The organism is Arthrobacter sp. FB24 (assembly GCF_000196235.1).
In the GTDB taxonomy this organism is placed as follows: Bacteria; Actinomycetota; Actinomycetes; order Actinomycetales; family Micrococcaceae; genus Arthrobacter.
In genome coordinates, this window is the sequence record NC_008541.1 from 455826 (window position 1) to 1378571 (window position 922746).

The 922746-nt window shown below is 65.3% G+C and carries 826 protein-coding genes, 10 tRNA genes, 6 rRNA genes, 1 other RNA gene, 9 pseudogenes and 4 riboswitches (1 of these 856 cut by a window edge); of the genes and pseudogenes, 453 read left to right on the top strand and 399 right to left on the bottom strand.

The window, feature by feature from the left end; translation table 11 throughout:
* Positions 1-93: 93 nt before the first annotated feature.
* The 8 genes from ARTH_RS02190 to ARTH_RS02225 form a co-directional block, all read right to left on the bottom strand.
* The gene (locus ARTH_RS02190) at positions 94-1704 is read right to left on the bottom strand and encodes an ABC transporter substrate-binding protein (RefSeq protein WP_011690297.1); all 1611 of its coding nucleotides are present in this window, start codon (positions 1702-1704) and stop codon (positions 94-96) included.
* A gap of 82 nt (positions 1705-1786) precedes the next feature.
* Entirely contained in the window at positions 1787-2749 is a 963-nt protein-coding gene (locus ARTH_RS02195; RefSeq protein WP_011690298.1) for a carbohydrate ABC transporter permease, read from the bottom strand.
* Between the two features lie 7 nt (positions 2750-2756).
* The gene (locus ARTH_RS02200) at positions 2757-3737 is read right to left on the bottom strand and encodes an ABC transporter permease (RefSeq protein ID WP_011690299.1); all 981 of its coding nucleotides are present in this window, start codon (positions 3735-3737) and stop codon (positions 2757-2759) included.
* On the bottom strand, positions 3734-4777 hold the full coding sequence (locus ARTH_RS02205; RefSeq protein WP_232223572.1) for a LacI family DNA-binding transcriptional regulator: 1044 nt from the start codon (positions 4775-4777) through the stop codon (positions 3734-3736). The genes ARTH_RS02200 and ARTH_RS02205 overlap by 4 nt, the downstream gene beginning before the upstream one ends.
* A gap of 130 nt (positions 4778-4907) precedes the next feature.
* Positions 4908-5540, bottom strand: coding sequence for a class I SAM-dependent methyltransferase (locus ARTH_RS02210; RefSeq protein ID WP_011690301.1), 633 nt, complete (start codon positions 5538-5540; stop codon positions 4908-4910).
* A 143-nt stretch (positions 5541-5683) separates the two neighbouring features.
* Positions 5684-6112, bottom strand: a complete 429-nt coding sequence (locus tag ARTH_RS02215; RefSeq protein ID WP_011690302.1) for a DUF1761 domain-containing protein — start codon at positions 6110-6112, stop codon at positions 5684-5686.
* 10 nt (positions 6113-6122) lie between these two features.
* Positions 6123-6629: a MarR family winged helix-turn-helix transcriptional regulator gene (locus ARTH_RS02220; RefSeq protein WP_043429282.1), complete on the bottom strand. Its 507-nt coding sequence runs from the start codon at positions 6627-6629 to the stop codon at positions 6123-6125.
* Between the two features lie 30 nt (positions 6630-6659).
* Positions 6660-8402: an AMP-binding protein gene (locus tag ARTH_RS02225; protein ID WP_011690304.1), complete on the bottom strand. Its 1743-nt coding sequence runs from the start codon at positions 8400-8402 to the stop codon at positions 6660-6662.
* 160 nt (positions 8403-8562) lie between these two features.
* On the opposite strand from ARTH_RS02225, the gene ARTH_RS02230 reads away from it, so the two are divergent.
* Positions 8563-9696 (top strand): acyl-CoA dehydrogenase family protein, encoded by a 1134-nt coding sequence (locus ARTH_RS02230; protein ID WP_232223631.1) that lies wholly within the window; start codon positions 8563-8565, stop codon positions 9694-9696.
* A 25-nt stretch (positions 9697-9721) separates the two neighbouring features.
* On the opposite strand, the gene ARTH_RS02235 is transcribed toward ARTH_RS02230, so the two are convergent.
* A complete protein-coding gene (locus tag ARTH_RS02235; RefSeq protein ID WP_011690306.1) occupies positions 9722-10294 on the bottom strand; it encodes a dihydrofolate reductase family protein in 573 nt (190 codons plus the stop codon).
* Positions 10295-10568: 274 nt separating this feature from the next.
* On the opposite strand from ARTH_RS02235, the gene ARTH_RS02240 reads away from it, so the two are divergent.
* From ARTH_RS02240 to ARTH_RS02255, 4 genes are all read left to right on the top strand, one after another.
* Complete coding sequence (locus tag ARTH_RS02240; RefSeq protein WP_011690307.1) at positions 10569-10970, top strand: cytochrome c oxidase subunit 4; 402 nt, start codon at positions 10569-10571, stop codon at positions 10968-10970.
* A 76-nt stretch (positions 10971-11046) separates the two neighbouring features.
* The gene (locus ARTH_RS02245) at positions 11047-11766 is read left to right on the top strand and encodes a TetR/AcrR family transcriptional regulator (RefSeq protein WP_011690308.1); all 720 of its coding nucleotides are present in this window, start codon (positions 11047-11049) and stop codon (positions 11764-11766) included.
* A gap of 24 nt (positions 11767-11790) precedes the next feature.
* Positions 11791-12726, top strand: a complete 936-nt coding sequence (locus tag ARTH_RS02250; protein WP_043429284.1) for a hypothetical protein — start codon at positions 11791-11793, stop codon at positions 12724-12726.
* A 229-nt stretch (positions 12727-12955) separates the two neighbouring features.
* Entirely contained in the window at positions 12956-13222 is a 267-nt protein-coding gene (locus tag ARTH_RS02255; protein WP_011690310.1) for a hypothetical protein, read from the top strand.
* Between the two features lie 27 nt (positions 13223-13249).
* Here ARTH_RS02255 and ARTH_RS02260 read toward each other — a convergent pair whose 3' ends face one another.
* Positions 13250-14287 (bottom strand): helix-turn-helix transcriptional regulator, encoded by a 1038-nt coding sequence (locus ARTH_RS02260; protein WP_043429285.1) that lies wholly within the window; start codon positions 14285-14287, stop codon positions 13250-13252.
* Between the two features lie 121 nt (positions 14288-14408).
* On the opposite strand from ARTH_RS02260, the gene ARTH_RS02265 reads away from it, so the two are divergent.
* Entirely contained in the window at positions 14409-14807 is a 399-nt protein-coding gene (locus tag ARTH_RS02265) for a DUF1304 domain-containing protein (protein WP_011690312.1), read from the top strand.
* 205 nt (positions 14808-15012) lie between these two features.
* Positions 15013-16782 (top strand): alpha/beta fold hydrolase, encoded by a 1770-nt coding sequence (locus tag ARTH_RS02270; protein ID WP_011690313.1) that lies wholly within the window; start codon positions 15013-15015, stop codon positions 16780-16782.
* Between the two features lie 35 nt (positions 16783-16817).
* Here the strand turns inward: ARTH_RS02270 and ARTH_RS02275 are convergent, their stop codons facing one another.
* On the bottom strand, positions 16818-17177 hold the full coding sequence (locus ARTH_RS02275) for a hypothetical protein (RefSeq protein ID WP_011690314.1): 360 nt from the start codon (positions 17175-17177) through the stop codon (positions 16818-16820).
* Between the two features lie 189 nt (positions 17178-17366).
* Between ARTH_RS02275 and ARTH_RS02280 the strand changes: the two genes are divergently transcribed.
* A complete protein-coding gene (locus tag ARTH_RS02280) occupies positions 17367-17951 on the top strand; it encodes a hypothetical protein (protein WP_011690315.1) in 585 nt (194 codons plus the stop codon).
* Positions 17952-18030: 79 nt separating this feature from the next.
* Here ARTH_RS02280 and ARTH_RS24370 read toward each other — a convergent pair whose 3' ends face one another.
* Both ARTH_RS24370 and ARTH_RS02285 read right to left on the bottom strand, forming a co-directional pair.
* Positions 18031-18156 (bottom strand): hypothetical protein, encoded by a 126-nt coding sequence (locus ARTH_RS24370; protein ID WP_269534741.1) that lies wholly within the window; start codon positions 18154-18156, stop codon positions 18031-18033.
* Positions 18153-19034: a helix-turn-helix transcriptional regulator gene (locus ARTH_RS02285; RefSeq protein ID WP_043429286.1), complete on the bottom strand. Its 882-nt coding sequence runs from the start codon at positions 19032-19034 to the stop codon at positions 18153-18155. Before ARTH_RS02285 ends, ARTH_RS24370 begins: the two co-directional genes overlap by 4 nt.
* Before the next feature lie 286 nt (positions 19035-19320).
* On the opposite strand from ARTH_RS02285, the gene ARTH_RS24040 reads away from it, so the two are divergent.
* Positions 19321-19680 carry a hypothetical protein gene (locus tag ARTH_RS24040; protein WP_011693995.1) on the top strand — a complete coding sequence of 120 codons (360 nt, stop codon included), beginning with the start codon at positions 19321-19323 and terminating at the stop codon, positions 19678-19680.
* A gap of 87 nt (positions 19681-19767) precedes the next feature.
* On the opposite strand, the gene ARTH_RS02295 is transcribed toward ARTH_RS24040, so the two are convergent.
* From ARTH_RS02295 to ARTH_RS02305, 3 genes are all read right to left on the bottom strand, one after another.
* On the bottom strand, positions 19768-20763 hold the full coding sequence (locus ARTH_RS02295; protein WP_011690318.1) for a patatin-like phospholipase family protein: 996 nt from the start codon (positions 20761-20763) through the stop codon (positions 19768-19770).
* 202 nt (positions 20764-20965) lie between these two features.
* On the bottom strand, positions 20966-21304 hold the full coding sequence (locus ARTH_RS02300) for a YciI family protein (RefSeq protein ID WP_011690319.1): 339 nt from the start codon (positions 21302-21304) through the stop codon (positions 20966-20968).
* Between the two features lie 215 nt (positions 21305-21519).
* Positions 21520-21957, bottom strand: coding sequence for a VOC family protein (locus ARTH_RS02305; RefSeq protein WP_011690320.1), 438 nt, complete (start codon positions 21955-21957; stop codon positions 21520-21522).
* A 426-nt stretch (positions 21958-22383) separates the two neighbouring features.
* Here ARTH_RS02305 and ARTH_RS02310 point away from each other — a divergent pair, with 426 nt between their 5' ends.
* Positions 22384-22920, top strand: coding sequence for a hypothetical protein (locus ARTH_RS02310; RefSeq protein ID WP_011690321.1), 537 nt, complete (start codon positions 22384-22386; stop codon positions 22918-22920).
* A 106-nt stretch (positions 22921-23026) separates the two neighbouring features.
* On the opposite strand, the gene ARTH_RS23360 is transcribed toward ARTH_RS02310, so the two are convergent.
* From ARTH_RS23360 to ARTH_RS02325, 3 genes are read right to left on the bottom strand one after another with little or no spacing between them, the layout of a single operon-like run.
* On the bottom strand, positions 23027-23500 hold the full coding sequence (locus tag ARTH_RS23360; RefSeq protein WP_011690322.1) for a DUF1990 family protein: 474 nt from the start codon (positions 23498-23500) through the stop codon (positions 23027-23029).
* Positions 23481-23969 carry a hypothetical protein gene (locus ARTH_RS02320; RefSeq protein WP_011690323.1) on the bottom strand — a complete coding sequence of 163 codons (489 nt, stop codon included), beginning with the start codon at positions 23967-23969 and terminating at the stop codon, positions 23481-23483. Before ARTH_RS02320 ends, ARTH_RS23360 begins: the two co-directional genes overlap by 20 nt.
* Before the next feature lie 30 nt (positions 23970-23999).
* Positions 24000-24323: a hypothetical protein gene (locus ARTH_RS02325; protein WP_043429290.1), complete on the bottom strand. Its 324-nt coding sequence runs from the start codon at positions 24321-24323 to the stop codon at positions 24000-24002.
* A 931-nt stretch (positions 24324-25254) separates the two neighbouring features.
* Here ARTH_RS02325 and ARTH_RS23365 point away from each other — a divergent pair.
* Positions 25255-25503 (top strand): hypothetical protein, encoded by a 249-nt coding sequence (locus ARTH_RS23365; protein WP_307800703.1) that lies wholly within the window; start codon positions 25255-25257, stop codon positions 25501-25503.
* A gap of 195 nt (positions 25504-25698) precedes the next feature.
* Here ARTH_RS23365 and ARTH_RS02330 read toward each other — a convergent pair whose 3' ends face one another.
* Both ARTH_RS02330 and ARTH_RS02335 read right to left on the bottom strand, forming a co-directional pair.
* The gene (locus ARTH_RS02330) at positions 25699-25947 is read right to left on the bottom strand and encodes a hypothetical protein (protein WP_011690325.1); all 249 of its coding nucleotides are present in this window, start codon (positions 25945-25947) and stop codon (positions 25699-25701) included.
* Between the two features lie 78 nt (positions 25948-26025).
* Entirely contained in the window at positions 26026-26262 is a 237-nt protein-coding gene (locus tag ARTH_RS02335) for a hypothetical protein (protein ID WP_043429294.1), read from the bottom strand.
* Between the two features lie 369 nt (positions 26263-26631).
* On the opposite strand from ARTH_RS02335, the gene ARTH_RS02340 reads away from it, so the two are divergent.
* The 4 genes from ARTH_RS02340 (at position 26632) to istB (ARTH_RS02355) (ending at position 30909) form a co-directional block, all read left to right on the top strand.
* Positions 26632-27291: a hypothetical protein gene (locus ARTH_RS02340; protein WP_011690326.1), complete on the top strand. Its 660-nt coding sequence runs from the start codon at positions 26632-26634 to the stop codon at positions 27289-27291.
* 129 nt (positions 27292-27420) lie between these two features.
* Positions 27421-27969, top strand: a complete 549-nt coding sequence (locus ARTH_RS02345) for a hypothetical protein (protein ID WP_011690327.1) — start codon at positions 27421-27423, stop codon at positions 27967-27969.
* Between the two features lie 451 nt (positions 27970-28420).
* Positions 28421-30115, top strand: a complete 1695-nt coding sequence (gene istA, locus ARTH_RS02350) for an IS21 family transposase (RefSeq protein WP_043429296.1) — start codon at positions 28421-28423, stop codon at positions 30113-30115.
* A complete protein-coding gene (istB, locus tag ARTH_RS02355; protein WP_011690329.1) occupies positions 30091-30909 on the top strand; it encodes an IS21-like element helper ATPase IstB in 819 nt (272 codons plus the stop codon). The genes istA and istB (ARTH_RS02355) overlap by 25 nt, the downstream gene beginning before the upstream one ends.
* A 136-nt stretch (positions 30910-31045) precedes the next feature.
* On the opposite strand, the gene ARTH_RS02360 is transcribed toward istB (ARTH_RS02355), so the two are convergent.
* The 6 genes and pseudogenes from ARTH_RS02360 to ARTH_RS02385 form a co-directional block, all read right to left on the bottom strand.
* Entirely contained in the window at positions 31046-31354 is a 309-nt protein-coding gene (locus tag ARTH_RS02360) for a hypothetical protein (protein WP_011690330.1), read from the bottom strand.
* Between the two features lie 16 nt (positions 31355-31370).
* Positions 31371-31736 (bottom strand): annotated as a pseudogene (locus tag ARTH_RS24505) (RHS repeat-associated core domain-containing protein); the annotation flags it as partial.
* Between the two features lie 1150 nt (positions 31737-32886).
* Entirely contained in the window at positions 32887-33312 is a 426-nt protein-coding gene (locus ARTH_RS02370) for a hypothetical protein (RefSeq protein ID WP_011690332.1), read from the bottom strand.
* Positions 33313-33587: 275 nt separating this feature from the next.
* A complete protein-coding gene (locus ARTH_RS02375) occupies positions 33588-34052 on the bottom strand; it encodes a hypothetical protein (RefSeq protein WP_011690333.1) in 465 nt (154 codons plus the stop codon).
* Positions 34053-34131: 79 nt separating this feature from the next.
* Positions 34132-34404, bottom strand: coding sequence for a DNA gyrase subunit A (locus ARTH_RS02380; RefSeq protein WP_011690334.1), 273 nt, complete (start codon positions 34402-34404; stop codon positions 34132-34134).
* Between the two features lie 861 nt (positions 34405-35265).
* Entirely contained in the window at positions 35266-35847 is a 582-nt protein-coding gene (locus tag ARTH_RS02385) for a recombinase family protein (protein ID WP_011690336.1), read from the bottom strand.
* Positions 35848-36953: 1106 nt separating this feature from the next.
* On the opposite strand from ARTH_RS02385, the gene ARTH_RS02390 reads away from it, so the two are divergent.
* A complete protein-coding gene (locus ARTH_RS02390; RefSeq protein ID WP_043429301.1) occupies positions 36954-40013 on the top strand; it encodes an RHS repeat-associated core domain-containing protein in 3060 nt (1019 codons plus the stop codon).
* Between the two features lie 740 nt (positions 40014-40753).
* Positions 40754-43780, top strand: a complete 3027-nt coding sequence (locus ARTH_RS24375; RefSeq protein WP_043429303.1) for an RHS repeat-associated core domain-containing protein — start codon at positions 40754-40756, stop codon at positions 43778-43780.
* A 308-nt stretch (positions 43781-44088) separates the two neighbouring features.
* On the opposite strand, the gene istB (ARTH_RS02400) is transcribed toward ARTH_RS24375, so the two are convergent.
* Entirely contained in the window at positions 44089-44907 is an 819-nt protein-coding gene (istB, locus tag ARTH_RS02400; RefSeq protein WP_011690339.1) for an IS21-like element helper ATPase IstB, read from the bottom strand.
* Positions 44908-45174: 267 nt separating this feature from the next.
* On the opposite strand from istB (ARTH_RS02400), the gene ARTH_RS02405 reads away from it, so the two are divergent.
* Entirely contained in the window at positions 45175-45768 is a 594-nt protein-coding gene (locus tag ARTH_RS02405) for a recombinase family protein (protein ID WP_011690340.1), read from the top strand.
* Between the two features lie 112 nt (positions 45769-45880).
* Here ARTH_RS02405 and ARTH_RS02410 read toward each other — a convergent pair whose 3' ends face one another.
* From ARTH_RS02410 to ARTH_RS02460, 11 genes are all read right to left on the bottom strand, one after another.
* Positions 45881-46084: a cold-shock protein gene (locus ARTH_RS02410; protein WP_009357211.1), complete on the bottom strand. Its 204-nt coding sequence runs from the start codon at positions 46082-46084 to the stop codon at positions 45881-45883.
* 144 nt (positions 46085-46228) lie between these two features.
* Entirely contained in the window at positions 46229-47152 is a 924-nt protein-coding gene (locus ARTH_RS02415) for an alpha/beta fold hydrolase (RefSeq protein ID WP_011690341.1), read from the bottom strand.
* Positions 47153-47242: 90 nt separating this feature from the next.
* Entirely contained in the window at positions 47243-49963 is a 2721-nt protein-coding gene (locus tag ARTH_RS02420; protein WP_011690342.1) for a PEP/pyruvate-binding domain-containing protein, read from the bottom strand.
* Between the two features lie 9 nt (positions 49964-49972).
* The gene (locus ARTH_RS02425) at positions 49973-50290 is read right to left on the bottom strand and encodes a hypothetical protein (protein WP_011690343.1); all 318 of its coding nucleotides are present in this window, start codon (positions 50288-50290) and stop codon (positions 49973-49975) included.
* A 108-nt stretch (positions 50291-50398) separates the two neighbouring features.
* Positions 50399-51550, bottom strand: coding sequence for a GGDEF domain-containing protein (locus ARTH_RS02430; RefSeq protein WP_011690344.1), 1152 nt, complete (start codon positions 51548-51550; stop codon positions 50399-50401).
* 96 nt (positions 51551-51646) lie between these two features.
* Entirely contained in the window at positions 51647-52702 is a 1056-nt protein-coding gene (locus tag ARTH_RS02435; RefSeq protein ID WP_011690345.1) for a zinc-dependent alcohol dehydrogenase family protein, read from the bottom strand.
* A gap of 62 nt (positions 52703-52764) precedes the next feature.
* A complete protein-coding gene (locus tag ARTH_RS02440; protein ID WP_011690346.1) occupies positions 52765-53991 on the bottom strand; it encodes a hypothetical protein in 1227 nt (408 codons plus the stop codon).
* Entirely contained in the window at positions 53988-55277 is a 1290-nt protein-coding gene (locus tag ARTH_RS02445) for a glucarate dehydratase family protein (RefSeq protein ID WP_011690347.1), read from the bottom strand. Before ARTH_RS02445 ends, ARTH_RS02440 begins: the two co-directional genes overlap by 4 nt.
* A 50-nt stretch (positions 55278-55327) precedes the next feature.
* Entirely contained in the window at positions 55328-56236 is a 909-nt protein-coding gene (locus tag ARTH_RS02450; protein ID WP_011690348.1) for a carbohydrate ABC transporter permease, read from the bottom strand.
* A complete protein-coding gene (locus ARTH_RS02455) occupies positions 56233-57183 on the bottom strand; it encodes a carbohydrate ABC transporter permease (protein WP_011690349.1) in 951 nt (316 codons plus the stop codon). Before ARTH_RS02455 ends, ARTH_RS02450 begins: the two co-directional genes overlap by 4 nt.
* Entirely contained in the window at positions 57180-58511 is a 1332-nt protein-coding gene (locus tag ARTH_RS02460) for a sugar ABC transporter substrate-binding protein (RefSeq protein ID WP_011690350.1), read from the bottom strand. The genes ARTH_RS02455 and ARTH_RS02460 overlap by 4 nt, the downstream gene beginning before the upstream one ends.
* A gap of 104 nt (positions 58512-58615) precedes the next feature.
* Between ARTH_RS02460 and ARTH_RS02465 the strand changes: the two genes are divergently transcribed.
* Complete coding sequence (locus tag ARTH_RS02465) at positions 58616-59452, top strand: NAD-dependent epimerase/dehydratase family protein (protein ID WP_011690351.1); 837 nt, start codon at positions 58616-58618, stop codon at positions 59450-59452.
* A 27-nt stretch (positions 59453-59479) separates the two neighbouring features.
* On the top strand, positions 59480-60301 hold the full coding sequence (locus ARTH_RS02470; RefSeq protein WP_011690352.1) for an IclR family transcriptional regulator: 822 nt from the start codon (positions 59480-59482) through the stop codon (positions 60299-60301).
* Here ARTH_RS02470 and ARTH_RS02475 read toward each other — a convergent pair.
* Positions 60298-60924: a response regulator gene (locus ARTH_RS02475; RefSeq protein ID WP_011690353.1), complete on the bottom strand. Its 627-nt coding sequence runs from the start codon at positions 60922-60924 to the stop codon at positions 60298-60300. The two genes, ARTH_RS02470 and ARTH_RS02475, sit on opposite strands and share 4 nt — an antisense overlap.
* A complete protein-coding gene (locus tag ARTH_RS02480; protein WP_011690354.1) occupies positions 60921-62141 on the bottom strand; it encodes a sensor histidine kinase in 1221 nt (406 codons plus the stop codon). The genes ARTH_RS02475 and ARTH_RS02480 overlap by 4 nt, the downstream gene beginning before the upstream one ends.
* A 213-nt stretch (positions 62142-62354) precedes the next feature.
* Here ARTH_RS02480 and ARTH_RS02485 point away from each other — a divergent pair, with 213 nt between their 5' ends.
* Positions 62355-62954 carry a GlcG/HbpS family heme-binding protein gene (locus ARTH_RS02485; RefSeq protein ID WP_083812652.1) on the top strand — a complete coding sequence of 200 codons (600 nt, stop codon included), beginning with the start codon at positions 62355-62357 and terminating at the stop codon, positions 62952-62954.
* 218 nt (positions 62955-63172) lie between these two features.
* A complete protein-coding gene (locus tag ARTH_RS02490; RefSeq protein ID WP_011690356.1) occupies positions 63173-63703 on the top strand; it encodes an ankyrin repeat domain-containing protein in 531 nt (176 codons plus the stop codon).
* 21 nt (positions 63704-63724) lie between these two features.
* Here the strand turns inward: ARTH_RS02490 and ARTH_RS02495 are convergent, their stop codons facing one another.
* Genes ARTH_RS02495 through ARTH_RS02505 form a run of 3 tightly spaced genes read right to left on the bottom strand, consistent with a single transcriptional unit; the run spans position 63725 to position 66383 of the window.
* Complete coding sequence (locus tag ARTH_RS02495) at positions 63725-64909, bottom strand: acetyl-CoA acetyltransferase (protein ID WP_011690357.1); 1185 nt, start codon at positions 64907-64909, stop codon at positions 63725-63727.
* Positions 64906-65610 (bottom strand): CoA transferase subunit B, encoded by a 705-nt coding sequence (locus ARTH_RS02500; protein WP_011690358.1) that lies wholly within the window; start codon positions 65608-65610, stop codon positions 64906-64908. The genes ARTH_RS02495 and ARTH_RS02500 overlap by 4 nt, the downstream gene beginning before the upstream one ends.
* Before the next feature lie 32 nt (positions 65611-65642).
* Positions 65643-66383, bottom strand: a complete 741-nt coding sequence (locus ARTH_RS02505) for a CoA transferase subunit A (RefSeq protein ID WP_011690359.1) — start codon at positions 66381-66383, stop codon at positions 65643-65645.
* A gap of 199 nt (positions 66384-66582) precedes the next feature.
* On the opposite strand from ARTH_RS02505, the gene ARTH_RS02510 reads away from it, so the two are divergent.
* The gene (locus tag ARTH_RS02510; RefSeq protein ID WP_043429310.1) at positions 66583-67368 is read left to right on the top strand and encodes an IclR family transcriptional regulator; all 786 of its coding nucleotides are present in this window, start codon (positions 66583-66585) and stop codon (positions 67366-67368) included.
* A gap of 445 nt (positions 67369-67813) precedes the next feature.
* Positions 67814-68770, top strand: coding sequence for a plastocyanin/azurin family copper-binding protein (locus tag ARTH_RS02515; RefSeq protein ID WP_011690361.1), 957 nt, complete (start codon positions 67814-67816; stop codon positions 68768-68770).
* Between the two features lie 173 nt (positions 68771-68943).
* Here ARTH_RS02515 and nadE read toward each other — a convergent pair whose 3' ends face one another.
* Both nadE and ARTH_RS02525 read right to left on the bottom strand, forming a co-directional pair.
* Positions 68944-69765 carry an ammonia-dependent NAD(+) synthetase gene (gene nadE, locus ARTH_RS02520; protein ID WP_011690362.1) on the bottom strand — a complete coding sequence of 274 codons (822 nt, stop codon included), beginning with the start codon at positions 69763-69765 and terminating at the stop codon, positions 68944-68946.
* A gap of 64 nt (positions 69766-69829) precedes the next feature.
* Complete coding sequence (locus ARTH_RS02525) at positions 69830-70894, bottom strand: LacI family DNA-binding transcriptional regulator (protein ID WP_011690363.1); 1065 nt, start codon at positions 70892-70894, stop codon at positions 69830-69832.
* 213 nt (positions 70895-71107) lie between these two features.
* Between ARTH_RS02525 and ARTH_RS02530 the strand changes: the two genes are divergently transcribed.
* From ARTH_RS02530 to ARTH_RS02580, 11 genes are all read left to right on the top strand, one after another.
* The gene (locus ARTH_RS02530; protein ID WP_011690364.1) at positions 71108-72469 is read left to right on the top strand and encodes an ABC transporter substrate-binding protein; all 1362 of its coding nucleotides are present in this window, start codon (positions 71108-71110) and stop codon (positions 72467-72469) included.
* Between the two features lie 6 nt (positions 72470-72475).
* The gene (locus ARTH_RS02535) at positions 72476-73489 is read left to right on the top strand and encodes a carbohydrate ABC transporter permease (RefSeq protein WP_011690365.1); all 1014 of its coding nucleotides are present in this window, start codon (positions 72476-72478) and stop codon (positions 73487-73489) included.
* Positions 73486-74409 carry a carbohydrate ABC transporter permease gene (locus tag ARTH_RS02540; protein ID WP_011690366.1) on the top strand — a complete coding sequence of 308 codons (924 nt, stop codon included), beginning with the start codon at positions 73486-73488 and terminating at the stop codon, positions 74407-74409. Before ARTH_RS02535 ends, ARTH_RS02540 begins: the two co-directional genes overlap by 4 nt.
* Before the next feature lie 2 nt (positions 74410-74411).
* Positions 74412-75260 (top strand): sugar phosphate isomerase/epimerase family protein, encoded by an 849-nt coding sequence (locus ARTH_RS02545; protein WP_011690367.1) that lies wholly within the window; start codon positions 74412-74414, stop codon positions 75258-75260.
* Positions 75257-76423 (top strand): Gfo/Idh/MocA family protein, encoded by a 1167-nt coding sequence (locus ARTH_RS02550; protein WP_011690368.1) that lies wholly within the window; start codon positions 75257-75259, stop codon positions 76421-76423. Before ARTH_RS02545 ends, ARTH_RS02550 begins: the two co-directional genes overlap by 4 nt.
* A 4-nt stretch (positions 76424-76427) precedes the next feature.
* On the top strand, positions 76428-77333 hold the full coding sequence (locus tag ARTH_RS02555; RefSeq protein WP_011690369.1) for a sugar phosphate isomerase/epimerase family protein: 906 nt from the start codon (positions 76428-76430) through the stop codon (positions 77331-77333).
* 4 nt (positions 77334-77337) lie between these two features.
* Positions 77338-78741: a glucuronate isomerase gene (uxaC, locus tag ARTH_RS02560; protein WP_011690370.1), complete on the top strand. Its 1404-nt coding sequence runs from the start codon at positions 77338-77340 to the stop codon at positions 78739-78741.
* Complete coding sequence (locus ARTH_RS02565; RefSeq protein WP_011690371.1) at positions 78738-80186, top strand: mannitol dehydrogenase family protein; 1449 nt, start codon at positions 78738-78740, stop codon at positions 80184-80186. The genes uxaC and ARTH_RS02565 overlap by 4 nt, the downstream gene beginning before the upstream one ends.
* Before the next feature lie 5 nt (positions 80187-80191).
* A complete protein-coding gene (gene manD / locus ARTH_RS02570; protein ID WP_011690372.1) occupies positions 80192-81421 on the top strand; it encodes a D-mannonate dehydratase ManD in 1230 nt (409 codons plus the stop codon).
* Positions 81411-83771, top strand: coding sequence for a gluconokinase, GntK/IdnK-type (locus tag ARTH_RS02575; protein WP_052309631.1), 2361 nt, complete (start codon positions 81411-81413; stop codon positions 83769-83771). The genes manD and ARTH_RS02575 overlap by 11 nt, the downstream gene beginning before the upstream one ends.
* An 80-nt stretch (positions 83772-83851) precedes the next feature.
* The gene (locus ARTH_RS02580; protein WP_011690374.1) at positions 83852-85114 is read left to right on the top strand and encodes an FAD-dependent oxidoreductase; all 1263 of its coding nucleotides are present in this window, start codon (positions 83852-83854) and stop codon (positions 85112-85114) included.
* Here the strand turns inward: ARTH_RS02580 and ARTH_RS02585 are convergent.
* From ARTH_RS02585 to acsA, 5 genes are read right to left on the bottom strand one after another with little or no spacing between them, the layout of a single operon-like run.
* Positions 85093-85335, bottom strand: coding sequence for an acyl carrier protein (locus tag ARTH_RS02585; RefSeq protein WP_011690375.1), 243 nt, complete (start codon positions 85333-85335; stop codon positions 85093-85095). The two genes, ARTH_RS02580 and ARTH_RS02585, sit on opposite strands and share 22 nt — an antisense overlap.
* Positions 85332-86780 carry a 2-oxo acid dehydrogenase subunit E2 gene (locus tag ARTH_RS02590; protein WP_043429314.1) on the bottom strand — a complete coding sequence of 483 codons (1449 nt, stop codon included), beginning with the start codon at positions 86778-86780 and terminating at the stop codon, positions 85332-85334. Before ARTH_RS02590 ends, ARTH_RS02585 begins: the two co-directional genes overlap by 4 nt.
* Positions 86773-87753: an alpha-ketoacid dehydrogenase subunit beta gene (locus ARTH_RS02595; RefSeq protein WP_011690377.1), complete on the bottom strand. Its 981-nt coding sequence runs from the start codon at positions 87751-87753 to the stop codon at positions 86773-86775. Before ARTH_RS02595 ends, ARTH_RS02590 begins: the two co-directional genes overlap by 8 nt.
* On the bottom strand, positions 87750-88751 hold the full coding sequence (gene pdhA / locus ARTH_RS02600; protein ID WP_011690378.1) for a pyruvate dehydrogenase (acetyl-transferring) E1 component subunit alpha: 1002 nt from the start codon (positions 88749-88751) through the stop codon (positions 87750-87752). The genes ARTH_RS02595 and pdhA overlap by 4 nt, the downstream gene beginning before the upstream one ends.
* Entirely contained in the window at positions 88748-90571 is a 1824-nt protein-coding gene (acsA, locus tag ARTH_RS02605; protein WP_011690379.1) for an acetate--CoA ligase, read from the bottom strand. The genes pdhA and acsA overlap by 4 nt, the downstream gene beginning before the upstream one ends.
* Positions 90572-90719: 148 nt before the next feature.
* Between acsA and pyrE the strand changes: the two genes are divergently transcribed.
* From pyrE to ARTH_RS02625, 4 genes are all read left to right on the top strand, one after another.
* Entirely contained in the window at positions 90720-91304 is a 585-nt protein-coding gene (gene pyrE / locus ARTH_RS02610) for an orotate phosphoribosyltransferase (protein ID WP_011690380.1), read from the top strand.
* Positions 91305-91427: 123 nt separating this feature from the next.
* Positions 91428-92210, top strand: coding sequence for a GAF and ANTAR domain-containing protein (locus ARTH_RS02615; RefSeq protein ID WP_011690381.1), 783 nt, complete (start codon positions 91428-91430; stop codon positions 92208-92210).
* A gap of 152 nt (positions 92211-92362) precedes the next feature.
* Positions 92363-92956 carry a hypothetical protein gene (locus ARTH_RS23725; RefSeq protein WP_043429315.1) on the top strand — a complete coding sequence of 198 codons (594 nt, stop codon included), beginning with the start codon at positions 92363-92365 and terminating at the stop codon, positions 92954-92956.
* A 50-nt stretch (positions 92957-93006) separates the two neighbouring features.
* Positions 93007-94050 carry a thioesterase domain-containing protein gene (locus ARTH_RS02625; RefSeq protein WP_043429318.1) on the top strand — a complete coding sequence of 348 codons (1044 nt, stop codon included), beginning with the start codon at positions 93007-93009 and terminating at the stop codon, positions 94048-94050.
* A 21-nt stretch (positions 94051-94071) separates the two neighbouring features.
* Here ARTH_RS02625 and ARTH_RS02630 read toward each other — a convergent pair whose 3' ends face one another.
* Positions 94072-94902 (bottom strand): HAD-IIA family hydrolase, encoded by an 831-nt coding sequence (locus tag ARTH_RS02630; RefSeq protein ID WP_011690383.1) that lies wholly within the window; start codon positions 94900-94902, stop codon positions 94072-94074.
* Between the two features lie 194 nt (positions 94903-95096).
* On the opposite strand from ARTH_RS02630, the gene ARTH_RS02635 reads away from it, so the two are divergent.
* From ARTH_RS02635 to ARTH_RS02650, 4 genes are all read left to right on the top strand, one after another.
* Complete coding sequence (locus ARTH_RS02635) at positions 95097-96212, top strand: hypothetical protein (RefSeq protein ID WP_011690384.1); 1116 nt, start codon at positions 95097-95099, stop codon at positions 96210-96212.
* Between the two features lie 70 nt (positions 96213-96282).
* Positions 96283-96957, top strand: a complete 675-nt coding sequence (locus ARTH_RS02640) for a TrmH family RNA methyltransferase (RefSeq protein WP_011690385.1) — start codon at positions 96283-96285, stop codon at positions 96955-96957.
* Between the two features lie 208 nt (positions 96958-97165).
* Positions 97166-98185, top strand: a complete 1020-nt coding sequence (fbaA, locus tag ARTH_RS02645; RefSeq protein WP_011690386.1) for a class II fructose-bisphosphate aldolase — start codon at positions 97166-97168, stop codon at positions 98183-98185.
* Between the two features lie 2 nt (positions 98186-98187).
* Positions 98188-98610, top strand: coding sequence for a DUF3151 domain-containing protein (locus tag ARTH_RS02650; RefSeq protein WP_011690387.1), 423 nt, complete (start codon positions 98188-98190; stop codon positions 98608-98610).
* 68 nt (positions 98611-98678) lie between these two features.
* Here ARTH_RS02650 and ARTH_RS02655 read toward each other — a convergent pair whose 3' ends face one another.
* Entirely contained in the window at positions 98679-99311 is a 633-nt protein-coding gene (locus ARTH_RS02655; protein WP_011690388.1) for a uracil-DNA glycosylase, read from the bottom strand.
* Positions 99312-99530: 219 nt separating this feature from the next.
* Positions 99531-100615 (bottom strand): annotated as a pseudogene (locus ARTH_RS02660) (cobalamin-independent methionine synthase II family protein); the annotation flags it as partial.
* Positions 100616-100941: 326 nt separating this feature from the next.
* Between ARTH_RS02660 and ARTH_RS02665 the strand changes: the two are divergent.
* A complete protein-coding gene (locus ARTH_RS02665) occupies positions 100942-102231 on the top strand; it encodes an adenylosuccinate synthase (RefSeq protein WP_011690390.1) in 1290 nt (429 codons plus the stop codon).
* An 80-nt stretch (positions 102232-102311) separates the two neighbouring features.
* On the opposite strand, the gene ARTH_RS02670 is transcribed toward ARTH_RS02665, so the two are convergent.
* Positions 102312-102524: a hypothetical protein gene (locus tag ARTH_RS02670; RefSeq protein ID WP_011690391.1), complete on the bottom strand. Its 213-nt coding sequence runs from the start codon at positions 102522-102524 to the stop codon at positions 102312-102314.
* 253 nt (positions 102525-102777) lie between these two features.
* Here ARTH_RS02670 and ARTH_RS02675 point away from each other — a divergent pair, with 253 nt between their 5' ends.
* Positions 102778-103239, top strand: coding sequence for an Hpt domain-containing protein (locus ARTH_RS02675; protein ID WP_011690392.1), 462 nt, complete (start codon positions 102778-102780; stop codon positions 103237-103239).
* Positions 103240-103299: 60 nt separating this feature from the next.
* Here the strand turns inward: ARTH_RS02675 and ARTH_RS02680 are convergent, their stop codons facing one another.
* Genes ARTH_RS02680 through ARTH_RS02690 form a run of 3 tightly spaced genes read right to left on the bottom strand, consistent with a single transcriptional unit; the run spans position 103300 to position 106765 of the window.
* The gene (locus tag ARTH_RS02680) at positions 103300-105531 is read right to left on the bottom strand and encodes an ABC transporter permease (RefSeq protein ID WP_011690393.1); all 2232 of its coding nucleotides are present in this window, start codon (positions 105529-105531) and stop codon (positions 103300-103302) included.
* The gene (locus ARTH_RS02685; protein WP_011690394.1) at positions 105528-106241 is read right to left on the bottom strand and encodes an ABC transporter ATP-binding protein; all 714 of its coding nucleotides are present in this window, start codon (positions 106239-106241) and stop codon (positions 105528-105530) included. Before ARTH_RS02685 ends, ARTH_RS02680 begins: the two co-directional genes overlap by 4 nt.
* On the bottom strand, positions 106238-106765 hold the full coding sequence (locus ARTH_RS02690) for a PadR family transcriptional regulator (protein WP_011690395.1): 528 nt from the start codon (positions 106763-106765) through the stop codon (positions 106238-106240). Before ARTH_RS02690 ends, ARTH_RS02685 begins: the two co-directional genes overlap by 4 nt.
* 463 nt (positions 106766-107228) lie before the next feature.
* On the opposite strand from ARTH_RS02690, the gene ARTH_RS02695 reads away from it, so the two are divergent.
* Entirely contained in the window at positions 107229-107783 is a 555-nt protein-coding gene (locus ARTH_RS02695; protein WP_011690396.1) for an RNA polymerase sigma factor, read from the top strand.
* Positions 107780-108622 carry a hypothetical protein gene (locus ARTH_RS23020; RefSeq protein WP_011690397.1) on the top strand — a complete coding sequence of 281 codons (843 nt, stop codon included), beginning with the start codon at positions 107780-107782 and terminating at the stop codon, positions 108620-108622. Before ARTH_RS02695 ends, ARTH_RS23020 begins: the two co-directional genes overlap by 4 nt.
* Positions 108623-108663: 41 nt before the next feature.
* Here the strand turns inward: ARTH_RS23020 and ARTH_RS02705 are convergent, their stop codons facing one another.
* From ARTH_RS02705 to acs, 4 genes are read right to left on the bottom strand one after another with little or no spacing between them, the layout of a single operon-like run.
* A complete protein-coding gene (locus tag ARTH_RS02705; RefSeq protein ID WP_011690398.1) occupies positions 108664-109158 on the bottom strand; it encodes a CoA-binding protein in 495 nt (164 codons plus the stop codon).
* The gene (locus ARTH_RS02710; protein WP_011690399.1) at positions 109158-110492 is read right to left on the bottom strand and encodes an O-acetylhomoserine aminocarboxypropyltransferase/cysteine synthase family protein; all 1335 of its coding nucleotides are present in this window, start codon (positions 110490-110492) and stop codon (positions 109158-109160) included. Before ARTH_RS02710 ends, ARTH_RS02705 begins: the two co-directional genes overlap by 1 nt.
* On the bottom strand, positions 110492-111703 hold the full coding sequence (gene sfnG, locus ARTH_RS02715) for a dimethylsulfone monooxygenase SfnG (protein ID WP_011690400.1): 1212 nt from the start codon (positions 111701-111703) through the stop codon (positions 110492-110494). Before sfnG ends, ARTH_RS02710 begins: the two co-directional genes overlap by 1 nt.
* A gap of 10 nt (positions 111704-111713) precedes the next feature.
* Entirely contained in the window at positions 111714-113894 is a 2181-nt protein-coding gene (acs, locus tag ARTH_RS02720) for an acetate--CoA ligase (protein ID WP_232223575.1), read from the bottom strand.
* A 293-nt stretch (positions 113895-114187) separates the two neighbouring features.
* Here acs and ARTH_RS02725 point away from each other — a divergent pair, with 293 nt between their 5' ends.
* From ARTH_RS02725 to ARTH_RS02750, 6 genes are read left to right on the top strand one after another with little or no spacing between them, the layout of a single operon-like run.
* On the top strand, positions 114188-114613 hold the full coding sequence (locus ARTH_RS02725; RefSeq protein ID WP_011690402.1) for a CoA-binding protein: 426 nt from the start codon (positions 114188-114190) through the stop codon (positions 114611-114613).
* 38 nt (positions 114614-114651) lie between these two features.
* Positions 114652-115062: an MmcQ/YjbR family DNA-binding protein gene (locus tag ARTH_RS02730; protein WP_011690403.1), complete on the top strand. Its 411-nt coding sequence runs from the start codon at positions 114652-114654 to the stop codon at positions 115060-115062.
* Positions 115059-115604: a DUF1990 family protein gene (locus tag ARTH_RS02735; protein ID WP_011690404.1), complete on the top strand. Its 546-nt coding sequence runs from the start codon at positions 115059-115061 to the stop codon at positions 115602-115604. The genes ARTH_RS02730 and ARTH_RS02735 overlap by 4 nt, the downstream gene beginning before the upstream one ends.
* 14 nt (positions 115605-115618) lie before the next feature.
* Positions 115619-116248 carry a hypothetical protein gene (locus ARTH_RS02740; RefSeq protein WP_011690405.1) on the top strand — a complete coding sequence of 210 codons (630 nt, stop codon included), beginning with the start codon at positions 115619-115621 and terminating at the stop codon, positions 116246-116248.
* Positions 116249-116290: 42 nt separating this feature from the next.
* Entirely contained in the window at positions 116291-116611 is a 321-nt protein-coding gene (locus tag ARTH_RS02745; protein ID WP_011690406.1) for a putative quinol monooxygenase, read from the top strand.
* An 18-nt stretch (positions 116612-116629) separates the two neighbouring features.
* The gene (locus ARTH_RS02750) at positions 116630-116923 is read left to right on the top strand and encodes a DUF503 domain-containing protein (protein ID WP_011690407.1); all 294 of its coding nucleotides are present in this window, start codon (positions 116630-116632) and stop codon (positions 116921-116923) included.
* Positions 116924-117001: 78 nt separating this feature from the next.
* On the opposite strand, the gene purL is transcribed toward ARTH_RS02750, so the two are convergent.
* Genes purL through purS form a run of 3 tightly spaced genes read right to left on the bottom strand, consistent with a single transcriptional unit; the run spans position 117002 to position 120355 of the window.
* The gene (purL, locus tag ARTH_RS02755) at positions 117002-119320 is read right to left on the bottom strand and encodes a phosphoribosylformylglycinamidine synthase subunit PurL (protein WP_011690408.1); all 2319 of its coding nucleotides are present in this window, start codon (positions 119318-119320) and stop codon (positions 117002-117004) included.
* Complete coding sequence (gene purQ, locus ARTH_RS02760) at positions 119317-120102, bottom strand: phosphoribosylformylglycinamidine synthase subunit PurQ (RefSeq protein ID WP_011690409.1); 786 nt, start codon at positions 120100-120102, stop codon at positions 119317-119319. The genes purL and purQ overlap by 4 nt, the downstream gene beginning before the upstream one ends.
* A gap of 1 nt (position 120103) precedes the next feature.
* Complete coding sequence (gene purS / locus ARTH_RS02765; protein ID WP_011690410.1) at positions 120104-120355, bottom strand: phosphoribosylformylglycinamidine synthase subunit PurS; 252 nt, start codon at positions 120353-120355, stop codon at positions 120104-120106.
* A 264-nt stretch (positions 120356-120619) separates the two neighbouring features.
* On the opposite strand from purS, the gene ARTH_RS02770 reads away from it, so the two are divergent.
* The 3 genes from ARTH_RS02770 (at position 120620) to ARTH_RS02780 (ending at position 127383) form a co-directional block, all read left to right on the top strand.
* Complete coding sequence (locus ARTH_RS02770; RefSeq protein ID WP_011694004.1) at positions 120620-120805, top strand: hypothetical protein; 186 nt, start codon at positions 120620-120622, stop codon at positions 120803-120805.
* A 99-nt stretch (positions 120806-120904) separates the two neighbouring features.
* Positions 120905-123952 (top strand): DUF7507 domain-containing protein, encoded by a 3048-nt coding sequence (locus ARTH_RS02775; RefSeq protein ID WP_011690411.1) that lies wholly within the window; start codon positions 120905-120907, stop codon positions 123950-123952.
* Positions 123953-124245: 293 nt separating this feature from the next.
* Complete coding sequence (locus ARTH_RS02780) at positions 124246-127383, top strand: S8 family serine peptidase (protein ID WP_011690412.1); 3138 nt, start codon at positions 124246-124248, stop codon at positions 127381-127383.
* Between the two features lie 134 nt (positions 127384-127517).
* On the opposite strand, the gene ARTH_RS02785 is transcribed toward ARTH_RS02780, so the two are convergent.
* The 3 genes from ARTH_RS02785 to ARTH_RS02795 are packed head-to-tail and all read right to left on the bottom strand — an operon-like array spanning position 127518 to position 129392.
* A complete protein-coding gene (locus ARTH_RS02785) occupies positions 127518-127889 on the bottom strand; it encodes a hypothetical protein (RefSeq protein WP_011690413.1) in 372 nt (123 codons plus the stop codon).
* A complete protein-coding gene (locus tag ARTH_RS02790) occupies positions 127889-128830 on the bottom strand; it encodes a hypothetical protein (protein ID WP_043429322.1) in 942 nt (313 codons plus the stop codon). The genes ARTH_RS02785 and ARTH_RS02790 overlap by 1 nt, the downstream gene beginning before the upstream one ends.
* 4 nt (positions 128831-128834) lie before the next feature.
* Complete coding sequence (locus ARTH_RS02795; protein WP_011690415.1) at positions 128835-129392, bottom strand: SSI family serine proteinase inhibitor; 558 nt, start codon at positions 129390-129392, stop codon at positions 128835-128837.
* Positions 129393-129685: 293 nt separating this feature from the next.
* Between ARTH_RS02795 and ARTH_RS02800 the strand changes: the two genes are divergently transcribed.
* A complete protein-coding gene (locus ARTH_RS02800) occupies positions 129686-132706 on the top strand; it encodes a S8 family serine peptidase (protein ID WP_011690416.1) in 3021 nt (1006 codons plus the stop codon).
* A gap of 31 nt (positions 132707-132737) precedes the next feature.
* Here ARTH_RS02800 and ARTH_RS02805 read toward each other — a convergent pair whose 3' ends face one another.
* Entirely contained in the window at positions 132738-133241 is a 504-nt protein-coding gene (locus tag ARTH_RS02805) for a MarR family winged helix-turn-helix transcriptional regulator (protein ID WP_011690417.1), read from the bottom strand.
* Between the two features lie 78 nt (positions 133242-133319).
* Here ARTH_RS02805 and ARTH_RS02810 point away from each other — a divergent pair, with 78 nt between their 5' ends.
* Positions 133320-133547, top strand: coding sequence for a hypothetical protein (locus ARTH_RS02810; RefSeq protein WP_011690418.1), 228 nt, complete (start codon positions 133320-133322; stop codon positions 133545-133547).
* 144 nt (positions 133548-133691) lie between these two features.
* Positions 133692-133874, top strand: a complete 183-nt coding sequence (locus ARTH_RS02815) for a hypothetical protein (RefSeq protein ID WP_156810605.1) — start codon at positions 133692-133694, stop codon at positions 133872-133874.
* A gap of 127 nt (positions 133875-134001) precedes the next feature.
* Here ARTH_RS02815 and ARTH_RS02820 read toward each other — a convergent pair whose 3' ends face one another.
* The 6 genes from ARTH_RS02820 to ARTH_RS02840 form a co-directional block, all read right to left on the bottom strand.
* Entirely contained in the window at positions 134002-135360 is a 1359-nt protein-coding gene (locus ARTH_RS02820; protein WP_011690420.1) for an aspartate kinase, read from the bottom strand.
* 147 nt (positions 135361-135507) lie between these two features.
* Entirely contained in the window at positions 135508-136095 is a 588-nt protein-coding gene (locus ARTH_RS23025) for a GNAT family N-acetyltransferase (RefSeq protein ID WP_011690421.1), read from the bottom strand.
* A gap of 20 nt (positions 136096-136115) precedes the next feature.
* Positions 136116-136715 (bottom strand): recombination mediator RecR, encoded by a 600-nt coding sequence (gene recR / locus ARTH_RS02830; RefSeq protein WP_011690422.1) that lies wholly within the window; start codon positions 136713-136715, stop codon positions 136116-136118.
* A 159-nt stretch (positions 136716-136874) separates the two neighbouring features.
* Entirely contained in the window at positions 136875-140111 is a 3237-nt protein-coding gene (locus tag ARTH_RS02835) for a DNA polymerase III subunit gamma and tau (RefSeq protein WP_011690423.1), read from the bottom strand.
* 51 nt (positions 140112-140162) lie between these two features.
* An RNA gene (ffs, locus tag ARTH_RS23255) (signal recognition particle sRNA small type) lies at positions 140163-140259 on the bottom strand.
* A gap of 68 nt (positions 140260-140327) precedes the next feature.
* Complete coding sequence (locus tag ARTH_RS02840; RefSeq protein ID WP_011690424.1) at positions 140328-140681, bottom strand: hypothetical protein; 354 nt, start codon at positions 140679-140681, stop codon at positions 140328-140330.
* A 404-nt stretch (positions 140682-141085) separates the two neighbouring features.
* On the opposite strand from ARTH_RS02840, the gene ARTH_RS02845 reads away from it, so the two are divergent.
* Positions 141086-141170: transfer RNA gene (locus ARTH_RS02845), tRNA-Ser, on the top strand.
* Between the two features lie 47 nt (positions 141171-141217).
* Here the strand turns inward: ARTH_RS02845 and ARTH_RS02850 are convergent.
* Complete coding sequence (locus tag ARTH_RS02850) at positions 141218-142147, bottom strand: oxygenase MpaB family protein (protein ID WP_043429328.1); 930 nt, start codon at positions 142145-142147, stop codon at positions 141218-141220.
* A gap of 397 nt (positions 142148-142544) precedes the next feature.
* Here ARTH_RS02850 and ARTH_RS23030 point away from each other — a divergent pair, with 397 nt between their 5' ends.
* From ARTH_RS23030 to ARTH_RS02870, 4 genes are all read left to right on the top strand, one after another.
* Complete coding sequence (locus ARTH_RS23030; RefSeq protein ID WP_052309633.1) at positions 142545-143669, top strand: M23 family metallopeptidase; 1125 nt, start codon at positions 142545-142547, stop codon at positions 143667-143669.
* 97 nt (positions 143670-143766) lie between these two features.
* A complete protein-coding gene (locus tag ARTH_RS02860; RefSeq protein ID WP_011690427.1) occupies positions 143767-144252 on the top strand; it encodes a glutathione peroxidase in 486 nt (161 codons plus the stop codon).
* A 245-nt stretch (positions 144253-144497) separates the two neighbouring features.
* Positions 144498-145709 carry a formaldehyde dehydrogenase, glutathione-independent gene (gene fdhA, locus ARTH_RS02865; protein ID WP_011690428.1) on the top strand — a complete coding sequence of 404 codons (1212 nt, stop codon included), beginning with the start codon at positions 144498-144500 and terminating at the stop codon, positions 145707-145709.
* A gap of 195 nt (positions 145710-145904) precedes the next feature.
* Positions 145905-146846, top strand: coding sequence for a phosphodiesterase (locus ARTH_RS02870; RefSeq protein ID WP_011690429.1), 942 nt, complete (start codon positions 145905-145907; stop codon positions 146844-146846).
* 62 nt (positions 146847-146908) lie between these two features.
* On the opposite strand, the gene ARTH_RS02875 is transcribed toward ARTH_RS02870, so the two are convergent.
* Together ARTH_RS02875 and ARTH_RS02880 are read right to left on the bottom strand one after the other, a co-directional pair.
* Positions 146909-148384 carry a stealth family protein gene (locus ARTH_RS02875; RefSeq protein WP_011690430.1) on the bottom strand — a complete coding sequence of 492 codons (1476 nt, stop codon included), beginning with the start codon at positions 148382-148384 and terminating at the stop codon, positions 146909-146911.
* A gap of 197 nt (positions 148385-148581) precedes the next feature.
* Positions 148582-149496 carry a hypothetical protein gene (locus tag ARTH_RS02880; protein ID WP_011690431.1) on the bottom strand — a complete coding sequence of 305 codons (915 nt, stop codon included), beginning with the start codon at positions 149494-149496 and terminating at the stop codon, positions 148582-148584.
* Positions 149497-149642: 146 nt separating this feature from the next.
* On the opposite strand from ARTH_RS02880, the gene ARTH_RS02885 reads away from it, so the two are divergent.
* Together ARTH_RS02885 and ARTH_RS02890 are read left to right on the top strand one after the other, a co-directional pair.
* On the top strand, positions 149643-149942 hold the full coding sequence (locus ARTH_RS02885; protein ID WP_043429330.1) for a type II toxin-antitoxin system VapB family antitoxin: 300 nt from the start codon (positions 149643-149645) through the stop codon (positions 149940-149942).
* Positions 149935-150600 carry a LytR C-terminal domain-containing protein gene (locus ARTH_RS02890; RefSeq protein WP_011690433.1) on the top strand — a complete coding sequence of 222 codons (666 nt, stop codon included), beginning with the start codon at positions 149935-149937 and terminating at the stop codon, positions 150598-150600. Before ARTH_RS02885 ends, ARTH_RS02890 begins: the two co-directional genes overlap by 8 nt.
* A gap of 39 nt (positions 150601-150639) precedes the next feature.
* On the opposite strand, the gene ARTH_RS02895 is transcribed toward ARTH_RS02890, so the two are convergent.
* The 14 genes from ARTH_RS02895 to ARTH_RS02960 all read right to left on the bottom strand — a co-directional run bounded on the left by ARTH_RS02895 (position 150640) and on the right by ARTH_RS02960 (position 164111).
* Positions 150640-151263: a TetR/AcrR family transcriptional regulator gene (locus ARTH_RS02895; RefSeq protein WP_011690434.1), complete on the bottom strand. Its 624-nt coding sequence runs from the start codon at positions 151261-151263 to the stop codon at positions 150640-150642.
* Between the two features lie 51 nt (positions 151264-151314).
* Positions 151315-152049, bottom strand: coding sequence for a DsbA family oxidoreductase (locus tag ARTH_RS02900; RefSeq protein WP_011690435.1), 735 nt, complete (start codon positions 152047-152049; stop codon positions 151315-151317).
* A gap of 113 nt (positions 152050-152162) precedes the next feature.
* The gene (locus tag ARTH_RS02905) at positions 152163-152705 is read right to left on the bottom strand and encodes a GNAT family N-acetyltransferase (RefSeq protein WP_011690436.1); all 543 of its coding nucleotides are present in this window, start codon (positions 152703-152705) and stop codon (positions 152163-152165) included.
* A gap of 33 nt (positions 152706-152738) precedes the next feature.
* On the bottom strand, positions 152739-153767 hold the full coding sequence (locus ARTH_RS02910; RefSeq protein WP_011690437.1) for a Gfo/Idh/MocA family protein: 1029 nt from the start codon (positions 153765-153767) through the stop codon (positions 152739-152741).
* Positions 153760-154662 (bottom strand): TolB family protein, encoded by a 903-nt coding sequence (locus ARTH_RS02915; protein ID WP_043430278.1) that lies wholly within the window; start codon positions 154660-154662, stop codon positions 153760-153762. Before ARTH_RS02915 ends, ARTH_RS02910 begins: the two co-directional genes overlap by 8 nt.
* 94 nt (positions 154663-154756) lie before the next feature.
* Positions 154757-155758: a sugar phosphate isomerase/epimerase family protein gene (locus ARTH_RS02920; RefSeq protein ID WP_011690439.1), complete on the bottom strand. Its 1002-nt coding sequence runs from the start codon at positions 155756-155758 to the stop codon at positions 154757-154759.
* 1 nt (position 155759) lies between these two features.
* Positions 155760-156956 (bottom strand): Gfo/Idh/MocA family protein, encoded by a 1197-nt coding sequence (locus ARTH_RS02925; protein ID WP_011690440.1) that lies wholly within the window; start codon positions 156954-156956, stop codon positions 155760-155762.
* A gap of 10 nt (positions 156957-156966) precedes the next feature.
* Complete coding sequence (locus ARTH_RS02930) at positions 156967-158085, bottom strand: Gfo/Idh/MocA family protein (RefSeq protein WP_011690441.1); 1119 nt, start codon at positions 158083-158085, stop codon at positions 156967-156969.
* Positions 158082-158846: a sugar phosphate isomerase/epimerase family protein gene (locus tag ARTH_RS02935; protein ID WP_011690442.1), complete on the bottom strand. Its 765-nt coding sequence runs from the start codon at positions 158844-158846 to the stop codon at positions 158082-158084. The genes ARTH_RS02930 and ARTH_RS02935 overlap by 4 nt, the downstream gene beginning before the upstream one ends.
* Positions 158847-158901: 55 nt before the next feature.
* Complete coding sequence (locus ARTH_RS02940) at positions 158902-159795, bottom strand: carbohydrate ABC transporter permease (RefSeq protein ID WP_011690443.1); 894 nt, start codon at positions 159793-159795, stop codon at positions 158902-158904.
* A complete protein-coding gene (locus ARTH_RS02945) occupies positions 159795-160754 on the bottom strand; it encodes a carbohydrate ABC transporter permease (RefSeq protein ID WP_011690444.1) in 960 nt (319 codons plus the stop codon). The genes ARTH_RS02940 and ARTH_RS02945 overlap by 1 nt, the downstream gene beginning before the upstream one ends.
* An 11-nt stretch (positions 160755-160765) precedes the next feature.
* Positions 160766-162088, bottom strand: a complete 1323-nt coding sequence (locus ARTH_RS02950; RefSeq protein ID WP_011690445.1) for an ABC transporter substrate-binding protein — start codon at positions 162086-162088, stop codon at positions 160766-160768.
* Positions 162089-162195: 107 nt separating this feature from the next.
* A complete protein-coding gene (locus ARTH_RS02955; protein ID WP_011690446.1) occupies positions 162196-163005 on the bottom strand; it encodes a hypothetical protein in 810 nt (269 codons plus the stop codon).
* A complete protein-coding gene (locus tag ARTH_RS02960; RefSeq protein ID WP_011690447.1) occupies positions 163002-164111 on the bottom strand; it encodes a Gfo/Idh/MocA family protein in 1110 nt (369 codons plus the stop codon). The genes ARTH_RS02955 and ARTH_RS02960 overlap by 4 nt, the downstream gene beginning before the upstream one ends.
* Positions 164112-164295: 184 nt before the next feature.
* Here ARTH_RS02960 and ARTH_RS02965 point away from each other — a divergent pair, with 184 nt between their 5' ends.
* Together ARTH_RS02965 and ARTH_RS02970 are read left to right on the top strand one after the other, a co-directional pair.
* Positions 164296-165528, top strand: a complete 1233-nt coding sequence (locus tag ARTH_RS02965; protein ID WP_011690448.1) for an ROK family transcriptional regulator — start codon at positions 164296-164298, stop codon at positions 165526-165528.
* Between the two features lie 83 nt (positions 165529-165611).
* Entirely contained in the window at positions 165612-166805 is a 1194-nt protein-coding gene (locus ARTH_RS02970; protein WP_011690449.1) for an MFS transporter, read from the top strand.
* Between the two features lie 205 nt (positions 166806-167010).
* Here ARTH_RS02970 and aceB read toward each other — a convergent pair whose 3' ends face one another.
* Positions 167011-168675, bottom strand: coding sequence for a malate synthase A (gene aceB / locus ARTH_RS02975; protein ID WP_011690450.1), 1665 nt, complete (start codon positions 168673-168675; stop codon positions 167011-167013).
* 93 nt (positions 168676-168768) lie between these two features.
* Entirely contained in the window at positions 168769-170100 is a 1332-nt protein-coding gene (gene aceA / locus ARTH_RS02980; protein WP_011690451.1) for an isocitrate lyase, read from the bottom strand.
* A gap of 181 nt (positions 170101-170281) precedes the next feature.
* Between aceA and ARTH_RS02985 the strand changes: the two genes are divergently transcribed.
* Entirely contained in the window at positions 170282-171769 is a 1488-nt protein-coding gene (locus ARTH_RS02985; RefSeq protein WP_011690452.1) for a helix-turn-helix transcriptional regulator, read from the top strand.
* A gap of 111 nt (positions 171770-171880) precedes the next feature.
* Here ARTH_RS02985 and ARTH_RS02990 read toward each other — a convergent pair whose 3' ends face one another.
* From ARTH_RS02990 to ARTH_RS03000, 3 genes are read right to left on the bottom strand one after another with little or no spacing between them, the layout of a single operon-like run.
* Entirely contained in the window at positions 171881-172906 is a 1026-nt protein-coding gene (locus tag ARTH_RS02990; protein ID WP_011690453.1) for a TAXI family TRAP transporter solute-binding subunit, read from the bottom strand.
* Positions 172907-172934: 28 nt separating this feature from the next.
* Entirely contained in the window at positions 172935-174368 is a 1434-nt protein-coding gene (locus tag ARTH_RS02995; RefSeq protein WP_011690454.1) for a sensor histidine kinase, read from the bottom strand.
* Positions 174365-175033 (bottom strand): response regulator transcription factor, encoded by a 669-nt coding sequence (locus tag ARTH_RS03000; RefSeq protein ID WP_011690455.1) that lies wholly within the window; start codon positions 175031-175033, stop codon positions 174365-174367. The genes ARTH_RS02995 and ARTH_RS03000 overlap by 4 nt, the downstream gene beginning before the upstream one ends.
* Positions 175034-175290: 257 nt before the next feature.
* Here ARTH_RS03000 and ARTH_RS03005 point away from each other — a divergent pair, with 257 nt between their 5' ends.
* The 3 genes from ARTH_RS03005 to ARTH_RS03015 all read left to right on the top strand — a co-directional run bounded on the left by ARTH_RS03005 (position 175291) and on the right by ARTH_RS03015 (position 180344).
* The gene (locus ARTH_RS03005) at positions 175291-176685 is read left to right on the top strand and encodes an MFS transporter (RefSeq protein ID WP_011690456.1); all 1395 of its coding nucleotides are present in this window, start codon (positions 175291-175293) and stop codon (positions 176683-176685) included.
* Positions 176686-177151: 466 nt separating this feature from the next.
* A complete protein-coding gene (locus ARTH_RS03010) occupies positions 177152-178396 on the top strand; it encodes an IS110-like element ISArsp3 family transposase (RefSeq protein WP_011689782.1) in 1245 nt (414 codons plus the stop codon).
* A gap of 199 nt (positions 178397-178595) precedes the next feature.
* On the top strand, positions 178596-180344 hold the full coding sequence (locus tag ARTH_RS03015) for a pyruvate dehydrogenase (RefSeq protein ID WP_011690457.1): 1749 nt from the start codon (positions 178596-178598) through the stop codon (positions 180342-180344).
* A 52-nt stretch (positions 180345-180396) separates the two neighbouring features.
* On the opposite strand, the gene ARTH_RS03020 is transcribed toward ARTH_RS03015, so the two are convergent.
* On the bottom strand, positions 180397-180786 hold the full coding sequence (locus tag ARTH_RS03020; protein WP_011690458.1) for an iron chaperone: 390 nt from the start codon (positions 180784-180786) through the stop codon (positions 180397-180399).
* Positions 180787-181055: 269 nt separating this feature from the next.
* On the opposite strand from ARTH_RS03020, the gene ARTH_RS03025 reads away from it, so the two are divergent.
* Positions 181056-182351 carry a serpin family protein gene (locus ARTH_RS03025; RefSeq protein ID WP_011690459.1) on the top strand — a complete coding sequence of 432 codons (1296 nt, stop codon included), beginning with the start codon at positions 181056-181058 and terminating at the stop codon, positions 182349-182351.
* 124 nt (positions 182352-182475) lie between these two features.
* Here ARTH_RS03025 and ARTH_RS03030 read toward each other — a convergent pair whose 3' ends face one another.
* From ARTH_RS03030 to ARTH_RS03045, 4 genes are all read right to left on the bottom strand, one after another.
* Positions 182476-183318 carry a hydroxymethylpyrimidine/phosphomethylpyrimidine kinase gene (locus ARTH_RS03030; protein WP_011690460.1) on the bottom strand — a complete coding sequence of 281 codons (843 nt, stop codon included), beginning with the start codon at positions 183316-183318 and terminating at the stop codon, positions 182476-182478.
* Between the two features lie 78 nt (positions 183319-183396).
* Entirely contained in the window at positions 183397-183816 is a 420-nt protein-coding gene (locus ARTH_RS03035) for a hypothetical protein (RefSeq protein ID WP_043429332.1), read from the bottom strand.
* Complete coding sequence (locus ARTH_RS03040) at positions 183813-184718, bottom strand: TIGR01777 family oxidoreductase (RefSeq protein WP_011690461.1); 906 nt, start codon at positions 184716-184718, stop codon at positions 183813-183815. The genes ARTH_RS03035 and ARTH_RS03040 overlap by 4 nt, the downstream gene beginning before the upstream one ends.
* Positions 184719-184770: 52 nt before the next feature.
* On the bottom strand, positions 184771-185427 hold the full coding sequence (locus tag ARTH_RS03045; RefSeq protein WP_011690462.1) for a TetR/AcrR family transcriptional regulator: 657 nt from the start codon (positions 185425-185427) through the stop codon (positions 184771-184773).
* Positions 185428-185670: 243 nt separating this feature from the next.
* On the opposite strand from ARTH_RS03045, the gene ARTH_RS03050 reads away from it, so the two are divergent.
* Entirely contained in the window at positions 185671-186366 is a 696-nt protein-coding gene (locus tag ARTH_RS03050) for a queuosine precursor transporter (protein ID WP_043429335.1), read from the top strand.
* Between the two features lie 79 nt (positions 186367-186445).
* On the opposite strand, the gene ARTH_RS24440 is transcribed toward ARTH_RS03050, so the two are convergent.
* The 8 genes and pseudogenes from ARTH_RS24440 to ARTH_RS03085 form a co-directional block, all read right to left on the bottom strand.
* A complete protein-coding gene (locus tag ARTH_RS24440) occupies positions 186446-187060 on the bottom strand; it encodes an endonuclease domain-containing protein (RefSeq protein ID WP_332248824.1) in 615 nt (204 codons plus the stop codon).
* Positions 187061-187282: 222 nt separating this feature from the next.
* Positions 187283-187549 (bottom strand): annotated as a pseudogene (locus ARTH_RS24445) (type IV toxin-antitoxin system AbiEi family antitoxin domain-containing protein); the annotation flags it as partial.
* A 26-nt stretch (positions 187550-187575) separates the two neighbouring features.
* A complete protein-coding gene (locus tag ARTH_RS03060) occupies positions 187576-188325 on the bottom strand; it encodes a dienelactone hydrolase family protein (RefSeq protein WP_011690465.1) in 750 nt (249 codons plus the stop codon).
* A gap of 107 nt (positions 188326-188432) precedes the next feature.
* Positions 188433-189740: a tRNA guanosine(34) transglycosylase Tgt gene (gene tgt / locus ARTH_RS03065; protein WP_011690466.1), complete on the bottom strand. Its 1308-nt coding sequence runs from the start codon at positions 189738-189740 to the stop codon at positions 188433-188435.
* Positions 189741-189783: 43 nt separating this feature from the next.
* Positions 189784-190509, bottom strand: a complete 726-nt coding sequence (locus ARTH_RS03070; RefSeq protein ID WP_011690467.1) for a hypothetical protein — start codon at positions 190507-190509, stop codon at positions 189784-189786.
* A gap of 77 nt (positions 190510-190586) precedes the next feature.
* Complete coding sequence (locus ARTH_RS03075) at positions 190587-191657, bottom strand: DUF6707 family protein (RefSeq protein WP_011690468.1); 1071 nt, start codon at positions 191655-191657, stop codon at positions 190587-190589.
* A 108-nt stretch (positions 191658-191765) separates the two neighbouring features.
* Entirely contained in the window at positions 191766-192305 is a 540-nt protein-coding gene (locus tag ARTH_RS03080) for an NUDIX hydrolase family protein (RefSeq protein ID WP_011690469.1), read from the bottom strand.
* Positions 192306-192353: 48 nt separating this feature from the next.
* Positions 192354-193070, bottom strand: a complete 717-nt coding sequence (locus ARTH_RS03085) for a hypothetical protein (RefSeq protein ID WP_011690470.1) — start codon at positions 193068-193070, stop codon at positions 192354-192356.
* 83 nt (positions 193071-193153) lie between these two features.
* Here ARTH_RS03085 and ARTH_RS03090 point away from each other — a divergent pair, with 83 nt between their 5' ends.
* On the top strand, positions 193154-193750 hold the full coding sequence (locus tag ARTH_RS03090; RefSeq protein ID WP_011690471.1) for a YdeI/OmpD-associated family protein: 597 nt from the start codon (positions 193154-193156) through the stop codon (positions 193748-193750).
* A gap of 56 nt (positions 193751-193806) precedes the next feature.
* Here the strand turns inward: ARTH_RS03090 and ARTH_RS03095 are convergent, their stop codons facing one another.
* The 4 genes from ARTH_RS03095 to ARTH_RS03110 all read right to left on the bottom strand — a co-directional run bounded on the left by ARTH_RS03095 (position 193807) and on the right by ARTH_RS03110 (position 199068).
* Entirely contained in the window at positions 193807-194997 is a 1191-nt protein-coding gene (locus ARTH_RS03095) for an ABC transporter ATP-binding protein (protein ID WP_011690472.1), read from the bottom strand.
* Positions 194994-196586, bottom strand: coding sequence for an ABC transporter permease (locus tag ARTH_RS03100; protein ID WP_043429336.1), 1593 nt, complete (start codon positions 196584-196586; stop codon positions 194994-194996). Before ARTH_RS03100 ends, ARTH_RS03095 begins: the two co-directional genes overlap by 4 nt.
* Before the next feature lie 22 nt (positions 196587-196608).
* Complete coding sequence (locus tag ARTH_RS03105; protein WP_011690474.1) at positions 196609-197664, bottom strand: iron ABC transporter substrate-binding protein; 1056 nt, start codon at positions 197662-197664, stop codon at positions 196609-196611.
* 201 nt (positions 197665-197865) lie between these two features.
* On the bottom strand, positions 197866-199068 hold the full coding sequence (locus ARTH_RS03110; protein WP_011690475.1) for a glycoside hydrolase family 76 protein: 1203 nt from the start codon (positions 199066-199068) through the stop codon (positions 197866-197868).
* 131 nt (positions 199069-199199) lie between these two features.
* On the opposite strand from ARTH_RS03110, the gene ARTH_RS03115 reads away from it, so the two are divergent.
* Together ARTH_RS03115 and ARTH_RS03120 are read left to right on the top strand one after the other, a co-directional pair.
* Positions 199200-199991, top strand: a complete 792-nt coding sequence (locus tag ARTH_RS03115) for an SDR family NAD(P)-dependent oxidoreductase (protein ID WP_011690476.1) — start codon at positions 199200-199202, stop codon at positions 199989-199991.
* Positions 199988-201220: an acyl-CoA dehydrogenase family protein gene (locus ARTH_RS03120; RefSeq protein ID WP_011690477.1), complete on the top strand. Its 1233-nt coding sequence runs from the start codon at positions 199988-199990 to the stop codon at positions 201218-201220. The genes ARTH_RS03115 and ARTH_RS03120 overlap by 4 nt, the downstream gene beginning before the upstream one ends.
* 12 nt (positions 201221-201232) lie before the next feature.
* Here the strand turns inward: ARTH_RS03120 and ARTH_RS03125 are convergent, their stop codons facing one another.
* Both ARTH_RS03125 and ARTH_RS03130 read right to left on the bottom strand, forming a co-directional pair.
* Positions 201233-202057, bottom strand: a complete 825-nt coding sequence (locus tag ARTH_RS03125; protein WP_011690478.1) for a DUF1684 domain-containing protein — start codon at positions 202055-202057, stop codon at positions 201233-201235.
* Between the two features lie 33 nt (positions 202058-202090).
* Positions 202091-202699 carry a TetR/AcrR family transcriptional regulator gene (locus tag ARTH_RS03130; protein WP_011690479.1) on the bottom strand — a complete coding sequence of 203 codons (609 nt, stop codon included), beginning with the start codon at positions 202697-202699 and terminating at the stop codon, positions 202091-202093.
* Positions 202700-202886: 187 nt separating this feature from the next.
* Here ARTH_RS03130 and ARTH_RS03135 point away from each other — a divergent pair, with 187 nt between their 5' ends.
* The 3 genes from ARTH_RS03135 to ARTH_RS03145 all read left to right on the top strand — a co-directional run bounded on the left by ARTH_RS03135 (position 202887) and on the right by ARTH_RS03145 (position 207085).
* The gene (locus ARTH_RS03135) at positions 202887-203567 is read left to right on the top strand and encodes an NADPH-dependent F420 reductase (protein ID WP_011690480.1); all 681 of its coding nucleotides are present in this window, start codon (positions 202887-202889) and stop codon (positions 203565-203567) included.
* A 201-nt stretch (positions 203568-203768) separates the two neighbouring features.
* Positions 203769-206633: a phosphoenolpyruvate carboxylase gene (gene ppc, locus ARTH_RS03140; RefSeq protein WP_011690481.1), complete on the top strand. Its 2865-nt coding sequence runs from the start codon at positions 203769-203771 to the stop codon at positions 206631-206633.
* 146 nt (positions 206634-206779) lie between these two features.
* Positions 206780-207085, top strand: coding sequence for a hypothetical protein (locus ARTH_RS03145; RefSeq protein ID WP_011690482.1), 306 nt, complete (start codon positions 206780-206782; stop codon positions 207083-207085).
* Here the strand turns inward: ARTH_RS03145 and ARTH_RS03150 are convergent.
* Entirely contained in the window at positions 207082-207699 is a 618-nt protein-coding gene (locus ARTH_RS03150) for a DedA family protein (RefSeq protein ID WP_011690483.1), read from the bottom strand. The two genes, ARTH_RS03145 and ARTH_RS03150, sit on opposite strands and share 4 nt — an antisense overlap.
* Positions 207700-207764: 65 nt before the next feature.
* Positions 207765-208709, bottom strand: a complete 945-nt coding sequence (locus ARTH_RS03155; RefSeq protein ID WP_011690484.1) for an RluA family pseudouridine synthase — start codon at positions 208707-208709, stop codon at positions 207765-207767.
* A gap of 157 nt (positions 208710-208866) precedes the next feature.
* Between ARTH_RS03155 and ARTH_RS03160 the strand changes: the two genes are divergently transcribed.
* Both ARTH_RS03160 and ARTH_RS03165 read left to right on the top strand, forming a co-directional pair.
* Positions 208867-209499: a winged helix-turn-helix domain-containing protein gene (locus tag ARTH_RS03160; protein ID WP_011690485.1), complete on the top strand. Its 633-nt coding sequence runs from the start codon at positions 208867-208869 to the stop codon at positions 209497-209499.
* Positions 209492-210184 carry an SRPBCC family protein gene (locus ARTH_RS03165; RefSeq protein WP_011690486.1) on the top strand — a complete coding sequence of 231 codons (693 nt, stop codon included), beginning with the start codon at positions 209492-209494 and terminating at the stop codon, positions 210182-210184. The genes ARTH_RS03160 and ARTH_RS03165 overlap by 8 nt, the downstream gene beginning before the upstream one ends.
* A 35-nt stretch (positions 210185-210219) precedes the next feature.
* On the opposite strand, the gene yczR is transcribed toward ARTH_RS03165, so the two are convergent.
* Positions 210220-211710 carry a MocR-like transcription factor YczR gene (gene yczR, locus ARTH_RS03170; RefSeq protein ID WP_011690487.1) on the bottom strand — a complete coding sequence of 497 codons (1491 nt, stop codon included), beginning with the start codon at positions 211708-211710 and terminating at the stop codon, positions 210220-210222.
* A 61-nt stretch (positions 211711-211771) separates the two neighbouring features.
* On the opposite strand from yczR, the gene yczE reads away from it, so the two are divergent.
* Positions 211772-212434 (top strand): membrane protein YczE, encoded by a 663-nt coding sequence (yczE, locus tag ARTH_RS03175; protein WP_011690488.1) that lies wholly within the window; start codon positions 211772-211774, stop codon positions 212432-212434.
* Here the strand turns inward: yczE and ARTH_RS03180 are convergent.
* From ARTH_RS03180 to ARTH_RS03190, 3 genes are all read right to left on the bottom strand, one after another.
* Positions 212389-213228 (bottom strand): Fpg/Nei family DNA glycosylase, encoded by an 840-nt coding sequence (locus ARTH_RS03180; RefSeq protein WP_011690489.1) that lies wholly within the window; start codon positions 213226-213228, stop codon positions 212389-212391. The genes yczE and ARTH_RS03180 overlap by 46 nt on opposite strands.
* Positions 213221-218218, bottom strand: a complete 4998-nt coding sequence (locus tag ARTH_RS03185) for an ATP-dependent helicase (RefSeq protein WP_043429341.1) — start codon at positions 218216-218218, stop codon at positions 213221-213223. Before ARTH_RS03185 ends, ARTH_RS03180 begins: the two co-directional genes overlap by 8 nt.
* 205 nt (positions 218219-218423) lie before the next feature.
* Entirely contained in the window at positions 218424-219935 is a 1512-nt protein-coding gene (locus ARTH_RS03190; RefSeq protein ID WP_011690491.1) for an FAD-dependent oxidoreductase, read from the bottom strand.
* 126 nt (positions 219936-220061) lie between these two features.
* Here ARTH_RS03190 and ARTH_RS03195 point away from each other — a divergent pair, with 126 nt between their 5' ends.
* Positions 220062-220532, top strand: a complete 471-nt coding sequence (locus tag ARTH_RS03195; RefSeq protein ID WP_011690492.1) for a DUF4383 domain-containing protein — start codon at positions 220062-220064, stop codon at positions 220530-220532.
* A gap of 36 nt (positions 220533-220568) precedes the next feature.
* Here ARTH_RS03195 and ARTH_RS23380 read toward each other — a convergent pair whose 3' ends face one another.
* The 4 genes from ARTH_RS23380 to ARTH_RS03215 form a co-directional block, all read right to left on the bottom strand.
* Entirely contained in the window at positions 220569-221210 is a 642-nt protein-coding gene (locus ARTH_RS23380) for a DUF4232 domain-containing protein (protein WP_011690493.1), read from the bottom strand.
* 100 nt (positions 221211-221310) lie between these two features.
* Positions 221311-222105: a YcnI family copper-binding membrane protein gene (locus ARTH_RS03205; RefSeq protein WP_011690494.1), complete on the bottom strand. Its 795-nt coding sequence runs from the start codon at positions 222103-222105 to the stop codon at positions 221311-221313.
* Positions 222106-222229: 124 nt separating this feature from the next.
* Positions 222230-222868: a hypothetical protein gene (locus ARTH_RS03210; protein ID WP_011690495.1), complete on the bottom strand. Its 639-nt coding sequence runs from the start codon at positions 222866-222868 to the stop codon at positions 222230-222232.
* 213 nt (positions 222869-223081) lie between these two features.
* Positions 223082-223300 (bottom strand): hypothetical protein, encoded by a 219-nt coding sequence (locus ARTH_RS03215; RefSeq protein ID WP_011690496.1) that lies wholly within the window; start codon positions 223298-223300, stop codon positions 223082-223084.
* Between the two features lie 226 nt (positions 223301-223526).
* On the opposite strand from ARTH_RS03215, the gene ARTH_RS03220 reads away from it, so the two are divergent.
* On the top strand, positions 223527-223871 hold the full coding sequence (locus ARTH_RS03220) for a hypothetical protein (protein WP_011690497.1): 345 nt from the start codon (positions 223527-223529) through the stop codon (positions 223869-223871).
* A 45-nt stretch (positions 223872-223916) separates the two neighbouring features.
* Here the strand turns inward: ARTH_RS03220 and ARTH_RS03225 are convergent, their stop codons facing one another.
* The 3 genes from ARTH_RS03225 to ARTH_RS03235 all read right to left on the bottom strand — a co-directional run bounded on the left by ARTH_RS03225 (position 223917) and on the right by ARTH_RS03235 (position 225579).
* Complete coding sequence (locus ARTH_RS03225) at positions 223917-224510, bottom strand: adenylate kinase (protein ID WP_011690498.1); 594 nt, start codon at positions 224508-224510, stop codon at positions 223917-223919.
* A 99-nt stretch (positions 224511-224609) separates the two neighbouring features.
* Positions 224610-225056: a hypothetical protein gene (locus ARTH_RS03230; RefSeq protein ID WP_011690499.1), complete on the bottom strand. Its 447-nt coding sequence runs from the start codon at positions 225054-225056 to the stop codon at positions 224610-224612.
* Complete coding sequence (locus ARTH_RS03235) at positions 225040-225579, bottom strand: hypothetical protein (RefSeq protein WP_043429346.1); 540 nt, start codon at positions 225577-225579, stop codon at positions 225040-225042. Before ARTH_RS03235 ends, ARTH_RS03230 begins: the two co-directional genes overlap by 17 nt.
* A 209-nt stretch (positions 225580-225788) precedes the next feature.
* Here ARTH_RS03235 and ARTH_RS03240 point away from each other — a divergent pair, with 209 nt between their 5' ends.
* Positions 225789-226565, top strand: a complete 777-nt coding sequence (locus ARTH_RS03240) for a type 1 glutamine amidotransferase domain-containing protein (protein WP_011690501.1) — start codon at positions 225789-225791, stop codon at positions 226563-226565.
* Positions 226566-226596: 31 nt separating this feature from the next.
* Positions 226597-227145 carry a hypothetical protein gene (locus tag ARTH_RS03245; protein ID WP_011690502.1) on the top strand — a complete coding sequence of 183 codons (549 nt, stop codon included), beginning with the start codon at positions 226597-226599 and terminating at the stop codon, positions 227143-227145.
* 42 nt (positions 227146-227187) lie between these two features.
* Here ARTH_RS03245 and ARTH_RS03250 read toward each other — a convergent pair whose 3' ends face one another.
* A complete protein-coding gene (locus ARTH_RS03250; protein WP_198011530.1) occupies positions 227188-227772 on the bottom strand; it encodes a dihydrofolate reductase family protein in 585 nt (194 codons plus the stop codon).
* Positions 227773-227996: 224 nt separating this feature from the next.
* Here ARTH_RS03250 and ARTH_RS03255 point away from each other — a divergent pair, with 224 nt between their 5' ends.
* From ARTH_RS03255 to ARTH_RS03260, 3 genes are all read left to right on the top strand, one after another.
* A complete protein-coding gene (locus ARTH_RS03255; protein ID WP_043429348.1) occupies positions 227997-228215 on the top strand; it encodes a hypothetical protein in 219 nt (72 codons plus the stop codon).
* Positions 228205-228336 (top strand): hypothetical protein, encoded by a 132-nt coding sequence (locus ARTH_RS24380; RefSeq protein ID WP_269534747.1) that lies wholly within the window; start codon positions 228205-228207, stop codon positions 228334-228336. The genes ARTH_RS03255 and ARTH_RS24380 overlap by 11 nt, the downstream gene beginning before the upstream one ends.
* A gap of 113 nt (positions 228337-228449) precedes the next feature.
* Complete coding sequence (locus ARTH_RS03260; RefSeq protein WP_043429350.1) at positions 228450-229235, top strand: alpha/beta fold hydrolase; 786 nt, start codon at positions 228450-228452, stop codon at positions 229233-229235.
* 134 nt (positions 229236-229369) lie between these two features.
* On the opposite strand, the gene ARTH_RS03265 is transcribed toward ARTH_RS03260, so the two are convergent.
* Positions 229370-229825: a GNAT family N-acetyltransferase gene (locus ARTH_RS03265; protein ID WP_011690506.1), complete on the bottom strand. Its 456-nt coding sequence runs from the start codon at positions 229823-229825 to the stop codon at positions 229370-229372.
* Positions 229826-229967: 142 nt separating this feature from the next.
* Between ARTH_RS03265 and ARTH_RS03270 the strand changes: the two genes are divergently transcribed.
* Both ARTH_RS03270 and ARTH_RS03275 read left to right on the top strand, forming a co-directional pair.
* Positions 229968-230561, top strand: a complete 594-nt coding sequence (locus tag ARTH_RS03270) for a class I SAM-dependent methyltransferase (protein WP_011690507.1) — start codon at positions 229968-229970, stop codon at positions 230559-230561.
* A gap of 94 nt (positions 230562-230655) precedes the next feature.
* Positions 230656-231075 carry an SMI1/KNR4 family protein gene (locus tag ARTH_RS03275; RefSeq protein WP_043429352.1) on the top strand — a complete coding sequence of 140 codons (420 nt, stop codon included), beginning with the start codon at positions 230656-230658 and terminating at the stop codon, positions 231073-231075.
* Here the strand turns inward: ARTH_RS03275 and ARTH_RS23730 are convergent.
* Both ARTH_RS23730 and ARTH_RS03280 read right to left on the bottom strand, forming a co-directional pair.
* Positions 231065-231232: a hypothetical protein gene (locus ARTH_RS23730; RefSeq protein WP_156810606.1), complete on the bottom strand. Its 168-nt coding sequence runs from the start codon at positions 231230-231232 to the stop codon at positions 231065-231067. The genes ARTH_RS03275 and ARTH_RS23730 overlap by 11 nt on opposite strands.
* Positions 231233-231424: 192 nt before the next feature.
* Positions 231425-231511: transfer RNA gene (locus ARTH_RS03280), tRNA-Ser, on the bottom strand.
* 105 nt (positions 231512-231616) lie between these two features.
* On the opposite strand from ARTH_RS03280, the gene ARTH_RS03285 reads away from it, so the two are divergent.
* From ARTH_RS03285 to ARTH_RS03295, 3 genes are read left to right on the top strand one after another with little or no spacing between them, the layout of a single operon-like run.
* Positions 231617-232645 carry a dehydrogenase gene (locus tag ARTH_RS03285; RefSeq protein WP_011690509.1) on the top strand — a complete coding sequence of 343 codons (1029 nt, stop codon included), beginning with the start codon at positions 231617-231619 and terminating at the stop codon, positions 232643-232645.
* Between the two features lie 3 nt (positions 232646-232648).
* Positions 232649-233047, top strand: coding sequence for a 6-pyruvoyl trahydropterin synthase family protein (locus ARTH_RS03290; RefSeq protein ID WP_011690510.1), 399 nt, complete (start codon positions 232649-232651; stop codon positions 233045-233047).
* Between the two features lie 9 nt (positions 233048-233056).
* Positions 233057-234199, top strand: a complete 1143-nt coding sequence (locus ARTH_RS03295) for a glycosyltransferase family 4 protein (RefSeq protein ID WP_011690511.1) — start codon at positions 233057-233059, stop codon at positions 234197-234199.
* Here ARTH_RS03295 and tadA read toward each other — a convergent pair.
* Complete coding sequence (gene tadA, locus ARTH_RS03300; protein WP_011690512.1) at positions 234180-234683, bottom strand: tRNA adenosine(34) deaminase TadA; 504 nt, start codon at positions 234681-234683, stop codon at positions 234180-234182. The genes ARTH_RS03295 and tadA overlap by 20 nt on opposite strands.
* Positions 234684-234819: 136 nt before the next feature.
* On the opposite strand from tadA, the gene ARTH_RS03305 reads away from it, so the two are divergent.
* The 5 genes from ARTH_RS03305 (at position 234820) to ARTH_RS24510 (ending at position 237952) form a co-directional block, all read left to right on the top strand.
* Positions 234820-235605, top strand: a complete 786-nt coding sequence (locus ARTH_RS03305) for a phosphatase PAP2 family protein (RefSeq protein WP_232223636.1) — start codon at positions 234820-234822, stop codon at positions 235603-235605.
* A 12-nt stretch (positions 235606-235617) separates the two neighbouring features.
* Entirely contained in the window at positions 235618-236253 is a 636-nt protein-coding gene (upp, locus tag ARTH_RS03310) for a uracil phosphoribosyltransferase (protein ID WP_011690514.1), read from the top strand.
* Between the two features lie 136 nt (positions 236254-236389).
* Entirely contained in the window at positions 236390-236767 is a 378-nt protein-coding gene (locus tag ARTH_RS03315; RefSeq protein ID WP_011690515.1) for a glyoxalase superfamily protein, read from the top strand.
* Between the two features lie 44 nt (positions 236768-236811).
* Positions 236812-237516 carry an HAD-IA family hydrolase gene (locus ARTH_RS03320; RefSeq protein ID WP_011690516.1) on the top strand — a complete coding sequence of 235 codons (705 nt, stop codon included), beginning with the start codon at positions 236812-236814 and terminating at the stop codon, positions 237514-237516.
* A 181-nt stretch (positions 237517-237697) separates the two neighbouring features.
* Positions 237698-237952, top strand: a complete 255-nt coding sequence (locus ARTH_RS24510; protein ID WP_442852998.1) for a DUF7793 family protein — start codon at positions 237698-237700, stop codon at positions 237950-237952.
* Here the strand turns inward: ARTH_RS24510 and ARTH_RS03330 are convergent.
* The 5 genes from ARTH_RS03330 to ARTH_RS03350 all read right to left on the bottom strand — a co-directional run bounded on the left by ARTH_RS03330 (position 237880) and on the right by ARTH_RS03350 (position 243112).
* Complete coding sequence (locus tag ARTH_RS03330; RefSeq protein ID WP_011690518.1) at positions 237880-238881, bottom strand: dolichyl-phosphate beta-glucosyltransferase; 1002 nt, start codon at positions 238879-238881, stop codon at positions 237880-237882. The two genes, ARTH_RS24510 and ARTH_RS03330, sit on opposite strands and share 73 nt — an antisense overlap.
* Positions 238882-239030: 149 nt before the next feature.
* Complete coding sequence (locus ARTH_RS03335) at positions 239031-239495, bottom strand: hypothetical protein (protein ID WP_011690519.1); 465 nt, start codon at positions 239493-239495, stop codon at positions 239031-239033.
* 241 nt (positions 239496-239736) lie between these two features.
* Positions 239737-240513, bottom strand: coding sequence for a hypothetical protein (locus ARTH_RS03340; protein ID WP_011690520.1), 777 nt, complete (start codon positions 240511-240513; stop codon positions 239737-239739).
* Positions 240513-240687, bottom strand: a riboswitch (cyclic di-AMP (ydaO/yuaA leader). It overlaps the preceding gene by 1 nt.
* Positions 240688-240835: 148 nt before the next feature.
* Positions 240836-242368: a sensor histidine kinase gene (locus tag ARTH_RS03345; RefSeq protein ID WP_011690521.1), complete on the bottom strand. Its 1533-nt coding sequence runs from the start codon at positions 242366-242368 to the stop codon at positions 240836-240838.
* Positions 242369-242371: 3 nt separating this feature from the next.
* Positions 242372-243112, bottom strand: coding sequence for a response regulator transcription factor (locus ARTH_RS03350; protein ID WP_011690522.1), 741 nt, complete (start codon positions 243110-243112; stop codon positions 242372-242374).
* 254 nt (positions 243113-243366) lie between these two features.
* Between ARTH_RS03350 and ARTH_RS03355 the strand changes: the two genes are divergently transcribed.
* The 6 genes from ARTH_RS03355 to ARTH_RS03380 all read left to right on the top strand — a co-directional run bounded on the left by ARTH_RS03355 (position 243367) and on the right by ARTH_RS03380 (position 248395).
* Positions 243367-243948 (top strand): hypothetical protein, encoded by a 582-nt coding sequence (locus ARTH_RS03355; protein ID WP_156810607.1) that lies wholly within the window; start codon positions 243367-243369, stop codon positions 243946-243948.
* A 543-nt stretch (positions 243949-244491) separates the two neighbouring features.
* Positions 244492-245364 carry a winged helix-turn-helix domain-containing protein gene (locus ARTH_RS03360; protein ID WP_011690524.1) on the top strand — a complete coding sequence of 291 codons (873 nt, stop codon included), beginning with the start codon at positions 244492-244494 and terminating at the stop codon, positions 245362-245364.
* 276 nt (positions 245365-245640) lie between these two features.
* Positions 245641-245844, top strand: coding sequence for a dodecin family protein (locus ARTH_RS03365; RefSeq protein WP_011690525.1), 204 nt, complete (start codon positions 245641-245643; stop codon positions 245842-245844).
* Positions 245845-245901: 57 nt separating this feature from the next.
* On the top strand, positions 245902-246429 hold the full coding sequence (locus ARTH_RS03370) for a SixA phosphatase family protein (RefSeq protein ID WP_011690526.1): 528 nt from the start codon (positions 245902-245904) through the stop codon (positions 246427-246429).
* Positions 246430-246565: 136 nt separating this feature from the next.
* Positions 246566-247252 carry a hypothetical protein gene (locus ARTH_RS03375; protein ID WP_011690527.1) on the top strand — a complete coding sequence of 229 codons (687 nt, stop codon included), beginning with the start codon at positions 246566-246568 and terminating at the stop codon, positions 247250-247252.
* 45 nt (positions 247253-247297) lie between these two features.
* On the top strand, positions 247298-248395 hold the full coding sequence (locus ARTH_RS03380; RefSeq protein ID WP_011690528.1) for an EamA family transporter: 1098 nt from the start codon (positions 247298-247300) through the stop codon (positions 248393-248395).
* Between the two features lie 527 nt (positions 248396-248922).
* On the opposite strand, the gene ARTH_RS03385 is transcribed toward ARTH_RS03380, so the two are convergent.
* From ARTH_RS03385 to ARTH_RS03400, 4 genes are all read right to left on the bottom strand, one after another.
* Complete coding sequence (locus tag ARTH_RS03385; protein WP_011690529.1) at positions 248923-249540, bottom strand: TetR/AcrR family transcriptional regulator; 618 nt, start codon at positions 249538-249540, stop codon at positions 248923-248925.
* On the bottom strand, positions 249537-251573 hold the full coding sequence (locus ARTH_RS03390) for a YhgE/Pip domain-containing protein (RefSeq protein WP_011690530.1): 2037 nt from the start codon (positions 251571-251573) through the stop codon (positions 249537-249539). The genes ARTH_RS03385 and ARTH_RS03390 overlap by 4 nt, the downstream gene beginning before the upstream one ends.
* Positions 251570-252244 carry an ABC transporter ATP-binding protein gene (locus tag ARTH_RS03395; RefSeq protein ID WP_011690531.1) on the bottom strand — a complete coding sequence of 225 codons (675 nt, stop codon included), beginning with the start codon at positions 252242-252244 and terminating at the stop codon, positions 251570-251572. The genes ARTH_RS03390 and ARTH_RS03395 overlap by 4 nt, the downstream gene beginning before the upstream one ends.
* Positions 252245-252331: 87 nt before the next feature.
* Positions 252332-253798, bottom strand: coding sequence for a dihydrolipoyl dehydrogenase family protein (locus ARTH_RS03400; protein ID WP_011690532.1), 1467 nt, complete (start codon positions 253796-253798; stop codon positions 252332-252334).
* A gap of 192 nt (positions 253799-253990) precedes the next feature.
* Here ARTH_RS03400 and ARTH_RS03405 point away from each other — a divergent pair, with 192 nt between their 5' ends.
* The gene (locus ARTH_RS03405) at positions 253991-254719 is read left to right on the top strand and encodes a FadR/GntR family transcriptional regulator (protein WP_011690533.1); all 729 of its coding nucleotides are present in this window, start codon (positions 253991-253993) and stop codon (positions 254717-254719) included.
* Between the two features lie 126 nt (positions 254720-254845).
* Here ARTH_RS03405 and ARTH_RS03410 read toward each other — a convergent pair.
* A tRNA-Arg gene (locus tag ARTH_RS03410) sits at positions 254846-254919 on the bottom strand.
* Between the two features lie 278 nt (positions 254920-255197).
* Here ARTH_RS03410 and ARTH_RS03415 point away from each other — a divergent pair.
* Positions 255198-257033: a phosphoenolpyruvate carboxykinase (GTP) gene (locus ARTH_RS03415; RefSeq protein WP_011690534.1), complete on the top strand. Its 1836-nt coding sequence runs from the start codon at positions 255198-255200 to the stop codon at positions 257031-257033.
* Between the two features lie 151 nt (positions 257034-257184).
* On the opposite strand, the gene ARTH_RS03420 is transcribed toward ARTH_RS03415, so the two are convergent.
* The 4 genes from ARTH_RS03420 to ARTH_RS03435 form a co-directional block, all read right to left on the bottom strand.
* Positions 257185-258345 carry a globin domain-containing protein gene (locus ARTH_RS03420; RefSeq protein WP_011690535.1) on the bottom strand — a complete coding sequence of 387 codons (1161 nt, stop codon included), beginning with the start codon at positions 258343-258345 and terminating at the stop codon, positions 257185-257187.
* A gap of 126 nt (positions 258346-258471) precedes the next feature.
* Complete coding sequence (locus ARTH_RS03425) at positions 258472-258921, bottom strand: RrF2 family transcriptional regulator (RefSeq protein ID WP_011690536.1); 450 nt, start codon at positions 258919-258921, stop codon at positions 258472-258474.
* Between the two features lie 20 nt (positions 258922-258941).
* The gene (locus ARTH_RS03430; RefSeq protein ID WP_011690537.1) at positions 258942-259412 is read right to left on the bottom strand and encodes a hypothetical protein; all 471 of its coding nucleotides are present in this window, start codon (positions 259410-259412) and stop codon (positions 258942-258944) included.
* A gap of 9 nt (positions 259413-259421) precedes the next feature.
* Positions 259422-260840 (bottom strand): phosphomannomutase/phosphoglucomutase, encoded by a 1419-nt coding sequence (locus tag ARTH_RS03435; protein ID WP_043429355.1) that lies wholly within the window; start codon positions 260838-260840, stop codon positions 259422-259424.
* Between the two features lie 181 nt (positions 260841-261021).
* Here ARTH_RS03435 and ARTH_RS03440 point away from each other — a divergent pair, with 181 nt between their 5' ends.
* Both ARTH_RS03440 and ARTH_RS03445 read left to right on the top strand, forming a co-directional pair.
* Complete coding sequence (locus tag ARTH_RS03440) at positions 261022-263211, top strand: RecQ family ATP-dependent DNA helicase (protein WP_011690539.1); 2190 nt, start codon at positions 261022-261024, stop codon at positions 263209-263211.
* 92 nt (positions 263212-263303) lie between these two features.
* Entirely contained in the window at positions 263304-264749 is a 1446-nt protein-coding gene (locus ARTH_RS03445; RefSeq protein WP_011690540.1) for an MFS transporter, read from the top strand.
* Between the two features lie 91 nt (positions 264750-264840).
* Here the strand turns inward: ARTH_RS03445 and ARTH_RS03450 are convergent, their stop codons facing one another.
* From ARTH_RS03450 to ARTH_RS03460, 3 genes are all read right to left on the bottom strand, one after another.
* Positions 264841-266430, bottom strand: a complete 1590-nt coding sequence (locus ARTH_RS03450) for a phytoene desaturase family protein (RefSeq protein WP_011690541.1) — start codon at positions 266428-266430, stop codon at positions 264841-264843.
* Positions 266431-266501: 71 nt separating this feature from the next.
* Positions 266502-266589 (bottom strand) — tRNA-Ser (locus ARTH_RS03455).
* A gap of 126 nt (positions 266590-266715) precedes the next feature.
* Positions 266716-269028 (bottom strand): prolyl oligopeptidase family serine peptidase, encoded by a 2313-nt coding sequence (locus tag ARTH_RS03460; RefSeq protein WP_011690542.1) that lies wholly within the window; start codon positions 269026-269028, stop codon positions 266716-266718.
* Positions 269029-269089: 61 nt separating this feature from the next.
* Here ARTH_RS03460 and ARTH_RS03465 point away from each other — a divergent pair, with 61 nt between their 5' ends.
* On the top strand, positions 269090-271069 hold the full coding sequence (locus tag ARTH_RS03465) for an FAD/NAD(P)-binding protein (protein WP_011690543.1): 1980 nt from the start codon (positions 269090-269092) through the stop codon (positions 271067-271069).
* Positions 271070-271348: 279 nt separating this feature from the next.
* Here ARTH_RS03465 and ARTH_RS03470 read toward each other — a convergent pair whose 3' ends face one another.
* The 3 genes from ARTH_RS03470 to ARTH_RS03480 all read right to left on the bottom strand — a co-directional run bounded on the left by ARTH_RS03470 (position 271349) and on the right by ARTH_RS03480 (position 277371).
* Positions 271349-275926, bottom strand: coding sequence for an ExeM/NucH family extracellular endonuclease (locus tag ARTH_RS03470; protein WP_011690544.1), 4578 nt, complete (start codon positions 275924-275926; stop codon positions 271349-271351).
* Between the two features lie 363 nt (positions 275927-276289).
* The gene (locus ARTH_RS03475) at positions 276290-277111 is read right to left on the bottom strand and encodes a VOC family protein (RefSeq protein WP_011690545.1); all 822 of its coding nucleotides are present in this window, start codon (positions 277109-277111) and stop codon (positions 276290-276292) included.
* Between the two features lie 172 nt (positions 277112-277283).
* A tRNA-Ser gene (locus ARTH_RS03480) sits at positions 277284-277371 on the bottom strand.
* 124 nt (positions 277372-277495) lie between these two features.
* Here ARTH_RS03480 and ARTH_RS03485 point away from each other — a divergent pair.
* The 7 genes from ARTH_RS03485 to ARTH_RS03515 all read left to right on the top strand — a co-directional run bounded on the left by ARTH_RS03485 (position 277496) and on the right by ARTH_RS03515 (position 284012).
* On the top strand, positions 277496-278479 hold the full coding sequence (locus ARTH_RS03485; protein WP_011690546.1) for an NAD(P)H-quinone oxidoreductase: 984 nt from the start codon (positions 277496-277498) through the stop codon (positions 278477-278479).
* Between the two features lie 135 nt (positions 278480-278614).
* Complete coding sequence (locus ARTH_RS03490; protein ID WP_011690547.1) at positions 278615-279154, top strand: PadR family transcriptional regulator; 540 nt, start codon at positions 278615-278617, stop codon at positions 279152-279154.
* A 151-nt stretch (positions 279155-279305) separates the two neighbouring features.
* The gene (locus ARTH_RS03495) at positions 279306-281606 is read left to right on the top strand and encodes a carbon starvation CstA family protein (protein WP_011690548.1); all 2301 of its coding nucleotides are present in this window, start codon (positions 279306-279308) and stop codon (positions 281604-281606) included.
* Between the two features lie 13 nt (positions 281607-281619).
* Positions 281620-281811, top strand: coding sequence for a YbdD/YjiX family protein (locus tag ARTH_RS03500; RefSeq protein ID WP_011690549.1), 192 nt, complete (start codon positions 281620-281622; stop codon positions 281809-281811).
* Between the two features lie 151 nt (positions 281812-281962).
* Positions 281963-282586 carry a bacterial proteasome activator family protein gene (locus ARTH_RS03505; RefSeq protein WP_011690550.1) on the top strand — a complete coding sequence of 208 codons (624 nt, stop codon included), beginning with the start codon at positions 281963-281965 and terminating at the stop codon, positions 282584-282586.
* A 7-nt stretch (positions 282587-282593) separates the two neighbouring features.
* On the top strand, positions 282594-283049 hold the full coding sequence (locus tag ARTH_RS03510; protein WP_011690551.1) for a hypothetical protein: 456 nt from the start codon (positions 282594-282596) through the stop codon (positions 283047-283049).
* Positions 283050-283166: 117 nt separating this feature from the next.
* The gene (locus tag ARTH_RS03515) at positions 283167-284012 is read left to right on the top strand and encodes an aldo/keto reductase (RefSeq protein WP_011690552.1); all 846 of its coding nucleotides are present in this window, start codon (positions 283167-283169) and stop codon (positions 284010-284012) included.
* A gap of 116 nt (positions 284013-284128) precedes the next feature.
* On the opposite strand, the gene ARTH_RS03520 is transcribed toward ARTH_RS03515, so the two are convergent.
* On the bottom strand, positions 284129-284365 hold the full coding sequence (locus ARTH_RS03520; protein WP_043429357.1) for a hypothetical protein: 237 nt from the start codon (positions 284363-284365) through the stop codon (positions 284129-284131).
* Between the two features lie 40 nt (positions 284366-284405).
* Positions 284406-285368 carry a hypothetical protein gene (locus ARTH_RS03525; protein ID WP_043429360.1) on the bottom strand — a complete coding sequence of 321 codons (963 nt, stop codon included), beginning with the start codon at positions 285366-285368 and terminating at the stop codon, positions 284406-284408.
* 85 nt (positions 285369-285453) lie between these two features.
* Here ARTH_RS03525 and ARTH_RS03530 point away from each other — a divergent pair, with 85 nt between their 5' ends.
* Both ARTH_RS03530 and ARTH_RS03535 read left to right on the top strand, forming a co-directional pair.
* Positions 285454-285948 carry a hypothetical protein gene (locus ARTH_RS03530; RefSeq protein ID WP_011690555.1) on the top strand — a complete coding sequence of 165 codons (495 nt, stop codon included), beginning with the start codon at positions 285454-285456 and terminating at the stop codon, positions 285946-285948.
* An 81-nt stretch (positions 285949-286029) separates the two neighbouring features.
* Complete coding sequence (locus ARTH_RS03535) at positions 286030-288885, top strand: cation-translocating P-type ATPase (protein ID WP_011690556.1); 2856 nt, start codon at positions 286030-286032, stop codon at positions 288883-288885.
* Here ARTH_RS03535 and ARTH_RS03540 read toward each other — a convergent pair.
* Complete coding sequence (locus ARTH_RS03540) at positions 288823-290070, bottom strand: MFS transporter (RefSeq protein WP_011690557.1); 1248 nt, start codon at positions 290068-290070, stop codon at positions 288823-288825. The two genes, ARTH_RS03535 and ARTH_RS03540, sit on opposite strands and share 63 nt — an antisense overlap.
* Positions 290071-290224: 154 nt before the next feature.
* Here ARTH_RS03540 and ARTH_RS03545 point away from each other — a divergent pair, with 154 nt between their 5' ends.
* The 10 genes from ARTH_RS03545 (at position 290225) to ARTH_RS23035 (ending at position 296790) form a co-directional block, all read left to right on the top strand.
* On the top strand, positions 290225-290632 hold the full coding sequence (locus ARTH_RS03545) for a hypothetical protein (protein ID WP_156810608.1): 408 nt from the start codon (positions 290225-290227) through the stop codon (positions 290630-290632).
* 104 nt (positions 290633-290736) lie between these two features.
* Positions 290737-291228, top strand: a complete 492-nt coding sequence (locus ARTH_RS03550) for a hypothetical protein (RefSeq protein WP_011690559.1) — start codon at positions 290737-290739, stop codon at positions 291226-291228.
* 69 nt (positions 291229-291297) lie between these two features.
* The gene (pnuC, locus tag ARTH_RS03555; protein ID WP_011690560.1) at positions 291298-291966 is read left to right on the top strand and encodes a nicotinamide riboside transporter PnuC; all 669 of its coding nucleotides are present in this window, start codon (positions 291298-291300) and stop codon (positions 291964-291966) included.
* A 1-nt stretch (position 291967) separates the two neighbouring features.
* Positions 291968-293077, top strand: coding sequence for an AAA family ATPase (locus ARTH_RS03560; protein WP_011690561.1), 1110 nt, complete (start codon positions 291968-291970; stop codon positions 293075-293077).
* A complete protein-coding gene (locus ARTH_RS03565; protein ID WP_011690562.1) occupies positions 293074-293820 on the top strand; it encodes an NUDIX hydrolase in 747 nt (248 codons plus the stop codon). The genes ARTH_RS03560 and ARTH_RS03565 overlap by 4 nt, the downstream gene beginning before the upstream one ends.
* Positions 293821-294081: 261 nt before the next feature.
* Positions 294082-294381: a hypothetical protein gene (locus ARTH_RS03570; protein ID WP_011690563.1), complete on the top strand. Its 300-nt coding sequence runs from the start codon at positions 294082-294084 to the stop codon at positions 294379-294381.
* Positions 294382-294425: 44 nt separating this feature from the next.
* On the top strand, positions 294426-294668 hold the full coding sequence (locus ARTH_RS03575) for a hypothetical protein (RefSeq protein ID WP_011690564.1): 243 nt from the start codon (positions 294426-294428) through the stop codon (positions 294666-294668).
* Positions 294668-295303, top strand: coding sequence for a hypothetical protein (locus tag ARTH_RS03580; RefSeq protein WP_011690565.1), 636 nt, complete (start codon positions 294668-294670; stop codon positions 295301-295303). Before ARTH_RS03575 ends, ARTH_RS03580 begins: the two co-directional genes overlap by 1 nt.
* Before the next feature lie 104 nt (positions 295304-295407).
* Positions 295408-296136, top strand: coding sequence for a PspA/IM30 family protein (locus ARTH_RS03585; protein WP_011690566.1), 729 nt, complete (start codon positions 295408-295410; stop codon positions 296134-296136).
* Positions 296137-296301: 165 nt separating this feature from the next.
* Positions 296302-296790, top strand: a complete 489-nt coding sequence (locus ARTH_RS23035) for a hypothetical protein (RefSeq protein WP_011690567.1) — start codon at positions 296302-296304, stop codon at positions 296788-296790.
* Between the two features lie 43 nt (positions 296791-296833).
* Here the strand turns inward: ARTH_RS23035 and ARTH_RS23040 are convergent, their stop codons facing one another.
* A complete protein-coding gene (locus tag ARTH_RS23040; protein ID WP_011690568.1) occupies positions 296834-297325 on the bottom strand; it encodes a hypothetical protein in 492 nt (163 codons plus the stop codon).
* Between the two features lie 113 nt (positions 297326-297438).
* Between ARTH_RS23040 and ARTH_RS03600 the strand changes: the two are divergent.
* Together ARTH_RS03600 and ARTH_RS03605 are read left to right on the top strand one after the other, a co-directional pair.
* Positions 297439-297615: pseudogene (locus ARTH_RS03600) on the top strand (NAD(+)--rifampin ADP-ribosyltransferase); the annotation flags it as partial.
* 129 nt (positions 297616-297744) lie between these two features.
* The gene (locus tag ARTH_RS03605) at positions 297745-298293 is read left to right on the top strand and encodes a hypothetical protein (RefSeq protein WP_043429361.1); all 549 of its coding nucleotides are present in this window, start codon (positions 297745-297747) and stop codon (positions 298291-298293) included.
* Positions 298294-298393: 100 nt separating this feature from the next.
* Here the strand turns inward: ARTH_RS03605 and ARTH_RS03610 are convergent, their stop codons facing one another.
* Positions 298394-298753 carry a hypothetical protein gene (locus ARTH_RS03610; RefSeq protein ID WP_052309636.1) on the bottom strand — a complete coding sequence of 120 codons (360 nt, stop codon included), beginning with the start codon at positions 298751-298753 and terminating at the stop codon, positions 298394-298396.
* A 540-nt stretch (positions 298754-299293) separates the two neighbouring features.
* Between ARTH_RS03610 and ARTH_RS03615 the strand changes: the two genes are divergently transcribed.
* From ARTH_RS03615 to ARTH_RS23390, 8 genes and pseudogenes are all read left to right on the top strand, one after another.
* Entirely contained in the window at positions 299294-299503 is a 210-nt protein-coding gene (locus ARTH_RS03615) for a hypothetical protein (RefSeq protein ID WP_043429364.1), read from the top strand.
* A gap of 544 nt (positions 299504-300047) precedes the next feature.
* A pseudogene (locus ARTH_RS24450) lies at positions 300048-300119 on the top strand (hypothetical protein); the annotation flags it as partial.
* A gap of 116 nt (positions 300120-300235) precedes the next feature.
* Positions 300236-300655, top strand: coding sequence for a recombinase family protein (locus tag ARTH_RS03620; protein WP_071067489.1), 420 nt, complete (start codon positions 300236-300238; stop codon positions 300653-300655).
* A gap of 355 nt (positions 300656-301010) precedes the next feature.
* On the top strand, positions 301011-301934 hold the full coding sequence (locus ARTH_RS03625) for a DUF695 domain-containing protein (protein ID WP_052309637.1): 924 nt from the start codon (positions 301011-301013) through the stop codon (positions 301932-301934).
* A gap of 353 nt (positions 301935-302287) precedes the next feature.
* Positions 302288-302515 (top strand): hypothetical protein, encoded by a 228-nt coding sequence (locus ARTH_RS03630; protein ID WP_011690575.1) that lies wholly within the window; start codon positions 302288-302290, stop codon positions 302513-302515.
* A gap of 99 nt (positions 302516-302614) precedes the next feature.
* Positions 302615-303136, top strand: a complete 522-nt coding sequence (locus tag ARTH_RS03635; protein WP_011690576.1) for a hypothetical protein — start codon at positions 302615-302617, stop codon at positions 303134-303136.
* Positions 303137-303691, top strand: coding sequence for an RES domain-containing protein (locus ARTH_RS03640; RefSeq protein ID WP_011690577.1), 555 nt, complete (start codon positions 303137-303139; stop codon positions 303689-303691).
* 67 nt (positions 303692-303758) lie between these two features.
* A complete protein-coding gene (locus ARTH_RS23390) occupies positions 303759-304058 on the top strand; it encodes a nuclease-related domain-containing protein (RefSeq protein ID WP_083812656.1) in 300 nt (99 codons plus the stop codon).
* Between the two features lie 864 nt (positions 304059-304922).
* On the opposite strand, the gene ARTH_RS03650 is transcribed toward ARTH_RS23390, so the two are convergent.
* A tRNA-Thr gene (locus tag ARTH_RS03650) sits at positions 304923-304995 on the bottom strand.
* Between the two features lie 237 nt (positions 304996-305232).
* On the opposite strand from ARTH_RS03650, the gene ARTH_RS03655 reads away from it, so the two are divergent.
* On the top strand, positions 305233-306000 hold the full coding sequence (locus tag ARTH_RS03655; RefSeq protein WP_011690580.1) for an HAD family hydrolase: 768 nt from the start codon (positions 305233-305235) through the stop codon (positions 305998-306000).
* A 30-nt stretch (positions 306001-306030) separates the two neighbouring features.
* Here ARTH_RS03655 and ARTH_RS03660 read toward each other — a convergent pair whose 3' ends face one another.
* The 3 genes from ARTH_RS03660 to tmk are packed head-to-tail and all read right to left on the bottom strand — an operon-like array spanning position 306031 to position 309475.
* On the bottom strand, positions 306031-307605 hold the full coding sequence (locus ARTH_RS03660) for an alpha/beta hydrolase (RefSeq protein ID WP_011690581.1): 1575 nt from the start codon (positions 307603-307605) through the stop codon (positions 306031-306033).
* Positions 307606-307655: 50 nt separating this feature from the next.
* Positions 307656-308798: a DNA polymerase III subunit delta' gene (locus ARTH_RS03665; protein WP_011690582.1), complete on the bottom strand. Its 1143-nt coding sequence runs from the start codon at positions 308796-308798 to the stop codon at positions 307656-307658.
* Positions 308795-309475, bottom strand: a complete 681-nt coding sequence (tmk, locus tag ARTH_RS03670) for a dTMP kinase (protein WP_011690583.1) — start codon at positions 309473-309475, stop codon at positions 308795-308797. The genes ARTH_RS03665 and tmk overlap by 4 nt, the downstream gene beginning before the upstream one ends.
* An 89-nt stretch (positions 309476-309564) precedes the next feature.
* On the opposite strand from tmk, the gene ARTH_RS03675 reads away from it, so the two are divergent.
* Entirely contained in the window at positions 309565-310749 is a 1185-nt protein-coding gene (locus tag ARTH_RS03675; protein WP_011690584.1) for a trans-sulfuration enzyme family protein, read from the top strand.
* Between the two features lie 9 nt (positions 310750-310758).
* Entirely contained in the window at positions 310759-311112 is a 354-nt protein-coding gene (locus tag ARTH_RS03680; RefSeq protein WP_011690585.1) for a DUF2516 family protein, read from the top strand.
* A gap of 12 nt (positions 311113-311124) precedes the next feature.
* Here the strand turns inward: ARTH_RS03680 and ARTH_RS03685 are convergent, their stop codons facing one another.
* Positions 311125-311958 carry a class I SAM-dependent methyltransferase gene (locus ARTH_RS03685; RefSeq protein ID WP_198011531.1) on the bottom strand — a complete coding sequence of 278 codons (834 nt, stop codon included), beginning with the start codon at positions 311956-311958 and terminating at the stop codon, positions 311125-311127.
* Positions 311959-312060: 102 nt separating this feature from the next.
* On the opposite strand from ARTH_RS03685, the gene ARTH_RS03690 reads away from it, so the two are divergent.
* Entirely contained in the window at positions 312061-312807 is a 747-nt protein-coding gene (locus ARTH_RS03690; protein WP_011690587.1) for a phosphoglyceromutase, read from the top strand.
* A 120-nt stretch (positions 312808-312927) separates the two neighbouring features.
* Here ARTH_RS03690 and phoU read toward each other — a convergent pair whose 3' ends face one another.
* Complete coding sequence (phoU, locus tag ARTH_RS03695) at positions 312928-313590, bottom strand: phosphate signaling complex protein PhoU (RefSeq protein ID WP_011690588.1); 663 nt, start codon at positions 313588-313590, stop codon at positions 312928-312930.
* A gap of 206 nt (positions 313591-313796) precedes the next feature.
* Here phoU and ARTH_RS03700 point away from each other — a divergent pair, with 206 nt between their 5' ends.
* Positions 313797-315017 (top strand): sensor histidine kinase, encoded by a 1221-nt coding sequence (locus ARTH_RS03700; RefSeq protein ID WP_011690589.1) that lies wholly within the window; start codon positions 313797-313799, stop codon positions 315015-315017.
* Positions 315014-315694 carry a response regulator transcription factor gene (locus ARTH_RS03705; protein ID WP_011690590.1) on the top strand — a complete coding sequence of 227 codons (681 nt, stop codon included), beginning with the start codon at positions 315014-315016 and terminating at the stop codon, positions 315692-315694. The genes ARTH_RS03700 and ARTH_RS03705 overlap by 4 nt, the downstream gene beginning before the upstream one ends.
* 123 nt (positions 315695-315817) lie before the next feature.
* Here the strand turns inward: ARTH_RS03705 and ARTH_RS03710 are convergent, their stop codons facing one another.
* Entirely contained in the window at positions 315818-316354 is a 537-nt protein-coding gene (locus tag ARTH_RS03710; protein WP_043429368.1) for a hypothetical protein, read from the bottom strand.
* Positions 316355-316706: 352 nt separating this feature from the next.
* Here ARTH_RS03710 and ARTH_RS03715 point away from each other — a divergent pair, with 352 nt between their 5' ends.
* The 6 genes from ARTH_RS03715 (at position 316707) to rlmB (ending at position 321639) form a co-directional block, all read left to right on the top strand.
* Complete coding sequence (locus ARTH_RS03715) at positions 316707-317189, top strand: CarD family transcriptional regulator (protein ID WP_011690592.1); 483 nt, start codon at positions 316707-316709, stop codon at positions 317187-317189.
* Between the two features lie 112 nt (positions 317190-317301).
* On the top strand, positions 317302-318123 hold the full coding sequence (gene ispD, locus ARTH_RS03720; RefSeq protein ID WP_011690593.1) for a 2-C-methyl-D-erythritol 4-phosphate cytidylyltransferase: 822 nt from the start codon (positions 317302-317304) through the stop codon (positions 318121-318123).
* On the top strand, positions 318108-318623 hold the full coding sequence (gene ispF / locus ARTH_RS03725) for a 2-C-methyl-D-erythritol 2,4-cyclodiphosphate synthase (protein ID WP_043429372.1): 516 nt from the start codon (positions 318108-318110) through the stop codon (positions 318621-318623). Before ispD ends, ispF begins: the two co-directional genes overlap by 16 nt.
* A gap of 68 nt (positions 318624-318691) precedes the next feature.
* Positions 318692-319018 (top strand): hypothetical protein, encoded by a 327-nt coding sequence (locus ARTH_RS03730; protein WP_011690595.1) that lies wholly within the window; start codon positions 318692-318694, stop codon positions 319016-319018.
* Positions 319019-319081: 63 nt separating this feature from the next.
* Positions 319082-320551, top strand: coding sequence for a cysteine--tRNA ligase (gene cysS / locus ARTH_RS03735; RefSeq protein WP_043429374.1), 1470 nt, complete (start codon positions 319082-319084; stop codon positions 320549-320551).
* Between the two features lie 101 nt (positions 320552-320652).
* Entirely contained in the window at positions 320653-321639 is a 987-nt protein-coding gene (gene rlmB / locus ARTH_RS03740) for a 23S rRNA (guanosine(2251)-2'-O)-methyltransferase RlmB (protein WP_011690597.1), read from the top strand.
* A gap of 89 nt (positions 321640-321728) precedes the next feature.
* On the opposite strand, the gene ARTH_RS03745 is transcribed toward rlmB, so the two are convergent.
* Complete coding sequence (locus ARTH_RS03745) at positions 321729-322523, bottom strand: carbon-nitrogen hydrolase family protein (protein WP_043430315.1); 795 nt, start codon at positions 322521-322523, stop codon at positions 321729-321731.
* Between the two features lie 117 nt (positions 322524-322640).
* Here ARTH_RS03745 and glgX point away from each other — a divergent pair, with 117 nt between their 5' ends.
* Genes glgX through ARTH_RS03760 form a run of 3 tightly spaced genes read left to right on the top strand, consistent with a single transcriptional unit; the run spans position 322641 to position 325611 of the window.
* Positions 322641-324755 (top strand): glycogen debranching protein GlgX, encoded by a 2115-nt coding sequence (glgX, locus tag ARTH_RS03750; RefSeq protein ID WP_011690599.1) that lies wholly within the window; start codon positions 322641-322643, stop codon positions 324753-324755.
* A gap of 20 nt (positions 324756-324775) precedes the next feature.
* Positions 324776-325246, top strand: coding sequence for a ribonuclease domain-containing protein (locus ARTH_RS03755; RefSeq protein WP_011690600.1), 471 nt, complete (start codon positions 324776-324778; stop codon positions 325244-325246).
* A gap of 8 nt (positions 325247-325254) precedes the next feature.
* Positions 325255-325611 (top strand): barstar family protein, encoded by a 357-nt coding sequence (locus tag ARTH_RS03760; protein ID WP_011690601.1) that lies wholly within the window; start codon positions 325255-325257, stop codon positions 325609-325611.
* 107 nt (positions 325612-325718) lie between these two features.
* On the opposite strand, the gene glgP is transcribed toward ARTH_RS03760, so the two are convergent.
* Positions 325719-328337 carry an alpha-glucan family phosphorylase gene (glgP, locus tag ARTH_RS03765; protein WP_011690602.1) on the bottom strand — a complete coding sequence of 873 codons (2619 nt, stop codon included), beginning with the start codon at positions 328335-328337 and terminating at the stop codon, positions 325719-325721.
* A gap of 131 nt (positions 328338-328468) precedes the next feature.
* On the opposite strand from glgP, the gene ARTH_RS03770 reads away from it, so the two are divergent.
* From ARTH_RS03770 to ARTH_RS03805, 8 genes are all read left to right on the top strand, one after another.
* Complete coding sequence (locus ARTH_RS03770; protein WP_011690603.1) at positions 328469-330541, top strand: alpha-1,4-glucan--maltose-1-phosphate maltosyltransferase; 2073 nt, start codon at positions 328469-328471, stop codon at positions 330539-330541.
* Between the two features lie 5 nt (positions 330542-330546).
* On the top strand, positions 330547-332343 hold the full coding sequence (gene treS / locus ARTH_RS03775; protein ID WP_011690604.1) for a maltose alpha-D-glucosyltransferase: 1797 nt from the start codon (positions 330547-330549) through the stop codon (positions 332341-332343).
* 1 nt (position 332344) lies between these two features.
* A complete protein-coding gene (locus ARTH_RS03780) occupies positions 332345-336019 on the top strand; it encodes a 1,4-alpha-glucan branching enzyme (protein ID WP_011690605.1) in 3675 nt (1224 codons plus the stop codon).
* Between the two features lie 492 nt (positions 336020-336511).
* Positions 336512-338035, top strand: a 16S ribosomal RNA gene (locus tag ARTH_RS03785).
* 518 nt (positions 338036-338553) lie between these two features.
* Positions 338554-341691: ribosomal RNA gene (locus tag ARTH_RS03790) — 23S ribosomal RNA — on the top strand.
* Between the two features lie 219 nt (positions 341692-341910).
* A 5S ribosomal RNA gene (gene rrf, locus ARTH_RS03795) occupies positions 341911-342027 on the top strand.
* Together the 16S, 23S and 5S rRNA genes form the textbook arrangement of a ribosomal RNA operon.
* A 142-nt stretch (positions 342028-342169) precedes the next feature.
* Positions 342170-342661: an SRPBCC domain-containing protein gene (locus tag ARTH_RS03800; RefSeq protein ID WP_011690606.1), complete on the top strand. Its 492-nt coding sequence runs from the start codon at positions 342170-342172 to the stop codon at positions 342659-342661.
* A gap of 10 nt (positions 342662-342671) precedes the next feature.
* Entirely contained in the window at positions 342672-343193 is a 522-nt protein-coding gene (locus tag ARTH_RS03805; RefSeq protein WP_011690607.1) for a GNAT family N-acetyltransferase, read from the top strand.
* 21 nt (positions 343194-343214) lie between these two features.
* Here the strand turns inward: ARTH_RS03805 and ARTH_RS03810 are convergent, their stop codons facing one another.
* Together ARTH_RS03810 and ARTH_RS03815 are read right to left on the bottom strand one after the other, a co-directional pair.
* Entirely contained in the window at positions 343215-344243 is a 1029-nt protein-coding gene (locus ARTH_RS03810; protein WP_011690608.1) for a LacI family DNA-binding transcriptional regulator, read from the bottom strand.
* A gap of 47 nt (positions 344244-344290) precedes the next feature.
* Positions 344291-346027 carry a glycoside hydrolase family 13 protein gene (locus ARTH_RS03815; RefSeq protein WP_156810609.1) on the bottom strand — a complete coding sequence of 579 codons (1737 nt, stop codon included), beginning with the start codon at positions 346025-346027 and terminating at the stop codon, positions 344291-344293.
* 304 nt (positions 346028-346331) lie between these two features.
* Between ARTH_RS03815 and ARTH_RS03820 the strand changes: the two genes are divergently transcribed.
* The 5 genes from ARTH_RS03820 to ARTH_RS03840 all read left to right on the top strand — a co-directional run bounded on the left by ARTH_RS03820 (position 346332) and on the right by ARTH_RS03840 (position 353855).
* Positions 346332-347630: a sugar ABC transporter substrate-binding protein gene (locus ARTH_RS03820; RefSeq protein ID WP_011690610.1), complete on the top strand. Its 1299-nt coding sequence runs from the start codon at positions 346332-346334 to the stop codon at positions 347628-347630.
* 151 nt (positions 347631-347781) lie between these two features.
* Entirely contained in the window at positions 347782-349455 is a 1674-nt protein-coding gene (locus tag ARTH_RS03825; RefSeq protein ID WP_011690611.1) for an ABC transporter permease subunit, read from the top strand.
* Positions 349452-350429, top strand: a complete 978-nt coding sequence (locus tag ARTH_RS03830) for a sugar ABC transporter permease (RefSeq protein ID WP_011690612.1) — start codon at positions 349452-349454, stop codon at positions 350427-350429. The genes ARTH_RS03825 and ARTH_RS03830 overlap by 4 nt, the downstream gene beginning before the upstream one ends.
* A 2-nt stretch (positions 350430-350431) precedes the next feature.
* On the top strand, positions 350432-352399 hold the full coding sequence (locus ARTH_RS03835) for a glycoside hydrolase family 13 protein (RefSeq protein WP_011690613.1): 1968 nt from the start codon (positions 350432-350434) through the stop codon (positions 352397-352399).
* Positions 352400-352484: 85 nt separating this feature from the next.
* On the top strand, positions 352485-353855 hold the full coding sequence (locus ARTH_RS03840; protein WP_011690614.1) for an FAD-binding oxidoreductase: 1371 nt from the start codon (positions 352485-352487) through the stop codon (positions 353853-353855).
* Here ARTH_RS03840 and ARTH_RS03845 read toward each other — a convergent pair whose 3' ends face one another.
* From ARTH_RS03845 to ARTH_RS03860, 4 genes are all read right to left on the bottom strand, one after another.
* On the bottom strand, positions 353856-355271 hold the full coding sequence (locus ARTH_RS03845) for a DUF4032 domain-containing protein (RefSeq protein WP_011690615.1): 1416 nt from the start codon (positions 355269-355271) through the stop codon (positions 353856-353858).
* Between the two features lie 174 nt (positions 355272-355445).
* Positions 355446-356528 (bottom strand): ABC transporter ATP-binding protein, encoded by a 1083-nt coding sequence (locus ARTH_RS03850; RefSeq protein WP_043429380.1) that lies wholly within the window; start codon positions 356526-356528, stop codon positions 355446-355448.
* Positions 356529-356784: 256 nt separating this feature from the next.
* Complete coding sequence (otsB, locus tag ARTH_RS03855) at positions 356785-357603, bottom strand: trehalose-phosphatase (protein WP_011690617.1); 819 nt, start codon at positions 357601-357603, stop codon at positions 356785-356787.
* Entirely contained in the window at positions 357593-359095 is a 1503-nt protein-coding gene (locus ARTH_RS03860) for an alpha,alpha-trehalose-phosphate synthase (UDP-forming) (protein WP_011690618.1), read from the bottom strand. The genes otsB and ARTH_RS03860 overlap by 11 nt, the downstream gene beginning before the upstream one ends.
* A gap of 180 nt (positions 359096-359275) precedes the next feature.
* Here ARTH_RS03860 and ARTH_RS03865 point away from each other — a divergent pair, with 180 nt between their 5' ends.
* The 3 genes from ARTH_RS03865 (at position 359276) to ARTH_RS03875 (ending at position 360964) form a co-directional block, all read left to right on the top strand.
* Positions 359276-360166 (top strand): DsbA family protein, encoded by an 891-nt coding sequence (locus ARTH_RS03865; protein WP_011690619.1) that lies wholly within the window; start codon positions 359276-359278, stop codon positions 360164-360166.
* Positions 360167-360322: 156 nt separating this feature from the next.
* Positions 360323-360399: transfer RNA gene (locus ARTH_RS03870), tRNA-Thr, on the top strand.
* Between the two features lie 94 nt (positions 360400-360493).
* Complete coding sequence (locus ARTH_RS03875) at positions 360494-360964, top strand: GyrI-like domain-containing protein (RefSeq protein WP_011690620.1); 471 nt, start codon at positions 360494-360496, stop codon at positions 360962-360964.
* 30 nt (positions 360965-360994) lie between these two features.
* On the opposite strand, the gene ARTH_RS03880 is transcribed toward ARTH_RS03875, so the two are convergent.
* Positions 360995-361345, bottom strand: a complete 351-nt coding sequence (locus tag ARTH_RS03880) for a hypothetical protein (RefSeq protein ID WP_011690621.1) — start codon at positions 361343-361345, stop codon at positions 360995-360997.
* 147 nt (positions 361346-361492) lie between these two features.
* Here ARTH_RS03880 and ARTH_RS03885 point away from each other — a divergent pair, with 147 nt between their 5' ends.
* The 3 genes from ARTH_RS03885 (at position 361493) to ARTH_RS03895 (ending at position 363024) form a co-directional block, all read left to right on the top strand.
* Complete coding sequence (locus ARTH_RS03885; RefSeq protein ID WP_043429383.1) at positions 361493-361711, top strand: hypothetical protein; 219 nt, start codon at positions 361493-361495, stop codon at positions 361709-361711.
* A gap of 156 nt (positions 361712-361867) precedes the next feature.
* Entirely contained in the window at positions 361868-362170 is a 303-nt protein-coding gene (locus ARTH_RS03890) for a DUF4193 domain-containing protein (RefSeq protein WP_011690622.1), read from the top strand.
* 311 nt (positions 362171-362481) lie between these two features.
* Positions 362482-363024: an AMIN-like domain-containing (lipo)protein gene (locus tag ARTH_RS03895; RefSeq protein ID WP_011690623.1), complete on the top strand. Its 543-nt coding sequence runs from the start codon at positions 362482-362484 to the stop codon at positions 363022-363024.
* Positions 363025-363048: 24 nt separating this feature from the next.
* Here ARTH_RS03895 and ARTH_RS03900 read toward each other — a convergent pair whose 3' ends face one another.
* From ARTH_RS03900 to ARTH_RS03910, 3 genes are read right to left on the bottom strand one after another with little or no spacing between them, the layout of a single operon-like run.
* Positions 363049-364623, bottom strand: a complete 1575-nt coding sequence (locus tag ARTH_RS03900; RefSeq protein WP_011690624.1) for an APC family permease — start codon at positions 364621-364623, stop codon at positions 363049-363051.
* A 30-nt stretch (positions 364624-364653) separates the two neighbouring features.
* Positions 364654-365679: an agmatine deiminase family protein gene (locus tag ARTH_RS03905; protein ID WP_043429384.1), complete on the bottom strand. Its 1026-nt coding sequence runs from the start codon at positions 365677-365679 to the stop codon at positions 364654-364656.
* Positions 365676-366710: a nitrilase-related carbon-nitrogen hydrolase gene (locus ARTH_RS03910; RefSeq protein WP_011690626.1), complete on the bottom strand. Its 1035-nt coding sequence runs from the start codon at positions 366708-366710 to the stop codon at positions 365676-365678. Before ARTH_RS03910 ends, ARTH_RS03905 begins: the two co-directional genes overlap by 4 nt.
* Positions 366711-366902: 192 nt before the next feature.
* Here ARTH_RS03910 and ARTH_RS03915 point away from each other — a divergent pair, with 192 nt between their 5' ends.
* Positions 366903-367382: a Dps family protein gene (locus tag ARTH_RS03915; RefSeq protein ID WP_011690627.1), complete on the top strand. Its 480-nt coding sequence runs from the start codon at positions 366903-366905 to the stop codon at positions 367380-367382.
* An 89-nt stretch (positions 367383-367471) separates the two neighbouring features.
* On the opposite strand, the gene ARTH_RS03920 is transcribed toward ARTH_RS03915, so the two are convergent.
* On the bottom strand, positions 367472-369070 hold the full coding sequence (locus tag ARTH_RS03920; RefSeq protein WP_011690628.1) for an MFS transporter: 1599 nt from the start codon (positions 369068-369070) through the stop codon (positions 367472-367474).
* A 69-nt stretch (positions 369071-369139) separates the two neighbouring features.
* Between ARTH_RS03920 and ARTH_RS03925 the strand changes: the two genes are divergently transcribed.
* The 6 genes from ARTH_RS03925 to ARTH_RS03950 all read left to right on the top strand — a co-directional run bounded on the left by ARTH_RS03925 (position 369140) and on the right by ARTH_RS03950 (position 377630).
* Complete coding sequence (locus ARTH_RS03925; protein WP_043429386.1) at positions 369140-369679, top strand: TetR/AcrR family transcriptional regulator; 540 nt, start codon at positions 369140-369142, stop codon at positions 369677-369679.
* 149 nt (positions 369680-369828) lie between these two features.
* A riboswitch (glycine riboswitch) is annotated at positions 369829-369927 on the top strand.
* Between the two features lie 201 nt (positions 369928-370128).
* Complete coding sequence (gene gcvP / locus ARTH_RS03930; RefSeq protein ID WP_011690630.1) at positions 370129-372981, top strand: aminomethyl-transferring glycine dehydrogenase; 2853 nt, start codon at positions 370129-370131, stop codon at positions 372979-372981.
* 11 nt (positions 372982-372992) lie between these two features.
* Entirely contained in the window at positions 372993-374150 is a 1158-nt protein-coding gene (gene gcvT / locus ARTH_RS03935; RefSeq protein WP_011690631.1) for a glycine cleavage system aminomethyltransferase GcvT, read from the top strand.
* A 177-nt stretch (positions 374151-374327) separates the two neighbouring features.
* Positions 374328-374711, top strand: coding sequence for a glycine cleavage system protein GcvH (gene gcvH, locus ARTH_RS03940; RefSeq protein WP_011690632.1), 384 nt, complete (start codon positions 374328-374330; stop codon positions 374709-374711).
* Positions 374708-376045 (top strand): serine hydroxymethyltransferase, encoded by a 1338-nt coding sequence (gene glyA / locus ARTH_RS03945; protein WP_011690633.1) that lies wholly within the window; start codon positions 374708-374710, stop codon positions 376043-376045. Before gcvH ends, glyA (ARTH_RS03945) begins: the two co-directional genes overlap by 4 nt.
* A gap of 157 nt (positions 376046-376202) precedes the next feature.
* Positions 376203-377630, top strand: a complete 1428-nt coding sequence (locus tag ARTH_RS03950) for an L-serine ammonia-lyase (RefSeq protein WP_011689932.1) — start codon at positions 376203-376205, stop codon at positions 377628-377630.
* A gap of 32 nt (positions 377631-377662) precedes the next feature.
* Here the strand turns inward: ARTH_RS03950 and ARTH_RS03955 are convergent, their stop codons facing one another.
* Positions 377663-378214, bottom strand: a complete 552-nt coding sequence (locus ARTH_RS03955; protein WP_011690634.1) for a TspO/MBR family protein — start codon at positions 378212-378214, stop codon at positions 377663-377665.
* Positions 378215-378367: 153 nt separating this feature from the next.
* Between ARTH_RS03955 and ARTH_RS03960 the strand changes: the two genes are divergently transcribed.
* The 3 genes from ARTH_RS03960 (at position 378368) to ARTH_RS03970 (ending at position 381928) form a co-directional block, all read left to right on the top strand.
* Positions 378368-379189 (top strand): DNA/RNA non-specific endonuclease, encoded by an 822-nt coding sequence (locus tag ARTH_RS03960; protein ID WP_011690635.1) that lies wholly within the window; start codon positions 378368-378370, stop codon positions 379187-379189.
* Between the two features lie 137 nt (positions 379190-379326).
* Positions 379327-380400 (top strand): lipid II:glycine glycyltransferase FemX, encoded by a 1074-nt coding sequence (locus ARTH_RS03965; protein WP_043429389.1) that lies wholly within the window; start codon positions 379327-379329, stop codon positions 380398-380400.
* Positions 380401-380431: 31 nt separating this feature from the next.
* Positions 380432-381928 carry a threonine/serine ThrE exporter family protein gene (locus ARTH_RS03970; protein WP_011690637.1) on the top strand — a complete coding sequence of 499 codons (1497 nt, stop codon included), beginning with the start codon at positions 380432-380434 and terminating at the stop codon, positions 381926-381928.
* A 44-nt stretch (positions 381929-381972) separates the two neighbouring features.
* Here the strand turns inward: ARTH_RS03970 and ARTH_RS03975 are convergent, their stop codons facing one another.
* Both ARTH_RS03975 and ARTH_RS03980 read right to left on the bottom strand, forming a co-directional pair.
* A complete protein-coding gene (locus tag ARTH_RS03975) occupies positions 381973-382812 on the bottom strand; it encodes a siderophore-interacting protein (RefSeq protein ID WP_011690638.1) in 840 nt (279 codons plus the stop codon).
* A gap of 15 nt (positions 382813-382827) precedes the next feature.
* A complete protein-coding gene (locus ARTH_RS03980) occupies positions 382828-383595 on the bottom strand; it encodes a uracil-DNA glycosylase (protein WP_043429391.1) in 768 nt (255 codons plus the stop codon).
* A 274-nt stretch (positions 383596-383869) separates the two neighbouring features.
* On the opposite strand from ARTH_RS03980, the gene ARTH_RS03985 reads away from it, so the two are divergent.
* The 5 genes from ARTH_RS03985 to groL all read left to right on the top strand — a co-directional run bounded on the left by ARTH_RS03985 (position 383870) and on the right by groL (position 388461).
* Complete coding sequence (locus ARTH_RS03985) at positions 383870-384142, top strand: DUF3263 domain-containing protein (protein ID WP_011690640.1); 273 nt, start codon at positions 383870-383872, stop codon at positions 384140-384142.
* 49 nt (positions 384143-384191) lie between these two features.
* Positions 384192-384842 (top strand): LytR C-terminal domain-containing protein, encoded by a 651-nt coding sequence (locus tag ARTH_RS03990; RefSeq protein ID WP_011690641.1) that lies wholly within the window; start codon positions 384192-384194, stop codon positions 384840-384842.
* A gap of 169 nt (positions 384843-385011) precedes the next feature.
* Entirely contained in the window at positions 385012-385215 is a 204-nt protein-coding gene (locus ARTH_RS03995) for a cold-shock protein (protein ID WP_011690642.1), read from the top strand.
* Complete coding sequence (locus tag ARTH_RS04000; protein ID WP_011690643.1) at positions 385215-386528, top strand: ABC transporter substrate-binding protein; 1314 nt, start codon at positions 385215-385217, stop codon at positions 386526-386528. Before ARTH_RS03995 ends, ARTH_RS04000 begins: the two co-directional genes overlap by 1 nt.
* Before the next feature lie 295 nt (positions 386529-386823).
* Positions 386824-388461, top strand: coding sequence for a chaperonin GroEL (gene groL / locus ARTH_RS04005; protein WP_011690644.1), 1638 nt, complete (start codon positions 386824-386826; stop codon positions 388459-388461).
* An 87-nt stretch (positions 388462-388548) separates the two neighbouring features.
* Here groL and ARTH_RS04010 read toward each other — a convergent pair whose 3' ends face one another.
* Positions 388549-389859, bottom strand: a complete 1311-nt coding sequence (locus ARTH_RS04010; protein ID WP_011690645.1) for an ABC transporter substrate-binding protein — start codon at positions 389857-389859, stop codon at positions 388549-388551.
* A gap of 226 nt (positions 389860-390085) precedes the next feature.
* Here ARTH_RS04010 and ARTH_RS04015 point away from each other — a divergent pair, with 226 nt between their 5' ends.
* Complete coding sequence (locus ARTH_RS04015; RefSeq protein ID WP_011690646.1) at positions 390086-391045, top strand: ribonuclease HI family protein; 960 nt, start codon at positions 390086-390088, stop codon at positions 391043-391045.
* Positions 391046-391051: 6 nt separating this feature from the next.
* Here the strand turns inward: ARTH_RS04015 and ARTH_RS04020 are convergent, their stop codons facing one another.
* The 3 genes from ARTH_RS04020 to ARTH_RS04030 all read right to left on the bottom strand — a co-directional run bounded on the left by ARTH_RS04020 (position 391052) and on the right by ARTH_RS04030 (position 393658).
* Positions 391052-391339 carry a WXG100 family type VII secretion target gene (locus tag ARTH_RS04020; RefSeq protein ID WP_011690647.1) on the bottom strand — a complete coding sequence of 96 codons (288 nt, stop codon included), beginning with the start codon at positions 391337-391339 and terminating at the stop codon, positions 391052-391054.
* Between the two features lie 115 nt (positions 391340-391454).
* Positions 391455-392945 (bottom strand): sensor histidine kinase, encoded by a 1491-nt coding sequence (locus ARTH_RS04025; protein ID WP_043429396.1) that lies wholly within the window; start codon positions 392943-392945, stop codon positions 391455-391457.
* A gap of 2 nt (positions 392946-392947) precedes the next feature.
* Positions 392948-393658: a response regulator transcription factor gene (locus tag ARTH_RS04030; RefSeq protein WP_043429399.1), complete on the bottom strand. Its 711-nt coding sequence runs from the start codon at positions 393656-393658 to the stop codon at positions 392948-392950.
* Between the two features lie 302 nt (positions 393659-393960).
* Here ARTH_RS04030 and ARTH_RS04035 point away from each other — a divergent pair, with 302 nt between their 5' ends.
* Entirely contained in the window at positions 393961-394218 is a 258-nt protein-coding gene (locus ARTH_RS04035; protein ID WP_011690650.1) for a hypothetical protein, read from the top strand.
* Between the two features lie 7 nt (positions 394219-394225).
* The gene (locus ARTH_RS04040; RefSeq protein ID WP_011690651.1) at positions 394226-395095 is read left to right on the top strand and encodes an FHA domain-containing protein; all 870 of its coding nucleotides are present in this window, start codon (positions 394226-394228) and stop codon (positions 395093-395095) included.
* Positions 395096-395121: 26 nt separating this feature from the next.
* On the opposite strand, the gene ARTH_RS04045 is transcribed toward ARTH_RS04040, so the two are convergent.
* Genes ARTH_RS04045 through ARTH_RS04055 form a run of 3 tightly spaced genes read right to left on the bottom strand, consistent with a single transcriptional unit; the run spans position 395122 to position 399566 of the window.
* Complete coding sequence (locus tag ARTH_RS04045; RefSeq protein ID WP_011690652.1) at positions 395122-396777, bottom strand: DNA repair helicase XPB; 1656 nt, start codon at positions 396775-396777, stop codon at positions 395122-395124.
* A 40-nt stretch (positions 396778-396817) separates the two neighbouring features.
* Complete coding sequence (locus ARTH_RS04050) at positions 396818-399322, bottom strand: helicase-associated domain-containing protein (protein WP_011690653.1); 2505 nt, start codon at positions 399320-399322, stop codon at positions 396818-396820.
* 10 nt (positions 399323-399332) lie between these two features.
* Positions 399333-399566 (bottom strand): hypothetical protein, encoded by a 234-nt coding sequence (locus ARTH_RS04055; RefSeq protein ID WP_011690654.1) that lies wholly within the window; start codon positions 399564-399566, stop codon positions 399333-399335.
* A gap of 184 nt (positions 399567-399750) precedes the next feature.
* Here ARTH_RS04055 and ARTH_RS04060 point away from each other — a divergent pair, with 184 nt between their 5' ends.
* The 3 genes from ARTH_RS04060 to ARTH_RS04070 are packed head-to-tail and all read left to right on the top strand — an operon-like array spanning position 399751 to position 402074.
* On the top strand, positions 399751-400134 hold the full coding sequence (locus tag ARTH_RS04060) for a cold-shock protein (protein ID WP_011690655.1): 384 nt from the start codon (positions 399751-399753) through the stop codon (positions 400132-400134).
* A gap of 8 nt (positions 400135-400142) precedes the next feature.
* Entirely contained in the window at positions 400143-400679 is a 537-nt protein-coding gene (locus ARTH_RS04065) for a DUF3027 domain-containing protein (RefSeq protein WP_011690656.1), read from the top strand.
* Between the two features lie 45 nt (positions 400680-400724).
* Positions 400725-402074 (top strand): MFS transporter, encoded by a 1350-nt coding sequence (locus tag ARTH_RS04070; protein WP_083812735.1) that lies wholly within the window; start codon positions 400725-400727, stop codon positions 402072-402074.
* Positions 402075-402096: 22 nt separating this feature from the next.
* Here ARTH_RS04070 and serC read toward each other — a convergent pair whose 3' ends face one another.
* Positions 402097-403227, bottom strand: coding sequence for a phosphoserine transaminase (serC, locus tag ARTH_RS04075; protein ID WP_011690658.1), 1131 nt, complete (start codon positions 403225-403227; stop codon positions 402097-402099).
* 380 nt (positions 403228-403607) lie between these two features.
* Between serC and ARTH_RS04080 the strand changes: the two genes are divergently transcribed.
* The 10 genes from ARTH_RS04080 (at position 403608) to ARTH_RS04125 (ending at position 414923) form a co-directional block, all read left to right on the top strand.
* Positions 403608-404303, top strand: a complete 696-nt coding sequence (locus ARTH_RS04080) for a metal-dependent transcriptional regulator (protein WP_011690659.1) — start codon at positions 403608-403610, stop codon at positions 404301-404303.
* 119 nt (positions 404304-404422) lie between these two features.
* A riboswitch (cyclic di-AMP (ydaO/yuaA leader) is annotated at positions 404423-404657 on the top strand.
* 3 nt (positions 404658-404660) lie between these two features.
* Positions 404661-405482 (top strand): M23 family metallopeptidase, encoded by an 822-nt coding sequence (locus ARTH_RS04085; protein ID WP_043429401.1) that lies wholly within the window; start codon positions 404661-404663, stop codon positions 405480-405482.
* A gap of 129 nt (positions 405483-405611) precedes the next feature.
* Positions 405612-405789: riboswitch (cyclic di-AMP (ydaO/yuaA leader) on the top strand.
* 160 nt (positions 405790-405949) lie between these two features.
* The gene (locus ARTH_RS04090; RefSeq protein ID WP_232223576.1) at positions 405950-406534 is read left to right on the top strand and encodes a C40 family peptidase; all 585 of its coding nucleotides are present in this window, start codon (positions 405950-405952) and stop codon (positions 406532-406534) included.
* Positions 406535-406673: 139 nt separating this feature from the next.
* Entirely contained in the window at positions 406674-407438 is a 765-nt protein-coding gene (locus ARTH_RS04095) for an NlpC/P60 family protein (RefSeq protein ID WP_011690662.1), read from the top strand.
* 223 nt (positions 407439-407661) lie between these two features.
* Positions 407662-408162 carry an HNH endonuclease gene (locus tag ARTH_RS04100; RefSeq protein ID WP_011690663.1) on the top strand — a complete coding sequence of 167 codons (501 nt, stop codon included), beginning with the start codon at positions 407662-407664 and terminating at the stop codon, positions 408160-408162.
* 45 nt (positions 408163-408207) lie between these two features.
* Positions 408208-408825: a molybdenum cofactor guanylyltransferase gene (gene mobA / locus ARTH_RS04105; protein ID WP_011690664.1), complete on the top strand. Its 618-nt coding sequence runs from the start codon at positions 408208-408210 to the stop codon at positions 408823-408825.
* Between the two features lie 60 nt (positions 408826-408885).
* The gene (locus ARTH_RS04110) at positions 408886-409257 is read left to right on the top strand and encodes a DUF6457 domain-containing protein (protein ID WP_083812658.1); all 372 of its coding nucleotides are present in this window, start codon (positions 408886-408888) and stop codon (positions 409255-409257) included.
* The gene (locus ARTH_RS04115; RefSeq protein WP_011690666.1) at positions 409254-410777 is read left to right on the top strand and encodes a molybdopterin molybdotransferase MoeA; all 1524 of its coding nucleotides are present in this window, start codon (positions 409254-409256) and stop codon (positions 410775-410777) included. The genes ARTH_RS04110 and ARTH_RS04115 overlap by 4 nt, the downstream gene beginning before the upstream one ends.
* A 71-nt stretch (positions 410778-410848) precedes the next feature.
* Positions 410849-411721, top strand: a complete 873-nt coding sequence (fdhD, locus tag ARTH_RS04120; RefSeq protein WP_043429406.1) for a formate dehydrogenase accessory sulfurtransferase FdhD — start codon at positions 410849-410851, stop codon at positions 411719-411721.
* A gap of 175 nt (positions 411722-411896) precedes the next feature.
* Positions 411897-414923 (top strand): alpha-mannosidase, encoded by a 3027-nt coding sequence (locus tag ARTH_RS04125; protein ID WP_011690668.1) that lies wholly within the window; start codon positions 411897-411899, stop codon positions 414921-414923.
* Between the two features lie 199 nt (positions 414924-415122).
* Here ARTH_RS04125 and ARTH_RS04130 read toward each other — a convergent pair whose 3' ends face one another.
* Together ARTH_RS04130 and ARTH_RS04135 are read right to left on the bottom strand one after the other, a co-directional pair.
* Positions 415123-415857 carry a hypothetical protein gene (locus ARTH_RS04130; protein ID WP_011690669.1) on the bottom strand — a complete coding sequence of 245 codons (735 nt, stop codon included), beginning with the start codon at positions 415855-415857 and terminating at the stop codon, positions 415123-415125.
* Positions 415854-416597: a hypothetical protein gene (locus ARTH_RS04135; protein ID WP_011690670.1), complete on the bottom strand. Its 744-nt coding sequence runs from the start codon at positions 416595-416597 to the stop codon at positions 415854-415856. The genes ARTH_RS04130 and ARTH_RS04135 overlap by 4 nt, the downstream gene beginning before the upstream one ends.
* A 182-nt stretch (positions 416598-416779) precedes the next feature.
* On the opposite strand from ARTH_RS04135, the gene ARTH_RS04140 reads away from it, so the two are divergent.
* Both ARTH_RS04140 and ARTH_RS04145 read left to right on the top strand, forming a co-directional pair.
* The gene (locus ARTH_RS04140; RefSeq protein WP_011690671.1) at positions 416780-418489 is read left to right on the top strand and encodes an ABC-F family ATP-binding cassette domain-containing protein; all 1710 of its coding nucleotides are present in this window, start codon (positions 416780-416782) and stop codon (positions 418487-418489) included.
* Complete coding sequence (locus ARTH_RS04145; RefSeq protein ID WP_011690672.1) at positions 418486-420399, top strand: ABC transporter ATP-binding protein; 1914 nt, start codon at positions 418486-418488, stop codon at positions 420397-420399. Before ARTH_RS04140 ends, ARTH_RS04145 begins: the two co-directional genes overlap by 4 nt.
* On the opposite strand, the gene ARTH_RS04150 is transcribed toward ARTH_RS04145, so the two are convergent.
* From ARTH_RS04150 to ARTH_RS04160, 3 genes are all read right to left on the bottom strand, one after another.
* Positions 420396-420806, bottom strand: a complete 411-nt coding sequence (locus tag ARTH_RS04150) for an NUDIX hydrolase (protein ID WP_011690673.1) — start codon at positions 420804-420806, stop codon at positions 420396-420398. The two genes, ARTH_RS04145 and ARTH_RS04150, sit on opposite strands and share 4 nt — an antisense overlap.
* Entirely contained in the window at positions 420803-421321 is a 519-nt protein-coding gene (locus tag ARTH_RS04155) for a DUF6314 family protein (RefSeq protein ID WP_011690674.1), read from the bottom strand. The genes ARTH_RS04150 and ARTH_RS04155 overlap by 4 nt, the downstream gene beginning before the upstream one ends.
* Position 421322: 1 nt before the next feature.
* A tRNA-Arg gene (locus ARTH_RS04160) sits at positions 421323-421395 on the bottom strand.
* Positions 421396-421480: 85 nt separating this feature from the next.
* On the opposite strand from ARTH_RS04160, the gene ARTH_RS04165 reads away from it, so the two are divergent.
* Positions 421481-422281: a DUF998 domain-containing protein gene (locus ARTH_RS04165; RefSeq protein WP_011690675.1), complete on the top strand. Its 801-nt coding sequence runs from the start codon at positions 421481-421483 to the stop codon at positions 422279-422281.
* Here ARTH_RS04165 and ARTH_RS04170 read toward each other — a convergent pair.
* Positions 422253-422876 carry a hypothetical protein gene (locus ARTH_RS04170; protein ID WP_011690676.1) on the bottom strand — a complete coding sequence of 208 codons (624 nt, stop codon included), beginning with the start codon at positions 422874-422876 and terminating at the stop codon, positions 422253-422255. The genes ARTH_RS04165 and ARTH_RS04170 overlap by 29 nt on opposite strands.
* 68 nt (positions 422877-422944) lie before the next feature.
* Between ARTH_RS04170 and ARTH_RS04175 the strand changes: the two genes are divergently transcribed.
* From ARTH_RS04175 to sucD, 5 genes are all read left to right on the top strand, one after another.
* Complete coding sequence (locus ARTH_RS04175) at positions 422945-423793, top strand: inositol monophosphatase family protein (protein WP_011690677.1); 849 nt, start codon at positions 422945-422947, stop codon at positions 423791-423793.
* Between the two features lie 44 nt (positions 423794-423837).
* Positions 423838-426330: a DNA helicase PcrA gene (gene pcrA / locus ARTH_RS04180; protein ID WP_011690678.1), complete on the top strand. Its 2493-nt coding sequence runs from the start codon at positions 423838-423840 to the stop codon at positions 426328-426330.
* A 14-nt stretch (positions 426331-426344) separates the two neighbouring features.
* Entirely contained in the window at positions 426345-427052 is a 708-nt protein-coding gene (locus ARTH_RS04185) for a hypothetical protein (protein WP_011690679.1), read from the top strand.
* A 224-nt stretch (positions 427053-427276) separates the two neighbouring features.
* Positions 427277-428446 carry an ADP-forming succinate--CoA ligase subunit beta gene (gene sucC / locus ARTH_RS04190; RefSeq protein ID WP_011690680.1) on the top strand — a complete coding sequence of 390 codons (1170 nt, stop codon included), beginning with the start codon at positions 427277-427279 and terminating at the stop codon, positions 428444-428446.
* 10 nt (positions 428447-428456) lie between these two features.
* Positions 428457-429359: a succinate--CoA ligase subunit alpha gene (gene sucD, locus ARTH_RS04195; RefSeq protein ID WP_011690681.1), complete on the top strand. Its 903-nt coding sequence runs from the start codon at positions 428457-428459 to the stop codon at positions 429357-429359.
* 141 nt (positions 429360-429500) lie between these two features.
* Here sucD and ARTH_RS04200 read toward each other — a convergent pair whose 3' ends face one another.
* Positions 429501-429983: an SRPBCC family protein gene (locus ARTH_RS04200; protein WP_011690682.1), complete on the bottom strand. Its 483-nt coding sequence runs from the start codon at positions 429981-429983 to the stop codon at positions 429501-429503.
* Positions 429980-430342 (bottom strand): ArsR/SmtB family transcription factor, encoded by a 363-nt coding sequence (locus ARTH_RS04205; protein ID WP_043429409.1) that lies wholly within the window; start codon positions 430340-430342, stop codon positions 429980-429982. The genes ARTH_RS04200 and ARTH_RS04205 overlap by 4 nt, the downstream gene beginning before the upstream one ends.
* Positions 430343-430521: 179 nt before the next feature.
* On the opposite strand from ARTH_RS04205, the gene ARTH_RS04210 reads away from it, so the two are divergent.
* From ARTH_RS04210 to ARTH_RS04250, 9 genes are all read left to right on the top strand, one after another.
* Entirely contained in the window at positions 430522-430749 is a 228-nt protein-coding gene (locus ARTH_RS04210) for a tautomerase family protein (protein WP_011690684.1), read from the top strand.
* Positions 430750-431010: 261 nt separating this feature from the next.
* Complete coding sequence (gene iolC / locus ARTH_RS04215; RefSeq protein WP_043430332.1) at positions 431011-432012, top strand: 5-dehydro-2-deoxygluconokinase; 1002 nt, start codon at positions 431011-431013, stop codon at positions 432010-432012.
* Positions 432009-432995 carry a Cgl0159 family (beta/alpha)8-fold protein gene (locus ARTH_RS04220; RefSeq protein ID WP_011690686.1) on the top strand — a complete coding sequence of 329 codons (987 nt, stop codon included), beginning with the start codon at positions 432009-432011 and terminating at the stop codon, positions 432993-432995. Before iolC ends, ARTH_RS04220 begins: the two co-directional genes overlap by 4 nt.
* A 42-nt stretch (positions 432996-433037) precedes the next feature.
* Positions 433038-434966, top strand: a complete 1929-nt coding sequence (gene iolD / locus ARTH_RS04225) for a 3D-(3,5/4)-trihydroxycyclohexane-1,2-dione acylhydrolase (decyclizing) (RefSeq protein ID WP_043429412.1) — start codon at positions 433038-433040, stop codon at positions 434964-434966.
* Positions 434967-434988: 22 nt separating this feature from the next.
* Complete coding sequence (locus tag ARTH_RS04230) at positions 434989-436500, top strand: CoA-acylating methylmalonate-semialdehyde dehydrogenase (protein WP_011690688.1); 1512 nt, start codon at positions 434989-434991, stop codon at positions 436498-436500.
* A gap of 78 nt (positions 436501-436578) precedes the next feature.
* A complete protein-coding gene (locus ARTH_RS04235) occupies positions 436579-437490 on the top strand; it encodes a sugar phosphate isomerase/epimerase family protein (protein WP_011690689.1) in 912 nt (303 codons plus the stop codon).
* Positions 437491-437526: 36 nt separating this feature from the next.
* The gene (locus ARTH_RS04240) at positions 437527-438540 is read left to right on the top strand and encodes a Gfo/Idh/MocA family protein (RefSeq protein WP_011690690.1); all 1014 of its coding nucleotides are present in this window, start codon (positions 437527-437529) and stop codon (positions 438538-438540) included.
* Positions 438541-438582: 42 nt separating this feature from the next.
* On the top strand, positions 438583-439455 hold the full coding sequence (locus tag ARTH_RS04245; protein WP_011690691.1) for a sugar phosphate isomerase/epimerase family protein: 873 nt from the start codon (positions 438583-438585) through the stop codon (positions 439453-439455).
* Between the two features lie 10 nt (positions 439456-439465).
* Positions 439466-440923, top strand: a complete 1458-nt coding sequence (locus ARTH_RS04250) for a sugar porter family MFS transporter (protein ID WP_011690692.1) — start codon at positions 439466-439468, stop codon at positions 440921-440923.
* 67 nt (positions 440924-440990) lie between these two features.
* Here ARTH_RS04250 and ARTH_RS04255 read toward each other — a convergent pair whose 3' ends face one another.
* Complete coding sequence (locus ARTH_RS04255) at positions 440991-441440, bottom strand: MarR family winged helix-turn-helix transcriptional regulator (protein WP_011690693.1); 450 nt, start codon at positions 441438-441440, stop codon at positions 440991-440993.
* Positions 441441-441604: 164 nt separating this feature from the next.
* Between ARTH_RS04255 and ARTH_RS04260 the strand changes: the two genes are divergently transcribed.
* The 6 genes from ARTH_RS04260 to ARTH_RS04285 all read left to right on the top strand — a co-directional run bounded on the left by ARTH_RS04260 (position 441605) and on the right by ARTH_RS04285 (position 448276).
* Positions 441605-442828 carry an MFS transporter gene (locus ARTH_RS04260; RefSeq protein WP_011690694.1) on the top strand — a complete coding sequence of 408 codons (1224 nt, stop codon included), beginning with the start codon at positions 441605-441607 and terminating at the stop codon, positions 442826-442828.
* A 249-nt stretch (positions 442829-443077) separates the two neighbouring features.
* Positions 443078-444073 carry a substrate-binding domain-containing protein gene (locus ARTH_RS04265; RefSeq protein WP_198011532.1) on the top strand — a complete coding sequence of 332 codons (996 nt, stop codon included), beginning with the start codon at positions 443078-443080 and terminating at the stop codon, positions 444071-444073.
* Positions 444074-444127: 54 nt separating this feature from the next.
* Positions 444128-445177, top strand: a complete 1050-nt coding sequence (locus ARTH_RS04270) for an ABC transporter permease (protein ID WP_011690696.1) — start codon at positions 444128-444130, stop codon at positions 445175-445177.
* 13 nt (positions 445178-445190) lie between these two features.
* A complete protein-coding gene (locus ARTH_RS04275) occupies positions 445191-446108 on the top strand; it encodes an ATP-binding cassette domain-containing protein (RefSeq protein WP_011690697.1) in 918 nt (305 codons plus the stop codon).
* Between the two features lie 30 nt (positions 446109-446138).
* Entirely contained in the window at positions 446139-447245 is a 1107-nt protein-coding gene (locus ARTH_RS04280) for a Gfo/Idh/MocA family oxidoreductase (protein ID WP_011690698.1), read from the top strand.
* A complete protein-coding gene (locus ARTH_RS04285) occupies positions 447242-448276 on the top strand; it encodes a Gfo/Idh/MocA family oxidoreductase (protein ID WP_011690699.1) in 1035 nt (344 codons plus the stop codon). Before ARTH_RS04280 ends, ARTH_RS04285 begins: the two co-directional genes overlap by 4 nt.
* Before the next feature lie 91 nt (positions 448277-448367).
* Here ARTH_RS04285 and iolB read toward each other — a convergent pair whose 3' ends face one another.
* The 3 genes from iolB to ARTH_RS04300 all read right to left on the bottom strand — a co-directional run bounded on the left by iolB (position 448368) and on the right by ARTH_RS04300 (position 451091).
* Positions 448368-449270: a 5-deoxy-glucuronate isomerase gene (iolB, locus tag ARTH_RS04290; RefSeq protein ID WP_011690700.1), complete on the bottom strand. Its 903-nt coding sequence runs from the start codon at positions 449268-449270 to the stop codon at positions 448368-448370.
* Positions 449271-449359: 89 nt separating this feature from the next.
* On the bottom strand, positions 449360-450100 hold the full coding sequence (locus ARTH_RS04295) for a GntR family transcriptional regulator (RefSeq protein ID WP_011690701.1): 741 nt from the start codon (positions 450098-450100) through the stop codon (positions 449360-449362).
* A gap of 157 nt (positions 450101-450257) precedes the next feature.
* Positions 450258-451091 (bottom strand): gamma-glutamyl-gamma-aminobutyrate hydrolase, encoded by an 834-nt coding sequence (locus tag ARTH_RS04300; RefSeq protein WP_011690702.1) that lies wholly within the window; start codon positions 451089-451091, stop codon positions 450258-450260.
* Positions 451092-451131: 40 nt separating this feature from the next.
* On the opposite strand from ARTH_RS04300, the gene ARTH_RS04305 reads away from it, so the two are divergent.
* The 5 genes from ARTH_RS04305 to ARTH_RS04325 all read left to right on the top strand — a co-directional run bounded on the left by ARTH_RS04305 (position 451132) and on the right by ARTH_RS04325 (position 455946).
* Complete coding sequence (locus ARTH_RS04305; RefSeq protein WP_011690703.1) at positions 451132-451620, top strand: hypothetical protein; 489 nt, start codon at positions 451132-451134, stop codon at positions 451618-451620.
* A 48-nt stretch (positions 451621-451668) separates the two neighbouring features.
* Complete coding sequence (locus ARTH_RS04310; RefSeq protein ID WP_011690704.1) at positions 451669-452376, top strand: FadR/GntR family transcriptional regulator; 708 nt, start codon at positions 451669-451671, stop codon at positions 452374-452376.
* A 225-nt stretch (positions 452377-452601) separates the two neighbouring features.
* Positions 452602-453984: an MFS transporter gene (locus tag ARTH_RS04315; RefSeq protein ID WP_156810610.1), complete on the top strand. Its 1383-nt coding sequence runs from the start codon at positions 452602-452604 to the stop codon at positions 453982-453984.
* Positions 453985-454022: 38 nt separating this feature from the next.
* Complete coding sequence (locus ARTH_RS04320) at positions 454023-454796, top strand: SDR family NAD(P)-dependent oxidoreductase (protein WP_011690706.1); 774 nt, start codon at positions 454023-454025, stop codon at positions 454794-454796.
* A gap of 16 nt (positions 454797-454812) precedes the next feature.
* On the top strand, positions 454813-455946 hold the full coding sequence (locus ARTH_RS04325) for an LOG family protein (RefSeq protein WP_011690707.1): 1134 nt from the start codon (positions 454813-454815) through the stop codon (positions 455944-455946).
* Between the two features lie 10 nt (positions 455947-455956).
* Here the strand turns inward: ARTH_RS04325 and ARTH_RS04330 are convergent, their stop codons facing one another.
* Positions 455957-456865, bottom strand: a complete 909-nt coding sequence (locus ARTH_RS04330) for a matrixin family metalloprotease (protein ID WP_011690708.1) — start codon at positions 456863-456865, stop codon at positions 455957-455959.
* A complete protein-coding gene (locus ARTH_RS04335) occupies positions 456865-458028 on the bottom strand; it encodes a VIT1/CCC1 transporter family protein (RefSeq protein ID WP_011690709.1) in 1164 nt (387 codons plus the stop codon). The genes ARTH_RS04330 and ARTH_RS04335 overlap by 1 nt, the downstream gene beginning before the upstream one ends.
* A gap of 259 nt (positions 458029-458287) precedes the next feature.
* Between ARTH_RS04335 and ARTH_RS04340 the strand changes: the two genes are divergently transcribed.
* Positions 458288-458524 carry a hypothetical protein gene (locus ARTH_RS04340; protein ID WP_011690710.1) on the top strand — a complete coding sequence of 79 codons (237 nt, stop codon included), beginning with the start codon at positions 458288-458290 and terminating at the stop codon, positions 458522-458524.
* Positions 458525-458648: 124 nt separating this feature from the next.
* On the opposite strand, the gene ARTH_RS04345 is transcribed toward ARTH_RS04340, so the two are convergent.
* Positions 458649-460172 (bottom strand): sodium:solute symporter, encoded by a 1524-nt coding sequence (locus ARTH_RS04345; RefSeq protein ID WP_011690711.1) that lies wholly within the window; start codon positions 460170-460172, stop codon positions 458649-458651.
* A 296-nt stretch (positions 460173-460468) separates the two neighbouring features.
* On the opposite strand from ARTH_RS04345, the gene ARTH_RS04350 reads away from it, so the two are divergent.
* On the top strand, positions 460469-461044 hold the full coding sequence (locus ARTH_RS04350) for a helix-turn-helix domain-containing protein (protein WP_011690712.1): 576 nt from the start codon (positions 460469-460471) through the stop codon (positions 461042-461044).
* A gap of 29 nt (positions 461045-461073) precedes the next feature.
* Here the strand turns inward: ARTH_RS04350 and ARTH_RS04355 are convergent, their stop codons facing one another.
* Positions 461074-463050, bottom strand: coding sequence for an amino acid transporter (locus ARTH_RS04355; RefSeq protein ID WP_011690713.1), 1977 nt, complete (start codon positions 463048-463050; stop codon positions 461074-461076).
* A gap of 354 nt (positions 463051-463404) precedes the next feature.
* Here ARTH_RS04355 and ARTH_RS04360 point away from each other — a divergent pair, with 354 nt between their 5' ends.
* The 6 genes from ARTH_RS04360 to ARTH_RS04385 all read left to right on the top strand — a co-directional run bounded on the left by ARTH_RS04360 (position 463405) and on the right by ARTH_RS04385 (position 470863).
* Positions 463405-464829 carry an ammonium transporter gene (locus tag ARTH_RS04360; protein WP_011690714.1) on the top strand — a complete coding sequence of 475 codons (1425 nt, stop codon included), beginning with the start codon at positions 463405-463407 and terminating at the stop codon, positions 464827-464829.
* Positions 464826-465167, top strand: coding sequence for a P-II family nitrogen regulator (locus ARTH_RS04365; RefSeq protein ID WP_011690715.1), 342 nt, complete (start codon positions 464826-464828; stop codon positions 465165-465167). The genes ARTH_RS04360 and ARTH_RS04365 overlap by 4 nt, the downstream gene beginning before the upstream one ends.
* Positions 465168-465294: 127 nt before the next feature.
* On the top strand, positions 465295-466383 hold the full coding sequence (speB, locus tag ARTH_RS04370; RefSeq protein WP_043429419.1) for an agmatinase: 1089 nt from the start codon (positions 465295-465297) through the stop codon (positions 466381-466383).
* Entirely contained in the window at positions 466380-468038 is a 1659-nt protein-coding gene (locus tag ARTH_RS04375; protein ID WP_011690717.1) for a thiamine pyrophosphate-binding protein, read from the top strand. Before speB ends, ARTH_RS04375 begins: the two co-directional genes overlap by 4 nt.
* Before the next feature lie 200 nt (positions 468039-468238).
* Positions 468239-468718 carry a MarR family winged helix-turn-helix transcriptional regulator gene (locus ARTH_RS04380; RefSeq protein ID WP_011690718.1) on the top strand — a complete coding sequence of 160 codons (480 nt, stop codon included), beginning with the start codon at positions 468239-468241 and terminating at the stop codon, positions 468716-468718.
* 9 nt (positions 468719-468727) lie between these two features.
* The gene (locus ARTH_RS04385) at positions 468728-470863 is read left to right on the top strand and encodes an MFS transporter (protein ID WP_011690719.1); all 2136 of its coding nucleotides are present in this window, start codon (positions 468728-468730) and stop codon (positions 470861-470863) included.
* 66 nt (positions 470864-470929) lie between these two features.
* On the opposite strand, the gene ARTH_RS04390 is transcribed toward ARTH_RS04385, so the two are convergent.
* Complete coding sequence (locus tag ARTH_RS04390) at positions 470930-471829, bottom strand: class F sortase (protein WP_011690720.1); 900 nt, start codon at positions 471827-471829, stop codon at positions 470930-470932.
* 80 nt (positions 471830-471909) lie between these two features.
* Positions 471910-472686, bottom strand: a complete 777-nt coding sequence (locus ARTH_RS24045; RefSeq protein ID WP_011690721.1) for a hypothetical protein — start codon at positions 472684-472686, stop codon at positions 471910-471912.
* 425 nt (positions 472687-473111) lie between these two features.
* Here ARTH_RS24045 and ARTH_RS04400 point away from each other — a divergent pair, with 425 nt between their 5' ends.
* The 4 genes from ARTH_RS04400 to ARTH_RS04415 all read left to right on the top strand — a co-directional run bounded on the left by ARTH_RS04400 (position 473112) and on the right by ARTH_RS04415 (position 477731).
* On the top strand, positions 473112-474845 hold the full coding sequence (locus tag ARTH_RS04400) for an ABC transporter ATP-binding protein (RefSeq protein WP_011690722.1): 1734 nt from the start codon (positions 473112-473114) through the stop codon (positions 474843-474845).
* Positions 474842-476884, top strand: a complete 2043-nt coding sequence (locus ARTH_RS04405; protein ID WP_011690723.1) for an ABC transporter ATP-binding protein — start codon at positions 474842-474844, stop codon at positions 476882-476884. Before ARTH_RS04400 ends, ARTH_RS04405 begins: the two co-directional genes overlap by 4 nt.
* Before the next feature lie 53 nt (positions 476885-476937).
* Positions 476938-477354, top strand: coding sequence for an acyl-CoA thioesterase (locus tag ARTH_RS04410; protein WP_043430347.1), 417 nt, complete (start codon positions 476938-476940; stop codon positions 477352-477354).
* A 134-nt stretch (positions 477355-477488) separates the two neighbouring features.
* On the top strand, positions 477489-477731 hold the full coding sequence (locus tag ARTH_RS04415) for a membrane protein (protein WP_011690725.1): 243 nt from the start codon (positions 477489-477491) through the stop codon (positions 477729-477731).
* Between the two features lie 80 nt (positions 477732-477811).
* Here ARTH_RS04415 and ARTH_RS04420 read toward each other — a convergent pair whose 3' ends face one another.
* Positions 477812-478072 carry a PspC domain-containing protein gene (locus ARTH_RS04420; protein WP_011690726.1) on the bottom strand — a complete coding sequence of 87 codons (261 nt, stop codon included), beginning with the start codon at positions 478070-478072 and terminating at the stop codon, positions 477812-477814.
* Between the two features lie 146 nt (positions 478073-478218).
* Between ARTH_RS04420 and ARTH_RS04425 the strand changes: the two genes are divergently transcribed.
* The 3 genes from ARTH_RS04425 (at position 478219) to ARTH_RS04435 (ending at position 482787) form a co-directional block, all read left to right on the top strand.
* Positions 478219-480450: an McrB family protein gene (locus ARTH_RS04425; RefSeq protein ID WP_011690727.1), complete on the top strand. Its 2232-nt coding sequence runs from the start codon at positions 478219-478221 to the stop codon at positions 480448-480450.
* Between the two features lie 40 nt (positions 480451-480490).
* Positions 480491-481747 carry an McrC family protein gene (locus ARTH_RS04430; protein WP_011690728.1) on the top strand — a complete coding sequence of 419 codons (1257 nt, stop codon included), beginning with the start codon at positions 480491-480493 and terminating at the stop codon, positions 481745-481747.
* 404 nt (positions 481748-482151) lie between these two features.
* Entirely contained in the window at positions 482152-482787 is a 636-nt protein-coding gene (locus tag ARTH_RS04435) for a TetR/AcrR family transcriptional regulator (protein ID WP_011690730.1), read from the top strand.
* A 12-nt stretch (positions 482788-482799) separates the two neighbouring features.
* Here ARTH_RS04435 and ARTH_RS04440 read toward each other — a convergent pair whose 3' ends face one another.
* Positions 482800-484467 (bottom strand): sensor histidine kinase, encoded by a 1668-nt coding sequence (locus ARTH_RS04440; RefSeq protein WP_011690731.1) that lies wholly within the window; start codon positions 484465-484467, stop codon positions 482800-482802.
* 101 nt (positions 484468-484568) lie between these two features.
* Between ARTH_RS04440 and ARTH_RS04445 the strand changes: the two genes are divergently transcribed.
* Entirely contained in the window at positions 484569-485321 is a 753-nt protein-coding gene (locus ARTH_RS04445; protein ID WP_011690732.1) for a response regulator transcription factor, read from the top strand.
* Positions 485322-485347: 26 nt separating this feature from the next.
* On the opposite strand, the gene map is transcribed toward ARTH_RS04445, so the two are convergent.
* Entirely contained in the window at positions 485348-486130 is a 783-nt protein-coding gene (gene map, locus ARTH_RS04450; protein ID WP_011690733.1) for a type I methionyl aminopeptidase, read from the bottom strand.
* A 66-nt stretch (positions 486131-486196) separates the two neighbouring features.
* Between map and ARTH_RS04455 the strand changes: the two genes are divergently transcribed.
* Positions 486197-486499, top strand: coding sequence for a helix-turn-helix domain-containing protein (locus ARTH_RS04455; RefSeq protein ID WP_043429424.1), 303 nt, complete (start codon positions 486197-486199; stop codon positions 486497-486499).
* A gap of 51 nt (positions 486500-486550) precedes the next feature.
* Here ARTH_RS04455 and ARTH_RS04460 read toward each other — a convergent pair whose 3' ends face one another.
* Positions 486551-486952 carry an Hpt domain-containing protein gene (locus ARTH_RS04460; RefSeq protein WP_011690735.1) on the bottom strand — a complete coding sequence of 134 codons (402 nt, stop codon included), beginning with the start codon at positions 486950-486952 and terminating at the stop codon, positions 486551-486553.
* 125 nt (positions 486953-487077) lie between these two features.
* Between ARTH_RS04460 and ARTH_RS04465 the strand changes: the two genes are divergently transcribed.
* The gene (locus ARTH_RS04465; protein ID WP_011690736.1) at positions 487078-488406 is read left to right on the top strand and encodes a glycosyl hydrolase; all 1329 of its coding nucleotides are present in this window, start codon (positions 487078-487080) and stop codon (positions 488404-488406) included.
* A gap of 12 nt (positions 488407-488418) precedes the next feature.
* Here ARTH_RS04465 and ARTH_RS04470 read toward each other — a convergent pair whose 3' ends face one another.
* From ARTH_RS04470 to bioB, 4 genes are all read right to left on the bottom strand, one after another.
* On the bottom strand, positions 488419-488838 hold the full coding sequence (locus ARTH_RS04470) for a very short patch repair endonuclease (RefSeq protein WP_011690737.1): 420 nt from the start codon (positions 488836-488838) through the stop codon (positions 488419-488421).
* Positions 488839-488899: 61 nt separating this feature from the next.
* Complete coding sequence (locus ARTH_RS04475) at positions 488900-489334, bottom strand: pyridoxamine 5'-phosphate oxidase family protein (protein ID WP_043430355.1); 435 nt, start codon at positions 489332-489334, stop codon at positions 488900-488902.
* Between the two features lie 40 nt (positions 489335-489374).
* Positions 489375-489614 carry a biotin synthase auxiliary protein BsaP gene (gene bsaP / locus ARTH_RS24515; RefSeq protein ID WP_011690739.1) on the bottom strand — a complete coding sequence of 80 codons (240 nt, stop codon included), beginning with the start codon at positions 489612-489614 and terminating at the stop codon, positions 489375-489377.
* Entirely contained in the window at positions 489611-490681 is a 1071-nt protein-coding gene (bioB, locus tag ARTH_RS04480; RefSeq protein WP_011690740.1) for a biotin synthase BioB, read from the bottom strand. Before bioB ends, bsaP begins: the two co-directional genes overlap by 4 nt.
* Positions 490682-491159: 478 nt before the next feature.
* Here bioB and ARTH_RS23735 point away from each other — a divergent pair, with 478 nt between their 5' ends.
* The gene (locus tag ARTH_RS23735) at positions 491160-491630 is read left to right on the top strand and encodes a DUF6318 family protein (RefSeq protein ID WP_156810611.1); all 471 of its coding nucleotides are present in this window, start codon (positions 491160-491162) and stop codon (positions 491628-491630) included.
* Between the two features lie 329 nt (positions 491631-491959).
* Positions 491960-492574, top strand: a complete 615-nt coding sequence (locus ARTH_RS23740) for a PKD domain-containing protein (protein WP_232223578.1) — start codon at positions 491960-491962, stop codon at positions 492572-492574.
* A 37-nt stretch (positions 492575-492611) separates the two neighbouring features.
* On the opposite strand, the gene ARTH_RS04490 is transcribed toward ARTH_RS23740, so the two are convergent.
* On the bottom strand, positions 492612-493898 hold the full coding sequence (locus ARTH_RS04490) for a helix-turn-helix domain-containing protein (protein WP_011690743.1): 1287 nt from the start codon (positions 493896-493898) through the stop codon (positions 492612-492614).
* Between the two features lie 193 nt (positions 493899-494091).
* Between ARTH_RS04490 and ARTH_RS04495 the strand changes: the two genes are divergently transcribed.
* The 12 genes from ARTH_RS04495 (at position 494092) to ARTH_RS04545 (ending at position 506950) form a co-directional block, all read left to right on the top strand.
* Positions 494092-495882 (top strand): flavin-containing monooxygenase, encoded by a 1791-nt coding sequence (locus ARTH_RS04495; protein ID WP_011690744.1) that lies wholly within the window; start codon positions 494092-494094, stop codon positions 495880-495882.
* 133 nt (positions 495883-496015) lie between these two features.
* Positions 496016-497071, top strand: a complete 1056-nt coding sequence (locus ARTH_RS04500) for a 2,3-butanediol dehydrogenase (RefSeq protein ID WP_011690745.1) — start codon at positions 496016-496018, stop codon at positions 497069-497071.
* Between the two features lie 82 nt (positions 497072-497153).
* The gene (locus ARTH_RS04505; protein ID WP_011690746.1) at positions 497154-498233 is read left to right on the top strand and encodes an alkene reductase; all 1080 of its coding nucleotides are present in this window, start codon (positions 497154-497156) and stop codon (positions 498231-498233) included.
* A gap of 176 nt (positions 498234-498409) precedes the next feature.
* On the top strand, positions 498410-499117 hold the full coding sequence (locus tag ARTH_RS04510) for a GntR family transcriptional regulator (protein ID WP_011690747.1): 708 nt from the start codon (positions 498410-498412) through the stop codon (positions 499115-499117).
* Between the two features lie 163 nt (positions 499118-499280).
* The gene (locus ARTH_RS04515) at positions 499281-500285 is read left to right on the top strand and encodes a sugar phosphate isomerase/epimerase family protein (RefSeq protein WP_011690748.1); all 1005 of its coding nucleotides are present in this window, start codon (positions 499281-499283) and stop codon (positions 500283-500285) included.
* Between the two features lie 96 nt (positions 500286-500381).
* On the top strand, positions 500382-502160 hold the full coding sequence (gene dhaL, locus ARTH_RS04520; RefSeq protein ID WP_043429427.1) for a dihydroxyacetone kinase subunit DhaL: 1779 nt from the start codon (positions 500382-500384) through the stop codon (positions 502158-502160).
* Entirely contained in the window at positions 502157-502648 is a 492-nt protein-coding gene (locus ARTH_RS04525; RefSeq protein WP_011690750.1) for a ribose-5-phosphate isomerase, read from the top strand. The genes dhaL and ARTH_RS04525 overlap by 4 nt, the downstream gene beginning before the upstream one ends.
* Positions 502649-502650: 2 nt before the next feature.
* Positions 502651-503652, top strand: a complete 1002-nt coding sequence (locus ARTH_RS04530) for a 3-hydroxyacyl-CoA dehydrogenase family protein (RefSeq protein ID WP_011690751.1) — start codon at positions 502651-502653, stop codon at positions 503650-503652.
* 93 nt (positions 503653-503745) lie between these two features.
* On the top strand, positions 503746-504513 hold the full coding sequence (locus ARTH_RS04535) for an SDR family NAD(P)-dependent oxidoreductase (protein ID WP_011690752.1): 768 nt from the start codon (positions 503746-503748) through the stop codon (positions 504511-504513).
* A gap of 12 nt (positions 504514-504525) precedes the next feature.
* Complete coding sequence (locus tag ARTH_RS24385; protein WP_269534762.1) at positions 504526-504657, top strand: hypothetical protein; 132 nt, start codon at positions 504526-504528, stop codon at positions 504655-504657.
* A 53-nt stretch (positions 504658-504710) separates the two neighbouring features.
* Complete coding sequence (locus ARTH_RS04540) at positions 504711-506060, top strand: MFS transporter (protein ID WP_011690753.1); 1350 nt, start codon at positions 504711-504713, stop codon at positions 506058-506060.
* A gap of 50 nt (positions 506061-506110) precedes the next feature.
* Complete coding sequence (locus ARTH_RS04545; protein WP_011690754.1) at positions 506111-506950, top strand: triose-phosphate isomerase family protein; 840 nt, start codon at positions 506111-506113, stop codon at positions 506948-506950.
* A 33-nt stretch (positions 506951-506983) separates the two neighbouring features.
* Here the strand turns inward: ARTH_RS04545 and ARTH_RS04550 are convergent, their stop codons facing one another.
* Positions 506984-510631 carry a TM0106 family RecB-like putative nuclease gene (locus tag ARTH_RS04550; RefSeq protein WP_011690755.1) on the bottom strand — a complete coding sequence of 1216 codons (3648 nt, stop codon included), beginning with the start codon at positions 510629-510631 and terminating at the stop codon, positions 506984-506986.
* Between the two features lie 196 nt (positions 510632-510827).
* On the opposite strand from ARTH_RS04550, the gene ARTH_RS04555 reads away from it, so the two are divergent.
* Genes ARTH_RS04555 through ARTH_RS04565 form a run of 3 tightly spaced genes read left to right on the top strand, consistent with a single transcriptional unit; the run spans position 510828 to position 512375 of the window.
* Positions 510828-511433, top strand: coding sequence for an SOUL family heme-binding protein (locus tag ARTH_RS04555; RefSeq protein ID WP_011690756.1), 606 nt, complete (start codon positions 510828-510830; stop codon positions 511431-511433).
* Positions 511423-511953: a nucleoside deaminase gene (locus ARTH_RS04560; protein WP_011690757.1), complete on the top strand. Its 531-nt coding sequence runs from the start codon at positions 511423-511425 to the stop codon at positions 511951-511953. The genes ARTH_RS04555 and ARTH_RS04560 overlap by 11 nt, the downstream gene beginning before the upstream one ends.
* 32 nt (positions 511954-511985) lie before the next feature.
* Positions 511986-512375 (top strand): hypothetical protein, encoded by a 390-nt coding sequence (locus ARTH_RS04565; protein WP_011690758.1) that lies wholly within the window; start codon positions 511986-511988, stop codon positions 512373-512375.
* Positions 512376-512420: 45 nt separating this feature from the next.
* On the opposite strand, the gene ARTH_RS04570 is transcribed toward ARTH_RS04565, so the two are convergent.
* Entirely contained in the window at positions 512421-512717 is a 297-nt protein-coding gene (locus tag ARTH_RS04570; protein WP_011690759.1) for a hypothetical protein, read from the bottom strand.
* 205 nt (positions 512718-512922) lie between these two features.
* On the opposite strand from ARTH_RS04570, the gene ARTH_RS04575 reads away from it, so the two are divergent.
* Complete coding sequence (locus ARTH_RS04575) at positions 512923-515445, top strand: Tex-like N-terminal domain-containing protein (protein ID WP_156810612.1); 2523 nt, start codon at positions 512923-512925, stop codon at positions 515443-515445.
* Positions 515446-515508: 63 nt separating this feature from the next.
* Complete coding sequence (locus ARTH_RS04580; RefSeq protein WP_043429431.1) at positions 515509-517338, top strand: gamma-glutamyltransferase family protein; 1830 nt, start codon at positions 515509-515511, stop codon at positions 517336-517338.
* A 38-nt stretch (positions 517339-517376) separates the two neighbouring features.
* Here the strand turns inward: ARTH_RS04580 and ARTH_RS04585 are convergent, their stop codons facing one another.
* The 7 genes and pseudogenes from ARTH_RS04585 to ARTH_RS04615 all read right to left on the bottom strand — a co-directional run bounded on the left by ARTH_RS04585 (position 517377) and on the right by ARTH_RS04615 (position 523588).
* Positions 517377-517721: a cupin domain-containing protein gene (locus ARTH_RS04585; RefSeq protein WP_043429434.1), complete on the bottom strand. Its 345-nt coding sequence runs from the start codon at positions 517719-517721 to the stop codon at positions 517377-517379.
* Positions 517722-517949: 228 nt separating this feature from the next.
* Positions 517950-519582: pseudogene (locus ARTH_RS04590) on the bottom strand (DUF222 domain-containing protein).
* Positions 519583-519698: 116 nt separating this feature from the next.
* Positions 519699-520373, bottom strand: coding sequence for a DUF2071 domain-containing protein (locus ARTH_RS04595; RefSeq protein WP_043430364.1), 675 nt, complete (start codon positions 520371-520373; stop codon positions 519699-519701).
* Positions 520374-520450: 77 nt separating this feature from the next.
* On the bottom strand, positions 520451-521230 hold the full coding sequence (locus tag ARTH_RS04600) for an isocitrate lyase/PEP mutase family protein (protein ID WP_011690764.1): 780 nt from the start codon (positions 521228-521230) through the stop codon (positions 520451-520453).
* Positions 521231-521271: 41 nt separating this feature from the next.
* Positions 521272-521679 (bottom strand): DUF1622 domain-containing protein, encoded by a 408-nt coding sequence (locus ARTH_RS04605; RefSeq protein WP_011690765.1) that lies wholly within the window; start codon positions 521677-521679, stop codon positions 521272-521274.
* 43 nt (positions 521680-521722) lie between these two features.
* Positions 521723-522628, bottom strand: a complete 906-nt coding sequence (locus ARTH_RS04610) for an SDR family oxidoreductase (RefSeq protein WP_011690766.1) — start codon at positions 522626-522628, stop codon at positions 521723-521725.
* A 54-nt stretch (positions 522629-522682) separates the two neighbouring features.
* Positions 522683-523588, bottom strand: a complete 906-nt coding sequence (locus ARTH_RS04615; RefSeq protein WP_011690767.1) for an MSMEG_6728 family protein — start codon at positions 523586-523588, stop codon at positions 522683-522685.
* Between the two features lie 228 nt (positions 523589-523816).
* On the opposite strand from ARTH_RS04615, the gene ARTH_RS04620 reads away from it, so the two are divergent.
* A complete protein-coding gene (locus ARTH_RS04620) occupies positions 523817-524389 on the top strand; it encodes a hypothetical protein (protein ID WP_011690768.1) in 573 nt (190 codons plus the stop codon).
* A 96-nt stretch (positions 524390-524485) separates the two neighbouring features.
* Here ARTH_RS04620 and ARTH_RS04625 read toward each other — a convergent pair whose 3' ends face one another.
* Together ARTH_RS04625 and ARTH_RS04630 are read right to left on the bottom strand one after the other, a co-directional pair.
* Positions 524486-525181 carry a LysM peptidoglycan-binding domain-containing protein gene (locus ARTH_RS04625; RefSeq protein ID WP_011690769.1) on the bottom strand — a complete coding sequence of 232 codons (696 nt, stop codon included), beginning with the start codon at positions 525179-525181 and terminating at the stop codon, positions 524486-524488.
* A gap of 256 nt (positions 525182-525437) precedes the next feature.
* Entirely contained in the window at positions 525438-528020 is a 2583-nt protein-coding gene (locus tag ARTH_RS04630) for an excinuclease ABC subunit UvrA (protein WP_011690770.1), read from the bottom strand.
* Between the two features lie 48 nt (positions 528021-528068).
* Between ARTH_RS04630 and ARTH_RS04635 the strand changes: the two genes are divergently transcribed.
* The gene (locus ARTH_RS04635) at positions 528069-529205 is read left to right on the top strand and encodes an adenosine deaminase (protein ID WP_011690771.1); all 1137 of its coding nucleotides are present in this window, start codon (positions 528069-528071) and stop codon (positions 529203-529205) included.
* Positions 529206-529333: 128 nt separating this feature from the next.
* Positions 529334-531631, top strand: a complete 2298-nt coding sequence (locus tag ARTH_RS04640) for an FdhF/YdeP family oxidoreductase (protein WP_011690772.1) — start codon at positions 529334-529336, stop codon at positions 531629-531631.
* 14 nt (positions 531632-531645) lie between these two features.
* On the opposite strand, the gene ARTH_RS04645 is transcribed toward ARTH_RS04640, so the two are convergent.
* The gene (locus ARTH_RS04645) at positions 531646-531963 is read right to left on the bottom strand and encodes a DUF6457 domain-containing protein (RefSeq protein WP_011690773.1); all 318 of its coding nucleotides are present in this window, start codon (positions 531961-531963) and stop codon (positions 531646-531648) included.
* Positions 531964-532020: 57 nt separating this feature from the next.
* Entirely contained in the window at positions 532021-532995 is a 975-nt protein-coding gene (locus tag ARTH_RS04650; RefSeq protein WP_011690774.1) for an aldo/keto reductase, read from the bottom strand.
* A gap of 312 nt (positions 532996-533307) precedes the next feature.
* Here ARTH_RS04650 and ARTH_RS04655 point away from each other — a divergent pair, with 312 nt between their 5' ends.
* On the top strand, positions 533308-534198 hold the full coding sequence (locus ARTH_RS04655) for a pullulanase X25 domain-containing protein (RefSeq protein WP_011690775.1): 891 nt from the start codon (positions 533308-533310) through the stop codon (positions 534196-534198).
* A 118-nt stretch (positions 534199-534316) separates the two neighbouring features.
* Positions 534317-535111, top strand: coding sequence for an alpha/beta fold hydrolase (locus ARTH_RS04660; protein ID WP_011690776.1), 795 nt, complete (start codon positions 534317-534319; stop codon positions 535109-535111).
* A gap of 301 nt (positions 535112-535412) precedes the next feature.
* On the opposite strand, the gene ARTH_RS04665 is transcribed toward ARTH_RS04660, so the two are convergent.
* Positions 535413-537281 carry an alpha-glucosidase gene (locus ARTH_RS04665; RefSeq protein WP_011690777.1) on the bottom strand — a complete coding sequence of 623 codons (1869 nt, stop codon included), beginning with the start codon at positions 537279-537281 and terminating at the stop codon, positions 535413-535415.
* A 144-nt stretch (positions 537282-537425) separates the two neighbouring features.
* Complete coding sequence (locus ARTH_RS04670; protein WP_011690778.1) at positions 537426-538661, bottom strand: mechanosensitive ion channel family protein; 1236 nt, start codon at positions 538659-538661, stop codon at positions 537426-537428.
* Between the two features lie 160 nt (positions 538662-538821).
* Here ARTH_RS04670 and ARTH_RS04675 point away from each other — a divergent pair, with 160 nt between their 5' ends.
* Positions 538822-539556, top strand: a complete 735-nt coding sequence (locus ARTH_RS04675) for a hypothetical protein (RefSeq protein ID WP_011690779.1) — start codon at positions 538822-538824, stop codon at positions 539554-539556.
* Between the two features lie 165 nt (positions 539557-539721).
* Here ARTH_RS04675 and ARTH_RS24185 read toward each other — a convergent pair whose 3' ends face one another.
* Positions 539722-540018, bottom strand: coding sequence for a hypothetical protein (locus ARTH_RS24185; protein ID WP_232223579.1), 297 nt, complete (start codon positions 540016-540018; stop codon positions 539722-539724).
* Here ARTH_RS24185 and ARTH_RS04680 point away from each other — a divergent pair.
* The 3 genes from ARTH_RS04680 to ARTH_RS04690 all read left to right on the top strand — a co-directional run bounded on the left by ARTH_RS04680 (position 540005) and on the right by ARTH_RS04690 (position 541937).
* On the top strand, positions 540005-540583 hold the full coding sequence (locus ARTH_RS04680; protein WP_232223580.1) for a hypothetical protein: 579 nt from the start codon (positions 540005-540007) through the stop codon (positions 540581-540583). The genes ARTH_RS24185 and ARTH_RS04680 overlap by 14 nt on opposite strands.
* A 137-nt stretch (positions 540584-540720) precedes the next feature.
* Positions 540721-541581 carry a hypothetical protein gene (locus ARTH_RS04685; protein ID WP_156810613.1) on the top strand — a complete coding sequence of 287 codons (861 nt, stop codon included), beginning with the start codon at positions 540721-540723 and terminating at the stop codon, positions 541579-541581.
* 50 nt (positions 541582-541631) lie between these two features.
* The gene (locus ARTH_RS04690; protein WP_043429436.1) at positions 541632-541937 is read left to right on the top strand and encodes an acylphosphatase; all 306 of its coding nucleotides are present in this window, start codon (positions 541632-541634) and stop codon (positions 541935-541937) included.
* Between the two features lie 33 nt (positions 541938-541970).
* Here ARTH_RS04690 and ARTH_RS04695 read toward each other — a convergent pair whose 3' ends face one another.
* Positions 541971-543167, bottom strand: a complete 1197-nt coding sequence (locus ARTH_RS04695) for a TerC family protein (protein WP_011690783.1) — start codon at positions 543165-543167, stop codon at positions 541971-541973.
* 83 nt (positions 543168-543250) lie between these two features.
* A complete protein-coding gene (locus ARTH_RS04700) occupies positions 543251-543610 on the bottom strand; it encodes a DUF6457 domain-containing protein (RefSeq protein ID WP_011690784.1) in 360 nt (119 codons plus the stop codon).
* Positions 543611-543687: 77 nt separating this feature from the next.
* On the opposite strand from ARTH_RS04700, the gene ARTH_RS04705 reads away from it, so the two are divergent.
* The 3 genes from ARTH_RS04705 (at position 543688) to ARTH_RS04715 (ending at position 545139) form a co-directional block, all read left to right on the top strand.
* Positions 543688-544041, top strand: a complete 354-nt coding sequence (locus ARTH_RS04705; RefSeq protein WP_011690785.1) for a GNAT family N-acetyltransferase — start codon at positions 543688-543690, stop codon at positions 544039-544041.
* Positions 544042-544111: 70 nt separating this feature from the next.
* Entirely contained in the window at positions 544112-544630 is a 519-nt protein-coding gene (locus ARTH_RS04710) for a DUF3592 domain-containing protein (protein WP_011690786.1), read from the top strand.
* Between the two features lie 5 nt (positions 544631-544635).
* Positions 544636-545139 (top strand): GNAT family N-acetyltransferase, encoded by a 504-nt coding sequence (locus ARTH_RS04715; RefSeq protein WP_011690787.1) that lies wholly within the window; start codon positions 544636-544638, stop codon positions 545137-545139.
* Position 545140: 1 nt separating this feature from the next.
* On the opposite strand, the gene ARTH_RS04720 is transcribed toward ARTH_RS04715, so the two are convergent.
* Positions 545141-545374 carry a helix-turn-helix domain-containing protein gene (locus ARTH_RS04720; RefSeq protein ID WP_011690788.1) on the bottom strand — a complete coding sequence of 78 codons (234 nt, stop codon included), beginning with the start codon at positions 545372-545374 and terminating at the stop codon, positions 545141-545143.
* On the bottom strand, positions 545374-545874 hold the full coding sequence (locus tag ARTH_RS04725) for a DUF2975 domain-containing protein (protein WP_011690789.1): 501 nt from the start codon (positions 545872-545874) through the stop codon (positions 545374-545376). Before ARTH_RS04725 ends, ARTH_RS04720 begins: the two co-directional genes overlap by 1 nt.
* A gap of 133 nt (positions 545875-546007) precedes the next feature.
* Here ARTH_RS04725 and ARTH_RS04730 point away from each other — a divergent pair, with 133 nt between their 5' ends.
* The 6 genes from ARTH_RS04730 (at position 546008) to ARTH_RS04755 (ending at position 551066) form a co-directional block, all read left to right on the top strand.
* Complete coding sequence (locus ARTH_RS04730; protein WP_011690790.1) at positions 546008-547006, top strand: hypothetical protein; 999 nt, start codon at positions 546008-546010, stop codon at positions 547004-547006.
* 119 nt (positions 547007-547125) lie between these two features.
* Positions 547126-547467 carry a cupin domain-containing protein gene (locus ARTH_RS04735; RefSeq protein ID WP_011690791.1) on the top strand — a complete coding sequence of 114 codons (342 nt, stop codon included), beginning with the start codon at positions 547126-547128 and terminating at the stop codon, positions 547465-547467.
* Between the two features lie 82 nt (positions 547468-547549).
* A complete protein-coding gene (locus ARTH_RS04740; protein WP_011690792.1) occupies positions 547550-548908 on the top strand; it encodes an MFS transporter in 1359 nt (452 codons plus the stop codon).
* 197 nt (positions 548909-549105) lie between these two features.
* Positions 549106-549723 carry a DUF1326 domain-containing protein gene (locus ARTH_RS04745; RefSeq protein WP_011690793.1) on the top strand — a complete coding sequence of 206 codons (618 nt, stop codon included), beginning with the start codon at positions 549106-549108 and terminating at the stop codon, positions 549721-549723.
* A gap of 43 nt (positions 549724-549766) precedes the next feature.
* Positions 549767-550564, top strand: a complete 798-nt coding sequence (locus tag ARTH_RS04750) for a DUF2182 domain-containing protein (RefSeq protein WP_071067490.1) — start codon at positions 549767-549769, stop codon at positions 550562-550564.
* Between the two features lie 79 nt (positions 550565-550643).
* Positions 550644-551066: an ester cyclase gene (locus ARTH_RS04755; RefSeq protein ID WP_011690795.1), complete on the top strand. Its 423-nt coding sequence runs from the start codon at positions 550644-550646 to the stop codon at positions 551064-551066.
* A gap of 110 nt (positions 551067-551176) precedes the next feature.
* Here the strand turns inward: ARTH_RS04755 and ARTH_RS04760 are convergent, their stop codons facing one another.
* Together ARTH_RS04760 and ARTH_RS04765 are read right to left on the bottom strand one after the other, a co-directional pair.
* Positions 551177-552457 (bottom strand): MFS transporter, encoded by a 1281-nt coding sequence (locus tag ARTH_RS04760; protein WP_011690796.1) that lies wholly within the window; start codon positions 552455-552457, stop codon positions 551177-551179.
* A gap of 138 nt (positions 552458-552595) precedes the next feature.
* Entirely contained in the window at positions 552596-553510 is a 915-nt protein-coding gene (locus ARTH_RS04765; protein WP_011690797.1) for an SAM-dependent methyltransferase, read from the bottom strand.
* A gap of 176 nt (positions 553511-553686) precedes the next feature.
* Between ARTH_RS04765 and ARTH_RS04770 the strand changes: the two genes are divergently transcribed.
* Positions 553687-554007, top strand: a complete 321-nt coding sequence (locus ARTH_RS04770) for a GYD domain-containing protein (RefSeq protein WP_011690798.1) — start codon at positions 553687-553689, stop codon at positions 554005-554007.
* A 108-nt stretch (positions 554008-554115) separates the two neighbouring features.
* Here ARTH_RS04770 and ARTH_RS04775 read toward each other — a convergent pair whose 3' ends face one another.
* The 3 genes from ARTH_RS04775 to ARTH_RS04785 form a co-directional block, all read right to left on the bottom strand.
* Complete coding sequence (locus ARTH_RS04775; RefSeq protein WP_011690799.1) at positions 554116-554511, bottom strand: DUF1801 domain-containing protein; 396 nt, start codon at positions 554509-554511, stop codon at positions 554116-554118.
* Between the two features lie 16 nt (positions 554512-554527).
* The gene (locus ARTH_RS04780; protein WP_011690800.1) at positions 554528-555025 is read right to left on the bottom strand and encodes a DinB family protein; all 498 of its coding nucleotides are present in this window, start codon (positions 555023-555025) and stop codon (positions 554528-554530) included.
* Between the two features lie 77 nt (positions 555026-555102).
* Complete coding sequence (locus ARTH_RS04785) at positions 555103-555426, bottom strand: hypothetical protein (RefSeq protein WP_043429440.1); 324 nt, start codon at positions 555424-555426, stop codon at positions 555103-555105.
* Between the two features lie 91 nt (positions 555427-555517).
* On the opposite strand from ARTH_RS04785, the gene ARTH_RS04790 reads away from it, so the two are divergent.
* On the top strand, positions 555518-556018 hold the full coding sequence (locus tag ARTH_RS04790; RefSeq protein ID WP_011690802.1) for a mycothiol transferase: 501 nt from the start codon (positions 555518-555520) through the stop codon (positions 556016-556018).
* 18 nt (positions 556019-556036) lie between these two features.
* On the opposite strand, the gene ARTH_RS04795 is transcribed toward ARTH_RS04790, so the two are convergent.
* The 7 genes from ARTH_RS04795 to ARTH_RS04820 all read right to left on the bottom strand — a co-directional run bounded on the left by ARTH_RS04795 (position 556037) and on the right by ARTH_RS04820 (position 560794).
* Entirely contained in the window at positions 556037-556441 is a 405-nt protein-coding gene (locus ARTH_RS04795; RefSeq protein WP_043429442.1) for a hypothetical protein, read from the bottom strand.
* Positions 556442-556703: 262 nt separating this feature from the next.
* Entirely contained in the window at positions 556704-557156 is a 453-nt protein-coding gene (locus ARTH_RS04800) for an SRPBCC family protein (RefSeq protein WP_011690804.1), read from the bottom strand.
* A gap of 57 nt (positions 557157-557213) precedes the next feature.
* Complete coding sequence (locus ARTH_RS24190; RefSeq protein WP_011690805.1) at positions 557214-557330, bottom strand: helix-turn-helix domain-containing protein; 117 nt, start codon at positions 557328-557330, stop codon at positions 557214-557216.
* A complete protein-coding gene (locus tag ARTH_RS24195) occupies positions 557327-558085 on the bottom strand; it encodes a hypothetical protein (protein ID WP_011690806.1) in 759 nt (252 codons plus the stop codon). Before ARTH_RS24195 ends, ARTH_RS24190 begins: the two co-directional genes overlap by 4 nt.
* The gene (locus tag ARTH_RS04810; RefSeq protein ID WP_011690807.1) at positions 558016-558447 is read right to left on the bottom strand and encodes a DUF2177 family protein; all 432 of its coding nucleotides are present in this window, start codon (positions 558445-558447) and stop codon (positions 558016-558018) included. The genes ARTH_RS24195 and ARTH_RS04810 overlap by 70 nt, the downstream gene beginning before the upstream one ends.
* The gene (locus ARTH_RS04815; protein ID WP_011690808.1) at positions 558444-560312 is read right to left on the bottom strand and encodes an AMP-dependent synthetase/ligase; all 1869 of its coding nucleotides are present in this window, start codon (positions 560310-560312) and stop codon (positions 558444-558446) included. The genes ARTH_RS04810 and ARTH_RS04815 overlap by 4 nt, the downstream gene beginning before the upstream one ends.
* A complete protein-coding gene (locus ARTH_RS04820; protein ID WP_011690809.1) occupies positions 560309-560794 on the bottom strand; it encodes a MarR family winged helix-turn-helix transcriptional regulator in 486 nt (161 codons plus the stop codon). The genes ARTH_RS04815 and ARTH_RS04820 overlap by 4 nt, the downstream gene beginning before the upstream one ends.
* A gap of 112 nt (positions 560795-560906) precedes the next feature.
* On the opposite strand from ARTH_RS04820, the gene ARTH_RS04825 reads away from it, so the two are divergent.
* Positions 560907-561773 (top strand): DUF1295 domain-containing protein, encoded by an 867-nt coding sequence (locus ARTH_RS04825; RefSeq protein WP_011690810.1) that lies wholly within the window; start codon positions 560907-560909, stop codon positions 561771-561773.
* Here the strand turns inward: ARTH_RS04825 and ARTH_RS04830 are convergent.
* The 4 genes from ARTH_RS04830 to ARTH_RS04845 all read right to left on the bottom strand — a co-directional run bounded on the left by ARTH_RS04830 (position 561770) and on the right by ARTH_RS04845 (position 567051).
* On the bottom strand, positions 561770-563068 hold the full coding sequence (locus ARTH_RS04830) for a hemolysin family protein (protein ID WP_011690811.1): 1299 nt from the start codon (positions 563066-563068) through the stop codon (positions 561770-561772). The two genes, ARTH_RS04825 and ARTH_RS04830, sit on opposite strands and share 4 nt — an antisense overlap.
* A 33-nt stretch (positions 563069-563101) precedes the next feature.
* Positions 563102-564790 (bottom strand): RecQ family ATP-dependent DNA helicase, encoded by a 1689-nt coding sequence (locus ARTH_RS04835; protein ID WP_011690812.1) that lies wholly within the window; start codon positions 564788-564790, stop codon positions 563102-563104.
* Positions 564791-564926: 136 nt separating this feature from the next.
* On the bottom strand, positions 564927-565925 hold the full coding sequence (locus ARTH_RS04840; RefSeq protein WP_011690813.1) for a DUF6454 family protein: 999 nt from the start codon (positions 565923-565925) through the stop codon (positions 564927-564929).
* 52 nt (positions 565926-565977) lie between these two features.
* Positions 565978-567051 (bottom strand): glycerophosphodiester phosphodiesterase, encoded by a 1074-nt coding sequence (locus ARTH_RS04845; RefSeq protein WP_011690814.1) that lies wholly within the window; start codon positions 567049-567051, stop codon positions 565978-565980.
* A 310-nt stretch (positions 567052-567361) separates the two neighbouring features.
* On the opposite strand from ARTH_RS04845, the gene ARTH_RS04850 reads away from it, so the two are divergent.
* Both ARTH_RS04850 and ARTH_RS04855 read left to right on the top strand, forming a co-directional pair.
* The gene (locus ARTH_RS04850) at positions 567362-568735 is read left to right on the top strand and encodes a GmrSD restriction endonuclease domain-containing protein (RefSeq protein WP_232223582.1); all 1374 of its coding nucleotides are present in this window, start codon (positions 567362-567364) and stop codon (positions 568733-568735) included.
* A 44-nt stretch (positions 568736-568779) separates the two neighbouring features.
* Positions 568780-569478, top strand: coding sequence for an excalibur calcium-binding domain-containing protein (locus ARTH_RS04855; protein ID WP_011690816.1), 699 nt, complete (start codon positions 568780-568782; stop codon positions 569476-569478).
* Positions 569479-569583: 105 nt separating this feature from the next.
* On the opposite strand, the gene ARTH_RS04860 is transcribed toward ARTH_RS04855, so the two are convergent.
* The 3 genes from ARTH_RS04860 to ARTH_RS04875 all read right to left on the bottom strand — a co-directional run bounded on the left by ARTH_RS04860 (position 569584) and on the right by ARTH_RS04875 (position 573126).
* Entirely contained in the window at positions 569584-570807 is a 1224-nt protein-coding gene (locus ARTH_RS04860; protein WP_011690817.1) for an MFS transporter, read from the bottom strand.
* A 1-nt stretch (position 570808) separates the two neighbouring features.
* Positions 570809-571537, bottom strand: a complete 729-nt coding sequence (locus ARTH_RS04865; protein ID WP_232223583.1) for a hypothetical protein — start codon at positions 571535-571537, stop codon at positions 570809-570811.
* 551 nt (positions 571538-572088) lie between these two features.
* Entirely contained in the window at positions 572089-573126 is a 1038-nt protein-coding gene (locus tag ARTH_RS04875; protein ID WP_156810615.1) for a TOMM precursor leader peptide-binding protein, read from the bottom strand.
* A 269-nt stretch (positions 573127-573395) separates the two neighbouring features.
* Here ARTH_RS04875 and ARTH_RS04880 point away from each other — a divergent pair, with 269 nt between their 5' ends.
* Positions 573396-573926 (top strand): GNAT family N-acetyltransferase, encoded by a 531-nt coding sequence (locus ARTH_RS04880; protein ID WP_043429453.1) that lies wholly within the window; start codon positions 573396-573398, stop codon positions 573924-573926.
* A gap of 27 nt (positions 573927-573953) precedes the next feature.
* On the opposite strand, the gene ARTH_RS04885 is transcribed toward ARTH_RS04880, so the two are convergent.
* The 4 genes from ARTH_RS04885 to ARTH_RS04900 form a co-directional block, all read right to left on the bottom strand.
* Positions 573954-575630, bottom strand: coding sequence for an FAD-binding dehydrogenase (locus tag ARTH_RS04885; RefSeq protein ID WP_011690821.1), 1677 nt, complete (start codon positions 575628-575630; stop codon positions 573954-573956).
* A 113-nt stretch (positions 575631-575743) separates the two neighbouring features.
* Positions 575744-576058: a hypothetical protein gene (locus ARTH_RS04890; protein WP_011690822.1), complete on the bottom strand. Its 315-nt coding sequence runs from the start codon at positions 576056-576058 to the stop codon at positions 575744-575746.
* Positions 576059-576067: 9 nt separating this feature from the next.
* On the bottom strand, positions 576068-576724 hold the full coding sequence (locus ARTH_RS04895; RefSeq protein WP_011690823.1) for a hypothetical protein: 657 nt from the start codon (positions 576722-576724) through the stop codon (positions 576068-576070).
* A 255-nt stretch (positions 576725-576979) separates the two neighbouring features.
* A complete protein-coding gene (locus tag ARTH_RS04900) occupies positions 576980-577873 on the bottom strand; it encodes a potassium channel family protein (protein WP_011690824.1) in 894 nt (297 codons plus the stop codon).
* A 276-nt stretch (positions 577874-578149) separates the two neighbouring features.
* Here ARTH_RS04900 and ARTH_RS04905 point away from each other — a divergent pair, with 276 nt between their 5' ends.
* Genes ARTH_RS04905 through ARTH_RS04910 form a run of 3 tightly spaced genes read left to right on the top strand, consistent with a single transcriptional unit; the run spans position 578150 to position 580420 of the window.
* On the top strand, positions 578150-579541 hold the full coding sequence (locus ARTH_RS04905) for an OFA family MFS transporter (protein ID WP_011690825.1): 1392 nt from the start codon (positions 578150-578152) through the stop codon (positions 579539-579541).
* A 1-nt stretch (position 579542) separates the two neighbouring features.
* Positions 579543-579686, top strand: a complete 144-nt coding sequence (locus tag ARTH_RS24050) for an MFS transporter small subunit (RefSeq protein WP_198011534.1) — start codon at positions 579543-579545, stop codon at positions 579684-579686.
* Between the two features lie 35 nt (positions 579687-579721).
* Entirely contained in the window at positions 579722-580420 is a 699-nt protein-coding gene (locus tag ARTH_RS04910; RefSeq protein WP_011690826.1) for a hypothetical protein, read from the top strand.
* Positions 580421-580459: 39 nt separating this feature from the next.
* Here the strand turns inward: ARTH_RS04910 and ARTH_RS04915 are convergent, their stop codons facing one another.
* A complete protein-coding gene (locus ARTH_RS04915; protein ID WP_011690827.1) occupies positions 580460-581545 on the bottom strand; it encodes a hypothetical protein in 1086 nt (361 codons plus the stop codon).
* 41 nt (positions 581546-581586) lie between these two features.
* Positions 581587-582267 (bottom strand): DUF998 domain-containing protein, encoded by a 681-nt coding sequence (locus tag ARTH_RS04920; protein WP_011690828.1) that lies wholly within the window; start codon positions 582265-582267, stop codon positions 581587-581589.
* A gap of 237 nt (positions 582268-582504) precedes the next feature.
* On the opposite strand from ARTH_RS04920, the gene ARTH_RS04925 reads away from it, so the two are divergent.
* Positions 582505-583065, top strand: a complete 561-nt coding sequence (locus ARTH_RS04925) for a hypothetical protein (protein ID WP_011690829.1) — start codon at positions 582505-582507, stop codon at positions 583063-583065.
* Between the two features lie 269 nt (positions 583066-583334).
* Positions 583335-584411, top strand: a complete 1077-nt coding sequence (locus tag ARTH_RS04930; protein ID WP_011690830.1) for a N5-glutamine methyltransferase family protein — start codon at positions 583335-583337, stop codon at positions 584409-584411.
* A 23-nt stretch (positions 584412-584434) separates the two neighbouring features.
* On the opposite strand, the gene ARTH_RS04935 is transcribed toward ARTH_RS04930, so the two are convergent.
* Positions 584435-585391 (bottom strand): lipid kinase, encoded by a 957-nt coding sequence (locus ARTH_RS04935; protein WP_043430382.1) that lies wholly within the window; start codon positions 585389-585391, stop codon positions 584435-584437.
* 276 nt (positions 585392-585667) lie between these two features.
* Between ARTH_RS04935 and ARTH_RS04940 the strand changes: the two genes are divergently transcribed.
* Entirely contained in the window at positions 585668-586123 is a 456-nt protein-coding gene (locus ARTH_RS04940) for a universal stress protein (RefSeq protein ID WP_011690832.1), read from the top strand.
* 373 nt (positions 586124-586496) lie between these two features.
* Here the strand turns inward: ARTH_RS04940 and ARTH_RS04945 are convergent, their stop codons facing one another.
* Positions 586497-588155: a thiamine pyrophosphate-binding protein gene (locus ARTH_RS04945; protein ID WP_011690833.1), complete on the bottom strand. Its 1659-nt coding sequence runs from the start codon at positions 588153-588155 to the stop codon at positions 586497-586499.
* A 119-nt stretch (positions 588156-588274) separates the two neighbouring features.
* A complete protein-coding gene (locus ARTH_RS04950; protein WP_011690834.1) occupies positions 588275-588778 on the bottom strand; it encodes an Lrp/AsnC family transcriptional regulator in 504 nt (167 codons plus the stop codon).
* 92 nt (positions 588779-588870) lie between these two features.
* On the opposite strand from ARTH_RS04950, the gene hisC reads away from it, so the two are divergent.
* From hisC to ARTH_RS04975, 5 genes are all read left to right on the top strand, one after another.
* Positions 588871-589980 (top strand): histidinol-phosphate transaminase, encoded by a 1110-nt coding sequence (gene hisC, locus ARTH_RS04955; RefSeq protein WP_011690835.1) that lies wholly within the window; start codon positions 588871-588873, stop codon positions 589978-589980.
* Positions 589981-590023: 43 nt separating this feature from the next.
* The gene (locus ARTH_RS04960; protein WP_011690836.1) at positions 590024-591436 is read left to right on the top strand and encodes an amino acid permease; all 1413 of its coding nucleotides are present in this window, start codon (positions 590024-590026) and stop codon (positions 591434-591436) included.
* 232 nt (positions 591437-591668) lie between these two features.
* The gene (locus ARTH_RS04965) at positions 591669-592208 is read left to right on the top strand and encodes a DUF4365 domain-containing protein (protein WP_083812663.1); all 540 of its coding nucleotides are present in this window, start codon (positions 591669-591671) and stop codon (positions 592206-592208) included.
* Positions 592205-593374 (top strand): hypothetical protein, encoded by a 1170-nt coding sequence (locus ARTH_RS04970; protein ID WP_011690838.1) that lies wholly within the window; start codon positions 592205-592207, stop codon positions 593372-593374. Before ARTH_RS04965 ends, ARTH_RS04970 begins: the two co-directional genes overlap by 4 nt.
* Before the next feature lie 329 nt (positions 593375-593703).
* The gene (locus tag ARTH_RS04975; protein WP_156810616.1) at positions 593704-594261 is read left to right on the top strand and encodes a hypothetical protein; all 558 of its coding nucleotides are present in this window, start codon (positions 593704-593706) and stop codon (positions 594259-594261) included.
* Between the two features lie 258 nt (positions 594262-594519).
* Here the strand turns inward: ARTH_RS04975 and ARTH_RS23745 are convergent, their stop codons facing one another.
* Complete coding sequence (locus tag ARTH_RS23745) at positions 594520-595230, bottom strand: 8-oxoguanine DNA glycosylase OGG fold protein (RefSeq protein WP_011690840.1); 711 nt, start codon at positions 595228-595230, stop codon at positions 594520-594522.
* A 173-nt stretch (positions 595231-595403) separates the two neighbouring features.
* Between ARTH_RS23745 and ARTH_RS04980 the strand changes: the two genes are divergently transcribed.
* On the top strand, positions 595404-598559 hold the full coding sequence (locus tag ARTH_RS04980; protein WP_083812738.1) for a DEAD/DEAH box helicase: 3156 nt from the start codon (positions 595404-595406) through the stop codon (positions 598557-598559).
* Positions 598560-599103: 544 nt separating this feature from the next.
* On the opposite strand, the gene ARTH_RS24520 is transcribed toward ARTH_RS04980, so the two are convergent.
* A complete protein-coding gene (locus tag ARTH_RS24520) occupies positions 599104-599355 on the bottom strand; it encodes a hypothetical protein (RefSeq protein ID WP_083812664.1) in 252 nt (83 codons plus the stop codon).
* A 498-nt stretch (positions 599356-599853) separates the two neighbouring features.
* Between ARTH_RS24520 and ARTH_RS04985 the strand changes: the two genes are divergently transcribed.
* The 4 genes from ARTH_RS04985 to ARTH_RS23750 all read left to right on the top strand — a co-directional run bounded on the left by ARTH_RS04985 (position 599854) and on the right by ARTH_RS23750 (position 605919).
* A complete protein-coding gene (locus ARTH_RS04985; RefSeq protein ID WP_232223585.1) occupies positions 599854-601038 on the top strand; it encodes a hypothetical protein in 1185 nt (394 codons plus the stop codon).
* Positions 601007-602308 carry a hypothetical protein gene (locus tag ARTH_RS04990; RefSeq protein ID WP_011690843.1) on the top strand — a complete coding sequence of 434 codons (1302 nt, stop codon included), beginning with the start codon at positions 601007-601009 and terminating at the stop codon, positions 602306-602308. Before ARTH_RS04985 ends, ARTH_RS04990 begins: the two co-directional genes overlap by 32 nt.
* 287 nt (positions 602309-602595) lie before the next feature.
* Positions 602596-603969 carry a hypothetical protein gene (locus ARTH_RS04995; RefSeq protein ID WP_156810617.1) on the top strand — a complete coding sequence of 458 codons (1374 nt, stop codon included), beginning with the start codon at positions 602596-602598 and terminating at the stop codon, positions 603967-603969.
* Positions 603970-605379: 1410 nt separating this feature from the next.
* Entirely contained in the window at positions 605380-605919 is a 540-nt protein-coding gene (locus tag ARTH_RS23750; protein ID WP_156810618.1) for a hypothetical protein, read from the top strand.
* Between the two features lie 157 nt (positions 605920-606076).
* On the opposite strand, the gene ARTH_RS05005 is transcribed toward ARTH_RS23750, so the two are convergent.
* The 11 genes from ARTH_RS05005 to ARTH_RS05050 all read right to left on the bottom strand — a co-directional run bounded on the left by ARTH_RS05005 (position 606077) and on the right by ARTH_RS05050 (position 620324).
* Entirely contained in the window at positions 606077-607024 is a 948-nt protein-coding gene (locus ARTH_RS05005; protein WP_011690847.1) for an HAD family hydrolase, read from the bottom strand.
* Between the two features lie 1022 nt (positions 607025-608046).
* Positions 608047-611169, bottom strand: coding sequence for a type I restriction endonuclease subunit R (locus ARTH_RS05010; RefSeq protein WP_011690850.1), 3123 nt, complete (start codon positions 611167-611169; stop codon positions 608047-608049).
* Positions 611166-612425: a restriction endonuclease subunit S gene (locus ARTH_RS23045; protein ID WP_052309640.1), complete on the bottom strand. Its 1260-nt coding sequence runs from the start codon at positions 612423-612425 to the stop codon at positions 611166-611168. Before ARTH_RS23045 ends, ARTH_RS05010 begins: the two co-directional genes overlap by 4 nt.
* The gene (locus ARTH_RS05020; protein ID WP_011690852.1) at positions 612394-613977 is read right to left on the bottom strand and encodes a type I restriction-modification system subunit M; all 1584 of its coding nucleotides are present in this window, start codon (positions 613975-613977) and stop codon (positions 612394-612396) included. The genes ARTH_RS23045 and ARTH_RS05020 overlap by 32 nt, the downstream gene beginning before the upstream one ends.
* Before the next feature lie 655 nt (positions 613978-614632).
* On the bottom strand, positions 614633-614809 hold the full coding sequence (locus ARTH_RS23755; RefSeq protein WP_011690853.1) for a hypothetical protein: 177 nt from the start codon (positions 614807-614809) through the stop codon (positions 614633-614635).
* A gap of 139 nt (positions 614810-614948) precedes the next feature.
* A complete protein-coding gene (locus tag ARTH_RS24055) occupies positions 614949-615092 on the bottom strand; it encodes a hypothetical protein (protein WP_198011535.1) in 144 nt (47 codons plus the stop codon).
* A gap of 400 nt (positions 615093-615492) precedes the next feature.
* Complete coding sequence (locus tag ARTH_RS05030; RefSeq protein WP_011690855.1) at positions 615493-615849, bottom strand: DUF6984 family protein; 357 nt, start codon at positions 615847-615849, stop codon at positions 615493-615495.
* Positions 615846-618266 (bottom strand): tyrosine-type recombinase/integrase, encoded by a 2421-nt coding sequence (locus ARTH_RS05035; protein WP_011690856.1) that lies wholly within the window; start codon positions 618264-618266, stop codon positions 615846-615848. The genes ARTH_RS05030 and ARTH_RS05035 overlap by 4 nt, the downstream gene beginning before the upstream one ends.
* Positions 618263-619696 (bottom strand): tyrosine-type recombinase/integrase, encoded by a 1434-nt coding sequence (locus ARTH_RS05040; RefSeq protein WP_052309642.1) that lies wholly within the window; start codon positions 619694-619696, stop codon positions 618263-618265. The genes ARTH_RS05035 and ARTH_RS05040 overlap by 4 nt, the downstream gene beginning before the upstream one ends.
* Positions 619697-620011, bottom strand: coding sequence for a hypothetical protein (locus ARTH_RS05045; protein ID WP_232223586.1), 315 nt, complete (start codon positions 620009-620011; stop codon positions 619697-619699).
* Positions 619992-620324 carry a hypothetical protein gene (locus ARTH_RS05050; protein WP_011690859.1) on the bottom strand — a complete coding sequence of 111 codons (333 nt, stop codon included), beginning with the start codon at positions 620322-620324 and terminating at the stop codon, positions 619992-619994. The genes ARTH_RS05045 and ARTH_RS05050 overlap by 20 nt, the downstream gene beginning before the upstream one ends.
* 501 nt (positions 620325-620825) lie before the next feature.
* Between ARTH_RS05050 and ARTH_RS05055 the strand changes: the two genes are divergently transcribed.
* Entirely contained in the window at positions 620826-621518 is a 693-nt protein-coding gene (locus ARTH_RS05055; protein ID WP_156810619.1) for an FIMAH domain-containing protein, read from the top strand.
* A 106-nt stretch (positions 621519-621624) separates the two neighbouring features.
* Here ARTH_RS05055 and ARTH_RS23050 read toward each other — a convergent pair whose 3' ends face one another.
* The 3 genes from ARTH_RS23050 to ARTH_RS05070 form a co-directional block, all read right to left on the bottom strand.
* A complete protein-coding gene (locus tag ARTH_RS23050) occupies positions 621625-622077 on the bottom strand; it encodes an N-acetyltransferase (RefSeq protein WP_052309643.1) in 453 nt (150 codons plus the stop codon).
* Positions 622074-622775 carry a helicase associated domain-containing protein gene (locus ARTH_RS05065; protein WP_232223587.1) on the bottom strand — a complete coding sequence of 234 codons (702 nt, stop codon included), beginning with the start codon at positions 622773-622775 and terminating at the stop codon, positions 622074-622076. Before ARTH_RS05065 ends, ARTH_RS23050 begins: the two co-directional genes overlap by 4 nt.
* Before the next feature lie 376 nt (positions 622776-623151).
* On the bottom strand, positions 623152-624318 hold the full coding sequence (locus ARTH_RS05070; RefSeq protein WP_011690864.1) for a TRAFAC clade GTPase domain-containing protein: 1167 nt from the start codon (positions 624316-624318) through the stop codon (positions 623152-623154).
* Between the two features lie 68 nt (positions 624319-624386).
* On the opposite strand from ARTH_RS05070, the gene ARTH_RS05075 reads away from it, so the two are divergent.
* Together ARTH_RS05075 and ARTH_RS23055 are read left to right on the top strand one after the other, a co-directional pair.
* A complete protein-coding gene (locus ARTH_RS05075; protein ID WP_011690865.1) occupies positions 624387-625316 on the top strand; it encodes a hypothetical protein in 930 nt (309 codons plus the stop codon).
* Positions 625317-625466: 150 nt separating this feature from the next.
* On the top strand, positions 625467-626945 hold the full coding sequence (locus ARTH_RS23055) for a serine/threonine-protein kinase (protein ID WP_011690866.1): 1479 nt from the start codon (positions 625467-625469) through the stop codon (positions 626943-626945).
* Between the two features lie 247 nt (positions 626946-627192).
* Here ARTH_RS23055 and ARTH_RS05085 read toward each other — a convergent pair whose 3' ends face one another.
* Positions 627193-627360 (bottom strand): hypothetical protein, encoded by a 168-nt coding sequence (locus tag ARTH_RS05085; RefSeq protein WP_156810620.1) that lies wholly within the window; start codon positions 627358-627360, stop codon positions 627193-627195.
* 548 nt (positions 627361-627908) lie between these two features.
* Positions 627909-628208, bottom strand: a complete 300-nt coding sequence (locus ARTH_RS24200) for a hypothetical protein (protein WP_232223588.1) — start codon at positions 628206-628208, stop codon at positions 627909-627911.
* A 501-nt stretch (positions 628209-628709) separates the two neighbouring features.
* Between ARTH_RS24200 and ARTH_RS05090 the strand changes: the two genes are divergently transcribed.
* Both ARTH_RS05090 and ARTH_RS05095 read left to right on the top strand, forming a co-directional pair.
* On the top strand, positions 628710-629048 hold the full coding sequence (locus tag ARTH_RS05090) for a hypothetical protein (protein WP_011690869.1): 339 nt from the start codon (positions 628710-628712) through the stop codon (positions 629046-629048).
* 554 nt (positions 629049-629602) lie between these two features.
* Positions 629603-630796: an ATP-dependent DNA helicase gene (locus ARTH_RS05095; protein WP_011690870.1), complete on the top strand. Its 1194-nt coding sequence runs from the start codon at positions 629603-629605 to the stop codon at positions 630794-630796.
* Between the two features lie 181 nt (positions 630797-630977).
* Here ARTH_RS05095 and ARTH_RS24455 read toward each other — a convergent pair whose 3' ends face one another.
* The 4 genes from ARTH_RS24455 to ARTH_RS05110 form a co-directional block, all read right to left on the bottom strand.
* Positions 630978-631154, bottom strand: a complete 177-nt coding sequence (locus tag ARTH_RS24455) for a hypothetical protein (RefSeq protein WP_332248810.1) — start codon at positions 631152-631154, stop codon at positions 630978-630980.
* A 104-nt stretch (positions 631155-631258) separates the two neighbouring features.
* Positions 631259-631471: a hypothetical protein gene (locus ARTH_RS24460; protein ID WP_332248811.1), complete on the bottom strand. Its 213-nt coding sequence runs from the start codon at positions 631469-631471 to the stop codon at positions 631259-631261.
* 97 nt (positions 631472-631568) lie between these two features.
* On the bottom strand, positions 631569-632063 hold the full coding sequence (locus tag ARTH_RS05105) for a GNAT family N-acetyltransferase (protein WP_011690871.1): 495 nt from the start codon (positions 632061-632063) through the stop codon (positions 631569-631571).
* Positions 632060-632932 carry a ribokinase gene (locus ARTH_RS05110; protein WP_011690872.1) on the bottom strand — a complete coding sequence of 291 codons (873 nt, stop codon included), beginning with the start codon at positions 632930-632932 and terminating at the stop codon, positions 632060-632062. The genes ARTH_RS05105 and ARTH_RS05110 overlap by 4 nt, the downstream gene beginning before the upstream one ends.
* Positions 632933-633075: 143 nt before the next feature.
* Between ARTH_RS05110 and ARTH_RS05115 the strand changes: the two genes are divergently transcribed.
* The 3 genes from ARTH_RS05115 to ARTH_RS05125 all read left to right on the top strand — a co-directional run bounded on the left by ARTH_RS05115 (position 633076) and on the right by ARTH_RS05125 (position 636486).
* Positions 633076-634497: an MFS transporter gene (locus tag ARTH_RS05115; protein WP_011690873.1), complete on the top strand. Its 1422-nt coding sequence runs from the start codon at positions 633076-633078 to the stop codon at positions 634495-634497.
* A 53-nt stretch (positions 634498-634550) separates the two neighbouring features.
* The gene (locus ARTH_RS05120; RefSeq protein WP_011690874.1) at positions 634551-635549 is read left to right on the top strand and encodes a nucleoside hydrolase; all 999 of its coding nucleotides are present in this window, start codon (positions 634551-634553) and stop codon (positions 635547-635549) included.
* Between the two features lie 163 nt (positions 635550-635712).
* Complete coding sequence (locus tag ARTH_RS05125) at positions 635713-636486, top strand: hypothetical protein (protein ID WP_156810622.1); 774 nt, start codon at positions 635713-635715, stop codon at positions 636484-636486.
* A gap of 140 nt (positions 636487-636626) precedes the next feature.
* Here ARTH_RS05125 and ARTH_RS05130 read toward each other — a convergent pair whose 3' ends face one another.
* The 12 genes and pseudogenes from ARTH_RS05130 to ARTH_RS24390 form a co-directional block, all read right to left on the bottom strand.
* Positions 636627-637415: a GntR family transcriptional regulator gene (locus ARTH_RS05130; protein ID WP_011690876.1), complete on the bottom strand. Its 789-nt coding sequence runs from the start codon at positions 637413-637415 to the stop codon at positions 636627-636629.
* A 93-nt stretch (positions 637416-637508) separates the two neighbouring features.
* On the bottom strand, positions 637509-638084 hold the full coding sequence (locus ARTH_RS05135; protein WP_011690877.1) for an HNH endonuclease: 576 nt from the start codon (positions 638082-638084) through the stop codon (positions 637509-637511).
* A 174-nt stretch (positions 638085-638258) separates the two neighbouring features.
* Positions 638259-638690, bottom strand: a complete 432-nt coding sequence (locus ARTH_RS24205) for a hypothetical protein (protein WP_232223589.1) — start codon at positions 638688-638690, stop codon at positions 638259-638261.
* 1567 nt (positions 638691-640257) lie between these two features.
* Positions 640258-640632, bottom strand: coding sequence for a PH domain-containing protein (locus ARTH_RS05145; protein ID WP_269534767.1), 375 nt, complete (start codon positions 640630-640632; stop codon positions 640258-640260).
* Positions 640633-640683: 51 nt separating this feature from the next.
* Entirely contained in the window at positions 640684-641307 is a 624-nt protein-coding gene (locus ARTH_RS05150) for a 4Fe-4S single cluster domain-containing protein (RefSeq protein WP_011690881.1), read from the bottom strand.
* Entirely contained in the window at positions 641304-642065 is a 762-nt protein-coding gene (locus tag ARTH_RS05155; protein ID WP_011690882.1) for a ComEA family DNA-binding protein, read from the bottom strand. Before ARTH_RS05155 ends, ARTH_RS05150 begins: the two co-directional genes overlap by 4 nt.
* Entirely contained in the window at positions 642062-642286 is a 225-nt protein-coding gene (locus tag ARTH_RS05160; RefSeq protein ID WP_156810623.1) for a DUF2997 domain-containing protein, read from the bottom strand. Before ARTH_RS05160 ends, ARTH_RS05155 begins: the two co-directional genes overlap by 4 nt.
* Positions 642283-642711 carry a hypothetical protein gene (locus tag ARTH_RS05165; protein WP_011690883.1) on the bottom strand — a complete coding sequence of 143 codons (429 nt, stop codon included), beginning with the start codon at positions 642709-642711 and terminating at the stop codon, positions 642283-642285. Before ARTH_RS05165 ends, ARTH_RS05160 begins: the two co-directional genes overlap by 4 nt.
* A gap of 4 nt (positions 642712-642715) precedes the next feature.
* Complete coding sequence (locus tag ARTH_RS05170; protein WP_011690884.1) at positions 642716-644353, bottom strand: AAA family ATPase; 1638 nt, start codon at positions 644351-644353, stop codon at positions 642716-642718.
* A 319-nt stretch (positions 644354-644672) separates the two neighbouring features.
* A pseudogene (locus ARTH_RS05175) lies at positions 644673-645287 on the bottom strand (DeoR/GlpR family DNA-binding transcription regulator); the annotation flags it as partial.
* The gene (locus ARTH_RS23450) at positions 645185-645415 is read right to left on the bottom strand and encodes a 4-hydroxythreonine-4-phosphate dehydrogenase PdxA (RefSeq protein WP_332248813.1); all 231 of its coding nucleotides are present in this window, start codon (positions 645413-645415) and stop codon (positions 645185-645187) included. The gene ARTH_RS23450 and the pseudogene ARTH_RS05175, both read right to left, overlap by 103 nt.
* Positions 645354-645488, bottom strand: coding sequence for a hypothetical protein (locus tag ARTH_RS24390; protein ID WP_269534768.1), 135 nt, complete (start codon positions 645486-645488; stop codon positions 645354-645356). The genes ARTH_RS23450 and ARTH_RS24390 overlap by 62 nt, the downstream gene beginning before the upstream one ends.
* 11 nt (positions 645489-645499) lie before the next feature.
* Here ARTH_RS24390 and ARTH_RS05180 point away from each other — a divergent pair.
* A pseudogene (locus ARTH_RS05180) lies at positions 645500-645952 on the top strand (zinc-binding dehydrogenase); the annotation flags it as partial.
* 9 nt (positions 645953-645961) lie between these two features.
* Positions 645962-646795, top strand: coding sequence for a class I SAM-dependent methyltransferase (locus tag ARTH_RS05185; protein ID WP_011690887.1), 834 nt, complete (start codon positions 645962-645964; stop codon positions 646793-646795).
* Positions 646796-646881: 86 nt separating this feature from the next.
* Here ARTH_RS05185 and ARTH_RS05190 read toward each other — a convergent pair whose 3' ends face one another.
* The 4 genes from ARTH_RS05190 to ARTH_RS05205 form a co-directional block, all read right to left on the bottom strand.
* A complete protein-coding gene (locus ARTH_RS05190) occupies positions 646882-648045 on the bottom strand; it encodes an MFS transporter (protein ID WP_011690888.1) in 1164 nt (387 codons plus the stop codon).
* A 108-nt stretch (positions 648046-648153) separates the two neighbouring features.
* Complete coding sequence (locus ARTH_RS05195) at positions 648154-649851, bottom strand: amidohydrolase (RefSeq protein ID WP_011690889.1); 1698 nt, start codon at positions 649849-649851, stop codon at positions 648154-648156.
* Between the two features lie 119 nt (positions 649852-649970).
* A complete protein-coding gene (locus ARTH_RS05200) occupies positions 649971-650273 on the bottom strand; it encodes a YciI-like protein (protein ID WP_011690890.1) in 303 nt (100 codons plus the stop codon).
* A 159-nt stretch (positions 650274-650432) separates the two neighbouring features.
* Complete coding sequence (locus ARTH_RS05205; RefSeq protein ID WP_011690891.1) at positions 650433-651095, bottom strand: TetR/AcrR family transcriptional regulator; 663 nt, start codon at positions 651093-651095, stop codon at positions 650433-650435.
* Between the two features lie 98 nt (positions 651096-651193).
* Here ARTH_RS05205 and ARTH_RS05210 point away from each other — a divergent pair, with 98 nt between their 5' ends.
* The 4 genes and pseudogenes from ARTH_RS05210 to ARTH_RS05220 all read left to right on the top strand — a co-directional run bounded on the left by ARTH_RS05210 (position 651194) and on the right by ARTH_RS05220 (position 653696).
* A complete protein-coding gene (locus ARTH_RS05210) occupies positions 651194-651643 on the top strand; it encodes a nuclear transport factor 2 family protein (RefSeq protein WP_011690892.1) in 450 nt (149 codons plus the stop codon).
* On the top strand, positions 651640-652530 hold the full coding sequence (locus ARTH_RS05215) for an NAD(P)H-binding protein (protein WP_011690893.1): 891 nt from the start codon (positions 651640-651642) through the stop codon (positions 652528-652530). The genes ARTH_RS05210 and ARTH_RS05215 overlap by 4 nt, the downstream gene beginning before the upstream one ends.
* A 75-nt stretch (positions 652531-652605) precedes the next feature.
* A pseudogene (locus tag ARTH_RS23765) lies at positions 652606-652692 on the top strand (nucleoside deaminase); the annotation flags it as partial.
* Positions 652693-652868: 176 nt separating this feature from the next.
* Positions 652869-653696, top strand: a complete 828-nt coding sequence (locus tag ARTH_RS05220) for an alpha/beta fold hydrolase (protein ID WP_011690894.1) — start codon at positions 652869-652871, stop codon at positions 653694-653696.
* Between the two features lie 18 nt (positions 653697-653714).
* On the opposite strand, the gene ARTH_RS05225 is transcribed toward ARTH_RS05220, so the two are convergent.
* Positions 653715-654488 (bottom strand): DeoR/GlpR family DNA-binding transcription regulator, encoded by a 774-nt coding sequence (locus ARTH_RS05225; protein ID WP_043429471.1) that lies wholly within the window; start codon positions 654486-654488, stop codon positions 653715-653717.
* A 64-nt stretch (positions 654489-654552) separates the two neighbouring features.
* Entirely contained in the window at positions 654553-656931 is a 2379-nt protein-coding gene (gene pdxA / locus ARTH_RS05230) for a 4-hydroxythreonine-4-phosphate dehydrogenase PdxA (RefSeq protein WP_011690896.1), read from the bottom strand.
* A 184-nt stretch (positions 656932-657115) separates the two neighbouring features.
* On the opposite strand from pdxA, the gene ARTH_RS05235 reads away from it, so the two are divergent.
* From ARTH_RS05235 to ARTH_RS05275, 9 genes are all read left to right on the top strand, one after another.
* Positions 657116-658690: an ABC transporter substrate-binding protein gene (locus ARTH_RS05235; protein ID WP_011690897.1), complete on the top strand. Its 1575-nt coding sequence runs from the start codon at positions 657116-657118 to the stop codon at positions 658688-658690.
* Between the two features lie 3 nt (positions 658691-658693).
* Positions 658694-659629, top strand: a complete 936-nt coding sequence (locus tag ARTH_RS05240; protein WP_011690898.1) for an ABC transporter permease — start codon at positions 658694-658696, stop codon at positions 659627-659629.
* On the top strand, positions 659626-660552 hold the full coding sequence (locus ARTH_RS05245; RefSeq protein ID WP_011690899.1) for an ABC transporter permease: 927 nt from the start codon (positions 659626-659628) through the stop codon (positions 660550-660552). Before ARTH_RS05240 ends, ARTH_RS05245 begins: the two co-directional genes overlap by 4 nt.
* 1 nt (position 660553) lies before the next feature.
* Positions 660554-661468: an ABC transporter ATP-binding protein gene (locus tag ARTH_RS05250; RefSeq protein ID WP_011690900.1), complete on the top strand. Its 915-nt coding sequence runs from the start codon at positions 660554-660556 to the stop codon at positions 661466-661468.
* Positions 661461-662291: an ATP-binding cassette domain-containing protein gene (locus tag ARTH_RS05255; protein ID WP_011690901.1), complete on the top strand. Its 831-nt coding sequence runs from the start codon at positions 661461-661463 to the stop codon at positions 662289-662291. The genes ARTH_RS05250 and ARTH_RS05255 overlap by 8 nt, the downstream gene beginning before the upstream one ends.
* Before the next feature lie 41 nt (positions 662292-662332).
* Positions 662333-663322: an aldo/keto reductase gene (locus tag ARTH_RS05260; RefSeq protein WP_011690902.1), complete on the top strand. Its 990-nt coding sequence runs from the start codon at positions 662333-662335 to the stop codon at positions 663320-663322.
* 77 nt (positions 663323-663399) lie between these two features.
* Entirely contained in the window at positions 663400-664191 is a 792-nt protein-coding gene (locus tag ARTH_RS05265; RefSeq protein WP_011690903.1) for an HpcH/HpaI aldolase family protein, read from the top strand.
* 4 nt (positions 664192-664195) lie between these two features.
* Positions 664196-665440: a sialidase family protein gene (locus ARTH_RS05270; RefSeq protein ID WP_011690904.1), complete on the top strand. Its 1245-nt coding sequence runs from the start codon at positions 664196-664198 to the stop codon at positions 665438-665440.
* Positions 665437-666117 carry an SDR family NAD(P)-dependent oxidoreductase gene (locus ARTH_RS05275; protein ID WP_011690905.1) on the top strand — a complete coding sequence of 227 codons (681 nt, stop codon included), beginning with the start codon at positions 665437-665439 and terminating at the stop codon, positions 666115-666117. Before ARTH_RS05270 ends, ARTH_RS05275 begins: the two co-directional genes overlap by 4 nt.
* A gap of 177 nt (positions 666118-666294) precedes the next feature.
* Here ARTH_RS05275 and ARTH_RS05280 read toward each other — a convergent pair whose 3' ends face one another.
* Positions 666295-667881: an alkaline phosphatase D family protein gene (locus tag ARTH_RS05280; protein ID WP_011690906.1), complete on the bottom strand. Its 1587-nt coding sequence runs from the start codon at positions 667879-667881 to the stop codon at positions 666295-666297.
* A 289-nt stretch (positions 667882-668170) separates the two neighbouring features.
* Between ARTH_RS05280 and ARTH_RS23060 the strand changes: the two genes are divergently transcribed.
* Entirely contained in the window at positions 668171-668908 is a 738-nt protein-coding gene (locus tag ARTH_RS23060) for a hypothetical protein (RefSeq protein WP_011690907.1), read from the top strand.
* A gap of 62 nt (positions 668909-668970) precedes the next feature.
* On the top strand, positions 668971-669873 hold the full coding sequence (locus ARTH_RS05290) for an alpha/beta fold hydrolase (RefSeq protein WP_011690908.1): 903 nt from the start codon (positions 668971-668973) through the stop codon (positions 669871-669873).
* Between the two features lie 51 nt (positions 669874-669924).
* Here ARTH_RS05290 and ARTH_RS05295 read toward each other — a convergent pair whose 3' ends face one another.
* Positions 669925-670650, bottom strand: a complete 726-nt coding sequence (locus ARTH_RS05295; RefSeq protein ID WP_011690909.1) for a hemerythrin domain-containing protein — start codon at positions 670648-670650, stop codon at positions 669925-669927.
* A gap of 91 nt (positions 670651-670741) precedes the next feature.
* Complete coding sequence (locus ARTH_RS05300; RefSeq protein WP_043429475.1) at positions 670742-671215, bottom strand: hypothetical protein; 474 nt, start codon at positions 671213-671215, stop codon at positions 670742-670744.
* Here ARTH_RS05300 and ARTH_RS05305 point away from each other — a divergent pair.
* From ARTH_RS05305 to ARTH_RS05320, 4 genes are all read left to right on the top strand, one after another.
* Positions 671199-671603 carry a hypothetical protein gene (locus tag ARTH_RS05305; protein ID WP_043429477.1) on the top strand — a complete coding sequence of 135 codons (405 nt, stop codon included), beginning with the start codon at positions 671199-671201 and terminating at the stop codon, positions 671601-671603. The two genes, ARTH_RS05300 and ARTH_RS05305, sit on opposite strands and share 17 nt — an antisense overlap.
* 51 nt (positions 671604-671654) lie before the next feature.
* Positions 671655-672896 carry a S8 family serine peptidase gene (locus ARTH_RS05310; RefSeq protein WP_011690911.1) on the top strand — a complete coding sequence of 414 codons (1242 nt, stop codon included), beginning with the start codon at positions 671655-671657 and terminating at the stop codon, positions 672894-672896.
* A gap of 298 nt (positions 672897-673194) precedes the next feature.
* Positions 673195-674043, top strand: coding sequence for an esterase/lipase family protein (locus tag ARTH_RS05315; protein ID WP_011690912.1), 849 nt, complete (start codon positions 673195-673197; stop codon positions 674041-674043).
* A 230-nt stretch (positions 674044-674273) separates the two neighbouring features.
* Positions 674274-675506, top strand: a complete 1233-nt coding sequence (locus tag ARTH_RS05320) for a S8 family serine peptidase (protein ID WP_442852999.1) — start codon at positions 674274-674276, stop codon at positions 675504-675506.
* Here the strand turns inward: ARTH_RS05320 and ARTH_RS05325 are convergent.
* Positions 675503-676207 carry a hypothetical protein gene (locus ARTH_RS05325; protein ID WP_011690914.1) on the bottom strand — a complete coding sequence of 235 codons (705 nt, stop codon included), beginning with the start codon at positions 676205-676207 and terminating at the stop codon, positions 675503-675505. The genes ARTH_RS05320 and ARTH_RS05325 overlap by 4 nt on opposite strands.
* Positions 676208-676420: 213 nt before the next feature.
* Here ARTH_RS05325 and ARTH_RS23065 point away from each other — a divergent pair, with 213 nt between their 5' ends.
* A complete protein-coding gene (locus ARTH_RS23065) occupies positions 676421-677638 on the top strand; it encodes an FHA domain-containing protein (RefSeq protein ID WP_011690915.1) in 1218 nt (405 codons plus the stop codon).
* 163 nt (positions 677639-677801) lie between these two features.
* A complete protein-coding gene (locus ARTH_RS05335) occupies positions 677802-678005 on the top strand; it encodes a cold-shock protein (protein WP_011690916.1) in 204 nt (67 codons plus the stop codon).
* A gap of 108 nt (positions 678006-678113) precedes the next feature.
* Here the strand turns inward: ARTH_RS05335 and ARTH_RS05340 are convergent, their stop codons facing one another.
* Positions 678114-679919, bottom strand: a complete 1806-nt coding sequence (locus tag ARTH_RS05340) for an SARP family transcriptional regulator (RefSeq protein ID WP_156810625.1) — start codon at positions 679917-679919, stop codon at positions 678114-678116.
* 117 nt (positions 679920-680036) lie between these two features.
* On the opposite strand from ARTH_RS05340, the gene ARTH_RS24060 reads away from it, so the two are divergent.
* Both ARTH_RS24060 and ARTH_RS05345 read left to right on the top strand, forming a co-directional pair.
* Positions 680037-680198 carry a hypothetical protein gene (locus ARTH_RS24060; RefSeq protein ID WP_198011536.1) on the top strand — a complete coding sequence of 54 codons (162 nt, stop codon included), beginning with the start codon at positions 680037-680039 and terminating at the stop codon, positions 680196-680198.
* A gap of 147 nt (positions 680199-680345) precedes the next feature.
* Complete coding sequence (locus ARTH_RS05345) at positions 680346-681986, top strand: alkaline phosphatase D family protein (protein ID WP_011690918.1); 1641 nt, start codon at positions 680346-680348, stop codon at positions 681984-681986.
* A 19-nt stretch (positions 681987-682005) separates the two neighbouring features.
* Here ARTH_RS05345 and ARTH_RS05350 read toward each other — a convergent pair whose 3' ends face one another.
* The gene (locus ARTH_RS05350) at positions 682006-683034 is read right to left on the bottom strand and encodes a Gfo/Idh/MocA family oxidoreductase (protein WP_011690919.1); all 1029 of its coding nucleotides are present in this window, start codon (positions 683032-683034) and stop codon (positions 682006-682008) included.
* A 130-nt stretch (positions 683035-683164) separates the two neighbouring features.
* Entirely contained in the window at positions 683165-684016 is an 852-nt protein-coding gene (locus tag ARTH_RS05355) for a class I SAM-dependent methyltransferase (protein WP_011690920.1), read from the bottom strand.
* A gap of 305 nt (positions 684017-684321) precedes the next feature.
* Between ARTH_RS05355 and ARTH_RS05360 the strand changes: the two genes are divergently transcribed.
* The gene (locus tag ARTH_RS05360) at positions 684322-684816 is read left to right on the top strand and encodes a hypothetical protein (protein ID WP_011690921.1); all 495 of its coding nucleotides are present in this window, start codon (positions 684322-684324) and stop codon (positions 684814-684816) included.
* Positions 684817-684969: 153 nt separating this feature from the next.
* Here the strand turns inward: ARTH_RS05360 and ARTH_RS05365 are convergent, their stop codons facing one another.
* Entirely contained in the window at positions 684970-685371 is a 402-nt protein-coding gene (locus ARTH_RS05365) for an HNH endonuclease (protein WP_232223590.1), read from the bottom strand.
* A 179-nt stretch (positions 685372-685550) separates the two neighbouring features.
* On the opposite strand from ARTH_RS05365, the gene ARTH_RS05370 reads away from it, so the two are divergent.
* Positions 685551-685817, top strand: a complete 267-nt coding sequence (locus ARTH_RS05370) for a hypothetical protein (protein ID WP_043429483.1) — start codon at positions 685551-685553, stop codon at positions 685815-685817.
* A 109-nt stretch (positions 685818-685926) separates the two neighbouring features.
* Here ARTH_RS05370 and ARTH_RS05375 read toward each other — a convergent pair whose 3' ends face one another.
* Positions 685927-687174 (bottom strand): flavin-containing monooxygenase, encoded by a 1248-nt coding sequence (locus ARTH_RS05375; protein WP_043429486.1) that lies wholly within the window; start codon positions 687172-687174, stop codon positions 685927-685929.
* 232 nt (positions 687175-687406) lie between these two features.
* On the opposite strand from ARTH_RS05375, the gene ARTH_RS05385 reads away from it, so the two are divergent.
* Positions 687407-688162: a ZIP family metal transporter gene (locus ARTH_RS05385; protein ID WP_011690925.1), complete on the top strand. Its 756-nt coding sequence runs from the start codon at positions 687407-687409 to the stop codon at positions 688160-688162.
* 143 nt (positions 688163-688305) lie between these two features.
* Here ARTH_RS05385 and ARTH_RS05390 read toward each other — a convergent pair whose 3' ends face one another.
* Entirely contained in the window at positions 688306-689199 is an 894-nt protein-coding gene (locus ARTH_RS05390) for an SDR family oxidoreductase (RefSeq protein ID WP_011690926.1), read from the bottom strand.
* A gap of 762 nt (positions 689200-689961) precedes the next feature.
* On the opposite strand from ARTH_RS05390, the gene ARTH_RS05395 reads away from it, so the two are divergent.
* From ARTH_RS05395 to ARTH_RS05410, 4 genes are all read left to right on the top strand, one after another.
* Positions 689962-691485: ribosomal RNA gene (locus tag ARTH_RS05395) — 16S ribosomal RNA — on the top strand.
* A 517-nt stretch (positions 691486-692002) separates the two neighbouring features.
* Positions 692003-695140 (top strand): 23S ribosomal RNA (locus ARTH_RS05400).
* Between the two features lie 221 nt (positions 695141-695361).
* A 5S ribosomal RNA gene (gene rrf, locus ARTH_RS05405) occupies positions 695362-695478 on the top strand.
* A gap of 217 nt (positions 695479-695695) precedes the next feature.
* Positions 695696-696535 carry an SDR family NAD(P)-dependent oxidoreductase gene (locus ARTH_RS05410; protein ID WP_011690928.1) on the top strand — a complete coding sequence of 280 codons (840 nt, stop codon included), beginning with the start codon at positions 695696-695698 and terminating at the stop codon, positions 696533-696535.
* A gap of 118 nt (positions 696536-696653) precedes the next feature.
* Here the strand turns inward: ARTH_RS05410 and ARTH_RS05415 are convergent, their stop codons facing one another.
* From ARTH_RS05415 to ARTH_RS05440, 7 genes are all read right to left on the bottom strand, one after another.
* Entirely contained in the window at positions 696654-698798 is a 2145-nt protein-coding gene (locus tag ARTH_RS05415) for a putative bifunctional diguanylate cyclase/phosphodiesterase (protein ID WP_011690929.1), read from the bottom strand.
* Between the two features lie 92 nt (positions 698799-698890).
* Complete coding sequence (locus ARTH_RS05420) at positions 698891-700255, bottom strand: UDP-glucose dehydrogenase family protein (RefSeq protein WP_011690930.1); 1365 nt, start codon at positions 700253-700255, stop codon at positions 698891-698893.
* Positions 700252-701463, bottom strand: coding sequence for a glycosyltransferase family 4 protein (locus ARTH_RS05425; RefSeq protein WP_232223591.1), 1212 nt, complete (start codon positions 701461-701463; stop codon positions 700252-700254). The genes ARTH_RS05420 and ARTH_RS05425 overlap by 4 nt, the downstream gene beginning before the upstream one ends.
* A gap of 203 nt (positions 701464-701666) precedes the next feature.
* A complete protein-coding gene (locus ARTH_RS23770) occupies positions 701667-701819 on the bottom strand; it encodes a hypothetical protein (protein WP_156810626.1) in 153 nt (50 codons plus the stop codon).
* Between the two features lie 86 nt (positions 701820-701905).
* Complete coding sequence (locus ARTH_RS05430; protein ID WP_156810627.1) at positions 701906-702730, bottom strand: hypothetical protein; 825 nt, start codon at positions 702728-702730, stop codon at positions 701906-701908.
* Between the two features lie 278 nt (positions 702731-703008).
* On the bottom strand, positions 703009-703257 hold the full coding sequence (locus ARTH_RS05435) for a hypothetical protein (RefSeq protein WP_011690933.1): 249 nt from the start codon (positions 703255-703257) through the stop codon (positions 703009-703011).
* On the bottom strand, positions 703250-704683 hold the full coding sequence (locus ARTH_RS05440; RefSeq protein ID WP_011690934.1) for a flotillin family protein: 1434 nt from the start codon (positions 704681-704683) through the stop codon (positions 703250-703252). The genes ARTH_RS05435 and ARTH_RS05440 overlap by 8 nt, the downstream gene beginning before the upstream one ends.
* 249 nt (positions 704684-704932) lie before the next feature.
* On the opposite strand from ARTH_RS05440, the gene ARTH_RS05445 reads away from it, so the two are divergent.
* The gene (locus ARTH_RS05445; protein WP_011690935.1) at positions 704933-706318 is read left to right on the top strand and encodes a phenylacetate--CoA ligase family protein; all 1386 of its coding nucleotides are present in this window, start codon (positions 704933-704935) and stop codon (positions 706316-706318) included.
* Positions 706319-706373: 55 nt separating this feature from the next.
* On the opposite strand, the gene fdxA is transcribed toward ARTH_RS05445, so the two are convergent.
* The 10 genes from fdxA to ARTH_RS05495 form a co-directional block, all read right to left on the bottom strand.
* A complete protein-coding gene (fdxA, locus tag ARTH_RS05450; protein WP_011690936.1) occupies positions 706374-706694 on the bottom strand; it encodes a ferredoxin in 321 nt (106 codons plus the stop codon).
* A 6-nt stretch (positions 706695-706700) separates the two neighbouring features.
* Positions 706701-708218 (bottom strand): aldehyde dehydrogenase family protein, encoded by a 1518-nt coding sequence (locus ARTH_RS05455; protein ID WP_011690937.1) that lies wholly within the window; start codon positions 708216-708218, stop codon positions 706701-706703.
* 32 nt (positions 708219-708250) lie between these two features.
* A complete protein-coding gene (locus ARTH_RS05460) occupies positions 708251-709039 on the bottom strand; it encodes an SDR family oxidoreductase (protein WP_011690938.1) in 789 nt (262 codons plus the stop codon).
* The gene (locus ARTH_RS05465) at positions 709039-710034 is read right to left on the bottom strand and encodes a dihydrodipicolinate synthase family protein (protein ID WP_232223592.1); all 996 of its coding nucleotides are present in this window, start codon (positions 710032-710034) and stop codon (positions 709039-709041) included. The genes ARTH_RS05460 and ARTH_RS05465 overlap by 1 nt, the downstream gene beginning before the upstream one ends.
* Before the next feature lie 38 nt (positions 710035-710072).
* A complete protein-coding gene (locus ARTH_RS05470) occupies positions 710073-710903 on the bottom strand; it encodes an enoyl-CoA hydratase-related protein (protein ID WP_052309645.1) in 831 nt (276 codons plus the stop codon).
* Positions 710900-712159 (bottom strand): CaiB/BaiF CoA transferase family protein, encoded by a 1260-nt coding sequence (locus ARTH_RS05475; protein ID WP_011690941.1) that lies wholly within the window; start codon positions 712157-712159, stop codon positions 710900-710902. The genes ARTH_RS05470 and ARTH_RS05475 overlap by 4 nt, the downstream gene beginning before the upstream one ends.
* Positions 712156-713538 (bottom strand): FAD-dependent oxidoreductase, encoded by a 1383-nt coding sequence (locus tag ARTH_RS05480; protein ID WP_011690942.1) that lies wholly within the window; start codon positions 713536-713538, stop codon positions 712156-712158. Before ARTH_RS05480 ends, ARTH_RS05475 begins: the two co-directional genes overlap by 4 nt.
* A 10-nt stretch (positions 713539-713548) precedes the next feature.
* The gene (locus ARTH_RS05485; RefSeq protein WP_011690943.1) at positions 713549-714898 is read right to left on the bottom strand and encodes an MFS transporter; all 1350 of its coding nucleotides are present in this window, start codon (positions 714896-714898) and stop codon (positions 713549-713551) included.
* A gap of 163 nt (positions 714899-715061) precedes the next feature.
* Positions 715062-715661: a helix-turn-helix domain-containing protein gene (locus ARTH_RS05490; protein ID WP_011690944.1), complete on the bottom strand. Its 600-nt coding sequence runs from the start codon at positions 715659-715661 to the stop codon at positions 715062-715064.
* A 271-nt stretch (positions 715662-715932) separates the two neighbouring features.
* Positions 715933-716394, bottom strand: coding sequence for a DUF4383 domain-containing protein (locus tag ARTH_RS05495; RefSeq protein ID WP_011690945.1), 462 nt, complete (start codon positions 716392-716394; stop codon positions 715933-715935).
* 124 nt (positions 716395-716518) lie between these two features.
* On the opposite strand from ARTH_RS05495, the gene ARTH_RS05500 reads away from it, so the two are divergent.
* Both ARTH_RS05500 and ARTH_RS05505 read left to right on the top strand, forming a co-directional pair.
* A complete protein-coding gene (locus ARTH_RS05500; RefSeq protein ID WP_011690946.1) occupies positions 716519-717151 on the top strand; it encodes a hypothetical protein in 633 nt (210 codons plus the stop codon).
* Between the two features lie 63 nt (positions 717152-717214).
* On the top strand, positions 717215-718531 hold the full coding sequence (locus tag ARTH_RS05505) for a cell division protein PerM (protein ID WP_011690947.1): 1317 nt from the start codon (positions 717215-717217) through the stop codon (positions 718529-718531).
* A gap of 51 nt (positions 718532-718582) precedes the next feature.
* Here the strand turns inward: ARTH_RS05505 and ARTH_RS05510 are convergent, their stop codons facing one another.
* Positions 718583-719014: a hypothetical protein gene (locus ARTH_RS05510; RefSeq protein ID WP_011690948.1), complete on the bottom strand. Its 432-nt coding sequence runs from the start codon at positions 719012-719014 to the stop codon at positions 718583-718585.
* Positions 719015-719053: 39 nt separating this feature from the next.
* Between ARTH_RS05510 and purN the strand changes: the two genes are divergently transcribed.
* Positions 719054-719617 carry a phosphoribosylglycinamide formyltransferase gene (gene purN / locus ARTH_RS05515; protein ID WP_011690949.1) on the top strand — a complete coding sequence of 188 codons (564 nt, stop codon included), beginning with the start codon at positions 719054-719056 and terminating at the stop codon, positions 719615-719617.
* Positions 719618-719662: 45 nt separating this feature from the next.
* On the opposite strand, the gene ARTH_RS05520 is transcribed toward purN, so the two are convergent.
* A complete protein-coding gene (locus ARTH_RS05520) occupies positions 719663-721015 on the bottom strand; it encodes an MFS transporter (protein ID WP_011690950.1) in 1353 nt (450 codons plus the stop codon).
* Positions 721016-721167: 152 nt separating this feature from the next.
* Between ARTH_RS05520 and purH the strand changes: the two genes are divergently transcribed.
* Complete coding sequence (gene purH, locus ARTH_RS05525; RefSeq protein ID WP_011690951.1) at positions 721168-722847, top strand: bifunctional phosphoribosylaminoimidazolecarboxamide formyltransferase/IMP cyclohydrolase; 1680 nt, start codon at positions 721168-721170, stop codon at positions 722845-722847.
* A 68-nt stretch (positions 722848-722915) separates the two neighbouring features.
* On the opposite strand, the gene ARTH_RS05530 is transcribed toward purH, so the two are convergent.
* Together ARTH_RS05530 and ARTH_RS05535 are read right to left on the bottom strand one after the other, a co-directional pair.
* Complete coding sequence (locus tag ARTH_RS05530) at positions 722916-723056, bottom strand: hypothetical protein (protein ID WP_232223594.1); 141 nt, start codon at positions 723054-723056, stop codon at positions 722916-722918.
* A gap of 28 nt (positions 723057-723084) precedes the next feature.
* Positions 723085-724071: a trypsin-like serine peptidase gene (locus ARTH_RS05535; protein ID WP_011690952.1), complete on the bottom strand. Its 987-nt coding sequence runs from the start codon at positions 724069-724071 to the stop codon at positions 723085-723087.
* A 291-nt stretch (positions 724072-724362) separates the two neighbouring features.
* On the opposite strand from ARTH_RS05535, the gene ARTH_RS05540 reads away from it, so the two are divergent.
* The gene (locus ARTH_RS05540) at positions 724363-726585 is read left to right on the top strand and encodes an NADP-dependent isocitrate dehydrogenase (protein ID WP_011690953.1); all 2223 of its coding nucleotides are present in this window, start codon (positions 724363-724365) and stop codon (positions 726583-726585) included.
* Positions 726586-726732: 147 nt separating this feature from the next.
* Here ARTH_RS05540 and ARTH_RS05545 read toward each other — a convergent pair whose 3' ends face one another.
* Complete coding sequence (locus ARTH_RS05545) at positions 726733-727371, bottom strand: SRPBCC family protein (RefSeq protein ID WP_011690954.1); 639 nt, start codon at positions 727369-727371, stop codon at positions 726733-726735.
* Positions 727372-727605: 234 nt separating this feature from the next.
* Between ARTH_RS05545 and ARTH_RS05550 the strand changes: the two genes are divergently transcribed.
* Positions 727606-729831, top strand: a complete 2226-nt coding sequence (locus tag ARTH_RS05550; RefSeq protein WP_011690955.1) for a catalase — start codon at positions 727606-727608, stop codon at positions 729829-729831.
* Between the two features lie 73 nt (positions 729832-729904).
* Here the strand turns inward: ARTH_RS05550 and ARTH_RS05555 are convergent, their stop codons facing one another.
* The 11 genes from ARTH_RS05555 to ARTH_RS05605 all read right to left on the bottom strand — a co-directional run bounded on the left by ARTH_RS05555 (position 729905) and on the right by ARTH_RS05605 (position 743663).
* The gene (locus ARTH_RS05555) at positions 729905-730432 is read right to left on the bottom strand and encodes a hypothetical protein (protein ID WP_011690956.1); all 528 of its coding nucleotides are present in this window, start codon (positions 730430-730432) and stop codon (positions 729905-729907) included.
* A complete protein-coding gene (locus tag ARTH_RS05560) occupies positions 730429-731670 on the bottom strand; it encodes a serine/threonine-protein kinase (protein ID WP_011690957.1) in 1242 nt (413 codons plus the stop codon). The genes ARTH_RS05555 and ARTH_RS05560 overlap by 4 nt, the downstream gene beginning before the upstream one ends.
* Positions 731671-731917: 247 nt before the next feature.
* Positions 731918-733456 (bottom strand): hypothetical protein, encoded by a 1539-nt coding sequence (locus ARTH_RS05565; protein ID WP_011690958.1) that lies wholly within the window; start codon positions 733454-733456, stop codon positions 731918-731920.
* Positions 733457-733539: 83 nt separating this feature from the next.
* Positions 733540-734535 (bottom strand): hypothetical protein, encoded by a 996-nt coding sequence (locus ARTH_RS23070; protein ID WP_011690959.1) that lies wholly within the window; start codon positions 734533-734535, stop codon positions 733540-733542.
* 132 nt (positions 734536-734667) lie between these two features.
* Positions 734668-735738 (bottom strand): Gfo/Idh/MocA family protein, encoded by a 1071-nt coding sequence (locus tag ARTH_RS05575; RefSeq protein WP_011690960.1) that lies wholly within the window; start codon positions 735736-735738, stop codon positions 734668-734670.
* A 167-nt stretch (positions 735739-735905) separates the two neighbouring features.
* Positions 735906-736613 carry an ABC transporter ATP-binding protein gene (locus ARTH_RS05580; RefSeq protein ID WP_011690961.1) on the bottom strand — a complete coding sequence of 236 codons (708 nt, stop codon included), beginning with the start codon at positions 736611-736613 and terminating at the stop codon, positions 735906-735908.
* Between the two features lie 2 nt (positions 736614-736615).
* Positions 736616-738070 carry an ABC transporter permease gene (locus tag ARTH_RS05585; RefSeq protein WP_011690962.1) on the bottom strand — a complete coding sequence of 485 codons (1455 nt, stop codon included), beginning with the start codon at positions 738068-738070 and terminating at the stop codon, positions 736616-736618.
* A gap of 246 nt (positions 738071-738316) precedes the next feature.
* Positions 738317-739414 carry a substrate-binding domain-containing protein gene (locus ARTH_RS05590; protein ID WP_011690963.1) on the bottom strand — a complete coding sequence of 366 codons (1098 nt, stop codon included), beginning with the start codon at positions 739412-739414 and terminating at the stop codon, positions 738317-738319.
* A gap of 50 nt (positions 739415-739464) precedes the next feature.
* Positions 739465-740736: a multiple monosaccharide ABC transporter permease gene (gene mmsB, locus ARTH_RS05595; RefSeq protein ID WP_011690964.1), complete on the bottom strand. Its 1272-nt coding sequence runs from the start codon at positions 740734-740736 to the stop codon at positions 739465-739467.
* A gap of 45 nt (positions 740737-740781) precedes the next feature.
* Positions 740782-742341, bottom strand: coding sequence for a multiple monosaccharide ABC transporter ATP-binding protein (gene mmsA, locus ARTH_RS05600; protein ID WP_011690965.1), 1560 nt, complete (start codon positions 742339-742341; stop codon positions 740782-740784).
* A gap of 131 nt (positions 742342-742472) precedes the next feature.
* Entirely contained in the window at positions 742473-743663 is a 1191-nt protein-coding gene (locus tag ARTH_RS05605) for an ROK family transcriptional regulator (protein ID WP_011690966.1), read from the bottom strand.
* 226 nt (positions 743664-743889) lie between these two features.
* Between ARTH_RS05605 and ARTH_RS05610 the strand changes: the two genes are divergently transcribed.
* Positions 743890-744768 carry a nitrilase-related carbon-nitrogen hydrolase gene (locus ARTH_RS05610; protein WP_011690967.1) on the top strand — a complete coding sequence of 293 codons (879 nt, stop codon included), beginning with the start codon at positions 743890-743892 and terminating at the stop codon, positions 744766-744768.
* Here ARTH_RS05610 and ARTH_RS05615 read toward each other — a convergent pair.
* Positions 744666-746363: a PucR family transcriptional regulator gene (locus ARTH_RS05615; RefSeq protein WP_011690968.1), complete on the bottom strand. Its 1698-nt coding sequence runs from the start codon at positions 746361-746363 to the stop codon at positions 744666-744668. The two genes, ARTH_RS05610 and ARTH_RS05615, sit on opposite strands and share 103 nt — an antisense overlap.
* Entirely contained in the window at positions 746344-747552 is a 1209-nt protein-coding gene (alr, locus tag ARTH_RS05620; RefSeq protein WP_011690969.1) for an alanine racemase, read from the bottom strand. The genes ARTH_RS05615 and alr overlap by 20 nt, the downstream gene beginning before the upstream one ends.
* A 102-nt stretch (positions 747553-747654) precedes the next feature.
* Between alr and ARTH_RS05625 the strand changes: the two genes are divergently transcribed.
* Both ARTH_RS05625 and ARTH_RS05630 read left to right on the top strand, forming a co-directional pair.
* Entirely contained in the window at positions 747655-749190 is a 1536-nt protein-coding gene (locus tag ARTH_RS05625; protein WP_043430421.1) for an amino acid permease, read from the top strand.
* Positions 749187-750917, top strand: coding sequence for a flavin monoamine oxidase family protein (locus tag ARTH_RS05630; protein ID WP_011690971.1), 1731 nt, complete (start codon positions 749187-749189; stop codon positions 750915-750917). The genes ARTH_RS05625 and ARTH_RS05630 overlap by 4 nt, the downstream gene beginning before the upstream one ends.
* Positions 750918-750970: 53 nt before the next feature.
* Here ARTH_RS05630 and ARTH_RS05635 read toward each other — a convergent pair whose 3' ends face one another.
* On the bottom strand, positions 750971-751492 hold the full coding sequence (locus tag ARTH_RS05635) for a gamma carbonic anhydrase family protein (protein WP_011690972.1): 522 nt from the start codon (positions 751490-751492) through the stop codon (positions 750971-750973).
* A 140-nt stretch (positions 751493-751632) separates the two neighbouring features.
* Between ARTH_RS05635 and ARTH_RS05640 the strand changes: the two genes are divergently transcribed.
* Complete coding sequence (locus ARTH_RS05640; RefSeq protein ID WP_232223595.1) at positions 751633-752184, top strand: DUF2231 domain-containing protein; 552 nt, start codon at positions 751633-751635, stop codon at positions 752182-752184.
* Positions 752185-752298: 114 nt separating this feature from the next.
* Here ARTH_RS05640 and ARTH_RS05645 read toward each other — a convergent pair whose 3' ends face one another.
* Entirely contained in the window at positions 752299-752979 is a 681-nt protein-coding gene (locus tag ARTH_RS05645; RefSeq protein ID WP_011690974.1) for a class I SAM-dependent methyltransferase, read from the bottom strand.
* Between the two features lie 12 nt (positions 752980-752991).
* Positions 752992-753852, bottom strand: coding sequence for a formyltetrahydrofolate deformylase (gene purU / locus ARTH_RS05650; protein ID WP_011690975.1), 861 nt, complete (start codon positions 753850-753852; stop codon positions 752992-752994).
* 280 nt (positions 753853-754132) lie between these two features.
* On the opposite strand from purU, the gene glyA (ARTH_RS05655) reads away from it, so the two are divergent.
* The 10 genes from glyA (ARTH_RS05655) (at position 754133) to ARTH_RS05700 (ending at position 763516) form a co-directional block, all read left to right on the top strand.
* A complete protein-coding gene (glyA, locus tag ARTH_RS05655) occupies positions 754133-755440 on the top strand; it encodes a serine hydroxymethyltransferase (protein WP_011690976.1) in 1308 nt (435 codons plus the stop codon).
* An 8-nt stretch (positions 755441-755448) separates the two neighbouring features.
* A complete protein-coding gene (locus tag ARTH_RS05660; RefSeq protein ID WP_011690977.1) occupies positions 755449-756357 on the top strand; it encodes a bifunctional methylenetetrahydrofolate dehydrogenase/methenyltetrahydrofolate cyclohydrolase in 909 nt (302 codons plus the stop codon).
* A 247-nt stretch (positions 756358-756604) separates the two neighbouring features.
* Entirely contained in the window at positions 756605-757528 is a 924-nt protein-coding gene (locus tag ARTH_RS05665) for an ABC transporter ATP-binding protein (protein ID WP_043430427.1), read from the top strand.
* The gene (locus tag ARTH_RS05670) at positions 757521-758405 is read left to right on the top strand and encodes an ABC transporter permease (RefSeq protein ID WP_011690979.1); all 885 of its coding nucleotides are present in this window, start codon (positions 757521-757523) and stop codon (positions 758403-758405) included. The genes ARTH_RS05665 and ARTH_RS05670 overlap by 8 nt, the downstream gene beginning before the upstream one ends.
* On the top strand, positions 758402-759250 hold the full coding sequence (locus tag ARTH_RS05675; RefSeq protein WP_011690980.1) for an ABC transporter permease: 849 nt from the start codon (positions 758402-758404) through the stop codon (positions 759248-759250). Before ARTH_RS05670 ends, ARTH_RS05675 begins: the two co-directional genes overlap by 4 nt.
* A 58-nt stretch (positions 759251-759308) precedes the next feature.
* Entirely contained in the window at positions 759309-759872 is a 564-nt protein-coding gene (locus tag ARTH_RS05680) for a hypothetical protein (protein WP_011690981.1), read from the top strand.
* Positions 759873-759882: 10 nt separating this feature from the next.
* On the top strand, positions 759883-760716 hold the full coding sequence (locus tag ARTH_RS05685) for an exodeoxyribonuclease III (RefSeq protein ID WP_043430432.1): 834 nt from the start codon (positions 759883-759885) through the stop codon (positions 760714-760716).
* Between the two features lie 20 nt (positions 760717-760736).
* Positions 760737-761780, top strand: a complete 1044-nt coding sequence (gene trpS / locus ARTH_RS05690; protein WP_011690983.1) for a tryptophan--tRNA ligase — start codon at positions 760737-760739, stop codon at positions 761778-761780.
* A 94-nt stretch (positions 761781-761874) separates the two neighbouring features.
* Positions 761875-762486: a 2'-5' RNA ligase family protein gene (locus tag ARTH_RS05695; RefSeq protein WP_156810772.1), complete on the top strand. Its 612-nt coding sequence runs from the start codon at positions 761875-761877 to the stop codon at positions 762484-762486.
* On the top strand, positions 762416-763516 hold the full coding sequence (locus tag ARTH_RS05700) for a YihY/virulence factor BrkB family protein (RefSeq protein WP_011690985.1): 1101 nt from the start codon (positions 762416-762418) through the stop codon (positions 763514-763516). The genes ARTH_RS05695 and ARTH_RS05700 overlap by 71 nt, the downstream gene beginning before the upstream one ends.
* 13 nt (positions 763517-763529) lie before the next feature.
* Here the strand turns inward: ARTH_RS05700 and ARTH_RS05705 are convergent, their stop codons facing one another.
* Positions 763530-765782 (bottom strand): hypothetical protein, encoded by a 2253-nt coding sequence (locus ARTH_RS05705; RefSeq protein WP_011690986.1) that lies wholly within the window; start codon positions 765780-765782, stop codon positions 763530-763532.
* 203 nt (positions 765783-765985) lie between these two features.
* Between ARTH_RS05705 and ARTH_RS05710 the strand changes: the two genes are divergently transcribed.
* Complete coding sequence (locus ARTH_RS05710) at positions 765986-767284, top strand: ABC transporter substrate-binding protein (protein ID WP_011690987.1); 1299 nt, start codon at positions 765986-765988, stop codon at positions 767282-767284.
* 7 nt (positions 767285-767291) lie between these two features.
* Here ARTH_RS05710 and ARTH_RS05715 read toward each other — a convergent pair whose 3' ends face one another.
* The 5 genes from ARTH_RS05715 to sdhC form a co-directional block, all read right to left on the bottom strand.
* Positions 767292-768062 (bottom strand): alpha/beta hydrolase family protein, encoded by a 771-nt coding sequence (locus ARTH_RS05715; protein ID WP_011690988.1) that lies wholly within the window; start codon positions 768060-768062, stop codon positions 767292-767294.
* A 105-nt stretch (positions 768063-768167) separates the two neighbouring features.
* Positions 768168-768950, bottom strand: coding sequence for a succinate dehydrogenase iron-sulfur subunit (locus ARTH_RS05720; RefSeq protein WP_011690989.1), 783 nt, complete (start codon positions 768948-768950; stop codon positions 768168-768170).
* A 1-nt stretch (position 768951) separates the two neighbouring features.
* On the bottom strand, positions 768952-770751 hold the full coding sequence (gene sdhA, locus ARTH_RS05725) for a succinate dehydrogenase flavoprotein subunit (RefSeq protein ID WP_011690990.1): 1800 nt from the start codon (positions 770749-770751) through the stop codon (positions 768952-768954).
* Between the two features lie 118 nt (positions 770752-770869).
* On the bottom strand, positions 770870-771364 hold the full coding sequence (locus ARTH_RS05730) for a succinate dehydrogenase hydrophobic membrane anchor subunit (RefSeq protein WP_011690991.1): 495 nt from the start codon (positions 771362-771364) through the stop codon (positions 770870-770872).
* Between the two features lie 3 nt (positions 771365-771367).
* Positions 771368-771748, bottom strand: a complete 381-nt coding sequence (gene sdhC / locus ARTH_RS05735; protein WP_011690992.1) for a succinate dehydrogenase, cytochrome b556 subunit — start codon at positions 771746-771748, stop codon at positions 771368-771370.
* A 257-nt stretch (positions 771749-772005) separates the two neighbouring features.
* Between sdhC and ARTH_RS05740 the strand changes: the two genes are divergently transcribed.
* The 24 genes from ARTH_RS05740 to ARTH_RS05855 all read left to right on the top strand — a co-directional run bounded on the left by ARTH_RS05740 (position 772006) and on the right by ARTH_RS05855 (position 797468).
* Entirely contained in the window at positions 772006-773139 is a 1134-nt protein-coding gene (locus ARTH_RS05740) for a mannose-1-phosphate guanylyltransferase (RefSeq protein ID WP_011690993.1), read from the top strand.
* A gap of 149 nt (positions 773140-773288) precedes the next feature.
* Entirely contained in the window at positions 773289-774488 is a 1200-nt protein-coding gene (locus ARTH_RS05745) for an amidohydrolase (RefSeq protein WP_011690994.1), read from the top strand.
* Between the two features lie 133 nt (positions 774489-774621).
* Positions 774622-775056 carry a MarR family winged helix-turn-helix transcriptional regulator gene (locus tag ARTH_RS05750; protein WP_011690995.1) on the top strand — a complete coding sequence of 145 codons (435 nt, stop codon included), beginning with the start codon at positions 774622-774624 and terminating at the stop codon, positions 775054-775056.
* A gap of 46 nt (positions 775057-775102) precedes the next feature.
* Positions 775103-775534, top strand: a complete 432-nt coding sequence (locus ARTH_RS05755) for an organic hydroperoxide resistance protein (protein ID WP_011690996.1) — start codon at positions 775103-775105, stop codon at positions 775532-775534.
* Positions 775531-776556: an NADP-dependent oxidoreductase gene (locus tag ARTH_RS05760; protein WP_011690997.1), complete on the top strand. Its 1026-nt coding sequence runs from the start codon at positions 775531-775533 to the stop codon at positions 776554-776556. The genes ARTH_RS05755 and ARTH_RS05760 overlap by 4 nt, the downstream gene beginning before the upstream one ends.
* A gap of 241 nt (positions 776557-776797) precedes the next feature.
* Positions 776798-777907 (top strand): BMP family lipoprotein, encoded by a 1110-nt coding sequence (locus ARTH_RS05765; RefSeq protein WP_043429508.1) that lies wholly within the window; start codon positions 776798-776800, stop codon positions 777905-777907.
* Between the two features lie 186 nt (positions 777908-778093).
* Positions 778094-779725, top strand: coding sequence for an ABC transporter ATP-binding protein (locus ARTH_RS05770; protein ID WP_043429509.1), 1632 nt, complete (start codon positions 778094-778096; stop codon positions 779723-779725).
* A complete protein-coding gene (locus tag ARTH_RS05775; protein WP_043429514.1) occupies positions 779718-781151 on the top strand; it encodes an ABC transporter permease in 1434 nt (477 codons plus the stop codon). The genes ARTH_RS05770 and ARTH_RS05775 overlap by 8 nt, the downstream gene beginning before the upstream one ends.
* Positions 781148-782491 carry an ABC transporter permease gene (locus ARTH_RS05780; RefSeq protein WP_011691001.1) on the top strand — a complete coding sequence of 448 codons (1344 nt, stop codon included), beginning with the start codon at positions 781148-781150 and terminating at the stop codon, positions 782489-782491. Before ARTH_RS05775 ends, ARTH_RS05780 begins: the two co-directional genes overlap by 4 nt.
* A gap of 38 nt (positions 782492-782529) precedes the next feature.
* Positions 782530-782934 carry a cytidine deaminase gene (locus ARTH_RS05785; protein WP_043430441.1) on the top strand — a complete coding sequence of 135 codons (405 nt, stop codon included), beginning with the start codon at positions 782530-782532 and terminating at the stop codon, positions 782932-782934.
* Positions 782931-784253, top strand: a complete 1323-nt coding sequence (locus tag ARTH_RS05790) for a thymidine phosphorylase (protein ID WP_011691003.1) — start codon at positions 782931-782933, stop codon at positions 784251-784253. The genes ARTH_RS05785 and ARTH_RS05790 overlap by 4 nt, the downstream gene beginning before the upstream one ends.
* A 100-nt stretch (positions 784254-784353) precedes the next feature.
* Complete coding sequence (locus tag ARTH_RS05795) at positions 784354-784986, top strand: DedA family protein (RefSeq protein ID WP_011691004.1); 633 nt, start codon at positions 784354-784356, stop codon at positions 784984-784986.
* Between the two features lie 143 nt (positions 784987-785129).
* On the top strand, positions 785130-785885 hold the full coding sequence (locus ARTH_RS05800; protein WP_011691005.1) for a DedA family protein: 756 nt from the start codon (positions 785130-785132) through the stop codon (positions 785883-785885).
* A 69-nt stretch (positions 785886-785954) separates the two neighbouring features.
* Positions 785955-787100: an adenosine deaminase gene (locus tag ARTH_RS05805; protein ID WP_011691006.1), complete on the top strand. Its 1146-nt coding sequence runs from the start codon at positions 785955-785957 to the stop codon at positions 787098-787100.
* Positions 787101-787167: 67 nt separating this feature from the next.
* Positions 787168-787803, top strand: a complete 636-nt coding sequence (locus ARTH_RS05810) for a MazG nucleotide pyrophosphohydrolase domain-containing protein (RefSeq protein WP_043429517.1) — start codon at positions 787168-787170, stop codon at positions 787801-787803.
* 122 nt (positions 787804-787925) lie between these two features.
* A complete protein-coding gene (gene eno / locus ARTH_RS05815) occupies positions 787926-789206 on the top strand; it encodes a phosphopyruvate hydratase (protein WP_011691008.1) in 1281 nt (426 codons plus the stop codon).
* A gap of 85 nt (positions 789207-789291) precedes the next feature.
* Entirely contained in the window at positions 789292-789981 is a 690-nt protein-coding gene (locus ARTH_RS05820; protein WP_011691009.1) for an FtsB family cell division protein, read from the top strand.
* A 130-nt stretch (positions 789982-790111) separates the two neighbouring features.
* Positions 790112-790813: a DUF501 domain-containing protein gene (locus tag ARTH_RS05825; protein ID WP_011691010.1), complete on the top strand. Its 702-nt coding sequence runs from the start codon at positions 790112-790114 to the stop codon at positions 790811-790813.
* Entirely contained in the window at positions 790810-791757 is a 948-nt protein-coding gene (locus tag ARTH_RS05830) for a Ppx/GppA phosphatase family protein (protein ID WP_011691011.1), read from the top strand. Before ARTH_RS05825 ends, ARTH_RS05830 begins: the two co-directional genes overlap by 4 nt.
* Before the next feature lie 130 nt (positions 791758-791887).
* The gene (locus ARTH_RS05835; protein WP_156810628.1) at positions 791888-793267 is read left to right on the top strand and encodes a S8 family serine peptidase; all 1380 of its coding nucleotides are present in this window, start codon (positions 791888-791890) and stop codon (positions 793265-793267) included.
* A 52-nt stretch (positions 793268-793319) separates the two neighbouring features.
* Positions 793320-794789, top strand: coding sequence for an NAD(P)/FAD-dependent oxidoreductase (locus ARTH_RS05840; RefSeq protein ID WP_011691013.1), 1470 nt, complete (start codon positions 793320-793322; stop codon positions 794787-794789).
* Between the two features lie 64 nt (positions 794790-794853).
* Positions 794854-795798 (top strand): N-acetyltransferase, encoded by a 945-nt coding sequence (locus tag ARTH_RS05845; protein ID WP_043429519.1) that lies wholly within the window; start codon positions 794854-794856, stop codon positions 795796-795798.
* Between the two features lie 20 nt (positions 795799-795818).
* A tRNA-Leu gene (locus ARTH_RS05850) sits at positions 795819-795892 on the top strand.
* A gap of 226 nt (positions 795893-796118) precedes the next feature.
* On the top strand, positions 796119-797468 hold the full coding sequence (locus ARTH_RS05855) for an ABC transporter substrate-binding protein (protein ID WP_011691015.1): 1350 nt from the start codon (positions 796119-796121) through the stop codon (positions 797466-797468).
* A 182-nt stretch (positions 797469-797650) separates the two neighbouring features.
* On the opposite strand, the gene ARTH_RS05860 is transcribed toward ARTH_RS05855, so the two are convergent.
* From ARTH_RS05860 to ARTH_RS05875, 4 genes are read right to left on the bottom strand one after another with little or no spacing between them, the layout of a single operon-like run.
* Positions 797651-798421 (bottom strand): ABC transporter ATP-binding protein, encoded by a 771-nt coding sequence (locus tag ARTH_RS05860; protein ID WP_011691016.1) that lies wholly within the window; start codon positions 798419-798421, stop codon positions 797651-797653.
* Complete coding sequence (locus ARTH_RS05865; RefSeq protein ID WP_011691017.1) at positions 798418-799467, bottom strand: ABC transporter ATP-binding protein; 1050 nt, start codon at positions 799465-799467, stop codon at positions 798418-798420. Before ARTH_RS05865 ends, ARTH_RS05860 begins: the two co-directional genes overlap by 4 nt.
* Positions 799464-800432, bottom strand: coding sequence for a branched-chain amino acid ABC transporter permease (locus ARTH_RS05870; RefSeq protein WP_011691018.1), 969 nt, complete (start codon positions 800430-800432; stop codon positions 799464-799466). The genes ARTH_RS05865 and ARTH_RS05870 overlap by 4 nt, the downstream gene beginning before the upstream one ends.
* Positions 800433-800443: 11 nt before the next feature.
* Positions 800444-801739, bottom strand: coding sequence for a branched-chain amino acid ABC transporter permease (locus ARTH_RS05875; protein ID WP_232223596.1), 1296 nt, complete (start codon positions 801737-801739; stop codon positions 800444-800446).
* A 494-nt stretch (positions 801740-802233) separates the two neighbouring features.
* On the opposite strand from ARTH_RS05875, the gene ARTH_RS05880 reads away from it, so the two are divergent.
* Positions 802234-803160, top strand: coding sequence for a Bax inhibitor-1/YccA family protein (locus tag ARTH_RS05880; protein WP_011691020.1), 927 nt, complete (start codon positions 802234-802236; stop codon positions 803158-803160).
* A gap of 86 nt (positions 803161-803246) precedes the next feature.
* Here ARTH_RS05880 and ARTH_RS05885 read toward each other — a convergent pair whose 3' ends face one another.
* Genes ARTH_RS05885 through galT form a run of 3 tightly spaced genes read right to left on the bottom strand, consistent with a single transcriptional unit; the run spans position 803247 to position 806865 of the window.
* Positions 803247-804485 carry an acetyl-CoA C-acetyltransferase gene (locus ARTH_RS05885; RefSeq protein WP_011691021.1) on the bottom strand — a complete coding sequence of 413 codons (1239 nt, stop codon included), beginning with the start codon at positions 804483-804485 and terminating at the stop codon, positions 803247-803249.
* A 20-nt stretch (positions 804486-804505) separates the two neighbouring features.
* Positions 804506-805711 carry a galactokinase gene (gene galK / locus ARTH_RS05890; RefSeq protein ID WP_011691022.1) on the bottom strand — a complete coding sequence of 402 codons (1206 nt, stop codon included), beginning with the start codon at positions 805709-805711 and terminating at the stop codon, positions 804506-804508.
* The gene (galT, locus tag ARTH_RS05895; RefSeq protein WP_011691023.1) at positions 805708-806865 is read right to left on the bottom strand and encodes a galactose-1-phosphate uridylyltransferase; all 1158 of its coding nucleotides are present in this window, start codon (positions 806863-806865) and stop codon (positions 805708-805710) included. The genes galK and galT overlap by 4 nt, the downstream gene beginning before the upstream one ends.
* Positions 806866-807046: 181 nt before the next feature.
* On the opposite strand from galT, the gene ARTH_RS05900 reads away from it, so the two are divergent.
* From ARTH_RS05900 to ARTH_RS05915, 4 genes are all read left to right on the top strand, one after another.
* Positions 807047-808018 (top strand): aldose 1-epimerase family protein, encoded by a 972-nt coding sequence (locus ARTH_RS05900; protein ID WP_011691024.1) that lies wholly within the window; start codon positions 807047-807049, stop codon positions 808016-808018.
* Between the two features lie 120 nt (positions 808019-808138).
* Positions 808139-809512 carry an AI-2E family transporter gene (locus ARTH_RS05905; protein ID WP_011691025.1) on the top strand — a complete coding sequence of 458 codons (1374 nt, stop codon included), beginning with the start codon at positions 808139-808141 and terminating at the stop codon, positions 809510-809512.
* Positions 809513-809515: 3 nt separating this feature from the next.
* On the top strand, positions 809516-810754 hold the full coding sequence (gene ilvA / locus ARTH_RS05910; protein WP_011691026.1) for a threonine ammonia-lyase: 1239 nt from the start codon (positions 809516-809518) through the stop codon (positions 810752-810754).
* A 5-nt stretch (positions 810755-810759) separates the two neighbouring features.
* Positions 810760-811404, top strand: coding sequence for a rhomboid family intramembrane serine protease (locus ARTH_RS05915; RefSeq protein ID WP_043429523.1), 645 nt, complete (start codon positions 810760-810762; stop codon positions 811402-811404).
* Positions 811405-811492: 88 nt separating this feature from the next.
* Here ARTH_RS05915 and greA read toward each other — a convergent pair whose 3' ends face one another.
* Both greA and ARTH_RS05925 read right to left on the bottom strand, forming a co-directional pair.
* Positions 811493-811987 (bottom strand): transcription elongation factor GreA, encoded by a 495-nt coding sequence (gene greA / locus ARTH_RS05920; protein ID WP_011691028.1) that lies wholly within the window; start codon positions 811985-811987, stop codon positions 811493-811495.
* A 202-nt stretch (positions 811988-812189) separates the two neighbouring features.
* Positions 812190-812648 carry a DUF4307 domain-containing protein gene (locus ARTH_RS05925; protein WP_011691029.1) on the bottom strand — a complete coding sequence of 153 codons (459 nt, stop codon included), beginning with the start codon at positions 812646-812648 and terminating at the stop codon, positions 812190-812192.
* Positions 812649-812743: 95 nt separating this feature from the next.
* On the opposite strand from ARTH_RS05925, the gene mca reads away from it, so the two are divergent.
* The 3 genes from mca to ARTH_RS05940 all read left to right on the top strand — a co-directional run bounded on the left by mca (position 812744) and on the right by ARTH_RS05940 (position 816347).
* A complete protein-coding gene (gene mca / locus ARTH_RS05930; protein WP_011691030.1) occupies positions 812744-813649 on the top strand; it encodes a mycothiol conjugate amidase Mca in 906 nt (301 codons plus the stop codon).
* Between the two features lie 66 nt (positions 813650-813715).
* Positions 813716-814099 (top strand): hypothetical protein, encoded by a 384-nt coding sequence (locus tag ARTH_RS05935; RefSeq protein WP_011691031.1) that lies wholly within the window; start codon positions 813716-813718, stop codon positions 814097-814099.
* Complete coding sequence (locus tag ARTH_RS05940) at positions 814077-816347, top strand: thioredoxin domain-containing protein (protein ID WP_011691032.1); 2271 nt, start codon at positions 814077-814079, stop codon at positions 816345-816347. Before ARTH_RS05935 ends, ARTH_RS05940 begins: the two co-directional genes overlap by 23 nt.
* 318 nt (positions 816348-816665) lie before the next feature.
* On the opposite strand, the gene trhA is transcribed toward ARTH_RS05940, so the two are convergent.
* A complete protein-coding gene (trhA, locus tag ARTH_RS05945) occupies positions 816666-817337 on the bottom strand; it encodes a PAQR family membrane homeostasis protein TrhA (RefSeq protein ID WP_198011573.1) in 672 nt (223 codons plus the stop codon).
* A 212-nt stretch (positions 817338-817549) separates the two neighbouring features.
* On the opposite strand from trhA, the gene ARTH_RS05950 reads away from it, so the two are divergent.
* On the top strand, positions 817550-818311 hold the full coding sequence (locus ARTH_RS05950) for an isoprenyl transferase (RefSeq protein ID WP_011691034.1): 762 nt from the start codon (positions 817550-817552) through the stop codon (positions 818309-818311).
* A 299-nt stretch (positions 818312-818610) separates the two neighbouring features.
* Entirely contained in the window at positions 818611-820053 is a 1443-nt protein-coding gene (locus ARTH_RS05955; RefSeq protein WP_011691035.1) for a PhoH family protein, read from the top strand.
* A gap of 60 nt (positions 820054-820113) precedes the next feature.
* On the opposite strand, the gene ARTH_RS05960 is transcribed toward ARTH_RS05955, so the two are convergent.
* Positions 820114-820758 carry a GNAT family N-acetyltransferase gene (locus tag ARTH_RS05960; RefSeq protein WP_011691036.1) on the bottom strand — a complete coding sequence of 215 codons (645 nt, stop codon included), beginning with the start codon at positions 820756-820758 and terminating at the stop codon, positions 820114-820116.
* Between the two features lie 36 nt (positions 820759-820794).
* Entirely contained in the window at positions 820795-821628 is an 834-nt protein-coding gene (locus ARTH_RS05965) for a hypothetical protein (RefSeq protein ID WP_011691037.1), read from the bottom strand.
* A 58-nt stretch (positions 821629-821686) separates the two neighbouring features.
* Here ARTH_RS05965 and ARTH_RS05970 point away from each other — a divergent pair, with 58 nt between their 5' ends.
* Both ARTH_RS05970 and ARTH_RS05975 read left to right on the top strand, forming a co-directional pair.
* Positions 821687-822247, top strand: coding sequence for a prepilin peptidase (locus ARTH_RS05970; RefSeq protein ID WP_011691038.1), 561 nt, complete (start codon positions 821687-821689; stop codon positions 822245-822247).
* Positions 822248-822310: 63 nt separating this feature from the next.
* On the top strand, positions 822311-822781 hold the full coding sequence (locus ARTH_RS05975) for an NUDIX hydrolase (protein WP_011691039.1): 471 nt from the start codon (positions 822311-822313) through the stop codon (positions 822779-822781).
* Between the two features lie 7 nt (positions 822782-822788).
* On the opposite strand, the gene ARTH_RS05980 is transcribed toward ARTH_RS05975, so the two are convergent.
* From ARTH_RS05980 to ARTH_RS06000, 5 genes are all read right to left on the bottom strand, one after another.
* The gene (locus tag ARTH_RS05980; RefSeq protein ID WP_011691040.1) at positions 822789-824405 is read right to left on the bottom strand and encodes an MDR family MFS transporter; all 1617 of its coding nucleotides are present in this window, start codon (positions 824403-824405) and stop codon (positions 822789-822791) included.
* A complete protein-coding gene (locus ARTH_RS05985) occupies positions 824402-825067 on the bottom strand; it encodes a TetR/AcrR family transcriptional regulator (protein WP_011691041.1) in 666 nt (221 codons plus the stop codon). Before ARTH_RS05985 ends, ARTH_RS05980 begins: the two co-directional genes overlap by 4 nt.
* A gap of 146 nt (positions 825068-825213) precedes the next feature.
* A complete protein-coding gene (locus ARTH_RS05990; RefSeq protein ID WP_011691042.1) occupies positions 825214-826635 on the bottom strand; it encodes a class II fumarate hydratase in 1422 nt (473 codons plus the stop codon).
* Positions 826636-826723: 88 nt separating this feature from the next.
* Positions 826724-827338, bottom strand: coding sequence for a carbonic anhydrase (locus ARTH_RS05995; protein ID WP_011691043.1), 615 nt, complete (start codon positions 827336-827338; stop codon positions 826724-826726).
* 9 nt (positions 827339-827347) lie between these two features.
* Positions 827348-828055, bottom strand: coding sequence for a DUF4245 domain-containing protein (locus ARTH_RS06000; protein ID WP_043429529.1), 708 nt, complete (start codon positions 828053-828055; stop codon positions 827348-827350).
* Positions 828056-828249: 194 nt separating this feature from the next.
* Between ARTH_RS06000 and glpX the strand changes: the two genes are divergently transcribed.
* Positions 828250-829272: a class II fructose-bisphosphatase gene (gene glpX / locus ARTH_RS06005; RefSeq protein ID WP_175417425.1), complete on the top strand. Its 1023-nt coding sequence runs from the start codon at positions 828250-828252 to the stop codon at positions 829270-829272.
* 110 nt (positions 829273-829382) lie between these two features.
* On the opposite strand, the gene ARTH_RS06010 is transcribed toward glpX, so the two are convergent.
* From ARTH_RS06010 to ARTH_RS06030, 5 genes are read right to left on the bottom strand one after another with little or no spacing between them, the layout of a single operon-like run.
* Positions 829383-830330, bottom strand: a complete 948-nt coding sequence (locus ARTH_RS06010; RefSeq protein ID WP_011691046.1) for a lipid II:glycine glycyltransferase FemX — start codon at positions 830328-830330, stop codon at positions 829383-829385.
* A gap of 4 nt (positions 830331-830334) precedes the next feature.
* Positions 830335-831585: a mannose-6-phosphate isomerase, class I gene (gene manA / locus ARTH_RS06015; protein WP_011691047.1), complete on the bottom strand. Its 1251-nt coding sequence runs from the start codon at positions 831583-831585 to the stop codon at positions 830335-830337.
* Between the two features lie 60 nt (positions 831586-831645).
* Entirely contained in the window at positions 831646-833286 is a 1641-nt protein-coding gene (locus ARTH_RS06020; RefSeq protein ID WP_011691048.1) for an LCP family protein, read from the bottom strand.
* A 10-nt stretch (positions 833287-833296) separates the two neighbouring features.
* A complete protein-coding gene (gene purE, locus ARTH_RS06025) occupies positions 833297-833887 on the bottom strand; it encodes a 5-(carboxyamino)imidazole ribonucleotide mutase (RefSeq protein WP_011691049.1) in 591 nt (196 codons plus the stop codon).
* Positions 833884-835032: a 5-(carboxyamino)imidazole ribonucleotide synthase gene (locus ARTH_RS06030; RefSeq protein ID WP_043429531.1), complete on the bottom strand. Its 1149-nt coding sequence runs from the start codon at positions 835030-835032 to the stop codon at positions 833884-833886. The genes purE and ARTH_RS06030 overlap by 4 nt, the downstream gene beginning before the upstream one ends.
* A gap of 231 nt (positions 835033-835263) precedes the next feature.
* On the opposite strand from ARTH_RS06030, the gene ARTH_RS06035 reads away from it, so the two are divergent.
* Positions 835264-835848 carry a GtrA family protein gene (locus ARTH_RS06035; protein ID WP_011691051.1) on the top strand — a complete coding sequence of 195 codons (585 nt, stop codon included), beginning with the start codon at positions 835264-835266 and terminating at the stop codon, positions 835846-835848.
* Positions 835849-835867: 19 nt separating this feature from the next.
* Here the strand turns inward: ARTH_RS06035 and ARTH_RS06040 are convergent, their stop codons facing one another.
* Entirely contained in the window at positions 835868-836572 is a 705-nt protein-coding gene (locus ARTH_RS06040) for a TIGR03089 family protein (protein ID WP_043430458.1), read from the bottom strand.
* A 405-nt stretch (positions 836573-836977) separates the two neighbouring features.
* Between ARTH_RS06040 and ARTH_RS24210 the strand changes: the two genes are divergently transcribed.
* Genes ARTH_RS24210 through ARTH_RS06055 form a run of 3 tightly spaced genes read left to right on the top strand, consistent with a single transcriptional unit; the run spans position 836978 to position 842620 of the window.
* Positions 836978-837523, top strand: coding sequence for a WhiB family transcriptional regulator (locus ARTH_RS24210; RefSeq protein WP_011691053.1), 546 nt, complete (start codon positions 836978-836980; stop codon positions 837521-837523).
* A gap of 29 nt (positions 837524-837552) precedes the next feature.
* Positions 837553-840894, top strand: coding sequence for a glycosyltransferase (locus ARTH_RS06050; RefSeq protein ID WP_043429532.1), 3342 nt, complete (start codon positions 837553-837555; stop codon positions 840892-840894).
* Entirely contained in the window at positions 840887-842620 is a 1734-nt protein-coding gene (locus ARTH_RS06055) for a DUF5719 family protein (protein WP_011691055.1), read from the top strand. The genes ARTH_RS06050 and ARTH_RS06055 overlap by 8 nt, the downstream gene beginning before the upstream one ends.
* Before the next feature lie 7 nt (positions 842621-842627).
* Here ARTH_RS06055 and ARTH_RS06060 read toward each other — a convergent pair whose 3' ends face one another.
* Positions 842628-843155: a metallopeptidase family protein gene (locus ARTH_RS06060; RefSeq protein ID WP_011691056.1), complete on the bottom strand. Its 528-nt coding sequence runs from the start codon at positions 843153-843155 to the stop codon at positions 842628-842630.
* 142 nt (positions 843156-843297) lie between these two features.
* On the opposite strand from ARTH_RS06060, the gene ARTH_RS06065 reads away from it, so the two are divergent.
* From ARTH_RS06065 to ARTH_RS06085, 5 genes are all read left to right on the top strand, one after another.
* On the top strand, positions 843298-843687 hold the full coding sequence (locus tag ARTH_RS06065; RefSeq protein ID WP_011691057.1) for a DUF3499 domain-containing protein: 390 nt from the start codon (positions 843298-843300) through the stop codon (positions 843685-843687).
* Positions 843688-843778: 91 nt separating this feature from the next.
* Positions 843779-844045 (top strand): Trm112 family protein, encoded by a 267-nt coding sequence (locus ARTH_RS06070; protein ID WP_011691058.1) that lies wholly within the window; start codon positions 843779-843781, stop codon positions 844043-844045.
* A gap of 112 nt (positions 844046-844157) precedes the next feature.
* On the top strand, positions 844158-845636 hold the full coding sequence (ahcY, locus tag ARTH_RS06075; protein ID WP_011691059.1) for an adenosylhomocysteinase: 1479 nt from the start codon (positions 844158-844160) through the stop codon (positions 845634-845636).
* Between the two features lie 156 nt (positions 845637-845792).
* Entirely contained in the window at positions 845793-847022 is a 1230-nt protein-coding gene (locus tag ARTH_RS06080; RefSeq protein WP_043429533.1) for a L,D-transpeptidase, read from the top strand.
* A gap of 120 nt (positions 847023-847142) precedes the next feature.
* Positions 847143-848375 (top strand): L,D-transpeptidase, encoded by a 1233-nt coding sequence (locus tag ARTH_RS06085; RefSeq protein WP_232223597.1) that lies wholly within the window; start codon positions 847143-847145, stop codon positions 848373-848375.
* Between the two features lie 10 nt (positions 848376-848385).
* Here the strand turns inward: ARTH_RS06085 and ARTH_RS06090 are convergent, their stop codons facing one another.
* Entirely contained in the window at positions 848386-849195 is an 810-nt protein-coding gene (locus ARTH_RS06090; RefSeq protein WP_011691062.1) for an RDD family protein, read from the bottom strand.
* A 71-nt stretch (positions 849196-849266) separates the two neighbouring features.
* Between ARTH_RS06090 and ARTH_RS06095 the strand changes: the two genes are divergently transcribed.
* Positions 849267-850259: a stage II sporulation protein M gene (locus ARTH_RS06095; RefSeq protein WP_198011539.1), complete on the top strand. Its 993-nt coding sequence runs from the start codon at positions 849267-849269 to the stop codon at positions 850257-850259.
* 122 nt (positions 850260-850381) lie between these two features.
* Positions 850382-851575, top strand: a complete 1194-nt coding sequence (locus ARTH_RS06100; RefSeq protein WP_011691064.1) for a TIGR01906 family membrane protein — start codon at positions 850382-850384, stop codon at positions 851573-851575.
* Between the two features lie 83 nt (positions 851576-851658).
* Here ARTH_RS06100 and ARTH_RS06105 read toward each other — a convergent pair whose 3' ends face one another.
* Both ARTH_RS06105 and ARTH_RS06110 read right to left on the bottom strand, forming a co-directional pair.
* Positions 851659-853488 carry an AMP-dependent synthetase/ligase gene (locus ARTH_RS06105; protein ID WP_011691065.1) on the bottom strand — a complete coding sequence of 610 codons (1830 nt, stop codon included), beginning with the start codon at positions 853486-853488 and terminating at the stop codon, positions 851659-851661.
* 92 nt (positions 853489-853580) lie between these two features.
* A complete protein-coding gene (locus ARTH_RS06110; protein WP_011691066.1) occupies positions 853581-855284 on the bottom strand; it encodes a dolichyl-phosphate-mannose--protein mannosyltransferase in 1704 nt (567 codons plus the stop codon).
* Positions 855285-855530: 246 nt separating this feature from the next.
* On the opposite strand from ARTH_RS06110, the gene rsmI reads away from it, so the two are divergent.
* Positions 855531-856352, top strand: a complete 822-nt coding sequence (gene rsmI / locus ARTH_RS06115) for a 16S rRNA (cytidine(1402)-2'-O)-methyltransferase (protein WP_052309760.1) — start codon at positions 855531-855533, stop codon at positions 856350-856352.
* A gap of 155 nt (positions 856353-856507) precedes the next feature.
* The gene (locus ARTH_RS06120) at positions 856508-858007 is read left to right on the top strand and encodes an NAD-dependent succinate-semialdehyde dehydrogenase (RefSeq protein ID WP_043429536.1); all 1500 of its coding nucleotides are present in this window, start codon (positions 856508-856510) and stop codon (positions 858005-858007) included.
* 21 nt (positions 858008-858028) lie between these two features.
* Here the strand turns inward: ARTH_RS06120 and ARTH_RS06125 are convergent, their stop codons facing one another.
* From ARTH_RS06125 to ARTH_RS06135, 3 genes are read right to left on the bottom strand one after another with little or no spacing between them, the layout of a single operon-like run.
* The gene (locus ARTH_RS06125) at positions 858029-860524 is read right to left on the bottom strand and encodes a DUF3488 and transglutaminase-like domain-containing protein (RefSeq protein ID WP_011691069.1); all 2496 of its coding nucleotides are present in this window, start codon (positions 860522-860524) and stop codon (positions 858029-858031) included.
* Positions 860521-861912 (bottom strand): DUF58 domain-containing protein, encoded by a 1392-nt coding sequence (locus ARTH_RS06130; protein WP_011691070.1) that lies wholly within the window; start codon positions 861910-861912, stop codon positions 860521-860523. The genes ARTH_RS06125 and ARTH_RS06130 overlap by 4 nt, the downstream gene beginning before the upstream one ends.
* Before the next feature lie 14 nt (positions 861913-861926).
* Positions 861927-863045, bottom strand: a complete 1119-nt coding sequence (locus ARTH_RS06135; protein WP_011691071.1) for an AAA family ATPase — start codon at positions 863043-863045, stop codon at positions 861927-861929.
* Positions 863046-863219: 174 nt separating this feature from the next.
* On the opposite strand from ARTH_RS06135, the gene ARTH_RS06140 reads away from it, so the two are divergent.
* From ARTH_RS06140 to ARTH_RS06160, 5 genes are all read left to right on the top strand, one after another.
* On the top strand, positions 863220-864107 hold the full coding sequence (locus ARTH_RS06140) for a TatD family hydrolase (protein WP_011691072.1): 888 nt from the start codon (positions 863220-863222) through the stop codon (positions 864105-864107).
* Positions 864108-864377: 270 nt separating this feature from the next.
* Positions 864378-865556, top strand: a complete 1179-nt coding sequence (locus tag ARTH_RS06145; protein ID WP_232223598.1) for a resuscitation-promoting factor — start codon at positions 864378-864380, stop codon at positions 865554-865556.
* Between the two features lie 177 nt (positions 865557-865733).
* The gene (rsmA, locus tag ARTH_RS06150) at positions 865734-866621 is read left to right on the top strand and encodes a 16S rRNA (adenine(1518)-N(6)/adenine(1519)-N(6))-dimethyltransferase RsmA (protein WP_011691074.1); all 888 of its coding nucleotides are present in this window, start codon (positions 865734-865736) and stop codon (positions 866619-866621) included.
* Between the two features lie 81 nt (positions 866622-866702).
* The gene (locus ARTH_RS06155) at positions 866703-867665 is read left to right on the top strand and encodes a 4-(cytidine 5'-diphospho)-2-C-methyl-D-erythritol kinase (RefSeq protein ID WP_011691075.1); all 963 of its coding nucleotides are present in this window, start codon (positions 866703-866705) and stop codon (positions 867663-867665) included.
* A gap of 38 nt (positions 867666-867703) precedes the next feature.
* Entirely contained in the window at positions 867704-869530 is a 1827-nt protein-coding gene (locus ARTH_RS06160) for an ABC-F family ATP-binding cassette domain-containing protein (RefSeq protein ID WP_011691076.1), read from the top strand.
* A 16-nt stretch (positions 869531-869546) separates the two neighbouring features.
* Here ARTH_RS06160 and ARTH_RS06165 read toward each other — a convergent pair whose 3' ends face one another.
* Complete coding sequence (locus ARTH_RS06165) at positions 869547-870146, bottom strand: TetR/AcrR family transcriptional regulator (RefSeq protein WP_043429539.1); 600 nt, start codon at positions 870144-870146, stop codon at positions 869547-869549.
* Between the two features lie 192 nt (positions 870147-870338).
* On the opposite strand from ARTH_RS06165, the gene ARTH_RS06170 reads away from it, so the two are divergent.
* The 13 genes from ARTH_RS06170 (at position 870339) to ARTH_RS06235 (ending at position 891893) form a co-directional block, all read left to right on the top strand.
* Positions 870339-870410 (top strand) — tRNA-Gln (locus ARTH_RS06170).
* A gap of 93 nt (positions 870411-870503) precedes the next feature.
* The gene (glmU, locus tag ARTH_RS06175) at positions 870504-872030 is read left to right on the top strand and encodes a bifunctional UDP-N-acetylglucosamine diphosphorylase/glucosamine-1-phosphate N-acetyltransferase GlmU (RefSeq protein ID WP_011691078.1); all 1527 of its coding nucleotides are present in this window, start codon (positions 870504-870506) and stop codon (positions 872028-872030) included.
* On the top strand, positions 872027-873007 hold the full coding sequence (locus ARTH_RS06180) for a ribose-phosphate diphosphokinase (RefSeq protein ID WP_011691079.1): 981 nt from the start codon (positions 872027-872029) through the stop codon (positions 873005-873007). Before glmU ends, ARTH_RS06180 begins: the two co-directional genes overlap by 4 nt.
* A 257-nt stretch (positions 873008-873264) precedes the next feature.
* Positions 873265-873864, top strand: a complete 600-nt coding sequence (locus tag ARTH_RS06185; protein ID WP_011691080.1) for a 50S ribosomal protein L25/general stress protein Ctc — start codon at positions 873265-873267, stop codon at positions 873862-873864.
* 90 nt (positions 873865-873954) lie between these two features.
* Entirely contained in the window at positions 873955-874539 is a 585-nt protein-coding gene (gene pth / locus ARTH_RS06190; RefSeq protein ID WP_011691081.1) for an aminoacyl-tRNA hydrolase, read from the top strand.
* A gap of 235 nt (positions 874540-874774) precedes the next feature.
* Positions 874775-877507, top strand: a complete 2733-nt coding sequence (locus ARTH_RS06195; protein WP_011691082.1) for a helix-turn-helix transcriptional regulator — start codon at positions 874775-874777, stop codon at positions 877505-877507.
* On the top strand, positions 877485-880265 hold the full coding sequence (locus tag ARTH_RS06200; protein WP_011691083.1) for a LuxR C-terminal-related transcriptional regulator: 2781 nt from the start codon (positions 877485-877487) through the stop codon (positions 880263-880265). The genes ARTH_RS06195 and ARTH_RS06200 overlap by 23 nt, the downstream gene beginning before the upstream one ends.
* A 334-nt stretch (positions 880266-880599) precedes the next feature.
* On the top strand, positions 880600-883272 hold the full coding sequence (locus ARTH_RS06205; protein WP_198011540.1) for a helix-turn-helix transcriptional regulator: 2673 nt from the start codon (positions 880600-880602) through the stop codon (positions 883270-883272).
* Between the two features lie 2 nt (positions 883273-883274).
* Positions 883275-885959, top strand: coding sequence for a helix-turn-helix transcriptional regulator (locus tag ARTH_RS06210; protein WP_011691085.1), 2685 nt, complete (start codon positions 883275-883277; stop codon positions 885957-885959).
* A 498-nt stretch (positions 885960-886457) separates the two neighbouring features.
* Positions 886458-887891 carry a nucleotide sugar dehydrogenase gene (locus tag ARTH_RS06215; RefSeq protein ID WP_011691086.1) on the top strand — a complete coding sequence of 478 codons (1434 nt, stop codon included), beginning with the start codon at positions 886458-886460 and terminating at the stop codon, positions 887889-887891.
* Between the two features lie 53 nt (positions 887892-887944).
* Entirely contained in the window at positions 887945-888952 is a 1008-nt protein-coding gene (locus ARTH_RS06220) for a dTDP-glucose 4,6-dehydratase (protein ID WP_043429540.1), read from the top strand.
* A gap of 80 nt (positions 888953-889032) precedes the next feature.
* Positions 889033-891006 carry an S-layer homology domain-containing protein gene (locus ARTH_RS24465; protein WP_011691088.1) on the top strand — a complete coding sequence of 658 codons (1974 nt, stop codon included), beginning with the start codon at positions 889033-889035 and terminating at the stop codon, positions 891004-891006.
* A 263-nt stretch (positions 891007-891269) separates the two neighbouring features.
* Positions 891270-891893: a hypothetical protein gene (locus ARTH_RS06235; RefSeq protein ID WP_198011541.1), complete on the top strand. Its 624-nt coding sequence runs from the start codon at positions 891270-891272 to the stop codon at positions 891891-891893.
* Positions 891894-891895: 2 nt separating this feature from the next.
* Here the strand turns inward: ARTH_RS06235 and ARTH_RS06240 are convergent, their stop codons facing one another.
* Complete coding sequence (locus ARTH_RS06240) at positions 891896-893077, bottom strand: chitinase (protein WP_011691090.1); 1182 nt, start codon at positions 893075-893077, stop codon at positions 891896-891898.
* A gap of 593 nt (positions 893078-893670) precedes the next feature.
* Here ARTH_RS06240 and ARTH_RS06245 point away from each other — a divergent pair.
* From ARTH_RS06245 to ARTH_RS06255, 3 genes are all read left to right on the top strand, one after another.
* Positions 893671-895119, top strand: coding sequence for a polysaccharide deacetylase family protein (locus ARTH_RS06245; RefSeq protein WP_011691091.1), 1449 nt, complete (start codon positions 893671-893673; stop codon positions 895117-895119).
* 62 nt (positions 895120-895181) lie between these two features.
* Positions 895182-897074 carry a polysaccharide deacetylase family protein gene (locus ARTH_RS06250; RefSeq protein ID WP_011691092.1) on the top strand — a complete coding sequence of 631 codons (1893 nt, stop codon included), beginning with the start codon at positions 895182-895184 and terminating at the stop codon, positions 897072-897074.
* Complete coding sequence (locus ARTH_RS06255; protein ID WP_011691093.1) at positions 897071-898516, top strand: glycosyltransferase family 2 protein; 1446 nt, start codon at positions 897071-897073, stop codon at positions 898514-898516. The genes ARTH_RS06250 and ARTH_RS06255 overlap by 4 nt, the downstream gene beginning before the upstream one ends.
* A gap of 95 nt (positions 898517-898611) precedes the next feature.
* On the opposite strand, the gene ARTH_RS06260 is transcribed toward ARTH_RS06255, so the two are convergent.
* Positions 898612-899661 (bottom strand): hypothetical protein, encoded by a 1050-nt coding sequence (locus ARTH_RS06260; RefSeq protein WP_156810629.1) that lies wholly within the window; start codon positions 899659-899661, stop codon positions 898612-898614.
* A gap of 401 nt (positions 899662-900062) precedes the next feature.
* Here ARTH_RS06260 and ARTH_RS06265 point away from each other — a divergent pair, with 401 nt between their 5' ends.
* The 3 genes from ARTH_RS06265 to sufU all read left to right on the top strand — a co-directional run bounded on the left by ARTH_RS06265 (position 900063) and on the right by sufU (position 904573).
* Entirely contained in the window at positions 900063-902633 is a 2571-nt protein-coding gene (locus ARTH_RS06265) for a helix-turn-helix transcriptional regulator (RefSeq protein ID WP_011691095.1), read from the top strand.
* A gap of 126 nt (positions 902634-902759) precedes the next feature.
* Positions 902760-904091, top strand: a complete 1332-nt coding sequence (locus ARTH_RS06270; RefSeq protein ID WP_011691096.1) for a SufS family cysteine desulfurase — start codon at positions 902760-902762, stop codon at positions 904089-904091.
* Complete coding sequence (gene sufU, locus ARTH_RS06275) at positions 904088-904573, top strand: Fe-S cluster assembly sulfur transfer protein SufU (RefSeq protein WP_011691097.1); 486 nt, start codon at positions 904088-904090, stop codon at positions 904571-904573. Before ARTH_RS06270 ends, sufU begins: the two co-directional genes overlap by 4 nt.
* Here sufU and ARTH_RS06280 read toward each other — a convergent pair.
* Entirely contained in the window at positions 904570-904794 is a 225-nt protein-coding gene (locus tag ARTH_RS06280; protein WP_011691098.1) for a helix-turn-helix domain-containing protein, read from the bottom strand. The two genes, sufU and ARTH_RS06280, sit on opposite strands and share 4 nt — an antisense overlap.
* A gap of 197 nt (positions 904795-904991) precedes the next feature.
* On the opposite strand from ARTH_RS06280, the gene ARTH_RS23775 reads away from it, so the two are divergent.
* The 3 genes from ARTH_RS23775 (at position 904992) to ARTH_RS06290 (ending at position 908114) form a co-directional block, all read left to right on the top strand.
* Positions 904992-905129 carry a hypothetical protein gene (locus tag ARTH_RS23775; RefSeq protein WP_156810630.1) on the top strand — a complete coding sequence of 46 codons (138 nt, stop codon included), beginning with the start codon at positions 904992-904994 and terminating at the stop codon, positions 905127-905129.
* A gap of 472 nt (positions 905130-905601) precedes the next feature.
* Positions 905602-907131, top strand: a complete 1530-nt coding sequence (locus ARTH_RS06285) for a polysaccharide pyruvyl transferase family protein (protein ID WP_011691099.1) — start codon at positions 905602-905604, stop codon at positions 907129-907131.
* On the top strand, positions 907131-908114 hold the full coding sequence (locus ARTH_RS06290) for a glycosyltransferase family 2 protein (RefSeq protein WP_011691100.1): 984 nt from the start codon (positions 907131-907133) through the stop codon (positions 908112-908114). Before ARTH_RS06285 ends, ARTH_RS06290 begins: the two co-directional genes overlap by 1 nt.
* A 54-nt stretch (positions 908115-908168) precedes the next feature.
* Here the strand turns inward: ARTH_RS06290 and ARTH_RS06295 are convergent, their stop codons facing one another.
* Genes ARTH_RS06295 through ARTH_RS06305 form a run of 3 tightly spaced genes read right to left on the bottom strand, consistent with a single transcriptional unit; the run spans position 908169 to position 910441 of the window.
* Positions 908169-908390: an SCO4848 family membrane protein gene (locus ARTH_RS06295; RefSeq protein WP_011691101.1), complete on the bottom strand. Its 222-nt coding sequence runs from the start codon at positions 908388-908390 to the stop codon at positions 908169-908171.
* 3 nt (positions 908391-908393) lie between these two features.
* Complete coding sequence (locus ARTH_RS06300) at positions 908394-908891, bottom strand: DUF2505 domain-containing protein (RefSeq protein WP_043429542.1); 498 nt, start codon at positions 908889-908891, stop codon at positions 908394-908396.
* Positions 908892-908944: 53 nt separating this feature from the next.
* Positions 908945-910441: an SDR family oxidoreductase gene (locus ARTH_RS06305; protein WP_011691103.1), complete on the bottom strand. Its 1497-nt coding sequence runs from the start codon at positions 910439-910441 to the stop codon at positions 908945-908947.
* 157 nt (positions 910442-910598) lie between these two features.
* Here ARTH_RS06305 and ARTH_RS06310 point away from each other — a divergent pair, with 157 nt between their 5' ends.
* The 4 genes from ARTH_RS06310 to ARTH_RS06325 all read left to right on the top strand — a co-directional run bounded on the left by ARTH_RS06310 (position 910599) and on the right by ARTH_RS06325 (position 921387).
* Positions 910599-915476 (top strand): peroxidase family protein, encoded by a 4878-nt coding sequence (locus tag ARTH_RS06310; RefSeq protein WP_011691104.1) that lies wholly within the window; start codon positions 910599-910601, stop codon positions 915474-915476.
* A 398-nt stretch (positions 915477-915874) separates the two neighbouring features.
* A complete protein-coding gene (locus ARTH_RS06315; RefSeq protein WP_071067491.1) occupies positions 915875-916762 on the top strand; it encodes an AfsR/SARP family transcriptional regulator in 888 nt (295 codons plus the stop codon).
* A gap of 127 nt (positions 916763-916889) precedes the next feature.
* Positions 916890-920558 (top strand): transcription-repair coupling factor, encoded by a 3669-nt coding sequence (gene mfd / locus ARTH_RS06320; protein WP_011691106.1) that lies wholly within the window; start codon positions 916890-916892, stop codon positions 920556-920558.
* Positions 920559-920562: 4 nt separating this feature from the next.
* On the top strand, positions 920563-921387 hold the full coding sequence (locus ARTH_RS06325; RefSeq protein WP_011691107.1) for a metal-dependent hydrolase: 825 nt from the start codon (positions 920563-920565) through the stop codon (positions 921385-921387).
* 71 nt (positions 921388-921458) lie between these two features.
* Here ARTH_RS06325 and ARTH_RS06330 read toward each other — a convergent pair whose 3' ends face one another.
* The 3 genes from ARTH_RS06330 to ARTH_RS06340 all read right to left on the bottom strand — a co-directional run.
* Positions 921459-921689, bottom strand: a complete 231-nt coding sequence (locus tag ARTH_RS06330) for a hypothetical protein (protein WP_011691108.1) — start codon at positions 921687-921689, stop codon at positions 921459-921461.
* A 72-nt stretch (positions 921690-921761) separates the two neighbouring features.
* Positions 921762-922505, bottom strand: a complete 744-nt coding sequence (gene deoC / locus ARTH_RS06335; RefSeq protein WP_011691109.1) for a deoxyribose-phosphate aldolase — start codon at positions 922503-922505, stop codon at positions 921762-921764.
* 92 nt (positions 922506-922597) lie between these two features.
* Positions 922598-922746, bottom strand: partial view of an FAD-dependent oxidoreductase gene (locus ARTH_RS06340; protein ID WP_011691110.1) — the 3' end only. It continues 730 nt past the right edge of the window; the window shows 149 of its 879 coding nt (coding positions 731-879); its start codon lies off the right edge, out of view; the stop codon is at positions 922598-922600.

Consider the following 922746-nt stretch of genomic DNA (forward strand, 5'->3'; position numbering starts at 1 on the left):
TCGTGGGGTTGCCGCGGGAAGTGTGGGGCCCGGGCAGGCTGATGGAGCCGCCGGGCACGGAAGTCCGTGCCCGGCGGCTGGGATGCGGGAAGGTCAGGAGTTCTTCTGGTACCTGTCGTAGGCCTGCTGGTAGACGTCCACCATCTTGTCCAGGCCGATGTTCTTCAGCTGCGAGACGTAGCCGTCCCACTCCGCCTCGATGCCGCCGGAGACGATCCATTTCGCCGTGGTCTGCTTGACGATGGCGGCCACGTCCGTCTCGATGGTGCTGATCTGCTGCACTTCCTCGTTGGACAGTGCCACCGGGGGGTAGCCGTCGTTGGCTGCGAAAGGCTTGTAGTTCTCCTCGACGGTCTTCTGCCGCTCGGCCGCGCGCGGCTCGGGTGCCACGACCTTCTCGAAGTTCTCCGCGGTGTTGGCCTTCGGGCCGCCCGGGGCAACCTTCTGGCGGCGTTCGCCTTCACTGGTTCCCGCGGCCGCGGGTATCTGGGTCAGCAGCCCGGTGGCGGGGTCCTTCTGCAGGGTTTCACCGATGGGGCCCCAGTTGGCCTGGGCGGACTGGATGGGATCGTACAGGTTGTCTGCCCAGCGGATGGTGGCGGCAGGGTATTTGTTGGTTCGGGTCACAGCGAAGGCGCCGCGGGCGATTTCCTGGTTGTTGGACTGGCTGGCGAGCCGCTTGCCGTCCACGCCCTCAAGTACGGGGAGCAGTTTGTAGTCGCCGGCGCGGTCGGCGCCGACCATTTCCTTGACTTCCCACCAGACGAAGGAGCCCAGGTTTTCGGTGCTGGCCTTGCCCTTGGCCAGGTAGGCCTTGTCATCCTGGGAGAACGATTCTGGATCGATCAGGCCTTCCTGATACCAGGTATGCAGGGTCTGGAGGGCCTTTTTGTAGCCGTCCTGGGTGGCGGTGTAGATGACCTTGCCGTCCTGGACGATCCTGTGGTCCATGTTGTCCGGGACTCCGCCCAAGGCGGCGATGAGGTCAACGATGTCACCGCACCAGGAGCCGGGCATGAAGCTCAGCGGGATGGTTTTACCGGTGCCTGAGGCGTCCTTGGTCTTGAAGGCGAGCAGGGCATCATGCAGTTCGTCCACGGTCTTGGGCATCGGGAGGCCCAGCTTGTTCAGCCACGCGGTGTTGATCGCCATCTCGTTGGGGAACTGGACGAGTCCCAGTTCTTCGATGGAGGGGAGGGAGTAGATGTGCCCGTCGGAGGAGGTGATGGCCGCTTTGATGTCCGGCCGGTCGGCGAGCAGCTTGGACAGGTTGGGGGCATTTTTCTGAATGAGGTCTTCGAGGGGGATCAGTGTTCCGCTGGCCGAGTAGGTGGCGATTTCCGCGTCGGTGAGCCCGCTGTTGAAGAAGGCGTCGGGCAGGTCGCCGCTGGCCAGGATGAGGTTTTTCTTTTCCTTGAACACCGTCTCCGGGAGGTTCTCCCAGTCGATGTGGATGTTGGTGTCCTTTTCCCACTGCTGCACCAGGGACATGGTGTTGTAATCGGGGGCGAGCGCCGACTTGGTTCCGGAGAACTTGAGCGTCAGCGTGTCCTTGACGATCGGGAAGCCGGTCTCCTGGAAGCCGAACTCCGCGGACGAGTCTTTGATGGCGGCGGAACCGTTGGAGCTGCCCGAGCAGGCGGTGAACAGCATCGTTCCTGCCATCAGGGCGCCAAGGACGGCGAGCTTGCGGCTGGTAGCCATGGGTCGTTCCTTTTCTGGGTGGGGGGTGTGGCGACGGCGAAAGGGGGTTCCGGCGTCGGGTAATGCTTTTCGTCTTCGGGGATCAGCTCTTCACGGCGCCGATCATGGTGCCCTTGGTGAAGTGCTTCTGCATGAACGGAAGCGCGATCATCAGGGGCAGGCTGGAGACGACGATCATGGCGTACTTGGTCAGTTCGCCGATTCTCTGCGCCGCGGCGTAGGACTCGATGTCTCCACCGGTGGTGCCGGCGGAGGAGACGTCCGACTGGATCAGGATGTTCCGGAGCACCAGCTGCAGCGGGTATTTCGTGTCATCGTTCAGGAAGATGAGGGCGTCGAAGAACGAGTTCCAGTGCGCCACCACGTGGACCATGATCATGAGCATGATCAGCGGTTTGGACAGGGGGAGGACCATCTTGAAGAAGAACGTGAAGTCGTTGGCGCCGTCCATCTGGGCGGCTTCCCGGAGCTCTCCCGGGATGGTGTTTTCGAAGAAGGACCGGGCGATGATCAGGTTCCACACGCCCACGGCGCCGGGCAGGACAACCGCCCAGACCGTGTCCAGCATGCCGAGGTCCCGGACCACCAGGTACTTGGTGATGAGGCCGCCGTCGAAAAACATGGTCACCACGAACAGGAGCATCAGGATCTTCCGCCCCGGCATGTCCTTGCGGGACAGGGCGTAGGCGCCGAACAGGATGGTGGTCACGCTGATCGCCGAGCCCAGCAGGGTGTAGATCACGGTGTTGGCCAGGCCGTTCCAGATCCGGCTGTCCGCGAAGATCCGCTGGTATCCCTCCAGTGTCACACCGGACGGGAACAGCCAGACTTTGCCTTCGTAGACGGCGTTCGGATCGCTGATGGATGCGATGACGATGAAGTAGAGCGGGTAGACCACCGCGATGATGGACAGCGACAGGATGGTGACGGCGGCGATGTTGAAGGCGGAGTCTGCCCACCTGTCGCGGAACGTTTGCATGCGCTTAGCGGGTTGGGGCCTGGTTGCAGGGGCCGGAACGGCCACGGGTTTGGTGTTCAGGGTCATAGCGGCATCACCACAGGGTTGCTTGGTTGGCCCGGCGCGCTACCCAGTTGAAGGTCAGCAGCAGCACGAGGTTGAGGATGGAATTGAACAGGCCGATGGCGGCCGAATAGCTGAACTGGGCCTGCTGCAGGCCTGCGTGGTAGACGTACGTCTGGATGATTTCCGACGTCGGCAGGTTCAGGTTTGTCTGCATGAGCAGCGCCTTTTCGAAGCCGACGTTGAGCAGGTTGCCGATGGCCAGGATGAACAGGACAGTGATCACGGGCATGATGCCCGGTAGATCGATGTGCCGGATACGCTGCAGTTTGGAGGCGCCGTCCACCTTGGCGGCGTCGTGCAATGCAGGGTCGATGCCGGACAGGGCCGCCAGGTAGACAATCATGGCGAAGCCGGCGTTTTGCCAGACATCGGAGATCACGTAGATGGGCCGGAACCACTCGGCGGAGCCCATGAAGAAAACGGGTTCACCTCCCGCCAACTGGATCGCATTGTTCACCAGCCCGGAACGCGGGGAAAGCAGGACGAACATGATGCCCACCACCACCACCGTGGAGATGAACGCCGGCGAGTACAGCACCGTCTGGGTGAACTTCTTGAACCGCTCGCTCTGAAGCTGGTTGACCAGGAGGGCCAGGATGATCGGGATCGGGAAGGCTACAAGCAGGCCCAGGACGGCGATCCAGAGCGTGTTTCCCACGACCTGGCTGAACTGGTAGGAGTTGATGAACCGTATGAAGTGCTGCAGCCCGACCCACGGGCTCCCGGTAAAACCGTCCACGGGGTTGTAGTTGCGGAATGCGATCTGCACCCCGTACATGGGCCAGTACTTGAAGACGGCGATGTAAATCAGCGCCGGAACTAGTAATACGTATAACTGCCAGGCCCTGCCGACCCTTTTCAGGCGCAGCGGAAGAGGCTTCCTGCTTGTGGGCCGGGGTGTTGGAGCCAGCGGCGGTGCCGGCGTGGATCGGGCCAAGGTGCGGCTCATGGCTTCTCCTTTGGATGTGTCACTGAGTTCCGTTCAATCAGGGGGCAGGTCATGAACTCGACCCGTCCGTCCGGCTCGGCGCCCTGCAGGATGAGGTCGACCGCGCGGCGCCCCATTTCCACGAAGGGCAACTCAAGGGTGGTGAGACCCGGCCGCAGATGCGGGGCCAGGGTTTCCTGGTTGTCGAAGCCGATGATGGATACATCGCGGGGAATCGACAGGTGCAGCTCGGTGGCGGCCTGGTAGGCGCCCCACGCGGTGCGGTCATTCGCGCAGAAGATGGCCGACGGCGGGTTATCGTCCGTCATCAGGTCCATGGTGTGGGTAAATCCGTCCAGCTCATTGCCGCTGCCGAAGCGCACCAGTTCCGGGCGGATGGACAGTCCGGCTTCGGCCATGGCCTTCGTATAGCCGTTATAGCGTCCGACGGCGGCGGGAAGTTCGCTCTCGAGCGTTTCGATGTTGATCATCGCCACCCGCTCATGCCCCGCGTCGAGAAGGCGTCGGGTGGCGGTGTAGCCGCCCAGTTCCTCATTCGGCGCAACGCTGGGAAGTCTCAGCTTGCGATCCTGCGAGTTCAGCACAACCGAAGGGACTGTCGAGAGGGCCTCGGGTACGTCGAGTCGCCGGTGGTACATGCCAGCGTAGACAACGCCAGCCACCTTGTAAGACAGCATGGAGTCCAGCGAGGCTGCCTCCAGGGCTTTGTCGCCACCTGTGTTCATGGTGAGCAGGAGGAGGCCGTCCTCCCAGGCGCGCTCTTGTGCCCCCTCGATGATCTTTCCTGCGAAAGGGGCGGTGGCAACGGCGTCGCCCAGGAAGCCGATGATGCCCGAAATGCCGTCCCGGAGAGTCTTGGCGTGGGCGTTGGTGCGGTAGCCAAGCTGCTGCACGGCATCCATCACGCGCTTCCGGGTTTCGTCCGAGAAGCGGGAACCGGAAGCGGAGTTCAGTACCAAGGAAACTGTTGCCTGGGAAACGCCGGCGGCTGCCGCTACGTCGTGCATGGTGGGACCTGATGATGGTCGGGACTTAGTCACGGGCACCTCCTTGGGCCTTGGTTATACGAATCAGTTATTCGTATAACTGACGAGACAAACTGTAACCTGCGTCATAGGACGCCGTCAAGTATTGGTTGTTGAGATGCGTAGGCCGGCGAGCCGGGCCGCCCTAGGGACGGGGTGCCCGCCGGTGGGCGCGGAGCACTGAATCGGTGACGGCGACCGAGTTGCCGTCCGCGTCCTCCACGAACCGCCGGCGGGCTTCGCAGACGTCGATTTCCCACTCGTCCGGATCCAGCCCGGCCGCGATTTCCTCCGGGGTGAACAGCAGGCCTGGCTCGCTGGGGCGGCGGATTCCCACTTCCAGGTCGGAGGGGTGGTGGCCCACAACCAGGAGCGTCCCGCCAGGTGCCACGGACGCTGCCAGCCGGTGGTACAACTCGGTCCGCTCGGCCAGGGGCAGGTGCATGAACTGCGCGGAAACAAGGTCGAAGGTGCCGGAGGGCGGCGGGGAACTGGTCAGGTCGTGATGGACCCAGGTGATCCGCGCGGCGGCTTCAGCATCCTGGGCTGCCCTCTCGGCTGCCCTGGCCAGGGCCACGGATGATATGTCCACCGCCGTGACGCGCCAACCCTGGCGTGCCAGCCACAGTGAATCGGCTCCCTCGCCGCTGCCTACGTCCAGCACGGAGCCGGGGCGCAGTCCGGCCGCCTCGGCCAGCAGGTGCGGGTTCGGATTGGGGCTCCAGACAGAGCCGTGCTGGCGGTAGCGTTCATCCCAGAACGACTCGTCAAACTTCATCCGTGGTCTCCTTGCTGGCCGGCACTCACGTCCCGGCAGCGTGCCCTCAGGGACGGCCCGCGCTACGCCGTGACACTGCCACGATACGCCGTCGCGGCGTCCTCCAGTTCCTTGGGCTTCACAACGCGGGCCGGGCGGCCTGGCTAGGCTGCGCTGATGCCGAAGAGTCCGATGATGAGGCCCATAACCACCAGCGTGACCAGTTCGTGCGCGCAGTTCAGGACGGTCAGGGCGGCGGGCCGGCCGTCGAATGCATCGTGGGTGATGAAGCGTGATGCGGTGAAGCCGGCCCACAGGATGACGGCCGTGATCAGGGTGTTGGCCAGGAAGTTGCCGCCGTAGAAGTGCTGGGAAATGGCGGCCGATCCGGCAAGGACCAGGGCGCTGACGAAGCTGACCACCAGCGTGATCAGGATGGGCTTGACGGCGTCCTTGGCGTCCCCGCTCGGGGTGACTTTCGCGAGCTTCATCCAGTAGTTGCCGAAGACCTTGGGGGTGTACCAGACCGAGCCCACCACCATGCTGGACAGGGTGGCCAGTACTACGGCCCAGATGTTGATTTCCGGAATCAATGCGTTCTCCTCAATCGGCGAAGTCGCCGGCGTTCCGGCGGAAATTTCCCAGGATCCTGATCAGCTGCTCCACGTCCTGGCCGGCGAAACCGGACTGGCCGAACACCTCGGAGTTGAGCGCCGCCGTCGCACTTTTGGCCAGGGTGCGTCCCTCGGCGGTGAGCTCGATCAGGGTGGTACGGCCGTCCGTCGGATGCGGGGAGCGGACCACCAGGCCTGCGTCCTGGAGGCGGTCGACGGCGTTTGTCACCGAGGTGGGGTGGACCTGCAGGAGCGCGCTTGCCTTATTCATGGGCAGCGCGCCGCTGCGGGCGAAACTCAGCAGTGCCAGGAGTTCGTAGCGGGCGAACGTCAGGCCGAAGGGCTTGAGCACTCCCTCGATCCGGGCCAGCAGGATCTGCTGGGTGCGCATGATGGCCGTGATGGCAGCCATGGGCGCGGCAACGTCGCCCCAGCCGTGCCGTTCCCAGTTGCGCTGGGCATCGGCGATGGGATCGCGCGGGAGCGGGTTTCCCATGGCACCTCCTGACAAGTGGGTTGCTCCAGCCTAACTTTTCAAACCCGGGAAATCCGACTCCGAGTACTCGACGCCCAGGCCCTCCGGGAGCGGGCCGCCGCCGTGCCGCAGCTCCTCGCTGTGCCGGAGCTCCACGCGCCGGATCTTGCCCGAGATGGTCTTGGGCAGTTCCGCGAATTCCAGCCTCCGGATGCGCTTGAACGGAGCCAGATGGTCGCGGCAGTAGCGCAGGATGTCCTCGGCAAGTTCGGGGCCGGGCTGGTGCCCGGCGGCAAGGACCACAAACGCTTTCGGAACCGACAGTTTCAGCGCATCGGGGGAGGGAACGACGGCGGCCTCGGCCACCGCCGGGTGCTCGATCAGGACGCTTTCCAGCTCGAACGGGGACAACCGGTAATCGGAGGACTTGAAGACGTCGTCGCCGCGGCCCACGTAGGTGATGATGCCGCGCTCGTCCCGGCTGGCCATGTCGCCCGTGTGGTAGTAGCCGTCGCGGAAGGCGTCCGCAGTCTTCTCCGGGTCGCCGTAGTAGGCCTTCATCAGGCCCACAGGGCGCGGGTCCAGTCGCAGGCACAGCTCGCCGTCGTCGGCCTCTTCTCCCGTTGCCGGGTCCACAAGGACCACGTCATAACCGGGCAGGGGTTTGCCCATGGCGCCGATCTTGATCGGCTGGCCGGGCGTGTTGGCGATCTGCACGGTGGATTCGGTCTGGCCGAAGCCGTCCCGGATGGTCTGGCCCCAGGCGCGGTGCACCTGGTCGATCACCTCGGCGTTGAGCGGCTCGCCGGCGGACACCACCTTGGTGGGCGGGTTCTTCAACAGGGTGAGGTCGGCCTGGATCAGCATCCGCCACACCGTGGGCGGGGCGCAAAAGCTGGTGACCTTCTCGCGGTCCATCTGCTCCATGAGGGCCTTGGCATCGAACCGGCTGTAGTTGTAGATGAACACGCAGGCCTCGGCGATCCAGGGCGTGAAGACGTTGGACCACGCGTGCTTGGCCCAGCCGGGCGAAGCGACGTTGAGATGCACATCGCCGGGTCCCATGCCGATCCAGAACATGGTGGACAGGTGGCCCACGGGGTAGGACGTGTGCGTGTGCTCCACGAGCTTGGCTTTGGACGTGGTCCCGGACGTGAAGTAGAGGAGCAGGGTTTCGTCCGCTTTGGTAGGTGCGTCCGGCGTGAAGTCTGTCGGGGCACCGTCAGCGTCCGCGTACCGGGCAACACCTGCCGTCGTTTCGGCGGCAGCTTCGGCGGCGTTGCCGCCGTCGGCGATTTCGATCAGTTTGTAGTTGCCCGGGACGCCGGAAAACTTGCCGATGTTGGAACTTCCGACGGCGGCCCAGCCCGCCTCGCCGCGTTCAACCCGGTCCGCCAGGTCCGCCGGCCCCATCAGGGTGGTGGTGGGAATCAGCACGATGCCCAGCTTGATGCCGGCCAGCATGAGTTCCCACAGTTCCACCTGGTTGCCCAGCATGATGATCATCCGGTCGCCGCGGCGAACGCCCTGGCTCCTTAGCCAGTTGGCAACCTGGTTGGAGCGCGCGGCCAGCTCCGCGAAGCTCCGCCGGGTAGCGCTGCCGTCCTGCTCCACGATCACCAGGGCGGGCTTGGCGCCCGTGGCGGGGTCGGCCGCGATCTGGTCGAACCAGTCGAGGGCGAAGTTGAATTCTTCAAAGCGTGGCCACTGGAACTCATCCCGCGCCTGGTCGTAGTCCTCGTGGAGGGCCAGAAGCCTGTCCCTCGCGGCCCGGAAGTCGTCGGTGACTGTCATGGGGGCCCTTTCGCCTAGTGATCCATGTCACTGTGCAATATACTAGGACATCCAAGGGTTTGGAAGAGTGAAGGGATGCGTGCCGGTGCAGCCACAACGACGTGACGACGGAGAAACCACCACAGTTCCGGAGCAGCCGCCGTTCCCGGAGGCGGACCTGATGTACATCGTGGATTTGCTGCCGGCGGGGGAGCGCTCGCGGTACCTGGAAGTGCGGGAATTCCTCCAGTCCCGCATCCGCGCGGCCTCGATCGAATACTGGAACCGCGAGGAATTTCCGTTTGGCCTGCTGGCAGAGATGGGAAAGTTCGGGCTCGGCGGGCTGCAGACAGACGGAACGTCGGCACTCTTCAAGGGCCTGATGTATGTGGAAGTTGCCCGTGCCGATGTGTCCTTGTCCGCCCTGGTAGGGATCCACAACGAGCTGATCGTAGGAATGATCGACGAGCTCGGTTCGGAAGCGCAGAAGCAGCGCTGGCTTCCCGGGCTGAAAGCCTTTACGCAGCTGGGGGCCTTCGCGCTGACGGAGCCGGATCACGGTTCGGACATTGCCGGCGGCCTCGAAACGTCAGCCCGGCTGGAGCGCGGTGAATGGGTGATCAACGGCGCCAAACGCTGGATCGGCGCCGGGACTATTGCTGACTTTGCGCTGGTGTGGGCACGGGACGAGGCGGACCGGCAGATCAAGGGCTTCATTGTGGAGACGGACCGTCCCGGCTACTCCGCCACGAAGATTTCCAACAAGATCGGCCTGCGGATCATGCAGAACGCGGACATCGTTCTGGACGAAGTCCGGATCCCGGAATCCAACCTCCTGCCGGGCGCCACGGATTTTTCGAAGGCCAACGACCTGTTGCGGGATTCGCGGGCCTGGGTGGGCTGGCAATGTGCCGGGATCCAGCTGGCCGCGTTCGACGTCGCCCGGGCGTATGCCCTGGAAAGAAAGCAGTTCGGCAAGGAACTGGCGCGCTTCCAGCTGATACAGCAGCAACTGGCCGAAATCCTGGGCAACGCCAGTGCCTCCCTGGCGCTGATGGCGCAGCTGGCCCGGATCCAGCAGGACGGCAAGCTGGAAATGGTGCAGGCGGCCATGGCCAAGTCCACTACCACCCGGCTGGCGCGGGCTTCCGTGGCGATGGGCAGGTCGCTGATGGGCGGAAACGGCATCAGCAGCGACTACGAGATGGGCAAGCTCTTTGGCGACGCGGAAATTCTCTACACCTACGAGGGCAGCTACGAGATCAACTCGCTGATCGTGGCGCGTGCCGTGACGGGGAAGTCCGCGTTCGTCTGAGGGCTGGCGTTATTCCGCAGCCGCGCTAGTCCTGGCCACGCTCATAGTGGAGGAGAGCTACTCCGTTGCCGAACGTGTGCGTGCCTAACAGCTTCAGGTTCAGCCGGACGTCCGGTGACTCGAACAGCGGCCGGCCGTTGCCTTGGCCGAGGACCACGGGGTGCACGTAGATCCGGTATTCGTCGATCAGGCCGAGCCGCATGAACGTTGCGGCCAGATTGGCGCCGCTGACTGCAAGGTCGCCGCCGGGCTGCGCCTTCAGTTCCGCGATTTCTTCAGGCACGACGTCGTGCATCACCGTGGTGTTCCAGTCGGCGTCGGTGAGGGTCCGGGAGAAGACGAACTTTGGCATGTCGCGCCAGATCCTTGCGAACTCGACCTCGACCGCCGGGCTGTTTGGATCCTGGTCCGCCGTGGGCCAGTAGTCGGCCATCAACTCGTAGGTGAGCCTTCCGTCCAGGAACCCTCCCAGCCCCTTGCACTCATCGTTGAAGTGTTGGTGCAGTTCCTCGTCCACCAGGTGCCAGCTGATGTCACGGTCCAGCCCTTCGAAGTACCCGTCCACCGACACTGACGCCATCAGAATGATCTTCCGCATGTGGGTCCCTCCCTGGTAGGGCGGGCACCCGAGCGGGACCGCCGTCGTATCTTCCAGTGAATCACTCAAGGATGCGTTGGAACAGGACAGGCATGCATGGCGAGTTTCGATTCGATGAAGGCGTGCTGGCCGGCGGGCGTGAAGAACTCGCCGTTGCATTGACGGAGAGGGGGTCCTTCGTCCCTTACGCCGGACCGTACTGAAGGCCACAGTTGGTGCTAGGGGAACCGCGTGTGGGCAGCCCCGACTTGGATGCGCCATAGAAGGAGGAACCATGAAGATCGAATCATGGATTTTCGGAGGCCTGGCCATGTTCTTCGTACCCGTGGGCGTGGTTTATGGCTTTGTCACAGGCTGGACCGAGCCAGTGGGCTTCCTGGCCTTGTGGCTGGTCGGAGGCCTGGCCGGACTGATCGGGGGCTACCTCGGCTACACCGGCCGGCGGGTAGGGATGCGTCCAGAGGACCGCCATGACGCGGAGATCCACGAAGGCGCAGGCGAGCAGGGTCAGTTCAGCCCCTGGAGCTGGTGGCCGATTGCCGTGGGCATCTCCGCGGCAACCGGGTTCCTGGGCCTGGCTATTGGATTTTGGATCGTCTACATCGGTGCAGGATTTGCGCTGGTGGCGTTGATTGGCTGGGTTTTCGAGTACAGCCGCGGGGATCACGCCCACTAGCAGCGGGGCGCCCTCCAGCAGTCACGGGTGTACGTAGTACACTCGTTGACAAGAATCGGCTAGCTAAGGTGCCCACATGACTCAGCAGGCGGAAGCCACGCGCCGGATCCCGCTGAACCGGGACCGCGTCCTGACTGCCGCCGTCGTACTGGCCGATGCAGCGGGTATCGAGTCACTCAGCATGAGAAGGCTGGCGCAGGAGCTTGGCGTGGTGCCGATGGCGCTGTACAAGCACGTCGCCAACAAGGAGGAACTCCTTGACGGCATGGTGGACGTGCTTGTTGCCGAAATCGATCCTCCCGCCAGCGACGCCGGCTGGAAGAACGCGGTGCGGCTGAGGGTCCTGTCGGCGAGAAAGTCCTTGCTGCGGCATCCATGGGCCCGCCAGGTGCTTGAATCCCGCACCACCAGGACGCCGGCGGTCCTTGGCTACATGGATTCGTTCATCGGCATGTTCCTGGCCGGCGGTTTTTCCGTCGACCTCACCCATCACGTGATGCATGCACTCGGCAGCCGCATGTGGGGGTTTACCCAGGAGTTGTTCGACGATTCAGCCAACGCGGTGCCGGCCGATCTGGCCCCTGAAACGCAGGCGGCCATGCTCCACGAGATGGCGCAGCGGTATCCGAACATCTTGCAGGTGGCCCTGGCCGCGAATCACGACGACGGGTCGGTGGTTTCGCAGGGCTGCGACGACCAGTTCGAGTTCGAGTTCGCGCTTGACCTCCTCCTGGACGGGTTCGAGCGCTTCCACCGGCAGGGCTGGACGTCGGGGCAGGCGAAGCTGGAGCGATAGCCCGCCAGGTGTTAGCTTGTGGGGATGGAGGCGCTCGACTGGCTGCTTGACTCCGACCCCGCGATCCGCTGGCAGGTCCTGCGTGACCTCACGGGCGCACCGCCCGAGGACGTGGAGGCCGAACGAACCCGCGTGGCCACCCAAGGCTGGGGTGCGCGCCTGCTGGAGCTGCAGGATGAAAACGGCCAGTGGGACGGCGGCACGTACTTCCCGGCGCAGTTCGATGAGTCCGAGAAAGGCCAGCCCTGGACGGCGACCACGTACAGCCTGTTGCTGCTGCGGGATTTCGGGCTGGACCCGCGTAGCGGCCAGGCCCGCCGTGCCGTGGACCTCGTCCGCGAAAACAGCCGTTGGGAGGAAGGCGGCCAGCCGTTCTTCGATGGAGAAGTGGAGCCGTGTATCAACGGTATGGCCGTCGCACTCGGCGCGTACTTCGGCGAAAACGTCGACGTCGTGGTGGGGCGTCTGCTGCGTGAGCAGCTCGCCGACGGCGGATGGAACTGTGAGGCGGAAAGAGGCTCGGTGCGTTCGTCGTTCGGGACGACGATCAACGTTCTGGAAGGCCTGCTGGAGTACGAGCGCGCTACCGGCGGTTCGCCGGTCTCGGTTGCGGCCAGGCAGCGCGGCGAGGAATACCTGCTGGAGCGTGGACTCCTTCGGCGCAAGAGCACCGGCGAACTGATCGACCGTGACTGGCTGGAGTTCTCCTACCCGACCCGCTGGTTCTACGACGCCCTGCGCGGCCTCGACTACTTCCGCGCCGCCGGCAACCGCCCGGACGAACGCGTCTCCGAAGCTGTGGAGGTGCTCCGCCCAAAACGGCAACCCGATGGTACATGGCTGCTGGAAAACACCCACCCCGGCCGGATCCACTTCGCCATGGAGGACGGTGACGGACGCCCGAGCCGCTGGAACACCCTCAGGGCGCTGCGGGTACTCGACTGGTACGACGGGCAGTAGCTGTTCGGGCCCGCGCCCTCCGGTGCCCGGTCACAATCCGGTTCCTCGGCCGGAGTTGTTCCGGATACCAAGGGCACGGCTACGCTGGCAACCACTACGTGCGCGTCACGTGACCTGAGAGCAGCAGGCAGGGTCGTAATGGGCTGGCATCAGTTGATGCGGGCCCATCTTTTATTGGGTCGGCGCAGGCCGCCGGGGGACTCCCGGTTTCGATCCCAGGAGAGTAACGATGAGCAATGACCAGGACATCCCGGATACCGGGGGAGAACACGGGACGGGAAGCCTCCCGTCTGTCCGGACGTCCCGGAAGCGAACCAAGCATCCGCGGTTCCGGACCGGCGAACACGTCCGCTTCGCCGACGGGCACGTGACCGGCACCGGCGTGGTGGATGACTCCACCCGCGACGGCTCGGTCCTCTGGGTCTGGGCCGACGGCGGCAACGGCCGGAGGATGCTCCTGCAAGGCCGGGGTACGTCGGTTGAATCCCTGACGTAAAGGCCACCGGACAGCACTGGTTGAGCCTCAGGTGAGCAGCCTGGCCACCAGTTCGCCGCGGCTCCCCACTCCCACCTTTTCAAAGAGGGATTTCAGGTGGTCGTGCACCGTGTGCGGCGAGATGTACAGGTGCTCGGCGATTTCCGTCGTCGCCGAGCCGGCGACCACCTCAAGGCAGACGTCCCGTTCCCGGGGCGTGGCGCCGTATGCGGCGAGCAGGAAGGTGACCATTTCGTGCGTGGTGGCCGGTTCCACCGTGACCACCATCTGGCCGGGGTCGTCTCCGGTGATGAGCCGGCTGGCCTGCAGCACCACCCAGTGGTCCCCTACGTCGCGCATCCTCATGCGGGCCGTCCCGGAGGCAGCGGCCTTTGCGGCGCCCACCACGGAATACAGGGTCATGCCGAAACGGCCGGGTGCCTGGTCCTCCAGCGCCGCCAGCCAGGTGGCGGCGGCCGGCGTGGCGGCACGCACCTCGCCGCGCGGTCCCACCAGGACGATCACGGGACCGTCCGGCCCGCGCAACGCGGGCCGTTCCACGCGCACCGCGACCCGGGTGGCGGCGGCCAAGGCCGCTGCGATGGAACTCAGGAAATCCACTTCCCGGTCAGTGAAGTCCGGACCCGACTCACGGAACAGCCCGCCCACGGCCCAGCACACGTCATCGGTCCGGAATACCGCACGCAGTTCGTGCTCCAGCCCCTGCGGGCGGAGCAGGTCGTTGAGCCGCACGCTCCTGACCACGTCGCGGTGCGCTACATCGGACAGCCGGGCGGCCGGCATCGGCCGACGGGTCAGCTGCGCGAAGGGGTTCGGCTCCGTGCCGGCGTATTCAGTCTCGGCGAAGCGCACGCCGTATTCGTCGGGCGTCGGCCAGGGCGGCCAGTTGGTGATCGAGGTCATGATCAGGGTTGCGGGGTCGACGCCGGCCCAGCAGGCCTGCTGAAAAGGTACGGTTTCATGCACGACGGCGAGCGCTGCGGCGTGCAGCTCAGCCACGCCCATGCCGGTGGCCGCCATAGCGGCGATCTCCTGCCGGGCCCGCTCTGCGCGATCTGCCCACATGCTTCCAGTATCCGCCGCAGAAGGCGGACTGCAATCCCCTCATTGGGGGATCTTCCGGACCCTGGCGGAACCCCCTCGGCCGGGGATGGGAAGACCTCCACCCGAGACGTACGCTTCGAGCATGAACGCAGTTGCCCAGCTGTTCGCCCTGCTCGAGGCCCTGATCTATATCGCGGTGTTTCCCCTTGAGGCCTTCTTCCTGCGCCGCCCCGCAGTGCAGAAGTTCCTGAGCACCCCGGCCGAAAACGTCCCGGCGGTCATGATGTGGGCTATTCCCGTGGGCTTCCGGAACCTCCTCATTGCCCTGGGGGTCATTGCGGGACTAGTGGCCCTCAATACCGGGAGCGAGGTGGTTGGCCGGACGCTGGTCACCTACTGCTGCGCCTACATGGTCCTGGGCGGGGCCACCATGGCACTGGCCGATGCCTTGGGGCACTACCCGACGAAGGGGGACAGCATTCCCGGAACGCTCGCGGCTACCGTGCCCGCCCTGATTGCGCTGGTCGCCTCGGCGTTCTGAACGGGGCCTGCCCAGCGGGTTTCACGGACAACGAAGGCCCGCCTATGGGGGACAGACGGACCTTCGCAAGTAAAACGCTACAACCCATCTAAATAGCTATCGAGTGGACGAGCCCGGGGTCCCCGGCGGCTGCGCGTCATCCCTTGCGACGGGCGGAAGCAGCGGCGTAGTCTCCCTGCTATCAGGCCATCCGGCGGGAGGATGCATGGACGGCTATGCCGAGCTACGGGCCTTCCGGGCCACGCACACGTACCGCTCGCTGACTGTCGGCGGCGTCGAATGGAACTACGTCCCGGGGCAGGCACCCCCGGGCGCGAGGGGCGCCGGGCCGGCACTCCTTGTCCTGGGCGGCGGGTTCTCGTTCGGCGAGTCCGCGTTCCGCACGATCACCGCCTTCGAACCCCGCTTCCGGGTCCTCGCCCCCTCGTACCCCGCGGTGCGGACAATGGCAGAACTCCTGACCGGGCTCGCAGCCATTCTCGACGCCGAGGGTATCCCGTCCGCGAACGTTTTCGGTCACTCCCTTGGTGCCGGCGTCGCCCACGCCTTTGCCCGCCGTTATCCGCAGCGGGTGGACAGGCTCGTCCTTTCCGGGTTCGGCCTCTACACCCGCGGTCACACACGTCTGGTGAGCGCCTTTGTCCGTCTGTTCTCAGTGTTGCCCAAGGCCGCCCTCGCCGCTTTTTACCGTCCCAGGATTGCTCGGCTTCTCGAAGGGGCCGAAGAGGACGAGCGTGCTTTCCTCAGCGCCTACACGGAAGACCTCTTCGCAGCACACACCAAGGAATCGGCCCTGGCACGGCTGGCAGTGCTCCTTGACCTGGCGGCGCATCCGGACCTTTATTCCGCAGCATCGGCCTTCGAGCGACCGGCGGACGTGCTGCTGATTGCTGCGTCTGACGACCGCGGGTTCACACCGCGCGAACGCGAAGCCTTGCTGGCCACCTATCCCGGCGCCAGGGCCCACGTTTTCGGGCGAGGCGGCCACTGGGCGGCGGTCACCCACCCGACAGAGTACGATGCCGTCGTCGGCCGCTTCCTCGAAGGCCGTCCGCCGCCCCCGGGGAGGAGCGAACGCGCTCCCGCGCAGCCGCCCCGCCGCGCGCCCCGCCGCGGCGGGGAAGAACGGCTTAACGCTTCGGCCCTGGACGCCAAACTAGCCGCTTTCCGTGCCGGTCACCGGTACCGTACCGTCGACGTCGGCGGCGTGCGCTGGCGCTACCTCGCCGGCGGTTCGGGCGAGCAGGTGTTGCTCCTCCCCTCCGGCGGGACCCGGGTGCCGGACATGTATCTGCTGCTGATCGAAGCGCTGGAACGGGACTTCCGTGTCCTTGCGCCGGCTTATCCCGCCGGCGCCGGAATCGCCGGGCTTGCGGACGGACTGGCCGCGATCCTCGACGCCGAGGGGGTCAAAGAGGCGGATGTGCTGGGTTCGTCGTTCGGCGGGTTCGTGGCGCAGGTCTTTGCCCGCCGGCATCCCGAACGCGTGCGCCGACTCGTGCTGGCGAACACCGGGGGCCCGGCCGCGGCCCCGCTCCCGGGGCTGCCGCTCCTTATCCGCTGCCTCGCCGTCCTTCCGGAAGACGCTGTGCGTTTCTTGACCGGCTGGAATTGGCGCCGCTGGTTTGTAACGGGCGCGAACGGCGACTCGAAGTTCTGGGACGCACTGCTGGGGGACATTCTCAGCCGGCTGGGCAAGGCGGATCTGCTGTCCGCATTGCGCGAAATGAACGACTTCGCGCATCTGCCGGCCGAAGCGGTGCAGGGGGTGCCCGCCGCCGCCACACCGCCGGCACCGGTGCTGCTGATCGAATCCGAGCGGGACGAAGCATTCTCACCCCGGGCGCGGGCGGCTCTCCGCGCGCTCTATCCAGCGGCTGAGGTCCGGCTTTTCGCGGGTGCGGGCCACGGGGTAATGGCAACGCGGACGGCGGAGTATGTCGAGACAGTACGGGAATTCCTCCGCATGCCCTGACCTTCGCGGTCCGCTACCGCTCAGCTACCGCCGGCTCAGCGAATCTCCTCCACGACGCTGGTCCCCGTTTCCGGCCGGGACTCCCAGGCCCACGATTCGTGGAAGCGCACCCGCCCGTCGTCGAGCACTTCAATACGCGACTCGCACACGCCGTTGGCCGTCAGCCTGTCCGTACTGACATGTGAGTAGCGGAAATTCAGCGTGTCTGCCGTGCGCGTTCCCACCAGATAGCCGCGGAGTATTGCGCCGCCGGAGTATTCAGCCCAGACAATGTCATCGTCCTGGTGGTAGTGAAACCGGGTTGCTGCACCAACCTCGCCGGTGCCGGAGTTGGTAACACCCGCGAAGATCTTTCCGTCGATGGGAACGGTCTCGGGTGCGGTAAGTGCGCTCATCCCTCAAGCCAACACACTCTCCTCCATGCTTTCAATCTATGTCACACCGGGGGTCTTGCCGTAAGGCCCGGGGGCGCCTCGATCGAGGTGCTCCGGACGGCCCCGCACCCGCTGAGGGTTGGCCCTTGTCATGGGCAGCTCCATGCCCCATTCTTGGCCTAAAAGGGGGTGCAGCGGAAGGGGAATCGAATGTCCAGCGTGGACTTGGAAGGAGCCAGGCGGCCGGCGGCTGCGGCCATTGCCTCGGCTGGCGTCTGGCTGATCGGCATCAGCCCGGTGCCTGGCGTGTACCTCGAGCAGGACCCCGGTCTACGGCTCGAGATGCTCCGCAGAGGGAAGCGCTCATGGGTCGTCGGGCAGCACATCGCCGCGGCAGGCACCGCGGCCGTGCCTGTTGCCTTCGTGCGGGTGGCCCTTGCCCTTCCGCCCGGAAGGACAAGGGCCTTTGCGGCCGCCGCTGCCGTCGCGCTCGCCGCAGGGGCGCCGTTGTTCGTGTCCCAGCTTGCCTTGCGCGCCTCGGATCTTGAGCGCTTCGCCGCGCGCGGCCTTGCCGGATGGCCGTTCCTTGCCTACTCGTGGCTGCACGTGATCGCACTGGGTTCACTTTCCGGTGCCCTGGCTTCCCTGCCCAACAGGGGGAGGGAAGCCGCCGCCGTCGGCCTCGCCGCACTCGGCTCCGGCGCCGTCCTGGCGAGGACCGGTGACATCCCGCCCTTCGTGTTCTACGTTTCGGAACAGCTCGCTGCCGCGAGCCTCCTGCGCCGGGTTGATTAGAGCATCCCGGTCATCCGGCCGGGAGGAGCCCTGTGCTTTGAAGCCAGGCGCCCTCACGTTCCAGATGCGCTGGCCGGGATCACGACGACGCTGCGCCGTTCGCTGGAGGTCCGTGGGTGAACACGATCGCGTCGACTCCGTCGACGGCCGGGCCGATGCTTCCGGTTGCGCCGACGATCAGCACGGTGGAGGGACGGTCGTTCATTTATTCTCCTTCACGGCGGCCTTTGCGGTGTTCCGCTGGGTGGCGGCCCAGCTGGCGAGGACTTTGAGCGCGTCCTCGGAGGGTGTCCCTGGGTCTGCTGTGTAGACGTTGATGCGCAGTCCCGGGTCTGCGGGCAGTTCAAATGCTTCGAAACTCAAGTCAAGATCCCCCACGACCGGGTGGTGGAGCCGCTTCCGGCCGGCGCGGTGGTACTTCACGTCGTGCCGTGCCCAGCGGGTGCGGAACTCCTCGCTTCGGGTTGAGAGTTCACCGATCAGGTCCGTGAGGTCCTTGTCGTAAGGGTTTTTCCCGGCGGTGGACCGCAGGACAGCGACGATGTCATCTGCCGCGCGTTCCCAATCGGCGAAGAAGTCCCGCGCCTTCGGGTTCAGGAAGGTGAACCGTGCGCTGTTCGGCGGGGCGGTCTTTTCGGCCATCAGGTCCAGATAGAGCGCAGAGCCCAGCTCGTTGGCGGCGAGGACATCCCCGCGGTCGTTGCGGACCCAAGCCGGTGCGGCCGTGATTGCATCAATGACGCGTTGCACGCTCGGCCGTACTGTCTGCGGGCTACGCTTGCGCCGTACACGGGGAGCGGCCGTGGCGGCGCGGGCAAGGTCAAACAGGTGGGCCGTTTCGGCATCGTCGAGCTTAAGAGCGCGCGCGAGCGCTTCGAGGACGCTGTCTGAGGCGCCGGAAAGGTTGCCTCGCTCAAGGCGGATGTAGTAATCGATGCTCATCCCGGCGAGCATGGCGACTTCCTCGCGGCGCAGGCCACTAACGCGCCGGTTGCCACCGTAGACGGGCAGCCCGGCCTCATCTGGCGTAATCCTTGCGCGGCGGGAGGTCAGGAACTTCCGCACGTCGTCACTGTGTGTCATGGTTTTCACGCTACGCCCTCGCCCCGGGACGAGGGAGGGACTGGCGTTACCCGGACCGGCCGTGAATCCCCGCCATATGGAAATGACGGTGGCGTTGAAAAGATGAAGCGTGAACCCGCAACGCTCCCCACCCGGCCTGATAGCCGGTCTGGCACGGCCGTAGTTGACGCGTGCAAGACAGTGACTCTCGCGGAGACGGTGAAAGAGCTGTCAACCGATTGACCGGAGGCGTACTCTGGACGGAATTCACCTCAAGACAAACCGGAACGGAAGGGCACACACCGGTATGAGCCTTAAAGACGAGTGGGACCGTCTCGATTCCGAGACCCGGACCTGGCTTCTGGAAAATCCCGGATGCCTGGTGGTGCCCCGTACTGTGTCGGCCAAAATCAGCCAAGGCGCCCATGAGGCCATCGAGCAGGATCAACACGGGCAGATTGTACTTTCGCGAGACGACCACGATTTCATCCGAGGGAAGGCAGAAGCCGCCGGTACAATCCGCGTCCCGGCGACGGAATATCAGTTTTTCGACACAGCAGCTGTGCCCGTTGTCAGGAGAGCACCGTCCGGAAGGCATGCCGCAATTTCACCGAATGAAGTTCAGAAGGACCAGCCAGGTGCGGGCATGGAAGAACGCGGTGACTAACCGGGGCCGGGCCGAACTGTCCTGCCCTTCGGCCATCCGAGGCAGCCAGGTGTCGTCACGGCCACGGAACGGGCGGGTTTCAGGGCTTCAGCGCCAGAACTCGGTGAGCTGCTTGGCGAGGGCTTTGCCTTGGTCGTAACCAGCTCGAGCAGCGGGCGGACGCAGCGATAGGTCCATCGCGTTGGCGCCGAACATGTGTGCGGAGCGGCTATCCGGGAAGATAGTTTCGACTTTGCTGCCGCGGGCGCGTAACTCGTCCACCTGCGCTGCCAGATGCAGGCCCCACTTCAGCGGTGCCCGTGATCTGCCGCTAAATGGCGACAGCACCAGCACTCGACGGTATCCGGTTGCCAGATCGGCATTCTCGCTGGATCGGCGGTAGCCGCCGTCGATGTATCGGTTGTCTCCGATCCTGTAGGCGAAGCCACTGGCGCAGCTGGCGGCCACGGCGTCCGCCAGGTCCACCCCGCTGTGGCGGTCGAACACGACCGGTTCACCGGTATGGGCGTCGACCGCAGTGATGAGCATCGTTCGTTGAGGCCAGTGCTGGCTGGGCAGCCGCGCGGCGACGGTAGCGCGCCACTGTGTTCGCCGGGAATCGTCCGACGCCGCATCCATGCCGAGTGCGGCTGCGCCCAGTCTTCGGCGCATATCGGCCGCATCCTCCGCCGCGGCGATGATCTCGCCCGTCCTCCGCATCTGGTCGGCCACCGGCCCAATGGGAACGCGTCCACCGTCGGACCTGGCCGGATCAGTCCGTTGCTGGGGCGCAGCAGCAAGAACGGCGGCGAGTAGCTCGGCAGGGGTCGCACCAGCTATCTGGGCCGCCGCCGTCGAGCCTGCTGACGTCCCAATGGTGAGGTCGGCTGTGGTGACGTCCAGCCCCGCGCTGAACAGGCCAGCGACGACGCCGATCAGCCACGCGTTGCCTGTCGATCCGCCGCCACCCAGGACCAGCGCTCGCTCACCCGCGGCGCCCATCCGTATTGCGGCGTCAACCTGCGGCTGATCCTGGCCGGATAACGGCCGTTCGGAGGCCGTCGTCGAGGTGAAGTGGGGAGTTGAAACAGGTGTTGTGTTCATGGGAGTCGCCTTTCGCGAATTGCCTGTCTGGCGCCCCCGGCGACGACTGCCTCAGTCGCGCGGTCGTGGACTGAAGGGGAGCGCCCACTTGGGTACTGCGTTCATGGGTCTCACCTCCTGCCGATTGATCACGATTACCGGAAAGCTATCAGCCTGTCCCGCGGTGCGCAACGGGACCATCTGGGCCGAACGCGAGTGGCGGCTAGCTCGCCGGGTCATACCCGAACTCGCGGAGCTCCTGCGAGCAACGGCAGGCCACCGCGATCTTCCTCGCCCACTCGACCGCGTCCTCGCGCGTCGGCAGCTCCAGCACGGTGAACCCGCCCTTGAGCTCAGAGCCCGGATAGATCTCGGGGCTCACCGACCCGTCAGCGGAGACCAGCACGGGATCGACTTCCTCATCGATTCCACCGCCGAATACGTAGACGCCTGCGGCCTTCGCCTCCTCGATCACGGCGTGGGATTCGGCGGAGACGATCGGGAACTCTTCGGCGGTGAGCACCATGGCTTCGCTCGGGAAGGAGATAAGGTATTTAGTCATGTCTCGATGGTGCCCCGCAGGAGGGCCGGACAGCAACGGTTATGGATAGTTAACGGCAACCATCTGCATTCCGAACGCTCCCCGAGCATTCTGCGTAGGAGGCAACCGTGGCGAGCTGATGATCCAGGAGGTACGAGCCGGATGGGCGTCCACCTCTATGCGTCGGCTGGCGCCGCCCGCCATGGCCAACACAGGCTAATTGGGCCGCTCGGGTGTCAGTCTTTCTTCAGTTTCTCGGCAAGCATCACGAGGATTCCGCTGGGACCGCGGAGGTACGTGAGTTTATATTCGTCGCGGTAGGTCGCCACGCCGCGTAGAGGATGGCAACCGTGCTTCGCAGCTATCTCAAGGGCTTTGTCTATGTCGTCGACCGAGAAGGCCACGCGGTGCATGCCTATGTCGTTGGGACGAGTTGGGTTCGACTCGATCGCTTTGGGATGGATGTATTCGAAGAGCTCAAGGTGACCATGACCGTCGGGGGTCCGCAGCATCGCAATCTTGGCGTGGTTGCCATCCAGCCCGACGGCAGTATCGGTCCACTCGCCGCTGACCGTGTCGCGCCCGATGACCGTGAGCCCAAGGTCGGTGAAAAAGGCGATTGTTGCTTCGAGGTCGCGAACGGCGATACCGACGTTCTCAAGTTTGATGGCCATGCGTTGAAGCTACCAAAGCGGATTGAATTGCTCCAGAGGCGAGCCTGGACTCGACTTAACATCCTCCCGCCCTGTGGCCGTAGCACTGCGGCTAGTCGAATCCGGCTAAAAATACGTCAGTTGGGGCTCCCAGTGCGCCCAGTGCCGCTGTTTCCGTGTTCAACCATGTCACCAACCTCAGGAATCTTCCCTTCAACGCGCTGCCGGAAACCCGCGAATGAGCCGGCCCACGGTACCAGGCGTTCGCGATAGCCATTGGAATCGCCACCGTCCTCTGGGCGGGTATTACAACGCTGATTTTGGGGAAATCGGCAGTTCACGGTCTTTTGATGCCACCCATTCCGCGCGCTCTGGCCGCTTTGGGCTCACAACGCTATCGAAACGCATGTGTCTTGCCTTTCGGCGAACGGACCGTAGACTCGGCCCATGTCAGGTCGTGGGGGAACGAGACTAGTCCGTAGTGCTGCGGCGACAGTCCTGAGCATGCTGCTGGCGGGTGTCCTGGCAGCCTGCACCTATGAGGATTTCGGTGATCCGACGGCCACCGCGGTGCGTAGCACGCGCCCCGCTCCTTCCGTCCCAACGAAGGGTCCGGAGATACTGGATACCGAAACGCGCAACTACGCCGAACTGGAGAAGAGCCTCGCAGTGGCCCAAGGCTCCGTGCTCCTTGAAGACTCCGGCCCTGCCGACGGACCAGGGGTTGGTTTCAGCAAAACCGTAAAGGTGCAGACCGCCGGCCGGTACACCGTCACGGCAGCCTGCGTGGGTATTCCGGATGCGCAAGTGTTCCTCTCCCGCCCCGGGTCAAAGGAGCTACTGTCGCTCGATCTTGATTGTTCAGGCGTCTTGTCGCAGGTTGTTGAGTTGCAGGAGGGATACGTCGCCGCAATGCTGATGCGACACGACCCGACGGGTCCTTGGACAGGGGCCGTCGCCGGAGTAAGAATTACCGACGGATAAAAAAGCGCTGATTTCCGCGTACCGGGGTCAGAGAGGAGCGACCAGCCCAGGGGATTTCTTCCCGGATCTCGAGGCCGCTTGTAGCGGGTTGCAGCCGTTCCGTCCGTCACCGCAGCGCGCGTAGGTAACGCCTCTGAAAAATCCACTGTGCAATCAGGAGGAGCGGGAAGAGTCGCCGCCATGGCTGTCGTGATGCCGCTCGCGTGAGCGACCGAACGGTGAGGTGCACTTCCTCGCCACGACGGTGCACGAAAAACGCTTCCTCTCCATCGACGGGGTGCCCAGGCATGGTGCGGTACGAAAACCCGGATCTCCCGGGTTCTTGGACCACGTCGATGACTTGGACTGGTTCGGCGACGGTGAGGCCACCCAGGCGCGCAGTTACGACGACCCGGTCGCCCGGCGATACAGGGCCCGGGGGGTCTACGAGAAACCCACTCGCGGTTTTTATCTTCCAGAGGAGCACTTCCTGGGCGACACGCTGCCAAACCACGTCGCCGCTCCCGACGAAAGCCGTCACTTCTGAACGGCGGTAATTGTGGTCGCTGAGAGTCCACTGGTCAAGATGCGGGCTCGTCATGCGTCACCTCTTGGCCATCCTGAGTAGCATCAGCCTTCCAGCTTTGCCGGGCAGCAATGATTCCGTCGCGCGTCGCCGCACGGATAACCCCATAGAGGACATAAAAGAAAATGGCCATAAATACGGCAGCTACGACAATATCCATAGTTCTTCCCCCAAAGATTCGCTTGTCCGAGGACATCGCAAGCCTACTGCAGGTGCAAATGCTCACCTTCAGCGAGTCATGGAACGAGAACCCTGACCGACCGAAAAATGCGCCCTTCAGCACATATCGCCCATAGCGGCCAAGAATGGGCGGTCGGAGGATTGAAATGCCAATGGGGAAGCCACGACCACCGGGAAGATAGTGATTCACGCCTGGGCGGTCTGGTTTCAATTCCAACTCTGAGCTGTATCTGTAGATGGTTACGCTTCCTGTCCTCGGCAGAGACGGCCACTCGGCCGTCAGATCGTAGTACTGGGTGCCCATTCGGGTCTTCAGGGGTGCCGCGACAAATGTCTACGGGGTATTTAGTCCGAGTTCTCCGATGGCCGAAGGCTCCAGCGTGCCAGGGTTGAGATGCACGTACAGATCCTCGGCGTCTCCGGTCGAGAACTCAGCCAGTTCCAGTTCCACCTTCGAGGGAGTTACCGTCAGGGTGACAGTGCCGCGCGTCACGGCTGCCTGTGACACGAATTTTCCCTCAAATACCTGCGGCTGGCCGCTCTCCGGTGCGGGAGTGGAGGTTGAGGTGGGGTCGACAGGACTGTCGGTTGCCGAGTCCTCCGGTGCACCGGTGTAGGAACATCCGGTGAGGCCTGCGACAAGGGTGGCAGTCAGCATTGGTTTGATCATTTTCATGTTCCCCCAAGGAACGAGTATGGATGCGACACCCAGCCAGGCGAGCATGGAGTTGTAGGTGCGGACCTCTTGTGAGTACCCACAAATCGAGGCTTAGGCCTCTTTCGCCTCCATCAGCGAAGTAGCAGTGGCGCCAGCGACGACGAGAAATCCAGCAGACAGAATTCCAACAAACTTTCGTGTTTTAATGCAAACTCCCCCATTATTTACAAGCTTGTCAATTTTGCTAACAGTCAACCGGATAGAATAAGTCCATGACTACTTCTCAAGTCATTGCTGACTCGCCAGCGCGGCATCCAGAGAGCACTAGGTCTGATATTTTGCATCTCGATCGTGGGCTTACTGGCTTCAATCTTCCTTACCGGCCGCAACCCGCTCTTCCCAGGGATGTCCGGTCCGTTGCTGGTGCTGCTCTTCTTCCTGGCCGCAGCAGGAAGCGCTACCGGACTAGCAGTCACCAGGTCTCGACGGGCTGCCATGGAAAACGCAGACAAGAGATAAGTCCGAAAGGCTTGCTGCAGCGAGCTGGGGCCCACCGGAACCGAGCCGGTCAGTCGTGCCCCACACCTAATGAAACGGGCGCTTGAATATCCTTTTGAATTCATTGATGCTATGGACATCCCTGCCCAGTCAAGCCCCTTGTCCGCGCTGATGCTGATAGTTTGGTCATTTTAGTTCCAGCCTCTTTCCAGAGAATCCCCGAAGTGTCGCAAGACTATTGACCGTACTAGAGCGGTGATCGCTGTCGCCGCCGGAAGCCTCGCGATTGCGGTGCCCGCGACGGCATCGCAAAACCCTGGGGATACGCGGCACTGAGGTTGTGAGACCCCGGGATGGAGCTGTCCCGTAAGGGAATCGTGAGCCGAAACCCTGGCTGGACACGACCAGCGCGCACGGGAAGCTGATCTTCGACATGTTCCCGTCTCTGGCAGAGTACGAACGCTCCCGATTGTCCGAACGCACGAGGGCAGGGTTAGCGGCCGCGAAAGCCATGGGACGACTCGGCGGACGTCCGCCGGCGATGACCGGCGACGAAACTTGCGGCAGCCAGGGACCTGCGGCGTCAGGGAAAGAAACTGCAGGAGATCGCGGAGACTCTCAGCGTGAGCATGTCCACCCTCACCAGGGCGCTCGGGCCGCGAACAGGCAAGCCGGCGCCTGAGTCCCAATCTCTGGTTCAGAACGTTGCGTAAGTCGGTTCCGCCAGCGGCCAGTGCGACGTCGGTCTTGGAACCCTGACCGGGCCGAAAACTGGCCATCTGGGCGGAGGGAAACCCAGAGTCATCTCCCTAGCGTTCCAGCGTGATTGCAACCCCTAACGGGCAGATTTTCCGACAGTTGGGTCCCTGGCGCGCGGCTATTCGTCGTTTTTCCGGGTGAGGTCGTCAGTCGGAGCATGCCTAAGCTCTCTCCTTTCCTGCGCAGCGGCAAGCCCCAAAGGAATGAATAATAGAGCCGCGACTGCAGCCACGATAAGGGTAACGATCCAAAGATCCAGGAAACTGCGAAGAATTAACGCGCCGATCACCACGGGCGTGGCGGCAATGCTTGTCACCTTGAGAAGCCGCTTCATTTTCGGCGGGATTCCTGCATACCTGTCTTCCACCAGATCCCTCTTTCAAACGAGGACAGCCAACATCCGCGACGAAGCGTTGAGTCATGCTTCCAGGCCCCTCAGCGGCGTCTACCCTTCAGGGGGAGGCTCTCTACTTGGGGCATCGAAGCGATCAGGCTGGTTTCGGAATTGTGCAATTTGCTCGTCCTGCTTCACCTTCCGATTGATGAGGATTGTTGAGACGCCTCCAATTGCTCCGGCCGCTGAGAGGAAGAGAACGCCAAGCCATCCAAGCAGCTGGTAAGTTACCCAGCACATGACCAGGAACCAGACCACCCACATAGCGCGCTTCGTCGTCTTGCTCATGCCTCATCCTATTGACCACAGCGTTCCTCGGATAGGCGAAATGACCTTCGCTCCCCGGCGTCTCGTTGAGATCTATTCGTCTAGCAAGCCCAACCCTGACCGGGCCGAAAACTGGTCATTCGACTCGTGGGATTAGTTGTTGCCGAGAACTGGTCGCTCAGAGCGATAGCAACAATGAGCGGGCATCTAACTGGTCGTGCGGGTGCCGATGAGGCCGCCATCAACCTTGGTTTGTTAAACCCTGTCGCGAATCTAGTCGCTATGGAGACGTGTCCCTTAGTCCTCCGGGCGCTAGGATCTGCACAGGACGCATCAGCAGGTTTTCAGTGGCGCCTTATCAGCGTTTGTGCTTCGGGGAAGAAGAAGACGATGAGCGGTATTGACGATCTCATGGCGGAGGCCAATGACCGCTGGGCAGACGCGAAGAGAAGAGCGCAGGGCGTCGAGGACAACGGCCTGGGCGAGGCCGTGAAAACCTATTACACCCGCTATTTCCCTGCCGGATTCTTCATCCTGGTCGCGGCCGGGACCATCGGCGCAACCCTGGCTTTCCCGGGCACACCGGAGAGGTTGCCAACCTTCCTAACCTTCGGGTTTCTGCTTGGATTTCTCGGCGCCCTGATTGGGGGCTTGGTCTACAACGCGAAGAAAGTGGCACCCGCAGCAAAGTTCGGGAGGATCGATGTGCTTCTTTGCCTGGAAAACGAGGAAAAGAAGCAGGTCCGTCGTCAGATCGCAGGGAAGGGACCCATCGATCCTGAACATCTTTCGGTCACCCGGGCCGCCGCGGTGCAATTACGAAAGGGCCTCGCCACGCAGCTGCTTCTGGCACCGTTGTATCCGCTCATCTTTATTCCCCAAGTCATGAACTTAGCTCTCCGCGGTGACAGTCTGTTCGCTTGGCTGATGGCAATTGGTGTGGGAGTAATAGCGGCCGGGGTAGGGTTTCTCGTCCGTGACTTCCGGCGGGCGGGCCGGTTCCTGGCTCACACAGCGGAGCAGGCAGCCCCAGGCAACGCGCCGCCTTAATGTTCCAAAGCCGAACGCCCTACGGGCCCAGCGGCTCTTGCCGTTTGTCGACCACCAGCACCTCGGCCCGCAAGGAAGGTAATTCTTCCAGCCGGGGAGCAGGTTAACGTTGCGCCTAGTATTGCCCTCATGATGACGTGGTGGAATAAGCACCCCATTCTGCTGACCATGCTGGTATTGGCCTTGGGGTGGGGCTTTGTCTTGGCGGTTCAGCTCGTCTTTGGGGACTCCTTTGACGAAGCGGCCGTGAGCGCGACGTTTTGGGTGATCTGCGTGGCGGCGGTTTGGTACGTCTTCCTAAGACGACGGAAGAAGACCGAGCAGAGACTCGCAGATGCAGGGCAGGTACTGATGTACCTCCGGTACCCTGACTCCCGCCCCGGGTCTTTGAGCGGGATTTGGAACATGGGCGTTGCAACGCTTGCGCCGAGAACACTTCATTTCCAGCCGTCGGTCTATGACAACCTCGAACCCTCCGGCCGCGCCGTAGTCCTCACTGGACTTGAGGTCGCGTCTCCGCCAAGGAGCCTCAACCGCCAGGACAAGAAACATGTGCCGCAATTCTTGTTCCAAGCCATGACGTTGAGCTCTGACGCCGGCACCATCGAAGTCGCGGCAAGTCCTGCCACGCTTGAAAAAGTCCGACAATCGGTGATTGCTCCGCCCGCCGAGAACTAGAAGAGAAACGGCGGGTTAAGTGTCATGACAGCAGACTCGCCGGGTAGCTCAATCAGTTGCCATATGGCGCATCCAAGCGGACGTAGTGGAGAAGTGCAAAGCCGCACCCTAACGCCCCTAGATCAACGATCACTCGACGGACGAGGCGGGGGTTCTTGGCCATAGTTATCGGACGCGGCGAATCCTGTTCAGCCATCTCACGACCTCCTATTCTGGAACGTGCCGTTCGCTGATTGTCTCCATATGCGAATCACAAAAATAGGGGTTCCGTCGGAACCTCTATTTCGATCTGATCACCTTTTGGCTGACTATGACAGGTTTGGATGGCCCCGGTAGGACGGTTATTTCTGGCCCCACTTCGTGACTCGCCGGGCCCTTGTGACGGTTATATATGGCCCCGCCTTCAATGTTGGATCCATCAGTGGATGGATGCGGCGGAAGGCTGGTCTGGATGGAGTCGAGAGTGGAGTTGTTCGCACTGATCCGAAGGGACGCCCGGGTCGAGGGCCTCTCGGTCCGTGCGCTGGCAGCCAAGCATAAAGTTCATCGAAGGACGGTGCGGCAGGCCCTGGAATCGGCCTCCCCTCCGGAGCGCAAGCCCAGGCAAGGGGTTGCCTGGCGGCTGGAGCCGTTCAAGCCGGCAATCGATGCCATGCTGACCGAGGACACGACGGCGCCGCGCAAGCAGCGCCATACCGCGCGCAGGATTCTGGCCAGACTCGTTGAAGAGCACGGCGCGGAGGAGTTGTCGTATTCGACGGTGCGTGACTATGTGCGGGTCCGGAGGGCGCAGATCGATGTCGAGGCCGGCCGCCGGGTTGAGGTGTTTATCCCGCAGGAGCAGGCCCCGGGCGCTGAGGTCGAGGTGGATTTCGGTGAAGTGTGGGTCGTGCTGAACGGGGTGAAAACGAAGTGCCATATGTTCGTTTTCCGGCTGTCAAACTCGGGCCGGGCCATCCACCGGATCTATCTGACGCAGGCGCAGGAAGCTTTCCTCGAAGGCCACATCGAAGCCTTCAATGTTTTGGGCGGCATTCCGACCAAGCACATCCGATATGACAATCTCACCAGCGCCGTTACCGCGGTGGTGTTCGGGCAGGGCCGGCAGCGGCAGGAGAACGACCGTTGGGTACTGTTCCGTTCTCACTACGGCTTCGACCCCTTCTACTGCCAGCCCGGCATCGCCGGGGCGCATGAGAAAGGCGGGGTCGAAGGGGAGGTGGGCTGGTTCCGCCGCAACAGGCTCTCCCCAATGCCTGTTGCTGGGTCTTTGGATGAGCTCAACGACCGGATCCGGGCCTGGGAAGTCCTGGACGATCGCCGACGGATTAATGACAGGATCCGCACCATTGGCCAGGACTTCGCCCTCGAACAGCCATTCCTAGCGCCGTTGCCGGCTGAGCTCTTCGACCCGGGGCTGGTCCTGACACCGCGGGTGGACCGGTCCTCGATGGTCACGGCGCGGATGGTGAAGTATTCCGTCCCGGCCCGGTTCATCGGCCGTCGACTCCGGGTGTCTTTGCGGGCGTCCGAGGTCGTGGTGTTCGACGGCCGCACGGTGGTCGCCAGGCATCAGCGGATCGTTGCCAAACATGGGCAGTCCGTCCAGCTGGACCACTATCTGGAGGTCCTCAAAACCAAACCCGGCGCGCTGCCCGGTTCCACCGCCCTGGCCCGGTCGCGGGAGTCCGGCGCGTTCACCACCGCGCACGACGCGTTCTGGGCTGCCTCCCGGCGGGTCAATGGCGATGCGGACGGGACCCGTGAACTGATCGATGTCCTGTTGCTCCACCGGTCAATGGACGCAGGTGATGTCCAAGCCGGGATCACCGCGGCGTTGGGGGTGGGTGCTGTCAGTGCCGACGTCGTCGCGGTCGAAGCCCGCAGACACAGCTCAAGCGTCTCCGACGGTGGGGCCGGCCCGGACCGTCATCCCGTTGCTCGAGAAGACGCGGATGTGCAACGGGTTGTCAGTCTTACCCAGCGTCGGCTCATGGATCCGGCGGCGGTCATCGCCGGGCTCCCATCCGACACGCGGCCGTTGCCATCGGTCGGTGTCTATGACGAGTTGCTGGCCAAACGCAGCCACCCCGCCGGAATCGTGTCAAAGGAGAGCATCTCATGGGCCCTGCAGCACCCTCTATGACCATCACTCCGACCCTGCGCCGGCGGCGCGGCCTGACTGAACAAGCCGCCGTGGCGGCTGTGGACCAGGCCTGCCGGCGGCTCCGCCTGCCCACGATCCGGGCCGTGCTCGATGAAGCGCTCACCGTTGCGGGAAAGGAGCAACTGTCTTACCAGGGGTTTCTGGCGGAACTGTTGTTGGCCGAGTGTGATGACCGGGATCGACGGTCCTCTCTCCGCCGGGTGAAAGCGGCAGGTTTCCCGCGGGATAAATGGCTGGGCGACTTCGACTTCGACGCGAACCTGAACATTAACGCCGCCACCATCCACACCCTCGCCACCGGGGATTGGATACGCAAAGGATCGCCCCTATGCCTGATCGGTGACTCCGGCACCGGGAAATCCCACCTGCTCATCGGCTTGGGCACCGCCGCTGCGGAGAAGGGATACCGGGTTAAGTACACCCTGGCCACGAGGCTCGTGAACGAACTCGTCAAAGCGGCTGACGAGAAAGTCCTCGCCAAGACCATCGCCCGCTACGGCCGCGTCGACCTGCTCTGTATCGACGAGCTTGGCTATATGGAATTGGACCGGCGCGGCGCGGAGCTTCTCTTCCAGGTCCTCACTGAAAGGGAAGAGAAGAACTCCATCGCCATCGCAAGCAATGAGTCCTTTTCGGGCTGGACCAAGACCTTCACAGACCCAAGGCTGTGCGCCGCGATCGTGGATAGGCTCACGTTCAATGGCGCCATAATCGAAACCGGCACCGACTCCTACCGCCTTGCACACAGCCTCAACCGGGTAAATCCAGGCTAGTCATGAGCAGTACCGAGGAGCTTTGGCGGGGCCGATGCGGGTCGCCAACAACTTGGTTCATTGAGTCTTGGCGGGTGTTAGACGCCTCTTCAGGTCCGTCTGGTAGTCAGATCTGCAATCGCATATCCTCGTGCGCTCATTTGCTTTCCGGGACTCGCCGGTTATGCACAAATCGAATCAGCACCACTGGAACAACTCCCACGATCAGGAAGACTACGAAATCAAGGATCTGGTTGCCGTCTGACCGCTGGGAGTACACGAAGGAGCCGACGGCGATCAGGACGATGGCTCCTAAGAACAGCCATTTCCGGCCGCCGCCGTCGCTCATGGGTCTGTTGTCGATGTATGGGAGCCGCTGTGTGGGGCTGCTGAGCACCTGAAGCAGCGCGTAGGCTGTGGACATTGCACTAGCCAGCATCAGTAAGGCAACGGCTAAGGTGTTCATTGTGGCTCCTGTGGTGTTAGCGAGTCTCGACTACAGCTTTTGTGCATCCTACGAGCGCTCCAAATATGATTCCGTAGAAACCTCCGAGTGCGGCAGCAATAGCTCCCCACGCCCCTTGGCTATAGCAAGCGGCTTCCCGAGCGCTCATCGCGAGTCCACTCTCGCTGCATGCGTAGGGCCCCCCCTTGGCCCATGCGGTTTCACATCCACCAAGTAGCCCGGTGGGATCTGTCATGTTGACGGGGTTACCGCTTGCGTAGAGGTAGGTGTTGGTTTCCTGCCCGGAGGGGTCCAGTTGCGTGAAGCGTCCACGGAAGGCGTTGTAGTAGCGGGCACCGAATTTGATGCGGTTGCTGGCGGTGTCGTTGTAGCCGCCGGCGTAGGTCCATGGGTTGGTCGCAGCCTGGGTTCCCCGTGGGGTCGTGTTGCCCCAGGCGTCGTAGGTGTAGACGGCCGAGCGGTCTTGGCCGACGAGGCCCGGTTGGGCAGATCACTGTAGGGGTCATCTTCATTGCGGAGGACGTACACGGCGCCGCTCTTGATGTATTGGTTGGAGTTGCCGGTGTCGTTGAACCGGATGGTGACAGTGAAGGGGTCGAAGCTCCTGATGGATGCGTTCAGGCCCGGAGGTGCTGTCCACCCGCCACTGCCGTTCGGCACGAAGGTGTACTCCCCGCCGTCTGCGGCCGTGTAGGTGATGTTATTGGAGGCATCGGCCCGGACTCCCGCTTCCTGCGTGCCGACCGAGAGGGTGGGGCGGACGTCGTTGAGGCTGTTGTAACGCCACTTGACCTCCATGTCGCGGCTGACACCCTTCAGGCGCAGCAGGTCCCCAGTGAGCACGATGTTCCCATTGGTTGGGTTCCAGCCCAGTACGGCGGCGTCTGAGAGGGAGTGGCTGACCATGGACGCGGCTCCGCGGTTGCCCGACGCGGCCCCGTTCGCTCCGGTTGCCGGGACAAGGGCGGCGACAGTCAGTGCTGCCGGTGCTCCCTCAGGGATGATCGGTGTCCCCGCCGCGTCTGCGGCCGCGACCTCATCGCCGGGAGCCGGCGCGAAAGGTACCGGCTCAGGGACGGGTTCGAGTGCCGCGTCTGTCACGGGAGGCGCGGGAGGGGCCGGTGCAGCGGGAGCCTTCAGGGGTGATGTGTCCGGGGCAGCCACAGCTGGCGCACCCATCCCTGTCAACGCCACGGAAGTCACCACAACAAAAGACAAAAGCCCATGACGAAGACGCACCAAAACCCCCAGATTCGGCCCACCAGCCGACGTCATCGAAGGCCTGAGATGCATCCTCACCTAAAGCCCGACAAAGCACAAGAGGTTAGAAAAATAACTTGAATAAATCCATTTTTGGGAGTCCGAGCCAGCAAAACCTCGCCCGGACGTCAACAGGTCAAGTGGGGCCAGCTACAACCGTCCTAGAGGGGCCAAAATTACTTGACATACTCATTTTGGCTTTGCTCTAGGGGGAAAGGTGGGGCTGATCCATCCGTGCTGATCCTTGAGCCGCCTAGACCGGACGTTCCCGGTCACCATGGCGCGTAAGGAAGGTAGATGTCCGGCTCACCCGTTGCTCTCTCGTGAGCTCTGTAGAACCGCGGGCCGGATCGGCAGCCGAAAACAGTCGTCTCCACTCGCCCGCGCCCTTCTGTTTCGCTGAAAGTAACGAGCCGACCCAAAGAGATGGCTTCGGCGTACTCGAGGATGTCTTCGAGCCGACCATCTGGTGCGCCCTTCTTCGGGGGGAACAGATCGAAGTACCGACTGCCGAAGCCGATCTGGATGTCGCCGCCATTGGCTTCCCAACCAACATCAAGGATGCTGGCCCCCATGGCTTTCGGTCTCCACTCTAGAAGGACGTCCTGCGGATACCCCGGATCGGGCCACTTCGTCATCGGAACATGAGACGGAAGAACGTTCGAGAGTGCCGCGATGAGGGCAGGCAGCTCAATCACGCTTGTACCTGCTCAGAACAAACATCAGTAGGCGCTTCCATGCGGTTACTCTATCTTCGCGCCAACGCTGGTACGCGGAGGCGTCGTGAGACGAACCCTGACCGGGCCGAAAAGTGCCCGTCTCATGCGCCGGGCCCAGTAACGGCGAAAAATGCCCGGCCCGAGGGATAGCGACCCCTTGCGGGGATTCCCACGGGAAGGAAGTGGAACGCAGCGGCCAAGGCACGGATTATCCTGCAGCCTTGCAGGTAAAGACCGGCGGCGAGGGGTATGCGCTATGAGAACGCCAAGTTCAAAGTCAGCAACAAAATTCCTGTGATGGAGAGCAAGACGCTGAATGCGATTCCGACGGACTCCATCGTCCTTACCTGATGTTGCTCTTGTTCCTGCTCAGGTCGGAGCTTGCCGAACATCGTCATGGCGATTTGGTATTGATAGCGCGCAATGTCCCTGCGGAAGACGACCCAAATAATTGAGATGAGAATGAGGATCAGCCCGAGTTCGCCAGTCCGCCCGGCTCCCGGGGGCAACCCGAGCCCGTAGGTAACAGTGACGAAGGTGACGATGGCCGCTGCAATGCATGCGGCCAACTGAATTTGGCGCCTTTTGCCAAAGGTCTCACCCTTCTCTGACCAACCCAGCCGGTTCTTCCTGCGCTCGAAGGTGCGAGTCCAAAGAAGCGTGGACACGGTTCCGATCACGAAGACGGCGCCGAAGACGAATAGCCAGGGTTCGCGCATAACGCTGACAATATCCCGCCTGCCTGCTGAAGTGGCCAATTAACTGCCGAATCAGTAATCGACGGAGAACACGAAGTCCTCAGCGGCCATCACGCAACCTTGATCGAAGTTCTTCTGCATAGGAAGAGATGGCCTGACGCTGGTCCCGGGTGAACCTTCTGGCCTGCAGGTCGAGGACAAACCGGCTGCCCAGCTCTCCCACGCCCAACAGCTGACCCACGCGACGGATTGCTTCGTCCATGTCCTCTGAATCCTCAATCTCCTGGAACACCTCTTCGCGCCGATCCATCGCTTGCACCAGGGCATCGTGGATCATCAATTGTTCCCTCGCCTGCCGCTCATCCTCATCCATGCCGCGATTCTTGCACGACGGAAGTTATTGGGGCATCGTGCCCAGGTGGGGATCGTGAGCCCAACCCAAACCGGGCCGAAAACTGGTATCTGCCGACGGGAACCGCTCAGGGCTAAGCTCGCACCATGAAGCCTCGCGGGTTACTTCTAGTCGGCCTTGGCGTCGTTGCCGCGGTTGTGGCCTTGGCACTCCTGCTGTTTAGCCGGCCATGGAGCAGGGTGTGCCCGGCCATGGGATACGCGTACGTCGGCCCAGTGGAGCTCCAGTTTTCCCATGAACCCACGTCGGCCGCAGCCTGCTTCGAGGAAGACTGCACTCCAGCGCCGGTGGCCAAAAGCCCTGATGGCAAATGGATGGTGCCCCAGTCAACGCCTTACCTCGTCCCACCCGCCAGCGTTAGAACTGTCTACGTTGAAGCCGCGCTCTCTTCGGGTTCCCGCATTGCCCGCACATTTCCTATCGAAACGGAGCCCACCGGGGAGTATCCCTATGGCCGCGAGTGCGGAGGTCCGTACACGTTCCTGCCAGTTAAGGTACCGATCGGCTGACGAATCGATGGCCTCGGTTCCGGGCACCCGTGCACTACCCCGACGGCCGAGGTACCTTTCCGGGCACCCGCGCGGACCAACCACCCCACGAAACACAGCGAAACATTTCTCGCATACCCGCCCGTACAAGCAGGCCCGTAAGCCGGTCGATCACCGTGCCGCGGAAGCCCACTCCCATTGTCAGTTTCAGAAGTCGTCTGCACTGGATCCCGCGGAAGTAAGAGGCGAGTGCAGAGGACTGCTGACATCGGGATGTCAGAAGTCCCGTGCACCGTCATGCAATTTTCAGCAGTCGTCTGCACCAAAGGCCGAGCTACGGGACTGCCAGTGCTTCAGGGTTCGTCGCCGGGACCCAGCGGTACAGCGTGGGCACCGAGACCCCGAGGCTGGCGGCAACTTCCTTTGGCGGCGTTCCCTGGTTGAGGAGCTTCCGAGCTGAGCGGATCTTGGCCTCAGTCATTACACGCTTGCGTCCGCCGACCCGGCCCTGTTCGCGTGCTGCCTGTAGGCCTGCCTGGGTGCGTTCGACCATGAGCTCGCGTTCCATCTGCGCCAGGGAGGCCATCACGTTGAAGAAGAAGCGTCCGGAGGCGGTGGTGGTGTCGATCGAGTCGGTGAGGCTGACAAAACCAATGCCGCGCTCGTTCAGGCCTCCGGCGAAATCCAGGAGGTCCTTCACGCTGCGGCCAAGACGGTCCAGCTTCCACACGATGAGAGTGTCTCCCTCACGGAGTGTTTCCAGCGCTTTGGCAAGACCTGGGCGGCCGGCCTTGGTGCCGCTCATTGTGTCTTCAAAGATGCGATCGCATCCTGCACCTTTTAAAGCAGTCAACTGCAGATCCAGGTTCTGGTCGCGCGTGGACACTCTGGCATAGCCGATACGGTGTGCAGCCATAGGGGTTTCTCTTCTCAAAACTCGATTCGGGCTCCTAGCTCGACTCTACAGTTTTGAGAACTATTTATGAGAACCACGGCCTGTGGCCGGCGCTTGTCGTCACGACGGCGGTTTTCCGCGGAGGGACACCGCTTTGCGGCACCTCGTTGCACGACGACAGATTCTCAAATGCACCTGTTCTCGAAATCCTTCGTTTGCGAGAGCCGTCGGGCAGGTCGGCTAACCCTCTACCGCCACGTCTCCCCGGCCGGGGAGCTGCGGCCCGACGGTGCGAAGCTCCTCAAGTCGCAGTAGACCCGCCCGTACCAGCACCACCGCCCTGGCCAGCGCATCCGGCCTCGTCAGCGTTCCCTTTCACGCCCCGTCACCGGTCGCTTCACCGGACGGGGTTTACGGGACGCTGATGGACTCCAGCTCGCAATCATGCAGTTCAGCGGTGTGTGCGACCGGTGGGGGACGGTCAACCGGACACAAGCGACGTAAACGCAGAGGAGTAGTTTCAATGTTCGGATTGGTGACCCCACTCGCGCGGTAACTGGTTCACAAAAATGTCGAGTGTATGACGAAACTGTAAGCATGCTGTCGAATTGTGTTCCTTGGGATGGGCAAGCGTGTCCTCGCAGAGGCGAGCACTGCCTGCCGCCCTGGGACAAAGATGTGCCTTTGATCCGGTTCATTCGCTCGCAAGGTCGCCTCCGGCGGCCTTCGAAGTCGGGTCGTGGCGCGGTCTTGTCAGGGCCTGGGCCGGTTGTCATATGGGGCGATGATGCTTCGACTGCAGGATCCAGGTTTCTCAATTCTTTGGAAAAATCTCGCATCTTATGTATTGCAATTTGAGAGTCCGGTCGCTGATGATCGTCCTGTGCTCACTGGGGAGCGCAAGCGGCTCACTGGGGAGCACATCATATTGGGGGCGCAGCATGGCTGCATATCGGTCTCTTTTGTCAGGTCTTGTTCTATCTGCCGTCGTTTTCACCGGCCTGACCGCGCCGGCCGGCGCGGCGACCGCATCGGCCGCGGTGAAACCCCCGGCCAGGGCGGGGGCACCGCATCGGGCCGGGTTGGGCGTGGAGGCATCGGCAGCCCCGGCCATTGGAATGGCCCCAATGGTGCTTCCGCCGGCGTCAGGGGCGGACGGGATCAAGTCCGGGAACCGGTCAGCGGCGGCGATGATCACCCGCCAGCTCACGGACCTATCAGCTCTCTCGTACAACCCGACCAACGGCAATGTGGTGCTGACCGGGCAGCTGCTGCACGTCAAAGGGGCCAACCGCGACCTGAGCATCGGGTGGCGGTACAACTCGATCAATGACGTCCGACCGACGCTGTCGGTCGGCGCGGTCGAGGCGGGCGTGACGGTGGGGACCGGGAATTCGGTGACGTACACGGCCCCGGACGGGGGCACATACACGTTCGTCTCCGCGGGTGCCGGGGTGTGGACGATGCCTCCTGGCCTGAACGCGACGATCACCGTATTCACCTCGACGGCGATCACGATCCGGTTCAACGACACCGGCTTCACCAACGAGTACGAACTTGTCGGGTCGGTTTTCCGGCTCAAGTACATGAACGACCAGAACGCGTCCTCCCCAAACCGGATCACCTACACCTACAACGGGTCCGGGCAGCTGAGCACGATCAATGACACGATCGGCGGCCGGCCGGTCACGTTCTCCTACAGTGACCCGAACAACGCCGAACAGCCGTCCTCGATCCACGACGATGCGCTATCGAGGACGATTTCGCTCGAGTACAGCGGGCCGAACGGTGCGATGTCCAGGATCACGGATGCAACCGGGGCGGTCATGGACTTCGGCTACGGTGCCCCAAGCGACCGGATCACCACCGTCACCGACGACGCCGGAACCGTCACGACCCTGGCCTATGACACTCCCCAGAAGCGGCTCGGTCAGGCGACCTACGCGACCGGCACGGCGGTGCAAAGCGTCTGGCAGTACTCCTACCTCATCGATCCGGTCAACGGGTTCTTCGCCTACGTCAAGGACCCCAACCTCAACACCACCCAGTTCCGGTCATCCGCCGCGAATCAGAACGCCCAAACCCAGGATCCACTGGGGCACCAGAGCCAGTTCCTTGTTGACGCACACGACAACGTCACAAACACTGCCACGAGCCTTGGCTACAGCACCACCTACACCTACAACACCAACAACTCCCTGACGAAGATCACCTCACCCGCAGCAGCGGGCGGCGGGACCGGCGGGGAAATCAGCTTCACCTACCCGACCAACACCGGCAACCCGCTCTCGAACTACCAACCCAACACCTCGATCAGCAGCGAGAACCAAACCACCAGCTACAGCTACGACGCCAACACCAACAACCGCTACCAAACCACCACGCCCGGCACAGGCGGCGGGGCCGGCGGAACCCCGAAGCTGAACTACCAGGGAGACGCGGCAGGGACCACGTGCGGAGCCAAAAAGGGCCAGGTGTGCAAGTCCACCGACGGCAACGGCAACATCACCACCTACACCTACGGGGCATTGGGGATGCCCACCACGATCACCCGCCCGTCCCCGCTGGGGACGATCACCAACGTCTACGATGACGCGTCCCGACTGATCACCTCCACCGACGGCAAAGGCCAGACCGCGCACTACGACTACGACGATAATGACCGGCTGGTCCAGATCGACCGCGGCGTCAACTGCGCCACCCTCTGCGTGTCCTACGTTTACGACGGGCGCGGGAACCTGATCGAACGCGAGGACGATACCGGGATCACGACCTACGCCTGGGACCTGCAAAACCGGCCACAATCCAAGACCATCGGCGGAGTCACGACCTCGGTTACCTATGACGGGGCCTCGAACATCCTGACCTCCGTCGATCCGCTCGGGACCGTGACCTATAAGTACGACGCGGCGAGCCGATTGATCTCCCTGGCCGAACCCGGCGGCTCCTGCCCCGGGACCCCGGCGTTCCCGAACGCCACCAAATGCACCGGATTCGACTACGACAACGACAACCGCCGCACCGCGGTCAAGTACCCCACCGGGGTCAAGAACACGACCGTGTACGACAACAACTCCAGAATCACCTCCATCACCGCGACCAACACCAGCGCCGGGATTCTGGCCAAACGCGCCTACACCTACACCATGAACGGCACCAAGGACGGCGCGCTCCGGAAGACCATGACCGACCAGGCCGGCACCGTCACCACCTACAGCTACGACCCGATGAACCGGCTCAGCCAGGCAGTGACCGGAACCGTCACCGAAACGTGGACCTACGACAAGAACGCCAACCGCACCAAAGACACCAAAACCGGCACTGCCGATGTGTACAACGCCTACAACGCCGCGGACCAGCTCTGCTGGGCCGGTTCCAGCGCCGGGACCTGCGCCTCACCCCCCGGCGGCGCGACCACCTACAGCTATGACGCCAACGGCAACACCACCGTCGCCGGAGCCACCACCCAGGGGTACAACGTCTTTGACCAGTTCACCTCCAACAGCAACGGCGGCACCACGAACTACACCTACACCGGTTCCCGCAACGACGAACGCCTCACCGCGGGTTCAACCGCGTTCCTCAACGGATCCCTCGGCATCACCCGACAGACCACGGGCGGGGCGAGCACCTCGTTTATCCGGGACCCGCAAGGTACCCTCATCAGCATGCGCACCAGCACAGGGGCCAGCTTCTACTACACCACCGACGCGCTGGGCTCGATTATCCTGCTCACCGACAGCGCGCAGGCAGCCGCTGCGACATACGCCTACGACTCCTGGGGCCTCACAACGGCCAGCAGCGGCGCGCAGGCAGCAACGAATCCATGGACCTACGCCGGCGGCTACAACGACACCACCAGCAACCGCATCAAATTCGGTGCCCGCTACTACAACCCCTACCGCGGCCGCTTCACCCAACCCGACCCCTCGAACCAGGAAGCCAACCGCTACGCCTATGCCGGGTGCAACCCGATCAATTCAACAGATCCCAGCGGTCTTGCTTCCCAGGAATGCATCGGGCAGGCCGGCCAGAGTGGCGCAGCTCTCTTCGTTGCGATGTTCGCGGCAATGGCTGTTATCACTTTGACCGGCGGCGCTGCGTTAGCGGCCGCGGGGGTTGCGATATCGACATTCGGCGGTGGCATTTTCTCCGGAATCAGCGCGGCCGCTACCTGCCGGAGATGAAGGATTCCCCTAAGATCTGAAAGGATAAAAATGAAGAGTCGCGAATCCTCGGGACAACGGGCCTTAGGAATGTGTCTGATCATCGCCGGCTTTGTTGCAGCCGTTTCAACTTTCCTTGGGGGAGTGAATGGCTGGGGAGCTGTTCATTGGGTCGGTGCCAGCTCTGCTGTCCTTAGCTTGGGGTTGGGCATATGGCTCCTCCGGCCACATCGAGGGGGCAAGAACATACACTCTTAACTGGACTGATGGGGGCTTGAGTGTGTCAAGTATTCGTGGCCCCGGCAGGGCGGCTTAAGTTGGCCCCACTTCGGTCTGTTTTGCGGGGGGCGTGTCTCATTCTGGTGAATGTCTGTGTCCTGTCGGCCGACGACTTATTCAAGTTATTTTCCTAATCGCTTGTGCTTTTGATGGCTGTGCGTGAAGATTCCTTTCAAGCCCTAGATGACGACGGCTTGTGGGGCCGAAATTTGGGGGTTTTGGTGCGTCTTTGTCGTATGGCTTTGTCCTTTGTTGTTGTGACATCAGTGGCTTTGACAGGGATGGGCGCACCTGCTGTGGCCGCCCTTGACGCGTCAGTACTGACCGCCCCGGCGGCTCCATCACCTCCGTCCAGTCCAGTAACGGAGGCGAAACTGGAACCGGCGCCTGAGCCTGTCCAGGTCGAGCCAGAACCGGGGGATGAAGTACCTTCCTCTGATGCTGAAGGTACGCCCATCATCCCGGAGGAAGCGCCGGCGGCTTTGGCTGTCGCCGCCTTGGCCCCGGCAACCGGAGCGAATGGCGTCGCGTCAGGCAACCGTGCCGCTGCGTCCATGGTCACCCGCCAGCTTTCGGATGCCGCCGCACTTTCCTGGAATCCGACGAACGGGAACATCGTGCTGACCGGGGATCTGCTGCATCTGAAAGGCGTCACCCGGGACATGGACGTGAAATGGCGCTACAACAGCCTCAATGACGTCCGCCCAACGCTTTCGGTCGGTACCCGTGAAGCTGGCGTCAGGGTCGATGCGTCCAACAACATCACGTACACCGCAGCGGACGGCGGGGAGTACACCTTCGTTCCCGACGGAGCCGGAGGATGGACCCGGCCCGCAGGCCTGAATGCCTCTATCCGGTCGCTTTCCGCAACCAACCTCAACATCAATTTCGATGACACCGGATATGGCAATGGATACGTCAAGAGCGGGGACGTGTACGTCCTCCGAAGCGAGGACGACCACTACGGAGACCTTCCCAACCGGGCCTCGTACTACGACACCGACGGCCGACTCAGTGCCAGCTCGGATAACCGGAACCAGATCATCAACTACGTCTACCAGGACGCGAATAACGAGGAACAGCCCTCCCAGATCATCGACACCACGATCAACCGGGCGATCAACATCGAGTACAACGGCGGATCCGGACGGATGTCCAAGATCACCAACGCCTCCGGCGCGGCCCTGTCCTTCACCTACAACTCCGCCGGCAAGATTGCCACCGTCAAAGACGGCCGCGGCACCACCACCACCCTGGAGTACGACACCAATGGCAGGGCAAAGAAAATAACCTACGGCACCGGCACCACCGCCCAAAGCATCTTCACCCCGGCTTACCCCACCGCGACATCCTCGACGCTGACGGACCCGAACAATAAAACAGCGACCTACGCTTTCACAGGAGCCCGGCAGGTCACCCAGGTCACCGATCCGAACGGGAACACCACCCAAGCCACCTGGGACGCCCACGACAACCGCCTGACCTCAGTGGACGGGCTGGCCAAGACAACCACCGCCACGTACAACCTCAATAACTCCCTGACCAAGATCACCAAGCCCGCAGCCGGGACCGGGACAGGAAGCGAAACGATCTACACCTATGCCGGCCCGAACGGCCGCCTACCGATCGCGTCCACAAACAGCGAAGGACACGTCACCACCTATGGCTACGACGTGAACACTGCCAACATCGACAAGGCACAGACACCAGGGCCCAACGGCGGCGCAGGCGGCGCCCGAACCTGGAACTTTGAGCGCGATGACGAACTAACCACCTGCGGAGCTCAGCGCGGTCAGCTGTGCAAAACCACGGACGGCAACGGCAACGTCACCAGCTACGCCTACGACGCAAACCGCAACCCCGTCACGATCACCCGCCCAGCACCCCTTGGTGTCATCACCAACACCTTCGACGCCGCAGACCGGCTGATCACGTCCAAAGATGGCAAGAACCAGACCCAGACCCACACCTACGACAACAATGACCGGATCACCCAGACCCGCCAGGGCGCCACCTGCATCCCCGCGACCTGCGTCACCTACACCTACGACGCGAACGGCAACCTCACCCAGCGCGTCGACGCAGGGGGCACCACCACCATCACTTACGACGCCCAGAATAGGCCAACGACTAAGACCATCGGCGGCACCACCACGACGCTCACCTACGACGGGGCCTCCAACATCCTGACCAGTGTGGACCCGCTCGGGACCGTGACCTATAAATACGACGCCGGGAACCGGCTGATCTCCCTCGCCGAGCCCGGCGGATCCTGCCCCGCAACCCCGGTATTTCCGAACAGCACCAAATGCACGGGCTTCGAATACGACGCCAACAACAACCGCACCGCCACGAAATACCCCAACGGGATGAAGAACACCACGGTCATCGACGCGGCCGGGCGGACCACCTCCATCACCGCGACCAACACCACCGCGGGCGTCCTGGCCAGACGCGCCTACACCTACACCGTCAACGGCACCAAAGACGGTGCCCTGCGCAAAACCGTCACCGACCATGCAGGCACCGTCACCACCTACAACTACGACGAGGTCAACCGGCTCACCCAGGCCGTGACCGGGACCAACACCGAAACCTGGGCCTACGACAAGAACAGCAACCGGACCGTCGATACCAAGACCGGGACCGCGAACGTGTACAACGCCTACAACGGAGCCGACCAGCTCTGCTGGGTAGGGGCCAGCGCCGGGACCTGCGCCTCACCCCCGGCAGGGGCCGTCACCTACGCCTACGACGCCAACGGCAACACCACCACCGCCGGGGCAACCACCCAGACCTACAACGTCTTTGACCAGTTCACCTCCAACACCAACGGCGGCACCACCAACTACGCCTACGCAGGCACCCGCAACGACGAACGCACCACCGCCGACGGAACCGCGTTCCTCAACGGTGCACTGGGCATCACCCGCCAAACCACCGGCGGGGCAGCCACGTCCTTCATCCGTGACCCGGACGGTAACCTCGTCAGCATGCGCACCAGCACCGGAGCCAGCTACTACTACACCACCGACGCCCTCGGCTCGGTCATCCTCCTCACTGACAGCGCCCAGACGAAAGCCGCCGAATACGCCTACGACTCCTGGGGACTGACCACCACCAACAGCGGCGCCCAGGCAGCTGTGAACCCGTGGACCTACGCCGGCGGGTACAACGACACCACCAGCAACCGCATCAAATTCGGCGCCCGCTACTACAACCCCTGGCGCGGACGCTTCACCCAACCCGACCCATCAGGCCAAGACCAAAACCGTTACGCCTACGTAAGCTGCAACCCAATCAACGCCACAGACCCAACGGGCCTCGGCCCTGCCGAATGCTTTTTCAACGCTTCGGCCGCTGTATTTTCCGCTTTCGTTGTTGCGGGGGCAGGCGCCGCCGCTGTCGCAACTGGCGGTTTGGCAGTCGTTGGCTTGATCGGGGCGATTGGACTTGAGGCTACTACTGCCACTGCCGCTGGCTACTACTGTGGAGAGCTGATCAAATGAGACCGTTCGAACGTTCGTTGACCATCATCGGAATCTGCGGCGGAGCCGCCTTAGCAGTTTACGGCGCAACGATAGGATCCCCTTGGTGGATACTAGGGCTCCTAATCGTTCTATTCGGCGCGATCGTGTTGTGGACCGCCAAGAGTAAGAATTGAGGTCTACCTCCAGTGGATTCCGCCAATCAGTGTATGGACCGAAGGCAGGCCCGGAACACTACCAGATTGCACTCACCGCTAAGTGGGCAAGTGAAATCGCTCCAGCTAATTCCAAAACCACTACCTTAAGCCGTAGACAAACCCCTGTGCTGTTTACCTAGCGGCCTGCTGGGCGATGCTGTGGGCGAGGCGATATGAATCGGTTCCGGTTTCGATGATGGTGCCGTTGAAGGTCAGCCTGTCCACGATCGCGGCGCAGAGGCGTGGGTCGGTAAAGGTCTTGGTCCAGCCGGAGAAGGATTCGTTGGAGGCTATGGCGATGGAATTCTTCTCCTCCCGTTCGGTAAGGACCTGGAAGAGGAGTTCTGCGCCACGGCGGTCCAGTTCCATGTAGCCAAGTTCATCAATGCAGAGCAGATCCACCCGGCCATAGCGGGCGATGGTCTTGGCCAGGACTCTCTCATCCGCGGCTTCGACGAGTTCGTTCACCAGCCGGGTCGCCAGGATGAATTTCACCCGGTAGCCCTTCTCCGCCGCGGCGGTGCCGAGACCGATCAGCAAGTGGGATTTTCCCGTCCCGGAATCCCCGATCAGGCACAGCGGCGATCCTTTGCGGATCCATTCCCCGGTAGCAAGGGTGTGGATAGTGGCGGGGTTGATGTTCGGGTTCGCGTCGAAATCGAAATCCCCGAGCCATTTGTCCCGGGGAAAGTTCGCTGCTTTGACCCGGCGGATCGAGGAGCGCCGGTCCCGGTCATCACATTCCGCCAGCAGCAGTTCGGCTAGAAAGCCCTGATAGGTCAGTTGTTCCTTGCCTGCGACGGTGAGGGCTTCGTCCAAGACAGCACGGATGGTTGGCAGGCGTAGCCGGCGGCAGGCTTGGTCCACGGCCGCGACGGCGGCCTGCTCGGTGAGACCGCGCCGCCGGCGCAGGGTCGGTGTGATGGTGGTGGCCGGTGCGGTGGGCCTCATGACATGTCCTCCTTGGACGCGGTTCCTGCGGGGTGTTCGGTTCGTTTGGCCAGAAGCTCGTCATAGGCACTGATCGAGGGCACGGGCCGGGTGTCGGGAGGGAGCCCGGCGATGACCGCGGCCGGGTCCTCCTCCGGACGACCCCGCCCCTCACCAGCACAAACGCAGGCTCGACCGGGCACCCCCACCGTAAGACCCGTCCGCTGAAGTGCCCGGTGACGGTGGCATATCTGGTCCACCAAAAGTACGCGTGGCACACTGTTGCGCATGACCGCTTTGCTGGTCGGCTACGCGCGGGTGTCCACGGAGCAGCAGGACCTAACGGCGCAGCGCGACGCATTGTCAGCTATGGGGATCACCGCGGACCGGATCTACGTAGATCACGGGCTGACGGGCACTGACCGGAACCGTCCGGGCCTCAGGGAAGCGATGGCGGCCTGCCGGGACGGTGACACGTTCGTGGTCACCAAGCTGGACCGCCTCGCCAGGTCCGTTCGGGATGCCCACGAAATCGTCGACGAGCTCGCCCAGCGGAATGTGAAACTCAGCATCGGCGGATCGGTGCACGACCCCACGGACCCCATCGGAAAGCTGCTATTCAACGTCCTGGCCATGGTGGCCGAATTCGAGAGCGACCTGATCCGGGCCCGTACCCGCGAGGGCATGAAAATCGCCAAGGCCAAAGGCCGCCTGAAGGGCAAAAAACCCAAGCTGTCTCCGGCCCAGGAAGCCCACCTCGTCAAATTGCACGATGCCGGCGAGCACACCACCGGGGAACTCGCAGAACTCTTTTCAGTGGCCAGGTCCACGGTGTACCGGGCGGTGCAACGCGCCCGCCACAAGTCAGGACCTGCCCGCTAACCGGAAGCTTGGCGAAGCCAACGCAACAGCCCCTCCGGACCGGAAAGGTTCGGAGGGGCTGGTGTTGGTGCAGGGTGGCCCGGCTAAGCGCCGTGACCGTTACCCTAAGCCTTTAGAGAGGGCGGATGTTCTCTGCCTGAGGGCCCTTCGGACCCTGGGTCACATCGAATTCGACCTTCTGGTTCTCGTCCAGTGAACGGTAACCGCTGGTAGCGATCGCCGAGTAGTGGGCGAAAACGTCAGCTGATCCGTCATCGGGGGCAATGAAGCCAAAACCCTTTTCGGCGTTGAACCATTTAACTGTGCCTGTTGCCATGGCTGCATTCCTTTATGTGACTCTGATTCTCTCTGCAGACACGGCGGCCCGCAGAGCGGAGAACGTCCCCCGCTGTCCCCAACGTACGGGGCGGACGCCTCGCTTGCAAGGGTATAAGTGCTCTTGCGACACTATATGTCCGCTTCAGCCGCCCTCGGCGTACATGGCAAGCAGGTCCCGGCCGAACTGATGCGGTGACGTTTCGGACGGGCTGTGCCCCCCGCGGTACACCGAAATCCGGGCTCCGATGGACTGCGCGAACTGGCGGTGCAAGTGCAACGGCCACAAATCGTGCTCGCCCACCGCCACGAATTTCGGCACGGTTGCGGCGGCGAGGTGCTCCCGCAGGTCCGGGACATTCTTCATCAGCCCGTAGATGTCCCGCACGGACTGGCGCCGCGTAAACCGGAACCGGTTCCGGACAAACCGCAGCCGGTTGGGGGAGACCTTGTTGACGTTCCGGCGGATGCCCCAGATCATCAGCGCAGCGCCCACCCGGCCATTGGCCAAGCCGGTGAACCGCCCGAACCGGCTGATCCCCCGGAAGCACTGCCCCGTCAGGGGCGGGCAGCTTAGAAGGGTGAAGCTGCGAAACAGCTCCGGGCGCTTTGAATAGGCAATCTGCGCCACGATCGCGGCAAAGGAGTACCCCACCACATGGGCAGGGACACCGCCCGACTCGAGGACGGCGACGAAGTCGTTCACGAAGAGCTCGTAGTCATAATGCCTGCGGGGCGGGACGAGGTTCTCCGGCCCCGCGCCTGCCGATTCGTACTGGCCGGCAAGGTCGTAACTCAGCACATAGAACCCGGCTTCGGCAAGCTCCGGCATCATCACGGCGAAGTCCTCTTTGGAGCCCGTGGCACCGGGAACCAGCACCACCCGCGGGTTCTGCGGCTTGCCCATGGCCACCATCGCAAGACTCCCGCTCGGCGCCGCAAAACGAGTGCTCACCGAGCCTTTGGGAAGGACGGCCCAGTTCCAGTCGCGGATCTCCGCATCCTTCAGCGTCGCATCATCCATCACCCCGTCCGCGGAAGGGTATTCCTCGTACTCGGGGGACGCCATGGCTCAACGATAGCCCCGGCGGAACCCGTTCCCTCGAAAAACGACCGCATCCCGCCCCGAGCAAGCCCCGGTACCAAGGTCAGCCGGACCTCACCATGTCACGGTTCCGGCCGCGCCATCCACGGTGACGGTCTGCCCGTCACGCAGCCGCACGGTGGCATCAGCCACACCCACGACGGCGGGGATGCCGTACTCCCGGGCCACCACTGCGCCATGGGAAATGACGCCGCCCATCTCCATCACCAGGGCACCCGCGGTCAGGAAGAGCGGCGTCCAGCCGGGATCAGTGGAGGGGGCCACCAGGATTTCCCCTGGTTCCACATGGGCACCCACCGGATCCATGATCACCCTGACCTTCCCGGTGGCGGTGCCGGCCGAGGCCGGAGTCCCGGTGAGGCGGTCCGCGGCAGCCGCCTGGGGCAGCGCGGCCGCCGCCGCCATCATGGCGGCCTCCACGTCGGTGCCGTCCGAGAGCAAAAGGCGCGGAACGCGCCGCCGCCGCAGTTCGACGTCGTACATCCGACGGCGGACGGCGACCACTTCCTTCAGGTCCGCACCGCGGAGGGCAACACGCAGTTCTTCAAAGTCCAGGAAGAAGACGTCGGTGGCAGCCGAGATGTTGCCGGTCCGCGTCAGTTCCTCGCCGACGGCGGTGAGCTGCCGGTGCATCTCCGCCAGCACCATCACGATGTAGAACTTGGGCAGCTCACGCAGTCCGGACAGCTGCCGTGCCCTGCGCAGGCACAGTGCCACCAGACGCCCCCGCAGCCGGCTCCTGGCTGCCGCCCGTTCCACGAGTTCGCTGACCCGGGCTTCCGCGTGATCGGCGGCACGGGCAAACTGGCGGTCCGGAGCCTGCTCAGGATCCTCAACCCGGAGGTAGTTCGAGATTATCCCCAGAAGGTGGTCCGGTTCCTCGGCCCATCGCGGCATCCCCAGGTCTATCTCCGCCACGGCCCGGTGGCCGTACTTGGACAGGAACGTTCGCAACCCCGCCTGCGCAACGCTCGGCAGCCCGCCCGCCGTGTACAGCGCCGCCAGCCCATCCGGCCGCAGCTCCGTGAACACCCTTCGCGACTCCGGGTCCCGGCCAAGCGACACCGCCAGCTGCCACAGTTCCAGGTCCATGATGGTGGTCACGTTGTGGGGAAGCCCCCGAAGGACCGCCTCAAGTTCGCGCGGTTTGGCAATCCCGCGCAGCAGCCTTCGGGCCGCCGCCAGCATGAGGTATCCCACGGACGGACCCGGCAACGTCGCCTGGATGATCCCGTTGACAGTGCTTCCCAGGACGTCCTCCGCGTGCTGCAGCCGTCTCGCCGGATTCGCAGGGAGGGGGAGCGCAAGCCGGGCTTCGAGGCGGTCCTGGTAGCGCCGCGCCCGGCGAAGCTCCCCGTCCGGCCACAGCAGTGCCCTGATCATGGCCGGAATGAGACCGGCCATCAGCACCAGGCTCTGGGATTCCTCAGTGCCCTTTGCTTCTGTCCCGGCATGGCCCTTCGTGCGCTTCCTGCCCGGCAACCTGCGTGCCGGACGCACAATACTGAACCGCGGGTCCTCCAGCAGCGCGGGGAAGACCGCGGCCGATCTCCCGTCAGCCAGCGGCAGCAACCTCAACAGTGCCTTGCGGCCGGATTTGTTGCGGACCACCGCCGTCAGGTCCACGTACATCCGCAATCCCGGGTTGACGTATTTCCATGGCCCCTTGCTGTTCCTCATGAGGCCCAGCACGGAGAGGCCCATGGGCGTTAGAGGTCGGGTAAGTCCCTGGAGCAGCGTGCCGCACAGGTAGACGCGTGTGTCCCCGCCCGCTGTGCGGTCCGCGCCGCCGGTCCCGCCGGGTGATTCGTCCTCCGGCAGCGGATACAGCGTGGTGATGGGCCGCGATTGGGTCAACCAGGCCTTGCCGCCTGCGTCGATCACCCACTCCACGTCCTGGGGTGCACCAAACAGCCGCTGGGCGGCGTCACCGAGGGATGTCAGTTCGCGAACCTGGGCCGGGTCCAAGCTGGTCCCGGCGCCCTGCGGCCCCTGCAGGATCCGGCTAGTGGCCGTGTCCACAACGAAGTGGTCCGGATTAACGGCCCCGGACACCACCGCCTGTCCCGGTCCGGGGCTGGAATCGATGACGCTCTCGGTCCGCGTGCCCGTCACCGGGTTGGCGGTGAACAGCACGCCCGCCGTGCCGGCGTCGACCATTTGTTGAACGACGACGGCGAGTCCCGCCTCGCGGTTGCTGATCCCGTTCGCTGTGCGGTAAGCCACCGCACGGTCCGTCCACAGCGACGCCCAGCAGCGCCGGACGGCCTGGACGACGGCGTCGGCGCCGATGACATCCATGAAGGAGTCCTGCTGCCCGGCGAAGCTGGCAAAGGGCAGGTCCTCAGCGGTGGCGGACGAACGGACCGCCACCGGAGCGTCGCCCATCGCGGCATAGGCCCCGCGGACAGCGGCCTCGACGTCGGCCGGAACCTGTGCTGCGGCCATCGCCTCGCGGGCTTGCCGCGCGAGGCCGTCCCGCTGGTCGTCCGGCAGCCCGGGAGCGCCGTCGTACTTTTTCGCCCCGTCCAGGCCGTTCGCCCCGTCCAGGCGGGCGGCGATGTAGTCCAGTTCCGCCGGCGCGGCCATCCGGTAGCCCGTTGTGGTCAGGCAGAATCCCGCCGGAACCGGAAAGCCTGCGGCGGCGAGTTTGCCGAGGTTCAGGGCCTTGCCGCCCACGAGCGCCAGCGATCCTGATGCCAGCTCGGCAAGATCGACCACCAGGCTGTTCCCGGCGCCGCTGGCCGGCGCCGGAGCGGGGCTGACGTGAGCCATGTCCGGCTCCTAGCCGTTTTCCGCGGCCTCTCCGTTGTCCTCCCACATGACATCCAGGTTGCGGAAGATCAGCGGTCCGTCGCACAGCGCCGCCATCTTCGCGGCGAACTCCGACGTCTCCGGCCGGTTGGAATTCTCCATCGCCGATTCATAGGAATCGAAGTCGACGATGGTGAAGTAGGTCCCGGGGCGGTCCCTGTCGGCCGTGGCCACGATGCGGCGGAACGTGGGCGGAGTGCCTCCCTCGGTCCGTGACGGCCGGCCCAGCTGCTCTATCTCCTCGATGCGGGAGGTCTGGAATTCGATGATCTGCACAAACCCGGCCATGACGGCTCCTCGACGGCGGTGGATGCTGATGCGGATCAGGCTAGACCCGGCGGCGGGGGAGCGCAAAGGGGAGAAATGCCCTACTTTGCGGTCCGGTTCCTGCGCCGACTACGGAGTATGGATCCCGCGGACCGTGCGGTTGCGGCCGAGCGATTTGGCCCGGTACAAGGCCGCGTCCGCCGTTGCGATCAGCTCATCAAGGCCGGACGTTCCTTTGCCGATAGGGGCGATGCCGTAACTGACCGTGGGCATCCGGGAACCGTCCGGGCCCCGGACCGCTTCGAGCTGCTTGTTGATCTCCGCGGTGATGGCCTCTGCCCGGTCCGGGCTCACACCGGGCAGCAGGAAGATGAATTCCTCGCCGCCGTAGCGTCCCACGAGGTCGGTTGAGCGGACCGTCTCGTTGCAGGCGGAGGCGAACGACTGAAGCGCGGCGTCGCCGGCCGCGTGGCCGTAGGTGTCGTTGACGGCCTTGAAGTGGTCCAGGTCGGCCAGCACCAGGGTGCCGAGCGCACGGGTGTGCCGCAGCCGCAGCAGCTCCTCGGAGGCGAGGTCCAGGAACGCCGCCCGGTTGAGCAGCCCCGTGAGGCCGTCCTGGGTGGCCACCGCCCGGAGCGCGCGTGTCTGCTGTTCGCTGCTGAGCGCCGCCATGCTGAAGGACACCACCACCAGCAGCACCATGGTCACCAGGGTGGTCACCGCGGAGCCGAAATAGGTGACGAAGATCCGGCCGTCCGGGCCTTCAGCCAGATATACGACCAGCCGGCAGAAGTAGTAGGCGGCGAAGAAAGCCGCCGCGATGGCCAGCGGAATCCGGACCCGGGAGTAACCGGGCTCCAACCGCCAGAGTTCGCGGGACGCCAGGCCCAGCATCAGCCCCATCAGGGCAAGGAAGACCGCGCCTCCGGCCCAGATGTTAACCCCCGGGTTTTCCAGGGCTGATGACACCGTCACCACGGCGGGACCCGCCGCCAGTTGCCAGGAACGCGGCCGTGCTGCCCGCAGGGACCGGGCACCGGCCCAGACGCATGCTCCGCCGGCAACCAGCAGGCAGTTCCCCAGCGGATTGGCCCACACCTGCTGCGGTGTTCCGTTGAAGAGGTAGGCCGCTGAACCGGCGAGGAATAGCGTCAGCGCCACGCACCACCAGGCGCTGTAAGGGGACCGCGTGCTCCGGTACGCAGCGAAGTAGAACAGGAGCGCCAACGTGAACGCAACAATGGCGAAGGCAACCCGGAGGGTCAAGGTGTCAAGTTGCATTCAGTTCCCCCAGTTCGCAACCAATGCGAAGACCCGGACCGTTCCCGGACCGAGTCCCTACGCAGACTTAGTATCGCATTCCGAGCCCCTGGCGGGTCAGGGCGTGAGCAGCACCTTGATGGCGCGGCGTTCGTCCATGGCCTTGTAGGCTTGCGGCGCCTCCTCCAGCGGCATGACGGAGTCAAACACGCGCCCGGGGTTGATGCTGCCGGCCAGCACATCCGCCAGCAGTTCGGGGATGTAGGTTCGGGCGGGTGCCATGCCGCCGGCGATGGAAACGTTGGAGTCGAACAGGTAGCGCAGCGGGACCTCGCCCCCGCCGGTGGGGACGCCCACGAAGCCAAGCGCCCCGCCCGGACGGACGCAATGCAGGGCCTGCTCCATGGATTCCTTGGTGCCCACGCATTCCAGCACCGAATCGGCCAGCACGCCTCCCAGCAACGCACGGACCTTGGCCACGCCGTCGTCGCCCCGTTCCTCCACGATGTCCGTGGCGCCGAACTCCCGGGCCAGCGCCTGCCGGTCCGCGTGGCGGGACATGGCAATGATGCGCTCGGCCCCGAGCCGCTTGGCCGCAAGGACACCGCAAAGCCCGACGGCGCCGTCGCCCACCACTACGACGGTCCGGCCCGGCGCCACCTTCGCGGACAGCGCCGCGTGGTGGCCGGTGGCCATGACGTCGGACAGCGTCAGCAGGTTGGCCGTCAGTTCAGCATCCGGTTCGGTGACGCCCGGCACCTTGACCAGGGTGCTCTCGGCAAGAGGAACACGGACGGCCTGCCCCTGGCCGCCGTCGATCTTGTGGCCGGTGTCGTCCCGGCCTCCCCAGCCGGCCAGGTGGTCGCAGGCAACGGTGACGCCGTTGAGGCATTGCGGGCACTCGCCGCAGCTGACCACGAAGGGTGCGATGACGAAATCACCCACCGCCAGCTCAGTCACCCCTTCGCCGGTACTCTCCACCACGCCGACGAATTCGTGGCCGATGGCTGTGGGCCTGCGGGTCGGCCTGACGCCGCGGTACGGCCACAGGTCCGAGCCGCAGACGCAGGACGCAGTCACCTTGACCACCACGTCCGTGGGCAGCTGGATGGTGGGGTAGTCCCGGTCTTCAACCCGGATGTCTCCAGGGCCGTGGATGATGGTGGCGCGCATGGGGGCTCCTTTGAACGAGTGCTGGGCTAGGACTGAGTCTAAACCCGGCTCCGGGCGGCCGGTCATTCCTTCGGCTCGGTCCCCTCCCGGCCGCCGAGCAGCCCCAGGGCACCTGCGACTGCCTCCCTCCGCCTGGTCGAGGCGAGCCCCAGGTGATAAAGGTGAAGCTCGGTGCAGCCCTCGTCCAGTAGTGCCTTCCATTCCTGCGAGAGGGCACGGCTGTCTGCGGACTTCGGCGGCAGCGCGAGCACGTAGGCGCCGGTTGCAGCCGCTGGCGCATCGCTCCGGAAGGACCTCAGCGCCGCGGCGCTGTCCGTTGCGGCACCCCAGCAGGGCAGCACCGCCGTCGCGCCCGGAAAGCTCTCCCACAGTTTGCTGCGCTCCAGCGCGCGCAGGGACGCGAACGGCCCGGAGGACCAAGGGTCCGGGGAGGCATGGATCGAAAGCCGGACGTCCGGCCATGCTGCAGCCTCCGTCAGGACACCGTCCAGGAGCGTGGCAGTGGCATCCCACCGGCACTCCAGGAGCGGGACGAACCCGTCTGCATCACAGCCCGCTCCCAACTGCAGGCGGTGATTCCCACCGGCTTCCATGGAATCGGACAGCACCGCGGATCTGACTTTCGCTGCCAGGACGCCGGCATCCATGCCCCGGCGTCCATAACCGCTACGGCATGCGTCGCAGAAGCAAAGGGAAAGCAGGGCCTGGACCCACGGCGAGTAGTCCGCCCCCTCTGTCTTTTCATGCTGGTTCTGGTGGCTGAAGCCGAGGGGCCCGGCGGCCTCAAGCACCAGGCCGTCCGGATTGCCGTGCCGGAGCACCTGGCCCACAATCGTTCGTGCGTACTTGCGGACCGCCTCGTTCGAGGGACACAGGGCATGGAGGTAGGTTTCCCCAAAAGCGTTGCGGACGCACAACTGCGGATGCCTTGCGCCCAGGGAGCTGGAGTGGGTGAGGACCGTCCAGGCATCCACCGGAACACCTGCGGACCGCAGCTGCCGGGCAGCTTCGCCAAAGGCATCACTGGTTCCGGTCCAGCCCGTGCCCTCCGCGGGAATCAGGTCCTGGCCCGCCCAGGCGTCGGTCACCGGGACGTACAGGGCCGCGGTGCGGGCGTCAACAACGCGCCGTCGGGGGTGGCGGGGGGTTGCCGCCCGCACCGAATGATAGGAAGCAGCTAGGGCAACCCGGTCCACGCCCACTGCCGCGACATCCGCTGCGGCGCCGGAATCACCCAAAACGTCCCAGGGGTAGAGGTAGCCGGTGACGCTGGCTCTCGTGTCATTCACCAGCGCGGAAGGTCCGCTGTGTAGTCCGGGACGAACTTCTGCATGTAGCCGGTGTCGTCCCTCGCCGTCATGCCGGCGTCAAGGTATTGCTGGTGCAGTTCGGCCAGCTTCTCCCGGTCCAGCTGAACGCCCAGTCCGGGACCGGCCGGAACCTTGACGCTGCCGTCAACAAACCGCAGGGCGCCCGGTTTCACGACGTCGTTGTGGCCGTTCCACGGATAGTGGGTATCGCAGGCGTAGGTAAGCGCCGGGGTCGAGGCGGCGACGTGCACCATCGCTGCCAGACTGATTCCCAGGTGCGAGTTGGAATGCATCGACAGGCCGATCCCGAACGTCTGGCAGATCGCTCCGAGTTCACGGGTGTGCCGCAGTCCTCCCCAATAATGGTGGTCACCGAGGATGACCTGCACCGCGCCGAGTTCAACGCCGCGCTTGATGTGGTCAAAAGCCACCACGCACATGTTGGTGGCCAGCGGCATGGCGGCAGTCGTGGCCACCGCCGCCATGCCCTCAAGGCCCGGAGTGGGGTCCTCGAGGTATTCAAGCAGCCCCGACGTTTCCTGGGCTACCCAGCGAGAGGTTTCCACGGTCCACGCCGTGTTGGGGTCGAGCCGCAGCGGCAGCCCGGGGAAGGCCTGGCGAAGCGCCTTGATTGCTTCGATTTCCTGGGCGGGCGGAAATACGCCGCCCTTGAGCTTGATCGATTTGAAGCCGTACTCGGAGATCATCTTGCGGGCCTGCCGGACTATGCCCTCCGGGTCCAGGGCTTCACCCCATTCATCGGAAATGGCGGGCTTTCCGTCCAAGGCCGGATGTTCCGCCCACTTGTAGAAAAGGTAGGCGCTGAACGGAACCTCGTCCCGGACCGTGCCGCCCAGAAGTTCGCTGACACTCCTGCCCGTCGCATGGCCCTGGATGTCCAGCGCTGCCACTTCGAAGGCTGAGAACACGGCGGCCCGTTCAAATACGGAGGGCTCGCCGGCGAGCGCTTCATTGATGAGCAGCTCCATCAGGGTGGTATCGAAGACGCTCACGCCCCTGATGGCCCGGGCCCCGACGGCCAGGTTTGCCAGCCGGCTTTGCCCGCCGGCGCACTCGCCCAGCCCGAGCAGGCCGTTGGCGGTGCGAATCTCAATCACCACCCGGTGGACCAGCGGTTCATGGACCCCGACGGCGTTGAGCAGCGGTGGATCGGAGAAGGCGATGGGGGTGATGGTGACGTCGGTGATCTTGAGGTCGGCGGCTGTGGGAGTGGTGATGGCCTGGAAAGTGGTACTGGTGTTCATTGAGCTTCTTTCGGGGAAGATAGGGGACTGGGCTGCCGTGCCGGCAGAACCTATCCCTTTGTGGCGCCGGAGGTGATGCCGCGGATCATGGAACGTTGCAGGAAGAGATACACCAGCAAGCTGGGGATCATGGCCATCACTGCGCCGGCAACCAGGACTCCGGGGCCAACCGTGGTGTCATTGCGGAGCACGGAGAGTGCCACAGTGAGCGTGTAGTCGCTGGGATCGTTGGCCGCGATCAGGGGGAGCAGGTACTGGTCCCACACCATCATGAAGCCGAAGATTCCAATCACGCCCAGTGCGGGTTTGCAGAGGGGCAGGATGATGGTGAAAAGCATTCGGAATTCGCCCACCCCGTCCAGCCTGGCGGCCTCCTCGATTTCACCGGGAATCTCCTTCATGAACTCGCTCATGATGAAGATGGAGAATCCCCAGATGCCCACCGGCAGGATGACGGCCAGGACGCTGCCCTTAAGGCTGATGCCGAGCAGCGGCAGGTCGCCAAGGACGAGGGACAGCGGAATGCCGATCACTTCTTCCGGCAGCATCATGGTCATGAGAACCAACAGCAGGACCAGGGCCTGGCCGCGGAATTTCTTCCGGCTCAGGCTGTAGGCCGCGAACACCGAGACCGTCATCTGAAGCAGCAGTCCGCCGCCCGCGATGACCAGCGAGTTCAGCAGGTAGCCCCAGAGGCCCTGCTGCTGTGCCACCTCGAAGTTCTGCAGAGTGAACGTCTTCGGCAGCAGTGAAATTTCCGTGGGGCTGGAGTTCCGGTCGAACGCCGCCGAGATGATCGCCACGAACGGCAGGGCGAAGATGCAGAACACCAGGACGCAGAGGGTGATCCGCAGGGCCATGTTGGCGCCGAACTGCGGCGACCAGCCAAGTGCCGTATCAAACCGGGCTGACGGGGAGGGACGGCGCCGGGGAGCAGCCGTTGTGCGGGCCAGGGTCATCGATCGGCCTTCCGTTTGGCAAGGTACTGGGTTCCGACTGTCAGCAGCAAAGTGACAACCAGCAGAAGCACGGCGGCGGCTGATGCGACGCCGATGTCGTTTCGCTGGAATCCGAGCGAGTACATCCGGGTCATCCAGACTTCGGTGGAGCCGGCAGGGCCGCCGCCGGTGAGCACATACACTTCGGTGAAGCTGCGCAGGCTCCGGATCGCGGCCAGGGTAAGGACGATGACCAGCGAGGGGCGCAGAGCAGGCAGGGTGATGTAACGCAGCCTCTGCCAGACAGTGGCTCCGTCAACGCCTGCTGATTCGTAGAGTGATCGGTCCACCCCGGTCAGCCCTGCCAGGATGATCACCATGTTGTACGGCGCGCCGCTCCAGATTCCCACCACCGCGATGGACCACAGTGCCGTGTCCGTGCCGTTGAGGAACTGCAGCGGGCCCAGGCCCAGCCAGCCGAGGATGGAGTTCAGCGGGCCGTCGGCCGTGGGAAAGTACAAGATCCGCCAGATTTCGCCCACCACGGCCAGGGCGGTGACGACGGGAAGGAAGATGGCCGTCCGGAGGAACCAGAGCGAACGCGCCTGGCCCTCCAGAAGCAGTGCCAGGACGAACCCCACCAGCAATGCGCCCAGGGTCTGGGTGACGCCGAGGAATATGGTGTGGCCCAGGGCCTCCATGAAACGCTGGTCGCCAAGTACCTTGGCATAGTTCTCGAAGCCCACGAAGATGTCCCCGAGGAACGGCTGAACCTTGAAGAGGCTCAGCCGGACGCCCTCGAACATCGGGATGAACTTGAAATACAGGCCAAGCAGTGCCGCCGGGAGCAGGAATAGCCAGACTGCGAGCGACTGTTTGCTGCCCCTGCGTTTCCGTGTGCCTCCCGCCGCCTTGTGGGCTGGAGGCGCCGGCCGCGAAACCGGGGTTTTCGTTGGAGTTGCTGTCATGACTTGGCGTTCTGGCTGTTCAGTTCGTCATTGATCGCGGTGTCCAGGGCCTGCAAACCGGAGGCCACGTTGTCTGCAGGGCAATCGGCCACGATCTTGTTCAGCGCTTCAGCCGCGGCCTGGCGGAACGGGACGAAGTTGATGGCGGACGGGAAGGCCTTGGACGACGACTTCAGTGCCTCCTGGACCACTGACCAGCGCGGATCATTGTAGACGGCGGCAGCATCGACGTCGGAATTCACCGGTACGCGGACGATCGGCTGCTTGCCGGCCGTCATGCCGGCCTTCTGGCCGTCCTGGGAAACCAGGTAGTCGATGACCTGCTTGGTCTGGTCCTTCTTGGCGTTGCTTGCCGTGACATAGATGTTCTCGCCCTCGGCCAGCACGGTGTTGTCCTTGGAGCCCTTGGGCGCTTCGATGACCTCGTAGACGTCCTTGCCGGGAGTCTTGTCGAACGATGAGAAGTTGTAGGGGCCGGTGAGGATGATGCCGGCCTTGCCGGTCTGGAAGAACGGGGAGGCCACGCTGGTGGCTGCGGTCAGGGCACCGGGCTGCGTGTTTCCCGGAGTGCAGAACTGCTGCTTGACCCAGCTGACACCTGCCTGGGTTTCCGGGGAGGAGGCGTTGGACGAGTACTTTCCGTTGCCCTCATCCTTCAGGTAGCTGCCGCCGTCCTGCCAGATGTACGAGGAAGCCCACCAGCCCAGGTATCCGCGTTCGGTGGAGCCGGGAACGACCATGCCGTATGTGTCTGCCTGGCCGTTGCCGTCCGGATCCTGGGTGGCGAAGGCCGTGGCGAGCTTCGCCAGGTCCTCAAGCGTCTTGGGGACGGGAAGTCCCAGCTTTTCGCGCCAGTCCTTGCGGATCATGGTGACCATGGTCTGGCGGGAGAACGGAACTCCGTAGCTTGCTCCGTCCAGGCCTTCAGTCTCCTTCCACAGGGAATCGGCAATCCGGTCGCTACCGGTCACTGAGGACCTGTCGATCTTTTGGAGGTAGCCCTGCGCCGTGTAGTTGCCCAGCGCGGCGGAGTCGTTGATGACGATGTCCGGGAGCTTCTTGGATGCCGCGCGGGTCTGCAGTTGCTGGTCCAGGTCCGGAACCCCCTGGAAATTGACCTTCACACCCGTCTTCGCCGTGAATTCCTTGAACATGGCGGCGTAGGTGGTGGCGGCGTCGGTGCCAGCGCGTGCCCACACTTCAATGGGCTGGCCGTCGTCCGTGGCGGCCGGGGCGGACGGCCCGCTCCCGCAGCCGGTCAATGCAGCCGCTGAAGCGATGGACAGGGCCACGGCAACCCGTGCTCGGAACCTGATCTTGGAATCCACTTTGATTCTCTCCCTTTTTACATATGTAAATGACTGTTACTATGTGAAACGTACTTCATGAGAGTATGATCGGGATCACAGGGTGTCAATATCGGGAGGAAGAAATGTCAGCAGAGTCGGAGCCGATCACCGTTGCCGTGACCGGTGGCGCCGGAATGATGGCCACCCTGCTGCGCCCGCACCTGAGGGAAGCCGGATACGCGGTGCGGCTGATCGACATTGCCGAGCCCGCCAGCCCGGCCCCCAGCGAATCCGTGCTGGTCGGTTCCGTGGATGACATTGCGTTCATGACAGAGGCACTGGCGGACGTGGACGCCGTAATCCATCTGGGCGGAATCCACCGGGAAAAGCCTTGGGACGATATTGTCCGGACGAACATCACCGGGACCCAGGTGACACTGGAAGCTGCGCGAAGCAACGGCGTCAGCAGGGTCCTGCTCGCAAGTTCGACCCACGCCGTCGGGTTCACTCCGACGGCGGAGGCCGCACGGGACCATGCGCTGCCGCCGCGGCCGGACACGTATTACGGCGTTAGCAAGGCGGCCATGGAAGCGTTGGGGGGCCTCTATGCGGACAAGTTCGGCATGAAAGTGGTCAGCGCGCGGATCGGAACCGGGGGTGAGCGGCCGGGCAACACCAGGAGCCTGTCCTCGTGGCTTTCGCCCGGCGACTCCTTCCGCCTCGTGGAGGCCACCCTCAGTGAAAAAGGGGCGCCGGGGCACCATGTGGTCTGGGCGGTTTCAAACAACACGAGGGGCTGGGCGGACCTGTCTGCGGGAAAGCGCATAGGCTTCGAGCCTTTGGACGATGCGGAAGACTACGCTGACCAGGTCCCTGCGGATCCAGTTCCAGCAGACTGGGACGGCTTGCTGGGCGGCTTCTGGGCCAGTTCAAGCCACCGTCTCGGTGTGGACAATTATCCTGAGCTTGAGCTGAAGTGAACGGTCCAGGTTAGCGGAGTGGGGGAGATGAACGCAGTGATGAATCCGGCACATGCCGCGCCAGCCATGCCAGCCGGGGCGGCAGGGGACGTGAAGCTGGTCAAATCGGCCGAAAGAACCATCGCCATTTTGGAGATGCTCGCGGCGGCACCGAAGCCGCTGACAACAGCCGAGATCTACAAGCAGACCGGCTATCCGAGGTCGAGCCTGCACTGGCTCCTGCTGACCTTGCTTGAGCTGAACTGGATCGAGCAGAGTCCCGAAGGCGGGTACCGGATCGGCACGCACGCCCTGCTGTGCGGCACGGCGTACCTGGACAGGGACCCGGTCATGGAACACGTCTCCGGCGTACTCGAAAAGGTTCGGAACGCCACCACGTTCACAACGCACTATGCGCGGCTGGACCGTTCGGACGTCATATACCTGGCCACACGGCAAGCCGTGGACCGCCGGCGCCTTTCGTCCCGTGTGGGACGCAAGCTGCCCGCACACGTGACGGCCCTGGGCAAGGCCATCCTGGCCGAATTGACTGACGCTGAAGTGCGGGACAGGCTCGGTGAGGGACCCTACCCTCTGCTCACCCCGAACTCGGTGCCTGATTTCGCGGCGCTCCAAACGGAGCTCGCAGGCTTCCGCAAGGCGGGCTATTCACTCGAACGCGAGCAAAATACGGTGGGACTCTGCTGTGTTGGAATCGTGGTTCCGTACCGGATCCCCGGAACGGATGCGATTAGCTGCTCGATTCCCACGGAGCTGGCAACCGGGCAGGTGCTCAGCGACGTCGTCGACACTCTGAGGGGTGCCGCGGCCGAACTGGCGGCGACGCTCCGGGCGGCCGGAATCCGCTAGCGCATCCCCTCGCGCCGGATCGCCGTGGCGATCGCGGCGGCCCTGGTTTCTACTCCGAGTTTGGCGTAGATGTGCGCCAGGTGGGTCTTGACGGTGGCCTCGGAGATGAACAGCCGCTGGCCGAGCTCCCGGTTGCTGAGGCCTTCGGTCAGGAGGCTGAGCAGCTCCGCTTCCCGTGGCGTCAGGATCTCGTCCGGGTTCCGCAGCTGCTGGAAGAGCCGCGAGGCCACTGGTGCACTCATCACGCTCCTGCCCTGCACGGCGCCGCGGACCGCGGCGAAAATCTCGTCCGGCGCCGCGTCCTTGAGCAGGTAGCCCATGGCTCCCGCGTCGACGGCCCGGACAATGTCCGCGTCCGAATCGTAGGTGGTGAAAACCAGAACGGCCTGCCGGGCGTTGCGGCGGCGCAGCTGTTTGATGGCCTCGATGCCGTCCATCCCCGGCCCCATGGCGAGGTCCATCATCACCACCGCGGGGCTGAGCTGTTCCGTCAGGGCCAGTGCCTCCTCCCCGGATGCCGCCTCCGCCACCACCTCAATGTCCGGCTGCGTTCCCAGCAGCGCCTTGAGCCCGCTGCGGACCACCAGATGGTCGTCCACCAGCAGCACGGTAATCGGGTTCACTTTTCCTCCCCGGTGGGCAGTTGCGCGGCCACGATCGTCCCTTCGCCGGGGGTGCTTTCCACCGAGAATACGCCGCCCAGCTGTTCCACCCGCTGGCGCATGGCCCGGAGCCCGTAGCCTCCGGCGTCCGACGGCGGTGCCAGCGAATGCGGGTCGAAACCGGCGCCGTCGTCGTACACATCCAGGGTGACGGCGCCCGGAAGGAAGCCCAGCGTCACTGTGGCGTTCGCCGCCCCCGCATGCAGCTTGGTGTTCGCGGCGGCGCTCTGGACGACGCGCAGCAGCGCATGCCGGACATCGGCCGGGACGGGGCGCGGCTCGCCGGTGACCAGCAGGCGCACGCCCGGAACATACTGGGACGCTGCCTGCAGCAGGGCCTCCGGCAAGGGCGCCGTGTCCAGCCCGGGGGAGGCGAGTTCGTGGACCAGGCTGCGGGTGTCCGCAAGGTTGCGGCGCAGCATCCCGCTGGCGGTGAGCACGTCCTCCCGCGCGGCCTCGGCGGGCCAGGACCGGTTCGCGGCTTCCAGCAGGAGGAGGCTGCTGGCCAGGCCCTGGGTTACGGTGTCGTGGATTTCCCGGGACACCCGCTCGCGCTCCTCAATGGTGCCGGCGCGGCGCTCGCTGGCCGCCAGCCGCCCCTGCGCGAGCGACACTTCGGCGTGCAGGTGGCGCTGCTCCGCAGCATCCTGCTCAATCCGGTCGTAAATCAGCGTCAACATAACGCCCACCGCCAAGGGTCCCAGAAGCATGGCAATATCGCTGCCGCCGCTCAGCCGGAACAGCCCGACGGCGGTGGCCGCCGCCGTCGCGCCGCCCGCCAAATATGCCACCCAGCCGCTGAAGGCGGTCCGGCACAGGAAGAACAGCGCGAACGAGCACCATGCAAAGCTGGGCGCCGCGATCACCAGTACAGCCCAGAGCGCCACAAGGACGAACATCCACACCGCCCACGGCCGCCTGCGCTGCGAGAGCACGGCGATCACGGCGTAGAGCGAACACACGGCCACGGCCAGGGCCAGCACCCACAGGTTGTCCGCGGGGCTGTGCCGCATCACGTACCGGACAGCCGACGCCACCAGCAACACGGCAAACCCAAGATGGACGACGGCGTCAATGCGGCCCAGCGGACCCCTTCCGGGGGCGCCGTGGCGGGGGAGCGGCCCGGGGGCCGGCGAGGGGACCGGCGCAGCCGGGAGGGGTGGTGGTGAGGAGGGCATGGGGGTCCGGTTCCGGTGGAGGAGTGCTACCCACAATGCTAGGGCGCGCGCCGTTGCCGGTCTCTCAGCCTTTTGGCTGATAAGGCGAGCCTGATGGGGTAGGCCGGAGCAGACTAACGCCCGATGCCTTTCCGCGTCCGGGCGGAAAGGATGGATTCCAGGCCCGCGGCATGAACCCGGGCAAGCGCAAGAATCCCATTCCAAGGAGAACCCGTGAAGATGTCCAAGAAGATCGCCGCCACCGCTGCCGCCGGAGCGCTGCTCCTGACCGGCGGGCTCACCGCCGCAGCCAACGCCGGGACCTCAGCTCCCGCGTCTGCGCCGGCAGCGGCTCCCGCAGCTGCTCCTGCCGCTGTTCCCGCAGCCGACGTCCAGCCGGCACCGGAAACCGTGGTGGCCCAGAACCGGATCAGCGTCGGTGCCTCCGCGGACGCGGTCAAGGCTGCCCTCGCCAAGTGCCAGGCGGACAAGTTGCCGTTCGTCACCATCGCCCTGGTGGACAGGTTCGGAACCATGCAGGCACTCCTCCGCGGCGACAACGCCGCCGAGCACACCATTGAAGCGGCGCAGCAGAAGGCCTACACCGCCGCGGCCTTCGGCACGCCCACCAGCGAGCTCGCCAAGCGCATCAACGGCAACGGGCCCAGCATCGCGGACCTCCCCGGCACGCTCTTCCTGGCCGGCGGAGTCCCGCTCAAGGTCAACGGTGTTTCCGTGGCGGGCATCGGCGTGGGCGGCGCCCCGGACGGCGCCCTGGACGAGGCCTGCGCAGCAGCCGGCGCCGAGGCCATTGCTGCCGGAACTGCAAAGTAGGCTTTGGGCTGATGAGGCGGTTCAGGACTTGGCGTAGGGCGCGGCAGGTATCGGCGGTTGTCATCGCCTCCGCCGGCGTTGCTGCCTGCCTTGCGTCCTGCCAGGCGGGCCCCGGAGATCCGGGACGGCAGGAGACACCGCCGTCGTCCGCTCCTGTGACCTCCTCCGCCCCCGAGGCGCCGTCAGACGCGCCATCGGCAACTTCGGGGCCGCCTGCCGTGCCGGCAGCGACACGTCCTGCGTTGTCAGCTGAGGCGCAGGCGGAGCTCGACCAGCGGCTGATTCGGGCCGCTAAGGCCAACGATGCTGCGACGGTGGCGGAGCTGATCCGGGCCGGGGGCAACGTCAACGCCAAGGACGCCATCCAGGACTCGGCGTTCCTATATGCCGGGGCCGAGGGGTTCAACGAGATCCTGCAGCTGACCCTGGTTGCGGGTGCGGATGTCCGGAGCACCAACCGCTTTGGCGGAACTGCGCTGATCCCCGCCAGCGAACACGGGCATGTGGACACCGTGCGGATCCTCATCGCAGCCGGCGTGCCCGTGAACCACGTCAACAGCCTGGGATGGACCGCCATGCAGGAGGCCATCCTGCTCAACAGCGGCGGGCCAAGGCAGCAGGAGGTGGTGCGGCAGCTCCTCGACGCCGGCGCCGACCCCGGGATCCGGGATCCCCTAGGCCGCTCCGCCCTGGACAACGCGGAGCGGCTGGGATTTGCCGAAATCGCGGCCCTGATCCGGGCGCGCTAGCCCCTGCCTGCTTGGGTGGGGCTAGACCGCCTCGAGGACGCTCACGTAGTTGGCGATGCCCACCCCGCCCATGTTCTGCACGGCGGCGCGGCGGGGGTTGGCGAGCTGCATGCCGCCCGCGGTGCCGGTGAGCTGCATGGCTGCGATGACGTGCTGCGAGACGCCGGTGGCACCCACGGGGTGGCCCTTGGCCTTGAGCCCGCCGGACACGTTGATGGGCAGCTTGCCGTCCTTGAAGACCCAGCCTTCCTCGACGGCGCGGGCACCTTGGCCGGGTTCGGTCAGTCCCATGGCCTCATACATGAGCAGTTCGGCGATGGTGAAGCAGTCATGCACTTCGGCGAAGTCCAGGTCCTCCAGCCCGACGCCGGCCATCCCCAGCGCGCGCTGCCAGGAGACGCGGGTTGCGGCGAAGGCGGTGGGGTCCCGCCTTTCGGCCGGGAAGAAATCGTTCGCGTGGCCGATGCCGGCGAGCCGTACCGGGGCGGTGGCCCCGCCGGTAGGCGAGACAGACAGCACGACCGCGGCGGCGCCGTCGGACACGGGGGAGCAGTCGGTGCGGCGCAGCGGGTCCGCCACCATCGGGTTCTTGTCCGAAACGGTGCGGCAGAACTCCTCGCCGAGGTCCTTGCGGAGCTGGGCGTAGGGGTTGTCGACGCCGTTGCGGTGGTTCTTTGCCGCGATGGTGCCCAGGACATCGGACACCGGTCCGTAGCGCTTCTCGTAGTGCTTGGCGACCTCGGCGAACAGGCCGGTGAAGCCTGTGGTGGAGGCCTTGCCGGCCATGTCGTAGTCGGCACCCAGCAGGGCCGCCCCGACGACGTCCGCACCTGCGTGGGTCATCTTTTCGGCGCCGATCACGAGGACCGTCTTCGCGGTACCGGCCAGCAGCGACTTGGTGCCCTGCTGGAACGCAGCCGAGCCGGATGCGCAGGCGTTTTCCACCCGGGTGGAGGGGACGTTGGCCAGCTGCTCCGAGACCTGCAGGGCCAGCGAGGACGGGAACGCCAGCGGCATCATGCCGGAGTTGAACTGGCCCAGGTAGATCTCATCGATCTGGCCCGGGTCGATCCCGGCGTTGCCGATCGCCTCCGTGGCGACCTGGACGATCAGGGACTCCAGGGTGTCGTCCGTGAGTTTGCCGAAGCGGCTGTGGCCCCAGCCGGTGAGCAGGACATCTTTACCGAACTGTTCGCGCAGGCTCATGCTGTGGCTCCTTCAAGGGTGCTGGCTTCAATGGTCGTGGTTGCGTCGAGGGAGGGGGCGACATCGAAGTCGGCTTCGGTCTTCCCGCGGATCTCCTCGGCGGTGACGCCGGGGGCGAGACGGGTCAGCGTGAGCCGCCGGCCGCCGTCGTCCGTCTTTTCAAGATCAAAAACGGCGAGATCGCTGATGATCCGGTCCACGCAGCTCAGCCCGGTGAGCGGCAGGGTGCATTCCTTCACGATCTTGGCCGTGCCGTCTTTGGCGTTGTGCTCGGTCAGCACCACAACGCGCGGGGTGCCGGCGACGAGGTCCATGGCGCCGCCCATGCCCTTGACCATCTTGCCGGGGATGGTCCAGTTGGCGAGGTCGCCGCTGCCGGAGACCTGCATGGCGCCCAGGATGGCGACCTTGACGTGCCCGCCGCGGATCATGCCGAACGAAGCGGCGGAGTCGAAGATGCTGCCGCCGGGGAGGACCGTGACGGTCTGCTTGCCGGCGTTGATGAGGTCGGCGTCTTCCTCTCCCTCGTAGGGGAAGGGGCCCATGCCGAGCAGGCCGTTCTCGCTCTGCAGGACCACGCGGACGCCATCGGGCAGGTTGTTGGCCACCAGCGTGGGGATGCCAATGCCGAGGTTGACGTAGTCGCCGTCGTTCAGTTCTTCGGCCGCGATCGCAGCCATTTCATTCCGGGTCCAAGCCATGATGATTCTCCTGAAGAAAGTAGGGGCGGCGCTCAGGCCGGAACGGATACGGCATCGGAGGTTACGGCGGCTTCGGTGCGGGGGCGGACCGTGCGCTGCTCGATGTCCTTGACCCTGCCGCTGGCCCGCACCAGGCGCTGGACGAACACGCCCGGGGTGACGATGTGGTTCGGATCCAGCTGGCCGGGCTCCACGATCACTTCGGCTTCGGCCACCGTGATGACCCCGGCCGTGGCCACCACCGGGTTGAAGTTCCGGGCGGTGTAACGGTAGATCAGGTTGCCGTCCGTATCGGCGGTGTGCGCGTGCACCAGGGCGACGTCGGCCTTGATGGCGCGCTCCTGGACGTACGTCTCCCCGTCGAACTCGGCCAGCGGCTTACCTTCGGCAACAAGGGTCCCGACACCCGTCTTGGTGTAGAACGCCGGAATGCCGGCGCCGCCGGCACGGAGGCGCTCGGCGAGGGTGCCCTGCGGAGTGAACTCCACCTCCAGATTGCCGGCAAGGTACTGCTCGGCAAAGAGCTTGTTCTCGCCTACGTAGGAGGCGATGACTTTGCGGACCTGTCCGGCTTCGATCAGGATGCCCAGGCCCTTGCCGTCCACGCCCATGTTGTTGGACACCACGGTGAGGTCCTTGACGCCGGAGTCGCGGACCGCCTCGATCAGGTCAGCCGGGATGCCGCTGAGGCCAAAGCCTCCGACGGCGAGCGTCATGCCGTCCCGCAGTACGTCCTGCAGCGCGGCGGCCGCTCCGGATTTCAGCTTTGACATCGCATCTCCTCATTGAGCTCTTGACGCAATCCACTTTGTGGACTGCTCCTCTGGTGTTGGAGCCTACGGTGCCGAAATGGGCACTGTCAACGGACGATTTTGGCGCGAAAAGCGGCGTTTTTACAGTGTGGACGATAGGATGGCGAGTGTCCATAATATGGATGAGTTGGAGGATCTAACGCAAAGTCCGAGGAAAAAGATGGCTTCATTACCGGTCCAGGGCGCACAAGTCGTCAGCCGCGTCGCGTCCCTGCTGCGCATTGTCGGACGGAAACCGGAAGGGTCCCCGCTCGTGGAACTCGTCAGGGAATCCGGGCTCACCCGCCCCACCGTGCACCGGCTGCTTTCCTCACTGGCCTCGGAGGGGCTGCTGGACCAGGATCCGCAAAGCGGGAACTGGGTCCTGGGTCCGGAGATCCTGCTGATGGGCTCCGTGGCCTCAGCCCGCTTCCCGCTCGAGGACATCGCCCGTCCCAGCCTCCGCCGGCTCGCCGAGGAGACCGGCGAAAGCGCGTTCTTCTCCATCCGCCGCGGCGCCGAAACGGTGTGCCTGCTCCGGGAGGAAGGCAGCTTCCCGGTGCGGTCCTTCGTCCTGCACGAGGGGGTCCGCTTCCCGCTGGGGGTTGCCTCTGCCGGAACCGCGATCATGGCGTTCCTGCCCGAGACGGAGCAGGAGGAGCTGCTGGCGGACTGGCCCGATCATGCGGGCAGTTTTGCGGCAGGCCACACCGAGGCACTGGTCCGGGAGAGCCTGGCCGCGACGCGGCAGGCCGGATACTCGGTGAATCCGGGGCTCGTGCTGGAGGGCAGCTGGGGGATGGGCGCAGCGGTATTCGACCAGCGCGGGCGCCCCGCCTGGGCGTTGTCGCTGACCGGGATTGAGCCGCGTTTCAAGGGGGAGCGGCAGGAGACGCTTGGCCGCCTCCTGATGGAAGAGGCGCACCGGATCTCGACGCTGCTCACACGGTCGCCGGGCGGCGCCTGACGTTGAGCAGTGAGTATCGACAAATCCGTTGTCCCAGAGCACGATTGGACTGTATCGGCAGTGTCCAACCGATCGGCCCCGGCCGCACAACGTCGGTTGCATCATCCGGGCGCTCACCGTCCAACGGATCCGTAATCGTTATCCCTCCGATGAACGGAGGACAGTGCATGGACCATTTGTCGTGGCACCGCACCGTGCGAGGGGGCAGCGCGGTAGCTGCGAGCTGGTAATACATTTCACGTTCACCGTAGGCGCGCCACGCCTCATAACGGGCGCGTCGGATCATGCTGACTTCTTTCCCGCCTAAGCCTGGGTAGCCCCGGGGAGGAGAAACGTGGCTGGCGTCTGCCGGGCCGACGTCGTGATTCGCGATGCCGGAACCGTCAGACCGGCCTCCCGGCCGTCAACAACAACACAGGGAAAACACACAGAAGGAATGAGTCTTATGGCTCTCCAGAAAGAAAGCCGCCGACTGGTGCGCGCGCTCCTGGCGGCGTTAATCTCGCTGCTGATGCCGGTGGCACTTAGTGGCACCGCCGCCGCGGACGGCGGGAAGTCACCCAGGACCTGGACTGTCCAGGTCGGTTCCGAGTCATCGGACCAGGCGATCCAGGGGATGTCCTTCCTCCCGGAAAATATCTACATCAATGCCGGCGACAAGATCACCTGGAAAGCGAACGCGGCAGAAATCCATACCGTGACGTTCCTTGCCGAAGGCCAGTCGCTGGAGTCCACGCAGCCGTTCAACCCGGGCAATCCGCAGTACGTTGAAGCGCAGGGCGGCAAGTCCTACGACGGAAAGTCGTACTACAACTCAGGTGTCATGACGAACGTGTCAGACAGCGGCTTCAATGAAGTGGGACGCTACACGCTGAAATTCCCGGACACGGGCGAGTTCACGTACTACTGCCTGGTTCATGGCATGGCCATGAAGGGGACCGTTCACGTGCGGGATGCCGGCACTGAGTACCCCTACACCCAGTCGCAGTACGACCGTCAGTCGAACAAACAGGAGCGGAAGATCCTGCGGGACGGCTACGAGCAATGGGACGCGGCTCGGGCCAAAGCCGATAACCATACCGTCATCGCAGGGACCGACAACGAAACGGCCATGCTGATGCGGTTCGTCCGCTCGCACATCGTGGTCCATGTTGGCGACGAAGTGACCTTCGTGAATGACGGCATGGGAGCCCCGCACACCGTCACCTTCGGCGAGGAGCCGGCGGACGAGTTGGCAGCCGTGGGCGATCCTGCCGACTTCACCGGCGGTGACCTCAGTTCCGGCCTGATGCTGCCGAAGAGCACCTTCACCGTGAAGTTCAACAAGGCCGGGGAGTTCGATTACATCTGTGCCCTCCACGACTTCATGGGGATGAAGGGCACCGTGGAAGTCCGGGACTGACCGGAACCTGCGGACTCCAGTGAATGAATCCGGCGGCCGGGAGGTAGTCAGGACCGGCCGCCGCGGGGCACTTTGACACGGACACGCCGTTATTTCGGGCCGCAACGGTCCAACCGGCGACCAAAGTGCCCCGTTTTGGATCAGAGCCTGACCCGGTGGATCCCAGGGTCAGGCTACCTCCACCACGTGTCGAAGATGGTCACCGGGACGGTGCGCTTGTGGCGGGTGCGAAGGTATTTCTGCTCAATCGATTCGGCGACGGCGTCCGGGACGTCGCGGCCTTCGAGGTAGTCGTCGATCTGGTCGTAGCTCAGGCCCAGTTCTTCCTCGTCCGTGCGGCCGGGCTTGCCGTCAAGGAGGTCGGCAGTGGGGACCTTCTCCCAGATCCGTGCCGGGGCGCCGAGTTCCGCGAGGAGTGCCCTGTTCTGGCGTTTGTTCAGCCCGAACAGCGGCAGGATGTCCGCGCCGCCGTCGCCGTATTTCGTGAAGAAGCCGGTGACGGATTCAGCGCCGTGGTCCGTGCCGATGACCAAGTAGTTGTGCTCGCCCGCGAGGGCGTACTGCGCGATCATGCGGGTGCGGGCCTTGGTGTTGCCCTTGTGGAAATCGGAGATGCCGTTGCCCACGGTCTTCTCGAATTCTTCCTCGAAACCGTCAACCGCGGCGGAGATGTTGAACGTCCACTCGGTCTTGGCCTGGATGAAGTCCAGCGCTGCCTGGGCGTCGTCCTCATCGTGCTGCACGCCGTAGGGCAGGCGGACCGCCACAAAATTGGCTTCCGTGCCTTCCGCCGCAAGCTCTTCGACGGCAAGCTGGGCGAGCCGGCCCGCGAGCGAGGAATCAAGGCCTCCGGAGATGCCCAGGACGAATCCCTTGGTGTGCGTCGCCTTGAGGTATTCCTTCAGGAACGTGACGCGTTTGCGCACCTCCCCGGCGGGGTCGATCCGGGGCTGGACGCCCATTTCTTCAATGATCCTGGCCTGGAGTTCGCGCATGTGATCCAGACTAGTCAGCAGTGTCAACCATGCTCAACTGTGTCCGTCCCGAGCCGGCCGGAAATTAGCGGACGCCAGGCTCGGGCGCAGGCCCCGTGGAGCCGCGCACCGTGAGGTGGGTGGGCATCACTGCTAGGCGCCTGGTCGTTCCGCCGTGGAGCGGATTCAACTGGGAAAGGAGCATCGAAACGGCAACGCGACCAGCCTGTTCGATCGGGGAGGAAATGGTTGTTAGCGGAGGGTTGCAGAAATCAGCGCCGAAAATATCGTCGCATCCCACAATGCTCATGTCCTCGGGCACGCGGATGCCCCTCTCGCGCAATCGCTGCAGCATGCCTATGGCCAGCAGGTCATTGAAGACGATGCACGCCGTTGCCCCGGTGCGCACGGCAGCGTCGGCGGCTGCCGCTCCGGATGTGGTCTTCGGGGTGAAGGGGCCGATCCTGTGCGTTTCGAGTCCTCTATGGGCGGAGTCCTCCTCGAAGATTTTCCAGCGTCGCAAATTGGACCACGACGTCGGCGGGCCGCTCACGTAGCAGATCCGGTGATGGCCGAGGGAGGCGAGGTGCTCCAATGCCTGGATCATGGCGGACGGCGTATCGATCACCACGGTAGGTGCGTTCGCTGAGGCGCGATTGATTGTAACCAGCGGCTGCGAACCGGAAACGTCGGCAAGCTGCGCGTCCGTCAGGCGCGATGCCGCCAGGATAAACCCGTCCGCTGACCGCCGCATTTTGTGAAGTGCCTCAAGCTCCATCTCGCTGGACTCCTCAGTGTCCACCAGGAGCTGGGTGAGCCCGGCGGCCTTGAGCTGGTGCTGCGTCCCCCTGATGATGTCGAAATAGAAGGGGTTGGTAATGTCCGGCACCAGGACAGCTACAGTGTCCGTGCGACCCGAACTGAGTCCCCGAGCCTGCGAGCTGGGCACGTAATTGAGCCGGGCTGCGGCCTCTTCGATCCGTTCCCGGGTGTGCCGGTTTACCCGGTCCGGCTTGGACAGTGCGCGCGAAACCGTTGAAGTGGCCACTCCCGCCAGCTCGGCTACGTCCTTGATTGTTGGCATTTTTTCGGCGGGCGGCCTGCGGACCTCGGCCCCGTTGTCCCCTGCATCCACCACCGCAGAGCTCATGGATAAGTCCTTTCATGGCTGACGCATCGCCCCGGGCAGTGTGCGCTACGGGCTTGGGTGCAGTGCCTAATAGGTAACATCTCAACACCTTTGGCAACTTTTGGCAATCGCTTGCCGCAACATTGCCTTATCCCTAGACTGAGTTTCGAATCGCCTGCAGTGATGTGCGCCACATGACGTTGTGGCCATGTGGGTGTCCTAGAGGAGAAAACAATGAGGTTTAGATCGTCTTCCGGGCTTGCGGCAATCGTTACGGCTGCGGCTTTGGCATTGACCGGCTGCGGCGCGGGCGCAGGGACTACTGGCAGTTCAACAAACGCCGACGGAAAGGTGGACGGCACGGGCAAGACGCTCAACGTCCTGGTCGGCGTCCTCAGCCAGTACCCGGAGCAGCAGAAGAAGTGGCAGAGCGACATCGCGGCCAAGTTCAAGGCAGAAACCGGGGCCGACGTGAAGTTTGAAACCTTCGCCTCAGCCAACGACGAGCTGACGCGCATCCAGACCTCCGTGGTTTCAGGGCAGGGCCCGGACATCTATGGGCTCGGCACCACGTTCACTCCGACCGCCTTCGCCACCAAAGCCTTCGTGACCCTGTCCGACGACGATTGGAAGAAGGTCGGCGGCAAGGACCGCTTCAACCCTGCAGCATTGGGCATCTCCGGCCCCGACGAGGGGCACCAGGCCGGCATCCCGTTCGTAAGCCGCCCCTTCGTGATGGCTTACAACAAGGAGCTGTTGGCGGCTGCAGGCATTGAGAAGCCTGCCACCAGCTGGGACGAGCTTGCCGAACAGGCGAAGAAAATGACCAAGGACGGCACGTTCGGCATCGCCACCGGGTACAAAGACTCCTACGATCCGTGGAAGTTCATCTGGGCCATGTCCGTCCAAGCCGGCAATCCGCTGGTGGACGGAAACAGCCTCAAGATGGATGATCCCACCGTCAAGAAGGCTTACGAGACTTATTTCGGCTGGTTGACCGATGACAAAGTTGTGGACCCTGCCTCCGTCGGGTGGAGCAACAGCAACGCGGTTGCTGCCTTCGCCAGCGGAAAAGCCGGTTATCTGATGATGACGACGTCGAGCTCCATCCCAACGCTGGACAAGTCGGCCGTGGCAGGCAAGTACGAATACGCACTGATGCCCACTACCGCTCCGGGTGAATCCAGCCCCAAGAGTGACGGCGCGGAAGCCGCGAGCATCCTCTCCGGGGATAACCTCGTGGTGGCGGACTACTCGAAGGAGAAGGATCTCGCCTTCGCCTACATCAAGCTGATCACCTCGAAAGAGGAACAGCTGAACTACCAAAAGACCTTCGGCGACCTGCCCGCAAACGCCGAGGCGTTGGCCAGCCTCACTGATCCCAAGCTCAAGCCAATCGCGGATGCCGCCGCCAAGTCCAAAGCCACCCCGTTTACAGGTGCTTGGGGCGACATCCAGCTCGGCTTGCTCAACGTCACTGTTCAGTCGATTCCGGACCTTTCCAGCGGCAGGCTCGACGAGTCGGCCCTCGAGGCTCGAATCAAGGACGCCCAGACCAAGGGGCAGGCGTCCCTTGACCGGGCCGCCAAGGGATAAGTTCTGATGTCTACAGACGCTTCCAATGAAGTCCGGGTTGCGGCGGACTCCGCCGCAACCCGGGCCTCCCGGGCCGCCTCTTCCGTGGCTGGTCCGCCGCCTGCCGGCGAGAGCAAGGGCCGCCGCAAGGGCCTGAGTGAACGCAACCGCCCGCTGTGGATGCTCATCCCGGGCGGGGCACTGATGTTCATCATCATCGTGGTGCCGCTTGTGCTGGGCATCTACATGTCCACCCTCAACCTGGACCAGTACACGCTGCGCCGCTGGATCAGCTCACCGTTCATCGGGGTGGAGAACTTCGTCGAAGCGCTCACTTCGTCGCCGCTCCTCCACGCAACCTGGCTGAGCGTCAGCTACTCCCTGCTGGCCATGGTGGTCACACTTCCGCTCGGAATCGCGGCTGCCGTGGCAACTCAGAATGCCTTCAGGGGACGCGCCGTGGTCCGGTCCATCTTCCTGATCCCGTACGTACTCCCGTCCTTTGTGGTTGCGACGATCTGGCGCACCATGTTCCAGCCGGACGGCATCGTGGACAAGGCCCTGGGAACTGTGGGCATCGAAACCGGGCTCTGGCTCAACGGGCCGCAGACCTTCTGGACGCTGGTTCTGGTCCAGATCTGGGCCTCTTGGCCATTCATCTACTTGCTTGCGCTGTCCGGACTGCAATCCGTGGACCACGAGGTCCATGAGGCGTCAGCCTTGGACGGAGCCCTGTGGTGGAACAAGCTTCGATACGTCATCTTCCCTTACCTCAAGGGACCGCTTGCCCTCGCCTTCCTGATCGGCATGCTGCACCACATCAACAACTTCACCCTTCCCTTCGTGCTGTTCGGCGTCCCTGCGCCAGCCGACGTCGAAGTGCTCCCCATCCTTACCTACGTCACCAGCTTCCAAAGCTTCCGCTTCGGACTGAGTGCTGCCATGGCTTTCGTCTCCCTGGTTCTGATCGCCATCCCGCTGTTCGTTTACCTTCGCGCCGTCAAGCTCGACGACGCCGAGTCACCTGGAGCCAAGAAATGAGCACCTCCACCGCCAGCAGGGCCCGCACCTCCAGCACCGCTGTTCTCCGCCCCGGGTCCTCCCGGCAGCATGAAGTGACACGGCTGCTGCCCCGTCCGCTCCTTGCTTTTATCCTGGTGTTCCTTGGTGCCCTTGTCCTGATCCCCGTGCTTTACATCTTCCTTGCCTCGGTGAACTCGGACATCGGTGTGGCCAACGGCGAGTTCTGGCCGTCAAGCTTCACGCTGGAGAACTACTCGAAGATCTGGACCAGCGTGGGCCTGGCGACGGGGCTGGCGAACAGTGTCCTCGTGGCCGGCGCTACGGCGGTTGTCTCGGCCGCCATGTCTGTGTCAACGGCATTCGTCCTGGTCCGCTACACCTTCAGGGGCCGTCTCACGATTCTCCGTGGGCTCCTTGCCCTGCAATCGGTGCCCGGAACGCTGATGGTTCTCCCCGTGTTTGTGCTGTTCTCTTCGGCTGCAACGTACCTCGGCATCCAAGTGATCGGGACGCAGTGGGGGTTGTTCGTCACGTACCTGACGTTCGCCATGCCGTTCTCCACCTGGGTCATGGTCACCTACCTTCGCGGGCTGCCCCGTGAACTCGAGGAAGCGGCCCGGATCGACGGCGCCAGCAACCTCGGCGTCCTGTTCAGGATCATCCTGCCCCTGAGCTGGCCAGGCATCGTGGTATCGGGAATCTTCGCGTTCCTGCTCGGGTGGAACGACGTCCTGTTTGCATCCGTGATGACCCGGCCGGAAAGCCAGACCGCAGCCGTTGCACTGCAGATTTTCGGGGCTTCCCAAGAAGGGGGCGCTATCCCGTACTACGGCCAGATGATGGCCGCAGCACTTGTCTGCGCGGCACCCGTGGTCATTCTGTACCTGATTTTCCAGCGTTATCTAGTTGGCGGGCTGACCGCCGGAGGAGTTAAGTAACCATGGTTTCAACCACTCAGGCCTCATGGGCTCTGTCGGGCTTCGGGGATGAGATCGACGACGACCCCGCCATCCAGATCGCCGTGCTGCAGGCGCTGGGCGCCAACCACATCGAGGTGCGCAGCGCTTGGGGCACGAACATCGTGGACCTGTCCGATGACCAGCTCCACGGACTTGCCGACATGCTGACGGCAAAGGGAATGAAGGTGTCTGCGATTGCCTCGCCGATTGGCAAGGTCGATGTCAGCGTTCCGGTGGAGCACGAAGTGGAGCGCCTGCGCCGGGCTGCCAACGCAGCCAAGGTCCTCGATGCGAAGTACATCCGCATCTTCTCCTTCTACTACGGCGAATCCGTGCCGGTGGACAGCATCCGCGATGCTGTCCTGGAGCGGATGCGTGCGCTGGCCGACGTGGCCGAGGAAGAAGGGGTGATCCTCCTGCACGAGAACGAGAAGGACATCTTCGGGGATGTTCCGGACCGTGTGCTCGACATCATCGAATCCGTGAATTCGCCGGCGTTGAAGGTGGCCTGGGATGCGGCCAACTTCGTGCAGGTAGGTGTGAAGCCCTTTGACGAGGCCTACAAGAAGTTGCGCCCGCATCTGGAATACCTGCAGGTCAAGGACGCGCTCTTTTCAAACGGGCATGTTGTTCCCGCAGGTGAGGGCGACGGCGACGTGCTGCGTACCGTGGAAGCGCTCAAGGCTGACGGCTTCAACGGCTTCGCTTCCCTTGAACCGCATCTTGCCGGCGCGCACGGCCTGGGCGGATTTTCCGGCCCTACGGCGTTCGGCATTGCCGCCCGCGCGTTTGCCAAAGTCACAGCAGAAGCAGGAGTCCAGACGGTATGAGTAAGACATTGAAGGTGGCCATTACCGGGTGTGGCGTCATCGGCCGCACCCACGCGGTTGCCCTGCAGGAATTCCCCGGGACCAGCATTGTGGCGCTGGTTGACGCCATCCCAGATGCGGCCGAGTCGCTGGCGGACTTCATCGAGTCGAGCGGAAGGCCAAGGCCCTCGGTGCACACCTCCCTTGAGAGCGCCTTCGCAGCGGCCGACATTGACCTGGTGGCCCTTGCCACTCCAAGCGGACTGCACATCCAGCAGGGCCTCGAAGTCCTTGCGGCCGGCAAGCATGTGGTCATCGAAAAGCCGCTGGATGTCGATCTGAGCCGGGCCCAGGAGATCGAGGCGGCGGCCAACGAAGCAGCACGGCAGGGCATCGTTGCGTCGGTGATCAGCCAACACCGCTTTGACCAGGCCAGCGTGGCTGTTGCGGACGCAGTGGCAAAGGGCCGGTTTGGCCGGCTGACCTCGGCCATCGCATCCGTTGCGTGGTGGCGCGGGCAGGGCTACTACGATTCCGGCGACTGGCGCGGTACATGGTCAATGGACGGCGGGGGAGCCCTCATGAACCAGGGTGTCCACACGGTGGACCTGTTGCTGTGGTTCATGGGCCGGCCGGTAGAGATCCACGCCCACACGGCCCGCCTGGCACACGAGCGGATCGAGGTGGAGGACACGGCCGTTGCCACTGTCACGTTCGAGAACGGCGGCCTGGCAGTCCTGCATGCCACCACGGCCGCGTACCCGGGACTGACAGTACGGGTCCAACTGATGGGCTCGGAAGGCTCCGCAGTGGTGGACAACGACCAGTTGCAGTATTTCCACGCCAGGGACGCCGGCGGCGCTTCGGCCGACATGGGGCTGCAGGGCGGAGGGAACCAGGCCCAAGAGGAACTGTCCAAATACCCGGCCGAGGACTATGAGGCCAAGGATCCCACGGTGTATCCGGCCGGGCACGTCCGCCAGTACCGCGACATCCTGGGAGCCATCGCCGAGGGCCGCCAGCCTGGCGTGACCGTGAGCGATGCAGTCAATGCCCTGGCCACCGTGCGTGCCGTTTACGTGTCGGCCACCCTAAACCAGGCGGTCCTCTTCGAGGACGTCCTGGCGGGCAAGTACAACGACCTTGAAGTCCGCACAGGGTCCACTTCGACAGAAAGCGCCTGACGCGATGAAATTCTCAGTATTCACGGCCTCCACGCCTGACTGGACTCCGGAGGAAGCCGTCACCAACCTGGCCGCGCAGGGTTGGGACGGGATCGAATGGCGGATTACGGACCAGGCAGAGGCGCCCGAGCCCGGTTTCTGGGCCGGCAACAAAGCCACGATCCCCCTGACCGGACTTGAAGGCAACCTGCAGCGGATCGCCTCCATCACCCGCGACGCAGGCCTGGAGTTCTCCGGTATCGGTGGCTATGCGCGGTGTGACAACCACGACGACGTCGAACGGATGCTGGCGGCCACCGCCGCGTTGGGTGCGGGCCAGGTCCGCGTGACAACCCTGCCGCTGGGGTCTGCAGGTTGGGGGAACGAAGAGCCGAGCGGCATCCCCTACCCTGTCCTGTTTGAGGCGGCCCGCCGGGATTTCGAATGGGTAGCGGAACGTGCTGCCCACCACGGCGTGAAGGCGCTGGTTGAACTGCACCACCGCACCATTACGGCGTCAGCTTCATCGGCCCGGCGTCTGCTGGAGGGCCTGGATCCCCGGCACGTGGGAGTCATCCATGACCTGGGCAACCTGCTGATCGAGGGGCAGGAAGACTACCTGCCTGCCTTCGAACTGCTGGGGGACTACCTGGCGCATATCCACGTCAAGAACGCCGTGTGGGTCCGCAGGGATGAAAGGGATGCCTCCGGTGCCGCAGTGTTCCAGAACGAATGGGCACCGCTGCAGTCCGGACAGGGCAGCGTCCTTGAATACTTCAAGGCGTTGGCAGCCCATGGCTACGACGGCTGGGTCACGGTGGAAGACTTCTCCACGGAGCTTCCCCTGGCCGAACGTACTGCCGGGAACCTTGACTACCTGCGGCGCACGGCGGCTCTCGCCGGGCTTACCGCAGGGGCAGGGGCACGCTGAGACCATGGTGCACTCTATGGCAGCCCACCCGGACCGGCTCCTTCCTGCGGAGCCCGGCGTCCGGGACATAGCCCGCTCGCTGTACAACCTGGTGGAGGGTCTTCCGATCATCTCCCCGCATGGCCACGTGGATGCTGCGGTGATTGAACAGAACCTGCCCTTCCCCGATCCCGCCGCCCTGCTGGTCACACCGGACCACTACGTGACCAGGTTGATCCACGCAGGGGGCGTCCCGATGGACCAGCTGGGCCTCGGCGAAACCGCCGCGGACTCGCGCCAGGTCTGGCGCAACTTCTGTGCCGCGTGGCCTGACTTTGAGGGCACGGCCTCCGGTTATTGGATCCGGCAGGAATTCGAGCACGTCTTCGGTTTGCACGAGGAACCGACCGTGGAGAATGCCGACAGGATTTTCGACGCTGTTTCGGCCAAGCTTTCCGAACCGGGATTCCGGCCACGGCAGCTGTTCAAAGAGTTCAACATTGAGGTGCTGGCCACCACGGACGATCCGCTGGACTCCCTGGACAGCCATGCGGCCCTGGCCGCGGACCCTGCGTTCGCCGGCCGCGTCCTGCCAACCTTTCGCCCGGACCCTTACCTGAACATCGCCCATCCGGAATGGCGGGACAACGTGGAACGCCTCATCGGCGTCGGCGGTTCAGGTGCGTCCGGATATGCGGGCTACATCGGTGCACTGGAATCAAGACGGCGCCACTTCGTGGAAAACGGTGCGGTGTCCGCTGACCACGGCGTCCGCACGCCCGCAACCCTGAAACTGGACGCCGCCGACGCGGAGCGGCTGTTTGAGCGCGCCCGGGCGGGCAAAGCCAGCCCGGAGGACCGCGAGGCATTCGAGGCCCACATGATGTACCAGATGGCCAGAATGTCCGTGGAAGACGGGCTGGTCATGACGATCCACCCCGGCTCTTACCGCAACCATCACGGTCCCACGTTCGAGGCTTTCGGCGCGGATACGGGTCATGACATCCCGTTCGCCGTGAACTACACCGAGGCTATCCGGCCCCTGCTGCAGGACTTCGGCACGGCCAAGGACTTCCATCTGGTGCTGTTCACCCTGGACGAGACCGTGTTCTCACGGGAACTGGCGCCCTTGGCGGGTTTTTATCCGTCCGTGTATATAGGCGCCCCGTGGTGGTTCCTGGACGCGCCGGATGCGATGCTGCGCTTCCGGGCGGCGATCACGGAAACGGCCGGCTTCTCCCGGTCCTCCGGGTTTATCGACGACACCCGCGCATTCTGCTCCATCCCGGCCCGCCACGACACCTCGCGCAGGATCGAGTCCTCATTTTTGGCACGGCTGGTAGCCGAGCACCGGATCAGCGAAGAACGCGCCCGCGAGCTGATCGTGGACATCGTGGACTCCTCCCCGCGAAGGGTGTTCAAACTATGAGCGCCAACCAAGCGCCCGTGCTGAACCGGGCACTGATGCCGCTGCCCAAGGCCCCGGTGCGGATCGTGCATCTGGGCCTCGGAGCATTCCACCGTTCGCACGAGGCCTGGTACACGCAACATGCCGGCGACGGTGCCGAATGGGGGATCGCGGCGTTTACCGGCCGGCGGCCCGACGCAGCACGGGCGCTGGCCGCGCAGGATGGCCTGTTCACGCTAATCGAGCGTTCCGGCGACGGGGACAGTTTCGAAGTCATCGGAAGCATCACCGAAGCTGTGGACGGAGCCGACCTCGGGCGCCTTCGCGAGCTCGTCTCCGCCCCGGCCACCGCCATGGTCACGCTGACCATCACCGAGGCCGCATACGGCCTGGCGCCGGACGGCAGCTTCCACGCAGGCGCGCCCGAAATTGCCGAAGATCTCGCCATGCTGGCGCACGTTGCCGGTACCGGCGGGAAGCCCCGGACGCCGCTGGGCCGGCTGGTCTCCGCCCTCGCCGGCCGCAGGGACGCCGGGTCAGGGCCGATCGCCGTCGTCAGCTGCGATAACCTATCCGGCAACGGAGACGTGGCCCGCCGCGCAGTCACGGGAATGGCAGAAGCTTGGGACAGCGAGCTTGCACTCTGGATCGGCGAGAATGTCAGTTTTGTCAGCACATCCGTGGACCGGATCACGCCGCGGACCACCGACGCGGACATCGCAGAGGTGGAGCAAGCGTGCGGCTACCGGGACAGCACGCCTGTGGTCGCCGAGCCGTTCCGGGACTGGGTCATCAGCGGTGATTTCCCGAAAGGCAGGCCCCGCTGGGAGGATGCCGGCGCCGTCGTGGTGGACGACATTGAACCCTACGAGAACCGCAAGCTGTGGCTCCTGAACGGCGCCCACTCACTCCTGGCATATTCCGGTCAGCTCCGGGGGCACACCACGGTGGCCCAAGCACTCGAAGATCCGGCGTGCCGGGACGCCGTGGAAGCTTTTTGGGACGAGGCAGCGGCTCATCTTCGCGGCGACGATCTCCACATCCCCGAGTACCGGGATGCACTCCGCGGCAGGTTCGGCAACGGCCGCATCGCGCATCATTTGTCGCAGATTGCCGCCGACGGCACCACGAAACTCCGGATGCGGGCCCTCCCGGTCCTCGCCGCCGAGAGATCCGAGGGCCGCTCCGGTGCCGGCAGCGCCCTTATGCTGGCCGCCTGGATCGACTTCGTGGCCGTACACAAGGAGCTTCAGGACCCAATGTCCGATGCCATCGGCACGGCGAACGGGGCCCGCGGCCCTGAGCGGGTGGCCTCCCTCCTCAACCTCATCAGCCCGCAGCTGGGCGGGGACCCGCAGATCGTTGCCCTGGTGGCAGGTCTGAGCGGCACTTTCAGCACGGACACCGGCCAAACGTCTTCCGAGACCGCCACACTTGCCCACCTGATTCCCGGAAGGAACAGCTGAAGTTCATGAAAATCATTGCAGCAGAAGTATTCGTCACCAGCCCGTCCCGTAACTTCGTGACCTTGCGGATCACCACCGAGGACGGTGTGACCGGCATCGGTGACGCGACCCTGAACGGCCGCGAGCTCGCGGTGGCGGCGTACTTGAAGGAACACGTCGCGCAGCTGCTGATCGGCAAGGACCCGCACAGGATCGAGGACACCTGGCAGTTCCTGTACCGCTCCTCCTACTGGCGCCGGGGCCCGGTCACCATGGCCGCAATCGCCGCAGTGGACATGGCGCTCTGGGACATCAAGGGTAAGGTGGCCGGGCTGCCGGTCTACCAGCTCCTGGGCGGGGCGTCCCGGAACGGCCTGCGTGCCTACGGCCACGCCTCTGGTTCGGATATCCCCTCGCTGTTTGATTCGGTCCGCGAACACCTGGAGCTGGGCTACAAGTCGATCCGGATCCAGACCGCGGTCCCCGGCATCAAGGCGGTCTACGGCGTGGCCGCGCAGGCCCAGGCCTCGGGGGAGCGTTACGACTATGAACCCGCCGGGCGAGGCACCTTCCCGTTGGAGGAGGACTGGGACACCCGGGCGTACCTGCGCCACCTGCCCACCGTGTTCGAGGCCGTCCGCAACGAATTCGGGCCGGAAATCCCGCTGCTGCACGACGGCCACCACCGCATGACCCCGATCCAGGCGGCCAAGCTGGGCAAGGCACTGGAACCGTATGACCTGTTCTGGCTTGAGGACTGCACGCCGGCCGAAAACCAGGAAGGGCTGCGCCTGGTGCGCCAGCACACCACCACTCCGCTGGCGATCGGTGAAGTATTCAACACCGTGTACGACTTCCAGACCCTGATCAAGGAACAGCTGATCGACTACGTCCGGGCAGCCTCCACGCACTTTGGTGGCATTTCCCCGCTGAAGAAGGTCATGGACTTCGCCGCGCAGTACCAGATCAAGTCCGGCTTCCACGGCCCCACCGACATCTCCCCGGTGGGCTTCGCCGCGCAGCTCCACGTGGGCCTGGCCATCCACAACTACGGCATCCAGGAATACATGCAGCACTCGGACAAGACCAACGAGGTCTTCGAACAGTCCATGACCTTCGTAGACGGTTACCTGCACCCGGGAGACAAGCCCGGCATCGGCGTCGAATTCAACGCCGAAGCCGCAGCCGCCTACCCGTACCAGCAGGCCTACCTCCCGTACAACCGCCTCGTGGACGGCACCGTCCATGACTGGTGACGCGCGGGCTGTGACAGCGCACCGCACGGCCAAGCACCGGATCATCGTCATGGGCGTTTCCGGCTGCGGCAAGACCACCATCGGCGACCTCGTGGCCCGCGAACTGGGCGTACCGTTCCTCGACGGCGATTCCCTCCACCCGGTGGAGAACGTGGCCAAGATGGCGGCCGGTATGCCGCTGACCGATGAGGACCGCTGGCCCTGGCTGGCCACCGTGGGCGCCGAGCTCGCCGAAGCCGGCGACGGCGGACTGGTGCTCGCCTGCTCTGCCCTGCGGCGCAGCTACCGCGACGCCATCCGGGAACAGGCGCCGGACACCGTGTTCCTGCACCTGCACGGCAGCAAAGAAGTGCTGCGGGCACGCACTGAAGGGCGCACCGGCCACTTCATGCCGCCCGCCCTCCTTGATTCGCAGCTCGCCACGCTGGAACCGCTCGACGCCGATGAAGCGGGCATCGTGGTGGACATCGCCGCCCCGGTAGACCAGGTGGTAGCCGAAGCGCTGGCCGGCATTGCCGCCGGGAACGCTGGCGCCGTCGGAACCACCGCCGTCGCCCGTTCCACGACAGCAGGCACCCGCGAAGGTGCCGCCCGCACCCAACCGCGGCAGTTCGACGTCGACCTCCAGGCTGCGCCGTTCAACCTCGACGACGACGCCGTTGCCTGGGTGGATTCCACGATCGCCGGGATGAGCCTCGAGGAAAAGATCGGGCAGCTGTTCATCAACCACAACAACGACTACTCCCCGGAGTACCTCGACAGCGTGCTGGAGAACTACCACGTGGGCGGCATGCGGTACCGGCCCGGCCCCTCCGCCGCGGTGCAGGAGCACATCCGGTACGCCCAGTCCAGGACCCGGATCCCGCTGCTGGTGGCCTCCAACCCGGAAATGGGAGGAGCCGGCAGCTGCGACGACGGCACGTTCGTGTCCACGCACCTGCAGGCCGGCTCGCACCCGGACAAGGCCATCGCCCGGCAGATGGGCCAGGTTGCCGGCGTCGAAACCGCGGCGCTGGGCTGCAACTGGGCCTTCGCGCCGATCGTGGACATCCACTACAACTGGCGGAACACGGTCATCTCCACCCGGTCCTTCGGCAACACCCCGGAGATCGTGGTGGAGCGCGCCCAGGAGTATTTCGACGGCATCAGCGAGTCACCCACCGCCTGCGCCATGAAGCACTTCCCCGGCGACGGCATCGACGAACGTGACCAGCACGTGGTCACGTCCTACAACACCCTTGGCTACGAGGACTGGAACCGGAGCTACGGGCACGTGTACCGCGAAATGATCGGCCACGGCGTGCAGTCCATCATGATCGGGCACATCGGGGCACCCGAATTGTCCCGGCACTTCCGCCCCGGCATGGCGGACGCGGACATCCTGCCGGCCACACTGTCTCCGGAGTTGCTCCAGGACCTGCTGCGCGGGGAGCTCGGCTTCAACGGGCTGATCCTCACGGACGCCTCGCAGATGATCGGACTCACCCAGGCCATGAAGCGCAAGGACCTGGTGCCGGCCACCATTGCCGCCGGCTGCGACATGTTCCTGTTCTTCCGCAATCCCGCGGAAGACTTCGGCTACATGATGGACGGCTACAAGTCCGGTGTGATCACCGAGCAGCGGCTGCATGACGCGCTGCGCCGGATACTGGCACTCAAGGCTTCACTGGGCCTCCACCGGAAGGCACGGCACGAGCTTGTCCCGCCGGCGGAAGCACTCGCGGTGATCGGTAGCGACGCACACCGCGCCATTGCGGCGGAAATTGCGGACAAGACCGTCACCCTGGTCAAGGACACTGCCCACAACCTGCCCATCACTCCGGTGACACACAAACGGATCCGCCTATACGGCATCTCCGGCAGCGCCGACTTCACACGCGCGGACCCGCTCGCCTACCTGGACACCGTCAAGGAAGAACTGGAAACGGCCGGCTTCGAGGTGCACCTTTTCAAGACGGCGGACCAGCGGGAGGCCGCAGGGGAGACCGGCGTGAACTTCATGTCGGTCATCTCGGAGGAAGCCACCGGCGATTATGCGGACAAGTACGATGCCGCCTTCGTGTTCGCCAATGTGAAGGGCTTTGCCCAGGAGGCAGCCATCCGCATCAAGTGGTCCACCCCGATGGCCGCGGAGATCCCGTGGTACGTCACCGAGGTCCCCACCGTATTCGTCTCGCTCAACCAGCCCAACCACCTCATTGACGTGCCGATGGTGAAGACCGCCATCCACGCCCACACAGGAACCCGGGAAGCCATCCGGGCAACCATCGAGAAGATCATGGGGAGCTCGGAATTCCAGGGAACGTTCAACGAGAACGTGTTCTGCGATTCCTTCGACACCCGGCTTTGACCCGGCTTCGGCAACAAGCGAAAGCCGTACGCGCAGCATTTTCGCGTGCGGCTTTCGTGCGTCCGGCGTAGCGTGGGTGCATGGAGCGAACGGGGTGCGCTGTTGTCGGGGGAGGGCCCGCGGGCATGATGCTGGGACTGCTGCTGGCCCGGGCCGGGGTGGAAGTCACGGTCCTCGAAAAACACGGGGACTTCCTCCGGGACTTCCGGGGCGACACCGTGCACGCCTCCACCATCAGGCTGATCGACGAGCTCGGGCTGGGCGACGGATTCCGCAGGCTCCCGCAGAGCAAACTGAACAACGTCGCCTTTCCCATCCCGGGCGTCGGACTGGTCACGCTGGGCGATTTCGCGACCCTGAAGCCCCCGTACAACTACATTGCGATGATGCCGCAGTGGGACTTCCTGAACTTCCTGGCCACCGAGGCCGCGAGCGAACCCACCTTCACGCTCCTGATGGAGCATGAAGCGACTTCGTTAATGTTCGACGGCGGCCGCGTCACCGGCGTCCGTTACCGGACGCGCGGAGGTTCCAAGGGCCAGGGTACTGAAGGGGCGCTGCACGCGGACCTTGTGGTGGCCACCGACGGACGCCATTCGGTCCTGCGCCGGGCCGCCGGCCTGCAGCCGAAGGACTATCCGGTTCCCTTCGACACCTGGTGGTTCAAGCTCCCGCGCCATGCTTCGGAGAAAGGCGCAGTGGCAGGCATCGTCCCGGCGTTCCGGGACCGCGAAGCCATGATCGCGCTGTTCCGCGACGACTACTACCAGATGGGCTACCTCGGCCCCAAGGGAGCGGATGCGCGGATCCGCTCCGAGGGCGTGGAGCGGTTCAGGGAGCGGGTTGCCTCATTGCGCCCGGACCTGGCCGACCGGGTGGACTCCATCCGTTCGCTCGATGACCTTCACTGGCTGGACGTCCGGCTGGATCGGCTGCGGCGCTGGTATGTGGACGGGATGCTGTGCATCGGCGACGCCGCCCATGCCATGTCCCCTGCGGGCGGGGTGGGCATCAACCTGGCCATCCAGGACGCCGTGGCGGCAGCTGCACTGCTGGCACCGGCCCTGATCAGGGGCAACGTGTCGGTCAAGGACCTCGCCGGGGTGGAACGGCGGCGCCGGATGCCCACCGTCATTATCCAGACCGTCCAGCGTGTCATGCACCGGGCGGTGTTCGTTCCCCTGTTCGCCGGACGAAGGACGGGTGCTCCGCCGGTCCTGCTGTTTTTTGTCCGGCACGCCCCGGTGGTGCGTCGGCTTTTGCCGCGCCTCATCGCCTTCGGACCCAGGCCGGAGCATGCGCCCGCTTTTGCCCGCCGCGCTCAGCCGCGGGCGGCGAGGTAATCGATCATGCCTTTGACGGTGGCCACTGCCGTGTAGTCACGTTCGGGAATGTCCACGCCGGTAGCCTCGTTGATGGATTCCACCAGCCTGAGGAAATCCAGCGAATCAAGTTCAAGGTCCTGCCGCAGCCGGGAGCCCTCGTCGAGGCCGTCAAAATCAACGTCCGGCGCAACCTGGCTGATGGCCGTCTGCACCGCCTGCCGTGCGTCCTGCTCGTTCATAGCTCCTCCGGTTTTTGCAGCAGTTCGTCGATGCGGGCCAGGAAGCGGCCGCCCCGGAGCCCGTCGCTGACCCGGTGGTCGGCGGACAGGGTGGCGGTCACAGCGGGCCGCACACCGAGCATCCCGTCGTGCGCCCAGGGCTGCTCCACCAGCTTGCCCAGGCCCACCATGGCCACCTGCGGCGGATAGATGACGCCGTAAACGGCCTCCACGCCGAGGTCGCCCAGATTCGTCACCGTGAGGGTGGGATCGGCCATTTCCGCGCGCTGCAGCCGCCCGGCCCGAGCCCGGCTGACCAAGTCCCGCAGCTGCTGCATCAGCACATCCACGGCCAGGGTGTCGGCGTCGTGGATGGCGGGCGCCACCAGTCCGCCGTGCCGCAGGGCCACCGCAACGCCGAGGTGCACGGAGCTGCTCGGCCGGAACACCCCGTCGGTGAAGAAGCCGTTGACTTCCGGAACCTCCTTGGCAGCCAGGGCCGTTGCCTTCAACAGCAGCGCCGAGGGAACAAGCCGCGAGGCCACCGGCCGCTGTTCGTTGACCTGCTGCATCCACGCGATGGCGGCGCGCAGGTCCAGCGTGGTGCTGACGTAGTAGTGCGGGATGGACTTCTTGGACCGGGTCATGAGCGAGCCGATGGCGCGCCGCAGGCTGGACAAGCGGTCCTGCGCTTCCGACGGCGGCGCCTCCTTCGGGGGCAGCGCCTCCGCCCCGGGAACGGTGGCTTCTTCCGGTAGGGCCTCTTCTGCCGGAGCCGCCGCAGTGTGCCCGCTTACGGCACGCTGGACATCAGCTTCGGTGACGGCGCCGTCGGGCCCCGTGCCTGGCACACCCCCGATGTCGACGCCAAGCTGGTCCGCGAGCCGCCGGGCCCGCGGCGAGGACCGCACCCGGGCTCCGTGGGGCATCGGCGCAGGGGTGGCTGCCGGAGCTGCCGGGGCCGCCGGACCGGGCCGGGCCGCTGCGGCGTGCTCCACATCGGCGCGGGTGACGGCGCCGTGCCTTCCCGTTCCGCGTATCCCTGCCGTATCCACCCCAAGCTGGTGCGCGAGGTGCCGGACCGGGGGAGGAACTTGCACCGCGGCAGCGGCAGCGGCAGCGCCTGCCGGCTCCGCGGCAGCTGCCGCGACTGCTGTCTCTGCCGCTCCTGAAGCCGGCTTCGCGTGCGGACCCGCAGGCCGCCCTCCTGCCTGGCCAGCGCCGTCGTCGGGTGTCCGGGTGATCCGGGCCAGCGGAGTGCCGATGGGAACGGTGGTGCCCACATCCACCAGCAGTTCTGCCACCACGCCCTCTTCGAAGGACTCCACGTCCATCACCGTCTTGTCCGTGTCCACAACGGCCACCACATCGCCGCGGTGCACGTAGTCGCCCGGCTTGATGAGCCACTCCACCATCTTGCCGTGCTCCATGTCCGCACCAAGGGAGGGCATCTTGAAATCACCCACGCGCCCCTACCGCCTCCCGGGCAGCAGCGACGATGCGTTCCGTCGTAGGCAGCGCCGCCAGTTCCAAATGTTTGGCATAGGGCAGCGGCACTTCCGCGCTGCAGACGCGGCCCACGGGCGCGTCCAGGTCGAAGAAGGCATTTTCGGTGATCCGCGCACTCAGTTCGGCCGAGATGCTGCCGCTCCGCCAGCCTTCATCCACCACCACGGCGCGGTGGGTCTTGGCCACGCTCCCCAGGACGGCGGCGTCGTCGAGCGGGCGCAGTACCCGCAAATCCAGCACCTCGGCGTCGATGCCTTCACCTGCCAGTTGGGTGGCGGCGTCAAGCACCGCCGGCAATGTGCCGCCATAAGTGATGAGTGAAATGTCCGCACCGGGCCGGCGGACGGCAGCTGTGCTGATATCCACAGGGCCGGCGTCGTCGGCGAGGTCCCCGGCCACGTTGTACAGGGTGCCGTGCTCGAAGATCAACACCGGATCCGGGTCCTGGAGTGCGGTCCACAGCATCCCGCGGGCGTCCTCCAGGGTTGCGGGGGTCAGGATACGTAGGCCCGGAATGTGCGCCAGCCACCCTTCCAGGCTGTGCGAGTGCTGGGCACCCAGTTGCCGGCCGGCGCCGGTGGTCATCCGGATGACCAGCGGCACGTTGAACTGCCCGCCGGACATGTGCAGCAGCGTGGCGGCATTGTTCACCAGCTGGTCCAGCGCCAGCAGGCTGAAATTGACGGTCATGATCTCCACAATGGGACGCATCCCGCCCAGTGCCGCCCCGATGCCTGCGCCCACGAAGCCGGCTTCGGACAATGGGGTGTCCCGGATCCGTTCAGGACCGAATTCCTCGAACAAGCCAAGGCTCACGGCGAAACACCCGCCGTACGCACCAACATCCTCACCCATGAGGAATACCCGTTCATCGCGCTGGATGGCATCCCGGATGGCTGCGCGCATGGCCTCGCGGTAGGTGGTCTTCATTCCGGGCTCCGCTCGCTGTAGACGAACCGGGTCAGGTCTTCCAGCGGCTCCGGGGTGCCGGCCTCGGCGAACTCCACCGCGGCATCCACTTCGGTGTCAACGTCCTGCTGAATGGATTTCCAGTCCTTTGCCGACAACTGTCCGGCAGCTTCCAAAGCGGTCCGCAGCGTGTCGATGGGATCGCGCTCCATCCAGCGGGAGACCTCCGCCTTGTCGCGGTACCGTTCGGGATCGAACATGGAGTGCGCCCTGAAACGGTAGGTTCGCAGCTCAAGGAAGTGCGGTCCGCCGCCCGCCCGGACAGCGTCCACGGCGCGCCGGGCCGCCTCCTCGACGGCGATCACATCCATCCCGTCCGCGGACCATGAGGCGATCTCGTAGCCGGCGGCTTTGAGGGCAATATCGGTCTGCGATTCGGAACGGGCAAGCGCGGTGCCCATGGCGTACAGGTTGTTTTCGCAGCAGAACAGTACGGGCAGCTGCCAGAGCGCGGCGAGGTTCAGGCTCTCGTGGAATGCGCCCTCGGCCACGGCGCCTTCGCCGAAGAAGCAGACGGTCACCCGGGAGCGTCCGGACATTTTGTCGGCGAGGGCCAGACCCACGGCCAGCGGCAGTCCGCCCGCCACGATGGCGTTGCCGCCGTAGAAGCGGGTGCCGGCGTCGAACAGGTGCATCGAGCCGCCGCGGCCGCGGCAGCAGCCTTCCACGTGGCCGTACATTTCGGCCAGGATGGCTCCTGCGGGCACGCCGCGCAGCAACGCGTGGCCGTGTTCCCGGTACGTTGCCACCACGGCGTCGTCCGGCGCCAGGGTGCTCATCACACCTGCGGCCACCGCTTCCTCGCCGATATAAACGTGCAGGAATCCGCGGATCTTGGCGGCGCTGTATAGCTCCACGCACTGCTCCTCGAGCCGCCGCACCCGCAGCATCTGGCGGAGCAGGTGGCGGGCATGGTCGGAGTCCGCGTTTCCCGTGCCGCGCGCTGAGGTGCCGGTCATACGGGCGCTCCGGGGTAGCGACCGGGAGGTGACTCGATGGTTGAGGTGTCACCCTCCGGGAGGCCGAGTTCGCGGGCCTTCAGGAGCCGCCGGAGGATCTTGCCGCTCCGGGTCTTCGGCAGGGCGTCGGTGAAGTCCAGCAGCCGGGGAGCCACCGCGGGACCCAGCCGTTTGCGGGCGAAGCCGATGATGTCCAGCTTGAGTGACTCCGAGGGCTGCCACCCGGTGCGGAGTTCCACGAAGGCCTTGACCACTTCGCCGGCAACGGGATCCGGCACGCCGATCACCCCTGCCTCGGCCACCGCTTCGTGCTCCATCAGCGAGCTCTCCACCTCGAACGGGCCGATCAGGTGGCCCGAGGACTTGATGACGTCGTCGCCCCGGCCGACGAACCAGAAGTACCCGTCGGCGTCCATCCTGGCGAGGTCTCCGGTGAGGTACCAGCCGCCGGCAAAGCATCGCAGGTACCGCTCGTCTTCGTGGAGGTAGCCGCGGAACATCGAAGGCCAGCCCGGACGGAGGGCCAGTTCGCCAACCCCCTCCGGTTCGGTCACGAGGACGGCCTCGCCGTTCAGGATCACCGCTTTGCCGTCCGGGTCCCGGGCCACAATCGCGGCCTCAACGCCGGGAAGGGGCCGCCCCATGGAACCGGGCCGGATCTCCATGGCGGGGTAGTTCGAAATCATGATGCCGCCGGTTTCGGTCTGCCACCAGTTGTCATGGACAGGCTGGCCGAAGGCTTCCTGGCCCCACACCACCACTTCGGGGTTGAGCGGCTCGCCCACGCTGGCCACAAAACGCAGGGCGGACAGATCGTGCCCTGCTGCGTGCCCGGCACCGGCCTTCATCAGCATGCGCAGTGCGGTGGGTGCGGTGTACCAGACGGTGACGTGCTGCTCCGCGAGGATCCGGTACCACCTTTCCGCGTCCATCTCCTCTTCGTCCACAATGGTGGTCACGCCGTGGGTGAGGGGAGCGATCACGCCGTAGGAGGTGCCGGTGACCCAGCCGGGATCGGCCGTGCACCAGTAGACGTCGTCCGCGTGCAGGTCCAGCGCGAAGAAGCCAGTGGCGTGGTGCGCCGTGACGGCGTCGTGCACATGAATGGCGCCTTTGGGGGTGCCGGTGGTGCCGCTGGTGAAGTGCAGCAGGGCCATTTCTTCGGCGCGGGTCGGGACGGTTTCGCGCGGCTGCGCGTCCCGCATCAGTTCGGCCAGATCCAGGGTTCCGGGGTCCGGCCGGCCCTCGGCGTCAATGAGCAGCACGAATTCCAGCTCCGGCAGTTCGTCACGTATCTGGGCAACCTTCCGCCGGTACAGCGCCCGTGTGGTGACCAGGGCGCGGCCGGATCCCAGATGGAGCCGCTGACGGACGGGCTCCGGGCCGAAGGCGGAAAACAGGGGGCAGAACACGCTGGCATTCTTGAGCGTTCCCAACACGGCGACATACAGCTCCGGGCTGCGGCCCATAAGCGAAAAGACCCGTTCGCCGCGGCCGATACCCAGCCGGTGCAGGACGCCGGCAAACCGTCCAGTCTGTTCCGCCAGCTCTGCGTAGCTCAGGGACCGGGCGGTACCGTCGGAGCGGATGAAACGCAGCGCTTCGTGGCCTGCCCGTTCTCCCGCGGCGTGGCGGTCCACCGCCTCGTACGCAATGTTGACGCCGCCGTCGGGCAGTCCGGCCAGCGCGTGCCGCGCCTCATCCCAGGAGAATGCGGCGCGGCTGGCATCGTAGTCCACCATATTCGGGCGGACGGCGAGGCCGCTGATGTCCTTGGGGATTGCGGGCCAGCGGGTCGATGGAGCGGTTCCGGCCGTCATGATTCAATCGGACTCCTCGCCGGGAAAGCTGCATAGAGTAGAAAGTCCCGTGGGCTTTACCCTGCGGTCCTAGCCCCGTTCCGGAGCCCGCCCCCCGGCACCGCGGGTACGGGCCGTCACAAACCGCGGAGCCACTAAACTGGACCCCATGACTGCCTCCAGCGCCCCTGCAGCAGATGCTGCCGCCGCCCGTGCCCGCCTGCTTGAACTCATCAAAGAACTCGCCGTGGTCCGCGGCAAGGTGATCCTGTCCAGCGGAGCCGAGGCCGACTACTACATTGATCTCCGCCGCATCACGCTGCACCACGAGGCGTCCAAGCTGGTAGGCCAGGTCATGCTCTCGCTAATCGACGAGGCCGGCATCGACTTTGAGTGCGCCGGCGGGCTCACCATGGGAGCCGATCCCGTGGGCACCGCCGTGATGCACGCCGCCGGGGACGCCGGGCGCAGCGTCGACGCGTTCGTTGTCCGCAAGGCGCAGAAATCCTACGGCATGGGCCGACAAGTGGAAGGGCCCTCGGTGGAGGGCCGCAAAGTCCTGGTGCTTGAGGACACGTCCACCACCGGCGGCTCCGCGCTGACCGCCGTCGAGGGTGTCCGCAAGGCCGGCGGCAACGTTGTGGCTGTCGCCGTGATCGTGGACCGCGACACCGGTGCGAAGGAAAAGATCGAGGCCGAGACCGGTGTTCCCTACCTGTTCGCCTTCGGTAAGGATGAACTCGGCCTGAGCTAGGAGTATGGCGGCAGCGTATCGGCACGATTCAGCCGGAAGCTAATTCGGCTTGGATGGCCGCAAGGCGTGACCCTACAATTTGTGTAGCTCAATTACAAGTCACGCACCTGGAGAGAACGCGCCATGCTCCCGTCCAACCCAGTACCCACCACCGTGGACCAGATCCAGAACCTCATTCTGGAGAGTGCCGATTTCGAGGACTTCCTCAACGAATTGGCGCGCTTTTCCGCGCACCAGATGGCGGGCGACGGCGATGACGCACTCTGCGGCATCACATTGCTCCGGGACCGCAAGGCTGCCACCATCGGCTGGAGCAGCGATTCGGCGCGCGAGGTGGACGAGATCCAGTACAGGCTTTCGCAGGGACCCTGCCTGACTGCAGCGCAGGAGGAACGCGAGGTTCACGTCCCGGATCTCTTCGAAGAGGACCGGTGGGGTCCCGACTACGCCAACGCCGTCGCCTCCCACGGGCTGCGGTCGGTGCTGTCGCTGCCCTTCACCCTGCAGGGCGATGCGAAGGCTGCCCTGAACCTCTACTCGGATGTTCCGCGGAAGTTTGATGAAAGGGCGGCGGCGCGAGCCCGGGAGTACACCCGGGAAATCTCGCAGGCCCTCCGGCTGGCCGTCAGGTTCTCGCTGCACACGGACAGTGCCACGAACCTCCGTGCCACGCTGGAATCAAGGACCACCATCGACATCGCCATAGGCATTGTCATGGCGCAGAACCGCTGCAGCCAGGAGGCGGCGGTGCAGATCCTGACTGATGCGTCCAGCAACAGCAACGTCAAGCTGCGGGACATCGCCAAGTCGCTGGTGGATTCCGTAGGCGGGGCGGGCACGCGGACCCACTTCGAGGAGCCCGGCCAGGGCCAGGACCGCGGACAGGGCCGAAGCCAGGCCGGGTAGAAGGGCACTGCCAAGCAGGGCCTGGAAACAGGGCCGAACAGTCGCACGGGCAGCGTCCCTGCCCTGAAGTTCGGGCTTGTGGTGCCGCCCGGCGGAGGATACGCTGTCCAGGGTTGAGCCGTCGGCCATAGACACCCTTTTTTGGAGTACCTATGGACCGCAAACTTCACGCCCTCGTTAAACTGGACGTCGTCGCCGACGTTGTTCGGATCGAAGTCCGGGGCAGCCTCAACCAGGAATCCCGACCCGCCCTGGTGCATGTTATCCGGCGCATCCGCCGCATGGGCATCACTGCCCACATCCGGGTGGATCTCTCCCAGGCCGCATTCGTTGAATCGCCCGCGTTGGTGGGGCTCCGCAACGACCTCAACGCGATCGACGGCGTGGCCCCCGACGGCGACGGCTCCGGCGCCTCAGGCGTTTCGCTCGAATTCATGCCGCGGCCGGACTCCTTGGCCCTTGACGCCGGACCCGGTTCGAAAACCTTGGAAATCACCGGCGAATTCGCGGCCTCCATCGATCCTTCGGGATGCGGACCCCTGGCCCAGTATTCCGACGACGAGCTCCTGGCAGCCAGCGACTCCGTCTTCGGTCTCCTGGACGATCCCGCCGCGATTTCCGGTACGGAGCTGCTGGCGCAGTACGACGCGATCGGGATGGAGCTTTCACGGCGGGAAAGCGCCGTAGCTGGCCGGAACAACTCAACGGACGAACTGGCGGCGCGTCCGGCCGAGCCCGTGATCTAGCTGGTTTCGCGGGTTTCATTTACGGGTTCCGCTGTGGCTACGGTAGAGGTGTGCCGCGTGTCCAGGACCCATCACAGTCTGAGGGCGGCCCCGGATCAGCCGAGGGCCGCCTCCTCAAGCATGCCGCCGAACTCAAGCGCTTTTCCCGGCGCAATTTCCTGATGGGGACGGGCGCGGCGTCGCTGCTGGCCGCGGATATGTTCTTCACCAGGTACGTCCAGGCGGAACGCCGTACCAACAAAATCTTGACTGTTGGCGATGATTTTGCCGAGAGCTACTACCCGCACTCAAGCTGGATCCTGTTTCCAGGTTATAAAACCAGCTGGGAGGAAGCACAGTGGATCCTCAACTCCCTGCGCGGAGCCCTGCGCCAGCGCGGCCAGCTTGCCGCCGTCGGCTATTCCAACGAGGGGCTGGACATTGACCAGATTGTGATCGCGGTCATTGGATACGTCCGCGCCAAAAAGCTGACCAGCCTGTACTTCTACGGCCACAGCTTCGGCGGCATGGTGGCCACCCAGGTCGCTGCCCGCCTGCGCGAACTGCACGGCGTGGAGGTTGAATTCATCCTCTTGGACTCCAGCCCGTACAGCAAGTTCGATGTCCTGGACCAAAGCTGGTTCGAAGGCGTAGTGGTTCTCTACGAGGGCGGCTTCCGGGTTCCCACTGTGCTCCGCGGCGGGTATGAGCTGGGCGAGCGCATCGTGCACAAGGACGAACGGTCCTGGCGGCAGGTGCTGGACCAAAGCCTGGAGCAGTTGTCGCCGATCGCCCCGTCCAGCGTGCTGATCCAGTCCGAATCCGCCTACATCTACCACTTTGACGCCACCCGGTTCGCCGGCATGCTGGGCGGGACCAGGATGGCCTTCATCGGTAACCCCCGTGATGGCACCGTGAACTACGAGACGGCCCGCCAGTCGTGGGCACAGACGTTTGCCGCCAACATGGTGTCCAATGACCGCCGCACCGAGGACGCCCTGCCCGCGCATGCCAGCCCGCAGTGGAACCCGTTCGTCTACCGGCCCATCATCGAGGAACTGCAGGATGAGATCTTCCCGCTGCCTTCCGGCGGGCACAGGATGACCGCGTTCTGAGCCGGCCCGCCAGGTCCGGGCCTAGATCTGGCTCTTGAGGTCTGCCACCGAGTTCAGGATCTGGTTGGGCCGGAACGGATAGGCGGCAATGTCGTCCTTGTGGGTGATTCCGCTGAGGACCAGCACCGTGTGCAGCCCGGCCTCCATGCCGGCGATGATGTCGGTGTCCATCCGGTCGCCGATCATGGCGGTGGTCTCGGAATGGGCGTCGATCTGGTTCATGGCCGAACGGAACATCATGGGGTTCGGCTTGCCCACAATGTAGGGCTCACGGCCGGTGGCTTTGGTAATCAGCGCCGCGATGGCTCCGGTGGCGGGCATGGGGCCGTCTTTGGACGGGCCCGTGGCATCCGGGTTGGTGGCGATGAAGCGGGCGCCTGCCAGGATTAGCCGGATGGCCATCGTGATGGCCTCGAAGGAGTAGGTGCGTGTCTCGCCAAGCACCACAAAGTCCGGGTTCTGGTCGGTGAGGATGAAGCCGGCCTCGTGCAGCGCCGTCGTAAGCCCTGCCTCGCCGATAGTGTAGGCGCGGTTCCCGGAATCCGAGCCGCGCACCTGGTCCTTGAGGAACTGGGCGGTGGCCAGGGCCGAAGTCCAGATGTTCTCCTCGGGGATCTCCAGGCCGGAGGAACGCAGGCGCGCGGCCAGGTCGCGGGGCGTGAAGATGGAGTTGTTGGTGAGCACCAGGAAACGCTTGGAGGTGTCCACCCAGCGCTGGATCAGTTCAGCGGCGCCCGGGATCGGCTGGTTTTCGTGGACCAGGACGCCGTCCATGTCAGTCAGCCAGCATTCGATTTCCTGGCCGCTTCGGTAAACCGCTGCTGATGAACGTACTTCGTCTGACTCTGCCATGCTGATCCTCCAACGCTGATGTGCCGGTTCCGGCTCCCAGTCTGTCATTTTTCGGACGGCGGAACATCCGGTGGCCGGGAATGACGGACAAGCCGCGGCGTTCCGGGACGGTGCCGTTCCGTTAGGCTCGTAGCTGGCACCAGGTGCCAGCGGCCACGGATTGGGGGATATCCGCGGCGGTTTGTTGTGCCGGCATGCGCCGGCAGATCCCCGCCGCCGGACATCAGCAGGCATCCAGGGAACCGCAGGATGCCCGCAAGCACCTGAAAGGGCCCACCATGAGCAACAACTACAGTGCACCGCCGCCCGGAGAAAACCGGGCCGGAGATACTGAGAGCTACCCTGAGGTGCCCCGCCCGCCGCAGGGCCGGCAGGCTCCTCCTTACCCGCCGCAGCAGTTCCAGCAGCACCCATACGCGGCCCAGCCCCACACGGCCCAGCCCCAGCGCAACAACAAGAACCTGATCATTGTGCTGGCCGCCGTTGCCGCCGCCGTCATCGTTGCGCTGGTCGCCGTTTTCGTCTGGGTCATTCCGGCGTTCAGCAAGCCGCAGGCGGAAGGGAATCCTGCGCCTGCGGCAACGTCATCCGAAGCCGCGTCATCGGAGGCGGCCGGGGAGAGCCCTGCCCCCGAGGAATCCGCGGCGCCGTCGGCTGATCCCGGCTCGGACGGGATGCCCGCCGGGGCCTTCCCGCTTCCGGCAGGGTGGGCTGAACTGCAGGGTCCCGCCAAGATTCCGGCCGACGACGACCCGCTGTACAACCGGTTTGTCACCGGGGAATCCTCGTTCTCCTACCTGTCCGCCTGGAGCAGCGACGACACGTTCGGGATCACCAAGGATCCGTCCACCGGCGCCCCCATGCAGCAGGTCGCCAAGGGCACCGAAGAGCGTGACGGTGACGGCATTTCCACGGCCTTCGCCTTCTTCGCAGAGGCGGAGGAAGGCAAGTACGGCAAGGAACCCGCGAAGGTCCAGGCAGCGATCAAGGACATCGAGGCAAAGCTCAAGGCCATCCCCGCCGCTGAACTGCCGCAGCATCTCGTCGGCCACAAGTGCGCCGGCGGCTTTGAGGCGTCGACGCCGGAAATCCGGGAGTTCCGCCGTGCGGCCGCTGTCGTGGTCGGCTTCACGTGCACCAATGCCGGGGGCGACGCCATCCGGGCCGTCAACCTGTTTACCGTGACACCGTGGGGCACGCCGCAGATGGTTGGCGTCAGCGGACACGAAAGCTACTGGAGCGCCAACCCGGAGGCCCTGGAAAAGATCGGCAACTCGTACCGGGCGAACCGCTGGAAGCTGGACGGCTAGCCGGTCCGGTGTCCGTCCCGGCCGGGGCACTGCGGCCACCGGCCGGGTTGGACGCCGCTAAAGTTGAGGGGTGACTGACCACCCCCAGACCCCAGCCCTGCCCGTTCCTCCACCCGGGGAGGAACCGGAACCCAAGGCGGAGGTCGGCGTCGGGCCCTGGGAAGGCGAGTTTCCCGAGGGTGAGCACTGGGACCCGGACCTCCTGGCCGACGGGGACCGCCGGAACGTGGTGGACAAGTACCGCTACTGGAAGCACGAGGCCATCGTGGCGGACCTCGACTCGAAGCGCCACGACTTCCACATCGCCATCGAAAACTGGCAGCACGACCTCAACATCGGCACCGTCGTGCGCACCGCCAACGCCTTCCTCGCCAAGGAAGTGCACATCATTGGGCGACGCCGGTGGAATCGCCGCGGAGCCATGGTCACCGACCGCTACCAGCACGTCCGCCACCACCCCACGGTTGAGGACTTTGTGGCGTGGGCGCAGGGGGAGGGGCTGGCCATCATCGGCATCGACATCTTCCCCGATTCCGTGCCCCTGGAAACCTACGACCTCCCGAAAAACTGCGTCCTGGTGTTCGGCCAGGAAGGCCCGGGCCTGACTCCGGAAGTCCACGAGGCGGCCGTGGACACCTTGTCGATCGAACAGTTCGGCTCCACCCGGTCCATCAACGCGGCGTCCGCTGCGGCCATCGCCATGCACGCCTGGATCCGCCGGCACGTGTTCAGCCAGCACGTCTAAAACCCCGCCGAGTTGGCACTTCGCGGCAATGCCGGCGAGGCAAGGACTGCCGCGTACTGCCACTTCGGGCGCGCGCAGCGCAAAGTGTTACCCGGCCAGTGACCCGAAACACTGCCCCCGCGCAGAAATGGCTAGGATGGGTGCTAGCCGACGAGGTTCACTCCAGGGTCAACACAACCCGTAGACGAAATTCACTTTAGGAGTCAGCATGCCCATTGCAACCCCAGAGATCTACTCCGAGATGATCGACCGCGCAAAGGCGGGCGGCTTTGCTTTCCCGGCAGTCAACGTCACGTCCTCGCAGACGCTGAACGCGGCCCTGCGCGGCTTCGCCGAGGCAGAGTCCGACGGCATCGTCCAGGTTTCCACCGGCGGCGCAGCCTACTGGTCAGGCGCCTCGACCAAGGACATGGTTGCCGGCTCCCTGGGCTTCGCGGCATTCGCCCGCGAAGTAGCCAAGAACTACGGCGTCAACATCGCGCTGCACACGGACCACTGCCCCAAGGACAAGCTGGACGGCTTTGTCCTGCCGCTGCTGGCCGCTTCGGAGGCCGAGGTTAAGGCCGGACGCAACCCGATCTTCAACTCGCACATGTGGGACGGCTCCGCCGAGACCCTGCAGGAAAACCTGCGCATCGCCCGTGAACTCCTGGAGCGCACCGCCGCTGCCAAGATGATCCTCGAGGTCGAGATCGGCACGGTCGGCGGCGAAGAAGACGGCGTCGAAAACGAGATCAACGAGAAGCTCTACACCACGGTGGAAGACGCCCTGGTCACCATCGAGGCCCTCGGCGCCGGCGAGAACGGCCGCTACATCACCGCCCTGACCTTCGGCAACGTGCACGGCGTGTACAAGCCCGGCGGCGTGAAGCTGCGCCCGGAGATCCTCAAGGACATCCAGGCCCAGGTCGGCGCAAAGATCGGCAAGGAAAGCCCGTTCGACCTGGTCTTCCACGGCGGCTCCGGCTCTTCGGACCAGGAAATCGCGGACGCCGTTTCCTACGGCACCATCAAGATGAACATCGACACCGACACCCAGTACGCCTACACGCGTCCCGTGGCGGACCACATGTTCAAGAACTACGACGGCGTGCTGAAGGTTGACGGCGAGGTAGGCAACAAGAAGACCTACGACCCGCGCGTCTGGGGCGCCTCCGCTGAAGCCGGACTGGCTGCCCGCGTGGTTGAGGCCACCAAGCAGCTCGGCTCGGCCGGAAAGACGTTCTAATCATGTCCGACGAGTTCCGCAGGAACCTGATGGGCCCGGAGCCCACGCTCCTGCCCGCGGAGTCCGAGATCTACCAGCACCTGGCTCTCGGCCAGGAGGCACTGGATCTTGTGGCGAAGCACCCCACGTCCTCGCTTCTGTGGGCCATCCTGGCCGAGGAAGCCTGGAATGAGGGCCGGATTGTCGATTCCTATGCCTACGCCCGCGTTGGCTACCACCGGGGCCTGGATTCGCTGCGGCGCAACGGCTGGCGCGGCGTGGGACCCATCCCGTGGGAACACGAGCCCAACCGCGGCTTCCTGCGCGCCCTGTACGCGCTGGGCCGTGCATCGTCGGCCATCGGCGAGGCAGAGGAACCGGAGCGCATTGAGAAGTTCCTCAATGACTCCGATCCCACCGCCAAGGCGGCCATCGAAGGCACGTAACTGGGTTAACGACGGCGGCTCCCCACCTTTCCGGGTGGGGAGCCGCCGTCGTATGTGCTTCAGTGCGGTTAGTTAGCCTTGGTGAGGCCGGTGCGGGCCATGGCGTCTGCGTACACAACGTGCATTTCGTCGAGGTACTGCTGCTGGCGCGCCTCGGTTCCGGCGAAGGCGCGGCCGCTGAGTGAGCGGACCTTGTAGGTCTTCAGGCCCCGGCGCCACAGCAGCGGCACTTCGGTCTTCAGGAGCAGCTGGGCCAGGCGGTTGGCTTCGGTACCGTGGGCCACGATCACGGAGGCACGGGGAACCAGCGCGAGGAACTTCAGCAGCGGCTTGAGGCCGGCCGAAATCTGGTCCGGCGTGAACTTGCCGTTGGGTTCGCCGGGGATGTGCCACGGGTGGACGTTCCAGGGCATGACGAACTCGGGGCGCAGGCCCAGCTTCCACTGCACGCCGAGCATGCGGGTGGCAGCTTCGCTGTCGCCGGCGGTGATGAAACCGGATTCATCGGCGGTGCCGATGTTGGAGTACAGGCTGATGATGCGGCACTCGTCGACGTCGTGCATCGGGTCCACGTAGGGGACCACAGTGTCCGGCTTGAGGCTCTGGAAGGTATCGCACAGCTCATTGACAACTGCGACGTTGGGTTCGTAACGGCGGCTCAGAAGCTGCTCGCGGAAAGATTCAGTAGCCAGGGCTGTCATGTATTGCTGTGTCTCCTGCGGGATCGGTGACGCTGCCACATCGGATGCGGGCAGGCCAATTAGCGGCACGCCAGATACGGTGTGGTGTGAAAATGTGGTGAGTGGACCGATTCCTGATCGATCCTTATCAGTCTATCAAGCCCGGCGAAATGCCGGGCCGGCCGTCATCGGCAGACCCGGCATTCAGGTGCACGAGGTGAGGGAGATTACCCTAGGCCGTCACCACAGCCGCTTGGTGGCGCGGCGTGCACCTTCGCCCAGGGACTCCAGTTTGGCCACGGCAATCTGCGGGTGGACGCGGCGCCCAGCCCGCAGTCGGTGGACGCTATGACGTTCTCGCGCCCCACCAGCTCCGCGAACTTGACGATCCTGTCCGCCACCAGGTCCGGGTGCTCCACCACGTTGGTGGCGTGCGAGACGACGCCCGGGATGATGACCTTGCCTTCGGGGAGCCTGGTGTCCTCCCAGACCCGCCACTCATGTTCGTGCCGGACGTTGGCAGCTTCGAAGGAGTAGGCTCCGGCGTTGACCTGAAGCACCGAGCCGATGATGTCCGCGAAGGGGATGTCGGTGGTGTGCGGGCCGTGCCAGGAGCCCCAGCACACGTGCAGGCGGATCTGGTCCTGGGGGAGGTCCCGGAGTGCCCAGTTCGTGGCCTCGACGCGAAGCTGGATGAACTTCAGGTAGTCCGCCAGGCTCGGCTCGGGATTGATCTGGTCCCAGCTTTCAGCAAGCGAGGGATCATCCAGCTGCACGGTGAGGCCGGCGTCGATGATTGCCTTGTATTCCTCACGCATGGCGTCGGCGCAGGCATAGACGAGCTCTTCGTCGGAAGCGTAGTACTCGTTGGCCACCCGGGCGCAGGAGCCGGGGGAGAGGGACGCCACGAAACCCTCGGCCAGCCCGGCAGCGGCCAGGCCAGTCTTCAGGTTGGTGATGTCCGGCGCCACCAGGTCGTGCCCTGTGTAGGTCAGGGGACCGGCGATCTTGGGCTGGGCGACGCTTTTGCGGTGCGCCAGGATCCCGGACGAGGGGTCGTTATAGGCGTCGTTGAACTTCTGCCTGTCCCGACGGTCCGGGAAGGACGTGAGCACGATATTGCCGGGCGAGGAACGGTGCACTTCGGCGTCGGCCCAGCGGTCAACGTTCGTGGGCTCCAGCCCGCCGAGCCGGGAGAAGGAATAGTTCCACCAGGCGCCGTAGTCCACGGAGCTGGCCATGGCGTGGCCGTACTCCCCGTCATTGGGGATGTCGATGCCCACGTCCTTCTGCCGCTGGACTACGTCCACCACCGAGGTTTCCAGGGTTGCTGCGGCGTCAACGATCCAGGTCTCTCGGCCGCTCGGGATGGGTCACTCTTAATTCCATTCAAGGAAGATTCCGCAACTCCCTGACCTGGGGTGAAGCTGGTGTGAAGCCGCCCCGGTGAGGGGCTAAAGCGGTGCTTGCCACTCATATCGGCTAAACTTGGGTGGTAAGAGCCCCGGAACTCTTGCGTTGTGCGTGACGGCCAGTTGGCCGGACAGGTACGGCAGTGGAATTCGGGGCATTCTCATGAACGGCGTTGTACCTGGCTGGCCACTTCGGTGAACCGGCTGCGGTCCGGCCCGAACGAATGGGGGAGGATCCCATGCCAGCAATCGTGATCGTCGGAGCCCAGTGGGGCGACGAAGGCAAAGGTAAAGCCACTGACCTGCTTGGCGGCCGCGTCGACTACGTGGTCAAGCCGAACGGCGGCAACAACGCCGGGCACACCGTCGTCGTGGGCGGTGAGAAGTATGAGCTCAAGCTCCTTCCTGCCGGCATCCTGAGCCCGAACGCGGTTCCGATCATCGGCAACGGCTGCGTGGTGAACCTCGAAGCACTGTTCCAGGAAATTGACGGCCTGGAGGCCCGCGGTGCGGACACCTCCAAGCTTCGCGTCTCCGCCAACGCCCACCTTGTGGCGCCCTACCACCAGGTGCTGGACAAGGTCACCGAGCGCTTCCTCGGCAGCCGTGCCATCGGCACCACCGGCCGCGGCATCGGCCCGGCCTATATGGACAAGGTGGCCCGCCTGGGCATCCGCGTGCAGGACGTTTTCGACGCTTCGATCCTGCGCCAGAAGGTCGAAGGATCGCTGCGCCAGAAAAACGAACTCCTCGTCAAGGTCTACAACCGCCGCGACATCGAGGTGGACGAGATCGTGGACTACTTCCTGTCCTTCGCCGAGCGTCTCCGCCCGCTGGTCATCGACAGCACCTATGTCCTGAACACGGCACTGGACGAGGGCAAGGTGGTCCTTATGGAGGGCGGCCAGGCCACCTTCCTGGACGTGGACCACGGCACGTACCCGTTCGTGACCTCCTCCAACCCGACTGCCGGCGGCGCGTCGGTGGGCTCCGGCATCGGCCCCACCCGCATCTCGCGCTCCATAGGCATCATCAAGGCCTACACCACGCGAGTGGGCGCCGGACCGTTCCCCACGGAACTCTTCGATGAGATGGGCATGTACCTGCAGAAGACCGGCGGCGAGTTCGGCGTCAACACAGGCCGCCCCCGCCGCTGCGGCTGGTACGACGCCGTGCTGGCGCGCCACGCCTCACGCGTCAACGGCTTCACGGACTACTTCGTCACCAAGCTGGACGTGCTGACCGGCATCGAGCAGATCCCGGTCTGCGTGGCCTACGACGTGGACGGCGTGCGGCACGACGAAATGCCCATGACCCAGACCGAGTTCCACCACGCCAAGCCGATCTTCGAGTACTTCGAGGGCTGGACCGAGGACATCACCGGCGCGCGCACCCTGGAGGACCTCCCGGAGAACGCCAAGAACTACGTGCTGGCCCTCGAGAAGCTGTCCGGCACGCGGTTCTCGGCGATCGGCGTCGGCCCGGACCGTGACCAGACCATCGTGGTCAACGATTTGATCAACGACTAACGGTTCAGGACTGACGGGCACGTACTGACGTTCGACGACGGCGGCGGCTCACCTTGAAAGGTGGGCCGCCGCCGTCGCGGTTAATGCTGAATGGATACCGTCTGGTCGGGGGACTGCCTGCTGCGGGTCTGCAGCAGGTGCTGCTGCAGTTTCGCCTCGGCATCGCGGCGGCGGCGGGCCTGCTCGCGCATGGCCCGCGTTGCGGCGGAACCCTGGGAATTGATCAGCCCGGTCACATGTTTGGGGGTCGCTGCCGGACCGGCGGCAGGGACGGCCATCACTTCCTCGCTCATGCCCGTATCCTCACATTCCTGCCTGCCGCACGTAACCCCCGCGGGCGGAGCGTTACAGGATCGGGATCTGCACGGCGGCCCTGGCGCCGGTACGTAGTGGTGCGCATGAGACAGGTGATAGCGGGTGTGATTCGGGTACCGGCCACTCGTGACCGGTCGGTCAGCCCTCCCTATGTTGGATCCACCGGCACTGCGCTGGGAGTAGGGCTCCCACAGGCAAGTCGTCGGCCGCTAACGGGAGGGGATGGGCGTCATGGGTCTCAGCTTGAAGTCAGGTAAGAACAAAACCGGTCCGGAGCCAGGGCTGCCGGAGCGGACCGCAGCACTCGAACAGGGGCCGCGTCGGTACCGTGCCCGGATCAACCGGGCCCCGGTCCTCGACCCCACGCGGGTGCAGGAGCTCGCCGGGAACATCCACGCCCAAAGCCGGCTTCTTGAATTCCTTAACCTTTTCCTGGTCCTGCTGCCCTCCAGGGTCAACAATGTGGCAGGTGCCTTGGCCAGCGGAGACCCTCAGGCCGCGAGCGCGGCCGCCCAGAGCCTTGCATCGTCCGCCGCGATGGCCGGAGCAGCCCGGCTGGAACTCGTTGCCCTGCTCGTCGACAGCGATCTCCGCATTGGTCGGATGGACCGGGCCCGCGAGACCGGCCGGCGCCTCGGACCGGACGCCGCCGAGCTGGCATCAGCCCTGTCCCGGCTGCTGACAGGCCGCTGACGGGCCGCTGGCAGCAATCCGGAGATGCCCGGAATGCTGGTGCTGCCCACGCAGCGGACCCTATTCGAAGCGTGTGGCCGTCACCGCTGTGTTGCCGCGGATGAGGCTGAATGTCGCGATGACCGCTCCGAGGGCCAGGACCAGGCTGAGGCCCAAGGCCAGGAAATACTCGGGCGCAGGCCACGTCACCCGGTACGTGTCGTCAATGAAGGCCACCATGAGCCAGGCCACGAGGAACCCCAGGCCGACCGAGAGAAGCACCACGGTCAGGAGCGGGACGGCCGCCTCACGCGTGATGATCCGGCGAAGGACCGAGACGGGCATCCCCATCAGCCGCATCAGGCCGAGGACTCTCTTCCGGTCCAGGATGGCGGAGGCGGTGGCGACGGCCAGGGACAGCCCGGCTATGGCGATTGCGACAAACATGCCGAGGTAGGCGAGCGCCGCCAGGCCCTGGATCAGGCGCGTGGAGGACTGCGGCTGGAGGTCCAGCCGGGCAGTGGCCGGGATGGCCGTGACGGCTGAACCGTTCAATGCCGTGCGGGCGCGGTCCATGGCTTCGGGGGTCCCGTCGGTGCCGAGCACAATCACCACCGGGATTAGTCCATCCAGGTTGGCGGCCGGCGCTGGGGTCAGTGCCACTGGCTGCGTCGTCCAGTACTGGAGGAACGACGTATCGACGGCGACTGTTTCTGTTGCCGGGATGTCCTCGAACCCAAGGCCGGGAGCGTCCGCGGCGCGAAGGTAGATTTCCGGGCCGGCATCCCGTTCGGAGAGGGCTGCCGGACCGTAGCCGATGGTGGCGTTCCGGATTCCCGGCAGTTCCCCGGCTGCGCGGACGGCGTCCGCGACCTGGTCAGGGGTGTGTCCGGCGGCCACGGTCGCGTGGAGGCTGGTGGGCTGGAGGAGGCCGGGCCGGGCAGGAGGCGCCTGCGTTGATTCGACGATGCTGGATCCTCCGGCGAACACGGACACGACGAACACGGCGATCACCAGCCCGGATACGGAACGGAAAGTCGCCACCGGAGTCTTTTGGATCCGGCTGGCGGCAATGACTCCCGCAGCGCTCCGTGCCCGGCGCAGCCCCAGCCGGCTCACCAGCCGGGTAAGCCACGGGCCGATGACCACGATGCCGACGAGGACCAGCACGAAGCCGCCGATAAGGAGCGGGGACTCCAACCACGGCAGCCGGACCGCCATGACCCGGATCATCAGTACAGCCGTGATCATGGCGGCCAGGCCGGCCAGCAAGGGAACGCTCCGCCATATGGTGGGGGTCTTTTCGTGCACAGCCCTCGTCACGCCCAAGGGGCCGATGCCTGCATGGGCAGTGCGGTGCGCGGCGACGAGCGCCGAGGCGGTGACCACCACGGCGACGACGGCGGCGGTCGCCGCCCAGCCGGTGGTCAGGTCCGCGGCGAACATCCTGCTGCCGTTGACCGGTATCTGTGCGGCAGCCGGCCGCAGGACGGCGGCCAGCACGACGCCGAGGACTGCCCCGATGAGGCTGGGGACAGCGGTTTCGACGGCGGCGATCCCTGAGATTGCCTGCGGGGAAGCGCCAATGAGTCGCAGGGTCGCGAACCGTTCCCGGCGCTGGGCAGCACCCAGGCCGGTGACAATGCTGATCAGGAGCAGAACAGGGAAGAACACCGCGATGGCCCCGATGGATAGCACGGTGTTGTAAGCGGCCGCGCTGCCACCGTAGGGGTTGGTCGTGAAGTCTGACACCAGGAAAGCCCTGCCGTTCTGGCGGAGGTCGGCTTCCGCTGCTCCCGTGACGATGACCAGGGAATCAGGTCCCGGCAAGGCAGCATCGTCGATCGTGCCGGCGAACGTCCCGAAACGGTCGCCAAGCTCGTCCCGGGGAGTTGACTCGATCAGACGCTGCAGTGCCGGGGATGCAAAGTAGCTCCCCGGTTCCGGAGGGCTGCCGATGCCGGGGATCTTGACGGTGGTCGCCTCGAGGGCCGCGACGTCGCGGCGGTTGATCAGCCGGTCGCGGAAGACCTCCGCCGCGTTCGCCTCCATAAGCACCGTGTCCGCGGTCAGCGGCACCGGCGTCGCGGGCGCCGAAGCGGTCGGATCGTCCGTCAGGGGAGCGGCCACGGAAGGCAGGCCGGTTTCGCGCAGCCAGGCGCCGCGGTCATCACGTGCGCTCAGCCCGTTGGCGCCGCCCCAGAGCAACAGCAGCAGGCAGACTCCGACGGCGACCCCTCCGGCGATTCCGGCGACCCTGCCGTAGGCGGACCGGCTGCCGACGACTGCCAGTTTGAGCAATCCGGGATTCACGCCGTCACCCGGTATCCCGCACCGATACCGCCGTCCCGCACGATGACCTCCCGGTCCGCATAAGCGGCGGTACGGGCATCGTGGGTGATCATCACCACGGTGGTGCCCGCTTCACGGACAAGCTCGAGCATAAGAGTCAGCACGTTTTCGGAAGCGAGGGAATCCAGCGAACCCGTGGGCTCATCGGCGAACAACACGGCAGGGGATGTCACCATGGCGCGGGCAACGGCGACGCGCTGGGCCTGGCCTCCGGACAGCTCGCCGGGCAGCCTGGCGGCCATCCCGTCCAGGCCGAGGCGCTCCAGCAGTTCCGTGGACCGGCGCAGCGCCTCCGGCCGCCGGGTCCCGGCCAGCAGGAGCGGGAGGCTGACGTTGTCCGCCGCAGTGAGCTCCGGCAGCAGCTGGCCGAACTGAAACACGAACCCGAAATCGGTCAGCCGCAGCCGGGTCCGTTTCGGCTCCCCGAGGGCGCTGGTCTCCATCGGTGACCGACCGGAGGGACGGTAGGTCACCGAACCGCCGTCGGGGACAAGGACACCGGCCAGGCAGTGCAGCAGCGTGGATTTGCCGGACCCTGAGGGGCCCATGACGGCGAGCACTTCGCCGCGCTGGACGTCGAGGTCGATTCCGCGTAGGGCCTTGGTCTGCCCGAAGGAGTGGTGCAGGCCGCGGGCACTGAGAATAGGTGACGCGGTGCCAGTCGTGCTCATGTGCTCTGGAGCTCCTTCTTGAGTTGGGCCAGGCGGGCGCCCGTGAGGTCGATCCAGCGCAGATCGGCTTCGATGTGGAACAGGCCGTGGTCGCACATCAGGACCTGAAGCAGGTCCGCGTCCTTTTTCAGGCGGGTCAGCTCACGCATGCGGGCCATGTGTTCGCTGCGCTGCACATCGAGCAGCCGGTCGGCGTCGTCTTCGAGCAGTAAGGCGATCACGGTCTTGGCAAACAGGTTGCTTTGGAGGGACTCCGAGGGAACGTCGGGCGTGAACAGCCACTCGTGCACCTTGACCTGGCCGGCGGCAGTGATTTCGTACTTCTTCCGGTCCGGTCCGGCGCCAGTCTCCCCGCCCAGGGCGTTGATCAGTTCGTCGCGAACCATGCGGGCGAGGGTGGAATACACCTGCCCAAAGGCCAGGGCCTTCCCGGTTCCGAAGTAGCGGTCGTAGGAATGCTTGAGATCGTAGCCGTAGCTGGGCTGGCGGCTGAGGAGGCCCAGCAGCGTGAGGGATTTGTTCACACGTCCATCTATACACTGAGTGCATACCTGAATGCCGGCATCCGATGAGGCAGTTCCGGCCGTGTCGCAGGCGGGCTAGTCCGCGCCTGATCCGGCGCCCGAACGGGGCCGGAACAGGGGCTGAAAACTCTTTTGAAAGTTTTTTGGATTCCGCGTAACCCTGGCGGCCCTCGTGACGATTACCACTATGAAAGCGCCGGGTTCGAAGTTGTCCCCCATCAGGTTCGTACCCGGCGCTTGACTGCAAATAGAGAGCCGGGCTGGAACTGCCCCCCATCATGTTCCAGCCCGGCCCTTTTTTGTCCGAAGCCGGTTCAGCAGCAAGCCGGCCCAGGAGTGCGCGGTTTCCGGCGGTTTTCCTTGGGTTACCCGGGGTAAAGTTACGGAGCGGGACACAGCCCGGCCGCCACATCATGGCCATACAATGATGTAGCCATCTCCCTTGAACGAAAGCCATCCGTCCGTGACCGAAGCACTGACCGACGCCTCATTGATGGCCCTCAAGGGGCGCGATGGCGAGTTGTTCAACCTGGTCTATCGGAGTTATGCGTCGCAGGTACTGGGATACCTGACCGCCCGGGGCGTCGAGGACCCGGAGGCCACCATGCAGGACGTCTTCCTGGCGGTCCTGCCCCGGATAGCCACAATCAGCGGCGGTGCCAGCGGGCTTAGGACGTTCCTGTTCTCGGTGGCCCATGCGCGGATGGTTGACGATCACCGAAGGCAAAGCCGGACGCCCCCGAAGCAGCCTTTCGAACCCGATCTTGACCGGCGGGAAGCCGCCTCGGCTGAAGCCGGGGCAATGCTGCTGGTGGCGCCGGGGGAGGTGCTGGAACTGCTTGACGTGCTGGGAGAGGACCAGAAGGAGGTCCTGACCCTCCGGATCATCGCAGATCTCACCGTTGAGCAAGTGGCCGAAATCATGGGGAAAAGCGCCGGAGCCGTAAAACAGCTTCAGCGACGTGCTTTGGACAGACTCCGTGAACATTCGGCCGTAAAGGACTACGTGGCGCCATGACAAACCGGGATGAGGTTTCTGCCGGGACCGTTGACAGGCTTCTGCTCGACAGTGGCCACACGGACCTGCCCGATCTGAGGGCCGCTCTCTTGTCCATAGCCTCGCTGGCGCAGATGCAGGTTCCCGCTCCGGGCCCGGAGCTCGCCGCCATGCTGGCCGGACCCCGGGATGAACTGATCCGGAAGCGGTGGCTGCGCCGGCACCGCCCCACGGTGGTGGGCCTTGCAGTCCTGACCGGCATGGGCCTCGGCGTCAGCGGTGTTGCCGCAACCAGCCAGGGAGCAGCCGAGGGCTCAGGGCGCTGGTCCATCCAAGAGCTGACGACGGACTGGGCCCCGGACTGGAAGCTTCCCGTCGGACCGGGTGCGTCGAACAAGGGCGGGCCCATGGCGTGGAAGTCGCCGCTCTTCCTGCAGCTTGACCAGGCGGCTCCGCCAGGTGCAGTCGAGCCCGTAGACCCGGTGACACCGTCCGAAGGCCGAGAGCCCTCGGACAACGAGGTGCCGGCGACAGCCCCCGGTTCGCCGGCATCTCCGGCCGCCAAAGCTCCCGGCAGGGCTCCCGGGGCCGATGCCGCCAACGGCCAGGCCGGGAAGCCGGGCGGCGGGACGCCCGGCGGCAACGGGGGCGATGCCGCCTCGGAGGAACATTCCAGGCCGGTCGCCCCGCAAAAGACCGGCGCGCCCGCCGAAAAGGCCGCTAGCGAGCCGGAAGCAGACAGCATGGGGCATCACAGCGGCAAACCTCAGAAGGACGAATCCAGGGCGGTCTCAGTGGACTCGGCGCTGGGTTCCGCCGTCGAACCTGTCAACCGCTGGCTGAAGAAGTTCCGGCCGTAGCCCTGGCCGCCGCACCCTGCGTTCGGGCTCAGCAGGCTTGGCTAAGCCAGGACCTGCCGCTTGGAGGAGATGACACCGGTGTCGAAGCCGGCAAGGTGGAGTCCGCCGTGGAAGCGGGCGTGCTCGATCTTGACGCACCGGTCCATCACGACGTCGAGACCGGCGGCTTCCGCTTCCTTGGCGACGTCCTCATGCCACGAGCCCAGCTGCAGCCACAGCGTCTTGGCGCCGGCCGCGATGGCCTCATCCAGGACACCGGGCAGGTCATCGTGCTTGCGGAACACGTCCACGATGTCGGGGCTCTCCGGGAGGTCCGCCAGCGACGCATAGGTGGGCTGCCCCAGGATTTCCTTGACTACCGGGTTGACGAAGTACACCTTGTAGCGGGTGGAGGACTGCAGGTAGGTCGCCACGAAGTAACTGGCCCGCGAGGGCTTGTCCGAGGCGCCCACAATCGCGAGGGACTTCGCCTGCCGGAGCAGGTTCAGGCGATCAGGCGCTGAGGGGCTTTCCCAAGTGCGGTCTTCGACAGACATCAGTTCGCTCCGATCGTGCAGGTGTCGGCCTCGACAAGCTCGACCACCGGTGTAGACGCAGCGTCCAGCGCCTGGTCGAGGTCCCAGAGGATGTCCTCGAGGTCCTCGAGCCCGATCGAAATCCGCACCAGGTCTTCCGGTACTCCCGCAGACTCAAGCTGGGCCGGGCTCAGCTGCTGGTGGGTGGTGGAGCCGGGGTGGATCACGAGAGTACGGGAGTCGCCGACGTTGGCCAGGTGCGAGGCCAGCTGGAGTGCCTCGATGAATTTCTGCCCGGCTGCGCGGCCGCCCTTGACACCGAAGGAGAATACCGAGCCTGGACCCAGGGGCAGGTACTTCTGCGCCCGCTCGAAGTGCGGGTGCGACGGCAATCCGGAGAAGTTGACGTACGCCACGCGCTCGTCCGCTTCGAGCCATTCGGCCACGGCCTGGGCGTTCTTCAGGTGCTCGTCGAGGCGCTGCGGAAGGGTTTCCACGCCCTGCAGCAGCTGGAACGCGGACTGCGGAGAGAGTGCGGGGCCGATATCCCGCAGCTGCTCGCAGCGGAGCTTGGTCAGGAAGCCATACTCACCGAAGTTGCCCCACCAGGAGACGTTGCCGTAGGAGGCCACGGGCTCGGTCATGGTGGGGAACTTGCCGTTGCCCCAGTTGAACCGGCCGCTCTCGACGATCACGCCGCCGAGGGTGGTGCCGTGTCCGCCGAGGAACTTGGTGGCGGAGTGGATGACGATGTCCGCCCCGTGCTCGATCGGCCGCACCAGGTACGGCGTGCTCAAGGTGGCGTCGACGACCAACGGAATGCCGGCGTCGCGCGCCACCTTTGCCAGCCCCTCAAGGTCCTGGACTTCCGACGACGGGTTGGCCACCACCTCGACGAAGATCGCCTTGGTGTTCTCCCGGACCGCGGCGGCGTAGTCCGCCGGGTCGGTGCCGGGGACGAACGTGGTGTCCACCCCGAAGCGGCGCAACGTGACGTCGAGCTGGGTGACCGTGCCGCCGTACAGCTGGGAGGCCGCCACGATGTGGTCGCCTGCCTGGGTGAGCGCGGCAAAGGTGATGAACTCCGCGGCCATGCCCGACGACGTCGCAACGGCTCCGATGCCGCCCTCCAGGGAGGCAATGCGCTCTTCGAACGCCGCCACCGTGGGGTTGCCGATGCGCGAGTAGATGTTGCCGTACTTCTGCAGGGCGAAGAGGTTGGCGGCGTCCTGGGTGTCCTTGAAGACGAAGGACGTGGTCTGGTAGATCGGGACGGCCCGCGCGCCGTGCTCGGCGTCGGGTGTGCCGCCGGCGTGAAGGGCCCGGGTGCGGAAGCCGAACTTGCGGTCCGCCATTACGCGTTCACCAGCCCGGTGGTTTTTGACGCGTCGGCGGCCACGGGCGTGCCGGACAGGTCCAGTTCGGTGCCGTTCCTGCGGGCGAGGTCAGCCTCGAGTTCGCGGACGATCGGCAGGATGTCCTGGCCGAACGCGGCGACTTCCTCCTGGAAGTGCAGGTAGCCGGTAAGGAAAAGGTTTACGCCGATCTTCTTGTACTCCACGATCCGCTCGGCGATCTGTTCCGGGGTGCCGATCAGCTGGGTCTTGAAGCCGTCGTTGTACTGGACCAGGTCCTCGAAGCTTGAGTCGGCCCACATGCCCTTGCCGTCCTTGGTGGATGCTCCGGCTTCCTGGACGGCGGCGCGGAAACCTTCGACGGCGGGCTTGTGCGCCTTCTCCACGATTTCGCGGAGGGTGTCGCGGGCTTCCTTTTCGGAGTCGCGGGCAATGACGAAGCCGTTGAGGCCAAACCGCGGGGCCGGGAGCGAGCCGTCCGTGCCGCGGCCGCTTTCTCCTGCGGCGGCCACCACTCCCGCGATGTTCTCCTTGAAGCCTTCCAGGTCCTTGCCGTTGGAAAAGTACCAGTCGGCCACTCGGCCGGCGGTGGCCTGGGCCGCGGTGGAGTTGCCGCCGAAGAAGATCTCCGGGTGCGCGCGGCCCGGTACGTCCACCGGGGCCGGGTTCAGGGTGAAGTCGGTGATGTTGTAGTACTTGCCGGACTGGCTGTACTCCTGCTCGGTCCACAGGCCACGCAGGACCCTGATGAATTCCTCGGTGCGCACGTAGCGTTCGTCGTGTTCCAGCCACTCCAGGCCGAAGTTGGTGAACTCGTTCTTGAGCCAGCCGGAGACGATGTTGACGGCGGCACGGCCGTTGGAGATGTGGTCCGTGGTGATGATGTACTTGGCCAGCACGCCGGGGTGCCACATGCCGGGGTGGACGGCCGAAATGACCTTCAGCCGCTCCGTGGCCGCCAGCAGGGCCAGGCTGAAGGAGGTCGCCTCGTGCTGCTTGTCAGCGCCGTAGGAGGCGGCGTACCGGGTCTGGGTCAGGGCGTACTCGAAGCCGGAGTCCTCTGCGATCCGGGCCAGCTTCTTGTTGTAGTCGAAGTCCCAGCTGGTCCGCTGCTCGATGGTGGAGACCACCAGGCCGCCGGAAACGTTCGGCACCCAGTAGGCGAACTTGAGTGGTTCGGAAAGACGGGCAACGCTGCTGATGTCGTTCATGATTGTTCCTTTACTTCTGTCCGTTGAGGGGAGACTGCTTCTGCCCAATGAGGGAGGCGGCGTAGCCGGCCAGGGCTTCCTGGATGCCGGCTATCGCCGGCTCGTTCTGGAGTGAGGTGGTGTCGCCGAGGGTGGTTCCCTCGAAAAGCTGGGTGAGCAGGCGGCGCATGATCTTGCCACTGCGGGTCTTGGGTACGTCAGGAACGACGACGACGTCGCGCGGCTTGGCGATCGGCCCGATCGCCCTCGCGACGTGGTCTCGGAGTTCGGTGGCAACCTCCGCCGAAACCCCGCCCTTCAGCACAACGAACGCGACGATCGCGTGGCCGGTCTTCGGATCAGTCACCGGACAGACGCCGGCTTCCACCACGTCCGGGTGGGAGACGAGGGCTGATTCGATTTCGATGGTGGACAGCAGGTGGCCGGAGACGTTGAGGGTGTCATCCACCCGCCCCAGGATCCAGATGTCGCCGTCGTCGTCGTATTTGGCGCCGTCGCCGGCAAGGAACCAGCCCTGCTCCGCATACTTGCGCCAGTACGAATCGAAGTACCGCTGCGGGTTGCCCCAGACGGTGCGGGCAATCGCGGGTCCGGGGGAGTCAACCACGATGAATCCCTGGACGCCCGGCGGGACGGTGTTGCCGGCGTCGTCGACGATCCGGGTGCTGACGCCCGGCAGCGGGCGCGCCGCGCAGCCCGGCTTGAACTCGGTATCCGTCGGGGCGGGGGAGAGGATGGTGGCGCCGGTCTCGGACTGCCACCAGGTGTCCACCACCGGTGCGGTGCCTGCGCCGATGTTCTGCCGAAGCCAGCGCCAGGCTTCCGGGTTGACGGCTTCGCCCACGGTGCCGAGCATCCGGATGGAGGAGAGATCGTAGCTGTCCGGGACGCCGTCCGGGAACCAGCCCATGAACGAGCGGACCAGGGTGGGCGCGGTGTAGTACTGCGTCACGCCGTACCGTTCGATGATCTCGAAGTGCCGGCCCGGATGCGGCGTGTTCGGCGTGCCTTCGAAGATCACCTGGGTGGCGCCGTTGGAGAGCGGCCCGTAGATCTCGTAGGTGTGGGCGGTGACCCAGGCCAGGTCCGCGGTGCACCAGTGGACGTCCTGGTCCCGGAGTGCCGGGTCCGGGTTGCTGAAGAGGTACTCGAAGCTCCACGATGCCTGCGTCAGGTAGCCGCCGGAAGTGTGCACCAGGCCCTTGGGCTTACCGGTGGTCCCGGAGGTGTACATGATGAAGAGGGGAGTCTCGGCGTCGAACGCTTCCGGTTCGTGCACCTCGGAGGCCTGCCCGACGGCGTCGTGCCACCAGACGTCGCGGCCTTCAGTCATGGGGACCGTCGCCAGCTGGTCCGCAGGAGTGGTGCGGTTGACCACCAGCACGTGTTCGATGGCGTTGTCCCCGGCAACAGCGGCATCCGCGTTGTCCTTGACCGGCACTGCCACGCCGCGGCGGAACTGGCCGTCCGTGGTGACCAGGAGCTTGGCACGGGTGTCCTCCACGCGGAACTTAAGAGCCTCGGCGGAGAACCCGCCGAACACGAGGGAATGGATGGCGCCGATGCGCGCCACAGCGAGGGTGATGATGACGGTTTCGGGGATGACCGGGAGGTAGATGACCACACGGTCGCCCTTGGTGATGCCGAGCGCGAGGAGCGCATTGGCGGCCTTGGACACTTCCCGCTGAAGCTCGGCATAGGTGATGGCGCGGCGGTCGCCGGGTTCGCCTTCGAAGTGGAGTGCCACCTTGTCACCGCGGCCGGCGGCAACATGGCGGTCCACGCAGTTGTAGGCGACGTTGAGCCTGCCGCCCTCGAACCAGGTGATTTCCGGTCCGGTGCCGGTTTCCACGTCTGCCGGAACGCGCCGGTGCGCGGTATGCCAGGGCTTGCCGCCGTTGTTTCCAGTGGGTGCTCCGCCGGACGGTTCCGCCCAGTCGAGGCGGAGGGCCTGTTCCTCCCAGAAAGCAACGTTGGTGATACTGCGGTGACGCGCCGGTCCGTCAGTGGGGACGCCGTGCACTGCGTCGTCCGTGGGCTCGGTCAGGGACCATCCCGAAGAGCCGCGAGAGGAGCCGGGCGCGTCACGCAGCCCTGCTTCGTTCGCCGTCGCGTCCGAAGTGGTTTGTGGGGTTGCCTCGGACGGAATCCGGGCAAGGGTGGGCAGGGCAGAAGAACTTTCAGGGGTCATTACAGCACTCCATCGGTCCTGGCAGTAGCACCCCTTGTTCCAAATGGTTCCTCGAAAGAGGGGGAACAGCTCCGTGGGAATGGTCGTCTCACGTCACCGGGGGTTGCTGCGGCTTCATCGATCCAGGTCTCTCGGCCGCTCGGGATGGTCACTACCAACTAGAACCGAAATGCACGATTTCACAAAATCCGGGCATTGAGCGCTGTCATATTCGGTCATCACCAGGGTATGCGCGGATCTTCATTCACTTATTCGGGAATCGACCTGAAAGTCCGCAGGAGTAAGGTTGATGCATGTCCCACGTTAACGATCCGGCAGTCATTGACCGACTCATGCGAACCAAAGGCACGTGGGCAATCGTCGGCCTGACCACCAATGAATGGCGCTCGGCGTACGACGTCTCCCTGTACATCCGGGACCGGATGGGCATGGAAATCATTCCGGTCAACCTCCCCGGCGATGACGTTCACGGCGAGAAGGGATACCGCTCCCTGGCGGACATACCCGCGGAAAAGCACCCGATCGACGTCGTGGACTGTTTTGTGAACTCCCACAGGGTGGGGGCCGTCATAGACCAGGCCATCGCGGTGGGCGCTAAGGCGGTGTGGCTGCAGCTCGGCGTATTCGACGACGCCGCGGTGGAGCGTGCCAAGGCCGCCGGATTGGACGTGGTGGTCAACTCGTGCCCCGCCCGCGAAGGCTGGCGCGTGGGCATCTAGCCGCTGCGGGAAGCCGTGCAGCCGGATAGGCTCGTGCCATGGACGTTGACACCCTCCGGGAGATCTGCCTGAGCTTTCCCGGCGCCTTCGAAGACTTTCCATTCGGTCCGGAAACCTCCGTCTTCAAGGTGCGGGCAGCCGTGGCGGGCGGTTCGCGGCCGGATGCCAAGATGTTCGCCGCGTCCGCGATGGATCCGGCTGACTGGTCCGTGAGCCTCAAGTGCGAGCCCGCCCTGGCCGAACAGCTCCGGGCCATTCATCCGGAAATCACCGGCGCCTGGCATATGAACAAGACGCACTGGAACGGGGTCCGGCTGGACGGATCGCTGCCGGATGACATGATCCGGGACATGGTGGAGGACTCCTACGACCTGGTGGTGGCCACAATGAGCCGGAAGCAGCGCGAACAGCTGGAATGGGCCGGGCTCGCCCGGGGTGAAGGCGCATGAAGAGCCGCGTCGCCCGGGGCAGCCTCAATTACCCGGGGATTGGTTCCACCGAACACGGCCGGACGCCGGATGGGACCCCCTGCGTGGTGACCCAGGCCTACCTCGGCGAGGGTGCGGCACTCTACCGGCGGGTGGCCCACGGGATCCTGGCCTGGCAGCTGCAGAAACGGTCCGGGCTGCGGGTCCGCGCCGACTCCGACTTCGTGGTGCCCGGCGCCCGCGTGGTGAGCGGATTCGGCGTCGGACCTTTCCGGATCAGCGCGCCCTGCGAGGTGGTATGGGTACGCAGGCCGGTGCCCGGCGACGGGCCGCAAAGCGCGGGTTTCGGTTACGGGACCCTGCCCGGCCATCCGGTGCGGGGCGAGGAAGCCTTTGAAGTGGAGCTGGACAGCCAGGGGCGCGTGTTCCTCAAGATCACTGCCTTCAGCCGGCCCGCCAACTGGTTTTACGCGGCCGGAAGCGCCGTCGCAGCACGTGCACAAAGGCACGTCACTTCCCGATACATTGGGAGTGCGCACGAACTGGCCGCAGGTGAAAGCTGATCAGGAGCAGGTGGATGCTGGAACAGAAAACCCTTGACGAATTGTGGAACTTCGACGACCCCGCCGGATCGGAAGCCCGTTTCCGGACGGCGGCCGCAGACGATAACTACGACGCCGACGAACAGGCCGAGTTTGCCACCCAGGTGGGCCGGGCCATCGGGCTGCAGGGCCGCTACGAGGAAGCCGACGCACTCCTGGACGCGATCGATGCTGACGAGCCCACTGTCGCCGTCCGTGTGCTCCTGGAGCGGGGACGCCTGCTGAACTCCAGCGGGCACGCCGCGATGGCCGTGCCGCTGTTTGAACAAGCCGCCGAACTGGCGGACCACCTCAGTGAGGAATTCCTGGCCGTCGACGCGCTGCACATGCTGGCGATCGCGGATCCTGAGCATGCCGAGTCCTGGACCCGCAGCGCCCTGGAGTATGCTTCCACGGTGCACGATCCGCGGACCAGGCGCTGGATGGTCTCGCTGCACAACAACCTGGGTTGGACGCTGCACCAGGGCGGGCGCTTTACCGAGGCCCTGGTTGAGTTTCAGCTTGCCGAACAGTGGGCGGAGCGCGTCGGCACACCCCAGCAGCAGGAATGGGCCCGTGAGGCGATCGAGGAGTGCCAGCATTCCCTCGCCGCCGGCCGGCCGTAGAAAGACAACGAGCCCTAGAAAAACAACGAAAGGCATAACCCCGTGATCTTCATTGTCGTCAAGTTCAAGGTCAAGCCGGACTGGTCGGATAAGTGGCTGGGCCTGGTGGAGGACTTCACCCAGGCGACGCGTCAGGAGCCCGGCAACCTGTGGTTCGACTGGTCCCGCAGCGTGGAGGACCCCAACGAGTTTGTCCTCGTGGAAGCCTTCAAGGACGATGCCGCCGGCGACCACGTCAATAGCGCACACTTCCAGAAGGCGATGGCGGACATGCCCCAGGCCCTCGCTGAGACGCCCCGCATCATCAGCCGCCAGCTCGACGGCGACGGCTGGGACCGCATGGGCGAACTCACCATCGCCTAGCCCGGGAAGGACCGCCCCATGTGGATCGGATGGATTGAGTTCGACATTCTCCTGGGCGACGTTCACAGCCTCAAGGAGAAGCGATCCGTGGTGCGGCCGCTGCTGGCGGAGCTGAAACGGCGCTTTGAGGTCTCGGTGGCGGAAGTGGGTGACCACGAACAGTACCGGCGCACGCAGCTGGGCGCCGGACTGGTTGCCGCCGACCGGGCGCACCTCGTGGAGGTGCTCACCGCCGTCGAACGCTTCGTCGCCAACCGCCCCGAGCTGGAACTCCTTAGCGCCCGGCAACGGGAGCTTCGCAGCGACGACTGACCCCGCCGTTAACCGCGAACGGACACTTGAGGCCTCCCGGAAGGGAGCTCAAGTGTCCGTTCGCGCTTGGAACCGGGGCTAGCCGAAGTATTTCGGCAGGGTGGCCTCGTGGGCTTCGCGGAGGGCTTCGAGGGACAGGGCGTCCACGCCGTTGATCTCCAGCTGGCCGCTGGCTGCGTCCACCACGCCGATGCGGGTGTGGGCGAAGCCGCGGGCCGTGCACATGTCCGTGAAGCGGACTTCCTCGGAGCGCGGCACGCCAACAATGGCGCGGCCCTGCGTCTCGGAGAACAGCGCCGTGAACAGGTCCACGCCGTCGCGGTCCATGACATCCTGGAGGGCAATCCGTGCGCCCACGCCGTAGCGCAGGGCGGACTCCACGAGCGCTGCCGCGAGGCCGCCCTCGGAGAGGTCGTGCGCGGAGTCCACCATGCCGTCGCGGGAGGCGTTGATCAGGATTTCACCCAGCGCGCGTTCGGCGGCGAGGTCAACCTTCGGCGGCTGCCCGCCAAGGTGGCCGCGCATGTTGGCCCACTCGGAACCGTCCAGTTCGGCCGCCGTGGTGCCCAGCAGGTAGATGGCCTGGCCGTCTTCCTTCCAGCCCGACGGCGTGCGGCGTGCGACGTCGTCGAGCTTGCCCAGCACTGCTACCACGGGGGAGGGGTGGATCGGCGTGGTGCCCGTCTGGTTGTACAGCGAGACGTTGCCGCCGGTGACCGGGATGCCCAGCACCATGCAGGCGTCGGACAGGCCGCGGATGGCCTCGGCGAGCTGCCACATGACGTCCGGGTCCTCGGGGGAACCGAAGTTCAGGCAGTCGCTGACGGCCATCGGCACCGCGCCGGAGGTGGCGACGTTGCGGTACGCCTCGGCCAGCGCGAGCTGTGCGCCGTGGTACGGGTCGAGGTAGGTGTAGCGGCCGTTGGCGTCAGTGGCCAGGGCCACGCCCAGGCCGGTTTCCTCGTCAACGCGGACCACGCCGGCGTCGTCCGGGAACGCCATGGCGGTGTTGCCGCCGACGTAGCGGTCGTACTGGTTGGTGATCCAGGATTTGTCGCACATGTTCGGCGAAGAAATGAGCTCGGTGACGGCGGCGGCCAGTTCCTTGGGAGCGGAAGGGCGGCCGGCATCCTGCACGGACCCGGTGAAAGCGTCGGCCTGAACGGCGTCCTGCCATTCCGGGCGGGCAAACGGGCGGTCATAGACCGGACCGTCGTGGGCCACGGTGCGCGGGTCGACGTCGACAATGACCTCGCCTTCCCACGTGATGATCAGGCGGCCGGTGTCGGTCACCTCGCCCAGCCAGGAGTACTCCACGGCCCACTTGTCCATGACGGCTTCGAAGGCGGCGACGTTCTCGGGGGTCACCACCGCCATCATGCGTTCCTGCGACTCGGACATCAGGATCTCGCCCGGGGTCAGCGTGGGATCGCGCAGCAGCACGGAGGTCAGCTCGACTTCCATGCCGCCGTCGCCGTTGGAGGCGAGCTCGGAGGTGGCGCAGGAAATGCCCGCGGCGCCGAGGTCCTGGATGCCCTCAACGAGGGAACCCTTGAACAGCTCGAGGCAGCACTCGATCAGGACCTTCTCGGCGAACGGGTCGCCCACCTGGACGGCGGGACGCTTGGACGGCTTGGTGTCGTCGAAGGACTCGGAGGCCAGCACGGAGGCGCCGCCGATGCCGTCGCCGCCGGTGCGGGCGCCGAACAGCACCACCTTGTTGCCCTTGCCGGAGGCGTTGGCGAGGCGGATGTCCTCGTGGCGCATGACGCCGACGGCCAGTGCGTTGACCAGCGGGTTGCCCTGGTACACGGAGTCGAAGACCATCTCGCCGCCGATGTTGGGCAGGCCGAGGGAGTTGCCGTAGCCGCCGATGCCGGCCACTGCCCCGTGCATGACGCGTGCGGTGTCCGGGTGGTCGATGGCGCCGAAGCGCAGCGGATCCATCACGGCCACCGGGCGGGCACCCATGGAGATGATGTCGCGGACGATGCCGCCGATGCCCGTTGCCGCGCCCTGGTAGGGCTCAACGAACGACGGCGAGTTGTGGGACTCGATCTTGAACGTCACGGCCCAGCCGTCGCCCAGGTTCGTGACACCGGCGTTTTCGCCGATGCCCACCAGCATGTCCTTCTTCATCTCGTCCGTCACCTTGTCGCCGAACTGGCGCAGGTGGTTCTTGGAGGACTTGTAGGAGCAGTGCTCGCTCCACATCACGGAGTACATGGCGAGCTCGGCGCCGGTCGGGCGGCGGCCAAGGACTTTGACAACCTCGTCGAACTCATTCTGCTTCAGGCCCAGCTCGGCCCAGGGGAGCTCGACGTCCGGGGTCTTGGCCGCGTTCTCCACGGTGTCGATGTTGAACTTCTTGCTGACGGTTTCAGCTGAGGTACTCACTTTGCGCCTCCCACAATCTTGTTCAATACGGAGGTGAAGAACCCGAGGCCGTCGGTGTCGGAACCGCCGACTCCGGCGGAGCCGGACAACCCCGTCTCCGGGCCGAAGCCGGGCTCCACGGCGTGCTCGGGGTGGGGCATGAGGCCCACCACGTTGCCGGCGGCGTTGGAGATGCCGGCGATGTCGCGGCGGGAGCCGTTCGGGTTGAAGCCCACGTAGCGGAACACCACGCGGCCTTCGGCCTCGAGGGCGTCCAGGACCTTCTCATCGGCGATGTACTGGCCGTCCTGGTTCTTCAGCGGAATGGTGATTTCCTGGCCGGCGGCGTAGTCGCTGGTCCAGGCGGTGGTGTTGTTTTCGACGCGCAGGACCTGGTCGCGGCACATGAACTTCAGGTGGTCGTTCTTGATCATCGAACCGGGCAGCAGGTGCGACTCGGTGAGGATCTGGAAGCCGTTGCAGATGCCCAGGACAGGCAGCCTGGCGTCCGAGTTTGCGGCGTCGATAATTTTCGCCATCAGCGGCGCGAAGCGTGCGATTGCGCCGGCGCGGAGGTAGTCGCCGTAGGAGAAACCGCCGGGAATCACGACGGCGTCAACGTCGCCAAGGGTGGTGTCTGCGTGCCAGAGTTCCACCGGAGTAGCGCCTGCCAGCCGGACCGCACGGGCGGCATCGCGGTCATCCAGGGTTCCGGGGAAGGTGACGACGCCGATGCGGGCGCCGGCGAGCCGCGGGTTGGCCGCAACGGCTACCGCCTCGCCAATCAGGGGGAGTTCAGTCATGTCAGGCCTCGACGACCTCGACGTTGACGACATCCTCGATGACGGGGTTGGACAGCAGGGTTTCGGCGGCGTTTCGGGCCTGGGCCAGGATCTCCTCGGTCACCTCGCCGTCGACAGTGAGTTCAAAGCGCTTGCCCTGGCGGACAGAGCTAAAGGCAGTGAAGCCCAGCCGGGGGAGTGCACCCACGATGGCCTTCCCCTGCGGGTCCAGAATCTCGGGCTTGGGCATGACGTCGACAACGATCCGGGGCATCCGGCAACTCCTGTGCGTGAGCGTTGGGTAAGGGCGCAGCGGAGTGGTGCCGTCTCACGCTGGTCTGCTGCTGTATTTACAGCCACTGCGGACTCCAAACATAAGACAGCGGGAACGAGCGCTCCGCGAGCTTGCTAGCCCATTCTACCGGGCGGAATGCGCCAGGCCGCATTCGCGGGCGGACTGTGAAATGGGGCACTCGCCGGGGGGTGAAGCGCGACGCCTGCTCTGGTGGGACGTTGGCGCGCTCAGTAGGATGGCGGCATGGCTCAGAAACCCAAATCCGTCCTTCTCCCGGTCGTGGCCGCCGCAGTGTTTGCCGGGCTGGGCCGAATGGTGATGCAGAAGATCAAAGCCGATCGCGCCGCCAGGGAAACAAAAGTGGCCGGCCCCATTGACGAGAAAACGCGCGCCTGGATCAGCGAAGTGGTCCGCACGCCGCGACAGTAGCCAATACGCCTGGCGGCACGAGGGCCGCAAAATAGTCGCCTGACACCTCTGGTCAATGTGATTCACTGCACTCTAAGGTTGTAGGACGTTGTATGTGGCATGTGGGACAAGTCGCTATGCCCGACACGTTTTCGCACTGCTGCCCTAGGGCGGCTACCTGAAAGGACAGTGGATTTGAAACTCAAAAAGAGGGAGCCGGCCGGCAGGGCCGGCTCCGTGGGCCGGGTGGCCGCCGCAGGGCTCCTTGGGATGGCGCTGATCGCGGGACCCGGGTTGCCGGCCAGGGCCGAGCCGGCTCCGCCCTCCAATCCGGCAGCCGCCCCGGGCACCTTCGCGGAAGCGAACATTGCCGCGGACCGGACGGCCGCCAATTTCTTTTACCGTATTCCCGCGCTCACCTACCTCGGGAACGACGTTGTACTTGCAGCGTGGGACGGCAGGCCCGGGAGCTCGGCCGACGCGCCGAACCCGAACTCGATCGTGCAGCGCCGCAGTATCGACGGCGGCGCAACGTGGGGTCCTTTGACCGTCATCGCTGCCGGCCATGTGGCTGATGCCAGCGGCCCCAAATACGGGTTCAGTGATCCGTCGTACATCTACGACGCTGAGGCGAACAAAGTGTTCGCCCTGTTCGTTTACTCAAAGGATGCCGGCTTCTCTGCCAGCACCTACGGCAACGACGACGCCGACAGGAATGTCATTTCCTCGGCCGTGGTGGAGTCCGCCGACGAAGGCCGCACCTGGAGCCAGCCCCGGTTCATCACAAGCGTCACGAAACCCGGAAGCAGTAAGACCAACCCGCAGCCGGGTGACGTACGCACCAACTTCGCGGCATCCGGTGAGGGGATCCAGCTCAAGTACGGCGCTCACAAAGGCCGGTTGATTCAGCAGTACTCGGGTTACGTGCGTCAAGCCAACGGTTCGGAACTCTTCCAGGCCTACAGCGTCTATTCAGATGACCATGGCGCAACGTGGCACAAAGGGGCCCCGATCGGCGACCGCATGGACGAGAACAAGACCGTGGAACTCTCCGACGGCAGGGTGCTGCTGAATTCGAGGGACAGCGGGAACGGCGGCTATCGCAAAGTGGCCGTGTCCACCGACGGCGGCGCCAGCTACGGGCCGGTTACGCAGGACACCGAACTGCCGGACCCTGCCAACAACGGGTCAATCTCCCGGATGTACCCGGCCGCACCGGAGGGCTCAGCCGAGGCAAGGAAGCTGATCTTCACCAATTCCAACTCCAAGGCCGCCAGGGAAAACGTCTCGGCGCGGGTGTCCTGTGACGACGGAGCAACGTGGCCCGGTGTCCGCACCATCCGTCCCGGCTTCTCCGCGTATTCAACCATTACCCGCCTGGCCGAGGGCAAGTTCGGCGTCCTGTACGAGGCGAACTACACGGACAACATACAGTTCGCCAGTTTCGACGACGCCTGGCTGAACTATGTCTGCGCTCCCGTGAACGTGCCCGCACAAACCATTGCGCCCGGTGTTGCGCAGCAGGTTCCGGTGACAGTTACCAACCAGGAAGCCCACGTCCTGTCGGGCGCCCGGGCCAGTATCTATACGCCAGCGGGATGGTCCGCCGCCACTGTGGACGTTCCTGACCTTGCAACGGGTAGCTCGGCCACGGTGAACGTCCAGCTCACACCGCCGGCCGGAGCTTCGGGTCCAACTTCCCTCAATGCGGCTTTCACCACTGCCGACGGAAGAGTGTCCCAGTACACGTTCGTTGCCAACAGTCCGGTAGCTCCCCAGGTTGGCCTGACCATCGCAGGCTCAGCGCCGGCACGGGACGTGGCGGCGAACCCGTACAAGGAAGGCGAGGTGCTGTCTTACACCTTCGCGGTCAAGAGCACGTCGAACGTCACGTCCAATGCCGTCCCCCTTTCCGGGACCTTCGAGACCGGGTTCCTGCCGCCGTCGGCCCCTAACTGCCGGTACAACAACCTTGCCGCCGGTGCCAGCTACAACTGCACGACGCCTAAGCACACGCTTACTCCTGAAGACATAGCGCGCGGCTACCTCGTCCCTGTGGCTGAGTTCACCGTCACGGCCTCCGGCAATACGGCACTGACGAAGGCAGTGTCCTTCAAAGGAGCAGCCGTACCGTTGCGGGATGGCCTGCTGGCCGGATCGATCAGCGGTGCCCGGAATGATGCCGGACGTGACCTCGCCGTGCAGCCGTATGCAGCCGGCGAGCAGGTGCCCTACACGTTTACCGTCAGCAACACCGGCCCCCTGGCCGCGGACGTTGTGCCGATTGCCGGCAATTTCTCACCCCTCGTACCCCCGGGCGCGGGAAACTGCCGGTGGCTCAACCTTGCCGCGGGAGGATCCTACGCATGCTCCACACCGCGGCACACCGTGACCCAAAAAGAGGCGGAGGAGGGATTCTTCCGTGCCGACTCCACTTGGACAGTTGCTGCGTCCGGGCAGAGCAGCCGGGAATACCGTGTGGACGGCGGCGAAGTGGACCTCGCGATCCGGAACCCGAAGCTGGACGGCACGATCTCGGCTGAATGGGCCGATGCCGACGGCGACCGCTACGCGAGTGCCGGGGATTCCGTCACCTACACCTACGGCGTGGGAAATGCCGGCAATGTCGCGCTGACCGGCGTCACGGCTACGGATGCCGGCATTTCAGTGGACAGGCTGGGCATCGGGGAGACAGCAACGGCAACCAGGGTGCACATCCTGACTCCCGCAGATATCGCGGCCGGCCAGTTGCCGGCCTCTCCGTTTGCCGCCTCTGCATCCAACGGGTCGCGGAACGTGCGCGTTGACGTGCAGGCCGGAGCGGTGGCCCTGCGGCTTCAGCCAGCCAAACCGGCGGCCGTTCCGGTGTTGACGGTCCAGGATTTCGACGGGCAGGTTCCGCCCGTCGACCTGGACACCAATGAAAAATACCGTAACGGCGAGAAGGTGACGCTCCGCGGCCTTCCCCACGGCCAGTGGTATTACGTCTACCTGAACAAGCACGGCTTCCGCCTCGGCTGGATCTTTCCCACCACGGCGGACACGGTGGAGTTCCTCCTGCCCTCCACTGTGCAGAACGGGCGGGACGACGTGGTGGTCCTGGATTCCGAAGGGAAGCAGGTTTCCTTTGACCGACTTCAGGTCACACCGAAAGGGTCCATCGGCTGACGTGGAGCAAGCAGAGTGACCGCGTCGTGAACCGTGGCGCCGGGCGGGCGGGAAACCGCCCGCCCGGCGTCGCGGTTTTCCCTTCCGGGCTTCTCGCTGTGCCCGGTCGGAGCCTCGAATGACAAAAGTACAACGACTGTTGTGTCCTATGTCATATTTGGCTCTCACTCTGTACTGTTTGACTCGGCTGGTCTCGCCGGATGACAGGAACTGTCGATTCGGCTGCCTCTTTCCCAGCTGACCGAGACCGGCCGCACGCCGGACCCGTACCTCATGAAAGGTTTCAGTCGCTCGTGAAATCAAAAGGAACAAGCCTTGTCCGGGTCGGGGGACTCCGGAAGGCGGCAGCACTGGCTGTTGGCCTCCCGCTGCTTCTCTCCTCCGTCGCAGTGGGTCCCGCTACCGCGGCGCCTGCCGAACCCAGCGGAGTCGAACAGGCCAAAAACGTCAACCCGACAGACTACAAGGACGGCCGTTACATCGTGGTCCTCGCCGAGAAAGCCGCGGCAGCGTACGACGGCGGAACGGCCGGCATAGCGGCAACCAAGCCGCAACAGGGCCGCAAACTTGATTCCGGCAGCCAGAACTACAAGGCCTACGACGCGCACCTCCGCAAGACCCAGCGGGAGGTCGCGTCCAAGCAGGGCGTCACCCCGTCCAAGCAGTTCACAGGCGCGCTCAACGGCTTCGTGGCTGAGCTCACGGCGGTGCAGGCAGCCGAGCTTGCCAAGGACAGCAACGTGCTTGTGGTGGCACCGGACGTGGAGAACGCCCCGGATTACACCACCACCGACTTCCTGAAGCTCACAGGCAGCGACGGCGCCTGGGCAAAGCAGTTCGGCGGCGAATCCGGAGCCGGCAAGGGCGTGGTGGTCGGTGTGATCGACTCCGGCTACGCCCCGGACAATCCCTTCCTGCAGGGGGATGCAGTGCAGCCGCTCAAGGGCAAGGCACAGGTGGGCGTCCCGTATCTCACCGCGGACGGCAAGATCGCCATGCTCAAGTCGGACGGCACGACTTTCCAGGGCGAATGCCAGAAGGGCATCGAATCAGGGGCATCCTTCGACGGAACCCTCTGCAACTCCAAGGTGGTCAGCGCCCGCTACTTCGCCGACTCCTTCCGTCAGTACGTGACACCCGAACACCGAGCCCCGGAGGAACTGATCTCCCCGGTGGACGTGGGCAGCCATGGCACACACACGGCCACCACCGCCGCCGGCAACGCCAACGTGGAACAGGTGATCGACGGCGCCAGCTTCGGCAAAAGCTCCGGCGTCGCCCCGGCAGCGAAAGTCTCCGTCTACAAGGTCTGCTGGGAAGACGACAATCCCAACACCGGCGGCTGCTATTCGTCCGCCTCGGTCGAAGCCGTTGACGCAGCCATTAAGGACGGCGTGGACGTCCTTAACTACTCCATTTCCGGCAACACCAACAGCACGACTGATCCCGTGGCCCTGGCGTTCCTGAATGCGGCTGCCGCAGGCGTGTTCGTCTCGGCATCGGCAGGCAACTCCGGCCCCGCCGTCTCCACGGTGAACCACGCCTCGCCGTGGCTGACCACCGTCGCGGCCTCGACATTCCCCAGCGACCTGCTCGGCACGGTGAAGGTGTCCGACGGCAGCATGTTCCGGGGCGCGTCCATCATGAAATCGGAAGTCAAGGACGCCGCCGTGGTGGTGGCCGCCGACGCAGCTGCACCGGATGCGCCTACTGCCGCGAACCTTTGCGGCCCGGGAACGCTGGACGCCGCCAAGGTCACCGGCAAGGTGGTGGTCTGTGACCGCGGTGTCGTGGACCGGACGGCGAAGAGCCTTGAGGTCCAGGCGAAGGGCGGCGTTGGCATGATCCTGGTCAACCTGACCTCCAGCTCCGAGGACGCGGACAACCATGTCGTGCCCACCGTCCACGTCAATGCCCCCAAGAGCCTGGAACTGAAGTCCAAGCTTTCTGCCAAGCCGGCGCTCACGGTGAGCCTCGTCAAGGGCGATCTCACCGGCGAGCCATTGCCGCCGGCACCCCAAGTGGCCGGCTTCTCCTCTCGGGGCCCGAGCCTGGCCTCCGGCGGGGACCTCCTGAAGCCGGACATCTCCGCTCCCGGCGTGAATGTCCTCGCGGGCGTTTCCACCATCGGCAACAACGGCGCACAGTTCGGCTTCATGTCCGGAACCTCCATGGCTGCCCCGCATATTGCGGGATTCGGAGCCCTGGTGCTCAGCAAGCAGCCCACCTGGTCGCCTGCCATGGTCAAGTCCGCCATGATGACCACCGCCTACCCGCTGGTCAACGCGGACGGCACTCCCAACCGGAACCCGTTTGAAGGCGGCGCAGGGCACATTGACGCCACCCGCGTGCTGGATCCGGGCCTCGTGTACAACTCGGACATCAAGCAGTGGCTGGCCTTCCTGAACGGCCAGGGCGTGGAGACCGGTGCACCACAGGCCGGCAGCATTGCCGCACGCAACCTCAACCTGCCGTCCATTGCCCTGGGCAGCCTCGTGGGCGAGATCCAGGTCAAGCGCCAGCTCACTGCGCTGGTCCCGGGGAGCTACCGGCCCGCTGTGGACATGCCCGGTGTCGGTGTCCATGTGGAGCCGCAGGTGCTGAACTTCGCCAAGGCGGGGCAGACCCGTGAGGTCACCATCACCATCAAGAACGTCAGCGCACCGGTGGGCAAGTTCACTACGGGCACACTGACGTGGAAGGGGCCGCGCACGGTCAGCTCGCCCATTGCGGTCCGTCCGGTGGACGCCCAGATTGCGCCGTCGTTCTCCTTCAGCTCCGCGACCGGCACGGGCAGCGGCACCCTGGACCTGGTCTCCGGCTCGGATTCGCCCATCGCGGTGGGTGTTGAAGGGCTTGCACCGCTGTCCGAGACGGCCATCACCAAAACGCCCGGCGCTTACGCTGCAAAAAATGACGAACACAACGCACTCGTCAAGGTGGAGGTGCCCGCCGGTGCGACTTTCGCGCGGCTGGGCGTCCAGGCCGAATCGGACGACGTTGACTGGGACATGGTGGTTTACGCGCCCAACGGAAGCGGAGGCCTCGTGGCCACCCAGGTGGCAACGGCGTCGACCAGCGAGTTCCTGGACCTGGAATCGCCCCGTGCGGGCACCTACTACATCGTGGCGAACCTCTACTCCACCCCGGACAACGGGCCCGCGTCCGCGGTCGTCCAGACGGTCTCGTTCCCCGGAAAGCCGGAGACGAAGCTCGCCGTCAACCCGAATCCGATCATTGCCCCCAACGGTACGGCCACCACGGCGACAGCCAGCTGGACCGGCCTGGCACCGGGGTCCTACCTGGGCCGGCTGAGCCTGGGCGGAAACGGGATCAGGACGTGGATCAGCGTCAAGGTGGGCACCGGCACGGCGGCTGCCCCGGCCGGTGCCCCGGCGGTCACCCCCGTCGATGCCGTACCGGGGACCTAGCCCGGAACACCCTCAGCAAGTAAGAGAGCGTCATCAGGAACGTCCCGGTAGCCGCAAGGCTCCCGGGACGTTCCTGCGTTTGTGCCGGTCCTCTGTGGCTGGCTGCCAGTGGACCGCCGCGGAGCTCTGGCCGGTCAGGTCTGGCCGGTGGATCCGGGCGTGCCCCCGAACAAGGGGGCGAGGGAGCGCCACCGCGCAATCTCGCAGCCGTCGGTCAGGCTGAAGCGGCTGTGGACAGGGCGGCCGTGGAACGTCCCCGTAACGATGGCCACCTGCGGGCCGCCGTACTGCTGGGTGCACATCATGTCCCGCCGCCGGGGCACGAAGAACACTTCGTCGCCGAAACGTTCGACGGCGGCTAGCGCCGCGGCGGGGTCCGGCAGCGTTGACCCGTTCATGGCGGCGGCCTGCGGCGTTACCCCGTGGCGCACCACGAGGCGGAACTCGTGCTCCGGAGCGCCCGGCACCTCGGTCAACCGGACAGTCAGATCCACGTCGGCGGTCATCAGCTGCCCCGGACCTCGTCGATCAGTGGTGCCAGGGCCCCGAGCAACCGCCCCCGCAGCACCTGCGCCTCCGCGGAGAACGCCCGCTGGTGTTCAACGTACTCCGCCTTGCCGGCGGCTGTTTCGATCGGGATGGGCGGGTAACCCCACTCTTCGAGGTCGTACGGGGAGGCCTGCATGTCCATGGCCCGGACCCGCCAGGACAGTTCGAAGCAGTCCATGACGAGTTCACTGGGCAGGGCGGGCGCCAGCTTGTATGCCCATTTGTAGAGGTCCATGTTGGCGTGCAGGCATCCCGGCTGCTCCATGGCGCGCTGGTTTTCCCGGCTCGGAGCGAGTTCGTTCAGGGGCGTGGCATCCGGCGTGTAGAAGCGGAAAGCGTCAAAGTGCGAGCACCGGATCCGGTTGTCCTCCACCACACGGTCAGTGCCCTGTGACCCGAGGCGCAGCTGCAGGTATTCGTGGCGCAGTTCAAACTTGTCCTGGTGGTACACCATCGCCCACTCGTGCAGCCCGAAGCAGCCAAACTGGGCAGGCCGCGTTGCCGTGCCGCGCAGGATGATTTCGGCGAACTGCAGCGCCTCCTTGCGCTCGGCCAGAAAAGCTGCGAGGTCAACGGTTGCGGCGGTGGTCCCCGCCGAAAGGCCGGCGGCGGCGAGGTCGCCGTCGTCGAGCTTCCGGTAGTACTTCCAATCGGCGCGGGCGGCTGCCTCAGCCCCCGTAAGGACCACTCCGGCACCCGGGTGCCAGCGCAGCAGCTGGCCCGGCTTTTGCGTGTAATACGTGAAGAGGAAATCCTCAACGGGGTGTTTCCTGCCGGCGGAGCGGCGGGCAAGGTAGGGGTCGGCGTAACGCCTGACCCGGGCCTGGTGGTCTGCTTCGTGCTGTTTCCAGCTGTCCGCCGGCAGCACCGTTTGCCGGCCGTGCTTCAGAATCTGCATCAGCCTAGGAAGCTCCGCCCGCGGACCCCAAGATGTCCTTGGCCGAATTCCACAGGCCGATCTCGCAGCCGTCTTTGCGGCCAAAGGACGAATCCACCGGTGTGTCATCCACGATCCCGGTGACCGTGGCCTCCTGCGGGCCGCCGTACTGCTGGGTGCAGGCCTGGTCCGTGGCTCGGGGCGCAGGGCTGAGCACGGCAGGGTTCTCCTTGAGCGTGGTGCAGGCCGCCGCGGCTGAGGGGTGGCTGCTTTCAGCTGTCGGAACGCCGTCCTTGCATACCAAGGTGTAGTTGAGGGCCGCTTCCGATTCCGACGGCTTGACCATGATGGCGAGCTCGGCGTTCCCCTTGCCCGGGCCTGACGTAGATGGCGCCGCGGTCGGTGGAGGCGAGGGGGCCGGGACAGTCGTTTCGGTGTCAGGCGACTGCGTGGCCGTGGGACCGGCGGTACTCGAAGTGGCCGAGGGCGAAGGAGTCGGACCGCCCCCGCCGCCGCCCGGCGAACAGGCGGCGAGACCGGCAACGGATACCAGAACGAGTGCGTGAATCCATGCCTTACGCATTGCCGGTCCTCCTCATTTTGGTCCATTCTATCGCCGGAGCCGCACGGTGAACCCTGCCGTTCGGCCCGGGGTCCCGGGCTGCGGCCCACTGCGGCACCGGCGAACCGGCCGGCGCGGAGATCAAGGGAGATTAAAACTGTCCGGAAGATCTCGATTCCGCAGCCCCACTCCGGTATGTTTCTCCCATCACTGGATGTATGGCCTCACGCCCACGTTGCGCCGATGTGGACGGATACATCCGGGAGGTGGGACCGGCTACGCCACCGGTCCGGCAACCTAGGAGGCAGTTTGTCATGACTTACCCGCCTGTCGGCTCCCGCGATCACCGCAGAAATTCAGCCACCCGCCTCGCCGCCGTCGTCGCTTTGGGAATTTCCCTGATGATCGGCCAGGGGCTGGCGGCTCCGGCCTGGGCGGCCGCCGATCCCGCAGCGGAAGAAACGCCGTCTTTGGACGCCGGCCGCTACATTGTCATGCTGAAGGACAGGCCCCTTGCGGCCTACACCGGTGGCGTCGAGGGCATTCCGGGCACCGCCGCGTCCAACGGCAGGAAGCTCGACGCCGACAGCGCTGAGTCCCGGCGCTACTCGGCACACCTGGAGGCAGAGCAGAGCAGGCTGGCCGCGGCGGAAGGCGTGGCCATCGACGACAGTTACACGCTGGCAGTGAACGGCTTCAGTGCGGAGCTGACCGCGGAGCAGGCAAACGCATTAACGAAGGACGGAAACGTCCTTGCTGTCGTTAAGGACAGCCAGTACAAGATCGACTACTCGAGCACCGAGTTCCTGGGCCTGCCGGGTCCCGGGGGAGTCTGGGCCGAACAGTTTGGTGGCGACGCCAACGCGGGCAAAGGCACGGTGGTGGGCGTACTCGATACGGGCTACACGCCCGGTAACCCGTTCTTTGCCGGGGAACAGGTGAAGCCGCTGTCGGGAGCTCCCCATGTGGGCGAACCGTACCTGTCGGCCGGAAACCAGATCACCATGCTGAAAGCGGACGGAAGCACGTTCGCAGGCGTCTGTCAGGCGGGTGACCAATTCGCCGGAACTGAATGCAACAGCAAGGTCATTGGGGCCCGGTACTACGACGCGGCCTTCAAGTCCGCCGTCCCTCCGGGCCTGCGCTCGCCGAAGGAAACGTACTCGCCCGTGGACATCAACAACCACGGTTCCCATACCGCCAGCACCGCCGCGGGCAACAGCGACGTCAGCCAGGCTGTCGGCGGCAGGGACTTCGGCAAGGGATCGGGTGTTGCCCCCGCGGCGAAGCTCGCCATCTACAAGGTCTGCTGGGAGGGTGTCAGCCCTGCAACCACCGGCTGCTTCGCTTCCAGCGGCGTGGAAGCCATCGAGGATGCCATCAGGGACGGCGTCGACGTCCTGAGCTATTCCATCTCCGGAACCAACAATTCGACGGTCGACCCGGTGTCCATCGCCTTCCTGAATGCCGCGGCGGCAGGAATCTTCGTGGCTGCGTCGGCCGGCAACTCAGGCCCGGCCGCCAGTACCGTGAACCATGCTGCTCCCTGGATGACCAGCGTGGCGGCCTCCACCCACAGCAGCAGCCTCCGCGGCACGGTGGAGTTGTCCAGCGGCGACAAGTTCGCCGGTGCCAGCATCATGTCCACTGAAGTCGCGAATGCGCCCATCGCGCTCGCCGCGGCTGTCAAGACGGCCGACGCCGTCGATGCCAACGCCGCCCTGTGCGCGCCAGGCACTTTGGACCCGGCCAAAACCGCCGGCAAGATCGTGGTCTGCGACCGGGGCGTGGTGGACCGGACGGCCAAGAGCATGACCGTGGCCCAGGCAGGCGGCGTAGGCATGGTCCTGGTCAACCTGACGCCCAACTCGCTGGACGTGGACCTGCACAGCGTTCCCACGGTCCACCTCGACGACCCCGCCATCAAGGAGGCGGTCGGGACTGATGCGGCGTTGACTGCGAGCCTGGTGGCCACTGACACCACGGGACTGGACCCGCCGCCGGTCCCGCAGATCGCGGGTTTCTCCTCCCGCGGGCCCACCCTTGCGGCCAACGGTGATCTCCTGAAACCGGACATTGCAGCTCCGGGGGTAGGCGTGCTGGCGGCTGTCTCGCCTGCCGGGTCCAACGGCCAGAACTTCGGGTTCCTGTCCGGAACGTCCATGGCAGCGCCGCATATTGCGGGATTCGGGGCATTGTTGCTGGGCAAGAACCCGTTGTGGTCCGCGGCGACGGTGAAGTCAGCGATGATGACCACGGCCTACGATCTCGTGGACGCGGAAGGATCCCCGGTCCATGACGTCTTCGCCCAGGGCGCTGGACAGATCGATCCGGCCCGGATCGCAACGCCCGGACTGGTGTATGACGCCGGCCCCAGCGACTGGCTCGGCTTCCTGCAGGGCCTGGGCTATCAGCTGGGAGTTGCCCCGCTGGCTGCCAAGGACGTCAACCTGCCGTCCATCGCGCTCGGTGGCCTCACCGGCACCCAAACCGTCACCCGGACGGTGACGGCGTTGACGGCCGGCAGCTACCGTGCAGAGGTCGATGTTTCCGGGATCACGGCTGAGGTGACGCCGGACGTGCTGACCCTGGCAGAAGGCGAGAAAGCCACGTTCACGGTGCAGTTCACGAACTCCGGTGCAGCCCTCGACGCCTTTGTTGGCGGGTCACTTACCTGGAGCTCGGACGAGGCCGTGGTCCGTTCGCCGGTTGCCATCCGTTCGGTGACCGCTGTTGCGCCGGCTGTCGTCAATGCCTCGTCCGCCGGCGGAAGCGGCAGCATCGTCATCCCGGTAACGTCCGGCAGTCCCGAGCCCATCGATGTGACCGTGAAGGGTCTTGCCAAGGCCAGCTCGACGGCGATCAGCCTGGTTCCCGGGCCCTACACCGGTGTCAAGGACGCATCGAACGACGTTCAGATCGTGAATGTGCCGGCAGGTTCTTCCCTTGCGAGGTTTGCGGTCAACTCCGCCAATCCGGCAGCGGACTTCGATCTTTACGTGGTCTCGCCGGCCGGCCTGCTTTATCCAGGGGCCACGCCTGCAGCCAACGAGGCAGTCTCCATTCCCGACCCGGTGGCGGGCGACTGGAAGGTGACCACCAACCTGTTCGCCAGCCCCGGCGGCGCGGCGACGGCAGCTTCGGTTGAAGCGATGGTTCTCGCCGGCGACGCCGGAAACCTCACGGTCAGTCCGAACCCGCTCGCCATTGAAAACGGCGCCACCGGTGAGCTCACTGCCACCTGGACCGGACTTGAGGCCGGCAACTGGGTGGGCTTGATCAAGTACGGTACGGGACCGTCAACCCAACTGAACGTGGCCGTGACAGCGCCTTGAGTTGCGGACGCGGGATAACCGCGGGGCCGGGCTAGGCCCCGGCGGTGTCCCGTCCAGTCGCATCGCGTTCGGCCGCGGCCCTGGTGGCAGCGATCAGGTCGGTCATTGCCTGGTGGAGTGCCCCCACCTGGCCGCGCGTCAGGCCAAGGCGCTCCATCATGGTTCCCGGAACCGCCGTCGCCCGCTGCCGGAGGGCCGCGCCGCTCGGGGTGAGCCCGACGGCAAGGGCCCGCTCGTTTCCGGCAGCGCGGCCGCGGGTGATGTAGCCGGCCGCTTCGAGGCGGCGCAACAGCGGCGAGATGGTGGCTGGCTCCTGGGCCAGTGCATCGCTGATGTCCCGGACCGAGCGCGGGCTGGACTCCCAGAGGCAGAGCATCACAAGGTACTGCGGGTGGGTCAGCCCGAGGGTGTCCAGCACCGGTTTGTAGGCGCCCACGACGCTGCGGGACGCAACTGTCAAAGCGAAGCAGAGCTGGTGTTCCAACAGGAGGTCTTCATCAGACGCTTCGATGGGCGCGGCCGAGCGCTGATTCATCTTCTTCTCCTCAATCGTTAGTGGGCTAATGATTAGCGTACACTGGATTGGACGAGACCGTTCTGAAGGGAATCCACAATGGCCAACAAGGAAAACGCCGCCCAAAGGTTCATGCGTGCAACAGGCAAGCTCCGGGCCATCTTCGGGCCGGCCAACCGCAGTTCCTTGGGCCATGAGATGACCGACGAGAACAAGGCCCTCCTTGCCCGGCGCGAAGCGGAGACCCAGCAATGGGAAACCATGCGCAGGCCGGATGGCAGCACTTACGTGGTGCCCAGGAACCCGGAGGACAAGTCCCTTCGCTAGGCCGCCGACAGCCCTGACGCCCGGGGCCTTTTTCGCTTCCCGGGCGTAAAATATGGGCACAGGTACCAACCGGCCAATGCATCACTGCTTGACCCGAAAAAGGGAAAGGGGGTGGGAATTGTGGCAAAGGCGATACAGCGCTTCATGAGCAAGACCGACAAGTTGCGGTTCTTTTTCGGGCCCGCCACGCGGGGTGATCCGACCGCGCCCGTTGTTCACAGGCACGACGACTTTGAGGCTGCTTCCGAAGAGGACCTGGCCCACTTCGAGGTGGAGACGGATTCCGAGGGACACCACTACGCGGTCCGCAAGGAAGACATCAAATAGCCCGTTGCAGTGCAAGGAACGGCAAAACAGAAAAGGCACAGCGGCTTAGGCCGCTGTGCCCTTCTTGTGCTGTGACTTTTCTCTGAAGCTGTGCCGCTCCTGCGACGACGTCCCGGGCGGGCCGGTCTTAGCGGCCGGTGCCGCCGTAAACAGTTGCTTCGTCTTCGCTGTCCAGGTCGAAGGCCTTGTGGATGGCCCGGACTGCATCATCGAGCAGGTCGGCGTGCGTTACGACCGAAATGCGAATTTCGGATGTCGAGATCATGTTGATGTTGATGCCGGCGTCGGACAGCGCCTTGAAGAAGGTGGCCGAGACGCCAGGGTGGGAGCGCATGCCCGCCCCGATCAGCGAGAGCTTGCCGATCTGCTCGTTGTACTCGATGTTTTCGAAGCCGATTTCCGGCTGTGCCGCACGGAGGGCAGCAAGGGCATCCGCACCTTCCACGATGGGGAGCGTGAAGGAGATGTCCGTCCGGCCCGTGCCGTGGGTGGAAACGTTCTGCACGATCATGTCGATGTTGGAGTGTGCGTCGGCGATGACCTGGAAGATCGCTGCTGCCTTGCCCGGGATGTCGGGCACACCCACAACCGTGACCTTGGCTTCGGAACGGTCGTGCGCAACGCCGGAGATGATTGGCTGCTCCAAGGCAACTCCCTCTTGAGTCGTGATCTTGTCGTCGGCTCCGGGCATGACCCAGGTGCCTTCGTTCTGGCTGAATGAAGAACGCACGTGCAACGGCACGCCGAAGCGCCGCGCGTATTCCACGCAGCGCAGGTGCAGGATCTTGGCGCCGGATGCGGCCAGTTCCAGCATTTCTTCGCTGGAGATGCGGTCGATCTTCTGGGCGGAAGGCACCACTCGGGGATCCGCAGTGTAAATACCATCCACATCCGTGTAGATCTCGCAGACGTCGGCGTCCAGGGCGGCGGCCAGGGCCACGGCAGTGGTATCGGATCCGCCACGTCCAAGGGTGGTGATCTCGTTGGTGGTGCGGCTCATCCCCTGGAAGCCGGCAACGATGGCGATGTGTCCCTTGTCCAGGGCGGTGCGGATCCGGTGGGGGTCGACGTCGATGATCCGCGCCTTGCCGTGGATGCCGTCGGTGATCATGCCGGCCTGCGAGCCTGTGAAGGACTGGGCTGAAGCGCCCAGCTTGTTGATCGCCATGGCCACCAGGGCCATGGAGATGCGCTCACCCGAGGACAGGAGCATGTCCATCTCACGCGCGGGAGCAGAGTCGGTGACCTGGGCGGCGAGGTCCAGTAGTTCGTCGGTGGTGTCGCCCATTGCGGAGACCACCACAACCACTTCGTTGCCTGCCCTTTGGGCGTCGACGACGCGCTTGGCAACCCGCTTGATGCCGTCCGCGTCGGAAACCGAGGAGCCGCCGAACTTCTGCACGATGAGCTGCTTAGTGCGGGCAGTAGCGACGGGCAGCACGTAGGGCTGGTTCTCTGTCTTCACTTCGGTAGTGGGCATACTCATGCGCGCACCCTCACTGCATCAAATCGGGGTTCCGGGGCCAAGCAACCAAAACGGCGCGACGGCGTAACTGATGTGCCCAGTTTATCGCCGGGAACCGCGCGGCGCTGAATTGTGACCGCATGGTGGCCTCCCGTGAGTCATCTCCGGCTAGTCGTTGCCGGCGAGGGTCCATGCCGTCCTGTCCAGGCGGTAGCGCCAAGATGCGAGCGCTTTGCCATGTGTGTCCTGGCTGGCGGTGAAGTAGTGATCCGGGGCGAAGCCCAGACCTTCGAGGAGGCGCCGTGAGGCGGTGTTGGGTTCGTACACGCCAGCATAGATGGTGTGGGTTCCGCATTCAGTGAAGAGCCAACGGACAAGAGCCCCGGCGGCCTCGCGGCCGTATCCGTTGCCGTGATAGTCGGGGTGGAGAACGTAGCCGAGACTGGCGCAGCGGCCCGGCAGGCCGCCCGGCAGCGGCGGTTCGGTTGTGTTCCACGTGCGGCCGTCACCGATCACGGCTCCCGTTGAGCGGAGAACCACTGCCCAGCCCAGGTGGAACCACTCGGCTGTTGAGCGTTCTGCGCGGCTCAGAAGATCATTGAGGAGCCGGTCCGTTTGTCCTGCGGCCAGTGGCTGGTGCGAGAGATAGCGGACGGCATCGGCGTGTCCCCGAAATCCCCGCAGTGCGGCGGCGTCGACCTGCGTCAGGAGGCGCAGTTCCAAGCGCTGCGTGACGATGGAGGCGAGCGGTTCCATGGATTGCCGTCAGTGCCCGGTCAGCTCAGGGCGTTGCGGCGGCCCTCGAATGCGCGCCCCAGGGTGACCTCGTCCGCGTATTCCAGGTCGCCGCCCACCGGCAGGCCCGAGGCAAGCCTGGTGACCGTGATGCCGATGGATTTCAGCATCCTGGCCAGATAAGTGGCCGTGGCCTCACCTTCGAGGTTGGGGTCCGTGGCGATGATGATTTCCTGGATGGCACCGTCGTTCAACCGGGTAAGGAGTTCCCTGATCCGCAGCTGCTCCGGGCCCACGCCGGCTATGGGGTTAATCGCGCCGCCCAGGACGTGGTAGCGGCCACGGAATGAACGGGTGCGCTCCACGGCCAGGACGTCCTTGGATTCCTCCACAACGCAAATGATCGAGGGATCACGGCGCGGATCGCGGCAGATATTGCACAGTTCCTGCTCCGTGACGTTGCCGCACACCGTGCAGAACTTCACGCGTTCCTTCACGGTGGTGATGGCCTCGACAAGCCGCTTCATGTCCTGCGGGTCCGCCTCGAGGATGTGGAATGCCAGCCGCTGGGCGGACTTGGGTCCCACGCCGGGAAGGCGGCCAAGCTCGTCGATCAGCTCTTGAACTGCACCTTCGTACACAATGTCCTCGTTCGTTTGAATCGTTTGTTGGGGTCGTAGGTCGGCTGGCCGGCGGACGCAGGCGTGCCGTTCCCTGTCGACAGCCCGGAGGGTCAGCCCGCTGAGTGGGAGTCCCGTTAGTGACTGTCCTGGTAAGAGCGGCTTTTCCGGCGGGGCAGGCTAGAAGCGGGGTGCGATCGGGCTCCCGTCCAAGGACCGTTCCTCCACCAGCTTTCCGCCCAGAATACGCTCGACGGCGGCGCGTCCAAAGACGCCCGATTCCTCAATCGTTTCGTCGTCCGGGCTGGGTGTGTCCTGGACGTAGGTCTTGACGGCCTCCGCCTGCCGCGCGGGGGCCTTGGCCCGGCCGGCTTCGGCCTCGGGGCTGTTGGACAGCCGCTGGTACAGGCTCTGCTTCACTGTCCCGCCGGGAGCGGCCTCCGAGGCAGCGACAGGCGGGGTCTGCGGTGATGCGTAAGCCGCCGGTGCAGGTGACGCGATGCTCCTCACGTCCGGGCCGGACATTGCCGGCGACGGGTCCGTTGCCGTGGCGGGACCATACTGCGCGGACGTTGCCCAGCCTGCGCCAGCGGAACTGCCGGCACCGGACAGCGCACCCACCGGCTGCCGGACTTCGGCCGGATGCGGGGTTTCACCGTTGTGGAGGGTGGAGGCTTCGTCCCGCATCTCCGCGGACCGGGGGAGCTGTGCCGCTGCCGGCTCGTAGTGCGGCGTCCGGGGCTCGGGAACCACAGGCAGGCTTGCCCGGTCCGGATCTTCTACGGACTTGCCGACGTTCGACTCTGCACCCACGGTCCAGACACCGGGCGCAGCCTCCGTGGCGCGGGACCATGGATCGTCGTTGGAGGTATCGTCCGCGGTGCGCGAAGAGCTGACGGAAGCGGGGATTCCGGCCGGCTGGATTGGCCGTGACTGCTCAGGAACGGACGGGGTCCAGTCCATCGGAGGCTCCTCATCCAGCGGGGGAGCATCTTCGTCCAGCGGCGGACCCCAGTCGTCGTCCGGGTAGCTGTAGGAACCGGACGCGTCTTCCTGCTGCCGCTGTGCAGTCGGTGCTTGCGCGGGCTCAGCTTGCGCGGGCGCGGCCTGCGCGGACTCCGCCTGCGCGGGCGCGGCTTGCGCGGGCGCGGCCTGCGCGGGGGCGGCCTGCGCGGGCCTGGGCTCGGCGGCAGCGGTGGCCGCGTTGGCAGAGCCGGCGGCGTGGACAGGCGTGGCGTCCGCACTTGGATGCCCGCCCGCGGCGCCCGCAGTGGAAGCGGCCGGGTGGGTGCGCGCAGGGCTCATCTCGGGATCTGGGACGGCTGCAGCGGACGCAGGGGCAAGACCCCAGGCAACGTCAGCGGGCGTCGCCGGCGTTTCCGGGCTGGCGGCCTTCGATTGCGCTTTCGGGCCAGCGGGCGTCTCCGGCGACGCCGGGCTAGCCGGTGCTTTTGGGTTTGGCTCAGAGCTCGCTGAGCTGCTGGCGCCGCCGGACACTGCATTGATCTGGCAGTCAATACCCACGGTCTTGTGGATGGCCTGGCGAAGATTTTCCGAGTGGTCGGCCCGGCCGAAAGCACCCGCCAGCCCGGAGGTGGTGAACGCCAGGGTGAGCACCTGGCCATCGAACTGGCCCACCTGGGCATTGGGTTCCACAAGCGCCCACGTGCTGCGCTTGATCTTGCTCAGCGTTTGCAGGACTTCAGGCCAGGCACGGCGGAGCACTTCCACGTCGCTGCTGGCATTCGGGGCCGGAACGTTGCGCTCCGCCACTGGCTGGCCTGCTTCGGGCCGCAGGGGTGTCCGCGCTGCCGCGACGGGTTCGACTGGAGCCGGCGCTGAAGGTCCGGATGCGGCAGCAGGAGCCGCCGGAGCCTGCGGGAAGGCAGCCTCCGGGACGGCAGGCTGCGGACCGGCCGGACGCGACGGGGCCGGACCGGACGCACTCCGATTCGCCGCCTGTGACTCGTCGACCGGCCAATCGGTGGTGGAGACACGAGGCGGAGTGAGGGATTCGCGGGCGGGTGCCTCGGGAGCCGCAGGCTGCTCTGGCGCGGATGCTGCAGGAGCCGGTGCCGGAGTCTCGGATGTTGCCCTCGGGACCGCCGCGGGAGCCAGGGACGCCGCCGGAGCCGCTGCCGGAACTGGGGACGCCGCGGGGGCCGGAACCGCCGCCGGCACAGGTGCCGAAGGTGCCGGTGCGGAAGATGCCGTTGCAGCAGCGGCGGGAGTTCCGACGTCGTTCCCGCCGTAATTCAGCCGGCGCTCCACGCGGTCGATGCGGGCGGCGATGCCACGTTCGGTCTGCTCGGAAGTGGGGAGGAGGATGCGGGCGCACAGCAGCTCGAGGTGGAGCCGCGGCGACGTTGCACCCGTCATCTCGGTGAGGGCAGTGTTGGTAACGTCCGCCGCCCGGCTCAGCTCGGCTGCGCCAAGGTTGTGGGCCTGGTTCTGCAGGCGGGCGATCTGGTCGGCGGGCATCCCGCGCAGGATGGACTGGGCGCTCTCCGGCATCGCCTGGACGATGATGAGGTCGCGGAAGCGCTCCAGGAGATCCTCCACGAAGCGGCGCGGATCGTGGCCGGTCTGGATCACCCGGTCCACCGCCCGGAAAACGGTGGCGGCATCCGAGGCCGCTACGGCTTCAACGACGTCGTCCAGCAGGGACGCGTGGGTGTAGCCCAGCAGTGCAACGGCCAGCTCGTAGTCCAGTCCGGTGGGACCGGCGCCCGCCATAAGCTGGTCCAGGACTGAGAGTGAGTCCCGGACGGAGCCGCCGCCGGCCCGGATGACCAGGGACAGCACTCCAGGTGCCACGGGAACGTTTTCCTGGTTGCAGAGCAGCTCAAGGTAGGCCATGAGGGGCTCGGGCGGAACCAGCCGGAACGGGTAGTGGTGGGTCCGGGAACGGATGGTGCCGATCACCTTGTCCGGCTCCGTGGTGGCGAAGATGAACTTGATGTGTTCCGGCGGCTCTTCCACGATCTTGAGCAGGGCGTTGAAGCCTGCCGAGGTGACCATGTGGGCTTCGTCGATGATGAAGATCTTGTACCGGTCGCGGACAGGAGCGTAGGTGGCGCGTTCGCGGAGGTCCCGGGCGTCATCCACGCCTCCGTGGCTCGCGGCGTCGATCTCGATCACGTCGAGGGAGCCGGAGCCGCCGCGCGCAAGCTCTATGCAGCTGGGGCACTTGCCGCAGGGGGTGTCAGTGGGGCCCTCGGCACAGTTGAGGCAGCGGGCCAGGATGCGGGCCGAAGTGGTCTTTCCGCAACCGCGCGGCCCGGAAAACAGGTAGGCGTGGTTGACGCGGTTTTTTCGCAGCGCCGTCATCAGCGGCTCCGTGACGTGTTCCTGCCCGATAACGTCAGCAAAGGAATCTGGACGGTATCTGCGATAAAGGGCGGTTGTAACACTCACAGAGAAAACCCTACCAATCCGGGCTGACAGTTTGCCGCCCTGTGGGGGAATAGTAAAGACCCCCCATGCACCCGCCAGAGCCCATTTACCCTTGCTACCTTCCGGTCCTGGGGGAGTTCAACAGGATGACGCCACATGAGGGGCCGTCAATGAGTTTACCCGATGATTTCGTGTGCCCCGAATCGGCAGCCGGCGGCCCCTTTCGGGCACGCTCGACTACGCTTCACCGCCGTCCGGCCGCCGGGCCGGGCGGTGTCCGTTGACCGCCCAGCTCATCAGCGCCGGCTCCTCGTAAGGGTGGGCTGCGCGAAGTGCGGCCACCACGGCTTCGAGGACCTCTTCCTCAACGACGCACTCGATCCTCACTTCCGCCACCTGTTCGCTGCGGCCTTCCGAGCCGATGAACGGCCGCGCTCCGGCGAGGGGCGTGAACCGGCCGGTGCCGGGGGCTGTGAAGGCGCAGTGGGAATAGTTGCCGATCCGTCCGGCGCCCGCGTCGCCTGCGGCGGCCAGTACAGCCTCGGCATGGTCCGCGGGAACGTAGGTGACCAGGGCGTGAAGTTGCGTCATAGCCCCATTTTGGCAGCACTTCAGCAAGCGGGTCCGGTAAGCGATCAGCGGCACAAGTCGATAACGGTCCGCCCATATCGGGGAAGAACCCTTGCTTATCACCGGTACAAAGCGGACCATGGATATGTACACCGATTGGGGCAATCTCAAGTTGAACTCAAGGTTGTGAGCTGCAGGGCCTGGCGCGAAGGCCGGACCCGGCAGCTCAACGGTGTGCCGGAAGAGTGGGCGCATTGGGGGCGTCCATTTTGACGTTAAGGGCACTTTCGGCCGGCAGGATCGGCGGAAAATGCGCAGGCTGGCGACGCCGCCCGGGTGTGCTGCCGTAACGCTCGGTTTGGCCCAATTGGGTGATGCCGAAAAGTTCAGGTATTCTAGTATCTGCTTTTGATTCAGAAGCTACTGGAGAATTCGCCTAGCGGCCTATGGCGCACGCCTGGAACGCGTGTTGGGTTAACGCCCTCGGGGGTTCAAATCCCCCATTCTCCGCGTTTGGCCCCGGTCCTCGGACCGGGGCCTTTTTGCGTCTTTGGGACCTAGGCCGCAAATCCCAGGCGGCGCAGGCGTCGCCGTGCGGCCTGCTCACTCGGGCCAACCCTGCGGCCGCGGCCGCCCCCGCCCAGCGCCAATTGGACGACGGCGAGAGTCACTTTGGTGCCAAACCGCACCGGCAGCGGCAGGGGCCCCAGCCGCGGAGGCCGGAGCCCTAGCATGTCCCGGTATTTCGGTTCGAGGCTGGAAACGGCGGCGGCAAACAGCATCCGGTAGCCGGGGCGCAGTGAAGGATGAAGCGGCGGGTTGCGGATGAAGGCCACAATTTCGGCCACCCGTTCGTCGGTGCGGAGGTCGCCGTCGTCGTACCACCTGTCCAGCTGTTGCCGCATTTCCGCCTCGCTCAGCGGCGGAGAGTCCACGCCCATCAGCAGTCCTGCTTGCGCCCATTCCCGGACGTAGGCGTCCGGCCCGCCCGGGATGGGGCGGCCCCAGATCTTGTGGGCGGACAGGAACGCGTCCGTAAACGCGATATGCACCCACCGGAGCAGCTCGGGGTCGTTGGCCGCATAACTTCTTTTGACGCCGTGGGCATCCACGTACTCTCCCCGCACGGATTCATGCAGCCGCAGGACCCAGCCGGATGCTGCGCGCGCCGCGGACGTGGAGCCATAGGACACGGTGAAGATCCAGCGGATGGTTCCGGCAAGCCGTCCCAGCGGATCATCCCGGAACCGTGAATGGTCGTGCACGCCGGCTAGTGCACCGGGATGGAGGGCCTGCATCAGGAGTGCCCGGATTCCCGCCACAATGGTGGTCATTGAACCGTGTACCGCCCAGACTGCGGACCCCGGGAGGTGATAACCGGCGTCGTCACCCTCCTCGAGCAGGGGAACCCAGCCCGGCACGGCCCCCCGTGATCCGGTGAATGTTTGCCTGAGCTCGGCCCGCCACTCCCTGAGGACATTGCGCATGGTCCATTGTTGCGCACCCTGGCTGTGAGCCAGCTGGGAATTCCGGCGCGAAAGGGCGGAATTCCGCGGGAGCGCCTCAAAGAGCTCGATGTTGGGGGTTCACACGGGCGGTGGGCTGTGGTCCCATAGGAATCGTAAGTCCGTCGAGATTGGGGTCTGGCGGGCCTATCGCAGGAGTCAGCACGTGGGAAATCACTGGGGATATGGACACGACGATCATCCAGGCAGGCCTTGCCTAGTCGCTGCGCGGATTCTTGGCGTATGCGCCATTTCAACGCTGGGGGTGGTGGCGCTTAGCCTCCAGGGACCCGCCACGCCGCCAGCGGCCGTGGTTACGCCAACCTCGCAACAATCCGGGGTAGGCGGTCCGGGAATCGCGCCGTGGCCGGATACCTTCATGAAACCGCTGGGCGCTGCACCCGGGACCATTGCCGCCAATGCAAACGCCCTCATTTCCTACAGCCGCAGCGATATCCGCACAATCTCCAAAAGCGGCAAGCGGGAACTGAACGTTGCCTCGGAGGAACTGCGGCGGCCGCCTGCCGGATCACTCATGGCGCCCCTCGAAGTGCTGACCGAAACATCCGGCTTCGGGCTCAGGGTCAGCCCCTTGACCGGTACTGCCGGAGAGTTCCACTGGGGCCAGGACTTCGCAGCCGCGTGCGGTACCCGGGTCTACGCAGCCGACGCCGGGGTGGTCAGGGCCGTCGGCTGGCACCCCTGGGGCGGCGGCAACCGGGTGGAGATCGATCACGGCAACGGGCTGATCACCACGTACAACCACCTGGAAGGGATCGCCGTCAAGAAGGGGGACTCCGTCCAGGTGGGCGAGGTCATCGCGAAAGTTGGCACCACGGGTTCGTCCACGGGATGCCACCTGCATTTTGAAACCATCCTCGACGGGGTCCATGTCAACCCACTGCAATGGAAGCTCCTGCCCACCAAGCAGGTAGACGAGCTCGGGACCATAGACATGGTCAGCTACGTCCCCGGCGTGGACGCCCCCAAGGGCGATCCCACCTGGGCAATCCCCGTTTCCTCTGACAACTCGCACATGGTTGCGGGAGGGGAGACGGAGGGGCCCGTGCAGGGAGCGCCGTCCGCCACCGAGACCGGCACACCGTCGGCCCCTGCGACGGCCGCCACTGCGGCTTCGACGGCGAGTACGTCCGCTCCTGCCACAGCGTCGGCGAGTTCGACGGCGACCGCACCGCCGCCCGCCGGCACGTCAACTGCCACCCCGGCGCCCTCACCATCGCAGACTGAGACGCCAACGCCGACGCCGACCTTGACTGAACAGTCCACCGCGACAGTGTCGCCGACGGAAGCCGTCACCGCCACGCCCACGACAGAGCCTGCGGCTGAGCCCACGTTCTCTGAGACGCCGGAACCCACGTTCACGGCCACCGGGGATCCTTCGACGGAACCTACGGCCCCGGCGGAACCGACGGCCGATCCCGAGCCGACAATGACGACGGAGCCGGCTCCGACCGGAACGGCCACACCCACGCCCACGCCCTGACAGGATCCCGCCATCTCAATTCACCCGGGCACCAACCCATACACTTGGCCGTTGTCAACGAATAGCAGCCATGACCAGTTTCTTAAGGAAGCCCACCGTGAATTCGCTCCACTCCATTCCGCTCACCCTCAACGACGGCACGACAACCGATTTTGGCCGCTTCAAGGGACGCGTGGTGCTGGTGGTCAACGTGGCCTCCCAGTGCGGCTTCACCCCGCAGTACGCAGGCCTTGAGTTGCTCTACGGGAAGTTCAAGGACCAGGGATTCGAAATCCTGGGGGTGCCCTGCAACCAGTTCGCCGGGCAGGAGCCGGGAAGCGACGACGAAATCGCCGAATTCTGCGAGCGCAATTTCGGCGTGACATTCCCGCTGACAGCGAAGGCTGATGTTCGCGGCAAGAACCAGCACCCGCTGTACGCGGAGCTCACCCGCTTCAAGAACGGTCTCCTCCCGGGCCTGGTGAAGTGGAACTTTGAAAAGTTCCTGGTAAACCGCGACGGCGTTGTGGTGGCCCGCTTCGCCCCCACTGTGGAACCGGACTCGCCGGAGGTCATCGCCGCCATTGAAGAAGCCCTCGCCTGACGGCCGCCTGGGGCGCGGCAAGGAACCTCGACGTCGGTCGCTAGGGCCCAACGGCCCCTACCCGTAAGTATGCTTACAGCCTAGACTGGCCGAACCCTCCAAGTATGTCCTGCACAGCTGCGGCTTTCCGGCTGTAGCACTGCGGGACGGCGCGGCTGGTCCGTACCGGCCTCGGAGGGCGCATCAGAACTTCGTGAATCACACTGGGCGCCCGTGCCGGTGCCCGTGAAGCCAGGAGGAAAGAGATGACAGGGAACAAAGCCGTTGCCTACAAGGGGCCGGGAAAAGTCGAACTGATAGACATCGACTATCCCAGCTTCGAACTCAAGGACGGACCGGGCGTCAACCCCGCCAACGTGGGCCGCCCGGTCCGTCATGGAGTGATCCTCAAGACCGTCGCCACCAACATCTGCGGTTCCGACCAGCACATGGTTCGCGGCCGCACCACAGCGCCCACCGACCTGGTACTGGGCCACGAGATCACCGGCGAGGTCGTGGAAGTCGGCCCCGACGTCGAATTCATTAAGGTGGGGGACATCTGTTCCGTTCCCTTCAACATTGCCTGTGGACGCTGCCGTAACTGCAAGGAGCGCAAGACGGGCATCTGCCTGAACGTCAACCCCGCTCGCCCCGGCGCAGCTTACGGATACGTGGACATGGGCGGCTGGGTGGGAGGCCAAGCGAACTACGTCCTGGTCCCGTATGCGGACTGGAACCTGCTGAAGTTCCCGGACAGGGACCAGGCCCTCGAGAAGATGATGGACTTGGCGATGCTGTCAGACATCTTCCCGACGGGCTTCCATGGCGCCGTCAGCGCCGGCGTGGGCGTGGGCTCCACGGTCTACATCGCGGGCGCCGGTCCGGTCGGACTGGCCGCGGCCACCAGCGCGCATCTGCTGGGTGCCGCCGTCGTGATTGTCGGGGACCTGAACGCCGACCGTCTGGCCAGGGCCCGCAGCTTCGGCTGCGAAACCGTTGACCTGACCGAAGGCGGGCCCGCGGAGCAGATCGAGCAGATCCTGGGCGTCCCTGAGGTCGACTGCGGCGTCGACGCCGTCGGCTTCGAGGCCAAGGGGCACGGCCATGACGCCAAGGAGGCTCCGGCGACGGTGCTGAATTCGCTGATGGAGCTCACGGCGGCGGGCGGGGCGCTCGGCATTCCCGGGCTCTACGTCACCGGTGATCCGGGCGGTATCGACGAGGCTGCCAAGAAGGGCGCTCTCTCGCTCAGCCTTGGCACGGGCTGGGCCAAGTCGCTGAGCTTCACCACGGGCCAGTGTCCGGTCATGAAGTACAACCGCCAGCTGATGATGGCGATCCTGCACGACAAGGTCCACATCGCCAAGAACGTCAACGCCAAGGCGATCTCCCTGGAGGACGCACCGAAGGGTTACGCCGAGTTCGACGCCGGTGCCGCCACGAAGTACGTCCTCAACCCCAACGGCTACTTGAGTTAGCTGCAAAGTACTTGAGTAGCCAGGTTCGGCGGTCACATCCCCAGTCGGGTATGTGGCCGCCGAATTACTTGTTCTTGCCGTTTTTCCAAACATGAATACTGGAGTTTGCACACTATTTGCCGAATGTCTGGTTGGATAGACATTACTGAGAGGGAAGTTGGGGGCTACAGTCTCCACCCAACCAGGAAGGCAGTAATGGAGCTCATCGAGGCCGAACATCCGCGGCCACGTCATTTTCTACTCCACCTGAGCGACCCCCACCTGTTGGGAGGTCCGGATCATCTCTATGGCGCGGTGGACAGCGAAGCCCGCCTGAAACAATTGTTTGAGGAAGTCAAGGCCTCAGGGGCCCGTCCGGAAGCCGTGATTTTCACCGGCGACCTGGCCGACCGCGGCGAAACGGAGGCCTACGCAAAGCTCCGGGCCATCGTCGAACCCGCCTGCAAATCGATGAACGCGCAGGTCATCTGGGCCATGGGAAACCATGACGACCGTCACAACTTCCGTTCCGGCCTGCTCGACCAGCCCGGAAACGACTCGCCGGTGGACCAAAGCTATTTCATCAACGGCCTAAGGGTGATCACCCTGGATACTTCGGTGCCGGGTTTCCATCATGGTGAACTGAGCGAGTCACAGCTTGAATGGCTCGCCGCCGAACTCGCCACACCTGCACCGGACGGCACCATCCTGGCGCTGCACCATCCGCCGGTACCTTCCATCCTGGACCTGGCGGTCCTCGTGGAGTTGCGCGGCCAGCCGGCGCTGGCTGCGGTGCTCCGTAACTCGGACGTCCGCACCATCCTTGCCGGGCACCTGCATTACTCCACCACCGCCAGCTTCGCCGGCATCCCGGTATCGGTGGCCTCCGCCACCTGTTACACCCAGGACCTGAACGTACCGGTCGGCGGTACCCGCCCCATCGACGGCGGCCAGGCATTCAACCTCGTGCACGTTTATGAACACACAATCGTGCATTCCGTGGTGCCTATCGGCAGCGCAGCCGCGGTGGGCGAGGTCGTGAGCGCGGCCGAAACACAGCGGCGATTGGCGGCCGCAGGCATCCGTATTCCGCGCCAGGCAAAGACGCAGGGACACCCGCCCACCCAGAGCATTCCGCTGATAAGCGCCTCCCGATGATCAGCCCGGGCTCCGGACGCTGACACCGCTGGCGGGGGAGCCCCGCCCTTGGCCGGGGAGCCCTACTTTTCCCAGGGTGCCTTGATCGGGTAGTACTTCTCCAGGAAGTCAGTGACCAGCTGGGCGCGTTCCTCGGCTTCCACTTCCGGGAAGCTGCCGTCATTCAGGCAGAAGAAGTCCATGTTGCGCTTGGACAGCAGCTTGGGCAGGTAATTGAGGCCGGACCGCATCGTGGTGTCGATGTACCTTACCTTTGCTGCCGTCTGGGTGACCGCGCGCCCGGTCAGCAGCGCGTAGTAGTGGTAAAAGGAATTTGTCACGGAGATGTTGTCCGCCGCCCGGAAACGGCTGGCCGCGGTCTTGGCAAACTCCTGCGGGAATTCCTGCTCCATGGTGGCTGCAACGCTCCGCCGCAACGGGGCGGCGGTGTGCTCCAGGTGGCGGGTGGTGATCCGGCCGAAACGGTCCCACAGGAGTTTCCGGTTCACCCTCGCAGCGTTCTCGAAACCGCTGCGTTCCGCGTCGTTGTCGCCCAGCCCGATGCGGGTTTCCGCCTCAATGAACTTGGTGACCCCGCCGGGTGTGAAAAACATGTCCGGTCCCACCGCACGGCCGAAGAACATGTCGTCGTTGGAATACAGGAAGTGCTCAGAGAGCCCTTCGATGTGGTGCAACTGGCACTCGACGGCCTGGGAGTTGTGCGTGGGCAGCACGGAGGGATCCGCGAAGAATTCCTCACTGCGCACGATGGTCACCGAGGGGTGATCGGCCAGCCAGGCGGGCGCCGGCGAGTCTGTGGCAATGAAGATCCGCCGCACCCAGGGAGCGAACATGTACACCGAGCGCAGGGCGTACTTCAGTTCGTCGATCTGGCGGTAGCGGGCCTCGTGGTCATCGCCTTCGCCTACGACGACGCCGGTCATCCGGGCACGCCGCGCGGCGATGTACTCCGGGGAACTGCCGTCCACCCAGGAAAACACCATGTCGATGTCAAAGCTGATGTCGCTGGCGTGGTCCGCGAACATGTTCTCGATGGTGGGCCAGGTGTGGCCGTAACGGTCCACGGTGCCGCGCACCGCGTCGGTGGTGAGCATGGTCCGACGGGTAAGGGAGTTCTCAATCGGCAGGATCAGCTGGTTGCCTTCGAAGCTCCACAGCTCGATCTGCACGCCGGCGGAGGAACCGAATTCGAAACCGCCGTTGGGCTCAACCCGCGGCCGGTAGAGCCGGAAGATCCGGGCCTGGCGGTTCGGCGAGAGTTCACCGTCGGCCACCAGGACAGAGGACTTCTTCTTGGCGTCCACGGTCATGGAATACACGGGCTCGTCACGGCATGCTTCCACCAGCGCGGCACGGAGCTTCTTCCGGTTCTCCCAGTCCAGGGCAATGACCGGCCGGTGGTTGTTGCCGCGCACCAGGAGGTAGTCCAGGCCCGCGTTGGCGAGGACGTTGCGGATGAACAGCAGGTCCTCCACCATGGCCTGGTAGGGCGTGCGGGTGTCATTGATCAGCGCATAGCGCCCTCGGTGGCGGACCACATCGGGGCGGTTTTTCAGCCGTGCGACAGCCGCCGGCGACGTTACTTCGGCGTGGCTCCTGCCGTCGTCGGAAGCCTGACCGCCGTAGTAGATCTCATCCTGAACGAGTGCGTCTGTAATGGTGTTTCTCCGAGCTGTTGTCTATAGAGGTCCTACCTGCATGATAACCCGCGCGAAAAAACTCGACTAATCCGGAGTTAGCCGGCCAGAGCCTCCCGCCAGCTGCGCAGGAACGCCCCGCCGGCGTCGTCGTGGATCACGTCTTCAGCGAGCCCCAGGTCCGCGGCCGTCAGGACCGCGTACGGCTTGGCGGGAACCCCGTCCGCGGGGCGGACATCCACGTGCTTCACCTCGTGGTCGTTGTGGTGCAGCCAGTCGGCCATGGCGTAGTCGGTGCGTGAATCACCCACCGTACGCCAGGCCAGGGGGCGGACACCCTGCGCAGCGAGCAGCTCCACGGCCCGGCTGGCACCCAGGTCCTTGCCGAGGCGCACTGACTCGATGTCCGTGGAAATGATGGTGGGATCCACCCGGTAGTCGATCTGGTCGTCCGAATCGGGAGCATGGTGGTCCAGCCGGACCACGCCCAGGCCGTGACGGGCCATGAGCACCATGGCGTCGGCGTCGAACAGTTTTTGTTCGTCGAGGTAGTCCTCGCTGGGCACGTCGATATGCTGCTCCACGGACACCATCGCACGCTTGGTTTCGTCGTAGAACATGTGTTTGGCGTAGTCCTCGGACACCAGCCGGCGGACGTCGTCGCCGTAGGCGCGGGGGACGGCGAGATCGTGGTCCACGTGCACCGGTCCGGGCCCGGCAGCCGTGTAGCTGAACCAGACGGCCCCCTTCTCGCAGATGGCGTGGATGATGGTCCCAGCGGGCATGCCGGCGGCGATCATGGGCTCCATCACCTGTTCCCGGATGAACGCGTCCGAGCGGCCCGTGTTGAAGATGACGGGAATCCCCGCGGTGGCGAGGGCCACCATGTCGGCGATGATCTCCGGCTTGACGTTCCGGCTGACGGGGCTCGCCACCGGGCCGTCAACGTCGAGCAGGAGGGCAAGGGGAGGAGCCGACGGCGACACGGCGGCCTGGTTCTCGGATGCAGTCATGGCTCCATTCTCTCAGTCCGGGCAGGCCCGGCGCAGAATGTTGCCTTGCGTCCTTCCGGCAGCCAATGGTCACTGTTTGGCCACAACCTTGGAACTGTGTGAGGTCATTCGTTCCCTTGGGCGGGCAACATCCATAGGCTTGCAGGGTGATATTCAAAGCTGTGGGCGAGGGACGCCCTTACCCCGACCATGGTTTCAACACCCCGAAGGAATGGGCTGCCCTTCCTCCGCGGCCGGTCCGGCTCGACGAGCTTGTGACCACCAAGCGCACCCTCGACCTCGAGGCCCTGCTGGCGGAGGACTCCACGTTCTTCGGCGACCTCTTTCCCCACGTGGTGCAGTACCGCGGAACCCTGTACCTCGAGGACGGGCTGCACCGCGCCGTCCGGACCGCACTGCACCAGCGCACCGCCATCCACGCCCGTGTGCTGGTGATAGATGGCTAGGAAACCCAAGGACATCACGGTCCTGCACGGGCACCGCGTCGTCTCGGGATCGGAGCTCAGGGCCACGTTCGTTGAGCCGGATGACACCGCCGAAGACCCCGTCCGGCTGCGCCGGCGAATCCTGCACGGCGTGGTGCTGGTTCTGCTGGTGGGGCTGATCATCTCCGCGATCATCGTTGCGTTGGCCATCATGAACGGACAGATTCAGATCCCGACGGCGGAGCGGAGCCGGTCTGCCGCTTCAGCGTGTCCCACAGCCACATTTGACTACACCCCGAACGAGAAGGTCAGCCTCAACGTCTACAACGCCACCAACCGGCCGGGCCTGGCGCGTTCCGTGGCCGACGAGTTCCTGGCCAGGAAATTCGCGGTGGCCGCAGTGGACAACACCCAGTCCGGTTACAGGGGTGTGGCCGCGGTGGTGTCCGGGGCTGCCGGCCAGTCGGCCGCTTTCAGTGTCCAGCGGAACCTTCCCAAGTCGGACTACTTCCAGGACGGCCGTTCCGACGGCAGCGTGGATGTCATCCTGACCAGTGAATTCAAGGAATTAGTCGCGCCGGGCCTCGTGGACCAGACACCGGGTCCGCTCAGCTGCCCTCGCGAGAGCCGCCGGATAGTGGACGGCGCCAAGTGGCCGGTGATCCCCAAAGCCGGCTGAGCCTGGCGGTTCCCGGCGGCCAGATGCGGCTGGGTCCGCCTACGGCTGGCTGAGCCTGACGGGTCGGCCGGCGTCGTCGAACCGGGCCCCCGCGCCGAGCTGGATGAACCGGACGGTGCGGAGTACCGCTTCGGGCGTGCCGTCGCCGCGGGCGGCACTGGAGGACAGTGTTCCGTGGATGAGCTGGGCCAATTGTGCGATGTCAGCCGGGGGAAGGTAGCCCTCTCCCATCGCATCGCGCAGGATGTCCTGCAGGAGGAGGCTCAGTTCGCCCACATGGTCTGCGAGCTTGGAAAAGGACGACGGCGAGAGGACTGCGGCCATGGCCGGGCCCGGCGGCAGGTGGCGGCGGCTGAGGTCCTCCACCTGCGCGCGGATGTAGAGCGCCAGGCGTTCCACCGGGTTCTCCAATGACTGGAGGGACTCCCGGAGGCCATCGAGGAAGCGCTCGGTTTCATCCAGTGCGTAGGCGATGAGCAGCTCCTCAATGTCCGCGTAGTAGTTGTACACGGCGGTGCGTCCGATGCCGGCATGACGGGCGACATCCGTCATGGTCAGCCCGGGCAGGCCGTGGGTGAAGAGGAGTTCGCCGAAGCCGGTCAGGATGCGGCGTTGGGTCTCGGCTCGTTGGGCAGCATTCGTGGCGGCCGAAATCCTAGGCATACAGACACTTTACAGTGATCTGTCAGCAAACCTATTGGCGACAGCGGCGCGTCAGACGGCGCAGCCGTCCGGGCCGCACACTTCGGCGCCGCCGTCGTTACGTTTGCTTCCTTCGCTGCCCGGGGCGCCGGTGCCGGCCATGACGAGGGGCTGTTTCTCCTGCCACGCCTGGTTGAGTGCCTGGCTGAACATCGCCGACGGCTGGGCGCCGGAGAGCCCGAACTTCCGGTCGATCACGAAGAACGGCACACCGCTGATGCCCAGGGCACGTCCCTCCTCGAAGTCGAACCGGACGTCCTCGGCGTACTTGTCCGTGGTGAACAGCTCATCCAGCTCCCCGGCGTCAATCCCCAGGTCCCGTCCCAGGGAGGTGAGGTACTCGCGGCTGCCGATGTCCTTCCCGTGTTCAAAGTGGTCGCTCAGCAGGCGCTCCTTGGCGGCGTCCTGCTTGCCATGCGCGGCGGCCAGGTGGATGAGCCGGTGTGCGGTGAAGCTGTTGGCGACCACCACGGTGTCAAACCGGTAATTGAGGCCCTCGCCCCTGGCCTGCTCCGCCACGTGTTGGAACATTTGTGAGACCTGCGCCGGGGCCATGCCCTTGCGGGTGCTCAGGTAGTCCAGTTCGGTGCCGTCATAGTGCTCGGGCAGGCCGGGATCGAGCTGGTAGCTGCGCCACTGCACCTCCACGGAATCGCGGTGCGGGAATTCGGCCAGGGCCGCTTCGAAACGGCGCTTGCCGATGTAGCACCAGGGGCAGGCGACGTCGGACCAGATCTCAATCTTCATGCTGGCAACAACCCCGCACCAGCGGCATCCATTCCCCGGCGGGCATGTAGCTTTGATCACTGGCGGGGGCGCGAACTGCCGGCTAATGACCTCAAAACGTGGATTTAAGGGGCTCAGCCGGGGCGGGGGACTGCCCGCTCCATGACGAAGTCGTGTTCCACCGTGGTTCCCAGGTTGAACGACTTGGTGCCGACTTTCCGGAACCCTGACTTCTCGTAGAAGCGGATGGCCTTGGCGTTCTGGCTGTTGACGCCCAGCCACATCCCGCGGGCACCGGAAGCTGCAGCCGCGTCCAGGCTGGCGTGCATCAGCTCGGCCGCGGCACCCAGCCCATGGTGGTCCGGGTGGACGTAGCATTTGCTGAGCTCGGCCGACGGCAGGATGGTCAGTGCGGCCGCAACGTCCCGGTCGCCGGCCGGACGGTCCACGAGCATGCTGTAGCCGCGGAGGTCGCCGTCGGAATCGATCACCAGGACCGTGATGTCCGGGTCCGCCAGGTAGCCGTGGAACTTTGTCACGCTCAGGGTGTTCGCCAAGTGCGCGGCGATATCGTCCGCGGAGGATTCCGGCGGGCAGGCCAGCGGGAAGGTGACGGCGGCGAGCTCTGCCAGCCGGCCGGCGTCGTCCGCTGTTGCTTGGCGGATGGTGTGCGTCATGCCCAAAATCCTATGCCGCTAATTCCTTGACATTCATCGCTGCGCGTCCGGTGTGGCGTCGGCCGCGTAGCTGAGTCCGATCTGGCGGCGTATCTCGTCCATCGCTGTCATGACGGCAACGGTTTCGCTTGGAGGGAGGATGGTGCCGGCGGTATCGCCCGCGCGGACGAGGCGTTCCAGTTCTGCAGCCTGGTACTGCATACCGCGGCTGCTGACGGGCTGCTCAAAGCGTTCAATGACGCTGCCATCCGCGGCATGCACGGTGAACGGCACGGGGTTGTACCAGGTCGATTCGACGTCGATCCACCCTTCGGTCCCGATGACCATGGCCCGGTTGGCGCTGGCGGCGTCCAGTTCGCAGTCCACAATGGCCTGCTGGCCGCCGGCATGGTCAAAGATGGCTGCCGTCTGCCGGTCCACCCCCGTCGCGGTCATGGAGGCACTGGCGCGAATAGTCTCTGGCGTGCCCAGGATGTCGAACGCAAAGGAGACCGGGTAGATGCCAAGGTCCAGCAGCGCTCCGCCGCCCAGTGCAGGATCGTTCAGCCGGTGGGCAGGGTCCTGGGGCAGGCTCTGGTTGTGGCTGGCGACCACTTTCCGGACCTCGCCGATGGTGCCTTCCTGGATGATGGCGCGGAGGCGGATCATGTGCGGCAGGAACCGCGTCCACATGGCTTCCAGCGCCACGAGCCCCTTGGATTCCGCGAGCTCAGCAATGTCCTGTGCTTCGCGGGCGTTCATGGTGAACGGCTTCTCCACCAGCACGTGCTTGCCGGCATTCAACGCGAGTAGTGCGTTCGCGTGGTGGAAAGGGTGCGGCGTGGCGATGTAGACCACGTCAACCAGCGGGTCTGCCACCAAGTCCTCATAGCTGCCGCGTGCGCCCGCCACGCCGTACTGCTCAGCAAACGCCCTGCTCGAATCCAGGGCCCGGGAGCCGACGGCCAGGACGGTGAAGCCGTTGTCCAGCAGGTCCTGAGTTTGCAGGCCAGCGATGAATCCGGTGCCGAGGATTCCCCAGCGGAGATGTCCGTCGGAAGTGCCGGCGGGTTGATTAGTCACGTACTTGGTCCTTTGGTGTGTCAGTGTTGCCGAGCGGATAGGCGACGTACGCGAAGCGTGCGGAATCGGGCGACCAGCTGTTGACGTTGAGGGTTCCCTGCCCGCCGAACAGCGGCCACGTGTGCAGCGGTGCGGTCCAGTCGCCGGTGGAGACAAGCACGACGTCGACCGGCAGATCCGCTGGGTGGCCCTCCGTGCCGGTGAGGAAGCGGATGTAACAGGCCAGCTCTCCGTCAGGGGAGAGATGGGGGAACCAGTCGACGGTGACGCTTTCAAGGAGGCGTTCGAAACCGCTGCCGTCAACCTGCACGCGGGCAAGCTGGGCATGGCCGGGGAGGGAGCTGAAGGACTCCGTGTTGAAGTAGAGCCACTGTCCGTCCGGCGAATATTCCGGCCCGTCGCAGTGGCCGGGGCCGACATCAACCGCGGCGGTTGTGCCGCCATCGGACGGTATTGTCATGAGCCTGCCGGGCCGGGTGAAGTCCCCGGCCTGGATCCCCACGTAGGCGAGCTCACCGCCGTCCGGACTCACGCCGTGCAGGAAGTGGAAGGAGCCGTCGTCGTCGGTGATACGCTGCCCCTCGCCGCCGTCAAGCGGGGCACGGTAGATGTGCCCGTCGTTGGCCGAGAGGAAGATGCCGGTGCCGCCGGGTGCCAGGACGTGGTCGTTGTTGAGGTCCGGGACGCCCGTCAGCGGGACTTCCGTGAGCCGTCCCCCGGAAACATCCAGCGTCCACAGTTTTCCGTCCCCGTTGAGGACCAGTGAACGGCCGTCGAGGGTCCAGTTGGGCGCTTCCAGGAGAACTTCGTCGGTGCTGAAAACCATTTCGGATTCGCCAGTGACGGACGCAATCCAGACCTCGCAGCGCTGACCGGGCTCAAGGGTTCGCAGCATGGCTAGAGCCTCGAGGGCGATGTGCCCGCGCACGCCGAGCACCAGTCGTTCCTACGCCACACCTTGAGGAAATCCCCGACGTCGCCCACCCGGGTTAGTCCTTGCTGCTGAAGGCGGCGTCGAAGGACGTCTGGGAGGCGGGGAAGTCGAATTTTTTGAGGGCGGCGAGGGCTTCGGGGGCGCCGTGGAGGCGGTCCATGCCGGCGTCTTCCCATTCGACGGAGATGGGACCGTCATAGCCGATCGCGGTGAGGGCGCGGAAGGATGATTCCCAGGGGACGTCTCCGCGGCCTGCGGAGACGAAGTCCCAGCCGCGGCGGGGGTCGCCCCAGGGCAGGTGGGAGCCGAGGACGGTGTTCCGGCCGGTGGGGCGGAGCTTGGTGTCCTTGCAGTCCACGTGGTAGATCCGGTCCTTGAAGTCCCAGATGAAGGAGACGGGGTCGATGCCCTGCCACATGAAGTGGGACGGGTCCCAGTTCAGGCCGAACGCTTCGCGGTGGCCGATCGCTTCGAGGGTGCGCACGGTGGTCCAGTAGTCGTAGGCGATTTCGGAGGGGTGGACTTCGTGGGCGAAGCGGACGCCGCATTCGTCGAAGACGTCCAGGATGGGGTTCCAGCGGTCCGCGAAGTCCTGGTACCCGGCCTCGATGACCTTTTCCGGGACGGGCGGGAACATGGCGACGTATTGCCAGATGGAGGAGCCGGTGAAGCCGACGACGGTGTCCACGCCGAGGGCTTTGGCGAGCCGGGCGGTGTGTTTCATTTCTTCGGCGGCGCGGGTGCGTACGCCTTCGGGGTCGCCGTCGCCCCAGACCTTGGATCCGACGATCGCTTCGTGGCGGAAGTCGATGGGGTCATCGCAGACGGCCTGGCCCTTGAGGTGGTTGGAGATGGCCCAGACCTTCAGGTTGTACTTTTCCAGGACGGCGAGCTTGGACTGGACGTAGCCGGGTTCGTCCCAGCGCCAGGCGTCCAGGTGGTCCCCGGACACGGCGATTTCGAGGCCGTCGTAGCCCCAGCCGGAGGCCAGGCGGGCGACTTCCTCGAAGGGGAGGTCGGCCCACTGGCCGGTGAACAGGGTGTACGGGCGGGGCATGTCAGGCTCCTTCGGTTACGGGGACAGGGGAAGCGGCGAGCTGGATGATGGAGGATTTGGCGTTGGCGGATTCTTCGATGGCGGCCAGCACCCGCTGCACGGCCAGTCCGTCCTCGAACGACGGCGAGGGCGGAGTGCCGCCGTCGATTGCGGCCAGGAAGTCCCGGATCTCGTGCGTGAAGGTGTGTTCCCAGCCGATCACGTGGCCCTGCGGCCACCAGGCAGCCATGTAGGGGTGTTCGGGTTCGTTGACCAGGATCCGGCGGAACCCCTGTTCGCGGGCCGGCAGGGTGGCGTCGAGGAAGCCGAGTTCGTTGATGGCTTCGAGGTCGAACAGCAGGGAGCCCTTGTCCCCGTAGATCTCCAGCTTCAGGGAGTTCTTCTGTCCCGTGGCCATGCGGGAGACTTCCACCGAGGCGATGGTCCCGGAGTCCAGGGTGAGCGTGGCCCAGGCGGCGTCGTCGACCGTTACCTCTTCGGGGCCGTCCGCCCCGGGGCGGCTGGACACGAAGGTGTGCAGCCGGCCGGAGACCTCGGTGACATGGCCGCCGAGCAGGAACATGACCTGGTCGATCGCGTGGGAGGCGATGTCGCCCAGCGCCCCGGACCCGGCGGTTTCCTTACGCAAACGCCAGGTCATCGGTGATTCGGCGTCCGTGAGCCAGTCCTGCAGGTAGGCGGCGCGGACGTGCCGGACCGTCCCGAGCCGGCCTTCGGAGATGAGTTCCTTCGCGAGGGCCAGTGCCGGGACACGGCGGTAGTTGAAACCGATCATGGACTGCACGCCGCGTTCCCGGGCGGACCGGGCAGCGTCCGCCATGGCTTCGGCCTCGGCCAGGGTGTTGGCCAGGGGCTTCTCGACCAGGACATGTTTGCCTGCCTCGAGCGCCGCGATGGCAATCTCGGCATGCATCCAGCCCGGCGCGCAGATATCCACGACGTGGATGTCGTCCCGGTCAAGGACCGAGCGCCAGTCCGTCGCCGACTCGGCCCAGCCGTATCTCGCGGCGGCCGCCGCGACCTGCCCCGCGTCCCGGCCCACGAGCACTTTTTGCTCGAAGGCCGGGACATCGAAGTACGAGGCCACGTTGCGCCAGGCGTTCGAATGGGCCTTGCCCATAAACGCGTAGCCGATCATCGCCACACCCAGCGGCGGGTTGTCCGGGTTGGTGCCGTCCGTGCTTTCGGGGGAGTTCATTGCGTGAGTCCTAGAGAGTGGAAGCGGTGGGGTTCCAGTCCTCGGGGAGGGCCGGGGACGCGGGCGCGGAGCTTTCGACGTTGACAAACGTTCCGGATTCAACGGACTCGGAAATCGAGACCATGGTGTCCAGCACGTGGTAGGCGAGGTTGCCCGTGGCACGATGCGGTACCCCGGCCCGGATGGACCTGGCCATGTCCAGAACGCCCATGCCGCGGCCGTTGGACGGGCCGGTGGCGGGAATGACGGTCCACTCTTCGTCGCCCGCGCGCCAGAGCCGCACGTCTCCGTCGAAGTAGTTTGGATCCGGTAGGGAAATGGTGGCTTCCGTGCCGGTGATTTCCATGAAGCCCATCCGCTGCCGCGGCGACTCGAATGAGAAGACGCTGTGCGAGGACTGGCCGCCCTCGAACTGGGCCATCGCGGACACGTGGGTGGGCACCTCTACCGTGAATTCCTCGCCCAGCTTGGGGCCGGAGCCGATGACCCGGACTTCCTTGGACTTGGAGCCGATCGCAGCCACCTTGCGCACGGAACCGAACGTCTGGACCAGCGCGGTGAGGTAGTACGGGCCCATGTCGAACAGGGGACCGGCGCCGTACTGGAAAAGGAACGCCGGATTCGGGTGCCAGGATTCCGGTCCCGGCGTCTGGAACGTGGTCATGGCGGTCAGCGGGGTGCCGATGTCGCCGCGTTCGATCAGCCGCCGGGCCGTCTGCAGACCGGCGCCGAGGAAGGTGTCCGGGGCGCAGCCGAGCCGCAGCCCTGCGGCATCAGCGGCCTTCAGCAGCCCCAGCCCGGATTCGCGGTCCAGCGAGAACGGCTTTTCGGTCCAGACGTGTTTGCCGGCGTTGACGGCGGCGGTCGCCACCTCCACGTGCGCGGCCGGGATGGTCAGGTTGACGATGATTTCGACGTCGGGATGGTTCAGGGCGGCGTCCACCCCGCCGTACTCGGCGATCCCGTATTCCTTCGCCCGTGCGGCTGCAGCGTCCTCGAAGAGGTCGGCGATGACATGGACCTTCAGGTCCGGGAAGTCGGTCAGGTTGTCCAAGTACTGCTTGCTGATGTTTCCGGCGCCGATGACGGCGACGCCCACCGGGCCTTTCCTCATGGAAGAAGTGCTCATGCCCGTGCTCCTTCGGACTGGGCGCCTTCGCTGGCTCCGGCGTTCAGGAACTCCAGGCTCTGGGCGATGCCGTCGAAGATGTCGCCGGAGTAGTCGTCGAACTCCACCACGCCCACTTCCAGGGACTTGGCCGCGCCGATGACGTCCCACACGGCGATTTTGCCCTGGCCGGCGGGCTGCTGCGCCTTGGTGTCCGTGTTGATGGGGCCGTCCTTGATGTGGATGAACTTCACCCGGTCGCCGAGTTTGGTCAGGATGGCCACGGGGTCCTGGCCTCCGACGGCAACCCAGTAGGTGTCCACTTCCAAGACCAATTCGGGGTCCAGGAGGTCGGCGAAATATTCCAGTGCCGTGCGGCCGTCGATGGTGGACTCCAGTTCCCAGGCGTGGTTGTGGTAGCCGACGCGGATGCCGTATTCGGCGCCCTTCTTCGCTGCAGCGTTGAGTTTCGCAGCCGTGGCCTGGATGTCCTCGGCCTTCTGCCAGTGCTCGGCCGGCAGGAACGGGTCGATGACGGTGCTGATGCCGAGTTCCTTGGCGGCGGCGAAGATCTCGTCCTGATCCTGGCTGAGCAGGGGAGCGTGGCCTGACGGTGCAGTGAGGCCGTTCTCTTTCAGGGCGGCGCCGAGCTCCTTGGCCGTGGCCAGGAAGTTATAGGGCTCAACCTGGGTGAAGCCGATCTCAGCGACCTTTCGGATGGTGCCTGGCAGGTCTTCCTGGATGGCATTGCGCAGGGTGTAGAGCTGGAGTGAATAAGACATGTCGTTCCTTTGCGGTTGTACTAAAAGTTCTTCTAAAAGAGGCGTGCGGCGCTGGTTAGCGGCCGGCGAGGGATCCGCCGATGCCGCCGACGCTGAAGTACTTGTTCAGGGTGGCGAAGACGATGACGGGCGGGAGCATCATGACTACGGCCAGGGCCATGACGGAGGTCCAGTCGGTGGCGTTCTGCTGGAAGAAGGACTGGACGCCCATGGGGAGGGTGAAGATCTCGTTGGAGCGCAGGAAGACGATGGCTACGAGGTAGTCGTTCCAGGCCAGCAGGAAGGCGAAGATCGCGGTGGAGAGGATTCCGGGGAGTGAGTTGCGGAGTACCACTTTGGTGAAGGAGCCGAAGACGGAGCAGCCGTCGATCCAGGACGCTTCCTCGAGGCTGATGGGGATGGAGTCGAAGTAGGCGGCCATCATCCAGGTGGCTACGGTCATGGTGGAGCCGACGTAGATGATGGTAATGCCCAGAAGGTTGTCCACCAGACCCATGCCGGCGAAGAGGATGAACAGCGGGACCACCGAGGTGATGATGGGCAAGGACTGCATGACGAACAGCAGCAGGGAGTATCCGGAGACGGCTTTGGACCGGCCGCGGGAGAGGACGTAGCCGGCGGGTGCGGCGACGGCCACGGAGACTGTCACGGTGGCGAGTGTGGTGATGAGGCTGTTCTGCAGCCAGGTGGCGGCGAGGGTTCCGGAGAAGACGTTGGCGAGGTTTTCGAAGGTCAGGCCTTTGGCGGTGCTGGTCGGTCCGGGGGTGAAGGCGAGCACGACGGTGACCATGATGGGGACGAGGACTATTGCGGTGATGGCCAGGATCGCGACGAACCGCCACCATTGGCCGCGGTGGCCGGCTTCGGAGAGGACGCGTAGGTTTTTGGCCGGGCCCGCGACGCCGAGGACTGGGCCGGACTCGGGATGGGCGTGGACTGCTGCGCTCATTATTCGACGCTCGACTTTCGGATCTGGCGGTACAGGAGGACGGAGATGACTACCAGGGTCATGGTCATGAGGAAGGCGATGGCGACGCCGGGGCCGGTGGCGAAGTCCTGGAAGACCGTGCGGTAGGCCAGGACCACCAGGGAGGTGGTGGCGCTGACCGGGCCGCCGCCGGTGAGCAGGTAGATGGTGGGGAAGTCGTTGACGCAGAAGATGGTCATCAGGATCCAGCTGATGTAGGTGGAGCGGGCGATCAGCGGGAGGGTGATCTGGCTGAACTGCTGCCAGCGGGTGGCGCCGTCCATGCTGGCAGCCTCGTAGACGGTGGTGTCCACGGAGGCCAGGGCGGCCGAAATCATCATCATCATGAACGGGAAGCTGACCCAGACCTTGAACACCATGACCGTGATGGCAGCGAGGTTGGGATCGGCCAGGAACAGGGGCGTTCCCAGGCCGAGGTTCCGGAACAGGGACGGGATCAGGCTGTCCGGGGTGGCGACCAGCCAGTTCCATGCTGTGGAGGACACTACGATCGGCACGACCCAGGGCAGGAGCAGCAGGACCTTGAAGGTTCCGCCGGCGGGGATTTTGGTGCGGAGCAGGAGCGCGAGTCCCAGGCCGACGAGCCACGAGCCGAACACGCCCACGATGGTGAACATCAGGGTGAACTGGGCCGCTTTCCAGAATGCGGGTGAAGACAGGACGGTGGCGAAGTTCTCCCCGCCAACGAAGTTGCCGGTCTGAATCAGTGAACCGTCGTGCGTGGCCTGCACGCCGGCGTGAATAAGGGGATAGCCGTGGATCAGGACGAGCAGGATGACCGAGGGCAAGAGGAGCCAGAAGAAGGTCCGGCTGGTCTGCGCGCTGAGCTTGCTCTTGCGGTTGGCGGGGCCGCCGGGCCCGCCGGGGGCAACTCCCCGGCGGGCCCGGCTGAGGCCGGATTGGGCTGTAGTCAGTGCCATGGAAGGTCCGTTTACTTCTTCAGGACCGATTCGAGGCCGGACTGGAACGTCTGCAGGGCAGTCTTGGCGTCAGCCTTGCCGGTGAGGATCGTCTGGCTGAACTGGTTCAGGGCCTGTCCGCCGTCCAGCGCCGCGAGGTTAGCGTTCAAGGTCTTGCCCTGGGCGGCAAAGGTCTTGGCGATCGGCTGCCAGTCCTTGACGATCTTTACGTTATTGGGATCATTGGCGAATTCGGGCAATTCCGTAATCGACTTGAAGACCGGGAGGGCAGACATCAGCTTCTGGCGCCACAGTTCCTTGAGCTGGCCCAGGTAGTACACCAGGAAGGCCTCGGATGCTTCCTGAGACGGAGTGTTCGTGTACATCATGATGTTGTTCGGGAAGACGATGGTGGCCTTGTCGCCGTGCGGTCCGGTGATGGGGTCCGCAACGAGCAGATCTCCGGAAGTGTCGCCGACGCGCTGCGGCACGTTGACCTGGAACAGGCCGAACCCGGCCTTGCCGTCCTTCCACTGCGCGGACATGTTGTCCGTGGTGTAGCTGACGGCGGCCGGATCGACGATTCCGTTGGACACCAGCTCAAGGACGAATTCCATGGCTTCCACGTTGCGGTCGTTCATCAGGTCCAGTTCGCCGTCCTTGTTCCAGACGCCGCCGCCATTGTTGACCATCATCATGATCATGGAGTGGTTGCCGTAGTTGTTGCCGGCGCCTGCACCGGTGGTGAAGCCGAAGGCTCCGACCTTCTTGAGCGCCTTGCCGGCTTCCAGGAGGGACGGCCAGTCGGTGGGGAGTCCTACGCCCGCCTTCTCGAACAGCGACTTGCGGTACCAGAACACGCGCATGTCCAGCTGCCAGGGGACAGCGACGTAGCCCTTGTCGGACTTGAAGGGGTCGAGGACGCCGGGAAGGAAGTCATCGAACTGGCCGTTCTCCTTCAGCTTGTCAATGACCTTGTCCGCGTACGCGATCTGGCCCTGCTGCTCAAACTGGAAGGCCTGGAAGCCGCCGCCGGTGGACACCGCGGGACCGGTCTTCGACGCGATGGCCGAGGAGAACGTCTGGTAGAAGTTGTTCCACTGGATGATCTGGTAGCTGGCTTTGCTGCCGGATCCGGAGAACCCTTCTGCGAGCTTCTTGGCGGCGTCGTTGTAAGCGGGGGTGGCCCACGGCATGTCCCAGAACTTGATCGTCCCGCCCGCGCCGCCTCCGCCCTGCGAAGCGGAACCGCCGCCGCAGGCGGCCAGGAGGGGAGCAGAGGCCGCGGCGGCTGCGAAGCCCAGGAACCCCCGCCGGGAGAAGGCGGAAGAGGCGATGGACGGTTTGGTAGACACGGTTGTTTCCTTTCAGGGCCCGGAGTGACTGAATGCCCGGGCCCTTCTCGACAATGAGTGGATACTGACTTGAGGAACTGGAACTGCTGGTGGTTCAGTAGGGCTGTCTAGCTGGTGAGTTGGCTGAGGAGTGACATGACGGCGCTGAACCGCGCCAGGTCGTGGGCGGGAGTCCCGGAAGAGATGTGCGAGTGGACCCGCGACCAGCTGGTCCGGTGGGACGATTCGTACAGTGTGGGGAGCGTCATCGCTCCTTCTGTGGTTACCGAACGGACTTCGGCCGGCCAGGCTGCTGCGGGGTCAGGCAGTACGACGTCGGTACGCCCGGTTGACGTCAGAACCGTGAGGCTGGCGGTGGCCGGCAGCGCGGAGGTGAGGATACCCTGCAGGGCGACGGGAATGCCGTCCGCGATGACACCTGAAACCGTGTAGCCGTTGCCGTTGCGCTGGACCATCCGCACATTGCGGACCTCGATGCCGCACTGCACCAGGACGGCCAACTGATCCGTCAGCAGGTGAAGCGGATCCGTGCCCGGGACGGCGATGGCAACCGAGTCCAGCAGGAGGGCGTCCTCAAGGGCCGCGGCGATGGCACCATGCACGTTTTCACTCGTGGAATCCAGCGCCAAGTTTCCGGCCCACTGCAGGTCAAGCACCACCACTGAGCCGGCGGCGTCTGCGACGGCGGTGAGCCCGGCAGGGTCTTCGGCCACCGGCGCGGACACCACAACGCCTTTGGCTCCGCTGCGGATCGCAGCGGACGCCCGGTCGGTCCAGCCGGCATGGCCGGCGACGGCGGTGACATCCGCTGCGGACGCACCGGGACCAAAAGAGAGGGGAAGGGAGGCAACGACGGCGGACACTGCACCTGCAGCTTCAGCCTGCGGATCCGCGTACACGGACAGCTGCGTGGTCATGCGTTGACCTCCTGGTCTGCGGTGGAGCCGGCGGCACTGCCAGCATCAACCCGACCTGTATCTACTCGGCCTGCGGCCGCGTCGGCGATGGCCAGTGCGAACTCGAGGTCATGGATCAGCGTCTCGGCCGACGGGGGCTGGCCTGCGCCGCGGGCCAGTTCGGCCAGCTTGCGCCACTCGCCCTCGTAGCCGTTGTGGCCGAAGGGGCCCAGGACAGTGGTACGCCCGACCGTCCGGATCCGGGCGGTTGCCGAGCCGGCGTGGACGTAGGACGGCGTGAAGTCGATTTCCAGGGCGGCGTCGTCGCCGATGGCCTCAAATGTCCAGGACGGCTCCCAGGTTCCGTTCATTGCTGCCCGGAGTTCAATGGTGACGTTTCCGGCCCGCAGGGAGATGACATAGCCGAAGGGACTGAGGGTTTCGGCGTGGAGGACCTCCACCGCCGCAAAATCGGGGGTGAAACGGCGGACCAGGGGAAGGTCGTGGATTGCAAGGCCCATCACGCCCCCGGTGAGCATGGCTTTGATGGCCTCCGGACCGGTTGAGTCATTGCCTGGCGCGGGAATGCGGCCCACGATCTCCGTGGCGAAGTCCTCGAATCGAGGGTTCGGCGGAAGGACGATGGAGGACCGGACGGTGTGGACCTGCTCCGGCAGTTCGCCCCAGGCGTCTTCCGCTGCCAGCCAACCCGGATCGAAGGTGTGCATGGCGCCCACGATGATGGGGACGCCGGTTTCGGCTGAAACGGCGGCGATGCGGGCCGCCTCTTCTCCGGTCATGGCGAACGGCTTCTCGCACAGCACGGCCTTCTTGCCGGCCCGGCAGCTGGCGATCACTTGCGTTGCGTGGAACTGGTGCGGACTGCAGATGGCCACAATGTCCACTGCGGGGTCCGCGAGGAGCTCTTCCATGCTGGTGCTGAACTTCGCACCAACCCTTCCGGCCACGGCTTCCGCCACAGCGGGGTCGACGTCCATGATGTGGCGGACATCAAGGATGTCCCCCAGCCGTGCGAGCGAAGGAAGGTGGATCGCCTGGGTCACAGGTCCGGCGCCCAGAATGCCGACGCCGAGGAGGGCCGGTGATGCCTGTGCTTGGCTCGACAAGTTGCTTACCTCTTTGTACTAGCTGGAGCGTTATGACCCGGAGTTCGGCGATGCCTCGTCTCAGTGACACCGCTCACACATCAAGCTAGAACGACTTTTGCCGATGGTCAAGCAAAAGTTGAAAAGTAATCGGCGATCTTTCGGTGGCGTGACATGCATAAGGCCTTCGTGCTATCTATGATTCATGAGTCCAACGTCCGGAAAAGAGACCGGCATCGACGCCGGAACCGATGCCGCGCCTGATGGTGCGGGGAGCCTTTCCCGGGCCGGCGACCTCTTCCAGCTGCTCCGCGACGGCAAGGCCCGCACCAGGGCCGAACTGGCCCTGACGACTGGCCTGGCACGGTCCACGGTGGCCGCCCGCATCGACGCGCTCATCTCCTCCGGACTGGTGGGCCCGGCCGGTGAGGCCAGTTCCAGCGGCGGCAGGCCGCCGTCGCGCTTTGCCTTCAACCCCGCCGCCCGCTCTGTCCTGGCAGTCGACGTCGGCGCCACGCACGTGATCGTTGCCGTCACCGACCTTGGCGGCAACGTCCTTGCCGAACGGCGCCTGGCCCAGGACGTTGCCGACGGTCCGGAAGCGGTACTGGGCCGTGTGGTCGAGGAAGGAAAAACACTCCTCAGTGAGGCAGGCCGGACAGCCGCGGACCTCGCCGGCATCGGGATCGGGCTGCCCGGCCCGGTGGAGCATGCCACCGGCATGCCGGTTAAGCCGCCCATCATGCCCGGCTGGGACGGGTTCGACGTGGTGCGTTACGTTCGGCGCTCGCTGCCGGTCCCCGTGCTGGTGGACAACGACGTCAACATCATGGCGCTCGGCGAACGCACGGCGTACTGGCCCGAACACGACAACTTCCTTTTCATCAAGGTGGCCACCGGCATCGGTGCAGGAATCATCAGCAGCGGCGAACTCCAGCGCGGCGCCAACGGAACGGCCGGGGACCTGGGCCATGTAAGGGTCCCGCGCGGGGACGAAGTCCTTTGCCGCTGCGGCAACTACGGCTGCCTCGAGGCACTGGCTTCGGGCCCCGCCGTCGCCCGCGAACTGGCCCGCCATGGGCTTCCGGCCGAGAAGGGAAGCGATGTGCTGCGACTCGTTGCCGAGGGAAACCTGCAGGCCATCCAGGCGCTCCGCCAGGCCGGCCGGGACGTCGGGGACGTACTGGCTACGGTGGTCAACCTGCTGAATCCGTCGGTGATCGTGATCGGCGGCAGCCTCGGCCAGGCGGGCGAGCACCTGATGGCGGGAGTGCGCGAAGTGGTTTACCGGCGGTCGCTGCCGCTGGCCACGTCACATCTTCGGATAGCCCTTTCGATGGCCGGGGACCAGGCCGCGATCCTTGGCGCCAGCCAGATGGTCACGCAACACGTGTTATCTCCTGCCGTGATAGAAGCCACCCTGCAGGCAACGGGATAACGTCCGTCATGTTGCCGCGGGCATGATAGCAATGATCTGATGACACGGATTCCCAGCTCCCTCACCAAACCGCAGCCCGCCTCATGACGGCGAACATCCTCGCCAGGGTCCCGCGCGGCTGGATCCTGCTGGCCAGCATCGGACTCATCGCGCTGAACATGCGCGGCCCGTTCGTGGCTGTGGCCCCGGTGGTTGGCCCGATGCAGCAGGACCTTGGGTTCTCACCCGTGGAACTGGGGCTGCTGACCGGCATTCCGGTGCTGTGCTTCTCGCTGGCGGCGCCGCTCGCGTCGTTTGCGGGCCGAAAATTCGGGGCGGAATTTGCCATCATGCTCACGCTGCTGGGCGTGCTGGCCGGCGTCATTGTCCGCTCGGCCGGAAACGGCGGCCTGGTGCTGTTCGGAACCGCGATCATCGGCGTGGCCATCACCATCGGCAACATCGCCGTTCCGCTGATCATCAGGCGGGATTTTTCGCCCCACCGGCAGGGGACCGCCATGGGCATTTACACCGCGGCCCTGAACATCGGGTCCTTCCTCACGTCGGTGGTCACCGCGCCCCTGGCCGAGGTGGCCGGCTGGCGGCTCGCGCTGGCAGCCAGCGGGCTCTTCGCCGTGGCCGCCACAGTCTTCTGGGTGATGGCGGTGGGCCGGCAAGCCTTCGTTCCGTCCCCCGTCGAAGAGTCCGATCCCCGTCCCGCCGGCGGTCGGCCGGCGTCCCGCTGGATTACGGCCGGGCTGACGGCGGGCTTTGCCGGGCAGGCTTTCTCCTACTACGGCGTCACTGCCTGGCTGCCCACCTTCCTGATCGACGAACTGGGCATGGCGCCCTCCGCCGCCGGCGCCGGGTCCTCGCTCTTCCAGATCCTCGCCATTGTGGGCGGCCTCGGGGTGCCGATGGTGGCCAGGTTTGCCAGTACGACGGCGGTGGCGGTCACCCTGGGCCTGATGTGGCTGACCGTTCCACTTGGCCTGCTGCTGGCCCCGGAATTGTGGTGGCTCTGGTCCTCCGTGGGCGGCGCAGCGCAGGGCGGCGGCATCACTGTGATTTTTATTGCCATCATCAAGCTGGCCCGCGACCAGGCATCGGCAGGCCGGATGTCGGCCGTCGTCCAGGGCGTTGGCTACTCGGTAGGCGCTGTCGCCCCGACGCTCCTGGGCTACGTCCACGGGCTGTCCGGATCCTGGACCAACCCGCTGCTGCTGATCCTTGCATCGGTGGCGGCGTTCTTCCTGGGCACGACCCTCTCCGTCCGGAAGGTGCCGAAGACCCGCTGACGGGTCCCGCCGTCGTCGTACTTCACGCCCTGCAACAGAAGCGCGAACTGGCAGCTAATGCCCTCAAAACGAAGTTTCGGGTCATTAGCTGCCAGTTCGCGCTTAGTGGTTCTTCCGTTGCCGGGCCGCCGCCCCGGATTTCGGGGTGCCTGTTGCGGAGGGCATGGCAGCCCGGCGAACGGAAATCTTCTCGATTACCGCCGGATCAGGCGGCGACGAGCTCCGCGTCCTCCACGGGCTCCTCGGAACGGTCCCGGGCCTCGTGCAGGAAGCGGGCGTAGGCAGGCAGCGTCAGGAACGTGGGGAACGCATCGGCCAGGGTGACTTCCTCGAAGATGTCCCGCGCGTCGGCGAAACGGTCCCCTTCGAAGCGCTCCAGCCGGGAGAATTCCTCGTCCAGCAGCTCCTCCACCCAGTGGCGGGTGATGATTTCGCCTTCGTCGGTGATGGCGCGGGAGAAGATCCACTGCCACAGCTGCGAGCGGGAGATCTCCGCGGTGGCGGCATCTTCCATCAGGTTGTGGATGGCCACGGCACCGTTGCCGCGCAGCCAGGACTCGATGTAGCGGATGCCCACCTCGATGTTGTTCCGGATGCCCTGCTCGGTGATGGTGCCCTTCGTGGCGGCGATGTCCAGCAGCGCGCGATCGTCCGGGGTGACGTCCTCGCGGAGGCGGTCCAGCTGGTTCGGCTTTTCGCCGAGGACTGCGTCGAACACTTCGCGGCACACGGGAACCAGGTCCGGGTGTGCCACCCAGGAGCCGTCAAAGCCGTCGTTGGCCTCGCGGGTCTTGTCCGCGCGGACCTTTTCGAAGGCGATCGCGTTAGCTTCCTCGTCCTTGCGGTTGGGGACGGCTGCGGCCATGCCGCCGATGGCCATCGCGCCGCGCTTGTGGCAGGCGCGGACCAGCTGCTCCGTGTAGGCGCGCATGAACGGGGCCGTCATGGTCACCTGCACGCGGTCCGGTAGGACAAAGCGGGGGCCGCGGGTGCGGAAGTTCTTGATCATGGAGAAGATGTAGTCCCAGCGGCCGGCATTCAGCCCCGCTGCGTGGTCGCGGAGCTCGTAGAGGATCTCTTCCATTTCGAAGGAGGCTGTGATGGTCTCGATCAGCACGGTGGCGCGGATGGTGCCCTGCGGGATGCCCAGCAGCTCCTGGGCGAGGATGAAGATGTCGTTCCACAGGCGTGCTTCGAGGTGGTTCTCGATCTTGGGCAGGTAGAAGTACGGGCCCTTGCCCTGGGCCAGCAGGCGGCGGGCGTTGTGGAAGAAGTACAGGCCGAAGTCCACGATGCCGCCGGCGATGGGTTCGCCGTCGATGAGCATGTGCTTCTCGGGCAGGTGCCAGCCGCGGGGGCGGACCACGATGGTGGGTAGTTCGCCGGCCGGGCGCAGCTTGTAGTCCTTGCCCTCGGGGGAGGTGAAGTCGATACGGCGTTCCAGCGCGTCCGTCAGGTTGAGCTGGCCCTGGATCACGTTGCGCCACGACGGCGTGGAGGAGTCTTCCATATCAGCCAGCCACACCTTGGCGCCGGAGTTCAGCGCGTTGATGGTCATCTTCTTGTCCACCGGCCCGGTGATTTCGACACGGCGGTCCTCCAGGCCCGGAGCAGGCGGAGCAACGCGCCAGTTCGGGTCGTTCCGGACGGACTCGGTTTCGCGGAGGAAGCGCGGATCCTGCCCCTTGGCGATCTCGGCCCGACGGTTGCGGCGGCCCTGGAGCAGCTCCTGCCGACGTTCCGTGGTGGCCCGGTGCAGCTTGGCAACAAACGCCAAAGCATCCGGAGTGAGAACTTCGCCCTGCCGGCAAATAGGCTGCGCGGTCAGCGTGATCCCGTTGATAGTGAAGTTGTCAGTGAAGCTGTTCATGAGAGTTCTCCTGGTGCAAGGCCCAACTGAGGCGCAGTAGGTGTCGTTTTGAGCCTCCAAAACGACACCTACTGCTATCTAGTTGGGGAAGAGTTAGTGGAACTGGCCCTCTTCGGTCGATCCGACCAATGCGAGGGTGGATGCGTTCGGGTTGAGCGCAGTTGCGATGTCGTCGAAGTAGCCGGTGCCGACTTCGCGCTGGTGCTTGGTCGCGGTGTAGCCGCGGGACTCGGAGGCGAATTCCTTTTCCTGGAGCTCGACGTAGGCGCTCATGCCTTCACGGGCGTAACCGTGGGCGAGATCGAACATTGAGTAGTTCAGGGCGTGGAATCCGGCCAGGGTGATGAACTGGAACGTGAAGCCCATGGCGCCGAGTTCACGCTGGAACTTGGCGATGGTGGCGTCGTCCAGGTGCTTGCGCCAGTTGAACGACGGCGAGCAGTTGTAGGAAAGCATCTGGTCCGGGAACTCGGCCTTGACGGCTTCGGCGAACTTACGGGCAAGTTCGAGGTCCGGAGTGCCCGTCTCCATCCAGATGAGGTCGGAGTACGGGGCGTAGGCCTTGGCGCGGGCGATGCAGGGTTCGATGCCGTTGCGGACCTTGTAGAAGCCTTCCGGGGTGCGGACCGGCTGTCCGCCTTCGCGGAGGATGAATTCCTGGTCGCGCTCGTCGACGTCGGAGGTGATCAGGGTTGCCGCCTCGGCGTCGGTGCGGGCGATGACCACGGACGGGGTGCCGGCGACGTCGGCGGCCAGGCGGGCCGCGTTCAGGGTGCGGACGTGCTGCTGGGTGGGGATGAGCACCTTGCCGCCGAGGTGGCCGCACTTCTTCTCGGAAGCGAGCTGGTCCTCCCAGTGAACGCCTGAGGCGCCGGCCTGGATCATGGACTTCATCAGTTCGTAGGCGTTGAGCGGGCCGCCGAAGCCGGCCTCGGCGTCAGCGACGATCGGCACCATCCAGTCCTCGACGGTCTGGATGCCTTCGGAGAACTCGATCTGATCGGCGCGGAGGAGGGCATTGTTGATCCGGCGGACAACCGTGGGAACGGAATTGGCCGGGTACAGCGACTGGTCCGGGTAAGTGTGGCCGGAGTTGTTGGCATCCGCGGCAACCTGCCAGCCGGAGAGGTAGATGGCGCGGAGGCCGGCCTTGACCTGCTGCACCGCCTGGTTGCCGGTGAGGGCGCCGAGGGCGTTGGTGTAGCCGCCGGTCTTGTGCTCTTCGGTCAGCTGCTTCCACAGCTTCTCGGAGCCGCGGCGGGCCAGGGTGTGCTCTTCGGAGACGCGGCCGCGGAGGCGGACGACGTCGGAAGCCTTGTAGTCCCGGGTCACACCTTCCCAGCGCGGGTTGGCGGCCCACTCGAGCTCCAGTGCGGCGGCCTGCTGCTCGGGCGTCTGCTGGGTGGGCTCAAATGCTGCAGTCATCTTTGTCTCCTTGTTTGTGCTCCGGGGTGTCCTGGCCGGTCCCGCCCTGCGCCTTTGCAGAGGGGGACCGGCTGGACCGGTGCGGTGTTTCTTTCCGTGAGATCTACTTTTCTGCACTTTCAAGCGGGTTACTAGAGGAAAACCGTGGAAAGAAATGCGTTTCTTCGCGTATGCTCAATAAATGTCGCCTACGAGCTGGAACCGCAAAGCCGCCACCCCGCCGTCGTCCCCTGCAACCGCGGAACTGGACGTCATCAGCCTGGGCCGCCGCGTACGCCACCTGCGCAAAGCGGCGGCGATGACCCTCGATGACCTGAGTGCCGCCGTCGGGACCGCGCCGAGCCAGCTGAGCCTGATCGAGAACGGGAAGCGGGAGCCCAAACTTGGCCTGCTGCAGCAGCTGGCCGCCGCGCTGAATGTCAGCATCGACCAGCTGCTCGGGGCGGAGCCGCCCAACCGGCGGGCGGCCCTGGAGATCGAGCTGGAACGTTACCAGCGCAGCCCCCTCTACGAGTCCCTGAACCTGCCCAAAATCCGCATCAGCTCGCGGCTTCCGATGGATGTGCTGGAATCTATGGTGGGCCTGCAGCATGAGCTGGAGCGCAGGCTCAACGAACAGGTGGCGACGCCGGAGGAGGCCCGCCGCGCCAACGCAGAGCTGCGGGCCATGATGCGCGAACGCAACAACTACTTCCCTGAGTACGAGGCGGAGGCGCAGAAGGTCCTGGCGTCCGTGGGGCACAAGAACGGCCCGCTGTCCCATCACGTCATTGCCGACATTGCCGGGCACCTCGGTTTCAGCCTCCACCACGTGGGCGATCTGCCGCATTCCACCCGCTCCGTGACGGATCTTAAGAACCGCCGAATTTACCTCACGCAAAACCAGCGCTCGGATCATGACCCCCGTTCGGTGCTGCTGCAGGCACTGGGCCACTACGTTCTGGGCCACCAGACGCCGTCGAACTACGGGGACTTCCTGATGCAGCGCGTGGCCACGAACTACTTCGCAGCCGCGCTGATGCTGCCTGAGCAGGCCACCGTGGAGTTCCTGCAGAAAGCCAAGCAGGCCAAGGAGATCGCCGTGGAGGACATCCGCGACGCCTTCGCCGTGTCCTACGAAACCGCTGCACACCGGTTCACAAACCTGGCCACCCAGCACCTGGACATCCGCACGCACTTCCAGAAAACGCACAAGAGCGGCATCATCTACAAGGCCTACGAGAACGACGGCGTGACGTTCCCGCAGGATCACACCGGCGCCATTGAGGGCCAGCCATCGTGCAAGAACTGGACGTCGCGGGTGGTGTTCGATGTGCCGGACAAGTTCAGCGCGTACAACCAGTACACGGATACACCGGCGGGAACCTACTGGTGCACGGCACGGACCGAGCGCTCGGCCAACGGTGAATTTTCACTCTCCGTCGGCGTCCCGTACGCGCAGGTGAAGTGGTTCCGCGGCCGGGATACGACCGAACGGTCCAAGTCCACCTGCCCGGACGAGAGTTGCTGCCGCCGTCCGCCGGCGTCGCTGACGTCTGAGTGGGCGGGCAACGCCTGGCCGTCGGCGCGGGCGCACTCGCACCTGCTCGCCGCGATGCCGCCGGGCGCCTTCCCCGGCGTGGACGAGACCGAGGTCTACTCGTTCCTGCAGGCGCACTCGGGGAGCTGAACAAACCCTCTATCACTTCTGGCGGTGTTCCCGCAGACGCTCTCTCACTTTCTTGGGGAAAGTGAGGGAGCGTTGCCGCATTTGCTGCCGGAGGTGAGGGAGCGTCTTGCTTTACCCGTGCAGTTCCCGGTAGGCGGCAGCGGCTGCGGGGTGCAACGGCAGGCCGGCCGTGTTGATCAGCGATTCCGGGCTCAGGAACTGGACTCCCATGCTGGAGCGGGGGATCAGTTCCTCGGCGTGGTCCACCAGCAGTTCGACGGTTCTCTTCACTGTCCGCTCATCCAGGTCACTGCGGCACAGGAGCAGATTGGCCACACCCACTGCCCAGACAGCCGGAATGCCCTCGTAGGCGCCTTCCGGGATCAGGACCCGGTCGTAGAACGCGCCGTACTTGGTCCGCAGTTTGGGCAGCAGCGGGGAGAGGTCCAGGAATCCGAGCCCGACCTCATGGTGGGTGGCGGCAATGGCGGCCGTAGGCACCCCGCCGGACCAGAACAGCGCGTCCACCGACCCGTCCTGCAGCGCCGCAAGCCCCGCGTTGAGTCCGAGGTTCAGGACGGTGACCGTCTTGCCGCCATTGGCGGCGGGCGCGGCGCCCACAGCCACGGAAGCCAGCCCGGCGGCCTCCAGCAGGCGCGGGGTGGTAAGCGACGTCCCTGAACCGGGCTCGCCGACAGCCACGGTCCGGCCAGCCAGTTCCGTGAGGGTCCGGATGCCGCCAGCCCTCCGGACGACGCAGTGGACGTAGTTTTCGTACACCCTTCCAAGGGCCGCGATTCCCGCGTCCGACGGGCCGCCCGCCGGCATCTTCTGTGCCGCGGCATCCGCGAGTGCGACGGCGAACGTCGCTTGCCCCGTCAGGAGCTGCCGCAGGTTGTCGAGGCTGCCACCGGTGGTCAGGGCTGAAGCGCTGCCGGCCACGCCATGGCGCTGGATGGACTCCGCCAGCAGCGTTGCAAATTCAAGGTAGAAGCCTCCCGGCTCACCCCCTGCCACGGTGACGGTGCCTGGCTTGTCCTCGGCAGTGCATGCGGTGAGGGCCGGGATGAGCAGTCCGGCCAGGCCAGCGGCCAGCCCGGCCTTGAGGGCGGCCCTCCGTGGCGGCAGGCTTCCAGCCAGGTCAGTCATGCCGGTCATGAAAGGGCCTCCGGCCCTGTCATGCCGGTCATGAAAGGGCCTCCGGCCCCTGGGAAGCCATGGCGCGCGGAAACTCGATGCGCGCGGTCAGGCCGTGGGGCGAGGTTTCCGTCAGAAGCAGCCGGCCCCCGTTGGCTCCCGCAAGTTTGTCCACAATGGTCATGCCCAGGCCGTTGCCACGGATCTCACGGTGCTGCGGGGAGCGCCAAAAGCGGCTGGTAGCAGCAGCCCGTTCCTCAGCGGAAAGCCCGGGGCCGGTATCGGAGACCTCTACGGCAACCGCATCCTGGCGTACGCGGACTGCCACGGCTATTCGGGCGCCGGCGGCGTATTTGATGGCGTTATTGATCAGTTCCCCCACCATCTGGGCCAGTTCTGCGGCGTTGCAGGCGATGTGCGCCGCCGGGTCCGGCGGATCCTCCAGCAGGATCGACGAGCCGCCGCGCCGTGCCGCAGGTCCTGCCCGTTCGGTCTCTTCCTGCAGGACAGGGTACGGATCAATAACGGCACGGAACCCGCGCGAAGGGGCCCCCGGCGGGCCTCCGGCGGAGTCTTCGAAGGCCCTGTGCTCGGCCGTCGCCAGCTTCAATACCCCGTCAAGGATCTCTTCCACACGTTCGAGTTCCGCCAGGACTCCGGCCGCCGCATTGTGCTCCCGGGCTGTCTGCAGTTCAAGCTGCAGCAGGTCGATCCTCAAGCGCAGGGCGCCGACGGGGTTGCGCAGCTGGTGGGAGGTGTCGGCAATCAGCTGGCGCTGGGAGTCGATGCTGTCGCTGACCGTCCGGGCCATCCTGGTAAAGGACCGGCTCAGCTCCCGAAGCTCCGGCGGCCCGTCTTCCGGAAGCCGGCTGCTCCTGCCTGTTGACTCAAGCTCGGTCACCGCCGAATTCAGGCGGTGTACCGGACGCAGTACCCAGCGCGTCACCCGGGCCGCACCGAGGAGGAGCACTGCAGCGAGGGCGGCCGCCGCCACTCCGACGAGAAGCCACCGTTCCCGGAGTTTCTGCCGGGCCGCATCCAGGTTGACCTCCAAAACCGCCTCGCCAAGAACCTGGCTTGCGCTGCCGAAGGAGCGTGAGATCACCTCAGAACCGGTTCCGAACGGCTGAATCTGACTGAGCGTGGTGTCGCTAAGGTTCAGCTTTGCCCGGGCAACAGCGTCGCGGACGTCTGCCCTGTCCTCGCTCAGGCCGCCTGAGCGCAGGGTGCCCTGCTGGAGGCGGATCAGCACCCCCTCACCGTACAGTTCCGAGTACCTGTCCATCTCTGCCTGCAGCTGGATGGATTCACCGTCGTTCGCGGCGTCGAACGCCACCTGCGCGAGCCTGTTGAGCGCAGCCGCCCGGTTGATCTGGAGTTCCTGGGTGAGCTCCCGGCTGGCCGAGGTCAGGAGGGCGGTGGAGGCGAAGATGACGATGAGGACAGACAGCACACTCAGGACTCCGAGGACACGCAGCTTCACGCAGGATCCGCCTCGACCCGATAGCCCACACCGCGCACATTGATGATGAAGCCGGGGAGCTGGAGCTTTGCCCGGAGACCCGTCAGATGCACGTCAAGGGACCGCGACGACGCCAGGAAGGCGTCCCCCCACAGCGCATCCAGGATCTGCTCCCGGGTGACCACTGAACCGGCATGGCCGGCCAGGAGTGCGAGCAGGTCGAATTCGGTGGCGGTCAGAGGCAGGACCCTGGGACCGACCGCGGCCACGCGCCGTTCGAGGTCCACTTCGAGTTCGCCCAGCACGATGCTCCGCTGCCTGCTGTCCTTGCTGCGGCCTGCTCGCCTCGTCACGGCTTCGATGCGGGCAAGCAGTTCAACCAGTTTCACCGGCTTGACGAGGTAGTCATCGGCTCCCGACCGCAGGCCAAGGACCACGCTGCGCTCGTCGTCGCGGGCGGTGAGGATGAGGATCGGGACCGGTGTGACCTGGCGGAGCTTCCGCAGCACGTCGAGGCCGTCCATGTCCGGCAGCCCCAGGTCCAGCAGGATGACCTCGAACCGGCGGTGCTCAAGGAGCGCGTCAGCCCCGCGGGCAACCCGGGACGCCGTGTGTCCGGCGGAAACCACCGCCGCATCGAGGGCGGACGCCATCGCGTCGTCGTCCTCGACGATGAGCACATCCATTGCCTGGTCCTGTTCGTTGACGGGGCATCTTCGATCTGCCCGCTGTGGAGATTATCCCTTGTCCCGGCGAAACCTAAGGAAGTGTTAGGAATTCCCCCTTCACGTAGCTAGTGGGGTGGATCACCCATAGCGTGGATGGGTCCTCGGCTTTCGGAGGACCGTCAACGTCGAGGAGGAACCATGAGCAATGTTGCCATGGACAGCACAGGATTTTGCCCGGAACGGTTGCCGGGAGCACAGCCAAGCGAGGTTCAGCGATGAGCACCCAGCAAGCCGAAGTCCAGAGTGAGTCAGCCCAGACCCGCCGCGCCGTGAGCAATATCCTCAAAGGCTCGGCCGGCAACCTGGTGGAATGGTACGACCTCTACGTCTACACAGTCTTTGCCGCATATTTCCAGTCCCACTTCTTCAATTCCAAGGACGAGCTGCAGGCCGGCCTGGAGGCGATGGCCGTCTTCTCAACGTCGTTCCTGATGCGCCCCATCGGCGCCTGGTTCTTCGGCCGCTACGCGGACCGCAAGGGCCGGAAGGCGGCGCTGACGCTCAGCGTGACGCTGATGTCGGCAGGTTCCTTCGCCATCGCGCTCCTGCCCACAACGCAGCAGGTCGGCGTCTGGGCACTGGTGCTGCTGATCCTCATCCGCCTGATCCAGGGGTTCTCCGTGGGCGGGGAGTACGGCACCAGCGCCACCTACATGTCCGAGGCCGCCACGTCCAAGCGCCGCGGCTTCTTCTCCAGCTTCCAGTACGTGACCCTGATCGGCGGCCAGATGATGGCCTTGCTGGTCCTCGTCATCCTGCAGAACGTCATGCCGAAGGGCGACCTGACTGAGTGGGGCTGGCGTATTCCGTTTGCCATCGGCGGCGTAGCTGCGCTGGTGGTTCTGTGGCTGCGGCGCTCAATGGAGGAGACCGTATCGGCTGAGCAGGTCGAAGCCGCCAAGATCCCGGCCGTTGCGGGCGTCGCGCAGCCCGGCACCATGAGGCTGCTGTTCACGCAGTACTGGAAGCCGCTGCTGATCTGCATCGGCGTCACCCTCGGCGGCACCGTGGCGTTCTACACGTACACCAACTTCATCCTGAAGTTCATGAACGACACCTCCGGCATCGCCAAGACCGACACCTCGGTGATCAACTTCTGGGCCCTCTTCATCTTCATGCTGCTCCAGCCCGTTTACGGCCTGATCTCGGACAAGGTGGGCCGCAAGCCGCTGCTGCTGTGGTTCGGCATCACCGGCGTCCTCTTCACCTGGCCGCTGCTCTCCACGCTCTCCGACACCAAGGACCCGTTCACGGCGTTCCTGCTGATGATGGGCGGCCTGCTGATCGTTGGCGGCTATACCTCCATCAATGCCCTGGTGAAGGCGGAGCTGTTCCCCGCGTCCATCCGCGCACTCGGCGTCGGCCTGGGCTACGCGATCGCCAACTCGCTCTTCGGCGGAACCGTCCCGCTGATCGGCGCCGCGTTCCAGAAGGCCGAGCGGGTGGACCTGTTCTTCACCTACGTCACCGTGGCCATCGCCATCTCGCTGGTCGTCTACATCTTCGCACTCAGGAACAAGAAGGCCACCCACCTCGATCACGAACAGGGCCACGCCTGGTCCCAGACCCGCAAGGATGACGACAAGGACAAGGACCTCCTCAAGGTCTGACCGGTTACAGTACGGCGGCCGTAAGGTGCGGGGGAGCAAAAGTACGACGGCGGGCGGCAGCCCAGCAGCCCCCGCCCGCCCCGGACGCTCTCTCAGATCCTGCGGTAAATCCCGGGACGCTCTCTCACTTTCTTAGGGAAAGTGAGAGAGCGTCCCGGGTTTTCTTGCCTTAAGTGAGTTTCTCAGGGGCGCTTTCGCTCCGCCGTGGGGGCCGAAAATGTACTGCTGTGGGGAACCTTTGCGGTGTCGGGGCTGCCGGAGCAGACTGAAGAGTGTGTTCCGGTCGACCCCGGTCTCTCTTTAGTGCCGGTGAGCCTGTAAGTGAGTTTGGTGGTGGAGGGCGCAGCTTTTGTCCGCGGGACCGTGGAATGTTGCCGTTGAGCACGAATGTCAGATTTGTTGTTTATCCGCCTTCCCCGGGACACAGACGCCATCTGTTGGACTGTTCGAGGAAGGGTGAGCTCTCATGGAGGTCATTCACCCGCGCTGCGCGGGTGTCGATATTTCAAAGAAGGACGCGAAGGTCTGTGTCCGCATCCAGGGCCGCGGCGGCCGGTCCACCACATCCACCATCACGACCTGGGGTTCGATGACGGGGCAGATCCTGGGGCTAAAGGAACACCTCCTGGACGAGCACGTGGATCTGGTGGTCATGGAGGCCACCGGTGATTACTGGCGCCCCTTCTACTACCTGCTTGAAGACGACGGACTGAACATCATCCTGGTCAATGCCCATGACGCCAGGAACGTCCCGGGCCGCAAAACCGACGTTTCCGACGCTGCCTGGCTTGCCGACCTGGGCGCCCACGGGCTGGTCCGGGCCTCCTTCGTGCCCCCGCCTCCGATCCGTGAACTGCGGGACCTGACCCGGGCCCGGACCATCATCACTCAGGAACGGACCCGGGAAATCCAGCGCCTGGAGAAACTCCTCGAGGACGCCTGCATCAAACTATCCTCGGTAGCTTCGAACATCACCGGGGTCTCCGGACGACTGATCCTCCAAGCACTCATCGACGGGCAGACCGACCCCGCGGCCCTGGCAGAGATGGCCCAACGCCGGCTGCGGTCCAAAATCCCTGAACTCACCCAAGCCCTCAACGGCCGGTTCACCGAACACCACCGCTACATGACCGGACTCTATCTGCACCGGATTGATGCCCACACCGCCGATATCAACGACCTCAGCGCCAGGATCGAGGCGGCGATGGAGCCCTTTCGTTTCGCCCGGGAGCTCCTCGTGAGCATCCCGGGGTTCAGCACCACCATCGCGGAAATCTTCATCGCCGAAACCGGCGCCGACATGAGCGCATTCGCCACCGCAGGGCAGCTGGCATCCTGGGCCGGTACTTCCCCGGGATCCAACGAATCCGCCGGACGGGTCAAATCCACCAAAACACGGCCCGGCAACCGGTACCTCAAAGGTGCCCTGGGCATCGCTGCTCTGTCCTGCGCGAAATCGAAGAACACCTACCTCGGTGCCAGATACCGGCGCATTGCCTCCCGGCGCGGACCCGCCAAAGCCCTCGTCGCCGTCGAACACTCCATCCTCACCGCAGCGTGGCACATGCTCACCACCGGCGAACTCTACAACGACCCCGGCGCCGACTACTTCACCCGGCAGACACCCGTTAAAACCATGGCCCGGGCCGTCAGACAACTAGAATCCCTCGGCTATCAAGTCATTCTCGAACCCCTGCAACAGACCGGATAACACCGCTCACCCCACGCACCCCACCGCACTCACCTAATTTTCATGTCAGAGAGCGTTCAGCCGGTAGAGGGTCCCCGGCGGCGGCCGACGTCGTCGGCTGCTGAGAACCTGGCGGCTGACAGCCTGGGAAGCGCCCCAAGGCGGGCGGACTATATTGGCCCTGTCAGCTCATCAAACCTGATCGCGGGAGTGTGCACTCATGGCCAAGGAACTCGCCAGCCAGCTCATTGAACAACTCCAGGCTGCCGGTGTGCAGCGAATCTACGGGATCGTGGGCGACAGCCTCAACCCGATTGTCGACGCCGTCCGCAAGACGGGCGGCTCCCAGCAAGGCGGCATCGACTGGATCCACGTGCGGCACGAGGAGGCAGCTGCGTTCGCCGCCGCGGCCGAAGCCCAGCTGACCGGCCGGCTGGCCGTCTGCGCCGGCTCGTGCGGCCCCGGCAACCTGCACCTGATCAACGGCCTGTACGACGCCAACCGCTCGGGCGCGCCGGTGCTGGCCATCGCCTCGCACATTCCGAGTAAGCAGATCGGCAGCGGCTACTTCCAGGAAACCCACCCGGACCGGCTCTTCAACGAATGCTCGGTATACTCGGAACTCGTCAGCACGGCAGAGCAGGCGCCGCGGGTGATGCACAGCGCCATCCAGCACGCCGTCGGACTCGGGGGAGTCGCCGTCGTTACCCTCCCCGGCGATATCGCCGGGCTGGAAGCCACCGGCCGAACGCCGCTGCCCGCAACCTTCCGGCGCGCCACACTGACTCCCGACGCCGCGAGTGTCCGGGAGCTCGCCGATGCCATCAACGCGGCGGAGAAGATCGCCATCTTTGCCGGCGCGGGAACGCAGGGTGCCCACGATGAAGTGGTGGCCCTCGCGGAACTCATCGGCGCCCCGATCGGTCACTCGCTGCGGGGCAAGGACTTCATGCAGTACGACAACCCTTACGACATCGGCATGACCGGGCTGCTCGGCTACGGCGCCGCGGCGGAGGGCATCGAGGATGCAGACCTGCTGATCCTGCTCGGCACCGACTTTCCGTACGACCAGTTCCTTCCCGGCACGCGCACGGCCCAGGTGGACCGCGCCGCGCACAAGCTGGGGCGAAGGACCGACGTCGACATCGCCGTCCATGGCGACGTGCTGCCCACGCTCGGCGCGTTGAAGCCGTTGCTCGCCCGGAAAAAGAACCGCCGCTTCCTCAACCAGATGCTCAAGAAGCATGACCGGCTCATGAACAAGGCCGTGGGCGCCTACACCCGCAAGGTGGAGAAGAAACAGCCCATCCACCCGGAGTACGCGGCCTCGATCCTGGACCAGGTGGCGGCGGAGAACGCCATATTCACCGCGGACACCGGCATGTGCAATGTCTGGACGGCCCGCTACATCAACCCGTTGGGCACGCGCAGGCTGATCGGATCGTACCTGCACGGCTCCATGGCCAACGCGCTGCCGCATGCGATCGGCGCGCAACTGGCCTATCCCGGCCGACAGGTGATTTCGGTGTCCGGTGACGGCGGCCTGTCCATGCTGCTGGGAGAGCTCATCACCGTTGCGGCACACCGGCTGCCGGTGAACGTGGTGGTCTTCAACAACTCCACGCTGGGCATGGTCAAACTCGAGATGCTCGTGGACGGGCTTCCCGATTTCGGCGTTGACGTTCCCGACGCCGATTACGCCGCCGTCGCCCGCGCGCTCGGCTTCCACGCTGTCCGCGTGACCGATCCGGCCCGGATCGAGGACGCCTACCGGGAGGCCTTCGCCCACCCCGGACCGTCGCTGGTGGAGCTCATCACGGATCCGAAGGCGCTGTCGATCCCACCGAAAATCACCGGCTCGCAGGTCCTTGGCTTCGCAACAGCCATGTCGAAGGTGGTCCTGAACCGGGGCGCCGGCGAGGCCGTCAGCATGGCCCGCAGCAACCTGCGCAATATCCCGCGGCGGTAGGTGCCCGACGGCGGTTCGCGGGTCGCGCGGTTACGGTCGCCTCCAGCGCCGGCTACCGGCCGCCGTCTTGCGTGTCCGACGGCGGCTGGGGGCCGCGGCGCCCGGCGGCAAGCCGTGCCGCCGTCTTTTCGATGAGCTCGTACGGGACCGGCTTGCCCAGGGGGAATTTCAGTGTTCCCTTGGCTGCCCGGTACGGCGCGATCGCAGCTTCGAATGCCTCGTCTCCGGCCGGGACGGGGTACACGGAAATATGGTGTGCCCAGCCCGCGAAATAGACCACGTACTTACCGTTCAAAGTGATGGTGGGGATGCCGTAGCTGATCACCTCGCCGGACTCCGGGACGGCCTCATGGCACCTGCGCCGGATTTCCTGAAGTGTGCCCTGTACCTCGGCCGGAAACGACGCAATGTACTCGTCAACGTTGTCGAAATGCTGTGCCATTTACCGCTCCTTCGTTATCTCCCGAGAGTACGCCGGTGCCCGCAGCGAGAGAGCGTTGCTCAAAACGTTGCGAAAAGTGGGAGAGCGTCGGAAGGCGAGACCAAAACGACGGCAAACCGTGACCCTGCGGGCATCGTTCGGCGGCGGTCAGGCTGGTTGACTGAAGGAGGCAGGCCGAGTCCTGCCAAATGCCGGCATGGCAGGAGCCCGCGCCGCCGGTCCAACGGGCAGTCCAACGGCCGGTCCGACGGCCGGTCCAAGGGGGAAACATGAAAACGCACCGTGTGGCCAGGATCGCGACGGCCGGTGCCCTTGCGGCGCTCACCGCATGTTCGGCGTCGTCCCCGGAGCTCCTGAAGGCCGACGGCGTGGAACGGATTTCGGTGGACGGCGCGGCGTATGCCGCTGAACTGCGCTCCTTCCGGGCCTCTGCTCTCGGGCTCGGCGAGGCCCTGCTGGCCGACGGCGGCGACGGCTCCAAAGGGAACGTGGTCTCCTCGCCGGGGAGTCTGCTGATTGCCCTCGCCATGCTCCGAGCCGGGGCATCCGGCGAGACGGCGGCCGAGATGGACAGCGTCCTGAAGCTCCCCGCGGAACATCGCGACGAAGCCATGAACGCGCTGCTCAGCTCGCTCGGGAAGTTCGACGGCGACCCCGGCTCGGTGGATGAGGACAACCCGCCGCGGAAGCCCGTGATGCACGCCGCCAACGGATTGTTCGTGGACAAGGACGTGCCCACGGGCGACGCCTTCCTGGAAACACTGGCCCGGCACTACGGAACCGGCGTCTATCCCGTGGACTTCAGCAACGAAGCGGCAACCAAGCCGGCCATCGATGCCTGGGTGAACCGGAACACGGGCGGCCGGATCAAGGAGGCCCCCGCAAAGTACGATCGCGACAACACCTTCAGCCTGCTCAACTCTCTCTACTTCGCGTCCGCCTGGCGCGCGCCCTTTGATCCGAATGACACCTCGGACCTGCCCTTCACGACGGCTGCCGGCGAGAAGATCGACGCCCCGGCAATGCACAACGAGCTGGAGATGAAATACGCGGAGGGGGCTGGCTGGCAGGGCGTGGACCTGCCCTACGCCGACGGTTTCGTCATGCGGCTGGTCCTCCCGGGCACAGGCGTCCCAGGTGCGGGCACAGGCGCCGGTTCGCCGGTCTTTGGTGCGGAACGGCTCACGGACATTGCGGATGCTTTTGACCGCGCACCGCTGGAGACCGTGCAGATCCAGCTGCCCCGCTGGGACCATAAGTGCAGCTTCGACCTGAGGAAAGTCTTTGAATCCCTGGGGCTCCGGAAGACCCTCACCACCACGGAGGACTTCAACAACATCCAGCCCGGGATGATGATCACCCAGGCCGCCCAGGCAGCCAACATCACGGTCGCGGAAAAGGGCACGGTTGCCGCGGCTGTCACCCAGATCAACGGAGCTGTCACCAGCGCGCCGCCCCAGCCCGAACGAACCATCACGTTCGACCGGCCGTTCCACTACCAGATTGTGCACGTCGAAACCGGGCTGCCGCTCTTCATGGGAACGGTGGCCGACCCCCGTTCCTAGCCGGACGCTCTCTCAGATCGTGCCGCTTACAACACGACGCTCTCTCACTTTCTTGAGGAAAGTAAGAGAGCGTCGTGGTTTTTCGCGCTAAAAGTGAGAGAGCGTCCCGAAACGCGGGGACGGGTTAGCGCGGGCCGCCCTGCCAGAGGGCGTCGAACGGGGCGCCCGAGGCCACGCGGTTGCGGATCCCGGCGGTCACGAAAGCCTTCGCCGTGCGGGCAGCCTCAAGCGGGGTCGCACCCTTGGCAAGCTCGGCGGTCACTGCGGCGGCGAGGGAGCAGCCGGCACCGGACACGGCTACTTCGCCCACCTTGGGGGCGGAGAGGATTTCCAGGGTGTCGCCGTCGTAGTAGACGTCGACGGCGTCGGGCCCGGCCAGACGCACGCCGCCCTTGGCCAGCACCGCGGCTCCGCTCAGCTCATGGATGCGGATTGCGGCGGCTTTAAGGGATTCGACGTCCGTGATTTCCAGGCCGGAGAGGGACTCTGCTTCGAAATGGTTGGGCGTGACGAACGTGGCCAGCGGCAGGATCTGTGCCTTCAGTGCCTGGTCCGTGTCCAGTGCGTGGCCCGGTTCCTGGCCCTTGCAGATCAGCACAGGGTCCAGCACCACGTTGGAGAACGCGCCGGCAGCGAGCGCGGACGCCACGGTCGAAATCGTGGCCGGGCTGCCCAGCATGCCGATCTTCACGGTGTCCAGCACGGAAGGCGCGCCGGACGCGGCGCCGTACGCCGCCGTCGTCGCCTCCAGCTGGTCGGCGATGACCTGCTGGTCCACTGGTACAAAACGGTGGTTCCAGTTGTCGTTCGGGTTGAAGGAAACGATGCAGGTCAGGTTTGCGATGCCAAAGACACCCAGTTCCTGGAACGTCTTCAGGTCCGCCTGCGCACCAGCACCGCCCGTCGCCTCGGAACCGGCAATGGTCAGGGCGACGGCGGGATACGTGTCAACAGCAGCAGAAGTCATCCACCTATATTGCCACCGCGCCTAAATTGGCCGCATTGTGCGGATGACCAATCTGACGAAACCGGCCGGTTACGGGACTTACGGTGCGGCCGCCGGCGGGCCGCCGTCGTACTGCCGGGCGAGCTTCCACACGGCAAGGCGTCCCACCGCCGCCGACGTGCCCATCGCCGTCGCCGTGAACAAGTCCGGCGGGGAGTCGAACCCTCCAAACGGCGCACCCAGGGCAAGGCCCAGGACGCCGAAGGCAGCGACATGCAGCCACTGGCTGCCGACCGGCCGCATCAGCAGGCCCGTCGGCAGGGCCACGCCCCAGCCGACGACTACCGCGGGGATGGCGCCGACCATCAGGGCCATCACCGCGAACCAGACGCCGGACACGGCTCCGGAATTGAGCAGCTGCACACGGGCGCCGAGCACCAGGCAGAACGTCAGATGCGTCACGAGGATGCCGAGCCACACCGCGCCGGCGCCAAGCACCACGCGCTGCGGCCGGCTCATGCCTGCCGCCCGGTAACGTCCTGGAGCGCGTTGCCCAGCTCGGCATGCCGGAAGATGAAGCCGGCGTCCAGCAGCTTCTGCGGCTGGATCCAGCGGCTTTTGAGGACCAGTTCGGTCTCGGTGCGGATCATCGCGGCCCCCAGCTCCAACAGCCAGCCGGGTGTGGGCAGGCCGAACGGAACCCGGTAGGCCCGGCGTACCAGGCGCATCAGCTCCCGGTTGTCCACGACCTCGGGCGAAGCCACATTCACCGGCCCCGTGAGGTCCGTCCGCCGGTGCACAAACAGCGCGCTGCGGTAGAGGTCCTCCACGTGGACCCAGCTGAACTTCTGGCTGCCGCCACCCATGTGCCCGCCAAGGCCAAGCCTCGCGAGAGCGGCGAAGGGCCGCATCACGCCGCCTCCCGGGCCGAGCACGATGGAGATCCGGAGCGGGACCTTGCGGGTGGACGGGGTTTCGGCGGCGGCCAGGGCGGACTCCCAAGCGCGGGCGACGTCCACCGAGAACCCGTCGCCCAGCTCGCCGTCGTGTTCCGACTGGGGCGAGTCTTCGGCGTGGCGGTAGATGGTGCCGGTGCTGGCGTTGAGCCATGTCGCCGGGGGAGCGGAACAGCGGCGCGCTGCCCGGCCAAGTTCCGCCGTCGTGGACACCCGGGACTCCAGGATCTGCGCCTTGTTCCGCTGGCTGTAGCGGCAGTCCACTGACCGTCCGGCGAGATTCACCAGGAGCTCGGCGCCGTCCAGTGCCCGGGTGAGTCCGTCGTGGTCACCCCAGCGGACTGTGTCAGCGCCGCTGCGGCCGACGGCGAGCACCTGCCAGCCGTCCTGCTCGAAGCGCGTCCGGAAATAGCCGCCGATGAAGCCGGATGCGCCGGCTAGGACCACGGTCTTAGGGTTGTTCATGGTTCCCCCGAATGATTGTCGATGACTCGTCTCCGCCGGTGTTGATGCCCGGCTAGTCCCGGACGCCGCGGCTCAGGCTGAGGACGTCGCCCAGGACCTTGTTGACGCCGGGGATCCTTGCCAGGGAAAGCCCTCGCGCAATGAGCGGCGCCATCCCGTCGACCAGCTTCCGGGTGCGGCGCCGGTCCTCCGAAGTGTCGTAGACCCAGAAGAGAGCCGCACCCATGTAGCTGAGCCACAGCAGTTCCGGAAGTTCCGCGCGGAATTTCCTGGGAACTGACGGGCTGGCGCCCTCCACGACGTTCCGGAAGATAGCCAGCGAGGCGTCGCGGGCAGCCATGGACTCGCCGGAGAACGGGTTGACGGGCGACGTCGGCCGGATTGCGGTGGCGATGAATTCGGCGCCGAAGCGGTGGTAGGGCTCCATAACGTCCAGCCCGGTGTGCAGCGTTGCCTTGAGCCTGCCGCTGAGGTCCTTGACGCCCTCGAGGGCTTTGGCGGCCTTGGCCGCGTGCTCCGCCTGGACCTGGACGTAGAGCTCCTGGACCAGTTCGTCCTTTGACGCGAAGTAGTAGTAGGCGTTGCCCACCGACACTCCGGCCTCGGTGGCGATGGCGCGCATGGTGGTTTTTTCAAAGCCGATCTCGCGGAACATGCGCAGCGCCACATCCGCAACCAACTGCCGGGTCTGCTCGCTCTTGCGCGCCATGGTTACCGTCTCCCCCTTTTTTGAACGTGTTCAAGAAGTGTGGCACGAAAACTGAACGTGTTCAAATACTCTCGCCGTCCGCAACAGTGGCACCTCCCTCAGCCGGTGATGCGACAATGGAACACGGTTCCGGCGGCAGGACGCTGCGGGACCCCTCCCAGTGCTAATACAGCCGGCTGCTGCAGCGATCTCCTCCGCGATCGTTCCCGGGCAGCCGCGCGAACCACTCCGAATGGATCACCCATGACTTCCGCCAAGACTTTCCCCGCCTCCGCGGCGCCGAAATTCGCCTCGATCGGTTCCCCTTATTTCGGCATCATGCTGGCCTTCATGGCGGTGGTGCTGATCCTGTCCAACATCGGGGCATCCAAGGGCGTGGCGATCGGTCCCATCATCACGGACGGCGGCTTCTTCCTGTTCCCGCTGGCCTACATCCTGGGCGACGTCATCAGCGAGGTCTACGGATTCGCCGTGGCTCGCAAGGCGATCATCACCACCTTTGCCCTGTCTGTGTTCGCATCCGCCTGCTACTGGGTCATCATTGCGCTGCCCGGCTTCGACGACGAGTTCGGTACGTCCAAGCAGGCCGCGCTCGAGGGTGCGCTGGGGCCGGTTCCGCAGATCGTCCTGGCTTCGCTGCTGGCGTTCCTGGCCGGCCAGACCATCAACTCGTGGATCCTGGTGAAGATGAAGGCCCGCACGGGCGAGAAATCCCTGTGGGCGCGGATCATGGGCTCGTCAGTGGCCGGTGAGTTTGTGGACACACTCATCTTCTGCAGCATTGCGGCGTCCGTCATCGGCATCACCGACGCCGGCAGCTTCGTGAACTATGTGCTGGTCGGCTTCCTCTACAAGACCCTGGTGGAGTTCCTCTTTGTGCCCGTGACTGCGTCCGCCATCGGCTGGATCAAGAAGCGCGAACCGAGCTACGGCGCGTAGGCCCCGGCTCTCCGCGGAGCCTTCGAACCTCAGCACCGCCGGTTCGACGGTTCCCTGCCCGCTCGACGCCGGGAAGCGTCTATCCTGCACGGAACCGTCGTAACGGCGAGGCGCCTGCGCCTGCTCCGAGGTTCAGCGCCGCCAGGACCCGGTATTTGAACTCCACCTCGTTGAACAGGTCTTTCCATTCGATACGCAGGAACGTCCAGCCCTGTTCCATCAGTGCCTTCTCGCGCCGCCGCTCCGCAAACAGAACATCTCCGGTGGGCCGGTAGTCGAAGTACTTGGTCTTCCCGTCGAATTCGAGGGCGACCCTGCGCTCCGGCCACGCGAAGTCCAGCCGATGTTCCCCAAACGGACTCCGGACTTGGTACTGCAGCTCCGGCGGTGTGATTCTGAGCCGGTGCAGCAGTTCCCTTGTGAGGCTTTCCCCGGCCGACTCCGAGCGCGGGTCAGCAAGTTCGAGGGCCCGGCGGAGGGCGACTACTCCGTTGCGGCCGATGAGGTCGGAACACTGAGAGCGGAGCAGGCCAAGGTCCGCTCCCATGCGGGCGGCGTGATCAACCAGGATCACGGCCTGTTGCACGGTGAACATCAGGGAGCAGTCGACTACCGTGCGTTCCAGTGACGTACAGGGGAGCCCGTCCACGAAGCAGAGCTCACGGCTACCCAACGGACGGGTGTGGGCAATCACGTCTCTCCCATGTGTGACTGCGGAGGGGGAGCCTTCTCGGGTGAGGTGCACTCGGTCATCGACCTTCCACAACTGGAGGCCATGGAGGCTGGCTCCGGACACATGGCTATAAGCGAACCTTCCCGCTGACGTCGTGAGCGTTCCGAGCGAATGCGCAAAGATCAGCTGCCGACGTCGGGCGGTGGCGTTCAAGGAGCGCCACCAATCCCCGCGGGCGTAGCAACCGCGGCGCAGCCGGACCAGTTTCCCCTCTTGCACCAGCCTGGCTATGGCACGGGAATTGGATCCGGAAGCAAGGAGCTGGTCCGTGCGCCACAGGTTCGCGCCTGGTGGGCTTTCGTGAATCATGAGACCAAGCTTCCACCGCGCACACGGCACCGCCCAGACATCATCGCGGGTATGTGGACAACAAGCCGTTTCGACGGTTCCCTGCCCGCTCGACGCCGGGAAGCGTCTATCCTGCACGGAACCGTCGTAACGGCGAGGCATCGGCAGGTCAGGAGAGCAGCCCGGCGTCAGCCCTTGAGCGTTGAGTCGAGGAGGGCCCGGAGTTCCCGGAAGTGCCGTTCCGTGGCCTCGGCGTGGAATGCAGAGGTGTCTGCCATCGAGTAGCCGTGGGATGCGCCGGGGTAGATCTCGTTCGTAGCTTCGAGGCCCGCGGCGTCGAGCGCCCTGCCCAGGCGCGCGACGGCGTCGGCATCCATGCTCTGATCATGGTCGGCGTGGCCGAACACGAATCGGGCCGAGGCGTTGCCGAGTCCCAGATGCGGGCTGTCAGGGGCGTCGGTGGCAAGCCCGCCGCCGTGGAAGCCCGCGCATGCTGCCACCACCCCAGGATGGGTGGTGGCCGTGCGCACCGCGAGCCGGGCACCCATGCAGTAGCCAAAGGTGCCGATCGGGCCTGGTGCGACGCCGTCGAGCGTTCGCAGCGCAGCAACCCACGCGTCAATGTCAGGCTGCGCCTTGTCCGTTGTGAGGCGTCCGACCCGCGGGAACGCTTCCTTGCCGGCAGCGGCCCGGCCCTCCGGGGTGGTCATGTCCGTGTGCGGTTCGATTTCTGCGGCCGTTCCTTCGCGGTAGAAGGTGTTCGGCGCCAGGACCACGTAGCCCCAGTCGGCGATGCGCTGCGCCATCTCCTGGATGCGGGGACGCAGACCGAATGCGTCCATGTACAGGATGACACCCGGCCAAGGGCCCGGGCCCTGGGAGGGGCGGGCGACAAGGGCCTCGGCAGTTCCGTCTGCGGCCGGGATCTCGATGAGCATCCGGTCAGAATATCGGAGGACGACGGCGGGAGGCGCCTTTCGGGCGCCCCGCCCCCGCGTCCGGCACCCCGCGTCCGGCCCCCCGCGTCCGGCATCCCTCGTCCGGACTACGAGTAGTAGCGGCCCAGGGTCTCGGCCTTGAAGTCGAAGAAGTTGCCGGCCTCGATGGCGAGCCGGGCGTCGTCCACCATCTTCACCACGAAGCGCTCATTGTGGATCGAGATCAGCGTGGCGGAGACCATTTCCTTGGCCTTGAACAGGTGGTGGATGTAAGCGCGGGAATAGTTCAGGCAGGCGTAGCAGTCGCAGCCTTCCTGCAGCGGGCCGAAGTCGCGCTTGTACTTGGCGCCGGAGAGGTTGAACCGTCCCTCCGGGTGGTAGAACGCCGAATTGCGGGCCACCCGGGTGGGGGAGACGCAGTCGAAGGTGTCCGCGCCGTTCTCGATCGCAGTGAAGATGTCATCAGGCTCGGAGATGCCCAGCAGGTGCCGCGGTTTGTTCTCCGGAAGTTCCTCGTTGCACCAACGCACGATCGTGCCCAGGTTCTCTTTCTCCAGCGCCCCGCCGATGCCGAAGCCGTCGAAGTTCATGGCGCCGAGGTCCCGGCAGGCCTTGCGGCGCAGGTCCTCGTACTGGGCGCCCTGGATCACGCCGAACAGCGCCTGGTACGGTTTCCCCAACCGGGACTCGGTCAGCCGGAAGTGCTCGGTGATGCAGCGTTCGGCCCAGCGGCGGGTGCGTTCCAGCGACTCCTCCTGGTACCCGCGGGAATTCTGCAGCGTGGTCAGCTCATCGAAGGCGAACATGATGTCGGCGCCGATCTGGTGCTGGACATTCATGGAGATTTCGGGGCTGAAGCGGTGCCTGTCGCCGTTAAGGTGGCTCTTGAACCACACGCCTTCCTCATCCACGTGCGCCAGGCGTTCCTTGCCGGGTGCCACTGCGTCGTCCGGCCCGGAGGTGTCCACCGATTTCATGTCGATGACTTTTTTGAACCCGGAGCCCAGGCTCATCACCTGGAAGCCGCCGGAGTCCGTGAATGTGGGCCCGCGCCAGTTCATGAAGGCTCCCAGACCGCCGGCTTCGTCCAGGATGTCCGCCCCCGGCTGGAGGTAGAGGTGGTAGGCGTTGGCCAGCACCGCCTGGGCGCCGAGTTCGGCGACGGACTCGGGCAACACTGATTTCACCGTGGCCTTGGTGCCCACGGCGATGAACGCCGGCGTCTGGATCTCGCCGTGCGGGGTGCTGATGGTGCCGGTGCGGCCCAGCAACTCTCCGCCGTTGGCGGCCACCTGCTCCGGAGTGGGTGAGCACGTCTCGCTAAGCCGTTTGCCCACGGTGAAGGAAAACTCGGACTGCAGGGCTGCGGCACCCGGCTCGAGAGGCGGGAGTGAGGGTTCAGTATTGGCTGGCACGGTTCAAGTGTGCCAGCTTGGCACCGGGAAACTTAGCTGGCGGTCAGTGCACGGGGTCCGATGTGGGATAGTTCTCAGCCCGCCAGCTGTCCCAGCTGTTGCGGATTTCCTCGAGTCGGTGGGCGCCGAGGTCGTAGGTGGAGACGATCACCATGGACCCGCCGTCGGGCCTTATTTCGGCAATGGGCGGCTGGTCGGCCACGATCAGCAGGCCGTCGCCGTGCTCGGCGTAACTGTGCACGGTGAGTCCCACCTGGTGGTTGGTCCGGTACCAGACCTTGCCGGAGATTTCCTCGCCGGTCGCAAGGGTCAGCGAGTACGGCTCACCTGGCTTGGGAACGTCCCCCAGGCCCAGCTTGTCGATGGCCGAACCGTCTCCGCCCGGAACGGAGAAGAAAGCTGTGCGGCGTTTGCCGTGCGGGTGGTGCTCCAGTGCGAAGCGGAGCTGCTGGAGGAACGTCAGCCAGCTTTGGGTGATGTCCTCGTCCCACGCGGCCCACTCGGAATTGTGGTCAAGGGCTGCCCGGGTCACGCTGACTTCGGTGCCGGCGGGGACGGGTCTCAGGGTGAACTCGTCCCCGCCGTCCACGGTCAGGCTGGTGTGGTCCGGGCCTTCGACCACGGTGTCCTTGAAGTAGATCTCGTTGATTTCGGCGGCAAGGTCGTCGGCCTCCCAGCCGTGCCACTGGGCTACCTTGGCGGGTTCACGCAGCATTGTCCAAACCTGCTGCGCATCGGAGTTGATCACAACGCTCAGATTGTTCGTCATGGGGCGAATCTACAACTCCGGGCGCCGCCCGGGTAGGGCCTAACGGGAACGGGCTCCAGGACCGGCGCTGATGGGCCTCAGGCCCGCACGGACTCCAGCTCGTTGCCGATCCGGCGTTCCAGTTCCTTTAGCCCGATGGTTTCCGATCCCCCGTGCGCCCGCAGGAACATCAGGGCCTCAAGCCGCAGCAGCCGCCATTCGCGTTCGGCGTCCGGGTTCGAGTTGTCGATGGCCCGGAAAATTTCCTTGTCGTACAGATTGGGTTCGTTCAGCGAGCGCTGGCGGACCTTGGCATTCATCCGGGCCTTGAACGGGTCCGTTTCCATCGCGTCGGGGGCGCGGAGGAGCTTCTCATACACCTCAGCGCGTTCCTCCTGCCCGGTCTGCCGGCAGATGTAGCTGGAGAGGGCCAGTGCCGCCTCGACGGACGTCCAGCGGCCCGGGTTGCCGTCAAAGGGCAGCACGTTGAGCAGGTCTGCGACGGCGAGGGCGCCCTCGGCATCCTTGAGCGCGACGAAAAGTTCGTGGGCGAGGTCGTTGAGGTCCTTGAGGCAGCTTCCGGACTTGGTGTTGATGCCCTTGGCCAGGCGGTCGCTGAGCAGCATCACGCCCACTGCGTCCGGGTGGGCCGAGGCAACCGACTCCACCACCGACTCGGGTGTTCCCGCGGGCTCCGGGATCAGTGCCAGTTCTTCCGCACTCGGACCGGCCGCCGGCGCAGCGGCCGGAGTGGTGGCGGGAAGGGGAGGTACGACGACGGCGGGAGCCGCCGGGGCGGCGGCCTCCCCGGCGGACTCTGCCCGGGCGGCGGGGGGCTCAACCAGCTGAAGCGGGGTGGCGGCGTCGGACTCTTCGGAAACTGCCGTCTCTTCGCCGCCGGCGTTGGCTGCGGTGCCGCCGGGGGAGGCGGCCTCCATGCCCGCACCGGAGCCGGCCACCAGCACTGTGGAGCCGGCCGCAATGCGAAGGATCCCGCCGCCGGTGAGCGTTGCGAGGACTACGGCCGGGGTGCCGAAATCGTCGTCCTCAACGAGTACGCTCTGGATTTCGGCGGACCGTTCGCCGTCGGGGAGGAGCAGCAGGTGGCCGGCCTGCAGAGAGCCAGCCTGGAGCTCGTTGTAGTGCTGGGCGGCTGGGCGGTGGGTCATCGGGAGTCCTTAAGTTCTCTTGCGGTCCGCCCTACAGTCTACAAAGGAGCCTGCCCAAATCCGGGGACGCCCGGGTTCCTTCGAGCGTCCCCGGTGTAGCCGCGGAGCTTAGCTGCCGACGCCCGCGAACGCGAGTGCCTGCCGGACCAGTACCCCGCGGCCGCCGCTGAATTCCAGCTGCACGTCCGGGCTCAGGACCTCTTCGGGGGTCATCCAGGTGAGTTCGAGTGCGTCCTGCCGGGGCTCGCATTCACCGGTGACCGGAATGATGTAAGCGAGCGAAACGGCATGCTGGCGGTCGTCGGTGAATCCCGTGTGGGACGGTGCCGGGAAGTACTCGGCCACCGTGAACGGGACCGGGCTGATGGGCAGCTGCGGGAATGCCAGGGGGCCGAGGTCCTTCTCCATGTGACGGAGCAGGGCGGCGCGGATGGTTTCGCGGTAGAGGACGCGGCCGGACACGAGGGAGCGGATCATGGTTCCGTCCTCGTCGGCCTGCAGCAGCGTGCCGACTTCGTTCACGAACCCCAGGGGATCGAGGCGGACGGGTACGGCTTCCACGTAAACCATGGGAAGCCGGCCCCTGGCTTCGAAGAGGTCCTCATCGGACAGCCAGCCGGGGTTCGGGTCAGGAGTGCGCACGTTCATGCTTAAGTTCTACCCCATCCCTGTCAGAACCCCGCGCCGGACCGGCCATCAGTGACGGGAAGAAACCCAGAGCGCCGGGGCGTCCCCGGCTGTGGCGTCCGGGTTGGCCACATGCAGGGTCCGCCCGAATGCTTCCTCCGTCATGGTGGTCCTGATGCCCGCGGCCGCCAGCCGGTCCCGGAGGACCGACAGCTCGCCTGTGTACTCGAAGCCCAGCCCGGACCGCGGAGCGCCGCTGCCGGGGCGGACCATCAGCACACCGCCATTCTTTGCGGTGAAATCCGCGGTTTCGTCGTTGTCCGGCACCGGCCGGAGCCGCGCGCCCATGTTCCGGAGCGTCTGTGCTGCGGCTGCGGCGTCCGGAGTGAACCAGATTTCGACGACGGCGAGCCCCGGATCGGCGTCCGCGCACTGGGCGCCGTGGGCTGCTTTGTCCGCGAAGAAGCTGAAGCCGTCCTCGCCGGTGATCCGGCAGGAGGCGCCGTGGTCGGCGTCGACCAGCTCGGCCGGCGTCGTGCCCTCCTCCATCCCGGCCGCGTTGGTGCGGCGGGCAAATTCGGCGAGGTCGCCCACTTCGACGCCGAACGACGTCGTGCCGTCCTCGGCGGAACCGGCCTCGGCGGCGTGCAGCGCCAGGCGGCCCGAACCGGAGTCGTACTCTTTCCAGGGGCCGTCGTCGACGGTCTTCACCATTCCCAGCGCCGTGAGGAGCTGTTCCCATTGGTCCGGGCGGGAGGTGAAATGGACGGGGCGGACACGCAGCATTGGATCTCCCGGAGTAGGAATGACGGTGACACTGCCATGATGCCACGCCTTGTTTGCGGAGTCCCGGGTAGCAGAATGGTGCCATGGCCATCGAACTTGAGGAACTGCTGGTGAAGGATGCCGCCGCATGGCGCGCCTGGCTGGAACAGCACCACGCCACCAGCCCGGGCGTCTGGCTGGTGCTGCACAAGAAGGGCGGCAACACCACTGAGCTGGACTATGAAGCGGCGTTGCAGGAGGCGCTGTGCTTCGGGTGGATCGACGGCCAGGGGAAGAGGCGCGACGACCACAGCTCCTTCCAGCGGATGACGCGCCGCGGACCGAAGAGCGTGTGGTCGGCGCGGAACGTGGACCGCATCGAAAAGCTTGAAGCGGCGGGCCGGATGACCGCAGCCGGCCGGGCCGCCGTCGAAGCCGCCAAAGCGGACGGACGCTGGGAGGCGGCGTATTCCGGAGCGGCCTCCGCCGAAGTGCCTGCGGACCTGGCCGCCGCCATCGCCGCCGAACCGCGGGCACAGGCCATGTTCGACGTGCTGACGTCGGTGAACCGCTTCGCCCTGATCTACCGCACCAACTCCGTTAAACAGGCAGCCACCCGGGAACGGAAGATTGCCGGATTCGTGGATATGCTCGCCCGCGGCGAGACGCCCTATCCGCAGAAGAAACGCCCCGCCGGCTAACGCCCCGCCGGGCAGCGGGCGTCCGGCCGCCTGGTGCGGGCGTCAGAAACCCCGCGTCAGGCGCTGGCGTCCTCGTCCACGGGGAAGGCCACGGCCTCTCCCACCACGCGCAGGCAGAGCTCCATGCCTGGCCGCGCGATGGAGGCGTTCCAGTGCCGGATCGTGATCACTTCGCCGCCGCCCGGGAAACGGTGGTCCGGGACGGCGCCGGCAGCCAGTTCCGGCGGCACGGCCAGTTTCAGGCGCACAGTGGTTTCGGGCCCGAAGTAGTCCGTATCAACCACCACGCCGCGGATGGGGCCGTCTTCGGCGATGCGGATCTGCTCGGGCCGCAGCATGAGCTGCACGCGGCCTTGGGCCGGCGGCCTGCGCACGGGAATGCCGCCCAGCGAACACGTCGCCAGCGAGCCCTCCATCCAGGCGTCCAGGATGACGGCGTCGCCCAGGAACTCCGCCGTGGCCCTGTCCGCCGGGCGGGTGTAGACCACAAAGGGGTTGCCGATCTGGGCCAGCCTGCCGCCGCGCATCACGGCCACCTGGTCGGCGAAGGAGAGCGCCTCGGCCTGGTCGTGCGTGACCAGGATGGTGGTCACGCCGGCCTCGTTGAGGACCTTGGCCACAGCGCGGCGGGTGGCGACCCGGAGACCTGCGTCCAGCGCTGAGAAGGGCTCATCCAGCAGCATCAGCTCCGGCTCCCGGGCCAGGGCACGGGCGAGGGCTACGCGCTGTTGCTGCCCGCCGGAGAGCTGATGCGGCCGGCGTTTGGCCATGGACGGATCCAGGGACACCATTTCCAGAAGTTCAGCGACGCGGGCCGCCACCTCGCGCCGGCCGCCGGAGAGGCGGCTGGCGCTGAGGCCGAAGGAGACGTTCTGGCCCACGGTGAGGTGCGGGAACAAGGCGCCGTCCTGGGCCACATAGCCGACATGGCGTTTGTGCGCCGGCACCCAGAAACCTTCGCCGGCCACCTTGGCGCCGTTGAGCGAAATGCTGCCGGTGTCGGGATGCTCGAAGCCCGCAATGAGGCGAAGCAGGGTGGTCTTGCCGGAGCCTGATGGGCCCACGATCGCGGTGGTCCCGCCCTTGGCCACGGACAGGTTGACGCCCTTGAGGACCGCCTGCGAACCGAAGTTCTTGGTGACGGACTCGATCTCCAGGTGGCTGTTGGTGCTGGTCGCCACCGACGGGGCGATCCGCGGCTCCGGAAGCCTGGAGGGGGCATCAGGCGAAGTGTAGGAATCTGTCACTGTCCGGCCACTTTCTTGGACTGCTGGAAGAGGAGGTAGGTCATGGGGGCGGAGATGAGGATCATCAGCAGCGCATACGGTGCCGCGCCGGCGTAGTCGATCTCGCTGCTCTTGCTCCAGAATTCTGTGGCAAGGGTCCGTGTGCCGTTGGGGGAGAGCAGCAGGGTGGCCGTGAGTTCGTTGACGATGGCAAGGAATACGAGTGCGGCCCCGCCTGCCGCAGCGGGCGCGGTGAGCCGCAGCGTGACGCGGATAAAAGACACCAGCGGCGGCTTGCCCAGCGCCTGCGCGGCTTCGTCGAGTTCCTTGGGCGCCTGGGCCAGCCCCGCCCGGATGTTAACCAGCGCGCGGGGCAGGAACAGCAGCACATAGGCCGCGATAAGCAGCACGGTGGTCTGGTAGAAGCCGGGGGCAACCCTGATGCTGACGGTCACGAAGGCCAGGCCCACCACGATGCCCGGCATGGAGCTGGTGACGTAGTTGGACAGCTCCAGCGCCTTGCTGAACCAGCTGGGGTGCCGCACGGCGAGGTAGGCCATGGGGAACGCCACCACGGTGGTGGCCAGCGCACCGGCCAGGCCGTAGCCCATGGTCTGCATCAGGGCCGGAAGGAATTCGTCGGCCACCCAGATGTCCGCTCCGCCCGCGACGATCCACCGCAGGACGAATGTCAGCGGAAGGCCGAAGGCCAGGGCCGTGAGGCTGGCCAGGAAGAACTGTGCCGGAGCCTGGTAGGCGTGGAGCGGCAGGCGGAGCGCCCTGGCCTGCGCGCCGGAGCCCACCCGGGCGTAGCGTGCGGTACCGCGGCTCCGCACCTCCACCAGGAGCAGGATGAGGCAGAAGAACACCAGTACGCTGGCCAGCATGTTCCCGGCGGTGCCGTTGAACGTGGACTGGTACTGCACCATGATCGCAGTGGTGAACGTGTCGAAGCGGATCATCGCGAACGCGCCGTATTCGGCAAGCAGGTGCAGCGAGACCAGGAGCGCCCCGCCGGTCATGGCGATGCGGAGCTGCGGGAGGACCACCCGGAAAAACGTGCGCCAGGCGCCCAGGCCCAGCGACGCCGCGGACTGCTCGATCGCGGGGTCAAGCCGGCTGAGCGTGGCTGCGGCGGGGATGTAGACCAGCGGGAAGTAGGACAGCGTGGCGATCAGGACACCGGACCAGAGCCCGCCCAGGGAGGGCACGGCGGAAACCCAGGCGTAGCTGTTGACGAAGGCCGGGATGGCCAGCGGCGCGGCCAGCAGGACGGCCCACCATTTGTGACCCCGCAGTGTGGTGCGTTCCACCAGCCAGGCCCCGCCCACGCCCAGGACCACGCAGAGCGGTACGGTGACGGCCATCAGCAGGACCGTGTTGAGGAGAAGCTCCCCTACGCGCTCGCGGAAGATCAGTCCGACGGCGGTGTCCCACCCCGTGGCGGCCGTCATCACGATGACATACCCCAGCGGGACCAAGGAGAACAGGGCAATGAGGACGGCAATGACGGATACCGCGGAAACGCCGAAAGGCGGGCGGGGGCGCTTGCCCCTACCCGCCGTCGTCGTGCTTCCGGAAGTGTCCGGAGCCGCTAGGTCAGTTGGCACTGATTTACCATTTGGCACTGATTTACAGGAGTCCTGCCTTGGTCATCAGCTCGGTGACCTTTTCGGAGTTGAGCTTGGCCGGGTCCACGGTGGGTGCCTGGAGTTCCGTCAGCGGAACCAGCTTGTCGTTGGCCGGGACGTCGGAGGCGATGGCGTATTCGAAGGAGGTGCCCTTCTGCAGGACTTCCTGGCCCTTCTTGCCGGTGACGAACTTCAGGAAGGCCTGGGCTGCGGCCGCGTTCTTGGAGGAGTTGAGCACGCCGCCGCCGGAGACGGAGACGAATGCGCCCGGGTCCTGGTTCTTGAAGTAGTACGGCGTGACGTTCTTGGAGTTCTCGCCGGTCTTGGCCTGGTCGCCGTAGTAGTAGTAGTGGTAGATCAGCGCGGCGTCGACTTCGCCGGCATTGACGGCCTTCATGGCCGTGCTGTTGCCCTTGTAGGCCTTGAAGTTTTCCTTCATGCCCTTGAGCCATTCCTCGGCTGCGGCTTCGCCCTTGAGCTCCAGCAGGGCCGAAACGATCGCCTGGAAGTCAGCACCGGACGGCGAAGCGGCCCACTTGCCCTTCCACTCCGGCTTGGCCAGGTCCAGCATGGACTTGGGCAGCTGGTCTTCGCTCAGCTTGGCCTTGTCGTAAACCAGGACCGTGGAGCGCGCTGCAATGCCGGTCCACTTGCCGGTGGAGGGACGGTACTCGGCAGGCACCTGGTCGATGGTGGCTTTGTCCACGTCCGCGAACAGTCCGGCGTTCTCAACCTGCGCCATTGCGGGGGAGTTTTCAGTCAGGAAAACGTCGGCCGGGGAGGCTGCGCCTTCCTGGATGATCTGGTTGGACATCTCGGTGTCCGAGCCCTGGCGAAGGGTGACCTTGACGCCGGTTTCCGCGGTGAAAGCGTCAACCCATTCCTTGGTCAGGCTTTCGTGCTGGGCGTTGTAGACGGTGATTTCGCCGGACACTTTGCCGTCGGCCGCGGCGGTGCTTGCAGCGGGGGTGGAGCTTCCGGAGCCGCAGGCGGCGAGGCCGAGGGCTGCGGTGGCGGCGAGTGCGATTCCTGCCAGCGCGTTGGTGCGGATCTTCATTGGGGCTTCTTTCTGGAAAAAAGTCTCGGTGGACCGGAGTCCGCGTGAGGGGGAAGTTAGGGCATGCTCACTGCAAAAAACTGTAGGTTAGCCAAACCTAAGGAACCAAGCTGAAGCGGCCTTAAGTGATCAGGATCACATCAATTACGGAACTTTTACGTGACTTAATTAGCGGCGCCCGGCGGTGGGGGCGCCCGGGAGTCAGTTCGGTGCGCCGGGCCGCGTGCCATGGCCGGCGGCTTGGACCGCCGCGGCAGCCTCCAGCACCATCCAGGCCTGCAGCTGGGTGGAAAGTTCGACGGCGGCACCCGCCGGATACGACCGGCCTGCCGGCGTCTCGGGGAACAGGGGGAACACCAGGTGCGCGCCGTGGCGCGCCAGCGGTTCCTCCGGATCCACGGCGCGGCGGCCTTCCCAGAGCGCCTGCGCGGTCTCCGCAACCAGCGTGGACGCGATGGCGCGCGTCCGGTCGGGCAGCCGCCCGTCCACTGCCGCCAGCGCCAGGTACCGCGCCAGGATCCCGGTGAACAGGCCGCCGTCGCCCGTTCCGTCGCAGCGGAGCACGGCGGCTGTCCTGCCGGACGCGAGAGTGGCGGGGCGGGTCAGGTTGCGGGACACGGCGTCCACCAGGGCCGCAGCCCGGTCAAGGTTCCCCTGGCCGCCGAGCTCCAGCAGCGCTCCCAGGACCGGGCCCTGGTTGTAGGTGTAAATGGCGGCTTCCAGCACCACTTCGCCGCCGGCGCCGATCCGCAGCCCGTCCTGGTACATGCCCTGGGCCGGGTCGAACAGCTTGGCGTGGAGCCAGTCCACCAGGGCCTGGGCCTTGGCCGCATTCCCGGTGCGGGCATAGTAGAGCGCCACCGGAGCCGTGGCGGGCGTGTTCTTGAAGTCCCTTTTCTTGCTCCAGAAGGTGCCGCCGCCCAGGTCATCCGTGGAGGCGGAGTCGAACTGCAGCGTGAGGCTTTGCCGGATCCGGGCGTGCCGCCGGCTGCCCGGCTTTCGCGTCTCTTCGGCGAGTTTCTCCAGCCGGAGGGTGGACAGTGCGAGCCAGGCCATGTCGTCGTAGTAGTTGTTGACGAAGGTGAGGAAGTTGCGCAGCCGGATGCCGGTGACCAGCTGCGAGGCGAGCCTTCCGGCACTGGGCCGGTTCCCGCCGTCGAACCTCGCACCCCGCGCCAGTTCACGGCGGCCGGCGTCCACGAGGCAGTCCACATAATGCGCCTGCCACCAGTAGTGCCATGGCCGCCTCAGGTTCTTCAGCCGGCTGGACGGACGTTCGATCGCCGCGATATGCGTCCCGGGCAGGAAGAAGAGCCGCTGCCCGAACATCCTGGTCACGGACCGGGCGGCCTCGTCGGCCCTGGCAGACCAGTCCGCGGGTGCGGCGGCGTCTGGAGAGGTCATGATCCCAGCCTAGCGGGGGAGTCCGGCCGCGTTCCTCGAGGGCAGCCGCCCAACGTGCGGTTTGCGCCTGTTCCAGTTAACATTCATTAACTAGCGTTACGCCGGGTTCGGTTCCACATCAAGGAGGATGCATGGACATCAAAGGTACTGTCGCGCTCATTACAGGCGGGGCATCCGGGCTGGGCGCTGCAACGGCGAGGCGCTTGTTCGACGCCGGGGCATCGGTGGTGCTGGTGGACCTGCCGTCGTCGCGTGGCGAAGCGTTTGCGGCGGAGCTTAACGCCGCCAGCGGGGCCGGAACGGCCGTCTTTGTCCCTGCCGACGTAACCAGCGAGGAGCAGGTGCAGGCCGCCGTCGCCGCCGCCGTCGCGCTGGGGCCGCTGCGCATTGTGGTGAACTGCGCGGGCATCGCTACGCCGGGGAAGGTCCTGGGCCGCGACGGTGTGCTGCCGCTGGATACTTTCAGCCGCGTCATCCAGATCAACCTGGTGGGAACCTTCAACGTGATCCGCCTGGCGGCCGCTGCCATGGCCGCTACCGAGCCCGTCTCGACCGAACTTGGCGGACCGGAGCGCGGCGTCATCATCAACACCGCCTCCGTGGCCGCATTCGACGGCCAGATCGGCCAGCCCGCCTACGCTGCATCCAAGGGTGCCGTGGCGGCCATGACCCTGCCGATCGCCCGGGAACTGGCCCGGTCCCTGATCCGCGTGGTCACCATCGCGCCGGGCATCTTCGAGACACCAATGATGGCCGGACTGCCGCAGGAAGCCCAGGATTCGCTGGGAAAGCAAGTACCGCACCCGTCCCGCCTGGGCAGGCCTGCCGAATACGCCAGCCTGGCCGCGCACATTGTGGATAACGCCATGCTCAACGGCGAGACCATCCGCCTCGACGGCGCCATCCGGATGGGACCGAAATGACCCCGGCGGCGGTCCCGGTGCAGCCGGCGGCTCCGGCTGCGAATGACGTGGATTCGCTGCCAACGGCCGACTTCTTCGGGTTCGAGTCACTGCTCAGCGACCGGGAGCGGCGGAAGCTGGAGGAGCTGCGCGAATTCCTGGCGGCCGAGATCGCACCGTTCGCCACGGAGTGGTGGAACAACGCCGAATTCCCCGCCCATATCCTCCCGAAACTGGCCGCCCTCGAGCTGAGCGCCCCCGCCCAGCGCGGCTACAGCCACCTGTTCGCGGGCCTGGTGATTGCCGAAATCACCAGGGTGGATACGTCCATTGCCACGTTCTTCCTGGTGCACCATGACCTCTTCGTGGAATCCCTGTACGGGTTCGGCTCCGATGAGCAGAAAGCCCGCCTGCTCGACGACGCCGCCAGCCTCCGCACCACCGGAGCCTTTGCGCTGACCGAGCCGGAGCACGGCTCCGATGTGGCCGGCGGAATGGAAACGCGGGCGCGGCGGGTTCCCGGGGGAGCGGACGACGGCGGCGACTGCTGGATCCTCAACGGCGCCAAACGCTGGATCGGCAACGGGACGTTCTGCGATTACATGCTCGTGTGGGCCCGGGACGAAGCCGACGGCGCCATCCGGGGATTCATCGTGGACGCGGCCCTCCCCGGCGTCAGCCGAAGCCGGATCGAAAACAAGATCGCCCTGCGCACGGTGCAAAACGCGGACATTGTCTTCCGGGATGTCCGGGTAGCGGAGACGGACCGCTTCGCCGGCATCAGCAGCTTCGAGGACACCAACGAACTGCTCCGCGGATCCCGGATCATGGTGGCATGGCAGGCGGTGGGCCAGCAGCTGGCGGCCTTCGACGTTGCCCGGCAGCACGCCGTTGAACGCCAGCAGTTCGGCCGTCCGCTGGCCAAATTCCAGCTCATCCAGCAGCAGCTGGTGACCATGCTGGGCAATGCCGTGGCCAGCATGGGGATGATGGTCCGGATCGCCCAGCTGCAGCAGGATGGGGCCGCGGATATGGCCCAGGTGGCGCTGGCGAAGTCGTACACGAGCGCCCGGATGCGCGAAACCGTGGCCATGGGGCGGTCCATCCTGGGCGGGAACGGGATTGTGTCGGATTTCCGGATGGCCAAGATCTTCGCCGACGCGGAGGCCATTTACACCTATGAGGGCTCGTTCGAGATCAACACGCTGATCGTGGGCCGCGCCGTCACCGGCGTGTCCGCGATCGTCTGAGCCAGTTCGCGCTCAGCCGGCGATCATCGGGTCCTTCTCGCCGGCTTCGATCCGGTAGTCCAGGCTGTTGTTCTTCACCGGCATGGGGCAGGTTCCGTACGGGGTGAACGCGCTTGGGTAGTTGATGGCGCGGTTGAAGTCCAGAACCACTGAACCGTCCGGCCGGGGCCGGGCCGTGGACACCTTGCGCCACTCGTCCGTCGAGTCCCCGTTGGTTTCGTCGTGGAATGTGACGGTCAGGGCGCCGAGCTTCTCCTCTTCGGCCTGCAGGTGGAACTCATGGTCCTTGCCGGGAAGCCGGAACACCAGCTCGCCGACGGTGCGGTGCACGCCGTCCACCAGCGGGTTCGCGGTGCCGATCGGAACATCCACGGGCTCCGGATAGGGGCGGAACTCGGCGTCGACCACCAGGTCGGGGCGGTACTCAAAGGAGGGCACGCCGTCGAACTCCGTAAACACCGGTGAGCGGGAATCGCGGGTTCGGATGGCGTACTTGTCCGCGCGCATGGCCAGCTCCACCACCACCTGCCTGCCGTCGTCGCCGCCGAACTGCACCCACATCAGCGACTCCTCGTCCGCCAGCGCGGCGGAAATGGTGCCGTCCACGGCTTCGCCCGTTGCCACCAGCGTCAGTCCGTCGGCCGCCGCCGCGGTGAGGAACGCCGTCGTTCCGTCGGTGGACCAGAGTCCAGGGACGAGGTCGACGGCGGCGGGTCGGCTTTCCAGCCACTGGAACGACGTGAGTGTCAGCCAGCCGTACTCGCTGGCCAGTGCCTTGTTGCGGTTGGTGCGGAACCGGTTCCAGCGTTCCAGTTGTGCGTCAGTAGCAGTGTTCATGGTTCCTCGTTCATTGGTCCGGGTCGCTCCGGGTCACTCCGGGTTGCCCAGGCTGGCGGTTATCAGCTGGGAGGCGGCCTCCCGGGCGGTGATGGCGGCTTCGGGGTCCCCGTCCAGCACGCCGCTGGCCAGGCCGCCGTCCAGAATCAGCGAGAGGCTTCGTGCCAACCGGTCCGGCCGTGCGGCGCCGGCCTCGGCGGCCAGCCCCTGCATCCACGCCAGCACGGCCTTCTTATGGGCAACGGTGCGATCATGAACCCGCGTTCCGGACGCTGACTCGGCGGCGGCGTTAATGAAGGCGCAGCCCCGGTAGCCGTCGCGGCGGCAGGCGGAAGCGAGGGCATCGAACAGCCCTGCAAGCTGCGCCGCAGGGTCCGGGCCCGCGGCCTCCGCTGCAGCGTGGAGCTGTCCCGTCCAGATGGCATCCACCTTGTCCAAGTAGGCGAGGATTAGTTCGTCCTTGGCGGGAAAATACTTGTAGAACGTGGCCTTGGAGATTCCGGATTCGGCGATGATGGTGTCGATGCCGGCAGCGCGCAGGCCGTGGGCGTAGAAGAGCCTGAAAGCGGTGGCCAGGATCTTCTCTTTGGCGGGTCCGGCCGGCGTTCGGACAGCCTGCTGTGCGGGTGCTGGCGTCGTCATGACTCTATGGTACACAGACCAGTCTGTCTGCGCCCCGCGCAAGTCGTCGGCTGGCCCGCAGGGATCCTTGCCGTAGACAGATCTGTCTGATAGCGTCTTCTTCACTGGTAGACGGACCTGTCTACCCGGGCGCCTCATGCACTGAGACGCAGCCGTAGAGACGCTTTTCGACCAGAATGAGGACGCCATGAAAATCGCTGTACTGGGAACCGGCACGGTCGGCAGGACCATGGCCGGGGCGCTGGCAGATCTTGGCCATGAAGTAACCATCGGTACCCGCGATCCGAAGGCCACGCTGGCACGCGCTGAGCCGGACGCCATGGGCGCACCGCCCTTCAGCCAGTGGCTGCCGGAGCATCCCCACGTCCACCTGGCTGCGTTCGCCGATGTCGCAGCAGGCGCCGAGTTGGTGGTCAACGCCACCGAAGGGGCCAGTTCCATCGCGGCCCTCACCGCTGCCGGCGCGGAGAACCTTGCCGGGAAGATCTTGGTGGACATCGCCAATCCGCTCGACTTCTCGCACGGTATGCCCCCGACCCTTAACCCGGTCAACACGGACAGTCTCGGGGAGCAGATCCAGCGGACTTTCCCCGAAGCCAAGGTGGTCAAGACCCTCAACACCATGAACGCGAGCCTGATGGTCGACCCCGGACGTGCCGCGGGAGGCGACCACTCCGTGTTCGTCTCGGGCAACGACGCCGCGGCTAAAGCCGAGGTGGCCACCCTCCTCAAGAGTCTTGGGCACCAGGACGTGATCGACCTGGGGGACATCACCACGGCGCGCGGCGCCGAGATGCTCCTGCCGGTCTGGATCCGGCTCTGGGGTGCACTGGGAACCGCGAACTTCAACTTCAAGATCGCACGCTAGGCCGGCGGGCCTCCCGATAAGGCCGGCGGCGGCCCCTACTAAAACAGGGGGCCGCCGCGGACGTCAAGGGCACGAACACTATCTGAGACAAATTCCCACCCCGCGAGAGTGCCGGGTAACATCCCATAGGAACACGTAACCCGGCTCACAGTATCCAGCGCAGTGTACGAGCCAAGTCCGAACCCTCGAAAGATAGTTTCCATGGCTGACACTGCAGTAAATCCAGGCGCTCATCTCGCGGCAGGCACTGATCCTGCCGGTTCCGATTCCAGCGCTGATCTCGCGTCCGAACTCCGGGCGGATGTCCGGCGCGTCTCCACGCTGCTGGGCGAATCGCTGGTCCGCCAGCACGGCCCGGAGCTCCTCGACCTCGTCGAGCAGGTCCGCCTGCTGACCAAGGAGTCCAAAGAGGCGGCCCGCGGAGGCGCGGACGCCACCGGCCCTTGGAGCTCGCACGACGTCGTCGCCCAGGTCCGCGAACTGCTCGGCTCCCTGCCCATTGACCAGGCCACCGACCTGGTCCGTGCTTTTGCGTTCTACTTCCACCTGGCCAACGCCGCCGAACAGGTCCACCGGGTCCGGGGCCTGCGGACCCGGCAGGAGAAGGACGGCTGGCTGGCCAAGGCCGTGGAGGAGATCTCCGGCCAGGCCGGACCGGCAGTCCTCCAGGAAGTGGTCAACGAGCTGGATGTCCGCCCCATCTTCACAGCCCACCCCACAGAAGCCTCCCGCCGCTCCGTCCTGGACAAGATCCGCCGGCTTTCCGACGTCCTGGCAGTTTCCACGGAGGAAGGCACCTCGGCCCGCCGCCGCCAGGACCGCCAGCTCGCCGAGGTGATCGACCAGATGTGGCAGACGGACGAGCTCCGCCAGGTCAGGCCCACCCCCGTGGACGAGGCCCGCAACGCCATCTATTACCTGAACAGCATCCTCACCGATGCCATGCCTGAAATGCTTTCGGACCTCTCCGAGCTCTTGGGTGAGCACGGCGTGACGCTGCCGTCGCAGAAAGCCCCCATCCGCTTCGGCTCGTGGATCGGCGGCGACCGAGACGGCAACCCGAACGTCACTGCCGGCGTCACCCGCGAGATCCTGCAGATCCAGAACCAGCACGCCGTCCGGATCAGCATTGCCATGATCGACGAGCTCATTGCCATCCTGTCCAACTCCACCGCGCTGGCCGGGGCGGACCGGGAGCTGCTGGACTCGATCGATACGGACCTCAAGAACCTGCCGGGCCTGGACCGCCGGGTCCTCGAACTCAATGCCCAGGAGCCCTACCGGCTCAAGCTCACCTGCATCAAGGCCAAGCTCCTCAATACCGCCAAGCGCGTGGCGGCCGGCTCCTCCCATGAGCCTGGCCGGGACTACACGTCAACGGCCGGCGTCCTGGCCGAGCTGGGGCTGCTGGAGGAATCGCTGCGCAACCACCACGCCGGGCTTGCCGCCGACGGTGCGCTGGCACGGGTGCGCCGCGCCATCGCCTCCTTCGGACTGCACCTCGCCACCCTGGACATCCGCGAGCACGCCGACCACCACCATGACGCCGTCGGGCAACTCATGGACCGCCTGGGCGGTCCCGGCGTGCGGTACTCCGAACTCAGCCGTGCCGAGCGCCTCGAGGTGCTGGGAGCGGAACTGGGATCCCGCCGTCCGCTGTCCGGCCACCCGATAAAGCTCGACGGCGTGGCTGACGGCACGTACGACGTCTTCCGTGAGATCCGCCGGGCCCTTAAGACCTATGGCCCGGACGTCATCGAGACATACATCATTTCCATGACCCGCGGCGCCGACGACGTCCTTGCCGCAGCTGTGCTGGCCCGCGAAGCGGGGCTCGTCAGCCTCTTCGGTGACGCGCCCTACGCCAAGATCGGTTTTGCTCCGCTGCTGGAAACGGTGGAGGAGCTGCGGGCTTCAGCGGAGATCGTGGACCAGCTGCTGTCCGATCCGTCCTACCGGGAACTCGTCCGGCTGCGCGGCGACGTACAGGAAATCATGCTTGGCTACTCGGACTCCAACAAGGAATCCGGCGTGATGACCAGCCAGTGGGAGATCCACAAGACCCAGCGGAAGCTGCGCGATGTCGCGGCCAAGCACGGCGTCCGGGTGCGCCTCTTCCACGGCCGCGGCGGATCCGTGGGCCGCGGCGGCGGGCCCACCTATGACGCGATCATGGCGCAGCCCAACGGCGTCCTCGAAGGTGAAATCAAGTTCACCGAGCAGGGTGAAGTCATCTCGGACAAGTACTCGCTGCCTGAGCTGGCCCGCGAGAACCTGGAGCTTTCCCTGGCCGCCGTGATGCAGGGCTCAGCGCTGCACCGCACCCCGCGCACGTCCGAGGACCAGCGCGAGCGCTACGGCCACGTCATGGAAACCATTTCCGATGCCGCCTTCGCACGCTACCGCTCCCTCATCGACGATCCGGACCTGCCGGCCTACTTCATGGCCTCCACTCCCGTGGAACAACTGGGCTCCCTCAACATCGGCTCACGTCCGTCCAAGCGCCCGGACTCCGGCGCCGGTCTGGGCGGGCTGCGCGCCATCCCGTGGGTCTTCGGCTGGACCCAGTCGCGGCAGATCGTGCCGGGCTGGTTCGGCGTGGGCTCCGGGTTGAAGGCTGCCCGCGAAGCCGGCAACACGGAACAGCTCACGGAAATGATGGACCGCTGGCACTTCTTCCGCTCGGTCCTGTCCAACGTGGAAATGACGCTGGCCAAGACGGATATGGACATTGCCGGCTACTACGTCTCGACGCTGGTACCTGAAGAGCTGCACCATTTGTTCCGGGCCATCCGGGAGGAATACGACCTCACAGTCGCCGAGATCCAGAAGCTCACCGGCGAGCACGTGCTCCTGGACGCGCAGCCCACCCTCAAGCGCTCCCTGGAGATCCGCGACCAGTACCTCGATCCCATCAGCTACCTCCAGGTGGAGCTGATGCGCCGCATGCGGGCCGAGGGTTCCGAGGGCGAGAGCATTTCCGGAGCAGAGATCGACGAACGCCTCCAGCGCGCCATGCTCATCACGGTCAACGGAGTGGCGGCGGGCCTCCGCAACACCGGATAACCAACGCTCTCTCACTTCCTGCGGGAAATCTCCAGACCCTCTCTCACCTGTGAGGGAGGGTCTGGTTTTTGGCGGCCAAAGGTGAGAGAGCGTCCGGGAAATACCGACGAAAGGTGAGAGAGCGTCCTGACGCTAGGGTTGATTTTATGCCTTCGTTCCAGACCAGACTCAAGATCACCGGGCTGAAGCCCGGCAATCCTCCCGAGGCCGTGATGGCCGCCGCAGTCGAAGCGCTCGGCACGAGGCACCACGTGGAGTCGAACCAGCTGCAGATTGCCGCCGGCGTCCCGGAGTTGAACCTTCGCTTCCTGGTGGAGCCGACGGAGTACACCGGCGAGAACAACCAGGCGCGGGAATCGGCAGCAATGATGCGCGACGCCGTCGAGCGCGTTGCGGTGACTGGCGCACTTTTGGTGCTCCGCCGCAGCCGCGGCCGCTGGGCTCCCGTCTAAGCCGGATCGCCGGGTTCGTCCACGGGGGACCGGCTGCCGCGGCGTCGGGTGACAATCATGCCCACCACCGCACCGATCACCAGCCCGACGGCGACGCCGATCAGCGAGCTCGCCCAGAACGGCAGCTTGGTGGCTGATCCGGTGAAATAGCCGAGCCCTGTGAGCCAGGTACCCCAGAGAACTCCGCCCAGCGCGGCGCAGAAGCTGAATGCCCGGGTGGTGACGTCGGCGATCCCGGCGGCCGCAGACGTCGCCAGCCGTCCGCCCGGAATGAAACGCACACCGATGATGGCGCCGTACGTGGTGGAACGGCCCGCTTTGGCGATGGCGGCGTGGATGCCGCGGTGGAACGTGCGGCCCCACCCCCACCGGTCCAGGACATGGCTCAGGCGGCGCTTGAAAAGCTGGAACACCACAACATCGCCCGCCCACGACGCAAACGCGGCCAGGAATCCCACCAACAGGAAGTTGGCGCGGCCTTCTGCGGCGAGCGCCCCGCCCGTGATCACCACCATTTCGGAGGGGACAGGCGGGAAAACGGCGTCGCCAAGGACGATGGGGATGATCCAGAAATAGATCGCGGCGCCCCAGGTGTCAGCGTTGGCGAGGTCCATGGGCACAAGGTACCTCATTTTCGTGACGTGGGACGGACCGGGCGTGGTCCGGTCCCGGGTCCGTCCTAGGCCGGGGCCTCGCTGAGCTGAAGCCGGCTGCGGTACTCCACAGGCTGCCCGGTGATGGGGTCGATAAACCGGATTCCGCGGGCCAGGAGCTGCAGAGGCCTGGTGTAGTCGTCCGGTGCCTTGTCCAGCAGCTCGGGGTAGAAGGCGTCATTGACGATCCCCAGTCCCAGCGACGCCATGTGCACCCTGAGCTGGTGGGTCTTTCCCGAGTGCGGCTCAAGGCGGTACAGGCCCCGGCGCGCCGGTTCACTTGCGTGAGTGCCGGCGTCGAATGTTTTTGTCAGTTCAATGCGGGTTTCCGCGTTGGGTTCGCCGTCCACCACCTCGGCCAGCAGGTAGCTGCGGGACTTGGTCATGCGGTTCCGGACCACCACGGGGAAGCCGACGGCGGGGTACCCGGCGGCCGGTTCCGCGGCGGACACGCACTCGTACTCCTTCTGGACCTGGCGCTTCTCGAAGAGCACCTGGTACTTGCCGCGGGTCTCCGGGTTGGTGGAGAGCAGGAGGATGCCGGCCGTCATCCGGTCCAGGCGGTGCATGGGGATCAGGTCCGGGAGGTCCAGCTGGTTCCGAAGCCGCACCAGGGCCGACTCCTGAATATATGTACCGCCCGGCGTGGTGGGCAGGAAGTGGGGCTTGTCCACCACAAGGATGTGGTCGTCCTGGTGCAGGATGCTGAGTTCAACGGGAAGCCGCGTCTCAGGCGGGAGGGTGCGGTAGTACCAGATGAAGGTGTGGTCCTCCAGCCTGGTGAGCCTGTCCAGCGGAACGCCGCCCTCGCCCACGATCTCGCCGGCGTCGAAACGGTCCTCGATGCCCTGCGGGTCGATGTGGCCCCAGCGGTGCATCATGTAGTCCATCGCGGTATCCCACGGCCCCTCGTCCGGGAGGCGCAGGCGGGTCGCGTTCACGCCGCCGCGCACGGGGAGGGGGGATTGCATCACCGGTCCATTCTACCGGGGCCCCCTCCACGCCGTTTCGACGGTTCCCTGCGTGCCAGACGCTGCGCGACGTCTAGCCGGCAGGGAACCGTCGATACGGCCGCCGACGGTAAAAAAATTCTTGACAAATAAAATTGTCGGTAGCGATACTTAAGCCATGTTGGACATCGAAGTGATCGAGGACGCGGCGGCTGCGGAAGCCTCGCTGGACCCCATCCGGACCCGCATCCTCCGGGAGCTCGCGGAGCCCGGTTCGGCCACCCAGCTCGCCGCGAAAGTAGGGCTGCCCCGGCAGAAAGTGAACTACCACCTCAAGGCGCTGGAGCGCCACGGCCTCGTCGAGCTGGTGGAGGAGCGCCGCAAGGGCAACGTCACGGAGCGGGTGCTGCAGGCCACGGCCGCTTCCTATCTCATTTCGCCGGTGGCACTGGCCTCCGTTGCGCCGGATCCGCACCGTTTCGCGGACCGGTTCTCCGCCTTCTGGCTGCTGGCCCTCGCCGGGCGCATGGTCCAGGAAGTGGGGACGCTCATCGCCGGGGCAGCGGCCGCACGGCAGAAAGTCGCCACGTTCGCTATCGACGGTGAAATCACCTTCCGCACCGCCGCAGACCGTGCCGCCTTTGCCGAAGAACTGGGCGTTGCGGTCACCCGGCTCGTGGACAAATACCACCACGACGGCGGGACGGGCGGGCGGAAGCACCGGCTCGTCGTCGCGCTTCACCCGGCACTCAAAGAACCAAAACAAACCACCCCGTCCGGGGAAAAGGAACAGGAGCAGGACAATGACTGACAACCGGAAATTCGAGATTGTTTACGACACCGAGCTGCCCGGCACCCCGGAGCGCGTCTGGGAAGCCGTCACGAAGGGGACGCCCGGGTGGATGTTCCCCACGGACCAGTGGCCGGACGTGAAAACGGTGGAGGAGTATCCGCAGCACCTGGTGTCCCGCATGGACGGGCCGGACGGCTGGTTCAACCAGCTCGAACACGTCCTGGAACCGCTCGACGGCGGCCGGGCCAGGCTGCATTACGTCCACAGCGGCATCTTCGCGGACAACTGGGACGAGCAGTACGACGGCGCCAGCAAGCACACGGAGTTCTACCTCCACACCCTGGGCCAGTACCTGCAGTACTTTGACGGCCGCCCGGTGGTCTTCACGGACATCCAGGGTCCGGCGGCCTCGCAGGTGCCGGACGGCTTCGTGCGGCTGAAGAGGGCCCTTGGCGTCGACGCCGCGTCGCAGGGTGACACCTTCGATGCGGAGCTCGAGGGCGTGGGGCGGCTCACCGGGCAGCTGGACTTCTCCAACCAGAACTTCCTGGGCCTGCGGACCGCGGACACCATGTACCGGTTCTTCGGCCGCAATGCGTTCGGGGCGCCGGTGGGCATGACGGTCCACGACTTCAGCGGCGGCGGGAATTCCGAGGCTACGGCAAAGGCTTGGGGCGGCTACCTCGCCAAGGTCTACGCATAGGAGCCGGCCGCCCACGGCCCGCCTTGGTGCCGAAGTCAGGCGATGGCGACGGCGGGCGTGCGGCGGAGGCTGCGGCGGAGACGGGGTGCGGAGTCGAGCTTGTCCTGGGCTGACCGCAGGGCACGCACCGCCGTCTCCAATTGCCCGGGCGGAAGCGTGAAGGGGATTCGCAGGTAGTGCTCGAAAGCCCCGCCCAGGCCGAACCTTGGGCCGGCTGCCAGCCTCACGCCGAAGTCGGGGCCGAGGACCGTCAGCGCGGTGCTGATCGGTGCAGGTAGCCGGCACCAGACGCTCAGCCCGCCGTCGGGCCGCTCCGGCTCCCAGTCGGGGAGGATCCCGCCGAGCAGCTCAAGCAGCGCTGCCCGATTCTCGCGGAGGGCCGCCAGCCGGGCAGGAAGCGGCTCGTCGAGCGAGCGGACCAGGTGTGCCGCCGCCAGCTGTTCCACCACCGGTCCGCCCAGGTCCATGGTGGTCCGGGCAGCTGCGAAGCGCTGAATCAGTGAACTGCCGGCCCTTATCCAGCCGGTCCTCAGGCCGGCCCAATGCGACTTGCTCAGCGAGCCGATGGTGACCACCGCCGGACTGAAGGCCGCCAGCGGGGCCGCGCCCACGGCGTCGAGGTTCAATTCACGAAGTGTCTCGTCCACCACCAGCACTGTTCCCGCGGCCGCCGCCGCCCGGACAAGGCGGCGGCGCTGGGGATCGGTCATCAGCCGGCCCGTCGGGTTGTGGAAGTCGGGCACCACGTAAGCCATCTTCGGCCGCTGCTGCATCATGGCGGATTCCATTCCGGCCACGTCCCAGCCGCGCCCGTGCGGGAGTGCGACCGGCACCGGCCGGCAGCCGCTGGCGCGGATGGCATCAAGCGCGTGCGGGTACGTGGGATGGTCCACGAGTACTTTGTCCTGCCGGCCGGCCAGGGTGCGGAGCACGATGTTCAGTGCGTGCTGCGCGCCTGATGTCACCAGGATCTGCTCCGCCGTGGTGGGGGCTCCGGCCGCCGTGTACCGCGCGGCGATGGCCTCCCTCAGCGGTGCGATGCCGACGGCGTCATAGCCGAAGCCCGGAAGAAGTGCAGGGAGCTCCGTCAGTGCGGCGGCAAAGGCCCGGTGCACCACTTCGCCGCTGGCCGGCAAGGACGCGTAGGCGAGGTCGAGCAGGCCCGGCGGCGCTGCCAGTCCCGGTGCGCCGGCCAGCGCGTTAGGGCTGATCAGTTCAGCGGCCGCCGGACCCCCTGCACCCGCCGGCATTTGGCGGGGAATGCAGGTCCTGCCGCGACTGCCCTGCCGGCTGCTCAGGAACCCCTGCTCGCGGAGGCTGGCATAGGCGGCCGTCACCGTTGTCCGGCTGACACCCAGGGTTTCGGCCAGGGCGCGCTCGCTGGGCAGTGCCATGTCCAGGGGGACGCGCCCGTCCAGGATGAGGAGGCGTACGACGTCGGCCAGCTCGCGGTAGGCGGGCCCCGCGCCGCGGTGCCACCCGCCCAGGAGGCGCACCAAGGCAGTGGGATTGAGGGATCCGGACATGTAGCCAGTATCTCAAACTGGATATGGATTACAAGGCCAGTTTTGCCGGAGGATGATTCCCATGATGATCCGAAGACTCCTTCAACTGTTTACCGGCCTGGCCATGTACGGCATTTCGCTGGCCATGTTCATCCGTGCCGGCCTTGGCCTTGACCCTTGGGATGTCTTCCATCAGGGCCTGTCCGGAAAGACGGGCCTCTCCATCGGAGCGGTGGTGGTGATCGTGAGCTTCCTCGTCCTTCTTCTCTGGATTCCGTTGCGGCAGTGGCCCGGCTTCGGCACCTTGTGCAACGCCGTGCTGGTGGGTGTTTTCGCGGACGTGGGGCTGGCGCTGATTCCCGAGTTCTCGCATCTGGGCGGCCAGATCGGCATGCTGGCGGGGGCTGTGCTGCTGAATGGCATCGCGTCGGCCTGCTACATTGGCGCCCGGTTCGGCCCCGGCGCCCGCGACGGGCTGATGACCGGCCTGGCGCGGCGGACGGGGTGGTCGGTGCGGACGTCCCGGACGGGCATCGAAATCGTGGTCCTGGCTGCCGGATGGCTGCTGGGCGGCTCCGTGGGCGTGGGCACAGTGGTGTACGCCCTGGCTATCGGACCGCTGGTGCAGTTGTTGCTGCCGCGGTTCACGGTGCCGGAGGCGCCGCGCCCGGTCCCGCTTCCGCTTGAGTCAGCCGCCGATCATGCAGTTCCTGCCGGCGGCGGCTGGCAGCTCGGGCAGAAGTAGATGTCCCGCTCCTCGGTGCCCGCACCCTTGGCGAGCACGCCGTGCCGGATGGGCGTACCGCATTTGAGGCACGGCTGGTGCTCGCGGCGGTATACCCAGTATCCAGGTCTTCCGGCCATCCGTCCCACCGGCATTCCGCGCGGGTTGAGGACGGTGGTCCGGCGCCCCGGCCCCAGGTTGGCCTCCAGCAGCTGCTTGGCCGTGGTCATCATGGCGGCCAGGTCCGTCACCTCGGAGACCGGTGCTGCGGGATGGATGCCGGACAGGAAGCAGGCCTCGCAGCGGTAGATGTTGCCGATGCCGGCGAGGTTTCGCTGGTCCAGCAGTGCCACGCCGATGGGAACGTCCGGCGCTGCGCGCAGCCGCCGTTCAGCCTCCGCCATGTCCCAGTCCGGCCCCAGCAGGTCCGGCCCCAGGTGGCCGACGACGGAGTCCTCGTCAGCGGTGCGAACCACTTCCAGGATGCCAAGGGAAAACCCGACGGCGTCCGCCGTGGCCGTGCGCAGTACGCACCGCGCGGTGAACCCCGGTTTCCGCCAGCGGCCGCCGGGCGGGTAGACCTGCCAGGCGCCTTCCATCTTCAGGTGGGAGTGGATGGTAAGCCGTTCCTCCGCCGGACCTCGAAGCCGCATGAAGAGGTGCTTTCCGCGGGGCACCACCTCGTCCACGGTCCAGCCCGCCAGCTTCAGGGTGGCGAACCGGGGCACCCGGAAGTCGGAGGCTGTGAGTTGGTGCCCGGCCAGGGCGGCATGCAGCTGGGCCGCCGCCCGCCAGACGGAATCGCCTTCAGGCACGGATTCTCAGTCCCTTCGGAGTCGAATAGGCGCCGGCGTGGGTCAGGGCAGCGGCTGCGGGAGTGTCCAGGATGCCGTGGCCGTTGACCTTCTCCATGATGAGCTTGTCCACGGCGCCGCGCTTGACCACGCCGACCAGGGCTGCTGCCGCGGCGGCCAGCACCTCCGGATCTTCATCGAAGGCGAGCAGCGTCTTGCCGCCGCGTTCCACGTACAGTGCCAACGCGCCGTCGACCATCACCACCAGGGCTCCGGCTTTCCTGCCCGGACGGTGGCCGCTTCCGGCCTCGACACTGAGCGCGGGCCACGGCAGAGCCGCACCGTACGGGTTGGCGGGGTCGGTCGCGGCAAGCGCAAGGGCAACGGGCTCCGGCTTCGCCAGCTGGGAGTCTTCAGAGTACGACCGCAGCCGGTCCACGGTGGCGGGAACGGCAAACTGCGCGGCGCCGAGGTGTTCAATGAAGTACCCCCGGCGGCAACGCCCGGCCTCTTCCAGCCTGGCAAGGACTTTGTACATCAGGCCGAATCCGCCCAGGATGTTCTCGGCCATGACGGAGCCGCGGGTGACCACCCCGTAGCGGTCCAGCAGAAGCTCCGCCGTGGCGCGGGCATGGATGGTGGGGTCCAGTTCCGGCAACGGCAGGGCGGACCACCGGCCGGCCGCCAGCGGAGGGGTAGGGGCGGCGCCGGTCACGGAGCCGTAGCGTCCGCCGGTCAGCCCGGCAGATCCCATCAGGCCGGTTCCGTGGGCGCGGCCCAGCCTGCTCATGCGGGGTGCACGCGCCCGCGGGGCCCGGGCAACCTGCCGGTGCGCCGTGTGGCCGCCGGCGATCATGGCCCGGACCGGAGCGAAGGTGTCGCCGGTGATGCGGCCCGCCCACGCCAGGTCCCACAGGGCGGACACCACATCCTGGTCGCTCAGCACGGAATCCATGCCGCCTGCAATGTCGGTCAGCTGGCGGAAGAAGTAGCCGCCGCCGTTGTTCTGCAGGTGCTCCAGCAGCCGCTGCTGCGCGTCCCCGGGCTGGTAGTCCGGAGCGGGGTTCAGCGTGAGTTCGGCCGAGTCCGCAAGGTGCAGGCTCACCCATCCGTCATTGCCGGGCAGCGCGCCGGCGCCGGACCAGAGGACCTCGCCGGCGGCCATCAGCTCGTCCAGCATGGCGGGCTGGTAGTCGCTGACGCGGCTTGCGAGGACGAGCGGCTCCCACGCCGAGGCGGGAACCGGCACGCCGGAGAGCTGGTCGACGGCGGTGATGATGCCGTCCAGCCCGCGCAGGGCGGACTGGCCCCGGCGGCCGGGAGTCCGGACGTTCTGCCAGGCAGGGAGGAACCGTCCGTACGCGGAGGCATCCACGGGTTCCACTTCGGCCCGCAGCGCCGCCAGCGACCGGCGGCGTAGCTTTCGCAGCACCTCGGCATCGCACCATTCACTGGTGCCGGCCAAGGTGATGGTAGAGGCGGACGGCAACGCCGGCGCATCTTCCTCGCCGGGTTCCGGTGTTTCGGGCACTTGGCGGGGCGGTGTGGCGTGCGGGCGGAACTCGCCTTCCACCACGCGGCCGTCCGCGGCGAGCCGTTTGAGCGCGGTGCCGACGACGGCGACGCCGAGTCCCAGCCGGGCCGCGGCTTCCGCTGCGGTGAAGGGCCCGTGGGTGCGGGCGTAGCGGGAGACGAGGTCGCCCAGGGGGTCGGCGACAGGTTCGATGAACGCCAGCGGCACCCCCATGGGCAGGGGCACCCCGATGGCGTCCCGCAGGCGGGCAGCGTCCTCCACGGCCGCAAAGCGCTCGACGCCGCCGATATTCACCCGGAGTGCGCGGTTGGCCCGCTGCAGGGCGGCTAGGTGGGCAGCGGCGTCGGCCACGAGTGTTCCGACAGGCTCAACCACCGGGGCTGGCTCAACGCCCGGGGCTGGCTCGGCTACCGGCGGTCCGGCGGGTTCCAGCCGCGCGGCCACTTCCGCGGGCGTCAGCGGACCGAGCAGCCGGAGCAGATCCGCGACACCTTCCATGCCGCGCACCCGGCGGTCCGGGGCGAGGCGCTGCAGCTCCCGTTCGGTGGCGTCGATGACCTTGGCGTCGAGCAGTTCGCGCAGCTCGACCCGGCCGAGGAGCTCGTTGAGCAGGGTCGAATCCAGCGCCAGCGCCGCGGCCCGGCGCTCGGCCAGCGGCGAATCGCCCTCGTAGAGGAACTGCGCGACGTAGCCGAACAGCAGGGACTTGGCGAACGGCGAGGGCTGCTGGGTGGTGGTCTGCAGGATCCGCAGCTCCCGGCGCTCGATGGACGCCGCTATGTCTTTAAGCGCCGGAAGGTCATAGACATCCTGCAGGCATTCGCGGACGGTCTCGAGGACGATCGGGAAGGTGGGGTACTTCCGCGCGACGTCCAGCAGTTGGGCGGAGCGCTGCCGCTGCTGCCACAGGGGCTGCCGTTTGCCCGGGGTCTGCCGCGGGAGCAGCAGGGCCCGGGCGGCGCACTCACGGAAACGGGAGGCGAAGAGAGCGCTGCCGCCGACCTCCGCCGTCACGATCTGTTCGAGTTCCTCCGGGTCGAACAGGAACAGTTCCGCCCCGGGCGGTTCGTCCTCCATCATGGGCACACGCAGCACAATGCCGTCATCGGCGGCCATCGCGGAGCCGTCCATCCCGTAGCGCTGGTGCAGCCGCTGCCCGACGGCGAGGGCCCACGGCGCGTGCACCGGCATGCCGAACGGGCTGTGCAGCACCACCCGCCAGTCGCCGAGTTCGTCGTGGAAGCGCTCCACCACCAGGGTCGTGTCGCTGGGGACCACCTCGGTGGCCAGCTTCTGCTCGGCAAGGTACTGGATCAGGTTGTTCGCGGCGAAATCGTCCAGGCCGCTGGCCTTGCAGCGTTCCATCGCCGGCCCGACGTCGGACGCGGACAGTTCGCGCACGAACGCGCCCAGGGCGCGGCCGAGGTCCACCGGGCGGCCGAGGGAGGCGCCCTTCCAGAACGGGAGCTTCCCCGGCTGGCCGAAGGCGGGGGAGACCAGGACCCGGTCGTGGGTGATGTCCTCGATCTTCCAGCTGGTGGCGCCGAGGGCGAACACGTCACCGACCCGGGATTCGTAGACCATTTCCTCGTCGAGTTCACCGACCCGGCGGCCGCCCTTGGCTGCCGCGGCGGCCGGACTGGCCGCCCGGCCGTCGCCGCTGGCGGAGCCCGGGGATCCGGAGGAACCGGTCCCCTCCGTCTCGGTGCCGATGATGTAGACGCCGAAGAGCCCGCGGTCCGGGATGGTGCCGCCGGAGGTGACCGCCAGCCGCTGGGCGCCGGGGCGGCCCTCGATGGTGCCCGCATTGCGGTCCCAGATGATCCGGGGCCGCAGTTCGGCGAATTCGTCGGAGGGGTAGCGGCCGGCGAGCAGGTCCAGGGTGGCCTCGAAGGCGGACCGGGGGAGGGAGGCGAACGGCGCTGACCGGCGCACTGTGGAGAACCATTCCTCCACATCGATGGACCCGAGCGCCGTCGCGGCGACGGTCTGCTGGGCCAGGATGTCCAGCGGGTTCGCCGGGACGTAGAGCCGTTCGATCTTGCCGGCGAGCATCCGTTCCACGGTGATGGTGGTGTGCACCAGGTCGGCGCGGTGTTTGGGGAACAGGACGCCCTGGGAGACCTCGCCGACCTGGTGACCGGCGCGGCCCACCCGCTGCAGCCCGCTGGCCACCGACGGCGGGGATTCCACCTGCACCACCAGGTCCACGGCGCCCATGTCGATGCCCAGTTCAAGGGAGGACGTGGCCACGACGCAGCGCAGCCGGCCGGATTTCAGGTCGTCCTCGATCAGGGCCCGCTGGTCCTTGGAGACCGAGCCGTGGTGGGCCCGGGCCAGGACCGGATCGGCCCCGACGGTGCTGCCGGCCTGGGCCATCATGTGCGCCGGTGTCGCGGTGGAGGTCGGTACCGCGGCGGAAGCGCCGCCGGCCGGTGCGCCGGCCGGCTCGAAGTCGGGCGCACCGGCGCCGGACCCGTCCAGGCCGCCGCTTGCGGCCATCAGTTGCCGCTCGGCGTAGATCTCGTTGAGCCGGGCGGTCAGGCGCTCCGCGAGGCGTCGCGAGTTGGCGAAGACGATCGTGGACTGGTTGGCCATCACCAGGTCCACGATCTTCTCTTCCACATGCGGCCAGATGGAGGCCTGCGGCTGCAGCCCTGAGGCAGGCCCGGAGTCGAAGGCGCCGGCGGCCCCCTGCAGGTCGGACATGTCCTCCACCGGCACGGAAACTGTCAGGTCCCAGTTCTTTTTGGACGGCGGGGCCACGATTTCCACCGGCGCGGAGCCGGCCAGGAACTGGGCCACGAGTTCACGGGGCTCCACAGTGGCCGAGAGGCCGATCCGCTGCGCCGGTTTGGGCAGGAGGGCATCCAGGCGTTCGAGTGATACGGCCAGGTGCGCGCCGCGCTTCGTGCCTGCGACGGCGTGGACCTCGTCCACGATGATGGTGTCCACTTCGGACAGCGTTTCCCGGGCTTTTGACGTGAGCATCAGGAAGAGGGATTCGGGCGTGGTGATCAGGATGTCCGGCGGGTGGCTGAGCAGCGCGCGGCGGTCCGCCGTCGTCGTATCTCCCGAGCGGACGCCCACGGTGATCAGCGGGGCGGGCAGTCCCAAACGCTTTGCTGTCTGCGTGATGCCGATGAGCGGCGCGCGGAGGTTGCGTTCGACGTCGACGCCCAGCGCCTTGAGCGGCGAGATGTACAGGACGCGGGTTTTCCGCTTGGGTGTCTTGGGCTTCCTGCCTTTGGCGGCCGGGTCCAGGCCCGGCAATGCTTCCGGCTCGGCGGGAGCGGATGACTGGAGTCGGTCCAGCGCCCAGAGGAACGCCGCGAGCGTTTTGCCGGAGCCGGTCGGGGCGACTACCAGTGCATGGGACCCGGACGAAATAGCGTTCCAGGCGCCGTTTTGTGCGGGCGTGGGCGCGGAGAACGCACCGAGGAACCATTCCCTGGTGGCCTGGCTAAACCGGTCCATGGTCCGCGCGGAAGTACGCCCGCCGGCTGGCGTTCCTGATGGTGTGTCGCCCGGCGGCATGCCGCTGGCGGACTCCTTCCCCTGCATTCTTCCATCATGCCCTACGGCACCGACACTCTTGGCGGCGCCCCTGACAGGGCTGGCGGCGCCCCTGACAGGGCTGGCAGCGCCGCCGTCCGCGGGCGGGCGGGCCGCCCCTGACGGGTCAGTCAAGCTGTCGCAGATTGCGGACCGCAGGTCCCTCCAGCACGGTGCCGTCGCTGCTGAAGCGCGAGCCGTGCAGCGGGCAGTCCCACGACTTCTCGCTATCGTTCCAGCGCACGATGCCACCCAGATGCGTGCAGACGGCGGACAGAGTGCAGCGGGTGCCGTCCACGGTGGACACCGCCACGGGTTTCCGGCCGCGGCGGGACACGATTCCTGCCCCTTCCGGCGGCTGCTCCAGGGATTCGTCGAGGCGCTTGAGCCCCACCTGGCCCCAGTCCTTGGCTGCCTTAGCCGCAACGGCCGCATTGAGGGAGACCGCGGAGGCGGCTCCGGGAGGAGACGTGACCCGGTGGTGGATGACGCCGGCCCAGGGGAGCCGGGTGCCGAGGATATCAGCCGTAATGTCCAGTGCCGCGGCCACGGAGTTGGTCATGCCCCACTTGTTATAGCCGGTGGCGAAATAGACGCGGCCCCGCCCTCGCGGCAGTTTGCCGAAAAACGGCATCAGGTTGGTGGCCTGGTAGTCCTGTGCGGACCACGAATGGGTGAGGCTGGCGCCCGGAAACTGGGCCGATGTCCACGCGACCAGGGTGTCGAGGTAAGCCCGCGCTGACCTGGCATGGCCCACGGGGTGTCCGTTGCCTCCCACCAGGAGGAGCCGCCGGCCGTCGCCAGGATAATCGCGCAGGGACCGGACCGGCGTTTCAACGGAAAGGAAGATGCCGTCCGGCACGGCAGTTGTTCCGGGTAGTTCGAACGCCGCCGCGTAGGAACGGAGCGGCTTGAGTTTGGCAAAGTACAGACCCCGGTCCAGGACCGGTGTCCCGGTTGCCAGCACCACGTCCCGTGCGCGGACTGGCCCGTGGTCGGTCTGGATTTCCACGGGGTCCCGCCCGCCGCCCAGGCGCGGCCCACGGAGCCCGTTCAGCCGCACGCCTGAGACGATCTGCCCGCCGTGCGCGCGGACATCCTCCACCAGGGAATCGATGACTTCCATCGGGTGAATCTGGGCCTGCCCGGCGAGGCGGATGGCGCCGCTGACGGGAAAGGGCAGCCCAGGGTCGTTCACGTACTCCGCATCGAGCCCGGCGGCCCGGGCTGCGGCCAGCTCCCGTCGGAGGGTTTCGGTCCCGTCCGCGGAGGTGGCGTAGGTGTAGGCCTCGCGGTGCTGGAAAGGCACACCCCGGTTTGCCAGGTACCGGAGCAGCCAGGCCTGACCCTCGCGGTTCATCTCGACGTAGGCACCCACTACTTTCTCTGAATACTGCTGGCGCAGCGCTGAAAGCACAGTTCCCTGCAGAAGCGAGACCTTCGCGGTGGTGTTGCCGGTGGTCACGGCTCCCGGGCTCCGGGCTTCGACAACCAGCACCTTGTTGCCTGCGCGGGTCAGCAGGAGGGCGGCCACCAGTCCGGTCAGTCCGGCCCCTGCCACCACGGTGTCAAAGGTGCTGCGGGGGTGGAACTGGTCGCTGCGGAAGGCGTGGTCGCGGTCCAACCAGAGCGAGGTCATGTTCCTGCCTGCCTTTCCCGGTCCCGCAAATGCCGTTTCCGGAACGTCATCGGCGGGACTCCGACGGACTTCATAAGTAGACTTATCATGTCATGAGCAGCGTGACCGGGGAACAGGAGCGGCACCATGAAAACAACCGAAGCCGCCAGTGTCCGATTTGGCTTTCGGAAGAACGTCCAGAAGTCGTCCCTCCTTGCCGGGGCGGCACTTTTTCTTGTGGGAGTGCTGGGTTTCATTCCGGGTGTCACTGAGAACTATGGCGCGCTGGCCTTTGCCGGGCACGACTCGGAGGCAATGCTCCTAGGCGTCTTCCAGGTGTCCGTGGTGCACAACCTCATCCACCTGCTGTCCGGACTCGCCGGCGTGCTGATGTCGCGGCGTCCGCTGCCGGCCCGGAACTTCCTGATCGGCGCCGGGGTGTCGTACATGGTTCTGTGGACCCTCGGGCAGTTCCTGGCACTGGACTCGCCCGTGAACATCCTCCCCGTTAACAGTGCCGACAACTGGCTGCACCTGATTATGGGCATGGCACTGATCGGGTTCGGCGTGGCGTTCTCCCGCGATGCGCCCGCAAGGTTGCGAGAATCCCGCGCTTAAGTTCTTGGCGCTTAGGTTCCTGCCGGGGCTAAGTGCCTACCGGACGTGGAACGCCCCGATAGTCAGCAGCTCGATAGCTTCGTTGCTGCAGGCGGTCCGGGGTTCGGCGAGGAACAGCGAAGCGGTCTCCTCCGGCGGATAGACCCGGTAGCCGGCAGCCTGCGTAGCGTTGCAGTCGGTGTAGTTCCCCGCCTGCGTGTAGCGCATGTCCGCGGCCCCCGCCTGTCCCGGGGCAAGGAGGACGTCCGCAACGGGCGAGGACCCGTCCTGCCTGGCGGGGGCACCGATTGGGGCGCCGTTGGCGTCCGCTGTGAGGGACACGCCCGGGAAGCCCCTCAGGAGGCACGGCTCGGTGCCGGAGTTGGTAAGGATCAGTTTGGAATAGATGCTGCCGGCGGCGCCGCCGCCGGTGGAATCGGAGGATACGGTCAGGTTGGCGGCTTTGCACAGCCCCTGCTGCGCGGACGCCGGAGTCGACGACGGCGGCGACGCCGCCGGAGTGCTGGGTGACTGGCTCGCGGCCGGGGCCGACGAGGAGGCGGGGGCGCTGGATGTGGAAGCAGCCCCGGAAGTTCCCTGGGGCTGCGGCTGGCTGGGCCCGCAGGCGGTGAGCAGGAAGGCGGCGGCCGCAACCGCCGTCGTGATGGCAAACCCGTTTTTGATTGGCTGAGACCTCATGGCTCAAACTTTATGCCTGCGGTTGCCTGAGTCAACGATGCCACGACCGCTGCCGCGGATTGATGCCCGGATTGTGATTTCCGGGCATCAATCCCGCGCGCTACTTCTTCGGTACCGAAGCGGCTCCAGGAACGGGGGCTTCTGCGGGATTCCGGGTCCGGCCGCGCATCAGCGCGACTCCGCCGAGGGCAAATCCGCCGATGCCGGCCACGAGGCCTGCCCAGCTCCGCGCCTGGGCGCCGTCGTCCATGGTGGAGTCCGAAACGGAGGAGGCCTGGCCAGTGTCCGTCCCTGTTTCGGTGGACGCCGCTGCATGGCTGCCGTGTCCGGCTGCCGCGGCCGCGGCGGTGATGGTGAGCGAAGGTGCCGGAGCTTTGAGCGAGTGCGGGTCCTGACCGTCCTTGGCGATCTCGGACCAGTCCGTCTGGCCCTGTTCGCAGTTCTGCAGGGTGGGGAAATGGAGGGTCGTGCCGGCGGCGTCGGGTAGCTTGACGGAGAGCACCAGGGCGTCGCGGAGCTCCGGGTTCAGAGGTGCCTTGGCGGTGTAAACGATCTGGCTGGTCCGCTTGGTGATGGTGGCACCGTCCGCCAGCTTTTTCGGTTCCGGCAGCTGCTCCACGACCTTTTCCACGGTCCAGTTCGGGTTCACCGTGGGCTGGGCGTCGTTGAGTTCCTCGGGCAGCGTGATGGTCACCTTGGTGGTGCCGGAGTCGTCGCAGCCGTGCGGGATGCCGAAGGTGAGCAGTGCGTAGGAGTTGGCGTCGGTCTTATCCGGCGTGACACCTACGTGCGCGGAGGCAGCCGTGACGCCGGCCAGCATGAGGGCTGCGGTGCCGCCGGCCACTGCCGTTGCGGAGAGGGTACGGCGTAAGGACAGGGGTGATGACTTTTTCAAAGGAAGGGCCTTTCAGGGGTGCACGACGCGCCAGGGCGGTGCACGAGAGTATCGAGGGGTGTCCGGCGCCGGGCGGGGACCGCCGGGAACGGCGGATCAGCAGGCGGGCGGGGCCGGAAGAGTGTCAGGAAAGTACGACGGCGGCGGGCGGGCCCCGCGGGCAGTCAGCCCTGAGGTTGCGCCAGGGGAGGGGAGCTGAATCCTCCGGCCAGCCGGCGGCGGCGGGCGCCGCGACGACGTCGGGCATGGCCGCCCGGGGGAGCCGGACGAGCGGCCGGAGCCACGCCGCGAGCGACCAGAGCGCAGCTTCGCCCTTGGCGAGCAGGAGTGCGCACGCAAGGGTGGCCAAAGCGTGTCCGCCCAGCATAAGGCCGGCAACCCAAGGTGACTCGTACTGGTGCAGGTGGGTGGCGGCGCTGCCTGCGGCGTCCAGCGGAAGGCCGGGGAACGGTACTGAGGCGGGGTGGTGCCCCGCCGGTTCTGCCGGTGCCGCTCCGGCCGGAGAGCTGAGGGCGCTGAAAGCCTCGTGGAGGACCAGCTGTCCGGTACCCAGGAGCGCAGCCATCGCGGGGAAATTCAGTTTGCACCGGGTGGCCGCAGTGGCCGCCATGCCGGTGAGGGCCAGGAACGCCGCCATGATGCCGGGCGCCGGCAGGTCACCGCCGCCAACCACGTGGGCTGCTGCTGCAAGGGTCACGATCATCGCTGCGACCATGGCCGCGCGGAGGGAATGGAAAGGAGTCCGGGCGTGGCGAGTGCGCACGGAGACCTCCCTTGGGATCGGTTCGTTGCCGGCTTCGTTCCGCGGCCCCGTCCGCAACGCTGGCGCGTGGAACAGGGTGACGGATCCCTGTAATTCTAGCCGGGAAATGGCGGCCGCCCGGCTAGTCCGTTTCCGGCCCCGAGCAGTAGTGGCAGTCATCCTCACAGAGGGTTGTGCCGGAGGCGGCCTGCTGCGAAGAGTCGGTGGTCGCCGTCACGAGCTGCTCCCGGCCAGCTCGTAGCCGTCACCCACATGGAACAGCCGCCTGCGGCCAAGGCTGGTCTTGATCCACACAACGTCACCGTCCGCAGTGCGGTCGTCCACCTGCCCGGTGTACTCGATCCGGCCGTTGCGGCTCAGCTGGACGCTGTCGCCCACTGGCACGTCGTCCCAGCCCGTAATGCTGATCACCGAATTGTTCTGCGAAGTCACGTGTAGTCCCCGTTGCCCGTTCCTGAAACCTGGTTGATTCCCGATGCCGGCAGCTGGTGGTCAGCGCCGACATGACTCATCTAAGCCGCCGGGGGCGGCGCGTTCAATGGATGAAGTGCTGAGGCTGGGCCGAAGGAACTGTGCAGGCGCCCAGCAGTCCCTATGCCGCGTCCGGAGCCCGGCCTAGACTGCTGGCATCAGCAGCCACCAATCCGAGGAGACAACCATGGACTACGCAGGTACGGGCAATGAGAAAGCCGTTGCGGCGGGCGAGCTTAACCGGACTCACATCGGGCACACGGTCAGCTTCCAGCCGGACGAGTTCACGCTGGTGTTCGGCAGGATCGGTGCCGTCGCCCGCAAGGAGGGCGGAGTAACCATCGCACTGGACGGGGTTGACGGCGCCGGAGGGCTGCAATCGCACTACAGCCTGCCCCCCACGCAGAATGTGTACGTCCAGCCGGACATGCTGACCAACACTGAATCCACCATCAAGGATCTTTTTGGCAAGGTCCAGGAGAACCTGCGGGGCGGCGGGCACAAGGGCGACCAGCGGCCGGACGTGCCGTAAGGTTCGCTCCGTGGGCCACTGGTGCTCCGTAAGGGCAGCGGGGCGTTACGGAGGACCGTCTATGGCATCGGGGAAGGATGCGCGGAGTGCCGCAAGCAGCCTGTCGAAGACCTCGTCCGCGTGGCCGGTGCCTTCAACGCTCAAGAGGATCCCGCGCTCTGAGTAGGCCGCGGCCACCGGCTCCGTCTCGCGGTAGTAGAGCTGGAGGCGGTGCCGGATGACCTCCTCGGTGTCGTCGGCGCGTCCCATCACGGTGGCGCGGTGAAGCATGCGGCGGGAAAGTTCGGCGTCGTCAACCGTTAGTTGGAGTGCGACGTCCAGGGCATGACCGTCGGCGGCAAGCATGACGTCGAGTTCAGCCAGCTGCGAGGTGTTGCGCGGATAGCCGTCCAGGAGGAAACCGTCCCGGACGTCGGCCTGGGCAAGGCGGTCACGGACCATGTGGTTCGTGAGATCGTCGGGGACGAAGTTGCCCGCGTCCAGGTGGGCCTTGACGTCCCGACCCAGCGGCGTCAGGTCTTTCACGTGGTTGCGGAAGACCTCGCCGGTGGACACTCCGCTGATGCCGAGGCGCTGCGACAACCGTTCGGCCTGAGTTCCTTTGCCGCACCCCGGAGGGCCCATAATCAGCATTCGCATCGTTGAGACCGCTCCCCGGGTGGCGTTGAAAGGTGTCCCCCTATGGTGTCCGTCCGGAGGCGGGAGCACAAGGGAGCGGGGCGCCGCGCTTCCGGTTGATCAGTCCGTCTTCTGACCCAGCTCCAAGAGATCAAGGTCGACGTTGCCGGTTCCAGGTTTCGGGGAGCCGCGGCGCTTCCGGAGCCGGGTGGCCCGGTATTCATCGCGGGACAGCGTGTAGGCGTAGTAGGTGAAGGCTCCCGTCAGGGCAGTTAGGAACAGTGCGCCCCAGAACGGGCCCTCTCCACGTCCGAGCGGATCCAGGAAGAGCACCACAGAGAAAGCGGTGCTCAGTCCGGCAAAGACGGCGAGAACCCCCATGCCCCACCATGTGCTGACCTGGGCGTGGCCACGGCCGGGCGTGAAGCCGATCTCATCACTGGGGTAGCTGTGCAACTCCCCGGTGCTGGTCTTGCGGAGTACCCGCTTCTCGCCGGCCGCCACCGCCGTCTTGTGTTCGGCGTATACGGCATCCTCGCGCCGCTCCCGCTCACGGTCGTAGACCATGGTTGGTCCTTTCTATGGCAACGTAGCCAGGTTCGCCCGGGAAGGGCACAGTGCTGTGAGGAAAGTTCTCCCGGGTGATCTCCAGTGTTCCGGGGTGCTCCTCGAACCATCTTCGTGCCTGATCGTCGGTCACAGCGTACAAGGGCTTTGGCAGCCCCTTGGCCTTCCGGAGCTTGCCGGCCTGCCACTCCTCGCGCAGTGCCCTAATGCTAAGGAGCCAGCCGCCGGTGAACAGGGCCGCGCATACGATGGAACCAACGATGGTTATCAGGCCCCTGCCCATGTCTCCCGGGTCCGGGAAAGATGTAACTAGGGCAATGAGCCCGAAAAGTACCCCCAGCGGGGCCAGGAGCGCCGGGATCGTCATGAGCACGGTGACGATGCTAAGCCCTGTGAAGGTCCTGGCCCGGTAGTTGCCGCCTGAGGCGTTGCTGCCTCCGAGGCCCCACTCTTCCGGGGTGTACGCGTGGATGATGAGCTCATTGGTCCGCTGAAGACCGTACCCGTACCAGTACTTGGGCAAGGCGGGATGCTTTCTTGGTTCAGTGCCGGCCAAGGTCTGTTTTGTCCCTTCCAACGAGTTGCTGACTGCCCGTGATTCGTGGAGATCTCCCGGACACGTAGCCCTCACACTAACGAAAAATGAGGCTGACGACTGTCAGCGCCCGGACGGGTGGTGGGGGCCCGAATTGGGCTGGGCGTAGGGTGGAAGTTGGACGAAGGGAATACTTCATGAAGAAAATCCTCATGGTACTGACCAGCGTTTCCGAGATCGGCGATACGGGAGAGAAGACCGGCTACAACGTGGCCGAGGCTGCACATCCCTGGAAGGTCTTCAAGGATTCCGGGCACTTCGTCGACTTTGCGTCCATCAAGGGCGGCCAGCCCCCGCGCGACGAGGTGGACAAAGACGATCCCATCCAGGTCGCTTTCACGGAGGACGAGACCACGCGCGCAGGTCTCTACAACACTGCCCGCGTCGACGTCGTTGATCCCGACCAGTACGACGCCGTCTATCTCGTGGGCGGCCACGGCACCATGTGGGACTTGCCGGACAGCGAAGGCTTGCAGAAGCTCGTGGCCAGCGTCTACAACGCCGGCGGCTTGGTCGGCGCGGTCTGCCACGGACCGGCCGGCCTGCTGAACGTGGAACTGGCGAACGGGTTCCGCCTCGTCGAGGGCCGCAAGGTGGCCGCCTTCACCAACGACGAGGAGGTTGCCGCGGGAAAGGACAAGGTCATCCCGTTCTTCTTGGCAGACCGTCTTGAGGAACAGGGCGCCACCCACGTCTCCGCGGATGTCTTTGAGGAGAAGGTCGTGGTTGACGAGCGACTGGTGACCGGCCAGAACCCGGCCTCGGCCGCCGGCGTGGCCAAGGAAATGGAGAAGCTCTTCGCAGAGGTCATCCACCAGGAAAAAGCCGAGGAACAGCACGAGACGGAGGCTTTGCGCGCCGAGAAGGACGCCGAGAAGAACGCCAAGAAGGCTGCGGCAGAGGCAGAGCACTAACACCTGCAGCCCCTGACCTGAGAGAGGGCAAGTGCCTACGAGCTTCGCCGTCGCCCAGCCCGCGCATCCCCTCGATTACTGGCTCTCGCCTGAACTGGCCCGGATTAGCCCGCCGGCTGCGCCTTCCCGGTTGCGGCAATTAGCCGACGCCCAAGGAGCCCTGGCCGCGGCATGGAGCAGCGCGATCGGCGGCGGATCCGTCCTGATCCTGGGTGGCGGGTTCATCACCGTCATGTCCGGGAACCCTGTGTGGGTCATGTTTCTCGGTTTGACGGGTGCTGCCCTGACGGTGCTGGGCCGGTTTTCCTGGAAGCGGGTACGTGCTTCACTGCCTGATACAAACAGACTCCTCATCACGCGGGGCCCTGGCTCGGCCCGCGGCGGCGTGGTGATGGTGTCCTTGCTGGCCGCCGTCCTGGGCGGGATCCTGGCCGCGGCATTGCCTGCCGGCGCCGTCAGGGGCACCGCTACGATCGTCGCCGTGGTCGGCGCTTATGTGCTCACCGTGGCTCTTCTGGCGGTCTGCATCCTGGCCACCTGGCGCGACCCTTACGGCACCGCGGGTTACGGCCCCCTGTAGAAGTAAATGACCGTCCTGCTGCGTATGGGGACTGCAGCGGAGTTAGCTGACGCGGCGATAGCGGATGTGGGTTGCCAGCGGTGAGTGAAGCACCTCGGCGGGTTCGAAGCCGAAGGATTCAACGCCGTCGAAGATGCGCTCACCCGAACCGAGTAGGACCGGCGCGATATCGAGGGTGAGCTCATCGATCACGCCGGCGATCAGTGCCTGCCGGACGGTCGAGGCCCCACCGGCGATGTCCACGCCTTGGTCCCCGGCGGCTCGGCAGGCTGCGGAGTAGGCCGCGTCGAAGCCCTCGGTAACGAAGTGGAAGGTCGTCCCGCCGTCCATTTGGATCGGGTCATGTGCATGATGGGTCAGCACGAACACCGGCGCGTGGTAGGGCGGTTCGGCCCCCCACCACCCGGTCCATTCCTCATCCCAGTCCCCGCGGATCGGGCCGAACATGTTCCGACCCATCACATACGCGCCCCGCGGGCGCATGAGCCACTCGCTCGCCACCTTGTCGGCATCGTTGGCTCGCGGGTCGCCGATGTGCCAGCGGTGCAGCTCCAGCCCCCGCTTGCCCAGCGGGTCCTCGCGGCTCTGGTCCGGCCCGGCGACGAAGCCGTCCAGCGAGATCGACATGTGGCAGGTGGTGTCCGGCACAGCGAACCTCCTGAGTGAATGCGACCTGCATGCGGTCGCGTGTGGGTTCTGGGGATCGTAGCACGTGCCGGCGTCAGTGGCCTGGTGGGCTGTGGCTATGACTTGCGTTCGCTGCCTCAGCGGGTAGGCTCGCGGCACGTCACGAGGTTGGGATGTGTCTGTCTCAGGACAACCAGCCCGGTCCCGCAGCGAAGGAGAAGTCAATGAGCAGCCGACCCGCGGTACCGGGGCTTATTGCTGGAGTGTTCTTCCTGCTTTGGGCGGCAATCTTTCTGACGTGGGCGCCGGTGGGCACTCTGCGCCTGGTCACTGGCATCATCTTCGTGCCGATCGGCTTGGCTCTGATCCTGAAGTACTTCATCTACCGCCGACCCTCAAAACGCGAGCGCTCCATATCCATAGCCTCGGCCGATGACCACTAGGACCCGAGCGCTCCGCAACTTGGCCGGCTACGCTGCCGGTTTCGTGCCGTCCGTGCTGATCGGCGTCATCGCAATGCTGGCCGTCGTTTCGCGGGCACGATGCTCAGCTCAACTCGGGTAGCGTCTCGTAGATGAACGGTGACAGAAAGCCCACGCCAGAGCCGAATAGCCGGTCCCACAAGTCCGGGACACGCGAACGCGGAGGCCCTTAGTTGGGCCTGTAGGCTCTGGTTCGTGATTGCTCAGATCGTAGGAGAAGGCCAACCGCTCGTCGTCATCCACGGATTCGGCGTCGATCATCGGATCATGCTGCCGTTGGAGGACGCGCTTGATGAGTCCGGATGGCAGCGCATCTATATCGACCTGCCGTGGGCCGCGGGGAATGCTGACGTCGATGTCAGCAGCGCGGAGCAGGTCGCGCAGGGGGCCCTGGACGACATCCACGAGTATCTTGGAGACCGGTCCTTCGCGGTGATCGGCAACTCGTTCGGAGGCATGATTGCCCGGTACGTCGCGCATGAGCTTCGAGATCGAGTCCTTGGGCTGGCTACTCTTGCGGGCGTATTCGAGCCGACCCATGAGGCGCGTATTCTTCCCCGCCGGCAGGTTGTCCGGGAGGACCCCTCCGTCCTGGCTTTGGCCGGACAGGTGAGGAATGACTACGAAGAGCTGACCGTCGTTCAGAGCGAGGCGACGCTGGAGGCATTCACACGGTACGCACTTCCCGGTCTTCGCTCAGTGAACCAAACGATCCTGGATCGGGTGGCAGCGGAGTACGCGCTCTCTGTAGAACCGGAGATCGCGCACCCTGCTCCCTTCGAGGCTCCCTCATTGCACCTTTTCGGGCGCCAGGACCATGTCACTGGTTACGAAGACGGCTGGAAACTCCGCGACCACTACGTCCGGGGCACGTACGCGGTGCTCGACGCGGCTGGCCATAACGCTCATCTCGAACGTCCGGACCTTACTGCCGCGCTAGTGAAAGATTGGCTCGCACGGACCAGCGCGTCTGCCATGTGAGTGGACCTTTCTAGGACACTCCAACAGGCTAGATGCGGTCAGGGTCGCGTTGTCGCGTAGAGCAGCATGTCGCGCCGGGTGTCACCAATCTCCTGGTGGCTGCGGAGCAGGCCCTCCCGCTGGAAACCGGACGCCTAGGCAACGCGACGTGAGTTGCTGTTCCACGGCTCGATGTACAGCTCAATCCGGTGCAGAGCCGGGATGGTCCAAGCGAACGCGGTCAGTGCCTTCAACGCGCTGCTCGCGATCCCTCGGCCCCGGTGCGCGGGGGCAACCGAGTAGCCGATCGTCGCGCGGCCGGCGGATATGTTCTGAAGCCACAGGCCGATGGCACCAACGGCGTTGTCGGACTCGGCATCGGCTATTGCGAAGGACAGCCCTTTTCCTTCGGCTAACCGTCCGCGCTGTCGGTGGATCCACTCCAGAGCCTGCTGTGCCGTGGGTAGTGCGGGAAGGCTGCCGATGAGAGGGATGTAAGGATCGTCCCCCAGCTCCAAGGCGAGATGTACGTCGTCGTCGGTGAACTCGCGCAAGATGACCGAACCGTAGGTCGGGGGCGTAGTCGGCCAGGACGGTAGGTGCTCAGTCATACACTGATTATCTCCATGGGCATCGTCCAGGGCCGTCTAGGAGACACTCGATGCCGGACAGGCTGGGTTTGTCACCGCCGGCCCGTTTTGGGTGGAGGACCGGCGGCCGGGCATTTATCCGTAGCTTCCTTAGACTCGAAGCATGGTCAGCGTTGTCAGTGATGCGTATTCGAGCAGGGCGGCGGAATACGTCGAACGCTTCGCTTCAATGGGTGCTGTCCACCCTTCGGATCGTCAGCTGGTGGCGACTTGGGCGGATGGTATCGAGGGTGCGGTGCTCGACGCTGGCTGCGGTCCGGGCCACTGGACGAACTTTCTCACTGAAGCCGGGCTTCCTGCCCTCGGAGTGGATCTGGTTCCCGAGTTCATTGAGCACGCCCGCGTTGCCTATCCTGGCATTCCGTTCCGGATAGGCAGTCTCGATGCTCTCGATCTCAGCACCGGAACAGTTGGTGGGGTGCTCGCGTGGTACTCACTGATCCACCATGAGCCAGAGACTATCCGCACTCCTCTCCTGGAGTTCAGGCGAGTACTCAGCCCTGGTGGTGCCCTGCTGATCGGCTTCTTCGAGGGTCACGTCGTCGAGAAGTTTGAGCATGCGGTCGCCGCGGCTTACGAATGGCCGGTAAGTGATCTCTGCGACGAGTTGATAGCCGTGGGCTTCGATGTGGTCGAGACACACGCACGGGCAACCACCGGGCAGCGATCCCACGGGGCGATTCTCGCGGTTTGCTGAGGTGCTCGGTAAGGGATCCCTCAGAACGCCCGCTCCCTCGGTGTTCGCTCGGAATTTGTGAGCGAGATAGACGCCGGTCCGGCATGATGGAGCCATGCTCGTGGAGAAGATTCAGCGCTGGGGTGATGCAACCTTTGGCGCCCCAGCATCTGCCGACGCTATCCAGGCGTGCGAAGCCCAACTCGGGCACAGACTCCCTGATTACCTTCGGCAACTCCTTGCTGAGACGAATGGCATCGAGGGTGAGTACGGACTTGGCCTGCTTTGGAGCACGCAGCGGATCGCCAGCGATAACGCCTACTTCCGGAACGACGCTGACGTCAGCGACTCCTTCATGCCGTTCACCGGACTCGTCTTTTTTGCTGACGCCGGCAACGGTGACCAGTTTGCCGTTACTCTCAGCGGAAACCACGACGTCTACGCCTGGAACCACGAGGACGATAGCCGGGCATTGGTTGCGCCGACTGTGATGCGCTATCTCGAGGAATGGATGACCGGGAGACTCAAAATCTGATTGGCCCGATCGCGATCGTGCTGGAACCTATTATCCAGGCATGGAAGACGGGAAGATTGCAGACGTCGAACGCCTTCGAGCCCTCTACGTAGTGCATGTCGGCCCGTGCGATGTCGAGGGCGATGACCTCAATCGGGTCGAGATCCGTTGCAGTCATGCGCCTATCCTTTCGCAAGGCCAGGGACTCGGCCGCCTTGGTGAGCGAGTTGGTCGCCGACTTCCCGTTGCTCGCTAGGCGTAGGCCTTCGGGAGAATTTTGTTACTGCTGCGTTACCCCTGGCCTGTCCTAGACAAAGCAAAAGGCCCTGCTTCCCTTTGTTTACAAGGGAACCAGGGCCTTTCTCATTCGCGGTGACGGTGGGATTTGAACCCACGTTGGCTTTGACACCAAACAACATTTCGAGTGTTGCACCTTCGGCCGCTCGGACACGTCACCAACCTGAATAGGTTACCGGAGCATGGCTCGCTTCCCCAAAACGAGGGCGCGCCGGAGGCGGAAGTCTTCCCCGCGCCCGGTACGGGGACTAGATTCGTAAGCAAGATGATCAATTCCCAGCAGCAATCTGAACACCGTCCCCAAGCCCGGGCCTATTGGACTGTCGGCCACGAAAAAGGCGAGCTCCGCACGGAAGAGCTGCCCGCGCCGGGCCCGGGTGAGGCGCTGGTCCGCGCCCTGTATTCGGGAATCAGCAAAGGCACCGAAACCGTGGTCCACTGCGGCAAAGTACCGCCACGGGTTGCCGAACAAATGCGGGCGCCCCTGCAGGAGGGGTCCTTCCCGTCGCCGGTGAAGTTCGGTTACCTCTCCGTGGGAATCGTGGAGGACGGCCCGGAGGGCTGGGTGGGCCGTACCGTGTTCTGCCTGCACCCGCACCAGGACCGCTACATTGTTCCGGTCGAGTCCCTGACCGTGGTCCCGGAGAACGTCCCGGCCCGGCGGGCGGTTCTCACCGGAACCGTCGAAACGGCCGTCAACGCCCTGTGGGAAGCCGGCCCACGGCTCGGTGACCGCGTCGCCGTCGTCGGCGCGGGCCTGGTGGGCGGCATGGTGGCCACCCTCCTTCGCACCTTCCCGCTGCAACGGCTCCAGCTGGTGGATGTCGATCCGGCGAAGCGGGCGTTCGCCGATGCCCTCGGCGTCGAATTCGCCAACCCCAACGACGCACTGGCCGACTGCGACATCGTTATCCACTGTTCAGCTTCCCAGGAAGGGCTCGAACGCAGCCTCCAGCTGGTGGGCGACGAAGGGGACGTCATTGAAATGTCCTGGTACGCCGACCGCAAGGTCACCATCCCGCTGGGGGAGGACTTCCACGCCCGCCGGCTCTCCATCCGCGCAAGCCAGGTGGGAGTGGTGGCACGCGCCCGCCGCCACCGCCGGACCAACGCCGACCGGCTGGCGCTCGCCGTGTCCCTGCTCAGCGATCCCGTCTACGACACGTTCCTCACCGGCGCATCGTCGTTTGCGGAACTTCCCGCCGTCGTGCACGAGCTGGCCGAGGGCCGCCTGGACGCCCTCTGCCACGTCATCGAATACCCTTCCGAACACCCCGCCGAAGACAAGAGGTAGCCCTTGTTCAGCCTGACCGTCCGCCGCCATTTCATGATTGCGCACAGCCTTCCCCGGGAAGCCTTCGGGCCGGCCCAAGGCCTTCACGGGGCCACCTTCGTGGCGGAAGTGACCTTCCGCCGTCGAGCCTTGAACGACGACGCCATCGTCCTGGACATCGGCGCCGCCGGCGGGCTCATTGAAGAAGTGCTGGCGGGCCTGAACTACAAGAACCTGGACGAGCACCCCGATTTTGCCGGGAAGCTGAGCACCACCGAGGCCCTGGCGCAGTACATCGCCGAGGCTGTCGCAGCCAAGGTCAGGGGCAGTTTAGACGGGCGGGAACTTGCCGGACTGGCTGTCACCCTTCGTGAGAACCCGGACGCCTGGGCGTCGTTCTCACTCGACTTCGACGCCGCGTAGCGCAGACCCGTGGCTGCGTCCGGCGCGGGCAGGCCGGCGGTCCGGCTGATCGTTCCGGGCAATGTGCTGCACAACTCAGGGGGCAACGCCTACAACGCCGAACTGGCCCGCGGGCTCACGGACCTCGGGGTGGACGTGCGCATCTGCCGCATTGACGGCAACTGGCCGGTGGGCAGCGAGGAAGAACGACGGCGGCTGGCAGTGTTGCTGCTCGACGGCGGGGACGCCGGCGGTTCCACGGGCAGTGCGACGGCCGTGCCGCCGGTGACCATCGTGGACGGGTTAGTGGCGCTGGGTGCGCCTCGTGCACTGGAAGAGGCCGCGGCCGCGGGGCGGCCCGCCTGGATCCTGGTACACATGCAGCTGGCTGAGTACCCGGACCTCGAAGGGCGGGCCCTGGCTGCCGCGGCCGGTGCCATCTGCGCCAGTTCGACGGCGGCCTCCGAGCTCCGGGCCCGGCACTCTCCACTAAGGCACGATTCGGCCGGGGTCAGCCAGACGCCGATCCATGTGGCGCTGCCCGGCACCTCTGCCGCACCAGCAGCCGCCGGATCCAACCCGCCGCACTTCCTGGCCGTGGCAGCCCTCCTGCCTAACAAGGACCAGCTCCTGCTGCTCCATGCGCTCGCGGGAATCAGGGACCTGCCCTGGACCGCGTCACTGGTCGGCTCCGATGCTGCAGACCCGGCCTATGCCGAAGCCGTCAGGAGCGCAATCACCGGACTGGGACTGGGGGACCGGGTCTCAGTCGAGGGCGAGCTCAGGGGGCAGGCCCTCGACGCGGAATGGGCCCGCGCGGATCTCAGCCTGCTGATCTCGCAGGCCGAAACCTACGGGATGGTGGTCACTGAGTCACTCGCCCGCGGCATCCCGGTGGTGGTGCGGGACGGCACGGGCGCCGTCGAGGCGCTTGCGGCCGGGTCACCGGGTACGGCAGAAGCTGCCGACGGCGGCGGGGCACCCGCGCTGCCGGGCGCCGCCGTCGTGCTCGGCACGGACCCTGCCCCGCTGGAAAGGGCACTGCGCCGCTGGCTCAGCACGCCGGAGCTGCGCTTGCGCTGGCGCGAAGCGGCATTGGCTGCGCGGAACCGGCTGCCGGGCTGGGACGTCACGGCCGGAACCGTGCTGGACTTCATTGCAGCGGCTGGCTGACTTGCCGATGACCGGCGAAGAACTCCCGGAGCAGGTCGGCGCACTCCTGCTCGCGGACTCCGGCGTAGACCTCCACCCAGTGGTTGAGGCGGCGTTCGCGAAGAATGTCGAACACCGAACCGGCCGCCCCTGCCTTCTCGTCCCATGCTCCGAACACCACACGGGGAATCCGGGCCAGGACAACGGCGCCTGCGCACATGGCGCAGGGCTCCAACGTCACCACCAGGGTGCACTCCGCCAACCGCCAGCCATCGCCCTGCGGCAGCGACTGCAGCCGGGCGGCCGCTTCACGGATCGCCACCATCTCGGCGTGGGCGGTGGGATCACCGTGCGCCTCCCGTTCGTTCCTGCCAGTACCCAAGATGTCGCCGTCGGGCCCGATGACGATGGCGCCGATGGGCACATCCCCGGTCCCCAGGGCACGCCGTGCCTCGGCCAGGGCAAGGCCCATCCATTCGGCATGGCGGGGCTCCGGGGAAGTCATGGCTCAATGATAGTTTCGAAGATACGGAAGGCGCAGGCGACGGATGAGCCCGGGAGACGACGTGAAGACCTTGACTGACCGCATTACCGACCGGTGGGGGCGGTGGGTGGTGCCTTACGCCGCCCTCTGGATCACCATGCTGATTGGCGGCGTAATCGTTGTGACGCTGGCGTTCCTCGGCGCCGAAGTCTACGACAACGTGGTGGACGAAGCCGGCCTCGCCAACCTCGACAAGCCCGCGCTGGCTCTGTCCGAAGACCTCCGGACCCCCTGGCTCAATTCCGCCGTTACCGCCTTCACCAACATTGGCGGCGGGATCGGCATGCCGATCGTCGGCAGCATCCTGACGGCCTGGCTGACCTGGGCGGGACGCACCTGGCGGCCCCTCATCCTGGTGGGCGGCGGAGCTGCTGCCTCGGTGACTGCAACCACCTTCGGCAAAAAGCTCTTTGGCCGCACGCGTCCCGACCATGCGGACGCTGTTCCGCCCTTCGAGGATTCGCCGTCGTTCCCCAGCGGGCACACGCTCAACACCACCGTCGTCATCGGGCTGGTGGTCTATCTGGCCTGCCTGCAGATCCAGCGGACCGTGGCCCGGGTGTCCATGATCACGGCGGGTTCGCTCTTCATCATCGCCATGGGCCTGAGCAGGGTCTTCCTCGGCCACCACTGGCTGACTGACGTCATCGCCGGGTGGCTCCTTGGCCTTGCCTGGGTGGGAATCGTGATCCTGGCCCACAGGCTGTTCCACGTGATGCGGCACCGCGAGCATGCCGGTCCTGCCCCGACGTTCGACCACCCGGTGCTCCGGGAGGAACTTGCGGCCCACCATGCCGCACACCGCGCCGAGGACCACCCGGAGGGCACGGACAGCCCCGGGCAGGCCCGCGGCCCGCGGGGCGGGGACACCACCTCCGGGTGATAGTTTTGACCCATGCGCACACTCGTCGTGGACCACCCGCTGGTCGCTCACAAGCTCACCGTTCTGCGGGACAAGAACACCCCTTCCCCGGTCTTCCGGCAGCTCACCGAGGAGCTCGTCACGCTCCTCGCCTATGAGGCCACGCGGGACGTCCGCACCGAACCCGTCACCATCGAAACGCCGGTCAGCACCACCATCGGCACTGCGTTCACCAAGCCCACGCCGCTGGTGGTTCCCATCCTCCGCGCCGGACTGGGCATGCTCGAAGGAATGACCAAGCTTGTACCCACGGCCGAGGTCGGCTTCCTGGGAATGGCCCGCGACGAGGAAACCCTGGACATCATTACCTATGCGGAGCGCCTGCCTGAGAACCTGACAGACCGGCAGATCTTCGTCCTGGATCCCATGCTTGCCACCGGCGGCACCCTGCGCGAAGCCATCAAGTTCCTGTTCAAGCGCGGTGCCTCGGACGTGACATGCATATGCCTCCTCGCTGCCCCCGAGGGCCTGGCCAAGCTGGAGGAAGAACTCTCGGACGCCAACGTGACCATTGTGCTGGCATCCATTGACGAGAAGCTCAACGAGAAGTCCTACATCGTTCCAGGACTCGGCGACGCCGGGGACCGCCTCTACGGCATCGCCGGCTAGCAGCCGGGCTGAATCTTCAAGCCGTGGCTGCGGGCCGGGGACTGCGTTCCGGAACGCAGTTCCCGGCCCGCACCCGCGTTCTCGGGAAGCGGTTGCCCTCTTCCGGATTCCGGTGGCCGCGGCTAGCCTGTGGCCCATGGACTGGAAACTCGAACTGGTGTTTGTCCCTGTGTCCGACGTGGACCGTGCCAAGGATTTTTACGTCAACAAAGTCGGCTTCAACGCGGACTACGATGAACGTCCCATGGAGGGCCTCCGTTTTGTCCAGCTGACCCCGCCGGGCTCCGGCTGTTCGATCGCCATCGGCGAGGGCCTCAACGACGCTCCGCCGGGCACCGCTCCCGGCCTGCAACTTGTGGTCAGCGACATCCAGGCCGCGCACAAGCAGCTGAAGGACAACGGTGTTGACGTCAGCGACGTCGACGTCCAGGCCTGGGGCCACTTCGTCCACTTCGCCGACCCCGACGGCAACAAATGGGCCGTCCAATACATCCCCCACCGTCCGAACGGCTAGGTCACAGAATCCCGCCGCTGCCTCTGGTGGGGCAGGATGGAAGCATGAGCTTTCACCCCGACGCCCCCGCAGCGGTCACCGCGGCTTCGTCCGCTGCCATCGTCACCGCCCGTGCCGTCCTGTTCGACATGGACGGCACCCTCGTTGATTCCACGGCCGTCGTGGAGCAGGTGTGGGGTGAATTCGCCGTGCGTTACGGCCTGGACATCGCCGAGATCCTCCGCACCTCCCATGGCGTCCAGGCAGGGGACACAGTGCGGCGATTTGCGCCCGCCGGCGCCGACGTTGCCGCCCTGACCGCGGAACTGGGCGCCATGGAGCGGGTCCGGACAGAGGGCATTGTGGCGTTGCCCGGGGCGGCCGACCTGCTGCGCAGCCTCCCGGCGGATGCCGTGGCGCTAGTGACTTCAGCCGACCGGATCCTGGCCGATATCCGAATGGGCGCCGCGAAGCTTGCCATGCCGGCCACAGCCGTCACGGCAGATCTCGTCACCCGGGGCAAGCCGCATCCGGAAGGTTACCTCCGCGCCGCAGAACTGCTCGGCGTGGAGCCGGCCGATGCCCTGGTCTTTGAGGATGCCCCGGCAGGCATTGCGGCCGGTGTTGCCGCCGGGATCCGGACCGTGGCCATCGGGCCCAACACCGGCCCGCTGCCGGACGGCGTCCTGCACATTGCCGACTACTCCGCGGTATCCGTCACCACGGACGTGGACGACGCCGGCGTCCGGACGATTTCCTTCCGGTTCTGACGCCCAACCCGGTGCCCTGTCCAGTAGTTTCATGGGGGGGGCGGCTGACTCTATCTTGGGGGGATAGGATGACCGGAATTCCGATTGACGGCGCCAGGGGCACCGTCGAGCTCCGGAACGGCGTCTTGCATGTGCGTTGATTCCTGGCCTGGCCATTTGCGAGGAAGCCGCCGTGGCCGTGATGTCCGCCGTCAATGAACTGAGCTGCGGACGTCCGTTTCCGATGCTGGTGGACATGGCTGCGACTGAGTCCATGAGCCGCGGCGCCCGGCGCGTCTTTGCCCGTCCCAGCACCGTGGCCAGGGTGGCGCTCCTCGGGGCTTCTCCGGTGGACAGGGCATTGGCCAACTTCTTCCTCAGCGTTCATTCTCCTGCTGCTCCGACGCGGTATTTCACCTGCCCGGAGGAAGCCATGCGGTGGCTCCGGCTGCCGTAGCCGTCATCGAGGCGGTGGCACCACGGCGCGAGTTGGGCCCGCAGTTCCGGAACCGGAATGCGGCCGGCCGCCAGGTCGCGGCTGAGGCGGCCCATGCCGCGAAGATCGGCGAGCGCGGTCTGGAAAAGGTCCACACCGGCGTCGCCACCGTCGGTCCAGTCCACCGGGACCTCGTGTACGCGGAGTCCGCATCTTTCGGCCAAGACCAGCAGTTCGGTGTCAAAGAACCATGCGGTGTCGGCCGTGTGCGGCAGGATGTGCCGGGCAACATCTGCACGGATAGCCTTGAAGCCGCACTGCGCATCGCTGAAACGCGCACCCATCAGCGTATGCAGCAGAAAGTTGTAGCAGCGGGAGATGAATCCCCGCCACGGTCCGCGGACAACACAAGAAGATCGTGCCAGCCGCGACCCGATCGCCAGGTCCGAGTGTCCGGAAAGAAGCGGGGCGACCAGGGGAGCGAGCGCAGCGAGGTCGGTGGAAAGACTCACGTCCATGTAGGCCAGGACGGGTGACGGCGAGGCCAGCCACACGGTGCGGAGCGCGTTGCCGCGTCCTTTGGAGGTTAGCCGGACCACCGTGACCTCGCGTAGTTCCCGGGCCACTCGCTCGGCGGCCTTGAGCGTGCCGTCGGTGCTGGAATTATCCGCCACCGTAATCCGGAACGGGTAGGGAAACGTGCCGGCCAGATACCAGTGGAGTTGGCGAAGGGACTGCTCCAGGCCCTGTTCCTCGTTGTAGACCGGGATGACTACATCCAGGACGGGCGCAGCGGTTCCTGTCACGCCCGTCATCCGCGTATCTGTGGGGGCCCGGCGGACGTGACCCGGCCGGAGGAACGTCGGATCGGGAGGACCCGGCCTGGGGTCGACGGCGGCCTGCGGTTGCGGGTGCAGCGGGGTTCCCGTGGCCAGGTCTGTGAGCGTCATGGTTCAACTATGGCGCCGCCGCATATGAAGAATTTAGGCCGAAGCTGTGCAGCTGCTGTGGGCCTTGCCGGGTGCGGATAAGGGCAAGGGAAACGGCGACAGTGCGCCCGCCGTCTTTGGTGGGAGCACCGCCGCCGCGGTTGGGTGCGTTATGGGCCCAAAAGGTCGCAAACGTTGGTTGCAGTGCCGGATCCTGAGAATCTCCGCAATTCGTTGCCTTGGGAGTCCACAGAGAAATTGACATTCCCCCGCGTGAGGAAAAGCCCGGCAGGAGAGGGGAGCTGAAGGAGGTTGTTGCCGGTGGCCTTCACTTCGATCACGTTTTCGCTTGGAAACGAAAAGAAGAGGACGCCCGTGATGACCAGCTTCAGGGGCTTTCCGTTCGGCCCCGTCAGGGTTACCTTCAGCGCCGGGGAAGTGCTGATGACGTCCCCGGAGGGAGTCGTGATGTTCTTGGCCTTGCCGGTGACTTCACCGGTGACAGGAAATCCGCAGCTAGTGAAAGTGGCGGGTCCGTCCACGGTGATCGGCGGGCCCGAAGGGGCGGCGGCGGCCGGAGCGGCGGCCGCGAAGATTGAGGCCAGGACGGCCGTCGGAACTAACCATTTTTTCATTGTTGTGCTCCCTGCATCTTGATGACGGCGCTGGGGCCGGCAGCCGCTGGGAAGACAATTGAAAGCGGCGGCGACCAACAGTCACTCGTCGACCTTGTGAAAACCTTGTGGCCCCGAAACGGAGCGCGAAGGTCCCCGGGGGTCCAGGAGGAAGCAAACAGCCAAGACGGCCGGGGCCCCGAATCCAAGCATGGATTCGGGGCCTCCGGCGTTGCGAACCAAGGTGGCTACAGGTGCCGGTCTAGTACCAGTTGTTGGCGTAGTGGAAGTCCAGGGCGCCGCAGGGGGAGCCGTACCGTTCCTTCACGTAGTTCAAGCCCCAGTTGATCTGGGTGCGGAAGTTGGTCAGGTAGTCGGACCCGGCGCTGGCCATCTTTTCGGCCGGCAGCGACTGGACAATGCCGTACGCGCCGCTGCTGGCGTTCGTGGCAGTGGTCTTCCAATCCGATTCCTTGGTCCACAGCGTGGTGAGGCACTGCATCTGGTCAGCCGCCCAGCCGTACGTTCCAAGCTGGGAGGCTGCATACGCCTGGGCAGCTGCGGGATCGTCCACGGCTACGGGCGGCGCCGGGGCAGGAGCCGGTTGGGGAGCCGCGGCAGGTGCAGGAGCGGGGGCGGCTGCAGGCGCTTCCGGTGCCGTCTCCTCCGACGGCTTCTCACCGGACGACTGCGCGTTCACGCTGACGGAGGACGGCGCGGGCATGGCGGAAACGAGGATTTTTTCGAACGCGAGCTTCGATTCGGCGTCGGCAGTAGTTGCGGCGCTCCCTGCGCCCGTTGCCGATGTTGCAGGGCCGACGGGTTCGGAAGCCTGGCCGGCGGCGCCGACACCAATCAGCACGGCGCAAGCGGTGGTTACTACTGCGGCCCGGCGGCCGGAGCCCTGCAGGCTGGCAGCGAACCGGGACAGCGGGGACACCTTGGCGGCTGCTTCGGCGCGGTGGCGTGAGCGTTGCGCAGGCGCTGCGGACTTGCGGGAAGCGGGCTCAGGACGTACTTCTGGCGTGGATTTAGTCATGGTTGCCTCTCGATGCCGGCGGAGTTAGCTGTCGGGTTCGGATGAGGTCATCCGGCCGCACGGAACTTCACGTGTCGGCTTCACCCCAAGGGCGGCTATGCAGAATGCCCGGAGACCTGGGTCCCCCGCCTCTGCCTGATCATGAGGAAATCCGGGTAGCGGCAGAGTTTGGCGTCCATCCGGATATGCGGCCGGAACGGTGGCCGCACTCTAAAAACCGTACAGGAGTCCGGCGCTTAAGTCACATTTCGGTAACGAGGGTCACGATGGCGGCGCGTTGGCTTGCGGGATCGCCGAAGCCGGAAGCGGGTTTGCGGTGCCGCTAGGCTTCCGGTAATTCTCCCGGGAGCCGCAGGGCAAACTCGGTGCGTCCCGGGCGTGAATTGACCTCCACGGTTCCGCCGTGCGCCTCCACGATCGACTGCACGATCGACAGGCCCAGGCCACTCGTGCCCTCGGCAGCCGCAGCGCGCGTGCCGCCGGAACCAGAAGCAGAACCTCCCGGACTGGTTCGCGCCGCATCCGCCCGGGCAAAGCGGGCGAAAACCCGGTCCACAAACTCCGGCGGGATCCCGGCACCGTTGTCCGTTACGGTCACCACGGCGCTGCCGTCGGCTGACCGCATCACTCCGGTGACCACGGTAGTGCCCGGTTCCGTGTGCTTGCGGGCATTGGAGAGCAGGTTGGCGATCACCTGGTGCAGCTGCCTGGCATCCCCGCGGACCACCACGGGCTCTTCCGGAAGCTCCAGCTGCCAGATGCGGTCCGGTGCCATGACCTTCTCGTCGCTGACGGTTTCCACCGCAAGCTGCGTCAGGTCCACATCGCTGATCTTTAGCGGCTGGCCTTCGTCCAACCGGGCCAACAGCAGGAGGTCCTCCACAAGGGTGGTCATCCGTTCAGACTGGCTCTGCACCCTGGCCAGCGACTTCTGGCCGTCCGGGGTGAAGTCCTCGGTCATGCGCATGAGTTCCGTGTAGCCGCGAATGGCGGTGAGCGGCGTGCGCAGCTCGTGCGATGCGTCGGCCACGAACTGGCGCACCTTGGTTTCGCTCTGCTGGCGGGCTTCCAGCGCTTTGGAGACGTTATCCAGCATGAGGTTGAGGGCATGTCCCACACTGCCCACTTCGGTTCCGGGGTGCGCGTTCGACGGCGGCACGCGGACTGCGAGGGCCACCTCGCCGGCGTCGAGCGGCAATTTCGAAACCTGCGTGGCGACTTCGGACAGTTGCTCGAGGGGTTTCATGGTGCGACGGATCAGCACCGTTCCGGCAAGGCCGATCAGGATCAGGCCGCCCATCGACACGATCACCATCGTCCATACCAAAGAGTTGAGCGTGTTCTGTTTTTCGTTCAGGGGGAGTCCGGTGACAATCACGTCCCCGTATGGCGCCTGGACCGCCACCAGGCGGTAAGAGCCGGTGGACAGTGCCCGGTCGACGGGCGTTCCGTCGTGCTGGAGTGCCAAAAGAATCTGGTTATCCTCGGGGGAGAGGGACGCCACGGTGGCGTCTTTGGCGAGGAACCCGGCGCTGCTGACAGTCCCGTTATCTATGCGCGCGATGAGCGTCCCGACGCCCTGGCCCGGGCCTTCGAACCCGTCCTGCCTGCCGGACGGGTTGCTGGGCCGTGGCCGTCCTGCCTCGTTCGACAGCCGCGAGGCCTGCCCCAGCCGTTCATCGAGCTGCCTGGTCAGGAAGGAATCCATGGAGGCATAGCTGAACAGGCCGATCGCGCCGCAGATGGCCACAAGGAGTGCCATGGCCACCAGTACCAGCCGGGTGCGCAGGTGCCAGGTCGACGGATCAAGCCAGCGGCGGCGGTCTTTGCGGGTTTCGCCGGAGAGTGTGGGCACCGCTCAATCCGCCGGTTTGATGACGTATCCCGCGCCGCGGACGGTGTGGATCATGGGCGGGTGGACGGCATCCACCTTTTTTCGCAGGTAGGAAATGTAGAGCTCCACGATGTTGGCCTGGCCACCGAAGTCGTAGTCCCATACGCGGTCCAGGATCTGTGCCTTGCTGACCACCCGCCTGGGGTTCTCCATGAGGTAGCGGAGGAGTTCGAACTGGGTGGCGGTCAGCTGCAGTTCCTCCCCGGCCCGGGTCACTTCGCGCGTGTCAATGTTGAGGACGAGGTCGCCCACCACGAGTTCGGCGGTGTCCATGGCGGCGACTCCGGAACGCTGGACCAGCCGGTGAAGGCGCAGGAGCACCTCTTCCATGCTGAAGGGCTTGGTGACGTAGTCGTCCCCGCCGGCCGCCAGGCCAAGGATGCGGTCCTGGACGGCGTCCTTCGCCGTCAGGAAGAGCGCGGGCACCTCCGGCGCGAAGGCGCGGATCCTGGTGAGCAGTTCGACGCCGTCGAACCCGGGGAGCATCACATCCAGCACCAGCACGTCCGGGCGGAATTCCTTGGCGAGTTTTACAGCATCCGGGCCGTCTCCGGCGACGGCAACGGACCAGCCTGCCATCCGCAGGCCCATGCTCATGAGCTCGGAGAGGCTGGGTTCGTCGTCCACCACCAGGGCACGGATGGGGGAGCCGTCCGGGTGGGTGAGCTGGGGAAGGTTGTTAGTCATGGAGTGCGAAGTGGCCATGGGACAACTCTCCGATCTGCGGTTTAGCCGGCGCTATGGGGATCCTGTGGGCCAGCTGTGAATCCCAGCCTAGCGAGCTGAACGCAGGGGCGGGCCATCCATGGGCTGCCGGGCGGGGAGCGCCGCCGTCGTCCGCTGCTTCCGGTTTGCTACCGGAGGCGGGATGGGGATCATCCCGGCCTTACGCTAGCTGGCGTACCCCGCCGCCTGGCGGCTTTCCGGGCGGGCCGGCGGGCCGTTCGAAGCCGTGGACCGTGAAGCGGGGGGTTGCTGCCGCCGGAGCGGCGGCTGTTCTCGCGGGCGGAGCCGGCGGGGGCATCTATGCCCTGACCTCCAGCTCTGCGGCGGCTGACGGCACGGCCGATGCAGGCGCATTGCAGGAAACATCGCCGGGCGGCCGCGGCGGTGCGCAGGGCGGCTTTGCCGACGGCGGGATGCCGCCCCAGGGCGGCCCGGGCAACTTCGCCCCGGATGGCCTGGGCGGAATGGGCAACGGAGTATCCGCCGCCGTTCACTCCGAGTACGTGGCCCTCGAGGACGGCGCCTACGTCACCAAAGTGGAACAGCAGGGAACGGTCACCGAAGTGAACTCGGGCTCCGTGACAGTCAAGAGCACGGACGGCTTCAGCCGCACTTATGCACTCGGTTCAGATGTGGCGGTGAGCAATCTGCAACAAAGGCGTCAACAGTCCGGCGCTGCGGCCACCAGCCAACTCACCGTGGCGGACATCGTGTCCGGTGCGATGGTCAGGATCGTTGCGGGTAAGGACGGTGACAGCTTCCCGGCGGAGTCGGTCCAGCTGGTAGCCGCGACGCTCACCGGTCAGTCCAACTGAGCCGGCCGGCGGGCCCGGCGGGGCTGCGCAGGACAGAATTTTTCCGTGAAGCCCGGCCGGGGGCTGGACATGTGCAAAGCGCGGCCCTCGTATTTCAGCAATTCCATACAGGCTGAATTTTCGCATCGAAAACACGAGTTATGGAGAAGAAAATTCGGCATTCAAGAGAATCCGATCGATCGTTCTGAAAAACACCTGTTATATTATTGGCATTTCAGAATCGTGATTTGGGCCACAATGCGGGATTCTGTCTCACGATGCGGACGATAGTGTCCATTGTTACTTGCAAGTTTTCATTGTTACGTTGCACACTTCAATTGTGAACAAGAACTCAACAGCACCTGCAGCCGCAGAATCCTGGACCAGCCCACCCGCTGGCGAAGACATGCGCTGTTGTCGAATGCACGCCTAACTTTCCCACCCCGAGAAGTTTTTAGGCATTCGCCCCTAGCCCAGCGTCGGGCGCCCCTCCCCAGATCTCATTGCGGGGAAAGACAGCATTCGAGCCGCGATGACGGCCATTCACATTGAGGTAAGCATTCCATGTCAGTTGCATCTGGATACGTCCACATCTCCGTCCGAAACGCCAACAAGGGCGGCCAGCCCTCAGGCCTCCGCCAGGGATTCGGTGCCCGTCCGGCGTTCGCCCCGGCAGCCCCCGGCAACAGCTTCCCGGCACCCGGCTACGCGCCCCAGGGCTACAACCCGAACTCCTATGGCCAGCTTCGCGCTGTTCCCGCCGCCGAGGCCGCCCCGCAGACGGCCCCCACCCCTGTGATTGCGCCGGCCAACGGCAGTGCCGTCCGCCCCGTCGCAAACGAAAACGTAGCCCGTGGATTTGTCCTCTACATGGGCATCGACGAGGAAACGGCGGCAGCAGCCGGAACCTCCATTGCGAAACTTGCTCAGGAAATCCGCGCCTACGCGCAGTCGCTCGTCTCCGGTGCAGAGAGCTACGCCGCGGTGGCCGTAGCCCCCGCCAGCGCCCCGGGTTCCGCGCTCGACGTCGTACGGTCCACTTTCGGCGACCCCACCGTCAACTCCCGGCAGCGCACCGAGACCACCCGGCTGCCGCAGCCGCAGGATCCCCGGCCGTCCGGCGTCCTCATCGACCTGGCCCGCCGTGAAGTCCACCTCGACGGCGACTCCCTGAACCTTACGTTCAAGGAGTTCGAACTCCTCAACTACCTCGTCGAAAACGGCACCCGCACCGTGGGCCGCGACGAACTGCTCGAAGGTCTGTGGCGCAACGCCGAAGAGGTCCCCAACGAGCGCACCATCGACGTCCACATCCGCCGCCTCCGCTCCAAGCTGGGCCGCCTCGCCAACACCGTCCGCACGGTACGCGGCCAGGGCTACCGGTTCTACGAGCACCCGGAGGTCGTAGTCTGGGCCGCTCCGGAATACTCCATCTAGTCCTAGACTCGTTCGAAAGCGCCCGTTCCCTCCGTGGGGGCGGGCGCCTTCGCTTTCGCGGCACGATCCCTCGCCGTCTGCGCTCGTTCTTCACGCAACAACGGCGCTTTCGGGATGTGCCGCTACGCTTCAGCGCCCTTGATCCAGCCCAAAGGGCCGCCTTCCCGCGGGCGGGCTCTCGGAGTATGTGCCTCCGTGGCTTAGTTCCTATGGCCCTGTTGGTGCCGGGTGGTGCGGCGTAGTCTCTGATCGTCCATCCGACCATCAGGAGGAACTATGTCTGTAGCACGCATTACAACCCTGAGCTCGAATTCCAAAACTTCGTTCGATGCGGCCATCAAGGAGGGCATCGAGCGCGCCAACAAGACGCTTCGGGGTGTCACGGGCGCGTGGGTGAAAGAGCAGAAAGTCGAAATCGCGGACGGCGCCGTCGTCGCGTGGCACGTTGTGCTTGAAGTGACCTTCGTACTGGAGGACTGAACCCTGTGCAGGGCGGCCGTGACCTGAGGGGCAGGGCCGCCGCACTAGGATTGGGGCATGAGCGAGCATCACATCAGGCGTTTGGTCCTCATGCGGCACTCCAAGGCAGACTGGCCCGGAGGAGTGCCCGATCATGAGCGCCCGCTGGAGGAACGCGGGCACCGTGAGGCTCCCCTGGCCGGAAAATGGCTGCTCAAGCACGGGGTGGTTCCCGATTTCATCCTCTGCTCCAGTGCGCTGCGTACTCGGCAGACGTGTACCTGGGTGTGCGCGGAATTAGGCGACAAAGCCCCGACACCGAAACTCGAGGACGGCCTCTACGGCGCGTCCGCGCTGCGCATGCTGAAGGTCATCAACCACGTTCCGGATACCGTGACTACGCTGATGGTGATCTCCCACATGCCCGGAGTGCAGGATCTTGCCATGCACCTGGCGTCGCGCGATTCCAACCACGATGCTTATATGGACGCCGCCACCCGGTTTCCCACCAGCGGCCTGACTGTGCTGGAAACCGACAAAACCTGGGCAGAACTGGATGGCCAGGATGCCCGGCTGACGCACTTCAAGGTGCCCCGGGCGCACTAAGGGGCGCTGGCGGGACCGCGGCAGCCCCGCGAACCTCTGACTCCTGCCCCTTCTGCCGCCGTGTTCATGGTCAGCGCGGGGTTTGTGATGTTTACTGGAGATATTCGTCAGCGGCCCCGGTTAGAAGGAGATCATCGTGGACTCAGGACAGCTTGTGGGGATCATCATCGGCGTTGTTGTAGTGATTGCGATCATCGCAGCGGTGCTCTTCTTCAACCGGAGGCGCAAGGTGGAGGCGGACAGGAACAAGGCCGCCGAAATGCGTGAAAAAGCCAAAGCCGACGAGCTCGGAGCGCGGGATCGCGAGGCCAAAGCGGCCCGCGCCGAGGCCGACGCAAAACAGGCCGAGGTCGAGGCGGAGCGCCTGCGCCGGGACGCCCGCGAAAAGCAGGCGGAAGCCGAGCGCGTGCGGGCCGCGTCGCAGGAACAGCTCCGCAAGGCCGATGAGGTTGACCCGGACGTCGTCACAGCCGACCGTCGCGACGCTGACCGCCACGACGCTGACAACCGCGATACCGATCGCCATGACGCTGTTCTCCATGACGCCGACCGGCAGGACGAGACCCTTCCCGCACAGCCGCAGACGCGTGCAGAAGCTGGAACCCGCGGTCGCGGTGACAACGTGCCGGCGACAGCCCCTGGCACCACAGCCCCGGGCACGGCAGTCCCAGGCACCGCAGAACGCGGCCACGCCGGACCAGCCACGACTGAACCGGTCGCACCACCTCAGCGCGACGCTGCGGATCGCGACGCGGCCAGGCATGATGCCGTGCCCGACCACGGGGCGGACGGGGCGCCGGGAGAGCGCCCGCGGAATCTTTGAGCCCGCATCCTCTGACGCCCCGGCACTGAACCGGCAGCACGGAGCGTGAACCTTCGCCATTCCGCCCTCGCGGTCCTTGTGGCCGTCCTGTGGGGCGCCAACTTTGTTGCGATAGACCTTGGCCTGCACGCCAACGGCACTGAGGTGCCGCCACTGCTCTTTGTTGCCATGCGCTTCGTTCTGGTCGTCTTTCCGTGGATCTTCTTCATCCGCAGGCCGGACGTCAGTTGGCGGGCCATCGTCGGCGTGGGCCTTTTCATGAGCGCCGGACAATTCGGTCTCCTCTACCTGGCCATGGCGCTGGGCATGCCCGCAGGGCTCGCCTCGCTTGTCCTGCAGGCACAGGTGCTGCTGACTGTTCTCCTCGCTGCGGGAATCCTGGGTGAGCGTCCCAGCGTGAGGCAGTTTGCCGGCGTCGTCCTAGGAGTGGCCGGACTCGCGGTGGTGGCGGTCGGCCGCAGCATGGTCGCCCCGGTCCTTCCCCTGCTCATCGTCCTGGCCGCTGCGCTGTCGTGGGCGGCCGGAAACATCGTCGCCCGGCAGGCCAAGGCCTCTTCCGGCCTGGGGCTTGTGGTGTGGTCCGGTGCAGTGGTTCCGCTACCGCTGATCGGCCTGTCCCTGTTGATCGACGGGCCGGCCGCGGTAGGCGGCAGCCTCGCAGGCTTGCAGGTGGTCACCATCCTGAGTGCGATCTACACGGCCGTCCTGGGCTCGCTGGTGGGTTATGGAATCTGGAACTGGCTCCTGGGAATCTATCCGTCGTCCGCCGTGGTTCCGTTTACGCTGCTTGTGCCGGTCGTGGGAATGATGACGGCCTGGCTGGTCCTGGGCGAGGTGCCGTCACCAGCCGAGGTAGCAGGCGGACTTCTGCTGCTGGGCGGGGTGGCAATCGCCGTCCTCCTGCCGGGCCGGCAGGGCGCCACACCCGGCCAAAGGCGATGGCATGCTCAACGACGCGATGTAGCCTTCGCCGGGGACGTGGGCGACGGTTTGGCTGCCGGCTTAGGCACAGATTTGGGCGCGGCGGACTTAGGTGCCGGCCGGGCAGCACGAGGGACCGCGGACTTGGCCGAGGGCGACGCCGGCCGCTTGGCCGCGGGCGTACGGACCGCGCCGGATCGCGACGCCGGAACACGCCCGTAGGTGGTCCCTGCGGCAGGGCGGGGCGCCGGTCTGGCCGCCGGCCGCCGTGCCGCTGAGGGCTTGCGCCGTCCGGATTCACTGCGTCCGGACCGGCTGCGGTCGGACCGGAGCCGCTTTCCGGCCGGCCATACCGCCCCTGCGAACAGAACCAGCAGCGTTCCCGCGCCGGACACCGCGGCGAGGTAGAAGTAGATATCGGAGTCCCGGGTTGTCACCGCCGGGCCCAGGGAATCCGTCTCCGCGGTGAACGCCAGGCCCCACATGCGCAGGAACGCGATGGTGAACCCGATGAACAGGCTCGTACCGATGCCGCCCACCAGCAGCGCCAGGTGGCGGCCCCGGACCACCACCTGGATGACGCACGCGAGGTAGCCCACGGCCACAGCTCCGAGGAACGTGAACAGCACGGACTCTTCGAGCGTTATCGCGGTCAGCACCAGGAGCCCTGCAGCGGCACAGGCCGCCGCAATAGCTATCCTTCCGCTGTTACCCATGTGGCGCATGTGACTAATCTTCCCCGATGCGGGCTACTTCCGGACGTAGCCACGCATGATCGCCATAATGGCCGCGACGCTTTGTTCGCGGGTGCGTTCAGGGTTGTAGGTCTGGCGGTCCAGCCCCACCACGAAGCACGCGCCGAAGATTGCGGTCTCCAGGCTGCCCCGGGAGATGGACTCGTCGACGGTGTAGCGCGCGGCGACGCCCTCGATCGCGCCGCCGATTACCTTGAGCAGCCGTCCGCGGAGCTCCGCGAAGGTGTCCTGCCATTCGCTGGGGGTCCGCCAGTTTTCGCTGACCCAGAGCCTGGCGAAGGACGGGTACTCTGCCATGAAGTCCATCGCCTGACCGATCATCTCGTCCATGGCGGCCAGCGGATCGGCGGAGGAGTCCTGCACGCTCAATAGCCGGGCGTGCAGGATGTCCACTCCGTGGCGCAGCAGCTGGGCGATCAGGTCGGACTTGCTGCCGAAGTTGTAGTACACGGTTCCTTTGGAGACGCCTGCCGCCGCGGCGATCTCGTCCACGGTGACGCCGGCCGCGCCGCGCTCGCCGATCAGCTCCATGGAAGCGTCGAACAGCTTCTGTTTGGTGGCATTGGTACGGGCCGGGCGGAGTTTCTTTTCGCCGGCTTCCTGCATGCTCATACGGCGATCTCCGGTTTCAGGGACTTCAGGGTCCAGAACTTGTGCTTGTGGACGGCCAGCGTTGACAGCGCGGCCCCCAGCACAGTGTAGCCAAGCAGGCCCGCCACGATGGGCAGGATCATGGAAAGGTCCGCGCCGTAGATCAGGTGCCGCATGCCGGTCACGACGTAGCCCATGGGGAGGATTTCGTGCACCAGATGCAGTGGCTGGGGGGTGGTCTGCCAGGGGAACGTGCCGCCCGAGGACACCAGCTGGAGCACCAGCAGGATCAGGACCACCAGCTTTCCGGGGGAGCCAAGCAGGGCCACTATGCCCTGGATGATGGCGCTGAAGGCCATCGCGGCGGCCAGCATGAACAGCCACATCAGCACCGGATGCGCGGGGTTGAGGCCCAGCGCCACGTCCACCACCAGGGTGAGCAGGCTCGCCTGGACAACGGAGACGGCCAGGAACGGCAGCCAGCCGCCCAGGGCAATCTTCCACGACGGCGCGTTGGAAGCCAGCGCCCGCTGGGTGACGGGACGCATGGCCTGGATCAGCATGAAGATGCCGATCCACAGCGCGAGGGTCAGGAAGAACGGTGCCAGGCCGGCTCCGTAGGACCCGGCCTTCGCCTGGGAGACGTTGCTGACGGCCACGGGATCGGCCATGACCTTCGAGAGGCTGCTCTTCTGGGCGTCATCGGGATTGGGCACCTGGCCGGCGCCCTTGCCGAGTTCCGAGGCCAGCGTGGCTGCTCCGTTGGCGGCCGTTGTGGCACCGTCTTCAAGCTGCGCTGCGCCGCTGTCGAGCGTCCCGGCACCTTCGGCAAGCTTCGCTGTGCCGTCCACGGCGCTTTGCTCCCCGGCGGCCAACGCGGAGGTCCCGGTGTGCAACTGGTCCGCGCCCGCGGACGCCTGGGCGATGGCGCCGGTCAGGGCGGGTGTGGCCGCCGCGAGCCTGGCGGCACCGGCGCTCACCGCGGACGAACCGTCCGAAAGCTGCTGGATCTGCGCGGCGTCGGACTGGATTTTTGCCTTGGCGTCCGCCACCGGTCCGGATGCCGCAGCTGCGTCGAAGTCCTTGAGGATGCTGTCCGCCTGCGCCTGGGTGATGATGCCCGCGGCCATCAGCCTGCCGTTGGATTCCACCACGCGGTTCCGCAGTCCCTGGTCCGCGGCGTCCAATTGCCCCACGACGTCCTGCACCTTGGTGTTCAGCGTGGCGTTTCCGGCCGCTACCTGGGCGGCGCCGTCAGCCAGTTTCTGCGAATCCGCCGGGAGTGAGGCTGTCTTGTCCTGCAGTTGGCTGAGTCCGTCGCTGAGCTGTGCCGCGCCGTCGTTCAGCTGGTTGGCACCGTCGCGCAGCTTGAGCTGGCCATTGTAGAGTTCCCCGGCGCCGCTGCTGAGCTGCGAGGTTCCCTCGTGCAGGGTGACGGTGCCGTCGTGGAGCTTGCTGACGCCGTCGGAAAGCTGGCCGGCGCCGTCAGCCGCTTTGACCATCTGTGTGTGGATGGTGCCGAAGCCGGTGAGCAGCTGGTTGGCGGTTTCCTCGCCCACTTCCTTGGCCACACTCGAGTGGACGGCAGTGGTCAGCTTGTCCACGATAGTGCTCAGCAAGTAGTTATTGGCGTCGTTGGTGGTCACGTTCAGCATGGCCTGGTTGGCGGCGTCGAAGCTGCCGGGGGACACCAGGTTGGCGGAAAAATCCTTCGGAATCTTCAAGGCGAAGGCGTACTTGCCGCTGCTGACTCCCTGGTCGGCCTGTTCGGCGGAATCCACGGACTGCCAGTTGAACACGTGACCGTCGATGAGGCTGTCCGCCACCTTCCGGCCGGCCTGCAGCTGCGTTCCGTCGCTGGAGGTGGCGCCCGTGTCCTCCACCACCAGCGCCGCGTCGATCTGGTCCAGGTTGCTGTACGGATCCCAGTTGGCGTACAGGTACACAGCCCCGTAGAGCAGGGGCACCATGGTCAGGGCAAGGATGGTCAGCTTGGGCAGCAGCCCGCCGGTCATGCGCTTGAGTTCGGAGCGGGCCAGCCGCAGCACAGTCACTTTGCGTCCTCTGTTTCGGGGGTGGGGGCAGTCGCGGTGGAGGGGCGGGGGACGGCGTTGCCGATCTCGGCGGCCGTGCCCGTCCAGTTGTCCGGGAGGGCAGCGACGGTGGCGACGACGGCGAGGGGCCGGCCGCCGTCGTACGCCAGCTCCTGGAGCCGCGGCAGCCAGTCCGCGGGAGCAGCGCTGTGGCGGTCGGGGGAGTCGACCACGAGGAGGTCGGTGTGCGGGTTTGCGAGCGATAGGGCGGTGAGCAGTTCGATGCGCCGGGCGGGGGCCAGCTGTTCCGCCCAGAGGCCTGCGATGTCCTCGAAACGGTTGACTTTGAGCCACGGGGTGCTGAGCAGGGCGCCACGGTAGCGCCGCGGGATCAGGGCGAGGTCTTCCGTGACGAGGTCGCGCACGCTCAGGTGCTGTTCAGGCTCATTGACCCCGGGGGAGTCCACGAGCGAGCTGCCCGCGCGAAGGCGCTTCGTCTTCGCCGCGCCGTCCCAGAGGAGCTCGCCGGAGGTCGGTTTCATCCGTCCGCTGAGGGTGAGTGCCAGAGCGGTCCTCTGGTCCTGGCGGGCGCCGGAAACCAGTACCAGCTCGCCGCGCCGTGCCTGGAGTGAAGTGGGCGGGAGCAAATCATCCCGCCGGCCTTTCACATGAAGCTGTCGAACCGAGAGCATGGAAGCCTTTCGCAGTGGTTGTCTGCACCAAGGCTAACTAAACTGACCAGTCAGTTCAAATAGATCGGTTCAAGTGTGATCAAGCAGTCAGAGGCCGTACTCCTCAAGCAGCCGCAGCCACACCTCGCTGACGGTGGGATAGGAAGGCACCGCGTGCCACAGCCGGTTCAGCGGCACCTCGCCCACCACGGCGATGGTGGCGGCATGGAGGAGTTCGGCAACGTCCGGCCCCGCAAAGGTGGCCCCGAGGAGCACCTTCCGGTCCTCGTCCACCACCAGCTGTGCCCAGCCCTCGTAATGCTCGGAATGTAGCGAGGACCCGGCCACGCTGATGGGAAGCTCCACCGAGGACACGTTATAGCCGTCCTTCCGTGCCTGCTCCACCGACCGGCCCACACTGGCCAGCTCGGGATCCGTGAACACCACGTTGGGCACGGCGTGATCGTTGGCCGTCTGAGCGAAGCGGGTCCACGGCTCCGGCGAGCCCTGCAGTTCGCCTTTGGCCCGCGCCGCGATGGCATCCCCGGTGGCGCGGGCCGAGTACTTGCCCTGGTGCGTGAGCATGACCTTGCCCGCCGCATCCCCCACCGCGTAGAGCCAGTCCCCGCCGTCGCCCTGGCCGGCGTAGTCCATGCCCTCAACCAGGCCGGTGGTATCCGTGCGAAGCGGTGGCACTCTGCCGTCCGCGGCACCAAGTCCCACTGCTTCCAGCCCCAGCCCGTCCAGTGCGGGATGGCGGCCGGTGGCGACGAGGAGACGCTCAGCCCTGATGCTGTCACCGTCGGCCAGGGCGACCGTATACGAGCCGTCCCCGTTCCTGCTGACCTTCTCCGTGCCGGTGTTGAGGCGGACGTCCACGCCGTCGGCCCTGAGGCCGGCCAGCACCAGGCTTGCGGCGTCCTTCGGGTACATACTGAGTAGCCCGCCGCGGGCCACGAGAGTCACGGCGGAACCCAAGCGGGCAAATGCCTGCGCCAGCTCGGTGCCGGCCACCCCGGCGCCGAGGACCGCAAGGCTCTGCGGGACGCTGCGTGCGGACGTGGCCTCGCGCGTGGTCCAGTAGTCCAGCCCCGCCAGGCCCGCAACCGGCGGGGCCGTGGGGGCCGAACCGGTGGAAAGCACGACGGCGTGCCTTGCCGAGAGCAAATAGGTGACGCCGTCGCGCCCGGCTACTTCGACGGCCCGCGGGCCAGTGAGGCGGCCGCGGCCGCGGATCAGTTCGATGCCGGTGTCCTCCACCCATTTGACCTGGCCGTCATCCTGCCAGTTGGACGTGAAGTAGTCCCGGCGTTTCAGGACCGCGGAGGCATCCAGGGTACGCGTGACCGCCTCCTCGGCGCCGGGGACCGTTTGCGCCCCGTGCAGGGCGGTTCCAGGGCGAAGCAGGGCCTTGGACGGCATGCAGGCCCAGTATGAGCACTCGCCGCCCACCAGCTCCGCCTCAATCAGGACCGCGGTGAGCCCGCCCTGGACCACCCGGTCCGCGACGTTTTCCCCCACGGCTCCGGCGCCGATCACAATGACATCGAATTCGCGTTCAACTCTGGCCGTCATGGCACCAGACTACGCCCGGCGGCGGTGCTCCCCGCGGGAAGAAACCACACGAAGCAGGAAGAAACCATACGAAGCGGTGCCGGGAATCGGGTCAGTGTTTGGCGCGGGCGCTTAACAGAAGGTGGGACATCCAATATTGTTTTCTGTGACCCACTCCGCACGGTGGTTCAGAACTCTCGGTTAGGGGAACCCATGACAACACCAGGCGTCGCTTCGCAGGCGCGTTTCAGCGCCCAGGCCCGGCTGCGCGCTCTCCAGGCGGACATCATGGACCTCATCCTGGACCGTGAACTTGAAGCGGGTGATCCGCTGCCCACGGAAAACGAACTGGCCCTGGCCTTGGGAGTGGGGCGCAATACCCTTCGCGAATCGCTCAAAGTCCTCCAGGCGCTCGGAGTTGTTGAGATCCGGCACGGATTCGGCATGTTTGTGGCGCCCAACAATTTTGATGCGCTGGCCGACGGCCTGACTTTCCGCGGCAGGCTCTCGCTGCGCCACAAGGGCGGGGAAGCCCTGGAACTGGTGGACGTCAGGCAGGCGCTCGAATCAGGCCTGATCGGGAGCGCCATGGACACCATGACGTCCGGCCAGCTGGCCGCCGTTGAGGAATCCGTGATCCGGATGGAGGAGTTGGCCGCCGCGGGGGAGACGTTCGTGGAAGCGGATGCAGAGTTTCACAGGCGCTTGTTCGAACCGCTCAACAACACCCTGCTGATCAGCCTGCTCGCCGTCTTCTGGAAGGTGTACCGGCAGATCCACTTGGAAGTCGGAGCAGGCACCGAGGACCTCGCGGAGACGGCCGCTGTCCACCGCCGCATCTATGAGGCCGTGGCGGACGGGGACAAGGCGCTGGCTGCTGAACGGCTGAACCGCCATTTCGACGGCATCCGCCGCCGCATCCACGAAGCAATAAACGAGTAGGGCGGCCTGCGGGCGGCAGCCCGCCCGGGGCTGCCTGCCAGAGCTGGGCGGCGGGCAGACCCACGCGAAACAAACTGAAACAAAAAGATCCGCACCGGCGAACCGGTGCGGATCTTTCTTTTTATGTGCGCCCAAAGGGATTCGAACCCCTGACCTTCTGTTCCGTAGACAGACGCTCTATCCAGCTGAGCTATGGGCGCATTCTCGGCTCCGGGAGTTTTTCGTTCACCCCCGAACCTCGAATTACTTTACGCGAGTTGCCGCCGAGTTCCAAATCGGCAGGCGTGTAATGTGCACGACTAGACCGGTCTATGTGACCTTACTCACAAAAAGACCCGATTCGCCCCATACGGTTCCTTGATTTTCCGCGGTTTTTGCTTTTTTGCCGCCCGGACATCCCACGTCTGACTCAAAAAGTGCAGTGGTCTAGAGCCCTAGCATTTAGGACACACCACTGAACCCGAGGAAGGGAACCGCAATGGGCGATCTCGCACGACTGCCGCTGCTTGAGAAAGCACCCACAACACATGCTGGCCTGCTGGCATGGGTCGAAGAGGTTGCAGAACTTACCCAGCCGGACCGGATCCACTGGGTCGACGGTACGGAAGAGGAATACACCCGCCTCACGGGCGAGCTGGTCGAAGCCGGAACGCTGACCAGGCTGAACCCGGAGCTGTTCCCGAACTCCTTCGCCGCATTCTCCGATCCCGCGGACGTGGCGCGCGTTGAAGAGCAGACATTCATCTGCTCGGAGAACCAGCGGGATGCCGGCTTCACCAATAACTGGATGGCACCGGCCGAGATGAAGCAGAAGCTTCGTGGTCTGTTCGCCGGTTCCATGCGCGGCCGCACCATGTACGTCATCCCGTTCGTCATGGGCCACCTTGACGCAGAGGATCCCAAATTCGGCGTCGAGATCACTGACAGCGCCTACGTGGTTGCCTCCATGCGCATCATGGCCAACATCGGCACCGAAGTGCTGGACAAGATCACCGCCACGAACGCGTTCTTCGTTCCCGCACTGCACTCCCTGGGCGCCCCCTTGGCCCCCGGCCAGGCCGACGTCGCATGGCCGTGCAACCCGGACAAGTGGATTGTCCATTTCCCGGAGGAGCGTTCCATCTGGTCGTTCGGCTCCGGCTACGGCGGAAACGCCCTCCTGGGCAAGAAGTGCTACGCTCTGCGCATCGCTTCCGTGATGGCCCGGGACGAGGGCTGGCTTGCCGAGCACATGCTTATCCTCAAGCTCACCTCCCCGGAGAAGAAGTCGTACTACATGTCCGCCGCCTTCCCTTCGGCCTGCGGCAAGACCAACCTCGCCCTGCTTGACCCCACCATCGAGGGCTGGGAGGTCGAGACCCTTGGTGACGACATCACCTGGATGCGGATCGGCAAGGAAGGCGAGCTGCGCGCCACGAACCCGGAGGCCGGCCTGTTCGGCGTCGCCCCCGGCACCGGCTGGGGCACCAACCCCAACGCCATGCGCGCCATCGCCAAGGGCCACAGCATCTTCACCAACGTCGCCCTCACGGACGACGGCGGCGTCTGGTGGGAGGGTATGACCGAGGAAACCCCGGCGCACCTGACCGACTGGCAGGGCAACTCCTGGACGCCGGATTCGGACAAGCCGGCTGCCCACCCGAACTCCCGCTTCTGCACACCGATTTCACAGATCGACATGCTGGCCGAGGAGTACTACAGCCCCGAAGGCGTGGAGCTTTCAGCCATCCTCTTCGGCGGCCGCCGCAAGACCACGGTTCCGCTGGTGACCCAGGCCCGCAGCTGGACCAATGGCATCTTCATGGGTTCCACGCTCTCCTCCGAGACCACGGCGGCCGCCGCCGGGCAGGTCGGCGTGCTTCGCCGCGACCCGATGGCCATGCTGCCGTTCATCGGCTACGACGCAGGCGACTACCTGAAGCACTGGATCAGCGTCTCAGGCAAGGCCAACCCGGAGCGCCTGCCGCACATCTTCCTGGTCAACTGGTTCCGCCGCACCGCCGACGGCGATTTCGCCTGGCCCGGTTTCGGCGACAATGCCCGTGTCCTCAAGTGGGCCATCGAGCGCATCGAAGGCAAGGCTGACGCCATTGAGACCCCGATCGGCTTCGTGCCGGCGGGCCACGCGCTGGACCTCACGGGCCTGGACCTGACCCACGCCCACGTGGAAGACGCCGTCCGCGTCGACCGCGAGGAATGGGACGCAGAGCTTGCCTCCATCGAGGAGTGGTACGCGAAGTTCGGCGACTCCCTGCCGGAGGCCCTGCGCGCCGAGCTGGACGCCCTCAAGGAACGTATGGCGGACCACAGCTAGCCAGCTGGACAAGAACATCACGACGGCGGCGCTGCACCTTCTCAGAAAAGGTGCGGCGCCGCCGTCGTACATTGCGCGAACGGACACTTAGGCCCTTAACCGCGAACGGACACGTAAGCCCCGGGGCTTACGTGTCCGTTCGCTCCTGCTGTTAGGAAGCCAGCCAGATGTCCGGGCCGAAGACTTCGTAGTGGATCTTCGTGGCGGGGATCCCGGCGTTGATGGCCTCGTTGCGGATGTGCTTCATGAACGGCAGCGGACCGCACAGGTACAGCGAGGCGTTGGCCGGCAGGTCGACTTCGCGCAGCGACATGAAGCCCTCCTTGGTTCCGGCGACCGGCCGCTCGAGCCAGAGCTGCAGGTCGGCGCCGTCTAGGCGTTCGACGTCGTCCGTCATCTGGCTGCGCAGGGCCCAGCTGTCCAGGTCGCTTTCCGCGTGCAGGACCAGGACCTGGCGGTCCGAGCCGGAGTCAGCGAGGGAGCGCAGGATGGAGGCGGTGGGTGTGCAGCCAATGCCGGCGGAGGCCAGGACGACGGGCCCGTCGCCTTCCTTGAGGGTGATTTCACCGTAGGGGTTGGAGATCTCGAGGATGTCGCCCACCTGGACGTTGTTGTGCAGGACGGGGGAGACTTCGCCGCCGTCGTCCTTCTTGGTGGTGAACGTCCGGCTCGTGCCGGCCTCGCCGGACAGCGAGTACTGGCGGACCTGGCGCAGTCCGTCCGGGAGCTGGACCTTGACGCTCACGTACTGTCCCGCAAGGGCGGGGGTGATGGGGGTGTCGTCGGCAGGTTCCAGGGTGAACGTCATGGAGCCGGTGCCGGCAGCAGTCTTGGCGGCGACCCGCCACGGGCTCCACATCACGCCGTTGGCCTGTGCGGCGTAGAGGCCCTTTTCGAGCTTGATCAGCGCATCCGCCATGAGCCAGTAGACCTCGGTCCAGGCTTCGGCGATTTCCGGGGTAATGACCTCGGCGAGGTCCTCGGCGATGGCGGCGAAGAGGTGCTCGTAGACCACTTGGTACTGCGGTTCGGTGATGCCGAGGGAGGCGTGGCGGTGGGCGATGCGCGCAAGCACGGTCTCGGGCAGGGTGCCGGGGTTGTTCACCAGGTGGGTGGCGAAAGCGGCGATGCTTCCGGCCAGCGCCTGCTGCTGGTTGCCGTTGCGCTGGTTGGAGCGGCTGAAGAGCCCGTCCAGTAGTTCCGGGTGTGCTGCGAAGAGGCGGGCGTAAAACTTGGGGGTGATTTCACCGATCCGGGAACCGACCAGGGGGAGGGTGGCCTCGATGACGGGGAAGGACTTGTCCGAGAGCATGTTGACTCCTGAGATAGTGGCCCGGGGTCTTCAACCGGACCGATAAAAAATACCGGTATTTCAAATACGAGTATTTATACCTAAGTTCTACACGGTGTAGAAAAGATAACCAAATCGGGACGGGCCTTAGATCCCGGGCCGCAGTCCGATCGCCTGGAAGACCGGCGCCATCTGGCGTGTGCCGGGAAGCGTGGACACCACAATGTCGTCAAGCTCGCGGTAAAAGGCCTCCCTGGCCCGCGCAAGGGCGCCGCGAAGCCGGCATTCGTTGATGAGCGGGCAATCGCCATTGAGCGAATGGCAGTCGGCCGGATCGGTCCGGGTGTTCAGTTGCCGCAGGAGCTGCCCTACGGTGGCCCGGCGTCCGGCCTCGTTGAGCCGCGAGCCGCCGTTTCGACCCCGCTCGACGTCGATCACGCCGAGTTCGCGGAGCCGGGCCATGGCCTTGCTGACATGGTTGTAGGGAGTTCCCACGGCGTCGGCGATGCTCTGGGTGGTGAGGAGGTTGCCGTCCGGTGCGGCCGCCAGGACCATCATGGCGCGCAGGCTCACGTCCGCGAACGCGTTGATTTTCATGTCAGCAACCCATTGGAGGTCTAGTCCACCCAGATGGAGGGCTCGTTGGAATCAGCTGCAAGCTGCCCGAACTCCCATTCATGGGACTCGACATTGGGTTCGTAAGGCAGGACCGCGGCGAAAACGGAACCGTCACGGTGCTCGGCAGCGACGTGGATGGCGTCGGTGTCTTCTTCCAGCAACGTGATGTCGCAGACTACGGCGGCGGCACGGAAGTCGTCCCGGTGCTGCCGGAGCAGCTCGGTGAGGTCACTGATCATCGCGTCGGCATCGAAGCCGTCCTCCGAGCCGTCCTCGCTGTCAGCAGGCGTGACGGCGACGAGGCGCACCTCGCCGTCGTTCTCCACCACCAGCGCGAACGGGAGGAAACCGCCGTTGCGTCCCAGCTGTTCCTGGGCCGCACCGACGCCGGTGCCCAACAGGTTTTCCAGGTCGGTGGCCGTGGCTTCGGGCACCGAATCCCGCCAGGATGTTCCGGAAAGTTCAGTCATGCGGGCCGCCTAGCCGTTGACCAGGGCCAGCACGCGGTCGCGGATGCGTTCCATGGTGGCCCGGTCCGTGGCCTCGGTGTTCAAACGGAGGAACGGCTCAGTGTTGGACGGACGCAGGTTGAACCACCAGCTGCCGTCGCGGGCCGTGAACGTGCTGCCGTCCAGTGTGTCGATCTCGACGTCTTCGCCGGCAAAATCGGCGCGGACCCGCTCCACGGCGCCCGCCTTGTCTTCGATTTCGGAGTTGATTTCCCCGGAGGAGACGTACGGTTCGTACTCGTGGCCGAGCTCGGACAACGGGAGGTCCTGTTCGCCGAGGGCGGCCAGGACATGCATTGCGGCCAGCATGCCGGTGTCTGCATTCCAGAAATCGCGGAAATAGAAGTGCGCTGAGTGCTCGCCGCCGAACACGGCGCCTTCCTCGGCCATCTCGGCCTTGATGAACGAGTGGCCCACGCGCGTGCGCACCGCGCGGCCGCCGTCGTGCGCCACAAGCTCCGGGACGGCCCGTGAGGTCAGCAGGTTGTGGATGATGGTGGGGGTTTCCTCGCCCTGCGCCTTGGCGCGGGCAATCTCCCGGCGGGCCACCATTCCGGTGATGGCCGACGGCGAGACGGGGTTGCCCTTCTCGTCGATGACGAAGCAGCGGTCGGCGTCGCCGTCGAACGCTAGCCCGATGTCCGCGCCGTGTTCCACAACGGCCGCCTGCAGGTCAAGCAGGTTTTCCGGCTCGAGGGGATTGGCAGGGTGGTTCGGGAAGGAACCGTCGAGCTCGAAGTAGAGGGGAATGATGTCGAACGGCAGCTTGGGCAGGAGCGCATCGCCGAGTACCGCAGGGGTGGTCAGGCCGGCCATGCCGTTGCCGGCGTCGACAACCACCTTCAGGGGGCGGGATCCCCGGAGGTCAACAAGTTTGCGGAGATATTCGGAGTAGTCCTTCAGGACGTCGTGGACTCCGATGAGGCCGCGCTTGGCAGCGGCCGGGATGGATCCCGCGTGGAGGTACTCCTCCGCGCGGGCCTGGATATCCTTCAGGCCTGACTCCGAGGAGATGGGCTGGGCGCCGGCCTTGGACATCTTGATGCCGTTGTACTCGGCCGGATTGTGGCTGGCGGTGAACGTGGCACCTGCCGCGTTGAGCGCACCGCAGGCGTAGTAGAGCTCATCGGTGGAAATGAGGTCCAGCAACTGGACGTTGGCTCCGCGGGTGGCGGCACCGTTGGCGAATGCCTTGCTGAACTCCGGGGAGGAGGGGCGCATGTCGCCGCCCACCAGGACAGTCTGGCCCTCGAGCTTCAGGACGTCCACGAATGCGGCGCCCACGGCTTCGACGATTTCGGCGGTAATGGACTCGCCCACAATGCCACGCACGTCGTAGGCCTTGAACGATGCCGAAAGGTCAAAAGTCTTTGTCTGGTCGCTAGTCACGCGTTCCATCTTACGTGGAAGCGCCAAGCGGCTGTGGAGGAGTGGTTGCGTTACGTGGACGCGCCGGGCAGCGTGCCGTCAAGGAGGTGCCGGCTGCGCGGACGGGGACGCGGTGTGCGGCTGTCCACATGGCCGGTCACCTGGCTTCGCGGCTGTCGGAGGGTGCTGGGATACTGAATCAATGGCCAATAACCAGAATGCTGCTGTCCTTTCCGCTTCCGCTGACCTCCCCGCGGGTGGAACGGAGACCCGTGACCAGGCCCTGGAAGTGCTGCGGGGGCTGGTGGGGCATCCCGAAGCCAGCTTCCATGACGGCCAGTTCGAGGCCATTGAGGCACTGGTCGACGGCGGCCGCCGCGCCCTGGTGGTCCAGCGGACAGGCTGGGGGAAGTCGGCTGTTTATTTTGTGGCATCCCTGCTGCTCCGGCGCCGCGGTGCGGGCCCCACCCTCATCGTGTCGCCGCTGCTGGCGCTGATGCGGGACCAGGTGGCGGCAGCGGCCAGGGCAGGAGTCCGCGCTGTTGCCATCAACTCCGCCAACCAGCTCGAATGGGACACTGTCCGTGAGCAACTGGCCGCGGACGAGGTGGACGTGCTGCTCGTGTCCCCTGAGCGGCTCACCAATCCGTCCTTCCGGGAGAACCAGCTTCCTGAGCTGATCCGCCGCACCGGTCTCCTGGTGATTGACGAGGCACACTGCATCTCCGACTGGGGCCATGACTTCCGCCCGGACTACCGGCGCATCGCGGACCTCATCACCCAGCTGCCCGACACCGTGCCGGTGCTGGCCACCACTGCAACCGCCAACTCCCGGGTGGTCCACGACATCGAGGAGCAGCTGGGCGACGGCGTGCTCACCATCCGCGGAGCCCTGGGCCGTGAATCGCTCCGGCTCGGCGTGCTGCGCCTGCAGGACTCCCGCGACCGGCTGGGCTGGCTCCTGACCCATCTGGCGGACCTGCCCGGCAGCGGCATCATCTATACCCTTACGGTGTCCGCGGCCGAGGACACGGCGCGGCTGCTCGCCGAAGCGGGCCATGAGGTCCTCGCCTACACGGGCCGGACTGATCCCGCGGACCGGGAACGGGCGGAACAGTTACTCAAGGACAACCAGGTCAAGGCGCTGGTGGCCACCTCGGCCCTGGGCATGGGCTTCGACAAACCGGACCTGGGCTTTGTAGTGCACCTCGGGGCTCCGTCGTCGCCGGTGGCGTACTACCAGCAGGTGGGCCGTGCCGGGCGTGGGGCGGCGAACGCGGACGTCCTGCTGCTGCCCGGGTCCGAGGACCGCGACATCTGGCAGTACTTTGCCACGGCGTCCATGCCCTCGGAGGAAAAGGCTGCGGCAGTCCTGACCGCTCTGGCCGAGGCCGGGGCCGCCGTGTCCACCGTGGCCCTCGAAGCCCGCGTGGACCTGCGCCGCACACCGCTGGAACTGCTGCTCAAGGTCCTGTCCGTGGACGGTGCCGTGGAGCGGGTGGGCGGCGGCTGGCGCTCCACCGGCCAGCCCTGGACCTACGACGCAGAGCGGTACAGCCGCATTGCCGAGGCCCGCGTGGACGAGCAGGATTCCATGGTGATCTACCAGGACACGGCAGGGTGCCGGATGGAGTACATCACCTCGGTCCTGGACGATGAAACAGCCCGTGCCTGCGGCCGCTGCGACAACTGCGCCGGGCGCTGGTTCCCGGCAGACATCTCGGCTTCGGCCACGGAAGCCGCCGGGCAGACGCTCAGCCGCGCCGGCGTGGCACTGGAACCGCGGCTGCAGTGGCCCAGCGGCATGGACAGGCTCGGCGTGACCGTCAAGGGCAAGATCAAGCCGGATGAAAGCCTCGCCGAAGGAAGGGCGCTGGCCCGTCTGACGGACCTCGGCTGGGGCGGGGCCCTGCGGGAAATCTTCGCCTCCGGTGCGGCGGACCGTGAGGTGGACCCCGCCATGCTCCAGGCCTGCGTGCAGGTGCTCCGGGAATGGGGCACCGGTAACGGACGCGACGCCGGCTGGAGCGGGGCAGGGCGGCCCGCAGCCATCGTTAGTATCCCGTCGCGCAGCAAACCCGCCCTGGTCGACTCCCTGGCGCGCGGTATTTCCGGCATTGGCCGCATACCGTACCTGGGCCAGCTGCAACTGGAACACGGCGGACCCACCGGCGGCCGCGGAGGCAACAGCGCCTACCGGCTGGCCGGCGTCTGGGACCGCCTCGTTGTAGGACCCGAGCTGGAGGCGGCCCTGTCCGGCATCCAGGGGCAGAGCGTCATGCTGGTGGACGATCTCACCGACAGCCGCTGGACGGTCACAGTTGCCGGCCGGGCCCTGCGCCGTGCCGGGGCGGGAGCCGTCCTTCCCCTCGTGCTGGGACAGGCCGGATAGGGGCACCGGCTGCTCCGCGTAAGGGGCGGACTTATTCTGGCACCGCACCTGGCACGCCTATAGGATCGGCGAATGAGTCCAGGCCAGGAGCCATGAGCGAACCCCAGAGCAGCGCCGCTTTGACGGTACGCCAGGAATGGCAGCCCCGGCTGGCCCTGCTGGTGGCTGCGACCTTCTTTATGGAATTCCTGGATGGCACCGTGCTGACCACGGCCATCCCCAGCATCGCGGGAGATTTCGCCGTGGCCCCGGCGGACGTCAACATCACCATGACGGCCTACCTCATGACGGTGGCCATGGGTATTCCGGTCAGCGGCTGGCTTGCGGAGCGCGTGGGTGCCCGCCGCGTCTTTTGCGCCGCCATCGCCGTGTTCACCATTGCTTCGCTGTTGTGCGCCCTGAGCCAGGACCTGACCATGCTCACGGTCAGCCGCGTCCTGCAGGGCGCCGGCGGCGCGATGATGGTGCCGGTGGGGACCCTGGTAGTGCTTCGCAGGACACCCAAGGAAGACCTGCTCCGGGCCACGGCCTATCTTGTGTGGCCAGGACTTCTGGCGCCGGTCCTCGCGCCGCTGGTGGGCGGAGCGCTGACCACGTTCCTGTCGTGGCACTGGATCTTCCTGATCAACGTTCCGTTGGGCCTGGCCGCGTTCATAGCAGCCCTCCGCCTTGTTCCCGAGGGTGCCGGGGACCAGTCACGGCGCCTTGACTGGGTGGGGCTGCTGCTGACAACGGCCGGCGTGGGCGCCCTGGTGGTAGGGCTCGAACTTGCCACGGCTCACCCCTCCGGACCCTTCGGGGCAATCAGCGTGGCCGCCGGCTTCGCATCCATCGCCGCTGCGGTTCTGTGGCTGCGGCGCACCAGCAACCCGCTCTTCCAGTTGAACGTTTTTGGCACCCGGACGTTCCGTGCCACCTCCACCGGCGGGTTCGCGTACCGCCTGACCATCAGTGCGGTTCCGTTCCTGCTGCCGCTGATGTTCCAGGACGGTTTTGGCTGGGATCCGCTCCATGCCGGCGCCATGGTGGCGGCGGTCTTCATCGGCAACATCGGCATCAAACCGGCAACCACCCCGCTGATCCGCAGGTTCGGGTTCAAACCTGTCCTCGTCTTCGCCTCGCTCGCATCGGCTGCCACTTTTGCCCTGTGCTCCCTGCTCGATGCCGGAACCCCGGAACCGCTGATCTTTGCCCTGCTGGTGTGCAGCGGAGCGTTCCGATCCATCGGATTCTCGGCCTACGCTTCGATCCAATACGCCGACATCGCCCCGGGACAACTGCCGTCCGCCAACGCGATTTCGGCTACCCTCGTCCAACTGGCGGCCGGTGCGGGCATCGCCGTCGGCGCGCTGTTCCTCCGGCTCTTCGCCGCCCCCGGCGCTTTCGGCGCCGACCCCGTTGCGCCCTACCGAGGGGCATTCCTGGCCATCACAGTGCTGATGCTGCTCAGCACCGCTGACAGCCTGGCACTGCACCGGCAGGCGGGCGCCGAAGTCAGCCGCGGGCGTTCGGCGGCGCCGAAAGCCGCCAACCCCTAGTGACCCCGTCGCCGGGCATCCCGTCGCAGGGACCCCGGCTCCGGGCGCCCAGGCCCAGGACCCCGGCAGCGCCCCGGGACCCCGGGCGCTCCTAAGACTCCAGCACCGCCATGGCGGCGTTGTGCCCGCCAATGGCGCTCACCGCCCCGCCGCGCCGCGCTCCGGAGCCGCACAGCAGGATCCGGTCATCGTCGGTGGCCACACCCCAGCGCCGGGCGGGAGTGTCCAGCGGGTCATCGTCTTCCGCGAAGGGCCAGTCGAGTCCGCCGTGGAAGATGTTGCCGCGGGGCATACCCACGGCACGCTGGATATCCAGCGTGGTCTTGGTTTCGATGCACGGGGTTTCGTCGGCACCGGTCAGCAGCAGGTCCTCGATCGGCTCCGCCAGCACCGAGTTGAGGGACTTCACGACGGCGGCCTGAAGCCGTGCCCGCATCGCGTCGTTGTTCTCCGCAGTGATGAGCCTGTCCGGCACATGCAGTCCGAAGACCGTCAGGGTGTGGGCGCCGGAAGCCTGCAGTTCCGGAGAGAGGATGCTGGGATCGGTCAATGAATGGCAGTAGATTTCGCAGGGCAGCGGGTCCGGGACCATTCCCTGCTCGGCCGCCAGGTAGGCGTCGTCCAGCTGTGTCCAGGTCTCATTGATGTGGAAAGTGCCGCCGAAGGCCGCCTCCGGGCTGACGCTGCGGTCCAGTAGCCGCGGCAGGCGTTTGAGCAGGATGTTCACCTTGACCTGCGAGCCCTCGCGCCGGTGGTTGGGGTTCGCAGGACCCCCGGCGCCGCCGTTCCGCAGGCTGTGCAGCACCGCGGGAGCGACGTTGGACAGCACCCACTCAGCAGATGCTGAGCGTTCCCGGCCCTCGTGGCGGTAGCCCACCGAGCCGCCGGGCCGGATGCTGGTGACCTCGGCGGACGTCACGATGGTGGCGCCGGCCTCGCGGGCTGCCCGCTCGAGTTCGCCGGAAACGGCCCCCATGCCGCCGATGGGGACATCCCAGTCGCCGGTTCCGCCGCCCAGGAGGTGGTACAGGAAGCAGATGTTCTGCTGCAGGTCCGCGCTGCCGGCCCGGGCAAACGTGCCGATCAGGGCATCCGTCAGCACCACGCCGCGCACCAGGTCGCTGTGCACCCTGCGGGTGATGGCTTCGCCAACGGGCCGTTCCACCACCGATTCCCACGCGTCTCCGGCCCCGGCGGCCTCAGCGAGTTGCCGGGCAGCCGAACGGGTGGGCAGTGGCGACGTCATCGTGGGCCATAGCGCACCGGTGAGCTTTCGGCACTCCGCATAGAAACGTTCAAAAGCCGCGGCGTCGCTGGCCGCGGCGCCCACTGAAGCAAATGACGCCGCCGTGGCGGCCGCGTCTCCGTTGTCGATCAGGAGGCCGCGGCCGGGGTTGGCCGGGTCCGGTGTGTAGGAGGAGTAGCGGCGTCGGGCCAGCCTGATGCGCAGCCCCAGGTCATCAATGATCTCCTGCGGCAGCAGGCTCACCAGGTAGGAATACCGCGAAAGCCGCGCCTCGACGCCGTCGAACGCCTGGGCGGATACGGCCGCGCCGCCGGCGTGGTCAAGCTTTTCCAGCAGCAGGACGTCACGTCCGGCCCGGGCCAGATAGGCGGCCGCCGCCAGCCCGTTGTGTCCGCCACCGACAATGACCGCGTCATAGCTGCTGCTGTTCGCCATGGGCCCATCCTGCCACCCCGAAACGCGCCGGGAACGCAAAAGGCCCCGGTCCAAGGGACCGGGGCCAAACGCGGAGACGGGGGGATTTGAACCCCCGGTGGAGTTGTGCCCCACACTTCATTAGCAGTGAAGCCCATTCGGCCGCTCTGGCACGTCTCCAATTGCTATTCCTAGCCCACCAAGGATACGCAGAACCGGCCATTCAGTGCAAAACGGACGCAAACCTGAGGATAGGCTCGCTGAACAGGGCAGGCAGGGGGGCCGCCGCCGGCGAATGCGGCCGAGCTAGCTGCCGGACCGGCCGGCCAGGGAACGCCACAGGAAATGCTGGCTGCGGCTCTGCAAAGCGGCCGCCTGCCGGTTGTCGGAAGCGCCGGCGTGGCCGCCTTCCAGGGCCTCGTGGAACCAGACGTTGGGGATGCCCATGGCCTGCATCCGCGCCGCCATCTTGCGTGCCTGCACGGGACCCACCCGGTCATCGGAGGTTGCAGTCCAGATGAAAGTTTCGGGATAGTCCACGCCGTCGCGGAGGAGGTGGTAGGGCGAGAAAGTCCGGATGAACTCCCAGTCCCCGGCCACGTCCGGGTCCCCGTATTCGGCGATCCAGGAGTGGCCTGCGGACAACTTGGTGTAGCGGCGCATGTCCAGCAGCGGCACGCCGCAGGACACGGCACCGAACAGTTCCGGGTACCGGGTCAACATGTTGCCCACCAGAAGCCCGCCGTTGGAACCGCCCACACAGCCGAGGCGTTCCCTGGAAGTGACTCCCCGGGAGATCAGGTCCCGGGCCACGGCCGCGAAGTCCTCGAAGGCGCGGTGGCGGTTTTCCTGCAACGCGGCCCGGTGCCAGGAGGGGCCGTATTCGCCGCCGCCGCGGATGTTGGCCACCACATACACTCCGCCGCGGGTGTGCGTCGGACCGGCTCCGCTTTCAGCGTCGCCCTGGCCAGCGTCCGGCGCATCCGGTGCGTCCGTCCTGCGTTCCAGCCACGCCCGGCCGATCGTGCCGCTGTAAGCGGGAGTGCGGGAAACTTCGAAGCCGCCGTAGCCGGAGAGCTGGGTGGGGTTCTGGCCGTCGAGCACCAGGTTCTTGGATGCCACCTGGAAGTACGGGACCCGGGTACCGTCTTCCGACACCGCGAAGTGCTGCTGGACCTCGTACGCCGCCTCGTCAAAGTAGGACGGCGAGGTGCGGACCACCTCGTGGGTGCTCACCACGTCCCCGTCGCCGCTGCGGCGCAGGGTTCCGCGTGTGAGCGTGCTCGGCGTGGTGAAGCCGGTGGCAACGAGCCAGAAGTCGTTCCCCGCGCCGGGCGCCTCGCCTTCCGGCACAGCCACATTGCCGCCGGTACCGTCGTCGTCATGCTCCTCGTCAACCTCGACGCTGTCGTCCTCGTCGTCAACGGCGAAGGCGTTGACATCGTGCAGCGGCGGGCACGCGTCCAGGAGACTGGATGCCCAGGCGGATTCAGTCCCGGGCCGCTCCGGATCGAGAACGCGGATCTCCGAGGACACGTCCCGCAGGAGGTTCAGGAGTAGGAAATTCCGGGTCCAGCTCCAGGACTGCAGCGACGTGTGCGCATCCGGGGTGAAGAGGACGACGAGTTCCCGGTTGCCGGCAAGGTAGTCCTCGAACTTCGCGGCGAGCAGCGAGCCGGCGGGGAACGTCGTGCCGTCGACGGCCCAGTCGCCCTGCGGCCGGAAAAGCAGCCACTCGCGGTGCACGCTCAGGTTCACGTCGGTGGGGGCGTCGATCACAACCCACTGCCCGTCGTGCAGCACGGACGTGCTCTTGTTGAAGAAGCTGATCCAGTCCATCGCGAAGGTCCGCTCGTACCCCGGAGTGGAGTCATGGGCCACCAGGGCCATCATGTGGTCTTCGGGGATGTCGAAGATCCTCTCGGCCGCCGGAAGCGACCCGCCGCGGGCCAGCTTCACGGCGGTGCGCGCGTAGGACGAGGAGGTCTTCGGCATGCCTTCCGCGGTGGTGGACACCAGCAGCGTGTCCCGGTCCAGCCAGGACGCATTACCCTTCGCTGTGGGCAGGTCGAACCCTCCGGACGCAGGGTCCACAAACGTCCGGGTCTCGACGTCGAACTCCCGGTAGCGGTTGGCGTCCCCGCCGTCGGGGGAGAGGGCCAGCAGAGCCAGCCGGTGCGGTTCGCCGGGAGCAGGACGGAGGAAGTTGGCGCCGTGGAAAACCCACTCCTCGCCTTCGGCGGCGGCCAGCGCGTCGACGTCCAGGAGGACGTCCCATGCAGGCTCACCGCTTTTGTAGCTCTCCCAGGACGTCCGGCGCCACAGCCCCTTGGGGTTCTGCCCGTCACGCCAGAAGTTGTAGTACCAGTCGCCGTGCTTGCCCACCATGGCGATCTTGTCCGTAGAGTCCAGCACCTCCAGGATGCGGCTTTCGAGCCTCGCGTAGTCGGCGTCTTCGAGCAGGTCCTCGGTGCGGGCGTTTTGTTCGCGGACCCAGGCCAGCGGTGCCTCGCCGTAGATCTCCTCGAGCCAGATGTTTTCGTCGGTCGGTTCGGGCGCTTTCCCGGCGGCGGAAGGGGCGCCGGAGGCGGGCGGGTGATCAGCTGCTGTGGTGGTCATGCGCCCTACGAAACAGCATCGGCGCGCAGCTAGCAAGTCACATGCGGATACTCTGGAGGGCGTGGGCACATCGCAAAACATCCGGACGGTACTAATAGGGGCCGGACCCCGCGGCACGAGTGTCCTGGAGCGCCTCCTCGCCAACTGGCGGCTGAGGAACCCCTCCGCTTCCGGGCCCGGCGTTGCGGGCCTTCACATTGACGTCGTGGATCCCTATCCGGCGGGGCCGGGCCACGTGTGGCAGCCCGGCCAGTCCCGGCTGTACCTGATGAACACCCAGTCGTTCTATCCCACGGTCATTCCCGAAGACCCTGAACTGGCTGCGCCGGTGGCCGGCTGCACCTTCGACCAGTGGCGGGACGCCCGGCAGGACAGTCCGGACGCGTCGCTGACGGAGGACGAGCAGGCAGAACTTTCCGCCCTTGGGTCCCGGGATTTCCCGAGCCGCGCGCTGTACGGCCGTTACCTCAGCGCCACGTTGGACGAGCTGCTCGCGCACCTTCCGGAGGGCGTCACCGTGCAGTTCCACCGCACCACCGCCACGTCCGTCCGGCCGGCAGGGAACAGAATGTTCGACGTCGAACTCGGCGACGGCGGGCCGCTTACCGCCGGTTCCGTGGTGCTGGCCCTGGGGCACCTGGAGTCCCGGCTCAACGCCGAACAGCGCGAACTGCAGGCCGGCGCCGGCCAGCTGGGACTCCTTTACCTGCCGCCGGCGGTGCCTGCCGACGTCGACTGGTCCGTGGTGCCGGCCGGCCAGCCGGTGCTGGTCCGCGGCATGGGCCTGAATTTTTTCGACGTCATGGGCCAGCTGACCGAAGGCCGCGGCGGGAAGTTCGTGGCAACGGCGGGCGACGGCTCTGCGGTTCCCGGGCAGGGGAGGGCCGGGCTGGAATACATTCCGTCCGGTGACGAGCCGCTGATTGTTGCGGCGTCCCGGCGCGGGACCCCCTACCGTGCCAAGGCCAATCTGGCGGCCTACTACCCGTCCGGTGTGACGCTGCGGTACTGCACCGAAGCCGCCGTTGGGCGGTTCGCCGCAGCCGGAATCACCCCCGGCTTCGACCACGACCTCTGGCCCCTCCTGCAGCGCGACGCGCTCTGGGCCTATTACGCCACCCTGGTCCGGACCCGTCCGGACGCCGTCACGGAGCCCGACGCGTTCCTGGCCCTGCTCCAGGAGGTGATGCGTCCCCACGCCCACAGCGTTTCCCACTGGGAAGCCGAAGCGGACGCCCTGGTCGCCAAGCACGTGGCGCCGGACCAGCGACTGAACCTGCCGGGCCTGGCGGCGCCCCTCGCCGGCCGCAGCTTCGCCTCGCAGGCGGAGGTGGATGCCGCCGTCGTCGAATACCTGCTCGATGACGCCCGACGCTCGGCGCTGGGGGAGGACGACCCCGTGAAGATGGCCATCGGGGCGCTGCACCACGGCAGGGCGGTGCTGAAAACGGCAGTGGCCGACGGCGGCATCACCGACGAGTCCTGGGTCGCCGGACTGCGGGGCTGGTTTGAGTCGTTCGTCGAGGGGCTGGCCAGCGGGCCTCCGGCCATCCGGGCGGAGCAGCTCGCAGCGCTCGCCCGGGCCGGTGTGGTGAGTTTTGTGGGACCCGACCCAAAATTTTCGCTGGACCGCGCCGCCGGTGCGTTCAGTGCTGCCTCGCCGTGGGTCAAGGACGGAAAGCTCCGCGCCCGTGCCATGATCGAGGCCCTTGCTCCCGCCAACAGGGTTTCAGTCAACGTGTCGCCGGTGCTGGAGCAGCTCCTGGCCGACGGCCTGGTGCGTCCACGGCTGATGATGACGGCTGAGGGGGCTCCGGTGGAGACTTCGGGCCTGGACGTCAGCCCCCACCCTTACCGGCCGGTGGGCGCCAACGGATCCGTCACCGAAGGGCTGTATGTCCTGGGCCTGCAGCTGTCCGCAGCGCAGTGGGGCACGGCCATCGCCGCGGAGGCGCGGCCGCAGAACGGGCCGGTGTATCGCAGCGGCCAGCGGACCCTCCGCGACGCCGACGAAATAGCGCGCCACATCCTCGACCACTGACCCCGGCCCACCCCGTACGCTCTCTCAGTTCCTGCCGCTGAATTCCCGACGCTCTCTCAGTTCCTGCCGCTGAATTTCCAACGCTCTCTCACTTTCTTCAACGCAGTGAGAGAGCGTCGCAGGGGGACCGGCAGGATGTGAGAGAGCGTCGCAGGGGGAGCGGCAGGATGTGAGAGAGCGTCACAGCCAAAACGAAACGTGCCCCGCGTCCGGGGCCGGGAATCCGAGGGGTTCCCGGCCCCGGAGCGGGGCACGTTCATTTACTGAAAGGCGGGGAAACTAGCCTTTCAGGCACTTCTGGTACTGGATCCAGGCCAGGCCGTACTTGATCCAGCCTGCAAAGTCGTACCACTTGGTGGGCGGTACAGGTGCTGTGCAGACCGGCGGCACCGGGCCGCTGTCGGCAATCTGAACTGCGGCCTTGACCACGGTCCCGGACTCGGCAGCGGTGAGCACCAGGGTGCCGGTGCCGGCAGCCGCGCCGGCCGGGACTTTCACGTCCACTGCCGCGGCTCCGCCGGACACCGGGACGGTGCCGAGCTGGGTAACCGTGCCCGCAGGGTCCGTGAAAGAGGCCGCCAGCGAGGTGTTCACCGGGCTGCCCAGGGAGGTGAGGTCCAGCTTGGAAACCGCCAGCGTGATGGAGTCCCCGCCCTTGACCTCGGCGGCCGTGGTGTTCACGACAGCCACGGTGCGGCGGGCAAAGTCCGGCGATACCGGGTTGTGTTCCTGCAGGTACTTGATCCAGGCATCCCGGTCCACAAGGCCCGAGTCCTTGGTGCCGGTACCTTCCTTGAAGATCCGGAAGTTGTCGCCGCCGGTTGCCAGGAAGCTGAACGTGCCGATCCGGTAGGACTTGGCCGGCTCGATGAGTGAGCCGTTGACCCGGATGGACGTAATGCGGTCCCCTGCGGCGCGTCCGGCGTCGTAGGTGTAGTTGACGTTCTTGGACAACCCCAGCTGCTGGTAGGCGCGGCTCGGGACTGTGCCGTCCGGGTTGGTCTGCCACTGCTGTTCCAGGAGCGTCTTGAACTGTGCCCCGGTCAGGGACGTGGTCCAGAGGTTGTTCACGAACGGGAGTACGGCGTTCGCCTCCGCGTAGGTGATGGTCCCGTCCGGCGCGTAATACAGCTCGTTGCGCAGTCCGCCGGGGTTCACGACGCCGATTTCGGCGGTGCCGAGGTCCGGTGCCTTGAGGGCGTCCACGAGTGAATCGGCCACGAGGTTGCCAAGGGTGGATTCGTTCGCGCGGTCATCACGGGACGCCGGACTGGTTGCCGTGGCGGGCGTGAAGGCGGTGGTTATATCGGCAGTGACCTTTCCGACCGGCTGGTTGCCGATCACCGCGGCGTCTGCCAACGCCTTGTCGACAACCGTCTTGACTGCCGCCACCCGCGGGTACCTGGCCACGAGGTCAGCGGCCGTCTCGGTGGTGGTGGGAACGGTGCGCTTGACGTTGCCGGCCTTGTAGCCGGATACCTGCATGGTGGCAGTGTCGACTGTCAGCTGGATCTGGCCGATGAACTCGCCGTAACTGCCGGTCTGCACGATGGGGCGTGTTTTGCCGGTCGGCTGTCCGTTGGCATCGAGCACCGGAGCGTCCCAGGCGTACTGCTTGTGGGTGTGACCGGTGAAGATGGCGTCCACCTCGGGAGAGGTTTCGTTGACCAGCCTGGCGAAAGGACCGCCGGCAGCGACTTCCTGCTCCAAAGTGGAGCCGTCCGGGGTGCCGGATCCGGCGCCGTCGTGATCTTCCACGATGATGACGTCGGCGAGCTTTTCGGCGGTGATCTTCGCGGCAACGCGGTTGATCGCGTCCACCGGATCGCCGAATTCAAGGTCGGTGATGCCTGCCGGGGTGACCAGCGACGGCACTTCCTGGGTGACAGTGCCGATCACCGCAACCTTGACGCCGTTCAACTCCAGCACCGTGTATTCAGGCAGGGCCGGCTCGGTGGTGCCCTTCTTGTACACGTTGGCACCGAGGTACGGGAAACTGGCATTCGTCCCGCCGGCGATGACGCGGTCGCGGAGGTCCGCCCAGCCGCCGTCGAACTCGTGGTTGCCCACGGCGGACGTGCGCAGTTCCAGGGAGTTCAGCACGTCGATGGTGGGCTGGTCCTTGGCGACGGCGGACGCGAACAACGAGGCCCCGATGTTGTCGCCTGCAGACAGGAAGGCCGTGGCGCCGGGGGCGGCCGCCTCCCGGAGCTTTTCGATGGTGGCGGCGAACAGGACCGTGTTGGAGTCGATGCGGCCGTGGAAATCGTTGATGCCCAGGAAGTTCAGGTCAACGCTCGGCGGCAGGACAGGTACGGCCGGCAGATCAAGGCCCACCACCACGGGATCGTGGTCGCTGGCCCGGAACTGATCCGGCGCATAGTAGTTGGTCACGTTGCTGTTATACCGGCTGTACTCCAGCGCCACGGACTCCACGGAGTTGATGTTCCAGATGTCGGCACCGGTGACCACCGAGTCCGCACCCGGCGTGGCGAGGACGTGGTCCAGGGAACCCACCAGGCCGCCGAACAGGTAGGAGTGCTTGGCTGACCCGTCGGCATTCCGGGCTTTTTCGTCCTGGTTGATGTAGCCGGCGGCCGTGAGGACGTTGATGGGGTCTTCCTTGGCGTAGGCGTTGAAGTCGCCCATCAGGAAGACCTTGTCCGTGCCCTTTGAGGCCTGGAGGTCGTTCGAGAATGCGAGGAGCGACTTGGCCTGCTCGGTGCGGGCAAGGTTCGAGGCGCCCTGGCCCTTGTCGGTGTCTTCAGGAGTTGCGGCCGAGCCCTTGGACTTGAAGTGGTTGGCGATGGCGATGAACTTCTTGTCATCGGACGCGCCAACCGGCTTGAACACCTGGGCGAGCGGCTTGCGGGCACTGGCGAAAGCCACGGTGTCGTTGTGGATGACGGATTCGCCCACCGGTTCCGCAGCTGCCTTCTTGTAGATGAACGCTGTGCGGATCATGTCCTCGTCAGCCAGCGGCGGAGCGTTGGCGGGCGTGCGGACGTAGTCCCAGATTCCCGGGGTGGGAATGTTCAGGGCTTCCACCAGCTTGGCCAGGGCATCGTCGCGGTCCTTGCCGAACTGAGCCGAATTCTCAACCTCCATCAGGGAGACGACGTCGGCGCCGGACTTGCCGATGGCCGCCACGATCTTGTCCTGCTGGCGCTTGAGGTTCTCGGCGTTGGCTGCACCGCGGGCGTCGCAGCCGCCGCGGACGGTGATGGGGTTGCCGTCGCGGTCGGTGTAGAAGGTGCAGCCGGCCAGCATGTCACCGGTGGTGGGGAAGTAGTTGAGCACGTTGAAGGAGGCAATCTTCAGGGTGCCTCCGACGGCGGCGGGTGCTTCGGCACGGGTTGCGCCGAAGGTTGCGGGCTGGATGATGCTGGCGTTTTCCGGCGTCAGGTGGGTCAGCGGCTGGAACTTCCAGGAGTTGTTGGCGTAGCTGAGCACCACGTCGGTCTGGAACGTCACGGGGGAGCCGACGCGGACGGGCTCCGCGGCGGTCAGGTACGGCAGGACCTGGGCCTTGGTGGTGGCATCTTTCAGGAAATTGGTAGTGGCACCGTCGTCGAGCTTGATGCCGCGGGCGGCGTTGGCCGCCACGGTTGCCGTGTATTCGGCAGAGCCGTAAGGGGCGACGGCGGTGGGCTGCTCGAGCGGGGTCGTCCCGCCGGCAAGGCCGATTTCGCCGTACTGGTTCAGGGAGTAGTTGTCGGTGACCGTCACAGGTCCCTGCGGTGTCAGCAGCATGCCTTCGAGGGACTCGCGGAAGGCTTCGTCCGCCGGGAGGGCGAAGCCGGTGGACTTCACTTCCGGGGCGGCCTCGTTGAGCTTCTTCAGGCCGGCAGCATCCGCCACGTTCACCTGGGTCATCCCGTAGAACTCGGCAACGGCCCCGGTGATTTCGACGTAGTCACCGATCGCGACGGAGCCTACCGTTGCGGGCGAGTAGACGAAGATGGCGTCCGACGCCGTGTGGTTGGCCGGCGTCAGGTCGCCGCCGGTTCCGGGGGTCTGGAGGTAGAAGCCGGCGAAGCCGCCGGTGGGGTACGCCGCGGTGACCTTGCCTCGGGTGGTGACGGAGGTGCCGACGAACTGGCTGGCCGTGCCGGATCCCTGGATTTCGGCGATTGTCCTGGTGGCGGGTGCCGTCGGGGGATCCACGGGATCGGGATCCACCGGATCCGCGCTGCCACCGGCGGGTGTCGGGGTAATGGCGGCGTTAAGCGTGAAATCGGCGGAGTTGTTGTTGCTGTCCAGGCCGCCGCTGCGGTTCAGGCTCTTGACGTCGGTGTTGCTTCCCGGGGCCGCAGCGGCCTTGGTCTCGAATGTGTTGGATGTCCCGTAGCCCAGCAGGTCCGCAACGTTGGCAGGCTCGATTACCGAGCCGGTGGCCAGCGGGTTCAGGGTTGTGGACTGCTTGGCCAGGACGATCGTGCCGCCCGCGCCTGCCGGGTTGAAGCCTGTGGCGGTCACATCGGCGGCGGGCAGATCCAGTCCGACGGTGCCGTTGCTGCCGCCCTTGAGCAGGTAGTACCCCTTGGCCGGGATGGTGCCGGCGAGGGGAGCCGTGGCGGACGGTGCGGTGGTGCCCCCGGAGGCGCGGTACTGCAGGGACCAGCCGTCCAGGGTTACCGGCGTGTCAGACGTGTTGTACAGCTCTACGAACTTGTTCTTGTAGGCTGCTCCCGCGCTTCCGCCGCTGAGGTAAGCCTCGTTGATGACGACGGGAGAGGTGCCTGCAGCGGCCGGTGAGACCTCCACTGCAAACGCCGGGACGGAAGCCAGGGGAGCTGCGATGAGCCCCGCTGACAACGCCGTGCCCAGCGCAATTTTCCATGGTGTGCGTTTCATCCGCTCTAACTCTCATTAGGGTGCCCCGGGTAAGGGCTCGGTGGAATGTGTCCGGCTTTGTGGCGCGGACGAAGGGCCCGGACTTTACTCCTGGTCAAGTAGTTTCCGGCACAGCAAAACAGGGTCGAATGAACGTGCGGTTGATTCAGCGTGCATTCTGCGAGACGTCCCCCAGCGAAACGTTCGCTGCCGGCCACGGGGCGGCATGGGCCCGGTTCCGGCAACAGTGTTTTTGGTTTTGTGCGCATGCCGGCCCACCCCATGTGCCGGACATGCCAAAAGAATACCGGCCAGTAGCTCCGGTGGAAGCCGCTGGCCGGTATTTTTTATATCAATTTACTTAAATGAAATCCCGGGGACTTTTCAGGCCCCGGTGGTATCTCCTGATTCGGCCGGATTGCCGGCTCCCTGCCCGGTGTCAGCCACGATCTTGAACATCGCCCCGGTGGGGTCGGCAAGGGTTGCCAGCCGGCCGAACGGGGTGTCGTCCGGCCCGTCGATCAACTGTGCGCCGAGGCTGACGGCTTTTTCGATCGAGGCGTCGGCGTCCTCCACGGCGAAGTAGACCTGCCAGTTGGACGGAACTTCGGCCGGTAGGTACGCGGAGGCGTCCATGATGCCCGCCTTCGCCGCTTCTCCCGCCCCAAGGGTGGTGTACCGGAACTCGGGAGTGTCGCTCATGACGTCGGTGTCCCAGCCGAAGACGTCCTCGTAGAACTTGACGGCGGCTGGATAGTCCTTGGCGTGAAGCTCGTGCCACGCCGGTGTGCCGGGCTCGGCCACGAGCTGGTAGCCCGTCATTTCGCGCGGCTGCCAGACGCCGATGGCCGCGCCGGTGGCATCGCCGAAGATTGCCATGACCCCCTGTTCCGGCACATCCATCGGGGGCATGAAGACTTGGCCGCCGTGCTCGGTGACGGCGGCAGCCGTGGCGGCGGCGTCGTCGGAACGCAGGTAGGTGGACCAGGCGTCAGGCATCCCGGCCTGGCTTTCGTCCTTCTGCATGATGCCGGCCACCGACTTGCCGTTCTTTGTGGCGGTGATGTAACCGCCGTACTTTTCCTGGTCGCCCGCCTGGAAGTCCCAGCCGAACAGTCCGCCGTAGAACTGCCGGGCACCGTCGGCGTCAGACGTCATCAGGTCGATCCAGCAGGGCGCGCCGGGAGTGATGTCAGGGCGGGGCATAGTGGCTCCTGTCGGTTTCCGCGGCAGACGTGGCCGAGGAGAAGGCTTGGTCAGTGAAGACAAACCAGACACTATTCCGCAGCGCCGACACTTTCAATGCTCCCGGCCCAAACTTTCCCTTAACGGAAAATGCCCCGGATCCTGATGGTTCAGGACCCGGGGGCATTCTTCGCGGAAGGTAAGAGATTCGAACTCTTGGTACGGGGTTACCGCACACTGGTTTTCAAGACCAGCTCCTTCGGCCGCTCGGACAACCTTCCTTACCGAGTAGTGTTTCATAGGCAGTTGGCTGCGACAAAAACCGTCCGGAGTGTTTGCGGGCAGGCGCCGCCGCTGCACACACTATTTTTGTGGCAGGAAGCAGCTAGGAATCGGGAGTACACCATGAAGGCCGTCTACGTTAGCGAGGCCGGCGGGCCAGAGGTGCTCGAAGTGCGCGAGGTCCCGGCACCGGTTCCCGGCCCCGGCGAAGTGCTGATCGACGTCGTCGCCGCAGGCCTCAACCGCGCCGATGTCCAGCAGCGCCGGGGTTTCTACCCGCCGCCGCCCGGGGCGTCGGAGATCCTTGGCCTGGAAGTGTCCGGCCGGATAGCGGGCTTTGGCCCCGACGTGTCCAAGCCGTTCTCCGTTGGGGACAGGGTGGTGGCACTGCTGGCGGGCGGCGGCTACGCGCAGCAGGTGGCAGTCCCTGCCGAACAGGTACTGAGAATTCCCGACGGCGTGGATCTGGTCACCGCTGCCTCCCTCCCCGAAGTGGCGGCCACCGTCTATTCGAATTTGATTATGACGGCGCAGCTGCAGCCGGGTGAGACAGTGCTGATCCACGGCGCCACCGGAGGCATCGGCACCATGGCCATCCAGCTCGCCAAAGCCTTCGGCGCCATAGTGGCCACCACGGCCGGAACTGCGGAGAAGGTTGGTACCGCCAAGGCCTTCCTCGGGGCGGACATCGCCATCAATTACACCGAAGAGGACTTTCCTGAAGCCCTCCGCGCACAAAACGGCGGACACGGTGCCGACGTCATCCTGGACGTGGTGGGAGCCAAGTATCTCCGGCAGAACGTTGACGCGCTGGCGGACTATGGCCGGCTGATCGTGATCGGGCTCCAGGGTGGCACCAAAGCGGAACTGGACCTCGGGAAGCTTCTGAGTAAGCGTGCCGCCATCATCGGCACTGCCCTGCGTCCGCGTCCGGTGGCGGAGAAGGGCGTGATCATGAATGCCGTCCGGGAAGCCGTGTGGCCGCTCCTTGCCGACGGGCGCATCCGGCCTCTGGTTGCCAGGACCTTCCCGCTGGACCAGGTGCGCGCGGCCCACGAATACTTCGACTCCGGCGACCATGTGGGGAAGGTCCTGCTGGTCATGTAGCCTGACCTTCCGGCCCGTGGATGGATACCCGGTATTGCCTTGGCGGCTGAATGACGCTAATGTAATTCCATACGCGGTATGCACGCGTCTTGGGGGCGCGTGTATGCCGTCGTCTTTGCGACATCAGGGGGCAGCATGTCCATTCGCCACAGTCTCCTCGCCCTGCTCCAGGACAAACCCCGTTACGGGTACCAGTTGAGGGTTGAGTTTGAGGACCGCACCGGCTCCGCCTGGCCGCTGAACATCGGGCAGGTCTACACCACGCTGGACCGTCTGGAACGGGACGGGCTGGTCAGGAACGACGGCGGCGACGGCGAGGGCCATGTCATCTACAGCATCACGGACGCAGGCCGGGGCGAAGTCACGAGCTGGTTCCAAGCCCCCGTTGGCCGCGGCAACCCTCCCAGGAACGAACTCGCCATTAAGCTCGCCCTTGCCGTGACCATTCCCGGCGTGGACGTCGCAGCTGTTATCCAGGCCCAGCGCGGCGAGTCCATGAAGGCCCTGCAGGACTACACCAAGTCCCGTCGGGACGCTTCAGCCAGCCAGCGCCGGGCGGACACCGCCTGGCTGCTCGTGCTGGATTCGCTGATCTTCCAGACCGAAGCCGAAGTCCGGTGGCTGGACCTTTGCGAAGCGCGGATGGCGCAGCTGAATTCCCCGGCCAACCCGTAGCCGGACCGCCTTTTCCTGCCACTCAACGCTGCCTTCCGACCGTTCGGCGAGGCGGGCAGGGCGCTCCGTCCCAAAGCAGTATCCGTGCGTCCCCGGCATTGGTATGGTGCGAAGGGGAGATCTATTCAGCTGGGGTTCTCGAGGAGGAGACATGGGCAAAATGCCGGATGGCAAGGCGCGGACAGCATTATCGGAGGACGCGCTGGTGCCTGATCCAAAGCTTCCGCCAACATCGGTGGACGAGACGGTCCTCGAGGCGGAAGAGCGCAAGTGGACACCCGCGAAGATCGCCATCTGGGCGGCCATCGCCCTGCTTGGCGGCGTTGCCTGGTTCATGCTGGCGATCATCCGCGGCGAGACAGTCAACGCAATCTGGTTTGTCTTCGCGTCTGTCTGCACGTACCTGATCGGATACCGCTTTTACTCCAAGGTGATCGAACGCTACATCACCAAGCCCAATGACCGCCGGGCCACACCCGCGGAGTACAAAGCTGACGGCAAGGACTACGTCCGCACGGACCGCAACGTCCTCTTCGGCCACCACTTTGCGGCCATCGCCGGCGCCGGGCCGCTTGTCGGCCCTGTCCTTGCGGCCCAGATGGGCTACCTGCCCGGCACCATCTGGATCATCATCGGCGTCGTGCTGGCCGGAGCGGTGCAGGACTACCTCGTGCTGTTCTTCTCCATGCGCCGCGGAGGCCGCTCGCTGGGCCAGATGGCCCGTGAGGAACTTGGCGTGATCGGGGGCACCGCAGCCCTCATCGCCACTCTGCTGATCATGGTGATCATCGTGGCCATCCTGGCCCTCGTCGTCGTGAACGCACTGGCCGAAAGCCCCTGGGGCGTTTTCTCCGTCGGCATGACAATCCCCATCGCCCTCTTTATGGGCGTGTACCTCCGCGTTCTTAGGCCCGGCAAGGTCCTGGAAGTGTCGCTGATCGGCTTCGTGCTGCTGATGGCTGCCATCATCGGCGGCGGCGCCGTGGCCGGAACGGAGTGGGGCGCAGCGTTCTTCACTCTGGACAAGGTCACCATCGCATGGGGCCTGGTTGTCTACGGCTTCATCGCCGCCATCCTGCCGGTGTGGCTCCTGCTGGCTCCCAGGGATTACCTCTCCACGTTCATGAAGATCGGCGTGATCGTCATGCTGGCGCTGGCCATCATCGTGGTCCGGCCCGAAATCAGCGTTCCGGCGTTCAGCGAATTCGCGAGCCGGGAGAACGGGCCCGTGTTCCCCGGGGCGCTCTTCCCGTTCCTATTCGTCACGATTGCCTGCGGCGCGCTGTCCGGCTTCCACGCACTGATTGCCTCCGGCACCACCCCGAAGCTGATCGAAAAGGAACGCCAGGCGCGCCTGATCGGCTACGGCGGCATGCTGATGGAGTCCTTCGTGGCCATCATGGCCCTCGTCGCAGCCATCTCCATCGACCGCGGGCTGTACTTCGCCATGAACTCCCCGGCCGCCCTGACCGGTGGCACGGTGCAAACCGCTGCCACCTGGGTCAACAGCCTGGGCCTTGCCGGTGTGAACCTCACTCCGGACCTCCTGGCTGAGACCGCCAGGAATGTCGGCGAGGAAAGCATCGTGTCGCGCACGGGCGGTGCACCCACCCTTGCTGTGGGCCTGGCCCACATCATGCAGCAGTTCATCGGCGGCACGGCGATGATGGCGTTCTGGTACCACTTCGCCATCATGTTCGAGGCGCTGTTCATCCTGACCGCCGTGGATGCCGGCACCCGCGTGGCCCGCTTTATGCTGCAGGATTCCATCGGCAACTTCATTCCCAAGTTCAAGGAACACTCGTGGCGGCCGGGAGCCTGGCTCTGCACGGCCATCATGGTGGGCGCCTGGGGTGCGGTGCTGCTGATGGGCGTCACCGACCCGCTGGGCGGTATCAACACGCTGTTCCCGCTGTTCGGCATAGCCAACCAGCTGCTCGCGGCTATCGCGCTGTCTGTCTGCATGGCCATCGCCGCCAGGCGGGCCTCGTTCAAGTACCTCTGGATTGTCGCGCTTCCGCTGGCTTTTGCAGCAGTCGTCACCATCACCGCCAGCTTCCAGAAGATCTTCTCTCCTGTTCCGGCGGTAGGTTACTTCGCCAACAACGCGGCGTTCGCCAAGGCGCTGGCTGACGGCAAGAAGGAATTCGGCACGGCCAAGACCGTCGCGGCCATGGAAGCCGTGGTGCGCAACACCATGATCCAGGGCTGGCTGTCGGTGATCTTCGTGGTGCTGAGCATCATTGTCATCATGACGGCGATCGTGGCAACCGCAAAGGCGTTCCGCAACGCACGCGACGGCATCGCCCACACGGACCACGAGGACCCGGCCGTGCCTTCCCGGACGTATGCTCCAGCGGGATTCATACCCACGGCGGCCGAACGGGAGCTCGTGGGCGAATGGAACAAACTTCCCGCCGAGCTGCGTCTCGAAAAGCCAGCACACCACTGATGGGAAGCCGGTCATGAACGCGATCCTCGAAGGTTTCCGTGGCTTCGCCCGGTACTTCGGCGGAGTGATGGGTGCGGACGCCTATGCGAAGTACCTGGAGCACCACGCGGCCTCGGGACATGAGGACGCGCCCATGACCGAGCGGGAGTTCTGGCGGGACCACACGGACCGCCAGGACAGCAATCCCCAAGGCCGCTGCTGTTGAAGGGCTGCTAAGCACACTTGCGCCAGGGGCGCCGCCGGACAGTTAAAGTCCGACGGCGCCCCTGGCCTTTCCGGGGCACTGCCGGTTGCGTTCGGGTCAACTGGGCTAATTGACTGGCGCTGGCGCTGGCGGCTCGTGAGAGTATGAACCCATGAGCGATCCGAACGACACTCAGCCTGCTGTTGAAGACCCTGTAGAGGGCACCACTATCGACGACGCGGCCCCGTCCGGTCCGGCGGCGAACGCGGAAGTCGGGCCCCGGCCCAAGGGGAGCAACCTCCAGGACCTGGTGGACGAGCCCGCCAAGGTGATGCGGATCGGCACCATGATCAAGCAGCTGCTGGATGAAGTGAAGTCCGCGCCCTTGGATGAAGCCGCGCGCGGCCGCCTCGCAGCGATCCACGAACGCTCCATCAAGGAACTCGAGGACGGTCTGGCGCCGGAACTCGTCGCAGAGCTGGAACGGATCAGCCTGCCGTTTCCGGAACAGGCCACGCCGTCTGATGCGGAACTGCGCATTGCCCAGGCCCAGCTGGTGGGCTGGTTGGAAGGGCTGTTCCACGGCATCCAGACCGCCATTGCCGCGCAGCATGCCGCCCGCGATCACGCCGTGGCGCAGCGGCAGCTGCGCCAGCTGCCGCCGGGCACCGTGATCGCGCCCGGCGTCGTGATCGGCGAGGACGGCGAGCCGCAGCGTGCCCGGGCACCTCACCCCGCCGGGGAACGGGCAGGAGCGCCGGAGGACCCGGACCACGGTCCCGGCCAGTACCTCTAGGTTCCGCGTGGCATTTTTCGCAGCCGCCCGCCAGGGGCGCAAGGACGACGCCGAGCTCGGCAAAGGGCTGTGGCGCCGCGCCCATGACCGTTTCCTTCGCGGCCTCGACCGGTTCCATCAGGTCCTGGAAGGCGTCGAGGATGACCGGCTGTATGCCGAGCTGGTGGAGATCGCGAACGACCTTTCCGCGCTCTCGGTGCGGGTCCGGCAGGTCTGCGTCGAAGCCCAGCGGCGTTCACCCAGCGAGGGGCTGGACATCCCGGGAGCATTGGCGGGCGTGCACCGGTCGCTGTCCAAAGCAGGCAACTCGCTCGCCACCACGGCTGAGGCCGCGGCGATGCTCCGACTCGCCGTCGGTCCTGTCCCGGTAGGTGCAGCCTCGGTCCGCCGCCGGGCGGAATCGGTCTTTGAACAGATCGCCGACGCCGAGCGTCGCCTTTCCGAGCAGCCGCCGGAATCGTAGGGGACAGGAGAACCAACCCCGCGAGCTGGCAGACAGGCTGGCTATTCCCGGTTAAGCGCCTAGCTTAGCCAGCCGTTTTTGCTGGCCGGACGGTGCTGCGGTTGGCAGTATGAAGTAATGACTTTTTCTCCTGAACTGACTTTCAACGACGGCAACACCATTCCCCAGCTTGGCTACGGAGTGTGGCAGGTCGAGGACGACGTAGCGGAAAAGGTAGTGGTCCAGGCTTTCGAAGCCGGCTTCCGCCACATCGACACCGCCAAGATCTACGGCAACGAAGCAGGCGTGGGCCGCGCCATCGAGCGCTCCGGATTGAAGCCGGAGGACATCTTCATCACCACCAAGCTGTGGAATGCCGACCAGGGGTACGAATCCACCCTCGCGGCCTTTGAAGCATCCATGGAACGCCTCGGCCTCGAAACCCTGGACCTTTACCTCATCCACTGGCAGCAGCCGCAGCAGGACAAGTACGTGGACACTTGGAAGGCTCTCATCGAGCTCCAGAAGCGCGGCCGCGTCAAGTCCATCGGTGTCTCCAACTTCACCACCGAGGGACTCCAGCGGATCATCGATGAGACCGGTGTTGTCCCGGCCATCAACCAGGTTGAACTGCACCCGTTCTTCAACCAGGCCGAACTGCGGGAATTCAACGCGTCCAAGGGCATCCTCACCCAGGCATGGTCGCCGCTGGGCCAGGGCGGCGAGCTCCTGGAGCACCCGGCCATCGCGGAGATCGCGGCCAAGCACAATGCCACGCCGGCCCAGGTGGTCATTGCCTGGCACCTGGCCATCGGCAACGTGGTGATTCCGAAGTCCGTCACGGAGTCCCGGATCCGCGAAAACTACGCTGCCCTGGACGTTACTTTGGACGAGGCAGACATCCAGGCCGTCAACGGGCTGGACCGGACTGCTGAAGGCGCCGGCCGCATCGGCCCGGACCCGGCCGTTTCCGACTTCGCCTAAGCGGCTGCACTTCGCCTAAGCAGCTGCAGGGCCCGGGCTTAGGGCGCGGGCACAAGCTTGAAGGGTTCCTGCCAGGAGGCCCCGCACTCACACAGTGCGGGGCCTCCTGCGTTGACTCAGGCTGCCAGCCGTCCCTGCTCCGCCGGAACAGCATCGATTACAGCCCAGCCGTCCTCGTCGGAGGCGTTCCGGCTGGCAAACCGCTCTGCTTCCGGCAGGGTGTCGAACATTTCCGTGCGGATCAAGCCGCAGTCGGCATCAAAGTAGGTGACGTGGAATTCCCGGTGCCCCGCGGCGTCGCCGCCGAGGTGCCCCGGAGTGGTTGCCTGGCTGGTGCTGAGGTTCTTGTCCATGAATCCAGTGTGCAACCGGCCTCTGACAGTAAAGGGCCACTCAGTCCGGCGTGTTGCGAAGCCGGAGCATTCTCTCCCGGACGAGAACCTCCGCCCGCTGTTCCTTTTCCGCGGCCCGGACTGCCAACTGCATCCGGGCGGCAGCGGCCGCCTTCTGTTTCCTTGCCAGGTCGAATTCCTCGTCCACCTTCTTGAGGCGCTCGCGAAGACTGCGCGCTTCTTCGCCGAGCCGTGTCATGGCCTGGGCGGCTTCCTCGAATTCCGCTGTGCGGGCCCGGGCTTCCTCTGCCGCCGACCGGGCAGCCTCTTCAGCTTCGGCCAGGCGCGCCGCGGCGCGTTCGACGGCCGACGGCGTGGGAGCCGGGCGCTTCGTCCCCACCGCTTTCAACCGCGGTTTTTCAATGGAGGCAGCCGTCGGGATCCTGTCCGGCGGAGCGGCGTCCTCGGAAGGGCCGGCGTCCGACGGCGGCTCTGCGGGCAGCGCGGGGCCGCCGGGGACCGCCATGGCATCCCGGAGATCCACCCGGTCCACTCCGTCCGCCGACAGCACCCGGAGCAGCCGGCCGCTCCGCACGGCTCCCTCCGCACCCTCGTCAACGGTGGCAGCCCGCAAGGTCGCTTCGACCTCCGCTGCGACGGCGGCGCTCAGTTTGCGCCCCCGCTGTTCCGCCACCTCACGCAGAATTCCCATCACGCGGCTGAGGAGCTGGCGACGCTCCTGCGAGAGCGTGCGGAGGGCACCGGCGTCGAGGTCTTCCTGGGCGCTGCGCATGGCGGCTCCCAGCTCTGCGAGCTCCCGCAGCGAGTCCGGGCGGTACACAGCGAGCATGTTCACCGCCCAGGCGGCCGCGGACGGCTTGGGCAGTGCACGGACGGCCTCAGCAAGGTCACGCCCGCCGTCCGCAGCAGCAGCCTTTGCCGCCACTGTCCGGGCCGCCACGAATCCCTCGAGGGGAAGCCGGTAGAGTGCGGAGGCAATTTCCACCAATTGTTGCTCTCCCATGCGAGCATCATAGGGGTCCGGTGGAGGCGTCAGCGTGTCAGCCCAACAAACCGCCGGGTATCAACGTCGTTGTGGAGGAAACCGAATGATCGAAATTGCCGGGCTGCCCGCCCATATCCTGCTCATCCACGGCGTCGTGGTCCTGGCTCCGCTCACAGGGCTGGCGTCCATCGTGTACGGCGTGTGGCGGTCCGCGCGACAGGCCCTGGCGTGGCCGCTGGGTGTGCTGTCCCTGGGGCTGGTCCCGCTAACACTGGTCACCGCCCAGGCAGGCGAGCAGTTGGAAAAGACGAGGCCGGCCTCGCGCCTCCTCCATGAGCACGTTGAACAGGGCGACCTCCTGAAGTATCTTGCCGTGGCCTTCTTTGTGGTTGTCGCGATGATGCTGGCGGTCACCTACGAACCTTTTGCCCGACGGCTGGACCTCCTGGGTGCCCGGGGCTACGTGGGGCGCCTGCGGAGCAATCGAGCAGTGCGGGTTGCCCTGCTGGCCGCCGGAGCGGTTGCGGGAGCGGTGTTGATCTACCAGAGCATCATCACCGGCCACTCCGGCGCCGCGTCGGTGTGGGCGGGCCGCTAAGTCGAATCCGGGTCGGGCCCTTGGCCCCTTGCGCCGCACCGGCAGGTGAGTGAGTGTGGGGGGCATGCGGGTGACAGCGGCATGACGGATGCTCCCCGCCAGGCGGTATCCCACGATGCCGGCCCCTGGCACCTCCGTGATGCCGAAGAGGCGGTGGCCGCCTATGGCGTTGACCCTGGTACCGGCCTGGCCTCGGACGAAGCTGCCCGCCGGCTGGCGCGCGATGGTCCCAACGAACTCGAGTCTGCACCGCCGCAACCGTGGTGGTGGCGGGTCCTGTCCCAGTTCCAGGATCCGCTGATCTACCTTTTGCTGGCAGCCATAGCAATTTCAGTCGTGGCCTGGTCTGTGGAAGGCGCCCACGGCGTTCCGGTCGATGCCCTCGTGATCAGTGCCGTGGTCCTGTTCAATGCGGTACTGGGCTTCGTCCAGGAGAACAAAGCCGAGACCGCCGTGGCTGCCCTGAAGGTCATGACTGCGGCCAACTCCATGGTGCTGCGCGACGGTGAGCTGAAGGCGGTGCCCTCAGCCGGACTCGTCCGCGGAGACATCCTCGCGCTGGGCGAAGGCGACGCCGTAGGCGCCGATGCCCGCCTGCTCACCGCCACATCGCTACGTGTCAGCGAAGCCTCGCTGACGGGAGAAAGCGAACCCGTCTTCAAGGACCCTCGAACCTTGGCCGGCAGCGTCCCGCTGGGGGAGCGGGTAAACATGGTGTTCAAAGGCACGGCCGTCGCCCAGGGCGTGGGCCGCGCAGTAGTGACCGGAACGGGCATGGATTCGGAGGTCGGCGCCATCGCCGGCATGCTGGAACGGACGGTCGCCGAGCCCACGCCGCTCCAAAAGGAAATTGCGGGAGTGAGCCGGCTGCTGGGCATCACGGTGATTGTCATCGCCGTCGTCGTAATGGTCACCGTGGTCGCGGTCAACGGAGTTGCCTCACTGGGCGACCTCGTGACCGTCCTGCTCCTCGGCGTATCGCTGGCCGTTGCGGCCGTCCCGGAGGGATTGCCCGCCATCCTTTCCGTAGTGCTGGCGTTGGGTGTCCAGCGCATGGCCCGCCATAACGCCGTCGTCAAGCAACTGCACTCGGTGGAGACTCTCGGCTCCGCCACGGTGATCGCCTCGGACAAGACGGGCACACTGACCAGGAACGAGATGACGGTGGGCCGGATCGTCACGGCCTCGGGCGAGGTGGAACTGACGGGGGTCGGCTACCGCCCCGAAGGCCGCGCCCGCCAGGACGGCCGCGACGATATTGATCCGGCTGTGCTCCTTGAAGCCGGGCTGGTCCTTGCCGGCGGCACCTTCGCCAACAACGCACAGCTGAGGGAGCACGACGGCGAGTGGGAGATCCAGGGGGACCCCACCGAAGCTGCCTTCCTCGTCGCGGCCCGCAAGCTCGAAGGGGTTACCGAGCGCGTCGGCGAGTACGAACGCCACGGCGAGGTGCCGTTCACCTCGGAGCGCAAGCTGATGTCCGCGGTGGCCCACCATAAGGAGCTGGGTACTTTGTCCCTTATCACCAAAGGTGCCCCTGACGTGCTGCTCGGACGCTGCACCGGGCTGCAGGTAGGGGAGCGCATTATCCCGCTGGACGACAGGCGCCGGGAACAGGCGCTCGCGGCGGTGGATGCCTTGTCCGCGCAGGCCTTCCGGACGCTCGGCGTGGCCTATCGCCGGTACGGGGACGAGGACAGGCACGAACTCGAGGTGCTGGACGAAGCTGATGAAAGCACGCTCGTGTACCTCGGAGTCGTGGGCATCATCGACCCTCCCCGGGCTGAGGCTGCCGCCGCGGTGGCCGCCGCCCAGCACGCGGGGATACGGGTGCTGATGATCACCGGAGACCACCCGCTCAGTGCGGCACGGATTGCCGGCGACCTGGGGATAGCGCAAGCGGGGGAGCGGGCTGTCACCGGGGCGGAGCTTGATGCGCTGGATGAGGAAGGGCTGCGTGCCGTCACCGCTTCCGCATCGGTTTATGCGCGGGTGGCCCCGCAGAACAAACTGCAGATCATTGATGCGCTCCAGGCGCAGGGCAACGTGGTGGCCATGACGGGGGACGGAGTCAACGATGCGCCGGCGCTGAAGTCTGCGGATATTGGCATTGCGATGGGCATCGCCGGGACCGAGGTGACTAAGGAAGCGTCCAAGATGATCCTGGCCGATGACAACTTCGCCACCATTGTCGCGGCCGTCCGCCAGGGCCGGATCATCTTCGAGAATATCGAAAAATTCCTTCGCTACCTCCTGTCCTCCAACATGGGCGAGGTGTTCACAGTGTTCCTCGGCGTCGTTTTTGCCGGGGCGCTGGGACTGGCCGGCGCCCCCGGTGAAGCCGTTGCGCTGCCCCTGCTCGCCACCCAGATCCTCTGGATCAACCTGGTGACGGACTCCGGGCCGGCGCTCGCCATGGGCGTGGACCCGGAAATCGACGACGTCATGGCCCGAAAACCCCGTCAGGCCACGGATCGCATCATTGGGCGGCGGATGTGGTCCGGAATCCTGTCGGTGGGCCTTGTCATGGGGCTTGCGTCCCTGCTCAGCATCGACATTTTCCTGCCGGGCGGGCTGGTGGACGGCGATGATTCCCTGCAGGTGGCGCGTACCGCCGGGTTCACCACCCTGGTGTTCGCCCAGCTGTTCAACGCGTTCAACTCCCGTTCCGAGACCTCCAGCGCCTTTCACCGACTTTTCGTCAACAAGTGGCTGTGGGGCGCGGTCGCAGTGGCCGTTGTTCTCCAGGTCGCCGTGGTTGAGGTGCCGTTTCTGCAGGGGGCCTTCGGGACGGAGTCCATGGATGCCCGCCACTGGGGAATGTGCGTTCTGCTGGCGTCCGCGGTGCTTGCTTTTGGTGAACTCCGGAAGCTGTCATTCAGGCTCCGGGCCCGGTTCCGCGCCGGGGCCCGTCTCCGCACCGGGGCGGCGGCGTGACCGGACCACAGTGGCTACCACCAGAACCATCGCCACTGCCTGAAGGACCGCCACGGCGGCAATGAGCGCCGGACGGGTGCCGTAGAGCGCGCCGTACAAGGCTCCGCCGGCGAGTGCGCCGCCTCCTTCGAAGGCGGCAAAGATTCCATAGGCTGTGCCCTGCCTGGCAGGCACCACCAGATCGGCAACCAGCGCCTTCACGGTTGAGTCCTGAATGCCCGTGGCGGCTCCCCACACGAGGACCCCGCCCAGCACCGGTCCGGTACTCACGGAGAACGCCAGTACCGGGATCACAGCGACCAGGACCGGCAGGACCAGGAGCACGGCACCGCCGGCGCGGTCGTAGCCGTATCCGCTGGCGAGGGCTCCCAGCGCTGCCGCAGCCATGGCAGCCGCGTAAACCAGCGGGACTGCGGACACAGGGACATCAACCGCGGCCGTCAGATGGAATGCGATGACGCCGAAGGCCACCAGGCCCGCACTCCAGAAGAAGGCGGAGAGGGCGAAGAGGAGGAACACCCCGGGAAGGCGTCCCGCCGGCGTGTCAGCAGGTTTCAGGCCACCCGGGGTGTCCGGCGCATCCGGCAATACCGGCGTCACCAGCTGCTCTGCCGTTCGCTGTGGTTCCGGTACGCGGCCCCGAATGCGGAACAGGAGGGCCATGGCAAGGGCCCCCGGAATGGCCAGCACTGCAAAGGCCGGCCACAGTGACCCGGTGGCCGCGATGACCGCGGAGGCGATCAGGGGCCCCGCAAATGCGCCGGCAAGGTCCAGTGACTTGTGGACGGCGAAACCGCGTCCCCGCCCGACCGGCCCGGCAACGGAGGCGAGCAGGACAGTCTTCGCAGGGCTGCGTACGGCCTTGCCAACGCGGTCGCCAATGATCAGGGCGGACGCCAGCACCAGCCCCGCGGCACCCACAACAGGGGTAACAGCGAGTAAGGGAACACACAGGACGGTCAGTGCATAGCCGGCAATCGTGAAAGTCCAGTACTTACCAGTACGGTCCGCCCATGGGCCGAAGAGCAGCCGGAGCCCCTGGGCTGCGGCCTCGGCGGCGCCGGTGACCAGCCCGACCACCAAAGCGGAGGCACCCAGTTGGGCCAGCAGGGGGCCGGCGAGGGGACGTGCGCCGTCGGACACGGCGTCGACGGCCAGGCTGACCAGCCCGAATCCAAGCACCATTCTCCATGGTGAACCCGGCAGCGGCGGGCTGTCTGGAGCAGCATGGCCAGAACGATGCGGTTTCACAGCTCAAGGGTTTCGGACGGCCCGCGGGAATACAATAGCTCCGGTTTTTGCCAGTCGCCGGGGACCGGCCAACGGATAAGATCACAGGGTGACGAACTCACCGAGTGGCGAACGCTACGTTGTCCGCCGGTGGTGGAGGGGGCGTGCGTTGCCGTGGGCAGCGTTGGTCGGATTCTCCATCATCATGACGGGCATTTCTCTGGAGCGGACAATGCTGTTCGCCTACGAGCCGGTGCCCGAGTTTGTGGAGCGGCTGCGAGTCGGCAGGCTGTTCATGCTCGCGGGGTCGGCAGCGTCCATTGCCGCCGCCGTCTGGTCACAGATCCGGCAGTATCCGCTCTGGGTCACGCTTTGCGTTGCGGCGCCGGTGGCACTCGTGGGCCTGGCCACGATGATCACCACGCCGCCGTCGTTGATGCCGCAGGTCTTTGGCCTGTTCGCCCTGCCGGCAGCCCTGGCAGGGCTCATCGGAGGGGTCACATTCAGACGCCGGTGACGGGGCGCCTGCAGCGCACGTGATCCACCCTCGTCTATGGGGAATACTGATCTACGCATGTCTCCTTATGGAGAGCACCGACCTCGGAAGACCCCTGGAGCGTGATGGACACCGAATCAGCACCAACGCGGCCACCCATCAAGGAGCCGCACTTCGGGCCCCGCGTATCCATCGCAGGGATCATCATCGGCATCCTCTGGGTGATCACTTTCAACAGCCACACTCCCCAGGAAGGCAGCGTGGTCACTAACGGAACCGTCGTCGACCAGGAGATTGCCTCCAAGGGCATCTGTTCACCGATCGCCGAGCTGATCGTCGACGGAGTTGCCTACCGGACTCGTCCCGGCCTCGGAGCCGAGCCCTGTGCACACGAAATCGGTGATCCGATCGAGGTCGCGTACCACCCCGACGACATCAGCGGAACCCTTCAGATTCCGTACGATGACAAGGCAACACGGCAAGTGATCGTCATCTCCCTGCCCGGCTGGATTCTTCTGTTGGCCAGCGCAGTCTCGCTTGTCAACAACATCAGGTACCGCCGGAGAGTGCGGTCGGCCCCGGCCTCTAGTTCGACGCGACGGAAGTTACTCCGATAATTGTTATCACAACGACAATAATACTGCTAAGGTGATTATTGTCAGCTTGATAACAATGATAGGAGCGACATGAATGCCCTGCTCGGCTGGATGAACTCCGCAGCCATCCCCAACCTCCTCGGCAACCCCGTGAGCTGGATCGAGATCATCGGTTTCGTCACCGGCGCCGCCTGCGTCTACGGGGTCGCCCGGCAGAAACTGTGGAACTGGCCCATCGGCATCCTGAACAACCTGGCGTTCATCGTCCTGTTCTTGGGCGCCGGCCTCTACGGCGAAACCGTCCTGCAGGTCATCTTCGCCGCCGTCGCCATCTACGGCTGGTACAACTGGATCCGTGGCAACGCCGCCACCGACGGAACGAACGACCTTCCCATCCGGGATGCCAACCCCAAGGAGATGATCCTCGGACTGGGCGCCACCGTGGCAGGTACGGCCGGGGTCGCCATGATCCTCACCCACGGCACCGACTCTGTAGTGCCCTGGCCGGACGCATTCGCCTTGACCGCCTCCCTGGTCGCCACGTACGGGCAGGCGAAGAAGATCTTTCAGCACTGGTACGTGTGGATCCTCATCGACGTTGTCTCCATTCCGCTGTACTTCAGCCGCGGCCTGACGCTCACTGCAATCCTCTACATCGGCTTCCTCGCCCTGTGCATCTACGGCCTCATTGACTGGAAGCGCACACGCACCCTGGAAGCCCCGGCCGCCTCTCCCGAGCCCGTCACGGCAGGAGCCTGAGATGTACAAGAACTCCATGGTCATCGGCAAGTTCTACCCGCCGCACGCCGGCCACGCCCACCTGATCAACACCGCCGCCGCACAGTCCGAGAACGTCTCGGTCCTGGTCCTGGGCAACCGCTTCGAGTCCATTACCGTCGCCGACCGGACCACATGGCTGGCGGCCGAGTTCGAGGACATCGCCGGAGTGCACGTTATCGGGATGCCCAACGACTGCCCGGAAGACTATGACTCCGAGGAGATCTGGAAGGCGCAGAGCGAACTGATGCGCCTGGCCCTGAAGACCCACGGGGTGACAGAAGTCGAGGCGGTGTTCAGCTCCGAAGAATACGGGGCCCAGCTCGCCCAGGCGTTCGGTGCCGAGCACGTCCTCGTGGACCAGTCACGGACCACGTTCCCGATCAGCGGGACACTCTGCCGGGATGACCTCGGGTCCGCCTGGCCCTTCATTATCGGCCCTGCCCGGCAGGGCCTGGCCACCCGGATCATCCTCGTCGGCGCCGAATCCAGCGGTACCAGCACCTTGGCCAAGGCGCTCACCGAGCACTACCGGCCACGGTTTCCCGGGATCACAGATGTCCCCGAATACGGCCGCGACTACACGTACGAAAAGTTCGACGCCCTGCGCGCAAAGATGCCGGAAGCCGTCCTTGAGGACATGGTCTGGAATGAGCAGGACTTTGGCCGCATCGCGACCCGGCAGAATGAGATGGAGAACGCCGCGGCTGATGCCTGTCCGCTGGTTATCGCCGACACCGACTCACTGGCCACCACCCTCTGGGAACGGTTCTACATCGGCGAACGCAGCTACGGTTCCTACCTCGCCGCCAGCAACCTCCCGCCCCGGGACCTGTACCTGATCACCGATCACGAAGGTGTGGAATTCGAAGACGACGGGTGGCGCGAAGGCGAACACCGCCGGGCCGAAATGACCGAATGGTTCAAGGAGGCCCTGACCGCAGAAGGCCACTCCTGGATCCTGGTCAGCGGCGACCACGAACGCCGCAAGCAGACCGCCGTCGAGATCATCGAGCTCATCCTCATGCAACGGAGCAAATTCACTTCGCCTCCCTGGGCTACCCGCACCGTCCTGGAAGGAGCGGCGGTATGAGCCGCAACTCAAAGGCCGAGAAGGAGTTCCTGGACAGCTACAAGCCCAAGGACTACCCCTCGATCGCACTGACGGCCGACCTGGTGGTCTTCGCGGTATCCGGGGGAGTGCTGCACACCGCCCTCGTCCGCCGCGGCGGCCACCCGTTCAAAGGCGCGCTGGCGCTTCCCGGCGGATTCGTCGGCCCCCAGGAATCCGCTGAACAGGCCGCATACCGGGAGCTCGCCGAAGAAACCAGCCTGGATTTGGGGCAGCTGCCGGTGCATGTCGAGCAGCTGGCCACCTACACCAATCCGGACCGGGACCCCAGAATGCGGGTGGTCTCCGTGGCACATCTGGCATTACTGGCCACCGACGGCCAGGCCCTGCCGGAGATCTCCGCCGGAACCGACGCCTCATCCGCAGCCTGGCACCCGGTCCACGACGTGCTCGATAGCGGGAACCTCGCGTTCGACCACGCCGCCATCCTGCGCGACGGACTGAACCGGCTCGCCGGAAAAATGGAATACACCACCGTGGCCGCCCGGCTGCTGCCCGCCGAGTTCACCATGACCCAGCTCCGCACCGTCTACGACGCTGTGTGGAACACCACTCTGACAGCGGGGAACTTCACCCGCAAGATGATGCCCCAGCTCGAAGACACCGGCAGGAAGTCACAAGCGGCCACAGGCGCCCCGGCAGCCTTGTTCACCGCCACCGACCGGCACATCCACCCACCGCTGACCAAACCCAGGGCGGGATGATGCAGACGGTAACGTATCTTTGCCATCCTGACCGGCGCCACCATGACGCAGCCAGTGTCCGCTAGGCTGGCACTAGCCGGACGCGTCCGGCTAGATATTGGGTGAATCAGTGCGAACCGAGTTTTGGGGAGGGCTCTGCCTTGCCATCCTTCGTGAGCTGCCGCCGCCAGCCCCCGCTCCTGCGCCGGTCGTGGCGCCGACACAGACGATAGAGGATGCTCTGGCTTTGGCTACCGGTCAGCGCTCGGACCAGTCCAACCCATGAAACGCAGAGAAGTCTGGGGGAGTTCCCTTATCGTCACAGCGGCTCTGTGTACCTGGGCAGACCTTGCCATCAGTGAGGCGTACGGGGCCGCCGCCCGGAAGGACCTGTTCCTCTACGTCGGCATCCCTGCGGACTCCGTCGCGTCCTGGTTCCTGATCGTGGCGCTCCTGTCTGGCGCCGTTGGATTGTCTCTCCTGCTCCCGGCAATGACCGGCCGCATCACCAAAAAGGGCACCACGGCGCATCATCGGCTGGACCATAGTGACCGCGGCCGCGGCTGCCGTGCGTCGGCCTGATCTTCATCTTCACGGCCCTGGGCGCATTCGGCATCGGGGACACCGTGAAGGTTACAGCCGCGGACGGGCAGTCCGTACTCATCAAACAGGACGGGTTCGACGGCGACAGCGTCGTCGTCTACACCGAGCACGACGAGTTCCACTACAAGCGGGCCAATAGCGCTCCTGAGCTTTCGGGCTGGCCGCGGGTCAAAGACCAGGACTGCCAGCTCGAATCCGCCGCGAACGTGCTGCAGTTGAGATGCGGAGTTAGGACAGTAACCATCCACCCAGAAGGCAGAAGTTGATGACTCACACACCTGCAAGGATGCAGCCGGCCCATCCCCTGGACTACTGGCTCTCCCCGGACCTGGCCAGGGTCAGCCCGCCGAACGCCCCGTCCCGGCTCCGGCAACTGGCCGATGCCCAGGGAACCCTGGCGGCCGCCTGGAGCAGCGCGATCAGCGGCGGACCCGTCCTTGTCCTCACGGGCGGTTTCGTCTCAGTCCTGACCGGGAATCCCGTCTGGGTGCTGGTTTTGGGCCTGATCGGCGCCGCTCTCACCGTCGCCGGGCTGCTGGCCTGGAAACGGGTCCGCGCCACCGTCCCCAGCACCGATACGGCCCTCATCACCCGAGGCCCCGGCAGCGCCCGCGGCGGCATCACCATGGTGGCCGTCCTGGCCGGCCTCACGGGCGCAGGCATGGCAGCAACCCTTCCTTCGGCCGAAGAGCGCGGCACCGTTGTTGCGCTGGTCGGTGCGTACCTGCTCCTCGTGGCCCTCCTGACGGCCTGCATTCTGGTCCCCTCGGCGGTGATGGGCCGGGCCCGCCAGTCCTTCCGCCGGCGGCTCCACACGGACCCGCACCTCCGGAGGGCTGTGGAGGGCGACCTGGCCACCTGGCGGGACCCGTACGGCAACGCCGGCTACGGTCCGCTCTAAGGAGCCGGAAGCTGGGAAAGGCAGCCAGTGCCGGATCCCCGCGTCTGGTCCCCGGCCCTGCCGTACACATAGAATCCGAATTGCCCCACCGATAGAAAGACACCGTGAAGCAGAGTATTTTCGCCCGCGTCGGCCAGCTCGCGAAGGCCAACATCAACGCCCTCCTGGATTCCGCGGAAGATCCGCAGAAGATGCTGGACCAAATGGTCCGGGACTACTCGGCGAACATCCGGGAGGCTGAGGCTGCCGTCGCCCAGACCATCGGCAATCTCCGGATGGCCGAGGACGACCACACCCGCGCCGTCAACGACGCCAACACCTGGGGTCACAAGGCGGTCGCCGCCTCCCGCAAAGCTGACGAGTTCCGGGCCGCCGGAAACGGCGTTGACGCCGACAAGTTCGACGCCCTCGCCAGGCTCGCTCTTCAGCGGCAGATGTCCGCCGAATCCACCGCCAAGGCCCAGGCGCCCGGCCTGGCCGCGCAGAACCAGGTCGTCGACCAGCTCAAGCACGGTCTGGACCAGATGAGGGGCAAGCTCGGGGAGCTGACCGCCAAACGAAACCAGCTGGTCAACCGGGCCAGGGTCGCCGCCGCGCAATCCCAGGTCAACGACGCCCTCAAGGCCCTGGACGCCGGCGACCCGACGTCGGCCATCGGCCGGTACGAAGAGAATATCCGCCGCCAGGAGGCCACGGTCCGTGGCCGGCAGGAACTCGCCGCCTCATCCTTGGAGGCCCAGTTCGCCTCTTTGGAAGACCTCGGCGAGCAGACCGAAGTGGAAGCCCGCCTCGCCGCGCTGAAGTCCATCGACCGTAAAGCCATCGAGTACTAGGAGAGCATTCCTAATGAGGTCTGAAACCGCTGAGGGATTTAACCCAGGAGTGGCAAGGCCGCGGTTACCAGGCGTCCAAAAGTGGCTAGTCGGGTTACTATTTCCACCACGTCCAGCCCCGTGAGTACGGCGGCAGCGACGACTTCAACATGGAGGGGGCTACAGATGCCGACCGTGAATGCTGCTCTCGATCCCTATCGCAATTGGACCGATCTCCGCGAAGGCGTTGGCGCGAACCCATTCCGGCTCGCCAGCAAGGTGGAGTTACGGGCCACCGTTGACGAAATTTCGAGGGCTTGGCCCTCTCACGTACTTTTGCCCCAACTGGAGTCACTCTGGCTATCAAGTCGCGAGGCGTGGCTGTTTCAGGACATCGACTACAGCCAATGGGGCCTGCACATCCTCGACCCATCGGCAGCAGCGGCGCGCACCAACGCCGAGCGAGCGAGGCGGCAGGCCGACTTTGAGGCGACCGACGCCGTGGTCGGCGAGTTCCTCGGCGACACCGACGTCTTGGTCCTTGAATCCAACGGCGGCGTGCTGGTCGCGCTGCCCTTGGATCCGCGCACTGACTGGCCACGGGTTGCGTCCACGCTATCCGAGTTCCTGACCCGGTATCTCCAAGCTGGTGGCGAGAAGTACTGGGAGAGCTGATCCCTTTCTGGCCTCGGATTGTCCGGTCAGGGTTGGCCTTACGCTACCTGGCGTCCTCGGACTTTCCTGGTAGTCGCTTGAGGATTTCCCTGGCGCTGGCCACGATCATCACCTTCGTGTCGGCACGCAAACTTGGCATATCGTCCCAATCATCCAGCAGCGCGACTAACCCGCTAAGTTCAACGGGCTGCCCGAGCTCAACCCATCCATGGCGAAGAATTGACCTTGCTCCTTCGACTGGATCGAGACTTCCGTCGACCATGCGGGTCATCCAATCCCGAACCAGGATCCACCGAGCCTCAGCGTCATCTTGAGAGGGAACGGCAAGTTCGTCCCGCACCATCAACCAGAGGTCCATGGCGCCCCGCGCATCGTTGCGCGGGTGCCCGGCGAGTTCCCGCAGCGCAGGACTGTCGTAGCCTCGGCCAAGCAATTCCGCGGCAGCATCCGGCGACGCTTCTACGGGAAATAGGCCGGTTTGGACGCGCAGGAAGATGAGGCGAACGTCTTCATACATCGTGCTTTCGAAAGTCATGGATCCACCCTAGACAGGCCTGACCGAAAGCCCGTTAGGGGTCCGCCATATGGCATGATCAGTCGAACGGTTCACACCCGCCTGCAGTCGCCATCTTCATAGCGGTCTTACTGGACGTGACCGACAAGAAATTCGCCGGCAACCCCACCCGGTCCTATCGCAGCAGTGCCCCGCTCAGGGTCCTCGGCGAAGTCACCGACTGGACACGGCTGGCGCCTGAGGAACTCCAGGCGTGGAAAGAACGCCGGGCAGTCCTCCGTGCGGACGAGCGAGGCGAAATCATCAACTGATGATGATCGGCTTTTCGTCGCATTGTTCGCTGGCTGCAGCGTGGCCTTCGTCGCCATTGTCGCCCCTGAGAACCGGTCATCCATGGCTTGGTGCTGGTCCGGGGAACCTCCGCTGCTTTACAGTCAGACATGACTGAGAGACGACTCCCATGGTTCTTGATACTTTTGGTCGCGGTCGCAGGTGGCTTCAATTTTCTGATCAAGGTCCTGTCCGGCGACCCGCCAGGAGATGCGGCAATAAGCACTGCCATTTACGTGGTCATGATCGGCCTTGTGTTTCTTTTCTTCGTGCGCCGACGGCGCAAGACTCTGCGCAGGCTCTCCGAACAGGGCCAGATCGAGTGCTACATTCGCCGGCCGCAAGCCCCGGACGGGGACCGCTACCGGAAATGGAATTTTGGCCTCGTAACCCCATCGCCGGGAACCCTCACGTTCCAGCCGGTCCTTGGCCGGACAAGCATCGCTAGAGGTGAACCTTTCAATATCCACATTCACGCGACGTCGGGCCCACGTTATTCCCCTACCAAGTGGGACAAATTCAACCGTCTTGAGCCGAACGCCCTGGTCCTTCCCTTGCTAACCGATGAGGGGCCGGTCGAAGTAGCCGGTCAGGCAACTACGCTCGACAGAATCGAAGCGTCCCTGGCAGGAACGGAACCCACGGAGGCCCGCAGCTAAGCGGCCGCGCCGGATCCAGGGCCACTCCCCGGGAGGGCGCTTGCCTCAGCGTGCGGCGGGTCTGCCCCGTTTCCTCCCGGCACGCCAGCCCGGCACTGCCTCATCCAGGGCCGCCGCCTTGTCGGTGCTCAGCCGGCCCTGGCGCAGCTTGGACCACTGGGCGTGCAGCCACCCCGAGATCGTGTTCCTCGCCGGTGATGGTGGCCTTGGGCCGTGGCCAGTCGTTTCCCGATGGTCGGTACGCCGTCAGCGCCGCGAGCCGCGCCCGCCACCGTTCCTCGTCAGCCTCGACACGTGCCGGCCGCACCCAGTCCGGCAGGACGGCCAGACCGTTCTGGAACTCAGCAGGGAGCCTGCCTGCACGGGCGTCCTCGCGCCGCCGCTGCAGCCAGGTCGCCAGCGTCCGCTCCTCCGTGGTCGTCCCGTGCCGGTACGGGTAGCGGCCGGTGGCCTGGACCATGGCCACCAGCTGCCTCAGACGGTTCCGCCCCCAGGGACGTGACCCGGGCGGTGCTGGTTCGGGCCCGCTTGCCCCGTGCAACAGTCACGCCCCACTGACCGGCACTCCCGGCACCCGCCCATCGCCTCCAGGGCTCCATCCAGGGCCAGGCCGGGAATGACAGTCACGACCGCAGCCGCCTCCTCACTGGTCAGAGGCTTAGGTGCCTAAACGGACAGATCGTGAGACATACGAGCAGCCTACAGTTATGGACCGACGCACAGCGGGCTCACAGCCCCTAAACACCGGCGGACTCGTACGCGGAATGGAGCAAGGAGGACCGACCCTGATCCTGCCGCTTCGGAGAGCTATTAAGTCAATAGCTCGCGTCAGCCTCCCGCCCCAGCTAATTCTCCAAATAAATGTGATGTCCAGAGCGGGCCAAAACGGGAACTGTAGACTCTCGCTGTGGAGGCGACGCATCATCTTAGAGACCTGCCGGACGGCTGGACCTGGGAACCTCCCCTTGCCCCCTACGCTGCATGGCTTGGAGAGGCTTTCATGATGAATCCGGATGATGACCTCCTGCCGACGGGATGCACGGACAGCACCTGGATTCTTCACACCCAGTACTTTTGCCCTCCCGAGCTTGAGCTTCCGGACGCCTGGGATGATGACGAGCTGTGGCCCGGGTTCGGCTTCGGCACACACCCACCCGGCGGCTGGGAGCGGTTGACGTGGGCCGAGTCCGCTTCCTTAAAGCCAGCCTGATACAGCACCTCCGGCAACATCCCACCATTGAAACCCTCGACTGGTCCCGAAAAGCCGCACCCTAGCCGACGTGGTGCTCACTACGGTCTGCTGGCCCACTTCGGATCTCTCGTCAAAAGTTTGCCCCTAGATTCTGTCCTGAAACGCATGTGCGTCCGCTGAGTTCTTCCACCAGAGCGTGTGGCACTCATTCTCAAGCCTTCAGGTGGGGATGCCCGTAAGGGGGGTCGCTATCCTTGGCTGTTCTGGGCTCGATGCCTGACCCGGCCATTTTTCTGGCCCGGCCAGGGTCCGCCCACCGATAACGCCTTCCCTGCGGTCCCCGTGCGGAAGACTTCTGAAACCGACGACAGCTTCTCGACATGACCGGCGATTGTTTGTGGGACCGCCCCGGCGTCTCACGAACTCTGGCTTGATAAGAGCCGGGCCCGCCCCCCGGAAAATCTGGCTTGAAGGTGCCTGGAGTGTCTCACCAACCTGTCTCACCGCAGCGTCCCACAAGCACTCGAGGCTTATTGACACACCCCCGAATTAGCATGCGCGCATGGGACTGCTACTGGGATACGTGAGGGTGTCTACGACCGATCAGCACGGGGCGGCGCAGCGGGATGCACTGTTGGCGGCCGGCGTCGAGGAGAAGTACGTCTACTTCGACCACCTGTCCGGGCGAAGGCGGCCAAGGAACGGCCGGGACTGTCCGCGCTCCTTGCGTTCGCCCGCGAAGGGGACGTTGTGCTGGTCTACCGGATCGATCGGCTCGGACGGTCCCTGTTGGACGGGATTGACCCCTCCACGGCCTCGGGTCGCTTACAGCTGGGACTGTTCGCCACCCTGGCAGAATACGAGCGCGAGCTCATCAACGAGCGGGTTCGGGCCGGGGTCATGGCCGCCAAAGCCAGAGGCGTTAAGTTCGGCCAGCAGCCCATCGACGAGACCACCGCGGAGGACAAGGTGGAAACCGCCCGGCGGCTGCTGTCCGAAGGCAAGACGGCCGAGCGGGTCGCAGAGACTGTCGGCTGGTCACGGGCCACCCTGTACCGGTACCTGAAGATGTACGGCCACGAGACCCCGGCCAAGGGTCAGGCCCAGCTGGATCTCGGGCCGGGGAAGTCCCGATACTCGAAGAGGAAGAACGTCCCGGTCCGAAGGTAGGCATGCTCCCTGGCAACGACAACACGGGGCTGCCATGGGCGTTTGCGTGGATGAACCCGGCAGCGCCGGGCCAGAAAGAGGGGGCGTCATCCGAAGCGGTGGCTGACCTGCCGCCGCTTGTTCGCGAGCCTTGCGGTGTCTGCCGGGGCTGGCGGTGAACCTACTCAACTGACTCAGATGTACTGTGAAGTCCTTTTGCGTGTCTGGGGTAGATTCATGCGGGGGCGACGCAGTGCGCCGAGGAAGGGTGGATGTGGGATTCTTTAGGCGCAAGGTCGCTCCGGCCTCCGTACATCCAATTTCAAAATTCTGGCAATGGTGGACTTCTGAAGGTGCGGCCCGATTTAATGCCGCAGTGGCAACCGGTCAATGGGGTGACCTTCCCAACCAGATGAGCAAACAACTCGCTGCCATCGACCCAGGCCTGGCTTGGGACACCGGACCCGGGCGCACATCCCGCAGCCTCCTTGCTGTCAGCTCCGAAGGCGATTCCGCGTTGCGGCGGATCGCGGAACAATGGCTTCGGTCAGCTCCGGCCGCGGATGAATTCTGGGAGTACGCTGCCGCACGCCAGCCAGTCGCGGGTGTGCTCGACAACGTCATCGAGATCGATGGCCACCGGCTTCGCCTGGGCGATGTCCGATTCGGACTAAAGGTTGACTCCGAAAGTGAATGCCTTGACATAGACGTTCATCACCCGCTCTTTGTCGAAATGACTGAGGAAGGACCCCTCAGGGTATCCTTCCTGCTCCTTGACTGGATTCTCGGCGAGGATGGGGTCGAACGATGGGTGCGCGCCATAGGAACAACCGACAACGGAGATACGGCCACCGCCACCGCGTCAGATCTCACCGCTGCCATCAGCACAATGACCGCTCAAGCCCAGACGGACAAATGGGTCCTGATGGAGGGAACGACACACGGCAGCGAAAGGGTCATCGTCAGCGCCCGCCGGCCCCTGCGCTGGATCGACTACCCCATCTTCGACCTGCATACCGAAGTACGCATCCAGTATGACGACAGGCGGGACGACGGGCTTCCGACGGTCGACTCTCTAGATTCTCTCCGCGGAATCGAGGATGACATCTCCGCGGCACTTGGAACACGAGGGATCCTGGTCGCCCATGAGACAGCAGCCGGCGCAAGGCTGCTGCACTACTACTCAGACTCAGAGGACCAAAACGGACGCGACGCCATCGAGACTGCGGCACGTGTCGCCGGCGGCGCCACTCGACACGATCCTGACCCCGGATGGAAGCACGTACGTCGATTCGCATGACAATGTGGCGCGCCGTTCCGAGACCTGGACACCCCGCCATTGAGCATTGCCGGGAATGTTGAACGGTGAAACGGTGCCGCCTGCTCAGTGGGTATCGTTCAGGCACGGGACACCATTGGGGGAATAGTGATCTATCAGAACTTTGCACCGGGGAAGCAAAGGACTAAATGGATCTGGTGGACTTGGCGGTATCGGTACCCGGATCGCCGCCGCACTGTCTTTCGCGCTCGTCCTGACCTCCTGCGCCACGCCGTCGATCGAGGAGATGGGACGCAACGCCATCCGCCAGGACGCCGCCGAGGGCAAAGACTGGTTCACCCGGTTCACGGCCGCCACCGACAAAGCTGGAGGGCATGGGCAACCCGTACGCCTGCGGCTGGGACCCCGACGGGAACTTCCACACCGATCACTACTACGGCGAGCACCTGACGACCAGCGGCTGGTGGGGACGCGAACAGCGTACGGTCAGCGCCTGCGCCCGATTCGAAGTGGACCTGGGCTCGGTGATTGCGACATCCATCGACTGCCCCGACCGACCTCCATTCTCCGACTACACCGACGAACGGGTAGTGGTTGCGTGAACAATGGCGACACCGCGGCGATGCCGTTCATCTGAGACTTCACGCGCGGTCCCTGGCAGGGATCTTCCGCCTGATCCGCCCAACAGATAGTGTTGGGCTATGGAAAAGCAGCGGAGGGCCGTGGAGCAGACCGTGATCCTGAAGGGTGGCGGACGGGAGACTCCGGTCAAAATGCGGAACGGGGTCATCCTTCTTCCGAAGGGGTTTAAGGTCTCACCCCGCCATGCTGCGCGCCGCGGCAAGGCGCCGGCCAAGACTGCCACGGTCAACCTGGCCGGCCTGAAAGATGCCCCGGACTACGGTCCGCGGGCTGTGACGCAGCGGCTGGTGAACGCGCTGGGCAACAACGCCGTGGCGGCACTACTCGGCGTCAACAAGGACAGGCCCGGCCGGTGGGTGTCCGGCGAGGATGCTCCGAACGAGGAGAACCGCGCACAGCTGGCCGACTTGGATGCCCTGGTCGGCCATCTGCACAGTGCATTCACGCCGGCCCAGGCCAGGCTGTGGCTGGAAGGCCAGGACCCGCATCTGGGCGCCCGTCCCATTGATGTGTACCGGCTCGAAGGTGCGGCGCCGGTGATCGAGGCGATCCGGGCCTTCGAACAGGGAGCGTTCGCCTAGGTGGAGTTCTGGCGCGTACTCAACTGGCACCCTGACGCCTCAACTCCGGCGGAGAACGGGCACCCGCTGTACATCTGGCCGCGGCAGGGAACCGGCAGGGTGGACGACCCGGACCGCGAATACACCGTGCTCTATGTCGGCGACTCGGCCGAGGGCGCCGCGGCGGAAGCGTTTGGCCGGTATCCCGTGTGGAACTCCGACATTTTGGCCCCGCCGCCAGGGACACCGCCCGGCACCCGGAAAGCCCTGGTGAAATACGAGGGGGATCCGCCGATCCTCGACCTGGACGATCCGGAAGCGCTGCAAGAATGGTCGCTGCGGCCCAGCAACATTGTGTCCCGGGACCGGGCCTCCACCCAGCAGTGGGCGCGGAGCATGTATGAAACGGGGGACTACGCCGGCCTCTCCTGGTGGTCCTTCTACGAGCCCCGCTGGGCCAGCTTCGGCCTGTGGGACATTACCGGGCTGACGCCGGTCGGCGACCCGGAACCGCTGACAATGACCCACGACGCCGTGCAGGACGCCGCAACCCTGATCCGGCGCGTCATCAGCTAGGGGCCCGCCAGAAATTGGACAACCTCCGCATGGTCCCTTGCAAGACACCGCACCAATAAGGGAACCGATGGACACTTCAGTTTCAGCCGTTGGCCCCGCCCTGGCAACCCCCGCAGCAGTTCCCGATGAGCCAGGCACACAGGTGCAGCTCAGCCAAGCGCCGGGCTATCTGGGGGCTCTCACACCCGCCGTTTCCGTGGCCCCGCTCGAGCCGGATCCAGTAGTGCGGCAGCCACGGAGCGTGACGGTTTGGTTGGCCGGCATGGAACAGGAGGGCTACCGGGTTCTCCACTCGGTCCCGCTGTCGCCGCGAAAAGACATCGACCACCTCGTCATCGGACCCACAGGTATCCATGCCCACCCGTGATTGGGATAAGTCCTCGTCGTCCACTGTTCCGGTGAACCGCTGATGAAAGTGGCCGCAGAAAACGTTGGTTGGCCGGAGGGTATCGACTGCCCGTTGGAGAAGGTCGCGGCTTACTTGCGCTCTGGCTATAAGGGCAGATTATGCAAAGGCTGCGACAAACCTGGCGGTTAGTCCACCTCATCTTGGGAGCGCACTTATAGAACTCGATCTCACTGCACCTACTAGGGGTGAATCCCTGGACGCCGACATCATCTAGTCAGCTGGTTCATAAATAGCTTCCGTGCGACTGAGCCAGCCGAGCGCTGGCTCTCTGCGGAGAGACTGAATGGCCTTCGCTCGTGTGACAACCAGCAACGCAACAGGTAAGTCGGAGGTGACCAAATGCTGAAATGCGGATACTGCTTGGATCAGCTCGGGCGTCAGGCGGCGGCTACCGCCTGGAATGACCAGATAGCCCGCCCCGGTAGACGGTGATCTCGCCTGACGTCTTCCACCGACAAACCGATGACGGCCATCCCGCAGCGCTTGCGAAGAATCGAGCCCCTCCTCGATGCGCTTCGAACCCGCTTCGTCCGCAGCCGAAGCCAACGTAATCTGCTCCGGGAGGTGCCTGAGTTTTTCAAGCAGGGCCCTCTGCCCATTCGGCTGACGTCGTGTCCCTAATCATGGGCTCACAGTAGCGCCGGATCCGGCAGCATGTCCTTGATGCGCGGCTAGAATCGCCCCACATTTGAAGATGGAAATCGGATGGAGGGAGACCAAAGTGTGCCATAAGTGCGCCCTGGACCTACGCGAGGACTTTGGCTTAACCAGCGAAAAACCCCGGAAACCCCTAGATTTAGGGGCTGTCCGGGGTTTATCCCGAGCTTCCTATCAGAATCGAACTGATGACCTTTTCATTACGAGTGAAACGCTCTACCGACTGAGCTAAGGAAGCACCGCATGAAATTCCCGGAAGAACCGGGCGGATCATGCAAGAGACAACTGTAATAGAGTCCCTTGCCCGGGTCAAAATGAGCGGATCAGGCGCCCGACGAATGGCCGTGGCGGACGTTGTCTGGATGTTCACCCGGCGGTCGGGGCGGGTTCAGCAACGGGTCCCGAAGGGCCCGCACTGTGGAACGACCAAATGCGGCCGCGTCGGCGGGCGCTTCTCAGCGAAGGGGCTTGGGCCATGACTCCGGACACAGCAGACACATCCGCACGGCACGCAGCCTCCGCGCTGGACCCCACGCTGCCGTGGGCCGCCCGGGATGGCCGTCAGGGAGTCCGGCTGGCCGTGCTGGCGATGGTGGGAACAACAGTTTTCGACGGCGGCCTGCTGGAGCGTGCCATGACCCGCACCCTTACCGACCAGGGCGTGGCGGAAGGGTCTGCGGAGTTTGCGCGGATGCTTCGGTACGCCAGGGACACCGCCGGGATGTCAAAACTTGCCGTCTTCAACCACCTTTTCGAGGAGCGGTCGAGGGCTGCGGCAGCGAACACTTTCTTCGAGCGCAGCTGCGATGACCTGATATCGGACGGCATCATTCGGGCGGTTCCCGGCGCCGAGGACGCCATTGGCTGGCTGCGCGAAGCAGGCGTCATGGTCTGCCTTGCCACCGGATTCGGTCGCCACACGCAGAACATGGTGCTGGAGAGCCTTGGCTGGATGGGACTGGCAGACCTGAGCCTCTGCCCGGCCGATGCAGGGAGGGGCAGGCCCTATCCGGACATGATCCTGACGGCCGTCCTGGCGCTGGACCTGGACGACGTCCGGAGGGTTGCCGTCGTGGGTGACAGCTGCGCGGACATCGAATCGGGACTGCGGGCCGGTGCCACCACGGTGGCCGGGGTCCTCACTGGTGCACACGGGGAGCCGGCGCTGCGGGCGGCGGGGGCCACCGCCGTCGTGCCGTCCATCCGTGAGCTGCCGCCGCTGCTGGAACCCCGGTCCGCGTAGGCCGTCAGGCCACAGCGACGGGCCGCCTTCCTAGCACTGCGTGTTGTCCGCGGGGGCCTCACCGGTCAGGAAATAGCCGTCCACGGCATCGGTGACGCAGCTGTTCGAGCGTCCGTAAGCCGTGTGCCCTTCGCCCTTCCAGGTCACCAGGGAAGCGTTGCCCAGCTGCTTGCGCAGGGCGCCCGCCCATTCCACCGGAGTCGCGGGATCTCCCGTGGTGCCCACCACCACAATGGGGGCCGAACCCGGGTACTCCACGGGTGCCGGCGTGCGGATGCTCTTGTAGGGCCAGTCCTGGCAGTTGGTGCCGCCGTAGGCAAAGAAGTAGCCCAGGGTGGGGGATTCCTGCCGCAGCTTCTGCTCTTCGGCCCGCATGGCGGCGGGGTCCGTCACCATGGGGTAGTCAAGGCAGTTGATTGCGTTGAAGGCGAAGGCGCTGTTGGACGTGTACTTGCCGCTCGGATCGCGGTCGGCGCCGAAGTCGGCGAGCCGCAGCATCGGTGACGGATCGCCCTTGAGGGCGGCGTCCAGCGCCTGGGTGAGCAGGGGCCAGTTGTCGTCGTTGTAGAGCGGGAGGATGAGGCCGCTGACGAAGGCGGACCCGGTGACCAGCCTGCCGTCCTGGGCGCGCTGCGGGTTGGCGTCCACGGCCTGCACGACGTCGCGTATCTGCTGTACGCCGCTGTCCACGGTGCCGCTCAGGGGGCAGTCCTTGTCCCCGAGGCACTTCTGCACGTAGGCACGGATGGCCTTCTCAAAGGCGCGGGCCTGGCCGCTGGTGAGCTCCTCGTTGCTGAGCGAAGGGTCCAGCGCTCCGTCAAGCACCATCCGGCCCACGTTGTCCGGGAACAAGGAAGCGTAGGTGGAGCCCAGGAAAGTGCCGTAGGAGTAGCCCAGGTAGTTCAGTTTGGTGTCGTTGACCACGGCCCGCAGGATGTCCAGGTCCTTAGCGGCGCTGACGGTGTCCACGTGCGCCAGCACCGGGCCGGTCTTTTCGGCGCACTTGGCCGCAGTTGCCTTGTTGTCGGCGAGGGCGGCCGCCAGGCCGGCGTCCGAGCTGAGGTCGTAGTTCTTGGCGCGGGATTCGTCGCGTTCCTGGTCAGTGAGGCAGGTGACGGGGGATGACCGCTTCACGCCGCGGGGGTCGAAGCCCACCAGGTCGTACTTGGCGCGCACTTCACTGGAAATGTTCGTCGCGCCGGCATCCTTGACGAAGTCGTAGCCGGAGCCGCCCGGGCCGCCGGGATTGACCAGCAGGCTGCCGGTCTTTTTGCCCGTTGCCTTCATTTTGAGGGCCGCGATCTCGATGCTGTCGCCCTCGGGCTTGCTGTAGTCCACGGGCACCTTGATTTTGGCGCACTCGAGCTTGTCCTCGCAGGACGTCCAGGAGACCTCCTGGGAGTAGAAGCTCCGGAGCTCTTCGGGAGCCGCCTCCGCGATGGAAGGGTCGGCTTTGCCTGTGCTCCCGCCGGCTGATCCGCCGTCGGACTGGCCCAGCAGGGTGCAGCCCGTCAAGGCGAGCAACACGGCCAGGGTGCCAGCAGCTGCCTTGGCCACGGTCGATCCGGACCGGGACCGTAGGGGCAGACGTCGGGCAGGCTTCATGCAGGGCTCCTTGAGGGACTTGGCGTGGGCTCGGGGGACATGCGGCGGCACTAGATCAGGCTCGCGGCCATGGATTCAATGGCCAGCAGGGGCGCAACGTTGGTGGTGGTGATCCGCTGGCGGGCCTTGTTGATCGCATCCATCCGGGCCAGTGTTGCCTCCGGACCTGAACGGGCGGCAAACTCAGCCAGCTCGCTCTTGAGTTCAACGTTCACCAGGTCCACGGCGTTCCCCATCTGGATGATCAGCACGTCACGGTAGAACGAGAGCAGGTCCGTGAGCGTCCGGTCAAGTGAATCGGTGATGGAGCGCTTCGCGCGCCGCTTCTGGTCATCCTCCAGCTGTTTGATCTGGCTTCTCATGGCCGGCGGCAGGGTGCCGCTCTCCGGAGCGCCGAGCGTGGCCAGGAGCGCTGCCTTTTCTTCGGCGTCGCGCACTTCGTTGGAGCTGTTGGCTTCCTCGGTGGCGATTTTCACCAGCTTTTCGGCCATCAGGACCGCTGCGGTGATGCCCCGCAGTCCCAGCGGGAAGCGGACGGTTTCCATGCGCCGTTCGCGGGCGTCGGCGTCGCGGGCGAGGCGGCGGGCAATGCCGACGTGGCTTTGCGCCGCGCGGGCGGCGCGCTCGGCGAGGGCCGGATCCACGCCGTCGCGCCTCACCAGCAGAGCCGCGACGTCGGCGGCCGGGGGGAGCCGCAGCGCCACCGGCCGGCAGCGGGAACGGATGGTGACCAGGACGTCCGCCGGGGATGGCGCACACAGCATCCATACGGTGCGGGGAGTGGGCTCTTCGATGGCCTTGAGCAGCACATTCGTGGTCCGTTCCGCCATGCGGTCGGCGTCTTCCACCACGATGATCCGCCACCGTCCGGATGAGGGCCGGTTCCCGGCGGTCGATACCAGTTCCCGGGCTTCGTCAATGGTGATGGTGACTTTTTCGGTGCGGACGAACGCCACATCCGAATGTGTTTCCCCAAGGATGGTCAGGCAGGCCGCGCATTCGCCGCAGCCGCGCCTGGTCACGTCCTCCTGGTCGCAGTTAAGGGCGGCGGCAAAGGCCTTGGCGGCGTTGGACCTGCCGGATCCGGGCGGGCCGGTGAACAGCCAGGCGTGGGTCAGGCCTTCGCCCTGCGCGGCCTGGCGGAGCTGGGCGACGACGGCGGGCTGGCCCTGCAGGTCATCCCAGACGGTCACGGGGCCACGCCTTCTGTGCTGACCTGCCTGGAAAGCTGCCGGGACCCTATCAGCGAGTCCACCCGTGCCAGGATGAGCCCGGCAAGCTCGGCGACCGGCAGGTGGGCCGGAAGCACCAGGTAGTGCTCGGGGCGGTCGGCGGCGAGGTCCAGGAATGCGGTGCGGATCTTGGCGTGGAATTCGTCGGCTTCTGATTCCATCCGGTCTTCGGCGGCGTCGCCCGCGGTCCGGCGGAGGCGGCCGACAGCGGGGTCGACGTCGAGCAGCACGGTGAGGTCCGGCTGCAGGCCGGAGGTGGCCCATTCGTTCAGGTCCCGCACCGCCGCGGTTCCGAGGTCCCGTCCGGCGCCCTGATAGGCCACCGAGGAATCGATGTAACGGTCGGTGAGGACGATCTCGCCGCGCTCGAGGGCGGGGAGGATGACCTGGTCCGCGTGGGCCGCGCGGGACGCGGCAAAGATCAGGGCTTCGGTGCGGGCGTCGATGTGGCCGTGGCCGTGGTCCAGCACCAGGGACCGCAGCTTTTCGCCAATCGGCGTGCCGCCCGGTTCGCGCGTGCGCAGCACCCGGATGCCGCGCGAATCAAGGGCCCCGGCCAGTGCTGCGGCCTGCGTGGACTTGCCTGCGCCGTCGCCGCCTTCGAAGGCAATGAACAGTCCGGGGTTCTGGGTAGTCACATGACCAGCCTACCGACAATCACCGACACCGTAGGTGCCGGACCGTAACGCCTTTCCTGCGTTGTGGGCCTCCCACGTACTCTGTGACCATGAGTCTTTCCGAACAGCAGGCTGCCGCGCTGTCGGCTGAAACGGTGGTTGTGGCCGCCGGCCGCCCGCCCCGCAAACGCGATGCGCCAGTCAACCCGCCCATCGTCCTGTCCTCCACTTATTTCGGTACCGGACCGCTCGCAGACGGTGACCGCGGCTACGGGCGTTATTCCAACCCCACCTGGGACCCGTTGGAAGAAGCCCTGGGCCAGCTGGAGGGGGCGTCCCTTCCGGGGCTGCTGTACGCCTCCGGACTGGCCGCCGTCAGCTCGGCACTGTCCCTGATCCCCGCCGGGGGAGTGCTGGTGATGCCCTCGCACAGCTACGCCGGTTCATTGGTGATGGCAACGGAACTCGCGGAGAAGGGATTGTTCGAACTTCGCACCGTGGACATTGCGGACACCGACGCCGTGAAGGCACTGCTGGCTCCGGCGGAGGGCAAGCCCGCCAGCATGCTGTGGCTGGAAAGCCCCACCAACCCGATGCTCGGCATCGCGGACATCCGGGCCCTGACCGCCGCAGCCCACGCGGCAGGTGCCATTGTTGTCACCGACAACACCTTTTCCACGCCACTCGTCCAGCAACCGCTGAGCCTGGGGTCCGACGTCGTCCTCCATTCCGTGACCAAATATTTGGCCGGGCATTCCGACGTAGTCCTGGGCGCACTGGTGACCTCCGACGCTGCGATCCGCGCCAAGCTGCTGCACCACCGCATCATCCACGGCGGTATCGCAGGACCGTTCGAAGCCTGGCTTGCACTGCGCGGGCTGCGGACCCTGGCGCTGCGCATCGAGCGTTCGCAGGCGTCAGCGGCCGTCCTCGCCGGGCGGCTGAGCAATCACCCCCGGATTGAGAGCATCCGGTTCCCGGGACTGGAAACGGATCCCGGCCACGACCGCGCCAAGTCACAGATGAAGGGCTTCGGTTCCATCCTGTGCGTGCAGATCGCCCCGGCCGGCGGCCTCAACGGGGCAGATGCCGCGGACAAGCTGGTCCGCGCGCTGCAGCTCTGGCTTCCCGCCACCTCGCTGGGCGGTGTTGAATCGCTGATTGAACGGCGACGCCGCCATGCGGCGGAACCGGTCAGCGTACCGGACAACCTGGTCCGGCTGAGCGTCGGGATTGAAAACGTTGAAGACCTCTGGGCCGATTTGGAGCAGGCCTTGGACGCTCTGGGCGGCTAGGCTGGGGACGTGGACGGAAAACAGTTGATTATCTTCGTCGAGACCTGGGTCTATTTCATCCTTGCGCTCGTGGCTTTTGGTCTTGAAGCATGGGCATTTTTTGACTGCCTGCGCCACAAGGCGAACGCCTTTGAGGCTGTTTCCAAGCGGACCAAAACGTTCTGGCTGGCGTTGACCGGCGGCGCTGTGGCCATCGGCGGCCTGTCCCTCTACGGAGGCGGCGGCGGCGGTTTCGGCACCCTAGGCCTGTTCGGCCTCGCGGCCGTCACCGCTGCGTCTGTGTACCTCGCCGACGTGCGACCTGCCGTGAAAGACGCCGGCCGCGGCGGCAGCCGCAACATGGGCCCCTACGGGCCCTGGTAACCGGACAACACCTCAGGCGGGCGCCACAGCGTCCCAGCCCACCGTTAACTCGCCCAGCCGCCAGCGGGACGGTCCATCCTGGACCGGCCAGCCGCCGTCGAGCATTGAACGGCACATGGCGGTCCACCGTTGCCTGTTCCCGAAGGCGGCCAGCGGTGCCGCGTCCAGCCACGCCTTGTCCAGTGCCTGCAGGAAGCCGTGGATTCTTTCCCCGGGCACATTCCGGTGGATCAGGGCCTTCGGCAGCCGCTCGGCAATTTCCGAAGGCAGTGCGAAGCCGCCGAAGCGCATGGAGATGCCCAGGCTCAGCGGGCCGCCGGCGTCCAGCGCCACCCACGTCACGCGCCGTCCGATCTCGTCACACGTGCCGTCGATGAACAGCCCTCCGGGGCCGAGCCGGCCCCGGACCAGTGCCCAGATGGCCTCAACGTCCGCTTCCTCGTACTGCCGCAGGACGTTGAAGGCCCGGACTATCACCGGCTGCCCGGGCACGGGAATCTCGAATCCGCCCACATGGAAGCTCAGCCCGGCCCGTTCCAATGCTTTGGCTGCGCGGACCCGCTCCGGCTCGATTTCTATCCCGGCCAAACGGACATCCGTGCGCACGGCGGACAATCGCTCGAACAGTTCGACGGCGGTGGCCGGCGAGGCGCCGTACCCGAGGTCGACGACCAGCGGGTCGGCTGCCCGCCGCAGCCGCCAGGCCTGCGTCCCCGTGAGCCACCGGTCCAGGCGCCGCATGCGGTTGGGGTTGGTGGTGCCGCGGGTAACGTTTCCCACCGGCTTGCCGCCCTTGGCTGCGCTCCGTGTCCGGGCGGGGGCCACCCGTTCAGCTTTTTGCACCACCGGACAAGCCTAACGGTCCTGTCGTAACGGTCGGGTCAGTGGGAGCCGCAGTGTGATGTAACGCTCGGCGGTGCCGCAGTCTGCTCGGCTAGGATGAAAACCATGACTTACAAGCTGATTCTGCTGCGCCACGGCCACAGCGAATGGAACGCCAAGAACCTGTTCACCGGCTGGGTGGATGTTGACCTCAACGACCAGGGCCGCGAGGAAGCGGCTCGCGGTGGTGAGCTCCTGGTCGAGAACAATGTTCTCCCGGACGTCCTCTACACCTCCCTCCTGAAGCGGGCCATCAACACGGCAAACATCGCCCTGGACAAGGCCGACCGCGGCTGGATTCCGGTCAAGCGCGACTGGCGCCTGAACGAACGCCACTACGGCGCCCTGCAGGGCAAGGACAAGGCCCAGACGCTGGCCGAATACGGTGAAGAGCAGTTCATGGAGTGGCGCCGTTCCTACGACACCCCGCCGCCGCCCCTGGACGACGACAGCGAGTTCTCCCAGGCGCACGACCCCCGCTACGCCGACCTGGGCGACGCGCTCCCGCGCACCGAGTGCCTGAAGGACGTCCTCATCCGCCTGATGCCCTACTGGGAATCAGACATCAAGGAAGACCTCAAGGCGGGCAAGACCGTCCTGGTCACCGCGCACGGCAACTCCCTGCGGGCGCTCGTCAAGCACCTCGACGGCATCAGTGACGAAGCCATCGCCGGCCTGAACATCCCCACCGGTATTCCGCTGGTCTACGACCTCGACGAGAACTTCAAGCCGCTCAACCCGGGCGGCACCTACCTCGACCCCGAGGCCGCTGCCGAGTCCATCAAGGCAGTAGCGAACCAGGGTAAGAAGTAAACCAGGGTAAGAAGTAAACCAGGGTAAGAAATAAGGCAACGCCTTAACGAACGACGGCGGGCTGGTCACCTGAGGTGACCGGCCCGCCGTCGTTAACCCGGGTCACAACCCGGCAAAAAGTCAGCTGATTTCGGTGCTGTGCGGGTGCCACGCGCCCGTGACCAGGTAGGTGACTTTCTGGGCGACGGAAACACCGTGGTCCGCGAAACGTTCAAAGTAGCGGCTGGCAAGGGCAACGTCCACAGTGGTGGCCGGCGACTCGTTCCAGTCGCTGCGGGCGATGGCCTTGAAGACGCTCAGGTGGAGGTCGTTGACGGTCGCGTTCGCCTTGAGGATGTCGCGGGCAACTTCGAGGTCGCGTGTTTCCAGGAGTTCGGTGAGCTTGTCCGCGATCAGCTGGTCCTGCTCGGCGAAGCTCTTGAAGGTATCGGCGAGCTGCGGCGGAATCACGTTGGCCGGGTAGCGGAGCCGCGCCAGCTGGGCGATGTGCCGGGCGAGGTCTCCCATGCGCTCCAGCGAAGCGCTCATCCGCAGTGAACCCACGATCATCCGAAGGTCGCTGGCAACCGGTCCCTGGAGGGCCAGGATGTCGATGGCCCGCTCGTCCAGGCTGTTCTGCAGGAAGTCGATCCTGGCATCAGCGGCGATGACATCCTGGGCGAGGTCGACGTCAGCCCCCTCGAAGGCGGTCGTTGCTTTGGCGATTGCCTCACTGACCAGCTTTGAAATCTCGACGAGCTGCTCGCCCACCTGTGTGAGCTCCTCCTGAAAAACCTTGCGCACTACGCGTCCTTTCCTTGGAAATCCGTGCCCCCACCGCAGCGGCAGCCGGATTTCGTGTCACCGCTCTGCAGTCCAACTAATAACTCTGCCAGCGTCCGGTGAACTGTTACGCACCTATAGGTGAACGTTAGCTGAACCCGGCGGTGAAACCCATCAGATTCGCTTCCGGCGCCCGGGGCAGAGCATAAGCTGGAGCCGTGGATCCTATGCTCATCGGTGTCATCGCAGGCCTCATCGGCCTGTCATTCGGCATCTTTGGCGTGCTCGCCTTCCGGGTCAGCGAACAGCAGCGCAAGCTGGTGGATGTTGAATTCGACGAACCGGCGCTGCCGCCCGGCGCCGCGGAGGTGCTCGCCGTCGTCGGCCGTGCCTTCGTGGTGGTGGACGCGATCGACGGTGTGGTCCGGGCAAGCCCGGCGGCGTACGCCTTTGGCCTCGTCCGCGGACACACGGTGGTCCACAAGCAGCTCCTCGATATGACGGCGAGGGTGCGGCGCGACGGTGTGATCCTCGAGAAGCAGTTCGAACTGCCACGCGGTCCGCTGGGGCAGGGGACCATCATCGTCCAGGTCCGGGCAGCCATGCTCGGTGAGGAATACATCCTGCTGCTGGCGGACGACCGGACCGAGATCACCCGCACCGAGGAGATCCGCAACGACTTCGTGGCCAACGTTTCCCACGAGCTCAAGACTCCGGTCGGTGCCATCTCCCTGCTGGCCGAGGCCCTCGAGTCCTCAGCGGACGACGAAGAGGCCGTCCGCCGCTTTGCCAAGCGCATGCAGAAGGAATCGACACGGCTTGCGGCGCTGGTGCAGGACATCATCGAACTCTCCCGGCTGCAGGGCGCCAATGTGGCACAGCAGGGGCATCCCGTGGACATCAATTCCGTTATCACCGAGGCTGTGGATCGTTCGCAGCTGCCGGCCGAGAGCAAGAACATTTCCATCGTGGTGGGCGGCCACGTGGACGCCAAGGTTTATGGAGACCAGGACCTGCTTGTCACGGCGCTGCGAAACCTGATCGACAACGCTATCCGCTATTCGCCGGAGAACACACGGGTGGGGATCGGCGTGCGCGCCAAGGAAGGCCTGATCTCCATCTCCGTCACCGACCAGGGTGACGGCCTGAGCCCGGAGGACCAGGAACGGGTCTTTGAACGCTTCTACCGCGTGGACGCCGCAAGGTCGCGGCAGACCGGCGGCACCGGCCTGGGCCTGAGCATCGTGAAGCACGTTATTTCCAACCACGGCGGCGAAGTGACACTGTGGTCGCAGCCCGGCCAGGGGTCCACTTTCACCATCAGGCTTCCAGAGATGGAGGGGCAGGACGACGGCGACGCCTCGGCGGCGCCGGCAGCGGCCGCCCGCAGCACCCCACCCCACAGTAACGACGCCTCCGGCGTCCATGAGCAAGGAGCCAGCGCTTGAGCAGGATTCTCATAGTCGAGGACGAGGAGTCGTTCAGCGACCCGCTGTCCTACCTTCTGGGCAAGGAAGGATTCGAGGTGGAGGTCGTGGACAACGGCCTGGACGCCATCACGGAGTTCGACCGCAACGGCGCTGACTTGGTGCTCCTGGATCTCCAGCTGCCTGGCCAGTCCGGCACGGAAGTGTGCCGGCAGCTGCGCCAGCGCTCTTCGGTCCCTGTCATCATGCTCACCGCCAAGGACGCTGAAATCGACAAAGTCGTGGGGCTGGAACTCGGCGCTGACGACTACGTCACCAAGCCGTATTCATCCCGCGAACTAGTTGCCCGCGTCAGGGCGGTCCTTCGGCGGCAGGGCGAGCCGGAGGAGCTCATCACCAACACGGTCCAGGCAGGCCCCGTGAGGATGGACGTCGAACGCCACGTGGTGAGCGTGGACGGCGAGCAGGTATCGCTGCCGCTGAAGGAATTCGAACTGCTGGAGATGCTGCTGCGCAACTCAGGACGTGTGTTGACCCGCGGCCAGCTCATTGACAGGGTGTGGGGGTCCGACTATGTCGGCGACACCAAGACCCTGGACGTCCACGTCAAAAGGCTGCGCAGCAAGATCGAGCCGGATCCGTCCGCCCCGAGGTATCTCGTGACGGTCCGCGGCCTCGGCTACAAGTTCGAGCCGTAGGCACTTCCCCCCAGGCGTCGCCCTGGGGGCGGAACCGGCACAACACAACCGGACAGTACAAAGGCCGGACAGCAAAAAGGAGGGCCCCCGCGCGGCGGGGGCCCTCCTTTGTGGTGCTGCGAGCTAGTGGCTTTCGCTGCTCGTGGGAGTCGGCGTAGCGGTCCCGGACGGGGTGGGCTCGCTGCCTTCCGGCAGGTACTCCTTGTACTCGGGCAGCGTGGCGTCCAGGACGGGCACCTTGACCTTGGCGGTCTGGTTGGTGCCGTCTTCGGAGATCGTGACCTCGGACAGAGAGCCCGGGATGGCCCCAGTGGTGCTGAGGATCGCCGGATCCGTGGATTCGTTGAGCAGGGTGTAGGAGTTCTGCTTCACAGACACCTGCGTCTGTGCACCGCGCGCACCGTTGATGGTCAGCTTGACGTCGCTGGACGAGGAGTTGTAAACGGCACCGACCACGCGGCCCGGCTTGTCCTCGCCGGTGGAAACGATCATGAAGTTACGGAGCTGGAGGGGCCCCAGGTCTTCCCTGGTGCCGTCCGACGCCGAGTACTGCTCAGAAGTTTGCTGCGGGTTGATGTAGCCGCAGCCGGTCACGGTCAGCAGGCCGATGGCAAGTGCTGCCGTTGCCATTGCCAGCTTGCCGCGCTGGCCCCGGTTCATCGCAGTGAAACGCACGTCACGCACTCCTTGAGAGTCTTGAAACATTATTCAGCCATAGCCTATCCTCAAACCGTCTCAAACAAGGATTCGGGCCGTACACATTAGCGACCGGAAACCCCTCCCGCCTGACCGCTCCGGACCCCCGTCGACTGCGCCGCCACGCTGGCCGTCGGCTGCCTCCCCCTGCCCTGGGCAGACTGCCTTTGATGCACTAATATCTGCATCCGTCAAGGGGGTGGAGGGGGTTGATTGGCCCCATTTTCCTTGTATTTACTGGGTTCGAGGCCCCGATCCGTGCCAGTTGTATGCCTGAATCGTGATAAACTGGTCTGCGGGAAAGGGGAAAGTCCACATGGTTTTTGAGGTCGGCGAGACAGTAGTTTACCCTCACCACGGTGCAGCAAAAATTGAAGAAATCAAGATGCGCACCATCAAGGGCGAAGAGAAAATGTATCTCAAGCTCAAGGTGGCCCAGGGTGATCTGACCATTGAAGTTCCAGCAGAGAACGTTGACCTTGTTGGTGTTCGTGACGTAGTGGGCAAAGAAGGTTTGGAGCACGTCTTTGACGTGCTGCGGGCCGAGTTCACTGAAGAGCCTACCAACTGGTCGCGTCGTTACAAGGCAAATCTGGAGAAGCTTGCTTCCGGGGACGTCATCAAGGTGGCAGAGGTCGTTCGCGACCTGTGGCGCCGTGATCACGACCGCGGCCTTTCCGCAGGTGAGAAGCGTATGCTGGCCAAGGCCCGCCAGATTCTGATTTCAGAACTGGCGCTGGCTGAAAAGACGGATGAAGAGAAGGCTGCAAGCGTTCTCGACGAAGTCTTGGCTTCCTAAGAATTGAACCCCGGTGGCTAACCAGCCGCCGGGGTTTCTTTTTGCCCTTTTTTAGGCGAATCCCGGAATTTTGCCCCGCCCCGGGAGGGTTCGGCCACGTAGTGTTGTGCCCATGAGTGCACGAGAATCTTCCGCCGTGTCCGGGCCGGAATCCGGGGACCACGGCCCCCGCCCCGTCGTAGCAGTCGTGCTGGTCGCGGCCGGATCGGGGCAGCGGCTGGGGTACGGCATGCCCAAGGCGAGGGTCCCCCTCGGCGGGGAGCCCATCCTGATGCATGCCCTGCGCGGGATTGTCACCTCCGGCGTCGCGCAGCAGGTCTGCATTGCGTTGCCGCCGGGCGACGGCGCTCTCCGGCAGATGTGCGAGGACTTCAAGGGCGAGCTTGCCGACGGCGGCCCGCTGCTGACGATCGTGGACGGCGGTGCGACGCGCACCGAATCCGTCCGTTCGGCCTTGGCGGCGCTGGAAGAAGGTACCCAGGCGGTGCTGGTCCACGACGCCGCTCGGGCCCTGACGCCGGAGTCCGTCTTCCACCGTGTGGTCGACTCCCTGGCGGCCGGCGCGCTGGCAGTCATTCCCGTGATCCCCGTCGTGGACACCGTCAAGACCGTTGAAGCAACGCGTGACGAGGACGCCCGCATTGCGCCGGAGGTGGTGGTGGGCACGGCACCGCGGGAGAAACTGCGTGCAGTGCAGACCCCGCAGGGATTCGACCTTGGCACGTTGATGAAGGCGCACCGGGACGCAGCGGGTTTCGACGCATCCCAGGCCGCCGCCATAACGGATGACGCCATGCTGGTGGAACGCCTGGGTGTCCCTGTCCATGCTGTCCGCGGCGCCAGCCAGTCGCTGAAGATCACCACTCCCTTGGACCTCATCATTGCCGAGGGCCTGCTGGAAGGTCCGCTGGGCGCACGATGGGTGGAGGGCTGAACGTGGCACCTCCTCCCATCATTCCCAGGACCGGCATCGGCATCGACGTTCATGCTTTTGCCTCGCCCGACAACCCGCGGACCCTCTGGCTCGGTGGGCTCCTGTGGGAAGGCGAGCAGGGCCTGGCCGGACACTCCGACGGGGATCCCGTGGCCCACGCGGCCGCAGATGCACTGTTTTCGGCAGCGGGAATCGGCGATCTGGGCACGCATTTCGGCACGGACCGCCCGGAGTTCGCAGGTGCCTCAGGCGTCACCCTCCTTGCCGAGGCCGCCCGCATCGTCCGGACGGAAGGATTCGAGATCGGCAACATTGCGGTGCAGTTCGTCGGCAACAGGCCCAAATTCGGCCCGCGCCGGGAGGAGTCCCAGGCGGTCCTGAGCGCGGCGGCGGGTGCCCCCGTCAGCGTCAGCGCCACCACCAGCGACGGCCTTGGCTTCACCGGCCGCGGGGAAGGCATTTCCGCCCTTGCCACCGCACTGGTGTACCGGGCGGGCTGAAGCGGGTCCGGCGTTTCGCCTAGTCTTAAGGGATCCTTTCCTCTGCCCAACATTCCAGGAGACCCCTCGTGAAGAAGCCGCTTGCCGCCGTCGTACTCGTTGCCGGGATGCTGCTGAGCGGCTGCGGCACTCCGAAAATGAGCGTTGAGGAAAGCTGCCGGTTCCTCAACGGGGACACCTTTGTCCCCACCGGAAACCAGCAGCAGCAGGCTGACCAGATCGCCAAGCATTACCAGGAAGTGGCGGACAAGGTAGCTCCTGAGGTTGCCGGGCCAATCCAGAAGATGGCGGACATCATGAAGAAGGTCGCCGAAACTTCGCTCGGCACCAAGAGCTCCGAACAGACGGCGCAGCTGAGTGAGCAGAACAACAAGATCGGCGAAGTCTGCAAATAGCGCTGACGGCCACTGCCGCAGCCGTTGGGCGCCGCCGTGAAGGCCATCGGCTAATCTGGAGCGGTGACCTTGCGCTTTTACGACACAGCATCCGCCGAAGTCCGCGACTTCGTCCCTCTGATACCGGGCAAGGTGAGCCTGTATTACTGTGGCGCAACGGTGCAGGGCCTGCCGCACGTGGGACACATCCGGTCGGCCATTGCCTTCGACCAGCTCACCCGCTGGCTGGAGTACCGCGGATTCCGCGTGACGGTGGTCCGCAACGTCACCGACATCGACGACAAGATCCTGGCCAAATCCGCCCTTTCGTTTGAACCGGACTTCGAGGAAGGCCCGGACGACGTCCGCGAAGAGGAATGGTGGGCGCTGGCCTACCGCTACGAACAGGCGTTCCTCAAGGCCTACGACACGCTCGGCGTTTCCCGGCCCACCTATGAGCCGCGCGCCACCGGCCACATCCCGGAAATGCACGCGCTGATCCAGGGCCTGATCGACCGGGGCCACGCCTACCCCGCCCTCGACGACTCCGGCGATGTGTACTTCGACGTCCGTTCCTGGAACCGCTACGGCTCGCTCACCCGTCAGAAGATCGATGACATGCAGGGAGCACCCGACGCCGACCCCCGGGGAAAGAAGGATCCGAGGGACTTTGCGCTGTGGAAGGGGCACAAGGAGGGGGAGCCGACGACGGCCAGCTGGGTTTCGCCCTGGGGCACCGGCCGTCCGGGCTGGCACCTGGAGTGCTCGGCCATGGTCACCAAATACCTCGGCACCGAGTTCGACATCCATGGCGGCGGCCTGGACCTCCGGTTCCCGCACCATGAAAACGAAATGGCCCAGTCGCAGGCGGCCGGCCACGCCTTCGCCAACTTCTGGATGCACAACGGCATGGTGACGTACCAGGGCGAAAAGATGTCCAAGTCCATTGGTAATACCGTCAGCCCTGCGGAAATGCTGGAACTCGCTTCACCGCGCGTGGTGCGGTACTACCTCGGCCAGGCGCAGTACCGCTCAGTGCTGGACTACCAGCCCACATCGCTGCAGGAAGCGGCCGCTGCGGTGGAGCGGATTGACGGGTTCATCGCCCGAGCCGTGCGGACTCTGTCCGGCAGTGTTGTATCCGGGGCGGCCGAACTGCTGTTCAGCTCCCACGGCACCGTGCCGGACGCCTTCGCTGCCGCCATGGATGACGACCTCAATGTTCCGCAGGCGCTGGCTGCCCTGCACGACACCGTGCGGGCCGGCAACACCGCGCTCACTGCCGGCGATAACTCCGCGGCCCGGACAGCGCTGCACTCCGTCACTGACATGCTGCGCGTGCTGGGCCTGAACGACGTCGCGGCACCCGCCCGGGATGAGCAGGCCGATACGGCCCTGGGCGTCCTTGTCGAAGCCCAGCTGGGTGCGCGGGCACAGGCACGGGCCACCAAGGACTGGGCCGCTTCGGATGCCATCCGGGATACCCTGGCGGCGGCAGGCGTCGTCGTCGAGGATGGTCCGGACGGTGCCAGCTGGAGCCTCAAGCGCGGCTGAGCTGCTGCAGTCCCAAGGCGAGGCGGGGCCCTGGGCCGGCGATTTACCCTGAGTAAGTAGACTGGAGGTCAGACTTACTCAACAAAGCAAGGGTGAAACTCATGGCCAACAACGGTCGCCGGTCGGTCAAAGCAAAGAAGGGCCCCACCATCGGAACGGGTGGCCATGGCCGCAAGGCCCTCGAAGGCAAGGGCCCCACTCCCAAGGCGGAGGACCGCCCCTACCACAAGGCGCACAAGAACAAACAGCTTGCCGAGCGCTCCGCCGCCAAGCGTCCGGGCGCAGCCCGCGGTGCCGGCGCCCGCTCCGGCCCGAAGGGCCGTGCCACGGAGGAAGTCGTCACCGGCCGCAACTCCGTCGTCGAAGCGCTCCGCGCCGGAATCCCGGCCAAGGCGCTCCATGTCGCCATCCGCATTGAAATGGATGACCGCGTCAAGGAGTCCCTCAAGCTCGCGGCCGAACGCGGCATTCCGCTGCTGGAAACCGGCAAGCCGGAACTGGACCGGATGACGGACGACGCCATCCACCAGGGGCTCGTGCTGCAGATTCCGCCCTACGAATACCAGGACGCGTACGAGCTCGCCGAGGAAACCGTGGAGAGCTGGAAGAAGGGCCACGTTGCCAACGCACCGCTCTTCGTCGCCTTGGACGGGATCACGGACCCGCGCAACCTCGGCGCGATCATCCGTTCGGTCTCGGCCTTCAGCGGCCACGGCGTCATCGTCCCGGAGCGGCGCTCCGTCGGCGTGACTGCCTCGGCCTGGAAGACCAGCGCCGGTGCGGCAGTCCGGGTTCCGGTGGCACGTGCCGCCAACCTGAACAACACCCTTAAGGCCTTCAAGAACATGGGCATCTACGTGCTGGGCCTCGACGGCGACGGCGACGTTTCGCTGCCGGACCTCAGCCTGGCCAAGGAGCCCGTGTGCATCGTGGTTGGTTCCGAGGGCAAGGGCCTGAGCCGCCTGGTCCGCGAAAACTGCGACCAGATCGTCTCGATCCCGATCGACTCAGCCATGGAATCGCTCAATGCCTCCATGGCTGTCGGCATCTCCCTGTACGAGATTTCCAGGCAGCGCGCAGCCAAGTAGCGGCTGGGCTCACAGGGGACGCCCTCTCACTTTTGGCGGACTTTCGCGAAACGCTCTCTCACCTTCGGTGGGGGAGCGTTTCCGTTTTTTCAGAACTGGTGGCGGTTGGCCAGGACCGGGAGTTTCGCCCGGGCTTCCTTGACGACGGCGGGGTCCAGGTCGGCGAACATCAGTCCGGTCCCGGCGTCGAGCTCTTCCAGGACCTCGCCGAGCGGCGAGACGACGGCGGAGTGCCCCACACCGGTGGGCGCGGATCCCTTGGTTTCGATGCCTTCGGTGGCGGGATCGGCCTGTCCGCACGCCAGCACATAAGTGGTGGTATCCACGGCGCGGGCGCGCGCCAGCAGGCGCCACTGATCGACCTTCCCCGGGCCGGATCCCCAGGAGGCACACACGATGTTGGCCTCGGCGCCCAGGTCGGCGTTGGCTGTGAACAGTGCCGGGAACCGGATGTCGTAGCAGGTGGCCAGCCCGAATTTGATGCCGCCGAGCTCGAAGGTGGACGCCCGCGTGCCGGCATCCACGGTGTCTGATTCTGCAAAACCGAAAGCGTCGAAGAGATGGATTTTGTCGTAGCTCGCCTCGACGCCGGGACCCGTGACCAGGAGGGTGTTGCGTACTTTTCTGCCACCACCGGGAGTGAACATTCCCGCCACGATCACGATGTCCGCTTCCCGGGCTATATGGCGCACCCGGGTCGCCCACGGCCCGTCCAGCGGTTCGGCGATGTCAAGGAGCGAATTGCCGAATGCCCGCATGGTGGCTTCCGGGAAGACAACCAATTGGGCGCCGCCTTTTTTCGCTTTGCGGGCATATTTTTCCACGATGTCCAGATTCCTGGAAATATCGCGGCCCGTAACTATCTGAGCAAGTGCAACTCGCACAATTACCTCCAGCTTGGCGTGTCCTTTCAGTATGGCAACGCTGAACAAGGCCAGCCCATTTCCCGACACATAGCGCCGAATATCGGACATTTGTGTGGCACAGCTAATATTTAAGCAATGGTCATGCCACTCCTAGACACAGCCTCCACCGTGGACGCCTCCCGGCCGTTTCCACTGGGTATCAGCGTTCCGCGCACGGGGTCACCGGCAACGGACGATCCTCAGAGTGCGTGCGCCAACGTCGCGGTCTACGCCCCCGGCGTGGACACGCTGGAAATCGCCTACTGCGCGCCCGGCGGAACATGGCAGCTGAAGACACTGCCGAACATCACCAACGACGTCCACCACGGCATTGTCGAAGGTTTTCCCGTTGGATCGCGGTACGGCTTCCGCTCCTCGCCGGAGGATGATGCCCTGCCGGTGCCGGTGCCAACCGTGGCGTTCGACGACGACGGCCAGCAGCCGCTACTGCTGGACCCTTACGGCCGGGCCGTGGATCAGCGCGACGGGTTCCTCACGAATGTGCGCATGTCCGGCGAATTCGACTGGGGCGGCGACCGCAATCCGCACGTCTCGTGGCGCAACACCATCATTTACGAAGCCCACGTCCGCGGCCAGAGCATGCTCCATCCGGACATCCCCGAGGACCTCCGGGGCACCTACGCCGGCATGGCGCACCCGGCAATGATTGAGCATCTCACCGGCCTGGGCATCACCTCGGTCCAGCTGTTGCCGGTCCATTTCCACCTGGACGAGCCGCACCTCCAGAACCTGGGCATGACCAATTACTGGGGATACAACACGGCGGCGTTCTTTGCGCCCCATCCGGACTACGCCACGCAAGCCGCCCAGGCGGAAGGACCGCAGGCCGTGCAGGACGAATTCAAAGGCATGGTCAAGCTCCTGCATGCGGCGGGCCTGGAAGTGATCCTGGACGTCGTGTACAACCACACGGCCGAGGGCGGTCGTGACGGGCAGACGCTCAGCTTCCGCGGGCTGGGGGAGATGCAGTATTACCGCAACGACGGCCACGGCAGATATGTGGATACCACCGGGTGCGGCAACAGCCTGAACTTCGGCCACCCGCGCGTGGTCCAGCTGGTCCTTGACTCTCTGAGGTACTGGGTGGACGAGTTCCACATCGACGGCTTCCGTTTCGATCTCGCGGTGACGTTGTGCCGCAACGCCGCAAATGACTTCGACCCTCACCATCCCTTCCTTGTGGCTGTTGCCGCGGATCCGGTGCTGTCTTCCGTCAAGCTGATCGCCGAGCCGTGGGACGTGGGCTACGGCGGCTGGCAGACCGGACGCTTTCCGCCCGGGTGGGTGGACTGGAACGATCACTACCGTGATGCCCTGCGCTCGTTCTGGCTCGCCGACCGGGCCGCGATCGACGCCGGCGGCCAGGGCGGTTCCGTGGCCCGCCTGGCCGACTCGATCTCCGGCTCGGCAGGCCTTTTCGCGGAATCGGGACGTTCCCGGATGGCCTCCGTCAACCTCGTCACCGCCCACGACGGCTTCACGCTGGCCGACCTCGTGTCCTACGACCGCAAGCACAATGAAGCCAACGGCGAGCAGAACCGTGACGGCCACGGGGACAACCGCAGCTATAACCATGGCTTCGAGGGACCGACCGAAGACGAAGAGATCCTGGCGCTTCGGGCGCAGACCAGCCGCAACCTGATGGCCACCCTGATGGTGTCCATGGGCATCCCCATGATCACCGCCGGTGACGAAATCGGCCGCACCCAGCAGGGCAACAACAACGCCTACTGCCAGGACAACCACATCACGTGGCTCGACTGGACCAGCACGCCCGAATCCCACGCCATGCTTCGGAGCACCAAGCGTGTCATCCGGCTCCGGAAGGAGTTCCTGGCCGGGCAGCCGCATCACTACCCCTCACGGGACAAACAGGCCTACCTGCACTGGTTCGACGAGCACGGCAAGCCTATGTCCATGGACCGCTGGAATGATCCCCAGCACCGGGTGGTCCAGTTGCTGCTGGGCTCGGACGACGGCCAGGTGGACGGACTCGTGGTGGTGAACGGCAGCGCCCACGATATCAAGGTCACGCTGCCTGACATCAGCAACGACGACGGCACGGGCAAGCGGCTCTTCGAACTCCGGTTGACCACGTCGGAACTCCACGACCGCCGTCAAGGAGTCAGGGTTGCCGCCGGCGAGCGTGACGTGGTGCAGTCCAACACCATCAGCATCTACCGTACGTAGGCCCGGCACATGGGGAATGCATGAGGCGGATCGCGAGGCTCCTTGCCCTGGCCGGGGCCCTGGTGCTCGTGGCCGTCCTGGGCCTGGTGCTGTCCAACACACCGGGGAGCCCGGTCAGCCCGGATGCTTCGTCGGGTTCGACGGCGGCGCCCGCCTCGGCCGTCCAGGGTACCGCCCCTGCCGGTCCCGACGTGCAAAACAACTCGGGCCTGGAGACCGTCGCCGCGTCGGCCCTTCCGCCGGAGGCACGCTCGACGCTGGCCCTGATTGCCCGCGGCGGGCCGTATCCGTACCCGCGAGACGGCGCGGTCTTCAGCAATTTTGAGCGGCTGCTGCCCCGGAAGCCCGCGGGCTACTACAAGGAATTCACGGTCAGGACCCCCGGCGAACCGGACCGGGGCGCCCGCCGGATCGTCGTCGGAGTGTCCGGCGAAAAGTATTACACGCCCGATCACTATGAATCGTTTCTGCTTATTCTGGAAGGCAAATAGAGGCCCGCATGAAGATTTACTCCGCTGATACCTGGACCGTCGAGGAGCTCCGCGAGCAGGCGGCTGACGCCGGGCGCCGGGTGTTGGTGATTCCCGCCGCCGATACGAAAAGGGCAGTACTCCAGACTTTCGGGGAAGTGCTGGACTTCCCGGAACACTACGGCGTGAACCTCGATGCGCTCAACGACTCGCTGCACGACTTCGCGGACACGGTAACGGACGACGGCAAGGAACCTCTGACGTTCATCTGGCAGGTACCGGCCGCCTTTCGTTCGGACCGGTCCTTCGGCATCATCTGCGAGATCCTGCAGGACGCGGAGAGTTATGCAGGCAAGGGCCTGTCGGTGATCACCGTCTGCCTCTAGCCAAACGCTCTCTCACTTCCTGCCGCCCAAAACCAAACGCTCCCTCACCTTTTGCCGTTAAAAACGAAACGCTCCCTCAGCGAGGGAGCGTTTCGTTCTCCGGCGGATCAGGCGTTGACGATAAGCCCGAGTTCAGCCCGCGAGGCGAGGGCCGAATGTTTGGGCAGGACACGCACCGTGTAGCCGAAGGACCCGGAACGATCGATCAGCAGCGAGCCGCTGAAGAGGTAGCGTCCCTTGCCGAGGTCCTCCTTCGGCACCAGGTCCGCCACCGTGACGTCGGCCAGTTCGTCGCTTTCCTCGGCGCGGCCGAACGCCACTTCCACAGCGACGTCGTCCGGGTCGAGGTCGTGCAGCGCGATGTAGGCGTTCACCTGGAGGGTGTCGCCGATCTGCGGGTCCTCGGACACGCCAACCGAGTCGACATGCTCCACCTGGATCTGCGGCCACGCAGCCCGGATCTGTGACGTCCAGGCCGCCAGTGACTTCGACTGGGCGAAGTTGTCCGCGACGGCACGCCGTCCGGCGATCGCAGCGGGGCGGTAGAGGATATTCACGTAGTCCTGCAGCATCCGCTCAGCGGACACGGCCGGACCCAGGTGCGCCATGGTGTGCTTGATCATCGATACCCAGTGCGTGGGCACCTTCTGCCGTCCGGGTTCGGACGGTCCGGCGGCTCCGGCGCCGTCGGACACGGTGAGGCCGTAGAAGCGGGGCGCCACCTGCGTCTCGAGGAGCTCGTACAACGCCGCTGCTTCGATGTCGTCCCGTTCCTCGGGCGAGGCGTTGTTGTTGGCCGTGGGGATGGCCCAGCCGTTTTCGCCGTCGTACATCTCATCCCACCAGCCGTCCAGCACCGAAAGGTTCAGTGAACCGTTGATGGCTGCCTTCATTCCGGATGTACCGCAGGCTTCGAGCGGGCGCAGCGGGTTGTTCAGCCATACGTCGCAGCCGGGGAAGAGAGTGCGCGCCATCGCGATGTCGTAGTTGGGCAGGAAGGCGATCCGGTGGCGCACTTCGGGATCGTCGGTGAACCGGACGAGGTCCTGGATCATCTTCTTGCCGGCATCATCCGCCGGGTGGGACTTACCCGCGATCACCAGCTGGATGGGGTGTGTCTCGTGCAGCAGCAGGGCCTTGAGCCGGGCCGGTTCCCGGAGCATCAGGGTGAGCCGCTTATACGTGGGCACGCGCCGCGCGAAACCGATAGTGAGGACGTCCGGGTCCAGCACGGAGTCGGTCCAGCCGAGCTCCGCGTCTGCCGCTCCGCGCTTCTTCCAGGCCGCGCGCAGCCGCTTGCGGACGTCCTCCACGAGCGAGACGCGCATTTCGCGGCGGAGGGCCCAAACGTCCTCGTCGCTGACGTTATAGGCAAGGTCCCAGCGGCCCATGGCTTCCGCCTCGGCCCCGAACTGCTCGCGGGCCAGCTTGGAGACGCGGCTGTCCACCCACGTGGGGACGTGGACTCCGTTGGTCACGGAGGTGATGGGAACTTCAGAGTGGTCGAATCCCGGCCAAAGGGCCGAGAACATCCCGCGGGACACCACGCCGTGGAGCTTGGCCACACCGTTGGCGCGCTGCGCCAGGCGCAACCCCATCACGGCCATGTTGAACACCGAGGGATTGCCGTCCGCAAAATTTTCGCGGCCCAGGTCCAGGATCCGGGACACCGGAACGTCAGGAGCCAGCCCGCCCTCGAAGAAGTGCTGGATCTGGGAGACCTCGAAACGGTCGATGCCCGCGGGTACCGGCGTGTGCGTGGTGAAGACGGTGGAGGCACGGCCTGCCGCGAGGGCTTCCTCCCAGCTCAGCGGATTGTCCGACGACATGAGCTCCTGGATGCGCTCAACACCCAGGAAACCGGCGTGGCCCTCGTTGGTGTGGAAAACCTCCGGCGCTGCGCAACCCGTAAGTCGCTGGTAAACGCGCAGGGCCTTCACGCCGCCCATTCCAAGCAGCAGCTCCTGCTGGAGGCGATGGTCGCCGCCGCCGCCGTACAAGCGATCCGTAATGCCGCGGGCGGCGTCGTCGTTGCCCGGCACATTTGAATCGAGCAACAGCAAGGGGACACGCCCGACGTCGGCACGCCAGATATGTGCCAGCAGCCGGCGTCCGTGGGGGAGCGGCAACGAGATCTGGATCGGCTTGCCGTTGCCGTCGGGTGTCTCCTCGCGCAGGAGGGTCAACGGGAGCCCGTCCGGGTCAAGGACAGGGTACGTTTCCTGCTGCCAGGCATCCCTGGACAGGGACTGCTTGAAATAACCGGCCTGGTAAAGCAGGCCGACGCCGATGAGCGGAACTCCGAGGTCCGATGCCGCCTTAAGGTGGTCGCCGGCCAGAATTCCCAGGCCGCCGGAATACTGCGGCAAAACTTCGGTGATTCCGAATTCCGGTGAGAAGTACGCGATGCAGGAAGGAGCGTCGTCGCCGAGGCTCTGGTACCAGCGGGGCTGCTCCAGGTATCGGTCCAGGTCTTCGGCGGCGGCATGCACGCGGCGGACAACGTCCTGGTCCGCGGCCAGCCGCTGCAGTTCCTCGCGGCTCACAAGGCCCAGGAAACTGACGGGGTCGTGTGCGCTCTCGTCCCAAATTGCCGGGTTCAGGCCTTCAAAAAGCTCCCGGGTGGGCCGGTGCCATGACCACCGCAGGTTGGTGGCCAATCGGGCCAGCGGCCGGATAGATTCCGGAAGAACGGTTCGGACGGTAAATCTGCGGATAGCCTTCACCTGCGTCACACTAACGGACAAGATGGGCCGCCGGAACAGGTTTAGGTTTCTTTTAGGTAAATGACGGATTGCTTGGGGAAAAACGGAAGTTCCCTTAGCAAAATGGGGGATTTCTCGATAACGTCGAGTTCGTGACGACTAATACGCGAACCAGTGCCGGATCCAGCAAAAAGCCTAAGGCCCTGATCACGGAAGGCCTGCAGTTTGGCAGGTTCCCGATCACCGCCGTGCAGCCCGTGGTGGACGGAGGTAGGTTTCCAGCGAAGGCGCTGCCCGGTGAAGGGCTCGTAGTCGGCGCGACGGCATTCCGCGAAGGGCACGATCAGCTCGGAGTCAGCGCGGTGCTGTTTGATCCCAAGGGCAAGGAACGCCAGCGCGTACGGCTGGCGCCGCCCCGCGGCGACCGGGGCAAGGGCACCGACCGGTGGGAAGGCATCATCACGCCTACCGGCACGGGCAACTGGTCGTTCGCCATCGAGGCCTGGCATGACCGGTACGGGACCTGGCACCACAACGCGGAGGTCAAGGTCGAGGCGGGCATTGACGTCGAACTGATGCTGGCCGAGGGCGCCGCGTTGCTTTCCCAGGCAGCCGAAGACCCCGCCCGTCCGTCCGCCGACAGGCGGACCCTTCGAACCGCCGTCGTGGTCCTGTCGAACACGTCGCTGTCCCCGGAGGAGCGGCTCGCTGCCGGATTCGGATCGGAGGTGACTGACGTCGTCGAACGCCAGCCCATCCGCGAACTCGTCACAGTCTCGGAACGTTTCCCCCTTCTCGTGGAACGCGATCTGGCCGGTCGCGGCGCTTGGTACGAGTTCTTCCCCCGGTCAGAGGGTGCCGTCCGCAACCACGCAACCGGCGAGTGGCAGTCAGGCACATTCCAGACCGCCGCGAAACGGCTCGACGCCGTCGCGGAAATGGGTTTCGACGTCATCTACATGCCGCCCATCCACCCGATCGGCATCCAGCACCGCAAGGGACCCAACAACACGCTGATTGCCGGACCGCACGATCCCGGATCGCCCTGGGCCATCGGTGCGAAGGAAGGCGGCCACGACGCCATCCACCCGGACCTCGGCACTTTCGAGGACTTTGACGCATTCGTGGCCCGCGCCCGGGAACTCGGCCTCGAGGTCGCCCTGGACCTTGCCCTGCAGGCGGCCCCGGACCACCCGTGGGTGGAGTCGCACCCGGAATGGTTCACCACCCGCGTTGACGGCAGCATCGCCTACGCCGAGAATCCGCCGAAGAAGTACCAGGACATCTTCCCGCTGAACTTCGACAACGATCCGGAGGGCCTGTCCAAGGAGATTCTTCGGATCGTGCTGCTCTGGGTGAGCCACGGCGTCAAGATCTTCCGGGTGGACAACCCCCACACCAAGCCGGTGTGGTTCTGGGAGTGGCTGATCGCCAAGGTCAACAAGAAGCACCCCGAGGTTGTCTTCCTTGCGGAGGCCTTCACCCGGCCGGCCATGATGCACGCGCTGGGACGTGCCGGATTCCAGCAGTCGTACACGTACTTCACTTGGCGGAACACCAAGACGGAGCTTGAAGAGTACTTCACCGAAGTCAGCCAGAAGTCCCCGGCATATTTCCGTCCGAACTTCTTCGTGAACACGCCGGACATCCTGACCGAGTACCTGCAGTACGGCGGTCCGGCGGCGTTCAAGATCCGTGCCGCCTTGGCAGCAACGGCCAGCCCGCTCTGGGGCGTCTACGCCGGCTACGAACTCTATGAGCACGTGGCCCGGCCCGGCGCCGAGGAATACATCGACAACGAGAAGTTCGAATACAAGGCACGCGACTGGGACGCCGCGGCGGAATCCGGCCGGACGTTGGCTCCGTACCTGACCCGGCTCAACGAAATCCGCCACACCCACCCGGCGCTGGGGGATCTGCAGAACCTAACGCTGCACCACAGCACAGATGACGCCACGATCGTGTACTCGAAGCACAAGACGCTTCCCGACGGCACCAAGGACACCCTGATCATCGTGGTGAACGTCGACCCGCACGGCACCCGGGAGAGCACCGTTTCCCTGGATCTGGCCGCACTTGACCTCGACCCGGCCGACCTCACGCACAACGGCGGCTTCAGGGTGGATGATTTGCTGACCGGCGAGAGCTGGGAATGGGGCGAATACAACTACGTGCGGCTCGACGCCCACGTGGAGCCTGCACACATCCTGAACATCCGGAGGTAGCATACGTGAGTTTTAGTCCGCAAAACCCGAGCCAGCATTTCACCCCCAAGGGCACGTTTGAGCTCAACGCCCCCGGCCTGCAACACGATCCCGTCTGGTACCGCAAAGCAGTGTTCTACGAAGTCCTGGTTCGCGGCTTTGCGGACGGAAACGGCGACGGATCCGGCGACTTCCACGGGCTCATCGACAAACTGGACTACCTGCAGTGGCTGGGCGTCGACTGCCTCTGGCTGCCGCCGTTCTTCCAGTCGCCGCTCCGTGACGGCGGCTACGACATCTCGGACTACAACTCCGTCCTGGACGAGTTCGGCACCATCAGCGACTTCAAGCGGCTCGTGGCCGAGGCCCATGCCCGCGGCGTCCGCGTAATCATCGACCTGCCGCTGAACCACACCTCGGACCAGCACCCGTGGTTCCAGGAGTCCCGCAAGGACCCGGACGGACCGTTCGGCGACTTCTACGTCTGGAGCGATACCGACGAGAAGTACCAGGATGCCCGCATCATCTTCGTGGACACCGAGGAATCCAACTGGACCTTCGACCCCATCCGGCGGCAGTTCTTCTGGCACCGGTTCTTCAGCCACCAGCCCGACCTGAACTTTGAGAACCCGAAGGTTATCGACGCCCTTTTCGACGTCGTCCGGTTCTGGCTGGACCAGGGGATCGACGGTTTTCGCGCGGACGCCATCCCGTACCTGTACGAGGAAGAGGGCACCAACTGCGAGAACCTCCCCGCCACGCACGATTTCCTGCGCAAGCTGCGGAAAATGGTGGATGAGAACTACCCGGGCAGGGTCATCATTGCCGAGGCCAACCAGCCTCCGGTCGAGGTGGTGGAGTACTTCGGCACCGAGGAAGAACCCGAGTGCCACATGGCCTTCCACTTCCCCATCATGCCGCGCCTCTACTACGCGCTGAGGGACCAGAAAGCGGCGCCCATCATCGAGACGATGAAGGACACCCCGGACATTCCCGAAGGCGCCCAGTGGGGTACCTTCCTGCGGAACCACGACGAACTCACCCTGGAAATGGTCACCGCCGACGAACGCGCGGCCATGCTCGGCTGGTACGCACCGGACCCCCGCATGCGCGCCAACATCGGCATCCGCCGAAGGCTGGCGCCGCTGCTGGATAATTCCAGGTCCGAGATTGAGCTCATCAATGCCCTGCTGCTTTCTCTGCCGGGGAGCCCGTTCCTGTACTACGGGGATGAAATCGGCATGGGCGACAACATCTGGCTTGAGGACCGCGACGCCGTCCGCACTCCCATGCAGTGGAACCCTGACCGGAACGCGGGCTTCTCGCACGCGGATCCGGGCAAGCTCTACCTGCCGGTCATCCAGTCGCTGGTGTACAACTACGGCATGGCCAATGTGGAGGCCGAGGCCGCGCACTCCGGATCGCTGCTCCGTTGGACCCGGCAGATCCTCAGCGTCCGTAAGAACCACCCCGTCTTCGGGCTTGGCACGTTCAAGCACGTCGAGGCAGATCACGACGTCGTGCTTGCTTACCTGCGGGAACTGGCCCCGGACAATGCGGCGGGTGAAGACGCCGAATCGATCCTGTGCGCGTTCAACCTCTCGCAGCATCCCGTGGCCACCACGCTGCGGATTCCGCAGTACGCCGGCCGCGGCCTCCGGGACGTCTTCGGCGGCCAGCCGTTCCCCGCCATCGGCGACGACGGGCGTCTTACGCTGACGCTCGGCAGCCATGATTTCTTCTGGCTGCGGATCCGTTCCGCTGCTTCCAACCCGGCCTCGCCGTTCACCCAGGCCATGCCGGTCCTGTCCATCGAAGGCTGAAATGACCCAATCCACACTCGATCCCTCGCTCGTCGAACTGCTCCGCGGCTGGCTACCGCGCCAGCGCTGGTTCCCCGTCAAGACGGGTGACTTCACGTTGTCACCCGTCGGCGGGGTGCGCCTGGACGACGGCAGCGGCGAGGTGGGCCTTGAAGTGTTCCTCGCGGCGGTCACCTACTCCACGGCCGACGGCGGCAGCCGCACCGATGTTGTGCAGGTCCCGCTCAGCTATCGCGTTGAGCCCCTGAAAGGCAAGGAGGCGGCGCTGGTCGGCGAGGGCGGCGACGCCACCCATGAACGGCGCTGGATTTACGATGCCGTCCACGACCCCGTGTTTGTCTCGGCGTGGCTGGAACTGATGCGAAGCGGCGGCACCTCGCCGGAAGGAAAGGCCGTTGGCCACCTCGTGCCCTCCGACTACCGGCTGCCCACCGCCACCGGGACCGTGAAGGTCCTCTCCGGTGAGCAGTCAAACAGTTCGGTGATAGTGGACGACGGCGGCTCCGCGGCAATCGTCAAATTCTTCCGTGTGCTGTCCGAAGGACGGAACCCGGAAGTGGAAATCGGTGCTGCCCTCACGCAGGCCAGGACATCGGAAGTGCCTGCCACTCTCGGCTGGGTCACGGGGGAGTGGCAAGCTCCGCTGGACGCCGCCGGGGACACGCCGCGGACCGTCAAAGGCGAACTTGCCGTCGCCCATGAGTTCCTGGCCGGCGGCCGCGACGCCTGGCGGCTGGCCGTTGATGCCGCAAGTTCCGGCACTGACTTCACGTCCGAAGCCCATGCCCTGGGCGTAGCAACCGCAACAGTGCACCGACGCCTGGCCGAGGCGCTGGGCCTGGCCGCGGAATCCGCGCCGGGAAAGGACATAGCTCCCGGGGTAGCCCAGCGCGTACGCCAGTCGTGGGCGGAAGCCGGTCCCGCCGTCGGGCATTACGACGATGCACTTGCCGGCCTGCTCACCCAGCTGGAAGGCAGCAACGCCGGGGCGCTGCAGCGGATCCACGGCGACCTCCACCTGGGGCAGATCCTGCAGGTGCCGGGGCACCAGGGAGAGCCGGAACGCTGGGCCATCCTGGACTTCGAAGGCGAGCCGCTGAGGCCCATCGCGGAACGCAACTTTCCGGACGTGCCGCTGCGCGACGTCGTCGGCATGTTGCGGTCCTTCGACTACGCCGCCGGTGCCGCCGAACGCGAGCGGGAAGGCGTGCACGTACCCGGTTCGTGGGTGGACGCCTGCGCCGAGGCGTTCCTGGCGGGGTACGGCGAAATTACGCCCGGGACCATTGACCGCGGCTCGCCCCTGTTTGTGGCATTGTGGCTGGACAAGGCGTTGTATGAAGTTGTTTATGAGTTGCGGAACAGGCCCGGATGGCTGGACATTCCGGTGAATGCCTCACGACGTCTCCTCAGCAGTACAGGTTCCGGCGCTTCAGCCGTAGCCGCAGCGGAAGGTAACAAAATGACAGGCTCAGCACGTACAGACCGGCCCGGTGCGCCCCTCCAGGTGGACCCGGACACGCTTGCAAAGGTGGCGTCAGGCGAATACCACGCCCCGCACTCCGTGCTGGGCGCGCACCTTGACGACCACGGTCATGTCACCGTCCGCACCGTGAAGCACCTTGCAGCCGCCGTGTCCGTGGTGACCGCCGCCGGTTCGGTACCCATGACGCACGAGGCCGACGGTGTCTGGGCTGCCGTGCTCGAACCCCTCCAGCCGGGCCACGTCCCCGACTACCGGCTGGAAGTAACCTACGAGGGCGTGCCTCCGCAGGCTACGGACGATCCGTACCATTACCTGCCCACGGTCGGTGAAGTGGACCTGCACCTTATCGGTGAGGGCCGCCACGAGAAACTGTGGGAAGTCCTGGGCGCGCACGTCCAGCACTACAAGTCTTCGCTCGGCGACGTGGACGGTGTCTCGTTCGCGGTGTGGGCGCCGAATGCACAGGCTGTCAGGGTCAAAGGTGACTTCAACGCCTGGGACGGCCGGGAAAACTCGATGCGCTCCCTGGGCTCATCCGGCGTCTGGGAACTCTTCATCCCGGGCGTTTTAGCAGGGGCGTGCTACAAGTTTGAAATCAAGACCAAAGCCGGCCACTGGGTGGAAAAGGCCGACCCCCTGGCGTTCGGAACCGAGGTCCCGCCGCTTACGGCGTCGCGCGTCGTTGAGTCCGCATACGCCTTCAAGGACGAGGAATGGATGGCGGCCCGCGCTGAGCGGGACCCGCACAATTCGCCCATGAGCGTGTACGAGGTCCACCTCGGATCCTGGCGACTTGGGCTGGGGTACCGGGAGCTGGCCAAGGAACTGGTGGAGTACGTCAAGTGGCTCGGATTCACCCATGTGGAGTTCATGCCGGTGGCGGAGCACCCCTTCGGCGGCTCGTGGGGCTACCAGGTGACATCGTACTTCGCGCCCACGTCCAGGTTCGGCCACCCCGACGAATTCAGGTTCCTCGTGGATGCCCTGCACCAGGAAGGAATCGGCGTCCTTCTTGACTGGGTGCCGGCCCACTTCCCCAAGGACGCCTGGGCCCTGGCCCAGTTCGACGGCGAGCCGCTATACGAGCACGCCGACCCCAACCTTGGCGAGCACCCGGACTGGGGCACGCTGATTTTCGACTTCGGCCGGACGGAAGTCCGCAACTTCCTGGTGTCCAACGCGCTTTACTGGCTGGACGAGTTCCACATCGACGGCCTCCGGGTGGATGCCGTGGCATCGATGCTGTACCTCGACTACTCACGCGAGGAAGGCCAGTGGCAGCCCAACAGGTACGGCGGCCGCGAGAACCTTGAGGCCATCTCCTTCTTGCAGGAAGCGAACGCAACGGTCTACAAGACCCACCCGGGCGCTGTGATGATTGCGGAGGAGTCCACGGCATTCCCCGGCGTGACCGCCCCGACCAGCGTCGGCGGCCTGGGCTTCGGGCTCAAATGGAACATGGGCTGGATGCACGACTCGCTCAAGTACGCATCCGAAGATCCGATCAACCGCAAGTGGCACCACGGAACGGTGACCTTCTCGCTGGTTTACGCTTTCACGGAAAACTTCCTGCTGCCCATCAGCCACGACGAAGTAGTGCACGGCAAAGGCTCCATGCTCCGGAAAATGCCCGGCGACCGCTGGCAGCAGCTGGCCAACCTCCGTGCGTTCCTGGCGTACCAGTGGGCCCATCCCGGTAAGCAGCTGATCTTCATGGGCACTGAATTCGGCCAGGAAGCGGAATGGTCCGAACAGCACGGCCTCGACTGGTATCTGGCGGACATCCCCGCGCACCGCGGCATCCAGCTGCTCACCAAGGACCTGAACGAGCTGTACTCATCGACTCCGGCACTTTACGAACGGGACAACGAACCGGGTGGTTTCCAGTGGATCAACGGTGGAGACGCTGACCGCAACGTCCTGTCGTTTATCCGGTGGGACACCGATGGCAATCCGCTGGTGTGCGCGATCAACTTTTCCGGCAGCCCGCACCAGGGCTACACCCTGGGCGTGCCTGCGGCCGGAGCTTGGCAGGAGGTCCTCAACACGGACCACTCCAGCTACGGCGGTTCGGGTGTGCTGAACCAAGGCGCACTCACTGCCACCACCGAGGGACAGGACGGACAGCCGGCGACGCTGACCGTTACGCTGCCTCCGCTCGGTGCCGCGTTCTTCAAGACGGCCGGCTGACCGGCCAGCTCTGACCGCACCATCCGCCGCTAAGCAGGGCGGGGTGGGAAACACTTCAAAAGCCCGGGATCCTTGGGATCCCGGGCTTTTGTGGGCCTCGTCCGGGGCGGCTTTGTATCCTCGCCCAAGTGGTGGTAGAGTTTATTTCCGCGCTGCTCCCCGGAGTTGGCCAGTGAAGACAACACAGATTTGCCGCAGGCAAAGTGAGTCGGAATGGCCGATTTGACTCGGGTGAAGCAAGCGAGTAAGTTAGAAAAGTTGCTCCGGAGCGATCCTTGACCGTGTGGTTGTGGTGGTGCCGGGTGTGTCTGTTGTTTGAGAACTCAATAGTGTGCCAAGTTTGTTGATACCAATTTATTTTATGGATTGGTTGAATTGACTGGATCCGCCACCCCGTGGTGTGGTCTGGTTTTTACAGCTGGTTTCAAATTTTGTGCAGCCGCTTTCTTCCGTTTTCCCGGGGGTGGTGGTTGTGTCTGTTTTTGTTTTACTTCAACGGAGAGTTTGATCCTGGCTCAGGATGAACGCTGGCGGCGTGCTTAACACATGCAAGTCGAACGATGATCCCAGCTTGCTGGGGGATTAGTGGCGAACGGGTGAGTAACACGTGAGTAACCTGCCCTTAACTCTGGGATAAGCCTGGGAAACTGGGTCTAATACCGGATATGACTCCTCATCGCATGGTGGGGGGTGGAAAGCTTTTTGTGGTTTTGGATGGACTCGCGGCCTATCAGCTTGTTGGTGAGGTAATGGCTCACCAAGGCGACGACGGGTAGCCGGCCTGAGAGGGTGACCGGCCACACTGGGACTGAGACACGGCCCAGACTCCTACGGGAGGCAGCAGTGGGGAATATTGCACAATGGGCGAAAGCCTGATGCAGCGACGCCGCGTGAGGGATGACGGCCTTCGGGTTGTAAACCTCTTTCAGTAGGGAAGAAGCGAAAGTGACGGTACCTGCAGAAGAAGCGCCGGCTAACTACGTGCCAGCAGCCGCGGTAATACGTAGGGCGCAAGCGTTATCCGGAATTATTGGGCGTAAAGAGCTCGTAGGCGGTTTGTCGCGTCTGCCGTGAAAGTCCGGGGCTCAACTCCGGATCTGCGGTGGGTACGGGCAGACTAGAGTGATGTAGGGGAGACTGGAATTCCTGGTGTAGCGGTGAAATGCGCAGATATCAGGAGGAACACCGATGGCGAAGGCAGGTCTCTGGGCATTAACTGACGCTGAGGAGCGAAAGCATGGGGAGCGAACAGGATTAGATACCCTGGTAGTCCATGCCGTAAACGTTGGGCACTAGGTGTGGGGGACATTCCACGTTTTCCGCGCCGTAGCTAACGCATTAAGTGCCCCGCCTGGGGAGTACGGCCGCAAGGCTAAAACTCAAAGGAATTGACGGGGGCCCGCACAAGCGGCGGAGCATGCGGATTAATTCGATGCAACGCGAAGAACCTTACCAAGGCTTGACATGGGCCGGACCGGGCTGGAAACAGTCCTTCCCCTTTGGGGCCGGTTCACAGGTGGTGCATGGTTGTCGTCAGCTCGTGTCGTGAGATGTTGGGTTAAGTCCCGCAACGAGCGCAACCCTCGTTCCATGTTGCCAGCGCGTAATGGCGGGGACTCATGGGAGACTGCCGGGGTCAACTCGGAGGAAGGTGGGGACGACGTCAAATCATCATGCCCCTTATGTCTTGGGCTTCACGCATGCTACAATGGCCGGTACAAAGGGTTGCGATACTGTGAGGTGGAGCTAATCCCAAAAAGCCGGTCTCAGTTCGGATTGGGGTCTGCAACTCGACCCCATGAAGTCGGAGTCGCTAGTAATCGCAGATCAGCAACGCTGCGGTGAATACGTTCCCGGGCCTTGTACACACCGCCCGTCAAGTCACGAAAGTTGGTAACACCCGAAGCCGGTGGCCTAACCCCTTGTGGGAGGGAGCTGTCGAAGGTGGGACTGGCGATTGGGACTAAGTCGTAACAAGGTAGCCGTACCGGAAGGTGCGGCTGGATCACCTCCTTTCTAAGGAGCACCTACAACAACCCTGCCGGGCGTGATGCCTGTGTGGTGGTGTTGTCAGGAGTACGCCCGTTGCGCAGACGTAAGTTCTGCGGCGGGTGCTCACGGGTGGAATATCAGCAAATAGCGGCCGGTGGTTCTTTTTCCTGACTTAGTACGGATGTTCTTCACGTGTGGAGGGTGTCCTGGAAGGGTTCGGGGGGAGGGGTTCCGGTTTAGTGTTTGGCACACTGTTGGGTCCTGAGGCAACAGGGCCATGGCATGGCCGGGTTTCCTTTGCGGGGGATGCGGTTGTGGTGTGGGTTTGTTTGTTTCTGGTTTCCTGGCTGCACCGATCATGCATGTTTGTGTGTGTGGGGTGTGTGGTACGGGGTTGTTGTTTGAGAACTACATAGTGGACGCGAGCATCTTTTATAAGAAGCAATTTCCAAGAATATGAACCTGGATCTGTTGTTCTGTCTTTCGGGATGGAGCGGTGGTTTCTGTGGTTCTCTCGAAAATTAGCGTTTTTGATCTTTTGTGGTCAAGTTTTTAAGAGCACACGGTGGATGCCTTGGCATTAGGAGCCGAAGAAGGACGTAGGAATCTGCGATAAGCCTGGGGGAGTCGATAACCGGACTGTGATCCCAGGGTGTCCGAATGGGGAAACCCCGCCAGGGACGCGAGTTGCCTGGTGACCCGCATCTGAACACATAGGGTGCGTGGAGGGAACGCGGGGAAGTGAAACATCTCAGTACCCGCAGGAAGAGAAAACAATAGTGATTCCGTTAGTAGTGGCGAGCGAACGCGGATCAGGCTAAACCGTTCCATGTGTGATAGCCGGCGGGCGTTGCATGGTCGGGGTTGTGGGACTTTCCGTATCAGTTCTGCCGGACTGGTGAGGTGTGATGTGCAGGCATAGGTGAACGGTCTTGAAAGGCCGGCCAGAGAGGGTGTGAGCCCCGTAACCGTAATGTTGTGTACCGCCTGGAGAGTATCCCAAGTAGCACGGGGCCCGAGAAATCCCGTGTGAATCTGTCAGGACCACCTGATAAGCCTAAATACTCCCTAATGACCGATAGCGGACCAGTACCGTGAGGGAAAGGTGAAAAGTACCCCGGGAGGGGAGTGAAACAGTACCTGAAACCGTGTGCTTACAATCCGTCGGAGCCAGTCTGATTCTGGTGACGGCGTGCCTTTTGAAGAATGAGCCTGCGAGTTAGTGTTACGTCGCGAGGTTAACCCGTGTGGGGAAGCCGTAGCGAAAGCGAGTCTGAATAGGGCGTTGCAGTGGCGTGATCTAGACCCGAAGCGAAGTGATCTACCCATGGCCAGGTTGAAGCGACGGTAAGACGTCGTGGAGGACCGAACCCACTTCAGTTGAAAATGGAGGGGATGAGCTGTGGGTAGGGGTGAAAGGCCAATCAAACTTCGTGATAGCTGGTTCTCCCCGAAATGCATTTAGGTGCAGCGTTGCGTGTTTCTTACCGGAGGTAGAGCTACTGGATGGCTAATGGGCCCTACAAGGTTACTGACGTCAGCCAAACTCCGAATGCCGGTAAGTGAGAGCGCAGCAGTGAGACTGTGGGGGATAAGCTTCATAGTCGAGAGGGAAACAGCCCAGACCACCAACTAAGGCCCCTAAGCGTGTGCTAAGTGGGAAAGGATGTGGAGTTGCGAAGACAACCAGGAGGTTGGCTTAGAAGCAGCCATCCTTAAAAGAGTGCGTAATAGCTCACTGGTCAAGTGATTCCGCGCCGACAATGTAGCGGGGCTCAAGTACACCGCCGAAGTTGTGGCATTCACATTTTATCCAAGCCGCCTCCTTTGTGGGGTTGGTTCAGGAGTGTGGATGGGTAGGGGAGCGTCGTGTGGGCAGTGAAGTCGCGGTGTAAACCAGCGGTGGAGCCTACACGAGTGAGAATGCAGGCATGAGTAGCGAAAGACGGGTGAGAAACCCGTCCGCCGAATGATCAAGGGTTCCAGGGTCAAGCTAATCTGCCCTGGGTAAGTCGGGACCTAAGGCGAGGCCGACAGGCGTAGTCGATGGACAACGGGTTGATATTCCCGTACCGGCGAAAAACCGCCCATGCTGAACAGGGGATACTAACCGCCCGAGACCTGCCCGATCACCCTTGTGGTGTGAGGGTTTTGGTGGAGCGCGGGACCTGATCCTGGGAGGTAAGCGTATTAACAGGTGTGACGCAGGAAGGTAGCCGAGCCGGGCGATGGTTGTCCCGGTCCAAGGATGTAGGGCGAACGGTAGGCAAATCCGCCGTTCATGATGCCTGAGACCTGACGGGACCCCTTTAGGGGGGGATTCGGTGATCCTATGCTGCCTAGAAAAGCATCGACGCGAGGTTTTAGCCGCCCGTACCCCAAACCGACACAGGTGATCAGGTAGAGAATACTAAGGCGATCGAGAGAATTATGGTTAAGGAACTCGGCAAAATGCCCCCGTAACTTCGGGAGAAGGGGGGCCCCAACCTTGATGGACACTTGCTGTCCGGAGGGGATCGGGGCCGCAGAGACCAGGGGGAAGCGACTGTTTACTAAAAACACAGGTCCGTGCGAAGTCGCAAGACGATGTATACGGACTGACTCCTGCCCGGTGCTGGAAGGTTAAGAGGACCGGTTAGCCGCAAGGCGAAGCTGAGAATTTAAGCCCCAGTAAACGGCGGTGGTAACTATAACCATCCTAAGGTAGCGAAATTCCTTGTCGGGTAAGTTCCGACCTGCACGAATGGAGTAACGACTTCCCCGCTGTCTCAACCATAAACTCGGCGAAATTGCAGTACGAGTAAAGATGCTCGTTACGCGCAGCAGGACGGAAAGACCCCGAGACCTTTACTATAGTTTGGTATTGGTGTTCGGAGTGGCTTGTGTAGGATAGGTGGGAGACGTTGAAGCCCGGACGCCAGTTCGGGTGGAGTCATCGTTGAAATACCACTCTGGTCACTTTGGACATCTAACTTCGGCCCGTAATCCGGGTCAGGGACAGTGCCTGATGGGTAGTTTAACTGGGGCGGTTGCCTCCTAAAAAGTAACGGAGGCGCCCAAAGGTTCCCTCAGCCTGGTTGGCAATCAGGTGTCGAGTGTAAGTGCACAAGGGAGCTTGACTGTGAGAGAGACATCTCGAGCAGGGACGAAAGTCGGGACTAGTGATCCGGCGGTACATTGTGGAATGGCCGTCGCTCAACGGATAAAAGGTACCTCGGGGATAACAGGCTGATCTTGCCCAAGAGTCCATATCGACGGCATGGTTTGGCACCTCGATGTCGGCTCGTCGCATCCTGGGGCTGGAGTAGGTCCCAAGGGTTGGGCTGTTCGCCCATTAAAGCGGTACGCGAGCTGGGTTTAGAACGTCGTGAGACAGTTCGGTCCCTATCCGCTGCGCGCGCAGGAAATTTGAGAAGGGCTGTCCTTAGTACGAGAGGACCGGGACGGACGAACCTCTGGTGTGTCAGTTGTACTGCCAAGTGCACCGCTGATTAGCTACGTTCGGATGGGATAACCGCTGAAAGCATCTAAGCGGGAAGCTCGCTTCGAGATGAGATTTCCATACACCTTGTGTGTGAGAGGCCCCCAGCCAGACCACTGGGTTGATAGGCCGGATGTGGAAGCGAGGACTAACGACTCGTGAAGCTGACCGGTACTAATAGGCCGATAACTTACACCACACACCCTTTCCGTGAACGGATTCAAAAGACGTTCACACCATGGAAAGGGTACAAAGAAAAACAAGACTGCTTGCGTCCACTATGTGGTTCCCAAACAACAAACCCGTTGCTTGAGGAACAAACACAACAACATAACAACACCACACCTGCCCTGAGCGGCAGGAGCATGTTGTAACCACTAATTTTCCCAACCCCCACCGGGGGTCCGGGTAAAAGGGTTACGGCGGTCATAGCGTGGGGGAAACGCCCGGTCCCATTCCGAACCCGGAAGCTAAGACCCACAGCGCCGATGGTACTGCACCCGGGAGGGTGTGGGAGAGTAGGTCACCGCCGGAACATCATTCAGGTCGAGAGCCCCAACCAGGCAACTGGTCGGGGCTCTCCCACGTTAACCACCAAAACCCCGGGAACCGGCAGAGCGTCCCCCAACAACCCGCCACAACCGGCAGAGCGTCCGCGGCGGGTAAAGTTGGTCAGCATGGATAACCTCTTCAGCCACGCGTTCCCTGCGGACGAAGCACCCGATCCCGTTGATGGCCTCGACGCCGTGGTGCACACTGTGGTGGTACCCGGTCCGGTCTCCAAGGCCTTCATTGGGTTCACGGAACACACCCACCTCTGGTGGCCGCTCGAGGACCACAGCGTCTTCGGTACGGGTTCGTACGTGGAGTTCGAAGAGAACCTGGTTTTGGAAACCGCGGACGATGGCCGGACCGCTGTGTGGGGAACGATCGACGACTGGCAGCCGCCACTGTCTTTCCACGCCAGCTGGCACCCGGGGACCACTGCGTTGTGGTCTACCGAGCTCCGCGTGGCTTTTAGGGCAGTGGAAGGCGGTACAGAGCTGCGCCTCGTCCACGACGGCTGGGAGGGCGCCGAAAACCCTGCCGTGACCCGTGCTGAATACGATGCCGGCTGGCCGGGCGTGCTGGCCCGCTTTGTCCGGTTCATGGGGGGTGTAGTTGGCTAGGGTCCGGCGCATGGCTGAGGGAGAGTGGGCCTCCTTGCGGGCTGTGAGGCTGGAAATGCTCTCCGATACCCCAACGGCCTACGTTGAATCCCTGACGTCCGCCCAAGCGCAGACCGAGGGCCAATGGCGCAGCCGTGCCGCTGCGATGACCGCTCCCGGAAGTGTGACGTTCGTTGCCGAGGACAGTTCAAGGCCCAACGCATTCTGTGCCCTGATGCGTGTGGTCGTGAAGCATCCCCAGGAGCCCGACCGGCCGCGCCAGGCCATGCTCATTAGCGTTTATGTGGCCGGGCCGTACCGGGGAAGCGGTCTGGCGGACGAGCTGCTCGGCCGGTCGGTCGAGGCCGCTGCAGGTGAACTGGAGTGCGGCCTGCTTCAGCTTGGCGTCCACGAAGACAATACCCGCGCCTTGGCTTTCTACGCGCGCCACGGCTTCCGTGACACCGGGCGGCGGGAAGCCTACGCGCTCGATGCAGGCAAGAAGGAGATCATCATGGAGCGGGAGCTGCACTCGCGCGCGCCGGCCGCCTAGCCAGACCCGCTCCCGGAGAAGTCAGCGCTGCATAGTGTCTGACGGCGGTACGGAGGTGCTGGACCTGACAACGAAGTTCGTGGGGAACTCCGTATCGGTTGCGCTGCCGTCGGCTGCGTCTTCAAGGCCTGCCAGTAGGAGCCGGACCGCCAGTGCGCCCTGTCCACGGGCATCCTGGTCGAAGGTGGTGAGACCGAATACTTCACCAAGTTCATGGCCGTCGATTCCGATGACGGACAGGTCATAGGGGACCCGCAGGCCGAAGTCCCGTGCAGCCAGGATCGTTCCGATGGCCATCTCGTCCGACGCCGCGAACACCGCCGTGGGGCGTTCGGAAACGCCGCCGAGCAGTTGCCTGGCACTCGCGTAGGCGCCTTGGATGGTGAAGTCGGCGGAGACCTGCCATTCCGGACGGACGGCAATCCCAGCGGCCGCCATGGCTTTCTCGAAGCCGCCTTGACGCGTTCCGGGGAGCCGGAAATCCTGCTGGTAGGCGGCGTCGCCGGTCATGTGGGCGATCCGGGTGTGTCCCAGTCTGATGAGGTGGCTGGTTGCTGCTTCGGCGATTCCCGGATCGTTGATCCTGATCGTTGAGGCGCCGGGCAAGGGGCCGCCGATGCCCACGATCGGGCGGTGGATGGCGAGCAGCTGCTGTATTTCGGCTTCACTGAGTTCGAGTGACACCGCGATAACCGCATCCACGCGTTTCCGCAGCAGGAAATCGTTCAAAACGCTGTGCCGGCGGTCGGGCCCTTCGCTGACGTTGTACAGGGTCAGATCGTATCCGGCGTCGAGCAAGGTGGCCGAAACCCCTTCCACCACCGAGGAGAAGAACCAGCGGTGGACGGACGGGACAACCACACCTACGTTGTGGTTCCGGCCTGAGGCCAGGCTGGAGGCGTGGTACGACAGGACGAAACCGAGCTCGGCTGCTGCCGCCTGCGCGCGTTCGCGGCTGCGGGCGGACACATTGCCTTTGCCGCTGAGCGCCCGAGACACAGTGGCGATGGATAGGCCCGCACGCTCAGCTACGTCCTTGATGCCGGGCATATTCAGTTCTCCGTGTCCTCAACCGCCAATTCCAAACGACTGCCGGGTCACCCAACCTCAAGGGTCAACCAGGCCGTCTCACCCGAGCCTAGCTGATGACCGCCCGAGTTCGTCGCAGCTGACTCCGCGGAGCTGCGCAGCAGCACCCGGCCGGCCGGGAGTTCCAACGGTTCACGTCCCGTGTTCATGACCACAAGGGTGGTGCCGTTGACGTAGGCCAGGGACGAATCGCTGCACCAGCTTTCCAGCCAAGCCAGCGAGCCTCTGCCCAGGTCCAGCTCCCTCCGCATGGACAGCATCCGACGGTAGAGGTTCAAATGCGACGTCGGCTCTTCGGCCTGCGCGTCGCGCGCCAGTTCGCTGAAGCTCGCAGGCTGCGGCAGCCACGGATCCTGTCCCGAGCCGAAGCCGGCGTGCAGTTCAGCGGCACGCCAGGGAAGGGGCACCCGGCAGCCGTCGCGGCCCAACCGCTCTCCGCCGGTGCGCGCGAACGTGGGGTCCTGGCGCTGGCTGTCCGGGATATCGATTCCGTCCGGAAGGCCCAGTTCTTCACCCTGGTAGAGGTACGCCCCGCCGGGAAGCCCCAGCATGAACATGGAGGCGGCGGCAGCCCTGGTCCTGCCCAGGGCCAGGTCGGGCTGCCGGTCAAAGGTGCCGATCCCGTCGCCGTCGCGCGGGGCAGGGCCGTCGTAGCCGAAACGGGTGGCGTGGCGGACGACGTCGTGGTTGGACAGTACCCATGTGCTTGGCGCGCCGACGGCGTCCAGCGCCACCAGGGAGTCAGTGATGACACCGCGCAGGCGGTGGACGTCCAGGCCCGCATGGAGATACGGGAAATTGAACGCCTGGTGCATTTCGTCCGGGCGGACCCAGTCGGCCAAACGGGGCAGCGGGTCCACATTGGCTTCGGCACACAGGATGCGGTCCGGACCGTACTCGGCCAGGATACGGCGCCAGGCCCGGTAGATGTCATGCAGGGCCGGCTGGCCGAACATGGGTGCGTCATGGCCGGGGTAGCCGTCGCAGCTGTTGCCGTCGGCCCGGCCGCCCCACTCCGGCAGGCCGGGAGCCTTCACCAGTGCGTGGGCCACATCCACGCGGAATCCGGACACGCCCCGGTCCAGCCAGAAACGCAGCACCCGCTCGAACTCATCGTGGACTGCCTGGTTGTCCCAGTTGAAGTCGGGCTGGGAGGTGTCGAAGAGGTGGAGGTACCACTGCCCGGGCCGGCCGTCCGGCTCCGTGATTCGTGTCCAGGCGGGTCCGCCAAAGTGCGACTGCCAGTTGTTGGGAGGCTCTTCACCATAGGTTCCCAGGCCGTCCCGGAAGATATACATGTCACGTTCCGCACTGCCGGCGGGGGCGGCGAGGGCAGCCTGGAAAGCGGCGTGCTGGTCCGAGCAGTGATTGGGAACGAGGTCCACGATCACCCGCAGCTTCAGGCGGGTTGCCTCCACCATCATGGCGTCGAAGTCAGCCAGGGTGCCGAACAGCGGATCGACGTCACAGTAGTCGCTGACGTCATAGCCGGCGTCCTTTTGCGGTGAGCGGTAGAACGGCGACAGCCAGACGGCATCCACATCGAGCCGGGCCAACTGGGGCAGCTCCGCTGTTATGCCGGCAAGATCGCCGATGCCGTCTCCGTTCAGGTCCCGAAAGGAGCGCGGATAGACCTGGTAGATGACGGCGGACCGCCACCAGCCGGAAGCTTCATCAGCAGTGTGGACCAGGGTCAGCGGCCCTGCCGCGACGGCGGGGGCTTTGAGCATTGAGTCAACGGACATGCCGGTAATCGTAGAACGGAACATCCTAAAATTGAAAACGCTTCCAATTGTGACGTAAAACTCATTGCTTGCGGGCGGCCTACTACCTGGCCCTTGGATTGCAGGCTCCGAGGCATCATCATCCCGCCGAGCGGAGTCGTCGTCCCGCTTTGCGCGCCAGGCTACTGCCGAGTAGGGTGACTTTTCATCATGGGCCATCCCGTGTACTTTGGAAGCGCTTGCAGCTGTGAGCCACATCACCGACGATGCCACAGGGCCCACGGGGCCGACGCGTGGATGCAGGATTTTTATGAAAGGGACACCAATGAAGGTGCAGAACACCCTCACGAGCGGGACCAGCCGCCGCGTCTTCACGGCGGGCGCGCTCTCCGTCGTGGCAGCCTTGGCGCTCAGCGCCTGCGGCGGCGCATCGGCCACCGCGCCGGCAACGGCTACCGCCAAGCCGGACCTGAAGTCTGCCGGTGCAGGCACCATCACCATGTGGGTCGACGCCGAACGGTCACCGGCCCTGAAGGACATCACCGCCAAGTTCCAGGCTGACACCGGCATCGAGGTCAAGCTCGTCGTCAAGGACTTCGCGGCCGTCCGCGATGACTTCATCACCCAGGTACCCACGGGCAAGGGCCCGGACCTGATCGTCGGACCGCATGACTGGGTCGGCAAGTTCGTCCAGAACGGCGTCATTGCTCCGATCGAACTCGGGGACAAGTCGTCGGCCTTCCAGGATTCGTCCATCAAAGCCATGACCTTCAACGGTTCCGTCTATGGTGTCCCGTACGCCATCGAAAATATCGCGTTGCTGCGCAACACCGACCTGGTGGCCGAGAGCGCGGCAACGCTGGACGAGGTAGTGGCCAACGGCAAGAAGGCAGTGGCGGACGGCAAGGCCAAGTTCCCGTTCCTGGTGGGCATGGACCCCAAGCAGGGTGACCCCTACCACCTCTACCCGCTGCAGGCCTCCATGGGTTCGCAGGTCTTCGGCCAGGCTGCCGACGGTGGCTACGATCCCAAACAGCTCCTCATCGGTGACGCCGCCGGTGTTGAGTTCGCCAAGAAGCTCGTGGCCTGGGGCGACGCAGGTGAAAAGATCATCAATTCCAACATCACCGGAGACATCGCCAAGGAGAAGTTCCTGGCAGGCGAATCCCCTTACTTCCTGACGGGCCCCTGGAACGTTCCGGATGTCCAGAAGAAGGGCATCAAGTTTGCCGTGGACGCCCTGCCGACCGCCGGCGACAAGCCCGCCCAGCCGTTTATCGGCGTCAACGGTTTCTTCATCAGCGCCAAGAGCGCTAACGCCCTTGCCACCAATGAATTCGTAACCAACTACCTCACCTCCGAAGCGGCGCAGGATTCCATGTACAAGGCCGGCGGCCGTCCGCCGGCGCTGAAGGCCTCCTTCGAGAAGGCAGCCAGCGACCCCGTGGTGGAAGCATTCGGCAAGATCGGCGCCACCGGCGTGCCCATGCCTGCCATTCCGGAAATGAGCGCGGTCTGGGCCGACTGGGGAGCCACTGAACTCGCGCTGATCAAGGGCCAGGGCGATCCCGCTGCCGAGTGGGCCAAGATGGCTGCCAGCATCAAGGCGAAGATCGCCGGCTGACGCCGCCCGCCGCCCGCCGCCGCCCGCCGGTTCACCCCGGCCGGCACGGGCCGGGCAGCCTTGCCGCTGCCCGGCCCGTTGCTGCAGCGCCCCTCATTGCAGCGCCCCGCACCTTCCACGGCCCCGCTTCTCCCAAGGACCATAGACAGCCATGCCCAAAACAGATCTCTTCCAGGATTCCCCGCCGCCCCCCTCGCCGGGAGCCGCGCCAACATCGGCAGTGGCGCCATCACCGGGCGGCCGCACCTCGGGCCGCCGGCCGGGGTTGCCGAAACGCAGCTCCCGCCAGGATTCCATCAAGGGGACCGTGGCCAAGATCGTGCTCCTGGGCCTCGTTGACGCACTGGCCGTCTATGTCCTGATGATGCTCTTCCTGAGCCAGTCCTGGGGTGCCCTCGCGGTCTCGTCCGCCGTCGTACTGGCCATTAACTGGATCTACCTCCGCAAGGGGGGACTGCCCGCAAAATACCTGGCGCCGGGCGTGCTGTTCCTGCTGGTGTTCCAGGTCTTTGTGGTCCTCTTCAGCGGCTACATCGCCTTCACCAACTACGGCGACGGGCACAACAGCACCAAGGACGACGCAATCGCGGCCATCCAGCTCACGGCCCAAAAGCGTGTCCCGGACTCGCCGGCCTACAAGGCGGCGGTCCTCACCAAAGGCAGCGACTTCTACCTGCTGTTCACCGATCCCGACGGCAAGGCTTCCATCGGCAGCACCGGTACGCCCCTGAATGAAGTGCCCGACGCCGGCACGGACTCCACCGGCAAGGCCAACTCCGTTGACGGCTACCGGACGCTGAACTTCCAGGAAATCGTGGCAAACCAGCAGGAGATCCTGGCCATCACGGTGCCTGTCTCGGACGACCCCGCTGACGGCACCCTGCGCACGGCGGACGGCAGCAGCGCCTACGAGTTCAAGCCGGCGCTGACCTATGACGCGGCGGCCGACACCTTCACCGACACCGATACCGGCGCCGTTTTCCGCGACAACGGCAAGGGCGCCTTCGCGGACGGCAACGGCCAGACCCTCACCACGGGCTGGAAGATCGACGTCGGTATGGATAACTTTGCCCGCGCCTTCACCGATCCGAGCCTGCGCGGTCCGCTGCTCGGTGTCATCCTCTGGACCTTCACTTTTGCCGTCGCGTCTGTTGCGCTGACCTTCGCGCTTGGCCTGTTCCTGGCCATCACGTTCAACCGCGAGGACCTGCGTGGCAAGAAGGTCTACCGGATCCTGATGATCCTGCCCTATGCCTTCCCGGCGTTCCTGTCCGGACTGGTCTGGTCCGGTATCCTCAACCCGCAATTCGGCTGGCTCAACCAAACGCTGCTGGGCGGCGCGACTATCGGCTGGCTCACGGACCCGGTCCTGGCCAAGATCAGCGTCCTGGTGGTCAACCTATGGCTGGGCTTCCCGTACATGTTCCTGGTCTGCACCGGCGCCCTGCAGTCGCTGCCGACGGAGCTCGACGAGGCTGCCCGGATGGACGGCGCCGGCCCATGGCGTGTCTTCCGGTCCATCAAGCTTCCCCTTCTGCTGGTCTCGATTGCCCCGCTGCTCATCTCCTCCTTCGCCTTCAACTTCAACAACTTCAATGTGATCTACATGCTCACCGGCGGCGGACCGCGCTTCGCGGACACCGACCGCGACATTGGAGCCACGGACATCCTGATCACGCTGGTCTACAAGGTGGCGTTCGGGCAGGGGACCGGCCGCGACTACGGCCTGGCCAGCGCCCTGGCCATCATCATTTTCATCATCGTGGCAACCGTTTCGGCCATCAGCTTCAAGCAGACCAAAGCACTCGAGGACGTGAACTCATGAACGGGTCAACGGCACGCACCGGTACGACGGCGGAACCCGCCACAGGCTCCGCAGTCACCGAAGCGGGCACCGCAGCAGGCGCTACCGTCGAGCAGCTGAAGCAGCTGCACCGGCGGCGCGCGTTCGGTGTCTGGTTCAAAGACAAGGGCTGGCGGCACGTCGTGGGAATCGCAGTGACCATCTTCGCGATCTTCCCGCTTCTCTATGTGCTATCCGCCGCGTTCAACTCCACGGGCACTCTCGTGGGCTCGAACGCACTCTTCAGCAAATTCGACTTCGGCAACTTCACTGCCCTGTTCAACGACCCGTCCCGGCCCTTCGGCCGCTGGTTCGTCAACACCATGGTGGTGGGCGTGGTGACCTCCGCAGCAACGGTGTTCCTGGGCGCCATGGCCGCCTACGCATTTTCCCGCATGCGGTTCAAGGGGCGCAGGATCGGGTTGCTGAGCCTTCTCCTGCTTCAGATGTTCCCGCAGCTGCTGGCCGTGGTGGCCATCTTCCTGCTGCTCAGCGGGATCTCCGAGGTCATTCCGGCCCTTGGCCTGGGCAGCCAGCTCGGCCTGATCATGGTGTACCTTGGCGGCGCCCTGGGAGTGAACACGTACCTCATGTACGGCTTCTTCAACACCGTCCCGCAGTCCCTGGACGAGGCAGCCAAGATCGACGGCGCCAGCCACGTGCAGATTTTCTTTGGCATCATCCTGCGCCTGGTCACACCGATCCTCGCAGTGGTGGGGCTGCTGGCCTTCATCGGCATCTCCAGCGAATTCGTCATAGCCAGCGTGGTGCTGACCGACCCGGACAGCCAGACGCTCGCCGTCGGACTCTACTCCTTCGTCGCCCAGCAGCGCTCGGAGAACTGGGGGGTGTTCGCCGCCGGCGCCGTACTCGCAGCTGTCCCCGTGATGGCACTGTTCCTGTTCCTTCAGCGCTACATTGTCAGCGGCCTCACCCAGGGCTCGGTGAAGGGCTGAGCATGCCGGCATTCCTCCCGCCCTGCCCCCTCCCGCACCACGACGGTTCGCCGCTTCATGTGCCTCGGCGCGCCGGCCTCGGCGATGATGCCGGGCTCTGCGTGCGGATACCCGCGGCATGGGGCCGTGCCGCCCGGGTCTGGGTGCGGTCGGTCCAGGACGGTGAACCCCGGTACGACGCCGCGCGCAGCCTGGGGGAGCTTGACGGCTGGGTTTGGTGGGAAGCGGAAATGACCGTCACCAACCCGGTGGCCCGGTACCGCTTCCTGCTGGAAGTCGCGGATAGCGAGCACGACGGCGGTACTCCCGGCAGCGGACAGACGGGTAGTGGACATGGGGGCAGCACCCCGGGGTACTGGAGCCTCAACGCCCAGGGCCTGTTCCGCCGCGACGTCTCCGACTACGCGGACTTCCGCCTGACCACCTTCCCGGCAGCGCCGCAGTGGCTGCGCCGGGGAACGATGTACCAGGTGTTTCCGGACCGCTTCGCGCGCTCCGCCGACGCCGGTTCGCGTCCGGTGCCTGACTGGGCCATACCGTCCGCATGGGACCACACGCCCGTGGAGGGAACCGGACCGGCCACGCCGTTCCAGTTCTACGGCGGCGACCTCAACGGGGTGGCCGAAAAACTGGACCATATCCAGCAACTCGGCGCCGACGTCATCTACCTGACACCCTTCTTCCCGGCACGCTCCAATCACCGCTACGATGCCTCCACCTTCAACGCAGTGGATCCGCTCCTGGGCGGCGATGATGCCCTCGTGACGCTGGTGGAAGCGGCCCATGCCCGCGGGATCAAAGTGATGGGCGACCTCACGGCCAACCATTCGGGCGATGCCCACGAGTGGTTCCGGCAGGCGCTGGCCGATCCCGCATCCGCCGAGGCCGGCTACTACTACTTCACAGGGACCGGGAAACAAGGCGCCACCGAAGCGGGTGCCAGGGCCTACGAATCCTGGTACGGCGTCGCCTCGCTGCCCAAGCTCAACTGGTCTTCAGGGGGCCTGACGGACAAGTTCGTCCTGGACGATGACTCGCCGGTGGCGCGCTGGCTCAGGCCCCCGTTCAACCTGGACGGCTGGCGGATCGACGTCGGCAACATGACCGGCCGGCTGGGCGCCACGGACCTCAACCGGGAGGTGGCCTGCCTGATCGCGGACCGGGTCAGGGACATCAACCCGGAAGCCGCACTGCTGGCCGAAGCCACCAACGATGCCGCGCCGGACTTCACCGGCGAACACTGGCACGGGGCCATGACCTACGCCAACTTCACCCGCCCGCTGTGGTCCTGGCTGGCAGGGGACGCCGCGCACGTCAATTTTTTCGGCACCCCCCTTGCGGGCCCCAACCGGATGGGAGCCGAGGACTTCCTCGCCACCCACCTGGACCTGGCATCGGCCTTCAGCTGGGATCTCCGGCTGCAGAACATGAACGCCTTGAACAGCCACGACACCGCCCGTGCAGCCACGGTGATGATCGACGGCGGGCAGCTGCTTGGGGCCGTCATGATGTTCACGATTCCCGGTGTCCCGGTGGTCTTCGCCGGAGACGAGTTTGGCCTCAAGGGGTACAACGGCGAAGACTCCAGGACGCCGATGCCGTGGAACGACCCTTCCCGGATTGGGGCGGACCTCCGTGCCAGCTATTCGGCCATGGCAGCCCTGCGGCGGAAGCAGCCGGCGCTCACCGGAGGCGGAATCCGCTGGTTGCATGCCGACGGCGACGCGCTCGCCTATATCCGCGAGACAGCAGAGAGCGCGGTCCTGGTGTTCGTGGCCCGCGCACCCGCCCGGGCCGACCTCGCGGCCGGCGCACTGTCTCCGGCCCAGTTCTCCGCCCTCGCGGCAGATCCCGCATTCTGCACGGCCGACGTCCGGACCGATGCGGCGGCCCGGAGTGCCGGCACCCGGATCAGCGCGGGCCAAGCAGCGGCCGCGGTGTGGATACTTCCCGGAACCCGGACACCGTAAGCCGCAGCAGTCGCGGGCAGTGCTGCCGGGACGCCGGGTTCGGCCGTCTAGACTGAAGGCCGGATTCGACGGACCTGGAGGCCGCATGAGCAACATTGCTGACGAGCTCAAAACCATCCTGGAGCCCGGCAAGCTGGCCATGGACGACCTGACCCTGGCGGCCTACGCCGTGGATCAGGCCCCCGTGCTCGACTACCAGCTGCCGCTTGCTGTGGTGAGGGCCGAAACGGTGGCGGATGTCCAGGCCGTGGTCAGTGCGTGCGCCAAGCACGGCGTGCCCATTGTTGCCCGTGGCGCCGGTACCGGCGTGTCCGGCGGTGCCCACGCCAGCCAGGGGTGCATCGTGCTGAGCCTTGAACGGATGAACCGCATCCTGGACCTGAACCCGGACGACGAGACCGCCGTCGTCGAACCCGGCGTTATCAATGCCGACCTCAACGACGCCGCCGCCGTCCACGGGCTGATGTACGCCCCAGACCCTGCGAGCTTCCGGATGTCCACCATCGGGGGCAATGTTGCAACCAACGCCGGCGGCCTGCGCTGCGCAAAATACGGTGTTACCCGTGATTCGGTCCTTGCCCTCGACGTGGTGCTGGCGGACGGTTCCCTGATCCACACCGGGCACCAGACGTTCAAGGGGGTTGCCGGCTACGACCTGACCGGACTGTTCGTCGGATCGGAGGGAACGCTCGGAATCGTGGTGGGGGCAACAGTGCGGCTGAAGTACCTGCCCCGCGAAGTCCACACCATCGCCGCGTTCTACCCGGACTTCCGCAGCGCCGCGGCGGGCGTCCTGGCCGTGGGCAAGGCCCGCGTCCAGCCCGCCATCATGGAACTGCTCGACGGCGGTTCGCTGCATCAGCTCGACGAAATCCACGGCTCGGACCTGAGCTCGCGGGGAGCCTCGCTCCTGCTGATCCAGACGGACGGCTTCGGAGCGGCCGCGGAGGCTGAGGTGGTCCGCGAGGTCCTTGCAGCCGGCGGAGCAACAGTGACCACCGAGGCCAGCGCGGAAGCCGAACAGCTGGTGGAGCTGCGGCGCAACAGCCGCGGCGTCGAAGTGGACGACGAATACAGGGTGGGGGAGGACGTGGCCGTGCCACGCTCGCGGCTGGTGGATTACATCGGCGAACTTGAAGCCATGGCTGTGGCCCACGGCGTGCAGCTCAAGGTCGTGGCCCACGCAGGGGACGGCAACCTGCATCCCACCTTCTGGGTGGACCGCCTGGACAACCAGGTGGACGCCGATGCCATGCAGCGGCTGGGCGAGGCCCTGGACAGGTCAATCACCGTGGCTCTGGCCATGGGTGGGACCATTACCGGCGAGCACGGGATCGGGCAGTACAAACTGCGGTGGCTGGGCCTGGAACAGCCCGAACCCGTACGGGAGCTGCAGCGCCGGATCAAGCACCTCTTTGATCCGGCCGGCATCCTGAACCCCGGAAAGGCGATCTAGCTAGTCGTCGGAGTCTGGGTATTCGTCGATGTCTTCATCGCCGTACCGGGACTGCTCGGTTTCCACCTCGAGGATCTTGAGCAGTTCGGTGTCCGGGTTGAGCATGATTGCTGCCTCGTCGCGGCGGTGCCGGAGGATGGAATCGATGTACGACTGCACGGCCTCGGCGAGCGGGATGTGCCGTTCCTGCTTCTCGGACATGTACCAGCGGTGTTCCAGCACTTCGTGGACAGCCTCCGCCGGTTCGAGTTTGCCGGAGAGGTCGCGCGGAATCGAACGGACGATGGGCTCGAAGATCTGGCTGACCCACAGATGGGCGCTGTATTCCTCATCCATGGCGGGGTTGTTGTCCGCACGGAAAGAGTCCATGTCGTTGAGCAGGCGGCGGGCCTGGTTCTCCTGGGCGTCCAGTCCTGTGAGCCGCAACAGCCTGCGCTGGTGGTGGCCCGCGTCCACCACCTTGGGCTGGAGCTGGATGGTGGAGCCGTTCTGGGTAGTCTTGATCGCGTATTCCTCAACGTCGAACCCCAGTTCGTTGAGTTTCCGGATCCGGGCGGCCACGCGCCAGCGTTCGCCGATCTCGAAGGACTCCTTCTCCGTCAGCTCGGTCCAGAGCCGCCGGTAGCTGTCCATGATGAGTTCGCTGGTGGCCACCGGGTCCACCTTCTCCTCGATCAGGCCGCCGTCCAGCAGATCCATCAGCTCCCCGGCGATGTTGACCCGGGCAATCTCAAGATCGTACTCGCGCTGGCCGGTGGAAAGGTCCGGATACAGCTCGCCGGTCTCGGCGTCCACCAGGTAGGCGGCGAAAGCGCCGGCGTCGCGGCGGAAGAGGGTGTTGGAGAGTGAGACGTCGCCCCAGTAGAAACCGATGAGGTGCAGCCGCACCATCAGCAGCGCCTGCGCATCGATCAGGCGCGTCAGGGTGTCCTTGCGCAGCATCTGGGAGAAGAGCGCCCGGTAGGGCATGGAGAACTTCAGGTGCCGCGTGACCAGCACCGGGTTCAGCGGCCTGCCGTCCGGTGTGGTGCGCCCGGTGATCACGGCCACCGGCTCGACGCAGGGCACGTCCAGGCGCGCCAGCTTGCGGAGCATGTGGTACTCGTGCCGGGCCACGTGTTCGGACGTTTCCTTGATGGCGATCACGGAACCGCCCAAGTGGGCGAACCGCACGATGTGCCGGGAAATACCGCGGGGAAGGGCTGCAAGGTATTCAGCCGGCCAGTCCTCCAGCGCAACGTGCCATGGCAGGTCCAGGAGCCCGGGATCAGCAGAGGCGGCGGTGATGCTCAGGTTGCTGGAGACGTTGGAATTCTTGTCGTCGTTGGCGCTGGCCGCTTCAAACCGAGGCAGTTTGCCGATCTGGCCGTAGTCGGTGGGTTCGTCGTGCCATTGGGCGTTGCTTTCCTCGGTCATGAGCCAATTCTTCCGTACGTAGGGGCAGGCCGCCTAAACAAAGTCAGGAAACCGCGCTTAAATCACGACGGCGGCCCGTCCTGTGAGGAGGGGCCGCCGTCGGTCAGTGCTGCTAGGTGCCGGTCAGTTGTTGGCTGCTGCTGCAACCACCTGATTCAGCTCCGCAACCGGTAACTAGTCGCCGAGGCGCAGGCCGGTCTTGGTGTCGAACAGGTGCACATGTCCGGACTGCGGGCGAACGTAGATGGACTCGCCCTTCATCGGGGGGCGGCGGCCGTCGACGCGTGCCACGATGTCGTGGCTCTTGCCGTCCAGCGTGGTGTGGCCGTAGACGTAGGCATCGGCGCCGAGTTCTTCGACGACGTCAACCTCAACCTGGAGGCCTTCGCCTGCGGCGACCTGCTCGAGGTCCTCCGGGCGTGAACCCAGGGTGACGGTGCGGCCGTGTGCCTCTTCGAGGACATCGCGGGGAACCGGGTACACGGTTCCGCCGAACTGGACGCCGCCGTCGACGACGGGGAGTTCCAGCAGGTTCATGGCCGGGGAGCCGATGAAGCCGGCGACGAAGACGTTCTTGGGCTTGTCGTAGAGGTTGCGCGGGGTGTCGACCTGCATCAGCAGGCCGTCCTTCAGCACAGCCACACGGTCACCCATGGTCATGGCCTCGACCTGGTCGTGGGTCACGTAGACGGTGGTGACGCCCAGGCGGCGGGTCAGGGACGCGATCTGCGTACGGGTCTGGACACGGAGCTTGGCGTCAAGGTTTGAAAGCGGCTCGTCCATGAGGAAGACCTGCGGGTTACGCACGATGGCGCGGCCCATGGCAACACGCTGGCGCTGACCGCCGGAGAGTGCCTTCGGCTTGCGGTCCAGGTACGGTTCGAGGTCAAGAAGCTTGGCTGCTTCGCGGACACGCTCGGCGCGCTCTTCCTTGCTGACGCCGGCGATTTTCAGCGCGAAGCCCATGTTGTCCGCAACAGTCATGTGCGGGTACAGGGCGTAGTTCTGGAAGACCATCGCAATGTCGCGGTCCTTCGGCGGAACATCGGTGACGTCGCGGTCACCAATGAGGATGCGGCCTGCGTTGACATCCTCAAGGCCCGCGAGCATACGCAGGGAGGTGGACTTGCCGCAGCCGGAGGGTCCAACGAGGACCAGGAATTCGCCATCGGCGATGTCGATGTTGAGCTTATCGACGGCGGGCTTATCAGTGCCCGGGTACAGACGTGTTGCGTTATCAAAAGTAACTGTTGCCACAGTTATCAATCCCTTCACCGGCAGGTACGTGCCGGACGATCCGTTGTGAATGGTTCATGTTTATTCAGTTGTCCACGGTTTTCCAGCCGTGTACTCCCCGGCCGAAGCCGAGGAGTATCGCGTGACGCCGCACGGTGTCTGTGCGCCACATCACAAACAGAGTATGTCAGATTTTATGCATTTGGGTGCAAATGTTACGGGCGTCACATGTGAGATTCGTAACCGGCGACCGGCCGGCCCGCGAGTCTACGCGGATTTACGGGGCTTCACCGACAGCGAGGCTCCGTTCCCGAAGCAGCGTTTCCAGCAGTTCGGCGATGTGCACGGGCGCTTCGACGCGGAACTGCGCCTGGGTGAAGTCCAGCCCCACTTTCACGCCCACGTCGCCGGGATACAGCCGTCCCAACGCATCCTCGTCGGTGGTGTCGTCGCCGGCGAAAACCACTGCCGTGGCGTCGGTCGCCTGGCGGAGGAACGCCATGCCTTCGCCTTTGGAAGCGTGCACCACGGACGTTTCCAGCACCCGGTTGCCGTTCTTCAGGTACACGTCGGGCAGGCCCTGCAGGGCTGCGCGTGCAGCAGCGACGGCGTCCTCGGCCACGTCGTCGGCAGCCAGGCGGGTGTGGAGCACAACGCCCGCGGGTTTGTCTTCCAGCAATGTGCCCGGCGCCTGCTCCACGATTTCCTCAAGGATGCGCCGGACGTCTGCCAGGAGGGTCAGCTGGTCGGGGTCAAGCGTCAGCTCCGACGAACCCGGTCCCAGCCAGGCTTCGGCCCCGTGGCTGCCGATGAGAAGGGTCTCCGGGGGCGGCGAGGCGACCGCCCGGAGGCTTTTCAGTGCCCGGCCCGAGATGAGTGCCGTCGTCGTGCGCGGTAGCGCGGCGAGGGCGGCGAAGGCTGCGGCGGACCGGGGGAGCGGGCGGGCGTCAGCTGCGTGGTCAACAAGCGGCGAGATTGTTCCGTCAAAATCCATGGCCACCAGGAGGTGCTCCGTGGCGGCAACCTTCTTGAGTGCCGCCAGGAGTTCCGGCTGAAGCGTGAGGGGGGCCTTGCCCGGGGCTGCATCAGGTGTCATCGCGGACCACTTTCTCTTTAAGCGCTGCAAGGAAGTCCGCCGACCAGTGGTCGACGTCGTGGTCCAGGATCTGCTTTCGCATGGACCGCATCCGGCGGGCTGCCTCGGCCGGCTGCATGTCGACGGCCCTCATGATGGTGTCCTTGAGTCCGTCGATGTCGTGCGGGTTCATCAGCAGCGCCTGCTTGAGCTGGTCGGCGGCGCCGGCGAATTCGCTCAGCACCAGCGCGCCGTCGTTGTTGGTGCGCGCGGTCACGTATTCCTTGGCAACCAGGTTCATCCCGTCCCGCAGTGCCGTGACCAGCATGACGTCGGCCGCAAGGTACAGCGCCACCATTTCGTCGATGGGGTAGCTGTGGTGCAGGTACCGGACGGCGGTGTTCTGCATGGTGTCGTAGGTGCCGTTGATGTGGCCCACGGTGCCCTCCACCTCTTCGCGGAGGAGGCGGTACTGCTCCACTCGCTCCCGGCTCGGGCTCGCCACCTGGATCAGTGCCGCGTCCTCCACGGTGACCTTTCCGTCCGCCAGCAGTTCCTCGTAGGCCTTGAGCCGGTGGCGGATGCCCTTGGTGTAGTCGAGGCGGTCGACGCCCAGGAGGATGGTCTTGGGATTGCCCAGGTCCCGGCGGATCTGCCGGGCGCGTTCGATGATTTCGGGCTTGCGGGCCAGCTCGCTGATCTGCTTGACGTCGATCGAGATGGGGAATGCCTGCGCGCGGGCAATGTGGGTGGTTTGTCCGTCAGGGCCCTTGACATGCACCTGCTGCTGCTTGACGCTGGCGCCCAGGAAACGCCGGGCGGAGCGCATGAAGTTGCCGGCATCGCTGGGGCGCTGGAAGCCCACCAGGTCGGCGCCGAGGAGTCCGTCAATGATGGCCCGGCGCCACGGGAGCTGGGCGAAGATTTCCGGCGGGGGGAAGGGGATGTGGTTGAAGAACCCGATTTTGAGGTCCGGGCGTGCTTCGCGGAGCATCTTGGGAACCAGCTGCAGCTGGTAGTCCTGCACCCAGACCGTGGCTCCGTGGTCGGCGTGGCGCACGACGGCGTCGGCGAACCGCCGGTTGACCTTGCGGTATGAATCCCACCAGGTCCGGTGGAATTCCGGCGGCGCGATGACGTCGTGGTAGAGCGGCCAAAGAGTGGCGTTGGAAAAGCCCTCATAGAAAAGTTCGACGTCGTCCGTGCTCAGCTGCACCGGGACCAGGTCCATGCCGCCGTGGCTGAACGGCTTGACGGTTTCATCCGGGGCGCCGTGCCAGCCCACCCATGCGCCGTCGGTTTTGGTCATCATCGGGGCCAAAGCGGTCACCAGGCCACCGGGCGAGCGGCGCCAGCCGTCCTCGCACCCCCTGTCCTCCGGGGCGCAGCGGTCAACCGGAAGACGGTTGGACACCACCATGAAGTCATAGAGCGCGTCAGCCGCGTGGCTGCCGCCGCGCGCGGGTTTTCCTTCGGCGCTTGCTTCGGATTTTTCACGGTGCGTAGTCTGCATTGGTGCCCCTTGGGTAGCTAATGGCTCGAAGTCAACCCTAGTCGGCTGGAATCTTCCGGGCTATTCATCCGTTGGGCAAAGCGACAGAAACTTGAAGGCGCAAGCTCTCAGGTTTCTCCCCTAAACTGACAAAGTTGCCACTGATGTGGTCCGCACCTGGCCGATCGACCCGAGGAACTGATGAGCGCCGCAAACGAACCCCGCAAGTCCAAAGCAGAACGCACTGCCGAGGCCCGCGAGAAAGCCCGTGAGATCCGTGAGGCGCAGCTGAAGAAGGACAAGCGCAACAAGCTCCTTATCGGTTGGGGCATTGTGGTGGCTGTCGTGGCCATCCTCGCGATCGTTGCCCTGGTAGTCAGTTCCAACATCAGGAACAACGCTCCGGTTGCGGACGAAGGCCCCACCCCGGCCAATGGCAACATCCATGGCGGTGTGACGCTGTTGGCCAACTCCGAGGTAGTGAAGTCCGATCCCGCCACTGTCAACGTGAAGGACGTTCCGAGCAAGCCGGAAACGCCTCCGGCGGAAGTAAAGGCTCCCGGCGCCGAGGCGGAAGCCGGCAAGCCCGTGAAGGTGGTCGTCTACATCGACTTCATCTGCCCCGTCTGCAAACGGTTCGAAACCACCTATAACGAACAGTTGACCAGCCTCCGCAACGAAGGCAAGATCTCGCTGGAATACCGTCCGCTCGGTTTCCTGGACCAGCAGTCCACCACCAACTACTCCTCCCGCGCGGCCAACGCAGCCGCCTGCGTGGTCAATGAATCCCCGGAAAAGTACTCTGACTTCCTCAACGCGCTCTTCGATAAGCAGCCCGCAGAAGGCAGCGCGGGCCTGTCGGACAACGACCTGAAGAAGCTGGCCACGGATGTCGGCGCCAAGAGCATCGATTCTTGTGTGGATGAGAAGAAATACCGGCCCTATGTCAAGGTGGCCACCCAGGAGGCTGCGGCAGTCGGTGTGACCGGTACTCCGACTGCTTTCGTGGACGGCAAGCAGTGGGGCAAGGGCGACTCAGCCAAAACCGACCTGATCCCGTTCATCCAGGCCGCAATCGACGCCAAGGGCTAACAACCACCCCTCACGCATCAGCCCAGTGGCCCGGTTCCGGAACCATCCGGCACCGGGCCACTGCCGTTTTTACCAGGGGGCGTCCTTGGGCTAACCTTATCTAGCACTGCACCCAGTGCCGCCGTTGCGCCTGATCCGTCAGGCAGAAACAGGCACGCCTCCTTAGCTCAGTTGGCCAGAGCACCGCTCTTGTAAAGCGGGGGTCGTCGGTTCGAATCCGACAGGGGGCTCCACCCTTAGGAGTGCCGGGAAGAGCCGGCCTTCGAATTCCAGGCCCCGGGCCGTTCGGCCCTTGGCTGTTCAGTTCACACCGCGGAACCTTGGCGTATGAACCAAGAGAAAAACGGGATCCGGCTGGTTCAGCGCCCCGAGCAGCCCACCGCCGTCGTCCGCGAAAAAGTGCCCATGAACGCCCTGCCGGAATTCTTCGGCCGTGCTTACGGCGCCGTCATGGCCGCAGTCCAGAACCAGGCCGTGCAGATTGCCGGCCCGCCTTTTGGCCGGTATCTGAGCATGCCCACAGACACTGTTGATGTCGAGGCAGGCTTTCCGGTGGCGGCGCCCTTCCCCGGGGCAGAAGGAGTGGCGCCCGGTATCCTGCCGGCGTGCCAGGCCTTCGAAGCCACACACACCGGACCGTACGACACGTTGAGTGCAACGTATGATGCCATCCAGGAGCGGATGAAGGAAGAAGGGTTCACCCCGGCCGACTCAATGTGGGAATACTACTTGAGCGACCCCGCCGCGGAGCCCGATCCGGCCACCTGGAAAACCCTGGTTGTTTGGCCTGTGGCATAGGGTCCGTTCCGTGCGGTAGGTGTGCGCCGGCTAGTCCTCGGCGTCGATCGTCTCGAGCAGGTCCTTGGCGGCTTTGGCGATGTCATCGTGGTCGTGTTGCGCAGCCCGGCTTTCCAGGGAAATGACCGCGCAGCGGTGGACCTTCTTGAAATCCCCGAAAGGAAAGCTCACGCTGCCTTTGGTTCCTTCCGACTCGTCAGGGTCCAGGCCCAGGTGCCACTTGGAGAATTCCGGAAAGCCGTGCTTTTCGATATAGGCATTTTCCTGGTCCGTCGACGGTGCGTGCTCGCTCCAGTCGTCCCGGGTGTCACGGACAACCTTTCCGTCTTTCACGAGGCTGCGCGCGTGTTCGAGCGCCTTCTTGTTCAGTTTCGTGGCCATGACATACCTCCGGGGGGTCGCGGATCTGTGTGCGTAAAGGCTAGATCCAAGGTGTGCGGACCGCCAGAGGCGGATCGCTCCGAAAAAGTAACGCCGTGGAGACTGCGGCGAAACCTGCCCACAATATGGGGCGCCTACTTTGGGCCTATGACTACACGCCTGCTCACCAGAATCGCCTCGTGGTTCGAGGCCAGTCCCATGCCGGCCGCCGCATCCTCCGCGGGCGGTGCCTGGGAACAAGGGAACGCCGCCATCGCCGATGTCACCAGATGGGGCTGGCTGCCGGCGCTGAGCGGAGTGTCGATTGCCGCCGACCACGCGGCGACGGCGCACCGGGAAACGGCTGCCGCGGCCAGCAAGGGATAACCGCCAGCCTGCTGCTCGGAAGCCTGGTCGTTGCTGTCCGGCCAAGTAATTTGTCGGGTTGAACACACTTTTCTTCAACTACCGGCATAATGACCTAAACTGCTTCACTGAGGTGCCTGAAATGGCGCTGAGCAGCAACGAAAGCGAACCCCCCAAATGGCTACCGATTACGACGCCCCACGCAAGACAGAAGAAGAGTCTCCGGCTGAATCCCTGGAGGCCCTTCAGGCGTCCCGCGGCGGCGGAGCCCAGACAGCCGTTATCGATGTTGATGAGAACGATACGGCCGAGGGCATCGACCTCCCCGGAGCGGATCTTTCCGGCGAGGAACTTACGGTAACTGTTGTTCCCGAGCAGTCCGACGAATTCACTTGTTCCTCCTGCTTCCTGGTCCGCCACCGGTCCCAGGTTGCGCGCGAAAAGAACGGCATGAAGTACTGCCGCGACTGCGAAGGCTAAGCAGCTCCCGGCGCGCACCACAATTCACAAGCACGGCATCACGAGGCGCCGGCAGCCCGCAAGGGCTGCCGGCGCCTGCGCTGTTTCACCAGCGCCTCCCAGGGGCCGCCGTCGTTATCCGATGTCACGGAACCGCGTCCAAAAGCGACCCGGACGGAACCGGAATGGCGGCAATGGCGCAGCTGGTTGGCCGTCCCGTGACCTGCCCGGGGGGAGGCTAACGGTTGGGCGCCGAAGGCATTTCGGCCCTCGTTTTCGCCTGTCAGGGCTCCTACGCTTGAGATATCTCATCACTTCCAAGGGTGGCTGAAATGAAGAAGTTTCAAGTGTGGCTGGCGGCAATCCTGATGGCAACGGGACTGGGCCTGGTGGCACCTGCGCCGGCGTCCGCCTCCTATTGCGGACTGGTGTGGGGTTCGCTGGCGAAGTCCGAGGCGGCCATGAGCACCGCGAAGGTCACCAACGTGCGCACCGGGCAGCACTACTGCTTCGACCGCCTGGTGGTAGACCTCAACGGTCCGGTGGAGGGCTACACGGTCAGGTATGTCCCCACTGTGGTGCAGGACGGTTCGGGCTTGCCGGTTCCGCTTAGGGGCCGGGCGTTCCTGCAGATCACTGTCAATGCTCCCGCCTATGACGACGGCGGAAACTCCACCTTCAATCCGGCCGACCGGAATGAACTGTCCAACGTTGGCGGCTACCAGACCTTCCGCCAGGTGGCCTGGGCCGGGAGCTTTGAAGGATATTCAACCATCGGCCTTGGCGTCCGCGGACGCCTTCCCTTCCGGGTGTTCAGCCTGGACGGACCCGGGACCGGATCCCGTCTGGTCATTGACGTGGCCCATTACTGGTGACCTGCCGGAACTCCCTGACCGGCCTTACTCGGGAACCACCAGGGCAGGGGTGTCCTTGCGGATCGTTTCGCCGCGGAAGAACCCGGGATTCAGCCTGGCCATGAGCAGCATGAACACCGCTCCCAGCGCGAGGATTCCCACGCCGAGGACGAAGACCAGTCCCACGCCGAAGATCTCCGATCCACTGCCGAACTCCGGCGCCAGGCTGTCCGCGGCAGTCTGCAGGAACACCACCAGCAGGCCAAGCCCGCCGAGCAGCGGGCAGAGCAGCCGCAGGATGAAGTTGCGGACGCTGCTGAAGACGGTGTTGCGGAAGTACCATGCGCACGCGAACGCCGTCAGCCCGTAGTAGAAGCAGATCATCAGCCCGAGGGCCAGGATGGTGTCGTTCAGGACGTTTTCGCTGACCACATGCATCACTGCGTAGAACCCTGCGGAGAGGACACCCGCTGCGATCGTTGCGAAGCCCGGCGTCGCAAACTTCTTGCTCATGTGGCTAAAGGGCTTTGGCAGGGCCCCGTAGTGGGCCATGGCCAGCAGGCTCCGCGACGGGGAGGTAAACGTGGACTGCAGCGAAGCTGCCGAGCTGGACAGAACCGCCAGCGACATAAGGATGGCGAAAGGGCCCATGACGGGGGACGCCAGCGCGGTGAAGATGTTTGCGTGGTTTTCTTCGTTGTTCAGTCCGACGCCCTCCGTACCCACACCGGCGAACATCATGGTGGCGATACTGACCAGGAGGTAGATGCCCAGGACTACGACGGCGGTAAGGGTGCCGGCGATGCCCGCTGTCTTTTTGCCATTGGCCGTTTCCTCGTTCACGGTGAGGCAGACGTCCCAGCCCCAGTACACGAAGATGGACAGCGAAATGCCGGCGGCAATCTGGCCGAAAGTCTCGATTTTGGTGACGTCAAACCATTCCCAGCTGAACGGGATGGAGGTTTCCGAGGAAGACCAGTTGGCAAAGGCCATGGCCACGAACAGCCCGAGCACAAGCAGCTGGAAACCCACCAGGCCGTACTGGACGATCTTGGTGGTATGCAGGCCGCGGTAGCTGACCCAAACGGCCAGCGCCACAAACACGACGCAGGTCGCGACGTTCAGCACCTTGTCGGCGGCCAGGTCTGCGAGCTCCGGCACGCCCGTGAGCTGGGCGAGGAACAAATAGAAGAAGTCCACCGCCACCGCGGCCAGGTTTGATAGCACGATGATGTTCGCGGCGAGGAGCCCCCAGCCTCCCATCCATCCCACCCACGGGCCGAAGGCTTTGGTGACCCAGGTGAAAGTGGTGCCGCTGTCCGGCGAATCGGCGTTGAGTTCCCGGTAGGCCAGGGACACCAGAATCATGGGGATGAAGCCGATGAGGAAGATGACGGGCAACTGCAGCCCGGCCTCGTTCACGGTGGGTCCAAGGGCGCTGGTGAGCGTGTAGGCCGGTGCAATGGTGGAAATGCCGAGGACGACGACGGCGAGGAGGCCCAGCTGCCCGCCCTTCAGTCCCTTTCCGGTAATGCCGTGCGGGGTGCCGGGTGCGTCAGTGCCTGCTAATGCCGTGCCGGCTGCGCCGGCCGGGGAGCTGGGGCGGATGGTTTGGGTCATGTCAGGCCCTTTCTGGGTGGTCCGTACGTTCTAGGAGGCAGCGGGTTGCTGCTGGGTGATGCAGTGGATGCCGCCGCCCCTGGCGAACAGTTCGCGGGCGTCGATGCCCACGACGCGGCGGCCGGGGTAGGCATCGGCGAGGATCCGGAGGGCCTTTTCGTCGTTGGGGTCGCCGAAGGTGCAGGCAATCACACCGCCGTTGACCACGAGGTGGTTGATGTAGCTGTAGTCCACGAAGCCCTCCGGGTCACTGAGTGCCACGGGAGCGGGGACTTCGATGATGTTCCACTCTCGGCCGGCTGCGTCCCGCGTGGCCGAGAGGAAATTGATGATTTCGCGGCTGACCTCGAAATCGGGATGTTCCGGGTCCTGCTGGGAATGCACCAGCAGTGTGCCGGGGGACGGGATGGCGGCCACGATGTCCACGTGGCCCCGGGTGCCGAACCGCTCTGAGTCCCGGGTCAGGCCGCGCGGAAGCCAGATGACATGGGTGGCGCCGATGGTCCGGGCGAGCTCTGCTTCCACCTCGGCCTTGGACAGTCCGGGGTTGCGTCCCGGGTCCAGCTGCACCGTCTCTGTCACCAGCACGGTTCCCTCGCCGTCCACCTGGATGCCGCCGCCTTCATTGACGAGCGCGGAGGCTATGTGCCGGGCGCCGGACCGGCCGGCGACTTCCGCCCCGATCAGCGAGTCTTTGTCCCAGCGGGCCCATTCCTGCCCGCCCCAGCCGTTGAACACCCAGTCGACGGCGCCGAGACGCCCGTCGCCGTCGAGGACGAAGGTGGGGCCGATGTCCCGCATCCACGCATCGTTCAAGTCCGCGGTGAGCACCTCGACGGCGGGATCCAGGTAGCGCGCGGCGGTCAGGACGTCGTCGGGGGTGACCACCATGGTGACCGGCTCGAATTCGACGGCGGCATTGGCGACGGCCGCCCAGACTGTCCGCGCGGCGTGTGCCTCTTCGGCGGTGTCGCCGAGGGTGTAGCCGCCGGTAGGGAACGCCATCCAGATGCGCTCCTGCGGAGCCGTCTCGGCGGGCATGCGCCAGGGGCTCACGCGGTCACCTCGTGGTAGGTCGGTGCTTCGCCGCCGAGGGGCTGGTCGCGCCGTACGGGGTCGGTCAGCCGGGCGTAGGTGTCCGGACGGCGGGTGGCCAGGAACGGGAACAGCGTGAGCCAGTCCCTGCGCTGGTCCAGGTCCAGGTCGGCGACAAGGACGGCGGATTCGTCGCGTGGAGCCTGCGCCAGGATCCGGCCGTAGGGGTCCGAGATGAAGGAGGAACCGTAGAAGTTCAGCGTCCCCTCACTTCCCCAGCGGTTCGGCGCCACCATGAACAGGCCGTTGGCGATGCCGTTGCCGACGATCACCTGCTGCCAGAGTGGCTGGGTGTCGAAGTCCGGGTGGTCGGGTTCCGAGCCGATGGCCGTGGGATAGACCAGGATTTCCGCGCCACCCAGGGAATACAGGCGCGCGAGTTCCGGGAACCATTCGTCCCAGCAGGTGGGCATGCCCAGCCGGGCGCCGCCCAGTTCGGCGGGGGAGTGGACCTCGTAGGCGTCCTCCACGGCCGGGCCCGGGCGGAAGAACTTGTCCTCGTAGTAGCCTGCGGTCACCGGGATGTGAAGCTTATGCGTGCGCGCCAGCAGTTCGCCCTCGGGGGACACCAGGACGGACGTGTTCAGTCCCAGGCCGTCGTCCGAACCGTCCGGGTTCTCCGCCCGCTGGTACAGGGAGGCGTGGACGGTGATACCGTGCCGGCGGGCGGCCCCGGCGGCGAACCGGAACGTGGGGCCGGTCAGCAGGTCCTCGGCGAGGTCCGAGGGGCGCGGACGGGCGGCCCACGGACGGGATGTGTCGTTGTCGGGGAGCGTATCCGCCGGGTAGCGGGACAAAGTGAGTTCCGGCAGGAAGACGACGGTGGCTCCCAGCCGGGCGGCGCGTTCAATGCCCTCATCAAGTTCGGCGCTGAGTGCCGCGGCGTCGGCGTGCCAGCGGTGCTGGACTACCGCGATCCTCAGGGCGGGGCGGGCAGAGGGCCGCGTCCGTGCCAGGGAAGCGGGCGGTTCAAGGCAAGTGATTTCAATCATGGTGAATACTCCAGTGAGACGGTCGTCACTAAATGAATGACGTTCATTTAGTATTCACGTGGAGGGGTCCCTTGGCAAGGGAAAAATGAAGAATAGTCATTTTGTTAAGCCGCCCGCGAGATTCGGTGGCGCCGCTGTGGCGGCTGGGATAGTTTCGGATTACCCGAGAAACCGCTGACACCAGGAGGATCAATGAAGGCATCACCGACGCTGACGAATAATCTGCAGGCTGTGCTCGCGGACCTGATTGAACTGCACATCCAGGGCAAGCAGGCCCACTGGAACATCGTGGGAACGAACTTCCGCGACCTCCACCTGCAGCTGGATGAAATCATCGACGCCGCCCGTAACTTCGCGGATGACATGGCGGAGCGCATGCGTGCACTCCATGCCCTGCCGGACGGCCGCAGTGCCACGGTCGCCGAGACCACGAGCCTTGCGCAGTTCCCGCAGGGGCTGATCAGCACCAAGGACGCCGTAGACCGCATCGTCGCGGCCCTCGAAGCGGCTGTCGGCACCATGCGTAAGGTCCACGATGAAGTCGACGAGGAAGACCCCACGACGGCGGACCTGCTTCATGAGTTCATCGCCAAGCTCGAGCAGTACGCCTGGATGGTGGGCGCGGAGAACATGAAGGCCTCCGCCAGCGTGACCACCCCCGACAGTAAGTAAGACCGCATTACGTCAGCCCGGCACCGGATGATTCCGGTGCCGGGCTTTCTGTTTGGCGGGTGCGGGCGGAGGATGGCGGCCCGCCGGCGCTAAGTGGCCTTGGGCACTCCGCGGAGAACGACGGCGACGAGCGTTGCCGCTCCCGCCATCAGTACCAGCCCGATGGAGGCCGTCACATGGACGCCCGATTCAAACGCGACCCGGGCGGCGGACGTCAGGGCGTCCGCCAGCGGTGCGGGGAGCGAATGGGCGAGTTCCATGGCCCCGGCCAAGGTTTCCCGGGCCTGGGTGATCCCCTGCGCGGCGCCGGCAGGGCCGACGGCTGCGATGCCCTCCGGCAGGACCAGGTTCCGCTGGTAGGACGCCGTCAGGATCGAGCCGAGGACGGCCGTTCCGAGCAGTGAGCCAATCTCGTAACCGGTCTCCGAAATGGCCGCTGCCGCACCCGACTTCTCCGGCGGGACCGACCCCAGTATCAGGTCGTTGGAAATCGTTTCGGCTGCTCCCACGCCGAGGGCCAGGACCAGGAGTGCGCCCAGCAGGATGGCCGGACCGCCCGAGTGGTCCCCGAAGGCCACCATGAAGTAGCCGGTGGCGCTTAGGGAAAGACCTCCGGCCACCACAAAGCCTGGCCTTATTTTCCGCACCAGCGGGACCACCACCAGGCCTGCAACCACAGTGGCAACCAGCGCCGGGATCATGGCAATTCCGGCCTCCGTGGGCTGCTGGCCCTCCAGCAGCTGGAGGTGCTGGGCAAGGAACAGGATGAAGCCGTTGAAGGAAAAAAGCGCCAGGACATTGGCCGTGATGGCCGTGCTGAAGATCCTGTTTCCAAAGAGGCTGATGTCCAGTAGGGGGCTGGGCAGCCTCTTCTGGCGCCGGATGAAGGCGTAGCCCATGAGGAGTCCGAAACCGATGGCCGCCGCCGCCGGGCCGAAGCCCTCCGTTGCCAGCGACTTGATGCCGTAGACCAAGGGAACCATTGTCACCAGGGAGAGGGCGATGCTGGCGGCATCAACGGCTCCCGGGCTGGGGTCCCTGGATTCGGGAATCAGGGCCGGACCAAGCAGCAGGATAGGCAGCATGATGGGCACGGCCACCAGCAGGATTGCGCCCCACCAGTAGTGCTCCACGAGCCAGCCGCCGAAGATCGGCCCCAGCGCGGCACCACCCGAGAACCCTGCTGCCCAAATTGCGATAGCCAGACGGCGCCGGTTGGGGTCCGGAAAGATGTTCCGGATCAGGGACAAGGTGGAAGGCATGAGCATCGCACCGAAAAATCCAAGCGCTGCGCGGCCGGCAATGAGCCATTCCGCGCTGGGGGCGAATGCCGTTGCTGCGGAGACGGCGGCAAAACCGGTGCTGCCGATTAGCAGGAGCCGGCGGCGGCCGATCCTGTCGCCGAAACTGCCCATGGCGACCAGGAGGCCGGCCAGGACCAGGGGGTAGGCGTCGATAATCCACAGCAGCTGAACGCCGGTGGGGTCGAGGCTGCTGGCGATGGCGGGCAGTGCGAACGTCAGTGCGGTGTTGTCCACGGCGACCAGCAGAACCGGGAACATCAAAAGCGCGAGGGCCAGCCAGTCGCGACCCGGCCTGGGGCCGGGGGCGCGGCTGCCGATAGCGGCGGGCGCTGCGGAAGTGAGGCGCTGCGTGGCCGGCGTCGAAGGTGACTGCGAGTTTCCCATGAAGATAACTGTACCGTCTGGACGGTATAGTTAAGAAACGAGCCCGGACCACCGGGCATGATAGGAACCATGGCCAGAAAACCCGTTGCCCGCGAGGCTGTGCTCGACGCCTTTGAATCCCTGCTGATCGAGGTGGGTGAACGCGCCGCGACGCTGGATGCCGTGGCCCGGCGAGCAGGGGTTTCCAAGGGGGGTCTCCTGTATCACTTCCCGAATAAGGAAGCCATGATTTCTGCCCTGCTGGAGCGCATGGACCGGCTGGTCGCCGGGGATTTGGACGCCATGGCCAAAGCTCCGGAAGGCGCCGCGGTCTACTTCATCAAGTCCTCCCTCTGGGCGGACACTCCGCTGGACCGGGTTTTTGTGGCTGCCACCCGGCTTGCCGAAGTAGCGCACAAGGAGACGCTGCACCGCTTCGCGGCCGTCCAGGGGAGCTGGCTGGAACTGCTGGCCGGGGACGTTGGTCCGGCCATGGCCAAGGCCGTGCTGTACATGGGTGACGGCCTCTACTTCAATGCCATGCTGGCCAGCGGCCCCGGCGCCGCCCCGCCCGAAATGAGCGGCGACGTCGACAGCCTGCTGGCGGCCGTCGAACGGCTTCGCGGCTGACAGCGCCACGAGGGCGTGGGTCTGCCTTCCGGGACCGCCGCGATTCGGGCCGTAACGCGCCGTCGGACTGGCTGCGGAGTTTGCAGACTGGACCTGCGCGTAGGACAATTGACGCTGTGACTGTTGTCACCGCTAACTAAATATGCCTTTGATCTGCGGCGGGAGAGTTCTGCAAGTAGGTACAAGCAGGCGCCGTAGGAGCAAACCCTCCCCAGGAATCTCTCAGGCCCATGTACCGCCGCGGCAAGGCAACTCTGGAAAGCAGCATGCTGTCCGTTTGTGTCCCAACCCAGTTGGGGGCAAACCAGGACACGCCATGCTCACCGACGGTGCAAGCGGAGCTGTGCGAGAGCACGGTCCTGCGGAAACTCTCAGGTCCAATACAGAGCGGGGAGGAACCCGGACCACTGCGGCGTACCCTGCGCCGCCATTAGTAATGGAGTTCCTTCGTGACGGTTAGTTCAGCCTCCACCACCTTCGTCGACCGGCATATTGGCGCCCGCCGCCAGGCCGACATCGACACCATGCTCAAGTCCGTCGGCTACGACACCGTGGACTCGCTGGTAGACACCGCGGTCCCCAAAGACATCCGCCAGGAAGTCGCCCTGACTTTGCAGGACGCCCTGAGCGAGGTCGAAGTACTGGCCGAGCTGCGCAAGCTGGCTGCCAAGAACAAGACGGCCGTACAGATGATCGGCCAGGGTTACTACGACACGGTGACCCCGGCGGTGATCCGCCGCAACATCCTCGAGTCCCCGGCCTGGTACACCGCCTACACCCCCTACCAGCCGGAAATTTCCCAGGGACGCCTTGAGGCACTCCTGAACTTCCAGACCATGGTCCAGGACCTCGTGGGCCTGCCCATCGCCAACGCCTCCCTCCTGGACGAAGCCACCGCCGTGGCTGAAGCAGTCCTGATGATGCGGCGTGCCAACAAGAACAAGGCCGCCCATGACGGCAAGACGGTCCTGGACGCCGATGTCCTGCCGCAGACCATCGCCATCGTCAAGGGCCGTGCCGAGGCGCTCGGCTTCGAGGTTGAGGTGGCGGATCTCTCCAAGGGGCTTCCCGACGGCGACATCAACGGCATCGTGCTGCAGCAGCCGGGCGTGTCCGGCCGGGTGTTCGACCACGCCGCCGTCATCGCCGCCGCCAAGGAACGCGGCGCACTGGTCACTGTGGCGGCCGACCTGCTCTCACTGACCCTGATCACCCCTCCGGGTGAGCAGGGTGCGGACATCGCCGTCGGCTCCACCCAGCGCCTGGGTGTGCCGCTGTTCTTCGGCGGTCCGCACGCCGCCTATATGGCCGTCCAGAAGGGCCTTGAGCGTTCCATGCCCGGCCGCCTGGTGGGTGTGTCCAAGGACAACGCAGGCACCCCGGCCTACCGCCTTGCCCTGCAGACCCGCGAGCAGCACATCCGCCGCGAAAAGGCCACGTCCAACATCTGCACCGCACAGGCGCTGCTGGCCATCGTCTCGTCGATGTACGCCGTGTACCACGGCCCTGACGGACTGAAGTCCATCGCCGAGACCATCCACAAGAACGCCCGCACCCTGGCGGCATCCCTGCAGGGCGCGGGCCTCGAGATCCTGCACGGCAGCTTCTTCGATACCATCACCGTCCGCGTCCCGGGCAAAGCAGCTGACATCGTCGCCGCAGCCGAAGCCAAAGGCATCAACCTGCGCGGCATCGATGCCGACACCGTCGGCATCTCCGCTGACGAAACCACGACGCCGGAAACCGTCGCCGCCGTTGCCGCCGTTTTCGGCGCCGAGGTTGCCTCCGACGACGCAGGCTTCGCCCTCGACGCCGCCGTCGAACGTTCCTCGGACTACCTGCAGCACCCGGTCTTCAACACGCACCGCTCCGAAACCCAGCTGCTGCGCTACATCCGCAAGCTCTCGGACCGCGACCTCGCCCTGGACCGCACCATGATCCCGCTGGGGTCATGCACCATGAAGCTGAACGCCACCGCCGAGATGGAAGCCATCTCCTGGCCGGAGTTCGCCTCCATCCACCCCTTCGCCCCGGACTCCCAGACCGAAGGCTGGCGTGAGCTGATCGACGGCCTGGAAGCGGACCTCGCGGAGATCACAGGCTACGACCAGGTTTCCATCCAGCCGAACGCAGGCTCCCAGGGCGAGCTCGCGGGCCTGCTGGCGATCCGCGGCTACCACCTGTCCCGCGGTGATGACCAGCGCAACGTCTGCCTGATCCCCGCCTCGGCGCACGGTACCAACGCCGCGTCCGCCGTCCTGGCCGGCATGAAGGTGGTCGTCGTGGCCACCGCCGCTGACGGCACGATCGACCACGCCGACTTCCAGGCGAAGATCGAAACCCACAAAGACGTCCTGTCCGCGATCATGATCACGTACCCGTCAACGCACGGCGTATACGACGCCGACGTCCGCGAAATCTGCGACTCGGTGCACGCAGCAGGCGGGCAGGTCTACGTTGACGGCGCCAACCTGAACGCCCTGGTGGGCCTGGCGCAGCCGGGCAAGTTCGGCGGCGACGTGTCCCACCTGAACCTCCACAAGACCTTCTGCATCCCGCACGGCGGCGGCGGACCGGGCGTCGGCCCGGTTGCGGCCAAGGCCCACCTTGCGCCGTTCATGCCGGGCGATGCCAACAAGGCAGCCCACGAGGACGGGCACGGCGTTGCGATCTCCGCTTCCCGCTTCGGCTCCGCCGGGGTGCTGCCGATCTCCTGGGCCTACGTAAAGCTGATGGGCGGCGCCGGCCTGACCGAAGCCACCAAGTCGGCCCTGCTGGCGGCGAACTACATCGCCTCCCGCCTGAACGAGTTCTTCCCGGTGCTGTACACCGGCGAAGGCGGACTCGTGGCGCACGAGTGCATCCTGGACCTGCGCGCCCTGACTGCCAAGACGGGAGTCACCGCGGAAGACGTGGCGAAGCGCCTCATCGACTTCGGCTTCCACGCCCCCACACTGGCATTCCCGGTTGCCGGCACGCTCATGGTGGAGCCCACTGAGTCCGAGGACCTCGTGGAGATTGACCGCTTCATCGATGCCATGATCACCATCCGCCAGGAAATCGACCAGGTGGCCAACGGCGACTTCACGGTGGAGAACTCCCCGCTGCGCAACGCACCGCACACCGCGGCCGCCGTCGTCTCCTCCGACTGGAACCGCGAGTACCCGCGTGAGCAGGCCGCCTTCCCCGTCCATCACCTCAAGCAGGACAAGTACTTCCCGCCCGTGGGCCGCATCGACGGAGCTGCAGGGGACCGCAACCTGATCTGCTCCTGCCCGCCCATCGAAGACTTCGAAAACTAAGGATTCCCCCGATGACTGAGAACTACACCGCGCTCTATGAAGAGCACAAGAAGCTCGGCGCGTCCTTCACCGATTTCGGGGGCTGGCAGATGCCCCTGAAGTACTCCTCCGAACTGGCCGAGCACCACGCCGTCCGCAAGGCCGCCGGCCTGTTCGACCTCTCCCACATGGGCGAAGTCTGGGTCACCGGCCCGGACGCCGCAGCCTTCCTGGACTACGCCCTGGTCGGCAAAATTTCCGCCATGTCCGTGGGCAAGGCCAAGTACTCGCTGATCTGCCAGGAAGACGGCGGCATCATCGACGACCTCATCGTTTACCGCCGCCCGGCGGCGGACGCCGCAGGAAACGGCACGGACAAGTTCCTGGTGGTGCCCAACGCCGGCAACGCCGTTGTGGTCGCCGCCGCCCTCGCCGAACGGGCAGCAAAGTTCGACGTCGTGGTGGACGACGCCTCCGCCCGCACCTCGCTGATCGCCGTCCAGGGTCCCAAGGCCGAAGCCATCCTGCTTCGCCTGGTTCCGGCGGCACAGCACGAGCTGGTCACCGGACTGAAGTACTACGCCGCCGTCGAAGTTCCCTTCCTGGTGGCCGGCGCCACCAAGGACCTCCTGCTGGCCCGGACCGGCTACACCGGTGAGGACGGCTTCGAGATCTTCGTGGACAACGACGACGCCGCAGCCCTGTGGCAGGCCATCGGGGCCGTCGCCGAGGAGGGCGAGCTTGTCCCCGCCGGCCTGGCATGCCGCGACTCGTTGCGCCTGGAAGCCGGAATGCCGCTCTTCGGCAACGAGCTCTCCCGCGAAGGCAACCCCTACGCAGCGGGCCTCGGTCCGGTAGTCTCACTCGCCAAGGAGGGCGACTTCGTGGGCCGCGCGGCGCTTGAAGCCCTCAAGGCCGGCGGCGCGGGCGCCACTAGCGGCCGCAAGCTGGTGGGCCTCAAGGGCCTGGGCCGGCGCGCCGGGCGCAGCCACTACCCGGTCCTCAAGGACGGCGCAGTTGTCGGCGAAGTGACCTCCGGCCAGCCGAGCCCCACGCTGGGCTACCCCGTGGCTCTGGCCTATGTCGACGTCGAATTCTCCGAGGTGGGTACCGCCCTGGACATCGACCTGCGCGGCAAGGCGGAGCCGTTCGAAGTCGTCGCACTGCCTTTCTACAAGCGCCAAAAGTAGCCCATAGGCTGTCAGCAGTTCCCGGCTCCGGGACCGGCTGGCCCCGTTTTCACGCGTGCTGCTCCTTTGTCGCTTTGACACACGCTGCCGGATCCCGGCCCCAACGCTCTCTCACTTCCTGCAGCGTTTGGGCCAACGCTCTCTCACTTTTCGCAAACCAAACTGAAGGAAAAACACATGGCAAAAGTTGCCGCTGAACTGCAGTACTCCGACGAGCACGAGTGGGTGGCCCGTGAGGCCGGCAACCTGGTGTCGATCGGCATCTCCGCCGTGGCCACGGATGCCCTCGGCGACATCGTGTACGTTGACCTGCCCGAGGTTGGCTCGACCGTGACCGCAGGGGAGACCTGCGGCGAGGTCGAGTCCACCAAGTCCGTTTCGGACCTGTACTCCCCGGTCACCGGCGAGGTCACGGAAACCAACTCCGCCGTCGTGGACGACCCCGCACTGATCAACAGCGATCCGTACGGTGCCGGCTGGCTCTTCAAGGTGGCTGCGGATTCCGACGGCCCGCTGCTCTCCGCCGAGGAATACGCTTCAAAGAACGGCGGCGAACTGTGAGCGGCGCAACCGCGGCCGCAGGCACAGGCACCGTCGCGTTTGAGCAGGTTGTCTCCCCGTCCCTGGACGCGGACCTGTCCGCGCTGGACCCTGAGATCGCGACGAAGATCGACGACGAACTGGCCCGCCAGCGCACCGGCCTGGAAATGATCGCCTCGGAGAACCACACCGCCAAGGCCGTCATGCAGGCGCAGGGCTCGGTGCTGACCAATAAGTACGCCGAGGGCTACCCGGGCAAGCGCTACTACGGCGGTTGCGAACACGTTGACGTGGTCGAGCAGCTGGCCATCGACCGGGTGAAGGCCCTGTTCGGAGCCGAATACGCCAACGTGCAGCCGCACTCCGGAGCGCAGGCGAACGCCTCGGTGATGCACGCGCTGATCAAGCCGGGCGACACCATCATGGGCCTGAACCTGGCCCACGGCGGCCACCTCACCCACGGCATGCGGATCAACTTCTCCGGTCGTCTGTACAACGTGATCCCGTACCAGGTCCGCGAAGAGGACCACCGGATCGACATGGCCGAGGTGGAGCGCCTGGCCCAGGAGCACAAGCCGCAGCTGATCGTCGCCGGCTGGTCCGCCTACGCCCGCCAGCTGGACTTCGCCGAGTTCCGCCGCATCGCCGACTCCGTTGGCGCCTACCTGATGGTGGACATGGCGCACTTCGCCGGGCTGGTCGCCGCAGGGCTGCACCCGTCACCGGTTCCGCACGCGCACGTCACCACGTCCACCACGCACAAGACCCTCGCAGGGCCCCGCGGCGGCATCATCCTCTCCAACGACGCCGACATCGCCAAGAAGATCAACTCGGCAGTGTTCCCCGGCCAGCAGGGCGGACCCCTGGAACACGTCATCGCCGGCAAGGCCGTGGCGTTCAAGATCGCCGCGTCCCCGGAATTCAAGGAACGCCAGGAACGCGTCCTTGCCGGTGCCCGGATCCTGGCGGACCGCCTGGTCCAGCCGGACGTCACCGCCAAGGGGATCAACGTGATCTCCGGCGGCACCGACGTCCACCTGGTCCTGGTGGACCTGCGCAACTGTGAGTTGGACGGCCAGCAGGCCGAGGACCGCCTCGCGGAAATCGACATCACCGTCAACCGCAACGCCGTGCCGTTCGACCCGAGGCCGCCGATGGTCACCTCGGGTCTGCGTATCGGCACCCCGGCCCTCGCCACCCGCGGTTTCGGCGAAGCCGCCTTCGCCGAGGTTGCGGATATCATCGCTGAGGCGCTAATCGCCGACGCCGGCGCGGACCTCTCCGTCCTGCGCTCCCGGGTGGAGGCCCTCGCCGCCGCCCACCCGCTCTACCCCTCGGTTGCCAACCTCGGCTAGAGCACGTATTACAGAAGTAGAGATCACGACGCGGGCGGCCGCCACAAGCTGCCGCCCGTCGTCGTGCATCCGGCAGTGCGACCGCCCACCGGCGGTTGCACCGCCATCCGGCAGGACCATCTGCCGGACCACAGCTACACCTAGTTAGGAACCGACCATGGCCGTTGGTGTCTTTGATCTTTTTTCCATCGGGATTGGGCCTTCGAGTTCGCATACGGTGGGTCCGATGCGGGCTGCGGCGGTGTTCGCCGAGGAGCTGAAGGCTTCCGGTGCCCTGGAGAGGGTGGCCGGGCTGCGGGTGGATTTGTATGGTTCGCTCGCCGCGACGGGGCACGGTCACGGGACGATGACGGCGATCCTGCTGGGGCTGGAGGGGTTCCATCCTGAGAAGATCCTCCCGGCCGAGGTGGAGGAGCGGCTGGCGGCGATCGCGGAGTCCGGGATGCTGCGGCTGGCCGGTGCTGTTGATGGTGCCGGGGTGGTCCTGCCGTACGGGGTGAAGGATATGGTGTTGCGGCCGTTGACCATCCTGCCGCGGCACACGAACGGGATGACTTTCACTGTCACGGATGCTGGCGGGGAGGTGCTGCATGCGGCGACGTTCTTCTCGGTGGGCGGGGGGTTTATTGTCCGTGAGGGCGAGGAGGACGCGGCGCAGCAGGAGTTGGAGGAGTCGAAGAAGGAGTTGCCGCTGCCGTTCCGGACTGCGGCGGAGCTGCTGGGCCGGTGCCAGTCCAAGGGCCTGTCCATTGGGGAGATCATGTTCGTCAACGAACGCGCCTCCCGGTCCGAGGCGGAGATCCGGGAGGGGTTGCTGCACATTTACTCGGTGATGGAGGAGTGCGTGGCGGTGTCCCTGAAGCGTGAGGGGCTGCTGCCCGGCGGGCTGAAGGTCCGCCGTCGTGCGCCGGACTGGCACGAGCGTTTGCTGAAGGAGAACCGGGGCCAGGACCCGGAGTACCGGGATCCGAAGTACTGGCAGGAGTGGGTGAACCTGATCGCGTTGGCGGTGAACGAGGAGAACGCGTCCGGCGGCAGGGTGGTCACGGCGCCGACGAACGGGGCGGCCGGGATCATCCCGGCGGTGTTGTATTACGCGTTGCATTTCGCGCCGGGCATGGACCGGGCCAGCCGGCAGGACCGGGATGATGTGGTGGTGAAGTTCCTGCTCGCTGCCGGTGCGGTCGGGGTGCTCTACAAGGAACAGGCGTCCATTTCGGGGGCGGAGGTGGGCTGCCAGGGTGAGGTGGGGTCGGCGTCGTCGATGGCCGCCGCGGGCCTGGCCGAGGTGATGGGCGGGACGCCGCAGCAGGTGGAGAACGCGGCGGAGATCGCGATGGAGCACAACCTGGGGCTGACGTGTGATCCGATCGGCGGGCTGGTGCAGATCCCCTGTATCGAGCGGAACGCGATCGCGGCGGCGAAGGCCATCAATGCCGCGAAGATGGCGCTCTGGGGCGACGGCACGCACCGGGTGTCCCTGGACGAGGTGATCGTGACCATGCGCGAGACCGGCAGGGACATGTCCTCCAAGTACAAGGAAACCGCCATGGGCGGCCTCGCCGTCAACGTCGTCGAATGCTGACCCCCTAACCCGATGGTCGGGCCTGTCGAGACCTAGTTGTGCAAAGCCGCCCACCAGTTCAGGCTGCTGGCGAAAACCAGCCAGGAAACGTAGGGCAACAGCAGCAGGCCGGCTGCCCGGCTGCTAGGGCCGAAACGCAGGACGGTGAAGGTCACGGCGATGATCAAGGAAATGATGATCGCGAGCCCCAGCCAGAGCGACGCCGTGCCCATCACCGGGTAAAGGCCGAAGAACACCGGCGTCCACAGCAGGTTCAAGCCCAACTGGATCCCGTACGCCCTCAAGGCGGGGACGGTGCGCTGTCCGCCGTGCCGCCAGACGAGCCACGCGGCGACTGCCATGGCTGTGTACAGCATGGTCCAGACCGGACCGAAGACCCAGTTCGGCGGGGACCACGGGGCTTTGTCCGCTGTGGCGTACCAGCCGTCCACGTTGCCCAGCGTGGCGAAAGCACCCAGCCAGGCGACCAGCGCGGAGGCTCCCAGGAATACAGCCAGGCCGAGCAGTTGCGCACCCGTGCTGCGGCTGCCGGGACGGGCGCCGTCAGCGGGGCCCGCCATGGCCTGTTCGTGCGGTGCCTTCATAGTTCAACCCTCGCGAGTACGGCATGTTGAGTCAAGTCGATCCAGCACTCGGCCACTGGCACATGAGTCCTTCACGGCTGGTCGCGATCGCTGCCCGCCAACCACTGTTCGCATGCTCTGTTCACCCTGAGGCTGGAGTGCCACTATGGAGCTATGACTGGGGGATATGACCGGGACTTTCTGCGGGCACGCCTTGAGCTGCCCAGTCCGGCGGCAGCAACCGTTTTGCTTGACTACACACACTTTTCCGTCCGGCTGCGCACGGCGCGGAAGCTGGCCGCCGTCGTCGGCGTAAATATTCACGGACGCGAACTGGTGCCGTTGGCCCGTGAGGGAACCTGGCACTTCGATGCCCGGGTCCCGAAGGAGCAGCAGGCGGGTCCGGAAGTCTACAAGAACAACGCCTTTGACCGGGGACACCTGGTGCGGCGGCTGGATCCGGTGTGGGGCGATGAGGCGACGGCCAAGGCAGCCAACCAGGACACCTTCTCGTTTACCAATGCCGCGCCACAGGTTGACGACTTCAACCAGGGCAAAGAACTGTGGGTGGGGCTGGAAGACCATGTGCTCAGCCACGCGGACCTCAATGACGCCAAGCTGAGCGTGTTCACGGGGCCGGTCCTGGAGGACGACGACCTGCCCTACCGGGGAGTGCAGATACCCCGGATGTTCTGGAAGATCGCGGCCTGGACCATGGACGGAAAACTCGCTGCTGCCGGATTCCTGCTGGACCAGTCCCCTCTGTTGGGGAAGGTGGAGCTCAAGAAGGCTATCCGGGAACGGCTCCTGGCCGATGAACCGCCGCCGCTGGGTCCCTTCCGCACCTTTCAGGTTCCTGTGGCCCGGATCGCCGAATTGACCGGGCTGAGCCTGTCCCGGCTGGAAAACGCGGACCGGCTGGCCAAGAGCCAGCGTGCCCTGGGCAAGGAGCCGCTGGCCGTGCGGCTCAAGTCCATGGAGCAGATCCGGCTCTGAACCCGGACGCCGCAAGGGAGCCAACCGGTCAACGTGCTCCTAGGGTCAACGTCCTCCTTGGGAGGGCCGATAGACTTGTGGCTTGCATGCCTGGCATGCAGCCGAAGCACCGACCGCAAAGATTGGACACCGCGCACTTGCGAGAATTCACCGCCCGCTTTGCCTCCGCCGAGGAGGTCGCCAACTGGGACAACCATGTCATCGCGAACCCGAACGGCGGAAACCTGCTTCAGTCCGAGGCGTTCGCCGAGGTCAAACAACACTTTGGCTGGCAACCCCTCCACCTGGTCTACGAAACCGCGGACTACACGAGCTACAACCTGGTGCTGCAGAAGTCCTTTCCTGTACTGGGCAAGCTGTGGTACCTCATCAAGGGGCCGGACGTGGCGGCGGTTGAGGATATCCCGGGCATCGCCGCCGCGAACGCGGAGTTCGTGAAGCGAGCAAAGCTGGGCGTCTTTGCCATCAAGATCGAGCCGGACATCGTCCTTTCCGAGGACGCAAAGCGGGTGCTCGAGGGCGCGGGCCTGGTGAAGACGCACAACCTGCAGCCCAATGACTCCACTGCGCTGCTGGACATCGCGCCGGAGGAGAACCAGTTGCTGCGGAACCTGCACTCCAGGGGACGCAACGCTGTCCGCCGGGCCATCCGGGAGGGCGTGGAAGTCCACAACGTCGATCCCACGGAGGAGAACTTCCGGTCCATGTATTCGCTCATGACCACCACGGTGGAAGCGAAGTCGCAGGTCAGGGTCAGGGAGTACGAGTACTACCGGCAGTTCTGGACCAACTTCATCAAGCGCGGGCAGGGCCGGCTCCTGTTCGTCTACGAGAACGGCGTTCCGTCCGTGGGTGCCTTTGTGATCAACTACGGCCGGAAGGGGACCTACAAGGACGGCGGCTCGCTCCAAAAGCGCACCCAGTACGGCGACTCCCACCTGGTCCAGTGGACGGCCATCAACCAGGTCAAGGAACTCGGCTGCACGGAATACGACTTCTGCGGCACCCCTCCGAGCGACAAACTCAAGGACACCTCCAACCCGTTCCACGGGCTGGGGTTGTTCAAGACCAGCTTCAGCAAGACGGTCACCGACTTCGTAGGCTGCTACGACCAGGTGCTCAACCCGCTGAAATACAAGGCCTGGATGGCCGCCGGCGAACGTGTGGCACGCCAGCTGTACACCAGGCGAACAGGCCAGCAGTTCTACTAGATACCCTTGTGGAGCCCTTGAGGAGGCCGCAATGACCAAAGCACCCGACGGTCGCCGCAGGCCGCCCACGGCGGCGCTGCCCCCGACCCAACCTCTCACCGCATCCCAGGTACGGCAGAACGCAGCGGCCAAGCGCATGCTTCGCAGGCTGGTGCAGGGCGAAAACCCGCCCACCGCACCCATGAGCATTGTGGACCGGCTCGCCGGCAGCCCCTACGCCAACCCCATGATCCAAGTGGGGGGAGTGGACACTTCCGCGCGGAAGACCATCGACTTTGCGCTCCACCTCGCCGAGTCCATGTTCCGATACGGCGCCGGTGCCCTGGAAGTGGAAACCAGCATCATCGCGATCACGGCGGCCCTGGGCCTGAAGCACATCGAAGTGGACATCACCAACCAGTCGGTTGCCATCAACTACGCGCCCAAGGACCAGACCCCCATTTCCCTGCTCAGGGTGGTGCGGTCCTGGACCAACAACTATGCGGGCCTGGCACAGGTGCACCAGCTGGTGACGGACATTGTGGCCGGCGGCGTTGGCCGGGATGAGGCAGTCCGCAGGCTGGACGAAATTATCCGCAGCTCCAAGCCGTTTCCGCGCTGGATGGTCACTGTGGCCTTCGCGGTGTTCGCCGCAGTTTTCGTAGGCGTACTGGGCGGGGGCCCCGGCGCTTCGGCGGTCGCATTCGGCTCGAACATCCTGGTGAGCCTGCTAGCCCGGCAGTTGAGCCGCTGGCGGGTTCCGGACTTCTTCGCCACGGCATCATGCGCATTCCTGGTGACGTTTATCGCCCTGCTGCTGTGGCGGTTCGGCAGTCCGGTGGGCATCCAAATCGCGCCCGCCATCGTCGTGGTGGGCGGCATCCTGCTGCTCCTGCCCACGGGCCGGCTTGTCTCGTCGGTGCAGGACGCTATCAACGGATTCCCCGTCACGGCGGCGGGCCGGTTCCTGTCCACCATGCTGACCTTCGGTGCGCTGGTGTCCGGCATCTCCGTCGCTTTCGTGCTGGGCTCGAAGATGGGCATGGAGGAAATCGACGTCACGGAAACATTCCCGCCGGCGTATCCGTTGTGGGCGCTCATCATTTTGGTGGCCGTAGCGGTAGTAGCCATTGGCATCACGGAACAGACCGCCTGGAAGCTCCTCCTTCCCACCGCGGCGGTGGGCGTAGTAGGACATCTTGTGCTGCTCGGCGCGGACCTGATCGGCATGGGTTCAAGGTTTTCCCCGGCCGTCGCCGCGGTGGTCATAGGCCTCCTGGCCAGGGTGGTTGCCTTGAAGATGGGCGCCCCCCAGCTAGTGGTGGCTGTTCCCGCGGCCCTGATCCTCCTGCCCGGCCTCACTATATTCCGCTCCATGTATGTCTTGACCATTGAAGAGTCGGAGATCCTGATGGGTGCCGGGGGCATGCTGAATGCCGGTGCGATCGTGTTGGGAGTGGCGGCCGGCATCGTCCTCGGCGACACCCTGGCCCGTCCGCTCACCCGGAGCCTGGCCAGCAACGAACGCCGCCGCGCCCGGCGGCGCTAGCAGGCCACGAGCAGCCGGATGCGGACCTGCCGGATTCGGACCTCTTAGATCTGCCCGATGGGGAGCTTCTTTTCGGCCTGGAAGTCGTCCTCCACCCGGCCCTTGGCCCAGTAGCCGGACAACGACACCTGCGCGCGCTCCAGGCCGCGCTCGCGGTAGAGGACCTCGCGGAGGGACTTCATGTAGCCGCGCTCACCGTGGGCGAAGACCTGCACCCGGCCGCCAGGCCACTCGGCATTCCGTACGGCGCTGACCAGGAGATCGCTGCTGCCTGCAGGGGTACCGTTGCGCGGCAGCCAGTGGATCTGCAGTCCGGCAGGGGCCTGGATGGGCTGGATTTCGGCGTCGCTGTCCACCTCCAGGAACGCAATTCCCCGGGCTTCCGGCGGCAGCGACTCGATGGCGGCGGCAATGGCAGGCAGGGCGGCCTCATCGCCGGCGAAAAGGTGCCAGTCGGCCGCGGGATCGGGGTTGTAGCCGCCGCCCGGGCCTGTGAAGACCAGGCTGTCGCCGGCCCGGGCTTTCGCCGCCCATGGGCCCGCCAGGCCCTCGTCACCGTGAATCACGAAATCGATGGCCAGCTCGCGGGCCTCTTCATCCACCCAGCGGACGGTGTACGTCCGGGTGTATGGCCACTGCTCGCGTGGGAGGCTTTCCCGGATGGCCCAAAGGTCGAGGGGGAGCGGGTATTCGACGCCGGGCTGCGGGAAGGCAATCTTCACGTATCGGTCTATGTAGTCGTTGTTCACATAGCTGGCGAAGCCTTCGCCGCCGGCCACGATCCGCACCATGTGCGGCGAGAGTTCCTCGCGCCGGAGGACCGTGAGGTTCGTCTGGGGGCGCGATTTTCGGCTGGCAGATGTAGCAGCAGGAAGGGAAGTCATGGAAGTAAGCCTAGGCTAAGGAACCGGGGGAAGTTCCCAGTCAACGGGCTCCAAACCCTGGGCCCGGAGGAGTTCGTTTGCCCTGCTGAACGGCCTCGACCCAAAAAATCCGCGGGCGGCCGACAACGGGCTGGGGTGGGCGCTGGCGAAGACCGGAGTGTCTCCAAGCAACGGGCGGACGCCCTCGGCATCCTTGCCCCACAGCACCGCCACGAGGGGCGCTGCCGTCCCGTCTGCAGCGCGGCGGCCGGCGACGGCGGCAATTGCCGCCGTCGTAATCGGTTCCCAGCCTTTGCCCCGGTGGGATCCAGCTGCCCCGGCCCGGACCGTAAGGACGCGGTTCAGGAGGAGGACGCCCTGGTCCGCCCAGCGCGTGAGGTCCCCGTGGACGCGGGCCGGAAGGCCGAGGTCGGATTCGAGTTCCTTGTAGATGTTCGCGAGGCTGCGCGGGATGGGCCTGGTGTGCCCTTCTACCGCGAAGGACAATCCGATCGGATGGCCCGGGGTCGGGTAGGGGTCCTGGCCGACGATGAGGACTTTGACCCCGGCCAGCGGCTGTTGAAATGCGCGCAAAACGTTCGACGGCGACGGCAGCACCTGGTGCCCGGCCGCCACTTCAGCAGCAAGGTACTCCAGGACGCTCCGCAACTCCGCCTCCACGGGAGCCAGCGCCGCAGCCCAGTCTGCAGCCATAAGGCGGTCCAGCGGCACTCGTGCCATCTCGGCAAAGTCAGCACCCTCAACGGCAGGCTCCAGCTCGAATATGGCTTCAGAATCAAACACGGGTCCATTCTCGCAGTGTTGTACTCCAAGTCGCTGGCGGGCCCACGGCGCCCGGCCGGACGCCGGCAAAAGTCTGTGGTGGCGGGCGTACCTTGCGTTACCCGCCTCCACGCCGTCACGTCATACGGCGTAAATGACATGCGTGTTATTCGCCCGTACCATGGAAAGGAGACTTTGACCGGATCAAGTGGAGGATTTTGCCGTGGCCGAACCAGTGCGCGATGACCTGTCACTTGCGGACACCGGCAGCGAAACCGTGTCCGGAGCAGACCCTATGCCGGCTCCGCAGCCGGGCTCACGGCTGAGCGAGCGGGACAAGCAGATGCTGGCCCTCGAACGGCAGTGGTGGAAGTACGCAGGGGCAAAGGAACAAGCCATTCGTGAGCTGTTCGACCTCTCAGCCACCCACTACTACCAGATCCTCAACACGCTGATTGACACCGAGGACGCCCTGGCCCAGGACCCCATGCTCGTGAAGAGATTGCGTAGACTACGTACGTCACGCCAACGGGCACGCACGGCGCGCCGATTGGGCTCTGACGCTTAGACGTCGGGGCCGGGCAATCAGCAAGAACCAACAAGGACATCGTTTTATCATGACCAAATATGCTCGGGATGAATTCGACAGGGTCCCTGAGACCTCCTCGCGACAGGGTGTCCATAGGGTCGCCTCCGAGGCTCCCCGGCGCCGGCTGGGACCAATCCTGACCGTCGGTGTGGCGGCGCTGGCCATCGGCCTGGTCGCCTTCCTGTTCCTTCCCAAGCTGGGATTTGCTCCTGCCGGCAGCCCGCTGATGGCGGCAGGGTCCGCACTGGTCAGCCCCTCGGCCTCCCCCTCCGCTGAGGTTCCGCAAGGCACCTCGTCTCCTAGCGCTGAGGCCGGTTCCGAGCCGGGCGCGGCTCCTTCCGCCAGCGAGACGCCTGCTGCCAGCAGCTCTCCCTCCGCGGTACCTTCCGCCGATGCACCGGCTGTTGACAAGAGCCAGGCCGTGGCTGTCTACAACGGGACCACCACCGCGGGACTTGCCGGCCGCGTGAGCAGCACCGTCGCCGGTGACGGCTGGACGCTGGGACCGGTGGGCAACTGGGGCGGAATGCCGCAACAGTCCTCCGTGATCTACTACAGCGGGGCATTGCAGAAAGCCAATGCCGAGGCACTGGGGGAGCTCCTGAACATCACGTCGCTGGTGGACTCTGCCGAGTTCCAGTTGCCGGTGGTTGTGGTTCTCGGGCCCGGCTTCCAGTAAGGAATTTCGGTTACGCCTGAATAACTATTAGGGGCTCGCAGGGCCGGGTCCTGCCCCCGGCAAACGGCAATGGCTAAAGTGATTCCGGATGCCGCGTCTCAACGCGGACCGTCCCGACGGCGCACAGTGACATGGGCCGGACACAGAGCAACCGGAAAGTGTGGGCAACATGGCATTGGGAACCGTTAAATGGTTCAACGCCGAAAAAGGCTATGGCTTCATCACCGTTGACGGCTCCGGAGACGATGTCTTCGTCCACTGGTCGGCCATCGAGAGGGAAGGCTACCGGGCTCTGGACGAAGGGCAACGGGTGCAGTTCGAGGTAGGCGAAGGCGAGAAGGGTCCCCAGGCAGAGAACGTCCGGACGGCCTGATGCCACCCGCCGCGGCAATGCATGGCACAGACAGCCCCGCCCGGTTCGGCGCCGACCGGTTTGGCCCTGCGCGGCCGCGGTTCACAGCAGCAGCGGTTCTTGCAGCGGGAACGGCGCTCGTGCTGGCCGGCTGCTCCGGCCAGACCGGAAACGCTCGTGTTGATGCCGTTGACGCCGGTGGCGATGGCATCCTGCGGATAGGCCTGCTGCTGGACAACACGGGAAAGCAGTCCTTCCTCAACGCCTCGCAACTCGCCGCGGCCAAGCTGGCGGTGCAGGAGATCAACGCCGCCGGGGGCCACAAAGGGCGGCCGGTGCAACTGCTGCCTGAAAATATCAGCGAGGACACCACCTCGCAGGCCAAGGACCTGGTAGCGGCCGGGGCGGATGTCGTCATAGGTCCCACTGACTCGAGCCGCGCCCCCGGGGCAATTGATGTCCTGTCGCGGGCCAGAGTGGCCGTCATCTCTCCGGCGAATACCGCGCACGGCCTCACGCATTACAGGAGCGGCGGATACTACTTCCGCACGTCGGCGGCCGACACGGCCCAAGCGCCCGTGCTGGTGAAACTGGCCAAGGACAGCGGCGCCCGGACAATAGCGATCGTCCACGAGGACGGGATGTACGGCAAGGACGTCTCTGTGGCCGTTGCCGCGGCAGCGAAAGCCGCCGGCCTTGGAACGGTGGCGGAGGCCGCTTTCACTGCCGGCCAGGCACAAAAGACGGCGGCTGCCGTCAAGGCAGCGGGTCCGGATTCGGTCATTCTCGTGGCTCGGGCCGGAGCCCAGGGCGCAATCGCGGAGCTCAACAACGCGGGCGTTGCAGGCAGCAAGCTGATTCTCAGCGACGGCGCCATCAACCAGTACGGCTCCGCCCTAGGGTCCAAAGCGCTTGATGGTGCGCGCGGGATCCTGCCGGGCGTCTTCCCTTCGGCGCACTTCCAAGGCGAACTAGTAGCCGTTGATCCCGGGCTCAAGGACATGACGTTCGCAGCGGAGACTTACGACGCCGCGAACCTGGCCGCCATCGCCGCGGCCGCTGCCCAGGACGACGCCGGATCATCCATCGCGGCGAAGCTGATCGCGGTTTCCGGGCAGCACGGCGCGGAAGCGGTTGAACCCTGCAGGAGCTACAAAGAATGCGGGGATGCCATTAAGGCCGGTAAGCCGGCGGATTACGACGGCGAGTCCGGGCCCATCGGCTTTGATTTCAACGGGGACGTCACTACCGCCAACTACATGGTGTTCACGTACGCCGCGGATAACACCCCGCGGATGAGTGGAAGCGAAACTGCCGCCCGGCCCGGCCGCTGATCGCTCCTAGCGTAGTGCGGGCCGCAGGAGGGCCTTTCAGCGCAATCTCTGCTTGCACTCTCCCCGGGGGAGTGCTAATTATTGACTTAGCACTCCCACGGACTGACTGCTAAATCAACGCCCGGTTCCGGCCGGCTGCGGAGAGAGCGGGAAGGACCAGGAGCGAAAGAAATACCTTGCTGGGGTGAGATCCCATCCGCGCGGCATACAGAGGCCGTCGGTGAAGGATCGTCCGTCGCGGGCACCGCAGTGAAGGTTCATTCTTAACGACTGTCCCGAAAGGACTACTGCCGTTATGGCCAAGATCATTGCATTTGATGAAGAGGCACGCCGCGGTCTTGAGCGGGGCCTGAACATCCTCGCCGACGCCGTCAAGGTCACCCTCGGCCCGCGTGGACGCAACGTTGTCCTCGAAAAGAAGTGGGGCGCCCCCACGATCACCAACGATGGTGTTTCCATCGCCAAGGAGATCGAGCTGGACGATCCCTACGAGAAGATCGGCGCCGAGCTGGTCAAGGAAGTTGCCAAGAAGACGGACGACGTCGCTGGCGACGGCACCACCACGGCAACCGTGCTCGCACAGGCCCTGGTCAAGGAAGGCCTGCGCAACGTCGCGGCCGGTGCTGATCCGCTGTCCCTGAAGCGCGGCATCGAGAAGGCTGTTGAAGCCGTCACCGCCGAACTGCTGGCGTCCGCCAAGGAAATCGAAACCAAGGAAGAGATCGCCGCTACGGCATCGATTTCCGCCGGTGACGACGAAATCGGCGCGCTGATCGCAGAGGCGTTGGACAAGGTCGGCAAGGAAGGTGTTATCACCGTCGAGGAGTCCAACACCTTCGGACTCGAGCTTGAACTGACCGAAGGCATGCGCTTCGACAAGGGCTACATCTCCGCTTACTTCGTCACCGACGCTGAGCGCCAGGAGACGGTCCTCGAAGACCCGTACATCCTGATCGTCAACTCCAAGATCTCCAACGTCAAGGAACTGGTTGCTGTCCTCGAAAAGGTCATGCAGTCCAACAAGCCGCTGCTGATCATTGCCGAAGACATCGAGGGCGAAGCCCTTGCCACCCTGATCGTCAACAAGATCCGTGGCACCTTCAAGTCCGTCGCCGTCAAGGCTCCGGGCTTCGGCGACCGCCGCAAGGCTCAGCTCGCCGACATCGCCATCCTCACCGGTGGCCAGGTCATCTCCGAGGAAGTCGGCCTCAAGCTTGAGACCGCCGGCCTCGAACTCCTGGGCAAGGCACGCAAGGTCGTTGTCACCAAGGATGAGACCACCATCGTCGAGGGTGCAGGCGACGCCGACCAGATCGCCGGCCGCGTTTCCCAGATCCGTTCCGAGATCGAGAACTCCGATTCCGACTACGACCGCGAGAAGCTGCAGGAGCGCCTGGCCAAGCTGGCCGGCGGCGTTGCAGTCATCAAGGCCGGTGCCGCTACCGAAGTTGAGCTCAAGGAACGCAAGCACCGCATCGAGGACGCTGTCCGCAACGCGAAGGCTGCCGTTGAAGAAGGCATCGTTGCCGGTGGTGGCGTGGCCCTGATCCAGGCCGGCGCCAAGGCATTCGCCAACCTGCAGCTCGAAGGCGATGAAGCAACGGGCGCCAACATCGTCCGCGTTGCCATTGACGCGCCGCTGAAGCAGATTGCATTCAACGCCGGCCTCGAGCCGGGCGTTGTTGTAGACAAGGTCCGTGGCCTGCCTGCAGGTCATGGCCTGAACGCCGCAACCGGACAGTACGTTGACCTGCTGGCTGCCGGCATCAACGACCCCGTCAAGGTAACGCGCTCTGCCCTGCAGAACGCTGCTTCCATCGCGGGTCTGTTCCTCACCACCGAGGCCGTCGTGGCCGACAAGCCGGAGAAGAACGCTCCGGCCATGGGTGGCGGCGACGACATGGGCGGTATGGGCGGCATGGGCGGTTTCTAAACTCCCGACGCATATGCAAAGTGCGGCTCCCTCGCTTCGAGGGAGCCGCACTTTGCTTTTACTGGGAGGTGACGAGCCGGTAGTGGATCATTTGCGGGCTGAGGCCAGCATCCCCTCGACTTCCTTCTTGAACTCCTCAGCGGCCGCTGAAGGTGACTTACGGTCATAGAGGACTTCGTCGGTGTACCGCTTGATGACATTCTGCACGCTGCCCGACCCGACCGGCGGTACAGGGGGCGCCTCAGCCATCTCAGGTTTGATGTCCTGGAGGAAGCCGACCACCGTCGAGTCCGCCGTCTTCAGCTTCGGCGTAATGGCCGCCAGAACTTCAGAGTTGGCAGGGACCCCGCGGTCGGTCATGAGGATCGATCCAGCCTCCGGGCTGTTTGCCAGGTAGTTGATGAATGTTGCCGCTGCCTCCGGGTTCTTGGACCTCGAAGAGGCGGACCAGAACATTGAGGGCTTGTAGTACATGCCGTTGTCAGCCGCTTTTCCGTCCGTGCTCGGTGCGCGGAGCATCTTGATGCTGCTTCCCGTGGTGGTCTCCAGGGATCCGAGCTGATTGGTCCACCACCACGCCATGCCGATCCTATTGGTCCCGAACAGGCTTTCTTCCAAACCGGCGCCTGCGTCCTCCGTAGCGACGGTGGCCGGCGGGCTTGCCTGGGAATCCCGTTGCTTTTTCAGGCGTTCCCAAAACGAAGCCGCAGTCCCGGCGTTGAAGGCCAGCTTGCCGTCCGGTGAGTACAGGTTTTCGCCGTGCTGACGAAGCCAGATGATGAGGTCGGCTTCGTTGCTGCCGTATGCAGCCCCGAAGTTTGTACCCCCTCCCGCCTTGGTGAGCTTCGTGGCGATTTCGTTGAAGTCATCCCAGGTCCAGGTGGCGTCGTCGGGAAGCGGAACGTTGGCCGCCTCGAATACCTTGGTGTTCGCCATGACCACGTAGGCGTTCTTGCCTGTGCTGAGTCCGTACTGGGCATTGTCGTACTGGCCGGAGGCGAGCTGTTCCTTGTCCATTTTCGACAGGTCGATGCCGTCTTGCTTGGCCAGGTCAAGGAGGGCTCCGCGGCCACCGTATTCGGCAATGTATTTCTGATCCATCTGGATCACGTCCGGTGCATCATTGGCGGCGGTGGTGGTGGCCAGCTTGTCCCAGTATCCGCTCCATTCCCCAGGGGCCGCTTTGATCTTGATGTTGGGGTGTTCGGCCTCGAACGCGTCGATCACCTTTTGGGTCTGGGCGTTGAGGTACTCGTTGCCCCACCAGGCAAAGCGCAGTGTGACTTCCTTGTCGCCGCCGGAACCTGTTGACGCGCCGCAGCCTGTGACCAGCATCGCGAGGGCAGCGGCGGTGGCTCCAATCCTGAGTCGAAACCTGCTTCCGGACGAGATCTTCATTGATACGCCTTCCTGTGTACAGCCGTGGAATTGTTTGAAACTGCGATGTCCGCGCCGCGGGGGGCGCTGAAGGCCGAACAGCCGTTGAGAAAACGCTTTCTGAACGGGGAGTTCTGATTCTTGCACGCACAATCTGAGCCTGTCAACGATTGAGGGTAAGCGTTTTCCGAAAGGGCGGTGGACGGCTGGAAACCACAATGTCGGGCCGGTCTGGCAGGATAGTGCGGTGACGATTACTGCAGCAGCCGACGGTTCGGCTTTAGGAAATCCCGGTCCGGCCGGATGGGCCTGGTACGTGAATGACGACTGCTGGCGGGCCGGCGGCTGGCCGCACGGCACCAATAACCAGGGTGAGCTGATGGCCGTGCTGGATCTCTTCCGTTGCACTGCACACCTTCCCGGGGAGGAGCTGCATATTCTGTGCGACAGCCAATATGTCATCAACTCGGTCACCAAGTGGATGCCCGGCTGGAAACGCAAGGGCTGGCGCAAGGCCGATGGCAAGCCAGTCTTGAACGTGGAGATCCTGCGGGAAATCGACCAGGCGCTGAGCGGACGCAAATACCGCTTCGAGTGGGTCCGTGGCCACGCCGGACACGATCTGAATGAGGCCGCCGACGACCGTGCGCGGGCTGCTGCGACCGCCTATCAGCAGGGCATTGCCGTGCGGTCCGGGCCGGGTTTCGTCCGCGGCGACGGCGCCTCTGCAGCCCCCGCCGCCAACGCGCCGGCGGTGCGGGATTCCGTGGCGCCGGGCAGCAGCAACCGGCCTGATCACTTTGCCGAGCCGGATCTTTTCAGTGAGCTGGAGACAGATCCGTTCGCGGCTCCAACCGGGCGGGAAGCAACTCCCGAGGCCGTTGTTGAAGCACTGGAACGGGAGCTGCTTAGCCCGGATACCCGCGCCGACATCGGACGGACCGGCGTGCTGCTCCACCCGGAGTTTACGGAAATCGGCAGTTCCGGCAGGCTGTGGACGCGGGATTCAATGATGATGTCGCTCGAGGAGAATCCTGGCGGTGCAGCTGAGCTGGAGATGATCGGCGCCGAGCGGATCGGCGCTGAAGCGGTCCTTCTGACCTACCGGAGCAAGGGCCGGGAGGGATCCTCGCTCCGGAGTTCGCTCTGGGTCCTCGACGGAAAACGCTGGCGCCTGCGCTTCCACCAGGGAACACCGGAAGCCTAGTGCCGGTCAGCTGAACCGCTGCGTGTTGCCCTGCTCTGCCTGGGCATATGTGGCGGCCGCCGAAGCGAGGGCTGTGTTGATGGACGCGAGGGCGGCCTCCACTTTGCCCTGCGTGATGGTCCACTCGGTGATCAGTCCTTGGAAGTTGGTGGCCGCCGATCCGCGCCACGTTCCCTGCAGCTCATCCAGACCCCTCTTCATCGCCTGGACGTCCGTGCTGATACGGTCAACCGTAGCTTTGACGTTGGCAGATTTGAGCTGGAGCAGTTCGGTATCAACAGAGATGATGCTCATTGGTATTGCCCTTCGACGCTGTTCGAAAGCCTTCTTCAAGCTTGCGGGCGGCCGGGTGTTCGGACCGCTACGTCGAGCCTAGGAAGCGCAGAGAAAACCCCGCTACAGCTGCTGGCTATATGTGGACAACTTCGCCGCCGTCGCCGCCGTCGGGCTCACTGTGGGCGTAGCCGGCCGCCTCGTCCTGGAACGGGAGGCTCACCACCATGGTGGCGCCGCCGCCGTCGGTCGGAACCACCTGGACAGAGCCTGAATGCGACCCGACAATGGCAGCAACGATGGCCAGACCAAGGCCACTGCCGCCGGTTTCGCGGGTCCGCGAAGTGTCCGCGCGATAGAAACGCTCAAAGATCCGGGATGCTTCGTCCTCCGGGATCCCGGCACCATGGTCGCGCACCTCGATGACGGAGGACCGCCGGCCGGCATCGTCAGTCCGGACCCCTACCGCGAGCTCAACGGGTGTCCCGGCCGGGGTGTAGCGGAGGGCGTTGCCCACCAGGTTGCCCACCACCTGGCGCAGCTTTGCCTCATCGCCCAGTACCGGTGCAGGAGACGGCGGTCCGCCGTCGAGGCCTGTCAGCGAAATGGTCCGGTCCCGGTCGCTGGCCTGGGTGTCCACCACGGCGTCATTCGCGAGGAGCAGCAGATCCACAGGCTTCTGCTGGAGGGGACGCTGCTCATCCAGCCTGGCGAGGAGCAGGAGATCCTCCACCATGGAGCCCATCCGCTTGGCCTCGCTCTCAATCCGACCCATTGCGGTGGCCACGTCCTCTTCCTTCGTCAACGCACCCTGGCGGTAGAGCTCCGAGAAACCGCGGATTGTCACCAGCGGGGTGCGGAGTTCATGCGAAGCGTCAGCGGCGAAGCGGCGCATGCGCTCTTCCGACGCCATCCTGGCCGCGAAGGCGGACTCAATATGGCTCAGCATGGCATTGAGGGAGCCACCAAGCCGGCCCACCTCCGTGGCAGGATTCTCCACGTCCACTCGGCGGGAGAGATCACCAGCGGCAATGGCAGCGGCGGTCCTCTCCACTCGCGCAAGCGGCCGGAAGGACCTGGAGACCGTCCAGGTGGCAATGAAGAAGGCCAGCACCAGGGTCAGGAAGCCCACGCCGATCACCACAAGTGACGCATGCTCCACGACCGAGTCCACGGGGGCCAGGGGCAGGCCGATGATGACGACCGCATTTCGCTGGTTGCCGTCCAGGACCGGCAGCGCCACGACGCGCCAGTTGCGCCCGTCCGTACCCCTGACCTGGAAGGGGGCCAGATCCAGCCTGTTGGCTTCGGCGGGGGACAGGCTGTCGATGTCCGGGTGCGAGTCCTTGCTGCCGCCGAAGGGAAACGCATCCTGGTCCTGGCGCAGGAGCATCAGGGAGTAATCCGTGGGGATGTTCGGATTCTGCTGGAGCAGCTGGCTGAAGGACTGCTGCTGTTTCACCGAATTGACGGCGACCTTGAGCTTGTCATCAACCTGTCCCTGCAGGTAACTGTGCAGGAGTGTCAGGGTGCCGGAACCGGTCACGGCGAGCGCCACCAGCATAAGTGCCATCATGATGGCCACCAGCTGGGAACGCAGTGAAGCCGACTTCCAACGGTGCAGCAAGGTTAGCGCTTCTCGGCTGTCCGCAGTACGTAGCCCACCCCGCGCTTGGTCTGGATCAGGGCCGGCGCATCGGGGTCGATGTCCACCTTGCGACGCAGGTACGAAATGTAGGACTCCACGATGGACGCGTCGCCGTTGAAGTCGTATTCCCAGACATGGTCCAGGATCTGGGACTTGGACAGCACCCGGTTCGGGTTCAGCATCAGGTAGCGGAGAAGCTTGAATTCGGTCGGCGAAAGCTCGATCACGGTGCCGCCCCGGCGCACCTCGTGGGCGTCGTCGTCGAGCTCGAGGTCGTCTACGCGGATCACGGCGTCGTCGTCAATCAGGGGCTGGGTGCGGCGGAGTACGGCGCGGATCCTGGCCACTACCTCGTCCAGGCTGAAGGGCTTCGTGACATAGTCGTCGCCGCCTACGGTGAGTCCGGTGACTTTGTCCTCGGTATCATCCTTCGCCGTGAGGAAGAGGACGGGGAAGTGCTTGCCGGAGGCACGCAGCCGGCGGGTCACCGTAAACCCGTCCATGTCCGGCAGCATGACGTCCAGGACGGCAAGGTCGGGGGCGTGGAGCTCGGCGGCGGCGAGGGCGTCGCGTCCGTTGCCGGCCGAGACAACCTCGAAGCCCGCGAACCTCAAGGAGGTGGAGAGCAACTCGCGGATGTTTGGTTCATCATCTACGACGAGCAGCTTGGCTTCGGGACCGTTCTTTTTCATACCTCCCATGATGCTCCCAGAATCTGGGAGTTTTCTGAATGAATGTTGAGTGTCCCGTGGGTGGATCTCCCTACGAGGCGCGGCGTCACTTCACCATTCTGCTCAAGGGCCTTGCCAGCATTGGCTGCGGCAGCCCTGCGGCCATGCGTAAGCAGCGGGTGCGGGAACCCTTTTCGCGGCAAATTCGTTCGTGCTGCCAAGGGTTTCCACTGCTACCGGCCAGTACTAGAGTGAGGCCACTGAGTCCACCAGGATTCGGCACGAAACGTTCATGCGGCACCCAATGAAGGGGATTTTCCACCATGACGGAAGTAAACGCGCCTGAGAGTACCCGTACAGCCGACCGCAGCATCCGCGACTGGGCAGACCTGGCTGAGGAGATGTGGTCCTACCTGACGGGGAAGGGCGCTGCGATCAACTACAACTTCATCGACATGACCGTGGAGGTTCCGCGTGACATCGGCCCGGACGCCCCGCGCGCTACCTGGAAGCTCAACGGCAGCCTTCGGGTAACCACCAGCGACAAAGACGCCACGGGGTCAGACGAGAACCGGAGCTGAGCGGGACGTGAACGGATTCCGCCTCGACATGGATCTGGACTTCTCGTTCACCGATGAGTCCGGAACGGTAACGCGGGGAACGGCCGGGGCAAGCGGCAGCGAAGTACGAATCGCCGTGGACGGGCTGGAATCGTTCGGTTCCAGCGGCATGCCGTCGCTCGATGACGTCCGCCCTTTGGCCCAGACCCTGGCGGACCGCGGGCTCACCGTGGTGGTCGACGGTCCGGACGGACACATTGTGAGCCTCGGCGCGGTCACCAGCCCGGCATCGCAGCGGCTCATCACGCGCTCGCCCCATATCAAGCTGGGAAAGCTCGGTGCCTTGGCGCCGCTCATGAAGCGTGGACGACGCTCGGCGCGGGCATTCTCGCTGCTGCCGCCCCAGACACCGCTGCCGTTGATGCCGACTGTCAGGCGGAGCATCGTCCGCCGCGTCACCACCACCCACCACACAAGGGGGAGCGGAAGGCCACGGCTCATTTTTGTGCAGGACTCGGCCACCTGGAACGGTCAGGTGCCGCGCGAATTTACGCTGAGCAGGGAGATCGTGCGGATAGGCAGCGACGCGTCTTCGGACGTCCAGCTTGCCGGGCTGGACGGCCTCCACGCGGAAATTGTCCACAACGCTGACGACGAGTACGTACTGGTGCCGCACGGAAAGGTCGCAGGCAGCGTCTCGTCAACCGGTGAGTCGGTCCTTCGCACGGGCGCGCGGATACAGATGGGGCAGTGGTGCCTGGCATATTTCCGCGAGGAATTCGCTGACCACGGGCGTCCCTTCGGGGGGCGCAGCGGCGGGGAGCTTGCGTACCAGGCGCCGCAGCTTGATCCGCGGACCGGAACCACGGAACGGGACGGTTCATGGGGGGTTAGCTGACCGCCCGTCGCGGAGCCGCCGGGGGATCAGGTGGCCGTGGGATTCCGTCCCACGTCTTTGGCGTCCATGATTCGGTAGGCGTAACCCTGCTCTGCCAGGAACCGCTGGCGCTTTGCCGCGAAGTCCTGGTCGAGGGTGTCCCGGGCCACCAGTGAGTAGAACCGTGCCGCGCGGCCGTCCTGCTTGGGGCGCAGCAGGCGGCCCAGGCGCTGGGCTTCCTCCTGCCGGGAACCGAACGAGCCGGACACCTGGATGGCCACCGAAGCCTCCGGAAGGTCAATGGAGAAGTTGGCCACCTTTGAAACCACCAGGGTCTGCACCTCGCCAATCCGGAATGCCGCGAACAGCTTCTGGCGTTCCTTCACTGACGTGTCACCTTTGATGACGGGGGCCTGGAGCCGCTCACCCAGCTCGTCCAGTTGGTCAATGTACTGGCCGATGACCAGGAGCTGCTCACCCCGGTGTTGCTCCACGAGCTGTTCCACCACGGCGGTCTTCGTCTCGGAGGTGGCGCACAGCCGGTATTTGTCCGCGTCCTCGGCCATCGCGTAGGCGACACGTTCGTCGTGTGGGAGGTCCACCCTCACTTCCACGCAGTCCGCGGGCGCGATGTAGCCCTGGGCCTCGATGTCCTTCCAGGGGGCGTCATAGCGCTTGGGGCCGATCAGGCTGAAGACTTCGCCTTCGCGGCCGTCCTCGCGCACCAGCGTGGCCGTCAGCCCCAGCCGACGCCGGGCCTGCAGGTCCGCCGTCATCCGGAAGATGGGTGCCGGCAGGAGGTGGACCTCGTCGTAGATGATCAGGCCCCAGTCGTGGCCGTCCACCAGTTCCAGGTGGGGGTAGAGCCCGCCGCGTTTCGTCGTCAGGACCTGGTACGTTGCGATGGTGACCGGGCGGACTTCCTTGACCGATCCTGAGTACTCGCCGATTTCGTCCGCCGTCAGCGAGGTCCGTTTGACCAGTTCGTCCTTCCACTGCCGGGCGGACACGGTGTTGGTCACCAGGATCAGCGTCGTGGTGGAGCTCGTGGCCATGGCCGCTGCGCCCACCAGCGTTTTGCCCGCACCGCAGGGGAGTACGACGACGCCGCTGCCGCCTGCCCAGAAGTTCTCCGTGGCCAGTTTCTGGTACGGCCGGAGCTTCCAGCCGGATTCGTTGAGCATGATGGGGTGCGGCGTCCCGTCCACGTAGCCGGCCAGGTCTTCGGCGGGCCAGCCGATCTTCAGGAGCAGCTGCTTAAGCTGTCCCCGCTGCGAGGAATGGACCACCACGGTCTCGCCGTCGATCCGAGGCCCCAGCAATGGCTGGATTTTTTTGGCGCGGGACACTTCTTCAAGCACCGGGTAGTCGCTGGTCCGCATCACCAGCCCATGCTGGGGGTCCTTTTCCAGCCGCAGCCTGCCGTACCGGGACATCGTCTCTTCGATATCGATCAGCAGGGAATGCGGCACGGGAAAGCGCGAATACTTCAACAGGGTGTCCAGAACGCGTTCCGCGTCCAGCCCTGCCGCGCGGGCGTTCCAGAGGCCCAGCGGAGTAAGCCGGTAGCTGTGCACGTGTTCCGGCGCCCGCTCCAGTTCCGCGAAAGCAGCGATGGCGTGCCTGGCTTCTGTTGCCTGCTCATGGTCCACTTCGAGCAGGATTGTCTTGTCGCTCTGGACGATCAGGGGCCCGACGGTCACGGCGTCCAAGCCATCGTGCCGCAGGTCTGTGGGGTGCTGGTCACTGCTGGAATTCCTCTTCAGCCTCAATGTCGATGATCCGGTGGATGGAGAGCACGCGTTCGGTTTCGCGGGCCGGGTCGAAGACCCTGACCCGTCCGCCGCTCACAGATACCGGAACAACCGTTTCCCTGCTGGAATTCCCCTGGCTGTCCACAACGTTCATCACCACTGCCTGCCGGAGGCGGATGGCCTTTTGCAGGGTTTCGAGCCCGAGCTGGGTTGCTTCCTCGCCGGTTACGGCCGACGGCGGGCGGCGGCTTCCGTTGCCGTCCGAACCGGGCGGGGTCCGCTGGCTGCGGAGGATCGCCAGCTGGGCGTCGACGTCGGCCTCCGCCGGCGCCGTACGTGGCGCGCTGTACACGGGACGTCCGCTGCCTGGAACGGCTGTGGTCCGGCGCAGCCGGATCAGCGTCGACTGCGGTTCCTCGACTGCCGGTGACAATCCCAGCGCACGCAATACCTGCGCGGTTTCCTTCGGGGGCGCGTGGGAGATGAGGACCGTGGGGGCGATGCGGACCAGGCCCAGCCCCGACGCGCTGGATTCCTTGACCAGTTCCAGCAGGGCATCCTCGTCGTCGCTCTGGATGAAGCTGGAGGCCACCCCCACCCGCAGTCTGCCGTGCCGTGCAGCGGTGTCCTCCACCAGGTATTCGAGCGGCTGCGGTACGGCAGTGGCCGAGTGTTCGCGCAGGAAACCCAACAGGGTGGCGGCGTCATGGCCGGCGTCAAGGGCGCGGCGGATGGATGCCACGGAGAACCGGTAGATGGTGGCAGGGCCCTGGCCTTCGGCATCGGCCATCACGAGGAGCTTCTCGCTCAACTCCGGCGCCAGGTAGCCCGGCGCCACAGCGGTGAGGTCAGCCTGCAGCAGGACGTGGTTAAGGGCGGCCGGCAGATGCTCTCCGAGGATGTCCAGCGCCTCATCGGGCCGTTCCGCGGCAATGGCGGAACCCAGCTGGCTGAGCGCGCCCGAGCCGATGAGGCCCAGCATTTCCGCCTCGGCCAGGACGCCCCGGATCAGCGAACTGAAGCGTCTGGCCATCCTGGGCTGGGTCCATTCGGCCCGCTGGAGTACCGCCGCGGCGTCCAGTACCGGCGCTTTGCCGTCCGCTTCCTCGGCTTCAAGCGTCAGTTCGTTCAGGATCTCCAGGATGCGCTTCCGGACCACGGGCGCGTCCGGCCGCTGGGCTTCGGCGGATAGTGCGTTGATGGTGGTGCCGGCTGCTGCCCGGTGCGGAGCCGGCCCCGCACCGGGACCCGCGGCAGGCTGGCCCACCAGCGACGGGGCGCGCTCGCTGGCCAGCCAGGCATTCACGAGCCAGAGCCACTGTTCCTGCCGTGGCAGGGTCAGCCACTCCAGCTGTTCCGGCTGCACCCAGGCGGAGCTGTCAACGTCCAGCCGGAGCAGTCCGGCCAGGGCGCAGAGTTCAACAAGCAGTCCGGCGCGGTGCAGATCGATCCGGAGCGAGTCGGCCAGCCGCTTCATCTCACGGACGCCGACGCCGCCGCTCCGCAACGTCACGAGGGGCTGCTCGCGCACGGCGTACAGGAGTTCGCCTGTCAGGCGGAGGGTTTCGGCGATCGCACCCAAGGCGGCATTGCGCCGAAGCGCCGCGGTGGTCTGTCCAAGCCTGGGTGCCGGGGGAGTCAGCGTGAAGTCCTCGATCACGGCGCCGCCGCGGAGGGCGATCCCCACGCTGTGCGGCAATTCCACGTGGGCGGCGTCCAGCGGCACCAGCAGGCCCCTTGCGAGGAGCCAGTCCACGGGGCCGACGTCGGACCCTTCGTTGAGCACCGACGCCCGCCGTTGCGCTTGGGGTACGGCCCCCATGGCCCAGTTCCCGAAACGGGCAAGGAGAGCGGTGGTGCGGTCCGGGGCGGTGGCGAGGATCTGTTGCAGGGCCTCCGGCGTGGCCGTCCAGTGCTGCAGCGACAGGGCCGCTTCCATGGGGGTCGTGGCGGGATGGATGGCGGCTCCGCTGTGGTGCAGTTCGGCCACAAGCTGCACCACCCGCTGGGCGAAAGCCGGCTGCAGCCGTACAAGTTCCGTATAGCTCCTGCCCAGTCCTGCCGGGTAGATCCCCACGACGTCACGGAGGCTTCCCACCGGAAGGTAGAAACGCTGGCGGGGACCGGCGGGCACGGCGGCGCCGTGCGGCGGCTCTGCGCGGTGCACAAGGGCCAGTTCTTCCAAAGACTGCAAAATTCGTTCGATGGCGGACAGCGACGCACCGTGGATGACTTTCTTGAGTCCCGCTGCCGAGGCGCTGTGGGCAGTGTCCGTATTCGTGCAGAGGTGGAGGGTCTCCAATACCTGCATCTGCGGCCGGTTCAGCCGCTCCAGGGCCCGTTGCACGCTCACCCTCGCGCTGGCCCGGGCCGCGAGGGCCGCGAAGTCCGGAACGTTCGGTGAGACCAGGTCCGGCCGCGCAGAGAACAAGGCCCGCAACGAGTCGTCGCTGCGTGCCTCCAGTTCCTTGCTGAGCGCGCGAATAAGGGACATCAGTCCAACGTTACCGCCCGCCGGACTTTCCTGCCCGGCGGCGGGCGGCAACGCCGTCGATCACCAGGACGATCATGAGGAGGAAAGCCAGCGGCAGGCCATACAGGGCCAATGTAGTTACCCACACGGGGGCGGCGCTGCCGGCAAAGGCAATGGCCATGACGGCGCCCACGGCAGCCAGCGAAAGGATGGCAAAAACCGCCGCAACTATCATCAGTGGCCGCCGGTAGCGGGAGGGTGTCATGGAAGTAACGCTAACAGCCCGGCTGTGCCCGTGCCGCAAAGCGGGAAACCGGGCTCCGGCAGGATAACCTTGAAGATACAGACCAACATGGTCCAGGCAGTCATACCCTGAACCCGCATATCAATGCGGATGCGGTGGCCGCCGGCCGTGTCACAGGAAGTCCAGAACGAAGAAGGTTGATTACGTGCCTACCGGCAAGGTCAAGTGGTATGACAAGGAAAAAGGCTTCGGATTCCTCGCAGGTGAGGACGGCCAGGAAGTATTCCTGCCCAAATCCGCACTGCCCGAGGGCGTAACGGAACTCAAGGCCGGCACCCGCGTGGAGTTCGGCGTGGCTGACGGCCGCAAGGGAGCCCAGGCCCTCGGCCTTCGCGTGCTGGACAAGACACCGTCCATTGCCAAGGCCAAGCGTCCCAGCGCCAAGGACCTGGCGCCCCTCGTCCAGGACCTGGTGACCGTGCTGGACAACCTGTCCGGAACGCTGTCCGCCGGAAAGTACCCGGAAGGCAACAAGGCCAAGGCGATCGCCGCCGCCCTCCGTAAGGTTGCCGACGAGCTGGACGCTTAGGCCTCCCCATGACTTCCCAACCTGACCAGAGCACCCCCAAACCGGCTTCAAAGCCCCGCGCCGGCGTTCCCGTGTGGCGCACCGGGAAACCGGATGCGGTGCTCGCTGCGGCTGTGGACTTTGCCCGGGCTGCGGTAGAGGGCATCGCCCCGGCCGAGCAGATCGGTCAGCACCTGGGCGCAAAGAGCGAAGGGGACCGTATTGTCACGCATCTCTTCGAGTCCCGGCTCGCCGGGTATCAGGGGTGGCAATGGTACGCCGTGATCACGCGCAATTCCCGGTCCAAGGTCATCACGGTGAACGAACTTGGCCTGCTGCCTTCGGAGGACTCCGTCCTGGCGCCCGAGTGGGTGCCGTGGGCTGAACGGGTGCGCCCGGAGGACGCCCAGGACGATGAACTGGACGCCGAGACCGTGGACGCCGTCCCGGCCGTTTTGGACGCAGGCGGGGTTGACGATGCGGACTCCGACGAGCATGCCGATGCTAACGGCGACGTCAGCGAGGCACCGGAGGAAGAGCCCGGCTCCGACCGCGAGGCCGACTAGCCAGTTGGAACCGTGGGGGACTGAGGATCTCGGAGGCCGGCGATGATGTCCACCTTCAAGTCCCTGCATATCCTCAACTACCGCCTTTGGTTTGTGGGCGCTCTGATTTCCAACATCGGGACCTGGATGCAGCGCACGGCCCAGGACTGGCTGGTCTTTGACCACCTGACAGACCACGACGCCGGGGCCATGGGTATCACCATGGCACTGCAACTGGGGCCGCAACTGTTCCTCGCACCCGTGGCTGGGCTGGTGGCTGACCGCTTTAACCGCCGCCACCTCCTGGTGACGACCCAGTCCGCCATGGCGCTGCTGAGCACGGGCCTGGGGCTCCTGGTGGTCCTGGGCGCCGGCCAGCTGTGGCACGTCTACGCCTTTGCCCTTCTGCTGGGCCTTGTGTCCGCCCTCGATGCTCCTGTCAGGCAGACGTTCGTCTCGGAACTGGTGCGGGACGACTACCTGCCCAATGCGGTGGCACTCAACAGCGCATCCTTTAACGTGGCCAGGATGATTGGACCCGCGGTGGCCGGCGTGCTGACGGTGGCAGTGGGGCCGGGCTGGGTGTTCCTGATCAACACTGTGACGTTCCTGGCACTCCTGTTCAGCCTGTGGAAGATACCCGCTTCCTCCCTGCGAGTCCTTCCGCGGGCGGCTCCCGGCAAGGGACGGATCCGCGAAGGGCTGCGTTATGTGCGGTTCCGCCCGGACATCGTGGTGGTGCTTGTGGCCGTCTTCATCGTGGGCACCCTCGGGCTCAACTTCGTCCTGTTCATCGCGGCCATGGTGGGCACGGAATTCGGGCTGGATGCCAGTGCCTTCGGATTGATGAACTCCATCATGGCCATCGGCTCCGTGGCGGGGGCACTGTTGTCCGCGGGGCGGTCCAAGCCCAGGCTCCGGATCATTTTCGGGGCAGCCGGCGCCTTCGGGGTCACGTCGGGGCTGGCGGCCCTGGCGCCGAACTACTTCTGGTTCGGCGTGGCCCTGGTGCCGGTAGGCCTTTTTGCCATAACCATGATGACCAGCGCCAATGGTTACGTGCAGACCACTACGGACCCTGTGATGCGCGGCCGGGTGATGGCCCTCTACATGGCGATCTTCATGGGCGGCACACCCGTCGGCGCTCCGCTGGTGGGATGGGTGGCCAATGTTGCCGGCCCCCGCTGGTCCATGTCCGTGGCGGCGGCATCCGGGCTGCTGGCCGCGCTGATCGGCATGGTGTGGATTGTCCGGGCCAAGCAGCTGAGGCTCGGATTCAACCGCCGCGCCCGGGGACTGCGCTATTTCCGGCTGGTGTCCGCCGGGCCCGACCACGACGGCGAAGCTGAAAGAAGCGTGCGCAAAGACGAAGGCGCCGTCCGGGAGCAAAACCCGGACGACGCCGTCGAACGCTAACGCGCCTGCGCTGGCTGGTTCCTTACTTGCGCAGTTCTCCCACAACGTAGTCGATGCTGGACAGGAGAGCGGAGACGTCGTCCGGGTCGATCGCCACGAAGGTGGCGATGCGCAGCTGGTTGCGTCCCAGCTTGCGGTACGGCTCCGTGTCCACAATCCCGTTGGAGCGGAGAACCTTTGCGATGGCCGCAGCGTCGATTGAATCGTCGAAGTCGATCGTGGCGATCACGTTTGAACGGTCTTCGGCCTTGGCAACGAACGGCGTGGCGTATTCGGAGGTCTCTGCCCAGGAGTAGATGCGTCCGGCCGAGTCGGCGGTTCGGGCCGCGGCAAAGTCGAGGCCGCCGCTGGCGTTCAGCCACTGCACCTGTGCGTCCAGGGTGACCAGGGTGGCCAGCGCCGGGGTGTTGTAGGTCTGGTTGAGCCGGGAGTTGTCGATGGCAGTCTGCAGGTCCAGGAAGTCGGGGATCCACCGGCCGCTTGCCTTGATCCGTGCAGCGCGCTCCAGGGCGGCGGGGGAGAAGAGGCCCAGCCACAGGCCGCCGTCGGACGCGAAGTTTTTCTGCGGTGCGAAGTAGTACACGTCAGCCTCCGACACATCGACGTCCAAGCCGCCGGCAGCGGAGGTGGCATCGATCAGGACCAGCGATCCTTCATCCGCCCCGGCAACCCGCGTGACGGGGGCAGCGACACCTGTGGACGTCTCATTCTGGGGCCAGGCGTAAACGTCAATGCCGGCTTCCGCCTGGGCTACGGGCCGCGTACCAGGCTCGGCCTTGAGGATGGAGGATGCGTCCAGGAACGGAGCCTTGTTGGTGGCGGAGGCGAACTTGGAACCGAACTCGCCAAAGGAAAGGTGCTGGGCCTTGCTGTCCACCAGCCCGAACGCCGCGACATCCCAGAACGCGGTGGAGCCGCCCACTCCGAGGATGACTTCGTAGCCGTCCGGCGCGCGGAAGAACTCGCTCAGGCCGTTGCGGACGGACCCTACGAGGTTCTTGACCGGAGCCTGGCGGTGCGAGGTGCCAAGAAGCGTGGCGGAGGCGGCAGACAGGGCCTCGATCTGCTCGGGGCGTATCTTTGAAGGCCCGGCGCCGAACCGTCCGTCCTTGGGCAGGAGGTTGGCGGGGATAGTGATGCTGCTGTCGCTCACAATGGCTCCAATTTATCGGCGTGGACGTGGGAGAGGCCCGGCAATGCACGGGTTCCTGCTGGGGGATCCCCTATATTCTGCCTGACGCGCCAGCGGGGAACGGAACGGTATCCGTCATAGTCCAGTCACTGAGACATCCCTGAGGCGGTAGCCGCCCCGTCCATGTGAAGCTCCGCGCCGAATTATCCGGAGTAATTCAAAATAGGCTAAGCTGGTCCCTGACGTATAGCGGGCCGCGATGCGGGCGGGCTGATGCCGCGAGGCCGTTCCCCCTAAGGCTGATCGGTGGATGCAGGTCCACTTCGCCAAGGCCAACGGTAAACGCTGCCGCGCGGTACGGTGGGACTGACGCAAGGACTGTGCTCGAGGAGCTGAGCTGGATGACGGATCTGATCGACACCACGGAGATGTATCTTCGGACAATCTTGGAGCTTGAGGAAGAGAACATCGTTGCTCTCCGTGCGCGGATTGCCGAACGGCTCCGCCACTCCGGACCCACCGTTTCGCAGACCATTGGCCGGATGGAACGCGACGGACTGGTGGTTGTTTCGGGCGACCGGCACCTTGAGCTCACCGAAACGGGCCGGAAACGGGCTACCGAAGTCATGCGCAAGCACCGCCTTGCGGAGCGGCTCCTCGCCGACGTCATCGGCCTCGACTGGGCGTATGTCCATGACGAAGCGTGCCGCTGGGAACACGTCATGAGCGAGCGGGTTGAGCGCCGCATTTTCGAGCTTCTGGACCACCCCACGGTTTCCCCATACGGCAACCCCATTCCCGGCCTGGCGGCACTCGGCGGCCAGCCCGCTCCGGCGTTTACCGACGGCGTGGTGAACCTGCTTGACGCCATGGCCGGATACGGGGTCGACTCACGCGTTACCGTGAGCCGCCTGGCCGAGCCCATCCAGGTTGAGCCGGAGCTGCTGGTGCAGCTTGATGAAGGCGGCATCCGTCCGGGGGCATCCCTGTCTTTGGAGCGCGTGGGGGAGTACATCTCGGTGCGCGTACCCGAGATCGAAGGTGCACTGGAGCTGCCGCCCGAAGTGGCAGCCCACGTATTTGTTACGGTCCGCTAACCGCGCACCTTGTAGGACCACCTACAACGCACTGAGACGCAGATAACGGAATTATTACCGCGCTGATTAATCACCTATAGTTGAGGACTAGCGCCGATACTAAAGCGTTACCTGATCCGAAGCCGAGCTCTGCCAGCGGATCACGGTACGAATCACCTCCTGGCAGAGGCGGGGGAACCACAACCGGCCGTTGCAAGACGGCCTTGGGGTGAAGTCCGTCAGCGGCAAAGCACCTCCGACGAAGGATTCCTTTGGGATACCCCTGTGTCGGATGCCTTGCATTGGCGGACCGGGTCTTTGATCTCTCTGACCCGAATCCGACAGCTAACTCCGCAGGCTTCCCAGAGAGGATAATTCTTGACCACGCAGACCGTCAGGGGCCGCCGCAGGGCGACCGGTCCCGCTTCGGAGTACCCCGTGGCCGAAGCCGTAATGACGGTCAGGCCGCGCGACGCACACCGTGATGCGCGCCGGCGCCGGAGCCTGTTCAGCCAGGTGACGGACTTCGCCTCGGCGAGCGGCGTGGGTCAGAAGGCAGGCATTGCGCTAGCCGCCACCGGACTGGTCCTCACCGTGACCGTCCCGTCAACCAGCCCCATGGTCGCCACGTCAGACACGGCGAATACCGCCGCCGCATCAGTCGCGGCCCAGCCGGAGGTCTCCGCGGCCGCCAGCGCCAAGATCGATTTCAACCGGACCACCGTAGCCACCAAGGGGGATCCGGACGGCAAGCTCAAGCAGTTGCTGAGCGCGCAGTCAGCCGGAACCATCACCCGCGCGGCATCCACCGGCAGCCTGGGCGCGCCGCTGGAACAGATGGTCACCGCATCACCTTTCGGCTTCCGGGTCAGCCCGATCACGGGCGGAGCCGGCGAGTTCCACCGCGGCCAGGACTACGCGGCCCAGTGCGGCACGAGCGTTTTTGCTGCCGCCAGCGGAACCGTGACCTTCTCCGGCTGGCACCCCTACGGCGGTGGAAACCGTGTGGTGATTGACCACGGCAACGGCCTGGAAACCACGTACAACCACCTCTCGTCGTCCAGTGTCCAGGTCGGCCAGAAGGTCAACCGCGGCGATGTGGTGGCGCTCAGCGGGACCACCGGCGCCTCCACCGGCTGCCACCTCCATTTCGAAGTGATGGTCAACGGCGAAGTCGTCGACCCGCTCGGCTGGCTCTGATCCAAACGATGGGTCACTCTCGCATCCCTGTGACATGCCGTGACCTGAATGTGACATTCGTTCGGAATTCCTGTACCGTTTAGAGCACGCCAACTTTTCCGAAGTTGGCGCTCTTGAGTGGATTGCCTAACTCTGCCACCGCTCAAGGTCCGTTCGCATTACATCGTCTGGCAGAGGCGGGGGAACCAATTTTGGTCTTCGCAAGAAGACCTTGGGGTTAAGTCGCAACGCTTCCCAGGAAGCCGAGCGGCCGGGTGACTCCCATCCGAATCCGACAGCTCACCTCGTAGGCATTGGGAGAGGCTACCTTCGTGTCTACACGTCACAATTCTGCGCGCCACCGCGCGCAAACGGTTCGTACGAACCCGTTGAACTCCGTGTCCAGGGCTGTTACTGCCAACGCCGGGACCGTAGGTCGCCAGGCGGCTGTCATTGCAGCTGCTTCCGGACTGATCCTCAGTGTTGGGATGCCGGCAAACGCCGCCGATACCAACCTGGGCGTTTCCGCTTCGACGGAGTCCGGCTCACAGTCGGCCCAGCTGACCGTAACTGCAGAACCGACAGCGACTGTTTTCTTCGAGCGTCCGGCAGTGACCACGAAGGCAGCGCCCAAGGTTGAAACCGTTCGGGCACAGTCCACCGGTACGGACGCCAGCGAGACCTCCACTGAGGCTGCCGGAGAGGCCAAGGCAAGCAAGCTTGCTGACGCCGCATCTTCCGCAGCAGCATCGGGCCTCGCTGCTATCGCTTACACCGGTATCGGCAGCCCGTACGTCTGGGGCGGCACCACTCCCAGCGGTTGGGACTGCTCAGGCTTCACCCAGTGGGTTTACGCGCAGGCCGGCATCAGCATCCCCCGCACCAACGCATGGACAGCCATGACGCCTACCGCCACACCGGCGCCGGGCGATCTTGTCATGCAAAACGGCGGCGCCCACGTTGGCATCTACGTCGGCAACGGCATGATGATCAGCGCGCTCAACCCCTCGCAGGGCACTCTCCTGCACGCTGTGTCCGCCACGGGCACTTCTGCGTTCTACACGCTTCGCTAAAACACGCGCTTCCCTTCGCTGAAGCGCGCGTTCTTCGCTAAAAACCCTGTTCGGGCCGTTCCGGCTTACCCCCAAGATGCCGGAGCGTCCAAAAACCGCGGCCTGCCATGCAGTCTGAGGAAAACGAAAGAGAGAACTAATGACTACACGTGCCATCGCACGGCATCGCGCCGAGGTTACTAAGACCAACTCGCTTGCTGTCATTGCCAAGGCCGTCGGCGACAACGCCGGTGGCATGGGCCGTCAGGCTGCGGTTATCGCTGCTGCCTCCGGTCTGGTCCTGACGAGCGGTATCGCAGCCAACGCTGCCGACACCAATGTTCAGCGCGAAGCAACCTCTGCTTCCACCCTGGAAGTCCAGTCTTCCGCTCCGGCCAACATCTCGGCTGCATCCAGCATCGCCATCTCCTTCGAGAAGCCGGCTGTTTCCACCTCCCCGGCTCCGGTCGTTGAGGCTCCGAAGCCGGTTGTTGAGGTCCAGGAAGCTGCTCCCGCGGCCGCTCCGGCTGCCGTTGCAGAGACCGTATCCGCCCCGGCAGCGCCGGCGGCCCCGGCGGCCCCCGCTGCTGCCAGCGGAAACGGCGCCTCGATCGCAGCTGCGGCTTACGCCCAGCTCGGTGTTGCCCAGGACTGCACGGCCCTCGCCACCAACGCGCTTGCAGCCGTAGGCATCAACTACCACGGCTGGCCGGCCGGTTACCTTTCCCTGGGCCGCACCGTGAGTGCAGCCGAGGCACAGCCGGGCGACCTCGCATACTACGAGAACGGCGGCATGGGCATGGCCCACATCGCTGTATACGTCGGCAACGGCCAGGCCGTGCACGGTGGCTGGAACGGTGGAACCACCTCCCTGTTCAGCGTCAACGTCGGCTCCGGCCCGGTCTTCATCCGCGTTGGCGGCTAAAGCCTCCAGCTGACGCTTGCCGGAAGAACCCCTGCCTCCGGGCAGGGGTTCTTCTGCGTTTCCGGCAGGTGAATTTTTGCCGACACGGGGTGTATGGTAAAGGACCGATTCGGTGATCGGCCACTTGAGTGTTTACTCTTGTGTTGTCGATCCATAGCCCGGACAAGCAGAGGGCAGCCGGCCCTCGAGCCCCTGACGGGTGCGGCCGTGAAGAGGTATGTGCATGCGCACTCTCGTTCTTAATGCTGGATATGAACCGCTGGCGGTTGTAACCTTCCGCCGGGCGCTGGTTCTTGTGCTGACCGGAAAAGCTAGCGTAGTGGCCGAGGGCGACGATCCTGTCGTCGGGCCGCAGGAGATTCTGGGCCGCCCGTCCGTGATTCTCCTGAACCGTTACATCCGGCCGCGGTACAACACAACCACCGCGGTGAGCCGCCGGGGCGTCCTGCGCCGTGACGCCCACCGCTGCGCCTACTGCGGTAAGGCAGCACACACCATTGACCACGTCCACCCGAAATCGAGGGGCGGTGCGGACTCCTGGGAAAATCTTGTGGCCGCCTGCCTTCGGTGCAATAACGTGAAGGGCGACCACACGCCGGCCGAGATGGGCTGGAAGCTCAGGTTCGTGCCCGCGCCTCCGCACGGCACCATCTGGCAGATCAAGGAGCTGGAAAAGCCCACCCCCGCTTGGGACCCTTTCCTTCTGCCAGAATCCGCCGCCTGAGGCGTCACCCCTGCGCAGACCCGCCTCAATGGCTAGGCTTGCCTTGTGGAGTTTGATGCCTTAATCCTGGCGGGCGGCCGGTCATCGCGGCTGGGTGGCGTGCCCAAGTCCCAGCTGATGTACGACGGCGCCACCCTCCTGTCGCGGTCGCTTTCGGCGGCTGCCGGAGCTGGCGCCGCCGTGGTCGTCGGCCCGGATCCCGGCGAACTGCCTGCCGGTGTCCTGTCCTGCCGCGAGGAGCCTGCCTTTTCGGGACCTGCCGCGGCTATTGCTGCGGGTCTGGCGGCACTGGAACGGGCGCGCGGTCCGCTCCGGGCCGCGATGACGCTGATTCTGGCCTGCGACATGCCCAAGGCGGATCAGGCGGTTGCCGCCCTTAGGGCCGCCCTTACGGACCATGGCCCGGACCCCACGGGGCCGGATGGTGTCATGTCCATTTCCCCTGACGGCTGCAAACAACCCCTCGCAGGCCTTTATGGCACAGCCGCGCTACAACGTTCCGTAGACGAAATGGACAGGAGCGGGGGGCTTGCAGGAGCTTCAGTGTTCGCCCTCCTTGCTAGGCTTGACGTGCGGACTGTTACCGTCCCCGCCGGTGCCACGGATGACGTGGATACTTGGGACGATGCCACCGCGCTAGGGGTGTCCCGCCAAGGGTCTTGAGCCGCCGTCGGTGGGACCGTGCGGTGGCACCGCAACCGAATTTTGAGTTTGGAGGCAACAGTGAAAAGCCAGGACGAAACGCTGGAGGACTGGTGCCGGGCGCTGCTGCAAGCCTTCGAGTTGGAGGACGTCGAGGTTGATGTCAATGAAGTACTCGCGCTGGCCGGTGTGGCTGCGCACTCCGTCGTGCGGCCGGCGGCGCCGTTGACGACCTTCATCGCCGGCTTCGCGGCGGGAATGGCGACAGGTTCCGGGCAGGCCCCTGATGCGGTCTCCATGCAGGCCGCCCTGGGCGTGGCGCGGGCGCTTGCCATGGACTATGCCGCAGTGGAGCCGGCTGTGCCCGGGCAGCCTGCCGTGTCAGGTTCTGAGCCGGTTCGGACCGATCAGGCCTCCGGACCGTCCACCAACAGCGGGACCACCGGCGCATGACGGCTGCGCCGCCGGACGGCGGTGACGCCGCCAGCGACGTTCCTGACCACGGGGAATCCTCCGGCCGCACCGCACCCGGCGCGGCTGAAGCCGGTGCCGGCACCGGTGCGCCCGAGGCCGACACAGGATCCCACGATGCCGGGCACACCCATTTGGCGCACACCTGGCAGGAAGCCCGGCAGAGGTCATTCGATTGCGCCACACCCATTCCGCCGGGACCGGTGCCGCTCAGGAGTGCGCTGGGCCGGACGCTCGCTGCCGATATTACGGCGCTCCAGGATATGCCCCACTACGCTTCATCCGCCATGGACGGCTGGGCAGTGAACGGGACGGGGCCCTGGATTTTGGCCGAACCCGGCCAGAGGCTTGCGCCGCACCAGGCCAGTCCCATCGTCACCGGCGGCCTCATACCACCAGGGGCCAAGGCTGTGCTCCGCAGCGAAAGCGGCATGATCACGACGGACGACGAGGGGCTCCCCATCCTTGCCCTTGGTGGCGCAGCAAGGCCCGGTGAACCGAAGAACGGCCAGCACATCCGGAAGGCAGGCGAGGAAGCGGCCGCCGGTGACGTCCTGGTCAAAAGCGGGGCAGTCCTCAACCCGGCCCACCTGGCCCTCGCGGCACTGGCCGGCCACGACTCCCTCCGGGTGCAGGGGAAACCTGTGGTCAGGATCCTGCTGACAGGCTCCGAGGTGGTTACCGCGGGCCTGCCTGCTCCGGGCAAGGTGCGCGACACCTTCGGCCCGCAGCTTGGGGCTGTGGTCGAGATGCTCGGTGGGATCTGCGCCGGGCAAAAGAAAATAGGCGACGGCTACGACGAATGGCTGGCTGCCCTGGAAGACGACGGACCGGAATCGGCCGGTCCGGCGGAGAAGACCGTGCCGGATGACGGCTCCGTGCTGTTGCCGGAAGAGCCGGTAGCGGAAGAAGCGCCTGCCGACGTCGTCATCACCACCGGCGGAACCGGCCGGTCCGGGACTGATCACCTCCGCCGTGCAGTCGCGGAACTGGGCGGCCGCCTGCTGATCGACGGCATCGCCATGCGCCCGGGACACCCGGCCGTCCTCGCCGAGCTGCCGGACGGCCGCTTCATCCTTGGCCTGCCGGGCAATCCCCTTGCCGCGATGATGGCCCTCTGCACGGTGGGCGCGCCCCTGCTCGCCGCCCTTGGCCACGGAACCCTCCCTCCGGTCCATGAGGTGCCCTGCGGCGCGATGATCGAGGCTGATCCGGGGCGGACCCGGCTGATGCCCTTCAGGCTGCTGTACGGGATGGCGTCCCCTGCCCGGCACGCGGGGCCCGGCATGATGCGCGGTCTTGCTGCTGCCGACGGCGTCCTTGTTGTTCCGCCGCACGGCGTCCAGCTGGGCGAAGCGGTGCCCGCCTTCGCCTTGCCCTGGGGCGCTCCGATCCAGGCTGCGGAACCCGCCGCCGCGAAGGCCAAAGCCGCTCCCCGCAAGGCCCCGCGAAAGCCCTCAGCCTCGGACGGGCCGGTGGACTGGAGTGCGCTGCTCGGCTAAAACGGTCCCGGCTGGTGAAGGCGGTCCGGGCTTGCAATGATGGTCATATCCCGCACTTTAAGGAGCGCATCGTGGCCCGCATGACGCAACGCCGCAAGATCCACAGGTTCGTCCTGGACGGCTCAGCCCAGTCCCTCGCATTCCCCGTGCGGCACCGGGAAGATGTCCTGGCCGTGGAGGAGCCGCTGGAAATCAGGCTCGGCTCGCTCCCGTTCACCGTCACCATGCGAACGCCCGGCGACGATTTTGACCTCGTGGCCGGGTTCCTGGTGTCCGAGGGCATCATCTGGAACGCCGAGCAACTCATCTCCCTGCGGTTCTGCGCGGGCGAGGATGAGGACGGAGTGCAGACCTTCAACGTCGTGGAAGCGCAGCTCAGGCCGGACGTCGTCCTGCCTGAGCGGGGACGCAACATCTTCACGTCAAGCTCGTGCGGCATCTGCGGCACCGATTCCATCGACGCCGTCCGTAAGTCGTCGCATTTCAGCCCGGCGGCGGATCCGCTGACCGTGCCCGTGGAGACGCTGTCCGGACTCCCGGACAAGCTCCGTGCGGCGCAGGCCGTCTTCGACGCCACTGGAGGTGTCCACGCAGCCGGCCTTTTCCGGATCACCGACGACGGCGGTGCGGAGCTGCTGTGCCTGCGCGAGGACGTGGGACGCCACAACGCCGTGGACAAGGTGGTGGGCTGGGCCCTGCGCGAACGGCTGCTGCCGCTGGCGGGGACGGTTTTGCAGGTCTCCGGCCGGGCATCCTTCGAACTCGTTCAGAAAGCGGCGCTCGCCGGGATTCCGGTACTCGCGGCCGTCAGCGCCCCTTCCAGCCTGGCCGTTGAACTTGCCGCCGCCAGCGGCATGACCTTGGCGGGCTTCAGCAGGGGGTCCACCCTCAACGTTTATGCCGGAGACCACCGTGTCACGGCGCCCGCCCCCGTGCCGAGCTAGGGCAGAATGCTTGGTTTATTGGGCCCGGCGCAGTAGATTTTATCCATCGAATGGACGCGCCGATCCGCTCCTTCGGCTGAGTTCAAGGGCTTGCGCATAAGCTGAACCCAACGCCCGGGCGCATACCGTGCACCAGCTGTCAGCTTCCACACAACAGGCATTAAAGAGGACTACATTGCACGACGACCGCCGCATCACGGAAGTCCGTCTGGACCGCTTCATGCGCGAACGCGTGGACCCTGCGGTGTACTCCCGCAGCGTTCCGCTGAACCTCAGCGCCTGGGACGTTCCGGACGAGCCTGTCTCCGTTCTGGAGGCCCTGCGCCACGACTTCGTGCCGCTGGAACACGGATCGGCGTGGGGCCGCCCCTGGAGCACCAAATGGCTGAGGCTGCAGGGTGAGGTGCCCGATTCCTGGGGCACGGCTCCCGATACCGCGGTGGAAATAGTGGTGGACCTGGGGTTCACCCGGGAGCTCCCGGGCTTTCAGTGCGAAGGGATCGCCTGGCGGCCGGACGGCACCATCATCAAGGCCATCTCGCCCCGGAACCAGTACATTCCACTGAAGCTCCTCGGCAGCGGGATGGCAGTGGACTTCTACGTGGAGGCCGCCGCCAACCCCGATGTTGCCCAGGGGTGGACTTTCGCAGCCATGCCCTACGGTGACAAGGCAACAGCGGGAAGCGACCCCAAATACCGGCTGGGCGCCATGGCCATCGCCGAGCTCAACCAGACGGTGTGGGAACTGCAGCAGGACGTATGGACGCTCAGCGGACTCATGCATGAGCTCCCGATGGAACTGCCGCGCCGCCACGAGATCCTGCGCGCCCTGGAACGGATGCTGGACGTCATGGATCCGGACGATATTCCCGGCACCGCCGCGGCAGGCCGCGCAGCCCTGGCTGAGGTTCTCTCCCGTCCGGCGTATGCCTCCGCCCATCAGCTGGTCGCCACAGGACACGCGCACATCGATTCGGCGTGGCTGTGGCCCGTCCGGGAGACCATCCGCAAGTGCGCGCGCACCTTCTCCAACGTCGTGGCCCTGATGGACGAGTCTCCCGACTTCGTTTTCTCCTGCTCGTCCGCGCAGCAGCTCGCCTGGATGAAGGAGTTCTACCCCGAGCTGTTCGGCCGGATCCGCGAGAAGGTCAAAGCGGGCAAATTCGTGCCGGTCGGCGGCATGTGGGTGGAATCCGACACCAACATGCCGGGCGGTGAGGCCATGGCCCGGCAGTTCATCGAAGGCAAGGGGTTCTTCCTCGACGAGTTTGGCGTGGAGTGCCGGGAGGCATGGTTGCCCGATTCCTTCGGCTACTCGGCTGCATTGCCGCAGATCGTCAAGGCTGCCGGCAGCAAGTGGTTCCTGACCCAGAAGATCTCCTGGAACCAGGTCAACAGGATGCCGCACCACACCTTCAACTGGGAAGGAATCGACGGCACGCGGCTGTTCACCCACTTCCCGCCCGTGGACACTTACAATTCGGAGCTGAGCGGCCGGGAACTGGCACATGCGGAACGCAACTACCGGGACCACGGCCGCGGAACCGTCTCCCTGGTCCCGTTCGGCTACGGCGACGGCGGCGGCGGACCGACACGGGAGATGATCGCCGCCGCCCACCGTACGGCCGATCTCGAAGGGTCGCCGAAGGTCCGGATCGGAACGGCTGCGAATTTCTTCACGCAGGCGCAGGCCGAATATGCGTCCCTGCCCGTCTGGGTGGGGGAGATGTACCTGGAGCTGCACAGAGGGACCTACACCAGCCAGGCGAAAACCAAACGGGGCAACCGGCGCAGCGAACACCTTCTCCGCGAGGCCGAACTGTGGTGTGCCACAGCATCAGTGCGCACCGCCGGCGGGTTCGCGTATCCGGCGGCCGAGTTGAAGCGCCTGTGGCAGCTGGTCCTGCTGCAGCAGTTCCACGACATCCTGCCCGGCAGTTCCATTGCCTGGGTCCACCAGGACGCAGAGCGGAACTATGCGGCCATCGCGGAAGGCCTTGAAGCCATCATTGCCGATGCCGCGCGCGCCATGCTCGGTGAGGGCAGCCGCGAGTTCCTGCTGAACGCCGCGCCGCACGAACGCAGCGGAGTACCCGCTCTTGCCGCCGCCGAACCGGTCCGGAGCGACCACCCGGTGACGGTCACCGAGCATGCCGGGGGATACATCCTGGACAACGGCGTGATCAGGGCCGTGCTGGACTCGAACGGACTCCTGACTTCCCTCATCGACCACGCAAGCGGCCGCGATGCCATCGCCCCCGGCCAGTACGGGAACCATCTGGAACTACACCGCGATACGCCCAACGAGTGGGACGCGTGGGACATTGACGAGTTCTACCGCCGCAACGTCACCTCACTGACCGAAGCGCGTTCGGTGACGCTCGAGCGGGGCGGCTGGGACGCCGTCGTCGTGGTGGAACGACTGGCGGGAGCATCCGCGATCACCCAGCGGATTTCGCTGGAGGCGGGTTCCGGCTCGCTGGGCATCCTGACCTCCGTGGATTGGCAGGAACGCGAAAAGCTGCTCAAGATCGGATTCCCCCTGGACGTGCGAGCAGACCGTTCGGCGTCAGAGACGCAGTTCGGGCATGTCTTCCGGCCCACCCACACCAACACATCCTGGGAGGCAGCCAAGTTCGAAATTTGTGCCCACCGCTGGATTCATGTGGCGGAGCCGGGTTACGGCGTGGCGGTCACCAATGCCTCCAGTTATGGACACGACGTCACCCGCACCGTGAGGGACGACGGCGGCACCACCACTACCGTCCGTACCTCGCTGCTGCGCGCACCCAAGTATCCGGATCCCGACGCCGACCGCGGGCGGCACGAGCTGCTGGTGACCATCAGGCCCGGGGCGGCCATTGCTGACGCCGTGGAGGAGGGCTACCGGACCAACCTGGCCCCGCGGATCATGAGGGGCGCCAACGCTGTCCTTCCACTGTTCACGGTGTTCAACCAGGGAATCGTGGTTGAGGCGGTAAAGCTGGCGGAGGACGGTTCCGGTGACGTCATTGTGCGTCTCTATGAGTCCCTGGGGGAGCGGTCCGAGGGAATCGTGACAGCCAATTTCGAAACCAGGCAAGTGCAGGTAGTGGACCTGCTGGAGCGTCCGGTTGCGGGCCCGGGTGTTGAAACCGGCCGGGATTCCGCAAAGCTGACGTTGCGTCCGTTCCAGCTGCTCACCCTGCGGTTTGCCCGCTGAGCCCCGCCCCTGAGTAGTCCGGCCCTTAACAGGCTGAGTGGGGGCGGTCCCCAACGGCCCGCCACCACTCATCCCCCCAATAGCGCTCAGTGGCCGCCCGGGGTCGAACGGATTGTCCCCGTTCTCGATGCCAGCCGTCAGTCACTTTCACACTTTCATGATTCTCTCACGTTCTAATGATTTTGTGAAAGACCTAAGCCTACTTTGCAGTAGATGACCTTCGCGCGCCCGGCTGCATTGCCCGGACCCGTGCAATCCAGAAGGCGGCAAGTCCAAGGACGAAGCACAGTGCCGCCCCGTAATTGATGATGAATCTCAGGGATTGCCACTGAACCGGGATGAACGGGAAGAGCAGGCTCAGGGCCAGGGAAACGCCGCCGACGGCCAGCAGCAGGGCGCCGGCGCGGACCAGCGCCGGCAGCCTGCTGGCCACGGCTTTCACCATGGCCGGGAGAAGGACCAGGGAAACGTAGGCCGGATAGGCTCGTCCCGCAGCGCCGTAGTACTCGACAAGCTCGGCATTCCGGGCACTCCGCCCGGAGACGGCCACAAGCCCCGCCGAGGATCCGGACGAATCCATCATCAGGAAAAAGACGACCATGACGGCAGCGATGACGCCGAATACAAGCCCTCCCGGCAGTCCCAGGAGCCAGCGCCGTGACCCGTCGGCGCCAAAGCCCCTGATGAAACGCAGCCCAATGAAGAAGATGACGGCGAAGATCACGAACCGAAGCACGAGGTTGGTGACGTTGGTGCCGCCGAGCAGTTGGTCGATGGCGACGTAGGGGCCGTCGATGCTGAGGAGAATCGCGAGGGTGGCCAGCACGAAAATATAGAAGAGCGACCTGTTCTCACCCCTCACGGCACTCGGAATGCGGGCCAACGCCGCGGCACAACAAATGGCCAGGGTGGACCATTGCAGGATCTCGATCATCCCAGGTTCTCCCAGATAGTTTTGGTTTGTTCGTGGTCTTGTTCTTGGCGCTTGAGCGTCTTCCCCAATGCCTGCAGCCTGTCGCCGGCCAGGGCGGTGAGCTCTCCGTCTGACAAAGCATCCAGGGCTGCCTGCCTCGCGCCCGGGGGCCACCCGGCCTCCGCCTCCGTGATCATTCCGGTGGCTACCAGGCCGCCGGTCAGTCCCACCCCTGCTGCCTTGGATGTGGCAATGGCCAGCTCCGGAGTCAGCCGGTTGGCGGTCAGCTGCGCGGAGTAGTTCTGCGGGGCGATTCCCGTGGCCGAGGAAACCCGGTGCCGCAGCTCGCCGTCGTCGATCGCATCAACCCAGTTCTTGACTGACGTCGCATGCGGGACGGTGGTCAGGGGCGGGCCCGGCTGCGGCTGGTCAGCTCCGCTCCCTCCCGCCCCGGCGGAGCGGGCAATGACTGCCTTCAGCAGATCCGTGGTGGCGATCTGGCTGACCAGCTCCGCGGCAGTGGGAGGTAGAGGGCTTCCGGTCAGCTCGCTGTAGTTCTGGAATGTGGCCAGTGCCGATACGGGATTGATGTTGAAGGCCCGGCTGATGCTGACAACGGTGCTTTCGGCCACCTTCCCCCGGACCAGCTGCTGCGCCAGGGTGGTCCGCTTGACCCCGGAGATCCTGCAGATGTCGGCAGTGCTCGCCTGGGGCGCGATTCCGTGAAGCCAGCGTTGGAACGCCTTGGCGGGGAGTGGCATGAATGGCTTCCTGCAGGGTGGGTCGGTCGGATGTCGTCAGTCGATTTTACGGCGGGGGGTATATGAACTATGCTAAATGGTCGAACCCGTTGGTCCGTACACCCCCCAAGTCCGGACCAGCGGGTTCTTCCATGCCCGGCGGCACTTCAGGCCGTTTTGGGCCGCAGTGAGAGGATGGACTAATGACTGCAACCCTTGTTGCCAAAGACCTTTCGGGCGGTCACGACCACCGCACACTCTTCTCAAAACTTTCCCTCACAGTGGCGCCGGGCGACGTTGTGGGCGTTGTGGGCGCAAACGGCGCCGGTAAGTCCACCCTGCTCCGGCTGCTGGCCGGTGTGGACCAGCCCCTGGCAGGATCGGTAAGCCTGGCCCCGTCCGATGCCTTCGTAGGCTGGCTGCCGCAGGAACACGAACGCGTCCCGGGCGAAACCGTGGCGGATTACGTGGCGCGCCGTACCGGCTGCGCCCAGGCGACGGCGGAGATGGAGTCCACAGCGGAGGCCCTCGGTTCGGGCGCCCCCGGCGCCGACGACGCCTATTCCCTGGCCTTCGACCGCTGGATGGCCTCCGGCGCGGCGGACCTTGACGAGCGGATTGCACCGGTCCTTGCCGACCTGGGGCTGGACGTGGGGCCCGAGGCCCTCATGACGGGACTTTCCGGCGGGCAGGCAGCCCGTGTGGCGCTGGCTGCGCTGCTGCTGAGCCGCTTCGACGTGGTGCTGCTTGACGAGCCCACCAACGACCTGGACCTCAACGGACTGGCCAAGCTTGAATCGTTCGTTCAAGGCCTCCGCGGCGGTGTGGTCCTGGTGTCCCATGACCGTGAGTTCCTGGCACGCTGCGTCACCACCATCGTGGAGCTGGACCTGGCGCAGAACTCCGTGGCGGTGTACGACGGCGGCTATGAGGCCTTCCTGGAGGAACGCGCCGTGGCGCGCCGCCATGCCCGGGAGCGCTACGAAGAGTTTGCCTCCACCAAGGCGGACCTGGTCTCCCGCGCCAGGACGCAGCGTGAGTGGAGCTCCCAGGGCGTGCGCAACGCCATGAAGAAAAGCCCGGACAACGACAAGATCCGCCGTGCGGCCTCCACCGAATCATCGGAGAAGCAGGCCCAGAAGGTGCGGCAGATGGAATCCAGGATCTCCCGCCTCGACGAAGTCGAGGAACCCCGCAAGGAGTGGCAGCTGCAGTTCAGCATTGGCCAGGCGCCGCGGTCCAGCGCAGTGGTGGCAACGCTGCGCGACGCCGTCGTCCGCCAGGGCGACTTCACCCTCGGACCGGTGAACCTGCAGCTTAACGCCGGGGAGCGGATCGGCATCACGGGCCCCAACGGGGCCGGCAAGTCCACGCTTCTGCGGCTCCTGCTGGGGATCCGGGAGCCCGATTCCGGCAACGCGGCGATGGGCGCTTCGGTGGCCGTCGGCGAGATCGACCAGGCCCGCGGCCTGCTGGCCGGGCACCTCATGCTGGGTGACGCCGTCGAAGCCGTCCTGACCGGGCTGACCCCGGCGGAGGTCCGCACCCTGCTTGCCAAGTTCGGCCTTAAGGCGGACCACACCTCCCGCCCCGTCGACTCGCTCTCCCCGGGCGAGCGGACCCGCGCAGCGCTTGCGCTGCTGCAGGCGCGCGGCGTGAACCTGCTGGTCCTGGATGAGCCCACCAACCATCTGGACCTGCCCGCGATCGAGCAACTCGAAGAAGCCTTGGAAAGCTACGACGGCGCTCTGCTCCTGGTGACCCACGACCGGCGACTGCTGGAAAACGTGCGTCTGGACGTCCGGTGGAATGTCGAGAACGGTGTGGTGACTGAACAGCATGCCGACGCAGGAACGCCGCGCGGCAGCACTGACCGAGCCAACGAACGCGTCACGAAAGGCCAGCCAAGATGAGCATGGACCGGGTAGCCTGGAGCTCCCTTTACAACATCACACGGGCTTCCAGCGGTTCCAAGCCGTTCTCCAAGGCCACGCTGAAGCGCGTGTTCGGCTTCGCCCGGCCGCACCGGAACAAGCTGATCGCCTTCGTGCTGCTGTCCATCGTCACGGCAGTCCTTGCGGTGGCCACACCCGTCCTTGCCGGCCAGGTGGTGGACGCCATCATCGCCGGCGTGGGCGTTGACGTGGTGATCCGGCTGGCCGTGCTGATCGCCGTCGTGGCCGTCGCCGAAGCCGGGCTTGGGCTCGTGACGCGCTGGCTGTCCTCCACCATCGGTGAGGGCGTGATCGTGGACCTGCGCACCAAGGTGTTCGACCACGTCCAGAAGATGCCGATCGCCTTCTTCACCCGCACCAGGACCGGTGCCTTGGTCAGCCGGCTGAACAACGACGTCATCGGCGCGCAGTCGGCTTTCGCCGGCACGCTGTCCGGCGTGGTCAGCAACGTGGTGGCTTTGGCGCTGACGCTCGTGGTGATGCTGGGCAAATCGTGGCTCGTCACCGTGCTGGCCATGATCCTGCTGCCGATCTTCCTCATCCCGGCACGCCGGATGGGTTCCAAACTGGCGGATCTTCGGCGCGAGGCCGCCGAACACAACGCCGCCATGGGCACGCAGATGACCGAACGCTTCTCTGCCCCCGGTGCGACGCTGGTCAAGCTCTTCGGCCGCCCCGATGAGGAATCCCGCGAGTTCGCCGTCCGCGCCGGCCGCGTCCGGGACATCGGCGTACGGACCGCCATGCTCCAGTTCACCTTTGTCACCGCCCTGACCCTGGTCTCGGCGCTGGCGCTCGCCCTCGTGTACGGGCTGGGCGGCTTCCTCGCCCTGCAGGGGCAGCTGGCCGCCGGCGACGTCGTGGTGCTGGCATTGCTGCTCACGCGCCTCTATGCGCCGCTCACCGCCCTTTCCAACGCCCGGGTGGAGATCATGAGCGCCCTGGTCAGTTTCGAACGGGTCTTCGAGATCCTTGACCTCAAGCCCCTCATCCAGCAGAAGCCCGACGCCGTGGAGGTACCGCCGGGACCGGTGTCCGTGGAGTTCGACGACGTCCGCTTCGCCTACCCCTCCGCTGACAAGGTGTCGCTGGCTTCGCTCGAGGATGTGTCCACCCTGGACACCCGAGGCGGCGAGGAAGTGCTGCACGGCATCAGCTTCCGGGTGGAACCCGGCCAGACCGTGGCCCTTGTCGGTTCCTCCGGCGCCGGCAAGTCCACCATCGCCCAGTTGCTGTCTCGGCTGTACGACGTCGATTCCGGCGCCGTGCGCCTTGGTGGCACCGTGCCCGGAAGCGGCCTGGACGTCCGTGACGCCACCTTCGATTCGATGCGGGCAACGCTGGGCATGGTGACCCAGGACGGCCACCTCTTCCACGAATCCATCGCGTCCAACCTGCGGCTGGCCCGTCCGGACGCCACCGAAGAGGACATGTGGGATGTGCTGCGCCGGGCCCGCCTCGAGTACATGATCCGGTCCCTGCCGGACGGCCTCGATACGGTGGTGGGGGAGCGCGGCTACCGGCTCTCGGGCGGCGAACGCCAGCGCCTCACCATCGCCCGGCTCCTGATCGCACAGCCGCGGGTAGTGATCCTGGACGAGGCCACAGCAGCCCTGGATTCCACCAATGAGGCGGCCGTGCAGGCTGCACTGGGGGCGGCGCTCGAGGGCCGCACCGCCGTCGTCATCGCCCATCGGCTGTCCACTGTGCGCGCCGCGGACATGATCCTGGTGGTGGAGGACGGCACCATCGTGGAGCGCGGCACCCACACCGAGCTGCTCGCCGCGGAAGGCCGCTATTCGGAGCTCTACCGCACGCAGTTCGCCGAGGCCAGCGCCGTGGTGGAAGAAGCCGTTCCGGAGTTCTAGGGCCGGCCCTGGCCCGCGGCGAGGGCGGGCAGGATGTGGTCCGTCAGCAGCGGTGCAAGGTCTGGCGGCAGCACGGCGGCCAGGTCCAGCCAGCGGATTTCGGCGATCTCCGCTGATGGGTGCGCGCTCCATGTGCCCGGGGCGGCGAAAACCGTTGCCTCGATGTCCGTTGCTGCCTCGTTGGCGGCGTCGGCGAGCCACACGCCCATGAACCGGAGGTCTTCCGGGGCTACGGCGATGCCCACCTCTTCCAGCAGCTCACGCGAGGCGGCCTGGGCCGCGGTTTCGCCGGGTTCGGGTTTGCCGCCGGGGTGCATGAACTTGTCCGTGCCGCGCTTGCGGACGGTCAGCAGGCGGCCGGCATGGTCATAGACGCAGACGGCGGACACAACAATGCGGTCTTTCACGGCTCCGACCCTAGCCCATCCGCGGCCGGAGGGTCTTCGCCCGGACCGAGCCTGCGCAGCACCGATTCCAGGAGCAGGTCCTTCCTGGGCCCCTGGACGTCCCACGTGTAGCTGAATTCGTCGGGGCCCCGGAGGGCGTATGTCACGCGGTAAGTGTCCGGATCACACCAGTGCTTGTCCTGCCTGGCCATTTCCCGGAAGCTCATCCGGTGGAAAGGCCGCCCGTCGGGGAACGTCATATCCATCGCATCGGAGGCGTCGGCAGGCTGCAGGATGTAGTCACGGCTTGCGGTGCCAGTGAAGGTGCCGCCGTCCGGAGCAGGCCAGCGCATGGTGCCCTCTTCGTGGAAGTGGAGGCCGCCGTCGTCGTCCTTCGCGGAGAACCGGGCGACGCCCGTAAAAGTGCCCCGTGCGCCGGTGCTGCGGTCCCACAGGGCACGTTCCACGGACCAGCTGCCCAGCAGGTAGGCACGCAGATCGAATTCCTGCGCTGCATCCTGTGGCTGGAAGTTCAAGTGCCCTCGATTGGAATCGAACCAACGACACCGGCTTTAGGAGAGCCGTGCTCTATCCACTGAGCTACGAGGGCGGGCGTCCGAAGCGGTTGGCACAGGCCGTCCTGTTCGGGCACGGATACAAGCATACAAGGTGCCGGCCCGTACTACGCTCTTGGCATGACTGCAGCAACACCAGCAACTTCCTACCGGGCCGGCTTCCTGCCGGATATCGCCTCAAGCCGGGAGTATTTCGGGGCGTGGGCCAAGCTGAGCGTGCTGCAGTATTTCGTGGCGGAGTCGGCTGTGATCGCGGCGTGGGCAGGACCCGAACCCTATGACCGGCGGACCGGCTACATCAGCGATCTCGGCGCCACCCAGTGCGCCGTGTACGAGGGCCGGGATGTGTGCTCACCGCTGCACGCGGTGATGAATGCCTCGTTCGTGGTCCAGGGCCTGGGCATGCTGGTGGGGGCGCTGCTGCTCAGCTCGGCACTTTTGTGCGTGGCGGCCCGGCCCGGTGTCCGGCTCGCTTTCGGTCCCGGCCACCGTGTCCCGTGGTTCACCGCCCTCGCGGCCAAGGTCCTTACCTTCACCGCGGGAACCGGGACAATCATCGTGGGGGTGGTGCCCGAAGACGCCGGATGGTTTGCCGTGCATCTGACCGGCGCCGTGATGTTCTTCCTGGGGGGAGCGCTGGCGCTGCTGCTGCTGGGGTGGTTGTGGCTGAAGCAATCACCCCTGGCCTGGTTCATCCTCGCCTGCGGAGCTGTTTCCTTCGGGGCGCTGGTGGTCGGCGGGCTGACCGGCATGGATGTCCCGGAACCGGGCACGCTGGAACGCTTCATGGGCTACCCGGTGACCGTTGGCCTGGCAACGTCGGGGCTGGTGATCGCCCAGCGCGTGCGTCAGGAACTGAAGGCGCGGAAAGCCGCACGGGCCGCAGCCCGGGCTACTGCTTCCGGGGCTTCCGGCCAATAAACACGGCGGCGCCGCCGGCCAGAAGGCTCAGCACGAGCAGTACCCAGCCGGCGACGGTGAGGGCGGACGCGAGGGCCACCTGGCCGGCGTCGACGGCTGATGCGGACATCATCGAATCAATGGCGGCGTTCCCCCACAACCGGACTGCGGCGAAGAGGAGCGGGAGCGCCCAGAGCGCCCAACGGAGCCCCTTGCGGGCAACATTGGTCCCGATCAGCAGCAGCCAGGTGAAAGCGAATATCAGCGGGAACAGGGTGCCCGCCGTCTTGTGGAGGTAGTTGAGCTGGCCGCGCGCCTCCTCGTTCATGGCCGACCTCAGCTGGTCCACGAACCCCTGGTTAAAGCCCCCGATCAGCGAATCCGGCATGGGCAGGCCCCCGGAGAGCTGGGTGAGCTGGTTCAGCGTCAGCAAATGCAGGTACCAGAACAGGAAGAGGCTGGCCACGACGCCGGCAATGAGGATCAGGCTGCTGTTGTTCTGCGCCTTCTCCGGGGTCCGCTGCGTGGTGGGGTTGATCACCGGCGGCAGATGGTGCTGGGGAACGGACGCCTTGGCGCCGTGTTTCTTGATCCGCTGTGCTGGTGTCTTGGCCATGCGTTCATTATCGCTGGTCCTGTGCCTGGAACCTGTCCTTGGCCGAAGGCCAGCTATAGGCTGGACGCGTGACGGAACTGGGAAGACACAAACTTGGCAGGCACAGCGCGGCGGAACTCAACGCGGGCCTGGACGACTACGAGCTGGCGGAAGCGCTGGTCAGGGAAGCAGGAATGCTGGCCCTCATGATGCGCCAGGGCGGCCTGGAAGGGCAGCAAAAGACGTCGGTATCCGACGTCGTGACGGCAGCCGACCATGCCGCCGAAGACTATGTGCTCGAACAGCTGCGCCGCTGCCGGCCGGACGACGGCATCCTGGGGGAGGAGGGCGCCTCCGTGAAGGGGAGCAGTGGCCGGACCTGGGTGATCGACCCAGTGGACGGAACCTACAACTTCCTGCACGGCTCCACGTACTGGTGCTCCGCGCTCGCCCTCAAGGACACTGCCGGCACGGTCCTGGGGGCCATTTTCCAGCCCGAGGAGGACAAGCTCTGGCTCGGCGGAACCACCCGCCCCGCGACCCTTAACGGTGAACGGCTCACTTCCTTCCACGACGGTGGCGGAGCCAGGACCCTCACGCCGCTGGCAGAGCAGGGCGCAGCAACGTACATCCACCCGTCCTGGCTCGCGGACCCGCTGTGCGCCATGCCCTGGCACGCTGCAGCCACCGGCGCCGCGGCGCTGCGGATGTTCGGCTCGGGATCCTGCGACCTGGGCCGGGTGGCCGACGGCGAACTGGACTGCTGGTTCCAGCACAGCTGCCCCGAATGGGACTGGCTGCCCGGCAAGGCAATCGTGATTGCCGCCGGCGGCACCGCCGACGTAGTCCGGATCAACGGACTCGAGTGGTTCGTCGCGGGAGGCACGACGGCGGTCCGGCAGCTTCGCGCGGCCCTCGAATCGGGCTCGGTGGAGTAGCCACGGAAGTTAGTGTCGGCCCCACCGCCTAGACTTATAGCACCATGGATATGTTGTTTGACCCGTATGCTGACGGACCGTTCAAGGCTGCCCCGCAAGCGGCAGCGCTCACCAAGTCGCGCCCCGGGGCAGGCGAAGATCCGGCGCGCTACGGCAACGGCGGGCCGGAATCCGAGGGGGAACTGGCACGTCCGAAGCTGCCCGGCGTGGACGAACTCCTGCAGGGCCTGAACCCCCAGCAGGAAGAAGCGGTCAAGCACACCGGCGGGGCGCTGCTCATCGTTGCCGGAGCCGGATCCGGCAAGACACGCGTGCTCAGCAACCGGATCGCCTACCTCATCGCCACGCGGAGGGCGCATCACGGTGAGATTCTGGCCATCACCTTCACCAACAAGGCCGCCGCGGAAATGCGGGAGCGGATCGAGGCGCTGGTGGGCGGGCGCGCCAAGATCATGTGGATTTCCACCTTCCACTCGTCCTGCGTGCGCATCCTCCGGCAGGAAGCCGCCAATGTTGGGCTGAAGTCCAATTTCTCCATCTATGACTCCGCGGACTCGCTCCGCCTCGTTACGCAGGTGTCCAAGAGCCTTGACCTGGATCCCAAGAAATTCGCACCCAAGGCCATCCAGCACAAGATCTCGGCGCTGAAGAACGAGCTCATCGACGCCGATTCCTACTCGTCCTCCGCCAACCACAACGATCCCTTCGAGTCCGCCGTGGCCGATGTCTTCAAGGGCTACACCCAGCGGCTGCGCCAGGCGAACGCCATGGACTTTGACGACCTCATTGCCGAAACCGTCTACATGTTCCGCGCCTTCCCGGCGCTCGCCGAATCGTACCGCCGGCGCTTCCGGCATGTCCTGGTGGACGAGTACCAGGACACAAACCACGCCCAGTACGCGCTGGTCCGTGAAATTGTGGGCGAAGGTCCCGGGGCCTCCGAGCTCACCGTGGTGGGTGACTCGGACCAGTCCATCTACGCGTTCCGCGGCGCGGACATCCGCAACATCGTGGAGTTCGAAAAGGACTACCCGAACGCCCGCACCATCAAGCTGGAACAGAATTACCGCTCCACCCAGAACATCCTCACCGCCGCCAACTCGGTGATCTCCCGCAACCCGAACCGGCCGGAGAAACGGCTCTGGACCGCCGAGGGCGAAGGCCACAAAATCATCGGCTACGTGGGCGAGAACGAACACGACGAAGCCCAGTTCATCGCCAAGGAAATCGACAGGCTGCAGGACGAGGACAACCTCCGTCCCGGCGATGTCGCCATCTTCTACCGCACCAACGCCCAGTCACGTTCCATCGAAGACGTCCTGGTGCGCGTGGGACTGCCGTACAAGGTGGTGGGCGGCACGAGGTTCTACGAGCGCAAGGAAATCAAGGACGCCCTCGCATACCTGCGCGTGCTGGTGAACCCCGACGACGACGTCAACCTGCGCCGGGTGCTCAACGAACCCAAGCGCGGCATCGGCGACCGCGCCGAGGGCGCCGTGGCAGCCCTGGCCGAACGCGAACGGACCTCGTTCATGGCCGCCGCACGGCGGGCGGACCAGGCGCCCGGCATGGCAACCCGCTCGGTCAACGCGGTGCTGGGCTTCGTGAAACTCCTGGACGATCTCGCCGAGGTGGCCAGCGGCTCCGGTGCGGCGGCCGCCCTGGAAGCGGTCCTGGAACAGACCGGATACCTGGCCGGGCTGCGGTCCAGCACCGATCCCCAGGACGAGTCCCGGGTGGAGAACCTCGCCGAACTCGTCGCCGTCGTGCGTGAATACGAACAGGAAAACCCTGAAGGTTCCCTCGGCGCCTTCCTGGAGCAGGTGTCCCTCGTGGCGGACGCGGACCAGATACCGGATGCCCCGGGCGCGGACATCGACGCCGCCGTGGCGGAAGCCAAACGGCTGGGCGTCGTCACACTCATGACCCTCCACACGGCCAAGGGCCTGGAGTTCCCCGTGGTCTTCCTTACCGGCATGGAGCACGGCCTCTTCCCGCACCAGCGCTCTGCCACGGATCCCAAGGAACTCGCGGAGGAGCGCCGGCTGGCCTACGTGGGCCTGACCCGTGCCCGGAAGCGCCTCTACGTGACGCGGTCGGAAGTCCGCAGCATGTGGGGCCAAAGCCAATACAATCCGGCCAGCCAGTTCATCGAGGAAATCCCGGCCGAGCTGGTGGAATGGCGTCGGGAAGGCACCAGCCGTCAGGTCAGCGGCTGGGGGAGCGGAGCCGCCATCGGGTCCAGCCGGTACAGCGGTTCGTTCTGGGGCGCCGGCACGGCCCGCGGCCAGGCGGCTAGCCCTTCCGCGGGCTTCAATGCCGACGTTCCGGCCGCCGTCGCGAAGAACCGCGTCCAGCCGCAAAAAGAAGTGGTGGCGGTCAGCGTCGGGGACAAGGTCAACCACACGAGCTTTGGCAACGGCACGGTCCTGGCCGTTGAAGGCGCCGGGGACAAGACTGTGGCCAAGGTGAAGTTCAGCGTCGGCGAAAAGCGGCTGCTGCTGAGGTACGCGCCGCTGACCAAACTGGACGCGTAGCCCCTGCAGGCATAATGGAGCGCATGCGACGGACTGTACCGGGGATCCTGGCCGCCCTCATCCTGCTGGCCTGCACTTCCTGCACCATTACGCAGAAGGATCCGAACTATGTTCCGCCGCCGCCGCTTCCCGCGCTGGAACAGCTCGAGCAGGCACCTCTGGCTGACGGTACCCGGTTCTCTGCGGGCAGCGACGTGCTCAGCTTCGTCACGGCCGACCACAGCGCCGTCTGCTCGCTGACCTCGGCACGCGGCGAGCACGTCAACCTGCCCTATGAGCAGAACGCCTACAGCGACGGCGCCAACAACAAGCTGGCTATCGTCCCGGTGGCGCACTGCCAACTCGCCTTTTACCCCAAACCCGATGCCGCGGACGTAACGGATGATTGTGCCGGGACGGGCCTGGGCTACCTCGGCGGCACCGCGTTGCTCACGCCGGACAAGGCAGGCTACGGCGAATGCCGCTCCGGCATCACCCAGATGGAGGCGGAATTCGGGCCCAAGGGCAGCAAAAACGGGCCGATATCCCAGCTGCCGGTACTGGAAGACGGACAGAACCTCGAGCGCAACGGCCTGCGGTGCTCGGCCTACAACGGCGGCGTGGCCTGCGGAAACGTCTCGGCCGGCGTCGGCTTCTTCGTTTCCCGGGACCGTTACGAACTAATTTCCGCGGACAGCGCAGACCCCTCCGCGGCGCCGTCAGAGGCGCCAAAATCCCCGTAATCTAGCGGTTTTTCTACGCTCCATAGAATAGTGTCCTTACTCACATAACAGGTACTCTGGAACGGGCCGGTCCGCATAAAGGACTAGAGTTCCGAGAGGAGCATTGCGCCGTGTGGCTCGTTTCCGAACCAGTCGCAGGGTGCGTTTATTCCGCAGCCCGGTAACCACGATTACGTGGGGTCCGGCTGTACAGAAACTACTTCGACGTAGAAGGACACTAAACCGTGGACCTGTTTGAATATCAGGCGCGCGATATGTTCGAGGCGCACGGTGTACCCGTGCTTGCTGGCATCGTGGCGCACACCCCTGAAGAAGCAAAGGCAGCTGCCGAGAAGATCGGCGGCGTAACTGTCGTCAAGGCACAGGTTAAGGTCGGTGGCCGCGGCAAGGCCGGCGGCGTTAAGGTCGCAAAGACCGCCGACGAGGCGCTGGAGCACTCCACCAACATCCTGGGCATGGACATCAAGGGCCACACGGTCAACAAGGTCATGATCGCCCAGGGCGCGGACATCGCCGAGGAATACTACTTCTCCGTTCTGCTGGACCGGGCCAACCGCAACTACCTGGCCATGTGCTCGGTTGAAGGCGGCATGGAAATCGAACAGCTCGCCGTCGAACGCCCCGACGCACTGGCAAAGGTCGCCATCGATCCCGCAGTGGGAATCGACCAGGCCAAGGCCGACGAAATCGTTGCCGCTGCCGGCTTCGCTGAGGAACTGCGCGGCAAAGTCGCCGACGTCATCCTGAAGCTCTGGGACGTTTTCAAGAAGGAAGACGCCACCCTGGTGGAGGTCAACCCGCTCGTCAAGACCGGCGCCGGAGACATCGTTGCCCTTGACGGCAAGGTGACCCTGGACGAGAACGCCGACTTCCGGCACGCCAAGCACGCACTCCTGGAAGACAAGGACGCTGCTGATCCGCTCGAGGCCAAGGCCAAGGCGCAGGACCTGAACTACGTCAAGCTGGACGGCGAAGTCGGCATCATCGGCAACGGCGCCGGTCTGGTCATGTCCACCCTGGACGTCGTTGCCTACGCCGGTGAAAACCACGGCAACGTCAAGCCGGCCAACTTCCTGGACATCGGCGGCGGAGCCTCCGCCGAGGTCATGGCAGCCGGCCTGGACGTCATCCTGGGCGACGAGCAGGTCAAGTCCGTGTTCGTCAACGTCTTCGGCGGAATCACCGCGTGCGACGCCGTGGCCAAGGGCATCGTCGGAGCATTGGCCGAGCTGGGCCACTCCGCGAACAAGCCGCTGGTCGTCCGCCTCGACGGCAACAACGTCGAGGAAGGCCGCCGCATCCTGGCCGAGGCCAACCACCCGCTGGTTACCCTGGCCGCCACCATGGACGAGGGCGCCGACAAGGCCGCCGAGCTCGCCAACGCAGCTAAGTAAGGGACGCACCATGTCTATCTATCTGAACAAGGACTCCAAGGTCATCGTCCAGGGCATCACCGGCGGCGAAGGCACCAAGCACACCGCCCTGATGCTCAAGGCCGGCACCAACATTGTGGGCGGCGTCAACGCCCGCAAGGCCGGCACCACGGTCCTGCACGGCGATAATGAAATCACCGTTTTCGGCACCGTCAAGGAAGCCATGGCCGAGACCGGCGCCGACGTCTCCATCGTCTTCGTGCCGCCGGCCTTCACCAAGGATGCCGTCGTTGAAGCCATCGAGGCCGGCATCGGCCTGGTCGTCGTCATCACCGAAGGCGTGCCGGTCCAGGACTCCGCCGAGTTCTGGGCCCTGGCCCAGTCCAAGGTCGACGCCAACGGCAAGCAGGTCACCCGCATCATCGGACCGAACTGCCCCGGCATCATCACCCCGGGCGAAGCCCTGGTAGGCATCACCCCGGCCAACATCACGGGCAAGGGCCCCATCGGCCTCGTCTCCAAGTCGGGCACCCTGACCTACCAGATGATGTACGAACTGCGCGACCTTGGCTTCTCCACCGCCATCGGCATCGGCGGCGACCCCGTCATCGGCACCACGCACATCGATGCTCTCGAAGCCTTCGAAGCTGACCCGGAGACCAAGGCGATCGTGATGATCGGCGAAATCGGCGGCGACGCTGAAGAGCGCGCCGCGGACTACATCAAGGCCCACGTCACGAAGCCGGTTGTCGGCTACGTCGCAGGCTTCACCGCTCCGGAAGGCAAGACCATGGGCCACGCAGGCGCCATCGTCTCGGGTTCCGCGGGCACTGCGCAGGCCAAGAAGGAAGCCCTCGAGGCTGCCGGCGTCAAGGTCGGCAAGACGCCGTCCGAGACCGCCAAGCTGCTGCGCGAGGTTTACGCAACCCTCTAGGCTACTAAGCAGCACCGCAACGCGGGGTCACGCCGCCGTCCTTCGGGACGGCCGGGTGGCCCCGCGTTTTTTGGTTAATGCCCGACGTCGGTCGGTCACCCGCCCCGGGCAAGTGGCCGGTCGACGTCGTACGTTTGCGGCCTAGACTTTGGCGCCGCTGAGGAGCTCGTCGAGCCGCTCATAGCCTTCAGTCAGTCCGCCTTCCATTCCGGACGTAGCCATGCCGTCGCGGGCCTCCATGCTCGGATAGACCGAGTGGGCCGTCAGCCGGGTGCGCCCGCCGCCGAGGTCCACGAAGGTCAGGAACTCGATGCTGACCACGTCCGGGTAGCCGTCGAATTCGAAAGTCTGGATGGCGAAGTCGTTTTCCCGGACAGTGTGGAAGACGCCGTTGAAGCCATAGCTTTCGCCGTCGGGCGCGGTGTGCGTGTAACGGTAGCTCCCGCCGGTCCGGAAGTCGTAGTGGTCCACGTCCATCTTCAGCCTTCGCGGTCCAAGCCACTGGGCGACGAGTTCGGGCTCCTTGTGGGCGCGGAAGACATCCGCCACGGGGAAATCGAACTCCCGCTCGAAGTCAATGAAGGGCAGGCCCTCCGGAACGGAGACTTTCAGGGCGTTGGTCATGATGGGTCCTTTGCCTCTGCGCCGCGTGAGGCGGCGTTTGATTGGAGCACGGCGTCGAGGCTGCGGAACTGCCTCTCGCGGACCAGCCGGTACTGGTCGATCCATGCGGTGAGTGCCTCCAGCCGTGCAGGGTTCAGGTGGACGGGCCGACGCTGGGCGTCACGCGTGCGGGTGACCAGCTGCGCCTGCTCGAGGACCTGGATGTGCTTCGAGACCGCCTGTTTGGTGATCGCGAAGGGTTCCGCCAGTTCGTTTACGGTTGCCGGGCCGCGGCTGAGCCGGGCGATGATGCGGCGGCGAACCGGGTCGGCGAGGGCGAGGAAGGCCGCGTCGAGCAGTTCGTCGTCGCCGGTATCCATGGCCCGCCTATCACCCCGTCCCGCCATCCGCTGCTGATCAATTAATTCGTTTATCAACCATTCGGTTGTTTAAGGCTACTCCCGGCCTGGACTGCCGGCAAGGGGCTTTCCGGGAGATACCTCGTTAGAGCGTTTCACAGTTTGCTAGCAGGTCAGGACAAACTATCGAAAGAGCTAAGGTGCCGCTGGCGCGAATCGACGTCAATGAGGGTCGCAGCCCCGAGGGCCTGCGCCGGCTCAGCCGGGGGCTCCATAATGCGGTCCTGGCTGAGTGCGGGATTCCGGAGCGTGACTACTTCCACATCATCGCGGAACATCCCCGCGGGCAGATCTTTGCCCAGGATGCGGAGCTGGGGGTGTCCGGCGAGGATGTATTCATCGGTTATGTGGAGAAATGCCGCCGGTGACTGGTCGTTCGGGTTCGGGGGCGCAGTGCGAGCTGGCGGTTCCGCGGAAATGATTCCGGGTTGAGGGTGATTTCCTGAGGCCCCAATGGGACAAATTTTCCCGGGTATGCCAAGTTGTAAATATGTCAGTACAAACCTTTGACAGGACAATAATTCTAGGGCAAAGTAGTGGTTGTGGCCCCGCTCACGGGGGTCCGCCAGGAACCGGAGCTCTGTCTGTTCAGAAGTGCAGAGTTCAAACCAGAAAGGTCCTCGATCACCGTGACCCACGAATTGCTCACGATCGGGCGCATCAGCGTTGATATCTACCCGAACGACATCGGGGTTGATCTGGAGGACGTCACGTCCTTCGGAAAGTACCTCGGTGGATCACCGTCCAACGTGGCCGTTGCTGCTGCCCGGCATGGCCGCCGGACCGGAGTGATCACCCGCACCGGCGAGGACGCCTTCGGAAAATACCTGCACCGTGAACTGCGCAAGTTCAACGTGGACGACACCTTCGTGACGTCGGTGAAGGAATGGCCTACCGCGGTCACGTTCTGCGCGATCAAGCCGCCGGAGGATTTCCCGCTCTACTTCTACGGACGTTTCCCTACGGCTCCGGACCTGCAGATCAAGGTTGAGGAACTGGACCTTGACGCCATCCGGGAGGCTCGGATCTTCTGGTCCACGGTTACCGGACTGTGCCAGGAACCCAGCCGCGAAGCGCACATCAAGGCCCACGAAGCCCGCCCGCGTGAAGGGCTCAAGGACGGCCAGTACACCATCCTTGACCTGGACTACCGCCCCATGTTCTGGGCCTCGGAAGAGGAAGCCCGTGCCCAGGTGGCCAAGATCCTGCCGCATGTCACGGTGGCCATCGGCAACGACAAGGAATGCGCTGTAGCCGTGGGCGAGGGGACCCCCGACGAGCAGGCGGACCGGCTCCTGGCCGCGGGCGTCGAAATCGCCGTCGTCAAGCTCGGCCCCGAAGGCGTGATGGCCAAGACCCGCACCGACCGTGTGGTGTCCGCCCCCGTTCCGGTGGAGACCGTCAACGGCCTGGGCGCCGGGGACGCCTTCGGCGGAGCGTTCTGCCACGGACTGCTCTCCGGCTGGAGCCTCGCCGAGGTCCTCGATTACGCGAACGCCGCCGGCGCGATCGTCGCGTCCCGCCTGTCCTGCGCCGACGCCATGCCGACGCCGGACGAGGTCACCTCGCTGCTGGCCGAGCGCGGCCGCCTGGCTCCCGGGCAGTTTGCCACCGAAGGAGCAGCGCTGTGACCCTCAACGTTTCCCGGGCCAATCCGGATGCTGTTCCGGCCGCTGCGGGCGTGGACGACGATCCCCGCCGTTACGCCCACCTGAGCACCATCCGCCTGGAGGATCCGGACGCCGTTGCCCGGGCCGCCAAAGCGCGGCGCCGGCACCCCGGCCTCAAGTACGGCCGGCAGAACTTCATCGTGGCGGCGGACCACCCGGCCCGGGGTGCCCTCGCCGTCGGCAATGATCCCGTGGCCATGGCCGACCGCCGCCAGTTGCTGGACCGGCTGCAGATCGCACTGGCCAACCCTGACGTGGACGGCGTGCTCGCCTCCCCGGACATCATGGACGACCTGCTGCTGCTGGGCGCACTCGACGGCAAGCTGATCTTCGGATCGATGAACCGCGGCGGGCTCACGGGCCTGGTCAACGAATTTGATGACCGCTTCACCGGCCACACCGCCGCTGCGCTGGAGGCATTGGGGGCCGACGGCGGCAAGATGCTCACCCGTATCTGCCTGGGCGACCCGGACACGGTGTCCCTGCTGGAAGCGACGGCCAAGGCCATCGACTCCCTGGCCGAACGCAAGCTGATCGCCATGGTGGAGCCGTTCCTGTCCGCCTGGCACAACGGCAAGGTCCGCAACGATCTGTCCACCGACGCGGTCATCAAGTCCGTGGCCATCGCCGAGGGCCTTGGCTCCACGAGCGCCTACACCTGGATGAAGCTGCCCGTGGTGGCAGAAATGGAACGCGTCATGGCCGCCACCACCATGCCCACCGTGCTGCTGGGCGGAGACCCGGAAGGTACCCAGGAGGAAGTGTTCGCCAGCTGGGAAGCCGCCCTGGCCCTTCCCGGCGTGCAGGGCCTCACCGTCGGCCGGACCCTCCTGTACCCGCAGGACGGCGACGTGGCCGGCGCCGTTGCCACGGCCGCTTCCCTCCTCCACCACACCGCATCAGCCCACACCGCATCAGCCCACACCGCAGAAGTATCGGAGTAGCCTCCCATGGGGACGAGAACTGTAACCGCAGGAACCCGCCGGATGACGGTCGCCCAGGCCGTCGTCGAATATCTATCCAAGCAGTACACCGTTGATTCTGTTGGCGGGCTGGATTACCGCGAACGCCTGATCCCCGGCACGTTCGGCATCTTCGGGCACGGCAACGTTGCCGGAGTGGGCCAGGCGCTCAAGCAGTACCAGCAGCTGGATCCGGCGATCATGCCGTACTACCAGGGCCGCAACGAGCAGGCGCAGGCGCACCAGGCTGTGGGCTACGCGCGCCACACCCGCCGCCGGCAGACCTTTGCGATCAGCACCTCGATCGGGCCGGGTTCCTCCAACCTGCTCACGGGGGCGGCGCTGGCCACCACCAACCGCCTGCCGGTCCTGCTGCTTCCCAGCGACACGTTCGCCACCCGTGCTGCGGATCCGGTGCTGCAGCAGCTCGAACAGCCCTACGCGTACGACATCACCGTCAATGACGCCTTCCGTCCGCTGTCCAAGTTCTTCGACCGCGTCAACCGGCCCGAGCAGCTGTTCTCCGCGTTCCACCACGGACTGCGCGTACTGACGGATCCGGCCGAAACCGGCGCTGTCACCATCTCCCTGCCGCAGGATGTCCAGGCCGAAGCCTTAGACGTGCCCGAGGAGTTCCTGGCCGAACGCGAGTGGCGGATCCGCCGCCCGGACGCGGACGACGAGGACATCCGCCGTGCCGCCGAAGCCATCCGCGCCGCGAAACGCCCGCTGATCATCGCCGGCGGCGGCGTCCTCTACGCCTACGCCAACGACGAACTGGCCAGGTTCGTGGAACTCACCGGCATCCCGGTGGGCAACACCCAGGCCGGGGTGGGCGTCCTGCCCTGGGACCACAAGTTGTCCCTCGGCGCGATCGGCTCCACGGGCACGACGGCGGCAAATGCCCTTGCAGCCGAAGCGGACCTGATCATCGGCATCGGCACCCGCTACGAGGACTTCACCACCGCCTCGCGGACCGCGTTCCAGAACCCGGATGTGAAGTTCATCAACATCAACGTAGCCGCCATGGATGCGTATAAGCACGGCACGTCGCTGCCGATCGTCGCGGATGCGCGCAAGGCACTGGTGAAGCTGAACCAAGCACTCGGCGGCTACCGCGTGGGCGCCGACCTGGAACAGCAGATCGCGGCCGAGAAGAAGCGCTGGGATGCCACCGTGGACGAAGCGTTCGACACCCGCTTCACTCCGCTGCCGGCCCAGAACGAAATCATCGGCGCCACGTCCCGGGCCATGGACGCCCAGGACGTCGTCGTCTGCGCCGCCGGGTCCCTGCCCGGTGATCTGCACAAGATGTGGCGCGTCCGGGACCCCTTCGGCTACCACGTGGAATACGCCTACTCCTGCATGGGCTACGAAATCCCGGGCGGGCTCGGCGTCAAGCGCGCTGCGCTGGCGGAAGCCGCGCGGGGCGGGGCGGAGCGCGACGTCGTCGTGATGGTGGGGGACGGTTCGTACCTCATGATGCACACCGAGCTGGTCACCGCCGTCGCCGAACGGATCAAGCTGATCGTGGTCCTGATCCAGAACCACGGCTACGCCTCGATCGGCTCGCTCTCCGAGTCCCTCGGCTCACAGCGCTTCGGCACCAAGTACCGCGCCCTCGACGGAGACCACCACAGCTTCGACGAAGGCGAAACCCTTCCGGTGGACCTCGCCCTGAACGCGCAAAGCCTGGGCGTGAAAGTGATCCGGATCGAACCGGGGGAGAAGGTCATCGCCGAACTCGAACAGGCCATCAGGGACGCCAAAGCCGCCCCCGAGCGCGGCGGGCCCATCCTGATCCATGTCGAATCCGACCCCCTGCTGGACGCCCCGAGCTCCGAATCATGGTGGGACGTTCCCGTCTCCCAGGTCTCCGAGCTCGAATCCACGAGGCAGGCATTCCAGGCCTACACCGACCACAAAAACCGCCAGCGCAAGCTGCTCGGCTAACAGACCAAGGAAGTCCACCCCCATGTCAACGACGACCGTCACCACCACCATCAACCACTTCATCAACGGGGCCGAGGCCGCCGGCGAAGGCGACCGGACCCAGCCCGTTTACAACCCCGCCACCGGCGCCGTCTCCGCAGAGCTGCGGCTGGCCAGCCGGGCGGACCTGGACGCCACCGTTGCCGCCGCCCGCAAAGCCGCCGACAGCTGGGGAGACATCTCCCTGGCCAAGCGCACCGCGGTGCTGTTCAAGTTCCGCGAACTCGTCGCAGCCCACGTGGACGACCTCGCCGAGCTGATCACCGCCGAACACGGCAAGGTCCTCTCCGATGCCAAGGGCGAGATCGGCCGCGGCCTCGAAGTCATTGAATTCGCCTGCGGGATCCCCACCCTGCTCAAGGGCGACTACTCGGACCAGGTCTCCACCGGCATCGACGTCTTCTCCTTCCGCGAGCCGCTCGGCGTCGTCGCCGGCATCACGCCGTTCAACTTTCCTGTCATGGTCCCGCTGTGGATGGCGCCGATGGCCATCGCCACCGGCAACGCCTTCATCCTCAAGCCCTCCGAGCGCGACCCGTCCGCCTCGATGCTGCTGGCCAAGCTGTGGAAGGAGGCAGGCCTTCCCGACGGCGTCTTCCAGGTCCTGCACGGCGACAAGGAAACCGTGGACGGCCTCCTGACCCACCCGGACGTGGACGGCATCTCCTTCGTCGGCTCCACCCCGATCGCCCAGTACGTCCACGAGACCGCCACCAAGCACGGCAAGCGCGTCCAGGCCCTGGGCGGTGCGAAGAACCACGCCATCGTGATGCCCGACGCCGACCTGGACAACGCCGCCGACCACCTCGCTGCTGCCGCCTTCGGTTCCGCCGGCGAACGCTGCATGGCCATCTCCGTTGCCGTCGCCGTCGGCGATGCCGCCGAACTGCTGGTCAAAAAAGTCGAAGAGCGCGCCCTCGCCGTCAAGGTCAACAACGGCACCGCACCCGACGCCGAAATGGGCCCGGTCATTACGCCCGCCTCCAAGGAACGCATCGTCAGGATCGTCACCGAAGCAGAAGCCGCGGGCGCCGCGATGGTGGTGGACGGTCGCGACCTGGTGGTCCCCGGCCACGAGGAAGGCTTCTGGGTGGGCCCCACCGTACTGGACCACGTCAAGACCGAAATGACCGCCTACACCGAGGAAATCTTCGGACCGGTCCTCGTCGTCGTCCGGGTGGAGGACCTGGAGGCAGGCATCGCCCTGATCAACTCGAACCCGTACGGCAACGGCACCGCGATCTTCACCTCCTCCGGCGCCAACGCCCGCAAGTTCCAGCGCTCCGTGACCGTGGGCATGATCGGCATCAACGTGCCGCTGCCCGTTCCCGTGGCCTACCACTCCTTCGGCGGCTGGAAGGCCTCCCTGTTCGGTGACAAGCACATCTACGGCCCGGAAGGCGTCTCCTTCTACACCCGTGGCAAGGTAGTTACCTCACGCTGGCCCGAGCCCACCCACGCCTCGGGTGCCTCCTACAACTTCCCGTCCAACTAGTCCGCACCGCCGCCCCCGCCTCGCAAGCTCGGCCAGGTAACCCTGGCGGCGTGGGCCCAGCAGAAAGACATTGCTGTCATGACTGAGAACAAACTGATCATCGGCACCGCGCCGGACTCCTGGGGCGTCTGGTTCGCTGATGACCCCAAGCAGACCCCGTGGGAGCGGTTCCTCGATGAGGTGGCCGAGTCCGGCTACAAGTGGATCGAACTTGGCCCCTACGGCTACCTGCCGAACAACCCTGCGCGGCTGGCCGAGGAGCTCAAGCAGCGCGACCTGAAAGTCACCGCGGGAACGGTCTTCACCGCGTTCCACCGCGGACTGGACGAGTGGGAGACCGCCTGGGAGCCGGCACGCAAGGTCGCCGAGCTCACGGCGGCCATGGGCGGCGAACACATCGTTGTCATCCCGGCCATGTGGCGCGACGACGTCACCGGCGAAGCAGTGGAAAGCGGCCAGCTGACCGAGAAGGCCTGGAGCGATCTGTTCGCCGGCCACAACCGGCTGGGCAAGACCCTGCTGGAGGACTTCGGCCTCAAGCAGCAGTTCCACTCCCACGCCGATTCCCACGTCGGAGCCCAGGAGGATATCGAAAGCCTTCTGGCGGCCACGGACTCCAAGTACCTGAACCTCTGCCTGGACACCGGCCACGCCGAATACTGCGGAGCCTCCAGCCTTGAACTCATCAAGAACTACCCGGACCGCATCGGCTACCTGCACCTGAAGCAGATCAACCCGGACATCCTCAAGAAGGTCAACGAGGAAAACATGACCTGGGCGGCAGCCAACCTGGCCGGCGTCATGACCGAGCCGCCGAACGGGCTGCCGGACCTGCGCGCCGTCATCGAAGCGGTGGAGGCGCTGAACCGCCCTATCTTCGGCATCGTGGAACAGGACATGTATCCGGTGGCCTTTGACGTCCCCATGCCCATCGCCAAGCGCACCCGCAATTACCTGCTGTCCTGCGGTTCCCGCACGGCAGTCAACTAACAGCCGCCCAGGCACTCGAAACGTAAGGAAAGAACAATGACTGAAACCCTTCGCGTCGCCGTCATCGGCGCCGGCCGCATGGGCGCTGACCACATCCAGCGCCTCAGCAAGCGGATCCACGGCGCTGAAGTTGCCGCCGTCGTCGACGTTGATCTTGCCCGCGCACAGGCGGCCGTCGAAGGCATCCCGGGCGCAGTGGCCCTGGCCGATGCCGACGAGGCGCTGAACAACGGGGACGTCAACGCCGTCCTGATCGCCACACCAGGCTTCCTGCACGAGGACATCCTGCTCAAGGCCCTCGCCAGGGACATCCCGATCCTCTGCGAGAAGCCGCTCACCCCCGACGCCGAATCAGCATGGAAGATCGTCCAGGCCGAGGAAAAGCTGGGCCACAAGCGCATCCAGGTGGGCTTCATGCGCCGCTTCGACGCCGAGTACGCCGCCCTGGGGCAGGTCATCCGCGACCACGAGCTGGGTGAATTGCTGATGCTGCACCACCAGCACCGCAACCCCACCACGCCCCCTGGCTTCACCAACGAGATGCTGATCAACGATTCGGTGGTGCACGAGTTCGACGCCATCAGGTTCTTCACCGGCGAGGAAATCACCAGCGTCCAGGTCCGCCTGGGCAAGGCCACGAAGAACGCCCCGGCCGGCCAGCACGATCCCCAGCACGTCCTGGTGGAAACCGAGTCAGGCGTCCTGGCGGACGTGGAGATCTTCGTCAACGCCAAGTTCGGCTATGAGGTGGCCACGCAGGCATCCTTCGAAGACGGCATCGTCAGCATCGGCGGCGACAAGGGCCCTTACACCCGCGCCGCCGGCCGCTGGGGCGGTAATGTCACCCCCGGTTTCGAAGAGCGCTTCGGCGCGGCATACGACGTCGAGATCCAGTCCTGGGTGGACGCGGCACTCCGCGGCGAAATCGGCGGCCCCACCGCCTGGGACGGCTACGCCACCGCGGCATGCTGTGAAGCCGGCGTGGAAGCACAGAAGAACGGTGAGAAGGTGGCCGTGAAGCTGAACGCCAGGCCGGCCCTCTACAGCTGAGCCCGTTTCGACAACTGACTCACCCACCATGGAGTGTTCCCCGTGAAAATCGCACTTGATCCAACGCCGTTCCACCACTCGCACACCCTGCTCGAATTTCCCCGGGTGGTGGCGGACCTCGGCTACAAGTACATGCAGATGACCCCGCACGCCGACTTCATCCCGTTCTACAACCACCCCAAGGCCGACGACGAACTGGTGGGCCAGCTCAACAAGGCATGCAAGGACGTGGGGATCGAGATCGCCTCGGTCCTGCCTGTGCTCCGCTGGTCCGGGCCGGACGAGGATGCCCGCGAAGCCGCCGTCCGCTACTGGAAGCGCGTCATCCAGATCACCGTGGACCTGGGCGTCAGCACTATCAACACCGAATTCAGCGGACGCCCGGAGAAGGCCGAGGAATCAGAGCGCGCCTTCTACCGTTCGATGGAGGAGCTGCTGCCCATCATCGAACGCGAAGGCCTGGACCTCCTGATCGATCCGCACCCGGACGACTTCGTGGAGGAAGGCCTGGCTGCCATCCGCGTCATCCGCGGCCTGAATTCCAAGAACGTGGGCCTGGTCTACGTGGCCTCGCACAGCTTCCACATGAAGAACGCGCCGCTGGACATCATGCGCGCTGCGGGGGACAAGCTCCGGCTGGTCCACGTGGCAGACACCATGAACCACCACGCTTCGCACGGCCTGCGCTACATCACCAACCCGCCCGGGAACCCGGTCCGCGTGCACCAGCACCTGAAAATCGGCGACGGTGACGTCAACTGGGAGGAATTCTTCGGCGGCCTGCAGGAAATCGGCTTCCTGGACCGTGAAGACACCGTGATGGTGTCCAGCGTCTTCGCTGAAGACGAGAACGCCGCGGAGGTTTCCCGTTACCAGCTGGTCACAATGAACAACTACATCGCGACAGCCCGGTGACGGCCGCCCTATGAAGCAAACAGAAAAAACACTCCCCGGTACTTCGACCCGGTCACTGGCCGGAGGCGATGGCGCGGCAGGTTCTGCGGCAGCGGCTCCCAATCCCAGGGGATTCATGCGGCGGGTGGCCCTGTTCTCGACGTTCGGCGGCCTGCTCTTCGGCTACGACACCGGTGTGATCAACGGTGCCCTGCCGTTCATGCAGCGCGATCTCGGGCTGACGCCGCTGACTGAAGGCCTGGTCACGTCCACCCTGCTGTTCGGCGCGGCCTTTGGTGCCATCACTGCCGGCCGGTTGTCCGACCGTTTCGGCCGCCGCAGGACGATCATGGCGCTTGCAATCATATTCGCGCTCTCTACGATGGCTTGTTCCATGGCACCCACGACGGAGCTGTTGGTGGCAGCCCGGACAGTCCTGGGCCTTGCGGTGGGCGGCGCGTCGGTGATCGTTCCTGTGTATCTTGCGGAAATGTCGCCGGCAGCCCAGCGCGGGCGGATCGTCACGCAGAATGAGCTCATGATCGTCACGGGACAGTTCCTGGCGTTCACGTTCAATGCTGTCCTGGGCAACGCCTTCCCCGAGGCGTCCCATGTGTGGCGCTGGATGCTGGTGATCGCCACGCTCCCCGCCGTCGTTCTCTGGTTCGGCATGTTGGTCCTGCCCGAAAGCCCCCGCTGGCTGGCCTCGGCCGGACGCTTCGGCGAGGTCCTCGAAGTGCTGCGCAAGACGCGTGCCCCGGCCGATGTTTCCACGGAATTCGATGAGGTGCGGCAGGCGGCCCGGGAAGACTACCAATCCAAGCTTGGAACGTTCCGGGACCTCACCGTGCCATGGATCCGCAGGATCTTCGTGGTGGGCCTGGGCATGGCGGTCATCAACCAGATCAGCGGCGTCAACGCCATCATGTACTACGGAACCTCGATCCTCTCCAGTTCAGGCTTCGGGGACCAGGGCGCCCTGCTGGCCAATGTCGTCAACGGCATCACCTCCGTGGTCGCCGTCATTGTCGGAATGTCCCTAATGACGAAGGTGCGCCGGAAGTCCATGCTGATCGTGGGCCTGGTAGGCACGGCATCTTCGCTGCTGGCCATTGGCCTGATTTCCATGCTGGTCCCGGAAGGCATCGCCCGCGGCTATCTGGTGCTGCTGTTCATGGTGACGTTCCTGGCTTCCATGCAGTCCTGCATCGGCACGGTGACGTGGCTGACGATGTCCGAAATCTTCCCGCTGCATGTCCGCGGCACCGGCATGGGGATCTGTGTGTTCGTGCTGTGGATGATCAACTTCCTGATCGGATTCTCCTTTCCGCAGATGGTGGCCTCGATCGGTGTTTCAACGACGTTCTTCATCTTCGTAGCCATCCAGCTGGCGGCCATCGTGTGGGTGAAACGTGTGGTCCCGGAGACCAAGGACAAGAGCCTTGAGGACCTGGAGCACTTCTTCAAAAACGCTGCCGCAGTGAAGTAGGCGTCCCTACAGCAGGAAAGCCCCGCGGGCGCGCTTCAGCGCGGCGCGGGGCTTTTGCCTTGTGTGCCTACGCGTGGGCGTGGAGCTTCGGCAGCGCGTCCACCAGCGGGGCAAGCTCCGGGATCTCCTGCGCCTCGGCCAGGGCCCGTTCCAGCGTGGCGTCGTGGGTGGGCCGCGCCTCCTCGAGCAGCCTGATGCCGCTCTCTGTCAGTTCGGTGTAGATGCCGCGGCGGTCGTCCGCGCAGAGGATACGCGTGAGCAGGCCGCGGTCCTCGAGCCTGTTCACCAGCCTCGTGGTGGCGCTGGCGCTCAGCGCGGTGGCACGGGCCAGTTGCTGCATGCGCATGTGCCAACCGTCCTGCCGGCTCAGGGCGTCGAGCACCGTGTACTCGACGACTGACAGCTGGGCTTCGGCCTGGAGCGAGCGTTCCAGCTCCGACTCGATCAGGCCGTGCAGGGCCGCGAGGGTCCGCCATCCCTGCGCGCGGACTTCAACGGCGTCGTCCTTGATGCCCATCGTGTACTTCCCTTCGAATCGTGTACCCCGCGGACAGTAGTGGGGGCATAACAAATAATAGTTGCTTGCGCGTGGTATCTGCTTGTGCAACAATAAATAACGCGTCTGCAACTATTAGCTTACGCGCCCTACCCTATTCAGTACAGTTTTGAAGGAGCTCCGCCATGCCCATTGGCCTGTTAGCCCTAGCCCTCGGCGGGTTCGGTATCGGACTCACCGAGTTCGTGATCATGGGCCTGCTGCCCGAGGTTGCCGCTGACTTCAGTGTCAGCGAGGCGACGGCCGGCTGGCTGATCTCCGGCTACGCGCTCGCCGTCGTCGTCGGCGCCCTGCTGCTCACCGCAGCCGTAACGCGCTTCGAACGCAAGCCGGTCCTGGCCGTCCTGCTGGTGCTGTTCATTGCCGGCAACCTGGTCTCCGCCATCGCCCCCGACTACTCCATGATGATGATCGGCCGGATTGTGGCCGCCCTGGCCCACGGCGCGTTCTTTAGCATTGGGGCGGTTGTTGCCGCGGACATGGTGGCCCCCACCAAGAAGGCCGGCGCCATCGCCATCATGTTCACCGGCCTTACTGCTGCCAACGTCCTCGGCGTCCCGTTTGGCACCATGCTCGGCCAGGCCGCCGGCTGGCGCTCCACCTTCTGGGCCATCACGGGCATCGGTGTCCTTGCGCTGGCGGGCATCCTGACCCTGGTGCCCCGTACCGGCCCCGGCCGCGCTGCCGCCCAGGCTGCCTCCGGCGGGCTCCGCGGCGAGCTGCGGGCCTTCCGGTCCGGCCAGGTGTGGCTGTCCATCCTTGTCACCATCCTCGGCTACGGCGGCATGTTCGGCGCCTTCACCTACATCGCCTACACCCTCACCGAGGTCACCGGCTTCGCGGCCTCCACCGTGCCCTGGCTCCTGATCCTCTTCGGCGTCGGGCTGTTCATCGGAAACACTGTGGGCGGGAAGGCGGCCGACCGGAACGTGGACCGCACGCTGCTGGTTGTCCTTGCCGCGCTGGTGGTGATCCTGGTGGCCTTCGCCCTGGCTGCCGGCAACCAGCCCCTCACCATCGCCTCCATGGTCCTGATGGGCGGCTTTGGCTTCGCCACTGTCCCGGGGCTCCAGATGCGCGTCATGAAGTATGCCAGTAGTGCGCCCACTTTGGCCTCCGGCGCCAACATCGGCGCCTTCAACGTCGGCAACGCCCTCGGCGCCTGGCTCGGCGGCGTGACCATCACTGCAGGCCTGGGCTACACCTCGCCGATCTGGGCCGGTGCGGGGATCACGCTTCTGGGCCTCGGTGTGATGGCCTTCGCCGCGGCGAAAGCCAAGCGGCAGGATCAAAATCGTACGACGGCGGCCGCCGCGCCTGCTGCTGCCGGGGCGCCCGTCGGCGTTTAGGCATCCACGGTGACCCTCGCCGCCAACCTTGCCGGCGCGGCCTGGGGCTCTCGCATTGGACTGCCGGGGGTGACGGAATTGCCCGTCACCCCCGGCATTTCCATGCCAATATATGCGATTTCAGGTTAAAACATCCTAATGTCAGGACAAACTATTGACATTAGTGGGCCCAATCACCATGATCGAGGTAGACAGTGCTCCGGCGGCTGCAGAGTGGCAGCCCGGAAACTGAGATCAAAGGAGATTCAGGTGGCTAATTTTTCCTGGCGCAAGGCAGCCCTTGTTGCGGTGGTAGTGCCGATGATGGCGTTGAGCGCGTGTTCAAGCACCGGAGGAAAGCCCGCCGAGACGGGTGGCGGCGCAGGTGGTGGCCAGGCCGCAAGCACGGACCGCATCAAGGTGGCTCTCATTACCCACGCGGCCGCGGGTGATACCTTCTGGGACATCGTCCGCAAGGGTGCCGAGGAAGCGTCGGCGAAGGACAACGTTGAACTCCTCTACACGTCCGACCCCGAAGCCGGGCGTCAGGCTCAGCTCATCCAGCAGGCAATAGATCAGAAGGTCGACGGCATCGCGGTCACGCTCGCCAAGCCCGAAGCCCTCAAAGATGTCCTGAAGAAGGCCGCCGACGCGGGCATCCCGATTGTGAGCCTCAATGCCGGCGAGGGTGTCTCGGCGCAGCTGGGAGCGTTTACGCACTTCGGCTCCAACGAGCAGCTCGCCGGTCAGGCCGTGGGCACCAAGCTCGCCGCGGACGGATTCAAGCATCCGATCTGCGTGATACAGGAACAGGGGCACGTCGGACTTGAAGCACGGTGCGCTGGTGTCAAGGCGAAGGTGCCCGGAACGGAGATCCTTTACGTTGACGGCAAGGACATGACCTCCGTCCAGTCCACCGCGACCGCCAAGCTCCAGGCTTCCAAGGAGGCCGACGTCATCATCGGCCTCGGGGCTCCCATCACGCTGACGCTCCTCAAATCGGTCACTGACGCGGGCAGTTCGGCCAAGGTGGCAAGTTTCGACCTGAACGCGGATCTCTCCCGGAAGATTGTGGATGGTGCAGTTCTGTTCACCGTGGACCAGCAGCCGTGGCTGCAGGGATACGGCGCAGTCGACGCGCTGTGGCAGAACAAGCGCGGCGGCTTCAGTATCGGTGGCGGCCAGCCCGTCCTGACCGGCCCCGCGATCGTCGACAAGTCAAATGCGGCCGATGTCCTGAAGTTCGCCGAGCAGGGTATCCGCTAACAGCCCGCTGGCCGGGGCCGGTTCACGCCGGCCCCGGCAGCAAGGAGAATTATCATGACCGTCACTCAGACCAAGCCAAAGCCCGCGGCGCCCGATGAGCGCGTCGCCAAGCGCAGTCCGTTCCAAAAGCTCCTCGGACGTCCCGAGGTCGGTGCCCTGGTGGGTGCCATCGTCCTGTTCATCTTCTTCGCGTTGGTCTCCCCGACGTTTACCCAGCCCAACGCGCTGGCGACCATCCTCTACGGTTCCTCCACGATCGGGATCATGGCGGTCGGGGTGTCCTTGCTGATGATCGGCGGGGAGTTCGACCTCTCCACCGGTGTCGCCGTGATCTCCTCGGCGCTGACGGCGTCGCTGTTCAGCTGGTACTTCAGTACGAATGTGTGGGTGGGGGTTGGCCTGGCCCTGCTGGTCTCCCTGGGCATTGGCTTCATCAACGGCTGGATCCTGATGAAGACCAAACTGCCCTCCTTTATCGTCACCCTGGCCACGTTCCTGATGCTGACCGGCCTGAACCTGGGCCTGACCCGCCTGATCGGCGGCTCGGTCTCCTCACCCTCCATCTCCAACATGGACGGCTTCGCCTCGGCCCGGGCGGTGTTCGCATCCTCGGTGACCATCGGCGGGGTCGACGTCAAAAACACCGTGTTCATCTGGTTCGCCCTCGTCGCGGTGGCCACCTGGGTGCTGATGCGGACACGGGTCGGGAACTGGATCTTCGCCGTCGGCGGCGACGCGAACGCGGCCCGCGCCGTGGGGGTGCCGGTCAAGGCCACCAAGATCGGCCTGTTCATGGCCGTGGGCTTCTGCGGCTGGATCCTGGGTATGCACAACCTCTTCGCCTTCGACACCGTACAGTCCGGTGAAGGCGTGGGCAACGAGTTCCTCTACATCATCGCCGCGGTGATCGGTGGTTGCCTCCTCACCGGCGGCTACGGCTCGGCGATCGGCGGCGCGATCGGCGCGTTCATCTTCGGCATGGCCAACAAGGGCATCGTCTACGCGCAGTGGAATCCGGACTGGTTCAAGTTCTTCCTCGGCCTGATGCTGCTGCTGGCCACCATCGTCAATCTCATCGTCAAGCGCCGCGCAGAGCTCAAGTAAAGGGGCCGGAGAAATGAATGCCAAACAGATTGACCAGCAGACCCTGCTCCAGAACGAAACCGACCCGCTGACGCACACTCCGGTGCATCTGCTCTCGCTGGACAGGGTCGGCAAACGCTATGGCAACATCGTCGCCCTGACCGACGTCACGATGGCCGTGGACAATGGCCGCGTTACCTGCGTCCTGGGCGACAACGGCGCCGGCAAGTCAACACTGATCAAGATCATCGCCGGGCTGCACCAGCACGATGAGGGCGCCCTGAAGGTCATGGGGGAGGAACGGAAGTTCACCTCCCCTCGCGACGCCCTCGACGTCGGCATCGCCACCGTCTACCAGGACCTCGCCGTGGTGCCGCTGATGCCGATCTGGCGGAATTTCTTCCTCGGCTCGGAATTGACCTCCGGCTTTGGCCCGTTCAAAAGCATGGACGTCGAGAAAATGAAGGACATCACCAAGCACGAACTCGCCGAGATGGGCATCGACCTCCGCGACGTGGAGCAGCCCATCGGCCAGCTCTCCGGCGGTGAACGCCAGTGCGTCGCGATCGCACGGGCCGTGTACTTCGGCGCGAAGGTGCTGATCCTTGACGAGCCGACGGCGGCCCTCGGAGTGAAGCAGTCCGGCGTGGTGCTCCGTTACATCCTGCAGGCCCGCGACCGCGGACTGGGGGTCATTTTCATCACCCACAACCCGCACCACGCTTTCCCGGTTGGGGACCGGTTCCTCCTGCTCAAGCGCGGCAAGTCGATCGGCTACTACGAGAAGAAGGACATCACCCTCGACGAACTCACCGCCCAGATGGCCGGCGGCGCGGAGCTGGCCGAGCTCGCGCACGAACTGGAACAGCTTGGTGGGCACGGCGACGTCGTGAAGGAAGTCAAAGGCGAAGTAGCCGAGGTGGCCCAGACCACCGGCAAGGCCTACAGCTGAACTGCCGAGACCAATTGAAAGGACAGCCCCTTGGCCTACGTCACCCTGAATCCCGCCGGAGTCCCGGCCCTAGTACGGATCGGACTCATCGGCTCCGGCTGGATGGGGGCGTTCCACGCCGAAAGTATCGCCCGCCGCGTCCCTGGCGCCGTCCTCGCGGCCATCGCCGACCCGAACGTTGAATCCGCGGAAGCTTTGGCCCGCTCCCTGGGCACCGTCAAGGTGACGCCCAACGCCGAGGACATCCTGGCGGATCCGGAGATCGACGCCGTGATCATCGCGAGCCCGGCGCGCTTCCACTCCTCCCTCATCGCGCAGGCTGCCGCCGCCGGAAAACACGTCTTCTGCGAGAAACCCGCCGGCCAGGGGCTCGACGAACTGGACGCCGCACTCGCCGCGGTGGAAGCGGCGGGCGTGCACTTCCAGATCGGGTTCAACCGCCGGTATGCGGAGGATTTCCAGGCCGCCAAGAAAGACCTTGCCGCAGGTGTTGCCGGCACGCCGCAGCTCCTGCGTTCGCTGACGCGCGACCCCGGCAACGGAAATATCCCGAACGCGGCCAGGGTCCCGGCATGGACCATCTTCTTGGAAACCCTGATCCATGACTTCGACACGCTCAACTGGTTCAACGAAGGCGCCGAGCCCGTGGAGGTCTACGCGGTCGCGGACGCCCTGGTGGAGCCGGGCCTCCATGATCAGGGCTTCCTGGACACAGCAGTAGTCACCATCCGCTACAGCAACGGAGCCATAGCCGTGGCGGAAGCAAACTTCAGCGCACTGTACGGATACGACATCCGCGGGGAGGTTTTCGGCTCGAAGGGAATGGTCCAGGCCGGCCGTGCCACGGAGACCGCAGCCCGCCGCTACACCGCCGAGGGACTGTCCGCCGATACACCGCGGCTCAACGTCGAACTGTTCAGGCAGGCCTACACGGATGAACTCGCCGATTTCGCCGACGCGGTGCGCGCACGGCGTGACGGCGTGCCGCCGTCGTCGTCCGCCTTTACCCTCAGGCCGGGGGCCGCCGACGCCAGGCGTGCGCTGGCGATGGCGCTGGCCTGCATCGAGTCAGTCAAGCTGGGCGCCCCGGCGGCCGTGGCAGCATCAAAAGCCGATTATGCGGAGGATAAAGCATGAAGGACGTCATTCTTGGCCTGGTCGGAGTAGGGCGGATCGGCGTCATGCACGCCAACAACATCGCCGCGCTGAACGGGGTCCTCAACGCGGAGGGCATCAACGTCAGGCTCCGGCTCACCGACGTCGCGAAAGAGCATGCGCGGACCGTGGCGGCCGGGCTCGGCGCCGAGTTCCTTCCCTCGGTGGAGGCACTCCTGTCCTCCGGGCTGGACGGACTGGTCGTTGCCACCGGGACTGCCACCCACCCGGAACTGATCAAGGCAGGCGTGGACGCCGGCATCCCGGTGTTCTGCGAGAAACCGGTGGCCTTGAATGTGGCGGATGCCCTGCCGGTGCTGGACTACATCCGGGACCGGAAGGGCGTGGTGCAGATCGGGCACCAGCGCCGCTTCGACGCCGGCTACCTTGAAGCACGGCGCGCTTACCAGGCCGGCGAGCTGGGCTGGATCCACTCGCTACGGGCCGTCACGTGCGACATGGCACCCCCTCCGGTGGAGTTCCTTGCCAGCTCCGGCGGCCTCTTCCGGGACTGTTCCGTCCATGACTTCGACATCCTGCGCTGGCTGACCGGCCGGGAGATCGTCGAGGTGTACGCCAGGGGCTCCAATAACGGCGACCCGGCGATCGGCGAAGTGGGGGACGTGGACACCGCGCTCGCGCTGGTAACGTTCGACGACGGCACGGTCGGGACGGTCTCCGCCACCCGGTACAACGGGGCAGGCCACGACGTCCGGCTCGAAATCCAGGGTTCGCGCCGTTCGCTGATGGTGGGCCTGGATGACAAGACGGCGCTGGCATCGGCCGAAACCGGCGTCCACTTCCCCGCGGGCGAGCCGCACAAGACCTTCGCTGAACGCTTCGACCAGGCGTACCGCTCCGAGATGGCGGCTTTCGTGGAGCTGATCCTGGGCCGCCGGGAGAACCCGTGCACGGCAGAGGACGCCGTGGCTGCCTCCCGCGTTGCGGACGCCGCCCAGGAATCGCTGGCGACGGGCGTTCCGGTCCGCGTGGCACAGAAAGTGGCCCGCTAACCCCGGCGGACGCTGGCCCCGGCCCATAGCGCCCACTGGCAGACGAAGAAGCCCCTGACCGGTTGAACCGGTCAGGGGCCTCGTCTCGTCTTTAGGCGGTGAAGGGCAGCCGCGGGTCCACGTCCTTGCCCTCCCAGGTCTGGCGGATCCAGCCGTGGTGCGGGTCGTCGCTGATGAGCCACTCACGGACGGGGCCGGGGCCGGCCATCACGTTCAGGTAGTACAGGTCGTACCCCGGGGCGGCCATCGCGGGCCCGTGCCAGCCGTACGGAACCAGGACGACGTCGCCGGTGCGGACCTCAGCCGACACATCGATTGGCCGGTCGTCGGAGGCATAGACGCGCTGGTAGCCGATAGCGTCGCCTTGCACGCCTGAGCCGGGGGCGGGACCGTCCGGCGCTACGCGGGTCTCGAAGTAGTAGATTTCCTCGAGGTTGGTTTCGCCGTCTTTTTCCTCGTCATGCTTGTGCGGGGGATACGAGGACCAGTTACCGGCCGGGGTGATGACTTCGCAGACGATGAAGCGGTCGGCCTCCAGCGCGGCCGGGGTGCCGAAGTTGTGGACCTGCCGTGAGCAGTTGCCGGCACCCCGCAGTTCCACGGGAGTCTCGGAGGCGGTCACGAGCCGGGTCGGGTATGACGTCTTCGCGGGAGCCGTTGCGACCGCCACCCTGCCGCCGTCGGCAGAACTGATGGTGACAGCCTTCTCCGTGCCTGTGTACAGCACATCGCTGGGGCCGTGAAAAACACTGGCCCTGCCAGCCAGCCGGTAGTCCTCGCCGTCCACCGTGGCGGTGAAGGAACCGCTGAGCGGAACCACGATCCGTTCCTCGCCGGCAGCAGGCAGTTCGACGGCGGCGCCCGCCGGCAGCGTCGCCACTTTGAGTCCGGTGTGGGCCCAGCCGTTCACGTCAAGCGCGGAATCGGACGTTCCCAGCGAGATGTCCCAGCTGCCGTCGGCGGCGGAACCCAGGGGATATACCCAGTTGGCCATAGGGTTGCTCTTTCGTTAGTGGGGAGGGGAGTCCAGCCCGGCCGGACGGGCAGGAGGCAGCGGCTAGCGCTCGGGCAGGAGGCTGGTGCCTAGCGCTGGACGAGGGTCATTTCAAAGCTGTAGGAGTCGCCGCGGTAGACGTGGTGGCCGGTCTCCACCATGCGTCCCGTGTCATCCACTGCGGTGCGCTCCATGGTCACCAGTGCAAGTCCTGGCTGCGTATCCAGCAGCGGCGCCTGGTAGTCATTGGCCACCATGGCCCCGATGCGCTGCGAGGCCAGCCGGAAGTTCACGCCGCCATTGCGCAGGATCGCGTACAGGCCCTGGGCTTCCAGCTGGGCTTCGTCGATGGGGGTGATGTCGTCGCGGACCCAGTTTTCCATCAGGGCCAGCGGTTTGCCGCCCACCTTGCGCAACCTGGTGAAGTGGTAGACCTTGGCGCCGGCGGGAAGCTGGAGGGCTTCGCGCGTGGGGGCATCGGCTTCGATATGGGAGAAGCTCAGCACCTCGGTGGTGGGCTTGCTTCCGTTATTGGTCAGGTCGTCGTAGAGGCTCGAAAGCTCCAGCGGCCTCCGGACCTGGCTGGACACAACCTGTGTCCCCACGCCGCGCTTGCGCACCAGGAGCCCGGAACGCACCAGTTCGTCCATGGCCTTGCGCATGGTGGGCCGGGACAGGTTGAGCTGGGCAGCAAGGTCGATCTCGTTTTCCAGCCGGCTGCCCGGGGGAAGCAGCCCGGTGTGGATGGCGGACTCGATGCCCTGGACCACCTGGTGGTAAAGGGGCACCGGAGAAGAGCGGTCGATACTGAGATTAAGTTGATTCGCCACTGAGCGCTCCCTTGTGCTCCGCGACCTCCGAGGGTACCGGAGGGCCCGCGTATGTCAGCGTATGTTCTCTTGATAGGACATACTGCCTTTTTGACGATAATAGCAGGCTGTTTTACGGTGGCCAAGGAGCGGCAACGGGGTGCCGTCCGGGTTGGGGCTAGTCGCCAGGCGCCGCTGCCCGGCCGGGCAGCGGCCGGTTGCGGCACACGTCCACGAACGCCCGGAAGGGCGCGACGCGGTCCTCGGCCGGGAGCTCGAGGACTTCTGGATGCCATTGAACGGATGCCACCCAGCGAGCGGGATCCTCCAGCGCCTCCACGGTGCCGTCGCCGGCGACGGCCGTTACGATCAGCCCGTCCGCTACGCGGGCCACCGCCTGGTGGTGTCCCGAGGCGATCTTCACCGTCAGGCCGTCAGCCCCGCCGTCCCTGCTGTAGAGCCGCCCCACCTTGGAGCCGGGGAGAATGTCGACGTCGTGCCAGGCCCAGGGTCCGGGCGCCGTTCCCTCGGCGCCGTCCGCCGCCGCCCCGCCTGCTGCGGGCTCGTGGTGCGTCAGGGGACCGGCCGCCATGTCCTGCACCAGTGTTCCACCGTAGAGGACATTGAGGACCTGGTGTCCGCGGCAGATCCCCAGCAGCGGCAGCCCTTCGTCAAGGCTCCCGCGTGCAACCGCGAGGTCCAGTTCATCCTGTGCGGGGTTCACGTCATAGCACTCCGCCGTCTGCTCTTCTCCGTAGTGCCGCGGATCGAGGTCTCCGCCACCGGGGAGTACGACGCCGTCAAGCCCCTTGAGCGTTTCGGCCAGCCGGCCGCCGTCGGAATGTGTCGTCAGCAGCACCGGCTCCCCGCCGCCGTCGCGGACCAGCTCCACGATGTACTCAAACAGTTCATTGGCTTCCCCGACCCGCGGGTCGGGGTCCCGGGAGCTGCTGAGCCGGACCGGGATTCCGATCCGCGGCCGGGCGGGCGGGTTAAGGGGAGGAATACGCATGACTCATTCTGCAACAGGCCGAAACGGTTAGGCTTGCCGGATGAACAACAGATACCTTGTGTCCCGCCAGCGCTTCATCCAGGCCGGGCCCGAGGCCATTTTCGAGGTCCTGGCTACGCCTGCCCTGCACAGCGTGATCGATGGGTCTGAAACCGTGAAAGCGGCGCAGCCGCACGGTCCGGAAAGGTTGTCAGCCGGCGCCAGGTTCGGCATGGAAATGAACATGATGGTGGACTACAAGATCCTCAACACGGTCTGCGAGTTCGAAGAGGGCCGGCGCATCGCCTGGCGGCATTTCTTTGGCCACGTGTGGCGCTATGTGCTGGAACCCTCCACCGACGCCCGCGGAGTCCCGGGCACGCTGGTTACCGAGCAATGGGATGCCCGGCAGGTCCGGGGGAAGTTCTTCCTTCGGTTGGCCGGCTACCTGCGCCGCCACCCCGCCAACCTGGACGCCACACTGGCAAAGCTGGACCAGTATGTTGCCGCTTCGGGCCATGATGCTGATCCGGAACGCGTTCAACAGTAATGTTGAAGGCACCCGCAGCGGCGGGCACGACTGAAGGCAGGAGCCAGGATGGGTCGCAGGACACTCGTTGACGATCTTGTCGACGGCCTGCTCGACGACATCCTCGACGGCAAGCTGAAGCCGCACGATGCCATACCCCCCGAAGCGGACATCGCGAAGGCCTACGATGTCAGCAGGCTCACCGTACGCGAGGCGCTTAAGGCCCTGCGGGCGCAGAACATCCTCTACGTCAAGGCCGGCCGGGGAACGTTCGTCAATCCCTCGGACAACTGGACCGGGCTGGACGCGATCTTCAAAGCCGCGTCGCACGGAAACGGCGCTGACCAAGTCTCCGTGGGGCTGATCGAGATGCGGCGCATGGTGGAAACGGGTGCGGCCTCCCTGGCCGCCAAGCGGCACACCCCTGAGCACGCCGAACAGATGCGGGAGTGCATCACGGCAATGAAGCGTTTCCACGAGTCCGGCGATTTGGACCGCTTTGTCGAAGCGGACATCGCATTCCATGACGCAGTGCTGGAGGCCTCGGGCAATCCGTTTGTCCGGGCCCTGTTCGCGCAGCTGGGCCAGCTGCTCTACATGACCAGGCGGGAGACCTCGGCGGTACCCGAAATCCAGGTTCATGCCATCGAGTACCACCAGAAGGTCATGGACAGCATCCTCAGTGGCGACGCCGAGCTGTCACGGCGGACAATGGACGAACACATGGACCAGACGTACCGCGACTACGAACGCTACGTCCACCGTTCCGAGTCCTGACACGGCCCACCCCTAAGGGGGGCATCCCTCAGCTGGGCAGACCCCGCACCACTCCAGGTTCATCCGCCGTGGCTTGACGTAACCCAGATCACGCTTCTATGATCTTTCTCATGTTCTTCCGTCAGATGTCAGACATCAGACTTACCTAGTCGCACGACGGAAACCCCCACATCTCCATCGGACCGCGCCACTGTCGAAGTGCCGCCTCCGTCAGACAGAAGGTCGATGATGACTTCACTTTCCATGCGGCCCGCAGGGCTCGGCGAGCTCGGTGAGCGCACGCTTCGCAAGGTCCGCCGCCGCGTTATGCCGCTGATCGTCCTGCTTTACTTCGTTGCCTACCTTGACCGCAACAACGTTGGCTTCGCAAAACTCACCATGAGCGAGGACATTGGGCTCAGCGCTGCTGCCTACGGCCTTGGTGCAGGCATCTTCTTCCTGGGCTACGCCCTGCTGGAAGTGCCTAGCAACGCCGGAATGTACCGCTTCGGCGCACGCAAGTGGCTTGCCCGGATCCTTATCACCTGGGGCATCTTCGCCACGGCTATGTGCCTGGTCAACGGAGAAAGCACCTACTACATCATCCGGTTCCTGCTGGGTGCGGCCGAGGCCGGGTTCTTCCCCGCCATCCTGTTCTACCTGACCCTGTGGTTCCCGGCCGCGCAACGCGTCACCGTGCTGGGCATCTTCATCCTGGCCCAGCCCGTTTCCAACGCACTCGGCGCTCCGGTGTCCGGACTGCTGCTCCAGATGGACGGAATTCTCGGCCTGCAAGGCTGGCAGTGGCTCTACATCATCGAAGGCATCCCCGCGATCCTGCTGGGCCTGCTGACCCCTATCCTCATGACCGACCGGCCGCGGGACGCCAAGTGGCTCAACACGGACGAGCGCGAATGGCTTGCCACCACCATGGAAGCCGAACTGGCTGCCAAGTCCAAGGGTGGACAACACAACTTCCTGGCCGGCCTGAAGGACAAGCGCACGCTGGTCTACTCCGCCCTGTACTTCGGCCTGGTCTGCGGCATTTACGGCCTTGGCCTCTGGATGCCCACCATTGTTGCCGCCCTCGGCAAGTTCTCCACGGCAGAAGTGGGATTCATCGTCTTCATTCCCTACGCAGTCGCCGCGGTCTTTGTGTACTTCTGGAGCAAGCGGGCGGACCGGACAGGAAAGCGCGCCTGGCACACCGCCGTCAGCATGGTTCTCGCCGGTATGGGCCTCCTTGCGGCGGGGTACCTGCTCCCGGTCAACCCCGTCCTGGCCCTGATTGCCCTCACGGTCTCCGCCATGGGGATCTACGGAGCCATCGCCCCGTTCCTGTCCATGCCGTCCGCGGCGCTCACCGGTGCAGCCGCCGCGTCCGGGCTGGCCCTGGTCAACTCCCTGGGAAACCTTGGCGGGTTCGTGGCACCGTACGCCGTCGGCATGCTCAAAGACGCCACAGGCAACAATCAGAGCGGCCTGCTCTTCCTGTCCTTCTGCCTGTGCGTCACGGCGGTGGCCACCTACCTCTACGCCCGGAAGCGGCCGGAAGGTGATGCCGCCCTGGATCCCGCAGTTGCCGCCGCAGCAGCGGTGAACGCAGACCCGGCCAAAGCCCGCTCCTGACCGATCGAACACCAACGAATCCCGACGAAAGACACACCATGACAACCACCTCATTTCCCGCCGAACGCACCGTTGTCCTGACAGGGGCAGCTTCCACCCGCGGCATCGGCCGCGCAGCTGCGGACCGGATGGCCAGCGAAGGCTGGTCAATCGCCATCCTGGACATCAATGCCGAGGACGCCAAGGCCGCGGCTGCCGAGATCGGCTCCAACCGCGCCGTGAAGGCCATCGGAGTGGGCGCCGACGTTTCCGACGCCGCCTCGGTGGACCGTGCGATCCGCGAAATCGAAGAATCGCTGCCGCCCATCGTCGCACTCGCAAACCTGGCAGGCATCAGCTCGCCGACCACCTTCATGGAAACCACCGTGGAGGAATGGGACAAGGTTTTCGCCATCAACATGCGCGGCACCTTCATCGTGTCCCAGCGAGTCCTCAAGGGAATGATCGAGCGCAAGCTTGGCCGCATTGTGAGCATTTCCTCTATTTCCGCCCAGCGCGGCGGCGGCACTTACTCGAAGGTGGCCTACAGCGCTTCAAAGGCCGGAATCATCGGCTTCACCCGTGCCCTTGCCCGGGAAGTTGGCGAGTTCGGCGTCACCGTCAATGCGATCGCACCGGGCCCCATCGACACCGATATCATGGGCGGCACCCTGACCGACGAGCGCAAGGCCCAGATGTCAGAGGGCATCATGATGGGACGGGTGGGAACCCGTGAGGAAGTGGCCGCCCTGATCTCTTTCCTGCTCGGTCAGGATGCCGGTTATATCACCGCCGCCACGTATGACATCAACGGGGGACTGCAGGTCAGCTGACCACTAGGCTGGCTCCATGAACGCCGCCCGCAGCCTGAGGCCCAGCCCCAGAACCCTTGAGGTTGAAAGCCTGGACAACTTCGACCGGCTGGTGGACGCGGGGGTCCGCAGCATGCGGGGCTGGCATGCCCAGTCCTTGGACCTCCGCGGCCGCACCGCTCCGCTGGAAGCCATGGACGCGCAGGGTGCCATCTTCCTGGGCTGCACTTTCGAGGAGGGTGTAGAGGATTCGCTCCGGAGCCGGGGTGCGCTCATCTTTCCCAAGCTGGAAACCGTGCCTTTCAATCCCTACCGCGGGCAGCTCTACTCGCCGCAGGAGCTCTACTTCGGTCCGCCGGGCGGCCGATACGAATCAACGCTGGACGCCCGGATCTACCAGTGGAGCATCCGGCCCGGCCAGCGGCACCGGCTGGACGCCACGCTCGCGGCTGCACTGCATGACCACTCGATCGGTGACGCCCTTGATGAGCTGACACGCTCCGAAGTGTGCCGGGGCCGTCCGATGGTGGGTGTGATGGGCGGCCATACGGCGGGGCGGGGAACGCCGGCCTTCGAGGAGGCCGCCCTCGCCGGGCGGCTTCTTGCCAGGAGCGGACGGGTGGTGGCCACCGGCGGGGGACCGGGCGCCATGGAGGCCGCCAACATGGGCGCGTATCTGAGCGAACTGCCGGAAGCGGACTTCCACGCAGCGTTGGCGCAGCTGGAGGCCGTGCCGGGGTTCCGGCCCTCGGTGTCCGCGTGGGCGCGGACGGCTGCTGCCGTCGTCGAACGCTATCCGGACGGCAGTCCGTCGCTGGGGGTTCCCACGTGGTTCTACGGGCATGAGCCGCCCAACTATTTCGCCACCCACATCGCAAAGTATTTCGCCAACGCCATCCGGGAGGCGATCCTGCTGGAGCTGTGCGACGGCGGTGTGATCTTCCTACCCGGGTCCGCCGGCACCCTGCAGGAAATTTTCCAGGACGCCTGCGAGAACTACTACGGTGCCTCGGAAACCGTCACGCCCATGGTCCTTGTGGGCCGCGAACACTGGCAGCGCCGCTATCCTGCCTGGCCTTTGCTGCAGAGCCTTGCCTCGGGAAACGCCATGGCGGACAGGATCTTCCTGGTGGACACGGTGGAGGAAGCCCTCGGCATCGTGGCGGGTTAGCAGCAGCGGGCTAAAGGTCCTTGCGGCAGGTGGTCTTGCCCAGCTGGTAGAGGCCGTTGAGGTCGCCGGCGGCAAGGCCCTCCGGAGTACCGATCTCCGGATACATGAGCTGCCGCGGGTCATCGACATGCTCCAGCCCCATCACATGGGACAGCTCGTGCAGGATCACGGCTGTGGCGTAGGCAGAGCCTTGCGGTCGCTCGAGTTCGCCAGTGATCTGCGGGGCGTCGAGGTCCAGGCTGCCGGTCACGAAGGTCTTCGGGCCGCCGTCGAAGCTGTAGTGGGTGCTGCCTCCGGTGCCGATCACTTGCCCCTTCAGTTTCGGTGCGGCCTCCGGGGTGGTCCACGCGATGAGGAGCGGCGCCCAGCGCTCGCCATACGTTTCGGGCTGGTAGGGGTCGCGTTCCTCGGCGGGTGCTTCGGTGGAGGGTCCGTCGTAGATGAACCGGATACCCGTGGCGCGCGAAATCGTGCCAATGGCGTTTTCCACCAGATCTTCCGCACCCGCGGGCGCCAGCCCGGCATTGACGACGTAGTGCAGCGGACGGCAGGGTGAATAGCCCACGGGCGTCCCGTCGTCGTTCGTGGCCAGGAACTTGTAGGAATCACTGCGTGAGGGCGGTTCCTCCGCCGTTCCCAAGGGGGAGTCCGCTTCCTCGAGCCCCGGGGGAGGCGCGTCCGCGTTGACACTCTCCGCGACGACCCCCGGCTGCTGCTCCGCGGCCTGTCCGTCGGGGACATTGCTGTTGCGGAACTGGAAGAGCCCCACAACACGGGGATCTCCGTAAAACAGCCCGGCCGCCGTGAAAGCTGCCGCGGCGATCAAGGCGGTGAGTGCCGCTGTGCGCAGGATCCGGGCCGGCGTGCCCAGCCGGCCCGCATGCCTCGGCCGGCGTTGCCGCGGTTGCGGACCCTCCACTAGGCCACCACCGCGCCGAACGCCATTCCGAGGAGGTAGGTGACGGCGGCCGCGCCCATGCCGATGGCCAGCTGCCGGAAACCGCGGCTGGTCGGAGAGGTGCCGGACAGCAGGCCGACGACGCCGCCGGTCAGCAGGAGGGCCATCCCCACCAGAACGGCGGAAACGGCAAGCGCCGCCACGCCCGTCATGCCAAGGACGAACGGGATGATCGGAATGATGGCGCCGGAGGCGAAGAAACAGAAGCTCGATGCCGCTGCACTCCACGCCGTGCCCACGGCTTCGTGCTGGTCCTCGGCGTCGGGGAGTTCAGGCTGGAGCGACAGGCTGGGGTCGCAGTCGCAATCCAGCATGCCCGTCCGTTCCGCCACGCGGTGTTCGGCGGCTTCCCGGGACATGCCGCGGGCCAGGTACACCAGCAGCAGCTCGTTGTGCTCGAGGTCCAGCCGCGGGGCAGCGGACAGGGTGATCTGGGTGGGCCGCGTTGCGGCCAGGAGCTCCCGCTGTGAGCGGACGGAGATAAATTCGCCGGCGCCCATGGACAATGCGCCCGCAAGGAGTCCGGCCACACCGCTCAGGAGAACCACCTGGCTGCCGACGCCGGACGCAGCCATACCCATGACCAGGGAAAGATTGCTGACCAGGCCGTCATTCGCGCCGAACACGGCAGCCCTGAAGGAACCCGCCAGGCGGTTGCGGCCGCGGGTGGCGAGCCCGCGGACTACTTCCTCGTGGATCTGTTCGTCGGCGACCATGGCGGGCGTGGCCGACGGGTCCGAAGCATAGGGGGAGCGGCCCTCGGCGCGTTGCGCCAGGGCCAGGACGAACACGGAACCGAAATGCCGGGCGAGGAATCCCAGTAGCTGGCTGCGGAGGGACGCTTGCCGTGGCTTCCCTGCGTGATCCCCGAGGAGCTGGAGCCAGTGGGCTTCGTGTCGACCCTCTGCCTCGGCCAGGGCCAGAAGGATGTCCCGCTCCTCGCCGCTGCGGTTCTGGGCCAGCTCGCGGTAAACGCGGGCCTCGGCCCGTTCGTCGGCGAGGTATTGGCGCCACCGCTTAATGTCGGCCGGGGTTGCGCTGCCTTCGGGTGTTTCGGGTGCGCCTGCTGCCGTACGGTCGGCGGGAAGGGCACGATCATGGTCAGATTTAGCGTGCTGAGACACGGACACTCCTGGGCTAGATGGGGCATGGTTTCGGCCCCATTGCAGATCCAGCGTACCGCGGATTTACGCGGATTTTCGGCCGGCATTCCTCACCCGGAAGTTTAGGCAGCCCTCAAATGCGGCCTCCAACCGATGGCTTCGGCGGAGGTGTTTTGACGGGCTATTGACCGGGCCGCATGCCGGTGCTGTGATGATTGCCAGGGCAGGTGCTTCCGTAGCCCCACCCCTGGCCGCATAACCAGAGACGGAGGTTTGCACCATGGACACGAACGGATCACACCCCATCCAGCCGGAACGGGACACCCTCGAATCGGATCCCGCCTACGATTTTGCCGATGACGCTCCCATCGACGACGCAGCAGAGACGGAGGAAGAGGAACTGCTCGAAGAGGCCGGCCGTCTTGTTCCGCTGGGCGAGGACGATTTCCTTGGCGATGAGAAACCCGTGGTGCCCCTGGGCGGGGAAGAATTCCTAGAGCCTGAGGAAAACGAGTGAGGGCTCCCATCCCTATACAACCGATCCATAAAATGAACGACGCCGGTGCCTCCCCGCGGAGGGGAGGCACCGGCGTCGTGCATTGTTTTGCCGGGATCAGTTGACTGGCGTTAATTGACCGGTGTTAGTTGACCAGAGCCGGAGCCGGCTCTTCTTCGTCGACGTTGCCGGCGACGCGCTCCTGCCAGTTCCGCATGACCCGGGGGTCGGTGGGCTTGGTTGCCACGGACACCACCACGTAGACGATGCCTGACGCCAGCAGGCCGTAATAGATCGGCTCATTGGCGTAGATGCCGTCCAGCGGCGCCGCGGCATTGATCTCCAGGTAGATCATGGTGCCGAGTGTTACCACCGTGCCTACCGCCATGGATGCCGCCGCGGCCACGCCCGTGCCCCGTTTCCAGACGAGTCCGCCAAGGATCGCGACCAGGAGTCCGCCCACCAGGATGTCGTAGGCGATGGTCAGGGCTGCCACGACGTCCTTGGTGATGATGGCGATGAGGATGGCCACGATGCCAAGGCCAAGGACCCACATGCGGTTCGCCTTGACGTCGTGCTCGGGGTTGTCGGTGTCATCGGTGTTGATGTCCTTGCCGAACCAGCTGGCAACGAACGGAAGGACGTCGGCACGGGCCACGGTTGCCGCCGCGATCAGGGCGCCGGAGGCGGTGGACATCATGGCCGCTACGGCTGCTGCGAGCACCAGTCCGCCGATGCCGACGGGCAGCAGGTTCTGGGCCACCTCGGCATAGACAACGTCCTTGCCGAGGTTTGCGACGTCGATCTCCGGGAGGGCCACTCGCGCACCCAGGCCGATCAGGGCGCCGGCCGCACCGTAAAGGATGCAGTAGATGCCGGCCGTTGCGCCGCCCCAGCGTGCCACGGTGGGCGTCTTGGCGGTGAAGACGCGCTGCCAGATGTCCTGGCCGATCAGGAGGCCGAGGGTGTAGACCACGAAGTACGTGATGATGGTCTGGATCCCGATGCCGTCGATCTGGAAGAAGCTGTCCTCGACGCGGCTGCGGATGCCGTCCAGGCCTCCGGCTGCATTAAGCGTGAAGGGGAGCATCAGGAGGAAGATCCCCACCGTCTTGATGACGAACTGGACCTGGTCCGCAAGGGTGATGGACCACATGCCGCCAATGGTGGAGTACACCAGGACGATCGCCCCGCCAACGGCGATGGCGAGGGCGCGGTCCCAGCCGAACAGCACCACAAAGATGGTGGCGTAGGCCCCGGTGGAGGTGGCGCAGAGCATCAGCGTGTAGGCCAGCATCACGATTCCTGAGGTCTGGGTGGCGCGGCTGCCGTATCGGAGCGTCAGCATTTGGGACACCGTGTAGATCTTCAGCTTCTGGATGGTGCCGGCGAAGAGCAGGCTCAGCAGGAGCACTCCGGACCCGATGGCCACCACGAGCCACATGCCGGAGATGCCGAACTTGTAGCCGAGGCCCACACCGCCCACCGTTGAGGCGCCGCCGAGGACAACGGCCGCCATGGTCCCGGTATAGAGGAAGGGGCCAAGCCTGCGGCCGGCCACCAGGAAGTCGCTGTTGTTCTTGGTGCGGGATTTGCCCCACCAGCCGAAGGCCAGCATGGCGATCAGGTACACCACCACGATGGCGATGTTGACGAAGTTTGCGTCCATGTTGATGGCTCCTTGGAGCGTAGTGGCAGCAGGGCAGGAATCCGCGGGCGGCGCCTTGGCCATGCCGGAATCCGCCTGCTGGAGAGACGGGGATACAGGGGAGATCCCTGTGGGTAATGCCGTGGTTTCGATGTGATTGCCTAATAGACAACTCTTGTTGCCCAAAGGGTATGTTGTGATCCGCGTAACAGTCAAGGCGGATTGACACCGTGTCCCGTTCCGGCGTCACACGGTAGGTATCCCGCTAGTATGGCTCCAGCGATGGGGCCGTGCGGCCGGCTGCGAAAGGTTCGTAAATGAAGGCTCTACCAGTTGAACCGAGCAACATTCCAGTTGCCATCGGTTCGCGCATCCGCGCTGCCCGCCAGTCACAGCGGCTCACTATCGAGCAGGTCGCAGACGCCACGGGCCTCACCAAGGGATTCCTCAGCCGGGTGGAACGCGACCTGACCTCGCCGTCGGTGGCTTCCCTCGTGACCCTCTGCCAGGTGCTCTCGATCTCCATCGGCGACCTTTTTGCGGCACCGGAAACGCACCTCACCAAGAAAGACGAGGGGCCCCGGATTTCGCTGGGCGGCGAAGGCATCATCGAGCGCCTCCTCACCGCCCGCTCCGAACGGCGCGTCCAGATCATCCAGGCCGTGATCGAACCGCGCGGCCGCGGGGAATCCGAACTCTACGCAGTTGACTGCGATGTCGACGTCCTGCACGTGATCAGGGGCCGCATCCGGCTGATCCTGACCAACGAGGAATACGAGCTCAGCACCGGCGACACTGTGACGTTCCCCGGCCGGGAGCCCCACACCTGGGTCAACCCCACGGACGACGCCGTCGAGGTCCTCTGGGTGCTGGTCCCCGCCGCCAGCCGCTAAACGCGGCGGGGCTGTTCCGGCGCGGCCGGCTAGCCGACGTGGACCCAGGGCCGGCGCGTGACGTCCGGCTCGGCCTCGCGCAGCACTTCCCGGGTCACAGGGGCGATCTCACCCTCGCCAAACAACAGGAACCGGGTCAGGTTGGTCAGCGGGTTGCCCTCGGTCCAGCGGAAGTAGATATGCGGCATCAGGCCCGTGACGTCACGGAGGTGGAGCAGGACGGCCGCCAGGGTGTTGGGCACGTTGTTGCTATGGATCTCAAGGATGCGGAAGCCGTGCCGGATTTTCCCGGTGACCATGAGCTCCTGTTCGAAGTCTGAACTGTCGTCCACCAGGATCTCGATGAAAATGGCATCGCTGTCCACGGGCAGGTGGTTGGCCAGCTGGGCATGTTCCAGCTTGGCCCGGTACCTCGCTGCGCTGAGGTGTTTGGGTTCGTGCGCAATCAGCCGGATGGGCCCCTCTTCGTTGGCTGCCATGAACTCCAGGGCCCGTTCGTCAAGCCGGATGTGGGTGGCGCGAAGTTCGAACGACCGCCGGACGCGGGATGCGAAGCTGACCACCACAATGCCGAGGATGAACAACGCCGCGATCTTCAGGCCGTCGGGGCGCTCCACTACGTTCGCCACCGTTGTGTAGAGGAAGACGACGGCGATCGCACCGAAGGCGAACGTCCGGCCGCGTTGGTGTCGGCGCCGGGCGGACAAGGTGACGGCGATGGATGCGGAGGTCATCAGCACCAGCACGCCGGTGGCGTATGCGCCGCCCTGTGCTTCGACGTTGGCCTCGAACACCACCGTGATGAGGAAGGCGACGGCGGTGAACACGAGTACCAGCGGCCGCACGGCGCGGGTCCAGGCCGGCGCCATGCCAAAGCGTGGAAGGTAGCGCGGCACCAGGTTGAGGAGCCCCGCCATCGCGGACGCCCCGGCGAACCAGAGGATGGCGATGGTGCTGATGTCGTACACGGTCCCGAAACCGTCGCCCATGTACTGGTGGGCCAGGAAGGCCAGGGCGCGGCCGTTGGCCTTGCCCCCCGGTTGAAACTCAGCGGCCGGGATCAGGAACGTGGTGATGAAGCTGGACGCAATGAGGAACCCGCTCATGATCAGGGCGGCAGTGGTCAGGAGCTTGTGCGCGCCGCGGATCCGGCCGTCGGGCTTTGCTTCAGTGTCGTCCGGGCTGCCCTGGATCTGGGGCATGACGGCAACTCCCGTTTCGAAGCCGGACAGGCCAAGGGCGAGTTTGGGGAAGACCAGCAGCGCGATGCCGATCATCACCAGCGGGTTGCCGTGCTGCTGGTTGAGGGCGGCCCACCAGTCGGTGACAACGTGGGCTTCGCTGAATACATGCGCGATGCCCACCAGCACCACTACCGCGTTAAGCAGCAGGAATACTGCCACCAGGATGACGGCCACGTTGATGGCTTCCTTGAAACCGCGGAGGAATACTATGCCCAGGCCGGCAATCAGTGCCAGCGTGATGGCCACTTCCTGGCCGTGCAGGAAGTCCGGGGCGAACGGGTTTTCGATGGCGTGGGCGCTGGCATCCGCTGCCGAGAGGGTGATGGTGATCATGAAGTCCGTGGCGGCGAATCCCAGGAGCGCCAGGACGAACAGCTTGCCGCCCCATCGTGGCAGGAGCCGTTCCAGCATGGCGATGGAGCCTTCGCCGCGGGGACTCTCCGAGGCCACCCGGCGATACACCGGAAGCGCGCCGAGGAGCGTCACCGCCACCAGGACCACGGTGGCAAGCGGGGAGACCATTCCAGCGGCGAGTGCGGCAATGGCCGGCTGGTAGCCAAGAGTGGAGAAGTAGTCGACGCCGGTGAGGCACATGACTTTCCACCAGGGCTGGGGGGTGTGGTTCGCCTGCGGCTGGCCGTGCGGCCCCTGGCGTTTGCCGGATCCTTCGGGCATGCCCTCCAGCAGCCAGCTCCGCAGTCGGTGGGGCTTGCGGGTGAACCTGTCCGAGGGGTCGGCCGGCGGCCTGGTGAGCGTGGTCACGGTATCCTTTCACGCAGCGCACCTTCGGCCGTCGGCGGTCAGGGGTGCTGCTCCTGATTGGAGCGTAGGCCCGGGAAAGCGCGGGGGATGCCGGCTTTAACGAAACCTTTACGGCCCCTGTGACGGCAGTCACGCCATGGTGAGATGTACGTCACGTATCGGAAACCTGCCGGAAACGCAGGATTCATGCCCGGAGCTGCTGTTTAACCTCCCCGAAAAACATCTTGGCAATGGCGGAAACACCGCCGTTGTAGCGTCGGATTCGGGGAACGATCCGCTTGTCCCAGTGTTTTGAATGGTCTCGCCTTAGTCGGCGCCCAGGAGCGCCACTTCTTCTTGAGGAAGGCTCCCAAAATGAACATCTCTCTACTCAATGTGGGAATGGCAGTGGATCCCACGGCACTCGATCCAGGCGCCACGGCATGGATGCTGGCTGCTTCCGCCCTGGTTCTGCTGATGACGCCCGGCCTGGCCTTCTTCTACGGGGGCCTGGTACGGATGAAATCCGTCCTGAACATCATGATGATGAGCTTCGGCGCCATGGGCGTTGTTGCCGTCGTCTGGGCGCTGTGGGGCTACGGGCTGGCATTCGGGCCCGACACCATGGCCGGGCTCGTCGGGGATCCATTCACCAACCCCGGGCTGAGCGGACTGGCCGGCAGCATCGGCGGCAAGGCACCCGGACTCCCGGACATGGTCTTCATCGGGTTCCAAGCTACGTTCGCCATCATCACTGTCGCGCTGATCAGTGGCGCCGTGGCCGAGCGGGTCAGGTTCGGACCGTGGCTGCTTTTCGCCGCCTTATGGGTGACCCTCGTCTACGCTCCGATCGCGCACTGGGTGTGGGGCGGCGGGCTCTTCGGCGCCACGGGCATCGTGGGCAGCAAAATCTCGGCGCTCGACTTCGCCGGCGGAACCGTCGTGCACATGAACGCGGGCATCGCGGGGCTGATGCTCGCCGTCGTGCTCGGGAAGCGCCTTGGATTCATGAAGGACCCCAACATCCGCCCGCACAACCTGCCGTTCGTGATGCTCGGAGCCGGGCTTCTGTGGTTCGGCTGGTTCGGCTTCAACGCAGGCTCTGAACTAGCCGCCGATGCCATCGCCGGGCTGGCCTGGACCAACACCCTGCTGGCCACCAGCGCGGCGCTGCTGGGCTGGCTGCTTGTCGAGCGGCTCCGGGACGGCCACGCCACTTCCCTCGGTGCCGCATCAGGGGCTGTGGCGGGCTTGGTCGCAGTCACCCCGGCCTGCGGCTTCGTCGATCCTGTCGGCGCCATCCTGATCGGGGCCGTGGCGGGCGCAGTCTGCGCGCTCGCGGTGGGCCTCAAGTTCCGGATCGGCCTCGACGACTCCCTTGACGTGGTGGCAGTGCACTTCGTTGGCGGGCTGTGGGGCACGCTCTCGCTGGGATTCTTCGCCGTGCCGTCCGCGAAGACCGAGGGCGGGCTTTTCTACGGCGGGGGCCTGACGCAGTTCTGGCCGCAGGTCCTCACGGCGCTGATCGTCACAGCCTGGAGCGCCATCATGACCACGCTGATCGGATACGCCATCCACAAGACGATGGGCATGCGGGTGTCCGAAGCCAACGAACGCTCCGGCATCGACGTCACCGAGCATGCCGAAACTGCCTACGAGCTGCTCATGGTGGGCGGGACCTTCCACCCCGGCGAACAGCACGGCAAGTCCGTTGCGGCCGACGCGGCCGATCCTGGCGCGGAAACTGTCGCGGCCGGCACGGAGCAGAGCCAGCATGAGCGGGGCAGGGTGCGGACATGAAACTCGTCACGGCCATCGTCCGGCCGGAAAAGATTGAGACGGTCCGGGCCGCCCTTGAGGGGTTCGGGGTCAACGGCATGACGGTGAGCCCGGCAAGCGGCTATGGCCAGCAGCGAGGCCATGTGGAGGTCTACCGGGGAACCGAATACAACTCGGACCTCCTGCCGAAGGTCCGGGTGGAGGTGCTGGTGACGGAGGAGGCCATGGACGGCGTGATGGCGGCCATCGAAGCCGGGGCCAGCACCGGCCGTTTCGGTGACGGAAAGATCTGGACCGTTTCCGTTTCCGACGCCGTCCGGGTGCGGACGGGGGAGCGAGGCCCCTCGGCCATCGACTAAGCGGCGCGGGGTCAGCAGCAGCGGCTCGGCAGCGGGTAGGTTTGGTAAACACTTGATGCACATCGGGAAACCACCGTGTATGATGGGTGTCACACTACCGATCCATCCTCGAAGGAGAGGCGTTCCTTTGGAAGAGCTGCGCATCGAGGCCAACGGCAACCTTGGCCCCATCGATTCATCCCGTATTCCCCGTTATGCAGGGGCCGCAACCTACGCCCGCCTGCCCCGGCTGGACCAGGTGGCCAAGGCGGACATCACGGTGGTGGGAGTGCCCTTCGATTCCGGCGTCTCCTACCGCCCGGGTGCCCGCTTCGGCGCCAACCATGTCCGTGAGGCCAGCCGGCTGCTGCGCCCCTACAACCCCGCGTGGGACGTCAGCCCCTTCGAAAACGTCCAGGTCGCGGACGCCGGAGACATGGCCGTCAACCCGTTCAACATCAATGAGGCCATCGAAACCATCCAGCAGAATGCCCTCGACCTGACCGCAGGCGGCAGCAAGCTGGTCACCCTCGGCGGGGACCACACCATTGCGCTGCCGCTGCTGCGGGCCGCCGCCGAGCGCGCCGGTGAACCGGTGGCCATGCTGCACTTCGATGCCCACTTGGACACCTGGGACACCTACTTCGGAGCCGAATATACCCATGGCACGCCGTTCCGCCGCGCTGTCGAGGAAGGCATCCTGGATACCGAGGCCATCAGCCACATCGGCACCCGCGGCCCGCTGTACGGCAAGAAAGACCTCGACGACGACCACCGCTTCGGCTTCGGCATCGTCACTTCCGCGGATGTTTACTACCAGGGCGTCCTGGAAACCGTGGCCAAGGTCCGCGACCGCATCGGCAACAGGCCGCTGTACATTTCCGTTGACATCGACGTCCTGGACCCCGCGCATGCGCCGGGCACCGGCACGCCGGAAGCCGGCGGCATGACCAGCCGTGAACTGCTGGAGATCATCCGCGGCTTCCGCGGCATGAACCTTGTGGGTGCGGACATCGTGGAGGTGGCTCCGGCCTATGACCACGCCGAAATCACCGGAGTCGCGGCCAGCCATGTAGCCTACGAACTCGTCACCCTGATGGCGGACTCCGCCGTCGAGGGCAACAGGTTCGGCGCCGCCAACGGCTACGCCGCGCAGGCCCTCGGGCAGGGAGAACGGCGCCAGGCAGGTTTCGCCGCGGCGGCTGCCCAGCGCGTCGAAACCGGCGTCTCCCCGTGACCGGCGTCCGCAACGGCGGGGACCTCGTCGTCGAAACCCTTGAAGCACTGGGGGCGAAGACAGTCTTCGGCATCCCGGGCCAGCACGCGCTGGGCCTTTTCGATGCGATGGGCCGGGGAAACCTGCACTTCGTGTCCTCGCGGGTGGAAAACAACTCGGCTTTCGCCGCGGACGGCTACTCCCGTGCCACGGGCGAGGTGGGCGTGTTGTTCCTGTCCACCGGTCCGGGCGCGCTGACGTCCCTGGCGGGGCTGCAGGAAGCCTACGCCACGGGTGTGCCCATGGTGGTGGTGGCCAGCCAGATTCCGCTGGACGGACTCGGTGCGCGCCGCAAGGGCATGCTGCACCAGCTCGATGACCAGAAGGCCTCGGCCGCGAATGTCACCAAGAGCCAGCGGTTGATCCAGCACGCATCCGGGATCCCCTCGGCCATACAGGATGCCTGGACAGAGGCGATTTCCTCGCCGCAGGGCCCCGTCTGGCTGGAGATCCCGCAGAACGTGCTGCTGGATCCCATCATGGTCCCGCCGGTTGAGGACGCCCTCGCCGAAGCGGCGGACAACCCGCCGCGGGTGGAGCTTGTCCGCGAGGCCGTGAAATGGCTGTCGACGGCGCAACGTCCGGCCATCATCGCGGGCGGCGGCACGCGCCGCGGCCGGGCCGAGAAATCGCTGCTCTCGATTGCCGAAAAGCTCCGGGCGCCGGTGATCTGCACCCCCGGCGGCAACGGCGCGTTCCCGTGGAACCATGAGCTCTCGCTGCAGTCCTGGATCGAGGACCGATACATGACGGACCTGCTCGAGGATGCGGACGTTCTGATCGTCATCGGTTCCTCCCTCGGCGAGGTCACGTCCAACTACTTCACGTTCGAGCCGCGCGGCCGGATCATCCAGATCGACGCCGAACCGCGGGTCCTGGAGTCCAACCGGCCCGGCCTGGGCATCCGCGCCGACGCCGGCCAGGCCCTCGCCGCGCTGGATGCCGCCCTGGTTGTCGAGCCTGACGAAACCAGGCCCGACTGGCACGGTGCATCACCCGAAGCGCTGGTCAGGGAATCCCTGGCCAAGGTCAAAGCCCGGCTGGAGTCCCAGGACCTCGGCAAGGAACTGAAGTTCATGGCGGACATCCGCGAGGCGGTGCCGGCGGACATGCAGACCTTCTGGGACATGACCATTTCCGCGTACTGGGGCTGGAGCTGCTGGGACGCCCGCGAGGGCCAGTTCCATTCCGCCCAGGGCGCCGGCGGACTGGGCTTCGGCTTCCCCGCGGCCATCGGGGGGGCCGTGGGGCTGGAGACAACGGGCATGCCCGGGCGTGTGCTCGCAGTGTCCGGTGACGGTTCGGCCATGTATTCCATCTCCGAACTGGCCACCGCCAAGCAGCACAACGTCCCGGTCACCTGGCTGATCGTGGACGACGGCGGCTATGGCATCCTCCGCGAGTACATGGTGGGCGCCTTCGGCAAGGCCACCGCCACCGAACTGGCCCGGCCCGACTTCGTCAAACTCGCCGAAGCCTTCGGTGTCCCGGCCGTCCGGGTGGCCCCGGAGAATGTGGGGGACGCACTGAAGGCGGGCTTCGCGGCGGACGGACCGAACGTCGTCGTGGTCGAAACCCTGCTGAAGATGTTCGGCCCCACCCACCTGGGCGTCTGACCCAACTCCCACGACAACCGAGCGCGAACTGGCAGCTAGTGCCCTCTCAAAGCAAATTTGAGGGTATTAGCTGCCAGTTCGCGCTTGGCGTTTAAGGTGCCAATCGCCCCCAGCCGCACCCGGCCCGATTCTTCCTTAGTTTCCCAAAGCAACCATTTTGCGATATGGTTGCCTTAGGCAAGCAAAGGGGTTTATTTAGCATGGCAGTTGCACCAGAAACCGCGGCCGATCTCGTCTACCAGATCTTCGACCTCCAACGAGCGGTCCGCTGCGTTGCAGTCTCGAACATGCGCGGGCAGGAAACCGGGGTGGCGCTCCAGGGCGTCCTCCGCTTCGTGGGGGAGGGGGAGTCCAGGGCCACGCACCTCGCCGCACGGCTCGGTGTCAGCGCTCCCGTCCTGAGCCGGCACATAGCCGATCTTGAAGAGCATGGCCTCGTTGTCCGCCGGCCCGATCCGGAGGACGGGCGTGCGCAGCTGGTGGCGTTGTCGGAGGCTGGTGCGGCCAAGCTGCACGAAATCGAACAGCAGCGCACGGCAACACTCCAGGGCTACCTGCAGGACTGGAGCGAGATCGACGCCGAAGAAACCGCGAAAACCCTGAAAAAACTTGCTGAATCCCTTAGGGACTCAGCCCGGGCAAAGACGGCCGGATCCACCGAAATCATTCCACTCGTTTAGGAGCTGCACATGGCAAGCCACGCTACAGCCACCGGTCCGTCCCGGGCCCCGTCTACTACACCGCCGCAGTCATCCCCGCAGCCGCAGGCACCGGCACCCCAAGCCGCGATGAGCCACCGCCAGATCATGGAGGCCCTCACCGGCCTGCTGGCCGCCTTCTTCACCGCGATCATCAGCAGCACCATCGTGGCCAACGCGCTGCCGACGATCATGTCCGAGCTCAAAGGCACCCAGACGGACTTCGCCTGGGTGATCACCGCAGCGTTGCTGGCCAACGCCGCCACCACGCCGATCTGGGGCAAGCTCGCCGACCTCTTCGATAAGAAGGTGCTCGTCCAGCTGAGCATTGTGATCTTCGTGGCCGGCTCCGTCATGGCGGGCCTGTCCGAAACGATCCCGCTGCTGCTGACGGCCCGCGTTATCCAGGGTGTCGCCATGGGCGGACTCACGGCGCTTGCTCAGGCCATCATCGGTTCCATCATCCCGCCCCGGGACCGCGGTAAGTACTCCGGGTACATGGGCGGCGTGATGGCCGTGGGCACCGCCGGCGGCCCGCTGCTGGGCGGCTTCATTGTGGACAGCCCGCTCGGCTGGCGCTGGACCTTCTTTGTCTGTGTCCCGCTGGCAGTCATCGCACTCATCCTGCTGCAGATCACCCTGAAGCTTCCCCACGTCAAGCGCCACGCGAAGATCGACTGGCTGGGTTCCATCCTGCTCACTTCCGGCGTCAGCCTGCTGCTGATCTGGGTCTCATTCGCCGGCAACCCGGAGTACTACGACTGGTGGTCCTGGCAGACTGCCGCCATGGTGGGCGGCGGCGTGCTGCTCCTGGCCCTTCTAGTCGTGGTGGAGTCCAGGGTTGAGCAGCCCATCATCCCGCTCAAAATCATCAGCGAACGCACCACCGCCCTGGCCATCCTGGCTTCCGTCGCAGTAGGTGTCGGCATGTTCGGGTCATCCGCCTTCCTGGGCCAGTACTTCCAGGTGGCCCGCGGGGCCACCCCCACCGAAGCGGGCCTGCTGACGCTGCCCATGATCGCCGGCAACCTCATCGGCTCCGTCCTGTCAGGCCAGCTGATCAGCCGCACCGGAAAGTGGAAGCGCTACCTTATTGCCGGCTCCATCCTGTTGATCGGCGGACTGGGACTGGCCGGAACCATCGACCACACCACCGAACTCTGGCTTACCGGCCTCTACACGGCCGTTCTGGGCCTCGGGCTCGGCCTGCTGATGCAGAACCTCGTACTGGCGGTACAGAACACCGTCCGCGCCACCGACATCGGGACCGCCAGCGCCTCCGTGGCCTTCTTCCGTTCGGTGGGCGGCGCGATCGGAGTATCCGTACTCGGCGCCGTGCTGGCCAACCGTGTCAAGGAACTTGCCACTGAAGGGCTCGCCGCGGCTGGAATTCCGGCCACCGGCGGGTCGGCCGGAGCCAGCATGGACCTCCAGGACATGCCCGCCCCGATCCGGGACATCATGCGGGCGGCCTACGGCGACGCGACGGCCGAGATCTTCCTGATCTCCGCGGTGATCGGCATCATCGCGCTTGTGGCGATCCTCTTCATCAAAGAACAGCCGCTGCGCCGGACTGTGGACATCGTGCCGGCTGCATCCGCCAACGGTGCCGGGCCCGCGAACGGCGCTGCCGCGAATACCGCTGCCGTGGACGGCGCTGCAACCGGGAATGCCGGCAGCACCGGCGTTGTGGACCTTGACCGGGAGTTCATCGAAGTCCTCAGTAGGCAGCGCGCCCACGAGTCACGCTTCCCGGACGCGGCAAGGCAGGGCCGGGAGATATCCGGAGAGGGAAATGGCAGCCTCGGCGGCGACGCCCCGGCCGGGGCGAGGGAAGGCTACCGGTCGCGTGCCCGGACCATGATGGCTCAGCCGCGGCCCGAACCCGCCGACGTCGTGCCCCTCCTGCTCCAGACCCAGCAGCTGCTCGCGGAGCAGCAGCTCCAGTTGGCCGAGGCGTTGCGCGCCGTCCAGGAGCAGTCGGCGGAACAGCGGGAGATCGCTGCCGAGCAGTCACGCATCAGCGGGCAGCTCACCACCCTCCGGCGCCGGGTGGCCAAGGAACGGAAGCTGCAGCGGGCGGCGGCGGACTACATCGCAACGCACGGACGGCACCGCAGCGAGTAAGCACGGGCACCGTTCAAACACACACGGTGCGACGGCGACGGCGGCTGGGTGCCGCCGTCGCCGTCGTCATGGCTCCGGGACAGGGGAGGCGACGACTACCACGTTCTTGCCCCAGGGATCCTCGGTGTAGCAGCTGATCAGGACAAGCCGGTTGGGAACGCCGGTCCAGATCGGGCTGTCCTTCAGGCTCGACTTCACGTAGGTGTCCACGGACTCCACCCTGTACCGCATGGTTCCGGTGGCTGTGCTGGCTTCGAAAATGTCCCCCGGGACGCTCGCGGCGCTGAGCCGGTTGAACGGAGCGTCGCGGCCCTCCCAGCTGTGGCCCAGGATGTACGTGGTGTTGGTGGACCCGGCGCCGGGCATGCCGAAGTTTGTCACCCAATAGCCGTCCACGGTGATCGGCGGAACAATCGCCTGGGAGTCCAGCTCCTCCGGCGTCGGAGTGAGCGGATGGATGGTGACGTCCAACCCGGCCGCCGGGTACACGATCCTGGTGGGAGCCGCAGCCGGCGGGTAGCTGGGAACGGCCTGCGGCGGTGGCTGTGCCGCGGCGGCGGGGGCGCGCTTGCCGCCCGCCGCCGCCGAGCCCTTGCCGCTCCAGGCGAAGGTATCAGGCGTTACGGCATGGCCGGGTGAAGCCGGGGTGGCGGCCCGTGAATACGGCGCAGCTTCCAAATGGAGTCCGGCGCCGCCGGAGGTGTTTCCGGCTGACACGATTCCCGGCAGGAATGTCAGGACGAAGAAAGCCACGACGCCGGCGAGCAGCAAAAGACGGTCGCCACGGTTGAGCGAACGGCGCCCGAGCGACGGGAATTTCTCCCGCAGGGGTTGGAGCCGCCAGCCATCTGGGTGCCGGCGCTCGCCGGCCTCATGGTCAGGGGTGCGGTTCCCGCCCGTCTTCTGGGCAGCGGTCCGGCTGCCAGGGGGCGGGCTGTCTGCGGGCTTGTGGCCGGGGACGAACATCGGAACTCCTCCAGGGAGAGTGGTGTTGGACGGGCATCGCACCGTGGTGGCCGATGCCCGTCCTCACCGCAGGACCGGCCTTACTTGGATCCGGGCGCGTCCTGCAGGCGTCCCCGCTGCCTCAGGGCAATCAGCCCCGTTGCCCCAAGGAGGGCCGCAAGGCCGCCGAACCAAGCCGGCATTCCGCTGTCCGGCTGGCTTCCGGCAGCCGTCTGGGCGTTGAACCCGCGGTTGACCACTGGTACTACTGCTGCCGCTGCCCCGACCGGTGCCGCTGCGGCTCCCGTCGGCGGCGTAACAGCTGGCGGTGTCACTGCTGGCGGAACCACCTCCGGAGGCGTCACTTCCGGCGGTGTCACAACCGGCGGGACAACAACGGGCGGTACAACGACAGGCGGCTTTTCTTCCTCTTCTTCCTCTGCGACGCAACCACCGGCGGGGACCGGGTAGATGTCGGCGCGGCCGTTGTGTCCGTCCTTGTGGCCATTCCACCAGGCCTTTTCCGGAATCGTGATAACGACGTACGGGTTCTTTTCGGATCCCGTGGCGTGGCAAATGGTGACCTTGTCCGGGCCGTGGCCCGAGTCGTGGTCGTCATCATCATCATCCTTGCCGCCCGGGCAGCCGTATGCCGGTGCCGGAATCAGGTCGCCTTCATGCGAAGCATGCCCGCCATTTCCGTTCACCGCGTTTTCGCTGACCGTGATGTGAACGTAGGGGTTCGATTCCGAGCCGGTGGCGTGGCAAATGCTGACTTTCTTGCTGTCGTCATCGCCCTTGTCGCCGGCATTTGCCGGAGCCGTGACGCCGATTAATGCAATGCCTGCGATTCCGGCAGTTGCGAGGATTCTCTTCATGGGATTCTCCATCTGGATCATTGGGGACTGACCAGACTGCGGGAACGGGAGGCACATGGAAGAGCCGTCCGTTTTTCGTAGATGCCCAGATCACCTGCGACTCTCCTGCAGAGTTGTCAACTAACTGACCCCTTCACGCTAGGCCCCAGGCACGGGAGTAGTCGCGAGTAGCCGGTACTTGACCGGGTACCCGTTTTTCACAGCCGGACCCCTTGGAACCGAGGGATGACACCCGTTTCACCCGTAACAAGGGACACGTGGGAAGCTTTGGTTTCTACAACATCGATACGCCCTTCGGATGATATTTAGCGGGCGTTGTTTCGCATAGGCAACGGATTTCGTAGAGTGGGAAGGCTGAGAATGTCAGCCCCCGCTGGTAATACTTCCTGCACTCACTTCGCGCACTTCCCAAAGGACTCCCGGGCATGCTTGTCACCCTCATACGGCGCTACTCCAAGCCGTATTTGCCGTATATCGCGGCAGTCATTCTTTTCCAGCTGGCATCCACTATCGCGGCCCTCTACCTTCCCAGCCTGAACGCACAGATCATCGACGAGGGAGTCTCCCGTGGGGACACCGACTACATCTGGCGAACGGGCGGGCTCATGCTCGGTGTGGCGCTGGTCCAGGTGGCCACCGCCATCGCCGGTGTGTACTTCGGCTCCAAGGCGGCGATGGCGTTCGGCCGTGACCTGCGGCGCGGCGTTTTCCGCAAGGTGACCAGCTTTTCGGCCAAGGACGTCAACGTCTTCGGTGCGCCAACCTTGATCACGCGTGGCACCAACGATGTCCAGCAGGTGCAGATGCTCATGCTGATGGGGCTGAACTTCATGGTGGCCACACCCATCATGTGCATCGGCGGCATCTTCATGGCGCTGCGTGAGGACCTGAGCCTGTCCTGGCTCGTGTGGGTTTCCGTGCCGGTGCTGGTTGCCGTGGTGGGATACCTCGTTGTCCGCCTCATGCCGCTGTTCCGTTCCATGCAGACGAAAATCGACCGCATCAACGGCATTCTCCGCGAGCAGATCATCGGCATCCGAGTGGTCCGGGCCTTCGTCCGCGAACCGCACGAGACGCAGCGTTTTGGCGAGGCGAACCGCGAACTCACCGACGTCTCCCTGAAGATCGGCGCGCTGTTCGTCCTGATGTTCCCCGCCATCGGCATGATCCTCCACGTCTCCACAGCCGCCGTGCTGTGGTTCGGCGGCCAGCGAGTGGACGCCGGCGAAATGCAGGTGGGCTCCCTGACAGCCTTCCTGCAGTACCTGCTGCAGATCCTCATGGCGGTCATGATGGGAACGTTCATGGCCATGATGATTCCGCGCGCCTCGGTCTGCGCGGACCGCATTGGTGAGGTACTCGACGTCGAACCCTCCATCCACGAACCGACGGCACCGGTGGCGCCGGGCCAGCGGACCGGACGCGTGGAATACCGCAACGTCTCGTTCGCCTACCCCGGGGCTGAAGAACCCGTCCTGAGCGACATCAGCTTCACTGCCGAGCCCGGCCAGACCGTGGCCATCGTCGGGTCGACCGGCGCCGGCAAGACCAGCCTGCTGTCACTGCTGCCGCGGCTGTACGATGTCGCGTCCGGCGAGGTACTGCTCGACGGCGTTTCCATCACCAACCTCGATCGCTCCGAAATCACCGGCCGTGTGGCCATGGTGCCGCAGCGGCCGTACCTCTTCTCCGGGACCATCGAGCACAACCTGCGCTTCGGCAAGACCGAGGCCACGGACGAGGAGCTGTGGGACGCGCTCACCGTGGCCCAGGCTGCCGACTTCGTCCGGGAAAAGAAGAACGGTCTTGGTTCCCGGATCGCCCAGGGCGGCACCAACGTCTCAGGAGGCCAGCGCCAGCGCCTGTGCATCGCCAGGGCGCTGGTGACCCGGCCCAAGGTGTACCTCTTCGATGATTCGTTCTCGGCGCTCGACGTCGCCACGGACGCCCGGCTTCGCCGCGCACTCAAAGCCAAGACGGCGGATGCCACGGTCATCATTGTGGGACAGCGGGTGTCCACCATTGCCGACGCCGACCAGATCCTGGTGCTGGACAACGGCCGGATCGTGGACCGCGGAACACACGAGGAACTGCTGCTGAGTTCCACCACTTACCAGGAAATTGTCGAGTCGCAGCTGACCGCGGAGGAAGTGGCATGAGCACCAACGAAAAACTCGCCGCCGGCCAGGAACCGGTTCCCGCGGAAGACGAAGACTTCTACGAAGAGGAATACAAGCCCACCGAGGCCGACGGCGACATGTTCGGCGGGGCGCCCGCGAAGAAGGCAGAGCACTTCTGGCCCTCCGCCAAGCGCCTGATGGGTTTGCTGAAACCAGAGTCCGCCGGTATCGCCGTCGTGCTGGCCATGGTGACGGTCGCCGTCGTCCTCAACGTCATTGCCCCCAAGATCCTGGGGCAGGCCATGGACGTCATCTTCGGGGGAGTGGTGGGAAAACAACTGCCCTCCGGAGTCAGCAAGGACCAGTTCGTCGACGGGCTGCGCGCCCAAGGCGAAAACAACTTCGCGGACATGATCTCCAAGATGGAACTCATTCCGGGGGTGGGGATCGACTTCCAGAAGTTGTCGTTCCTCATCAGCGTTGTGCTGGTGATGTACTTCGTGGCGAACATTTTCACCTGGCTGCAGGGCTACGTCCTGAACGTGCTGGTGATGCGTGTGGTCCGCAAACTGCGTGACGATACCGAGAAAAAGCTCAACCGGCTGCCGTTGAACTACTTCGACACCCGCCAACGCGGTGACACGCTTTCCCGTGTCACCAACGACGTCGACAACATCCAGCAGGCGCTGCAGCAGGCCTTCGCGCAGCTGCTCAGTTCCGCGCTGACTGTGATCGGCATTGTGATCATGATGTTCATCGTGTCGTGGCAGCTGGCCCTCATCGCCCTGGTGGCCCTGCCGCTGTCCGGCGTGGCAGCCGGCATCATCGGCTCGCGAAGCCAGAAGCTGTTCGCCGCGCAATGGAAGAACACCGGCCAGCTCAACGGCCAGATCGAGGAATCGTTCTCCGGCCACGACCTGGTGCGCGTGTTCGGCCGTGACGCGGACATGCTGGAACGCTTCGACGAACGGAATGAAGCCCTCTACAAGGCCAGTTTCGGAGCCCAGTTCGTCTCCGGCATGATCATGCCGGTCATGCAGTTCCTCTCCTACCTCAGCTACGTTGGCATCGCAGTGGTGGGCGGCTTGCGGGTGGCTTCCGGCGGCATGAGCCTGGGCGACGCCACCGCGTTCATCCAGTACTCCCGGGAGTTCACCCAGCCGCTGGGACAGATGGCGGGCATGGCCAATATGCTGCAGTCCGGCGTGGCCTCCGCGGAGCGTGTCTTCGAATTCCTGGATGCGGAGGAGCAGGACGCCGAGACCGCCACCGAGCACCTGCCCGCCAAGACCGACGGCCACGTGGAGTTCAAGCATGTGACCTTCAGCTATTCGCCGGACAAGCCCCTGATCGAGGACCTTTCCTTCACAGCCCAGCCCGGGCATACCGTCGCAATCGTCGGCCCCACCGGCGCCGGCAAGACGACGCTGGTCAACCTCGTGATGCGGTTCTACGAGCTCAATTCGGGGAGCATCACGCTCGATGGCGTAGACATCACCCACCTGAGCCGTTCCGAACTACGGGCAAAGGTGGGCATGGTCCTGCAGGACGCCTGGCTGTTCGGTGGCAGCATCTACGACAACATCAGGTACGGGAACCTCAACGCCACCGAGGACCAGGTCATGGAGGCCGCCCGGGCAACATTCGTGGACCGGTTCGTCCGGGCACTGCCGGACGGCTACAACACGGTCATCGATGAGGAAGGCAACAACGTCAGCGCAGGCGAGAAGCAGCTCATCACCATCGCCCGGGCATTTGTGGCCAACCCGTCCCTGCTCATCCTGGACGAGGCAACCAGCTCGGTGGACACGCGCACGGAAGTCCTGGTGCAGAAGGCCATGGCGGCCCTGCGCACGGACCGCACCAGCTTTGTGATTGCGCACCGGCTGTCCACCATCCGCGACGCCGACACCATTCTGGTGATGGAAGCCGGACGGATCGTGGAACAGGGCAGCCACCACGACCTCCTGGACCACAAGGGCGCCTACTACCGGCTCTACATGTCCCAGTTCGCGGGCGAAGACGCGGAGGCGGCCCTGGCTGACTCGGCGGAAGACTCGACGGCGGTGCGCAGCTGAGCGCCGCCGGCCGGACCGTGCCAAGCGGCCGGCGCATCGAAGTCCAGGTGCCCATGCGCTGGGGAGACATGGACGCTTACGGCCACATCAATAATGTCCAGATCGTGCGGATCCTTGAAGAAGCCCGCATTGCTGCCTTCGGACCGCCCCGCGGCGCCGGCCTGCCAGGCGTGGCGCCGCAGGTGTCCCTCTTCAACGATGTTGAAGAGGGCACCATGGCCTTGGTGGTGGAGCACAAGATCCGCTACGTGAAGACTCTCGAATACCGGAACGTGCCGGCAGTGGTCCAATTGTGGATCGGCGCCGTCAAAGGCGCCAGCTTCGACATCCACTACCTGTTGCAGGACCCCGTGACCCGGGAGGACTGCGTGAAGGCCACCACCCACCTGGCCTTCGTGGACGAGGCCACCGGCAGGGTGCTTCGTCTGACTTCCGAGCAGAAGGAGCGGCTGGAGCCGTTCAGGGCCTGAGCCCAAAGCCCCTACCTAGGGCGGGGCTGCTTCCCTAGTATCGTCACTACATGACCGCCCGTACGAGAAGCACCAAACGGCAGTCATCAACCGAACCAGTCCAGCCGCACCAACGGAATCAGGGAGCATCAGCCATGGCCACGAAGAAAAAGAAGAAGTCCTGGAAGGAAATGCCGCCGCTCGCACGGGTCGGGACCCTGGTGGCAGCTGCCGTGCAGCTCTCCCTCCTGATCGCAGCCCAGCGCGACATTTCCCGCCGGCCCGCGGAGCAGATCCGTGGCAGCAAGGCGATGTGGCGCGCCATCACACTGATCAACTTCGTCGGTCCGGGGAGCTATTTCGCTTTCGGGCGAAAGAACCTGCCCGCCGCCGGCTAGCGCCGCTGGCTGGACCGGCGCCGGAAAGCGCTCTTGGCGTACCGGCGCCGGTAAAGTCCCCGCAATTCACCGCCCCCGGATCAACTGTTGAGCCAGGACTCCAGGTAGATGCGGTTAGTGGTGCTGTCCGGCAGCAGGATCCAGGCCCAAATGTAGAACGTGACGGCGGGGCCAGGCACCAGGGACAGGACTAGGAAGACCATCCTGGCTGCATTGGGGTCCACGCCCAATTTGGCGGCTATTCCGCCGCACACCCCGCCGAGCCACCTGTCCGGTCCGCGGCTGAGCCCGGTTCCCCGGATGGCCGTGAACATCTTCCGGGTGAGGTCTTGAAAAGTCATGGCACGCTCCTTATGTGGCGCCAGCCTATGGCCGTTCCCTCCCCGGAGGTAGGGCCGAAAGCCATGAGGCACGCGCGTGCTACCGGACAGTAACCTGACGAATCCCGTGGTGCTGCCGTTCAGGTTAACCCTGTAAATTTGAAGACATGACCCCCAACGCGAAGCCTGCCATGACCCGCGCCCCCGGAATCTCCAAGGAGATCGAGGACGCGGCGTGGTTTGTCCTGGGGGCCGGCCTGCAGGGAAAGCCGTCAGCGCTGGACGGACGGACCCAGACGTGGACCACTGCAGCCGCCTCGGAGCTGCTGGAGCGGCTGGAGCGGGGCGTGGCGGACTCCAAGGCGCCGATGATGACCAACCTCCGGCAAAACCTTGCCGATGCCTCCCGCCCGGCCAAGCAGCTGGCGGTTGAGCTGCTCTTCCTGCAGTCGCTGCCGCTGGCCCATGAGGTCAAGTCGCTGAAGGTCAAGCGTGCCCGGGTGGCCGAGGCTGCCTCCTGGCTGGAACCGCCGTTGGAACTGCCGGATGAGCTGTACGAAGGCATGACGGATCACGGTGTCATCCGTGACCGCACCGCCGAATTCAACTGGACCATCTGGGACCACCTGAAGTGGCTGTGCCGTTTCGTGCAGCACGTTGACCAGCAGTCCACGAATGCCATGGCCAAGGCCCTGAGGGATCCGCTCGTGTTCCATCAGCTTGCGTCCGGGACACCGGATGACCAGCCGGCGATCCGCCGCAGCATCGAATACCTTGCCTGGCCGAGCTACTTCGAACCGGTTGTTGCGGACGTGGAGCGGCAGGAAATCAGGGATGCCTTCGCGTCCCTCGTGGGCGGCGCGAAGGGTGACAGCGAAGCGGAGATCACCGCCGATATCCACCGCATCCGCCTCTACCTGGACAAGCAGGCCGGCCAGCGGATCGACTGGTATGCCCGCCAGCTCGTGAGCCAGTGGCGCAAGGTGGGCGATCCGGGCCGCCGCGCGTGGCTCCTGCGCACGCACCATGACGTCAAGGACCTCCTGGCGGCATGGCACGGGGAGGAGAAGGTGACGCTCGACGTCGAGCATCTGCGCCTCCTGGACGCGGGCGTCACCGCAGGCGTCGTGCAGCACGCAGTCGACGAGGACTACAAGCACCTGGGCTACGTGGAGCGCGAGGACAACAAGACTGCGGTTTTTGCCTTCCTCACAGTGATGAAGCCGGGGGACCTGGTCCTGTACCAGCACGCCGGCGTTGTCCGTCTGGGCGGGGTCCTGGGGGAGCCGGAGCACAACGAGGACAACCGCCGGATGCGCCGCAAGGTCCGCTGGTTCGACGACGCCCACAGCATGGCCGACCTGCCCCGCCACGTGCAGCGCCAGCTGACTACTCCGGGGGTCATCGTGGACGTAACGCGGGTAGTGCAGGCGCTGCAGGCGCTGCTGCCCGCCGAAGCGGAAGCGGAGGCCGACGACGCCGCCGAGCCGGCCGCCGTCGTCGAAACGGTTCCGGAGGGATTCCGCCCGCTGACGGAGGAGTTCGCGGCGTCCCTGCACATGGAGCTCGAACCGCTGCAGGAAATCGCGGAACTCCTGGAGGAGAACCGGCAGCTGGTTCTCTACGGCCCGCCCGGAACGGGCAAGACCTACCTGGCCAAGCACCTGGCCGCCCAACTTGCCGGGGACAGCACCGATGAACGCGTCAAGCTGGTGCAGTTCCACCCCTCTTACGCCTACGAGGACTTCTTCGAGGGCTTCCGGCCGGACAAGACCGACGAAGGACAGGTGTCCTTCAAGCTCGTCGCCGGCCCGCTGCGCCGCCTTGCCGAAGAAGCGGCCAAGCCCGGCAACGAAAACAAGCCCTACTTCCTGATCATCGATGAGATGAACCGCGCCAACCTGGCCAAGGTGTTCGGTGAGCTGTACTTCCTGCTGGAGTACCGCGACGACCGCATCTACCTGCAGTACAGCCCCAACGAACCGTTCACGCTCCCGGATAACCTGTACATCATCGGCACCATGAACACCGCGGACCGGTCGATCGCCATGATGGACGCCGCCATCCGCCGGCGTTTCTCCTTCATTGAGCTGCACCCCAAAACCGAACCGGTGAAGGGCTCCCTGCTCCGCTTCCTGCAGGCCCGGAACCTGGATACCACCCCGGCCCTCCTCCTGGACGCCCTCAACGACGCGATTGACGAATGGGACCGCGACCTCATGATCGGCCCGTCCTACTTCATGAAGAAGGCAGCCCAGACTCCCGCGGGCCTGCGCCGGATCTGGAAATACGAGCTCATGCCGCTCCTGGAAGAGCATTACCACGGTCAGCTGAACCGGGCCCAGCTGCAGGAGCGCTTCGGACTCGAGCAGCTGCTGGGCCGCCTTGCGTCCCGCTAACGGATTGTTGCCCGCCAACAACGGAGTGGCGCCTGTCGCCATGCCGCCCCGGCCGGCGCGCCAGCCCTCCAGTGCCGGCAAGGCCGTCCGCCACATCGTGCTGGATGAGCTGTCCGGCGGCGTGGTGGACAAGCTGGACCCCGCCAGCGCCGCGTTCGTGAACGCCAGCGGCCTGGCCAAGGCGTCTCCCATGGGGATGGGCCTTTTCAGGATCGAGCCGGTGGGCATGGTCGGGTCGGTGCGGACGCCGACCGTGCAGCTGGAAGTGCGGCCCAAGGACCGCCTGGGCCTCAGCCGGCTGCTGTTCCTCCTCAGCTATGCGGGAAACCAGGGCTTCCGTGAAGACCCGGTGGCCGCCGTCGAGGACCCGGATCTGTGGAGCGCGCTCGCCGTGTCGCTGGTGCAGCTGGCAGACCGTGCCCTGAGCCGCGGAGTCCTCCAGGGCTACCTCACCGTGGACGAATCACTGCGGACGGTGAAGGGCCGGATCCGGATCTCGGACCAGATTTCGCGCCGGCCCGGAATGCTTGTGCCGCTGGAAGTTTCCTATGACGAATTCACTGAAGACATTGCCGAGAACCGCATCCTGCGGGCCGCGCTGGAGCGCATGGCCCGGGTCCCGCGCGTTCGGCCGGACGTCCAGAGCCGCCTGCGGCTGCTCTTGGGAAAGCTCGACGCCGTCACGCGCCTTCGGCCCGGAGCGCCACTTCCGCCGTGGCAGGCCACCAGGATGAACACCCGGTACCACGCGGTGCTCCGCCTGTCCGAAGTGATCCTGCGCAACGCCTCAGCCGAGGCGGGAGACGGCAAGCAGCAGACGGCGTCGTTCGTGGTGGACATGGGGCAGGTCTTCGAGGACTTTGTGGGCACGGCCCTCCGCGAAGCCATGACGGCCTATCCCGGCGAGATGCGGCTGCAGTACAACGCCCTGCTGAACGAGGCCGTGCGTGATTCCGACCGGCTCACGGTGAATCCGGACGCGGTGCACCTGCTTGGCGGCCGTCCCGTGGTGGTCTACGACACGAAGTACCGGGCCGCGACTGACCAGGGCGCATCCCTGTCGGCGGACCATTTCCAGATGCTGGCCTACTGCACGGCCCTACGCGTACCGACCGCCTGGCTGGTGTACGCAGGCGCGGGGGAAATGAAGCTCCGCCGCATCCTTAATACGGATATCGACGTGGTGGAGTACCCGCTTGATCTTTCCCTGCCGCCGTCGGACATCCTGGCAGCGGTTGCCGACCTGGCACAGCAGTCCTGGGGCGAAGTGGTGCGGCAGGCAGGACTTAATCAATGACGACGGGCGCGGTGCGGCCCGGCATTGACATGAGGTGCATGAGCAAGGCCCTCTCAGGGTTGCCTCGGTTCTTGTTGAGGCAACGACGCAGCTGATTGCGGATTTCGGACCCTTCCGGATCGGTGTCCGTCAGGATTGCGTTGATGATTTCCCACGACTGGTGACGAATCGGCTCAAGATTCACGCGCCCGCGGACGGGCCCCCAACGGCATGGATCCCGGACCGCGTCTGCCGCGAGTTGCCCTGATGGGATTCTGCGGCTGACAACAATTTTTTCGGCATCTCCTACCCTCCTGTGGCACAAGCGCTCTGGCTCAAACGCCTGGGAATTCGACCGACCGGAATGTAGAGAATTTTATCTCAGACAGACAAGTCTGTCTCCCCTTTGCGTTAGACTATTTGCAATGAACCCCATGCCAGACCCTGCAGTGATTCAGCCTGCGCCGGTCCAGCCCGCCCTGGAGGGTGGGGCTGCAGTTAATGGTGCCGACGCGCGGCAGCGGATCGTCGATACAGCCTACGAACTCTTTGCCCGCCGCGGGGTCCGCGATGTGGGCGTCAATGAGCTGATCAGCCGCGCCGGTGTGGCCAAGGCAACCTTCTACCGGCACTTTGCCTCCAAGGATGAACTGGTACTCGCCTTCCTGGAGCAGCGGGACCGGCTGTGGACCGTGGATACGATTGTCGCTGACGCGCGCCGCCGCGGCGGAACGCCCACGGAGCAGCTCCTGGCGATCTTCGACGTCTTTGGCGACTGGTTCCGGCGCGATGATTTTGAGGCATGCTCCTTCATCAACATCCTCCTGGAAATGGGTGCCAAACATCCGCTGGGGCGGGCAAGCATCGACTACCTCGCCCGGATCCGGGGCCACGTCCAGCAACTGGCCGAGGAGGCGGGGCTCCGGGACACCGAGGATTTCTCCCGTTCATGGCACATCCTCATGAAGGGGTCCATCATCTCCGCGACCGAAGGCGACGCCGATGCCGCCAAGCGCGCGCAGGCGATGGCACGGACATTGATTGCGCAGTTCGTGCCCTAGGCGGTCCGTGCCTTAGACAGGCACCCTGACGGTGAATGTGGTGCCCTCTCCGAGTGCGCTCCGAAGCTGGATGCTTCCGCCGTGTGCTTCAACAATGGCCTTGCTGATGGATAGGCCCAGCCCTACGCCCGGGATGGCAGTGTTCCGCACATTGCCGGTACGGAAGAACTTGGTAAAGACCTCCGCTTGGTCCTTGTCGCTCATGCCCATGCCGGTATCGCTCACCCGGCAGACCAGGTGGGACCCGTCCGAGTCCAGCGACACCACAACGTCACCGCCGTTCGGCGAGTACTTGATGGCGTTGGACACGAGGTTATCCAGTACCTGCGACATGCGGCCGGAATCCACGTGGGCCTCCAGCCGTTCAGGAGCGTCCGCACGGAGCCGCACCTTTGCGGCGGCGGCACGGGGGAGCGCGGCGCTGATGCTGGCCCGGACAAGTTCAGCCACGTTCACAGCCTGCGGGCTGACGATAAGCTGCCCGCTCCGGCTTGCCAGCAGGTCCGACACCAGGCCGAGCAGGCGCTCAGCGTTTCGCCGGATGATCATGAGCGCTTCGCGGTGGGGAGCGCGCAGGCCGTCATGGTCGTCCAGCAGCAGTTCCACGTAACCGAGGATTGAGGTCAGCGGCGTGCGGAACTCGTGGGAAACGTTCGCCACGAAGTCGTCTTTGGCCGCCAGGGCATTAACCAGGTCCGTGACATCGCTGAAGACGATCACCGAGCCGGCGAAGGCGCCGTCCTGGTCCCGCATGGCGCGGGCGCTGGTGGTGATGGCGCGCTGTTCGCTGCCGCTGCCCAGCCACACCAGGTTGTCCGTGAAGCTCTCGCCCATCACGGCGCGACGGACAGGCCGTTGCTCGACCGGGACGGTTGTGGTCCGGTCGGCTTGGAACACCAGGAGCTGGGATTCGTTGGGGTCGTCGTTTCCCGCAGGTGTGGCAAGCCGGTGGTTTTCCCGTTGCTTCCGGTTCATGAGGATGTCGTGCCCGTCCGCGTCCACCGCCAGGACGCCCATGTGCACCGTTTCCAGCACCGAATTGAGCAGTTCCTCCTGCCGCTTGCTCTCTTTGAGGGTGACCCGCAGCTGGGCATCCTTCTCCTCAAGGTCTCGCTGTTGCCGGACCATGCTGAGCGTCAGCACGCTCACGGAAACGCCGATCCCCAGCATCATCACCGGCAGCAGCAGGGAGCGCGCCAGGTCCTGTCCGGTGACGTTGCCGTGAAGGAACAACGGCACCCAGATGATGGAGAGGGGAGCGAGGAAGGAGACCAGCAGGGCGGTGCGGGGGTACAGCCCCGAAGCACACAGCCAGATGACGGGAAAAACCGCCAACAGGCTGATGCCGGTCAGGCCCTCCTGCCCGCCCTCCCTGCCGAGCGCGATCGAGACGAAGTCAAGGAGGGGAATTACAAGGAAGCTGGCGAACGGCAGCCGATGCCAGGGAATGAAGAAGCACAGCGCCAGGATCAGGACCTGCGTGGCCAGGAACGCGATGAACAGGGGATTCCCCAGCGTCCCCGGGAAGAACAACAGCATGAGGACGGCCGTGAGCGCCACCGTGATGGACAACGGCATCTGACTCAGGGTGACCCGTCCCCGGAGCGAATACTCGTGGAACGGCCGTCGGAAGAAGAGAATCCGGCCGGACTTGATGTCCCAGGCGACGTTGCCGCTCATGGCCGGGTGGTTGTTGAGGTGCGGTTTAATGGACGCATACCCCCACGATATCCGGCGGGCGCTATACTTCTGACGGTATCGAGCGGACTGAGGGGGCTGCGATGAGTGAATCACGTGTGGGTCTGGTAATCGAGGATGACCACGACATCCGTGAGCTGGTGCGCGTGGTGCTGGTCCAGGCCGGCTTCGACGTCCAAGTCGCGAGCAGCGGGGCGGCCGGCGTCGTTGCGGCCAAGGAACTCAACCCGGCAGTCATCACCCTGGACTTGGGCCTTCCGGACATCGACGGCTTTGAAGTGGCGCGCCAGATCAGGGAGTTCTCCGACGCATACATCGTGATGCTGACGGCGCGCGCCGAGGAACTGGATACCCTCATCGGACTGGAATCCGGCGCGGACGACTACCTGACGAAGCCCTTCCGTCCCCGGGAGCTGCGTGCGCGTGTCGCCGCCATGATGCGGCGTCCGCGTTCGACGTCGGACTCTTCCGCCGCCGGCAAGGCACCCGCCGTAGCCGACACCGGCCGGACACTCACGCACAACGGGCTTGAGTTCAGCTACGAGGCGCGGACCGTGAGTGTCGACGGGCGCGAACTGCACCTGACGCGCACCGAATTCGATCTGCTGCACGCACTCCTGGAAGCAGGGCGGATGGTGCGGACCAAATCCGAACTGGTGAGGCGGCTGCGGGACGAACCGTACGACGTCGGGGGTTACATCTCAGAAGCGGACGAACGGTCCGTCGAGGTCCATATGGGAAACCTCCGCAAGAAGCTGGGCGACAGCCCGCAGAACCCGCGCTGGCTGCAGACCGTCCGCGGAGTGGGCTACCGGTTGGCCCCTGCCGAGCGCTGATCCGCGGCTGCGGGCCGGCTTCGGCCTCAGGGCCGGGCCTGCGTCGGCACGGTGAGGATCTCTGCTCCGTCGTCGGTGATTGCGATCGTGTGCTCGCTGTGTGCTGTCCGGCAGCCTGTGGCACTTCGGAGCGTCCACCCGTCGGCGTCAGTGATGAGCCTGGCGGTGTCGGCCATGACCCATGGCTCGAGCGCTAGCAGCAGCCCTGGGCGCAGTTTGTACCCGCGGCCGGGCTGTCCGGTGTTCGCAATGTGCGGGTCCTGATGCATGGTTGATCCGATGCCATGACCTCCGAACTCGGTGTTGATCGGGTACCCCGCCTCGCTGAGGACCGATCCGATGGCATGGGAGATGTCGCCGATGCGAGCCCCGGGTCCGGCAGCTGCTATTCCTGCGCTGAGGGCGCGCTCGGTCGCGTCGATCATCGCGACGCTTTCCGGTGGCCTGGAATCGCCCACGATGAAGCTGATCGCAGAGTCTGCAGCGATTCCGTCTTTGGAGACGGCGAGGTCGAGTGTCAGCAGGTCGCCGTCGGCGAGCCTGTAGTCGTGGGGCAGTCCGTGGAGGACGGCGTCGTTGACGGCCGTGCAGATGTAGTGGCCGAACGGCCCTCGTCCGAAGGACGGCTCGTAGTCGATGTAACAGGACAGTGCTCCGGCCTCAACGATCATGGCCGCTGCCCATCGGTCGATGTCCAGCAGGTTTGTGCCGACGGTGCTCCGGCGCTTCAGTGTGTGCAAGATGTCAGCGACCAGCGCACCTGTCACTTTTGCGCGGGCCAGTTCGGTGCGGTTCAGAATCTCAATCATGCGGCGCCTTTCCTACGCAACCAATAACTATCCCGGCCATATTATCCCGGTATTAGAATTGGAGCCATGGTCAGGTTGCCGCTCACATCCGCTGAAGTCGAACGCGGACAGCGCCTCGGTGCGCTGTTGCGTCGCGCCAGGGGAGAACGCTCGATGCTCGAGACCGCGCTCGATGCGCGTGTCTCACCGGAAACCCTCCGGAAGATCGAATCGGGCCGGGTGGCCACCCCTGCCTTCTCCACCATCGCCGCGATCGCCGACGTCCTCGGGCTCTCCCTTGATACGGTCTGGGCCGAGATCAGCAGGGCCGAAGATGGCGTTGGTCCGGCCGGCTCCGGTCAGAAGGCACGTGAACGGTTGGCCTCGTAGGGTTCAATCCCACAGTTGCGTTGGGAGCGGCTGCGTTGGGAGCGGCCGGAATTAGGCCGCTGCCGCCGCCGAAAGGCCGGCGACGGTCTGATCCGTGCACGCATCCATACTTTCCAGGAGCGCCAGTTGAAGCCGGGGCGGTTGCTCCGCCACAGTTTCCGGGTGGGACTCCAAGTGCTTCAGGATGGTTTCGAGCTCATCCGCGAGCCTGCCCAGGTAGGCGGCACCCACCATCATGCTGGAAGTCTTTACGCTGAGGACGGCGTCCATGGCCGCGTCCAAGTCCATGGCTTCCACAGCATGTCGGAGCCGGTCCAGCCGCCGCGGCAATTGCTGGATATAGCTGTTGACGAAAACGGCGCAGTACTCGGCATCGGGCTCAAGCTCACAGCGGAGTGTTTCAAGCACGGAGGGGTCAACGTACAGCTGGCTAACGCCATCCTGTCCATCCATTGGACACCCCTTCCCTTGGCGCTGCACTTCCGGGATAAACGGGTGCGGCCACAACCTTGCCTCTTTTACAGTAGGGCTCCGGCGGGCGTGGAACGCGGTTTCCGAAAAAATTTGTGCCAATCTTGATGGGACTCCGCAAACTGCGTTTAGGATCGGGACAAGTGCCTGCCGGCACCGAAGTGACCCGTGGCCAGCGAGGCCACCAGCCGATTGCGGGGACCGCTGTGTTCAGGATCGTGAGAAACGTTATTACTGGTCTGATCGTGGGGCTGGGTGTCACCCTGGCTGCCGTCCAGCCAGTCCAGGCAGCGCCCGCAACGGCAGCCCATGTGTACCTCGACCCGACCACCGGACCGGAAGGTTCGACCGTGACAGTCAGCGGAACAGGGTTCAAGGTTTCCACCACGGGAACCGTGATAATCGGGTCCTCCACCTTCTCTTTCAAGACTGCGGCGTCCGGTGCCTTCAGTACCTCGATCACCATTCCTGCGGCAGCCCCGGGACCGCTGACCATCACGGCCAAGACTTCGTCCATTAAGGCTTCATCCGTTTTCACGGTTACTTCTTCTGCTCCCGCCATCCCTCCCGTCAGCACGGCGGCGCTCCGCTTCGGGGTGGCGACGGCGGGCGGGCCCTTGGCCAGTGCCGAATTGGATGAAGTCGCACGGCTTGCGGGGGAGAGCCCGTCGAGTGTGCTTTTCTACAAGGACTTCCTGCAGGCGCCGCCGATCGCCGAGATGAACGCCGTCCGGGCGCGCGGTGCGGTTCCGCTGGTGACCTGGGAGCCGTGGGCATGGGGTGGCGGGCTCACGCAGCCGGCCTATGCCCTGGACCGGATCGCGGCCGGCGACTTCGATGCCTACATTACGCAGTGGGGGCAGGCACTGGCGTCGTGGGCCCAGCCCGTCCAGTTGAGGTTTGCGCATGAGATGAACGGCAACTGGTACCCGTGGGCCGAGGGCGTGAACGGCAACCAGTCCGGCGACTACGTGCAGGCCTGGCGGCATGTGCACGACGTCGTAGCGGCCACGGGTGCCAGCAACGTGTCCTGGGTGTGGAGCCCGAATGTTCCCTACTTTGGATCCACCGATCTCGCCGGGCTGTTCCCGGGCGCCGGCTACGTGGACAGTGTGGCCCTCGACGGATACAACTGGGGCACCTCGGCCTCGTGGAGCAGTTGGACGTCGCCGCAGGACCTCTTTGCGCCGGGGATAGCCCAGCTGCGGACACTCGCGCCCGGGCTCCCCATCCTGATCGCCGAAACTGCGTCCGCTGAGGCAGGCGGCTCCAAGGCACAGTGGAATACCGATCTGGTGAGCTACCTGGCAGCGCAGCCGGACGTCGTGGGCTTCGTCTGGTTCCACCTGCAGAAGGAAACGGACTGGCGAATCAACAGCAGTGAGGCGTCGGCTACGGCGTTCAGCGCTGCGCTGGCTGCCCGCCGGGCATCGTAGTCAGGCCCGTGTTCAGGCGAGGAATCGCTCCAGCTGTTCCTCCAAGGCGGAGACGTCCTTGAGTTCGCATTCCCAGACGGTGAGCACCTGCCATCCTGTCGCTTCCAGGAGGCGGCGCTGTTCGGCGTCGCGGTTCCTGGTCCGTGTCCGTTTTGTATCCCAGAACTCCGCGTTCGCTTTGGGAGCGTGCTGCCCCGCTTTGCAGTCATGGAAATGCCAAAAGCAGCCATTGACGAAGATGACCTTGTGCCGTCCTGCGAACACCAGATCCGGGTTGCCGGGGAGTTTGCCGCCGCGCGCGCTGCCGTGCAGGCGGTAGCGGTAGCCCTTTGAGTGCAACAGGCTCCGCACCAGCAGTTCCGGCTTGGTATTCTTGCCCCGGATCCTGGACATGTTCCAGCTTCGCCGTTCGGGAGTCAGCTGGTCAGCCATGGTTTAAGTCTAGGCGGCCGTAAACCCGGCGGCGCCCCGCCGCCGGGCCTGGACGCATTCCCTAGATTTCGCGTTCCGGATGTTCGCCGAACTGGAAGTGCCGTCCGCTGACCGAAACCGGCTCAATCTCAACGTAAAAGTCCTTCAACGTGGGTACCCAGGGCTTGAGGCCGAGTGATTCCGCGGCCGCGATATCAGCGGACTGGTCGAGGACCCGTGCTGTGCCGCGAAGCACCACGGACCAAGCCTCGTCAGACATGATGCCGTCCGTCTCAAAGAGGACTTTGGCGTTGATGGTCAGCTCAGCAAGCTTGTTGCCCGGAGCTGTCCGGAGGTAGAGCTTCCGTGCGCTCACGGCGTAGTTGACCGGGAAGATATCCGGTTCGCCGGCCACGGTCACTACCAGCCGGCCGTGCTTGGTGCCCTCAATGAGCTTCCACGACTGGTCATCGTCAAGGTTGAGAATGGGGTTGCCGTCTGCGTGTGTGAACATCATGAGCATATTGTTCAGGCAGAGGCAGGCAATGGCCAGTGCCTTAAGGACGCATTCTCATTTCGGTGGTGCCGTGACGGGAACATTCAGCTGTCCACCCGAGCGGAGTCACCTGGACTTTCATGCGGCGCCGGCAGGCGGCGCAGTAGCGGGGCGGTTCCAGCGCGAGACGCTCGCCGCAACGGCCGTGAACGCCCGACGTCGGGGCGTCACTGCCGTCGTCGGGCTCCCCGCAGTGACCACAAAAGTCACCGGTGGTTGAGCTGGTCGGAACCCCGTTCATAGTGTCTTCTGGAGTTCTTTGATGGGCATGTTCAGTTCGACGAGGAGGCTGAGGTCTGCGGTGGCGGGGCGGCCAAGGGTGGTGAGGTAGTTGCCGACGATGACGGCGTTGATCCCGCCGAGGAGGCCTTCGCGGGTGCCGAGGTCCCCGAGGGTCAGTTCCCTTCCGCCGGCATAGCGCAGGACGGTGCGGGGCATGGCGAGGCGGAACGCGGCGATGGCGCGGAGGGCGTCTTTGCCGTCCATGATTCCTTGGTTTTCGAGCGGGGTCCCGGGCCGGGGGTTGAGGAAGTTCAGCGGGACTTCGTGGGGTTCGAGGGCTGCGAGCTGGGCGGCGAGTTCGGCGCGCTGTTCCAAGGTTTCGCCCATGCCGATGAGGGCGCCGCAGCAGAGTTCCATGCCAGCGGCTTTGACCATATTGCAGGTCTCGAGGCGTTCTTCGTAACTGTGGGTGGTGACGACTTCGGGGAAATAGCTGCGGGCGGTTTCGAGGTTGTGGTTGTAGCGGTGCACGCCCCATTCGGCGAGCTGGTCCACCTGGCGCTGGGTGAGCATGCCCAGGGAGCAGGCGATGTTGATGTCCACGGCTTCGTTGATGCGGTCGATCGCGAACTTGATCTGGTTCATGAGCTTGATGTCGGGGCAGCGGACGGCGGCGACGATGCAGAACTCGGTGGCCCCGGTGGCGGCGGTTTCCTTCGCGGCCTTGACCAGTTCCGGGATGTCGAGCCAGACGCCTCTTACCGGGCTGTCAAAGAGGCCGGACTGGCTGCAGAAGTGGCAGTCCTCGGGGCAGCCGCCGGTCTTGATGGAGATGATGCCTTCCACTTCGACGTCCTCGCCGCAGTGCTTCAGACGCACCTCGTGGGCCAGTTGCAGGGCGGCGGGAAGTGCTTCGTCCGGGAGGCGGAGGAATTCCTCGAGCTGCGCCTGCGTCAGGCCGACGCCGTTTTCGAGGACCTGTTGGCGGGCGGTTTCAAGGATTTCGGAGCTGGCCTCATTTGACGTTTGACGGCTTGCTTCGTCGCTTGTTTCGTCGCCGGTGGGGACATTTGCCTGGATCGTCATTGATGGGTCCTTTTCGCGGGATCGTCTGGTCTTCAACGACGCTAGTTTGGCTTTTGACTGGTGTTTTTGTGGGGTATCAACAAACGGCGGGCATGGGGATTGGGAAGCCGAATTGCTTTGTGACGGAGTCGGTGTGATTTTTCTGGTTGGCGTCCTGAGTGGTAGACCGGAGAAAGCACCTGTGGATAACTTTGAGCATCAAAGTGTGACCTCAGTTACCCTTTAACCACCGCCCGGAGTTGTTGCGGGCGGCCCGGACGTCTTGAAACTATCGGGGGAATAGCTGCCCATGACATCTCATACTTCGCCTTTCGCACGGTTGCGCTATTCGGCCGCTGCTGTTGTCGCCGCCTCTGCTCTGATGCTCACCGCGTGCAATGGGGGTGCCACTCCGCCGGGAAGTGAAAGCACTTCAGCGTCGGGATCTGCGTCAGCGTCGGCTACGGTCACGCCGAGCCCCACCCCGACTCCAAGCGCCGTGTACAAGCCGGCAGATGCGAAGGGCAAAGCGCAAAACGTTCCTGTCCCGGTGTTGCCTGAGGCCGCGAAAGCGGAGACGAAGGAGGGGCTCCTAGCCTTTTCGGGCCACTGGTTCGAACTGCTGAACTATGCCTACGAAACCGGGGATGTTTCTGGCGTGGAAATGTTGACGTCCCCAACATGTGAGCTTTGCTCGAATATCACCGGTTCACTTACAAAGAACTACGCAGGCGACAGGTGGCTCGCGGGTGGAAAGCTGATAACGCCATCGGTCACAACCACTTTTGAACCCGAGCCGGACGGTTCGTACCAAGTATTAGTCCAAGTTCAGCAGGCAGCTATTTCCTACTTCGCCCCGGGGGGTAGCGAATTCAGATCGCCCACGCCTCCCTCCGACACGGGGAATGTGTTGTTGGTGGAATTCAAGGACGGCGGTTGGTATCTCAACGGACTACATCCGATTCGATGAAGAGTCACATCCTTCGGGGAAGCCAGTCGGTATTAGTAGTTGCCATCCTCTGCGCCCTGGTTACGGGATCTTATGTCCCTGCGGCTGCGACCGAGGGTGATAGTGGAGTTGACTCGGGCTTCGGGAATCACGGCGTGGAAGTCGATGCGTGGACTGTGGATCCATCCACGGGAAAAGTTGGTCCTCGGGAGCCCGGTGCCCCCGATTCGGACCCCAATCAGTACAAGTACGAACTCCAATGCCACCTGGGGGGTGCCGATTTCGATACGCCGTGTTTGGCGAGGCAGTTGGAGTGCAAGAACGGCCCCGATGGCAAAGACGGAATCCCGGTGGTGTGGCTGAAGGCGCCTAAGGGGATTTCGAACCCGGTGTGGACGTTCCACTCTGGACCGACGTGCCTGTTCGATCCGAAGCCGGAGGACCTGCTTCCCCGCATCGCGGCCGTGATTCAGAGCGAGTTCCAGAAACTGCCGGTGTCTGTAGGGACGGTGACGGCCCAGCCGAGTCCGCACACCCTCCGCGGAGCTGAAACGAACGTCTTCGCTGACTCGGCGGAACAGCAGTTCGACATCACCATCCTGGCGCAGAAGGTCCACGTGGTGGCGACTCCGGTCCAATACACGTGGAACTACGGCGACGGAACCACGTTCGGACCCCAGCCCTCGGCAGGCGGTCCCCTGCCGCAGGACCGGTGGGGTGAAAAGACCCGCACCAGCCACATCTATACGCAGACCGGCGACTTCCAGGTGGTGCTCACCACCCACTTCCAAGGAACGTACTCCGTCAACAATGGACCGCCGTTGCCTATCCCGGGCCAAGGTCAGTTCAGTTCACCACCGCAGACCATCAGTGTCTGGCGCTCTATCACCCGCAACTACGCTGACGACTGCATCAAGAACCCGCAAGGCCAAGGCTGCCCGGGCGCGGCACCGCCAGCCCCGTAAGCCAACACCAGAGCCACACCCCACACCCCCAGCCCCGTCAGGACTGCAATTCCCGGTCGACCCGTTCCATCCGCGCCCGGACCAGTTGAAAGCGCGGATCGCCCGGTCCGATCAGGCTCGCCATCGCAGCGGCCGCTTCGACATCTGACGCACCCATGTCGCTCGCACACCACCGCATGATGAGTTGGGCGTCCCCGCTGGAGCGGACCGAAGCCCCCATGGCTTCATTGAGTTCGTCCCGCATCAGCTCAACGGATAAGTTCGCCGAACGGTTGAGCAGCTTCGCGGGATAAGCGGCCAGCGCGTCCGCCACCCGTCCGCCCCGCAGATGGTCGGCGACCACGGCCACGTCGGTGACCACCCGGACGGCCGACGAGAAACGGTAGGGGTTGGGTTCCACCACGTTGCCCAGGACACCGCGGATGCGATGCATCTCGGTCCTGATCGCCGTCGCGGCGCCGTCCTCGCCGTGCAGCCTGTACGCCAATTCGTCGGCGCTCCATCCCTGGGTCCTGGATGCCAGCAGCGCCAGGATCTCTGCACGGCGCAGCGTCAGCGGAAGACGAGCACCGCCGTCGACCTCGGCGCTCGGTTTGTCACCCAATAACCTCAGCGTCAGCGTGGAACGAAGCGCATCGGTCCTTCGAGGCGCACCGGCAGACTTCAACAGCTCCTCCGCCAGCCGCACGCCGCAGCGCACCATGCGCAGGCTGTCCGGTGTTACCGATTCGAAGGGGCCGGAAACATCGAGCACCCCGACGACTTCTCCCGTGAACGGATCGCGGATGGGGGCCGCGGTGCAGGCCCAGTCGTGATGCGTGCGCACCAGGTGTTCGGCAGAGAACAGCTGAGCAGGTGCTCCGGTCACGAGGGCCTCGCTGATGGCGTTGGTCCCCACTCCGGATTCGGACCAGTCGGCGCCCTCCACAAACTCCAAGGAATCGGCCAGCCGCAGCGCTTGCCGGCTGCCCACCCGCCACAGCACTTCACCCTGTTGGTCAGTGACGATCAGCAGGTGGCGGCCCGCGGCGGACTCGTCGGCCAGCAACTGGGACAAGGCCGGGATCACTGTGGCCAGGCGGTGCCCGGCGCTGAGCGACCGCGCCTCGGACACTTCGTGCCGGTGGACCGGCCTGTGCTGATCAGGGTCGATGCCCAGCGCTAGCGACCGCTGCCAGGACCTTATGATGGCCGGTGAAATCGAGGGGTCGGGGCTGCCTGAAATCGTGGCTTCGTGGGCTTTGCGCAGCGTGCGCGCGTACTCCGCCGGTGCGGAAAATCTCAAGTCGCGAAGATGCGTGAAAGCACCGGTGCCGGTCCGCATCCGCCATCTCCCAACTCGTCATCGAATCGTTCCCGGGCCGCGCGCTGACGGCTTGTCGCCGGAAGCTTCTCCCAAGGAGGGCGCCGTGTCACTCGATTGTAACCCCCGGCGTCTTTTACTTGTGATGCGGGTCACGGACGGTCATCGCGAGGCGAACCGGGAGCGGCCCACCGTAGCAACGAGAAGAGGAATCATGCCTGAGACACCAAACGGCATCGTGGAGGCCTGGCTGGCGCAGTTCGAAGAGGCGCTGCGCAGCAAGGAAACCAATGCCGCACTGCAGCTATTCGAAGACGAACCCTACTGGCGCGACTTCGTATCCTTCACCTGGAACCTCAAGACGCTCGAGGGCAAGGACGCCATCAAGCGCATGCTGGACGCGACGCTCGGCGATGTTCAACCCGACAACTGGACCCTCGCCGAGGATGCCACCGGCGACGCTGCGAACACCGAGGCCTGGGTGGACTTCGAAACCGCCCAAGCCCGAGGCTATGCCCACCTGCGCCTCCGCAACGGCAAATGCTGGACGCTGCTCACCACCATGAAGGAACTCAAGGGATTCGAAGAGAAAAAGGGCCCCAACCGGGAGAAGGGCGTAGCCCACGAGATCAGTAAGGGCCGCAAGTCCTGGCTGGAACTCAAGGAGGAACAGGAAGCCCGCCTGGGATACCAGGACCAGCCCTACACAGTGATTATCGGCGGCGGGCAGGGCGGAATCGGACTGGGTGCGCGGCTGCGGCGGCTCGGGGTCCCCACGATCATCATCGAGAAGAACGAGAAGCCCGGTGACTCGTGGCGGAACCGCTACAAGTCGCTCCACCTTCACGATCCCGTCTGGTACGACCACCTGCCATACATGAAGTTCCCCGACGACTGGCCCGTCTTCGCCGCCAAGGACAAGATCGGTGACTGGCTGGAACACTACACGCGGATCATGGAGCTCAATTACTGGTCCAAGACAGAGTGCACCAACGCCCGCTTCGATGAAGCGTCCCAGGAGTGGATCGTGCAGGTAATGCGCGACGGCGAACCTGTCACCTTGCGGCCCAAGCAGCTCGTTTTCGCACTGGGCGTCTCAGGCTACCCAAACGTTCCAGCGTTCGACGGCGCCGAGTCCTTTTTGGGGGAGCAGTACCACTCGTCCAAGCACCCGGGCGGCGGTGACTGGACAGGTAAGAAGGCCGTGGTGATCGGGTCCAACAACTCGGCCCACGATATCTGCGCCGATCTTTGGGAACACGGAGCGGAAGTCACCATGGTCCAGCGGTCTTCCACACACATAGCCCGGAGCGAGTCGCTCATGGACCTGGCGCTCGGGGATCTCTACTCCGAGAAGGCCCTGGCCAACGGTGTCACCACCGAGAAGGCCGACCTCTTGTTCGCCTCCCTGCCGTACCGGATCCTGCCGGAGGCCCAAATCCCCGTCTACGAAGAAATGGCCAGGCGCGATGCCGGGTTCTACTCCCAGCTTGAGGCCGCAGGATTTGAACTGGACTTCGGGGTGGACGGTTCAGGCCTGTTCCTCAAGTACCTGAGGCGCGGTTCCGGCTACTACATCGACGTCGGTGCCTCCCAGCTGATCATTGACGGACGGGTCAAGCTCGCCAACGGCCAGGTCACAAAGATCACCGGCAACGCGGTGGTCATGGACAGCGGAGCCGAGCTGGAGGCCGATGTCATCATCTATGCCACCGGCTACGGGTCCATGAACGGCTGGCTGGCCGACCTGGTCTCGCCTGAGGTGGCGGACGCCGTCGGCAAATGCTGGGGCTTCGGCTCGGACACGCCCAAGGATCCGGGACCGTGGGAGGGGGAGCTGCGGAACATGTGGAAGCCCACGAACGTGGAGAACCTCTGGATTCACGGCGGCAACCTGCACCAGAGCCGTCACTACTCCAACTACCTTGCCCTGCAGCTCAAGGCCCGCATGGAGGGACTGCCCACGCCGGTCTACGAGCTCCAGCCCACCCACCACAAGCGCTGACCCGGATGGCCGTGACAATCACACTCCCGCGCACCACACTGGGGTGACGGCCACCTGCTGGGACACTCCAACGACATGCCGTGGATGCGCCCGACCGGGTGCATCCACGGCCCGTAAGCGAAGGAAAAAAACCATGAAAGCAGCACGATTCCACGCCCGCGAGGATCTTCGGATCGAAGACATTCCGGAGCCGGAGCTGCGCCCGGGTGCCGTGAAGATTGCAATCGCCTGGTGCGGGATCTGCGGCACGGACCTCCACGAATTCCTGGAAGGGCCCATCTTTACCCCGCCGCCCGGACAGCCCCACACGCTGTCACATGAGGAGGCCCCGGTCACCCTGGGACACGAGTTCTCCGGCACTGTTGAGGAAGTGGGCGAGGGCGTTACCGGGCTCTCCGTCGGCGACAGCGTGGTGGTAGAGCCCTACTTCGTCTGTGACGAATGCGGTCCGTGCCGGGCTGGCAACTACAACCTGTGCACCAAGCTGGGTTTCATCGGGCTGGCCGGCGGCGGAGGAGGGCTCAGCGAAAAGGTCGTGGTCGACTCACGCTGGGTCCATCCCGTTGGTGACATTCCACTCGACGAAGCCGCGCTCATCGAACCGCTAGCGGTGGCCTATCACGCCGTCGGCCGGAGCGACGTGAAAGCCGGGGACGTCGCCGTCGTCGGCGGTGCGGGCCCCATCGGACTGCTCACGGCCGCAGTCCTGAAAGGGCTGGGCGTCACCACCGTGGTGACTGAACTGTCCGCCGCGCGCAAGGAGAAAGCCACGTCTTCCGGCGTCGCGGACCATGTCCTCGACCCCAGCGCAGTCGACGTCAAGGCGCGGGTGCTGGAACTGACCGGGGGAGCAGGTGCGGACGCCGCGTTCGAATGTGCCGGAGTGAACGCCGTCCTGGACATGATGCTCGACGTCGTCAAGCCCGCCGGAGTAGTGGTCAACGTATCCATCTGGGGACGCCCGGCCACCGTAGACATGCAGAAGATCGTCCTCAAGGAAATCGACCTTCGCGGAACGATCGCCTACCGCGGGGACCACGCGGCCGCCATCAAGCTTGTCCAGGAAGGCAAAGTGGACCTCAAACCCTTCATCACGGGACGGATCGCCCTGGATGACCTTGTGGACAAGGGATTCGACACCCTGATCCACCACAACGACACGGCGGTGAAGATCATCGTGCATCCGTAGTGATCCGGGTCTCACCCGGAATAGTTGCATGCGCCTCGCAGTTGGCACCTGTGGACCCCATCCGCTGTGAAAGGAATCGCGCATGCTGTTTTCCCCGTTGACCCTCGGTGAGCTTGAACTGCCCAACCGCCTGATCATGGCCCCGCTGACCCGTCTGCGCTCAGGCGAGGCGGGCGTACCTGCGCCTGTCGTTGTGGAGCACTACCGCCAGCGCGCGTCGCTTGGCTTGATCGTCAGCGAGGGCACATACCCCAGCCCTGCCGGACGCTCGTACCCCGGGCAGCCCGGCATTGTCACCCCGGAACAGATTGCCGGCTGGAAGAAGGTGACGGACGCCGTTCATGCCGAAGGGGGCCGGATCTTTGCCCAGATCATGCACGGCGGCCGGGTTTCGCACGAGGACATTAACGGCGGCCGCCCGGTGGTCGCGCCCAGCGCCATCGCCGTGGAGGCCGAGACCCGCACCTACAAGGGCAAGCAGGCGCACCCCGTCCCGCATGCCCTGACTACCGACGAACTGCCCGGCGTCCGCCAGGAAATTGTCCAGGGATCGCTGAACGCGATCGAGGCAGGGTTCGACGGCGTGGAGCTGCACTCCGCCAACGGGTACCTGCTGCATGAATTCCTCGCGCCGTCGTCGAACCAGCGCGAGGACATGTACGGCGGCTCACCGGAGAACCGGGCGCGCTTCGTCATCGAGGTTGTGAAGGCTGTGGTTGAGGCCGTCGGCGCGGACCGCGTGGGCATCCGTATCTCACCCGCACACAACGTCCAGGGCGCTCTCGAAACGGACGCCGCAGATGTCCGCGAAACTTATGGCCTGCTCGTGGATGCGATCGCGCCGCTGAACCTGGCCTACTTGAGCATCCTGCACAATGAACCCACCAGCGAGCTGGTCCAGGAGCTGCGTGCGCGTTTCAACGGCAACTTCCTCGTCAACACCGGGTTTGGCGTCATCACCACCCGTGAGGAAGCCATCTCGCTGGTGGCCGACGGCCACGCAGACGCCGTTGTGGTGGGCCGTCCGGCCATCGCCAACCCGGACCTCGTCCGTCGCTGGCGCGAAGACCTGCCGGTCAACGAACCGAACCAGGCAACCTTCTATGCCGACGGCGCAGAGGGCTACACGGACTACCCGTTCTACGAGGAGTCGCAGAACTAGCACTTCCACTTCTGTATTTGGAGCCCCTCGAGCTCCGCAGCCAGGCGGGCGCAACTCGATTGCGCCCGCCTGTTGTGCGTTTAACGGCAGTGCTCCGGGCTCCGGTCCGTGGCGGCCAAACCACGATTGTGACCGGGCAAATCCGCCGCTGGCTGCCAACCCTATAGGATCTGATCATGCAGCGTCCGTCCCAGATCAACAGTCCCGGCAGCCGCAAGGGCAAGCCTGTGAGCCGCCAGGTGCTGGCCGACCACGTCTACGAGGAACTGCTGGAATCGCTGATGGATGGCCGGCTCGAACCGGGTGCCACCGTCAGCATCGACGGCACGGCCCGGGACCTGGACGTTTCTCCCACACCGGTCCGCGAAGCTCTTGCCCGGCTGGAACACACGGGCATGGTCCGCCGGGTGGCGCTCAAGGGTTACCGGGTGGCGCCGGTGTTCACCCGCGAAGACTTCGCCGAACTCATGGAAGCCCGCCTCGCCATAGAGCCGGTGAATGCCCGACTTGCCTGCGGCCGGCTTACTCCGGAGCGCCTCGCCCAGCTGGAAGAGGCGGTGACCGACTTGAAGACCGCGCCGCGGGGACCCTCATTCGCCGAATACCGCGACTACCTTGAAGCCGACGAACGTTTCCACCGGCTCATCGCCGAGCAAACCGGAAACCAGTTCATGGTGGCAGCCTATGCCGCCCTGGGCGGCCAGGTTCAGCGCTTCCGGCTGTTCGGCGGCGTGGGCATCACGGATGCGGAGAACGCCATCGCCGAACACGAGGCCGTCCTGCATGCGATGGCCTCGGGCGACCCTGAAACCGCTGCCGCGGCCATGGCCGAGCACGTCCGGAGAGTCCGCGGCCGCGCCATCGCCGACGCACCGGAAAGCTAAGCCCGCCCCACCGAAGTGACTGGCGGCTAACGTCGTGACGGCGCCTTTTCACGACGTCTACCGCTAGCTAGTTGGGCTGCCACCACCCCGAGTGTGATCTTGACAACTCTCTATGGAAAGTAGATCCTATAGGAAACAGGATTCGCACAAAGGAGTGAACACCATGGCCTACACAGCCGAGAACTGGCCCATTACTGCGGCCCTGCTTCAGTTCCCGGGCACCGACGCCCAGGGAACCCACATCAACGACGCCGACGCCGCCGCTTGGGCCGAGGTCCTCACCGAGGTCAAGGAAGCCGGCTTCGCACACGCGGACCTCACGGACAGCTGGGTCCGCCCCGGCGACCTCAGCACAGAGCGCCTCGCCGAATTCAAACAGACTGCAGCCAACGTAGGCATCGGCATCCCTGTCATCTCCGCGATCCGCCGCAGCGTCATCGAAGAACGCAACTGGGAAGCCAACCTGGCCTACAGCCACCGCACCATCGACGCCGCCGCCGAACTGGGCTGCGAAGTCGTCTCCTTCGGCCTCCACCAGGCCATCACGGCCGAACAGCAGAAACAGCTCTGGTTCTGGACGGTCGAAGGCTACAAAGACCCGTCGGGAGACAAAGAAGTCTGGGGCAACGCCGTCGCCCGTCTCCGCGAGCTCGGCCGGCACGCAGCCGAAGTCGGCGTCCTGCTCTCGCTCGAAATGTACGAGGACACCTACCTGGGCACCGCGGATTCCTCCGTGCAGCTCGTCCAGGACATCGGCCTCTCAAACGTTGGCCTCAACCCGGACCTCGGCAACCTGATCCGGCTGCACCGCCCCATCGAGGACTGGCGCGAGATGGTGGCCAAGACCCTGCCGTACTCCAACTACTGGCACATGAAGAACTACATCCGGGACGAGGACACGGCCCGCGACATGTATGTCACCATGCCGGCACCGATGGAAAGCGGCCTCATCAACTACCGCGAGGCCTTCAAGCTCGCACTGTCCGTAGGTTTTCAGGGCATCCTCTGCACCGAGCACTACGGCGGCGACGGCCTCAGCGTGACGGCCAGCAACCAGGACTACCTCCGCCGCCACGTCCTCCCCAAGACCGACGGCTACGCACTCGGGCAGAGCCAGGTGGCGCAGGGGAGGCAGCTGCCCGCCGCCTCGGAACTCAGCAGCGTCTGATCCACGGCGCTTGGTGCGGCCGGCATGCATTCGGGGGCGGCCGCACCATTTCAGACCCCGGCTTTACTTCTCCAACACGGATTCGATGAGGAAACCATGACCCAGATCTTCGACAACCCCGCTGATTTCGCGGATGAGGCACTGGACGGCTTTGTGGCAGCCAACCGCGGGTACGTCGCCCGGGTGGACGGCGGCGTGGTCCGCTCCACCGAGGTGCCCGCCGGCCAAGTGGCCCTGGTGGTGGGCGGCGGATCCGGCCACTACCCGGCCTTCGCAGGCCTCGTGGGACCGGGCCTTGCCACGGGCTCCGCCTGTGGCAACATGTTCGCTTCCCCGGCAGCCGGCCAGGTCTACCGGGTGGCCAAGGCCGCCAACGCGGGCGGCGGCGTGCTGCTGAGCTACGGCAACTACGCCGGCGACGTGCTCCACTTCGGCCAGGCCCAGCTGCGGCTTAACGCCGAGGGCATCGAAACCCGCACCGTCCTGGTCACGGACGACATCGCCAGCGCTCCGCTGGACCAGATCGAGAAGCGCCGCGGCATTGCCGGGGACCTGACGGTCTTCAAGATTGCCGGTGCCGCGGCGGAAGCAGGACTGGACCTCGACGCCGTCGAACGTTTGGCCATCCGGACCAACTACCGCACCCGTTCCCTGGGCGTGGCATTTGACGGCTGCACGCTGCCGGGAGCGGACGCGCCGCTGTTCCACGTGCCCGCCGGGCAGATGTCGCTGGGCCTCGGCATCCACGGCGAGCCGGGCATCTCCGAACACCCCATGCCCACCGCCTCCGAACTCGCCGAACTGCTGGTCTCCAGGCTCCTGGAGGACAAGCCCGACGACGCCGGGAACCGTGTGGTGGCCATCGTCAACGGCCTGGGCACGGTCAAGTACGACGAGCTGTTCCTGCTTTTCGGGAAGATCGAAAAGCTCCTCACCGCCGCCGGCCTGACGGTGGTGGAACCGGAATGCGGCGAGCTGGTCACCAGCCTGGACATGTCCGGGCTCTCCCTGACGCTGCTGTGGCTGGACGACGAACTGGAGCAGTTCTGGGCAGCTCCGGCCGATACCCCCGCCTTCCGCAAGGGCAACCTGGCTCCGCGGGCCCGCCGTGAGCTGGCCGGACCGGAAGACGCCGTGGCCGGTGAAGCGGAGAACACGACGGCGGCAGCAGCTGAGTTGGGCCGGCTGGCCGCCGCCGTGCTCGCCCAGGTGCAGGGCGTCGTCGTCGAGCATGAAGAGGAACTGGGGAACCTGGACGCCATCGCGGGCGACGGCGACCACGGTATCGGCATGCGCCGTGGCGTGGACGCAGCAGCAGCGGCAGCAGAGGAAACCTCGGCATCCGGGGCGTCGGCGGAACGTGTCCTCACGTCCGCGGGCGAAGCATGGAGCGAACGTGCGGGCGGAACCTCCGGGGCGCTGTGGGGATCCGCCGTGATCGCCGCCGGGCTGGCCCTCGGCAACAAGGACTCCTATGGCGGGGAGGACGCGGCAGCTGCCGTCACCGCCTTCGTGGACGCCATCACCGAACTTGGCAAGGCGGAACCGGGGGACAAGACGATGGTTGACGCGCTGCTGCCCTTCCGGGACACCTTCCTCACCGCGTTCGACGGCGGCACCCCGGTACGCGCGGCGCTCGCCTCAGCAGCGGCTGCTGCGCAGGAGGCCGCTGAGGCCACCGCTTCGCTCCGGCCTCTCAAGGGCAGGGCGCGGCCGCTCGCGGAAAAGAGCCTGGGCCATCCCGATCCCGGCGCGGTGTCCTTTGGACTGATCGCCGCCCGGATCTCGAACTATCTCGATTCTGAACTGACGGGTTCACCACTTACGGATTCACCGCTGGCCGCCTCCGCGGCCGGAAATGGAGCACAATCATGAGCGCAGACCAGAGCACTGCAGGATGGCGCATTGTCATCGGCAACGATGAAGCGGGCGTCGAATACAAGGAAGCGCTGAAGGCGCTGCTCGAAGCGGACAGCCGCGTCGCGTCCGTGGTGGATGTGGGAGTCGGCGCCAACGACTCGACCGCATACCCGCACGTCGCCGTTGACGCCGCCCGCAAAGTGGCCGAAGGCGAGGCAGACCGCGCCCTGCTGATCTGCGGCACCGGGCTGGGCGTGGCCATCGCGGCCAACAAGGTCCCCGGGATCCGCGCCGTCACCGCCCACGACGGCTACTCCGTGGAACGCTCGGTCCTGAGCAACAACGCCCAGGTCCTCACCATGGGCCAGCGCGTGATCGGCCTGGAACTGGCCAAGAAACTGGTGGGCGAATGGCTCGACTACCGTTTCGACGAGACCTCATCCTCCGCCGCCAAGGTGGACGCTATCTGCTCTTACGAGCCCGACTACACGAAGGCAGTCTGATCATGACCGAAACAGCAAACACCCCTACCACCGCGGCCTCCAGCGCGGCCAACAGCGCCCGGAAGATCGCCGTCGTCGGCTCCGGCTACATGGGCGGCGGGATCGCCCAGGTCCTGGCGCTCGGCGGTGCCCGCGTGGCACTGGCGGATGTGTCCGCCGAAGTGGCGCAGAGCAACTACGACCGCCTCCTCGCCGAATCGGACCAGTTTGTGGCCGACGGCCTGTTCCCGGCCGGTTCCACAGAGATCCTGAAGCAGAACCTCTGGGCAGCCAGGGACATCGAGGAGGCCGTGGCCGACGCGGACTTCATCGAGGAGGCCGTCCCCGAAATCATCGCGATCAAGCACCAGACGCTGGCCCGCATCAGCGCAGCGGCCAGGCCTGACGCCATCATCGGTTCCAACACCTCCACCATCTCCATCGCCGATCTGTCCGAACCGGTTACCAACCCGGAACGGTTCCTCGGCGTGCACTTCTCGAACCCGTCACCGTTCATCCCCGGCGTGGAGATCATCCCTCACGCCGGCACCTCCGCAACCACGGTGGGCGCAGTCCGCGACCTGGTGCACGCTGCCGGCAAGCAGACCGCCGTCGTCAAGGACGTCACCGGCTTTGTACTCAACCGCCTGCAGTACGCGCTCTTCCATGAAGCAGCGCAGCTGGTGGAGCAGGGCATCGCGACTGCGGACGACGTGGACACGCTGGTCCGCACCACCTTTGGCTTCCGGCTGCCGTTCTTCGGCCCGTTTGCCATTGCGGACATGGCCGGGCTGGACGTCTACAACTTCTGCTACAAGTCGCTCCAGACCGACTTCCCGGAGCGGTTCGCCACCCCCAAGATCCTCACGGACCTGGTGGAGGCCGGGAAGCTGGGCACCAAGACCGGCGCCGGCTTCCTCAACGTTCCGGCGGAACGCACCCCCGAGCTGATCGCCTACCGCAACAAGGCCTACGTCGCCATGCAGCAGCTTCTCGAAGACCTCGGCCCCGCCCCGATCCACTAGGCCGTTCCAGAAGCCGAGCAACAAGCACGAGCCCTGTCGCCGGCACCATCGCCGGGCAGGAGCTTTCCATCCGCCCTTCATCCAGGAGCAAGCATGAGCATTTTCCCCTCAGAACGCACAGCAATCGTCACCGGAGCCGTCTCCGAGCGCGGCATCGGCCGGGCCACCGTCAACTACCTCGCAGCGCAGGGCTGGAACATCGGCATCATCGACCTGGACGACGCCCTGTGCAAGGCCGCAGCCAAGGAACTGGCCGCCCAGTATGGTGTCCGGGCCCTCGGGGTTGGAGCCAACGTTGCCGATGAAACTTCCGTCCGCAATGCAATCGACGAGATCGAAGCAGAGCTGCCGCAGATCGTGGCCCTGGCCAACGTGGCCGGCGTCAGTTCACCGGTGCCGTACCTGGAGCTGGACGCTGCCGAGTGGGACCGCGTGCTGAACATCAACCTCAACGGCGTCCATTACGCCACCCGCCGCGTGGCCGAATCCATGGTCAAGAACCGGATCGGGCGCATCGTCAACATCTCCTCCGTTTCCGCACAGCGGGGCGGCGGCACGTTCTCCAAAACGCCGTACTCGGTGGCAAAGGCCGGCGTGATCGGACTGACCCGCTCCACCGCCCGCGAACTGGGGGAGTACGACATCACCGTCAACGCCATCTCCCCGGGCCCCATCGACACCGACATCATGGGCGGCACGCTCAGCCAGGAACGCAAGGACGAACTCACCAAGGACCTTGTGGTCAACCGGGTCGGATCGACACGCGACATCGCAGCAGCCATCGCCTTCCTCATCAGCGAGGACGCCGGATACATCTCCGGCCAGACGCTGAATGTGGATGGCGGACTTTACATGCACTAGGGAAGGCCACCCATGGCACAGCACAAACCGGCAACATCCCAGGCGACGGGGCTTAGGTCCTGGAGCCGCGGACGACAGATCTACCTAGCAGTGGGCATCCTGGCCTGCATCGCCGGGATCATGATCATCGCCTTCTCCCGCTAGGACCCGAAGTACCAAGCTTCGTTCGCAACTGATTTACTCAAAGAGGAGTTTTGATGTCCTTAACAGCAACTTCAACCAAGGAGCTCCTGGATTCGCCGGTCCTTAAGTCGGCGATTTCCAAGGCCTCGTTCCGGCTGATGCCGATGCTGGTCATCCTGTATGTGGTGGCTTTCCTGGACCGCACCAACGTTGGCTTCGCTGAAGCAGCGCTCGGAGTGGACCGCGGAGTCACCGCCGGGGCCTACGCCCTGGGCGCCGGCATCTTCTTCATCGGCTACGCACTGTTCGAAATCCCCAGCAACCTGCTCCTGACCAAGTTCGGCGCCAAGGTGTGGCTGGCCCGCATCGCCATCACCTGGGGCATCGTCTCCGCGTGCTTCGCCTTCGTCCAGGGCGAGACCTCGTTCATCATCCTGCGCTTCCTGCTGGGTGTCACTGAGGCGGGCCTGTTCCCGGGCGTCATCATGTTCCTGGCGGCGTGGTTCCCGAACAAGGTCCGGGTCAAGATGTTCGCCATCTTCTACCTGGCACAGCCGTTTTCGCAGATGATGGGCGCACCGCTATCCGGCTGGCTGATCAACATCGGCGACCAGGTTCCCGGCGTGGCCGGCTGGCAGGTCATGTTCTTCGTCGAAGGCATGCTCGCAGTCCTGGCCGGCGTTGCCGCGTACTTCTTCCTGATCAACAGCCCGCAGGACGCTAAGTTCCTGAACCCCGGCGAAAAGAAGGCGCTGCTGGACGTCATGGCGCTGGAGGACACCGTCAAGGAAGAAACCGGCCCCCGTGGTGTGCTCGCCGCCATGAAGAACCGCAAGGTCTGGTACTTCACGGTCATCTACTTCTGTCTCCAGGTGGCGGTATACGGCGTGACGTTCTACCTGCCGCAGCAGGTTGCGCAGCTGACCGGCCAGAAAGTCGGCTTCGCCGTGGGCCTGCTGGCGGCCATCCCGTGGTTCTTCGGCATCTTCGCCTGCTACTTCATCGGCAAGGCAGCCAACACCATCGTCCGCCGCCGGGTGTGGGGCACGGGGCTGTTCATCTCCACCGGGCTTTGCATCTTCGGCTCGGCGTGGGCCGGCGCCAACCATATCCCGGCATTGGGCATCATCTTCATCACCCTGGCGGTGTGCAGCTTCCTGTCGATCGGGCCCATCGCGTGGTCCTACCCGACGGCGTTCCTCACCGGAACGGCCGCCGCGGCGGGCATTGGCCTGATCAACTCGCTGGGCAACCTGGGCGGCTTCGTGGCCCCGATCCTGCGCACCACGGTCAACCAGGTCACGGCGTCCGACACCGGAACCATGGGCGTCTACGCCCTCGGCGTCCTGCCTTTCCTGGCGGCCGCGATGATGTTCGCGACCAAGAGGTTCCAGAACAAGGCGGACGAACTTCTCGAGAAGTAAATCCGGATTCTGTCGCCAGCAGAAAATACACCAGCAAGAAAGCAACACAGATGCAGCACGCTTCAGCCAGCCACGCCACGGACACCGTCAATGACAGCGTTATTGACTGTGTCAGTGACTCCGTCATCTATGTCGGCGTCAGCACCAAGATGTACCTGGGCTACCGGGACACCCTGGACTGGCTGGAGCGCCTGCGGCACGAAGTGGACTCCCGTCCGGCCCTCGCGGCCGGGCGGGTTGTCCCGTTTGTGATCCCGTCCTTCCCGGTGCTGCCGGCGGCCGCCGCTCTTCTTACGGGTTCGCCAATGCTGCTCGGCGCGCAGAACTGCGGCTGGGCCGAGGGCCCGTGGACCGGCGAGGTGGCCCCGTCCATGCTCGCCGAGCTCGGTGTGCGCCTGGTGGAGATCGGCCACGCCGAACGCCGCGCGCACCTCGGCGAAACCGACTCCATGGTGGCGCTCAAGGTCCGGGCCGCGGACGACGCCGGGCTGACGCCCCTGCTGTGCGTCGGCGAGGCCTCCGTGGGGGACGCGTCCGACGGCGACGCCGCCATTGCTACCCGGAACGCCGCAGCCTTTGTACAAGGGCAGATCGAGGCTGCCGTTGGGGGCGACTGGGAACTGGCCTCGCGCCTCATCATCGCTTACGAGCCCGTCTGGGCCATCGGCGCCGCCGAACCGGCGGATCCCGGTTATGTGTCCGACGTCGTCAATCACCTCCGCGGCCTGCTCGCCGCGCACGGGTTGCGGGAGCTTCCCGTCATCTACGGCGGCTCAGCCAAGCCGGGGCTGCTGCCCGAATTGGGCGGCGTTTCCGGTTTGTTCCTGGGCCGCTTCGCACACGACGCCGGGAACTTCGGCGCGGTTCTGGACGAGGCGCTGGCTGGGTGATGCACTGGCTGGGGGAGACACTGCTGATGGTCCCTACCCTGTCACCGACCGCTGGCAGAGCCCGATAAATCCGCCCAGCTGTTCGAGGCCTTCGGGATGTGCGGGCAGGTAGTTGGTCAGTTCCGGTGCCCGCACCACTACGGCGCGCCATTTGCCGCGGGACACCGCCACGTTGATCCGGTTCCGGGAGAGCAGGAATTCCATGCCCCGCGGAGCCTCGGCCACCGCCGAACAGGCCATGGATACAATCACCACAGCAGCCTCCTGGCCCTGGAACTTGTCCACGGTGCCCACGCGGACCGCCAGGTGGCCGGCGGCGTCGAGGACGTCCCTGATCAGGTTCACCTGCGCGTTGTAGGCCGCAACCACCAGGATGTCCTCCGGCCCCAGCGGGCGGTCCCCGGTTTCATCGTGCCAGGTCAGGCTCAAGTGCCTGCCGACCTGGTGCACCACTTCAGCGGCTTCCTCCGGGGACGACGTGATGTTCCCGCTGTGCGCAACCAACACGGTTTCGATTCCGGCAGGGACGCCCGCCAGGAACCGCAGGTCGGCGGCGCTGGCGGATTGCAGCCTGCCCTCATAGGAAAGCTCCGAAACGGCAGCGCACAGCGGCGACGCCATGCGCCACGTGTCCGCCAGGAAATAGCCGAGCTCAGGCGGAAGTGTGGCATGCCCCGCAGAGATCCAGCCCAGGGCGGACTCGTTGACCGGCTCCGGGTGGGTGCCCTGGCTGACCTGGGGAAGCTGCTGCGGATCGCCGAGCAACAGCAGCCGCGGGCTTGCCTGGGCGACAGCCAGTGTGTTGGCGAGGGAGAACTGCCCGGCCTCGTCGATCACCAGAAGATCCAGGGACCCGGCAGGAACGGTGGAGCCTGTCATGGTCCAGGCCGTGCCACCCACCAGGGCGCCGCCCGGAGAACTGAGCAGCCGGTCCACGTCGGCGGCAGCCCGGTGGTCCCACGGCAGGGAACCGTCGTGCTTGACGTCCTTGGCAACCCTCCGCGGGTCCACTCCCGCTTTTTCCACGGCGGTGCAGAGGAGGTTCTCCACCACCGCGTGCGACTGGGCGACGACGCCCACCTTCCAGCCCCGGGCCACGAGCCGCGCAATGACATGTGAACCGACGTGCGTCTTGCCGGTGCCTGGCGGTCCCTGGACCGCGAGGTACGAGTGGTCGAGGGCGGCGACGGCTGCCGTGATCGCGTCGATGAAGCGGTCCGCGCCGCCCGCAGGCTCGGGGAGGGGTCCGCTTGTCACCAGCCGCGGCGGAACCCGGCGCACCAGGTCCAATGCCGGGTGCTTCCGGAAGACAGGCTCTCCCGGAGGCTCCGCGGAAGCGTCGGGAAGGCCGGCGGCGACCTGGTCAGCCAGCATGGCCAGCGCCTCCTCCAGGCTCTTGGTGGCAACAGGCTGGTCCTCGGTGAGCGCGATGGGCATGCTGTTATGCGGTTCGATCTTCCGGTGCAGCCGGTCCCGGATCACCACGGTATCCCTGCCGTCCTCGTGGCCGAGCTCCAGGACCTCGGTCCCGAACCACCCGTTACGGCCCGAGCCGTCGCTGCCGGTGCCCTCGAGCCCCGCGGGCAATGGACGGTCATACATCCGGAACCATTTGCTGCCTTCCCGGAGGTCCGAGCCGGCGCTGACTGTGCCGGTCAGCTGTACCCTGCGCTCGGGGAGCCTGGTGCCTACCCTGTGCCAGTCGTCGAGGATGCGGGCCTCCTCGACGAGGAAGACATTGCGGTCCTGCTGGTGGGTGTCAGGTCCGCTCTCGCAGCGGTCAAAGTGGGCCCACCAAAAGGCCTTGCGCTCACGGCGGTGGTAGCTCACGGCCGCCTCCACCATGGCGACCGCTTGAACGTCGGCCTCCGGGCTGCCGAACTCCTTACCGGAGGTGCGGAATTCCGCCGCCCGGTCCAGGAAAGCCCTGATGGCGAGTTCGGAACGCCGGAGCGCGGCGCCGTCGCTGGAATCAGGTGCCGCCCTGCCTAAATTTCCTCCAGGTCCCTGTGCTTCAGGCGCTGCGCCGATTCCGCGCTCGGCGGCCAACCGCAGCAGCCAGTCGCGGAGCTCCAGCGTGGAGAGACAGTCGTATTCGTTATAGTCCGAGATGCCGGCAAGGATGGCCGCTGCGTCATCGGCAAGACCGGCGTCACGCGCCTCGCAGTAATCTGCATACGCCACCACCGAGGCCCCCGCGTCCTTCACGTCACCGGAGCGGAGGTTGCTGCCCATGTAGAGCGGCTCGAGTTTCTTGATGCTGTACGAGTTCTCGGAGATCCGGATGCTGTTCCGCACGGTCTGGTACAGGTCCACGAGGAGCCCGTCCCGCAGCCACGTGTCCACGGTGTCCTCTCCCGCGACATGCATGACAGAGAGTTTGCGGAGGGCGGTCTTTTCGTAGGCGGCGTAGTGGTACACGTGCATGTCAGGGTACCGGCGCCGCCTGTTCTCCACGTAGTCCAGGAAATCGAGGAAGGCCTGCTTTTCAGCAGCGCGGTTGTGCGCCCAAAACGGTTTAAACACGGTCCGGCGGCCCGGTTCCGTGGGAGCTTCAATAACCCCGAACAAATACTCCAGGCCCCATATCCCGGTGGCGCTGTCCTGCCACAGCGGATCCCCTTCGAAGTCGAAGAAGATGTCTCCGGGGCTCGGCGGCGGCAGTTCTGCCAGGGTGTGTTCCGGGATAACCCGGTAGCTGATGCTGTGCTGTTCGCCGTCCTTGACGTAGCTGACGGACCCCTCTGCCGTCCCCGCGTTGCTCTGCATCCGGGCCTGGTCCTGCATCCGCAACAGGGAGGGGCTGGCGCCGGGCAACGTTGCGTCGGCCAACTGCTTGACGGTGAAAATCCCCTGCTCGTGTAGTTTTTTTCGCTGCGCCGAGTTCATCCGCGCCACCAGGAGGAGATCGTCCGTAGCTTTGACCTGTTCCTGGCAGTAGTCGCAGCGGCCGCAGGCAACAACACCGGGCGTGCCCCAGCCGACGGTGTCGGGCTGGTTCCGATGGCCGGCCGTGAGGGCCAGGAACCTGTCCCGCCGCTCGCGGAAGACGGGGAGGATGTCCGCCAGCTTGTGGCTGCTCCGGACATAGTCGAAGCCGCCGCCGGCCGTTTCTTCTGTGGCACCCAGGACCAGGGTGACGGCGGGGGCAGGTTCGATTCCGGCGTGAAGCAGCTGGTCTCCGTATGCGGCAAGCTGGAGCAGCGCCGTCACTTTGGCATGGCGCGCCAGTTTGGTGTCGTACACGGCGTATCTGCCGTCGTCCTGTTTGACCAGGAAGTCGGAACGGCCGTGGAAGAGGCCGTCGAAGAAGGCGGCCTGGAAAACAACGTCCGCCCCGGCCCGCAGCGCGTCGATGGATTCGGCATGCTTGGCCTGCAGGGTGGCGCGGTCCATGGCGGTGGCTGCCGCGACGTCGTACACGCCGCGGCCGGTGGCGGGATCCCACGGCCCGAATTCGTCAAGGAAGTTGTCCAGGACTTTGTGCTCGTGAACGTCCCCGAGTTTCGCTGTGCGCGCCAGCATCTCGTCGGGCTCGAACTCGGCTTTGGGGGAGCGGCCCAGTTTTTCGTCCAGTTTGCGCAGCAACTGATACTCACACGTTGCAGCGATCACCAGATCGCTCGCGGAGTAGACGAGGTCCTGCGCCAGGTCCGGTACTTCCGGTTCAAGAAGAAACACTGCGCCTCATTGCCGTAGATGTTGGTGCCGGTTGTTGGTGACGATTGTTGTGTGTTGCCGCTGGCTTGCCGTTGATGTCCTATTGCCAAGCTATCAAAGCGCCCCGACAATTTGGCTTGGGCTGTGCCCGATCGGCTCGGCCGCTGCCGCCAGCCTCTGGCCCGGGCAGGCACGGTCGGCGTAAGGTCTGAGGAACATGACTGAACAGCAGCCTTTTGACGTCGTCCAACGGTTTCCGGATTTTGAAGTGCGCCGTTACCCTGGGCACGCTGTCGCCGAAGTGAAGGTGAAGGCGCCCTTTGACAGCGCCGGTAACGCCGCTTTTCGGCTTCTTTTCGGATACATCAGCGGCAACAACACCGCACGCGAGTCCGTGTCCATGACCGCCCCGGTCCTGCAAAGTCCTGCACCATCGCGGAAACTGGCAATGACGACGCCGGTGGTCCAGAGCGGTGCCCTCGGCGACAGCGAATTCGTTGTTGCGTTCGTTCTTCCCGCCAGCATCACGGCGGCAACAGCTCCCGTTCCGAATAATCCACAAGTGGAAATCCGGGCCGTGCCCGGCTCGGTGGCTGCCGTTCTGGGATTTTCCGGCAGGGGGACCGAAGCTGCGTTCGAGAAGCGGAACAGTGTCCTGCAGGAAGCCCTGGCTCAAGCCGGCCTCAAGCCAGTCGGAGCGCCGCGGTTCGCACGCTTCGACCCGCCGTTCAAACCCTGGTTCCTCAGGAAGAATGAAGTGGTCCAGGATATCGAGGAGTCGGCGGGACTCGCCGGCCACAGGGGAGGGCCGCATGAGCAATAAACCAGGTGACCACACCGCCACCGGGACAGCCGCCTCAGCCGGCGCCGCCTACGATGAGGCAGCCTTCGAAGCAGCTGTCCGGGCAGCGGAGCAGAGCCTCAGTGAAGGCGGCATCCCCATCGGGGCCGCCCTCGCGAGGGGGAACGAGCTGATCGCCAGCGGCCACAACGAGCGGGTACAGCATGGAGATCCCATCGCCCATGGCGAGATGGCCGCGCTCCGTGCTGCCGGGCGCCAGAAGAGTTACCGCGACACGACGCTGTACACCACCCTGGCGCCGTGCGCGATGTGCACCGGGACGATCATCCAGTTCAAGATTCCGCGGGTGGTGGTGGGGGAGGCCAGGACGTTCCCCGGCGAATTCGAGCTCCTGCGCTCGCGGGGTGTTGAAGTGCTGGTGTTGGACGACCAGCGCTGCGTGGACATGATGCTCACGTTCCAACGCGACTACCCGGAACTGTGGGCCGAGGACATCGCCGAGGACGCGCCCGCGGACGCTGCCCGCGTTCCGGGGAAATAGGGCGAGACGGAATTCCGGTAAGAGGCGGAGACATGGACCGAGACCGCATGGCCCTGATGGCAGTGAAATCGTTTCACACGCTGGCCTGGTTCCTGATCGAAGCCTGCATGGTCTACCTCGTGTACGCGGGAATCCGCGGGCGCACGGACAGGCGTGCCGGGGTGGCTGCGTCCGTTGTGGCCGGTGAGACCCTCATTTTTGCCGCCTACGGGTTCCACTGCCCGCTGACCGCCGTGGCCAGGAAGCTTGGCGACGAGACCGGCTCGGTGACGGATATTTACCTGCCCAAGTGGTTCGCGAGGAACCTCCCGGCCATTCACGTGCCGCTGATTCTCCTGGCGGTCGCGCTGCACCGGCGGAACTTCCTCGCCGCGAGGGCGCGGGGGCAGACGGTTTTGCTGACCGGGCGGGCCGCCCGCTGATCAACACCTTCGCTGTCGAGGGACTGCAGCCACGGCAGCCCTCGTTTATAGGAAGGCCTCCCGGCCGGTGCCTTCACGCACCAGCAGTTTGCCGTTTTCGATGGACACCAGGAGGCTCTTGGGTTTGCCACTGAGTTTCACGCCCCCGGACAGGCCCCGGCTGGTGACGTCAACGCCGATGGTGGCCCCGCGCGCCGGCAGCTCGATCGCGACCTCCTCCGCTATGCCAAGCAGCGGATTGGTGGAGAGCTCGGTGTCGCGCCTCGCCTGTTTGCCGTTGACGAAAACCGTGACGTTGTCCTCCTTAAAGCCGCCCTGAAGGATGATGAGCAACTCCTGCATCGTGGACCGCCTCCGTAGATCGCCGGGCTCCCCCAACTGCCACTACATCACTTCTTTCCCCTTGTGGATAGCCCCAGTTTTGGCCGGTTCGGAGCAGGTCCGGGATGACGCTGCCGCACAGTGTCGGTTCCGGTAAGGCAAAATGTTCTGGGTGAACCACATCCCGCAGCGCCCTTGCCCGTCCCCCGCCGAGACTGCTGACTCCATGGCAGACCACATCGCGGCCCAGATCGCTGACGAACTGGGCGTCAAGGCGTGGCAGGTGAAAGCTGCGGTGGACCTCCTCGACGGCGGTTCGACCGTTCCGTTCATCGCCCGGTACCGCAAGGAAGCCACCGGGACCTTGGACGACACCCAGCTCCGCGAGCTCGAGGAGCGCCTCCGGTACCTCCGCGAACTGGAGGACCGCCGTCGGACGGTCCTTGAGGCGATAGCGGCGCAAGGCAAGCTGACACCGGAACTGCAGGCCGCCGTCGTCGGCGCCGATACCAAATCCCGCCTGGAAGACATTTACCTTCCTTTCAAAACCAAGCGCCGCACCAAAGCGCAGATCGCCCGTGAGGCGGGCCTCGAGCCGCTCGCCGACACACTGCTTAAGCGGCCGGAACTGGACCCTGAGCGCGAGGCCGCCAAGTACCTGAACGCTGAACATTCCATCGACGACGCCGCGGCAGCACTCGCCGGCGCCCGGTCCATACTGGTGGAGCGTGTGGCGCAGGACCCTGACCTGGCCGCGACTCTGCGCGAACGGCTCTGGACGCAGGGCCGCATGGTGTCCCGCGTGAAGAAGGGCCAGGAGGTCGAAGGACAGAAGTTCAAGGACTACTTCGAGTTTTCGCAGGTGCCGTCCGGGATGCCGTCGCACCGCGTCCTGGCGCTGCTCCGCGGGGAAAAAGACGGGGTGCTGGAGCTGGACCTCGCCGAGGCTGAACCGAACGACGACGACGCCCTGGCCGCCGCCCGCGGACGGTACGAATCCGCCGTGGCCAGGTTCCTCGGGGTTGCGGACCGCGGCCGGCCCGCCGATGAGTGGCTGCTGCAGACCGCGCAGGTGGCGTGGCGGTCGCGGGTGCTGGCCCGGCTGACCGCCGATCTGCGCGGGCGGATGTTCGCCGCAGCCGAGGACGAGGCGGTGCGGGTTTTCGCCGCCAACCTCCGCGACGTGCTGCTGGCGGCCCCCGCGGGCAACCGTGCCACCCTCGGACTCGACCCGGGCCTGCGCACCGGCGTGAAGGTGGCCGTGGTGGACGGGACGGGCAAGGTAGTTGCCACTGACACCGTGTACCCGCACGCCCCGGCGCGGAAGTGGGATGAGGCCCTGGCAACGCTCGTGCGGCTGTCGCGGCAGCACGCCGTCGAGCTGGTGGCGATCGGCAACGGGACGGCCTCACGCGAGACCGACAAACTTGCCCTCGAGCTGATTAAGAAGCTGTCCGCGGAGTCGGCCCCGGCGCAGGCCGGCGCCGGAAACCGGGCGCCGGAAAAGCTCGTGGTATCCGAAGCCGGCGCCTCGGTTTATTCGGCGTCGGCGCTTGCCGCGGCCGAGCTACCCGGCATGGACGTCTCCCTGCGCGGCGCGGTGTCCATCGCCCGGCGCCTGCAGGATCCGCTCGCCGAGCTGGTTAAGATCGAGCCGAAGTCGATCGGCGTCGGGCAGTACCAGCACGACGTCACGGCCGCGAAGCTGGACCGCAGCCTGGACGCCGTGGTGGAGGACTGCGTGAACGCCGTCGGCGTGGACGTGAACACGGCGTCGCCCGCCCTGCTGAGCCGGGTGGCCGGCGTCGGACCCCTGCTGAGCGAGAACATCGTGGCGTACCGGAACGAGCACGGACCATTCGCCAAGCGCAGCGAGCTGAAGAAGGTGCCCCGGCTGGGTGCCAAGGCGTTCGAACAGTGCGCGGGCTTCCTGCGGATCACCGGCGGAGCAGAGCCGCTGGACGCGTCCAGCGTGCACCCGGAGGCCTACCCGGTGGCGCGGAAGATCCTCGCTGCAGCAGGCGGAAAGTCAACTGCCGGGAAGGCAGGTCTGAGCGGCTCCGGTGCGGGCAGCCTCGCGTCGCTCAACCCGCAGGATTTCGTGGAGGGCGCCTTCGGACTTCCCACGGTGCAGGACATCATTTCCGAGCTGGAAAAGCCCGGCCGTGACCCGCGGCCGGCGTTTGCGGCCGCCAAGTTCTCGGAAGGGATCGAGAAGATCTCAGACCTCCGTCCCGGGATGATCCTGGAGGGAACCGTCACCAATGTGGCCGCATTCGGGGCGTTCGTGGATGTCGGGGTGCACCAGGACGGACTGGTGCACGTTTCCGCGCTGGCTAACCGCTTCGTCTCCGATCCGCGCGAAGTGGTGAAGTCCGGCCAGGTGGTGCGGGTGAAGGTTCTTGAGGCCGACCCGGAGCGGAAGCGAATTTCGCTGACGCTGAGGCTCGACGACGAACCGGCACCTGCCGGTGGCCGCACGGCTGCCGGCGGCGCCCGGCCCGCTGGTTCTGGCGCCCGGCCCGCTGGTTCTGGCGCCCGGCCCGCTGCTGCCGGGCGGCAGGGGAGCGGCGCATCCCGGCAGGCACCCGCCGCACCCCGGCAGGGGAGTGAGGGCCGCCAGGCGGGGAGTGACGGAAACCAGCCGCGGAACGGCCGTTCCGAAGCCAAGCGGACGCCCCCGCCCAAGCCCGCACCGGTCAACACCGCCATGGCTGAGGCACTGCGGAAGGCCGGCCTGGGCAAGTAACCGCCAACCCGGCGCCGCTGCTAATCCGTCACACCGCGCCCGGCTGTGGCTACAGTGGTCCCCATGACTTTCACCCGGCCCGATCCGTTCACCACGCGCCCCACCCTCCGGGGAACCTTCGGAATGAGTGCCTCCACGCACTGGCTCGCCACCGCAACCGCCCAGTCCGTGCTGGAACGAGGCGGAAACGCGTTCGACGCCGCCACCGCCGGGGCGTTTGTCCTCCACGTGGTCGAGCCGCACCTGAACGGTCCGGGCGGGGACATGACCGGAGTGTTTGTTACGGCCGGGGAACCAGGCAAACCGGTGGTCCTGATGGGTCAGGGGCCGGCCCCCGCCGGAGCGACGCCCGGGCATTATCGCTCGGAAGGCCTGGAGCTGGTGCCGGGTTCAGGAGCCCTGGCGGCGGCAGTGCCTGCCGCCGTCGACGCCTGGCTCCTCCTGCTGCGCGACCACGGAACGTGGGAGTTGCAGGCGGTGCTCGAGTATGCGGTCGGATATGCGCGCGATGGCCACCCGATGCTGGGAAGGGTCGGCGCAACCATCGCGTCAGTTTCGGAGCTGTTCACAGAGCACTGGCCCACTTCGGCCGAGCTGTGGATGCCCGGGGGCAGAATTCCCTCTGAGGGGGAACTGGTCCGGAATCCGGCGTACGCGCGCACCCTTGAACGGCTGGTGGAGGCGGGAGCCGCGGGGTCCACGCGGGAAGCGCGTATCGACGCCGCACGCCGGGAATGGCGCGGGGGCTTTGTAGCGGAGGCCATGGTGCAGTCCGTGCAGGCGCCGCACCGCCATTCGTCCGGGACTGACCACCGCGGAGTGCTGGCAATGGATGACGTCGGGGGATTCGAAGCGGGCTACGAAGCCGCAGCCACCGTTGAGTTCAGGGGACACACCATCGCCAAGACGGGTCCGTGGGGCCAGGGTCCGGCGCTCCTGCAGACCCTTGCGATCCTTGACGGTTTCGCGGACGAGTACCTTGATCCGTCCACCGAACTGGGCGTGCACACCATCCTGGAAGCCCAGAAATTGGCGCTCGCCGACCGGGAGGCCTACTACGGCGACACTGACGTGCCGCTCGACCACCTGCTGTCCGCCGGCTACGCCGCCGAGCGACGGCAAATGATCATGGAGCGGGCATCGCATGAGTTCCGGCCGGGCCGGGTTCCGGGATACGAACCGTTTGTCCCGCCGTTGCGGACCGAGTACGTGCCGCCGGCGCGCGCGAACGACGACGGGCCGGCCCTTCGCGGGACTGCTGGCGCCGGCGTGGGTGAACCGACGGTACTGGCAACCGGCGAGACGCGCGGCGACACGTGCCACATCGACGTGGTGGACCGGTGGGGCAACATGATCTCGGCGACTCCTTCCGGCGGCTGGCTGCAGTCTTCCCCGGCGATCCCCGAGCTGGGTTTCTGCCTGGGAACCCGGCTGCAGATGACCTGGCTCGAACCTGGAACACCGTCCACGCTGACCCCCGGGAAGCGTCCCCGCACCACCCTGACGCCCACCCTTGTGCTGCGCAACGGCACGGCTGTAACAGCGCTGGGCTCGCCCGGCGGCGACCAGCAGGACCAGTGGCAGCTCCCGTACCTGCTGCGGACCATAGTGGGCGGCTACACTCCACAACAGGCCATCGACGCCCCGACGTTCCATACGACGTCGATGCCGGGGTCGTTCTGGCCCCGCACCTGGGAGCCCGGCGGGGCAGTGGTGGAGGGCAGGCTGGGGGAGGACGTCATTGCAGGCCTGGAACGCCGCGGCCACCGGATCACGTGGGCCGGTGACTGGACGCTGGGACGGTTGTCCGCCGTCGTCCGTGATCCCCTGACGGGCGTCCTGCAGGCCGCGGCGAACCCGCGCGGCGCGCAGGGGTACGCGGCAGGGCGGTAGGGGCTTCCGCCCTAACGAATGACCGCTCGAGCCGCGATTTAGTCCTTCCTGACGATATCGACCGAGATCTCCACCGCCGGAACCGTTCCCCTGTTCTCGAGCCAGTGGGTCGTGTTCCGATCCTCGGGCCATCCGACTCCCGGCCCGTAGTCCGTGGCGACTCCGTTTCGATGGTCAGTGATCGTTCCCTGCAGGATGTAAACCGTGCCGGGCCGGCCTACGTGGTCGTGAACCGGGCCGAAGACGCCGCCGGGCTCGATGGTCACCATTCGAGTTCGAAGCTGGCGTCCTTCCATGCCTTCGATCTCGGAGGCAAGGTCAACCGTTGAAAGTAACTCCACCGTGACGCCTTTGGTCTTAGGTGCCACCTGTTCGTTGCCCATGGTGCTCTCTTTTCTGTAAGTCTCTGTACGTCCGTGCTTTGTTGCTGGTGGTCCACGCCGGACCGTCATCGGCCGTACCGGCTTGCGCCGCCCCTCCAGCCCGTCCCCTTCGTCCTCACATTAGGAAATTAACAGGACTCCGGGCCGACGAACAGTCCCTCGCCCAAAAACCCAAGGGAAGTACTAGCGGGAGACATGTCTTAAGGACTTCGGGCCGGCATGGTGGAGTCACTCGGGCCTGAAGTAATTGGTTCGTTGCGGTTGTTGGTGTGGGTCGATGTGGGGTGGCGGGATGAACCAGGGGATCCCGGTTTTGACCTGGATGTGCCACTGTTCCTTGTGTATCAGGTGGTGGTGATGGGAGCAGAGCAGTGTGCCGTTCTCGGTGCTGGTGGTTCCGCCGTGTGACCAGTAGGTGACGTGGTGGGCTTCGCACCACGGGGCGGGGATGGTGCAGCCCGGGAAGGCGCAGCCCTGGTCGCGGGCGGTGATGGCTTTGCGGATGTGGGGCGGGAAGATCCGGGTGGTGCGGCCGATGTCCAGGATCCGGCCCTGGCCGCCGAGGAGGACGGGGATGATGTCCGCGTCGCAAGCGATCTTCCGGACCGTGGCGGCGGTGACGGGCCCGGTGAACGCGAACGAGCCGGTGCCCCTGCCTGGGGTGCCCTGTTCGAGTGTGTCGAGGAGGTCGCGGTAGTCGATGGTGACCATGACCTGGGCGCAGGCCGCCCGCGGCGGGGAGGTTTCCGGTGGCGAGGGCGGTTTTGGCGGCGCCGACGAGGCCGTCCAGGAGTTGCTGGGGCCGGGTCCGCCGGTCCAGGCCGCCCTCGCCGCTAATGGTTCCGTCGGTGCCTTCAGCCGCTTCTGGTTGGGTGCGGGGGTTGGTGGCGGTGTTCATCACGGTCAGGAGGGGTTCGTACTGGTCGGGGGTGGCGAAGAATTCCACGTGGAACAGTCCGCGGCGGGGTTTCCGGATGAACACGCCCTGCCGGTGGCGGAGTTCCTCCTCGGAGGGTTCGCTGCCGTCCTGGTCGATCGCCTCTGTCCACTGCCGGGCGATGCGGGTCACGAAATCGGTGTCGTGCTCTGCCGCGGTGCGGGTTAGGGCGTGTTCCATCCGGGCCGTGGTGTCTTCGGGGGCGTGGTGCCGGACCCGGTCCAGGGCGAGGGTGATGATGGTCGCGGGCCGGGAGCCCACGGACCCGGATGCGACGGCCGCGGCGAGTTCGGGCCGTTCCGGTTCTTGGGGGTGGCCGGTGATCCCGGTCCGGGGCAGCACGGCTTCGGCGAGGGCGAGCCGGCGGCGGGCTTCGCCGGCACCGATCCGCAGCCTCATACGGAGGAACTCGGCCGTGTTCCGGCACCCGTCATCGGCCGGATCCGGATCGCAGGTCTTCGGCATTGCCGCAGGTATCTCTTCAGCCGCGCCACTTCCGGCGTCCGCGGCCTGGGCCTCCGTTCCGGCCGCCCAGCCGATCGGCCCGTGAACAGCCGTCTCGTTGCCCCACCCGGTGGTCCAGCCAACCGCCGCGCCACGGCCCGCACCAGCCCGTGCAGCGGCATAAATAGCCTCCCTCCGGGACCGGTCCACAGCCCCGGCAGCAACCACCTGCAAATATTCAGCGGCGCGGGAGATGTCCTCCACCCGGGCAGCGAAGTCAGCAGCCTCCCGGAAGCGCATCCCCGCAGCGACCGCGACCGCCGTCGAACTAATGGCCTCCAGCAGCGCAAGGCACCTGGCCAGACCACCGGACCCGCCGCCGTCGAACGCTAACGGCTTCGGCTGCCGCCCGGCGGGAACACTCCGCAAACCGCGCACCGACGCGGGGAAAGCAGCAGAAGCGTCAGCGGCAGCGTCCATTTTGGCCCACCGCAACGCCCCTCGTGCTGCTGCAAGTTCCCCCATAACTTCCATGGCATAACTCTGCCAAAGACCTACGACAAAATAGCGGCTTCGCGAACGGACACTTGCGCCTCCTACCCAAGCACCCGCGGCCGGCCAAACTGGGTCCGGACGCCGGGGGAGAACAGCACGGACTCGGGCGGACCTGCCACATCGAGCCCGGCGGCGCTGATTAACCCGTCCTCTAGGACCGTCAGCTCAGCCCGGTACAGCGGCCAGGGCGAATGGGTGTTTGGGATGTACAGCGTGCGGTCGCGGAAGCGGGAGTGCAGGCCGAACCTGGCCGTGAGGTGGACGGACAACGGGTCCGCCGCGACGTCGTCGAACGCCGGTACAACTGCGAAGTCGCTTCGGGCCCCGCGCCGGAAGCGCCGCACCGAGTAGCCTGTGGAGGGGCTGCCGGGGCGGGCCGGACGGAACCGGGCGTGCGACCACACATAGGGAATGCCGGCCGCGCGTGCGGCCAGGACCACGGCCAGCCGGTCCGCGTCCAGGCTGAGGAACACCACGCCCCGGGTGCCGTCAGGTTCCCGCGAATATAGCCGGACGTTGACCTCGTTGAAATCCCCGAAGAACGGCACTGCGGGGCCTCGTCCGATGCCCGCTTCCTGCATGCGGAAGCCGATCAGTCCCACCCAAGCTGAGCCGTCGAAAACGTCCGGGACCACCCCGGGCGGCATAAACGCTGCCGCCGCAGCTTCGGGGATGCGCCAGTGCAGGAACACTGCATCGGTCCACCGCTGGTCCATGATCACCGGGGTGGGCAGCTCCGGCGGCTCCGGCCACGGGTCGGTCAATCCCGGCCCCTGCAGCTCCGGGGCAGCCACTAGTTGAGTGCCCGTGTTCCCTCGGGCAGCGCGCCCCCCGCCAGGAGCTCGGCGGTGGCGTCGGCAAAGGCCGTCAGGGCAACCCGCTGGGTCCAGGGGCCGTAGGAAATGCGTGCCACGCCCAGTTCCTGGAGCTTCGCCGGGGCAAGCGATCCCGGAACGTTGATGACGGACACCTTGTTCCGGCCGATGCCTTCAACGAGGGCGGCCACGGTGGGCTCGTCCAGCAATCCGGGAACGAAAACGGTGGTTGCTCCCACGTCGAGGAACGCGCGGCCTCGTTCAATGGCGTCGGCCAGGACGTCAGCGGGGTCGCGGTCCTTGCCCTTGAGGAAAGCATCGGTGCGCGCGTTGAGGACGAAATCGATGCCTTCGGCCCGGCCCGCCTGAGCGGCGGCCGCCATCTGGGCAACGGCGTCGGCCAGCGGGCGCATCTGGTCTTCGATGTTGGCGCCGACGATTCCTACCCCGATTGCCTTCTGGATTGTCTCGCCCGGGCTGCCGTAGCCGGATTCGAGGTCCGCGCTGACCGGAAGGCTGGTGGACGCGGCAATGCGCCCCGCCGCTTCGATCATGAGGTTCGCCGGAATGTTTTCGCCGTCCTCATAACCCAGCGAGGCCGCAATGGAGTGGCTGGCCGTGGCCAGCGCGGTGGTGCCCGGGACGTCTGTGGCAACCTTGGCGGTGATGGCGTCCCAGACGTTGATGACCTGCAGGATTTCCGGCGCCTGGTGGAGGCGAAGAAGTTCAGAGGCTTTTGCTGCGGTGGTGTGAGTCATGCTGCGAGCCTAACCGAGGGCGCTGACAGCGGAGAAGGCTTTCAGCCCTCCGCTGATGAGCCCGACGCGCCGGCTGAGGCTGCCGCCCCGGCGGGCTGTTTCTGCCAGGGCCAGCGGCCGGTGATCTCGAGCTCCAGTGAGAAGCTGAGGAAGGTGCGGATGAGCACGATGATCGCCAGCACACCTACGCTCTCGAAGGTCGGCGTCACGGCGACCGTCCGGATGATGTCCGCCGCCACCAGGAGTTCAAGGCCCAACAGGATGGAACGGCCCAGCAGCTGCCGGTAGGAGCGGTACATGGAAAGGGGTTCGGATCCCGGCGGCAGGCGTTTCGGCTGGAATCCGCGGAGGGCCATGGGAATGGAGACGACGGCGCCGATCACCATGACGGCGACGCCGGCAAAGTCCATGAACCTGCCCACCGTCTCGATAATGTGCTGGAAATCCACTGTTCCCCCTAGAAGGCTTCGGACACGGAAAAGTGCAGCGCCATCACGGGTGCCGGACGCCTTCGCCGGCGAGGATCGAGCGGTACCCCTCGCGGAATGAGGGGTAGGCAAACTCGAATCCGGTGCCGCGGAGCAGGGCATTGCTGCACCGTTTGTTGCCGCCGCGGGACGGTTCGCGGCCGCCACCGTCACCATCCGGAGCGTCCGACGACGGCCGAGGGAGTCCCAGCTCGTCGGCCAGGAAACGCTGGACCTCGCCGAGCTCCGCGGGATCGTTGTCCACGCCGAGGTACACGGGTCCGGGTTCGGCGGCCATGGTGCAGAGGTGCACGATCGCCGCCGCGGCGTCGTCCCGGTGGATGCGGTTGGTGTAGCGCGGTTCCGCCGGAGCCGCCGCAGTTCCTGATCGGACCTGATCGATCAGCCGGGTCCGCCCCGGCCCGTAAATGCCGCCCAAGCGAAGCACCACGGGGGTGATCCCGGTGCCGAGCAGGCGCCGGTGCAGCAGGTCCTCGGCCTCGCGGATGATGCGGCCGGAGAATCCGCCCGGCGCCGGCGCCGTGCTCTCATCCACCCAGCCGCCGTCCGCGTCGCCGTACACGGCAGTGGAGGAGACGAACAACACGCGCCGGAGCGTCGAAGGCGCCGCGCCGCCGTCATGCCCGCGTCCGCGTTCCAGCGCATCCAGAACGTTAGACACTCCGTCCACATAGGCGGCCCGGTAAGCCTCTTCCGTGGGGGAGTCAGCCGCAACCGCGATGACGACGGCGGTGGTGTCCGCCGGGATCGGCGGCAGAGGCGGAACGGTCAAGTCAGCCGCGACACCTTCGATGGCGGCCGGAAGCTTGTCCGGCGACCGCCGCCAGCCCACCACGCGGTGGCCTGCGGCCGCGAAACGTAGCCCGGCCTCGGTACCCAGATCGCCGCAGCCGGCCATAAGAACAGTCATACGGCCAGTCTGCCAGAGCGGCGGCGAAGCCTTGGCCAGGCTCGGGATTTACGGCTAGGGCGCCGGAATCGGGAAGAACAGGCGCGGATCCTGCAGGAGGGCTGGGTAGTCGAACGAGGAGCGTTCCACGACGTCCGTCACCTGGAAGTTCCGGGCGAACCGGCCGTCCACGGTGATGGGACGCCCCTGGACCTTGCCGATCGCGAACGTGGCACCGCCGTCGAACGGTACAGCGATGGCGGAATTGCCGGGGAGGGTCCGGAAGGCCTCTTCCTGCTGCTGGCGTTTCTTCGTGGGCTTCTTCACCAATTGCTTGGGCGGCCGCTTCTTGGGGTTTTTGGCCGGGCGGCGCGAGTCGGTCTCGGCGTAGACGAACTCGTACTCTTCGGACTGGGCGGCGGCCTTGGCGGCGCGGCCAACCTCCGGCAGGCTGATGGTGTCGAGCTTGTCCGGGGCAATGTCTCCCACCTGGGCACGCAGGATCCAGAGCCGGTCACCGGCCGGATCTTCCGGAAGGAACTCATGCCGGGGTTCGGGCCAGACATACTCCAGGTCCACCGGCGTTCCGGGGAACAGTTCGCTGTAGAAGCGCGGTTCCTTCTGCAGCAGCCGGGAGCGGTGGCTGAGGTGCAGGTCAGGCTCGCCAAGCCACGGCGGCATGGGGATTTTGGCCTTGTAAGCCGCGTGGTCCGCCTGCGGCGCGAATTCGGCGATCTTTGCCCGGGTGGTGTCCTCGCCGCCGCGGGCGATCCATTCATCAGCGATGGCCAGGCCGTACATGGTCAGCGCGGGGACGTAGCCCATCCACATACGGATGGCCGGGTGCGACTGCCAGCCGTACTCCGGGATCACCAGCGCACGCAGTGTCTGCAGCGCTTCGACACGCTGCTTGCCGAGCCGGACGCGGTCAAGGACCGCGGCGCTCTGCTGGAAATCGGGGTAGGGAAGGAAAGTCTGCATCCTTCAAGTGTGGAGGTGCCGGGGTCCAAGACCAAATGGCGGCGGCCGCCACGCCCCGCTGAGGTGGCGGCGTTGCGGCGGCAAACGCTGGTAGGCTGTGAGCGGCCTGAGAGCAGCGCGGCGTAGTCTACTGGACCGTATGCTGAGACGGGGGCGACAACACGGTCACAATTTCACTAAGATGACCCCAATCAAATCCCGCCTCAGCCACCCTCCGGAAGACACGAAATGACACTTACCCAAGCAGTTCCGTTCACGCCGAAGTTCGGACAAATGCTGAGCCCGGAAGCCAAGGGCGTCCTGGTGCTTGATGAATTCACCATCGACCCGGAAGCTGCCCGCAAGGAGCAACATGGTTTCCGCGCCGCCCTCGGCTCTGTTGCACTGAAACTCCGGCGCATCGTTGCCCTCCGCCTGTTCATCGCGGTGGTGGCCATAGCCAACCTCCCCTTGTTCCTGCTGTCCACCGGATGGTGGATCTACGCCGTGTCCCTTGCCGTTGTGGTTGGGGTGCACGCAGCGGTTTCGTGGCTCAACGCACACGAGCCGAAGGTGCGCCAGCGCCACTCGCTGGAGCTGCATCTGCACCGCGAACGCAGCGACAACTACCGCAAAGTGCGCGATGCCGTGAAGTTCGTGATCGATTCGCCGGCGCGCATGAACGAGCACCTGTACCTGGAGCTCCTGGCAGCCAAGCGGGTGGCCCTGCACCTGCACATCGGCACTGTGGCCCTGCTGGACACCAGCGACGACTCCGCCTGGAAGGTCCGGATCGTCCGGGAACTGCCGCAGACGGCCTGAACTCAGGAAACAACGACGCTTAGGAAACAACGACGCCGGAGCTCCCCGCCAAGGGAAGCTCCGGCGTCGTTGTTTAACGCTCTCTGCCTAAACACCTTAGGCAGGTAGCTGCAGAACCTGTCCTTCAAGCACCAGGTCGGGATCCACGATGGTGTCCGTGTTGGCATCGGCAAGGGTCTGCCAGCCGCCGGTGATGTCCAGCTTCTCGGCGATGGTGCTCAGGGTGTCGCCAGCCTCCACCGTGTAGGTTTCGCCGCTCAACGGAACCTGGGCGGCGTGCCGGGGTTCGGCCTGGGCGGGCACCACTGCAGCGGGAGCGGCCTGCACGGGAGCCTGCGCGGCCTGTACAGGTACCTCGGCGGGGGCCGGGGTGACCGGGACGCTCGGTGCGGGTGCTCCGCCGCCGCCGCTCAGGCCCAGTTTGGCTGCACAGGCGGGCCATGCGCCCCAGCCCTGGCTGGCTTGGACGTTCTCGGCGACGGCGATCTGCTGCTCGCGGGTGGCGCTTGCCGCCGATCCGGTGCCGCCGTAGGCCGCCCAGGTGCTGTCGGTGAACTGGAGTCCGCCGCTGAAGCCGTTGCCGGTGTTGGTGCTCCAGTTGCCGCCGCTCTCGCACTGGGCGAGGGCATCCCAGGTGCTGGTGCTCGTTGCGGTGGGCACAGCCGCGTTGGCGGCGGTGGCGGAGAGCGCGAGTCCTGCCGCGGAAACTGCGGCCAGCGTTACTCCGCGGCGCGCGGCGGTCCCCAGTTTGGATTTGCCCATGGGGGTGTTCATGCGAGTGGAAGTGTTCATGAAAGTGGATGCTCCTGAGGGCCACCTGCGCTCGGTCCGTCCCCGGACGTTGTCGCGCCACTGCCCGCCCCTGACGAACTAGAGGTCATGTACGGTGTCTGCCGGCCGGGCAGTAACTGGTGGTGGCAGCACCGGGCATTCGTTGTCCCGCTCGGCGGGATCACGTTCCACGCTAGGACAGTGTGGGTGCGTTATCAAATCGAAATAGATATCCGGCGCGGTGTTGGTGCGTGCCGGGCGTGATTGCCGGTGCCGATCATTGGTCCAGCGCCGTCGCCAGGTACGGCGCCGTCCGGCTCCGGGCGGAACGTGCGACGGCGGCAGGCGTTCCGGACGCCACGATCTCACCGCCGGCGTCGCCACCGGCAGGCCCGAGATCGATCACCCAGTCCGCGGCGGCCACCACGTCCATCTCGTGTTCCACCACAATGACCGTGTTTCCGGCGTCCACCAGGCCGTGCAACTGGGCCATGAGCAGCTGCACGTCTGCCGGGTGGAGCCCCGTGGTGGGCTCGTCCAGCAGGTAGAGGGTGTGGCCGCGGCGCGCTCGCTGGAGTTCCGTGGCCAGCTTGATCCGCTGTGCCTCGCCGCCCGAGAGTTCAGTGGCGGGCTGGCCCAGCCGGAGGTAGCCCAGGCCAACGTCGCGCAAGGTTTGCAGGCTGCGGGCAGCGGCCGGGATGCCAGCCAGGAAGTCCGCGGCGGCGTCCACCGTCATGGCAAGCACTTCGGCCACGTTCTTGCCGCTGTAGGTCACCTCCAGCGTCTCCGGGTTGTAGCGCGAGCCCCCGCACTCGGGGCAGGGGCCGTAGCTGCCCGGGAGGAAGAGGAGCTCAACAGCCACGAAGCCTTCGCCCAGGCAGGTCTCGCAGCGGCCGCCTGCCACGTTGAAGGAGAACCGTCCGGCGCCGAAGCGGCGGGCACGTGCCTGCTCGGTGGCGGCGAATTCCTTGCGCACTGCGTCGAACAGCCCGGTGTACGTGGCCAGGTTGGACCGCGGCGTGCGTCCGATCGGCTTCTGGTCCACGCGCACCAGACGGTCGATCCGCTCCATTCCGCTGGTTTCTGCCACGGCTTCGGAAACGATGAGCGGTTCTCCGGACCCGGCGTCCCCGGCGTCCAGGGCCTCGGGGGTTATCTCCGCAGCCGCCGTATTCTCAACCGCTTCCGGGTGGAGCCGCGCCCCCACTACTTCGGCAAGGACCTGGCTCACCAGCGTGGACTTGCCCGAGCCGGAAACGCCCGTGACCGCCGTCAGGATGCCCAGCGGGAACTCGGCATCGAGATCACGCAGGTTGTGCCGGCTGATGCCTTTCAACGCGAGCCAGCCGTCCGCTTGCCTGACCACAGACTCCCGGCGCGCACCGCCGTCGCCCTGTGCGCCGCCGTCCGGAAACAGGAAGGGGCGGGTGACGGACGACTCCACCTCGGCGAGCCCGGCAACCGGGCCGCTGTAGAGGATCTCGCCGCCGCCCTCGCCTGCGCGCGGGCCCACGTCAACCAGCCAGTCGGCGCGGCGGACCACGTCCATGTTGTGTTCCACCACGAACACCGAATTGCCGGAGGACTTGAGCGCTTCGAGCACAGCCTGCAGCGGTTCGGCGTCGGCGGGGTGGAGCCCCGCGGACGGCTCGTCCAGCACGTACACCACGCCGAACAGCCCGGAGCGCAGCTGGGTGGCGATCCGCAGCCGCTGCATCTCGCCGGGGGAGAGCGTGGGCGTGGCCCGGCCCAGGGCGAGGTAGCCCAGGCCCAGTTCCAGCAGCACGGTGATCCGCAGCAGGAGGTCGCGGGTGATGGCCACGGCAACTTCGTTGGTCTCGCCTGATGCAGCGGCCCTGCTGGCCGTCCCGGCGTCCTTGAGCTCGCTGGTGGGCCGGATGACCTCGGCCAGTTCCGTCATGGGTACGGCGTTGAGCTCGGCGATGGTGCGGCCGGCGAAGGTCACGGCCAGGGCGTCGGGCGTCAGCCCGCTGCCCCCGCAGCGCTCGCACGGTCCCGTTTCCATGAACCGGAGGACGCGCTGGCGCATGGTGTCGCTTTTGGAGTCCGCCAGTGTGTGGAGCACGTAGCTCTTGGCGCTCCAGAAGCGGCCTTTGTAGGGTTTGGCCACCCGGTCCCGCTTCGGCGTCACCTCCACCACGGGCTGTTCCTCGGTGAACAGGATCCAGTCTCGGTGCTTTTTGGGCAGCTTCCGCCAGGGGATGTTGACGTCGTAGCCGAGGTGGCTGAGGATATCGCGGAGGTTCTTGCCCTGCCATGCGCCCGGCCAGGCCGCAATGGCGCCGTCGGCGATGCTAAGCGAGGTGTCAGGTACCAGGGACGATTCGCTGACCGTATGGGCAATGCCCAGGCCGTGGCAGACGGGGCAGGCCCCGGCGGCCGTGTTAGGCGAAAACGCGTCCGAATCCAGCTGGGCCTTGCCGTCCGGATAGGTGCCGGCGCGCGAGAACAGCATGCGCAGCGAGTTGGACAGCGTGGTCACCGTACCCGCGGTGGACCGGCTGCTCGGCGTACCGCGCCGTTGTTGAAGCGCGACGGCGGGAGGCAGCCCGGTGATCATCTCCACCTTGGGATTGTGGCCCTGCTGGATGAGGCGCCGCGCGTACGGGGCCACGGATTCGAAATAGCGGCGCTGGGCTTCCGCGTAAATGGTGCCGAAGGCGAGGGATGACTTGCCTGAACCGGAGACGCCGGTGAACGCAACGATGGCGTCCCGGGGCACGTCGACGTCCACGTTGCGCAGGTTGTTTTCCCGGGCTCCGCGCACCCGGACGAATCCATCGGCGGGGTGGTCCGGAGTCAGGAAGGGCACATTGGAAGCCTGCTTGTTATGTTGCATTGGTTCGACTCTATCGGTGCGCGGCCGCTGCGGGCATATCCTTACCGGATGGAAACTTACGACGGCGCGCCCGAACCCGGCGGAGCGCCAGCACTCAGCGATGCTCCTGCACACGCCCCCGAGCAGGCCACAACGGCCCAACCCGGCACCGAAGAGGCCGTGGCGGCCCAACCCGACACCGAAGAGGCCGCGGCCGAGGCTCCCGTGAAACTTCTGCCGGTGGCGGAGCTGCACCTTCACATCGAGGGGACCCTGGAGCCGGAGCTGATCTTCGCACTTGCCGAACGGAATGGCATCAGGCTGCCGTACGCGGACCTGGACGAGCTGCGCGCCCGCTACGAGTTCACGGACCTGCAGTCCTTCCTGGACCTGTACTACGCCAACATGGCCGTTCTGCAGACGGAGCAGGACTTCGCGGACATGACCCGCGCGTACCTGGAGCGGGCAGCGGCCGCGGGAGTGCGGCACGCCGAAATCATGATGGACCCTCAGGCCCACGTGTCCCGCGGGGTCCCGCTGCAGACCTGCGTGAACGGTGTTGCGTCCGTGCTGGCGAATTCCTTGGAGGAGTTCGGGGTGTCCACCCTGCTCATCGCCGCGTTCCTGCGCGACCTGCCTGAGGAAGCGGCCCTCGACGTCCTGGAGCAGCTGCTGGCCATGAACGCGCCCATTGCCGGTATCGGCCTGGACTCGGCCGAAGTGGGCAACCCTCCAGCCAAATTCGAACGGCTCTTCGCCCGGGCGAAGGAAGCCGGCCTGCACCGGATAGCGCACGCCGGCGAGGAGGGCCCGCCGTCGTACATCATCGATGCGCTGGAACTGCTGGACGTGGAGCGGATCGATCACGGCATCCGCTGCATGGAGGATCCCGACCTGGTGGAACACCTCGTCGCGGAGCGCGTGCCGCTGACCGTGTGCCCCTTGTCCAATGTGCGCCTCCGTGCCGTGGACACCCTGGCCGAGCACCCGCTTCCGGCAATGCTCGCCGCGGGACTGAACGTCAGCGTGAATTCGGACGATCCCGCCTACTTCGGCGGGTACGTGGACGACAACTTCGTGCAGCTGCAGACCGTTTTGGGATTGTCCGAGTTCGACCGGGTCCGGCTGGCCTCCAACTCCATCCGGTCTTCCTTCGCGGACGAGGAACGCAAAACGGAGCTGCTCGCGGAGCTCGGCTACTCCTGAACACAGCCGGCCTTGCCAGTGGTTGCGGCGTCCACCCATAACTGCTAATCCTGAGGACAGGTCCTGTCCGTGGGGACACCAGTTCAAAGCAGCACTGAGTAGCAAGTCCGAGTCAAGGAGGGCGCAGCATGCCCCGGAAGACCCCGCGCGTGGAAGAAGCCGACGAGAACAACCTTGAGGTGGGCAAACCAAAGGATTGGGCCGCGGGTCTTCCCGGCGTCTACCACTCCATGAAGCCCGCCATTGAGAAGATGGGCGTCGAGCGGTCCCGCAAGACGTTGCTGGCATTGAACCAGAAGGACGGCTTCGACTGCATGAGTTGCGCGTGGCCGGACCCCGGTCACCGCAAGACGTTCGAGTTCTGCGAGAACGGTGCCAAAGCTGTCACGTGGGAGGCCACCCCGGTGCTTGTCCCCGCGGAATTCTGGGCGGAGCACCCGGTCAGCGAACTGCGGGGGATGTCCGAATACTGGCTCGGGATGCAGGGACGGCTGACCGAACCGGTGTACAAGCCGGCGGGGGAGGACCACTACCGGCCTGTCAGCTGGGACGAAGCCTTCTCCATCCTGGGCGGCAAGCTGAAGAGCCTGGCGAGCCCCGACGAGGCGGCGTTCTACACTAGCGGCCGGACCTCGAACGAGGCCGCCTTCCTGTACCAGTTGTTCGTGCGGGCATACGGAACCAACAACCTGCCGGACTGCTCCAACATGTGCCATGAGTCCTCCGGCTGGGGCATGGGCCAGACCATCGGCATCGGCAAGGCCACCATCTCCTACGATGATTTCGCGCAGGCGGACCTGATCATCATCATGGGGCAGAACCCGGGCACCAACCACCCGCGCATGCTCACCGCCCTCGAGGAAGCCAAGGAAGCCGGCGGCGAGATCGTTGCCGTTAACCCGTTGCCCGAGGCCGGACTGCGCCGCTATAAGAACCCGCAGAAGGTCAAGGGCATCGTGGGGCACGGCACGCAGATTGCCGACCAGTTCCTGCAGATCCGGCTGGGCGGGGACATGGCGCTCCTGCAGGCGGTGTCCAAGCGCGTTTTCGACGCCGAGGCCAGGAACCCGGGCAGCGTGCTGGACCACCAGTTCCTCCAGGAGCACTGCCAGGGGCTTGAGGAACTCAAGGAGCACCTCGCCGAACTGGATGAGCGCGAAGTGCTTGAGGCCACCGGCCTGCGGCGCGAAGAAATCGATGAACTTGCCGAACGCTACCTGAGGGCCGAGAAGGTCATCATCACCTGGGCCATGGGGATCACGCAGCACAAAAAGGGCGTGGCCACCATCAAGGAGATCATCAACCTCCTGCTGCTGCGGGGAAACATGGGCAAGCCCGGCGCAGGAGCGTCCCCGATCCGCGGCCACAGCAACGTCCAGGGCGACCGCACCATGGGCATCTGGGAACAAATGCCACCGGCCTTCCTGGATGCCTTGGGCAAGGAGTTCAACTTCGATCCGCCCCGGGAGCACGGCGCAGACGCCGTGGAAACCATCCGAAGGATGCGCGACGGCGGCATCAAGGTCTTCGTGGGCCTCGGCGGCAACCTGGTGGGGGCCATCTCCGACTCCCAGGCAGCCGAAGGCGCCATGGAGAACACAGAGATGACGGTGCAGATCTCCACAAAGCTCAACCGCTCCCACACGGTGACAGGCAAGGAAGCCCTGATCCTGCCCACCATGGGACGCACCGAGATCGACATGCAGGCCTCCGGCCCGCAATTCGTGTCGGTGGAGGACACCGTCTGCGCCGTCCACGCCTCCCATGGCACGGTACGGCCCGTGGCACCGGATCTGCTCTCGGAAGTGGCCATCATCAGCAGGCTGGCCCGCGCCACCCTGGATGGGAAGACCGACGCCGACTGGGCCGGGTTCGAGCGCGACTACGACCTCATCCGCGACCACATCTCCCATGTGGTGGCGGGCTGCGAGGACTACAACCGGAAGATCCGCCAGAAGGGCGGCTTTGTGCTCCCCAACGGACCCCGGGATTCGCGCACGTTCCCCACACCCACGGGCAAGGCCATGCTCACCGTCAACCACCTGGAGCACGTGGAACGTCCGGCAGGCACGCTGATCCTGCAGTCCATGAGGTCACATGACCAGTTCAACACCACCATTTACGGCCACGACGACCGCTACCGGGGCATCAAGAAAGGCCGCGACGTGGTCTTTGTCAGCCCCGAGGACATCGCCGAGCTGGGCCTGTCCGATGGCCAGCACGTGGACATCCACGGCGTATACGAGGACAACGTGAAGCGGGTGCTCCGGAAGTTCCGTGTGGTCTCGTACCCCACGGCCCGGGGGTGCGCGGCGGCCTACTATCCGGAAGCCAACGTGCTCGTTCCGCTGGAAAGCGTGGCCGAGGGCAGCAATACTCCGGTGTCCAAGGCCGTCATCGTGCGGTTGGAGCCCAGCACCACGTAGCTCCAACCACGTAGCTATTGGGCGGTGCCGCTCCAGCCTTCGCTGTCCGGGCCGCCGTCGGCTCCGTGCTCGCACAACTTCAGGGCGACCTCCGCGGCCGACTCGATGGCCTCGCTGGGGCTGGCCTTCCCCTTGGCCGCGGACAGCCCTGCCGCATAGCCCACCACCACCGCGCTGATCGGACCGGCGCCGTCGTTGACTGCCTCGGAGGATTCTTTGGCGAGTCGGCGAATCAGCGCGTGGTCAAGCTCCAGATCCAGGATCTGCAGCGCATGGGAGAGCCGGCGGCTCCATTGGGCCAGGGCCAGGTCTTCTTCATTGAGTTCGGTCACTGTGTCTCCTTCATTGCGGTCGTGGGGTCGCTCGGTATTGGCCGGCGGGGGCCGGCCTCACACGTCGATCGAATCCATGTGCGGGTAGCGTGCTCCCGCCGCCGCCCCGGCGGGGGCCAGCTCATCGAGCCGGCTGAGGTCCTGGGCAGAGAGCTCGACGTCGAGCGCACCCAGGTTTTCCTGGAGGCGTTCGCGCTTCTTGGTGCCGGGGATGGGGACGATGTGGTCACCCTGGGCGAGCAGCCAGGCCAGGGCCAGTTGTGCCGGGGTGCACTTCTTCTCATCAGCCAGTTCCTTCACCCGGTCCACCAGCTCGAGGTTCCGCGTGAAGTTCGAGCCTTGGAAGCGGGGAGAGTGGCGCCGGAAATCGTCCGGAGCGAAGTCCTCCGGCGTGCGCAGCTGGCCGGTCAGGAAGCCACGTCCCAGCGGGCTGTACGGCACAAATCCGATGCCCAGTTCCGCCAGCAGCGGGAAAACCTTGGCCTCCGGTTCGCGCTCCCACAGGGAATATTCCGTTTGCAGTGCGGTGATCGGGTGCACAGCGTGGGCGCGGCGAATGGTGTCGGCGCTGGCCTCGGAGAGGCCCAGATAGCGGACTTTACCCGCCTGGACCAGTTCCGCCATGGCACCCACCGTTTCCTCGATGGGCACGGTCTTGTCCACGCGGTGCTGGTAGTAGAGGTCGATGTGGTCCACCCCGAGGCGCTGCAGGCTCGCGTCGCAGGCAGCACGCACATATTCGGGACGGCCGTTGATGCCAACCCACGAGCCATCCTCACGGCGCTCATTGCCGAACTTGGTGGCGAGGACCACCTCGGCCCGGCGCCCGGCGATGGCCCGGCCCACGAGCTGCTCATTGGTGAAGGGGCCGTACATGTCGGCCGTGTCCAGCAGTGTTCCGCCCGCGTCCAGGAAGGCCTGGATGGTGGCGGCGGATTCGGTGTCATCGCCCGTGCCGTAGAACTCGCTCATGCCCATGCAGCCGAGTCCAAGGGCAGATACGGTCAAAGCGCCAAGCGTGCGGGTCTCCATGCTGGTCTCCTCATAGAAGAAGGGCGGGACTGGCGGTGTGGCTTCATCGGAAGATTGCCTAGTAAAGGCAGGACGCCACTATAGGCAGGTACGCTCGGCACCCACAACGGGTGGTCCCGTGAGGGTCGTCTCGCTTGTTTGTCAACGGGTCCAAAGTCCCGATGTTTTCGCCCCGCAGCTGAGACCCTAGGATCACTTGTGCTGCATTCGGCGTCACAGTCGGTCACGACACACGTTGTTAACGCCCATAGTCGCCTCCGGTTACAGTTCACTGGCAAAATGCTGAGTGATCACCTGCTCGAAAGGACAAATATGCCCACGGCTATTGCAGACACCACCACTGTTCGACTCAAATCAGTGCTCGACATCCTCGCGGAAAGCGTTCTGTCGGGCGAGACCCTCGGCGCGGGCGCGGTCCTGGCCCAGGCCACGGTCCGGGTACCGCTGAACGAGAAGGAAAGTGAGCTGCTCAGCGGAGGCATTCCCCGGGGACACAAGGCCCTGACCACCGCCACCAGCAAGCTCGTCAAGGCCGGCTGGCTCGTCAAGGGACGCAGCGGCTGGACCATCACCGAGGAGGGCCTCCGCGCCACGGTGGCATTCCCGGATGCTGACTCATTCGCCACCGCACTCGCGGAAGGAACTCCGGTTCCCGCGGACGTTCCCGTACCCACATCGCTTCCAGCCAAGGCTGCGGCCCCGAAGGCCGCTGCCGCAAAAGCTCCCAAGGCTGCACCGAAGAAAAAGGCGCCCTCCAAGGCAGCGAAGGTGGTCGAAAAGGCTGCCGAGCTGATCGAAGAGGCGGTTGCACCTGTGGCGAAGGCTGTGCGCACGCGCAAGGCTGCCGCCAAGCCGGCCCCCGGCGAGGAGACCCAGGCAGAGGTCCCCAGCGTGGAATCGATCGACCAGCCGGAAGCAGTCGCCATCGCCGGCGACTTCAACGTGCTGCTGGGAGCACCGGCAAACTGGGCGCCGCAGTACGACGAGGCCCAGATGAAGCTGGATGCAGTGGACCAGTTGTGGAAGCTCACCACGGACCTCCCGGCCGGGCACTACAGCTTCAAGATCGCGCTCAACCGCTCCTGGGATGAGAACTACGGTGCGTTCGGTGCATTTGATGGCGCCAACCACGAGCTCCACCACCCCGGCGGCCGGATCACGTTCAACTACGATCACCGGACCCGGGACATCACTCTGGTCTAACCCCCATTGTGCAGGGCCCCGCACAGAGCAGGGCATGCGGCTGTTCCTGTAGGCAGCTGACCCTGATCGGCCTAGAATCAGAGCCATCAGGGTCAGCTCCACTTAGGAGCGGTGCGGCATGGACACCGTTGAGATTTCAGGACTGCGAATCGGCTACCAGCGTGCGGGCCAGGGTCCTCCGCTGGTGCTCCTTCACGGTGCGTACGAGGACAGCCGCGTCTGGAGCCGGCAGCTGGAGGGTCTGTCCGGCGAGTTCACCGTCATAGCCTGGGACGCCCCGGGCTGCGGCCGCTCCGACGATCCTCCGCCGGACTTTTCCGGCCGTGAACTGGGTGACGCGCTCGCGGGCTTCCTCCGCGAGGTATCACCCCGGAAACCGCACGTCCTCGGACTGTCCTGGGGATCGGGCGTCGCCTTGGAGCTGTACCGGAGCCACCCGAACATGGCGGCTTCCCTGCTGCTTGTTTCGGCGTATGCCGGCTGGGCGGGCTCGCTACCGCCGGAGGAAGTCGAGCGCCGGTACGCGCAGATCCTGGCCGAGCTCGACCAGCCGCCCGAACAGTTCATCCCCGTCTGGATGCCCACGTTGTTCACGGCGCGCGCGGATCCCGCCGTCGTCCAAGAGGCGAGTGACATCATGGCCGACTTCCACCCCGCCGGCATGCGGGCACTGCTGAGCGCTAGCGGTCATGCCGATTATCGTGACGTGCTGCCTACCATCAGCGTTCCCACCCTGCTCCTCTACGGGGAGGAAGACGTGCGGTCGCCCCTGGCGGTGGCGCGTGACATGCACCGACAGATTCCCGGTTCAGAGCTCGTGGTGATTCCCGGCGTCGGACATATGGTGGCAGCGGAGACGCCGGAGGCGTTCAACAGCGAAGTGCGCCGGTTCCTGCACGGCATCGGCGATTGAGCCCGTCGAATTGAACCCGTCGAAAGATTGAGCCCGTCGAAATCCTAGAACCGTGTGGGGTCCGGATTTGGCGCAGGCGGCACCGGCGGCATGGGTCCCGGGTCGGGGATCGGCAGCGGACCTGGCGTCGGTGACGGCTCCGGTCCCGGATGCGGGCGGGGCTCCGTGGGGTCCGGCCTGCTGGGAGGGAACGGGTTGTCCGGGTCAGGCGGTCCGGTGGGCCCCGGTTCCGGCGGGAACGGATCCGGCTCCGGCAGCGGTGGAATAGTCATGATGCTCTCCTTGCCTTGCTGGTGGTGCTTCAGTTGTTGTGTTGCCGGCGGAAGACCTTCAGCTCCCAGGGGCGGAGCGTGATTTCAGCATGTGTCCCGGCTCCGTCGGACGGGTAGTTTCCCAGGATCAGCTCAGCCGGGTAGTGGCCAAGTTCAGGTTCATCCGCACCGGCTTCGGCATCGCCCCAGCCGCCGCCATCGAGTTCCACGGTCCGGTCTTCCCCGGAGAAGTTGCCCAGTACCAGCAGCTGCACACCCGGCGCCGCAGCAACACCGGCAGCCGCACCAGCCGCAGACCCCGGGAGTGACCGCCTGAAGGCGTACACGTGCTCGTCGTCCGGCAGCAGCATGCTGAAGTCACCCTCCGCCACCACGGGCTCGGCGTGGCGCAGGGCGATGACCTGGCGGTAAAAACTGAACACCGAGTCCGGGTTGTCTTCCTGTTCTGCGGCGTTGATGTGGCTGGTGTTCGGGTTGACGGCGATCCACGGCGCTCCCGTGGTGAACCCGCCATGCCGGGTGGCGTCCCACTGCACGGGCGTGCGGGCATTGTCCCGGTTCAGGGGCGCCAGGGCGGCCAGGACTTCGGCGTCGGTGTGGCCCAGGTGGGTGGTGGCTTCGCGGTGGTGGTTGAGCACCTCGATGTCGCGGTAGTCGCTGATGGCCCCAAAGCTCATGTTGGTCATGCCCAGTTCCTCGCCCTGGTACACATACGGGGTGCCTCGGTGCAGGTGCAGGACGCCGGCCAGCATCTTGGCGGACAGTTCGCGGTACTGCCCGTCGTCGCCGAAGCGGGACACGGCACGGGCCTGGTCGTGGTTGCCCCAGTAGAGGCTGTTCCAGCCGCGCCCGGCCAAGGCTTCCTGCCAGCGGCCAAGGGACTGTTTCAAGTCGGTGAGCCGCAGCTTCCTGGGCCGCCACTTGTTGCCGTCTTCCTGGTCCAGCGCCACGTGCTCGAACTGGAACACCATGTCCACCTCGCGCCGGGCAGGGTCTGTGAACAGGACGGCGTCCTCCACCGTGACGCCGGGCATCTCGCCCACGGTCAGCAGAGGCTTATCCCGGCCGGCGAAAACTTCGAGGTGCATTTCGTGCAGGAACTCGTGGATCCGGGGTCCGGACATGAAGTGCGGACTGCCGTCGCCAAACAGCATCCCTTCGGCCTTCGGCCCGTCCGGCAGGGACGTGTCCTTGGAGATGAAGTTGATGACGTCCATCCGGAAGCCGTCCACGCCGCGGTCCAGCCACCAGTTCATCATGTCGTAGACGGCTGCGCGGACCTCCGGGTTTTCCCAGTTCAAGTCCGGCTGCTTCCGGGAGAACAGGTGCAGGTAGTACTCGCCGGTGGCCTGGTCAAACTCCCAGGCCGGGCCGGAGAACGCGGATCCCCAGTTGTTGGGTTCTGCACCGCCGCCGCCTACGGGACTCTGCCTGGGCGGCCGCCACCAGTACCAGTCGCGCTTGGGGTTGTCCTTGGAGGAGCGGGATTCGATGAACCACGGGTGCTCGTCCGAGGTGTGGTTGACCACCAGGTCCATCACCAGTTTCATGCCCCGCGCGTGCAGCCCGTCGGTCAGCTGCTGCAGATCGGCCAGGCTGCCGAAGATGGGGTCCACGTCGCGGTAATTGCTGATGTCGTAGCCGTTGTCATCCTGCGGGGAGGTGTAGATGGGGGAGAGCCAGACGACGTCCACCCCCAGCTTCTGCAGGTAGTCCAGCTTGCTGATGATGCCCGGCAGGTCGCCTATGCCGTCGCCGTCGGAGTCCGCAAAGCTGCGCGGATAGATCTGGTAGACCACCGCTTTATGGAACCAGCCGGGGTCCGTGGTTGTCTCGTCATCGTTGTCCTCCGCAGCACTGACAGGGGGTTCCGTTGCGGGCTCCGCGTGGGTGGTCATGGCCTGGTCTCCTCAGTTGCTTGCGGCGGGTCTGATGATGGGGCTCGGTTTGATTATTGATCAGATCGGCCGGGCAGGAAAGGGCCTGATCCGGCAGCGGGGGAGCAGGGGAGAGCAGGGGATCCGGGGAAGCAGGCGGCGGCGCTAGTTTCGCGCGGAGAGCGTCTTGTCGCGGTCTTCGAAGACGTCCTCGCCGGGACCGGTAAACGCGCGGGACCGCTCGATGGCTTCAACAGAGCCGGTGAAGAGCTGGGAGTCCTGCGGGCCGGACTGCTGGCGGGCGTGCCCCTGATGCCCCTGGTCAAAGGACTCCACGGCGGGTTGCCGGGGCACGTCGCGGGAGGGAGCGGGGTGCACCGGCTCCCAACGCACGTGCGGCAACGACTCCGGATGGCCCTGCTGCAGGAAAGTCACCATGGCTTCGCGGATGAGGCAGCGCAGGTCGAAGAGCGCTGCGCTGTCCGCTGCGCTCACCAGGATCCGCACCCGGACGTAGCCGTTGGTGGCATCGGTGATCTGCAGGATTCCCACGCGGCCGTCCCATAGTTCCGTTCCGTCCAGCACCGTCCGGAGCTCGGTACGCATGTCCTCGATGGGAGCCCGCCAGTCGAGGTCGAATTCCACGGTGCCCATCACCTCGGACTGGCGGCGGGTCCAGTTCTCGAACGGCGTGGTGGTGAAGTACGTGGAAGGCAGGATCAGCCTGCGGTCATCCCAGATGTGGACCACCACGTAGGTCAGGGTGATCTCCTCGATCCGGCCCCACTCCTTCTGGACCACCACCACGTCGTCCACCCGGATCGCGTCGGTGAAGGCCAGCTGCATGCCGGCGAACACGTTCACCAGCGACGTCTGGGCGGCGAGGCCTGCCACGATGGAGATCACGCCCGCGGAGGCAAGCAGCCCTGCGCCGAGCGCCTGGATGGCGGGGAAGGTCAGCATCACGCTGCCTGCCGCCAGCACCACGATGAGGGCGACGCCGATCCGGCGAGCCAGGATCATCTGGGTCCGCAGGCGCCGGGCCCGGCGGTTGTCCGCCACGTCCACGCTGTAGCGGCTAAGGACCAGTGCCTCCACGATCAGCAGCACGGCGATGGCGAGCCAGGCCAGGGCGCCCATGAGGGCGATCAGCAGGAGATGGTCGACGGCGGACCGCCACCCGCCGTCGTCCGTGGTCAGCACCAGAGCGATTCGGACGCCGATCAGGCACAGTGCCAGCCGCAACGGAAGCCGCGCCACTCGGGAGGTGGCGTGGAGCTCGGGGCGGCGGCGGTTGAGCCGGAGGACTGTCTTACGGATCAGCCAGGAGAGGACCAGGCCTGCCGCTACTGCGAGCGCCGTGGCCAGGAAGGGCATTGCCGGGGTGAGGAATTCTTGCATTGGTTAAGCTCTATCAAGCTTCCGGGAACCGCTGAAATCCAGCCGGCCCTCGGCGCGCCGATAACATTTGGACATCGATTGGATTTATTGCTAGGGCGAAGCCGGGCGCCGGTCCACAATTGAGGAATTATTCGCGGTCTCATGAAATTCAGGAGAACAGATGCACCGCTCAGCACCCCCGGCCATCGCAGTTTCCGGGGCTCTCTGCCTCGCCTTCCTGCTGGTAGCCTGCGGCCCGCCGGCCTCGTCACCGTCGACGAGTTCCCCGGAGGCCGCCGCCACCTCCACGGCTTCCCCCACCTCCACCGCGTCGGCATCGCCGAGCGCCACTGCCTCAACCTCAGCCTCCTCGACCCCCGAGGCGGGCTGGAAGTCTTACACCACCGCCGACGGGCTGACGTTTGATTATCCGGAGGAGTGGAAGATCACCGATGCGGCCGGGGAAGCAGCTGCCGGCGGCGTGTTCGTGAAAATCACCAACGCCAACGGCAAGAACCTGGCGTCGCTCCGGACGAACATGGTCACAGGCTCCGAATGCACCGTGAAACAGCCGTTCGGCGTCTATGAGTCGCAGCCCCTTCCGGCACTGGAACAGAACGGCACCGTGCCGCGGTACACGTTCGAGACCCGGACGGACACCGCCGCCACGGATCCCAAGCTGATGACCGTGTTCGCGTACGGCATCACGACCGCGCCTGAACCCACCGGAGCGGAAGCGTGTCCCATCTTCCATTTCTTCAACTGGCCGCCCAGCGGGGCCATGTTCGGCGGCGTCTACGACCCCTTCGACACCACCCCCGGCAACGAGATGCATGTGGACACCCCCGAGGTATACATGGGCACGCAGGAGTACAAGAAAATCAAGCAGATGATCACCTCGCTGCGGCCCGCTTAGGGATCCAGGGCCAGCGGAAGAACGTTGCGCACCGCGGACAGTCCGCGGTGCGCAACGTTTTGGCGGCAGATTGGCCCCGCCCCGCGCAGGCCGCCACCCGCAGGGCCACAATTAATCCCCTCAGCTGTATGAGGAGGATTGCATGCGCCGATCAATGACGCCCGGCTATGGATCATCTGGACCGGCCCGTTCCCGTGCAACAGCTGCTGCGGGGGCCTGCCTCGCAGTGCTCCTGGCGGCCTGCGGGCCGTCCCCTGCTCCACCTGGCCCGGGGTCCGCGGCCGCAACTGAATCAAGCGATTCCGCAAGCGCCGCGTCGACCGGAACAGCGAGCGGAACCGCCGCCGGCACTGCCACCGCGTCGGCCACCGGTACGGCCGCCCCGCCAAGCGCGACGGCGGGCGCGCCGCCGGCGGAACCGGCGCCGTCGGGTACGTCCCCCAGCCGGTTGCCGTCGCCCACCGCCTCAGGCTGGAAGACGTTTACGACGGCGGACCGGGACCTGACGTTCGACTATCCGGGCGACTGGACCATCCAGGATCCGGCCGGGAAATCGCCGCTCGGCGGGGTGCGCGTGGAGGTGTTGAACGTGGCGGGGAAGCCGATGGCTGTCCTGGAAACCAGGATCGTGACCGGCTCGGAGTGCGTCCAGCAGTACCCGTTTGCGGTGCTGGACTCCGAACCCATGACAGCCCTGGCTGAGAAAGGCGTGCCGGACGAAAACGCGCCACGCTTCATGTTTGAGACCAGGGGAGACGCTTCGGCGCCGGCCCGGACGGCTGAAACCATCGCGGCCTACGGCATCACCATGATTCCGGAGGAAGTCGGGACGCTGGCGTGCCCCATCTTTCTGCTGTTCAGGTGGCCGCCCAGCGGCGCGATGTTCGGGGCAGGCTACGACCCCGCGAACAACAGCACCCCCGGGGACCCGTCGCTTCCGTACTGGGAGAAGGCGAAGTTGTACGTGGAGACCGGGGAGTACCGCAACATCCGGCGGATGATCACCTCGCTTCGGCCCGCGCGCTAAGGCGGCCCAGGCTTGCGGGGGCTCCTTGACTGGCCCCGTGCGCCCGAGCAGACTCGAATCAGGACTCGGTTCTATCAGTAGTCGGGGTTCTGATGTACGCACTGGGGAAGCAGCGGCTTGCGAACGCTGCAAAGGCTATGGCATCCGCCCTGGGTGAGCTGTGCGTGGCCGTCTGTCTGGTGCTCACGGTAGTACTGGGCCTGGGCGCCTGCACCCCGGGCCCGAATGCGGAGCCAACGTCGACCGGCACCACCCCGCGGCCATCAGCCGGGGGCGAACCTACTCGCAGCGTGGGGGAGCCCACGGGGTGGAAACCTGGAGCGGGGCCCGGTCCATTCCCGACCAAGTCGCCGAGCAAAGCGCAGTCTTCCGAGGGCGAAGCGTCAACGCCTCCGCCGCTCCCCACCTCGACCGCCTTCGAACGGGCCAGGCGGGCCAAGGAGATCCTGGCCGCCTGCATTCAGGGTGAGCTGACGTTCAGGCCGCCGTCGCCCATGCGCCAGGGCGAGACCAGGGAATTCGTCCTGCACGTCACGATGGGTGATCCCGGCGTGGACCACCAGCAGAACATCCCCGGAACCAACCCGGTGCAAACCCGTGCGCCGATTGTGTGCGAAGAGATGCGGGCTGACCTGTCGGGCCCGGGCATGACCATTGAACGGGCCGGAAACCCGAGCGGCGAAATGCTGGTCCCGGAACAGGGCGTGGCGGAGTGGCGCTGGTGGATTACGCCCTTGGACGCGGGACGGAAGACCCTGACCCTGCAACTGTTTGCCACCGCGGAGGACGGGCCGGACCTGAGCCTGGAGACGTTCCGGGAGGAGATCCAGGTAGACATTGAACTGGGCTATGTGCTGAACGCGCTGGTGAAGGACTGGGCGCAGCCGCTGGGCGTAACCATCCCGGTGCTCATCGGAGCCATTGGCGCCATCCTCGTGTGGTCGCGCTCCAGGCGCCGCAAAGCCAAGCATGCGGCCAACACAACCCCGGCAGGTTGAGCCTGTCCGGTAGGGAGCGAAACCGCTTGTCACCGCACTACATTGGAACCATGGCTGATGCTGCAGATCACGATGCGGGGCAGGACGTCCGCCTGCGGGCGCGCGTTGAAGGTGTGGTCCAGGCCGTCGGGTTCCGGTACTGGACCGTGCGGAAGGCTGAGGAACTCTCGCTGACCGGAACGGTGAGGAACGAGGACGACGGCACGGTCGCCGTCGTCGTCGAAGGTCCTCAATCGGTAGTGCTGGAGTTCCGCCGCTGGCTGGGGTCCGATGACGCGCCGGGGCGCGTGGACCACGTGGAGGAGTCGGTGTCGCCGGCGACGGGGGAGTTCAGCAGCTTCGACGTGGTGTACTGAGCCGGACGCCGGCGGCTGGGCCGGCGGCCGACCCTACGTGAGTCCTTCCCGCTGCAGGGCTTCGTCGTGCTCGGCGTGGGCCTGCCTGAGCAGGTCCATGAATTCGGTCTCGTCGCGGATGAGCCGCTTGTACTTTTCGGGAAGCTTCTTGAGTTCTGCTTCCTCGCGCACCATCTTGTTGAAGATCTCCTCGCGTTCGGCGATGCCCGTCTCGTAGTTCAGGTCCACGTACTCTGTGGCGTGCCGCTTGGCACCGGAGACCATGTTCTTCGCCTTGCCCTTGGGGCTGTAGATCGAGGCAAGGACGGTGACCACCAGGACGCCAATAATCACGGTCAGGGAGAGACCGGTGCTGATCTCGACGACGGTCACGTGTTCGCCGCCGTTGATGAACGGCAGGTTGTTTTCGTGCAGCGCATGGAGGATGAGCTTGACGCCGATGAAGCCGAGGATCGCGGCCAGGCCGTAGGAGAGGTAGATCAGGCGGTCCAATAGTTCATCGATGAGGAAGAACAGCTGGCGCAGGCCCATGAGGGAGAATGCCGTGGCGGTGAAGACGACGAAAACGTTCTGGGTCAGGCCGAAGATTGCCGGAATGGAGTCCAGTGCGAACAGGATGTCCGTCCCGCCGATGGCCACCATCACCAGCAGCATGGGGGTCAGGACGCGTTTTCCGTTTTCCACGGTGAAAAGCTTGTCGCCGTCGTAGTGCTGCGACGCCGGAAGGAACTTCCTGGCGAGCCGGACCACCAGGCCCTCGGAGTCGTCGTCGTGCGAATCCGGCTTGAGCAGGTTGCCGGCGGTGATCAGCAGGATGAGGCCGAAGATGTAGAAAACCCACGCGAAGCTGTTGATCAGGGCGGCGCCCAGGAAGATGAAGCCGGTGCGGGCGATCAGGGAAAAGACAATGCCGAACAGGAGTACCTTTTGCTGGTCTGCCCGGGGGACCTTGAAGCTGGCCATGATGATGAGGAATACGAAGAGGTTGTCCACGGACAGGGCCTTCTCCGTGACATAGCCGGCGAAGTATTCCGTGCCCATGGTGGGTCCGCCGAAGACCAGGACGCCGATTCCAAAGACGAGCGCGAGGCCCACGTAGATCGCCGACCACGTGGCCGACTCTTTGAGCTTGGGGGAGTGCGCCTTGCGGACGTGGAAAAAGAAGTCGAAGGCCAGCAGGCCCACGATGCCGACGATGGTCAGTATCCATACGTAAAGGGGGACCTGCATGCTGCGTGCCTTCCAGTCGGTGGGGTTGATAACAACCCTACCGGGCGGTTGTTGCCGGGCGGTTGTTGCCGGGCGGTGTCGGCTTACTGGGCGGTGTCGGCCCAGCCTTTGCCGGACGGGCCTCCGTCTGCTCCGTCCTCGCACAGCCGGAAAGCCACGGCGGCAGCCTGGGCGACAGCCGCAGCGGAATCCTCCTTGGAACCCCCGCTTCCGGTGGCTGTGCCTGTGGTGCCCGTGCTTCTCGCGCCGGCGGCGAGACCCGCAGCGTAGCCCACCATCAGCGCCGTGATCGGGGCCGCTGCGTGGGTGACGGACCGTGCGGATTCCCCGGCCAGGTCAAGGATCAGTTCGCGGTCGAAGTCGAGGTCGAGGAGCTGCAGAGCGTGGGCCAGCCGGTGGCTCCACTGGTCCAGGATCTGTGCTTCGTCGTCGGTGGCGGGCATGTTCGCTCCTCGGTCGGAAATAACGGCAGATGCCTCGAGGTTAGGCTGTAGCGAGAGACGCTATCAAGGAGTTCCCGATGACTGATGTGACTATCCGCCATAACCCGGACCGTGAGCGCTTTGAAGTGCTTGTTGCCGGCAACGTGATCGGTAAGGCCGCGTACAAGACGTACGACGCCGGCGTCTCGCCGCAGCGGATTTTCTACCACACAGTGATCAACGAGGAATACGGCGGCCAGGGGCTCGCAGGCAAGCTCGCCACCGTTGCCCTTGACGAGACCGTGGCCGCCGGGCTGGCCATTGTGCCGGTGTGCCCTTACATCAAGAAGTTCCTCACCAAGCACCCGGAGTACGCCGCCGGCACCGTAGCGACGACGCCGGCCCATCTGGAGTTCCTCAGCGCGGCGCTCGCGGCGCGCGCCCGGACTTAGCCGGCGCAGCGCCAGCGTTAGCCGGGGCTGGGCCCGCGCGGGTTGACCTGCCGTCAGGCAGAATGGGGGCGTGACCTCACCGAACGCAACCGTGAACCGTAAGTCGAAACTGAAGCCCTGGAGGCTGGGGAACCTGGTGGTGACCGCGCTGGTTCTCTGCCTCGGACCGGTTCTGATGGTCGTCGGCACACTGCAGATCAACGCGGACGACGAGTTGGTGCGGACCGGGAAACAGGTCCCTGGAACGATCACGGAATTCCACGACAGATCGAAGGCTTCCGACCGCAGGATGAAAGTGGAGTTCCAGACACCCGACGGTGCGGCCCAGTACGAGTGGGTTGCGGTGGACTTTGAACAGCACCCCGTAGTGGGCGAGGAGGTCACGGTGGCCTACCGGGAAGCCGACCCGGGTCAGGCAGCGGTGCTGGGGTTTGAAAGCGACGGCGTGTTCTTCAGGGGAGTCGGCACCGTCCTGACCTGTATTTTCGGCGGAATCGGAATCTTCCTGTTCATCTGTTACCTGCTGGGCGTCCGGAAGGACCGGAAGAAGCTCGCCGAACAGCAAGACGGAGGCGGCCACCGAAGTTAGGCTGAATGATGGACTTTCACATCCGCCAGGCCGCTCCCGAGGATGCCGAAGCCGTAGTGCTTATGCATACGCTGGCACACGAGGAGTGCTACGCGCACCAGTTGTCATCGGAGTTCTTCCGAACCCGCAGGGCCAGTATTCCCGAGCGCGTTGAACAGCGCCGACAATTCCTGGCGTCCCCCGACCCGAGGCTCATTGCCCTGGACGACAGCAATGAAGTGGTTGGGTTGGCCGACGCGGGCCCCGGCCTCGATGCAGACGGGCCAGAACCGTTGGAGGTGTATGCGATCTACATCCTCCGGCGCGCGTACGGCAGCGGCCTTGGTGCCGCCCTGCTGCAAGCCGCCGTCAGCGATTCACCGGCGTACCTCTGGGTGCTCGAGGACAATCCCCGGGCGCGGGCCTTCTACCTCAAACACGGCTTTCGGCCCGACGGTGCACGCAAACTGCTTCCACCCGAGTGGGAGGAGCTAGCCGTGATCCGGATGGTCCGGCCAGGCAGAACGTAGGCTAATCAGCAGCGTCCGGCACCGCGGTGTTCTCCGGCTCCCAACGCAGCAGGTCGCCGGGCTGGCACTCCAGCACCTCGCATAACGCCTCAAGGGTGGTGAAGCGTACCGCTTTGGCCCGGCCGTTCTTGAGTACGGCCAAGTTTGCGGGCGTGATCCCCACCCGGTCCGCGAGCGCACCGACGGGCATCTTGCGCTTGGCAAGCATCACGTCGATGTCCACGATGATCGGCATCAGATCACCTCGTCGAGTTCGTCCTGCAGGTGCGTGGCTTCGGCGTCGCGGGCCACCGCCTGCGCCAGCAGCATGCGCAGTATGACGACCACCAAGGCGACCCCGGCGATCAGCAAGCCGGCACCGCCAATCAGGAGGACGACCCCGGGAGCGACGGATTCGCCCGGGGCAAAGACGACGCCGAGAGCGAATGTGAGCAGTGATGCCGCGGCGATGGCGCCGGCCACCACATCCACGTAACGGAAAGCGGCGTGCGAGAACACCGTGCCCCGCCGCACCATTGTGAGCAGCCGCCAGACGCAGAGCATGGAGACCTCGACGGTCAGGATGCCCAGGAGAACTATCACGATGACCGGAACGCTGACGCTGGCGATATCCGGGCCCATGTCCTCGTTGAGGTCCCGGGCCAGCAGCGGCACCATCACCGCCTGCACGAACACGGAACCGGTAATTCCCATCGCGAGGACAATCCGCAGCGCGAGGACGGTCAGCTTTCCCATCAAGTCTCCTAGGGTGTCGAATAACAGCTAAAGAGTATCGATAATCGATAGCTTGAGCAAGGCGTGCACGGCTAATGCCGCTGCCGCCGGAAAAGTGGGCCGCCGGAGCAGTGGCCGTGGTAGCCTGCCGACGATGGCTGTGGACCCTGCCCTGCTCGACTGGCTGCTTGACTCCGACCCGGCGCTGCGCTGGCAGGTGGAGCGCGACGTTGCGGGCGCCCCGCGTGAAGTGTGGGGCGCCACCCGGGCGCGGCTTGCGACGGAAGGATTCGCGGCGCGGCTGCTTGCGCTGCAGGATCCCGACGGGCAGTGGGCGGGTGGAGCGTTCTTCCCTGGCGACTTCGACTTTCATGGTCCCGAGGCTGCCCCTGATGCCGGGCAGCCGTGGACCGCAACGACGTGGACGCTCAATGCTCTCCGCGACTGGGGCCTCGATGCGGCCGTCCTTGCAGATACGGCCGGGCTCCTCGCCGCGAACAGCCGCTGGGAGTACGGCAACCTGCCCTACTGGGGCGGCGAGGTGGACTGTTGCATCAACGCCTACACACTTGCCAACGGGGCGTGGCTCGGCGCGGACGTCACCGGAATTGCCCGGTGGTTCCTGGACCACCGTATGGCCGACGGCGGCTGGAACTGCGAGTGGGTGGATGGCTCCACCCGTTCGTCATTCCATTCCACGCTCAACTCCCTTAAGGGGCTGCTCTACTACGAAGCCGCCACCGGCGGAAGCGACGGGCTGCGCGCCGCACGCCGGGCCGGGGAGGAGTACCTGTTGCAGCGCCGGCTGCTCCGCACCCTTTCCACTGGAGAGCTTGTGGGGCCGTGGGTGACGCATTTCTCGTACCCCTTCCGCTCGTTCTACAGCGCGCTCAACGCGGCGGACTACTTCCGGGCGGCCACCCTGTACGATGCCGCCCTGCCCGACGGTGCCCGGCCGGATCCGCGGCTGGCGGATGCGATCGGGGTGATCAGAGCCGCCCGCCGCCCTGACGGCACCTGGCTGCAGGAACGCCGCCACGCTGGCCGGGTGTGGTTCGAAGTCGACGTGGCCCCTGGCGAGCCGTCCAAATGGCTGACCTTCTTCGGCACCCGCGTGCTCGCGTGGTGGGACGGGACAAGCCACGGGTCATAGCAGGCGGCGCTTGAGGGCCGGAAGTTGGGCCTCAGCTGTCCGTTCGCGCTCACCGGCTGACCCGGATGCAGGACCACCGGCCTATATCGCCCGGGAGTCCTGATGGGTACCGTGGCCTCATGCAGAAGATTTCGATCGAAGCCCTAGCCCGGCAGCAGCTCGCCGCGGCGCTTGCAGCGAACAACGGGCGTGCTGCCGACACCGTATACGGCGGGCACGAGAAAGTGCTCCGCCAGACCGTCATGGCGCTCAAAGCCGGCACCCAGCTGAGCGAGCACCAGAACCCCGGCGACGCCACAGTCTTTGTGCTCCAGGGCAGCCTCCGGTTGCGGGCCGGCGACAACTCGTGGGACGGCCGGCCGGGTGACCTGTTGATCGTCCCGGACGGCCTCCACAGCCTGGAAGCGGAAGAGGACTCGACGTTCCTGTTTACCGTGGCGAAGGGCGCGAAGCAGGGCTGACGTCGTCGCAGCCCTCTCCAGGCCCCACTGGCGGCCGTAACCAAGTTCGGACTCCCGTGCCGATGTAGGCGAGACTGTTTCCGTGAGCAACAAACCCCGGACAGCCCTCGCCGTTGCCGGCCTCAGCCTCGGCACGTCGCTGAACCCGCTGAATTCGTCCATGATCGCCGTCGCCCTTGTGGTGCTTCGCGCTGATTTCGGGCTCGACGTCGCCACCGTCACCTGGGTGATCACCGCCTTTTACCTCACCTCCGCCGCGGGCCAGCCGCTGATGGGCCGGCTGGCTGACCGCTTCGGGCCACGGCGCCTTTTCAGCTTCGGGATGGCCCTCGTCGCGGTAACGTGCGCGCTGGCTCCGTTCGCTCCGAACTTCGCCCTGCTCTGCGTCGCCCGGGCCCTCATGGCCCTCGGCACGGCCACCGCGTACCCGAGTGCCGTCGTGATCGTCGGGGCGCTGGACCGCGCCACGAAGGTGAAGTCCACCCGGCCGCTGGGCCGGATCCAGATGGCCAACACCTCCGCGGCGGCGGTGGGGCCGGTGGTGGGCGGCCTGCTAGTGAGCCTGGTCGGCTGGCAGGCGCTGTTCCTGATCAATGTCCCCTTGTCCCTCGCGGCGCTCCTCATCGTCCGGAAATTCGCCCCGGTGGACGAGGACCGCGAACGCGGCAGCGCCTCGGAGTTGCTGCGCGATTCGGACATTCCCGGCATCATTGGCTTCGTCGGATCGCTGACGCTGGTCATGATGGCGCTGCTGAACGTCCTGCCGGGCGCGCGCTGGTGGCTGCTGGCCGGCGGCACGGTGCTGGCCGCCTTCTTCGTCTGGCGTGAATTGAAATTCAGCCCGCCGTTCCTGGACCTGCGGCTGCTCGGACGGAACCGGCCGCTGCTGCTGGTCTACCTGGGCTTTGCAGTGTTCAACGGCATCTACTATTTCGCGTTCTTCGGCCTGCCCCAGCTGCTGCAGGAAGCGGCCGGCTACGATCCCGGCGTCGTGGGCCTACTGATGCTGCCGCTGGCAGCAATGTCCGTGATCGCGACGCCGTTCGCGGTCCGCGCGATCGATCGCTTCCGTGTGCGGCGGGTACTGATTGCCGGGGTGCTGTTCCTGGTGGCCGCCGCGGCGGCCATGTGGCTGCTGACCGCTTCCTTCGCTATCCCGCTGGTGCTGGCGCTCACCGCGCTGATGGGCATTCCGTGGAGCGTGGTGAGCATCGCGTCCAGCCAGGGCATGTACATTTCCACCCAGCCGCACGAGCGCGGGGTGGCCGCCGGCATCTTCCAGACCTGCCGGTACCTGGGCGCCATCACGGCCACAGTTATGATCGGCATTTTCTACGGCAGCGGCGTGAACCAGGCCAACTGGGGCCTAATGGTGCTCACCATGCTGGTGCTCGGCGCGGTGGCTTTGGGCGTGACGCTGCTGTGGCGCGAGCGGAAGTGAGCCGAGGGGCGAAGCCCAAAAAGGCCGCGTGGGGCACCATCCGCACCCTGATTTCGTTGTTTTCATGGCTTATTGACACCCGGATTCCGCCGGAATAACCTCTGCCTTATCGGGGCATTCCGCTCCGTTTCCTAAGTATTTTCGGCGCCGAATCCGGGCCGCTTCTGCTGGGCGACGGCGCCAGCGAGGAGGGTCCCATGTCATGGGAAATTTCCGGAACATACGTTGGTAGCTGCACTTGCCAGTTAATTTGTCCGTGCCCAGTGGACGGCCTGCCCACCGGTCCCGACGGCGAGTGCCGTGGCCTGAACGTCTTCCACATCGCGAGCGGGAAGATGGACGACACGGACCTCTCCGGTGTCGACTTCGCTTTCGCAAACTGGTTCCCGTCCCATCTGACCGCAGGCGGCTGGAAGGTGGGGGCCGTTGTAGACGACGCCGCTTCGGACGCACAGGTGCGCGCCCTCGGGAGCATCCTCCGGGGCGAGGCCGGCGGGCCGTTCGGTGACCTGGCGGCGCTGTATGGCGAATGGCTGGGCCTGGAACGCGCGGGGGTCAAGTTTTCCGGCGGCGATACCCCGGCCGGCTCCGTGGCGGACCGCGTGGTCATTACATTCGAGCCTTTGCCCGGACCCGACGGCGGCGTGACCACTGTGAAAAATGCAATGTACGGTTTCGCGCCCGAATTCCAGATAGGAAAGGGGACGGGACACCCGGATCTCTTTGGCCTGGCCTTCGACGGCGTGTACGGCGAGACGTCCGATTTCAGCTTCGCCAGTGAAATGGCGGAGGGTGCCCCCAAGGGCCGCGGCTGAGGCCGGCCCGATGTATCACCGGAAGATGGCCAGGAGCCGGGGCATGCAGGGAGTCGGGCACGCCCGCTCCCGGGCCGCCGCGGCTCCGCGGATCGACCCGCGGGAAGCCGGCCTCGTCGCCGTCCTCCTGCTCCTCGCTGCGGCGAGTTGGATTGTCACCTCAACCCAGCTGAACGGCATGGATATGGGCCGCTGGACGGATCCTGGTCCGCTGGGGTTTTTCGTCGCCACGTGGGTGGTCATGCTGGCGGCCATGATGTTCCCGTCCGTCGCACCCATGGTGGTGGCCTATGACCGGATCCTGCGGCACCGCCGCACCACGGGACGGTACGCGCCCGCCGGAGCCACCGCCGTGTTTGTGGCAGGTTACCTGATTTCGTGGACGGCCTTTGGGCTGGTGGCCTACTCGCTGTACATGTCGGTCGCGTCGCTGGCTCCGGGGCTCTTCGGTTCGGACCAGGGCGGACGCTACCTCGCAGTCGGCGTGATCCTGCTGGCTTCCGTCTATCAGCTGACGCCCGCCAAGAACGTCAGCCTGATGAAGTGCCGGACGCCCATGGACTTCGTCCTGCACCGCATGCGGCCCGGGTACCGGGGAGCGCTGGTCATGGGAATGGAGCACGGCGCCTGGTGCGTGGCCTGCTGCTGGGCGCTGATGGTGGCGCTGTTCGCGCTCGGGGTGATGAGCGTCGGCTGGATGGCGCTGATCGGGGCCTTCATCGCCGGAGAGAAGATGCTGCCTTGGAAGCGGCTCGCCAACCGTTCCGTTGCGGTGGCACTGGCCGTGATTGGGGTGGCGGTGGCATTTTCGCCGGCAGTGATGGGCGGGATGGCGATGTAAGTGGCCGTACGCGCACCCAGGGGCGGGCGGCGACAGCGGGGGATTCTTGACCGGTCTCATCCAAACAAAGGAGCCGAAAATGGCTGAAGGAACTGGACTCCTCAGGCGGTTTTACGAAGAAGTGCTGGTGGGCGGAAATCTCGCCCTGATCGACGAGTTTGTGCTGGACGACATCCAGGACCACGTGGAGCCGATGCCCGGGCAGCCGCAGGGAAAGGACGGCGTGAAGTTCTACACCAACGTCATCCGTACGGCGTTCCCCGACCTCAGCGTCAAATTGGAACCCGCATTCGCCGACGGCAATCTGGAGGCCTCCCACGTTGTGATGTCCGGGACGCACAAGGGGGAGTTCATGGGTATTCCGGCAAGCGGCAAGAGCGTGCAATTCAGCAACACCGACATCATCCGGATCGACGACGGGAAGGTGGCCGAACACTGGGGATCCTCCGACACGCTTAGCCTCATGCAGCAGATCGGGGCCGCGCCGGTCGCACCGGCCTGATCCGCCCCGGCCCTCCGCCTGCGCCGCTTCCCCGGCTTAATGCCCGACGGCTTAATGCCCGACGCCGGGGCTCACCACGTGCGGCACCGTCCCGTGGCGGTGCCGCACCCTTAGGCGTGCGCGTCCGCTGAAGTTTCCGCTGCTGCGGCCACGACGGCGGCTGGTGCCTCCGCCGCAGCGGCAACAGGCGCAACGTAACCGGCCTCTTTCGGCCCGGGCGGGTAGGCGTGCCGGCGCCCGGTCACCGTGATCACGAGCGCGGCGACGACCGGCACAGCAGCCGCGACAGGCACCATCAGCGGTCCCGCCGTGGTGAGGGCGGCTGCGCCGTAGAGGGCGCCGATCGTGATGCCCAGTTGGATGGTCAGCACGGTGAGGCCGTTGGCGGCTTCACGGTACTCCTTGCCGGCACGGAGGATGGCGGACTGGTTGTAGATGCCGATTGCGCCGAAGGCCGCTCCCCATATCCCCATGAGCACCAGTGCTCCGGGGACTGTTCTCCCGCCCAGCGGAAGGACGAGGAACGCGGCGGCGATGACCGCCGTCGTAATCAGCAGCGAGCGGCGCGGCCGCATGTCCACGGTGATGCCGGCGATCCAGATGCCCACCAGTCCGGAGAACCCCAGGACGGTGAGGGAAAGGGTGATGGTGTAGTCGGGCAGGCCGGCCTCGCGGAGAAACGGCGCGATGAAGGTGAACAGCGCGAAGTGCGCCATGAGCATCAGCGGCCACGCGATGGCCACCGATTTCACGCCGGGCTGGCCGATGGCCTTGCGCAGGGACGGCCGAGGCGCGTCGGGGAGCCGGCGGACGGCGGGCAGCAGCCACATGGCAAGTCCCGCGAGGACCACGCTGGTGCCCGCCAGCAGCAGGAAGGATGCGCGCCAGCCGATCAGCCCGCCCAGTGCGGTGCCGAGCGGCGCGCCAATGGCGAGGCCCAGGCTGTTGCCGCTGAAGACGATGGCCATCGCCTTGCCTACCTTGTGGGCGGGGACAATGCGGGCAACGAAGGGCGCCATCGCGGTCCAGAGCAGGCCGTGCGCTATGCCGCCCACCAGTCGGGCGGCAAGGGCGGCGCCGAAGTCGGACACCAGGCCCACCAGGGCATTGCTGATAGTGAAGGTCAGCACGAGCGCCACCAGGAGTGTGTGCCGGGGGATGCGGGCGAGGAGCATGGCGGCCGGGATCACCGTGGCCACGATGATGGCGGCGTACCCGGCGGTGAGATAGCCGGCCACAGGCTCGGACACGTTGAGGCCGGCGCTGATCTGGGGGAGCAGGCCGGAGGGCAGCAGTTCGGTGGTGATGGCGGTGAAGCCGATCATCGACAGCACCAGCAGCGCGCCGAAGGGCATGCGGTCACGTGCGGAAGCGGAGGTCGCGGGAGACACTGGTGTGGATCCTTTTCAGGGAGTGGGGAGGAACGCGGCGCCTGTTGCCGGGGTCCTCCACTCAAATTACCTGATTTATTTGGCGTGAGGCAGGGTCTGCCAGACCCACCCTGACGGGAATATTTCGGCGTTGCCGGGTCACGGCAGCCAGCCAGTGACGAAGCCACCCCGGGAGGGGCCGGGACTGCCGGCGGGCTCCGCCGTTGGCCCCTGTCCGGGCGCACTGCCTTCCGTGAGCGAGAGGCTACGCCCGTAGGTGGAACACAGCTCCTGCACCGGGTGTGCGGTGCAGTCCCAGCCGGCCGCTTCCAGAAGCTCGGCAGGGTCCGGCGGATCGGCCCGGGCCAGCAGTTCGTCCATGGACAGGCCGGTCTGGAGGCTGAATTCGCGTAGCTTCGCTTCAACATCGTCGGTAGCGGGCAGCGGGACCGCCCTTTCAATCACGGCCCGCGATCCCGACGGCGACAATTCGGCTACCGCCTGCAGCAGAGTGAGCTGGGCTGCGGCATCGAGGTAGGGCAGGACGCCTTCGACCACCCAGGTGGCAGGCTGCTGCGGGTCGAATCCGGCGGCCAGGAGCGGACCGCGCCACGGCCGTGAGAGATCGGCGGCCACTGTGATCAGCTCGCACGCGGGCTGCGCGGCCAGAGCTGTCATCACGGATGCCTTGAACTCCAGGACGTTGGCGAAATCGACCTCGAGGACGCGGGCGCCGGCAGGCCACGGGAGCCGGAAGGCGCGGGTGTCCAGCCCGGCGCCGAGGATCACGGTCTGCCGGCTGGTCTGCGGGCCCGACGCCAGGAAGTCGTCGATGAAACGGGTCCGCAGGCCGAGGTAGATGGAGGCGAGAAGCAGCGGCTGCTGCAGGGGAGGGGAGCTTTCGGGGTTGGCCGGCCACACCGTCGGCAGCTCTACTCGGGAATGGGCGGCGTCCACCAGGGCAGCAGCAAACGGATCCACCACGAGCGGGTCGGCCCGGGAGGTTTCGACGGCACGGCCGGCAGCCACGGCAAGGGCTGTCAGCGGCAGCCCGTGGTCGTCCAGTTCTGTCAATTTCTTGCCTCCGGAGATGTGGTGCGTGAGTGTTATGGCTGCTCTTGTCTGCTCAAGATATCCTCATGCATGCCGGGCGCCTACGGACTTTGCGGAACCCGTTGTCAGCACAATGCAGAGAGCCTACGCTGTGCCCACGGCCCCACCCCGGGGACCGTTTCCAGACAGGAAAGACCATGACCAAGTATCTTTTTGAAGCGAATTACGTGGGCGAGGGAATCAAGGGGCTCATGCGCGAAGGCGGTACCAAGCGGCGTGAGGCGCTGGTCCAGGCCCTTGATTCCGTAGGAGGATCGCTCGAGAGCTTTTACTACGCCTTCGGGGACACTGACGTCCTTGGCGTGTTCGAGGTCCCCAGCTCGGCCGACGCCGCCGCCCTTTCGCTGATGATCAATTCGACGGGCAGCGTGAACGTCCGCCTGAAGCCGCTCATGACGCCGGAAGACATCGACGACGCAGCCAAGAAGACACCGGCGTACCGGGCTCCCGGGCAGTAACGCGGGGCGCTGGCGGGGACAGTCCCGGCAGGCAGCCGCTCGGTTGCCGCCGCCCACCTCACTGTCACATGTCTAGGGTTCCCGCAGCAGCGGCGCTCACCTGTCGGTCTATCCACCGCCCTTGATCTTCCGCCAGCCGCCCGCGCGGTTGTTGGCGATGATCGTGCGAAACATCTCGCCGAGCGCTTCCTCGTTCACGGATTCGCCCTCGCGGAAGGCGACGGTGCGGGCTGTTTTGTTGCTGTGCCCGGCGGTGATGATGTTGTGCGGATCCGGGACAATGCCGCCGTCGTACATAAACACGTTCACGTGATCCTTCGCCGCCAGGAGGGCGCAGATGTTCCCATCCAGGACGAAGTAGGGCTGGACGGTGCGTTTGATGGTTTCCTCGACGGCGGGATCCGCGGCGTGGACCAGGTCGCGGACCTGCCGGCAAATGGCCTGCTGCCAGGCCGGAAGCACTTCGATGTAGCGGTCCACGCGCGGGTCTTTGGTGTAGTCCATGGCTGCGTTCGTGGCCTCAGCGGGCGGTGATCTGCTCGCGCAGGATGTCCGCATGCCCGCAGTGCTGGGCGAGTTCGCGCAGCATGTGCAGGTACACCCAGCGCAGCGGCAGCGGGCCGCGGCGGTTGCCGCGGAGCACGTCGTCGAGCTCCAGGACCGAGGTGGCGCGGACGGAAGCCTCGCACGCTTCGCGGTGTGCCTGTTGGACGGACCCAATGGTGTCCCGGTCAGTGAGGATGAACGATTCATCGGGGGTGGCCGGGATACCGATCTCGGCGCGGGATCGGCACGTGATGGCTTCGTCAAACCAGACCTTCTCCACGAAGGTGGCGTGCTTCACCAGGCCCAGCAGCGTGGTCCGCGACGGCACCAGGGACCGCCGCGCCTGCTCCTCGGTCAGCCCGTCCAGACAGGCATTAAGCATGCTGCGGTGCTCATTGATGAATGCCTCGAACTGGACGCGGGCGGGCTGGTTGATGACGTCTTCGGCGAAGGTGGCGGGGAGGGCAGGCATGTGTGAAGTATTGCAAGGCCGTCCATTCGGGGCAACGGCCCGGCCGTTGTGCTCCCGGGACGACGGCGTCCTCCCGCCTAAGAGGCTGAGCGCCGGTTGCGCGCCAGGCGCACCAGCTGGCTGAAAGCGAAGACGAAAACGGCCTCGATCAGCGCCATCAGTCCGAGCAGCAGCCACTGCCCCTGGCTGATGAACACGACGGCGCCGGTGAGAACCAGCACGGTTCCGAGGACCAGCGCATACACGGCGAAGCCGAAGGCCACCTTGGCGCTGCGCACGCCGGTGCGGAAGCCGAAGCCCATCGGCTCTCCGCCGGGGAGCCCCTCAACGCGGTCGGGGCCGGCGGGTTGGAGCTTGTCGAACTCTTCCCACGGATCCCGGCTCTGGTCCTGATCGGTCATAACTCCATTATCCCGCGCGTCGCCTGGCCCTATGCCGTGGCGACGCATCCGTGCGAGCATGGGCCTCACTGACACACAGCAAGGGGACCTGATGAAATCCAACGAACTGCTGCTGGATGCCTTCGGCCGGATCCGCGAGACCGTGGAGGCAACCCTTGACGGGGTGGACGACGGCGTCCTTGCCCGCCGCCCCGCCGGCACAGGTAACTCGATCGCCTGGCTGATCTGGCACCTGGGCCGGGTGGAGGACGCGCAGGTGGCCGCGGCCGCTGGCCTGGACCAGGTTTGGACTTCGCAGGGGTTTGTGGGCCGCTTCAAGCTGCCGCTTCGCGAGCGCGACACCGGGTACGGCCATTCGAGCGCCCAAGTCGATTCCGTGAAGGCCCCGGCGGCGCTGCTGCTCGAATACTACGACGCCGTCCACCGGCAGACCGCGGACTTCCTGCAGACCCTCGGCGACGACGACTTGGACCGCGTCGTGGACACCCGCTGGGACCCGCCGGTCACCCTCGGGGTGCGGCTCGTCAGTACGATCGCCGACTGCCTCCAGCATGTGGGGCAGGCCGCCTACGCGAAGGGCCTGAAACACTGACGGACTGAGCGGAAGCCGCTATTTTGCGGTGAGGTTGATGCTGACCCGCCATGTGTCGTCCAGAGCCGGGTCAGCTTCGATGCACACCCTTGAGGTGCTTCCATCCTTTTCCTTGTCCTCGAGGCAGCCGCTGAACAGGCCCATGGGCGGCCCGGAGGTTTTCATGCCCAGCCGGGAAGCGGCGTCCGCCAGGCCAACCCTGTGGGGGACTGCCCAGGTGGCGCTCAGCCGGACGCAGGGGATATCGATCGACAGGCAGCCGCTCTCCACCTTCGGGTCAGAACGCCCCACGAGTTGCCAGTCACTCTCCGGCAGGTTGTCGGCCTTGGCCGTCATCGCCCGGGCCTTAGCCTCATGGCTGCCGCCATTGTTGATGAGGCTCGCCACAGAGGCGCAGCCGGCGAAGAGGACGGCAACGATCAACGCGGTTGCAACTCCAACGCCACCAAGTACCCAGCCGAGCTTGCCCTTCTTCCGCGGAGGCCGGAATGGCTGCTGAGACTGGAACTGCTGCTGAGGTGGTCCGTATTGTGATCCTTGCCGTTGTCCGTGCTGAGGGCCGTGGCCCGGCGGTTGTGCCATTTCGTTGTCCCCCTGATGTCGCCTGACAGTCGGTCATGACTCTACTGGCTGAGGTACATAGGATGGGGCCACCTCTCCCTGAGCTGCGGAGGCGGTTCCCGACTTAGCCGCGGCTCGCGAGGACCGCCTGCAGCTTCTCGAACGAATCAGTCCAGCCGCCGCGGTGCAGGTCCAGCCGCTCCTCCGTGAGGAACGGTCCCTGTGACAGCGCCAGGCGCGTGCCGTCGTCGGCCGTCTGGAGCGAAAGGTCGACGACGGTCTCCCGGTCGTCCGGCGTCGGCTCCTCCCAGCGGAACGTGTACACGAGACGAAATGGCGGGTCGATCTCCCGGAACTCGCCGGAGAGGTGGAACGGTTCTCCGTCCGGCGGCGCCATGAGGAACCGGTAGCGGCCGCCCTCCACGAGGTTCACGTCGGCTGACGGGATGACGAAGCCGTGCGGGCCCCACCACTTCTCCAGCTCGGACGATTCCGTCAGCATCCGGAAGATTTCTTCCGGACGGGCAGGAAGCGTGCACTCCAGGTTCAGGACCAGCACGCCGGTTTCCTCGTTCATCGTTCAACTCTGGCATCCCGCGGACACGGGCGAAAGACGCTGACGAAAGAACCGGACCTACCGGTTGTGCCTCGCCCACAACTGCAGCCACAGCAGCAGGCGCGTCTCGGGGTCATCCACGTCGATGCCGAAGAGGGCCTGCACCCGGGACAGTCGGTAGCGGACAGTGTTCACGTGGACGTCCAGGGCCTTGGCGGCCTCGACAGCGTTGCCGCCGCGCCCAGCGCGGCCACGACGGGGCGTGAGAGAAGCCGCCGCCGCGTTCTGGACAATCTTGAGCAGCGCGCCGCGCTGAACTGCAGGGACGATTCAGTGCTCTGCGGCAGGGCGATGTACACGATGCCGTCGGAGAGCCCCCAGACCGCGGAGGGCAGCCGGATGGCGCAGGCGGTCCGGACGGTGTGCACGGAATCCGGCACGTGCATGCGCAGCATCGAGCTTCGCCGCGTCTCGTCGATGGGCTGGTCCGGGAGGGTGGAATAGGCCAGGATCGTCTGCTCCGGATCGGCTATCGCAATGGCACCGCCGGCCTGGGCCGCGACGGTGTTGGCCAGGTCGAACAGGTCCCCGGGGCGGATGTCCACCAGGGTTCGGCCTGACTGCCGGTGCGGGATGACGGCGGCGTCCATGATCTCCGCCAGCTGGTTCCACGGCACGGAGTCGGAAGCCCTCAAGAGCACCACCCCCGTTTCCCTTGCTGCTGCCCGGAGTGCCGTGTCCGGCTTCCCGCTGGTCTTGTAGACGATGGCCACGTACCCGGCGTCCTTGAGCTCCTGGACCTTGGCCCGCAGGCGCTTTCCGGACAGCGACAGGCCTATGGCCAGGGCAACAGCGCCGGGGAACGTGGCGGCGTCGAGGACTACGACGTACGCTGCCGGACACGGTCCGGCCGGAGCACGGTAACGGTCAGCCAGGTGACGGCGCTGCACACCCCGGCACCCCAGGCGATGTCGGTCACGGCCACCAGGACGGGGAAGTCCTTCAGCACGGCCAGCGCGGTCAGGGCCCAGGTTGCGTAGGTGAAGAAACCGAACAAGGCTGCGCCCGTCACCCGCTGCCGCAGGGTGGCGCCGGCATCGTTGGGCCGGATGCCGTAGTGCACGATGCCCACGACAAAGATCAGGTAGAAGACGACGGCGCCGGCGAGGTTCACGCTGGGCGCCAGCAGGTCCCCGATCTGGCTTTCGTACTGCCTGTTGGCCACGGTGAGGATCCAGGCAACGTCGATGACGGCGAAGACGACGGCCGCGGCCGCGTAGGCGAGCAGCCACTTTTTGACTCGGACGTTCATGCTTGGCTCCTTGGCTGGGCGTAGAGGGTTTCGACGATGTGCCGGGTGCGTTCGGCAAAGGCCGTGCGCTTGAGCTTCATGGTGGGCGTCACTATACCGCTGGCCTCACTGAGGTCGGTGAGCAGCAGCACGAAGCGGCGCACCTGCTCGGACTGCGCGATCTTCGCGTTCGCGGCACTGACAGCGCTGCCGATCGCGGCGAGGAGCCGCGCGTCGTCGACCTGGACTGCGCCGCCGTCGTCCGGGATCCGCAAACCGGCCAGGTCCGCGATGCCCTCGCGCGCGGCCCAGGCCGCGACGGATTCCGGGTCCAGCAGCACGAGGCCGCCGAGGTACGGTTTGCCCTCTCCCACCATTACGGCGTGGGCCACCAGGGGGTCGCCCTCCACGTAGCCTTCCCAGATGGCGGGGGAGATGGTCTTGCCGCCCGCGGTGACAATGACGTCCTTCAGCCGGCCCGTGAGGGTGAGCCGTCCCGTCGCGTCGAGCCGGCCGAGGTCCCCGGTGCGGAAGAACCCCTCCGCGAACGCGTCCGTGTTGTCCGAGGGCTTGCGGTAGCCGGCAAAGACGCCCACGCCGCGGGCCAGCACCTCGCCCTGCTCCGAGATGCGCACGGTGGTTCCCGGCATGGGGACGCCCACGGAGCCTGACACGATCGCGCCGGGCATGTTGCCGGTCAGCGGAGCGGTGGTCTCGGTGAGGCCGTAGCCCTCGATCACCGGCAGGGACAGGCCGCGGAAGAACAGGGACAGCTCGGCGTCTAGGGCGGCCGCACCGGACAGCAGGTAGTCGAGCCGTCCGCCCATCAGCTTCCGCAGCCGGGCGTAGAACAGGCGGTCGTACAGGGCATGCCGCAGCCGCAGGCCCGGGCCGGCCTTGGCCGCCGGGTCGGCGTCGCGGGCCTCGGCGAACCGGCCCCACGCCACCGCGGTGCGCTGCGCCGAAGCCCACACCCGACCCAGGCGCTTCTTCGCCGCGGCGCCCGCAGCGGACGCCTGGATCTTCTGCAGAACGCGGGGGACCACCACCAGGAACGTCGGCCGCAGGACGCCCAGGGCGGGAACGACGTCCCGGGGATCGGACAGGTGCGCGATGCGCATGCCGTTGGCCAGGCAGATCAGCTGCAGTCCGCGCGCCAGCACATGGGCCATGGGCAGGAAGATGATGGTGTTGCCGCCTTCGCGGACCACTTCGGTGTAGGCGGCCCCCACGTTCAGCACCTGCCCCACGAAATTGCCATGGGTGATCAGGGCACCTTTCGGCGCGGCGGTGGTGCCGGAGGTGTACACGATGGTGGCCACTGAGTCGAGGTCCGCCAGCAGGCGCCGCTCCTCGACGGCGGCATCCGAAATTCCGGCGCCGCGGACCACGAGGTCAGCCAGGTCAGCGCCCGGGCAGGCGTCCATCGTCCAGACGCCCAGGGCCGGCATCCCGGCCTGCTCGAATCCCCGCTCCAGCAGGACCGCGTGCCCGGCGGTACCGGCAATCGCGAGGCGCACCGCTGCGTCGCCGAGGATCGCGGCCACCTGGGGAGCTGCCGACGTCTCGTAGATGGGCACGACGACGGCGCCGGCGAACCACGCTGCCATGTCGGCCAGCGCCCACTCGTACCGGGTGGGGGACATGATGGCCAGCGATTCGCCGGGCTGGAGCCCGACGGCGATGAGGCCCTTGGCCAGGGCACGCACCTCGTCCACGAACTGGCGGGTGGTCACCCGGCGCCACGGTTCCGTGATCGCAGCGTTCGCGGCGCGCACCTCGAAGGCGACGTGGTCCGGGGCGGTCCGGAACCGGTGCATCAGGAGCTCGGTCGCGTTCCGGTGAACGGACGGCTCAACGAGCAGCGGGGTGGTGGACTCTCTCATTGGCTGTCCTTCTCGGAAAGTGTGCGGAGGTGGTCACGCATCAGGTGCCGGGCGACGTCGAGGAAATCCGCCACGGCGCTCTGCTGTGCGGCGGGCAGGGCCTTGAGGTGCTGATCCGTGGCCGTCATCAGGGGCCGCATCAGGGCCATGATTCCTTTGGCGGATTCCGGGGTGGCGCTCACTTGGACCTGACGGCGGTCGTCCGCGCCGCGGTGCCGGGCCACGTAGCCGCGGCTTTCCAGCCGGTTCACGATGGCAGTGGTGGTGGCCGGAGTTGCGCCGAGCTCCTCGGCGAGCTTGCCCACCGTGACCGGTCCGGACAGTTCGACCGCCGACAGGGCGCGGAAGTCGGTCAGGTTGATCCCCAGCCCGCGGGCGATTTCGCGCTCGGTTTCGTTGGCAAGGGTGAACAGGCCCTGCAGTGCCACGGCGGCCGGGTGGAAAGGCGTTGCACTCGCGGCCCCACCTGCTTGCATTTGCATGTAACCACCCTACTCAATAAAGTTATATGTTCAAACAGGATTGAATAGTAGGCTGGCTAGCAGATTGACTCCCGGGTGCTCTTGTCGTGCCGGCGTCTGAAAGGAAGCTTTGATGAAGGAATCGGACCGTAAAGCGCTCATCAGTCTTCCGGTGGTTGTGGTCATCGGGGCATTGGTTGCCGCGGCCGGCAGCCAGGCCGGCGCAGTACTGGGCGGTTTCCCCCTGTTCGCCGTGGGAGTCGGGGCTGCGTTCCTCATCCAGTGGCTGGCGTTCATCCCCGCCTTCAAGGCGCAGACCGAAAAGTTCTACGACCTCACCGGCGCCCTGACGTACATCTCCATCACCCTCCTCCTGGTCCTGCTCACCCCGGGCGTGGATGCCCGGGGGCTTCTGCTCGCGGCAATGGTGGTGGCGTGGGCCGCGCGGCTGGGAAGCTTCCTGTTCCGCCGGGTCAGCAGGCACGGCAAGGACGACCGCTTCGACGAGATCAAGCCCTCGTTCCTCCGGTTCCTGAACGCCTGGACCATTCAGGGCCTCTGGGTGGTCCTCACCGCAGCAGCTGCCTGGATTGCCATTACGAGCGCCACCCGCGTGGCACTTGACGGGTGGGCCCTCGCGGGCTTTGTGGTGTGGGCGGCCGGCTTCGGCATCGAGATCGTGGCGGACAACCAGAAGGGCCGGTTCAAGGCGGACCCTGCCAATGACGGCAAGTTCATCTCCACGGGGTTGTGGTCGAAATCCCGCCACCCCAACTACTTCGGCGAGATTGTGCTCTGGATCGGTGTGCTCCTCATCGCCATCCCGGTGCTGGAAGGCTGGCAGTGGGTGGCCTTGCTCTCGCCGGTGTTCGTGGCGCTGCTGCTCATCAAAGCCAGCGGAATCCCGCTCCTGGAGAAGAAGGCCGATTCGAAATGGGGCGGCCAGGCCGATTATGAGGCGTACAAGAAGAACACCCCGGTCCTCATCCCCAGGCTCTAGACCGCCGGCTGCCCGGTCACGGGCGTCACCCGGATCCGGGCGATGCGGAGCCTGTCCATGGCGAGCACCGTCAGCACTTGGCCCGGCACCTGCACCCGGTCCCCGACCACGGGCAGGCGGCCCAGGCGGGAGATGACGAACCCGGCCACTGTCTCGTAGCGGCCCTCCGGCAGGGTGATGCCGGTGGCAGCGGCGAATTCCTGCAGGATCAGGCCGCCGTCCACGTCGATGGATCCGTTGGCCACGGTGACGCGGTCCTCGTGGTCGGCCCCGGTGTCGTATTCGTCGTAGATTTCGCCCACCAACTCCTCGACCAGGTCCTCCAGCGTGACGATGCCGTCGGTGCCGCCGTATTCGTCCACCACCAGCGCGATGTGGTGGCCCAGCCGGCGCATCCGCGACAGCGTCGGCAGCACCCGGTTGGTTCCCGGCAGGGGGAGGAGTTCGCGGACGATGTCCTTCACCAGCCCCTGGTCCTGCTGTTCAGTCCGGGTCATCAGGTCCCGGATGTGGACGAAGCCCAGGACGTCGTCCGGGGTCCTGCCGATCACAGGGAACCGCGAATACGGGCCGTCCCGGACCATGCTGCGTGCGTCGGCAATAGTCATGGTGCCGTCAATGAAGGTCACTTCGGTGCGGGGGCGCATGACCTCCTGCAGTGTGCGGTCCCCGGCGCCGAACACGTCGGTCAGGATGTGCCGGCTGCTCTCTTCCAGCAGGTCGCTCTCCGCCACCATGTCCCAGAGTTCCTCGGAGCTGATCCCCTCCCGCTTGGCGTGCGGGTCACCGCCAAAGAGCCGGACCACGGCGTCGGTGGAAACGGACAGCAGCCAGATGACGGGCCGCATGACCTCGGAAAGGACCACCAGCGGCGGGGCCAGGACCTTGGTGAAGCCGACGGCGCTCTGCATAGCCAGCCTTTTGGGCACCAGCTCGCCCAGCACCAGGGACAGGTAGGCCACCAGCAGGGTTATGCCGATAAAGGCCACCGGCTCGGCCGCGGCGCCGAACCCCGCGCCTTTCAGGATGGGTTCGATGTCGGGTGAAATGGTGGACGCGCCGTAGGCGGCTGAGAAGAAGCCGGAGAGCGTCACGCCGATCTGCACGGTGGAGAGGAACCGGTTGGGGTTGCGGGCCAGCGCAGCGGCCCGGGCGCCGCGTTTGCCGGCCTTCTCGATCATGCGCACCTGGCTTTCCCGGAGGGAAATGAGCGCCATTTCGGTGGCTGCAAAGACGCCGCCCAGCAGTACGAAGAAGAGAACCAAGGCGAAGTTGACCAACGTGCCGCTGTCCATAGCCTGACACTACCGAATGCGGTCAACAACCGGTCAGGTAGCGAGCGTCAGCAGTTTCCCGTCCGTCACGGCCTGGCGGGACAGCGTTTTGTAGCCCGCCTGCTCGAACAGCACCGTGATCGTGTCCTCCTCGTGCCGCATCACCAGGCCGGGCCCCCATTCCTTATGTACAACTGAGGCTTGGAGCGGAAATGGGTCACCGCCCGCGGCGGCCGCTGCGGCGTCGTCGTAATCCTCCTCGTAGGCGGAGCCGTCGGTGCAGGTATCGCAGTTGCCGCAGGGCTCGGGGAGGTTCTCGCCGAAGTAGCCCAGCAGGAACTGGCGGCGGCAGGCGTCGGTCTCGGCGTAGCCGCGCATCATCTCGATGCGGGAGCGGTCCACCCGCTGGCGTGCTTCGGCGTGTTCGACGGCGCGTTCCACCACCGCGGGCAGCTTGGCGCCCGCTTCCAGCCGGATGCCGCGCTTGCCGGTGCGGACGGCGCGGGTTTCCTGCAACTGGTTCAGCAGCCCGGTGAGCTTCCGCGGAGAGAATCCGGTCTGCTCGGCGAGGGCCTTCTGCCTGACCGGCCCGCCGGCGTCGCGCAGTGCCTGGAGAACAGTGAAGAGGGATTCCTCGTCCGTGGTGTGGGTGCCGAAGAACTTGCGGAGGCCCAGGTCCTCGGAGCGGTAGTGCAGGACGGCGGAGGCGGGTTCGCCGTCGCGCCCGGAGCGGCCGATCTCCTGGTAGTAGCTGTCCAGCGAGTCGGGGATGTCGGCGTGAATGACGAAGCGGACGTTGGGTTTGTCGATGCCCATGCCGAAGGCGGTGGTGGCCACCACCACGTCCAGTTCGTCGTCGAGGAACTGCTGGTGGACGCGGTCCCGCTCGCCCTGCTTCCGGCCGGCGTGGTAGGCCTCAGCGCGCAGGCCCAGGGCAGTGAGTTCGGCCGCGTAGGCCTCGGTGTCCTTGCGGGTGGCGGCGTACAGCAGGCCCGGACTCTTGAGTTCGGCCACCTGGCGGGTCACGGCGCGGCGCTTGTCCTTGTCCTTGTGGTGGCGGATGACTTCCAGCCGGATGTTGGGCCGGTCGAAGCCGTGCACCAGGACCAGCGGGTCCACCATGTGCAGGCGCTGCTGGATCTCCTCGCGCACCGGAGGAGAAGCAGTGGCGGTAAGGCCGACGACGGGCGGGTTGCCCAGTTGCGCGCGGACCTCGCCGAGGCGTAGATAGTCGGGGCGGAAGTCGTGGCCCCACGAGGAGACGCAGTGGGCCTCGTCCACCACGAACAGCGGGACGTCCAGGGCCGCGAGCCGTTCTACGGTTTCGGTCTTGGCGAGCTGTTCGGGAGCGAGGAACACGAACACCGCGTCGCCGTTCTCCGCGGCTTCCCAGGCGGCGTTGTTTTCGGAATCGCTGTGGCCGGAGTTGATGGCGACGGCGGCGTGGCCGCCGAGCGTTTCCAGCAGCCCGTCCAGCTGGTCCTCCTGCAGGGCGATCAGCGGGGAAACCACGACGGCGGGACCGCGGCTTGCGCTGCCTTGGTGCAGTTGCAGCGCGGCCACCTGGTAGATGGCGGACTTGCCGTAGCCGGTGGGCATCACGGCCAGGACGTCCCGGCCGGTGACGAGGGCGCGCATTCCGGCGAGCTGGCCGGCGCGGAGGCGGGGGAGTCCGAAGGTGTCCGCGGCGAGCTGGCGGAGTTCTGTGCTGGTGGGTTCTGCGGGGGCAAGCGCCTCGGCCATGATGGCAGCTCCGTGTGGTGGTGCGATCCGATGGCCGGGCGTCTTCAGCCGAGGGATCCAGCATAACGCGTGCCGGGAGGTCGCAGCGGGCGGCGGAACGCGTACGTTCAGCCGCCCGCTCCAGGAAACGAAGCCGCTATTTTGCGGGGGTGACCGTTGCTTCGTAGGTGAGGATTTCCGTGCCGTTGCCTTCTTCGGCATCGTCCGGCGCCACGTGCATCGTCAGATGGTTGCCTTCCGCCGTGAGCTTGAAGGGGTTCCGGGTGGCCACGTGACCGGCCGTGGACCACTTTTGGAACGGCACATCATGCAGGGTCGTCTTCCTGGCAAGGTCGATCAGGGCCATGCCGCCCAGTTCGTAGGTGGCCGCCGTGCCGCCTGCCGCCGGGGCCTGGGGCAGGTTGGCGACCCCTGCGCACAAGGCCTGGGAATTGGCCACGTACTGGCAGTCCTGGTAGTCGATGAAGTGGTTCGGGTTCTGCCAGGTGCTGAGCTGCTTGCCGTTGAGGTTCCATTCGGCGAACCTCCGGGAGCCCCACGTGTTGCCGATCAGATGCCCGGTCCGGCGGTCCATGACGATGCCGCCAAAGTGGTCGGGGACCTCGAACTGCTTCTGCGGCTCCAGGGTCGCGGCGTCAACGCTGTAGATGATCGAGCTGCTGTTGGGCCGGTACTGTGCCACGCTCACCCAGATGTTCTTCCCGTCGAAGTCCAGCCCGCCCGGGTGGTACATGTCGCCTTCGCCCAGGATGATGTCCTTCTGCAGGTTCCCGGCTTTGTCCATCACAAACAGGTGCCCGACGCCCTTCCCGGCCGTGCGGTCGTACCCGTCGCGCGGCGCAGGGTATTTAACGGTGGGCTCAACTATTTCCACGGACGACAGGAAGATGTGATCCTCCGTGTAGGCGATGCCCTGGGGATGGAATGTGGGGAAGCCGAGCTTGAGCTTGCCTGTCATCTCCCAGTTGGTGGAACGGTCCACGGCCTTGAAGCTGTCGGCCAATGCCGTGTCGGCGGCGTGGCGGTCACTGTCGCCGGGCTCGGGCGCAGCCTGGGCGGCAATGCCGCTGCCTGCGGCGAGGACGATGACGGCAGCGGCGGCTGTCAGGGCGCCGCGGGTGCGAATGCGGTTCATGGGGATGCCTTTCAAGAGTCAGATGGTAAGGACCGGCGTGCGGCGATTTTCCCTAGACGGCGCCCGGTTCCAGCGAGTACTGCTTCGGCAGCTTCATCGAGTGCTCGGCCATGACCTCACGCAGCCGGTCGGGATAATCGGTGATGATCCCGTCAACACCGGCGGAAATGAGGGCGCGCATGGTCGGCTTGTCGTCGACAGTCCACGGCATAACCTGCATCCCGGCGTCGTGGGCACGGTTGACCATGTCCGCCGTGACGTACGGGACGTATCCCGGGTCCTCCACGGTTCCGTTTTGCGGTGTGCCGTGGACCGGGGAGATGGCGTCGAACCCCAGGTGGGAGGCGGCGTTGACCAGGTCTCCGCCAAAGTCGTCCGCGTCGATGCCGCCAAGCCACGGGGAACTGCCCGGTTGGCCGGCCTGCAGGAAGTCCTTGTTGGTCAGGGCGACGGTTCGGATCCGGGGGTCGGCCGCCTGGACCAGCCGCAGTGAGCCCCAGTCGAAGCTCTGGATGGATACGCGCTGCTGCATGTTGGCGGCCTTGATTTCCTTCAGTGCGACGGCCACGAACTGTTCACGGGGTGCGGTCTGCTCCGGGGCGCCGGCCTCCACCTTCGTTTCGATGTTGAATTTCACCTGGCTGGCCCGGTAGGAGTCCACCAGTGCAAAAACCTCCGCGAGCGTGGGCATCTTTTCGCCGGGTGCGGCCTGCTGCCCGGGGAACTGGGGGAGGGTGAGGCTTCCGCAATCGAGGGTACGCACCTGGTCGAACGTCAGGTCTTTGACGTATTTGCCGGCGTAGGGAAACAACGGGTCCCCGGGCGTCGCGGGTGAGGTATCCGCGCACTTCTTGTCGCTGATCTTGCGGTCGTGAGTGATGACTTCCCGGCCGTCCTTGGTTATCTGGAGGTCGAGTTCAAGAGTGGTCACACCCGTCTCGAGCGCCTTGGCAAACGCAGGAAGCGTGGACTCGACCGTCAGCCCGATTCCTCCGCGGTGGGCCTGGATGTCAAAGTGGTTAGCGGTGCCGTTCGGGTTGGTGTCGGCAGCCTGCGCCGGAAGGGGTGTCCCCAGCGCCAGGCCTGCGCACATGGCGGCCGCGGTCAGCAGCTTTGCGGTGTTCATTTGTGGGTCTCCAAATCGGTGTCATGCCCGTTTACGAGCGGCATCCAGTCTGGTCATCCACCGGAAACGAGGCGCTTCCTGACGGTGGAGGAGACATGACGGACTGGTGAACTCGGAAGTGAACTCTTAGTTCCGCCGGAATGCACAAGGCCGGCTCAAGACTCCATCAAGGTTGGACGAAGATCTCCGCAGGTTCATCATTACGCTGCCGCACGAGAAATACGCTTCTGGTTAGCAAGATTTCGGCTTAAGAAAAAGGCCCGGCTATATGCCGGGCCTTTATTAATGGGGGAAAAGAATGTCGAACTATGTGACCCTTCTGGGGTCCACTCCTGCCGGGGAGGACCCGAGGCCGCCACGCAAGCCACGCGCTTCCACTTTCATTGTTGGGGCCATCACGGCGCTCTTTATGCTCCTGGGTGCGCTCAGCGGCGGTCTTGGGGGCGCACTGGTTTTCCTGGCCATCGCGGCGGGACTCACCGGCCTCTATGTCCTGGCGACTGGCCGCCGTTCCTGGGCGTGGCTTCCGGCCAGGCGTAAGGCGGGGGCTATTGCCCTGGCCGTTTCATTTGCACTGTTTATCGGCGGCGCCGTTGCCTTGCCGCGGACTTCCTCGTGGAACGCTGAGGCGGCCTCATCCGAGGGCACCGCCTCGCCCGCCGCCGCTGCGGCGAGTGCAACTGCCAAGGCGACGCCTGCGCCGTCGTCCTCTCCGACTGCGCAGGAAACGGGCGAGCCGCTGGATCCTGACAGTCCTTACCTCCTGGCACAGGGGGTCAACGTAACGGCACCGAAGGCCCAGCCGGCTTTCGCCACCAAGGCGGTGGACCTGCTGGCCACCCTTGCCATCAAGGGCCGGGCGCCGAAGACGGGCTATGACCGTGCCCTGTTCGGGCAGGCGTGGGCCGACGTTGACCGGAACGGCTGCGACACCCGGAACGACATCCTCAAACGTGACCTGACGGGCATCACCTACACGAACAGCGTCCCTTGCAAGGTGCAGTCGGGAACGCTGGCGGATCCCTACACGGGCACCAGCATCAGCTTCCTGCGGGGGAGCGGGACCAGCAGCAAGGTCCAGATCGACCATGTTGTGGCACTGAGCGACGCCTGGCAGAAGGGCGCGCAGCAGCTGACCACGGAACAGCGGACAGCCTTCGCCAATGATCCGCTGAACCTGCAGGCGACCGACGGTCCCACGAACATCAAAAAGGGCGACGGCGACGCCGCCACCTGGCTGCCGCCGAACAAGGGTTTCCGGTGTGAATACGTTGCCCGGCAGATCTCCGTGAAGGCAACGTACAGCCTGTGGGTCACCCAGGCGGAGCACGATGCGATGGCCCGGATCCTGGCCGATTGCTCGGGCCAGCTGGCACCGACGAACGAGCAGGCCCCCGCCGCTGCGGCACCCGCACCGGCGCCGGCACCCGCCGCCGTCGAACCTGCGCCTTTTGTGGCAGTGCCCGCCCCGGCAGCGCCTGCTCCCGCTGTGGTGGCCCCGGCTCCTGTTGCTCCGGCACCTGTTGTCCAGGCTCCAGCTCCCGTTGCGCCGGCCCCGGCTGCCGCCTACTACGCCAACTGTGCCGCGGCCAGGGCTGCAGGTGCGGCGCCGCTGTACGCAGGGTCGGCAGGCTACCGCCCGGCGCTGGACCGCGACTCCGACGGCATTGCCTGCGAAAGCTAACCAGACCAATCACTCCACCGTTCCAAACTTTCCTAGGGGGAAAAATGAAAAAGATGTTGACACTGGTAGTCCTAACCGGCCTCATGCTGACCGGATGCGGCGGTCAGCAGGCGGCATCGTCCGCAACCGCTGTTGCAGACGTCTCAGACGCTGTCACGGTTCCCAGCGTGATGGGCATGACCCTGGATAAGGCCACGGATCAGCTGGAAAACCTTGGGCTCAAGGTCAAGGCGGACGACACCGCCGACGGCAAAATGATCATGTCCAAGAAGAACTGGCAGGTGACGTCCCAGGACCCCGCGGAGGGCGCGAAGGTGGCGAAGGACTCCACCGTGCACCTCGGCGTCAAGAACCTCGAGAAGGAGGCGGCGGAAAAGGCCGCCGCGGACAAGGCGGCTGCAGAGAAGGCTGCGGCGGCAAAGGCTGCTGCGGACAAGGCTGCGGCCGATAAGGCCGCGGCAGATAAGGCGGCAGCTGACAAGGCTGCAGCAGATGCGGCTGCGGCTGCTGCCGCGAAGGTGGCCGCCGAGCAGGCTGCGGCTCAAAAGGCAGCCCCTCCGGCGCAGGTTCCCGCTGCGCCGGCGCCGGCACCGGCGCCGGTAGCTCCCGCCGCTCCGGCCACCGCGTACTATCCCAACTGTGCCGCCGTCAAGGCCGCAGGTGCCGCGCCGCTCTACTCCGGCCAGCCCGGTTACAGCACCAGCCTTGACCGCGATCGCGACGGCGTGGCCTGCGAGAAATAGCCGCCGCTTTCCGGAGCAGCTGTTCTGCCGTGGATGCCTTCCTTCGCTGGAAGGTAACCACGGCAGACGGCTTTAAGGACAAAGACTCCTTATCGGACAGGTGAACTAGTGCACCGTTTCCCTCTGCCGTGGCTCTGGTTCGCGCTCCTTAGGACTTAGGATCGAGTCGGATTTGAGCGCAAGCAGCCCTGACAGCAGCGCCGCGGCCAAGATTGACGCAAACGCCATGGACGACGAAACACCCATGAGATACGTGGCAGCCGTGAGGCTGAGTGGGCTGGATACCGTCTCCAGAAACTGGACGGCCGTCATGGTCTTGCCGAGATCAGTGGAGGGAATCTGTTGGTGGATAAGGGATGTGCGCCCCACGGTCCAGGCAATGCCTCCGGTACAGACGATAAAGAGAGCACTGGCCACAGCGATCCACGAAGGGATGAAGAAGAGCAACGAGCCCCCAGCCATAAGCCACGAGGAACGTTGCATGAGAATGTTTGGACGCCAACTGGAAAACAGGCCGGACAGGATTGATCCGCAAAACAGGCCTGCGGCCGCGGCCGCGCCAACAATCCCCACTTCGGTAGTTGAGCCGCCCAGGCCAGCCGAGGTCTGGAAGATGGCCAGGGTTGAGAGAGGCGCGGACAGAAAGCCGATCAGGACAACTGTCCCGGCGAAACGCCACCAACCGTGGAGTTGAGAGAGTCTCCTGTACCCCGCGGAAAGTTCCTGAATAAAGCCCGGCCGATCGGGCACGTTGCCTGGACGGTCCGGCCACGGCAGGAAGTTCATGATCATTGCGATGACGGTGAATGAGACAGCGTCCACTGCCAGCAACCACCAGGGACCCCAGACAGCACTCAAAGCTCCGCCGATGGCCGGCCCCACGATGGAAGCCGATGTCCATGCCGTAGAGACTGATGCATTGAACTTTGCCGTGCCGTCGCCATACATTTTCGGGATTGCAACGAAGGTTGCAGTTCTTGCGAACATGTCGAGGCTGCCGCGCAGGAAGGCGCCGAGTACAAGAACCCAAAATGGTGTGTGCCAGGGCCCGATAAGCAGCGCCATAGCTGCAACTACCAGCGCCTGACCCCAGTATCCAATGTGGGTCATGGTGCGCGGCGACATACGGTCGGCCAGTCCTCCGATGAGCACTCCGGGAAAGGCCTTTGGCAGCTGGGATGCGACGGCAACGATGGACATCTGGGCAAGGCTGCCGCTGGTTTGCAGCACGATGAGCGGCAGGGCGATGTTGTACGCGCCCCCGCCAAGCGAATTAACCCACATTCCCGTCAGGTGCAGGCGCCGCTGCCATGGCTTTGCTGGAGACAATTTACTTTCCTTGGTACGCGCGGAGGATGGTGGCAAGATCGGTCTGCTTTTCCACCGAGGTCAGTAGCCATTGCATGGCGGGAGCCTGCCAAAAGCTGATGTTCCAGGTACGGGCGACCATCACGTGGAAGAGGGTGGTGCAGCATGGGACCAGGATCCGCCATCTTCCGGGAAGAACGAGGGCGAGGGGCAGGGCGAGCAATTCGAGGAAGGGAATTGCCCGGGTAATGACTCGAACGGGCCGGGCAAATCTCTCTTGGGCAAATGGGTGGCCGTCAGATGCCCCTAAATGGGAGTGGTAGATGTGATTCGCATCGCCGCGCCGGACCCAGGCGTCGAAGCCGTGGACCAGTTTGGACAGGCCAGCCTGGGTGTAGGGCAAATACAGAGCCACACGTGACACTGAGAGCGGCAAGTTGGCGAGCCGCGGGTCGGTCGTTGCGGAGTGGGGCCACTGGCCTACGGCAAGGACCGCCTCGATAAACGTGTCATAGGGCCACCGTCCCGGAAGCGACCGGGCATCCGCGGCACGAGTTCCAAGAAAGACCCCCAGGGCTGCCCGCCGGAGCCAGGAAGAGTGCTTTGAATCGGGACTCTTGCATAGCTCGCTCGCTGCTGCTGCCAGGAGCAAGCCGGCCGCTATTCGTTCAGCCCCCGGGACGTAGCGGGAAGTGGAATCACGGTCCGAATTCTCGGCCGGAGGATCGAGGGCAGCTTTGTAGTCCTGCATAGCAGCCGGGCCTGGTCGTAACGTAACTGCCACTGCAGCGACGATCCACAATGCGGCAGTGCGTGCCTGCCGCAAACTTGCTGGCTTACTGCGCATCTGATGGAACATAGGTATACACGACTTCCCTTTCTTCGGGCATTCCCCGCACAGTGGTCTCCACCCAGATTTCCATCCTGGCTAGGGGAACGTTGGGAAGATTTGCGGGGGCTCTAACCTCGTCAAATGGCCTCCACCGATCGCTGCGCAGTCTGCGGAGAATCCTTTGGCACAGGACTTGTTTCGGATGGTCCCCGTCACCCATGAAAACGTCTGCGAACACTGCCCCGGCCCGGAAGAACTGGGTCGGAATGCAGTTTGCGGGCCCGCAGGCCACTACCGTTCCGTCTGACAGGTGGAATTCGACGGCGAAACGGGAGAGTCGGTCGCCGAACTTCGCATTGAACATGTTGTTTGATGCGATGGGCCAGAAGTTCCTGTTGGCAACGGTCGACGCCAGTGATGCGACGGTAAACGCCCCGGCCAGTGCCACCAGTGCCTTGCCGCTGTTGACGTCAGGTGCACGCAGCACAGTGGATGTTCCTGGCGAAGTCTTCAAATTCCGAGGACAGCTCCAGTGAGTCAAAGACCAGTCGCCGACCATCAAGCTGCGTCGAGCCGGTGAGCAGATAGCGGAACACTTCCATGGCGGCAATGGACGCCACGATGGAGTTAAGGGGGCCGAAGCTGGGCGCCTGGTAGGCCGAGTTGAAATTTGTCGTAGTGAGGGATGCCGTGGAGTTCGTCCGCCCGTCGTTATCTGTTGCCGCGCACAGCAGGCATGGCGTTTCACCCGGCCTGACGACCGGCCCCACCACTCCACGCGTGTCCTGGTATCCGGCGCAGGTAAACGGAGTTCCGGAGATAATGGACGCTTCGTTGGACCACTCGAGCACTTCCTGGGGAGTATCGGCGGAAACAACCACGAAGTCTGAATCGTGAAAGATTGGCAGGAGGTCGTCAACGCCTGAGATCATTGACGGGACTTCGATGGTGTTGATGCCGGGAGCTCGAAGCGAAAGATTCTTTGCGGCCGCTTCGATCTTCGATTTGCCGACGTCTTGGGCAGTGAAGAGATACTGCCGGGTGAGGTTGCTTTCCTCGACGGAATCTCCGTCCACCAGCACGATGGAACCGACCCCTGCCGTCGCGAGCTGCATGGCCACGTTGGTTCCGATGCCGCCGACGCCGATGAGCGCTACCGTTCGTGCGCGGAGCAAGTCACTGGCTCCCGGTCCTGTGCCGTGAGCAAGCGCGAAGTACAGATCATGGCGGCTGTATTGCCCTGAAAGGTCGATCCTGTAGGGCACCAAAATCTCGGCGTCGATGAGTTCCTCAACGATTTGCCCGGAGCTTTCGCCAAGCAGTAGTTGGGCCTCGTTGCCCAGTTCATCGAGTGTCCGCGGTTGCGATGCAAATCCAAGCAATTCCGCCAGCCCGTCTGGTGCGTCTTCAATTTCGATTGCATTGGGTGGCGCCAATCCGATGTGCACGGAGGTGTCTGTTGTGACGACGGGAAGCGACTGCTTGAGGGAGTAGGTCGTGGCTGCCAATTCTTGCCTCCAATTAGGAGTGGGGACCACGCAATGCGTGGTCCCCACTAATTTTTATTTGTTCAGTTGAACACGAAGTTCAGCTTGGAACGGCGCTTGGTCAGTCGCTTGAGCTTCAGCACGTGGATCACTCCTCTTGGTTTATCAATTTGTTGGACGGATTGAATCTACGACATCTGTCACAAGCTTGACAAGTCTGTTGACTAGAAATTCTTTGGACGCCGATTCGTGTTACAAAAGTAGGTTGGATGGCGTATAGAGTCGTGTGCATGTTAGAACTTGTTGTCCCGGATGCATCCTTCTACCCGTCGTTTGCCGAGTCTCACCGCGAGTGGGACGGCGCCCACCAGGACGGTGCCGGCCTGTTGCCAGACGACGATGTCACCAGCCCGGAGGGGTTCGCTGACTGGGTCCGAAGACTCTCGCGTGCTGAACGGGCTGCCGAGGCGGGCGGCATTGTTCCTTGCACCTATCGCTGGATCGCGGAGGGCTCACGGTATGTGGGGGCAATTGCCTTCCGCCACTACCTCACGCCGGCCCTCCTGAACTCGGGCGGGCATATCGGATACGGGGTCCGGCCGTCAGACCGTGGGCGGGGGGCGGCGTCGTGGGCCCTGCAGGAAGTGTGTGCCCGTTTGGCTGCGCAGGAAGAGCCTGACCGCGTTCTCCTGACCTGCGATGATGCAAATGCAGCGTCAGCCAGGACTATCGAGCGTTGCGGGGGCCTGCTCGAGGACGTGAGGGTGGGCGGGAACGGGCGGCCATTTAGGCGCTACTGGATTGATGTGGCGCGGTCCTAAGCCATACCGGGCTGGTGCGATTCCCAGCTAGAGCAGCCGCGCCAGGGAGAGCCCCACGGTCCTGCCGGTGAAGAGGCAGCCGCCCAGGAACGTGCCTTCCAGTGCGTTGTAGCCGTGGGCCCCGCCGCCGCCGAACCCCGCTGCCTCGCCTGCAGCGTAGAGGCCGGGGATGCGCGCGCCGTCCTGCGACAAAGCCTGACCAGTAAGGTCCGTCTGGATGCCGCCCAGGGTTTTGCGGGTCAAAACATGGAGCCTCACGGCAATCAACGGGCCCGCGCTAGGGTCCAGGATCCGGTGCGGTTTGACCGTGCGGAACAGCCTGTCGCCCAGGAAGCGGCGGCTGTTGCGGATGCCCAGGATCTGAGTGTCCTTGGAATAGGGGTTGCGGATCTCAGCGTCCCGTTCCTCAATCTGCCGGCGCAACCCGGAGTAGTCCAGCAACGGCTCCGAGGTGAGGCCGTTCATCCCGTGGACCAGATCCTCCAGGCTGTCCGCCACCACAAAGTCGGCGCCGTGCTCTTTGAATGCCTCGATGGGGGCTGCGGCGCCGCGGCCCAAACGCGAGCGAAGCAACATCTTCAGGTCCCGGTTGGTGATGTCCGGGTTCTGCTCGGAGCCGGAGAGGGCGAACTCCTTTTCGATAATTCGTTGGTTCAGGATGAACCAGGAGTGGCTGTACTGCTGGATATCTGGTGTGGTCCTCAGCAGTCGCAGGGTTCCCAGGGTGTCGTAACCGGGCAGCCCGGGGGAGGGAAGCCGCCGGCCCAGCGCGTCGAACCACAGGGACGACGGCCCGGGCAGGATCCGGATGGCATGGTCCGGCCAGACGGGGTTCCAGTTCTGGATGCCCTCGGTGTAGTGCCACATGCGGTCACGGTTCACCAGCCGGACGCCTGCCTGGTCGGCGATGTCCAGCATCCGCCCGTCAACGTGCCGGGGTACCCCGGTGATCATCTTCGCGGGCGGCGTCCCCAGCTGCTGGGGCCACCACCGGCGCACCAGCTTGTGGTCGCCGCCGATCCCGCCACTCGCGATCACCACGGCCTGCGCACGCAGCTCAAACTCCCCAGCAGCGGTCCGGTTCGAGGCAACGCCGCGCGGCGAAGCGTCGGGTGCCAGCACGGTGCCGCGCACCCCGGTGACCGTGCCGCCGTCGAACGTTAACCCGTCCACCCGGTGCCGGAAGTGGAACGTCACCCGTCCCGTTCCGGAAGCCTCCCGGGCCAGCCGCGCAAAGGGTTCGGAGACCCCGGTGCCCGTTCCCCACGGGACATGGAAGCGGGGGACGGAGTTGCCGTGGCCGCCGGCGCGGCCGTCGCCGCGTTCGGCCCAGCCCACCAGAGGGGTAAACGTGATGCCGTGCTCCTGCAGCCAGGAGCGTTTCTCCCCGGCGGCGAACTCGGCGTACGCGCGGCCCCACTGCTGCGCCCACTCGTCCTCCGGAAGTGGGCCGCCCAGCCGGTCCCACTGGGCCGAGCCCTGCCAGTCCTGCCATGCCAGCTCGAAGGAATCCTTCACGCCCAGGCGTCGCTGCATGGGGGTGTCCACCAGGAACAGCCCGCCGAGGGACCAGAAGGCCTGGCCGCCGAGGTTGGCTGCGTTCTCCTGGTCCAGGATCGCCACCCGCTTGCCGGCCCGAACCAGCTCATTGCTGGCCACCAGCCCGGCCAGCCCGCCGCCGATGATGATGACATCCGCGTCCATCAGAAAACCGCCCTGGTTGAAGGTAAGTGAGAGTTCAGCATCAACCTACAGGAGCAGGCTTCGTCAGGCGGTAGCAACGACGGCGGGAGGCGGCTGATCGGGAGCTTGCACGACTAATAGGGCTGCGCAGATGTGGAGAGCATGATCGCGGCCGTCGCCACCGTCACCGCCAGGGCGGCGAGGGTGGTTGCCCATGTCAGTACGGAGCGTTCGCCGTAGTGGATAAGGCTGACCAGTCCGAGTGCCGTTGCCGCCGCTGCGGGCGCTATGCACGCCTGGCCGAGGGCCATCCAGACCCAGATGCCGGATGGATCTGCCGTCACCGGCAGGAGGACGATCCAGGCCGCAAGTGTCGCCAGGGCGGTGAGGCCGGCGAAGAGCAGGCTCCACCGCCCGGAGGCCGAGCGGGGTGTGACTGCGAGGTGCATGTCGTCCGCCTAGGGGTGGGGTGTGAACGTGCTGATCAGGACGGCGAGATCGAAGAAGGCCAGCTGCCCCGGTCCGGCCACCAAAGCGATCACCGTGAGCACCGACCGGTCTTGGTAACTGACGATTGCCGCCAGCGCAAGGGCTGGGCCGGCCATCACCGTCGCCGGAGTCAGGACGGCCCACGGGCTGAACCCAAGGATCAAGAAGCTTGCCAGGAACGCGGCGGCCCACCATCCTGCGGGGGTTGTGGGCAGGAAGCGGATACGTGCTCCGGCGGCGCGGAAAGCCGCGAGGGTGCCGAGCACTGCCGCGGTGATGGCGGCGACGGTGCCGGCGGACAAGAACATCTCGGGGTTCCTGTCTGTCGGCAGGGCCGCCAGCCCCAGTGCCAGCAGGGCGGCCGTGAGCGCCGCGAGGGCCCAATAGCCGAGCCGGGTGCGGACAACCCGGTGCCCCCGTGCCTGGGATGCGATCGCGGCGGCAGCGCTAAGTGTGAATCCGGCGACGACAGCTGCCGACCATACCCCCAACGAGGCAGGAGGAGGCCCGGCGGGGAGCAGGGCGACGGTGAGGGCTGCAATGAAGAGCCCCACGGCCGTTCGGGTGAGCCAGGCAACCGGGACGGCGGGCCGGGCAGTGACGGAAGGCTGGATCGGAACTGCCATTCGAGGCTCCTGACGCTTTGGCAGGTTCGCCTGTGCGACGGCGAATATGGGGGGTAACAGCGGTTGTGTGGCGTCCTGGTTTCAGTGCGGCCGGCTCTTGCTCGTTCTGGAGCACGCGCGCCCGTACCTCAGAGGATGGCCTTACGGCTCGGCCGGAACTAGGGCTCAAAGTCCCGTACCAGCCGGCGCTTTCTCAACGAGGGCTTGGCTCACGGGTTTTAGGGACGGATCCACGGCGCGGCAGGTGCCGTGTGGCTAGTTTGGGTCCGGGTTCCCCGGCCGCCGGTGCCGGTGATGCAGCTCGTAGCTGTCGAACACATCGGCGGAGGTGGTTCCTGCGTGGCCGAATTTGCCTCGGAGGACGTCTGCCAGTCCGTCGAGCGCCGCGTGGAGCATGCGGCCGGCGAACTGGAGTTCAGGGCTCTCGCTGAGCTGGGCCTGGGATGCCAGCTGCTGGGCGTAGGCCACCGTGGCGGGCAGTGAGCCGCGCTGCTCAATTTCACGGAAGTAGTAGGTCTCATGGAAGGCAAGCAGGTCTATGCTCACCGAAGCCACGTTTCCGGCCATTGCCTCCAACAGTCCGGCAGCGTGACCGGGGTCCAGCGCCAGGACACCTGCCGGACCTGCAGCCTCCCGGAACAGGGTCAGCTGGTGGGCAAGGGCGCGCCGGCGGTTCAGGGCGGGGAACGTCTGCAGGATCCAGGTGACCGTTGCTGTCAGCAAGCCGAAACCGGTGACGGCCTGGAGTGCAACAACCAGCCTGAGCACCGGATGTGCTGCCACGATGTCGCCGAACCCAACGGTGGAAAGAGTGACCAGGGAGATGTAGAGGGCTTCGGCGAAGTCGGCCCGCAGCGGAACCCCGGCTCCGTAAATAAAACCGTCCGTCAGGTGGGGCAGGTAGAGCAGGGCCCAGCCGATGGCCGCCAGGCCTGCCCACGCGCCGATGACAGCCGCCATCGCCAGGGGCGCCGCGATGAATGAGCCCCGGCCCCGGAGTTTTCTGGACACCAGCCAGAACCCGCGCATGATCGCCCGGCCCAGGGGACCGGAACCGTGCGGGTACAGGAGTGTGCGAAAGACGTCGACGAGCATCAGCAGAACCAGCCCCGCGCCCAAAACTGTCCAGAGCGTGTCCTCGAAGTCCATGCCTCATCTTAGAGGCGGGTGCTTCCTGGGGAGCAGTCGCACCGCAGCTCGAACTCCTCAACAGTGTCCCGGTTCGAGGCAACGCCGCGCTCCTGCAGCCAGGAGCGTTTCTTCAACGTACAGGACCGTTCGTCGTAAAGTCCCTACCGCTTGGCGCGCTAATAGTACGTTTACTGATGATCTGGGCACATGATGGCTGGAGGCAACGGGCAGTGGGGGGTCTTTGCCTCTGGATCGATCCGACATCGACGTCTTCGACACGCAAGGGAAGCAAACATGGGCTGGCTTGACCGTGACCGCACCATCGCCCCGCCTGGATTCAACCGCTGGCTGGTACCGCCCGCGGCGCTCGCCGTCCACCTCTGCATCGGCCAGGCCTATGCCACCAGCGTCTACAAGACGGCGCTGGTCAAGCACTTCGGGGCCAGCCTGACGGAGATCGGCGTGATCTTCTCCATCGCCATCGTGATGCTGGGCCTCTCGGCCGCGATCATGGGCACGTGGGTGGACAGGAACGGCCCCCGCAAGGCGATGTTCACCTCGGCCATGTTCTGGGCCAGCGGATTCCTGATCGGTTCGGTGGGCATCTTCACCCACCAGCTGTGGCTCGTGTACCTCGGCTACGGCGTAGTGGGCGGAATCGGCTTGGGCATCGGCTACATCTCGCCCGTGTCCACCCTGATCAAGTGGTTCCCGGACCGCCCCGGACTCGCGACCGGCATGGCCATCATGGGCTTCGGCGGCGGCGCGCTGATCGCCAGCCCCGTCTCCACCGCGCTGCTCAAGCTGTACGATCCCAACTCCGGCGCCAAGGGCTGGGTGGCCAGCGGCGATTCGGTGGGCAAGCTCTTCCTGACGCTCGCCGTCGTCTACCTCGCCTACATGCTCTTCGGCGCCCTCACCATCCGGGTCCCGGCCGAAGGCTGGCGCCCCGCGGGATTCGACCCCGCCAAGGTCAAGGCCGCCAAGCTGGTCACCACCGAGAACGTCTCGGCTAAGAACGCGATCAAGACCCCGCAGTTCTGGCTGGTGTGGGTGGCGCTGTTCTGCAACGTCACCGCGGGCATCGGCATCCTGGAACAGGCAGCGCCCATGATCCAGGACTTCTTCCGAAAGTCCGACGGCGTGTCCCTGGTCAGTGCCGGCGTCGCCGCCGGCTTTGTGGGGCTGCTTTCCATCGGCAACATGGCCGGGCGCTTCGCCTGGTCCGCCACTTCCGACGTCACGGGCCGCAAGCGCATCTACATGGTGTACCTGGGCGTGGGCGCCGTGCTCTACACGGTGCTTGCGCTGGCTGGATCCAGCACCACCGTCCTGTATGTGGCGCTGGCGTTCTTCATCATCTCCTTCTACGGCGGCGGATTCGCCACGGCACCGGCCTACCTGCGGGACCTCTTTGGCACCTTCCAAGTGGGCGCCATCCACGGCCGGCTGCTGACCGCCTGGTCCGCCGCCGGCGTGGCCGGGCCGCTGATTGTCAACGCGTTCCTGGACGCGCAGGGCAAACCCGGACAGCTGAACGCGGCGTCCTACCAGCCGGCGCTGCTGACCATGGTGGCGCTGCTGGTGGTCGGCTTCGTCGCCAATCTGCTGGTCAAACCGGTGGACGCACGGTTCCACGAACTCCGCACCGACCGCCGTCGGCCCGAACCTGCCTTGGAGGCCTGAGATGAACACCCAAAACACCGGCGGCGCACAGACGCCCGTCACATCGTCCACCGGCATGCTCATCCTCGCGTGGGCCCTGGTGGGGATACCGCTGCTCTACGGAGTTTTTGTCACGCTGACCGGCGTCGCGGCGCTGTTCGGGTGAGGGTTTAGGCCGGAACGACGTCAAGGGGGAACGTTGTGGGCAGTGGATCACCGCCGAATGGAAGGGCCCTGCCGCGCTGGGCCAGAACCGCCGTCGTCATATACCTCTCGGTGACGTTCGCCGTTGTTGTGGCTGCGCTGCTTGGCAGAGTCCTCGCCCTGGGTTTGGATCCCGGGTTCAAGGAGGGCCTGCTGCTCGCCCTGGTGGTTCTGACCCTGCCCGTTTCTTTCGCGTATTTCGTCGTCGGGACTTTTGACTCCGGGGGTGGACTGGGCCTGACTACGGTTCTCTACTATCTCGGATACGTCCTCCTTGCGGCGGTCAACGCGGGTGTCTTCCGATGGATTGTCCTCAGCGTCCGGAGGCGGGCGCTGGTTCGGGCCGGCAGCGCGTCGGGCGCCTCATCTGAGAATCCGCGGTTGACGCTGCGCGGGATAACCCCGGACGTCACAAAGCTCTGGTGGGCCGTGCCGCTGGCGGTTCTGCTGAGTCTTCCTCAGTGGGTGGTGGCGAGTTTTGCCTGGTGCGGGGTCAGCGGTTGCAGCGGCGGAGGTTTCGGAGTGGCCACGGGGTCCGAGTGGATCGCGGTCACTCTGAGTATCGTCAACGGTGTCATTCTGGCAGCGGCCGTGTTCGCAGTGCGCTGGCTGTATCCCACCCGGAAACGTGCCCTCGTTGCCCTGGCGGCCGGGACACTGTTCGGTCTGCTGGGCGCTGCAGTCACCCACGGGTAGCGTGCTGCAACTGCGTCCGCCGTTGGCTGTGAGAGGCCGCTACCGCGCGGCGGAGTCCGGCACCGGACGCGCCGGAGCCGCCGAACCCGCCGGACCCCAGGAGGCGAGGAGGGCGAGGCCCGCGGCCACCGCGGTGCTCAGTACCACTGCTCCCAGCCAGAGCGAGACGGGCCAGCGGATCGCGTCCGTTACCGCGAACGCCACGAGCTGTCCCGTCCACAGGACAGCCGCGATTCCTCCCGTGACGGCCGGCAGCCGCCTGCGCAGCCAGGTCTCCGGAAGCCGGGCCAGCAGCAGGTCAGCCGCGACGGCGGCAATGGTGGCGCCTGCGGCTCCAGCAATGGAATACGTGCGGAATCCCAGCATCGCGACGGGCAGCCACGCTGCAGCGGCCACCAACATGGTGACAACCCCGCGGGCCGGACGCTGCGCCACGGAAAGCATGAAGAGGAAGGGGGCGATGATCAGCAAGGTGGTCAGCAGGTAGCTGGCCAGGGTGACGACTACCGGCAGCTCCGACTGGACGCGCCCGGGGCTGCCGACCGGCGTCGGAACAAAGAGGGCCGTTGGCCCCGGCCGGACGAAGGCGGAGACGTAAATGAGGAAGAACGCTCCCAGCCCGGTCATCAGTACGACGGCGAACAGCGCCGCCGGGGTCAGGGCCGGGGAACCGTCGGGGCTGGCCGAATGACTGGCCCGGGCGCTGCGGACCGCGGTACCGAGGATGAGGAAGAGGCTGAAGCCCAGCAGCAGGTGGGTGGGGCTGACCAGGGCGTCCAGCGAGACCTCGATGCCCAGGAGCTCGTGCCACAGCAGGTCCAGGCCGCCGGCTGTGGCAAAGAGAATGAGCCCCACTACGGTTCCCCGGTAGCCGGGCGGGATGGCCTGCACCAGCGGTTGCCCCGGCTCCCGGTTCCGGAAGATCACGACGGCGGTCCACGCCGCCGTCGCCAGCATGCCGGAGTAGAGGGCAGCGTGCCACGGGGTGAAGAACGTCTCCAGGCTGGGCAGGTTCAGGTGCGCCCAGCCGTCCAGGAAGACGGCCAGCACCAGCCACAGGCCCAGGAGTTCGGTGACCAGGTCGCGGCGTCCGTGGGTCCTGGTGTTGCGTGCAGTTTCGAGCATCGTTGGCCGCTTCCGGGAATTGTTCGGTGAGGGGATGGCGCCTAAACCTGAGATGTCCTGTCAGCGGCGGGCCGCTTCCACAGCGCGGTAGCGAGGACAATTACCCAGAGCAGGAATGCCCCGATGCTGATCCGCTCGCTGATACCCAGCACGAGGTTGGGCCCCGGGGCCGCCATGAATGCCACCATGCCCATGACCGCAGAAGCCGCGAGCGAGACGATCGAATACGCGCGCATCCGGCCGTGGAACCCCGCAGCCACGAAACACATTGCCGCGACCATAAGGGCAAGCTGAATGTTGGTGACGAGGATATGCATGGGAACGGAAGCATTGTCCCCCAGTGTCAGCGGGTAGAGGGCGCCCATGATGTTCCACAGCCCGTACGCGGTGAGCAGGCCACCGCTGATGCGCAGGGCACGGTTGCCGCGCACGGAGTTCCAGACGCCCACCCCGAACGCGGTGAACAGCACCGTGTAGAGCCACGTGAAGGGCAGCAGGACGTCCCGGCCGGGGGAGCCGACTGCGAAGAGTTCGCTCACCATCTGTTCGGTGCGGCGGTACCCGTCCCACATGGACGCAGCCAGGCCATCTGTGGCGATCACGTAGAGCAGCGAAGACAGCGCTCCTGAAGCGAGGAGGGCCTTGCGAGTCACATCACGGCGCTGACTTCCCGGCATCAGGGCCCGCCTGCGCAGCGGGAGTCGGCGCTTGTCGATTGACATGTCCGGATGTCCTCAGAGCCGCGGTCTGGCAAAGGCTCGGTGCAGGGGCCCGCGGGCGTCCGCCCCAGCGCCTAACGATTTAAGCTTTGGCCCGGATGGCGGGCGTCGCTAGGGCCGAACGGCCTTGGCCTGCTGCCCCGCGGCTTGTCCGGGGTGACTGGGATAGGCTCCCATGGGACCTGAACAGGCATTGCTTGGGACCGCGACAAGCATCAACTGCAAAGGCTGGGAAATACCTTGGACCTACTGGGCGGCCTAAGCCGCGACGAACTCCGCAACTTTTGTTGGATTGCGGCCGCCGTCTTCGCGCTTGTGGCCGGCCTCTGGCGTTGGCGCAGGCTCCATTGGACTGCGCTTGGAGCAGTCCTGCTCTTCGCGGCCCTCAACGCGGGTGCAGGGATCTACGTCCTGAACACTTTCCGTGATTCGCGCTGGTCGGCGGGGGGAGAGCCGCCGTTGAGCGCCCCGTCGTTTTCCGAGACGCCCATTGTGGGGCAGTACTTTGGCCCCCTGGACTCAGCCCTGCAGGGAATGGTCGGCGGGGTGAACGATTTCCTGGCGTTCAAGCAGGCGCTTCCCGTAGCCCTGGACTTCCTTGCCACGTCCGGCTGGGCCTTGCTGCTCTCGTTCCCGCTTGCCGTTCTTGCCGCGGTCATCAGTCTCGCCATGGCCAGGCGCCGAGCGGCGGAATTCGAAAACTACCGCACCAAGGTGGACCTGCTCGAAGATGAGCTTGAGCAGGTCAAGCGGCACATCTCTGCATCGTCGAGTAGCACCCACGGCCCACCTGTATCCTGAGAAGGCAGGTTGAATGGCTCCAGCGGCCGTCAACCGAGCTCGGTTCGCGGCCGGATGACGGTCCGGAACCTTGGACCGCAGCCATCCACGTCGTGGAATCACCGCCGCAATCGTCAGTCGCCGATCGGCTCCTCTGACGCTTGGAATGGATCTTTATCACAACCGACACGCCAGCTCCCGTGGGCATCCCGACGCCGGTCCCCAAGCCCGCGCGCACAACCGCGGTCGTTGAGCGAGCCGTCGTGGCCTGGGCCGAGGCCGGTGAGAACATGACCGCGCGGTGGCGTTCGGCGAACGGCCGGCCGGCGCCGACGCGCGTCGAAGTGGTCTCCGACTCCCTCACGGCCGATGATGCGAACCGGATGGCATCACAGGGCATCGCGATGCTCTGGCAAGGCGACTTCCACAACGCACGGCAGATCCTCAACGCCATGGACCGTCGTATAGGCGCGGGAAAGAAAGAGACCGCAGCAACTCCGGCCGAAAAGTTCTATCGGCACCGCCAGTCCGCCTCGCACCGTGCACGCATCCTCGGGCTCCTGCTGATTCCGCTTGATCCGGGCCCGGTGGTGCCGCTGCGCCGCGCACCGGACATCCGGCAGGCCGCCGCTGGAGCGTACGGTGACATCGGCGAACCCTCCGTTGTATCCCTGCATGAGCTTGTCGGGGCCATCGGCGCCCACGAGTGGCGGCGTAATGGCGTCTACGTCGATGCCCTGGAGGGCCGCATCCACCCGCACTATGGCACGTTCTTCCCCACCCGGAGCGAGTATGTGGATCTCGTCGCTGCCGCTGCGCTGCCTTCTGACACGCTGGCGTTCGACGTCGGAACAGGCACCGGGGTGCTCGCCGCCGTCCTCGCGCGCCGTGGCGTCCGCAGCGTGGTGGCGACGGACAATGAACCGCGTGCAATCGCCTGCGCCGCTGAGAATTTCCGGAACCTCGGTGTCCAAGACCGGGCTGAGGCCGTCCTGACCGACATGTTCCCGCCCGGGCGGGCGCCGCTCATCGTGTGCAACCCGCCATGGATTCCGGCCACCCCGCATTCCTCCCTGGACAGCGCAGTCTACGACCCCGGCAGCAGAATGCTGTTCCGCTTCCTGAACGAACTCTCCGACCATCTTGAGCCGGGCGGGGAGGGCTGGCTTGTCCTCTCCGACCTGGCCGAGCACCTTGGCCTGCGGTCGCGTGGGGATCTGCTGGCCGCCATCGAGGCGGCCGGGCTGAAGGTTGTGGAACGGCTCGACACCAAGCCAACGCATCCGAAGGCATCGGACCGGGACGATCCCCTGTTCGAAGCGCGCACGGCCGAGGTCACCTCCCTGTGGCGGCTTGTTCCCCGATAGTCAGAACCTTCCGCCGTCGGGAATCACGACGGCGGCCCGCTCGCGGCGCCCGGTCCGTCCAACAGGGCGCTGGTGCTGCTCTGGGGCACCAGCACGTGGACGGCGTTGCGCTGGACGGTGAAGTCGGCTGGCGTGATGGTGGCGATCTCGCCGTCGAGATTCACCGGCAGCGGCGGATCGGTGACCAGCCGAACGTGCCGGCTTGTCAGGTGGTACACCTTGTCGTGCTCGATGAAGCTTCCATCCTTCAGCAGCCTTGCGATGCTCACGTGCTCCCGGAGCGGACCCGCCAGGATGGCGTAGATGTCCAGGAGGTGGTCATCGATCCCGGCGGTGGGGGAGACCGTGTTGCCGCCGCCGTAATGCCGGCCGTTGCCGACCGCCACCTGAAGCAGGTCTTCCAGTTCCATCGGCTCGTGGTCGCCCTCGGGGAACTCGAGGCGGGCCCGGAACGGCTTGTGCCGGGCATAGGCCCGCAGCGTGGCGATGCTGTATGCCAATGGTCCGATGTACCGCTTCAAGCGGGGGCTCAGAGCCTCCGTCACAGCCACGGACAGGCCCACGGACGCGACGTTGAGGAACGGCTCACCGTTGGCCCGGCCGAGGTCAATATCCACCACCTTTCCTTCGGCGACGGTTGCGCACGCCTCGACAATGTTGTTCCGTATCTCCAGCGTGCGGGCGAAGTCGTTCGCGGTGCCCAGCGGAAGGACGCCAAGCACAACGTTGGTGCCGGCAACCCGGCCGGCGGCGCAGGACACGGTCCCGTCGCCGCCGCCGACAACCACCAGGTCGTGCCCGTCCGCAAGCACCCGGTCAAGTGTCCCGGCCAGGTCTGCCCCGGACAGGATGTGGTTCACGGCGGTGATGGGCACGCCTGCCTTTTTCATCGCGTCCACCGCAAGTTCGCCTGCAGCACCTCGGCGTGATCCGGCGTTGATGACGACGGCGGCAGAGCGGGCGTCCCGGGCGGCTTTCATGTGGGCCATGTTAGGCGGCGGACCTGTGGGTTTCCTATGGCGGGAACTACATCCGAGGCACTCAGTCGTAGTCGTTCGGCCCGCGACGCCGGGGACCTTGGACTCTACCCCCGGACGCCGGCACGGGCGTCCGATGGAACCATGACAGCTGGAACCGAACCCCGCACGCAGGCTGGTCCGTCCCGGGGCCAGACGAGGGTGCCCGGATTGCTGTGTAGCCCTCACAGGTCAGGTTCGGCGCGGCACGGTTCGGCAAGGCAGTGAAAGGAAAGACAGATGGCCAGTACCGGTTCATTCTTGATTGTTGTCGGTTTTGACGGTTCCGAATATTCCCAGGCTGCACTGGACTGGGCCATGGATGAGGCCCGGCAGCGCAATGGCCAGCTCCGCCTGGTCACAGCCTGGCATAAGCCGCCGATGGCGTGGTATCCGGCTGTTCTGGAAACGGCGGCAGGTGAGATTGCGGCCGAAGACTCTCCGGAGCAAGTCGCACGGACCCGCCAGGGTGAGGCGCTGAAGTCCGCCGCAGACGGAGGCGTGACCGCGGCTGGAGAGCTAGTAGACACGCCTTCCCCTGCTTCGGCAATTCTGGACGCTGCCAAAGACGCGGACCTTATTGTCGTCGGGTCCCGGGGCCATGGGGGATTTCCGGGCTTGCACCTGGGCTCGGTCTCTACCCAGGTTGTCACCCACGCTCAATGTCCTGTCCTGGTGGTTCACCCCAAAGCGTGATCCTTCCGGCGTTCCGGGACGGCCGGCGGCGGAACTCGTAAAAGCCGTGGCACCACCGGCACCGTTAGGAACGCCGGAATCCCCGGGAAAATTGGCTCTTGCGCCACCGGAAAACTAGGCGTAACACTGTTAATACGTTCTTCGAAAGAAGGACGGGAACGAACAACAGGGAACCCTGGAACACACTGTGGATCTGATCCACGTGGTCTGCCGATGACGAGGCAGGAAGAACCAGAATTCCCGCAAGTTCGGGAGATGATGTTCGTCATAACGGAATCAAAACAGTCGAAGCCCCTCAGCATTGCTGGTGGGGCTTCCCCTATTTTGCGTTCGGCGGCGGCGAGGCCGCGCCGCCGTGGCGGCTTCTTCCCCGCTACCCCGCCACCGCCGCCTTCGCCTCCTGCTTGGCCTGCATCCATTCGCTCATCCACGGCGCCCGCACGCTCGACGTGATGCGGCAGTCGGCCACGAAAGTTCCGTTGGCGCCTGCGTCGATCCAGTCCTGAAGCGCGGAAAGGTCCGCCAGTGAGCGGATGATCGCCGACTCAGCCCCCAAAGCACGGGCGACGCCGCTGAAGTCCACTTCGGGGATCAGCATGGGCTTTTCGGTCAGGCCCTGGGAACCGTACTGGTGGATCTCCGCTCCGTAGGCGGCGTCGTTGTAAATCACGACGACGGCGCTGCTCGCCGCGCCGATCAGCGACTCGAGGTCGGACAGGCCCATTAGGAAACCGCCGTCGCCGGAGGCCAGCACCAGGGTGCGGCCGTCCTCCACTGCGCGGGCTGCCCCGACGGCGCTGGCAAGGCCCAGCCCGATGGTCTGGAAGGCGGTGCCCACCATCACCAGGTCCTGCGGCCGCGGGATGTTCCAGTACATGGGGGCCCAGCCGAGGAAGTGCCCGCCGTCCTGGACCACGGTGCGTCGCTCGGGCAGCACGGCGTCCAGCGCGATGGCAAGGGAACGAGGGTCCAGCCGGCCATCCGCGGTCTCGTCGGAGCCGGGGTGGTGGGCCGGTCCTTCGGCCAGGCGTTTGCGGGCTTCCGCGCGCCAGGCTTCTGCTGAAGCCTCGCCGTCGAGCAGTTGGAGGATGCGTCCCGTAGCGGACTTCACGTCCGCGCTGACGAACGTGTCCACCCGGGGGTGCGTGGGCTGCAGGGCGGTGTCGATCTGGATGACGGTGCTGTCCGGGCCGAGCAGGTGCCCGAACCGCATGGTGAAGGGGCTCAGGCTTGCCCCGGCTACCAGGACCACATCGGCCTCACCCATGAGCCCGGCAGCGGTGTCGGTGCCGAAACCGCCGGCGACGCCCAAGTACCCCTCGCCTTTGAGGAGGTTGAGCGCCAGGGCGGTTCCGGCGGTCAGTGCGCCGAGGCGGTCGGCGAGTTCCCGGAGCTCCGGGCCGGCGCCGGCGAGGTGCGCACCGCGGCCGGCGAGGATCAGCGGCCGCTTCGCCCGGGCGAGCAGGCGGGCTACCTGCCCAAGGCCGCCGTCGACGTCGTCCATCACCGCTGCTGCCAGCGGCGCGGGAAGCTCCTCGTCCGCAGCTTCGAGGGCAGCGAGGTCGTAGGGGATGGCAATCACGACGGCGGTGCGTTTGGTGAGTGCGTATTCCACCGCCTGCTGGGTGATGGAGCCCGCGGCGTCGCGGGTGACGGTGAAGGTCGCGGCGCCGAGTCCTGCGGCGATTGCCGCCTGGTCCACGTCCCAGGGCCGGGCGCCGCTGGTGGGGGCGTCGCCGGTAACCAGCACGACGGGGATTTGCGCCTGGACGGCCTCCGCGAGGGCAGTGAGTGCGTTGGTGTAGCCGGGGCCGTAGGTGGTGGTGCCCGCTGCGAGGCGTCCTGACGTCCGGTAGTAGGCGTCGGCCGCAGCGATGGCGGCGCCTTCATGGCGGACGGCGGAGAAGCGGAGGCCCAGCTTTTCCGCCGCGTCCAGGAAGTAGACATTTCCGTTGCCCATCACGCCGAAGACATCGCTGAGATAGCTGCTGAGAACCTGTGCCACGCGGCCGGAGACGGTAGATGAAGTCATGCAGGAATCATGTGGGCTAAGTCACCGATCGGCAAGAGAGCGCGTTTCTGGTGGGATATTTGGCAACCAAAGCGGGTCTCGGGTGAAAATATGCCCACTTGTGGCGTGCGTCACCCGGCTTAGGTGGAAGGGCGGGATTCCTGCTCCGACAGCCTGCTGATGAGGCCGTCGTAGCGGGGCGGCATGAGTTCAAGGATGGAGATGGCCGTGCTGGTCCGCTGGATCCCGTCGATCTCCAGGATCTGGTTGGTGATGCGGTAGAGGTCCGCCGTGCCGCGTGCCACCACCTTGGCCATGAGGTCCGCGTCGCCGGTGGTGGCGTGCACCTCGATGACCTCCGGGATCGCGGCCAGCCCGTCTTCCACCGAACCTGTCCGGGTCTGGCTGATGGACAGTGAGAGGAAGGCCATCAGGTCATAGCCAAGCGCGGCGGGATCCAGCCTCCGGCTGAAGGAGCGGAGGGCGCCGCTGCGCTCGAGCCGTGCCAGCCGGGCATGGATGGTGTTGCGTGCGACGCCGAGCGTCCGGGAGAGCGCCAGGGCGCTGGCTTCGGGATCCTTGTCCAGGGCCAGGATGATCCTGCCGTCGAGGGAATCGAGGGTGCGAGAGTTCGCGATGGTCATATTTTCACCACACACAGTAGAAGTTGAGCAGAAGTCCCAATGGGATGAGCGTATCTTGCATTGTGGGCAGGGTCACAACATGATCGTTCCTCATGACCCCTGAACAACTCCTGGCCGAACCCGAAACCGCGCTTCCCGCCCTGCGCGGCGCGGTGGCCGGACTTCCGCCGTACGTCCCGGGCCGGCGCAGTGCCGGCGCGGACGTTGCAGCCCTCGCCAGCAACGAAAGCCACTACGAGCCCCTGCCTGCTGCCGCCGCTGCGGTGGCCGCAGCGGCCGGTACCATGAACCGCTACCCGGACAGTGCCGCCGTCGAACTCCGTGAACGGCTCGCCGGGCACCTGGGCGTCACGGCCGGAGAGGTTGCCGTGGGACCCGGCAGCGTGGGCGTCCTCCAGCAGATCATCACCGGACTGTGCGACGCCGGGGATGAAGTGATCTTCGCGTGGCGCTCGTTTGAGGCCTACCCCATCCTGGTTGAGCTGGCAGGCGCCCGGCCGGTCCGCATCCCGCTGGACGGCGCTGAGGGCCACGACCTCGATGCCATGGCCGCGGCGGTCACTGCCCGTACGAAGGTGATCCTGCTCTGTACCCCCAACAATCCCACCGGCGTCCCGATCAGCCATGACCGGATCGAGGCCTTCCTTCGATCCGTCCGCTCGGACATCCTCGTGGTGATCGACGAGGCCTATGTGGAATACGCCGAAGCGGGCAGCGGCCCCGATTCCCTGGCGCTGTACCGCAGGTACCCCAACGTCTGCATCCTGCGCACCTTCTCGAAGGCGTACGGGCTCGCCGGCCTGCGCGTGGGATACGCCGTGGCCGCGCCGGATATCGCCGAGGGACTGCGTCGGACCGCCCTTCCCTTCTCCGTGAGCGCGCTGGCCCAGAAGGCGGCCATCGCGTCGCTGGACGCGGGGGAGGAGATGGAAGCGCGGGTGGCCACGGTCAGGCAGGAGCGCGCCCGGATGGCCGCGCAGCTGGAAACCCAGGGCTGGAAACTGCAGGCGAGCCAGGGCAACTTCCTGTGGATCCGGGCGGACGAGGGCCTCCGGGCGAGGCTGGTGGACGCGTTTGACGCCGCCGGCGTCATGGTCCGGGCGTACCAGGGCGACGGCGTGCGGATCACCGTTGCCGATCCTGCGTCCAACGACCGCGTGCTCCGACTTTTGGCAGTGCACGCGGCCTCGACGATCGACTGACCTGAAAATTCAATCCGTTCCACCTACAACCAGAGGACTCCCCATGGAACAACAGACAAAGACGTCTGGCCGCGCACTGGGCGCGGCACTCAAACCCCGCCAGCTCACCATGATGGGGCTCGGAAGCGCCATCGGCGCGGGCCTCTTCATCGGCTCCGGCGCCGGCATCCAGGCTGCCGGGCCGGCCGTGCTGATCTCCTACCTCGTGGCCGGCACCCTCATCATCCTGGTGATGTGGGCCCTCGGCGAAATGGCCGCCGCCAACCCGGACAGCGGCGCCTTCTCCGTCTACACGGCAAAGGCCTACGGGCCGGTGGCCGGCGCCACCGTGGGATGGCTGTGGTGGATCCAGCTCGTGGTGGTCATCGCAGCTGAGGCGCTGGGGGCGGCGGGCCTGCTGGCCACCATCTTCCCGGCCCTGCCGGTGTGGCTGATGGCCTTCGTGTTCATCGTGGTGCTCACCGCCGTAAACCTCACCAGCGTGAAGAACTTCGGCGAGTTCGAGTTCTGGTTCGCCCTGCTCAAGGTGGCGGCCATCGTCGGGTTCCTGCTGGTGGGCGCTGCCCTGCTCTTCGGCTGGCTGCCGGGCGTGCAGTCGCCGGGCCTGTCCAACTTCACCGGAGCCGGCTTCGCACCCAGCGGTTTTGCCGGGATTGCCACAGCCCTGTTCGTGGTGGCTTTCGCGTTCGGCGGCACCGAGATCGTCTCCGTGGCGGCAGCTGAGACCGCCGAGCCTGCCCGCAGCGTGAAGAAGGCAGTCCGCACTGTGCTGTGGCGCATCCTGGTCTTCTACATCGGTGCAATCTTCGTGATCGCGGCGGTTGTTCCCGTGGGTTCGGCGGGGCTGAAGAGCCCGTTCGCCGCGGTGCTGGACGCGGCCGGCATGCCCGGCGCGGCCACCGCCATCACCCTGGTGGCCGTCGCGGCACTGCTCTCCGCCCTCAACGCCAACCTCTACGGTGCGTCACGGATGGCGTACTCCCTCGCGGAGCGGGGTGGAGCACCACGCGTGCTTGCCTCGGTGTCCAAGGCGCGTGTCCCGGTTGTTGCCGTCCTGGCCAGCGTCGCGTTCGGCGTTGTCACGGTTGTGCTGGAGCTGGCTTTCCCCGAGATGGTTCTGCCCGTGCTGCTTAACATCGTGGGTTCCACGTGCCTGCTGGTGTGGACGTCCGCGCTCCTCGCGCAGCTCGCGCTGCGCCTCCGTGCCGACCGCGAGGGGACGGAGCTTCCCCTGCGGATGCCCGGCTTCCCGTGGCTGACGGGCTTTGGCCTGCTCATCCTCGCGGCGATCTTCACAGTGGGCTTCATCGGCGAGGACTCACGTCCCCAGCTCCTGAGCACGTTCGCACTCGTGGCGCTGATGGCGGTGGCGAACTGGCTGCACCAGCGGAACGGGAAGGCTGCGCCGGTTGTCGAGTCTTCGGAGAGTGCCAAGGAGCCGGTGCTCGTCGACTAGAGATGCAGCAAGCCTTCGCAACTTCTTTGTGCAAAGCACCTGACAAGCGGCCGGCATCGTGCATCACAACGCCGGCCGCTTTGCAGAGGGAGAGGACCGATTCTAAGACGGACGCTGACCGGAAGGCGCTCATCATCCTGCAGGGTTTGTCAGGGGTGTCTCTTACGCTTCAGTCCAATAAGAGGGCTATGCGGAGTCAAGGGGTAAGCCGTTGGAACTGTATTATTTCCCCATGACTGGGGGCGCGCCGACGGTGCTTAGAGGATCGCCGGAACGTGGCTTCAACTTGATGGAGCAGTTCCAAGTGGGTTATATCAACGCCATTGCTGCTGCCGCCGGGTGTAATATTGCGGGCACGCCCTCCATTGATGAAGGTATTGATCTTCTCCTTTCCCACAGGTCTGACCAGCACGTCCAGACAGGCGCAGCGTACTTGGAGCTGCAACTCAAGAGCACCACACAGTTCGCTGACCTGGACACCGACTATGTCTCGTCAAACATGAGGGCTGATCGCTACAGGGAATTCATCAGCACTAATCCGAGTATGGACCGGATCGTCGTAATTATGTCGCTGCCATCCGATCCATCTGAGTGGCTGGAAGCTACTCACGACCAGTTGGCATTGAGGCACTGTTGCTACTGGGTCAACTTGCGAGGCGCGAATTCCTCAACTGCTGAGAGGCCGACGTTCAGAGCTCAGAAGACCAGCATCTTTGATGATGTTGCGCTGTGTGGCATTATGCAGCGCATAGGACAAGGCGGGCATCCATGAATGCGTTTGTACCTTCCGAGAAGGTAAATAGCCTGTTGTCGATGCTGGAGCACTTCCGTTGGTTCCGCGCTGAAGGCGCCCCCGGGCGGTTTGACGTGTGGCGTGAGGCTGAGGGGCCGGGCGAGATCGTAGTTCCTTTGGACGAGGAGCGGCCAGACTTCGCTCGTCTGCTTGCGCGGGCAGAACAAGAAATAGTCCTCCGGTTCGGTAGCGAAGCCAGGCATGCCCAAGAGCTATGGCGCCTTAAAGAAGCTGTCGAGCTTGATGAGTCGCACTGGCAAAAAGAAACAACTTTAGACGCCGGATTGATTCGTTGGAACGACGGCGAGCTTCTCTATGCCTCCGCTCGTTCGATGCTAACTGCCTCTGCGAAGTCAACGCGGGAGGCGCGTATGTACCACGGAAATGCGAGCGCCTTCATCGCCAAGCAATTTATCGATGAATGTTATATGGGCCAGACCGCCATCGGTAGTTACATCATCACAGCGCACACTCAAGCTAAGAAGAGGTTCTATCTCACGAAACGCTCAGAGGAGGTCGCTGCTCAGCGGCCGCCGCTTGCTGAAGCCGTAAGTGGGCGCGAAATTCTGAACACATTTGAGCGGTCCTTGGACGTGGCCCGCCGGTGCCTGGACGAGTACAGGTCCAGGCCAGTCACAGACATGTTCGTTGAGGCTGTAGACGAAGGCTTGTCCTACGAATTTGTTAAGGCGCTTGGCGATGTCACTCGGGACAGTGCTTCAGGAATTCAGGTGCTCCGTTATAGCAGCGGAGGAACCCGGCCGTTAAAACGGGAGTTTGAATTCGTTCCCGCAGAGGCACGTGTCCTGGACAGGGTGGCAACACGGTTCGCACAAGCTCCCCAGTCGGAACAAGTTACGCTCACCGGGGAGGTCGTTCTGCTCAGCCACGCCTCAGCTACCGATGTACGCGTGATCCGTCTTGTCGTAGAGAGCGGCTCCGCAGCGAAGAAAGCGCGTGTCCGTCTGACTGCTGATCAGTATCGAGTAGCGCTGCAAGCCCATGCCAGTGATTCGATGCTTCAGGTTTCTGGTCGCCTGGAACGAGAAGGCAACTTTTACTGGCTGTATGACGCCGCTGACGTCTCCGTTGTGCCCAACGACAACGCCGAAAGGGTCGACTACGAGCATGGAACGCTCTTTTGAGCTAATTGGATGCAGCCACAGGCAACGCACCCGACTTCTCGGCATATTTACTCGTAACAGAAGCTTCTAAGCGGCTAAATTCTAACTATCCATCCATCACTGCTGAATTCATATAGATACCCTGCCGCCTCCAGTAAGGACCTCCGAAAATGCCGACCCAAACCTGCCCACACTGCCAGGACAACAATCTGGCGTGGTTTCGTACACTCCCCGAATGGATAGCCTCTGTTGACGCTCATGGCGCCGCCTACGACAGCCAGCTCGCGCACGAGATGATGACCGCCGCACCGAGTCTGTATTGGTTGTGCCCCAATTGCAGACAGGGCGGGATGGCGGTCGCCGAGGGCTCGCCTTTGGGGCAGCCAGCTTCCAAGGCGGACGGCCCCGCAGTCATGGTCACCGCTACTGTGACTGTGAGCGGGGCCAAGCACCTCGTGGCGGCACACACCGCCGCCCATGCCCGCGCCAACTGTGACGACTACCGGAGGGCATTCGCCATGATCTCACCTGACGTGGCTGAAATGCGCGAAGGCGCTGGACAAGACATAAGCGGTGGGGATGACGACGTTTTCCAGGCCATCGCTCGGCAGGCGACTGATAGCTGGCGCGAAACGGTTCGCGGAACACTGTCCAATGTGACAATTGCGGACCTCCCCGACGCGCTCCGTGTGGGAATCTGTTTCACACACGCATACTCTGATGTCCTCTGGGATGAACTCGGGGAGTCGGCCGACGACGACTGCGGTCAAGACGATCAGGAACGCCTGAATCTGCTGGTTAGCATGTGGGCGGAACTCAATGTAAGGGGAAACAAGCCGGTGTCTCGGAAGGCCAAGCAGAAGGCTGAAGCGAAGCTACGTACTGCGCAGAACCGGAAGGCTAGATAATCCAGGCATCTCTGGGACTGTAGAGTCGTCAGATACACAGGGCAAGCGTTGTCTGGCGCAGAAGTACCTATTTTGGTGCCGACAGGGCGTGCAGCCGCCGTGTTGTTCGGGACCAAGCTGGGGTTGGACAGCGGACGTGACGCGGCCATCGAGTCTCTCTTGTTTAGCCGGTTAGACTCTGCTGGACCGCTATTTGTCATGGGCAAGGTCGCCAAGCCAGCTTAATAGGGCATCTGAGCACAGTCCTTCAGAGGTCCCTTAGGAAGCGCCCGCGACGTCGAAGGCCCAGCGCTCCACTAAATCGCCGGTGCAGTCTGCGAGCTCGGGGCACCCCGAAACTCGCGCCGCTGACGCAATCACTTCCAAAGCGGAACAAGCTCGCCGGTAGGTGTTTGGGCCATAGTTATGAATTGCCCGTAGCCCTGCCCCGGCGGGCGTTCGGGATAGAGTTTGGAGCACACGATGATCCACGATGTAGGCATCATGGGACTTGCTTCCTGCCCCGGCAAAGTACATCAGTTTCGTGAAGAAGGCCGGCCCAAGATATGCGAAGGCGTTGCGGCCATTTGTCCGGAACGCTGCGAACGATGCCTCAGCGTCTGTGCTAGCCAATTCCAGAGCTTGCCGCAAAGCTACACGGCCCTCGACATCCACGATCGACTGAATTCTGGCGCGATTATTCCGGCGTGAACTGCCCGATCCCCAGAGAACAACGCTCAAAGTAAAGTCCACCGGATCGATATCGCCAGTATGTATTTCAGACGCCATACCGAATAGGCGCCGCCTGTCGATTCGGACGGATTCTGTCGGTTCGGCCAGCGGTCCGGAGGGGGTCCAAGCAGCCTTCCTGAGTTCGATTTTCCACCAGGCGGTTCCCAAATCAAATCCATGATTCAGGATGTGCTCGGACCGATCATAGCTGCGAAGCTCGTTCAAAATCTGGTCCATTGGCAATGATTTGGTGGACATAGCTCAGGTCCTATCACTCGGTGAGGCGTGGCCGGATCCATTGGCTCGGCGAGCCGAATTGAGGAGGGGCGGAGGACGATGTTCGTCGTCCACAATTGGCATGCGCTTAGCTTAGCGGGACTTCAGGAAATGTCCGGTTGGTCTTTCCCTCACCCACCAAATACCCTGGCGCAGTGACTAATTCCAATGGGGGAGTGGCGGCGGAGAAGCTGCCCGAGGGCTTGTATGAACTACTGAACACGAAACTACTTGGTCAGCGCCTTGACCAGGAAGTCGAACTCCAGCCAACCTTCGCTGACATTGACAATGAAGACGCTCCGGACATTCTTTCTCGCCACGTCGTCGACGCCGTCCGGCAGGCCCTCTCCTCAGCAAAGCCATCGGACAGGGTGGCTATAGCAAACCGACTTCTTCTAGGGCTGAAGCACAGTGACCGAATCGCAGACGGCCCCACTCAGCTTCAATCCCTCCATCGCCCGGACGCCCTTAAGCGCCGCCAACTCCGCCGTCCCAGCACCAAGCTGAGTGACTCGGCGCTGCTGACCAACAGCAAGGACGAGCCGAATCTCGCCGCGGAGCTCCGGGCCGAGATCGAGTCCGCCAACTCCGTGGACCTACTCTGTGCCTTCGTCCGATGGACGGGCCTCCGGCTGCTCGAACCCGCCCTTGAGCAACTCAAGGAGCGGGGAGTCCGCCTGAGAGTCCTCACCACCACGTACATGGGCGCCACGGAGCGCCGCGCTATCGACGAACTCTTCAACCGCTACGGCGCCGAGGTGAAGATCAACTACGAAACTCAGGCCACTCGCCTCCACGCAAAGGCCTGGCTGTTCCGCCGCAACTCCGGCTTCGACACCGCGTACGTGGGGAGCTCCAACCTCAGCCAAGCTGCCCTCCTCGATGGTCTTGAATGGAACGTCAGGCTCAGTTCCGTCGGCACGCCGACTCTCCTGCAGAAGTTCGAGGTCACGTTCGATAGCTACTGGGAGCAGCGTGCTTTCCAGAGCTATGATCCAGAACGCGACGGCGAGAAGCTCGATGCTGCCCTGGAGCGCAACGGCGGCCGGCGCACCGCAGCGCCGGACGCAGCCATCGGGCTCGAAGTCCAGCCGTACCTCCACCAGGAGGAAATGCTTGAGGAGCTGGAAGCAGAGCGGCTCAAAGGCTTCAACCACAACCTGCTGGTCGCCGCCACCGGCACCGGCAAGACTGTCATCGCTGCCCTCGACTACAAACGCCTGTGCGAGGCTGCCGGCCGCGATCTGAAGCTGCTCTTCGTCGCCCACCGGCAGGAAATCCTGAAACAGGCGATGCGCACGTACCGTGACGTCATGCAGGACGGCGCCTTCGGCGAACTCTACGTCGGCGAGCACAAACCCGCGCAGTGGAAGCACATCTTCGCCTCCGTCCAGTCGCTGTCCTCGCTCGGCATCGAACAGCTGGAGCCAGATTTCTTCGATGTAGTCGTGATTGATGAATTCCACCACGCCATGGCACCCACCTACCGGCGTCTGCTGGACCACCTGCAGCCGCAACAGCTTCTCGGACTGACTGCGACGCCGGAACGCGGCGACGGTGTCGATGTCGCCAAGCAGTTCTTCGACGGGCGCACGGCGAGCGAATTAAGGCTTTGGGACGCCTTGGACGCTGACCTGCTGGTGCCGTTCCACTACTTCGGAGTCTCCGACGACGTAGACCTGAGCCAGCTGGAATGGAAGCGCGGCAACTATGACACCACTCAGCTGAACAATCTCTACACCGGCAACGACGCCCGCGCGGCCAAGGTGATCCGCGAACTCCGCGACAAAGTCACTAGCACGGACCAGATGCGGGCCATCGGCTTCTGCGTCTCGGTCCAGCATGCCCATTACATGGCCGAAGTGTTCAACCGGGCAGGTATCGCTTCCGTTGCGGTCGACGGCAGCACCGACGACGCCGACCGCGCAGCGGCGCTGGAGCGCCTCCGCCGGCGGGAGATCAACTGCATCTTCGCCGTGGACCTTTACAACGAAGGCCTGGACCTGCCGCAGGTGGACACCATCCTGCTGCTCCGGCCCACGCAGAGCGCCACGATCTTCCTCCAGCAGCTGGGGCGTGGGCTGCGCCGTGCCGAGGGCAAGGCCGTGCTGACCGTGATGGACTTCATCGGCCAGCAACGGCGTGAGTTCCGCTTCGACCTGCGCTACCGGGCTCTGACCGGCTACAGGCGCAAGGAGCTGGAAAAGGCTGTCGAGGACGAGTTCCCCTATCTGCCATCGGGCTCGCAGATCGTGCTAGACCGGGTGGCGCAGAAGGTGGTGCTGGACAACATCAAGGCACAGCTGCGGTTCAACCGTGCACAGCTGGTCCGGGACATTGCCTCATACGCGGAGACCGAGTTGGAGGCTTATCTGGAGCAGTCCCGGAACGACGTGAAGTCGATCTACCGTTCGACCAGGGATTCCTGGACCGGTTACCTTCGCCAGGCGGGGCTGATCGAGGGTTTCTCGCCGTTGGAGGCAGTTCTCAGCGGGAGGATCAAGGAGCTCTCGGATGCCGATGAGAAGAAGCTCCTGGGCCGGATGGCTGCGCTCATCCACGTGGACGACCCGGAACGTGCTGAGGCGTACTCGATGCTGGTCAGCCCCGGTGCGCCCCGCTACGCGGAGCTTGGCATGCGTGAGCAGACGTTTGCGCGGATGCTGTTCTACACGCTGTGGGACGACGGCGGCGGTTTCCAGTCGTACGACGCCGGACTGGACTACCTGCGCGGCTATCAGTTTGTTTGCAGCGAGATCCGCCAGATCGTGAAGCTCGGGGTGGCCGCCTCCAAGCATGCCGCCAAGGGCTTGGGAGCGGGGCTACAACACGTTCCGCTGCTCTCACACGCGACCTACCGGCGCGAAGAGGTCCTGGCGGCCCTGCAATATGGATCGCTGGAACTAGGCAAGAACGTGCAACACCGCGAGGGTGTGGCTTGGTGCCCGGCGACGTCCACCGATGCCTTCTTCGTCACCCTCAACAAGGACGACAGGAAGCACTCGGCGACGACGATGTACAAGGACTACGCCATCAGTCCGGAACTCTTCCACTGGGAGTCGCAGAACGCGACGTCACCCGGTAGCCCGACTGGACGCCGATACCTTAACCGGGAATCCCATGGTTCGAAAATCTTGATCTTCACGAGGGACACTTCGGAGGACGAGACCGGCCTGACGGTTCCGTACGCGTGCCTCGGGCAGGTGGACTACGTGCAGCATGCAGGGGAGAAGCCGATCGCGATCACCTGGAAACTGCATCGGCCGATGCCGGCGGACGTGTTTGCGACGGCGGCAGCTGTGGCTAACTGATGTGCCACCGACCTTAAGACTCATAATCGTGAGGTCGGGAGATCGAGCCTCCCCACCGCTACAGACCAGGCCCCCGGAATCCTTGAGATTCCGGGGGCTTTTCTCGTCCGGGAGACCACTCACCTACGAGCAGCGTCTCTTAGATTCCCTGAAAAAGCGCCACGTTCTCTGAAGAGTGGCTGTTAAATGGCTGCGCCTGGCACGGGTGGGGGGCCTGTCGAGGCTATGGTTAGCCCCTCAGCGCCCCTCCGCGGCTCCATCTAAGTGCTATAGCCCAAATACCGCCGACAGACGAGTAAGATCCTCCAGATGGCACAGGGAGGCCCATACGTGATGCACGGTCCTGGAGGTTCGCCTTCCTGGTCCGGTCGTCGTGACTGCTAGCAGCGGTTTGAAGTAGAACTCTCGTCTGAGATCGACAGGTCACCGGAACGACGCCGGCCGGAGCCGCTAGCTAGAACCCGGTAGTTCCCAGCCATTGCGTCGGCGGTTCTGTGTCTGATGAATAGGGCGAATTCACCTCGATCGGCTGAGATCAGGGAAGTTATGGCACGGTCCCTTGGTATTCCCTTGGTATCAGCCCGTCTCTTCTAGCGGCAAGCTGGTGATCCGGACCAAGGACCTGTGCTCCCTGCGCCCAACGTCCCTGGTCGCATGCTAGATCGAGGGATCTGGGCACCTGTGCAATGTCTTTCAAGTGGATGCGAAAGATGTAGCCCGCTCCGTGGAGCAGTTGGCGCAGTTTCAGCTCTTGCTTTGTGTCCTTGGAATGGATTTTCGACAGGTGGGCACTTATGCTGCGACGAGTTCAGGATATGGAAGACGATAGTGCTTTTGGAGGCGGCGTCCGAGGTGTCAAATTGTCGTCCCCGCGTCGCTTGGAAGGCGACCAGGAGCAGAGGTGTGCGCTGATGACACGTGGCTGTTGAGTGACGAGGGGGCGCCGCGATGGAAGTGAATTCGGCTGCCTGTAGGCAGAGAGGTGGCGCGGGTTCGACGGCGCCCAGCGTATCTCGGTCCCTGGTTTACCTCCCAAAGGCCGCAATTTCCGTGAGTGGGGCGCGATCGAAGTCCGAGGTTTAAGGTTGTATGGAAGCGGTCTGGTACGTTGATTTCTGGATTCAAGCAGGGTTTCAGAAGCGGGGGAACGGCGTCGGTGACAGACAAACACGAAACAGATAACGGCACAATACGCCGCCTGGGTAGAGCCGTCGTCCGAATACATCAAGCATCGCCGTACTTCCCCGCAGGATTCGCCTCTCGCATTGAGAGGCTCGTGCTCACCGGAAAATCTATGGACTTCATATCCCGGATCCACGGATTTAGTGGCCGGCTTGGCCCGAAAGCAATCGAGAACTTTGCCACCGAGGCCAACATCGGGCTGATGGAACTTCAGCACATTGTGCTCCCCAAGCTGAAGCAGGCTGACGTTGCCGACTACGTCCTTCAAGACGGGCAGATAGCCTCCGTAAACGACTTCCTGGGGCTCAGCGGTACGCTCATCGACCAGACGTACAAGCTACTACAAGCCTATGATCCAACGGGCGAGGAGCTTGCGCTATTGCACTCCGTGGAGGTAGCGGCGTTCGCGCCCCTCACGAAGACCCAGCATCTCGATCAGTTGGTCCGAAGAGGATTCGACTCACAGCAAGTGGCTGATGCGCTCACGTTGTCGTTGGCTTTGAACGTGAACCAACGGGTAAAGTCTGCCATTCTCAATGAGCACGTGATCTTCAACCCCTATGTTTGGGGCTCGGGGCAGGTAGAGATTGCAAATTTCCTGAGGTCGCTCGGCCCCAATGAGCGCGACGTAATGCTGGGCATCTGCGAACAAGCTGCTCGCTCACCAGGATTGGCCTTGGACAATGTTGTCGATACGAGTCCGCGGATCATGTCGGCGGCGCGGAAGGTGGGCCTGATTCAGGCCACCACGGTGCGATCATCGGGGAGCTCAGAGCCTCAAACTTACATCTTTTCACCTACGCTTGAACTGGAAGACGACAAACTCCAAACCACCGAGACACTTCACCAAAGGAAACTCTTCGTGGCGCATATCCTTTACGGCCACGAAAAGGCGAAGTCTGGCGGCGGAAGGATCTATGATCCAGCACTGCTCGTTCAGCGCCTCATAGAGCGAGGGAGTGTGGGGCCGGCAACGAACATCGGTACGGACTACCATTTGCTGGAAGCGCAGGGCATCGTATCTGTAGACAAGTCATCTGGTAAAGCATTCCTGAACTTAGTCAAAGAAGAGATTGCCGTGGGAGGTCTGGCTTGGCTGGAGCAAACGCTTGATTCTGAAGCGGGTTCCGCCAGTTCCGTGAAACTCAGTCGTGCGCCAAGTAGATTTACAACCCCGGAGTATGACCGTTCCGTGATCCCTGACGACGCTGCCGCTAATGAAGTAGTTCAGTCTGCAGTCCTTCGCCTGCGAGAGGAGGTTCAGCGTGCCTCACGAAGAGAAGTCCCTTTCAAGTGAGCCAACGGATGGCGACAAGGTTGAGGCGAGAGTTGCACAGGTCTGGTTCTGGGAGGGGTTCTACTCCAAAAGAGGCATAGACGTGCAGGCCGAATACGGTGGTGATCTGACACAGATAACAGACCTGGACCTCTTGGCATTCGACTTCAACCCCGCCCTCAGGATGCGCAAGTTCATTGGTGAATCGAAAAGTGGCTCCGGGAAGTCGGCACCTAAAGCCCTCGACCGGATGATTTGGCAGCGCGGTCTCCGCGCGTTCGTTGGCGCTGAGGCTGCCGAGCTGACCATAAACAGCAAGGTCACCGAGCAGAATCGTAAGTTTGGGCGAGAACTCGGCGTCAGCGTGCAAACGCTGTCGGACCTTTCGCGTCGGGAGGAAGCCCTCCTCATGGCTGAGGTTGAGGAATCTGGGTCGCATGGTGCGGCCGCTTTCGCTCTGGTCGAGTGGGTACGGAAATATACGAAAAGTGAACCAGAACTGGAAGTGATCTTTCGCTTCTTGCGATCCAAAGTGTGGTTTCTAGATAGCTTCACTGCTGTCAAGCAAACGATTAGCGTTATCGAGACCCTGTCGAAGCAGTGGGTAGTCGGACATGAAGATGACCACAAGAAGGCCGTGAGGTGGCTCCTGGCAGAGGCCGTCAGTGTATTTTCGCTGATGCTAGTGGACATTTGCAGCGAAGCCCGGCTTCGACCCCGGTTCGAGTTCGACGCGTTTGTCGCAGCGCGACTGGCCGATGGAGTGGTGCCCAGTTCGGAGATGAAGCAACTTTCCAAGTCGATCGATAAGTTCATTGCAGGTCTTCTCGTTGCGGCGAAGGCGACTCCCGCAGTACGAACCGGGGCGATGGGGGCATTCGACCCAGTACCGCCTGCCTACGCCGACTCATTCGCGGAACTGGCTTGGCGACTTTCTAGATGGGTTCGGGCCTCGGACTTACCGAGGCAGATCGATTTCCTTGCCCATGAGCGAATCGGTTTGAACCGTCCGGTTCCAACAATGGCTGCGCAACGTATTCAATTGTCGAACCTAAACTTCCAGCATTCGGTGTCATTGGTGTGCGCGTTTCTTCGGGGGCACGCGGCACTCTCCCCGGACGCTAGTGAGACACTACTGAACCTGGCGGTTCAACCTGAAGAGACCATGTCTGATGCAGTCCCATCGGACGCTGACGTCGCTTCACCTCCGCCTCTGGCGTTGAAGCGTCCTGGATCCGGCGCAGACGAGTTCAGAGGGCAGGACTACCTCGACTTCAATGATCCTGACTGACGATCGGCCGCCCGGGGTGCGATCCAGGTCACGCGCACGTTAGTTCAGAATGGCGGTTATTCGCGGTCGCTGGGCTACCTGCAGCCGGGAAATGTTTCGATGGCGGCGGACTTGACCAGGCGGGGTCGCAACACTTTGGATCTTGCTGACAACGTGACGGTTCCAGGGCTGTGGGAGATTGTGTTCCGATCTCTGGTTGAGCCGTGGCTGGATACCACCAGCGCTCACGGAAGCTGATCTTCTAAACTCATCAACCGAGGACCATAGTCAACTAGATTGGACCATCCTTGCCAGCCATCCACACAATTGCAAACCGACGTGAGCACCCGAGAACCCTAGTCCTCGATGACCACTGGGGGTTCGCCACCAGAGTCCAGGAAGACGTGGACCTGCCTGGGACGGTGAAGGTAATCACCGATCTCGACTCTGTTGATCAGGCCGAGTGGGACGCACTCATCCTTAATTCCGACTACCAGGCCGTGGACACCAGGAATGCCTTTACAACCAAGTACCCACGAGTGGCGGATCACCTCTATATCTTCAAAGTGTTGCCCGAAGGCCGTCAGGGGGACTACGGAGTGCTGGACAGGGTTTCGGGCCTGAACAACGCAGAAGACGGCGTAACCCTAGCTCTCCGGTGGGAGGTTCCCGGGCAGGAGATTTCAGTGAAGCAGGGGTTCGACCGCGAGTTACGTAGCTCCCTTGTTGAGGCAGCTGACAGCCGAGCTGCCCAATCTGGGCTGGATAACCCCAAGGCACTGCCGGCTGGGGTGGTTTTGGATGCATTCGCCGTCGGTCCACAGGGCATAGTCCTGGCTGGAACCCTAAGCGCCCCTAATCGGGGCGAAGTGTGGTTCGTCCCGAGTGAGGTAAGCACCCTTGGGCCGTGGATCACTGCGGCGTTTGCGAGCTGGCGACGACGGGATCCGAAAAAGTTCCCCGGTGTCCCGGACTGGTGGGCCTCCTCGGAGTGGTATTCGGTAGCCGAATCGGCCGTCGCACGGAGAATTGCCGAGGAAACGGCGACTTTTGAAGAAGCCAAGACCAAGTTCGAGGCGTCTCTTATGCAACTGGAATCAGAGCTGGAAGAGGCCCGAAAAAAAGCTACTGCAGGGAGTAGGCAACTTCTCCGGGGACAAGACGATGCGCTACAGGACGCCGTTCGAGACGCATTGGAAGAGTTGGGCTTCGAGGTCAGAGATATGGATCTTGAATGGGAGGACAAAGAGCGGCGGGAAGACTTCAGGATCACGGACTCTGACGATCCCAAATGGCTGGTGCTGGGCGACGCCACTGGTGTTACCGGGAACGCAAAGGGCGGCAAGATGGCCGTGCTGCAGGGATACGTCACCAAGTTCGTTTTCGATGAGAAGCCCGACGACATCCCAGGAATGTGGTACTTGCTGAACAGGGAGATCGAAAAGGATCCCGCTGTCCGTAGCAGCATCCTCCGAGCTGATGAGATTGAACCATTCGCAGCACAGCAAGGACTCATTCTCGACACCACGGCCCTATTTGTACTGCTCCGGCACGCACACGAGGAGCCGGACGATAAGCCGGCCATCCGAAAATTCCTGCGGACGTCATTTGGCCTTGCGGGACTCTCGGATGTTCTCACGTGGATACAGTCACGCCAAGCCGTTCCAACGCCGAGCGAATGAGTGCATCTTCGTCTTGAGTAAAGGAAAGGAATGGCCCCGGAGTTTGAGCCGGGGCCATTCCTTCGCTTAGCGTGGTTCGTCCTCGGCCGGTGCCCTGCGAGATATCGAGGTTGGAAGGTGGCCTTTGGCATCTGCTGCGCACCGCGGCCAGCACCTCCGCCGCCCTTGCTCAGAAGCTGGGCGATCCTGTTGGTTCCAATGCCGCTCCGCGATGGCAAGGCGGCAGCCTCGTCACCGGCGGCCGCCACAGCGTCCAGCTGCCGAACTACCTCCCGTTTCGCTGTCGAGACTCGCGCGTACGCACTATCCATTCGAGCACCATACCGAGAAGTTGTTCCTGCCACTGGCGGCGATGGTGGCGGACCTTATGGGACAACATCCGGGACCGCCAGATTACGCGGCGTTTAGCGGATCTGATTCCGCGGGGGAATGTCCCATTGAGGGTTTTCCGGTTCCCAGGAACTGAGACGCCTGCTCCGACTCACTTCGATTCCCGCAGTTGTCTTCTGAATCCTCGCCGTCGAGGTACAACGAAGGCCCGCCTATGGGGAACAGGCGGACCTTCGCAACTAAACGCAACAACGCTCTTATTTAGCTATGGAGTGGACAGAGGAACGACTACCGGATAAATGTTCCCAGTCGCGTCGCCAAGCGTGGGGCAGCGCGGAGTGGCTGAACAGGAAGCGGTACGGCGGGCCCACTAGAACCTCCGGTCGATTCCGCTGCGTAGCGCTGCGGGCCACCGTCTGTCAGTCTCATGACAGTTCCCCAGAAGGTAGTCCCTCGTGTTGATGGTAAAGAGACTGCGCCAGTGCGACTAGGCCTGCGTCTAATGCCAAACACCATGCGTTACACAACCTGTTACGGGGGTCCTCTCGTCCGGGGGAGCGGAGTTCCAAGCCGTAAGGCTACGAGAAGGTGTTGGGGATACTCTTCCCCTGGCTTGGAGGAATTACGTCAACTGTTCCGCACCGGACGTGGAGATCGAATTCCGCGTAATCAACCCACACCGAATCCGTTTCTGTGTGCCAGTACCTGATCTCCGCCAACGCTGTGGACGACATGTCTTTTTCCGTGAACGAGTAGTACAGCGATTCGCCGGGCGCAAGGCTCACCCTAGATGGCCACGGTTCGCCGGCGGAGGGAGTGTAGTCAATTTCTCCTAGCCCGGAGGTGTAGACGCTTTCACCTCTGAGGTTTAGTCCACTAACAGACGGGATACTGCCAGCCCACACTAGGACTGGGGCATTGGTGCCGTTGTAATACGACCCGTGTCCGGTGACCGTTTGCAGGGTTCCCGTAATCCAGGGCCGTACATCGGTAAATGCCACATCAGAGAGGCCGACGCTAACACTTCCCGCGGGGCACGGCTTTTCCGGGGGAGCAGTTCGCACGGGAGTGACTGGCAGCTTGGGTGCCTGGATCGTCTGGGGGATTTCCGGCTCCATAGAAGTTCTTTCAAACTCGGTCTCGGCCAGCTCGCACAAGCTTTGCGCATACAACACCATTAGCCGTGCAATTGAAACGTCATGGAAGGGTGGACCGGTCACTTCGGCTGACATCGAGGCACAATCGGGTTGGCTTATCAGTGCCTGGGATTCTTTGGTGAAGGTGCGTCGCGAGTTCGGCAAACTATCCACGCCTGCACGCCAGGAGCAGCGGAAAAACAACATCACATCAACCGCCGTGGCTATCTACGGGATGATCGGCGCAATGTCCACAATGTACGCCCGCCACATCGACCCAGAGCTGGCGTTCAAAGAGCTTCATGCCTCGGATGGAGACGACCTGTTCTCATGGAAAAATCCGGTGTGGACTAATGCCGGCGTCGTCACCCCTAGTGGATCGGGAACCCTGACTACCCGCAATAGTTTCCCCGCCCGACGGGCAGCCGTGCGGGTGCTGCGCGAGGCTATGCGTATCGGACCAGAGCCCATGGAAGAGGGCTAAGCCTTGGCTCCCGGAGCGCCCTAAGGGGTCCGTGGAACGATTTGAAGTCTCGTCCTTCACCACATCCGAGCGGCCCTGCTCCCAGTCATGGTCTATCGGCGGTCTAGCTCGATCGAGCGAGAAACAGGGAAGACCCTCGGCTATCTTCGGGCTGCCGTCAAACGTCGTGGCCGGCTGGGCCGCTAATGTTCGCAAAGCGGCGGTCCCTGACGTCACAGATATTGGACGCAATCTTTCGGAGTGAGGATGTAAGCCACATGTCGGCTGCTTCACCTTCTGAATAGTCGGCCTTGGCGATGCTGTGCACTCTGCCGTCTTCCTCTAGATCCTTAACGCCGTCATAGTTTCCTGGGTTGGTCCAAACTCCTAGGGTTTTGCCGCCGTTACCGCTCACCACCGAGAAGACGGGAACATCGCTAGGTCCGTCCGCTATATAGATCATGTTCTTGATTGGCACCCGGCGCTCGTCTGGGTCCATTCGCGCGTTGACATCCAAGGAGGGCTCAGCGTTGACGCCCTTGTTGATCTCGAAAATGGCCCGGGTCTTGGTCGTGTTGTCCAGAACGTACCCGACTTGGGTGAGTTTGTCGCTTTGGCCGTCGGCCGTCGGCGAACTGAGATATCCCGAGCCTGGAGGGTCGGACAAAAGCTCACAAGCCCACACCCCATCAACGTGAGCGCGTATGGGGTTCCCTTCAATCATCTGCCGAAGCCCAGTAGAGACAATGTAGTGTTCAACCGTTATGGCATGGTGTGAGAATCTGTCGTCATTTCTTACTATGGAACGCATCCGGTCCATGCACTCCGGCATCCCCGGAGCCAGTGGGACGTCAGCTCCTAACTCCCGAAGCGTCTGGTTGGTCATCCCTTCGAAGGGGCCGCCGTCGATGTAGGACAGTATGTGACCCAAGTAGGCTGTGTCCTTCGAGACTTGAAGTCCCCGATTTGCGTAATGATCAACGAGCGCGTTCACCTCGTCCCAGAAGCTCTTAGAGTCCACGCCATACTTGTCGAAAATAGGCTGCTGCATGTACCCGGGAGTGAGGGTCTTATCGAAGTCCCAGATAAACGCGATGATGTTTTGTGTGTTTAGTGCGGGAGGCATTCAGGCAATTTCTTCCGTGCTGAAGTGTAGTCTCTGATCGTCGCGGACCCACCAGCCTTGAAGGACCGCTGCTAAGCCGCTAAGAGCCTCGTGGGCGGTCCCGAGGGAACCTAGTGGGGCGAGAACGGTGACGTCCCAGCCTTTGTCTAAAAGTTCATTCACGCCCCGATAGACCTCATCCCAGTTTGGAGCGGGGGTGAGGACACATTCGACTCGCAGAGCATGGCGCACTAGGACAGCCTGGGCAATGCCTCTATGTGTTAGATCATTCAGACCCAGTTGGGCGACTACGGAGCTCCAGCTCACGAGGTCAGCCTCTTCACCAACATCTTTCCAGCGTTCACAAACCGCTAGACCAATAGTGTCCGGACGGGTGAGGAAATCATTCGGAGCTGACATGTCTGGAGTATATAGCTGATTAGTGACACCAGACGGAGATTGGAACTCGTTTTGCAGGAAGCCCCTGTTGGGGGAGCCAGGAGGCGTTCCCCCGGCTCAGCTTGTGGTCCATGGCAGCCCCTCCGCCGATCGCTAAGAGGGGTTGGAACTTTCCTAACGCCCGTTGCTGGGACCCATTGGGCAGAACGTCCCAAATCCAAGGAAGTGGGATGGTCTCTGTAGCCTGCAGGATGAACGAAGGAGTTCACTGAGAGGACGGCTCGGGGCAGTGGCCCGGGGGTGTGGCGTGAAAGGAACAGTCACGATGCAGTTGACTACGGAGTCAGTGGCCGCAGGGCGCAGCGGGGCAGAGCCTGTTAGGCGTGGCGGTCGAGGAGTTCAGCGCGTTTGTTGACGGCCTCGACGAATTTCTGGAGGCCACTGTCGGAAGCTGGGAGTGTCCTGCCTGCGAGAAAGGACAGGTGCCCGCTGAGTTGGTGGGTGATTTGAAGTGGGTCTTCCCGGACTGTGCGGTGAGTAAGACATCAAAGGAGCGACGGAGCAGGCCCAGGGGCAGTCGAGAGTGCCCGCGAATTAGTTTCCCAACCTGGGGAGGCGTCATGTGGAAGACCACATGCTCCGGGTCAAGTGCGTACCGTTGACTGCGCTTCGGTCCCGGCGATTAGCTCAGCTTGTCGGAGTATCAGCTCAATCGCCTTCTCCTCGTGATCGGGCGGGTAGTCGTACCTTGCAAGTAGCCGACGGATTTTGGATCTCATGGCGGCCCGGACCGAATGTTTGAGGGACCAGTCGATTGTGGCGCTCCGCTGGACGGTGGAAACGAGATTGACGGCAATCTTCTTTAGCGTGTCGTCGCCCATCTGGAGGACAGCGACGTCGTTTTGCACGATGGCATCGTAAAATGCAGCCTCGGCGACAGAAAGACCGAGTCTGTTGTGACGGTCGTTCTGGTTTCGCATGTCTTTGGCGAGCTTGACGAGCTCGGCAATGATTTCTGCTGTCGTCAGTGTGCGGTTCGTATAGCGGTTAATTGCCTCGTCGAGCTGCTCGGAGAATTTTCGTGCCTGAACGATATTGGTGCGCTGGACGGTGCGGATTTGATCGTTGATCAGCCGGCGGAGGAGCCCCATCTGGAGGTTGGGCTTCTCCTTCCCGGCCAGGGTGTCGAGGAACTCGTCCGACAGGATCGACAGCTCTGGAGTTTCAATGCCGGCGAGCTTGTAGATATCAACGACCTCGTCGGCGGTGACGGCTTCGTTGACGAGTTGCCCGATCGCGGTGTCTATTTCTACGGCACCGCTGCCGGCACGCCCTGAGTCCGGATTCTGGATCTTCAGGGTCGCCGCTCGGACATCGGCGAACATCCGCACGTCATTACGGATCGCAGCTGCTTCATCCCGCGCCCCGCAGAGCGCAAAGGCCTTGGCTAGCGCGAGCACTTGGTCGAGGTAACGTGCGGTGCGGTCCGGGTCGGCCATAACGAAGTCGAGAACGAGCGCGTGCTGGGCTAGGCGTGCGGCGGGCGCCAGTAGCGGCGAGGAATTGTACCTGCAACCGTGAAGGAGTCCTCGCACGATGTCGTGCTTTTCCAACATGGCGGAGACGATCTCCTCAATCGGCACGCCGGCCTGGTCACGATCGCTGGGGGAGTACTCGGCTAGGGCCCTGCGCAGATTTGTGGCGACGCCGATGTAGTCGACGATCAGGCCGCCGGGCTTGTCGCGGAAGGTACGGTTCACCCGTGCGATGGCTTGCATCAGGCCGGCGCCCTGCATTGGTTTGTCGACGTACATAGTGTGCATCGACGGGGCGTCGAAGCCGGTAAGCCACATGTCGCGGACGATGACGATCTCGAGGGAATCGTTTGGGTCCTTTGCCCGCAGTTTAAGGTCTTTGCGGGTCTTCTTGTCGTAGATGTGCGGCTGGAAGGCCTGAGGGTCGGCCGCCGAACCGGTCATGACGACCTTGATCATGCCTGTCGTCGGGTCGTCGGTGTGCCACTCCGGCTTGAGCTTAACGATCTTGTCGTAGAGGTCGACGGCGATGCGCCGCGACATCGTGACAATCATGGCCTTGCCGAACATCTCGGTCCGGCGTTTCTCCCAGTGGTCGACGATGTCGCCTGCAATCACATCGAGACGGTCATTCGCGCCCACGACGGCTTCCAACCGTGCCCACCTGGACTTGGCGCGGGTGGCCTCGTCCTCTTCTGCGGTCTCGGTTATTTCGTCGGCGAGTTCGTCGATTGCAGCGTGCACATCAGCATCGAGGGACACCTTCGCGAGTCGGGACTCGTAGAAAATCCGGACGGTGGCACCGTCCTCAACAGCGCGCGTGAGGTCATAGATGTCGATGTAGTCACCGAACACGGAGCGAGTTGACTTGTCGTTCGACTCGATGGGTGTGCCCGTGAACCCGAGATAGGTGGCGTTCGGGAGGGCGTCGCGCATGTGCTTCGCGAGCCCAGACTTCAACTGCCCGGTGCGCTCGTCAAGGGACTCGGTGAAGCCGTATTGGGATCGGTGAGCCTCGTCGGCGACAACGACGACGTTGCGGCGGTCGGTCAGTACCGGGTTGGTGTCGCCACCAGCCTCGGGGGCGAACTTCTGCACGGTGGTGAAGATGATGCCGCCGGACGCGCGGCGGAGCAGGCTGCGAAGGTCTGCTCTGGAGTCAGCTTGGACGGGCTTCTCAGGCAGGATCTCGGCTGGTGCAAACACCTCGCCGAAGAGCTGGTCGTCGAGGTCGTTGCGGTCGGTGATGAACAACAACGTCGGGTTGCCCATCCGAATGTCGCGCATGATCTTCGCCGCGTAGAGCAACATCTCGATCGACTTGCCACTCCCTTGGGTGTGCCACACGACGCCGCCGCGGCGGTCGCCATCGGGACCTGCTGCCTCGATGGTCGACTCGACCGCGGCATTGACGGCCCAGTACTGGTGGTATTTCGCGACGCGCTTCACGAGCCCCTTGGACTCGTCGCTGAAGACGATGAAGTTCTGCAGAATGTCGAGGAAGCGCTTCTGGTCGAAGACGCCCTTGATCAACACCTCGACTGCGGGCAGATTCATCACGACCTCGCGTCCGTCGATCGTTTTCCACGGCGCATAGTGCTCGAAGCCGCCCGTGAATGACGACATGGCGGCGCTGACGCCATCGCTGACGACCGTCACCGCGTTCGGAGTGAACAGGGATGGAATGTCATGGCGGTAGGTCTGGATTTGGTTCCAGGCTCCCTTGAGCGTCGCGTGCTCGTCGGCCAGGTTCTTCAGCTCCAGCAGGCCAAGCGGCATGCCGTTCAAGAAGAGCACGACGTCCGGACGTCGGTTCTTGCCGTTCTCGATGATTGTGAACTGGTTGACGGCGAGCCAGTCGTTGCCTGCCGGGTCCTCGAAGTCGATGAGGCGGACACGAGTCGTCCGTACAGAGCCTTCGGCGTCGCGGTGTTCGACCGGAACGCCCTCGGTCAGGAGTTCGTGGACGCGAAGGTTCTCCGCAACTGGGTTCTGTGATTCCGCCCGGCCGAGGCGCTTGATCGCCTCATCAATGAGAGCCGCATCAAGGCCACGGTTGATCTGAACCGCCGCCGCGCGCAAGCGGCTCAACAGGTATACCTGCTCGTAAGACGAACGCTCAGCCGCAGCCGCTTCGGGCGCGATGTCTGGGCCGAAGGCCGTCGTGTAGCCGAGTTCGCGCAGATACTGAAGCACCGCCAGCTCTACCGTTGACTCGTTCAGGTCGCTCATGCGAAGGAGTCGATAGTCAACTCAGCCTCCGGCACGCGGATACGGCCCGTGAGCAGCTCGGGAAGAAGAACATTACGGAGCGCCGCTAGCCGGCCGCTTTCCGTTCCGAGGCGAAGCATCGAGGCAAGCACGGGACTGAGCCTGTCATTGAGCACCTCAACGTCTGTCTCGGTAAGGATTGGCAGAGGCAAGTCTCGGAAGTTGGAGCTGTTGAGGCCGGGGATAGCAACACCAGTTCCACGCTTGCGCATTTCCTGATCCATCCACGGTGACCGCAGCAACCAGTAAAGAAGCGCTTGTGAGATCCCATCGGAGGACCTGACCCGGTAAACATGCTCATTGATCGCCGCCTCTTCGACGGGGAAGCCGTAGCCGAAGGCACTCACATGGGGGATGAAATTTCCTGGCCTACCGCCATCTTTATAGACAAGGACATCCTCTTCCTCGAGATGACCCCGCTTCATCCTCGCCGCGAATTCTTCAGGTATATGTTTGAAGACGTTGGTTGTACAGACACCTGCTGATTGGATGCTCTCGGCACCGAGACTCACGACACCAGAGCCACTGGGAGCAGCGCCTCCCTTCGGACGCGAACCGGTCTCGAGAACTCTTAGAACGTCCCCAAGTCGGCGACCTCGCTCGTACTCAGGAAACCCATACGCGTCCAGGTGGAGGCGTTGCTCGACAATCGCTGCGCCCAGTTCTTCCAAAAGATCGATCTTGCGCCGATTGGAATCGATCATGTCGTCAAGCGCGCTGAGCGTTGTCGCGATGGCACCCTGAGTAGCGACCGGAGGCAGCGGGAAGTACTGGGCACCGAAGGCATCCCTTGTGAGAGATGGGTTGGAGGTCCCGTGCTTCAGGTGGTTCAGCCCGACATGTTTGATCAAGTAATAGGCGAATTTCAGATCGACATCGTCGCGTGGCGAAAGCGAGTACGCCGTATCGATCACCCAGTAGTCGTTGTCAGTCCAGTGCACGCCAAGATGACCGGCCCCCTTTCGGCCAAGAATCAATCCCGGTCCGCGAAAGAGCGGGCTGTCATGGCTACCTGTCTGCCCGTTCGTGCCATAGACCGGAACAGAGCCCGGGCGGCGGCCAGACGCGACCAGCGCTTTACCGTATCGCAACTCGAAGAGCTCGCTTGACCGGACCAGCGGCCAATGCACCATCTCAATTGAGCCGAGGCCAGGAGCCAGGGCACCGCCAACGAGGCCCTGTCTGCTAGTCGGCATTGAGGCCGCCGAGTCGTTCACGCACCACTTCTTCAAGCTTCCGCCCGCGCTCGAACTCCGCATACAGCTCCCCGGTCAATCGGGCGATTTTGTCTTCAACCGGCTCCCAATCAGCCTCAGCTTCCTTCGTACCGACATACCGCCCAGGCGTCAGCACGAAGTCATGTTGTCTGATCTCCTCGAGAGTCGCGGCCACCACGAATCCGGGCACGTCTTCGTAGCCGCCGTCGTGGTTGCGCCAGGCGTGGTACGCCCCGGCGATCTTGGCGATGTCCCGGTCATCGTCGAGCACCCGCAGGCGCCGGTTCTCCATGCGACCGAGCTTGCTGGCGTCAATGAACAGCACTTCGCCCTGCCGTGCGCGGTGCCCGTTGCCGTGGCGTTCCTTCGAGATGAACCACAGGCTGACCGGGATGCCGGTGTTGAAGAAGAGCTTGTCTGGCATCGCGACGATGCAGTCGACGAGATCGGCCTCGACCAGCTTGCGACGGATCTCGCCCTCGCCGCTGCTCTTAGAGGACAGTGATCCGTTCGATAGAACGAACCCGGCCGTGCCCTTTGGACTTAGATGGTGTAGAAAGTGCTGGACCCAGGCGAAGTTCGCGTTGCCTTCGGGTGGGGTACCGTACTTCCAACGGGGGTCGTCGGCGAGTTTCGCGTTCCACCAGTTAGAAACGTTGAACGGCGGGTTTGCGATGATGAAGTCAGCCCGGAGATCGCGGTGGAGGTCCTGGGTGAAGGAATCGGCTGATCGGTCCCCGAGGTCAGCCTCGATGCCTCGCAGCGCGAGGTTCATCTTGGCTAGCTTCCAAGTGGTGTCGGTGAACTCCTGGCCGTAGACCGAGATGTCGGTCCGTTCACCGCCGTGGGCCGTCACGAACTCCGCTGACTGGACGAACATGCCGCCTGATCCACAGGCGGGGTCGTAGACGCGGCCGTGGAACGGTTCGAGCATCTCGACGAGGGTTTTTACCACACTGCGGGGCGTGTAGAAAGCCCCAGCGTCCTTGCCGGTCTCCTTACCTGCAAACTGGCCGAGGAAGTATTCGTAGACACGGCCCAACACATCATCAGAGCCATGGTCGTCGCTCTCGGTGAATCCGATCGAGCCGATCAAGTCGACGAGCTGACCGAGACGACTCTTGTCGAGGCCCTCGCGCCCGTAGTTGCGCGGAAGCACGCCCCGGATGATCGGGTTCTCCTTCTCGATCAGGTCCATCGCCTGGTCAAGTTGCTGCCCGATTTTGGGTAGCTTGGCGTTGTCCTGCAAATATCCCCAGCGTGCCAGTTCGGGCACCCAGAAGACGTTGTGGCTGGCGTACTCGTCGCGGTCCTCAAGGAATTCCGAGCGGCGTGCTTCGTTGGGGATGTATTCCTCTGAGTTCGGATCGCTCAGGCTGGTTTCGATCGCGCGTCGGCGTTCCTCGAAGCGGTCGGAGATGTATTTGAGGAAGACGAGACCGAGGACAACGTGCTTGTACTCGGAGGGTTCCTGGTTTCCCCGGAGGGCGTCTGCGGTATCCCACAGTCGCTGTTCGAGCGTCTTGACTTTTATCTTTGCAAGACGCGCCATCAGAGGTCTCCGCCGCAAGACCTAGCACGTGTAGCAGAACGCTGATGTCCGCTTCCCAAAAAAACCTCCGGTACCTAAAGCAATCAAACACGGTGCTTGAAGGGCGTACGGCTAACTGAACGAGCCGCTGGCGCGATCTTCAGGATGCCACAAGCATCCCGCGCCTAACGACCCAGACTGGCGCTATGCCCGACAATTCGTATACGCAACTGCTGGTCAAAGCGACGGCGTAGGCGCCTCGACGATCCAGGAGGCTTTATTCGTTGCCTTGGGCGCACCCGTCAGTACGGATAACGATCTGCTTCGTTCCGTCCGGGTGGCACCCACTAGTGCCGCTCTAGCTTTTCGTAGGTGTTGGCCTGGACTGTGAAGTGTTTGGTGATGCCCTCGGACATCTGAATGGTTCCGGTGATTTCCACAGAATTTTCCTATTTGGCCAGCCAGCCTCCTCCAGGCAGTTGTGCGACGAAAGCCCTCCAATGCGCAATGCAGCTGCTGTGCATGATGGATACAATCAACAGGCCGTGCCCCATTCATATTGCGGGCCGGCGTAACCATCCAGACAGTGAAGTAATTGTGCGGGATCTGGAGTTCCATCGCACGCCGGAACAGGGCTGCGGGCGAGTCCCGCCGCAGTCCGGCTCCGGCCGACGACCTAGTAGCGGTCATCGAGGCCTTCCAGCGCCGCGTCCAGCAGCTCCGCCGTGCTGTTCCCGGTTACCCTGGCCAACTCATCGAGAGTGACGAACTGGGCGCGGGCCAGGGCGATGATGAGCTCTGCCAGGTATGAAGGCCCGTTGCGCTGCACAAGGTCAAGTAGGACCGCATGCATGCGGCCGGTCAGTTCGTTGGAGCCTTCGGATTCCTCAGCCGCGACCGGGTCAGCGTCAGAGCGGCAAGCAGTGGATTGTCGTAGATGAGTCCCGTGGCCTAACGCTACGCGTCCGCCGGCATGAGGAATGGGACGCCTGCTAGTTGGTCCGGATCGCGATCAGCTTGTGCCCCTCCGGTACCTTAGCGTCCAGTGCCTGCCGCGCCTGGTCGTAGGTGGCGCCTTCGGCGTCTATGCGCTCGTGCGCGCCGGAGGGGTCTTCGATGGTGCCCGTAATCTTCACTGGATCATCATATTTCCGGTCCATCACCTGTCGGTGATGGATTCCAGGAACGGGTCCGGTCAAAGGTTTCGGGCCAACCGTGCACCGAAGGCATCCAGGGCATGCAGCAAAGGGGCGGTCCTGTTCCTGAGGAGGTCAACGGGGCGGCCTCCTCCCAGATCCCTGGACGGAGTCACCATCCAGACGGTGAAGTAGTTGTGCGGGACGTTCAGTTCCATGGCGCTGGAACAGCCCGACGACGGTCGGGTGGAGATGACCGCCGGGGAGGAACTGGAATCCGGGGCAGAAGGTGCCGTCGTCGATGAAGACTTATCCGGACTACTGGGTTTGGAGACCCCCGACCTCCTCCGGCTTGCCGGGCGGTCCCTCGTCCAGGGTGTCTACTTACGTCACACCTGGGCTAATCCATCTTCGCTAGCCCCGATAATATTTCCGCTTGGCTTTGAGGGAGTCGGAGTCTTGGCGAGAAATCGACCTTCCAGCTATCGAGCTCGAAGATGTCATCTTCCTTATCCAGGTTGAGGCAGAGCATCACCGGGAAGCCGTCTTCATCCTTGAACCAGCCCTCCGAAAGTGTCCGGCCAAACATGCGGTCTGGCTTTGTGGTTTCGAATAGGAGGCTGCCCATGCCTCCGTCGTCCATGTCGGAGACACGAAGCGATTCGACGTTGATTGCCTTCCACCTCGGCTCGTATGCGTGATCGAGCAACGTCCGCATTATCAGGATTTCGCCCGGAAGGAGTGGTCGGCTGGTCATGTCGAAATTCTAGTAAGAAAACTGGGCGGGCCCTTGGTTTTCCCCTCGTTCCGCACTTGTGGGATCCCGAGCCCCACGACTTCCCCGTCGTTTCGGCTTTGAAGCTTATACATTTGGGCGAGCTTTAGTTCGGCGCTATTGAGAGTGACGCGGAGGCCTTCGACGTCGCCGAGCCAGCCGTGTTGTTCGGCTTCGGCGATGCGCTCTTCGAGGTTGTCGATGATTTCCTGAAGCCGATCGATTTGGGCTGGGTCGGGTCGGAGGAGCGCGCAGCGCAGGCAGGCGTGTTCATGTTGACAGCCGGTGCCGTAAGCGCGTCCGCAGCTGCCCAGGCTGAGTTTGCGCTGCACGAAATGAGCTTCGAATTCGTCCCACTCAGCGGCGGTTGGTTCGCGGTATTCCTCGGTGGGCCGAATGACCCGTCGCTTTTCGATGAAGGTGCGGTGGTGCCGGATGACGTCCCTCGGATAAATCGCCGCGTATCCCTGGGTCGTCGCCAGACTGGCATGCCCCATCAGCACCTGCACGATGTGTGGAGGCAAGCCGCTGGCAAGTGCCTCGGTCGCGAAGATGCGACGGAAATCGTGCGGGGTGAACCTCACCTCGGCACCGCTGACCTTGATATGCGCGCGTCGCGCCAAGTCATTGAGCAGCGTGGAGACGGTGGCCGTCGTCATCACGTTCGGCGGTCCGGCGCCACGGCGGCGGACGAACAGGTGCGGAAGAGGTGAGCTCAGCACTTTCTCAGCTGAGTCCCATCGCTGTGTCAGGGGTGCACCGCCTGTGTCTTTGGCGATACGAGAAAGCACTCGGTAGAGCACGTGCACGAGCTCGGGGCCTGCCACCATCAGACGCTCTGTGTCGGTCTTGCTCGGAGCGAAGTGCAGCAGCGGTATGGTTTCCCCGGTCCCTGGAACCTTATAGGGCTGGATGCTCATGTGCACCAGCTCGAGGACTTCTTCGATCCGTGCACCGGTGTGTCGAAGTGTCTCAACAAGCGCCCAAGTCCAGAAGGCGTTGTCCTCTTCAAGTGAAAGGTCCCGGTCCTTTCCATTGCGCCGAATCCGCACATGCGCATATTCACTGCTCTGGAAGACTTCCCAAGCCTCGCCGTCCATGTCGATAGTTTGGCCGGCGCCGGCCATCTTGGCATCCGCCAGGGTTGCTTCTGCTGCGCGGAGGGCCTGTTCGGCAGCCTCCACCAGACGGGGCAACACGGGAGCCAGTTCACGGGTGCGCTGTTGCATCGTTGCGATGGTGGCGCGCCGGTGCTTCACGTAACCGCGGGTTTCGGCGAAGGTTACGGGGCTTGGGGCGACCCATTGCGCCCAGAAGGCATCTTCGAGTGCCCATTGGCTGATGTCGAGATAGAACGCCCGGACGGAGAAGAAGACGCTGTAAACTTCCCGGCGCGGCGAGCCGTCGGCCTTGACCTTGACTCTGGCTTTCCAACCAGCAGCCTGCTCCGGAGTCAGTGCGAAGCTGCGCTGGTCAGGGTAGTGCTTGATGATGTCGGCGAAGAAGAGGCCGGCCAGATGCCTGCCCAAGGCACTGAGCGAGGCGTAGTCGAGGCCAGCCGACCGGACTTGAAGATAGCGGATGAGTGGTTCCCGGCAGGGGCCGGTGATGCCGTAGTAGTCGACCATCTCATCCACCGTTTTCGGTCCGACGCGGAGCCGTGTGGGCATGGTCCCGGAATCGTTTCTGATCCATCCCAGCCCGTGCAGCACGGGCCATACGGCGGTCAGCCCGCTGCGGCTGACGTCGATCAGCTTCCCGGGAAGCTGGGTAGTCAGGTCGAGGATGTCTTCGGCTGTGAGCTGGCGGATCGATTTTCCTGTATGGGCCTGAATGCGACCTAAGGTGAGGATCCCGCTAGTGGCCTGGGCCGGTGAAGCCTTCGCATGAACGAGGGCGTTTTCGAGTTCAGCTGTGTGGGCGGGATCCCGGAACCGGCTGAGTGCTTTCCAGAAGGCAAAGCGCTGACCCGCGAGCCACCGGTGGGACGGGCGCATGACGTCCAGAGCCAGCAGCGGTCCCATCGCCGCATTGAGCCCTTCGACCTCGTTGCGATTCTTCGTGTCCTTGCTTGAACCGCCGGCTATTCTGAGCCGCCACGTCAGAGCGTCATGCCCGACCTGGCCCTCGAACAGCGCCCAGCGGTCCTGCCAGGTTTCACCCGGCAACTGCCTCAAATGACCGAGTAAGCGCCGAATGCGCGCCCTGTGCTCATGCACCTGCGGCCAGTACGGGCTGCAGTCCTCAAGACAGTTGATGATGTCCTCAATGCTGGCGCTGGTCAGCGGTCCAGAAGGGATGGGCGGCAGTGCAGGCGGTTGTTGTTCCTGTGGTGGCGGCGTGTGGTCATTCCAGCTTCGTCGTGCGGTCTGGATCTTGTTGATGGGCGGAGTTGTCACTGGTTCCCCCAAAGCACGCGTAACTCATCAGGGTAATAGGGCTGACCGGCCGGTGAACTGTCAGCGGCAGGGGAAGTCCTGCTGCTCAGCTGGGCCCGGTAATGCTCGATGACTTCCTCCATACGTGGAACCGCGTAGACCGTGGTCGTAGTCAGCGACTGGTGCCCCAGCAACTGCTGGACTTCGTGAAGGCCCATCCCGCCCTCGAGCGCTCGGATCGCGAACGTGTGCCGCAGATCGTGCAGCGTCCAGTTCGAACCGAGCAGGTCGTTGCAGCGTCTCAGGACGGCGCACATGGCTTCGTAGGACAGAGGACGGGGCTCGCCCCGCAGCGTGAGCCAAACCGGCTCATCCGGGCCGGCAACGCCTCCTTCGAGCTGATAGAGCCGAAGCCATACGAAAGCATCAGGAGCAGCGGGTAACCATTGCAGCTGGCCACCTTTGCGGTAAACGCCGATCAGCTGGTCACCCACGTTGACCCTGTCGCCCGTGATCCCGAGCAGCTCGCTCGCCCGCGCACCGCTGCTGACATAAAACGCCACCAACGCCCGGTCCCTGTTGGACCGCAAACGCCGGAACAGATCGTTGAACTTCCCATCCGGGATTGATCTGGGCACCCGGTGCGCCTCGCGCTGACGCAAAGGCTGGCGCCGCACCAGGGCAAACTCCCGCTGAGGATCATGATGCGCATGGGATCGCCCACGACGCAGCTCGAAAGGATTCACGATAGGCCCCTCTCCCATCCGAAGCTGGAAAGCGTAAAACTCCTTACACACCGTCGTCGTGTGGTTGATCGTCGAGGGCGAGTAACGCATTCCGAGATGCCTCTTTCCCGTGACAAGGTTCCGGCTCCCCCGCCGCTGCGGGACGTTACGATTCCCGACGAACTTCTCGGCCTGGCGCGCCCACAACACGAAGTCACGCGCTTCAAGGGACGTTGCCTTCTCCCAGCTGACCCCGACAGCCCACAAAAATCGAAGGAACCGAAGCAACGACAATGCATAGCTTCGTACCGTCTGAGGCGAACGGTCCGTCGCTGCCAGCTCAAGCAGATACTCCGTGGCAGGAGCGAACTCCTCTCCCACCGCGTCGAGGATAACGAACCCCGGAACACCGGAGCGAGGAATCACCCGCCCGACGTTCGCGACAGTCATTCCCTCCGCTCGATGCCCATCCCAACTGCGATCCGAGAGATCCATGACCAAAGCATGACGCTGACAGGGCTCGTCCCAGGTTGGCGACACGCGCGTTAACCATCGACTTAGTCCGGTAAACAGATCGCGGACGAGCTGCTGCATTAGCGGTTCGGGGTCTTCCGTGACCTCGGAGAGCCGGCGGCGAACCTGTTCCAGGCCCGGCACTGTGAATTCTGTCCTGATCTCTTCCCAGGTCTGATCACTGATCTGTCCGGACGCCACAGATGAGGGCATTCAGCAACCGTCATCGATGGACTCCAAGAGCCACTGCGCGGCAAGCGGATCCCGGCGTAGCGTGAAGGTCCGCAGCGCCGAATTCGAGCTAAGCCGAACCTGCACCCTCCAATGTTCGATGTCCACCACATTCCCGATGCCCACCGGTGCGGATCGTCGGGTGTCCCACCAGGAGTCCCGGGTGAACCAGTGCACCGGGTCGGCTGCCACAGCCCACACGCGACCATCAAACCGCACCGCCAGGGGAGCGCCGGTCGCGGTGAACCGGACGTCCACCGGGACGCCCAGGATTGTTTCATTCAGTGTTGCTGTCACGTTTTACGCGTTCTCCCAGGTTCCTGTCCATCATTTCTTCTCGGCGGGTGACCGCCGAACTCCACACCCAAGTCCGGTAGGTCACCGGGCCGTCCTTCCACGTCACTTCCACGGCTTTCGCCGTCCAGGCATACACCTCGCCGTCCACCAGCTCCGCGCAGTTCGGGAACCGGATCCACGCCTTCACCGGGATCCCGGGGAACCCGTTCTTTGCCGGGAAGTGCTCGAAATCGAGCTCTTCCACAGTCAGCCCGATCGGACCAGCCCGCCGAGCGTACCGCCTTTGCAGTTCGGAGGCTTGTTCTGGTCCCATAACACAACCTTAGAACATATGCACGAATAGACGCGCCAATAAAATAGCAGCCTCAACGACCGCTTTGTTGAGTATCGGGGGAGGGTCTGACAAGAACGGGTAGCCAATACTCGCGCCTCGGCGCGGGCCAACGAATATGCTCAGCACCGTGAGGCGGACACGGCAGCTCCTCAACGTCAGTAGCGCCTGCCACAGCGCCGCGGTCAGGGCCCCGTCCCGTTAGAGATGGGCTTCTCCGCCACGGTCTGCGGCGCGCCCATCGGAAGTCAGTCCCCACAGCCGACGGAGAGACTCATGAGTATTACCGCCCCACACAACACGAACACCCCCGCCACCCGCCGGTCACTGCGGACGCCAGCCGCGGCAGCCGCTTCCCTGCTGGTCCTGGCCACCCTTTCGGCCGGATTCAGTGCGCCCGCACATGCCAACCCCGACCCGATCTCCTTCCAGTACACAACTGTCATAGACGCCACGCGCGTAGGCGGCGCCCCAGACACTCCGGTGCGTGTCACCTACACGTTCGACTCGGATCTGCCACCAACCAACGGCGACGGAGTTATTTACTCGGCGTACGAACCGATCCATATGATCGTGGAATTGGGTGATGATTGTGCCGCCATGTCCGGTTCAGGGGCAAGCATTGATGTGCTCAACGGCACCGGAGAACCCCCCTCGGATTCCTATGCCGTCTCCACCGTTGATCCAGCTACTGCCGGTAAGACGCTGGCCGGCCTGCAGATTCAAGCCGTCCAGTTCGTTCTCGTCGACGACGACACCACCATGTTCTCCGACGTGTCGTTGCCGACGTCGGCGGATTTTGCCGCTTCAGCGGATTTTTCGCAGACCCTTATCCAACTGACTGGTGACCGTCGGGGGATTCTTCTGTTCGCAGAGCGCGTCCCCTTCCAGTTCTCCGCGTACGATCCGGCCGGAACGCTTGCGGCACTTCAGGAGAGCGTGGCGAGCATGCAGTTGAATGCAGGGGTGAAGACGTCGCTGCAGAACAGGCTCACCAAGGTCGCCGGCTACATTGACGGGACGTCATCAAAGAGCAACGCCAAGGCTGAACAGGAGCTCCGGGGATTCATCGCCCAGGTGCAAGGCCTGAGCGGCAAGGGGCTCACACCCGCGCAAGCTGCCCACCTGATTCAGCAAGCGACAAGTCTGATTGACCAACTGCCCGCTTGCGCCTGACCATCGGGACCAGACCAACAGAACAACTCAGCGCGGGCCGCGGGCTGACAGGATTTGCGAAGGAACTGTTGTCGGACAGGGATCAATGAAATTGACCGGTCCGCGGTCAGCGCCGAAGGAACAGTGGGGGATAGTCCCTGTCCTGTGCGTGGCGTACGTGTTCCCAGCCTAGGGACTGCCAGAAGGCGTCCTCGTTTTCGGGCGGTCTGGCGAAAACGGTCCTGCCGGGATGCTGGCGGCGCAGCAGTTCCATGGCCTGTGTGCCGAGTCCCTGGCGGCGGCGGCCCTGGGCGACTTCCATGAAGTCGATTTCCAGGCCTTCCGCCGCTTCCGGGACCCCGTAACCGGGGTCGAGCTCCGGGTGATCGACGACGATCAGGCGGACGACTTCCTGCCCTGCCTTGGTGAAGGTGTAGAACAGGTCAGTGGGGGAGGCTGCGATGATTTCGTGGGCCTGCCAGCAGGCCTGTTCGAAGTCCTCTGATGCCTCAAACGGTGATAGAACTGCATGCCCGTGCGGGGCCGGCCAGACCTGTCTGATCACCAGTTCGTCGCTCACAGGATCAATCTAGCCCCGGCTTGCCCCTGCCTGTCCGGTGCGGGACGTGTTTTCCTGCCCCGGGTCCGGCCAGCGGACCAGCCCGGCACGGCTGCGTCCAGGGTCTTCTTCTTGGCCGGGTCGAGTTCGCCGCGGCGCAGCTTATACCGCTGGGTGTGTAGCCAGACGCCCAGATCGTGTTCCGTGTCCGTGTCCGGGCTCTTATGGCGGGGCCAGTCCTGGCCGGCCGCCCGGTACGCGGCCAGCTCGGCCAGCCGCTGCTGCCAGCGCTCCTGGTCGGCGGCCGCGCGCGGGGTCCCTTGCCAGTCGGGCAGGCACGCCAGCCCGTCCCGGATCTCCGGGGCGAGGCGTCCTTCCGCGGCGTCATGGCGGCGGCGCTGCAGCCATGCGGCCAGCGACCGCTCGGCCGCCCCGCCGGCTTTGGAGGACGGGTATCTGCCTCCGGTCCGGACCATGGCGATGAGATCGTTCATCCGCTGCATCGTTTGTACGGTGACCCGGGCCGCCGGTGCTGCGCCGGCCGCTCCGTCGTGGGCCTCCTGTAATCCCGGGTCCTGGGCCTTGGCCACGGAGAGGTGGTAGGCGACCGTGCTGGCCGGGACTTTCTCGAGCGCAGCGATCCGTGCACGGGACAGTCCGTTCCGGTACATCAGCACCCACTCAGCATCAGGGGCGCGGCGCTGGCGTCTGCTCGTCACGATCACGAACCGTGGGTGCGTGGCCGGGGTTGTTCCCAGTCACGGGCGAAGTCATCTCTCACGAGAGGCCAGACCAGATGGAAACCGTCGTCTACTGAGCTGACCCTGCCAGGTAGTGGCGGAAACAGCACGAATTCGTGCGGGATCACTCTGCCTGCCGCATCCCGACGTTTCTCCGGATCTAGAAACCGAAAGGCAACCGTGTCTGCGTTTGCTCGGAAGGCTTCCGTTGAGTCCTCGACTCCGGAGAACGCGGCTTCGTAAACCTCAAGCGGGTTCGACCGACCTGCAGTGCGCAGGAAACGGAAGCCCCAGTTTTTCCCGCGAGTAGCCCAAATGAAGGCAATCTTCTGGTCCGCGGAACTACTCTCGGAGGTCACACGCGGCTCCGCAGCAGGACCTTCTCACCATCACCACGGTCCAGCTCCAGCTGGAAACCGGTCAACGTTTCGTTGAGGAAGTCGTGCTTTGCTTTCGCCTCCGCATGCATGTCCAGCAGCTTGGTCCCCGCGAGATCGAGCACGGTCTGCATAAGGAAAGGGCCTATCAAGGCCACAGCGTTGCCGACCGGGCCAGGAAGTCGGGCTAGGAGAACGACCAGTCTATCGTTGCCAATGAAATCGGCCACCGGCCTGGCGACGCGCAGCAAATGCTCGGCCACCTTTGCGCCTTTTCGCATTGCGAGGGCCCAGCGCACATAACGAGAGAAGGGAAGCATTGCAGCAATCGGCAGGATCAAATCCAATCCCACACGCTTGGTCACCTCAATCTTCTCGGGCTCGAACTGGGCCGAGGAAAGCAGCACAAAATCGTCCCCCACTGACAACGCTTCAGGAACCTCCACGAACGTTGCAATCACATCTTGCAGTTTGTTCAGCTCTGCTCCGGCTTTCTCTACGAGCAGGTCCCGGAAATCGATCACATCCATGTCAGGCAGCAGGTCGGCTTTCGACAGTGCCATCAGCCAGATCCGCGGGAACGTCACCAGCGGTTTGCCATCTTCTAGAAGGTTGTCACGCAGCTTGAGCAGCTGAGTGCTGAGGTTGGTCAGTAGCGCTTTGAGATATCGCTCCTCCTCGCCCGCATTGTCGAGAAGCCGCTGGCCATCCACCAACACGAGCGCGACATCGGAACCCAGCAGAGCTCGGAACGTGTCGATTCGACGTTCTTCTTCTGCCGGCTCGCTCGGCTCCGTTTCGAACCACTCGCCGGGGTAGTCGTGCCACACCAAGCGCAGTTCCTCGGGAGCCTTTCTCCTCGCCTTGGAAGCCGTCCCCGGCTTGCGTTTTATCGAAAACGCGTAAGCCGTCGCAGCAAACCGATTCTGAATCGGTAGCACAGCTGAATTCTTCATGCCGAGGTAGTTCTGATGCAAACGCCGACCTTGAGCGTTATCGGCTGCGAGAACGTCAAACTGCTCCGTGCCGGAGAGCAGCTGCTCCACCGCTAATCCGTAGAAAGAGGACAAAAGCACCGTCTTGCCACTCCCGCTCTCGCCGAATACGGCAATCTGTTGCTCTCGTGCGACCTTATTCTGCTCCATAGGACGAACTTACGGCACGACCGACTGATAGACGTGTGTGCGTCGTATCCAATGGTGTGTCGAAATCCATGGGTTACGAGACGTTAGCTCTTGCGGCTCCCATCCATGGAAGGATTGCAAGAATTACTTTCCCGCCAGGGCCAATCCTGCGCGGCGAGATCAGAATTTCGGGGATGGTGACTATGGTGCCCGCAGCTGCATGGTGGCGTATTGAGGGTTGGCCCACGGCAGGCGAATGGCAGGCGTTTGGTTCCGTCGGCACACTGCTGGTGGCAGCGGTGGCGGCTGGCTTTGCTTGGCGGCAGGTAAATGAAGCACGCGCACTTCGGCGGGAGCAGGCACAGCCTTATGTCGCCGCCTACCTGGATGTAAACAACGAGGTTGACTTCTCATTCATGACTTTTGTGATCAAGAACTTCGGGCAGACTGCGGCTCATGACATCCGCATCTCCATCGACCCGCCGATGAAGAGGGCGTGGGGCAAGGTGGCCAACCCCGAACCCCTGGATGTGGCGTCGACTATTACAACGCTTGTGCCAAGGCAGGAGTGGAAAACCCTCTTTGACTGGGCACCTCACAGACTGGCCGCCAAGCTATATGACGTCTACAAGGTCAAGATCCAATACAAGGATTCACACGGTAAGGAGATGGCGGCGGCCACCTTCACCATCGATTGGAATCAGTACCGGACGATGAGGAAGATTGGCGTGAAGACGACGCACGACATTGGTAAGGCGGTTCAAGACATAGATAAAACCCTCAAGAAGTGGACTCAGGGAGCCTCCGGGCCGTTGTCAGTCCATGTCCGCGACGGGGATGCTCGCGACAAGAGGGAGGCTGAGGAGTTTGCTCGTGGATACCGCGAGCATCAAGAGGCGACGCAGCGGGAGTCGGAAGTGGAAACGAGTAATGAACTTACCGACTCGTGGTCATCCGCCATATCCACTGGGGTGGCTACCGATCCGGATGACTCGGCAACAAATAACACCGGGCGTTAAGAGGGTGGGGGGGTGACCCCGCGCCGGCCGGGAGTGGGACCGCAGGCACTCCTGGGGCGTACTGCAGCGGGTAGTTAGTGGCATCAGTATGTGCTCTGCCACCAACTAAGCTGGCACGAGTATCAATTACTCACGGGGACGAGGATTTCTATGCGCACGGGTTCGACAGTTGTTTTAGATAACGGGTCTTGGACATTGTCGGATGAACTGGGACATGGTGGTTTTGGGGAGGTCTACCGTGGCCATCAGGGCGCGGTAGAGGCGGCAATTAAGTTCATACCTAAAAGTAAAGGTGTTCCAAGAGAGATATTGCTGGACATCCCCAAAAACGCTCGGAATGTCATCCCCATCACGGGTACTGGCGAAGACGCAGATAACTGGATCATTTCAATGCCGGTTGCGGACCATTCGCTTGAAAAGATGCTTAACGCCCACGGCGGCAAGCTTCCTGAGGATCTAGCCGTCATGGTCCTAACCCATATTGCCGAGGCGCTTGCCAGCCTCGACGGAAGTATCGTCCACCGGGACATCAAGCCGGGCAACATATTACTTTTCAACGCCAAGTGGTGTCTCACCGACTTTGGCATTGCCCGCTATGCTGCAGCAGCCACGGGAAGCTTGACTCACAAAGGGTACGGAACTGCAGCGTACGTTGCTCCCGAACTGTGGCTCGGTCAAAGTGCAACAAGCCAGAGCGACATCTACGCCCTAGGCATTGTGGCTTACGAGATCATCACGGGGAGTCTTCCGTTCCAAGGAACAGAAGCCGAAATCGCGCACGGCCACTTGAACGTTATTCCGCCTTCCACTGGTGCCCCGGCTCGGCTTGACTGGGTGATCCTGGACAGTCTGAGTAAACCGCCATCACTTAGGCCCACTGCTGAACAATTCAAGGTAAAGCTCAGCCAGAGGGCTGCCGTTTTCAATTCAAAGGCCGCTATGGCAATGGGGCAAGCTAACCACGAGTTGAGGAGCTTGGAGGAACAGGCGGAGCAACGGTTGCGCCAGGCGGTAGCCGAAGCGGAACTACGACAGCATCACGTAGACCGCGCCGGGAAGTTGCTTTCCCGCATTGGGGAGGAAGTTCTGACTACCCTCCAAGGCTTTGCTGATCGTGTGCAGTCCCAGCCACAAAAAGATGGGGGCGGAAAGTTGACCTTCCATAAAGCCTCCTTGATGATCTCGCCCATCATTCCGAATACCAACGGCCATCTCATGGCGCAGGAAGAGGACCCCTTCGTTGTGCTGGCTACTGCCCACATCACTCTGTGGCAGTTTTCCGGGGTTAATGGCTATCCCGGACGTTCGCATGCGCTGTGGTATGCGGACGCAAAGGAAGAGGGCAATTTCCAGTGGTATGAGACCGCCTTCATACAAAATGGCGGGATGCAGCCCACTCAGCGCTTTCGGCCGTTTGCCGCAGAGTTCGAGTCAAGGGAAGCCACGGCCGCACTCAGGGGAGAGGGCAATTTCCTCGTTGCTTGGCCGTTTGCACCCCTTGATGCTGACGACCTCGACGAGTTTATTGAACGTTGGGGAGTTTGGTTCGCACAAGCTTCTAAGGGGGAACTGCAGGCAGAGCAAATCCACAACATAGGTGACATTCAGGATTCTTGGCGTAAGGCTTAGACCCGAGAAGCCTACCGATAGGGTGCCATTGCCATAAGGTCCCGCTGACAGTAAGAGTCAGCGGGACCTTTGTTTGCTGTGCTGTGACCGGAGCAAGCAGTAAGACCAATCGGCACGCATCCTCCTGTGTCGTGCATGAAAGCATTCCGGCCTGCCCGGAATTTATAGTCTCATCATGAGGCGACGGAGCCTTTGCCGAGTGGTCCCTAGGGTTTTTCGTAACGGCTGCCCCTTAATGCTGTGCCGACTATTTCGACCGTCGCTTGTAGAGCGTCACGGCGAAAACTATGCCCAGCACGACGAACCCTACTGCTGCAATGATCATAATCGTGAGCGCGGTGGACCTGTCACCTGAGCCGCCCGTGTGCCCGGTAACGAGTGAGGAGATCACCGTGGCCGCCCCTGCCAGAACCATGAAGATAGCGCCTATGCCAAAGCACTTAGCCGTTCCGACTTCTGTGGCAAGCTCTTCCTTGCCCATACCAACCCGGCGGTAGACAACCTCAAACGACGGGTCAATGTTTCGAACTCGTCCCTCAGCACCATCACGAAGCCTGCGAAGGGCGGCTGGTCCGGGGGCCGCCATTACGGGTGCTCGTCATCGACGAGTGCAGCACCGTGAGCAACGCAGATCTCCTGAAGGTGCTTGAGGGGACTTCTTTCGATCTCCTCGTACTCGTTGGTGACGTGTACCAGATCGAATCAATTGAGTCGGAAACCGGTTCAGTACTATTCGCTCGTATCTGCCGGAAGAATCCGTGTTTGTGCTGAAGCATCCGTACCGCACTACGGACGAGAACCTTCTCATGCTCTGGGACAGAGTGAGGAAGCTCGAAGACAGCATTGAAGAGTCGCTCGCGAAAAACGGGTATTCAAAGGGCTTGGGGAGACGCTCGTCCATCACTACGGCGATGACGCCTGAACTATGACGGTCTCTACGGGATCAACAACATAAATCGGTTCCTACAAGCGAGCAACGTAAACCTGCCCACGCGCCACCGGATCACCGCTGGCGTCGGTGAGCACCAGCAGGTGCCGGCCGGAACTGGAATCGTCGGCCAGCAGGTCGATAAGCGCCGGCATGACCTGCTGCAGCCGGTGCTCCCGCCGCAGTTCCAGGACGTCGGCCACGTCGTGCAGGTGCCGCTGGCTGTGCTGGTCCGGGCTGAGGCCCTGTGCTCCAGCGTCGGGGCCACGACGTTCTGGGGGCCTATGGTTTTGGTCAAGCGGCTGAGAGTAGCCGGGGTTCGTTGAATGTTCCATCTCGGAGTGTGGCGTAGAGGGTGTCGCAGCGGCGCGGACGAACCGCACCTTGAAGATAGTGTTAATCACCCTTGCAGCAGTTGCCGCAATAGCGATTGCCGCTGGCGCGGTCATCGCCGGGGTCATCGAAACGGAACGAAGCTCAGCTGCCGGGAAGACCGGTCCAACGACGCAGCCGACCTCAGTTTTTGTCCCTCCAGGTGGTTCGCCCTACAGCCGCACCCAGGACACCCCCCGCGGTTCCAGCGCCGACGTCGACAGATGCTCCCAGCCAGCCTGTGCCTGAGCCCACAGCCTACGCGCCTGCAGTGATCCAGACCGTGGAGCCGGCGCAGGTCCCGACCGCGCCCCGTACGCCCGTTTCCCGCCCGCAGGACACCTGCCCCTCGGGAGCTGTGACCGCAGCCCTTAATTCGATCACGTTCGAATGGCCATATTCGACCTTTTACAACGAAGTGACGGTGGTCGGGAGGGGCACCCTTCACAACGGAACCCGCGGCCGTGAAGATTTCGCAGCGCGACGTTCCGGACCTGGACGGACTGGACAGCCAGGGGCAGAGTGCCACCATCGCACAATACGGCCACTACGATTGGGCGGCGCCGCCCCCGGGTGTTCCGAGCGGGGGATACGTCGTCCTACAGCCGGGGGAGTCGGTAACCTACGCGGTCAAAGACCCGACCCTCGCCTCCATGATCGTCCCCGTCACGCACTGGTATTCCGCCACCGACCTCGGTTCAGCACAGATGTATTATGCCAGCGCGAGCAGCCTCTGCAACGTCACCGGCATGCCTGAAGGAAGCGGAAAGGCCATCCCCAACATGTTCCCCCCTCGAGGCTAGCCGGCACCGGAGAAGGCCTCGCTCTCGTTGACGATCACCACGGCGCCAGCACTCCAGCAGCTCCGCGGGCAGGCGGTGACGGCGCCGCGTCCAGAACGACGACGGGCGTCTTCCACCCCTGTCCAGCGCCACGGACAGACCCAAGCCTAAGTGGCACCAGCACGGCCTCCTCCGGCCGTGCCTACCGCGCCCAGCGACAGGTGCGAGTTGAGCCCGGGCACACGACGATCTGGTTCTCGTCCTCGCGGTCCACCACAACCAGTGCAGTTCCGTATGCTCGGACGGAACAGCTAAGTCCGAAGTGTCCATGCCAGCCCCGCCAGAACTTCCAGCATTCACTGCCCGCGTGCGTCATGCCGCCGGGCTTCTCGGCATCGCAGGGCTACCCATGGTTTCCCCCGCGTCGGATGCCGCTCGGCAGAGGCGATCAGCTAGGTTGATGGGGCCAACCACGGTAAGGGCAATGGTTGGGACCAAGTGTGAGCACTCACGAGAACCGGTGTCAGTGGTGACGGATAAACTCCCAGCACTAACCAAGAAGGAGCTGGCTGCACATGGACCTAAGACTGGAAACACAAAATAACCCACTCCCCACACTATTGGATCGGGCGGACATGTCAGAAGGGCGAGAGGGGAAAATGCGCTCCCTGGGTGGGGAGTTCCGGTCGGCAGAGGGTGGGCTCGTCACCACCGCCACCGCCAGTGAGGGCCTAGCCCTGGACACGCCCATCCCCGCACCGAAGGGCTGGACCACCGTGGGGAAGCTTGGGGCCGGGGACAAGATCTACGGCACCACTGGGGAACCTGTAACCGTTGTCGAGGCTTTCCCCGTACAGACCAACCGGGACTGCTATCGTGTTACGTTCCGGGACGGAACCTCGCTCGTGGCCTCAGACGGAAACCTGTGGCAGGCTCGGCCCACGGGCTGGCCGGCATCGCACAACCGCGTCTGGACAACGCGCCAGATGTATGACCACAGCGCGAAGCGGTGGAGCATACTAACCCCCGGGCCACAGCAGGGGCCTACCCGCGATCTTCCGGTTGAACCTTACCTTCTCGGTTACTGGCTGGGCGACGGCAGTACGGGAGCCTGCAACATCACGGTCGGCGATGAAGACCTGGAAGTTTTCACTGCCAACATGGATGCCATCGGGGTAGAAGTCCACCCAGTCGGAGCAAAAAAGGGCAATTGCACCCGCATGTCTTTTTCGTCCAAGGTTGGCTTTGGTGCTGACATGGGCGGAACCGACGCACGGGCGCTTCGCAAGCTCGCCTGCTTTCGCAACAAGCACATCCCCGAAGAGTACCTGGAGGGGTCGATCTCGCAGCGGACGGCCCTGCTGCAGGGCCTGCTCGACTCGGACGGCTGGGCGAGCGGGCGCGGGGTTGGCTTTTGCGGGCGCGAACGACTGGTCAACGATGTCATCAGACTTCTGCGGTCACTGGGAGAAAAGCCCATGAGGACCTTCGCCGCCCATGCTCAGTCCCGGGACGGTGGAACTTGGAGGATTCACTTTATTCCTCGGAACATCACCGAATGTTTTCGCCTTCCGCGCAAACAGGATCGGGTCAATCCGGCCAAACGAACGACCACGGCAATTGAATCCATCGAACCGGTCGGGTCCGTGCTGGTCCGAGGCATCCGAGTGGATACCAAGGACTCGCTCTTCCAGGCGGGCGCGGGATGCCAGCTCACTCACAACACACGCCAATTGCCCCCATTGCCAGCGCAGCACGGGCTTTTTTAGATTATGTTCAAGAACGCAATATGAGGCATCCAAAGCGAAGAGTCTTAGGGACCTTCCTCCAAATTCGGGGTCTTTCCTCAGTGGACAAGGGCCGCCACCTCAACCTCGACCCCCGCATCCCGGAACTTCTGCACCTGCCCGGGGTCCGCGCCGTCGTCGGCTACTAAAGTCCAGGGCGCCGCTAGCCGGGCCCAGGCATGGACGGCCGCAGACCGAGCTTCGATGAGTCCTGCACGTACACCTCCCTGCCGCGCCAGTCCGCGTGCTCCTTGAGCCGGGTCTGCGTGTGGGCGGCCTCGCAGATCTCGGCGGCGGCGGTGACGGCGTCGGCGCTCAGGAACACGCGGTCAAAGCTCATACGCTCCGGGGCCGCCTCGGCCAGCGGGCCCACGAACCTTGGCTCAGGCTCCCCAGCCGGCCGACCAGGCAGTCCACCTCGATGCCCTCCGAATCGGCCAGCTCTTACTTGGCGTTGACGCCCGGCGTCGTCACGAACAGCTTCTCAGGGCCCCGCAGCTCGTGGGCCAGGGCACCCACGGTGCAGCCGGCATCAAGCAGGATGTTCTCCCCGGGCCGGATCACGGACGCCGCCAAGCGGGCGATGGCGTGCTCCTGCTCGAACGCCTCGCTGGTGCGCCGCCGCAGCAACACTTCAGTGTGCGCGCTCAGGACCATTGCAGCGCCGTAGGTCCGGGCCGGCCGGTCGGGACGGCGAAGTGGCAGTTCGATGGGTCAGGAGATCGTAACGATAGCTCAACCGAGAGCGTCGACCTTACAGCTCCTGCCGGAACACCCAGAGAAGTACATCCTCGCCCGGCACATACCAGTCCCGGGCGGGAGCGCGCTTGAAGCCGAGGGATTCGTAAAGGCCGTGGGCCCGTTCCATGAACGTCGCACTCGTAATGCTGATTGCACTGATGCCCGGCAGGGACTGGGCATGTTCCATGACCTGGCGAACAACGGTCCGCCCAATCCCGCCGCCCTGAACCGCCGGATCGACCGCCAGCATCCGGAACTCGAGCTCATTTTCCACCGCGATCTCGCTGTACGGCTGGCCAGCGAAGGTCAGCGTCACGGCCGCGACCACAGCGCCTGAGGCTTCGGCCACCCACACCTCGGCATGCTCCGCCCGGTGTTCCACGTTCACCAGCACGCTCATGTACGGATGGTCGGCCGTGAAATGCCCGGCATGGAGATACGCCTCCGGCGTGATTCTCCGGACCTCTGAATAATCGGCGGACGTTGCCTGCCTAAAAACCAGGTTCACCGCGCAGCAACCCCGGCTTCAGCCACCCGGGCAACGTACTCGCCCAGCGGCGCCAGCGCCGGCTGCGAAGAGGGATCGCCCACAGCATCCGCCCCCACGGCATTGGCCACGGCCAGCGCCGTGGAGTAGTTGAGCCCCGCCTCGAGAGCCAGCACCAAAGCCGCGCAGAAGGCGTCACCCGCACCAATCGTGTTCGCCACCGTCACCACGGAGGCAGGCGCCTCGGCCACCCGCAGACCGCGCTCGAACATCGCCGCCCCGTCCTTTCCGTACGTCACCGCCACGAGTTTCGCGGAAGCAAGCGCCGGAATCAGCTGGTACTCGGTCTCGTTGACGATCACCAGGTCGCACCGGTCCAGCAGCTCCGCCGGCAGGTCCATCGCCGGCGCGGCGTTCAGGACGAAGAAACCGGCGGAACGCCGGGCGGCTTCCAATACCACGGGCAGGCCCACTTCGAGCTGGCACAGCACCGTCTCGTCCGGCCCGAACTCCACACCCTCCAGCGAAAACGCAGCGTTCGCCCCCGGGCAGACCACAATCTGGTTCTCGCCGTCGCGGTCCACCACGATCAGCGCGGTGCCCGTCGCGTCGCCGTCGAGCACCGCCACATCAGTGGTGTCCACTCCCGCGCCGGAAAGGGACTCCAGCATCAGGCGGCCGGAGGCGTCATCGCCCACGGCCCCGATCATCCTCGAGCTGACGCCCAGACGGGCAGCGGCCACCGCCTGGTTGGCTCCCTTGCCGCCCGGCTGATGGGTCAGAGCGCCGCCGCCGACGGTCTCACCTGGGGAGGGAATCCTGTCCGTGGTCGCGATGATGTCGAGGTTGATGCTGCCGACGACGGTGACGGCAGGAAGTCGAGTGCTCATGGAATGTCCTTATCGGGTGAAGCCAAAGGCGGCTGGATAAGGAAATAGTGTACGCCACGGTTGTACTTGTGCGTCATACATGGTTGTATAACAACTCGCATCCCAAGGGCAGGAACCGCCCCTGCAGAACAAAGGAGTTTGATGTGAACACCCCAACTTCAGTCACCGCTTCGCCGCCGGACCTCGCCGGGGAGGAGCCAAAAATCGGCGGCCGCCGCGCGGCCATGCTGATCTCCACGCTGCTGCTCGGCGTGCTGTCCTTCCAGCTCAACGCCAGCATGGTCACCCCGGCGCTGCCGCAGATCGCGGCCTCCTTCGGCCTGAGTGCCGACAGCGCAGCCCCCGTCCAGTCCATGTTCTTCCTCGCCGGCGCCATTGCCGGGCCCGTCATCGGACGCTGGAGCGACTTCATCGGCCGCCGCACCGCCCTGCTCCTGGTCCTGGGGATCATGGGCGCGGGCACCATCCTCTGCATCGCCGCCCCCACGCTGCCCATCCTCATCGCCGGCAGGTTCCTCCAGGGAGTCTCCAGCGCGGTCTTCGCGCTCGCCTACATCGTGCTCAGCGAAAACCTGCAGGCCCGCGTCTTCGGCACCTCCGTGGGCATCATCGCCGCCATCAACGGCGGGGTCGGCGGCGTGGACGGCTACTTTGGCGGCCTCATGGCCGAAACCCTCGGCTTCCGGTCCATCTTCGTCGTCGTTCTCGTCCTGACGGCCATCGCCGCCGGCTGCATCCTCAAAACCGTTCCGAAGGGGCGTCCGCAGGGCGTCCGCGGCGCCATGGACTGGTGGGGCGCCGGATCCCTGTCCGTGTTCCTGGTCTTCATCACCTACTTCGTCTCCGGCGGCTCGGCCGCAGGCTGGACCGCGCCCAGCACCCTGGCCCTCCTGGCCGGCACCGTCGTGTCCTTCGCCGCCTTCTGGATGATCGAGAAGAAGCGCACCAACCCGCTCATCGCCGTCCACCACCTGCGCTCCCGCCAGGTCTGGCCTGTCATCGCCACCACCGTCCTGACCCTCGCCGGCATCTTCGCCATCATCAACTTCACCGTCGTGCTGCTTAGCCAGGACACGCACCACGGCTTCGGACTCAGTGCCTCCGTTTCGGCGCTGCTGTTCCTGACGCCCGCCGCGCTGATCGGCGTCTTCGCCGCGCCCCTCGCCGGCTGGCTCGCTGACCGCCGCGGCTGGATCAAGACCCTCCGTGCCGGAACCGGGCTCAGCCTCGCCTGCGCCGTCGCCGCGGCCACGTTCTCCGACAACCAGGTGGCCGTCCTGATCGCCGTCGCCGCCCTCGGCGTCTTCTACAACGGCCTCTTCCTCACCGCCATCAACGGACTCTCCGTCCTGCTCTCACCCAAGGAGGCGCCCGCGGCGCTGCCCGGCATCAACGGCGCCTCCTTCGGCATCGGCGCGAGCCTCGGCGTCGTGCTCGTGGCGCCGTTCGCCGCCCAGGCCACGACGGCCGGCTACACCACCGCCCTCTGGATCTCTGTTGCGATCACCGCGGCGGCCTTCGTCGTCAGCCTCTTTGTCGCGGCTCCCAAGGGCGAAAAGCTCTAACCCCTTACACCGTCCATCAGCACGTCCAGCACTAACGAAACGAGAAACCCAGCATGACCACGCCCATCAGCCACCCGTTCTACCTCGACTGCGACACCGGGATCGACGACGCCCTCGCCCTGGCCTACCTGCTCGCCTCGCCGCAGGCGGACGTACGGGGGATCGGCACCGTCAGCGGCAACGTCAGTGCCGCCGTCGGCGCCCGGAACACCCTGGACCTGCTCCAGCTCGCCGGGCACGCCCACATCCCCGTCGCACTCGGCGCCCACGATCCGCTTGTTGGTTCCTTCCACGGCGGCGCCCCGCACGTCCACGGCGCCAACGGAATCGGGGAAGTCGCGCTTGCGACCGCCGAGGCCGAAGTGGTGCCCGGAACGGCCGCCGAGATGCTGGTCCGGCTTGCCCACGAACACCCCGGCCAGTTGCGGATCCTGGCCGTCGGGCCGCTCACCAACATCGCCGAAGCGCTGCGCCTGGACCCCGAACTGCCCCGGCTGGTGCACAACATCACCATCATGGGCGGCGCCGCGTTCGCGCCCGGGAACATCACCCGCGTGGCCGAGGCCAACATCGCCAACGACCCCGAAGCCGCCGCAGACGTGCTCGCCGCCGACTGGGACGTGACCCTGGTGCCGCTGGACGTCACCATGTCCAACGTGCTCGAGGAGAGCCACCGGCAGGAACTGCTCGCGGCAGACCACCCGGTCCCGCAGGCCCTCGGCGGCATGCTGGGCTACTACTTCCGCTTCTATGAGGGCATCTTCGGGCGGGCCTGCTCCGCCATGCACGATCCCCTCGCCGCGGCCCTCGCGGTGGGCGGCGTCAGCGCGGCGGTGGCCCCGGTGGTGACGGTCGCCGTCGACACCACCGACGGTCCCGGCCGCGGCCAGACCATCTGCGAGCTCCGCGGCCGGTACATGGACTACCCGGAACAGCCCGGCGCACGCTGCCGCGTGGTGCTGGAGCTCGACGGCGACTTCGCGCCGCACCTGGTGGAGTTGCTGCAGTCGTTCCCTGAAAGCACGACGGCGACACTCGCGGGGGTCGCCTGAGCCGGCGTAATGGCCGATTGGGCCCCCTGGTCAGATTATTACCCGTAACCCTGCGGCATAGAGAGCGCAAATTGTCGTACGAAAGAGCGAGAACTTAGGATGAGAGACATTGAATTGGGGGCGGTAAGAAATGATGCGCAAATGGTTTGGGCGGAAAGGTGTCGTGGTTGTTTCCACTGACAACAACGGGGCCTCAAAATGGAAAATTAGCGACAAAAAGGAGTATGCCTCCGTCGGGGGCAGCCAGCTGCAAGACGAGGTATATACATCTGCCGCATGCCATGCCCCTAAACGAGGCATCTTAATTTTCGTTGAGGTCCCGCAGGAGAAAGTCCGCCGATGGCGGGACTTGGGGATCCCCATAGTTATCTCTTTGTTGATTGGTGTTGTCAGCGTCGCTTTGGCCCAGGTGTCGGCTGGCCCGGAAATTGCGCGACTGAGCCTTACGGCTCTTCTCTACGGGATTGCTGTCACGCTGGCTCTGGGCCATGCCGGATGGGTACTGGGCCGCGCCTTTGGCCGGGCCCGGCGGCTTCACCCTATGGGAAAGACCGTGTTCAAGCAACACTGGAAACTCCTCGCCGGAATTGTCACGAGCATTGGGTCTGGTTTGATCATCGCCATTGTCGTGCCAGACCAGTCGAGAATGCAGTGGGCGGTAAATGCCTATCAGTGGTGGACCCATCCAGGGGGCGCCGCGGCTCAATTTCTTGGAGTCGGTTGGATAAGCCTCGGCTTTCTTGCATGGGAAGTCATCAGGGGGTTCACAGCTTCGCGAATGCTGGCTGCGTTCAATGGGGTCAGGCAGCAGCAGTACCGAGCAGACCGCCCGGTCCGCGGCCAGTTGTATAGCTGGTGGCAATGGCGCGTCGACCTGGCGAATTTTGAGTGCCCTTCCGCCACCTGTGCAAAACACCCTCGCCACCCACCCCTGTGACTGAGCAACTCGTCCGCGCGATGCACTTGCCAAGAGCTGAGCGACATCTGCCACGTTCGCCCCGCGGCACCAGCCCCGAGCACCTCGTCCTGAATCTCGAACGACGCCTTCGCGGAAGCGGGCGCACAGGCCTGTAGCGATTAGGACTGCAAGGACTGCATCACCGAGAGGTGCCCGGCGCGTGCCGCGATGAGGCACTTGGCCAGGTAAAAGGGCCGGTTCGCATGCCTGACGTACTGCGTCAGCACCAGGACGGGATCCGGTGCCCGCAGATCCAGCAGCTTGGCCCTGCTTGGACCCACCTGGCTCAGGCTGATCTGGCACTCGCCGGGCCCGAGGATCTTGCCGAAGCGTTTGTTGAGGGTGGCAAGCAGGCTGCTGCCGCCGTCGTCGTCGATTTCCAGCGGCGCGGCGGCAGCGGAACTGCTGCCCGGGCTCACCGGTAGGGCGGAGATGTTTTCCTGCAGGTGGGCGATGGCTTCGCCGTCGCGGACCAGGACAGACTCCCAGAACCAGCAGTCGGCGCCGGGCTCCACGCCCACACCGGGGGCGACGAATTCGGAGGCGGGCTGCCGCTGGCGTTGGATGCGTTTGATTTCGATGTGCTGTCCGGGGCCGGCGAGGACTTCCTCGAACGGGCGGATGCGTTCGATGCCGATGCGGGGGAGGGTGTCGGCGACGAACCGACCGACGCCGCGGCGGGCCCGGATGAGGCCGTCCTCTTCGAGCAGCATGAGGGCTTCGCGGACCACAGTGCGGCTGACCTTCATGTCCGCGCCGAGCTCCGTTTCGGTGGGGAGCATGGAGCCGGGCGTCAGCAGGCTGTTGCGGATGGCTTCGGCGATCCGGGAGTACACGGCAACGCGGAGAGGCGAGCCGGGCTGGGCCTCCACCGGCTGGGACAGGAACCTAGCGGCGTCCTCGTGCACGTTATTCCTCGCTTAGTGGTCTTCGGGAATTCCAGCGTACGACACGTGTGACTTGTTTGTTGGACAAGCTGGCTTGTTGGTGGCGACGGCCGGCTAGGGGAGCGGTTGCCGTTCACCGACGCTGACGGTAGCTTCGTGCTTGACGTAGTCCCGCCGTCGTCGTTCCATTCTTTCCTGTTGGCCGGGCGAGGGGATCCTGGCGCTCTTCGCGCGGTTGCACCTTGCGCAGGCGGCGACGAAATTCTGCAGGCTCGTGGAACCGCCTTTGGACCAGGGATAGAAATGGTCGCCGTGCTCGGCGGGCCGGGAACAACGCCGGCGGAGCCCCACTTCCATCTCACACTGGCCCTCAGCACGTGCCATGCCATCGCGGCGCTGTGGGCGCGTGAAGCGACGGACCGGATCGCGGCGCCGGACGTCGCGCGCGCCAATGATGGCCGCTGTAATCGTCAGGACGACAACAAAAGCGCCCGGTGCCATGACCGCTGCCAGGACGTCGTCGAACATTCCGCGGAGTACCTCGCCGGCTGACGAGGCCACCGGCCCGGCCGCTCCGTTGGTCTTAGGCATGAGCGCCATTACAACGGAAAGGCCCAACCACACGATCACAGCGGCGTACGTCAATCGCAGAACCTGGCGGCTCCAGTAGATGCGTTTCAGTTCCAGCATGTCTTCCCCTTAAGACTCACCACTGCACCCGGGCATCGTTGCGGCCCGTATGACAGAGCCCCCAACGCGGTTGGGGAAGGCGCAAACTTCCCAGGCGGATGTTATTCAGGTCCGTCGCCTACGGCATTGGGAAGCCATAGGCGACGGACCTGCTTCCGATGGACTAGCAGGTCACTACTCGCAACCCACGCCGTCCCGATCATTGTCGAGACCATAGATGTCGGATCCGACGACGGTGACAGGTCCGCGTACGTATGCGGGACCGTTGCCGCTCCCACCTGCGCAATCTACGTCTGATGCAATGGGCACGCATCCCCCTGCATAGTTTGGATCGCATCCGGACGGAGCCGCAGGGGCGGCAGGCTGCACAGGCACCTGGGCTTTCGCTGCTGCTGCCGCAGCTGCCGCGGCGGCAGCCTGCTGCTGGCGCGCCGTCTCCGCGGCCGCAGCCTGTTGACGGGCCGTTTCCGCAGCGGCCTGCTCCTGGGCCGCCTTAGCCGCAGCTTCTTGTGCTGCCTTGTCCGCAGCTGCCTTCTCAGCAGCCACCTTCGCCGCTGCCGCTGCCGCCCGCGTGTCAGTTACGCGTTTTGATTCTGACTGCTCCATCCAAAGCAACTTTCCGGCGTCGCTCTTTGTGCAGATGAAGACCTTTGGCGCGTATTTTTCAGTCGCGTTTTCCGTGACGCAGCCGGAGGATGCCGGCGCAGTTGGTGTGGGTGTCGGAGTGGCACTCGGAGATGCGGACTCGCTGGCAAGGGGCGTTGTGGATGAGGCGGCCGATTGTCCCCCGCATGCCGTGGCTGACACGACTAGGACGACAGCTGCAGCGGCACCACCTACTCGCTTGTGAGTAATCCATGAGCCCGGCAAGGTCCGGAAGCGCTTGTCAGCGCCGCTATTGACCGGCTTTCGCGCTTCATTGCGGCGAAAGAATGTGTCCATTTGTGCCCCCAAAATCTGGTGTAGATGCGAATTGCTCGCTGAGCCTAACACCGAATCTTGCATTATAAATGCAAACTGGGATTACAGAATCGGTCAAGAGCGCAACTATTTTTGTTTCGAGAGAATGGGCCATGCCGCATCGTTGCTTGCGAGAACATGCCCGCGGATACTTACCATCCGCTAACCCCCAAATGACGGGGGGAGGGACTAGATCGGGCCCTCTTTTACCTCCAAGCAAAGCATGTACAAGCGTCCTCGCCGGGTAAGTTCAGGCGTGCAAGGCAATCATCCGATAGCCCCCGCATTCGCGGGAACAACTATGTGCACGTTCCATAAACGTCACGGTCAAACTGCTGAGCATCCTTATGGCCAGACACAAAGGGGCGTGTTTGGTGACTTCACGAACGACCGCGCGTTGTCTGACATAACGGGCGGTCAATATGAAATGCCTGGCGCAGAGTTTCGGGGGCGGGCCTCTCCGGACCTCTGACGAATCAACGGCGTTGCCGCACCAATGGAATGGCATTGCAGCCCCATGAGATCCATACTCGTCATGAAAATGGCGTTGGCGCCGGATGCTGCACCCAGATTAGGGTCAACCAGAATGGGGAGGTCCTTTGCGGCGCGGCAGGACTAGCCACAGAAGCCCCGACGCAATGATCATCGCCCCAAACGTGACGCCAACAGGGCCCGACGCAAAAATTGCGCCAAGCACAATAAGCACCACCAACCATAGAATTCCTTTTCCGGGTGACGTTCCGCCGGCGGGTGAGTAACCAACCCTGCGGCATTTTCTGCACTTAGCTGCGGTTGCCATTGATCGATGGCGCACTCCGCAAATTCCGTAGCTGGAGGCAGGCGTCCGCGCCCGTTGACTTTTCGAGTGTGGGCCGAAGACTGCCCTCTCTGCGGAGTAGCCGAGGGCGCTGACAGGATGCGTTACGTTTCGCGTTGTCCCTAAGGCTCTACGCACAGGTTTGGGCACCACCGCCCTTTTAGCGGCTCGGACGGGGTGGGCCAGTCGACGGACCTTGCGCGGTACGATCCGCCTCGTAATGAAGCCCATTTTCCAGCCTTCCTGCGTGACCGCTGTTGGGCTGAATGTAGCAGCCGAAAGTCCCCAATTGAAGCCTTCGCGTCAGCCGGCGGTCGGCGTCGGACTTGTACTGCGTGTGCCTCTGCCGTTAGCCGGACAGGCTTCCGACAACGCTAAAACCCTGGCGGCCTTATGTCAGTGCTGGGTACCAAGCACCGAATGGGCTATCAGCATATCCAACCGACGTATGTCCGCTTTCTTGCCCACCTTAATTTTGATGTGACCAGCCCTCGTCCATAGCTCAAGCTCAGCGTCCATGTCGAATGTTCCGGCGTTCTCCGAGGACCACATGTTGATAGCAGAGTAGGGCAGCGAATACACCTCCACTTTCTTGCCGGTGATTCCTTGGGCGTCGCGGACGATCAATCGCTTGGTTGTAAAGATGGCGCTATCGCGAAATGTCTTATATGCGGCCACTGGTTGCTCGCCCGGGACCATTAATTCCATGACGTCGTTCGGGATCGGACATTCGGTGACGAACATCCATGTGGTCACTGCTGCTGCCTCCAAGGCTGCTCCTTTGATTGGTATGGCTTGCTGTGAGTGATGGGCTGGACCTGATCAAGCCTGCCTCCCGCGAATCGCCCTACTGCTTTCCGTTGTCTGCAGAAGATCCTTGAGACCGTCCGCGTCGAGGAAGCCTGCGACGTCGATGGAGCCATTCGGACGCACCCGAACATCAATCCGGTTGGTAACGACCTCGGGCTTGTAGGCTTTGTATCGTTTGGTGAGGTGGATGAAGCGTTGGTTGCTGGAGCCCACCAGCGCGCGGCGGGTTTCGGGGTTTCGGGCCTCGTAGGGACCATCGACAAGCAGGTCCGTCGCTGCGAGGAAGGCCTTGGTGACATCGTCCCTGCCCAGCAGGGATTCGTACTCGTAGCCGGAGAACGCGATGACTCCTAGACCCCGCTCTTGTGCCGCCTTTGCCAAAGCGGCACCGCTTGCGGGCTGATCGAAAGGCTCGCCGCCGATAAGCGTGAGCCCTTCAACTCCCGCAGCGACGGCCTGATCGACAATTTCCGCAATGGGCGTCCGTGTCCCACCACGGGGATTGAACAGGTGCGGATTGATGCAGCCCTTGCACTGGATGCTGCAGCCCTGAAACCAGACCGCGCTCCGTAGACCCGGACCTTCTGCGGTGGTGCCATGCAGAACGCGCGCGACCTGAAGGTGCCCGTCGTTCAAAGGTCGAGTCGGCGAGCTGATTGGGTCCCAGTGTTCATCGGCGCCGTCACCGGTGAGGGGGCTGGCGCGCTGTGCTGCGGGGCGCCGAAGGTGAGCTTTGACCGGTGGGGGATGAGCAGGTGGGGCGGCACCTGGGCCTTTGACATGAGCTGCTCGAAGGAAGTAAACCAGCCTACGCTCTGCCGCGCGTCAATGATGCAGTTGGCTGTTGACTGGTCCACGCCTAACGCTGTGACGAGATCACCGCTGGAGGCTGTGTTCACGTCGAGGGCCTGGTTGGGTGAAGCCTGCGGAGCCACAATCGGCGCCGCGGATGCGAAAGCAGAGGCCGCGGCGTTGGGGTCATATCCGCGGGCCGGGGGCGGGCCTCCTGCCGGCTGCGATGCTCCGGCTTGGGCGTACCATTTGACGTCGCTGGTGTGGGCCTTCCAGATCAGCCACTTCTTGTTGGTAACGAAGGACGCCACGAGTCCGCCGATAAAGGTCGTGAACCAGATCCATCCCCAGATGGTGCTCGCCACAGAGGTTTTGGGCGCTTCTTTCGTGCCGCCGTCGAATGTACCTGACGCCACCATGAGGCCGACTCCGAGCACCAGAAATCCGATGCCCAGTCTGATCCACAGCTTGTTCTTGGCCTTTATTCCGCGAATGAGCAAGCCGACGCCAGTCAACAGGCCGAAGGAAAGGATGCCCCAGAGGAGTCCGGCGCTGTTTCGGAGACGCCACGTGCGTGAACAGAGTTTTTCTTCCGGAGTCATCGTTCGCTGTCCGCCTCGTACTGTAGGTGTTGGGTGTCAACCTCTTGGTTGACGGATTGGTAGTAGGCCGGGGTTAACCGGGAATCGGAGATCACCGCGTCCGGCAACAAAGCCTGGATCGCGGCGAGGTCATCTGTGCAGCCCGGTCCCGGGCCGTGGGCCTCGGCGGTTATGGACCCGGATGCCGAAACGGTGATGGTAAAAGTCTTCTTCTGCATCATGTCGCCTGTTCGAAAACGAGTTGGACTTCGCCGTTGGCTGCTGTCTGTGAGACGAGAACCATGCCCAGTTCCGCGGCGCGGGCGTGCAGCGAGTCCACGGTTCGCTGTTGGAGCAGCGCACCGACGCTCATGTCCAGGGAGGCGAGCATGTTCCCGGTGACCTCCTCCGCCGCGTTATCGACCCGGCCCAGAAAGACCTCGCCGATCCGTTGGAAGGTGATCCTTCCATAGGGGCTATTGCCGGTGATGCGTCCCTCGGCGACGCTCAATTGGGTTGCACCCATGGCACGGAGCGCGTCCTGCAGGAGCTGGGCGTCCTTGATGCGGGTCGTTTTGCACTTTTCGCACAAGTCGGTGCTACGGGCTTCGCGGATGGCGGCAACGGCGGCGATCCCCACGGGGATCAGGAGCAGCTCGAGACTCATGGGGCTAGTCCCCGAAATCGATCTGCCGGCCACCACGCCATGAGTTGACGTCGGCTGTGGCGGCGGTGCCGCTCGTCGAGTAGTCCTCCCGTGCGCTGGTCGATGTTGCCGCCACGGCACGTTTGGACGCCCATTCACGAACTGCGTTGATCTGTTCGGCCTGAGTAACAGAGAGCGGGACCGTGTTGGAGATCGCCCTGCTCAGGTCTTTTTCATTGAGCCGGCGACGTTCGGAGAACGCCTCGAAGCATGCACTGACCGCAGCTTCGGCGATCTCTGCGCCGGAGAAGCCTTCGGTCTGCTCAGCCAGGAAACCCAGCGAACTGGCGGTGATCTCGAAATCGCCGGAGGCAGCTGAAGCTGCAGTGAGCCGTTTTTCGAGCTGGATGCGCCAGATGTGAACCCGTTCTTCCTTCGTCGGGAGGTCGACAAAGAAGATCTCATCAAAGCGGCCCTTGCGGAGGAACTCCGGCGGCAGGGAATCAATCTTGTTGGCTGTGGCAATGACGAACACCGGATTCTTCTTTTCCTGCATCCACGTCAGGAAGGTCCCGAAGACCCGCTGGCTGGTGCCCGAGTCTCCGCTGCCACTCGACCCGAAGCCCTTTTCAATTTCGTCGATCCACAGGATCGAAGGGGACACGGCCTCGGCCAGCTTTAGGGCACCCCTCATGTTTTGCTCACTGGAGCCCACCAAGCCGGAGAATACACGACCGACGTCAAGCCGAAGCAGAGGCAGTCCCCACAGCGTAGCCATGCAGGTGGCCGTCAGGCTCTTGCCGCAGCCGGGGATACCGGTGATTAGGACGCCCTTCGGCGCGGGGATGGACCAGCGCTGCGCCTCCGGCAGCCAAGAACCGTTGCGCTTCTTCAACCACTTCTTCAGGTTTTCCAAACCGCCAACATCGTTCATCGTTCCTTCGGCGGAGATGAATTCCAGCAACCCGGACTTCCTGATGGTTTGGCGCTTCTCGTCAAGGACCAAGGCGATATCAGACGCGTCCAGCCGGCGATCTGAGGCAATGGCGCGGGCGAAGGCATTCTCCGCCTCGCCCAAGGTCAGACCCTGAGCAGCTTGGATGAGTCTCTGGTGGTCGTCCGGGCTGAGATCCACAACGATCGACGCGGCGTTCGCTGTGACGATCTCGTCCAGGACGCCCTCGATTTCGCCGGCCGTCGGCAGCGGAAGGTCGACGACGGTGACTTCCTTCTCCAGATCGGCCGGTAGCGTCAGCCCGGGGGAGACGATGATGAGGGTGTGGGGGACGTCTCCGGTCCGGAACGCCGTGGCGGCATCCTGGACCGCGCGGATCATCGTCGGCTCGGCCGGCCGGCCCTGCGCCCCAAGGAAGTGGTGAAGGTCGAAGAACACGAAAATAGTGGGCTCCGGTGCCTTGATCGCGTCGGCCAGGGCAGCGTCAGGGGCCGTAGGCTTTCCGGACTGGCCCGGGGCGTGCAGGCCTTTGGAGACTGTATACATGACGACGCGGCGGGACCGCCGAAGATCCGGACTCGTCGCTACAGCTTCTGCCGCGGCGATGACCCGGTTGCCCTCGTGTGTCTCCACCAGCAGGATCGGGTGCCGCGCCCGGATGAGCTCGACCAGAGTCTCGCCGAAGACCAACGGCGTCTTTGCATTCACTTTTGCCCCCAGAGTTCTTGTGTCGCAACTTGGGGAAGCTTATCTCAGCATCAGGGCGTTTGAAGTGCACAGAGGGACAAGAATGCAGGGCTGTTACTTTCGTCGGCTCGGAGGCGACCCGGGAAGTCCAAGCACTCTAGGTTTTCGGCAGGCTCAGCCGCGAATAAACCACGGCACGCCGTACTGGATCTCGCAAGACGGCTTCGTCGAATAAGTCGCACCGGCGTGGTCACTTCGACCAGCATCCGGAAGTCCGCAATAAGCGCGTCTCTGGATATGCGCGGGCTTCGACAGACTCAACTGAGGGGCTTCGACAGGCTCAACTGTCGATCGATACCTCAGCCACCTCAACCTCAACCCCCGCATCCCTAAACTTCCGCACCTGCTCCGGATCTGCGCCGTCGTCCGTCGCCAGTGTCCACAGCCACGCCAGGCGTGCCCACGCGTGAAACGGCCGCAGGCCAAGCTTCGACGAGTCCGCCAGCACGTACACCTCCCGCCCCCGCCTAGCCATCAGCTCCTTGAGCCGGGTCTGGGCGTGGTCGGCCTCGCAGATGCCGTCCTCGGCGGTGACGGCGTCTGCGCCCAGGAACACGCGGTCAAAGCTCATCCGCTCCAGGGCCGCTTCGGCCAGCGGCCCCACGAAGCTTTGGCTCAGGCTCCGCAGCCGGCCGCCCAGGCAGTCCACCTCGATGCCCTCGGAATCGGCCAGCTCCTGCATGGTGTTGATGCCCGGCGTCGTCACGGACAGCTTTTCGATGCCGCGCAGTTCGTGGGCCAGGGCACCCACGGTGGAGCAGGCGTCCAGCAGGATGTTCTCCCCGGGGCGGATCACCGATGCCGCCCAGCGGGCGATGGCGTGCTTCTGCTCAAACGCCTCGCCGGTGCGCTGCCGCAAATACGCCTCCGGGTGCCCGCCCAGCGCCATCGCCTCACGGCGACCGACGGCCGGGCGGCCATCTCCGCGGCCTGGTGCAGGGCCTCCACCATGGACCGGGAATCAGCGATCGCCTTGCCGGCGATGTCGAACGCGGTGCCGTGGTCCACGGACGTGCGGACCACCGGCAGGCCCGTGATGTTCACGGGCCTCGAAGCCCAGCACCTTTACCGGGCCGTGCCCCTGGTCGTGGTACATCGCCACCACGTGTGAAGGCGGGCGACACAGCTGCTTGTGGCGGGTCCGGTCCCATTGGGCTGCTCAAGGAGGACGTCCCCGCACGGGTGCGCGAGCTCACCGGCGGGACCGGGGCCGACGTCGCGTTCGAATGCGTGGGCGTGAACGCGGTGCTGGACACCAAGCTCGACGCCGTCCGGCCAGGCGCCGTGGTGGTCAATGTGTCCATCGGGGGCGCGCCCGCCACCATCGACGTGCAGAAGATTGTGCTCAAGGAGATCGACCTGCGCGGCACCATCGCCTACGTCCGCGACCACCCCGCGGTCATCAAGATGGTGCAGGAGAGCAAGGTGGATTTGGAGCCGTTCATCACCGGGAGGATCGCGCTGGAGGACCTGGTGGAGCAAGGCTTCGACACCCTGATCAACCACAAGGACACAGCGCCGTCGTCCTTCCTCTTCCTTCGCTGTAGAGCGCCGATGTAGGGTCGTGCCGTGATCGTCCCCGAAATTTCCCAGAACGCCGCGGCGGTCGCGGATCACTACGACGAACTCGACCCCATATACCGTCTCGTGTGGGGCGACCATGTCCATCACGGGCTGTGGACGACGGGCCGCGAGACACCCGGCGAAGCCGTCGAGACGCTCGTGGACACAGTCGGCGACAGGCTGGGCCTCCTGCCCGGCCAAGCGTGCGTCGACATCGGCTGCGGCTACGGCTCCACCGCACGGCGGCTCGCTATGACACGCAGGGTCAGCGTCACCGGCTTCACCCTTGCGGCCGAGCAGGCCAACTATGCAGCCGCGCATCCCGTACCAGGCGTGGACATCCAGGTCCGCGACTGGCTCGACAACGGGCTGGCCGATGCCTCGGCCGATTCCGCCTGGGCCATCGAGTCGAGCGAGCACATGGTGGACAAGCCCAGGTTCTTCGCCGAGGCGCACCGCGTGCTGGCGCCCGGCGGCCGCTTCGTCATCTGCGCGTGGCTCGCCGAGACCGGCGCCAGCGGGTGGAAAGTCCGCCACCTGCTCGAGCCGATCTGCCGCGAAGGGCGCCTGCCCTCGATGGGAACGCGCGAGGACTATGAGGAGATGGCAAGGCAGGCCGGCTTTACGGTCACCGGCTACGAGGATGTCAGCCGCCGCGTCGCCCGCACCTGGCCAATCTGCGCTCGCCGGCTCGTGAAGGCATTGCTCGTCGACAGCGAGATCCGCCGACTGGCCCTTGGGGCACGCAACCGCAACTCATTTCTGGGCATTCCCCGCCTGATCCTGGCCTACCGCACCGGTGCGATGCGGTACGGGATCTTCACGCTGTCGAAGGGTTAGGTCGGCCTGATTGCGGGCCCCTCGACGCACTGCCCCAGGGCGCTCCGGGGCGGGCTGGTTCGCATGGTCGGCCCGCCCCTCGGGGACTAGCGGCGCTGGGCCATCAGGACGAGGGCGCACGACGCCAGCACGCCGGCAAGGGCGAAGACGAGCATGCCCGTGAATGAACCACCGCCTGACTGGATCAATGCCCCGCTGACAATCGGACCGATGGAGAACCCGGTGCCGATCATCAGGTTGGTGGTGTTCATCAGGTGTGCCCCGCTGGAAAGCGAGGACAGCGTGGACAGCAGGTACGGCAGGATGAAGGTCCAGGCGAACTTGAAGATCACGGCGGCGACGGCGAATTGGATCAGGGCCGGTGAACCGAAAAGAAGCACGATGCTGAGGGCCATGCCTGCGTAACCTGCTGCCAGGTAGAGCTTCCGGCGCGGCGTCTCACCAAGTGCGGTGGCAACAAGGGCGGACAGGATGCCGCCAACGGTAGCGAGGGAAAGGACAAGGCTGCTGGCGGAAAGGTCGATTCCCGAGCCCGCCGAGATCTGGGCAATGAACGACCAGACACCGCTGAGAGCGATGTAGAAAAGGAGCACAGCGGCCATTCCCGCGGCTGCTTTGAACACCGGGACGCGGTTCGCAGCATGCCCTGGGACGGGTGCGGCGGCGGTCCGCAGCACTTCGCCGTCGATGCGGTTGACCACCAGGAGGCACAGCACTGCAAGTCCGGCGAGTGTCCAGTAGATCGCTGAAACTGGCGCTCCCGCGAACAGGGAGGGGAAGACCGCCAGAATCAGAGCACCCATGGCCAGCTGGAAAACGACGAATATACCGAAGGCGCGGCTAGGGTTGGCGGTTTTGCCGCTAAGGGTCAGGATGATCACGGTGATGGAGCCGGCCGCGAGGCTGGTCACCACCCGGGCGATCATCAACAGGCCGAAATCGTCCACAAAGCCGGAGACCACGTTGCCGGCGATGACGATCGCGGTGAAGATATAGCTCGCCGTCCTCAGATTCATCCGCCGGAGCCAAAGATAGGCCGGTACGGTGGCCAGGCTGAAGGCGCCGAGCTCCAGGGAAAAGAGCGTCCCCACCTGGACCGGGGTCAGGCCGAACTGCTCGATCAGTTTGCCTGCGATGACAGGGGCAATCAGCAGGACGGTGTAAAGGACTGCGCTGAAAACAGCGATATAGGTGTACGTCCCCTTGTCTGAGGAGACGGCTGCCGGAGCAGCGTGTGCGGTAGTGGCCATGGTTTTGTCTTTCGGGCAGGACGAAACGGCGAAGGCCGCCGTCGGCGGGAAATGGGGGTGGTGCGCCCCTGCAAGGCACGTAAGGAGCAGGGGGTTATGCGGAAGCCGTCAGGTGCGCTGCGTTGCGCGTCCTTCGGCCGGAGTCGCTGTGGCGTCCGCTGATCCTGCATCGAAGACCTTGCGGCCCGCGAACCAGGTCTGGCGGGTTTTGATGTGCGCGATTTGTTCGGTTTCGATCTCGTACGGATTAGCACTCAGGACGATGAAATCCGCCGACTTTCCCGGGGCCAGGGAGCCGATGACGTCTTCCAGGCCCATCGCCTGGGCCGAGTTGGTGGTGTACACCCGGATGGCTTCCGGGAGTGAAATGGCCTGTTCGGGCCAGAGTGTCCCAGGGAATTCTCCTGTTGGATCCTGCCGGGTTACCAAGCCGTAAATCCCTTCCCACGCGTTGGGCGACACGCTGACCGGCCAGTCCGAGCCGCCGGCGATTCGGGCCCCGGCGTCCAGCAGGGAGCGGTTGGGCTGCATCTTCGACGCTCTTTCCGCCGGTAGCACCGTGGCAATGGCTTCGGAGATGACGCCCGGGAACCACAACGACGGGGAGATGTCGGCGGTGACATCGAGTTCGGCAAACCGGGGGATGTCCTGTTCCTGGACGAACTGGCCGTGGGCGATGTGGTACTTCGGCGTGGTGTGTCCGGCTGCGCGGACCTTGGCCACGGTGTCGAGCACTACCCGGACGGACGCGTCGCCCGTGCAGTGGATCTTGGCGGAAATACCACGCTCCGCCGTGCCCATCAGCCAGCGCTCCAGCTCCGCCGCAGGCATGGTGGTGCCGCCGCAGTGGCACTCCGGGAAGCCGGCATCCGGCAAATAGGGTTCGATGAACGCCGCAGTCCCTGCCGGAGGCACCCCGTCAAGGAAGATCTTGATGAAGTCCGGCCGGTGGTGCTCCGACCGCGACTCCTCGCGGTGGGCGATGATGCCCTCGCCCAGCGGCGCGGTGCCGAAAATGAAATCATTGGCCTGCATGGACGTCACCACCCAGGCAGCGAGTTCACCGGAGTCGTCGAGCTCTTTCAGGGCCCGCAGCAACTGGAGGGAGGAGGCCGCATCCTGGAAGCCCGTAACGCCGTAGGAGTGCAGAATGTCGATGCCGCGTGCTGCGGCCCGGGCGAGGTCCTGGGTGGACCGTGGCTGCAACCGCGCCAGCGTCTGTTCTACCAGGACACCTCCGGCCTCGATGAGGACACCGGTGGCACGCCCCGAAGCATCCCGCATAATCTGGCCACCCTCGGGATCCGGAGTGTGCTTGCCGATCCCTGCCAGCTCCAGGCCCCGTGAATTCACCCACCTGTTGTGCTTGCTGTCGTCTTTCAGGATCGCGGGCCGTCCGCCGGTTGCGGCATCAAAACGGGCGAGCGTTTCCACGGAGTTGAGTTCGGCCAGGAGACCGGAACCCCAGCTACCGCCGACCACCCACTCGTCGGGGCCCAGGCTCCCTGAATACTCCGCGACGGCGGTAAGGAGGTCATCGAGCGATTTGGTGGGCACCTCGTTGAGTTCAAACAAGTCCATCTGCCCTGCCAGCATGTGGTGGTTGTGGACGTCAAGCAGCCCGGGCATTACGTAGGCGCCGCCGAGGTCGATGATCTCAGTGCCCGGTCCCGCCGCAGCCTCGGCCAACGATCCGACGGCGTGGACCTTCCCGGCCTTCACGGCAAGTGACGTGACGCGGGGGCGTTCATCGTGCAGGGTGTCGATGACGCCGTTGATCAGAAGAAGGTCAGCTGTGTTATCCATAATCCCAGTCCCTAAAGGTGCCTTGGATCACAACACTAAATTGCCGCGCTAGTGGTTACTTGACTCTCCGTGCACGGCTTTTGCATATCCCGGCAGGCGGGAGGCCTCCCAGCCTGGTCTCAGGGGCGAACGGGCGCGGCCGCCTCTTCTCCTAGCACCGTTGTCCAGGGGCGGGCGGTCCATGAATTCACCACGCCGCCGGTGACGTAGGGATCGGCGGCTGCAAAGGCCTTTGCGGCCTCGAGTGCGTTCTCGCCGGTGAAGATCAGCAACCCGGTGAAGGGGCCGTCACCAACGGCTCCGCCCAGCAGAAGCTCACCCCGTTCCACGGCTTCCCAGCCCGCCTTGAGGTGATCTGAACGGTATTTTCCGCGGGTTTCAAGGTAGTCGTCCGCGTAGGTGTATTCGAGCACGGCGTGCATGGGAATCCGTCCATTTCGGTGAGGGTTTTCGCTCGTTGTAGAAGTAGCGTACCCAGCGGGACTTAGCCGGAAACGGCAACCACCCCGGCCCGGACCTCCGTGTCCCGGAATTTCTGCGCCTGGCGGGGCCGCCGCCGTCGGCCTTCCTCCCTACCTGCTTCAGCCGTCCGGCAAGAGGCTGGCCGCCAAGGTCCTGGCCATGAACCTTCCGAAGCGCTCCGCGCTCCAGCCGCGCTTGAGGACCAGGGTCTCGTAGAGCTCGGCCGAGGTGCTCATGAAGAAGACGTCGGCCACCTCCTCCGCCGTCAGGCCCGGCCGCAGGAATCCCCTTCCGAGCACCTGCCGCGCGTTGTGCAGCATGCGCTGGTACCGCTCGTCGTCCACGTCACGAAGGAGCGCGGCCATGTCCTGCTCCCCGCTCGCCGCGGCGTCCCGGATGAGGAGGTAGACGGGGGAGCCCAGCGGGCTCACCTCGGATATGAACCGACCGAACTGCTCCATGAGCTCGCCGGGATCGGTGACCGTGGCCTGCGCGCGGTCCGAGCGCTCTTCCGCCGGCGACCCACCGGCGCCCAGCAGGCTCTGCTCGTAGATGGCCCGCACCAGCCCCGGCTTTCCGCCGAACCCCTTGTACACGGACTCCTTGGAGACGCCGGCGGCGTGGGCGATGGCGGCAATGGTGGTCCGGCCATACCCGTGGGCCAGGAACAGCGCCCGGGATTGGGCCAGCACCCGCTTCCTGGACTCCTCGGCGGCCTCCTGCCGGCGCCGGGCGTCGTAGCTGCGGGAGCGGGGTGGCACACCGTTGACCGCGGGTCCCATCGGGCTTAAACTCCTTGTGTCAGTTAAATACAGCTGACTGTATCAAATTCAGCGTACCAGCCTCTCCGCCTCCCGCGACTGAGCCTAAGGAGCAGATCATGGACGCTTCAGGAATCGAGCGCGTCCCAGAAGGCCCGGTCCGGCGCATGCTGGCCGCGGCCGCCCGCTACGACCTTGAGGCCATGGTGTCGCAGTTCGCAGATGACTACCGGAACACCACTCCCGTCCACCCGGCCCGCAGCTTCACCGGCTCCGCCCAGGTCCGGAAGAACTGGACGGCGCTCTTTGCCGGCATGCCGGACCTCACCCTCACCGTCCACGACGCGGCCACCGGAGCCGACGGCAAACTCTGGATGGAATGGAGCAACCGCGGCACCCGGCCGGACGGATCCGTGCAGCGGGCCGCAGGGGTGGCCATCTTCACCCTCCGCGACGACAAAATCGCCGCGGCCCAGTTCTACCTTGAACCCGTGGACCAGGACTCCGGCGACGTGAACGAAGCCGTCCGGGAGGCAATCCATGGGGCAGCGGGAGGTGACCGGTCATGATCCTGGTGGTCGGCGGTACGGGCCGCTTGGGCCGCGCCGTGGATTCCCTGCTTGTTGCCGCCGGGCGCCAGGTCCGCATCATGGCCCGCGGCAAGTCCCAGCCGTTCCCGCAAAAGATGGCCGACGGCGTCGAACTCCTCCACGGGGACCTCGCCTCCGCAGCTGACTGCCGAAAAGCGGTGGCGGGCTGCACTGAGGTGGTGTTCGCGGCCTCGGGGTTTGGGATCAAGGACTCCAGTCCACGCGAGGTTGACCGCGATGGGGCCATCCGGTTGGTCCGTGCGGCGGCCGCGGCCGGAGTCCGGCACGTGGTGATGATGTCCATGCACGGCGCCGCCCCGGACGGGCCCATTGATTACCTGCGCTGCAAGGCCGCCGCCGAGGACGCTGTCCGCTCGTCCGGCATGGACTGGACGATTGTCCGGATCGGGGCGCTCCTGGAACAGCGGCTTGAGATCATGGGGACGCCGCTTGAGGCGAAGGGCAAGGTGCCCGTGTTCGGCTCGGGGTCCGCCCCGGTGACCTATACCTCGGTCCAGGACGCGGCCGCCGTCGTGGTCCGTGCCCTCCGCGACCCCGTGCTGCGGAACCGCGTCATCGAATGGGGCTCGCAGACGCTCACTGCAAATGAGGTGGCCGAGGCTCTGTTTGCCCGGGCCGGCCATGGATCGGTTCAGCGGGTTCCGGCAGCCGCCGTGCGGCTGTTGTCCTTGGCGGCCAGGCCGTTTTCACCGTTCCTTGCCCGGGTGGCGGGGGCCGGTGTCTGGGAGGAATCGGGGGCCGCTTCTTTCGAGTTTGGCCCTGCGCGCGCAGAGTTTCCGGACATCCCCGTCACCGGTCTGCAGCAGGTTCTCCAGGCGTCCGGTGCTCCGGGATCTTTGACGTAAGCGCGTGCAACAATGACGCCATGACCCACGAGCGGCATGAATCAGCCGCGCCGGAACTGGACCGCACGGCCCACCATGCTGGACGATCAGCGCTGCGTGGACATGATGCGCACATTCCAGGCTGGCCATCCGGAGCTGTGGGCGGAGGACATCGCGGAGTAGGCCCCGCGGGTCACGGCTCATTCCCGCACCGCACGCAGGCTCGGAATGGGAGACCAGGGTTGGGAAGACCCAACCGGCCGGCTGAGTCCTTGACGGCGCTAGAAGCTGAGAGCAGTCTTTATCGCACGGCATGCCAGCCAGGAGTGCGCCTGAAGCAGCGACATCAGGAGGTCGTCGTGGTCTTGGATACTTCCTCAGTGATGGTGGAGACCCTCCTGGGGTCCCTCAGGGTGCGGCGGGCAGGCACGGGCGCTCCTGCGCTCCTGTGGCACAGCCTGTTTGTCGATTCCAGCACGTTCGACGGCATCCTGCCGGACCTGGGTGCCCAGCGTGAGCTTGTGGTAATCGACGGTCCCGGGCACGGCGACAGCCCCGGGCCGCGCCGACGCTACACGCTGGAGGACTGCGCTGCCGCTGCCATCCAGATTCTGGATGCGGTGCAGATTCCGGGGCCCGTGGACTGGGTGGGCAACGCATGGGGCGGGCACGTCGGAATCGTCTTCGCGCACAACTACCCCTCCCGCTGCAGGACACTCACCACTATCGGTACGCCGCCGTACCCGCTCACCGAGTCGGAGCGGCGGCAAAACGCACTCCTCGTCTACCTGTACCGTGTGGTGGGGCCACGACCTTTCAGCCGGATCATGGTGGAAGCCTTGGCTGGCAAGGGGGTGGCCACCTCCGCCCCGCAGGCTGCGGCGGTGGTGAAAGCTGCTTTTATGGCAGGGGACAAGCCCGGCAAATACTGGGCCATGCAATCAGTGATGATGCACCGCCCCGACCTTCGCCCGGTTTTACCCCGCCTGCAGGTGCCCGTCCTGATGCTGGCGGGCCGCGACGATGAACTGCTTGACGCAGCGGAGGCCGAACGGGCGGCCCTGAGCGCTCCTGACGGCCGCTTCGGACGAGTCACCGGAGCCGGCCATGTCGCTCCACTACTCGTGGCACCCCATGAAGTCACCGAGCGAGTCCTGGCGTTCTGGTCCGGGCGTGGCTCATTTTAGTCCCGCCTGAAGCTCGATTCAGCGCGAAACCTCCGCCACCTGAACCTCAACCCCCGCGTCCCTAAACTTCGCCACCTGGGCCGGATCCGCGCCGTCGTCCGTCACCAGGGTCCACGGCAGTGCAAGCCGCGCCCACGCATGAAAAGGCCGCAGGCCGAGCTTCGAAGAATCCGCCAGCACATACACCTCCCGTCCGCGCCGGGCCATCAGCTCCTTGAGCCGGGTCTGGGCGTGGTCGGCCTCGCAGATGCCGTCCTCGGCGGTGACGGCGTCGGCGCCCAGGAACACGCGGTCAAAGCTCATCCGCTCCAGCGCCGTCTCCGCCAGCGGCCCCACAAAACTCTGCGAAAGGCTCCGCAGCCGGCCGCCCAGGCAGTCCACCTCGATGCCCTCGGAATCGGCCAGCTCCTGCATGGTGTTGATGCCCGGCGTGGTCACGGAGAGCTTCTCGAACCCGCGCAGCTCGTGGGCCAGGGCACCCACGGTGGAGCCGGCGTCCAGCAGGATGTTCTCCCCGGGCCGGATCACGGACGCCGCCCAGCGGGCGATCGCGTGTTTCTGCTCGAACGCCTCGCCGGTGCGCTGCCGCAGCGACGCCTCCGGGTGCGCGCCCAAGGCCATGGCCCCGCCGTAGGTGCGGGCCAGCCGGCCCTGCCCGTTCAGCAGCGCCAGGTCCCGGCGGATGGTGGAGGCCGTCACCTCGAACCGGGCGGACAGTTCCTCCACGGACGCCAGGCCGGTGGTGACGGCGAGGTGGTAGATCTCCTCGCGCCTGGCATTTGCGCTCAGCATTCCCGGTCTCCTTCGCGTGGGCGTGCTTACCATGCTAGTTCCGGCCCCCAATAAATCAGTGCTGCTACACGGCCACGCTGGGCCGCGTGGCCATCTCCGCGGCCTGGTGCAGCGCCTCCACCATGCTGCGCGGATCAGCGATCGCCTTGCCGGCAATGTCAAAGGCGGTGCCGTGGTCCACGGACGTGCGGATCACCGGCAGGCCCACCGTGATGTTCACGCCGGCCTCGATGCCCAGCACCTTCACCGGGCCATGCCCCTGGTCGTGGTACATGGCAACCACCAGGTCGTAGTCGCCGCGGCCGGCCAGGAAGAACAGCGTGTCTGCGGGCAGCGGGCCCGTGACGTCGATCCCGGCAGCCTGCGCGGCCTTCACACCCGGCTCGATCTTCTCCGCTTCCTCGCCCTGGCCGAACAGCCCGTTCTCGCCGGCGTGCGGGTTGATGGCACAGACGCCGATCTTCGGGTTCGGGATGCCCGCACGGACCAGCGCCTCGTGGCCGCGGCGGATGGTGCGCTCCACCAGGTCCGGGTTGATCTTGCGGATGGCGTCCATCAGCCCGATGTGCGTGGTCACGTGGATCACCCGGATCTTGGGCGTGGAGAGCATCATGGACACTTCCTCCGTGCCCGTCAGCTGCGCCAGCAGCTCGGTGTGCCCCGGGAAGATGTGCCCGGCCGCGTGCAGCGCCTCCTTGTTCAGCGGCGCCGTGCAGATGGCCTGCACCGTCCCGGCCATCGCCAGCTCGCTCGCCACCCGGATGTACTCATACGCCGCGTGGCCGGCCACGGGGGAGAGCTGCCCCCACGGCAGGTCCTCCGGGAGCAGCGCCAGGTCGATCACGTTCACCCGGCCCGGCGTGAACACCGCGTCCTCCACCTTTTCGATCGTGTGGATGTCCGCCTCAATGCCCAGGACGTCCGCGGCCTGGCGGAGGCGCAGTGCGTCGCCGATCACCACGGGTCGGCACTCTTTGTTGCTCTGCGGATCCAGCACGGCGGCCACCACCACCTCCGGCCCCACCCCGGCGCCGTCGCCCATGGTGACGGCCACGATGGGAAGGGCGTCCTGCTCGGTCTTGCTTACTGCTTCGGTGGTCATGTCTGCTCCAGATCGTTCGGAAGTCTTGCTGGGAAGGGTGTTGGCGGGAGCCGGCGCGGACCGGCCGCGGCGCTCCCGGATTTCGTCGTAAAGCTGTAGGAGGGCCAGGTCATCGCCGAAGCTGCCGGGCTTGGTGCCCACCAGCGTTCCGTCCTCGGCGCGGCTCAGCACCGCCCCGTGCTGCACGGCCGCGAGCGGCACCAGCCGGTGAAGGCCGACGGCGTCCAGGACTTCCCGGGCCGTCTCGCCGCCGGTGAGAATCAGGTCAGCGTTCGACCCCTTGGCTGCCTTGGCGGCGAACGTTGAAAGGGCGCGGACGATGCCGGCGGCTTTTGCCGGGTTCACTTTTCCGGCGGCCAGGGTGACGGCCACGTTGCTGCCTGCCGCCAGCGACTGCCGGACTTCGGCCAGTTCCGGTTGGTACGCGCCGGTGGCGCCCGCGTACAGCGGGTGCAGCCGGACCATGGTGAAGCCGCGCGCTTCCAGCTGCGCCAGTTGCGCCTGCGCCGTTCCGGAAGCGGAGCCGACGACGGCGAGCACCGGTTTGGCGGCCCCCTGCGGTTCCGCGGCGGCTGCGTCGGCCGGGGTCCCGGATTGCGCATTTCGCGCAGATTGTGCGAGCCGCTGTGCCAGAACATCAGCCGTTCCGCCGGTACCCACCAGGACTACGCGGCGGACGCCGGCGATGAAGCCGAGTTCCAGCAGGGCGTCCACCACGTGTTCCAGGTCCTGCACGCTCTCGCCGTCCGCCACCACCACTTCTGGCTGCCCGGATTCCAGGAGCGCGCCAAGCTTCGCGGGAAGCGAGCCGGACCGGACCGCGGCCAGGTCCAGGGTGTGCACCGAGGCGGGATCCTCCGGGCGGAGGAGGGAAGGGATATCGGCAGGCGGCGCGGCCAGTTCGGCGTGCCACAGCCCCGTCTCCGCGAGGGGAGTCCCGGCAACAAAGGGCTGGCCGTTCCGGACCGAGCGCTGCAGCTGGGGGAGTGCCCCGGCAACAACGGCGTGGAATCCCAGACCAGTCAGCGCGGCGACTTCGGCGCGAACGTTCCCGCGCCACAGCGAGTCGATCTTCTTGAAGGCCACCTGCGCAGCCGTAGCAATAGGACTGGAGAAGGCCTCGGCCACCAGCGCCCCGGCATCAGCATCAGGAAGTCCGCGCGAGTGGGTGTCGGTGACCACAACGTCGGTGACGTTCCCCGAAGTGGAGGTGCCGCCGTCGTGCGTTGCAGTATTGCCCGTTCCGAGCAGAACCTGCGCGGACAGCCCGTGCTGCACAAAGCAGTAGCCAACCTCGGCGGCGCCGGAGAAATCGTCGGCCTGCACATATACGGAAGCCACATTGCTCCTCTCGCGCTCTTAGTCGGTTGACCCCCCGCCACGTGCGGGGATGCATTCATCATGGCATGATTGCGCGAATCGCGCTAGATGGGTTGCGCAATTTGCGCAGGAATGGCAAAGTGATGGAGACAACATTCGGCGCAGCCAATCGGCAGGCCGTCCCCGTTCTACCGAGAGGTCAACGATGACCGTTCTTCCTCAAGGAAGTGAGATTTCCCGCCGCAGGCTGCTGCAGTTCGGCGCCGCGGCCGGGTTTCTGCTGGGCACAGGAAGCCTCGCCGGCTGCGCCGGCCCCACCGGCCTGCCGGGACCCAGCACCCTGACCCTGGCCCTCAACCGGTCCCTGGTCAGCCTGGACAACAAGCTCAACCAGTTCGACGCCGCCGTCACCGTGCAGCGCGCCGTCCGCCAGGGCCTCACCGCCATCGGCCCCGAAACCAAGCCCGTCCTGGTCCTCGCGGACCGCTTCGAGATGACCGGCCCCACCGAGTGGACCGTCCGGCTCCGCGAAGGCATCCGCTACTCGGACAACAGCCCGGTCAAGGTGGAGGACGTTGCCACCGCCCTGAAGATGTACCAGCAGGTGCAGGGCTCCTTCGTGGCCGGCTTCTTCCCCGAATTCCCCGAAGTAGTGCCGGTGGATGACCGCACCTTCAAGATGGTGTCCAAGAAGCCCGTCCCCATCCTGGACTCGCTCATGAGCATGATCCTGATTACACCCGCCGCGCAGAACAAGCCGGAGGAACTGCAGGAAGGCGTGGGCACCGGCCCGTACGTGGTCACCAAGTTCAACCGCGGCGCCGGCACCTACAGCCTGGAACGCAACCCGAACTACTGGGGCCCGGCACCGCAGGTGGACAACGTGGAAGTCCGGTTCCTCCCCGAGGAATCCAGCCGCGTGATCGCGCTGCGCAGCGGCGAGGTGGACATCATCGACTCCATCACGCCGGACTCGCGCGAGCAGCTGGCCGGACTTCCCGGCGTCGAACTTGAAGAGGCATCAAGCCTCCGGCTGAACCAGATCTTCTTCAACTTCCGCAAGCCCGCCGGCCACCCCCTGGCCAACCCCAAGGTGCGCCAGGCCCTGAGCATGGCGATCGACGGCGAAGCACTGGTGAAGAACGTCCTGGTGGACTCCGTCACCCAGGCCGAGGGCGTCACGCCCTCCAGCCTCACCGGCTACCACAAGACCGGCACCTACACCTACGATCCGGAAAAGGCCAAGGCCACCCTCGCCGAGCTGGGCGTCAAGGACCTCACCCTGAAGATCATCTGGGAAACCGGCGAGTTCCCGTCCGACACCTCCGTGATGGAGGCCCTGGTGGAAATGTTTGGCAAGATCGGCGTGAAGGCCGAGCTGCAGCAGTTCGAACCCGGCGGCAACATCCTGGCCTGGCGCCAGGGCAAGCAGGGGGACTGGGACCTCCTGGGCAACGGCTACCCCAGCCCCACCGGCCTGGCCATCACCATGCTGCAGGGCATGTACTCCGGCACCCCGGAAAAGGAAAAGACCCGTGACACCTACCAGGGCTACGTGATCCCTGAGGTCACCGCCAAGATCCAGGCCGCCTCCGCCGAAGCGGACCCGGCCCGCCGGACCGAACTGCTGAACGACGCCCAGCAGGCAGTCTGGGACACCTGGCCCTGCGCCTGGGCGTTCGTGCCCAAATCCGTCCTCGCCCACCGGAAGCGGGTGTCCGGCATCAACCTGGCGCCCACCAATTCCTACCCGCTCGTTGATGTCCGGCTGGAGGCCTGAGCCATGACGAACTACATCCTGAAGCGCCTGGGACAAGGCCTGCTGACCGTGTTCCTCACGGTATCCACCGTGTTCATCCTCATCCGGCTGGCCCCGGGCGACCCCGCCGTGTCCTACGCCGGCCCGCTGGCCACCTCCGAACAGCTCGCCAGGGTGCGCGAACAGTTCGGCCTGGACAAGCCGTTGCTGGAGCAGTACTGGATCTTCCTGCAGCAGCTGTTCAGCGGCAACCTGGGAACGTCCTACTCCTTCCAGGCCCCCGCCATGCAGGTGGTGGCCGAACGGATGCCCTACACGCTCACTCTCGCCACCGCATCCATCCTGCTCACCGCCGTCGTCGCCATCCCGCTGGGTGTGTGGATGTCCCGCCGGCCGGACACCGGCAAGGAACTCGGCGTGAACGTGCTGACCATCGCCGGGCAGTCCATGCCCGACTTCTGGACCGGCATCATGCTCCTCACCGGCTTCGCCGTGCTGATCCCCATCTTCCCGGCCTCCGGCTTCGCCACGTGGGGCGGGCTGGTGCTCCCCACCATCACCATCGCCATCCTGCAGATCGCGCTGATCTCCCGGATGGTCCGGCGGGAAATGACCGCCAACTTCGCCGCACCGTACCTCACCGTGGCCCGCTCCCGCGGCGTTCGCAATTCGGTCCTCACGTGGCGCTACGCCATGGCCAACTCCGCCATCCCGGTATTCACCGCCCTGGGCACCCGGTTCGCCGCCATGCTCAACGGCGTGGTGGTGGTGGAAGTGGTGTTCGCCTGGCCCGGCGTCGGCTCCCTGATCGTCCGTGCACTTGAAACCCGCGACTACCCCCTCATCCAGGCAACGGTCCTCCTCACCGCGCTGCTGGCGGTGGCTGTCCAGCTGGTCATCGACCTCGCCTACCCGCTCCTTGATCCCCGCGTTCGTCTTGGAAAGGCGGCAACAGCATGAGCCTCGACACCGCAACCCCAACTGCCGCCGGGCAACCCGCCCGGCAGCCGAGCCCCAGCGCCGTCACCAAGGCGGACATCGCCAAGGCAGGCGCCACCCGCCGTCGTAATGCCGCCAAATGGAAGCTCATCGTGGGCACCGTCTGCACCCTGCTGGTGATCATCCCGATCATCCTGGCCCAGGTGCTTCCCCTGCCGGACGCCAACTTCCAGGACCTCTCCGCCCGGCGCCTGCCGCCGTTCACGGACGGGCACCTGTTCGGCACCGACCAGCTGGGCCGCGACCTCCTCTCCCGCGTGCTGCACGGCGGCCAGGTCTCGCTGACCATCGGCCTGCTGGCCGTGCTGGTTTCCGGCGCCATCGGCATCATTCTCGGTTCGGCCGCCGGCTACTTCGGCGGCTGGGTGGACACCATCGTCTCCCGCGTCCTCGAGGCCCAGATGTCCCTGCCGCTGCTCATGATGCTGCTGCTGGTGGTGGCCCTGTTCGGCCCCTCCATACCCGTGATCACCTTCGTGATCGCCATCGCCCAATGGCCCGAAGTTGCCCGCCTCACCCGCTCCATGGTGCTGGTGGAACGCGAAAAGCCCTACGTCTCCGCCGCGCGGATCCTGGGCCTGCACCGGATCCAGATCCTCATCCAGCACATCATCCCCAACGTGATCAAGCAGGCCACCCTGGTGGTGCTCCTCCTGCTGGCCCAGGCCGTGCTGCTCGAATCCGCGCTCAGCTTCCTGGGCGCCGGCCCGCAGCGCCCCTTCGCCACCTGGGGCCGCATCATCTCCGACGGCCAGGACTACATCACCACCTCCTGGTGGATGGTCACCCTGCCCGGCCTGGTGATCGTGCTCATGGTGGTGGGCGTGAATCTGCTGGGCGACGGCCTCCGCGACCGTCCCCGCCGCAAGAAGAAGGGTGCCTGACATGACCGCACAAATTCCCGCTTCCGGCCGCCGGGCGCAGCCCGCTTCCGAGCAGCCGAAGTTCACCGAGCAACCGCTCCTGGAGGTCCGCGACTTCCAGGTGGAACTGATCACCGACGCCGGCATCATCCGCGCCGTTGACTCGGTCAGCTTCAGCATCCACCGGGGCGAGACGGTCACCATCATCGGTGAGTCCGGTTCCGGTAAATCGACGACGGCGATGGGCATCCTCCGCCTGCTGCCCGAGGACCTGGCGGTGCTTTCCGGCACCGTGCTGATCGACGGCGTCGACGTCACCGCCGATCCCAAGGCCATCGACAAGGTGCGCGGCAAGACCCTGGCACTGATCCCGCAGGACCCCATGACGGCGCTGAGCCCGGTGCACTCGATCGGCAGCCAGCTCTTCGAGGCCATCCGGATCGCCGGCGCAGCCTCCGCCAAGGACAAGGGCGCCCTGCAGGCCCGGGCCGTCCGGCTGCTGGAGCAGGTGCACATCCCCACCCCGGAGAAGCAGCTGAAGAAGTACCCGCACCAGCTCTCCGGCGGCATGCTGCAGCGCGTTCTGATCGCCATCGCCCTGGCCAGTGAGCCGCAGCTGCTGGTGGCGGACGAGCCGACGTCGGCCCTGGACGTCACGGTGCAGGGCGGCATCCTGGACCTGCTCCTGGAACTGCAGGAACAGCGCGGCATCGGCATCCTGATGATCACGCACGACCTCGGCGTGGCCCGGCTGATCTCGGACCGCATCCACGTGATGAAGGACGGCCGGTTCGTGGAGTCCGGCGACGTCCAGCAGATTGTGGACCACCCCGCCACCGAATACACCCGGGCCCTGCTGGCCGCCGTGCCCGTCCTGGGTCCGTGGGACGAAACCCCCGCCACCACCCTGACCACAACTGGAGCAAGCCATGACTAAGCCGTTCCTCGCCGTCGAAAACCTCGTGGTGGACTACCACGTGCCGGGCGGCACCTTCCGGGCCGTTGACGACGTGTCCTTCTCCGTGGACAAAGGCAAGACGATCGCCGTCGTGGGTGAATCCGGCTGCGGAAAATCCACCATCGCCAAGGCCCTGATGCGGCTGGTCACACCCACCAGCGGGCGCATCGAGCTGGATGGAACGGACATCGCTTCGATGAGCGAGGCGAAGCTGCGGCCCATGCGGTCCAAGTTCCAGATGGTGTTCCAGGACCCGTACGGCTCCCTGGACCCGCACATGACGGCGCAGGAGATCGTGGCCGAGCCGCTGAAGCTGCAGGGCGTCCGGTCCAAGGCGGAGCGGCACAAGGCGGCCGCCACGCTGATCGACCAGGTGGGCCTGCCCGTGGCGTCCCTGGACAAGCACCCGTCCGAGTTCTCCGGCGGCCAGCGCCAGCGGATCGGGATTGCCCGGGCCCTGGCGTCCAAGCCGGAACTGCTGGTCTGCGACGAAGCCACCAGCGCGCTGGACGTGTCCGTGCAGGCGCAGGTGCTGCGGCTGCTGAAATCCATCCAGGACGAAACCGGAATCACCTACGTCTTCATCTCGCACAACCTGGGCGTGGTGCAGGAGATCAGCGATACCGTCATGGTGATGCAGCGCGGCAAGCTGGTTGAATACGGCTCCACCGCGTCCGTCCTGACCGCCCCCAAGGAGGACTACACCCGCAAACTCCGCCGCGCCGCGCTGGACCCCTCCACCATGACGGGCCTCAAGCCGCGGCACCTGGTCCGCTCCCTGGCGCTCGCCAACCAGGCGTAAACCTACTTTTCTGAACCAACGCAACCGCAAGGAATCAACGCATGAGCAAGCAGCCCGAAGGCGCCCAGGTGGACGGCCTGAAACTTCCCATTTCCCGGCTGGTCCTGGGGACCATGACGTTCGGCGACACGGTCGACGAGGCCACCGCGGGGCGGATGGTGGAGGAAGCGCTCGACGCCGGCATCACCACGATCGACACCGCCAACGCCTACGTCGGGGGAACCACCGAGGAAATGCTCTCCCGCCTCCTCAAGGGTCGCCGCGGCGACGTTATTCTCGCCTCCAAGGCGGGCATGCCGCACGCGGACCACGGCTCCAACTCGCCGTTGTCGCCCGCGGGTCTGCGTGCCAGCGTGGAGGGGAGCCTCCGCCGGCTCGGCGTGGACAGCATCGACCTGTTCTACCTGCACCAGCCGGACCGCGCCACGCCGCTGCGCGACACACTGGCCACCGTGGCCGAGCTGTTCGCCGAGGGGAAGATCTGCGCGCTGGGCGTGTCCAACTTCGCGGCCTGGCAGATTGCCGACGTCATCCACACGGCACGCGAAGTGGGGGCGCCGCGGCCGGTGGTCGCGCAGCAGCTGTACAACCTGGTGGCACGCCGGGTGGAGGAGGAATACCTCGAATTCGCCGCCACCCACAACGTGCACACCATGGTCTACAACCCCCTGGGCGGCGGGCTGCTCACCGGCAAGCACAGCTTCGACGCCAAGCCCACCGAGGGCCGCTACGGCGACTCCAAGCTGGCCGCCATGTACACCCAGCGGTACTGGGACAAGCAGCTGTTCGACGCCATTGAAGAGCTCTCCCGCATCGCTGACGGTGCAGGGATTTCCCTGGCCGAGCTGTCGCTGCGCTGGCTGGCCTACCGGGACGGCGTGGGCTCCATGCTGCTGGGCGGCTCCAAGGTGGAACAGCTGCAGTCCAACATCGCCGCCGTCGCCAACGGGCCGCTGCCCGCCGACGTCGTGGACGCCTGCGACGCCGTGGGCACCTCGCTGCGGGGCCCCATGCCCGCCTACAACCGCTGATTTCCTCACTAACTTCCTGAACCGACTGCTCCCTGCACCGACTGCTTCCCTGTACCGACACTGAATGAAGGACTCTGATGACCTCCCAACTGGCCCTCGAATTCGCCCGCAAGATCCGCGCCCGTGAGCAGGCGGTGGGCTACTGGGCCGTGCTGGATGCGCCCGTGGCCACCGAACGCATCGGCCGGCTCGGCTACGACTACGTGGCCCTGGACGCGCAGCACGGCCTGCTCGGCTACTCGGGCGTGCTCAACGGGCTGATGGCCATCGACGCCGGGCACACCGCCGTCGGCATGGTCCGCGTGGAGGCCAACGACTTCACCGCGATCGGCAAGGCGCTCGACGCCGGCGCCGTGGGCGTCATCGTCCCGCTCATCAACAACGCCGCAGACGCCGCCGCGGCCGTGGCCGCCGCCAAGTACCCGCCGCTGGGCGGCCGCTCCTACGGCCCCATGCGCTCGGCCCTGCGGATCGGCCCCAAGCCCGCCGACGCCAACGCCACCACCCTGGTATTCGCCATGATCGAGACCCCCGAAGGCCTGGCCAACGTCAAGGAAATCTGCGCCACCCCCGGCCTGGACGGCATCTACGTGGGACCGTCGGACCTGGCGATCGCCGTGGGCGGGGCCTTCCCCGGGGATCCCGCCGTCGACGCCGAATTCAACGCCGCGCTGGAGACCATCGGCGAGGCCGCCGCTTCGGCCGGCATCGCAGCCGGCATCCACACCCCGGCGGGGGAGGTGGCGGCCCTCCGGCTGAGCCAGGGCTACACCTTCGCCACCATCGCCTCGGACCTGACGCACCTGGAACAGATCGCGAAATCCCACCTCGACGCCGCCCGCTCCGACGCCGGAACCAAGGAGAGCTGACCCCATGACAAACACCACCACCGACGCGTACAGCACCATCACCCCGGACGGGACCGTAAAGCGGGCGGACGGGGCGGACTTCGCCTACCTCCCGGCCCCCACCGTGCAGAGCCACGCCGCCAACCTTCTCACGCTGCCGGACGGCCGGCTGGGCTGCGTCTGGTTCGGCGGCACCCAGGAAGGCGTGCCGGACATCTCCATCTGGTTCTCCGCCCTGGAACCCGGCAGCAGCCAGTGGTCCGAACCGCAGCAGCTCTCCAACGACTCCACCCGGTCCGAACAGAACCCCATCCTCTTCACTGCGCCGAATGGCGCGCTGTGGCTGCTGTACACCGCGCAGAAGGCGGGCAACCAGGACACCGCCGAGGTCCGCCGTCGTACGTCCATGGACGGCGGCCGCACCTGGGGCGAGGTGGAGACGCTGTTCCCCGCGAACGAAACCGGCGGCGTGTTCGTCCGGCAGCTCCCGGTAGTGTTGCCGTCCGGCCGCCTGATCGTGCCGATCTTCCGGTGCATCACCACGCCGGGGGAGAAATGGGTGGGCAACAGCGACGACAGCGCCGTGATGATCTCCGACGACGCCGGCGCCACGTGGACCGAGCACGTGCTGCCCGGGAGCCTGGGCTGCGTCCACATGAACATCCAGCCCGTGGCCGACGGCACCCTGCTGGCACTGTTCCGGAGCCGCTGGGCGGACTCGATCTACGAATCCCGCTCCACCGACGACGGCTCCACCTGGAGCGAGCCGGTCCCCACCGAGCTGCCCAACAACAACTCCTCCATCCAGTTCACCGCGCTCGCCGACGGACGCCTGGCACTCGTGTACAACCACAGCCGGGCGGAGGCTTCCACTGAGCGCCGGTTGTCCCTCTACGACGAAATTGACGACGACGGCCTGGCCGAGGAGCAGGGCCAGGTGGCCGAGCCGGACGCTTCCGCTTTCTCTGAGGACGATGGTTCGCGGAAGGCATTCTGGGGCACCCCGCGCTCGCCGATGACCCTGGCCATCTCCGAGGACTCCGGCCGCTCGTGGCCCATCCGCCGGAACCTGGATGTGGGGGACGGGTACTGCCTGTCCAACAACTCCCGCGACGGGCTGAACCGTGAGTACTCCTACCCGTCCATCCACCAGGGCCCGGACGGTTCCCTGAACATCGCGTACACGTACTTCCGGCAGGCCATCAAGTTCGTCCGGGTGGACCCGCAGTGGGCGTACGAAGGCACCACCACTCCTGGCGGGGACGAATGACCAAACCCCAGCACGCCGTGGTCACCGGCACCAGCTCGGGAATCGGCAAGGCGATCGCCTCGCGACTGCTGGCTGACGGGTGGAAGGTGACGGGGCTGAGCCGTACCGAGTCTTCGCTGGGGGAGGGCTTCCGGTGGCAGCAGGCCGATCTCTCCGAGCCCGAGTCGCTGGGCAGCGTGGTCGAGGCCATTGGGCCGGCCGATGCGCTGGTGCACGCCGCCGGGTTCCAGCGGACCGCGCCCTTGGGCGAGCTGGACCCGGCCGCGCTGGCGGGCATGTTCACCGTCCACGTGGCGGCGGCTTCTGTGCTGGCCAACGCTTTGGTGCCGTCCATGCCCGACGGCGGGAGGGTGCTGTTGCTGGGCAGCCGCACCTCCACGGGGATGCCGGGCAAGAGCCACTACGCGGCCACGAAGGCTGCACTGATGGGCCTCGGCCGGACCTGGGCGCAGGAGCTCGCGCCGCGGGGGATCACCGTCAACGTGCTCTCCCCGGGCCCGACCGACACCCCGATGCTGAACGACCCCGGCCGCTCAGCCACCCCCGTGCGGATGCCGGCCCTGGGCGCGCTGGTGGATCCGGAGGACGTGGCCGCGCTGGCCGCCTTCCTGCTGGGGCCGCACGGGAAGTCCATTACCGGGCAGAACTACGTCATCTGCGGAGGAGCGTCACTCTAGCCCCCTGCGACGCTCTCTCACTTTTGGCCCCCTTTCCTCCGGACGCTCTCTCACTTTTGGCCCCCTTTCCTCCGGACCCTCTCTCACTTTTCTGAAGAGAGTGAGAGAGGGTCGCTGAAAAACCGCCGTTAAGTGAGAGAGCGTCCTATCTGTGCTTCTCGTTTCGGGGTTCTGCGGCTAGCGTGCCTGCAGCCCCGGAACGCCGTCCTGGATCGCGAAGGAGGCCTTCGTGCTGACGGGGGATCCCGGCGTCGTGACGTAGTCCAGGACGCGGAAGTCAGCGGTCAGCGCATCCTTCGTAATGCGGGTGTTCACGTAGCCGCGGTTGTCGTTGTAGAACTTCAGGTGCGGGTTCCAGGCCATGGTCGCATCCGTGGTGGAGCCGGTGCCGTTGCCGGTGGAGGTGATGGACGTGCACACCAGTTCCGAGCCCACCACGGGGGAGGCGGGGTCCTTGTAGTCCACCTTGACGTCGTTGGCCCAGTTGCGGTGCACGTCGCCGGTGAGGACGACGGCGTTGCGGACGTTCGCGTCCACCCAGCCCTGGGTGATGCGGCGGCGGGAGGCGGCGTAGCCGTCCCACCCGTCCATGGAGACGTCGTCGATCTCGGGCGCGGCGTTCCTGTCCTTTTCGGCGAAGAAGACCTGCTGGCCGAGGATGTCCCAGCGCTGGGTGGAGTTCTTGAAGCCGTCCAGCAGCCACTTTTCCTGCTCGGCACCGGTGATGGTGCGGTCTTCGGCGAGGCGCTCGGCCACGTTCTTCTTCCAACCGTCGCCGGCCAACTGGTCGTCGCGGTACTGCCGGGTGTCCATCATGTGGAAGTTGGCCAGCTGTCCCCACTGCAGGGTCCGGTAGATCTTCATGTCGGGCCCGGCCGGGAGGGACGACGGGCGAAGCGGCATGTTCTCGTAGTACGCCTGGAACGCAGCGGACCGGCGCTGCCGGAAGTGCTCGGTGGTGTCATTCAGCTGCCCGGCGTCCGTGTTCTCCGGGACATCGTCCGCCCAGTTGTTGTCCACCTCGTGGTCATCCCACACCACCAGCCAGGGCGCAATCGCGTGCGCGGACTGCAGGTCGGCGTCGGCCTTGTACTGCGCGTGCCGCTGCCGGTAGCCCTGCAGGGTGGTAGTTTCGGGTCCTTCGTGGTCGCGCGGGTTGCCGCCGCCGATCACGTAGCTGCCCTTCTTGTACTCGTACAGGTAATCACCGAGGTGCAGTACGAGGTCCGGGTGGTCCTGCGCCAGCCGGGAGTAGGCGGTGAAGTAGCCGTGCTCGAACTGCGCGCAGCTGGCGAACGCCATGGCCAGCGCCGCCGGCGTCTCATGTAGCGCCGGGCTGGTGAGGGTGCGTCCCACCGGGCTGATGTGCTTGCCGGCACGGAACCGGTAGAAGTATTCCCGGCCCGGCCGCAGTCCCTTGAGTTCGACGTGCACCGAGTGGGCGGTTTCGATCCGGGCGTGCTCGACGCCGCGGGCTACTACAGTGCGCATGCTCGCGTCTTCAGCCACTTCCCACGCCACCGCGACGTTGCGGGAGGGCATGCCGCCCAGACCGTCCTCCGCTACGGGGTCAACGGCCAGGCGGGTCCAGATCACGAAGCCGTCCGGCCACGGCTCGCCGGAAGCGATGCCGAGCAGGAACGGATCGGTGCGGAGACCGGCGTCGTCCGCCGTTGACGTCGCGAACGCTGCACCCGGCAGGGCGGCCACGAGGCCGGCCCCAAGGCTGGCGGAAAGAAGGGATCTGCGTGAAATGTTTTCCATATAGTCGACCGTAAGAAGGCCGGTTGGACAGGCTGTGAGAGCGGTGTGAATGGACGGTTAACTGCGTGACAAACATTGTCGAGGCGGCTTAGGGCCGGGATTTGCCTGTTGTTATTACCGACTGCCGCGGCCGGGATGCTGTTCCGAAGGGGTATCTTTGGGCAGGGGGGCCGTACCGGTCAAGTCCTACACCGGTGTCTGAGTTTGCCCACGGCACGGCCGAGCAGCAGCACATTTCCGGTGTCAGCGTCGACAGCGATGTCGTGATCATGACTGAGGAGAGTGACTGGTGAGTAACGCCAGCGAATGGGCTGCCACGCTCAGGGCATTACACGAGAAACAACTGGACCGTCCCCGCCGGGTGTACCGGCTCGGCCGCACCAAGGTCATCTTTTCGGGTGGCCATGCCGCTTGCACTGTGGGTGCGGCAGTAGCGGCTTCCGCGTTGGATTCTCCCAGCTGGGCGTTTTGGATTGCCATCGCTCTCGGATTTGTCGTGGGAAAGTTCCTCTTCCCAGTTCCTCGCAGCAGCGTAGCGAGCCGATATGGTTCTAAGGAGCTGGCCAGGAAGTCTCCCGGCGATCTGGACTACATGACGCCGGCGGAGATCCGCGCCTACCAGTACAACGCCCAGTTCATCCAGAAGGGCATTACCCCGTTGGCGCTGGGGACCGAAGAAGCTCTTGGCCGCCAGTCTGAAGCGGTCAGGACGATGTCCCTGACCGCGGGCGCTGACGCGGGGTTGTTGGCACATCTTTCCCTCGCGGATGTCAGGGAGTATGGGCGTACTGCCGACCGTCACGATCTGCTTGAGCGCCGATGGCGCCAATACGAGATGGACCCTCAATTGCAGTTCGATTTTCCCGCCATGACTGATGCTTCCCTTCCGGCAACCTCGGCAATGATCAGGGCTAGGCGCACCGCTGGTCAAGAGAGAACCACAGGTAAACCGGCCGACTACAGGCTGGCTGTGGACAGGTTTTCGCAGACGCTGGCAGCGGCGGAACAGGCGGCCGGCGTTCCGTAGCGGTTTGCTCTTCCACCACAAAAGTGGTGACAGGTTAAGCCCCTGAGTAATACCTTGGGTTCATGCAAGGCCCAGCCGCCGCCATGCCGCAGCTCGACGGTGTGACCCACCGGTGGATCGATGTGCGCGGGATAACTATGCATATCGCGGAGGCCGGGAACGGGGAGCCGATTTTCCTGCTCCATGGCTTCCCGCAGCACTGGTGGGAGTGGCATGGCGTCATTCCCCGCCTGGCCGAGCATTACCGGGTGATTGCCGTCGACCAGCGCGGCTTCGGCTGGACCGATGCCCCCGCGGACGGCTACAACGCCCGCACCCTCATCGAAGACATCGTCCTGCTCATGGACGAGCTGGATATCCCGCGGGCGCGCTTTCTCACCCATGACTGGGGTTCGGTCGTTGCCCAGCTCCTGGCCATGGAACGGCCCGATCTGGTTGAGGCGCTCGTTGTCACGGGTGCCCCGGACGTGCACATCAGACCGAACGCCGGGCTGCTGGGGCTTTTCCCCAAGCTCTGGCACGCCTTCGCGCTCGCGGCTCCAGTAATCGGTCCGCGTCTCCAGCGGAACGAGAAGTTCACGCGGCACCTCTTCACGGCCTTCGAGCCCGCAGGCGGAGTGCCAGAGGAAGACATGGAGCTCTACGCGGTTGGGATGGCCCAGCCCGAGAGGGCACGGGCAGGCTCAGCCCTCTACCGCGGCACCATCCTCCCGGCGTTCATGGGCATCATTTTCGGGGCATACGCCAAACGCGACTTTACGGTGCCGACCCTCGCCCTCATCGGTGACAGGGAGCCGTCCGCGACTCTTCAGGAGATGGGCCACCGGCCCGGGCGCGGGGGCAACGTGACCACGGAGATCCTTCCCGGCGAGGGCCACTTCCTCGCGGACCACCGCCCTGAGCTGATTGCCGACAGGGCCCTCCGGTTCTTCGGACACGCGCCGGACCAATACCACGACAAATAGTGCAGCCCACAGCAGTATCCCCATTAGAGGGACCGGCAAAATCATCGTCTTTCAGAGTGTCTCGGGTATGGTGCGTCCCGGGAAGAGCGTGGAGTACTGCCGGCGGTACATCCTGCGCCCGACGAGGCGGTAGGCAAGTCGGACCGGCGGAGGGATCTCCTTGAACAGCTCCTTCCGGTCTGCGGGAGGGTTCGTGGCAAGCACCATGCCGAGGTAGGCGACCATGAACTTCTTGTCGAACTGCTCGATCCCGTGCTGGCCAACCCCGTTCATTTCCTTCTCGTCCATCACCCTGTCCACGGCGGGCATGACCTCTGTGACCTCGCGCCGCAGGTGCACTTTGAGGACAGCGGACAGGTCCTCGTAGCGCTTGGCGAGTTCCTCAGCGGCCTCTGCGCCAGCCGTCTCCATCCAGCGGAGGCGGATTGGCTGGATGCCCTCAAGCCGTTGTGTGACCTGCCTGTGCTGCTCGAGCATCTGCGCTATGTGCAACCCGCACGCCGGCGCCCGCTCCGCCAGTTGCGGGTACATAAGCAGGTCCTCGCCCTCGTGGTGGACATGGAGCACCTTGTCGAAGTTGCCCAGTACTTCGCCCACGTACGCGGCCCGGGAGATGTCACCGGCCCCGGCGGAGCGCACCAGGCCCGGTGCCTCGTGGTACGCCCAAAGGAAAAAACGGTGGATGCGCCGCATGGCCGCCGACCCGGTGCAGAGGACGGGCCCCGGTGGCAGCGGAGCTGCGGTCTCGCCGGGCTGCATGGTGAAGAAGTCAGTCATTGGGTAGCCCCTAACGGCAATCAACCGAAACCAGGACCTCCCCCGGCAGCATCGTATCGCTTGCCCTCATGCCGAACAATGGCCAGGCCGCCTAGTTTCGCCGGGGTGCTTGGCCGCCCATCCGGCCGGTCGGTGCCTGCCTTGGCGTCGGACTTAAGTCCCTGTTGTGGAGGGCGGCTCCGGCGTATTTTGAAGGCAGGTCCCGAACCGTCGGGGACCGCACCCAAGGGGGCACCATGACCAGGGCCAGGCTTACGGCATTCAGCGTTTTGGGGCTCTGCGCCCTGTTCTCGCTTTCGGGCTGCTTCGGCCCGCCGGCCCCGGCGCCCACGGGCAGCTCCACCGCCGCGACCACAACGCAGGCCACGACGTCGTCGCCCACGAGCAGCTCCGCCGCCCCGACTGTAACCCCGACGACGACGGCGAGCCCGACTGCCACGGGCAGCCCGTCGGCGACCCCGACCCCGACAGCGACTGCCCCGCCGTCGTCCGCCCCCGCGAACCCGCCGGCGACGCAGGAACCGACGTCCCCCGGGCTGCCCGAGCAGGTGGCCCCGCTGACCATCTACTACGTAGCCATCGAAGACAACGGCATATCGGGCCCCAGGATCGGCTGCGGCGACAGCCTCGTCGCTACGACCACCGCCCCGGTCCGCTTCACGGACCAGGTTGGCCCCAGCATCGGGACCTTGCTCGCGAACAAGAGCCGCGACGTCGGCCTGTCAGGGCTCGTGAACGTCCTGTACCAGTCGAACCTCAGCTACGTCGGCGGCGAGCTGGACGGCAGCACGATCACGATCTACCTCACCGGGCAGTTCATGCTGGGCGGCGTATGCGACATCCCGCGGGCGAAGGCACAGCTGGAGTACACCGCCATGGCCGCGGCCGGGGCAACGAGCGCCCAGGTGTTCGTCAACGGCCGCCCGATCGACGAAGTGCTCAGCCTCAAGTAGTGCAGCCGAAAGGCACTATCCAGCTGCTGAAGTTTGCCGCAAGATAACTGGATGAAAAAGATCTTTGTAGCCGGTTTAGCAGCGGTAGTCATGGGCCTCGGCGGAATTGCCGCGGCAGTTCCGAGTAGCGCGGCCGCCGAGCCGTCACCCGCCGCGGGCCAGATCATGGTGAAATTCCGTGACCCCGGCGCCGCGGGAGGCGCTCTGCGCCAGCATGGCCTCAGCGAGGGCCCTGGCATCGGCAGTACCGGCGCCCAGCTCATCAAAGTACCGGCCGGCAAAGAACTTCAACTCATTGACGCCCTGAGCCGGAACCCGGCAGTTGAGTATGCCGAGCCGGACGAGCTTGTCACTGCCGCTACGGCGGACGAGTATTTCCCCCGCCAGTACGCCCTGCAGAACAACGGCCAGTCGTACACCAACACCGCCGGCACCCTGTCAGTCGCCGGAGGCACAGCAGACGCCGATGTGGACGCCGTCGAAGCGTGGTCCGTCACGACCGGCAGCGGCATAAGAGTTGCCGTTCTCGATTCAGGTGTCGCTAGCGACAACCCCGACATCAACCCGAAGGTTGTTGCACGCGGCAACTTCAGCGGCGCGGCCACCAACGAAGACAACTACGGCCACGGCACCCACGTCGCCGGCATCGTTGCCGCCACTGCCAACAACACGATGGGTGTGGCGGGCGTGTGCCCGGGGTGCACGATCCTGGCCGGAAAAGTTCTCAACGACAGCGGGATTGGATCCAGTTCGGGCCTTGCGAACGGCATCAACTGGGCGGTCAGCAACGGCGCGAAGGTGATCAACATGAGCATCGGAGTGCGGGCGTCACGCACTCTCGAAACGGCCGTCAATAACGCCTGGGGCAAGGGCGTGGTGCTCGTTGCCGCAGCAGGCAACGGCGGCAACCAGACCAAGATCTACCCGGGCGCCTACCCCAACGTCATTGCCGTCGCCGCAACCGATAACAACGACGCCAAGGCATCCTTCTCCACCTACGGAGCCAGTTGGGTGGACGTCGCGGCGCCCGGAGTCAACGTCTATTCAACGTTCCCGAACCACACCTTCGTCCTTGGGACGCAGAACAACCGCTCATTCGGTTATGACGTCGGCAACGGGACCTCAATGTCCTCACCCATCGTCGCTGCCACGGCCGCGCTTGCCTGGAGCTCGCATCCTGGCGCCACGCAAACCTCAGTCCGCGCAAATATCGAATCAACCGCTGACAAGATTTCCGGTACGGGCACGTACTGGGCTTATGGCCGCGTGAACGCGGACCGGGCCGTCCGTTAGGCGCAACGCGCCCCGGCTATCCGGGCGTGAACATTTGTGCAGGAAGCTTCCGGAGATCCTCACGGGTCCAAACGGCAGCGGAGTAAGCTACTCCGCAGTAATAACGGGATTGGCAGGGACTTCAGCAGGAGGGCAGGCTCGGCCCGCAGGCCGCCATTCTTTACGCACATCCGTGCAGCCGACAACACCTGGACGTCTCGCGTACCTACATTTGAGTACCTGGCCAGCGTTTGGATGACACGAAGAACTGACTTCCATAGCCGGCCTACTCCAATGACACACGAACAACGAGGTTTCTATGTCACTGCTATCCAAAACTCTGTCCATCGCCGCAGCCGCCGTCCTCGCGGGGTCCCTGTCCGTCGTTCCCGCCCAGGCGGACACCCTGGACGTGGCCCCGCCGGGTGCCAACGACTGGTCCTGCAAACCCAGCGCCGAGCATCCGTATCCGGTCATTCTTGTGCCTGGAACGTTTGAGAGCATGGCGAAGAACTGGTCCACCCTGTCGCCTTATCTCAAGAGCGCCGGGTACTGCGTCTTCGCCCTCAACTACGGCGAGACGAACGGTGTGTATGCCACCGCCCCCGTGGCCGACTCCGCGCAGGAACTCGCCCCGTTCGTGGATGCGGTACGTGCTGCCACCGGCGCCAAGAAGGTGGATCTTGTGGGCCACAGCCAGGGCGGAATGATGCCCCGCTACTACATGGGCTTCCTCGGCGGTGCCAAGAATGTCAATAAGCTCATCGGGATCGCACCCTCCAACCACGGCACCGAAGGCGTCATCGTCCCCCCGCCTGGCTTTGTCGCTGATCCGGACTACACCGGCCTGGGCTGTGCGGCCTGCGCCGACCAGCAGGCGGGCTCGGCGTTCATGCAGAACCTTAATTCCATTGGCGACACCGTGGCTGGACCGTCGTACACAGTCATCTCGACGGTCCACGACGAAGTGGTCATTCCCTACAACAGCCAGTTCCTCAGCGGCCCGGCACGGCAGGTCACGAACATCACCATCCAGGACAAGTGCCCGGCCGATCTCTTCGAGCATGACCAGACGCCGAACGACCCGGTGGTGCACCAGATCGTGGCCCATGCTCTGGGCAAGCCTTCGGGTCCTGCAGACCCGGCCTTTCAGCCCGCCTGCATCTAGCAGTCGGCTGAACCACTGACGCACGACGGCGGCCGGCAGTAACGCCGGCCGCCCGCCGTAGATTCGTGCCGGCTCGCACTGGAACTGCCGGTCGGGTTGCCTTGCTGAGGGTCTTCGACCGCCGGAAACCGGGAAATGTGAATTGCCAAAAGGCACTATCCAGTGGGTGAATTCTGCCGCAAGATAACTGAATGAAACAGACCCTGGTAGCTAGTTTCGCAGCAGTAGTCATGGGCTTCAGCGGAATTGCCGCAGCGGTCCCAAGCAATGCGGCCCCAAGCAACGCAGCTGCGCAGTCATCACATATCGCGGGACAAATCATGGTTAAATTCCGCGACGATGGCGCGGCGGCCGGTGTGCTTCGCCAGCATGGGCTCAAGGTGGGTTCCGGTATCGGCAGCACCGGCGCTCAACTCATCAAGGTGCCGGCAGGCAAAGAATTGACCCTCATCGAAGCCCTAAACCGGAACCCGGCGGTTGAATACGCCGAACCGGACGAGATCGCGACTGCCGATACCGATGACCCGTTTTTCCCCCGCCAATACGCGCTGCAGAACGACGGCCAATCATTTACCAACACCCTCAGCACGATAACTGTTGCTAAGGGCACGGTGGACGCTGATGTGGACGCCGTCGAAGCGTGGAGCATCACTAAAGGCAGGGACACCCGAGTCGCCATTATCGACTCAGGCGTTGCAAATGACCACGAGGATATTTCGGAGAAGGTCGTTGCGCGGATCAACTTCAGTGATGCGGCAACCGGCGACGACAAATACGGCCACGGCACCCATGTGGCCGGGATCGTTGCCGCGATCGCCGGCAACGGCAAGGGTGTCGCCGGCGTGTGCCCGGAGTGCACCATCCTGGACGCCAAAGTGCTCAACGACAACGGGTCCGGTTCCACCTCGGCCATTGCCAAGGGCATCGACTGGGCCGTGAACAATGGTGCCAGGGTGATCAACATGAGCCTTGGAATGCGCGTCTCGTCACGCACGCTCGAGGCGGCCGTCAACAACGCTTGGAACCGGGGTGTGGTGCTGGTGGCCGCGGCGGGCAACGCCGGTACTCCGGCCCAGATCTACCCGGGCGCCTACTCTAACGTCATTGCCGTGGCGGCAACAGATAACAATGACGACAAGGCATCGTTCTCCAGCTACGGTTCCAAGTGGGTGGATATCGCGGCGCCGGGTGTCAACGTCTACTCGACCTTCCCGGTCCGCCCCTTCGTCCTGGGTACGCAAAACGGCCGGTCCATGGGCTATGACATCGCCAGCGGCACCTCAATGGCCTCGCCGATCGTGGCCGCCACTGCCGCTCTCCTCTGGAGCACGCAGACCTGCCCTACGAACGCTGACGTCCGGGCAAAGGTCCTGTCCACCACGGAGCGAAAGCCCGGCACTGAAACCTTCTGGGCGAACGGCCGAGTGAACGCCTTCAAGGCCGTCGACGGGTCCTGCTCCTAATCGCCGCCGTCGTCCGTCCCTTCCGCGCGTTCCTTGATGCCGCGTAGCATGCCGACTTCCATGTAATGGTGGAACGGGTCAGCGACGAAAAAGTCGATTCCGCGGGCCAGCGGCAGTGCGCCCGGCACACGCTGAAGGACGAACGCGACGGCCTTGGTCAACACCGGAGCATCGGAAGCGGCCCCCTGAGCCGCAGCACTGATGTATCCCATTTCGCGGTAGCGAACGATCAAGCGGGTGCGGTTCCCCGGGAGAGGACGCAGCACGAACGCCTCTCCCGCTACGAGGTGCCGGTTAGGCTCAATCTCCGCCACGGTCGCGTAGACGCCCCCGCCGTAGGGCACCTGGTCGCCGACCTTGAGATCCTGCAGTTCAGGGTGAATACGCCTCGCCGAGTGCTTTCCTTCGACGTACCGGGCGCGGAACATCGCCCGTTCCACGCGGTCGTGCGTGTAGAACCCGGCGCGGTAGATCCCCATTTGCACAATCCAGGGCCACACGCGCTCCGGCGGCACATCAATGGTGATGGCCCGCGTGCTCTGAAACGCCGGGCGCGGGACCCGGTCATCACCGGGCAAAGGCTCAACGGCTTCCTCGCCCTGCGTCCCCCATCGCAGCATCGCCGGACGCCACAACAGATAGGCCGCAACCTTCACAGCCACAGCACCGCCCAGAACCAGCAACTTCGTGCGGTTCACCATCCCTATCACCTGCCTTGTGGTAGCAGCCGCCATACCCACACCCTGCGCTGGATCCCGCGGCCGGGGAAGTGCCGAAGGTCCTCCCGCCGCTGCGCGAGCCGTCCTTGTCAGCCCCACCCGCCACGAGGAGACTTACTGTATGCCGTCCGCTAGAGCCGGCGGCGGTGTTTCTCCTTGCGGGGGCCGGCGCCCTCCTGGCTGGTCGGGGAAGTCGTGGATGCATCGGGGTCACGGAGCACGTTCGTCGTCGTCAACGGGGAGGCGGCGGGCACCCGGATTGTGATCCCGCACGGCAAAACGACCGTCGGCAGCGACGAGGGTTCACGGCTGCGCCTGCCCGTTTCCGGTGTGAGCCGCCGGCACGCGCTGCTGACCTCGGTGGACGGCCGGACGATCCTCGACGATCAAAACTCGCGCAATGGCACCTGGGTGAACGGCCACACCATCACCTCGCCCACCGAACTCACCGACGGCGATGAGGTCCAGTTCGGGCAGGTCAGGCTCCGCTTTGTTGAAGGGACGTACGACGGCGGCAGCGCGCCGCCGCCCGAAGGCGGCGGTTGGGCCGAACCCCGGACCGCCCCGGCGGCTGCCAGGAAAAAGGGGCTAGGCTCGGCCCTGCTGTTCGCGGCTGCGATCAATGTGGTGGGGCTGATCGGCAACAGCCTGACCGCCTTCCTGACCGAGCTGACGCCCACCTGGACGTGGTTCGTCACCCCGGTGATGGGCCTGGCTGTGGCTCTGGGCGGGGAGACGCTGGATTACCTCAAAGACAAGGGAAAGCCGACGCCCAAGCCGCCTCCGCGGCGTTACCGCCCGTCCAGCCTGGGACAGCCGGCACGGCCCGCGCGCCCGGTGCGGCCCGGGCAGCCGAATACGCACGCGACCACCTATCCTTCCCCGCCGGTCAGGGCGGCGCCGCGGTCACGTCCGGTCATCGCCACGGTGCTGGTGACGTTGCTCCTGCTCGGCGGTGGCGGCTGGCTGCTGGCCGCCGGCGCGAGTTACGCCGTCGGCTATTTTTCCGGGAATGAGGAAGGCACCCAGAGGCTGGCACGCCAGGTGGTGACGGAAACGCAGGGCGTCACGGTGACCGTCCTGGGCATCCAGAGCACCGCACATTTCACCCGGGTGGAGATCCATGTGCGGAACGGGACCGGCAGCTCAATGTCACTGCCGCTGTTTCACAACGCCGTCCTCACCGGCCCGGACGGCACGACGTTCGACGCCGATTCCTTCCGCAGCAGTTGGCAGCCCGAAATACCGCCAGGGGGCCAGCGGAAGGGGACCGTCAACTTCGAGAGCCAGCTGCCCGAATCCGGCGGCACGGTGTCGCTCAGCTTCGTCACGGTGTTCATGCAGGGGTTCGACGGACCGCGGTCCATCACCGTCCCGGACATCCCGCTGATGCCCGTGGTAACTCCGCTCTGAAAACTCGTGTACAGTAGAGATCGTTGTTGTGTTTGTATTTGGTAGTTCAGGCAGTACGCGGGGTCGAAAGTCCTCGTTCTTCTGAAGTAGCGGTTTTGAACACCCCACACCGGAGGACCCGAAAGTCGGGACAGTTCCTCCACCTTCACGAAGGACATAAATAATGGCTACTGGTACCGTCAAATGGTTTAACGCTGAAAAGGGCTTCGGCTTCATTTCCCCCGATGACTCCTCACAGGACGTTTTCGCACACTACTCTGCGATCAACTCCTCCGGCTTCCGCTCCCTCGAAGAGAACCAGAAGGTCTCCTTCGAAACCGAGCAGGGCCCCAAGGGTCCCCAGGCCACCAACATCCAGGCTATCTAATTTCTTAGATACCCGGGACCGTTAGGTTTCCTATAAAAGCAGGGTCTGCCGTTTGGCAGGCCCTGCTTTTTGTTTAACCCGGGCGTGCTTTTACCGCGACAGGCTCGATCACCGGACGCCGTGCCGCTGCTTCAGGAACGCATCCAGCGCCGGATTCACGATCTCCTTCGCCAGCCACTGCACCGCCTGCGCCGCCGCCTCGTCGCCGAGCACCGCCCGGTGGGACTGCGCCCGCACGGTGAACTCCCGCATCCCGCTGCGGCTCGCCAGCTCGGCCAGGCGTTCGACGAACTTCGGAGCCCGCGGCGAGCGGCTGGCAATGGCAACCTCCGCCGCCGTATCCAGGAGCCGGGCCGAGTACCAGAGGTACCACGGCTTGGGTTCAAGACCGCGGTTGATCCAGTGCTCGGCTGCCGCGAGATCGCCGTGGACCAGGAACAGCCGCGCTTCGGCTCCCGCCGCCAAGGCCATGTAGCAGTGGTCGCCGGCAAGCTCTGCCATCACCCAGGACCGGTCAATCATGGCCGCGGCTTCCTCCAATTGCCCGGCTGCCAGGTAGGTCTCGCCGCGGACCCCGGCGACGAACGGCTCGAACGCCGTCCAGTGTTCCTCCGCTATCAAGGCCAGGGACCGGTCCAGGCAGGCGGCCGCCTGCTCCAGTTCCCCGCGAAGCAGATACACCCGCCCCAGCAGGGCCTCACTGAACGCCTGCTGCCTGCGGTTCCCGACAGCGGTGGCCAGCCTTCCGGACTCGGTCAGCGCCGCCACCGCATCCTCATACCGCGCCGTGTCCGAGGCCAGCATCCCCTGGATCGCCAGGATCCGGGCCTGCTCGTCGGCGAATCCCTCCGCGGCCCGCATCGCCCGGTCCAGCCACCCGGCCGCGCGGTCCGGGACACCGCGCTGTACGGACAGGTACCCCAGCTCGCGGTACGCGGCAGCGGCAGTCCGGGAAGCGCCGTCGGGCCCTTCCGCCTGCAGCGCCTGGTGCAGGAAGTCCGCCACTTCCGCCCCGCGGCCGCCGGCCTGGTGGATCAGCGCCCCGGACAGCGTCACGAGGGATTCGGCGATCAAATGGCCGTCGCCGTTGCGCTGGGCCAGCACCACCGCGAGCCGCAGCTGCTCCAGCCCCCGGTCCACGGCTCCCGCCGAGAGCGACGCCCCGCCGGCGTCGAGATAGGACCGCACCGTCGCCGCGGTGGCCGGCATCGCGGGGTCTGCTTCCGGGGCAGCATCGGACAGGGCCCGGCGGATTTCCGCAGGCAGCGGCAGGCCAAGCTCCTGACGGTAGAGGTTCCCGCATTTGGTGACATGGTCGCGTGCCCGGCGGTGCTCTCCCAGGGCCACGAGCGCCTTGACCAGGACGACGTTGCAGTCCGCATGGAACTGATCGCGGTGCAACGCCAGCGTCGCCAGCTCCGCAGCCTCGCCCGGAGCGCCTGATGCCAGTGCGGCCAGCGCGGCCTCGTAGAGCAGGGACTGGGCGCAGTTGTCGAGCCGGTAGCGCTGGTCCGCAAGCCACGAATCAAAAACCGGGGAATCGGCGAAGGACAGCCCCTCCAGCAGCTCGCCGCCGAAGCGTCGCGGATCAACGCCAGGGCGGGCGGCCGAGTCCACCACTTCCAGCGCATCGCAGCGCCACGGCGGCTGCAGGGTCAGCCGCAGGGGATCACCGGCCACGGTGACGCCGTCGAGCGTCCGGCGAAGCTCGGACAGGTTCCAGCGCAAGGCACCGAGCGGGTCCGCGGCATCCGGAAACAGCAGCGACGCCGTGCGGGACCGGCCGGTGCCGTCCGCCTGCAGCGCGAGGTAGGCCAACAGGGCCCAGGCCTTCCGGCCTCTGGGCTGCAGGAGAGTTGTACCGGGGGACTCGATCGTTGGCGGACCGAGGAGCCGAATCCAATTCTCGGCCATACGGCTCATGGTACGCCGCGGGGGTGCCGGCGTCTGCGGGGCTCACACGTTTGCTCACACGCAGGCCGCACACACTGAAATCACCCAATCCGCACACACTCACAAGAGGTGCACATCATGGAATTTCTCGGCATCCTGCTACTTGGACTCTGGGTTCTCAGCGTTACCGTTCGAGCCGTCCTGACCGACGGCCGCGGCCACACGCCTGACATCCGCTCCACAGCGCCGTGGACGGCGGGCAACCTTCCCAGCGCGCCATACGCATCGCCGCGGATCTAGCCTGATGCCGGCCTCCCGCCGCAAGGAACGACGGCGGGAGGCCGGCCATCACTGCCCGCCTCCCGCCGTCGCGGGCGGCATCCCGACAGGCCCGGGCAACGGGCAATTCACACCGCCGCCACCGCCGGTTCACCCGCCCCGGCAACGATGGGCAGCATGACTGCTTTCACCCGCCGTAATGTCCTCAAAGGTGCCCTGGCAGCCGCCGGTGCCGCCGCCGTCGTGCCCGCCGCGCTTTCGACAGGCTCAACCCCCGCTCACGCCGGCGTCGCGCTGGTCCGCAACCGACTGACCCTCCCGTCCGGGATCGCCACCGGCGATGTCACCGCCGATTCCGGCGTGCTGTGGTCCCGCGCGTCGGGCCCGGGCCGGCTGGTGGCCGGCCTGCTCGCCGTGGACGACGACGGTGCCCCCCTCCGCGGCGGCCGCGCCTTCCAGCGCGTGCTGCGGGGGAGCGCCGCCAGCGAAGCCACCGACTTCACGTCCCGGATCAATGCCGAGCACCTCCCCGCCGGCACCCGCTTCGCGCTCACCCTGCACTTCGAGGACGCCGAGGGCAACGCCGGCGAAACCGCGCAGGGCTCCTTCAGGACCGCCCCCGGAACCGGACTCATCAGCAGCGGCCGTGCAGCCCGCAAGCAGAGCTTCGTCTGGACCGGCGACACCGCCGGCCAGGGTTGGGGCATCAACGAGGAGATCGGCGGCATGCGCGGCTACGCGGCCATGCACGCCACCAGGCCGGACTTCTTCATCCACTCCGGCGACACGATCTACGCCGACGGCCCCATCGCCGCGCAGGTCACCGAGCCGGACGGGCAGATCTGGCGCAACCTCGTCACCGAAGAAGTGTCCAAGGTGGCCGAGACCCTCAACGAGTTCCGCGGACGGCACCGTTACAACCTCATGGACCGGAACGTCCGCGCCCTGTACGCCGAGGTGCCGGTGATCGCCCAGTGGGACGACCACGAAACGCACAACAACTGGTACCCCGGCGAGGTCATCACCGACCCCCGCTACACCGAACGCCGCGTGGACGTGCTCGCCGCCCGCGGCCGCCAGGCCTGGCAGGAATACCAGCCCGTCTCCGGCCTCAGCACCCGGATCGGCGACGGCAGCACGGGCTTTGAACCCGCCCGGATCTACCGCAAGATCTCCCGCGGCCCCCAGCTGGACGTGTTCTGCCTGGACATGCGCACCTTCAAGGACCCCAACACCGACGGCAAGGAAACGCACCTCACCCACATCCTGGGCCAGGAACAGGCGGAATGGCTCATCCGCGAAGTCAGCAAGTCCAAGGCCACCTGGAAGGTCATTTCCGCCGACCTTCCGCTTGGCCTGATCGTCCCGGACGGCCCGGTCAACCAGGAGTCCCTGGCCAACCGCGACGCCGGCGCCCCCTTGGGCAAGGAACTCGAGATCGCGGGGGTGCTCTCGGCGTTCAAGCGCAACCGGGTTAAAAACGTGGTGTGGCTCACGGCCGACGTCCACTACTGCGCCGCCCACCACTACTCGCCCGAGCGCGCCGCGTTCACCGATTTCGACTCCTTCTGGGAATTCGTGGCCGGCCCCATCAACGCCGGCAGCTTCGGCCCCGGCGAACTGGACGGCACCTTCGGTCCTGAGCGGGTGTTCTACAAGACCGGCGCCTACGCCAACCAGTCCCCGCGCACCGGAGAAAACCAGTTCTTCGGCCACGTGGACCTGAACGAGGACGACGTCTTCACCGTCAGCCTCCGCAACGCCAACGGCACCGTCCTCTGGAACAAGGAGCTCCAGCCGGCGCGGTAGCAACGTATGACGGGGGCGGTCAGCCCGCGATGTCCACCGAGCGGCGCTCGGCGTCGCTGAGCCGGGCGGCGTCCAGGACCTCGAGGGTCTGCAAGCCCTCGCTGCCGGGGACGGGCTCGGGTCCCTTGCCGGCGACGGCCAGGGCGAACTGCTCGTAGTAGGCCTGATACGCGCCCTGCTCGGACGGCACCCGGACCTGGCCTGCCGCCGTCGTGAGCGTTCCCCAGCGGGACTCGTCCTCATAACCCCATCCGGCGGGGTCGTCCGCCGGGCGCCGGCCCGCGATGGCCGCGACGGCCTGCACGTCGCTCTGCTGCGAGACGTAGCTTCCGTCGGAGCCGAGCAACCGCATTTCCCGCGCGACCAGCCGGTTGCTCTTGGTGGCCGACACGTGGGACGTCACGCCGCTCCGGTGCGCGATGGTCACGAAGAAGCCCGAGTCGGTGCGGCCAGCGTCCAGGTCCACCCAGTCGAGCGTGGCGAAGACGGTGGCGGCCGGTCCGAAGAGCCACAGGGCCTGGTCCACCAGGTGGCTGCCGAGGTCGCGCAGCAGCCCGCCTGCCGGGCCGGCCTCGAGCGTGTCCGGCTGGTCGAGGTCGAAGCGGGACTCGAACCGCGCCACCTGCCCCACCGCGCCGGAGCCCAGCACCGAGCGGAGCGTCCGGATGTCCGTGTCCCAGCGGCGGTTGTGGAACACATTCAGGATCACGCCGGCGTCCGCGGCCGCCTTGACCAGTTCGCGGCCCACCTCGGCGTTCGGGGCGAAGGGCTTGTCCGCCACCACATGGACGCCGGCCGCAACCGCCTCGAGGACCAGCGCGCGGCGGGTTTCCGGCGGCGTGGTGATCACCACCGCGTCAACGCCGGCGGCCAGCAGCTCCGTCAGGGAATCGTAGAGCGGCACGTCCGGGTACTCCGCCGCGGCCTCCGCACGGCGGGCGGAAGAGCGGGTCACAATGCCGGCCAGTTCCACTCCGTCCGCGGCCGTGATGAAGGGAGCGTGGAAGAACCGGCCGCCAAAGCCGAATCCAACTAGTCCAAGTTTCACAAGATCTCCTTTGTGCCCTCAGGCGGCGCTGCCCGGGGCTAGTTTGTCCTTATGTTAGAACAAACAACGAAGAATGACACGTGTGAATGCAGGCGGGGTTTCGACAGGCTCACCCCCGAACGCTCAACCGCTAGGCGGTGCGCGCCTTCTTGGCGGTGACCAGCAAGTATTCCCAGTCCATTTTCGCCTTGGAATCGCCCTGCGCCTCGAGGGACGTGCCGGCCAGGTCAGTGAGTGCCTTGTCCAGGGCCTTCGCCTTGTCCTCATCGTCGCCCAGGAACTTGTACACGGAGATGGTGGGACCGTAGTGGGACTTGAAGTAGTGCACGAAGTCCACCGGGTGGTGGAAGCTGGTGATGGCCACTGTCTTCTTGACGGCCTGGACATCGGTGATCCTGTCGCCGAAGAGCTCGCGGACATGGTCCTCGGTGCCCCAGAGCGGCGGCGGCAGTGCGCCGGGCGGCGGCGGGGGAGCGAACGGCTTCATGGCGGCGAACATCTTTCCGATGAACCCTTCGGGTGTCCAGCCCATTAGGCCGATGGTCCCGTCGGGTTTGCAGACCCTCACCACCTCGTCGGCGGCCGCCTGGTGGTGCGGGGCGAACATCACGCCCAGGCAGGACATCACCACATCGAACTCGTTGTCCCCGAACGGGAGCGCCTCGGCGTCCGCTTCCTTCCATTCGAGCTCGGCGCCGCGGTCGGCAGCCTGCCGGCGGCCGGCGTCGAACATTTCCGGAGTGAGGTCGCACGCTATCACCTCCGCTGCCATCATTGCGGCCGGAATGGCCGCGTTGCCCGCGCCGGCGGCCACGTCCAGGACGCGCTGGTGGGGCTTGATGCGGCAGGCTTCGACGAGGATCGCTCCGAGGTCCGAAATCAGCTCGCTGGCGAGGGCCGGGTAGTCGCCCTGCGCCCACATGGCACGGTGCTTCCGCTTCAGCTCACGGTCCGCCGCGATTGCATCGGTCTGGTCATTCATAGTGGCACCCCTCTGCTGTGGCAGGTTCTGAGTGACAGCGCGCTGTGAGCCCAGTGGAGGCTGTGGTGTGAGTTATTTTGGCCGCGGACCGGCGGGATGTAAAGATGCCCGCGCGGGCTGACCAGCGCGGATGCGTTTCCGTACCGGTCAGTAGATTCCGTGCTAGCACGGAAGTGCCGGAGGGGTGCCCGGAGCCACTATGGATACATCGGAACGCGCGGGAAATCCCGGCGGATCCGAAGCCCCGGAATCGCCGGGCAGCACGCTTCATCCACACCGCATCTTTCCCCGTCAGGAGCACCAGCATGTCCAACGCACCAACCACCAAGAAGTCCCACACCGTCCGCCGCAAGGTGGCCCTGCTGACCGCCATCGGGCTCGGGGCGGTGGCGGCACCGTTCGCGCTGGCCGCGCCGGCCCAGGCCGCCGGCACCAACTACGCCTGCTCGGTCACCCCGCTCCGGCCCGTGTTCGCCGGCCACAACTCCTCCGGTGTGAAGCTGGTGGACTACCAGATCCAGGTCCGCTGCAACACGGACCGCTACGTCAACATCACCCAGGAGCGCTGGGAGGAAGACGACTGGCCCAACGGCGACGACCACCTGGGCACCTCCACGTTCAGCCGACACCTGAACCAGTACAGCGGAACCGTGACCATCCACAACGTCCGCACCCTGGTGGACGGTGAGATCGGCAACGAAGAGGTGTACCAGAAGGTCAGCTTCCAGGAAGGCAGCAACGGCGTCTGGTCCCCATACACCGGCTGGTACTACAGCGGCGTCACTTCAATGTCGAACTGACGCCTTTCCCCGGGAGCCGCTGAGCCCGGCTCCCCGCAACGCCCAAGGCCCGGTTCCCCCAACCGGGCCTTGGGTTGTTTCCGGCACCGTCGGCGCTGGGCGGCCGCAGGCTGCGGCCCCTCGGGCCTGCCGCACGGCTAGGGTTCCCCGCCTCTAGCCCAGCTCCCGCCGCTCACCGGCCAGAACCGCTTCTTCGACGGGGATGTAATCGCGACGGCGGTTCTGCAGCCGCGCTTGCTGCCCCGGCGAAGGGATCCGGGCGCCCTTCGCACGGTTGCAGCTGCTGCAGGCGGCAACGAAGTTCTGCAGGGAGGTGGCGCCGCCCTTGGACCACGGGTAGAAATGGTCGCCGTGCTCCGCGGGGCGGGAACACCGCCGTCGAAAGGGGCCTTCCATTTCACATTGCCCGTCCGCGCGTGCCATCCCCTCGCGGCGCTGGTGGCGGGAGAAACGGCGGACCGGATCCCGGCGTCGGACGTCCCGGCTCTGCATGATGATGGCGACGATCATCAGTGCGGCGACCAGCACGCCGGGGCCGACGATGGCTGGCAGCACGCCACCGAACGTCTCAGCCGGTGCGGTAGCCAGTGAAACAGATCGTACCGGCGGAGCAGTCAGGGCGCAGGCATACCGGCCCCGCGCCGCCGTCGGGCCTTTGCGGTCCCGTCTCCGCCCCACCGCGCCCGAAAGTGCGGGACACTGGAAGTCACACCACCACGAAAGCGGACCACACTTTGATTAATCTCCAGCAGGATGCCGACGGCTACATCCGGATGAACAGGCACTTCCCGGAAAAAGTCCGCATCGCCGTCACCTTTGCCGACGGCACCACGGAGGAACTCTCCGGCGGCAGGCTCAACAAGGCCTACGACGCCGCCCTGGCCGAATACCGCGCGCAGAACCACCTGGACGCGAGGGGATACTCGCGCTCGCCCAAGAAGAAGACCAGCTCCGGAAATAAGATCGAGTTCGTCCCCGTCCACCCCGGCATGGGCGACTGACTTCGACGGAGCCCACCGGCTGACTTGATCCGCTGCTGTACCCGTGGGATCCGCCCGAAACCTCTGGTCTCCTGGGCGCCACCGGGTTCCTGCCCATTCGGCCGGCACCCTAATTCCGCGCCGCGATGTGCTCCGCAATGTACTTGGCGTCGCGACCCACACCCGCGACGATCGACGAACCGTGCCCGGTCAGCCACGGCAGCCCCACGGCGTACAGGCCGGGGTGCTCGGTGACCCCTCGCTGATGGCGCGGGTAGTTCCACTCGTCCAGCACCGGGATGTCCAGGATGCCGAAGTCCAGCCGGTAACCGGTGGCCCAGATGACCGACGTGATGTCCGCAGCCTCGAGGTTCAGCCGCGCCGGTTCGGACGGCAGCCAGTCGTCCTTGCGTGGGGGGTCCGCATCCGGTGCCGTCATCCCTGCAGCGGCTATGTAGGCATCGAACATCGGCCTCATTCGCTGGTGGAACGTGCGCTCAACAACGCCCAAGCGCTCCGGAAGGTCGTCGCTGAAGCTGAGTTCGCCGTCGTCGGCTGCTTCCAGGTGCCCGTGCAGCCGGACGCCTTTGCGGCCGAGGTCGCGCAGGTGGATGTCGTGGCCGCCGGCGGAGCCGGAAACCAGCGGGTTGCACATGAAGCGTGCTGCGGGGGACGGCAACTGCCCCACGGTGAGGCCGTTGAGTCCGTACTTGGGCCCGTGCTCGGCAAGGTGCATCATCCAGAACAGGAGGTCCTGGCCGCGGTACCGGCGCGGCGCTTCCGGGCAGCTGGACACCGCCAGGTGGATTTCCCGACCGACGGCGAGCAGTTCCTCGGCGATCTGCCCGCCCGACTGTCCGGTTCCCACGATCATGACGGCACCGTCCGGCAGCTGCTCCGGGTTGCGGTAGCTATCGGTGTGCAGTTGCAGGACGTGGCCCGGGAAACGCGCGGACAACGCGGGGATTTTCGGTTTCTGGTAGCCGCCGGTGGCCAACACCACGTTGCGCGCCCGCCGGACGCCCTCGGTGGTTTCCACGATGAAGCCGCCGTCCTCCGCCGGCGCGATCCGGGTGACGTCCGCGCCGGTCCGGACCGGCGCTCCGATGCTCGCCGCGTACTGCCGGAAGTACCCGATCAGCTCGTCCCGCGGCATAAAGGCGTCCGGTTCGGGACCGTCATACGGCCTGCCCGGTAAAGCCAGCGAGAAGTTGGGCGTGTTCAGGCAGAACGCATCCCAGCGGTCCTGCCAGGCACCGCCCAGGGCGGCACGCCGCTCCAGCAACCGATGTTCGACGCCGGCCCTGCTCAGCCAGTAGCTCGTGGCCAGGCCAGCCTGCCCGGCGCCAACGATAAGGGTGTCCAGAATCGGTCCCATGCAAGAAACCATACGCCGGGCCGGGCAGCTTTCAAGGGGGCCGGCAGCGCGGGCCGACGGCGCGTTCGACGGCGGGCCGGCCACCCGGCGTCGTGCGTCACTTTTGCGTTTGCCCAGCGCCGCTGGCCTAATTTGCCGCCGGAGTCTGCAAGAATGCTGGAGGTGCCGGGCGGCTCAGCGCTCGGCACTGTCTGTCTTGAGCCAGGCTTCGCGGCCGCGGAAGGTTGTACGGATGCCGATGTGGGCGCAAGCCATGTTCTGGGGGACCCTTGCCGGCGGTGCGCTGGTGCTGGGTTCCTGGCTGTCGTGGAAGTGGACCATCCCCGCGAAGCTGGTCTCCTCCATCATGGCCTTCGGCGCCGGCGTGCTCATCTCCGCACTCGCCTTCGAGCTGGTGGACGAGGCGGTGGACGGTGGCGGTCTGTGGCCGACGGTGGCCGGGTTCCTTGCCGGTGCCGTGGTGTACGTCAGCGCCAACGCCCTGCTGGCACGCTCCGGGGCCAAGCATCGCAAGCGGTCCAAGGGACAGCAGCCCTCCGAGAAGGACAGCCCGGGCAGCGGCACGGCCATCGCCGTCGGCGCCCTCTTGGACGGCATTCCGGAATCGGTGGTTCTGGGCCTTGGACTCATCACTGCCGGCGCGGTCAGCCCCGCAATGCTCGCCGCCGTGTTCATCTCCAACGTTCCCGAAGGCCTCTCCAGCACGGCGGGAATGAAAAAAGCCGGCCGCAGCGCAGGGTACGTCTTCGGCGTCTGGGGAGGCATCGCGGTCCTGTGCGGGCTGTCCTCCCTGCTGGGCTACACGGCGCTGGAGAACGCGCCCGACGAAGCCGTGGCGTTCATCACCGCCGTGGCTGCCGGCGGCATCCTGGCCATGCTGGCGGACACCATGATCCCGGAGGCCTTCGAAGAGCACCACAACCTCACCGGACTGGTCGCGTCCGTGGGTTTCCTGTCCGCCTTCACCATTCACCACGTGGGCGGATAGGGCTGCCAGTGCCTGTGGCAGCGGCCGCGGAGCATCCCTGCCGCGGCCGACGGCGGTGACCGCCGCCGGGACGGCCACCGCTGCTACGGACGTTGCGGCCCCGACGGCCGCTACGGCCGCTTCACCGTAGGCGCCTCGCTCGCCTACGGTGTGGGGCTGCCGCCGTTGACGTTCAGCGTTTCGCCCACAACATAGCTGGACTCGGCCGAGGCCAGGAACACATAGGCCGGCGCGAGTTCCGCAGGCTGGCCGGCGCGGCCCAGGGGAGTGTCCTTGCCGAATTCGGGCAGTGCCTCCTTCGGCTGGCCGCTGCTGACCTGGAGCGGAGTCCAGATCGGCCCGGGTGCCACCGCATTGACACGGATCCCCTTCGGCGCGAGCTGCTGCGCCAGGCCCTTGGTGAAGTTGTTGATGCTCGCCTTCGTGGTGGCGTAATCCACCAATGTGGGCGACGGGTTGTAGGCCTGGATGGACGTGGTGTTGATGATGGTTGATCCGGCGGGCAGGTGGGGCACCGCTGCCTTGGTCAGCCAGAACATCGCATAGACGTTGGTCTTCAGCGTGTGGTCGAACTGCTCATCGCTGATCTCCTCGATGTCCTCCTGCGCCACCTGCTTGCCGGCGTTGTTCACCAGGATGTCCAGGCCGCCGAGTTCGCGGACAGCGGTGTCCACCAGCTCGCGGCACACGGCCGCGTCCTTCAGGTCGCCGGGAGCCTTGACCGCTTTGCGGCCCGCCTTCTCGATCAGGTTCGCAATCCGCGCGGCGTCTTCTTCTTCCTCGGGCAGATAGGAAAGCACGACGTCGGCACCCTCCCGTGCGAAGGCAATCGCCGTGGCGGCGCCGATGCCAGAATCCGCGCCGGTGACGAGGGCTTTGCGCCCCTCCAGCCGTCCGGTGCCGCGGTACGTGTCCTCGCCCAGGTCCGCCTTCGGTGTCAGCTTCGCATCCAGGCCGGGCTCGGGCTGGTGCTGCTTGGGCGGCTCAATATGCTCGTAGGCCGTCACGGGGTTCTTGAACGTGTACTGGTCGGTCATGGTGCTCCTCCGGAAGGGTTGCTCTCAACACGGACAGTCGGTCGGTGCCAGTCGGTCGGTTCCGACGCATGCTAAGCATGCTTACCAATTCACCCTAGCGAGGGTGTGCGGGAGCCGCAACGGGGGCGGGCTGCCGGACCCCATGCCTCAGTTGGGAGGTTCCGCGCAGGGGCTGGGGCATTCCTGCCCGGCGCGACCCGCCTGGTGTGACGGGCTCCACAAAATCGTCCGACGCCGGAATGCGGGCTTCCGGGGGACCAAGAGGTCCCGTAATCCGCATGATTCCGGGGCTTTGGGGTGCTTTGGCTGCTGTGTGGGGGTGGATTTGTGTGGGGTGCTGTGGGCGTGTAAAGTAATTCGAGTCGCCGCCGCTGATGCGGAGAGATTGCGACCGACCCCCTTCTGAATGGCCTGGAAAACGGCGCTGTTATGGCGTGCGGATACCGGGTGGGGATCCTTCCTGTGGTGCTTGTGGCTGGCGGAATGCCGGTTTGCATTGTGTTGCGGGATCGGGTAAGTTTGGGAAGTTGCTCCGGAGCGATCCTTGACCGTGTGGTTGTGGTGGTGCCGGGTGTGTCTGTTGTTTGAGAACTCAATAGTGTGCCAAGTTTGTTGATACCAATTTATTTTATGGATTGGTTGAATTGACTGGATTATGCCACCCCGTGGTGTGGTCTGGTTTTTACAGCTGGTTTCAAATTTTGTGCAGCCGCTTTCTTCCGTTTTCCCGGGGGTGGTGGTTGTGTCTGTTTTTGTTTTACTTCAACGGAGAGTTTGATCCTGGCTCAGGATGAACGCTGGCGGCGTGCTTAACACATGCAAGTCGAACGATGATCCCAGCTTGCTGGGGGATTAGTGGCGAACGGGTGAGTAACACGTGAGTAACCTGCCCTTAACTCTGGGATAAGCCTGGGAAACTGGGTCTAATACCGGATATGACTCCTCATCGCATGGTGGGGGGTGGAAAGCTTTTTGTGGTTTTGGATGGACTCGCGGCCTATCAGCTTGTTGGTGAGGTAATGGCTCACCAAGGCGACGACGGGTAGCCGGCCTGAGAGGGTGACCGGCCACACTGGGACTGAGACACGGCCCAGACTCCTACGGGAGGCAGCAGTGGGGAATATTGCACAATGGGCGAAAGCCTGATGCAGCGACGCCGCGTGAGGGATGACGGCCTTCGGGTTGTAAACCTCTTTCAGTAGGGAAGAAGCGAAAGTGACGGTACCTGCAGAAGAAGCGCCGGCTAACTACGTGCCAGCAGCCGCGGTAATACGTAGGGCGCAAGCGTTATCCGGAATTATTGGGCGTAAAGAGCTCGTAGGCGGTTTGTCGCGTCTGCCGTGAAAGTCCGGGGCTCAACTCCGGATCTGCGGTGGGTACGGGCAGACTAGAGTGATGTAGGGGAGACTGGAATTCCTGGTGTAGCGGTGAAATGCGCAGATATCAGGAGGAACACCGATGGCGAAGGCAGGTCTCTGGGCATTAACTGACGCTGAGGAGCGAAAGCATGGGGAGCGAACAGGATTAGATACCCTGGTAGTCCATGCCGTAAACGTTGGGCACTAGGTGTGGGGGACATTCCACGTTTTCCGCGCCGTAGCTAACGCATTAAGTGCCCCGCCTGGGGAGTACGGCCGCAAGGCTAAAACTCAAAGGAATTGACGGGGGCCCGCACAAGCGGCGGAGCATGCGGATTAATTCGATGCAACGCGAAGAACCTTACCAAGGCTTGACATGGGCCGGACCGGGCTGGAAACAGTCCTTCCCCTTTGGGGCCGGTTCACAGGTGGTGCATGGTTGTCGTCAGCTCGTGTCGTGAGATGTTGGGTTAAGTCCCGCAACGAGCGCAACCCTCGTTCCATGTTGCCAGCGCGTAATGGCGGGGACTCATGGGAGACTGCCGGGGTCAACTCGGAGGAAGGTGGGGACGACGTCAAATCATCATGCCCCTTATGTCTTGGGCTTCACGCATGCTACAATGGCCGGTACAAAGGGTTGCGATACTGTGAGGTGGAGCTAATCCCAAAAAGCCGGTCTCAGTTCGGATTGGGGTCTGCAACTCGACCCCATGAAGTCGGAGTCGCTAGTAATCGCAGATCAGCAACGCTGCGGTGAATACGTTCCCGGGCCTTGTACACACCGCCCGTCAAGTCACGAAAGTTGGTAACACCCGAAGCCGGTGGCCTAACCCCTTGTGGGAGGGAGCTGTCGAAGGTGGGACTGGCGATTGGGACTAAGTCGTAACAAGGTAGCCGTACCGGAAGGTGCGGCTGGATCACCTCCTTTCTAAGGAGCACCTACAACAACCCTGCCCCGTGTATGCGGGTGTGGTGGTGTTGTCAGGAGTACGCCCGTTGCGCAGACGTAAGTTCTGCGGCGGGTGCTCACGGGTGGAATATCAGCAAATAGCGGCCGGTGGTTCTTTTTCCTGACTTAGTACGGATGTTCTTCACGTGTGGAGGGTGTCCTGGAAGGGTTCGGGGGGAGGGGTTCCGGTTTAGTGTTTGGCACACTGTTGGGTCCTGAGGCAACAGGGCCATGGCGTGGCCGGGTTTCCTTTGCGGGGGATGCGGTTGTGGTGTGGGTTTGTTTGTTTCTGGTTTCCTGGCTGCACCGATCATGCATGTTTGTGTGTGTGGGGTGTGTGGTACGGGGTTGTTGTTTGAGAACTACATAGTGGACGCGAGCATCTTTTATAAGAAGCAATTTCCAAGAATATGAACCTGGATCTGTTGTTCTGTCTTTCGGGATGGAGCGGTGGTTTCTGTGGTTCTCTCGAAAATTAGCGTTTTTGATCTTTTGTGGTCAAGTTTTTAAGAGCACACGGTGGATGCCTTGGCATTAGGAGCCGAAGAAGGACGTAGGAATCTGCGATAAGCCTGGGGGAGTCGATAACCGGACTGTGATCCCAGGGTGTCCGAATGGGGAAACCCCGCCAGGGACGCGAGTTGCCTGGTGACCCGCATCTGAACACATAGGGTGCGTGGAGGGAACGCGGGGAAGTGAAACATCTCAGTACCCGCAGGAAGAGAAAACAATAGTGATTCCGTTAGTAGTGGCGAGCGAACGCGGATCAGGCTAAACCGTTCCATGTGTGATAGCCGGCGGGCGTTGCATGGTCGGGGTTGTGGGACTTTCCGTATCAGTTCTGCCGGACTGGTGAGGTGTGATGTGCAGGCATAGGTGAACGGTCTTGAAAGGCCGGCCAGAGAGGGTGTGAGCCCCGTAACCGTAATGTTGTGTACCGCCTGGAGAGTATCCCAAGTAGCACGGGGCCCGAGAAATCCCGTGTGAATCTGTCAGGACCACCTGATAAGCCTAAATACTCCCTAATGACCGATAGCGGACCAGTACCGTGAGGGAAAGGTGAAAAGTACCCCGGGAGGGGAGTGAAACAGTACCTGAAACCGTGTGCTTACAATCCGTCGGAGCCAGTCTGATTCTGGTGACGGCGTGCCTTTTGAAGAATGAGCCTGCGAGTTAGTGTTACGTCGCGAGGTTAACCCGTGTGGGGAAGCCGTAGCGAAAGCGAGTCTGAATAGGGCGTTGCAGTGGCGTGATCTAGACCCGAAGCGAAGTGATCTACCCATGGCCAGGTTGAAGCGACGGTAAGACGTCGTGGAGGACCGAACCCACTTCAGTTGAAAATGGAGGGGATGAGCTGTGGGTAGGGGTGAAAGGCCAATCAAACTTCGTGATAGCTGGTTCTCCCCGAAATGCATTTAGGTGCAGCGTTGCGTGTTTCTTACCGGAGGTAGAGCTACTGGATGGCTAATGGGCCCTACAAGGTTACTGACGTCAGCCAAACTCCGAATGCCGGTAAGTGAGAGCGCAGCAGTGAGACTGTGGGGGATAAGCTTCATAGTCGAGAGGGAAACAGCCCAGACCACCAACTAAGGCCCCTAAGCGTGTGCTAAGTGGGAAAGGATGTGGAGTTGCGAAGACAACCAGGAGGTTGGCTTAGAAGCAGCCATCCTTAAAAGAGTGCGTAATAGCTCACTGGTCAAGTGATTCCGCGCCGACAATGTAGCGGGGCTCAAGTACACCGCCGAAGTTGTGGCATTCACATTTTATCCAAGCCGCCTCCTTTGTGGGGTTGGTTCAGGAGTGTGGATGGGTAGGGGAGCGTCGTGTGGGCAGTGAAGTCGCGGTGTAAACCAGCGGTGGAGCCTACACGAGTGAGAATGCAGGCATGAGTAGCGAAAGACGGGTGAGAAACCCGTCCGCCGAATGATCAAGGGTTCCAGGGTCAAGCTAATCTGCCCTGGGTAAGTCGGGACCTAAGGCGAGGCCGACAGGCGTAGTCGATGGACAACGGGTTGATATTCCCGTACCGGCGAAAAACCGCCCATGCTGAACAGGGGATACTAACCGCCCGAGACCTGCCCGATCACCCTTGTGGTGTGAGGGTTTTGGTGGAGCGCGGGACCTGATCCTGGGAGGTAAGCGTATTAACAGGTGTGACGCAGGAAGGTAGCCGAGCCGGGCGATGGTTGTCCCGGTCCAAGGATGTAGGGCGAACGGTAGGCAAATCCGCCGTTCATGATGCCTGAGACCTGACGGGACCCCTTTAGGGGGGGATTCGGTGATCCTATGCTGCCTAGAAAAGCATCGACGCGAGGTTTTAGCCGCCCGTACCCCAAACCGACACAGGTGATCAGGTAGAGAATACTAAGGCGATCGAGAGAATTATGGTTAAGGAACTCGGCAAAATGCCCCCGTAACTTCGGGAGAAGGGGGGCCCCAACCTTGATGGACACTTGCTGTCCGGAGGGGATCGGGGCCGCAGAGACCAGGGGGAAGCGACTGTTTACTAAAAACACAGGTCCGTGCGAAGTCGCAAGACGATGTATACGGACTGACTCCTGCCCGGTGCTGGAAGGTTAAGAGGACCGGTTAGCCGCAAGGCGAAGCTGAGAATTTAAGCCCCAGTAAACGGCGGTGGTAACTATAACCATCCTAAGGTAGCGAAATTCCTTGTCGGGTAAGTTCCGACCTGCACGAATGGAGTAACGACTTCCCCGCTGTCTCAACCATAAACTCGGCGAAATTGCAGTACGAGTAAAGATGCTCGTTACGCGCAGCAGGACGGAAAGACCCCGAGACCTTTACTATAGTTTGGTATTGGTGTTCGGAGTGGCTTGTGTAGGATAGGTGGGAGACGTTGAAGCCCGGACGCCAGTTCGGGTGGAGTCATCGTTGAAATACCACTCTGGTCACTTTGGACATCTAACTTCGGCCCGTAATCCGGGTCAGGGACAGTGCCTGATGGGTAGTTTAACTGGGGCGGTTGCCTCCTAAAAAGTAACGGAGGCGCCCAAAGGTTCCCTCAGCCTGGTTGGCAATCAGGTGTCGAGTGTAAGTGCACAAGGGAGCTTGACTGTGAGAGAGACATCTCGAGCAGGGACGAAAGTCGGGACTAGTGATCCGGCGGTACATTGTGGAATGGCCGTCGCTCAACGGATAAAAGGTACCTCGGGGATAACAGGCTGATCTTGCCCAAGAGTCCATATCGACGGCATGGTTTGGCACCTCGATGTCGGCTCGTCGCATCCTGGGGCTGGAGTAGGTCCCAAGGGTTGGGCTGTTCGCCCATTAAAGCGGTACGCGAGCTGGGTTTAGAACGTCGTGAGACAGTTCGGTCCCTATCCGCTGCGCGCGCAGGAAATTTGAGAAGGGCTGTCCTTAGTACGAGAGGACCGGGACGGACGAACCTCTGGTGTGTCAGTTGTACTGCCAAGTGCACCGCTGATTAGCTACGTTCGGATGGGATAACCGCTGAAAGCATCTAAGCGGGAAGCTCGCTTCGAGATGAGATTTCCATACACCTTGTGTGTGAGAGGCCCCCAGCCAGACCACTGGGTTGATAGGCCGGATGTGGAAGCGAGGACTAACGACTCGTGAAGCTGACCGGTACTAATAGGCCGATAACTTACACCACACACCCTTTCCGTAAACGGATTCAAAAGACGTTCACACCATGGAAAGGGTACAAAGAAAAACAAGACTGCTTGCGTCCACTATGTGGTTCCCAAACAACAAACCCGTTGCTTGAGGAACAAACACAACAACATAACAACACCACACCTGCCCTGAGCGGCAGGAGCATGTTGTAACCACTAATTTTCCCAACCCCCGCACCGGGGGTCCGGGTAAAAGGGTTACGGCGGTCATAGCGTGGGGGAAACGCCCGGTCCCATTCCGAACCCGGAAGCTAAGACCCACAGCGCCGATGGTACTGCACCCGGGAGGGTGTGGGAGAGTAGGTCACCGCCGGAACATCATTCAGGTCGAGAGCCCCAACCAGGCAACTGGTCGGGGCTCTCCCACGTTAACCACCAAAACCCCCGGGAACCGGCAGAGCGTCCCCCAACAACCCGCCACAATCGGCAGAGCGTCGCCAAGGGGCGGAACACCAGCTGTGCCGCCGTCGTTGTACTCACTGGGTTTGGGACGCCGGGTATCGGCAAGTCCATCATCGATTGGGAGATACTTCATGGCTGCACGCACCATCGTCATTACCGGGGCTAGCGACGGCATCGGAGCTTCCGCCGCGCGGACGCTGGCCAAGGCAGGGGAGCAGGTGGTCGTCGTCGGGCGTTCTGCGGAAAAGACCCGAGCCGTGGCGCAGGAGATCGGCGCTGACTACTTCGTCAGCGATTTCGCTGACCTCTCCCAAGTGCGTGCGCTGGCAGTCCAGCTGAAGGAGAAGTACCCACGGATTGACGTCCTGGCCAACAATGCCGGCGGCATCATGGGCAAGCGCGAGCTGACGGTGGACGGCCACGAAAAGACGTTCCAGGTAAACCACCTGGCACCCTTCCTCCTCACCACGGAGCTGATGGATGTCCTGACGGCAAGCAATGCGACAGTGATAAATACGTCGAGCGCGGCGAACGCGTTCGGATACGTGGACATAAATGACCTTGACGCCGCCGGCAAGTACTCCACCAACAAGGCCTACGGCACTTCCAAGCTCGAGAACATTCTGTTCACCACTGAGCTGCATCACCGGTACAACAACGCGGGCATTTCCACGGCGGCATTCCATCCCGGAGGCGTGGCCACCAATTTCGCGGCAGAATCCACCAGCTGGTTCCGGTTCGCCTATAAGACAATTATCAAGCGGTTCATGCTCACCCCGGAGCAAGGCGCTGACACGCTCGTGTGGCTTGCCACCGCCAAGCCGGGGCAGGACTGGATGTCCGGCGCTTACTATGCCAAGCGGGCGCTGGCCAAAGCCAACAAGCAGGCCTACGACGCCGAGCTTGCCAGGCGGCTCTGGGACCGCAGCGAAGTCCTGGTCAGCACGGACAAGCTCAACCAGCGAAGCTGACGCGCGTCGGCAGAGACCAGGGGACACATCGCGGCGCTGCGTCGGTCCTGTTATGACCTGACCGGAATCGATATGTCGAGGGACTCGACAGGTGAGGCGGCCTTTTCACCGGACCCTGTCAGCCCTCGAGACGAAGTCCCTGCATCTCGTCAATCGCATCTGCCGAGCGGAGCAGCGCAAGCTCCACCCCGGACTGGGGCTCCGGGTGGGAAAAGAGGTAGCCCTGCAGGGAATCGCAATGCAGGTTGGTCAGGTGTCTGGCCTGGGCCGCGGTCTCGATTCCTTCCGCTGTCACCGTCAGGCCCAGGCTGTGGGCCATATTGATCATCGAGTTCAGGATGGGCAGTTTCTCCGCGCCGGTACGCACCATGGAGACGAAAGAACGGTCAATCTTCACCGCGTCCACCGGAAGTTCCTGGAGCCGGCCCAGCGAGGAGTACCCGGTGCCGAAATCGTCCAGCGCCACCCGCACGCCAGCATCGCGGAGCAAGTCCAGCTGCCGGATCACATGTGCGTCCGGGTCAAAGAAGACGCTCTCCGTCACCTCCAGCACCAGCTGCCGGGGATCCGCACCGCAGGATGCTGCCAGCCGCAGGACGCCGTCGGCGAACTTGCAGTCCTTCAGCTGCACCCCCGAAATATTGACCGCCACCGAGCGGGTGGCATCCCCGGTGAGCCACGGCTGCAGCTCTGTGAAGCTGTGCCGCATGACCTGCATGCCGATGGCCGAAATCTGGCCGCTGCGCTCCGCCGTCGGAATGAACTGCCCGGCCGGGACCAGCTCACCGTCCCGTTTCCACCGGGCCAAGGCTTCAAACTGCACCACTTCACCGAGCCTCGGCGAAATCACCGGCTGGTAGTGGACCGTGATCTGTCCGGATTCCACGGCAAGCCGGAGGCCGGCCTCCATGTCCGTACGCTGGACCAGCGCCGTCATCATTTCCGGTTCGAACCTCATGTACCGGTTCTTGCCTGCGGCCTTTGCTGCGTACATCGCGACGTCAGCCTGGCGGAGCAGCTCGGACGCTGCTACGTCCGGGCCCGCCGAGGCCAATCCGAGACTCAGGCTTGGACGGAGCATTGTCCCGTCGATCCACATGGGGACATTCAGCGAGTCGACGATGCGTTCCGCGATGGCATCAGGCTCCGGCGAACCTGTCAGCAGCACCACGAACTCGTCCCCGCCCAGGCGGGCAACGGTGTCGTCGGGACGGACGCAGGAACGGAGCCTGCGCGCCACTTCAGTCAGCATCTCGTCACCGGCATGGTGGCCCAGGATGTCATTGACTTCCTTGAAGTCGTCCAGGTCCAGCAACAGGACGTCCACGGCCCCGGGCCCGGTGCCGCGGAGCGATGCAGCCAGTTGGTCATGGAACAGCTTCCGGTTGGCCAGTCCGGTCAGCGGGTCCTGGAACGCCAGCGCTTTGAGCTGTTCTGCCTGCTCGGCGAGATCGGCCAGGGCCCGCTTCGCCTGGTCCTGGGCAGCCAGCCGCGGGGTGACGTCGCGGAAGCTCCACACGCGGCCCACCACCTTGTCAGCTACCTTCTGTGGACGCGAATACCGCTCGAAGGTCCTGCCGTCGGTAAATTCCAGGATGTCGTTGCTCTCGGCCAAGGGGTGCTCGTAAAGTTCACGGACTTTGTCGAGAAAACTTTGGGGCCGTTTCAGCAGCCCGAGCACATATCTGATCACTGCTTCGTCATCATGGGTTGCCAACAGCTCGCGCGGAATACCCCACATGGACACGAACTGCTCGTTCACACCGGCGATCTGGCCGTCCGTACCCACAACGAGAATGCCGTCAGCCGTGGATTCGAGAGTGGCGCTCAGCAGGGACATCGCCTCGCGCAACCCGTCGTCGGGTTCTTCGCGATGCGTCATGTCCCGCACCGACACGGACATGCAAAGGCCGGCGGCTATATCCAGCAGACCGCACGCTATCTCGCCTTTGAACTCCGTGCCGTCCTTCCTGAGCCCGTACGCTTCGAAGGGCGAACCGAAGCTGGACTCCGGACCGCCCGCACGAAGGGCCTTGAAGAGCCGCTGGAAGCCCAGACGGTAGCCCTCGGCAAGAACAATCCGATGATCATGGCCAACGAGTTCCTGCCGGGAGTAACCGAACACCCGCTCAGCGGAAGGATTCATGAGCACCACGGTGCCGTCCTGGGCCAGCACCAACAGGGCATCGGGCAGCGAATCAATGATGGCCTGGCAATCCCGGCCCGAAACGGACCCCGGATCCCGGCTTCCCTGCGGCGCCATCAGAGCGCCTTAAACACAAAATGAGACCGCAATTGCTTCATCGAATGTCCTCCCCTCCGCACATCATAGAGCGCTAAGGCAAGAACCGCTTGTTACGTGATCGGCTGAGGAACCAGCCCAGCTCCCGTCCCGAGCCCGCGAACCGTCCAGCCCGCCGCCTGCCACGCTGCGGCGTCCAGGACATTGCGCGCGTCCAGCACCGTGCGGCATCGTACCAGTGCCCCGGCAACCACCGGCGACAACGAACGGTATTCGTCCCATTCCGTCAGCAACAGCACCAGTTCGGCGCCATCGAGCGCCCGGTCCGTGCACGCCTCGAACCGCAGCTGCGGGTACCGCATCGTCGCGTTGGTGACAGCCTTCGGATCCGTCACGGTAACCTGCGCGCCGGCCGCGGACAGCTGCAGGGCGACGTCCAGGGCGGGGGAGTCCCGGATGTCGTCCGTGTCCGGCTTGAACGCCGCACCCAGCACCGCCACCGTCCGGCCGGACAGGGTACCGCCACACAGCCCGCGGGCGATCTCCACTGTCCGCAATCGCTGGTCAAGATTGATGGCATCCACCAGGCCCATCCACTCGTCCACGGACCCTACGCCGAGGGCGGCCGCCTGGGCACGGAAACTGCGGATGTCCTTGGGCAGGCATCCACCGCCGAACCCCAGCCCGGCATGAAGGTACCGGCTGCCGATCCGCGGATCCAGGCCCATCGCCTCGCCCAGTTCGGTGACGTCGGCCCCTGATGCGTCACACAGCTCGGCCATCGCGTTGATGAAGCTGACCTTCGTGGCGAGGTACGCGTTGGCCGCCGACTTGATCAGTTCCGCCGTGGCAAAGTTGCACACCAGCCGCGGAATCCCGGCGCTCAGTAGCGGCCCGTACACGGCATCCAGGGCTTCGGTCACACCGCGTGCGGCACCGCCGGACCGGCCAAACGCGCCAGCCTTTCCTCCCGGCACGCCGTAAACCAGCCGGTCCGGCACCAGCGAATCCTTTACCGCGGTGCCCTGCCGCAGGAACTCCGGATTCCAGCCAAGCAGCACGTCAGGCCGGCCCGACAGAATGCCCGCCAACATGTCGACAGTCCCCACGGGCACCGTTGACTTACCCACGACGGCGGAGCCCCGGCCCAGGTGCGGAAGGAGGCTTTCGGTGGCGGACACCAGGTAGCTGAGGTCGGCGCCGTCGGATGTCTTGGACTGCGGAGTGCCCACGCAGAGGAAGTGCACCCGCGCGCCGGCCGCAGCCGCGAAGTCGGCGGAGAAGGTCAGCCGTCCGGTGGCCCGGCCGTCCCGCAGGAGCTCGTCCAAGCCCGGCTCGAAGAACGGTGCGAAGCCGCGGGCCAGCTGTTCCACCTTGGCGGCGTCGACGTCGATGCCCACCACTGTATGGCCCATCGACGCCAGCGTTGCGGCGTGCACGGCACCCAGGTACCCGCAGCCGATCACGGAAATCTTCACAGCGTTGCTCCTCTTTTGGTTTCGGCAGGCCCAACCGCCGGTACCCGTCGGACGGGCTCAACCACCGGCATTCGCCCGACAGGCTCAACCACCGGTTCACCGGCGATGACAGCCCGGTAATGGCGCACCAGCTCCGCGCTCAACGCCGGCCATGTCCGCCCCTGGACCGAAGCGTGCGCTGCCGCAGCGAACGCGCGGCGCTTGGCGTCGTCGCCCATCAGGTCCATGACATGTGCCCGCATCCCGGCGAGGTCGCCCGGCCTGTACAGCCAGCCAGTGCGGGAATTTTCCACCAGGTCCAACGGGCCACCGCGTCCCGTGGCCACCACCGGCACGCCCGATGCCATGGCCTCCTGGATGGTCTGGCAGAAGGTCTCGAACTCGCCCGGATGCACGAACAGGTCGAAGGACGCCACCGCGCTGGCCAGCTGCTCACCGCCCAGGAACCCGGCAAACACGGCGTTCGGCAGGGCTTCCTGCAGCGCCTCGCGCTGCGGTCCGTCGCCCACGATCACCAGCCGCGTGCCCGGCACATCGGCCAGCACGGCCAGGTCCTCCACCTGCTTTTCAACGGCCAGACGGCCCACATAGCCGATGATCCGCTCGCCGCCGGGGGCCACGGAGGCCCGCCACCCGTCGTCGCGCTTTTCCGGCGCAAACCGCGCGGTATCCACACCGCGCCGCCACATGTCCACCCGCAGAACTCCGCGGCCGCGCAACTGGTTCAGCGCGAAAGTCGATGGCACCAGCGTCCGGGACGCCAGCAGGTGGATGTTCTCCACCCGGTTCCAGGCCCAGTTCTCCATGAACGGCACACCGTAGCGCGCCGCGTAGCTGGGGACCTCGGTCTGGTAGATGGCCACTGTGGGAATCCCCAGCTGGTGAGCGGCCTGCACCGCCCGCCAGCCGAGCACGAACGGGGACGCGAGGTGGACAACGTCGGGCGCGTAATCGGCAAGGATTCTCTTGACCCGGTTCACACCGCCCAACGCCACCCGCACGTTCGAGTAGCCGGCCAGCGGCACCGACGGAAGCCGGTGCACGAACGCGCCGTGCACCACGTCCAGGACCTCCGTGTCCTGTGTCGACGGGGCGATCACCATGACGCCATCGCCCCGCTCCTGCAGATGCTCAAGCACCCGAAGGATGGAGTGCGTAACCCCGTTCATCAGTGGCAGGAATGATTCAGCAACGATTGCGATCCTCACCCCTCCACGGTGCGGGCGGCGCGTTGCGCCGAGGGGGAGCGGGCATGACCGGAAAAGGAAGGTTGGGTTAACAGCCGGGCAGCGTTGAAGCACGACGACGGCGGTACTCGCCGCCGGAGGCTGCTGCCGCGGACACCCGGGCCAGGAGACCGTCCCTTGCCACCCCCAGGTAGGCAAGGGACAGCATCCGGGCGGTCCCGGCGTCAGTGGCTGGTCGCCTCACCTGCCCGGCCCATGGGGTCGGGCCAGTTGCCGATGCGGGCCTTCATGGGGTCGGGCCAGTTGCCGATGCGGGCCTGGGCCGGAGCGGAGCGGACGATTGCCGTGGTGCTGAAGGGCTGAGTGTGGAAGGACATGACTTTTCTCCTGACTGAGTTTTGATTCCCGACGCCGACGGCGTGGGTGGGCATGCTCTGCCTGAAAATGCGCAGAGGTTACCTGCTCAGTCGGGGGAAGACCCCGGATCGAAGGACGGGCTCGCGGCAGGGACCAGCGCCGCGTCGGGCGCCAGGCAGCGTCCGGCATCGTGCAGCAGGTTCCAGAACCCGGCGACGTCGGCCGACGCCTCGGCGCCGGCGCTGCCGGTGCCCGTAGACCCCGAACCGGACTGGTTCTGGGGGCCGGCGAAACGGAGTTCCGCGTCCTGCGCGGGTGCCGGCGCCGCCGATACAACGTAGCCAATCGTGGCGGCCAAGGCCCGCATTGCCTGCGTATTCGCCAGAAACTGCAGTGGTGAAACCGCGCCGCGAACCTGCAGCGGAGCGGTCCTGACTTCGGCGGGCCGGACCTGGCTGGCGGGGGAGACCGCCTCGATGCTGACAGGTTCCGCCGCTTGCGAGAGAACTGCCGACGGCGGGACGGCAGTTCCGGCCGGACGTCCGGGGGCGGCCGTCTCCGGTAACTGCACCGGAACGTCCGGCAGCGGAACCTCCGGCAGTGGAACGTACAGTCCCGGCAGAGCGGGAACAGGCAAGGCTGGAAGCGGCACTGGTGGCACAGTAACGTCCGGCAACGCGGGTGCGAGGGAATCAACCACCGACACGACCCCGTCGGCTGTGCCGGTGAGCGTTGCACTGACCGTGTCAACGAGCGGCGAGTCCGTGAGGGGTATGTCCGCGGCCGGCGGAGCGGCAGTGTCCGCCACGTTGGCCACCACTTCTGTTGTTCCGCTGACCACCGGGTCCACGATGTCGACGACCGTCGCCGCTGTGTCGGAGACCGGAAGCGGCACAGCGGCGACCGGAACCGGAACGTCCTGGATTGTCACAACAGGGGTGCCAAGCGTGTCCGGATCATCGGATGCCGCATTCGCGGTCCCGGCAAACCAAACCATCCAGGCGGCGCAGAGAAGCGCAGCAATCACGAATGGGCGCACGGCACCACGGAACCGATCACGGAAAATGCCGCCCATCCAGATCACCCCCAGAGGCAATGGAAAATCAGGATACGCCCGGTGCTGTCCGACCGTCCAGACCCCGGCGCTTGCGGAGTAGAAGAGAGCGGGCCAGGGGTTATCGGAACGCAAGGGGCGGCCGGGAGCGCGGCTCACCGCCCGCCGTCGTGCCTCAACACCTCCGGCAGTTCATCCACGTAGACGGTCTGCGGCGGATCGTAGTAGATAACCAGGACCTCCTCGCCCACGGAAAACACACTGGTTTTGTCGAACGGGTGGGCGTGAAAGGCCATGGTGCCGCCAAGATACGGCAGCATGACTTCGCCGATGGTGCCCGGGCCGATGCGCCCCGTCACCCGCCCGATCTTGCCTGTGAGGCTGCGGTCAACGTCCTTACGCATCTGGGGCTTTCGCCGGCCGCTTGCCTTCCCTGCTGTTCTTCAGCGCCGAAGAGAGCGCCGGAAGGTAGTCGCCCACCTGGGCCAGAATCCCGCCCAGCATCTTGTTGACGCCTTCCCCGCCGTTGAGCACAGTCATCTGTCCCACGTGCGAGAACGGCTCAGCCGCCGCGGCGATGATAGCGGGCATGTTCTCGGCCAGCTGCTGAGAAATGACGGCATCCTGGTTGGTCCCGAGTGCCTCGGCGCGGGCCTTGATGCCCTCCGCCTCCGCCAGTGCCTTGGCCTTGATGGCCGATGCGGCGGCATCGCCGCGCGCCCGGGTGGCTGCGGCTTCCGCCTCGCCGGTGACCTTCGTGGCGCCGGCCGCGGCCGCGGCAGCCGTGGCATTGGCCTGGGCCTGCAGTTCCGTCCGCCGGGCGTTGACCTGGGCTTCTAGTTCGGTGCGGCGGGCCAGCGCTTCCGCGGCGCTGATGTCCGCGGCCTTCTGGCCTTCGGCGTCCGTGCGCTTGGCGTAGGCCTTGGCGTCGGCGGGCTTGCGGATGGTGGTCTGGAGCTTCTGCTCTTCGCGGTCAGCCTCGAGCTTGGCCACCTCGGTTTCCTGGACCACAACCTGCTGCCGCGCCGTCGCATCCGCGAGCGGCCCAGCCTGGGCGGCGTTGGCCTTCGCCCGTTCGGCATTGGCCTGCGCCACCGACTGCCTGATGGCGGAGACGCTCTGAGCGTCGGCGATGAGCGCCGCCGCCTCCGCTTCCTTCTCGGCCGCTTCGCGGTTCCTGGTGGCCTCGGCGATGCGGGCTTCCATCTTCACCTGGGCGATGTGCGGCTTGGCGATGTTCTGGATATAGCCGGTGGGGTCCTGCAGGTCCTTGATCTGGAGCGAATCCACCACCAGGCCCAGCTTCTCCATTTCCACACCGCTGGCGCTGCGGACCTGCGAACCGAGCTTGTCCCGCTCGCGGATGATCTCCTCCATGGTCATGCTGCCGATGATGGACCTCAGGTGCCCTTCAAAGACGTTGTACACCTGGCTTTCCATTTTGGGCTGCTGGCCCAGGAAACGCCGGGCCGCATTTGCAATGAAGGGCGGGGCATCGCCGATCTTGTAAATCACCACACCTTCCACAATTACCTGGATGCCCTGCGAGGTAACACAGGAAACTTTGAGCTCAGTTTCATTCAGTGTGAGGGACAGGGTCCGTACCGTCTGAAGCCCGGGAAACACCAGCGCACCTTTGCCCGTGACAATCTTGAAGTCCATTCCGGCCCGCGTTTCAAGGGTTCCGCGGGTCAGGCCGGAGATGATCAGGGCCTCGTTGGGTTCAGCCACTTTCCACATCAGTTTTATTGCCACCCAGATAAAGCCGATGACAACAATTGCCCCGATGAGAGCGGCAATTAACGGGAAGAATGCTGACAAGTCCGGCATGGCCCAGGTCCTTTCAGGTTATGGAACAGGCATCGCGGTAAAGCCCCAATTGATGCAGCTGTTCATTCCCTGCCGGTCAAAATGCGGGTAATTCAGGCCTGCCGGGCCAGCTGATGTAGCCAGTCTGATTGGCACCCGCCGGGAAGTCCAGCAATTCGGCGGTGCAGAGCAGCAAGCCCCTGTTATGGCGCCTGCCGTTGTGGAAGGGTGGGCAGGGGGCCGCGGACTGATCCGGAGAGGAGTGTCGCGATGCGTGGCGTATCCGGACGGACATTCGAAGTCGCGTGGGATACGTGGCGGGCTGAGCGTGGCGGCGCGGATGCGATCAGCCGCTTGCAGCAGGCCCGGCTGGCGGATCTGGTGGAGTTTGCCCGGTCCGCGTCGCCGTATTATCGGCGCTTGTACCGGGACGTGCCGGACACAGTGACGGACCCAGGCCAGCTGCCTCCGGTCGGCAAACGGGAGCTGATGGCGAACTTCGACGATTGGGTGACCGACCCGCACATCACGTTGGCGAAGCTGAAGTCGGAACTGCTCTCCGACCTCTCCCGGCTGGGGACCCTGTACCGCGGGCAGTACCTGGTGGTCACGACGTCCGGCACCTCGGGTGAGCCGGCCGTCCTGATCCATGACCGGTCCTCCTGGGTGGCGGTGAACGTCGTGGTCAGGATCCGGGAGCGCCGTAGCCTGATCAGGGCAGGGGAAGTGCGGGACTTCCTGCTCCGCGGCCTGCGGGCGGCGGCCCTCGTCGCTGGCGGGGGCCACTTCGCGGGGGTCGTGTTGACCGAAAACGCCCGACGCCGGGCCCCCGCCATTGCACGGCGCCTCCGGGTCTTCTCGGTGCTGAGGCCGCTCCCGCAGCTGGTCGAAGAACTCAACACCTTCAAGCCGACCCTGCTCTTCGGGTATCCGAGCGCGATGATCCAACTCGCCGAGGAACAGAAAGCCCGGCGGCTAGGGATCCGGCCCGTCCTGGCGATCTGTTCCGGCGAGAACCTCTCCGCCGCCGGACGCGAATCGATCGAAACGGCATTCGGCTGCCGCGTCACCGAACGCTATCTTTCCTCCGAAGTTCCGGCCCTGACCAGCCAGTGCCGGAACGGCGCATTCCACGTCAACACGGACTGGTACATCCTCGAACCGGTGGACGCGGATTACCGGCCGGTCCCGGCCGGCACCACCTCCCACACCGTGCTCGTCACCAACCTGGCCAACCGTGTGCAGCCGTTGATCCGCTACGACCTCGGCGACCGGGTAACGCTGGCACCGGAACCGTGCCCCTGTGGCAGTCCCTTTCCTGCAGTAAGCATCGAAGGCCGCGCAGGTGACCTGGTTTCGTTCCGGGCCGCTGACGGTGGCACTGTCACGGTCCTGCCGCTTGCGCTTGGCACGGTAATCGAGGAGACGCCAGGGGTGCGCAGGTTCCAGGCCATCCGCACGGGACCGGGCAACCTGACCGTGCGGCTCGAGACCTGGCCGGGTGCAGATCCGGCCCAGGTGCGGAGGGCCGTCACGGAGCGGCTGAATGATTACTTCGCAGCCCTTGGCGCCGGACCGGTTGCGATTGAGCATACGGATGAGCCGCCCCGCCCCGACCCCAGCGGGAAATTCCGGCAGGTCTGGTCCGCGGGGTGAACTGGTAGTGGACCGGGATCTCGACAGGCTCGACCACCGGCGGCGACCGGCCCGGTCAACGGACTGAAACCGGCCGGGCCGCCACCACCGGGTGGTCCCGGCCCAGGTTGCCCAGGCCGGAGGCGCCCTGCGGTGATCCCAGCTCCTCGAAGAACTCCACGTTGGCCCGGATGTAGTCCGCCCATTCGTCCGGGACGTCGTCGGAATAGTAGATGGCTTCCACCGGGCACACCGGATCGCACGCGCCGCAGTCCACGCACTCGGACGGGTGGATGTAGAGCGAGCGTTCGCCCTCGTAGATGCAGTCCACCGGACACTCGTCGATGCAGGCCTTGTCCTTCACATCCACGCACGGCTGCGCGATCACGTAGGTCATGGCGCGCTACACACCGGTGTAAACGGTCTTGCCCCAGGTGAAGAAGTCAAGTGCGGACTTCCCCTGTTCGCGGAACGTGTTGGTGGAGGAGTCCTTCACACCGCCGAACGGCACGTTAAGGTCCAGGCCTGCCGTCGGCCGGTTGACCTTGACCACGCCGGCCTGGGCCCTTGCGGCGAAGTCGGTGGCGCGCGCCAGGGAATCCGTGCAGATGCCGGCGGTGAGGCCATAGCGGGAATCGTTGATGGCGGCGAGCCCTGCCTCATAGTCAGACACTTCCAGCACCGTCACCACAGGTCCGAAGATTTCCTCGGTAACGGCGGCGTCGTCGAACGGCAGGCCGGTGAGCACGGCAGGCGGGAAGAACAGCGGACGGTTCGCGTCGCCGTCGTGCGTTCCGTCCAGGATGCCGGAACCGGCCAGCAGCGTTGCTCCGCGTTCGACGGCGGAACGCACCGCCGCGGTGTTCTGCGCGAACTGCTGGCTGCTCACCACGGCGCCCATGGCGGCGTCCATGCCGTCGCCGGGGGTGTACGCAGCGGCTTCCTCGGTGAGTGCTTCAAGGAATGCGGCGCGGATGCCCGGGGTGACGTAGACGCGGGAGGTTGCTGTGCAGGCCTGGCCGGTCAGCCCGAACGCGCCGGCGGCCACCACCTTGGCGGCCTTGCGGGCATCGGCGTCGTCCAGTACCAGGACGCCGTTCTTGCCGCCCATTTCCAGCTGCACGCGGGCCCGGCGGGTGTTCAGGATTTCCTGCAGCCCCAGCCCCACGTTGGTGGAACCGGTGAAGGACAGCCCGGCGATGCGCGGGTCACGGGCCAGGGCGTCGCCCACCACGCGGCCCTTGCCGTGCACCACGTTGAACACTCCGGCGGGCAGCCCCGCGTCCTGCAGGGCACGGGCGAGGTGGGTGGCGGAGAGCGGCGTCAGCTCGGCAGGCTTAATAACCACGGCGTTGCCGCTGATCAGTGCGGGGGCGGATTTCCACGCGGGGATGGCGATGGGGAAGTTCCACGGGGTGATGAGGCCGACGACGCCGAGCGGCTCGCGGCGGGTGGTGATGGTGGTGTCCGGCAGTCCGCTGGGCAGCACCTCGCCGGTGGCGGCCCAGCCCAGGGAACCGAAGAAGCGCAGCACGTCGGAGGCACGTTTGACCTCGCCTTTGGCTTCCGCGAAGGTCTTGCCTTCCTCGCGGACCAGGTCTTCGGCGATGACGCTCTGGCGTTCGATCAGCAGGTTGCCGGCAGCGATGAGGATGGCGCCGCGGGACGGTGCCGGCAGGGCGGCCCAGGCCGGCTGCGCGGCAGTGGCGGCGGCAATGGCAGCGTCCACGTCCGCGGCCGTTCCGCTGGGGGAGAGGGCCGCGAGTTCGTCCGGGCTGGCCGGATTGAACCGCTCGGTGTCGGCTTGGCCCAGCCATTCGCCGTTGATGAGGTGCCGGGCGGTCAGGAGTTCGCGTTCGGTGGAAGCGGACGTGGCAGTGGAATCGGTGGCGGTGGAGACGTCGGTCGCTGTGGAAGTCATGGTGTTCCTTAGAAAGATCGTGAGTGGGGGCGCTACAGGCTGCGGATCAGGCCGCCGTCGCACCGGAGCGCGATGCCGGTGATGTACGACGCCGGGGCGCTGCAGAGGAAGGCGGCAGCGGCGCCGAACTCCTCGGGTTCGCCGTAGCGGCGGGCGGGGATGGTCTTGCGGGACTCGAGCTGGATGTCCTCAACCGTGGTGCCGCGGCGTTTGGCTGCGGCCTGGTCGAGCTGGGCAACGCGGTCGGTGGCGATCCGTCCCGGCAGGAGCATGTTCACCGTGACGGCGTCCAGGGCCACCTCGGCGGCGAGGGTTTTGAGGTAGCCGGCCAGTGCGGCCCGGCCTGTGTTGGAGACCGCCAGGTTGGGCAGAGGCGCCACCACTCCGCTGGATCCGACGGCGAGGATGCGGCCCCAGCGCCGTTCCCGCATGCCCGGAAGAACGCGGGAGATCAGGGCGTGGTGCGGCTTGACCAGCAGCTCGAAGGCCGCGGCGATGTCCTCGGAGCTGAGCGTTGCGGCGGCCCCGGGCTTGGGGCCGGGGCCGTTCAGCACCAGAATGTCGACGGGGCCGAGGTCCGCCACGGTCTGTTCGACGGCGGCCTCGATGCCTTCCGCCGTGGTGAGGTCCGCCTCGATGGGGATCGCACCCGTGCCATAAGCGGTATGCAGCTCGGCAGCGATCTCCTTGGCACGGTCGCGGCGGCGGCCGGTGACCGCCACGCGAACGCCCTCTGCGGACAAGGCGCGGGCCACGGCCAGGCCCAGACCGCCGGTTGAGGCGGCCACGAGTGCGGTTTTTCCGGCGATTCCCAAGTCCATCAGAAACTCCCTACTGAGCTGTGGTGGTCCGCAATGTGCGGTGCACCGGCGGGTACGTCCGCGCGTGCTTCCAGCGCGGCAGCGGCTTCCCGCAGGTGCGTGAGCATGCCGTAGCGCAGCCTCTCCGGGAACTCCGCGGCCGGAGCCCGGACGCCCGCGTCCTTGACTAAGCCGCGCTTCAGCAGGCATTCCTTACGGACGGCCAGGGCGATCTTTGCCTGCTGCTCGAAGTTGATCAGCGGCAGGTACGGCAGCAGCTGGTCGCGGGCGGCTTCATAGCCGTCGCGCTGCCAGGCCCGGACACAGGCGATCAGCGCCTCCGGGTAGGAGAAACCGGTCATGGCGCCGGCCGCGCCGGCCATGAGCTCGTCCAGCAGTCCCTGCCCGCCGAGCCCGCCGAAGACGGACACCCTGCCAACCAGCGCGGCTGTCAGCTCCGCGATGGCCACGCTGGTGGGCGGCGCTTCCGCCTTCACCGCGACCACGAAGCTGCACCACTTCGCCACGGAAATGAGTGCAGGGGTGCTGATGCTGACGCCGCTGGCCAGGGGGTAATCCTGCAGCACCACCTTGGCGCCGGTGGCCCGGTGGATGGCGTCCAGGTGGGCGATCACCACCTCGGGCCGGGGCGAGTTGGCCTGGACCATCACGGCGGCCAGGCGCTCGCCGGCCACGGCCTGGGCAGCCTTGATTTCGTCGATGGCGGGGCGGGCGGACAGCGCAGTGATGCCGACAACCAGCGGGAGGTCCGTGCATTCGACCGCGATGTCAAGGACCTGGCGGCGTTCCTCCGCGGTCAGCGCCGCGGCCTCGCCGAACACACCCAGGACGGTCAGCCCGGTAGCGCCGATAGCTTCGTAGTGCTCCACGAGCCCGGACAGGCTGTCCAGGTCCACGTCCAGCGTGCTGCCCTGGAAGGGTGTTGCCACCACGCCCCAGACGCCCGGTGACAGTGACTCGCGTGCCGGGGTGTCCATTGAGGGTGCGTCTTGCATCGGGTTCTCCTTTCGTTCGTTATGCATCTCGTTCTGCATCAGCGGCCCGGCCAGACCGGCCGCCGCTTTTCCTGGAAGGCACGGACGCCTTCGGCCGAGTCCTCGCTGTCCAGTGCGGCCATGAGGGCCGGCAGCCGGAGCCCGCGGGCCTCCTTGGCGGGCAAATGCCCGGTCTGCGTGACCATCTGCTTCACTGCCCGGACGGACGTGGGGGCGCAGGCCAGAATCTGGTCCACCCAGCGCTGCACGGCGGCGTCGAGCTCGTCTGCCGGGACCACCTCGTTGACCAGCCCCATCGTCTGCATCTCCGCCGCGTCCGCTTTCCGGCCGGTCAGGAGCATACCCATCGCCTGGGTGTGGGGGATGCGCCGCACCAGCTGGTGGATGCCGCCGTCGAGCGCTAAACGCCCCACGCGCGGTTCCGTCAGCCCGAACCTGGCGTTCTCCGACGCCACCACGATGTCCGCGCCGAGCACGATCTCCATGCCGCCGCCCAGCGCATAGCCGTTCACCCGGGCGATCACCGGCACGTCGAGCGACGTGCGCAGGCTCAACCCGCCGAATCCGTTCGGGTCCAGGCCGGCCCAATACTCCAGGCCGGTCTTGTCCACGGCGGCGGCGGACATGTCCGCCCCGACGCAGAAGGCGCGGGTCCCGGCGCCGGTGATCACCACGGCGCGCACGTCCGGATCGGCCTCCAGCTGGTCCCAGATCCCGTTGAGCCGGGCCTGGGCGGTGCCGTCGACGGCGTTGAGCACGTGCTGCCGGTCGATCACCACCGTGGCCACATGGTTCTCGATGGTCAGGGTGACCTGGTCCACTGCGTTCGAGACGGCCGTCGCCGCGGGAGCCTCGGAAATCGCCGTCACCGGAGCACCCCCAGCTGCTGCAGCCGCGCGATGGTCTCCTCATCGAACCCGTTCTCCAGCAGGACCTCCACGTTGTGCTCGCCCAGCCGGGGCGCCGCGCGCCGGACGGTGGGAGGCGTGGCGGAGAGCCGGATGGGCGCGTTGAGCATGCGCACGGTCCCGACGCCGGGGTGTTCGGCCTCGACGATCATGCCGTTGGCCTCGGTCTGGGCATCGGCCAGGGCCTGCTCCAGGGTGTGGACCGGGGCGTTGAGCAGCCCCTGGTCTTCCAGCTTGCCGGTCCAGTACTCGGTGGTGTTGGTGGCGATGCGCTCGCGGAAGATGGCCTGCAGCGCCGGCTTGTGCGCGAACTGCTGCTCCAGGTTGGCGAACTCGGGCCGCTGCGTAAGGTCCTCGTCCAGCCCGAGGGCTTCGGAGATGCGGGCCAGCGGGTCCGGAGTGAAACCGCCCACCATGCAGACGGCGCCGTCGGTGGTCTCGAACACTCCGCTGAGCGGCATGGCGCCCCAGTTGACCTCGTAGCCGCGGTTGAGCTGCATGCACGCCTCCTGCATCTGCAGGTGCAGCATGGAGTCGTACATGGTCACCTCCACCTTCTGGCCGACGCCGGAGGTTTCCCGGGTGCGCAGTGCCAGCAGGATGCCCTGCATGAGGTGCATGCCGGTGATGTAGTCGCAGAGGGTGGTGGGGTAGATGGACGGCTTCTGGTCGTCCGATTCCCGCCGCCACATCACACCGGAGTAGGCCTGCGCGATCGCGTCCTGGCCGCCCTTGTGCGAGTACGGGCCCACGGGGCCGAAGCCGGTGCCCGAGGCCCAGATGATGCCGGGGTTCTCGGCCTTGAGTTCCTCGTAGCCGAAGCCCATCCGCTCCATCACACCGGAGCGGAAGTTGCTGACCACCACGTCGGCGTCCGCCATGATGGCGTGCAGCACGTTCCGGCCTTCCTCGGTGCGCGTGTCGATGGAGACGCTGCGCTTGTTCCGGTTGATGGACAGGAAGATCGGGTTGTCCTGGCCGTCCTTGTCCGGGAACGAGTTGCGTGAGATGTCCCCGGCGCCGGGGCGTTCCACCTTGATGATGTCCGCGCCATAGTCGCCCAGCATCTGCGTGCAGGACGGGCCCATGAACACCTGGGTGAAGTCCACGATCTTGATGCCGTCCAGCGGCAGCGGGGTGGCGGTGGGTTCCCCCGCGGCGGCGGGCGCCGCCGTCGTGCGTTCCAGCTCTGCCGTTTCCAGGGTCACGGTGCTCATGCCGGGACCGCCGCATCGGCGTCAACGGTGGCGTTCGACGACGGGACGTCGCCCGGGTCGGCGCCGTGCCGGCGCATGCCCTGCTGGATGTCCAGGGCGGACACGTCGCGGACCAGAAGGCTGTTCTCGACGGCGAGTGCCGCTGCGACGCCGACGGCCTGGCCCATGGCCATGCAGGGCGGGATCTCGCGGGACATCTTCTGCGCCTCCGGGGTGGCTGAGTAGTGGCGTCCGGCGACGAGGAGCTGGTCCACTTCCTTGGGCAGCAGCGAGCGGTACGGGTAGTAGTAGTCGCGGCCGCGGGCCACGGTGTCGGCGAAGTGCCGGCGCTGGGTGACGTCGTCCTTGGTCATGACGTACTCGCCCTGAAGCAGGCGGGTCTGGCGGACGCCCATCTGGGAGGCGACGTCCAGCATGTAGCAGTTCTCGAAGCCGGGGAGGTTGGCGCGGACGTAGTCCACTGCCTCGGAGATCCGGTCGCGGGCGGCGAACTCGGCGGCCGTCATGTCCGCCGGGTCCGTGCCGTCGAAGCCGGTCATGTGCGGGGCGTTGCACCAGACCACGCCGTCGATGGGGGTCTTGAGCCACCACAGTTCCCAGGCGCCGCCGAGGAGGCGCTTGATCTTGCGGTTGATGGCGCGGGCTTCCTTCGGGTTGGCCTGCTCGAACGCCTCTGCCGCGGCGGTATCCACGTTGCCCAGGCGGAAGACGAGCGTGGTGAGGTAGTTGTCCTTGGCGTAGCTGGCGCCGGCCCGGGAAGCGACGTCGATGTCGCCGGTGGTGTCGATGACGACGTCCGCCATGAAGGCCTGCGGGCCCAGCTTGGTCTCGCAGATGACGCCCTTGATCACGCCGTTGTCCACGATGGGGCGGGAAAACCAGGAGTGCAGGCGGAGGTCCACGCCGGCCTCGCGGACCAGGTCGTTGGAGACGCGCTTCCAGCCGTCCGGGTCGAAGGCCGCGGCGTAGCAGATGGGCTTGGGGTTGGTGTGGGAGTGGAAGTCGAATGTGCCGTAGCGGCCCCACTTGTTCCAGAGTTCCTCGGAGGTCTTGCGGTCATCCGCCGGCGGTACGACGGCGAGGCCCAGCTTCTGCAGGCGCTCCACGTATTCGGACACGATGCCGGTGACGGTGATTTCCTGGCCGTTGATCATGTCGTCCAACACCAGCACCATTCCGCCGGAAGCGAGGCCGCCGAGGGATGAGTAGCGTTCCAGCAGGGTGACCTTGGCGCCGGAGCGGGCTGCGGTGACGGCTGCGGCCACACCTGCGGGGCCACCGCCGACCACCAGGACGTTGGAACGTGAGATGACCGGGGCGGTGAGGTCCGCCGTCGTGGTGCTGAGTTCCAGGGAGGTGAAAGTTGCGGGGGAGGTCATGGGGGAGTCCTTACTTTCCGACGAAGATGCCATTGGAGCGGCGTGCGGCGAGGTAGAAAACGATGCTGAGGATGGAGAGAACGGCCACGTAGACCGGGAAGATCCAGCTGAGGTTCAGGGATTGGAACCAGACCAGCAGGTAGGAGGCGGTGCCGCCGAAGAGTGCGACGCCGATTCCATAGCCCAGGGCTACGCCTGTGCCGCGGATGTTCTTGGGCATCAGGGAGGAGCTGACCACGTTGTAGAGGGTCATGTTGAGCACCAGGACAACGGAGCCGCCAAGGAGGACGGCTGCGAAGCCGCCGATGCCCGGCTGGACGTAGAAGAGCATGAGGAACACAGACGGGATCGCCAGGATGCGGGTGATCAGGAACCAGCGGGACATCGACTTGCCGTCGGTCAGCTTGCCGATGATCCAGCTGCCTGCCACCAGGATGACGCCCAGGACGGTGGTGAGGGCGAAGACGGCGGTGGGGTCTTCCTTGAACCCGCTGCGGGCAGCGCTGGGAAGGCCGACGTTCCAGGCGTAGTTGTAGGCCTGTGCTGCGCCCACCACGAAGATGATGGCCAGGACGGAGAGCCAGTGCCTGCGGACTCCGGACCAGACGGCGCGGGGAGTGTTGCTGGCCATTTCCTCGGCCTCGAGGGTTTCCGGGAGCGAACGGCGGAGGTAGAGGACCACGAAACCGAAGAGTGCGCCGATGATGAACGGCACGCGCCAGCCCCACTCGGCCATGACGGCACCGCCGAGGGTGAGGCTGCAGAGGAAGCTGATCAGCGAGGCCAGCAGTATGCCGATGTTCACGTAGAAGCTCATCAGGCCGGCGACGTAGCCTTCACGGCCTTCGGGCGCCAGCTCCAGGGCATGGGACGTTGAAAGCGGGGCTTCGATGCCCGTGGAAATGCCCTGCAGCACGCGGCAGACCAGCAGGATGATGCCGGCCCAGACGCCGATCTGCTGGTAGCTCGGCGTGACGGCGATGATCAGCGTGGTGCCGGCCATCAGCATGATGGACAGCAGCATCACCCGGCGGCGGCCCACCCTGTCCGCCAGGGTGCCGAGCAGGATCCCGCCCAGCGGACGGAAGGCGAATCCGACGGCGAACACGGCCAAAGCATTCAAGGTGGCGGAGAGCGGATCGGTGTTGGGGAAGAAGTTGGGCCCGATGAAGGCCGAGAGGAGGCCGAAGACCATCCAGTCATACCATTCCAGGGCGTTGCCGAGGCCAAGGCCCAGCAGCCCCTTGCGGACCTCGGGGGTGAATTTTTCGTTGGAGCGGGTGGGGGATGAGTGGCTGGTGCCTGGTGACGGGACAACGTTGTCCGTCCCTCGGGGGTCCGTCGTTTGTGTTTCGAGCATGGAAGTGTCCTTACGCTGACGCCGATGAGGGCGTGGGAGGGTATGACGCATCGACGCCCTGGAGGCAGGGCGGAAGATGCGAACGATGCAAGGAGTGTCTGCGGCCACGGTGTGTGTCCGGACAGTTAGGGGAAAACGCTGGTGCCGGTTGGGGGCGGCAGGGTTACCACGCGTGTGGTGCGTTGACCCAGATGGCTACGCATACCTCTTCGTAGCTGTTTTTGTACCAGTGCGGGATCTCTGAGGAGTAGGTGATGGAATCGCCCTCCTCAAGGCTGTAGCAGACGCCGTCCAGGAAGACGTCCTTGCGGCCCGAGATGATGTAGCAGAACTCTTCTCCGCTGTGGGTGAAGGGTGTTCCGCTCGTGTCATGGCCCGGGGGCGTGCTGATCCACTGCGCTTCGATGTTTCCGTCACGGTTCGGGGTCAGCAGTTCGTGAACTGCTTCCCCTACCGACTCGCGGGTGACGTTTTTCAGGTTGCGTCGATCGGATTTTCGAACGACGGGCGACTTGGATTCATCCTGGCCGATGAAGAACCTCCCAACGGGAACGTCCAATCCGTGAGCCAGCTGTGCCAGCGTGGTGAAGGAAGGGTTGGCCAGGCCGCGTTCGATCTGGCTGACGATCGCTTGGCTGAGGCCGGTGATGTCCGAGAGCCGGGCGAGGGTCATGCCCTTTGCCTTGCGCATGGTGCGCACCTTGTTTCCGACAGTCGCCAGAAGTTCGCTGGTGGCCGGCGGGGCGGGGGTCTCGGTGGTCATTGCCGCATCCTTCGTTGGTGAGCTAACTCACACAACTATAGTGAAGATATTCAGCCAGTCAATGGTTTTGCCTTGATTAAAGTAAAAAAATTCACAGGAATGAAGTTTTTGGAGGACGATCCGCGCCCCGGCGTCGGCCCTTGCAGCAAAAAGCTGGTGCAGCCGCCTGCGACTTCGCAGGGCAACTGCACCAACCGGTGGTTAAAACATTCAGATTGCTATGAAGCGTTCCTCATTAGCGGCTCCTTATGTCCCGGCTACGCGATCCGGGTTATCTGCGGTCCTCGGCCAGATGCCTCGAGAGGATCCAGCCAGCGCCAATCATCAGCACACCCAGCACCATGTGGGTCCAGTTATCCATAGTGTTCAGCGACAGGAAATTGGCCGCCGAACCTACTCCGACAATGAGCCCGAAGATGCTGAGGACGATGTACAGCAGACCAAAGCCCATAAGGAAGTTCCGGGCGCCCATTCCATTACGGGACATTGCCCAGCCCGTTGCGCCGATGACCAGCTGCACGATGTTCAGCAGCATGGACGTCTGGAACAGGCCAAGGAACATGGCGTGCGAATCAGGTCCAAGGAACCTCAGTTCGCCGTACTGCTGGGTAATGCCCGGGATGAATCCCAGGACACCGACCAACATCAGGACAATACCTACACCCATGCCGACGTTTTGGACATCCGTACGTCCAAAGTGAACGCCATGCGCATGTGGGGATGCGGTAGTCATTTTCTGCCTCCAACCACTGATTGCGGACATTCCAATTTTACGGCTGGGTAACGAAAAAAGCGCTGGGGGATGGGGACTTCTGCCCAGCGACAGAACCGCTCCTGTCTGGTGAACTGGCACCACCATGCGCCCTGTAACAGTGATCCTCCGAGCCTTTGCGACCGCCGTCGTGCTTCTGCTTACCGCCGGCTGCAGCGTGGCCGTGCCGGCCGAAACGGCGCCCGCGGTGGGGGCGCTGAGGATGAGCGAGGAGACGGCCGTCCCGGAAGCCGGCGGCGCCCGTCCCCCGAATTCCCGTCCGCTGAACTCCAGGCCCCTCAACCGGGCCGAACAGCTCCTGCCCAAGGTGAACGCGCAGCCGTGGGCGGCGCCGCTGCCCGTGGTGGTGCAGTCGGCCAGCAAGGACATGCAGTGCTCCATTGATGCGGACGGTGCTGCCTGTCACCTGCTCACGGACGTGGCGCCCCGGCCGGGCGACATCAAGGGTCAGTGCACGGGGCTCAGCGAATACTTTGGCGGATACGCGGTGGTAACACTCGACGGCGGGGCCCAGTACGGGCTGTGCGGCAACGGAACGTCACCCATGGAGGCGGAGGAAGTGGCCGGGCCGGCCTTCCCGGGGCCGTGGATCCGGGACGGCCAGACCGTGCGGCTGGGCAACATGGTGTGCGAACGGGCGCCGGGTGCCATGACCTGCGCGCATCTGCGGACGGGGCACGGCTTCATGATCAGCAAGGAGAACTACGAGCTCTGGTAACTCCGGGGGTTTGAGCCTGTCGAAGACGGGTCCGGGGCGCCTCCCGTGACACCATGGAGCACGATGAAACTGCGCGCTGATCAGACCGGAGACCGTGGCATTCCCATGCCCTTGTGGCTGCAGGGAGCGCTCGAATCAGCACAGGCGGCGGTCATTTCCGCGTTGGTAGTGCTGACGCCCATCGTCGCGGTGTGGGCCACGGCCGGATTCCAGAACAACAACTTCGACGCCCTTGCCCGGCTTGGCGGCCAGGCCTGGCTGCTGATTCACGGGGTTCCGCTGCACCTGACGATGGTGGCCGGGGAGTCCGCGGCGCAGCCGGAATCGGGCACCCTGTCGCTCATTCCCCTGGGCCTGACGCTCATCCCGTTCCTGCTCGCGTGGCGTGCGGGCCGGCGCCTGGCGCGGGCCTCCTACACGGACCAGCTCTGGCAGGCACTCCTGGGTTCCTGGTTGGTGTACGCCGGGTTCGGCATGGCCACGGGCTTCGTGTGCCGCACGGACGACGTAGCCATCTTTCTGTGGTTTGCCGGGCTGATGCCGCTGGTCCCGTTCGGCCTGGGCATGGTGGTGGGTGCCCGGCGCGAAGCGGGGTCGTGGAGCAGGCTCATCGGCGTCGATGCCGTGGACTGGATCGCACGGACCAGCCAGCACTCCCGCTGGGCCGGGTCCTATCTGGGTTCCGCCATCAAGGCCGGTTTCGTCGCGCTGATGGCCGCCTTCACCATGTCCGCCGGGCTGCTCGCGGTGGACCTCTTTATCCACTGGGACCTGGTCATCGCCGTGTATGAAGGGCTCGACGCCGGCGCCATGGGCGGTGCCGTGCTCACCATCGCGCAGCTCGGCTTCCTCCCCAACCTTGCCGTCTTTGCGCTCGCCTGGACGTCCGGCTCCGGTTTCGCCCTGGGCGTCGGTTCGCAGGCCGGCCCGCTGGGAACCGCCGTTGGCCCGCTGCCGTCCATTCCGGTTTTCGCCGCCTTGCCTGCCGGTCCGCTCGATTACGGCTTCGTGGCGTTGGTGGTCCCCGTCCTGGCCGGCGCCCTGGCCGGCTGGTGGTTCCTGCGCGAAGGCGAAAACCACTTCGACGAATGGCTGTCCATCAAGGTCCGGGCACGCTGGTTCACGGCATCGGCGTCAACGATTGTCCTCGGCGCGATCATCGGCGTGGCGGCGGGCCTGATGGCCGGCGGCCTTGCCTGGATGGCGCGCGGATCAGCCGGGATCGGCCGCCTCACCGACATCGGGCCGGACCCCTTGAACACGTCACTGTGGGTGGCCGCTGAGGTGGGCATCGGCGTCGTGGTCGGCTACGCGGCGGGCCCTTGGCTGGAACGCCAGCAGAAGCTGCGAGAAGCGAACCTGGACACAGCCAAGCCCTAGGGAGTTCCGCCGTCGGGCGTTTACTCCCGGAGGGTTAGCCGGCGGTGCGGCTCAGCGGAGCTGGGCGGGCAGAGAGTTCTGCAGCTGAGTCTGGCACTGGGTCATGGCCTGCTGGGTGAGCGCATTTCGCGAGCACTGCTGGAAGTCCCGGACCTGGTTGAAGAACACTGCGGAGACCATGACCAGCAGGACCATCACCGCCGAGACCACCAGCCCTGAAATGGTCCCGAAAAGCACCAGCTTGGATTCCTTCAGCTTGATGGACCGGACCAGCACCATGATGCCAAGCACGAGGCTCACGGCCGTGAGGAGGGCGGTCAGCCACAGGTAGGTGACGTCCAGCTGGTAGACGAAGAAGGCGCCCAGAACGGCAACGATGAAAGCACGGAACAGGTTGTGTGTCTTCAGCAGTGACGTCTTGGCAGCCTCGCTGAGGGGCTGCCGGGCCTGCTGGGGACCTGCGGGGTCCTTCGGGGGATTCATGTTTTCCAGCCTACGCGAGCGGCCCCATAAGCTAGAGCCATGCGCATCGTTGTCCTCGTGTCCGGTACCGGTTCCAACCTCCAGGCTGTCATTGACGCCGTCAAGGCGGGCGAACTGGATGTGGAGATCGCCGCCGTCGGCGCTGACCGGCCGGGGACCTACGGCGTGGAACGGTCCGCGGCCGCCGGAATCCCGACCTTTGTCGTGGATTTCAAGGCCTACGCCGACCGCGCCGAGTGGAATGCGGCGTTGACCGAAGCCGTAGCCGCATATGAGCCGGACGTGGTGGTGTCCTCCGGGTTCATGCGCATCGTCAGCCCGGAGTTCATCGACGCGTTCGATGGCAAGTACCTCAACACCCACCCCGCCCTGCTGCCTGCCTTCCCCGGGGCACACGGCGTCCGCGATGCCATGGCCTACGGCGTCAAGGTCACCGGCTGCACCGTTCACTGGGCCGACGCCGGCGTGGACACAGGCCCCATCATCGCCCAGGAAGCCGTTGCCATCCTCGACGACGATACCGAGGACACCCTGCACGAACGCATCAAAGTGGTGGAGCGCAGGCTCCTGGTCTCCACCCTGGCGCAGCTCGCCGCCGCCTGATTCCTGGCCCGACTGGAGCCGCGGCTGGGTAGGGGATGGGGCTGCCTACGCCAGCGTGCGCTGCTTTGTCTCGGGGGAGAAGAACGCCATCCACAGCACGGACAGCAGGACCAGGCCGCCGGCCAGTGCGAAGGACGTTGCCAGGCCCAGCTGCGGCCACAGGACCGAGGCGAAAATGAGCGGGCCGAAGCCCGCCCCGAGCCGCGAGAACGTGGACGCCCAGCCAAAGCCGGTGCCGCGCAGGTCCGTGGGGTACAGCTCAGAGACATAGGTGTACAGCACCGGAATGGCCACCTGGACGATGAAGCCGAACACCAGCAGCCAGAACACTGCGGCGGACGGGATGTCCACCACGAATGCCACGATCACCAGCGTCAGCGCGGACAGCGGCCCGGTGATCGCCAGGATCCACTTGCGGCCCACGCGCTCCACCAGCACGGCCGCCACCACCACGCCCAGGAGGCCGACGGCGGCCATGGACGCCGTCGTGAGGAAGGCCTTGTAGTCCTGGAACCCGGCGCCGATCAGTATCCGCGGCATCCACGTCAGGGACAGGTAGTAGACCAGTAGGATGCTGAAGAACAGGGACCAGGCAGCCGCGGTGATCTTCCAGTTGAACCGCCAGACGCGGACCAGCTGGAGCCAGGCGCTGCCGGCAGAAAGCTTCGGGGCGTCCTGCGCATCCGGGAGGCTGTAGGCGCGGGGTTCGGCGCCCGTGGCCTTGACCAGGTCGTCGATGACCTTGGCTGCCTCGTCGCGGCGGCCCTTGCGGATCAGGAATAGCGGCGACTCCGGCACGCTGCGACGCACCCAGAAGACCAGCAGGGCTGGCAGCACCATCACCAGCATGGTCAGCCGCCAGTCCGCGAAGGCCGCAACCAGCCAGGCGGAAACAAAGCCGCAGAGCGCGGCGCCCACAGGCCACCAGCCGTCCATCGCGGTCAGCACTTTGCCGCGCTGCTTCCGCGGCGTGAACTCACCCACCAGGGCATAGTCCACGGGGATGCACCCGCCCAGGCCGAAACCTGCCATAAAGCGGAACACGCAGAACCAGATGAAGTCGGGGGAGAACGCCCCCAGCACCGTGAAGAGCGAGAAGATCAGCAGGGTGGCCGTGAAAGCCTTCTTGCGCCCGATGGTGTCCGCAATCGTGCCCCACGCGAACGCGCCCAGGGCCATGCCCACCAGGTTGGCCGTGCCGATCCATGCGGCATCGCCGGGGGCCAACGCCCAGTGGGTGGACAGCAACGGGATGAGGATCCCGTTCAGCGTCACGTCCCAGGCATCGAACATGAAACCCAGGCCGCCGATCACGAAGATCCGGCCCTGGACTTTCCACCGCCACGGCAGTTCCTGGACCACTTGTTCGCCGCTGGGCACAGTGGTGTAAGTATTCATCTCGGCCTCCTGGGAAAACTCTACGTTGCGCTCGCGGGTGCGCGAGCGGACTTCACACTCGGGCCTGCAGGGAGGACATCCCGCGGGACGCGATAAACTGGCCACATCCCCACCAACCGCGGCACCCACCGTGTCAAAAGACGGAGACCTTTGTGAGCTTTACGCAGCTAGACCGTGTTCCCATCCGCCGAGCCCTGATCTCGGTCTACGACAAGACCGGTCTGGAGGAGCTCGCGAAGGGCCTGCACGAAGCAGGCGTCAAGATCGTCTCCACCGGCTCCACCGCGAAGAAGATCGCGGCTGCAGGCATCCCCGTCCAGGAGGTCGAGGAAGTCACCGGTTCGCCGGAGATGCTGGACGGCCGCGTCAAGACGCTCCACCCGCGCGTGCACGGCGGCATCCTGGCCGACCGCCGCGTCCCCGCCCACATGGAAACCCTGGCCGGCATGGAGATCGAGGCGTTCGACCTCGTCGTCGTGAACCTCTACCCGTTCGTGGAGACCGTCAAGTCCGGTGCCGCGCAGGATGACGTCGTGGAGCAGATCGACATCGGCGGCCCCGCCATGGTGCGCTCCGCCGCGAAGAACCACGCCGCCGTCGCGATCGTTACCGACCCGAATTTCTACGGCGACGTTGTCCGCGCTGCCGCTGAAGGCGGCTTCGACCTGAAGACCCGCCAGCGCCTGGCCGCGAAGGCCTTCGCCCACACTGCCAGCTACGACACCGCAGTGGCCACGTGGACGGCCAGCCAGTTCCTGGACGAGGACGGCGACGGCGTGATCGACTGGCCGGCCTACGCCGGCCTGGCGCTGGAACGCTCCGAGGTCCTCCGCTACGGCGAAAACCCGCACCAGCAGGCCGCCCTCTACGTGGACAAGGCCGCTCCCGCCGGCATCGCGCAGGCTGACCAGATCCACGGCAAGGCCATGAGCTACAACAACTTCGTGGACGCCGACGCCGCCCTCCGTGCAGCGTTCGACTTCGCTGAGCCCGCCGTGGCCATCATCAAGCACGCCAACCCCTGCGGCGTGGCAGTCGGTTCCGCCGACGCCGCGGACCCCATCGCCGACGCCCACGCCAAGGCCCACGCCTGCGACCCCGTGTCCGCATTCGGCGGCGTTATCGCAGCCAACCGCACGGTCACCGCCGGAATGGCGCGCACCGTTGCCGGCATCTTCACCGAGGTCGTCATCGCGCCGGGCTTCGAGGACGAGGCCGTGGAGATCCTGTCCAAGAAGAAGAACATCCGCCTCCTGGCCCTGCCGGAAGGCTACGGCCGCTACCCGACCGAGTTCCGCCAGGTCTCCGGCGGCATGCTGGTGCAGGCTGCTGACAAGGTCGACGCCGAAGGCGACAACCCCGCCAACTGGACCCTCGCAGCCGGCGAGGCAGCGGATGCAGCCACGCTGGCCGACCTCGCGTTCGCCTGGACCGCCTGCCGTGCTGCCAAGTCCAACGCCATCCTGCTCGCAGACCACGGCGCTGCCGTCGGCATCGGCATGGGCCAGGTCAACCGGCTCGACTCCTGCAAGCTGGCCGTGGAACGCGCCAACACCCTGGGTGTGCAGGTCGAGTCCGACGTCGAGGGCGCCGGGGGTGCAGCCGGTCCGTCGACGACAGAGGCCAGCGCAGCCCCGCAGCGTGCCCGCGGTGCCGTGGCAGCCTCGGACGCGTTCTTCCCGTTCGCCGACGGACTGCAGATCCTGATCGACGCCGGCGTCCGCGCCGTGGTCCAGCCCGGCGGTTCCGTCCGGGATGACGAAGTGATTGCAGCGGCGAACGCGGCCGGCATCACCATGTACTTCACGGGTGCGCGCCACTTCTTCCACTAGGAGTTATGCGCCACGTACGACGGCGACCGCCCCCGAAAAGGGGACGGTCGCCGTCGTCGTATATTCAGTTAGTTGTCTTCCGCTTCCGGTTCCGCCTCCGCCTCAGGTTCGGGGAGCCGGACCTCGCGGGGTTTAGCTTCGGCCATCCGCTCCGGCGTCCAGTAGGCGAGGATGTCCTCCGGGGCCTGGCTGACATCGCTGTGGCTCACGGCATCGTCATCCGAGGGCCCCGTGCCGTCAGTTCGCCGACGATGCACTCGAGTACGCCTGCTGGATGACGGAACCCCAGTACGGTCCATACATGACCTTGGAGGGGGCGCCGCTGTAGCCGTAGCTGTTGATGGAGTTCTGATAGCCGCTGGAGCTTGTGCCGATGAACCACGGACCGCCTGAGGAACCGCCCGTCATGTCGCACGGGATGCCCTGCGTATTGAACTGGGGGTTGTACGGGTCATCGCTGGCCGGGCCGGTGCAGCTGACCAGCGACTGTCCGTCGAACGGGGCCGCGGCCGGGTAGCCGTAGGACTTGTAGGTCAGCCCGCGCGCTGCGTTGAACTGGACTCCGGATGAGCCCACCACGTCGGCCAGGCTCTGGCCGTTGAGCTGCGAGACGACGGCGAAGCCTGTGTCGTACTGCATGTCTCCGGCCGAGCTCCACTGGGTGGGGGTGTACAGGGCCTTGGCTGCCCATTTGCCGTACGGCGCGGCGCCGTCCAGGTAGGCCGGGACAAAGACGAAGTTGGTGGCAAAGGCGCCGGGACCCTCATTGACGCAGTGGCCGGCTGTGGACACGGTGCTCTTGTTGTTGGACACCACGGAGTTCCCGGAGCAGACGTAGTTGCTGCCGCCCATGGTGAAGAAGACCTTGCCAATGTGGGACACCGGATTCTCGTCGACGTGCAGGACGGTCTTTCCCTTGCCTGCCTTGCCCGTGATTTTGGTACTCGAACCCTTTTCCACCGCCGCGGCTGAGGAGGTGTTGCCGCGCTGCAGCGCCTTGGCGGCCAGTACGTCCCCGGGAACCGCTGCGCGCATGCGGTCGGCCGTCCAGTAGTCGGCGGCGTTAGTGGTGTCCACCGACTGGCTGGCAACCTGAACGCCGTCCTGTGGTGAGGCGTTCTGTGATGCGGGCGCCGCACTAGCCCCGCCGGCTGCGCAGACGGCCAGCAGCGCGGCGGCGGACAGGCTCAGGAGGCTGGTGGCCAGAGTCTTCGATTTCGTCATGGGTGTGTCCTCAACAGAAGTGAATGCGGCGCCCTCAGATGGTGGCCGCCGCTGGTGGTGATCAACCTACCCACTGTGACAATTGTTGTAAATAGAAACCCGAGTTTTGTATTGTGCCTGGTGTTACGCGGAGTCCCGTGTCATCGCTGCGCTGTCAGCGACCGGCAGGGTCATGCTACGCGTCTCTGGAGGCCCCGATGGGCGCCGACGCGGCCTGCTCGGGTAAGTTAAGTATGTTGAAATAACGCCAGAGTTCCAGATGTATGTATACCTTCAGGAGACGCCCAAGCAATGGCCAAGATTATCTATACCCACACAGACGAAGCGCCCATGCTGGCCACCTATTCGTTCTTGCCGATCGTCGAGGCCTACGCGTCGACTGCCGGTGTGGAAGTGGAGACCCGCGACATCTCGCTCTCTGGCCGCATCATTTCGGTGTTCGGTGACTACCTCACCGAAGAGCAGCGGATCAGCGATGCCCTGGCCGAACTGGGCGACCTGGCAAAGAAGCCCGAAGCCAACATCATCAAGCTGCCCAACATCAGCGCTTCCATTCCGCAGCTGAAGGCAGCCATCGCCGAACTCCAGTCCCAGGGCTACGACCTCCCGGACTACCCGGACAACCCGTCCTCCGACACCGAGACGGACATCCGCTCACGCTACGACAAGATCAAGGGTTCGGCCGTCAACCCGGTCCTGCGCGAAGGCAACTCGGACCGCCGCGCGCCCCTCTCCGTGAAGAACTACGCCCGCCAGAACCCGCACTCCATGGGCGCCTGGTCGCCGGAGTCCAAGACCAATGTGGCCACGATGGGCGCTGATGACTTCCGAGCCAACGAGAAGTCCGTGGTCATCGAGTCCGATGACACCGTCAAGATCCAGCTGGTCAGGGAAGACGGCACCGTCAAGGTCCTGAAGCGCGGATTCCCCGTCCTGGCCGGCGAAGTTGTTGACGGCACCGTGATGCGCGCCGCCGCCCTGGATGAATTCCTGGCTGCCCAGGTTGCCCGCGCCAAGGAAGAGGGCGTGCTGTTCTCCGCACACCTGAAGGCCACCATGATGAAGGTCTCGGATCCCATCATCTTCGGCCACGTGGTCAAGGCCTATTTCACCGAACTGTTCGACACGTACGGCGAGCAGCTCGCCGCCGCCGGCCTCAGCCCCAACAACGGCCTGGCCTCCATCCTTGGCGGACTCGAAGAGCTCCCGGAAGACGTCCGTGAGGGCGTCCAGGCAGCCATCAAGAAGGGCCTCGCAGAGGGTCCCGCGCTGGCCATGGTGGACTCGGACAAGGGCATCACCAACCTGCACGTTCCCTCCGACGTCATCGTGGACGCCTCCATGCCCGCCATGATCCGCTCCTCCGGCCACATGTGGGGCCCGGACGGCAAGGAAGCCGACACGCTGGCCGTTCTTCCGGACAGCAGCTATGCAAGCATCTACCAGGTCGTCATTGACGACTGCCGCGCCCACGGCGCCTTCGACCCCACCACCATGGGCACCGTGCCGAACGTCGGCCTCATGGCCCAGGCCGCGGAGGAATACGGCAGCCACGACAAGACCTTTGAAATCCAGTCCGCCGGCACCGTCCAGCTCGTGGACAGCAAGGGCACCGTCCTGATCGAACACCAGGTGGCACCGGGCGACATCTGGCGCGCCTGCCAGGCCAAGGACGTGCCGATCCGCGACTGGGTCAAGCTCGCCGTTACCCGCGCCCGCGCCTCCGAAATGCCCGCTGTGTTCTGGCTGGATGAGACGCGCGCCCACGACGCCAACCTGATCGCCAAGGTCAAGGAATACCTCAAGGACTACGACACCGAGGGCCTCCAGATCGAGATCATGTCCCCGGAAAAGGCCACAGCCTTCACCCTCGAGCGCATCCGCAAGGGCGAGGACACCATCTCGGTGACCGGCAACGTGCTCCGCGACTACCTCACGGACCTTTTCCCGATCCTCGAACTGGGTACCAGCGCCAAGATGCTCTCCGTGGTTCCGCTGATCAACGGCGGCGGACTCTTCGAGACCGGCGCCGGCGGATCCGCCCCGAAGCACGTCCAGCAGTTGCTGAAGGAAAACCACCTGCGCTGGGACAGTCTTGGTGAGTTCCTGGCCCTCGCCGTCAGCTTCGAGCACCTGGCGACCACCACGGGCAACAAGCGTGCCCAGGTGCTCGCCGATACCCTGGACCGCGCTACCGGCACGTTCCTGCTCGAGAACAAGTCTCCGCGCCGCAGCGTCGGGGAACTGGACAACCGCGGCAGCCACTTCTACCTCGCCAAGTTCTGGGCGCAGGAGCTTGCCAAGCAGACCGACGACGCCGAGCTGGCCGCCGACTTCGCAGCTGTCTCCGAGGCGTTGACCTCCAACGAGGACACGATCATTGCCGAACTGCTCGCAGTGCAGGGCTCCCCGGTGGACATCGGTGGCTACTACCACCCGGACGTTGCCAAGGTCGCCTCGGTGATGCGTCCGTCCGCGAAGTTCACCGAAGTTCTGTCCGGCCTGACCAAGTAGCCGGACCCGCTGAACGCCAGAACGCCCCGCCTCCCATCACGGGAGGCGGGGCGTTCTTGCTTGGCTGGCAACCGCGGCCGGCAGGCGCCGCAGGCGCTGCGGCCGCCACGGCCCGGCAGCCATACAGGGTTGCCGGCCGGAACAGTGTCAGCGCTGTACGTGCTTGCCGAACGGAGGCTCCGTCGCCATGTCGGGATCGGCGTTTACGGGCTGCTCCGTAGGCACCGCGTCGTAGCCCACTTCCTCTTCGAGGGGGACGGCGGTGGTGGCAGCGTGCGGAATTTCCGCCGTCGGACCCGCCGCGACCGTTCCGGCGGCACTCCCGGAGACTGCACTGTCGCTGACGCGTTCCCGCCATGCGCCGGTTTCCACTTCGCGTTCCTCGATGAATTTCTTGAAGCGTTTGAGGTCCGAGGCGACCTGCCGGGAATCAAGCCCCACTGCTGCTCCCACCTTCTCAACGGCGGAGTCCGGCTCCCAGGCGAGTTCAACGCTGACCTTTGTTTCGGTCGGGCTGAGCGCTTCGAACCATACGGTTCCGGCGTTGCGGGGCTCGTCGAGGCTCTCCCACGTGACGCGCTGGTCCGGCTGCTGCACGGTGATCCGGGCGTCGTATTCCCTCTTGACTCCGGCGACGCTGGTCTGGAAGTGCACCGTAGTGTCGTCGAGCTGGCGGACAGCGTCCACGCCGCTCATGAAGTGCGGAAAGTCCTCGAACTGGGTCCACTGGTTGTAGGCCTGGCTCAGCGGGACACTTACGTTGATGGATTCCTGGACAGTTGCCATGCGTACATCACTCCTTCAGCTGGCGGGCCGCCGGCCCGCGGTTCTGATCTCGCTGCGCCTCGTGGGCGCACTTAACCAACCTAGCGACATTGGCGGCAAATAGTAAGTTTGCTGACGAATCTCCCGCGGGTCCGTTGTGGTTGCGTGTCGCCTTCCCTAGAGTGATAAGCAAGCTTAGTTTCTGGCCGAACGGCCGCCTGTGGCTAAGAACTGCTCATCAAAGGGGAACGAACCATGCCAGCTGACAGCAACATCCGCATTCCCGGCGCGACGTCGAGCGAGCCACCCGCTGTTGCCGAGCCGACGGAACCGCGCGAACCGCTTCCGCCCAAGCCGGACCAGCGGGGCCCCGAGGCGGTCTCGCCCACCGGAACGCCGAGCGGCGCCCCGGTCCATTCGAGGGCCCAGTCCGGCGCCTACCTCACCACCGCGCAGGGGCTCCGGCTCCAGGATACGGACCACTCGCTGAAGGCAGGCCGGCGCGGCCCGGTACTGCTCCAGGACCACCATCTCCGCGAGAAGATCACCCACTTCGACCACGAGCGCATTCCGGAACGTGTGGTGCATGCCCGCGGCGCCGGAGCGCACGGCATTTTCCGCTCCTACGGCTCCGCTGCCAACATCAGCCGGGCGGGATTCCTGGCCAAGGACGTCGAAACACCTGTATTTGTCCGGTTCTCCACGGTGCTGGGGTCCCGCGGCTCCGCCGATACTGTCCGCGATACGCGCGGTTTTGCAACGAAGTTCTACACGGATGAGGGCACTTTCGACCTGGTTGGCAATAACATCCCGGTGTTCTTCATCCAGGACGGCATCAAGTTCCCGGACATCATCCACGCCGGCAAACCGCACCCGGACCGCGAAATCCCGCAGGCGCAGAGCGCCCATGACACGTTCTGGGATTTTGTTTCGCTCCACACCGAGGCGCAGGCGCACACCATGTGGAACATGTCCGACCGTGCCCTTCCCCGCTCCTACCGCACTATGGAAGGCTTCGGCGTCCACACGTTCCGTTTCGTGAATGCCGCAGGGGAGACAGTGCTGGTGAAATTCCATTGGAAGCCCAAACAGGGCGTCCATTCGCTCCTCTGGGAGGAAGCCCAGCTCATCAACGGCATGGACCCGGACTTCCACCGGCGCGACCTTGCCGACGCGATCGAGTCCGGCGCCTACCCGGAATGGGAGCTGGGAGTGCAGGTCTTTCCGGACACGGAGGAGGAGTTCTTCGAGGGAATCGATCTCCTGGACCCCACCAAGTTCGTCCCCGAAGAGCTTGCGCCGGTGCAGCCCATCGGCCTGATGACCCTCAATGCCAACCCGGTGAACTACTTCGCCGAGACGGAGCAGGTGGCTTTCCATCCCGGCCACCTCGTGCCAGGAATTGACGTCACCAATGATCCGCTGCTGCAGGTGCGGCTCTTCTCCTATATCGACACGCAGATCTCCCGGCTCGGCGGTCCTAACTTCGGGCAGATCCCCATCAACCGGCCGCAGGCGCCCGTCAACGACATGCTCCGCGATGGAATGCACCAGCAGGCGGTGCACGGGGGAGCGGCACCGTACCACCCGAATTCGCTGGACGGCGGCTGCCCGTTTCTCGCCGGGGCGGACCTCGGCGCGTTCGTCGACGTTCCCGAGCAGTTGGCGGCGGCGGTTAAGGAACGGAAGTCGCCGGCGTCGTTCGATGACCACTTCAGCCAGGTCAGGCTATTCTTCCGCAGCCTGAGCCCGGTGGAGCAGGACCACGTGATCCAGGCCTACACTTTTGAGCTCGGCAAGTGCCGGGAGGAAGCCATCAGGGAACGGCAGCTGCAGAACCTGGCCAACGTTGACGCCGAACTGTGCGCTGCCGTCGCCAAGGGGCTGGGCATGCCGGCGCCCGCAGCTTTGGTGGAGGTGGCCGACGCTGAGCCGAGCCCCGCGCTGTCGCAGATCGGCGGCACCTGGCCGGTGAAAGGACGTGTGGTGGGAATTGTGGCCGACGCGTCCAGCGACCTTGACGCGGTGCGTGCCGCACGCACGGCCCTGGATGCGGCGGGGATCGTGCCGCTGGTCATTGCACCCTCCGGAGGCTACTTGGGAGAGGAGGCCGACGGCGGGATCCCCGTTCAGCGCACCTACCTCACCGCACGCTCGACGGAGTTCGACGCCGTGCTGGTGGCCGGGGCGGCTGACCCGGCTCCGGACGCTGACCAGGGCCTTGATGCCAAGGCCGGAGAGCCCGGGGTATCCCTCGATCCGAGGGTGGTTCTTTTGCTTTCCGAGACGTTCCGCCACGCGAAGGCGATCGGCGGCTGGGGCGGAGGTTCCGCCGTCGTGGACGCCGCAAGCATCCCGCAGGATGCCTCCGGGGTTGTTCTCGGCGACGGGGCTGACGGTGTCGTCGCCCAAATTCAGGAATTGCTTGCCGCTCACCGGTCCTGGGACCGTTTCCCGGCATCGGGCTCCACGTCGTCGTAGCACCTGGCGGGGTGGCGCGCCGGCAAAGCCGGGTTTCGTGAAGCAGGACGGCTGACTCCGGCAAGTGTTGGAGTCAGCCGTCCTTACCTTTGCCTTTTTCGCCCTTGCCCGGACCTTGGTTTTGCTGGGCCGGCGCCGGCGCGACCGGCGCAGGCGGTTCTGCGACGGGAACAGCGGCCGCTTTCGCGGCTTCTGCCGCTGCCGCGTCCTCGGCGGCCTTGGCTGCGTCCGCGGCGGCCCGGGCTGCTGCCGCGTCAGCCTCAGCCTGGGCCTTCGCTGCGGAAAGGTCCGCCCGCACCGCCTCGATCGCCTTCATGATGCTCTGGTGGCGCTTGAACGAAACGTCTCCCTCGGCTGCTGCGGCGTCGAGCTGTGCCACCAGCTCATCGAGGGATATGAGGGCACCGGCCGGATCGTTGCCGGCAGCGGACTGCGAGACGGTCAGTACTTTGGCCTGCAACTGCTGCGCGGCTTCCACGTCCAGGTCCGGAGCTGCGGAACTGCAGCCGGCCAGGGCGGCGGAAAGCACGCCTGCTGCGAGGACCAGGTGCCATCGCTGTGCTGGCCACGCGCGAAGGCGACTGACGGCAAGTAACGTCACGGTTCCACGCTCTTCTGTAGTTGGTCGAGGTGCTCTCCCAAGGTGCCGGTGACCACAGGATATTGAACAGGCTCCGGTGATTCGGGCGTAAGGGTGGGCAGCAAAATAATGGCGGCGACCGCAAGCACGGCAACGGCCGCCAGCGCGGCAACCAGCCCGCCGCGGCGTGCGGAGCGGGGGCGTCGGCGGCTTCCGGCGCGGGGCAGGCTGTTTCCCACAGCCCGCAAAGGAGCCGTGGTGCGGCGTCCGGTCTGCGCGTCCGTTGGCAGTGCCTTGACCGTTGACCCCGCCGTGCCCGGTGGCCCCGCTGTCTCCGGAGCAACCAGTGGTGGACGCGACGGCGGTGCCGGGAGAATGCGCGTGGGTTCCTCAGCGAGGGCCCCGGGGACCGACTCCGGGGAGACCAAAGCCTGGCGAAGGGCGGTCTCGAGATCAGGCGCCGTCGGGCGGTCCATGGGCTCCAGTGCTGTCATGGACCTGATCAGGGTGGCCCACTCGGCCGGGACGTCCCCCGGGATTTCCGGGGCACGGTGCAGGCGCGCAACGGCAGATTCAATGGCGCTTCCCGGATACTCCACGGCCGCCTTGATGCACTCGAGAAGCACGAGACCAAGGGAATAGATGTCGCTGGCGGGACCAAGATCAGCGCCCCGCGCCTGTTCGGGACTCAGATAAGCAGCTGTTCCTACCATGGTCCCCGTGGCGGTCAGGCGGGTGCCGTCCACGATCCGGGCAATGCCGAAATCGGTCAGTTTGGGGCGCAGGGGCTCGCCGGGGCGGACCTGGACCAGGAGGATGTTGGCCGGCTTGATATCGCGGTGGATGATGCCCAGGCTGTGGACGTAGGCCAAGGCATCGGCCACCCCGGCGCCTATGACTGCCAGCTCATCCAGGGGGACGGGACTGTGCCGGATCCTGCTCCGGAGGTCCTGCCCCTCAACCAGTTCCATGGTGAGGAACGGACGCGGTTCCTCCGGCACACGGGAGTCGATTCCGGCGTCGAACAAAGTCACGAGGCTGGGGTGGTTCAGGGTGGCGAGCAGTTGGATCTCGGCTTCCTGACGCTTCAGCTCGTCCGCGTCGGCTGATTGCGGGGCAAAGAGTTTCAATGCCACGTCCCGGCCGAGGTTCTCGTCCCGGGCTGAGTACACCGATGCCATGCCGCCGCGCCCGATGACCTCGCCCAGGCGGTATCGGCCGTCCAGGACCTCTGCCGTCTCGCTGCGCGAACTCTCCACGATGTCCCCATCCTCTTCAGCGTTCCCTCGGAACGCACTCTAAAGATGATACGGGGACGGGTATGCATTTTCATAAGGGTGCTTGGTAATTACGCTTGCCGGAGGTGGATAAGCATGCCGCGGAGGTCTGGCCCGGGAACCCCTGAGCGGCTCCCCGGACCAGACCAGTCCAAGATCTCAGCAGACCTGGCGGGCAGGATGCGGGCAGCGCCGCCGCCCTGCCGCTGGCAGCCTGCCCGCCGGCGGCCTAGGCCTTCTTCCGCCGGCCCAGGACGAACATGATGATCATGCCGCCGGCCAGCAGGAGAAGGGCTGAGGTGACCAGCCCAAGGTTAGCCCCCGTGTTGGCGAGCATCGGAGCGGCCGAGGGAGCTCCTGCAGCGGCCGGCGCCATCTGGATACCGGCCGGCGCCGTGTTCGTACCGGCCACAGCCAGCGATGACGGACCTTCGGTAACTGTCACCGGAGGGGCAACTGCCGGGCCGAAGACCAGCGGCGGCGTGACCACCGGAGGCGTGACTACGGGAGCCATGTCGACCGGGGGAGCCACAACGGGAGGAACGACCGTGGACGACGAGTCACTGCCGATCCCTACCGACGCGCCGCCAATCGTGACCGGCAACGAAATGGGTGCGACGACCTGGGTTCCGGAGGCGAGGCCGTCGGAGCCGTTGGTCGATGCGGCGGGGGTGGTGGTTCCCGCCGGTGCGGTGCCGCCGTTATCGCCTTCGGTGGTGGCCGTTGAGTCACCAAGCAGGCCCAACGACGTCGTACCTAGGGTGATTGGTGCGGTGACCGGTGCGACGACCTGGGTTCCGGAGGCGAGACCGTCGGAGCCGTTGGTCGATGCGGCGGGGGTGGTGGTTCCCGCCGGTGCGGTGGTGCCGCCGTTATCGCCTTCGGTGGTGGCCGTTGAGTCACCCAGCAGGCCCAACGACGTCGTACCTACGGTGATTGGTGCGGTGACCGGTGCGACGACCTGGGTTCCGGAGGCGAGACCGTCGGATCCGTTGGTCGATGCGGCGGGGGTGGTTGTTCCCGCCGGTGCGGTGGTGCCGCCGTTATCGCTTTCGGTGGTGGCCGTTGAGTCACCCAGCAGGCCCAACGACGTCGTACCCAGGGTGATTGGTGCGGTGACCGGTGCGACGACCTGGGTTCCGGAGGCGAGGCCGTCGGAGCCGTTGGTCGATGCGGCGGGGGTGGTGGTTCCCGCCGGTGCGGTGGTGCCGCCGTTATCGCCTTCGGTGGTGGCCGTTGAGTCACCCAGCAGGCCCAACGACGTCGTACCCAGGGTGATTGGTGCGGTGACCGGTGCTACGACCTGGGTTCCGGAGGCGAGACCGTCGGAGCCGTTGGTCGATGCGGCGGGGGTGGTGGTTCCCGCCGGTGCGGTGGTGCCGCCGTTATCGCTTTCGGTGGTGGCCGTTGAGTCACCCAGCAGGCCCAACGACGTCGTACCCAGGGTGATTGGTGCGGTGACCGGTGCGACGACCTGGGTTCCGGAGGCGAGGCCGTCGGAGCCGTTGGTCGATGCGGCGGGGGTGGTGGTTCCCGCCGGTGCGGTGGTGGCGTCACTTTCGGTGGTGGCCGTTGAGTCACCCAGCAGGCCCAACGACGTCGTCCCTACGGTGATTGGTGCGGTGACCGGTGTGACGACCTGGGTTCCGGAGGCGAGACCGTCGGAGCCGCTCGTTGTATCCGCTGCGCTGGCAGCAGTGGTGCCGAGGGCTAGTAGTCCTCCGGCAAAGAGGGTGCTAAGCAGCCCTCTGCGCATATTCGCGTGCATGGTGATATCTCCTGAAAGTCGTTGTGAGGGCGCCCAAGGCAGCCCGAATGGCCGTATCCGCGCAAAAGCGCAGGGCGGCTTGACTAGTCAGGAGATGAACCGGGATCGAAAGACACCGGGGCGGGAGCACTTTGCAGGGGGCCGCTGACGGGAAGAACACCGGTCAGCGGAACGCCCAGGTGGAAAACTGATAGCCAGGCTGCTCCGCCGGCGCCTCCGCTATGAGACTGGCTGCTCCCCGAACCGGAGCCCGGAACAGCGGGCAACGCTGTCCGGTTGGGGGTTCCGTCTCGGGGGAGGGGATCTTCAAGAACTCCGGCTTGTGCCGGAGCCGTCTGCAGCGTGCCAGGGCCGTAGGCCTGGAAGGGTGCCGCTGACTTCGACATGACTGAGCTTGATATGGCCGGGGCGGCCGGCAGATCACGGGCGCTTGAGGCGTCCGCGCTGACGGGCGGGACCCCGGCCGGCGCGATGCTGGCGGTGGCTGTGTCCTCAGCTGCGGCGATGTCAGGAACTGGGAGATCCGGTATCGGGACCACCGTACCCGGAAGCGGACCGACGCCTGTCAGGATGTCGCCCACCGGTTCCACAACGGGGTCCAGCACTGGAAGGGCATCCCCTGCTATCGGCAAGACTTCGTCGGCGATTCCGGTGACGACGCCGTCGGCCGCCGCCGTGACGGGGGACGCGACGGCGCCAACTGTGCCGGAGGGGACTATCTCGTTCACCACCGGAACAGCTTCAATCAGGTAATCCACGGTGCCGGTTGCAGCGCCGGCAAGAGGTTGGAGCAGACTGCCCGGTTTAGCGGAGCTGGGCTGTGCCGCAAGTACTGCATCATCAGCCGGAGCGCCCGATCCGACGCCGGAAACCGCAGCGGCCAGGACGTCTTCAACAGGATTGACTGCGGCGTCGGTTACTGAAGTGACGGAGGAGTTGACGCTTCCAAGCAGGGAAGCGGAATCAGACGCGGTATCGGCGCTGGCGGCGGGGGCCGAAAATGTCAGCCAGGCTGTGGCTGCGGCGCCAGCGAGCAGCAGCGGGCGGAGCGCGCGCCATGACAAACCTGCTAATTCCATGCGCAAACACCCCCCAGGCTCCTCGAAAATTCGACGATTGCCTATCAGCCTAGGCACGAACCAGCGACCGAGTCCAGTGTTTTTCGCTAAATAGTCCGGCGAATTGATTATTTCCCGAGGGGGCGCCTGACGTCAGCGCGCGTCATTCGGGTAGCTCACGCCGAGCTGGGCGCGGACACCATCGAACAGCCGCATGATGTTCAACGAATCTTCAAGCGGCATAACCGGGCTTTCCGTGAGCCCCTGCTGGATGCACCTGGTCACCTCGCGGAGTTCATAAGAGTAGCCGCGGCCCACGACGTCGAAGTGTTCGGTCCGAGGCTCCGCCATGCCGATCCTGACGTGGATTTCCTTGGGATTGTTCACGGAACCGATGGTCTGCAGATACCCGAGACTTCCTGCGATGGTTGCCGCCCGCGGACCGTAGGCCGTCAACGATGACGTCAGCTGGGCCTGCGCGCCATGGTGGTAGCCCAGCGTCAACGCATTCTGGGCATCCACGCCGTCGTCGTTCACTGACCCCGTGGCACTTACGGTTTGCGGAAAACCCAAGGTTCCGAGAGCCCAAAGCAACGGATAAACGGCCAGGTCAAGGAGGGCGCCGCCGCCGTCGTTGAGGGCCCAAAGCCGTGCGCTGGGGGAATAGACTGCCGGGAAGCCGAGATCCGCGGTGACCCACTGGACCGTTCCGAGCTCCCCGGAAGCCGCGATGTCGAAGGCGCGCTGCATGCTGGGGAGGAAGCGGCTCCACATGGCTTCCATCATGAACAGCTTCTTGGAGCGCGCCAGGGCCACTAGTTCAGCGGCTTCCCGGGCGTTGATGGTCAGGGCCTTCTCGCACAGCACATGCTTGCCGGCGGTGAGCGCTGCCAGTGCCACTTCATAGTGCTGGGCGTGCGGCGTGGCCACATAAACAACATCCACGGACTCGTCGGCTAGGAGCCGGTGGTAGCCCGCCCCGCCGGCGTCGTCACCGTACGCTGTGGCAAAACCGTACTCCGCCGCGAACGCGTCAGCTGACGCCTGGCTCCGGGAGCTGACGGCATACAGCTCCGCATCGGCCAAGAGGGCAAGATCCCGGGTCACCGATTGGGCGATTCCGCCGGTAGCCACCACTCCCCACCGCAGCGTTTGTCCTGTAGCGGAACGGGGATCCTGATCGGCCTGGCTGAACAGCCACGGCTTCGCGATGGGGGCACTCATGGTGCCATCCTCTCATCCGGCTGAGAGAGCGTCGGGGAAATACCTGCAGAAAGTGAGAGAGCGTCAGAAGATTTCGTGCGAAAGGTGAGAGAGCGTTCGGTTAAAGACGGCAGGAGCTGAGAGAGGGTTGAAATCAGCCCTCCCTCAGCCCCGCCGGCCGGCTGCACCTAGGCCGTTGCTGCCGCTGACGCCCTGGAACGGGAGGGCTCCTCCGTGAGGCGCCCTTGCTGCAGCCTGAAGCGGCGGTCCGTCTTGTTGGCGAGCTGGCGGTCGTGCGTCACCACCAGGATGGTGGTGTTGTGGTCCCGGCTCAGCGAGCTGAGGAGCTCGATGATGTGCTCGCCGGTCTGTTCATCGAGGTTGCCTGTGGGCTCGTCGGCCAGGATCAGTTTTGGCTCGTTGGCCAGTGCGCGGGCAATTGCCACACGCTGCTGCTCGCCGCCGGAGAGGCGGTTGATGCGGCGCACGTGCTTCTCCGGATCCAGTTGCACCTGCTCCAGTAGCTCCTTGGCCCGGGCCAGCCGCGCGGCCTTGCGGACCCCCGCGAACTCCATCGGCAGCATCACGTTGTCCACGGCGGACAGGTTGGGGATCAGGTTGAACTGCTGGAACACGAAGCCGATGTCCCGGCGCCGGTACTCGGTCAGTTTGCCGTCCGGCATGCTGGCCAGGCTGACGCCGTTCACGACGACGTCTCCGCTGGTGGGTTTGTCCAGCGCACCCAGCAGGGACAACAGTGTGCTCTTGCCGCTGCCGCTCTTGCCCACGATGGACGCGAGCGTGCCCTGCTCGAGTTCGAAGCTGACGTCGTTGACGGGTTTTATGGTGCGGTCGCCGGACTTGAAGGTGCGGACGAGATTATTGACTTCGATCATGGTTACTCTCCTCGGAGGACTTCGATAGGGCGGATGCGGGCAGTCAGGAGCGCGGGGACCAGCGCACCGATGATGGCGACGCCGAACACTGCCGCGATGCCGGCCGCGATCACGCCGGGGGAGGCGCTCGCGGTGACGGTGGTGAGCAGTTGGGAGGCTCCGCCGAAGGGTCCCCCTTGGGGAAGACCAGCTCCGCCGGGGAAGCCGGCCCCGCCGCCGGGCATGCCGCGCCCGGTGGTTGCCGTCGTCGTCGTACTGGTGTTGGAGCTGATCAGCGCGGAGGCGATGCCGCCGCTGGCGAACGACGCTATGGCGGCACCCGCCACGCTGCCCAGCGCCACGAGGACCAGTGCTTCCAGGACGAACTGGAGCCCAATGGTGCGGTTGGGTGCGCCGATCGCTTTCAGCACACCGATTTCACGGCGGCGCTCGCGGACCAGCATCACCATGATCAGGAGGATGATCAGCCCGGCGGTGCCAAGCGCCGCAACGAACGCGATGAGGGAGATGTTCTTGACGCTGTCGAGAGAGCTGACGGCGGTCTCGAGGTTGCGCTGGCCCTGGGTGACATCGGCCTTGTCCGTACCGAGGGCGTCCTGGAGGGCGGTTTTGGCGGCATCCACGTTTTCCATGGTGTTCACCGTGACGACCATGGTGGACAGCTCGCCGGGCAGTTCAGCGAGGGCCTGGGCGGAGGGAAGCGTGACGTAGAGGGCGTTGTTGCCGAAGGTGGTGCCGGCATCGAAAAGGCCTGCAACCGTGTAAGTCTGGTCATTGATGGTGAACGTCGAGCCGACCTTGAGGCTGTTCTTCTCGGCGAGCGTGGTGCCGAGAATCGCGGTGGCGGATTTCGCGTTGTAGTCGCCCAGGCCGGTGCCTTCGGTGATGTCCAGGGCCTTGCCCGTGCTGTCCACCTCTGCGCCGATGCCGGTGGCGGTGATCGGCAGGGACATGGTCCGGGCCGGCTGGGTGGTTCCGGTTGAGCCGGTTGTTCCCTCCGCGGCCTGGTTGCGGTTGCCGAGCGTTCCGGCGTCGATGGCGGCGGTGAGGCTGGTGGTCAGCGTGGTGGTGGCCTGTCCGCCGGGTCCGCCCTGGCCTCCGCCGGGGCCGGCCGTCTGGGTTCCGGCGGCGGACTGTGCTGCCGCCTCGGTGGCATTGCGCAACCTGAGCGCCTTTGTGCCGACTACGCTGGTCACGTTCGGTACTGCGGCAGCGGTTGCTGCCTGCTCCGCCGTGAGCGGTTCGCCGCCGCCCTCGAAGCCCTGGCCGCCGGCCGGATTGACGGTCAGGACGGTGCCCACGGAGGCATTCAGTTCAGCGACTTTGGCGGCAACCGCCTGGTTGGCCACCAGCATGGACAGGGCCAGGCCGATCGCCACGGCCAACACCGCCACCACGGCCCCTGTTCGGACCTTGTTTCTGAAGGCATTGCCTACACTTCGGGCGAGGACGCTCACGGTACTCCTAGGATCTCTGGCCGGACGGAATGACCGGCTGCTGATCCAACAGTGGTGCGCGTGGCTGTGCAGGGAACGGGCCGAAGCTATGTTTCCGCTGTGAAGACGCGCTGGACTGCGGGAACCCCGTCCGGACTGCGGGACGCCCGGTCGCGGCTGCGGGACCGCCGAGAAACCAAAAGCCCCGGCCCACCCTCTCGGGTGAGCCGGGGCCCTTGACTGCAGCTACAGGCGCCTAGGCGCGGACTACTTGGTGATCGGGCCCAGTACCGGATCGTCCACGTAGGCCGTCTTGACGTTCTCCTTGGTCACGATGACCGGATCCAGCAGATAGGCCGGAACGGTCTTGACCGTGTTGTTGTAGGATTTGTCATCGTTGATCTCAGGCGTCTTGCCGGCCTGGATGTCCTTGACCATGGTGATCGCGTGCTCTACGAGCTTGCGGGTGTCCTTGTTGATGGTGGAGTACTGCTCGCCGGCCATGATGGACTTGACGGACTCAACCTCGGAGTCCTGGCCGGTGATGATCGGGAGCGGCTTGCCGGCGGCCTTGACGGACGTCAGTACTGCACGTGCCAGGGTGTCGTTCGGGGACAGGACGCCGTCCAGGGAAGCGGTGCCGTAGCTGCCGGTCAGCAGGGTGTCGGCGCGACGCTGGGCGTTCTCAGCCTTCCAGCCCTGGGTGACGGCCTGCTCGAACGAGGTCTGGCCCGAGACAACCTTGAGGGTGCCGTCGTCGATCTTCGGCTTGAGCACGCTCATGGCGCCGTCGAAGAAGACCTTCGCGTTGGCGTCATCCGGGGAGCCGGCGAAGAGCTCGATGTTGTACGGGCCGGAAGGCTTCTTGGCCTTCATGCCGTCCAGCAGCGCCTGGCCCTGGAGTTCACCCACCTTGAAGTTGTCGTAAGCCACGTAGTAGTCCACGTTCTCGGTGTTCAGGAGCAGGCGGTCGTAGGCGATGATGGTGGCGCCGGAGTCCTTGGCCTGCTTGAGCTGGGTACCCAGCTGGGCGCCGTCAATGGCACCCACGATGATGACCTTTGCACCCTTGGTGACCATGGCGCTGATCTGGTTCTGCTGCTCGGATACGCCGCCGTTGGCGAACTGCACATCAGCCTTGAAACCGGCTCCGTTGAGTCCGTCGTTGAACAGCTTCTCGGCCAGCACCCAGTTTTCACTGGTCTTCTGCGGGAGCGCGACGCCGATCGAGGAGTTCTTCGGGAACGCCTCGCCACCGCTGCTGCTGCCCGTGGTGCCGGTCTCGGAGCGGCCGCAGGCTGTCAGCGCCAGTGCCGCAATAGCAGCGATTGCTGCTGCCTTTCCTGCTTTACCAATCATTTGCATTGCTTGGTTCACTTTCTATAGATGGTGTGCGGAGAATCGTGGGGAAGCGCTCAGGCTTCCTTGCGGATGACGTCCTTGGTGGCCGTCGTCTCGTCCGGCTGGAGCTCGGTGCTGCCGCGGCCGAAGTTCTTCATCATCATGCCGATGATGGACTTCTTGCCCTGGGTCTTGTTGTAGACGTCGAAGGCAACGGCGATCAGGAGGACCAGGCCCTTGATGATCTGGGTGAGGTCGGCGCCGACGCCGAGGAGCTGCAGCCCGTTGTTCAGCACGGCCATCACCAGGCCACCAACGATCGAGCCGATCACGGTACCCACGCCGCCGGTCACGGCGGCGCCGCCGATGAACACGGCTGCGATGGCGTCCAGTTCCCAGCCGACGCCGTCGAACGGTCCGGAAGCGGTGGAGCGGCCCACGAAGATCATGCCTGCCAGGCCGGCCAGGATGGACATGTTCATCATCACCAGGAAGTTGACCTTCTTGGACTGCACGCCGGAGAGTTCGGCAGCGTGCCTGTTGCCGCCGACGGCGTAGATGTGGCGGCCGACGATGGTCTTGGAGGAAATGAAGCCGTAGATGAGGACCAGGACGGCCAGGATCAGGCCCGGAATGGGGAAGGACGTTCCCGGACGGCCGGTGGCGAACAGGTACGTGGCGTACAGGATGGCGCCGCAGATCAGGACGAGCTTGAGGATCATTACCCAGGCTTCCGGCACCTCGGCGCCGAGGGCAAGGGCCCGCCGGCGGGCACGGATTTCGCTGAAGATCACAAAGGCCACGGCCAGCAAGCCCAGGAGCAGCGTGAGGTTGTTGAAGTTGGTGTTGGGGCCCACTTCGGGAAGATAGCCCGAGCCGAGGTACTGGAAATCGGCGGGGACCGGGATGGTGTTGGACTTGCCGACGAACTGGTTGAAGCCGCGGAAGAGCAGCATACCGGCCAGGGTCACGATGAAGGCGGGAATGCCCACATAGGCGGTCCAGAACCCTTGCCACGCCCCGATCAGCGCCCCGAGGGCCAGGCCCAGGAGAACGCCGGCGTACCAGGGGATGCCCCAGTCACGGATGGCCAGGGCCACGGTGACGCCGACGAAGGCCGCCACGGAACCCACTGAGAGGTCGATGTGGCCGGCAATGATGACCAGCACCATGCCGATCGCCAGGATCAGAATGTAGGAGTTGCCGTTGAAGAGGTTGATGACGTTGCCCGGGGTGAGCGTGCGGCCCTCGGTGAAAATCTGGAAAAAGACGATCAGTGCAACCAGGGCGAAGATCATGCCGAATTGACGGGTGTTTCCGCCAAATAGCTTCTTGAGCGCGTTCATTGTTTCGGTCCTTGTGTCTGGAAGGTTCTGGAGGTATCCAGAAGGTCAGGCGGCGGTCTTGCGGGCGGATGTCATGAGCTTCATCAGGTTTTCCTGGCTGGCTTCATCCTTGTTCAGGACACCGGTGATGGCGCCTTCGAAGATGGTGTAGATGCGGTCCGAGAGTCCCAGCAGTTCCGGCAACTCGGAGGAGATCACAATCACGCCTTTGCCCTGGTTGGCCAGCTGCTGGATGATGCCGTAGATCTCGTACTTGGCGCCCACGTCAATGCCGCGGGTCGGTTCGTCAAGAATCAGCAGGTCCGGGTCGGTGAACATCCATTTGGCGAGTACCACCTTCTGCTGGTTGCCGCCCGAGAGCTTGGCGACGCCTTCTTCCACTGAGGGCGCCTTGGTGCGCAATGACTTCCGGTACTGCTCCGCAACGGTGAATTCCTTGTTGGGGTCCACGATGTTGTGCTTGCTGATCTTCTTCAGGTTCGCTGCAACGGTGGTGGTCTTGATGTCATCCAGGAGGTTCAGTCCCAGGGACTTGCGGTCCTCGGTCACGTAGCCCAGCCCGGCATCGATAGCCTGCTTCACGGTGCGGAGGGTGATCTCCTTGCCGTCCTTGTAGATATGGCCGGAGATGAACCGGCCGTACGAGCGGCCGAACACTGAACGGGCCAGCTCGGTGCGTCCGGCGCCCATGAGCCCGGCAAAGCCGACAATCTCGCCGCGGCGGACGAAGAAGTTGGAATTCTTGCAGACCAGGCGGTCCTGGATCTGCGGGTGCCCCACGTTCCAGTCCTTGACTTCGAAGAACACTTCGCCGATTTTCGGTTCGTGGTCCGGGAAGCGTGACTCAAGCGTGCGGCCCACCATGCCCTTGATGATGCGGTCCTCGTCCACGCCGTCGGCCTTGACATCGAGGGTCTCGATGGACTTGCCGTCACGGATGATGGTGATGGAGTCCGCGATCTGCTCGATCTCATTGAGCTTGTGGGAAATGATGATGGACGTGATGCCGCGGCCCTTGAGCCCCAGCATGAGGTCCAGCAGGTGCTGGGAGTCGGACTCGTTCAGTGCCGCCGTGGGCTCGTCGAGGATAAGGAGCTTCACTGACTTGCTCAGCGCCTTGGCGATTTCCACCAGCTGCTGCTTGCCGACGCCGATCTCCTTGATGGCGGTATCGGGATCTTCGCGCAGGCCCACCCGGGCCAGCAGTTCCGTGGACCGCAGCCGGGCTTCTGCCCAGTCGATCATGCCGCGCTTGGTGGGCTCGTTGCCGAGGAAGATGTTCTCCATGATGGAGAGTTCCGGGATAAGCGCGAGTTCCTGGTGGATGATCACGATGCCGGCCTGCTCGCTGGCACGGATGTCCTTGAACTGCTGGACCTCGTTCTGGTACACGATGTCGCCGTCGTAGCTGCCGTACGGGTACACGCCCGAGAGGACCTTCATGAGGGTGGACTTGCCGGCGCCGTTCTCGCCGCAGATGGCGTGGATTTCGCCCGCCTTCACCCGCAGGCTCACCTCGGACAAAGCTTTAACGCCGGGGAATTCCTTGGTGATGGACCGCATCTCGAGAAGGATCGGATCACTTTGCGTGGTCTGGGACGTCATTTGCCCTTACGCCTCCAATGCATGACTTCGTTGTCCGCCCCGCAAACCGCAGGGCCGTCTGATGAAAAAGTAAACTGGATCACAGCCCTTGTCGTCAAGTCTTTAACGCAACGGGCCGATAACGAATAGATTCAGGAGCGCCGGATTCCCGCGTGCTGGAAGACCAGCGCGGCCGCACCGAGAGCCTCGGCGCGGTCCCCGAGCGAGGACATGGTGAGCGTCGTGGTCTCGCCGATCACGGGCACTGCATGCCGAACCAGGCCCCGCCTGATCGGGTCCAGGAGCAGGTCTCCCAGGCCGGCCAGCGGGCCGCCCACCACAATCACTTCCGGATTGATGAGGTTGGCCACGTTGCCCAGGGCGCGGCCCACGGCCAGCCCTGCGTCGTCTATGACCCTTAGGGTGGCGGAGTCCCGTTCCAGCGCCTTGCGGACGATGTCCTCGGCGCTGAGGGGCTTCTCCTCGCCCCGGCCCAGGAGTTCGATCATGGTGGTTGTGGAGGCGATGGTCTCCAGGCATCCCCGGTTTCCGCAGCGGCAGATGAGGCCGTGTTCATGGATGGTGGCGTGGCCTATTTCGCCGGTGATCCCCACGTTGCCGTAGTACGGGGCGCCGTTGAGGATCAGCCCGGCCCCAATGCCCGAGCCGATCTTCAGGAACATCAGGTTGCTGATGCCGCTGTGGGGTCCCCACGTGACCTCGGACAGCGCGCCAAGATTGGCATCGTTGTCAACAAAGACGGGGAAATTCAGGGTGTCCTCGAGGTGCTGCAGGATGTTGATGCCCACCCACTCGGGGAGGATCGCGCCTTGCGCCACCGTGCCCGTCCGCCGGTCGATAGGGCCGGGGATTCCGACGCCGGCGCCCACCACGGCGCTGCGCTCCACGCCGCTTTCGTCCAGCAGCTTGGCGAGGAGTTCGACGGCGGCGCGGATGCCTTCGTCCGCGTGGTGGCCCAGCGGCAGCAGCACCGATTCCTCGGCGATGATGTGGTAGCTCAGCGTCGCCAGGACCACCCGGAGGTGCCGGCGGCCGAAGTCGATGCCAACGGCAACTGCCCCGTTGCTGTTGAGGCGGACATTCAGGGCCCGGCGGCCGGAGCTGGTGATCGGTTCCGTGGACGCCAGGCCGGCGTCCTGCATGATTTTGACGATGTTGGAGACCGTTGCCGTGGACAGGCCGGTCTGCCGTGCGAGTTCAGCCTGGGTTGACGGACCGTTCAGCAGGCACTCGATGATCCGTTGCTGGTTCAGGTGCCTCAAAGCGGACTGTGACCCGGGGTTCTTGGTTCGGCTCCTCGTTGAGCGCGGTGTTGAGGGCATGCAATGAAGCGTGCACCATCTGCACCGTTGTAGTCAAGAAGTTAACGCAAGGGCGCAAGCGCGGTGCCCGGGCCGCAGTCGCGGACGATCCGCACCGCGGGCCCCGGTCGCCAGGTGGAAATGCACCTAGGGCACAGTCTGCACCCTGGCTACGCTGGTAGGAAGAGGCTGCAAGACAGGGTGGTCCGCACCTTCCGCGGCCGCCCCGGAGACTATAGAGGTGGTAATGGTGCTGCTGGCACTCCTGCAGGCGAACGCCGCCGTACTTGATGTGGAAGCCAACTGCGGGGCGGTGGATGACGCCGCGCGGACTGCGGCTGCCGCCGGCGCCCGGGTGCTGCTCACCCCGGAACTGTTTCCGGTGGGCTATGCGCCCCTCCGGGTCCGGGACGGGCTGGACCCGGCCAGGCTTCCATCGATTCGCCGGAAGCTGGCAGACATCGCCCGGAGGAACGGGATCGCGCTGGTCTACAGCCTGCCCGCCATCACCGCAGACGGCCGGTGGCAGATCACTGCCACCCTGGTGGACCACGAGGGCACTGAACTGCTGAACTACGCCAAGGTGCACTTGTTCGGTGCGGAGGAGCGCAAGGCATTCAGCCCCGCGTCCGAACCTCCCGCCGTCGTGGATTTCCACGGGATCAAGACGTCCATGGTGATCTGTTACGACGTTGAATTTCCCGAAGCGGTGCGTGCCGCGGCCACCCGCGGCGCCGAATTGCTGCTGGTTCCCACGGCGCTGGCCCAGGGGTTTGATTCCGTCCCGCAGATCCTGCTGCGGGCCCGGGCGCTGGAGAGCCAGCTGACCGTGGCCTACGCAAACCATGCAGGGGAGGAGGACGGCTGCGAGTTCCTGGGCGGGAGTGTGATCGCCGGTCCCGACGGCTCCCTGCTGGCCGCGGCCGGTCCGGCGCCGGAGCTGCTGTTCGCGAAGGTCTCCGCAGCAAGCGCCCGCGACGCGCGTGAGGGTGTGCCGTACCTTCGGGAGCGGCGGCCGGACCTCTACCGCGACTGGGAGTCGGGTGTTCCGGATTCCGGGCTGGTTGCGTCTGCCAGGCCGGCAGCGCCGGGGGAGGCCGGGGCAGGAGAATCGTCCACATACTGAAGGGCGAACCAGAGTTCCGCCCGCACCTGGGCCTGGTTGAGGTCGGTGTCCAACAGTTCGGCGAGGGCATTGATCTGGCGGCGGACGCTGTTGCGGTGCAGGCCCATGGCTTTGGCCGTGGCGTCCCAGCTCCCGTTCTCGCCCAGCCATGTCCGCAGCACCGTCAGCTGTCCGGCCCGCCGCTCGGGATCCTCCTGGTTGAGGACCGGTTCCAGCAGCCGGGCCGCAAGCATGGTCCCGGCTTCGCGGCCGAGCAGTCCGGCCACGGACCAGGTCACCTCGTCCACCCGGGCGCTCCGGCCGGTTGCCTGAACCCGCGCCCGCAGGGAGGTGGCCCGACGGTACGCAGAGGACAGCCCGTGGAACTCCGTGGCGTCGCCGATCACCAGGCGCCAGCCCAGCGCCTCCGTCTCGGCGAGCAATGCGTCGTCCACCTTGAGACGGGTGATGGCGGCGAAACCGTAGTCGGTGATCTCGACGAGTTTGGTGTCGAACATCCGGCGCCACTGCAGCAGTTCCCGCACAGGGCTTTCGCCGGCGGGGCCGCCGGCCTCCGCCTTCACGCCCTGGACAACCCGGAGCGGCGCTGAGCGCGTGGAGGACATGCTCTGCGCCAGGAGGTCTTTGAGGCCGTTAACGTGCTTCGTGCTGCCGGAGGCCGCGCTGTCCGGGTGCAGCAGCAGCGCCGTCGCAAGCTGGCTTGGGGCCAGCGAGCCGCTGGTCCGCTGCCGCACGAGCAATTCCAGCAGCCCCACGACGGAGGACACCACACTGTTCTGCGCGGGGGTGAGCGGGCCCTCCGAGCCCAGGACCAGGGCGCCGAGGTTGGCGTCCCGGGTGCTGCGGAGCGGATGGCCGAACACCATGGTGGCCCCCGGCTCCTCCAGCTGCTCCATTTCCACGCGGGGGCCGCTGCCGGCCAGCAGCCGTTTCAGCAGCGGCTGCAGGGCGGAAAGTTCGACGGCGGCGCCCCCGCCGTTGCTGCCGGCGCCGTTGCTGCCCGCGGCCCGGGCGCGGATGCGGCCGTCTGCTCCGACGAGCAGCGCCCAGACCGGAACCCGCTGCACTAGCGCCGCCAGCAGCTCGTGTTCCGGCCTGGCCGAAAGGACAGCCCGCATCAGCTGTCGGTTGGTGTCCGCGAGCTGCCGGAACACCCTGGCGTTATCCGACTCCAGCAGCTGCGAAAACTCCAGCCCGATGGCGGCGAACGGAACAGTCTTGGGGAATTCCACGAGGGTCAGGTTGTGGCGCCGGCAGGCCGCCACCACGGTCTCGGGCACGGCAGCGAAATACGGTTCCAGCCCGAACCCCAGGGCCCCCACCCCGGCGCCAACCAGCCGCCGGACGTAGGCATCCACCTTCGCCTCGCTGCCGCCGTCGCCGAGGAAGGGCAGCCCGGCGGTGAGGATGAACTCGCCGTCGAGCAGGTAGGGCGTGGGGTCCTCCAGTTCGCTGGGTTCCACCCAGCGGAGCATCCCGGCACCGTTGCCGCCGTCGTGGAGTATCTTCAGCTCTGCCGGCAGCTTGTGCAGGAACTGCTCCAGCGTGACGAAGCCGAGCCGCTCTGCGGTTGCCTCAGGCGCCAACGGGAGCACCGGCTTCCTGGTAGTCCGGGCATTCGTAGGCCCGGGGCAGGCGCGGGGCGATCCGGTTGATGATCTCGTCGCCGTGGCTGCCGATCGCTGCGCCCCAGTCGTCGGCGCTCGCCGCACCGGTGCGCGGATCGCCAAATAGCACGGCTGTGTCACCAACTGCCACGCCGTTGGCATCCGGGCCGAGGTCCACCATGAACTGGTCCATGCAGACCTTGCCGATCACCGGAACCCGGCGGCCGCCAAGGAGGATGAGGCTGCGGCCTGAAATGCCCTTCGGGATGCCGTCCGCATAGCCAAGCGGGATCAGCCCCAGGTACCGCGGCTCGTGCGTGATCGCCTGGTGTTCATAGCTCACGCCTGTCCCGGCGGGGACCTTCTTGACCAGCACCACCGGCGCCGTCACGGTCAGGGCGGGGCGCAGGCCGAAGTCGGCGGGGGCCAGGTGGTCCGCCGGAGCGAGTCCGTAGAAAGCCAGTCCGGCCCGCACCATGTCGAACGCGAATTCGGGGCGGTCCAGGATGTTGGCCGAACTCGAGACATGCCGCAGTTCCGGCTCCAGCCCTGCCGCCCTGGCCGCAAGGACGGCTTCTTCGAAAGCGGCCACCGCCGCCAGGTTTGCCGGGTGCGCGGGAACATCGGCCCAGGCCAGGTGCGTCCAGACTCCCCGCACCGAGAGCGTGCCGTCACGCTCCGCCGTTCGGGCAGCGGCCACGAGCTCCGCCCAGTCCTCCGCCCGTGCTCCGCCGCGGCTGAGGCCCGTGTCGAGTTCAAGATGGACGACGGCGGGCCGACCCAGCCGGCGCGCGATGCCGGCCACGACGTCGAGCTGGGCGACGCTACCCAGCGAGACATCGACGTCATACTCCAACGCTTCCCGGATCGTCTCGCTGGAGGCCGCCGCGAGGTACAGCCAGGACAGCACCGGGGCGGTGATGCCCGCCCGGCGCAGGGCGATGGCCTCGTGAAGCTGTGCCGTTCCCAGCCAGTCCGCGCCCGCGGAGAGCGCCGTCCGGGCCACGTCAACAAGCCCGTGGCCGTAGGCGTTCCCCTTCACCACGGCCATGAAATGGGGAGCCGCGGAGCGTTGGCGGAGGGTGCGGATATTGTCCGAAATGGCCGACAGGTCCACGCTGACCTGCCCGGTGAGAGCGGCATTCCGCGCGCTTTCGATGTGTGCATTAAGTCTCATGCCAGAACACTATAGGGCATTTTGCACAACAGTGAGAGGTGGCTCACAAACCTAAGCTGGTCCAGGGGAAAGCCGATAACTACTCACGAACGGACGTCAATGATGACTGTGCCTACACTTACCGGCCGGCCGCCGGCAGCTGCCCGCCGTCCGGGCCTTGCCGCGCAGTTGCTGCGCCGCAAGCCGATCGGCCAGATGGTCAGCGAAGCTGAAAACGGCCACGGCGGGACCAAGCTGGTCCGCAGCTTCGGAGTCCTGCAGCTGACCATGATCAGCGTGGGCGCCACGCTGGGAACCGGCATCCTGGTCATCCTCGGCGAATCGGTGCCGCTGGCCGGACCGGCCATCTGGATTTCGTTCGCCATCGCCGGCCTGGCCGCCCTGCTCTCCGCCGTCTCCTACGCCGAGATGGCCGGCCTGGTCCCGGTGGCAGGATCCAGCTACTCCTATACCTACGCCACCATGGGCGAAGGCATGGCCTGGATCTGCGGCTGGTGCCTGGTGCTGGAGTATGCAGTGTCCGTGGCCGCTGTGGCCGTCGGCGCCGGCCAGTACGTGAACGAAACCCTGGCAGTCTTCGGGCAGGTCCTGCCGGACGCCGTTTCGCAGCCGCCCGGCGACGGCGGCATCATGAACATCCCGGCCATGGTCATTGTGGTCCTGGCCACCATCCTGCTGGTCCGCGGCGCCCGGGAAAGCGCCTGGATCAACACCGCGATCGTGGTGGTCAAGGTGGCAATCCTCCTCTTCTTCTGTGCCGTGGCCTTTACGGCCTTCAACGCAGGCAACTTCGAACCGCTCCTGCCGATGGGCGCCGCCGGTGTCTCCGCCGCTGCCTCCACGGTGTTCTTCTCCTACATCGGCTTCGACGCCGCCTCCACCGCCGGTGAGGAAGCCCGCAACCCCAAACGGGACCTGCCGCGCGCCATCATGCTCTCCATGGTCATCGTCACCACCATCTACGTCCTCGTGGCTGTCGCCGCCATCGGCGCCCGTCCCTGGGGCTGGTTCGACGGCACCGAGGCAGCGCTCGTCAAGATCCTGGAAGAGACCACCGGGCAGCCCTGGATCGCGCTGGTCTTCGCCGTCGGCGCCGTCCTGGCCATCGCCAGCATCGTCCTGACAGTCCTATACGGCCAGACCCGCATCCTGCTCTCCATGTCCCGCGACGGCCTCATCCCCAGGATCTTCGGACGCGTCTCCTCCCGAACCGGAACCCCGGTTGCCGGGACCGTAATCGTGGGCGTCCTCGTGGCCCTCACCGCCGGGCTGGTACCGCTTGGCGACCTCGCGGACGCCACCAGCATCGGAACGCTGTTCGCTTTTGCCCTGGTCAACGTGGCCGTCATCTACCTGCGCCGCAACCGGCCCGAACTGAAGCGCACCTTCCGCGTGCCGCTGTTCCCGCTGACGCCCATCCTCGGTGCCCTCATGTGCGCCTACCTCATGGCCAACCTCGGCGCCGACACCTGGGCGGTGTTCGGCATCTGGATGCTGGTGGGCCTGGCCGCCTACTTCGGCTACGGCCGGAAGAACTCCAGGGTGGCGGCGCTGGGCCACGAGGAATACCGTGAACTGAGCGGGCCCCAAGCTTCAACACTGTCCACCCCCGAACCGACGAAGGCAGACCTCTCATGACCATCGCCACCGAACTGCCGGCCATCGATCCCGCTGCGGCCCCGGGCCCGGAAGCCGCCGCCGCAGCGGCGCGGGCAGCTGACGCCCCCATCACCATGCTGAACCCGGACTTCCCCTTCAGCTATGACCACTACCTGGCCCACCCGGACGGCCTCGGCTCCGTCCCGCCCGAGCTGTACGGGACTGAAGTGGCAGTGGTCGGCGCGGGTCTGTCCGGCCTGGTCACGGCATACGAACTGATGAAGCTGGGCCTCCGCCCGGTCATCTACGAAGCGGACCAGATCGGCGGCCGGCTGCGGACCGCCAGCTTCCCGTCGGCCCCCGGGGTGGTGGCTGACCTCGGCGGCATGCGGTTCCCGGTGTCCGGCAAGGCGTTCTACCACTACGTGGACCTGCTGGGCCTGCAGACCCAGGAGTTCCCGAACCCGCTGGCCGCTGCCACCTCCAGTACCGTCATCGAACTGGCCGGACAGAAGCACTACGCAAGCACGCCCTCGGACCTGCCGCCGTTTTTCCGTGAAGTGGCCGACGCCTGGAAGGCCGCAGTGAACGACGGCGCCATGTTCGCTGAAATGCAGGACGCCATCCGGGCCCGGGACACAGCCAGGATCAAGGAGATCTGGAACGAGCTCCTGCCGCTGATGGACGAACAGACGTTCTACGGCTTCATCGCAGCCAGTGAGTCCTTCAAGGAAGCGGGCTTCGCCCACCGCGAGGCGTTCGGACAGGTGGGATTCGGGACCGGCGGCTGGGACACCGACTTCCCCAACTCCATCCTTGAAATCCTGCGCGTCGTATATACGGACGCTGATGACCAGCACCGCCTCATTGCCGGAGGAGCGCAGCGGCTCCCCGAGGCACTGTGGCAGCACACGCCGTCGGGCATGGCCCACTGGCCGGAAGGGACGTCACTGGCGTCCCTGCACTCAGGCTCACCGCGCGGTGCCGTGGACCGGATCAGCCGGGACGCCAACGGCGATCTCCGCCTCCGCGAACGCTGGGGCAGGGAAGCGAGCTACGCCGCGGTCGTCACCACATGCCAGTCCTGGCTGCTGTCCACCCGGATCCACACCGAGGAAGCGTTGTTCCCGGCGGAGCTGTGGACGGCGATTGAACGCTCGCACTACATGCAGTCCTCCAAGACCTTCGTGATGGTGGACCGCCCGTTCTGGAAGGACACCGACCCGGACACCGGCCGCGACGTCCTGTCCATGACACTGACGGACCGGCTGAACCGCGCCACCTACCTGCTGGACAACGGGCCGGACAAGCCCGCGGTGATCCTGCTCTCCTACACCTGGAACGACGACGCCCTGAAATGGCTCGCGCTTGACGCGGACCAGCGGGTGGAGCTCATGCTGCATTCCCTGGAACAGATCTACCCGGGTGTGGACATCGCCAGCCACATCATCGGCCAGCCCATCACGGTCTCCTGGGAGGCGGACCCCAACTTCATGGGCGCCTTTAAGGCAAACCTGCCCGGCCATTACCGGTACCAGCAGCGGCTGTTCACCCACTTCAAGCAGGACAGGCTTCCGGAGTCCCAGCGCGGAATCTTCCTGGCCGGCGACGACGTTTCCTTCACTGCCGGCTGGGCCGAAGGCGCCGTTACCACGGGCCTCAACGCGGTGTGGGGAGTGGTGAACCACCTCGGCGGCCGCTCAGCGGCCGGGAACCCCGGGCCGGGGGAGCTGCTGGACGCGCTGGGACCGATCAGCCTGGACTGACCGTGGGTTGTTGAGCCCGCCGAAGCCTGTTTCCCGACGGGATCAATCAGCTGCTAGCCGGCATGGAGCTCCCGGTGCGCCTGCGCGAGTTCGCGGTAGTGCGCGGCGTTGCGCTTCACGCCGTCGAACTCCTCGTCGGTGAGCTCACGCCGGACTTTGGCCGGGACCCCGGCCACCAGGGAGCGCGGCGGGATAACGGTTCCTTCGAGCACCACCGCGCCGGCCGCCACCAGCGAGCCGGCGCCGATCACCGCACCGTTGAGGATGGTTGCGCTCATGCCGATGAGGCAGTCGTCCTCAACGGTGCACCCGTGCACGACGGCGCTGTGCCCCACGCTGACGCGGTCCCCGACGCTGCAGGGGAATCCCGGGTCGGCGTGCAGCACCACGTTGTCCTGCAGGTTGCTGCCCGCCCCCACGGTGATGGCGGCGGTGTCCGCGCGCACCGAGACGCCGTAGAACGCGCTGGCGTCCTCGGCGAGGGTGGCGTTGCCGATCACTGATGCGCTGGGGGCGACGAAAACGGAAGGGTGGACGTCCGGGCTGGTGCCGGCGAATGGATATAGAGGAGCCATGAGCCCAGCCTAGGACACCCGTCCCGTCAGCCTTCAGAGGAGGGCACCGCACCGCGGACTTTTTGCCTAGTGACGCCCCTGATGTGCCTCATTAACATTGGGCCATGGAACTACGGCGTTTGGACCTTCAAGGACTGCAGTTGCCAGGACTTCACCTGCGGAAGGACAGATGGGGCGGGCTCAGCCGGTTCCGCCGGCTGATGCGCCGGATTGAACAGCTGGAGGCCCTTGACCCTGCCGTCCGTGCGGCCGAGCCGAAGGCCGGCCGCCTGGTCCAAAACAGGCATCTTCGCAGCTTCTTCCACGGCGACGCAACCGGTCTACCGGTCCACGGCGTCCTTACCGATCTGCCTTTCGGCGCATGGTTCATGGCCATGTTCCTCGACCTGTACCCGGATGAAGGGACCCAGCGGGCGGCAACCCGCCTGATGGGCCTCGGCGTCATCTCAGCAGTGCCCACCGCGCTGTCGGGATGGGCCGAGTGGGCTTTGGCCGACCGGGGAACGCAGCGGGTTGGCATCGTCCATGCGGGCTTGAACGCCGCGGCCGTGCTGATCTTCGCCGGATCCTGGGCTGCGCGGCTCCGGGGCAGGCGCAGGCTCGGCGTCGGGCTGGCGAGGTTCGGGGCACTCGTGGTTATCGCCGGCGCTTTCCTCGGCGGATATATGGGCAGCACCCGCAGGGGAGCGTAGACCCTCCCGGTTTTCCCAACCAACTCGCGCCCCGGACTGACTCGCTTCCCCGACTGTCTCGCACGTAACGTCGTCAATCGCGGGTTTCGCGACGTCAATTCCCAGTCAGTTGGGTCAGGCCAGGGGAGTGCGGAATACCAGGAACTGGTAGTGCTGCGTCCACTGGCCGGCACCGGGCCCGGATTCCGCACCCGCGCCCTCCGGCCAGGTGACGAATTCCTCGATCTCGCCGTGCCGGCCGAAGATCCGCCGGAGCGCCGCGTCGCTGCGCCGGCTGAAGAAGCGCGGGGGCTGGATCTCGTCCTCGGGGTTGAGTACTTCTTCATCCTCCCCGGACCAGAGCCCGACGGCGATCGGCGCCCCCGGCGAGGCCACCCGCACGAGTTCGCGGACGACGTCGTCGATGTCCCTGTTGGGAATGTGCAGCAGGGTGCTCATGGTCCACACCGCGGGGAAGGCGCCGTCGGCGAAGGGCAGGTTCCGCGTGCTGGCGACCGAGACATTCAGTCCCTTGGCCGTGGCGAGGCGGACCTGCTCTTCGGAGATGTCCACGCCCGTGTAGTGGATGCCGGCCTGGACAAACTTCAGCCCGTCGACCCCCGGGCCGGAACCGATCTCCAGCACGGCGTGCCTGCCTTCGGCCTTCAGCCGCGCAATGAACCGCTCCCGCTGCTGCACCCGCTGGGGTGTCAGCGGATGCTCCGGATGAAGCACGGCGCGCTGGTTGTAGAACGCGGCCAGCCGCTCCTCCCCGCTGTGGTGCAGCGCTGGGGGGTCCTCGCCGGCCTGTGCCACGTCCTGCCCGGCCTAGTTGAAGACGACGGTGCGGTTTCCGTCCAGCAGCACCCGGTGCTCGGCGTGCCATTGGACGGCCTGGGCCAGGGTGCGTCCTTCCACATCCCGGCCCATCTGCACAAACTGTTCTGCCGTGCGGCGGTGATCCACGCGGATGACTTCCTGCTCGATGATGGGCCCCTCGTCCAGGGCGGCTGTGACGTAGTGCGCAGTGGCACCGATCAGCTTCACGCCGCGGGCATGGGCCTGGTGATACGGCTTCGCACCTTTGAAGGACGGCAGGAACGAGTGGTGGATGTTGATGGCCTTGCCGGTGAGCTCGGTGCACAGTTCGTTGGACAGGATCTGCATGTAGCGGGCCAGGACGGTCAGCTCAACGTCTTCCTCTGCGATGATCTTCCGCAGCTGGTCCTCGGCCTGAACCTTGGTGTCAGCGGTGACCGGGATGTAGTGGAACGGAATGCCGTAAAACTCCGCCAGCCCGGCCAGGTCCTCATGGTTGGAGACGATGGCGGGGATTTCGATGGGGAGCGTGCCGGAGCGCTGGAGGAACAGCAGGTCATTGAGGCAGTGCGCGGACTTGCTGGCCATCAGCAGTGTGCGGACCTTCCGGCCCGCGGGGTTCAGGCTCCACTGCATGCCGAAGGCCACGGCCACCGGCTCCAGCGCAGCGTGAACGTCTGACTGCGAAGCCGCAGTAGTGACCTCCACCCGCATGAAGAACGTGCCGGTGGTCTGGCTGCCGTACTGCTGAGAGTCCGTAATGTTGCAGCCGGCCACAAGCAGCGCGCCCGCTACGGCGTGCACGATGCCGGGCCGGTCAGGGCAGGAGAGGGTCAGTACGTAGGCGGAGGAAAGCTGGTCTTCAGTCACGAAGAACAGCCTACCCGCGCCGGAGGCTGTGCTTTCGCCGGAATTCGGAAGGGTTTTGATAGTCTTAACCGGTCGCAACTGGCGTTGGATGGCTAACCATCAGGGAGCGGCACTGACGAAGACCACGGATCGTACGCCTGGGCCGAGGGTCATGTTTTGCCGGACGGCAGTTTAACCGCTGCCACGCCCTGGCGTTGCCTTGCCCGTAACCAAGGGGCGGAGCCGCGTCACAGCCGGTAGCCTGACCTTAGCAGCGCCCATCCCTAGCCAGGAGTTCTTCGTGACCACTTCACCGACTTCCGTCAGCACTTCCTCGACCGTCAGTAACCTGCCGCTGACTGAGCTCGACCCCGAGATCGCCGCCGTACTTGACCAGGAGCTTGGCCGCCAGCGCGGCACCCTGGAAATGATCGCTTCCGAAAACTTCGCCCCGCGCGCTGTCATGGAAGCCCAGGGCTCCGTCCTCACCAACAAGTACGCCGAGGGCTACCCGGGCCGCCGCTACTACGGCGGTTGCGAATACGTGGACATCGCCGAGCAGCTGGCGATCGACCGCGTCAAGGACCTGTTTGGCGCCGAATACGCCAACGTCCAGCCGCACTCCGGTGCGCAGGCCAACGCAGCAGCGCTGTCCGCCATGATCACCCCCGGCGACAAGATCCTGGGCCTCTCCCTGGCCCACGGCGGCCACCTGACGCACGGCATGAAGCTCAACTTCTCCGGCAAGCTGTACCAGGTCGCCGCGTACCAGGTGGAGCAGGACAACTTCCGCGTCGACATGGACAAGCTCCGCGAACAGGCAATCGCCGAGAAGCCCCAGGTAATCATCGCCGGCTGGTCCGCCTACCCGCGCCACCTGGACTTCGCAGCCTTCCGCTCCATCGCCGATGAAGTTGGTGCACTCCTCTGGACCGACATGGCGCACTTCGCCGGCCTCGTCGCCGCAGGCCTGCACCCCAGCCCGGTGCCGCACTCAGACGTCGTCACCTCCACCGTGCACAAGACCCTCGCAGGCCCCCGTTCCGGTGTGATCCTGGCCAAGCAGGAATGGGCCAAGAAGCTCAACTCCAACGTCTTCCCAGGCCAGCAGGGCGGACCGCTCATGCACGTCATCGCAGCCAAGGCCGTTGCCTTCAAGATCGCCGGCACCGCTGAATTCAAGGAGCGCCAGGAGCGTGTCCTCGAAGGTGCCAAGATCATCGCCGACCGCCTGAACCAGGCTGACGTCGCCGAGGCCGGGGTTTCCGTGCTCACCGGCGGCACCGACGTGCACCTGGTCCTGGTGGACCTGCGCAACTCGCAGTTGGACGGCCAGCAGGCAGAGGACCTCCTGCACTCGGTGGGAATCACCGTGAACCGCAACGCCGTTCCGTTCGATCCGCGCCCGCCGATGGTCACCTCCGGCCTGCGCATCGGTACTCCCGCCCTGGCCACGCGCGGCTTCGGCGCCGAGGAATTCACCGAGGTTGCGGAGATCATCGCCACCGCCCTGAAGGCCGGCTCCGCCACCGACGTGGAAGCCCTGCAGGCCCGCGTGGACAAGCTCGCCGCCGACTTCCCGCTGTACCCGCAGCACGAGCAGTGGTGACCCCGTCCATGGCGCAGGCCGCGAAGATCCTTGACGGCAAGGCCGCCGCTGCCGCCATCAAGTCCGAGCTGGCTGAGCGTGTCGCCAAGCTGAAGGCGCGCGGAGTTACTCCGGGCATTGCCACCGTGCTCGTGGGTGCGGACCCTGCCTCGCAGCTGTACGTGTCCATGAAGCACAAGCAGTCCGTAGAGATCGGCATGAACTCGATCCAGCGTGAGCTTCCGGCGGATGCCACCCAGGCCCAGGTTGAGGCCCTCATTGACGAACTCAATGCGGATCCCGCCTGCCACGGCTACATCGTGCAGCTGCCCCTGCCCAAGCACCTGGATACCGACGCCATCCTTGAACGGATTGACCCCGCCAAGGATGCCGACGGCCTGCACCCGACGAACCTTGGCCGGTTGGTGCTCAATGTCAGCGGCGAGATCACCTCGCCGCTGCCGTGCACGCCCCGCGGCGTCATCGAGCTCCTGGAGCGCAACGGTTACAGCCTCTCCGGCAAGCACGTCGTTGTGGTCGGGCGGGGTGTCACCATCGGCCGCACGATCGGGCTGCTGCTCACCCGACGGTCGGTGAACGCCACCGTGACCCTGACGCACACAGGCACCGAGAACCTCTCGCAGCTCCTGCGGCAGGCGGACGTCATTGTGGGCGCGGCGGGTGCCAAGCACATTGTGAAGGCCGCGGACGTCAAACCGGGTGCGGCCCTGCTCGACGTCGGCGTCACCCGTGAAACGGATCCTGAGACTGGCAAGAGCAAGGTCCACGGAGACATCGATCCCGCAGCTGCCGAGGTAGCTGGCTGGATTTCGCCGAACCCTGGCGGCGTCGGTCCCATGACCGTGGCGCTGCTCATGACCAACGTGGTCGAAGCCGCGGAACGCAAGCTGGCAGCGGAAAGCGCCGGTACCGCCTAGGCCTGCCATCTTGAAGGAAGCCCGCAGGGCGCCTGCTCCCCAGGGAGCAAGCGCCCTGCGGGCTTTAAAGGGAGGCCTAGCGGCACTACCCCGGGACGCTTGCCGGCCATCCACATCGAATGGATTTTTTGAGATCCAGCTCTTTCTTTGTTCGAACGTGCGTACTAACGTTGTGTGGGTGCCTGAACTTGTGTCCAACGAAGAACTCTCAAGCAAACAAACCCGCAGCCAGACCCGGGGCGACCAGATGCAGTACGTCATCACCGCCGAAAACCTCACCAAGACGTATGGCGACGTCACCGCCGTCGACGGCATTTCCTTCAGCGTTCCGGCCGGCGAGGCCTTCGGACTGCTTGGCCCGAACGGGGCAGGCAAGTCCACCACCATGAAGATGATCGGCGGCGTTTCCCAGCGCACTTCCGGAAGCTTGTCCATCATGGGGCTGGATCCGGAAAGCCACGGCCCGGAAGTGCGCGCACACCTCGGTGTGGTGCCGCAGCAGGACAACCTCGACGAAGAGCTCAAGGTCCGCGACAATCTCCTTGTCTACGGCCGCTACTTCGGACTGCCCATGAGCTACCTCCGGCCCAAGGCCGACGAATTGCTGGAGTTCGCCCAGCTCACGGACAAGGCAAAATCCAAGGTCGACGCACTCTCCGGCGGCATGAAGCGGCGGCTGACCATTGCGCGTTCGCTGATCAACGAACCGAGGATCCTGCTGCTGGACGAACCCACCACCGGCCTGGACCCGCAGGCCCGGCACATCCTCTGGGACCGGCTCTTCCGGCTCAAGGAACAGGGCGTCACGCTCATCCTGACCACGCACTACATGGACGAGGCGGAACAGCTGTGCGACCGCCTCATCGTTGTGGACAAGGGACGCATCATGGCCGAGGGCTCCCCGTCCAGCCTGATCCGTGAATACTCCACCCGGGAGGTCCTGGAGCTGCGCTTCGGCTCGGAACGCAACGCCACGATCGGTGCTGAACTCGAGGGAATCGGAGAGCGGCTGGAGACGCTCCCGGACCGCGTACTGATCTACGCGCACGACGGCGAGGCGGCCCTGGAGCAGGTGTCCGCCCGCGGCCTGCGTCCGCTCACGTCGCTGGTGCGCCGGTCATCGCTGGAGGATGTCTTCCTCCGCCTCACCGGCAGGAGCCTCGTTGACTGAGCCGTCCGCACCCGCCGTGGCGGAGCCCGGCGGCCACGGAGCCGCCGGGCCTGCCACGCTACGCGCCCACTCGCCGGCGGTCTCAGCGGCCCGGGCCCGCCGCTGGGGATCTTTCTACTACGCGGAGCAGGTCCTCCGGGTCATGAAGGGCTACGGCTGGACCATCGTCATGTACGGCGTGGGCCAGCCTGTCGCCTACCTGTTCGCCATGGGTGTGGGCCTGGCCACCCTGGTGGACACCAACAGCGGTGCAGCGTTCGGCGGGGTCAGCTACCTGGCATTCATTGCCCCCGCACTGCTGATCTCGGCCGCCGTGATGACGGCCGCCAACGAATTCACGTTCCCGGTCATGGACGGCTTCAAATGGCGGCGCGTTTACTACGGGCCGCACGCTTCGCCGCTGACGCCGCAACAGATCGCGTCCGGCCACATCATGGCCGTGACGCTGCGGTTCCTGCTGCAGTCCGCCATCTACTTCGCAGTGGTGGCGCTCTTCGGAGCCTCACCCAGCGGCTGGGGCTGGGTGTCCATCCTGGTCGCCACTCTCGCAGGCCTTTCGTTCGGCCTGCCGCTGATGGCCTATGCCGCTTCCATCAAGGACGACAAGGGCCAGTTCGCCATGGTGATGAGGTTTATCGTGACACCGTTGTTCCTGTTCTCCGGAACCTTCTTCCCGCTCGATACCCTGCCCCTCGCGGTGCGGTGGATCGGCTGGATTTCTCCGATCTGGCACGGCACCGAACTGGGCCGCGTCTTCAGCTACGGCTATGAGGAACCACCGCTGCTCACCATCCTGCACCTCGTGTTCCTGGTGGGCCTCTCCGTCGCAGGATGGGTGCTCACCAAAAGACAGTTCGTCCGGAGGCTGGGGCAATGAGCATCCTGGCTGAAAGCCACGGCCCGGGAGGCCACAGCGTCACCGAGGCGGCGCGGAACCGCCATTTCGGGCCGTTGTACTCACGCAACGTCAAAGCCGTCATCGCGCGTGGCCTGATGGCCACCAAGAGCAGCAACTGGATGGTGATGCTCTCCGGCTTCTTCGAGCCGGTGTTGTACCTGATCTCCATGGGGGTGGGCCTGGGCGCGATCGTGGGTGCCGTACAGGGGCCCGGCGGCCAGGAAATCAGTTACGCCGCGTACATCGCACCGGCGCTACTGGCGGTTTCCGCAATGAACGGCGCCGTGTATGACTCCACGTGGAACGTCTTCTTCAAGATGAACTTCGCCAAGTTGTACCAGGGCATGCTCTATACCTCGCTGGGCCCGCTGGACGTTGCCATGGGCGAGATCTTCCTGGCTCTGCTGCGGGGCATGCTGTACGCCACCGGGTTCACCGCTGTCATGGGTGTCATGGGGCTGATCACTACGCCGTGGGCCATCCTCATGATTCCCGCCTCGGTGCTGATCGCCTTCGGTTTCGCAAGCTTCGGCATGGGCATCACCAGTTTCATGAAGACCTTCCAGCAAATGGACTGGATCAACTTCGTGATGTTGCCGATGTTCCTCTTCAGCGCAACGTTCTACCCGCTGAGCGTCTACCCGCAGTACATCCAGTGGTTGATCCAGGCCATGCCGCTGTGGCACGGCGTGGAGCTGCTCCGGCAGATTAGCGTGGGAATTTTCACCCCCGCAACCGCCATCCACATCGGGTACTACGTGGTGATGATCGTGCTGGGCGTTATGCTCACGGCCGGTCGCCTGCGCAAGCTGTTCCTGAAGTAACGTTCGCCCGGGGTGGAAGCGTCCTTTCCCGTGCCCCGGGGTTTGAGACAATGGACCCATGCGAACTTTGGGTAACCCTCACTCTGCGTCCAACCCGGCCAAGGGCGGGTTCTCCATGCTGCGAATCAGCGGCCCGGGAATGATGGTGTTTGTCGTCGCCTTCGTTGTGGCCGTCATCTTTGCCGCCAACCAGAACGACGTCGTCGGTTGGGTTGTGGCGGTCATTGCCGGCTTCTGGCTCGCGCTGGCAACGTTCGTCGTCTTCAGTATCCAGAAGGCAGCCAAGAAGGCGACCGCCAAGCTGAACGAGGCGCAGAACGCCTTCAACGCCGCGACCGGCCGGGCGCCGTCGTCGGGCAGTGCCGACCACGGCGGCACCCGACTGGTCCGGACCCGCAGCGAATCTGAAGAGGTCCGTGACATGAAGCTGGACCACTCCTTCAAGATCGTCCAGGTCCAGGTTCGCGTCGTGGAGCAGGAACGGGCCAAGGACGCCGCCGCGGACCAGGACACTATCCGCCGCGCCCTGGAAACCATCGAAATCACGGCCACCAATGCCAGGGACATGATCAAGTCCTCCGGTGGTGCTGACGAACCTGTCAGCGGAACCATCATCGACTAGAGTGGAGCGGGTGAGCTCGGCATTGAAGAAGGACCACCTTCGCATCGCATCAGTCAACGTCAACGGCCTCCGTGCTGCCTACCGGAACGGCATGGCGGAGTGGCTTGAGCCGCGCGAGGTGGACATTCTTTGCCTGCAGGAGGTCAGGGCGCCGGACAAAATCGTCCGTGAACTCCTGGGCGAGGGCTGGTTCGTCCTTCATGAAGAAGCCGAAGCCAAGGGGCGTGCGGGCGTGGCCATTGCCTCCCGTACCGAGCCGCTGGCCACCCGTCCGCACATCGGAGACGACTACTTTGCCACCGCCGGCCGCTGGGTTGAGGCCGACTTCCGTTTGACGGACGCCGCCGGGGCCCCGGTCCAGCTGACGGTGGTGAGCGCCTATGTTCACTCCGGAGAGGCCGGGACCCCCAAGCAGGACGACAAGTTCCGCTTCCTGGACGTAATGGAGAACCGTCTTCCCGAGCTGGCAAAGCACAGCGACCACGCCCTTGTGGTGGGTGACCTGAACGTGGGCCACACTGAGCTGGACATCAAGAACTGGAAGGGCAACGTCAAGCGGGCCGGCTTCCTCCCTGAGGAACGCGCTTATTTTGACCGCTTCTTTGGCGAAGACATCGGATGGAGGGATGTCCACAGGGGCCTGGCGGGAAACGTCGACGGCCCCTACACCTGGTGGTCCCAGCGCGGCAAGGCCTTTGACACCGACACAGGCTGGCGCATCGACTACCACATGGCCACTCCCGCCCTCGCAGCCGCCGCCATTTCGGCGACCGTGGACCGGGCACCGTCATGGGACACCCGCTTCTCCGACCACGCACCGCTGGTAGTGGACTACCAGCTCTAAGCCCGAAGGTTTTTCGCACAATGACTAGCTCGACTTCCACGGTGACCAAGAAACGCATCCTCTCCGGCGCCAAGCCCACAGCGGACTCGCTGCACTTGGGCAACTACATAGGCGCCGTCCGCAACTGGGTGGACATGCAGGCTGAATACGACGCCGTGTTCTTCATTCCTGACCTCCACGCCATCACCGTGGACTTCGAACCGGCAGAATTGGCCAAGCGCACCCGTGTGGTGGCTGCCCAGTACATTGCGGCGGGCATCGACCCGGATAAGAGCATCTTCTTCGTCCAGTCCCATGTTCCCGAGCATGCCCAACTGGCCTGGGCGCTGAACTGCATCACCGGCTTCGGCGAGGCCTCACGCATGACGCAGTTCAAGGACAAGACGCAGAAGTCGGGCGCGGACTCCGCAACGCTTGGCCTGTTCGCCTACCCGACCCTGATGGCCGCGGACATCCTCCTGTACCAGACCGACCTCGTCCCGGTCGGCGAGGACCAGCGGCAGCACCTGGAGCTGACCAGAAACCTGGCCCAGCGCTTCAATACCCGCTTTGGCCACACGTTCACGGTGCCCGAGGCCACCATCCTGAAGGCCACCGCCAAGATCTACGACCTCCAGAGCCCGACTGCCAAGATGTCCAAGACGGGCGGATCGCCCCACGGTTCCATCCAGCTCCTGGAGGACCCCAAGATCGCCGCGAAGCGCATCAAGTCCGCAGTGACTGACACCGGAACGGAAATCCGGTTCGACGCCGAAGCCAAGCCGGGGGTTTCCAACCTGCTCACCATCTACTCGACGCTCACCGGGAAGTCCGTGCCCGAGCTTGAAGCGGAATACCAGGGCAAGATGTACGGCCACCTCAAAAAGGACCTCGCGGACGTCATGGTGGACTTCATTACGCCGCTCAGGGACCGGACCAATGAACTGATGGCGGATCCGGCGGAACTGGACAGGCTGCTGGCCCAGGGTGCCGAACGCGCCCGGGAAATCGCGTCCGTGACCCTCGGCCAGGTCTATGAGCGCATGGGCTTCCTGCCGTCCCTCACCCTCGCAGGAGTCCGCTAGGCCCATGTCATCAGCCAGCAAAGTCACAGCAAACGAAACCTCCCCTGCATACCGCGGAGAGGGAAAATTCGTTGGCGCCGATGATGACGCTGCCATGATCCGGGGCACAGCGCCACGCAAGCGGCAAGCCAGGACCGACGAGATGAGCGTCGGTGTCATCCTGGGCTTCCCGCCGGACATTGCCGAGGAACTCCAGCGCTGGCGGGCATCGTTCGGGGACCCCATGGCCGGCGTCATTCCTGCGCACATCACGCTGGTCACCACCACTCCCACCAAGGACTGGGAGGCCACGCGAAGCCATGTCCGCGAGGTCGCGCGCAGGCAGCAGCCGTTCACCGTCACCATCGCGGGTACCGGATCGTTCAGGCCCGTGTCCCCGGTGGTTTTCCTCAACGTCGAAGACGGCTTCGGGCACTGCGTCAACCTGCACGAACAGCTGCAGACCGGGCCGCTGGAACGCGAACTGCCCTTTGCCTACCACCCGCATGTGACCATTGCCCACGACGTGGCGCCGGAGAGCCTGGACGAGGCCGAAGCGGTCCTGAAGGATTACCGGGCCACGTTCCCTGTGGTTAGCATGGGGCTGTACGAGCACGACATCAACGGCATTTGGCAGCTACGGGAAGAACTCGACTTTGGCATCGAAACTGACCCCACCGGAGGCACGTCCGGCACTAGCGGCCCAGGCGGGGCACGCCGGCGATAATCCTCCGCTTCCCACGGAGCGCGCCCGGCTGAAGCTGGAAGTGAGCCGGAAGAAGGTCGAGTGGAGCAGGGCGCGCAGGTCCGGCAGCGGCGCCTTGGCCGGCCTGTCCGCCATGTTCCAGTGGCTGCTTGCGCGCCTCAATTCTTTCCGTCCCATGCGTGCCTTCCAGCACTACAACCTGCAGCACGGTCCGCTCATGGCGGCCGGTATCGGCTTCAGGATGTTCTTCTCCATCACAGGTCTGCTGGCCACCGGCCTTTCCCTTGCCGGTCTCGTGCTCAGCGGGCAGCCGGCCCTGCTGGATCAGGTCATCAAGAGCATTGCCAAGGCTGCGCCCGGCCTCATGAAGGTCGACGGCGGCGAGGGGCTGGTGGACCCCTATCAGCTGCTGAACCCCTCGGGACTGGGCTGGGCCGCGGTGATCGCAGCCGCAGTGACGGTTTTCACAGCCCTGGGCTGGATCAGCGGCATCCGAGACGGCGTGCGGGGCATGATGCAGCTCGGCCCCCGCGGGATGAACCCGGTCCTGCAGATACTGCGGGACGCCGGCATCTTGCTGCTGCTCGGCGTGGCACTGGTGCTGAGCGCCGCCGCCTCGCTGATTTTCGGAACCGCAGCCGGGTGGGTTACTGAGCAGCTGCAGCTCGATCCGGTGATGGCCTGGCCGCTGACGACGGCCATCAAGGTGGGCGTGCCGCTGGCGCTGGGCTGGGTGACCGCGCTGATCATGTTCCGGCTGGCGGCAGGCCTGAAACTTTCCCGGCAGGCCCTGCTTGAAGGAACCATCCTGTCGGCCGTGGGAACCACGGTGCTACAGATCTTCAGCACTGAGCTGCTTGCCAGCGCCGGACGCAACCCGATTCTTGCGCCCTTCGCGATCATCATCGGGCTGCTCATCTGGTTCAACCTTGTCAGCCAGGTCTATTTGGTGTCAGCGGCCTGGTCGGCCGTCAGGGAAGAGGACCTGAAGACGTCGGACCTACCCCGAAAGAAGGTCCTGGGTTCGCGCCGCCTGCCTCCCCAAACCTGACGGGCCCCGCGGCTTAAGGCGCAGCCACCAATCCCTCCCAGGCCACCGTCCAGTCGGCCGGGAATCCGGGGGCATGCCGCCCGGGGCCGTTGTCCCAGCCTGCCGCCATCAACGCCGCGGCGGCAAGGAGCCCGCCATTGCCGGGCAGATAGAGCGGCAAGGAATCCGTTTGGCGGTTGTGGCCGTTTGGGAGCACTACGTTCTTGCCGGCAGCCAGCAGCAGGGAGTCGACGGCGGTCTCCGGGTCTTCGAGGCGGGCTGCGGTCATGGCCATGACAGGGTAGTCCCAGCCCCACGTGCTGTCCCAGTCCCAGCCTGCCAGGACGTCGGCGAGCGTTGCCCGCATGACGTCCGTGTCGATCAGGTCCGTCTTCGGCAGGACCCCCAGGCCGCAGAGCATCGAGGGGTGGTCGGTGCGGATCGTGAAGGGTTCCACGTCGATCGCAGCGTAGACGCCGTTGACGATGCGCGGGGACACCAAGGCGTCGGCAACTTCTGTCCAGGCTTCGACGGGTTCGAGTCCCAGCCGTTCGCGCCACTCGGATGCGATCCGGAGACCCCACTGCCAGTAGGCAAGCTCGAAGGTGGGATTCGTGACAGTTGCGCGCATCGACCCGTAGCTTTCCTGGGCAGGAACCAGGGGCGGCCCCAGTTCGAACCCGCGGGCCGTGGGGTGGGCGAAGCCGGCCATGAAATCGGCGGATTCGAAGACGATCTCGGCGAACTCCTCCAGAACGTCCCGGGAGGGATTGGCCCGGTAGACGAGTTCGGAGAGGTGGATTGGGTGCGGTTGCTGCCAGATAAGGAATGTCCCGATGGGGCTGGGGCTCTCCCTGCCCTCAGGGCCGACCTGCTTGGGCCAGCGAACGCCGTCGAAGCCCTGGGCCTTTGCGGTCCGGCGCGAGCTTTCCAGGACGGTGGAGTACCACCGCAGCGACGGAAGCAGGAGGTCCGCGCGGTTCCAGAGGGCAAAGTGCGCCGCGTGCCACCAGTGCATTTCCAAGTGGAAGCGGCCGCGCCAGGAATTGCAGACCAGGCCGGTTTCCTGCGGCGGGAGCGACCCCGAGCAGTTGACGGCCGTGAGGTATTGGGAGAGGACTATCCGCCGCTCCAGCTCCTTCGCCCTGGGATCGTCCGTCGCGTCAAGCTCAATGGCCCCGCCCGAGGTCCAGAACTGCGGCCAATAGGCCTCCGATGCGGCGATGGCACTGCTGCCCGCGGAAAGCCCGACGGCGCTCCCGCCTGCATCCCCCTGCCCGGGTGTGGGGGCTACCCGTGTCAGTCTGTTGTTACCCCGCGGAATGCAGTCGCCGTCTCCGGCGGAGATGAAGGCGATGGAGAGATCGAGGAGGCCAGGTTTGTCCCTGCCGGCCGGTGCCTCGGGAACGATCCGGAGGCTGTGCGGGGCGGCCTGTTGCACGCTCACGTCCCGCCCTGAGATCACCACGCGGTACCGGGCGTTGTCGAGTTGGCGGCGGACCGTCCAACTGGCGGCTCCGGGATCCGCGGCCGGCGCTACCGGCCCCTCCAGGAAGGTGCTGTGGGCGTTCTCGCGGTTCCAGTCGGCGGCGTCGTGCCACGCTTCAGAGCCGTACGGGAAGCTGACGCCAACCATCAGGCCCTTTGCGAGAGCGGGTGAATCCACCCGGATCCCGAGTTCGTCCCGATCGGGGTGGCACGCGGTGGTGACCGTTACCGGGTGGCCGCCCAGCGTGAAACTGCTGCTCACCACTCCCGTCCACAGATCGAGCGTTTGCACGGCACCGGAAAGGTCGGCTTCGGTGAGGGCCCGCTCTGACCCGTCGTCCGCCCAGCGGAAGCCTATGCGTGCCAGGTCGAGGCGGTGGGGGTTGGCCCGGAGCCAGGTTTCCGCCCGGGAGGCGTCAGTCTCGCGGTCCTTCACGATGTCGCCCGCCATGTCCACGTACGGAACCGGCCCGCGGGGCGAGTCGTAGAGGACCGTCGATCCGGCGAGCCCGTACGGGCGGGGAGGAGGACTGGCATGCCATCCCCACTGCGCCTGCGTGCCGAGCAGTGTCCCCGGTGGCAGATTATCGCGTGCCCCGACCGGGTAGGCATCCGGCAGCGATTGGAGTCCGGTCAGATCCACGGTGAAGGCGAACTCCCCGTTGCCGACGGACACCGGGCTTTGCGGATCGAGATTCTCCTGCCGAACGTTGTGCCGGCGGGCCAGTGCCTTCCTGTCGATGGCGTCGGCGGGTGTGGTGGCGGATTCCGATGGGGCGCTGATGCTCTGGCTATGCACGCTGCATGCCCTCCTGGGCTGTCTGCTTTGACTGCTGCTGGGTCTGATCCGGCGATCTTAGAAACCGGTTTCCGAAACGATTCAATCGTTGCCCCTCCGACGAGCGGTGTCAACCCGTGCGGCACGCTGGGGTCTATTGACGCCGGAAGGGCCTCTTGATACGTTTCAGGAACCGTTTTCTGACAGCTAAGGATGTCTGCCCAATGGCGCGTATAACTACCCGAACCCTCCGCAAAACGATCGCCGTAGTTTCTGCGCTGAGCCTGCTCGGCCTCACAGCGTGTTCCAGTCCGTCGACCAACCAGCCCGAGGACGGCAACGTTGAAATCCGCTTCTCCTGGTGGGGCAACGCGGGCCGCGCCGAGCTGACCAACAAGGCCATCAAGGAGTTCGAAGCCGCCAACCCCACCATCAAGGTCAAACCTGAGTATGGGGACATTAGCGGCTACTTCGACAAACTGGCCACGCAGATGGCCGCCAACGATGCACCCGACGTGATCACCATGGGCGGCGCCTATCCGGCCGAGTACGCCAACCGCGGCGCACTGCTGGACCTGTCCAAGGTCAGCGGCTCCCTGGACCTCTCCAAGACGGACCAGGGAGCCCTGGAGAACGGCCAGGTGCAAGGCAAGCAGTACGGGGTCTCCACCGGAGCCAACGCGTTGGCGATCGTCGTGAACCCCGGCGTCCTGCAGGCCGCCGGCGTTGCGCTTCCGGATGACAGCACGTGGACCTGGGATGATTTCGCCAGGCTGGCTGCCGACGTGACAGCCAAGAGCCCTAAGGGCACCTATGGGACGGCAACCGTCCTCACGCACGATTCGCTGGACGCCTTTGCCCGCCAACGCGGCGAGTCGCTCTACACCCAGGACGGGCAGCTCGGACTGGGCAAGGAGACGGTGCAGGACTACTTCGACTACTCGGTGAAGCTGAGTGAATCGGGAGCTGCGCCCGGTGCCTCGGAGACCGTGGAAAAGCTAAACGTCAGCACCGAGCAGACATTGATGGGCATGGGCAAGGCCGGGATGATGCTCACGTGGAGCAACTCTCTCGCCGCACTCAGCAAGGCCTCGGGGGCGGACCTGAAGCTTCTTAGGCTCCCCGGCGAAACCCCGACCCCGGGCATCTGGCTGCAGTCTTCGCAGTTCTACACGATCTCTGCCCGCAGCAAGCACACCGATGCCGCCGCGAAGCTGGTGAACTTCCTGGTGAACGACGCATCCGCCGCAAAGATTATTCAGAGCGACCGCGGCGTGCCCAGTAACTCCGGAATGCGCACTGCGATCCAGGACATGCTGACGCCGCAGGGCAAGATCGAGGCAGCTTACATCGACCAGATAGGCAAGATGGACTTTGCGCCTACCTTCATTGGCCCCACCGGTTCAACAGCCGTCTCCGAGATCACGGCCCGCATCAACACCGATGTCCTGTTCAAGCGGCTCTCGCCGGAAAAAGCCGCGGAGCAGTGGATCAGCGAAAGCAAGGCGGCCATCGGCAAGTAGCTCGCCGCTACCGCCCGGCGTCGAGGTACTGGTCGGCCCAGGCGGAAATGATCTTCGCAGCCCGGGCGGCCTGACCCTTGCCGGTCAGCAGGTGGTCACTCCCTTCCAACGAGACGAAGCTGCGCGGGTGCCGTGCCGTCTGGAAAATTGTGCTGGCATTTTCGATTCCCACCGTGTTGTCCGTGGGGGAGTGGAGCACCATCAGGGGCTTTCCGAGCCGCTTGATGCAGTCGGTCAGGTCCGCGTTCTCCAGGTCCTCCACGAAGTGCCGGCGGATTTCCACGCGCTTGCCGCCCAGGTCCACCTCCGCGCTGCCTTCGTTGAGGATCCGGTCCAGCGCTGCATCAAACACGTGGGCCACGTGCTTGGGTGAGAACGGGGCTCCCACGGTGGCCACGGCGTCAAGCTCCGGAATCTCCTTTGCCGCCGCCAGGACGGCGGCTCCGCCGAACGAGTGCCCCACCAGCAGCGAGACCGGCCGTCCTTCGGCGCGCATGAACTCCGCTGCCTTGACGGTGTCCGCCACCTTGTGGCTGAAGGAGCCTTCGGACCAGTAACCGGCGGAATCGCCCAGCCCCAGGTTGTCGAAGCGGAGCATCCCCACCCCGTTGTCGGCCAGCGCCTTGCACATCCTGGACGCCGACGGGCTGTCCTTACCCAGCGTGAACCCGTGCGAGAACACACCCCAGCCCTTCACCGGGCCTTCCGGCATGTCGACGATGCCGGAGAGCAATTCGCCGGTGGATCCTTCGAAACTGACTTTTTCGGACCGGGACATGGGGACCCTTTCGTTGGGTGGCGCTAAAGTGCCTTGAAACGACGACGGCGCCCCCACCTGAAAGGTGAGAGGCGCCGTCGTCGTGGTTTTCGTGGTTAGCGGGTGCTAGATCTTGCGGGAGAGGATTGCCTGCTTGACCTCTGCGATCGCCTGCGTGACCTGGATGCCGCGGGGGCATGCTTCGGTGCAGTTGAAGGTGGTGCGGCAGCGCCACACGCCTTCCTTGTCGTTGAGGATCTCCAAGCGCATGTCGCCGGCGTCATCACGGGAATCGAAGATGAAGCGGTGGGCGTTGACGATCGCTGCCGGGCCGAAGTACTGGCCGTCGGTCCAGAAGACCGGGCAGGACGACGTGCACGCGGCGCACAGGATGCACTTGGTGGTGTCGTCGAAGCGCTCACGGTCCTCGGCGGACTGCAGGCGTTCTTTGGTGGGCTCGTGGCCCTTGTTGATAAGGAACGGCATGACTTCACGGAAGGACTGGAAGAACGGCTCCATGTCCACGATCAGGTCCTTCTCCACCGGCAGGCCCTTGATGGGTTCCACGGTGATGGGCTTGGTCGTGTCCAGGTCCTTCAGCAGGGTCTTGCACGCGAGGCGGTTGCGGCCGTTGATGCGCATGGCGTCGGAACCGCAGACGCCGTGGGCGCAGGAGCGGCGGAAGGAGACGCTGCCGTCAATTTCCCACTTGACCTTGTGCAGGGCGTCCAGCACGCGGTCGGTGCCGTACATGGTGACCTTGAAGTCGTCCCAGGTGGCTTCCTCGGAAACCTCAGGGTTGTAACGGCGCACGCGCAGGGTGACGTCGAATGTCGGGATCTCTCCGCCGCCTCCGATGTGCGCGGGCAGTTCGATCTTTGAGGCTGGCTCAGCAAGTTCGGCGGACATCTTAGTACTTCCTCACCATCGGCTCGTAGCGGGTAAAGACAACCGGTTTGGTGGCCAGGCGGATGCCGGCAATTGCTTCCGCAGAGCCGTCAGCCGGGGCGTGGTCGTCCTTGTACGCCATGGAGTGCTTCATGAATTTTTCGTCGTCACGTTCCGGGAAGTCCTCGCGGAAGTGTCCGCCGCGGGACTCCTCCCGGTGCAGGGCTGCCACCGTCATGACCTTGGCCAGTTCCAGCAGGAAGCCGAGTTCAACGGCCTCCAGCAGGTCAAGGTTGAAGCGCTTGCCCTTGTCCTGGACGCTGATGCGCTTGTACCGCTCTTCGAAGGACTCGATGTCCCTGAGGACCTGGTTCAGCGTGTCAGCCGTGCGGAACACCTGCATGTTGGCGTCCATGGTGTCCTGGAGTTCCTTGCGGATCACGGCCACCTTCTCGTCGCCGGTGCCGTTGCGGGCGATGTCCAGCAGTTCGATGGTGTACGCCTCCGGGTCGGCCGGGAGGTCCACGAAGTCAGCCGTCTTGGCGTACTCCGCGGCGGCGATGCCGGCGCGCTTGCCGAACACGTTGATGTCCAGCAGCGAGTTGGTGCCCAGGCGGTTGGAGCCGTGAACCGAAACACAGGCCACTTCGCCGGCCGCGTAGAGACCCGGCACCACGGTGTCGTTATCCTGCAGGACTTCGGTGGTGATGTTGGTCGGGATGCCGCCCATGGCGTAGTGCGCCGTCGGGAACACCGGAACCGGCTCCGTGTAGGGCTCAACACCGAGGTACGTGCGCGCAAACTCGGTGATGTCCGGCAGCTTGGCGTCGATGTGCGCGGGCTCGAGGTGGGTCAGGTCAAGGAGCACGTAGTCCTTGTTCGGTCCACAGCCGCGGCCTTCGCGGACTTCGTTCGCCATGGAGCGGGCCACGATGTCACGCGGTGCAAGGTCCTTGATGGTGGGGGCGTAGCGCTCCATGAAGCGTTCACCCTCGGAGTTGCGCAGGATGGCGCCTTCGCCACGCGCGGCTTCCGACAGCAGGATGCCCAGGCCGGCAAGGCCGGTCGGGTGGAATTGGAAGAACTCCATGTCCTCCAGGGGAATGCCGCGGCGGAACGCAATGCCCATGCCGTCGCCGGTCAGGGTGTGGGCGTTGGACGTGGTCTTGAAGACCTTGCCGGCGCCGCCGGAGGCGAACACCACCGACTTGGCCTGGAACACGTGCAGTTCGCCGGAAGCGAGGTCGTAGGACACGACGCCGGCAACACGCTTCTGCTTGTACGGCGTGCCGTCTTCGCGGACTGCGTCTTCCTCAACCGTCAGGAGGTCCAGGACGTAGTACTCGTTGTAGAACTCAACGTTGTGCTTGACACAGTTTTGGTACAGCGTCTGCAGGATCATGTGGCCCGTGCGGTCAGCCGCGTAGCAGGCCCGGCGGACAGGGGCTTTGCCGTGGTCACGGGTGTGGCCGCCGAAGCGGCGCTGGTCAATCCGTCCTTCCGGCGTGCGGTTGAACGGCAGGCCCATTTTTTCCAGGTCCAGCACGGCGTCGATGGCTTCTTTCGCCATGACCTCGGCCGCGTCCTGGTCCACCAGGTAGTCGCCGCCCTTAATGGTGTCGAACGTGTGCCACTCCCAGTTGTCTTCCTCGACATTGGCCAGTGCCGCACACATGCCACCCTGCGCCGCACCGGTGTGCGAGCGGGTGGGGTAGAGCTTGGTCAGTACTGCTGTGCGCGCGCGCTGACCGGATTCGATCGCGGCGCGCATGCCAGCGCCACCGGCACCGACGATGACGACGTCGTACTTATGGACCTGCATACCAGACGCTCTTTCTCTCAAAATTCGCTATAAAACCACGGGCGGGCGGAGCCTGCACCGTAAAACCGTCGGCCCGCTCAGTGCGGGCACGGCTGATCCCCCTGGGAGGAAGGTGCCGCTAGGCTGCGGGGCAGAAGCCGCCGGGCAGCGGTACGCCGTTGACGTCCAGCGGGCACGGGTTGAAGGTGAAGATCACCAGGGTGCCCAGGATGATGATGACAGCCGTTGCGGCGTAAAGGACGATCTTCAGCCAGAAGCGTGTGGAATCCTTCTCGGCGTAGTCGTTGATGATGGTGCGGACACCGTTCGTGCCGTGCAGCATGGCAAGCCAGAGCATGGCCAGGTCCCAGAACTGCCAGAACGGATCGGCCCACTTGCCGGCCACGAAACCGAAGTCAATGGCATGGATGCCCTCGCCTACCATGAGGTTGACGAACAGGTGCCCGAAGATCAGGACTACCAGGACAACGCCCGAAAGCCGCATGAACAGCCAGGCAGCCATTTCGAAGTTGCCCTTGGAAGCGCCGCTGCGGCGGTACTTGGGGGCAATCAGTCCTGCGCCCGGCTTGCCGCCGTCTTTTCCACTGCGGGGACTCTGAATGGTTGCAGTCATGGCTTAGTGACCTCCGAAGGCGAGGGAAAGGTGGCGGATGGAGAAGCCCACCATGACGATGACCCAGAGGACCAGGACCGTCCACAGCATTTGGCGCTGGTACTTCGCGCCCTTCTTCCAGAAGTCGACGGCGATGATCCGCAGGCCGTTGAAGGCGTGGAACACGATCGCTGCGACAAGGCCCGTTTCACCCAGGGCCATCAGGGGGTTCTTGTAGGCGCCGATCACGGCGGTGTATGCCTCGGGGGACACGCGCACCAATGAGGTGTCCAGCACATGGACCAACAAGAAGAAGAAAATCACTACACCGGTAATACGGTGTCCAACCCAGGACCACATGCCTTCACGGCCGCGGTACAAGGTGCCAGCTGGTTTTGTCGGCACTGAATAAACCTCCCTGCAACACAGCGGCGCTGGCATGGGATCCACGCGGGGGGAACGCCTGCTGCGAGAGCACTCGTAAGCTCAAGCCTAAATCTAGGCTTCGCTCACAGCTTATTCAATTCAGGAACTCCTTGGTGACGCCTCCCCGCGCGGTTTTTGCGCATTTTTGAGACGAACGCCACATTATGCTGTCGCGGCGGCGCCGCCGGAAGCGCATCTGCCGGTGTCGGGGCGGTGGTCGGCTAAAGTAGGCCGTGATGAGTACAGACATAGTGACAAGCCGGAATTCACCGCTGGACCGTTTTATCGCGGTAATTCCTGCAGGCGGAGTGGGGACCCGCCTCTGGCCCCTGTCACGTGCAGCAGCCCCTAAATTTCTTCACGATCTCACCGGTTCCGGCAGCACGCTGCTGCGGGCGACCTACGACCGACTGGAGCCGCTTGCCGGTAAAGGCGTGCTGGTTGTTACCGGCGTTGCCCACCGGAACGCGGTGTGCAGCCAGCTCCCTGAGATCCAGGAGTCCGATCTTGTGCTGGAAAGCGAGCCCAAGGACTCCGGCGCGGCCATCGGCCTCGCGGCCGCCATCCTGTACCAGCGGGATCCTGAGATCATCATGGGTTCCTTCGCCGCGGACCAGGTGATCAGCCCCGACGACCTCTTCCAGGACGCCGTGCGCGAAGCCATCCACACGGCTGCGGCCGGAAAGATCGTCACCATCGGAATCAAGCCCACGCACCCGTCCACCGGGTTCGGCTACATCCGCGCGGGCCAGAAGCTGTCGATTGCGGACGCCCCGAGCGCGCAGGCCGTGGTGGAGTTCGTGGAGAAGCCCAGCGAGGACGTCGCCCAGCAGTACGTGGACAGCGGTGAGTACGTCTGGAACGCGGGTATGTTCGTTGCTCCGGTGTCATTGATGCTGAAGCACCTCGAGGCGAACCAGCCTGAACTCTTCAAGGGGCTCACGGAAATCGCGCAGGCCTGGGACACACCTGAACGCGATGAGGTCACCGCCCGCGTCTGGCCCACCCTGCCGAAGATCGCCATCGACTACGCGGTCGCTGAGCCTGCCGCCGCCGCCGGGGACGTCGCCGTCGTGCCGGGAACTTTCCGTTGGGACGACGTCGGCGACTTTGCCTCCGTGGGCCGGCTCAACAGCGCCAAGGAGGTGGACGATGTGACCGTCCTCGGCGAAGGCGCCCGCGTCTTCACCGAAAACGCCAGCGGCGTGGTTGTCACGGACACCAAGCGCGTCATCGCGTTGATCGGCATCAAGGACGTGGTCATCGTTGACACGCCGGACGCCTTGCTGGTCACCACCATGGCGCACTCCCAGCGGGTCAAAGCAGCCGTGGACGCGCTCAAGGCCAGCGGCGACACCGACGTCCTCTAAACGGACCCGGCAGACCCTACTCAGCCCAGGCTTCCCGGCCCCCCCGGGAAGCCTGGGCTGAGCCGTTCCAGGCGCCGGGAGCCGGCTCCCGGATGCGTAACCTCCGGCGCTGATGCGGGTATTCGAGGCAGCCTCGCTAGAGTTGTTTCGTGCGCAATTACACTACTGAAGCCGAGCCCACCGCCCTCGTGGGGCCGTGGCTGGAGCCGCTGCTGCCGGAGCTGATCGATTTCCGCCGTGACCTCCATGCGCATCCTGAACTGTCCTTCAAGGAATTCCGGACCACGAACAAGCTGGCGGAACGGCTCGAAGCTGCCGGGCTCAAGCCGCGACGGCTTGAGGGCACAGGCCTTACTGTCGACGTCGGGGAGGGCCCCATTGCCACTGCCCTTCGCGGCGACATCGACGCCCTCCCCATCATTGAGGAAACCGGGCTGCCGTTCGCGTCCAAGAACCACGGCGTCACCCATGCCTGCGGCCACGATGTCCACACCACCACCATGCTGGGGATCGCCCTCGTGCTGCACCGCATGCACCAGGAATCCCCGCTGGGCGGCACGGTGCGGATCATCTTCCAGCCTGCCGAGGAGACCATGCCCGGCGGAGCGCACTCCTGCATCGAACAGGGCGTGCTCGACGGCGTGCCGCGCATCCTTGCCCTGCACTGCGACCCTCGCATCGAGGTAGGCAAGATCGGCACCCGGATCGGTGCCATCACCTCGGCGTCGGACACGATCAGGATTGAGCTGTCCGGACGCGGCGGCCACACCTCACGGCCCCACCTCACCGAGGACCTCGTCTTCGCGCTGGCGCAGATCGCCGTCAACGTGCCGGCCGTCCTCTCGCGCCGCGTGGATGTTCGCAGCGGAGTCTCCGTGGTGTGGGGCCACATCTCGGCCGGCTCCGCACCGAATGCCATCCCGGGCACGGGCTATATGGCAGGCACCATGCGCTGCCTGGACCGCGACGCCTGGCACAGTGCTGGCGAACTCCTGGACGAAGTGGTCCACCAGGTTGCTGCGCCCTACAACGTGGACGTTCGCCTGGAGCACACCCGGGGCGTTCCACCGGTGGTCAACTCCGAACATGAGACAGCCCTGATCGAGGCGGCCGCACGCGCTGAAATCGCAGAAAGTGCCGTGGTCCTCACGCCCCAGTCCATGGGCGGGGAGGATTTCGCCTGGTTCCTGGCCGAGCTGCCGGGAGCGATGATGCGGCTCGGCACCAAGACTCCCGGCGGTGAGGAATACGACCTCCACCGGGGCGACTACATCCTGGACGAGCGCGCGCTGGGGTACGGCATCCAGGTCCTGACCGCGGCAGCCCTCCGCACCATCCGCGACCTCTAGGCAACACCCCCTGGAGCGCGAACTGACAGCTCAAGCCCTCAAATCCCGGATCTGCGGGCTTGAGCTGCCATTCGCGCTCTTCTTTTGCCAAGATAAGTTGTGCACAATCTAATTGTGCGATATCGTTTTTCTTATGACCGACGCTCCCAGACTCAACCGCCAGGTGTGCTTTGCGCTCTACTCCGCGTCCAAGGCGGCCACGGCCGTGTACCGCCCCATGCTGGACGAGCTCGGCCTGACCTATCCCCAATACCTCGTCATGCTGGTGCTCTGGGAGGAGCAGCCCCGCAGCGTCCGCGAGCTGGGGGAGGAGCTGGGCCTGGATTCGGGCACCCTGTCCCCGTTGCTGAAAAGGCTCGAATCGCTGGGGCTGGTGGAACGGCGGCGTTCGGCCGAGGATGAGCGCCGGGTGGAGGTCTTCCTCACGGACTCCGGCACCGCACTGAGCGCCCGGGCCACGGCCATTCCCCAGCAACTCGCAGATGCCGCCGGCCTGTCCGCGGCAGAGCTCGACCAGCTCCGGGAAACCCTGGGCAGGCTGACGGCCGCCCTCCATTCATCCCGCTAGCAGGATTTCGATCGAACAGAATTTCCCTCCAACAGAACGGAACCACGTGAAGACTCTTTACACAGCAGAAGCCCTCGCCTCGGGCGAAGGACGGGACGGAAGCGCCCGCACCCAAGACGGCAAGCTGGACGTCACCCTGGCCAGCCCGGTGGAACTGGGCGGGAACGGCCAGGGCACAAACCCGGAACAGCTGTTCGCTGCCGGGTACGCTGCGTGCTTCCACTCAGCCCTGCGCCTGGTGGGCCGTAAGGAAAAGGCCGATCTTACGGACTCCGCCGTGGCGGCCAAGATCCACTTCGGCGCGCTCGAGGACGGCGTGGGCTACGGCCTCGCCGCTGAGCTCGAAATTGCTTTGCCCGCCCTGGACCTGGCGACGGCGGAGGCGCTGGTGGCCAAGGCGCACCAGATCTGCCCCTATTCCAATGCCACCCGCGGCAACATCAACGTAGACATCAAGATCCTGGAGGTGGCCGCATGAGCGCCAACACCGCAACCCTTCCCCGGACAACCCGCGAGATCCAGCTGGCATCCCGTCCGCACGGCCGGCCCGTCCCGGAGAACTTCCGTCTGGCCGAGTCGGAGCTCCCGGAACTGCAGGACGGCCAGGTGCTGGTCCGCAACCAGTTCATCTCCGTCGATCCCTACATGCGGGGCCGCATGAACGACGTCAAGTCCTATTCAGCGCCGTTTGCGCTGGATGCAGCGCTCGACGGCGGCGCCGTCGGTGAGGTGATCGCGTCCCGGTCGGAGGAACGCAAGGTGGGGGACGTCGTCGTACATTCCCTCGGCTGGCGCGAGTTCGCGGTGCTTGATGCCGCCGCCACATCCCTGGCGCGCACTGACCTGGCGCCCGCGTCGGCGTTCCTCGGAGCCCTGGGCATGACCGGCCTGACGGCTTACGCGGGCCTCCTCAAAGTTGCTGAATTCAAGCCCGGAGAAGTGGTCTTCGTTTCCGGAGCCGCGGGTGCCGTCGGTTCGCTTGTGGGGCAGATCGCCAAAGCGATGGGCGCGTCCCGGGTTATCGGCAGTGCCGGGTCGCCGGAAAAGGTGGCACGACTGCTGGAGCTCGGCTTCGACGCCGCGTTCAACTACAACGACGGCCCGGTGGCCGCGCAGCTCGCGGCTGCGGCGGGGGAGCGCGGGATAGACGTGTACTTTGACAATGTCGGCGGTGAGCACCTTGAAGCAGCGCTGTCTGCACTCACGGTGGGCGGCCGCGTGGCCATGTGCGGCGCCATTGCGCAGTACAACTCGACCGAACCGACTCCCGCCCCCCGTAACCTCATGCTGGCCATTGGCAAGCAGCTGACCCTCAAGGGATTCCTGGTCGGCGGCTATTGGCAGCACATGGAGGAGTTCGTCGGGACCGTGTCAGCCTGGGTTGCTGACGGCACTGTGCGCTACGACGAAACAGTTGTGGACGGCCTGGAAAACGCACCGCAGGCGTTCATGGACCTCCTCGACGGCGCCAACACCGGGAAGATGCTGGTCCGAATCTAGGGAAATGGACGTGACTTGCGGTGGCGGCTACCGGTAGGTAACAAGTTCTCAACAATCTCCGCGCTTGGGTGGCGGCGTGCTGCCCGGACGTGTTCCAGGCCACTACAGTAGCTGTCATCAGTGCGCCTCGGCGCAGTGCTGCGAAACCATCAGTGAAAACAGAATTTCAGTGTGGAGCATTCGAAACGGACACTCATTGAACTCCCGTCGTAGCGCCTATCTCTTTGTTCCTGGAGGAAAATTGAAGAACTCACTGCGTGCAACCCTCAAGCGCGGTTCAATGACCGGCGTTGCCACCGCCGGGGCGGCCGCTCTCCTGCTGACCAGCTGCGGGGCTGCCCCGGAAGCGGGCAACACCGCTAGCGCCACCGCCAGCGACTACACGGGCTGCATCGTGTCCGACTCGGGTGGATTCGACGACCAGTCGTTCAACCAGTCCTCCTACGAAGGCCTGAAGAAGGCTGAGAAGGATCTCGGGATCAAGGTCAACCAGGTCGAGTCCAAGACCAACAACGACTTCGAGCCGAACCTCCGCGCCATGGTCACTGCAGGCTGCGACCTGACCGTCACGGTCGGCTTCCTCCTCGGCGACGCCACCAAGGCCCAGGCCACCGCCAACCCGGACAAGCACTTCGCCATCATCGACTTCGGCTACGACACCCCCATCACCAACGTCAAGCCGATCATCTACGACACCGCCCAGGCTGCCTTCCTGGCCGGTTACCTCGCGGCAGGCTCCACCAAGACCGGAACGGTGGCGACCTTCGGCGGCATCAAGATCCCCACTGTCACCATCTTCATGGACGGCTACGCCGACGGCGTGAAGTACTACAACGAACAGAAGGGCAAGGACGTCAAGATCCTTGGCTGGGACAAGGCGAAGCAGGACGGCAGCTTCACGGGCGACTTCGAAAAGCAGGACAAGGGCAAGCAGCTGACCCAGAACTTCCTGGACCAGGGCGCAGACATCGTGATGCCCGTTGCCGGCCCCGTCGGCAAGGGCGCAGGCGCAGCACTCAAGGAAGCCAAGGCCGCAGGCAAGGACGTCAAACTCATCTGGGTTGACTCGGACGGCTTCCTCACCGCCCCTGACTACAAGGACATCATGCTCTCCTCCGTCATGAAGCAGATGGGCGAAGCAGTGGAGACCGTCGTGAAGGAAGACAAGGACGGCAAGTTTAGCAACACGCCGTACGTCGGCACCCTCGCGAACGACGGCGTGCAGCTGGCTCCGTTCCACGATCTGGAGTCCCAGGTTCCCGCGGAACTGAAGACCGAACTGGAACAGATCAAGAAGGACATCGTCGACGGCAAGCTGAAGGTCGAGTCGGCAGCGAGCCCGAAGGCCTAGTTCCCTCCGCAAAGCGCCACCACCCGGTTGGTCACTGACTTCCGGGCGGTGGCGCTTTTCGTTGGGCGCGGGCTTTTCCCAACGGGCGCCGCCCGCTCCGCCAAAGGCTGCAGGCACTAGGCTGGTGCTGCAGCCACATATCCCGTCCGGGCACATTTTCCGGACGCTTCGAGATTGGTCAGAGTTTTGAAACTTGAACTCAGAGGGATCACCAAACGCTTCGGCTCCCTTATTGCCAACGATCACATCGATGTGGTTGTTGAACCCGGGCAAATTCATTGTTTGCTGGGTGAAAACGGCGCTGGCAAGTCCACGCTGATGAATGTCCTGTACGGCCTGTACGAGCCAAGTGAGGGCGAAATCCTGGTGGACGGCAAGGCCGTCACCTTCCGCGGCCCGGGTGACGCGATGGCTGCGGGCATCGGCATGGTGCACCAGCACTTCATGCTGGTTCCGGTCTTTACAGTTGCGGAGAACGTGGCCTTGGGCGCTGAAACCACCAAGGCCGGCGGTTTCCTGAACCTGGATGACACCCGGCGCAAGATCAAGGAGATCTCCGACAAATACGGTTTCGACGTCGACCCCGATGCCCTGATCGAGGATCTTCCCGTTGGTGTCCAGCAGCGCGTGGAAATCATCAAGGCCCTGGTCCGCGACGCCAAGGTGCTCATCCTCGACGAGCCCACCGCCGTGCTGACACCGCAGGACACCGACGAACTCCTGGACATCATGCGCCAGCTGAAAAGCCACGGCACCTCGATCGTCTTCATCTCCCACAAACTCCGCGAAGTGAAGGCCGTTTCCGACACGATCACGGTCATCCGGCGCGGAAAGGTGGTGGGCACGGCGGACCCCGGTGCTTCGACCACCGAGCTTGCATCCATGATGGTGGGCCGCGCAGTCAACCTGACCCTGGACAAGGCACCGGCCAAGCCGCAGGAAACCACGTTCCAGGTCAAGGACCTCACCGTGATCGCCCCGACAGGCCAGCATGTGGTGGACGGGATCAGCTTCGACATTGCCCGCGGCGAAATCCTGGCCATCGCGGGAGTGCAGGGCAATGGCCAGACCGAACTGACGGAAGCCATCCTTGGCCTGCAGGACCGCGTCCACGGCTCCATCCTGCTTGACGGCGAAGAACTCCTGGGCCGCAGCGTCAAGGAAGTACTCGGGGCCGGCGTCGGCTTTGTCCCGGAGGACCGGACCGTTGACGGGCTGATCGGCACGTTCTCCATCGCGGAGAATCTGGTCCTGGACCGCTACGATCAGCCGCCATTCGCCAAAGGCATCAGCATGAGCCCTGCCCGGATCCTTGAGAACGCCAAGTCCCGGATCGACGAGTTCGACGTCCGGACCCCGTCCGGGGCGCTGGCCGCAGGGACCCTCTCCGGCGGAAACCAGCAAAAAGTGGTGATGGCACGGGAGCTGTCCCGGCCGCTGCGGCTGTTTATCGCCTCCCAGCCCACCCGAGGCGTGGATGTAGGTTCCATTGAGTTCCTGCACAAACGCATTGTTGCTGAACGGGACCAGGGAACACCGGTGATGATTGTGTCCACGGAACTCGACGAAGTCATCGAGCTCGCGGACCGGATCGCAGTGCTCTACAAGGGCAAGCTGGTGGGCATCGTCCCTTCCGGCACCGGACGCGACGTCCTGGGCCTGATGATGGCGGGCCTGTCCCCGGAAAGCGCCCACGCGGATGCCGCCCAAACGGCCGTAGCCCACGCGGACGCGGCCCACGCGGACGCAGGCGCGACCAGCGGGTACACACCCGTCCAGACGTCCACCTCCGGTGCCGAAGGAGGCGACCATGACTGAACAGGACAAGCCCAAGCACATGGCTGACGAAAACGCGGCGGACCGCAGGGCAACCCCGGCGCCCGAACCCCGAAGTTCCGATCCCCAAAGCTCCGAGCCCCAAGGCCCCGAACCCCAGGCGCCCGCCGAAGAGACCGCGGCCGCCGCCGCGCTGGACACAGCCGGCGGGGCGATGCGGCCTTCGGCTGTTCCCGTCTCGGCCCAGAGCGGCACGGTTCCGGGCGGCGCGGAGACACTGGTCCGGCGGATCTTCACCGGCAGCGGCATGGTGTCGGTGCTGGCGGTCCTGCTTGCCCTGATCCTCGGCGGACTACTGATTGCTAGCACGGACAAGCAGGTGGGTGCCACGGCAAGCTACCTCTTTGCCCGGCCCTCGGATTTCCTCTCGGCTGTCTGGACCGCCGCGACGCGTTCGTACGTCGCGCTGTTCCAGGGGTCCGTGTTCAACCCCCGCGGTTCCAGCGTTGCGGTGCAGTTCGCTCCGCTGATGGAGACCCTCACCATCGCCACTCCGCTGATCACGGCCGGCCTCGGCGTCGCGCTGGCTTTCCGCGCCGGCCTGTTCAACATCGGTGCCCAGGGCCAGATCATCATGGCCGGCATCCTCGCGGCCTGGGTCGGCTTCGCCCTGCACCTGCCGCTGGGACTGCACCTGCTGCTGGTACTCGTTGCCGGCATCGTGGGCGGCGCGCTCTGGGGCGGGCTGGTGGGCCTGCTGAAGGCCCGCACTGGGGCCCACGAGGTCATCCTGACCATCATGTTCAACTACATCGCCCTGTACTTCCTGCGCTACCTGCTGAACACGCCGGCATTCCAGCGGCCGGGGGAGTCCAACCCCATCTCGCCGATCCTGGATCCCACCGCTGTGTACCCGCAGATTTTCGGGACCCAGTACCGGCTCCACCTGGGCTTTGTCCTGGCCATCGCCGCCACCGTTCTCGTCTGGTGGCTGCTTAACCGCTCCACCGTGGGCTTTGAATTCCGCGCGGTCGGTGCCAACCCCAAGGCGGCCCTGACCGCGGGCATCAACGTGCCCCGGGCCACGGTCCTGGTCATGGCGATCGCCGGTGCCCTGGCCGGGATGTCCGGCGTGGCGCAGGTGGCGGGAACCGAAAAGGTCCTGACCGACGGCGTCGCCGCCACTTACGGGTTCGACGCCATCACGGTTGCACTCCTGGGACGTTCGACGCCGTGGGGCACCTTCGCGGCCGGACTGCTGTTCGGCGCCTTCCGCGCCGGCGCGGTGCAGATGCAGATCCAGACCGGAACCCCGATCGACATTGTGCTCGTGGTCCAGTCGCTGATCGTGCTGTTCATCGCGGCACCGCCGCTGGTGCGGGCCGTCTTCGGGCTAAACCCGCGCAAGAAGAAGGCCGTAGCGGCCGGTAAGTCCCAGAAGGCAGCCACCACCGGAGGTGCAGCATGAGCACAACAGCAACATCGCCCGTTCCGGGAAAGCCGCAGCAGGGAAAGCCGGAGCCCGGAACAACGCGGCCGGCCGCGGACAGCGTTCCTGCGGTCTCGGCAAAGCCCGTGACGTGGAAGGTGCCGGTACTGCTCGCCGTTCTCGGCGTCGTGGCGTTCATTTTCTTCGGTGTCATGGGACCCAACCAGACGGCCAAGTTCGGGATTTCGTCGAGCGGCGACTTCTTCCAGCTTCCGGCCATCGAAGTTCCAGCTTTTCTGGGCGGAATCGTTCTGTCGGTCCTGATGCTGGGACTCGCCGCCTACGCGGTGTATCTCAAGACCCGTAACCAAGCCTCTCCCGGCTGGCTGCCCATCGTCTTCATCGTGCTCTTCGTGGCAGCGTTCCTGATCTGGGTGGTGGGCGGCGCCCGCACGCCGAGCATCTCGCTGGCCGGGCTCATTGCCGGTTCCGTGACGCTCGCGGTCCCGCTCGTCTTCGGCTCCCTTTCCGGTGTGCTCTGTGAACGCGCGGGCGTCGTCAACATCGCGATTGAGGGCCAGCTGCTGGGCGGTGCGTTTACGGCCGCGATGGTGGCCACCTTGACCAAGAGCCCCTTCATCGGGCTGCTGGCGGCGGCCGTTGCCGGCGCCGTCGTCTCCATGGTCCTGGCGGTCTTCAGCATCAAATACCTGGTCAACCAGATTATCGTGGGCGTGGTCCTCAACGTCCTGGTTTCGGGCCTGACAGGTTTCCTGTTCAGCACCGTGATGCAGGCCAACAAGGCACAGTTCAACTCTCCGGGACGGCTGCCCATCATCGACATCCCCGTGCTGTCCAGCATCCCGGTGATCGGCCCCATCCTCTTCAAGCAGTCCGTGGTGGGTTACCTGATGTACATCGCAGTCGCCGTGGTGTGGGTCGGCCTCTTCAAGACCAAATGGGGCCTTCGCGTCCGGGCCGTCGGGGAACACCCGCAGGCCGCCGACACCATGGGCATCAAGGTCAACGCCACGCGCTTCTGGAACGTCACCCTCGGCGGAGCGGTGGCAGGCATCGGCGGTTCCTTCTTTACCCTGGTGGCCATCGACAGTTTCACCAAGGAGATCTCGGGCGGACGCGGCTTCATCGCCCTGGCCGCGCTGATCTTCGGCCGGTGGAACCCGATCGGGGCCTTCTTCGCGGCCCTGCTGTTCGGCTTCGCGGACAACCTGCAGAGCATCGTGACTATCATCGGCACGCCGGTTCCCAGCCAGTTCATGGCCATGCTGCCCTACCTGGTGACGGTGCTCGCCGTGGCTGGACTGGTGGGCCGCTCCAGGCCGCCGGCGGCTGACGGCATACCGTACGTCAAGGGTTGACGGCGGTGGACGAGGATTCGACCCGCGCGGGCACCGGCATGGAAGGCAGCGATGTCGACTGGGCAGCACTCGAAGCGGCCGCCGTTGACGCCATGAAGAACGCATATGCACCGTATTCGAAGTTCGCGGTGGGGGCGGCGGCCCTCACCGCGGACGGCCGGATGGTGAGCGGCTGCAACGTCGAAAACGCCAGTTACGGCCTGACGCTGTGCGCCGAATGCACACTGGTGGGCAACCTGCACATGACCGGAGGCGGCCTGCTGCGCGCCTTCTATTGTGTGGATGCCGCAGGCAACATCCTGATGCCGTGCGGGCGCTGCCGGCAGCTGCTGTACGAATTCCGGGCGCCGGACATGGAACTCATGACCGCACAGGGAATTAAGACAATGGACCAGGTGCTACCCGATGCCTTTGGTCCCCAACACCTGGAGGAACCCCGGTGACACAAACCCCAAGCAACACCGAAGCGTTCGACGCCGTCGACATCATCCGCATCAAGCGGGACAGGGGAGTCCTGAGCCCGGCCCAGATCGACTGGACCATCGACGCCTATACCCGCGGCGCGATCGCCGACGAGCAGATGGCCGCCCTGAACATGGCCATCCTGCTCAACGGCATGGACCGCGCGGAAATTTCGCGCTGGACCGCCGCGATGATCGCGTCCGGCGAACGGATGGACTTCTCCGGACTGAGGCGGGCCGACGGCAGCGTGAAGCCGACGTCGGACAAGCACTCCACCGGGGGAGTGGGGGACAAGATCACGCTGCCGCTGGCACCGCTTGTTGCTGTATTTGGCGTGGCTGTTCCACAGCTCTCCGGCCGGGGCCTGGGCCACACCGGCGGCACACTGGACAAGCTGGAAGCCATCCCGGGCTGGCGCGCAGGGCTGAGCAACGACGAAATGATGGCTCAGCTCCAAAACGTCGGGGCAGTGATCTGCGCCGCGGGTGCCGGGCTGGCCCCTGCGGACAAGAAGCTCTATGCCCTGCGCGACGTCACGGGAACGGTGGAAGCCATCCCGCTGATTGCGTCCTCCATCATGAGCAAGAAGATCGCGGAGGGCACCGGCTCACTGGTCCTCGACGTCAAGGTGGGAAGTGGCGCCTTTATGAAGGACGAGGCCCGCGCCAGGGAACTGGCCGAGACGATGGTGGCCTTGGGCAAGGATGCCGGTGTCAACACCGTGGCCCTTTTGACTAACATGAACACGCCACTGGGCCTGACCGCCGGAAACTCGATCGAGGTTGAGGAATCCGTGGAGGTGCTGGCCGGCGGCGGTCCGGAAGACGTCGTGGAACTGACGGTCCGGCTGGCGGAGGAGATGCTCGCCTGCGCCGGCGTTCATGACGCCGACCCGCGCGCCGCGCTCAAGGACGGCCGGGCCATGGACGTGTGGAACCGCATGATCGAGGCACAAGGTGGGGACCCCCGGGCCAAGCTTCCCGTTGCCAGGGAATCCGAAGTCGTCTACGCGCCGGCCGACGGTGTCCTCGTGGAGCTGGATGCACTGGCCGTTGGCGTGGCCGCGTGGCGGCTAGGTGCCGGCCGGGCGCGCAAGGAGGACCAGGTCCAGGCGGGTGCCGGCGTCCGGCTGCACGCCAAGCCCGGTGCCGTGGTCCGCGCAGGCGAGCCCCTGATGACGCTACTGACGGACACCCCGGAGAAGTTCGAGCGGGCCAAGGAAGCCCTCGAAGGGTCCGTCGTCATCGCACCGGAGGGCTCCCGGCCGGCGCAGAAACTCATCATCGACCGCATCGCCTGATCCCGTGATTCTCCCCGGCCGGCTTCCTGTAGCAGCGACGCCAGTGGCCGCCCGTGGACCGGCCGGGGAGAAAACGGGTGGTCCCGGCCGTTAGGAAACTGTGCAGGCTATCAACGACTTCATTCTCGCGGCGGCGGGACAGCCCTGGGTTCTCCTCCTGGTGCTGGCATGCTGCGTGATCGACGGGTTCTTCCCGCCGATCCCCAGCGAGTCGGTGGTCGTTGGCCTGGCGGCCGTGGCTGCGACCGCCGATGTCCCCAACCCGTGGCTGCTGATGCTCATGGCCGCACTGGGGGCCTTCGGCGGCGACAACATCGCCTACTTGATCGGACGGCAGGTGGGCACCCGCCGCTGGCGGTGGATGCGCGGACCGCGAATGCAGACCGCCTTTCACTGGGCCGGGAGGGAACTCCGGAAACGGCCGGCGTCGCTGGTCCTCGTGGCCCGGTTTGTTCCGATCGGCCGGGTGGCCGTCAACCTCACGGCGGGCGCCACCCATTTTCCGCACCTTCGTTTCGTGGGCTTGACCGTCCTGTCCGCAGCGCTTTGGTCCTCCTACTCAGTGGCAATCGGGCTGTTTTTCGGGCAATGGTTCGAAGACAACCACCTGCTGGGTGCCGCCATCGCCATCGCCTGCGCGATCCTCCTCGGCATCCTCGTGGACATCCTGATCAGCCGCCTCCGCGGCCGGCTGCCTGAGGAGCCTGCAGGGGAAGCAGCACCGGGACCCTGACCGGGCTGTCCGGCGTCCGCTGAACGGTGCGTTGAAGCACCGGACCGCGGGTCAGCTTTTCCCGGCCGTAGCGTAGCGGATCATGCCGCTGACATGGGACACTAAATAGCGATTTCCGTCACTTTATAGGAGCAGGGCCCCGCGTGGAATTTATCAATGAGGCAGTGCTCCATGCCGCAGGTCAATGGTGGATCTATCCCATCCTGCTGGTGTTCTTTTTTGTTGACGGCTTTGCGATGGTTGTCCCCAGCGAAACACTCATCGTGGCGCTTGCGGCATTTTCGCGCCAAAGCGGTGAACCCAACCTCTGGATCCTTGGCGTCACGGCGCTGGTCGGTGCCATCGCCGGAGACAACATGGCCTACATGCTCGGGCGGAAGATCGGGCTTGAACGCTGGCGCTGGATGCGCAAGCCCAAGGTACAGAAGGTCTTCGCGTGGGCCCACTATGAGCTGGAGAAGCGCGGCGCCGTCCTGATCTTCACTGCACGGTACATCCCGTGGGGCCGCGTGGCGGTCAACTACGTTGCCGGCACCACGGCTTTCCCGCACCGCAGGTTCTTCGTCCTGGATGCCCTTGCCTGCGTCACCTGGGTGGGTTACTCGATCGGGATAGGCCTGCTGGCGAGTTCCTTCCCCTTGCTGCATGACAATCCGCTCCTCGGTGCCGGCATTGCGGTGGTGTTCGCCATCATCCTCGGCATCATCATCGACCACCTGCTGCGCTGGTGGCACAAACGGCTGGGACGCCACGATGATGCACGTCCCGGGGCGGAATCCACTAAGGGAGCCGGCAGGGAAGCCTCCCCGGAACCTGGAGTGCGCGCCGAGAGGGACGCCGCCGTCGAGGTCGCACCGCCGGCCATGCCCGCCGTCGCCGAAGTGGAAACGGGCCGCTGAACGGGGCTTCGGCCAAGGCCGTTGCCCACCGGGTGGCGCCTGACGCTGTCCGACCCTAAGGTTGGAACCGTGACTGAGCCTATTCTTGACGCTGCCCCTGCCATCGACTTCGACCTCAAGAGCCTCCCCAAGGTATCCCTGCACGACCACCTGGACGGCGGCCTGCGCCCGGCCACCATCATCGAACTGGCGGAAGCCGTTGGACACACGCTGCCGTCCACCGATCCCGTGGCGCTGGGGGAGTGGTTCCGCGAGTCCGCCGATTCCGGCTCCCTGGTCCGCTACCTCGAGACCTTCGACCACACCATCGCCGTGATGCAGACCAAAGAGGGTCTTTTCCGGGTGGCCAAGGAATTCGTGGAAGACCTCGCCGACGACGGCGTGGTGTACGGCGAAGTCCGCTGGGCACCGGAACAGCACCTGCAGAAGGGCCTGACGCTCGACGAAGTGGTCGAGGCCATCCAGGAAGGGCTCGACGCCGGTGTGGACGCCGTTGCCGAAACCGGCCGGGAGATCCAGGTAGGCCAGCTCATCACGGCCATGCGCCACGCCGACCGGGGCCAGGAGATCGCCGAACTGGCAGTCCGCCACCGTAACAACGGAGCAGTGGGCTTCGACATCGCCGGCGCCGAGGACGGGTTCCTGCCGTCCCGCTTCCGCGATGCCTTTACGTACCTCGCCCAGCACAACTTCCCCGCCACGGTCCACGCCGGCGAAGCCGCGGGCCTCGAAAGCATCCAGTCCGCCCTCGTCGACGGCCGTGCCCTGCGCCTCGGCCACGGCGTGCGCATCGCCGAGGACATCACGGTCGAATTCGATGACGAGGACTCCGCAGAGGAAGCCGATGAGAACATCGGCATGGTGACCCTCGGCGAGCTCTCCAGCTGGGTCCGCGACCGCGGCATCGCGCTGGAAATTTGCCCCTCCTCCAACCTGCAGACCGGGGCCATCGCCGGCTTCGGCGAGGGCATCGAAAGCCACCCGCTGGACATGCTGTACCAGCTCGGCTTCAATGTCACGATCAACACGGACAACCGGCTGATGAGCGGCGTGACCCTCACCGACGAGTTCGAACTGCTTGTGGAGACCTTCGACTACGACCTTGACGACATCCTGGAGCTCACGCTCAATGCCGCCGAAGCCGCCTTCCTGCCGCTGGAGGAAAAGGAAGCCCTCGTTGAGTACATCAACGACGCCTACGCCAATCTTGCCTAACGACGGTCCAGCTCCGGTTGCCTCCCTGGTGGGCGTCATAGCCGCCCTCAGGGAGCACTGCCCCTGGATGGGGGCGCTGACGCACGAGTCGCTGGTGGAGTACCTCCTCGAGGAGGCTTTTGAGGTGGCCGAAACAATCGAAACCGGCGCAGACGAGGCAGAGCTCCGCGGCGAGCTGGGCGATGTCCTGCTCCAGGTCGTGCTGCACGCCCGCCTCGCGGAGGAACGCGGAAGTTTCGGATTCGACGACGTCGTCCAGGGCCTCACGGCAAAGATGATCCGCCGGAACCCTCACGTCTTCCGGCCGGACGGCTCGCTCCAGGACACCTTCCCGGCCAGTGTCGAGGAGATCGTCCGGAACTGGGACTCCATCAAACAGGCCGAGAAGCCGGAGCGCGGTGATCCCTTCGAGGGAATTCCGCAAGGGCTCCCGGCCCTCGCTAGGGCCCAAAAGTCGCTGGACCGGGCCGCAAGGGCGGGGTTTCAACGGCCTCAACCTCCGGTGGGTGATCAGGCCGGCCCTGTGGCTGAGCTTGTCGAAACCATGGACTCCGAACAGCAGCTCGGCGATCTCCTGTTCGAGCTGGTCGCCGCTGCCCGCACCAGCGGTTTCGACGCCGAACGCGCCCTCCGCGGGGCTGTCCGGCGCTACCAGGACGGCCACCGTACTGCTCACCCTGACCTGCCCCGGACGGGATCATGACGTCCGGGTGCTGGATAGGTTTCCGTAACCTGCACCACTCTCGACTACGCTAGTCCCTGACGAGGACGTCGAGTTTTTCCGCTAGTTTCCCAGTAAATCGCTTCACCATAAGGAGCATATTCATGGCGCTTATCGATGCCATTCACGCCCGCGAGATCCTCGATTCCCGTGGCAACCCGACCGTAGAAGTTGAAGTTCTGCTTTCCGATGGCCAGATCGGCCGCGCGGCAGTTCCCTCCGGCGCCTCCACCGGCGAACACGAGGCTGTTGAGCTGCGCGACGGAGACAAGGGACGCTACCTTGGCAAGGGCGTCCAGAAAGCCGTCGACGCCGTCATCGACCAGATCGCCCCGGCACTGACCGGTTTCGACGCCACGGACCAGCGCAGCATCGACCAGGCCATGATTGACCTGGACGGCACCCCCAACAAGTCCAAGCTCGGCGCCAACGCCATCCTGGGCGTTTCCCTGGCAGTGGCCAACGCCGCAGCAGCGTCGGCTGACCTGCCGCTGTACAAGTACCTCGGCGGCCCCAACGCGCACGTCCTGCCCGTTCCGCTGATGAACATCCTCAACGGCGGCTCGCACGCCGACTCGGATGTGGACATCCAGGAATTCATGATCGCCCCGATCGGCGCCGAGACCTTCTCCGAGGGCCTCCGCTGGGGTGTTGAGGTCTACCACAACCTCAAGTCCGTCCTGCAGGCCAAGGGCCTCTCCACCGGCCTGGGCGACGAAGGCGGCTTCGCTCCGAACCTGCCGTCCAACCGTGCGGCACTGGACCTGATCCAGGAAGCCATCAAGAACGCCGGCTACATCCCGGGCAAGGACATTGCCCTGGCACTGGACGTTGCCTCCTCCGAGTTCTTCAAGGACGGCGCCTACCAGTTCGAAGGCAAGGCCCTTTCCGCCACCGAAATGAGCGCTTACTACGCGGAGCTCGTGGCCGACTACCCGCTGGTTTCCATCGAGGATCCGCTGGACGAAAACGACTGGGAAGGCTGGAAGACCCTCACCGACGCCATCGGTGACAAGGTGCAGCTCGTCGGCGACGATCTCTTCGTCACCAACCCGTCCATTCTGCAGCGCGGCATTGACACCGCTACGGCCAACTCCCTGCTGGTCAAGGTGAACCAGATCGGTTCGCTGACCGAAACCCTGGACGCCGTTTCACTGGCCCAGCGTGCCGGTTACACCACCATCACCTCGCACCGCTCCGGCGAAACCGAGGACACCACCATTGCTGACATCGCCGTTGCCACCAACGCGGGCCAGATCAAGACCGGTGCCCCGGCGCGCTCCGAGCGCGTTGCCAAGTACAACCAGCTGCTGCGCATCGAAGAAGAACTCGACGACGCCGCACGCTACGCCGGACGCAGCGCCTTCCCGCGTTTCAAGGGCTAGCATCCAAAAAAACAGCTGACCGGTGGCTATGGTTGAAAGACCATGGCCACCGGTTCTGTTTGTGGTCCGCTTTTGAAGGAGTGTCATGGCCACCCGACGTCCCAAGGTTCCCCGCGCCACGCCCGCGGTGCGTCAGTCCAAGGATGCCGACGACGGCGCTGAAGTCATCCGCGCGGATTTCGGCGCGACGCGCCACGTGCCCGCTGACGGCGAAGCCAAAACGCCCGTCGGGCCCGCGAAATCCACCACGGCCGGACGGCTGGGCGCGTCCGTCAAAGCCGGGGTCGCCGCAGGTAAGCACGCGGCCGGCCGGCCGCCAGGAAGTCACGCCGGCGCCAAAGCCCCGGGTGCTGCTGTCAAGGACGGAGCCGACAGCCAGGATCCCGTGCCCGCAAAGGCCTTTTCCGGCCGGATGCTGGCCCTGGCCGTCGTCATGATTGCCATCACCATCATGCTGGCCCCTACGGTCAAGATCTTCATCGACAAAAAGGCCGAGATCGCCGCGCTGGAGGCCGATATCGCCGCACGGAAAGCCGAACAGGACGGCCTGAAACTCCAGGTCTCGCGCTGGCAGGACCCGAACTACGTGAAACAGCAGGCCCGCGACCGCATTAACATGGTTATGCCGGGAGAAACCGGCTACTGGGTGTTTGGCAGCGATCTGCCGGCCGGGACCGCCAGTGGCCAGGCCGGAACAGGAACAGCACAGGACCCGGCCAACCTGCCATGGGTGGATTCGCTTTGGGAGTCCATCAGGCGCTCGGCAACAGACTAGAGGCGGTGCCCTCCGCCGGCTTTCCCACGGGTCAGCCTCCAAGGGCAGGAAGGCGGCCGCGCCAGTGGACCAGAATGCAGTAGGCGACAACGCCCTGGGCGGGTTGCCCGTGACAGAAGACGCCTCGACCGTGCCCGCGTCCAGCCACCCGTCCGCCCGGGACCTGGATGTGCTGAGCCGCCAGCTCGGGCGCCCCGTGCGCGACGTCGTCGAGATCCCTGCCCGCTGTGTCTGCGGCAACCCCCTGGTCGCGGCGACGTCACCGCGGCTCAGCAACGGAACGCCGTTCCCCACCACGTTTTATCTGACCCACCCCGTCATCACTTCGGCGGTATCACGGCTCGAGGCTGCCGGCCTGATGAACCGGATGAACGAACAGCTCGCTGAGGACTCCGCCCTCGCCGCAAGCTACCGGGCTGCCCATGAGGCGTACCTCGTGTCCCGGGCGGAGATTGGCGAACGGTCCGGAATAGGCGCCGTGCCCGAGATCGACGGCGTCTCCGCCGGCGGGATGCCCACCCGGGTGAAATGCCTCCACGTCCTGGTGGGCCATTCCCTGGCCGCCGGCCCCGGCGTCAATCCCCTCGGTGATGAGGCCATTGCCGCCATCAGTGAATGGTGGACCGCGGACCGTTGCTACTGCGACGGCGCCTGGGATACCGGCGGAGAAGCGCCCTCCAGGGACCTCAGCCGTCACGGGCCGCAGGGGCTCCCCGACATCGTGGGCCGTCCGGCGCCCGTCCGCAAGACCCAGCGGCACGCTGATGGTAACCACGCTGATGGTAGCCACGCTGACGGGAACACCGGGAACACCACGGAGGCTGCCCAGTGAACCGCGTTGCCGCCATTGACTGCGGAACCAATTCCATCCGTCTCCTGATCGCAGATGTGGAGGGAAACGGAAGCAGTTCCAAGCTCACCGACGTCGTGCGCGAAATGCGTGTGGTCCGGCTGGGCCAGGGTGTGGACGCCACCGGCGAACTGGCACAGGAGGCGCTGGAGCGCACTTTCGCCGCCACGTCGGACTACGCCGCGCTGATCCGCGAACACGGGGCGGGCAAGGTCCGCTTCGTTGCCACCTCCGCCACCCGGGATGCCAGCAACCGGAACGTGTTCGTGGACGGTATCCGCGAGATCCTGGGCGTCGAGCCGGAGGTGATCACCGGCGATGAAGAGGCGGCCCTGTCCTTTGCAGGCGCAAGCAGCGTCCTTCCGTCCCGCGGCGCCGACCCCGTGCTGGTAGTGGACCTCGGCGGCGGAAGCACCGAATTCGTGCTCGGCGACGCCAGCGGCGTCATTGCCGCCAAATCCGTGGACGTCGGCTGTGTCCGGATGACGGAACGCCACCTTCGGAACGATCCGCCGTCACCGGAGCAGATCGCCGCGGCGGAGGCCGACGTCGACGCCGCCATCACCGAGGCGGAACTGGCCGTTCCGCTGGAACGCACCACCGCCGTCGTCGGCGTGGCAGGGTCCGTCACCACCATTACGGCCCATGCGCTCCGGCTGCCCGAATACTCGCCCGCGGCGATCCACGGCGCGGAACTTCCCCTCAGCACAGTCGGCGAGGCGTGCACGGAACTCCTCGGGATGTCCAAGGCCGAACGGGCCGGACTTCCATACATGCATCCTGGCCGGGTGGACGTCATCGGCGCCGGAGGACTGGTCTGGCGCCGCGTGCTGGAGCACCTCGCGGAGGTAACGGAGGGAAGGATCACTTCGGCTGTCGCCAGTGAACACGAAATTCTCGACGGAATCGCCCTGAGTATCAGCTAGCGCGCTGGTATCAGCCACTGACTTCGCATCGGCCGGGTTCCGCAAGAGCCGGATCCTCGTCCCGCCGATGCCACGCGACCGGAGCCTGCCTCCGTGCCGCGCCATCCCATGTAAAGCCGATTGGACCCGAATGACCAGAGCAACAACCCGCCGGGACCGGATGGCCTCCGCCGTGACTGCACTTGCCCTGGCCGCAGCTAGCTTGGCAACGTCGCTGATCGCGGCACCGGAAGCCCGGGCCGACGCATGGCGGGACAAACAGTACTGGCTGGCCGAATCCGGCATCACCAAAGCGTGGGAAGTTTCTAAGGGCGCCAATGTCAAAGTGGCCGTCATCGACAGCGGCGTGGATGCGAAGCACCCCGACCTGAAGGGCGCCGTCGTTGGCGGAAGCGATGCCTCCGGGGCCGGCAGCGCAGACGGACAGAAGAGCATCGGCTCGAAACCTGAGCACGGGACCCTGGTGGCAACCATGCTGGCGGGCCGCGGCCACCAGCCGCCAAAATCGACGGCTACCCCCTCACCCGGCGCCCCTCCGGCGCCGGGCCCGGACGGAATTGTGGGCGTCGCCCCCGAAGCGCAGATCCTGTCGGTGTCCACCTGGCTGGGCTCCCCGAACCCCGGCGGCAAGACCGACCAGGAACAGATCCCGGCCGCCGTCCGCTGGGCCGTGGACAACGGCGCACGTGTGATCAACATTTCGCTGGGCAGCACTTCGCCGGAATGGCCGCAGAGCTGGGACGCAGCGTTCCTCTACGCCGAACAAAAGGATGTGGTTATTGTCGCCGCGGCAGGGAACCGCGTGGGTGGCAACGTGCAGGTGGGAGCCCCCGCCACCATCCCCGGCGTCCTGACGGTGGCAGGCCTGGACCGCAAGGGCGCCGCCAGCATCGATTCCTCGTCCCAGGGCATCAGTATTGGCGTGGCCGCACCGGCCGAAGACCTGATCGGCGGCATGCCCGGGGACGGCTATGCGGAATGGGCGGGAACATCGGGCGCTACGCCGATCGTGTCCGGGGTGGCGGCGCTGATCCGCTCGAAGTGGCCCGAGATGACAGCCAGCCAGGTCATCAACAGGATTGTCACGACGGCCAAGGATGCCGGGGCACCGGGCAAGGACCCAATCTACGGCTTTGGCGTGCTCAACGCGGAAGCCGCCCTGAAAGACGATGTTCCTGATACGAAGGTCAATCCGCTGGGCACGGTGGCTGATTGGATCAGGGTCCACCGCCGTGGCGAGTCCGCCGCGACCACCCCCGCGGCTGAACCCGGCAGCAGCCCCACGAGTGCGCCGGCCACGCTGCCCGCCGCCACCGTCCCGGTGGCCGAAGCTCCGTCCCAGCTGGACAGTGCGGTTCCGGCCATGGTCGTCATCGGCTTCGTAATGCTGTTCCTGGCCATCATCGGTGGCGCCGTCTATCAACTGCGACGGGCGGCCAGGAATCCCGGGAATCTGCGCGATGAGCCGGATACCGGGGTGCTGGACAAGGTGGACTCGAACGGAAAGTAACGGCGACGGATTAGTTAGTGAAGATTTTCACAAACTACTGTATTCTAGAACCATGGCAACAACCCCACAGCTCCAGGACCGTCCCAGGGTACTCGTCGTCGGCGGCGGGTACGTCGGCCTGTACGTAGCCCTCAAACTGCAGAACAAGATCGCGAATGCCGGTGGCATCGTCACCGTCGTTGATCCGCTGCCCTACATGACCTACCAGCCCTTCCTGCCGGAAGTTGCCGGCGGAAACATCGAGGCGCGCCACGCTGTCGTCTCGCACCGTCAGCACCTGAAGCAGACGGAACTCATCCAGGGCCGCGTCACCTCGATCGACCACGCCAACCGGACCGCGGTGGTTGCCCCGTCCGACGGCGGCCCGAACTTTGAGGTCCCGTACTTCGACGTCGTACTGGCCGCTGGTGCCATTACCCGCACCTTCCCCATCAAGGGCCTTGCGGACAAGGGAATCGGCCTGAAGACCATCGAGGAAGCCGTTGCGCTGCGCAACAAGGTCCTCGAGCGGATCGAAGCCGGCTCCACCATCACTGATCCTGCCGAGCGCGCCCGCGCCCTCACCTTCGTGGTGGTTGGTGGCGGCTTCGCCGGCATCGAGTGCATCACCGAGATGGAAGACCTTGCCCGCGCGGCGGTCAAGAACAATCCCCGCGTCAAGCAGGAGGAAGTCCGCTTCGTCCTGGTGGAAGCCATGGGCCGCATCATGCCCGAGGTCACCGCCAAGCAGGCCGAGTGGGTCGTGGAGCACCTGCGTAGCCGCGGCATTGAAGTCCTGCTGAACACCTCGTTGGACAACGCCGAGGGCTCCCTTAAGCTCATCAACCTGCCGGACAAGACCCCGGCCCAGGAATTCGAAGCCGATACCCTCGTCTGGACTGCAGGCGTGCAGGCCAACCCGATGGTCCGCTCCACCGACTTCCCGCTGGAGCCGCGCGGCCGCGTCCGCGTGCTTCCGGACCTGCGTATCGCCGGTGACGAAGGCATCATCGAGAATGCCTGGGCTGCCGGCGACATTGCCGCCGTGCCTGACCTCACGGGCAGCGGCCTGCCGGACGGCACCTGCGTGCCGAATGCGCAGCACGCCCTTCGCCAGGCCAAGCGCCTCGCGAAGAACCTTTGGGCCTCCCGCTGGGACAAGGAACTCAAGGACTACAAGCACAAGAACCTGGGCGCCGTTGCCGGCTTTGGCGAATGGAAGGGCGTTGCCAACATCAACCTCCTGGGCCGCATCGGGCTCAAGGGCCCCCTCGCCTGGCTGGCTCACCGCGGCTACCACGGCATGGCCATGCCCACGTTCGAGCGCAAGTTCCGGGTGATCATCAACTGGATCATTAGTTTCTTCGCAGGCCGCGACACCACCCAGCTGCTGGACCTGGACAACCCGCGCGGAGCTTTCGTCGCTGCGGCCACTCCTGCTCCCAAGCCGGCCGCGGCTACAGTCGCTCCGGCGGCTGACAAGCCGGCCGAATCCGGCAGCAACAGCCAGCAGAAGCAGACTGTATCGGCTGACACCAAGTAGCCACCCAACGCCGATGGCGGCCGTTCCCCGCGGGGAACGGCCGCCATTGTTGTTTAATGGCTCAATGACTGGTGAAAAGGACATCCGTGCCCTCTTGGCATCCATCCACCCCGTCCTGCGCGAGGGGGAATACGTGTACGTCCTGTGGCCCTACGGCAGGCCGCTGGTTCCAGGCATCGAAGCCGCAGTCCGGGAAGCGGAAGGGCTCACCGTGGTGCTGCCCCGGGCTGAGGCGGACAGGCTGGAGCTTCGCTACGACTTCGTTGCCTCCTGGATCACCCTTCAGGTGCATTCGTCCCTCGAAGCCATCGGATTGACTGCAGCGGTCAGTGCGGCGCTCACCAACTCCCGAATCAGCTGCAACGTCCTCGCCGGGTTCCACCACGACCACCTCCTGGTTCCGGTGGCTGATGCGGACCGCGCCTTGGAGATACTCCACGAACTGGCTGCAGCAAGTACCGAGCAGCCTGCACCGAAGCTTGTCCTGCGCACTGAACAGCCGGCGGACAGGCCCGCCATCCTGGAGCTCACGGCGGCTGCTTTCTCGGTGTCGCCGGTTACCGGGCTTCCCGTGGACGGTGAACCCGTGGAAGTGGGGCTGTTGAAGCAGCTTTTCGACTGCGACGAGTATCTGCCTGAGTTCAGCATCGTCGCCGAACAGAATGGTGAAGTGGTGGGCCACGTCATCAGCACGCGGGGCTGGGTGGGGGACCTTGAGCTGCTGGGGCTTGGCCCCATTGGTGTGGTGCCGCGGCTGCAACGCCACGGCATCGGCTCGGCACTTATGCAGGAAACCGTCTCGCGCGCCAACGCGGCGGGGGAGAGGGGCATCGCCCTGCTGGGCAGCCCGGAGTACTACTCCCGTTTCGGCTTTGTGCCGTCCGTGTCCCTGGGCGTTGAACCGCCCAGCGCTGAATGGGGAGATGCCTTCCAGTTCCTCCCGCTCGCTGTCTGGCCCGGTGGTATCCACGGCACGTTCCGGTATGCCGGGCCCTTTCAGCGGCTCTGACGGGATACCATTGACCGGGCGCCCCAGTAGCCCAATTGGCAGAGGCAGCGGACTTAAAATCCGCGTGTTGTGGGTTCGAGTCCCACCTGGGGTACTCCTGTTTATTCGCCGTGCCGCGCTTCACTATGCCTGCTTCCGGCCCGCTCCTTCCGCATTTCAGCGCTTCCGCGCCATGGTGTCCCATATGCAACGACTGTTATAAGGATGTGACCATAGTCACTTATGTTCGGGGCGAAATTGCACTAGCTTGAAGTTAAATCAGGAACACCTGGTAATTCGCATCAAAGGCCGTTCGCACCTTTCGATCGAGGAGACTCTTAATGATTTCACTCCCCCAGGCGGCGCCGCGAGTCGCTAAGCTCACAGCGCTTAGCATCGGCGTCGCCCTTCTGGCTACGGCTTGTGGCGGCTCGTCCACCCCGAGTTCGACAGGCTCCACCACTCCGGCGGCATCCGGAATCGCCTGCCCGGCGCCGAGCGCTAGCGGCGGCGCCACCACCGCAGCGGGCGCGGGCGGCTCGGTCCCGGCCTCTACCACTACTACGGATACTCCGCTCAAGATCGGCTCGCTTCTGCCTACCACGGGCTCGCTGGCGTTCCTCGGGCCGCCCGAAATTGCCGGTGTGAACCTGGGCATCAAGGAAGTCAATGACGCAGGCGGCGTCCTGGGCAAGCCCGTCGAAGTGATCCACCGCGACTCCGGTGACACCAAGACCGACATTGCAACGCAGTCCACCACAGCGCTGCTGGGCAGCGGCGTCAGCGCCATTATCGGCGCTGCATCATCGGGGGTTTCCAAGACCGTCATCAACCAGATCACCGGTGCCGGTGTCATCCAGTTCTCGCCCGCGAACACGTCTCCCGACTTCACCACCTGGGATGACAAGGGCCTCTACTGGCGCACGGCTCCCTCCGATGTGCTGCAGGGCAAGGTGCTCGGCAACTACATGGCTACCTGTGGCGCACAGACCGTCGGCATGATCGTTCTGAACGATGCGTACGGCACCGGCCTGGCCAAGAACGTCAAGTCTGCGTTTGAAGCTGCCGGCGGCAAGGTTGTTGCCGAGGAGCTCTTCAACGAGGGCGACTCGCAGTTCAGCAGCCAGGTGGACAAGGTCATTGCAGCCAAGCCGGATGCGATTGCCCTGATCACCTTCGACCAGGCTAAGAGCATCGTGCCCCTGATGACCGGCAAGGGCATCAAGGCGACCCAGATGTTCCTGGTTGACGGCAACACCTCGGACTACAGCAAGGACTTCCAGGCGGGAACGCTGAAGGGCGCCCAGGGCACCATCCCGGGCACGTTCGCCAAGGACGACTTCAAGAAGAAGCTGCTGGCAATCGACCCGGCGCTGAAGGACTACAGCTATGCAGGCGAGTCGTACGACGCCGTCAACCTGATCGCGCTGGCTGCGGAAGCCGCTAAGAGCACCAAGGGTACCGACATCGCCAAGCAGCTCAAGGCAGTCTCCGAAAGCGGCGAGAAGTGCAACGACTTCCCGTCCTGCGTCACGCTGCTCCGCAACGGCAAGGACATCGACTACGACGGCCAGTCCGGTCCGGTGACCTTCTCCGACGCCGGTGACCCGACGGAAGCCTACATCGGCATCTACGAGTACCAGGATGACAACACCTACAAGCCGTCGAAGGAAGAATTCGGCAAGCTGTAAAGCCGACTCAACCTTGATAGCGCGAAAGCCCCCGTCCAGCCGGACGGGGGCTTTCTGTTGCCCGGCGCGGCCTCGGCCCCCTGACCACCCATCAAACGCCCGGCGGAGGCAGTGCACGGCTCAGGCATGCAGAAGGGCCGCCACCAAGCGGTGACGGCCCCCCTGCGGCTCGTAGGGGCGGCTTAGACTTCGTCCGCCAGCGTTCCGAGGTACAGCTGGATCACCTTGGGGTCCTTCATGAGCTCCCGGCCGGTACCGGTGTACGCGTCCTTGCCCTGGTCCAGCACATAGGCGCGGTCGCAGATCTGCAGGCAGCGGCGGGCGTTCTGCTCCACCATGATCACCGAAACGCCGGCCCGGTTGATCTCGTGGACCCGCAGGAAGGTCTCATCCTGCTTGACGGGGGAGAGGCCTGCCGACGGCTCATCGAGCAGCAGGACGGCGGGCTCCATCATCAGGGCACGTCCCATGGCCACCATCTGGCGTTCCCCGCCGGAGAGCGAGCCGGCACGCTGGGCGCGGCGCTTGCCGAGCTCAGGGAAGAGGCTGGTAACGAAGTCGAACCGTTCGGCAAAGTCCTTGGGCCGCTGGAACATGCCCATCTGCATGTTCTCCTCGATGGTCAGGGTAGCGAACACATTGTTGTTCTGCGGGACGAAGCCCACGCCCTTGGCCACGAGTTTGTTGGCCTTGAGCCCGGTGATGTCCTGGCCCCTGACCACGACGGAGCCCGAGTGCACCTTCACCAGCCCGAACATCGCCTTCAGCAGCGTGGACTTACCGGCGCCGTTAGGACCGATGATGCCGATCAGTTCGCCTTTGCGGGCTTCAATGCTGCAGCCGTTGAGGATGTTGACGCCGGGGATGTAGCCAGCCACCAGGTTGGTGACCGTGACCACCGCTTGGTCCGCGGCGGCTGGTGTGGCGGCTGCTGCCGCACTGGTGGCGCTCATTCGGTGTCCTTCTTCCGGGTTTCGGGCCGCGGCTCCGTTTCGGCGGCAACGACGTCGACGGCGATAATTCCGGCGTTCTCGGTGCCCACGATTGACTCTTCGTCGGCCACGAGCTCGGCGGCCAGTTCCTTGATGCCTTCGGCGTCGCCCAGGTCCACATCGTGGTGGGCGCCCAGGTAGGCATCGATCACGGCGGGGTTCTTCATCACGTCCTGTGGCGGCCCTTCAGCGACGATCTTGCCTTCGGCCATCACCACCACCCAGTCGGCGATGTGGCGCACCATGTTCATGTCGTGCTCGACGAAGAGCACGGTCATGCCTTCTGCCTTGAGGTTCTTGATGTGGTCAAGGAGGGACTGGGTAAGCGCCGGGTTGACGCCGGCCATGGGCTCATCAAGCATCACTAGTTTGGGCCTGACCATCAGCGATCGTGCCATCTCAAGCAGCTTGCGTTGGCCGCCGGACAACGATGCCGCGTAGTCGTCCTTCTTCGCGTCCAATTTGAACTTCTCCAGCAGGACGTTCGCCTGGGCGGTGATCTCCTTTTCGCGGCCGCCCCACATGCCCTTGAACAGGGCCTTGGAAAGCCGCTCACCGGGCTGCTCAGAGCCTCCCAGCCGCATGTTTTCCATGACAGTCAGCTTGCCCATCACCTTGGTCAGCTGGAACGTGCGGACCATGCCCATCCGGGCCACCTTGTAGGGGGAGACGCCGGCGAGGCTGTTGCCTTCGAACTGCCATTTTCCGGAGTTGGGTGTGTCAAAGCCGGTCAGCAGGTTGAACAGGGTGGTCTTGCCGGCACCATTGGGTCCAATGAGTGCAGTGATTTTGTGGCGGGGGATCTCAAGGTGTTCGACGTCGACGGCGTTGATGCCGCCGAAGCTGCGGGTGACGTTTTCGGCGACGACGATCGGATCCCGCTTCTTGCAGCCCGGGGCGGTCTCGCCGGCGGCGATCGGCCGCGTATCCGTCATGTAGTCAATTCCTGCGGTGTCACCGCTGTTCCCGGTGCCACTTGCTGTTGGCACATTGCGTTGCTCACTCATGCGAACGCCAACTCCTTCTTATTGCCGAAAACGCCCTGGGGCCGGAAGATCATCAGCAGCATCAGCGCGACACCCACGAGGATGTAACGCAGCTGCCCGGCCTGGACCGTGTTCAGCCATGTCACCGCCCCTGATTCAATGAGGCCGTACAGGATGCCCTGGGTGAGCGAGAGCACCACCCAGAAGATCATGGCGCCTACTACCGGGCCAAGCACTGTTCCGAGTCCGCCCAAAAGCAGGCAGGTGTACAGGAAGAACGTCAGCTCGGTGCCGTAGTTCGCCGGCTGGACCGCACCGCGGGGAAGGGTGAAGATCATGCCGGCCAGGGCGCCGAGGACGCCGCCGATGACGAGCGCCTGCATCTTATAGGCGTACACGTTCTTTCCCAGCGAGCGGACTGCGTTCTCGTCCTCGCGGATGCCCTTGAGGACGCGTCCCCACGGGCTGCGCATCAGCAGCCACACCAGGGTGCAACAGACGATCACGAGGCCCCAGCCAACTACGCGGATAAAGAAGTCCCTGTTGTTCATTCCAAAGTAGGAGCCTTCGGGGAACGGGTTCATGGAGTAGAACCCGCCTTCGAAGGCGGCCAGGCCGTTGGCGGAGCCCGTCACGGACGTGAGCTGGTTGGTGGTGACGATGTAGCGGACGATTTCCGCGGCCGCGATCGTCACGATGGCCAGGTAGTCGGCGCGCAGGCGAAGGGTTGGAATGCCCAGCAGCAACGCGAAAATAGCCGAGCAGGCGACGGCAATGAGCAGGCCTACAAAGAACGGGACGCCGAAGCTAAGCGTCGAGATGGCGAAGCCGTAGGCGCCTACCGCCATAAAGCCGGCCTGGCCGAAGTTCAGCAGGCCGGAGTAGCCGAAGTGAACGGCGAGGCCGAGGGCGGCAAGCGCGTACGCCGCCGTCGTCGGGCTGAACAGTTCACCGGCAGCGCTGGAAAAAATGAATCCAAAGTCCATGGCTGTGTCTCCTAACCCACGCGCTCGCGACGGCCCAGGATGCCCTGCGGCCGGAACAAGAGGACAACAATCATGATGAACAGTGCTCCCACATATTTGAGGTCGGCGGCCAGGCCGAACACGGTGGTCAGCTCCACGAAGATGCCGACGATGATGGATCCGATCAGTGCACCGAAGACCGTGCCGAGGCCGCCCAGGGTCACGCCGGCGAAGATGAGCAGCAGGATCTGCGAACCCATATCGAAGGTGACGCCGGGCCGGTAGTAGGCCCAGAGAATGCCGCCGAGGGAGGCCAGCATTCCGCCCGCAACCCAGACAATCCGGATCACGTTGTCGACATCGATGCCCGAGGCGGCCGCGAGGGCTGGGTTGTCGGCGACTGCGCGGGTGGCTTTGCCCAGGCGGGTCTTCAGGAGGATGAAACCGATGAGTGCGATCACGACGGCACTGATGACCAGCGACCACAGGTTGTTGGGCGAGATCGATACCGGCCCAATCTGTATTTCAGCGCTCTGGGCGTAGGGCAGTTGCTGGGTCGATCCGCCGAAGTAGAACTGAATGACATAGCGGACCGCGAGTGCGAGGCCAATGCTGACGATCATCATCGGGACCAGGCCCGTCCCGCGTCGGCGCAGCGGTTTCCACAGGCCGGCATCCTGGACGTAACCGAACAGGCCGCCGCCCAGCAGCGCAAGGACCACCGCCAGCCAGAACGGAAGGCTCATGGCGTTGAAGGCGAAGACCAGAACGGCGCCGAAGGTGACCATCTCGCCGTGGGCAAAGTTGGTGAGGCCGGTAGTTCCGAAAATCAGCGAGAGTCCCACCGAGGCCAGCGCCAGCAGGAGGCCGAAGCTAAGGCCGGCCACGAGCCTGTTCAGCAGGTTCTGGCCGAAGTCCTGTTGCTGGACCACAATGCCTTTGCCGAAGGCAAAGATCACGGAGAGGTTGGAAGTCTGGCTGAAAGTGACTTTGCGGGGATTCTCCTGGCCGTCAGCGAGCTTGATGCCTTCGGGGAGAGTGGACTCGTCCAGCTCTACTTCATAGGTGCCCTGGACCGGGACTCCGATGGTCCACGAGCCGTTGGCGCCTGATTTTGCGGTCCCGGTGAAATCCCCGCTTTTGGCAGTGATCGTAACGTCAGCGATAGGGGCCCGAGCGTCGTCCCGCAGGAAGCCGCTGATGCTGTTCTGGAACTGCTGGTTCGACGGGGATGGCGTCGGCGAGGGGGTAGTGGCCTGCGATGCCGGGGCTACGACGAGGAGGATTGCAACGACGGCGGCAAATATAGCCCCCAACGTCTTCAGCAATCCGCCGCGCCGTCTGTGCGACAGGCCTCTCGGTGTGCTTCTCAAAATGAAAACCTCCACATGGGGGTGGACTGGGTTGCGCCTTTACAACCACTGCGAACGGAGCGGGGGACGTAGTCGTGGCGCTAAATATGCGGTAGACAAACCGGATACCTTGTGATGTCAGTCACCCTGCTTGGGCTTATGTTACAGCCAGCGGGGATCAATGGAGCCTCGCACGGGCACCCCTAAGATAGCGATCAGATAACAACAGTGAAGCTCAACCTCAGGTTTGATGCAGTTCTGCTAAAGAAAACTTTTGTTGAGCCTGAGTATTCCTAAACAGTCGAACCTGCTGGATACCGGTGGTGTGCGTCACGCCTGCCGGCCACCCATGTCACGGTTGGGTTTCGGCTGGCCCGGCCGGGGAACTATCCCTGCCCCCTGCGCGTGGGAATTGGTACCTTGAGTTATCAGGATCACCACCTACCCCCTTTATTTGGAGGACACCCGCAATGGCACTTGGCGGAAACCCGATCTTCAACGGAAAGAATTTCCGTGGAGCCACCCAGGCACCGCCTGTTCCGCAGGCTCAGTACGGCCAGAACCCCTACGGCCAGGCTCAGTATGGCCAGAACCCCTATGGCCAGGCTCCGGGCCGCGCCCCGGGCCAGGTCATGGACGCGCAGGGCGGCTGGATGGCCCAGCAGCAGAACATGACCCATGATCAGCTGCAGCAGATGTACAACCAGCCGGCAGCCGGCCCGGCCGAGACCGGGCGGATGACTTTTGACGACGTCATCATCAAGACGGCCGCCTGCCTCGGTGTGCTGATTGCCGGCGCAGCTGTCACGCTCTTCGTGAGCATGCCGCTGGCCTCACTGCTGATGATCGTCGGTGCGCTGGGCGGCTTCGTCCTCGCCCTCGTCAACACGTTCAAGAAGCAGCCGTCACCGGCCCTCATCCTGGCCTACGCAGGCCTCGAAGGACTCTTCCTTGGTGGCCTGACCCGTGTCCTTGACGGAATGTATCCGGGAGTCGGACTGCAGGCTGTCATCGGCACGCTGTCCGTCTTTGCGGTGACGCTGCTGCTGTTCAAGAGCGGCAAGGTCCGGGCAACGCCCAAGGCCATGAAGTTCTTTATGATCGCCATTGCCGGGTACGCCCTGTTCTCCGTGGTGAACCTCGTCATGATGCTGACAGGCCTGACGACGGAACCGTTCGGCCTGCGCAGCGGAATCATTGGCGTCGTCATCGGCGTTCTGGCCATTGGCCTCGCCGCCTTCTCGCTGATCATGGACTTCACCAGCATCGAGGAAGGCGTCCGCAACGGCGCACCGGAGCGGTTCTCCTGGACCGCCGCGTTCGGACTGACCGTGACCCTGGTCTGGCTGTACGTGGAAATCATCCGTCTTCTGGCGATCCTCCGCGGCGACGACTAGGACCCTAGCCGGCAAACGCCGTCGTGCTCTAATTGGAATGAGCCCCGCCACGCGGCGGGGCTCATTCCCGTTTTAGCTGGTCCTACCTAGCTCAACCGTTCGTAAACCACTGCCATGCCCTGGCCTCCGCCGACGCACAGGGTCGCCAGCCCGAGGGAGCCGTCGCGCTCCTGAAGCCCGTTGAGCAGGGTGGTGGTCATGCGCGCGCCGGTCATGCCGAACGGATGCCCGAGGGCGATCGCCCCGCCGTGGACGTTGAGCCGTGAGTGGTCGATGCCCAGTTCGCGGGCACTGGCTACGACCTGGACGGCGAACGCCTCGTTCAGCTCCACAAGGTCGATGTCCTCGATGCCCAGCCCGGCCCGCGCCAGCGCCTGCCGGGTTGCCTCCACCGGGCCCATGCCCATGAGTTCGGGGGAGAGTGCGCTGACGCCCGTGGACACGATCCGTGCCAGCGGCTCCAGGCCGAGCTCCCGGGCGCGGCCATCACTCATCACCACTAGGGCGGCAGCGCCGTCGTTCAGCGGGCACGCGTTGCCGGCGGTGACTGTCCCTTCACTCCGGAACACGGGCTGGAGACCGGCCACACCTTCGAGCGTGACGCCGCTGCGCGGGGAGTCGTCCCGGTCCACTAAGGTGCCGTCGCGGCGTGTGTACGGTGTGATGTCGCGCGAAAAGAATCCCGAGGCCCGGGCCGCTTCAGCACGGTTCTGGCTTAGGACAGCCCATTCATCCTGCTCGGCCCGTGAAATACCGTAGGTGGTGGCCACGTTTTCCGCAGTCTGTCCCATCGCGATGTAGATGTCCGGCATCCGGCCGCCCAACCGGGGATCGGTCCATGGCGTGTTGGACGCGGCGCGGGCCTCCGTCCGGCGGCGGGCAGCGTCGAAGCGCGGGTTGTGGTTGCCGGCATCGGTTTCTCCTGCCCCGGTCCAGTTCGGATAACGGGACACAGACTCCACTCCGGCCGCAACGAACGCGTCGCCTTCGCCCGCCTTGATGGCATGGAACGCCATGCGGATGGTCTGCAGGCTGGAGGCGCAGAACCTGTTGATGGTTGCGCCGGGAACATTATCCAGTCCGGCCAGGATGGTGACCACCCGCGCCATGTTGGAACCCGCTTCACCGCTCGGTTCGGCGCAGCCCAGGTAAAGGTCGTCCAGGCCCTTGCCGTCCCCTCCGCGGGGGTCGAAGGTCGGAATCTTGTCCAGAGCCGCGGTGACCATGGCGGCGGCAAGGTCATCCGGCCGCTCATCCTTCAAAGATCCCTTGAAGGCGCGTCCGATCGGGCTTCTGGCAGTGGAAACAATGACTGCTTCTGACATGCGCCCAGCCTACGCCCGAGCTATACGACCCGCATCGCCCCGGCCGCAGGGGTAACCGTGAAGATGTCCGGCTTCCTGAACCCCGCGCGGGAGAAAGCCTGCTCGACGGCGGTGCGTACCTGCTGCTCGGCGGCCACCGGTGTGAGGGCGATAGCTGCGCCGCCAAAACCGCCGCCTGTCATGCGGGCGCCGATGGCTCCGCTGGCCCGGGAGGTGTCGACGGCAAGGTCCAGTTCGGGGCACGAAATCTCGAAGTCGTCACGCATGGAGAGGTGACTGGCATCGAGGAGTGGCCCGATGGCGCCCGGTCCGGCTGAGCCGAGGAGTTCCACGGTCTGCAGGACGCGGTCGTTCTCGGTGACGACGTGCCGGACCCGGCGGAACGTGACCTCATCCAGGAGACCGCTGGCTTCGTCCAGGTCCTTCACCCCGACGTCCCGCAGCGCTTTGACGCCCAGCACTTCGGCCCCGAGCTCGCACGAGGCGCGGCGCGACGCGTAGCCGCCGTCGGCGTGGGAGTGGGAAACCTTGGTGTCGATCACCAGCAGCACCAGGCCTGCCGGCTCCGTCTCGAACGGCACCAGGCGGGCACTCTGGTCCCGGCAGTCCAAAAAGACGGCATGGCCCCTCGCGCCGCGCAGCGAGGCGGACTGGTCCATGATGCCCGTGGGCGCTCCGACAAAGTCATTCTCGGCGCGCTGGGTGGCCAGGACCATTTCCTCGGCTGTAAGCCCTGCGCCGGTCAGCTCGTTGAGGGCGGAGATGACGGCGCACTCAATGGCGTGGGACGAGGAGAGTCCGGCGCCGAGGGGAACGTTGGAGTCCAGCAGCAGGTCAAGGCCGGGCACCGCGACCCCGCGCTCCTGGAGCGCCCAGATGACGCCGAGCGGATACTTGGTCCAGCCCTTGGCGCGCGAGCCGTCCAGTGACGAGGTGTCCGCCGTGGTCATGCCCTGGTCTCCGTAGGTGGACAGCAGCCGGAGCGTGGAGTCGGGGCGCACCCGGACAGCCACCCGGGCTGTCCGGTCGATAGCGAACGGGAGCACGAAGCCGTCGTTGTAGTCGGTGTGCTCGCCAATCAGGTTCACGCGGCCCGGCGCCTGCCAGACGCCGTCGGGGACGGAACCGAAGGCGTCCCGGAACCGCGCTTCGAGGTCCTTGTTTCCCAGCTTGCTGTCGCGGGGGTTGCTGTTGCCAGGAGTGTTGCTGCCTGTTGGGGCGGTCATGCGTGTGCGCCTTCCGGGAGTGGCTTGGGGACTGATGCCGGAACCGTAACGGTGCGCAGCCGCTCCGCCACGAGTTCCGGGGTGGTGTCGTTAATGAAAGCACCCATGGCCGCTTCGGAACCGGCCAGGTACTTGAGCTTATCGTCGGCCCTCCGCGGGGAGGTCAGCTGGAGGTGGAGGTAGCCGGCCGGGCGGAGCAGGTCGTCGAGCGGGGCCTGGTGCCAGGCCGAAATATAGGGGGTCGGCGTCGGATAGAGCGCATCGAGACGCTTGAGCAGGTCCAGGTACACGTGCGCCAGCTCGTCTTTCTCCTCGCCGCTGAGCGCCGCGAGGTCCGGTACCTGGCGGTGCGGGACCAGGTGCACTTCCAGCGGCCAGCGGGCCGCGAACGGGACGTAGGCGCTGAAGTTCTCGCCTTCGAGGACCATTCGGCTGCCGTCTTCACGTTCAGACCGCAACAGCGAGCCGGTCAGCGTCTGGCGGCCGTCGGCGTCGTCGTAGAACTTCCTTGCCGCGGCGCCCATCGCCGCGGCGCGGGGCGTGACGTAGGGGTATGCGTAGATCTGGCCATGCGGGTGGTGAAGCGTGACGCCGATGTCCGCGCCGCGGTTCTCGAACGGAAAGACCTGCCGGATGCCCGGAAGCGCGTTGAGGGCCCCGGTGCGGTGTGCCCAGGCCTCGACGACGGTACGTGCCCGGACTTCGCTCAGCCCGCTGAAGGAACCGGTGTGCTCCGGGGTGAAGGACACCACCTCGCACCGGCCGAACGCCGTGCCGGTGGTTCCCCAGCCGGCGTCGGCGGGAACCGGCCCGAGGGCGGGCCCGAGCGAGGGGAAGCGGTTCTCGAAAACGACCACGTCGTAGTCCGGTGCCGGAATCTCCGAGGGGTTGGCCGGGGTCGTCGGGCAGATGGGGCACTGATCCGCCGGGGGAAGGTGGGTGCGGCTCTGGCGGTGGGCAGCCACGGCCACCCACTCGCCGGTGAGGGCGTCGAACCTGACTTCGCCCGGCTCGCTCCGGGCCGGCAGTTCGCGGCGGTCCGGAGTCTCCTCCGGCCGGCGGGTGTTTCCGCTCCCGGGGGCCCCTGCCGTAGCGTCATCGAAATAGAGCAGCTCCCGGCCATCGGCAAGGTTGGTGCTGGTGATGTGAGTCATGCGTCTTGTCCTTTACGAGCGGCGGCCATCGGAGTCACGCCCTCGAGAGGCGGAACAGCAGGCACTTCAATTCTCCCACAAAACGATCAAAAAGAAATAGTTTCGAACAAAAGTTAACAACGGCCGGTTGTGAGGTCCCGGCGGAGGAGTGGGGGCAAACGGAGGAGGTACCGTTGTGCCCATGAATCCGAGCTCACGCCACCCCCAGCACAGCGACACCGCCGCGTCAGGCGCCAGCGAGGGGGTGCCGCGCCGCTACGCCTCGGGCAGGCAGTACGAGCTCCGCCGCGGCGATGCCCTTGCCGTGGTCACGGAGCTGGCCGCGGGCCTCCGGCTCTATTCCAGGGGTGGTGTCCAGCTGACGGAGACGTACGGAGACGGGGACATCCCGCCGGGCGCCACCGGAATCACGCTGGCGCCCTGGGCCAACCGGGTGGAAGACGGCGTCTGGTACCTGAACGGCAAGAAACAGCAACTGGACATCACCGAAGTTTCGCGCAACAACGCCAGCCACGGCCTGTTGCGGAACGCCGCCTACGAGCTCGTGGACGAAGCAGAGTTCTCGGTCACCCTCGAGGCTCCGGTCTTCCCGCAGCACGGATACCCCTTCCTTGTGCGGCACCGGGTCCAGTACCTCCTGGCCGAGGACCTGGGGCTCGTAGTACGCCAGACGCTGCTCAACGATTCCCAGGCACCCGCCCCCTTCGTCCTCGGAGCCCACCCCTACCTCAGGCTGGGTGACGTGCCCGCCTCGGACCTGGTCCTCACGGTAGGCACCGGTAGCCGGCTCGTGGCAGATGAGCGTCTCATACCCCGCAGCTCGGAACAGGTCGACGGCGCTACGGACCTGCGAGGCGGCCGGACGGTGTCCGAACTGGATATCGACGTCGCCTATACAGACCTTACGTTCGACGGCGGCGTGGCACGCCAAACGCTGAAGGCATCTGACGGCCGCAGCGTAAGCCTCTGGCAGGACGAAAACTGCAGCTACGTCCACGTCTTTGTCACCGATCAGTACCCCGGCAGGGCCAAAGCTGTTGCCATTGAACCCATGACCGGCCCGGCAAATGCGTTCAACAGCGGCGACGGGCTGCGCTGGCTGCCGGCAGGGGAGTCGTTCACCATGACCTGGGGCATCAGCGCCTCCCTGTAGCCGCCTGCTTTTCAGCCCCCACGCCGGCGGTGTAGTGCCCTGCCGGGACAACAGTGCCAATGGCAGCCGGGGTCGACGTGGCGGTTTCCCATCGAGGCGCTGCTGGGGAAGTATTAGGCTATGACGCCAGCTGAGGACTCCGTACCAAACCAGAGACCGGATGCCAACATTGGCGCGGCCTTGCCCGCAGCCCACGACGGCCCTGCACCTGCGGGCCCCGCGCCTTCGGCCCCGCTGCGCGTGGTGACCGACCGTGAACTGGACCAGGACATTCCCTACGGTGTGCGGATCGCCGCGTCGTGGGCCTGGCGGCTCGGGCTCATCCTGCTGGTCGTTGCCGCACTGATCTGGATGCTGAGCAAGATCAGCTTCCTGATCATCCCCGTGATGGTGGCAGCGCTGCTGGCAGGGCTGCTGAGTCCGGTGACCCGCTGGCTCAAGGCACGCCGCGTCCCCAACGGAGGCGCCGTGGCCATCACCGTGCTGGGCTTCCTCGGACTCATCGGAGGTTCCCTGGCGCTCGTGGGACGGCAGCTTGTCGCCGGATTCAGCGAGCTGTGGAGCGAGGCGCTGACAGGGATCCAGCAGATCCAGGGCTGGCTGGCGGACGGACCGCTCCACCTGACAGCGGCGCAGATGGACCAGTATCTGCAGGAGGCAACCGCTGCCCTGCAGAACAACAGCAGCAGCATCCTCAGCGGCGCCTTGTCCTTCGGCAGCACCGCAGGACATTTTGCCGCGGGACTCATCCTGGCCTTGTTCGTCCTGATCTTCTTCCTCCTCGAAGGCGACCGGATCTGGGCTTTCCTGGTCCGGCTGCTGCCACGGAAGGCCCGCGCCGCCACTTTCGGAGCAGGCCGCAAGGGCTGGGCGTCCATGGTCAGCTACGCCCGCATCCAGATGTTCGTGGCTTTCGTGGATGCCGTTGGTATCGGCGTGGGCGCAGCCATCATCGGCGTCCCGCTGGCGCTTCCGCTGGGCGTGCTGGTCTTCATCGGTTCCTTCATCCCGATTGTGGGCGCCCTGGTCACCGGAGCCGTGGCTGTCCTCCTTGCCCTCGTGGCCAACGGGTGGGTCAATGCGCTGGTCATGCTCGGGATCGTTCTGCTCGTCCAGCAACTGGAAAGCCACATCCTGCAGCCGCTCGTGATGGGCAAGGCGGTGGCCCTGCACCCGGTGGCCGTTATCCTGTCCGTGGCGGCCGGTTCCTACCTCGCCGGCATCCCGGGCGCTCTCTTCTCGGTGCCCATCCTCGCCGTAGCAAACTCGGCGATTCGATATATTGCTGCCAGAACGTGGGAACATGAAAGAGTGCTGGTGGCGGATGGCCCGGGTGTAACCGGGGACTCCGGATCCAGCCAGGACAACACCTTCAAGGATGTCTACCTTCCCGGTGCAAACCCGGGCCGCGGCAAGGGCGCCGCACAGCCAACGGGAAATCCCGCCGGAAATGCCGGCCCGGACGCCCCAGCCGAATTCCCCAAAGGAGACTAGTTCGTGAAAACCCTCAATAGCCTGCCCGTCACGTTGGACAATGTCCTTGAGGCGCAGAAGCTGCTTGAGGGCATTATTACGCGGACCCCGGTGGAATCGTCCCGGGCCTTGGGCAGCATGGTGGGCGGCGAGGTGTTCTTCAAGTGCGAGAACCTCCAGCGGGCGGGTTCCTTCAAGGTCCGCGGCGCGTACGTCCGCATGGCGAAGCTTTCCCCCGAAGAGAAAAAGCGCGGCGTGGTGGCGGCGTCGGCCGGAAACCACGCCCAGGGCGTGGCAGTTGCAGCCAAGAGCCTGGGCATCAAGGCGCGCATCTACATGCCGGTGGGCGTGGCTCTGCCCAAGCTTGCCGCAACCCGCAGCCACGGCGCCGAAGTGGTCCTCCACGGGCACAACGTGGACGAGGCACTCGCCGAAGCGCAGCGCTACGCCGATGAGACCGGTGCCGTCTTTGTCCACCCGTTCGACAACGTTGACGTTGTTGCCGGGCAGGGCACGGTGGGACTGGAAATCCTGGAACAGATTCCCAATGTGGACACCATCCTGATGGGAGTAGGCGGCGGAGGGCTGCTGGCCGGCGTGGCGGTGGCCGTGAAGGCCAGGGCCAGGGAGCTGGGCCGGGAGATCCGGATCATCGGCGTCCAGGCCGAAAACGCCGCGGCGTACCCGCCGTCGCTCGCCGCAGACGCCCTGGTGCCGTTGAAGAAGGTCTCCACCATGGCCGACGGCATTGCCGTGGGCCGACCGGGCCAGCTGCCGTTCAGCATCATCCGTGAACTCGTGGACGACGTCGTCACGGTCAGCGAGGACTCCCTGGCCCGGGCGCTGATCTTCCTGCTGGAACGCGCCAAGATGGTGGTGGAGCCGGCTGGCGCCGTGGGCGTCGCCGCCCTGATGGACGGCAAGATCGAAAATCCCGGCACCACGGCCGTGATCCTCTCCGGCGGCAACATCGACCCGATGCTGATGCTCAAGGTGATCCAGCGGGGCCTCTCGGCCGCCGGCCGCTACATGACGGTACGCATGATGCTGGATGACCGGCCCGGCTCGCTGGCCACGATCGCCCGGATCATCGCAGAGAACGATGCCAACGTGACCGGCCTGGACCACACCCGCGTGGGCGGTTCCATCAGCATGGGAGACGTTTCCATCACCGTCAACCTGGAGACCAAGGGCCATGAGCACTGCGAGCAGGTCCTGGGTGCGCTCCGTGCCGAAGGCTTCCAGCCGATCGTGGTCCACTAGGGACCATGGTGCTGGATGCTCAGGGGGGCCGGCCGCAAGTGAGGCACACCGCTGCCGCACGCGCCCAGGGCGGACTGTTGATCACAGGACTGTTCGTAGTCCTCCTGTTTGTGATCGAGTTCGTCAACGCGGCAACGTTCCATGCATTGAACCGGACGTTCGGGCTACGTCCGCGCAGCGCCGACGGACTGCTGGACATCCTCACGTTCCCGCTGTTCCACGCCAATCTGGGCCACGTTGTCTCCAACGCGCTGCCGCTGATCATCTTCGGCTTCCTCGTTTTTATGTCCGGGCTCCGGGTCTTCGTCACCGCGGTGGCCTTCAGCTGGCTCGGTTCGGGCCTGGTCGTGTGGCTGATCGGCGGCTGGGGGATCACGGTGGGCGCGTCGGGCCTGGTGTTTGGCCTGTTTGCCTTCCTGCTGGTCCGGGGCTTCTTCAACAGCAGCTGGTGGCAGATAGCGCTGTCAGTACTCCTGTTCCTCAGCTACGGCGGAATCCTGTTCGGCATCCTTCCCGGCGTGGCAGGGTTCGTTTCCTGGCAGGCGCACCTGGGCGGAGCGCTGGGCGGCGTCGCCGCCGCCATGCTGCTGAGGCCCCGGCGGCTTCCGCAGGAACGCCAGGTCGCGGAAGACCGGGCCCCCAGGAATTAAGCCTTAACGCACGACGCCGGCCGTCGCCGCGGAAGGGGAGGGCCGGCGTCGTGCGTAAATGCTTTGCAGTGGTCCCGGAGCTGCGCTCCTAGCCTGCGTACGGCTTGGCGGAGAGGATCTCCACCGTGATGTCCTTGCCGTTCGGGGCGGTGTAGCTGAGCTTGTCGCCCTCCTTGTGGCCGACAATCGCAGAGCCAAGCGGGGACTTTTCGCTGAAGACGTCAAGGTCCGAATCGCCGGCGATCTCGCGGGATCCGAGCAGGAAGGTCTCCTCGTCTCCGGCGATCCTGGCGACAACGATCATTCCGGGCTCCACAATTCCGTCGTCGGCCGGGGACTCGCCCACGTGGGCGTCCCGGAGCAGTACGGTGAGCTGGCGGATGCGGGCCTCGATCTTGCCCTGCTCCTCCTTGGCGGCGTGGTAACCGCCGTTTTCCTTGAGGTCGCCTTCCTGGCGGGCAGCTTCGATTTTCTGGACGATTTCCGCCCGGCCGGCGCCGGAGAGGTGGTCCAGCTCTGCCTTCAGGCGGTCAAAAGCTTCCTGGGTAAGCCAAGCTGCAGTTGCGCTGTTGGTGGTAGACACGGACTTCTCCTTTTTCGTGGTCAAACAAGTTTGTGGTCAAACAAGTAAAACCCCGCCACGGTGGCCACTCATGGAACTCAGCAACCAGCTCAGCGGGGTAGAAGGTATTGATCCATTGTAGTCAATGCGCTGGACAAACCAAAGAAGGCCTGCGGCGTGGGTCACAGGCCGAAGGCGAAATCGCCGGCAAAACTACGGCCAGCTACTTGTTTCCGTCGGGGATCCAGCAGCTGTCCACCACGCCGGAAACGGACAACGACTCCGTGCGAACCACCGCGCGGTGCACCGTGGTGCGTCCGCCGTCAGCGGTGGCGTCCGCAGGGTTCGGCCCGATATCAACCACTTTCCAGCCGACCACCGCGAACTTGGCATCCAGCGCTTTGACCGCGCATTTGGCGGCGGTTCCGGGCTCCTTGGTGACCTGGAAATCGATCTCCGCCTGCGTGGCGTCCGTGGTGCTGTAGCCGATGTCCTTGAATGACACTGTCTCGGTGTTCAGGGAGGTGGAGATCCACGCCATGAAGCCGATCCCGGCGACCAGCGCAGCGATTCCGATGTTGCGCTTGGCCTTACTCGAGAGGACACGCTTTTGGCCCCCGTAACGATTGGCTAGGGTGGTAGTTGCCGGCGCCGAAGTAGCCGGCTGATCCTCGGAAGTCACCGTTCCAGTTTAGTGTGGATCCGAACGGGATATTTCCGCGTCCCTGCCGCCGTGAACCCGCAACGCCAAAATTCGAAGAAAGTGAGCCGTTTCAGATGACAGCGTCTGCAAGCCAGTCAAAACCGCTCCGCCTGCTGGCAGTCCACGCTCACCCTGACGACGAGTCGAGCAAGGGCGCAGCCACCATGGCGATGTACGCAGCGGCCGGTGTTGACGTCATGGTGGCCACTTGCACCGACGGGTCGCGGGGCGACATCCAGAACCCTGCCATGGAGCACGAGCCACACCCCAAGCGCGACATGGCCGGCGCCCGGCGGCTCGAAATGGACAATGCCGCCAAGGTGCTGGGAATCCGCCAGCGCTGGCTGGGCTTCGTGGACTCAGGACTGCCTGAAGGGGACCCGTTGCCGCCGCTGCCGCCGGGCTCCTTCGCCCTCCAGCCGCTGGAGGTGGCCGCGGCTCCGCTGGTCCGGCTGGTGCGCGACTTCAAGCCCCACGTGATCGTGAGCTACGACGAGAACGGTGGCTATCCGCACCCGGACCACATCATGGCCCACCGGGTGGCCGTGGAGGCCTTCGAAGCCGCGGGCGATCCGGAACGGTACCAGGGGGCCGGCGAACCCTGGGCGCCCGGCAAGCTGTACTACGACCGTGCCTTCAGCCCTGACCGGTTCCGCGCACTGCACTTTGCCCTTGAAGAGGCGGGCCTGCAGTCGCCCTACGCCGAACGGCTGGCAGCCTGGCTCGAAGCTGATGCCGAAGGCCATACACCGCCGCCCCCGACCCACCCCACCACCACCCAGATTGAGTGCGGGGACTATTTCGAAGCCAGGGACGACGCGCTCCGCGCCCACCGCACCCAGGTGGATCCGCTGGGCTTCTTCTTCGCGGTGTCTCCGGACATGCAGCGCCGCGCCTGGCCCTGGGAAGACTACAGCCTGATCCAGTCGCGGGTGCCGGTGGAGTTGCCGGAAAAGGATCTCTTCGCCGGGCTAAGATAGAACCAGGCTCATTTCTATGTCTTGTAGAAGTCAGGGCCCTCAAAACGTTCCACAGAAGGTTTAACCGTGCATCACTTGCTCATTGCCCTCGCGACGGCCCCGGCGCCCAGCCCCACGCCCTCCCTGCGCCCGGGCCTCTCCGAAGACCAGGTGACTCCGGGTATGTGGGGCTTCATCATGACCGCGTTCTTCGTGCTGGCCACCACGCTGCTGATCGTGGACATGGTGCGGCGCATCCGCCGGGTCCGCTACCGGGCCCAGGTGGAGGAGGAGCGTCTGGCCGCACTTGCTGGCGGAAGCCAGGACATGCCTGGAACCGGCACTCCGGTTGCGCAGGCTCCGGATGCAGAGGATTCCGGCACGCATGGGCCGGGCACCGGCGGCGGACGCCAGGGCGGCGCCGATCTCCGAACGGAACACAACGGTGATGAAGGCCGCGGACAGCGCTAACGGCGGCCCTGTCGGATCCCGGCCCGGCGCAGCCTGGCCGGGTGCAGCCAACTCCCTGGCTGGCGAACCATCGGCTTACTTGAGGCAGCACGCGGACAACCCCGTGCACTGGCGGCCGTTCGGCGATGAAGCGTTCGGTTTCGCAGCTGAGCGCGACGTCCCCGTGTTCCTGTCTATCGGCTACGCCGCCTGCCACTGGTGCCACGTGATGGCACACGAATCGTTCGAAGACCAGGAAACCGCGGACTTCCTGAATGCCAATTTCGTGGCCATCAAGGTGGACAGGGAAGAGCGCCCGGACGTGGACGCCGTCTACATGGCCGCGACCCAGGCGATCAGCGGCGAGGGCGGCTGGCCGATGTCGGTCTTCCTTATGCCGGACGGCCGCGCCTTCCATGCCGGAACATACTTCCCGCCACGGCCCATGCCCGGCCGGCCCTCGTTCCGCCAGGTTCTCGAGGCGGTCCGCGAAGCGTGGCTGGAACGGCGCGAGGCCGTCGAACACAACGCCGAGACCTTGGCCCGCGGGATGGCCGAAACTCAGCTTGCCGCCGCTGTCCGGCTGGCCGGGGTGCCGGACCCGGTGGACGCCGCACTGCTCTCCGGGGCGGTCCGCGTCCTGGCCCGCTCCGAAGACCAGATCGACGGCGGGTTCGGCACCGCGCCGAAATTCCCGCCGTCGCCCCTATTGGAATTCCTGATCCGGCACGCCGCAGTTGCGTCGGAAACCGCCGACGCGGCAAAGGACATGGCGGGCAGGACGCTGGCAGCGATGGCCCGGTCCGCGCTGTTCGACCAGCTGGACGGCGGATTTGCACGGTATTCCGTGACGCGCGACTGGTCCGTTCCGCACTTTGAAAAGATGCTCTACGACAACGCCCAGCTGCTGCGCGCCTATGTCCACTGGGTCCGACTCGGGGGCGATGCCGTATATACCGCCGGGGAAGCGGCGGACGTCGCGTCCCGCACGGCGGACTGGATGATCGCCTCGTTGGGCCTTGCCGGTTACGCGGCGGAGCCGGACGAGGGGCCGGACGAGGGGCTGGGGCCGGACCAGGGTTCCAAAGCGGAGCAGGTCGAGGCCTTCGCGTCCTCGCTGGACGCGGACACCGTGGTGGACGGCCGGCACCTCGAGGGCGCCAGCTACCTCTGGACACCGGAGGAGCTGGTGGAGGTCCTGGGACCGGACGACGGACCTGCAGTAGCGCGGCTGATGAATGTCCGTGCCGAGGGAACCGTGACCCCGACGGCTTCCCCCTTGCATCCGGGCGGCCGGTCCGACGACGCCGGGCAGCAGCTGTGGGATCGGGCGCGGCCGCGTCTGCTGGCTGCGCGTTCGGCGCGTCCCCAGCCCGCCAGGGACGACAAGGTCGTGGCCGGCTGGAACGGGCTGGCCCTCGCCGCGCTCGCTGAAGCAGGGGCCGTCCTGGACCGGCCCGGGCTCGTCGCTGCTGCAGAGCGAACTGCCGCCTACCTTGAACGCGTCCACTGGCAGCCGCCTCGCGCCGGGGACCAGGGCACGGAACCCGGCACCCTGGTGCGGGTTTCGCACGGCGGCCGTGCCAAGGGTATCGGCGGCCTGCTCGAAGACTACGCCTTCTGCGTGGACGGGCTCCTGGCCCTTTACGGAGTGACTGGAAGTGACCGGTGGTACCGGCTCGCCGAAGACATCCTGCAGGCTGCCTGCCGGCGGTTCGCCGCGGACGGAACACTCGTGGACACTGCCGGAGAGTCGTCCCAGGTATTCAACGCCCAGGGGCAGCGGGCCGGCCTCGAACCCTTCGACAATGCCACGCCAAGCGGCGCGGCCGCGTTCGCCGGGGCCCTCCTGGGCCATGCCGCGCTTTCCGGTTCCAGCGACCATCGCGTCATGGCCGGCAACATCTTGTCGCTGCTGCCGCCGCTGGCAACCCGGGCGCCGCGGGCGGCAGGCTGGCTCCTGGCCACGGCGCAGGCTGCGCTGGCAGGGCCCGTGGAGGCCGCCGTCGTCGGACCCGCCGGTTCCGCGCGGGCGGAACTCCACCACGCCCTCATGATGTCCGCCAGCCCTGGCCTGGTTGTGGCGGTTGCGTCCGACGCCGGGGTCCCGGCGGCCGGTGCCGCCCCACCTGCCGTGCCGCTGCTGGAGGGCAGGACGGCGGCGCCGGACGGCTCGCCGCAGGTGTACCTCTGCCGCGGGATGGTGTGCGAACGCCCGGTGGCCTCCGTGGCGGAACTTCTGGAGCGACTGGCTACGCTGGCCGGATGACGTCTTTGCCGCATCCGGAGTCCGGTGTTCCGCGGGACCCGGGCCGCTTTGAACTGGTGATTTTCGCCTGCGACGGCGTCCTGGTCGATTCCGAGTCATTGCCATCAGGGTGGGCGGCGGACGCTCGGGCAGACGGGGCTGCTTCAGCAGTTTGAAGGACGGATCTTCAGTGCCTCGCCTTTGGCGGGGGAGTGACGCCGGCTGCGAAGCTGGCGGGCCCGCGAACCACGGTATTCCAGCAGATGAGGGAGCTTCCGGACCTTATTGCCGCTCCGCGCGCACACTGGGAAGGCCTGCCGCGGGTTCTGCCAGCTGGCGTTAAGCCGGCCTGCTGAGGACCGCTATGGCGATGGCGACGAAGTGCGCGGCAAAAGCGAACACGGTGAAAGCGTGGAAGAGCTCATGGAAGCCAAAATGTTCGTAGCTGAAGTTCGGCTTTTTGAGCGCGTAGAACACCGCGCCGGCGATGTACAAGGCGCCGCCCACGCAGATCAGCACGGCGGAAGCAATGCTGGCCGCAAAAAAGTCCGGCAGGTAGAACAGTGAACCGCAGCCCAGGGCAATATAGATGGGCACGTACAGCCAGCGCGGCGCATGAGTCCAGAGCAGCCGGAACAGCACGCCCAGAATGGCGCCGGACCAGATGACCCACAGCAGCACCACTGCCTTGGGCCGTTCCAGCAGGGCCCAGGCCAAGGGAGTGTAGCTGCCGGCGATCACCAGCATGATATTGGTGTGGTCGAGGCGCTTCAGGACGATCTTGACGGCGGGGGACCAGTTCCCGCGGTGGTACACGGCGCTGATTCCGAACAGCAGCACACCCGTCACTGCGTAGACGGTGGAAGCGATTTTCAGGTCGGTGGTGGGTGCCAACAGGATCAGGACCAGCCCCGCGGCGAAAGCAAGCGGCGCCGTGACGGTATGGATCCACCCCCGCCATTTAGGTTTGATCGTCAGCAGCTCCGCGATGCGGACTGCAGCATCGTCCATGGGGCCTGATTTCCGGCCGCGGCCCGCTCCCGCGCCCGGCTGGGGAGATTTGCTTTCCATGGCTCAAGAATAAACTACGTTCCAGTAAGTTACCCGTGAGTAATAATGCTCGCGCTGAATTGCGAGGGCCTGTTGCACCCCGCCCCCGTTGTGGGCGGGTAGCCTAGGAATGCACTGCCGTCATACATCAAGGAAGTCAGGTGAGTCTCCGGATGGAGTTGCCCGGGATCCTCTATGGCTTCTATGAACGCAAGCTCCTGCGCTCGCTGGACAAGGACCGCATCCCCAAACACATCGGCGTAATGGTGGACGGCAACCGCCGCTGGGCCAAACAGTTCAACGCCCCCACCAGCCAGGGACACCAGGCCGGTGCCGACAAAATCCATGAGTTCCTCGGCTGGTGCCAGGAACTCGGCATCAAGGTAGTCACGCTCTACATGCTCTCTACCGACAACATGAGCCGCTCCGGTGAGGAGCTGGACCTGCTGATGGGGATCATCGCCAACACACTTGACCGGCTGGACGAGGACGCAGACATCTCCGTGCACGCCATGGGAGCTCCGGAGTTGCTTCCCGATTACCTCGCCGAGCGTCTCAATAAGCTCACGGCGCGGACGCCGGCCCACGAAAAACTCCACGTCAACGTCGCCGTGGGCTACGGAGGACGCCGCGAAATCGTGGACGCCGTCAGGGAGCTCCTCCATGACGCCGTTGCCCGTGGCAAAGACATCGGCAAGCTCGCGGACGAACTCAGCGTGGACGACATCTCACGTTTCCTTTACACCCGGGGCCAGCCGGACCCGGACCTGGTGATCCGCACTTCCGGGGAGCAGCGGCTGTCCGGCTTCCTGATGTGGCAGAGCGCCTACAGCGAGTTCTACTTCTGCGAGGCGCTCTGGCCGGCCTTCCGCAAGGTGGACTTCCTGCGCGCATTACGCGACTACGCAGGCCGGCAGCGCCGGTTCGGCTCCTGACTCCTGCCGCCGGTGCCCGCGCCCCGCGTCCGGTGCACATCCGTGCCCGGCAGAGCCCGCTCCCGGCCGGTTCACGCGGAGTTCACATGTTCGCAACAAGAATCGCCGAGAAATAGTTTGGGAAACAAAGAGGCGGGGAATTACGTTGATCTCATTAGCAGGCACACTGCCGGCTAATCGGGGAGGCCAGTACATGGAGCGGATTTTCGCACCGGATGTATGGGAGGCCGGAACCGGCCTCGTGGCCGATCCGCCTCACCTATAGATATCCGGGCGTGCGCCCCGGGGCTGGAGTCGATGTGGCTATTTCTGAACAACTGCCCGACGTCATTTCCGACCAGGGAGAGAAAGCTACCTCTCGCGCCAAGCGAGCAACCTCACAGACCGGTGCAGCCAATTATGACGCTGCGGCCGGTCTTGCTGTATCCGGCGAAAGTGCCGCGACAGATGACACCCTGTGGAGCTTTGTCATCGACACTTCGGTATTGCTCTCGGACCCCCGCGCCCTGCTGCGGTTCGCGGAACATGAAGTCATTGTGCCGATCGTGGTCATCACGGAACTTGAGGGCAAGAGGCACGACCCCGAACTGGGATACTTCGCCCGCAAGGCGCTCCGGCTCCTGGACGACCTCCGCGTCCAGCACGGCGGTCTCGACCGCCCGATCCCGCTGGGTGACGACGGGGGCACGCTCATGGTGGAGATGAACCACATCTCCACAGAAGTGCTCCCCATGGGATTCCGCGGCGGGGACAACGACAGCCGCATCCTCGCCGTCGCGAAGAACCTCGCCAACGAGGGCCGCAACGTCACTGTGGTCTCCAAGGACCTGCCAATGCGCGTCAAGGCCTCAGCCATGGGGCTGCTGGCAGACGAGTACCGCAACGAACTGGTGAAGGATTCCGGCTGGACCGGGATGGCGGAGGTGGAAGCCAGCGAGGAGGACGTCGCCACGCTCTATGGCCACGAGCCCGTCTTTATCCCGGCCGCGGCAGAGATGCCCGTCAACACCGGACTGGTGCTGCTTTCAAACCGGGGCTCAGCACTGGGACGTGTAGGTGCCGACAAGCAGGTCCGGCTGGTCAAGGGGGACCGCGACGTCTTCGGACTGCACGGCCGTTCCGCGGAACAGCGGCTGGCCATCGACATGCTGATGGATCCGTCAGTGGGCATCGTGTCGATCGGCGGCCGTGCCGGCACCGGAAAGTCCGCGCTGGCTCTTTGTGCGGGCCTCGAAGCCGTGCTGGAACGCCGCGAACACCGCAAGGTCATTGTCTTCCGGCCGCTCTACGCAGTGGGCGGCCAGGAGCTCGGCTACCTGCCCGGTTCCGAATCGGAGAAGATGAACCCCTGGGCGCAGGCCGTCTTCGACACCCTCGGCGCCCTGGTCAGCCAGGAAGTCGTCGAGGAAGTCATGGACCGCGGCATGCTGGAAGTGATGCCGCTGACCCACATCCGCGGCCGCTCGCTCCATGACGCGTTCGTGATCGTCGACGAGGCGCAGTCCCTGGAGAAGAACGTCCTCCTCACCGTGATGAGCCGGATCGGCCAGAACTCGAAGATCGTCCTGACCCACGACGTCGCCCAGCGCGACAACCTGCGGGTCGGCCGGCACGACGGCGTGGCCGCCGTCGTCGAAACCCTCAAGGGACACCCGCTCTTCGGGCACATCACCCTCACACGGTCCGAGCGCTCGCCGATCGCGGCCCTGGTGACGGAACTGCTCGAGGGGGCGGAAATCTAGGCAAACTGCCTTAGCAAGGGGCCGTGGCCGGGTGTCCCGGGCCGCGGCCCTTCGCCGTCGCTAGAGTCCGAGGAACTTTGCCGTGGCTTCGTGGCCCTCCACTTTCAGCGACCAGTCGGGGCGTTTGAAGGTGGCCGGGGTGAGCCGGACCTTTTGCACTTCCTGCACCTTCCCGCCCCAGGAGGCCCGGGCGACGCCGTTCAGCTCGTAGCCGAGGGCGCGGGATACTCCCAGGGACTTTTCATTCCAGGCCGCGGCCTCGGATTCGGCCACTTCAGCCTCCAGGTGGTCGAAGGCGTAGCTGACGACGGCGGCCCGCATCTCCTTGCCGAAGCCCCGGCCCTGCGCGGACTTCCTGAGCCAGGAGCCGGTGGAGACCGTCCTGAGCGTCGCGAAGTCCCTGGCCTCGATGTCCTGGCAGCCGATGAACCCGCCGTCATGCCAGATGCCGAGCAGGAGCGTCCAGGCTTCCGGGGTCACTCCGCCCCGGCAGCGCCAGTACCAGTGCGCCATGTTCGGTCCGAGCTCCTCTGCCGGGGACTCTGCCCAGGGCCGGCTGAAAGGGCTTTGGCCGGGCTCGTGGACGCCGCTCAGGGCCGCCTGTACCGCCGCCGGGATCTCTTCGTCCCGGATGGGACGGAGGGTGAGGCGGGGCGTCGCCAGGGTGAGGGCGAACGGGGGCCAGAAGGTTGCGGGCTCAGTCATCAGGGAAGCTTAGCCGGGGGACCCGCGGGCAGCCAGTCACGCGCCCCGGGAAATGTCCCAGGTGATGTGGCGGCGCACATCGGTCAAGTTCATCGATTCGGCCAGGAACAGGTCATCGAGCATGTACTCGTCCACTGCCAGGATCCGGAGCCAGTGCCCGGAACCCCTCGATTCGTTCTCCAGCGAGCGGCTTGAGACGCAGACTCCGGTTCCGACGTCGATCCTGATCAGGTTCCGCCCCGGTCCGCACAACGGCGCCAAGGGGTCCGTCGGCCGGTAGGCGGCATTGGGAGTCACGACGGCTTCCAGAGCGGGGCGGCCCTGATGGTCCACGGCGGTGATGGGGCCGAGCTCCACGGCGTTGGTGTTAGGGAATTCGATGGGTACGGGGGCATTGCCGGCGAGTTCCACCGGGTCCAAAGCCGCGGCAAAGCGGCCGTTTCCAAAGCACGGCTCGCCGTAGGCGGCCTCCGGGCGGCGCCGGACCAGTCCGCCGTCGTCATACACGGGGGTGACCAGCTGCGGAGGCAGGAGCCAAGTCTTCCTGGTGGAGCTGACGTAGAAGCCGTCCCTGGAGTCGTTGATGCCCGTGGTGCTGTGCAGTACCACGCCGGCCGCGGATTCAAGGCGGAGGGCGCCGGGCCGGCGCAGCCAGGCTTGCACTGTATTGTCGGGGTCCGGGTTTTCGGCGTCCGTGCCAGTGGGGTCCAGGTTCGGGGAGTCCGCCGCGGCGCGGTCCACATACTCGAAACGGAGGCTTTGCCACTTCCAGGGCGAGGACCGGCACAGATTCCGGAACGTCATGGCCATGTCCGCCGGCTTGTTCCGCTGACCGGCTTCCCCCTGGCGCCTCGCGTCCCATGTCGACATATCCACAGTTTACGCGCGGGCTCAGCGGCCGAGCGGGAAAATCCAGTAGCATCCGAGGGTGATCCAACGACTGGGCGAACTTTGGGAATCCACCCCGCTGGCCTTCTGGCTGGTGTTGGCAGCCTGCGCCTACTTCGGCGTGATGGCCGTGCGGCTCACGGTCATCGACGTCAGGCACCACCTGCTGCCGAACAGGATTGTGTTCCCGTCCTACGCGGTGGGCGGGTTGCTCCTGCTGGCTGCGGTTGCCACCGTCCTGATGGCCGGCGCGGACGCCGAGGCAGTGCCCGACGGCGCCGCCCGGCTCTTCGGACTGCCGGGTGTACGCATCCTCGCAGGGGGAGCGGTGCTGTGGCTCTTCTACTTCATCCTGCGCATGGTTTATCCGCCGGGAATGGGATTCGGCGACGTGAAACTCGCCGGTGTGCTGGGACTGTACCTCGGTTACCTCGGCTGGGGCCACGTGTTCGCCGGGACCTTCGCAGCCTTCCTCCTGGGCGGTCTCTGGAGCCTGGGCCTGCTCGCTGCCCGCCGCGGCACCCTCAAATCGGACATCCCGTTCGGCCCCTTCATGCTGGCGGGCTCGGCCGCGGCCATGCTGCTCCTGCCTGCGGGCTGACGGCGTAAATCGGCGTCGTGCACTCGCGCTGATCCGGCCGCCGGATCCCGCTAGGCTGAAGCCATGGCAGCACCCGACTTCATCATCAAGCTCCGCGAAAAAATCGGCCATGATCCGTTGTGGATTCCCGCCGTACGCGGGGTGGTCTTCAACGACGACGGCCACGTCCTGCTGGGCCAGCGCTCCGACAACGGCAGGTGGGCGCTGATCTCCGGGATGCTGGAGCCGGGAGAGCATCCGGCCCCGGGACTCGTGCGGGAAATTTTCGAGGAGACAGCGGTCGTGGCGGAAACGGAACGCATGGTTTCAGTCGGCGTCGTGGGGCCGGTCACCTTTCCCAACGGGGATGTATGCGACTTCCTGGATATTGTGTTCCGCTGCCGCCACGTCTCCGGCGAAGCACGTGTGAACGACGACGAATCCCTGGCCGTGGACTGGTTTCCCCTGGACGGGCTTCCGGAACTCCGGCCAGGGGACCGCGAGTGCATCCGGCGGGCGCTGTTGCCCGAGGACGCCGTCCACTACGAACCCTAGGAGCCTCCTAGGCGGACGCGGACTGGCGTTCGGCCTCAAGGCGTTCCGCCTCTTCGCCGCCCACAGCCTCGCCCCGGGCCACCATTCCGGCGGTGTCGGAGAGCGGGATCTGCTTCAGCGTCAGTGCGAGGACCAATGCGATGCCCAGGAACGGCAGCAGGTACCAGAATACCGGCGCCAGCGAATCGGCATAGGCGTTCACAATGGCGTCCCGGAGCTGTTCCGGGAGCTGGCTCAGGGCCTGCGGGTCCAGGGTCCGGGTGGACCGGGCGGCCTGGTCGGCTGAGGCCCCGGCCCCGGTGAAGGCATTGGTCAGGGCCTCTGCCAGCCGTGAGGTGAAGATGGAGCCGAACACGGCCACGCCAAGGGACGCGCCCACTTCGCGGAAGTAGTTGTTGGTGCTGGTGGCCGTCCCGATCTGTTCCGCGGGCACGGAGTTCTGCACCACCAGGACGATGACCTGCATGATGGAGCCCAGGCCGGCGCCGAACACGAACAGCTGGACGCAGATGACCCAGATGGGGGTGTCGGCCGTCAGCGTGGTCAGCCAGAGCATGGCGCCCATGGTGAGGGCGGCGCCCACGATGGGGAACATCTTGTACTTGCCGGTCTTCGAGATCCGGATGCCGGAGTAGATGGCCATGCCCATCAGGCCCACCATCATCGGAAGCATCAGCAGCCCGGATTCGGCGGCGGAGGTGCCGGAGGACATCTGCAGGAACGTGGGAACGAAAGCGATGGCAGCGAACATTCCCAGCCCCAGGGTGAAGCCGATGGCTGTGGAATTCACGAAGATCCGGTTCTTGAACAGCCCCAGTGGGATGATCGGGTCCTCGGCCCGGCGTTCCACCATGACGAACGCGGCGGCGGCAAGAACCAGTCCGGCTCCAAATGCCCAGGTCAGCGGCGAATCCCAGCCTTCGTCCTTCTTGCCGCCGAAATCGGTGAAGAGGATCAGGCAGGTGGTGGCTGCGGAGAGCAGCAGGACGCCCAGGACGTCGATCCGCTTCTCGGCCTTCTTGTTCGGCAGGGTCAGTGTGAACCACGCAATGGCGAAGGCCGCAATGCCGATGGGGATGTTGATGTAGAAGGCCCATTCCCAGGTGAGGTGGTCCACGAAGTAACCGCCCAGCAGCGGGCCGGCGACGGCGGAGAGGCCGAAGATGGCGCCCAGCGGACCCATGTACTTGCCGCGGTCTTTGGCGGGAACGATGTCCGCGATGATGGCCTGGGAGAGGATCATTAGTCCGCCTCCGCCCAGGCCCTGGATGGCTCGGAAGACCACGAAGCCCCAGAAATCGGTGGCGAAGGCGCAGCCGACGGAAGCGAGGGTAAACAGGGCGATGGCCACGAGGAACAGGTTTCGGCGGCCCAGCACGTCGCCGAACTTGCCGTAGATGGGCATCACGATGGTGGTGGCCAGCAGATAGGCGGTGGTGATCCACGCCTGGTGTTCCACTCCGCCGAGCTTCCCCACGATGGTGGGCATGGCAGTGGAGACGATGGTCTGGTCAAGGCTGGAAAGCAGCATGCCGGCGATGAGGGCGGAAAAAATGATCCAGATGCGTTTCTGGGTCAGCAGCAGCGGCCCGGCTGCTGGCCTGGAAGTGACGGCGGTGCTCATGGGTGTCCTTCTGCGGGGGCGGGTTCTTGAAATTCCTGGGAAAAAAGCCGGCGGGCGGCCGAGATGTTCTCCAGCAGCAGCTCCCGGTAGGGGCGGGTGTTGCCCTCGGAGAAATAGACCATGCTGGTCTTGCGGGCGATAGTGCCCAGCAGGACAACGGCCATTTGGACCACAGGGTGGTCCGGCGCAACGCCTTCGCGGAGGGCGACGTCTTTGGCGAATTCTGCCTCGCGCTGCTCGGTGGCCCCGATGATCCGCAGGATTAGCTGGGGCTCCTTCTTGATGACGCCGATCAGCTGGCGGGTGTCCTCCTCGGAAGCGGCCATGTTCTCGGACAGCTTCAAGGAAAGGGTGACCAAGTCCTGTAGGAGCGTGGGGGAGATGATGCCTGGCGGTGATGACTGGCCGCCGGCGATGAACTCGTCGATGACATCGTGGGGAAGCTCGTCGTCCGCGTGGCCGATGATGGCGTCCTCTTTGGCCGGAAAGTAATTGAAGAAGGTGCGGCGCGAAATGCCCGCTTCGCTGCAGACTTCCTCCACCGTGTACCCGTTCAGGCCGCGTGCGGCGGTCAGCTTGCGTGCGACGGCGGTGATCGCCGCCCGGGTGGCGGCCCGCTTGCGCTCGCGGAGCCCGCCGTCACTTATTGCACTATTATTCACAAAGTGAAGTTTTGCATCAATTTCTGATTAGTGCAATTTTAGCCGCGAACGGACACACCTCCGGCCCCGGCTCGCTTAAACGACGGCGGCCGCCCGCCTTCGCCGGGAAGGTGGGCGGCCGCCGTCGTACTTAGGCCGGTGGGGACTTATGCCTTGTGCGGCGGGCGCGTCATCGACATAACGTCGAGGGCGGTGTCCAGCTGCTCTTCGGTCAGTTCGCCGCGCTCCAGGAAGCCCATGGCGACGACGGTCTCACGGATGGTGAGGCCCTCGGCGACGGCCTTCTTGGCGATCTTGGCGGCGTTCTCGTAGCCGATAAACTTGTTCAGCGGGGTGACGATGGAGGGCGAAGCCTCGGCGAGGAAGCGGGCGCGCTCGACGTTGGCGGTGATGCCGTCGATCATCTTGTCGGCCATGACGCGGCTGGTGTTGGCCAGCAGGCGCACGGACTCAAGGAGGTTGGCGGCCATGACGGGGATGCCGACGTTCAGCTCGAAGGCGCCGTTGGTTCCTGACCAGGCGATGGCGGTGTCGTTACCGATGACCTGCGCGCAGACCATGATGGATGCTTCGCAAATGACGGGGTTGACCTTGCCCGGCATGATCGAGGAACCGGGCTGCAGGTCCGGGATGGCGATTTCGCCGAGGCCGGTGTTGGGGCCGGAGCCCATCCAGCGGAGGTCGTTGTTGATCTTCATGAAGGAGATCGCGATGTTGCGCAGCTGGCTGGAGGCTTCGATGAGGCCGTCGCGGTTGGCCTGTGCTTCGAAGTGGTCGCGTGCTTCGGTCAGGGGAAGGCCGGTGTCGGTGGCGAGCAGTTCGATGACGCGCTCCGGGAAGCCTGCCGGCGTGTTGATGCCGGTGCCCACAGCGGTTCCGCCGAGGGGAACTTCAGCCACGCGGGGAAGCGAGGCGTTGATGCGCTCGATGCCGTAGCGGACCTGTGCGGCGTAGCCGCCGAATTCCTGGCCCAGGGTCACCGGGGTGGCATCCATGAGGTGCGTGCGGCCGGACTTCACGACGTCCTTGAACTCGACGGACTTGCGGTCCAGGGAGTCGGCCAGGTAGCCGAGGGCCGGGATGAGGTCGTTGATCAGCGCCGACGTGGCGGCCACGTGTACGGACGTCGGGAAGACATCGTTGGAGGACTGCGAGGCGTTGACGTGGTCGTTCGGGTGGACAACCTTGTCGCTGCCGGCGGCCTTGAGGGCGCGGGAGGCGAGCTCCGCGATGACCTCGTTGGTGTTCATGTTGGAGGACGTGCCGGACCCGGTCTGGAAGACGTCGATCGGGAAGTCGCCGTCGTACTTCCCGGCAGCAACCTCATCGGCGGCATCCGCGATCGCCTTGGCCAGCTCGCCGTCGAGCACTCCAAGTTCTGCGTTGGCCTGGGCGGCAGCCTTCTTCACCCGGGCAAGGGCTTCGATGTGCGCGCGTTCCAGGGTCTTGCCGGAAATGGGGAAGTTTTCAACTGCACGCTGCGTCTGGGCACGGTACAGGGCGTTCACGGGGACGCGGACTTCGCCCATCGTGTCATGTTCAATGCGGAATTCTTCAGTGGAAGTCATGGGGCTAGCTTAGGGCGATTGGCGGCTGCATCGAAAACCGTGAACCGCTTGCGTCGGGCCCACAGCGTCCGCGGACCGGGCAGATGCCTTAGAGTTCGCCGATCCCCGAAACGAGGTCCGCCCGGCCCTCCTTGAGGCTGTAGGAGAGGCCGATCACGGCTGCGCGTCCGGTTTCGATGGCGTTCGAAATCACACGGGAGCTGTCCACGAGCCGCTGCGAGGTCTGCTTCACGTGCTCCACCACCATGTCGTTGACTTCGGTTTCGTTGTTGCGCAGGGAGGTCAGCACCGACGGCGTGATGCGCTCCACGAGGTCGCGGATGAATCCCGCCGGCATCTGGCCCGTCTCGACGGCGTCCTTCGTGGCGCTGACCGCGCCGCAGCTGTCATGGCCCAGGATCACGATCAGCGGCACACCGAGCACACCGATGCTGTACTCCAGCGAGCCCAGCACGGCGTCGTCGATGACCTGGCCGGCGGTGCGGACAACAAAGGCGTCGCCCAGCCCGAGGTCGAAGATGATCTCAGCCGCGAGCCTCGAGTCCGAGCAGCCGAAAATGACCGCGAACGGGTGTTGGTTCTCCACGAGCGAGGACCGGCGCGATGCGTCCTGGTTGGGGTGCGAAGATTCTCCGGCGACAAAGCGCTCGTTTCCTTCGCGCAGTCGCCGCCATGCCAGAGCTGGAGTCAAGTAAGTAGCCACGGGGCCACTTTACGGCGAAGGAGCGGCTGAAGGGGAAACCGTTGCAGCCGGATTACTTTCCAGGGACTTCACGACGGCGTCCGCCAGCACGGCGAACTCGTCAAGTTGGGCTGTGCCGGTCAACACAACGGTGGTGCCCTTGTGGGCGAGGACCATGCTTCGCTCGCCCTTGCCTGTGTCGCGGAGCTCCCACTCCAGGCCGCCGGCATTGCGGCTTCCGGTCACGGGGGCATTCTTGGTCTGCTGGAGCAGCCATGTCGGGTTCGCCCGGGCGGTCTGGACCAAACCGATGAATGACTCCTTCGGCGTGAGGTATCCGACCTCCCACGTTGGCACGCCGCTGCCGGTCCCGGACTCCCAGCGGGCGTAATTCGGCCTGAATGTGTCGCCGGCCTCGGGCGTCACGGGTGTGAATCCCGCCACACCGGCGGCGTTTTGCGCCACCGCGCTCACATTGACGTTCGGCCGGTAGCCGTCTGACTTCGGCGAGGGATTCATCAACACGATGGGCAGAAACGCGGCAACGCTCACCACCAGTGCGATCATCATCCCGATCACGGAGGCGTTGGCCCTTTTCGCCGCAGCCGCGCGGATAACGGGCTTAACCACCGGTGCATCCGGTGTGCCCTCGGAGCTGGCGGGAGAGCCCGGGCCGGCCGTCTGGTTGTTGAAGGTGGACTTGTCCTGCGTTTCGCTCACGCTTCTATAGTCGCGCATCTGAATGCCGTTCTCACATTCCTGCCGTTCAGCCGGTGAGGAAAAGCCGTGTTTCACGGGGTGGTCATCCCATGACCTTCTGATGCTGCCGCGACTATGATCAGTAGCAGAGGAATCACCGTGACGGACTCAGACCGGCCGTACGGGTTCAATGATCGCCACTCGAAGAAGAGGTTCACGTGTCACCAGCGCCTATGACCCAGCAGTACTCCACAATTTCGCCGTCGCTTGCCGTAGGCATTGACGAACCGGACCGTAACCTTGCCCTGGAACTTGTCCGCGTCACCGAAGCCGCGGCGATTGCCGGCGGCCACTGGGTTGGATTCGGCGACAAGAACAAGGCTGACGGCGCAGCAGTCGACGCCATGCGCTCCTTCCTGCAGACCGTCCACTTCAACGGTGTTGTGGTAATCGGCGAAGGCGAGAAGGATGAAGCTCCCATGCTTTTCAATGGCGAGCACGTCGGTGACGGCACCGGACCCGAGTGCGATGTCGCCGTCGACCCCATTGACGGAACCCGCCTGACCGCACTGGGCATCAACAACGCCCTCGCCGTTCTCGCTGTCGCCGAACGCGGCTCCATGTTCGACCCCTCCGCCGTGTTCTACATGGAGAAGCTCGTCACGGGCCCGGAAGCTGCGGACATGGTTGACCTGCGCCTGCCGGTCAAGCAGAACCTGCACCTAATCGCCAAGGCGAAGGGCGTAAAGGTCAACCAGCTGAACGTCATGATCCTGGACCGGGACCGCCACCGTCCCCTCGTGGAGGAAATCCGCGAAGCCGGTGCCCGGACCAAGTTCATCATGGACGGCGACGTTGCCGGGGCCATCGCCGCCGCCCGCTCCGGCACCGGCGTTGACGCGCTCATGGGCATTGGAGGCACGCCGGAAGGCATCGTCGCCGCGTGCGCCATCAAGTCCCTCGGCGGCGTCATCCAGGGCCGCCTCTGGCCCACCAGCGACGACGAGAAGCAGAAGGCCATCGACGCCGGGCACGACCTTGAGCGGGTTCTTTCCACCAACGACCTGGTCTCCAGCGACAACTGCTACTTCGCGGCCACGGGCATCACTGACGGCGACCTGCTCAAGGGCGTGCGCTACTCCAAAGACAAGGTTCTGACCCAGTCGATCGTTATGCGGTCCAAGTCCGGGACCATCCGCTTTGTGGACGGCGAGCACCAGGCCAGCAAGTGGGAAGGCTACGCCCGCAAGAGCTAGTCACCCGAGTCACCCGCTTCTATTCAGCGCAAACTGGCAGCAAACGACCTCAGATCCAGGATTTGGGGTTGTGAGCTGCCAGTTCGCGTTCAGGGCAGGGGGCAATCGGCTCAGTTGCGGAGGGCGCGGAGCTTTTCTCGGGCTTTCCGGGCGAGCTGGTACGCGCCGTAACGGACCTTCTTCACCGGCAGGTCCCACGTCCCGGGGTAGGTGACTTCGCGCCCGCCGAACGACTTCTTGAACGCCGTGAACCCGGCCCACTTATGGTTCGGCTGGTCCTCCGGGGCCACGCCCCACAGGTCCACGTGCTTCAGGCCCTTCTCCTTGGCATCCGCCATAAGGGTAACCAGCAACGGTATGCCCGCGCTCAACTTGCGGTGCGAGTCGTCAAGGGCCGCGTGCGCGTAGGTACGGGTATCGGCGGAGTCGTAGGCCAGGGCCGCGGCAATGGGGCCGCCGTGGCGTTCGGCGATGAACAGCGTGGCCGCACCCACAGGCATGAGGGACCGCGCCACCTGGCTGAGGTACTCATCGCTTTGCGGCTTGAACCCGCTTCGCTTGGCTGTCATGTGCAGGAAATTCAACAGCACGCGGATATCGTCGGGATCCTGCGATGCCCGGAAGGTCACATCCTTTTTGTGAATGTTCCGGTAGAGGTTCCGGTTCACCGGTTTCATGGCGGCGAGAACTTCCTTGAAATCACGGTCCAAGTCCACGATCCAGCTCAGTTCCGGCTGCTGGTTGACGGGTGCGGGACGCAGGCCACGGCTTCGCAGCACGGACTGCGACTCAGCGGTGTCGAATCCGGCGCTGGCCGGCTCTATCCGGACACACGCGGCGCCGCACGTGCGGGCCAGAGCCACAAGGGCGGCCAGGGCGGCGTCGAACGCTTCCAGGGACTCTGCCACGGGACCGTACGGCGCGTAAAGGACCTTGCCCGCCGGATTCTTCTCTTCCACGGCGAGGAAGCTCCAACCGGGGCCGGACTGTTCGTGGACCGTGCGGCCCAGGGAGCGCTGGAAATCGGCCCACTGCGGGGTCTGCAGGAAGTACTCCATCGGATCAGGCCCCCAGCGCGGTGGTTACGGCAAAGGCAACGGAGGTCCCGGAGGAACCGGCCGCCGGATGCACGTTGACCGGAGCCTCAGCGGCGGGGAGGAAGGCACTCGCGCCGCGGTCCAGATGGAGATCGCCTTTGGGGGAGTCCAGCAGCACGGAACCGGAGACGACGATGATCACGGCCGCACCGGACTGCGCCAGCGGGACGGGCCCGTCGTCGGGCTCCAGCTCGATCCGCTGCAGCTGGAATTCACGGAAGGGCGGCCGGTAGAGCTCCTGGCCCAGCTCGGACGTCTCCGCCGGCAGCATCGGCACGCCCACCGACTCGAACTCAATGGTGGCCAGCAGTTCGGGAACGTCTACGAACTTGGGCGTCAGCCCGCCGCGGAGTACGTTGTCCGAGGACGCCATGACCTCGATGCCAAGGCCATGCAGGTAGGCGTGGACGTTTCCTGCCGGCAGGTAGACGGCCTCCCCGGGGGCCAGCGAGATCCTGTTCAGCAGCAACGAGATGAGCACGCCGGGGTCGCCGGGATAGTGGCCGTGCAGGCTGACTGCCGTGGACAGTTCGGTCTGGTAGGGAGACATCGGCAGCCCGGCTTTGAGCGCGGCGACCAGCTCCCGCACCGCGTGCGAGACGGCGTGGCCTCCGCCGATGAGCCGGGTGAACGCGGTCTTCAGGGCGTCGTGCTCCACCGGGGCAGAAAGGTCCGCCACGACGTCGAGGAACACGTGCGGAACCTCCAGAGACATGGCCCGCATGGACGTGGCCAGATGCTCGAAGAGGGCACGCGAGGATGCGGCCGGACGGAACCCGCAGAGCGCCTCGAACGGCGTCAGGGCAAAGATCATCTCCGGCTTGTGGTTGTCATCCTTGTAGTTCCGCTCCGCCGCGGAACGGTCGACGCCGGCAGCCTCTTCGCGGGCAAAACCCGCCCGTGCCTGTTCCAGCGTCGGATGGACCTGCAGGGACAGCGGACTTTCCGCGGCCAGGACCTTGAGGAGGAACGGCAGGCGGGGGCCGAACTCCGCCACGCTGGCACTGCCCAGATGGTGGCCGGGGTCGGAACTGATCAGCGTATCCAAAGCCAGCGGACCGCCGTCGGCCGCTGCTGCCACGGACGGCGAGTCCGGGTGGGCGCCCACCCACAGCTCCGCTTCCGGGCCGCCGGAGGCCTGCCTGCCGAGCAGGCCGGCAATGGCCGTGGTGGAGCCCCAGGCGTAGGGCCGGAGGACATTCTCAATTTCGTACACAGCCAGGTGTCCTTTATCTCATTGCAGCAGTTACGGCGTCAGGCGATCGGGCGGGGGCGCTTACAGCGGGCGGCACTGGCCGTTCGTGGCCACAAGGTCGCGGATCGCTTGCTCGTTGCCCTCACGCTTGAACTGGTTGAGCATCTCTTCCGTGATGGGCTCGCCGTCGGGGGTGGTGGTCACTGGCGTGAAGTCCGACGACGACGGCGACGGTGCCGGCTGGGTAAGGGGCGCCGCCGGTGCGGCCGCCATCAGGGGGCCCGCGGCCGCGCCGGCCTGCACGATGCTGTCCTCCCCGGCAGGATTACCCGCGGCTCCCGCCGACTCGGACTGCGCGGCCAGCAGCTGGTCGACCCTGTCGTGGATCTGGTTGAAGTCCGGCACCGTGGAGAACGATGCGTCGAAGTCCGGCGGTCCAATGGTCAGCCGGCTGACTTCCTTGCCCTTGGCCTTCATGGCCAGGTCCACGAAGCTGCCGAGCTGGCTCGCGGAAATGTTGGAGTCAACCACCTTGGTGCCCGCGTTGGCGATGTCTTCGAACTTGGAGAGCAGCGTTGCGGGGTCCAGCTGCTTCAGCATGGCCTGCTGGACGCATTGCTGACGCTGGATGCGTGCGTAGTCGTCAACGAATTCCCGGGAGCGGCCGTACCAGAGGGCATGGTAGCCGTTGAGGTGCTGTTCACCGGCCGGGATCCAGCCGAGGGGCATTCCGTGGATGCCGTTGGCCTCGTCCACCATGTCGCCGCTCAGCGGCACCCACCCGCCGGCCTTGATCTTGATGCCGCCCATGGCGTCGATGAGCTTGGCGAAGCCGTCCATGTCCACCAGGACGTAGGCCTGGACGGTGATTCCGAGCGTACCCGAGACAGCCTCGAGGGTTGCCTGGGCCCCGGGATCGGCGACGCCGGGGTAGAGGTCCGCGTGCTCGTTGGTCACTTCGGTGTTGATCGCGTTGATGAGGCACTCGTTGCCGCAGTCGTAGCCGTCCGGATAGATCTGCCGCATGGGGGAACCCTCGCTGAACTGTGCGTTCTGCAGGTTGCGCGGCACCGAGATGATGGCTGTCTGGCCTGTCTTGGCGTCGACGCTGAGGACGGAGAGGCTGTCCGGGCGCCGGCCAGTGCGGTCGTCGCCGGCGTCGCCGCCCATCATCAGGAAGTTGTAGCGGCCGTCCACGGGGTCGATTGCAGGGCCCGCCGAGAAGATGCTGCCGATCGCGTTCCGGCTCACGTTCAGAACGTAGGCGGCGTAGCCGAGTGTCCCGCTGCTGAGCAGCATAGCCAGGACCAGTGCGACGCCGACGACCGGCCGCATTCCGGGTGCCAGCAGGACCGGCCGGATCAGCCTGAGGGTGTTGACGAACAGCGCAGCCCAGCCGAGTGCGAGCGCAATGAGGACGACGATGATCAGGAGTGAGGCCACCGTGTTGGTGAGGATGCCGATCAGGAGGGTGCGGTTCACCAGCAGCAGCACCAGTCCCGCAAGCGCCAGTCCCCAGACAGTGAGGGTCACCCGGAGGGCGATCCTTCCGAGCTTCCGGTCGCCGGCGACGATCTGGGCACTGCCCGGGACGAACAGCGTCAGCAACAGGAGGACGAACGCGCGTTTGGTCCTGACGGGCGCCGGGGCGTTCGCCGGGTTGCGGACGGGGTCCGTCAGGGCCTGTTGCGGCGCCTGGGGGCGGGAGTGGCTGGTGGTCATCTACTGATTCCTAACGGCTGCCCCGGAGAACGACGTTGCCGTCGGAGAACACTTCGCTGACTTTCTGCCGCAGGGCCGCGCCCTTGCGGGTGGCGACGTCGTTGAGCTCCTGCGCGAACTCGATCAGGTCATCGCGCAGGCGGACGGCGAGGTCGTCCGTTCCGGATGCCAGCATCCGGACGGCCAGCAGGCCGGCGTTGCGTGCGCCTGCGATCGACACTGTGGCCACGGGAACGCCGGCGGGCATCTGGACGATGGACAGCAGCGAGTCCATGCCGTCCAGGGTCTTGAGCGGGACGGGGACGCCGATGACCGGCAGGGGTGTCACGGACGCAAGCATGCCGGGCAGGTGTGCGGCGCCCCCGGCTCCGGCGATGATGACGCGCAGTCCGCGCTCGTGGGCCGTCTGGCCGTAGCGGATCATTTCGGTGGGCATCCGGTGGGCTGAGACAACATCGGCTTCGAACGGAATGCCGAACTCGGCAAGGGCCTCTGCTGCGGCTTCCATGACGGGCCAGTCGGAGTCCGAGCCCATCACAAGGCCCACCAGGGGAGCGGCGTTGTCCGTGTCCGCCGGGCGAATCGATGCGGGCGTGCTCATACGGTCTCCTCGGAGTTCCCTGGTGCAGGTCGGGCCGGAGCACGGCCGTCCCTGATGATGTTGGCGACGGTGGTGGCGCGCTGCCGGACGGAGTCGACATCGGAAGCGGCTGCCCCCACCAGGTTGACGTGGCCGATCTTCCTGCCGGGCCTGACGGCCTTGCCGTAGCAGTGGATCTTCGCGGCCGGCTCGCTGGCCATGGCCAGCGGATACGCCGAGAACAGTTCCTGGTTCTCGCCGCCAAGGAAGTTCTTCATCACAACAATCTGTCCCAGAGCGTCGGTGGCACCGAGCGGGAGGTTCAGCACGGCACGCAGGTGCTGTTCGAACTGGCTCGTGACCGATCCGTCCTGGGTCCAGTGGCCGGTGTTGTGCGGGCGCATTGCGAGCTCGTTGATCAGGAAGCCGGAGCCGACGCCGGGGGTTTCGAAGAGCTCCACGGCCATGACGCCGGTGACTCCGAGTTCGTTGGCGATGCGGATTGCGGCGTCTTCGGCGGCCGCGGCGACTTCAAGCGGAATGTCCTGGGCCGGGGCGATCACTTCGTCGCAGACGCCGTCCACCTGGATGGTGTGGACCACGGGCCAGGCGCGGGATTCACCGTCAGGAGTCCTCGCTACGAGTGCGGACAGTTCGCGGCTGAACTCCACCTTGGCCTCGGCCAGCAGCGGGGTCATGGCCGCAAACCAGTCGGCGGCGTCGGCGGCTTCCTCAGCCGATCCGACCATGCGGACCCCTTTGCCGTCGTAACCGCCGCGGGGCGTCTTCAACACCACCGGCCACCCGGTCTTCTCGCCGAAGGCAACCAGGGCCTCGACGTCGGCAACGGAGGCCCAGGCCGGGTTGGGCAGCTCAAGCCGGTCGATGGCTGCCCGCATCACCAGCTTGTCCTGCGCGTGGACCAGGGCGTCCGGGCCGGGCTGGACGTTGACGCCGGCCTCCTGCAGTGCCCGCAGGTGGTCGTTGGGGACGTGCTCGTGGTCAAAGGTCATGACGTCCAGCCCCCGGGAGAACTCGAGGAGGGCGTCAAGGTCCTTGTAGTCGCCCACCGGCGACGTCGGCACTGCGGAAACCGCGGAAACGTCCTCGCCTTCGGCCAGGACACGGAGTTCAAAGCCCAGGGCCGTTGCGGCGGGGGCCATCATGCGGGCTAGCTGGCCGCCGCCAACTACGCCTATTACTGGAAAAGTCACAAGAGCCAGCCTACAGAAGAGCAGGGGTGTTCCGGGCTTCACCACTGTTTCAACCGGGAATTTTGCGTCATGGCCGCGTCGCAGGAGACCGCGCTCCCGGCCCGGCGGGGCGGCTCCCAGCTTTGCGGGCTAAAATGGACTCTCGGCCCTGTGGCCTGAAATTTCAGTCGGCCATGGAGGGTCATGTTTTACACACTTGCAGAACGTTTGCGCGGACTCGCCTCGCTTTTCTGGCGCGAGGTGGCCAAGTTCGGCGCCGTTGGCGGTGTCGCCTTCGTTATCGACAACGGCCTGACCTACTACCTGATGCACGGCCCCATGACGGACAGCGAGGCCAAGGCCCGGTTCGTGGGCGCCACGATTGCCACGATTTTCTCCTGGATCGCGAACCGGTTCTGGACCTTCCGCCACCGCCGCCAGGACAACGTGATCCGCGAGTTCTTCATGTTCATCCTGATCAACGGCATTGGTATCGGCATTTCCACCGGGTTCACGGCCCTGGCCAAGTACTCCTTCGGCATCACGGACAAGAACATGCTGTTCCTGGCGGGCGTCGCCGGCATCCTGGTAGCCACCGTGGTGCGCTTCTTCGCGTACCGGTTCCTCGTCTTCAACAAGGAACTCGACGAAGAGCCGGCATTCTCGCACGACCACGAGATCATGGAACTGCACCACCACCAGAACCAGCGCCCGGTCCGCGTGCCTGCCAACGAGGCGCCGGACAAGGTGGAGGACACCGACGTTCCCGGCCCGCCCCGCAGCAGCTAGGCCCGTAGCAGCCGGGGGACTACCCTCCCTGGACCCGTTCGTCGTTGAGGAGCTTGTCCGTCACTGTGACGTCAGGGTGGACCAGCACCACGGACCCGTCGCGATGCCAGGCCCCCAGCGACTGCGCGAGGGCTGCTTCCAGTCCGTCGCCGGCCCGGACCAGCAACCGCACTCCCGTGTCGTGGGCGGCAGCGAACCCTTCCAGCAGGTCAGAGTGCGCGTGCAGGGTGCCGGCCGATGACACGATGGCCCGGTTGGAACCTTCAGGTTCTTCGTGCGCCATAAAGACGTCGCCGTGCGAACGCACCTCTGCGGCAAAGTCGACGACGCCGGGCGGCAGCTCCCCGGGCCAGCGCATGGCCAATGCCGGCAGCGGCACCGCGATAACGGAGTCGTACGCGCCGTGCTCCTGCCCCGCGTCCGGTGATTCTGTGGCGAGGAGTTCGGCGTCGGCGGAGTCAAGGACAACTTCCATGCCGAGCTGCCAGGCGGCAAGGGCCAGGATCATGGACTTCCAGTGCGCCGGGAGGTCCAGCCGGAGCCGCATCCCGGGCTCGGCGTCCAGTTCGTCCTGCAGCAGGTTGCTCGTCTTTGCCACCCAGTTGTCCAGGACGCGGCCGGACAGTTCCACCCTCTCGGCGTCCGGTCCGTACCAGGTCAGTCGCGGTGAGGTGGAGTGGCCGGACCGCAGCGCGGTCATCAGGTCGATCGCCGGGATACTCATGCCAACATCTTGCCACGGTGCCCGCCGGGCGGGGAGGTGCCAGGCGGTGCCGCGGGAGCCGGGCACGGCCCGCAGAGTCATGTGATCTGCGCCACGTCAGTTTTGCTAACTTTGCTGGCGTAAATCCCGATTGGAGGCGGATTCCGCGGAATTCCCGGAAAATTCACAGAAAACTAGTCAGTATGCTGTCAAAATTCCCGTGATGACGGCGAGTCAGTCAAAAAATCCCGGGCGTGGCGTGGCAGCGGATTTCACGCGATGTTGATTATTATCCCGTCTGCCGCTTGACTCCCGACTACTTACACACGTGTAATTAGTTATCGAACGCCAAGCGCAAAATGCAGGCCACACAACCGAGTGTCCAAGTATTCAGCCATGGGCAGCAATTCAGGAGGGACGCCACAAATGGGGCAAGTTGAGCGTATCCAGGAAGATGCAGTCGTCGCCGGTCAGGCGTCGGCAAAGTACCGCTCACGCGGCGTGCCAAGCGATTGGTATGTAGATCCGGCTGATCCGGATGCGGCCGAGCGGTATAACCAAAGCACCAGCGATTTACTGCAGGACCAGGCCACGGCCTTCCTTGCAGCGCACGAGGCCCTTCTGGCGGGCAACCCGGACCAGGACAACGATCTCCACGATCCTCCGATGGAGTTGCAGACCCTCCATTCGGAAACGACAGCGCAGCCGGTCTGGATCGGGCTTCCTTTCGAGCAGAACTTCGACGACGAAGGCGAACTCGGATGGCAGACGGACGCCTTGTGCGCCCAGACGGACCCGGAGGCATTCTTCCCTGAAAAGGGAGGCTCCACCCGCGACGCCAAGAAAGTCTGCGGCGCCTGCAACGTACGCTCACAGTGCCTGGAATACGCGCTGTCGAACGACGAACGCTTTGGCATTTGGGGAGGCCTCTCCGAGCGCGAGCGCCGTCGGCTGAGGAAGCGAGCAGTCTAATTCTTCAAGTAGTACATGTCACCGCCGTTGTGGTCGCCCACAACGGCGGTGACTATCTTCCCAGGACCTTGGCGGCATTGTCACAGCAAACCCGTCCGGTGGATGCGTCTATTGGCGTGGACACCGGCTCGCGGGACAATTCCCTGGCTTTGCTTGACCAGGCGTTCGGCGAATCCAACGTGACCACCTTCCAGCAGGGGCGGACCGGGATGGGGGAGGCGGTCAAGGCCGCCCTTGCGGCCCTTGCCCCCCGGAACGCGGACTCCCGTAACGACACCGAGTGGATCTGGCTGCTGCACGACGACGCCGCTCCCGCGCCGGAGGCGCTTGCCGAACTGCTCCACGCCGTGGAGCGGGCGCCGTCGGTGACGGTGGCGGGGTGCAAACAGCTGGACTGGGATGCCAGGCGCCGGCTGATCGACGTCGGGCTTTCCACCAGCCGCTGGGCTGAACGGCTGACCCTCATTGAGGCGGACGAACTCGACCAGGGGCAATACGACGGCCGCAGCGATACCTTCGCGGTCAACTCCGCCGGCATGCTGGTCCGCCGGGACGTCTGGGAGGAACTGGGCGGGTTTGACTCCGCCCTTCCCGGCACAGGTGACGATGTGGACTTTTGCTGGCGCAACCGCTTGGCCGGGCACCGCGTAGTGGTGGTGCCGACCGCCCGGATGTTCCACGTTTCGCACCGGCCGCATGCGCTGGGGAGTGCAAGTGCTGCCCGGAAAGCCCAGGTCTACCTGCGCCTCAAGCACACAGTGTGGTGGAAGGTACCGCTGCATGCGGCAGGTGCGCTGCTGGGGAGCATCTTCAAGCTGGTCCTGAGTATTGCCGTCAAGGATCCCGGCCACGGATTCTCCCAACTGATGGCGACGTTCGTTGCGCTGGGCCGGCCGGGGGCTGTGATCCGCGGACGCCGCGACGCAGCCCGGACGCGGCGGATCCGCCGCTCGGTGATCAAGGGACTGCAGACGCCGCGCCGCGAGGTCTGGGCCCACCGGCGTTCCCTTATTGAAGCCCTGGGCTCCGACGATCCGGGCGGGGACTCGGCCCGGACGGATCCGCTGGCCGAACAGCCCAGCGGGGACTCCACGGATGACTTTGCCGCACTGACCACTTCGGAACGCGGCTGGGTGGGCAACGGCGCCCTCCTGGCCGTGATTCTCACAGCGGCGGCTTCCTTGATCGGGCTCTCCGGGTTTTTCCGCGCCGAAGCCGTCTCCGGTGGCGCCCTGATCCCGGTCTCGTCGAAGATATCGGACATCTGGCACCACGCCACCAGTTGGTGGATCGGACTCGGTGCCGGGCTGCCCGGCCACGGCGACCCCTTCGCCCTGCTTCTGTGGATCCTTGGTCTAGCCGGCGGCGGCGATGCCAACAGCGCCCTGGCGTGGCTGCTGATCCTTGCCATGCCGCTCTCCGCTCTCGCTGCGTGGTTTGCGGCCGGAGCCCTGACCACGAGGCGGCGGTTCCGCCTCGTGGCCGCAGTTGTGTGGGGCGGGGCGCCCGCCTTGCAGGTTGCACTGAACCAGGGGCGCCTTGGCGCCCTGCTTGCGCACATCATGGTGCCGTTGCTGGTAGTGGCATTGCTGCGCGCCACCGGCACCGCCCGCGGGCAGGGCCGCTTCGCGGTTCCTGAGCCTGGGGATCGGCGCTTCCCGGACAAGCCTCCGGCCAAGCCGGGCGTCAACGGAACTCCTTCCTGGACAGCCGCCGCGGCTGCCGGCCTGGCGCTGGCTGTTGTGGCAGCGTCCGCACCGTCCTTACTGCTTCCGTCCGCCGTCGTGGTTGTCCTGGCCGGGGTCCTGCTGGGAAGGCGCGGCCGCACCGTATGGTGGGCGCTGCTGCCGAGCGCCGCGCTTTTCGTTCCGTTCGGCATTTCCGTGCTTGACCGCCCGCGGGCACTGCTCGCGGACCCCGGCGTCCCGCTCGGTTTTGACGGCGCACCGTTATGGCAGCAGGTTCTGGGACAGCCGCTGTATTTCGATGCCGACGGCGGTCTGGCCGGGCTTCCGGTCTTTGAGGGGTCTGCCGCGCCGTGGGCGCTGCTCCTGGCACTGCTAATCGGCTTTCCCGTCCTGGCACTTGCAACGGCGGCACTGTTTGTCCCGGGCAGGCGCACCCGCGTGGCCCGCGCTTTGTGGGTTGCTTCCCTGATCATCCTTGCGGGCGGCTGGCTCGCGGGCCACGTGGCCAGCGGTGCCAGCGCTGACACCCTCGTCACCCCATTCACCGGGCCGGTTGTGTCCGCATCCGGCTTCCTGCTGCTGGGCGCCGCCCTGATCGGGGCCGACGGCCTGCTCTGCTTCTCTGAGAAGGCAGCCGAAGCCCCGGCTGCCCGCCGGATCGTCCTCCAGGCCCTGTCCGTCCTTGCCATGGTGCTGCTCCTCGCCGGGCCCGTGGCCGGATTGACCGCCTGGGCAGCCGGGAACCTGTTGCAGTCCGCATCCGGGGCAGCCCCGGCAGCGGAGGGCATGACCCCTCCGGGCCCGACCGCCCTCGGAACACCGCGGCAGATTGCTCCCACGGCCGCGCGCACCCTTCCGGCTACGGCCATCGACCGCGGCCAAGGGCCCGAGCAGACCCGGACGCTGGTCATCGACACGGCGGATGACGGCAGCTTCGACGCCTCGATCGTGAGGGGTGCGGGGACCACCCTCGACGGGCTGTCCACCATTGCGGCCGCCCGCAACATCATGGGTGAACCCGGCAAGGAAACGGTCAGGGATGACGACGCCGTCACGGCAGCGCTTCGCAGCGTCGTCGCCACCGTGGTCGCAGGCCAGGGTGTGGACCCGCGGCCGGAGCTGGAACGCCTTGGCGCAGGATTTGTTGTCCTGCGGGCCTCGGATTCTGCTGCGCAGCTGACTGCGAGCCGCATGGATGCCGTGCCAGGACTGGTGGCGGTGGGGCAGACCAACGTCGGCTGGCTCTGGCGGATCAGCCCGCTCAACCAGCCGGTCATCGACGCCGCTGACGTTGCGCACCGGGTGCGCATCGTGGACCGTGCCGGCGCTGCCATCGGGCTCCTGCCCTCGGGCCTGGAAAATGTTGATGCCGCTGTCCCGGAAGGGCCCGAAGGCAGGCTCGTGGTTCTCGCCGAACGTTCCGATCCGGGATGGACCGCGTGGATGGATGGCCGGCGGCTGACGTCCACAACGTCCGGTTGGTCCCAGGCGTTCACCCTCCCCGCCCAGGGCGGCCAGCTCACCATCCGTTACGACAACCCGTGGGCAGTGTGGTCCGCTGTCGTGCAGGCAACGGTGATCGGACTCACTGTCCTGCTGGCCATCCCTATGCCCGCCCGCCGGCCGAACACCGGCCTCTCCCGGGATGAAGGCTCCCTGCGTAAGGAACATCAGCATGCATAAGGACGGGAACGACGCCGTGCCGCAGCCTCATGAGGACGTGAACTCCGCGACAGATGTTACGGGTGTACAGGATGCGGCGGACGGCTCCGGCGCAGCGGGCGCGACGGCGAACGCAGCTCCCGCGGCCGGCAGCTTGAAAAGCCTCAATGCCCGCGCACTTTCCGTCCGCGGCACGGTCGCCGGGATGGCCTCAGCCGTGATCATCGTGGCCGCCGCCGGCAGCTTGGTGGCGGCAGCGTCGATGGGCCCCCAAAGCGCAGGCAGCCGCCCGCTTGAAGCGCCGTTGGCTGCAGTCCCCGCGGGCAGCAATGTGGGGATCTGCCCCGGTCCGGCCCGCTTGCTGGAGGGCACCGCCGTCGGCACCGACCCTCAGTTCAGCCCGGAATCGGCCACGGCCAAGAGCCTGGTCAATGCCGCCGTGCTGAGCACCAATTCCGGTGCGCTACCCGGCAGCAGGCTCGCGGAGCTCAACGGCAATCCCCTCACCGAAATTGCCAAGGACCCCGGCAGCCCCACCGCTTCGGCTGCCCCGCCTGCGCTGCTCGCAGGCGTCGTTTCGCAGCGCATAGTGGATTCCGTGAGTGTCCTGAGCGCGGACGCCGTGGGTAACCAGCAGGCCACCGCAGGCGCGGTCATGAGCTACACCGCCACAGACGGCGACCTCCAGGGCTCGGCGGCGGCAGGCTGCCAGCAGCCGGCTAACGACATGTGGCTGGTGGGGGCGAACACGTCGCTGGGACGGACAGCGGTCCTCAACCTCAGCAATGCTTCCAGCACTCCGGCAACCGTCAGCCTGGAGCTGTACGGTGCGCAGGGCCAGATTCAGGCGCCCGGCAGCAGGGGACTCCTGGTTGCGCCGGGAACCACCCGGTCCATCGTGCTGGCCGGACTTGCTCCGGACCAGGAGAAGCTCAGCATCCATGCGCGCAGTGCCGGCGGGCCGGTGACCGCCGTCATTCAGCAGAGCGTCCTTCGGGGGCTCACGCCCGGCGGTGTGGACTTCATCGTGCCCGGCGCGGCACCCGCGACCCGTCAGGTGATGTCCGGACTGGATATCCAGGATCCCGCATCGGCCAAGGCTCTCACCGCCAAGCAGGGGTTTGCCGATGCCTCGGCGGCCCTCCAGATCGCTGTTCCCGGTCCGGCCGATGCCGTGGTGGAGATCAAGCTGTACGGACGTGACGGCCAAAAGGCGCTGCCAGGCGGCGGAGTCGTGACAGCCAAGGGCGGGTCCGTAACCGAGGTTTCGCTGGCCGGAGTACCGGCCGGCCAGTACACGGTCGCAGCCAGTTCGGATGTGTCGTTCGCCGCGGCCGCCCGGCTTGCCCGCGGCCTCAAATCGGACAGTGCCACGGACTTCGCATGGTCGGCAGCGTCCGCCAGGCTCGGCAGCCAGCACGTGGTCACCGTACCGCGCGGGGGAGAACGCTACCTGGTCTTCGGCGCACCCGGGGACCGGGCCAAGATCACCTACACGCCTGTTACGGCTGACGGCAAGGTCCGCGCGGCCGCCACCGCGGACATTGCGGGCGGCACGACGACGGTTATCAAGGTGCCGGCGGAAGTGGACGGTGCTGAGGTGCTGGGGTACGTGGTGTCAGCCTCTGGCGATGCCGCCTACGGCACGGTGCTGCTGGAAGAGAACGGACGCGCGGACGTCGCCACGGTGGCGGTTGCCCCGGGTGCTGCGGGCCAGGAACAGGTCGCCGTAAAACTGGGCTACTAGCGCGCGGCTAGTAGCGGCGGCGGTATACGGGGTCCAGTGTCTCGGGTGCCACCCCGAGCATTTCGGCGGTGCGCTCCACCACCACGTCATGCACCAGGTCCTGGAGTTCTTCTCGGCTGGAGCAGGCGTTCTCGATGACCCGGCGGTAGAGGGTGATCACGGGACCTTCACCGGCGGTGGCGGGCTCGTACAGGCCCATGGGCGCAGGGGACCGGTCAGCAACCAGTTGTTCCAGGCCCTGAGGAATCTCGTCGACAGCAAACCTGACACCGTCCAAGGGCTTTCCCCAGATGTCATGCAGACGCTGGGCGGAGTCCATGACCATCTCGTCGAAGCGGTCGGAACGGGTGCGGTAGCCGGGCAGCGTGGGCAGCATCAATTCACCGCGCAGGCCGCGGCCATGGCGGTTCCTGCGGCGCTCCCTGAAGCTCTTCCCGCGGACCGCTACTGAGGGCGCGGCGTCGTCCGCCGGCTGGCCGGCTCCCGGGTCAGCCAACCGGACCGTAAAACCCGGAACGTGGTGCGATTGCTGCATATATTGACTCTAAACCCGCCGCCTGAAATACGCGACATAACCGGCAACGCCGCACTGGGCATCCGTGCGCTTCGCGACACTGCTGGACACTGCGGGCCGGAATGCGCGGCGCCGCGGCGTACGGGGAGTAGTCTGTGATGTCGTGGGTGCTATTCGTCAATGTTCAAGATCAGCCTGCCGCAACTCGGCGGTGGCAACTTTGACGTACGTCTATGCGGATTCCACGGCTGTCCTGGGTCCGCTGGCTACATACGCGGAGCCCCATTGTTACGATTTGTGCGAACAGCACGCGGGGTCGCTGACAGTGCCGCGGGGCTGGGAAGTGCTGCGCCTGGCCATGCCCGCCACGCCGCCCCAGCCGGGGCCCGATGACCTTTTGGCCCTCGCCAACGCCGTCCGCGAGGCGGCACTGCGGCCGTCGTCCGGGGATTCCGCGCCGGGCCAGCGCTCGGCGCACGCCGCGCTTGAAGCCCCGCCGCCCGCCGAAGGCGCCCGCAGGGGACACCTGAGAATCCTCCGCGAGCCGTCCTAAGCCGCGGCGCCGCCACGAAGCTTGTACGCTGGAAGCTGCAAATCCATCGGCCACCGGCGCCTGCTGCGGCGCCCATCAGGGAGCATCCACCATGCCAAAGATCAGTCCTGACCTGTTGTCTGTCCTGCGTTGCCCCGTTACCGGCTCGACGCTGGTGCAGGAGGGCGAGGAACTCGTCTCCACCGCCGCCGGGCAGTCCGGGGAAAAGCTGCGCTACGCCATCGAGGACGGCATCCCGCTGCTGTTGCCGCCGGAACTGGTCTCCGCCGCGAACGCTGCGCCTTCGGACCAGCACGACGGCGGCTCCGGTGCTGCAGAGACCGGCACCGCAGTGTCGGGCGCCTCCAGCGCCGAATAACTGCCCGCCCGGCCCATCGCGCGACCATCTGGCGCCGAACTTCCCATAGATCGCCGAACGGGCATCCACTTCCGCCGTTCCAGAATTTCCCGGATACAACACAAGGACTCACATGACTTTCGATTACAAGGTTGCTGATATCTCCCTGGCTGAGGCCGGCCGCCACCAGATCCGCCTCGCGGAGCACGAGATGCCCGGGCTGATGTCCCTGCGCGAAGAGTTCGGCGCCAGCCAGCCCCTCAAGGGTGCCCGGATTGCCGGTTCACTCCACATGACGGTCCAGACCGCCGTGCTGATCGAAACCCTCACAGCTTTGGGCGCCGAGGTCCGCTGGGCTTCCTGCAACATCTTCTCCACCCAGGACGAGGCCGCTGCCGCCGTCGTGGTGGGCAACGGCACGGTTGAGGACCCGCAGGGCGTCCCCGTCTTCGCCTGGAAGGGCGAGACCCTCGAAGAATACTGGTGGACGGCCGAGCAGATCCTTACCTGGCCCGGGGCGGACAGCAACCCGGACCTTGGTCCCAACATGATCCTCGACGACGGCGGCGACGCCACCATGCTGGTGCACAAGGGCGTCGAGTTCGAAGCCCTCGGTTCCGTCCCGGCGGCAGCAGAGGACGAGTCCGATGAGGGGCGCGTCTTCCTTGACGTCCTGCGTGCGTCGCTGGCAGCAGATCCACAGAAGTGGACCCGCATCGGCTCCCGCCTGCTGGGCGTGACCGAGGAAACCACCACCGGGGTACACCGTCTCTACCGGCTGGCGGAGCAGGGCAAGCTGCTCTTCCCGGCCATCAACGTCAACGACTCGGTGACCAAGAGCAAGTTCGACAACAAGTACGGCATCCGCCACTCACTGCCGGACGGCATCAACCGGGCCACGGACGTCCTGATGGGTGGCAAGATTGCCGTCGTCTGCGGCTATGGCGACGTCGGCAAGGGCGCAGCAGAGGCCTTCCGCGGGCAGGGCTCCCGTGTGATTGTCACGGAGATCGATCCGATCTGTGCGCTGCAGGCAGCCATGGACGGCTACCAGGTGGCCAAACTGGAGAGCGTCCTCAGCGAAGGACACATCTTCATCACCACCACCGGGAACAAGGACGTCATCATGGCCGAGCACATGGCCGGTATGCGTGACAAGGCGATCGTCGGCAACATCGGCCACTTCGACAACGAGATCGACATGGCCGGCCTGGCGCGGATTCCGGGCATCAAGAAGGTTGAAATCAAGCCGCAGGTGCACGAGTGGGTCCTCGACGCCGGCACCGCGGATGAACGGTCCATCATCGTCCTCTCCGAAGGCCGCCTGCTGAACCTGGGCAACGCCACCGGCCACCCGTCCTTCGTGATGAGCAACTCGTTCGCGAACCAGACCATCGCGCAGATTGAGCTCTTCACCAAGCGTGACCAGCCTGAGGGCGAGCGGGAATACGAAAACCAGGTTTACGTGCTCCCGAAGATCCTCGACGAGAAGGTCGCCCGGCTGCACCTGGATGCCCTGGGCGTCGAGCTGACGGAACTGTCCAAGGAACAGGCCGAGTACCTGGAACTGGACGTTGCAGGCCCGTACAAGCCGGACCACTACCGTTACTAGGACTGAGGCTGCCACCCCGGCAGAAAGCTGAACCCGATGGGCCCCGGAACGAGATCCGGGGCCCATCTTCGTGACCCTTGCGTTGCCGGGTTCCCCGTGAACTCCAAGGTGGGTGGCCTAGGCTGGAGCCATGATGACTGCAATGGTCCCCGGGCCATGACGGCACGGGAACACCGGACCGCCACCAGGAAGATGCTCCTGGTGGGAGCGCTCTGCCTGCTGGCGGCGGGCGGGGGAGTATTCGCCGCCGTCGCGCCCGGTTCCGGCCGCGCCGCCTTTGAATCCGAGGCCGGCTCCGCTGAACGGTCGGCGCCGGGACTGGCTGCACCGGTGGTGGTGCCGGTGCAGCTTGCGGCTTCCCCGGCAGACGGCGCACAGCAGGTGAATCCGGCAGCGCCGGTCTCGCTCCGCGTCACTAACGGAACCATTGAACGCGTGGCCCTGACGGACGGCAACGGGGAAGCCGTCGAGGGGAGCCTCAGCCCGGATGGAACCGGCTGGTCAGCCGCCGGCCCCCTGCAGTTCAACAGCAGCTACACCTACAACTTCGTGGTGACCGACGCTGCAGGCCGCAAGACCAACGACACACGCACATTCACCACGGTGACAACGGCCAACGAAGCCGATGCCGCTATCTACCCGCTGGACGGCATGAAGGTTGGCGTAGCGCAGCCGCTGCAGATCACGTTCAGCGAACCCGTGCTGAACAAGGATGCAGTGGAGAAAGCCATCAAGGTCTCGTCCACGTCCGGCCAGGCGGGCGCATTCCACTGGTTCAGCGACAGCATGGTGCGGTACCGGGCCGAGAACTTCTGGGCTGCCAACAGCACGGTGACCATGGACATGCAGCTGTTCGGCGTCGATTTCGGCAACGGGCAGATCGGCAACTTCGACAAGAAGGTCACTGTCCACGTCGGCGACAAGAAGGTCGCTGTAGCCGACGCGACGGCGCACACCTTTTCGGTGAGCGTTAATGACAAACCGGCAGGCACATGGCCCGCCACCATGGGTGACACCCGGTTCCCGTCGGCCCGGGGCTTTCTTGTGTTCATGGAGAAGTACCGCGTGGAGCACATGTCTGCCTCCAGCATCGGGCTGAAGCCTGACGACCCGGCATACTACGGCGAGCTGGACGTTAACTACGCCACGCGCCTCACGCCCAGCGGAGAGTTCATCCACCAGGCCACGGACTCCGCGATGCCCTACGTCGGTGTGGCCAACCTGTCGCACGGTTGCATCGGGCTCGGCCCGGACGGAGCCAAATGGGTCTTCGACAACATGACCACCGGGGATGTCGTCCAGGTGGTCAACACCGAGGGCGAGAATGCCAACTTTGACGACGGATTCGGCGACTGGAACATCCCCTGGGCCCAGTACGCCAATTGACCCGTCCGCCGTGCGGTAAAATCGTCTGGTCAGTGCTGGGAGCTTAAGGCCGCCCCACTGAATGAGACCGAGACGGTATTGGGGCTGATCAATGGCCTGTCGGGGGACATGGAGAAGGTCATGACTGTAGTCCACAAGCGGAAAACCATGAAAATTTTGGGCGTCGTGGCCATCTGCGCCGCGGTTGCGGCCGGCGGCATCGGCGTTGCCACGGCCCCCAGCTGGGCGGAGCCCGCGTTCCAGTCGGAGTCTTCCAGCCCGGTCCGCAACGAACCGGGGCTCGCTGCTCCCGTCGTCAAGGCGGTCGAGCTCGGCGTAACCCCCACGGACGGCGCCACGGGAGTCAATCCCGCCGTCGCGCCGTCCGTCAAAGCCGTCAACGGCACTGTCAAGGACGTTGTCCTGGCAACTGCCGACGGCGGCGAACCCGTCAAGGGCACCCTTAGCGCCGACGGTTCCACCTGGACCGCCCTGGACCCCCTGGAGTTCGACGCGGCCTACGACTACGCCTTTACGATCGTGGACCAGGCGGGCCGCGAAACGAAGAAGACGCAGACCTTCACCACGGTGGCCACGGCCAACGAGGCCGACGCCGCCGTCTACCCGCAGAACGGTTCCACCGTGGGTTCGGGCCAGCCGATTGAAATCGTCTTCTCCGAGCCGGTCCTGAACAAGGAGGCCATGGAGAAAGCCGTCACAGTCTCCTCGTCCTCGGGCCAGGCCGTCGCCTGGCGGTGGTACTCGGACCAGCGCGTACGCATCCGTCCCGAGGCGTTCTGGGCATCCGGAAGCCAGGTCACCGTTGACCTTAAGCTGTTCGGCGTGGACTTCGGGAACAAGATGGTAGGCAACGTCGACACCAAGGTCAGCTTCAAGGTTGGGCCGCAGCGCGTAGCCATCGTGGATGATGTCACAAAGACCATGAACGTCTACTTTGACGGCCAGTTGGTCAGGACCGCCCCCGTGACGCTCGGCGATGCCGAGTGGCTCTCACCCACCGGGTACGCCGTGATCATGGAGCAGGAACGTCACTCCAAGTTCAACGCCGGAAGCATCGGCCTGAAGCCCGGCGACAAGGGCTACTACCCGCCGCTGACCGTGGAATACGCCAACCGGCTCACCTCATCCGGCGTCTACGTCCACCAGGCACTCGAATCGGCGTGGAGTTACGTCGGAAAGGCAAACGTCTCGCACGGTTGCGTCGGACTGCTGCCGGCGGACGCGGCCTGGTTCTTCAACAACATGAAGACCGGCGACGTCGTCCAGACCCTCAACACGGGCGCTCCTCCCGTGGAACCGCTGGAGGGTTACGGCGACTGGAACATTCCCTGGGCGCAGTACGCCAAGCGCTAGGAACTGCGGGCTACGGTGTGTCACGGCTGTAGGGCAGCCGGTTCAACCGTTCCCCTACACCCGTGCTTCGCGCCCGTGCCCGGCTCAGCCTGGCCAGTTCCCGCTCGCGACGTTCCACCAGCACTGCGGCCAGGTACTCTTCCGGTCCCGTGCCGGCCGGAGGCGGCGGAGCGACACAGGCTGAGACCTCCGTGGCGAGCGATGCGGCCATGGAAGCGCGCGACGCCGGCGACATCCGGCCTGCCTGGCGGATGAACTGCGACGAGCGGCGGGCCACGGCGTCCGGTATCCGGCCGATGTCAGCCAGCGCCGCCCAGGCCCGGAGGTGCGGCGGTACAAACGGGACGAACGATGGTTCCGCCGGGACCCGGCGCCGCAGGGCGTAGGTTCCGGCCACGATGTCGCCGAGCCGTTTGGACTTGTCATTGAACAGTGCCACGGCGATGGCCAGGCCGCCGAACGTCAGATAGATCTCCAGGAAACCGATCAGCCCTCGGATCACAGCATGACGGAAGCGGATGGCGCCGCCGTCGTCCCGTACTATCCGAAGCCCCGCCGCCAGCTTCCCCAGCGAGAGGCCGCGGGTGAGGGTTTCCACCGCCACCGGGAGGATCACCAAGCAGAAGACCACACTGACCAGAACCAGGGCGCGGGCCGCCGCACCGTCCAGGTCGTTGTAGGCCGACGAAATCACCGTGATCATCACAATGAGGAGGACAACATTGGCAGCGACGTCCAGAATTAGGCCCAGTGCCCGCGCAGCGAACGACGCCGGACGGAGCTCCAGCACTACTGCTTCACCTGTGATGATTGAGCTCAAGCCGGATCCCCGTCCCCTACACGCCGCCTACGGACGCTCACAGTCTAATCCGGGAGCGCTAGGGTAGTGCCGTGGACATGGATGCGTTCTCCGCGGTCAACGGGGACAAGTGGGCGCGGCTGCACGTGCTGGCGTACAAGCGGCGGCTTAGCGGAAGCGAAGCGGATGAACTGCTGCGCCTCTACCAGACCACGTCCGCGCACCTTTCCCTGATTCGCTCCGTGGCACCCGAAAGCGGGTTGTCCGCCTCCCTGTCGGCCACACTGGCCCAAGCCCGCACACGCTTCACCGGTGCCCGCTCCAACTTCATGGACGACCTGGCCCGGTTCTTCGTCATAGCTTTGCCAGCCGCGTTTTACCGGCTGCGTTGGCTCACCGTCTGGTGCGGTGTGGCTTTCTGCCTGGTGGCGGGCGCGTACGCACTGTGGATCTCAACGTCCCCCGATGCGCTCCGGGCCCTCGGCTCGGATGCCGCCATCAAGCAGTATGTCGAACAGGACTTCATCGACTACTACTCAGAGAATCCCGCCGCGTCCTTCGCCGGCGCCGTCTGGACCAATAATGCCTGGATCTCGGCACAGGCGGTGGCCCTGGGCATCACCGGGTTCTGGGTTCCCATGATCCTTTTTGGCAACGCCCAGGGGCTCGGGGTCGCCGCGGGCGTCTTTGCCGCCGTCGGCCAGTCGGACGTCTTCTTCAGCTACATCCTTCCCCACGGGCTGATGGAACTCACCGCAGTGTTCATTGCCTCCGCCGGGGGCCTGAGGATCTTCTGGGCGCTGGTTTCACCGGGGCCTCGGACGAGGGGCCAGGCGGTGGCGGCGGAGGGACGCTCCCTGATTACCGTTGCCCTGGGCCTTGTTTTGGTGCTGTTTGTCTCCGGCCTCGTGGAAGGTTTCGTCACACCCAGCAGTCTTCCCGTGTGGGCCAAGATCAGCATCGGCGCGTGCGTCCTCGCTGCCTACTGGACCTATGTCCTGGTGTGGGGCCGGCATGCATACCGTTCGGGTGCCACCGGCGACCTGGAAGGCGCCGATGCCGGATACACGGCGTCGGCTGCCTGAATACGTTCCGGAACGGGGTGGCACCTGCCGCCACGGAGTGCCTGACGGTAGGCTCATCTGGAGATAAGTAGCGTTGCCTGGCGGTTCCCGGCGACGCGGACGCCTACGGAAGTGAAACTGCAGTGACTGAGAAGACGCCCACCCCGCCGAACCGGCAGGATCCGCACCTGGATCCGGCCGATGACACCGATGAACCCGCTTTTGACTGGATGAAGCCCGCCGGTGCCGGGGCAGGCACTGCGGCTGCGGCCAAGGGATCAATCCCGGCGGAAAAGACCTCCCCCGACGCGGGTAAGGACCAGCCGGCAGCGTCCGCCGGCACCGCTGCGCCGCAGGCAGGGAGCCGCGCCGACCGCAAGGCCGCTGAGGCCGCCGTCGAGCCTGCCCCCGAACCGCAGGGGAGGGGGACGCATTTCCGGGAACCGCTGCCCACCTCCGCCCTCCAGGTGCGGCCGCCCCAGGACGAAGTGGAGCGCCGGAACGCCGAGCGTGAGCTTGCGGCCAACACCAAGCCCGTCCTGCCCCGGGTGATGCAGGTCCTGCTGGCCGTCTTCTATCCGCTGATCCTCCTGGTCCTCGCCGTCCGGGCCGTCACCAGCCCGTTGTTCCTCTGGGTGGAGTACAACCGTCCGGGCTTCCCCGGCGACGGCTACGGCTTCAGCACGGATGACCGCATGACCTACGGGTCCTACGCGGTGGACTACCTCAGCAACTGGTCCGGTCCGCGGTATCTTGGCGAACTCGTCAACCGTAGCGGCGATGCGCTGTTCCAGGACGGCGAGGTCAGCCACATGGCGGACGTCAAACTCGTGATCCTGTCGGCTTTCGCCGGCGGTGCGCTGCTGATCCTGCTGAGCATCGTCGCTATTGTCTACCTTCGCCGCCGAAGCACCGGGGGAGTGCGCCGCGGGCTTTTTGCCGGCTCCATCGTCACGCTCGTGGTCATCCTTGGCCTGGGCACGTTGGCGGCGCTCGGCTGGCAGCAGTTCTTCACCGAGTTCCACCGGATTTTCTTCGCCAACGGGACCTGGACGTTCGCACTGGAAGACACCCTCATCCGGCTGTTCCCGGGCCAGTTCTGGGTCGACGCCGGGATTGTCATCGGGGCCCTGGTGCTGATCGCTTCCGTAATCACCCTGATCCTCACCTGGCCCACCAGGAAGCGCCGAGGAATTGCCAAGGACGTCGTTGCCAAGGATGCAGACTCCAGCAATGCAGACGCCGCCGAGGCGCCGTCAAAGGACAGCGACACCGGCACCGCGGTTCGTCCGGACGCCGCGCCGGGACGCGCGCGGGGAAACTCCGCCGCCCTGTAAGGGCGGACCCTGGACCTTAGAGGGAAGGCGACCGGCACAAGTGCCGGTCGCCTTCACTGTTTGTACTTGCTTCACTGTTTGTACTAGGCGTACAGGCCGTTGATGTGCGCCTCAAAGTCACGCACGACGGCGGCCCGCTTCAGCTTCAGTGACGGCGTCAGATGACCGGACTCAACGGTGAAATCGGCATCCAGCAGGACGAAGCTGCGGATCGACTCCGCTTTCGAGACCAGCAGGTTGGCCTGGTCGATTGCACCCTGGACGGCCTCCCTGACCCGGGCGTCGGAGGTGGCCTCCGCCAGGCCCATGACCGCGATCCGCTGGGCGGAGCACCAGTTCTCCAGGCCTTCCGGATCCAGGTTGACCAGCGCGGAGACGAACGGCCGGCCGTCGCCCACCACTACTGCCTGGGCCACCAGCGGGTGCTCCCGGATCTTTTCCTCGAGCGGCCCGGGTGCCACGTTCTTGCCCCCGGCAGTGACAAGGAGGTCCTTCTTGCGCCCGGTGATGGTGAGGAAACCGTCTTCATCCAGCGAACCGAGGTCTCCGGTGCGGAAGAACCCATCCACGAACGCTTCCGCATTGGCTGCCTCGTTGGCGTGGTAGCCCTTGAAAACGCCGATGCCCTTGACCAGGATCTCGCCGTCGTCGGCCACCCGGATGGTGGTGCCCGGCACGGGAATGCCCACAGTGCCCACCTTGGTCCGTGATGGGGTGTTGGCCGTGCAGGGGGCCGTGGTTTCGGTGAGTCCGTAGCCTTCCAGCACCGGGATGCCGGCGCCACGGAAGAAGTGCGCGTCATGGGAGCTCAGCGGGCTGGCGCCGGATACCGTGTACTTCACCTGCCCGCCGAAGGCCTGTCGGAGTTTGGGGTACAGCACCCGGTCAAAGAGGGCGTGCCTGGCGCGGAGCATGAAGCCGGGGCCGTTGCCGTTTCCGCGGGCCGCGGCGTCAAGTGCCTTGGAGTAGTCGATGGCCACCGCGGACGCAGCGGTGAACAGTCGTTCCTTGCCTGCCAGGGCGGCCTTGTGGCTGGCCCCCGCGTAGACCTTCTCAAAGATCCTGGGTACCACCAGCAGGAACGTGGGTTTGAACGTCGCCAGGTCCTCCAGCAGCTGGGCGGCGCTGGCGGTGTGGCCCAGGGTGGCCCCGGCGCTGAGGCACACCACCTGGACGGCGCGGGCCAGAACGTGCGCGAGGGGGAGGAACATCAGCGTCCTGGCGCCCTCCTGCCGCAGGATCTCGGGGAGGAACTCCACGATGTTGGTGGCCACCAGGGCGAAGTTGCCGTGCGTTATCTCGCAGCCCTTGGGCTTGCCCGTGGTTCCGGACGTGTACACCAGCGAGGCGACGTCGGCGAGGCCCGCCGTGCTGCGGTGCCTCTCCAGCTCCCCGTCGGTGACGCCGGCACCAGCGGCGGCGAGGCTGGCCAGGTTGGGTGCGCCGCCGTCGTCGTCCAGCCTCACGACAGTCACCACGGCGTCGCCGAGCAGTTCGGAGCGGGCCAGGACACCGGCCACGAGCTCAGCTTTGGCCTGGTCCTCAACGAACACCCTGCGGGCGCCGGAGTCATGCAGGATCCACTCGACCTGGCTTGCCGAGGAGGTTTCATACACTGGAACGGTCACGCCGCCGGCGAACCAGATGGCGAAGTCGGCCAGGGTCCATTCGTACCGGGTTCCGGACATCACGGCCACGGTGTCGCCCGGGGCCAGGCCCCCAGCGATCAGCCCCTTCGCCAGTGCCACGACCTTGTCCAGGAACTGCTGGACGGGGATATCAACCCAGCCGTTGGGGCCCTTGCGGGCGTACACGGCATGGGAGGGGTCTTTGGCGTGCTGCCCGAGCAAAAGGTCAGTCACGTTGCTGTCCTGATCCAGCTCCACGAGCAGTTCAGTGCTTGCTTCTCTCACAGCCAGTCTCCGTTCCGGATCCGTGATTGGTCTCCCGGTACCCGTTCCATCTCCTGCGGTTCTGTGGCCCGCGGCACCCCTGCCATACTGCCCTAGATCCAGGACGGCATCCACATTCGGAACCGCCACTCCTGGTAGGGGATGATTTCCGCGGTCCAGACGGGATAGAAAAACGCGGAGAGCAGCACTGCCCCGGCCACAAACAATGCCACCAGGTAGAGCCCGGATCGCCGGCGCCACAGCGGGTCCTGCGGCCGTCCGAGCACCAGGCCAAGGCAATAGGTCAGGGCAAGTACCAGGAACGGTTCAAATGACACGGCGTAGAACGTGAACATGGTCCGTTCCGGATACATGAACCACGGGAGGTAGCCCACGGCGACCCCCGCCAGGATGGCACCGGCACGCCAGTCGCGGCGGCCCGCCCACCAGAACAGCAGGATCACCAGCGAAACCGTCGCGCTCCACCAGATCAGGGGATTGCCCACCGAAAGGATGGCCGATGTGCAGCTGGCGACGTCGCAGCCGGGGCTTCCCTGCTTGGGGGACTCGTAGAAAAATGACGTGGGGCGCCCCATCACCAGCCAGCTCCAGGCGCTCGCCTCATAGGGGTGGTCTGAGCTGAGTCCCTGGTGGAACTTGTATGCTTCCAGATGGTAGTGGGCCAGGGAACGCAGCGGGCCGGGCACCCATCCCCACTGGGCTGACGGGTTGGTGTCGGCCCAGTGGCGGAAGTAGGCATCCTTCGACTGGAACCAGCCGGCCCAGGTGGAGACGTAGACCAGGGCGGCCACCGGAACGATGCTCAGGAACGCGGGAATCCCGTCCTTGATGATGCCGCCACTGATCCACCCACGGATGCCAGCGATCCGGCGCGCGCTCAGGTCCCAGAAGACGGTCAGCAGTCCGAAGCCGGCCATGAAGAACAGGGCTGACCACTTGGTGCCGACAGCAAGTCCCAGGCAGATTCCGGCTGCGATGCGCCACCAGCGGATCCCCAGCCACGGCCCGGAAACCAGCTGGACCACGGAGGGCCGCCCGTCCGCGGCGCCGGCCTGTCGCCCCAGCCGGGCAGCCAGCCGCCGCCGGCCGTCGTCACGGTCCATCAGCAGCGCGCCGAAAGCGGCGAGGAGCCAGAACATCAGGAAGATGTCCAGCAGGGAGGTCCTGGACATCACCAGGTGGTGGCCGTCCACGGCCAGCAGGAGGCCTGCGACGGCCCCCAGTGTCAGCGAGTGGAAGAGTTTCTGCGCTATCAGCGTGATCAGGAGGACGGACAGCGTCCCCGTCAGCGCTGCACCGAACCGCCAGCCAAACGGGTTGTCCGGGCCGAACAGCCACATTCCCGCGGCGATCATCCACTTGCCAACCGGCGGGTGCACAACATACTCGGGGGAGGACAGAATGACGCCCGGGTTGCCCGCTATGAAGGAGTCGTTGGCCTTGTCCGGCCAGCTGCGCTCATAACCGCTGACCAGGAACGAATACCCGTCCTTGACGTAGTAGGTCTCGTCGAAGACCAGGCTGCGTGGACTCTCGAGGCGGACGAAGCGAAGGATCCCGCCGATCGCCGCCGTGATGGTCGGAATGAGCCAGAACCAGAGGCGCAGCGACGGCGGATAGTCGCGCCAGCTGCGGATGTCCCGGAGCAGCCGCTCCCGCAGGGCACTTTCCGTGAACGCTTCCCGCGGACGGCGGATCCACCGGTGGCCCTCAAGGTTGCGGCCCAAAGCCCTGGACGCCGGCTGCGCCGGTTTGGCCGGGTCGGCCTCGACAGGTGGTACGGAGGTCTGCGTCACGTGCCCATGCTACCTTTTGGCGCTGGAAGAGCCTGCCAGCAGTAGGCTGGTCGTGTGGACCAACAACTCAGTACTTCCCGCGCGAGCGGCTCCGATGATGCCGGCACTTCTTCAGGGGAAGGTTCGGCTTTAGAGGCAGGTTCGACCCCGTCCGAGACCCCGCCCGGGTCGGCAGGCGCCACGGATGAAGCTTGGTCGCCGGCCACGGAAGGTGCGGCCCGCCCCGCGGAAGGGCAGCCGGGCAGGATCGTGCTCGCGGCGACACCCATCGGCAATGTCGGCGATGCGTCACCCCGGCTGGTTGAACTCCTCACCACGGCTGACATCGTTGCCGCCGAGGACACCCGGCGCCTGCACCGGCTGGTGCAGAACCTGGGAGTCGCCGTGGCCGGGCGGATCATCAGCTACCACGAGCACAACGAAGCCGTAAAGACCGCCGAACTCCTGGACCAGGTGCGGGCAGGGAAGACCATCGTGATGGTGACCGACGCCGGAATGCCCGCCGTCTCGGATCCGGGTTTCCGGCTGGTTGAGGGTGCTGTGGCCGCCGGGCTGACGGTCACCGCCGTGCCGGGGCCGTCGGCCGTCCTGACAGCACTCGCCCTCTCCGGCCTTCCCACGGACCGTTTTTGTTTTGAGGGATTCCTTCCCCGCAAGGCCGGAGAGCGCGCCTCCCGGCTGTCCGAGCTGGACGCGGAACGCCGGACGATGGTTTTCTTCGAGGCGCCGCACCGGCTGGAACCGATGCTTCGGGCGCTGCGTGAGCGCTTCGGCGGCGACCGCCCGGCCGCGGTGTGCCGTGAGCTGACCAAGACATACGAAGAAGTTATCCGCGGCCCGCTGACCGACCTCCTTAAATGGGCAGAAACAAACGAAGTGCGCGGCGAAATAGCCGTGGTGGTGGGCGGGGCCCCGGAACGTGAGCCGGGCAGGCCGGAGGACCATGTGGCTGCTGTCAACGGCCTGATCGCGCAAGGCATCAGGCTGAAGGAAGCCGTGGCAGCCGTGGCCGAGGACGCAAAAGTCAGCAAGAGGGAACTCTATTCCGCGGTCCTGGCTGCCCGCTAGGGCGCGGACGCAGATCTTGTGCAGCTGCACAGCAACGTCCGGAGTGTGTAGTGCGCACATGCATAGACGCTCCGGAGCGCACGGCAGTACCGTGGCTGTAAAGCAGCCGAGTGCTGAACCCATCCCCAACCCCAATTGCTGACGAGGGAGTCATCGTGACTGTAACTGCACAGCCCACCGTTACTGCGGAGCGCGAGAGCGAGCTGCTGGCCTCCGTTCCGACCGGCCTGCTGATCAACGGCGAATGGCGCCCGGCGGCGTCCGGGAAGACGTTCGACGTCGAGGACCCGGCCACGGGCAAGGTCCTGCTCAGCATCGCTGATGCCGGCCCCGAGGACGGCGCAGCCGCTTTGGACGCGGCCGCCGCCGCCCAGGACTCCTGGGCCAAGGTTCCGGCCCGTGAGCGCGGGGAAATCCTGCGCCGCGCCTTCGAGATGGTCACGGCACGGGCGGAAGACTTCGCGCTGCTGATGACCCTGGAGATGGGCAAGCCCCTGGCCGAGGCCCGCGGCGAGGTTACCTACGGTGCCGAATTCCTGCGCTGGTTCTCCGAGGAAGCCGTCCGCGCGTTCGGCCGCTACTCCGTCTCGCCGGACGGCAAGTCCCGCCTGCTGGTCACCAAGAAGCCCGTGGGCCCTTGCCTGCTGATCACCCCGTGGAACTTCCCGCTGGCCATGGCCACCCGCAAGATCGCCCCGGCCGTAGCTGCCGGCTGCACCATGGTGCTCAAGTCCGCGAACCTGACTCCGCTGACCTCCCAGCTGTTCGCGGCCGTGATGCAGGAAGCGGGCCTGCCTGCCGGTGTCCTGAATGTCATCCCCACCTCCACGGCCGGTGCCACTACGGGACCGCTGATCAAGGACTCCCGGCTGCGGAAGCTCTCCTTCACCGGCTCGACCGAAGTGGGCCGCCGCCTGCTCTCCGACGCCTCCGAAACCGTGCTGCGCACCTCGATGGAACTCGGCGGCAACGCCCCGTTCGTGGTGTTCGAGGACGCTGACGTCGACGCCGCCGTGGCTGGGGCCATGCTGGCGAAGCTGCGGAACATGGGCGAGGCCTGCACGGCCGCGAACCGTTTCATCGTGCACGAGTCCGTCGCAGACGAGTTCGCGGAGAAGTTCGCCGCGAAGATGGCGGACATGACCACGGCCCGCGGCACCGAGCCGGAGTCCAAGGTGGGACCCCTGATCGATGCGAAGAGCCGGGACAAGGTCCACGAGCTCGTCACCGACGCCGTGGCCTCGGGTGCGGTGGCGGTGGCCGGCGGGGGCCCGGTGGACGGCCCGGGCTATTTCTACCAGCCCACCATCCTCAAGGGCGTCACCGAGGGCACGCGGATCCTGTCCGAGGAAATCTTCGGCCCGGTCGCGCCGATCATCACCTTCGACAGCGAGGACGAGGCAGTCCGCCTTGCCAACAACACCGAGTACGGCCTGGTGGCCTACGTCTTCACGCGCGACCTGAACCGCGGCATCCGGATGGGCGAACGTCTTGAGACCGGCATGCTGGGCCTGAACGCCGGCGTCGTGTCCAACGCAGCCGCACCGTTCGGCGGCGTCAAGCAGTCCGGCCTGGGACGCGAAGGCGGCCTCGAAGGCATCGAGGAATACCTCTACACCCAGTACATCGGCATAGCCGACCCGTACGCAGGCTAATCCGTCCGGGGCGCAGCACAGCTAGCCCCGTCGCAGCCGCCGCAGGCCGTCGCGCACCGTCCGCCAGGACCGCGCGGCGGCCTGCGCGGGTTTGGCGGCGGCCCGCAGGACGGCACGGAAGGGCGCGGAAACGATGCGCCCCCAGCGATTCATGACCGACGGCGGCAGCCACTCCGCCCGCAGCTGCCGTCCCCGGCGGGAATGCCTTCGCAGGGATGCCTGGATCACGGCTATCCTCTCTGCTGCTGAAGGCGCCGCGACGTCTTCAGCGCCCCCGGCACGGCCGGCAGGCGGCCCGTACTGCTGACGTTCGAAGTCCGTGGTGAGTGCGGCGACAGCCCGGATTCCGGCGTTGTCGCGCGCGCCAAGCGCACCCGATCCACTGAGCCGGCTGGAAAAGTGACGCGGGGTTTCGCTGGGGCCGGGAGCCAGCCCGTAGTCGGTAGCCAGGTCCCGCAGTTCGGCCCAGGCCGCTGCGGCCGTGTTGCCCCCGAGGGCCGGCACGCTCCTGAGCCGCCGCGACCGCAGGCCGGCCCGCACCATCCGCGGCGACCCGGCGATCAGGGCAAGGAGGAGTACAGCGGCGGTGCCGTAGAGCGGCAGAGTCAGCGGGTGCCCTGGTTCACCGGCTGATTCCAACCCCGGCAGCGGCGTCGGGGTGGCGCCTGGCGTTGCGCCGGGCGTTGCGGCGTTCGACGGGATGAGGTCGTCGTTGTTTTCGTTCGTGCTGGCACCCCCCGGCGTGGAGGTCTGCGACGCGTAGTCCGGCACCACGCCGCGTGAAGGCGTGGGTTCGAATGCCACCCATCCGAGTCCTTGAAAATAGAGTTCGGGCCAGGCATGCGCGTCCCTGGAGTCGACTTCGTATTCCGTCAGTGCACCTTGCCCGGGAACCGAAACCGTGGCACCCGTGGACCGGCCCGGGGCGTAGCCCACGGCGATCCGGCTTGGGATTCCCTCCAGCCTGGCCATCACGGCCATGGCCGAAGCGAAATGGATGCAGTAGCCGCTCTTTTGCGTCAGGAAGTCCGCGAGTACGGAAAGTCCGTTGCCGTCGTAGCCGCCCTGGACCGGGGACTGCAAGGAATACGTGAACTCCAGCGAGCGCAGGTAGTTCTGGATGGCCATCGCCTTGGCATACGCCGTACTGCTTCCGGCGGTCACTTTATCCGCCGTGCTCCGAACAATGTCCGGCACGTTGTTGGGCGCCCGGAGGAACTCCTCGGAGATCCCGCGCACCGGTGCCGAGGACTGTGACAACAGTTCCGGCGTGAGCCTGGGTGCAGTCGACTGCACGACGTACTGCTGGTTCCGTGAATTGGTGTCCACCCCCTTGATGCTGAGCGTGGCCGGATCCCAGCTCCATCGTCCGGCCAGGCCGTTGACGGCATCCGGGGCGTACGGCACCGGCAGGTACGGGCTGGTGAAACGGCCGGTATTGACCGCCGTGACCTGGCGGACCTGCTCGTCCGCGAGGATCTCGTACCCGGCGTCCATCCTTCCGACCCCCACGCGCCGGGAAGCGTCGCGGTCGTCCGGTGACCAGGAGTCGCCGTCGAACCGGTCCACCGTGACGGACCTCAGGTACGGGGGCCTGCTGGCACTGGTGGCATAAGTGATGCGTCCGTCGCCGGAGGGACTCCGCAGGCTGTTGCCCAGGCTGATCATCGGATTGAGCCCGGTGGATGAACCCCAAGGATTCAGCCTGGAACCCTGTGGGAACGTGCCCTGGTCGAAACCCGGAACGGCCAGGGGAAGGAGGAGCGTGATGACCAGCGCGATGCCGCCGGTGAGGGCAGCGCGGCGGAACTGTCCCGGAGTGCGGGCGGTGTCCGCCGTAGTGCGGTTGTCCGGGGCGAACCACTGGCTGCAGGCAAGGATCATCAGGTAGCCGGCGGCTGCTGCGGCAAACCCCCACACCCCGACGCTCTGCGGTTTGACCATGGCGGGCACCACCAGGATGGCCACCAGTCCCAGCCCGCTAGTTGCCGGCAGGGCCAGCGGCACTGCGAGGGCATCGACCAGGATCACCACGAGGCCCAGGACCGCGCACGTGACCAGCACTATGCCGGCATTCGGCGCAACCGGGGAGCTCTCGGCCAGGACGGTTTCACTTGCCCGCCGCAGGTACCTCCCCAGCTGTTCCAGGGTGTCCCCGGACGGAATGAACCCGGCGATGCTGTCCCGGCGGAAGAACGTGAAAGTCAGGATGAAAGCGAGGGACACAAAGCCGCCCAGCGCCACGAGGAATGGCTGCGCGCGCAGCGACCTCAGGAGGGCCATGGTTAGGGCAACAACGCAGACGGTGGTAAGCACCGGCGGATACCACGCCCAGCCCCGCAGTACGCCGTTAAGGGATAGGGCGGCTCCGGACACAGCGAGGGCGACGGCAGCCGCCATGGCCCACGGCTGCGCACCAGCGCGGCGCAGCCGCGCGGCCGGTGCGGCTAACGGGGCAAGGACCTCAGGCGTGCGGTCCGTCTCCTGAGGGGGATGTCGCTGGGGAGTCAACGTCATCGCCGGACCCCCGTGCCCCGGCGCACGTCCGCTGCGGCCGTGGCGGCAGCCGCATCGCGCTGGTCGAAATACGACCAGGCCGCCGGCACCGATGTGGCAGGGCTGACGGCCACTGCCCGCCAGCCGCCGGACCGTAGTGACTCAAGGGCCGCCTGGCAGTCGCCCGGGTGTTCGGTGACCACTATGGCGAACGCATTGGCACCGAAGCCGGCAGCCGTGGACAGGGCGCGTGCCTCTGCCGGCTGCAGATGGCCAAGGATGGCCATGATGGGCCCGCGCTGCCGGTGGGCGGAGAGCTTGTCCAGGAGCCTGTCGTCGAAGGGCCTCGGACCTGATTCGGATCCTGGCGTATGGTGTGCGCCGGAGAGCTGGACGGCCGCCAGGCTCTCGGCAATGGCCTGCAGGCCTGCGGACCCGGAGTATTCCTCTGCCGCTGGTTCGGGCGCCGAGGGAGAATGCAGGAACGCAGGTTCTCCCGCGGGATCGAGGAAACGCAGGGCGTAGCTGCGTTCCGCCAGGTGTGCGCTGACCGACATTGCGGCTGTGACCGCCCACTCGAACGTGTCGCTGGTCACCAGCTCGTGCCCGTCCTCACCGGAGGTGGCGGAAAAGGCCGCACCCGGTCCGCGCGCGAAAGCCGCCCACCGGTGGTCCAGGATGATGGTGGCCTCCGGGGTGGTAACGGATTCCTCCTGCCGCACCATCAGTGCACCGTGCCTCGCCGTGGCGGCCCAGTGCACCCGGCGCATTGGATCCCCGTGGCGGTACTCGCGGGTCATGACGTCGTCATCGCTCGGATTGGCCCGGATCCGCGTGGCAGTGACGCCGTCATTGCCGCGTGCGCCGGCAAGCCCCGTCGCGGGGAGTTCGACGGCGGCGGGCGTCACCGTCAGTGTGTCGCCGTCGTCAATCGCGTGGCGGTGCAGGGAGAGACCGAAGGGGTCGGTGAATTCGGCCGTCACCGGGCCGATCACAAACTGGCCCCGCTTTCCGGACCGGAGGTGGTACTCATAGCGGCTGGTTCCGCCGATGGCCGAGCGGGACGGGAACCGGAACGCCGGCGATTCGCCGAACCGCGAGGGAAGGCGTTCCTCCATGATCACTTGCCCGGTGGCTGCGCCGGTGCGGGCCACGGCAAGCCGCACGGTGGTGGTCGAGGAGGTTTCCACGCTGGCGGGGCTGAACTCCCGGTACACCTTGAACCGGGGTTTGAGGATGCGGATCCCTGCGAGGGAGACCATCGGGAGGACTATCAGAAGGATGCCGAGCGTGAGCAGGTCCCGGCGGCCCATGACCTGCGCCAACAGCAGCGATACCACGCCGGCAGCCAGCAACCCCCAGCCGCGGGTGCTGAAGAGGTGTCCCGGGAGCTTGTCCGTGAGGGCCATCGTGGCGGCTTCGGCTAGCGCGGGTGCCGCTGGTCCGGGCCGCTGCGCGGGTTGCCGGTCCGGGATGGTGCCGCGGACATCTCCTGCGGCACCGGAAGCTTCGCCAGGATGCCGCGGATGACGCTGTGCGGAGTTTCCCCCATGCCTGCGGCCTTGCGGTCAAGGATGATTCTGTGGGCCAGCACGGATTCGGCCACACTGACGACGTCGTCCGGGAGCACGAAGTCCCGGCCCTCCAGCGCCGCGGTGGCCTTCGCTGCCCGCAGTAGCTGGAGCATGGACCGGGGACTTGCACCGAGACGAAGCATGGCACTTTCCCGGGTGGCGCGTCCCAGTGACACCGTGTACTCCTTGACGGCCAGCGAGACGTACACCCGCTGGACGGTGGCGATCATGGCGGCCACATCGGCCGAGGTGACGACGGCGGTGACCCTGGTCAGCGGAGACGTCGCCTGGTGTGTCTCCAGCATCTCAATCTCCGAGTCCTTGTCCGGGTAGCCCATGGAGATCCGGGCCATGAACCTGTCCCGCTGGGCTTCCGGCAGCGGGTAGGTCCCTTCCATCTCAATGGGGTTCTGGGTGGCTACCACCATAAAAGGCTCATCCAGCTTGTAGGAGTCACCGTCCACAGTGACCTGGTGCTCCTCCATGCACTCCAACAGCGCGGACTGGGTCTTTGCGGAGGCCCGGTTGATCTCGTCCCCGATGACAATGTTCGCGAACACGGCGCCCGGCCTGAATTCGAACAGCCGCGAGGCCTGGTTGTAAATGGACACACCCGTGACGTCGGAGGGCAGGAGGTCCGGGGTGAACTGGATCCTGCTGACCGAACAGTCGATGGTGCGGGCGAGCGTCTTGGCAAGCAGCGTTTTTCCCACGCCGGGAACATCCTCGAGGAGCAGGTGCCCCTGGGCAAGGAGAACCGTGAGGGCAAGTTTCGCGGCTTCCGCCTTGCCGTCGATCACGGTGTTGATGGCCGACAGGATGCGCTCGCTGGCGGCGTGGAAGGCTTCTGCGTCCATGGCCGGCGGCCGGGTTCCGTTTAGTGGGTTTCCCACCACTCCAGCACCGTCGGGGAAGACCTGCCCGTCCGGGAGGGCTTCGTCTACTGTCGTGCGTCTGTGGGAGTCCATCGGCAGCCTTTCAGACCTCGGGAAAGCCTGGCACGGGTTGGCAGGAAGTGCCGGCGCCCGCCGTCGGGCGTTCGCCCGTATGCCACCAGACTACTAACACAACTGCCGGAGCAGACAGAGAGTTCCGGTATTTCCCGGCGGGATCGGGAATGCCCGGGCAGCTAGGGTGGAAGGATGAACACCCCGTTGACGCCAGCCCCGTTTCGCGTGCCCGGAAGCGACGGCTCCGGGCGGCACGGCTATCCGCCCGCTCCGGAGCCGCTGCCCGTCCCGGTCATGGACAACCACACGCACCTGGACTTCCCGAACAGCGACGTGACAGTGGACGTGGCGGCCGCCCTGGACGTCGCCTCGTCAGTGGGTGTCCAGGGAGCCGTGCAGGTTGGCTGCGACCTGGAGTCCTCGCGGTTCACGGTGCAGGCCGTGGACGTGGACCCCCGGCTGCTCGGTGCGGTGGCCATCCATCCCAACGATGCACCGGATTATGCCGCCCGCGGGGAGCTGGAGGCCGCCCTGGCCGAGATTGAGGCACTGGCTGCCCACCCCAGGATCCGTGCCATTGGCGAGACCGGCCTTGATTTTTTCCGCACGGAGGGGGAGGGGCTGCAGCACCAGCGGTACTCGTTCCGCCGCCACATCGACATCGCCAAGCGCCTCGGGCTGACGCTGCAGATCCATGACCGGGACGCCCACGACGATGTTGTCCAGGTCCTGCGGGAAGAAGGGCCCCCGGACCGGGTGGTGTTCCATTGCTTCTCCGGGGACGAACAGCTGGCCCGGACGTGCAACAACGAAGGCTGGTACATGTCCTTCGCCGGTACTGTGACGTTCAAGAATGCGGCCAACCTGCGCGCGGCGATCGCCATTGCGGACCCTGCCCGCGTGCTCGTGGAAACGGACGCGCCCTTCCTGACCCCGCATCCGTTCCGCGGCCGCCCTAACGCCAGTTACCTGATTCCGCACACGGTCCGGGCCATGGCCGACTTGACAGGCACCGAGTTGTCCCGGCTTTGCGCCCAAATCGCCGAAAATTCCGTGCGGGCATACGGATCCTGGGACTGACAGGGGGTCCGCTCAGCCGATCGTCAGGAATACCAGGTATGCACCAAATCTTGGATGCTTTATAACGCTTCGGTTACAGTGGAAAACTATTAGCCGGGGTCGGGGAAGGCCTTCGGATAATTTCGCTCAGTTCCAGGTCCGTCTCACCGCGGGTCCGGTGAGTCCTGAGTGTGGCGGCGCACACGTCTGCTGCAAACAGCCGGACCGTGTCCGGAGTTGCCCTGAGGGTGTTTGCGTCGGTGGCTGATGTGCGTTTTTCCCCGTGCCCGGATGGTCCTAGAGTTACGGGCAATCGTGGTCAAGTTCTTCACTTCGGACGGTAAGTTCAGTTTCGTCAAGGTCGGTGCCCAGCTGGTTGTGCTCTCTGCACTCGTGCTGGGCCTGGTGGCCTTCGTAGGCAACAACAAAACAGTCACCCTGAATGTGGACGGGAAAGTCAGCTCCGTCCAGACGTTCGGCGGGACGGTAGGCCAAGTGGTCAAAAGTGCCAAGGTGGAGCTGCAGGCCGCGGACCGGGTTTCCCCGTCGGCGGACGCCCGCGTGGAGGATGGCTCGGTCATCAACGTCAATCTCGCCAAGGCAGTGAAGATCAGCCTCGACGGCGCTGAGAAGACGATCAACACAACCTCTGCCAACGTCGAAGGACTGGTCACCGAACTCGGCGTTGCCAGTGCCTCGGAAGTCTCCGCGCCAAAGGACGCCCAGCTGGCCGTCTCCGGTTCGTTTGTGGCCATCTCCACGCCCAAGACCGTCAGCATCCTGGCGGACGGCAAGGCGTCGAAGACAACCACCACGGCTTCAACCGTGGCGGAGGTCCTCAAGGACGCCGGAGTGACCGTGGGTGCCGGTGACCGGCTTTCCCAGCCGCGCAACGCGCACGTCGTCAATGACATGGCGATCAAGGTCTCCCGGGTGGATTCCTCCAAGACTGCCGCAACCTCCGAAGAGGTTCCCTTCGAGACCCTGAGTTCCGAAAGCGCCGACCTGTTCGTCGGCGAGAAGAAGGTCACCCAGGCCGGTGTCCCCGGCAAGGTGGACAAGAACTTCAAGCTGGTGCTGGTGGATGGCCGGGAAGCCTCCCGGACCCTCGTCTCCGAGACCGTCTCCGTCCAGCCGGTGACTGAAAAGGTCTCGGTCGGGACCAAGGAAAAGCCCAAGGCCGAAGCTGCCGGTGCGAACACCGGTGCAGCCGCCCCCGCCATGATGAATGAAGCCATGTGGGACAAGATCGCGCAGTGCGAATCCACCGGCAACTGGTCCATCAACTCCGGCAACGGCTACTACGGCGGTCTGCAGTTCGACATCCAGACCTGGCTCGGTGCCGGAGGCGGCGCCTACGCTCCCAACGCCAGCCTTGCCACCAAGGCCCAGCAGATCGACATCGCCAACCGCGTTTACGCGCAGCGCGGCCTCTCCCCCTGGGGCTGCGGCTGGGCAGCGACCAGCTAACGGTCTTTACAGCGAGCAGTTCCTCCCGCTAACAGCCGAGGTGGTTGACCACCGCCGCAGGCGGAGTGTAGGCCGGGTCCGGATTACCGGACCCGGCCTTTGCCGTACCCCGCCCCGGCTCTGGTCAGGGCGCTTCACAGGCGCCGCCGCGGAAGGCCAACGGGATAGGATACCTAGGTGACTAAACCGATCCCCGCCGCCTCCGGCACCGCGCCCGCAGCACTGTTTGGCGCCTCCGATGTCCGCCGGCTCGCCGAGGAGATCGGAGTCCGTCCCACGAAGACACTGGGCCAGAACTTCGTCATCGATGGCAATACCATCCGCCGGATCGTGGCCGCCGCGGACATCCACGCCGATGAGACCGTCCTGGAGGTCGGTCCGGGACTGGGTTCGCTGACGCTGGGATTGCTGGACGCCGCAAAGTCCGTGGTCGCCGTCGAAATCGATCCGGTCCTTGCCGCCAAGCTCCCGGGTACTGTGCAGCAATGGCGGCCCGGCGCCGCCAAGGATTTCCATCTGGTGCTGGCGGATGCCATGAAGGTCACTGAACTGCCCGTGGAACCGACCGCCCTCGTGGCAAACCTCCCGTACAACGTGGCGGTGCCGGTAGTGCTCCATCTCCTGCAGCACTTCCCGAGCCTGCGGCACGGACTGGTGATGGTGCAGGACGAGGTGGCGGACCGGCTTGCCGCCGGCCCCGGCTCCAAGACCTACGGCGTGCCCTCGGTGAAGGCAGCCTGGTACAGCAGCATGCGCAAGGCCGGCGTGATCGGCATGAACGTCTTTTGGCCGGCACCCAAGATCCACTCGGGCCTAGTTGCCTTCACCCGCCGTGAGCCGCCGGTTACTTCGGCAACCCGCGAACAGGTTTTCGCCGTCATCGACGCCGCTTTCGCCCAGCGCAGGAAGACCCTGAGGGCTGCCCTGGCAGGATGGGCCGGAAGCGCCGCGGAGGCCGAACAGTGCCTGCTGGCTGCGGGCGTGGATCCCACCGCCCGTGGTGAAGTGATCGATATCGCAGCGTTCGCACGGATAGCCGAAGCCCGCCAGGACCGGCAGGCTTGAGGCTGGGGCCGCTGCCGTTCGCGGTGACGCCTTGAGCGCGCATGCTTGGAGCCTGACGCTGCCATGCCATAGCTTGGACTCATGAACGCAGTGAGAGGGCGCTTTGCCGCGAGGACGGTCCGGGTCAAGGCTCCCGGCAAAATCAACGTCTCGCTGGATGTAGGCCCGCTGCGTGAGGACGGCTACCATTCCGTGGCCAGCGTCTACCTGGCGGTGTCCCTGTACGAGGAAGTCGCCGCCACCAGCACTGCCACGGAAGGGATCACGGTCAGCATCAGTCCGGCCAGCACACTGGACCTTTCCGACGTGGACATCCCGCTGGACGAACGGAACCTGGCCTACAAGGCGGCCGCCATCATGGCCGACGTCTCCGAGCACTCAACGGGCGTCCATCTGGAAATCACCAAGCGGGTCCCGGTGGCCGGCGGCATGGGCGGAGGTTCAGCCGACGCGGCAGCCACTCTGCTCGCCTGCGACGCCCTCTGGAACAGCGGGCTGTCCCGCGACGAGCTCGCCCACTTGGCCGCAGAGCTCGGCGCGGACGTACCGTTTGCGCTCCTTGGGGGCACCGCCGTCGGACTGGGCGTGGGTGATGAGTTGTCGCCGGCGCTGGCGAAGGCACAGATGGACTGGGTGCTGGTCACTGCGGACTACGGGCTGTCCACGCCGGAGGTCTTCCGGACCCTGGACCGGCTCCGCCTCGCCGAAGGTCTCACAGTGGACGAACCCGCCGCCGTCGATCCAAAGATCCTGCAGGCGCTGCGCAGCGGCGACGCCGACGCCCTCAGCCGCGTCCTGGTCAACGACCTCCAGCGCGCCTCCATTGAGCTTGCGCCGGGGCTGCGCGATACCCTTGGACTTGGCGAATCGTGCGGAGCCATCGCCGGGCTAGTGTCAGGCTCAGGCCCCACGGTGGCTCTGCTCACCCACAGTCCTGAGGCGGCAGCCGGCCTTGCGGAAGACCTCGGCCATCACGGCCTCAATGCCCTGGCCGTCCACGGTCCGGTGCCCGGAGCGCGCATCATCTCCGATACGCTCCTTTAGTACTTTTAACGAATTTCCACCGAAGAAAGCAGTTCCCAGTGGCTCACCTGCTCGGCGGCGAGAACCTCACGGTCTCGTATGCAACCCGCACCGTCCTCGACGGCGTTACCCTCGGCCTTGAGGAGGGCGACCGGATCGGTATGGTGGGCCGCAACGGCGACGGCAAGTCCACCCTCATGCGCTTGCTGGCGATGCGCGCCACCCCTGATTCGGGGCGGGTGACCAAGCGCAGCGAGGTCAACATCGGTTACCTCGACCAGAGCGACGTGCTCGACGGCGACCTGACGGTTGGTGCCGCCATCGTTGGCGACCAGGCGGACTACGAATGGGCCCGCAACCCGCAGATCCGCGAGGTCATGGGCGGCCTGGTATCCGACGTCGACTGGCACGCGAACGTGCACGCGCTGTCCGGCGGGCAGAAACGCCGCGTTGCGCTGGCGAAGCTGCTGATCGAAGACCATGACGTCATCATGCTCGATGAGCCCACCAACCACCTCGACGTCGAAGGCGTCGCCTGGCTGTCCCGCCACCTGAAGACCCGCTGGCGGCCCAACCAGGGCGCCTTCCTGGTGGTCACCCACGACCGCTGGTTCCTCGACGAAGTCTGCAACAAGACCTGGGAAATCCACGACGGAATCATGGACCCGTTCGAAGGCGGCTACGCGGCCTACGTCCTGGCCCGTGCCGAACGGGACCGCTCGGCGTCCGTGATGGAAGGCAAACGCCAGCAGCTCGTCAAAAAGGAGCTCGCCTGGCTGCGCCGCGGTGCCCCGGCACGGACGGCCAAACCGAAGTTCCGCATCGAAGCAGCCAACGCGCTGATCGCCGACGTCCCGGAACCGCGTGATTCGATGGCGCTGAGCAAGATGGCCACCGCGCGCCTCGGCAAGGACGTGTTGGACCTTGAACACGTTTCGCTGGACTTCCTTGGCGGCGCGCCCGGGCAGAAACTCTTCGACAACATCACCCTGCGGCTCGCGCCGGGGGAGCGGCTCGGGCTGGTCGGCGTCAACGGCGCCGGCAAGACCACCCTGCTGAAGCTCCTCAACGGCGAAATCCAGCCCACCTCGGGCAAGCTCAAGCGCGGCAAGACGGTTGTCACCGCTGTTCTGACCCAGGAGGTCAAGGAGCTGGACGACGTCAAGGACCTGCGCGTCATCGAAGTGATCGAGCGCGAAAAGCGGTCCTTCAACGTTGGCGGCAAGGAATTCAGTGCCGGCCAGCTGGTGGAACAGCTCGGCTTCACCAACGAGAAGCAATGGACCCCGGTCAAGGACCTCTCAGGTGGCGAACGCCGCCGCCTCCAGCTCCTGCGCCTGCTCGTGGGCGAGCCCAACGTGCTGATGCTCGATGAGCCCACCAACGACCTCGATACCGACACCCTAGCCGCCGTCGAAGACGTCCTGGACGGCTGGCCGGGCACGCTCGTTGTGGTGAGCCACGACCGCTACCTGCTGGAGCGCGTCACCGACCACCAGATGGCGCTGCTGGGCGACGGCAAGATCCGGGCGCTGCCCCGCGGCGTCGACCAGTACCTGGAACTGCGGGAAGCGGCCCTGGCCGGTTCCACCATCACCGGCGGCGGCAACCCCGTCACCGCCGCCAGCGGCAGTGCAGCCCCCGCCACCAGCGGCCCGTCCGAGGCCGAGAAGCGGGACGCCCGCAAGGCTAAGAACCGGATTGACCGCCAGCTGGGCAAGCTGACGCAGCAGGAAGAAAAAATCCACGCCCAGATGGTCAAGAGCACGTCCGACAACGACTTCGACGCCATGGCCGAACTCAACAAGAAGCTCAAGACCCTGGCCGAAGAACGCGAAGCCCTGGAACTCGAATGGCTCGAAGCCCTGGAAGTCCTCGGGGAGTAGCAGCCGGGCAGTAAACCTAGTCCTCGCTGCGAAGCTCCGGGTCCTTCTGCAGGCCCGTGAGACCGTTCCAGGCGAGGTTCACCAGGTGGGCGGCCACGGCGCGTTTGTCCGGGGTCCTGCTGTCCAGCCACCACTGGCCCGTCATGGCCACCATGCCCACGAGCATCTGCGCGTACATGGCGCCGTCGGCCGCACTGAAACCGCGGCGGGCGAACTCGTCGGACAGGATGTGCTCCACCCGGGCAGTCACGTGGGAGAGCAAGGTGGAAAACGCGCCTTCGGGCTGGGACGGCGGGGCGTCACGCATGAGGATCCGGAACCCGTCGGTGCGTTCCTCGATGTAGGTCAGCAGGGCCAGTGCGGCGCGCTCCACCTGGACCCGCGGCTTGGCTTCGTCCGTGAGGGCGTCGTTGATGGCTGCCAGCAGGATTCGGAACTCGTACTCCACCACCTGGGTGTAGAGGCCTTCCTTGGACCCGAAGTGCTCATAGATCACGGGTTTCGACACACCGGCAGCAGCGGCGACCTCTTCGATCGTGGTGCCGTCAAGGCCCCTGATGGCGAAAAGCCCGCGTCCGATGTCGATCAGCTGTGAGCGCCGCTGCGCCCCGGTCATCCGGGCCCTGGGCACGTACCCTGGAGCCCTGACGGGCCTGCCTGGATGGTTTCCCGCACCATCGGGCGCACCGTTGATCTTGCTCACCGTCCAATCATGCCTTAATGGACGCTGGGACTACCGAGTCGCACGTGCGCCAACCTTCGTGGCAGAATTGGTTCTCGTGCCGCCGGGCTAAGGGCCCGGGCACGGTCCGCTCTGGTGTAATGGCAGCACCCCGGCCTTTGGAGCCGTGGAGTATAGGTTCGAATCCTATGGGCGGAACAGCCGCTGTGGACGGGTCCTGCATCCGGAACAGGCAGGCGAAGGTGTGAAAGTGCGCGCAACTGAGATCCACCAAGCAAGGAGAGCCTGTACGTGAGCCCCGAGACAACCGGCCCCGCTGCCGTCATCGTCCTAGCTGCAGGTGCCGGCACCCGGATGAAGTCGCGTACCCCCAAGATCCTCCATGAAATCGGCGGCCTGTCGCTTGTGGGCCATGCCCTGCGTGCCGCCCGCACCATCGATCCCCGGCAGCTGGCAATTGTCGTCCGGCACGAACGCGACCTCGTGGCAGCCCACGTGTCCGGGCTCGATCCGGCAGCCCTGATAGTGGACCAGGACGAAGTGCCCGGCACCGGCCGCGCGGTGCAGGCGGCACTGGAGGCCCTCGACGCCAAAGGTCCGCTGAGCGGCACAGTTGTGGTTACCTACGGAGACGTTCCGTTGCTCTCGGCGGAACTGCTTGCCGAACTGGTGCTGATCCACGAACACGAACGCAACGCAGTCACCGTCCTGACAGCAGTCCTGGACGATGCCGCAGGCTATGGCCGTATCCTCCGTGCGGCGGACGGCACCGTTACGGGCATCCGCGAGCACAAGGACGCCTCGGACGAGGAACGTGAAATTCGGGAAATCAACTCCGGGATCTACGCCTTCGACGCCGCCATCCTTCGCGATGCACTGGCGCACGTCACCACGGATAACGCGCAGGGCGAGATGTACCTCACCGATGTCCTGGGACTTGCGCGCACGGCCGGCGGACGCGTAGCCGCAGTGGTTACCAACGACCGCTGGCAGGTGGAAGGCGCCAACGACCGTGTGCAGCTCTCCGCGCTGGGAGCCGAACACAACCGCCGAACTGTCGAAGCCTGGATGCGCTCCGGCGTTACGGTGGTGGACCCAGCCACCACGTGGATCGACTCCACGGTGAACCTGGCAGAGGACGTCCGGATCCTGCCCAACACCCAGCTGCACGGTTCCACCACGGTGGCGAGGGACGCCGTCGTCGGCCCTGACACGACGCTGACCGACGTCACCATTGGCGAAGGCGCCAAAGTGACCCGGACGCACGGCTCCGGCGCCACGATCGGCGCGAACGCCAGCGTCGGCCCGTTTACCTACCTCCGCCCGGGAACAGTGCTGGGGGAGACGGGCAAGATCGGCGCCTTCTACGAGACGAAGAACGTGAAGATCGGCCGCGGCTCGAAGCTGTCGCACCTCGGCTACGCCGGCGATGCGGAGATCGGCGAGGACACCAATATCGGCTGCGGCAACATCACCGCCAACTACGACGGCGAGAACAAGCACCGCACCGTGATCGGCTCGGGCGTGCGCACGGGTTCCAACACGGTCTTCGTGGCTCCGGTCCAGGTGGGCGACGGCGCCTACAGCGGGGCCGGTGCCGTGATCCGCCAGGACGTGCCCGCCGGCGCGCTGGCAATCTCGGTGGCCAAGCAGCGGAACGCCGAAGGCTGGGTCATCTCGCACCGGCCCGGCTCCATCTCAGCAGTACTGGCCGAAGCCGCGGGGGCTACGGCGCCGGCCAGCGAAACAGCAGCGGCCCAGCCGCCCCAGGATTCCTCAAGCACCCCGGCACCTACAGAAGAGGGCAAGCAATCATGACCGAAATTACGGCACGCGGCGAGAAGAAACTGGTTCTCGCTGCTGGGCGGGCACACCCCGAGCTTGCGCGGGAGATCGCCAAGGAGCTGGGCACTGAACTGTTGCCGGTGGATGCCTACGATTTTGCGAACGGGGAAATCTACGTGCGCGCCGGGGAGAGCGTCCGCGGCACCGACGCCTTCGTCATCCAGGCGCACCCGGCCCCGCTGAACAACCACCTCATGGAGCAGCTGATCATGATTGATTCGCTGAAGCGGGCATCCGCCAAGCGCATCACCGTGGTTTCGCCGTTCTACCCCTACTCCCGCCAGGACAAGAAGGGCCGCGGCCGCGAGCCGATCTCCGCACGTCTGGTGGCTGATCTGTACAAGACCGCCGGCGCGGACCGCATCATGAGCGTTGACCTGCACACCTCGCAGATCCAGGGATTCTTCGACGGCCCGGTGGACCACCTCATGGCCATCCCGCTGCTGGCTGACTATATCCGCACCCGGGTTGCAGCGGACAACATCACCGTCGTTTCGCCGGACACCGGCCGCGTCCGTGTGGCCGAACAGTGGGCCGAGCGCCTCGGCGGGGCTCCGTTGGCGTTCGTTCACAAGAGCCGGGACCTCACCGTTCCGAACCAGGCTGTGTCCAAGACCGTGGTTGGCCAGATCGAGGGCCGCACGTGCGTCCTGATCGACGACATGATCGACACCGGCGGAACCATTTCCGGTGCCGTCCAGGTGCTGAAGAACGCCGGTGCCAAGGACGTCATCATTGCGGCCACCCATGCTGTGTTCTCCGATCCCGCAGCCCGCCGGCTGTCCGAGTCGGGTGCCCGCGAAGTGGTGGTCACCGACACGCTGCCGATTCCGGCCGACAAGCGCTTCCCGCAGCTGACCGTGCTGTCTATCGCACCGTTGATTGCCCGCGCCATCCGTGAAGTGTTCGACGACGGCTCCGTCACCAGCTTGTTCGACGGCAACGCCTAAGCGTCCTGACCTCTGAGCCCCCGGCGTTGGGCCCCGTTTTCAGTAAGCGGGCCCAACGCTGGTAAGCTGGTCCACGATACCTTGGCGAGGGAGAGCACTGGAAAGCCGTTTCTACGGGCAACCGGTGTGCAGGTCTCCGTTATCGACTGGGTCTGAATCTCCCTTCTTGAAGGGCCGGCCACGGGCCGCCCGGCGTTGAAGGTCGCAAACAGACCTCCGCCCTTGCTGAACACCGTTTAGATTTCAAGGAGATATTCATGTCTGAGCAGAAGCTCGCAGCAGAAGTACGCACCGAATTCGGCAAGGGCTTCGCCCGCCGCGCACGTATGGCCAACCTCATCCCGGCCGTCATCTACGGCCACGGCGCAGAGCCCATCCACATCACCCTGCCGGCCAAGGCAACCACGCTGGCCGTCCGCGTTGCCAACGCCCTGCTGACCCTGGACATCAACGGCGAACAGCACCTCGCGCTCGTCAAGGACATCCAGCGCGACCCGATCAAGCAGATCATCGAGCACCTTGACCTGCTGACCGTCCGCACGGGCGAGAAGGTCACCGTGGACGTTCCCGTCCACGTCACCGGCGAACTTGCTCCGGGCAACGTCTACAACCAGGAAATGACCGTTGTTTCCCTGGAAGCCGAGGCAACGCACCTGCCCACCGCCGTCGAGGTCAGCATCGAAGGCCGCGCCGCCGGCGAGCACATCCACGCTTCGGACCTGGTCCTGCCGAAGGGCTCTGTCCTGCTGGCTGACCCCGAGTCCCTGGTCGTCAACATCTCCGAGGCCACCGAGGTCACCGAGGAAGAGGCTTCCGAAGGCGCCACCTCTGAGGCATCCGAGGCTTCCGCCGAGTAATTCCGGCAGCCCGTTTCCCGTGGCCGGGTCCCCGTCGGGGCCCGGCCACTGCCGTTAATAGCCCACTTGTATTAACCCTAGGATTGACGCATGACTGACACCTGGCTGATCGTAGGCCTTGGCAACCCCGGCACCGAATACAGCAACAATCGGCACAACGTCGGCCAGATGGTACTGGATGAACTCGCGCGCCGGGTGGGCGGGAGCTTCAAGGTGCACAAGGCCCGCGCCCACGTGCTGGAGGGCCGGCTCGGCATTGGCGGCCCGCGCGTTGTTCTGGCCAAGCCGATGAGCTACATGAACGTTTCCGGCGGGCCGGTATCAGCCCTGTCGAAGTTCTACGACATCGATCCGGAACATGTCGTCGCGGTCCATGACGAAATAGACATTCCCTTTAATACCGTCAAACTAAAGATCGGCGGTGGTGAGGGCGGACACAACGGCCTGCGGGACATTTCGAAGGCCCTGGCCACGAAGGATTACCTCAGGGTCCGCGTCGGAGTGGGCCGCCCGCCGGGCCGGATGGATACTGCGGACTTTGTCCTAAAGGACTTTGCCACCACCGAAAAAAAGGACCTGCCCTTCCTCCTGGATGACGCGGCCGACGCGGTGGAGACTGTGGTCAGGGAAGGCCTTGCGGCTGCACAGCAGAAATATCACACTGCGGTTCAGTAACGTTGCCTCCAAGCTGCCTTTGGAGGGGTAGCCTGCGGGTGGGGGACTGGTTACGGAGAGTGCAATGCAATTGGTTAACCAAGTGCATAAAGCGGCCTAATTGTTTAGTCATACCTGCTATGGTAATTTTCACATTCAAGGTCTTGTTGCCTCGTTTGGCGGCATCGGAAAACTGAAAACCCGACGGCTCGGCCAAGTCGCATCAGCTCGAGCCACGAAGGTAGCGTGATCGATCGTGCTTGCATCACCAGGCTCTGAACATGGCGGGCTGCTGGAGACTGAACGCCGGGGCATGGGAGCCTCAGAGCGTCGTAAGTGGTCGTCCTTAGTCAGGCAGGACCTCCAGGCCTCCGTCGTTGCGATCCTTGGCGATAACGATCTTCACGGCGTTGTCGTGGCCGGCGCGCAAGGCGTCGGCAAGTCCACCTTTGTGCGGGCAGTGGAAGCGCAGCTTGCGGGAAAGATGCACGTCATCCACCTGCACGGAACCACCACCGATCCCGCGATCCCCTTTGGCCAACTGGCGTTTCTGGTGGCCCGCCTGCCCGGCAAGGCGCTCGAATCCCCCGGGGAAATTGTCCACGGCATTTCCCGGCTGATCCGGGAGGACGCTGCCGGACGCCCAGTCCTTGTAGTGCTCGAGGACCTGCCAGCGATCGACAGCATGAGCACCGCCGTCCTGATGCACCTCATACTGAGCGGCGCCGCAAAGCTTATGGTCACCGTCCGCAATGTGACGGACATGCCCGAAGACCTGATCCGCCTCCTCCGAAACAATTCGCTTGAGGAAGTCCGGCTCGAAGTATTCACCCGGCCTGAAGTGAGCAAACTGCTTGCCGGAGTCCTCGGGCGCCCCGTAACTGCCACCGCGGCCAGTTCGCTGTACGCAGCGAGCGGCGGGAATCCGCTGGTCCTCCAGGCTATCGTCATTGAACAACTTCGTTCCGGTAACCTCCATCTGGCCGGAAAGGTCTGGGCGCTGAGAGGGGGGATCAACCTCGCAGAAGCCGACGCCCTGGTTGACCTGGTCCGGTCCCGGCTGGCACGGGAGACCCCGAAGGTCAGGGAGGGCCTGGAGTGGCTGGCCCTGATCCGGAGGGTTCCCCTGTTCGTCCTCCTTGACGTCCTGGACCCGGCAGTGGTTGCCGATCTCGAAAAGGCCGGGTATCTGCAGGTGGGTGAGACGGGCCGGCGCTGGGTGAGCCTTAAGGACGAATATGTAGGGGAAGTCATCCGGGGCTGGATGGACCTGCCGCGCCGCAAGGAGCTGCACCAGCTTGTGGCCAGGGCGGTGGGTGCAACCCCCGCTGAGATGGATGTCGAAGAGCTCCTCGGCTATGTGGCGTGGACGCTCGACTGCGGCGAACCCGTGGAACCGGCCTTTGCACTGGCCGCAGCGGCGGCGGCGAACCAGCTGTTCGACCCGATGTTCGCACTCGAGTCCCTGGCGCAGATCCGGGTGGGGGACCCGCACTGGGCGGAGGCAGCCCAGCAGAGGGCGGCCGCCTACATGACCCTGGCTGAACACGAATCGGCCGTGGCCGTCCTGGAAGAAGTCACGCCCGAGCAGCTGTCTGAACTCCCGGCGACCGCCTACGCCAGCTACGTCCAGGACTTCTGCAGTGCGCTGCTCTGGATCCACGGGGGATACAGCCGGATCGGCGGCATCCTGTCGGCGGCCAGGCAGGAGCTGGCACGCCGGGAGAGGGCCTCCATCGGCAACGAAACCTCCGCCGACTTTGCCCGTGCCCATGAGCGGATCAGGCTTGCCGAATTCGAGCAGATGATCCATCAGGGCGAATATGCGGCTGTTGCCGACGACCTGGAGCGGGCCTACAAGGAAGCCGGCGATCCGCTGTATGTCTTGAATTGTGCCTGCCTGCTGACCATGGCCTGGGCAGTCCTGGGCCGGGAAGCAGACGCCATCGCCCTGGCGGCCGAGATCCAGCACAGGATGGAACAGTCCAACGTGGCTCCGGGGATGCTCAGCTGGCAGGCTGAAGGCCTCTTTGCTGCGCTGCTGTGCAGCGGCCAGTGGGAGGACTGCGTCAGGATACTCACGGAAGCACTGGACCAGAAGCCCAAAATCATGCAGTATCTCGGCGGGGCCGCCGAACTCGCTCTCGGTGTGGCCTACACCTACGCAGGACGTGCCGACCTCGCCATCGACACCTTGCTCGGTGCCCAGGCGCAACTGGAAATCAGGCGGAGCTACTATGGTCCGTCCCTTGCCTGCTCAGCGCTTGCCTTCGCTTATGCCCAGGCCGGCGACATCCAGGAATCGCGCAACTTCCTGGACCTGGCCGCCCAGGAGGAGCAGCACGTCGCCTGGTTCACCTCATGGATGGCCGACTTCTGCGTCCGGATGGCCAAACGGTGGCTCAAGGATCCCGGGGCCAAGCAAAAGCTGATGGAATCAGCTCACGAGGACATTTCCAAAGGGCGGACAACCACTGCCTCCATCAGCCTTTTCGGTGCTACGGTGCATGGAACAGAGGAAGAACTGGTCCTGCTGACCGAAGTTTCCTCTCGTCGGCAAGGAAAAATGGCCAGCGTCAACCGGCTGGTGGGGGAGGGGAGCAGAAAGAAGGATTCCAAGGTCCTGCTGGAGGCAGCGTCCGTGGCCCATGAGCTCCATCTCGATGCGGTGGAGTCCAGATGCGTCGTCCTGGCGCTGGACTTCGCCAGGGAAAAGGGAGATTCCCAATCCGCACGCGCGGCCCAGCACCGTCTGGACCGGCTCGTAGAGACGTTGCCGGTGTTGCCGTTGATGCCGCACACGGTGGGACCGGAACTGACCGAACGGGAACGGCAGGTTGCCAGGATGGCCAGCCAGGGGTTGAGCAACAAGGAAGTCGCCAACCGGCTGCAGCTTTCCATCCGTACAGTGGAAGGCCATCTCTACCAGATCTTCACGAAAATGGGGATTTCATCGAGGAGTGAGCTTGAAGGATCCGCTCAAGTCTGACGGGAAGGCTTCGGCGCAGACGCGCGCCGGAACCAAGCGTCCGAATGCTGGTGAGCCCTGGATAGACCGGGGGGACATGCTGTCCGCAGTCAGGGACGCCCTTGCCTCGGACGACTGCTGGGCGGTTTTTGTGGTGGGCGACGCCGGATTGGGCGCCTCTTCCTTGCTGGCACAGCTGAACGACGCCCGAAACGGCCGGACGTCCGTGATGACTGTCCACGGGAGTCCGTCCCTTGCACCCGTTCCGTACGGAGCGCTGTCTCCGTACCTGGCTGATCTCTCCGTTGACGACGTCACGTCCAAGGTGGCCGTCCTGAGGGCATTATGGGCGCACCTCGAAAGCGGCAGGAAAAATCCGGGACCCGCCCTCCTGTTGGTTGACGACGCCCACGACCTGGACACGGCCACGGCCGAGATGATTTCCGAACTTGTCCAGGCGGGCTGGGCCAAACTCGTTGCCACCTGCATTCCGAGGCCCGGCATACCGCAGCCGCTGCTCAGGCTTTGGCACGACGGTACGGCCGAAAGATTCGACATCGCCCCCTTGACAATGGAACAGGGGCATCAACTCTGCGAGGCGCTGCTCGACGGCAAAGTCCTCAACAGCACGTCGCGTCAATACTGGCAGGAGGCCGGAGGCAACACACTGCTGCTCAAGACCCTCGTCCGCGAGGCCCAGCGCTCCGGCGACCTGATCCGGCGCAACGGAGTGTGGCTTAACACGGGTTCGTCCCACGTCCGGACCCTGGAACTCACCGCCGTCGTCAAGGTCCAGTTGATGCGCATCTCGGCCGACGGCCGCGAGGCCCTGAACCTGATTGCGCTGGCGGAGCCGGTGGACAGGACCCTCGTGGGAGAAATCGTCGGTGAACCTGCCGTCAAGGAACTGCTGGACCAGCGGCTCGTGGCCCAGTCGGTGGACAGCGAGCCGACTCTCCGGCTGGTCAGCCCCGTCTACGGCGAAGTGCTGCGCCGGATCGTTCCCGCAGCCCGAAGCCTCCAGCTGCACCGGGAACTCGTGTCCCGGATGGAAGTCTCGGCAGACAAACCCGAGTCGCTGCTCCGAATAGTTTCCTGGTCCCTGGACTGCGGGGCCGAAGTGCCTGCACGCCTGCTGGTCCGGGCTGCCGTGCTCGCTTGCAAACTGTTTGAGAGCGAGACGGCCCTGCGCATCGCCTGGGCCGTCAAGGACCCGGAACTGCAACAAACTGCGCGCGCCGTGATGGCCCGCTCACACTACAACCTCGGGCACTACGACGAAGCTGCCGCCCTTCTGAACGTCAACGTCGACGCCGGTAGCGGCCTCACGCACATGGTGGTCAACAGCCTCCTGAGATCGGCCACCCGGGCGGCACTCGGGCACTCCGCCTCCGAAATCGCGGAAGATGCCAGCCGGCTGCGCCAATGGGGCGAAAAAGAGGCCGCGGCCAATCCCGCGGACTCAACCGCCATCCTCAAGACCACGGCACACCGGGCGTCCCTTGTGGAACTGATGGCGTACTCGCTCGCGGGCGACTACAGGCAAATGGGGCCCGCGCTCGATGACCTGCTGGCAGCCGGCGGTTCGCCCGCGGCACCCGATGGCGCGCTCACCCGGTCCATGGCCCTGGCACTGCAGGCGGAGCGCCTGTGCGCGCTGGGGTATCCGCTGCAAGGGCGCCAACTCGCCGCGGAGGCCTTCGGCCAGCCCCAGCCTCCCGACAACGACATCTTCTTCCTCCCCGAGTTCATCGTGGTCCGACTTGTTGCCTGCGATCTTGCGGCCGGTGAATGGGCCGAGGCGGAGCAGCTCCTGGCGGGTTACGCGGAAACACCCTTCGGTTCCGCCATGGTTTCGTTCAGCGGAGCCGCCTACGTCGTAATGGGGTATATAGCCGTCCGGCAGGGAAAGCTCGCTGACGCCCTGGAGTTACTGACCACGGGTCTGGAGGCCCTCCGCGACAGTGATCCCCAGCAGATGTTCCGGCTGTGCGCGGCCATGGCCTATTACGTGGCGGCCGCCCAAGGCCTCAGAGCCGAGGCCGACAGGCTGAAGTCGGACTATGACGCCTGGGGTGAGCGGGGCATGCACCTGATGACGGCTTTTGCCCGGGATTTCCTGGCTGCCGGTGACGAACACCTGGCCGGGGACGGAACCGGCATCGCGGCGCTGCACCGGAGCGCAGGGGAAGCGGCGCAACAGGACGCCAAGTTCCTGGAGCTGAATGCCCTCGCCATGGCGCTGGTCCTCGGAGACACGACCAGGCTGGAGCGGCTGCAGGAACTCGCCGGCGCGGTGGAAGGCGCCTGGGCGGCTGCCCTGGCTGAATACTGTGCGGCGCTTTCCCATGGCAGCGCCGAACTGTTCCTGCGCGCGGGGGATTCCCTCTCCGCTGCCTCCGTCTTCCAGTTGGCCGCGGACGCTTATTCAGCCGCGCTGGCTTCACTGGACCGGAGTCGGGACCGGGAACTGGCAGCCTTGGCCCGCGCAGGCATCGCCCGGTGCAATGAAGAGCTGGGCCATGCTGGAAGCGAAGCCCAACCTGACACCGTGGCTCCCGTTTTGACCAAACGAGAGCGGAACATTGTGGGGCTGGCGGCAACCGGACTCAGTGACCGCCAGATCGCAGACAAACTGCAGATTTCTGTCCGCACCGTGGAAGGTCACCTTTATCGTTGCTACCTGAAACTTGGTATCGCCGGACGCGACGAGTTGGCCGCGGCAGCAGGACTTGGAGAAGACGCAGCGGTGCGGGCTAAAGCATCCCCCGGGAAATAGGTACCTGGAACGCCCGCGACCATCCGGGCGGCCGCTCGGCGGAACCGGTAGCGCCTTAGCGACTTGTTAACTATTTCGGAGCTGCAGCAGGTGCCTGCAAAGCCGCGTTCCGGGGGCAGATCCTCTTGTCTGCGTACCGACACAGGGCAACGAGGGGTACCTGCTTTCCAAGTACAGGTATGGGCGCCGGGCAAAATCGAGTACTCACTACTGGTGCCCGCGGGCCCGCCAGCTGGTTAATTTGGGTTACCAGGAATCGCTCGTAAATACAGAGGTCTCACTCATGTTGACAGCCGATAATGTGGCCAGTTCACACGCCACCAGGTCCGCCGGAATGACACGGGGCGCCGCGTGGCCTTTGATCGGGCGCAGGGAGGCGGTCAGCGACATCACACGCGCTCTGGCGGAGTCCACCGGGGGAGTCCTGGTGACCGGGAGCTCAGGCACCGGAAAGACGTTCCTCACCACCCACGCCCTCAAACAGTTCCGCGACGATTCCCTGGTTGTGACCCTTCGGTGCAGTGCAGCGCTCTCCCGTTCCCCCTACGGCGCGCTGAACATGCTGTTGAGCGACCTGGAACCGGGGTATTTGAACCACCCGGTGCTTGTACTGTCCGGCCTCATGCGGCTCCTGCGCGAACGTGCCAAGGGTAAGACCGTCTACCTCTTTGTCGACAACGCGGGCGAAGCTGATGAACTGACGGCCGTCACAATCGCCCAGCTCGCCCGAAACCGTGCCGTACGACTGGTCCTGACATGCTCTGATCCGCTGCGGCTGTCGGCAGAGATTTCGGGACTTTGCGACGGCGGATTCCTCACCCGCGTCAACCTCGAACCGCTGTCGTTCCGAGAGGCCGTCAGCTGGCTTGAAGAAGGCCTCAGCGCCAAAGTCTCGCACTCGGCGGTCCAATCGCTCTGGGCTGCCAGCGACGGTAACCCGCACTATCTCAAGATGCTTGCAATGGAGCTTGCTGACTCAGGTTCCCTTGTGGTCCGCGACGGGGTGTGGGTCCTGACTGCTGACCACCACGTCCACGGCCGGGCCATCACCGACCTGATCGCCACCAGGCTGGGGCGGATGGGCGAGGCTGACAGGCGCATCCTGGAAATCCTGTCGCTGGCAGAGACACTGCCCTTGGATACCCTGCTGAAGCTGGTGGAAGCCGACGACGTGGACGCCCTCGAGGAGCGCGGAGTCCTGGCGGTCGAGGACTCCCTTCCACGCCGCGTCAGGATCCAGAGCCAACTGGTGGCCGATGTGGTCCGCGAAAACGTCCCGCCCGGCCGGAGCAACGAGCTCCGCGAAATGGTCCTCCTCGCCGCGGCACCTTCCCTCCGAACTCCTGCGACGGAACTGCCGTTCGCTGTCTGGGCCCTTGACTGCGGTGCCGCGTTGTCAACGGAAGAATCCCTTTCAGCCGCACGCCTCGCCAACAGGAGGCTCGATGCGGCCCTGGCCCTGCGGTTTGTCCGCTCGGTACCGGGACATGAAGCGCTGGCTGCGGCAGTGACCGAGGAAGTGGCGGCACTGATGACACTGGGCGATGTGGACGAAGCCCTCGAGGTGGTCCGACGGCACCGTAAGGCGTCGACGGGAGACCCGGCGCTCGCTGAGTGGATCGGTCTCCTGCTGGCCGAGAGCTCGGTGTTCCTTGCCACCCCGGGCGCCTGGCACGAGGCCACTGATTCCCTGGCCCGGGCGCGAAAAGTACTCTATGACGACGCGCCTGGTCCGGCAGCCGGTATGCCGGCACCGGAGCTCAGGCGAATCCGGGAACAGCTGACGCTGGCCGAAGCCGAAGCGGCCAGCTACGCCGGAACATATCGGGAAATGGCTGCAGACCTCGCCGGAGCCCTGGACAATGTGGAGTTCCACAGTGCGGAATTCCGTCTTCAGGCAGGCAGCTGGTTGTGTGAAGCCTGGGCCGTGACCGGGCGCCAGGCGGATGCCGCAGAGCTCGCTGAACAGCTGAAGCTGCAGTGCCTGCGTCCGGAGATCCCGGTGGCAATAGCGCAGTCGGTGATTTCGCGGCTGCGTTTCGCCTACTTGGTTGCCGGCAAATGGGACGAGGCGGCGGAGGCCTTGCCTGACGAGGACTGGGGTCCGTCGTCCGTGGTCTACCGGAGGTTCAGCGCGACTGAGGTTCCGGAGGCGATCTGCGCCTGCATGCAGGGCCGTGGGCGTGACGGTCTGGACCTGCTCGTTCCCGGTATCAGCCAATTGCGGATCCAGGACAGCGACGGCGTGCTGACTCTCGCCTGCGCGGCCGCGGCCTACGCGTCCGCACTGCAGGGTGAGCGTGAACAGGCGCTCGGCTACCTGGCAGAGACGGAGTCGGGTTCCCGGCGGAAATCATGGAAGGTCTCCCGGGCTGAGGGTTACTTCACGGCACTCGCACGGGCGGAGCTGGATGGTCCCCGGACCGGAATCGGGGAGTTGCTGCGCATGGCGGAGGAGGACCGCGGCACGGGCAACGTAGGCCACGAGCTGCTGTGCTTGAGCTCGGCTGTCAGGCTTGGGGAATCCGCTGCGGCACCCCGGCTGCTGGAGAGTGCAGCTGAGAGCCAGGGACCATTCGCGGAACTGTGCGCGCAGTACGCCCGGGGCATCATTTCCGGTGAAGCCGACGAGCTGATGGCTGCTGCAAACCTCGCGGCCAGGCTGCACAATGACAGGTTTGCCCTGGATATCGCCGAATCAGTTCTCGACCTCGACCAGGCACGGCTCGAACGGAGCCTGATACGGCAGGCCAAGCACTTGGCGGAGACCTGCCGCAGGAGGTTGCGGACGCCTCAGGACGGAAACCACGACCGCCTCACACTGACTGCCCGGGAGCTCCAGATAGCGCAGCTGGCCGCTGCCGGAGCGAGCAATAAGAGCATCGCAGCCCAGCTGCACGTTTCCGTACGGACCGTAGAGGGCCACCTCTACCAGATCTACGGCAAGCTAAAAATCGAAGAGCGTTTGGAGCTTCCGGTAGCCCTCGGCAGTACAGGAGATGACTAGCCATGACTGAGTCCACCATCACGGCGGAGAGGCTGATCGGGCGATTTGGCATGGTTGCGTCGGTTGTCGATTGCCTTTTGGACACCAATGGCCCGGGTGCGCTCATTCTTGGCGACGCGGGCATCGGCAAGACGGCGCTCGCCAACGAAGTGATCTTTGAGCTGGGCAGCCGGATCCGGCCTTTCTACGTCTACGCGGGTCCTTCGCTCTCGGAGGTACCCTACGCGGCCCTTGCGCCGTTGCTGACGGCGTTGACTCCCGGGCAGACGGACCAGCCGCGTGCCGTGCTGAAGGCCTTGGTAACGGAGCTCAACCCGGAGGGCTTGCGGGACCAGTCGCAGGCCGTCCTGGTCGTGGAAGACGCCCAGCACCTGGATGACAGCAGCGCCGCAGTCATTGCCCAGCTTGCCGCTGCGGAGGCCGCCAGGGTGGTGCTGCTGTGCCGGCCGCACCCCTCTCCGCCGCCCGAGGTGTTGTCCATGTGGTCGGAAGGCCTGGTTGACCGTTTTGAACTGCAGCCGCTGAGCAAGGAAGAAGCGGACGAGCTGTGCACCCGTGTGCTGGGCTCGCCGCTGGTCCCCAGCGCGAGCGCGGTCCTGTTCAGGTCGTCCGGCGGAAACCCGATGTTCCTGCTGGAACTGATAGCCCATGCCAAGACCCGTGGCCATCTGGTGCAGCGAAATGACACGTGGGTGCTTTTGGGCGAGCCGGGAGCAGCCACTGTCCGGCTGATGGACCTCGTCAGGAACCAGATCATGCAGCTGAATCCCGATCAGCGCCAGGCCTTGGAATCAGTGGCGCTCGCTGAGGCGATCCCCCTCAGCGTCCTGCAGCGTGCTAGCGACAGCCACGCCGTCGATGAGCTCAAGGAGCTCCAGTTCATCGCGATCTCGGCGGACCCGGCGAGGCATGTCCGCCTGGCCCAGCCCCTGATCGGTGAAGTGATCAGGCAGCTGGTCCCAACCGCCCGCAGCGTAACCATCCGGAGGCGGATCGTGGACCTTATGGACTCACGCCCGGAGACCCTGGACGGCAGGCTACGGCACGTTACATGGGCGCTGGAGTCCGGCGCAACGGTCCCCGACCCCGACATCCTTGAGGCCGCCCAGCTGGCAAACCGCCTCTTCATTCCCGAATACGTGGAACGGGTGGTCGGCGCCATAAGGGATCCGTCCCTGAAGCTTGCCGCCCAGGTGGAACTGGCCCGCGCCAAGCTGTACGGTCGGGATCCCATGGGAGCATGCCTGTGCCTTGAGGGCGTGGTGGAACAAGCCACCGACCTTCGAACCGTCCGCCAGGCTTCCATGCTGGCGGCCCAACTCGCCGCGGGCAAACGCAACGGCCCGGAGGCCGTGCTGCGGGCGGCCGATGCGTGGGCGGAAGCCGTTTCGAGGTTGGAAGAGGCCCGGCCCGGATTGGATGCCAAGGATTTTGAGACAGCGCGGCTCGGCAGCAGGCTTCTTGCCCTGGAGGGTTACCAGGCTGCAGGTCGCCATGTGGAGGCGGAGCCGGAACTCCAGCAGATCTGGGAGTCCACGGACGACGACGAGTCCCGGCTGCTGGCCGGAACGTTGCTGGCAGAGTCGCTGGCACTCACGGGACGTGCCGTGTCGGCAATCCAGATAATCATGGACGTTGAGGACATCCTTGCCGATAGCGGTGACCGGCGCCTTGAATACGCTGAGTTCGTGATGCGACGCTACTTGCTGGCGCTGCTCCATGCCGGTGAATTCGACGTCCTGGAAGAGTATCTGCAGAACCACATCGCCCAGGCCTCGAACTCCCTGATTTACTTCGGCGGGATGCTGCATCTGGCGGCGGGCACTGCGGACCTGCGCAGGGGCGCCATCGGGGCCGCCCTGCCGAAACTCAGCCAGGCGGTCGAGGTGCTGCGCCTTTCCGATGCCGGTGGGGACTTGCCTGATGCCCTTGCGGCCGCAGCCTACGCGGCGTCCATCCTTAACCGGACGGAAACCGCAAAAGTGAATGCGGACGCCTATGAGGCGCTGCTATCGGACCACCGCCACGCGTCACTGCTGGGGCAGGCCTACACAGTTGCGGCCCTGGCTGAACGCCTGGGCCTCCAGACGGCCGTCTCAAAGCTGACGGCCCTCGCGGATGCGGCGGCCGCGTCCGGATTCCTCAGTTATGAAGTGGAGATCCTCTCCCTGGTGCTCCGGCTCGGTGACCTGACCGTCGTGCCGCGGCTTGCCGCAACTGCGGAGGGCTGCGAAGGGCGCAGCGCGGAGTTCCTGGCCGCCTACTGCCGTGCCCTTGCCGCCAAGGACGTCAACCGGCTCGTGGAAATGAGCGATGCCGCCGCGCGTGACGGTTTGGACCTGGCAGCGGCAGAATGCGCTGCCCAGGCCCTGCGGATCCTCGAGACGCGGGGAGATAAACCCCGCCAGTTCGAGGCCCAGAAACTCGTCAAGCAACGCAATGCGGCGCTGACCAAGACCGGCTCGTCCGCCGCCGAGATCCCGCCTGATCTGCACAAGCTGACACGGCGCGAGCAGGAGATTGCCGCGCTTGTCCAAGCCGGTGCGAGCAACCGCGAAATCGCACTCCAGCTCGGCCTGTCGCTCCGCACCGTGGAAGGCCATCTTTACCGGATGTTCGCGAAACTCGGAATCAGCCATCGGGAAGACTTGGCGTCGGTAGCCTACGGCTCCCGCCACGCGGGCTAGCCGGCCAGCACAGCTAACCGCGCCCGCCACGACGGTAGTCAAAACGTCCGACTACCCGCACTGATCTTCGCGCGCCCTGACGTCGGAGCCCGCCCCGCGTTCGCGCCGTCCTCAAACGAGTATTCATGCGAGTAGTAGGGGCGGGCCGGGCGGGTACCACCCCGTTCACCTCAGTGATGCACCCGCAAAGACGGGTAGAGCCCACTCGCGCCCCGGCAGGGGGTTGGTTAATACGCTGTAGCTTGTTGGGCCGCAGGCAACTATTGGGGAAAGAAGTGGGTCTCTAAATGCATCGATCAGCTGACACTTGGTTTTCGGAATTTCATGTGTCAATCCACCTGGAACACTCCTCCAGGGCGACCAGTATCCCGCCGATCGCGGGCACCCCATTCGAGCCGGCGACGACCCGGGCAGCGTCTTCTGAGACCGGGATCTGCCACACTTCGTCGCCGGCTTTCTTACAAACGGGACAAATCGAATACCGGGAGGTCGGTTAGCATGACACCGAACACCAAACTCAAGGCTCATAAGGCCCCGCTGACGAGGGCCGAGCTTCCACCCCTGCTTGACGATTCCCGGGAGTGGCCGGAAAACGGAACGGGGGCGCCGGAGCTGGCGCCCGAGGCCGTTGAGTCGGACGCAGCGGAAGCCGACACTGATGCCCAGGACCTCACGTTCACATTCGACGTCGCGATTGTCGGACTTGGCTACGTCGGCCTGCCCACTGCGCTTGCCATCAACGCCTCCGGGCGCCGCGTCCTGGGCCTCGACGTGTCCGAGAACAGGCTGGCTGTCATCCGGTCCCGGCAGGCAGACCTGCTGGACTCCGACAAGGTGCGGCTTGGCAAGGCGCTGGAGGACCCGTCGTTCATGATCAGCACGGACCTCTCACTGCTGGCCCGTGCCGCGGCAGTCGTTGTTTGTGTCCCCACCCCGGTGGATCCCTACCTCGTGCCGGATCTCGGCATCCTCCGTGCAGCGTGCGCATCCGTGGTCGAATTCGCGGTTCCCGGCCAGCTGCTGATGCTGACGTCCACCACCTACGTGGGCTCCACCAGGGATCTCCTGGCAGTGCCGCTGGCCGCAAAAGGCCTGATCCCCGGCCGGGACGTGTTCGTGGCCTTCTCCCCGGAGCGTATCAACCCTGGCGTGGACGCCTTCTCGCACGAAGACGTCCCGCGGGTCGTGGGCGGGGTGACGCCGGCTTGCGGTGAGGCCGCAGCAGAGTTGCTCCAGGCCAGCACCAAGCTGGTGCACGTTGTGCCCTCAGCAGATGTGGCCGAGATGACCAAACTCGTCGAAAACACCTTCCGGGCGGTGAACATCGCCCTGGCCAACGAGTTCGCGGATATTTGCCACGAGCTGGGCATGGAAGTCATGGACGTGATTGACGCGGCGTCGACAAAGCCTTACGGCTTCATGCCGTTCACGCCCGGCCCGGGCGTTGGCGGCCACTGCATTCCCTGCGACCCGCACTACCTGCTGTGGCAGCTGCGGAAGGCAAGGGTCACCGCGCCGGTCATCGAGCACGCCATGGCGGGCATTGCCGGAAGGCCCCACCAGGTGGTGGAAAAGGCACGCCGCATCCTGTCCGACCGGAACCACGGAATCAACGGAGCCCGTGTGCTGGTCCTTGGAGTGGCCTACAAGCCCGATGTCGAGGACCTCCGCGAATCTCCGGCCCTGGAAATCATCGCCGCAATGGTGGCCGACGGCGCTGTCGTTGCCTACCACGATCCGTGGTGCCCCACTGCCCCTGACGGGCAGGGAAGTGCGCTGGAATCGCTGGAGGATCCCTCGGAGTGGGACGCGGACCTGGTAATCCTTCACACCAGGCACTCCGCGATGGACATCGACTGGCTGAGCGACGCTCCGGCCGTCCTTGACACCACCTACCGGCTTCCGGCCGCCACGAACGTCACGAGGTTGTGAATCCGAGCTGTGATCCCGGCGGCCCCGCCGGGTTTCAAAAGAAAGTAGGAGAAGTGAAAACAGCAATCACCGGCGGAGCCGGCTTCATAGGGAGCCATCTCGTGGAGCACCTCCTAGCGGCCGGGGACAAAGTCACCGTTTTGGATGACCTCTCAACCGGTCGCCTGGAAAACCTCCGGACCGTGATTGGCCACCGGGATTTCCACTTCGTGGAGGGCACCATCCTGGACCGCGCCGCGGTGGACAAAGTGGTGGCCGGTGCTGACCGGGTATTCCACCTGGCGGCAGCGGTAGGCGTGAACCTCATCGTGGAGCACCCGCTGGAGAGCCTGCGCACCAATATCCACGGCACGGAAGTGGTCCTGGACGCCGTCCTGGAATCCGGAGCCTCGCTGCTCCTGGCATCCACCAGTGAAATCTACGGAAAGAACACCTCGGACAGCCTGTCGGAGGAGTCCGACCGGATCCTTGGCTCCGCGCTCAAGTCCCGCTGGACCTATGCCGCTGCCAAGGGCATCGACGAGGCATTTGCGCACGCCTACTGGCGGCAGTTCGGCCTTCCGGTTGCCATAGTCCGTCTGTTCAACACGGTGGGCCCCCGGCAGACGGGCCGGTACGGCATGGTGGTGCCCCGCCTCGTTAAGCAGGCTTTGGCCGGCGAGCCGTTGACGGTTTACGGCGACGGCCACCAGACCAGGTGCTTCTCGTACGTTGGAGACATTGTCCCGGCCATCACCAGGATCTCGGAGGAAAAGTCCGCCTACGGCAACGCGTACAACCTCGGCGGCAGCTATGAGATCTCGATCTTGACCCTGGCGCAGCGGATCGTGGAGTTGCTCGGCAGCGAAAGCCCCATCACCCTGGTGCCCTACGAAGAGGCCTACGCAGAGGGCTATGAGGATATGCGCCGGCGCGTGCCAAACAACAGCAAGGCGAAGGATCTGGTGGGCTTCGACCCCAAGACCACACTGGACCAGATCATCCTGAACGTGGCGGCCGACCACCGCCCGGTGAAAGCACCCGATCCGCTCGGGTGGAAAGTCACGATGGCGGCCAACTAGCCGTCCGTGAGGTGCCGCGCCGGACGGGGGGCGGCAACCGTCAAAAGTTATGTGCACCTTCGACGAAAGAGTTGAGTTCCATGACGCTTCTGCAACGCTACACTGCGGCCTCGGAGCCCCGGCACCGGGCTGAACGGCCTCCCGGCCGACGCAAGGCCCGCTGGCTGGCGGCCTCCACAACGGTGGCGCTCGCTGCCTCCCTTCTCGGACTCACGGCTCCCGCCGCCAACGCTGTTGGCGAAACTGTCGTGACGCTGACGTTCGACGACGCCAACGTTGACCAGGTGGTTGCCGCCGACAAGCTGGTCTCGGCCGGCATGCGCGGGACGTTCTTCCTGCCCTCGGGGTTCATGAACCAAACGAACTATATGACGACGGCCCAGGCACTGGCGTTGCAGGCCGCCGGACACGAGATTGGCGGGCACAGTGTGACGCACGCCGATCTGGCCGCCGTAGGAACTGACGAGCTCGCACGCCAGATCTGCAATGACCGGGCCACTCTGATGAGTTATGGCCTGAACGTGGAAAACTTCGCATATCCTTTTGCCTCGGCAAGTCCGGCCGCAGAAGCTGAGGTCGGAACGTGCGGCTATAACAGCGCCCGCGGCTTGGGGGACATCCGGAGCAAGGTTGCGGGTTCGGAAACCTTCCCGTTTGCTGAATCGTTGACGCCCGCTAACCTCTTTTACACCGGGGCACCGGACCAGCTGGACGAAACATGGACCTTGGCGGATATCCAGAGCCTTGTCACGCAGGCCCAGGCCAATGGCGGGGGTTGGGTCCAGCTGACGTTCCACCACGTCGGTACCGGCATCCTGGTTGGTTCACCTGTTAAGGATCCGCTGACCGTCAGCACGGACACCTTCAACCAGTTCATCGACTGGCTGGCCGGCCAGAGGGACACCAACACCACCAACCCGGTCCAGGTTAAGACCGTGAAGGAAGTCATCGGCGGCACTCTCAAGGCAGCGCCCGCCGTTGTTCCGCCACCGGCACCGCAGACCACCGGCAACCTGGTCAAGAACCCGAGCCTGGAGACCGCGGGCCTTAACGGATCACTTCTCCCGCGGTGCTGGCAGGCCGGCGGCTACGGCAACAACACCCGGACATTCTCCACAGTGACCCCGGGACACGCTGGTACGGCCACTGCGTCGCAGCAGATGGTGATCTCGGCCTACACCGACGGCGACGGCAAGCTGTTGCCCACCTTGGACACGGGTGAGTGCGCGCCCAGTGCAACTCCGGGGCACACGTACCTTGCCAAGGCCTGGTATAAATCGACCGGGGGGAACACCCAGTTCAATCTGCACTACCGGACGGCGTCCGGAACATGGACGTACTGGACGGACAGCACTCTCTACCTCCCGACAAATAACGTTTGGACCCAGCTGGCCTTTACGACGCCCCCGGTTCCGGCCGGTGCAACGGCTATCAGTTTCGGCTTGAACATGATCGGCGTCGGGACCCTGGTCACTGACGACTACGAACTGTACGACACTGCAGGCATCAAGACATTCAGCGATGTTGCCACCAGCAACCAGTTCTACAATGAGATCAGCTGGCTCTCCAACAACCTGATCACCCAGGGTTACGCGGATGGTACCTTCCGGCCTCTGGCATCGATCAACCGGGACGCGATGGCAGCGTTCCTGTACCGGTTGGCGGGCAGCCCCGCAGTGCCGGCCAACGCTCCGACGTTCACCGACGTAGGTCCTACCAACCAGTTCTACAACGAGATCCGCTGGCTGGCGGCCCAAGGCATCACCACCGGCTACACGGACGGAACCTACCGCCCGTTGGACCCTGTCAACCGCGACGCGATGGCGGCGTTCCTTTACCGCTACAACGGCAAGCCGGCTGTGCCGACCACCGCCCCCACGTTCCCTGACGTCACTACCGGCAACCAGTTCTACAACGAGATCCGCTGGCTGGCAGCGACCGGGATCACCACAGGCTACCCGGATGGCACATTCCGTCCGGTTCAGCCGATCAGCAGGGACGCCATGGCAGCGTTCGTCTACCGCTACAACCTGAACTTCCCGAAGGGAATGTAAACAGGCTCAACACCGGCATGACACTACGGCGGCCGCGCAGTCAGGGGAGTCCCCTGGTTGCGCGGCCGCCTTCGCCGCTGTCCTTTTGGAAGGACTGAATTCCGTTGACACGGGGGACCAGAGTGAAACATCCAGCCCTAAAGCGCCGCCGCTTCCGCGGCCTTGCGGCAGGCATGCTTCTGTTGGCATTGGTAGCCACAGCCTGCACGCCTTCGGAGTCGGAGAAGCGGTCGCAGGGGAAGTACCCCTGGCACACAAACATCGTGGCCACGACCTTCTGGGTAGGTGAAGTCTTTGACCCAAACGCAGCAGACGGCAGCCAAGTCTTCTCAACCTACGACTCGAGGTGGATGGACAGTTACGGTGGCTGCGACGGCCGGCTCACGGCTCAGGGTTGTGAGACCGAAGCACGGTCACGGTCCAACGGGTATGCCCCCACCGGCATGAAGCCCAAGGAGAACCCTTTCTACCTTGACCTGCCCTACGACGACATCAACAATGCCGCCGCCTTTCGCGAACGGGCATCGGTCATTCCCTGGGCCAATGACGAAGGCTACAAGGGCCAGGCCACCAACCGGTCCTTTAGTTACATGAAGAACCGCTGGGTCAAGATCCGCAAGGACGGCAAAGAGTGCTACGGCCAGATTCAGGATGCCGGCCCCGGGGAGTACCAGGACAAGGAGTACGTCTTCGGCTCGAACGACGCGCGGCCGCTCAACAGGAAATTCAACGGTGCCGGAATGGATGTTTCACCTGCCCTCAACGGCTGCCTCGGCTTCAGCACCCTCAACGGGGAAACGGACAAGGTCGATTGGCAGTTTGTGGAGCGGCAGGATGTTCCGCCCGGCCCTTGGCTCGATGTGGTCACCACCAGCCAGGTGAAGTAGGGTCAGCCCATCCTGCCCGGAAGCCCGGAACCCAGGAGGTCGGAGAACCTGAAGCTTCCCTGGTCCACACCGCTGCAGGTAAAACTGGCAGTTGGCCCCTCCTCGCTGGAAGGGCACGTCGCGTCGCGGTTGAGTGACCACATGGACAGGCGTTGGATCCCCAACTCCACCGCGTAGTCCTTCAGGTCCCGGGCCGCGTCCAGTTCGAACACCTCGCCCGGCAGGTCGTTGCGGCCGATCATGGGCGTCAGCCCGATCTTCTTCCACACCTGTTCGCGGCTGAGGTTGGTGCCGGTGCGCTGGTAGACGATGCCCAGCTGGTCATGTGTGGCGGCCGCGGCGGCCTTGGCGGCGTCCAGCATGCCCTGGGAACTGCTCCTGCTGGCGCCGTAGTTCATGGTCATGATGTTGACCCCTGCCAAGTCCACGCCAGCCTGGAGCATCTGTTCCACAGCGGCTATGCCGGCGTCGGTGAGCCCGCGGGGAGAAGCCGGAAGAGTCAGCCAGACAGCGAGCTCTTTGCCGGAGGAATTCCGATCCCCCTGTAGCCAAGCCACTGCCTTGGCCCGGCGTTCAGCGCCGGCCTGGTCCAGGAGATCGGCACCTTCCAGATCGAAGTCTATGAAGGCAGGTTCGTAGCGTTCAACGACGTCCCGGTAGGCGGTACGGAGCTTGCCTTCGTCCCGGCACGTGGTGGCCAGTTCACTGTTCCGTGCTCCGCCAAACGACACGGCAGCGGATCCGCCGCGGGAGCGAAGATCGGAGACGCGCCTTTCCAAGCCGAGGGCAGTGTTTGCCTCGTCGAGGCCGTAGGCGGCTCCCCAGCTGGCCACACAGAGGTCCTGAGGGGAGGCAACAAGAAACGCCAGCACCACGTCCCTGGTGCCCGGCGTGGCGGCTTCCTCGAAAGCGTAGGGCGGGGAGACCGTGACGTCCACGTAGCCCGCAAACCAGGTGGCTTGCGCAGCTCCCGTTGCCAGACCGGAGCGCCAGGCCCAGAAAAAGATGACGCTGGCAAGGATGGTGGCAACGGCTATGCCTGCGATCAGGGGCGACGAGGGCTGACTCAGCTGAAACTGCGGGCGGGCGCGGAATCTGCCGGGCACGGGCTGCGGAACGGACTCCCGCGCCGGCTCCATTTCGGCCTTGGCGGCCGGATCCGAGCCGCGGTTTATGGCTGTCATCCGGTTCCCACGCCCCCCTCTGGTTTACTTAGAAACCATTTCACCACGGCACGCCTGTTGGTGGCTCCTGTCCGCCGGCCCACGCGGGTGGCTTGGCGTAGGCAACGAGTACCGAACCGGGTACCGGGCGAGTGGCGCCGGGCCTTCCCTGCCCTCCCGGAAAGGAAAGACGGGTAGGCACCACTCGTGCCGCGCGGCTCCCCTCTTAATAGGCTGTGGATGTCGGATAGATACAGAGTTCCGGGGGAGAAATCGGGTCTCAAAATGGGAATGGACGCACCTTTGCGGGCGCAAGCACGCAACCATACCCCTGAATGGCGGTCCGCTACGGTCATGGCGGCAGGGATGCCCCGGCCACCAGAACCCGCCGGTGACTTCTTTTCCAATTCTGCCGACACAGCTGCCGCGAGGCAGCCAGCCCTGGCGCACAAGCACGGGGCCCGTGAACGGGGGTCGGTGGCGAACAAGCCTTTGAGACCAAGGCTTCCCCCCAGTCGTCACCGACCCCTTCGAGGTGTCAATCAATGAAGCACTGCGGCCTGGGGGGATCCTCTTGCGGCCGGGCGATACGGATGTAAGAGGGGATATCTGTCATGAGCCAGAGGCATGAACTGCCGGGGGAACAGGGCGGTCCGCCCGGTTCCGGTTTGATGCGGCAGCGGAAACGGACAACGCTCTGGGCAGTCTCATGGCTGGCCGGGCTGGCACTCCTGACGGGATCCGCCGCCCTGGTACCCAAGGCCGGCCCGGGGCCGGCCCGGGATGCGCAGGGGCCCCTGAAGAATTTTGCGGCACCCGTGGACACGAGCCTCGCGCTGACCACCGTCACGCTGACGTTCGACGGCGGCAGGGCCAGCCAGCTGGCCGCCGCGGAGACCCTTCGAAGCCACGGGCTACGGGGGACGTTCTTCGTCAACTCGGGTTTCATGGGGGCCAAGGACTACATGACGGTGGAGGATCTGCACAAGCTGGCCGCGGACGGCAACGAGATTGGCGGGCACACCGCAACCCTTGCAGACTTGACGGCACTTGAACCTGCGGAAGCCACCCGACAGGTCTGCAATGACCGGACCAACCTCACCGACTGGGGCTTCAAGGTCACATCTTTCTCCTACCCCTTTGCCGCAAAGTCGCCAGAGGCGGAGGCGATGGTGGCCGGCTGCGGCTACAACAGCGCGCGCAGCCAGGGTGACCTCCGCAGCAAGCTGGGGTGCGCCGATTGCGCCGTGTCCGAAACCGTCCGGCCGGCGGACCCGTTCAGCACGAGGTCGACGCCGGAGATCGGGTCCGCGTGGACCATCGCGGACCTCCAGCAGTCAGTCATGGACGCTGAAACCACCGGAGGGTGGCTGCAGCTGAGCTTCTTCGACATCGATGACAGCGGGAGTCCCCGGTCTGTCAGCCCTGCACTCTTCAACGACTTCGTCTCGTGGCTGGTGACCCGCACAGACGAAGGAACCACCGCCATCCGCACCGTGCACGATGTGATTGGTGGCGGGGCAAAACCCGCAGTTCCGGGACCTGTTGCTCCGCCTGCGCCGCCCGGCACCAACGCGCTCCGCAACCCGGGACTGGAAACAGCCGGAAGGTACGGCCTTCCCGAGTGCTGGCAGGTTTCCTCCTACGGCGAGAATTCACATGTCCTGAGCACGCTGACTCCCGGGCACTCGGGCACTATTGCCCGGCGCCTCGACGTCACGGGCTACACATCCGGGGACGCAAAGCTGCTCCCAGTCATGGACCTGGGGGCGTGCGCACCGAGCGTCGTCGCCGGCCACAGCTATACGCTGCGCGCATGGTACGCCTCCACTTCATCAACGCAGTTCGAGTTGTATTACCGCAACAAGGTTGGCACCTGGACCTATTGGACAGCCAGCCCATGGTTTCCCGCCAGCGCTGCCTACCGGCAGGCTGAGTGGACTGCACCGCCGGTGCCGGCAGACGCCGTCGGCATCAGTTTTGGCTTGAATCTGTTCAGCGACGGGGAGCTGGCTACGGATGACTACGAGATGTTCGACACGGGGGCGCCGCCCGCCCCGTAGGCCCCGCCCGTTGCCAGCGCAGAAGCTCCACGGGCTCGAAAACAAGAATCGAGTCGATTCCCATGAAGTTACAGACTTCCTGGCGATTAGCATGGCAGGTTGACTTTGGCCCCGCACTGAAGGAGACCAGACAGCGGGCGCGGACGGCTGTCACGGTTTTGGGCATTGTGGCCCTGGCTGTGACGGGCCTTGCTGCGCAGGCATTTCCGGCGCAGGCGGCGGCACCCACCGTTGTTTCGTTGACGTTCGACGACGGCAATGCCGACCAGATGGCCGCCGCCCAGATCATGAACAACTACGGTCTGGACGGAACGTTCTACATTCCTTCCGGAAACATCAACAATGCAGGCTACCTGACGGTCTCGGATCTTCAGGGCCTCGCAGCCAGCGGCCACGAAATTGGCGGACATACTGTGACCCATGCTGATCTCACCACCCTGCCCTCCGACGAGGTCACCCGTCAGGTCTGCAACGACCGGGTCAACCTGACCAACTGGGGCTTCCGTGTCACGAGCTTTGCCTATCCGTTCAGCGCCGTTAATAGTGGTGCCCAGACGACGGTAAGAGACTGCGGCTACAACAGCGCCCGTGCGCTGGGCGACATTCAGTCCCGCTTTGGCTGTTCAGGGTGTGCTTGGGCTGAGACTGTTCCTCCGCTGAACCCGTTCCGCACCGCTGCCTTGGACCAAGTGGACAGCCCATGGACACTTGCTGATTTCCAAAATAGTGTGACCAGAGCCGAAAGCGTCGGCGGGTGGGTTCAGTTCACCTTCCACCACATCTCTTCCACCCCTGGCCCACTCAGCATTAGTCCCAGGCTCTTCACTCAATTCGCGTCCTGGCTGAAGACACGGCCGGCCACAACCACGGTTAAGACGGTGGACCAGGTCATCGGCGGAACGGTCAAGCCCGCCGTTGCCGGTCCGGCCGTACCCCCGCCGCCCACGAGCGGCAACCTCGTGAAGAATCCGAGCCTTGAAACCTTGGCTGGGGGTGTGCCCCAATGTTGGCAGGCGGCCGGTTACGGGACAAACAACCGCACGTTCAGTACGGTGAGCCCGGGACGGACGGGGTCGGTGGCAGAGCGCCTGGTCGTGACAGGCTACGTCAACGGTGATGCTAGATTGCTGCCGTCCCTGGACCTTGGCGGATGTTCGCCGGTGGCAACCCCCGGACACACATACAACTTGGGAGCCTGGTACAAGTCCACTGCCAATACCCAGTTCGCCCTGTATTACCGGACAGGCCTCGGCTACTGGGTCTACTGGACTTCGAGCCCGTGGTTCGGGCCCGCTACGACATTCCAAAGGGCCAGCTGGACAACCCCGGCGTTGCCTTCGGGGGCCAGCGGCATCAGCTTCGGACTCAACCTCTTCAGTAACGGGACGCTGATCACGGACGACTACGAAATGACCGACACCGCGTCGTCCACACCTCCGCCACCGCCACCGCCCGCCGGAACAAACCTCGTGCAGAACGCCAGCCTTGAAACGGCAGGTGCCGGTTCCGCGCCGCAATGCTGGCAAACGGCGGGCTACGGCTCCAACACGGCGTCGTTCAGTACCGTCTCAACGGCCAGGGCCGGGACAAAGGCAGAACGCCTGGTGATGAGTAACTACGCCAACGGTGATGCGAAGCTCCTCCAGGCGCTGGACTCCGGTTCGTGCGCACCGCCGGCGGTCGCCGGCCACACGTATTCGCTCCGCGCCTGGTACACCTCGACGACGGTGACCCAGTTCGCTGTCTACTACCGGAACTCCGCCGGAGCCTGGGTCTACTGGACATCAAGTCCCTGGTTCGCTGCCGCCGGTTCCTACACTCAGGCCAGTTTCACCACCCCCGCGTTGCCCTCCGGCGCAACCGCGATCAGCTTCGGGCTGAACCTCTTCAGGAATGGCACGCTCATCACGGATGACTATGCCATGTACGACACGATTGGAGCGCCGTCGCTGTGATAGCCGTATACATCGTCCTTGTCCTTGGAATCAGCACGATCTTCTGGTCGTTTGTGGGCTTGTTGCGCCTGGCCAATGAGCAGTACACCCGGCGGATCACGCTGGGCCCGCCGCTGAGCGGGCGCATGCTGGGGCTCCTGCAGCGCTGGCCGCTGGCCAACCGGCTCGGCCCCGGAGTCCATGGCGCACATACGTTGCCGGCGCCCAGGGCACACCGGGGCCAGATCCAGCGGGAGCATGGCCGCCATCGCGCCAGGGACCCCAGGATCCTGCCCGCAAATGTCGCGGTGCTTATTGCCGCCCACAACGAAGCACTTGTCATCAGGGAGACCATCCGGGCCGCCTCGGCGCTGGTGCCGCTCAGGAACATCCACGTGATTTCGGACATGTCCACGGACGATACCTCGGCGATTGCCCGGGCAGCGGGGGTCAAAGTGCTGGACCTCGAACCGAACAGGGGAAAGGCCGGCGCATTGGCCGCCGGAATCGCTTATTTTGAGCTGTGCCGGAAGTTCAAAGTGGTGATGCTGCTTGACGCGGATACCCGGCCCACCGCGGATTACCTGGAGACCGGGCTGCCGCTCTTCCTCGATCACTCTGTGGTGGCTGTGGCCGGAAGGGCAAAGTCCATCATGACCCCGCCTCCACCCACCGCGCTGGGCCGGTTCCTGGTGGCATATCGGGAACGGCTGTACATCGTGGTGCAATTGCTTCTCAAATACGGCCAGGCCGCCAGGGGCGCAAACGTTGTCTCGATCGTGCCGGGCTTTGCCAGCATGTACCGGACGAGCGCACTCGCGAAAATCAAGGTGCTGGCCCCGGGCCTGGTCATTGAGGACTTCAACATGACCTTCGAGATCCATGCCAAGAAATTAGGGCGGATTGCGTTCCACCCCTCAGCCGCCGTGGCATACACCCAGGATCCGGACAACCTGCAGGACTATACGCGGCAAGTCCGGCGTTGGATCCTCGGTTTCTGGCAGACCGTCCGGCGGCACCGCCTGCAGTCCGGAAAGTTCTGGTTTGTTCTGGTGTTCTACATCATCGAACTCGTTATCAGCTGCCTGTTCTTCGTCTTGCTGATCCCGGTCTTCCTGCTCTCGCTGGTGGCGTCCATGCAGCTCCAGGCCTTCGGTGACAACGGCGAATCCTTCCTTTACCTGTCCGGTCTCATGCGCCCGCAGGACGTCCTCTTGGGTGTCCTCATTCCGGACTTCCTGCTCACCGTCATCGCGGCCCTTGCCCTCCGCCGGCCTGGCATCCTGCTGATGGCGCCACTCTTCCCGCTCATGCGGATCCTGGACTCGGTGATCTGCCTGATGGTGCTGCCCCGGGCCTTCTCTGCGGCCTCATCGGGCGTGTGGGTCAGTCCGATGCGGCGCATCCAGGGCGAAGGCCTCGAGCTGGAAGAAGCCACGGCGGGTGCCGGCATCACCCGTTAGCGCAAAAACGCCCCTCCGGCAGGACCACTGTGGTCCTGCCGGAGGGGCGTTCATGGTTTCTGCGTTCAGGGTTTCTGAGCAGACAGGTGCTGCTGTTACCAGCTGACACCCGAGGTGGTTTCGACGTTCAGCCACGGTCCGGCAGGAACATCTGCGCGGTCAACGAACCTCCACGAGACGTGATCTCCGCTGCCGTCCAGCTCGGCGAAGCCGAGGCAACCGTTCAGTGCAGGGGAAACATCCATCCCTGCGCCCTGCGTGCCGTCGGCGGAGAAATCGGTGTTTGCCGGGCGGGCGTCGGCCGCACCGAAGACGTAGTTCGCGTCATGGTATTCGGAACCGCTGGAAGGACCGGCATCCTCAATCTGCCCGTAGCAGACGTTGCCGTTGGGCCCGGTCATCTGGACCCACCGGTTCTTCATGTACGAATAGCTGCCATCCGCGCAGTGGTCGACACCCGTGGCGGCGTTGTCCGCGGCAGCCCACGGGATGACCTGGCAGCGCTGCTGGAATGCGACGCTGTCGTTAACGTCGTCGTAAGGCAGGTCAAGGTAGAACGGGTTCTCAAGCGGCGCGGGCTGGTTCTTGGGGAAGTACCCGTTGGAGGCATCGCGTGCTTCCGTGGCGCAAGTGAACGAAGTTCCCGAGCCCGAGCTCACGCCGTCGCAGCCGCCGTAGATACTGCCGGGGCAGCCGGAGGCAGAGGCGGGAGTAGTGCCGGCGTTGATGCCGGTGTGCTTGAAAGCCCACTGGCCGTTGTACGTCGAGCAGACCTGGGAACCGTCTGCAAGGTTGGCGTTGAAGATTTCACCCACCCAGAAGGTGGTGCTCACGACGTTGGTGTGCAGCGGGTACTTGCTGGCAGCCGGTGCGGCTACGGGCTCAGCTGCGGCGACGGCCAGCGGTGCGGGAGCCGCGACGGCAGGTTCGGGTGCGGAAACCGCGGCGGGCGCAGGTTTCTCCGCAGGCGCCGCGGCCGGCGTCGAAGTGGGTGACGGTGTTGCCTTCGGGGTTACCTGCGATGCTTCTGCGCTGGCTGACGAGGGACTGGTGGAGGCCGACGGGCCGGGCGCCGATTGGGCGGCACAGCCTGCGGTCAATACTCCGATAAGGAGGATCAACACAGCCATGATGGGCGTGGTCATGTGTTTCATTTTTTTGGGATACATATCTGTTGGGGACATTAACAGGGTTGGCAGGTACCCAATGAGGGCACGCCAAGCACGGGTCATGACCACCAGATCGGCGCGGCAGTGGCCGCGCCAAGAATCGATGCTGATAGTGAAATCAGCTGAACCGCTTACTCCCCAGAAGTAGACAGCGGGACCGTCAAGAGACCCGTAGAGACCGTTAACACCCGCTCCACTTTACACGGATGCCTGTGAGTAGCCTGAACGTGCCCGCGAGCAACGCTCCGGCATATTCGAGTAGTCACTACTCAAGCCAGCGCGGGCGGTGGCTAGGTAGCGTAGGAGTTGCTAATGCCGGCAGATGGTTGGGGGCGGTCCGGAACTCCACGCTCCGCGGCTAAGGAATCGACGCAACCATGGACGTTAGGGCAGGAAATTCAGCTTTCCCCCCGGTCATTCGTGTGGCCGAACTCCAGGCCGCAATCAATGCGCTCTCCAATTCAGAGAGTTCGGGCGTCATCGTCACCGGTGCTGCCGGCTCGGGCCGGACCAGGCTGCTTGCCGCCGTAGCGGAAGCGCTCTCCGGACGGCTCACCGTCATTGTCCACAGCGTTCCCCAATCCTGCCGCCGGATGAAGTTCGGCATCGGCAGTGTGCTGGCGCCGGCGTTGCCGGCCAATTCCAAGGTGTCACCCCTAAACGTCGTCCGGGCCTGCCGCGATGCGCTTCGCAGCCAGGACCCGGGGGCAAACGGGATTCTGGTGGTCCTCGATAATGTGGACCACCTGGACGGAACGTCTCTCTGGGTTCTCAACCAGCTCCTCGCGGAACCGGACATCAAGATGCTGGCAAGCCACCGTTCGGACCGGCAGCTGCAGATGGAGCTGATGGAGTCGGTGGTGGCCCGGCAGCTGTCCATTGTGGAACTGGAGGACCTGACACCGGACCAGCTCCGTACTTTCCTTGAGTACAGGCTTCCGGCCCGGCCCGGCCGCAGCCTGGTGCGTGACATCCTCGCGGCATCGGGCGCCAATGCGCTGACTGCCAGCTGGCTGGTGGACGAAGCGTTGGCGGACGGCCGGATTGTGGAGCGCGGGGATAGCTGTGCGCTTGTCCGGCCGCCGGACCTGGCGGAGGTACGTCAATTCGACCTGGCCCGACGGCGGATCGAGGCTCTTCCGCCGGAGCAGCGCCAGGTGGTTGACTTCCTGGCGGCCGCGGATCCGGCTCCGCTTTCCGTGCTCGCCCGGGCCGTGCCGCCGGCCGCCCTGGCCGCGTTGGAACGGGACAACGTCATCAGGCTCCAAATCAGGAGTGACGGCGGGGCCGATGTCACGCTGAACCACGAGGTAGAGGCCACTGCTGCCCGGCATTATCCGGGCGGGGCCGGCCCGCTGGACCTTGGCCGTGAACCGGACCTGCACGGCAGGGGGCCGGGCGGCTCCCGGAGAGCGGGGGAGGAACCGCTGTGGGACCTTTTTCGGCGGGTGGAAGCCGCACTGGATGCCGGCACAGCTGTCGCTGACCTGGACCTTCTGGCGGTGGCAACCACCGCCAACAACCTCTACGACAGCGACCGCGCCCAGAAGGCGGCCGAAGCGATCAAGGCACCCGAACTCCAGCTTATGGCGCAGACGGAAGCGGCCCGGGCCCTGTTCCATGCCCACAAGTACGGCCGGAGCGCTGAGGTTCTCCGAGGCCTTGTGGAGAACACCCCGGCCGTGCTGAGCATGGAATTCGCCCGGGCAGTTGGCCTGCTCCTCCAAGCCCTCATGCCCACGAATCCGGGCCGGGACGCACTTCAGTCCGTACTGGACGGTGCAAGGAAGCGGCTGGCCATGGCGGCAACTGCGTCCGTCGGCGATACGGCCGCAGACACGTACCAGAATGCCGTCCAGGATGAGCTGGATGTCCTGCAGCTCTACCTGGAGTCACGGGAGGGAAACTGGCCCAGTCCGGGTGGGGAGCTCTTCCACCGGCTTTGCCCTCCCGGGTTCTGCGACGGAGGCCAGTCATGCCCGGATGATGCGCCGGATACCCATGCAGGCATCCTGCTCCTGGCGCTGGCTTCACAAGGGCTGTCCGTTCGGGGAAAGTCCGCTGACGCCGTTGCGCTTTCCACCCGGGCGCTCAACGCCGTGGAACGCCTTCCGCGATGCAGCGTCGATTTCCACTCGACAGTGCTCACCATCCATGCGTTCAACCTGACCCGGTTGGGCCAAGGACCCGACGCCGGGAGTCCGGATCTGCGCCCCGGACGCAACAAATGGATGAGCTACCCGGGCGGCCCGCTGCAACTTTTCCGGGCCATGATGTTTTGCCGGCAGTCTGCCGGACGTGCCGCTGGGCGGGAGTCCGGAGCCGCGGACGCCGAAACAGCAGGTGGCCCTGAGGACCTGCTGGCACTCACCCTGGCGGCTCAGGCCACGGCGGAGTGGCTGACGTGGGATCTGGCGCAGCTGCCAGGCGCGGGTACCGCCGCGGCAGACGAGCGGCAAGCGGACAATCGGACGGCGGGGCATCGGGCAGCGGACGGCGACGTCGCGGCGAGGCTGGCTGAAACCTATGCATCGGTGGCACGTCCGGCCGTCACGGGCGCCGCAGGCCCACCGCAGAGGGCGCCCCGCAAACCAGCTATGGCGGCGGGTGGCGGCAGGGGCCGGGCACGTGAACTGCTGAACCTCGGAGTCGCGGCCAGGCCGGAGGGAGCGGTGTTTGAACAATCAGCCGCCGGGCCGCCGGACTGGAGGTGGTCGAGCGACGGGAACGGCGGGCCGGCCGCTGATGCCGCCAAGCTGTCGCAAAGGGAACGCGAAGTGGCGGTACTTGTTGTCACCGGCATGGGGAGTGCGGGCGTAGCGGCGGAACTCGGGATCGCCGTGAACACGGTAAACGCGCATCTGCAGCGGATCTACGGCAAGCTGGGCGTTTCCCGGCGCCAGGAGCTGGCTGAACTCTGGAACAGCCTGGACGGCGCGGGGCGGTGACGGCCCCTGCGGAACCGGCCGCCGGGCAATAGTGGGACAATTGAGGAGTAGCACCGCGGACGCAAGCGGTGTGCCTGCCCGTGGCGGCGAGCCGTCGGCAGGTCTTGCCTATCAAGGAGCTCCAGTTTGGTCATGGTATCCACTCCCGCTACCGCAGACACCCAGGTCGCGCTAAGTGATGTTGAAGTCCTGCGTATCCGCAACGACTTTCCCGTCCTGGACCAGGAAGTCAACGGCAGGCCCCTTGTTTACCTGGATTCCGGCGCCACTTCTCAGAACCCCCGCAGCGTCCTCGAAGCCGAGCAGGAGTTCTACGAACTGAGGAATGCCGCGGTGCACCGCGGTGCCCACCACCTTGCCGTCCAGGCCACCGACGCCTTCGAGGATGCCCGCGCCACTGTGGCCGGTTTCGTCGGCGTGGCGGAGGACGAACTGGTCTGGACAGCGAACGCCACCGCCGGGCTCAATCTCCTCGCGTACGCCTTCTCGAACGCCAGTGTCGGCACCGTCCGGGGCGAGGCCGGCCGCTTCGCCCTCGGTCCGGGGGACGAGATTGTGGTGACGGAGATGGAACACCACGCGAACCTGATTCCCTGGCAGGAGCTCTGCCGGCGCACCGGTGCCACCTTGAAATTCATCCCCATCGACGACGACGGCGCGTTGCGGCTTGAGGAGGCGGCGCGGCTTATCACCGGGCGTACCAAGGTCCTGGCGTTCACCCATGCGTCAAATGTGCTTGGAACCATCAATCCGGTGCCCGAGCTCGTGCGGCTGGCCCGGGCGGCAGGGGCCCTCGTTGTGCTGGACGCCTGCCAGTCGGCGCCGCACCTGCCCTTGGACTTCAAGGCCCTGGACGTGGACTTCGCGGTATTCTCCGGCCACAAGATGCTGGCGCCCACGGGGATCGGCGGCGTGTACGGGCGGCGCGAATTGTTGAATGCCATGCCTCCGTTCCTGACCGGGGGTTCCATGATCACGACCGTGACGATGGAAAAGGCCGAGTACCTTCCGGCGCCCCAGCGGTTCGAGGCCGGCACCCAGCCCATCTCGCAGGCTGTGGCGCTCGCGGCGGCCGCGAACTACCTGCGCGAAACCAGCATGGAACGAATCGCCGGCTGGGAAGCGTCCCTGGGCCAGCGGCTGGTCACGGGGCTGAGCGCCATTGACGGAGTCCGGGTCGTGGGGCCCGCTGCCGGCGTAGAACGGCTCGGCCTGGCAGCCTTCGACGTGGCCGGCGTGCATGCGCACGACGTCGGGCAGTACCTGGACAGCATGGGCATCGCCGTCCGCGTGGGTCACCACTGCGCGCAACCGCTCCACCGCCGGCTGGGCCTGACCGCCACCACGCGGGCGAGCACCTATTTGTACAACACAACGGAAGAAGTGGACCTGCTGATCGAAGCTGTGGCCCAGGTCCGGCCCTACTTCGGCGTAGAAGGCACGGGGACATCCAAATGAGCGCCCTGGATGCGATGTACCAGCAGCTGATCCTGGAGCACGCAAAAGCCCGCAGCGGAGCTGACCTGACGGCTGATGAAGCCACGGAGACGCCTCACCAGGCAGGAGTCGGGCAGTGCCATCAGCTCAATCCGGTGTGTGGCGACGAAATTACGCTGCGCCTGGAACTTGAGGCCGCGGGGAACCCGCCATCAGTGAAGGGAATCCACTGGCATGGTGACGGTTGCGCCATCTCAATGGCCTCGGCCTCAATATTGAGCGAATTGTCCGAGGGGGCGTCGCCGGACGAGCTCAGCGAAATGATCGACCATTTCCGGGAGCTCATGCGTTCGCGGGGCCGGCTGGAGCCGGACGAGGAAATTCTGGGTGATGCGGCGGCCCTGGCCGGAGTGGCAAAGTACCCGGCCAGGGTGAAATGCGCCATGCTGGCGTGGGTGGCTGCCGAGGACGCGCTGCGGCAGGCCGTAGCCACCACCCGCTAGGTCTTGCCGGCCTCCGGATGCTCATCGTCCGCGAGCGTGGAATGGTGCTGGACGTAGTCTTCGATGGCATGCTCCGGGACCCTGTAGGAGCGGCCAAAACGTACGGCAGGCAGGTCGTGCGCCTTGACGAGCCGGTACACGGTCATCCGGGACAGCCGCATGACTTCTGCGACTTCCGAGACTGTCAGGAAACGGGTATTTGAAAAACCTTCAGCGGCCACTGTTCTCAGCTCTCCTGGGACGTAGTTCGATCCTGAGGACGTACTTCAATCCTGAGACAAACGTCGCTGAGCCGATCGCCGATCTTATGGCTACTTTATGGCATGGTGAGCTTGATGTGAAGAGCGCGCCGCAATGGGGATAAAGACAAGTAGTGACTACTCTAGTGGCGTGCCGGCGGGGCCCGTAGCGTCTATATATGGTTGATATCCAGGACGACGCTGAATGGCGGCAGACGCAGCACAGGATTCACAGGGCGGAAATTGTCTGCGTTCTTGCCCTCGTGGTGCTCACGGTGCTCACTGTCCTGGCCGGGTATTCCGACTTTGTCCGTTGATACCGCAGGATACGGATATCGGCCGGCACGGACAATAGAACTCCGGCAGGTGGGGACCCGCCGGAGTTCAGGTTATGGTGCCGAAAATTCCAGGATTAGTGGGGAAATATGATTATTAGCCACGCAATAAGCCCCAATAGGGTGAGTGCGAAATACAACGACCAATTTCTGCGGTCGATTTTACGGTGGCTACCGTGCCAAACCCGTTCCATATCGTTCGCGTCCATAGCAGAAATTTAGGGCTTATCACGTTCAGATAACAGCGTGTTCTCCACTTCACTTATGGTCCCTGCCACTCCATTTGCCGCTCCGGGTACTCGAGTGGCCGCCTCCTGCCTCGTTGTGTCCGGATAAGACGCCGGCCCGGGCGGTCCGTTCCGCAAAAGACGGTAGTCTGGTTCCGCGCCAGCGGGCCCGTACAGGATCCGCTTCCGGCTGCGACATCAGGCAAGTAGTGGAAGAGGACCGTCAAGTGAAGTTCGTGGTGCAGGGCGATCTCGGCCAGGGTGCATACCACATTGGCGATGAGGCCATGACACTGGCGGCAGTGGATGAACTTTCCCGGCGCACCGGGGCCTCCTTTGTGCTGATGTCCCGAGATCCGGAACAGACCACGGAGCTTTACGGCACAGGGTCCATGGCCACCATCGAATTCCCGTGGCCGCCCGCCGAGCGGAGTGCTTACCTGGAACTCGTACGCCGGGCCGCCAAGGGAGACCGGACTGCCCTCCCCGCTACCGACCACGTGTGGGCCGTCATCGAGGAGATCTCGACGGCGGACGGCGTCCTGATTGCCGGCGGCGGCAACATGAATTCCCTCTACGGCTGGCTGTTGTACGAGCGTGCCGCCGTCGGCATCATTGCCAGGGAACTCGGCAAGCCGCTGGTGGTCAGCGGACAGACGTTCGGGCCTACGCTGCTGCCGCAGGACCGGAAAATACTTCACGAACTCCTCGACAGCGCCGCACTCGTCGGCGCCCGCGAACCCGTATCCTACGCCCTGGGATTCGAATTGGGCCTCGGCTCGGACAAGCTGGTCCGCGTCCTGGATGACGGCAGCTTCCTGCGCTCGCAGACGGACCCGGCACCGGCGGGCGCAGACGGCGGCCTGCCGGAGCTGCCGGCCGACGGTTACATCGCGGCCACCGTGGGCCCGGACGCATGGCGCGAAGGAACGCGCACCCTCGCCCCGTTCGCAGCCGTGCTGGACCGCGCGGCAGAGGTCACCGGCCTCCCGGTGTATCTGCTGCCCCACATGGGCACGCTTGGATCCTCGGACAGCGGGGGCGACCACGACTCCCACCGGACCGTGCTGGCGCACTCGCGGTCGGGAAAGCTGAAGATGCTGCCCGTGCTGCCGGTGCGCACGGCGGTGGCCGTCACCGCCGGCGCCCGCCTGGTGGTCACCAACCGTTACCACCCTGCCGTTTTCGGGCTGGCTGCAGGTGTACCCGTCGTCTCCCTGGCCAATGATGCCTACTCGGACATCCGTCTTTCCGGTGCACTAGGAAACTGGGGTCTGGGCGATTGGGCACTGCCGCAGCCAAGCCTTTCCCCCGGCGGTGTGGAGGAGGCCGTTGCGGAGGCCTGGCGGCGGCGAGACGAGATCGGGCAGCACCTTGCACGGCTGCGGCCCGGATTCGAGCGTTCCCAGGCGACATGGTGGGATGCCGTGGCCGAGGTCCTGCGCGGCGTCGGAACCGACGACGAACCTGGCACCCGCTACCGGGGACTTGACGAGGCGCCGCCGCTAAGCGCGGCGGAAACCTGGTCCCGCCAGGCTACGGAGCAGCGGGCGCTGTTCCGCACCTTGAGCCTGGAAATCGGACGGCAGTGGACGGCATGGGACGATGTGCGGTCCCAACGCGATGTGCTGATCCATGAACGGGATGAAGCACTACGGGAAAAGGACAGGATCCTGCAGTCACGAACTTTCAAAGCAGCAAGAATATTCGGCCGCGGCGCGGACTTTGCGCGCCAGCTGACCGGAAGGAAACACTGATGGCCGACGGCCGCGTAACGGTGGTGGTCCGGACCAAGAACCGCCCCGTCCTGCTCCACCGCGCCCTGGAGGACATCCTGGGCCAGTCCTACCAGGACTTCTCCATCGTGGTGGTCAACGACGGCGGGGATCCGGCTCCGGTCGACGCGCTGGCGGAAGGATACAGCCACCTCCCGGCGGGGAAGCTGAAGGTGCTCCACCATGCACAGAGCAAAGGCATGGAAGCAGCCAGCAACGCAGGCATTGCCGCCGCAACGTCGGAGTACGTCGCCGTGCATGACGACGACGACCGGTGGCACCCGGATTTCCTGCTCAAGACCGTTGGCTTGCTGGACGGGAAGCCCGCCGCGCACGGAGTTGCCGTCAGGACCAATGTTGTATACGAGGAAGTCCGCGACGGCGAGATCGTGGAGACGGGCTCCTTCGCGTACTGGCCCGAGCTGCGGGCCATCACGCTGACGGACATGCTCCGGATCAACAGGATCGTCCCCATTTCCTTCCTGTACCGCCGCTCCGTGCACGACCACGTGGGGTTCTATAACGAGGAACTCGACGTCGTGGGGGACTGGGAGTTCTACCTGCGGTTCCTGCAGGCCTATCCGATGGAACTGCTCGACGACGAGCCGCTGGCCTTCTGGTGCCAGCGGCCGGCAGCGAGCGGAGACATGGGTAACAGCGTTATCGCCGCGGCCGACGAACATGCGAAGTTCGACAGCCTCGTGCGGGATGCGTTCCTGCGGCGCGAAGCCGGCAAGACTGGAGTTGGTTACCTTCTCTACCTGGCCCAGCTGAGCGGGCAACAGGAGGAAGCCGCTGCAGAGGCCCGGGCGCTGGCCGACCGGGTGGTATCCACCCTGGAGGACCTCAGCAGGCGCATTTCGGTCCTGGAGGAGACAGTGGTCCGGCGGACCAGCGTCTTCGAGTTCGTCGGCCGCCCGGCCCGCGTTGCAGCGCGGCTCTGGAAATCCCGCCGGAGGGATTAAGCGGTTCCTTCCAGCCGGCGCGTGCCGGCTGGAAGGAACGGAACCGGCTGTCCGCTAGCTGACGAGGCCGGCGATGCCGATTGCCGCTGTGGCGGCGCCAAGCACCAGTGAGACGGACACCAGGACGACGTGGACCGTGAGGAACCTGGTCGCCTTCCCGGCCGAGTCACGTGCCCTCGGATCCTTCATCACCCGCTTGAGGAACTGCGGCCAGACCACCAGGGACCAGACTCCGGCAATGACCAGGACCCAGGCCAGGGCAACGGGAAGCTGCATGGGTCAGTGGCTTTCGAGCCAGGCCTGCGCCTGCTGTGACTGGATGTTCAAGGCCTTGCCCACCATGGGCTCGGCAGCATCGGCAATCTTGCCGCCCAGGAACGGAACCGAGGATGTCACATTGCCCTCGAGCTCCACACGGGTGCTGGCACCGTCGGCCACCAGCCGCTGCACGGCGCTGACGTCCAGCGGGGCACCTGCGATCTTCAGGCTGATGTTGCTCTGCCGTGAGCCGTCGGCGGCAGGGGCTTCCCAGGTCTCAAGCTGGGTGACGGTGAGACGCTCGCCCACGAATTTGCGGGCAATTTCCGGCAACCGGGTGGTGGGCAGGGTGCGCACCGAGGTGGTGCTGAAAGCGCCGGCAACATCGCCGTCGACCTTGAATGATTCAAGGGTTCCGCCCACCAGTTCACTGGTGTGGCGCTGGAAGTCTTCATTGGCGAACACAGCCGTTACGCGGTCAACGCTGTGCGGCAGGGTGGTGGAAGCACTCAGTGCCATTGTTCCTCCATTGGGGTTGGGGGTATGGGGCATCGGTTTTTGCCTCCCACATCCTATGCGGTGGACCCTGCGGACTCCGATTCGGCTTCCGCCAGCTTTTGCGCAGCCGCCGTGATGTTGTGTGACATCGCCGGAAAAATGACGCTGTGAAACGGCAATACGGCGAGCCAGTACAGCTTGCCGCTGAGACCCTTCGGGAAGAAGATGGCGCGCTGGCGGTAGCGGCTGCCCGTGCCTTCCGGTTCGACCGACAGCTCCAGCCAGGCACGGCCGGGGGCGCGCATTTCCGCGCGGAGCCGCAGCAGCCGGCCGCGGTCAATACGCTCTGCACGCCACCAGTCCACCACCTCGCCCTCGGCAAGCAGATGGGGGTGCCTGCGGCCGCGGAGCAGCCCGGCCCCTCCGGTCAGTTTGTCCAGCCAGCCGCGGACCTGCCATGCCAGCGGCAGGGAGTACCAGCCGTTGCGGCCCCCGATCCCCTCGATGATGGTCCAGACATACTTGGGGTCCACCGGGCTGGAGTAGCTTCGCTCGTCGACGTACACCCGGTAGCCGGCCCAGTCCGGGTCGCTAGGCAAAGGATCGGCGTCCGCGCCGGCGCTGGCCCAGGTGGTTTCCACCTGGGCGTCGCGTTCCTTGCCCAGGGCGAGGGACACGGCACGGCGGTAAGGTGTCAGGCCGCCCTCGGGCAGCGGAATGTAGTCGTCGATGTCGTGCTCGCGCGCCACCGCGTCGTGTTGGAGTGATTCGACGAGCGGCAACGACATGGAGAGGGGGATGGGCGTGGTCAGGGCCACCCACATCCCGGCGAGTTTCGGTGCCGGGATGGGCAGGGCAAGCACCACCCGGTAGGGCAGGCCGGCCTCGGCCGCGTACTCCTTCATCATTCCGGCGTAGGTAAGGACCTGCCGGCACCCGATGTCGAAAGTGCGGTTAATGTGCCCTTCCAGCGACGCTGCCGCAACGAGGTAGTAGAGCACGTCCCTGACAGCGATTGCCTCGATCCGGTTCCGCACCCAGCTCGGCGCGGGCATCAGGGGGAGGGTCTCCGAGAGGTGCCGGATCATCTCGAAAGAGGCTGAACCGGAACCGATCACCACTCCCGCCTGGAACACCACTGCGTCCACCGGACTCGCGAGGAAGACCTTGCCCACGGCCTCGCGGGAGCGCATGTGGGTTGAGAGTTCCGCGCCTTCCGGGTGCAGGCCGCCGAGGTAGACGATCCTCTCCACCCCGGCGTCTTCTGCCGCCTTCGCGGCGGTCTCCGCCATCGCCTTCTCTTTGGCTTCGAAGCCGGCGCCGGTAGCCATGGAGTGGACCAGGTAATAGAGCACGTCGACGCCCTCCAGCGCCTCCCGGAGCATGTCGCCGTCGTCGAGGCTGCCCTGGATGACCTCCACCTTGTCCAGCCACGGAACGCCGGCGATCTTCGCCGGAGTCCGGACCACGACTTTCACGGTGTGTCCGGCCTCAAGGAGACGGGGAACCAGACGCCCGCCGATATAACCGGTGGCACCGGTGACAAGCACGGTTTTCGGGATGCCGTTCATTTGGATCTCCTTGGAACGAAAGCGGAGTGCGTCGGTGCACAGCCAGCTTAGCAATCCAAGTTTTTCCAAAGGACGCTGACCGATGCTGGGGCCATTCAGTGAACCGGGCGACCACGTAGAGGGGGGAGCCGGTACGAACTCGATGGAGGAAAACGACATGGCTAAACATCGCAAGTCCCGAAAGGGGGACGGCACGCCTCATCCGCAGGGCCCGGCGGCCGGCGTGACCCGCAAGGTCACCGCCGGTGCGCTGGCCCTTCTGATCGGGGCGGGGGTTGTCCCCTCAGTTCTGGCACCAGCCGCTTCCGCGGCTCCGACGGGCCAGGGATTCACCCTCAATGCCGGCGATATGCGGTTCATTCTCAAGCAGATCAAAATCGCCGAAAACAACGCCACCAGAGAGGACGCACAGGGGAACGACGTTCCCGGCCAGCCGCTCCTGGGCGACGGCCCCAACCAGGTGGCCAGCCCGTTGCTGCCTTACGGCCTGCGGACCGTTGACGGTACCGACAACAACCTGGTGGCCGGCCAAAGCGGCTACGGCTCCGCCAGCCGTGAGTTCCCCCGGTTGTCGGACCCGGAATGGCGCACGTCGTCCGGCGGACAGAACTACGAATCCGTCAACGCCAACGTCACCGATAACGGCCCGCGCTTCGTCAGCAACGTCATTGTGGACCAGACCGCAACCAACCCCGCAGCTGTAGCCGCGGCCGGCAAGGCGCACCGAACGGTCAACGACGGCCCCACGGCCGTGCCCTGCGACGGCAACGGACTTCCGGAAAACTGCGTGCCCGAGGGAGAGACCCTCGACATTCCCAACGTCACCACGGACTTCGGCCTTTCGCCGCCCTACAACGGCATGTTCGCGCTCTTTGGCCAGTTCTTCGACCACGGCGTGGATTTCACCAAGAAGACCAAGAACTACGTCATGATGCCGTTGTCTCCGGACGACCCGTTATATGTTCCGGGCGGGCGCACCAACTTCATGCTGCTGAACAGGGCGGAGAACCAGCCCGGTCCTGACGGCGTCCTGGGAACAGCCGACGACGAGCAGAACGCCACCAACACGGACTCTCCGTGGGTGGACCAGAGCCAGACGTATTCCTCGCATTCGTCCCACCAGGTGTTCCTGCGCGAATACACCCTGAATGAAAACGGCGATCCCGTGTCCACCGGCGAGCTCATCGAGGGCGAACCCGGCGGCATGGCAACATGGGCCCGTATCAAGGAACAGGCCCGGACGATGCTGGGGCTTGAACTGTCGGACGTTGACGTGGCGGACATTCCCAAGCTGGCCACCGACCAGTACGGCCGGTTCCTGCGCGGGCCGAACGGACTCCCGCAGTACGAGACCGCTACCGGGCGCGTTGAAGGAAACCTGGCGGCTCCGGTGGCACCGCCGGCCAACGTGGAACGGATCGGCATCGCCTTCCTGGACGACATCGGCCACAACGCGGCGCCCTTCAACTCCCAGACCGGGGCCCCGCTGCAGCCGGATGACGACGAGGACGTCAACGGCGTCAACGAGCCGCGCCCGGCCGGCCGCTATGACGATGAAATGCTGGACAAGCACTTCGTTGCCGGTGACGGCCGCGTCAACGAGAACATCGGCCTGACGGCGATCCACCAGGTGTTCCACTCCGAGCACAACCGCCTGGTGGGCTACATGGAGGAGCTTCTCACTTCACAGAACCTCGACCTCAACGAATGGAAGCTTCCCAACGGGCAGTGGAACGGTGAACGGCTGTTCCAGGCGGCACGCTATGTGACCGAGATGGAGTACCAGCACATCGTGTTCGAGGACTTTGCCCGCAAGATCCAGCCCGGCATCAACGGTTTCAACGTCTTTACGCAGTCGGACACCGGCATCGACCCCGCCATCCAGGCGGAGTTTGCCCACGCCACCTACCGGTTCGGCCACTCGATGCTCACCGAAACCGTTGACCGCAAGCTCAACGACGGCACGGATATCGGGATGCCGCTGCTGGACGCGTTCCTCAACCCGCCGGCCTACTACGAGAGCACTGCGGGAACCCTGAATCCCAAGCAGGCAGCCGGTGCCATCGCCATGGGGATGACGGACCAGGTTGGTGCGGAACTCGACGAGTTCGTGACCGACACCCTGCGGAACAACGTCCTCGGCCTGCCCCTGGACCTTGCCTCGCTGAACCTTGCCCGCGGCCGGGACACGGGCATCCCGTCCCTGAACAACTTCCGCACCCAGCTGTACGCCAGCACCGGCGAGTCCTCGCTGAAGCCCTACACCAGCTGGGTGGATTTCGGCCAGAATCTGAAGCACCCGGATTCCGTGGTCAACTTCATGGCCGCTTACGGCACCCATGAGACGATCACCGCGGCAGCGTCCATCACGGACAAGCGCGCAGCGGCCCAGCGGCTGTTCGACATGGACACCGCTGACCCTGCCACTCCCGCGGACTCCTACGACTTCGTCAACAGCGCCGGAGCCTGGGCATCGCAGCCCAGCGGCCTGAACAACGTGGACCTGTGGGTGGGCGGCCTCGCGGAGCGCCAGAACCTCTTCGGCGGACTCCTGGGCTCCACGTTCAACTACATCTTTGAACGCCAGATGACGGACCTGCAGGACGGGGACCGGCTGTACTACCTGTCGCGCACCTCGGGACTGAACCTCCGCACGCAGCTGGAAGGCAACTCGCTGGCAGAGCTGATCATGCGCAACACGGATGCGGAAGCCCTCAAGGCGGACGTCTTCGGCGTGGCGGACTGCGAGTTCGAGCTCGGCCGCATCACCGCAGGCACCGGAAACTCCGTGGCGGACGACCCGGCCTCCGCCTGCGACGAATCCGCCCTCCTCATGAGGATGTCGGACGGCACGATTCGGTACCGCGTCAGCAACACCGTGGACCGTCCGGGCCTCAACGCCCAGTCCACCTTCAACGGCACCGCTCTCGGTGACCGGATCTGGGGCGGCATCGACAACGATACGTTCTGGGGCAACGACGGCCAGGACATCATCGAAGGCAATGACGGTGCCGACACTGTCCTTGGCGGTGACGGAAACGACCGGATCACGGACTCGCACGGCGACGACGTCCTGAAGGGCGGCAACGGAAACGACGCCATCGACGCCGGCCCGGGCCTGGACATCATCATGTCCGGAGATGGCGACGACTTCTCCAACGGCGGCCTCAACGGCAACGAGACGTTCGCCGGCGAAGGCAACGACCTGGTCCTTGCCGGCGACGGACCGGACACGGTATTCGGCGGCGGGGGCGATGACTGGCAGGAAGGCGGTAACTCCAACGACCTGCTGCAGGGCGATAGCGGCGCACCGTTCTTCGACGACATCAACGCTCCGGGCCATGACGTCCTGACCGGCGGTTCCGGCGAAGACGACTACGACGCCGAAGGCGGCGACGACGTGATGGTCGCCGGCCCCGGCATCGAACGCAACCACGGAGTGTTCGGCTTCGACTGGGTTACGCACGCACGCTCTGTCGAACCGGCCGATTCGGACATGCGCCAGATCATCGTCGACGGCCCGAACGCCCTCAAGGACCGTTTCCTCCTGGTCGAGGCGCTCTCCGGCTGGGACAAGGACGACGTTCTCCGCGGCGACGACGAGGTGCCGTCCGTGCCCAACACCGAGGTCAACGTCGAAGGCCTCAGCAACGAACTGGACGCAGCCGGTATTGCCCGGATCAGCGGCCTGGCCGGCCTGCTGCCTGCGGGTGCCACCACCTTCGGAGCCGGCAACATCATCATTGGCGGCTCCGGCAGCGACCAGATCTGGGGCAACGGCGCCGATGACATCATCGACGGCGACAAATGGCTCAACGTCCGGCTCAGCGTCCTCGACGGACCGGGCGGCTCCGAGATCAGGACCGCGACGTCGCTGACCGAACTCCAGGCGGACATCATGGCCGGGTCCATCGATCCCGGCAACGTGGAGATCGTCCGGGAAATCCTCGCCAGCCCTGGCGAGGCCGACGTCGACACGGCAGTGTTCTCCGGCGCCCGGAATGAGTACCAGATCAGCACTGTCGGGGGAGTCACCACCGTGGCCCACACCGGCGGAACCGGCGCCGACGGCACGGACCGGATCACCAACGTTGAACAGTTGAGGTTCACCGACCAGACCGTGAACCTCGTTCCGGCTGTCATCCAGGCTCCGGCCGCTCCTCTGATTGGAACGGCCGTGGCGGGAAACACCTCGGCGACGGTGGCCTTCGCGGCGCCGGCAGGCGGGTTCCCCGCTGACTCCTTCAGCATTGTGGTGCGCACCGGCACCACCGTGGTCAGGACCATCGACGGAGTTCCCGGCAGCGCAACCAGCCATCAGGTCACCGGACTGAGCAACGGTACGGCCTACAACTTCCAGGTCCGGGCGGTCAATTCAGCCGGCGAAAGCCCGCTGTCGGCAGCATCCAACGAGGTGACACCGCGCGTACCGGCCTACGTGCCGCCGGCGGTATCACCGTTTGCCGATGTTTCCACCAACCAGCTCTACTACCTGGAGATGGCGTGGCTGGCGGATCAGGGCATTTCCACCGGCTGGACGGAAGCCAACGGTACGGTGACCTACCGGCCGCTGCAGTCCATCAGCCGTGACGCCATGGCAGCCTTCCTCTACCGGATGGCCGGCTCGCCGGAGTTCACTGCCCCGGCGGTGTCGCCGTTCGCGGATGTGTCCACGGGCCAGCAGTTCTATAAGGAGATGGCGTGGTTGGCGGATCAGGGCATTTCCACGGGCTGGACGGAGGCCAACGGTACGGTGACCTACCGGCCGCTGCAGTCCATCAGCCGTGACGCCATGGCAGCCTTCCTCTACCGGGCGGCCGGCTCGCCGGCGTTCACTGCCCCGGCGGTGTCGCCGTTCGCGGATGTGTCCACGGGCCAGCAGTTCTACAAGGAGATGGCGTGGTTGGCGGACCAGGGCATTTCCACGGGCTGGACGGAGGCCAACGGTACGGTGACCTACCGGCCGCTGCAGCCGATCAGCCGTGACGCCATGGCAGCCTTCCTCTACAGGATGAGCAACCGGGCGGCCGGCTAGCACCAGTTCCGTCCATAGCCAAAGGCAGGCTCCGGAGGATTCCGGGGCCTGCCTTTTGGCTGTCATTCGTCACTCCTTACCCGTTTCGGACGGTACTCAGCCAGAGGTAACTCCATTCACTCCCCTTACTTGTTTTTATTCCTGCTTCGTCGGCCGGAATACCCGGAGGCCGGCAGCTAGATACCTGTCTTTTACGCTCCCGAAAAGACAGGTATGTGAATGGCTTGGAGGCATTTCCTGACCATGGCACGGTGGATTTGTAAAGCCGGACCGGGAGCATCGCACCGCTGCCTGGTCCTTGCGGAAGACGCGTGTTTGGCGTTTACCTGGGGAAAATGGAGAACATCGTGGGGACAACTCCTGAATTGTCAAAATCAATATCTGTCCGATTGTTCGGAATGTTTGAAATTCGGCGCAATGGGGCGTTGCTGGCCGCGGCCGACATCGGCGGATGCAAACCGCGGCATATTCTGGAAGTCCTGTTGCTGAATTTAGGCAGCCCGGTATCCAAAAGCCGCATCATAGAAATTCTCTGGGGTTCCAGCGCCGGCGGCGGAACGACCGCGACGCTGGAGAGCTACGTGTGCGGAATCCGGCGGGTAATCCAGCCGGGCGACACCAGGAACGGTCCGCTCCGCACGGCCAACGGCGGTTATGTCCTGGACCCCTCGCTGGTGGACCTGGACCTGTGGACGTTCCGCCGGCTGGTGCGGGATGCCGGCCAGGCAGATCCCCGGGACGCGTATGCCATGCTGACGGAGGCCCTGCGGCTATCCGCCGATCCGCTGCTCGGGTCAGAGCTGGCCTCCGACTGGGCCGATGAAGCCAGGACGCGGCTCAGCGCCGAACGGGTGGAGGCCCAGGTCCTGGCCGCAGAAACAGCGGTCCTGCTTAACCGCCCCACTGAGTCCGTGTTCTGGGCGCAGTCGGCGGTGGCATGCGATCCCCTCAACGAACGGGCCTGGACCGTGCTGGTGACGGGCTACGAACTGTCCGGGCTTCCGGCCGAAGGCCTGTCTGCCTATGCCCGGTGCCGAAGGATATTCGACCGGGACCTGGGCTGCGCGCCGGGTCCGGCGCTTCAGGCGGCGCACCTGCGGCTCCTCCGCCGGCGCGCCGAGGCGGATGTGGAGCTGACAGAAGCACTGGCTGCCCTGCTGTACCTGGGCGAGTCAATGAAAGGAACCCGCCACGGACAGGAACCCGGCGCGGATCCCGTGTTCACCCGGGAGAACGCCGGACGCATCCTTGATTCCTTTCTGCAGCGCGCCCGGGCCGCGGTCTGACGCCCTCGTACACAGGCAATCGCACGCAGGCTCCGCGGTCGCGGTAGGCTGGGAAGACCCGGGATTCTCGCGAATTTCGGGTTTTCGTGTTGCCTGCTTTCCCGTGATCATTTCAGGAGCTTCTGCCATGAGCCTCACCGGCCCGTCACTTACAGGCCTTCGCCGCGCGCTCGCCGGAGACACAACGTTTGCCCGCGTGCAGGCTGAAGCGTCCCGGAGTTTTGGAACCCGCAGCGAGGATTATCAGATCAGTGCGCCGGCCGGGCTGCGCGCGGCGCTGCTGGCGGAGATGTCCGACGGCCTCGCGGCGCTGCACTCCGGTGACGGCGCGTCCCCGGCGGCAAGCAACGACGACGCCGGGGCACCCCTGGTGCTGGCCGTCACCGCCACCGGCCGGGAAGCGGAGGACCTCACCGCGGCGCTGCGGGCGTTCCTGCCGGCCGGTTCCGTGGCCGAATTCCCCAGCTGGGAGACACTCCCGCACGAACGGTTGTCCCCGCGTTCAGACACTGTTGGCCGCCGCCTGTCCGTGCTGCGCCGGCTGGCCCACCCGGAGACAGCCTCCGGAGGGCCGCTCCGCGTAGTGGTGGCGCCTGTCCGAGCCGTGGTTCAGCCGATCGTCGCAGGCCTGGGCGACCTCAAGCCCGTCACGCTGAAGGTGGGCCAGGACGCCCCGTTTAGCGACGTGGTCCGCAGCCTCTCCGACGCCGCCTACGCCCGTGTGGACATGGTGACCCACCGCGGCGAGTTCGCGGTCCGCGGCGGCATCCTGGACGTCTTCCCGCCCACGGAGGACCACCCGATCCGGGTGGAGTTTTTCGGCGACGAGGTGGACCAGATGCGCTGGTTCGCCGTGGCGGACCAGCGTTCCCTCTCATCTCCCGGCCTGCACCACCCCACTGAACTGCATGCGCCGCCGTGCCGCGAGATCCTGATCACCCCCTCCGTGATGTCCAGGGCCGCCACGCTCAAAACCGAGCTGCCCGCGGCTGCCGACATGCTCGAAAAGATCGCCGGGGGCATCACGGTGGAAGGCATGGAGTCCCTGGCACCCGTGCTGGTGGACGCCATGGTTCCCTTCGTGGAGCAACTGCCTGGCGGGTCCATCTCCGTGGTGATCGAGCCGGAAAAGGTCCGCACGCGCGCCCACGACCTCGCCGCCACGAACGAGGAATTCCTCGAGGCTGCGTGGTCCACTGCCTCTGACGGCGGCACGGCGCCTCTTGACCTGAGCTCCGCCGCCTCGGCCGCCCTCCACTCCGCCAGCTTCCGGTCCCTCACGGAAACGCGCACTTCGGCCCTCGGCCAGGAGGTCTCGTGGTGGTCCATCACCTCGCTGGCCACCGACGAAGAGTTGACGCCGGACATCAACGTGCTCAACCTGCACGCCCGGGAGCCCCGCGGCTACCAGGGGGACGTAGCGGAAATGATGGAGTTCATCGGTTCGCACGTCCGGGACCAGTGGCGCATTGTGGTGGCCACGGAGGGCCCAGGCCCGGCCCAGCGACTGGCCGAGTTGTTCCATGACGCAGACATCCCCTGCGCCCGGGTCGACTCGCTCGACCACGAGCCCCAGCCCGGCATCATCGAGGTGACCACTGCCGCCGTCGGACGCGGTTTTGTCCTGGACGGGCTGAAACTGGGCCTGCTGACGGAAGCGGACCTGCTGGGACGCACGTCCGCGGGATCCACGAAGGACATGCGGCGCATGCCCTCCAAGCGGCGGAACGCCGTGGACCCGCTGCAACTGGTGGCGGGCGACCATGTAGTCCACGAACAGCACGGCATCGGCCGCTTTGTGGAGCTGATCCAGCGGAAGGTGGCGGGAGGCGGAGAGGGCGTCCGCGAATACCTCGTCCTGGAATACGCTCCGTCCAAGCGCGGCGCCCCCGGCGACAGGCTCTTTGTGCCCACGGACCAGCTGGACCAGGTCACCCGCTACGTGGGCGGCGACACTCCCGCGCTCAGCAAGATGGGCGGCTCGGACTGGGCCAGCACCAAGTCCAAGGCACGCAAGGCAGTCAAGGAGATCGCCGGCGAACTCATCCGGCTGTATTCGGCCCGGATGGCCTCCAAGGGCTTCGCCTTCGGCCCCGACACCCCGTGGCAGCGCGAGCTGGAAGAGGCGTTCCCCTATGTGGAAACCCCGGACCAGCTGACCACCATCAACGAGGTCAAGGCGGACATGGAACGCGAGATCCCCATGGACCGGCTGGTGTCCGGCGACGTGGGCTACGGCAAGACCGAAATCGCCGTCCGCGCCGCCTTCAAGGCCGTCCAGGACGGCAAGCAGGTGGCCGTGCTGGTGCCCACCACCCTGCTGGCCCAGCAGCACTATGAAACCTTCACGGAACGGTTCTCCGGCTTCCCGCTGCGGGTGAAGCCGCTGTCCCGCTTCCAGGCATCGAAGGAGGCCAAGGAGACCGCGGAAGGCGTCAAGAACGGTTCCGTTGACGTGGTGATCGGCACGCACCGGCTCCTGTCCAAGGACTTTGCGTTCAAGGACCTGGGCCTGGTGATCGTGGATGAGGAGCAGCGCTTCGGTGTCGAACACAAGGAAGCGCTCAAGAAGATGCGCACCAACGTGGACGTCCTGGCCATGAGCGCCACACCGATCCCGCGCACCCTGGAGATGTCGCTGACCGGCATCCGTGAGACGTCCACCCTGGCCACCCCGCCGGAAGAGCGCCACCCGGTGCTGACCTATGTGGGCCCGTACACGGACAAGCAGACTTCCGCGGCCATCCGGCGCGAACTGATGCGCGAGGGCCAGGTGTTCTTCGTCCACAACCGCGTGTCCTCCATCGAACGGACCGCCGCCAAGATCCGTGAGCTGGTGCCGGAAGCCCGGGTGGAGGTGGCCCACGGCCAGATGTCCGAGAGCCGCCTCGAGCAGATCATCGTGGACTTCTGGGAGAAGCGCTTCGACGTGCTGGTGTGCACCACCATCATCGAAACGGGCCTGGACATCTCCAACGCCAACACCCTGATCGTGGACGGGGCGGACAAGTACGGACTGTCCCAGCTGCACCAGCTGCGCGGACGCGTGGGCCGCGGCCGCGAACGCGCCTACGCGTACTTCCTGTACCCCTCCGAGAAGCCGCTGGGCGAGGTGGCGCTGGAACGGCTCAAAGCCGTGGCAGCGCATAACGAGCTCGGCGCCGGCATGCAGCTGGCGATGAAGGACCTCGAAATCCGCGGCGCGGGCAACCTGCTGGGCGGCGAACAGTCCGGCCACATCCAGGGCGTGGGCTTCGACCTCTACATCCGCCTGGTGGGCGAAGCCGTCGCGGACTTCCGCGGCGAGGCCGAGGAGAAGGCCGCGGAAATGAAGATCGAGCTCCCCGTCAACGCCCACCTTCCGCACGACTACGTGCCGGGTGAACGGCTGCGCCTCGAGGCCTACAGAAAGCTGGCGTCCGCACTCACGAACGAAGCCATCGACGAGGTCCTGGCCGAACTGGTGGACCGCTACGGCGAACCGCCGCTGCCCGCCCAGAACCTGATCGCCGTCGCACGCTTCCGGGTAGGGGCCCGCGAAGCCGGGCTGTCCGACGTCGCCCTGCAGGGAAACTTCATCAAGTTCTCCCCGGCACAGCTGCCCGAATCGAAGACCATGCGGCTTGCCCGGATGTACCCGGGCTCGCAGTCCAAGCCTGCCCTGGACGCGGTGCTCATCCCCAAGCCCAAGACGGCCCGGATCGGCGGCCGCGACCTGCAGGACGCCGAGATCCTGGAGTGGGCCAACGGCGTCATCCGGAACATCTTCTCCGACGCCCCGCTCACAGTCGGTTAGCCGCATGATGGGAGGACACCACGCCGCGTCAGGAGCCGCGGCGTGGGTAGCTATCGCCTCGACGGGGCCGTACACCCTGGGCTGGTACCCGCTGGACGCCACCGGAATCCTGATCGGCGGCATGGCGACGGCCGGAACCGCGCTGGTGTGCGACTGGGACCACCGGCACAGCACCGTGGCCAATTCACTGCCGCCGCTGTCCAACGTGATAGCCGTGAGGATCGAAAATGCCAGCGGCGGGCACCGGCAGGGGACGCACTCAGTGCTCGGCGCTGCCTTCTTCGTGCTGCTGGCCACCATTGCCGGGCAGCTCCAGCTGCACACGGACTGGGGCCTGCTGTCAGTGGGTGCCGGCCTGCTGTGCATGTTCATGATCAACATCGCCGCCAAGGCCTTGAAGTTCTTCCCCAAGTCAGGCTTCATCAGCAACTGGCTCTTCGCCCTGACCATGGCCGGACTGGTCACCTGGTTCGCGCCGGACCAATGGACCTGGCTTCCCGTCTCCATGCTGACCGGGGTGGCTGTGCACATCGTCGGCGACATGATCACTACCGGGGGAGTGCCCCTGCTCTGGCCGATCGTGATCAAGCCGCCCCGGTTCCTGCGGAAGCTTCCGGTGCTCAACGACGTGTGGAAGGCGAACGGCGCGTTCTCCATACCGCTGCTGGGACGGGCCGGCTCCCGGCGCGAGTGGCTCGTGCTGATTCCCGTCAGCGCCTACGCCATGGTGGGGATGTGCGTGGCCGCCTGGGCGCTGGCCAGGACACATTTCCCGGCAGCGCTGGCGCTGGGAAGCACCCTGGTCAACAGCCTGTTCGGCACGGGCTGACCGCGTTAAACAGCTTAAACAGCTGAGGCCCCCGGATGATCCGGGGGCCTCAGCTGTCTAACGCGAAAGTCTTAGTTCTCGCCGGCCGAATCCGAACGGCCCAGGAGGGTCTGCGGGATCCAGAACGCAGCGGCGAAGAGGATCAGGCAGACGGCCATCGGCCACGGGTTGCCCAACGTCAGGAAGGACAACGAGTAGATGGAGCCGAGGAACAGGGCCATCATGACCACGAAAACGGCGATGCTGCCGGCAAGGCTGTTCTCGTTCTGAGGGGTCTTGGGGCTATCAACGGTCTTGGACATTCATTCCTCCTCGGCCCCGCAGGGCTCAAAACGCCCCGCAGGGCTCAAAAACTGTGGCGCTTCCGGAACCGGTCAGTACGCGGACGAACCCTGTTCGCCTTTGACGATCGCAATTCCGGAGCTGGCGCCAATACGTGTTGCACCTGCAGCAATCATAGCCTGAGCGTCGGCCAGCGAACGCACGCCGCCGGAGGCCTTGACGCCGACATCCGGGCCCACCGTGCGGCGCATCAGGGCCACGTCCTCCACCGTGGCGCCGCCGCCGTTGAAGCCCGTGGACGTCTTGACGAAGTCCGCGCCTGCTTCCACTGCCGCTTCGCACGCGAGGACCTTCTGGGAATCGCTGAGCAGCGCCGTTTCGATGATCACCTTCAGGATGGCGTCGCTGCCGTGCACGGCCTCGGCAACGGCACGGATGTCATCAACCAGCGCGCCTTTGTCATCGGCACGGGCGGCCGCGATGTTGATCACCATGTCCACCTCGTCGGCGCCGTCCAGCACGGCACCGCGGGCTTCGAAAGCCTTGACGTCGGTGGGAGTGGCGCCGAGGGGGAAGCCCACCACCGAGCAGGTCAGGACGCCCGAACCCTTGAGCGCGGTGGTAACGGTCTTGACCCACACCGGGTTCACGCAGACGGATTTGAAATGGTACTCGGCGGCCTCCGAGCAGACCTTGAGGATCTCCGCTTCACTGGCCTCGGGCTTCAGCAGCGTGTGGTCGATGAAGGAGGCTATTTCTCCGGGTGCGGTGGCCCCGGGGGCTGTGGGGCCGGCGGGGGTTTCAGACACGCCGGCCGCGGTGGCTTCGTTGCTCATGGTGGTCCTTCCTGGTGGGCCTGCCGGGCCTTGTGGGCAACAGGCGCCGTGTTCTTCATGGCTTCTCAGGTGACCATCTTGCCACAACGGGGCTAGGCGGCAGCGGGCACAGGTTCCTGCCGCGTGGCCTGCATCAGCTGGGCTGCGCAGACGCCTGCCGCGGAGCCTGACGCCACGAGGAGGCCCAGGCGGACGCCGTCGAACGAGGCGGCGTCGCCGATGGCCCAGATTCCCGGAACGG

Bases quoted from the DNA above. Each gene is read 5' to 3' on its own strand.
- ARTH_RS04050 (WP_011690653.1), bottom strand. From the start codon at position 399,322: ATGTCCCTTATTCGCGCGCTCAGCAAGGAACTGGAGGCACGCAGCGAC.
- ARTH_RS05445 (WP_011690935.1), top strand. From the start codon at position 704,933: ATGCGTGGCGTATCCGGACGGACATTCGAAGTCGCGTGGGATACGTGG.
- ARTH_RS23040 (WP_011690568.1), bottom strand. From the start codon at position 297,325: ATGACTTTCGAAAGCACGATGTATGAAGACGTTCGCCTCATCTTCCTG.
- ARTH_RS03675 (WP_011690584.1), top strand. From the start codon at position 309,565: ATGAGTCTTTCCGAACAGCAGGCTGCCGCGCTGTCGGCTGAAACGGTG.
- purE (WP_011691049.1), bottom strand. From the start codon at position 833,887: ATGAGCACGCCCGCATCGATTCGCCCGGCGGACACGGACAACGCCGCT.
- ARTH_RS05500 (WP_011690946.1), top strand. From the start codon at position 716,519: ATGCGCCCTGTAACAGTGATCCTCCGAGCCTTTGCGACCGCCGTCGTG.
- ARTH_RS06010 (WP_011691046.1), bottom strand. From the start codon at position 830,330: ATGGAGTACTTCCTGCAGACCCCGCAGTGGGCCGATTTCCAGCGCTCC.
- ahcY (WP_011691059.1), top strand. From the start codon at position 844,158: ATGACTTTCGATTACAAGGTTGCTGATATCTCCCTGGCTGAGGCCGGC.
- ARTH_RS04205 (WP_043429409.1), bottom strand. From the start codon at position 430,342: ATGGATACCGGCGACGACGAACTGCTCGACGCGGCCTTCCTCGCCCTC.
- ARTH_RS02675 (WP_011690392.1), top strand. From the start codon at position 102,778: ATGGGTCTCAGCTTGAAGTCAGGTAAGAACAAAACCGGTCCGGAGCCA.
- ARTH_RS03405 (WP_011690533.1), top strand. From the start codon at position 253,991: ATGACAACACCAGGCGTCGCTTCGCAGGCGCGTTTCAGCGCCCAGGCC.
- ARTH_RS05665 (WP_043430427.1), top strand. From the start codon at position 756,605: ATGCAGTACGTCATCACCGCCGAAAACCTCACCAAGACGTATGGCGAC.
- ARTH_RS05960 (WP_011691036.1), bottom strand. From the start codon at position 820,758: ATGACTGAGCCCGCAACCTTCTGGCCCCCGTTCGCCCTCACCCTGGCG.
- ARTH_RS05235 (WP_011690897.1), top strand. From the start codon at position 657,116: ATGACCGTTCTTCCTCAAGGAAGTGAGATTTCCCGCCGCAGGCTGCTG.
- ARTH_RS03540 (WP_011690557.1), bottom strand. From the start codon at position 290,070: ATGGTGCTTGGATTCGGGCTGGTCAGCCTGGCCGTCGACGCCGTGTCC.
- ARTH_RS04435 (WP_011690730.1), top strand. From the start codon at position 482,152: ATGAACCCCATGCCAGACCCTGCAGTGATTCAGCCTGCGCCGGTCCAG.
- ARTH_RS04685 (WP_156810613.1), top strand. From the start codon at position 540,721: ATGGCATCCGCCCTGGGTGAGCTGTGCGTGGCCGTCTGTCTGGTGCTC.
- ARTH_RS04365 (WP_011690715.1), top strand. From the start codon at position 464,826: ATGAAACTCGTCACGGCCATCGTCCGGCCGGAAAAGATTGAGACGGTC.
- ARTH_RS02850 (WP_043429328.1), bottom strand. From the start codon at position 142,147: ATGCGCAATGTCCTCAGGGAGTGGCGGGCCGAGCTCAGGCAAACATTC.
- ARTH_RS04650 (WP_011690774.1), bottom strand. From the start codon at position 532,995: ATGGAGACCCGCACGCTTGGCGCTTTGACCGTATCTGCCCTTGGACTC.
- ARTH_RS04200 (WP_011690682.1), bottom strand. From the start codon at position 429,983: ATGACCAACGCCCTGAAAGTCTCCGTTCCGGAGGGCCTGCCCTTCATT.
- ARTH_RS03605 (WP_043429361.1), top strand. From the start codon at position 297,745: ATGACTGAGAGACGACTCCCATGGTTCTTGATACTTTTGGTCGCGGTC.
- ARTH_RS04035 (WP_011690650.1), top strand. From the start codon at position 393,961: ATGACGGAAGTAAACGCGCCTGAGAGTACCCGTACAGCCGACCGCAGC.
- ARTH_RS03385 (WP_011690529.1), bottom strand. From the start codon at position 249,540: ATGAGCATGCAGGAAGCCGGCGAAAAGAAACTCCGCCCGGCCCGTACC.
- ARTH_RS24205 (WP_232223589.1), bottom strand. From the start codon at position 638,690: ATGGAGCAGTCAGAATCAAAACGCGTAACTGACACGCGGGCGGCAGCG.
- ARTH_RS04130 (WP_011690669.1), bottom strand. From the start codon at position 415,857: ATGATCGAGATCCTGCAATGGTCCACCCTGGCCATTTGTTGTGCCGCG.
- ARTH_RS03520 (WP_043429357.1), bottom strand. From the start codon at position 284,365: ATGGACAAGAACCTCAGCACCAGCCAGGCAACCACTCCGGGGCACCTC.
- ARTH_RS02505 (WP_011690359.1), bottom strand. From the start codon at position 66,383: ATGTCAAAGCTGAAATCCGGAGCGGCCGCCGCGCTGCAGGACGTACTG.
- ARTH_RS05775 (WP_043429514.1), top strand. From the start codon at position 779,718: ATGACTGAACAGGACAAGCCCAAGCACATGGCTGACGAAAACGCGGCG.
- ARTH_RS03305 (WP_232223636.1), top strand. From the start codon at position 234,820: ATGCTGATTGGCGGCGTAATCGTTGTGACGCTGGCGTTCCTCGGCGCC.
- ARTH_RS03860 (WP_011690618.1), bottom strand. From the start codon at position 359,095: ATGCAGACTACGCACCGTGAAAAATCCGAAGCAAGCGCCGAAGGAAAA.
- ARTH_RS04890 (WP_011690822.1), bottom strand. From the start codon at position 576,058: ATGCACCTCGCAGTCACACCCCGCTCGGCCTCCGGGCGGTGGAGCCTG.
- ARTH_RS03470 (WP_011690544.1), bottom strand. From the start codon at position 275,926: ATGAAACGCACACCATGGAAAATTGCGCTGGGCACGGCGTTGTCAGCG.
- yczE (WP_011690488.1), top strand. From the start codon at position 211,772: ATGATGATCCGAAGACTCCTTCAACTGTTTACCGGCCTGGCCATGTAC.
- ARTH_RS03285 (WP_011690509.1), top strand. From the start codon at position 231,617: ATGATCAATTCCCAGCAGCAATCTGAACACCGTCCCCAAGCCCGGGCC.
- ARTH_RS03365 (WP_011690525.1), top strand. From the start codon at position 245,641: ATGTCTGTAGCACGCATTACAACCCTGAGCTCGAATTCCAAAACTTCG.
- ARTH_RS04620 (WP_011690768.1), top strand. From the start codon at position 523,817: ATGACACTTACCCAAGCAGTTCCGTTCACGCCGAAGTTCGGACAAATG.
- mfd (WP_011691106.1), top strand. From the start codon at position 916,890: ATGAGCCTCACCGGCCCGTCACTTACAGGCCTTCGCCGCGCGCTCGCC.
- ARTH_RS05290 (WP_011690908.1), top strand. From the start codon at position 668,971: ATGCAAGGCCCAGCCGCCGCCATGCCGCAGCTCGACGGTGTGACCCAC.
- ARTH_RS04930 (WP_011690830.1), top strand. From the start codon at position 583,335: ATGACCGCGCGGTGGCGTTCGGCGAACGGCCGGCCGGCGCCGACGCGC.
- ARTH_RS04975 (WP_156810616.1), top strand. From the start codon at position 593,704: ATGGCGGTCGCCGAGGGCTCGCCTTTGGGGCAGCCAGCTTCCAAGGCG.
- ARTH_RS06240 (WP_011691090.1), bottom strand. From the start codon at position 893,077: ATGACAGCCATAAACCGCGGCTCGGATCCGGCCGCCAAGGCCGAAATG.
- ARTH_RS02915 (WP_043430278.1), bottom strand. From the start codon at position 154,662: ATGCTGCGAACCCTTGAGCCCGGTCAGCGCTGCGAGGTCTGGATTGCG.
- sucD (WP_011690681.1), top strand. From the start codon at position 428,457: ATGTCTATCTATCTGAACAAGGACTCCAAGGTCATCGTCCAGGGCATC.
- rlmB (WP_011690597.1), top strand. From the start codon at position 320,653: ATGGCCAACAACGGTCGCCGGTCGGTCAAAGCAAAGAAGGGCCCCACC.
- ARTH_RS04430 (WP_011690728.1), top strand. From the start codon at position 480,491: ATGCCGCCCCGGCCGGCGCGCCAGCCCTCCAGTGCCGGCAAGGCCGTC.
- ARTH_RS02595 (WP_011690377.1), bottom strand. From the start codon at position 87,753: ATGAAGACCACCTACCGCGAGGCCATGCGCGCAGCCATCCGGGATGCC.
- otsB (WP_011690617.1), bottom strand. From the start codon at position 357,603: ATGACACCTGATGCAGCCCCGGGCAAGGCCCCCCTCACGCTTCAGCCG.
- tadA (WP_011690512.1), bottom strand. From the start codon at position 234,683: ATGACTTCCCCGGAGCCCCGCCATGCCGAATGGATGGGCCTTGCCCTG.
- ARTH_RS04240 (WP_011690690.1), top strand. From the start codon at position 437,527: ATGACTGAAACCCTTCGCGTCGCCGTCATCGGCGCCGGCCGCATGGGC.
- ARTH_RS05730 (WP_011690991.1), bottom strand. From the start codon at position 771,364: ATGACTGCAACCATTCAGAGTCCCCGCAGTGGAAAAGACGGCGGCAAG.
- ARTH_RS02970 (WP_011690449.1), top strand. From the start codon at position 165,612: ATGACGGCGAACATCCTCGCCAGGGTCCCGCGCGGCTGGATCCTGCTG.
- ARTH_RS04640 (WP_011690772.1), top strand. From the start codon at position 529,334: ATGCCCCGGAAGACCCCGCGCGTGGAAGAAGCCGACGAGAACAACCTT.
- ARTH_RS02405 (WP_011690340.1), top strand. From the start codon at position 45,175: ATGACCGCTTTGCTGGTCGGCTACGCGCGGGTGTCCACGGAGCAGCAG.
- ARTH_RS02805 (WP_011690417.1), bottom strand. From the start codon at position 133,241: ATGAATCAGCGCTCGGCCGCGCCCATCGAAGCGTCTGATGAAGACCTC.
- ARTH_RS04255 (WP_011690693.1), bottom strand. From the start codon at position 441,440: ATGGGCATCAAGGACGACGCCGTTGAAGTCCGCGCGCAGGGATGGCGG.
- ARTH_RS03570 (WP_011690563.1), top strand. From the start codon at position 294,082: ATGAAACGCAGAGAAGTCTGGGGGAGTTCCCTTATCGTCACAGCGGCT.
- ARTH_RS03995 (WP_011690642.1), top strand. From the start codon at position 385,012: ATGGCATTGGGAACCGTTAAATGGTTCAACGCCGAAAAAGGCTATGGC.
- ARTH_RS02990 (WP_011690453.1), bottom strand. From the start codon at position 172,906: ATGACCGGCATGACTGACCTGGCTGGAAGCCTGCCGCCACGGAGGGCC.
- ARTH_RS03840 (WP_011690614.1), top strand. From the start codon at position 352,485: ATGAGCAACATTGCTGACGAGCTCAAAACCATCCTGGAGCCCGGCAAG.
- ARTH_RS04465 (WP_011690736.1), top strand. From the start codon at position 487,078: ATGGGACTCCGCAAACTGCGTTTAGGATCGGGACAAGTGCCTGCCGGC.
- istA (WP_043429296.1), top strand. From the start codon at position 28,421: ATGGAGTCGAGAGTGGAGTTGTTCGCACTGATCCGAAGGGACGCCCGG.
- ARTH_RS04020 (WP_011690647.1), bottom strand. From the start codon at position 391,339: ATGAGCATCATCTCTGTTGATACCGAACTGCTCCAGCTCAAATCTGCC.
- ARTH_RS03025 (WP_011690459.1), top strand. From the start codon at position 181,056: ATGAAAACGCACCGTGTGGCCAGGATCGCGACGGCCGGTGCCCTTGCG.
- ARTH_RS04810 (WP_011690807.1), bottom strand. From the start codon at position 558,447: ATGAACGTCCGAGTCAAAAAGTGGCTGCTCGCCTACGCGGCCGCGGCC.
- ARTH_RS03335 (WP_011690519.1), bottom strand. From the start codon at position 239,495: ATGAAAAAATGGTTAGTTCCGACGGCCGTCCTGGCCTCAATCTTCGCG.
- ARTH_RS02450 (WP_011690348.1), bottom strand. From the start codon at position 56,236: ATGACCCTGGCCCGCACAACGGCTGCTCCCCGGCGCCGTCCCTCCCCG.
- ARTH_RS04445 (WP_011690732.1), top strand. From the start codon at position 484,569: ATGAGTGAATCACGTGTGGGTCTGGTAATCGAGGATGACCACGACATC.
- ARTH_RS03910 (WP_011690626.1), bottom strand. From the start codon at position 366,710: ATGATTGAAATCACTTGCCTTGAACCGCCCGCTTCCCTGGCACGGACG.
- ARTH_RS02390 (WP_043429301.1), top strand. From the start codon at position 36,954: ATGGTGCTTCCGCCGGCGTCAGGGGCGGACGGGATCAAGTCCGGGAAC.
- ARTH_RS02795 (WP_011690415.1), bottom strand. From the start codon at position 129,392: ATGCGTAAGGCATGGATTCACGCACTCGTTCTGGTATCCGTTGCCGGT.
- ARTH_RS04360 (WP_011690714.1), top strand. From the start codon at position 463,405: ATGAACATCTCTCTACTCAATGTGGGAATGGCAGTGGATCCCACGGCA.
- galT (WP_011691023.1), bottom strand. From the start codon at position 806,865: ATGACTCACATCACCAGCACCAACCTTGCCGATGGCCGGGAGCTGCTC.
- ARTH_RS05495 (WP_011690945.1), bottom strand. From the start codon at position 716,394: ATGACTACCGCATCCCCACATGCGCATGGCGTTCACTTTGGACGTACG.
- ARTH_RS05580 (WP_011690961.1), bottom strand. From the start codon at position 736,613: ATGATCGAAGTCAATAATCTCGTCCGCACCTTCAAGTCCGGCGACCGC.
- ARTH_RS02515 (WP_011690361.1), top strand. From the start codon at position 67,814: ATGGCTCTCCAGAAAGAAAGCCGCCGACTGGTGCGCGCGCTCCTGGCG.
- manD (WP_011690372.1), top strand. From the start codon at position 80,192: ATGAAAATCATTGCAGCAGAAGTATTCGTCACCAGCCCGTCCCGTAAC.
- ARTH_RS05975 (WP_011691039.1), top strand. From the start codon at position 822,311: ATGGCAGCACCCGACTTCATCATCAAGCTCCGCGAAAAAATCGGCCAT.
- ARTH_RS04840 (WP_011690813.1), bottom strand. From the start codon at position 565,925: ATGAACCGCATTCGCACCCGCGGCGCCCTGACAGCCGCCGCTGCCGTC.
- ARTH_RS04900 (WP_011690824.1), bottom strand. From the start codon at position 577,873: ATGGACTTCGAGGACACGCTCTGGACAGTTTTGGGCGCGGGGCTGGTT.
- ARTH_RS02310 (WP_011690321.1), top strand. From the start codon at position 22,384: ATGTCAGGTCGTGGGGGAACGAGACTAGTCCGTAGTGCTGCGGCGACA.
- glpX (WP_175417425.1), top strand. From the start codon at position 828,250: ATGACCCAGCAGTACTCCACAATTTCGCCGTCGCTTGCCGTAGGCATT.
- ARTH_RS02345 (WP_011690327.1), top strand. From the start codon at position 27,421: ATGATGACGTGGTGGAATAAGCACCCCATTCTGCTGACCATGCTGGTA.
- ARTH_RS04845 (WP_011690814.1), bottom strand. From the start codon at position 567,051: ATGAACACCGCAAAGCTGCTGACCGCGGCCGCCATGTGCGCAGGCCTG.
- bioB (WP_011690740.1), bottom strand. From the start codon at position 490,681: ATGACGATCCAGGCAAATGTCCCCACCGGCGACGAAACAAGCGACGAA.
- ARTH_RS04880 (WP_043429453.1), top strand. From the start codon at position 573,396: ATGTTAGAACTTGTTGTCCCGGATGCATCCTTCTACCCGTCGTTTGCC.
- ARTH_RS04315 (WP_156810610.1), top strand. From the start codon at position 452,602: ATGATGACTTCACTTTCCATGCGGCCCGCAGGGCTCGGCGAGCTCGGT.
- ARTH_RS03865 (WP_011690619.1), top strand. From the start codon at position 359,276: ATGAGCGCCGCAAACGAACCCCGCAAGTCCAAAGCAGAACGCACTGCC.
- ARTH_RS05165 (WP_011690883.1), bottom strand. From the start codon at position 642,711: ATGAGTCTCGAGCTGCTCCTGATCCCCGTGGGGATCGCCGCCGTTGCC.
- ARTH_RS05245 (WP_011690899.1), top strand. From the start codon at position 659,626: ATGAGCCTCGACACCGCAACCCCAACTGCCGCCGGGCAACCCGCCCGG.
- ARTH_RS04820 (WP_011690809.1), bottom strand. From the start codon at position 560,794: ATGCAAATGCAAGCAGGTGGGGCCGCGAGTGCAACGCCTTTCCACCCG.
- ARTH_RS02275 (WP_011690314.1), bottom strand. From the start codon at position 17,177: ATGAGCGCACTTACCGCACCCGAGACCGTTCCCATCGACGGAAAGATC.
- ARTH_RS04615 (WP_011690767.1), bottom strand. From the start codon at position 523,588: ATGCAGACTTTCCTTCCCTACCCCGATTTCCAGCAGAGCGCCGCGGTC.
- ARTH_RS03155 (WP_011690484.1), bottom strand. From the start codon at position 208,709: ATGCAATCCCCCCTCCCCGTGCGCGGCGGCGTGAACGCGACCCGCCTG.
- ARTH_RS05870 (WP_011691018.1), bottom strand. From the start codon at position 800,432: ATGGACTTTGGATTCATTTTTTCCAGCGCTGCCGGTGAACTGTTCAGC.
- ARTH_RS05410 (WP_011690928.1), top strand. From the start codon at position 695,696: ATGGCTGCACGCACCATCGTCATTACCGGGGCTAGCGACGGCATCGGA.
- ARTH_RS02650 (WP_011690387.1), top strand. From the start codon at position 98,188: ATGTCCGACGAGTTCCGCAGGAACCTGATGGGCCCGGAGCCCACGCTC.
- ARTH_RS05435 (WP_011690933.1), bottom strand. From the start codon at position 703,257: ATGCGTAAGGACGTTGACCGCAGCCTCACAGGCAAGATCGGGCGGGTG.
- ARTH_RS04690 (WP_043429436.1), top strand. From the start codon at position 541,632: ATGGCTGATGCTGCAGATCACGATGCGGGGCAGGACGTCCGCCTGCGG.
- ARTH_RS02670 (WP_011690391.1), bottom strand. From the start codon at position 102,524: ATGAGCGAGGAAGTGATGGCCGTCCCTGCCGCCGGTCCGGCAGCGACC.
- ARTH_RS02925 (WP_011690440.1), bottom strand. From the start codon at position 156,956: ATGAACTCCCCCGAAAGCACGGACGGCACCAACCCGGACAACCCGCCG.
- ARTH_RS04095 (WP_011690662.1), top strand. From the start codon at position 406,674: ATGACTACACGTGCCATCGCACGGCATCGCGCCGAGGTTACTAAGACC.
- ARTH_RS04405 (WP_011690723.1), top strand. From the start codon at position 474,842: ATGAGCACCAACGAAAAACTCGCCGCCGGCCAGGAACCGGTTCCCGCG.
- acsA (WP_011690379.1), bottom strand. From the start codon at position 90,571: ATGACGGCCGGAACCGCTCCATCGACCCGCTGGCCCGCAATCCCCAAG.
- fdxA (WP_011690936.1), bottom strand. From the start codon at position 706,694: ATGACCTACGTGATCGCGCAGCCGTGCGTGGATGTGAAGGACAAGGCC.
- ARTH_RS02245 (WP_011690308.1), top strand. From the start codon at position 11,047: ATGACTCAGCAGGCGGAAGCCACGCGCCGGATCCCGCTGAACCGGGAC.
- ARTH_RS04380 (WP_011690718.1), top strand. From the start codon at position 468,239: ATGGCAGTTGCACCAGAAACCGCGGCCGATCTCGTCTACCAGATCTTC.
- ARTH_RS03505 (WP_011690550.1), top strand. From the start codon at position 281,963: ATGAGCGATCCGAACGACACTCAGCCTGCTGTTGAAGACCCTGTAGAG.
- ARTH_RS05190 (WP_011690888.1), bottom strand. From the start codon at position 648,045: ATGGCCACTACCGCACACGCTGCTCCGGCAGCCGTCTCCTCAGACAAG.
- ARTH_RS04970 (WP_011690838.1), top strand. From the start codon at position 592,205: ATGAATGCGTTTGTACCTTCCGAGAAGGTAAATAGCCTGTTGTCGATG.
- ARTH_RS04510 (WP_011690747.1), top strand. From the start codon at position 498,410: ATGCAGCGTCCGTCCCAGATCAACAGTCCCGGCAGCCGCAAGGGCAAG.
- ARTH_RS04940 (WP_011690832.1), top strand. From the start codon at position 585,668: ATGGCCAGTACCGGTTCATTCTTGATTGTTGTCGGTTTTGACGGTTCC.
- ARTH_RS05385 (WP_011690925.1), top strand. From the start codon at position 687,407: ATGCCGATGTGGGCGCAAGCCATGTTCTGGGGGACCCTTGCCGGCGGT.
- ARTH_RS04730 (WP_011690790.1), top strand. From the start codon at position 546,008: ATGGCTGTGGACCCTGCCCTGCTCGACTGGCTGCTTGACTCCGACCCG.
- pnuC (WP_011690560.1), top strand. From the start codon at position 291,298: ATGAATGCCCTGCTCGGCTGGATGAACTCCGCAGCCATCCCCAACCTC.
- ARTH_RS03120 (WP_011690477.1), top strand. From the start codon at position 199,988: ATGACCCCGGCGGCGGTCCCGGTGCAGCCGGCGGCTCCGGCTGCGAAT.
- ARTH_RS03820 (WP_011690610.1), top strand. From the start codon at position 346,332: ATGAAGGTGCAGAACACCCTCACGAGCGGGACCAGCCGCCGCGTCTTC.
- ARTH_RS23025 (WP_011690421.1), bottom strand. From the start codon at position 136,095: ATGGAACCGCTCGCCTCCATCGTCACGCAGCGCTTGGAACTGCGCCTC.
- ispF (WP_043429372.1), top strand. From the start codon at position 318,108: ATGGGTGGAGGGCTGAACGTGGCACCTCCTCCCATCATTCCCAGGACC.
- ARTH_RS04915 (WP_011690827.1), bottom strand. From the start codon at position 581,545: ATGCTCGAAACTGCACGCAACACCAGGACCCACGGACGCCGCGACCTG.
- ARTH_RS02535 (WP_011690365.1), top strand. From the start codon at position 72,476: ATGTCTACAGACGCTTCCAATGAAGTCCGGGTTGCGGCGGACTCCGCC.
- ARTH_RS03010 (WP_011689782.1), top strand. From the start codon at position 177,152: ATGGAGGTCATTCACCCGCGCTGCGCGGGTGTCGATATTTCAAAGAAG.
- ARTH_RS05900 (WP_011691024.1), top strand. From the start codon at position 807,047: ATGAATCCGAGCTCACGCCACCCCCAGCACAGCGACACCGCCGCGTCA.
- ARTH_RS04705 (WP_011690785.1), top strand. From the start codon at position 543,688: ATGACTGATGTGACTATCCGCCATAACCCGGACCGTGAGCGCTTTGAA.
- sfnG (WP_011690400.1), bottom strand. From the start codon at position 111,703: ATGAACGACATCAGCAGCGTTGCCCGTCTTTCCGAACCACTCAAGTTC.
- ARTH_RS03615 (WP_043429364.1), top strand. From the start codon at position 299,294: ATGATGAATCCGGATGATGACCTCCTGCCGACGGGATGCACGGACAGC.
- ARTH_RS02630 (WP_011690383.1), bottom strand. From the start codon at position 94,902: ATGGCAGAGTCAGACGAAGTACGTTCATCAGCAGCGGTTTACCGAAGC.
- ARTH_RS03525 (WP_043429360.1), bottom strand. From the start codon at position 285,368: ATGGGAGAGCAACAATTGGTGGAAATTGCCTCCGCACTCTACCGGCTT.
- ARTH_RS02200 (WP_011690299.1), bottom strand. From the start codon at position 3,737: ATGAGCCGCACCTTGGCCCGATCCACGCCGGCACCGCCGCTGGCTCCA.
- ARTH_RS04235 (WP_011690689.1), top strand. From the start codon at position 436,579: ATGACTGAGAACAAACTGATCATCGGCACCGCGCCGGACTCCTGGGGC.
- trpS (WP_011690983.1), top strand. From the start codon at position 760,737: ATGACTAGCTCGACTTCCACGGTGACCAAGAAACGCATCCTCTCCGGC.
- ARTH_RS02470 (WP_011690352.1), top strand. From the start codon at position 59,480: ATGAACGCAGTGATGAATCCGGCACATGCCGCGCCAGCCATGCCAGCC.
- ARTH_RS02540 (WP_011690366.1), top strand. From the start codon at position 73,486: ATGAGCACCTCCACCGCCAGCAGGGCCCGCACCTCCAGCACCGCTGTT.
- ARTH_RS24460 (WP_332248811.1), bottom strand. From the start codon at position 631,471: ATGGTCCTGAGCGCGCACACTGAAGTGTTGCTGCGGCGGCGCACCAGC.
- pcrA (WP_011690678.1), top strand. From the start codon at position 423,838: ATGGATATGTTGTTTGACCCGTATGCTGACGGACCGTTCAAGGCTGCC.
- ARTH_RS04825 (WP_011690810.1), top strand. From the start codon at position 560,907: ATGAAGGAATCGGACCGTAAAGCGCTCATCAGTCTTCCGGTGGTTGTG.
- ARTH_RS03195 (WP_011690492.1), top strand. From the start codon at position 220,062: ATGAAAACAACCGAAGCCGCCAGTGTCCGATTTGGCTTTCGGAAGAAC.
- ARTH_RS06245 (WP_011691091.1), top strand. From the start codon at position 893,671: ATGAGCCAGAGGCATGAACTGCCGGGGGAACAGGGCGGTCCGCCCGGT.
- ARTH_RS04675 (WP_011690779.1), top strand. From the start codon at position 538,822: ATGCACCGCTCAGCACCCCCGGCCATCGCAGTTTCCGGGGCTCTCTGC.
- ARTH_RS03425 (WP_011690536.1), bottom strand. From the start codon at position 258,921: ATGAAAATCAACGCGTTCGCGGACGTGAGCCTGCGCGCCATGATGGTC.
- ARTH_RS02735 (WP_011690404.1), top strand. From the start codon at position 115,059: ATGAAGAGCCGCGTCGCCCGGGGCAGCCTCAATTACCCGGGGATTGGT.
- ARTH_RS06330 (WP_011691108.1), bottom strand. From the start codon at position 921,689: ATGTCCAAGACCGTTGATAGCCCCAAGACCCCTCAGAACGAGAACAGC.
- ARTH_RS06055 (WP_011691055.1), top strand. From the start codon at position 840,887: ATGCATAAGGACGGGAACGACGCCGTGCCGCAGCCTCATGAGGACGTG.
- istB (WP_011690339.1), bottom strand. From the start codon at position 44,907: ATGAGGCCCACCGCACCGGCCACCACCATCACACCGACCCTGCGCCGG.
- groL (WP_011690644.1), top strand. From the start codon at position 386,824: ATGGCCAAGATCATTGCATTTGATGAAGAGGCACGCCGCGGTCTTGAG.
- ARTH_RS03075 (WP_011690468.1), bottom strand. From the start codon at position 191,657: ATGACCCACCGCCCAGCCGCCCAGCACTACAACGAGCTCCAGGCTGGC.
- ARTH_RS04745 (WP_011690793.1), top strand. From the start codon at position 549,106: ATGTCATGGGAAATTTCCGGAACATACGTTGGTAGCTGCACTTGCCAG.
- ARTH_RS03460 (WP_011690542.1), bottom strand. From the start codon at position 269,028: ATGACCACCACAGCAGCTGATCACCCGCCCGCCTCCGGCGCCCCTTCC.
- ARTH_RS06300 (WP_043429542.1), bottom strand. From the start codon at position 908,891: ATGGCACTGAGTGCTTCCACCACCCTGCCGCACAGCGTTGACCGCGTA.
- ARTH_RS04670 (WP_011690778.1), bottom strand. From the start codon at position 538,661: ATGCAAGAATTCCTCACCCCGGCAATGCCCTTCCTGGCCACGGCGCTC.
- pyrE (WP_011690380.1), top strand. From the start codon at position 90,720: ATGACTGCCTCCAGCGCCCCTGCAGCAGATGCTGCCGCCGCCCGTGCC.
- ARTH_RS06250 (WP_011691092.1), top strand. From the start codon at position 895,182: ATGAAGTTACAGACTTCCTGGCGATTAGCATGGCAGGTTGACTTTGGC.
- ARTH_RS03430 (WP_011690537.1), bottom strand. From the start codon at position 259,412: ATGACTGAACTTTCCGGAACATCCTGGCGGGATTCGGTGCCCGAAGCC.
- ARTH_RS05810 (WP_043429517.1), top strand. From the start codon at position 787,168: ATGGGGGCGCTGACGCACGAGTCGCTGGTGGAGTACCTCCTCGAGGAG.
- ARTH_RS02685 (WP_011690394.1), bottom strand. From the start codon at position 106,241: ATGAGCACGACTGGCACCGCGTCACCTATTCTCAGTGCCCGCGGCCTG.
- ARTH_RS03050 (WP_043429335.1), top strand. From the start codon at position 185,671: ATGACTTCCGCCAAGACTTTCCCCGCCTCCGCGGCGCCGAAATTCGCC.
- ARTH_RS02225 (WP_011690304.1), bottom strand. From the start codon at position 8,402: ATGACAGTCACCGACGACTTCCGGGCCGCGAGGGACAGGCTTCTGGCC.
- ARTH_RS23775 (WP_156810630.1), top strand. From the start codon at position 904,992: ATGGTTGATATCCAGGACGACGCTGAATGGCGGCAGACGCAGCACAGG.
- ARTH_RS24370 (WP_269534741.1), bottom strand. From the start codon at position 18,156: ATGAACGACCGTCCCTCCACCGTGCTGATCGTCGGCGCAACCGGAAGC.
- ARTH_RS02705 (WP_011690398.1), bottom strand. From the start codon at position 109,158: ATGTCTGTCGAAGACCGCACTTGGGAAAGCCCCTCAGCGCCTGATCGC.
- ARTH_RS02500 (WP_011690358.1), bottom strand. From the start codon at position 65,610: ATGGCTTGGACCCGGAATGAAATGGCTGCGATCGCGGCCGAAGAACTG.
- ARTH_RS06070 (WP_011691058.1), top strand. From the start codon at position 843,779: ATGCCAAAGATCAGTCCTGACCTGTTGTCTGTCCTGCGTTGCCCCGTT.
- ARTH_RS23380 (WP_011690493.1), bottom strand. From the start codon at position 221,210: ATGAGGTCTCAGCCAATCAAAAACGGGTTTGCCATCACGACGGCGGTT.
- ARTH_RS04340 (WP_011690710.1), top strand. From the start codon at position 458,288: ATGGACACGAACGGATCACACCCCATCCAGCCGGAACGGGACACCCTC.
- ARTH_RS05965 (WP_011691037.1), bottom strand. From the start codon at position 821,628: ATGTCGACATGGGACGCGAGGCGCCAGGGGGAAGCCGGTCAGCGGAAC.
- ARTH_RS03330 (WP_011690518.1), bottom strand. From the start codon at position 238,881: ATGACGCTCACAGACCTGGCCACGGGAACCCCGCTGCACCCGCAACCG.
- ARTH_RS03085 (WP_011690470.1), bottom strand. From the start codon at position 193,070: ATGCTGCGTGTCCGCCCCGTCCATTTCACCTCCCGCCCGGACCAATGG.
- ARTH_RS04735 (WP_011690791.1), top strand. From the start codon at position 547,126: ATGCAGAAGATTTCGATCGAAGCCCTAGCCCGGCAGCAGCTCGCCGCG.
- ARTH_RS05095 (WP_011690870.1), top strand. From the start codon at position 629,603: ATGGACCTAAGACTGGAAACACAAAATAACCCACTCCCCACACTATTG.
- ARTH_RS04345 (WP_011690711.1), bottom strand. From the start codon at position 460,172: ATGGACGCAAACTTCGTCAACATCGCCATCGTGGTGGTGTACCTGATC.
- ARTH_RS06165 (WP_043429539.1), bottom strand. From the start codon at position 870,146: ATGACCGGGGCGCAGCGGCGCTCACAGCTGATCGACATCGGACGCGGG.
- ARTH_RS02810 (WP_011690418.1), top strand. From the start codon at position 133,320: ATGGCCAACAAGGAAAACGCCGCCCAAAGGTTCATGCGTGCAACAGGC.
- ARTH_RS03825 (WP_011690611.1), top strand. From the start codon at position 347,782: ATGCCCAAAACAGATCTCTTCCAGGATTCCCCGCCGCCCCCCTCGCCG.
- ARTH_RS05520 (WP_011690950.1), bottom strand. From the start codon at position 721,015: ATGAATACTTACACCACTGTGCCCAGCGGCGAACAAGTGGTCCAGGAA.
- ARTH_RS06210 (WP_011691085.1), top strand. From the start codon at position 883,275: ATGACTGAGTCCACCATCACGGCGGAGAGGCTGATCGGGCGATTTGGC.
- ARTH_RS23035 (WP_011690567.1), top strand. From the start codon at position 296,302: ATGCCGACCGTGAATGCTGCTCTCGATCCCTATCGCAATTGGACCGAT.
- ARTH_RS05355 (WP_011690920.1), bottom strand. From the start codon at position 684,016: ATGAATGACCAGACCGATGCAATCGCGGCGGACCGTGAGCTGAAGCGG.
- galK (WP_011691022.1), bottom strand. From the start codon at position 805,711: ATGACCGCCCCAACAGGCAGCAACACTCCTGGCAACAGCAACCCCCGC.
- ARTH_RS03350 (WP_011690522.1), bottom strand. From the start codon at position 243,112: ATGGCCACTTCGCACTCCATGACTAACAACCTTCCCCAGCTCACCCAC.
- ARTH_RS02545 (WP_011690367.1), top strand. From the start codon at position 74,412: ATGGTTTCAACCACTCAGGCCTCATGGGCTCTGTCGGGCTTCGGGGAT.
- istB (WP_011690329.1), top strand. From the start codon at position 30,091: ATGGGCCCTGCAGCACCCTCTATGACCATCACTCCGACCCTGCGCCGG.
- ARTH_RS06185 (WP_011691080.1), top strand. From the start codon at position 873,265: ATGTCTGAGCAGAAGCTCGCAGCAGAAGTACGCACCGAATTCGGCAAG.
- ARTH_RS05050 (WP_011690859.1), bottom strand. From the start codon at position 620,324: ATGGGACCAGAACAAGCCTCCGAACTGCAAAGGCGGTACGCTCGGCGG.
- ARTH_RS05635 (WP_011690972.1), bottom strand. From the start codon at position 751,492: ATGGCTCCTCTATATCCATTCGCCGGCACCAGCCCGGACGTCCACCCT.
- ARTH_RS02775 (WP_011690411.1), top strand. From the start codon at position 120,905: ATGTGGGACAAGTCGCTATGCCCGACACGTTTTCGCACTGCTGCCCTA.
- dhaL (WP_043429427.1), top strand. From the start codon at position 500,382: ATGACCCAGATCTTCGACAACCCCGCTGATTTCGCGGATGAGGCACTG.
- ARTH_RS03890 (WP_011690622.1), top strand. From the start codon at position 361,868: ATGGCTACCGATTACGACGCCCCACGCAAGACAGAAGAAGAGTCTCCG.
- ARTH_RS06125 (WP_011691069.1), bottom strand. From the start codon at position 860,524: ATGACGTTGACTCCCCAGCGACATCCCCCTCAGGAGACGGACCGCACG.
- ARTH_RS05335 (WP_011690916.1), top strand. From the start codon at position 677,802: ATGGCTACTGGTACCGTCAAATGGTTTAACGCTGAAAAGGGCTTCGGC.
- ARTH_RS02415 (WP_011690341.1), bottom strand. From the start codon at position 47,152: ATGGCGTCCCCCGAGTACGAGGAATACCCTTCCGCGGACGGGGTGATG.
- ARTH_RS04440 (WP_011690731.1), bottom strand. From the start codon at position 484,467: ATGAGCGGCAACGTCGCCTGGGACATCAAGTCCGGCCGGATTCTCTTC.
- ARTH_RS02495 (WP_011690357.1), bottom strand. From the start codon at position 64,909: ATGAGCCTGCGCGAACAGTTCGGTAAAGATGTCCTGCTCACCGGCTGG.
- ARTH_RS05575 (WP_011690960.1), bottom strand. From the start codon at position 735,738: ATGAGTGCCCCCATCGCGAAGCCGTGGCTGTTCAGCCAGGCCGATCAG.
- ARTH_RS03635 (WP_011690576.1), top strand. From the start codon at position 302,615: ATGGAAAAGCAGCGGAGGGCCGTGGAGCAGACCGTGATCCTGAAGGGT.
- ARTH_RS04830 (WP_011690811.1), bottom strand. From the start codon at position 563,068: ATGGACAGCGGCACGTTGGTCAACTTCGCCTTGGTTCTCTTCTTCGTA.
- ARTH_RS02525 (WP_011690363.1), bottom strand. From the start codon at position 70,894: ATGAGCTCTGCGGTGGTGGATGCAGGGGACAACGGGGCCGAGGTCCGC.
- ARTH_RS04090 (WP_232223576.1), top strand. From the start codon at position 405,950: ATGCCGGCAAACGCCGCCGATACCAACCTGGGCGTTTCCGCTTCGACG.
- ARTH_RS03915 (WP_011690627.1), top strand. From the start codon at position 366,903: ATGAAGGCATCACCGACGCTGACGAATAATCTGCAGGCTGTGCTCGCG.
- ARTH_RS24210 (WP_011691053.1), top strand. From the start codon at position 836,978: ATGGGGCAAGTTGAGCGTATCCAGGAAGATGCAGTCGTCGCCGGTCAG.
- ARTH_RS23745 (WP_011690840.1), bottom strand. From the start codon at position 595,230: ATGTCCACCAAATCATTGCCAATGGACCAGATTTTGAACGAGCTTCGC.
- ARTH_RS04600 (WP_011690764.1), bottom strand. From the start codon at position 521,230: ATGACTCACACCACCGCAGCAAAAGCCTCTGAACTTCTTCGCCTCCAC.
- ARTH_RS03420 (WP_011690535.1), bottom strand. From the start codon at position 258,345: ATGCTCTCGGACAAGTCCTTCCCCGTCATCGAGGCCACCCTCCCCCTG.
- ARTH_RS05565 (WP_011690958.1), bottom strand. From the start codon at position 733,456: ATGCACGCGAATATGCGCAGAGGGCTGCTTAGCACCCTCTTTGCCGGA.
- ARTH_RS03815 (WP_156810609.1), bottom strand. From the start codon at position 346,027: ATGTCCGTTGACTCAATGCTCAAAGCCCCCGCCGTCGCGGCAGGGCCG.
- ARTH_RS23730 (WP_156810606.1), bottom strand. From the start codon at position 231,232: ATGACTGCAACGGATCTCGACCCGATTGAGGTCATCGCCCTCGACATC.
- ARTH_RS04385 (WP_011690719.1), top strand. From the start codon at position 468,728: ATGGCAAGCCACGCTACAGCCACCGGTCCGTCCCGGGCCCCGTCTACT.
- ARTH_RS24045 (WP_011690721.1), bottom strand. From the start codon at position 472,686: ATGAAGAGAATCCTCGCAACTGCCGGAATCGCAGGCATTGCATTAATC.
- ARTH_RS05505 (WP_011690947.1), top strand. From the start codon at position 717,215: ATGAAACTGCGCGCTGATCAGACCGGAGACCGTGGCATTCCCATGCCC.
- ARTH_RS02880 (WP_011690431.1), bottom strand. From the start codon at position 149,496: ATGACTGCATCCGAGAACCAGGCCGCCGTGTCGCCGTCGGCTCCTCCC.
- ARTH_RS23365 (WP_307800703.1), top strand. From the start codon at position 25,255: ATGTTCCCGTCTCTGGCAGAGTACGAACGCTCCCGATTGTCCGAACGC.
- ARTH_RS24050 (WP_198011534.1), top strand. From the start codon at position 579,543: ATGAACACCCAAAACACCGGCGGCGCACAGACGCCCGTCACATCGTCC.
- ARTH_RS03145 (WP_011690482.1), top strand. From the start codon at position 206,780: ATGCCTTCGTTCCAGACCAGACTCAAGATCACCGGGCTGAAGCCCGGC.
- ARTH_RS02250 (WP_043429284.1), top strand. From the start codon at position 11,791: ATGGAGGCGCTCGACTGGCTGCTTGACTCCGACCCCGCGATCCGCTGG.
- ARTH_RS04230 (WP_011690688.1), top strand. From the start codon at position 434,989: ATGTCAACGACGACCGTCACCACCACCATCAACCACTTCATCAACGGG.
- mca (WP_011691030.1), top strand. From the start codon at position 812,744: ATGACAGCGTCTGCAAGCCAGTCAAAACCGCTCCGCCTGCTGGCAGTC.
- ARTH_RS03990 (WP_011690641.1), top strand. From the start codon at position 384,192: ATGACCAAATATGCTCGGGATGAATTCGACAGGGTCCCTGAGACCTCC.
- ARTH_RS03040 (WP_011690461.1), bottom strand. From the start codon at position 184,718: ATGAACAACCCTAAGACCGTGGTCCTAGCCGGCGCATCCGGCTTCATC.
- ARTH_RS02235 (WP_011690306.1), bottom strand. From the start codon at position 10,294: ATGCGGAAGATCATTCTGATGGCGTCAGTGTCGGTGGACGGGTACTTC.
- ARTH_RS04505 (WP_011690746.1), top strand. From the start codon at position 497,154: ATGCTGTTTTCCCCGTTGACCCTCGGTGAGCTTGAACTGCCCAACCGC.
- ARTH_RS05440 (WP_011690934.1), bottom strand. From the start codon at position 704,683: ATGCCGGACTTGTCAGCATTCTTCCCGTTAATTGCCGCTCTCATCGGG.
- ARTH_RS03875 (WP_011690620.1), top strand. From the start codon at position 360,494: ATGAACCAAGAGAAAAACGGGATCCGGCTGGTTCAGCGCCCCGAGCAG.
- ARTH_RS04855 (WP_011690816.1), top strand. From the start codon at position 568,780: ATGAAAAAGATGTTGACACTGGTAGTCCTAACCGGCCTCATGCTGACC.
- ARTH_RS03090 (WP_011690471.1), top strand. From the start codon at position 193,154: ATGGCCATCGAACTTGAGGAACTGCTGGTGAAGGATGCCGCCGCATGG.
- ARTH_RS05905 (WP_011691025.1), top strand. From the start codon at position 808,139: ATGACGCCAGCTGAGGACTCCGTACCAAACCAGAGACCGGATGCCAAC.
- ARTH_RS03560 (WP_011690561.1), top strand. From the start codon at position 291,968: ATGTACAAGAACTCCATGGTCATCGGCAAGTTCTACCCGCCGCACGCC.
- ARTH_RS05915 (WP_043429523.1), top strand. From the start codon at position 810,760: ATGGTGCTGGATGCTCAGGGGGGCCGGCCGCAAGTGAGGCACACCGCT.
- ARTH_RS03565 (WP_011690562.1), top strand. From the start codon at position 293,074: ATGAGCCGCAACTCAAAGGCCGAGAAGGAGTTCCTGGACAGCTACAAG.
- ARTH_RS04070 (WP_083812735.1), top strand. From the start codon at position 400,725: ATGTCCACCTTCAAGTCCCTGCATATCCTCAACTACCGCCTTTGGTTT.
- acs (WP_232223575.1), bottom strand. From the start codon at position 113,894: ATGACCCCTGAAAGTTCTTCTGCCCTGCCCACCCTTGCCCGGATTCCG.
- ARTH_RS04885 (WP_011690821.1), bottom strand. From the start codon at position 575,630: ATGGACGCGGATGTCATCATCATCGGCGGCGGGCTGGCCGGGCTGGTG.
- ARTH_RS05225 (WP_043429471.1), bottom strand. From the start codon at position 654,488: ATGCTGAGCGCAAATGCCAGGCGCGAGGAGATCTACCACCTCGCCGTC.
- ARTH_RS04655 (WP_011690775.1), top strand. From the start codon at position 533,308: ATGCCCACGGCTATTGCAGACACCACCACTGTTCGACTCAAATCAGTG.
- ARTH_RS03415 (WP_011690534.1), top strand. From the start codon at position 255,198: ATGGGCGATCTCGCACGACTGCCGCTGCTTGAGAAAGCACCCACAACA.
- ARTH_RS02800 (WP_011690416.1), top strand. From the start codon at position 129,686: ATGACTTACCCGCCTGTCGGCTCCCGCGATCACCGCAGAAATTCAGCC.
- ARTH_RS03715 (WP_011690592.1), top strand. From the start codon at position 316,707: ATGGTTTTTGAGGTCGGCGAGACAGTAGTTTACCCTCACCACGGTGCA.
- ARTH_RS05360 (WP_011690921.1), top strand. From the start codon at position 684,322: ATGTCCAACGCACCAACCACCAAGAAGTCCCACACCGTCCGCCGCAAG.
- ARTH_RS03225 (WP_011690498.1), bottom strand. From the start codon at position 224,510: ATGCGAATGCTGATTATGGGCCCTCCGGGGTGCGGCAAAGGAACTCAG.
- ARTH_RS06145 (WP_232223598.1), top strand. From the start codon at position 864,378: ATGGTCCTAGAGTTACGGGCAATCGTGGTCAAGTTCTTCACTTCGGAC.
- ARTH_RS04560 (WP_011690757.1), top strand. From the start codon at position 511,423: ATGAGCAATAAACCAGGTGACCACACCGCCACCGGGACAGCCGCCTCA.
- ARTH_RS05260 (WP_011690902.1), top strand. From the start codon at position 662,333: ATGAGCAAGCAGCCCGAAGGCGCCCAGGTGGACGGCCTGAAACTTCCC.
- ARTH_RS04570 (WP_011690759.1), bottom strand. From the start codon at position 512,717: ATGCAGGAGTTGCTCATCATCCTTCAGGGCGGCTTTAAGGAGGACAAC.
- ARTH_RS02730 (WP_011690403.1), top strand. From the start codon at position 114,652: ATGGACGTTGACACCCTCCGGGAGATCTGCCTGAGCTTTCCCGGCGCC.
- ARTH_RS03240 (WP_011690501.1), top strand. From the start codon at position 225,789: ATGAAGAAAATCCTCATGGTACTGACCAGCGTTTCCGAGATCGGCGAT.
- ARTH_RS05475 (WP_011690941.1), bottom strand. From the start codon at position 712,159: ATGAGCACCGTGACCCTGGAAACGGCAGAGCTGGAACGCACGACGGCG.
- ARTH_RS03700 (WP_011690589.1), top strand. From the start codon at position 313,797: ATGCTCATCGGTGTCATCGCAGGCCTCATCGGCCTGTCATTCGGCATC.
- ARTH_RS03475 (WP_011690545.1), bottom strand. From the start codon at position 277,111: ATGCCCCGCCCTGACATCACTCCCGGCGCGCCCTGCTGGATCGACCTG.
- ARTH_RS05480 (WP_011690942.1), bottom strand. From the start codon at position 713,538: ATGACCTCCCCCGCAACTTTCACCTCCCTGGAACTCAGCACCACGACG.
- ARTH_RS04350 (WP_011690712.1), top strand. From the start codon at position 460,469: ATGAAGGCTCTACCAGTTGAACCGAGCAACATTCCAGTTGCCATCGGT.
- ARTH_RS04660 (WP_011690776.1), top strand. From the start codon at position 534,317: ATGGACACCGTTGAGATTTCAGGACTGCGAATCGGCTACCAGCGTGCG.
- ARTH_RS03395 (WP_011690531.1), bottom strand. From the start codon at position 252,244: ATGCTCTCGGTTCGACAGCTTCATGTGAAAGGCCGGCGGGATGATTTG.
- ARTH_RS05485 (WP_011690943.1), bottom strand. From the start codon at position 714,898: ATGCTCGAAACACAAACGACGGACCCCCGAGGGACGGACAACGTTGTC.
- ARTH_RS04635 (WP_011690771.1), top strand. From the start codon at position 528,069: ATGGAAACTTACGACGGCGCGCCCGAACCCGGCGGAGCGCCAGCACTC.
- ARTH_RS05310 (WP_011690911.1), top strand. From the start codon at position 671,655: ATGAAAAAGATCTTTGTAGCCGGTTTAGCAGCGGTAGTCATGGGCCTC.
- ARTH_RS02300 (WP_011690319.1), bottom strand. From the start codon at position 21,304: ATGACTAAATACCTTATCTCCTTCCCGAGCGAAGCCATGGTGCTCACC.
- ispD (WP_011690593.1), top strand. From the start codon at position 317,302: ATGAGTGCACGAGAATCTTCCGCCGTGTCCGGGCCGGAATCCGGGGAC.
- ARTH_RS04695 (WP_011690783.1), bottom strand. From the start codon at position 543,167: ATGCAGGTCCCCCTTTACGTATGGATACTGACCATCGTCGGCATCGTG.
- ARTH_RS05315 (WP_011690912.1), top strand. From the start codon at position 673,195: ATGTCACTGCTATCCAAAACTCTGTCCATCGCCGCAGCCGCCGTCCTC.
- ARTH_RS02220 (WP_043429282.1), bottom strand. From the start codon at position 6,629: ATGGGAAACCCGCTCCCGCGCGATCCCATCGCCGATGCCCAGCGCAAC.
- ARTH_RS05390 (WP_011690926.1), bottom strand. From the start codon at position 689,199: ATGACCGACCAGTACACGTTCAAGAACCCCGTGACGGCCTACGAGCAT.
- ARTH_RS03580 (WP_011690565.1), top strand. From the start codon at position 294,668: ATGACTCACACACCTGCAAGGATGCAGCCGGCCCATCCCCTGGACTAC.
- ARTH_RS03550 (WP_011690559.1), top strand. From the start codon at position 290,737: ATGGACACCGAATCAGCACCAACGCGGCCACCCATCAAGGAGCCGCAC.
- ARTH_RS06325 (WP_011691107.1), top strand. From the start codon at position 920,563: ATGATGGGAGGACACCACGCCGCGTCAGGAGCCGCGGCGTGGGTAGCT.
- ARTH_RS02565 (WP_011690371.1), top strand. From the start codon at position 78,738: ATGAGCGCCAACCAAGCGCCCGTGCTGAACCGGGCACTGATGCCGCTG.
- ARTH_RS23390 (WP_083812656.1), top strand. From the start codon at position 303,759: ATGGACACTTCAGTTTCAGCCGTTGGCCCCGCCCTGGCAACCCCCGCA.
- ARTH_RS04460 (WP_011690735.1), bottom strand. From the start codon at position 486,952: ATGGATGGACAGGATGGCGTTAGCCAGCTGTACGTTGACCCCTCCGTG.
- ARTH_RS05110 (WP_011690872.1), bottom strand. From the start codon at position 632,932: ATGAGCACTCGACTTCCTGCCGTCACCGTCGTCGGCAGCATCAACCTC.
- ARTH_RS05940 (WP_011691032.1), top strand. From the start codon at position 814,077: ATGAAGGCCGCGGACAGCGCTAACGGCGGCCCTGTCGGATCCCGGCCC.
- eno (WP_011691008.1), top strand. From the start codon at position 787,926: ATGGCGCTTATCGATGCCATTCACGCCCGCGAGATCCTCGATTCCCGT.
- ARTH_RS04285 (WP_011690699.1), top strand. From the start codon at position 447,242: ATGAAGGACGTCATTCTTGGCCTGGTCGGAGTAGGGCGGATCGGCGTC.
- ARTH_RS04490 (WP_011690743.1), bottom strand. From the start codon at position 493,898: ATGCGGACCGGCACCGGTGCTTTCACGCATCTTCGCGACTTGAGATTT.
- ARTH_RS23755 (WP_011690853.1), bottom strand. From the start codon at position 614,809: ATGCATGCGGTCCTACTTGACCTTGTGCAGCGCAACGGGCCTTCATAC.
- ARTH_RS03400 (WP_011690532.1), bottom strand. From the start codon at position 253,798: ATGACGGCCAGAGTTGAACGCGAATTCGATGTCATTGTGATCGGCGCC.
- ARTH_RS05545 (WP_011690954.1), bottom strand. From the start codon at position 727,371: ATGGCAACTGTCCAGGAATCCATCAACGTAAGTGTCCCGCTGAGCCAG.
- ARTH_RS02555 (WP_011690369.1), top strand. From the start codon at position 76,428: ATGAAATTCTCAGTATTCACGGCCTCCACGCCTGACTGGACTCCGGAG.
- ARTH_RS02895 (WP_011690434.1), bottom strand. From the start codon at position 151,263: ATGCCTAGGATTTCGGCCGCCACGAATGCTGCCCAACGAGCCGAGACC.
- ARTH_RS03160 (WP_011690485.1), top strand. From the start codon at position 208,867: ATGTTGGACATCGAAGTGATCGAGGACGCGGCGGCTGCGGAAGCCTCG.
- ARTH_RS24465 (WP_011691088.1), top strand. From the start codon at position 889,033: ATGACGCTTCTGCAACGCTACACTGCGGCCTCGGAGCCCCGGCACCGG.
- ARTH_RS05250 (WP_011690900.1), top strand. From the start codon at position 660,554: ATGACCGCACAAATTCCCGCTTCCGGCCGCCGGGCGCAGCCCGCTTCC.
- ARTH_RS03805 (WP_011690607.1), top strand. From the start codon at position 342,672: ATGGCTGAGGGAGAGTGGGCCTCCTTGCGGGCTGTGAGGCTGGAAATG.
- ARTH_RS24385 (WP_269534762.1), top strand. From the start codon at position 504,526: ATGGCACAGCACAAACCGGCAACATCCCAGGCGACGGGGCTTAGGTCC.
- ARTH_RS06020 (WP_011691048.1), bottom strand. From the start codon at position 833,286: ATGACCACCAGCCACTCCCGCCCCCAGGCGCCGCAACAGGCCCTGACG.
- ARTH_RS03895 (WP_011690623.1), top strand. From the start codon at position 362,482: ATGAAGAAGTTTCAAGTGTGGCTGGCGGCAATCCTGATGGCAACGGGA.
- ARTH_RS03165 (WP_011690486.1), top strand. From the start codon at position 209,492: ATGACTGACAACCGGAAATTCGAGATTGTTTACGACACCGAGCTGCCC.
- ARTH_RS05835 (WP_156810628.1), top strand. From the start codon at position 791,888: ATGACCAGAGCAACAACCCGCCGGGACCGGATGGCCTCCGCCGTGACT.
- ARTH_RS02255 (WP_011690310.1), top strand. From the start codon at position 12,956: ATGAGCAATGACCAGGACATCCCGGATACCGGGGGAGAACACGGGACG.
- ARTH_RS02270 (WP_011690313.1), top strand. From the start codon at position 15,013: ATGGACGGCTATGCCGAGCTACGGGCCTTCCGGGCCACGCACACGTAC.
- ARTH_RS05300 (WP_043429475.1), bottom strand. From the start codon at position 671,215: ATGGTCAGCGGGGCCACCTGCTCGGGCAGCCCGGGGGACGTCGGTTCC.
- ARTH_RS05160 (WP_156810623.1), bottom strand. From the start codon at position 642,286: ATGATGCAGAAGAAGACTTTTACCATCACCGTTTCGGCATCCGGGTCC.
- ARTH_RS02285 (WP_043429286.1), bottom strand. From the start codon at position 19,034: ATGACACACAGTGACGACGTGCGGAAGTTCCTGACCTCCCGCCGCGCA.
- ARTH_RS03780 (WP_011690605.1), top strand. From the start codon at position 332,345: ATGACCCAATCCACACTCGATCCCTCGCTCGTCGAACTGCTCCGCGGC.
- ARTH_RS03755 (WP_011690600.1), top strand. From the start codon at position 324,776: ATGAGGCGGATCGCGAGGCTCCTTGCCCTGGCCGGGGCCCTGGTGCTC.
- fdhA (WP_011690428.1), top strand. From the start codon at position 144,498: ATGACAGGGAACAAAGCCGTTGCCTACAAGGGGCCGGGAAAAGTCGAA.
- ARTH_RS02190 (WP_011690297.1), bottom strand. From the start codon at position 1,704: ATGGCTACCAGCCGCAAGCTCGCCGTCCTTGGCGCCCTGATGGCAGGA.
- ARTH_RS04815 (WP_011690808.1), bottom strand. From the start codon at position 560,312: ATGAGAGAGTCCACCACCCCGCTGCTCGTTGAGCCGTCCGTTCACCGG.
- ARTH_RS02655 (WP_011690388.1), bottom strand. From the start codon at position 99,311: ATGACAGCCCTGGCTACTGAATCTTTCCGCGAGCAGCTTCTGAGCCGC.
- trhA (WP_198011573.1), bottom strand. From the start codon at position 817,337: ATGGACGATGCTGCAGTCCGCATCGCGGAGCTGCTGACGATCAAACCT.
- ARTH_RS04425 (WP_011690727.1), top strand. From the start codon at position 478,219: ATGACCCCCAACGCGAAGCCTGCCATGACCCGCGCCCCCGGAATCTCC.
- ARTH_RS02230 (WP_232223631.1), top strand. From the start codon at position 8,563: ATGTACATCGTGGATTTGCTGCCGGCGGGGGAGCGCTCGCGGTACCTG.
- ARTH_RS04630 (WP_011690770.1), bottom strand. From the start codon at position 528,020: ATGCAACATAACAAGCAGGCTTCCAATGTGCCCTTCCTGACTCCGGAC.
- ARTH_RS02710 (WP_011690399.1), bottom strand. From the start codon at position 110,492: ATGGCGGACCGCAAGTTCGGCTTCCGCACCCGGGCCCTTCACGCCGGC.
- ARTH_RS05005 (WP_011690847.1), bottom strand. From the start codon at position 607,024: ATGCCTCCCGCACTAAACACACAAAACATCATCGCGTTTATCTGGGAC.
- ARTH_RS04320 (WP_011690706.1), top strand. From the start codon at position 454,023: ATGACAACCACCTCATTTCCCGCCGAACGCACCGTTGTCCTGACAGGG.
- ARTH_RS24200 (WP_232223588.1), bottom strand. From the start codon at position 628,208: ATGGAACATTCAACGAACCCCGGCTACTCTCAGCCGCTTGACCAAAAC.
- ARTH_RS05535 (WP_011690952.1), bottom strand. From the start codon at position 724,071: ATGACGAAATCGAAGACTCTGGCCACCAGCCTCCTGAGCCTGTCCGCC.
- ARTH_RS03690 (WP_011690587.1), top strand. From the start codon at position 312,061: ATGACTTACAAGCTGATTCTGCTGCGCCACGGCCACAGCGAATGGAAC.
- ARTH_RS04260 (WP_011690694.1), top strand. From the start codon at position 441,605: ATGCCCATTGGCCTGTTAGCCCTAGCCCTCGGCGGGTTCGGTATCGGA.
- ARTH_RS04165 (WP_011690675.1), top strand. From the start codon at position 421,481: ATGACTGCAGCAACACCAGCAACTTCCTACCGGGCCGGCTTCCTGCCG.
- ARTH_RS02265 (WP_011690312.1), top strand. From the start codon at position 14,409: ATGAACGCAGTTGCCCAGCTGTTCGCCCTGCTCGAGGCCCTGATCTAT.
- ARTH_RS02930 (WP_011690441.1), bottom strand. From the start codon at position 158,085: ATGAGCACTTCTTCCATGAGGAAAGGCCCGGTGGGCGTCGCCGTCATC.
- ARTH_RS05020 (WP_011690852.1), bottom strand. From the start codon at position 613,977: ATGGCGCGTCTTGCAAAGATAAAAGTCAAGACGCTCGAACAGCGACTG.
- ARTH_RS05880 (WP_011691020.1), top strand. From the start codon at position 802,234: ATGGCACTTGGCGGAAACCCGATCTTCAACGGAAAGAATTTCCGTGGA.
- ARTH_RS05085 (WP_156810620.1), bottom strand. From the start codon at position 627,360: ATGGTTCTGGCAGGGGCGGCCACGGTGATCTCCTCACTCGTTACCGGG.
- ARTH_RS05780 (WP_011691001.1), top strand. From the start codon at position 781,148: ATGAGCACAACAGCAACATCGCCCGTTCCGGGAAAGCCGCAGCAGGGA.
- ARTH_RS05040 (WP_052309642.1), bottom strand. From the start codon at position 619,696: ATGCCCTCATCTGTGGCGTCCGGACAGATCAGTGATCAGACCTGGGAA.
- ARTH_RS03370 (WP_011690526.1), top strand. From the start codon at position 245,902: ATGAGCGAGCATCACATCAGGCGTTTGGTCCTCATGCGGCACTCCAAG.
- ARTH_RS05710 (WP_011690987.1), top strand. From the start codon at position 765,986: ATGGCGCGTATAACTACCCGAACCCTCCGCAAAACGATCGCCGTAGTT.
- ARTH_RS05590 (WP_011690963.1), bottom strand. From the start codon at position 739,414: ATGCAAATGATTGGTAAAGCAGGAAAGGCAGCAGCAATCGCTGCTATT.
- ARTH_RS04055 (WP_011690654.1), bottom strand. From the start codon at position 399,566: ATGACACCCTCCCGCTACCGGCGGCCACTGATGATAGTTGCGGCGGTT.
- yczR (WP_011690487.1), bottom strand. From the start codon at position 211,710: ATGTCCGGATCCCTCAATCCCACTGCCTTGGTGCGCCTCCTGGGCGGG.
- ARTH_RS03015 (WP_011690457.1), top strand. From the start codon at position 178,596: ATGGCCAAGGAACTCGCCAGCCAGCTCATTGAACAACTCCAGGCTGCC.
- ARTH_RS06290 (WP_011691100.1), top strand. From the start codon at position 907,131: ATGGCCGACGGCCGCGTAACGGTGGTGGTCCGGACCAAGAACCGCCCC.
- ARTH_RS03060 (WP_011690465.1), bottom strand. From the start codon at position 188,325: ATGCTCATCGAGATCCCGGCCGCAGACGGAACTGCCGAGGCCCTTGTC.
- ARTH_RS05075 (WP_011690865.1), top strand. From the start codon at position 624,387: ATGGGTTACGAGACGTTAGCTCTTGCGGCTCCCATCCATGGAAGGATT.
- ARTH_RS03035 (WP_043429332.1), bottom strand. From the start codon at position 183,816: ATGAGCCGGCCGCAGCGCGTGGTGCTTGGCGCCGGCGCGGTGTGGCTC.
- ARTH_RS05325 (WP_011690914.1), bottom strand. From the start codon at position 676,207: ATGGTGAACCGCACGAAGTTGCTGGTTCTGGGCGGTGCTGTGGCTGTG.
- ARTH_RS04785 (WP_043429440.1), bottom strand. From the start codon at position 555,426: ATGACCGATCAGGACCAGAGCCGGGATCCGTGGGAAGAGTTCGACAAG.
- ARTH_RS02840 (WP_011690424.1), bottom strand. From the start codon at position 140,681: ATGACGCAACTTCACGCCCTGGTCACCTACGTTCCCGCGGACCATGCC.
- ARTH_RS05990 (WP_011691042.1), bottom strand. From the start codon at position 826,635: ATGACTTCCACTGAAGAATTCCGCATTGAACATGACACGATGGGCGAA.
- ARTH_RS23725 (WP_043429315.1), top strand. From the start codon at position 92,363: ATGGACCGCAAACTTCACGCCCTCGTTAAACTGGACGTCGTCGCCGAC.
- ARTH_RS04555 (WP_011690756.1), top strand. From the start codon at position 510,828: ATGACTGAACAGCAGCCTTTTGACGTCGTCCAACGGTTTCCGGATTTT.
- ARTH_RS04985 (WP_232223585.1), top strand. From the start codon at position 599,854: ATGGACTTCATATCCCGGATCCACGGATTTAGTGGCCGGCTTGGCCCG.
- ARTH_RS02325 (WP_043429290.1), bottom strand. From the start codon at position 24,323: ATGCTGACTGCCACCCTTGTCGCAGGCCTCACCGGATGTTCCTACACC.
- ARTH_RS05550 (WP_011690955.1), top strand. From the start codon at position 727,606: ATGCCAGCTGACAGCAACATCCGCATTCCCGGCGCGACGTCGAGCGAG.
- ARTH_RS05415 (WP_011690929.1), bottom strand. From the start codon at position 698,798: ATGGCGCCGCAGGGAAGCCGGGATCCGGGGTCCGTTTCGGGCCGGGAT.
- ARTH_RS04135 (WP_011690670.1), bottom strand. From the start codon at position 416,597: ATGCCACTCCCCGCCAAGGCGTTCCAACGCTGGCTTCACGGAATCGCG.
- ARTH_RS04530 (WP_011690751.1), top strand. From the start codon at position 502,651: ATGACCGAAACAGCAAACACCCCTACCACCGCGGCCTCCAGCGCGGCC.
- uxaC (WP_011690370.1), top strand. From the start codon at position 77,338: ATGGTGCACTCTATGGCAGCCCACCCGGACCGGCTCCTTCCTGCGGAG.
- ARTH_RS04775 (WP_011690799.1), bottom strand. From the start codon at position 554,511: ATGGACTACACCAAAGACCCGCGCGTGGACCGCTACATCGAAGTGCTT.
- ARTH_RS02940 (WP_011690443.1), bottom strand. From the start codon at position 159,795: ATGAGCGCAGCAGTCCACGCCCATCCCGAGTCCGGCCCAGTCCTCGGC.
- ARTH_RS05155 (WP_011690882.1), bottom strand. From the start codon at position 642,065: ATGACTCCGGAAGAAAAACTCTGTTCACGCACGTGGCGTCTCCGAAAC.
- ARTH_RS05630 (WP_011690971.1), top strand. From the start codon at position 749,187: ATGACCATCGCCACCGAACTGCCGGCCATCGATCCCGCTGCGGCCCCG.
- ARTH_RS03950 (WP_011689932.1), top strand. From the start codon at position 376,203: ATGGCCGTTGGTGTCTTTGATCTTTTTTCCATCGGGATTGGGCCTTCG.
- ARTH_RS24380 (WP_269534747.1), top strand. From the start codon at position 228,205: ATGACCACTAGGACCCGAGCGCTCCGCAACTTGGCCGGCTACGCTGCC.
- ARTH_RS03490 (WP_011690547.1), top strand. From the start codon at position 278,615: ATGTCCATTCGCCACAGTCTCCTCGCCCTGCTCCAGGACAAACCCCGT.
- ARTH_RS04145 (WP_011690672.1), top strand. From the start codon at position 418,486: ATGAGCATGGACCGGGTAGCCTGGAGCTCCCTTTACAACATCACACGG.
- ARTH_RS02295 (WP_011690318.1), bottom strand. From the start codon at position 20,763: ATGAACACAACACCTGTTTCAACTCCCCACTTCACCTCGACGACGGCC.
- ARTH_RS05345 (WP_011690918.1), top strand. From the start codon at position 680,346: ATGGGCAGCATGACTGCTTTCACCCGCCGTAATGTCCTCAAAGGTGCC.
- ARTH_RS05255 (WP_011690901.1), top strand. From the start codon at position 661,461: ATGACTAAGCCGTTCCTCGCCGTCGAAAACCTCGTGGTGGACTACCAC.
- ARTH_RS03630 (WP_011690575.1), top strand. From the start codon at position 302,288: ATGGGCAACCCGTACGCCTGCGGCTGGGACCCCGACGGGAACTTCCAC.
- ARTH_RS23360 (WP_011690322.1), bottom strand. From the start codon at position 23,500: ATGACGAGCCCGCATCTTGACCAGTGGACTCTCAGCGACCACAATTAC.
- ARTH_RS05840 (WP_011691013.1), top strand. From the start codon at position 793,320: ATGGCAACAACCCCACAGCTCCAGGACCGTCCCAGGGTACTCGTCGTC.
- ARTH_RS05455 (WP_011690937.1), bottom strand. From the start codon at position 708,218: ATGACTTCCACAGCGACCGACGTCTCCACCGCCACCGATTCCACTGCC.
- ARTH_RS02725 (WP_011690402.1), top strand. From the start codon at position 114,188: ATGTCCCACGTTAACGATCCGGCAGTCATTGACCGACTCATGCGAACC.
- ARTH_RS02770 (WP_011694004.1), top strand. From the start codon at position 120,620: ATGGCTCAGAAACCCAAATCCGTCCTTCTCCCGGTCGTGGCCGCCGCA.
- ARTH_RS05070 (WP_011690864.1), bottom strand. From the start codon at position 624,318: ATGGAGCAGAATAAGGTCGCACGAGAGCAACAGATTGCCGTATTCGGC.
- ARTH_RS02430 (WP_011690344.1), bottom strand. From the start codon at position 51,550: ATGCAACTTGACACCTTGACCCTCCGGGTTGCCTTCGCCATTGTTGCG.
- ARTH_RS04790 (WP_011690802.1), top strand. From the start codon at position 555,518: ATGAAATCCAACGAACTGCTGCTGGATGCCTTCGGCCGGATCCGCGAG.
- ARTH_RS06180 (WP_011691079.1), top strand. From the start codon at position 872,027: ATGACCGAAATTACGGCACGCGGCGAGAAGAAACTGGTTCTCGCTGCT.
- ARTH_RS05680 (WP_011690981.1), top strand. From the start codon at position 759,309: ATGCGAACTTTGGGTAACCCTCACTCTGCGTCCAACCCGGCCAAGGGC.
- ARTH_RS05750 (WP_011690995.1), top strand. From the start codon at position 774,622: ATGACCGACGCTCCCAGACTCAACCGCCAGGTGTGCTTTGCGCTCTAC.
- ARTH_RS03485 (WP_011690546.1), top strand. From the start codon at position 277,496: ATGAAGGCCGTCTACGTTAGCGAGGCCGGCGGGCCAGAGGTGCTCGAA.
- ARTH_RS03830 (WP_011690612.1), top strand. From the start codon at position 349,452: ATGAACGGGTCAACGGCACGCACCGGTACGACGGCGGAACCCGCCACA.
- ARTH_RS02320 (WP_011690323.1), bottom strand. From the start codon at position 23,969: ATGGGCACCCAGTACTACGATCTGACGGCCGAGTGGCCGTCTCTGCCG.
- ARTH_RS04565 (WP_011690758.1), top strand. From the start codon at position 511,986: ATGGACCGAGACCGCATGGCCCTGATGGCAGTGAAATCGTTTCACACG.
- ARTH_RS05540 (WP_011690953.1), top strand. From the start codon at position 724,363: ATGGCCAAGATTATCTATACCCACACAGACGAAGCGCCCATGCTGGCC.
- ARTH_RS24040 (WP_011693995.1), top strand. From the start codon at position 19,321: ATGAGCCTTAAAGACGAGTGGGACCGTCTCGATTCCGAGACCCGGACC.
- ARTH_RS05465 (WP_232223592.1), bottom strand. From the start codon at position 710,034: ATGCAAGACGCACCCTCAATGGACACCCCGGCACGCGAGTCACTGTCA.
- ARTH_RS05720 (WP_011690989.1), bottom strand. From the start codon at position 768,950: ATGTCCGCCGAACTTGCTGAGCCAGCCTCAAAGATCGAACTGCCCGCG.
- ARTH_RS03500 (WP_011690549.1), top strand. From the start codon at position 281,620: ATGAACGCGATCCTCGAAGGTTTCCGTGGCTTCGCCCGGTACTTCGGC.
- ARTH_RS03530 (WP_011690555.1), top strand. From the start codon at position 285,454: ATGATCGAAATTGCCGGGCTGCCCGCCCATATCCTGCTCATCCACGGC.
- ARTH_RS02380 (WP_011690334.1), bottom strand. From the start codon at position 34,404: ATGGATGAGGATGAGCGGCAGGCGAGGGAACAATTGATGATCCACGAT.
- ARTH_RS05265 (WP_011690903.1), top strand. From the start codon at position 663,400: ATGACCTCCCAACTGGCCCTCGAATTCGCCCGCAAGATCCGCGCCCGT.
- ARTH_RS03360 (WP_011690524.1), top strand. From the start codon at position 244,492: ATGTCAGTTGCATCTGGATACGTCCACATCTCCGTCCGAAACGCCAAC.
- ARTH_RS05660 (WP_011690977.1), top strand. From the start codon at position 755,449: ATGGCGCAGGCCGCGAAGATCCTTGACGGCAAGGCCGCCGCTGCCGCC.
- ARTH_RS04535 (WP_011690752.1), top strand. From the start codon at position 503,746: ATGAGCATTTTCCCCTCAGAACGCACAGCAATCGTCACCGGAGCCGTC.
- ARTH_RS04750 (WP_071067490.1), top strand. From the start codon at position 549,767: ATGCAGGGAGTCGGGCACGCCCGCTCCCGGGCCGCCGCGGCTCCGCGG.
- ARTH_RS06035 (WP_011691051.1), top strand. From the start codon at position 835,264: ATGTTTTACACACTTGCAGAACGTTTGCGCGGACTCGCCTCGCTTTTC.
- ARTH_RS05950 (WP_011691034.1), top strand. From the start codon at position 817,550: ATGGAGTTGCCCGGGATCCTCTATGGCTTCTATGAACGCAAGCTCCTG.
- ARTH_RS04000 (WP_011690643.1), top strand. From the start codon at position 385,215: ATGCCACCCGCCGCGGCAATGCATGGCACAGACAGCCCCGCCCGGTTC.
- ARTH_RS04665 (WP_011690777.1), bottom strand. From the start codon at position 537,281: ATGACCACCCACGCGGAGCCCGCAACGGAACCCCCTGTCAGTGCTGCG.
- purN (WP_011690949.1), top strand. From the start codon at position 719,054: ATGCGCATCGTTGTCCTCGTGTCCGGTACCGGTTCCAACCTCCAGGCT.
- ARTH_RS02435 (WP_011690345.1), bottom strand. From the start codon at position 52,702: ATGCGCGCCACCATCATCCACGGCCCTGGAGACATCCGGGTTGAAGAC.
- ARTH_RS04700 (WP_011690784.1), bottom strand. From the start codon at position 543,610: ATGCCCGCCACCGACGACGAAGCACAGATCCTGGACCAGTGGAGCCAC.
- ARTH_RS04725 (WP_011690789.1), bottom strand. From the start codon at position 545,874: ATGGGAAAGCTGACCGTCCTCGCGCTGCGGATTGTCCTCGCGATGGGA.
- ARTH_RS06265 (WP_011691095.1), top strand. From the start codon at position 900,063: ATGGACGTTAGGGCAGGAAATTCAGCTTTCCCCCCGGTCATTCGTGTG.
- ARTH_RS04575 (WP_156810612.1), top strand. From the start codon at position 512,923: ATGGCAGACCACATCGCGGCCCAGATCGCTGACGAACTGGGCGTCAAG.
- ARTH_RS02985 (WP_011690452.1), top strand. From the start codon at position 170,282: ATGTCGCCTACGAGCTGGAACCGCAAAGCCGCCACCCCGCCGTCGTCC.
- gcvT (WP_011690631.1), top strand. From the start codon at position 372,993: ATGACTGAGAACTACACCGCGCTCTATGAAGAGCACAAGAAGCTCGGC.
- ARTH_RS24060 (WP_198011536.1), top strand. From the start codon at position 680,037: ATGGAATTTCTCGGCATCCTGCTACTTGGACTCTGGGTTCTCAGCGTT.
- ARTH_RS03925 (WP_043429386.1), top strand. From the start codon at position 369,140: ATGGCCAGAAAACCCGTTGCCCGCGAGGCTGTGCTCGACGCCTTTGAA.
- ARTH_RS03265 (WP_011690506.1), bottom strand. From the start codon at position 229,825: ATGACTGAGCACCTACCGTCCTGGCCGACTACGCCCCCGACCTACGGT.
- ARTH_RS03275 (WP_043429352.1), top strand. From the start codon at position 230,656: ATGCTCGTGGAGAAGATTCAGCGCTGGGGTGATGCAACCTTTGGCGCC.
- gcvH (WP_011690632.1), top strand. From the start codon at position 374,328: ATGGCAAAAGTTGCCGCTGAACTGCAGTACTCCGACGAGCACGAGTGG.
- ARTH_RS03450 (WP_011690541.1), bottom strand. From the start codon at position 266,430: ATGGCGAACAGCAGCAGCTATGACGCGGTCATTGTCGGTGGCGGACAC.
- purS (WP_011690410.1), bottom strand. From the start codon at position 120,355: ATGCCCCGGATCGTTGTCGACGTCATGCCCAAGCCCGAGATTCTGGAC.
- ARTH_RS03190 (WP_011690491.1), bottom strand. From the start codon at position 219,935: ATGACCTCGCTCTGGTTGGACCGCGACCACGCCTTCCGCAGCGACCAG.
- ARTH_RS03340 (WP_011690520.1), bottom strand. From the start codon at position 240,513: ATGACTAAATCCACGCCAGAAGTACGTCCTGAGCCCGCTTCCCGCAAG.
- ARTH_RS04300 (WP_011690702.1), bottom strand. From the start codon at position 451,091: ATGCGTATTCCTCCCCTTAACCCGCCCGCCCGGCCGCGGATCGGAATC.
- ARTH_RS04420 (WP_011690726.1), bottom strand. From the start codon at position 478,072: ATGACTTTTCAAGACCTCACCCGGAAGATGTTCACGGCCATCCGGGGA.
- ARTH_RS02870 (WP_011690429.1), top strand. From the start codon at position 145,905: ATGGAGCTCATCGAGGCCGAACATCCGCGGCCACGTCATTTTCTACTC.
- ARTH_RS04595 (WP_043430364.1), bottom strand. From the start codon at position 520,373: ATGGACCAGCGGTGGACCGATGCAGTGTTCCTGCACTGGCGCATCCCC.
- ARTH_RS04030 (WP_043429399.1), bottom strand. From the start codon at position 393,658: ATGAAAAAGAACGGTCCCGAAGCCAAGCTGCTCGTCGTAGATGATGAA.
- hisC (WP_011690835.1), top strand. From the start codon at position 588,871: ATGACCCCTGAACAACTCCTGGCCGAACCCGAAACCGCGCTTCCCGCC.
- ARTH_RS05295 (WP_011690909.1), bottom strand. From the start codon at position 670,650: ATGACTGACTTCTTCACCATGCAGCCCGGCGAGACCGCAGCTCCGCTG.
- ARTH_RS05610 (WP_011690967.1), top strand. From the start codon at position 743,890: ATGGTGCTGCTGGCACTCCTGCAGGCGAACGCCGCCGTACTTGATGTG.
- ARTH_RS04920 (WP_011690828.1), bottom strand. From the start codon at position 582,267: ATGTCAATCGACAAGCGCCGACTCCCGCTGCGCAGGCGGGCCCTGATG.
- ARTH_RS04965 (WP_083812663.1), top strand. From the start codon at position 591,669: ATGACTGGGGGCGCGCCGACGGTGCTTAGAGGATCGCCGGAACGTGGC.
- ARTH_RS02585 (WP_011690375.1), bottom strand. From the start codon at position 85,335: ATGAACGAGCAGGACGCACGGCAGGCGGTGCAGACGGCCATCAGCCAG.
- ARTH_RS04945 (WP_011690833.1), bottom strand. From the start codon at position 588,155: ATGACTTCATCTACCGTCTCCGGCCGCGTGGCACAGGTTCTCAGCAGC.
- ARTH_RS02815 (WP_156810605.1), top strand. From the start codon at position 133,692: ATGAGCAAGACCGACAAGTTGCGGTTCTTTTTCGGGCCCGCCACGCGG.
- ARTH_RS02480 (WP_011690354.1), bottom strand. From the start codon at position 62,141: ATGCCCTCCTCACCACCACCCCTCCCGGCTGCGCCGGTCCCCTCGCCG.
- ARTH_RS02280 (WP_011690315.1), top strand. From the start codon at position 17,367: ATGTCCAGCGTGGACTTGGAAGGAGCCAGGCGGCCGGCGGCTGCGGCC.
- ARTH_RS03115 (WP_011690476.1), top strand. From the start codon at position 199,200: ATGGACATCAAAGGTACTGTCGCGCTCATTACAGGCGGGGCATCCGGG.
- ARTH_RS02340 (WP_011690326.1), top strand. From the start codon at position 26,632: ATGAGCGGTATTGACGATCTCATGGCGGAGGCCAATGACCGCTGGGCA.
- ARTH_RS06205 (WP_198011540.1), top strand. From the start codon at position 880,600: ATGACACGGGGCGCCGCGTGGCCTTTGATCGGGCGCAGGGAGGCGGTC.
- ARTH_RS02945 (WP_011690444.1), bottom strand. From the start codon at position 160,754: ATGGCACTGACTACAGCCCAATCCGGCCTCAGCCGGGCCCGCCGGGGA.
- upp (WP_011690514.1), top strand. From the start codon at position 235,618: ATGCGCACACTCGTCGTGGACCACCCGCTGGTCGCTCACAAGCTCACC.
- ARTH_RS02455 (WP_011690349.1), bottom strand. From the start codon at position 57,183: ATGACAGCAACTCCAACGAAAACCCCGGTTTCGCGGCCGGCGCCTCCA.
- ARTH_RS03955 (WP_011690634.1), bottom strand. From the start codon at position 378,214: ATGAAGGCACCGCACGAACAGGCCATGGCGGGCCCCGCTGACGGCGCC.
- ARTH_RS04140 (WP_011690671.1), top strand. From the start codon at position 416,780: ATGACTGCAACCCTTGTTGCCAAAGACCTTTCGGGCGGTCACGACCAC.
- ARTH_RS05010 (WP_011690850.1), bottom strand. From the start codon at position 611,169: ATGAGCGACCTGAACGAGTCAACGGTAGAGCTGGCGGTGCTTCAGTAT.
- ARTH_RS02750 (WP_011690407.1), top strand. From the start codon at position 116,630: ATGTGGATCGGATGGATTGAGTTCGACATTCTCCTGGGCGACGTTCAC.
- ARTH_RS24455 (WP_332248810.1), bottom strand. From the start codon at position 631,154: ATGAGCTTTGACCGCGTGTTCCTGAGCGCCGACGCCGTCACCGCCGCC.
- ARTH_RS03970 (WP_011690637.1), top strand. From the start codon at position 380,432: ATGACCAAAGCACCCGACGGTCGCCGCAGGCCGCCCACGGCGGCGCTG.
- ARTH_RS03320 (WP_011690516.1), top strand. From the start codon at position 236,812: ATGAGCTTTCACCCCGACGCCCCCGCAGCGGTCACCGCGGCTTCGTCC.
- ARTH_RS23070 (WP_011690959.1), bottom strand. From the start codon at position 734,535: ATGGAATTAGCAGGTTTGTCATGGCGCGCGCTCCGCCCGCTGCTGCTC.
- ARTH_RS04905 (WP_011690825.1), top strand. From the start codon at position 578,150: ATGGGCTGGCTTGACCGTGACCGCACCATCGCCCCGCCTGGATTCAAC.
- mmsB (WP_011690964.1), bottom strand. From the start codon at position 740,736: ATGAACGCGCTCAAGAAGCTATTTGGCGGAAACACCCGTCAATTCGGC.
- ARTH_RS04780 (WP_011690800.1), bottom strand. From the start codon at position 555,025: ATGCCTGCCCTCCCCGCCACCTTCGCCGAAGACGTCATCAACCAGCCC.
- ARTH_RS03005 (WP_011690456.1), top strand. From the start codon at position 175,291: ATGAGCACCCAGCAAGCCGAAGTCCAGAGTGAGTCAGCCCAGACCCGC.
- ARTH_RS23055 (WP_011690866.1), top strand. From the start codon at position 625,467: ATGCGCACGGGTTCGACAGTTGTTTTAGATAACGGGTCTTGGACATTG.
- ARTH_RS03185 (WP_043429341.1), bottom strand. From the start codon at position 218,218: ATGGACCGGTTTAGCCAGGCCACCAGGGAATGGTTCCTCGGTGCGTTC.
- ARTH_RS03445 (WP_011690540.1), top strand. From the start codon at position 263,304: ATGAGCGAACCCCAGAGCAGCGCCGCTTTGACGGTACGCCAGGAATGG.
- ARTH_RS05510 (WP_011690948.1), bottom strand. From the start codon at position 719,014: ATGAATCCCCCGAAGGACCCCGCAGGTCCCCAGCAGGCCCGGCAGCCC.
- alr (WP_011690969.1), bottom strand. From the start codon at position 747,552: ATGAGACTTAATGCACACATCGAAAGCGCGCGGAATGCCGCTCTCACC.
- ARTH_RS06140 (WP_011691072.1), top strand. From the start codon at position 863,220: ATGAACACCCCGTTGACGCCAGCCCCGTTTCGCGTGCCCGGAAGCGAC.
- ARTH_RS03130 (WP_011690479.1), bottom strand. From the start codon at position 202,699: ATGACGACGCCAGCACCCGCACAGCAGGCTGTCCGAACGCCGGCCGGA.
- ARTH_RS04770 (WP_011690798.1), top strand. From the start codon at position 553,687: ATGACCAAGTATCTTTTTGAAGCGAATTACGTGGGCGAGGGAATCAAG.
- ARTH_RS02740 (WP_011690405.1), top strand. From the start codon at position 115,619: ATGCTGGAACAGAAAACCCTTGACGAATTGTGGAACTTCGACGACCCC.
- ARTH_RS05885 (WP_011691021.1), bottom strand. From the start codon at position 804,485: ATGTCAGAAGCAGTCATTGTTTCCACTGCCAGAAGCCCGATCGGACGC.
- ARTH_RS03535 (WP_011690556.1), top strand. From the start codon at position 286,030: ATGACGGATGCTCCCCGCCAGGCGGTATCCCACGATGCCGGCCCCTGG.
- ARTH_RS05030 (WP_011690855.1), bottom strand. From the start codon at position 615,849: ATGACCAGCCGACCACTCCTTCCGGGCGAAATCCTGATAATGCGGACG.
- ARTH_RS04625 (WP_011690769.1), bottom strand. From the start codon at position 525,181: ATGAACACTTCCACTCGCATGAACACCCCCATGGGCAAATCCAAACTG.
- ARTH_RS04800 (WP_011690804.1), bottom strand. From the start codon at position 557,156: ATGAACGAGGAAACCGGCGTGCTGGTCCTGAACCTGGAGTGCACGCTT.
- ARTH_RS05200 (WP_011690890.1), bottom strand. From the start codon at position 650,273: ATGCACGCCGTGCTCGAATACACCTACGCGGACGACTACCTTGAAACC.
- purQ (WP_011690409.1), bottom strand. From the start codon at position 120,102: ATGACTGAACTCCCCCTGATTGGCGAGGCGGTAGCCGTTGCGGCCAAC.
- ARTH_RS04610 (WP_011690766.1), bottom strand. From the start codon at position 522,628: ATGACTGTTCTTATGGCCGGCTGCGGCGATCTGGGTACCGAGGCCGGG.
- ARTH_RS04325 (WP_011690707.1), top strand. From the start codon at position 454,813: ATGAACGCCGCCCGCAGCCTGAGGCCCAGCCCCAGAACCCTTGAGGTT.
- iolB (WP_011690700.1), bottom strand. From the start codon at position 449,270: ATGGCCAACTGGGTATATCCCCTGGGTTCCGCCGCCGACGGCAGCTGG.
- ARTH_RS02465 (WP_011690351.1), top strand. From the start codon at position 58,616: ATGTCAGCAGAGTCGGAGCCGATCACCGTTGCCGTGACCGGTGGCGCC.
- ARTH_RS24390 (WP_269534768.1), bottom strand. From the start codon at position 645,488: ATGTACCACGACCAGGGGCACGGCCCGGTAAAGGTGCTGGGCTTCGAG.
- ARTH_RS05490 (WP_011690944.1), bottom strand. From the start codon at position 715,661: ATGACCACCGAGACCCCCGCCCCGCCGGCCACCAGCGAACTTCTGGCG.
- ARTH_RS02210 (WP_011690301.1), bottom strand. From the start codon at position 5,540: ATGAAGTTTGACGAGTCGTTCTGGGATGAACGCTACCGCCAGCACGGC.
- ARTH_RS02820 (WP_011690420.1), bottom strand. From the start codon at position 135,360: ATGAGTATGCCCACTACCGAAGTGAAGACAGAGAACCAGCCCTACGTG.
- ARTH_RS03880 (WP_011690621.1), bottom strand. From the start codon at position 361,345: ATGGCCACGAAACTGAACAAGAAGGCGCTCGAACACGCGCGCAGCCTC.
- ARTH_RS04305 (WP_011690703.1), top strand. From the start codon at position 451,132: ATGAACAACAGATACCTTGTGTCCCGCCAGCGCTTCATCCAGGCCGGG.
- ARTH_RS03710 (WP_043429368.1), bottom strand. From the start codon at position 316,354: ATGAACCGGGGCCAGCGCGGCAAGCTGGCAATGGCAACGGCAGCACTT.
- ARTH_RS02240 (WP_011690307.1), top strand. From the start codon at position 10,569: ATGAAGATCGAATCATGGATTTTCGGAGGCCTGGCCATGTTCTTCGTA.
- ARTH_RS02965 (WP_011690448.1), top strand. From the start codon at position 164,296: ATGAGTCCAACGTCCGGAAAAGAGACCGGCATCGACGCCGGAACCGAT.
- ARTH_RS04065 (WP_011690656.1), top strand. From the start codon at position 400,143: ATGACTTCCCAACCTGACCAGAGCACCCCCAAACCGGCTTCAAAGCCC.
- ARTH_RS05865 (WP_011691017.1), bottom strand. From the start codon at position 799,467: ATGAGTGAGCAACGCAATGTGCCAACAGCAAGTGGCACCGGGAACAGC.
- ARTH_RS03845 (WP_011690615.1), bottom strand. From the start codon at position 355,271: ATGACCGAGGAAAGCAACGCCCAATGGCACGACGAACCCACCGACTAC.
- ARTH_RS02375 (WP_011690333.1), bottom strand. From the start codon at position 34,052: ATGCGCGAACCCTGGCTATTCGTCTTCGGCGCCGTCTTCGTGATCGGA.
- ARTH_RS05460 (WP_011690938.1), bottom strand. From the start codon at position 709,039: ATGGACTTGGGAATCGCCGGAAAAACCGCACTCGTGGCCGCCTCAACC.
- ARTH_RS04580 (WP_043429431.1), top strand. From the start codon at position 515,509: ATGACTTTCACCCGGCCCGATCCGTTCACCACGCGCCCCACCCTCCGG.
- aceA (WP_011690451.1), bottom strand. From the start codon at position 170,100: ATGACTGCAGCATTTGAGCCCACCCAGCAGACGCCCGAGCAGCAGGCC.
- ARTH_RS02335 (WP_043429294.1), bottom strand. From the start codon at position 26,262: ATGAGCAAGACGACGAAGCGCGCTATGTGGGTGGTCTGGTTCCTGGTC.
- ARTH_RS02615 (WP_011690381.1), top strand. From the start codon at position 91,428: ATGCTCCCGTCCAACCCAGTACCCACCACCGTGGACCAGATCCAGAAC.
- nadE (WP_011690362.1), bottom strand. From the start codon at position 69,765: ATGCGCGAACTCCAGGCCAGGATCATTGAAGAAATGGGCGTCCAGCCC.
- ARTH_RS04835 (WP_011690812.1), bottom strand. From the start codon at position 564,790: ATGGCCGAGGCGCTTGCCCCCGCAGAACCCACCAGCACAGAACTCCGC.
- ARTH_RS02425 (WP_011690343.1), bottom strand. From the start codon at position 50,290: ATGGCCGGGTTTGTGCAGATCATCGAATTCCAGACCTCCCGCATCGAG.
- ARTH_RS02385 (WP_011690336.1), bottom strand. From the start codon at position 35,847: ATGGCTGCACACCGTATCGGCTATGCCAGAGTGTCCACGCGCGACCAG.
- ARTH_RS03900 (WP_011690624.1), bottom strand. From the start codon at position 364,623: ATGACCCAAACCATCCGCCCCAGCTCCCCGGCCGGCGCAGCCGGCACG.
- ARTH_RS02260 (WP_043429285.1), bottom strand. From the start codon at position 14,287: ATGTGGGCAGATCGCGCAGAGCGGGCCCGGCAGGAGATCGCCGCTATG.
- ARTH_RS03920 (WP_011690628.1), bottom strand. From the start codon at position 369,070: ATGGGAAACTCGCAGTCACCTTCGACGCCGGCCACGCAGCGCCTCACT.
- ARTH_RS05210 (WP_011690892.1), top strand. From the start codon at position 651,194: ATGGACGCTTCAGGAATCGAGCGCGTCCCAGAAGGCCCGGTCCGGCGC.
- ARTH_RS02420 (WP_011690342.1), bottom strand. From the start codon at position 49,963: ATGGCTCACGTCAGCCCCGCTCCGGCGCCGGCCAGCGGCGCCGGGAAC.
- ARTH_RS02920 (WP_011690439.1), bottom strand. From the start codon at position 155,758: ATGCCCCGCCCGTACACCCTGTTCACCGGCCAGTGGGCCGACCTCCCC.
- ARTH_RS05275 (WP_011690905.1), top strand. From the start codon at position 665,437: ATGACCAAACCCCAGCACGCCGTGGTCACCGGCACCAGCTCGGGAATC.
- ARTH_RS06130 (WP_011691070.1), bottom strand. From the start codon at position 861,912: ATGGCCCTCACGGACAAGCTCCCGGGACACCTCTTCAGCACCCGCGGC.
- ARTH_RS05860 (WP_011691016.1), bottom strand. From the start codon at position 798,421: ATGAGCGCCACCAGTGCGGCAGCAGCCGCCACACCAGCCGCCGCGGAC.
- ARTH_RS03045 (WP_011690462.1), bottom strand. From the start codon at position 185,427: ATGGCGCGCAAGAGCGAGCAGACCCGGCAGTTGGTTGCGGATGTGGCG.
- ARTH_RS04410 (WP_043430347.1), top strand. From the start codon at position 476,938: ATGCGCTGGGGAGACATGGACGCTTACGGCCACATCAATAATGTCCAG.
- ARTH_RS03495 (WP_011690548.1), top strand. From the start codon at position 279,306: ATGGGCAAAATGCCGGATGGCAAGGCGCGGACAGCATTATCGGAGGAC.
- ARTH_RS02790 (WP_043429322.1), bottom strand. From the start codon at position 128,830: ATGCAGATTCTGAAGCACGGCCGGCAAACGGTGCTGCCGGCGGACAGC.
- ARTH_RS05740 (WP_011690993.1), top strand. From the start codon at position 772,006: ATGAGTACAGACATAGTGACAAGCCGGAATTCACCGCTGGACCGTTTT.
- ARTH_RS04495 (WP_011690744.1), top strand. From the start codon at position 494,092: ATGCCTGAGACACCAAACGGCATCGTGGAGGCCTGGCTGGCGCAGTTC.
- ARTH_RS05760 (WP_011690997.1), top strand. From the start codon at position 775,531: ATGAGCGCCAACACCGCAACCCTTCCCCGGACAACCCGCGAGATCCAG.
- ARTH_RS03975 (WP_011690638.1), bottom strand. From the start codon at position 382,812: ATGACTTCCCTTCCTGCTGCTACATCTGCCAGCCGAAAATCGCGCCCC.
- ARTH_RS02550 (WP_011690368.1), top strand. From the start codon at position 75,257: ATGAGTAAGACATTGAAGGTGGCCATTACCGGGTGTGGCGTCATCGGC.
- ARTH_RS02890 (WP_011690433.1), top strand. From the start codon at position 149,935: ATGGCTAGGAAACCCAAGGACATCACGGTCCTGCACGGGCACCGCGTC.
- ARTH_RS04115 (WP_011690666.1), top strand. From the start codon at position 409,254: ATGACGGCTGCGCCGCCGGACGGCGGTGACGCCGCCAGCGACGTTCCT.
- ARTH_RS23030 (WP_052309633.1), top strand. From the start codon at position 142,545: ATGAAACCGCTGGGCGCTGCACCCGGGACCATTGCCGCCAATGCAAAC.
- ARTH_RS05675 (WP_011690980.1), top strand. From the start codon at position 758,402: ATGAGCATCCTGGCTGAAAGCCACGGCCCGGGAGGCCACAGCGTCACC.
- iolD (WP_043429412.1), top strand. From the start codon at position 433,038: ATGACGGTCGCCCAGGCCGTCGTCGAATATCTATCCAAGCAGTACACC.
- ARTH_RS03110 (WP_011690475.1), bottom strand. From the start codon at position 199,068: ATGACCTCTCCAGACGCCGCCGCACCCGCGGACTGGTCTGCCAGGGCC.
- map (WP_011690733.1), bottom strand. From the start codon at position 486,130: ATGATTGAGATTCTGAACCGCACCGAACTGGCCCGCGCAAAAGTGACA.
- ARTH_RS06305 (WP_011691103.1), bottom strand. From the start codon at position 910,441: ATGAACGGCATCCCGAAAACCGTGCTTGTCACCGGTGCCACCGGTTAT.
- ARTH_RS03440 (WP_011690539.1), top strand. From the start codon at position 261,022: ATGGCCAATAACCAGAATGCTGCTGTCCTTTCCGCTTCCGCTGACCTC.
- ARTH_RS04475 (WP_043430355.1), bottom strand. From the start codon at position 489,334: ATGATGTTCACACACGCAGACGGCAACCCCATTCTCAACCTTGACGAT.
- ARTH_RS04080 (WP_011690659.1), top strand. From the start codon at position 403,608: ATGACGGATCTGATCGACACCACGGAGATGTATCTTCGGACAATCTTG.
- ARTH_RS04960 (WP_011690836.1), top strand. From the start codon at position 590,024: ATGGAACAACAGACAAAGACGTCTGGCCGCGCACTGGGCGCGGCACTC.
- pth (WP_011691081.1), top strand. From the start codon at position 873,955: ATGACTGACACCTGGCTGATCGTAGGCCTTGGCAACCCCGGCACCGAA.
- ARTH_RS06155 (WP_011691075.1), top strand. From the start codon at position 866,703: ATGAACGCAGTGAGAGGGCGCTTTGCCGCGAGGACGGTCCGGGTCAAG.
- ARTH_RS04270 (WP_011690696.1), top strand. From the start codon at position 444,128: ATGACCGTCACTCAGACCAAGCCAAAGCCCGCGGCGCCCGATGAGCGC.
- ARTH_RS04935 (WP_043430382.1), bottom strand. From the start codon at position 585,391: ATGAAAGCCGCCCGGGACGCCCGCTCTGCCGCCGTCGTCATCAACGCC.
- ARTH_RS02510 (WP_043429310.1), top strand. From the start codon at position 66,583: ATGGCTTCATTACCGGTCCAGGGCGCACAAGTCGTCAGCCGCGTCGCG.
- ARTH_RS04400 (WP_011690722.1), top strand. From the start codon at position 473,112: ATGCTTGTCACCCTCATACGGCGCTACTCCAAGCCGTATTTGCCGTAT.
- ARTH_RS03610 (WP_052309636.1), bottom strand. From the start codon at position 298,753: ATGGTCCAGGCCACCGGCCGCTACCCGTACCGGCACGGGACGACCACG.
- ARTH_RS06060 (WP_011691056.1), bottom strand. From the start codon at position 843,155: ATGCAGCAATCGCACCACGTTCCGGGTTTTACGGTCCGGTTGGCTGAC.
- ARTH_RS02935 (WP_011690442.1), bottom strand. From the start codon at position 158,846: ATGTCTTATTCACTCCAGCTCTACACCCTGCGCAATGCCATCCAGGAA.
- ARTH_RS02305 (WP_011690320.1), bottom strand. From the start codon at position 21,957: ATGGCCATCAAACTTGAGAACGTCGGTATCGCCGTTCGCGACCTCGAA.
- ARTH_RS04250 (WP_011690692.1), top strand. From the start codon at position 439,466: ATGAAGCAAACAGAAAAAACACTCCCCGGTACTTCGACCCGGTCACTG.
- ARTH_RS05695 (WP_156810772.1), top strand. From the start codon at position 761,875: ATGATCCGGGGCACAGCGCCACGCAAGCGGCAAGCCAGGACCGACGAG.
- ARTH_RS04415 (WP_011690725.1), top strand. From the start codon at position 477,489: ATGGCCACGAAGAAAAAGAAGAAGTCCTGGAAGGAAATGCCGCCGCTC.
- ARTH_RS02360 (WP_011690330.1), bottom strand. From the start codon at position 31,354: ATGAACACCTTAGCCGTTGCCTTACTGATGCTGGCTAGTGCAATGTCC.
- ARTH_RS04515 (WP_011690748.1), top strand. From the start codon at position 499,281: ATGGCCTACACAGCCGAGAACTGGCCCATTACTGCGGCCCTGCTTCAG.
- ARTH_RS04755 (WP_011690795.1), top strand. From the start codon at position 550,644: ATGGCTGAAGGAACTGGACTCCTCAGGCGGTTTTACGAAGAAGTGCTG.
- ARTH_RS03105 (WP_011690474.1), bottom strand. From the start codon at position 197,664: ATGAAGATCCGCACCAACGCGCTGGCAGGAATCGCACTCGCCGCCACC.
- aceB (WP_011690450.1), bottom strand. From the start codon at position 168,675: ATGAACAGCTTCACTGACAACTTCACTATCAACGGGATCACGCTGACC.
- ARTH_RS05120 (WP_011690874.1), top strand. From the start codon at position 634,551: ATGACCACGCCCATCAGCCACCCGTTCTACCTCGACTGCGACACCGGG.
- glgX (WP_011690599.1), top strand. From the start codon at position 322,641: ATGGTCATGCCACTCCTAGACACAGCCTCCACCGTGGACGCCTCCCGG.
- ARTH_RS06310 (WP_011691104.1), top strand. From the start codon at position 910,599: ATGGCTAAACATCGCAAGTCCCGAAAGGGGGACGGCACGCCTCATCCG.
- ARTH_RS06295 (WP_011691101.1), bottom strand. From the start codon at position 908,390: ATGCAGCTTCCCGTTGCCCTGGCCTGGGTCCTGGTCATTGCCGGAGTC.
- ARTH_RS03250 (WP_198011530.1), bottom strand. From the start codon at position 227,772: ATGTCGATCTCGCTGGACGGCTTCGTCGCCGGGCCGGACCAGAGCCGC.
- ARTH_RS05240 (WP_011690898.1), top strand. From the start codon at position 658,694: ATGACGAACTACATCCTGAAGCGCCTGGGACAAGGCCTGCTGACCGTG.
- ARTH_RS05205 (WP_011690891.1), bottom strand. From the start codon at position 651,095: ATGGGACCCGCGGTCAACGGTGTGCCACCCCGCTCCCGCAGCTACGAC.
- ARTH_RS04470 (WP_011690737.1), bottom strand. From the start codon at position 488,838: ATGGCTGACCAGCTGACTCCCGAACGGCGAAGCTGGAACATGTCCAGG.
- ARTH_RS02785 (WP_011690413.1), bottom strand. From the start codon at position 127,889: ATGACCGCCGACGTGGATCTGACTGTCCGGTTGACCGAGGTGCCGGGC.
- ARTH_RS04545 (WP_011690754.1), top strand. From the start codon at position 506,111: ATGCAGCACGCTTCAGCCAGCCACGCCACGGACACCGTCAATGACAGC.
- ARTH_RS06040 (WP_043430458.1), bottom strand. From the start codon at position 836,572: ATGAGTATCCCGGCGATCGACCTGATGACCGCGCTGCGGTCCGGCCAC.
- ARTH_RS05135 (WP_011690877.1), bottom strand. From the start codon at position 638,084: ATGCTGGAACTGAAACGCATCTACTGGAGCCGCCAGGTTCTGCGATTG.
- ARTH_RS05715 (WP_011690988.1), bottom strand. From the start codon at position 768,062: ATGTCCCGGTCCGAAAAAGTCAGTTTCGAAGGATCCACCGGCGAATTG.
- ARTH_RS03985 (WP_011690640.1), top strand. From the start codon at position 383,870: ATGCCGGCTCCGCAGCCGGGCTCACGGCTGAGCGAGCGGGACAAGCAG.
- ARTH_RS03315 (WP_011690515.1), top strand. From the start codon at position 236,390: ATGGACTGGAAACTCGAACTGGTGTTTGTCCCTGTGTCCGACGTGGAC.
- ARTH_RS03220 (WP_011690497.1), top strand. From the start codon at position 223,527: ATGGACTACGCAGGTACGGGCAATGAGAAAGCCGTTGCGGCGGGCGAG.
- ARTH_RS02900 (WP_011690435.1), bottom strand. From the start codon at position 152,049: ATGAAGATTGAGATCTGGTCCGACGTCGCCTGCCCCTGGTGCTACATC.
- bsaP (WP_011690739.1), bottom strand. From the start codon at position 489,614: ATGAACGGGGTTCCGACCAGCTCAACCACCGGTGACTTTTGTGGTCAC.
- ARTH_RS03885 (WP_043429383.1), top strand. From the start codon at position 361,493: ATGACTACACGCCTGCTCACCAGAATCGCCTCGTGGTTCGAGGCCAGT.
- ARTH_RS03255 (WP_043429348.1), top strand. From the start codon at position 227,997: ATGAGCAGCCGACCCGCGGTACCGGGGCTTATTGCTGGAGTGTTCTTC.
- pdhA (WP_011690378.1), bottom strand. From the start codon at position 88,751: ATGACCGGCACCTCAGCGCGCGGCACGGGAAACGCGGACTCCGACCAT.
- ARTH_RS03660 (WP_011690581.1), bottom strand. From the start codon at position 307,605: ATGAAGCCTGCCCGACGTCTGCCCCTACGGTCCCGGTCCGGATCGACC.
- fbaA (WP_011690386.1), top strand. From the start codon at position 97,166: ATGCCCATTGCAACCCCAGAGATCTACTCCGAGATGATCGACCGCGCA.
- ARTH_RS03515 (WP_011690552.1), top strand. From the start codon at position 283,167: ATGACTTTTTCTCCTGAACTGACTTTCAACGACGGCAACACCATTCCC.
- ARTH_RS03270 (WP_011690507.1), top strand. From the start codon at position 229,968: ATGGTCAGCGTTGTCAGTGATGCGTATTCGAGCAGGGCGGCGGAATAC.
- ARTH_RS06085 (WP_232223597.1), top strand. From the start codon at position 847,143: ATGACTGTAGTCCACAAGCGGAAAACCATGAAAATTTTGGGCGTCGTG.
- ARTH_RS04185 (WP_011690679.1), top strand. From the start codon at position 426,345: ATGGAGCGCATGCGACGGACTGTACCGGGGATCCTGGCCGCCCTCATC.
- ARTH_RS06135 (WP_011691071.1), bottom strand. From the start codon at position 863,045: ATGGACTCCCACAGACGCACGACAGTAGACGAAGCCCTCCCGGACGGG.
- ARTH_RS03835 (WP_011690613.1), top strand. From the start codon at position 350,432: ATGCCGGCATTCCTCCCGCCCTGCCCCCTCCCGCACCACGACGGTTCG.
- ARTH_RS05785 (WP_043430441.1), top strand. From the start codon at position 782,530: ATGGAAGGCAGCGATGTCGACTGGGCAGCACTCGAAGCGGCCGCCGTT.
- ARTH_RS02530 (WP_011690364.1), top strand. From the start codon at position 71,108: ATGAGGTTTAGATCGTCTTCCGGGCTTGCGGCAATCGTTACGGCTGCG.
- ARTH_RS06315 (WP_071067491.1), top strand. From the start codon at position 915,875: ATGTTTGAAATTCGGCGCAATGGGGCGTTGCTGGCCGCGGCCGACATC.
- ARTH_RS04455 (WP_043429424.1), top strand. From the start codon at position 486,197: ATGGTCAGGTTGCCGCTCACATCCGCTGAAGTCGAACGCGGACAGCGC.
- ARTH_RS06030 (WP_043429531.1), bottom strand. From the start codon at position 835,032: ATGATGGCCCCCGCCGCAACGGCCCTGGGCTTTGAACTCCGTGTCCTG.
- ppc (WP_011690481.1), top strand. From the start codon at position 203,769: ATGGCTGACACTGCAGTAAATCCAGGCGCTCATCTCGCGGCAGGCACT.
- ARTH_RS23770 (WP_156810626.1), bottom strand. From the start codon at position 701,819: ATGTCCTTCCACACTCAGCCCTTCAGCACCACGGCAATCGTCCGCTCC.
- ARTH_RS06000 (WP_043429529.1), bottom strand. From the start codon at position 828,055: ATGCGCGACTATAGAAGCGTGAGCGAAACGCAGGACAAGTCCACCTTC.
- ARTH_RS03150 (WP_011690483.1), bottom strand. From the start codon at position 207,699: ATGGACCTCGCCAACGCTGACACCTGGGGCGCCGCGATCTATTTCTGG.
- mmsA (WP_011690965.1), bottom strand. From the start codon at position 742,341: ATGACGTCCCAGACCACGCAAAGTGATCCGATCCTTCTCGAGATGCGG.
- ARTH_RS02410 (WP_009357211.1), bottom strand. From the start codon at position 46,084: ATGGCAACAGGCACAGTTAAATGGTTCAACGCCGAAAAGGGTTTTGGC.
- ARTH_RS05320 (WP_442852999.1), top strand. From the start codon at position 674,274: ATGGGCTTCAGCGGAATTGCCGCAGCGGTCCCAAGCAATGCGGCCCCA.
- ARTH_RS03230 (WP_011690499.1), bottom strand. From the start codon at position 225,056: ATGGTCTACGACCGTGAGCGGGAGCGGCGCGAGGATGCCGTATACGCC.
- ARTH_RS03760 (WP_011690601.1), top strand. From the start codon at position 325,255: ATGAAGATTTACTCCGCTGATACCTGGACCGTCGAGGAGCTCCGCGAG.
- ARTH_RS04170 (WP_011690676.1), bottom strand. From the start codon at position 422,876: ATGGCCAAGACACCAGCACAGCGGATCAAGAAACACGGCGCCAAGGCG.
- ARTH_RS03080 (WP_011690469.1), bottom strand. From the start codon at position 192,305: ATGAACGTGCGCACTCCTGACCCGAACCCCGGCTGGCTGTCCGATGAG.
- ARTH_RS03070 (WP_011690467.1), bottom strand. From the start codon at position 190,509: ATGACGAACAATCTGAGCGTTGTGATCAACTCCGATGCGCAGCAGGTT.
- ARTH_RS04585 (WP_043429434.1), bottom strand. From the start codon at position 517,721: ATGGGCAACGAACAGGTGGCACCTAAGACCAAAGGCGTCACGGTGGAG.
- ARTH_RS03020 (WP_011690458.1), bottom strand. From the start codon at position 180,786: ATGGCACAGCATTTCGACAACGTTGACGAGTACATTGCGTCGTTTCCG.
- ARTH_RS06080 (WP_043429533.1), top strand. From the start codon at position 845,793: ATGACGGCACGGGAACACCGGACCGCCACCAGGAAGATGCTCCTGGTG.
- ARTH_RS02580 (WP_011690374.1), top strand. From the start codon at position 83,852: ATGGAGCGAACGGGGTGCGCTGTTGTCGGGGGAGGGCCCGCGGGCATG.
- ARTH_RS02905 (WP_011690436.1), bottom strand. From the start codon at position 152,705: ATGACGCACACCATCCGCCAAGCAACAGCGGACGACGCCGGCCGGCTG.
- ARTH_RS04720 (WP_011690788.1), bottom strand. From the start codon at position 545,374: ATGCCGATCATCGTGGACATCGACGTGATGCTTGCCAAGCGCAAGATG.
- ARTH_RS04500 (WP_011690745.1), top strand. From the start codon at position 496,016: ATGAAAGCAGCACGATTCCACGCCCGCGAGGATCTTCGGATCGAAGAC.
- ARTH_RS23020 (WP_011690397.1), top strand. From the start codon at position 107,780: ATGACAAACCGGGATGAGGTTTCTGCCGGGACCGTTGACAGGCTTCTG.
- ARTH_RS02575 (WP_052309631.1), top strand. From the start codon at position 81,411: ATGACTGGTGACGCGCGGGCTGTGACAGCGCACCGCACGGCCAAGCAC.
- ARTH_RS04390 (WP_011690720.1), bottom strand. From the start codon at position 471,829: ATGTTCGTCCCCGGCCACAAGCCCGCAGACAGCCCGCCCCCTGGCAGC.
- ARTH_RS05980 (WP_011691040.1), bottom strand. From the start codon at position 824,405: ATGAGCACCGCCGTCACTTCCAGGCCAGCAGCCGGGCCGCTGCTGCTG.
- ARTH_RS04310 (WP_011690704.1), top strand. From the start codon at position 451,669: ATGGGTCGCAGGACACTCGTTGACGATCTTGTCGACGGCCTGCTCGAC.
- ARTH_RS04715 (WP_011690787.1), top strand. From the start codon at position 544,636: ATGATGGACTTTCACATCCGCCAGGCCGCTCCCGAGGATGCCGAAGCC.
- ARTH_RS03000 (WP_011690455.1), bottom strand. From the start codon at position 175,033: ATGGATGTGCTCATCGTCGAGGACGACGACGCGATGGCGTCCGCCCTC.
- ARTH_RS03810 (WP_011690608.1), bottom strand. From the start codon at position 344,243: ATGCCCGGCATCAAGGACGTAGCTGAGCGTGCGGGCCTATCCATCGCC.
- ARTH_RS03800 (WP_011690606.1), top strand. From the start codon at position 342,170: ATGGATAACCTCTTCAGCCACGCGTTCCCTGCGGACGAAGCACCCGAT.
- ARTH_RS06215 (WP_011691086.1), top strand. From the start codon at position 886,458: ATGACACCGAACACCAAACTCAAGGCTCATAAGGCCCCGCTGACGAGG.
- ARTH_RS04010 (WP_011690645.1), bottom strand. From the start codon at position 389,859: ATGAAGATCTCGTCCGGAAGCAGGTTTCGACTCAGGATTGGAGCCACC.
- ARTH_RS05375 (WP_043429486.1), bottom strand. From the start codon at position 687,174: ATGGGACCGATTCTGGACACCCTTATCGTTGGCGCCGGGCAGGCTGGC.
- ARTH_RS02665 (WP_011690390.1), top strand. From the start codon at position 100,942: ATGCCAGCAATCGTGATCGTCGGAGCCCAGTGGGGCGACGAAGGCAAA.
- ARTH_RS04100 (WP_011690663.1), top strand. From the start codon at position 407,662: ATGCGCACTCTCGTTCTTAATGCTGGATATGAACCGCTGGCGGTTGTA.
- ARTH_RS05820 (WP_011691009.1), top strand. From the start codon at position 789,292: ATGGCCACCCGACGTCCCAAGGTTCCCCGCGCCACGCCCGCGGTGCGT.
- ARTH_RS06260 (WP_156810629.1), bottom strand. From the start codon at position 899,661: ATGACCACGCCCATCATGGCTGTGTTGATCCTCCTTATCGGAGTATTG.
- ARTH_RS03655 (WP_011690580.1), top strand. From the start codon at position 305,233: ATGACTCCGGACACAGCAGACACATCCGCACGGCACGCAGCCTCCGCG.
- sdhA (WP_011690990.1), bottom strand. From the start codon at position 770,751: ATGCAGGTCCATAAGTACGACGTCGTCATCGTCGGTGCCGGTGGCGCT.
- ARTH_RS05855 (WP_011691015.1), top strand. From the start codon at position 796,119: ATGATTTCACTCCCCCAGGCGGCGCCGCGAGTCGCTAAGCTCACAGCG.
- ARTH_RS04865 (WP_232223583.1), bottom strand. From the start codon at position 571,537: ATGCAGGACTACAAAGCTGCCCTCGATCCTCCGGCCGAGAATTCGGAC.
- ARTH_RS05340 (WP_156810625.1), bottom strand. From the start codon at position 679,919: ATGGCCGAGAATTGGATTCGGCTCCTCGGTCCGCCAACGATCGAGTCC.
- ARTH_RS03135 (WP_011690480.1), top strand. From the start codon at position 202,887: ATGAAAATCGCTGTACTGGGAACCGGCACGGTCGGCAGGACCATGGCC.
- sufU (WP_011691097.1), top strand. From the start codon at position 904,088: ATGAGCGCCCTGGATGCGATGTACCAGCAGCTGATCCTGGAGCACGCA.
- ARTH_RS03960 (WP_011690635.1), top strand. From the start codon at position 378,368: ATGACTGGGGGATATGACCGGGACTTTCTGCGGGCACGCCTTGAGCTG.
- ARTH_RS04540 (WP_011690753.1), top strand. From the start codon at position 504,711: ATGTCCTTAACAGCAACTTCAACCAAGGAGCTCCTGGATTCGCCGGTC.
- ARTH_RS05195 (WP_011690889.1), bottom strand. From the start codon at position 649,851: ATGGATAACACAGCTGACCTTCTTCTGATCAACGGCGTCATCGACACC.
- ARTH_RS02955 (WP_011690446.1), bottom strand. From the start codon at position 163,005: ATGACCACGCAGCTGTCCGTGTACGCGGATCCGCAGGCTGAAGCTGCA.
- ARTH_RS04950 (WP_011690834.1), bottom strand. From the start codon at position 588,778: ATGACCATCGCGAACTCTCGCACCCTCGATTCCCTCGACGGCAGGATC.
- ARTH_RS05280 (WP_011690906.1), bottom strand. From the start codon at position 667,881: ATGGAAAACATTTCACGCAGATCCCTTCTTTCCGCCAGCCTTGGGGCC.
- ARTH_RS04525 (WP_011690750.1), top strand. From the start codon at position 502,157: ATGAGCGCAGACCAGAGCACTGCAGGATGGCGCATTGTCATCGGCAAC.
- ARTH_RS02195 (WP_011690298.1), bottom strand. From the start codon at position 2,749: ATGACCCTGAACACCAAACCCGTGGCCGTTCCGGCCCCTGCAACCAGG.
- ARTH_RS02635 (WP_011690384.1), top strand. From the start codon at position 95,097: ATGCGCCGGCAGATCCCCGCCGCCGGACATCAGCAGGCATCCAGGGAA.
- ARTH_RS04895 (WP_011690823.1), bottom strand. From the start codon at position 576,724: ATGGCAGTTCCGATCCAGCCTTCCGTCACTGCCCGGCCCGCCGTCCCG.
- ARTH_RS04275 (WP_011690697.1), top strand. From the start codon at position 445,191: ATGAATGCCAAACAGATTGACCAGCAGACCCTGCTCCAGAACGAAACC.
- ARTH_RS03125 (WP_011690478.1), bottom strand. From the start codon at position 202,057: ATGAACACTGCTACTGACGCACAACTGGAACGCTGGAACCGGTTCCGC.
- ARTH_RS05845 (WP_043429519.1), top strand. From the start codon at position 794,854: ATGACTGGTGAAAAGGACATCCGTGCCCTCTTGGCATCCATCCACCCC.
- ARTH_RS05625 (WP_043430421.1), top strand. From the start codon at position 747,655: ATGACTGTGCCTACACTTACCGGCCGGCCGCCGGCAGCTGCCCGCCGT.
- ARTH_RS05605 (WP_011690966.1), bottom strand. From the start codon at position 743,663: ATGCCCTCAACACCGCGCTCAACGAGGAGCCGAACCAAGAACCCCGGG.
- ARTH_RS24510 (WP_442852998.1), top strand. From the start codon at position 237,698: ATGTCCGCCGTCAATGAACTGAGCTGCGGACGTCCGTTTCCGATGCTG.
- ARTH_RS05270 (WP_011690904.1), top strand. From the start codon at position 664,196: ATGACAAACACCACCACCGACGCGTACAGCACCATCACCCCGGACGGG.
- ARTH_RS05215 (WP_011690893.1), top strand. From the start codon at position 651,640: ATGATCCTGGTGGTCGGCGGTACGGGCCGCTTGGGCCGCGCCGTGGAT.
- ARTH_RS02445 (WP_011690347.1), bottom strand. From the start codon at position 55,277: ATGAACACCAGTACCACTTTCCAGGCCATCACCACTCCCACAGCCGCC.
- deoC (WP_011691109.1), bottom strand. From the start codon at position 922,505: ATGAGCAACGAAGCCACCGCGGCCGGCGTGTCTGAAACCCCCGCCGGC.
- ARTH_RS03030 (WP_011690460.1), bottom strand. From the start codon at position 183,318: ATGACTTCTGCTGCTGTTGACACGTATCCCGCCGTCGCCCTGACCATT.